This window comes from Thiobacillus thiophilus (assembly GCF_055378705.1).
Genome location: NZ_AP042404.1, coordinates 1,360,565 through 2,262,505 on the forward strand (window position 1 = coordinate 1,360,565; position 901,941 = coordinate 2,262,505).

A 901,941-nucleotide genomic window follows, 5' to 3' on the forward strand; every position below is an offset into this window, starting at 1 on the left:
CAGCGCGCGATCGAGCTGTGCCTGCTTGTCCTGTTCCACCTTAATGCGCTTTTGCTCGGCCCGACGCTCGGCCTCGGCCTGACGCTCGGCCTCGGATTGCGTACGCCTGATGACATTGCCCTGTTTACTCAACTCGGCGCCGCCGCTTTTCTGAAAGGTCATCGGCGGCGTATCGCTGTAATGCACGCGGCCGTTGCCGTCCACCCAGCGGTACATGGTCGCCTGCGCTGTGCCCGCGGCCAGCAGCAGAGCGACTGCCAGCGCGCTATACGCCATACCTCGCACGGTAGTCTGCCACGGCCTGCAATTCTTGTTGTCTGTCTGCATCGTGTTCCAGAAACTCCACCAGATTGTCCAGCGTGACCACAGCCACCACCGGAATGTCATATTGCTCGCGCACTTCCTGCACCGCCGACTTGTCGCCACCGCCGCGCTCCATACGGTCCAGCGCGATCACCACCCCGGCCGGTTCGGCGCCCGCGTAGCGGATCAGGTCCACCGACTCGCGCACCGAAGTCCCCGCCGAAATCACATCGTCGACAATCAGCACGCGGCCCTGCAGTTTCGCGCCGACCACCGTGCCGCCCTCGCCATGATCCTTGGCCTCCTTGCGGTTGTACGCAAACGGCACGTTCCTGCCCATGCCCGCCAGCGCGATCGCGATGCTCGCCGCCAGCGGAATGCCCTTGTAGGCCGGGCCGAACAGCACGTCGAACGCGATCCCTGAGTCGATAATGGCTTTCGCGTAAAATTCGCCCAGCCGACGCAGCTTGTCGCCGTCGTTGAACAGCCCCGCGTTGAAAAAATAGGGGCTCATGCGCCCCGCCTTGGTCTTGAACTCGCCAAAACACAACACATTCGAGGCAATGGCGAATTCTACAAACTCGACTTTGTAATCGGACATTTTCCTTAACTTCTTGAATCGATCTCGATGCGAATTATATCGGCCAACCTCAACGGCATCCGTTCCGCCGCCACCAAGGGCTTCTTCGACTGGCTGCCCACCCAGCATGCCGACGTCGTCTGCGTGCAGGAACTCAAGGCGCAGGCCGCCGACCTCAAGCCCGAATTCATCCAGTGCGACGGCCTCACCGGCACTTTTCACCACGCTGAGAAAAAAGGCTATAGCGGCGTCGGCGTCTACACACGCAAACAACCACAAAAAATCGTCGAAGGCCTCGGCATCCCGGAATTCGATGCCGAAGGCCGCTACATCGAGGCCGACTACGGCAAGCTGGCCGTCATCTCGCTCTACCAACCCTCCGGTTCCAGCAGCGAGGAACGCCAGCAGGCCAAGTACCGCTTCATGGATGTATTCTTCCCGCACCTCCAAGCGCTGATCAAATCCGGCCGCGAGATCGTCATCTGCGGCGACTGGAACATTGCGCACCAGGAAATCGACCTCAAGAACTGGAAATCCAACCAGAAGAACTCCGGCTTCCTGCCCGAAGAGCGCGCCTGGATGACCCGCCTGTTCGACGAACTCGGCTGGATCGATGTCTACCGCAGCCTCTATCCCGAGCACACCGGCGAGGCCTACACCTGGTGGAGCAACCGCGGCCAGGCGTATGCAAAGAATGTCGGCTGGCGCATCGACTACCAGATCGCCACCCCCGACATCGCCGCCAAGGCAACGTCCGCCAGCGTCTACAAGGACCAGCGCTTTTCCGACCACGCGCCGCTCATCGTCGATTACGATTACGCACCGTAACCCCGTCACAGAGGAAACAATCAATACAATCCAGGAGGGAGGAACGACATGGCAAAAAAGGAACTGCCCAGCATCGGCGGACAACCCTTCGAGGAACTCAAGCAGGTCAACGACCACGGCGCCGAGTACTGGAGTGCACGCGGCCTTCAGCCTCTGCTGGGTTACAGCCAGTGGCGGCGGTTTGAAGATGCCATCAAGCGCGCCCAAACCTCATGCGAACAGTCGGGCAACGACCCTGCCGACCATTTTGCCGGCGCCGGCAAAATGGTCGAGATCGGGTCGGGAAGCCAGCGAGCAGTAGAGGACTATCAACTGTCCCGCTTCGCCTGCTACCTCATCGCCCAGAACGGCGATCCGCGCAAACCTGAAATCGCCCAGGCCCAGAAATACTTTGCCATCCAGACCCGGCGCCAGGAATTATCCGAACAACTGGCCGCGGACGTCGAGCGACTGGAACTGCGCAAGCAGACCTCGGAAGAATTCAAGGCGCTCTCCGGCGCCGCCCAGCAGGCCGGCGTGCAAAGCCGCATGTTCGGCATTTTTCACGATGCCGGTTACAAAGGCCTCTACGGCGGTCTGGGCAACGAACAGATCAAGGCCAGGAAAGGCGTCCCAGCCAAAGAACAGCTGATGGACCGGATGAACGCCACCGAGCTTGCCGCCAACCAGTTCCGCATGACCCAGGCCCGCGACAAACTGGCACGTGAAGGCATCCGCGATCAACAGCAAGCCATCCGCGCCCACGAGCAAGTCGGCCAGGAAGTCCGCGCCGCCATCGAGCGCATCGGCGGCGAACGCCCCGAGAACATGCCCGCTGCCGAACCCATCAAGGACGTGGAAAAACGCATCAAGACCGCCACGCCCAAGCTGGAACTGGACGAGCGTGATGCGGGCGGTTTGCTGGGAAACAGCCCACCCGACAAGGGAACAAGTCAATAACCGCCATGCCGCTCTCCATCGATGTCGACCAGTTCCACGGCATCGAGATCGAGGAGTTCCCCGCCCAGATCGCCCAGGTCGCATTGTGGCTGGTCGACCACCAGATGAATCTCAGGGTAAGCGAGGAATTCGGCATGTATTTTGCCCGCATTCCGCTCAAGACCAGCCCGCACATCATCCACGGCAATGCGCTGACGCTCGACTGGAACAGCGTGCTGCCCGCGGAACGGGCGAGCCATGTCATGGGCAACCCGCCCTTCATTGGCCATCACTTGCAAAGTGAAGAACAAAAATCCTTACTTCGAAGCGAACTGCATGACGTTTCAGCCGCGGGGATGATGGATTTTGTAAGTGCCTGGTATGTAAAGGCTGCTCGCTACATCCGTAACACGAAGATCGAGGTTGCTTTCGTGGCCACAAACTCGATTACGCAGGGAGAGCAAGTCGGAATCTTGTGGTCTGCACTTCTCAAAGAGGGGATCCGCATCAACTTCGCGCACACAACATTCCGCTGGAGCAACGAGGCGCGTGGCAAGGCCGCTGTTTACTGCGTAATTATTGGTTTTGCCCAATTCGAACGCGATCAAAAAATCCTGTTCGAATATGACACACCGGATGCTGAACCGCATGCCCGCGTGGTCAGCCACATCAACCCCTATTTGATCGATGGACCAGACGTTCTGCTGGAAAACCGTAGCCAGCCTTTGGGGGATGTACCCACGATGATGTATGGAAGCAAGCCGACTGACGGCGGGAGCTTCCTCTTCTCAGAGCATGAGGCCAAGGAATTTCTAGTGCGCGAGCCCGCAGCACAGAAATTTATTCGTCCCTTCATCAGCGCACATGAATACCTTCATGGTGAAAAGCGGTTCGTGCTGTGGCTGGTCGACGCAAAGCCGGACGAAATCGCGAAATTGCCCACGATCAAACAGCGTATTGAAGCGGTTGTGGCCTTTCGGAAAGCTAGCAAGGCAAAGACGACACGGGATTATCCGTATCCAACACTGTTTCGTCAGGTAACCCAGCCACAGTCCAGCTACGTTCTTAATCCCGGGCCATACCTCCGAGAACCGCCGATATATTCCTTTCGGATTTTTTCCCAGCGACGTCATTGTTGGAAATAGTTGTTTTGCCTTGCCGGGAGCGACTCGGTTTCATTTCGGGGTCATCCAGTCATCCATGCACATGGCCTGGGTACGGTATACATGCGGGCGATTAGAGAGTCGTTATCGTTACTCAAAAGACATCGTCTACAACAACTTCCCCTGGCCCGACGCCCCGGCCGACAAAATCCGGCAGGCCATCGAAGCCGCCGCCCAGGCCGTGCTTGACGCCCGCGCACAATTCCCCGACGCCACGCTCGCCGACCTCTACGACCCGCTGACCATGCCACCCGCGCTGATGAAAGCGCACCACAAACTCGACGCGGTGGTGGACAAGGCCTATGGGGAAACCCGCTTCAAGTCCGACGCCGAGCGGGTGGCATTCCTGTTCGCGCGCTATCAGGCGTTGACCTCGCTGTTGCCGGTCGCCACTGTGAAGCGCAGCCGGAAGAAATCTGCCCTTACTTGAACTTGATCGGTTTGCTCACGCCCGACCGGGTCACGCTGTACATGACAGGTGGTTTGATTTGGGCGGCAAGTCTCTGGATTTTGTCGTAGAGACGGGTCACAAGATCGGCAGTTTCGGCCGCCGAGGCATTGCCGGCCGCAAGCACGAAAACGATGACGTTGTGCTCGCGAAAGGCTTCGAATTCGGTTGGGCGCCTGCGGATGTGCTTGTCGCGGGTCAGTACAATCCAGGCTTCCCGACCCGCAGCCGCCAGCCATTCCTCGTCGGGTGCATCGGGCGCAAACCGCTGGTGATGAGCTATATAATTTGCGCCGATCTTGTCCAGCGCCTCGCCCAGCAGACGGCTCCAGGCGCAGCGATCAACAAACAGGGGGATCGGCTCAGGCGGCGCGGCGCTGTTCGAAGCGGAGCGCTTCTTCGATTTCTTTTTCGTCAACGTTGTAGTCGAGCGCCATGTCTTCCAGCGAATCGCCAGCCTGGAAACGGTCGAAAATCACTTCGGTGGGTACGGCGAATTGAGTCAAAACGGGGCGCCCAAAAGATATGCGCGGATCGATGACCACGGATTTTGGCTGCTCCGCTGTGTGATCTGAAGTGCGGCTGTAAGGGAACAGCTTGATCGGGTTGCCCTGATTGTCGCGTTCAATGCGCGCGAGTGCGAGTTCGAATTCGCCGCGCAACGCCTCTTGTCCCTGACGTGACACGTTCAGCAGTTTGCTGGCCTGCTCGACAAAAAGATCGATGCCGTTGGTTTTGAACTGTCGATCGATCAGCGGCCTGTCCGCGCCCAACTGGCTACGCAAGTATTCGACACTGTCACGTACTTTGGGCAGGCTGACCCGATGCACACGCCGGATCGCAGCCAGAACATGCAATTCGCAAAGATTGGCAAACGAAAGTAATTTATTGCGCGTATCGGCCGCTCGAATGACTGCCTTGAAGCGCACGCTGCCATCATCCCGACGTGTCTGTCCAAAACTCCAGGCTTTCACTGTGGCGGGGGGCAAATTGAGGATGTACGCGGCTTCACTTGCCGGGTAGGCTGGCTTATCGAAAATGGTGGCCTTTTCTACGTGCTGAGTCATGGCGGCATCTTAGCCCAGGCGCAATGCTCAGTGGTAGCGCTTTTGCGCGACATGCCAGATTTGCAGGATTTCGACGGCTTCGCTGCCGACGCGGTAAGTCAGCAGGTAATTGCGGTGCAGCATCAGTTCGCGCGTGCCTTCGAGGTCGCCGCGCCGCCCGATGAAGGGATGCAGGGCCAAGTGCTCGGCGGTTTGCCTGAAGCCGGCCGCCAATGCGCGCGCCGCGTGCGGATTGTCCTCGATGAAGTCCAGAATCTGCCGCAGGTCGGCAAGCGCCGCGCGCGTCCATTCAAGCGTCATAGCGCCTGAAGAACTGCTCGACTTCGTCCACAGTGGCAAATTCGCCGCGGTCAGCGGCGGCAACGGCCTGTTTCAGCGCTACGACCTGCGGAACGCGCCAGTCGAGATAATCGGCCAGCGCATCGCTCGCCACACTGGCTTGGGGGCGGCCAACCAGTTGCGCGTAGCTTTCCAGCCGGGTTTTCAGTTCAGTGGGCAGGCGCACGTTGAACTGCGCGGTGTTCGCCGGGGACTTGGTTTCGGTGCTCATTGCGGGCTCCTTAAAATGGATACATCAATAGGCTAGCATGGCGCTATCATTGCGCCAAACCTGTCATCTGGCGGGAAATTCTGGCCTTTCGCACCCTTGGCTTGCGCTGCATCGCGGGCTAACATAACAACCGTTATAACCAACAAAAGTCTGCCATGCATGCCCTGAAACTCACCCAAATCGGCAATTCGGTCGGATTGATCCTGCCCAAGGAAGTGCTGGCGCGGTTGAAACTGGAAAAAGGCGACACGGTGTTTGTGACCGAAACGCCGGACGGCTTGGCGATACGCCCTTACGACCCCGCCTTCGAGGAACAGATGGACGCGGCACGTGCGATCATGAAAAAACGCCGTGCGGTGTTGCACGAGCTGGCAAAGTGAGCGGCTGGATCTGGCTCGACCGTGCGGTGCTGATCGCAGCGCACGACGAGCAATTGGCCGAACACGGTGGGGCAGCAGGATTTCGCTACGAAGGACTGTTCAATTCCGCGCTGGCGCGTCCGCTCAATTTGGCTGCTTACGAATCCCCCGATGCCTGCACACTCACTGCGTCGTATGCCGTTGCGGTGGCAAAGAACCACCCTTTTATCGACGGCAACAAGCGCACGGCTTTTGTTGCGATGGAATTGTTCCTACTGCTGAACGGCTACGATCTGAATGCTACCGACGCGGAATGCGTGCTCACCATGCTCGCTGTCGCCACCGGCGAATGGGATGAAACCACCCTTGCCAACTGGCTGCGCGATCACACTGCACCCCGCGCTTAACCGCCCACCCTTTCGCCTCACCATGCACACGTCCCACCCCTGGCTCAACGCCCTCAAGGTCTACGCCCACCCCCGCGTCGTCGGCATGCTGCTCCTCGGCTTTTCGGCCGGGCTGCCGCTGCTGCTGGTGCTGGGCACGCTGTCGTTCTGGCTGTCGGAGGCGGGCATTGCGCGGGCGACCATCGGGCATCTTTCCTGGGTGGGGCTGGCGTACGGCTTCAAGTTCCTGTGGTCGCCGCTGGTGGACCGGCTGCCGCTGCCCTTCCTGACGGCGCGACTGGGCAAGCGGCGGGCGTGGCTGCTGCTGTCGCAGGTCTGCATTGCCGCTGCGCTCTTGGGGATGGCGAACACCGACCCGGCGCAGAACCTGACGCACATGGTGTACCTGGCGCTGGCGGTGGCGTTCGCCTCGGCGACACAGGACATCGCGCTCGACGCCTACCGTATCGAGGCGGTTGAAATCGAGAAACAAGGGGCGATGGCGGCGACCTATCAGGCAGGCTATCGCATCGCGATGATTACCGCCGGCGCGGGCGCGCTGTGGATCGCGGCGGCCTTCGATCCGTCCGAGGCGACCTACGATTTCCGCCCCTGGCAGGTGGCGTACACGGTGATGGCGGCGCTGATGGCGGTCGGCATCCTCACCACGCTGACCATCCGCGAGCCGGAAAAGAAAATCTCCACCGTCACCACCGAGCGCGAAGCGCATACGCGGGAACGCTTCGCCGCCGCCGGATTGCACGGCTGGCTGCTGACCGCCACGGCGTGGGTCTACAGCGCGGTGCTGGCGCCCTTCATCGACTTCATCCAGCGCTACAAATGGCAGGCCGTGCTGATGCTGGCACTGATCGCCGTCTACCGCATCTCCGACGTGGTGATGGGAGTGATGAGCAACCCCTTCTACCAGGAAATGGGCTTCACCAAGGACGAGGTGGCGACCGTATCCAAGGTCTACGGCGTGGTCATGACCATTCTCGGCGCCGGTCTCGGTGGCCTGCTGGTGATGCGCATGGGCGTGATGCGCACGCTGTTCCTCGGCGCGGTGCTGTCGGCGGCGACCAACCTGCTGTTCGTGTGGCTGGCCGGGCGCGGCCACGACGTCGGTGCGCTGGTGTTCACGGTATCGGCGGACAATCTCTCTGCTGGCATCGCCTCAAGCGCCTTCGTCGCCTACCTGTCCAGCCTGGTGAACCAGGCCTATTCGGCCACGCAGTATGCGCTGTTCACCTCGGTGATGCTGCTCTTGCCCAAGTTCATCGCGGGCTTTTCCGGCGAATTCGTCGATGCCTTCGGCTGGGCGAGCTTCTTCACCGGGACTGCGCTGATCGGGGCGCCTGTTTTGCTGCTGGTCTGGCTGGTGGGGCGTCAACGACAACCGGGCTGATGTGCTAATCTTTTGCCATGCCAAATCTCGACGCCCTCACCCAACTGCCCCTGGCCGAACGTCTGGCCGCGATGGAGTCACTGTGGGATTCACTATGCCAGGACGATGCGGCCGAATTGAGCCCGCCCTGGCACGCTGCCGTGCTGGAAGAACGCCTGAGCGAACGGGAAGACGGCCAGCACCGTAACTGGCAATCCGCCAAAAACGCGCTGCGCAAGCTGACCGAGCGCTGAGTCCCGCCCATGCATGACGTGCGGATCGGCGTATCAGCCGAACGGGATCTGCTGGTCGGTTTCGACTTCTACGAGACCCAGGCCGCCGGACTCGGCCAGTATTTTCTCGACAGCCTATTCTCCGACATCGATGCGCTCGCGCTATACGCGAGCGTCCACCCCAAGCCCCTCGCGGGCCTGCATCGCAGCCTGTCCAAGCGTTTTCCTTTTGCGATTTATTACGATTTCGATGGCCACACCGCGATTGTTCTCGCCGTGCTCGACTGCCGTCGCAATCCCCGCTCGATACGCAGCACACTTGGCGCGCGTCGAGCCCGACCCAAACCATGATCGAATTTTCCCTCCTCACCGCCCTCCTCGCCGGCCTGCTCGGCGGGGTGCATTGCGTTGGCATGTGCGGCGGCATTGTCGCGGCGTTTTCCTTCCGCGCCGACGGCAGCTCGCCGCCGTTCCGCCTGCATCTGGCCTACAACCTGGGGCGGGTGTCGTCATATGCGATGTTCGGCGCGCTGGCCGGCGCGCTCGGCGCCTCGCTCAAACTGGCGGACTTCGCGCCGGTACAAATGCTGTTGTATGTGCTGGCGCAGGCCGTGATGATCCTGCTCGGCCTGTATCTGGCCGGGTTCAATCAGTGGGTGCTGGTTTTCGAGCGCGCCGGCGGCGCCGTGTGGCGGCGGGTGAAGCCGCTGTTCCAGAAGCTGCTGCCGGTGAGGTCGCTGCCGCAGGCCGTGCTGGCGGGGATGGCCTGGGGCTGGCTGCCGTGCGGACTGGTGTATTCGATCCTGGTGTCGGCGCTGGCGGCGGGCAGCCCTACCTCAGGCGCGGCGCTGATGCTGGCATTCGGCCTCGGCACCTTGCCGAACCTGCTGGGAATGGGCCTGTTCGCCCGGCAGATCCAGCCCTTCATGCAGCAGCTGTGGGTGCGCCGCGCGGCGGGGCTGACGGTGGCAGGCTTTGGCGTGTGGGGGCTGCTGACGCTGATTTATTCTGCGTTCTCGAAAACCTGATAGCGGGTTTTGCCGACGCGCAATTCATCCCAGCGCACAGGCCGGACGGCGTAGGCGCCGGTTGCCAATTCGGCACGGACACTCTCGGGGGTGCCTCCCCCGCTCACCATCAAGCGACCCGTTTGTTGCCACTGCTGACCACTTTGCGCATAAACAGCAGACCGGTAAGCATCCCCCTGCCACAACACCACGTCATCCTGACCATCATGATTGAGGTCGATCAGCAGCACCGTACAGCGCTGACGTGTTTGATGGCGCGCAAAACAGCTTTCCTTACGTTGCCAGGATTCCCATTTCCCCAGGTCCTGCCTGAGAAAATCCGTGAAGCCTGCGGGCAAAACTTTTTCGGCCGGGTAGACATCGACACGCTCGGCCAAGGCCGCAACCAGTTCATCCGGTTCATCGAACGCGTTGTCCCGGTAGCGATTGGCATTGTTGACCGCGTCCTCGGCCCGCAGCGCCAACTTGTCCGGCTTGCCATCCGGACCGCGCTGACGCCGTAGCTCGGCCAAAGCGTCGTAACCTGCACGTTCCTGCCGCGTCAGCGCCCGCACATCGAAATCGTCCGCCTGCACCTGCCCCGTATGCAAACGCACCATCTGGCTGGCAGTGGCCAGCCGGTTGGCGTCGAGCACAGGTGACAGCAGCAGGATGATGCCTGCGCTCATGATGAGTGAGGCCACGATATTGGCGGGGGCGATACCGGGCATCCAGCGTGATGGCGCCCCTGGCCGCAACGACAGCGTATAGCCGCCGCCATAAGCCAGCGCGACCACGACCGTCAACGCGCCCCAAATCCGATCCGGGGTAAGGCCATATTGCTGGATTCGCAACATCAGCGCCCACGCCGCCAGCCCGACGACCGCAAGCAACGCCGGCGCGGCAAACGGCAGCACGCGGCGGAGGATGGGGTGCAGCGGCGGCTCGCTTTGGCCATCCTGAAATGCCGAGTTGAAAAAGGTGATCCAGAACGCCGCAAACCAGAGCAGGAAAAATGCCGACAGGCCGCGCTCGAACAATTTGCCCACACCAGCGAAGCTGGTGAGCACGAATGCCACGCCTATCAGGCTGGCCAACGGCAGCAGCCACACGGTGAGCGTCAGCCAGTGGTTACGCAAGGTGACCGTGAACGCGGCACGGCGCAAACCGATGCGCAGGCCCAGTGCAATCGACAGGGTGGTGACGGGAATGGCGAACCAGGCTTTCTCTATCGTCTCTTTCGGCCACTCCACCCCGATCAGGTGAAACAGCTGCGCGCCCAGGCTCAACACCGCCCAGAACAGCCCGGTGAGCGCGCCTGCCTGAATGGTCACGACAGCATTGCGCCAGGCATGTTCAAACAGGCGTGGATAGTGCCAGCCGCCGAGCGTGGCATCTGGTGTCCCGCGTGCCCAGCCGGAGGTCAGCGGAACCAGCATGAAAACCAGCAAAGCCAGGCCGAGAAAAGCAGACGCCGGCGCCAACTGCAATCGTGTCGAATCCGGCAGAGGGAACGCCATCGCGCCCTGATACGCGCCCAGGCCAAAAACCAGCACGCCCACGCCCAGCAGCAGGCGGCGTAACGCGCGGCGATTCAAGGTATCGATCCCCCAGTACGCCACAAAAGGCAGCAGCAACGTACTCAACAATACGGCGTTGAACAGCCAGCCCCACTCCAGCGGCCACCATTTATCCTGGTGGCTTTTGTATAGCGCGTAGAGCACGCCTCCCTGCAAAAGGCCCAGCCAGGTGGGGAAACGGTGTACTGAGGATTCGGTCATGGTTTGGGACGTAAAAAAGCCCCGGAATCGGGGCGACGGGGAGGAATGGGTTACTTGTAGAACTTCTGGCTGAACTCCATCTCGCGCTTCGGCTCGCCTTCCGCTTCGATCGTGGCGGTGAATTTCAGGGTGTCGGGCGGGGTGACGCGGAATTCGCCCAGGTAATAAATCGCGCTGCCTTCCCTGACTTCGCGCAGAGTGATGTTGGCCAGCTGCTGGCTAGGGTTGGTGACGTAGACGGTGATCCTGGCCAGTACCGGCATCGGCACGCCGACCTGATTCTTCTTCAGTACCGATATCGTGACCAGTCCACGCGTCTTGCTGCGCTCGATCTTGTAGGCGCGTGCGACCTCGGGCAGCAGCTCGTCGGTGATCAGGGCATTGTAGTGAATTTCGAGCGGGCCGAATTTTTGCGAGATTTCGGCGTGGGCAACAGCCGTGACTGTGCATAGGAACAGGGTAGCAAGCAGGCGCTTCATGGTCTCTCTCCTTGTTGCGGACGATGTTGTTTTAATCCCGGATTGTTCATTAGCGCGAAATGCTTTGGATGGGTGCACTTCCGTGCACCTTCGAGCGCCAATCGGTGCACAGAGTGCACCCTACGCGCCATAAATCGTCTAATGAACAATCCAGGTTAATTGTAGGCGCTTATTGCAGCGTGGCGAGCCAGGCGCTCAGCGCGTCGAGCGCGCGACTGACCGCCAGATTGGCCGCCTGCGCGGCACCGGCCGCGTCATAGGTCGCCACCGGCACCCGCTGTTCGAACACATGGCGCCCCAGCAGGGTGCGCTGTTTCAGGTCGACCAGCTCGGCGCGCAGCACCAGACGCATCTGGCCCGGCGCGCTGGCAGCGTCGTGATAGAACTCGACCAGTTCGGTGTCCAGCAGCATGTCGCCGCGCACATAGCCGCCGGCGGCACTGACATTCCAGGCGCCTTGGCGGTCGAGCCGGGTGCGCATGAGGTCGGCGAAGCGCTTGCCGGGACGCTCGGTCCAGCGCGCGAACCGGTATTGGGAACGAGTGCCATCGCTGCGGCTGAAGACGATCTGCTCGCTGTCGTAAAAGCTGCCGGTGGTGGTATCGAGTACCAGCAAGGCCGGGGCGTCGGCGCGCAACGGGGCGGGATCGGTGGCGGGCACGGGGTCGTTCAGCACGTAATACACCACGGCGGGGATGTTGGTCTTTTCGCCAAAGTTGACGCAACCGGTCAGCATCAGGCTCAGCGCGGCAAGGAAAAGGGCGGGTTTCATGGCAGTTTTTCTCCGGGGCCGAGCTGCTGCTGGCCGGGACCGAACAGAATTTCGCGCGGGTTGGACAGGTGCTGCCCGGCAGTGGTGAGGGCGTCGGCGCTGGTGCGCACGTCGCGGCTGACGTTGGTCAGTTCCAGCGTGCTGGTTTCGGTGAGCTGCTGGATTTGCCCGGAAATCAGGCTGGCTTCGCGCTGCAGCTTTTCCATCGCGACGGTGGCCTCCTTCAGCGCGATGTCGGCGTTCTGGCCGATGCTGATGATGCTGCCTTCGGCACGGGTGGCAGCCTGGCTGATGCTGGCGCCGGCAAAGCGGAATTCATCGGAGGCATCGCGGATGCCCTGCACCACGGCGTCAAGGCTCTGCTTGTTGGCGGCCAGATGGCCGGACAACTCGTTGAGGTTGGCCAGCGTCTGGCTGATGGCGCGCTGGTTTTCGTCGGACAGCAAGGTGTTCATGCGTTCCAGCACCTGGGCACCGTTTTCCGCCATCCGGGACACCGCGGTGGCGACCTTGTCGATGTCGGAGCTGCCCTCGGCGATGACCGGGTAGCGTTCGCCCTGGGGCGCCGTGTCAAGCAAAGGTGCGTCGTTCGGGCCGTTGTTGATTTCAACCGATGCGATACCAGTCACCAGGTTGCGCTTGATGTAGGCCTCGGCGCCGACATGCACCGGCACACCCTCGTCGATGCGCGCATTGACGCTGACGGCTTCGTCTTTGCCCGTGGCAAAACGATAGCTATCGACCACGCCGACCTTGATCCCGCGCATCTTCACCGGGCTGCCGACCGCCAGCCCGTCGAGCGACTGCTGCTTGAAATAGAGCGTGTAGGTCTGGTAGGCGACGTGATCGGTCAGGCCCGATAGCCATACAATTGACAGGGTCATCAGCGCAGCCGCCGCCAGCACCAGGATGCCCACCAGGGTATAGCGACCTTCAGTTTCCATGCGTGGCTTCCTCTCCGGTTCGGGACACTGACACCCGTGCGGCGAAGTAATCGCGCAGCCACGGGTCGTCGATGGTTTTCAGTTCGGCCACCGTGCCGCTGCCCAGTACACGACCGTCCGACAGCACGATGACGCGATCGATAATCGAAAACAGTGTATCCAAGTCGTGGGTAACGAGGAATACGGTGAGGCCGAGGCTGTCGGCCAGCAGTCGGATCAGCGCATCGAAGGCGCGCGCCGAAGTCGGATCGAGGCCGGAGGTCGGCTCGTCCAGAAACAGCAGTTCGGGGTCGAGCGCCAGCGCGCGCGCCAGCGCCACCCGCTTGCGCATGCCGCCCGAGAGCTCGCTCGGGCGCTTTTTTGCGGCGTCCGGCGGCAGCCCGACCAGCGCGAGCTTCAGCCGCGCCAACTGGCGGCAGGTGGCGTGCGGCAGGTCGGTATGCTCGAACAGCGGGGTGGCGACGTTGTCCTCCACATTCATCGAGGAAAACAGCGCGCCGTCCTGGAACAGCACGCCAAAGCGCTGGCGTAGCCGGTTCATCTGCTCGGGCGTACAGTCCAGGACCGACTGTCCAAACAGCTCGATGCGGCCGCCCTGCGGCTTCAGCAGGCCGATGATTTCGCGCAGCAGCACCGACTTGCCGGAGCCGCTGCCGCCGATCAGCGCAATCACTTCGCCGCGCGCAACGGAAAGATTCAGATCGCGATGAATGCTGTGCCCGCCCAGCGTGGTGACGAGGCCGCGAACGTCGATGACGGTTTCTGTCATCAGATCCCAAACTTCACGAACATGACGGCAAAAATGGCGTTGAGGATGATGATGGCGACCAGGCTCTGCACCACGGTAGAGGTGGTATGGGCGCCGACGCTGCGCGCGTCGCGACTGACCGACAGCCCCATGCGGCAGGCGATGAGCGCGATGAACATGGCGAACACCGGCGCCTTGCCCAGCCCCACCAGCAGGGTTTTCAGATCGAGCACGTCAACCACCCGATCCATGAACATGGAATAGGAAATACCCAGCTGCTGCTGCGTCACCAGCATGCCACCGGCCATCCCGGCGATGTCGCCGATGAATACCAGCAGCGGCAGAGCCAGCAGCAGGGCAAGGATGCGCGGGATCACCAGCACCGCCAGCGGCGACAGGCCGAGCGTGGCGATGGCATCGATTTCCTCGGTCACCTTCATGGTACCGATCTGCGCGGTGATGGCGGCGCCGGTGCGCCCCGCCACCAGGACGGCGACGATGACCGGCGAAATCTCGCGCAGGATCGCCAGCAGCAAGCCGTCGACGACGAAGATGTTGGCGCCGTATTGCTGCGCCTGATCCCCCAGCAGGTAGGCGAACACCACGCCGAGCAGGAACAGCATGCCGATCACGATGGGGATCGCGCCGACGAACACCGTGCGTACCTGGGCACCGAATTCGCGCCAGCGCCAGCGCTCCGGACGCGGCAGCAGCGCCATCAATTCGATGGCCAGGCGACCGACGAAATCGAGCAGGCCGACCACGTGTCCCCCCATCACCAGGCTGCCGCGCCCGATGAGGGCGAGCATGCCTTCGCTGCGCGGCTCGGGGTGCGCAGTGGTGGCCGCGCTGTGCTGCGCCACCAGCTTGAACATCGCCAGATGCCGCGGCTGAAAGCCGCGCAGTTCGGGCATCGGATCGCTGGCCTGCGGGCGCGCGACGGCCAGCAGCAGCCACGCGCCGTTGGTATCAAGCCGGGTGACGCCGGCGCCGTCGAGGATGCGCACCGACTTGCCGGCCAGCTTCGGCAGCGCGGACGCGGCATCGGCCTGCCAGGCGCCGCTGGCGATCAGCACGCCCTGCGCTTCGTCGAAGTGCGCGCTTGCCGCCGTCATGCGAGATTGAGCGGATTGCCGGGGTCGACGCCCGGCATGAAGGGCAGGCCGCGCTCGCGGTGAGTGACCTGATAGACGCAGCCGACCCAGTTGCCGATCACCGCCTCGGCGGTATCGTGCCAGGTGTTGTCGAGCAACGGCAGCAGGAGGGGTTCGGGGAAGGCCAGCGTCTCGCCCGCCTGCGTGCGGCTGCCGAATTCGACCAGCAGCGCCTGCGCCTGGCGGTCGAAGTAGCGCGCAGGAAACGGCGGCAACGCGGGCAGCTTGCCGCCCGCGGCCAGCAGCAGGTCGCGCTTGTATTCCTTCAGCAGCGACACCGTGTCGTATTCGGGATGGCCCTGGAAAAACACGGTGCGCAGGCCGTCGTGGCTCACCGCCAGATGCACGCCGGCTGTTGCGCTTTCGACCAGCACCTTGAGCCCGGCCGCCTCGAACTGCGCGTGTGAGACGTCGTTCCAGCGCGAATGCGGCACGTCGAAGCGGGTGTTGACGTCGGCCACCAGCGGATGGCGGCCGTCGGTGACGCGGTGCTCGAACACGCCCCAGATCTTGCGGGGCTGCTTCACCCGCGTCTGGCCGTGGCGGAACTGCATCACCGCATGGGTGGCGAGACACGAGCACAGGGTTGAGGTGATATTGTCCCAGGCCCAGTCGATCACCCCGATCAGCGGCTGCCAGAACGGCTCGTCGGCGAGGCTGGGATGGCTGACGTTGGCGCCGGTGATGATGAGCGCATCCAGCCCCTTCTCGCGAATGGCGTCGAAGGGTTCGTAATACTGCGCGATGTGCGCCTGTGCCGCCGCGCCGCGTGGCAGCGTCGGCAGGGTGAAGGGGTGCATGTAGAACTGCGCGATCGGGTTGGATTCGCCGACCAGCCGGTAGAACTGCCGTTCGGTCGCCTCCAGCGCCGCATCCGGCATCATGTTCAGGAGGCCGACATGCAGTTCGCGGATTTCCTGGTTGGCCGCACGCTCGGTCGACAGCACCGTGATGCCGTCGCGGCGCAGGCGGTCGAAGGTGGGCAGGGCGTTATGTGCGACCAGCGGCATGATTACGCCTCACGCCTCACGCCTGACGCCTCACCTTTCCTGGCAATCGCGGTTTCCAGCAGCGCCAGAAAATCGCGCTCGTCGCGCACCTGCGCCACCTCCTGCGAAGTCACGGTGTAGCCGTGCGGGCCGGCGATCGCCTCGTAGCGCGGAATGCGCGAGTGGAACAGGCGCGGGAACACCCAGCGCGCGAAATCGTCCGGCTCGACCTGGGCGACGTATTCGATGCCCTTTTCCCGCAGGTAGACCGGCAACTGCTCGGCGAGAAAAGCCGGGCGGAAATAGAGCGGCTTGGGATCGGACTGCGCGCGGTGGATCAGCGTGTCCTCTTCCTCACGCGAGGTGGTCTGGATGTAAAGGATCAGCGTGTGTTCGGCCAGCAACTCGACCACGCCGGGCTCGTCCAGCTCGCACAGGCTGCCGCCGACGTCGTTGACGAAGTGCGGGTAGCCGTAGACTTCCTGCCCCTTGCGGATGAAGCCCGGGACATCGTGCATGGCGGCGATCTCGGCATCGCGATAGGCGGCCTGCCGGCGCGAGAACTCGTCCAGCGGCAGCCCGTCCCACTGTGGCCCGCCGAGCTTGCCGACGAAAGTGAGCACCGGCCCGAGGTCGTGGATCTTGATGTTGTTCTTGATGTCGATCCAGTCGCGCCGCAGCAGGTCGCGCAAAAACGGCATCTGCATCGCCTGGTGCTTGATGATGTCCAGGATCGGTTCGTCGAGGTAGCGCGTGCCGATGCGGTAGTCGCCGGAGAAGTGGAACCAGTCGTGGCCACGCAGCATGCGCGAGATGTGTGTCTTGCCGACGCCGGACATGCCGAGCAGGGTAATGCGCTTGGTCGGCCAGGCGCGAAAGGAATCGAGGGTGAAGTGCATGGAAGGCGTTTTCATGGAATCAGCGCGAAGCCTACCTAAAAGCCGTGCAATTAAAAAGGCCGGCGCATGCAGCCGGGTGGCGAGTTTGTTCCACGTGGCCGCGGGTCTACATTGAGTATGAGTGCTTTCCCGCTGCAATGGCGAAACCGGATGCGCAGCCATCGACGATGGGCGTGATCGACGTTCTGGTCTCGCGGCCCGGTGCACCCACCCGCGCGCGTCAGGCAGATTGCCGGAATGCCGGACGAAATCCGCCAGGCACAGCACAGTTGAAAGCATAGCCACGAAAGGAGATACGTCCATGGAATTGACGTCGAGTGCATTTTCCCCGCTGGGGGATATCCCGAGCCGCTACACCTGCGACGGCCAGGATCAGTCGCCACCCCTGGCGTGGTCGGGCGTGCCGGCCGGAACGAAAAGCCTGGCGCTGGTGGTGGACGACCCCGACGCCCCCGACCCGGCCGCGCCCAAAATGACCTGGGTGCACTGGGTGGTATACAACATCCTGCCCGCCACGACGGGATTCGAGGCCGGCGCACAGCTGCCGGCAGGCACGCGCCAGGGCCTCAACGACGGCAAGCGGGAAGGCTACGGCGGCCCCTGCCCGCCCATCGGCCGCCATCGCTACGTCCACAAGCTGTACGCGCTCGACACCGTCCTCCCGGCCCTGCACCCGGCGACCAAAACCAGCCTGGAACAGGCGATGCAGGGGCACATCCTGGATCGCTGCGAACTGGTTGGGTATTACCGGAAGAAACGCTAAGCCGTAGCGCGTTGCCCTCATAATATGGCCGCATAAGCTCACCCAACGCCGCCATGACTGCCCCCCGCCTGCCCATCCTGTCCCTGCTCGAAACCCGCGTCCTCGGCGTGCTGTGCGAGAAGCAGCACACCGTGCCCGACACCTATCCGCTGTCGCTCAATGCCCTGGTGGCCGGCTGCAACCAGAAGACCAGCCGCCATCCCGTCATCGAAGTCAGCGAGGCCGAGGTGCTGTCCGCCATCGACAGCCTCAAGGGCCCGGCCCTGATCGTCGAAACCAGCGGCGGCCGCGTCACCCGTTACGCCCACAACATGGAGCGGGGCCTGCGCCTGCCCTCGCAATCCATCGCCCTGCTCACCGCGCTCATGCTGCGCGGCCCGCAGACCGCGGGCGAGTTGCGTACCAACAGCGAGCGCCTGCACCGCTTCGCCGACATCTCGGCGGTGGAAGGCTTCCTGCAGGAACTGGCCGAACGCCCGGAAGGCACCATGACGGTCGAGCTGCCGCGCCAGCCCGGCGCGCGCGAAAACCGCTGGGCTCACCTGCTTTCCGGCGCCCCCGCCGTCGAGGAAACCCCGGCAGCGGCGTCCTCGACGCCCGCCACCGACGTCACCGTGGGCGAGATTGCCGCGCTCAAGGCCAACGTGGCGCGGCTGGAGGCAGAGGTCGACGCGCTTAAAGGCCTGGTGGGCAAACTGTGCGCAGAACTCGGCATTGCGGGCTGAGCAAGACCCGGCACCCAGCCCGTGCGACCGCTGCCGAATTGATAACGCATCGATCAGTACTGCACCACCGCCGGATCCAGGCTGCGCCACAGATACCAGGTAGCGACGGTGCGCCAGGGCGCGTGGCGTTCGCCGTGCTGGCGCAGGCTTTTGGGCGTGGGACGTTCGCCGCCCAGGTAATGCAGGGCGACGGCCTTTTGCAGGCCGATGTCGTCAACCGGCCAGACGTCGGGACGACGCAGGCTGAAGATGAGGAACATCTCGGCGGTCCAGCGGCCGATGCCGCGCACGTCGACGAGCTCGGCAATCACGGCCTCGTCTTCCATTTCTTTCCAGCGCGCCGGCTCGATACGGCCGTCGGTGAAATGCCCCGCGAGGTCGACCAGATATTCCGCCTTGCGGCGCGACAGGCCGCAAGCGGCCAGCGCGGCCAGCTCAAGCGTCGCGATGCGTTCGGGGCTGACGGTCTGCGCGTAGCCCGCGAAGCGCCCCCACACGCTGTCGGCGGCCTTGACCGAGATCTGCTGGCCGACGATGGCGCGCGCCAGGGTCTGGAACGGATCGCCGCGGTTGCCGAGCACGCAATCGGGATAGCGCGCGATGAGCGCTGCCATCACCGGATCGGCGGCGGCGAGTTCGGCGCAGGCGGTTTGCCAGTAGGCGGGTGGGAGAGGTTTCACTGAAAATCTTTTTATCCGCGAAGGACGTGAAGGGGCGCGAAGAAAAACAGGGGAATATGAGAAACACCAGGGAAGCGTTGATTATTCGATATGGCTGTCATTGCGGGCGCAGCGAAGCAATCCAGCGATTTGATTAAGCGGGCATTTCTGGATTGCCCTAAAGGACTCCAATCCACTATGGGCTGAAGCCCATGTGGAATCGTATGCCGCGTCGCTGCGCTCCTCGCAATGACAAATTAATCAGCGCTTCCCTGGGTTTTCCCTTCGTGTTTCTTCGCATCCTTCGCGGACAGGTTTTTCCCGAATCACAACAAAATAATATCGTACTGCTCCTGCGGATAGGTGGTCTCGACCTGCATCGACACCGGTTTGCCGATGAAATCGATGAGTTGGGCAAGACTGCCGGATTCTTCGTCGAGGAACAGGTCGATCACGCCCTGCGAAGCGACGATGCGGTATTCGCGCGCGTCGAACTGGCGCGCCTCGCGCAGGATCTCGCGCAGCACGTCGTAGCACACGGTCTGCGCGGTCCGGATTTCGCCGCGTCCGGCGCAGGTAGGGCAGGGTTCGCACAGGATGTGCGCCAGCGACTCACGGGTGCGCTTGCGCGTCATTTCCACCAGTCCCAGCGCGGAGAAGCCACTGACGGTGGTGCGGGTGGGGTCGCGCGCCAAAGTTTTTTTCAGCTCGGTGAGCACCGCTTCCTGGTGCCCGACGTTGTCCATGTCGATGAAGTCGATGATGACGATGCCGCCGAGGTTACGCAGGCGCAGCTGGCGCGCGATGGCTTGCGCGGCTTCGAGGTTGGTCTTGAAGATGGTGTCGTCGAAGTTACGCGCACCGACGAAGCCGCCGGTGTTGACGTCGACGGTGGTCAGCGCTTCGGTCTGGTCGATGATGAGGTAGCCGCCTGATTTGAGGTCGACGCGCCGCCCCAGCGCCTTGGCGATTTCGTCCTCGATGGCATGCAGGTCGAACAGCGGCCGGTCGGCGCCGTAATGCTGAAGCTTGTCGAGCACGGCAACCGTATAGTTCTGCGCGAATTCGGCCATGCGCTGATAGGTTTCGCGCGAGTCGATGAGGATGCGGCTGGTGTCGCGACTGACGAAATCGCGCAGCACACGTAGCGACAGGTCGAGATCCTGATACAGCAGGCACGGTGCCTCGCAGTTGCCGCGCGACTGGATGCTGCTCCACAGCCGCCGCAGGTAGTCGATGTCGGCCTGCATTTCGGCGTCTTCCGCGGTCTCGGCCATGGTGCGCACGATGAAGCCGCCGGTGGCGTCTTCCGGCATCAGCCGATGCAGTTTCTGGCGCAGCTGCTCGCGCTCTTCCTCGCCTTCGATCTTCTGCGAAATGCCGATGTGGCTTTCCTGCGGCAGATATACCAGATAGCGCCCGGCGAAGCTGATCTGGGTGGACAGCCGCGCACCCTTGGTGCCGAGCGGGTCCTTGATCACCTGCACCATCAGACTCTGGCTCTCATGCAGGATCTGCTCGATCGGGCGCTCGGGTTCGGCACCGTGACGCTCTTCCCAGATGTCGGCAACATGCAGGAAGGCTGCACGTTCCAGGCCGATGTCGATGAAGGCCGACTGCATGCCCGGCAGCACGCGCACCACACGCCCCATGTAGAGGTTGCTCACCAGCCCGCGGCACTGCGCGCGCTCGATGTGCAGTTCCTGCACCGAGCCCAGATGCAGCACGGCGACGCGGGTCTCCTGCGGGGTGACGTTGACGAGGATTTCTTCGCTCATGACGGAATGGCCCGCAATACTTCAGATAACAAGGCCGAAGGCTCTCAATAAAATGGCAGTGTCGTATAACGGCAAACCCATGACGCCGCTGTAGCTGCCGTCGACATGTTCGACAAATGCGCCGGCGCGCCCCTGGATGGCGTAGGCGCCGGCCTTGCCGAGATATTCGCCGGTTTCCAGGTAGCGCGCGATAGTCACGGCATCGAGCACGGCGAACCTGACCCGGCTGGATGACAGGCGCAGCTCCACCCGCTCGCCTTGCTGCACCGCCACAGCGGTGTGCACCTGATGCTCGCGGCCGGACAAACGCCTCAGCATGGACTCGGCCTCGGTGCGGATGGCCGGCTTGCCAAGAATGGCACCGTCCACTTCAACCACCGTATCCGCACCCAGCACCGGAAAGCCCAGCAGATGGCGCACATCCACCGCGTGCCAGCCGCAGGCGGCCTTTTCGATCGCCATGCGCTGCACGAATTCGGGCGCAGCCTCGCCGGCGTGCGGGATTTCGACAACGTCCATGCGGCCACGCACGGCGCGCAGCGGCAGCACGTCGAAGGCAACCCCGATCTGCTTCAGCAGGTCTCGCCGACGCGACGACTGCGAAGCCAGATAAATCCGTTTATCAACCAGCATGTTCTCGTTATCTCCCCTCAATCCCGATGGTAGGGATGCCCCCTGATAATGCATACGGCACGATATAACTGCTCGACCAGCAGCACCCGCGCCAGCGCATGCGGCAAGGTCAGTTTCGACAGCCCCAGCAATTTGCCGGCGCGCGCTTTCACGCTGTCGGCGAGGCCATCCGCCCCGCCAATCACGAACGCCGGCGAGACCCCCTCGGCCATCCAGGCCTGCAGCCAGGCGGCCAGTTCGCGCGTGGTCGCCTGCGCGCCACGCTCGTCGAGCACCACCGGCACACAACCCGCAGGCAGCGCCGCCAGGATGCGCTCGGCCTCCAGCTGCCGCGCCCGCGCGCCATCCTCGCCCGCCACCCGATGCCCCGGCTTGATTTCGGTCAGCATAAGCGGCAGATCGGGCGGCATGCGGCGAACATAGTCGTCGCAGCCCGCGTCGATCCAGCCGGGCATCTTGTGGCCGACTGCGATCAGGTGAAGTTTCACCAGCTGTTGCGAAGCGAAAAACTAGTGATCTGCTTGCACATGGCGGGCGCGTGCGGCTTCGGCCGCGCCCCACAGCTCTTCCAGATTGTAATGCGCGCGCGTGGCGGGCAGCATCACATGGACGATCACGTCGCCAAGGTCGAGCAGCACCCACTCGCCGGTGTCCTCGCCTTCCATGTTGCCGACGTATGCGTCGGCTTCCTTCATCTTGACGCGCACATTGTCGGCGAGTGCGCGGGTTTGACGATTGGACGCGCCACTGGCGATCACCATGCGCTCGAACAGCGCGGTGAGCTTGCCGGTGTCGAGCACGGTGATGTCCTGCGCCTTGACGTCTTCAAGGGCGGCGACGATCAGTTTGATTTTGTCTTCGATTTTCATGGGGATATGTAAAGTTGGTGTTCGTAAATATAGTCGAGCACGGCGTCGGGCAGCAGATAACGTGCGCTGCCGTGCCGTGCCAGGGTGTCACGGATGGCGGTTGCCGAAATATCCAGTGGCGTCGTCGTACGCAACAGCACCGAGCCAGCCGGGCCGGAGACCGGGCCGTCGATTGGCTGCCGTTGCGATACTTCGTTTTTCAAAATCTCCGGCATGGCGTCGGGCTGCAGCAGCCGCGCGCCGGGACGCGCAGCCACCGCAATATGCGCCAGCTCGAACAGCTGCCGCCATTCGTGCCAGCTGGGCAGGCCGAGAAATGCATCCGCCCCCAGCAGCAGCCACAGCGGCTGCTCAAAACCCAGTTCGGCGCGCAAGGCTGCCAGCGTGTCGACCGTGTAGCTCGGGCGTGGGCTTTCAACTTCGCGCGCGTCGAGCATAAAGCGCGGATTGCCGGCAATCGCGCGGCGCACCATCTCCAGCCGATGGCCGGCCGCGGTGCGCGGCGCGCCGCGGTGCGGCGGCAGCCCGGCGGGAATGAACAGCACCCGCTCCAGGCCAAGCCTTTCAGCCATTTCCTCGGCCAGCCGCAGATGGCCGAAATGGATGGGGTCGAAGGTGCCGCCCATCACACCGATGGCGGGATGGGGGTGAGGGGTGAGGGGGAAGGGGTGAGGGCTCATGCGCCCGCCCTCACCCCTATCGCCTCACGCCTCACTGTTCTCCTCATCCGCGCACGTGGCCATCCCCCAGCACCACCCATTTCTGGCTGGTCAGCCCTTCCAGGCCGACCGGGCCACGGGCGTGGATCTTGTCGGTGGAGATACCGATCTCGGCGCCAAGGCCGTATTCGAAGCCGTCGGCGAAGCGGGTCGATGCGTTGACTACCACGCTGGCCGAATCGACCTCGCGCAGGAAGCGGCGCGCGCGGCCATAGTCCTCGGTGACGATGGCGTCGGTGTGCTGCGAGCCGTGGGTGTTGATGTGGGTCATCGCGGCGTCGATGTCGTCGACCACCTTGACCGCGATGATGGGGCCGAGGTATTCCTCGGTCCAGTCGGCCGCGACCGCAGCTTTCAATTTGTCCGCTGCGATGCCGGCGCCCTGCAGGATTGCCAGCGCTTCCGGGCAGCCGCGCATTTCCACGCCCTTGCCGGCGAGCATGCGGCCGATTTCGGGCAGTGCCGCATTGGCAATGCCGCGGGCCACCAGCAGCGACTCGGTGGTATTGCAGGTGCCGTAGCGCTGGGTCTTCGCGTTCTCGACGATCTTCAGCGCCTTGGCGAGGTCGGCGCGGTCGTCGACGTAGACGTGGCAGTTGCCGTGCAGGTGCTTGATCACCGGCACCCGCGCCTCGCCGGTGATGCGCTCGATCAGTCCCTTGCCGCCGCGCGGCACGATGACGTCGACGTAATCCTTCATGGTGATGAGCTCGCCCACCGCGGCGCGGTCGGTGGTCTCGATCACCTGCACCACGGTCGCGGGCAGCCCGGCGACTTCCAGCCCTTCGCGCACGCAGGCGGCGATCGCCTGGTTGGAGTGCAGCGCCTCGGAGCCGCCGCGCAGGATCGCTGCGTTACCGGATTTCAGGCACAGGCCGGCGGCGTCCGCCGTCACGTTGGGACGCGCTTCATAAATGATGCCGATGACGCCGAGCGGCACCCGCATCTTGCCGACCTGGATGCCGGAGGGACGGTACTTGAGGCCGTCGATTTCGCCGACCGGATCGGGCAGCGCGGCGATCTGCTCCAGCCCTTCGGCCATGCCGGCGACCGCTTTGTCGTTGAGCTGCAGGCGGTCGAGCAACGCGGCGTCGAGCCCGCCGGCGCGCGCATGCTCCATGTCGCGCGCGTTGGCCTGCAGCAGCTTGGCGGCATCGCGCCGGATCGCCGCGGCCATCGCCAGCAGGGCGCGGTTCTTCTGGTTGGTGTCGGCGCGGGCAATCGCCCGCGAGGCTTCGCGCGCCTGCCGGCCGACCGTCTGCATGTAAGTTTTAATATCCATCATCTTTTTCCATTACCTGCCGGTTGCGCCAGATTCATACCAACACGCAACAGCGTGTCCCAGGGATCGCCCACCCGCTCCAGCCCCTTGGCCTGGCGGTCGATCAGCGCCAGGTCGGCCAGCGCGGTTTCGACCTGCGCCAGCCCCAGGCGCTTCACTGCGCGCTCGATCTGCGGCGCGCGCTGCTTGTCGCGCCCCCACAGCATCCGCATCAGGCCGGACAGGTTTTCACCCTGTGCCAGGGCCGATTTTAGCCTGAGCAGCAGGCCCACTGCCGACGTCACTTGCCACAGGATCGCCGGCACCGCCTCGCCTGCATCCCTGAGATCGGTCACGATCTGCGCAAAGCGCGCGCCGTCGCCCGCATACAGCGCATCCGCGAGGGCGTCGGCTTCCAGCCGGCTGACGTCGACCACCGCATGCTCGACGTCGGCCAGCGTCACCGCTCCCGGCGGCAGCAGCAACGCGAGCTTGTCGATTTCCTGCTGCGCCGCCAGCAGATTGCCCTCGACCTGGTCGGCCAGAAATTCCAGCGCGGCGCGATCGGCGCGCAGGCCTTGCCTGGCGAGACGGCGGTCGATCCAGGCGGGCAGCTGGGCGCGTTCGATCGGCCGCGCCTCGACCACCACGCCGGCAGACGCCAGCGTGGTGAACCAGCGGCTTTTCATGGCTTTCCAGTCCAGGCCCGGCAGGCTGATCAGGGTGAGCGTATCGGCCGGGAGCCTGGCGGCATAGGCCTCCAGCGCCTTGGCGCCATCGATGCCGGGCTTGCCGGAAGGGACGCGGATTTCGGTCAGGCGGCGCTCGGCAAACAGCGAAAGGTTGTCACCGCCGGCAAAAATTCTCTGCCAGTTGTAGCGTCCCTGCACGGTGTAGACATTGCGCTCGCTGTGCCCGGCCGCACGCGCCGCCGCGCGGATGGCGTCACACGCTTCCTGCGCCGCCAGCGGCTCGTCGCCCACCACCACGTAGAGCGCAGCGAGGCCGCGCGCAAGCTGGTCGGGCAGACGGTCGGCCGCAATGCTCAACTGGCGGGGCCAATGCTTTGCAGGCGGCGCACGATCCGCCGTGCAGCGCTGTCGTCCATGTCGCGATACAGCAGTTGCTCCTCGGCCCCCTTGGCCAGCACCTGCGCGTCATCGTAAGTGATGTCGCGGGTGAGCTCGATGGTCTCGTCCGCGGCCAGCGCGCGCCCGTCCTTGTCTTTAATGCTGTAGGTCAGCTGCAAGCCGAGCCGGTATTCGGTGACACGCCCGGCGCCGGACAGCGAGAGGATGATTTTGCTGCGCGTCTCCTGGCCGAGAACCAGCACGGCCTCGGCTTCGGCGGCACTCGCGGCCAGGCGGGTCTGTTTGCTCGCAGCCAGCGAACTACGGATGCGCTGTGCCACCGCGCCGCCGTGCGGCGCGTCGATATACAGGCTGGCAAATGGCACCTCAACCATGCGGCGCAGCTGGAAGCCGCATCCCGCTGCAAGCAGCGCCGGCATGGCGGCAAGGAAAAGTCGGCGGTTCATAGGACGATATTAACCAAACGCCCCGGCACCACCACCACTTTTTTTGGCGGTTTGCCTTCCAGGTATTTCTGCGCGACCTCGCTCGCCAGCGTCGCCGCCTCGACCGCCTCGCGCGTCGCCGTCGTCGCCACGCGGATCTGCCCGCGCAGCTTGCCGTTGACCTGCAGCATCAGCTCGATCTCGTCCTGTACCAGCGCGGCCTCGTCGACCGTCGGCCAGGTCATCGCGGCGTCCGGCTTCAACTCGGCGTACAGCGCCTCGCTGATGTGCGGCACGATGGGCGCCAGCATGGCAACCGCGGCTTCCAGCACTTCCTGCCGCACGCTACGGGTCGTGACATCGTCGCCCTCCAGTTTGGCCAGCGCGTTCATCAGCTCCATCACCGCAGCGATCGCGGTGTTGAACTGCTTACGGCGTTCGATATCGTCGCTGACCTTGTGGATGGTCTGGTGCAATTGGCGGCGCAGGGTTTTAGCTTCATCGCTTAAATTGCCCAAATCTCCACTCATATAGGCCGTAACGCTGCCACGCTCTTGCAGGTGGTCAAACGCGGCTTTCCATAAGCGTTTAAGGAAGCGGTGCGCGCCCTCGACGCCGGCGTCCGACCATTCCAGGCTCTGTTCCGGCGGTGCGGCGAACATGGTGAACAGGCGCGCGGTATCGGCGCCGTACAGATCGATCAGCGCCTGCGGGTCGACACCGTTGTTCTTCGACTTCGCCATTTTCTCGGTGCCGCCGACGCTGACCGGCTGGCCGTCGGCCTTCAGCACCGCGACGCCGTCGCGCGTCTCGACGTCGGCCGGATTGAACCAGGTCTTCTTGCCATCCGCCGTTTCGCGGTAATAGGTGTCGGCGATCACCATGCCCTGCGTCAGCAGGTTGACGAACGGCTCGTCGCTCGAAACCAGGCCCTCGTCGCGCATCAGCTTGTGGAAGAAGCGCGCGTACAGCAGATGCAAAATTGCGTGCTCGATGCCGCCGATGTACTGGTCGACCGGCAGCCATTTGTCGGCGCGCGCATCGAGCATGCCGCCGTCGAAATCGGGGCAGGCGTAGCGCGCGTAATACCACGACGACTCGACGAAAGTATCCATGGTGTCGGTCTCGCGCCGCGCCGCGCTGCCGCATTTCGGGCAGGTGCAGTTGACGAAGTCGGCGCGCTTGCTGAGCGGGTTGCCGGAACCGTCCGGCACTACGTCCTCCGGCAACACCACCGGCAACTGTTCGGCCGGCACCAGCACGTCGCCGCAGGCGGCGCAGTGAACAATGGGGATCGGACAGCCCCAGTAGCGCTGGCGCGAGATGCCCCAGTCGCGCAGGCGGAACTGGGTTTTCTTTTCACCCAGGTTCAGCGCGGCGAGGTCGACGGCGATGGCGTCGACCGCGGTCGTGTAATCAAGGCCGTCGTACTTGCCGGAATTGATAACGATACCGTGTCCATCATGCGGAGATTCATGTAGTAGCTGTGTGTGCAGCATACCTACCGCTTCTTCGGCATCCTTCGGAAGTTCTTTTACAAAAAGTTCTTTTTCAATGTATTTAATAAATGAATATGGAGCAATCTCTGTTGTATTCAGTTGAATACCGGCAGCTTCCAAGGCTGCCACTGCTCGTCTCCAGTCTTCTAGCAGCTGCTTGCTTGCCACAACCCTTTTGATTGGTAGCGTATTGATGACCGCCATATCCCAATCCCGGTAATCGTGCGCCGGCACCGCCATCACCGCGCCATCGCCGTAACTCATCAGCACGTAGTTGCCGACCCAAACCGGCACCTGCTCGCCGGTGAGCGGGTGGGTCACTTTGAGGCCGGTGTCCATGCCCTTCTTTTCCATCGTCGCCATGTCGGCCTCGGCGACGCTGCCCTGCTTGCATTCTGCGATGAAGGCAGCGAGCTCGGGGTTGTTTTGCGCCGCGCGGGTGGCGAGCGGGTGCTCGGCGGCGACCGCGCAGAAGGTCACGCCCATGATGGTGTCGGCACGGGTGGTGAACACCCACAGCTGTTCGTCCTTGCCGTCGAGCTGATACGGAAAGGCGAAGCGCACCCCCACGCTCTTGCCGATCCAGTTGGCCTGCATGGTCTTGACCCGCTCCGGCCAGCCCGGCAGATTGTCCAACCCGCTCAGCAGTTCGTCGGCGTACTGGGTGATGCGGAAGAAATACATCGGGATGTCGCGTTTTTCGACCAGCGCGCCAGAGCGCCAGCCGCGCCCGTCGATGACCTGCTCATTGGCGAGCACGGTCTGATCAACCGGATCCCAGTTCACGCTGGCCATCTTCTTGTAGATCACGCCCTTTTCGAACAGGCGGGTGAACAGCCATTGCTCCCAGCGGTAGTAGTCCGGCCTGCAGGTGGCGAGTTCGCGCGACCAGTCAATGGCAAAGCCCAGCGCCTTGAGCTGGGTGCGCATGTGGTCGATGTTGGCATAGGTCCAGGCGGCCGGCGGCACGTTGTTGGCGATCGCCGCGTTTTCTGCCGGCAGGCCGAAGGCGTCCCAGCCCATCGGCTGCATCACGTTGTAGCCGCGCATGGCGTGGTAGCGCGCCAGCACGTCGCCGATGGTGTAGTTGCGCACGTGGCCCATGTGCAGCCTGCCCGAGGGATAGGGGAACATCGACAGGCAGTAGTATTTGGGGCGATCGGAGTCGTCGCGGGCGCGGTAGGCCTGGCTGGCTGCCCAATGCGCCTGCGCGGCACGTTCGATTTCCGGGGGAAGGTATTTTTCTTGCATTGCAGCAACCGCATGGAATCAAGGCGGCGATTATACCTGTCCGCCCCGCCGCCCTGCCCGCGCACCGGCGCATGGTTCATTCGTCCTCTTCAGCCCGTGACCGGGATTTCCTATGCTCTGGAATACAGCCCCCCTGTCCGGCCGGTTTACAATTCACAAACACAGAGGAGATCCCATGAAAACGCTGCTTCCGCTTGCCCTGCTTGCCGCCTCCCTGCCTGCCATGGCCGCCCAGCCCGACGTGCTGCCGGTCAGGCAGATCGGCCTGGAACTGGCACGCGACATCGCCATGGCCGCGGTCGAGGCCTGCCGCCAGGACGGCTACAACGTTGCCGCCGTGGTGCTCGACCGCGCCGGCAACCTCCAGGTGGCGTTGCGCGACACCCTGGCGGCGCGCCACACCCTGGAAATCGCCGAGCGCAAGGCCGGCATGAGCATCATGTCCGGCAGCGGCTCCGGCGAATTCCGCGCCGCCCGCGGCGATATCCGCCCCGAGCTCAACCACATCGACGGCCTCATCGTCATGGACGGTGCGTTACCCATCCGCGCCGCCGGCAGCCTGATCGGCGCCATCGGGGTATCGGGTGCGCCCGGCGGCGAAAAAGATGCCGCCTGCGCCGCCGCCGCGCTGAAAAAAGTCGAGGAAAGGCTGGAGTTTTCCATGTAAGGCCGGCCAGTTGGGGCTTTCGCGCGCGGGTGACAAGCCCCGCCTCGCGCGGGTAAAATGCGGCGTTTTCGCCTAATTTTCACCCATTCTCCAGGGAGTCCCAACATGTCCAAGAAGCATCCCGTCATTGCGGTCACGGGTTCATCCGGCGCCGGCACCACTACCGTCAAGCGCGCGTTCGAGCACATCTTCTTCCGCGAACAGATCAACGCTGCCGTGATCGAGGGTGACAGCTTCCACAGCCTGTCGCGCATCGAATTCAAGGAAGCCGTGAAGAAGGCCGAAGACGAAGGCAACATGTCGTTCAGCCATTTCGGCCCGCAGTCCAACCGCTTCGACAAACTGGCCGAGCTGTTCGAGACCTATGGCAGAACCGGTGGCGGCAAGAAGCGCTACTACATCCACAGCGACGAAGAAGCCGCCGAGCACAACCAGCGCCTCAACACCAGCCTCAACCCCGGTGAATTTACCCCGTGGGAAGACGTGCCAGCCGGCTCCGACGTGCTGTTTTACGAAGGTCTGCACGGCCTGGTGAAAACCGACGACATCGACGTCTCGAAGCACGTCGACCTCGGCATCGGCGTGGTGCCCATCGTCAACCTCGAATGGATCCAGAAAATCCACCGTGACGGCGCCGAGCGCGGCTATTCGGCCGACGTCATCGTCGACACCATCCTGCGCCGCATGCCGGATTACGTGAACTACATCACCCCGCAGTTCTCACGCACCGACATCAACTTCCAGCGCGTGTCCACCGTCGACACCTCCAACCCCTTCATCTCGCGCGACATCCCCACGCCGGACGAAAGCTTCATCGTCATTCGCTTCCGCGAGCCCAAGGGTGTCGACTTCCCCTACCTGCTGAACATGATCCCGAACTCCTTCATGTCGCGCCGCAACACCATCGTGGTGCCGGGCGCCAAGATGGGCTTCGCCATGGAACTGATCCTGGCACCGATCATCCAGGACATGATTGCCGGCAAGAGCAAGTAAGAAGGTTGACTTGAATGAAAAACGGAGCCTGCGGGCTCCGTTTTTGTTTTGCGTATGCCCGGTCGATCCATACCACGCTGAATTTACAGACCGTCGCGCAGGCTCATGTGTCGTTGGAAAAGGCTGCCCCTTGCCTTGACGCCCCCCAAGCACTACGCTCAAACAGCATCCCGGAGGATCGAGGGTGTGCATTGGCATAGATCGTTGCCTGTTTCTGCAAACTGCTGACCATGACGCCATGAATACCCCTGAAAACCCCCTTACAAAAGAACAGATCACGCACTTCGCGCAGCGCATCGACGCGCGCAAAAGCCTTTTGCTGGATGAAATCCGACAGGTACTCGCGCGCTCCAGCAACGAGCACTATGCCGATCTCATCGGCGGAGCGGGCGATTCCGGCGATGCGGCGGCAGCCTCCTTGCTCCGTGACATCACCGAAGCCGAGATCATCCGCGACGTGGGAGAGGTACGTGACATCGCGCAAGCGGAGCAGCGCCTCGCGGCCGGACAGTACGGCCTGTGCACCGACTGCGGGGCTGCCATCCGGTACAAACGGCTGGATGCGTATCCGACCGCCAAACGCTGCTTTACCTGTCAGGTGCGCCGCGAAAAACTGCAGGCACCTTCACCCTACACGGGGCGATGACCATCGAGATGGGATATCTAATAAACGGAATAAATACGGCCAGACACGATATTGAAGTCAGTTAATCGTGGCTGACCGCGTTGACGCCACGAGGCGTCAACGCGATCAGCATGGCTTGCGCGCGACAACCGTGGCAAAGACTTTCCGGGTGTCGTTCGGCGCTGAAAACGCTTCCGGCGTGAAGCTCACGATCTCCCACTGCGTGAACATGGCACGCAGGCTGTCGTGATTGAAAAGGCAATGCCCTTCGGGGGCGAACATGTCCATGTACGTCGTGCCTTCAGTCAAAACGTTGATCACGGCGACGCCGCCAGGGCGAACCCGAGCTTGAAGCTGTGCCAGCTGCCGATTGGCCGTAGGACAGTCGAAAAACATGAGCAGTCCGATGCACACAACGGCATCGAAGTCTTCGGTGAGTACGTGCGACCGGAGGTCTGCTTGTTCAACCCGTAGTGACAGTCCGTCATGCTTTGCGACGGCGCGGAGGTGGCTGATCGCGGCACGGCTGGCATCAAGTGCAAGCACAGAGCAGCCTCGGCGAGCAGCCTCGACGGCGAGGTTACCCAGTCCGCACCCATAGTCCAGCACCCTTCCGCGCAAATGCGGCAAAGCGGCACTCTCAAACGGATTCAACCCATACTCCCCGGCAGCCACCTGCCGGCGAAACTGTTGGTCGAAGAACTGAATGCTCGCGTTTTCGTTCATGGTGGCGATTGTAGCGGCGGGCTCGAGCGCCTGCCGTTTTAGTTAAGAGGGATGATGGATTCAGATCGTGGCTTCGCACGATCCAAGCTTATTCGTTAGGCCTCATCGTGCTTGACCGCGGATTCTGGAAGGCCGAACACGCGATCGAAGGCCCATGTGAAAACAATGGCATAGACGAAGAAAAACACCAAGAGGCCAAGATTCGCCAGGAACGCACTGAGTGCTGAAGTATTCAACCAGAGCGCCATCACCGGAACAAGCATGACAACGAGGCCGCCCTCGAAACCGATGCCATGCGCCAAGCGCCTGGCGAACGAACGACCTCGCACGGACTGACGCGCCTCCCAACGCTCAAAAATTGTATTGAACACGTAGTTCCACCCGAGTGCAATGCTCGATAGAACAAAAGCGAGACCTATGGTTGATCCAGGCGGTTCGTCGAAAATGACACTCAAGACTGGGGCAACGAAGGCAATGGCAAAAACCTCATACAGGATTGCTTGCAGTACGCGTCGGGTATTGGGGCTCATGACGAAATCACGATGGTGGTGCTTGGTTTGATTGAGGCCTAACAATAGCTAACCGGCGCTGTAATAAATGGCCAGACACGACATTGAAGTCAATTAATCGTGTCTGCCCCTATTTGACTGTGTCTGACCCTATTTGACTCTTCAAGGACAAAATATCTATATGCGGCTATATATTGCAGGCAGAAGGCCGTTCTATAAGAAAGTGTATGGTTAGCATGTGCTTATGCATTTCTTACATTCCGGCTATCACACTGTTGATCGACAAAGACCGCCCGTTAAACCTAAGACCCATCTCCATGCCGTCTTTCGTTGCACCAATATGAAGATGCGGCTCAAGTGTATTTCCCGAATTGCCGATTTCAGCCAATGGTTGCCCCACGGTCACGACTTCCCCTGGCGCCACTTTAATGCTGCCTTGCTTTAAATGAGCCATTAAGATATCCGCTTCGGCACACTTCAGCACTATGTAATTACCCTCCGGATGCTCTGTATCGGGGTTTCCAGGAAGATTGTCTTGAAGGCTATCGCGAACCTTGAAAATATTTCCGTAGCATGGGCTATAGAGTTTCTCGCCAAAGATTTCGTAGGCGCTTAGCGCTTGTGGGGCTATTCCGTCTGCCCGATTGCCAAACGAGTTCAACTTAACGATGTCCAGAGCCAGCTTGCTGCCGCCCAGAACGTGGAAAGGGTTTGTGACTGCGCTAGCTCCGCCTTGAAGAACGTAATAGGTACCGGATCTGAGCGGGAAAGTTACGTCAAGCATTTCTCCAGATGGATAATGCGACGCGATAGCCAGGATATCCAGTACCGCAAACAGAAAAAAAACCACGATAGAGGGAACCGTGATTCTGCCATAGCGCGTTCCAGAATGAGAACCACCACGCTTCGTTAGGAGGCTTGAAAAAACAGCGACTACGACGAATAGTCCGAGAAATACATACCGCAAGTAATAACTCGTGAAGGCCCAAGGGTTCGTCATAAAAGCAAAGGCAATTATACTACCGCAAGCTAATGCCCACACTGCCCAATTCAGCCAGCTGCGATGTCGAAGACTGACCAGCCAGATAAGAGAGATACCCGAAAGAAGCAGCGGGTAGACTGCGAATGCTATGGGAAGGCTCTCACTCATGGTGCTGATTCAGAAGTGCATAACGTAGAAGTCAGGGGCGTGCCGGCATTATCGGCGCGTCCCGCTTGACTGATGGGATGGACTCCGCCGTCTTTTTGTTGCCATAGTTGGCATTGCTGGTCTTCATGGGGATGGGGATCAGATATCTTCAACGAAAGGGGGCAGGTTTCTTGCTTTTGGGGAGTCCATATATACTTTGTTAGAGCATTCATAAGTAAGTTTTACTTACCTGTTTCCCTAGTCATTACAATACATTCGGATCCGTAGTTTCCAGATTTGGCTTACGCCACCTGAATACAGCGACAAGCACTAGAACAAAGCCTGGAATTGAAAATGGGATTCCGATCATTAATATGAACAACATGGGAGGAAAGCCAACCACACCCGCCGCAAAAGAAACTATGGCTGAGTAATGAAAAATAATGTCTGTTATTGATCTGTCTTGAATCAGCCCCGTGTATACGATTGTTCGATTTAATAGATAAAGTGAGAATCCATAAGCAGCAGAGAGCAAACCGTATGCATATCCCCCCACTCCAAAACCCTCGGTTGCTGGCCCTTTAATCGTAGTAAGGGCAAGATATCCCATGAAGAAAATCGGCCATGCGATGAGAAAGTAGAATCTCGATGCAGTCCTGCGTTGAATTTCGTGCTTTGTATTTTGAGATTTAATATTCATTCGTCTTCTGCTGGCCCGTTTGTTGCGCTAACGCCCGCCATTACCGGTGACAAAACCGTAGCGAAGCGGAGGTTTTGGCATCCGGTGCATGGCATTGTTATAAGTTCTCCCGACTATCCAACCACTTTCTTGAGATCACGGTGAGTGTAGGCCAGAAAACTGTATTAATCAGATCATGAAGGCTTGCCGACCAGCGCATATAGCCGAGCGATCCCAAATCGTCGCGTAGATCTAAAACTTCCATTGCACCTGCCACAAGGAGCACTGGAAGCACAGCCAAGACATCGAACCGCCCGCGCCGCCACAGAACTACAGCCAGGAAGAAGACTAGCAAACCTATATGTATATGGATCGCATCCTTGGAAAGGCTCAGAACGTCAAGAATAATGAGCTTCAAATTCTGATATGCGGAAGTTTCCATGCTTTCCACCTACTTATAACGTTTGAGTTGTGTGGCGCGAACGAAGCGCGGCGTAGTGAGCGTCACACACAAACGAGTTGTTATATGCTTATCTGTCTTGATTGATTTCAAATCGATTATCACAGATTTGGCATTCGTAAGTATGGGTGTGTGGAGAAACAGTTCCATCTCTCCTGACATGGCTTCTCGATTTCATTTCTTCTCTTGGCACATTTCTTAAGTCAGCTTTGCACACAGGACAATATTGAATATCTGGTTGCATGCCTGGTACATTTGCCATAACTACTCCTACGATTAATTCAATTTACCAACGATCATCTTGTTGCATATTGAATCAAAGGAATCAAAGGAATCAAAGGGGCCAGGCTCTGAGGTTTCCCCACAATCGCACAGCCATAGCGCGATTGATTGCCCTCAGGACTTGAGTCGGCGGTCGAGCTCCGCCTGGGCAAAAAACGCGCTGGCCAGTTTGAGGATCTCGTTGGCGCGGCGCAACTCCTTGACCTCGCGCTCCAGCTCCTTGACGCGTTGCACCTCGGTCGTGGTCACGCCAGGACGCTGGCCGGTGTAGGTCTCATGCCGGCGCACCCAGGTGTGCAGGGTGGCTGCCGAGCAGCCGATCTTGACTGCGATCGATTCAATGGCAGCCCACTGCGATGGATGATCCTTGCGGCGTTCGGTGACCAGGCGCACGGCACGTTCGCGGACTTCGGGGGAATACTTTACGGGTTTCTTCATGGCTCCATCTTCTCAAGAGTTGGAGCCTCCACAAAATCCGGGGCGGTTCATGTGATGTCAAAGCCGCCACCGAACTCAACACCGAGTAATTCATGAGAGTTCTTCCATGTCTTCCCATCGTGGCTTGCCCAATACTTATAGAGATACAAATCCTTTGCAAGGATTGCTTGGGACTTGACCTGCTTCTCGGACGCGAATAGCGACCCGCTTGCTTTGAGTGTGACCGGAAATGCGAAGCCAGCGGGATAGAACACCACGTACTCTGTACTTTGTGGTGCAGGATCACCAACGCGAACAATTGACAGTTTTGAGATTGACTCGACGGGCGCAGGCCTCAGGGCAGCACAGCCCATGATGGTACTCAGCATCAGTGTGATTAAGAAAAAATGTTTCATATGTGTATACCTAACGCCAGAGCTCAGCCGCCGGCAGCCCGCGTAGCGGGATGACGGTCGGCTGCAGCGAAATGTTAGACATTGGCCGCGGACTCGCGCAAGGCTTCAATGTCACCGGACACAATTTGTTCCATGTGCTCCGTGACCTTCTCAATGGGCCAGTCCCACCACGCCATTTCATTGAGCCTTGCCACCGACTCGGGCGGGAAGCGCTGCTTGATGGGCTTGGCTGGGTTGCCGCCAACGATGGTATAAGGCGGAACATCGGACACGACGACAGAGCGCGAAGACACAATGGCCCCATTGCCAATTTTGACCCCAGGCATGATGAGCGCCTCGTAGCCGATCCAGACATCATTGCCGACGATGGTGTCACCCTTGAACGGCAGGTCGCCAGGTGCGGGCATGACCTTTTCCCAGCCGTTGCCGAAGATTTGGAACGGGTACGTGGATATGCCGGAAAGTTTGTGATTCGCGCCGTTCATGATGAATTTGGCGCCGCGGGCGATGGCGCAAAACTTGCCAATGACCAATTTGTCGCCGATGAACGGGAAGTGATAGAGGACGTTGCGCTCGAAGTTTTCCGAGTCCTCGGGATCGTCGTAGTATGTGTAGTCGCCAATGACGATATTAGGGTTCTGCACGGTGTTCTTGATGAAACACACCTGCGGAAATCCCTCCATTGGGTGTTTGGTTTCTGGGTTGGGACCGCGCAAATGTTCCTCCAATATCTAACGTCGCCATTGAGCCGCGCCGACAGGTGTCGGCTCAAATGGCTTGTTATGCCCCCTGTTGGCCATGCGCTATTTGCCAGCTACTGCCAGCAATGCTTTTGGATTGGTATGTGCAATTGTGAGCAGAGTACGAGCAGCACCGCTGGGCTGCTTGCGACCTTGTTCCCAGCCCTGAAGCGTGCGCACGGACACACCAAGCAGCTTGGCGAACTGCGATTGCGATAATCCCGTACGTTCGCGGGCTTCGGTCGCGGGTGACAGGACAACCTGAGTCTTTCCAGCTTTCATTTGCCGCACGGACTCAAGTAACTCGGCGGCAAGGTCGCGCTTGGCCTCATAGGCCCGAAGCCTTGCACCAGTAAGCGGTTTAGTTTTCGAGGACACGACGGATTTCCTTTAGTTTAGGACCGGTAATGTTGTCTGTCTTGGCCTTCGCATACATAAGTAAAAGTACGACTTCTTCCTCGACGGTACGCGTGAAGTAGATGACGCGAACACCCCCGGATTTACCAGTGCCAGCCCGCCGCCAGCGGACCTTTCGAATACCGCCGGAATGGGGCACCACGTCTCCGGCGCTGGGAAACTCGGCGATGTATACTGCGAACTCGCCTCGCTCTTCCTCGCTCCAGTAAAGCGGCCATTGCTTCTGGAACATGGAAGTTTCAACAACCGTGAACATTACACAACTATACGCCCCAGGCGTACAGTTGTCCAGTAGGTCGATTCATGGGGCATAACGTTAAGAAGTGGCTCCGCAAATCTGCACAGCGCTATAAGTGGAAACTCCGGGCATGATGCTGGGCTGGAAGATGCCTGGCGAGAAGGAGTTTTTGATGGTCAAGAAATCGGCGCGGCGCACCCGCCGCATCCACAATCCGGCGTTCAAGGCGCGCGTAGCGCTGGCAGCGCTGCGCGAAGACAAGACGATGGCCGAGCTGTGCCGCGAGTTCGAGTTGCACCCCAACCAGATTGCCGAATGGAAGAAGCAATTTCTTGAACGCGCCGCCGACGTCTTCGGCGCGGGCACGGAAGCCACCGAGCCGGTCGATCTGGTTCCGCTACACGCCAAGATCGGACAGCTGGCGCTGGAGAACGATTTTTTAGAACGCGCGCTCACCAAAGCGGGATTGCTGAACGCAAAGCCATGATCGACCGTGACCACACCCTCAGCGTCAGCCGCCAGGCTGCGTTGCTGGGCATCAGCCGGGGATCGGTGTACTACCTGCCCAGGCCCGTCTCCGAAGCCGACCTGGCGCTGATGCGCCGGATCGACGAACGGCATCTGGAACACCCCTTCATGGGCGCACGGATGCTGCGTCGTCAGTTGCGGCAGACAGGCGTGAAGGTCGGTCGCCGCCACGTTGGCAGGCTCATGAAGAAGATGGGCATCACTGCACTTGCGCCCCAGCCGGGCACCAGCCAGCGTGCGCCGGGGAACAAGATTTACCCGTATCTGCTGCGCAAGCTTGCCGTCGTCCGCTCCAATCAGGTGTGGGCGCTGGACACCACCTACATTCCGATGGCGCGCGGCTTCGTCTACCTCACCGCCGTGGTCGACGTGGCCAGCCGCCGGGTGTTGGCACACAAGGTGGCAATCACGCTGGAAGCGTGCCACGCACGGGAGGTGATCGATGCGGCCTTTGCCCGCTACGGCACGCCTGAAATCGTCAACACCGATCAGGGCAGTCAGCTCACCGCCGAGACGTTCACTGAGGCGGTGCTGGCTCAGGGTTGCAAGTTGTCGATGGATGGGCGCGGCGCGTGGCGGGACAACGTGTTCGTCGAGCGCGTATGGCGCAGCGTGAAGTACGAGCGGGTGTACCTGAAGGCCTACGACAGCGTCAGCGCCGCGCGTGCCGACATTGCCGATACATCGACTGCTACAACACGGGCAGGCCGCATTCGAGTCTGAGTGACGCCACGTCCGAACAAGCCTATATGGACTGGCTGCCGAAGCTGGCCGAGGCTGCGTAGAATGAAGTTTTCGGTGCGCCCCCGACGTCCCCCCAGTTTGAGTAGCACGTAGCTTTAGAGTCCAATCCCACTGACGAAGGAGATTGGACATGAAGAAGCGTTTCACGGAAGAGCGGATCATTGGATTCCTGCGGGAGGCGGAAGCGGGCCTGCCGATCAAGGAGCTGTGTCGCCGGCACGGTTTCTCTGAAGCCAGCTACTACCTCTGGCGCAGCAAGTTCGGCGGCATGAACGTGTCTGACGCCAAGCGCCTGAAGGAACTGGAGACCGAAAACACCCGCCTGAAGAAGCTGCTTGCCGAAGCGATGCTGGAGAACGAGGTCACGCGTGAGGCGCTCCGAAAAAAGTGGTGAAGGCACCGGCACGCCGCGAACTGGTGCGCCACCTGGCAGGCCACGGATTGAGCGAACGGCATGCCCTGCGCGTCGTCGGCATGAGTGCCAGTGCCTATCGCTACCAACCCGCGCCAGACCAAAACCAGGACCTGCGCGATCGAATCGTGGCACTGGCGCATCGGCATCGCCGCTATGGCGCTGGCATGATCTACCTGAAATTGCGCCAGGCCGGGATGCCGGTGAATCACAAGCGTGTCGAACGGCTCTATGCCGAAGCGGGCCTCCAGGTACGGCGTCGCCGGCGCAAAAAGGTGCCGGTGGCGGATCGACAGCCGTTGGGACGCCCCCTGTCCGCCAACCAGGTCTGGTCGATGGATTTCGTGTTCGATCGGACGGCCGAAGGACGCGTCATCAAGTGCCTGACGGTCGTGGACGACGCCACGCACGAAGCCGTGGCCGTCGTGCCCGAGCGTGCCATTGGTGGCCACGCGCTGACGCGCATTCTGGACCGGCTGGCCCTGGAGCGTGGATTGCCGCAGGCGATCCGCACCGACAACGGCAAGGAATTCTGTGGCCGAGTAATGCTGACGTGGGCGCAAGCGCGCAGTGTGAGGTTGTTTCTGATCGAGCCCGGCAAGCCAAACCAGAACGCTTACATCGAGTCGTTCAACGGTCGCCTGCGCGACGAATGCCTGAACGAGCACTGGTTCGTCAGCTTGGCCCACGCCCGTGCGGTGATCGAGGCATGGCGGCGCGAGTACAACGAGGAGAGGCCGAAGAAATCGCTGGGTGGCCTGACACCGTCGGCCTACGCCAAGAAACTGGCCGACAAATCGGCTACATTAACCCCCGGACTCTAAAGCCGAGTGCTACTGAAAACCGGGGGGACGTCGCCCCGCGTTGCCCGACATCCACGGAAACAACGACGCACCTTTAACCCGCCAGAGTTCCACTTATAAATCGGGGAATGTTGTTCAGACAAGCGGGGCCACTTCTTTAAGTTAAGGGGCTGTCGCGCTTTTGCGGCAGTCCCGCTTGAACGAGGGGTTGGGCGTCGCTAAAACACCAGTGCCACGGTTCGTATTGATAACCCCATGGATTGCCAGTTGGATAAGAGAGATCATAGCCGAATTCGGCGGCGTGTTCAGTGAGCCAAACATATGCAACGGATTGATCGAACTCGATTTCGAGAGCGCGGCTACCGGGAGTTGAGAGATCGACGGCTCGCCCAGTGTGGTGTTCGCTAAAGCCTGGTGGTGCGCAGACGGTGAGAATACTTTCAACCGCCACCCCAGTTTCAAGTTTTCGTCGAACTATCTCAGCTTGCCGATCAATGCTACGAAAGGCGGAGACGATGAATAGATTGATGCCGTCAACGAGCGCCGCAGCCTTGAGGAGCCGCCATGCTTTGGCGGCCGAAGGTGCAAGCAAATGATCTCGACCATCCGCTCCAACTTCAGCAACTTCAAGCGTCGTAGCTTCCTCGCATTCGCGTAAGCCACGGGCCGTTATCAATTCGCTAGAAATTCCAAGTGCGGAGAGATGCATGTTCATAAGGGTTTATACGCCCAACGTAAAGCTCAGCCGCGCCGTTTTGTGGCGTCGATTGGAGCGTCTTGTTGGGCGCTGATCCGGTAGCTATAACCGTGGCGCTCAAAGCCCAGCGACTCGTAAAATGAATGTGCGGTCTCACGCTTTAGATTGGAGGAAAGGGCTATCTTGTAACAGCCCTTTTCACTACACAACAGGAAAGCGTGTTTCATCATTAACTTACCCACACTCCGACCCTGCCACTCGGGATCAACTGCAACATCCTCGATCACTCCAGAGGGTGTACCCATATGCCCCAGATTGTCCATAATTAAAAGAGTGAATGTGCCGACGACCTGTCCTTCACAGAACGCGATGTAGATTGTGTAATTAGGGTAACGCGCGATGCGTTCAAAAAGCTGCTCAGCCTCTGATATGGGAAGCACATTTCCATTATCGAAATCAGGTTGTGCATACAGACGGAGCACTGCGGGGATATCCGCTTTAGACGCTTCACGGCAGGAAATAGATGTCATATGCTTTGTCATACTTACGCCCAACGTCTGAAATCAGCGGCGTGCGGCTTTTTGCGCGTCCGCTGGAGTGAGTTGTTAGGCAAAAATAAATCTGTTCCCTTTATTACCTGGACTGCTATTTCCCCAGCGAATCGCACTTGGCCGGCCGACCGATGTAGACGTCGGCCCATTCAATGTCGTCCCCGTACTTGTTCCGGAAGCCGTCCCGTGCGTCGTTCACATAGATGTACCCGGCACCGATGCCGGTGGGATTGTTTTCATACGAGGTATTAATAACGATTTTCTCCGGACAGTCGGTCCCCCCACTGGGTGCGCAGCTACGGTGGTAACTGCCGTCGCAGCAGCGGTAGAGGTCGCTCACGCCGTCGTAAGTCTTGGTCCAGGCATGGTAAAGATTGCTGGCGTAATTCGACTTGTCCGCCCCCGGCGCACGACTATCGCGGGAGTGGGGAACCGTGGTCGAATCGGCGACCTTGACCACCCACTGAAATTCTCCCGGTGCCGACGACGCTATGGATTCGCTGCTGTAGCAGCCTTCGTCCCAGAGCAGCTTCTCGTCCTTGCACTGCTTGCTGCGGTAGGGTTGTTCCAGGATATACAGAATATGACCGGTGTTCTTGCGGGCGGTACAGTTGCCATCCTGGTCACGGGCGGTGCATTTGGCCAAAGTGATGGTGCGGCCATCCTTGCAACTGTCGGTTTCGTCACCGAAATTCTCTGCGTGCTTATAAACGATGACGTCCCCACGTTTGGCGTTCTCCAGATGCTTCACCTGCCCCCAACAAATATTGTTGCCTTCGACGTCCGTCTGGGTGGCCTCGGTAAAGCTGTTGGATGCATCGGCAAATGCATCGGCGAAATCGGCCGCCAGGGGACGACCGCAACTATAATTGGCGGTCTCCTGGACCTTGGTGTAAAGCGGCTTGGCAATCCCCTGCAGCACGTAATAGCCGACGAACCCCGAGCAGTCAAGGAACAGGTTGTAGGATTCGACCGTGCCATCCGCAAAGGGGAAGGTCTCGATGCCGGGGACCAAGGAGAAGTTGTTATCCCGGTTGTGAGCGTAGCCGGTATTGTCAAGATGAGTGAGGATGTCGTCCACCCGGCTGTAGAGTTTTTGTCGGATGGTCGGATCGTCGCTGGGAGGTTCTGGTAACAGCGGGAAGTCGAGGACATCGGAGGCCGCGGCCTGATCGCATGTTCCTTGGTAAAAAGCCATCAGCTCACAGTTGTGGGTGAAAGTGGTCACGCCGTCGTCAAACTGGGCGACCTCCTGATACTGGCAGGTCTGACCGGCGTTAATGATAACTCCCCCTTGCTCAAGGCAGTAGACTCTGGCCTTCTCCTGTTCGCTCGGGTCGTCTCCCGCGCAGGCAACCAGCGTCGCCAGCGCCAGCACTGCCAGTAATCCCACTGCCTTGAGAACCATCGTCTTCATCTTATCCTCCTTCATTGCTTTATTGATAGGTCAGCCTAACGAGGCTGTATAAAAAGCCCCTAAAAATAATCATTCCCGCATCTTGCCCCAGCCTCCCGCCTGCATCAACATCGCTGCATTGATTTTGTGATGGCACAGACCGCATGGCGCGCTACAAGCATATCGACACCAGCCCCCGTTTCCTTGCCGTCGACCTGCAACGGCAACTGCTTCCCGGTACTTTCGAGCACGCGCTCAATCACCTCATCGACCACGAGCTGGACCTGTCCAGCTTCGATGCCCGCTTCAACAACGACGCGACCGGTGCGGCGGCTTATCCGCCTGCCATGCTGCTCAAGGTCGTGCTGTTTGCCTACAGCCAGGGCATTATTTCCAGTCGCAACATTGAAGCAGTCTGCCGTGACCACGTCACCTTCATCGCCCTGTCAGGCGACACCCAGCCCCACTTCACCACGATTGCCGGATTTGTCTCGAAGCTTGCCGACGACATCGCCCGCGTCTTCACCCAAATCCTCTACCTGTGCGACCGGCAGGGTTTGATCGGACGCGAGATGTTTGCCATCGACGGCGTCAAGCTGCCCAGCAACGCCAGCAAACAGAAGAGCGGCACCCGTGCCGACTTCGAGCACCAGGCCACCAAGCTCGAAGCCGCTGCCCGCGTCATGCTCGAACGGCATCGGGAAGAGGACAGCAAACCGGTCGAGGCCGACCTCAGACAGAAAGAAGTCCAGCGCATCAGCCGCCTGCAAACCGATGCCGCCCAACTGCGTCAATGGCTCACCGCTCATCCCGATGATCGCAAGGGCAGCAAAGGCACGATACGGAAGAGCAACCGCACCGACAACGAATCCGCCAAGATGGCGACCAGCAAAGGCGTCATCCAGGGTTATACGGGTGTGGCCGCCGTCGATGCCCGTCACCAGATCATCGTGGACGCGCAGGCCCACGGTACCGGCAGCGAACAGGAACTGCTGGTACCGGTGGTCAAAGCCATCCAGGTCGCATTGAATGATGCTCCACTCATCACCCCGGCCAGCCTCATCACAGCGGACGCGGGTTACCACTCAGAAGCCAACCTTAAGCAACTTACTGAACTGGAAGTGGACGCCTTGATTGCCGACAACGGTATGCGGCAACGCGATCCACGCTTCAAGGATCAGGACAAACACAAGCAGGCCCCCGATCCTCTGCACGACAAATCCGGCCAGAAGAAAGAGAAGAAGCCGACTGCTGTTTATCGCCCCGCAGACTTTCGCTATGACATGGACGCGCAGACCTGCGTTTGCCCTGCGGGCAAGACACTCTACGGCAACGGCAGCCATTGCATCATCAATGGTTTCGTTGCCGTCAAATTTCAGGGCGCGCAGCAGGACTGCGTACCGTGCGCACAACGGGATAAGTGTCTACGCACGCCGACCAGGACCAAGACCCGGCAAGTGAGTTTCTTTCAGGGCAAGGCTGACGGCACGGAGTCCTTCACCGACAAGATGAAAGTCCGTATCGATTGCCCGGAAGGACAGGCGCGATACGGACGACGCTTCGCCACGGTGGAACCGGTGTTCGGCAACTTGCGGCACAACAAACAGCTCAACCGCTTCACCTTGCGGGGGCAGAAGAAAGTGGATGCGCAGTGGAAGCTCTACTGCCTGGTGCACAACATCGAGAAGCTGGCGCATCACGGGTATGCGCAGTAGGGACGGGGCGGGCAGCCCGCACTACGTCAATCAGATGCTGCCATGACTGATCGGAACATCCCACCGAATCGGTTCGGTAAGTTGCAAATCATGAATTGAAAACGGCGTGGAAATTCCACGCCGTTTTTTACGTCGCCAATTTGGCTGAAAAGGGGTTTTTCTACAGCGTCAACGTAGAAGTAACCGGCCTGCGCGTCTTTTCGCGCAGGTCCGGTTGACTGCCGGGTTAGGCAGCGCTCACCAAATCAACATGCACCCATAGCTTTACATAAATCTTTAAGTGCTGCGGCTACTCCGCCCCCCGCACCTCCAATAATAGCGATTACGGCTGTTGGGGCTAACCCGGTTTCCGTTGCAATCGCTTCAACGCATGGCCCTTCGCAACCACTACCGATGCACGCGGCCACAGCGGCTCCAATCGCAGCACCTAACGCTGTTTGACAGCTAATACATTTTACGCTGTCGCAGCCAACCAAATCACCATGAGCTTTACCAACACTTGCTGCAACAAGGTGTGCCCGTATATTTGGCGAGATATCGAAAAAAACTTTGTTAAATATTTCTTGATTTGAAATTGCCAATCCATGTTGCGATAACACTTTTCCAGGATTTTTTAAAGCCTCTTTGGCGGCATGCTTATTAGCCAAAACGTTCTCAAAAATCGTAAGTATTTCACCTTGTTCGATCATGGCTATCCCCCTTTTGTGAAATTGAAGTGCGGTAGTCCTTGCCTTGCCTAACGAGGCTGTATAAAAAGCCCCTAAAAATAATCATTCCCGCATCTTGCCCCAGCCTCCCGCCTGCATCAACATCGCTGCATTGATTTTGTGATGGCACAGACCGCATGGCGCGCTACAAGCATATCGACACCAGCCCCCGTTTCCTTGCCGTCGACCTGCAACGGCAACTGCTTCCCGGTACTTTCGAGCACGCGCTCAATCACCTCATCGACCACGAGCTGGACCTGTCCAGCTTCGATGCCCGCTTCAACAACGACGCGACCGGTGCGGCGGCTTATCCGCCTGCCATGCTGCTCAAGGTCGTGCTGTTTGCCTACAGCCAGGGCATTATTTCCAGTCGCAACATTGAAGCAGTCTGCCGTGACCACGTCACCTTCATCGCCCTGTCAGGCGACACCCAGCCCCACTTCACCACGATTGCCGGATTTGTCTCGAAGCTTGCCGACGACATCGCCCGCGTCTTCACCCAAATCCTCTACCTGTGCGACCGGCAGGGTTTGATCGGACGCGAGATGTTTGCCATCGACGGCGTCAAGCTGCCCAGCAACGCCAGCAAACAGAAGAGCGGCACCCGTGCCGACTTCGAGCACCAGGCCACCAAGCTCGAAGCCGCTGCCCGCGTCATGCTCGAACGGCATCGGGAAGAGGACAGCAAACCGGTCGAGGCCGACCTCAGACAGAAAGAAGTCCAGCGCATCAGCCGCCTGCAAACCGATGCCGCCCAACTGCGTCAATGGCTCACCGCTCATCCCGATGATCGCAAGGGCAGCAAAGGCACGATACGGAAGAGCAACCGCACCGACAACGAATCCGCCAAGATGGCGACCAGCAAAGGCGTCATCCAGGGTTATACGGGTGTGGCCGCCGTCGATGCCCGTCACCAGATCATCGTGGACGCGCAGGCCCACGGTACCGGCAGCGAACAGGAACTGCTGGTACCGGTGGTCAAAGCCATCCAGGTCGCATTGAATGATGCTCCACTCATCACCCCGGCCAGCCTCATCACAGCGGACGCGGGTTACCACTCAGAAGCCAACCTTAAGCAACTTACTGAACTGGAAGTGGACGCCTTGATTGCCGACAACGGTATGCGGCAACGCGATCCACGCTTCAAGGATCAGGACAAACACAAGCAGGCCCCCGATCCTCTGCACGACAAATCCGGCCAGAAGAAAGAGAAGAAGCCGACTGCTGTTTATCGCCCCGCAGACTTTCGCTATGACATGGACGCGCAGACCTGCGTTTGCCCTGCGGGCAAGACACTCTACGGCAACGGCAGCCATTGCATCATCAATGGTTTCGTTGCCGTCAAATTTCAGGGCGCGCAGCAGGACTGCGTACCGTGCGCACAACGGGATAAGTGTCTACGCACGCCGACCAGGACCAAGACCCGGCAAGTGAGTTTCTTTCAGGGCAAGGCTGACGGCACGGAGTCCTTCACCGACAAGATGAAAGTCCGTATCGATTGCCCGGAAGGACAGGCGCGATACGGACGACGCTTCGCCACGGTGGAACCGGTGTTCGGCAACTTGCGGCACAACAAACAGCTCAACCGCTTCACCTTGCGGGGGCAGAAGAAAGTGGATGCGCAGTGGAAGCTCTACTGCCTGGTGCACAACATCGAGAAGCTGGCGCATCACGGGTATGCGCAGTAGGGACGGGGCGGGCAGCCCGCACTACGTCAATCAGATGCTGCCATGACTGATCGGAACATCCCACCGAATCGGTTCGGTAAGTTGCAAATCATGAATTGAAAACGGCGTGGAAATTCCACGCCGTTTTTTACGTCGCCAATTTGGCTGAAAAGGGGTTTTTCTACAGCGTCAACGTAAAAGTGAGGGGCTGCGCGCTTTTGCGCAGTCCCGCTCGAATGTAGGGTTGGGCGTCATTAACGCTTCCGCCGAATGACATAGGCGTTGTCTGCCAACGCAAAACCGACCTTGGGGTAATACGCCATCGCACCGGGCGCGGACATCAGGATAAGGGATACCTCTTCTCCAATAATGGACTGGGGGCGTCGAATTAGCTCCCGGCCGATGCCATGCTTCTGATAGGCGACGTCAACTGCAAGATCGGAGAGGTAACAGCAATAGCTGTAGTCCGTCAGCGCCCGACTTACGCCAATTAAGCGGGCTCCGTCCCATACTGAAATGACAACGTTTGCGTTCGCAAACATTTGCGCGATGCGCGGAATATCCTTCGTTGGTCTGCTAATGCCCGATGCCTCGAAGACACGAGCAATTTCGACAGGCTCAAGTGGCTGGTTCTCGCGGTACTCAATCATTCGACATTAATTCCATTATCTAACGCGTGTGACGTGCCGAGTATGACGCCCAACGCTAAGCTTACCGGCAGGTGCGTAGCGGCAGTGGAGCACCTGTCCGAGTAAAGCGCGATGTTGGGCGGCAAACGTCTACACAAGTATGGCGCCTTGCGCCAACCCAGGCCGGGCCAGTTGAAAGAGCTGACCCCACAAGATGCTTACTAAGATGCTCTTCTGTAGCGTGTGCCAAACACTATATCCCACAGTGGCGTTGTAACACCAAAGTTGGTATCGACGTGGTAATGATGGATGTGGTGATTGGCAGCCCAGTTTCGAGCAAAAACATTATGAAAAAGGTGGTGGTGGATGGTGAAATGCCACAACCCATAGATAACGTAGCTTAGAGTAATGGCCCCCGTCAGCAGAAAGGCATACTTCACAGGCATAAGCAATACAAGCACGCCTGTGAGTGCCAGCAGTATCAACGCCGGCAAGAAGAACGGTAATGAATCGTAACCCAACGGATTCTCGTGATGCGCGCGGTGACCCTGTGCCATGATCTGCGCTGATCCGTGAAACAGCCAGCGGTGAAATGAGTATTCAATAAAACTGAAGAGAAAAAGGCCAAGCAGGATAGTTAGAACAACTGCGATGGGACCAAGTTCATTACTCCGTAGGCCTGCAAAGATCAGCACAGCACCAAACGGGATATCGACAGCAAACTCAGCCCAGTAATTCAGCGGCGTCTTAGACAGCATCGATATAGCGTTCAGCAAAGTATCAAGCAGTAGCATGCTTTTTGACTGCATAGTCAAGCTTCCCAGTTGGTCGTATCTTCTCGTTTTCAAATCAAGTATCTGAAGATCAAAGGGGCCAGGCTCGATTTTATCTCCGGGCGCGATGGAGCATAAACCATCATAGCAAAATTAATTCGTGCCTGGCCCCTTTGATTTCCGCCCCAGTCTTCAAACTCAATCAGGTCGCCGGACTGAGGGGTTCGGAACCCAACATCGTAGATGTTTAGCCCTGGTGTGAATCGCTCGACCAGCTCAGGAATTGACGTGTCGGTGGTCTCGCTCAAGATCAGAAGCTGAATCCCGTGACGCTCCGCTACCGGGAAGCAACCCGACTGAAATCCCTGCGACGAAATGAACACGGCCTTGTTCGCGTTCGCGTCTCTCGCCTTAGTGACGAATGCGTCGATCTTCTCCACACTAATCTTCGATGAGTAGTCCTTGCACTCGATGACGGTCAGGTAGCTATGCAATCCGAACTTGAAGCGGATCGTTACGTCGAACTGGCGGCCGGCAATTTCGTCGTTCCACGTTACTACCGCACCCGTTGACTCAACGTGGTGCATTGCAGCGACGAGTCGTTCGAGTCGTTTTCCCGGTGGTGAAGTCATCTGGCGGATTGGGCTGTGAGGTCTAACGTGAAGTTGAAGGGCGCGCCGCTCTTGGCGCGTCCCACTCGTACGCCATGTTATGTTGCGTTGTAATGAAAAAGTAAATAGGGTCGGACACGATATTGAAGTCAATTAATCGTGTCGACCATATTTATACACTATTTATGCGCAGACACGCCTCTTACGAGGTGCACAAGAGCCAACCATCCCGCGTTTGAAACTATGCGTCAACAACTTGGTAGAATATCGGCGTGGGTTTACCATCAAAGAGAGGTTTTACTTGGTCGCCTGCTTCGTCATGGGCGGGGCTGCCATGCATTGCATGGAATGCGGCTTGATCTTTGAACTCAACTATAGCCGCATAATTCCCCCCATCTACAGGATTCAGAAGTCTTCTGCTTACAAAGCCAGTAAATTTGCTGAATGCGTTGCCTGAAGAGGCAAACCATTTTTTAAAATCGGCATCCCTGCCGTCCTTAATTGGTGGAAACGATATGATAACGATAAACATGGATCACCTTCTCCTTTGCGTTAAAAATAACCTCGTTCTGAGTTCAAAACCGTAGGTAAGAATTACTCTATTGACCTCCTTTCGGGCGTGCAATATACACCTTGAAATGTGTATATCTAATCTGATTGCGAGTGCATAACGCAAGCGCTACCTGTTTTAAAAAATCAAATGGGAGCAGACATGCTATTGAAGTCAATTAATCGTGTCTGACCCTATTTATTTAATCCAAAACGGCGTGGAAATTCCACGCCGTTTTTTACGTCGCCAATTTGGCTGAAAAGGGGTTTTTCTACAGCGTCAACGTGGAGCTAAGGGGCTGCGCGCTTTTGCGCAGTCCCGCTTGAGCGTAGGGTTAGAGCGCAAACTACACCTCGACCTTGAAGCCCAACTCAACATCGCAACCTGCTTGCCCACCGCGAATACCCCAATTTTCTTTCGCGATTTCTCGGAGAAGAATTTTCACATGATCTTTGGGGATGCCAAATGGCTCAAGGTTGTTCACTATTGCCTTGTACAAATTTCGCTTTGTCTCAAGTGATCGACCAGCAAACGCATCAATACTGATGTGTGTATAAAAATCCGGTTTCTCACGCGCAGGCGGGTACGCAAAGCGGTGAGGTTCATGCACGACGAGGCGAACATTTTTGTCACCGGGCACAATTTTGAATGCCTCACGCAAAGCAATGTGAACCGCTTCCATGAGAGCAACCTCTTGCTCCTGTGTGTATTGCCGCCGCACTTCGATTAAGACACTTGGCATTCCTACTCCTTTGATGGTTTGCGCTCTAACGAGGCTGTATAAAAAGCCCCTAAAAATAATCATTCCCGCATCTTGCCCCAGCCTCCCGCCTGCATCAACATCGCTGCATTGATTTTGTGATGGCACAGACCGCATGGCGCGCTACAAGCATATCGACACCAGCCCCCGTTTCCTTGCCGTCGACCTGCAACGGCAACTGCTTCCCGGTACTTTCGAGCACGCGCTCAATCACCTCATCGACCACGAGCTGGACCTGTCCAGCTTCGATGCCCGCTTCAACAACGACGCGACCGGTGCGGCGGCTTATCCGCCTGCCATGCTGCTCAAGGTCGTGCTGTTTGCCTACAGCCAGGGCATTATTTCCAGTCGCAACATTGAAGCAGTCTGCCGTGACCACGTCACCTTCATCGCCCTGTCAGGCGACACCCAGCCCCACTTCACCACGATTGCCGGATTTGTCTCGAAGCTTGCCGACGACATCGCCCGCGTCTTCACCCAAATCCTCTACCTGTGCGACCGGCAGGGTTTGATCGGACGCGAGATGTTTGCCATCGACGGCGTCAAGCTGCCCAGCAACGCCAGCAAACAGAAGAGCGGCACCCGTGCCGACTTCGAGCACCAGGCCACCAAGCTCGAAGCCGCTGCCCGCGTCATGCTCGAACGGCATCGGGAAGAGGACAGCAAACCGGTCGAGGCCGACCTCAGACAGAAAGAAGTCCAGCGCATCAGCCGCCTGCAAACCGATGCCGCCCAACTGCGTCAATGGCTCACCGCTCATCCCGATGATCGCAAGGGCAGCAAAGGCACGATACGGAAGAGCAACCGCACCGACAACGAATCCGCCAAGATGGCGACCAGCAAAGGCGTCATCCAGGGTTATACGGGTGTGGCCGCCGTCGATGCCCGTCACCAGATCATCGTGGACGCGCAGGCCCACGGTACCGGCAGCGAACAGGAACTGCTGGTACCGGTGGTCAAAGCCATCCAGGTCGCATTGAATGATGCTCCACTCATCACCCCGGCCAGCCTCATCACAGCGGACGCGGGTTACCACTCAGAAGCCAACCTTAAGCAACTTACTGAACTGGAAGTGGACGCCTTGATTGCCGACAACGGTATGCGGCAACGCGATCCACGCTTCAAGGATCAGGACAAACACAAGCAGGCCCCCGATCCTCTGCACGACAAATCCGGCCAGAAGAAAGAGAAGAAGCCGACTGCTGTTTATCGCCCCGCAGACTTTCGCTATGACATGGACGCGCAGACCTGCGTTTGCCCTGCGGGCAAGACACTCTACGGCAACGGCAGCCATTGCATCATCAATGGTTTCGTTGCCGTCAAATTTCAGGGCGCGCAGCAGGACTGCGTACCGTGCGCACAACGGGATAAGTGTCTACGCACGCCGACCAGGACCAAGACCCGGCAAGTGAGTTTCTTTCAGGGCAAGGCTGACGGCACGGAGTCCTTCACCGACAAGATGAAAGTCCGTATCGATTGCCCGGAAGGACAGGCGCGATACGGACGACGCTTCGCCACGGTGGAACCGGTGTTCGGCAACTTGCGGCACAACAAACAGCTCAACCGCTTCACCTTGCGGGGGCAGAAGAAAGTGGATGCGCAGTGGAAGCTCTACTGCCTGGTGCACAACATCGAGAAGCTGGCGCATCACGGGTATGCGCAGTAGGGACGGGGCGGGCAGCCCGCACTACGTCAATCAGATGCTGCCATGACTGATCGGAACATCCCACCGAATCGGTTCGGTAAGTTGCAAATCATGAATTGAAAACGGCGTGGAAATTCCACGCCGTTTTTTACGTCGCCAATTTGGCTGAAAAGGGGTTTTTCTACAGCGTCAACGTGGAATTGAGGGGCTGCGCGCTTTTGCGCAGTCCCACTCGAATGTTGGGTTGGGCCGCTGCTCACTCATAGTGCGTCCACATACGCAGGATGCGAACCGTTCTTTCTTTGGTAAAGACTTCGTACACGATGTGGTGCTGAATATTAATGCGGCGAGAGTATGCGCCGGCAAGATCACCGACCAACTTCTTGAAGGGTGGTGGATTCTGAAATGGGTCGATGGCAAGAACTGCGAGCAGTTCTTGCGCCTTTGGCTTAAGACCGCTTGCAGCAAGCTTCTTTGCATCTTTCATTGCTTGCTTGGTGTAAACAACTTCCCAACCTACCACTTAAATTCCTTCGAGCTTTTTGCGAGGGGCTCAGCCATCCCTGTCTTTATGGACTCACGCATGCCAGGCACGGCCAGAAGGTACAAGGTTTCTTGAATTGCGCTCCAATCTTCCACGGAGAGCAGCACGGCACTGCTGCGTTTTCCAGAAATGATGATTGGCTCATGAGACTCTACTGTTTGATCTATCAGCCGGTACAGATTTGCACGAGCTTCGCTGGCGGTAAGTGTGTTCATTTCGCGCTCCTTCAAAGAGGCTAAAAATGTACGGTATTGCGTACGTTCTGTCAAGTGACTATGCGAGCCAACAAGAGGCACAATGCCTGAATTCAGCCGATCTTGACTGCGATCGATTCAATGGCAGCCCACTGCGATGGATGATCCTTGCGGCATTCGGTGACCAGGCGCACGGCACGTTCGCGGACTTCAGGGGAATACTTTACGGGTTTCTTCATGGCTCCATCTTCTCAAGAGTTGGAGCCTCCACAAAATCCGGGGCGGTTCATTAACTGGCTTCAATATCGTGTCTGACCCTATTTATTCCGCCGGCCTTGCGCGGCTTTATGCGCAAGGTCCGGTGGAATGATGGGTTGGGCGGCCAGCAGCAATGTTTCCTCGACGTACTTGGCGCCTTTAGGAGAAAGCGTAACGCTGTCGACTTCCCTGTCCCATTCGACGAAACGATCACTGTGAAGTTTGGATAGCACCTTGGACTTGAAAACGCCAGGGTTGGAATATTCGATCCAAGCCACGAGATCTTCGGTTAGCACAGTGCCCTCTTGGGCAGAATACAGAAGTAGTAGGGCTTGGTCTTTCGCAATTAGGCCGTCTCTCAATACGCGTCGTTTTCCGGCCACTTCCCAAACATCCGGAAGCTGGCGAATGGCCAGCGCGTCCACGATGTCTTGTGCTTCTTCGAGCGAGAGATGGTGGTGAATTCGAATGAGTTCGCAAATGATCCAATCAGCGGTTCTACCAATCAATGCGGCGTCGATCGCATTTGGGTCAACGTCTCCGCCGATGTGACCAATACCTCGTGTGTTTCGCATTGTGTAGAGAAACACCAACGCGCGGGGTAGGACTACCTTCTCAGAATCGGTGATTGTCGTAGCAGTCGAACTGGAAACAATTCGCCGGCACTCGTCGGCAAAGTTAGCGATCTTCTTCCCGAAAGGTGTGTGTTGGCCGAAAGCGCGTTCTTGGAGCAAGCGTATCCCGGCCTCGCAGAGCTTCCCGGCGCTGAGGCCGGCTGCGTCATGTCTTGATTCGGAAAGATGAGTCTTCAGTTCCAAATAGGATGAGACTATATGCTTTCGGATTGCGGCGGGAATCCCGTTCAGTGCCTGGTTTAGCATTACCGTCAGGCGTTCGTATAGACGTATTGGTTATCAGAATTCTTGGCGCGCGATAGCTGACGATCCCGAACCATTCTGCCGAGTTTCCCTGATATTTCATTTGGCTTAATTCGACGAGCCAAATTGATTTCACAGTGTGCGCAAATATCCCCGATGGAGCGTGGTTGTTTGAAATAGCCTTCCTCGAAAATCTTTACCAACGTAGCGACTGCCCCGTTACCACTCGATGTTCTCTTCTTGGTGCTTGCCCCATCATCAGCTTTCGGGGACGGCTTGGTGCGCGCCTTGCGCTTCGACTTCATTGCCTTCGCTGGAGTATCAATTTCTTGCCGTGGTGCCGCCGCACCCTGAGCGAGACCAGCGCCGGCAAATATAAGCTCGACAAGACGGAGTTGAACTGCCTCGGACTTGAACTTGTTGATAATCTCGGCCAACTCGGTCAGATGCGTTTTTGTGGTTTCAAAGTCTTTGAACACTTCATGCTCCTTTGAGTAATTGATAGGACGCCCAACGTGTTAGCTCAGGGGCGCGGAGCCGGCTTGCCGGCGTAGCGTCCCTCTGGAGCGGCGGGTTAGCCAGCAAATTGGATAGATCTACGACCATTTAGCAAGCCCTCGTTGAATACGCGAACAGAATGCCTCAACCTTTTTTGAAGAAAGGTGTTCTGCCTTATAGAGCGACAACATCTCGAACCGGCATGCGGGCGCACAAGTGCCAAGGAGTGCCGTTTTCAACACCCGTTTCACAGGCTGCCACAACAGCAGGCGGTCTACCCACCACGGTGAGCCAAGCGACGTAATAGCAAGTGCTCGCCGCAAGTTGTGAAGCCTTGGCTTGATTGGGCCAAGATCGGTGGCGTGGTCGTAGGCAATGCCAGGAGCCCAGATACGGTCGAACCACCCCTTCAGGATGGCGGGAAAGCCAAACCACCAAGTAGGAAACACCAGAACGAGGGCTTCAGCCGAAAGCAGTCGCTCAATCTGTGATTGAGTGGCTGAGGAATCAAACGGAGGATCGTAATAGCTTTGGCGTTCGCTGACAGTAAGCGAAGGCGAGAATTCGGTATCGTAGAGATTTTCGACTTGTACTTCGTGTCCGGATTCGGTCAACGCTTGGATAGCGGATCGGGCCAAGGAATGGCACAGGCTGTCGGCAATTGGATGGGCGACTACGACAAGACACTTCATGTTGAAAATGGCCTACGTGATACGGTGCTCATGCTGGCTAACATAGAGCTAACCGGCGGCGCTTTAGCGCCGTCCAGCGACCGAAGGGAGCGAGGTTGAGCGCCGGGTTATGCCTTGGCGCTAGCAACGAAGTGTAAGACCCAACCCCTTTCGGGGATGGGAATGAAGCTAGCTGAAGAACAGCGTGAACAGAAGGACGGTGAGATGTACCAACTGCTTGTAGCTGATTTTCAGTTTGAGAGATAGCTCGATCATGGCAATTACCCATGTAGAGCGGTCTCACAGCGCTGCTCGACCGCACACGAAATGTGGCCGGGCTTTGGTAGTTACTGGCATTGCAAGTGTCGGTTTTTCGTGCGCCAACACGATTCCGATTTGCGCCATTGGCTACCTGACGGCGTGGTTGCCACCGCGCCGGGGACGACAAGGATCGAGTTTTGCTGTTGGCGCAGCAAGTTCGCTCGGCTTCCTTGGCTTCCCGAAATTGATTAGGCATAACGAGGCTGTATAAAAAGCCCCTAAAAATAATCATTCCCGCATCTTGCCCCAGCCTCCCGCCTGCATCAACATCGCTGCATTGATTTTGTGATGGCACAGACCGCATGGCGCGCTACAAGCATATCGACACCAGCCCCCGTTTCCTTGCCGTCGACCTGCAACGGCAACTGCTTCCCGGTACTTTCGAGCACGCGCTCAATCACCTCATCGACCACGAGCTGGACCTGTCCAGCTTCGATGCCCGCTTCAACAACGACGCGACCGGTGCGGCGGCTTATCCGCCTGCCATGCTGCTCAAGGTCGTGCTGTTTGCCTACAGCCAGGGCATTATTTCCAGTCGCAACATTGAAGCAGTCTGCCGTGACCACGTCACCTTCATCGCCCTGTCAGGCGACACCCAGCCCCACTTCACCACGATTGCCGGATTTGTCTCGAAGCTTGCCGACGACATCGCCCGCGTCTTCACCCAAATCCTCTACCTGTGCGACCGGCAGGGTTTGATCGGACGCGAGATGTTTGCCATCGACGGCGTCAAGCTGCCCAGCAACGCCAGCAAACAGAAGAGCGGCACCCGTGCCGACTTCGAGCACCAGGCCACCAAGCTCGAAGCCGCTGCCCGCGTCATGCTCGAACGGCATCGGGAAGAGGACAGCAAACCGGTCGAGGCCGACCTCAGACAGAAAGAAGTCCAGCGCATCAGCCGCCTGCAAACCGATGCCGCCCAACTGCGTCAATGGCTCACCGCTCATCCCGATGATCGCAAGGGCAGCAAAGGCACGATACGGAAGAGCAACCGCACCGACAACGAATCCGCCAAGATGGCGACCAGCAAAGGCGTCATCCAGGGTTATACGGGTGTGGCCGCCGTCGATGCCCGTCACCAGATCATCGTGGACGCGCAGGCCCACGGTACCGGCAGCGAACAGGAACTGCTGGTACCGGTGGTCAAAGCCATCCAGGTCGCATTGAATGATGCTCCACTCATCACCCCGGCCAGCCTCATCACAGCGGACGCGGGTTACCACTCAGAAGCCAACCTTAAGCAACTTACTGAACTGGAAGTGGACGCCTTGATTGCCGACAACGGTATGCGGCAACGCGATCCACGCTTCAAGGATCAGGACAAACACAAGCAGGCCCCCGATCCTCTGCACGACAAATCCGGCCAGAAGAAAGAGAAGAAGCCGACTGCTGTTTATCGCCCCGCAGACTTTCGCTATGACATGGACGCGCAGACCTGCGTTTGCCCTGCGGGCAAGACACTCTACGGCAACGGCAGCCATTGCATCATCAATGGTTTCGTTGCCGTCAAATTTCAGGGCGCGCAGCAGGACTGCGTACCGTGCGCACAACGGGATAAGTGTCTACGCACGCCGACCAGGACCAAGACCCGGCAAGTGAGTTTCTTTCAGGGCAAGGCTGACGGCACGGAGTCCTTCACCGACAAGATGAAAGTCCGTATCGATTGCCCGGAAGGACAGGCGCGATACGGACGACGCTTCGCCACGGTGGAACCGGTGTTCGGCAACTTGCGGCACAACAAACAGCTCAACCGCTTCACCTTGCGGGGGCAGAAGAAAGTGGATGCGCAGTGGAAGCTCTACTGCCTGGTGCACAACATCGAGAAGCTGGCGCATCACGGGTATGCGCAGTAGGGACGGGGCGGGCAGCCCGCACTACGTCAATCAGATGCTGCCATGACTGATCGGAACATCCCACCGAATCGGTTCGGTAAGTTGCAAATCATGAATTGAAAACGGCGTGGAAATTCCACGCCGTTTTTTACGTCGCCAATTTGGCTGAAAAGGGGTTTTTCTACAGCGTCAACGTAAAAGTGAGGGGCTGCGCGTTTTTGCGCAGTCCCTCTCGACTGACGGGTTATGCGGCATTTGGTGCACTATGCCCCATGCGAATTGCCATATCACGCTGTGACGACGAAAGCGCTGGCCAAATTGTGTGGACATGGCTGAGGCTCATGCTTCGTAGGTCGTTTTGATACTTGTTCCGTTTGAGATTGATCTTGAAGAAGGACGGGCTGTGGTCAATTTTGTTACTCCGAAGACGCCAGAGAACGACGAATGCGAACTTTGGAGAAAGATATTTGTTTTTTCTGTAATACAGGAGTGCGTTGGAAAGTATTTCATTTTTTTCCGCAATTGCGAGCTTTTCAAGTGCGCGCATACATGACTCCAGCCGCATTTGCTGCATGAGGCGTTCGAGTTTTTTCTTTGCGTCACTTTCGGAAAGTCGGCGACCACTTTCGAAAACGGAAAGTCCAAACTTCAAAATGCACTGTGAGCCAACCCAAAGAGTTTTATGGGTCAGGCTGTTTCGTATTTCAAAGTGATAACGAAGAGCTTCTTGCTCACAAAGTTGACATGTTTCAATCGGTTGCTCGTGATCTTCCGTTCGTTCGGTAAAAGACCATTCCTCAAAAGCCTCTGGCAACGTACTTCCAACTGACAGTGGAAGTATGTTGTCTCGGACGCGCTGAGGATAAGTGCTCATCATTTCTCCCTATGCCGCATAACGCTTGAATTAAGGGGAAGCCGCTTGCGGCTTTCCCGCTTGAATGAAATGTTCGGCAACGGAGGTGGCAATGGAACAGGAATTGCAGAAGATTGACGCCAAAAAGCGATATGCAGACGACATCGGCGAAGTGCGAGTGATGGGATTCGTTGAGAACTATGTTGTGTTCCGTCGCAAAGGCGCGTGTCCTTCGCTGGACACACTCAACGGATTCGCAAAGCGGTTCCGCGAGGTGCCGAACGTGGAGCTAAGGGGCTGCGCGCTTTTGCGCAGTCCCGCTTGAGCGAATTGTTAGGGCGAGGCTTTAGTGCAATATTCATTTGCAAGATATATTTCCGTATGTTCTTAAAGCTAGTTATCCCAGTCCTTGTATCTGAACATGCGATCATTTAGTAGATCGAAAAGAATTCTCAATCCTTTTTGAGCGAAGATCATTCCATTAGAAAACGCAGCCCCGCCCAGAATCACAATTGAGAATATAGGGATGCTTAGCCATAGGGGTAATGACTCAATTTCTTTGCCACCTAGGATGCTAAGGGCAACGTATCTAAGTGCTATTGCAATTAGCACCAGAATACTTCCGTGCACCAACCTTTCTGCCGCAAATAGCAACCTATCTGACAAATGTTTGTCTTTGATTTTGTCTGAGAACGAAAAACAAATTGCCGCAATGCCTAGAAAAATTGCAAATGCACCATTAAAAATATCATTCGATGGCTGTTTAAAACTTATATAGTTAAAAAAACCCCATATCATAACCACGTAAATAGTAATGTTCAGTACCAGATTGAATACTGGTTTATACAATGGCGGCGCGTCTGGCAGACTCATATCTTTATAGCCCTAACGTGCAATATACACCTTAGAAGGTGTATATATAGCTTCAAACAAGGTGTATAAAGCCGGCATGTGTTTCATGATCTGTTTGATTTGTATGACTTCCCGTTATCAATAGGGGGATATATGCCGCCAGCAGACACACCTTTCGTCCCTGCCCCCAAACTGCTCGACCAAGTGCGTGACCGGATTCGGGTCAAGCACTACAGCATCCGTACAGAAACGCAATATGTTCAATGGATTAGACGCTTTATTCTGTTCCACGGCAAGCGTCACCCGCGCGACCTCTCCGCGCCGGAAGTTGAAGCGTTTCTGACGCATCTGGCGGTGGAGGGCAATGTGGCGGCGGCGACGCAGAATCAGGCTTTGTCGGCGTTGCTTTTTCTGTACCGCGAGGTGCTGGGTATCGAGTTGCCCTGGCTGGACAAGGTGACACGCGCCAAGCGCCCGCGGCATTTGCCAGTGGTGTTGACGCGCGACGAGGTGCGGGCGGTGCTGGGCAAAATGGAGGGAGTGTACGGCCTGCTGGCGCGGCTGCTTTATGGAACGGGGATGCGGCTGATGGAGGTGATCCGGTTGCGGGTGAAGGATGTGGAATTCACGCGTGGCGAGATCGTGGTGCGCGATGGCAAGGGGGCTAAAGATCGGGTGACGATGCTGCCCGAATCGGTGAAGGCCGATTTGCTCGCGCATCTGGCATGGCGGCGCGAATTGTTCGAGCGGGATTTACAGGCAGGCAAGGCCTCGGTTTACCTGCCGGATGCACTGGCGCGCAAGTACCCGAATGCGCCGACGGAGTGGGGCTGGCAGTATGTATTTCCATCCGGCAGTTATTCGATCGACCCGCGCAGTGGCGAGGAGCGGCGGCATCATCTGGACGAAAAGCTGCTGCAACGGGCGATGAAGCGGGCGGTGCAGGCGGCGGGCCTGGTCAAGCCGGCAACGCCGCACACGCTACGACACTCGTTCGCCACGCATCTGCTGGAGCGCGGACAGGATATCCGAACGATCCAGGAGCTGCTGGGCCACAAGGATGTGGCGACGACGATGGTTTATACGCACGTCATGAACAAGGGTGGGCTTGGGGTGACAAGCCCGCTGGACTTATGACAGACGAGGATTACATGCGCGCTGCGCTCGAACTGGCCCAGCAGGGCTGGGACGCGGGCGAGGTGCCGGTGGGGGCGCTGGTGGTGTGCGGCGGGGAAATCGTCGGACAGGGATACAACCAGCCGATTTCCAGCCACGACCCGACGGCGCATGCCGAGGTGATGGCGCTGCGCGATGCGTCAGCGCGCCTGGGCAACTATCGGCTGGTGGGCTGCACCCTGTATGTGACGATGGAGCCGTGCGTGATGTGCGCGGGGGCGATTCTGCATGCGCGGGTGGCGCGGGTGGTGTACGGTGCGCGCGAATACAAGACGGGCGCGCACGGCAGCATCATCGATGTGTTTGCCGAGCCGCGCCTGAACTACCATTGTGAAATCGTCGGCGGGGTGCTGGCGGACGAATGCGCGGCGATGATCTCGGGCTTTTTCGAGGCGCGCCGGCAGCAGAAGAAGGAAGCGATGCCATGAGCGGCCTGATGATCGAGGTGGATATCCGCCTGCAGCAGTTATACCTGTGGGAGCCTTTTCCGGATGGCGACATGTTGATCCGCCAGTATCCGGTTTCCACCGCGGCCAACGGCGCGGGAGAGCAGACCGGCAGCTATTGCACGCCGCGCGGGCGACACCGTATTGCGGAGAAGATCGGTGCGGGCGCGCCGCTGTGTGCGGCATTCAAGTCGCGCGAATGGACCGGGGAAATCTGGACGCCGGAACTGGACGCCGAAAACCCGGGGCGCGACTGGATCCTGACCCGCATTCTGTGGCTGGAAGGGCTGGAGCCGGGCAAGAACCAGGGCGGCACGGTGGACACCCGCAACCGCTATATCTATATCCACGGCACCCACGAGGAACACAGGATCGGCACCCCGGCGTCGCACGGCTGCATCCGCATGAAGAATGCGGATGTGGCGGAACTGTTCGATCTGGTGAAAGTGGGAACCGAGGTCAGGATTTCGTAGCGATCAACCCGGGGTGATCCTCAGGGCGAGAGGCTTTGGGTAGGGTGCACTCCGTGCACCTTCGGGCGTCATTCGGTGTACAGAACGACTTCAACCGCCGCGCACCGATCCGCCCGCGAAAGATCAACCGACTTCACCGACCAGGGCGATTTTCATCCAGGATGCAAAAGCGTGTCGCCCGCACGTTCAAACCACCGAAAACCCCACCAGCGCAATCTCGTCGCCGTCCTTGACCGGCGCGGATTTTTCGGCGAACTGCTTGTTGACGGTGATGTTGAGCTTGGGGTTGCCGAGCAGCATTTTTTTCCACATATCGCCGCGCCTGGACAGCACGAACAGCAGGCGCTCGATGTCGGTCACGTCGGGCGGCAGGGCGATCTCGTCGGAGGCCATGCCGAGGGTTTCGACCAGGTCGCCGAAAAACAGGATTTTCACCATGGTGGGGCCTTTATAATGTCTGATTGATTGCCCCCGATTTTACCCCCGTATGTCTGCCCATCTGCTGGAAAGCCTCAACCCCGAACAGCGCGCTGCCGTGACCTTGCCGCACGAATCCGCGCTGATTCTGGCGGGCGCCGGTTCGGGCAAGACGCGGGTGCTGACCACCCGCATGGTGTGGCTGATCCAGACCGGCCAGGTGTCGCCGCTGGGGGTGCTGGCGGTGACCTTCACCAACAAGGCGGCGAAGGAAATGATGACGCGCGTTGCGGCAATGCTGCCGATCAACACGCGCGGCATGTGGGTCGGCACTTTTCATGGCCTCGCCAACCGCCTGCTGCGCACGCATTACCGCGAGGCGGGGCTGCCGCAGTCGTTCCAGATTCTCGATTCGCAGGACCAGCTGTCGGCGCTCAAGCGGCTGATGAAGGCGATGAACGTCGACACCGAGAAGTACGAGCCGAAGAAGGTGCAGCGCTTCATCAACGGCAACAAGGAGGCCGGGCTGCGCGCGCGCGACGTCGAGGCGTTCGACGAATATTCGATGCGCATGACCGAGCTGTACGAGGCCTATGACGCGCAATGCCAGCGCGAGGGGGTGGCCGATTTCCCCGAACTGCTGCTGCGCGCCTATGAACTCTTGTATCGCAACGAGCCGCTGCGGCAGCATTACCAGGACCGCTTCCGCCACATCCTGGTCGACGAGTTCCAGGATACCAACACGTTGCAGTATCGCTGGCTGAAGCTGTTTGCCGGCCCGCGCACGGCGCTGTTCGCGGTGGGCGACGACGACCAGTCGATCTACGCCTTTCGCGGCGCCAACACCGCCAACATGGCCGAGTTCGAGCGCGAGTTCGCGCACGGCAACGTGATCAAGCTGGAGCAGAACTACCGCAGCTACGGCAACATCCTCACCGCCGCCAACACGCTGATCTCGCAGAACGCGCACCGCCTCGGCAAGAACCTGTGGACGGCGGAGGGCGACGGCGAGCCGATCCGCGTGTTCCACGCCTATTCCGACCAGGAGGAGGCGAGCTTCGTGGTCGACGAGGTGCGCGCGCTCAACCGCGAGGGCATGAACCTGTCCGACATGGCGCTGTTGTACCGCTCCAACGCGCAGTCGCGGGTGCTGGAACACGCGCTGTTTTCGGCCAGCGTGCCGTATCGGGTGTATGGCGGGCTGCGCTTCTTCGAGCGCCAGGAGGTCAAGCACGCGCTGGCCTACCTGCGCCTGTTGACCAACCCGGAAGACGACGGCGCGTTTTTGCGGGTGGTGAATTTCCCCACGCGCGGTATCGGCGCGCGCACCCTGGAACAGCTGGCCGACGGCGCTGCGCGCGCGGGCGCGAGCCTGTGGCAGGCAGCCTGCACCGGCGGCGGCAAGGTGGCCGGCTTCGCCAAATTGATCGAGGACATCAAGCAGGTCACCGCCGACCTGCCGCTTGCCGAGGCGATCGACCATGTGATCGAGGCCAGCGGTCTGGCGGATTACTACCGCGCCGACAAGGAAGGCGCCGACCGGCTGGAGAACCTCAACGAACTGGTCAACGCAGCCACGCTGTTTGCCGGGGAAGCCGAGGCGGCAACCTATGACGCCGCCGACGCTTCAGCGCCTGGCGGAGCGGAATCCATCGGGACGCTCGACGCCTTTCTCGCCCACGCCGCGCTGGAAGCGGGCGAGCACCAGGCCGGCGCCGGCCACGACGCGCTGCAACTGATGACGGTGCATGCCGCCAAGGGGCTGGAGTTTCACGCGGTGTTCATCACCGGGCTGGAGGAAGGGCTGTTCCCGCACGAGCAGAGTGCATACGACTCCACACGTGCTTCAGCACGTAGTGGATCGGAGTCCTTTAGGGCGAACGAGGAAAGCGGCCTGGAAGAGGAGCGGCGGCTGATGTACGTGGCGATCACTCGCGCCCGCCGCCGCCTGTATCTGTCGCACGCGCAGTCGCGCATGCTGCACGGACAGATCCGCTACAGCCTGCCGTCGCGCTTTCTGGGCGAACTGCCGGAGCAGGTGCTGCTCAACCTCAACCGCCGCAACGAGCCGGCCTATCCGTCTGGCGGCTACAGCGCGCCGGCAGCGACTCCGCGTGCCCCGCGGACGGGCAACGATACCGGCTACAAGGTGGGGCAGAGCGTGGTCCATGCCAAGTTCGGCACCGGCATCATCATCGATTTCGAGGGGCGCGGCAGCGATGCGCGGGTGCAGGTGAAATTCCGCGAGGTCGGGAGCAAGTGGCTGGCGCTGGCTTACGCCAAGCTGGCGCCGGCCTGAATCCACTTTTTAGAGGGATACCACGTTACTGGGAGGTCGCGCGCTGTCCTCCGCCCACACCGCGAATATCGCCTGATACGAGGCGTACAGCGAGCCGAACAGCACCGGCATCGCCACCAGCAGGCCAAGCAGCATCGGCACCAGCGCGGCGAGGAACAGCAGCAGGCCGAGCGCGATGCCGTTCACCGTCATCGCCGCCCAGTTTTTGGCGACGGCCTTCAAGCTCACGCCCAGCGCGGTGGCCGGACGGGCGCCACCGAACAGGATCAGCGCGGGGGCAAACCAGGTGGCCATGATCAGCGGAGTAAACAACACCAGCCCGGTGAGTACTGCCGGTATGGCCTGGTTCAGAAGCGCCTGCATTTCGGCCGGATCTTTTTGCGACTGTGCCGCCGTGATGACGGCCTGCGGATCGAAACCCATGCCAAGCATGATCTTGCCGATCAGCAAGGTGCCGAGCAATTGCACCGCGCCCACCGCCATCAACGGGATCGCGGGGCCCTGCACGCCGGCCAGAAAATTCGGCAGTTCGAGTTCATTGCCGCCGTCGAGCGTACGATACGCCGCCAGGAAACCGGCCACCATCAGCGGCGAAGCCAGTTCCGACAACGCACCTCCCACCATGGGAATCAGGCCGAGCGCCATCACCACGCCGAACAGCATGGCGAAGGCGGCGGACAGCAGCAGGGGAGTCTTGCGATACAGGCGAAAGCCTGCGGCCACCCACTGGAAACCCTGGCTGGCCGCGACCTTGCGCGGGATGTCTTGATTGGATGCGGAAGTCATGCGGCAGATTTTACCCGACGCGCAAGCAAAGATTCAGAACTCCTTGATCACCCACATCGGCGGCCGCATGCCGGAATCGAGGCTGTCCTGACGCGCAAACTGGCCGTCACCGCGCTGATCGATCAGGTAATACGGCTTGCCGTACTTGGGGATGACTTTCAGCATGTAGAGCTTGCCGTTGGCGCGGTATTCGACGATGCGTCCCGCGCTGCTCGGCTTGATCGTCACCGGCGGGGCATCATCGGGGCCCGGTGCGCCATCGGGGACCGGCTGCAGGTCGGGCGGACGGTCGGACGGCGAGGCGGCAACGGCGAGGCCGCTCAGCAGCAGGGTCAACAGCAAAACATAGGTACGCATGACAGTCTCCAGGAAAAAACTAATGACATGTGGATCACAGGCATTCGGGCACGCTACAGATTGAACTGGATTTCGCGCTCGGCGGGCGACGGCATGAAGCCGCGTTTCTCATAATGGCCAAAGATGGCATCGACAACCTCTTCGGGTTTGTCGATGATACGCATGAGGTTGATGTCATCGGGCGAAATCATGCCGTCATCCACCATCCGGGTCTTCACCCAGTCGGCCAGTCCCGCCCAGTAGGCCGAGCCGACCAGGATGATGGGAATGGGCGCGATTTTGCCGGTCTGCACCAGGGTAAGCGCCTCGAACAGCTCGTCCAGCGTACCGAAGCCGCCGGGCATGACGACATAGGCGGCGGCGAACTTGACGAACATGACCTTGCGCGCAAAAAAGTGCCGGAAGGTCTGGCTGATGTCCTGATACGTATTGGCGCTCTGCTCGTGCGGCAGCTGGATGTTGAGGCCGACGCTGGGCGACTTGCCGAAATACGCGCCCTTGTTGGCGGCTTCCATGATGCCGGGGCCGCCGCCGGAAATGACCGAGAACCCCGCGTCGGACAGCTTGCGTGCGATTTCCTCGGTGAGCATGTAGTTCGCATGGTTGAGCGGCGTGCGTGCGCTGCCGAAGATCGAGACGGCCGGGCGAATCGACGCCAGCCGTTCGGTCGCCTCGACGAACTCTGCCATAATCCCCAGCATCCGCCACGACTCGCGCGCCGAATAGTTGATCTCGGCGGTGCGCTGCGGGTCGGCGGCGGCAGGCAATTTATCAAAGTGCATTTTCGAGCGCCTCGTGAACGAATCTAGTGTAAATCAAGCTGGAAAAATCCTGCTGCTGGTGGACGGTTCGTCCTACCTGTATCGCGCGTTTCATGCGCTGCCCGATTTTCGCAACCAGGCGGACGAACCGACCAATGCGATCAAGGGCGTGCTGTCCATGCTCCACAAACTGCGGCGCGACCATGCTGCCGATTATATCGCCTGTGTGTTCGACGCGAAGGGCAAGACCTTCCGCGACGACCTTTATCCCGGCTACAAGGCCCACCGTCCCGCGATGCCGGACGATCTGCGCCGCCAGATCGAACCGCTGCACGCGCTGATCCGTGCCGAGGGCTGGCCGCTCGTCATCATCGACGGGGTCGAGGCCGACGACGTCATCGGCACCCTGGTGCAGCATGCCGCGCAACGGGGGATCCACAGCATCGTCTCCACCGGCGACAAGGACATGGCGCAACTGGTCAACGACCGGGTGACGCTGGTCAACACCATGAGCGAGGAGACGCTCGACGCGGCCGGCGTGGCCGCCAAGTTCGGCGTGCCGCCGGAACGCATCGTCGATTACCTGACGCTGATCGGCGACACCGTCGACAACGTGCCCGGCGTCGCCAAGGTCGGCCCCAAGACCGCCGTCAAGTGGCTGACCGAATACGGCACCCTCGACGAGCTGCTGGCGCACGCCGACGAGATCAAGGGTGTGGTCGGCGACAACCTGCGCGCCGCCCGCGACTGGCTGCCGCAGGCGCGCGCGCTGCTTACCATCAAGATGGATGTGGCGCTGCCCTTCGATTTCGACGACCTGGTGCTGAAGCCGCGCGATATCGATGCGTTGCGGGCGTTTTTCGAGCGCTACGAGTTCCGCGCCTGGCTGCGCGAGCTCGATAGCGCCGGCGCCCCGGCAGCCCAAAAGGACGCCCCCCCATCCCGCGCCAGGATCGCGCAAGACGGAACGGAATCGGATGCGCCGGTCTTGCCGGAACAGGACGGCAGCGGCGACCATCGCGCCCACTACGAAACGATCCTCAGCGAGGCCGCGCTCGACGCCTGGATCGCCAGACTGGACGCGGCGCCGGCGTTCGCGCTCGACACCGAAACCACCGGCCTCAACCCGATGCAGGCCGAACTGGTCGGGATCTCGTTCGCCATCGCCCACGGCAAAGCGGCCTACCTGCCGCTGGCGCATCATTACACCGGCGCGCCGGCGCAGCTGGACCGCGCCGCTGCGCTGGCGAAATTAAAGCCACTGCTGGAAAATCCGGCACCCAGAATCGTCGGCCAGCACCTCAAATACGACCGCCACATCTTTGCCAACCACGGCATCGCGCTCGGTGGCGTGGTCGACGACACCCTGCTGCAGTCCTACGTACTCGAAGCCCATCTGTCGCACGAGCTCGGCAACCTGGCAACGCGCCACCTGGGGCTGGCGACGATCAGCTACGACGACGTCACTGGCAAGGGCGCGTCGCGCATCGGCTTCGAGCAGGTCGACATCGAGCGCGCCAGCGAATATGCGGCGGAAGACGCCGACGTCACGCTGCGCGTGCGCGATGCGCTGGCGCCGCAGCTCGCCGCCTCCGACAAGCTGAGCTTCGTTTATCGCAACATCGAACTGCCGGTGGCGGAGATCCTGTTCCGCATGGAGCGCGCCGGCGTGCTGCTCGATCGGAATTTGCTGGCGGTGCAAAGCGGCGAGCTCGGCAGGAAAATGCTGGAACTGGAACAGCGCGCCTATCAGGAGGCCGGGCAGCCGTTCAATCTCGGCTCGCCCAAGCAGATCGGCGACATCCTGTTCACGCAAAAAGGCCTGCCGGTGGTCAGAAAAACCCCCGGCGGCGCGCCGTCCACCGACGAGGAGACGCTGGCGCTGCTGGCACTCGATCACCCCATCGCACGGGCGATCCTCGACTACCGCGGGATGGCCAAGCTGAAATCGACCTACACCGACAAGCTGCCGCAGATGGTCCACCCGGTCACCGGGCGCCTGCACACCAGTTATTCGCAGGCGACTGCCGTCACCGGACGGCTGTCGAGCGCCGAACCCAACCTGCAGAACATTCCCGCTCGCACCGCCGAGGGCCGCCGCATCCGCGAGGCCTTCATCGCACCGCCGGGGCACATGCTGGTGTCGGCCGACTATTCGCAGATCGAGCTGCGCATCATGGCGCACCTGTCGGACGATCCCGGCCTTTTAAAGGCGTTTGCCGAGGACCGCGATATCCACACCGCCACCGCTGCCGAGGTGTTCGGCGTGCCGCTGGACGAGGTGAGCAGCGATCAGCGGCGCATGGCCAAGGTGATCAACTTCGGCCTGATTTACGGCATGTCGGCCTTCGGCCTGGCGGCGCAGCTCAACCTGGAGCGCGCCGCCGCGCAGGCCTACATCGACCGCTACTTCGCGCGCTACCCCGGGGTGGCCGACTACATGCAGCGTACGCGCGAGGCCGCCCGCAGCCAGGGCTACGTCGAGACCGTGTTCGGCCGCCGCCTGACCCTGCCCGAAATCAACGCCAAAAACGGCCAGCGCCGCCAGGGCGCCGAGCGCGCCGCCATCAACGCGCCGATGCAGGGCACCGCCGCCGACCTCATCAAGCTGGCGATGATCGCGGTGCAGGGCTGGCTCGATGGCGAAAAGCTGGCCAGCCGCCTGCTGCTGCAGGTGCATGACGAATTGATCCTCGAAGTGCCCGAGCACGAACTTGACCGCGTGCGTACCGAACTGCCTGGGCACATGTGCAATGTTGCCGCGCTCAAGGTGCCGTTGCGCGTTGGCGTGGGGGTAGGCAACAACTGGGAAACGGCGCACTGAGCTGGCGCCGAATTTACAGGCTGCCGATTGCCATTTTGCAACACGCAGCGCCCTACTTTTTCAGGCTGTTCCGGATTTCACGCAGCAGCACGATATCTTCCGGCGTGGCCGCGGGCGCTGTCGGCGGGGCTTCCTTTTTCAGCCGGTTGAGCTGCTTGACGATGATGAAGACGATGAACGCCAGAATGATGAAATTGATCAGGATGGTGATGAAATTGCCGTAGGCGAACACCGGCATGTTGGCTTCCCTCAAGCCATCCAGCGTCATCGCCGCGCCTTCCGGCACGGCCCCGAGAACGACGAACAGACTGGAAAAGTCGAAGCCACCGAATACCGCGCCGATAATCGGCATGATCAGGTCCTTGACGATGGAGTCGACAATCTTGCCGAAGGCCGCGCCGATGATGACTCCGACCGCCAGGTCCATGGCATTGCCCTTGACCGCGAACGCCTTGAATTCCGACACGATACTCATGCTTCCTCCCTTGATTTATCGATGGCAGTTCAATTTATAGAGGACAGCCACTCTGGCGCGGGCAGCAGTAATTTCGGCCGGCTTGGTGGGGGCCCTCGAGGAGGGTAAAATGCCATCCCTTATGCGCATCGGCAACCACCTCCTTAAGAACCGCCTGATCGTCGCCCCCATGGCCGGGGTGACCGACCGGCCTTTCCGCCAGCTTTGCAAGCGGCTGGGCGCGGGCATGGCGGTGTCCGAGATGGTGACGTCGAACTCGCTGCTGTACGGCTCGGCCAAAACGGCGCGGCGCGCCAACCACGAAGGCGAAGTCAACCCGATCAGCGTGCAGATCGCCGGCGCCGACCCGGCCATGATGGCCGAAGCCGCGCGCCACAACGTTGACCGCGGCGCGCAGATCATCGATATCAACATGGGCTGCCCGGCGAAGAAGGTGTGCAACGTAATGGCCGGCTCCGCGCTGCTGCAGGACGAGGCGCTGGTCGGGCGCATCCTCGACGCGGTGGTCACCGCGGTGCCCGAAGTGCCGGTGACGCTGAAGATCCGCACCGGATGGGACCGCGAGCACCGCAATGCGCTCAACATCCTGAAGATCGCCGAGAACGCCGGCGTGCAGGCGCTGGCGATGCACGGCCGCACCCGCGCCTGCGGCTACACCGGCGAGGCCGAATACGACACCATCCGCGCGGTCAAGGCGCAAGCCAGAATCCCCGTCATCGCCAACGGCGACATCACCACCCCGGAAAAAGCCCAGTACGTCCTTGAATACACCGGCGCCGACGCCGTGATGATCGGCCGCGCCGCACAGGGCCGCCCATGGATCTTCCGCGAGATCGCGCATTTCCTTGCCACCGGCGTTCACCTGCCGCAGCCCGAAGTGGCCGAAATCCACGCCATCCTGCTCGAACACATCCACGACCTATACTTGTTTTATGGCGACGTTACCGGCGTGCGCGTGGCACGCAAGCACGTCTCCTGGTACACCCGCGGACTGGTGGGCAGCAGCGCTTTCCGCCACGCCATGAACCGGCTTGACTCGGCGGTCGAGCAGCTTGCCGTCGTCAACGAATACTTTACCCAGGCGACGCGTGCCGACAGCCGCCTGTGCTACGCGATCGGCCACGACAACAATAACGCGCAAGACATGCTGCCGGCATCGCGGCTCGCAGCATAAAGGGGAGCTTCAAAATGATCGAAGAAAACGAGATTGCCGCCTGCATGCGGCGGTCGCTCAATCGCTATTTCAAGGATCTCGACGGCGAAACGCCGAGCGAGATCTACAGCATGGTGGTAAGCGCGATTGAAAAACCGCTGCTGGCCTACATCCTCGACCGCGCCGAAGGCAACCAGACCCGCGCGGCCGACATGCTCGGCATCAACCGCAACACCCTGCGCAAGAAAATGCGCGAACACGGCCTCTCCGACTGAAACCCATCATGACCCTCGCCCCCCCGAAAATACAGCGCGCCCTCCTCTCCGTGTCGGATAAAACCGGCCTTGTCGATTTCGCCCGCGCGCTCGCCGATGCCGGCGTCGAACTGCTGTCCACCGGCGGCACCGCCAAGGCCTTGCGCGACGCCAGCCTGCCGGTGATCGACGTCAGCGAGTACACCGGCTTTCCGGAAATGCTCGACGGCCGCGTCAAGACCCTGCATCCCAAGGTGCATGCCGGCATCCTGGCGCGGCGCGACCTGGCGGATCACGTCGCCACCATGGCTGCGCACGACATGGGCTACATCGACATGGTGTGCGTCAACCTGTATCCCTTCGTCGCCACGGTGTCGAAGCCGCACACGCTGGACGACGCCATCGAGAATATCGACATCGGCGGCCCGGCGATGGTGCGCTCGTCGGCCAAGAACTACCGCCATGTCGCCATCGTCACCGACCCCGCCGACTACCCTCTGCTTACGGCCGAGATGCAGGCCCATGGCGGCGCGCTGACCGACGCCACCCGCTTCAATCTGGCGAAGAAGGCCTTCACCCACACCGCGCAGTACGACGGCCACATCAGCAACTACCTCACCGCGCTGAACGAAGCCGGCGAGCGCGAAGCTTTCGGCGAGCAGCTGACGCTGCAGTTCTCCCGCGCGCAGACCTGCCGCTACGGCGAGAATCCGCACCAGGCCGGCGCCTTCTACGTCGAGGCCAATGCGCCTGCCGGCACCATTGCCACGGCGCGCCAGATCCAGGGCAAGGAACTCTCCTACAACAACATCGCCGACACCGACGCCGCGCTCGAATGCGTGAAACTGTTCGACGCCGCGCCCGCCTGCGTCATCGTCAAGCACGCCAACCCGTGCGGCGTCGCCTACGGCGCCAGCCTGCTGGACGCCTACAACCGCGCCTACCAGACCGATCCGGAATCGGCCTTTGGCGGCATCATTGCCTTCAACGGCCGGCTGGATGGCGCAACCGCCGCCGCCATCGTCGAGCGCCAGTTCGTCGAGGTCATCATCGCGCCCGAAGTGAGCCCCGAGGCCTCTGCCGCCGTCGCTGCGAAGAAGAACGTGCGCCTGCTCGAATGCGGAAAATGGAGTGGCGCAGCGGCCCAGCTCGACATGAAGCGCGTGGCCGGCGGCCTCTTGGTGCAGGACGCCGACGTGCTGCTGCACGGCGAGCTGAAGACCGTCACCGCCCGCGCACCGACACCGCAGGAAATGGACGACCTCCTGTTCGCCTGGCGTGTCGCCAAGTTCGTCAAGTCCAACGCCATCGTCTACGCGAAAGACCGCATGACCGTCGGCGTTGGCGCCGGACAAATGAGCCGTATCAACTCCGCGCGCATCGCCGCGATCAAGGCCGAGCACGCCGGCCTGCCGGTGCCCGGCTCGGTGATGGCGAGCGATGCCTTCTTCCCCTTCCGCGACGGCATCGACCAGGCCGCAGCCGCCGGCATCAAGGCGGTGATCCAGCCCGGCGGTTCGATGCGCGACGACGAAGTCATCGCCGCCGCCAACGAGCACGGGATCGCAATGGTGTTTACCGGCACGCGGCATTTCAGGCACTGACCAAAATGAGTGAAGGGTTAAGGGGGAAGGGAGAAGGGTCGGCCAGCACGTAGCTGGCCCTCCCTACCCTTCCCCCTTCTACCCTTCCCCCCCTTCCCCCTTCTGCCCTTCCCCCTTTACTCGCTTTATAAAACATGAAAATCCTCGTTATCGGCTCCGGCGGACGCGAACACGCTCTGGCGTGGAAGCTTGCGCAATCCCCCCGCGTCTCGCAGGTTTTTGTCGCGCCCGGCAACGGCGGTACGGCGACCGAGGACGGGCTCGTCAACGTGCCGTTGACGGAGATTGCCTCGCTGGTCGAATTCGTCCGCCGCGATCCGGACATTGCGCTCACCGTGGTCGGCCCCGAAGCGCCGCTGGCGGCCGGCGTGGTCGACGCCTTCCGCGCCGCCGGGCTGAAGATTTTCGGCCCGACCCAGGCCGCCGCCCAGCTCGAAAGCTCGAAGGATTTCGCCAAGCAGTTCATGGCGCGCCACGGCATTCCCACCGCGGCCTTCGGTACCTTCACCGATGCCGCTGCGGCGCACGCCTACATCGACGCTCACGGCGCGCCCATCGTGGTGAAAGCCGACGGGCTGGCCGCGGGCAAGGGCGTGGTCGTCGCGGCGAGCGCGGATGAGGCGCACGCCGCAGTCGACGCCATGCTCGCCGGCAACAGCATGGGCGACGCCGGCCACCGGGTGGTGATCGAGGAATGCCTCATCGGCGAGGAAGCCAGCTTCATCGTCATGGTCGACGGCGAGCACGTGCTGGCGCTGGCCTCCAGCCAGGACCACAAGCGCCTGGGCGACGGCGACCAGGGCCCCAACACCGGCGGCATGGGCGCCTATTCGCCAGCGCCGGTGGTCACCCCCGAACTGCACGCGCGCATCATGCGCGAGGTCATCCACCCCTGCGTCGAAGGCATGGCGGCCGACGGCATCCGCTATACCGGCTTTCTGTACGCCGGCATCATGGTCGGAGCGGACGGCGCGCCCAGGGTGCTCGAATTCAACTGCCGCATGGGCGACCCCGAAACCCAGCCGATCATGATGCGGCTGAAGTCCGACCTGGCGACCTTGCTGGAAGCCGCCGTCAACGGCAGGCTCGGCCAGGTCGAGGCCGAATGGGACCGCCGCACCGCGCTCGCGGTGGTGCTGGCTGCAGCCGGCTATCCCGACATGCCGCAAAAAGGTGTCGTCATCAGCGCGCTGCCGGCAGCGGCCGACGACCTGCATGTATTCCACGCCGGCACCGCCACGCAGGATGGCCAGACCGTGGTGAGCGGCGGCCGCGTGCTGGCGGTGACCGCACTCGGCGACAGCGTGCGCATGGCGCAAAAACGCGCCTACGAAGCGGTGGCGGCCATCCACTTCGACGGCATGCAATACCGTCGCGACATCGGCTGGCGCGCGCTGGATCGCAGCAAGAAGTGAGGCGTAAGAGGTGAAGGACGATGCGGCGGACCTACGGGCCTGGCTGCGGCGTGGCGGCATCATCGCCTACCCGACCGAATCCTGCTATGGTCTCGGCTGCGACCCGCGCAACCCGCGCGCATTGCAACGGCTCGTCCGGCTCAAGGGCCGCAGCGCCGCCAAGGGCATGCTGCTGATCGCCGACCGTTTCAAGCGACTGAAGCCTTTTGTTCGCCCTTTGCATGCGGCCGACCTGGCGCGGATGCAGGACAGCTGGCCCGGCCCCGTCACCTGGGTGGCGCCGGCCTCAAATACCTGCCCGCCGCTGCTCACCGGTGGGCGTCACACCATCGCGGTGCGTGTCACCGCCCATCCGGTTGCGGCGCAACTCTGCCGCAGCCTCGGCATGGCGCTGGTTTCCACCAGCGCCAACAAAAGCGGCAAAAAACCCGCCAAAACCGCAGCGGAATGCCGCAGAATATTCGGTGCGCGGGTGCGCGTGATCGCCGGCCGCATCGGCCGCCGCCGCCGCCCGTCCACCCTGATCGACCTTGCCACCGGAAACATCCTTCGCCCCTGATGCCTGCCAACACTTTCGATACCGCCATTGTCAGAACCTGGCTGCTCGACCTGCAGGTGCGCATCGTCGCCGCGCTGGAAACTGCCGACGGCCTGCCTTTCCGCACCGATGCCTGGGAGCGTCCCGAAGGTGGCGGCGGCCTTTCGCGCCTCATCGAAGAAGGCAATGTACTGGAGCGCGGCGGGGTAAATTTCTCGCACGTGCCGGGCAGCCGGCTGCCGCCGTCGGCCAGCGCGCACCGCCCCGAGCTCGCCGGCCGCCGCTGGGAGGCGATGGGGGTGTCGCTGGTGCTGCACCCGCGCAACCCCTACGCGCCAACGGTGCACATGAACATACGCTGCTTCGTCGCGATGAAGGATGGCGAGGCGCCGGTGTGGTGGTTCGGCGGCGGTATGGATCTCACGCCCTGCTACGGCTTCGAGGACGACGCGCGGCATTTCCACGCCGCCTGCAAAAACGCGCTCGATCCCTTCGGCGCCGGGCTGCATCCGCGCTTCAAGCGCGGCTGCGACAGCTACTTTTTCCTCAAGCACCGCAACGAGCCGCGCGGCATCGGCGGCGTGTTCTTCGACGACTTCGCCGAAGGCGGCTTCGATCACGCGTTTGCCGTGACCCGAAGCGTGGGCGATGCGTTCCTGGGCGCCTACCTGCCGATCCTGGCGCGCCGCAAGGACACGCCCTACGGCGAGCGCGAACGCGATTTCCAGGCCTACCGGCGCGGACGCTACGTCGAATTCAACCTGGTATTCGACCGCGGCACCCTGTTCGGCCTGCAGTCGGGCGGGCGCACCGAATCGATCCTGATGTCGCTGCCGCCGATCGTAAAATGGCGCTACGACTGGCACCCCGAACCCGGTACGCCGGAGGCGCGGCTATATAGCGACTTTCTTACCGCGCGCGAGTGGGTCTGAATCATGCGTAAAGTCCCACATCGCATCCTCATCGGCCTTGGCGTCCTGCTGCTGATCACCGGGCTGGTCGGGCTCATTACCTGGGAGCTGCTGTCGTCCGCACTGGAAGCGAAATATCTTGTTCAAACCGCGCAGAAAATGACCTGGCAAATCCGGCCGGGGCCATCCGACCGCATCCGCTACCCCGGTCAGGGGCCGTACGACGTGCGCCTCGGTTACAGCAAGCTGCCGGATTATCTGGCACGGCTTGACCAGGCCGGTTGGCAGATCGACCAGCAGGCCAGGGTCAGTGTCCGGATGGCGCGGGCTGCCGACCTAGGCCTGTTCCTGCCCTATCACGAAAAGGACCAGGCTGGCCTCAGCCTGGTCGACAGCGACGGCAAGCCGCTGTATCAGGCGAAATACCCGACGCGGAGTTATCGCCGCTTCGAGGACATTCCGGATGTTCTGGTGAACGCGCTGCTCTACATCGAGAACCGCGAGCTGCTGGCCGAGCAGTACCCCACCCGCAACCCGGCGGTGGAATGGGACCGCCTGGCGCAGGCCCTGCTCGAAAAGGGCATCAGCCTGGTCGACAGCAATCGCAACGTGCCGGGCGGCAGCACCCTGCCGACACAGATCGAAAAATACCGCCATTCCCCCGAAGGCATGACCGCCGGCATGGGCGAAAAGCTGCGGCAGATGGGTACGGCCAGCCTGCGCGCCTACCTGAATGGTCCCAATACCCTTGAAATGCGGCGCGAAACCGTGACCGCCTATATCAACACCGTACCGCTGGCGGCGGCGCCGCGCTATGGCGAAATCAACGGCATCGGCGACGGCCTGTGGGCGTGGTACGGCCTCGACTTCGCCGAGGTCAACCGCATCCTGGCAAAATCCCCGCGCGGCAAGGACGCTGCCTATGCCAGCATGCTGAAGCACGCGCTGTCGCTGATCGTCGCCCAGCGCCGCCCCTCGTACTACCTCGCCGCCAATCGCAAGGCACTGGATGCGCTAACCGACGACCACCTCGATCTGCTGGCCAACGCCGGCGTGATTCCGCGCGCGCTGGCCGATCAGGCCAAGCAGGTCGAGTTGCGCACGACCCGCCAGCGCGTCGACCCGCCGCCGCCGCATTTTGTCGAGCATAAAGCCGCCAATGCGCAGCGCATTCGCGTCGCCGCACTGCTGGGCGAACCGCGCCTGTATGACCTCGACCGTCTCGATCTACGGGTCGACACCACCATCGACCAGCCGGCGCAGAAAATCGTCAGCACCTATCTGCAAAGCCTGGCCAAACCCGAGGCTGCCGCCGCCTCGGGCCTGATCGGACGTCGTTTGCTGCAGCCCGGCAACCCGCTGGCCAGTGTGATCTACAGCTTCACCCTCTACGAAAAAACGCCGTCCGGTAATCTGCTGCGCATCCAGGCCGACAATCTCAACCAGCCGTTCGACATCAACAGCCAGGCACGCCTGGACCTCGGCTCCACCGCCAAGCTGCGAACCCTCGTCACCTATCTGGAAATCATCGCGCGGCTGCATGCCGAATACCGGCTGCTCGACGCCAAAGCGCTCGGGCAGAAGGCCCAGCCGCAGCGCGACGTGCTCGCGCAGTGGGTGGCCGTCACCCTGCTGAACCGGCCCGGCATCAAGCTGGGCGATCTGCTCGACGCTGCAATGAGCCGTCAGTATTCCGCCGCGCCGGAAACCTTCTTCACCGGCGGCGGCCTGCACAACTTCGTCAACTTCGACGTCAAGGACAACGGCCGCACGATGAACGTGTGGGAGGCCACCCGCAATTCGGTCAACCTGGTGTACATCCGCATCATGCGCGACATCGTCCGCCATTACGTCAGCAGCACCCCGGGGGCGGTGGCGCGCATCATGGACGACGCCGGCAATCCGCTGCGCGAGACCTACCTTGCCCGCTTCGTCGACCAGGAAGGCCGCGTCTTCACCCACCGCTTCTACCAGCGCCACAAGACCCTCAGCGCCGCGCAGATGGCCGACAATCTCTATAGCCGAATCGGCCTCAACCCGCGCCGCTTTGCCGCGGTGTTCCGCTATCTGGAGCCGCGGGCCGATTTCGATGCCTTTGCCGCCGCCCTGCATGAGCAGGTTCCCGCCAGCCGCGACCTCGGCAGAAAAACGCTCGAGTCGCTGTACCGGACCCATGCGCCGGACGCCTTCAGTCTGACCGACCGCGGCTACATCGCGCAGATCCATCCGCTCGAGTTGTGGGTGGTGAAAACCCTGCGCGGCGCACCGGAAACCGATCTCAAGACCCTCTACGAATCCGGCGTCGGGATGCGCCTTGAGGTCTACGAATGGCTGTTCAAGACCAGCCGCAAAAATGCGCAGGACATCCGCATCCAGTCGCTTCTGGAGGTTGAGGCCTTCGACCGCCTGCTGACCGACTGGAAGCGCCTCGGCTACCCGTTCGACACCGTCACGCCATCCTACGCCACCGCGATCGGCAGTTCCGGCGACCGTCCCGCGGCGCTGGCCGAACTGATGGGTATCCTGGTCAACGACGGCGTGCGCACGCCGATGGCGAGCCTCAGCGGCCTGCACTTCGCCGCCAACACCCCCTACGACACGCGGCTATCGCCCAAACCGCCCAAGGGCGAACGCCTGATGCCCGCCGTGGTCGCGCAGACGGTGCGCCGTGCGCTGGCCCAAGTGGTCGAATCCGGAACGGCCGTCCGGCTGGCCGGCGTACTCAAGGACCCGGCCGGCCAGCCGCTCACCCTTGGCGGCAAGACCGGCACCGGCGACCACCGCTTCGAACGCTACGGCAAGACCGGGCAACTGCTTGAATCGCGCGTGGTCAGCCGTACTGCCACTTTCGTGTTTTATCTGGGCGACCGCCACTTCGGCACGCTGACCGCACTGGTTCAGGGTGAGCAGGCCGGGCAGTTCGGCTTCACCAGTTCGCTCACCGCGCAAATCCTGAAAACCCTGTTGCCACAGCTGAAGCCGTATCTGAATCTGCAGCCGGCGGCGGCGCCCAGGGTTACTGATGTGGCGGCCGAGCCCCTGCCCGCCATTGTTGCGCCACCCAGGCCACCAGCGCCGGCAGCGGAAAAACCCGACGGCTCGACCAGCCAGGCCGACCCTCCGGTCAAGCAACCGGCACCGGCCCAGGGCGGCTTCCCCGAGGATCTTGAACCTAGCGTGGTGCTGCCGGTCCCACTTATGCCCGAACCGGTCCTGCCGACACCGTGACGCCCGGCAGGAGATTGCGTACAAATCGGATATGCTGAAGGACTGATCCCTTATCGCCGCGCCATGAATGACATCCACCCCTTGATCCGGCACACCCTCGCCGAGGCCGACAATGACAGCATCCCGGCGTTGCGGGTGCTATCGGAAATCACCACCAGCCTCTCCTCCGACGCCAATGTCGAGCAGTTGCTGGGGCGTTTCCTGTCGACCATGATCCGCCTGGCTGGCGCGCAGGCGGGTGCGGTGCGCGTCATCACCGACGACCGTACCCACCTGCGGCTGATCGGCTCGGTGGGGCTGCCGCCCGACCTGGTCGAGCACGAAAGCATCGTCAGCGTCGATTGCGGCGTGTGCGGCAAGGCCGCACGCGAGGTGACGGTAAGCAGCTGGAGCAACGTGGCCTACTGCAAGCGCCAGGCCAACGACGCCTATTTCAGCGACACCTGCAACACCGTGGTGGCGGTGCCGCTGATGCACAAGAACCAGGTCATGGGGGTCTACAACCTGTTCATGGGGGAAGGCAAGGCCGTTCCCGAGGATGTGCGCCTTTTGTTCCGCTCGATCAGCGAGCACCTCGGTATCGCGCTGGAAAATGCGCGGCTGACCCGCGAAAACATGCGCATCTCGCTGATGAACGAACGCCAGATGCTGGCCAACCAGATCCACGATTCGCTGGCGCAGACGCTGGCCTACGCCAAGATGCGGCTCACCGTTTTGAGTGACGCGATGCGCCACGAGGACTACCCCAAGGCCAACCGTTTCCTCGGCGACGTCGAGGAAGCCGTCGACCTCGCCTACGCCGATCTGCGCGACCTCATCACCCAGTACCGCGACCGCATCAACCCGCGCGGGCTGGTGCCGGCGATCCAGGAACTCGCCAAGAGCTTCCGCAAGAAGGCCAATGCCGACGTCGACTTCCTCAACCTGGTGCAGGAGGTGTCGCTCACCCCCGACGAGGAAATCCAGGTCTTTCACATCATCCAGGAATCGCTCTACAACATCGCCAAACACGCCCGCGCGCGCCACGTCGTCATCACCTTCGACCTCGAAAACGGCCGGTACATCGTCAACGTCGCCGACGACGGCGTCGGCGTGCAGAAAAAGAATGACGAATCGTCCACCATGGGCAAGAGCTTCGGCCTCACCATCATGCGCGAGCGCGCCGCCCGGCTGAACGGCAAGCTCAGCGTGGAGTCCCGTCCCGCCGGCGGCACCGTCATCCGCCTCGTCTTCCCCCAGCGCGCCGCATCCCACCCACACAGCGAGCACACCGCATGAGCCTCACTCGCATCATCCTCGTCGACGATCACACCCTGTTCCGCAAGGGGCTGGCCGAACTGCTCGAACAGAGCGGCAGCATCGAGGTCACCGCCTTCACCGGCCAGCCCGACAAAGTCGAGATGCTGCTACGGGCGCATCGCCCCGACGTCCTGATCCTCGACCTCAACATTCCCGGCACCGACGGCATCACCCTGATGCAGCAGCTGCGTACCGACGGTTTCGAGCTGCCGGTGCTGATCCTCACCCTCTCCGAAGCCGAGGACGACCTCGCCCGTGCCCTGCGCGCCGGCGCCAACGGCTATCTGTTGAAGAGCATGGAACCCGACGAAGTGGTCGACGCCATCCTGCGCGCCCAGCGCGGCGAAACCGTCGTCGCCCCCGCCATGACCGCCAAGCTCGTCAATCTGTACGACCAGAAGGGCCAGGACTCGACGTCCCTGCTCGACGCGCTGACCCCGCGCGAATGCGAAATCCTCTCCCATCTGTCGCGCGGCGAGAGCAACAAGGCAATTGCCCGCAACCTGGACATCAGCCACGACACCGTCAAACTGCACGTGCGCCATATTCTTGCCAAGCTGAATATGTCGTCGCGGGTGGAAGCGGCCGTCTTTGCGGTGGAACACCGGGTGGCGCCGGGCGGGCGGGGTGAGGGGCGCTAACGCGGGAAATCGCCGGATGCGGCCTGCTCAGAGCTGAACAAACAGCGTGTCGGCCGCGACAAAAGCGGTTTTCACCGCGCGCCGGGCCAGCAGTTCATCGCCTGCCCGCTGCGGACCATCCCCAAACGCCCACACATAGTCATCCAGCAACACCCAGCCCCCATCCTGTACAAACGGCAGCCATGTCTCGAGATCGCGCATGACGGCCTCGTATCTGTGATTGCCGTCGATATGCAACAGCGCAATGCTGCCCTGCACCGGCGTGCTGCCAAATTCATCCGAGCAAATCCAACCGTCGGACGCCGCCTGTCGATAGGCCGTTGCCGCGTCCTCGGAAGGCTGCCGCACGTAATTGACGTTGTCGAACATGGCGAGCGAGGCGGCAAACCCGAGAAAAACCTGCTGCCAGTCACGGCTCGCGACGGCAGCGTTGATCAGATGGGCCTGCTCGCCCTGATTCCGAATCGATGCAATTTCCCACGGATCCACGCAAATCACGCTACCGACATGATGAAAGTGGGCGAGCCATGTCAGCGCAAAAGCCGACTTCCCATACAGGGAACCGATCTCGACCACATCTCCGGGCCCGATTTGCCGCGCAATCTGGGTCAGGGCGAACAGCTTGGTGTTGTCGCTTTGGCCGGGGATCAGGTTGTAGGCACGGTGGAGTCCCGCGTAGGTGGCCAGGGGTAAGGCGGATGACGGCGCGAAGGGCAACAGGGGGCGTGACGCCAGGCTGGCTTCGGCCCATTGGTAGGACGTGCCGTAGGCCTGCCAGTCCATTTCATAGGGCGACTCGTTGCATACCCTGAAGCGGGCTGGAAAATCCGCCTTCTGGCATAGCGCATTGAGATGCCACCAGATCGCCGGATGCGGCGCAAACACCCGGTCGGCCTGATGTTGTTCAAGCAAGGCTGCAAGCGCAGAATCGAAATCCGGCGCGGTGACGTAAGGCAACACGGCAATCGTGTATTCCGAATACAAGCCGGGATCAACCGGCTCCGACGACGCGACGACCACGGAAAAACCCAACTGCCTGGCAGTATGGGCAAAGGCAACCGACTGCGGCATGTCGATCGGGAAGACCAGCACGGACGGCCGCGGGGTCAAGCCTCGCTCCCATCCGACGAACGCTCAAAATCCGCAAGCGATCGCTCGATAGTCTGCCGGTTCGGAATCGCGCCACGTTTAATGTCAAACCGATCGGGCCCGACATACCCGGTATTCCGCATGCCCAGTTTGGCCTTCAACTGATCGAAAACCGCTGCCGGCTGCCGGCAGAAATCCTCGTACTGCACCACGAGCTTTCTCGATTCATCCACACTTGCCATGCCTTGCGTGACGGCCCGGTTGATGTAATGCAACTGGCCGGCCGATTGGGCGACGGGGTCCAGGTTCTGCAACTGCGGGTACTCGGGAATCTTGAATGAATACCATGCATTTTCGCTACCGAGTTGCCGCTTGCGCGCCTCCAGAATGGAGGCCACGTTGGCCACCGGGTCGCGCTTGATCTGCACGAACAATGCTTGTTTGAATATCGCATCCAGAAACGGAATGTTGTAGTTGAGGATCATGCTCTTGAGCGCGAAGGGCTTGCCGAACACCTGAGTCAGGGCCGACAGCTCGGACACCAGTCTTGGCTGGTCGACGACTTCAAACAGCGTTTGATCCGGAAGCCAGTCGAGTTCCCGGAAAGGCAGAAATCGCCGCCAGAAATACCAGAACTCATTCGGGGCGAGCGCGCCCCGTGTCTTGCCATTTTCCGATTCGAACGCAACGGGACAGTTGAAATCGAGAATCTCGTTGCGGAAGTTGAACTGCGGATCCGTCAGCAGCAACTGGATCTGTGCGCCCATCGCGGGGGCGCCATAAAAGCGCGACAGCAGATTGGTCGGGTAGGCCACGACTCCGGTACTCGCCAGCCACTGCATGAACAGCGTGGTGCCGCTTCTGAGCGGACCCATCACGAACACGATGGGATAGTCGGGTCCGAGGTCTGACGCATTTGAAAGCAACGTGTCCTCGGCGCATTGCAGCGTGTCATTCAGCCGGCCCAACAGATCTTCCAGCTGGACGTTGCGTTTGAACACCTCAACACGTTGCGTTTCTTCCGGCTTAATGGGCATGAGTCGCCGTATCGCTGATCAAATCGAATGCGCCCAGATACGGCCTGATTTCAACAGGCCCGAGCGACATCAGTGCATCGATGATGGACAGGTTGGGCACGAACTTCGCGGTGCGTTGTGTGTAAGACAGGGGTTGCATGATAATAAAAGTCAGGTCGATGCCGGCACGGTGAAAGGCCTCGTATTCATAAAGCGTGCGCCCTCCCTGTGCGTTGATGTAAATATGTGCGCCTTCGCGTTTGCAGATATCGAGAACGCGTTCCTGACCTGTCAGCTGATCGTTGTGATAACCACGACTGGACATCACGAACTCGGTGCGGATGCCCATGAACGAGGCAAGGGTCTGCAATTGATGCGCGAGATACCCGGACAAATTATCGGTATCGTGACGGAGCAGCGTCTCGATGACAGGAAACACCTCGGGAAAGCAGGGGGCGTTTCGATAGGTCAGCTCGACCATCTTGACCAGTTTGTCGCGCCACGAAACCGAGGGCAGCAGCGAAATATCGCAGATGCGTCTGAACGGTGACGGCTGCTGCAATGGTGCGGTGATATAGGCAGGTTCGCCGTTGATCGGTATGCGGTTACGATTAATCCAGCCACCCTTGATGTAGTTCACATCGTCATAGATGACAAAGCGGTCGACGGCCTGGATCAGTTGCCAGTAGCCCATGTAGGGAAAGAAATAAGGCTGCATGATGGCCAGTTTTGCCATGGTCCGTCAGCCCGCGATCAACCCGATCACACTCTCGATCTGCTCATCGGTCAGCCCCGGGTAGATCGGCAGGCATATCACCTGTGACGCGGCTTCGCGAGCAACCGGCAGGTTGGCATGGGCCGCCGACGGCATGCCGCGATACATCGGAAAATCGCTGATCAGGGGATAAAAATAGCGCCTCGCATAAATGCCATGGTCGCTCAGTTCATGATAGAGCGCATCCCGGCTGAGCGGATAGTCGGGCCGCACCATGATCGGGAAGTAGGAATGGTTGACGACGTCCTCCCCCGCATCGCTCAGGCAACGAATGCCGGTTACCCCGGCCAGGCCCTTGCGGTAGCGTGCGTCGATTGTCTGGCGCTGCTGCAGTGCGGCATCGATTCCCTTCAACTGCAGCATGCCGAAGGCTGCATTGATTTCGCTCATCTTGCCATTGATGCCGGAAGCTACGACGGTAGTCTCATCCACGAACCCGAAGTTTTTCAGGTGGTCGATGTGTCGCTTGGTCTTGGCATCCTGGCAGACGATGGCGCCGCCTTCGAAGGTGTTGAACACCTTGGTTGCGTGAAAGCTCAGGATCGACAGGTCGCCATGATTCAACACGCTTTCGCCCTGACTTTGCACGCCAAACGCATGCGCTGCATCGTAGATCACGCGCAGGCCGTAGTTGTCTGCGATCTCCTGGATGCGCACCACGTCGCAGGGGCAGCCGTAGCAATGCACCGGCATGATGGCCGTTGTGTGCGGGGTAATGGCGGCTTCGATCTTGTCGGGGTCGAGGTTGAGCGTGACCGGATCGACATCGACAAACACGGGTCGAATGCCGTTCCACAACAGCGAGTGGGCGGTCGCCACAAATGAATAGGGCGTGGTGATGACTTCGCCTGTAATGCGCAATGACTGAAGGGCGGTGACCAGGGCCAGCGTGCCGTTGGTGAACAATGCGATGTGCTTCACCCCGAGGTAATCGCACAGGGCCTGCTCGAACTGCCTGTGAAACGGGCCATTATTGGTCAGCCACTTGCTGTCCCAAATTTGCTCCAGATACGGCATGAATTCGGCCAGTGGCGGCAATACCGGTTGCGTCACATACAGCGGTCGTTTTTTATCAGCGCCCATCATGGTTCTTCATCCGGTGACGCACACGCCAATTCGTTCATGGGTACGTCGAACGATTCGGCCGGCAGGGCTGCACACCAGCGGCGCCACATCGTCCGCAACGCATCATTCAATCCGGCGGCAATGCAGGCGGACTGGCGCAACGGCGACTGCAGCAGATGCGCGCGCAAGCCCGCGCGCAGTTCGGCAAGGGCAGCCAGATTGTCGGCCCAAAACAGGCCGCGCGTCACGAAACCTTCGGCCGTCTCGACCACAAAATCCTGCAGCCCGACCCGCGACAAAATCGCCGCGCCCACCCGCCCCGGCATGCTGTTTCCAGCCAGGGTCAGGGTCGGCACGCCCATCCACAGGGCGTGATGGGTCGTGGTGCCGCCATTGTAGGGAAAGCTGTCGAGGCAAAGGTCCACCTGCCGGTGCAGTTTCAGGTAGTGTTCCATGCCGCTGCGAGGATGAAAATCCAGGCGGTCGCGCGCAATGCCTTCTTCTGCAAACCATTCGATGAGCGTGTCATACTGACCCTCGCAGGGCATCGCGCCCAGCAGCATGCGCGAATCGGGCAGCGCACGCAGCAATTGCGACCACAGTTCGATGACGGTCCGCCGCAACTTGTTGGGCCGGTTGAAACTGCCAAACGTCACATGGCCGTTGCCCAGCGCCGGCAGGACGCTGACCGGCGGCGCAAATACGGACGGCAGAAACGGAGCATTGGCCGGCAGGCGCACGATTTTCTCGGTGAACTGATCGTCGAGCGTCCCCGGCGGCAACAGGAAGCGATCGGCCAGGTAGTAATCCATGGCCGTCAGGCCGGTGGTGCCTGGATAGCCGATCCAGCTGGCCTGAATGGGCGCGGGTTTGCGGGCAAAGACCAGCAGGCGATTTCCCGCCGTGTGGCCCGTGAGATCGATCAGGATGTCGATTCCGTCCGCCCGGATTGTGTCCGCCAGCGCATCATCCGACAGCCCGGCAACCGGGTTCCAATGCGCAAAGTGACCGCGCAACCGTTGCGTGACCGGGTCATTAATCAAATTATTGTAATACGCGTGCAGCGTCAGTTCCGGGTAGCCGGACAAATGAATCAGCACCGGCTCGATGAAAGGCGCCACGGCATGGTCGTAAAAATCCGTCGAGACAAAGCCGATCTGCAGGCGGCGGTCGGGATCACGCAAATGGACGTGCGCAGGCCACTGTGTTTTGAGGGCGGGCTCGAACTGCTCGCCAAAGCGGGCGTGTTCTGAAAATACCGATTGCGCATCCGCCGTGGCGCTGAGCGTCAGGTAATACAGCAGGTTGCTGTAAAGCGGTGCAAAGTCCGGTTTGATTTGCAGCGCCTGGCGAAAATGGGCTTCCGCCTCCTCCAGCCGGCCCACGCCGAGAAGGATCTGCCCCAGGTTGCTCAGGGTGCCGGCATGATCCGGCGTGTGCTGCAAGATCCGGCGGAAACAGGCCTCGGCCTGATCGAGCTGGCCCAGATCCTGAAGCGTCAGCCCCAGATGATTGTGTGTCTTCACGTCATCCGGGCTGATTGCCAGCGCCTGTCGAAAGCTGGCCTCAGCCTCCTCCAGACGCCCCAGACGGCGCAGAAAGCGGCCCAGATTGGCATGAATACGGGCCTCCTCCGGCGCGACCTGCAGCGCCTTGCGGAAGCTCGCTTCGGCTTCCTTCAGGCGCTCCAGATAACACAACAGGTTGCCGCGATTATCGTGTGCCCTCGCATCATCCGGGTTGATCAGCAGCGCCATCTGAAAATGCGCGTCCGCCTCGTTCAAGCGCCCCATTTCCTGCAGGGTCACGCCCAGGTTGTTATGGCTTTGGGCATCATCCGGATTGCGTTGCAGCGCCTGCCTGAAGCTGGCCTCGGCCTCGTCCAGACGGCCCTGTTTCTGCAGCATATTGCCCAGGTTGCCGTGCGCCTCGGCATAGCCCGGATCAATCTGCAGCGCACGCAGGTAACTGGTCTCTGCCTCGTCCAGACGCTCCAGCCCCTGCAGCGTAATGCCCAGATTGTTATGCGCCATGGCGTTATCCGGCTGCAGCTGCAGCGCCCGCCGGCAACTGGGCTCGGCTTCGTCCAGCCGGCCCTGTGCCTGCAGGGTGGCGCCCAGATTGCTGTGGGCCTCGGCCGAATCCGGCCTGAACTGCAGCGCGTGGCGAAGATTTTGTTCGGCCTCGTCCAGGCGACCCAGTTTATTCAGCGTCACGCCCAGGTTCAGGTACGCATCGGCATAGCCCGGATCGATCTGCAGCGCGCGCCGGTAACCGGCCTCGGCCTCGTCCAGTCGGCCCAGTTCCTGCAGGGTCACGCTCAGGTTGTAGTGTGATTCGACGTCAGTGGGCAACAACATAGCGGCTTTCCGCATCGGTTCCAGCGCGTCCAGCCCCCTGCCCAGTAGCTTGAGTGCGACGCCCAGAATCTTCCAGCTAAACCCATGCAAGGGATAGTGCACCGTCAGCCTCTGCGCAAGGGTTGCAACCTCCGCGTAGTGCCCTTCACCGAACAGCGCCACGATCACATCCATGTCTTGATGACTGGGGGTATTCCCATGCAGCGGACCCGCCAGTGAAGCAGGATCCGATTCCTCATCATCCCGCAGGGCCAAGCCCCCTTGCACTTCAACCGATGCGCTCCCATTCAGGCGCGCCGCCAATGCATCTACCTCTTCCCCCTGCAAACCCTGCTGGCGGGCAAGCACCAATACGGCACGCGCGTCCTCCTGCAGGCCCGCCTGAAACAAGGCGTCAATGTAATTCAGCCAGTATTGTCCGCATGTCGGATCGGCATCCAGCGCCGCCATAAAATACGGCAAACCTGCAGCGGGCTGCTGTGCTTGAATCGCGATCACTCCAAGATTGTGGTTTGCCTCAGGGTGGCCGGGCTGATTTTGCAGGATGGCCTGATAAAGCTCTCCAGCTTCCTGAAGCCGCCCCGACTGATGGTGCGCAATGGCCTGTTGCAACAGTTGATCTGTCGCTTGTGACACAGGTTGCAACTGGGTGACGTTGGATGTCATTTGGGTCGGCTCGGGAATTTGAATTTTGCACTTGTATTGTGCGGACTTACACTACGGACAAAACAAAGAGAAACCCTGTTTTTGTAGTGCTTTTCTTGTAGTCGAGGAATCCGGCCGCAGCCTGTCGGCGTACATCGGTGAAGTGGGAGACAAATTCGACCGTGGGTCGGCCCATTCGACGTTTGAGAAATAGGACTCTACTTGGCTGATCAGCCAAGTACCCAAGGCCCAGAAAATCCCGAACCCACCCTCAATGGGCTTCCCGCAACCAACCTGGGACAGCACAGGCGCTACTGCTGCCCGGCTTGAGTCTGGTTCGGCTTGCCCTTGCCAACGGACAGCTCGGCAAGTTCAGCTCCTTCGGTCTGTTTCAGGACCAGGCTGATCAGGGTCTGACCGACGTGCGGCTTGATTTTCCCTTCGACCGTAAAGATCTGAAGCGTACCCTCTTCGGTGATCAGGAACAGCGGCTTAACCTGGCCCCCATACTGAGCCTTCAATTCCTCAATACCGAATTCTTCGCTCAATCGTGTTTTCTTGACGACCGCCTCATCGGTAAACCACCGCGTCAGGGCTGCGTGGGTCATGTCCTTGCCGAACAAGAAGCGCCCTCTGAGATGACGGGAATGAGCCTCGATCTGTTCCTCGTCTTCGGGCATCAGCTGGTAGGCGTGCGCACGCCCGAACAAGGGCGAGAAATGCAGCGCCGCCAGCGAATTGACATCGTCGTTGCCGGTCATGGCCATGAGTTTCCCGATCCCGCTGATCTCGACACGGTCCAGCACGGTGTCGGAAAAAATACTGACATAAAAAGCGGGAATGCCTGCCATCCGTGCAGCAGACACATTGTGCTGGCTGTTGTCTACCAGCATGACCGAGTAGCCTTCATTCTGGAGCATTTTGGCCATCTCGCGCACCCAGAAGCGCCCGCCCAGAAACAGCACGCCTTGTGGCTCCGCTTTGGACAGTCCAAGCCGTCGCGCAACCAGCGGGGTAGTCAGGCCATACAGCGCCACGGTACAGATAATGACGAAAAAAGTCTGCGGGACCAGCACATCCGCACCCGGCAGTCCGACTTCCTCCATGCGTAGCGCGAACACCGATGCCACGGCAGCGGCGACGATGCCGCGCGGGGCCATCCAGGATAAAAACAGCTTCTCCCTGAAACTGAGCTTGCTTCCCAGCGTGGCGGCAAAGACGGCGGCAGGACGTGCGACGAACACCAGGATCAGTACGAATGCAAAACTGGCGATCCCGATCTGGTCGAGATCCGCCGGCTTGAGATGCGCAGCCAGCAGAATGAACACGGCCGCGATCAGCAGCACCCGCAGGTTTTCCTTGAACTCGACGATGTGATTGATCGGAACGGCTTTCTGGTTGGCCATGGCAAAACCCATGATCGTCACCGCAAGCAGGCCCGATTCGGACTGCAGCAGATTGGCGCCGGTAAAGACCGCGACGACGAACATGACGGCCACTGAATTTTGCAGAGCGTCTGGAATCAGGTCGCGCTTCAGGCACAGCCCCAGGATCAATGCGCCGAACAGGCCGGCAAGCGTCCCGAACCCGATGGTTTTCAGCACGCCGACAGTCATCACCATTTCATGTTCGGCGCCCGAGTAGACGGTGACCTGAAACACCAGTACCGCCAGCATGGCACCGATCGGATCAATGACGATCCCTTCCCATTTCAGGATGGCGCCGCTCTGGCCTGTGGGCCGGATGAATCGCAGCATCGGTCCGACGACCGTGGGACCGGTGACCACCAGCACCGCGCCCAGCAGGGTCGCCAGCGACCAGTCGAGTCCAAGGACCCAGTGTGCTGCAAGGGTGCCAGTGGCCCAGGTAATGCCTGCACCCAGGGTGACCAGCCACGCCGTCACGCTGCCAATGGCGCGAAATTCCTTCACCGACAGGCTGAGGCCGCCTTCGAACAGGATGACCGCGACCGCGAGCGAGACCACCGGATAAAGCAGCGATCCCAGCAACTCGCCGGGATTGACCCAGCCCAGCACCGGCCCGGCCACGATCCCGAATACCAGTAACAGCAGAATCGATGGAATGTGCAAGCGCCAGCCCAGCCACTGGGCGGCAATGCCAAGGATGACGACGGCGCTGAGGCTGACCAGGGCATGTTCAACCATGTCGTACGCTCAAGCCTTGCAAAATGGCATCCTGGCTGTCTGCGGCAGGCCGCAGGGATAGGGGGAATGAGCCCGATTGTATAACGGGTTCGGGCGCGTCAAGAAAGCCGCAGCCGGACCTTATACGTGGGTTGTCTGTTCCAGGATTCAGGACCAGACGCCTGGCCGCGTGGTAAAGCTGTCCAGCACACGCAGATAACTCGCGCGCGCGACAAGCGAAGGATCGGGCAGATTCTTCTGGCTCATGCAGCCCCTCAGCTGGGCAACCGAGACATATTCCCTTTCCTCCATCCAGTGCTGCATAGCGGCAAGGATTTCGGCCAGTTTGGCGGGGCCGTGCTGCAACAGGCAGGACGCCATATGCACGACGTCGGCGCCGGCCAGCAAAAGCTTCAATGCCTCGCGCTCGCTATGGATACCACCGGTGGCGGCGAGCGTTAGCCGGGTGCGGCCATGCAGGATGGCGATCCAGCGGATGCGCAGCAGCGCCTCGTCGGGCGATGAAAGATGCAGCTGATCGGTCATGCACAGCTCGTCGAGGTCGATATCCGGCTGGTAGAAGCGGTTGAACAGGGCGACGCCCTGTGCGCCGGCATGTTCGAGCTGCTGCACGAAATGCGGCAGCGAAGAAAAATAGGGCGACAGCTTCATCACGATGGGCAGGCTCACCGCGCGGCGCAATCCGATGAGCAGGCTGAGATAGCGCGCTTCCACCGTCGCACCGGTATGCCGGGTACTGGCGGCGACGTGGTAGACGTTGAGCTCCAGCGCATCGGCGCCGGCTTTCTCCAGTTCGCGGCCGAGCTCCACCCAGCCGGACGGGGACACGCCGTTGAGGCTCGCCACCACGGGAATTTCGAGACGGCGCTTCAGCTGTTGCAGGTGCGCCAGATAGCGTTCGAGCCCGCCCTGAAATTCACCATGACCGGGCAGAAAGCCATCCGCTTCGCTGTGCCCGAGACCGGCATGCAGCAGGAAGCGGTCCAGCATCGCGTCCTCCGTCCGCAATTCCTCCTCGAACAGCGAATACATCACCAGCGCGGCGGCGCCGGCGTCCTCCAGCCGCAGCGCAATGTCGACATCTTTCGACAGCGGCGAGGCGGAGGGCACCAGCGGATTCTTCAGTTTGAGGCCGAGATAGTCGGTGGAGAGGTCGATCATGTCAGTCTCCGGATTTGGGTTCGTCGGCAGGGCCCTGCACCCGCGAGGAGTACGCCGCCAGACTCTCGCCCTCCGGGCGGTGCGTGGTTGTTGCCGACTTGTCGGCTTTACAACCACGGCCTGCCCCTTGCGGGTGGTCTTGGCGCAGCGCCATCTCCTGGTAGTCCTTGAAGCGCCGTTCAGCCTCCTTCTGCGCTTCTTCCAGGAAATACTGCGCGGCTGCGGGATGGCTGCGCGCAAGCATGGCAAAGCGGGTTTCCGATTCCATGAAGGCCTTGATCGGCTGACTGGGTGCGGCGGAATCGAGCTTGAAGGGATTGCCGCCGGCTTCCGCCTGCCGCGGGTCGAAACGAAATAGCGGCCAGTGCCCGCTCTTCACCGCGAGTTGCTGCTGGCGCTGGTTGTAGAGCATATCGTAGCCGTGGGCGATACACGGGCTGTAGGCGACGATGAGCGCAGGACCGTCATAGGCCTCGGCCTCCTGGAACACGCGCAAGGTCTGGGTGTCCTTGGCGCCGTAAGCGACGGTGGCGACATAGACGTGGTTGTAGTTGCTCGCCAGCTTGGCGAGATCCTTTTTTGTCGTGGCCTTGCCGCCGGCGGAGAACTTGGCGACCGCGCCGAGCGGGGTGGCCTTGGAGGTCTGGCCGCCGGTGTTCGAGTACACCTCGGTGTCGAGCACCAGAATGTTGACGTCGTACGGCAGCGCCAGTACATGGTCAAGGCCGCCGAAACCGATGTCGTAGGCCCAGCCGTCGCCGCCGATGATCCATACCGAGCGGCGGATCAGCCACTCGGCGACGCTGGTAAGTTCCCCGGCGCGCGGATGGCTTGAGGTCGCCAGTTTTTCAAGCAGCAGGGCGACACGGCCGCGCTGCTCATAAAGCCCCGCCTCCTCGCGCTGGTCCGCTTTAACCAGCGCTTCGGCAAGGTCGCCGCCGATTTCGCCGGCCATCTCTTTCACCAGCTGCTGCGCGTAGCCCATCAATTGGTCGGCGGCAAGGCGCATACCGAGGCCGAATTCGGCATTGTCCTCGAACAGCGAATTGCTCCACGCCGGGCCGCGGCCGGCGCCGTTCACCGTGTAGGGCGTGGAGGGCAGGTTGCCGCCGTAGATCGACGAGCATCCGGTGGCGTTGGCAATCAGCATGCGGTCGCCGAAGAGTTGCGTAGCCAGCCGGATGTAGGGCGTCTCGCCGCAGCCGGCGCAAGCGCCGGAAAACTCGAACAGCGGATCGAGCAGCATGGCGCTGGGGATGGTGTTGTGTTTGATCGCGCTGCGGTCGAACTCGGGCAGGCGCAGGAAGAAGGCGAGGTTGTCGCGTTCCCGATCAACCAGCGGCGCGATCGGCGCCATGTTCACCGCGCGCCGGCTGACGTTCGACTTGTCGTGGATCGGGCAGGCTTCGACGCAGTCGCCGCAGCCGGTGCAGTCCTCCGGCGCTACCTGGTAGCTGATGTGGGTGCCGACAGGAAAGTCCTTGCTCTTCGCCGGAACGTGCTTGAAGGTCGGCGGAGCATCCTTCGCTGCCGCCGCATCGAAGACGCGCGCGCGGATCGCGGTATGTGGGCAGACGAACACGCACTTGCCGCACTGGGTGCACAGATCCGCATCCCACACCGGGATTTCCAGCGCGATGTTGCGCTTCTCGTATTGCGCGGTACCAAGCGGATAGGTACCGTCGGCGGGTATCAGGGACACCGGAAGGCGATCGCCATGACCCCGGTAAATCGGCAGGGTGAGGTCGCGCACGAAGTCGGGAATGCCCGCATCCGTCGCATCGTCCGGTGCCAGCCCGGACACGCTTCCGATGGCTTCCGCTGGCGGAATGGCGACCTGGTGCAGCTCCGCCAGCGTCATGTCGATCGCGCGGTAATTCAGTTCCACCAGGCGACGGCTCTTCTTGCCGTAGGTCTTGTCGACCGCGTGCTTGATCGCGGTAATTGCCTCGTCCTTCGGCAGGATGCCGGAGATGGCGAAGAAGCAGGTCTGCATGATGGTGTTGATGCGCCGTCCCATGCCGGCTTCCGCAGCGACGGCGTAGGCGTCGATCACCCACAGCCGCAGGCGCTTGTCGCGAATCTGTGCGCGCATCTTCTGCGGCAAGCTGTCCCAGACCCGATCCGGCGGCGCCGGGGTGTTGAGCAGGAAAACCCCTTCCGGCGCGGCGTGTTCCAGCAGGTCGTAGCGTTCGACGAACACCGGCTGGTGGCAGGCGACGAAGCCGGCCATGCCCGCCTCCACCAGGTAGGTGGAGCGGATCGTCGCCGGACCGAAGCGCAGATGCGACACCGTCACCGCGCCGGACTTCTTCGAGTCGTAGACGAAGAAGCCCTGCGCCTGCAGCGTGGTGGTCTCGCCGAGGATCTTGATCGAGTTTTTGTTGGCCGACACTGTGCCGTCGGCGCCGAGCCCCCAGAACACGGCGTGCTGAAGCTGCCGCGAGGCGTCGGTACGGAAGTCCGTATCCCATGCCAGCGACAGGTGGGTGAGGTCGTCGTGGATGCCGACGGTGAACTGACGTTTGGGCGCGGCCTGCGCCAGTTCGTCGAACACCGCCTTCACCATGCCGGGGGTGAACTCCTTGCTTGCCAGACCGTAGCGGCCGCCGATGACCCTGGGCATGGCGCGCGCGCCGTCCGCCGCCGCCTGCGCCAGCGCGGTCACCACGTCTTTGTAGAGCGGCTCGCCGTCGGCGCCCGGCTCCTTGCTGCGGTCGAGCACGGCGACGGACTTCACCGTGGCCGGCAGCGCATCGAGCAGCGCGCCCGGCGAAAACGGCCGGTACAGCCGCACCTTCAGTACCCCCACCTTGTCGCTGTGGGCGACGAGATGCTCGACGGTCTCGTGCACGGTTTCGGCGCCGGAGCCCATCAGCACGATCACCCGCACTGCATCCGCTGCGCCCACGTATTCGAACAGCTTGTAATGCCGCCCGGTGAACCCGCCGAAGCGGTCCATCGCGTCCTGCACGATCCGCGGAAATTCGTCGTAGAACGGATTGGCGCGCTCGCGCGACTGGAAGAACACATCCGGGTTCTGCGAGGTGCCGCGCAGCACCGGATGCTCGGGCGACAGTGCGCGTGCCCGGTGTGCGGCGATGAGTCCGGCGTCGAGCATGGCGCGCACGGTGTCTGTTTCCACCGCGACGATCTTCGCCACCTCGTGCGAAGTGCGAAAGCCGTCGAAGAAATGAATGACGGGAAGGCGCCCGGCCAGCGTTATCGCCTGCGCGATCAGGGCGAAATCCTGTGCTTCCTGCGGTGAATTGGCGGCGAGCATGGCGCAGCCGGTAGCCCTGGCCGCCATGACGTCGGAATGGTCGCCGAAGATCGACAGCGCATGGGTTGCCAGCGTGCGCGCTGCGACGTGCAGCACGAACGGCGTCAGCTCACCGGCGATCTTGTAGAGGTTGGGAATCATCAGGAGCAGGCCCTGGCTGGCGGTGAAGCTGGTCGCCAGCGCGCCGGCGGTGAGCGCGCCATGCAGTGCGCCAGCGGCGCCGCCTTCCGACTGCATCTCGATGATTTTCGGCACCGCGCCCCACAGGTTGGGACGGCCCTGGGTGGCCCACTCGTCGGCCCACTCACCCATGCTGGATGCCGGCGTGATGGGATAAATGGCGATCACCTCGTTGCCGAGGTAGGCGATGCGGGCAACGGCCTCGTTGGCGTCGATGGTGAGCGTGGTTCTTGACGCTTTATCCGAAGGTGTACCTCTTGGGACAGCGTCTTTGGAATCACGGCCAGGCCCTTGCGGGAGGAGCGTGGTGGTCATGGCAGGTGCTTGCGGGATAAATCCATCCTGCATTCTAGACCTACGCTGCGAATCGACCAGTCAAAGGCGGCGAATCGGCCCGGCGCGGGGATGCCAGGTCCTGGTCAACGCCGGCTATGCGACGCCGCCATCCCTTGGTCAGGGCAGGTGATCCGGCACTTCGAGCGGGGTGCGGTGCGTCTGCTCGCCGTGCAGTTCGGGCTGAAACCAGCCGAGCTTTTCACGCAGCTTGACGACGTTGCCGACGATGATGAGGGTAGGCGCCTTGAGTCCGGCCTCCACAGCCAGCGCGGGCAGCGTGTCGAGGTTGCCAATGATGACGCGCTGGGTCGGCAGCGTGCCGTGCTGCACAATGGCGGCCGGGGTATCGGGCGTCAGGCCGTGCTTGACCAGTTCTTCGCAAAGCAGCGGCAGGCCTTTCAGCCCCATGTAGATGACGATGGTCTGGTCTTTCCGCGCGATGCCTTCCCAGTTCATGTTGAAGGTATTTTCCTTCAGATGGCCGGTAACGAAGACGACCGACTGCGCATAGTCGCGGTGGGTGAGCGGAATCCCTGCGTAGGACGCCACGCCGGCGGCGGCGGTGATGCCGGGGACCACCTGGAAAGTCACGCCGTGCTCGGCCAGGGTTTCGATTTCTTCGCCACCGCGCCCGAAGATGAAGGGGTCGCCGCCCTTGAGGCGCAGTACGCGCTTGCCTTCCTGGGCCAGACGCACCAGCATGAGGTTGATCTCTTCCTGCGGCACCGCATGGTCGTCGCGTTCCTTGCCGACGTAGATGCGCTCGGCGTCGCGCCGGCACATATCGAGGATCGGCTGAGAAACGAGGCGGTCGTGTACGATGACGTCGGCCTGCTGCATCAGCCGCAGCGCGCGGAAGGTCAAGAGGTCCGGATTGCCCGGACCGGCGCCGACCAGATAGACCTCGCCGCGGCGGATCTCGTGCTCGCCGCCATCCTGGATCATGGCTTCAAGCTGTGACTCGGCCTCGGCGTCGCGCCCGGAAAATACCATTTCGGCGACCGGCGAGAGGAACACCTTTTCCCAGAAAGCGCGGCGTTGTTGCGGTTTGATCGCAGCGCGTACGCGATCCTTGTAGCGCGCAGCCAGCGCGGAGAGGCGGCCGTAGGCCGCAGGGACCATGGTTTCCAGCCGCGCGCGCAGCATGCGCGCCAGCACCGGCGATTCGCCGCCGCTGGAGACCGCCACCATGATCGGCGAACGGTCGATGATCGAGGGCAGGATGAAGCTGCACAACGCGGGCTTGTCCGCCACGTTGACCGGGATGTGCCGCGCGCGTGCAGCATCGGCGACTGCCCTGGCGAGTGACTCGTCTTTCTCGACCACGATCACCGCGTCCTTGTCATCGAGCAGGGCGGGCGTGAACGTATCCGCCACCCGGTTCAAATGCTCGGCATGCGGCAGGCGTGCGAAACTTTCATGCAAGCCGAGGGCGGCGACATCGACCCGTGCGCCTGCGCGCAACAGCAGTTCAGCCTTGCGCGCGGCGGTTTCGGAGCCGCCAACCACCAGACAGTGGCGGTCGCGCAGGTCGAGGAAAATCGGTAGATAGTTCATGGTTTACTCGTCGATGGACGCGGCTTCGTCGGCCGATTCGTCGGAATACGGCGGAATGAAGATGAAGCGCATGTCGCCCGGGGTCAGTTCGACGAAATCGAGCGTCACGCCCTGCAGGTACGGCGTGCTCGATGACGCGATCAGGATTTCGATGCCATTGACGACGAGATGTTCGTCCGCCTCGCGTTCGGTATCGAAGCCCATGCCAAAGTTCACACTGCCGTCGTCCTCCTGATAGGCTGCCACACGCAGGATCATTTCGAATACATCGGGATTGTTGTTGGCGGCGCGAATCTGCGCCGCGGCGGCGTCGGTGATCGTGATCATGAGTGTTTTCCTCGGTAGTTAAGCTGCTGTGCGCGCCTTGTGTGCACGCACCTGGTTCAAAAATGGCACAATCCAGCCCTGTTTCCCACTGCCGCGGCGATGCGAATAGCTGGCCAGCAGATTGTGCCGCTGGTAGCCATCATGTTGTCCGTCGATGCCATGACCGCGCTTTACCCGATATGCATAAATAGAGTCGGCAGACAGATTTTCCAGGCTGGAATAATGAAATTCGTGGGCGGGAATGAGGGCGGGCTCCTGCCAGCGATCATCGCCGGTTGGCTGCAGACTCGCGTATCCACGCCCGACCGGTCGCTCATGCATCACAGTATCGCCCGGCACCACACCGACCATTTCGCAGGTTCGTCCCTGCCAGCTGATGCGTCTCGACAGATACATCAAACCGCCGCATTCAGCATAGGTCGGCAGTCCCGCTTCGATGGCATCGCGAATTTTCGTGCGCAGCACAGTATTGGCCTCAAGCTCGGCCATGAATACTTCGGGAAAGCCGCCACCGATAATGAGCCCATCCACCTCAGGCAGAGAACGCGCATGTAGCGTATCCAGTTCGACCAACTCGACGTTGGACGCACGCAGACTGTCGAAATCCTCGCTGTAATAAAAACCGAATGCTGGATCGTGCGCGACTGCCAGCCGCACCCGCTCTCCCTGGATCGGCACCGTACGCCCGGCAGGCATTTCACGCTCGGGTGCCCGGTCGGCGATGGCCAGCAGGCGGTCCAGGTCGACCTGCGCCGCAATCCGTTCGCCCACATGCCGAATGCGCGTCACGGCAGTCTGCTGCTCGTTGGCGGGTACCAGCCCCAGATGGCGCTCTACAATCTGCATGCCGGTATCGTACTGGACTGCCCCGACTACCTCGACATCGGTGTAATGCTCGATCACCGCGCGCAGTTTCGATTCGTGACGGCTTCCACCGAGATTGTTGAGAATGACGCCGGCAATGCGTATAGCCGGATCAAACGCCTGGTAGCCAAGAATCAATGGCGCCACGCCGCGTGTCATGCCGCGCGCGTCGATTACGAGCAGCACCGGCGCTTCCAGATGTTTGGCGAGCGCCGCGTTGCTGTTGCTGCCGTCGAGGTCGAGGCCATCGTACAGTCCCTTGTTGCCCTCAATCAGGCTGATGCGTGCACTGGCCGCAGCACGTGCGAACTGCTGTTCGATTTCGTCCCGCTGCATCATGTGGAAATCGAGGTTGTAGCAGGGACGCTGCGCCGCCATGCCCAACCACAGCGGATCGATATAGTCCGGCCCTTTCTTGAACGGCTGGACCGCATGGCCGCGCGCATGCAGCGCGGCGCACAGACCAAGCGTAACGGTGGTCTTGCCGGACGATTTATGTGCGGCAGAAATGAAGACGCGGGGCATTTGAGCCCCGCGCTTCGAAGTGTCGTTCAAGATGGCTGGCTGGTTCATGACGGACAATTCCCTGCCAGCCTGTAGCCTGGCAGGTTCATACAAATCAATGTTCCAGTTTGGCGATTGCGGCGTCGTCCAGGTTGAGCGGCAGCAAACGCAGCACCTTGACTCCAAAAATGGTCGCCAGCAACGCGATCGCCACGCCGCCCAGGCCCAGGAAAAACTCGGCCATGGTCGGCGAATATTCGTTGATCACGCCGTCATAGAAGCTGCTCCTCACCGTCATCCCCGGGAACATGTCCAGTGGGTAAGCCTGGGCGCCGATGATGGTGACATACATCTGCGCAATGCCGCCCAGAATGACAAGCGCGCTGGCAATCATGATCCAGCTACGCTGCTTGCCCAGGCCGGTCAGAAGAATTACCAGCGGAATCACGCAACCGATCGCGATCTGCCCCACCCAGAACAGCGTGGTCAGGATGCCGCCATCGCGCAGGATGAATGCTTCCACCACCTGATCCTTGGCGAAATACAGATGGGTCAGGTGCTGGACGACGACGAAATACAACACCGCGGCGACGAACACCGCCAGCAGGGTTTTCAGACGCATCATGACGGCATCGCCAAGCGGCCGACCGGTCCAGGCGTAGGCGGCAACCAGCACCATCAGGTAAATCGCCAGGCCATAGGCAAACGACATGATGATGAACATGGGTGCCATCATGGCAGTGCCATACAGCTGGCGCGCGATGAGGAAACCGAACAGCGAACCGGTACCGGTCGTCAGGGTCAGACGCCAGATGAAGGCCGCTGTGCCCGCCGCCTTCGACCAGGTCTTGACGTTGCGGTCGAGCATGGTCCACAGATAGATACCCACCAGCACAAAGAAGCCGGTATAGAGGAACACGTTCCAGGTAAACATCGACTTGAAGTTGAAGTGCGTCATCGCCACGATCAAGCGGTCGGAACGCCCCAGGTCGAGCACCAGCACCAGCAGCCCGCCCAGTAGCAGCGCCAGTGCCAGGATCGCCGACAAGGGTGCCAATGGCTTGTACATCGGCTTATTGAATACCGATGCGATTGACGCGACGTTCAATGCGCCCGAAGCCGCCACGATCAGGAACACCGCGAATACGTGCGGCAGACCCCAGACGATCTGGTTATCCATGCCGGTCACGACGTGGCCGTAGTGGTGCATGTAGTTCCAGGCCAGCGCGCCGAAAAGCACGAACAGGCCAAGAAAACCGAACAGCATCCAGTATTTCAGACTGCTGCCTTCTACTTCGCGGAAAGTAATGCTTGCCATGTTGATTTAGATTCCGTGATAGCGAACGCTGAGGTCCAGGTTGAGGTCAGCACGCACCTCCTTGGTCGGCAGTTCGCGCAGACGCCTTGCAATCGCACTGTCTGGATCGTTCATGTCGCCGAAGAGGATGGCATCGTTAGTACATGCTTCGGCGCAGGCTGTCGTGCCATCGCCACGATCGAGCTTTTGTACGCAGAAGGTGCATGCCTCGACGCAACCCATGCCGCGCGGAACATCCGGTTTCTGGGTATCGTGCAGCGGCTCATGAACCAATGAACGTGCCTTGTAGGGACATGCCATCATGCAATAACGACAGCCGATGCAGGTATGACGATTGACCAGAACGATGCCGTCGGCACGTCGGAACGAGGCACCGGTCGGGCAGACATCGATGCAGGGGGCATCTCCGCAATGCTGGCATAGCATCGGCAGGTTGGTTTCCTTCTGCGTCAGCGGATCCTGCAATTCGAGCTTGCGAATCCACTGCGGCGCCTGCCTGGGATGCGCGCTTTCGGCGACCGGAGTCCAGCCGTTTTCGGTGCTGCACGCGGTCACGCAGTCATCGCAGCCCGTCGCGCACTTGGTCGCATCGATCAGCATGCCCCAACGGACCGCGCTGCTGGCTGGCTGATCTTCCGGCCGGCCATGCGCCACTTCGATCAACATCACCCCTGGAACCAGGGTCACGCCTGCCGCGACTGTCGCGGCACCGATGAAGCGGCGCCGTTCGGGAGAGCTCGGCATATTGTCAGGCATCGATTTCATATCGTTCATTGGGCAATCCCGGCCTTCTCTTCCACGCTGACCTTGCGGTTAGCCTGGGCTGCCCGCTTGTATGCGTAATGCGCCGTTTCGACATTCAGCGGATGCATCGTCACGGAGCCCTGCGGCTTGGTGGAATGACAGTCGAAGCAGTCTATTTTCACTGCCGCATAGCTGTGGCAACTCACGCAAAAGTCATCCTTTGAGGCCGCAACGCTGCCAGTCTTTTCGCTGGCATGGCAGTCGATGCATTCCTTGAGGCTGTATTTCTTGGTGCGAATACCTTCAAGCACGGTCTCGTCGCGCTGATGCAGCAATAGCTTCATATGATTTCGGCGCATGAAGTCGTTGGGCTCGACACACTGCTCGCCCTTGACGGCCTTTTCAATCACCGGCTTGGACGCACCGCTGGCCTTGGCCTGGTCGTCCGATCCAGCCCAGGCCAGGGCGGCGGTCGTCAATATGACCGCAGCCAAGGCTAGAAGACGTTTCATCTTGCCTGCCATGCTTAATCACTCATTACCCATGATGATGTAACCGGTCGGGCAGACCTCGGCGCAAATATGGCAGCCGATGCACTTGGTATAGTCGGTGTCGACGTACCGGCCAATGGTCGGATTGTCTTTCTTCTTCACCTTGAACACGGCGACCTGAGGGCAGTAGACCACGCAGTTGTCGCATTCGAAGCACTGACCACAGGACATGCAGCGCTTGGCTTCGGCGATGACGTCCTTTTCGGACAACGCACGCAGGCGCTCTTCGAAGTTACCCAACGCGCCTTCCTTGTCCAGCGTGATCACTTCACGGTGAAGACGCGGCACGTTGGGGAAATGGCCGAGGAACAGGGCTTCGTGCGGGATGATGTGACGCGCCGAACGGTCATCGAAGTTGTGCAGAATGTCCTTGCGCTCGGCCGTACCCCAAGCCTCCCCATGGATTTCGCAGTTGTATTCGTGACCTGCTTCAAGCCACTTGCGAATCTCGTCGAAGTGATGCACGTCCACTTTCGGACGTTTGTCGACTTCCTTGCCCTTGAGGAAGGCATCAATACCGTCAACGGCGATGGCTGCATGACCAATTGCAGTGGTCAGCAGGTGCGGGCGCAGCACGTCGCCGCCGACGAAGATGTGCTCCTTGCCGGGGAAGCGATAGTTCTTGTCGGCCTTCATCAGGCCGTTGTTGTTGTTGAATTGCTCAAGCCCGGTGAAGTCCACGCCCTGGCCAATCGCGGAGACGATCAGATCGGCAGGCAGGTCGCGTTCGGTGCCTTCTACAATCTTGGTTTCCTTGCCTTCCATCACAAAGTCAGCCACACGCAGCGCCGTTGCACGACCCTTATCGTCAACCACGACGGCAACCGGCGTCACACCGCCGATGATTTCAATGCCTTCTTGCTGGGCATGCTCGACTTCGTGCTTGTTGGCAGCCATTTTTTCGATGGTTGAGCGAGACACCAGCACTACTTCTGCGCCTTCACGCGCAGAGATGGAAGCTACGTCATGTGCCATGTGCCCAGCAATCACGGCTTCCGGACGATCATCCGCAGTGCCCGATTTGGTGATATTGCCCAGACGACGCGCAACGGTTGCAACGTCAATCGACGTATCGCCACCGCCAATAACCACCACGCGGTTACCCACGTGTTGCAAACGGCCTTCGTTGAACGCACGCAAAAACGCCATGGCGGTCACGCAGTTGGGGGCTTCGGCGCCGGGAACCGGCAGCGGACGGCCAGCTTGCGCACCCATCGCCATAAAAATCGCGTCGAAATCTTTTTCAATCTGTTCAAAAGTGATATCTGAACCAATACGGGTCTTGAGACGAGTTTCAACACCCAGATCAATGATGCGCTTGATTTCCGCATCCAGCATTTCACGCGGGGTACGGAAACCGGGAATGCCGTAGCGCATCATGCCGCCAAGCTCTTCATGCTCGTCGAAGATGGTCACGCCGTGCCCACGCAGGCGCAGTTGATAGGCCGCAGCCAGGCCGCCAGGGCCGGCGCCGATAATCGCCACTTTTTTGCCTGTTTCAGGGGCCGTGGACGTGTAGGCCATGTTGTTTTCAATACCCCAGTCGCCGATAAAGTGCTCGACTGCGTTGATGCCCACATGGTCTTCGACCATATTACGGTTACAACCGGATTCGCACGGTGCAGGGCAGACGCGGCCCATCACGGCGGGGAAGGGATTGGCTTCGGTCACGCGGCGGAAAGCATATTCCTGCCAGGTCACGCCTGCCGGCGGCTTCTCGATGCCGCGCGCGATGTTCAGGTAACCTCGAATATCTTCGCCGGCGGGACAAGCACCCTGACACGGCGGTGTGGAAAGCATGTATTCCGGACATTTATGCGTCCAGCCCGCCTGGAAAATGATGTCCTGGCCGGAACGAATGTCATCGGGATGCTCGCCATCCTTATAACGACGCCATTGTGTGCCTTCGGATTTTGCTTTGTTCGTCGTGATAGCCATGTTGATTCTCCTAACGCCTACGAAATGAATTGAGTTACTTAACCTTGTGCTCAGTCGAGCTTGATTGCCTTGCTGACCAGTTGATGCACTCCGCCCACCATGCTCATGTCGAAGCCATATTTGGGCAAAACCTTGGTGAACTGCGCCTTGCAGATGGCGCAGATCATCGCCATGAAATTAACCTGGTGCTCCTTGACCACATTATTCAGCGCGGTCACACGTGGCAGCGCCCCCTTGACCCGAACTTCCATCAGGTCGTCGGTCAGCAGGCCTCCGCCACCGCCACAGCAGAAGGTGGATTCGCCTATGGTGCCATCTGCCATATCGTGAAAATTGTTCACCACCGACTTGATCAGTTCGCGTGGAATAATGAACTGGCCACCGGGTTCCGTGCCCATGCGCGACGCCCGCGCCACGTTGCAGGAATCGTGATAAGTCACCACCAGGTCGTCGTTGAGAGATGGATCGACCTTGATCTTGCCCGACTTGATCAGGTCGTTGGTCAGTTCGCAAATATGCTGTGGTTGCGGATAAGCAGGATCGAGCTGTTTCTGCAGCTCGATCGAGAACGGGTCGTTGCCACCGTAACCAATTCCGGTCAGCGTGTTCCAGAAACTGTACGCCACCCGCCAGGCATGTCCACATTCACCGACCACAATACGCTTGGCACCGAGCCTGAGTGCTTCATCACGAATCCGCATGGCCACCTTGCGCATGATTTCGTAATTAGCGGTAAACAGTCCGAAATTCGCGGCCTCAGATGCGGCCGAAGACAGGGTCCAGCTGGTACCTGCAGCGTGAAGCACCTTGGCGTAACCAATCAACGATTCCACATGCGGTTCGGAGAAGAAGTCAGCTGATGGCGTGATCAGAAGCACTTCGGCACCTATCACATCAAGGGGCATTTTCACCGCCACGCCGGTATCGGCTTCGATATCTTCTTCCAGGCCCTCCAGGGTATCCTGCAAGGCGGGGCCGGGCAGACCGAGATTGTTCCCGATCTTCATTACCTTGGTAAGAATCTCGTTGGAGTACTTCTGCCCCATGCCGACGTGGTTGAGGATTTCTCGTCCTGCCATTGTGATTTCAGCAGTGTCGATACCATACGGACAGAACACCGAGCAGCGTCGGCATTCCGAGCACTGATAATAGTAGTTATACCAGTCGTCCAGCACTTCCTTGGTCAGATCCTTGGCACCGACCAGTTTAGGGAACAGCTTGCCCGTGGTGGTGAAATAGCGACGATAGACCTGACGAATCAGATCCTGGCGCGCCACCGGCATGTTCTTGGGGTCGGAGGTGCCCAGATAATAGTGGCACTTGTCGGTACAGGCGCCGCAATGCACGCAGATATCCAGGAAGACCTTCAGCGAGCGGTACTTGCCGAGCAGGTCACCCATTTTGTCGATGGCGCGCTCTTTCCAGTCTTCGCTCAATTCATGCGGGTACCCCAGGTAATCCTGAATGGGCTGTGCCGCAGGAAAGGTCCTGGAGTGCGCCATCACACCTTCCCGCAGCTTGGGGACTTCGATGTCGTCTCGTATTTCCGGAATGTCAAATTCAGCAACAGCCACTTGAGTGTCCTTTATCCGTACTTAATATTCGCTGCTTGATGTCGACGAATCAGTTGCGCTGATCGAGCCGGGCCGCCCACGCTGCCACGTGGCGATGTTCACGCGGGTTATCGATCTGGTTGCGTGTCGGGCTAAAGAACACACCCGGCGCATGAAGCAGTTTGCTGATCGGAAAGATCACCATCAAAGTAGCGACCAGAGCAAGATGCACCATCAGAATCGGATCCTGCGGAAGCGGTTGCACATCCAGATACATCAGACCCATGAAAAACACTTTCAGGGCAATGATGTCCGTATGCACAACAAAGGTCATCAACATGCCTGACACGCCAATCGCAATCAGCAACAGCAGCATCAGATGGTCAGACGGCGTCGAGATATAGCGCACACGGTCGACCACGAAGCGACGTACCAGCAGACCGGTGAGGCCAACCACCATCATGATGCTTGCATATTTACCAAAGGGTTGCACGATATCGACCCAGAACCAGACGGGCTGGGTGAAATAACGAAGATGACGCGCCAGCACCAGAAACAGTCCGAGGTGAAAGAGATAGCCAAATATCCATATCCATTTATTGGACTTAAAGAGGGATTCGAATACCACGACTTCTTTCGCCATCCGGTACACGACACCAGCTTGCTTGGTGGGTGCAGGGGTAGTGGGTATAAGCAGCGGTGCAGGCGTGCGGCTGTAATCATAAATTTTATAAATCAGCCCGACCACCAACAGCAAGGTGGCGACGTAAAACATCCCGGCGTAAATCATCGTCACAGTAGACAAACTCACTCTCCTATTGGACTCCGCCCCGCCATGCGCCTGAACGCATGGCTGAACCGCATTCCCTACCTACGTTTTGTTTACAAATCAAACGCAACACGGACCGTTCCACGTCCCATTTGATTTGTAAACACAACCCGGATCGGATCGCCCCAAGAATTTAATCTGGCGCAATCCGAGGTGTTTCGATATTTAGATACAGCCGGTCGGCTTGGGCAGGCCAGCAATCTTACAAGCCTGCTTGGCGGGACCGTAGGGGAACAACTCGTACAGGTACTTGTTGTTGCCTTTTTCAGGCCCGAGCTTCTTGCCGATGGCCTTGGTCAGCACGCGAACTGCGGGTGCGATCTGGTATTCGGCGTAGTACTCACGCAGGAAATTGACGACTTCCCAGTGGCTATCGGTCATTTCAACCTTTTCTTCGACCGCCATGTACTTGGCGATGTCCTCGTTCCACGTCGACAGGTCGACCAGATAGCCTTCTTCGTCAACTTCGACCTCTTTACCGGCGATTTCTACCATGGGCATAGCAATACTCCTTCTGTTAAAAGTTACAGCCAAGACTGACAGTTGCTGTGCTCTGCGACCAGATCCACAAAACCGCCGTAATCCACGACATTGACTCCGTCCAGCACGCGCGCGGCCATGCCGCGTGCCGCCAGATCAGGACCGAGTGCGTAAATCTTGATGCCAGCCGCAGCCGCCTGGATTTTCGTCGCTGCCGCATTACCGGTCGTCACCGCGTACACCGCGTCTTCGATCAGCAACACTGCAGAACCCTTTGTGGCCATGGCGAGGCAGCTTTCCAGCGAGCCTCTATCCGTAGCCGATTTATTCACAATATGCAGCATATCCGGTCCCCTTAGAAGCTGATTACGACGTCTTGCTCGGCCATGAGATTTGCCATCCCATCAACGGAAAGCACCGTCACATCCACAATCAGGTCTTCTTCAGTCAGACCGCGTGTATCCATCGATTTTTGGTCAACATACAATTTCTCGATGTCGTAACCATCCAATGCACGGTAAGTCTTGGAGAAGTCCTTGACTTCGATGCCTTTGGTATCGATACCCTTCATCAATTGGAAGACACCATCATCGGTAAAGACCATGCTCACATCCTGATCGAAAGCAGCCGTAATCAGCACCACTTCCAGACCTTCCAGCGCGTACACGGTGCCGTGCGGTGCCTTGCGGTTCAGGAACATGAATTTCTTGACGATGCCGGAGCCGTCTTCCATCTCATCCATATCGCTCATCTCGTTTCCTTAATCGCCGAACGTCACGAGACGGTCGTACTGAATACCCATCTCAACCAGCTGACCCAAGCCAGAGATACGGAAGTTTTCTCCGAGAACAGCGTCCGTAATGCCACGGCGCTGCGCAGCCGCCACGCAGACAACCAGGTCAACCCCATGATCTGCCGCCAGCTTCGACCAGCGGGTACTTACGTTACGATCATCCTGCGGCGGCGTTGCGAGCCGCGAAGCGTTATAAACGCCATCATGGTAGAAAAAAACACGTGGAACTTTGTAACCCTTTTCAATCGCCGCACGAGCGAACAGATAGGCAGAGTCACTCGCCTGGTGGCTGTAAGGCCCTTCGTTTACAAGAATGCCGAATTGCATGGCTAGCTCAAACTCCGAAAAATGCAGTCATTATTATCAGATCCCCACCGCAGGTCACCGCGGTGGAGCCAACAACTTCCTAGAACTGCTTAGAAGCGAATGTGCGTGGAAGCGTTGAGGTTGACACGACTGCCGCGCCAGTTATCAATGTGATACTTGGTAAAGGGCAGGCCGGTCTTCTCGAAGAATGCAGGCCAGCCGATGCGCTCGATCCACTCGTTCATACGCTCCCAAGGCTTACCGTCTTCCTTGTAGGTATACAGAATCTTCTTGAGCACCTCGGCCACTTCAGGAAAACGCGGCAGATTGTTCGGCAAGCCATTCGCAACCAGCTTGTGAAAGGTGGGCTTGGAACGGGCGTTCGAGTTTTTACCGCCCACCCAGATCGCGAACTTGGAATGTTCGGCATCGTTGATCTGCATCGGCGGGCAAGGCGGGAAACAGGCGCCGCAGCAAATGCACTTCTTCTCGTCCACTTCCAGCGAGGGCTTGCCGTTCACCAGCGCGGGGCGAATTGCAGCCACCGGGCAGCGCGCAACAACCGAAGGACGCTCACACACGTTGGCGACCAGATCATGGTTGATCTTCGGCGGCTTGGTGTGCTGCATGATAATGGCGATATCTGCCTGACCACCGCAGTTGATCTCACAGCAGGAGGTGGACAGCTTGACGCGGTTGGGCATCTCGCACTTGATGAACTCCTGATACAGCTCGTCCATGACTGCCTTGGCGGCGCCCGACGCATCGCTGCCCGGAATGTCGCAATGCAGAAAACCCTGGGTGTGCGCAATCATCGACACCGAGTTGGCCGTCCCGCCAATCGGGTAGCCCTTGTCGTTCAAGGCCTTGATCAATGGCTCGACCTTTGACGCGTCGGATACCATGTATTCGATATTGGAACGAATGGTAAAACGCACGAAGCCGTCGGCATACTTGTCGGCAATGTCAGCCAACTCGCGGACCGTATGGTGATCCATCTGGCGTGCCGTACCCGCCTTGACGGTCCAGATCTCTTCGCCGGATTCGGCGCGATGATAGAGAACACCCGGCTTCGGATGGCTGTGGAAAGCCCACTTGCCATAGTTTTTCACCATCACGGGGTGCATGTAGGGCATCGGATCCGGTGCGCCGGATTCGATAGGAGGACGCATTTCAGCCATGTTTTTTCTCCAACTGATTTAATGCATGGACCCGGCTTTCGCCAAGGCCCACGGTTAATTAAACTCAAGCAGCAGTCGATTGCTTGTACTCGTTCCACTTCTCGACTTGCTCGTCCCAGTCGTCGGAACGGAAGTAGGGGTTGGCACGCGGCTCGCTGATCATGTTGGGATCGACCGGCAAATCCATGCCCTCGAGGAAGTTGGCCAGGCCGATACGCTCGATCATTTCACCAGTACGCTCATGCTCGAGCGCATTTTCGGCGAAAAAGTCGATTGCGTTGCGCGCCAGTTCATTCAGCCTTTCAAAATCCTCGTCGGACTCGAGCTTCATGAACGGAACCACCACAGTACCCATCGTGGCGCCGATTTTCAGCACACTCTTGCCGCCAATCAGGATAGTGACACCTTTATCCAAACCAGTCCGCAGGCCGCCGGGAATAACGTTCAGGCAGTGCATGCAGCGGACGCAATTCTTGTTGTCGATGCACAGGGTGTTGCCATCGCCCAGGTCGGCAGCGGACACGTGCTCGCTGGCCTGGAACTTGTCACTCGGCACCAGGGTAATGGCCTTGGTCGGGCACTTGCTGATCACGTCGTTGACCAGGTCGTTCATGCCATGAGCCTTCATGTAATCCCGAACCTGCTCTTCATTGACGCGAATGTTGTCGCGCCAAGTGCCGATCGTCGCGAAGTCGGAACGCTGGATCGCGTTGACGCAGTCGTTCGGGCAGCCGGAAAACTTGAATTTGAACTTGTAGGGCAGAGCCGGGCGATGCATGTCGTCAATATTGTTATTGATGACGTAACGCAGCGCCTTGGCTTCGTCGAAGTTGGAGTGCTCACAACGGGCCGCCCCAACGCAGGACATCGAGGTACGCAGCGCCGGACCGGCACCGCCGAGGTCGAAGCCCATTTCGTTGAACGCATCGAACGCCCGCTGGACGTCCTCCGTCTTACAACCCTGGAGCATGAGATCGCCGGACTGGCCGTGGAACGCGAGCAGGCCAGAGCCGCCATTGTCAGACCAGGCGTCACAGATTTTGCGCAGCAGGTCGGACGTGTAATGCATGCCTGCAGGCGGCATGATACGCAGGGTATGAAATTCGGCCGCCTCGGGGAACAGCGGCTGATGGTTTTCGTCCTTCAACTCGGTGAAACGCGGGATGATGCCGCCGCCGTAACCGAACACGCCGACCGTACCACCCTTCCAGTAGCCTTTTCTATGCTGATAGGACGTCTCCAGCTGACCCACAAGGTCAGCCATCAGGTCGTTTTCCTTGCCCAGACGCTTCAGATTTTTTACGAAGCTGGGCCACGGGCCGCTTTCAAGCTGATCAAGCATGGGCGTATCAATCATTTGCTTTGCCATTATCTTCTTCTCCTAGAAAATTCGAAGTGCCCGCTCAGCAGACAGCTTAACGGTATGTCGGTAATCATATTGGCTGAATCGCCGCACCGCCATCATTCTCATGGGTAAATTGCCCACCCCATTGCGGTAGGTCGGCACCTACCCACATGGAGTACCCCACATGGGGTACGACGATCCCCCAGCACGAGTAGCTTCACTCAGACAAAGAAAATGAGACATTGCACGCCTACCACAGGAACGGATAAGAGTATTAAAATACTGTGGCAAACGCAAGTCCTTGCCCGAAACGGGGTTGAAGTACTAAATCTCGCCCTCATAAATACATATCCGTATCTGTTCCGTATCTGTGCCGCCAGGCAAAACAGGTCCACCGATGAAACTTAAGCACCGCGGATAAACCCCATGCCTGAAATCTCCCCCCTAGACAACCTGCGCTTGCCCTTCGGCGGCCAGGAGGTCGAGTTCCAGCACCTGACCCACGAGTCGGGCGGTGTGCCTTTCCTGCGTATCCGTATCCGCGAAAACAAGCGCTTCACCATTTTCGACGTCGACCCGGTCAGCGCGCAGAAATGGGTCGATGTCATGCAGGCCTGGGCCCGCGATCATGCGGGAGATGCGCCATGAACTGGGACTGGCCGGAAAAAAAGCCCGAGACGTACACGCCCCACATGATCGATCTGCAGTTCGATCTGGCGGGCACGATCATTCCGGTGGAGCATGCACAGTTGCTCTCGGACGGTCTGCAACGATTGCTGCCTTGGCTGGGCGAGGAAACGAGTGCCGGTATCCAGCATCTGAAAGGCGCGGAAACCAACAGCGGGGACGCCACGCTCTGTATCAACCGGCGTACCAAGCTGTTTATCCGCGTCCCCAAAGCGCGCGTGGACGACATGCAACGCCTGACCGGGCAGACCCTCGACCTGGCGGGCCACGTACTGCAGATTGGCCGTTTCAAGCCCCGCGAATTCAGTCCGTTTTCTCACATTTACTCGCACTTTGTTGACACGGGCAGCGCGAGTGAAGAACAATTCGTGCAGGACGTGATGCGTGAACTGGACGGTCATTTCCAGTTACGTTGCGGTTTCATCTGCGGCAAGGCACAAACCCTGCAAACCGCATCCGGCCCGTTGCATGGTTTCAGCCTGATGCTGCACGACGTGCCGCCTCACAAATCCTTGCAACTGCAGGACGAAGGGCTGGGCCGCAACCATTTGTTGGGCTGCGGAATATTCATCCCGCACAAATCCATTGCGGCGGTCGCGCCAACGACTCCTTAATTCAAGCGCCGGTTGTTTCGGCGATTCTTTAGTAACCAACCCGAAAGGAGAAAAAATGTCTTATGTTGTAAACGGCGAAGAGCTCGAAACCGGTGACGAGGACTTCCTGCTGGAAGCCAACTTCAGCGATGACGTTCCGCCGGTCATCGCCGCGGCTGAAAAAATCACTTTGACCGACGATCACTGGACGGTCATCAACTACCTCCGCGACAAGTACAAAGAAGACGGCCAAACACCAAACTTCCGCAACATGCTGGCGGAAATCGAAGACCTGCACCCGGGCACCGAGTGGAAGAAAAAGCTGTATGTGCTGTTCCCCAACATGCCTGCTCGCCAGGGTCCGCGCGTTGCAGGCCTGCCCAAGCCTTACGGCAAGGGCGGCTACTGATATATCCCGCCAGAAGCGACACGGAAACGGGTAGCGCGGACCGCGCTGCCCGTTTTTCCCCGGTCCCTTCACTGCACCAATCATGTTTTCCAATACCCTCGTTACCACCGAAGATCTGGCCGCGCATCTGAATGACCCGAACTGGGTCATTCTGGATTGCCGTTTTACCCTGACCGATCCCGATGCCGGCCGCCAGGCCTACGCGAAAGCCCATATCCCGGGTGCACGCTATGTTCATCTGGACGACGATCTCTCCGCCCCTGTCGGCGAAACTACGGGGCGGCATCCACTGCCTGATCCCCGTGTGCTGGCCGAAAAGCTCTGCATGTGGGGGGTCGGCGTCAACAAGCAGGTGGCGGTGTACGATGACAGTTATGGCTCGATGGCCGTGCGGCTGTGGTGGATGATGCGCTGGCTCGGTCACCCCGGGGTGGCGTTGCTGGACGGCGGCTATCCGAAGTGGGCGCGTGAAAAACGCCCGCTCAATGCCGAAGTGCCGACACCGCACAAGGCGGCTTGCGCCTGCCTGCCCGAAGCCACCCAGATCGTGGCGGCAGACGAAGTGTTGCGTGCATCGCAGAGCGGCGAGCAACTCATTATCGACGCGCGCCCGGATCGTCGCTTCTCCGGCGAATTCGAGCCGCTCGACCCGGTGGCCGGGCACGTGCCCGGCGCCATCAACTGGCCGTTTGACGAAAACCTCGACGTGGACGGCACCTATCTGCCGCCCGAGGCGTTGCGCGAGAATTATCAGGCGCTGCTGAAAGGCAAGCCGGCCTGGCAGGTCATCCACATGTGCGGCTCCGGCGTCACCGCCTGCCACAACATTCTGGCGATGGAAATCGCCGGCCTTCCCGGTTCACGGCTCTACCCCGGTTCATGGAGCGAATGGATCACCGATCCAGCGCGCCCCGTTGCCACCGGCGAATAAAGGAAAACGCTCATGGTCAAACCCGTCAAAGTACGCACCATCTGGTTCAAGAGGGACGGCGAACGCAGCGCCGGGGAAATCGCCAGCGCGGTTGCCTCGACCATCTGGCGCGTCGCCGACAAGGCCGTCGACAACCTCGGCCGCGAAAACTACGACATCATCACCCAGGCGCGCGGGTTCAAGCTGATCGCCGAATTTGTCGCCTTCCTGTCGCATTATTGCGACCGCATGGCCTATTCCTCGCAGACGCCCGAGCGCCGCGTCGAAGTGCTGCAGGCGATCGCCAACCGGCTGGGCGAGGTGATGGAGGAAAACATCATCGAGTCGGTCGGCCCCGATCCCGGCCGCAACTTCAAGGCCGAATTCATCGACTTTCTGAACCGCCGCTTTGCCGACTACGCCGAGTTCGAGTTCCCCGACGACGACAAGGCCAGCTTCCCCGCACTGCGCTTCCTCGGCCTGCAGATCCGCGAGGAGATGGGCGACGACGACAAGACCTGGATCATGGACCAGATCATGGACATCGAAATGCCCGAGATGATGGGCACGGTGAGAAAGAGCTTCAAGGGCCTGCTGTCCGACGCGCCGGTCAAGCGCGGTTTCGGCTCGCCCGACATGCTGCCCCCAGAGTAATTTCAAATGCCGTCGCCGTTCGATCTGGCCAACGAGAGCGGCTACCGCGCCTGGCGCGCTGAACGGCTTGCCGCCTACCCGCGCAGCGTCGACGAACTGGTCGTGCCGCTGGCCGATCCGCGCCATCTCACCCCGGACGAAATCGACGCCCTCGAAACCCGCTGCGCGCGCGCCAACATGGCGATCTACAGCGCGCCGCACCTGCCCGCCGCCGACAAGTCGCTGCCCGGGCAATTGGCGCAACAGCTCGGCCTGGTCCGCCTGGAAGGCAACTACCTCGCCGACGAGGACGGGCTGTCCAGCATCACCCCGGCGGACGACGAGGGCAGCGTGCGCGGCGAGTTCATCCCCTACACCCGCAAGCCGATCAACTGGCACACCGACGGCTACTACAATGCGCCCGACCGCCGCATCCTCGGCATGACCCTGCACTGCGCGCAGGACGCCGAAGAAGGCGGCGAGAACGCCCTGCTCGACCATGAAATCGCCTATATCCAGCTGCGCGACGCCAGCCCCGATTACGTCGCCGCGCTGATGCAGCCCGACGCGATGACCATCCCCGCGCGCATGGACGAGGACAACATTGCCCGGGCAGCGCAGCGCGGGCCGGTGTTCGCGATCGACCCCGAGCACGGCTTTCTTACCATGCGCTACACCGCGCGCACCCGCTCGATCGTGTGGAAGGCCGACGCCGTCACCCAAGCCGCGGTCAGAACCCTGGCCGGCATTCTCGCCGGCTCGGAATACATCCTCACCGCCCGCCTGCGCCCCGGCATGGGCCTCGTCTGCAACAATGTGCTGCACACCCGCAACGGATTTTCCGATTCCCCCCAACACCGCCGCCTGCTCTACCGCGGGCGCTATCACGACCGCCTGCGCTTTGATTTGAATCCACCCGCGCGCGCAGCTTGGACGGCGGGTAAAGTAAAATAGCAGTCTTCATTTTTCGGCCATCTGCCGTCATGCAGCTTCTCGCCCTCGGGGTCAATCATCACACCGCGCCGCTCGCCATCCGCGAGCAGGTGGCGTTCGGCCCCGACAAGCTGGTGCAGGCACTGCACGAACTGACGCAGAGCCGGCGCGCCTCGGAAGTCGCCATCCTGTCGACCTGTAACCGCACCGAACTGTACGTCAACACGCCCTCCCCCGACGACGTGGCGCAATGGCTGGCCGATTTCCATCACATCGAACGGCGTGAACTCGCGCCCTACCTGTATGCGTTGCCGCGCGAAAAGGCCGCGCAGCACGCCTTCCGCGTCGCCGCCGGACTCGACTCGATGGTGCTGGGGGAGACGCAAATCCTCGGCCAGATGAAGCAGGCGGCACAGGCCGCCGAGGAGGCCGGCACCCTCGGCCTCTTGCTGCACAAGCTGTTCCAGCGCACCTTCTCGGTCGCCAAGGAGGTGCGCAGCAGCACCGAAATCGGCGCAAACTCGGTATCGATGGCCGCGGCAGCGGTGCGCCTGGCCGAGCGCATCTTCCCCAGCATCAAGGATCAGGCCTGCCTGTTCATCGGCGCCGGTGAGATGATCGAGCTGTGCATCACCCACTTCGCCGCGCAGCACCCGCGCCGCATGACGGTGGCCAACCGCACCGCCGAACGCGCGCGCCCGCTGGCCGAGCGCTTCGGCGCCGGGGTGATCCCGCTGACCGCGCTGCCCGACGAGCTGCCGGCCTACGACATCATCGTCACCTCCACCGCGAGCCCGCTGCCCATCCTCGGCAAGGGCATGCTGGAGCGCGCGATCCGGCAGCGCCGTCACCGTCCGATTTTCATCGTCGACCTGGCGGTGCCGCGCGACGTCGAGGCCGAAGTCACCGACATGGACGACGTCTTCCTCTACAGCGTGGACGACCTGGGACAGGTGGTGCGCGAAGGCATGGACAACCGCGTGGCGCAGGTGGCGCAGGCCGAGGCGATCATCGAGACCAGCGTCGAAAGCTTCGTGCACTGGATGGAGGGCCGCGAGCTGGTGCCGGTGATCCGCAGCTTGCGCGACACCGCCGAGCGCCACCGCCGCCACGAAATCGAAAAGGCGGAAAAGGCGCTGGCGCGCGGCGACGACCCGCGCGCGGTGCTCGAATCCCTGAGCCACGCCCTCACCAACAAACTGCTGCACGCCCCGACCCACGCACTCAATCACGCCCACAGCGACGAGCGCGACCAGTGCGCCCGCTACATCTGCCAGCTCTACGGGCTGCATCACGAATGAAATCATCCCTGGCCGACAAGCTCGCTCGCGCCGACGAGCGGCTGGAGGAACTCGACGCCCTGCTGTCGCAGCCGGAAATCGCCGGCGACATGGACAGCTACCGCAGGCTCACCCGCGAACATGCCGACCTCACCCCGGTGGTGGCGCTGTATCGCCAGTACCGGCAGGCCGAGGCCGACCGGGAAGCCGCGGGCGAAATGCTGGCCGACCCGGAGCTGCGCGAGCTCGCCGAGGCCGAGATCGCCGCCACCGAAGCGAAAATCGCGCAACTGGAAACCGAACTGCAAACCGCGCTGCTGCCGACGGATCCCAACGACGAGCGCAACATCTTTATTGAAATCCGCGCCGGCACCGGCGGCGACGAATCCGCGCTGTTCGCCGGCAGCCTGTTGCGCATGTACACGCGCTATGCCGAGCGGCAGGGCTGGAAGGTCGAAGTGGTGTCGGAAACCCCCGGCGAGGTCGGCGGCTACAAGGAAGCCATCCTCCGCATCGTCGGCCACGGCGCGTATTCACGGCTGAAGTTCGAATCCGGCGGCCACCGCGTCCAGCGCGTACCGGAAACCGAATCGCAGGGCCGCATCCACACCTCGGCCTGCACGGTGGCGGTGATGCCGGAAGCCGACGAAGTCGGCGAAGTCGACATCAACCCGGCCGACCTGCGCATCGACACCTACCGTGCCTCCGGCGCGGGCGGCCAGCACATCAACAAGACCGATTCGGCGGTGCGCATCACCCACCTGCCGACCGGGCTGGTGGTGGAATGCCAGGACGACCGCTCGCAGCATCGCAACCGCGCGCAGGCCATGAGCGTGCTGGCGGCGCGCCTGAAGGACCGCGAAATCCAGGCGCAGCACGCCGCCGAGGCGAGCACCCGCAAGGGGCTGGTCGGCAGCGGCGACCGCTCCGACCGCATCCGCACCTACAACTTCCCGCAGGGACGCATCACCGACCACCGCATCAACCTCACGCTGTACAAGATCGACGCGGTGATGGACGGCGACCTCACCGAACTGCTGGATGCGTTGGCGGCCGAACATCAGGCAGAGCTGCTGGCGACGCTCTCAGGTGAGGGGTAAGGCGTGAGGCATGAGGCAGCGACGGTTGCCGGCCTGCTCGACGACGCCACTGCCCGCATCGCTTCCGCGCTCGGCCTTGCGCACCGCGACGCGCGGCTCGACGCCCGCGTGCTCGCCGCGCATGTTTTGGGGGTGGACACCGCCTGGCTGATTGCGCACGACACTGACCCGCTCGCGGACACGCACGCCGCAGCGTTTGAATCCCTGTTGACGCGCCGCCTGGAAGGCGTGCCCATCGCCTACCTTGTCGGCACGCGAGAGTTCTACGGCCGCCCGTTCCAGGTTTCGCCCGGCATCCTGATTCCGCGCCCCGATACCGAACTGCTGGTCGATCTGGCGCTGGCGCGCAAGCCGCCCGATCAGGCCATGGACGTGCTGGATCTGGGTACCGGCAGCGGCTGCATCGCCATCACCCTGGCGCTGGAACGCCCGCTCGCGCGCGTCACGGCGGTGGATCGCTCCGCCGCGGCACTGGTTATCGCCGAGCGCAATGCCGACATCCTCAACGCCCATGTCGAATTTTTGACCAGCGACTGGTTCGCCGCGCTCGCCGGACGGCGTTTCGACCTCATCGTCGGAAACCCGCCCTACATCGCCGCCGCCGATCCCCACCTGACGCGCGGCGACGTGCGTTTCGAGCCCTTGACCGCGCTGGCCGCCGGCCGGGACGGCCTCGCCGATCTGCGCCAGCTGACCGCCGCCGCGCGCAATCACCTCAGCCCCGGCGGCGTCCTGCTGCTGGAACACGGTTACGACCAGGCGGACGCCGTCCGGGCCCTGTTGCGCGAGAGCGGCATCCCCCGCCCCCAAAGCTGGCCCGACCTGGCGGGCATCCCGCGCGTCAGCGGCGGCGAACTGTCGGAATAATTTACACTCGTCGCGTGCGGGGAGCGGCCCGGAACCGCCGCAAGCATTGTGCAATGGTCATTCCAGGATGGTTGGATGTATATTGGTGTGATTCTTGCTGTCTGTCAATTCAATATTGTTGGATAGCATCCAAACGATTATCGAGGCCTGCCATGTCCGATCACACACCCGAAACGCAAGACACCCCGCACGAGGCATCGCAAGGCGATTCGGTCGACCAATCCCGTCGCCGGCTGACCGGCGCCGCGCTGGGAGTTTCAGCGGTTTTCACGCTGGCCAGCCGCCCGGTATGGGCCAGCCAGTGCACCATTTCCGGCATGGCATCCGGCAACCTGTCCAACCCCCAGGAGATATGCGGAGGGGGCACGCCGGGATACTGGAAAGCGGCCGTCCACCTGGATTCCTGGGGACCGACCGGCTTCACCCCCATCAGCAAACCCGGCAATCCAGCCGAAACATTCAATGAAGTCTTCAGCGTCACCCAGTACGTCAGGAACGATGGCCGCGCTTACACCTTGCTGGAAGTAATGCGGGAGTTGAATGGCAATGGCGACCCGATATCAACCAATCTGGGTTTCCATGCGGTTGCCGCATTGCTGAATGCAGCACATCCAGCGGTTAACTTCGGCTACACCTCGGGCGAGTTAATCGAACTTTTCCAAAGCAACTACCTGACCAACCCGGAAAAGTTGAAGAACTCGCTCGCCATGTTGAACGAGCGCGACTGCCCATTGAACTGATCAATGACGTGTACTTCCTCCAACCCGTCACGCCTGCTTAAAATCTGGGGAGACGAAGCGGTCGCCTACGATGCGGCATCGGGCGACACCCATTACCTGAAGCCGCTGACCCTGGCGCTGTATCAAACCTGCCGTGACCATCCCGGCTATAGCTCGGACGAGCTGGTAGCCGCCCTGGCAAGCCGCCTCGGGGTGGCGGACACGCCGCAACTCCATGAACTGATTGAAGACACGCTCGCCGGCCTGCGCAAAATCGGCCTGCTGGAATCCATATGAAACTGCTCCAACTGCCTCGCGTCGAGCTGCGACGGCAACTGGCTGACGCAGGGGTGTGGCTGCGCACCGGGCCGTTCTCGCTCAAGCTGCAGTCGCGCATTCCGTTCGTGGCCGATGGCCTGGCCGAGCTTTACGGCCAGTTCGAGGTGCGCAACGTGCGTGAAGCCTTCGCCGACTTCCACGTCTCGGTAAACCCGCCCGCCAGCCTGCGCCGCTGGCTGCGCCCCCAGGCCACGTTTTCGTTCGACGGCATGCACCCCTTCAAGCCATTGCCGCGCGACCAGGCATTTCCGATGCTGGAATGGGGACTCAACTGGTGCGTATCGACCCAGGCGCATCAATACCTGATCATCCATGCTGCCGTGGTGGAGAAGAACGGCCTGGCGGCGATCCTGCCCGCCCCGCCCGGCTCCGGCAAAAGCACGCTGGCGGCCGGGCTGGCGCTCTCGGGCTGGCGCCTGCTGTCGGACGAACTCACCCTGATCGACCGCAGGACCGGCCTGATTCAACCGCTGCCGCGGCCCGTCAGCCTGAAAAACCGGTCGATCGACGTCATTCGCCAGTTTGCTTCGGACGCCTACATCAACCGCCCCTCGCACGATACGGTCAAAGGCACGGTGGCGCACATGCGGCCGCCCCGCGACAGCGTGCTGCGCCAGCACGAAACGGCACGCCCCGGCTGGGTGATTTTCCCCAAATGGGAAGCCGGCGCGCCGGCCACCCTCACGCCGCGCTCACAGGCGCAGACCTTCATGTTCCTGGCGCAAAACGCATTCAACTACAGCCACCTGGGCGTTGACGGCTTCCGCGTCGGCACCGCGCTGATCGGCCAGACAGACTGTTACGATTTCCACTACAGCGCATTGGACGATGCCATCGCCGCATTCGATCGTCTGGCCGGGCGCCGCACGTCCTGAAACCATGAAACCCCTATCCCGCAACCTGCTTTCCCGCACCCTGCGCACGCCCGAGATTACCGCCCGCTTTTCCATGAGCGAATGGGACATGCTGGTACGGCAGGCTCGGGCGGCAGGACTGCTGGCGCGCCTGGCGCACCGCTTTCGCCGGCACGGGCTGGCGGCGGCAATCCCTGAGGCGGCGCGCTGGCATTTCGATGCCGCCGAAACGCTGGCCGACAAACAGCGCACGGCGGTGCGCTGGGAACTGCAACAGCTTCGCGCCGCGCTGGCCGATCTCGACAGCCCGCTGATCGTGCTCAAGGGCGCGGCCTACGTCGCCGGCAACCTGCCCGCCGCGGCGGGGCGGATGTTCAACGATATCGACATTCTGGTGCCGCGCGAGCGACTGCCGCAGGCCGAGTCCGCGCTGATGCTGGCAGGCTGGCACGCCGGCGGCCTGTCCGAATACGACAAGCGCTACTACCGCCGCTGGATGCACGAAATCCCCCCGCTGCAGCACGTCCAGCGCGCCACCGTGATCGACGTGCATCATGCGATCCTGCCCGACACCGCGCGCTACCATCCGGATCCCGCCAAACTGCGCAGCCGCGCCGTCGCGGTGGAAGGCCTGCCCGGCATCCATGTGCTGGCAGCGGAAGACCGCATCCTGCATTCCGCCACGCATTTGTTCCACGACGGCGAATTGCCGCACGGCCTGCGCGACCTGACCGACCTCGACCTGCTGCTGCGCGACGCCGCTGTGGGTCCCGATTTCTGGCCGCGCCTGACCGCGCGCGCCGGTGAACTGCAGCTGGGCCGCTCGCTGTTCTATGCCCTGCGTTATCTGCGCCATTTTCTCGACACGCCGATTCCCGCAGGCGCGACGGCCGCCCTCGATGCCGCGGCGCCCAATCACGCCACGCTCGCGCTGATGGACAGCATCTTCACCCGCGTGCTGGCCCCCGACCACGCAAGCTGCGCCGACGCCTTCACCCCGACTGCGCGCCTGGCCGCTTTCGTGCGCGCCCACTGGCTGCGCATGCCCGTGCATCTGCTGGTTCCGCATCTTTTTCACAAGGCCTTCGTCAGCCCCTATCAGCGCGCTCCAAAAGCGGCTTGACGCCGGCCGCAGCGTGCGTATAATTCCCGAGCATTCAAGTCAAGTATTATTCAGGAGCCCCGAGATGACCGCGCTAGACCGCATTCGTGACCAAGTCACCACCAACACCGTCGTGCTGTACATGAAGGGCACGCCCCAGTTCCCGCAGTGCGGCTTTTCGTCGCGCGCGGCACAAGTGCTGCAGGCCTGCGGCCTGAAGGATTTTCTGGCGGTCAATGTGCTGGCCGACCCGGAAATCTTCGAAAACCTGAAGTACTACGCCAACTGGCCGACCTTCCCCCAGCTCTACGTCAAGGGCGAGCTGGTCGGCGGCTGCGACATCATGATCGAGATGTACCAGAAGGGCGAAATCCAGAAACTGCTGGAAGAAGCGCAGGCCGCCTGACGCCGCGCCCGGAATGCAAAAAAGCCGACTGCGTGTCGGCTTTTTCGTTGCCCCGCCGTCAGCGTTCCCGAACAATCATCTGGCTGCATCCGCCTCGGACACGGCGTCCATTCCCAGTTCGTGAATCTTGCGCGTCAGGGTGTTGCGGCCCCAGCCGAGCAGGTGCGCAGCCTCGATGCGCCGCCCGCCGGTATGGCGCAGCGCCACCTCGATCAGCGTTTTTTCATAGGCCTGGGTGAGATCGTCGAGAATCGCCGCCTCGCCGCGCGCCAGCCGTGCGCTCGCCTCGGCCGCCAGGCTTTGCAGCCAGTCGCCCGCTTGCGGCACGACGTTGCCCTGCATCAGGTCGGCGGGCAGATCGCTTGTCTCGACCACCTGGCCGGGTGCCATCACGGTCAGATAATGGCAGACGTTTTCGAGCTGGCGCACGTTGCCCCTCCACGGCAGGTTGACCAGCGTCCTGAGCGCGGCCTCCGACACCCCCTTGGCCTCCATTCCCAGCTCGCGCGCGCTTTTTTGCATGAAATGCCGCACCAGCAGGGGGATGTCCTCGCGCCGCTCGCGTAGCGCCGGCAGCCGCAGGCGGATGACGTTGAGGCGGTGGAACAGGTCCTCGCGAAACAGCCCTTCGCGCACCCGCACCTCCAGGTCCTGGTGGGTGGCGGCGATCACCCGCACGTTGACCTTGATCGGCGTGTGCCCGCCGACGCGATAGAACTGGCCGTCCGACAACACCCGCAGCAAGCGGGTCTGCAGTTCGGCCGGCATGTCGCCGATCTCGTCGAGGAACAGGGTGCCGCCATCGGCCTGCTCGAAGCGGCCGCGCCGCTGCGCCGCCGCGCCGGTGAAGGCGCCGCGCTCGTGGCCGAACAGTTCGGACTCCAGCAAGTCGCGGGGAATGGCCGCGGTGTTCAACGCAATGAACGGACCGCCGGCGCGCGGACTGTGGCGGTGCAGGGCACGCGCGACCAGCTCCTTGCCGCTGCCCGATTCGCCGGTGATCAGCACGGTCGCGTGCGACTGGGCGAGGCGTCCGATGGCGCGGAACACTTCCTGCATCGCCGGCGCCTGGCCGAGCATTTCGGTCATCGGCGCCTCGCTCGGCGCCGGCGCGTCGCGGCTGGCATTTTCGGCCAGCGCGCGCCGCACCAGCTCCAGCGCCTGATCGACGTCGAACGGCTTCGGCAGATATTCGAACGCGCCGCCCTGAAACGCCGCCACCGCGCTGTCGAGGTCGGAATACGCGGTCATGATGATGACCGGCACCTTGGGCAGGCGCTCCTTCAGCGCCTGCAGCAATTCCAGCCCGGACACGCCCGGCATGCGGATGTCGGACAGCACCGCGGCGGGCGTGCTGCGTTCCAGTTCGCGCAGCGCGTCGCTGGCCGAACCGAAGGTCATGCACGGAATATCCTCGCGCAACAGGGCTTTTTCCAGCACCCAGCGGATGGAGCGGTCATCGTCGATGATCCAGACGCAGCTTGGTTTCGTCATGGCGTTGGGGTGGGAAGCGGAAGAAAAATCGAAAATACAGTATGGCCGGGGCGGCTTTCGCAGTCGATGGTGCCGTGGTTTTGCGCGATCAGCGTCTGCGCCACCGCAAGCCCGAGGCCGCTGCCGCCCTCGCGCCCGGATACCAGCGGATAAAAGATCTGCTCGCGGATTTCTTCGGGGATGCCGGGGCCATTGTCGATGATCTCGACCCGCAGGCCCAGCCGGTAGCGGCGGCTTTCCAGCGTGATCTGCCGCGCCACCCGTGTCCTGAAGACAATTTCGCCCTGGCCGTGCCCATGCCCGTTACCGTGCCCATGCCCGTTACCGTGCATTGCCTGCACCGCATTGCGCGCGATATTGAGCGTGGCCTGGATCAACTGCTCGGCGTCGGCGCGGATTTCCGGCAGGCTGACGTCGTAGTCGCGGCGCAGCGCCACGCTCGGTGTTTCGGCCAGGATCAGGCTGCGCACCCGCTCCAGAACTTCGTGGATATTGACCGCACCAAAACGGGGCATGCGGTGCGGCGTTAGCAGACGCTCCATCAGCGACTGCAGGCGGTCCGATTCCTTGATGATGACCTGGGTGTATTCGCGCAGGCTCTCGCGCGGCAGTTCGTACTCCAGCAATTGCGCCGCGCCGCGAATGCCGCCGAGCGGATTCTTGATTTCGTGCGCCAGGTTGCGCAGCAGGTCGCGGTTGGCCTCCTGCTGCAGGCGCGCCTGCTCCAGCCGGGCGATGCGCAGATGGGGATCGACCGCCCGCATCTCGATCAATACCGCATGCAGCGGCGTATCCAGCGGCGAAATGCTGCACCCCAGGCGAATCGGCGGATGGCCGCTCACCGCCACGTCGAGCTCGTATTCGACGACGGTTTCCTGCTCGCTGCGCGCGGTCCGGATTGCCGCGCGCAGCGCGGGACTGCGTTCAAACACATGATCGGCGGCGTCTCCGGCCAGCAGCGCGCCCGATACGCCGAGCAGCGTTTCGGCAGCCGGATTGACGTACAGGACGCGGTCGTCCGCATCCAGCACCAAGGCGCCGGTGGACAGGCAATCAAGTCCGGAAAATTCGCTTGGAGAAGGCGGCATCATGCTCATTCACTCACTGGAAGCACTGATTGTGCCAGAGCAAGTGGAGCCGGGCGTTTACTTCAGATTGGCCAGTTCGCGCTGGATCGAGGTGACGTTCTGCTCGTGCTGCTGCACGGTGGCGCGCAATTTCTTCACGCGATTGAGATACGTTGCGTCGGTCGCGCGCTCGCCGGGCTGCAACCGCTCGCCCAGCGCCAACTGGCGGCGCGCCTCGTCGGCATTGCGGCGCTCGCCGGCAAGTTCGTCCTGCAGCACCTGGCGGCGGATATCGTCGCGGCGTTTCTGCGTGCCGGCATCGATGCGCGGAAAATCCGCCGGGCTGGGATTGTAGGACGCCCCCCGGGGTGTTTTGTCACGGTTCGCGAGCGGCGCCGGTGCGCCCGGCAATTCGATGCGTTTGGCGCCCTTCCTGTAGACATCGGTAAACGTCACCTGGCCGTTTTCGTCGACGTACTTGTAGATTTCCGCCTGCACGGGCGCAGCCAGAATCAGACACAGCAGGAAGGAAAAGCGGGCGGTTGGCATGGGATCAAGTTTAACGTGCCCACTTGCTAACGGCCAAAAACCGGCAATCTTGACCGCCTGCCGGGCGCACCCACAAAAAGGGGCGGCCGAAGCCGCCCCGCCTGCTGCATGCGCCGCGATTACAGCGAGTAATACATCGCGAATTCGGCCGGATGCGTGGTCATGCGGAACTTGGTGACATCCTCCATCTTCAGTTCGATGTAGGCATCGATCATGTCGTTGGTGAACACGCCGCCGCGGGTCAGGAAGCCGCGATCCTTGTCGAGTTCGTCCAGCGCCATGTCCAGGCTGTGGCAGACCTTCGGGACCAGCGCCTCTTCTTCCGGCGGCAGGTCGTACAGGTTCTTGTCCGACGGGTCGCCGGGGTGAATCTTGTTCTGGATGCCGTCCAGGCCCGCCATCATCAGCGCGGCAAAGCACAGATAGGGATTGGCCATGGGATCGGGGAAGCGGGTTTCGATGCGGCGGGCCTTTTCGCTGGCTGCGATCGGAATGCGGATCGACGCCGAACGGTTGCGTGCCGAGTACGCCAGCATCACCGGGGCCTCGAAGCCGGGCACCAGGCGCTTGTACGAGTTGGTCGACGGGTTGGTGATCGCGTTCAGCGCCTTGGCGTGCTTGATGACGCCGCCGATGTAGTACAGGCACATCTCGGACAAACCGGCATAACCGTTGCCCGCGAACAGGTTCTTGCCGTCCTTCCACAAGGACATGTGCACGTGCATGCCGGAGCCGTTGTCGCCGACGATGGGCTTGGGCATGAAGGTCGCGGTCTTGCCGTAGGCGTGGGCGACGTTGTGCACGATGTATTTCAGGATCTGCGTCCAGTCGGCGCGCTTGGTCAGCGTGCTGAACTGGGTGCCGATCTCGCACTGGCCGGCGGTGGCGACTTCGTGGTGGAACACTTCCACCGGCACGCCGGCTTCTTCCAGCGCCAGCACCATGGCGGCGCGGATGTCCTGCAGGCTGTCGACCGGCGGCACCGGAAAGTAACCGCCCTTGACGCCGGGACGGTGGCCGATGTTGCCGGCCTCGAATTTTTCAGCCGACGACCAGGCCGCTTCCTCGGAATTGATTTTCACGCCGCAGCCCGACATGTCTTCGTGCCAGGTGATCGAATCGAAGATGAAGAATTCGGGTTCGGGGCCGAAGTAGGCGGTGTCGGCGATGCCGGTGGATTTCAAATACGCTTCGGCGCGGCGGGCCACCGAGCGCGGGTCGCGCTCGTAGCCCTTGCCGTCGGACGGCTCGATCACGTCGCAGGTCAGGATGATCGTGGGCTCGTCGAAGAAGGGGTCCATGTAGGCCGTATCGGGGTCGGCTTTCAGCAGCATGTCGGAAGCCTGGATGCCTTTCCAGCCGGCAATCGAGAAGCCGTCGAAGGGATGGCCATCCTCGAACCACTCCTCGGTCACCAGACGCGCGGGAATCGACACGTGCTGCTCCTTGCCGCGGGTGTCGGTAAAGCGCAGGTCAGCGAACTTCACTTCGTTGTCCTGAATCATCTTGATCACGTTTTGCACATCCATGCTGAATCTCCTCAAACTGAAGTAAATAACGGCACCACGATGGAGTGCCGCAATGATTTATTAAAACTTTTTGAAAACTTTTTGGTACTTAGCAGCAACCGTGCCATGTATGAAATCGAACTTGAGTCATTGTGCCACAAGGCCCTTGCCACGGGATAGCACGGCCCCGCTTTCGTCGACGCACCATTACCATGCATCAAGGACATTTGTTGCACCACCTTGGTGCAAATTGAGCCGGACAGTGAATTTCAAATTTCATATACTGGGATTAACCCAGATCGTTGGGGCGCGTAGGGTGCACTCCGTGCACTGTTTGACGTCCGAAGGTGCATGAGTGCACCCTGCGCAAAGCATCTCGCCCGAATGAGCAATCTGGCTGTAACAATAAAGGAGCCCAACATGGGACGCATCACCGAGCTGCTTGACACCGCCCACAGCCGCAGCCGGGCGCATTCCTGGTCTTTTGCGGGCGCCATGCTGCCGCACGAAGCGCACGAATTGAGGCAGCTCGCACCCGGGGCGCGCCTGATCGACGTGCGCTCGCGCGCGGAACTCGAACTGTGCGGCGTCATTCCCGGTGCACTGCATGTCGAATGGCAATCCTGGCCGGGCTGGGTGCTCAACCCCCACTTCATGGCACAGCTCACCCAGGCCACCGATCCGGAATCGCTGCTGATCTTCATCTGCCGCAACGGCGTGCGTTCGCATTCTGCGGCCGACGCCTGCACCGAGGCCGGTCGCGGCAATTGCTACAACGTGCTGGAAGGCTTCGAAGGCGACCTCAACAAGGCCACCGGCCACCGCAATGAGATCAACGGCTGGAAATACCGCGGCCTGCCCTGGACCCAAAGCTGAACGGAAAACCCGACGCAGCCGCTTAGCCGCTAAAATACGGCCGCCATGACCGACCGCTACGCCGTATTCGGGCACCCGATTGCCCACTCCAAATCCCCGCTGATCCACGCCGCCTTTGCCCGCCAGACCGGGCAGGACATGACGTACGAGGCGATCCTCGCGCCGACCGACGGCTTTGCCGACAGCGTGGCGCAGTTCATCGCGGCGGGCGGGCGCGGCGCCAACGTCACCGTGCCGTTCAAGGAGCAGGCGTTTGCGCTGGCGAACCGCCTCAGCCCGCGCGCCGAACACGCGGGGGCGGTGAACACGCTGGCGTTCGATGCCGGCGGCATTTTCGGCGACAACACCGACGGCGCCGGACTGGTGGCCGATCTCGTCCGCAACCTGCGCTGCCCGCTTGCCGGCAAACGCATCCTGCTGGTGGGGGCCGGCGGCGCGGCACGCGGGGTGATCGGGCCACTGCTCGACCAGCAACCCGCAGCGCTCGTCATCGCCAACCGTACCGTCAGCCGCGCCCAGGAACTCGCCGAACAGTTCGGCCACGGCATCCGCGCATGCGGCTTCGATGGCCTCGACACGCCCTTCGACCTCGTCATCAACGCCACCGCCGCCAGCCTGGCCGGCGAACTGCCGCCGCTGTCGCCGCGCCTGTTCACCGCCGACACCCTGGCCTACGACATGATGTACGGGCGCGACACCCCCTTCCTCGCCTTCGCGCGCGCGCACGGCGCGGCCACCGCCGACGGCCTCGGCATGCTGGTCGAACAGGCGGCCGAAGCGTTCTATCTGTGGCGCGGCGTGCGCCCCGACACCGCCCCCGTCATCGCGAGCCTGCGCGCAGCATGATGAAAAAAGTGTTTGGCTGGATCGGCAAGGGCGTCGCCCTGGCGATCGCGCTGGTGCTGCTGTATCAGCTTTGGATCTTCGCGCATGTGCTGTGGTGGATCGACCATAACCCCACCTCCACCGCCTTCATGGCGGCTGGCCTTGCGCGCCAGCAGGACAAGAACCCCGACGCCGAGCTGCGCCACAAGTGGGTGCCCTACGACCGTATTTCCATCCACCTCAAGCGCGCCATCGTCGCCGCCGAGGACGCGAAATTCCTCGAACACGAAGGCTTCGACGTCGAAGGCATCCAGGCCGCCGTCGAAAAGAACCTGAAGAAGGGAAAACTCGTTGCCGGCGGCTCCACCATCAGCCAGCAGCTCGCCAAGAACCTGTTCCTCTCCGGCGAGCGCAGCTTCATCCGCAAGGGCCAGGAAGCGGTCATCACCCTGATGATCGAAGCCACCTGGAGCAAGCGGCGCATCCTCGAGGTCTATCTCAACGTCATCGAGTGGGGCAACGGCATCTACGGCGCCGAAGCCGCCGCCCGCCGCTATTACAAAACCTCCGCCGCCAACCTCAACCGCGACCAGGCCGCCCGCATGGCCGCGATGGTGCCCAACCCGCGCCTGTACGAGCACAACCGCGGCTCGCGCACGTATCAGCGGCGTGTTGCGGTCATCAAGCGCTACATGGGTTACTCGCAGGTGCCGCGCTGAGCCGAGTTGTTTTAGGCTCCTCATTTACTGCCGCCCTGAATGAGTGAAGCGTGACGTGAAGAGTCGGCCTCTGTCACTAATCGGGGAGCCCGACCGTCTCTTGTTCGGCCAAGCGGCCGGTGGGTTCTGGGCCGACTTGGTCCGCAATCTTGGTCCGCAATGCTGTCTTGAGCAGGAACTGATCAGGGCTCACGCTGAACGGCAGCTTTCCATTACAGCGAACGCGTACTCTCGACCCTGAACAGTCGGCCAAACAGATGCGTGCGAAAGTCAGGAACGAAGCAAGAAGCAGAAATTCTGGACATAAGCCAAGGCATTTGCGTATTCTGGGGCTGCGAGAAGTGTCCGGACCGGTGGGTCCGTTGAATAACTATTAGAGCTTTCAGGCCGTATGCTCACACTTCCAATCATGACAAATACCGACTGGCTTACTCTTGCACTAGTTGTCATCACAGGGTTCTACGCTTGGGCGACACTCAAAATTCTTCGCGCAAACGAGGCCATGGTTTCAACGATGAGAGACCAACAGAACGCTGCGATGCGCCCCTACATTCTCGTTTCAACAAATCTGAGAATGGGAACACAGCTTCTCTACCTGTCGATCAAGAACGTAGGTAAAACTGCAGCTCTTAATCTAAAACTCTCTCTCGATAAGAGCTTCTATCAGCTCGGAGAAAAGCGTGAGGAACGCAATATTGCCAACAGCGCCGCGTTCTCGCGCACCATCGATAGCCTGCCACCAGACGGGCAACTTCTTTTTTTGTTGGGCAACGGCCCTACACTCTACAGCGGCTCGAATATTGAAGAACTCTCGCCGCTAGCAGCCTGTCGGACTTGAACCCCCAATTCGTCTTCCAATCCGCGATAATCCCGCTATCGAATCCGAGCCCCTCCATCGCATGAGCCGCTTCCGCCCGATCGACCGCAAGACTGCCTACCTGCTGCCGCCCTCGGTCGAAGACTGGCTTCCCCAAGACCACCTGGCGCGTTTCATCGTCGAAGCCATCGAACAACTCGACCTCACCGAACTGACCCGCGTCTATGCCGGGCGCGGCAGCGCCGCCTACCACCCTGAAGTCCTGCTCAGCCTGCTGGTTTACGGCTACGCCACCGCCACCTTCTCCAGCCGCCGCATCGAACGCGCCACCTACGATTCCGTCGCCTTCCGCTACCTCGCCGCAGGCAGCCACCCCGATCACGACACGCTCGCCAGCTTCCGCCGCCGCTTTCTTGAAGAACTCGCCGGCGTGTTCCTGCAAGTGCTCGAACTGGCGAGCGAGATGAAGCTCCTGAAGCTGGGGACAGTCAGCCTCGACGGCACCAAGGTTCACGCCAACGCCTCCCGCCACAGTGCGCTCTCGCACGGCCACATCGTCAAGCTCGAAACCCAACTCAAGGCCGAAGTACAAGACCTGCTGGCGACAGCCGAAGCCGCTGACCAGGCCGACATCCCGGATGGCGTGAATCTGCCCGCAGAAATCAAACGCCGTGAAGACCGGCTGGCCGTCATGGCCGCCGCCAAAGCCAAGATCGAAGCGCGTGCCCGAGCCCGCTTCGAAGCGGAACAAGCGGCTTATGAAACGAAGCTCGCCCAGCGAGCCGCACGCGCAGCGGAATCAGGCAAGAAGCCCAGCGGCAAGCCGCCCCAGCCGCCGACGCCGGAACCCCGTCCGGAAGACCAGATCAATCTCACCGACGAGGAATCCCGCATCATGAAGATTGCCGGCGGCGGCTTTGAGCAGTGCTACAACGCTCAGGCGGCGGTCGATGCGCCGACGATGCTGGTAGTGGCGGCATCACTCACGAATGCGGGCAACGACAAACAGCAGGTTCAGCCGATGCTGGACAAGCTCGGTGCGCTACCCGCCAGCCTGGGCACAGTCGATGCCCTGCTGGCTGACACGGGCTATTGCAGCGCGAACAACATCACCGCTTGCGAAGAAGCTGGAGTTGAACCTTACATTGCCGTCGCCCGCGAAGATCACCATCCCGGCTGGCGCGAGCGTTTCACCGAGCCGCCGCAGTTGGAAGCGGACGCCACGCCGATGCAAAAGATGGCGCATAAACTCAAGACCAAACTGGGGCGGATGCTGTATGCGCTGAGGAAGCAGAGCGTGGAACCGGTGTTTGGCATCATCAAATCGGTGATGGGGTTCAGGCAGTTCTTGCTGCGTGGTTTGGAGAAGGCGAAGGGCGAGTGGACGCTGGTATGTCTGGCGTGGAATTTGAAACGCATGGCCGTGTTGCGCCAGAAATCCGTCCCAAGCGCCTGAAAAGAGCAGAAACCCGTTCAAATTTGATACCGATGCGGCGATGAACGACTAAAAATGCCTAAATATTGTGCAAATACCGTCCCGGCGGGGAAATTGCTGCCGTGCGGGGCTCCAAGTCCGACAGGCTGCTAGTATTTCAAGTTACCGCGTCATACATGTCGGGATCAGAAACAATATCCGAAACCTCGACCGTCGATCTTCGGCCATACATCAACACAGATGTTCCGCATGACCCAATCGTCGAAGAACTTGGAAAACTGCGTGCAGAATTCGTGAAGCTATCCAAAGCACTAGAAGCAAAGCTCTAACATGGCGCTGAACCTCGCTTTCTTCGGTGGCTGGGCGCTGCGTGAAAAAACGCACAGCACCGGTCACCTCTACGTTATGCCGCTTGACCACCATTCCAGGAACAGCACCCTGAATGTCCGATAAAGAAGCCACCGCCCGCATCAAGATCAACAAGCTGCTCGAAGCGGCCGGCTGGCGGTTTTTCCAGGATGGCGATGCGCTCGCCAACATTCGCCTTGAACCCAGCGTCAAAATCAATTCCACCGACCTGGACGCGCTCGGCGCCAACTTCGAGAAAAGCACAAAAGGCTTCGTCGACTTCCTCTTGCTCGATGCCAAAGGCTTTCCGCTGCTTGTTCTCGAAGCCAAAGCCGAAGACAAAAATCCGCTCGTCGGCAAAGAGCAGGCGCGCAAATACGCCAAGTCCCAGAACTGCCGCTTCGTCATTCTTTCCAACGGCAACCTGCACTACTTCTGGGACCTCAATCGCGGCAGCCCCTACGTCATCACCTCGTTTCCGACGCCGGACTCGGTCACCGGCTACCAGAAGGTCACGCCCAATCCGCAGCGATTGATCGAAGAACTGGTCGGCGAGGACTACATCGTTCGCACCCAGCGCCCGAACTACGCATCCGAAGCCGCCTGGCAAAACGAAGCGGAGCGCCCAGGCTACATCCAGGCCAACAAGCTGCGCTTTCTCCGGCCGTATCAGCTCAAGGCCATCCACAGCCTTCAGGCCGCAGTCGGCGATGGCAAAGACCGCTTCCTATTCGAGATGGCCACCGGCACTGGCAAGACCCTGACCGCCGCCGCCGTCATCAAGCTGTTTCTCCGTTCTGGCAACGTGCGGCGCGTCCTGTTCCTTGTGGATCGTCTTGAGCTGGAGGATCAGGCCAAGAAGGCCTTCGCTGCAGTGCTCTCCGCCGATTTTCAGACGGTGATCTACAAGGAGAACCGGGACGACTGGCGACGCGCCGAGATTGTCGTCACCACCGTGCAATCCCTGCTCTTCAACAACAAGTACCAGAAGCTCTTCTCGCCGACCGACTTTGACCTCGTCATCTCCGACGAAGCGCACCGCTCGATCGGTGGCAACGCCCGTGCGGTGTTTGACTACTTCATTGGTTACAAGCTCGGCCTCACCGCCACGCCGCGCGACTACCTGCGCCGGTTCGACGGCGCAAACCCCGGCACCCGCGACCCGCGCGAGGCCGAGCGTCGCCTGTTACTCGACACCTACCGCACCTTCGGCTGCGAGAACAGCCAGCCAACCTTCCGCTACTCCTTGCTCGATGGCGTGAAGGAAGGCTTCCTGATCAACCCGACCGTGGTGGACGCCCGCACCGAGGTCACCACCACGCTGCTCTCCGAAGAGGGCTTCGTCGTCTCGTTCACCGATGACACCGGCGAGGACCAGCAGCAGGCCTTCAAGCAGCGCGAGTTCGAGAAACGTTTCTTCGCCGACACCACCAACCAGCTTCTCTGCAAGACGTTTCTGGAAAACGCCATGCGTGACCCGGTCAGCAGCGAAATCGGCAAGTCGATCATCTTTGCCGTCAGCCAGAACCACGCCGCCAAGCTGGCGCAAATCCTCAATCAGATGGCCGACCGCATGTTCCCCGGCAAGTACCAGTCCGACTTCGCGGTGCAGGTCACCTCCCAGATACCTGATGCCCAGCAGTTCACCATCAACTTCGCCAACAACAACCTGCTCGGCTCCGGCAACTTCATCCCCACCTACAAAACCAGCAAGGCGCGCATCTGCGTGACGGTTGGCATGATGACCACTGGCTACGACTGCACCGACATCCTCAACATCGGTCTCTTCCGCCCAATCTTCTCGCCCACCGACTTCATCCAGATCAAGGGTCGTGGCACCCGCAAGCACGACTTCCGCGAGGTGCTTTTCGACGACACCATCAAGGAAGGCGTGCAACAGCCCATCAAAACCGCCTTCAAGCTCTTCGACTTCTTCGCCAACTGCGAATACTTCGAGGAAGAGTTCAACTACGACGAAGTGCTGAAGCTGCCGCCGCCCAAGGGCAAGGGCAGCGACGACGGGGGCGGCCAAGGCCCCGTGGTCGTGGGCGGGATCTATGAGCACCTCGGCGCCGACATCCTGGCTTCAATGCGTGTCGAGCAGATCACGGCCGAAGGCATGAAGATCGACCGCATGTTCTTCGAGAAATTTGAAGACGTGATCCGCGCCAATGACACCGTCGCCTCCGCAGTCGAAGCGGGGCAGTGGGATCGCGTCATCGACTACGTCAACCGCGAGGTCTTCGACAAACCCGAGGAGTACTACACCCTCGACAAGCTGCGTAAAGCCGCCGCTGTGGACCGCCGCCTGACCCTGCGCGAAATCCTGGAAAAGGTCTTCGGCCTGATCCCACGCTTCAAATCCAAAGATGAGTTGCTGGAGGAAGAGTTCTCCAAGTTCGTCGCCGACCGCGTGCCCGCGCCGCCCTCGGCCATCCCGGCTATCAAGACCTACTTCAAGGCTTACGTCACCAGCAACCGGGTGCGCGACATCATCGAGAGCAAGCAGTTCACCGATCTGGCGACCAACCCGTACTTCACCACGCATGATTTCAGAGCCGTGCCTCAGCCCTACCGCACGCTCGTCCCTGAATACATCAAGGACTATGTCTCCTTGAATCAATTTGTCGCTTAGGAATAACCATGAGCAAAGTCAAGAAAAACACAATCGAAGTTCAGGGAGCTCCCGTCGCCATTATTTCTCAGAACCAGCAAGACAGCATCTGTCTGACCGACATCGCCAAATTCAAGAATCCCAATCATCCGGACGATGTGATCCGCAACTGGCTACGCAATCGCAATACCGTGGAGTTCCTCGGGATATGGGAGCGGCTCAACAACCCGAATTTTAATCCCGTCGAATTCGACGGGATTAGGATGCAGACGGGGCTGAACAGCTTCGTCCTCACACCCAAGCAGTGGATCGAAAAAACCGGAGCGATGGGCCTCACGTCGAGCGCTGGCCGCTACGGCGGCACCTACGCCCACAAGGACATTGCCTTCGAGTTCGCCTCCTGGGTCTCCGTTGAGTTCAAGCTCTACCTCATCAAGGAATTCCAGCGTCTCAAGGAAGACGAAAGCCGTCGCCTGTCGCTCGCATGGAACCTGAACCGCACCCTGTCCAAGCTCAATTACCGCATCCACACCGACGCCATTGCCGCGCACCTGATACCCGCCGCAGTCACGCCGGCGCAAGCCGCCATCACCTACGCCAGCGAAGCCGACCTGCTCAATGTCGCCCTATTTAGTCAGACCGCGAAACAATGGCGCGACGCCAACCCCAAGCTGGACGGCAACATGCGCGAATACGCCAGCGTCGAGCAACTGCTGGTACTGGCCAATATCGAAGGGATGAACGCCGAGTTCATCCACATGGGACTGACACAAGGGGATCGCCTCACACGCCTTAACGAAATCGCTATCCGCCAGATGCAGGTGCTCACCTCCGCATCGGCAATCAAGCAACTCAAGGGATAAGCCGTGCTCGACACCACCACCAAACGTCGCATCGACACCGCCCGCGACATCCTCGTCGGCAAAGTCCCCGATCCCAAGTCCCAGGTCGAGCAGATCACCATCGCGCTGATCTACAAATTCATGGACGACATGGACGCCGAAAGCGAGGAACTCGGCGGCAAGCGCAAGTTCTTCACCGGCGACTTCGCCCGCTACGGCTGGGCCAAGCTCATGGCGCCCTCGCTCGGCGGTCACGAGATGCTCGGCCTCTACGGAGAAGGCATTGCCAAGATGCCCGAAAACCCTGGCATCCCCGCGCTCTTTCGCGACATCTTCAAGAACGCCTACCTGCCTTACCGCGACCCCGAAACGCTCAAGGCCTTTCTCAAGATCATCGACGAGTTCAGCTACGACCACAGCGAGCGCCTCGGCGACGCCTTCGAGTATCTGCTCAGCGTTTTGGGCAGTCAGGGCGATGCCGGCCAGTTCCGCACCCCGCGCCACATCATCGACTTCATGGTCGAGGTTCTCGCCCCGCAGAAAAACGAGACCATTCTCGACCCCGCCTGCGGCACTGCCGGCTTTCTCATCTCCGCCTACAAGCACATCCTGCGCACCAATGCCGACGCCAAGGGCCACAGCACCCTCACCCCCGATGAAAAGGGCCGGCTCGCCAAGAACTTCAAGGGCTACGACATCTCGCCCGACATGGTGCGCCTCTCGCTGGTGAACCTCTACCTGCACGGCTTCACCGATCCGCACATTTTTGAGTACGACACCCTCACCTCCGATGAACGCTGGAACGAATTCGCCGACGTTATCCTCGCCAACCCGCCCTTCATGTCCCCGAAAGGCGGAATTAAGCCCCACAAGCGCTTCTCCATCCAGGCCAAGCGCAGCGAAGTCCTCTTCGTGGACTACATGGCCGAGCACCTCACGCCCACCGGCCGCGCCGCCATCATCGTCCCCGAGGGCATAATTTTCCAGAGCCAGACCGCCTACAAAGACCTGCGCAAGATGCTCATCGAAAACTCCCTCGTCGCCGTTGTCTCGCTCCCTGCAGGCTGTTTCAATCCCTATTCCGGGGTGAAGACCAGCATCCTCATCCTCGACAAATCTCTCGCCCGTCAGAGCGACACCATCGCCTTTTTCAAAGTGGAGAACGACGGCTTCGGCCTCGGCGCCCAGCGCCGCGCCATCGAGAAAAACGACCTCCCGCAAGTCCAGGCCGAACTCGCCGCCTACCTCCAAGCCCTGCGCTCCAAAGCTTCCACTGAGACCATCCTTTCCGTCACGTCCACCGCCCAGATCGTGTCGAAAGAAAAGATCGCCGCGAATGGCGACTACAATCTCAGCGGCGAGCGGTATCGGGAGGGGGCGGCTCGCGCTTCATTTTTCCCAAACGTCCCACTTGGCGAAGTGTGCGACCTCATCGGCGGTGCCACCCCGTCCAAACAAGACGAGTCCTATTGGACAAACGGCTCCGTGAAGTGGATTTCATCGAAGCACATTGACGAACGCGGTGTCATCACCGCTTACGAACTCATTTCCAAGAAGGCCGTTGAAGAAACCTCGACACGAGTTGCTCCGAGAGGATCGACCATCATCATCACTCGTGTCTCGGTCGGAAAGTTTGCGTTTGCGGACGATGACTACGCCATCAATCAAGACCTCACGGCACTTGTCTCGAAAGACAATGAGCACCTCGACCCAGAGTTCATCCGCGTCGCTGCACACCACATCGCTGATGTGGTTGAGCGCAATGCGGTGGGAATCGGTGTTCGTGGAGTGACGCGGAGTTTTCTCTCCGGACTCCAAATCCCCCTGCCGCCGCTGGACGTGCAGAAAGAGATCGTGGCGGAGATCGAGGGCTACCAGAAAGTCATCAACGGCGCCCGCGCCGTCCTCGACCACTACCGCCCCTACATCCCCATCCACCCTGACTGGCCGATGGTGGAGTTGCGCGAAATTATCGATGAGCTGGTGTCAGGTGTGAGCGTCAATTCCACCAACACGCCAACGAACAAAGGCGAGCTTGGCATCCTGAAAACGAGCTGCGTGACAACTGGCATCTTCCAACCCGAAGAGCACAAGACCGTCGTTCCTGACGAGCTGACGAGAGTGCGATGCCCGGTCAGGGAAAACACCATCATCATCAGCCGAATGAACACGGAGGCATTGGTTGGCGCGAACGCTTATGTCGACAAAGACTATCCGCACCTCTTCCTGCCTGACCGTCTTTGGCAAACCGTAATAACTCGCCCCGATGTTGAAGTGCGCTACATCCAAACCGTGCTTGCCTCCGATTCTTGCCGAAGCCGCATCAGCGCGATTTGTGGTGGAACCAGTGGCAGCATGAAGAACATTGCGAAGCCCCAGTTGCTTTCAATTACGGTCCCTCTCCCGCCCCTCGCCACACAGCGGGCGATCGTGGCGGAGATCGAAGCCGAGCAAGCGCTGGTGGCCGCCAACCGCGAGCTGATCACCCGCTTCGAGCAAAAGATCCAAGCCACCCTCGCCCGCATCTGGGGTGAAGCCGAGTCGGTTCCGGCGGAGGGTTGACATGAACGTTCTCAGTTTCGCCGAAGCCATTGAAGCGTCTTCCGGCTATTCCAAGCGACATCTCTTGCTCGGCAACGGGTTCAGCATTGCCTGTCGGCCAGACATCTTCCGGTACGACAAGCTTTTTGAGCAGGCGGACTTTTCCGCGCTGCCGGATTCCGCGAAATCAGCGTTTTCAGTTCTCCGCACCGCCGACTTCGAACGGGTTATCAAGGCGTTACGCGATTCGGCAACGATTGCGGGGTTATATGGCGCGACTAGCGCGCAGGTTGGAGCTATGCGCGCTGAAGCTAATGCGCTGAAGGAGTTGCTGGTTCAGACGATCGCCCAGAGTCATCCTGCGCTGCCGGGCGATATTACTGACGACGAGTACGCGGCCTGCCAGGCTTTCCTGGCGAACTTTGATACGACCTACACACTCAACTACGACTTGCTGCTTTACTGGACCCATATGCATCGGGAGAACCGCGCCGACGTTCAGTCCGATGATGGGTTTCGAACGTCGCAGGGCGATATCGAGTCTGGAGTTGAATCCGAATACGTTGTATGGGACTCTGGCCAGAGTCACGACCAGAACATGTGGTTTCTGCACGGCGCTCTCCATGTCTTTGATTCGGGAACAGAGGTACAGAAGTACACATGGAACCGAACCGGCATTCGTCTTATTGAGCAAATTCGTGAGGCACTGAGCAGGGACTTCTTTCCTTTGTTCGTGGCAGAAGGCTCAAGCGCGGAAAAACTCGAACGAATACGCCATAGCGATTACCTCGCCAAGGCGTATAGAAGTTTTCAGGAGATTCAGCACTGCCTTTTTGTCTATGGGCATTCGCTGGCTGCGAATGACGAACACTACCTGCGCCTAATCGAAAAGGGAAAGCTGAGTCATATTTTCGTCGGCCTATACGGCGATCCCGAGTCGGACGCGAATCGGCAGATCATCGCGCGAGCAATGGCAATGCCGCTGGCAGGTCGCCGGAGACGGGAACTACGTGTAGATTTCTATGACAGCGAGTCCGCTCATGTGTGGGGCAGGTAATGGAAGAAGCTGCCGAACTCGCCGACTACCTGCCGCTCTCCTTCAAGACCCCGAAGGAGCAGGAATACATCGAGTTCCTATGGGATGCTTTCGAGACGAACCACACGCACGGCAAATACCAGTTCGCCTTCCTCGCCTACCACATGCTCACGATGAGCTTCGTCTATTTCAACATCTGGCAGATCAAGCAGACGACGCCAAAGGATTTTGCGATGGGCTTGATTGGCTTCGGCAGGGACATCGAGAAGAGCCTGCTCGACGCGACTTCGCCCTTCGTGTTCAGCACTGTGAACGAGCGCAGCATCCTGCGTTTCCTCAAGCTCATCGCCTGCGACAACGGCAAGATCGGCACCTACGCCAAGCTGGTGGACGACCGAAACGAATCCGCCCACCCCAACGGCAACATCTTCTACAGCACAGAGGCTGCGCTCGACGTCAAGATCACCGAAATCCTGCGCGTAGTGGAGGAGATTCAGACCCACTCCAAGCCGGTCATCGAGCACTGCTACCGCGAGTTCCTGCTCCAGAACAACGACCCTGACGAGCGCGAGTATCCCGATGCCGCCGACCAAATCCGCGAAGTGCTGATCCACGGCAACTACCTCTCGCAGAGAGACATCGAGATTTGCCTGGGCTTCGATGTCGAGTCGCTTGCCGACCGTCCGGAAATCGACGCGATGCGGGAGCTGCATGCGGCCCTCGTTGAGAAGTACAAGAGTGAAGCTGCGAACAACGCGGCATAACCGGGGCGTTGTACGTTCGCATTTCAAACCAGCTAGTTGCCGCTTTGGGTCGGGAGTCCGCGTTCGCCGTATTGGAAAGCAGTCGTTCGGCGTGAATTCACGATCAGAGACTACTCAAGACCGCATAGCGGACAAAGTTGGCCCAGAACCCGCCGGCCGCATGGCCGAACATAAGACGCCCGCCGCAAACCCCCGAAGTCCATTGCGGGCCGATTTGGCTTTGCGACCCAAAGAAATCCCCATCAGGCTAAGCCAGCGATTGGTCGGCTTTGGCAGCATTTAGCCAAACCGGGACACGCCGGCAAACCCTGGCACGTTACAATCGCGGGGCTTTTAGCCATCCGCCCCCATGACCGACGCCCTCGAAAATCAATCGCAGGACAATCTTGAAACCAGCCTGGCGCAGGTGCAAACCCTGCTCGCCAAGATGCGGCTGGTGGAGGAGCTCGTCCACAAGCAGGGCGGGCCGCGGCAGGATCTGGTCGAGAACCTGGTGCACAAGCAGAACCTGGCGGAGTTGCAGCGCAAGCTGGAAGAGCTGCACCCGGCGGACGTGGCCTACATCCTGGAAGCGCTGCCGCTGGACGAGCGGCGGCTGGTGTGGGGGCAGGTCAAGGCCGAGCGCGACGGCGAGATTCTGCTGGAGGTGTCCGACTCGGTTCGCGAATCGCTGATCGGGATGATGGACAAGGCGGAGATGCTGGCCGCCGCCGAATCGCTGGACACCGACGAGATCGCCGACATCGCGGCCGACCTGCCGCACGACGTGATCCAGGAACTGCTCACCAGCCTCGACGCACAGAAACGTGCGCACCTGCAGTCGGCGCTGGCCTACCCCGAGGACACCGTCGGTGCGCTGATGGATTTCGAGATGGTGACGATCCGCGTCGATGTCACGCTGGAAGTCGCGCTGCGCTACCTGCGCCGGCTGGGCGAATTGCCCGACCAGCTGGACAAGCTGTTCGTGGTGGACCGCGAGGACGCGATCATCGGCGTGCTGCCGCTGAAGCGCCTGCTGACGACCGACCCCGAGGCCTCGGTGGCGGCGGTGATGGTCGAGGATTTCATCAAGTTCCACCCCGAGGACGAAGCGCAGGAAGCGGCGCAGGCGTTCGAGCGCTACGACCTGGTGATGGCGCCGGTGGTGGATGCGCAGGGGCGGCTGATCGGGCGGCTCACCGTCGACGCGGTGCTCGACTACATCCGCGAATCGGCCGACGCCGACATGCTGTCGATGGCCGGCCTGAAGGAGGAGGAAGACCTGTTCTCCACCGTATGGCGTTCGGCGAAGAACCGCTGGATGTGGTTGTCGATCAACCTCGCCACCGCCTTCATCGCCTCGCGCGTGATCGGCGCCTTCGAGGGCAGCATCGAAAAGCTCGCCGCGCTGGCCGCGCTGATGCCGATCATCGCCGGCATCGGCGGCAACACCGGCAACCAGACCATCGCGCTGATCGTGCGCGGCCTCGCGCTGGGCCAGATCACGCAGGCCAACGCGCGCCGCCTGGTGGTGAAGGAGCTCGGCGTCGCCCTCTTCAACGGCCTGCTGTGGGGCTCGGTGGTCGGCGTGTTCGCCTGGCTGCTGTACGACAACCTGGCGCTGGGCGGGGTGATGGCGCTGGCGATGCTGCTCAACCTGATCGTCGCGGCGCTGGCCGGCATTTTCATTCCGATGACGCTGGAACGGATGAAGCGCGACCCCGCCGTCGGCTCGTCGGTGCTGCTGACCTTCACCACCGACAGCATGGGCTTCTTCATCTTCCTCGGGCTCGCCACCGTGCTGCTGCTATGAAGAACGTAAACCATTCACCACAGAGGCACAGAGGCACAGAGGGAAAATCGACAAACCGGATTTGCTCCGACACGAAACCTGGATGGGGTTCTCTGTGCCTCTGTGCCTCTGTGGTTCAAGGGTTTTCTAAATGACGCCTCCCGACAGCCGTGCCCTGTATCTGCGCCTGCTCGGCTATGTGAAGCCGTACTGGCGCATGTTCGCGCTGTCCCTCGTCGCGCTGGTGCTCACCGCCGCCACCGAGCCGCTGCTGCCGGCGCTGTTCAAGCCGCTGCTGGACCAGGGCTTCGTCGCCAAGGACCAGGATTTCATCCGCTGGATCCCGATTCTGCTGCTGGGGCTGTTCCTGGTGCGCGGCGTCACCAGCTTCGTCAGCACCTACTGCATGGCGTGGGTGGGCAGCCGCCTGGTGATGGACCTGCGCGGCGCCATGTTCGACAAGCTGATGACGCTGCCGACGCGCTACTTCGACCAGAATCCGAGCGGCCAGCTGATTGCGCATCTGGCGTTCAACGTCACCCAGGTCACGCAGTCGGCCACCAGCTCGCTCACCACCCTGGTGCGCGACACCGTCACGATCCTGGGACTGCTCGGCTATCTGCTGTGGCTGAACTGGCAGCTGACCCTGATCGTGTTCGGCATGGTGCCGCTCACCCTGTGGATCGTGCGCATCGCCAGCACGCGCCTGCGCGGGCTGTCGCGCAAGGCGCAGCGCAACATCGGCGACCTCACCCAGGTGGTCGACGAGGCGGTCGGCGGGCATCGCGTGGTCAAGCTCTTCGGCGGCGAGGAATACGAGCAGACGCGCTTCCGCCATGCCGCCAATCTGGCACGGATGTTCGAAATGAAGCGCGTCGCCGCCAACGCGGTATACGAGCCCGTCATCCAGTTCATCGCCGCGGTGGCCCTGGCGATCATCGTCTATATCGCGGCCGGGCAGGCGACCAGCAACGCCATCACGGTGGGCGGCTTCGTCGCCTTCTTCATGGCCATGCTGCTGCTGTTCGCGCCGCTCAAAAGGCTCACCGCCGTCAACGACCAGCTGCAGCGCGGGCTGGCGGCGGCCGAAACCATTTTCACCATGCTCGACCAGGACGCCGAACGCGACAGCGGCACCCGCGCGCTCGACCGCGTCGAGGGCCGGCTTTCTTTCCGCGGCGTGTCGCTCACCTACCCGGGCAAGACCCTGCCGGCGCTTGAAAACATCACGCTCGACATCGCGCCCGGCGAGACGGTCGCGCTGGTCGGCGCCTCCGGCTCCGGCAAGACCACGCTGGCCAACCTGGTGCCGCGCTTCTACGACCCCGACGCCGGCGTGATCGAACTCGACGGCATCGACATCCGCGACATCCGCCTGCAGAACCTGCGCAGCCATATCGCGCTGGTGTCGCAGGACGTGGTGCTGTTCAACGACACGCTGGGCCACAACATCGCCTACGGCGCAAAGCGCGACGCCACCCCCGACGAGATCCGCGCCGCCTGCGTCGCCGCCCACGCCTGGGACTTCATCCAGGCCATGCCCGACGGCCTCGACACCCTGGTCGGCGAAAACGGCATGCGGCTCTCCGGCGGCCAGCGCCAGCGCATCGCCATCGCGCGCGCGATCCTGAAAAACGCGCCGCTGCTGATTCTCGACGAAGCCACCTCGGCGCTCGACAGCGAATCCGAACGCCACGTGCAGGCCGCGCTCGACACCCTGATCAGCAACCGCACCACCCTGGTCATCGCCCACCGGCTGTCGACCATCGAGCGCGCCAACCGCATCGTGGTGCTGGAAGGCGGGCGCATCGTCGAGATCGGCAGCCACGCCGACCTGATCGCCAGACAGGGCCGCTACGCGCAGCTGCACGCGCTGCAGTTTTCCGCATGAATGCGACAACGACAGGCTGGGTCAAGCCCTCCCGCTCGCTGGCCACCGCCGCCGGCCGCGCCATCGGCGACTACCGCATGATCCGCGACGGCGACCGCATCCTGCTGGGCTTGTCGGGCGGCAAGGATTCGCTCTCCTTGCTGCACACGCTGCACCACCTGCAGCAGAAGGCCCCGGTGAAGTTCGAGCTGCTGGCATGCACCGTCGACCCGCAGTCCGACCAGTACGACCCGTCTCCACTCACGCCCTACCTGGCCGAACTCGGCGTGCCCTACTTTCTCGAATCGCAGCCCATCCTGGAAGAGGCGCAGAAGACGCTGACCCGCGACTCCGATTCCTACTGCGCGTATTGCTCGCGCATGCGGCGCGGCATCCTCTACCGCGTCGCCCGCGAGCAGGGCTGCAACGTCGTCGCCATGGCCCACCATCTGGACGACCTCGCCGAGACGCTGATGATGTCGATGCTGTTCGGCGGCAAGTTGAGGACCATGTCGCCGCACTACCTCAACGACGCCGGCGACCTGCGCATCATCCGGCCGTTTGCCTACGCGCGCGAACGCCAGACCCGCGCGTTTGCGGCAGATTCCGGCCTGCCGGTGATCTTCGAGAACTGCCCGGCGTGTTTTGCCAAGCCGCAGCAGCGCTATGCCATGAAGCAGATGCTGGCCGAGCAGGAGAAGACCCACCCGCGCATTTTCAACAGTGTGCTGACCGCGATGAAGCCGTTGATGGGCGAGCCGCCCGACTGATTTTCCGGACGTGTCGTTCAGCGCCGCGGCTTACAGCGTTTACTTTGGCATATGGTGGCGTCGATGACGGGCATATCGAAGCCGGGAACGCTATTACCTTCGGGCGTCGTCCTTGCCGTGAACAGCGGGGCGACAACAGAGGACGACGAATCAAGCAGACGCGCCCAACCGTAGTCGGCATAACCGGCGCCGTCGGGAGTCGCAAAATTAAAGTTGAATTCGAGTTCGTCGCCCGAATGCAATGGCGATGCGCGTGCAGGCGCATCGGCTTGATGGGATATTTGATAAAGCGGAAAGGTGCCGATCGAGTACTGCCTGGCAACCCTGAAGACCTGCTTGCCCCGAGTCTCGATTTCAAGCCGGTCCGCGCCGCCCCGCAAGAGGCGGCAGCCGATCAGGACAAGCCCAGCCGTTGCCAGATCGTGGTGGACGGCCCGGCCTGGTTCATGGTGTAAAAGTGCAGCCCCGGCGCGCCGCCAGCAAGCAAGCGGTCGCACAGGTCGGTCACCACATCCAGCCCGAAGGCGCGAATCGACACCAGATCGTCGCCGTAGGTTTCCAGCTTTTTCCTCAGCCAGCGCGGAATTTCGGCGCCGCAGGCGTCGGAGAAGCGCGCCAGTTGCACGTAGTTGCCGATCGGCATGATGCCAGGAACGATGGGAATGCTGACGCCCAGCGCGCGCGCGTCTTCGACAAAGTTGAAATAGGCGTCGGCGTTGAAGAAATACTGCGTGATCGCTGCATTCGCACCGGCGTCGACCTTGCGCTTGAAGCTGGCCAGATCCTCCGTGTAGGAGCGCGCCTGCGGGTGAATTTCCGGATAGGCGGCGACCTCGATCTCGAACCAGTCGCCGGTTTCGTGGCGGATGAAGGCCACCAGTTCGTTGGCGTAGCTGAATGCGCCGGCATCCATGGTGCCCGAGGGCAGATCGCCACGCAGCGCGACCAGATGGCGGATGCCCTGGCTTTTGTATTCGTTGAGGATGTCGCGGATGTTCTCCTCGGTCGAGCCGATGCACGACAGGTGCGGCGCGGCCGCACTGCCGTCGGCCTGGATTTCGCGCACGGTTTCCAGGGTGCGGTCGCGGGTGGAACCGCCGGCGCCGAAGGTGACGGAGAAGAACTTGGGGTTGAGCTGCGCCAGCTGTTTTCTGGTTACGCGCAGTTTTTCGGCGCCCTCCGCCGTCTTGGGCGGGAAGAACTCGAAGCTGAATGTTCGTTCGGTCATGCTTCAGCCTTTTTGATTGGGGATGAGCGCGGACAGCGCCCAGGCGATAACACCGTAGAGGATTGCGCCAACCATCGCCGAAACAAAGCCCTCGACGTGGAATCCGGGCAGCAGCGCGCTGGCGAGCCAGAACAGCAGGCCGTTCAGCACCAGGTAGAAAATCCCCAGCGTCAGCACCGTGATCGGCAAGGTGAGGATCGCCAGCACCGGCCGCACCAGCGTATTGATGAAGCCCAGCACCAGCGCGGCGACCAGCGCCGTGCCGAAGCCCGACACCTGAATGGTGGGCAGCAGCCAGGTCACGGCCAGCAGGGCGACAGCATTCAAAATCCACAGCAGCAGCAAACGCATGAAGCTCTCCTTCTTCAGGTGAGGTCGATCAGTAGCGGTACATCTCGGCCTTGTAGGGGCCGGCCTTGGGCACGCCGATATAGGCGGCCTGCTGGTCGGTCAGCTCGGAAAGTTGCGCGTTAAGCTTCTTCAGCTGCAGGCGCGCGACTTTCTCGTCGAGATGCTTGGGCAGGATGTAGACGCCGACCGGATACTTGCCGGAATCGCGCTCCTGCCACAGCTCCATCTGGGCGATGGTCTGGTTGGCGAAGGAGGAGCTCATCACGTACGACGGGTGGCCGGTGGCGCAGCCGAGATTCACCAGGCGGCCCTTGGCCAAAAGAATAATCCGCTTGCCGTCCGGGAAAATGACGTGATCGACCTGCGGCTTGATCTCGTCCCACTCATAGCCCTCGATGCTGGCGATGTCGATCTCGTTGTCGAAGTGGCCGATGTTGCAGACGATGGCCTGGTCCTTCATTTTCGCCATGTGGTCGTGGGTGATGACGTGGAAGTTGCCGGTGGCGGTGACGAAGATGTCGGCCTTGTCGGCAGCGTATTCCATGGTCACCACGCGGTAGCCTTCCATCGCCGCCTGCAAGGCGCAGATCGGGTCGACCTCGGTCACCCACACCTGGGCCGACAGGGCACGCAGCGCCTGCGCGCTGCCCTTGCCGACGTCGCCATAGCCGGCGACCAGGGCGACCTTGCCGGCGATCATCACGTCGGTGGCGCGTTTGATGCCGTCGACCAGCGATTCGCGGCAGCCGTAGAGGTTGTCGAATTTCGACTTGGTCACCGAATCGTTGACGTTGATCGCCGGGAACTTGAGTTCGCCGCGGGCGTGCATCTGGTACAGGCGGTGCACGCCGGTGGTGGTTTCCTCGGTGACGCCTTTGACGGCGGCGAGGCGCACCGAATACCAGGTCGGATCGATTGCCAGCTTGGCCTTGATCGCGGCGTAGAGCACCTCTTCTTCCTCGCTGGTCGGTTTGGCGATCACCGAGATATCCTTCTCGGCACGCGCACCCAGATGCAGCAGCAACGTCGCGTCGCCGCCGTCGTCGAGAATCATGTTCGAATAGCCACCGTCGGTCCATTCGAAAATGCGGTGGGTATAGTCCCAGTAATCCGTGAGCGATTCGCCCTTGACCGCGAACACCGGCACGTCGTTGGCGGCAATCGCCGCGGCAGCGTGGTCCTGGGTCGAGAAGATGTTGCACGAGGCCCAGCGCACCACGGCGCCCAGCGCGGTCAGCGTCTCGATCAGCACGGCGGTCTGGATGGTCATGTGCAGTGAGCCGGTGATGCGTGCGCCTTTCAGCGGCTGCGCGGCGGCGAATTCCTCGCGGATGGCCATCAGACCCGGCATTTCGGTTTCGGCGATGCGGATTTCCTTGCGGCCCCAGTCGGCAAGCGACATGTCGGCGACCACAAAATCGGTGAATTGCTTGTCAGCCACAGCGTTCATGTAAAGCTCCATTGCATGTGGCCGGGAGGGCGGGGTTTAGCTAAACCCGGGCTGGCGACGCTGTCGCTCACCCAACGTCCCGAACCCGGCAGGGTTAAGAAAATAGGGGGAGCGCGGTTGTTGCCTTTCCGAGCCTGGGGACAGACGAATCTGCCTCGCAGCGCTCCTCGGAAGCGAGATTATAGCTTAGCCGGCTGGCCGTCGCCGCAGGAAACTGACCGCCAGCGTGACCACGGTGAGCGGCATCACATAGCTCAACATGACGCCGGAATATGCCGGCAGGCTGGCGTGCTGCTGTGCCGCGAGCACCAGATACAGGGTATAGGCGGCATAGTAGCCGAGGAAGACCGCGCCTTCCCAGCGCGCGATCTCGCGCCCGGTCAGCAGGATCGGCAGGCAGGCAAAGGCGACCGCCAGCATCACCCACAGGTCGAAATTGCGCGCCGCCTCGGGCACGGAAAGCCCGCCCGTCGACACCATTCCGGCCGCACCCAGCACCGCCAGCAGGTTGAAGATGTTGCTGCCGATCACATTGCCGACGGCGATGTCGCGCTGGCCGCGCAGGGCGGCGATGAGCGAGGTGGCGATCTCGGGCATCGAGGTACCCACTGCTACCACGGTGAGGCCGATGACGAGGTCGCTCACCCCGAAGTGCCTGGCAAACACCACCGCCGCGCCCACCAGCCAGTCGGCGCCGAGCACCAGAAGGCCCAAACCGCCGAGCACCAGTGCTGCCTGCACGCTCCAGTGGCGGTCCCAGGAACTGGCCGGGATTCCGCTGGCGAATTCATCCGCTGCGGCCTGCGAGGCGCGCCGCGACTGCACGACAAGATATACCGTGTAGACAATCACCAGCACGAACAACAGCGCCGCCTCGACGCGGCCGATGCTGCCATCGAGCGCCATGACCGCCACCAGCAGCGAGGCGCCGATCATGATCGGGATCTCCTGGCGGATGATCTGCTCGGCCACCAGGAGCGGCGCCACCAGCGCGGAAATCCCCAGGATCAGCAGGATATTGGCGATGTTGCTGCCGACCACGTTGCCGATCGCCAGATCGGACGAGCCGGACAGGGCGGCGCCGACCGACACCGCCATTTCCGGCGCGCTGGTGCCGAAGGCCACCACGGTGAGGCCGACCACCAGCGGCGAAATTCCCCACGACGCTGCCAGCCGCGAGGCCCCGCGCACCATGGCCTCGGCGCCGGCGATCAGCGCCAGCAGCCCGAGCCCGAACGTCAGCGCCTGCATCAGCATGGTGTTACAGCCCGGCGGCGGCTTTCAGTTCGGCCGCCTTGTCGGCGACTTCCCAGGTAAAGTCGGGCTCGTCGCGGCCGAAGTGGCCGTAGCTCGCGGTGCGGGTGTAGATCGGCCGCAGCAAATCGAGCATCTGGATGATGCCCTTGGGACGCAGATCGAAGTGGCGCTCGATCAACTCGACGATTTTGGCTTCCGGGATTTTGGCTGTGCCGAAGGTGTCGACCATCAGCGAAGTCGGCTTGGCCACGCCGATGGCGTAGCTGACCTGCACCAGGCACTTGTCCGCCAACCCCGCGGCAACGATGTTCTTCGCCACGTAGCGTCCGGCGTAGGACGCCGAACGGTCGACCTTGGACGGGTCCTTGCCGGAGAAGGCGCCGCCGCCGTGCGGGGCCGCACCGCCGTAGGTGTCGACGATGATCTTGCGGCCGGTCAGCCCGGCGTCGCCCATCGGCCCGCCCACCACAAAGCGTCCGGTGGGGTTGACCAGATAGCGCGTGTCGGCGGTGAGCATGCCTTTGGGTACCACCGGCTTGATGATTTCCTCGATCACCGCTTCGGTCAGCGCGGCGTGCGAAACCTCGGGATGATGCTGGGTCGACAGCACCACGGTATCGACCGAATGCGGCTTGCCATCGACATAGCGGATCGACACCTGCGACTTGGCATCCGGCCGCAGCCATGGCAAGCGGCCGTCCTTGCGCAGTTCGGACTGGCGCTCGGTCAGGCGGTGCGCGAGGTGGATCGGCATCGGCATCAGCACCGGCGTTTCGTTGCAGGCATAGCCGAACATCAGGCCCTGGTCGCCCGCACCCTGGTCGAGATAATCGTCGTGCGCGCGATCCACGCCCTGCGCGATGTCGGGTGACTGCTTGCCGACGGTGACCATTACCGCGCAGGTGTTGTAGTCGAAGCCGATCTCGGACGAGTCGTAGCCGATGCGCTTGATGGTCTGGCGCGCGATCTGGTTGTAGTCGATGACCGCCGAGGTGGTGATCTCGCCGGCAATGACGCACAGACCGGTGGTCAAGAGCGTCTCGCACGCCACGCGCGCATGTTTGTCCTGGGTTAGAATCGCATCGAGCACCGCATCCGACACTTGGTCCGCCATCTTGTCGGGGTGCCCTTCGGACACCGACTCAGACGTGAAAATGAAATCCTTTTGCATGACAGCTCCTGTTGTAGTCCCGGTTAGCGACTGCGCAACCGGCTCGGGGGACCAACAGAGCGGCGACGCTTTAGCTGTATTTGTATCCCGCCCGCAAGTTGTCAAGATTAACGCGGCGGCTCTGCTCCGGATGTTCCGTGAAGCATCCAGGCCGGCATTGTGCCGTGCCGCATCCCCGGCCGTCAATCCCGCGTGATGTTCCTCCTGAAGCTGCTGGCCCGTCTGCCGCTGCCCGTGCTGCATGGCCTCGGCGTCGGCTTGGGCTGGCTGATCTACTGGGCGCCCGGCCGCCATTCTGTACGCATGCGCGACAACCTGCTCGACAGCGGCCTGTGCACGCCCGGCTGCGATTGCCGGCGCTTGCTCCGCCGCGCCATCGGCGAGTCGGGCAAAGCCATCGTCGAACTGCTGGCGGTGTGGCTGCGCCCGTACGACAAGGCGCTGAAACTGGTCAAGGACACTCCCGGCTGGGAACACATCGAAGCCGCGCGTGCCGCCGGCAAAGGGGTCATCGTCATCGGGCCGCATATCGGCTGCTTCGAGATAATCAGCCAGTACTATGCCGCGCGGCACCCTTTCACCGCCATGTACAAGCCGTCGCGCAAGCCGGTGCTGGACGCGCTGATGCTGGCCGGGCGCCAGCGCGGGCAGGCGACGCTGGTGCCGGCCGACCTGTCGGGCGTGCGCGCCCTGCTGGCGGCATTGAAGCGCCACGAGGGCATCGGCATCCTGCCCGACCAGGTGGCGACCGGCGGCGATGGCGTATGGGCGCCCTTCTTCGGCCGTCCGGCCTACACGCCGACGCTGGTTGCCAGCCTGCAGCGCAAGACCGGCGCGGCGGCGTTTTTTGTCGCCGCCGAACGCCTGAGCTGGGGACGCGGCTATCGCCTGCATGTGACGCCGGTGGACCCTGCGCTGCCGGCGGACAAGACCGCCGCCGCCGTCCACATCAACCAGGTGGTTGAAGAGATGGTGCGACGCTTTCCTGCGCAATACATGTGGAGCTACAACCGCCACAAGCGCCCGGGCGGCATCGCGCTCCCGGCTGGCCAGGCCGAAGCATGAGCCCCGCCGTCCCCGGCGCTCTGCTGCGGCCGTCGCTGTGGCCCATCTGGCTCGGCATGGGGTTCCTGTGGCTGCTGCACTGGCTGCCGTTGCCGCTGCAGGCGGCCATCGGCAATGCTTTGGGCTGGTTGCTGGCTTTGCTGTTGAGAAAGCGGCGCCACATCGTCGCCACCAATCTGGCCCTGTGCTTTCCCGACGCCCCGAAAGCGCTGCGCCGCCGCTGGTTGCGGCAAACCTTCCAGGCATCGGTGCGCGCGGTGCTCGAACACGGGGTGCTGTGGTGGGGGTCGGAAGCGCGGCTGCGCCGTCTGATCCGCATCGACAACCCGGACGCCGCGCTGGGTGACGGTACACGGCCGGTGATCTGGCTGGCGCCCCATTTTGTCGGGCTCGACATGGGCGGCGTGCCGCTGGCCATGGGCCACAAAGCCGCCTCGATGTACGCGCCCGCCAGGAACCCGGTCGCCGACAGGTTCATGCTGCATGGACGCACCCGCTTTTTGGATACCGTCCTGATCTCGCGACACGAAGGGATCAAGGCGACGCTACAGGCGATCAAATCGGGGCGACCTTTTTACTACCTGCCGGATCAGGATCATGGCCGCCAGAATGCCATGTTCGTTCCATTTTTCGGCGTTTCTACCGCCACCGTTTCGGCGTTGCCGCGCCTGGCCAAACTCACCAACGCCCAGATCGTCCCGGTCGTCACGCGCCAGCTGCCGTGGGGGCGCGGTTACGCGGTGCGGTTCTACCCGCCCTGGGAAAACTATCCAAGCGGCGATCTGGAGGCCGACGTCGCGCGCATGAACGCCTTCATCGAGGACCGCATCCGCGAAATGCCGTCGCAGTACCTGTGGCTGCACCGCCGCTTCAAAACCCGCCCGGCAGGCGAGGCCAGTCTCTATGAATGACGCCCTGCCCTGTCTGCAGCGGTTGACCGCGAGCGACGTCGATGCCGTCAGCGCGCTGGTGCGCGTGGTGTGGCAAGCCACCTACCCGGCACTGATTTCCCAGTCGCAGATCGACGCCATGCTGGCTGACCGCTATGCGCCGCAGCGTATCCGCGAACAGCTGGACGACCCCCGCCAGGCATGGTGGGGGGCGAGGCGGGGCCACACGCTGGCCGGCTTTGCTCACGCCATGCTCGATGAATCCGGCTGCAAGCTCGACAAGCTTTATGTCCATCCGGACCAGCAGCGCCACGGCATCGGCGCCGCGCTGGAAAAAACGGTCGAGGACTGGGCGCGCCGGCAACGGGCCAGACGCGTGTGGCTGCAGGTCAACCGCGGCAATGCGCAGGCGATTGCCGCCTACCAGAAATACGGCTTCCGCATCGTCGAGTCGCGCGTGTTCGACATCGGCGGCGGCTTCGTGATGGACGACCATGTGATGGAGCACACGCTATGACGTTCGCAAACCCTGGGGACGACGCCTTGCGCGCCCTGCTGAAAAGCGTCAAGACCATCGCCGTGGTCGGCCTGTCGCCGCAGCCTGCGCGCCCGAGCTACCGCGTGGCGCAGGCGATGCGGTATTACGGCTACCGCATCGTTCCGGTGCGCCCGCTGGTGGACGCAGTGCTGGGCGAAAAGGCCTACGCAAGCCTCGCCGACATCCCGTTTGCGGTCGATCTGGTCAACGTGTTTCGCGCCGCCGAGCACCTGCCGGCTATCGTCGAACAAAGCCTGGCGCTACACTCCATGCAGCGGCCATTTCCAACGCTGCATCATTCGCCAGCGGGCATCTGGATCCAGGAAGGCATCGTCCACGAGGCCGCCGCGCAGCGCGCGCAGGCCGGCGGCATGACGGTGGTGATGGACCGCTGCATCTTGAAGGATTACGTCAGGTTGTTGACCGAATGAATACCCAACAGGGCACACGATTGCGCTTCACCAAAATGCACGGCCTCGGCAACGACTTCGTCGTATTCGACGGCATCGGCCAGAGCATCGCGCTCACGCCCGAGCAGTGCCGCCGCATTGCCGACCGCCACTTCGGCGTCGGCTGCGACCAGATCCTGCTGGTCGAAGCGCCCACCCGCGACGACGTCGACTTCCGCTACCGCATCTTCAATGCCGATGGCGGCGAGGTCGAGCAATGCGGCAACGGCGCACGCTGCTTCGTGCGCTTCGTGCACGACAAGGGCCTCACCGACAAGACCGCCATCCGCGTGGAAACCGCGTCCGGCGTGATCGAGCCGCGCCTGCTCGACAATGGCCAGGTAACGGTGGACATGGGCGCGCCGCGCTTTGCGCCCGCCGAGATCCCGTTCACGGTCGAAGCCGAGGCGCCGACTTATGCACTCAAGGTCGGCCAGCACGTGCTCGACATCGCGGTGCTGTCGATGGGCAACCCGCACGCGGTGCTGCGGGTGAACGACCTCGACAGCGCGCCGGTGGACATCCTCGGCGCCGCGATCGAATCGCATGCGCGCTTTCCGCAGCGGGTCAACGCCGGCTTCATGCAGGTGCTGACCCCGCACGACATCCGCCTGCGCGTGTACGAGCGCGGCGCCGGCGAGACGCTGGCCTGCGGCACCGGTGCCTGCGCGGCGGCGGTCGCGGGCATCCACCAGGGCTGGCTGCAAAGCCCGGTCAGCGTGCACACGCGCGGCGGCGATCTGGTCGTCGAGTGGGCGGGCAAGGGCCAGCCGGTCACCATGACCGGGCCGGCTGAAACGGTATTTGAAGGGGAGATCGAACTCTAATGAACATGCAACCCACCACCCTGGACGAACAGGCCATCGCCGAGTATCTGACCCGGCACCCGAATTTCTTCAACGATTTTCCCACCCTGCTGGCGGACCTGCACATCCCGCATCCGCACGGCACCCACGCGGTGTCGATGAGCGAGCGTCAGCTGATCGCGATGCGCGACAAGGTACAGATGCTGGAAAACAAATTGGCCGAGCTGATCCAGTTCGGCGAAGAAAACGACGGCATTTCGGAGAAGCTGCATGCGCTGACGCTGGCGCTGCTGGCCGCGCGTATGCCGCAAGACGTCGTCGCGGCATTGGCGCTGCATCTGCGCGAAGGCTTTGCGGTGCCGCACCATGCCCTGCGCGCATGGAATCTTGCGGCAGGCAGCATGCCCGGCCTGACCGACCCGGTAACGCCAGCCGTACGCGACAACGTGGCCGCGATGGCGCAGCCGGTGTGCGGTGCGCTGGCGGTGAACGACGCCGACGACTGGTTCGGCGAGGTGTCGCCGCACCTGCGCACCTTCGCCTGCATTCCGCTGCGACCCGCACCTGCTGCGGCGCCGGTCGGCCTGCTGGTGCTGGCCTCGGAAGAAGCCAAGCGTTTCTACGCCGGCATGGGCACGCTGTATCTGGAACGGCTGGGGCAGCTGGTCGGCGCCGCGCTGGTGCGAATGCAGGGTTGAACCTGAATGCCTCTTATAGTGAACGGTTTCTAGCTTGAACGCGACTGCACACTACCTGCAACACCTCGCCGCCGAGCGGCGACTGTCGCCGCATACGGTCGCGGCCTACCAGCGCGATCTGGCCAATCTCTCCGAATTGACCCCCGGCAGGCCGCTGGCCGAACTCACCGTCACCGACATCCGCGGCGCCATCGTCAAACTACGCGGCCAGGGCCTGGCGGCTACCAGCGTGGCGCGCCAGTTGTCGAGCTGGCGCGGGTTCTACACCTTTGCCTGCCGCCGCCTCGGCTACGCGAACAACCCCTGCAGCGGCCTGCGCCCGCCCAAGGCGGCCAAGACGCTGCCGGACATCCTCTCGCCCGACACCTGCGCCCAACTGCTCGGCGGCCGCGCCGATAACGACGACGCACTGGCCGCACGCGACCGTGCCATGTTCGAGCTGTTCTATTCGTCCGGGTTACGTCTGGCCGAACTGGTCGGGCTCGATCTCGACGACGTCAACCTGCAATCGGGCGAAGCGCAGGTCACCGGCAAGGGTCGCAAAACCCGCATCGTGCCGGTCGGACGGCAGGCGCTGGCCGCCCTTGCCGCCTGGCTGCAACAGCGGCAGCCGCTTATGTCCCGCAGGGACGGCATCCCTGGCCAGGCGCACGCGCATACCGCCGCACTGTTCGTCAGCCAGCGCGGCACACGCCTCACTCCGCGCAGCGTGCAACTGCGGCTCAACCGCTGGGCGCTGCAGGCGGGACTCGGCCAGCACGTTCACCCGCACATGCTGCGCCACGCGTTTGCCACCCACGTGCTGCAGTCGTCCGGCGACCTGCGCGCGGTGCAGGAAATGCTCGGCCACGCCAGCATCAGCACCACCCAGGTCTACACCCACCTCGACTGGCAACACCTGGCCAAGGTATACGACCAGGCACACCCGCGCGCGCGCAAGAAAGACTGACCGCGTGCTTCGGAAGCCGGGCAATCACTCGGCCTCTTCAGAAATGGCGCTTGCTGCCGTTAACTTCGCGCATGCGTATCTCCCCCTCTTCCTTGCATGCCCGTCCTGTACAAGGTCTGCGGCCGACCCGGTTCAGCACGCAAGACCGCGTCATGGGCACGCTCCTCTTCATCCTGGTTGCAGTGTTCGTCCTGGCGGGACAGCAGGCGCTGCAAATCGCCCGCCAGGACGCCGACGACGCATTGCACATGCAGGCCTCTGCACAGCTGGCGGCGCTGTCGCAGGCGGTAGCCGACCCGGCTATCGTGGGCGATTACATCGCCTTGCAAACCCTGCTGAAAACCCCGATCGCCCAAGGCAACCTGCGCTATGTGGAATATACCGCGCCCAATGGCCGCGTCCTGCGCGAGGAGGCGCCTGCGCGCCGTGCCGACCGCCCCGGCTGGTTTGCCGCGCTGGCCGGGCTGTCGATTCCGGTCATGCAGACACCCCTCGTCATCGGCGGCAGCGCCCACGGCAGCCTGGAAATCCAGCCGTCTGCCCGTAGCCATGAGGATTTTCTCTGGCATCTCGGCACCCGCCTGTTCGTGCTGCTCGCCACCGCTTTCGCCCTGCTCGGCTGGTTGACCCATGTGCTGCTGAAAATCAATCTTCAGGACCTGACCCGGCTGCGCGCCGCCGCGCAGCGGATCGAGGCCGGGGATTACAGCGCGCGCATCCCCCTGCGTGCCAGCAGCCCACCCGAGTTGCGGCAGACCACGCGCGCATTCAATCACATGAGCGCAGCCCTGGAGCGCTTGCTCACCGACCTCAATGAACAGCGAGAAGCGCTTGACAGCACGGCCAGCGTGGCCGAATCCGATCTCGCCGGCAACATCACCTCCGCCAACGAACTGTTTTGCAGCATCAGCGGTTACGCGCGCGAGGAACTCATCGGCCAGAATTTCCGCATCGTCAGTTCGGGCCAGCACGATGCTGCGTTTTTTAACGATCTGTGGGAAACCATCTCGGGCGGGCAAACCTGGCGCGGCGAAATCTGCAACCGTGCCAGGGATGGACGGCTTTTCTGGACGGCCAAGACCATCATCCCGATCAAGGATGACGACGGCCAGCTGCTGAAATACCTGTCGATCCACTTCGACATCACGCAGCGCAAGCTCAACGAGGCCGCGCTCAGCGAAGAAAAGGAACGCTGGCAAGTCACGCTACAGTCGATCAACGACGCCGTCATTGTCACCAATGCCCGCAATCAGGTGGACTATATCAACCCGGCCGCCGAAGTGCTGCTCGGCGTTGCGCTTGAGGATGCCGTGTCGAACCCGCTGAAGATCCTGATGCAACTCGATCAGTGGGGCGATGACGACGCTCCGGCCTGCTTCCTGTCGGCGACTCCGGCCCTGCACGGCCAGACCGGTTCCGCCCAGTTGCAGACCCGGTCCGGCCATCATCTGGCCGTCAGTTACAGCTGTGCGCCGCTGACCGGCCTCGGCGGCATCGGCGCCGTATATGTGCTGCGCGACGAGACCGAGAAAAAACAATTGCTCGACAACCTGCGTGAAATGGCCTTCCACGATACCCTGACCACGCTGCCGAATCGCCGTGCGGTGGAAGGTCGTCTGGCGCGCGCCATGCACACCGCGCGCGACCAGACGCAACAGCATGCGTTCTGCTACATCGACCTCGATCAGTTCAAGCTGGTGAACGATACCTGCGGGCATTCGGTGGGCGATACCCTGCTGATGGACATTGCGCTGACCATGAAAGCCGCCCTGCCCGATCACGCCTATCTGGGCCGTCTGGGCGGCGACGAATTCGGCCTCATCCTGTTCGACACCCAGCCTGCCGTGGCGATTCAGGTCTGCCGGCAACTGGTACAACGCATCCGCGACTTCCGTTTCGAGCACAAGGGACGGCGCTTCACCCTCGGCGCCTGTGCCGGGATCGCCCCCATCACGCAGGACGCGACTACCCCAGGCGGTATCCTGGTGCAGGCCGACATGGCGTGCTACCGCGCCAAGTCTGAGGGCAGCGGACGGGTCATGCTGTATGAAGCGGACGAGGTCGGCTTCCGCCGCCTGGAAGCAGAAATGGGCTGTGCGGCGGACTTCGTACAGGCACTGGAGGCCAATCAGTTCCTGCCCTACCGCCAGCGGATCCAGCCGACCTCAAGCAGCGGCCAGCCGCATTACGAAGTGCTGATCCGCTGGCAGCGCAACGGTGTGGTCGAGGGACCTGCCAAGCTGCTGCCCGCGCTTGAGCGCTACGGGCAGGCGCCCATCCTCGATCGCTGGGTGCTGGAAACTGTCATCGCCTACCTGGCGGCGCAACCCGACGACAACGCGGTCTACTTCATCAACCTGTCCGGCAAGACCGTCGCCGACGAGTCTTTCCTCGGCACCGTCTGCCATCTGCTCGACCACTATGGCGTGGCGGGAGAACGTCTGGGGTTCGAGGTCACGGAAACCGCCGCAGTGGTCAACCTGGAAGACGCTCAGCGCCTGATTCACGGCCTGCGTGAACGCGGCTGCCAATTCGCGCTCGACGATTTCGGGCGCGATGCCTCCTCGTTCTTCTATCTCAAGCACCTTCCCGCCGACTTCCTCAAAATCGACGGCGCCTTCGTGCGCGGCATGCTGGACGATCACCGCGACCAGGCCATCGTGCGCTCGATTGCGCAACTGGCGCGCGACTTCGGCATGAATTCGGTGGCCGAGCAGGTGGAGAACGCCAAGATGGCGGCCCTGCTGCGCGACATGGGGGTGGACTACCTGCAGGGCTATCACATCCATCGTCCGGAAGCGCTGCCCCGCTGGCAGCCGGTCACCGGCACACGGCCCACACATGCGCCTCATTTGATTTCGATCGATTGAGCCTTCAGGCAATCATGGTGCCGGAAATCCCTTCCTCCGGCACCGGGTAGCGCTTCTTCAGCGCTACCAGCGCCTCGATCAACAGGCGTGAAATCATCAGGTTACGTGCCAGCTTGCTGTTGGCGGGAATGACGTGCCAGGGCGCATGCGCCGTGCTGATGGCCGACATCGCCGCGTCGCAGGCCTCCATGTATCGTCCCACTGCGCACGCACGGCAAGATCGCCCGGGTGGAATTTCCATTGCTTTTCCGGGTTGTTGCGGCGCGCTTCCAGGCGTTTTTTCTGCTCGTCCCTGGAAATATGCAGATAGAACTTGAGAATGGTGGTGCCGGTTTCCGCCAGCATGCGTTCGAAATCGTTGATCTGGCGATAACGGCGCTTGCACTCGGCGGCGGCGATCCAGCCGGGCGCGCACATCGGATTTCGGCTTGCCGATGATGTCGGTGTCGTCGGCATCCCAGTCGGACAGCCTGAGCTGAGTGTCGGGCGGAATACGGGGGTCGGCAGACTTCATATCCTCTCCTGCGGGGGAATCAGGATCATCCAGTCGCCCAGCGCCGACTGGATCTCGCCCAACGTGAGATGGCGCATCAGCCCCCGGTTGCCCGGCGCCATCTGGTTCCAGGCGCAGGTCATGCCGCGAAGATCCGGCTGGGCGGCATCGCGCAGGCGGAATTCGGTGATGAAGTAGAGGAAGGTCGGATCGCCGTCGTCCAGCACCAAACCGGTCCGGACGTAAGGCCAGGATCGCGCCACCGCGATCGGGTTCACGCTGCGCGTCACCCGCCACACCTCGAAGCGCCCCGGCTGCAGCGCCTGCGGCCCGGGCCGCACCGTGTCCAGTTCCACCACACAGAACGGATCGTGTTCCTGCACGCTGTTGCGCGGCACCATGCGGCCGTATTGCAGGCGCACCGTGGCGGCGTCCGGCGGAATCGTCAGCGGCCGGTTCAACTGCACCGTCCAGCCCGATGAATAGGCGTAGTACGGCGAGGCCGGATCCGGCGAATCAAGCCCGGCACAGCCCCCAAGCAGAAATACCAGCCCAATTCCAATGCGCTTCATCCCGTCTCCTTGCAAGGTATCACTGCGGGCAATGCGACAATCGGCATATCCATTCATTGTGTAATCACCGACGTCATAGCGCAAGCCGGCAACCCGCGCCCAGACTGATGGGTTGCACCTTTGGCGTATGACGTTCAGACTGCGCCCCTCCGCACCGGCGTACCGGACGGTAAATTTGACTTCACTTCGACTCATGGAGCGACTCGATGCCCGCCTCATCCAAACCCCTCACCGAAGCCGATCTGCTGAAAATGCCGGCTGCCGCCTATATGAATGCAGCCCAGCTGGCGTTCTTTCGCAGCCGCCTCGAAGCCCTGCGCGACGAAATGCTCAGCAATGCCGCCAACACCGGCGCAACCCTCAAGGAAAACGAGAACTTTGCCGACCCCAACGACCGCGCCTCGATGGAAGAGGAGCACATGCTGGAGCAGCGCGTGCGCGACCGTGAGCGCAAGCAGCTGAAAAAAATCAATTCCGCCCTGAACCGCATCGACAGCGGCGAATATGGCTGGTGCGAGGAAACCGGCGATCCTATCGGCCTGCCGCGCCTGCTGGCACGTCCCACTGCCGAATACTCGATCGAGGCGCAGGAGCGCCACGAGATGATGGAAAAGCTGCGCGCCTGAATAGTGCGGAAGCGCCCAGGATGGATGCCCTGAAGGACGCCGACCCACTTCCCGTCACCCTGCTCACCGGCTTTCTGGGTAGCGGCAAGACCACGGTGCTGAACCACCTGGTGCGCACGCTGCCGCGCACCGCGATCCTGATGAACGAGTTCGGCGAAGTCGCGCTCGACCATCAGCTGCTGCAAAAAATGGAAGGCCCACTGGCGCTGCTCTCCGGCGGCTGCGTCTGCTGCACGATTTCGGGCAGCCTGTCGCCGACCCTGAAAAATCTGTGGATGGCGCGGCAGAAGGGCGACATCCCGCCATTCGAGCGCGTTGTCATCGAAACCACCGGCATCGCCGACCCGGCCCCGGTGCTCGACAACCTGCTGCACGACAACTGGGTGCGCGCGCGCTTCCGCCTCGACGGCGTAGTCACCACGGTCGACGCCCTGTTCGCCATGGGCCAACTGGACCGGCATTTCGAGGCGGTAAAGCAGGTCGCGGTGGCCGACCGGCTGCTGCTGACCAAGACCGATCTCGCATCCGCCGACAGCGTGGCCGCATTGCGCGAACGGCTGGCGACACTGAACCCGGCTGCCGATATCGTGACGGTGACGCACGGCGAGCTTGACTCTGCCGTGATCCGCAACCTCGGCCTGTGGAACGCCGAAACCCGTTCGCTCGAAGTGGCGCGCTGGCTGAAGCCGCAACGCTACCAGCCGGCCAGCGCGGGCAAGCTCGGCGGCAAGCCCCGTGCCGCATTGCACGATGCGCGCATCCAGGCCTTCTCGGTGGTCCTCGACGCCCCACTCGATCGCTACGGCCTGCAGTCGGCGCTTTCCATGCTCACTTCGTTCCGGGCCGAGAACCTGCTGCGTTTCAAGGCCATCGTCAACCTGCAGGGCGAAGAACAGCCCACGGTGCTGCACGGCGTGCAGCACGTGCTCTATCCGGAAGTGAAGCTCGACGCCTGGCCGGACGACGACCGCCGCAGCCGCTTCGTCTTCATCGTGCGCGACCTCGATCCGGAATTCGTCGCCAAACTGCTGGCCGATTTCTCCGGCGCGGCGCAAAACCCTGCCGCGACGCCGCCATGAATCTCGGACAAAAACTGCTTATCGGCGCGATCCGCGTGTACCAGCTGGTGCTCTCGCCCTGGCTCGGGCGGCAGTGCCGCTACCTGCCGACCTGCTCGGAATACGGCAAGGAAGCGATCGAAAAACACGGCGCACTCAAGGGCGGCTGGCTCGCCGTCAAGCGCATCGGCCGCTGCCGTCCCGGCTGCAGCCACGGCTACGACCCGGTGCCGCCGGTCGAGCCGCGTAAGTAAAATGTCGCCCATGTTGCCGCGTCGCCTGCTTCCCTGGCTGTTCGTACTGGTCCTGCTGTTCGGTCAGGCGGCGGCGTTCGCGCACGCGCTCAGCCATCTGGATGTGCACGACTCGGGGCTGCCCGACAAGGTCTGCGAAGTCTGCATCGCCCAGGCCAGCCTCGGCAGCGCCGCCCCGGCGACGGTGTTCAGCCTGCCCATCGAGCCTGCCCACCACATCGAGTTACCGGCCGGGATGCTGCCGCCCGCCGCCGTCTCGACCCACCACGCGCAAGCCCGCGCGCCGCCTGACGCCATCTGAAATCCGGACCTGAAGCCGGCTGCCGAGAGGCCTGCCGACCGCGTTCTCATTTTTGATGGAGTACCACCATGTTACGACCCGCCCTGCTGGCGGCCGCGGTGACGGCCGCCTTTCCGGTTCATGCCGACCCCCAACTCGACGCCCTGCGTGCTGAATTGCAGGAACTGAAAACCGCCTACGAGGCGCGCATCCAGGCGCTGGAAGCGCGGCTGCAAAAGACCGAAACCCAGACCGCCGAGGCCGCGATCAAGGCCGAACCTGCGCCCGTCCGTTCCAGATTCAACCCCGATGTCTCGTTCATCCTGCAAGGCAAGTACGCGCACCTGGAAGACCGTGCCGACCGCAGCATCACCGGCTTTTTACCCTCCGGCGCGGAGAGTCCGTCACGCGGGTTCTCGGTGGACGAAAGCGAACTGGTGCTGTCCGCCAGCATCGACCCCTGGTTCCGCGGCTACCTGAATGCCGTGTTGGCCGACGGAGAGGTCGGCGTCGAGGAAGCCTGGTTCCAGACCACGAGCCTGGGGCAGGGGCTGTCGGTCAAGGGCGGACGCTTCCGTTCCGGCATCGGCTACCAGAACGAACAGCACCCTCACGCCTGGGATTTCGCCACCAACAGCCTGGTTTACGAAGCCTTGTTCGGAGAAGGCTATGGGCAGGACGGCCTGCAAATGAAGTGGCTGGCGCCGACCGATACCTTCCTCGAATTCGGCGCGGAAGCCGGGCGCGGCGGCGCCTTCCCAAGCACCGAACGCGACAGCAATGGCTTCCCCAGCCTCGCGCTGTTCGGCCACGTCGGCGGCGACGTCGGCACGTCGAACAGCTGGCGCGCCGGATTGTCGTATCTGCACGCCAGGCCGCAGGAACGCGCCTTCGAAGGCCGCGACCTCGGCGACGGCGACGTGGACGGCGCTTTCTCAGGCAAGAGCCGCACCTGGCTCGCCGATTTCGTGTGGAAATGGGCACCGAACGGCAACACCACGCAGCAGAATTTCAAGTTCGCCGCCGAATATTTCCAGCGCCGCGAATCGGGCGAGTTGAACGGCGATATTTCCGGTCCCTATTCGGCCGACCAGTCGGGCGTCTACGCGCAAGGCGTCTATCAATTCATACCACACTGGCGCGTGGGCTACCGCTACGACCAGCTGTTCCGCGGCGACGTGATGTTCAATGGCGCAGATGCCGGGGCCACCCTGGCTTCGCTCGCCGATTACGACCCGCGCCGGCACAGCCTGATGCTCGACTACAGCCCGTCCGAATTCTCCCGCCTGCGCCTGCAATACTCGCGCGACGAAGCGCAGCAGGACATTGAGGAGAACCAGTTCTACGTGCAGTACATCTACAGCCTGGGCAGCCACGGCGCACACAAATTCTGAGGAGCGCAACATGAAAACATCTCTTTTCAAAGCCCCGTTCCTGCGTGGCCTGGTTGGCCTTCTGGGCGTTGCCGTCCTGGTGCCGGGCGCAGCGCACGCGGCACTGAAAGTCTTCGCCTGCGAACCCGAATGGGGGTCGCTGGCAAAGGAAATTGGCGGCGCGCAGGTCAGCGTCTATACCGCCACCACGGCCATGCAGGACCCGCACCACATCGAAGCGAGGCCCTCCCTCATCGCCCGTGCACGCAACGCCAACCTGCTGGTGTGCACCGGCGCCGAGCTGGAAATCGGCTGGCTGCCGGTCATCCTTGCCGAGTCGGGCAACGCGGCGATTCAAGCCGGCCAGCCGGGACAGTTCTTTGCTGCACAGTACGTGCCGCTGCTCGAAAAACCCGCCGTGCTCGATCGTTCGGCGGGCGACGTGCACGCCGACGGCAACCCGCACATCCAGACCGACCCGCGCAACATCGCGCGCGTCGGCGAGGCGCTCGCCCGCCGCATGGCCGAACTCGACCCTGCACAAGCGGCGACCTACCAGGCGCGCTGGAAGGATTTTTCGGCCCGCTGGCAGGCCGCCATCGCACGCTGGGAGCAGCAGGCCGCTCCGCTCCGGGGGGTGCCCGTCGTCGTGCAGCACAAGGGCTTCCCCTATCTGGAAAACTGGCTGGGGCTGAAGCAGGTGGCAGTGCTTGAACCCAAGCCCGGCGTCGAACCCTCGGTCGGCCATCTGGCACGGGTGGCCGCACAGCTGCAGGCCACGCCTGCCCGCGCCGTGCTGCGGGCGGCCTACCAGAGCCCGCGCCCGGCCGACTGGCTGTCGCAGCGCACCGGCATTCCGGCGCTGGCACTGCCCTACACCGTGGGCGGCAATGATCGGGCAAGCGACCTGTTCGGCCTGTTCGACGACACGATCGAGCAACTGCTGAAGGCAGCGCCATGAGCCTGACCGCGCTCGATCTGCTGCTGTGGCCGTTCATTGTCGGCCTGCTGGTGCTGGCGACCCACGTCCCGCTGGGGCGCCGGGTACTGGCACGCGGCATCATCTTCCTCGATCTGGCGGTGGCGCAGCTGGCCGTGCTCGGCGTGGTTGCGGCGCACGCGCTGGACCTCGCCGCCGACGGCTGGCCCACCCAGTTGGCAGCGGCCGCCGCCGCGCTGATCGGCGCGACGCTCCTGGCCGGATGCGAGCGGCGCTGGCCGCAGATCCAGGAAGCGCTGATCGGTTCCACCTTCGTTGTCGCCGCCAGCGCCGCGGTGCTGCTGCTGGCGGGCGACCCGCACGGCGGCGAGCACCTGGCCGAACTGCTCAGCGGGCAAATCCTGTGGGCGACGCCCGCGCAGGCGATCCGGATCGCCGCGCTGTACGGCGCCTTGCTGGCGTTCATGGCCTGGCGCGGCGAACGCCTTGGCGGGCTCGGCTTCTATCTTGCCTTCGCCCTGGCGATTACCGCGTCGGTGCAGCTGGTGGGGGTGTACCTGGTGTTCGCAAGCCTGATCCTGCCGGCGCTGGCGGTGCGCGGCCTGCCGTCGGGCAGCGGCCTGCGGGCCGGCTGGGCGATGGGCGCGCTGGCGTATGCGGCCGGACTGGCTGCGTCTGCCCGGCTCGACTGGCCGGCCGGACCCGCGATTGTCATTGCGCTCGCCGGGTTCGCCCTGCTCGCCGGCACGCTGCTGCGGCTTGCTGCAAGCAGGGGACAGCGCTAGTATCCATTACCGAACCTCTGACCAAAGCACGCATATTCCGTGGCCCTTCCGTTTTTCAGAAAAAGCAAAGACAAGACACCCGGCACCGCGCAAAAAATCGCGCCGGCGCCCCCTCACGCCATCGACACCCAGTCCACCGATAGCCTGTTCACCATGAACATGGGGGCCAGCGGCATCGTGGTGGAGGAGACCAGCGGCTCGCCGCAGTCCTTGGTGGACGAGGCCGCCATCCTCTATGCCAGTGGCCAGGCCGACACGGTCGAGCATTTATTGAAAGACATTCTGGCCAAGGGCGATCGCCGCGCCTGGCTCATGCTGTTCGATCTATACGGCATCCAGAACCGCGAAAAGGAATTCGAGCAACTGGCGCTGGATTACGCGATGCGCTTCGAGACTTCACCTCCCGTCTGGCAAAAAATAGGCGGCAACGGCGCGGCCAAACCCCAGCAAGCCCAAACGACCAGCCTGGAATTACCCGGCCTGCTCGATAAAAAAGCGACTGCCACCCTGCGCGAGGGCATCGCCGCCACCGCCAAGAATGCCGTGGTGCGAATCGACTTTTCGGGCATCGCGATGGTCGACGAATCAGGTGCAGACGAATGCACCCAAATCCTCGCCACCGCACGCAAAGCCAAGCGCAAGCTGCAGGTCAGCGGTGTCGACCGCCTGATTGCGCTGCTGCAGGACCTCAACCGTGCCACCCACAGCCGCGCGGTGCACTGGTTGCTGCTGCTGGAGCTTTACCAGACGCTCGGGCAGGAGGAAAACTTCGAAGACCTGGCGGTGGACTACGCCGTGCGCTTTGAAGTCTCGCCGCCGTCCTGGAGCGAGGTTCAAGCCGCCGAAGTGGTGCAGGCCGCACCTGCCGAGCCGCGCGACGATGCGCTGCGACTCTCCGGTGAAATCACGCCCGCCAACGACAACGCCCTGCAGCAGTTTGGCAGCTATGCCGCCACCCACAACGACGTGCTGGTCGACCTGACCCAGGTCACCCGCGTCGACTACGGCAGCGTCAGCCAGTTCATCAGCGTACTGATGCAGTGCCTGGGCAGCGGCAAGACCATCACCCTGCGCGGCCACAACGCGCTTATCCACGAACTTTTTCGCGTCATGGGCATCGATCAGCTGGCACAACTCGTCCCGCACCACCCGGACTGACACCGGGCTCCCCGATCGCGCAGGCGCCCCCCGATTTTGCGCAGGGCGCGACGGCGGGCAGGCAAGGCTGGGCAACCATCACCTTTACACCCTTCGCGGTCACTCCACTTTTTCAGGACAATCCCGCTCATGGAACAATATCGCGGTACCACCATTCTCTCCGTCCGCCGGGGCAATGAAGTCGCCCTCGGTGGCGACGGTCAGGTCACCCTCGGCAACATCGTCATCAAGGCCACCGCACGCAAGGTGCGCCGGCTCTATCAGGAAAAAGTCCTGGCCGGATTTGCCGGTGGCACCGCCGACGCCTTCACCCTGTTCGAGCGCTTCGAGGCCAAGCTCGACAAGCACTCCGGGCACCTGCTGAGGAGCGCAGTCGAACTCGCCAAGGACTGGCGCACCGACCGCATGCTGCGCCGCCTCGAAGCCATGCTGGTGGTGGCCGACCGCGAGTACTCGCTCATCATCACCGGCAACGGCGACGTGCTGGAACCCGAACTCGGCATCGCCGCCATCGGTTCCGGCGGCGCCTTTGCCCAGTCCGCAGCCCGCGCACTGCAGGAAAACACCGACCTGTCCCCGCTTGAAATCGTCAAAAAGAGCCTCACCATTGCGGGGGACATCTGCATTTATTCGAACCAGAATCATGTGATTGAAAGTCTGTGAGGGGTAAGGGGTAAAGCGTGAGGAAACCGCCCCCCTCCCCCTTCACCCCTAACGTCTCACCCCTCACCTCCTCCATGACTCCCAAAGAAATCGTCCACGAACTCGACAAACACATCGTCGGCCAGGCTGCCGCCAAGCACGCGGTCGCGGTCGCCCTGCGCAACCGCTGGCGGCGCCAGCAGGTCGATGAACCGCTGCGGCAGGAAATCACGCCGAAGAACATCCTGATGATCGGGCCGACCGGGGTCGGCAAGACCGAAATCGCGCGGCGACTGGCGCGGCTCGCCAACGCGCCCTTCATCAAGATCGAGGCGACCAAGTTCACCGAAGTCGGCTACGTCGGACGCGATGTCGACACCATCATCCGCGACCTGATGGAAACCGCGGTCAAGCAGATGCGCGAACAAGCCACGTCCAAGGTTCAGTTTCGCGCCGAAGAAGCCGCCGAAGATCGCATCCTCGACGCGCTGCTGCCGCCGCCGCGCAGCGTCGGCCTGGGCGAGTCAGAACCGCAGCGCGAGGAAGGCGCGGCGCGCCAGCGTTTCCGCAAGATGCTGCGCGAAGGGGAGCTCGACGACAAGGAAATCGAGATCGAGCTTGCGGCGGTCAGCCCCAGCATGGAAATCTTCACCCCGCCGGGAATGGAAGACCTGTCGCAGCAGCTGCAGGGCATGTTCCAGAACATCGGGCAAGGCCGCCGGCAGGCCCGCAAGCTGAAAGTGCGCGAGGCATTCAAACTGCTGACCGAGGAAGAGGCCGGACGGTTGATCAGCGACGAGGACACCAAGCAGCAGGCGCTCGAAGCGGTCGAGCAGAACGGGATTGTTTTCCTCGACGAGATCGACAAGGTCGCCACCCGCAGCGACGCACACGGCAGCGACGTCTCGCGCCAGGGCGTGCAGCGCGACCTGCTGCCGCTGATCGAGGGCACCACCGTCTCGACCAAGTACGGCATGGTGAAGACCGACCACATCCTGTTCATCGCCAGCGGCGCGTTCCATTTGTCGAAGCCGTCCGACCTCATCCCCGAACTGCAGGGCCGCCTGCCGATCCGCGTCGAACTGCAGGCACTGAACGTGGAAGACTTCGAACGCATCCTGACCGCCACCGACGCCTGCCTGACGCGCCAGTACGAAGCCCTGCTGGCGACCGAAGGGGTCACGCTCAAGTTTTCCGACGACGGCATCCGCCGCATCGCCGAGATTGCCTTCGAGGTGAACGAGCGCACCGAAAACATCGGCGCGCGCCGCCTGCATACCGTGATGGAAAAACTGCTGGAGGATATTTCCTTCGATGCCGGCAGCGTTACCGGCGACTACGTGATCGACGCCGACGTGGTCACCGCACGCCTGGCGGCGCTGGCCGCCAGCGAAGACCTGGCGCGCTACGTTCTCTAATTCCTCGTTCCCTGCCCCTAACCCCAGCAAATGAAATCCGAAGCCCTCTCGCCCATCGAAACCCGCGGCAAATTCCTCTCCACCATCCTGTTCGGCAGCCGCTGGCTGCAGGTGCCGCTTTATCTCGGCCTGATCGCCGCGCAAGTGGTCTACGTCATCCACTTCATGGTCGAACTCGAACACCTCGTCGCCGGCACCTTCAAGCTTGGAGAAGAGGCCATCATGCTTATCGTGCTGGGGTTGATCGACGTCGTGATGATCTCCAACCTGCTCATCATGGTGATCGTCGGCGGCTATGAAACCTTCGTTTCGCGCCTGCGGCTCGAAGGCCACCCCGACGAGCCCGAGTGGCTGTCGCACGTCAACGCCAACGTGCTGAAAGTCAAACTGGCCACCGCCATCATCGGCATCTCGTCCATCCACCTGCTGAAGACCTTCATCAACGCCCCCAACCTCACCGACAAGGTGCTGTTGTGGCAGACCGTCATCCACATGACCTTTGTCTTCTCGGCCATCTCGATCGCGTACATCGACAAGCTGATGCCGCATCCGGCGAAGCATTGAACGGCACCCGGCACGCCCCGCCGGCGCTCGACACAGATACGCCGGACGAGCCGGCCAGTTGCGCGAATGTTTCAAACGGCTTCTAAGGAAAACTACCTAGTGGGATAGAGAATCTACCCACTGGTGGAATGGTCTTGGTGCGCTTACTCTGCAAGTGCACGCTCGATAAGGAGTTCGACCATGTCCGACGATACGCTTTCCCCATCCCGCCGCGCCTTTCTACAGGCGTTACCGGCGATCACCGCCGGCGTGGCGCTACCCATGAACAGCGCCCGTGCCGCCGAAAGCAAACACCACTGGGCGATGCTGGTGGATGTGCGCAAGTGCATCGGCTGCCAGGCCTGCACCGTCAGTTGCATCATGGAAAACGCGGTACCCGAAAACAGTTTCCGCACCATCGTTTCCACCTACGTCGTGCAGCAGGAAACCGACGGCCAGACCACTGCGGGCACCTACATGCTGCCGCGCCTCTGCAACCATTGCGACAATCCGCCTTGCGTGCCGGTCTGCCCGGTGGGCGCCACCTTCAAGCGCGACGATGGCATCGTGGTGGTGGATGGCGACCGCTGCGTGGGCTGCGCCTACTGCGTCCAGGCCTGCCCGTACGACGCCCGTTTCATCAACCACGATACGAACAAAGCCGACAAGTGCACCTTCTGCGCGCACCGGGTCGACGCCGGCCTGCTGCCAGCCTGCGTCGAAACCTGCGTCGGCGGCGCACGCATCTTCGGCGACCTGAACGACCCTAAAGGCGAACTGCGGCGCAGGCTGGACGCCGCCAAAAGCGCGGATGCCATCAAGGTGCTCAAGCCCGAATCCGGCACCCGCCCCAACGTTTTTTACATCGGTCTCGATCCCCGTTTCCAGGGGCGCGTCGAGGGCCAGGCGGCCATGTGGCAGCCGAATGAGCACGGAGGTTGATCATGAGCCCATCCATTGTCGAAATTGTAAACGTGTCCCGCGAAGTCGCGTGGCTGCCCTGGGCCGTGCAATATTTTTTCCTGATCGGTCTGTCCGTGGGCAGCTTTCTGCTCACCCTGCCCTGGTTCGTGCTGCGCCGGCCCGCCTGGGAACGGGCCAGCCGCGTCGCCCTGCTGGGCGCGCTGACCTGTGGCCTCACCGCACCCGTGGCCCTGCTCGCCGACCTGCATCAACCCGGCCGCTTCCTCAACTTCTACCTGCATCCCAATCTCGACTCCTGGATGGCCTGGGGCGCCTTCTTCATCCCGCTCTATCTGGGGGGGCTGGTGCTCTACACCTGGCTGGTGCTGCGCCCGGACCTGAAGCGCCTGGCCGACGCCGGCGGACGCTGGGCGGGCGCCTACCGGGCGTTTGCCTACGGCGGCCACGACAGCCTGGGGGCGATCCGCATCGCCGCCGTGCTGGCCCTGGCCGGCGCCGCCCTGGTGGCGCTCTACACCGGCATGGAGGTGATGGTGGTCAGCGCCCGGCCCCTCTGGAACACGCCCTTGCTGCCGGTGCAGTTCTTCGTCACCGCGGTGGCCGGCGCCATCGGCTTGGTGCTGGTGCTGGACCGTTTCGTCGGCGACGGCCGCGCGGCGGTGGAGGCGCCGCTGCTGCGCCTGCTGGCAATGACCCAGCTGCTGGTGCTGGCGGTGGGCGCCGCCTGGCTGCTGCTCGGAATAAGCGGCCTGTCCCCGCAACACGCGGAAGCACTGGCGCAAGTAGCGCCCTCGGCCGCCTGGCAAATCACCGCGGTGTGGGCCGCCGGCAGCGCACTGGCCACGCTCTGGCTCGCCGTCCGGCATCCGGAATGGCGGCTGGCAGCGGGCCTGATCGCCCTGCACAGCGCCTGGATGATGCGCTGGACGGTATTCATCGGCGGCCAGGAAATTCCCAAAACCGGTGCCGGCTACTACGTGTACTCCCTGCCCCTGGGGCACGACGGGATGCTCGGCATCGTCGGTACCGCCGGCCTGTGGATCGCTGTCCTGATCCTGCTTATCTCAGTACTGCCCTGGGCCGGCCAGCGCCGCGCCCCAGCCTAAGGAGAATGTCATGACCATTAACACGCGTCGCAAGATTCTCGCCGCCGGTGGCTTGATCGCCTTCGGCGCCGGCTTCAGCGCCACCGCCAAGCGCATGTTCAGCCCGCTCTTCGACCGCGAACCGCCGAAGAACCAGTTCCACGGCGCCTCACTCGAACCCGAATTCAGCATCGACCCGAAAACCGGGGCGCTCAAGGTGAACCCGGCGCAGCAGGTGAGCTACACTGCTTGCCTTGGCTGCACCACCCTGTGCGGCGTGCGGGTGCGCATCGACCGCGCCGGCGGCAAGGTGCTGCGCGTTGCCGGCAACCCCTACAGCCCGCTCTCCACCGATCCGCACCTGCCGATGAAGGCGTCGATCCGCGACAGCTTCGTCGCCATCTCCGGCTTTCAGGACAAGGGCCTGGCGGGGCGCTCCACCGCCTGCGGCCGCGGCAACGCGGTGCTCGAGCAGATGGATTCGCCGTTCCGCGTATTGCGCCCGATGAAGCGGGTCGGTCCGCGCAATTCGGGGCAATGGGAACCGATTCCGTTCGAACAGTTGATCCGCGAACTGACCGAAGGCGGCGACCTGTTCGGAGAAGGCCCAGTCGAGGGCCTGAAGGCCCTGCGCGACCTGACCACCCCGATCGACCCGCAGCGCCCGGAATTTGGCCCGAAAGTGAACCAGGTGGCCCTCATCACCAGCGTCAACGACGGCCGCCTGGATTTCGGCAAGCGCTTCATGCAGCAGGCCTACGGCACGCTGAACTTCGTCGGCCACGGCTCCTACTGCGGCGGCGCCTACCGCTCCGGCTCCGGCGCCCTGTTCGGCGACATGAAAAAAATGCCCCACGGCAAGCCGGATTTCGCCAACACGGAATTCGCGCTTTTCATCGGCACCGCGCCCGCCAATGCGGGTAATCCGTTCAAACGCCAGGGCGCGCTACTGGCCAAGGCGCGCACCGAAGGCAAGCTGAACTACGTGGTGGTCGACCCGGTGCTCACCAACGCCAGCAACCTGGCTGTCGGCGAGCGCGGAAACTGGGTTCCGATCAAGCCCGGCACCGACGGCGCACTGGTGATGGGCATGATGCGCTGGCTGTTCGAGAACGGCGGCTACGACGCAAAATATCTCTCCCACCCCAACCTGGCAGTGGCGAAGGCGGCCGGCGAGCCGTCCTGGAGCAATGCCACCCATCTGGTCGTTGTCGAACCCGGCCATCCGCGTCAGGGCCGCTTCCTGCGCGGTTCCGACCTGGGGCTGACATTGCCCGAAGAGGAACGCTACAAGGAAAACGACCCCTTCGTGGTGCTCAACGCCGAGGACAAGACCGTATTTCACGACAAGGCCACCATGTCGGCGCAACTGTTCGTGGGCGGCGTGGTCGAGGCCGGCGGCCAGCCGCTTCAGGTCAAATCCTCGCTGCAACTGCTGCACGATCAGGCTTTCGCCCGTCCCCTGGACGAATACGCCGCCGCCTGCGGCATCCCGGCGCAGACCATCGCCGCCCTGGCCAAGGAGTTCTCCAGCCACGGCAAGCGCGCGGCGGCGGTCGCCCATGGCGGCATGATGGCCGGCAACGGCTTCTACAACGCCTACGGCGTGGTGACCCTGAACGCCCTCATCGGCAACCTGAACTGGAAAGGCGGGCTGATCATGAACGGCGGCGGCTTCAAGGATGCCGGCCCCGGCCCGCGCTACAACCTGGCAAGCTTCCCCGGCATGATCGAAAAACCCGCCGGCCTGCCGCTGGGGCGCAACGCGCCGTACGAGAAAACCGCCGAATTCGCCGCGAAAAAGGCGGCGGGCAAGGCCTATCCCGCCCAGGCGCCGTGGTTCCCGAACGCGCCCGGCCTGGCCACCGAATGGCTGACCGGGGCCGCCAACGGCTATCCCTACGGCCTCAAGGCGCTGTTCCTGTGGAGCGCCAACCCGGTCTACGGCATCCCCGGCGTGCGCGCGCAGGTGGAAAAGGATCTGATGGATCCGAAAAAGATCCCGCTGATCGTTGCCATCGACCCGCTCATCAACGAGAGCAGCGCCTTCGCCGACTACATCGTGCCCGACTCGCTGCTGTACGAGAGCTGGGGCTGGGCCTCGGCCTGGGGCGCGGTGCCGACCAAGGCCAGCACCGCGCGCTGGCCGGTGGTGGAGCCGAAGGCGGACAAACTGGCGGACGGCCAGGCGATCGGCATGGAAACCTTCTTCATCGCCCTGGCCCATGCCATGGCGCTGCCCGGCTTCGGCCCCGGCGCCCTCGCCGACATGGAAGGCAACACCTACCCGCTGGAGCGGCCGGAAGACTGGTATCTGCGGGGCGGCGCAAACATCGCCTGGCTCGGCAAGGAGCCGGTGGCGGACGCCAGCGACGAGGACATCCTGCTGTCCGGCGTCGAACGCCTACGGCCGCTGCTGGAACGCACCCTGAAGCCGGAGGAAGTACGCAAGGTGGCCTTCGTTCTCGCCCGCGGCGGGCGCTACCAGCCAGCCAGGGAAACCTACAGCGAAGACAACCCGGAATGGATGACCCATCGCTACGACAAGGGCCTGCAGATCTACAACGAAAACCTGGGCGCGGCGAAAAACAGCATCACCGGCAAACGCTTCACCGGTTGCGCCACCTGGACCGAACCGGTGTTCGCCGACGGCACGCCGATGCGCACGCTTTATCCTGAAAAGGAATGGCCGCTGCAGCTGGTCAGCTTCAAGTCGGCGCTGCAGAATTCCTACTCCATCGCCGCCTCGCGGCTGCGCGGCATCCACCCGGAAAACCCGGTGCTGATGCACCCGGCGGACGCGGCCCGCTTCGGGCTGAAAAGCGGCGACGCCGCCGTGATCGGCACCCCCGGCGGCAGCGTGCGCGGCCGCGTGATCGTGCATGCCGGGGTCATGCCCGGCGTGCTGGCGGTCGAACACGGCTTCGGCCACAAGGAACTGGGCGCCCGCGCGCACCGCATCGGCGACACGCGCCAGCCCAAGGTGCCGGCCATCGGCGCCGGGATCAACCTCAACGACCTAGGGCTGACGGACCCAACCCGCCAGGGCAAGTCGGTGTGGGTGGACGCAGTGTCGGGTACCTCGGTGCGCAACGGCCTGCCGGCCACGGTCGCGCGCGCCTAGGCAGTAAAGCCATGGCCATGACAATGCATGTGGACGTGGTGAGCATCGAGGCGTCGATCTTTTCCGGCCGGGTGGAGCATGTCGTCGCCCCGGCGGAAATGGGCGAGGTCGGCATTTACCCCGGGCATGCGCCCCTGCTCACCCGCCTCAAGCCCGGCGTCGTGCGGCTGAAGATTCCGCATCAGGCGCAGGAAAATATCGTTTACGTTTCCGGGGGCATGCTGGAAGTGCAGCCCGGCGGCGTGACCATTCTGGCCGACATCGCCATCCGGGAGAAGGATGTGGAAGAAGGGACGCTGGAGGATGAAAGGCGGAAGGCCGAGGAAACCATGAAAAACCGCGTCACCGCGGCAGAATATGCCAGGCTGGAGGTCGAGCTGACCAAGGCCCTGATGTCCTTGCACGGCATTCAGAAACTGCGCCACGGCAAGAAGGGGTTTTGAATCCAGGCGACCCGATTGGCGCACCTGATTGCGAGGCGCTACAGCAACAGTTCACCGGCCGATCCGATGACCTGTGGAATGCCGAAAAATATAAGGGCACTTCTATCAATTGTCATCGCGAGGAGCCTAGCGACGCGGCGATCCGGAAATGCCCACTTAATCAATGCGCTGGATTGCCGCGCTTCGCTCGCAATGACAAAACTGGCATTTATAGAAGTCCCCATAGGACATTTGACAAGGCGCGCGGGAATCGATGCGCTCGCGCAACCGGCAGGGGCACCGGGCGGATGATAGCGATGTTGCAAGCTGTTGCGGTCCAGACTTGACCTGACCGCATGGGTCGGATCTGCTTTGTTTAGCCGCCTTAAATCGACCCGAAACAGGCCTCCGCCCCCCCCAAACCAACAATCGCCCCTTATTGTCGCTGACTAAACAACCACCAGCTAAAGCTGGTGGGTTTGAGTGACGGACTGAAAGTCCGGATACGCGTCGCCTGAACGACGCGTCTTAACAACATTCGCGCACCTTGCTCCTCCCCCTTCAAGGGGGAGGCTGGGAGGGGGATGGGTTGCCAACGCAGCGAAGAATCCAACCCATCCCCACCCCAACCCTCCCCTTGAAGGGGAGGGCGTTACGCATGCCTCTCCTTGCGCCATAGCAAACAACTGAAACAATCTTCGCAGCTAAAGCTGACCGGCTAAAGCCGGTGGTTTAAACCTTGAAATGGACAATTAAGCAGCGCAGATTACCCGTTTGACATTTAACTCGTCGCGTTATATTTTGAATGCATGATCCAGTCGTTTAAAAGTGCCGACACGCAAGCCTTGTTCGCAGGCAGATCACCGCCACGCTTTGTGAACATCAGAATAGTAGCGGAACGGAAATTACAGATGCTGCATCGTGCCGTGGGTATTGAGGACTTGCGCATACCCCCGCAAAACAGACTGGAAAAACTGAAAGGCAACCGCAAGGGAACCTGGAGCATCCGCATCAACGACCAATGGCGCGTCTGTTTCCGTTTCGAAGACGGCCATGCCTTTGATGTCGAAATTGTCGATTACCACTGAATGGAGGCCACGATGACTGTCACCAATGGAATGCGTCCGATTCACCCGGGTGAAATCCTGCGCGAAGAATTCATCATCCCGCTGGGACTTTCCGCCAACGCCCTCGCCATCGCCTTGCGCGTACCCGCACCGCGTATCAACGACATCGCACGCGAACGCCGCGCAATCAGCGCCGACACTGCCCTGCGCCTGGCACGCTACTTTGGCACCAGCGCGGAGTTCTGGCTTGGCCTGCAATCGGATTACGACATGAAGATTGCCCTTGCCGAACATGGCTCGCGCATCAATCAGGACATAGTGCCCATGGAACAGGCAGCGTAGCGGAAAGGAAATGGGGTGATGCAAGACCGGGAGGTTTGTCTGAAATCGACCCATATGCGTCACTCAAGCCAAAATTCTGAACGGCTGAAAAGCGGCCTGAAGCGGTCATTTTGTAGTCAGCATCCCTCGCTTCACGCCCATACTGGGCCAGTCAAAATCGGAGCATAATCTGCCCATTGCCCGGTCTCCTTTTTCATAACGTAATATAGAGACCGGCCACTGAAAAGGCCGATAAAAATCATTGAGATAGATCGCCATGACAGCTGTCTCTATCGACGTCTCCCCCTATTTGAGTAGCACCTAGCTTTGGAGTCCAATCCCATACTAAGGAGATTGGACATGAAGAAGCGTTTTACCGAAGAGCAGATCATTGGTTTCCTGCGCGAAGCCGAGGCAGGTCTGCCGATAAAGGAGCTATGCCGCCGGCATGGTTTCTCCGAAGCCAGCTACTACCTCTGGCGCAGCAAGTTTGGTGGCATGAGCGTCTCGGATGCCAAGCGCCTGAAGGAGTTGGAGGTCGAGAATGCTCGCTTGAAGAAGCTACTGGCCGAGTCGGTTCTGGAGAACGAGATCACCCGCGAGGCCTTGAGAAAAAAGTGGTAAGCGCACCCTCACGCCGCGAGCTGGTGCGCCATATGACCACGCGCGGATTGAGCGAACGCCGAGCACTGATGGTCGTTGGCATGAGTGCGAGCACCTTGCGTTACCAAACGGTACCTGATCGCAACCAGGCCTTGCAGGGGCAGATCATCACCCTGGCTCAGCGGCATCGTCGATATGGCTCAGGCATGATTTACCTGAAGCTGCGTCAGGCGGGTCTGGCGGTCAATCACAAACGGGTGGAACGGCTGTATGCCGAAGCCCGATTGCAAGTGAAGCGGCGGCGCCGCAAGAAGGTACCGGTTACGGATCGTCAGCCCTTGGGGCGGCCGCAAGCCGCCAATCAGGTCTGGTCGATGGACTTCGTGTTCGATCGCACTGCCGAAGGGCGGGTGATCAAGAACCTGACCGTGGTGGACGATGCCACCCACGAGGCGGTGGCCATCGTGCCAGAGCGGGCGATTGGCGGACAGTCATTGACGCGGATCCTGGATGGGATTGCACACCATCGTAGATTGCCACAAGCAATCCGCACGGATAACAGCAAGGAGTTCTGCGGCCAGGCCATGCTGACCTGGGCACACGCGCGAGGCGTGAAGCTGTTCCTGATCGAACCGGGCAAGCCCAACCAGAATGCCTACATCGAATCGTTCAACGGGCGCTTTCGCGATGAATGCCTGAACGAGCACTGGTTCACCAGCCTGTCGCACGCCAAGGTTGTGATTGAGGCGTGGAGACGGGAATACAACGAGGAAAGACCGAAGAAGGCACTGGGCGGATTGACGCCGTCTGCCTATGCCAGACGATTGGCCGAGAAATCAGCTACATTAACCCCGGACTCTAAACCCGAGTGCTACTGAAAATGGGGAGACGTCGCTATATTAATAAATGTCCGGACCCATGGGGCTCTTGAATAACTGTTAGAACTCACGCGCATGGCCCTCAACATATCGTCCGTTTCAACAATCGATGAGTTGCTCTCGTCTCTTCGGCGCGTTGATATTTCAGTCCCGCCACGAACAGACGGGCGGACTACTCATCACACTGAAATATGGACAATATGTCGCTTGCTCTCGACTCTCGCCAATAAAAAGTATCTCTCTTTTCCGGCCTCGCTAAACCACGGTGACCGCCCGGACTTTCAAATTCATGCGGGAAGAACCCAGGTCGGGATAGAGGTTACGGAGGCGGTCACTGAACAGTACGCTGCTTACTCAGCTCTCGCCGAGCGCGAATTCTCAGACGTATTTCTGGAGCCGGCTCATTTTCGCTGGGGTGCGCCGCAACTCAATGTAGAAGAGATGCGCGGCCTCTTGCGTCAAAGCCAGCTAACCTCCGACGGTTGGGTAGGAGATGGCCCAGAACACGAATGGGCACTTTTCATCCAGAGCGTTGTGGATGCGAAGCTGATCAAGCTCGCCCACCCCGAGTTTCAGAAGTTTGATCAGAACTGGTTGTCCGTTTACGACAACTTGCCTTTGCCCAATGTTCATCTTGGGAAGGCAATCGCATACTTACGTCCACTCCTAGAAGATCGGTGGTTGCAAGTCCCAAGCTTCGATGTGCTCTTCGTCGAGCATGGGCCTGTCATCGCACGAATTACGGCGAATGATGTAACCCATCTTGAACTCAATGACCTATGGGAATGAGTTCTAACCTTCCGCTCCAGGGGACGCTCCGCAATCGGGCATTCGCCCTCTCGCTCCGCGCCCCTGAGCTAGCACGTTGAAGGTCTGCTAACAGCAGGCAACTGGACCTTCTCTGACATATACCCGACCGTCTCTTCTGGCCGATTCCAGCCCGAGAAAGCGCGGCCTGAGCTTGCACTATCTGCAGTTCAAGTCTGATCTTCTCCCTACAGGCCCCTTCAATCCAGATCGGCCGGGTCGGCCCGCAGCATCAGGCGCGCGAGTTCGGCGGCGGAGCCAGTGTGCGTCTTCTCCATCACATGCTGACGGTGCACATGGACTGTTTTTTCGCTGATATCCAGCTCACGCGCGATGAGCTTGTTGGGCAGGCCATGCGCCACCCGCCGCGCCACCTCCCGTTCCCGCGGCGACAACCGTTCCAGCAGCGCATGCGCCTGGTCGTGGCGCCGCTCCGCCGCCAGTTGCCGGGAACTGCGGCGCACCGCCTGGGTCACCGCATCCAGCAGCACCTGGTCCTTGAACGGCTTTTCCAGAAAATCGCAGGCCTCCTGCTTCATGGCCTGCACCGCCAGCGAAATATCCCCGTGGCCGGTGATGAAAATAATCGGTAGGGTGCAGCCCTGGGCGCGCAGCACCTGCTGCAATTCCAGCCCGCTCATGCCCGGCATGCGGATGTCCAGCACCAGGCAGCCGGGTTCGCCCGGCTGGTAGGCGGCCAGGAATGCTTCGGCGCTGGCATGGGCCTGGGTGCGCCAGCCGACCGAGTCGAGCAGGAACTCCAGGGAACGGCGCAGTGCCGCATCGTCGTCGACGATATGGATCAGGGCTTGGTCAAGGAACGAGGTCATCGGCGGGCAGGGTAAAAATAAACGTCATGCCGGGCGTGCCGGCGTTGGCCTCGGCCCACAGCCGTCCGCCGTGAGCCTCGATAATGGTTTTGCAGATCGACAGGCCAAGCCCCATGCCGTCGGGCTTGGTGGTGAAAAAAGGCTCGAACAGGCGCTGTGCCGACGCCGGCGACAAACCGGCGCCGCGGTCACGGACGGCAATCCGGTAGTGGTGTCCTGTCTGCTCCAGGGTGACCTCGATGACGCGCTCGTTAGGCGGCAGGTCCTGCATGGCGTCGGCGGCATTTTTCAGCAAATTGAGCAACACCTGTTGCATCTGCAGGACATCCGCCTCGACTGCCGCACCGACCGGCAGGCGGTCATCGATATCGACGCGCGGTGCGCCCGGCAACATCGCGCCGAAAAGCGCCGTCGCCTCTTGCACGACTTCGACCAGAGGACGTTTCTCCCATACTGCGGCCCGCTTGCTGGCAAATGCACGAATGCGGCGCACGATACCGCCGGCGCGCTCCGCCTGTGCGGCGATTTCCCGGCTCGCCTCAGCCAGGATCGCCGGCGTATAGCGACCGCTGTCGACACGCCGCACCAGGCTTTGCGCATAGTTGCCGATCGCGGCCAGCGGCTGGTTCAGTTCGTGGGCCAACGTCCCGGACAGCTCTCCCAGGACCGACAGGCGCGAGAGATGATCGAGCTGCTCCCGATGGGCGCGCATGCCCGCCTCCGCCGCGTCGCGCTGCGCCAGCGCCGCGCGCAGCGCCGCAGTGCGTGCGTGGACCTGCTGCTCGATACGAACGGTGTGCATCACCCAGCCGGCCAGGGCGGCGAAAAAAAACAGCAGGAATGGCCAGTAGCGGCGCGCCAGCACCTGCAGCGTGTTCTCGCGCAGGTAGCTATACGGGCCGATCTGCAAATCCCGGAACAGTTCGTGCACCGCCTGATAATCCGCCGGCACCGTCCAGGCGTATCCGGCGGGGGATGCCGGCATCGACAGCAGCGCCGTGGCCACGCCCTTGGCTAGGCGCAGATCGGTATGGCGCAGGGTGGCGATGGGCCAGTCCGGGTAAAGCTCGGACGACAGGCCGCAGGCAAAGCCCTCCACCCGGCGCGGCGACAGCACCTTGAAGTCGGCGAGCCGGATGCTTCCATCGCGCGCCAGTTCTTCCAGCAGGCAGGCACGCACGATCCCCGCATCGGCCTGGCCACGGGCCACGGCCGTGACTATGCGTGGCATGGGAAAGCCGAGGAAGTCGAGGCGCGCGAAATCCTCCGACTCGACGCCCTGGCGCCGGAACTCCCGCCATGCCACCTGGAAACCGCCGAACGCATCCTCACTGACAGCGGCCACCCGCTTGCCTCTGAGATCGGGAAGCGCATTCAAGTCGCGCCGGTCGGCGCGGGCGATCACCGCCGAGCCGATGGCCCGGAAGGGAGAAGGCACACCGGGCGAGTCCAGTGTGGCGATGCGGCTGACACCGAATTCCGCTTCCAGTGCCACATACTGACCGCTGTTGGTAATCACGAAATCCACCTCCTGCTGACGCACGGCCTCCCGCAGGCCGGCGATGTCGTAATAGGCCAGGGTAAAACGCCGCTCCGGCAAGGCCGCTTCGAGATGCGCCACCACCGGGGACCAGACGGACAAGGCGACTTCGGAACCGAGGAATGCGAGGACGCCGATCCGCACCGGCGGCCCGGCCTGCGAGTGGGCTGCGGGAAAGAGCGCCAACGTGGCCACCAGCGCGCCCAGAAACAGGGCTCGCCAATGGTGTCCGCGTACCGATGTAGCGCTCATGCCGCCCTTCCTTTTGATTCATGCCGCCACTGGCATAGCCGGGGCTGCGTATGTTTCGTGCGTATAGGGCGTGCCGGTGTGGCCATGACCAGGCGATGGGCTATAGGGCGGCTGCATCCTGGCTGGGCGCCACGCGGAAGAAAACAGCTATTTGTCTTCGCGCACCTCGTCCATGATGTCCACCATGTCTTTTTCCCAGCGCTCGAAAAGCGCTTTCAGTTCGGGGTCGGGGAAGAACTCCTGCAGTATTTGCGGATGGCTTGCCACCAGAATACTCTGATCGCCTTCCGCAAAGATCGTGATATTAAGCGGCAAAAACGGGATCAGATTCGGGTTTCTTGCCGTCGCCCGCCTGACCTCTTCGAGCTTGCCGAAATACACCACGCGATACATATCGCTCTGGAACTCGCGCCGCTGCAGGTTTTCGTTCACTTGCTGCAGGCGCGTGACCGTATAGCCGCGCGAGGAAATGGCGGATTGCAGCAGGGTCATCGCCTCCGGAAACATCCGGTTCGCGCGCGCCATCAGCAAGTCATCCGCGGCAGCGGGCATGCACAGCAGCAAAGTCAGCCAGACGGCGCCCATCCATTTCAACGGATGTTTCATAACGTTGCCTCCTCGATGATCGTGGTGTAGCTCTTGGTCATCTCATCGCACAGGCGATTAAGCTCGGAATTGTTGAACAGCCGGCTCAGCACATTGGGATTGACCGACATCACCTGCACCTTGCCGTTTGTTTCCAGGATGGTGATGCGGCAGGGCAGGAACATGCCGACGCGCGGATCGATGGCCAGCGCCTGGTTGAGCAGGCTGATGTTGCAAAAATAAACGATGACCTGTTTCGGGTTTTCATCCGTCGGGGCGGTCAGCCCATACTCCAGCGTCTGCACCCGGCCGTAGAAGAAATTGTTGTTGCTCACCGCCCGCTTGGCGTTTTCCACGGTGGTCTCCAGATCGTAGGGGGAATCTCTGACGATCACCGGGTTTTCCACCTTTAATATCCTTGCGCTTCCTGACAGTGGCTGCTTTTCGAATTCACGCACGTAACTGACAATGTCGTCGATGTCTTTTTCCTTCAGACCCTGCTTGAGGAAAGATACCATCGGCGTGCCTTCCCGCCCGTGCATCAAGGTCGCCTTGATCATGGCGTCGGGTGCGGCTGTGAGAAAACCCGGGTTGTGCAGTGCAGGCGCCATGATAGGCAGGTCGCGGGGCCGCGAATAGGTGACGCCGGTTCCCTTCCCTCCCTCGCCGTCCGCGCCATGGCAGGCCGCGCAGTATTGTGCGAACAGCTTCTTGCCGTGCACCGGGTCGCCCTTCACCTGTTGCCCGGAATAGGTGGCGGAAGCCCCCTTGTTCCAGCTGCGCACATGACGCACGATGGCCTTGATTTCGGATTCGTCCAGCTTTGAAAATGCCGGCATGACCCGGCCCGGCCGGCCATGGCGTATGGTCTTGCTCAAATAGTCGTCGCTGACGCCGGCCTGAAAGGAGTTCAAGGAAAGCGGTATGCCGATGCCGCCATCACCATTCTCGCCGTGACAGGCGGCGCAGTGGCGCCCGTATAGCTTCGCACCGTCCGACCCGGCCATGGCGGAAGACATGCCGAGGCCGGCAAGCAGGGTCGCTGCCAATACTAGTGACACTAGATGCGTGAGCATAATCACCCCCATTCATGAGAAGTTAAATCATATCAAAATCAATACATTAATATATTAATATATACTATGCAGTCCCTGGCCAGCATGCAAGGCCTGCCGGGAGCTTCCGCACGCGCCCGCTGCGGAAGACCGACAAACGACCATTCCCGATTATGCTCCATCCAATCGTTCCCCGTGGCGGGCAGCCCGCCGGAGTCAAACGCCCCTATCATGCACTAATACCGCCATCGACATTACTTATTGGCTGGCCACCGCCCACAGGCGGAAAATCAAAAAATTGAATGATGTTTACCTGGAGACCCACCATGGCCACCCGCGACACCCTCACCCCCAAAGAAGCCCAATGCAGCAGCGGCGCCGATTACGCCGCACTGGCGCTGGAAGCCCTGCAGGAACCCGCAGACGCCGCCTACGCCAAGGAGTTGATGGACCGCGTGGCGGACGACTGCCAGTTCACCAAGGACCTGGCGGCCTGTGCCATCGCCTACAAGGCGCTGGGCGAGCAGGTTCGCGCCGAGGAACTGCTGCAGACCGCGGAAGACTACTGCATGTCGGGCGAGGAGCAGGTCGTGCTGGCGGAAGCCAAATTCAAGGTGCTGGGCGACAAGGCGGCAGCGCTGGGTGCCTATGAAAAAGCGCTGAAGGAAACCAACAACCTCGACCCGCTGATCGACCTCGCGAAGGACGTGATGCGCGTGATCGCCGACAGCGCGTTCGCCAAAAAGGTGCTGGAAAAGGCCGAGGCGAAAATCGCGCGCGCGGTGGAATACAGCAAGCTGGCGGCCGCCTCGGCCGATCACCTGCTCGACAAGGATTACGCGGAAGCGATTTTCAACAAAGCGGCGGAAAAACTCTCCAGCGTGCCTGACCTGCTGGCGCTGGCGGGCGAGGTGGCCAAGACGCTGGGCGATCCGCAAAAGGCCAAGGCGCTGTATCAACGTGCGCTCGAAGGCGCGACCGACTTCGCCGCGGCAAAAACCTTGATCGAGTCCGCTAAACAGACGGGGGATGCCGCCTTCATGCAAACCGCGCTGAAAAAAGCGGGCGATCTGGCAACCGCCACCGGCGAATACATCGAACTGGCCGAGGGGCTGGCGGGGGTGGGCGACAAAGCGGGTGCCACGGCATTGCTGGACAAGGCCGAGGATGCGGTGGCCGGGCTGGACGAAATGCAGAAGCTGGTGGCCGCGGTGGAAGCGCACCTGGCCGACGATGCCGAGCGACTCGCCCGGGTGAAGGCCAAGCTGGAGAAGCGCCAGGCCAACCACGCCCGCTATATGGAATTCCAGCAACTGGAAAAGGATGCCGTCAGCGTCAAGCAATTTCTCGCACTGGCCGAACGCGTGCGGCTGGAACTGGAAGACCCGTTCTATTCCGCCAAGCTGATCGAAGCGGCCGAGACCCTGCTCGACGGTACCGGCTACCAGTTCTCGCGCTACAAACCGATCCTCCTCGCAGTGGACAAGAACCTGGACGACACCGAGTGGCTCTCCCGTCTGCTCGATCGCGCGGCGGAAAACGCCACCGACTTCATCGCCTTCAAGGACCTGGTCGTCACCGCTGCCCAGCTGAAGCACTCCGAGCTTGGCGTATCCAGGGCACGCGCCTACCTCGCCATGCGTGAAGCGGCGCTGGCGGCGGATGCCGACGCCACCGTGTACGACCTCGCCAAACTTGCGGAAGCGAGCTTTGCCGCGACCCGGGATGCGACCGAAGCCAGCCGTCTGCTGGAGGCCGCGCGCGCCAAAGCCAGCGATCACTTCGCATTGACCCACATCGGCCGCCTGTACGCCTCCATGGGCAACGGCGCCAAGGCCGATGAGTTTTATGCTGCGGCTGCGGCCGCCTGCCCCAGCGGCGACGCCTGCATCCAGTTCATCGATCGCCTGAAGGGCTTTGCCCTGCCTGCCGAGTCGCTGAAGAAGTGGTATGTCGAATGCGGCACGCATCTCAGCGAACCCGCCGACAAGCTGCGCTGGGCCGAAGGCATCGCCGATGCGCTCAATGACAAGGCCTGGGCAACCGAGGTGTATGGCCAGCTTGCCGGGCAGTTCAGCGGCGCCGATACGGCACGCTTCGAACTCAGCCGCCGCTCGCGCGCCGACCTCAATTACTTCGGCTCCACCCGGCGCCATTAATTGGCTATGCAGCGCCAAGCGCGCTGCAATATCCCTTAAAGCAGCCCGGTTGCCCGGGCTGTTTTTACTTGTAGACTGCAAGGAGTAGCTGTTTTCTGGAGCGCTCCATGGTCGACAATCTCTCCGCCCTCATCGACACGGTGCAGAAGAACTGCACCATCGCCGACGCCCGCCACGCGCGCGACATGACGATGTGTACCTTTCTGCTGGAAATGCGCGAGTACTACCGCTGGGAAATGGAAATTCCCTACGGCGCGCGCCTGCCCAAAGACGAACTCGGCGACTGGCTGAATGCACGCGAGAGCCTGTGGGATGCGGTGGAAGAAGAGAATTTCGCGCCCTTGCCCCTGAGCGAAACCGGCATCGACCCGTTCGAGGCCGACGACATCAACCGCACGCTGGTCCCGCTGGGGCTGGTCTACAGCAGCGGGCTGGGATATTTCCGCAAGCCGCATTTCGTGCTGGCCGAGCTCAAGCGCGCCGAGGTGCGCGAAGGCGTTCAGGTGCTGGTGGCTGGCTGCGAATATGCGCGCGACCTGATCGCCCCGCCGGCAGCGATGCGCGACGGTGCCATTTTCCTGCGCATGGACGCGGTACACCGCATGCTGTGGAACAAGTACGAGGAATGGCAGTGGAAGGAAAAAGACACCGCGCTGGGGCGCGCGTTTGCCCACTACGATTTCGAGCACAACGTCGAGCGTGGTCTCGACCGCATGGCCGAGGCCGAAAGCGAGGCAATGATCCTGCACGAGGTCGGCGAGGCGCGCGCCGAGTCCTTGCTGGGCGAGGCCTGGAACGCCATGCTCGGCCAGCTCACGTCCCGCCACGCCGAGCTGCTGGCACGCGCGGTGCGCGACCATCTGGCCGACTGTCTGATGACGCTGCCGACACTGCTCGAACGCGAAGCCATCGGCTCGCTGCATTTCTATCTGGCCAACCTGTCCGGCCTGCGCCGCGCGCTGTTCCCGGCGCTGCCGCAGGCCTATGAAGCCTGGCTCGGCAGCCGCGATACCGCCCGACTGGCCCGTCTGGTGAAAGCCGCCGAAGCGCACTGGCTGGAAGTCGCACAGCGGCTGACCACAACCTATCACCGCGATCCGCAGCAGGGGGATACGCAACTTAACCTGCTGGCCAGCGGCGACCTCGCAGGCCTCAAACTTTAGGCGAAAAAAGCGGGCATCAAGCCCGCTTTTCTCTGCTGCCAGCGGTGTCCGGCTTACGCCGTAACCGTCGCCTTCTGTTCCAGCTGCTCGGCAATGCTGTCTAGCAGCTGCTGTTCCTGATAGGGCTTGCCCAGGTACACGTTGACGCCGATTTCCATCGCGTGGTTACGATGCTTGTCCGCCGTGCGCGAGGTGATCATGATGATCGGCACCGACTTCAGGCGCTCGTCGTTACGCATCACGCGGGCCAGTTCGAAGCCATCCATGCGCGGCATTTCGACATCGAGCAGCACCACGTCGGGAAGCAGGCCGTGCATTCTTTCCAGCGCATCGACGCCGTCCTTCGCGCTGTCCACCCGGAAGCCCTCGCGCGTCAGCAGGCGCGTGGTGATCTTGCGCACCGTGAGCGAATCGTCGACCACCAGCACCAGCGGCTGTTGCAGGACGGCGCTGACTTCGACCGCCTCGGCGGGCGCCGCGCGCTCCACCGCGGTGCGCGGCAGACTGGCCCAGCGCAGCGCCAGCGGCACCGGGTTGAGGATCAGGATCACGCGCCCGTCACCGCGCACGGTGGCGCCTGCCACGCCTGTAATCCGCGCCACCTGCGGACCGATGTTCTTGACCACGATTTCGCGCGTGCCCTCGATCAGGTCGACCAGCACGGCCACCTGGTTGGCGCCGCTGGCGAGCAGCACCACCGGGTTGTAACGCTGCACTTCGTGCACCGCGTCGGTGTCGCCCAGCAGGTGCGGCAGGTAGGAGAAGGGGTAGCGCGCGCCGCGCCACACCACTTCGCCCACGGTCATCGCTTTTTCAAGTTCCTGCGGCTTGAGTTCCAGCACCTGCTGCACCAGCGGCGTCGGCAGGGCGTAATCGTGCCTGGCAGCCTGGATCATGACCGCCTGGGTCATCGCCAGGGTGAGCGGAAGATAGATGTTGAAGCAGGTACCGGCGCCCGCGGAAGAGGTAATGTCGATGCGGCCACCCAGGGCTGAAATTTCGCTCTTCACCACGTCCATGCCGACGCCTCGGCCGGCGACCTGGCTGACGGTCTCGGCGGTGGAGAAGCCGGCGGCAAAGATCATCTGCGCCAACAGGGATTCGGTCGGTTCGACGCCCGGCAGCAGCAGGCCGCTGGCTTCGGCCTTTTCGCGAATGCGCCCGTAATTGAGGCCGGCGCCGTCGTCCTTCACGGTCAGCACCATTTCGTTGCCGGACTGGTGCGCCGAGAGCACGATTTCACCGAATTCCGCCTTGCCTGCGGTGCGGCGGACGTCGACCGATTCGATGCCGTGCGCCAGCGCGTTACGCAGCAGGTGCTCGAGCGGCGCGGTGACCTTTTCCAGCACCGAGCGGTCGATTTCCAGCTCGCCGCCCTGAATGTCGAGCTGGGCGCGCTTGCCCACGTCGCGTGCGGTCTGGCGCACCGTGCGATAAAGCCGCTCGGCCACCGAATACAGCGGCACCATGCGCACCCGCAGCAGATCCTGCTGCAGCTCGCGGTTGAGACGCATCTGCTGGATCAGCGCGGCATCAGCCTCGCCCAGGCGCGCCAGCAGAATATGCTGCACGGTCGAAATATCGTTCACGCTTTCGGCCAGGAAACGGGTGACTTCCTGGAAGCGGGTGAAGCGGTCGAACTCCAGCGGATCGAACTCGTCGCCCCCCTCCTGGGCCTGGAAGGTCGCCTGCATTTGCGATTCGGCCTGGATCTCGACTTCGCGAATGTGGCCACGCAGACGTACCAGGGCTTCCGACAATTCGTTGACGTGACGCTTGAAGGCAAACACTTCACTTTCAATCCGCGAACGTGCAATCGCCACTTCGCCCGCCTGGTTGACCATGCGGTCGACCCAGTCGGCGCGCACCCGCAGGGTCAGGGCATTGCTGTCGCGCGTGGCCGGCTGCGCAAGCGCAAGCGGATCGGGCATCGGGACGGCCGCCGCAGGAGCAGCCCCGGCATCAACCAGCACCGGCTCGATCGGCGCTTGCAGTGGCGTGGCGGCCTCTTCGGCAAGCGGCGCAAGATCGCCCAGCTTCAAATGCTCCACCGCATCGGCCAGACGGTCGAGCTGCGCTTCCAGCGTGTCGAATACGTCGATGCTCGCACCCAGATGGCCCTCGATCACCGCGATCACGCGCGACTCCATCACGTGCGTCAATTCGCCCAGGCGCATCGCGCCAACCATGCGCGCGCTGCCTTTGATGGTGTGCAGATTGCGCTGCAGCACATCGCGTGCTGCAGCCTCGCCCGGTGCGGCGCGCCAGGCGCGCAGTTGCGCACTGGCCCCCGGCACCAGCACCTCTGCTTCCTCGAGGAAAATCGGCAGCAGCTGCCGATCGATTTCATCGGCCACTTCGCGTCGCTCGAATACCGGCGCTGCGACAGCGGGCTTGAAATCCGGCACCAGCGCGCTGACGTCCAGCGGGCCGGAGGGCGCGCTGGCGGGTGTTTCATCGACCGCAGCTTCGGTTGGCGTTTCGGCAGCTTGCGGGGCGATTTCATCAGCGGTTTCGGCGGCCGGCATGGCCTGCTCGTCTTCCAGTTCGCCCAGGGCCGCGATCAGGTCGTTCGCCGGCGCGGGCAGGTGCTCGCTTTCGATGGTCGCTATCATCTCGTGCAAGCGCGCGACCGTATCCTGAACCAGCGACAGATGCGCGGGCGGCAGCGGCACCTGCACGAAACGGTTCCAGTATTGTTCGAGCGCTTGCGACAGTTCGCTCAGCACGGCGATGCCTGCGGTGCCCGCGATACCGCCCAGAGTATGCACGGCACGGCGCGCATGCTCGCTGACTGTGCTGTTGGCAAGCTCGGCGTGACGTTCGGCTTCTTCCTGCAACACCGCCAGGCGCTGATGCGCTTCGGCCATGAAAATATCGTACAGGCCAGTGGAAAGGCTGATCGAGCCGATACAGACTTCGTCAGTTGCATCCGATTCCACACGGGCTGCGGTGCTCGGCAGATCGGCGTTCTCCAGGCCAGTCGATTCTGCGGATTCGACGGCGGCAGGCGCGGCTGCATATTCGATGAGGGCGCCCACATCCAGCGCGGCCGTTTCGGACGGCGGCACCGCCACTTCAGGCGGCGCATCGTCCGCCTGAGCCACTGCGGCCTCGGCTGCGGCCATCTCGACTGCGGCCTCATCCGCAAGCTCGTTTTGTTGTTGCACGATAACTGCATCGTCATGCCCGGCGGTCGGCTCGGCCTCGATAACCGGCAGCGGTAGCCACTCGGGTTCTGCCTCGGCTGTCAGCTCGGTTTGCGGCCCATCTGCTGCAATCGCTGCCCCGGTTTCCGGCTCAGCAGCTTCGGCTGCAACGTCAGTCTGCGCCGCCGTTTCGGGCCACCCCGCCTCGGTTGCGGCCGGAGCCGGCGCAAGGTGCTCGACCGCCGCAGCCACCGGTACCTGTGCTGCATCCAGCGGTTGTCCTTGTGCCACGCGGTCAACCGCGGCCAGCAAAGCGGACACCGGCAATGCCACGGGCCGATTGGCCTGCAGCGCACTTACCCAATCCTGGAACACACCGCGGGCGCGTCCGATCAGGCGCAGCAGCTCGCTGCTGGCAGGTTTTTTCTCGGCCAGCCAGCCGTTCATCAGCTGTTCGAGGCGCCACGCCGTTTCGCCCAGTTCGTTCAGGCCGACCATGCGACCGCTGCCCTTCAGCGTGTGAAAGCCGCGGCGGATGATCGTCTGCGAAGCCTGGTCGTCGGGGTTGCTCTGGCAGGCATCGCTGGACTCGCCCATCGCCGCCAGCACTTCGTTGGCTTCTTCCAGGAAAATTTCCAGCAGTTCCGGCTCGACTCCTTCGGGGATCGCAGCCACAAGGGCGCCTCCGGCAGAGAAGGGATCGCTGGCCGCTGCCGGCTCGGCAATCGCCGTTTCGGTTGCGGGCGCCGGTTGTGCCATTTCGACGACCGCACTGAATTCAGGCGCATCGACAACAGGCAGGACTACAGTCGGTTCGGCGACAGCAGGTGCGGACATTTCCCAGGCAAGCGGCTCGGCCCCTTCCGGCACCGGCCGGATTTCAGCCGCGACCCGTTCGGGTAAGGCCAGGCCGGTCAAGACGGCGATGTCGGCGTCGAGCGCCAGCGGCGCTTCGGCAGCGTCCCGGCTGGCATCGAGCGCGGCGCGGGTCTGCTGTTTCAGGGTGGCGTCGTCGATCAGTTCGGCGTCGCGACCGAGTTCGGTCAGGGCATCAAGGAATTTTTTTTTTGTGGCGGCGTCGGGTTGCTCGCGCCACTCAAGATAGTCTGCCTGCACCTCCGCCTTGCGGACCGGCAGACCTGCTTCAACCGTGTCGTCAAATGCGCCATCGTCCACGTTGTCGGCATCGATCACGCCGAACTCGATCAGGGCCGGGCGCAAAACGCTGGCGGCGTCGGCACGCCCGGCGCAGTAGGATTCGATAAATAGACCGAGGCTGGAGAAGGCGGTGGCCAGACGTTGCTGGGTGGCCTCGTCGGGATGGCCTTCGCTGGCAAACGATTGCGCCGTTGCCGTGGCGGCGGCAAACAGGCTGGCGGCATCGGGCAGTTCCAGCATGGTCAGCGCGCCCTGCGCCTGCTGCGCCAGACCGGGCAGATTGGCCAGCGCTTCACGCTCGTTGACATCGCGGAAGAAGGCATCCAGCGCTTCTTCCATCTGCCTCAGGTTCTGGCCGACTTCCTGCGCCATATGCACCAGCATGTCGCGTTCGGCTTCACGCTGGCTGGAGGTTTCCATGACATTGGCCGGCATCTCGCTGCCTTCGATCAGGGCACTCAGGCGTGCCCGCTGACCTTCGGCGCGGATTGCAAAATCGGCGTGCAGAACGTCTTCCTGGTCGACGCCGTTTTGCATGAACAGCAGCGTGGAAGCAACTTCCAGGTTCATCTGTTCGCGCGCTTCGCCTTCGCGCCCGACAGCGGCAATGGCTGCCGCCGCCAGCTCGTCCAGCAGGGGCATCAAACCGCTGCTTTCGAGCATCTTCGCCTGCGGCTGCATGCGTGCCAGATGGGTCTGAAACTGCTCCTGCTGCGCGTCATTGCCTTCCACATAGGCATGCCAACTATCGCGCGCGGCCTTCAGGCCGGTTTGCAGGGCGTCCAGAACCGGGCGCATGCGCGCCAGCGCTTCGGGGTCGAGCATGCCGCGGCCCGGCAGATAGCGGTCGAGGCCGAAGGTTTCGCGGACTTCCGCAGCGCGGCCTTCCAGGGCCTGGCTTTTTGCCACGAAGTAGAGCGCATCGCGCAGCAGGCGTTCTGCGACCTGCGGCGAGCCTTCCATCAGGCGGCGCATTTGCAGGTCGACGCGGGCAAGCAGCTGCTTGACGTGGAAATCGGCTTCGACGCCGCGAGCGATCAGGCTGTCGACAAAGCCGACGCAGGCCCACCAGAAGGTTTGCGAGGCTTGCGACGGCGCGATGCGCTCGATGGCGGCCAGCGCATCGCGCATGCGCTGCAGCCCCTGGTCCGCCTCGACATTGCGCAAAAAAGACAACAGGCCGCGCTGGAACGCGCCACGCAGGACTCTGACTTCGGCACTCAGCGCTTCCTGCGTCAGGCCGTCGTTGCCTTTCTTGCCATGCGTGCGGGTGCGCAGGTCGGGGAAAAACAGTTCACCTTCGAACACCCGCTCGGCGCCTTGCAGTTCGCGCAGGCGCTTGTACAGGGGGAACAGCGCCAGTTCACCGCTGCCGCGCCCGTCGGCCAGGTCCTTTACCCAGCGCTGCAGGCCTTCCATGGCATTGCGCACGGCGCGCAAGATTTCATCACTTGCCGTCAAACGGTTTTCATTGATGTCGTCGAGGCAGGACTCAAGCGCACCCGCCAGCGTGGCGGCGCCTTCCAGGCCGACCATGCGCAACGCGCCGGTCACCTGATGCGCATCGTCGCGTGCCAGGCGCAGGGCATTGGTGAGATCGACGTCGACACTGTAGGCCTGTATGCGGCCCAAGGCGGCCTGCAGGGCGGCATCGATGTCCCCGCGCACCCAGTTCAACGGGCCGGTGTCGTAATCGAGTAAGGCGCTCATCGTATGTTGTTCCCGAGGTTGATTGCAGTGGCCGCTCGCGGCTGCTTGCTTCGCGTTGCGGCCGGTCCGGTCAGGCGAGCTTGAAGCCCGCAACCGAATTCTTCAGGTCCTGCGCCAGCTGCTTCATGCCGCCGATCGATTCGGCCGTCTGCTGCGTGCCGCTGCTGGTCTGTGCCGAAATGGACTTGATGTCCTGCATGGTTTCGGCCACCTTGGCGGTCGATTCCGCCTGGCTCTGCGTGGCCGAAGAGATGTCGGCAATCAGCCCGGCCAGCGTTTTCGACACGGCGCCGATCTCGGCCAGCGTCTGGCCCGCCGCGTCGGACAGCTTGGCGCCCTCGACCACGCCCTGGGTCGAGATCTCCATCGCCGCCACGGTGTCGTGGGTGTCCGACTGAATGGTCTTCACGATCGCCGCGATCTGCTTGGTTGCATCGGCCGAACGCTCCGCCAGCCGCTGCACTTCTTCCGCCACCACCGAGAAGCCGCGTCCGGCTTCGCCCGCGGACGCCGCCTGAATCGCCGCGTTGAGCGCCAGCACGTTGGTCTGTTCGGTAATGTCGGAAATCAGCTCGACGATTTCGCCGATTTCCTGCGACGATTCGCCAAGGCGCTTGATTCGCTTCGACGTCTCCTGGATCTGCTCGCGCAGGCCGTTCATGCTGGCAATGGCGTTCGCCACCGCCTGCTGGCCTTTTTCGGCAGCCGCCAGGGACTGTTCGGCCACACGGGCGGACTCGGCGGCATTGCCCGACACCCGTTGCACCGACTGCGCCAGGCTCACCACCGCAGCGGAGGTTCCCTCGATTTCCTCGGTCTGGCGGCGCGAGGCCTGCTGCAGCGATTCGGAGACCTGGCCGGCCTGGCTCGCCGCCTGATCCATCTGCACCGTGGCGGTGTTGATCCCGCGCACCAGACTACGAAGTTCTTCCACCGTGTAGTTGATCGAGTCGGCCACGGCACCGGTGATGTCCTCGGTCACGCTGGCGTTGATCGTGAGGTTGCCTTCGGCCAGTTCGCCCAGTTCGTCCATCAGACGCAGAATCGCTTCCTGGTTGCGGCTGTTTTCCTCTTCGCTCTTGCGTGCACGGGATTTGGTTTCATTGATGTTCACCAAGCCCAGCATCACCAGCGAGCCGATTGCCAGCAGGCCGAACAGGGCGGCCAGCAAATAGCCGGCACCGCCGACGGCCTGGTAGTCCCGCGACAGCCGCTCGGTGTCCTGGAGCAGCGCGTCGCTGCCGGCGAACAGGTTGCTGGCAGCCATCTTGGCCTGCAGCAACGGCTGCGTGTTGGCAAGCACCGCGCCGACCGCCTCGACCATGTCGGCCATGTTGGTGCCCAGATCTTCCAGGGTCAGCATGCTCTCCTCGCTGCGACTGGTCACCCCTTCCATCAGCGCCTGCACGGTGTCGCGGAACGAGGTAGTGTCCTTTTCAAGCTGCAACACCACTTCCGGGTCGATCAGGTCGGACGACAGCAGCAGGTTGGCGTTCTTCGGCAAACGCTGGCTCAGCATGGCCAGGTGGTTGGCGCGCGAAACCTCGCGCACACTGCCGTTGGCGTCGACCAACTGGCTGGCAAGCTGTTCGGAAACCTCCTGCAGATCGATACTCAGGGCGTTAATGCGCTTGACGCTTTCGTTCAGCGCCATCAGGTTTTTCTGCTGCGACAGGATCTGTACGACCTGCGGGTTGAAGGTCTTCCACTGCGCACCGATTTTCTCCAGCGAGTCGCGCGCCGCGCCGCCGGTGGCAGGCACTTCGCTGTCGCCCTTGACCAGCCCGTTCAGCGTGTCTTCAAATGCGGCCTTGCCTTCGGCCAGCTTCTTGAAAGCCGAAGCATTTCCCAGAACGGACTGCTGGGCCGTCAGCGGCAGACGCTGCGACAACACCTTTAGTTCGCCCGCCCGATTTTCATAAGCGGCGCGGTTGCCGAGCTGGATCGATCCGTAGACCGTGAAGCCGGCCCCCAGCAGCAGCGAAACGACCAAGGCGCCGCCCGTATAGAGATACTGTTTCTCGACGGGCAAATGGCCAATCAGCGGAGACTTGCCGGGCTCCCTGTCGGCCAGCTTGCGCACCCCCTGCATGATCAGGGCGGTGTGCTCCCCCCCGCTCTTGCCGGTAACCTTTTCCGTCATGCGGCCAGCCAGCCCTTTGAGGCCGTTCATCGTTATCGCCATGTTCATTGCTCCAATCCCCCACTATCGGCGCCAGCGCGCCCCGTTTTGAATAACCAGTCAGTTGCCGAATTGCGCCTCAACCTTGAGAAAATCGGTATTGCCCAGCAATTGCCCGAAATCCATGTCGCACCAGTCGGCGCCCGCTTCGTCCGCGTACTGGCGCGCCACCCACGGATAGCGGGCCGTGCGGTCGCCGTGCAACTGGTAACGGTTGATGTTTTTCAGGCCCAGGGTACTGCGCACCAGCAGCGCCGCGTTCACGCCAAAATCGTGGTGCGGAATCAGCAGGCGGCAATCGGCATGATCGGGTGTCACGCCCTGCCCCATGAAGTCGGCAAAATCGCTCACCGCGAACAGGTTGCCACGTATGTTGGCAATACCGCGAAACCACCGGCAGCCGCCGGGCACCTTGACGATGGGCGGCACCGGGATGACTTCCTCGGTGTCGGAGAGGCTCACCAGCCAGTTCACGTCGCCCACCCGGAAGCCCAGGCGGGAGCCGGTGTTGTCGCGGCTGGCCGCGGCCTGCAATTTCTGCGAAAGCGTGGTCTGAAATTCGCGCAGGTTGAATTTCTTGGCCATGGCGGTCCGCTCAGTCCAGCGCCTTGATTTGCGACAGCAGGTCTTCCGGCTTCACCGGCTTCACCAGATAGGCCTTCGCGCCCTGGCGCATGCCCCACACCTTGTCGGTTTCCTGTCCCTTGGTGGTGCACATGATGACGGGGATGTGCTTGGTCGCCTCCTCCTTGCCGATCATGCGGGTCGCCTGATAGCCGTTCATGCCGGGCATCACGACGTCCATCACGATCAGATCGGGCAGCGTCTGTTTGGCCTGTGCGACGGCCTCTTCGCCGCTTTCGGCCATGCTGACCAGGTAGCCGTTCTTGACCAGCAACTCGGACAGGAAAAAACGTTCGGTGGGGGAATCGTCCACAACCAGAATTCGGCTGATCGCCATATTTATGCTCCTTGAAAAACAGTTAGGTTCTGGCGCACGTGTGCTCGCGCACCGCCGTCAGCAGCGTGTCCTTGGTGAAAGGCTTTGTCAGATACTGATCCGATCCCACCATGCGGCCACGTGCGCGATCGAACAGACCGTCCTTGGACGACAGCATGATGACCGGGGTGGCTCGATATTTGGCATTGCGCTTGATCAGCGAACAAGTCTGGTAACCGTCGAGTCGCGGCATCATGATGTCGACAAACACCACATCCGGATCGTGGTCGGTAATTTTGGACAGCGCATCGAAGCCATCCTGCGCCAGGATGACTTCACAGCCCGCCTGATTCAAAAATATTTCTGCGCTGCGGCGTATGGTGTTGCTGTCATCGATGACCATCACTTTGATGCCTTTCAATGCTTCGTTATCCACACGTTTTCTCCACCAGAACTCGGGCGCGCAGCACCTGCCGCACACCCTGTGTGCTTACCATTACGGCATCGGTTCCGGCTTCTTTAGCGACCTGCCGACGCCATCGCATGCGCGCTTTTCGATCCGAAAATGAGAAAGGGCGCTGCAACGCAGCGCCCCCTTCGTTTCCGCGCAAGCCGCGGCCTTACTGCCAGGAATCTCCGCTGGACGTCTTCTCGGCGCCGGCAACGGCACTCATGGTCTCGACGATGGTGTTCGGCAGGGACGAAATGCGCATGAACTGCCCCATCCCCACATCGGGGAAAGCCAGGGCAATGCGGAAACGGCCATGCGGAGAACCCACCACCTTGTCGACCACGTAAACCTCGTAAGGCAGCCCGGCGATGTTGTCCTGCATGTCGATTTTCTTGATCCATTCGCCATCGCTGTTGCCGCTGTCGTTCATCGCCACCCCGAACACGGCCAGCTTGCGGTCCGGCATCACGACTTCGTAGACCTTGGTCGTCTTGCTCACCCCTTTGGCCAGGTTCTCACGAACAGTCTTCACCGCCTCGGCAAAGCTGCCGTACTCGGCCAGTTTGTTCTTGTACGAATCGATGCGCTCCATGCCGACCATATAGCGGTAGTTGGTCAGATTGCCAGGCAGTTCGTCCCCGCCCTGTCCTTTGCCTGCGCCCAGCACGCCCTGCAAACGCGACTGCAGTGCCTTGACCGCCCCCTCCTTATTGTCAAAGACCTTGCGAAAATAGGCGCGGTACCAGTAATCCGGATTAGTGTAGGCGACGCTGCCGTCCGCTTTCACCCCTACCCGGATCGCCGCGCCCAGTACGGCGTGGCCGCCCACCGAACCCACTTCGCCGAGCATGGCATCGTCGGTGGCGATCACCACCCCATACCCCGCCAGGCTTTTGGGGAAATATTTGCCGACCACCTTGAAGCCGCCGCCCTTGAGCTTGGCCTCGACCGCCGCCGCGGCTGCCTGCACGCTGCCGCCCGCAACCGGGTCCCCTTGAATATAAGGGGAAACCGCCCATACGCTTGCCGAAAAAACAAGCAGAACCCACGCTGTCATCCACCGCAAAATCATCGTTGTCTCCTGATTGATATTTACCCCGGCTTTTATCTTGCCGCACCATTGACAGGGTCGATTCATGGCAGCGAGCCCTTACTGCATGGTAACGGGCCATTCAACCCGGATTGTTCATTAGGGCGAGATGCTTTGGGTAGGGTGCACTCCGTGCACCTTCGGGCATCAATCGGTGCACGGAGTGCACCCTACCCGCCATAAACCGTCTAATGAACAATCTGGGTTCAATATACCCTATGCACTATCGCCGGTTCCCGCACTTTCTTGAGCGGGTGGACACAAAAAGCCAAACGTCAAAACGCAACCCTCTCGAAATCGTCCTTGCGCGCCCCGCAATCCGGGCAGGTCCAGTTGATCGGCACGTCCTCCCAGCGGGTACCGGGCGCAATCCCATCTTCGGGTGCACCGGTTTCCTCGTGATAGATGTAGCCGCAGATCAGGCACATCCAGCTTTTGTATTCGGCGGGGTCAGACATGGGAGGTAAAGGAATCAGCTAAAATCAGCGCTTGATTCTAAAGCAGCGACGCTATGCCCCCTATTTTCGTCCCCAAAACCACGCCGCCGCTGGTGCTCAGCTTTGCCGCGTCCGACCCGACCGGCGGCGCGGGCATCCAGGCCGACCTGCTGACGCTGGCCAGCATGGGCTGCCATCCGCTGTCGGTCATCACCGCGATCACGGTGCAGGACACCGCCCGGGTCGACGAAGTGCTGGCCATCGATGCCGAATGGGTGATGGATCAGGCGCGCATGCTGCTCGAAGACGTGCCGGTGGCCGCGTTCAAGCTCGGCATGCTGGGCAGCCCCGAGTCGATGGCGGTCATCGCCGAAATCCTCGCCGACTATCCTGACATCCCGGTCATCCTCGACCCGGTGCTGGCGTCCGGACGCGGCGACGAACTCGCCACCGAGGACATGATCTCCGCCATGCGCGACCTGCTGATCCCGCAGACCAGCATTCTCACGCCCAACAGCCACGAGGCGCGCCGCCTGGCACTGTTCGAGTCGGACGAGGACGACATGGACCTCGCCGCCTGCGCCGCGCACCTGACCGATCTCGGCTGCGAATACGTGCTCATCACCGGCACCCACGAAGCCACGCCGCGCGTGCTGAACAGCCTCTACGACGCCAACGGCCACGTGCAGACCGATGCCTGGGACCGCCTGCCCGGCAGCTATCACGGTTCCGGCTGCACGCTCGCCTCGGCCATCGCGGCCGCGCTGGCGTATGGCCAGGACGTGCCGACCGCGGTGCGCGATGCCCAGCACTTCACCTATGAAACGCTGAAGGCCGCCTTCCGTCCCGGCATGGGGCAATACATCCCCGAGCGTTTCTTCTGGGCCCAGGATGGACAGACGGAAGGCAATGCCTGATTCGGCAAAATTCCCCGGCGGCGTGTACGCCATCACCCCCGAAACCGCGGACACCGGATATTTGCTGGCGCAGGTCGAAGCGGCGCTGGCGGGCGGGGTGGCCGCCGTGCAATACCGCGACAAATCGGGCGACGTGGCGCGCCGCCACGAACAGGCGAGCGAACTGGTCGCGCTGTGCCGCCAATTCGGCGCGCCGCTGATCGTCAACGACGACCTGCGGCTGGCCGATCTGTGCGACGCCGACGGCATCCACCTGGGGCGCGACGACGCCAGCCTGCGCGAGGCGCGCATCATCCTCGGCAAGAGCAAACTCATCGGTGCATCGTGCTACCAAAGCCTCGAACTGGCGTTGGCCGCGCAGGCCGCCGGCGCCGACTATGTCGCCTTCGGCAGCTTCTTTGCGTCGCCGACCAAGCCGGCCGCCGGGCGTGCCGGCCTCGACCTGCTGCGCGAGGCGGCGCCGCTGATCCACGTGCCGCTGGTCGCCATCGGCGGCATCACGCTCACCAATGCGCCCGCTTTGCTGGACGCCGGCGCCGACAGCCTCGCGGTGCTGTCGGCCCTGTTCGATACGCCCGACATCCGCGCAGCCGCGCGCGCCCTGAATCATTTATTTGAAACGGAATCCGAACAATGACCCGCAACGAACAGCTTTTCGAACAATCGCAACACGTCATCCCCGGCGGGGTGAATTCGCCGGTGCGCGCCTTCAAGAGCGTCGGCGGCACCCCGGTGTTCTTCAGCCGCGCCAAGGGGTCGCGCGTGTGGGACGCCGACGGGCGCGAGTACATCGACTACGTCGGCTCGTGGGGCCCGGCCATCCTCGGCCACGCCCACCCCGGCACGGTGAAGGCGGTTGCCGACGCCGCCGCCAACGGCCTGTCGTTCGGCGCGCCCAGCGAAGCCGAACTCACCATCGCCCGCCGCATCGTCGAACTCGTGCCGAGCATCGAGAAGGTGCGGCTGGTGTCGTCCGGCACCGAGGCGACGATGAGCGCAATCCGCCTGGCCAGAGGATTTACCGGTCGCAGCAAGTTCATCAAGTTCGAGGGCTGCTACCACGGCCACGCCGACTTCCTCCTGGTGAAGGCCGGCTCCGGCGCGCTCACCTTCGGCAACCCGACCTCGGCCGGGGTGCCGCCCGAAGTCGCGGCGCAGACGATCGTGCTCGACTATAACGACGTCGCCGGGCTGGAGCGCACCTTCGCCGAGATCGGCAACGAGATTGCCTGCATCATCGTCGAGCCCTTCGCCGGCAACATGAACCTGGTCAAGCCGACTGCAGAATTCATGGCTGCGATGCGCCGGCTGTGCGACGCGCACGGTGCGCTGCTGATCTTCGACGAGGTGATGACCGGCTTCCGCGTCGACCTCGGCTGCGCGCAGAAACTGCTCGGCATCAAGCCCGACCTCACCACGCTCGGCAAGGTCATCGGCGGCGGCATGCCGGTAGGCGCCTTCGGCGGCCGCGCCGACGTCATGGACATGCTGGCGCCGACCGGCCCGGTGTACCAGGCCGGCACGCTGTCGGGCAATCCGGTGGCGGTGGCCGCCGGGCTGGCCACGCTCGCCGCGATTTCCGAACCGGGCTTCCACGCGCGCCTCGCCGCCAGCACCGAGCGGCTGGTGAAGGGGCTGACCCTGGCCGCAGCGGACGCTGGCGTCACCTTCTGCGCCGACTCGGTCGGCGGCATGTTCGGCCTGTACTTCGCGGCCAGGCCGCCGGCGAGCTTTGCCGAAGTGATGCAGTGCGACAAGGAAGCCTTCAACCGCTTCTTCCATGCCATGCTGGATCGCGGTTTCTACCTCGCTCCGTCGGCGTTCGAGGCGGGCTTCGTCTCGGCCGCCCACAGCGACGCCGACATCGACGCCACCATCGCCGCGGCGCGTGATGTGTTTGGAAGGTTATAAACCATTAACCACAGAGGCACGGAGACACAGAGAACTGCATTTGTTTTTCTCCGTGCCTCTGTGCCTCTGTGGTGAGAAAACTGAATGACCGACGAACTTTCCCCCGAAGACGAGCTGCGCCTCAACGTCCTGTTCAACACCGAACTCAAGGCCGTCCGCATCGACGAATCGAACATGACGCTGTGGGCGCTGACCCCGCAGGGCGAGGCCAGCGTGCCGCTGAAACCCAACGAGCGCGCCGACCGCTACCTGAAGCGGGTGCGCGAGATGCTGTCCGGTCACGCGCTCGGTTCGCCCGGCGGCTACCCGGTACATCTGACGCGCTGGACCCGGCAGTCGCAGGCAGGGTTGTCGATCCAGCACCTGGCGCAGCTGCTGTTGATCGCCGAAGAAGAAGCGGTGGTGGCGGTGGTGCACTCGCCCGCGCTCACCGACGAACTGGCGCGCTACGCCTGGTGGTGCATGCCGACCCTCGAGAACGCGCGGCTGATGCTGATGCGCGATGCGGTCTGCCGGGGCAGCATGGGGCGCACGCTCGCCCAATTCCTGGTCGACCACCTGGCGTTCCTGCACGAGGACGACGTCGGCATTCTCGATACCGTCGCGGTGATGCTGGTTTCGGGTGTGCTCACCGATGCCGAGCGGCTGGCGATCTGGAAGCGCGGCAACAGCCGCAATTCGTATTACGTGGCCTTCCTCGAACTGCAGCCGGACCAGCTGCCCAATCCGCGTCCTGCGCGCACCGATCACGCCGGCGTGCCGCATCTCGCCGGCAACCCGTACGGCGCGCTGCTGGAAAAAGCGCTTTCGGCGCAGGGGCAGACCTTCCTCGCCACCGTCGCGCTGGTTCTCGATCGTCCGGAAATTCAGGAAGTGGTCAACCACACCCTGGATGCGCTGGCGCAGTGGTGCGCGCCCTTGCGCCAGGCCGACGAAGCCGTGCGCAATGCTGCGCGCGCGGCCCTGCTCGGCGCCGCGCCGCAATTTGAAATGGATTGTGCCGCGCTCGACGCACTGGCCGCGGCGGATGCCGACAGCGTGCGCCCGATCTTCCTCAAGACCACCGCGGTCGGCTCACTGATGCGGCGCAAGATCGAGCCCGTCGTCACGCCGCTGCTGGACGCGATTGAGGTATTGCGGCGCCAGCCCTGAAGGACTCCGATCCACTACGTGCCAAAGCACCTGTGGAATCGTATGCCGTAGGCCGGCCGGGATGCGTCAGCGTCCCAGCGCCGAATCGATGCTCGCCAGGAACTTGTCGGCCTTCTCGAAGCCGATCACCGTGAAATCCGACTGCGCGCCTGCGGCGTTCCAGAAAATCAGCCCGGGCGGGCCGAACAGGTTGAAGCGCTTCAGCAGCGCCTTGTCGGCGTCGCCGTTGGCGGTGACGTCGGCCTTCAGCAGCACCACGTCCGCCAGCCGCGCCTGCACCCGGGCATCGCTGAAGGTGAAGCTTTCCATTTCCTTGCACGACACGCACCAATCGGCATAGAAGTCGAGCATCACTGCGCGGCCGTCGGCCCTGGCCGCGGCCAGGCGCGCGTCGAGCTCGGCCACATCCTTGACCTTCTCGAACGCCAGTCCCTTCTGCTCGGCCGCCAGCGCTTCCCCGCCTGCGCCCCCCTTGAAGACGCTGCCCTTATACACTTCAAGCGGCTGCAAGAGGTTGCGGCTGCCCGCCAGCATGCCGAGCAGGATCGCCAGGCCGCCGATCAGCAGCACCACGCCCAGCCCCTTCCACAGACGCGACCAGCCGGTCGCATGGGCGGGCAGCGGGTCGAGCGCATGCAGGAAGACCGCGCATGCGATCAGCAGCAGCGCCCACAGCAGCATGCCGACCCAGCCCGGAACGACCGGCGAGATCAGATAGATGGCGATGGCCAGCATCATCACGCCGAAGAAGTACTTCACTGCATTCATCCAGCCGCCGGCGCGCGGCAGCAGGGCACCGGCGGACAGGCCGATCAGCAGCAGCGGCACGCCCATGCCCAGCGCCAGCACGAACAGCGCGACGCCGCCGAGCACGGTATTGCCGGTCTGCGCAATGAAGGCCAGCGCGGCGGCCAGCGGCGGCGCGACGCAGGGGCCGAGAATGACCGCCGACAGCGCGCCCATGGCGAAGACGCCGAAGAAATTGCCGCCCTTCATCTTGTTGGCGCGCTCGGAAAACTTGCTCTGCAGCGCGCTCGGCAATTGCAGTTCGTAAAAGCCGAACATGGACAGCGCCAGACCGACGAAAATCAGCGCACCGACGCCGAGCGCCCACGGGTTCTGCAGGGCGTTGGAAATCAGGGTACCGGACAGCGCCGCCGCCACGCCGGCCACCGCATAGGTGATCGCCATGCCCAGCACGTAGGCGAGCGACAGCAGGAATCCGCTGGTCTTGGTCACTTTGGTGTTCTGCCCGGCGATGATGCCTGACAGGATCGGAATCATCGGGAACACGCAGGGCGTTAACGCCAGCAGCAGGCCGAGACCGAAGAAGGTGGCGACCACCGGCCAGAAGCTGCCGCCCTTCAGCACGCGCTCGATGCGCGAAGTGTCCGATTCGCTGGCGGGCTCGGCCGGCGCCGCCTGGACGCCGGCAATGACGGCCGCGCCGGCCGGGCCCGCGGTCAGCGTGAAGTCGCGCGTGATCGGCGGGTAGCACACGCCGACCGCCTCGTTGCAGCCCTGCCAGGCGGCTTCCAGCACCAGTTGCTCGCCGGCGGCGAGCGCGCGCGACAGCGTCACGCCGGCGGCAAAATCCTGGTGGTAGACCTCGGTGCTGCCGAAGGTCGGGTCGTCCTTGACCTCGCCCGCCGGGGTGTCGACGCTCGCCACTTTCACGTCGGCGGGCGACTTGACGACATAGGCGAGCTTGTCGCGATACAGGTAGGTGTCGGGCGTCAGCGTGTAATCGAGCCTGGCCGCCTGCGCATCCGGCATCGCCGCGGCAACCAGGAAGGCCTCTTCCGGCGGCAGCAGTTTCGGCATGCCCGCATCGCCCAGCAGGCTGCGCAGGCCATCCAGCGCGGTACGGGATGCGGCGGGGGCGGCGGGCGCTGCCACGACGGCAGCCGCCGGCGCGGGCAGCTTGATCGTCATGCTCTCGGTTTGCGGGATGTAACACAGCCCGGCGTCGGCGCAGCCCTGCGAAACGGCTTTCAGGGTGACCGAATCGGTGCCCGGGACGCGCTGGATCGGCAGCGCGATGCGCACGTCCTTGACATAGGTTTCGACCTTGCCGAAGAACTCGTCGTCCTTCACCTTGCCGGCGGGCAGCTGCGGCGCACCCAGCGTGGCGCCGGCGGCTTCGAACTGGAACTTGTCGCGGTACATGTAATAGCCGTCGGCAATCTGCCAGCGCGCTTCCAGCGTGTTGGCGTCGAGCGCACGCGCCGAGAACTTGAACGCGACTTCCGGGTCAAGAAATTCTTCGGCGTGGGCCACTGGAAAAAACGCCAGCGCGCCCCAAAGTGCGGAAAGTGCGCCGAGCATACGAATCCACTTATTATTCTTGATCATGCTTTTCAGTCTCCGTGGCCAGCCAGCCGAGATAGGCAGGCAGTCCGTGCGTTATGGGTAGGGCAATCAGTTCAGGTACGTCGTAAGGATGCTGCGCGCGAACAATTTCTTCAACCAGCGTGTAGTTTTCCGCGGTGGTTTTGATCAGCAGCGGGATTTCGTCTGCCGCTTCCACTGCGCCCTGCCAACGGTAAATGGAGCGGCACGCCGCCAAAACGTTCACGCACGCTGCCGCGCGCCGTTCGATCAGCGCGTGCGCCAGTTTTTCGGCGCTCGCGACATCGGGTAAATTCGTCAAGATTAACAAAGGTTTCATCACATGCGCTCTGGTTGGATCGTGCTACTGCTGCTGTCGTTTCCGGTTCTGGAGGCCATCGGCATTTTCTGGGTGGCCAGCGCCATCGGCGGCTGGGTGCTGCTGTGGCTGTTGCTGGCCGCCATCGCCGGGATCATGCTGATTCGTGTCGAGGGCGTCGCCTGGGGCGCGCGCCTGCTGTTTTCGGTGCAGTCCGGCGCGAATCCGCTGGCCGCGATGTTTGCCAGCGGGCGTATTCTGCTCGCCGGCGGCCTGCTTGTCTTCCCCGGCTTCATCAGCGATGCGATCGCGCTGGGGCTGCTGCTGATTCCGGGCACCTTGGCCGGGCGCAAGCGAGACCCGCTGCGGCCGGCGAATGACGATGTCCCCTTCCCCGAACCCCCTCCCGCACGGGGCGAAACACCCGCCACGATCGATGGCGAGTTCAAGCGCGAGCCGGACGACCGGCTGGGTTAAAACAGCTTCATCTGCCCGCGCGCCTGTTTGATCTCGCGCAGCAAATCGTCCGAGGTCGGATAGCGGTATTTCAGCCGCAGTTCGCGCGTGGCGCGCGCGTTCGACAGCTGGCGCGACTCGCGCAGGAACGACAGCAGGGCAGCGGACAGCACCTTCTCCGCCTCGGCACGTTCGACCCGCGGCGGCCGCGGCAGGTCGAACGCGTCGGCGCAGCTGTCGAACCAGTCGCCCATTTTCATGGGATGCGCATCGACCGCATGGTAGATGCGTTGCGAGCGCCCGCGGAACAGCGCCGCCCACGCCAGCCGCGCCAGATCGTCGGCATGGATGTGGTTGGTGTAGCTGTCGTCCCGCGCAACCAGCGCCGGGGTGCCGCGCCGGATGCGTTCCAGCGGCAGGCGATCGGCGGCATAGATTCCCGGCGCGCGCAGGATCGTCACCTGCACCCGCTGCGTTTCGCCCCAGGCGCGCAGCCGGCGCTCGGCATCGACCCGCCGCACCGCGCGGTCGTTCACCGGCGCCACCGGGCGCGTTTCGGCGACCCAGTTGCCGCCGCAGTCGCCGTACACGCCGCTGGTGCTGATGTAGACCAGCGTGCCCGGAGGGCGGCGCCCCAGCGCGTGCAGCAGGTGCGCGGTGCGCGGATCGGTACTGCCGGCGTTGGGCGGCGGCGCAAAGTGGAACACGCCGTCGACGCGCGGCAGGCGCTTCAACGTGGCCGGCACGTCGAGGTCGCCGACAATCGGCGTCACGCCGAGGGCGCGCAGCTCGGCGGCGCGTTCGGGGCGGCGGATCATGCCGATGAATGCCGCCTGCCCGGCGTAGCGCCGCACCAGCCGCTCGGAGACATCGCCGAATCCCACGATCAATATTTTTTTCATGCCGCTGTAACCCTGTCCGCGCAAGGGTAAAAACCCGGCGCACTCAAGCGATAATTTAACAAGTCGTCACCGCATTTTAAGCGCACATCATGCCGCATCGCGTCACCATCCAGCCCAGCGGGCACCAGTTCAACGTCGAGGATGACGAAACCATTCTCGAGGCCGCGCTGCGCGAGGGCCACGCGCTACCCTACGGCTGCCGCAACGGGGCCTGCGGGGCCTGCAAGGGCCGCGTGCTGTCCGGCCAGGTCGATTACGGCGAGCATTCTCCCGCCGCGCTGAAGGACGAGGAAAAGGCGCAGGGACACGCATTGTTCTGCCGCGCCAAACCGCTGTCCGACCTCACCATCGAAGCCAGGGAAATCGGCGCCGCCAGGGACATCGTGGTGAAGACGCTGCCGTGCCGGGTGGAAAAACTGGAGAAGCGCGCCGACGACGTGATGCTGATGAAGATCAAGCTGCCGGCCAGCGAGCGGCTGCAGTTTCTTGCCGGCCAGTACATCGATTTCCAGCTGAAGGACGCCAAGGCGCGCAGCTTTTCGCTCGCTAATCCGCCGCACGACGATGCGCTGCTGGAACTTCACATCCGCCATGTGCCGGGGGGGCTGTTCACCGACCAGGTGTTTTCCACGTTGAAGGAACGCGACATCCTGCGCCTGAAAGGCCCGCTCGGCAGCTTCTTCATCCGCGACGATTCCGACAAGCCGATGATCTTCATCGCCGGAGGCACCGGCTTTGCGCCGATCAAGAGCATGCTGGAGCATGCCTTTGCCGAACATACCGGGCGTGAACTGGTGCTGTACTGGGGCGCGCGTTCGCTGAAGGACCTGTACATGGCCGAACTGCCGCAGCAGTGGATGGCCGAATATCCGAATTTCAGCTTCATCCCGGTGTTGTCCAACCCGCAACCGGGCGATGCGTGGCAGGGGCGCACCGGCTTCGTGCACCAGGCGGTACTGGCCGACTTTGCCGATTTGTCGGGCTACCAGGTGTACGCCTGCGGCGCACCCGTCATGGTCGACACTGCGCACGACAGCTTGGTGAAAACGCGCAATCTGCCCGAAGACGAGTTCTTTGCCGACCCCTTCGTCTACGCGGCGGACGCCGAGACCGAACCTGCCGTCTGACGGTGGGGCGCAGCTTCGGCGACCTTGCAAACCAGGCGAGCTTTACAGTTCGCCCTTGGCACCCGCCCGCATGATCTCGATCAGCGCATCACGCACGGCCTTGATGCGCGCAGTCAACTCTTTTTGCAGTTTCTTTTCCTGCGCCACCATACCGACGTCGATGTCCGTCATGATCAGCCAGCCCTGGCCATCGGCGCCTTCGATCAGCGCGATACGGCACGGCATGTAAACGGCAAAGTCCATACTCAAGTCGATCAGTTCCTTGGCGGTGACCGCATCGCAAAACTGGAAAATGGTGATGGTGCGCTGTGGCTGGCCCGTTACCGCTTCGACCTGTTGGGACAACGGCAGCTCCGCCACCAGCTTCAGGTTCAACGCATTGGCGCGCAAGCGCATCGACTCAGCCGCCTCCTCCAGGCTGACGCCGCGATCGATGACCATCTTGTAAACACTGGTCTGCGTCGTCTGCCTGGCTTTGGGTGCTGCGGCCCAACCGACGGGGGCGGACAGCAACAACAAACCCAGCACGATGCCCCATATGGCAAAGTAGTTAGTGCGCATGACAGCACCCCTCATGAGCATTGCAAAACCCTATTGAGCCGGCCTGTAGGCTCGGCAACCGCCCCTACACAAACGCGCCCGCCAGAAGCGGGGATATTCTCTAAAACCCTACTGTGCCCGACACAGCGACAGCGCCTTTTGATAATGCTTGCAGGCTTCGCCCGGCTGTCCGCTCTGGGTCTTCAGTTCGGCCATCCGGATATGGCCCTCGGCGCTGGGTGCGATGGCGAGGCTGGCTTCCAGATAGCTCTGCGCCTTGCCCCACAATTCCTGCACGCTGCACAGCTGCGCCAGCGTCAGCAGCAACTGGGCGTCGCGCGGATGAACGTGCAGCCATTTCTCGGCCTGTTCGATCTGCCGCGTCGAGTTGCTGCCACGCACTTCGCCATACAAGGCCGCCAGATCTTCGTGCCACTCGCGCTTAAGCGCGGCTTCCAGCACGTCGAGCGCGGTGTCGTGGCCGGCGCACTGGATGAAGGCGCGGGCGGCGGCACGCGCCACCCAGGGATCGACCTTGAAATCGGCCGGAATCGTCTTCCAGTACTCCAGCAGGCCGTGGCCGTCTTCAGCACGGCGCCTGATATTTTCAGCATAGGCCATGCGGCGCATCTGGGTAGCGACGCCGGGCTCCAGCGCGTTGCCGCGCATCAATGCGTCAAGCAGCTTGTCGACCTCGTCCCACTGTCCGGTCATCTGGCGCGCCTTGAGTTCGAGCCGCAACAGCGCGGTGTGCTGCGGCGCGATCTCCTTGGCCCGATTGATCGCCACCAGCGCAGCCGTCGCGTCCTTGGCGTCGAGACGCGCCTCGGCTTCGAACAGCTGTGCGGCAAGTTCGGCGCCATGCTCGGCAGCCTCCTGGAGATGGCGCTCGCGCTGCGGCACGGCACGTATTTCCTGCGCGGCGCGCGCCGCCAGCACGCGCGCCACCCCGACCCGAGTGTCGTCGCCCCGCCACTGCCCGAGCGATTGCTCGGCGTCCTGATAGCGGTATTCGGTATACGCCTTGAGGCCGCCGACAAAGCTTTCATCCCGCTTTCTGGCGGCACGGCGCGTGCGCTGTTCGCGCACGATGCCGGGCAGATTGAGGGTGAGCATGGCCAGGCGCAACAGCACGATCCCCCCCACCACCAGCCCGACCAGCATCAGCACGAAGCCGATGAAGGAAATCTCCACCCGCCACGGCGGATAGACCAGCACCACATAGCCGGGATCGTAGCGTCCGGCCATCGCCAGCGCGATGGCCAGCACCGCGACGATGATCAGCGAGATCAGCCAGCGCATCAGTGCTCTCCCTTGTATGCGTCGAGCGTGGCGAGGCTGGCGTCGATACCGGGCAGTTCCTGGGCGACCTGCAGACCGGACAGGCGCTTGATTTCCTTCAGCGCGGCGACGACACCGGCGTCGCGCGTGTTGTAGTAGCGGCTCAGCAATTCCGACACCGCGTGCAGATCGGTCTCGAACGCCGCCTGATCCTGCGACATCAGCGCCAGCCGTGCCGACAGCAGACGCAGGCGCAGATTCTCGCGCAGGAAGTAGGCCTGCTCGGGTGGCAGCAGCACCGCTTCGTTGCCATCGATACGACGGATCTGCGCCAGGTGCTTCAGCTCAGCCCACAGTTCCTGGCCGATATCGCCGGCCCGGCCACGGCTGCGCGGCACCGGCGCCGCCTCGGAAACCTGCGCGCTGGCCAGCGGCCAGCCGGCATGGCGTGCCACCAGCGCCTCGATGCGCGCGCTCACCCCCACTTTATCGAGCGAGGGCACTGCACGCAGATTGGCCAGGTCGGCCGCTATCGCGCGGCGCAGCGCAATGAACTGCGGCTTGTCGAGGCGCTGCAGACGGTTATCGGCACCTTCCAGCGCAATGATCGCGGCCTTGACGTTGCCTGCCAGCTGCAACTGCTGCGCAGCGGTGAGCAGCACCTGCTCGATTTCAGCCAGCGTCCACTGGTCACGCCCCTGCGACAAATCCTTGTAGAGCGCTTCGAGCGAAAGCTGCTGTTGCTGCGACGTCGCCATCTGGCTCTCGATGCGGGCGACCTTCTCGCTGAGCTGCCGCATCGCGTCGTCGGCATTGCGCGCCAGCAGGCGGGATTCGCTGACGTCCTTTCCGGTTTCGGCAAGCCGGCGTCCCAGCTCGGTCTTCAGGTCGCGGATGCGTTCGCTGCTGTCGAACCACGACCAGGCCGCGGCCGCCATCGCCAGCGTGGCGATCAACAGGGCGACCAGCGCCACCACCGAAACGTGGGCGCGCGCACCCGCCTGGGCAGGCGCGGCGGCAGGCGGCGATGCGGGTTGCGGGACGGAAGCTTCGGGGGTGTCATTCATGGGTGGTTCCTGAACCAGTTAACCAGGCCGTCTACCAGTCCGTCATCGCCGCCCGGCGTGGCGATGACCTGTGCAATGCCGAGGCGGCGGGCCGCTCCGGCAATTTTCTCATGCGGCGCGAAAAGTGGTGTACCTGCCAGCAGCGGCCTGCCCGCCTCGCCCAGCAACGCCGCCAGATTGTGCAGCGTTTCCGCGCTGGCGACGGTCACCGCGTCGATGCCGCCTGCCTGCCAGCGCGCCAGCAGCGGCGCGGCATCGGCCTGCGGCCGCAGGCGCCGGTAGCATTCCATGAAGCCCACCCGTGCGCCGCGCTGGCGCAGCGTCTCGGCCAGCAGCGCGCGGCCGCCGACGCCGCGCACGATCGTCACCTGCTTGCCCGCCACCTCCTGCAGTTGCGGCAGCGCCAGCAGCGCTTCGCTGTCCTGGCCGTCCGGCATGATGACGTCGCCGACACCCTGCGCCTGCAGCGCGCGCGCGGTACCGGGGCCGACGGCGAAAACCACGATAGCGTCAGGCAGCGCGCCGCCTGCGCGGATTGCCGCCATACCGAACTGCGCCGCATTGGGACTGATGAAAATCGCGATGTCGGCCTCGGCCAGCCGCGCCAGCGGCACGCTCAATTCGTCCTGCAGCACCGCTTCGACCGCAAGCGCGGGAAACGCGAACGGCGTGCCGCCCGCCGCGTGGATCGCCTGCGCCAGCGCCGCTGCCTGGTGGGTGGGCCGCGTCACCAGCACCGTGCGGCCGGCCAGCGGTCCGCTCATAACCTGGAAACCCTGGTTGGACGCGCCCGCAGGTGCGGCTGGGCAGGTGACTGCCGCGAAGCGAGAAGGCGGCAGGCCGGGGCCTGCAACGACGAGCGACAAAGGCAGGCGCCTGCCCAGGCGTACCTGCGGGTGCGTAGCGGTTTTACCAGGCAAGCGAACGGTGGCGAAGGCAGACAAGCCAGAATCAAGTGATATTCCTTAAGTCGATGAGCGGTCAACCAGGGTTTCCAGGTCAAGGCAGCGCGTCGAGAATGGCGCGCGCGCCCAGCGCCAGCAGCTTGTCGGCCAGCGCCTGGCCGACCGCCTCGGGATCGCCCGCGTCGCCTGTCGCAACGTCATGAATGAAGCCGCTGCCGTCCGGATTGGCCACGAAGCCGTTCAGCACCAGACGGCCGTCCTGCAGCACCGCATGCGCGCCCAGCGGCACCTGGCAGCTGCCGCCGAGCACCCGGCTGACCTGGCGTTCGGCGCGCACGCAGGCGGCGGTTTCGGGATGGTTGAGCGCGCCCAGCATGGTCGCCACCTCGGCATTGTCGCTGCGGATCTCGATGCCAAGCGCGCCCTGGCCGGCAGCGGGGATGCTGTCTTCCACGGAAAGCAGGCTCTTGATGCGGTCGCCGAGGCCAAGCCGCTTCAAGCCGGCGGCGGCGAGCAGGATCGCGTCGAACTGGCCCTCGTCGAGCTTTTTCAACCGGGTGCCGACGTTGCCGCGCAGCGGCTTCACCGTCAGGTGCGGGTAACGTGCGCGCAGCTGCGCTTCGCGGCGCAGGCTGGAAGTGCCGACCACGCCGCCGGGGGGCAGGTCGGACAGGCGCCCGTATTGGTTCGACACGAAGGCGTCGCGCGGGTCCTCGCGCTCGCCGATCACAGCCAGCGCGAACCCCGGCGGCAGCTCCATCGGCACATCCTTCATCGAATGCACCGCCAGATCGGCCTGGCCGGCTTCCAGTGCAAGCTCGAGTTCCTTTACGAACAGGCCCTTGCCGCCGATTTTCGACAGCGTGACGTCGAGAATCTGGTCGCCGCGCGTGGTCATGCCCAGTATGCTCACCGAGCAGCCGGGATGCAGCGCGGAGAGGCGGTCTCGGATATGCTCTGCCTGCCACATGGCAAGGGCACTTTCTCGGGAGGCGATGGTCAGGGTATGCATGGCGGTAGAAATGGACTGTTTGATTTGGCAAAAAATGACGCGACACTCACAACTATGACGCATCCGCACCCACCCGAAGAGACGCTATCGACAATGCGACTGATCGCAATATGGACCTTGATTTTAGCATGGGGTCTGGCGCTGTCCGGCGCTGCCGGCGCGGCAAGCGGCCTGATCCACGCGAAGAATTTCCAGGCCGATGCACACGCTGCCGCCAAGCGCCAGGTGCCCATCCTGGTAGTATTCACCAGCCCCGTCTGCTCGTATTGCGATCGCGCCAAACGCGAATACCTGGTGCCCATGCACAAGGATCCGGCCTATCGTAGCCGTGTCATCATCCGCGAAGTGACCATGGGTGCCACCACACCGCTGATCGGGTTCGACGGCGCGCCCACCACCGAAGGCGCGTTCGCCGCTGCGCACAAGGTATTCATGGTGCCCACCGTGATGGTGTTCGACACCCACGGCGTAGCAGCCAGCGAGGCTATCGTCGGCCTGCTGATTGCGGACTACTACTTCGGTTATCTGGAAGCCGCCATCGACGAAGGCATGCGCAAGGTGCGCGGCAACTAGAAACCACGCCCCAATCTGCCGCACACGAAATTGCACGGAGCGCTAGAATCCCTGCCATGCAGGGAGCGCCCACATGAAAACCCTTTTGGCCGACGACCACCCGCTGATGCGCGAGGGGGTGAGGCAGGTGCTTTCGCAACTGGAACCGCTGGTCGAGATCGTCGACGCCCACGATTACCCCAGCCTGTTTGCGCAGACCGTGCTGCATGCCGATCTCGATCTCGCGCTGGTCGACCTCAACATGCCGGGGTTCGTCGGCATGCAAGGGATTACGCAATACCGGCACCGCTTCCCCGATATCCCGCTGGTGGTTTTATCCGCCTCGGAGTCGCCACATGACATCCGCGGCGCGCTGGAAGCCGGTGCGCTCGGCTACATCCCCAAAGCCACCTCCACCGCAGCGATGCTGGCCGCCTTGCGGCAGGTGCTGGCGGGCAATCCCTTTATACCGGCCGGTCTGGGCGACAGCTACGTCGATCTGCACACGCTGGCCCCCGCCGGTTTCGTGGGGCTGCAGCACTGCGGGCTGACGGCGCGCCAGCTTGAAGTGGCGCGTCTGCTGGCGCAGGGCTGCGCCAACAAGGCCATCGCCGGCATGCTGGCGATGTCGGAAGGCACGGTAAAGGTCCACATCGCCGCCATTTTCCGTGCCTTCGGCGTCACCAACCGAACCGAGGCCGTGCTTGCCATCCAGCGACAGGCTCACGTCCCGTGAATTTCCTGCGGGCCCTGTCCAGGCGGCTGTCGCTTTCCAGCATCCGCAGCCGGATGCTGGTAATTGCGCTGCTGCCAGCCCTGCTGGCCGAGTTCGGAATGGCGGCCTATTTCACCAGCCAGACTCTCACCAACGCGGAAAACGCTTTGCACGCGCGCGCCGCCAATGCGGCCCGCCACCTGGCCGACGCCTTGCCATATGCGTTGATCAGCGGCGACTTGGCACGGGTGGATGCGCTGCTCAAAACCGAGGCCGCAAATAGCCAACTCGCCTTTGCCCGCGCGTCCGACGCACGCGGGCAGATGATCGCCGGCACCGGCGACGGCCTTCATGTAGCCTCCCCGCACGCTCATTACGCGCAACGCAGCGAGATTCGCCTGCCTGCCACCGATTTCAACGACGCCCCGCTCTATGCCGCCAGCGCCGCCCCGGTCGACAAGCTCCTGGGGTATGCGGAAGTCGGGGTATCGCTCGACCAGATCGGCGTCTTCAAGCGCGACACCCTGATCCACGCCGCGCTGCTGATGCTGGTAGCGCTGACGCTCACGGGCGCGCTGGCCTGGCGACTGTCCAACCGGCTGGCCGGACAGTTGCGGCATATCGGGCAGGTAGTGGGGCGGCTGGCGTGCCACGACCTCACGGTGCGTACGCAGTTGCCGCCGGCGGGTGAGGTTGGCACGCTGGCGGCCGGAGTGAACAACATGGCCGAGGCCCTGCAGACGCACCGCCGCGAACTGGAACAGCGCATCCGCGAGGCCACCGCCGATCTCGCCGCTAAAAAAGACATGGCCGAGCGCGCCCATCACGCGAAGACACGCTTCTTCGCCGCCGCCAGCCACGATCTGCGGCAGCCGCTGCATGCGCTGTCGCTGTTTGTCACCGCGCTGAAGACGCGCAACCACCAGACCGAAACGCTCACCCTGATCGAAAACATCGAAGCCTCCACCGCGGCGATGACCTTGCTGTTCAATGCACTGCTGGATATTTCACGGCTGGATGCAGGCGCCATCGAAGTCCATCCGGTGCATTTCCCGCTGCAGAAGATGCTGCGGGAACTTGAACAGCAGTTTGGCGCAGTGGCGGCAGAAAAACGTCTGCGGTTGCGCTTTCGTCCCTGCGACATTGCCTTGTACAGCGACCCGCTGCTGATCGAGCGCATCCTGGTCAACCTGATCGCCAACGCCATCCGCTACACCGACGACGGGGGCGTGCTGGTGGCCTGCCGCCGCCGCGGCCACATGGTGCGCCTCAGCGTGATCGACAGCGGACGCGGCATCCCGCCGGATCAGCAGGAAAGCGTGTTCCAGGAATTCGTGCAACTGCACAACCCGGCGCGCGACCGCAGCAAGGGACTGGGGCTCGGGCTCGCCATCGTCTCGCGTATCGGCCGACTGCTGGGGCACCGGATCGACTTGCGCTCGTGCCCGGACCATGGCTCGATGTTCAGCATCGATGTGCCGTGCGGCGACGTCCGGCTGATCCAGTCCCCCATTACCGCCGGCGCACCCGCACAAATCCCGACCGACGCCCTGGTGCTGCTGGTCGACGACGAAAGCACGATCCTGCGCGGCATGGCCGAACTGCTCGACAGCTGGAATATCGGCCTGGTCACCGCGCACAGCGCCGCCGAAGCCGAGCAATGGCTCGATGGCCTCGGCCGCGTACCCGATATCATCGTGTCGGACTACCGCCTGCCCGGCAACACCGACGGCATCGAAGTCATCGTCCGCCTGCGGCAGAAATACGGCCCCGGCATCCCTGCCATCGTGGTCACCGGCGACACCGCGCCCGACACCATCCTGCGCATCAGCCAGGCCGGCTTCCCGCTGCTGCACAAGCCGCTGCGCCCCGCCAAGCTGCGTGCCCTGCTCACCCACCTGATCCAGCAGGCGCGCGCGCCGGCCGTGGGATAATCCGCTTACTGCCACCACTCACCGATCACTCAAAATGCACCTCCACATCCTCGGCATCTGCGGCACCTTCATGGGCGGCCTCGCCGCCATTGCCCGCGCAGCCGGCCACACCGTCACCGGCTGCGACGCCAACGTCTACCCGCCGATGTCCGACCAGTTGCGCGCCCTCGGCATTGAGCTGATCGAAGGCTGGGATGCCGGCCAGATCGGTCTCGATCCCGACGTCTTCGTCGTCGGCAACGTCGTCACCCGCGGCAACCCGCTGATAGAAGCCATCCTCGACCGCGGCCTCGCCTACACCTCCGGTCCGCAGTGGCTCGCCGACAACGTGCTGCACGATAAATGGGTACTCGCCGTCGCCGGCACCCACGGCAAGACCACCACCTCCGCCATGCTCGCCTGGATCCTCGAAGACGCCGGGCTTTCCCCCGGTTTCCTCATCGGCGGCATCCCGCAGAATTTCGGTATTTCGGCGCGCCTCACCGACAGTCCCTTCTTCGTCATCGAGGCCGACGAGTACGACACCGCCTTCTTCGACAAGCGCTCCAAATTCGTTCACTACCGCCCGCGCACCGTCATCCTCAACAACCTCGAATACGACCACGCCGACATCTTCCCCGACCTCGCCGCCATCGAGACCCAGTTCCACCATCTGGTGCGTACCGTCCCCGGCAATGGCCTCGTCGTTGCCAACGGCACCGACGCCAACCTCGACCGCGTGTTCGAGCGCGGCCTGTGGACCCCGGTGGAGCGTTTCGGTAGCACGGGGGGCTGGAGCGCCGGCGAAGTCGATGCAAAGGGCCACATCGACGTCTTCTTCAACCGCACCCGGCAGGGCCGGCTGAAGTGGGACCTGATCGGCGAGCACAATCGCATGAACGCCCTGGCCGCGATAGCCGCCGCGCGCCACGCCGGCGTGCCTGCCGCCGCCGCGATCGATGCCTTGAGTCGTTTCGAGAACGTCAAGCGCCGCATGGAGATTCGCGGCGCCGTGCACGGCATCACCGTCTACGACGACTTCGCCCATCACCCCACCGCCATCACCACCACGCTGGAAGGCCTGCGTCGCAAAGTCGGTCGCGCGCGTATCCTGGCGGTGCTGGAACCCCGCTCCAACACCATGAAGCTCGGTGTCATGAACGCTGCGCTGCCCGACAGCCTTGCCGACGCCGATCTCGTCTACTGCTACGGCGCCAACCTCGGCTGGGACGCAGCCGAGGCTTTAGCGCCGCTGGGCGACAAGGCGCGCGTGTTCGACGACCTCGACAAATTGGTCAGCCAGCTGGCGGTGGATGCCCGAACGGGCGACCAGGTGCTGATAATGAGCAACGGGGGATTCGGCGGCATCCACGCCAGGCTGCTGGATGCGCTGCATGAGCATTGCCACGAAGATATTGTGTGACGCCGATTCATCGATAGCGGGTACGCGTAACAGGGCCTGTCATCGCGGGCACACAAAAATCGTGAGCACCGCAGACAATCCAGTCAGGCGGTGGCGCGAAGCACCCTTTACGTCATAGTCCATTGAGCACTTCAGAGAACATCGGCAAAGCCTTTTCTCGTTTTCTGGAACCAAAAAAAACCCAGCCAGGCGAAAACACTCGCCCCAACAAGGTAAGAAATCAATCCTTTCCAGTCAGGCAAACGACCCCAGATCAATACTTCGCGGGTTTGTTCGATAATGAATGTCAATGGGTTCAAATTCAGCCACGGCTGGAATGACTCGGGCAACGCGCTGACGGGGAAAAAAACCGGGGAAAGGAACAACAGCGCGGTGGTAAAAACACCGATGAGCTGCCCGATATCACGGACGAACACCCCCAGAGACGACAATATCCAGCCAAAGCCAAGGCTCATAAGCATGAGCGGCAGCAGAACCAATGGCGCGAAAATGGCGGTCCAGTGAACAAACCCGTTCAGCATGACAAATGCCACAAGCAGGACCAGCAAGCTGACCAGTGCATGAAACAAAGCTGCACCCAGGCTGACAACAACAAGAATTTCCAGCGGGAAAACCACCTTCTTCACGTAATTGACATTGCCCAGGATGATGCCAGGCGCACGATTGAGCACCTCGGCAAACAATGCGTGAACGGTCATCCCCGCAAACAATATCACCGCGAACTGGGTTTGGGATTCGCCACCGCCTGACCAGCGTGCCTTGAAGACAACGGAAAACACAAAGGAATACACCACCAGCATGAATAGTGGGTTCAGAAAAGACCACAACAGCCCCATGACCGAACCCTTGTAGCGCCCAACGACTTCTCGTCGGGTCATCTGGGCAATCAGTTCACGATTGCCCCAAAGGCTATTCAACATCGCGAGCAGGGATGAGGGTTGTACTGCGTGAGGATTCATTCAGAAATCTCGGTTTACTTCGGTAGATTGGCTATAGCGTACATGGAAGGCAGGTCGGGGAGGGTATCAACCAACTTCTGTCCAGACAATAGCGATACCCAAGTCAACCGACGTGCAAAGTGTATTGCTGCCAGCGCGTTATTCGGCGACACAAGGGGGTGGCCCATACACGAGAAAGAGGGGATGAAGAGGCTGAGACCCCCCTGATGGTTAAGTGGCGATCCGGGACGCGTAGATTGCCGCTTTACCCCCCGGAATCAAGCCGCGAATTTATTGACCAGCCTCCGCTTGTACTTGTGCCCAAGCAAAAGCAGCCGTAACACCGCGCGTAAATACCAGGGCACATCCGGGCATCTCACCAAACCCGGCGTCCAGCCGGAACCTGACAGGTAGCCTTGCAGCCTTATCCGGCCTTCTCTCGAAACGAAGGCCCGCAATACATCCCCGATTCCTATCGTCCGGCGCTTGTCCATGAAGCCACCGACACCAAAAACCTCGTTGTGGTTCAACTGAAAGAATGCCCCGGTCAGTAAAGGAGACGGGTGATAAATAATCCGATTCCAGATTTCCATGGCCATGGGCCGCAGTTCGGCGCTGGAATAAGCATGGGTACGCAGGAAGTCGGCCCAGTAAGGCACCGAGTCCAGAACCCCGGCCTGAAAATGCCGGACATATTCCGCGTGGACCCGATTTTCCTCATCATCGACGTGACGTATCACTTTCACGCCGTGAGCGGTCGATTCATACCCATCGACACTACCGTTGGACGAATTGCACAGCATCTCGATCGGGGCCACGTAGTCCAGAAGCGCGCCCAAGGCATCCGACTCGTTCAGATCCGGGCCGTAGGCATTTTTCCCGACATTTTCCGGCTGTGCATTCAGGAAACGGTTCAGCCCCAGATAATAACCAAGCACCTTCAGCTCAGGCAGGGCATAGGCCAGATTATCCTGGATCGTGCCACGCCAACCGATATCCACAATACCGATTCGCCCGCTTCCTTCATCGATGCCGGCAGAAGCAAGATAAGCCCGCAAGTCCTTCCGTTTCGCCGCGAGGTGGCGCTCGATACGAATTCGTACATCGGGGTCGTCGAAGAAAGCTTTGACTCTTGGATCTTGCCAGGGGTAGCGGATGGGGCCGACCATATCAAGGCCGTGCCGCTCGGCACTCGCCGCCAACTCGACCGGGTCCATCGCCAACGACTTGAACAAGGCCTGCAGGGACTGCACGCTGTACTGGTTCCATAGACGCATCAGCTCGGTCGTCGAGAACTCTCTCAAGGAGCCCGCGAAGGTCGCCAAGCGGCTCACCATCAGCAACTCCGCCCGAGGCGGCGTGAAACCGAGCACGTCCCCATCAGCCAGTCGGCGGTAGATTTCCAGGAAAAACTCGCCCTCGCGGGTAAGGAAGTAGAGCGCCTCGACCTTATCGGATACCGCACGCTCCATGGCCATGAGCACAAACCCGAGCAGCAACGGGGAGCATTGACGACCTAACTGATAGTAATCGTGCCGTTCAACATTGGCAGGAAGCGCCTGGCGAGACAGGGCTTCTACCGCATTTCTCAAAGTTTCCTGACGGTCGTGGAAATCGGCCTCCCGTGCCAAACGTCGGCGGTGTTCTCCATCGGGCTGAAAATGCATGGCGTTGATGCCGGACTCCTGCGCAACCTTGACATCCGACCACGGGTTATCGCCGATGTGCAAATACCCATCGGCGGAAACGCCAAAGTATTCCCTAAGGTGGCGATAGAGCCGCCCGGAACGCTTGTTGTATCCAACATCGCACGACACCATGCCATCGCTGACGATTTCATCGAGACCATGGTGGCTCAACAACTCCTTGATGGCGGTTGCGGGCAAGTAAAAATCGGACAGGAACAGCGTACGTTTGACGGACAGCTGGCGCAATGCTTCGCCAATGTTCGGGTCGACATAGGAAACCTGTTTTTCCTGGCCTATTTCTGCTCGATCCAGCTCGAACAAAAGATTCTCCAACAGGACCGGCACTTGCCCGCCAAACTCAAAACCAGCCAGATCAAGCCAGCGGCGATAGACACTCAGATGTCCATATTCGTCATCGAACCCCAGCGCCCGCTTCTCGTCGCCAATCTCCTTTTCCGCCTGCTGCCGCAGGTGAAGCAGTACCCATGGATCGCGGTACACTGGATCCAGCCGGTCGCCCCATTGCAACAACAGGTAACGACAGACGTGCAGTTTCACCCCGTCGGGGTGACATCGACGTCGCAGCAGCGTATCCCAGACATCGACTGTGAGCAGTTCATATTTTACCTGGCGTCCAGCTGCTTCATGGCAGGGAACAAGGGATCCCTCGGCACAATGCGGGGAAGAACAAGTCCCGGTCATAACAGAAGACGTCGAAGCCGTCTCAGGCCGTAATACAAAAACCGGATAATTCGGCGCGGAACCGGGGGCAGGAAAGAAAGGCGACCGTAATCCGGTAACGGCATTCTGGCCGCTGACCCGTCACTCGCCCATTGTTGCGAGTTCGCCTCGGCGACCAGGCAAGGCTGCCTGTACATCGGCCCAACTACACGTTTAGGGGGCTTGCCGCCTGCCAACAGCACCTCAACCCCGGAATAAAACTGCTCGAGACCATGCCCAATGGGCCGCGCCTGCATAAAACGGGTCCCCGCCTGCCCGCCCACCTCGGCGTCCTTCTGACTGGATAACCGTTCCATCAATCCCTTCGCCAGGGACTCAGGGGTCGGCTCGCACAGCAGAATGGCCTCTTCGGGAAAATCGTAGAGGGTGTTCTCGCGATAAACCTCCACCACCGGCAACCCTGCGGCCATCATCTCAAAAGGAATTCTGGATGGATTGGTGGCACTGATGCATAGCCCAACCGTGCATCGGTTATACAGCCGATTACACTCCTCCAAACTCAACAATCCGAGATTTTCGTGCGCAAACCAAACCCGGCCGGCAGACCGGGAACCATAGAGGTAGATCTTCACATCCGGCATGAAATGTTTCACGATGCCCAGAGCCTCGATGCCCAATTCCGGACAGCGTCTGAATTTTTCCGGTTGGTAGATGAAACAAATGGCCTTCTCACGCTGCACATCCGGCAATCGGCGATACAGCCCCAAGTCCGCGCAAAAATCAAAATAAGTAGATTCGACTTTGAATTCATTCCCAAGCATGGCCGTCATCCAGCGGCCAATGGTGATGGGATACAAGCCATAGCGATATGAGTTTTCCGCCATCAGATAAGCATCGCCCATCGGATTGAACTGGGCTTCGAAATCCTGCACGAAATAGCACCGGATGGTCTCGAACGGCAGATCACGCACAAAACGCGCCGAATACCAGATTGTGGCGAATACCATGTCAGCCGGTTTAACGCCCGACCAACCGAGGCGCACGTCCTCGAAATCGAAGCCGAACATCTGCCGAATCGTTTTCCTCAAGGACGATCCGGACATTGCGCCATTGTCCTCGACGTAGAGCATGCACCGATGGCCACGCTGCCGAAGATAGTCCGCATGCTGGAGTATGGTCCGGTGCCCACCCGACCCTTCGAGAAGGCTGGGAATCAGCCAGGCGATGGTTGTCATCAAGAATCCATCGCCTTACAGATTCTTTTGGATGATCGTTAGCCCGCACCCGTCCAGATAGGGGTAATCGCCTGGTGACCCACCCGCAACAAAGGAGTTCAGCATCAGGCTGGACACGCCCCTGACCGCGCACCACTCGCTGACCGCGCGGAATACTCCGCCCCGGCCGGTCGAATCAAAGGCCGCGGCGAAGCGACTGGTATCGTGCAGGACGATCAGGCCGCCCTGGGGCAACTGCCCGTACCAGAGGTCCAGTTCCTTGAGCGTGTGCTCGTACTGATGGCTGGAGTCGATGAACACCAGTTGGGGCGGTTGGTTGCCGAAATGGGCCAGCACCCTGCCGGGCCCCTTCGGGTCGGCGGAATCCGCCACATCGAGCCTGACGTAGTCATCGAGCCCCGCCTTCTTGACCCATTCTGCGGCGTAATTGGTCACGGAAGCGTCAATATCCACCGAATAGAGACCGCCCCTCTTGCCCATCTTGCGCATCAGGAAACCGAGCAGCAGGGTAGAGTAGCCGACATAATGGCCGCACTGCACGACCCGGCTGATCGCGCTGCCGGAGATCAGGCCAATCAGCAGGGACAAGGGCGGCACATTCGCCTCCCCCGTGCTTTTGAATTTTTTTTCCGTCTCATCGAACCAGGACTCCATGATCGCCCACTCAGCATCGTCCAGGAAGCTGTAGGGAATCGGGACATAATCGGTCGCGGGCGCACGATGCCACCAATAACGGTTATGCGTGTATTGCCTGAACTTCAGGGATCTAGGTGCCATGTTGTGTGTATTTTCCTTCACGATCGACTATCGTCACGGGAACGCCGGGAACCCGCCGCAGGACGGGGCATCAGTAAGCCGGACATTATCGTATAAGCCAGCTTCGCAATCCAATCCACCTGCGGCGAACGAACAGCGCCATTCGCACGAAACGATCGGCGTACAGACCGGCAAGCTCGCCCTCGCGGGTAACCAGCACCCGCTCCGATTCACCCAACCTGGCCTGCAGGTCGGCAATCCAGTCATCGCGATTTGCGATCTCTTGAGTCATGTGCGTCATGACACGCCAGCGTTCCTCGATCAGCTCGGCCTGACCGGCAATAACCTGGTCCCGGTTGGCAATCTCGCTGCCCATCCGTTGAATGATCTCGAAGCGTTCCTCGATCAGCCGGTCTTGCGCCATGCTGGTTTGCTCACGCTCGGCCAGTTGACGAACCGAGTGGAAAATCCCCTCCGGAGACGCCGACCTCTCGGCGATTTTCTGCATTAACCAGGTTCCGCCCTGCCCCGATGTCAGCGCCTCCATTCGGCTGTTCGGCACGCCGGCAAGTCTGTGGATGAGATAAAAAAGCAGCGGAAGCGGATGAAAACTCTCGTTCTTCAGCAATGCCAGGCAGATTTGGAATGCCGCGTTTTCGGCACCCGACCCGATCGACCGCGATGTCAGCGCCCTGGACTGCACATGGGAATTTTCATGGATGTGCCGCCAGGCATCGTCCTCGGACAGGGTGTTGGCCGCATGGACCCTATAACCTAACAAGCTTTCCCTGATCCAGATCGGCGAGGTACGTTCTTGCGCCCGCAACACCCAGTCCCAGTCATGGGTATAACGTAAGGGTGCGAATGCGCCCACCTCATTCGCCAGCGCCCTGGAAAGGAAGAAATTGGAGGTGGTGATGGCTGGATTACCGGCCAGAAACCACACCCCCGGCATGAGCAAATCACATGTTGCCTGCAAATCCCGATAAGCAAGCGCACGTGAGTGTACGTTGGCCGGCTCACCCGCTGGCCCGATGAAATCGATATCGGTGAAGGCAAATACCTCTTTCTCACCCGAGGCGCGTGCCTCCGCCAACATCCGATCAATCCTGTTAGCGGCGAAAACATCATCCGAATTAATAATGGCGATGAACACCCCTTGCGCCAGCCCCATAGCCTCGTTCAACGTGGCATGCGCACCCTGGTTGGCGTCATGCCGATAGCGGCGCAAACGCTCATCCTCGAACGACTGCAAAACATCCCACGTAGCGTCGGACGAGGCATCGTCGATGGCGATGAGTTCAAGATTGCCATACGTCTGCCCCAGCACGCTCTCCACTGCTGCCCGCACATAGGACGCGTGGTTGTAGGCGGGCATCAGCACGCTTACGAGAGGGGAGGTGTGGGTATTGGGCATGGGGACACGTATTTTACCGATTCTGGGATATCGAGCTAATCCCCAGGAAGCAGGGCATTAAACGGTTTGCTGCCGCAGTCCATTTGCGACACCAATGCTCTCGGTTAAATATCCTCCGCCGGATATCCAGCTTAGCCAAGATCGCTGCTGCCGGCTGTCGTCACCACGAAATGACTGCCATATCGATGGCTGCATATCTTTACCCATTAGCCCGCATCAGGTCATACTTGGCATAAAAGGGGGAATACTCACTACAATCCTGGCTTCCCGACGTGGCTGTTTTTTGGCTCCGTTCATCGTTTTTTATTGGTATTGGCCAGCGCCGTAGAAGCGGCCTGCCGAAGGGTAGGGGCTTCATCGGAGGGGGCAAGACATGACTTCAACAACCAACAGTGACATAGCCTATTTTTTACACTAATGAAAATTGAAAGCTTTCGTCGTCCTCCAGTCGCAACATCATGGCTGTCGCGCTTGCTGGCGGCAGGTTCTATTTGTGTCCTGTTCGGGGCTGGGGCTTGCTCATCATCCCCTGCCGCCTTGCCGGCAACATCCAGGATCCTGATCGAGTTCAAAAAACCAGTCGACGGCGCCGCGCCCGACCTGCTGTCGAGGCTGGAGAGGATATCCAATGCCTCAATCCACTATGTGGCATCTGTATCCCCGAAGCTCCACACTTATGTGCTTACCTGCCCAGTGGGCGCCCCGCCCTGCGATGCGGCGATACGCGCGCTGCGCAAGGATCCCGCTGTGCTGGATATTTCCCCTGATCGATTGCGCAAGCCGCTTCAAATGCAACCATGATGCTAAAACGCCTACTCCCCATCCTTGCCTTGTTCCTTGTGTCCGGCGTTCATGCGGACAGCAGCCCAGCTGAAGAAGGGCGCGTCATCGTGAAATACAGGCAGACGCCCGACGCACCCAGGCAGGCGCTGTCGCTCGACCGGACATCGAGCCTATCCGCACGCCTCGGCCTGGTCTTGCGTTCCGGACGGCACATCAACGCACTGGCCCACGTGATCCGTGCCGCCGGCGTTTCCTCCGAAGCACTGGCATCGCGTCTCAGCCAGGAAGCCGACGTGGAGTACGCAATTCCAGACCGCCTTCGCACTGCCCACTCGCTGCCCAATGATCCCCTGTTTTCGGGTCAATGGTATCTACAGGCCACTGAGGCGGCGTCAATCCACGCGACCGAGTCATGGGATCAGACCACCGGCTCGTCGAATATTGTGGTGGCGGTGGTCGACACAGGCGTGCGTTTCGATCATCCAGACCTGTACGCCAAGCTTTTGCCCGGGTATGACTTCATATCCGACGCGCCGAACGCAGGAGACGGCGATGGCCGCGACATGGATGCAAGCGATCCCGGAGACTTCATTTTGGCCTCGGATACCGAAGATCCAGACTTGCAGGCAGTGTGCGGCAGCGAACTCGTTCCTTATAACAGTAGCTGGCATGGCACCCGGGTTGCGGGCATTGTCGGCGCGGCAGGCAACAACTCAGTCGGCATCGCCGGGACGAGTTGGGGCGCAAAGATTCTGCCGGTGCGCGTGCTCGGGAAATGCGGCGGGTTCGACTCGGACATCATAGCAGGCATGCGCTGGGCAGCGGGGCTGTCGGTGCCTGGTGTCCCAAACAACCCCAATCCGGCCAGGATCATCAACCTTAGTTTGGGCGGTAGCGGCGGTTGCACCTTCGCCTATGCGGACGTCATCGCAGAACTGGCAGGTAAGGATACGCTCGTGGTGGCGGTGGCCGGCAACGAATCAGGGCCAGTGAGCGCCCCCGGAAACTGTGCCGGCATACTGACGGTCGCCGGTGTGCGCCATGTGGGCACCAAAGTCGGCTACAGCAGCTTCGGACCTGAGGTTTCAGTCAGCGCCCCGGCAGGCAACTGTGTTAATTCCTATGGCCCCTGCCTTTACAGCATCGATACTACAACCAACCTGGGCGCGACCAGCCCGGCAGCGAACGGCTACACCGATGCATACAATTACAACGCCGGGACCAGCTTTTCTGCGCCCCAGGCGGCTGGCGTGGCCGCGCTGATGCTCTCGGTGAACCCGGCGCTGACCCCGGCGGACGTCATCGCGCGCATCAAGCAGTCTGCCCGCGCCTTCCCAACCGATAACACCCTGTCAACCTGCCCGGACGTCACAGTACCGGGCGACACCGTAGACCAGTGCAACTGCACCACAACCACTTGCGGCGCGGGAATTCTGGATGCGGCGGCGGCAGTAGCTGCCGCCTTACCCGCGGCCCAACCAAGCGCCATGACGCTGCGCGATGCCATCTATCTTTATAACCAACCCCTTGATGGTAGCGGCGACAAAATTCTCGCAGGCGTAGATTGTGACGTGTTCCAACTGGTCCTTGATGTCACATCGGGCTACACCGACCTTGCCATGGGCCAGAGCAATACATTGACCAACGCCATCGGCACACAGACCGCCTACCCGGACACCATCCAGAACGCTGACGCCATGTTCGCCTACGCGCTGTACCAGGATCAACCGGTGAAGACCTTCGTGTTCAACGACAAGAATAATCCATCCTCATCGGCCCAGATCGGCAGCGCGACCATCTTCGGCTACTGCTACTCGACCAAGCCGACAGCCCACATCTATTTCCAGCAGAAGGACAGTTGCACCAACACGTATTCGGACAAGCATACGACATCCTGTACAGTCAATGACAACGGCAGCGGCGATGGAACAGGTAACACGGTCAGCCTGGCGCTCAGGGACGCCATCTATCTTTATGGCCAGCCACTTAACGGCAAAGGCGACAAAATCCTGGCGGGAGAGAATTGCGATGTCTTCCAGCTGATCCTGGATGTGAATTCGGGCTACACCGACCTGGCCATGTCCCAGTCATCGACCCTGGACAATGCAATCAGCACCCAGACGCCCTACCCGGACAGAATTTTCAGCACCGCCGACATGTTCTCCTATGCGTTGTATGAAAACCAGGCAGTGAAAACCTTTGTATTCAACGATAAAAATGCGCCCGATTCAAGCAGCCAAACCGGAACCGCCACCGTGTTTGGGTATTGCTACTCAACCAACCCGAATGCCCGTGCGTATATCCGGGAAAAGGACAAATGCACGGATAAATACTCAAACGGCCAGACCAGTGCCATTGAGGGGTGTCTTCAGTAAACCCTGCCTTATTGTCCTGGACGCGCCCAATGGTGCGTCAGCGGGGACGGGTGGCGTCGACGACATCCCCACACGCCGTCACTTTTCGGCGACGAGGCTGAGATTTTTACCCACGAACGAAGATGCGAGCACATCGATCGTTCTGCTCAGCGGAAAGACAAAGCGATCATAGGCTTTAAGCGCGCTGCGATTGATATCGCCGGAATCATTGCCTTGCCACTTGTAAACCAGGCTGGCGAGAAATCCCAGTGAATCGGCATAGCGCGAGTCGACGATCCGGAATCCGGCCTCCTTGACCTTGTCCGTCAGTTCGGCGCGACCATACCGCCGGCAATGGCCCACTTTTTTATCCATTGCGGAGTAGAGCAATTGAAAGGCCGGCACATAGATGAACAGCTTTCCGCCGGGTTTGAGTTTCGCATGCAGCGTGCGGAGAATCGCGCGATCGTCTTCGATGTGTTCGAGCACATTCACGGTATAGATCGCATCGGCCCAGCCATCCTCGACCTCCGAAATATCGGACACACAAGGGATTCCCTTTTCCAGCAACCGCTGACGCTGGCCGCTATCCGGCTCCACCCCCAAAATGTCCAGCCCGGCCGCGCGGAACGGCTGCGCGAAGGTGCCGATACCAGCGCCGAAGTCGACGACACGCGCCGCCCCGGCGATCTGTTTCTTGACCAGATACGCCAGATAAGCATTGTAATTTTCCGCCTCGGCCATGACTTCCAGGTTTTCAGTCCCTGAATACGAGAATTCGTCAGTCTTTTTCATGTTGAGCAAATACGTATTTTTTCGAAAGAGCGAAATTCACGAGCAGCCCGAAAATCGCCGCGATGAACAACGGCACGACCGGGATCGATCGCAACCAGGGCAACGCCGATACCAGCACCATGAACACCCCGAGGTTTACAAGAGCCCCGAGCGACTGCACAAGAAAATAGCGGAAACTCTCGCGATGCGGATTGTTCTTCGACTGAAAGGTCAGCGTCCGATTCAACCACCACGTCGTCATCACGGCAATCGGAAATGAAATCGCGCGCCCTTTTATTGCCCCGACAGCAGGCACGGTCGCAAAATAGGTCAGCAAGACCGCTTCGATCGCAAACCCCACACCACCCACGATTGAAAACCTGACGAAGCGGTGCTGCCGCAAACCGGCCGCCAGCTTCAGTCGGAGTGCTTTCAGCATGGCGTTAATATCGGCCCCCGACATTCGTCGCATATCGTGCGTCAGGTTTCCGCGAAGGAGAAGGCAATCCGACCTTCCAGAAAATCGCCAGAAAAATCAGGAAGAACAGCAAGGCCATGGCGACATTTCTCACAGGAGATGGCAACGAGTCATGCATCTCACCAACCTGTGGCGGCAAACTGACTGTCGTGCTGCCGGTTTGATCCGCAGACGTATCCAGCCAGCGATAAAATCCCGTTTCCTCAACAGCCACCGCTCCCATACCAGGGCCGGTCGCCAATACAACATCGACATCCTGCTTCAGCGTTTCCAGTTCAACGACCAACGGTCTGTAAGGCTGGATGGAGCGATATCCCGCACCCTCGCGGACCCATGCCATCGGCTCGACCTGGCCCTCGAAATTCAAGCCCATCCACTTTGGTGTCGCCGCATTGTGGACGCCGGTGACCCTCACCGGCTTGAGATCGAGCGGTGTCACCGTGACGATGCGTCGCTCGGTCGGCAGATGGTATGGGAAGGCCACCAAAGCCACGGCCAGCGCGGCAATCGTCAAGGAGGGGATGCGAAGCGCCCTGTCCGGCATCTCGCTCTGCTGCGCGGAACGACGGCGCAAGCCCGCCGAAGCTGAAGCCAGCGCCACCACGAGACCGATATAGGCGGCAAAACCGCACCAGTAAAAGTAGCGGTACTCCGCCGAGATGTTGAATACAAAATAAGTCAGCAGGTAGATGAGGCCGGAAGTCAGGATGGCGAGCGCGAAACGCCCTTCCTCGGATGCGACGGCACGCGTCCTGAAAAGCAGGACGATACCCAGGGCGGAGAGCGACGCATAAACCCAGGGCCGGCCAGCCTGATCGTTGAATTTGGAACGAATATAACGCTGGGCAAGTTCGGTTGAAGGACGCGGCGGATTGTCCGCCACTCCCCAATTCCAGCGATTCGGGGTGTTGTAAAGCATGGCGCGGGAATTCGGCTCGAACATGCTTCTTTTGAACGTCGCGGCAAGCACGCTGAAGTAGCCCACCGGATGGCTCAGCACTTCACGCAGCCAGGTCCGCGTCAGTTCTGGATTTCCCCACAACTTCTGCCAATTCAATTCATCGACGATGAAGCGGCAACGGCCTACCCATGCGGTATCCCATTGCACTGGGGAATAGCAGGCATTGACGATGTCACGTGACTGCTGTTCAGTCCATTTACCAGGGAACAGGTTACGACGCTCGTAATATGAAAGAGCAAGCAGATTGTAGACCTTGATACTCTCGCTAGGAGCGCCTTCGGTTACTTTGAGTACTGCATTTTGTGCCTTGTACAGCACCGGCATGGCCACGATCAGTACTACGCACAGCAAGAGGTTCCGACGCAAGCCGAGCCGCGCATTGGCATAAAGCAGCAGTGGCACCAAGCAAAAAATCGCATTCAGTCGGGTCAGAAAGGCAGCGACGATGAACAGGTTGGCCAGGATCCACATCGCAAGACGCATACGTGCCGAGATATTTTCCCGCCGTGAAATATAGGCCGCGCAGGCTGTCGCCATCAGCCACGCGACGAGCATGGCATCGACATGCACGTTTCCGAGGTAATTGAACAGCCCAGGAAACAAGGGAACCGCGGCGAGGAGGATGGACCAGGCGCCGATACGGTGCCGCATAGCCAACGCCAGGATAGCTGCCGCCATCCAGATCAGCACATTATTGAACACCATGAAGCCAGCCGGACCGGGTAGCAGCTTGTGCAGCATCGACCACAACAGAATCACTGTCGGCGAGTGCCAGTCGTCAATCTGGCCGGAAAACGTCTGCTTCAGTTGATGCAACGAGTCACCATTAAGGTAGCCCGGGTAGCTCGAATGCAGCACGAAGGCAAACCCGAACAGGGCAATCGCAACACTCGCAAAGCCCGAGAAAAATCTATAAGCACCCCGATTCACCTCGATTCTTCCTCACCGGACAAACAAGAGGGAGACCCGATCGCCAGATAGCGTAATTGCTTGGCCTCACGGCGGCCTATGGTGACCGTTTCGAGAATCACGCCCGTTACAAAACCGATCGCGCTGAGCATAACGAGGCCTGTACTGAGAATGGCCGTCGGGAAACGCGGCACCAGCCCGCTTTCCATGTAGGTTACGAACAACGGCAGGCTGAGCAACAGCGCGACCGCAGCGAGCAGACCGGACAAGGCGCCGTAAAACTGCAACGGCCGCTCGATGGCAAAGAGTTTGATGATGGTGGACAGAATGCGTATCCCATCGGAATAAGTACTGAGCTTGCTCGTCGAACCCTCCGGACGGGCGCCATAGGGCGTGGCCAACTCAGCATAGGGCATACGCAATTCCAGAGCGTGGATGGTCAGCTCGGTTTCGATCTCGAATCCCCGTGACATTGCCGGAAACGATTTGGCGAAGCGCCGCGAAAATACCCGGTAGCCGGAAAGCATGTCGGTGAAGCTGCCGCCGAAAATACGCGTCATCGCCCCGGTCAGCCAGCGGTTCCCGAACTGGTGGCCGCGACGGTAAGCCTCTTCGTGCTCATGCACGCGCGTGCCGACGACCATGTCGAGATTCTCCTCGACCAGCGTATCGACCAGGCTTCGGGCACTCTTCGCATGGTAAGTCGCGTCGCCATCGACCAGGACATAGATATCGGCATCGATATCCGCGAACATGCGCCGGACCACGTTGCCTTTGCCGGGACGGGACACATGACGAACGATGGCTCCGGCGGCAAGGGCATTGGCGCGCGTGGCATCGGTCGAGTTGTTGTCGAAGACATATATCCGTGCATCGGGTAACGCTTCCCGAAAACCGTGCACGACCTGGGCGACAGCGACTTCCTCGTTGTAACAGGGGATAAGCACCGCAATGCGCGCGCGATCGATATGTGGCATGGAAATTATTTTGGCTATGTCACCGTTGATTGTTGAAGCCATGTCTTGCCCCCCTCTGATGAAGCCCCTACCCTTCGGTGCGTCAATCGGTGCACAGAGCGCACCCTGCGGCACTGGCCAATACCAATAAACAACGATGAAAGAGCCTTTATTTTTTGTCGACCTACGCGAAGCACGGATAAACTTTTCCCATTTGCCTTCAGCGCTTGCGCAGCCGTGCGCCAAGCCGCAGGCCAACCAACACCAGGCGCTCGCGTTCATACAGCCAATGCCACACCCGCCGTGCTTCGTAGCGTAGCAAATTCCGCAGACCGGGGGCGAACCCGAATCCAGGCGCCTTCGCGGCCAAACGGAAAGGCATGCTCATGACCCAAAGCCGCCCGACGGGCAGGATCAAACCAATACGCGTTTCTCGCATCGTCATTTTCTCGTTTTCAGCCAATAGGTCCAGCGAAACAGTCACGCCGGCAGCCACGTGACGAAGATAGCAAACGCAGCAAATTTTCATATTTGGGGTTTGAGTTTTTTGTATGGACGATGAGGTCGGAATAGCTCCGAATAGTCGATCGAAGCAGCAGCGATGTCCTGGGTATGGTCATGGCCGCGCAGAACATTCAGCCCGCTCAACCAGAAAGTCAACGTCATACCCCAGCACAGCGCACAATTGACGCAAACGCCCCCCGATCTTGCCCGCTTGCATCATTTCAATCTCACGCTGGTCCAGAGCACCGATCCATTTTTCATCCGACCAACCTCCAAAAACCCGCTCAGCATACCCCTGCGCTACAGACGCATCCTCGGGCCGCTCAAACTCCGCACGGCGCTCGAATTCCGGATACCACATGTACGCACCCGCATTGCCATTCAGCGCATGCATGGGATTTTTCCAAAAGCGTAGCATCGCCGGATCCCAAGGCAGTCCGACATGTTCCATCAAACCGGCGAGAACACGTTCTGGATCTACCGCAAAGTCCTCATAACGGATGAGATAATGACCAGCCCGATGCACCTTGACCCATTCCAGGGCGCTCGCATAGCAGTGCACCCACTCAGCCGCCGATGTGCCTGGTGCCGCCGCCACGCGGCGGCGATTGCTGACGTGATAGGCAAAAGGGTTCCGCGAAATAATCACCACTACGGTCTTGGCCAGGGTTGAGGCCTCCCAGGACACATCCAGCCATTCAGGGAATTTGGAACTGTCCACTACCACGGGTCGACCTACAGCCCGGCGAAAAAGAGCGCGCGCGCGCCTCGGCCCTGCCAGCCGCATGCTCTCGATGAAATCAGGTGTCCAGACCTTGCATGGCTGCCTCCTGGCTGCGCACAGAGGACAGAATGGATTCTGCACGCCCAATTCGAATTGTGGGAAGCAGGCCGACAGTTCTCCTGCATTGGCAATCAGGCGATGCCCATTCAAGGCATTAGCCAGCAAAGTCGATCCCGAGTAGGGCGAGCCAATGATCAGCAAATCCAACAATCCGGTCATACCCAACCCCCATCCCGCAGGCAGGCAAGGGGCATGATCCAGAATTGCGCGGAAGGCTGCACGCGTCCGATGTGTGCTTTCTCCATCAGCGCCTTCTCTGGTTCGCCAGACAAACCAGGCGGAACAGCCAGGCCGGCAGCGTCGAGGAAAAGTGGACAAAAGCGGCATATTTCCAGGGCAGATGCCTGAGCTTGCGGTATAGCCTGCGGGGTCTCAGCCAGTCGAAATAGCCGACTGGCGTGGCAGCCATGTCCAGAGTGTGGTCATGGCCGAAGTCTTCGGTATGGACGAGGCGGCTGATTTCTGCAACCTCCTCGCGCGTCGGGTAAACCACGGCGCGCTCCAGCAAGGCGAGGACATAAGGTTTGATGTCGTCGAGGGTATAACCGGTCAGCCTCCAGGCGGCATGAAAGTGCGTCAAGTGGTCGAGCACGCCGGCCTGAAAACGCGCGATGAGGGAATTGCAGGCAATTTCGCCCTGGCGGTCCGATGCCGCGTCGTCTTTCAGCACGGGGACGACACGCCCGCCCGCATCGATATACCCCAGCGTGGTGCCTTCGCCGGAACGGGCGCCCTGTTCGAAAATTTCCTCGAAATCCATGGGCGCGTGTTCATAAGGATCACCGCGGCGCACATCCTGGATAAAGCCTTCGATACTGTTACCCATGCCGAAATCACCGTGCATGGCGGCGACGAAAGAGAAATACCAGCCATGCACATCGGGGTAATCCGGGCGGCTTCCAAAGCTGTCGCGCAGAAATTTCTGGATGGTGCCGTTCCAGCCGATATCCACCAGCGCGACACGCTCGCAGGCGAAAAAACCATGCTGTTCGAAGTAACGCCGCAGCCGGTCACGTGCGGCCTCGCCGATGGGACGGATACGCGACTGCACGCGTTCGTCGGCGAGGAAAGCGAGCAGACGGGTATCGCGCCAGTCATGCATGGGCTCGGTTAGATCGGTAAAACCGTGTTCGCACGCCAGCTCGGCAAAATCTTCCGCGGGCAGACCGAAGGTTTTCAGCACCGAGAACAGCCCTTGCTGCTTGGGGTTGTAGAACGCCACCACGGCTTGTTCCGGGCTGAGGCCTTCTGCCACCGAGGCCGTCGCGACGACACGACGCGAGGCGTAAACATAAACCGGCTCCGGCCAATTCTCGACGTCAGGCTGCAACACGCGCCAGCGCGCATACATCTTTTCAAACAGGTAGCCGTCGCGCGCGAGGAAAAACAGTTTGTCCGGCTTGACTGCCCCGATCTTTTCCACCAGGCCGAGCAAAAAGGCGCTGAAAGCGGGGCCCAGGACATGGGCACCGTAGTGATGGAAGAAGTCCTCACAGGCGCTCTGGCAGGCGGCGTCGTGTCGCATGCGGAAGTCGACAATCTCGAAGAATCGCCGGCCGCGCCAGACTCCGCCGAGCGCCGCCATCTCGGCAGACAGGGTTTGCCGACGGCGACGCAGGCGCTCCGCCCGTTCGTCGAGATAGATGCCGCGTATGCCGAGTTGCATGGGGGCGCGCATGTCGGGAACCAGGTTGTCGCCGACATGAACGACTTGAGCGGGCGTCAGCCCTTCCAGCGTTTGTCCTTCCAGCTCCAGCATCCTGGCATGCAAACGACCGGAATATTTGCCCAACCCAAACTCGGACGAGACATACAGGCGGTCCAGCAACCCGTCCAATCCGCAATCCGCCAGCAAGGCGGCAAGGTAGTCGTGGCTCAGATACATGTCGGAGACGGCAATCACACGCACACCGCGCGCCTGCAGCCATTCCAGCAAAGCCAGCGCACCCGGCTTGGCGGTGAGCGCCAGAGATTCCAGTTCGCGCTCGGTGCGATGGACAAAGCCGACCAGCGCAGGGTCGGGATGGCCGGCCAGGCGCGTAACCCAGCCTTCTACCAGCGGATCGAAATGGCATTCGTGATCCAGGCCATCGCTCAGGGCGGCGCGGCGCAATTCCCACTCAACGGCACGGCGCGCTTCGAACGCGGCATCCGGCGTAATGCCGCCGATTTTCTCCGCCAGCAGTGCGGCAACCCGGCGCTGGATATCGTCTGGCGGCTCGATGCAGCGGGCAAGCAGGGTGTCGAAGACATCGAAGGACACGCAACGAATAGCGCCCAGGCGGGTTTCCAGCCAAGCTTGCAAGGCCGCGAAATCCTTGACTCGCATCGGTTTTTTCATTTCGGCTGGCGCGTGCTCATTGCCAGCGCGCAAGCCAGCCACGCAACCAGCGTACCGGTGCGGTCAGCTTTCTACCCAGGCGATAACTCGTGCTGGCCTCCAGCAAGGCGTTCTCTTCCCGGCAAAGCGCCAGAGCCGCCTGATCCGCCGCAATGCGGGCATCGCGCTCCAATACCCAGCGGTCGCGATCCGCGATCCATTCCACCTGTCGGGCGATGAGCTGCTCACGCTCGGCAATCCAGCCATCGCGCTCCGCGATCCAGCGGTCGCGATCCGCGATCCATTCCACCTGCCTGGCGATGAGCGGAAACAGTTCTGCCTCCTTCGCCGCCAGCGCCTCATGCCGTAGCGTCGCCCAGATTTCGCCCTGGTATTGCTCGATGCGCGCCCACTGCGCGGTCAGATGTTCCAGTCGCATACGTTCCAGCGCATTCGCGCCCAGCAATTGCGGGACAAGGGCGCGCAACATGGCCGCACATTCCAGATTGGCGGCCAGCGGCCGTTCGCTGATGGTATTGCTTTCATGCAGACGGTAATGCAGAAGCGGCGCGTCGAGCCAGGCCAAACGCCTATCCTCGATCAGGCCGCGCAACAGCCATTCATAGTCGAGCACATAGCGGAGATCCCGGAAATCGCCCACCGCCTCCAGCCAGGAACGACGAAAGACGCAATTGGAAGTCGTCATGAAGAGATTGCCATGCAGCATGGTGGCATGCCAGTCGCCGGTCTCTGTCCAGACCCGCTTGAGATCGGAAAAAGCCCGAACCCACCAATGCTCGACCACCGGCTCGCCAGCGGCGTCGATCAGGACGATGTCGCTGCCCACCAGATCGGCACCCGTGTCGTGCAAGGTTTCCAGACAGGCTGCGATACGGGCAGGCGCGAAAACATCATCCGAATTGATGATCGCGACAAACTCCCCACGTGCCATACCAAGGGCTTCATTGAGCGTGGCATGCGCGCCCTGATTGGAATCATGCCGATAGAGGCGCAAACGCTCATCCTCGAACGACTGCAATACCTCCCACGTGCCATCTTGCGAAGCATCGTCAATAACGATCAGTTCCCACTCCGGATAAGTCTGGCTCAGCACGCTTTCAACCGCAGCCGCCACGTAACGCTCATGGTTGTAGGCGGGCATCAGCACGCTAACGAGGGACCGGGACATCATGCCGCTTCTGCCGCTCTGCCACGCCGCAGAGTGGTCTTAACGAGATACCGCACCAGCAGAATGTTGCCGCCCAACAAGAGCAGACATCCCGTCAGGATGGACAGCGCCAGCATTTTCACCGATATCCTCACCTCCCTATCGGTCAGGCTTTCCGCGCTGATTTGGGCGCCATTCAAGTACACATCGCCATTCAGGTAGATCCCGCCCTGGTTGTCGATCGCCATCAACTCGCGCATGTTGTCGTTCGACACCACCCTATAACCGCCATTGCCCAGCCGCATGGACAGCCACTGGCGCGGATCGGCGAAGCCGGGCGAGCGCAGGCCGCCGTACACCTCTCCGGAACGACCACTGTTAAGCAGTATTCCGCTACCCGGTCCCTCAGTGCGGTAATCCATAGCGCCGCCGGAAAACAACGGCCTGCGCATATCGAGCCCGATGTGAGCCTTCTCGAAATCCATCACGATGAAACGGCCGTAACTGGGCTGGATGCTGTTCTGTGCATATAAAATGGACTCGAACTGTCCGCGCCTGAACTGTGGCTCGCGGTCGAAATTCTCCGCAATGACGGAGATGGCCTGGCCGTTTGGATTGCCAAAACCCACGATCTGCACCCCATGCTTGGCCTTGTTCGGATACACCCCTGGTTTGCCGGCGTTGAGCACATCGACTTCCAGCCCAGTCAACTGTGCATCAAAATCCAGGCCGCAGCCGCGATCCAGGTTCTTGGGCAGATATTTTCCGATCAGATCGCCTTGGTCGCATGTCGATCGCGCGGAAAAGAACCCGCCCCAGACATTCGCACCGTCGACTGCAGCAACGCTGTCGCCCCAGACTGGGATACCGTTCGCCCCGGCGGTCGCATTGATCACCTCGCTGAGAAGGCTTTGATGATGATTATGCGACTCGTGATAGTTTTCCGGGGTCTGCTTGTCAATATCGAAACGTTGCGTCGGCTGGCCGTTCCACAAATACCAGCGATCCGAAGGCAGCAGCACGTCCGATAGGATCAGATTGCCCCGCAATGGCGTCTTCATATTCTGATATTGGTACGACAACCCGTCGCTGCGCGGCGACTTGCCACGAAAGACAGTCGTCTCCCCATTGGCCGTACGAACCTCGCGCCCCGCAAAGGGATCGGCCCCGTCCTTGCCCATAGACCAGGCACATGAAATCGAAAACGACATACCGACGGCGGCAAGGATTTTTCTCATATCGTTTTTCTCTAGGCTATATCACTGTTGGTTGTTGAAGTCATGCCTTGCCCCCTACCCTGCGGTATCCCGCAGGCGGCCCCGTGGGAGCGGCTTCAGCCGCGATGCGCCGCAAGGCACAGAGAGCAAATGCTCGCCAGGGTCTTGCCGCACCATCGTTGCGGGCTACCGCCCGCATCGCGGCTAAAGCCGCTCCCACGAAACTGACCAATGCCAACAAATAACGGTAAAAAAGCTTACAGGTTTCAAGTTTCAAGTTCGCTATGTCACTGTTGGTTGTTGAAGTCATGCCTTGCCCCCTCCGATGAAGCTCCAACCCTGCGGCATCTCGCAGGCGACCCCGTGGGAGCGGCTTTAGCCGCGATGCGCCGCCAGGCGCAAAGAGTAAATACTCGACCGGATCTTGCCGCACCACCTTTGCGGGCTACCGCCCGCATCGCGGCTAAAGCCGCTCCCACGAAACTGGCCAATGCCAACAAACAACGGTAAAAAAGCTTACAGGTTTCAAGTTTCAAGTTCGCTATGTCACTGTTGGCTGTTGATTTATGCCTTGCCCCTCCGATGAAGCTCCAACCCTGCGGCATCTCGCAGGCGGCCCCGTGGGAGCGGCTTCAGCCGCGATGCGCCGCAAGGCACAGAGAGCAAATGCTCGCCAGGATCTTGCCACACCACCTTTGCGGGCTACCGCCCGCATCGCGGCTAAAGCCGCTCCCACGAAACTGGCCAATGCCAACAAATAACGGTAAAAAAGCTTACAGGTTTCAAGTTGCAAGTTCGCTATGTCACTGTTGGTTGTTGAAGTCATGCCTTGCCCCCTCCGATGAAGCCCCTACCCTGCGGTATCCCGCAGGCGGCCCCGTGGGAGCGGCTTCAGCCGCGATGCGCCGCAAGGCACAGAGAGCAAATGCTCGCCAGGATCTTGCCGCACCACCTTTGCGGGCTACCGCCCGCATCGCGGCTAAAGCCGCTCCCACGAAACTGGCCAATGCCAACAAACAACGGTAAAAAAGCTTACAGGTTTCAAGTTGCAAGTTCGCTATGTCACTGTTGGCTGTTGATTTACGTCTTGCCCCCTCCGATGAAGCCCCTACCCTGCGGCATCTCGCAGGCGGCCCCGTGGGAGCGGCTTTAGCCGCGATGCGCCGCCAGGCGCAAAGAGTAAATACTCGACCGGATCTTGCCGCACCACCTTTGCGGGCTACCGCCCGCATCGCGGCTAAAGCCGCTCCCACGAAACTGGCCAATGCCAACAAATAACGGTAAAAAAGCTTACAGGTTTCAAGTTGCAAGTTCGCTATGTCACTGTTGGCTGTTGATTTATGCCTTGCCCCTCCGATGAAGCTCCAACCCTGCGGCATCTCGCAGGCGGCCCCGTGGGAGCGGCTTTAGCCGCGATGCGCCGCCAGGCGCAAAGAGTAAATACTCGACCGGATCTAGCCACACCACCTTTGCGGGCTACCGCCCGCATCGCGGCTAAAGCCGCTCCCACGGGGCTGGCCAACACCGACAAAAACGATGAAAGAGCCTTCTCTAAAGGGGGGGCGGTGGCGGCGCAGTGCTGGATGATACGGTATTCCAATTCGCAATAGAAACGGCAGCAACCAATAGATATCGATAGCGGTCGCTATCCACACCAACAATAACGGTGCGTATAACACACCCTGCGAATACAGCCGCTTCCAACGAGAAATGGAATAAGCGGCATGCCGGCGACACAAACGGGCGGCCGCCGGCAATGCCGAAATCAAGTAGCCGCGCTTTTGTCGTGGGAACGTCGATGGATATCCAGCCTGAACTCCAGGGGTTGCCCCACCTGCCAGTTCGGGCTGGCTTGGGAGAGGTTGGGATTGAAATAAGGATCACCGTGCGCAAAGATGCCCGGCCATTTGGAGACGAAACGAAGGCTGTCCTCAGGATGCGGGTCCTCGGCATAACGCCCGCGTGTATATGACTCGTGGTGCAGCAAGGCCGCGTGCGCGCAAAACAGGACGCGATAGCCCTTCTCGCCCACACGCAAACACAAATCGACATCGCCATAGCCCACGACGATGGTTTCGTCGAACCCCCCTATCGCCTCAAATACCGAGCGACGGATCAGCAGACACGCGCCCGTCACTGCCGACACCTCGTGGTTGGTGATGAGCGAGCCGATATAGCCCAAATCGAGCGGATCGTCACTGGTCAGCCGGAAGCGCCCGAGGTTTTCCGCCACGCCACAGCACGCGACGACCACGCCCGCATGCTGGATGGTCTTGCCGTCGGGGTAATACAGTTTGGCGCCGACGATGCCGACATCGGGTTTCTGGCCCAGCTCCAGCATGCGTTCCAGCCAACCCGGCGCGATGGCCTCGATATCGTTGTTGCAGAAAAGGTAGTGGGTATGGCTGCCATCCAGCTGCGCCACCGCCCAGTTGTTGAGCGCCGCGAAATTGAAGGGCCCGCTGTAGCGCAGCAATGTCACCCGCGAGCCGAGGCTATCGAAGTAGGCGCGCGAGGCCGGATCATCGGACTCATGGTCGATCAACACGATCTCATAGACGGCATCGCCGGCCGTGCGCTCGATGCTTTCGATGCAGGCCCGCACCAGGTCGCCATGGTTCTTCGTCGGGATGACGATGGCCACCTTCAAGCCCGGCGCCAGCGGATAGCGGACATCGAAATAGTTGAAGCTCGGCCCGTCATGCACCTCGCCGGCTTCGCCGCAGCGTTGCAGATGCCGCTGCAAGATCGCGCGCGAAGTCTGCATGACCTGCCCGATCATCCGGTGACCGGCCGAATTGCCGTGAATGCGCCAGCGATAGAGCATTTCCGGGATGTGCACGATTGTCTTCGCCTGCTCGCTGGCACGCAGGATCAGATCGTAGTCCTGGGAAATGCGCAGATTCTCGTCGAACCCCCCGATCTGTCTCAGCAAGCCGGGTTTGAAACCGACCAGGTGGACGATGTAGGGATGCGAACGCAGGTACTCGGGCGAAAAGGCGGGCCGGAAGATGAAATGCTGAACCGTCTCGCCATCCTCGCCGACCAGCACCTCGTCCGAATAGAGCATGTCCGGATCGTCCGTCAGCACGGTCTCGGCCACCCGGAACAACGCCTGCTCTTCCAGCATGTCGTCGTGGTTCAACAGCACGACGTAGTCACCCGTCGCCATGTTCAGCGCGCAATTCATGGCATGAGATAACCCGTAATTCGCCGTCCCGACTGACAACTTGACGCGCGCATCACAAACCTTGTATTCCTCCAGCACGGCGCGCACGTGAGGTGAATCGGAGCCATCATCGGCGATGCACAGTTCCCAGTGCGGATACCACTGACGCAGGATCGAGTTGATCATTTCCCTTAGCATGGGCTCCGGGGTGTTGTAGGTAGGCACCAGCACGGAAATCAAGGGTGGCGCGGACATCGCATCGATGCGCGCGCGGATCGCATCCTGCCTGTCTTGGGTAAAAGACTCGCGGTAACGTCGGAAGATCTCTTGACGCCAATCGGTCGGCACCGACACCTCCGCGTGGGTGTGCGAATCCGGTCTGGAAACGGTATCCGTGCCTGACCCCGGGGCGGAAACCGATTGTTGCACCAACTCCTGAACCAACGCCTGTTTTACCCCCCCAGCTCCCTCCTGCCGCCAAGCGCGATACACGCGCACCGCGACGGACGGCCAAGCGGCCGGCCGATACAGCAGGGGCATCAACAGCCTGACCCTGCGCAGCGTATTTCCCGTCCAGCGCACAGGCCCGGAAACCGTCCAACTCGTCGACGCATACATTGCCGCCAATTGGGCGACTTGCGCCGCGATGACATCGGACTTCACGCGCACCTCCTGCTCCAGCCGCCGGATCGTCTGCTCGCTTTCGAGCAGCGCCTCCTGCAAACCGGCGCTTCGGCGATTCAGTCCGTGCATGCGTTCCGCCTTCAAGTCCAGGCTCAGGCGCAGGCTGTTGATCTCCTTCCACTGGCGGGAAAGCGCCAAAGCTTGAGTCATTGCCAGTTCCGTCAACGAATCCTTCCGGATTTGCGGCCTCGCCTGCGAAAGGCCACCCGCGTTCGCTACACAGGGTAAAAGGAGGCGGTACTCGGCCACCATGTCCGCCGCCGTCCGCGCCGGCAATTTCCGCAAGTTGGCCCGGATGTGCCTTAGCCTGCCCCTGTCCGCATGGATTTCACGCAGGCAATCCAGCATGGCCTCTGCATTGGGCTCGAACAGGAAACCGGTTTCGCCGGGCGAGATACGCCTGGCGAATGCGCCCAGTCGTGTGGCCACAGGAGGAATGCCCAACTGGAAAAACTCGCTCAGGGTATAGCTGAATGTTTCCGGGACGATGCTTGGAAGCAGACCTACATCAGGCTGAATTGCAGCCAGGATGGCGGGGAGTTCCTCCATGGCATATTGGTCGACAACATGAACGCCCGGCATATCCCGGAAAATCTCGCCGTATTCCTTCGCACCAACCAAGTGGATCTCGGCGAATTCCAGCAGTCGCTGCAATCCCTCGGACACGAGCTGAACGCCCTTGTGGGTAGGCAGCACGCCCAACACCACCACCCGCAGCCGGCCCCCCGGTTCATCCGCTGCGTGGTCAATCGGCGTAAGAATACCAAGACCACCATGCGGAATGGTGACGAATGAAGCCGTTTGTAAGCGCGGAAAAACCTGGAGCAAATTCAGCCGTACGCTGTCGTCGGGCACAACCATGACGATGGTATTGCGTGCCGCCAGTTCCAGGAACCGTGCCCGCACGCGCAAACGTTCAGGGACGGAGAAGTTTTGGAACGGATGGAAATTTGGATTGTTTGTAGCGCATTCGCTCAGCCGTGCATCGTCGCAATATCGGCAAACATCGCCAAAATGGAGATTGATCGTCGGGCAGGCCGGGAAATAATCATGGTTGATGACCAGCGTGGGCAATCCTGTATCCAGCGCATCCAGCGCATGGCCTATCAAGGAGGAAACCAGCACCGCGCCGACGTCGAAGTCCCACACGATCTCTTCAATCACCCTTCGATATTCCAGGTGCGCCTCCGCCGTCACCTGGATCGGCACTGCGAAACGCCAGAAAGCCAACGGCGCCATGTCCTTGCCGCCCGCATGCAGCACCAGCCCCTCACCCCTTGCATGGCTGCTGGAATACGGTGCCAGTATCAGATTGGCACCGGCCTGGTCGGTCTGGCAGAAATCCTCAACCCAGCGAGCAATGCCGCCTCCAAGGTCATGCACCACATGTAGCCGCGTCGTATGGGTGGTGGCGCTGCCGGCGTCTTCTGGCGTCAGGCCGAGGCCCATGCGTTTCCTGGCCAGGGCGATATCGACTGTCCGCCGATACTTCGCCGGCGCATCCGCGGCGGCGAAGTGCCTGATCAGCGCATCGTAGTCCGGATGCAAACCGCGCAACACCTCGGCGGCACTCGCCATCAGGCACTCGCGTTCGGCCTGGAAACTGACGCCGCCGGCATGAAACACGAACGTGTCGGCGCATAGCACATTGCGCCAACCGGCCTTGGCCGCGCGCCGGCTGAAATCGTTCTCTTCGCCGTAACCGCGTTCGAAATGCCCGGCATCGAACAGCCCGACCTGGTTCAGGCAGGCCCGCCTGATATACACGCAAAAACCAATCGCGGTCGGAATCTCCACGTGCTCGCCCGAATTGACCCGCGCGAACAGCTGGTCCAGTTCGGCCAGACCGATCCCCGCCGGCATTGCGTTGTCCGCGCAAAAAAACGGATAGCTGCAAATCGTCGCGTTATTGGAAAACGGCGTCGCCGTGCCAATGTCCGCCTGGCTGTACGCACAGCGCCGCAGCCGGTCCAGCCAGTCATTGGCCACCTCGGTGTCGCTGTTCAGCAACACCACGTCGCGATCGGGGTGCAGGGACATGCCCCGGTTCACCGAGCCGACAAAGCCGAGATTCCGCGCATTGGTCAACACCGTCACGCCCGGCCGATTCCCCAGCGAGGCGCAGTACGATGCCAACTCGGGTTCCGGGCTGGCATCGTCGATCAACACCAGCTCGAAGGGGGTCGCGCACTGCGCCTTCAGGACCGATTCGATGCAACGTCGGGTTTCCTCGACTCCCCTGTATACGGGGACGATCACGTCCACCACCCGAGCCGGGTCCGGGAGGGCATGGTCATCGCGGCCGGACATAGTTCCTCCCCCGGCGGAAACGCATTCCCGGCACTTCGACCAGAACATAGGAAAGCGTTGAGACCACGAATATCAGTGGCGCACTGACCAGCAGCAAGGTCAGGAAACGCATGCTTTCTAGCGCCTGGAACCATTCCGTCGCGACAATCCAGTTGAGCACCGGAAAATGCCAGATGTAGTAGCTGTAGCTGACCAGGCCGGCATACACCATGAAACGGTTGGTGAACAGTCGATTGATCATGCGCCCGCCCCCCACGCCGGCGAGAATGATCGCGGCGACGCCCAATACCAGCGCCGGCGTCCACAGATAGAAAATTGGATTGTCCGCCCAGTATTCGTGGCGTTTTCCAGGCAACCAGTAGGTCGCGACGAGTACCAGGGCCAGGCCGGGCAGACCGAGCCGGCCCAGATTCTGACGCGGCAGCACCCAGCCAGGCAAGCGCAACCGGTTCACATACAGATACGCCGCCAGCATGCCCAGACCGAAGGCGTCCATGGAACCCGGCAACTGATAGGTGGCCACGACGCGCTGCGGAATCGAGGCATCGGGCATGCGGGTAACCACGCCATGCCGCCAGAGATACATGGCCGCCAGGCTGCCCACGAGCAACAGCCACCAACGTCCCGGCCGCAGCAACAACGCCAGCAGCGGCAGAACCAGGTAGAAAGAGAATTCAATCGGCAACGTCCACCAGACGCCATTGACGGGCACGGTACCGAGTGGTGGCGGGGTGAACAACATGAGTAAATGCCGGAACAGGCTGCCCCAATCATTGATTCCGGTCTGCCCGGGCACCCAGACGGCGATCAACAGCAGGATCGCCAGCTGCGCGTAGTACGCCGGGAATACCCGCATCACCCGGCGCAGAAAATAACGGTCAAGCGCGGGACGCTGACGCAGACCGGACTGCCACTCCGCGAACGGGATCGCCAGCAAGAACCCCGAGAGCACGAAAAAGATCGTCACCCCGGCAAAACCGATGCTGACCAATGGGGTGAAGTCCACGGGCACGCCAGCCAGTACCAGGGTGAAATCGGGGTGTCCAGACAGGCTCCAGACATGGTACAGAAACACCCACAATGCAGCCCATCCACGAATGCCGGTCAGCACATCCAGATGGCTTTTGTCCGGCTGGAATGGCTCGACGAACCTGAAATGAAGCCAGTGCGCGAGGGGTTTCATCCCAGATTGTCCATTAGGCACACGATGATGGTGCGACCGGGAGCGGGAAGGTTCGTAGGGTGCGCTGTGCGCACCATGGCGCATGGATCGGTGCGCACGGCGCACCCTACGAGCCACAAATCGGCTAATGGACAATCTGGGTTCATCGCACCCTCGCCCACCAGGGGCCCGACGCACGGCAATCAGATGGGCGCATCGGACAACCCTGCCAGTTCGAGCAAACGCGAGAGTGAGCCGGAAGCCTGTCGCAAGATCCCAACGTCGACGCCATAAGCCGCCAGATGCCGGAGGACGATTTCGAACTCCGAAGGCTGCCCGAGACGGAAACGCAAGTAAGCTGAATCGTGGATCAGGTCCATCGGAACGAGATAGGCGAACAGGTAGAACGCCAGGCGCGCCACCCGCTCCGGCTCGCCGCCCGCCTCCGCAATGAAGCGGTGCGCGCAGTCGCCCAGCACCTCGACCGGCTTTCCCATCAGCATCGCTTCCAGCCCGACGCTGGAATTGATGGTCAGAATCTTTTCACAGCGGCGGATGAATGCCACGCTGTCCGGTGAGTCATCCACTTGATACCAGTCCGGCCTGAGCGCGAACAGGCTGCCCGGATGGCCACGCACCAGCACACCGCCATCGGGGCGGCGCAAATGGGCGTAAGCCAGCAGGGACTGATTATCGAAGCCATGACCGAAGGCCAGCAAATTGGAATCGTCCTCAACCTGGAGCGCCACGCCAAGATCGAATCGCGCCGCTGGCGTCTCGCCGTTCCCGGCCTGATAAAACCCGGCCTGATAAAAAAAGCGGCGCAGCGCCTCGATGTCAAACCCGGCCCCGTGCCGAAAACCGCTTTCCAGATAACGCCGCTCGACCTCGGTATTGCCGTTTACGCCACTGAAATCGAGATAGGCTGTGGGCCGGTATTGCGGCCAGCGCAGGGGGCCCAACTCCAGATGCACCACCGGGATGCCTTTTTCCTCAGCCGCCGCGCTCAGCGATGGGCAGTTGCACCAGGTCAGGATGGCCTCGATCCCTTCTGCGGATGGCTGCGACAGGATTTCCGCGAAGGCGGCATCGAGGCAGGGCACACGCTCGCTCAACAGCCGTCTGAAAGCAGCGATGGGGTTTCCGCCGTTGTCCGCCAGCAATGCCTCAAAAACCGTCTCGGGCAAAAAACCGTAATCATGACCATCCATGATCTCGCGAGTCGGCGCCTGATAGTGGAGCCGCTGCGCGCTGCCCGGTTGCATTTCCCAGCGGTTTTGCGCCTGCCAGTATTCCGGGTCCCGGGAGTAGTCCTCGCTCGCGACGAACAGCATGCGTTCGCCGAACGACGACAGCAGACGGTAATACACCCACAGATAAGGCGCCCGGTAGCCGCGCAGCGGAAACGGCAGCAGGAATGCAGCGATCATTCCTCGGTGGCCCCCGGCTGGGAAATCCGGATCGGCGCATGCACCACCCCGACCTGATCGCGCGGTGACCAGAAGCGCAAATGGCTCACCGGGCGACGCTGATCCAGCTCTTCCCGATCCTCGCCGTTAAAACAGGCCAGACCGCAATGCACCAGATATTCCCCGGAGCTGAGGGGCAGCCGCACCCGGTATTCCACTTCATGCCTTCCGGGTTCCAGATTCAAAGACTGGTTGGCGTTGAGATTGTTATCGCCCCAGATATCGCCGCCCCGCACCCCGGAAATCGAGATGCCCAGGGCCACATTCGGGATGGTCTCCGCCGCCAGAAGACTGAACCGGAATACGACTTCCTCGTTCGGCTTGAGCAAGGGGTTTTTCTCCAGCGAGGCTCCGTCTCCCTTGTACAAGTCAATCCGTTCAATGATCGCACGGGCGCTGCCGAAACGTTTTTCTCCCAGCTCCCGATTCCATTCGCGTTCCTGGATCGCCTTGAGTTCGCTCACCGACATCCGGCGCGTATCGCGATCGGCGTCCGGAACCGGTTCCACCTGCTGGGTCTGCGCCTGGCTCATCATGCCCTTCTCGTAGGCCAGCACAGCGGCCAGCACATCGGGGGTGTCATGGATCACCCGGCCACCGTCCAGCACGATGCAGCGGTCGGCATATTCCAGAATGCTGCCAGTGGCATGCGTCACCATCAGGATGGTGACGCCCTTCTCCCGCAGTGCCTCCATGCGCTTGAAGCACTTATACTGAAAGCCGATGTCGCCCACCGAAAGCGCCTCGTCGACGATGAGGATGTCCGGATCGACGCAGGCCTGCACGGCAAATGCCAGGCGCACATACATGCCGCTGGAGTAGGTCTTGACCGGGCGGTCGATGAACGCGCCGATATCCGCAAAAGCCGCGATTTCATCGAAACGTCGTGCCACCTCTTCGTGAGGCAGGCCCAGGATCGAACCATTCATGAACACGTTTTCGCGGCCGGTGAATTCCGGGTTGAAACCCGCGCCCAGTTCCAGCAGCGCAGCGATGCGGCCGCGCGTTTCCACCGCCCCGGCGCTGGGGTTAAGCGTGCCGCTGATGATCTGCAGCAGCGTGGATTTGCCCGCACCGTTGCGGCCGATGATTCCGACCGTTTCCCCGCGCCGGATGTCGAAGCTCACTTCGTTCAGCGCCCGGAATTCCCGGTGATAGCGCCGGGGGGCCCGCCCAAACAGGCGATGCAGCCTGGGCATCACCATCTGCTTGAGGCGATCGCGCGGCGTGTCGTAAATGGGGAAGTATTTGGATACCCCCTTTATCCGGATTGCATACCCGGAAGCGCGCCCAGCCTCGATCTCGCCGCTTGGGGCATTCGTGTCCAGGGATGGATTCATTGCATCATGCATGGCCGGTCCGCACAGTAGCACGAACGCCCGACACGGTAGCGGGAAAATGCCGGTCGCGCAGGGCATTGAAGCGCTTCTCGTACGCTTCATACACCCCGTGTGAAATCGTCAGGGTCAGCACCATGAAAGCCAGCCACATCCCCAATGCCCCTAACCTGGAACCCTCACAGCAACCGAACAGATGAATCAATATCAGCATCACGGGGATGTTGACCAGATACACGGAATATGAAATCCGGGCCAAAAACCCGCTCGCCGTTGCCAGCCAGCCAGGCAAGCGGCGCTCGATTCCGATCAGCAGCAGACCCGCGCAACCGACGGGCACAAGGCTCAGATAAAGCGTCTTGGCGAAGAACGATTCGTTCAGCTCCGCATCCGTGGCCGAGACGTAATATATTACGCAGGCCACGAAAATCATCGTCATCCCGGTCGCCAGTCCGGGGTTTCTCAGCCAGCGGGGATGCCGGTCAACCATCCAGGCCAGCAGCACGCCGAACATCAGGGTATCGAAACGCAGAAAAACGACTTTCCTCAGCCCCGTGTCCCACATCTCGATCGAGTTCGCGACCAACAGGCGCGCCACCAGGGACACCACGATCACCGTCACGGCCACAACCAGGATCGAGCGGGCAGGCCGCAGACCCAGCACCCGGCCCAGCAGCAGAAACAGGAGCGGAAACAGCAGATAGAACACCTCTTCCAGCGCCAGGCTCCAGGCTTCGGAGAAGAAAAGCGGATGGGGACCGAACAGGTTCTGAATAAAAAACAGATATTTCCAGACCACTTTCAATTCAGCGGAATAAACCCCAAACAAGACCAGCAGCACATTGACCAGCAAAAACAGATAGTAATTGGGCAGCGTGCGGAACCAGCGACGGGCATAAAACCCGCTCAACCAGTGCGTACCGCCCCCCCTGGAAAGACGGATGAGGATGCCCCCGATCAGAAACCCACTCAATGCGAAGAACAGTTCCACCCCCATGAAACCGCCAAAACGCAGATATTCCGCCCACGGCATGGCCGCCCGCAGAAAAAAACGGCCATGGCTCAGCAGCACGAGCAGGATCGCCAGCGCCCGGCAAAGATCAAGCCAGTCGTTCCTGCGCGCGACCGTCATTTACGTCTCGGCACAATGGCGCCCTGCCTGCGGATCGATACGCACAGGAATGCGGTTTTCCCCATGGCCGTCATCACATCGAGACGAATTTCGACCTGCTCATCCAAATGAACAGGGCATGGATACCTTGGCAATAATGATCCATATCGTTAAACGCGATGTGATTGGCCGGAAAGGCTCAGTCTCGCATAGACGGGGCCGACACGCCACGCCACGCCGCCAGCGGATATTCGTCGTGGCGCGGCGCACAGCGACGTGGCGTACGACTCCACATGGGCTTCAGCCCATAGTGGATCGGTGTCCTTTAGGGCAATCCAGAAAGCCTGATTAATCGATACGCTGGATTGCCACGCTGCACTCGCAACGACAGAAAGTGTGAATGATTCCGTGCTTCGCGGGTAAACCCGCTCCCACAAATGCCAGTCCGCCTCGCAACGGCAGAAAGCGTGAATGATTCCGTGCTTCCCTACGGCGTTCTCAGCGCTTCCAGCGTCGCATCGTCAAGCACGATCGGCTTGTCGCCCTGGAAAGCCTTGCTCCATTCCACACGTTTTCCGCCCAGAAACTCATTGCGCAGTGCCGACACGATGGGTTCTTTTACTTCTTCGAAGGTTTGCTGCCTGGCTTCGCGCTTCTCCAGCAATTTAATGATGTGATAGCCAAATCTGGTGCGCACCAGGCCGCTCATCTCGCCCGGTTTCAAGGCATAGGCGGCGTCCTCGAATGGCGGCACCAGTTTGCCTTTTTCAGCCCATCCCGGCAATTCACCCTTGTTTCTGGAACTTCCAGGATCCTCGGAATGCGTCTTCGCCAACTCGCCGAAATCCGCTCCGTTTCGAAGCTCGGCCAACAGACTTTCTGCTTTGGCGCGTACCGCCTCATTGCTGGATTCCGGATCCTCGACATTGACCCGTAGCAAAATATGCGCGACGCGGATCGCTTCCGGGATGACATAAGACGCTTTGTTCACTTCGTAGCGCTCTTTGGCCAAGCCGTCCAGATCCGGAAGCGTCTGGGCCAGTTTTTTTGCCTCGGCATCGACGAAAGCGCGCACCACGACATTCCGGGTGGCTCTGGCGATGCCTGCTCGCACCTCGGGCAAATCGGCCGTGCCGGCGGCCAGAGCAGCTTTTTCCATCCGCCTGTCAATCAGCATATTGGAAATAAATCGGCTTAACTGCTCGCGGCTCATATTGGCACGTATATCCGGAGGCACACTCTTCAGTTCTTCACGGATTTCAGCAATGGGCGCTCCATCCAGGCCATCGGATATCTCGCCGGCATGCGAACCCGCAGCAAGGCTCAACAACGCCATGGCGCCCAGCATATTCCAGGGCTTTATCCAAACGGTTCGTGATTTCTTCATATCCTCTCCACACAACTTAAATAAAAAAATGTTTGCGTCCAGCGGGCTCGTCTGCAAAAGCCACGCTCCGTATTGTTTTGGCGCGGCGAAGCATTCGACTCCTTGTCCCTGGTTTGCCGCGCAATCCCGGGGGCCGCGTCGCACCTCGCGTTGACATCCGCTGCCGATGTTCCCTCGCGCACGGTAAAACCGACAACGGAAGCAAAAAAAAGTGCCCGGCAGAACCGGGCACTCAGGATCCCTATGAATTCGGATCAATAAAAGTCCGAGACACCTTCATTTACCAGATAGCGAAGGTTGGCATCCGTCCTGGTCGTGCTCATGAACAGATAATACCGTTTGTTGGCCACGATCGGACAATAACCAGGCCCGGTAACGACGTATGGCTGCATCGTATCGGTGCTCTTGCAGGCGCTTGAAGTTTCGGCATAGGTCGCCGTCGGGCTGTCGCTCAACCACACGCTCATCGAGCCGGAGTTGCCGCCATCCGCACTGGCCAAGGTGAAATACCTCAACGAAGTGCCGGCGGTCGATTTCGACATATAGCGCAGACCCAGAACCCTTCCAGCCCCGAAGGAGAATGTGGTTGTCGTGCTTGTGCCGGATACCGTGCCGGTAAACGAGCTGTTTACACCACAGCCGGTATTCCATGACGAGGTAATATAAAGGCCATTCAGGCAGCCCGGAACATAGCTCGACAGATAGGCCGCAGTCGGGCCGCTCTGATCCGCAATCAAGAGGTTGGTTGTGTTGGGCGGCACCCACAGGCCAGAACCCGGATCGGTGAGGGATACCGTCTGCAGAGCGAAGCTCGCCGTCACGGTACAGGCCGTCGTGATCGCGCCCGTCGTGTAAGTGCTGCCACTGAGCGAACCGCCGCAACCGCTTACCGTGGCAGCATAACCCGTCACGGGGGTCACGGTGAATGTGGTGGAGGTGTTGCCAACCACGTCCTTGCTCGCGGGGCTGATGCTCCCGTTGGCGCCGGCGCTGGCGCTGACCGTGTAGGCACGGGGCGCCGTGCAGCTCGCCGTCGTACCGCCGTTCGTTCCCGCGCAGGTCCAACTGTACGCCGCCGTCGCTGCCGACACGATCGACGCGCTGCCAGTGGTGCACAGATTGGCACTCGGCGCAGAGGTGGTCGTCGCCCCCGCCGCACCGCCGCACGTACCCGACACCGGCGCATTGGTAAAGCTCGCTGTCACGGTGCAGTCCGCCGTGACCGGGCCGGTGGTGAAGGTATTCCCGGATTGAGTTCCGCCGCATCCGCTCATGCTTGAGCTGTAACCCAAGGCCGGCGTTGCATACACAAGCGCAACGCCACCGCTGGCCACACCCTGAGTTTTGGGGTCGACGCTCCCGTTGGTGCCGGCGGTGGCCGTGACCGTAAAGCCACGTATCGCATAGCAGCTGGCTTCGGCGCCGCCGGTCAGGCTGAGGCAGGACCAGGTAAAGGACTGCGGCCCGGAGATGGGCAACGCCGCAGTACTGCCGGTGGCGCACTGCGCCGTACCCGTGGGCATGGCGGTGACGGCGGTGCCATCTGCGCCACCACACGCCCCCGGAGCTTTGGTATCGGGCGTCGCGGCAACCCCATTGGCCAAGGCAAGCACTACACTCGACGGCTTGACCACGACCTTGGCGCTGGTGCTGCCGGTAAAGACATCCGTACCAACAACCGGCACGCCCGCCACTGTAAACGCGAACTCCTGCGAAACATTTGCGTCGCCAAGTCCGACCGGGGTTGTATATTTGATTTCTTTATCGACAGATCCGTCCAGGTCAATGACCCCCGTGACGGAAATGGGAACGGCGCCCGTGACGGAAGTGTCTATCATCTTCCAGTCGATACTCTTAAGATCACCGCCAGTGCAGTTGGCAGCCAGTTGAAGCGTTTGGCCCTCGGTGATAATCGAGTAGGCCGGTGTGATCGTGCATGAGATGTCGACCGCCAGCGCGGGGCCACTCAGGAGGCCGATGGCGATCGCCACCCAGCGCTTGCTTTTGAACAGATTCATTTCGCTTCCTTTAAAGACTGGCATCTCAGTTGACCGGGGCACTATGGATTAACGCTGTCCGCATTTTAAACATGCAGGCCGTAGAGTGTGCGCATGGCATTAAGTTCAAATTGTATCGCGATTGGCTTACATATACGATCATAACCTGCTTGCTGCCTGCGGACCTTTCGACGAGTGTGTTGGGAATCGAACTCTTGACCCCGTGCAGGGTATAGCGGCAACCGCACGCGTAACTTGAGGTGTTTTTTGGCTATGTCACGGTTGGTTGTTGAAGTCATGTCTTGCCCCCTCTGATCTTGCGCCGTTGGTTGTTGAAGTCATGCTCCGATGAAGCCCCTACCCTGCGGCATCCCGCAGGCGGCCCCGTGGGAGCGGCTTTAGCCGCGATGCGTCGCAAGGTGCAAAATGACAAATTCTCGCCAGGGTCTTGCCGCGCCACCTTTGCGGGCTACCGCCCGCATCGCGGCTAAAGCCGCTCCCACAAAGCTGGCCAACACCAGCAAATAACGGTGAAAAAAGCTGCAAGCTGCAAGCTGCAAGTTTGCGATGTCACGGTTGGCTGTTGATTCATGTCTTGCCCCCTCCGATGAAGCCCCTACCCTGCGGCATCCCACAGGCGGCCCCGTGGGAGCGGCTTTAGCCGCGATGCGCCGCAAGGCGCAAAATGACAAATTCTCGCCAGGGTCTTGCCGCGCCACCTTTGCGGGCTACCGCCCGCATCGCGGCTAAAGCCGCTCCCACAAAACCGGCCAACACCAGCAAATAACGGTGAAAAAAGCTGCAAGCTGCAAGCTGCAAGTTTGCGATGTCACGGTTGGCTGTTGATTCATGTCTTGCCCCCTCCGATGAAGCCCCTACCCTGCGGCATCCCGCAGGCGGCCCCGTGGGAGCGGCTTTAGCCGCGATGCGTCGCAAGGTGCAAAATGACAAATTCTCGCCAGGGTCTTGCCGCGCCACCTTTGCGGGCTACCGCCCGCATCGCGGCTAAAGCCGCTCCCACAAAGCTGGCCAACACCAGCAAATAACGGTGAAAAAAGCTGCAAGCTGCAAGCTGCAAGTTTGCGATGTCACGGTTGGCTGTTGATTCATGTCTTGCCCCCTCCGATGAAGCCCCTACCCTGCGGCATCCCACAGGCGGCCCCGTGGGAGCGGCTTTAGCCGCGATGCGCCGCAAGGCGCAAAATGACAAATTCTCGCCAGGGTCTTGCCGCGCCACCTTTGCGGGCTACCGCCCGCATCGCGGCTAAAGCCGCTCCCACAAAACCGGCCAACACCAGCAAATAACGGTGAAAAAAGCTGCAAGCTGCAAGCTGCAAGTTTGCGATGTCACGGTTGGCTGTTGATTCATGTCTTGCCCCCTCCGATGAAGCCCCTACCCTGCGGCATCCCACAGGCGGCCCCGTGGGAGCGGCTTTAGCCGCGATGCGCCGCAAGGCGCAAAATGACAAATTCTCGCCAGGGTCTTGCCGCGCCACCTTTGCGGGCTACCGCCCGCATCGCGGCTAAAGCCGCTCCCACAAAACCGGCCAACACCAGCAAATAACGGTGAAAAAAGCTGCAAGCTGCAAGCTGCAAGTTTGCGATGTCACGGTTGGCTGTTGATTCATGTCTTGCCCCCTCCGATGAAGCCCCTACCCTGCGGCATCCCACAGGCGGCCCCGTGGGAGCGGCTTTAGCCGCGATGCGCCGCAAGGCGCAAAATGACAAATTCTCGCCAGGGTCTTGCCGCGCCACCTTTGCGGGCTACCGCCCGCATCGCGGCTAAAGCCGCTCCCACAAAACCGGCCAACACCAGCAAATAACGGTGAAAAAAGCTGCAAGCTGCAAGCTGCAAGTTTGCGATGTCACGGTTGGCTGTTGATTCATGTCTTGCCCCCTCCGATGAAGCTCCTACCCTGCGGCATCCCGCAGGCAGCCCCGTGGGAGCGGCTTCAGCCGCGATGCGCCGCCAGGCGCAAAAAGCAAATGCTCGCCAGGTTCTTGCCGCGCCACCTTTGCGGGCTACCGCCCGCATCGCGGCTGAAGCCGCTCCCACAAAACCGGCCAATATCAATAAGAACGATGACAGAGCCCCCAAAAAAAAGAGCCTGCTTGCGCAGGCTCTTTAAAACTACAGATGCTACCTACCAGCTCTACTTAACGCCGATAGCTATGCACGGTGCTGGAACCATAGTTCACAGTAGCGCCGCCTGCATCGCGAACGGTGGCAGCGAAACCGATCACAGGCAGGCCCCCGGCGGTCACTGCGTCCGCTTCACTAAACATCATCTCGGCCCAGCCAGCCGTGCCCACAGCGCTCGTGCTCACGCCCAAGCGGTTGGTGCCGAGGCCGAACACGCTGGAACCGTTGAAGTCGACCACGTTGGCCTCGTAGCACAGCTCGACATACTCAGCGGTCGGCGCCGGCGAGAAGTTGGTGTTGCCCAGGTTCTGGACCGTGCCTTCTTCGCGGTTATAGATGTTCAGGCCGATGTTGTCGCACGACATGCCGTTCTTGATCGTGGTATAGAACCACTCGGAGAAGCCGCCGCCAACGACAGGGGGTTGATCTTTGGCGGTGGGACCCGTGCCCGAAGTATACGAGTCGGTGTAGTGGTGCTTGGTCGGGAAGGTCATCACCCAGCTCGTGGATGCGCCGGTACCGGTTGCGTACTCGTTGATCACCGATTGCGCGCGCAGGATTTCCGACACGCCATTTACCGAGCCGGCATAGGCTGCAGAAACAGGCTGGCCATCTGTCAGAGCATTGATCGTCCCGACCGCATTACCGTTCGCGAGCGAAGGAGACTGACCGCCCGGCTCGGCGTTGATGGGGCCGAGGGTCTGGAAATCCTCGATCGCGGTCGGCTCGGCGTCGATTGCCGTGCCGTTGGCCACATTGATATAGGTGGTATGGCCCTTCAGGATGTTTTCAGGCGGCAGCATGTAGCCATTGAGCGTGGCAACACCGGCCGGCAGGAACATCTGGTCCACCAAAGCGCAATCGCGCGGCACGCCGCTCACGTGCTTGGCGTTGTACTCGAGGGTGTTGGTCGAGACAGCGGTGTCGCGGTCGCTAACGCCCATCTGGATGATTTCGAAATAGCCTTCCTGAACGCGGTCCATAGTCCCAACAGCGCCATCGGTCAGAGCGCCGGAGAACTCCGTATTCGTAAAGGCGATTTCCGTTGCGCCGGCATGGGTGGCGCTTGCGGGCAGCTGCGGCGAGGTACAGGTCTTGTCCCAGGTGCGGAGCAGCGCGCCGCCAGCAGTGGTGGAAGTCACCACCGCGCCCCAATGGTCGTACGGCGAAAGAACGACGTTGAAGTCACGCACTTCGCGGCTGTTCAGCGCTTCGCGGAAACGAACCTTGAAAGTCACCGTTTTGTCGGACGTGTTGGTCACGGTAAAGAGGGTGTCAAGACCGTTCTTGACCGTGTAGTAGGGGAACAGCAAAACCTGGCCAAGACCATCCTGGGAAACGTTCATGGCATGGGCCGGAGCCGTCATCGCCATCATGGCACCGCCGCTGACGACGGAAGCGACAGCCAGGGTTACGAGTTTTTTGCGGATATTCAAAGATTTCATCACTTATTACTCCTTGCAAGGAAAAAAAAAACAAACCAAAGTTAAGCCAAGCGCTTGGCCCCAGCTACAACATTGTAACCAACGTTACGGGCGCAAACCTTAACATGCCCACGCTGTTAGTTGAAGGTGTACCACCACTCCCGATTCTTGTAAATCCATTTCTCGGAGATGACCTTTTGCGTTTCTATCACCTCCCCACCCATACCGGGGAGACCGACTCGATAAGTCACTTCCACCGAAACAGTAGCAACGGTAGGGACATCATAGCTGATGTCAACAACGCGCGCGCCCTGCCAGTCAAGAACACGCCCGTACTTCCCCTTGTATTGTTGCAGATTTACAACAGCCCGGTATTCAGGTGTCGTGTGAACATAGGCTTTTTCTATATCCCCCTTGATCAGGGCATCCCATCGAGCCTCGGCGCGCGCTTTTAATACCGGGCGCTGGGACTCCCGCCATTTTTCGCTCTCTTCCGGCTCAAGGGTGGCGCAACCGGGTAAGGCAGACAGCATTGCGTACGCCAACCCAGCCACGACAAAAGATCTGCGGCTACTTACACTAAACACCTGGCTTCACCTCCATTTTTAAAAACAACCTCCTCCAAGCTCCAAGCCATCAACATGCCTTGCTCGGGGAAAACCGGGTTTATCCCGACCTTTTGTTTCCGGGCGAACAAGACATCAAGACGGCTGTTCACAGGCGCTGCGCGCTTGGCCAGAGCATTAACGTAGGTTCGCAACCGAACTTTAGCAGAATTACGTGCAAAGCAGCGCCCCGCTCAGAGCTGTGCATTGTATTGGCTGTAAAGACGCATGACCTTCGGCACATAAGCCTGCGTTTCACGATAGGGCGGAATTTTTCTGCCATGCCGGATCACGGCATTCTCACCGGCATTGTAGGCCGCCAGCGCAAGTTCGATGTTGTTGTCGAACATGTCCAGCAAGTCACGCAGGTAACGGGTGCCGCCGCGAATATTCTGTTGGGGGTCGAAGACGTCCTTGACCGCATAACGTTTGGCCGTTTCGGGCATGAGCTGCATCAGGCCCTGGGCGCCGGTTCGCGATACGGCCGCCGGGTTGTAGCCCGATTCAGCGGTAATGACGGCATGAACCAGGGCAGCATCGATGCCGGCCTCGCCCGCGGCTTGTTCGATGTGCGGGGCGAAGGCGGCGACGTTGCCCTTGACAGCCGGCGCGCGCGCGCGATTGTTTTTCCCGGCTTCCTCCAGCAGGCTGGATATGCGCCGGTAAAGGCCGCCTCCCGTGGCGCTGGTGTCCGGGGCGTTGGTGTAATGCGCGACGCCATCGGCACCCGCATAGGCATACACGTCGGCCTGCGCCGGGGCAGCCAGCGCAACCAGGATGATGAAGAAAATTCGCGGCACGGATTTACAAGGCATGGGGTGGACGGGTGCATTTTAACGCAGATCGCCTATTGGGATGCCCGTACTCGCCCAGCAGGCGGTTTGTTTTCGGGGCAAAGAGTTTGGCGGCGCCAGATTCGCGGCTGAAGCCGCTCCCACAGGGACGATGGCGATGTTTTTGTGGGAGCGGGTTTACCCGCGATTCTCGGCGGCCATTTCGCGGCTGAAGCCGCTCCCACAGGGGCGACGGCAATGTTTTGTGGGGGTGGGTTTACCCGCGATTGCAGCGGCCATTTCGCGGCTGAAGCCGCTCCCACAAGGGCGATGGCGATGTTTTTGTGGGAGCGGGTTTACCCGCGATTCTCGGCGGCCATTTCGCGGCTGAAGCCGCTCCCACAGGGACGACGGCGGTGTTTTGTGGGAGCGGGTTTACCCGCGATTGCAGCGGCCATTTCGCGGCTGAAGCCGCTCCCACAGGGGCGACGGCAATGTTTTGTGGGAGTGGGTTTACCCGCGATTGCAGCGGCCATTTCGCGGCTGAAGCCGCTCCCACAGGGGCGACGGCAATGTTTTGTGGGAGTGGGTTTACCCGCGATTGCAGCGGCCATTTCGCGGCTGAAGCCGCTCCCACAGGGACGACGGCGGTGTTTTGCGGGAGCGGGTTTACCCGCGATTCTCGGCGGCCATTTCGCGGCTGAAGCCGCTCCCACAGGGACGACGGCGGTGTTTTGTGGGAGCGGGTTTACCCGCGATTGCAGCGGCCATTTCGCGGCTGAAGCCGCTCCCACAAGGGCGATGGCGGTGTTTTTGTGGGAGCGGGTTTACCCGCGATTCCCGGCGGCCATTTCGCGGCTGAAGCCGCTCCCACAGGGGCGACGGCAATGTTTTGTGGGAGTGGGTTTACCCGCGATTGCAGCGGCCATTTCGCGGCTGAAGCCGCTCCCACAAGGGCGATGGCGATGTTTTTGTGGGAGCGGGTTTACCCGCGATTGCAGCGGCCATTTCGCGGCTGAAGCCGCTCCCACAGGGGCGACGGCAATGTTTTGTGGGAGTGGGTTTACCCGCGATTGCAGCGGCCATTTCGCGGCTGAAGCCGCTCCCACAAGGGCGACGGCGATGTTTTTGTGGGAGCGGGTTTACCCGCGATTGCAGCGGCCATTTCGCGGCTGAAGCCGCTCCCACAGGGACGACGGCGATGTTTTGTGGGAGCGGGTTTACCCGCGATTGCGGTAAACGCCGGCAACCCGCTCCTGTCAACGCCAGCATTTCTGTCATGATTATCGCCATGACGCTCCCTCCTCATAGCCGCAATCTGCGGATTGGCCGTGTCTCGGAAATCGGGCGGGGTTATCTTGTCACCACAATAACGCGAGACCGCTTGCCGCTGTTCGCCGATTTACATCTGGCCCGCTTGGCGATACGGGAATTGCGCGTTTGCGACGAAGCGGGGCTGTGCAGCACGCTCGCCTTTGTGCTGATGCCAGATCACCTGCATTGGCTGCTGCAGTTGACCGATGCCGCGCTCCCGGATCTGCTGCGGCGGTTCAAATCCCTGAGTGGCGGTGCCATCAACCGCAGTCGCGGCACCCCCGGCAGGGCGGTCTGGCAGGGCGGATTCCATGACCAGGGCATGCGCGACGAGGCTGATTTACAGCACATCGCTCGCTATATCGTTGCCAATCCCGTGCGTGCGGGGTTGGTTAACTCCGTTCGGCAATACTCCCATTGGGACGCGGTTTGGTTATGAAGGGATAAACCCGCCCCCTACAAAAAACTGTTACTCCCTGTGGTTTCAGCCGCGAAGTTGGCGCCGGGAATCGCGGGTAAACCCGCTCCCACAAAAACATCGCCGAGCGGGTTTACCCACGATTGCCCTCCACAAAAACACCACCGTCGTCCCCTGTGGGAGCGGGTTTACCCGCGATTGACCCCCACAAAAACACCGCCGTTGTCCTCTGTGGGAGCGGCTTCAGCTGCGAAGCCGACGCTGAGAATCGCGGGTAAACCCGCTCCCACAAAAACATTGCCATCGCTCTTGTAGGAGCGATTGAGGCGCATATCGCGGGGAAACCCGCTCCTACAAGGGGCGTCATCGCCGCGATTTTTACTCCTGCGGACTCTACTTTATTTGACGCTCTCGACAGCAGGTTTTGACGGCAGCTCTATCGGTTTGAGCATGAGCTCGAGGCCTTTGATGCGGCTGCGGTATTCCGCGGTGATGGCGGCTGCGTCTTGCGTGTCGGTGAGCACGCGCGGGGTGATGAGGATAATCAGTTCGGTGCGGTTGTCTTTCCAACTCTGGGTGCCGAACAGGCCGCCGATGACGGGGATCTTCGCGAGGAACGGCAAGCCTTCGTTGGCCCGGTTTTTTTCTTCCTTGATCAGGCCGGCGAGGATGACGGTTTCACCCGATTTGACGGTGACGGTACTTTCTGCGCTACGTTCCTGGATGGTTGGGGAGTCGATCCCGGAGGTGCTGGTGGTGGTGGCGTTGCTGACCTCCTGACTGATTTCCATGGTGATCTGTCCGCCCGCATTGACGCGCGGGGTCACCGAGAGCATGACGCCGGTATCAAGGTATTGCACGCTGCTGATGATGCCGGTGTCCGTGGTGGTGCTGGCGACAGACTGGGTCTGGCTGATGGTGGGCACGCTGTCGCCAACCTTGATTTTGGCGGTCTGGTTGTCTGCCACGGTGATATGCGGCGAGGAAATGACCTTGAGCTTGGAGTCGGTAGCAAGGGCATTGAGGACGGCACCGACATCGGCCGCCTTGTTCACCCAGGAATAGGAAAAACCGGGCACGAGTGGAGCGATCCCCCCCAGGCCGGTGTCGAGCTTGCCGCTGATGCGTGCACCATTGTTGAAATACCACTCCAGCCCGTATTGGAGTTCATCCACGAGGCTGATTTCGGCGATGGTGACCTCGACCAGAACCTGGCGCACCGCGACATCGAGCTTGCGGATGGCGGATTCGATGCTCTCGTAGTCGGCGGGGCTGGCCAGAATCAACAGGGCGTTGTTGTCCTTGTCGGCGATGACGCGCACATCCTGCGGCAAGCCCACACTGCCTTCAGACCCGGCCAGGCTTGTCGCTGATGCGGCCGGTTGGGCTTCCTTGCCGTTGGTCTGGGACGATTTTGCCGATTTGATCTCGGCAGGCACGGCGCCGGGCGCAAGTTCGGGGGAAGATGCTGCCTTGGCTTGCATACCCTTCCCGGAAAAAGCATCGTTGAGCAGGGTAGCCAGATTTTCGGCCTTGCCGTTCTGCACCGAATACACGTAAAGCCGCCGACCGCCTCCCCCCGAGACCGGGCGATCGAGGCGCTCGATCCAGGTGCGGGCCTGCTCCAGATATTTCGCCTGCGGGGTGACAACCAGCAGGGCGTTGAGCCGTTCGATGGGAACGACCCGGATGGCGCCGGCGAGCGGGCCGAGATTCTTGTCGCCAAACAGCTTTTCCAGTTCGTCGGTAACCGTTTTCACGTCCACGCTTTTCAGGGTGAACAGGCCGACCGACATGCCGGCAATCCAGTCCACGTCGAACATGTCGATGGTTTCGAGCATGTGCTTCAATTGCAGCTGGGTGCCGGACAGGGTGAGCAGGTTGCGCAGCGGATCGGTGCGCACGCTGGAAGGTTCGCCGGCGAGGGGCTCAAGGATTTTGGCCATGTCGGCCACACCGATGTGCTTGAGCGGGACAACCTGGATGCTGTAGCCGCCGGGCAGCGGCTTGCCGGCTTCGGCCAGTTGCGGCGTGGCATTGCCCTTGCCCGCAACAGCCGAGGGCACGATGCGGAATATGCCATCGCCCTCGCGGATCATCACCGCGCCGTTCATGCGCAGGACCTCCTCGAGCGTGTGCATGACCGCGCTTTTCGGGATGGGTTTGGCGGTGCGCAAGGTGATGGTTCCCCCTACGCGCGGATCGACGATGTAATTTTCCCTCAGAATGTCGCCAAGGATGGTGCGTACCACCTCGCGCAAATCGGCCCCTTCAAAATTCAGGGTCAGATTGCCGCCTGCGTCCGTGATCAAGGGCTGCGCTTCAGGTGGCTTGACCACCACGCCGCTGCCATAAAAAAGCTTGTAACGTTCTTCGACGTCGGCTTTCGCCTTGATATCGCCGACCGCATTGGCCTCGGACGATTTCATGGCGAGCTGGCTTGCCGTTTCGGGCTGCTCAACCTTGGGCGTAGCCGCGCACCCTGCGATGAGGGTGGCCAGCAGAACGGGGACGGCAACTCGATTCGCTCGGCCTGTCTTCGGGTTATTGGTTTTCATGCTTGACTATCCCAGGGTTGGTTACTGTAGCTGCGGCGTCCAGGACTTCGGTTTCACTCGACTGACTGCCTTTATCCCAAATTATCCATCAGGATTCGCAGGCGCGGCTTTAGCCGCGAATTTCAAACGAATCGCGGCTAAAGCCGCTCCTACGGTACGTTGTTTTGTGCAAATTCGGCTAATGAACAATCCGGATTTATCATTACTTGTAAAAATCTTTCAGCAGCGGATCGCGCTTGCGATCTTCCACCGTTTGCGGCGGAGGAATGATGGCTGCGGGTCGCTCGATCCGCCCGGCTGAAACACCCGTGTCTTGCGCAGTGCCTGCCGGCTGGGTTGAGCTCGCCGGGGCGGCCTGGAGTCTGGCGGGTTGCCCACCCTGAGGCGCGGCAACAGGTGCGGCGGCAGGTGCGGCAACAGGCTTGGCAACAGGCTTGGGACTCCGCTGAATCTTGAGCCGTATCTCTTCCCGGTCTTCGTATTGGGTGAAAACGATGCGATCGGCCTCGACCGTCTCAAGCTGGAGGCCATTGATGGTATATCCCTGAACGATCTGGCGTTCCTTGCCGCTGGCGATTTCCTTGACGACGGCAATCCTCATCTCGTCCATGATGATGGTTCCCAGCAATTGAAACTGACCCTTTTGCATGGCCGGGGGCGGCGGCGGCGGCGGCGGCGGCGCTGACGGCGCCGCACTGCGGCTGGGCACGAAAAGCGGCCGCTCCAGCGTCACGGCATAGGTTTTTTCCCGCGCCGGCAGGCGAAAATCCGGATAAGGCGCGACCTCGACCGGCGCGGACGGATGCACCACAGGCACGGACATGGGCGGGTGCAGGTTCTCGCCCCAGCCCAGCTCCCGGCCAATCGCCAGCGCCAGCAAGGCATTGACGAGCACCCAGGCCAGCAGCGCCAGACTCTTGATGTTGTTAAGGGCCATCATGGCTTCTTCAGCGCCGGTTTGGCGATCCGGGTGAAGGCGTACAGTTCGAACTGAACCAGGACGTCGGGCTCGACGCCCGGAACGGGCTTGAACACTCTCGCCACGCTTGAGCGGACGATCAGGTTGTCCACGTACAGATAAGGCAAAGCGGTTTCCAGCTCGTACAGGGCTTTCTGCAGTGCGGGCAATGGCCCGCGCAGCTGGAAATTGACTGCAACCTTGCGGCGCGGGCCGTCATCCTTGTGCGTGGTGATCTGGGTGCTCTCCACCTTGAGTTCATTGGCTTCGATGATGGCTTGCGCCATTTGCTGCACCTCGGCCGCGGCAAGGGCCGGAGAACTGGCCTTGAGGTAGTAGCGGTCGGCATTCCGTTTTGCGATGAGCGCAATGTTCGCCTCGACGTTTTTGCGCTGGCCGGCGATGCGCAGATAACGGCTGGTCCGATCCAGCCGATCTTCGATCGCCGTGTCGTAATGGAGATGGGCGCGCTGCCAGGGCACGTAGACCAGCACGGCAAGCAGGGCAAGCAGGGCAAGCAGCAGCACAATGGCAAGCACGCGGCTTTGCACGGGGGTGAGCGTCAGTTTCATGGCTTTGCGGGCGGCTTGCCGGCCTTGGCCGGTGGTTTGTTTTCATGCAACCCCCGCAGTGTAGCGAGGGCTCCGGCCGGATCGATGGCCTTGATCCCGACCGCGAGCTGGAAACGCTCCTCGCCAGCTTGCGCCTGGCCATCCTGGGCTCTGCCTAATTGCACCTTGACCAGCGGCGATTTGAAATTGGCATTTTCCAGCAAGGTCGACCGCTCGAACAGGCCAATCAGGCTGGCCGAGGAACCGGTATTGCCCTGCATGGAAACGTCCGCGCCGTGGATCTCCAGTTGCTGCAGCCAGGTGTTGTCGGGAAGGATGCGAGTCACCTCTTCAAGCAAGGCCACCTTGGCCGGCGTGGCCAGCTTGTGCTCGGTGGGGAAATTGTATTCGGCCAGCAGCCGCTCCTGTTCCTGTTTGAGCGCATCCACGGCATCGGCTTGTCGCTGGGCCTGGGCCAGAACCGGTTGCAGCGCGATCGCGACCTCGCGTTTTTTCCAGAGCGGAGCCGCAAGCAGCACGGCAAGCAGAACCAGCGTAACACCGGCCATGGCCCCGTAAAGCTTATACCTCGCGTAGCCCGGTTTGGGGCGCAGCCTTACCGGAAGCAGGTTCAGGCAGCTACCGGTACTTTCAAGTTCGTCGCTTACCACGACAGCCTGGGGCGTGACGCCCAAGGCTGTGAGCGTTGACAGGATTTCGTCGACGACAGCCCTGGGCGCAACGCCCAACAGGACATGCAGGCGATTGCCGCTGCGATCCTCGCGCAACAGCCGCTGGTCGTAATAAGCCTGATCGGCGGTATAGGGGGTCTGCCGCCCCAGTTCGAAGCCGAGTACCTGGGTCAGGTTTTCGGCAGCGGCGAGAGGCAGGGTGACTTGCTTGCGCAGCACCTGCGCTGCGGGCAGGCAGATACCGACCGAACGGACGCCGGCCTTGTTGCGCAGGGCATCGAAGGCGATCTTGTGCGCGGCCGCATCACCCGCGGCGAGGTTGACGCGCCCGATCTCGCTCCGCTTCTGCCCGGCCAGGCGCCAGAGGACGAGCGCGCCTTGTTCCATCCCGACCCACAGCATGCCGGGCGAGGGACGGTTTTGGGGGCGCAAAGCGGGTGGCACCAGGGCCGCCAGTTCACGGCCCCACCAGCGCAAAAAGCGCACCAGGACTGCACTGCGACTCTTTCGCTGCCTGCGTCGGGAGGATGTCATGCTCGCCATTGATCCAAGTCTGAGCGGATTAAAACCGCCCTTCCTGCCAGAGCAGGAAGATAAACGGTCGTTTTGGGTCTTGTGCCAACTTTGCTACCGCCTCCCGGACGAACTGCGTACCGTCCGATGCTTTCGCAATCGACCGAAGATTATACACTTGGCTTGCAGCACCGGTTTCGAATCCGGCGGCCCCCGGGAAAGGCAGTGGCATCTGCTCTGCGGCCAGCATTTCCTCGCGCTGGACGAGATAGGCATCCACGTCCGCTTCGGTCACGTTGGGCAGGGCCAGCAGAACCTGGCGCGGCGCCAGCGTACTGTTAATGCCGGACAATCTGGAAAACACGGTGAGCGCACCCTCCAGTTTTCGATACAGGCCGGGGGTGACGCCGATGACCCGCTGGAGTTCGTCGACGGTCTGAAATGGGGCGTTGGTTGGAATGTATGGCAATCCCATTGCCTCGTAACGATCCCGCTCCGCCCCCTGCAGACGCGTGAGGTCGTCCGGATCCCGCCAATCCAGAATGGCATCCAGAATCCGATTGGCCTGCTCTTCATCCTGGCCCGCTGACAGCAGCAGTCCTTTGAGCAAGGCGTCGCTGGCGACATTGAGGTCGATTTTGGCGGATTCGTCGCGCATGACGAGACGAATCTCGGCAGCATCCAGGCTGAATACGTGCGTCCTGCTGTCGGCCTTCCATCTCTCCGCATCGGTCGCCGGCCTGGTCAGTTCGTAGAGCCCGCGATGGACGCCGGCATCGGCCAGGGCGCGCGCCTTGGCGAGGGAAACCAGATTGCCGGCGACCAGGGCGGTGCTGCGCGCGCCATAGACGAAGCTGCCCGCAATGACGGCCAGCAGGGCGACGACCCAGAGCACGAGGATCAGCGCGATGCCGCGCTCGAACCGGTTTGGGCGGACCGAGCGGGAGGATGCGTTGCGCATGCTCATTCCGTCCTGGCCCGAGGTGCGGCGACGATATCAGGCCAGGTTTCGCCGTTTTCCATGGTCAGTTGCAGGCGGATCAGCTCGGGGGGCGTTTTTTGATCCAGCCATTGATCGTGCCAGGCGGGGTCTTCCATTTCCGACTGGGCTCCGAAGTAGGCCAATGCCATCTCCTTGACGGCTTTTATCAGTACCTTGGGTTCGGCTTGTTCAATGGGCTCGAAACCCGGCGCGTCTGGGTCGGGCAATTGCCAGCGCATCACCAGGTCGCGCCCGGTCGCGCCGTCGGCCAGGTCGAGGGCGATGAGGTGGTTGCCGGATACGCCGTCGTGCATCGCCACTGTTCCGACGAAGCGCAGGGATTCGGCTTCGCCGGCGAAGGCAAGCTGCTCTTCTTCGCCCACCCGCCAGCGCAAGGGGTAGGTTTGCTCGATGGCGCGCCGGATGAAATCGACGACGACCGCCTGCCGCGAGGAGGTCACCATGCGCTGTTCGCCCGCCTCCCAGCTCCGGGTTCCCAGATTCAGGCCCGCGAACAGCAAGACCAGAATGAAACCGACCAGGGTCATGCCAATGAGCAATTCGAGAAGGGTAAAGCCTTGTGCCCGACGTATCGGGTTCATGGCCGGGGCGCTGCGCGCAGGGTGACAAACCGGAGGATGCGCGGGGTCGTAGCGGTGTGGTCCCAGTTTACGGCGACTTCCACCTGGTACAGGTCGACCGGTGCGCCCGCGTCCTCCAGGGGCTGGGCGCTCGCGTCGTAACGCTGCACCGAGGTGCGCCACGTATAGCCAGGTTCCGCCCCGCCCGTGCTCTCGCCCTCGGCCAGGGGCGATTCGACGCCGACGGCCGCCAGTTGCGATTCGGCGATGGCCACGGCCCGGCTGTAGTGCTCCGCCGTGCCGATATTGCCGAGTCCTCCGGAGAAGATGCGCATGAGCACGCCCAGCGCCAGGGCGAGGACGATGAAGGCGACCAGCACCTCCAGCAGGGAAAAGCCCCGGCAGGAACGCTTCACGGCGTATCCAGGATCTCGACCTGGCCGGTGAGCCAGTCGACATCGACGAGGAATTTGCGTTCGCCCATGGTCAGGCTCACCCGGCCTCCGGTCGAACTGCCATCGGGATAGAAACGGATGGCGGCGGTGCTGGCGTCGGTAACCTCGCCCTGGGCGGTGTAGACCCCGATTTCCGCCTGTTGCGGCAGCTTGCGGGACTTGCCGTCTCCGCTCACCAGGAAACTGCGCGCCTCGACATCCAGGGTCAGGGTCGCCTCGCCCCGGCTGACGATCGCCTGGGAACGCGCTTTGCGCAGGCCGGCGGCCACCTGACGGGCGCCCGCCTTGAGTTCGGCTGTCGAACCGCCGACGGCGAACATCGGCGGAATCAGGGCGTAGGTCATTGCCAGCAGCGCCAGCACGACCAGCAGTTCCAGCAGGGTGAAGCCGGCTTGACGGGCTGTCACCAACTCACGACGTCCCGATCCTCGCCCTCGCCGCCCTCGCGCCCGTCGGCGCCGAGGGTGGAAAGATCGAAGGCGCCGTGCTGACCCGGGGATGCATAGTGATAGTCAGTGCCCCAGGGGTCCTTGGGAACGGTCTTTTTCTTCAGGTAAGGACCGTTCCAGTTGGTCGCCCCCCCCGGCGCCTCGACCAGGGCCTGCAGGCCCTCCTGGGTGTTGGGATGGCGCCCGACCTCAAGCTTGTACATGTCGAGCGCCGCCCCGAATTCCTCGATCTGGAGCTGGGCCGTGTCGGTCTTGGCGCTGGAGACGTATTTCATCACGCGCGGCCCCGCCAGCGCCGCGAGCATGCCGAGGATAACCAGAACCACCAGCAGTTCGAGCAGGGTGAAGCCACGCTGCGCCTTCGCTAATTTTGATTTGAACAACATATATATCACTCCTGTTTGCAAAAACTCATCTTCATGTGGGGCTGAAGCCCGACCCGAACGTTCGGCCTCTCAAGAAACACCATGCAACCATCGATTTCGTAGGGTGCGCCGTGCGCACCGATTTATGCCCCGCAGGGACGGTATCCCTTTGGGTACGTTCATGGTGCGCACGGCGCACCCTACAGGGTTTCTTGGGCGCGACAACCTGTCCACCGGTCATACCGCCAGTTCGTTGACACTCAGGATGGCTACCAGAATGGACATGATGATGGCGCCGATGAGCAGCCCCAGACCCAGGATCAACGCGGGTTCGAGCAGGCCGAGGGTGCGTTTGACCGCGGTCTTCACTTCCCGGTCGAAAACGTCGGCGACCTGGATGAGCATTTCGGACAGCTGCCCGGTTTCCTCGCCAACCATGACCATGTGCACGCCCAGTTTTGGAAAAACCCCGGCTTCCATGAGCGGCGCGCCAAGACCCTTGCCTTCGCGCAGCTTGGTCGCCACTTCGTCGATACGCTCGGCCATGACGCTGTTGCTCAGGGTTTCCCTGACGATGGACAAGGCAGACAATAAAGACACGCCATTGTCGAGCAAGGTTCCCAGGGTACGGGAGAAACGGGCCATCTCCACCTTGGCCACCAGATCGCCGATCAGCGGCAGGGCGAGAAAGCGCTCGTCCCAGCGGTAGCGGCTGTCGGGGTCGGCCATCTGGCGTTTGAACAGGGCATACAAGGCCACGCTGCCGCCAATCAGCGCCCACCACCAGGCCTGGAAGAACTCGCCTGCGCCGACGACGATCTGGGTAGGCACTGGCAAGGCCTTGCCGGATTCCTCGAACATCTGGGTGAACTGCGGCACGACGAAAATCAGCAGCACGACGACCGAAACCACCGCCACCATGACCAGGATGGCCGGGTAGATCAGCGCGGATTTGACGGTTTCCCTGAGATCCTTGGCGCGCTCCATGAATTCGGTCAAACGGAGCATGACGACTTCCAGTGCGCCGCCCGCCTCGCCCGCGCGGATCATGTTGAGATAAAAGCGGGAGAAGACGCCCTGCTGGGCTTCCAGCGCGGCATACAGGGATGAGCCGCCGCGCACGTCCTGACGAACCTCGCCGAGGATTTCGGCGACATCGTCGTTGGCCGAAAGATTGACCACGATTTCCAGGGCACGGTCGAGCGGCAGGCCGGCACGCAGCAGCGTGGATATCTCGCGCGTCATCATGGCGATTTCGTCCTGGCTCACCCGCGCGCGTCCGAATCCGCTCAGCCAGCCCCCACCGCCGCCCACCGTCGCCTCTTCAATCTGGATCGGCATGAAGCCCTGAGCCTGAAGGTGCTCGGCCACCGAATCCGGCGCGCGCGCCTCCATTTCACCTTCGAGGATGCTCCCCTGCGCGTCTGCCGCCTTGTACTGAAACAGTGGCATTCTCAGTCTTCCCGCGTCACGCGCAGCACTTCGTCGAGGGTGATGATCCCGGCAATGACTTTGCGCAGGCCATCCTCATACAGGGTCTGCATGCCCTCATCGATGGCCTGCCGGCGGATCTCCCCGGATACGGCGTGACGCATGATCAGACTGCGAATCGCGTCGGTCATCGGCAGCATTTCCATGATGCCCAGTCGACCGGTGTAGCCGGTGCCGCCACAGGCTTCGCAGCCTACGGGCCGGTATAAAACGATAGGCGAATCGCCAGCGAACCGTTTGAGGTCGAACTCCTCCACGACTTCGGGCAGGGGTTCATACGGTTCGCGGCAGGCCTTGCAAAGCGAACGCACCAGGCGCTGGGCCAGGATGCCGTTCACGGTGGACGTTAGCAGGTAGTCCTCTACCCCCATGTCGAGCAGGCGGTTGACCGTGCTGGATGCATCGTTGGTGTGAAGCGTGGAGATCACCATGTGTCCGGTGAGCGCCGACTGCACCGCGATCTGGGCCGTCTCCAGGTCGCGGATCTCGCCGATCATGATGACGTCGGGGTCCTGGCGCACGATGGAGCGCAGTGCGTTGGCAAAGGTCAGGCCGATCTGCGGCTTGACCTGAATCTGGTTGATGCCATCCATCTGGTATTCCACCGGGTCTTCCACGGTGAGTATCTTGACGTCCGGCTTGTTCAGCAGCTGAAGGGCGGTATAGAGCGTGGTGGTCTTGCCGCTGCCGGTGGGGCCGGTGACCAGCACAATGCCGTGCGGCTGGGTGAGCGCATCGAGAAACAGCTTGAGCGTCGCCGGATCGAAACCCAGGGTATCGAAATTGAGCGGCACGCCGCCCTTGTCCAGCACCCGCATGACCACGCTTTCGCCGTGCATGGTCGGCACGGTGGATACGCGCAGGTCGATTTCCTTGTTCTTTGCTCTCAGTTTGATGCGGCCGTCCTGAGGCAGGCGGCGCTCGGCGATGTCCAGATTGGCCATGATCTTGATGCGCGAGATCACCGCCGCAGACAGTCGGCGCGGCGGCGATTCCACCTCCTGCATCACGCCATCCACCCGGAAGCGCACGATCAGACGGCTCTCGAACGGCTCGACATGGATGTCCGAGGCGCGTGCTTCGAGGGCGCGTTCCATGATCAGGCTGACCACGCGGATAACCGGCGCTTCGCTGGCCAGGTCTTTCAGGTGCTGAACGTCGCTGCTCTCTTCCAGTTCGACCGGCCCTTCGGCTTCGCCGACGATCTGTCCGATGCTGCTACGGCCCGTGACATAGAGCCGTTCAAAGGCAGCGTCGATCTCACCGGGCAAGCCGAGCAGAACGGTGATCTCCCGCCCGGTTACCAGACGGAAAGCATGGATAACATAGTGATCGAGCGGGTCGGCCATCACCAGCACCAGGCGATCGGCATCCTCGTGCACGGGCAGGGCATGGGCTTCCTGGAGGAACCGGGTCGATACCCGCTCCTCGAAGACCGGCAGGGCGGGGTAGTCCTCGGCCGTGGCCAGGGGAATGCCAAGCTGCTCCGACAGCGCCTGGTACAAAACCTTCTCGGCGACCCAGCCCTGCCTGGCCAGAATTGCGCCAAGCCGCTCCGAGCCGCCCGCATCTTTCTGCAGCTTGAGCGCGGCCAGCAGGTTTGTCCGCTCCAGCGCCCCCCGCCCGACCAGGATTTCTCCGATGAGTTTTTTTGACAAAACAGGTCGTCTCAACAACTAAAGGACATTATTGTATTTCATCAGCCCAAAAATACGGCGGGCACCGAGCGCGGAGTCTTTGACCGCTTGCCCCTTATGCCCCGGAATCCACGCCGGAATGACCGCCGCGGTTGCGCCGCCTGTACGCAGCGCATCGCGGCTGAAGCCGCTCCCACGGCGGCGCCTGCGGGGGCTACAGAATACCCATGCAGGCGCGGCTTTCAGAAAGTGTTCCGGACTTGAACCATCGAAGCGATTATTGTTTCCTTTGCAGATCATCGAAAGAGGCTTGAACCCAGATTGTCCATTAGGCACACGATGACGGTGCGACCGGGGGCGAGGTGATTCGTAGGGTGCGCCGTGCGCACCATGGTGGTGCGCACGGCGCACCCTACGCGCCACAAAGCGGCTAATGAACAATCTGGGTTGAAATCACGCGAAAAGCGGGTCGGCTTTTGTCATTCTGTTCGATCCGGATAGCAAGCCCGCTCCGAATGGAATCGATCGCAACAGCCAAATTTCTGGAATCCCCCCCTCCCCCGGTAAAATTCCGGGATGATTGTCTATTTCCACGGCTTCAATTCCTCCCCCGCGTCCGGCAAGGCCCGCCAGCTCGGCGAGCATATGGCCCGCATCGGCCGGCTGGCGGACTACTATTGTCCGGCGCTGCCCAACAGCCCGCGTGAGGCCGTCGCACTCGTTGAGGCCGAACTGGAACGACGACGCCCCGAATCGGTCACCTTGGTCGGCAGTTCGCTGGGCGGCTTCTACGCCACCTGTCTGGCGGAAAAGCACGGCTGGAAGGCGGTGCTGGTGAACCCGGCGGTGCATGCCCATAAGCTGCTGCGCGCCGCGCTCGGCCCGCAGGCCAACTGGCACACCGGCGAGTCGTGGGTGCTCACCGAGGCGCATCTGAACGAACTCGCGGCGCTGGATGTCGAAGCCATCACCCGCCCCGAACGCTATCTGCTGCTGGTGCAGACCGGCGACGAGGTGCTCGATTACCGCGATGCGGTGGCCTACTACGCGGGGGCCACGCAGATCATCGAAGACGGCGGCGACCACGGCTTTGCCGGGTTCGAGCGCCACTACCAAACCATTCTGGATTTCTGATGCACCTTATTTTTGAAGAAGACGGCCATTTCAAGGCCGGTTCCATCCTGTCCGAAACCGATGCCACGGCGCAGGTGGAAACCGCCTCGGGCAAGCGCAGCAAGATCAAGGCGGCCAATATCCTGCTGCGTTTCGCCGCGCCGGCGCCGACCGATGCGATGACCGAAGCGGAAACGCTGGCGGCGGAGCTCGATGCCGACTTTCTGTGGGAGGCGGCAGGCGCCGACGAGTTCGGCTTTGCAGAACTGGCGCAGGAATACTACGGCCACGCGCCGACGCCGCCGGAATCGGTGGCGCTGCTCTTGAAGCTGCATGGCTCGCCGATTTATTTTCACAAAAGGGGTAAGGGTCGCTACCGTCCGGCGCCGGCCGAAACGCTGGCAGCCGCGAAGGCCGGGCTGGAGAAAAAACGGCTGGCGGCGGAACGGCAGGCGCATCTGGCGGCGGAGCTGGCGGCCTTTCGGCTGCCCGGGGAATACACCTCGCTGATCCCGCGCATCCTCATCGCGCCGGACAAGAACACGCTCGAATACAAGGCGCTGGAAGACGCGGCGGCGGCCACCGGGCTGTCGCCATTGCGGCTGATCGAACGCTGCGGCGCGATTCCGTCGACGTTCGACTTCCACCTGGCGAGCTTCCTGCTGGAATACTTTCCGCGCGGCACCGGCTTTGCCGACGTCACCGAGCCCACCGACCCGCCCGAACTGCCGCAAAGCGCGGTGCGCGCGTTCTCGATGGACGACGAGGCGACCACCGAGATCGACGATGCGCTGTCGGTCGAGTGGCGCGACGACGGCAGCGTGCGCGTCGGCATCCACATCGCCGCGCCCGCGCTCGGCATCGCGCCGGGCTCGGAACTCGACAAGGTGGCGCGTGAGCGGCTGTCGACCGTGTATTACCCCGGCAACAAGATCACCATGTTGCCGGAGGCGCTGATCCACCACTACACGCTGGGCGAAACCCACGACTGCCCGGCGCTGTCGCTGTACGTCGACGTGGCACCCGACCTGCGCGTGCTCGGCACCGAGTCCCGGCTCGAAATGGTGCACATCGCCGACAACCTGCGCCACGAGACGCTGGAGGTGCTGTTCAACGACGAGACCCTGCGCAACCCGGCGGTGCCCGATTACCCATACCGCCGCGAACTCGAATGGCTCAGGGACTTCGCCGCCACCCTGGAAACCGGGCGCGGCAAGGCCGATACGGTCGACCGCGTCGACTACAACTTCAAGGTCGACGGCGAGCGCATCCGCATCGTGCCGCGCAAGCGCGGCAGCCCGATCGACAAGGTGGTGTCCGAGCTGATGATCTTCGCCAACGCACATTGGGGCGGCTGGCTGGCGGAGAAGCGCGTGCCCGGTATTTATCGCGCGCAGTCCAACGGCAAGACGCGCATGACCACCGCGCCCGACCCGCATGTCGGTCTCGGCGTCAATCAATATGCATGGTCGACTTCGCCCTTGCGGCGCTACGTCGACCTGGTCAACCAGCGCCAGCTGATTTCATTGGTGCGGGGCAGCGACCCGGTGTACCCGCCGCGCAGCGAGCAGCTGTTTTCGGTGGTGCGCGAATTCGAGCTGGCGTACGACGCCTACAACGAGTTCCAGCGGCGGCTGGAGCGCTACTGGATGCTGCGCTGGATGCTGCAGGAAGACATCCATGAGCTCACCGCCAATGTCATCCGCGAAGACCTGGTACGCTTCGACAGCCTGCCGCTGGTGACGCGCGCGCCGTCGGTATTGGGTATCGCGCCGGGCGCCAAGGTGCGGCTTGCGATTTCCAGCATCGACCTGCTCGACATCGGCTTTCACGCCGAGCTCATGGAAACGCTGACGCCGCCTGACAGCAGCGCCGCCCTTCCGTAAAATCAGGCCTGCCCCAACTCCCGGTTCCCATGGTGTCTGCCCAGCCTCTTCCTCTCGCCGAGCCGTCCAGGCAAGGCACGCGCATGGCGCTGGCCCTGCTGGCGTCGGCCGCGGTGCACGGCATGATACTGTCGACCCAGTTCGTGCAGGTCAACCCGCGCCTGTTCGAGGACCCCAACCTGCCGATGGAAGTGGTGCTGGTCAATGCCAAAACCGCGGAGGCGCCGCTCAATCCAGACGCACTGGCGCAGGTGAGTCTGGCCGGCGGCGGCAATACCGATGAAGACCGGCGACTGAAGAGCCCGCTGCCCGCCAGCAGCGAAACCCGGAGCGGCAGCGAGGAGGCCGCCCTAGAGGCACGCGTGGCCGAACTGGAACAGCAGGCCAAAATCCTGTTGACCCAGTTGCAGCCCGACGGCCAGCTGCAGGAACGCCCACAGGCCGCGCCGCCCGCGCCGCCCGCGCCGGTCCAGCCCGCCATCGACGCCAGCCAGCTCAACCTGCAGGCGCGCGAAATGGCGCAGCTTCAGGCGCGCATCTCGCAGCAGTGGGACGCATACCAGAAGCGCCCCAAGCGCGCATTTGTCGGGGCCAACGTCAAGGAATACGCGTTTGCGCGCTACGTCGAGGACTGGATCACCAAGGTCGAACGCGTCGGCAACGTCAACTACCCCGAAGCCGCGCGCCGCCAGAGCCTTTACGGCAGCCTCAGGCTGACCGTGTCGATACACGCCGATGGCCGCATCGAAAAAGTCGATATCGATCGCTCGTCCGGCTCCAAGATCCTCGACACCGCAGCGATCCGCATCGTCGAACTCGCCGCGCCCTACGCGCGCTTCCCCGACGACGTACGGGAAAAAGCCGATATCCTGTCGATCACCCGCACCTGGACCTTCACCCGCTCGGATCAGCTCGTCGGCACTGACTGAAATTCGTCACTTCAGACAAGCGAAATCCAGGGCCGGAGAGACCACCCGCTGCACGCTCTCAAATAAAATGCATTACATAATCAATCAATTGGTGTTACTCTATAGGTTCCAGGCACGATTATTGCTCAATTTCAGGCTGTAATCGGCGTTACCGCTTCCCGGTCATCCGGCCAAACCTAGAAAAACCCTGGAATTCAGGAGCAGACATGAACGCTTTCATCCGATATGCCGCCATTCTTGGGCTAACCCTGCTTTCCGCCCAGGCGCAGGCGATCGAGTTTTCCTTCGTTTCAGGTGCAGTTGTGCCGGATGCGTATGGTAACGTTTACACCACAACCGTTGATGGCCTGACGCTTACGGCAAGTGCCTGGTCGAGCACAGGTAAGCGCGGTGCATTCGAGACGGCCGAACTGGAAATCGATTCGGGTTCCGGCCTGGGTGTATGCAACCGCGATGAAAAGATCAATTGTGCGGATAAAAAAAATAGCCAGGCGCTCGACAACAAGGGCGCCAACGACCTGATCCTGTTCGACTTTTCCAGCGCGGTCAGTCTGCAGTCGCTGACCACGTACCAGGCCGGCAAAGACTCCGACCTCAGCTTGTGGGCGGGCACCGGAACTTTCAGTCCGGACGGCATGACGTCCAGCGCATTCGGTACAGCCGTCCAGACGGGCGATCTGAGCACCTTCACCGGATCCTACGACTGGCTCGCAGTCGCTGCCCGTATCGGAGATAAAGACGACTTTGTCAAACTGCAGTCCCTGACGGTGACACCCGTGACACAAGCCGTGACACAAGCGGTGCCGGATGCCGCTACCTGGATGACAATGCTGGCCGGATTGGGACTGGTCGGCTTCGCGGTGAACCGGCGTTCTCGAACCTGAGCTGCCGGCCGTAGCCGCCATTGACCCGCCCCTGTGGCGGGTTTTTTTATTTCACCATGACTCCAGCCCGGTACTGCGCTGGACTACGCCAAGGCTTGATACAGCAGGTTTATCAATGACTTAGGCGAGTTCATCATATGCCGGTGCTTTCCGAAACTTGACCTGACTTTCCCTCTACTGGCCCCTAGAAGGCTCCTGGGAACCGGGTCTTTCCAAGGAGTCATCATGGCAAAAATCAAACTCACCAAGTCCGCTGTCGATGCGGCACACCCCCAGGCGCAGGCCGTCGAACTCCGGGATACGTTGGTTCCCGGCTTCTTGTGCAAGATTACCCCGTCGGGCCGCAAGGTGTTCATGCTCCAGTACCGGACGAACGCTGGCGAGCGCCGCAAGCCCGCCTTGGGTCAGTACGGGGAACTGACCGTCGAACAGGCCCGTTCGCTCGCGCAAGAATGGCTGGCCCAGGTACGCCGGGGTGGTGATCCCGGCGCAGCCAAGACGGAAGCACGCAAAGCGCCCACCGTCGAAGAGTTGTGCAAGAAGTTCATGGAGGACCACTCCAAGAAGCGCAACAAGCCCAGCACCCGAGTCGGCTATCAAGGTGTCATCGACCGCTGCATCATCCCGTTGTTGGGCCGCAAGAAGGTCCACGACGTGAAGCGGCCTGACATTGCCGGACTGATGGAAAAGCTTTCCTACAAGCAGACCGAGGCGAACAAGGCGTTCAGCATCCTGCGCAAGATGTTCAATTTGGCTGAGGTGTGGGGCTATCGGCCTGACGGCACCAATCCCTGCCGCCATGTCCCAATGTTCCCTGCCGGCAAGTCCACCCACCTTATCAGCGACGAGGACATGGGAAAACTTTTCCGGCAGCTCGACAAGATCGAGGCCGAGGGGCTGGAGAACTACGTCATCCCGTTGGCGATCCGCCTGCAATTCGAGTTTGCCGGCCGCCGTGGCGAAATCGTCTCGCTCGAATGGGAATGGATCGATCTGGAAAACCGCCGCGTCGTCTGGCCTGACAGCAAGACCGGCGGTATGTCCAAGCCCATCAGCGAGGAAGCCTACCGGCTGCTTTCGACGGCGCCGAGGCAGGAAGGCAATCCTTACGTCCTGCCGTCGCCGCGCCATCCAGGGCAACACCTGACCACGGGCGAGTATTACGGCGGCTGGAGCCGTGCGCTCAAAGCGGCGGGGGCAACGCATGTGGGGACGCACGGCATCCGCCACCGCTCGGCGACCGACATTGCCAATTCGGGTATCCCGGTCAAGGTCGGCATGGCCCTGACGGCGCACAAGACCGTGGTGATGTTCATGCGCTACGTCCACACCGAGGACAAGCCCGTGCGGGAAGCCGCCGAACTGGTGGCGAATCGACGCAAGTCGGTCGTCAGCATGCATCAAGAACCGAAAGAGGTGACCGCATGATCAGAGGCCAGCAATCCACCTTGCCGCCCCAATTGTCGTATCACCGCTACGACAATTGGCTCAGTGGCCATCACCGCCTGCGTATCGTACTAAGCACTGGAAAAGTGTGCCCGTTTCGGGTATAGTTTGAAGGTCAAGATGACGCGCATCCTCAAACGAAAGGATTTTGCGCGGTGGCAGGCGGGCGAAAAGCTGTCCGATGCCGCCTTGTGCAAAGCGGTTCAGGAGATGGAAAGCGGTCTGATTGACGCGGACTTGGGCGGCTTCCTTTACAAGAAACGGGTTGCCCGCCCTGGTGGTGGCAAGAGTGGCGGCTACCGCACGTTATTGTCGGCCCGGATCGGCAGCCGCTATGTGTTCCTGCATGGGTTCCCCAAGAGCGACAAGGCGAACATTACGCAGGACGAGAAGAAGGCACTGCAATTCGCCGGCAAGGTGTTCCTGGAACTGTCCGCCGAAGCATTGTCGAAGGCGTTGCAGTCAGGCGTGTTATTGGAGGTGCATTGTGAGCAAGATCATTGAATCCCTGCGTGGCGATCTGGCCGCGCTCCACGAAGCGGGAGCGATCGGCAAGGTAACGATGCGCGAGTTCGACGCAATCTGCCCGCCGCCGGTGCGGGAGTTCAGTGCTTTCGATATCAAGCGGCTGCGTGAAGCCTTGAAGTTTAGCCAGCCGGTGTTCGCTCTTCATCTACACACGTCGGCCTCGACCGTGCGCAAGTGGGAACAAGGCGAAACCCATCCCACGGGGCCAGCGCTCAAACTGCTCAACGTCATCGCCGACAAGGGCCTGCAGGCCATCATCTGATGCCTGACGAGGGAGACAGGCATTGGCGACGCGAATTACCCCTTTCAACTCACAGCATCTTGAAGCCGCCTGCCGCGTGCTCGCCGATACCGAACGCGGTCTGAGCGGTACACAGATCGAGCGGCTGCTGCAGGAAATCGAGGTTGCCGACACGTCGCCCGGCATGACAAAGTGGAAGCGGTTGTTCAATGCGCTGGCCGGTGCGCAGAACCACCACCAGATCGGCAACCATCTCATCATGTTCATCAACCGCGCGATGAACCCGGTGAACTACGCCCGCGATCCCGCGACGTTCGCTTGGCGGCGCGACGAACTCAATGTCGTCCTTGCCTTCTCCGGTTTCTACGTGCGCGATGACGGCAAGGTTGCTCACGCCGATAAGGCCACGACGCTTGATGCCGCCCGCGCCCGCGCGGGACGACTCAAGGCCGCACTGGAAAGCCGCGTCGTCCATGCGGAAGTGCTGAACTACTGCCGCGCCGAGTTGCTGGAGGAAAACTACTTCCATGCCGTGTTCGAGGCAACGAAAGGTGTTGCGGAGCGGATTCGCCTGCTGTCGGGCCTGAACGGCGACGGCGCGGACTTGGTGAACAAGGCATTCGCAGGCCAGCAACCCGTTCTCGCCTTGGGACCGCTCACCACCGAGTCCGAAAAGAGCGAGCAGAAAGGCTTTGCCAACCTGCTGATCGGCTTATTTGGCGCCGTGCGCAATCCGCTGGCCCATGCGCCCAAGACGAATTGGCCCATGTCCGAACAGGACGCACTGGACATCCTGACGCTGGTATCGCTGATTCACCGCAAGCTGGATGGCACCACGAAATTAGCGGCCGTATCGCCGTAAGTGAGAGACAGGAATGGACGAGGCGATCGTTGTCTTCTCTCGAAAAGGGATTTTCCAGACCACGATTGCCGCGCGCGACGTTCGCAGCCGGGAACATGCGCGCAAGCTGTGGCCCTTGGTGTCTCCAGGCGCAGAGCGCCAGATGGTGACATGGGTCAGCCCCTCCTTTGAAAGCGGGAAGCTGCGTCGGCGATCCCATTTCCGCGTACTTCCTGCCCAGCACACCTTTAACCCCAAAGCGCACTTCGACGATGAAGAAGCCAGCCGATGGCGCGCCGTGCAGGAAAGTCCTGAACACCGGCGGGCGAAAGAACTTGTCGCGGCCGAACTCTCACGACGTTTGAATGCCGGGCTTGCGATGCCGTGGGCGTTCAAGGATATGGATGCGTCGGACTATCCGCTGGAAGGCAACTTGTTGCTCGGCGCCGACCAGGTGGCAACCGAGCATCCCCTGGAGACGCCATTCGGCAGCAAATTCCGGCTCGACGTTGCCGTGCTCGGCCCCCCGGTCCAGGCTGAACCGATGGTGCTGGGCGGCGTTGAAATCGAACTCGGCCACGCCTTCGACGGGCGCAAGGCTCTTATCGGGAAGTCGCTCGGATTCCCGCTCATCTCCATCGACATCACCGAGATGACGCTGGACGAACTCACGCCCGAGTGGGCACGGCAGGTATTGACTGCGACCACGCGGAGCCACGAGCAAGGACGCCGGCAGACCTACATCTATCTCCACGACCTGCTGTACCCCCTCTACGCGCAATTGCCGGCGTTTCTGGACGACGAGCAGCGCCATCAGTTCCTTGTGTTTGCCGACGATGAGACCCTGAACAAGTTGGTGCGCTGGATGAACCTGCTCGCCGAAAAGCTGGAGTACCCGAAGGGTACGGTCGCCGTTGCCTTGGTCAATGGCAAGAACGAACAGTCGCGCAAGATGCTGGAACGCGCGGGACAAGTCGTTGGCCCCGACTGGAGCGAGTTCAACGGCCAGCGATGCCTACGACTGACCCTGCCGCGTCCCAAAGGCCCGGCGGATCTCCAGGCCCATCGCTTCCACATGACGATGGCGCGCATCCTGCTGTCGCACACTGATTCGCTCGTTGGCTACAAGTATTGCAACGGCGTAGACAACCACCACCCTGAAGAAGACGTGTGGGTTGCGCATCGCTGGATCGCCGACTTGAAAACCCATACCCAGCATCGCGTCTTGCCGAAGCGGCTGGCTGAACCGATCAACAGATTGATCGCGGTGGTTTCGGACCTGCATCGCAATCACGCGGCTGCCAGCCAAGAGGCGTGACCATCCCCCGTCGGAAGTCAGCCGATAGGCAAGCATTCCTGCGGAGTTACGCGCCTATTTGCAAAGAGCATTGAATCTCAGTCCGTAGTCGGTTTTGAGGCTCTTTTCCGCGGGGCCGAAGAAGGCAAAGACGGCAAGCACTCAAACAAGCGTTCTGCATAGACGAACCCCATCCGTCTGACCGCGCCCTGATCGAAATACAGCAGCCAAGCGGCAAGTAATGCCAGCGAAATGAGCAGTGTCAAGCCTGCGGCAAGCCCCGGATCGGCAAGGTGCTCTAGGTTAAAATGAGGAGGTACTACCTGCAGAATCTTTGCAATCAGCAATCCGTAGACGATGCCCAGGAGGCACGACACGATGCCGGCAGGCTTCATTGCCAGCATATTGCGGTGAAATCCGTAGGCGATGTTCTCTTTCAGCAAGAGCTGCTTGTTGGAACGCGTGAGTTCGCGAAGCCGCTTTGTGGCGCCAACGTAGATGTCGTCTGCCTTGTCAGGGCTTGCTGATTCTTCTTCTGCCGTTGGCATGGCGATGCCCAGCTTGGCCGTGATCGCCGTGTGGTAGCGCTGCTTGCTGACACCATCGAGAAACTTGTCGCGATGGCGTAACGCGATGGTTGTCGGCATACCGCCCCACCTTGCAACCAGGATCTCTTCAAGCTTCTTCCCGCGCCCGCGAGCTACGCTCGCAAGCGCATAAATGGCACCGCAGCCACCAAGCAAGCCGATCACGCCTGTAAGTACCGGGTGCTTTGCGCCGTAGACGCACAACAAAGGAACGAGCAGCGGTAACGCTACAAGAAGTCCTGGGATTACGCGCGCCTTGCGCTCATAGGGGTCTTTGACCAGTTCAAAAATAGTTGTCATGGGCGTTCAGCTTTGGGCCGACAAGGCATCAATATAGGGTTGAATTTCATCGCGGTTCTTTAAAGTGATCTGCTGCGCGAGAGGGTCGGGTGCTTCCTTGGTATGCAAGCCCAAACGCCTCAGCGTGTAATACAAAAACGCTTGGCGGCATGGAAGTTTGACCTGTCCGTCTTCCATTCCATAGTCCAACTCCAGGACTCGTTTCTTGGCAGCGGGCAAATCGGGGTGCGGTGCAAGCACCAGCGTCAAGAGAGTTTGCCAGTGCGAATCTTGGCTGGCGTCCACTTGGCTCGCTTCGAAGCCGTCGATGCGCAGGATTCGGGCGAGGACGAAATCACTGAAGCGCTGGCGTTTGTGGCAAAACGCGCGCATGTGCCAGCGAAAACCGTCATTACCAAGGGCGTGGGGAGACAGCAGACGAACCGATTCGTCCATGGACGTCATGGACTGGTAGCTCACCCAAATGGCTTCCTGCTGCCGAATTGCCCGGACCACTGCTTCGACGGTCTGTTCATTGATCGTGCGCCAGGGGGACGGCGCCCAATCTGCCTCAAGTGCTGAGCCGATAAAGCTGGCCGCAGGCTCGATGACTCCCATCTTGGTGGCCAGCAGCTCCGCTAGATAGTGTTGCGCCGAACTTCGTTGGTAAAGCGGGTGAAAACTCGGCGCTGCCGTGTAGGTCTTGGAACTGCGGTCGTAAGTTAGGTTGCTCGGCGCCAACTCCGTGTACTTGGCAATGTCCAGTGACGCCTGGGGAACCGATATGCCGAAGTGCTCAGTGAGATCCATTCGATTAATGTGCCGTTCCCAGCGCAAACGGAAATCGATGAATTGAAGTCTGCTTTCCAACCCCCAACTTAGCCCTTTGGGCTCAGCAGGATTGGCGGCAGTGACAGAGGGCTCTTGCATCAGTTGCGCCTAAAAAGTAGACGGATATAAAAAATAGTCGTACATTAACTATACGCGATCATCCTTCGGTCGTCTACCCGGAGCCCCAATGCCCACAACCATCACGTTTTTTCCCGTCGACAACGGGGACATGACCCTCATCAAGTTCGGCGACCTCGACGCAACCACCCTGCTGATCGACGTAAACATCAGGCAAGACGCCGACGACCCTGACGGTGAGGCGCGCGATGTCGCCAAGGATCTGCGCGACCGACTGAAGAAAGATGAGAACGGCAGGCCGTATGTCGATGCGTTCCTGCTGAGCCACCCGGACCAGGACCATTGCCGAGGCCTGACGCGGCACTTCCACCTGGGGCCGCTGGACAAGTATCCGGATGACAAGAAGGACGACAAGGACAAGAAGATCGTGATCCGCGAGATATGGTCGTCTCCGATCGTGTTTCGACGCGCCAGCAAGACGCACACCTTGAGTGACGACGCCAAGGCATTCAACACGGAGGCGCGTCGGCGCGTACAGCTGAACCGCGACAAGAATTTCGTCGTCGGGAACGGCGACCGCATTCAGATCATGGGCGAGGACATCGACGGAAAAACCGATGATCTCACCTCGATTGTGCGGAAGGTGGACACGCGCTTCTCGACGATCAATGGCAAGAGTTCCGCATTCTTCTCCGCGATTCTTCTGGCACCCTTGGACGCCCAGGACGACGAAGAAGAGGAAGAGTGCCTGGTCAAGAACCAGTCCAGCGTGATCTTGAACTTCACATTGGCCGCTGATGCTCAGACGCCGGATGGCGCAAAATTCCTTACTGGTGGCGATGCCGAAGTATTTATCTGGAACCGCCAGTGGCAGCGCCACAAGGCCGAAGCCGATGTGCTTGAGTACGACATCATGCAGGCGCCACATCACTGTTCCTGGCATTCGCTGTCCTATGACAGTTGGTCGGACTACCGCGAAAAGGCCAAACTTGATGCCGACGCTCGCAAGGCGCTTTCGCAGACCCGCAACGGTGCCGTCATCGTCGCCAGTTGCAAGCCGATCGCAGACGACGACAGCGATCCGCCCTGCATCCGCGCAAAGCGTGAATACGTAGCAATCGTGGACGAAGTAAAAGGCGACTTTTACTGCACGGGCGAATATCCGAGCGAAAAATCCGTGGAGCCCCTCGTTTTCACCGTCACCGCTCAGGGTGTGCAGCCTCCCTCGAAGAAGGAAGCCGGATCGAAGGCCGCCGCCGTGATCACCTCCGCGCGCGCGCCCATGCCACACGGGGCATCATGACGGGCACCATCGCGGACGCACTGCATCAACTTCAGCGGCACAGGGGCCTTGTCCGCGTTGGCGAGCCAAGGAAAAGTGGTGAATCGACGCAGATTGAAGTCGATGTTGCTGTTGAATTGCCGAGCAGGTCTCGGCGCAATGGCGTATCCGGGACCGGAGTGCGCTCGGTCGAGACATGCGTTCTGGTATTCGGCAGTGACTGGCCCATGTCTGCACCCAAGCCTTTCTTGCGTGCGGACTTCCCACTCAACTTGCCGCACATCAATCCTCATCGCGAAGGCGAGTTGGTCTCGCCTTGTCTGTTCGAGGGATCGTTGGACGAGCTGCTGCATCGGTTTGGTCTGGACGCCATCGTCGATCAGTTGATCGTTTGGTTGCACAAGGCCGCAGCCGGGACGTTGCTGGACCTTGAACAGGGGTGGGAGCCGACTCGTCGAGACAGTTGTCCTTCGACCCTTGTATTCAGTGCCGAGAATGTCGCGGCCGCCGCTCCCGCTGACGGCACGATTTTGGTGGTTCCCGCAGGCTACGTGACGATTGATGGCGGGCTATACGCCATCGTCAATGCCGAACTGACTGCTCAAGTCGATCCTGTGTTCTATCAGGAGGTTCACAACGACAAGTTGGGTAAATGGGGAAATGGCCATACCGCAGCCTTCATTGCGCGGGCTCCAATAACCGACGGCAACCCGCATGTGGTCGGCCACTATCAACCCGAGACGGTTGTCGATCTCGCGACGTTGCTTGATCGAGCAGCGGAACTCGGCGTCGATCGTGACGCTTTGGCTCAAGGCTTGGACGGCTACTATGGACGTTCGATTCTGGATATGCAGCAAGACTCGCGTGGCTGGACGCATGGCTTGTATGCGATTGTGATTCTGACTGTTCAAAGGCCAGCGTCGCTTGTGGGCTCACCGGGGAGAAGTATCGAGGTATTGCCCTACGTGGTGCGCTATGAACTCAACGCTCAATCGCTCCTGGAGCGAAACGCCACGGTTCACCCGGCTTTTCACGCACATGCGTTGTCTCCCGAACTGCTGGCAAGAACGTCCGGCATTCCATCTGCGGCCACATCGCAGCCGCTGGTCTTGCTCGGCTGCGGAAGCGTGGGGTCGAAAATCGCGATGCAACTGGGGCGAGCGGGTTTCGGCTCAATGACCTTCGTCGATAACGAGTCCATGTCGCCTCACAACGCGGCCCGGCATGCACTCATTGAGCGGGCATCGGTGCTGGTCCCACCTCGGAAGTCGGCGCTGATGAAGACGGCCTTTGAGTCGCTGTCGCATCTTCAATCGCAAGCGTTCGACACCGACGCAGTGACTCTCTTGGTCGATGCTGCGCAGTTTGCTGCAACCGTTCCGCAGGATGCGGCCCTCATCGTGGATGCGACAGCCTCACTTCAGGTGTTGGCCGCAGAAACGCAATCAACGGCGCTGAACCAATCCCCTGCGCGGTTGGCACGGATCGTCATGTATGGCCAGGGGCGCTGTGTCGCGGTTTTGCTTGAAGGGCCTGGTCGCGCCGGTCGGGTTGACGATCTTACGGCATTCTTGTTCGAGTGCTGTCGGTTTGTGCCGGAACTGCGGGCGTCGATTGCTGGCGATACGTCTGAGCCGACGCGTATTTTTGTGGGCGACAACTGCCGTTCACTGACGATGCCAATGTCCGATGCCGTTGTTTCGCGTTCTGCTTCATTAGCTGGCCTGCAACTGGAACGCTGGCTCGTTGGCGGACTCCCGAAGGAGGCGACGCTTTGCGCCGGGGTCTCGGATACCGAAGGCCTCGGCATGGCATGGACCAGCACCAGCCTCGGCCCGACCACTGTGCTCAACGTAGCAGACGATGGTGGCTGGAACATTCGGATTCTGCACCCTGTCGTGCAAGCGATCCATGCTGATGCGCTGCGCTGGGGCGCTCTGGAAACAGGTGGAGCCTTGGTCGGTCGTATCTCGTTTGAGAATCGAACCATCACCATTGCTGGCCTCGTGGATGCGCCGCCTGACAGCATTCGGGAGGCCGCCCGCTTCGTCCTTGGGACGAATGGGCTTGTTCAAAATTTGCGCACAGCGAATGGAACCTCTTTGGGGTATCTGGCCTTCATCGGCACTTGGCATAGCCACCCGAAAGGCGGCGCACATTCGGGCATAGACCGAAATACGTTGCGCGGCATCGCCGAGGATGCTGGCGGCCTTCCCGCCGTGTCGTTGGTATGGACTCCGACAGGACTCAGGTGTGCGGTGGATCGCTGGTAAAGGCAAAGCCGCCGGCACTTTCTTGGCATAAAACGAAAGGGATGTATGGCTGACTACTTCGAGATCGATTTTCTTGGCGTCGAAACAGCGAAAAGCGGGGATGCAATCACGCTACGCTATTCGGTGAATGGCACAGAGGGCGTGCACGTCGTTGACGGTGGGTATCTGGATACGGGAGATCAGCTCGTCGAGCACCTGAAGACGTACTATGGAACAACAGTCATCGACCATGTGATCCTCACACACCCCGATCGCGATCACGCCAATGGGCTGCGAAAAGTCCTGGAGCAATGCACAGTCAAAAATCTCTGGATCAACAGGCCGTGGATCTATGCAGATCAGTTGATTGATCGATTCGAGACCTATGAATCAGTTGAAGCACTGAGACGGAAATTGCGCTCCATCTACGATGCCACGGCAATTCTTGAGGATCTTGCGGTTGAGAAGGGAATTCCAATCCATGCCCCTCTTCAGGGGCAGAACATCGGTCCCTTCATGGTGATGGCACCCACACTAGATCGCTACTTCGACCTGATCGTGGACTCCGCGAAGACACCGGAAGCTGTTGAAGAAAGTGCTTTGGATAGCGCGCTGAGCAGCATATTCCGGGTGGTGAAGGCCGCGACCGCCTACATCAAGTCCCTGTGGGGCGAGGAATATTTTCCGCCGGAGCCTACCAGCCGTGAAAATGAAATGAGTGTGGTCCAGTCGGCTGTTCTGAACGGTCATCGTGTCATGCTTACTGGCGATGCCGGGCGTGAAGCGCTGCAAGAGGTTATTGACTACGCGCCTTTTGCCGGACTCGCGTTGCCAGGCATTCGGTATTTCCAGGTGCCTCATCATGGCGGGCGACACAATGTCTCGACTGAAATTCTGGATCAACTGGTTGGTCCACGATTGGACAGCATGCCGGACAAGCATACCTGGAATGCCATTTGCAGTTCTGCCAAAGCCGATGAGGATCACCCGCGGAAGTCCGTAATTCGCGCTGTATTGCACCGGGGTGGGCACTGGGCGGCAACCGAAAGCAAGAATCTCCGCATTGGGGCGGGCATTACCCGCGATGGCTGGGTATCAATTCCTCAAGCAGAGTACCCCGAAGAGCAAGAGAGTTGAGCGGGCAGTTTGAGCGTGACGTGCTGTTCATTGGCTTTCTGCCGCCTACGTTATGAGCGTCCCGGCGTTCCGCCGTCGGACTCGCGGGCTGCGCCCCGCGCCTCATGCCGAGTCGCGGCCACCCGGCTTTGATTCCTGACGCCTCCGGCCTTGCGGGCCTGCGCTTGCCTAACTACCAGGTACTTGCAACCTATGCATGCGATGTCGCTCTCTGAGTTTCCAATTTCTGTGCTTGAACTCCACACATGGCCGTGGTGGCGAAGATTTTGGAATCGACCGCCGGCGCTTGTACGGAAGCGGTGTGAAGCTTGGCGTGAGCTATTGGGGCTCAAGGAGTCGGCAGGAAAAAATGTGCTCCTCAACACCGCAAAATCGAAGATTTTTGATGACTCACGCCGTCGATGGGACATCCTGGACAATCTTAATCGCAGCAACTTTACTTTGCGGAGCCGATTTTCGGGCTTAGCCTCGGGCGCTAAGGAGGCTTTCCAAAGTCCTCATGGATCGCTAGTGCAAGTGACGATGGTGCCTCACTTTGAATGCGACGCAAGCGATATAGAGGGCATCTCCGCAAGCAAGTCGGCAGATATGCCACACGAAAGTGTGGATGTCTTTGGTGCCTACTATATTGATGAGCAGAATCGATATGCCAGAAAAGGAAAGCCCCCGCTCGGACTGGATGATGCGAGCTTAAAAGAGCTTTGTTCTCATGGCGAAATTCGGCTACTGCACGGACGTGGCTCCGACACGTTTAGCGTGCGAGCTTGGGATGGCCGTTTGTTCCTTGACAACAGTGGCGGATCTCACCATCTTGCGGGCGCCGTGCATGTCGCTAAGCGCATTGGCGCGCGCATTCACCTCGCCTCGAAACTCTATCTCTACCAGCTCAACCATTTGACTGTGCAATGGCTGCTCGATGGATTTCATCTGGTATTGCTCCCCAAGGATTTGGCCGGACAGATGCTATGGACTGTGAAGAGCTTGGTAGGTTCTGGTTCGAACATGGAGTTCCCGCCTGTACTGGCCGAAGGCACGCTTTTGGCATTCCCCCGGGGTTCGCAAATCGCCGAGTCCGTGATGGCAGAACTATTGAGTCAGGGGCACCACGATTTGGGCAATGATTTGAGGGAAGCGCTGACTGCGCAACAGCGGTTCTTGACTGAATCGACGGCTCTATGGACAAAGCAATTTTCATCTCCAACCTGCTGACGATGCTCTAAATGCGTGTGGTCACGTCGTTACCTATAGATCGCGAGTTGAAGCTCCACATTTCATAGGAACTTAGCGACAAAAGAGCGTCCCGGCGTTCCGCCGTCGGGCTCGCGGGCTACGCCCCATGCCTCGTACCGAGTCATGGCCATCCGGCTTTGATCCCTGACGCCTCCGGCCCTGTGGGCCTGCGCGCTGCGCTTGCCCATCCGTCGTCTCTGCGGGCGGGGTGTGGGCGGTCTTGCTGTTCCCTTCACCGTATCACGGCGTTCTCGCCGTCAAGGGCTGCGCGCGCCTTGCGCGCTTGCGTCCTGGCGGCCGTCGCTGACCCCTGACCGCTTGCGCTGCGCCGTGCTGAGGCCGGTTCCGGGCAATTCCGCCCGAGCAACCGGAGCATGATCATGTCGCAACTTTCTCTGTCTCTCGATTCCTCGCTGCTGGTGCGTGACGACCAGGGGCGCTATCTGCCGGCGACTGCCGACCAAATTCTGGAAGCTGCGCGGTACGTTATCGACCAGAAAACTCCGCGCGGGACGCTGTTCACTTCGCCGGCGCTGGTCAAGGACTACCTGCGCACCAAGCTGGCCAACTTCGAGCATGAGGTTTTCGCTACGCTGTTCCTCGACAGCCAGAACCGTCTGATCGAATACGTGGAGATGTTTCGCGGCACCATCGACCAGGCATCGGTGTATCCGCGCGAAGTCGTGAAAACGGCACTGCAACACAACGCAGCGGCCGTGATCTTTTCGCACAATCATCCGAGCGGCAATTCCGAGCCGAGCCAGGCGGACAAGCTGCTGACCCAACGCCTCAAGGAAGCCCTGGCGCTGGTGGACGTGCGCACGCTGGATCACATCGTCGTCGGCGGCGAGGCCACTACGTCATTCGCTGAGCGTGGCCTGATCTGACACAGGGGGGCTGCGGCCCCTTTTTTGCTGCGCCCGGTGGCGCAGCTACGGCCCTCGCGGGCCTGCGCTTGCTGAAGACAGGTGTGCGTAGGTGGTGGTGTGAGGCGGTCTTGCTGTTCCCTTCACCGTATCACGGCGTTCTCGCCGTCAAGGGCTGCGCGTGCAAGCACGCTTGCGGCCTCCCGGCCGTCCTTGACCCCTGACCGCTTGCGCTGCGCCGTGCTGGTGACGGTTCCGGGCAATTCCGCCTGTGTAACCGGAGATCGTCATGAACGATAAATCACATGTTTCCCTCGAACAGCACGTTTGCCTGGTCTGCGGCAAAGCGTTCGATACCGGCACCATCCTGCTCGACAAGCGCCTGCGTGCAAGCATGGAGCACCATACGAAGACGGGCTGGGGCCTATGCCCCGAGCACCAGAAGCTGGCCGACGATGGTTTCGTCGCGCTAGTCGAATGCGACCCGCAGCGCAGCGGCTCGCCGGGTGGCCGCCTGAAGCCCGAGCAGGCTTATCGCACGGGCCGGCTGGCGCACCTGAAGCATCATGTGTTCGCCAAGGTGTTCAACGTGCCGATCGAGGCCAACCAGCCTTGCGTCTTCGTTAAGCCGGGCGTCATAGAGCAGCTTGAAGCGATGGTGTCGCCGGCGACGAGCTGATCGCGCTAACAACCCGGCGCGTCGTCCTTTCGGGCGACGCGCCATTCTTTTTGCTGCGCCCGATGCCGATGCCTTCGCGCCCGCGGCGCTTCGCTTGCCTCCAGGGGAAAGCCCTGCGGGCTATCCCCGCCGCGCGATGCTTGGCGCCCCTGGAAGACCGCCGAACCGGCTGCGCCGGATCGGCCAGAAGCCAATCGCAGTCCCAGCAGCAGAAGCAATTTCTCGATGCCTTGTGCATGAGGGCTGTCCTGGGCGTGATGTTCATCGAGCATCGAAGTCAGGGCGTCCCCGGCCAAGAAGACATGGCCGGTCGCGCTGTCGTGCGCGTTGCGCATCGAGCCGCCTGCGGCGTCTCGCCCCTGACGGGCTTCCATCGTTCCCTCGCTCCGCTCGGCTGACGCCTCCGGCCCGGCTTCTAGATCCGGGCCTGCGCGCTTCGCTTGCCGTGCGGTTCGGCACATAGGGATGGCCGTTGCCATGTCCAGCCGTCTTCCCTGACCTCATCACCTTGTCTGCGACTGTAGCCCGCGCCCGTGTGCCGTCAAGGCACGCAGGGCCGTGTCCTCGGCTGCGCCTGCGGGCCGCACCAACCCTGCGCTTGCCTCCTTGACGGCACCCGTTCGCGCGCTCCTGACCGTCGCGGGCGATGAACTCAGGAAAGACGGTGGCAACAGGGCTAACCGGGTTCCTCGTGCCGACCGCACCGAACAGCTGAAAGGCTGGGCTCCGAATCTAGGAATCCGGTGTGCGGTGTGAACAGCAAACCTCTTTTTGTCAGGAGAAAGACCATGCAACTCGCATCCCGTTTCGCTTCCCGTTCCCCGGCACTGCGCAGCGAATACCCGCTGACCGATGACCAGATTCACCGTGTCGCGCCGTCCATCTTCGCGGACGCCCCGCATGAGAGCCGTTCGCAGCGGTACGCCTACATCCCCACCGCCGCCGTGCTGACCGAGCTTCGGAAAGAAGGCTTCCAGCCCTTCATGGTGACGCAGACCCGCGTGCGCGATGAAGGCAAGCGCGAGCACACGAAACACATGATTCGCCTGCGCCACGCCAGCCAGATCAACGGCGCGGAGGCTAACGAAATCGTGCTGCTGAACTCGCATGACGGCACCAGCAGCTATCAGATGCTGGCCGGCATGTTCCGGTTCGTGTGCAGCAATGGTCTTGTCTGCGGCGACACCGTGGCGGACGTGCGCGTGCCCCACAAAGGCGACGTAGCCGGCTCCGTCATCGAAGGCGCTTTCGAGGTGTTGAGCGGCTTCGAGCGGGTGAAGGAATCCCGCGATGCCATGCGCGCGATCACGCTGGACGAAGGCGAGGCCGAAGTGTTCGCCCGTTCCGCGCTGGCCCTCAAGTACGACCCCACCGACAACAAGCCAGCGCCCATCACCGAATCGCAAATCCTGATGCCGCGCCGGTTCGACGACCGCCGCCCGGACTTGTGGAGCGTGTTCAACCGCACCCAAGAAAACCTGACCAAAGGCGGATTGCATGGCCGCAGCGCCAACGGGCGCCGCCAGCAGACCCGCCCGGTGCAAGGCATTGATTCCGATGTGCGCCTCAATCGCGCCCTCTGGATGCTGGCCGATGGCCTGCGCCAGTTGAAAGCCTGAACCCTTCCGATCTTTTACCCGCCGGAGGGGCGGTTCCCCTCCATTCCCTTGTTTCACTTGATTGGAGATACACCATGAACGCCGTTACCACTACCGAAGCCCGCGCCATCCAAGCCCCCGCGCTGGAAGCTGCCGACCCGACCAAGAACCTGATTCTGGTTCCGCTGTCGCGGCTGGTGTTGCGCCCCACGGGCCGCAACGTGCGCAAGACCCCGCGCATGTCCATCCCCGAACTCGCCGCATCCATCCAGCGTGTCGGCCTGCTGCAAAACCTGATCGTGATTGCATCCGCCGATGGCGAGCATTACGAAGTCGTCGCCGGTGGCCGTCGCCTCGCCGCGTTGAAGCTGCTGGCGAAAAAGCACCGCATCAGCAAGGAATGGGAGGTTCCTTGCCTGCTGGTAGCCGATGGCACCGCCCGCACGGCCAGCCTCACCGAGAACGTACAGCGCGAAGCCATGCACCCCGCCGACCAGTTCGAGGCATTCGCCGCGCTGGTGGCCGAAGGCCGGCCCATCGAGGACATTGCGGCGGATTTCAGCGTCACGCCGCTGGTGGTGCAACGCCGCTTGAAGCTGGCGAACGTGTCGCCGCGCCTGATGGCCGACTATCGCGCCGATGCCGTCACGCTCGATCAGTTGATGGCGCTTGCCATCACCGATGACCACGCCGCACAGGAAGCCGCGTTCTACGATGCCCCGCAGTGGCAGCGGCATCCGTCCCACTTGCGCGAACGCCTGACCGAGCGCGAAATCGACGCCTACCGGCATCCGCTGGTGCGGTTCGTAGGGCTGGACACCTACGAAGCCGCAGGCGGTGGCATCCGCCGCGACCTGTTTGCGGAAGGCGATGCGGGCGTGTATCTGACCGATGCCGCGCTGCTGGAACGACTGGCGCAAACCCGGCTGGCAGGCATTGCCGCCAATGTTCGCGCCGAAGGTTGGGCGTGGGTGGATGCCACGCCGGGCGCGACCCATGCCGACCTGCACACCTTCCAACGCGCCCCGAGGGAGCGCCGCGAACCGAACAAGCGCGAAGCCGCACGCATCGAGAAGCTGCAAGCCCGGATGCACGAACTGGCCGAAGCCGTGGATGCCGCATTGGACGCCGACGACGAGGAAAAGGCCGATGCCTTGCAGGAGGAAGGCGAAGCCGTGGGCGAGCAGTTGCAAGCGCTAGAAGATGGCTTGCAAGACTACGGCGCGAACGTGAAGGCCGCAGCCGGAGCCATCGTCACCATCGACCGCAACGGCGAGGCCGTCATTCATCGCGGCCTGATGCGCGAAGCCGAAGCCAAGGCGCTGCGCACACTGGAAAGGATTCGGCAGGGTTTCGGCGGCGAAGGCGAAGCCGCGAACGACGAGGAAGGCGAGGACGGAGACGACGACAGGCAGCCCAAGGCCGCCGCCATGTCCGACCGGCTGGCGCAGAAGTTGAGCGCCCACCGCACCGCCGCGCTGCAAATCGAAGTCGCCCGGCATCCGCAAGCCGCGCTGGCCGCCGTGGTGCATGGCATGGTGCAGACCGTTTTGCAGGGCAGCCACTACGGCCACGACTTGCCGCTGGGCGTAAGCCTCAAAGTGCAAGACCGGCTGGAAGGCATGGCCCCGGACTTGCCCGAATCGCCCGCCGCCGTGGCGCTGCGCGAACTGCAACAGGTGGCGGGCGAAGCCTTGCCGGAGGACAGCGCCGAACTGTTCGCCGTGCTGCTGGCGAAGCCGCAAGATGAACTGGTGCGGCTGCTGGCCGTGTGCGTGGCTTCCACGGTGGACGTGGTGACACCCCGCGCCACGCCGCACCAGCGCGGCGCAGAACTGGCGCAGGCCGTGGGCCTCGACATGGCCGCATGGTGGAAGCCGACCGCAGAAGGCTACTTCAAGCATGTTTCCAAGGCCGTGATTCTGGATGCCGTGGCCGTGTTTGCACCGGATTCTGTAACCCGGCTGGCGAAGTTGAAGAAGGCCGACATTGCCAGCGAGGCCGAGCGGCTGGCCGATGGCACGGGCTGGATGCCCGCCATCTTCAAGGCCGCAGGCCCGCAGGATGCCGTGCAGGAAGAAGGCCCGGAGCAAAACGCCCCGGAGGATGCCGAGGCAATGGCGGATGAACCCGCCGAAGCACTGGCCGCTTGACCCGCACGGAAGGCAAGCGCCCCGGCCTCGACCGGGGCGCTTCGCTGCAAGGAGAAACCCCAATGACCCGCACCACGACCAGCCGCCCACGCATGGCGGCGACCTATGCCCCCGGTACGGTACGCGCCCGCCGCTGGCACGGCGAAGGCGACGTGCGCGGCTACCGTCCGCCTCGCGGCTGGACAGCCCGAGCCGACCTGACCGACTTTCACCCCATCACGGGCCGCGCCTTGCCGCGTGCCGTGTGGTGGATTATCGAAACCAAGGACTAACCCATCATTCACGCCAGCCCCAGTCCGTTCCGCCCTGGGGCTGGTGGTCAAAAATCCGGGCGCGGCGGTGGCCGCGCCCGGTTTCAAGGCCCAAAACCAAAACGCCCCTTCGCCGCCTTCGGGCGGGCGGCGAAGGGGCCGCGCACAAGCGGCCTTGTGCGCGAGAAACCACGAAGCCCACAAGTGCGGCGGCGCACCCCGCCGCCGGTGTTTGGACTGCGCCCCGCCGCAATGGGCGGGGCTTGTGGGGCTACGCCCCGGCTTGCTGCGGCAGGTTGTGCGAAAGCGTGCCGTCCTCGACGCTGGCGGTTCGTTGCCTGTATGTCACGAAGGACGGTTCACCGACACACCGCCCGGCCTCGCCCGATGGAGCCTCCACGCCACGCCTCAAGCATGTGCCGCGAGCTGCGGCAGGGGCGCTCCGGCCTTGTCGTCGGGGCATTGACCTGGCCCGCGTCAGGGCGCAAGCCGGTGAAGCCGTCACGCGGGGATGCCGAGTCGGCCATGTCTCCATTCGGGAGCGGTCGGCCTGTACGTCCTTGTCTTGTTGTGAATCCTGGCGGTGGCGCGGCTGCGCCTTGGGCTTCATGGCCGCAACCTTCCAGCAAAAATAATTTCCCCTGCGCTGCGCGCATTCCTCGCGGGACAAATTATTTTTGCTTCCAGGTTCTCCACTTCGTTCCGACCGCAAGCGGTGCGGCCAGCCCATCCCCGCCGGACGGATCACAACAAGGACGCACTGGCGCGACCTTGTTCAACCCGAAAGGAGAAATCATCATGGCAAACATCGGCACCTTCACCGCAGAGAAAGACGGCTTCACCGGCACGCTCCGCACCCTGACGCTCAACGTCAAAGTCAAGCTGGTTCCCAACGACAAGGGCGACAACGAGAACGCCCCCGACTACCGCCTGCAAGCGGCAAGTCATGACATCGGCGCGGCGTGGAAGAAGACCAGCGAGGCCGGACGGCCCTATGTGTCCGTGACCCTGGACGATCCTTCGTTCCCAGCCACCGTTTATGCCCGCCTGATCGAAGGCGAGAACGGCACGCACGACCTGATCTGGTCGCGCAACAAGCCCAAGGCGGCCTGACGGCCGCCCACAGCGCCCCGCCCATTGCGGCGGGGCACTGTGCTGCTCATCGCATCACCGCACGCATAGGGTTTCGGCAGTCGCTCCGCGCTGGGTACGTCCACCAGGGCCGGTATCGCATGGGTGCTGACTGGAGGGTTCGCAACCCTTGGCAGCCGCAGGCACAAGATGGCGTGTCGGCGCTGGAAGCGCCGCCGGGCTTTCGGGCTGCGCCCCGTGCCGGCTACGCCGTCACGGCCAATCGGCTTCAATCCCTCACGCCTTCGCGCCTGCGGCGCTGCGCGCTTCGCTTGCGGAGATCCGGCACTACGCGCCGACGCGCTACGGCGTATCCGACTCCTTCAGCACGGCCTCAAGCTCCTGGCGCACGCGCGCCAGCAGCTCGTCGGCCTGGTGCGCGCTGTCGCCGACGTAGGCCAGCGTCAGCAGCGTGAGCGGATGCACGTCCATGACCTCGCACAGCTCGGCCAGCTTGTGGATGGTCGGGCTTTTCAGGTCGCGTTCCAGCGAACTCATGTAGGTGCGGCTGGACACGTCAGAGAACGCTTCCTGGCTCAAGCCACGCGCTTTCCTGACCGTCCGTATCGCCGCTGCCAATGAGTTCTTCGCTGCCACCTATGGTTTCCCCCCAAAAACCAAGATGACAGCCCATTGCGCTCTATAGGGCTACAATCTATAGTGTTCATTTTGTGCTACTGCTTTCCTCTTTCGTGCCTTTACGGAAATCCGTATCTGCGGATTTCTTCAAACCCAGGGAACCGCATCCGTGTCTTTCCTGACTTCCGGCAATGCGCTTTCGTGCCTCTACGCTTCTATGGATTCGTGCGCAAGCACAGAGGCGCTTCGGCGGTTCCGTGCATTCGTGGAAGGCACGCGGCCGTGATCCCGCTTGCGACCGAGGAAGAACGGACGCGGCTGCTGGCCCACGGCCAAGCCCGCGCCGCCGGGCAGGATATCGACCCGTTGCCGGCCGTGCGGCTGTTCACCCCGGACGCGCATGCAACATGGCTGCTGGCCTCGCTCGATCCTGCCGATGGCGATACGGCCTACGGCCTGATCGACTTGGGGATCGGAATGCCCGCTCTGGGCACGGTGAGGCTGTCCGATCTCGCGTCCATCGTCGGCCCGCGTCAGCGGCCGGTGATGCGCGATCGCTACTTTCAGCCGACGCGGAGGCTGTCGGAGTATGTCCGGCTGGCGCAGGAAGACGGTTCGATCCCGGACTGATACCGGCCAGCGCAGCAGGGCCAAACGGGACGCATTGTGACTATTTCAGTCTTGTTCAAGACCGGACAAGTCTGAATCCGCACGCTTGCGCCGAAGCGGTGCGATCCAGATGCAAACAGTCATGATGCCGGGCGCTGGATGCGGCACGTTGCTCAATGCTGCGCACCATTTTTACGGCGGCGCAGCCGTCGCATTCAGACGATTTCAGCAATGCTCCGGAGCGAATCTGTCTTGACACCAGCAGTTACAGCTTACCTTGATTCGATGACGACTTGATGGCGTTTCGATAGCTCCCGCACGGCGGAATCCGTAGCGACGTTCCTGCTGATCGACAGGAGGTTGCGTTATGGCTGATCTGAACGCCGAGCATTGGTATCCAACCGCCGCGTATCTCTACACGCTGCACCTCGACGGCCCCGCGCTGGCCTGGGAATACCTGCGTAGAAACCCCGATTACCGGCTCGACTGGTTGCGCCGTCGCCGCCGACCGGATACGGCGCATCGATGGGGCTTGCGCCTGCTGGAAGACCCGGCCCTGGATGCGCGCGATGCGCATCCAGCCTGGTTCCCCGATCACGATGGCGTGATCCAGCTCTATCCAGACGACGACCCGCCGCCGGATGCCGACGCCTTCGAGTTCTGGCGCGTGCCTGGCCGCAAGCAACTGATCCACGACGGCAAGCGCCTGGTGCTGGTGTCGCACTGGCCGGGTTGCTGCGTGCGGCTGGCACTCGCGCCCGGCCTGGAAGACGGCATGGCCTACCTCTACGCCACCCGCGCCTGCGCCACGCCCTGCACGCGCTATCGCACGCTCGCGGCCGAACTGGATGCGCTGTCCGCCGCGACCGTGGCCACGCCTGCGGCGGCGGCTCGATCCCGGCCCACGCCCGCCGCGGTGCTGGAACTGCACACCTTGCAGGCGCTCGACGCGACCCTCTCGGGCGCGTCCTTGCGCGAGGTGGCCGAAGGGCTGTTCGGCGCGGATGCCGTCGCAGCCGACTGGCACAAAGACAGCGCCTTGCGTGCTCGCGTGCGGCGGCTGGTGCGCCGTGGCGATGCGCTGATGCGCGGCGGCTACCGCCGCCTGGCACAGCTTCCGCCACCGTTGCACTAGGGGGGACGTTTCGCGTCCCTTGAAGAACGTCCCTTAGCAAGAAGCCTTGCTTTCTTGAAAGTGCCTCTATCCGGCCGCGTGGTGTGGCCGGGCTTGATGGAGGTACACCCCATGCGACCCGCTCCCTTGCGGCCTGCCGCCGCTGCTGTCGCTGCGCCCGCGCAGCCCCAACGCTACCTGACCAACGACGAAGCCGCCGAATACCTGCGGCTGTCGCCGCGCACGCTGGAGAAACAGCGCGTGATCGGCGGAGGGCCGAAGTTCCGCAAGTTCGGCCGCCGCGTCATGTACGCGGTAAGCGACCTCGATGCCTGGGCCGACCAGCGCAGCTACGAGGCGACTTCCGACCCGGAATATGCCCAACGCCACGCGGGTGACTACCGTGATGGCCGCTGAACGCCGGTGCGTGGGTGGCCTTTGCCATGTCCAGCCCGCCAGGGCAAGCCTTGCAGCAGCGCGAACAGCTCGACCTGTTCCGGGCGCTGCCGGGCGACATGGCACCACGCGACAGCCAGGACTTGATGGCCTTTCCGTTCTTCTCGCTGGCGAAGTCGCGGCGCACCGCGCCGATCGACTTTCGCGCAGGCGGCATCACCATCCGCGTGGAGGGCACGCAGGAGCACGGCATCGCAACGATATGGGATGCCGACGTGCTGATATGGGCCGCTTCGCAGATCGCGGAGGCGCGCGACGCGGGCATCCGCCCGTCGCGCTGGATACGCGCCACGCCCTACGAAATCCTGCGCTTCATCGGGCGCGGCACATCGCTCAACGACTACCAGCGCCTGAAAGCCGCGCTGGATCGCTTGCAATCGACCACGGTGGCCACGTCCATCCGCGAAACCACGGGAAGGCGCTTGCATCGCTTCTCGTGGATCAACGAGTGGAAGGAACTGGCCGACGCCAGCGGCGTGCCGCTGGGCATCGAGCTGATCTTGCCCGATTGGTTCTATGCGGGCGTGCTCGATGCCGCCTTGGTGCTGACCATCGACCCGGCCTATTTCCGCTTGAAGGGCGGCATCGAACGCTGGCTGTATCGCCTGGTGCGCAAGCACGGCGGACGGCAGGAACACGGCTGGCAATTCGATTTCCGGCACCTCTACCGCAAATCGGGCAGCGCGGCGCGCTTCTCCGATTTTGCCTACGACTTGCGCGCCCTGGTGGCGCGGCAGTCGCTGCCCGGCTACGTCCTGGACATCGAGCGGATGCCGGACGATGGAACGGAACTGCTGACCTTCCGGCCAGTGCTGCATACGGCACGGGGATAACTCGGGGAAAACTTGTGGACGGCCTCGTGCTATCAGGAGTACCGGGTATCGTGCTATCAGGAGTACGCCTATCGTGCTATCAGGAGTACGAAAACGCCGTAAAGCCAATAACGGCGCGGGTTTGCGCCCCCTCTAACTTACCTAACAAGAAATACATAACTTTTAGTAGAAGCGCGCCGTTTCGGTGGAAAACCACCCAGCGGCACGGCCAGGCCGGCTTTCCGGCAGGGAGGGCCGCGCCATGATCGTCGCGCTTCTCAATCAGAAAGGCGGCGTAGGCAAGACCACGCTCGCCACGCACATCGCCGGCGAGCTGGCGATGCGCGGCCAGCACGTCGTGCTGCTGGATGCCGACCCGCAGGGTTCCTCACTGGACTGGACGCAGCGCAGAAGCCAGCAAGGCTTGCCACGGCTGTTCAGCGCCGTGGGCCTCGCACGCGAAACGCTGCACCAAGAGGCACCAGAACTCGCCAGGCGAGCAGATCACGTCGTCATCGACGGCCCGCCGCGCATCGCCGCCTTGGCGCGCTCCGCGCTGCTGGCGGCCGAGCGCGTGCTGATCCCGGTGCAGCCGAGTCCCTACGACCTGTGGGCCAGCGCCGAGATGGTGGCGCTGATCCGCGAGGCGCAGGTGTTCCGGCCTGCGCTGCGCGCGGCCTTCATCATCAATCGGCGTGTCAGTACCACCGTGATCGGGCGCGAAGCGCGCCAGGCGCTTGCCGACCAGCCGCTTCCTGCGCTGCGCGCGGAAGTGCATCAGCGCGTCGTGTTCGCCGACAGCGTGGCCGCTGGTCGGCTTGCACGCGAGACGGCGCCGGACAGCGCGGCCGCGCGTGAAATCACCGCGCTGGTCGATGAACTGCTGCGGTGGCCGTCATGACAGCGAAGCCGCCACCACGCGCCAAGCGTGTCGGCATCGGCGCGCGTCCGCCCGCGAATCCACACGCCGAGGCGTGGATTCGCCAAGGTGATGCCGATGCGCTGGGCAAGGGCGACCTCTACACGGCTCGCCTCACTCTCGACATCACGCCCGCCATGCGGGCGCGCATCAAGGTGTCGGCCTTCACGCAAGGCGTGACCGTGGCCGACCTGCTGCGCGGCCTGCTGGAGCGCGAGTTTCCAGAGAGCCGCAGGGAGAGCACCCCATGAACATATCCGCTTCGCCGGCCGCTGGCGCGGCCACGGCTGCGCTCACAGCACCTACCGGCCAGCCAGCCAGCGCGCCGCTGACGCGCGTGGCGCTGGCCTACATCGACCAGCATTTCGACCTCTATCTGCGCTTCGGTGAGCCTGCGCGCATCGTCCGGCTCGACCGCTGGCGGCGCAGCGCCGTGTTCCTGCCGAACGCGGTTCTGTGCCGTGTCCGTTGGCAAGCCAACGACTACGGCACGATCCGCTGGCAGCTCATGGTGATGCAGGCTTGCACGCCGCTGGACGCGGCGCAGCGCATCCCCGGCGTGCGGCCGGGCGCGCGCCTGCTGCTGCACGCCGAAGGCGAGAACCAGGTGCGCGCCGTGCTGGAACGCATCGACGCCATCGAGGCGCTGGGCATCGCGCCCGTCGCCGTCTCGCCCGCGTACTGGCGCACGCTCGCCAACCGGCTCGCCGCGCGCCTGCCGCTGCCCGAATACACCGCCGAGCGGCACGCCGCCTGGCTGACCGGGAGGGCACAGCCATGACCACCGTTTCTACTGTCGCCGCCGCGCCGCGTCCTCGCTCGCCCCGCGCACGTTTGCGCGCTCGCCTCGTACTGGCGAGCCTGTCCGCCTGCAGCCTCGCTGCGCTGGCCTGGGCGTCCTTCGTGCAGCCGCTGCCGCGCCTGATCTACAACCCGTCAGATAGCGTGGCGGTTGGCTGGTATCGCGTCGATCCGTTCGACCCACGCGCCGCCTCGCTGCCACGTCCGCCGTCCGTAGACAGCATCGTGCTGGTGCCGCTGCCCGCCAGGGCCGCCGCGCTGGCTGCGCAGCGCGGCTACCTGCCGACGCGCGTTCAGCTGCTCAAACGTGTGGGCGCGGTCGCGCCGCAACACGTTTGCATCGTCGCCGGTCAGGTACGCATCGACGGCGTGCCGGTGGCCGCCGCGTTGCCTGCCGACCGGCTGGGCCGGCCGCTGCCGTCCTTGCAGCTTTGCCGACGCCTCGACCCGGGCGAGCTGCTCCTGTTGAGCGTGACGAATCCGGCATCGTTCGACAGCCGGTATTTCGGGCCGGTCAGCGCATCCGCCGTGATCGGCGTCGCGCATCCGGTCTGGCTGGAGGCTCGCCCATGATGGCCGCCGACTCGCTGTACGTTGCCGTGCATCTTGTCGTGCCATCGGGCATGCCGATCCAGTGGCTTTCCGCGTGTCGTCGCGCGTGCAGTGCGAGCGCATCCGCGCTGCACTTCGCGCTGCCTTCCCATGTGCAGGCGTCTTGCCTCGAACGCGCCCGGCCTGCGGCCGTGTCCGCGTTCGCCGGTGCGCTGGCTGCTTACGCAGCAGCGCCGCCGGGCCGCCGCTGCCCGGAGCGCCAGCGAGGGGCAAAGGCGGAAGGCAAGACAAAAGGACGCGGCACAGGGCCGCGTCGAAAGCCAGTCTGCACGTGGGGGTGGCGCGGCACACAGCGGCTTCGCCGCCGTGCCGCTTGTGGCGCGAAGTCCGCGCCAAGACAGGGCGGCCCGCGTGCTTCGCACGCCGTGGCACGCCATAGCTTTCCTTGGAGACTGCCATGAGCGACCGCCGCGACGACGATTTCCGCGTGCGCCCCAGTGCCCCGAAGAACCGGGGCCAGGGCTTCGTTTCCAAGGTGCTCAAGCAGGCGGGCAAGGCCAGCGGCGGCAAGTCCTCTATGCGCAATTCCGCAGCCGGTGGCAGCGGCGCACGCGCCGGCCAGCGCCCCGGTTCGCGCTTGGGGCGCGGCCATACGGCGGCGCGCTTCGCGGGCGCGAAGCTCACGCCCTTGTCGCGGCGTGTAACCATCAAGACGCTGCTGGTCAATCAGCGCAATGCCAGCCCGCAATCGCTCGCCAAGCACCTGCGCTACATCGAGCGCGATGGCGCGGGCCGCGATGGCGAGCCGGGCCGAGCCTACGGGCCGCAAACCGACGAAGCCGACCTCGACGCCTTCAAGGAGCGGGCCGCCGACGACCGGCACCATTTCCGCTTCATCGTTTCCCCGGAGGACGGCGCCGAGCTGGACGACCTGCGCACCTACACCCGGCACCTGATGAATCGCATGGAAGCCGACCTGGGCACGCGGCTGGATTGGGCGGCGGTAGATCACTGGAACACCGACAACCCGCACACTCACCTGATCGTGCGCGGGCGTGACGACACTGGCAAAGACCTCATCATCTCGGGCGACTACATCGCGCAAGGCTTTCGCCATCGCGCCGCCGAACTGGCGACCGAATGGCTGGGGCCGCGCACCGAACTGGAGATCCAGCAGACCTTGCAGCGCGAGGTGGAGCAGGAGCGGTGGACGAGCCTGGATCGCACCCTGCAACGCGAGGTCGGCGAGGACGGCCGAGTGCAGATCGAACGCTTCAACGAACCGCGGCTGCAACGCCAGCGCCTGCTGCTAATCGGCCGCCTGCAACGCTTGCAGCGCCTGGGCCTGGCCGACGAAATACAGCCCGGCACCTGGGCCGTCTATGCCGACGCGGAAGAGACCCTGCGCGCCCTGGGCGAGCGTGGCGACATCATCCGCACCATGCAGCGGGCCATGCGCGGCGAGCCGCGCGAGCTGGCGGTGTTCGAGCCTGGGGACGATGGCCGAACCATTCTCGGCCGGGTGGCCGCGAAGGGGCTGGCCGACGAGCTGCGCGACCGGGGCTATCTGGTCATCGACGGCGTGGACGGCAAGGCCCACTACGTCGCGCTCAACGCCCGCGACGAGTTGGCGAACTACCCGGCCGGCGCCGTGGTGGAGGTGAAGGGATCTGCCGACGTGCGGGCAGCCGACCGCAACATCGCCGCGCTGGCGAGCGGTGGCCTGTACCGCACCGACCATCACCTTGCCGTGGCGCGGGGTCAGGCTGTGCCCGGCCGCGATCCGCAGGAAGTCGTCGCGGCCCACGTCCGCCGACTGGAAGCCCTGCGCCGGGCCGGCATCGTGGAGCGCGTGGCCGAAGGGCTATGGAAGGTGCCGGGCGACCTGCCCGAGCAGGGCCGCCGCTACGACGCGCAGCGCCTGGGCGGCGTGGCCGTGGAACTGAAATCGCACCTGCCCATCGAGCGGCAGGCCCGCGTGATCGGGGCTACTTGGCTCGACCAGCAGTTGATTGGCGGCTCGGGCCTGGGCGACCTGGGCTTTGGCGGCGAGGCCAAGCAGGCCATGCAGCAGCGCGCCGACTTCCTGACCGAACAAGGGCTGGCCGAGCGGCGCGGGCAGCGCGTGATCCTCGCCCGGAACCTGCTGGGCACGTTGCGCAATCGGGAACTGGCGCAGGCCGCCAAGGACATTGCCGCCGAATCCGGCTTGGAGCACCGTCCGGTGGCCGACGGCCAGCGCGTGGCCGGTATCTACCGGCGCAGCATCATGCTCGCCAGCGGGCGCTACGCGATGCTCGATGACGGCATGGGGTTCAGCTTGGTGCCGTGGAAGCCAGTGATCGAACAGCGGCTGGGCCAGCAGCTCGCGGCCACAGTGCGCGGTGGCGGGGTGTCTTGGGAGATTGGGCGCGCACGCGGGCCTGCTATCAGTTGAGGCGGTAAACAAAACGCAGCTAGCAACACGATACGGAGGGCTTGCACACCTTCCGATCAAGAAAACATCGAGCGAGCACGGAGGTCATCCGCTCGTTCCGCACTTGACCAAATTATTCGATAAAATATAGTTCGATCGTACGAACTCTATTAGAATCTGACATAACCAAGACCTTCGAGACACTCATGAATCGCTTGACTACCTATGCGCTCGACCTCCATAGACCCGTGCCGTCGGTCCGGGAGACTGGCACTTTGAGCACGGGCAGGAGCGTGCAGGCGTGCACGGTGGCCGTGCTGTCCATGTGTGTACTTCTGCTCGCTGCCTGCACTGATGGCTCAATCTCGTCTAGATCCGTGGCCACGCCGGTGGCTGCAGAAGTCGCTGTGGTACGGCAGGCACGATTACCTGTTACCAACGATGTGACTGGCAGCGTCGTCTCTGACGGACGCATCGACGTAGCTTCGCGCGTGACCGGATTCATTCGCCAGCTCGATGTTCGCGAGGGCCAGGCGGTCAGGCGCGGCGACCTGCTGTTGCGCATCGACGCCTCTGACATCGACGCGGCTATCGCGCAGGCACGCGCCGGCGTGCAGGCCGCCCAGGAGGCTTGGCGGGATGCGCAGTACGACGTGAACCAGAATGCGCAACTGGTGCCGGCTGGCGCGATCTCGGCCGACGCGCTGCGCAAGTCCAGGGTGCGGGAGGAAACCACCCGCGCGACGCTGGAGCAAGCGCAATCGGCGCTGGCGGCGGCACAAGCGCAGCGCAACTACGTGGCCATCACCAGTCCGGTGGATGGCGTGGTCGTCTCGGTGGCCCGGCGCAGCGGTGAGATGGCCACTCCCGGCGCGCCGCTGATGACGGTGGAGTCGCGTGAGGTCTTGCTGTTCAAGGCGTTCGTACCTGAGCGCAGCCTGGCGGCAATCAAGTCCGGTGACTTGATTCCCGTGCGCATCGACGCGCTGGGCGATGAGCGCTTCAAGGGACGGGTCCGGGGCGTGGTGCCATCGGGCGATGGCGTGACCCGCCGCTACGAGGTGGACATCGTGCTGCCGCGGGACGCGCGCCTGCTGCCGGGAATGTTCGGCCGTCTCGAAATCCTGCTGGACGAGAAGCGGGCCGTCACGGTGCCGCGTACGGCCCTCGTGCGGCGCGGCGGTTTGGACGGCGTGTTCGTGCTGCAGGAAGGTGTGGCGCGTTTTCGCTGGCTGCGCACAGGCCAGCGCCTGGGCGATGTGGTGGAGGTGACCGCGGGCCTGTCGGACGGAGAAACCATCCTCGCCAGCGTCGCCGACACCGTCCATGACGGCATGCCGATCCAGGCCGTCGGGGGCGCGCGATGACGTCGCGGCGCCTGAACTTCGCGGGTTTTCTCGCGAAGCACTTCATCACCTCCAAGCTCACGCTGGTCTTCATCATCGCCGTGGCGTTGATGGGTGTCGTGGCGGTGCTGCAGACCCCGCGCGAGGAGAACCCGCAGATCATCGTGCCCACCGCCGCCGTTATGGTCGGCTTGCCGGGCGCCTCTGCCAGTGAGGTCGAATCGCTGGTGGTCACGCCCCTCGAAGGCATCCTGAGCGAACTGCCCGGCGTCGATCACATCGAGAGCACTTCCCGCAACTCACAGGGAATCGTTCAGGTGCAATTCAAGGTCGGCGAATCCAAGGAGCAGTCACTGGTCAAGCTCTATGACCGCGTGATGGCCAGCCGCGCCTGGCTGCCTGCCGATGCCACGACGCCATTGGTGCAAAGCGTCGACGCGGACGACGTGCCGATCGTCACCTTCACGCTGGCTTCGTCGAAATACGATGACTACGCGCTCAACCGCATGGCCGAACGCATGGCCGAGCGCCTGCGCAGTACCGAGAACGTCTCGGTGGTGTCGCTGCGCGGCGGGCAGCACCGCGAAATCACCATCGAACTGGACCCCGATCGCCTACAGGCTTACGGCGTGACCCTGGGCCAAGCCCGAGCGGCCTTCCCAATCAGCAACCTGACGTTGCCACTGCCGCCCACCGTACGTGACGGCCAGGTACAAGCCATCAAGCTGGATGCGGCCTACACCTCGGCCGAGGATGTGCGTAACCAGCTCATCGCCGTGCGCGACAAGCGGCCGGTTTACGTGCGCGACGTGGCCACCGTTACCGACGGCCCGCCGTCGGAGCCAACCACGGCCAGCCGCCTCTCCTTCGGTCTCGGTGATCCACGCTTTGGCACGGCCGATGCCACAGACCTGCCCGCCGTCACCATCGCCGTGGCCAAAAAGAAGGGCACCAATGCCGTGGTGGTCGCCAATGCAGTGATCGACCGCATGCAGCGCATGCAGGCCACCTTCGTGCCCCAGGACATCCAGGTCGTGGTGACGCGCAACGACGGCCAGAAGGCCGACGACGCGGTCAACCTGCTGCTGGAACACCTGACGATCGCCCTGGTCACCGTGGGCCTGGTGCTGATCCTCTTCCTGGGCTGGCGCGAGGCGTTGATCGTGATGATCACGGTGCCGTTGATCATGGGTATCACGCTGACGGCCAACCTGCTGGGCGGCGTCACTATCAACCGCGTCACGCTTTTCGCCCTGATCCTGGCGCTAGGACTGCTGGTGGATGCCGCCATCGTGGTCATCGAGAACATCCACCGCCACTACGCCAGCCGCAAACCGAAGGCAGACAAGGAAGCGGAAACCGTGCTGGCGACCAACGAGATCGGCAACGCCACCAACCTGGCCACCTTCGCGGTGATGCTGGTTTTCATTACCTTGCTGCTGGCCTTGACCGGCATGCCGCGCCAGTATTTTTTCCCGGTGGCGGTCACCGTGCCAGTTGCCATGGCCGCCTCCATCGTGGTGGCCTACATCGTCGTACCGTGGGCATCCAATCGCTGGCTTCATCGCCACGACATCCGGCAGGAAGAATCAGCGCACGGGCAACAGTCCCATGGCCATGATACACCGGGGCGGATCGAGCGCCTCTACCTGCGCCTGTTCAGCCCCTTACAGCAATACAGAAACGTGCGCATCGGCTTCGGTCTGGCGGTGCTGTTGCTGATGACGGTCTCGCTGATGCAAGGCGCCTGGCAGTTCGTCCGTCCGGCGGGCGTGGGCGGGGCTGTGTCCGCGTTGGGCGTGCCGATCGGCTTTCTGCCCAAGGATGACCAGAACACTTTCAACGTGGTGGTTTCGATGCCGGAAACCACGCCGGTGGAAGACACCGATCGCTTGGTGCGCCAGGTCGCCACGGTGCTGGCACAGGAGCCGCACGTGCTCAACTACCAGACTTGGGTCGGCCAGGCTGGTGTAGCCGACTTCAACGGTCTGTTCAAGGGCACCTCCGCGCGTGCTGGCAACCACGTCGCGGAAATCCGCGTCAACCTCATCGACAAGCGTCACCGCAAGGAAAGCTCCATCGACATCGTGCGCAAACTGCGTCCCCAGGTGGAGGCCATTCGCATAGCCTGGCCCGGTGCCGAGGTGGCGCTGGTGGAGCAGCCGCCGGGTCCGCCGCTGCGCTCGACCGTTTTGGCGGAAATCTACGGCCCCGACGCCGAGGGTCTGCGCGCGCTGTCGGCCCAGGTACGCGGGGCCTTCGCACAAACCTACGACACCGTCGACATCACCGACACCGAACCAGAAGATGTGCGGGAGCACCGCATCGTGCCGGACAAGGACAAGGCCGCGCTCTCCGGCGTCTCGACTGCGCAGATTGCCGAGGCGCTGGCGCTGGTCTACGGCGGCACCACCCTCGGCCGCGCCCACCTGCCGGACGAGAAACTGCCGGTGCCAGTCAGGGCCTTCGTGCCGCGCCGCTTTGAGGTCGATCCCGGCCGGCTCGACCGGGTATTCGTGGACAACGCAGCCGGCCAGCCCGTGCCGCTGGTGGAGTTGGTCAAAGTGGTTCCCGCATCGGTCGATCGTCCCATCCTGCACCGCGACAACGAGAAGGTCTCCTTCGTCGGTGCGGAACTGTCGGACTCGGTGCCGCTGTACGCCGTGCTCGACCTGCAGCGGCGCCTGCATGGCATCACCGCGCCGGACGGACGTCCGCTGCGCACCGGCAACCTGCGCTTCAAGGAGGACGTGCCCGACACCATCGACGGCTATCAGTTGCTGTGGGGCGGCGAGATGCGCATGACGCTGGACGTGTACCGGGATCTCTCCCTCTCCCTCAGCGGCGCCCTGCTCATCATCTATTTCGCGCTGGTCGCCTACTACCGCTCGTTCATCGTTCCGCTGGTGGCCATGTCGGCCGTGCCGCTCGGCATCATCGGCATCTTTCCGGGGCACTGGCTGGTCGGCATGGATTTCTCCGCGACATCCATGGTCGGCATCATCGCGCTGGCGGGGGTGGTGATCCGCAACTCGCTGCTGATCATCGACTTCATTCAGGACAACATCCGCCACGGCATGCCGCTGAGGGAGGCCGTGCGCCAGGCCGGCGCGGTGCGTCTGCGGCCCATCCTGCTGACGATGCTGGCGATCATCTTCGGCTCGGCCGTCATGGTGACCGACCCGGTCTTCGGGGGCCTGGCCGTCTCGCTGATCTTCGGCACGCTGGTCTCGACTGCGCTGACCGTGTTCGTCGTACCGCTGCTCTACGAGCTGCATGCGAAGCGCCATGCAACCCCGGCGGCCACAGGAGCAGACCATGCATGAGAATGACAGCGGTACATCGTCCCCTCGCCGTCGCCAGGCCCGCGCAGGCCATGAGACCGGCCCATCGGCCCGCCATCGGCTCGTCGGCACGCTGGCGGTGGCGGTGGCGGTGCTGGCGATGCTGAGCGGTTGTGCCTCGCTGGCACCCGCGCTCGATCCCATCGCGCTCCCCGTCGCATCGAACTGGCGGACGCAGCCCGACACGCCGGGCGTTGCGGCCGCGGCTGACCTGGCGTGGCGCGAGTACTTCACCGACCCGGCCTTGCAGGCGCTGATCGAGATCGCGCTGGAAAACAACCGCGATCTGCGCGTGGCGGTGCTGCGCACCGAGGAGGCGCGCGCCGCCTTCCGCATCCAGCGTGCGCAGCAGGCGCCAATAGTCGGCGTGGGGGCGCAGCAAATCCGCACCGGCCTGCCCGATGGGCTACAGCCGCTGGCGGGCCGCTCGGTCCTGGAGGTCAACGTAGCCTCCGTGGGCATCAGCAGTTGGGAGTTGGACCTGTGGGGCCGCGTACGCAGCATGAAGACCGCCGCATTAGAGCAATGGCTGGCCACCGAGCAGGGCCACCGTGCCGTGGAATTGGCACTGGTCGCCCAGGTCGCCGATGCCTACCTGGGCCTGCGCGAACTCGACGAGCGCATTTCGCTGGCAAGGCGCACGGTGGAAAACCAGCAAGCGCTGGAGCAAATCTTCCAGAAACGCTTGGAGCTGGGCCACGGCTCGCGGCTTGAGCTGACCCAGGTGCGCACCCTGCTGAGCCAGGGCAAAGCCCTGCAGGTGCAACTGGAGCTTGCGCGCGAACAGCAACGCAATGCCCTGGCGCTACTGCTCGGCAGCGACCCCCAATTGCCGCCGCCATCGGCCCCGATGGATGAAGCCTTGGTCATGCCCGAACTGAGGCCCGGGCTGCCATCGGACCTGCTGGTCAACCGCCCGGACATCCTGGCCGCCGAGCATGCGCTGCGGGCGCGCCAGGCCAACATCGGTGCGGCGCGCGCCGCGTTCTTCCCGCGCATCGCACTGACCGGCGGTGCCGGCTCGGTCAGTACCAGCCTGAGCGACCTGTTTTCGTCGGGCACCCGGGCATGGTTGTTCCAGCCGACGATCGAATTACCGATCTTCGATGCTGGCATGCGACAGGCCAATCTCGACGCTAGCGTCGTGCGGCGTGACATCGCCATTGCCGAATACGAACGCGCGATCCAGGCAGCGTTTCGCGACGTCTCCGACGCCCTGGCCGCAAGGCAGAAGCTCACCGAGCAGCTCGTCGTGGCGCGCCAGGCCCACGCCGAGCAGAGCGAGCGTTTGAAACTGGCGCGGATGCTGTTCGATGCCGGCTCGGCGGCGCACCTGGAGGTACTGGACGCCGAGCGCGACCTGCTTGCCGTCGAGCAGCAACTGGTGCAGGTACGCAGGGCGGCATTGTCAAGCCAAATCGGGCTGTACGCGGCGCTGGGCGGTGGCATCAACCAGCCCCCGAAAAGATGAGGAAACGCAATGTTCTGGCAGGCACTGACCGCGATGCGTGATCTACGGCGTTTGCACGAAATCGCCTCGATCCTGATCCGCTACGGGTTTGGCGACATGGTGCGCCGGATGGGGCTGTCCAACGCCCTGGAGCGGGCGGGGACGGCACTGCACTGGAACGAAGCGGCAGACTTCGCCCACATGACGCCCCCCGAGCGCGTGCGGCGGGCGCTGGAGGAAATGGGGCCGACTTTCGTCAAGCTCGGCCAGGTGCTCGCTACCCGAGTCGATCTACTCGAACCCGAGTGGACCGCCGAATTCGGGAAGTTGCAGGACAGCGCGCCGCCCGCTCCCTGGGCAGCCGTACATCAGCAGCTCAGCGAAGACCTCGGCGCGCCACCCGAGGAAATCTTCGCGGCCTTCGATCCCGAGCCTCTGGCGGCCGCTTCCATTGCGCAGGTGCATCGGGCGCGTCTCGAAGATGGCGGCGAAGTCGTGGTCAAGGTGCGCAGGCCCGGCATTCGGCCCATTCTGGAAGCCGATCTGCGCTGGCTTGCGCGCCTGGCCGAACTCGCCGAGACGGAGAGCGCGGAATGGCGCGTCCTGCATCCGCGCGAGATGGTGCGCCAGTTCGCCCAGTCGCTGCGCAATGAACTCGATTTCGCCGGTGAATGCCGCAATGCCGAACGCATCGCCGAGAACTTCACCGGCTATACCGATCAGGATTCTCCTCCTGCCGTCCCGGGCGAGGAGAAGCCGGACGCGGATGGCGCACCTCCCATCATCGTCATTCCCCGCGTGTATTGGCAGTGGACCGGCGAGCGGGTCTGCGTACAGGAATTCATTGGCGGTATTTCCGGGCGCAGGCTTCAGGCCGTGGACCAGGCTGGCCTGGACCGCAAGGTGCTCGCACGGCGTGGCGCCAATGCGGTACTGAAGATGATCGTCGAGGACGGGGTGTTTCATGCTGATCCCCATCCGGGCAATGTGTTCTATTTGCCGGACAACCGTATCGCCTTCATCGACTTCGGCATGGTCGGCAGGCTGGCGGAGGAACGCCGCGACCAGTTGATCCGCCTGCTGCTGGGGCTGGTGAGGAACGACGCCCGCGGCGTTGTCAACGTCATGCTCGACTGGACGAGCGACGACGTGGCAAATGAACAGGAGCTGTTGCTGGAAGTCCAGTCTTTCATCGATCGCTACCACGGCGTGCCGCTGAAGCAACTGCGGTTGAGCGCAATGTTGTCCGACCTCGTGGCGATCCCGCGCCAGCATCACCTCGTCCTGCCCAACGATCTGTCCTTGCTGATAAAAGCCTTCGTCACACTGGAAGGCTTGGGCCGCGAACTCGATCCCGGCTTCGACATGGCCAACCAGGCACTGCCGCTGCTGGAGCGTGCCATGCACGCGCGCTACTCCCCGGCAGCGCTGCTCAGACGGGGGCGGCGGGCGGCCGGTGACATCTTCTCGTTGCTGGCAGGCTTGCCCCAGGACATCTCCCGGCTGCTGCGAGCCGCCCGCCGCGGCCGTCTGGAGGTACACATCGACGTCACCCATCTGAGACGGGTCGGCGATCAACTCGACAATGCCGCCAACCGCCTGGTGATCGGGATCGTCGTCGCCGCGCTCATCGTCGGCTCGTCCATCGTCATGACCGTGCCGGGAGGACCGACGCTTCTGGGGTTGCCGGTCTTCGGTCTTGTCGGATTCCTGGGCGCGGTGGCCGGCAGCCTATGGCTTCTGCTTTCCATTCTGCGCAGCGGGAGAGGACGATGAGCAGCATCGGGAAGGTCGTCATCTTCTATTCCTCCATCGGATACGGACACATCAGTGCCGCGCAATCCATTCAGGACGAGATACGGCGGCGATCTCCGGCGACCCGGGTGCTGCTGCAGGACATCCGCACGTTCATGCATCCGGTGTGGCGACGGGTTGACGAGCGCCTGTACTGGTTCGTAGCCAACAATCTGCCGGCGTGCTTCGAGAGTCTGTTCCGTGCGATGCAGGCGCGCGGCAGTCGTGTGGCCTCGCTGTCGATGCTGCCCAATGACTATCCGGAAGAGAGCGTATCGGCCTACTTGACCGCGCAGCGGCCTGATGCCGTTCTCGCCACCCACTACGGGGCAGCCCAGGTGCTGGGAACATTGCGGGAAAAAGGACTGCTGTCCGACACGAGAATCGGCTGGCTGCATACGGACTTCTTCGAGGGTTATTTCCCACGCATCTCCAAGCGGATCGACCGTACCTTTCTTGCCCACCCGGAACTGGAAACGCGCTGGCTGGCCGCAGGCGTTCCGGCCGACAAAGTCGTTACCAGCGGCATGCCGGTGCGGATTCCCGCGGCATCCGCCGACGCCCGCCGTGCCACGCTCCAGGGCCTTGGGCTGTCGGTGGACGTGCCGACCCTGCTGCTGACCGGCGGCAAGGAAGGGGCGGGCGACTATCTGGGGGTCGTCGAAAGCATCGTTCGCCGCTGCCCGGGCCGCCTGCAGATCATCGCGGTGTGCGGCACGAATACGCGGCAATACGAGGCGCTTGCCGATCTGCGCGAAAGGCTGCCGGACACGGTGACGTTGAAGCCGCTGGGGCTGCTGCCGCGCAGCGAGATGGCGTCGTGCATGGCAGCCACCGACATCCTGGTCACCAAGGCCGGCGGGATGACGCCCGCAGAGGCTTTTGCCCTCGGGGTGCCGACCGTGCTGCTCGACGTGATCAGCGGCCATGAACGCGAAAACGCCGCGCTGTTCCAGCGCCAGGGCCTGGCCCGGTTCGCGGCCAGCGCCGACGATGCGGGCAGATCCGTGATGGAACTGCTGGGCGACCCCGCCGAGCGCGAGGCCATGCTGCGAGCCCAGCAGGAGTTCCGGCAGGGCATCGACATCGCAAGCATCGTGCGGTTTGCGCTGGACGATGGCTTCAGGCCAGGCCGCCCGCTGCCCGGCTATGGCGTCGAGAACGGCGCGCCCGTCCAGGGCATCGATCAGGCGCTGGCGCAACTGGATTCCGAAGCACCGGCAGAGGTCGAGCTGCTGTTGTCCTACGCCACGTCCAAAACGCCGCAACGGGTCGTTCTCGAAAACCCGTTCGGGCATCTTGCCGTCCGCATCGGCGATACCGTCTACAGCGCGAACTACATCGCGGACCCGTCCGTCGACCCGAACTTCCTGCAGCATGTGAGCCTGGCGGACTACCTGTACGGCATCCATCGTCCGTCCCGTTCGCAAGTTCACACCAACACCTACGGCATGGCCTATGGCCGTGAGACGCTCGGGCTGCGGGTCCAAGGCATTCCCGCCGAGCGCCGTGCGGCGATGGTGGTCGAGGCCCACCGCATCGAAAACGGATTCCGGGACGCAAGCCTGCGCTGGAGCAGGAGCGATCTCAATTGCGCCGACGTGGTTGCGCGAATTCTCGCCGCCGGTGGCTACGACGACCGCTCCCTGTACGACCGGGCAGGCCTGCCGAGCATGCCGCTGGATTTGTTCGAGCGGATGCGGGCGCACTTCGAGGCCGATACTTCCTTGCGGGAAGAACTGGTGGCCTACCGATTGCTGCCAGGAACGCAGGCAAGCTACCGCTTCTCCCGTTTTCCGCTGTCGGTCGGGCAGCCATTGCGCTCGATGGCGCGCGTCCTGAGCGATGCACCGCGGGATGCGCTTGAGCAGGCAGCGACCCGGCAGGTCACCGGTTACTTCGGCGACCGGCGGCTCTACGTGGAGAACCTGCGGGCATGCTGGCCAGCTTCGGAATCTGCGCACTCCTCCTTGACCAGCCGTCCTCATTTGGCGCTGGCGCAGGCCATCCGCGCCGATTTGCGGCGTCTGCTCGCGGTATACGTGAAACTGCCGCTCAAGCGGATCGAACGCCTGGGCAGCTTCCCCGCCGCACAGGAGTTCCACCGTCTCGCCGACCGCGGGCTCCAGCTCGCCCGACTCGCCACCGAGCACGTCGAAGATGACTTGCATCCCCGCACCGATCGCCTGCGCGCGCTGTTCACCCGGCTCGTGGAGGACTACGGGCGGATTAACCCGCAGCGTTTGGAGTCGCGCCACGTGCGGTCATACCTTGCGCGGCTTCGGGCGTTCGAGTCGACGCTGGGACGTGAACTCGTACCTACCGGTACTGCGTGGGCGCTCCTGCCCGCCTGGTGGCACAGGATAGCGGCGCTCGCTCGCACCAGTGCGCGGTCGCACCCTCGCAGCGGGGGGACGAGTGGGTTCAGCGGCATGCGGGTTGATCCGGGCGAAGTCGAGCTTAACGGCGATGCGAAAGAGCACGGTGCGCATCCTCTCGAAGCTGATCCGGCCGCGCGTTTGACGCTTGGTGACCTGGAAGAGCCCACCATGACCGTTGCCACTGACCATGAGGCACCCGATTTTTCGCAGTTCCATTACCATTGAAAAGATCGTTCGTATGAACTATGTCTTTATCGGAACAGTCGGAGGATGTATGCCAAATCATGCCGAAACAACCAGCGGCCACGAGGCGCGCAGTGCCAAGACCCGATCGCAGTTGATCGAAGCAACGATTGACGTTGTCGCTGCCGTTGGCTACGAGGGGGCAACCACACGCGCCTTGGCCCAGGCGGCCAAAACCACGCTGTCGGCCATTCCCTACCATTTCGGCAGCAAGAAGGAACTCTATCTGGCCGCAGCGGAGATGATCGCCGAATATGCGGCCAATCGCTTCGCGGAAGCCGCAGCCTTGCTCGACGATACGCCGGACATCGAGCTTTCCGTTCGCTTCGAACGCGCACTGATCCAAGTGCTCCACACCATGCTGGACGAGGCCGAGCCGCATGCCTGGACGGCATTCGTGGCCCGCTGCGCTTACGACAACGACGACGCCTTCGCCCTGATTCATGAACGCGCGATCGCTCCGCTGCAGAAGCGTCTAGTACATGCCGCCAGCCAGTTTAGCGGCCGATCTTCCGATGACGAGGCGCTGCGGATGCGCGTTATCGCAATTCTGACGGCAATTTTCAGTTTCAGGTTTCTGCGCGGCGTGATGCTCCGTGGCATGGACTGGAAAAGCATTCGGAACGAAGCCACCAAGCAAATCACGGACATGGTCCACGATCTCTGCCGAAGCGGCTTTCTTACTGTTTGGTCGGCTGATGACGGCGCGGACCAAAAAACAGGCCCCTCCCTTTTTGATTCCATCAATCGCTCTCAACTGAAAGGAAATACATCATGACTCTCCAATCCTACGCCTTTCCTGAGATTGTCGAGCAACTCCCTGAAGCTGGATTGCCGATCCCGGGCGTCAAGATTTTCATCTCGCACGCAGGCACGCACGAGGTGTGGTTCCTCAAGTCAGAAATCGATCTGGACTACCCGCCGCATGCCCATGCGGCGCAATGGGCCGTCGTCCTGGAAGGTCGAATTCACATCAAGATGGATGGTTCAAGTCGTACTTACGAGAAAGGGGACCAATACTACCTCCCGCCTGGAGTCGAGCATTCGGTCCGGATCGAAGCCGGCTACGCCGAGGTCATGTTCCTGGATGACCCAGACTTCCTTGGATTGCAGCAAAAGTTGAAACCTGCTGACTGTTCGTCCTGCTGATGACGGCGCGGACAAGAAAACAGGCCCCTCCCTTTTTGATTCCATCAATCGCTCTCAACTGAAAGGAAATACATCATGACTCTCCAATCCTACGCACACCAAACCATCGCATGGGTGAAACAACGCCTCGATGAGGCCGATGCCATTCTTTCCGAGGTCGAAAAATCGGCCGCCGATATCAAGGAGGATGCCCGCAAGCAAGCCGACGCAGCCCGCGCACGCCTCGCGGCATCCCGCGCGAAGCTGCAGCAGTACTACGATGATCTGCGCGCCCAAGCGGACACCGCGAAGCAGGAAGCGGGCGAAATTCAGGACAAGCTCGAAGCCGAATGGATCGAGGTCGAGTCCGCCCTTCAGCAGTTTGTCGCCACGACCGGCGATCAGGTGAAAACCACGCGCAGCATCGTCGTCGTCCGTGCGCACGCACAGCGGGAAGCGTGGCAAAACTCCCTGAAGGAGTTGCGTGACCAGGCGGCCGATGCCGTCGAGAAAGCCCGCGGCGAACTCGATGCCGCGTTCGATCACCTTTCCACTGAGGCCGAGAAATTTCAGGCACGTATCGGTGAGGTCAAGGACGCCGGCGATGAATCCTGGCGTGCCGTCAAGCAGGGGTTCACCAATGCCAAGGCAGCTCACGACGTCACGGTCCAGAAGATCAAGGATGCCTTTTCCAAGGTTCTTTGAACCTAGGCGCCACGTTGCTTTTACTTTGGCTTATCAGGAGAAATCACCATGAAACTTCGCTTTTCCACAATCGCCTTGGCGCTGCTTGCTCAGACAGCGTTGCTGTCAGCTCCTCCCGCCTTGGCACAGAATGCAGAAGCACAGGCCGATTCAGCCGCCGCACAGAAGGAGCCCTCAAGGGTTCACCAAGCACTGGCGTGGTCGCAGGATCGGCTGGCCCAGCTTGATGCCAACATTACTGCCCTGGAAAAAGACGCCAGCAGGCTCCGGGGCGAGGCGCGCACCAAGGCCGATGCGGCGTTGGCGGACCTGCGCAAGCAGCGGGATACCTATCGCCACCGGGCTCAAGATGCCGCAGCCAACGCAAAGAACTGGAGCGATGCCCAGATCGCCGAAGCACGTCAGGCACTTGACAACGATTGGGCCACCTTCCAGGCCACCCGAGACAAATATCTTGAGGAAAGCAAGGCCAGCATCGCTACGCAGCGTGCCGTACTGGAGGCGGAACTGAATGCGCAGCAGAAAGCGCTTGCTGGATTGCGTGCCGACGCGGCCAAGCTCGCGGCGGATCAGCGCGCAGCCATTGAAGGGCGTATTGCTGCACTGAATGCAGATGTGGAGGAGACCAAGGCCCGGGTCTCGAAAGCCTCGTCCGAGGTATGGGAGACCACGAAAAAGAGCTATGGGGAAGCCCAGCGGCTTTTCTCCGAAACCTATGCGTCTATCCGCCAGTCCATCGACGAGGCCAAAAAGTAATTTCCCTAATGCCGGAGACGCAGGCATGTCCTGCGCATTCTCGTCTCTGGCGCATGTGCAGATGCATGGGAAGGTGACAGCCGGAAAATTCTATTGAAGGGGAAAGGCGATGAATCTGACAAGTGAAATCAAAGCCCTTGGCGTAGAGATCGCCGAGCAAGCTCGCCAACGGACGAAGCCGCAAGATGAAGCCCCGCCCCCCACCGAAGAAGTGAGCTGCGTCAGCGAAGCACGTTCTCAATTACACGATGCCGACGCTTTCTTGAAAGCTGTAAACGAAACCCTTGACGAGTTTGCGGACGATCTGAATAGGCACCCGCGCTTGACGGCGCTGGCCGCGCTTGGCATCGGCCTGGCTGCGGGCGTCGTCATCGGTTACCAGGCTCGATAACCGATTTGTGCTTTCCTTGAAAGGTCTCCTATGTCGACTCTCAACTCTGCAAAACTCTACGGCCGCATAGCATTGCTGCGCCGCCAAGTCCTGCTTCGACAGCTCATTCGGCGCAGTATCACCGCCGCACTGGCTATCGCGGCGTTCATCGCCACCTCCGGGCTGGCGACTTATGCGCTGTTCCTGGCCATCAAAGCTCCTCTCGGTGATCTCGGGGCAACACTGGCAATCGCTACCCTTTACTTGGTGGCGGCGCTCATTTTGCTGGGTTACACCTTGCATGAGCCACATTCCCCTGAACTGGAGGCACTTGCCGAAATGGAGGCCGCCGCGCTTGAAACAGTCACGGCCGATACGCAAGGCATCGTGCAACTGGCCACCGCAGCCGGCCACCGCATCGAGAATCTTGGCAGCAGCTTGACTCTTGGCGTTGGCATGCTGGGCGCGCTTCGCAAGCTCCTGGCTTCTCGAAAGCCTTAAAGAACGGGGCGCAACCGACCGGCTGTGCCGGTGAGTACTCACAAGAAGAACGCACCGCGAGACGTAGATCTGTGCCAACGCGGAACTCAGTTATCACGGCAAGGATTTGCCAGCCACCCAGTGAGGAAGGGGACACATGGAACTTCGTCACTTGCGCTGCTTTCTGGCCGTGGCCGAAGAACTCCACTTCGCCCGTGCGGCCGAGCGGCTGCACATCGAGCAGTCGCCGCTATCGCGCACCATCAAGGAACTGGAAGAAGACCTGGGCGAGCAGTTGTTCGTCCGTACTAGCCGCAGCACACGTCTGACGCGGGCCGGCAGACTGTTTCTGGAGCACGTGCCGCGTGTGTTCTCCGCCTTGCAGCAGGCCCGCGACAGCGTGAAGGCGGCAGCCAGTGGCTTCCACGGCCAATTGCGCATTGCGCTGTCCGATGGCATCACGCCCTCACGCTTGCCGACCTTGCTGGCGATGTGTCGGCAGGAGGAACCCGAGGTTGAGATTCGATTGTTCCAAGTGCCGCTGTCACAGCAGATCAAGGGGTTGCAAGACGATCTGTATGACGTGGGCTTTGCACAGTCCGATGAAGTGGGCGATGGCATCGCGGCTGACGCAGTGTGGAGCGACCCGCTGATGGTGGCGGTGCCGGCGCGGCACCATCTACTGAAGCACAAGCGAATTCCACTGGATGAAGTGCTGCACTTTCCTCTCGTGCTATGCGACCCGCAGGCGTGCGAGGGCCTCGCGCGACAAGTCGAGCGTGTTCTGCGCCGCTCTGACCGGGAACCGCTGATCGTCGAGCGCGTCGCCTCGTTCGAGCTGATGATGGTGGTGGTTTCAGCCGGCTTCGCCTTGGGACTGGCAGGCGGCCCGCACATCGCGGCAAGCCGGGAGCCCGGCGTAGTAGCTCGACCCTTGGCGGGACGTTCGCCCATGCTGCTGACCTACCTGCTGCGGCGCGAAGGCGAGATTTCGGAAGTGCTGTCCCGATTCATCGAGCGGGTGCAAGCCATCGATTTGTCCGAAGGCATGAGGTCCGCTCTACCACCTGAACCTGATCTCCAGGAGGAAACCGACCTATGAAGAAATCCATCCTGTTCCTGCTGGTCGTGCTGCTAACCGCTTGTGGCCCGTCTGAGGCCCCCAAGCAGGCCAACGTGCCGACCGTGGATGAGTTGGCCGCCGATCCGTCGCGGCTGAAGGAGTTGCGCCAGCAATGCAAGACCGACCGCGTAATGCTTGGCGACGTGTTGTGCAATCGCGTTGCCGAGGCCACGCGCAAGCGGTTCTACGGCGACGGAAAGACGCCCTACACACCATCGGAAACGCCACCGAAGTTCTGATCGTCAGTTCTCTGCAATAAATCCTGCCCTTCTTTGCAAACACGCCGCAGCGCGCTCGCGCCTGCGGCGTTTTTATTGGTTTCTTCGCAGCCTGAAACCTTGTTTTTTTCATCATCTTGCTTCCGATAACGGTCTTTGACCGGCACTGACTCGGCACTGATCCTCGCGCTATGCGGCACGTCCTTGTGCCGCTTTCTGACGAGGAATCAGCGCAGGGGAAATCGGAGGCCAGTGAATGCAAGCTCAGGGCGTGCTGTTCGGGCAGATCGCCGCCGTCTTCGGCATCGTGATCGCCGGTGTGTGGAGTGCAACGCAATGGACAGCCGCCGCCCTGGGCTATCAACTACGCCTTGGCTCGCCGTGGTTCGACTTCTTTGGAACGCCGGTCTATCACCCCTGGCGGCTGTTCGAGTGGTGGTTCTTCTTCGATGCCTACGCGCCGCACGTCTTCGACATAGGTGGCGCGATTGCAGGCGGCAGCGGCCTGGTAGCCGTGGTGGTCGCCATCGCCATGTCGGTGTGGCGCTCGCGGCAGTCGCGCCTGGTCACTACCTACGGTTCGGCACGCTGGGCCGATGCGGATGACGTTCGCAAAGCCGGGCTGACTCAGCCGGCCGGCGTTTTCCTCGGCCTGCATCGCGGGCAGTACCTCCGGCACGAAGGCCCGGAACACGTCCTGACCTTCGCGCCCACTCGCAGCGGCAAGGGCGTGGGACTGGTGGTGCCCACTTTGTTGAGCTGGCCCGCGTCCGTCGTAGTCCACGACATCAAAGGCGAGAACTGGACGCTCACCGCCGGCTGGCGTTCGCGGTTTAGTCATTGCCTGCTGTTCAACCCGACCGATGCGAAGTCGGCGGCCTACAACCCGTTGCTGGAAGTGCGGCGCGGCGCGCATGAAGTGCGCGACGTGCAGAACGTGGCCGATATTCTGGTCGATCCCGACGGCGCGCTCGAACGCCGCAACCATTGGGAAAAGACTTCGCACGCGCTGCTGGTCGGCGCGATCCTGCATGTGCTCTACGCAGGCGAAGACAAGACGCTGCGCGGCGTCGCCAACTTCCTCAGTGACCCGGCTTGCCCGTTCGAGCTGACGTTGCACCGGATGATGACGACGAAGCACTTGGGCGATACACCGCACCAGGTTGTCGCGTCCGCTGCGCGCGAAGTGCTCAACAAGTCGGACAACGAGCGGTCGGGCGTCCTTTCCACCGCCATGTCGTTCCTCGGCCTGTACCGCGACCCTACGGTGGCCGAAGTCACGTCGCGCTGCGACTGGCGCATCGCCGACCTGATTTCCACCGAGCACCCGGTATCGCTTTATCTGGTGGTGCCGCCGTCCGACATCAGTCGCACCAAGCCGCTGATCCGGCTCATCCTGAACCAGATCGGCAGGCGCTTGACGGAATCGCTCGACGGCAGCGACGGCATCCAGCGCCGCCACAAGCTGCTGCTGATGCTCGATGAATTTCCAGCGCTGGGCCGGCTCGACTTCTTCGAGTCCGCGCTGGCCTTCATGGCTGGCTACGGCATCCGTAGCTTCCTCATCGCTCAGTCGCTCAACCAGATCGACAAAGCCTACGGCCAGAACCATTCGATTCTGGATAACTGCCACGTCCGCGTGACGTTCGCCACGAACGACGAACGCACGGCGAAAAGGATTTCCGAAACACTCGGCACCGCCACCGAACTGCGCGCGCAGCGCAACTATGCGGGCCACCGGCTCGCGCCGTGGCTCGGGCATCTGATGGTGTCGCGGCAGGAAACCGCGCGCCCGCTGCTGACGCCCGGCGAAGTGATGCAGCTTCCGCCGGATGAGTCCGTGGTGATGGTGTCCAGCGTCGCGCCGATCAAGGCGAAGAAGCTGCGCTACTACACCGACGCCAATTTCAAGCGCCGTGTGCTGCCGCCGCCCGCGCTGGCGACCGGGCAGTACGCCGACGTGCCGCCATCGCGGCCCGACGACTGGAGCGGGCTGGCGATCCCGGCCGTACCCGCCGCGCCGGCCACAGCATCCGCCGACGACCTGGGCGGCACCGATGACGGCGGCCCGCGCCGCCAGCCGGAGCTATCCGAAGTTACCGAATACAGCCCCGAACCGCTGTCCGCAGGCAATGACCTGGGGCTGCTCGATGACGACGACGACCTGCCGCTACCGCTTCCCGGCCAGCTCGACCCGGCCATGCAGCGCACGGCCCGGCTGGCTTCCCTCGACCCCAACGACGGAATCGACCTATGAGCCAATACCGCCTCAATCTGTTCATCCAGCACGAGCACGCCAAGCGGCTGGAAGAACTGGCCGCCAAGAAAGGCGTGTCCAAGTCGTCCATCGTCGCGGCGGCGCTGGCGTCCTGGCTGTCGCCGGACGCGGGCGACCAGCGCGAGGCGGCCATCGCCAAGCGGCTGGATCGCCTGTCGCGGCAGGCCGATCGACTGGAGCGCGACCAGAACATCCAGATCGAAACGCTGGCGCTGTTCGTGCGCTACTTCCTGACGGTCAGCACGCCGGTGCCCGAAGCGCATCAGGACGCGGCCCGCGCGCAGGGCAAGGCCCGTTTCGAGCAGTTCGTTGAACAGTTGGGCCGCCACCTGCTGCGCGGGCGCAGCCTGGTGCGCGATGTGGTGGAGGAACTGCACCCCGACCCAATGCGGATGGATGACGCGGCGGCGCAGGCCGAAGCCCATGAACGTGCTGCGGAGCGTGCCTCATGAGCGCCGTCCCGCAGATCCCGCCCGAACCCCGTTCATCGGCCGCGACCTCGCTGGATCGCCGCATCCAGATGCTGCGCACGGCAATGGGGCCGCTGATCGCCGCCGCGCTGGAAGACCCGGACGTGGTGGAAATCATGCTCAACCCCGACCGCACCCTATGGGTGGATCGGTTGTCGTCTGGCCGCACGCCGCTGGGCGTCGAACTGCCCGAAGCCGATGGCGAACGCATCATTCGCCTGGTGGCCGCGCACGTCGGCGCGGAAGTGCATCGCGGCCAACCGCTCTTGACCGCCGAGTTACCCGAAACCGGCGAGCGGTTCGAGGGCATCTTGCCGCCGGCCGCGCCTGGCCCGGCCTTCGCGCTGCGCAAGCGGGCCGTGAGCATCATCGGCTTGGATCGCTACGTCAGCGACGGCATCCTGACCGCAAGCCAAGCGGACTTCCTGCGCCGCGCCGTGCGCGAGCGCCAGAATATCTTGATCGCCGGAGCCACGAGCAGCGGCAAGACCACGCTGGCGAATGCGCTGCTGGCCGAGATCGCCGCCACGGGCGACCGCGTGCTGGTGCTCGAAGACACCATCGAGCTGCAATGCGCGGCCCGCGACCATGTACCGCTGCGCACCCGCGCCGGCGTCGTGTCGATGACCGAGCTGGTGCGCGCCACGATGCGCTTGCGCCCCGACCGCGTGATCGTCGGCGAAGTACGCGGCGGCGAAGCCCTCGACCTCATCAAAGTGTGGGGAACGGGACACCCCGGCGGCATCGCCACCATCCACGCTGGTTCCGCGCTGGGCGCATTGCTGCGCCTCGAACAGTTGATTCTCGAAGTCGCGGTGAACCCGCCGCGTGCGCTGATCGCCGAGGCGGTCAACGTCGTCATCCACATCGCCGGACGTGGCCGCAAGCGCCGCGTCGGAAGCATTGCCCGCGTCGTCGGCTTCGACGGCATGGGCTATCGCCTGGCGGACGCGCTGGAAACGCCGTTTCCCGAGTTGCCGCCGCTTTCTTCTCCGTCCCCTGACCAACCTGGAGAACTGCCATGACGCAGATGCACGCTCACGCTTTCCGCTTTTCCGTAAATCCGCTTCCCCGCCTGTCCAGCCTTGCGCGGCTGCGCAGCCTAGCCCACCCGGCGGGGCAAGGTCTGCTGCTGGCCGCGCTGCTGCTGTTGCTGGCTGGCACGGCACAGGCCGCCGGTTCCTCGATGCCCTGGGAAGGGCCGCTGCAATCCATTCTGGAGTCGATTCAGGGGCCGGTGGCGCGCATCGTCGCGGTCATCATCATCATCGCCACGGGCCTCGCGCTCGCCTTCGGCGATACGTCGGGCGGCTTCCGCAAGCTGATCCAGATTGTGTTCGGCCTGTCCATCGCCTTCGCTGCGTCCTCGTTCTTCTTGAGCTTCTTCAGCTTCTCCGGCGGGGCTGTCGTATGAGTACGGCCAACGATCTTCCGGGCTTCGAGGTGCCGCTGCATCGCTCGCTGACCGAACCGATCCTCATGGGCGGTGCGCCGCGAACGGTCGCCATTGCGAACGGCACGCTGGCCGCCGCCGTCGGACTGGGCCTGCAACTCTGGATTCCTGGCGTGGTGCTCTGGATCGTCGGCCATTCGCTGGCGGTGTGGGGCGCGCGCGTCGATCCGCAGTTCATGGTCGTGTTTGCCCGGCACATCAAGCACAAGCCGCTGCTGGACGTGTAGGGGGATGCCGCCATGCTGAACCTTGCCGAATACCGCCAGCGGCCCGCGCTGCTGGCCGACTGGCTTCCCTGGGCCGGGCTGATCGCGCCGGGCGTCATCTTGAACAAGGATGGCGCTTTCCAGCGCACGGCGCGCTTTCGCGGACCGGACTTGGACAGCGCCACGCAAGGCGAACTGATCGCCACCTCGGCCCGGCTCAACAACGCGCTTCGCAGGCTGGGTTCGGGCTGGGCACTGTTCATCGAGGCCGAGCGCCGTCCCGCCGCCGACTATCCGCGTTCCGACTTCCCCGAACCACTGTCGTGGCTGGTGGAGGAAGAACGCCGTGCCGCGTTCGAGGAATCGGGCCATCACTTCGAGAGCGGCTATCACCTGACGCTGGCCTACCTGCCGCCGGAGGAATCCCGCGCCCGCGCCGCCAAGCTACTTTACGAGAACACGCCCAGCGACGGCGTGGACTGGCGCGGCCGGCTCGATGCCTTCGTGGCGGAAACGGATCGGGTCTTTGACCTGCTCGATGGTGTGATGCCGGAAATCGCCTGGCTCGATGACGCTGAAACGCTGACCTACCTGCACGCCACGGTGTCCACGCGGCGCTACCGCGTGAGCGTGCCGGAAGTGCCGTTCCATATCGACGCGCTGCTGGCCGATTCCGCTCTGGTCGGCGGCCTCGCGCCGACGCTGGGCGACCAGCACCTGCGGGTGGTGTCGGTACGGGGCTTTCCGACTTCCACCTGGCCGGGCCTGCTGGACGACCTCAACCGCCTGGGCTTTGGCTACCGCTGGAGTACGCGCTTTGTCTGCATGGACAAAGCCGAGGCGGAAAAGGAGTTGGGCCGCCTGCGCCGCCAGTGGTTCGCCAAGCGCAAGAACGTGGTGGCGCTGCTGCGCGAAACCATCTTCCAGCAGGAAAGCCCGCTGGTCGATACCGACGCCAGCAACAAAGCGGCCGATGCCGATGCCGCCTTGCAGGAGCTGGGCAGCGATCAAGTCGCCTTCGGCTACCTCACCGCCACGGTGACGGTGCTCGACGCCGACCCGGCCGCTGCCGATGAAAAGCTGCGCATGGTGGAGCGCGTCATCCAGGGCCGGGGCTTCGTCACCATCCCCGAAACCTTGAACGCGGTCGATGCCTGGCTGTCGTCCATTCCCGGCAATGCCTATGCGAATGTGCGCCAGCCCATCGTCTCGACGCTGAACCTGGCGCACATGATGCCGCTGTCGGCGGTATGGGCCGGGCCGGAGAAGAACGACCACCTGGGCGGCCCGCCGCTGATCGTCACCCGCACCGATGGCGCGACGCCGTTCCGGCTGGTGACGCACATCGGCGACGTGGGCCACACGCTGGTCGCTGGCCCGACCGGCATGGGCAAGTCGGTACTGCTCGCCATTTTGGCGATGCAGTTCCGCCGCTACTTCGGCTCGCGCATCTTCGCATTCGACATGGGGCGCTCGATGCGAGCCACCATTCTCGGCTTGGGCGGCGAGCACTACGATCTCGGAGCCGATGGCGGCATTGCCTTCCAGCCGCTCGCCCGCATCGACGGCGAGGGCTACCGCACCTGGGCGGCCGAATGGGTGGAAGGCCGTCTTCTGCATGAAGGCGTCACCGTCGGCCCGGACGAGAAGGCGGCGATCTGGTCGGCGCTGGGGAGCCTGGCCGGTGCGCCGGTGGAGCAACGCACGCTGACCGGGTTTTCCGTGCTGCTGCAATCCAACGCGCTGCGGCAGGCTCTGTCGCCGTATGTACTGGGTGGCGCGCACGGCAAGCTGCTGGACGCCGACCGCGACCGGCTGGGCATGGCCGCCGTGCAGGGCTTCGAGATGGAAGAACTGATGCACAGCCCCGCCGCCGTGCAAGCGGTGCTGCGCTACCTGTTCGCCCGCTTCGATGAGCGCTTCGACGGTGCGCCCACGCTGCTGATCCTCGATGAAGCCTGGTTGTTCCTCGATGAGCCGTCTTTCGCGGCGCGCATCCGGCAATGGCTCAAGACGCTGCGCAAGAAAAACGTGTCGGTGATCTTCGCCACGCAATCGCTGGCCGACATCAAGGACTCGACCATCGCGCCCGCGATCATCGAAAGCTGCGCCAGTCGGATTTTTCTCCCTAACCCTCAGGCGACAGAGCCTCAGATTCGCACGATCTACGAGGGCTTCGGCCTCAACAGTCGGCAAATCGAGATCGTCGCTACCGCGCAGCCCAAGCGCGATTACTACTACCAATCGCGCCTGGGCAATCGCCTGTTCGACCTCGACCTGGGGCCGGCCGCGCTCGCTTTTGCGGGCGCATCTACACCACAAGACCAACGCGACATCGACCGCGTGCTGACGCAGGCCGGCGCTCCCGGCTTCGCCGGCGCGTGGCTGCGCCATCGCGGCCTCGATTGGGCCGCCGACCTGCTGCCGTCCTCACCGGCGGCGGCTTCTTTCCTCAACTCCCCACCACTGGAGGTTTCACCATGAATACCAAGCACCGTTTGCTGTCTGCCTCGCTCGCCACCGTGCTGTCGGTGTCGCTGTTGGCCTCACAGCCTGCATCCGCACTGACGGTGTTCGACCCGTCCAACTTCGTGCAGAACACGCTGACCGCCGTGCGCACACTGGAGCAGATCAACAACCAGATTAATCAGCTCCAGAACGAAGCGCAGATGTTGATGAACCAAGCGCGCAACTTAGCGAATCTCGACTTCAACATCGTCAATCGCCTGCGCTCGACACTGGCGACTACCGAGCGCCTGATCACCGAGGCACGCGGCCTGGCCTACGACGTGCAGAGCATGGATGCCACCTTCGCCCGGCTGTACCCGGAGCAGTACGCAGCGACGGTGAGCGGCGACCAGATGCTACGCGACGCGCAAGAGCGTTGGAAGAACACCTTGAACGGCCTGCACACCGCGATGCGGATGCAGGCGCAGGTGTCGCAGAACCTGGCCCAAGACGAAAGCGCACTGGCCGACCTCGTGAGCCAGAGCCAGTCGGCCACCGGCGCGCTGCAAGCCATGCAGGCGACGAACCAGCTTCTCGCCTTGCAGGCCAAGCAGTCCATCCAGGCCCAGCAGCTCCAGATCACGCAAGACCGGGCGGCCTCGCTGGAACTGGCGCGGCAGGCGGCGGCCACCGAGCGCGCCCGCGAAGTGCGGCGGCGCTTCCTCGGCACCGGCACGCCGTACACGCCGCAGTCCGTCAACTTCTACAACAACTGACAGGAGGCGGCCATGCGATGCGTTCACGTCCTGCCGGTTTCGTTGCTGGCCGTGCTGCTGACCGCGTGCGGCCAGCAACCGGCCGAACACCTGGCCGCGACCTTGGCCGCCGATGCCGTGCGGCTCAAGGCGCTACGCGCGCAATGCGCGGCCGACCGGCAGGCCGTGGGCGAAGACGCTTGCCGCGCCGCCGCCGACGCCTTCCGGCGGCGCTTCTTCGCCGGCCACACCGGGCCGGACGAATACGGCTCGCTGGCCGACCTGCCACCGATCCCGGCGAGCTTCGACACGCCCACCGATGACGCTGGTGATGCGCCGCTCGCCGCTACGGAGGACACGCCATGAATGACGTGACCATCATCGACAAGTTCCTCGATACATTCTCGCGCTACATCGACTCCGGTTTCGGACTGCTGCAAGGCGAGGTGGCGTTCCTGACGGCCACGCTCATCGTCATCGACATGACCATCGCGGGACTGTACTGGGCCATGAGCCATGCGACTGGCCAAGGCGAGGACGTGATCGCCAAACTGGTTCGCAAGGTGCTCTACGTCGGCGCCTTCGCCTACATCATCGGCAACTTCAACTGGCTGGCAAGCATCGTGTTCCGCTCGTTCGCCGGTTTGGGCATCACTGCCACCGGCTCGGCCATCACGATGGAGAACTTTCTTCAGCCGGGGCGACTGGCAAAGACCGGCATCGACGCGGGTGCGCCGATCTTGGAACAGATCGGCGACATGGCGGGCTTCCCCGAGGTGTTCGTGAACATCGACCCCATCGTGGTGATGTTCCTCGCCTGGCTGGTGGTGATCCTGTGCTTCTTCGTGCTCGCGGTACAGCTTTTCATCACGCTGATCGAGTTCAAGCTGACGACGCTGGCCGGCTTCGTCCTGATCCCGTTTGCGCTTTGGAACAAGACGAGCTTCCTGGCGGAAAAGGTACTCGGCAACGTGGTGTCGTCAGGCATCAAGGTCTTGGTGCTGGCCGTCATCGTCGGCATCGGATCGGGCCTGTTCACGGAGTTCCAGGTTCACCCCGACGAGCCATCCATCGACCACGCGCTGGTCGTGATGCTGGCCTCGCTCGCCTTGCTGGCGCTCGGCATCTTCGGCCCCGGCATCGCCACGGGCCTCGTGTCCGGTGCGCCGCAACTCGGCGCGGGCGCGATGGCCGGCGCGGCGGTTGGTGCTGTCGGCACGGGTGTTGCCATCGGCGCCGCCGCTACTGGCGTGGGCGGCGCGGTCATGGCTGGAGCGCGCATGGCCCCGGCCGCCGCCAAGCTGGCCGGCGCGGGTGCGCGTGCCGCGACCTCGGCGGCTGGTAGCGCCCGCTCGGCGTTCCAGGCCGGTTCCGCCGCTGCTGGCGGCGGGGCCAGGGGTGCAGCGGCTGGCCTAGGCAATGTCGCCAAGACGGGCGCACAGGCGGCGGGCCGCCGCGCCGCGTCTGGCGCTTCCGCTGCCGGGCAGAAGGTGGCCGATTCATTCCGCGCCGGCTGGAACGGCACAGGCGCTGGCGCTGCTGGCGCAGGCCAGGCCGCCGCTGGCGAAGCAGCAGACGGTGCTGCCGGCTCGCCCAAGCAGGAACAACCCGCCTGGGCCAAGCGGATGCACCGCCGCCAGCAAATCACCCATGCCGCGACCACCGCCGCCCACACGCTTCGCGGGGGCGACGGCGGCGGCTCCGGGCAAGGCCCGAGCCTGCGCGATTCCGATACCTGACCTTCAAGGAGAAACCCATGCGATTCAAGCGACCGCAGGTGCGCTATGCCGACACGCCGCAGCCTGCCACCCCATACCAATCCGCCGCCCAAGTTTGGGACGACCGTATCGGCTCGGCCCGCGTACAGGCGAAGAACTGGCGTCTCATGGCGTTCGGTTGTCTAGTGCTGGCACTGCTGATGGCCGGTGGCCTGGTGTGGCGCTCGGCGCAGTCCATCGTCACGCCCTATGTCATCGAGGTGGATGAAGCCGGCCAGGTGCGCGCCGTAGGCGAAGCCGCCACGCCGTACCGGCCAGGCGATGCGCAGATCGCACACCACTTGGCGCGCTTTGTGACGATGGTTCGCTCGCTGTCCGTCGATCCCATCGTCGTGCGGCAGAACTGGCTCGACGCCTACGACTACACGACCGACAAAGGCGCGGCCGCGCTCAACGATTACGCCCGCACCAATGACCCGTTCGCGCGCATCGGCAAGGAGTCGGTGACGGTGCAGATCACCAGTGTCGTCCGCGCAAGCGACACGTCATTCAACGTGCGCTGGACGGAACGCCGCTATGTCAACGGCGCGGCCGCCGGGCTGGAGCGGTGGACGGCCGTGGTGTCCATCGTCCTGCAAACCCCGCGCACCGAAGAACGCCTGCGCCGCAATCCCTTGGGCATCTACGTCAATGGCCTGGCGTGGAGCCGCGAACTGGATTCTTCCGAAGGAGCCAAGCCATGAACCTGCCTTTCCGCTTTTACGCTTTGCCGTCGATCCTGCTTGCCCTTGCGGGCTGCGCCTCGCAGGGCAAGCCGCCTCCGGTCATTTCGCTCGATGGGCCGGTGCAGGCGCAACCGCTGCCCGAGCCGCCCAAGCCGGTCGAAGTCGTGGCCGTCCCCGAGCCGCTGGCGCTGCCCGCGCAGTTGAAGCCGCTGCCGGAGGTCGATATGGCCCCGGCTGCGCCGGAGCCAGCCGACGAGAAGGTGCGCGTTTCGCGCGCCAACGCCGAGGCGCGCATCGCGCCGACCCGCGAGGGCTACGTCAATGCGATTCAGGTGTGGCCCTTCACGGACGGCGCGCTCTATCAGGTCTATGCCGCGCCGGGGCGCGTGACCGTGGTTTCCTTGCAGCCCGGCGAGGAACTGATGACGGTCGCCGCTGGCGATACCGTGCGCTGGATCGTGGGCGATACGTCCAGCGGCAGCGGCGAAGCGCTGCGCGTCAATGTGCTGGTCAAGCCCATCCGCTCGGGCCTGAAAACCAATCTGGTCATCACCACCAGCCGACGCACCTACCTGCTGGAACTGACCTCGACGGAAAAGGCGTGGATGGCCTCGGTGTCCTGGGACTATCCGAAAGACCGGATGCTGGCCTTGCAGCGCCAGTCGCAGGCGGCCAGCGCCGCCGCGCCGGTCGATACTGGCTTGTCGCTGGAGAAGATCCGTTTCCGCTACGCGGTCAGCGGTAGCAATCCGCCGTGGAAGCCGCTGCGCGCCTTCGACGACGGCGAGAAGGTCTATATCCAGTTCCCGCCCGGCATCGCGCAAGGCGAATTGCCGCCCTTATTCGTCATTGGTGCGCAGGGCGACGGGCAACTGGTGAACTACCGCTTCCGCTCGCCGTACTACATCGTGGATCGGCTGTTCGGCGCGGCTGAACTGCGCCTGGGCGGCGATGGCGGCGACGTGGTACGCATCGAGCGCACCGATGGCGTGGCGCGGAGGAACTGACCATGAGCCAGGACGACACTCCCGACCTCGCCACGCCGCAGGCGGCGGACAAGATCGCGCCCGAGGCGGTGGCGCTGCGCGCGCAGCCGCGCCCGGTCACGCGCCTGAACCGGCGCACCCTGGCCATCCTTGCCGGCGGCCTCGCGGTCGCCGTGCTCGGCGCGCTGATGTGGTCGCTGCAACCGCAGAGGCGCGGAGCCAGCGAGCAGGCCGAGCTTTACAACGTCGATCGCGTCTCGAAGTCGGAAGGGCTGGATGCGCTGCCGGCGGATTACTCGAAGCTGCCGCCCGCCGTTCCCGAATTGGGGCCGCCGCTGCCGGGCGATCTCGGCCCGGCCATCGTGAAGTCGCAGCAGCCGGTGACGGCCGCCTATGCGGCCCCCGGCCACGATCCGAACGACGCGCTGCGCAAGGAAGCCGAAGCGGCCGCGGCTTCGTCCGTGTTCTTCCGTTCGGGTGCGCAGGCGGCTGCGCCGGTCGCGCAGTCGCAGGTCGCCGCCGCGCCGGGCTTCGCCGCCAATGCGGCCTTCGACCCGATGGCCGCAGGGCCGGCTTCGACGGCGGCCCTGCCTGCCGACCCGACCGCCGTGCAGAACCGGCAAGACCAGAAAGAGGCTTTTCTGAAAGGTGGTTCTACGGAAACCCGCAATTCCGGCAACCTGACCCTGCCGGCTTCGCCGTACCAGGTCATGGCCGGAACGGTGATCGCAGGTGCCTTGGTAACCGGCATCAAGTCGGACTTGCCGGGCGACGTGATCGCCACGGTGACGGAGCCGGTCTATGACACGGCGACCGGGCGCTTCCTGCTGATCCCGCAGGGTTCGCGCATTTTGGGCCGCTACAACAGCCAGGTCAGCTACGGGCAGAGCCGGGTGCAGGTGGTGTGGAACCGGATCATCCTGCCGGACACGTCATCGCTCACGCTCGACAACCTGGCCGGCACCGACCCGGCCGGCTATGCCGGCCTGGAAGACGATGTGGATTGGCATTGGGATCGCATCTTTGCCGGCGCGGCGCTGACCACGCTGCTAGGCATCGGCGCCGAGCTGGCCGCGCCGGAGAACCGGCAGGACGGCGATCGCATCATCATCGCCGGGCGCGACAGCGCGCAGGACAGCATCAATCAGGTCGGCCAGGAGATGACCCGGCGCAACCTCAACATCCAGCCGACCTTGACCAGCCGGCCCGGCTTGCCGGTGCGGATCATCGTGGCGCGCGATCTGGTGTTGCGTGCCTATCAGCCGCTCTTTTTCAACAAGGGAACTTCACGATGAGCACGACCAGGAAATTGCGGCTTGGCCCTCTGCCTCGCCATGAAGTCATGAAGCTGACCTTCTCCTGCCCGGCCAGCCTGAAAGCCGACCTCGATGCCTACGCCGCGCTGCACGCGCAGGCGTATGGCGAAGCGGTTGATGCGGCCACGCTGATCCCGCACATGCTCGAAGCCTTTATGGCGGGGGATCGAGGATTCAGGAAGGGAAGTGTGGGCAAGGCCGCAGCCCCTAAGCCTGGTTGACGATGCAGACGCATCCGCCATACGCGCACGATGAAAGCGCAGCCCGAGGGCTGCGCTTTCGCTTTGAGAGGTGGTTTGTGACACGCTAGGGCTATGATGACGATGCGACCTTGCCCGCTGTGCCGCCCCTGGGTTTGCCGCCGCGAAGCGCCTATCCGGCACCTAGCTCGAAAAGAGACAAGCGTACGCGATGGCCGAAATCTGGCCTAACCTGTTGCCCCATAAGACCTTTCGCGCCGATGCATCCCTGCGCCAAAGACTTGACAGCGGACATTTTTTATGCCCCGTGAAGTCTATCCCCCACCGGCTGGAAAGATTTGATGTCTTAGTCTGGCGATAGAATATTCGACTATTCTAATATTTTATTTTTCCCGTTCCGGGGGATTGTCATGCATATCGGCACCACGCCTTACCCAGTTCATCATTGAAGAACAGCGTCACACCGCCGGCGCCACCGGCGATTTCCAATGTCGTCAACAAAGGCGCGCTGCTGGGTGTAATGGGCTCGCTGGATTCCGAGAACGTTCAGGGCGAAACGCAGAAGAAGCTCGACGTCATCACCAACGACATCATGATCCGCTCCAACGAATGGGCGGACCACCTGGCCGGCATGGCGTCCGAGGAAATGGATGAGGCGTATTCGATCCCCGGCCAGTATCCGCTCGGCAAATACCTGCTGGTGTTCGATCCGCTCGACGGCTCGTCCAACGTCGATGTCGATATTTCGGTCGGCACCATTTTCTCGATCCTGAAGGCCCCGGTTGCCGGTCGCGCTGCCAAAACCGGGGATTTCCTGCAGCCCGGCACCAAACAGGTGTGTGCCGGCTATGCGATCTACGGTTCCTCGACCATGCTGGTGCCGACCTTCGGCCATGGCACCAACGGCTTCACGCTCGACCGCGATGTCGGTGAATTCGTGCTGACCCACCCCAACATGCGTATCCCCACCGAAACCCGCGAGTTTGCGATCAACGCCTCCAACATGCGTTTCTGGGAAAAGCCGGTGCAGCGCTACGTCGACGAGTGTCTGGCCGGCAAGACCGGTCCGCGCGGCAAAGATTTCAACGTGCGCCGGGTCGCCTCGATGGTCGCCGAAGTGCATCGCATCCTCACCCGCGGCGGCATTTTCATGTATCCCAAGGACACCAAGGATCCCGCCAAGGCCGGCAAACTGCGCCTGCCGTATGAGGCCAACCCGATGGCCTTCATCGTCGAGCAGGCTGGCGGTACCGCCACCACCGGGCGCGAGCGCATCCTCGATCTGGCCCCCAAAGGCCTGCACCAGCGCGTGCCGGTGATTCTCGGCTCCAGGACCGAAGTGGACACCGTGCCGGCTACCACCACGAAAAGGCCGCGTAAGCAGTCGTTTCAAGCGGACAGCGAAAAAGCCGGGCAATTGCCCGGCCTTTATTTATCTGGGTGGCCGTATCGTTGTACCGTCAGGCTAACGCAAGAACAACACCGTCACCGACAGGCCGATGGCCACAAGCGACAGCACGACGGCCACCCCGCACCATACGGCGGTCTGCCTGAAGCGCAATTCAGCGACTGCCGCGCCCTGCTCGAGCGCGGTCACCGTTTTCTGCAACTGCTCGGCCAGTTCCTTGACGTGCCGCGCATTCTGCGAGGCCGCCGACTGCAGCTCGGTGATCTGCTGCTGCAGGACGCTGTTCTGGGCTGCGGCCGCCTCGTCGCTTTTGCGCGTGGTAAAAACCGGCAGCGCCGATGAAACGATCGGACTGATGAAAGGTAGGATCGCCTTTACCGCGGGAATCAACCATGCCGCCATGAAACCTCCTTGTCTGGATGCGGCGTGGAACCGCAAACGCTACTTTAACGCAGGCTGCGACGCCTGCCGTGAACGTTTAACCCGGATTGTTCATTAGGGCGCGTAGGGTGCACTCTGTGCACCGGTTGACACCCGAAGGTGCACGGCGTGCACCCTACCCAAAGCATCTCGCCCTAATGAACAATCCGGGTTTACGTGCGTGATAGAGCGCAGCGTGGTCGAAGTCGCGCAGATCGCGGCGAAACCAGACCAGGGCGCGGGTGTATTCAGGCATCGTGGGTTCTGGTCGCTATAGTGTTAGGGACAGGGCGCAAAAAGGAATGCTTGCTTGAATTGAGCAGATTACAATGGGAGGACAATCATGGATACCGTCAATCTCACCCACAATTTTCTGATCGCCATGCCGGGCATGGTCGATCCCAATTTCAATGGCACGCTGACCTATATCTGCGACCACAGCGAGCAGGGTGCGCTGGGGGTGGTGGTCAACCGGCCGATCGATCTGGACTTGTCGACGCTGTTCGAGCAGATCGGCCTGTCCCTGCCCGAACGCCTGCACCGGAACGTCGTTTATTTTGGCGGCCCGGTGCAAACCGAACGCGGTTTTGTGCTGCACACGCCGCCGCAGACCTTCAGCTCCACCCTTACCGTCAACGACGTGATCAGCCTCACCACCTCGAAGGATGTGCTCGAAGCCGTGAGCCAGGATGCGGGGCCGCAAAAGTTCATGGTGTCGCTGGGCTACGCGGGTTGGGGCGCCGGCCAGCTGGAAGAGGAAATCAAACAGAACGCCTGGCTGTCGGTGGCCGCCGACCCGCTGGTGATTTTCGACCTGGTGCCCGAAGAACGTCTGCCTGCCGCGATGAAGCGCCTCGGCATCGACTTTGCCAGCCTGTCCGAAGAAGCCGGGCACGCTTGAACCTGAACCATTCAGACACCCACGGCACGGTGCTGGCCTTCGACCTCGGCCTCAAACGCACCGGCGTCGCTTCGGGCGATCTGTCGATCGGCGTGGCGCACCCGCTCAGCGTCATCCAGGCCGAGTCCACCGATGCGCGGCTCGCCGCCATCGCCGGGCTGATCGCCGAATGGCAGCCGGTGCTGCTGGTGCTGGGCCTGCCCACCCACGCCGACGGCGGCGAGCACGAAATGACGCGGGTGGCCAGAAATTTCGCGCGCAAACTGGAATCGCGTTTCAATCTGCCGGTGTTTCTGGTGGACGAGCGCCACACCAGCACGGCGGCCGAATCCGAATTGCATGAACGCGGCATCCACGGCAAGAAGAACAAGGCGCTACTGGATGCCGTCGCCGCCCAACTGATACTGCAAGGATTTTTTGATGCACGCCTCATTGCCTGACGTCGACCCCCTGATTGCGCGACTGGCCGACGCCATCGCGCCCACCCTCACGCCGGATACCGTCATCGTCGGCATCCACACCGGCGGGGTTTGGGTGGCCGAGCGGCTGCACGCGCTGCTCGGCTGCAAGCTGCCGCTCGGCACGCTCGACATCTCGTTCTACCGCGACGATTTTTCGCGTATCGGCCTGCACCCGCAGGTGAAGCCGTCCAACCTGCCGTTCGACCTCGAAGGTCGCGACATCCTGCTGGTCGACGACGTGCTGCACAGCGGGCGCACGGTGCGCGCGGCGATGAACGAGCTGTTCGATTACGGCCGTCCGGCCTCGATCCGGCTGGCGGTGCTGGTCGACCGCGGCGGCCGCGAGCTGCCGATCCGGCCCGACTTTGCCGGCCTCACGCTCTCCGTTTCCGACCACCAGAACATCAATCTTTCGCGGCTGGACGACGGCCACCTGACCCTTTCTCTAGCGTGATCCTAAAAACCGCAGTTGACCGCTTATAACCTCAAGGAGTCCCACATGGATATTGGCTTTTCTGCCTTCGATCATGTTCACCTTTCGGCTGGGTCCGCTACGCACCCGCTGGCACGCCTGGTCGTGCGCCTGCCTTTGTCGCTCGTCGTTGCAGGCCCCGGCCTGCCGCCTCCTCGCTTCGCGGCAGCCACCCGCCCAGACGCACCATCGGGCGCGTCCAACTGCGGTTTCTAGGATGAACCTGCAACTCACCGAAGATGGCAGGCTGCGCCACCTGCTCACCCTCGACGGCTTGCCGCGCGCGATCCTGACGCAGATCCTCGACACCGCAGAATCCTTCATGGACGTCGGCGAGCGTGAGGTGAAAAAGGTCCCGCTGCTGCGCGGCAAGTCGATCTTCAACCTGTTTTTCGAGCCGTCGACGCGCACCCGCACCACCTTCGAGATCGCCGCCAAGCGGCTGTCCGCCGACGTCGTCAACCTCAATATCGCCACCTCCAGCCAGACCAAGGGCGAGGCGATCCTCGACACCGTCGACAACCTCGCCGCGATGCACGCCGACATGTTCATCGTGCGCCACGGACAGTCGGGAGCGGCGCACTTCATCGCACACCACGTGGCGCCCCACATCTCGGTGGTCAACGCCGGCGACGGCCGCCACGCGCATCCGACGCAGGGCCTGCTCGACATGTTCACCATCCGCCGCTTCAAGGGCGAGTTCCACAATCTCACCGTGGCCATCGTCGGCGACGTGCTGCATTCGCGGGTGGCACGCTCGCAGATCCACGCGCTGACCACGCTCGGGGTGCCGGAGGTGCGCGTGATCGGACCGAAAACGCTGCTCCCCAGCGGGGTCGAAAAGATGGGCGTCAGGGTGTTCCACGACATGGAAGCCGGGCTTGCCGGCTGCGACGTGGTCATCATGCTGCGCCTGCAAAGCGAGCGCATGAAGGGCGCGCGGCTACCGTCCTCGCAGGAATACTTCAAGTTCTTCGGCCTGACGCCGGAAAAGCTCGCGCTCGCCAAACCGGATGCCATTGTCATGCACCCTGGCCCGATGAACCGCGGCGTGGAAATCGCCTCCGAAGTGGCTGACGGCCCACAGTCGGTGATCCTGCCGCAGGTGACCTACGGCATTGCGGTGCGGATGGCGGTGATGGCGATGCTGGCGGGAACGACAACATGAAAATTTCACCACCGAGACGCAGAGACACGGAGAACTCCGATAAAACAATGAACCACCGTGGACAAAACCGGAACCTTTGCCGTTTTTCTCTGTGTCCCAAGGGATACCGCCCCTGCGCGGCATATCTCAGTGTCTCTGTGGTTCATCCAGGGTTCGTTTCATGAAAATCCATATCAAAAACGGCCGCGTGATCGACCCGATGAACGCGCGCGACGAAGTCGCCGACGTGTTCGTGGCGGCGGGCAAGATCGTCGGCAACGGCCACGTGCCCGCCGATTTCCACGCCAACCGCACCCTCGATGCAACCGGCCTCGTCGTCTGTCCCGGCCTGGTCGACCTGTCGGTGCGGCTGCGCGAACCCGGCTTCGAGTACCGCGCCACGCTGGAGTCCGAAATGCTCGCCGCCGCAGCCGGTGGCATCACCTCTCTGGCCTGCCCGCCCGATACCGACCCGCCGCTGGACGAGCCGGGTCTGGTCGAAATGCTGAAATTTCGTGCCAAAAACCTGCCCGGCCCGCGCGTCTATCCGATCGGTGCGATGACGCAGAAGCTCGAAGGCAAAATGCTGACCGAAATGGCCGAACTGACCGAGGCGGGCTGCCGCGCCTTCACCCAGGCCGATGCCCAGCCGACCAGCAGCCTGGTGTTGCTGCGTGCGATGGAATACGCCTCCACCTTCGGCTTCAGCCTGTGGCTGCGGCCGCAGGATGCATCGCTGGCGCACGGCGGCATCGCGCACGACGGCGCCGTCGCCTCGCGCCTCGGCCTGCCCGGCATTCCGGCGCTGGCCGAGACGGTGGCGCTGGCAACCATCCTGCAGCTGGCGCGCGAGACCGGCGCCCGCGTGCATGTGGCGCGCCTGTCGACCTACGAGGGCATTGCGATGGTGCGCACCGCCAAGGCGCAGGGGCTGGCGATCACCTGCGATGTCGCCGCTACCCACGTTCACCTGTCGGAAAACGACCTCATCAGCTTCGACTCGCACCTCCATCTGGTGCCGCCGCTGAGGAGCCTGCGCGACCGCGATGCCATTCGCGAGGCGCTGCGTGACGGTTCCATCGACGCGCTGTGCTCCGACCACACCCCGGTCGACGATGACGTGAAACAAGTTCCGTTCGGCGAATCGGCGCCCGGCGCCTCCGGGGTCGAACTGCTGCTGCCGCTGACCCTGAAATGGGCGCGCGAGATGGGCGTGCCGCTGCTGCGGGCGATCGACCTGATTTCGTGGAAGCCGGCGCAGATCCTGGGCGTGCCGGGCGGCAACCTGTCGGTCGGCAGCTGCGCCGATATATGCATTTTTGACGAAAATGCCGAATGGGTCGTCACCCCCAAAACGCTGGCCAGCCAGGGCAACAACACGCCCTTCCGCAACCTGCCGATGCAGGGCCGGGTGTGCTACACGCTGATCGACGGCCACATCGACTTCGAAGCCCCGCATTGAGCCCCGCATTGCCATCCATGGCGGGCAAGCTGCCAGCCATGCGTTATCTGCCCGTTCCAATGCTGCCGATCAGCCTGGGCGCCGGCGTGCTGGCGGTCGCCGGCTTCGCCCCCTTCAATTTCTGGCCCTTGCCGGTGTTGAGCCTGGCGGCGCTGTTCGCGCTGCTGGCGCGCACCGCCTCGATACGCACCGGCTTTATCGTCGGCCTGACCTGGGGACTCGGCTTCTTTATTACCGGGGTGAGCTGGGTGTTTGTCAGCCTGTCGGTGTATGGCGGCATGGCGGCGTGGCAGGCAGCGCTTGCAACCTTCCTGTTCTGCGCCGTGCTGGCGCTGTTTCCGGCCGCGGCTGGTGCGCTGCAGGCGCGCTGGCCAGCCTCGCCTGCATTGCGTCTACTGCTGTTGATGCCGCTTGCGTGGGGGGTGACGGAGTGGGTGCGCGGCTGGCTTTTCACCGGCTTCCCGTGGCTGGTGGCGGGCTATTCGCAGGTACCTGCGAGTCCGCTGGCCGGTTATGCGCCGCTGGTCGGCGTGTATGGCGTGTCGTTCCTGCTGGCGCAGATCGCAGCCCTGCTGGCATGGAGCGTGACGACGCGCGGCCGGCTGGCACAGCGCGCCTGGGCCGTGGTGGCGATCGTGGCGCTGGGGGTCGGCGGCCAGGCCCTGCGCGGCGTCGCCTGGACGACGCCGGACGGCGCGCCGACAACGGTCGCGCTGCTGCAGGGCAACATCCCGCAGGACCTGAAATGGCAGCTGGAAAAGGCCCAGGCCACGCTGGAAAGCTATGCACGCATGGCCACGGCCTCGCCCGCGCAACTGATCGTGCTGCCGGAAACCGCGCTGCCGCTGTTCGAAGCCGATCTCCCCGATTCCTATCGCGCCGGCCTGGCGTCGCTCGGCCGGAAAAACGGCGGCGATGTGCTGACCGGGGTGCCGACCGGGTCGCTCGCAGGCGCCTACTACAACAGCGTCATCAGCCTCGGGGCTGCGCCCAGCCAGCGTTACCACAAGGTGCATTTGGTGCCGTTCGGCGAATACATTCCGCTAAGGGCGGTGTGGGGCTGGGTGATCGAAGTATTGCACATCCCGCTGACGGATTTTGCGCGCGGCGCCGTCGACCAGCGTCCGCTCGCCATCGGCGGCCAGCGGGTGGCGGCCAATGTCTGTTACGAGGATGCCTTCGGCGAGGAAATCATCCGCCAGCTGCCCGCGGCGAGCGTGCTGGTGAACGTCAGCAATCTGGCGTGGTTCGGCGATTCGTTCGCGCCCTGGCAGCACGCGCAGATGTCGCAGATGCGCGCACTGGAAACCGGGCGCATGATGCTGCGCGCCACCAATACCGGCATCACCGCAATCATCGATGCGCGAGGCCATGTGCTGGCCAGCCTGCCGCCCTTCACCGCAGGTAGCCTGTCCGGAACAATCCAGGGCTATGCCGGCAGCACGCCCTATGTGCGCTGGGGCAATGCGCCGGTGCTGGCGCTGTGGGGGGTGCTCGGGGCCGGCCTGCTGGTGGCTGCGCTCAGGCGACGGCCCTGACCCGTGTGGCGTTGCGGCCGCCGCGCTTGGCTTCCAGCAAGGCAGCATCGGCGCGCGCCAGCGCCTCGTTTTCGCCCTTGTCGTCGCGGCTGTATTCGGACAGCCCGCCGCTCCACGACAGCTTCTGCGTCACCCCGGGAATCAGCTCCACGCTTTCCGGCATTTTGGCGCGCAGGCGCTCGGCGAGTTCTTGCGCCCGTTCCAGCGGGGTAAAGGGGAACAGCACGCAAAATTCGTCGCCGCCCAGGCGGGCGATGAAGTCGCTGTTGCGCAGGCAGGCCTTCAGCGCCTCGCCGAACTTGATGATGAGCTGATCGCCGGCTTCGTGGCCGAAGGTGTCGTTGACCTGCTTGAAATTGTCGATGTCGAGAATCAGCAAACTATGCGACCAGCCGTCTTTCAGACTGGCGAACAGCTCCTTTTGCTTTTCATCGAAACTGCGGCGGTTGTTGACCTGCGACAAATGATCCATCCGCGCCTGCGAGGTGGCCTCCTTCTGCCGCCCCAGCATCACCTTACCGAGTTTCAGCATGGTTTCAAGCGGCGGCTTGAACTCCGCCAGGCTGACCGGATACTCGGCGCGCAGTCGCTGCTGGCGCAGGTCGTTGGTGAGTTTCACCAGCATGCGCAGGCTGTCGGTCACCCGGTTGCGCACCGACAGCATGATCCCCATCACCAGAATCGCGATCGCCAGACTCGCCACCAGCCAGCCCATCGCATAGGGCGCGATGTTCTCGATCGCGGGCTTGTCGTGACGCCACACCGCTATCGTCCACGGCGTGCCCGCCAGCGCAATCAGGGTGGGATGGACATTGCGCTTGATGGCCTGGTTGCCGCGCCGCATCAACACGCTGACCGCGCTATCGCCCTGGCTTTGCTGGAGCTCGGCGTAGGCGGCGGCATCCGGCAGCGGCAGTGTGTCGAACAGCGCCTGCAGCTGCGGCACGCTCTGCTCGACAATGACAAATCCCAGCCGCTTGCCTTCGGCATTCACCACCGGATACGACAGCGACAAGCTGAAGGTGGCGGCCGCGCCTGCGCCTTTCTGACCGGACCCGGCAATCAAGCGCCGCGTTTCGCCCGGCAGAAAGCCGGGCAGCAGCTGGTTCTGCCCATCGGTGACGAACAGCACGGTCGCGTCCTGGTTCAAGGCATGTAGATTGGCAGCCTGCGCCTGGCACACCTCCGGCGCGGCGCTGGCGAAACATGCCAGTGTCTGCGGGTGGGCGGCAATCTGCGCCGCGCTGCGCTGCATGGCCTCGGCCAGAAATTCGATCTGGGTGGCCATCACCGGCTTGTCGAGATCTTCCGCCACAGGCTGCACCTGCGGCCGCGACAGGTAAAACACGGACGTGACGAGCCCCGCCAGCACCACCAGGGCTGTGGCCAGGATCAGACCAAACCGCACAATCGATGTATGGGGCATGACGTATACGCCAGAAAGCCTCTTGTATTTATTGTCTCCGCAATGGCCGGCTCCCGATTCCCGCCCGAAAAGCCCGCCGCATAACGCTGTACTCAGCAAATTCCATGCCCCAATGTGACCGCACCCGGCAGGCGGTGCCTGTCGGGTGCGTTGCTCATCCCTGGATAAGCGAAGCTGTCATTACTGGCGGCCGGTGCTGCCGAAGCCTCCCTCGCCGCGCCGGCTTGCTTCAAAATCATCCACCACATTGAATTCGGCCTGCACCACCGGCACGACGACGAGCTGCGCCAGACGCTCCATCGGCGCGAGCTCGAATGTCTGCTGGCCGCGGTTCCAGGCGGAAACCATGAGCTGGCCCTGGTAATCCGAATCGATCAGCCCGACCAGATTGCCCAGCACGATGCCGTGCTTGTGGCCAAGACCGGAGCGCGGCAGGATCAGCGCCGCGTAGCCGGGGTCGGCCAGGTGGATGGCCAGCCCGGTCGGAATCAGCCGGGTTTCGCCCGGCACCAGCGTGATGGGCGCGTCAATACAGGCGCGCAGATCGAGTCCGGCGGCGCCCGGCGTGGCGTAATGCGGCAGCTGATCGCGCAGACGGGCGTCGAGAATCTTTACATCCATCTTCATTTTCGTCGGGATCTCGTCAATTCAGCAAATTTACAAGGTGGCTTATCAGATGGCGTGCCTGGACCAGCTTGTCGGCGCGTGGCAGCCGGTGCTCTCCCCGGTCGTCGAACAGCACCAGCTCGGCCGTATCCTGGCCGAGGGTGTCCTGCGCCAGATTGCCGACCAGCAGCGGTAGTTTCTTTTTCCGACGCTTGGCCTCGGCATGCTCGGCGAGTTGCCCGGTTTCCGCGGCGAAGCCCACGCAAAACGGCGCATCGGGCAAGGCCGCGACCTCGGCCAGGATGTCGGGGGTGGCGACAAGTTGCAGCGTAAGCCCCGCAGCGCTTTTTTTGAGCTTCTGCGCCGCTGCGGCATCCACCCGGTAATCGGCCACCGCCGCCACCGCGATGAACACGTCGGCGGGCAACGCCGCCAGCACCGCGCGGCGCATGTCGGCCGCGCTTTGAACGTCGATGCGGGTCACGCCCGCAGGGGATGCGAGACAGGTCGGCCCCGACACCAGGCACACCGTGGCGCCCGCCTCGGTCGCCGCCTGCGCCACCGCATAGCCCATCTTGCCGGAGCTCAGGTTGGTCAGCCCGCGCACCGGGTCGATCGGCTCGTAGGTGGGCCCGGCGGTGATCACGACCCGCTTGCCCGCCAGCGGACCGGCGTCCAAGAGGGCGGGCAGGGCCGCCAGCAGGTCGGCCGGTTCCAGCATCCGCCCGAGGCCGGTTTCGCCGCACGCCTGTTCGCCTGTGGCGGGCCCCAGCAGGCTCACGCCGTCGGCACGCAGTTGTTCGAGATTGCGCCGGGTCGGCGCGGCCGCCCACATTTCACGGTTCATCGCCGGCGCGACGGCGAGTGGGCAGGCGCGCGCGAGGCACAGGGCCGACAGCAGGTCGTCGGCCCGTCCGTGCGTGAGCCTGGCCAGAAAATCTGCCGAAGCTGGCGCCACCAGCAGCAGGTCGGCACCGCGCGAAAGATGGATATGTTCCATGCCGTCGCCGCTGGCGGCCTCCCACAAGGAGGTCGGCACCGGTTTGCCGGACAGGGCCTGAAAGGTCAGCGGGGTGACGAACTGCTGCGCCGCAGCGGTCATCACCACCCGCACGTCGGCGCCGGCCCTGATCAACAGGCGACACAGTTCCGCCGCCTTGTAGGCGGCGATCCCGCCGGTCACCCCCAGTATGATTTTTTTGTTTGCAAGCGACACGGCTTCGATTCCCTGCGCACTTTCCATGCTTTCCATGAATAATGGCCGCATTCTACAGGGAGACAGGCATGGCGATCCGCGACTGGCCGGAAGACGCGCGTCCGCGCGAGAAGCTGCTGAAGCAGGGGGCAGCCGTGCTGAACGACGCCGAACTGGTCGCCGTCTTCCTGCGCACCGGCATGGTCGGCAAAAGTGCGGTGGACCTGGGGCGCGAACTGATCGAGCGCTTTGGCGGCCTGGGTGGCCTGTGCCGTGCCGACAAAAAATCGGCCTGCGCGGCGCCCGGCGTCGGCGAGGCCAAATTCGCGCTGTTGCAGGCGGTGATGGAAATGGCCCGGCGCACCCTGGCCGAGGACATGCAGGCGGGCGACGCGCTGACTTCCCCCACCGCCGTGCGCGACTACCTGCGGCTGATTCTGCGCGGCAAGGAATACGAAGTGTTCTGCTGCGTGTTCCTCGACGCGCAGAACCGGGTGATCGCGGTGGAAGAACTGTTCCGCGGCACGCTGACGCAAACCAGCGTCTACCCGCGCGAGATCATCAAGCGCGCGCTGGCGCACAATGCGGCCGCGCTGATCCTGGCGCACAACCATCCGAGCGGCGTGGCCGAGCCCAGCCAGGCCGACCGCACCCTCACCCGCCGTTTGGCGGATGCGCTGGCGCTGGTGGACGTGCGCGTGCTCGACCATTTCATCGTCGCAGGCGCGTCCTCACTGTCGTTCATGGAGTCCGGCCAACTCTGAATTGCCGCCGAACTTGCCTCACGTTTGCAAGCTGTGATATAAATCGCGGTTCTCGGGTTGGGCCCCATTGTTAACCCGGCAAGATAACCCGCATTGTTAACCCTCAATTTTGGAGCAGCGTCATGGCTCGCGTATGTGTCGTTACGGGCAAGAAGCCCATGGTCGGAAACAGCGTTTCCCACGCCAACAATAGAACCAAGCGTCGTTTTCTGCCCAACCTGCAATATCGCCGGTTCTGGGTCGAGAGCGAGAACCGCTGGATCCGTCTGCGTTTGTCCACGGCCGCCCTGCGCACCATCGACAAGAACGGCATCGACGCCATTCTGGTTGACCTGCGCGCCCGTGGCGTAGCCGTTTAAGGAGAACCCTCAATGGCCAAGGGCGGACGCGAAAAAATCAAGCTGGAGTCCACTGCGGGCACCGGCCACTTCTACACCACCACCAAGAACAAAAAGACCATGCCCGAGAAAATGGAGATCAGCAAGTTCGATCCCAAGGCTCGCAAGCATGTGATGTACAAGGAAACCAAGCTGAAATAAGCTGGATTTCCCAATAAAAAACCCGCCGAATCGGCGGGTTTTTTATTGGGCGCAAGCCGCGTCAAACCGTCATGCGTATCTGCGCAGGCGTACCGAAAATTCCTGCAGCGACTGGATGCCGCTGCCCTCGGCGCGGCGGCACCAGGCCTGCAACTGCTCCAGCAACTGCTCGCGGCTGGCGGTGGAGCGGCTCCAGATGGCGGCCAGTTCCTGGCGCATCCGGTAAACGGTTTGCAGGCGCTCGCTCTTGCCCAGCAGGGTGTCGAGTTCGATCTTGTCGGCGGCGGCAAGCTGGGTGGGCTCCTTGTGCAGCCAGCGGCGGAAGCGGTCGAAGGTCCAGCTCTGCGACAGATTCGCACCCGCCTTCAGCCTGGCGATCTCGGCCATGCTGTCCACGCGCACGCTTTTCACGAAGCGCGCCATCACATCGTAGCGATGGGTGATGACGGCCTGCAGCGTGTCGAAGTCGCACAGCGGCTTGGCGGGCTGCCATTTCACCGTCGGCGCCAGCTTGCGCACGGTGGCCAGACCGACATAGGACATCAGCTTGATGTAGAGCCAGCCGATGTCGAACTCGTACCACTTGTTCGACAGTCGCGCCGAGGTGCCGTACGCATGGTGGTTGTTGTGCAGTTCTTCGCCGCCGATCAGGATGCCCCACGGCAGGATGTTGGTGCTGGCATCCTCGCTGGCGAAGTTGCGGTAGCCCCAGTAATGGCCGATGCCGTTGATGACGCCGGCGGCGGTAACCGGAATCCAGGCCATTTGCACCGCCCAGATAGTCAGGCCGATGGGGCCGAACAGGGCGAGGTTGATTGCCATCATGAGCCAGACACCTGCAGCCGAGTGGCGGCTGTAGACGTTGTGCTCGATCCAGTCGTCGGGCGTGCCGTGGCCGTATTTTTCCAGCGTCGCGACCACCTTGGCCTCGGCGCGATACAACTCGGAGCCCTCCCAGAAAACTTTTTTGATGCCGCGCGTCTGCGGGCTATGCGGGTCTTCGGATGTTTCGCATTTGGCGTGGTGCTTGCGGTGGATGGCAACCCACTCCTTGGTGACCATGCCAGAGGTGAGCCATAGCCAGAAACGGAAGAAGTGGCTGACGACGGGGTGCAGGTCGACGGCGCGATGCGCCTGCGAACGGTGCAGGAAGATGGTGACGGCGGCGATGGTGATGTGGGTCAGGCCGAGGGCCACCAGCGCATATCCCCACCAGGGAAGATCGATCAAGCCGGGTTGCATCATTCAGGTTCCATCATTATTAAGGGCGAACGCGTTCCCCAATGTACAAACAAAGCCTTTAAAAACCAAGGATTGTTTGCACGTGGGTGGGCGTTGGTGCGCACGATGCGCAGTTCCCTGAAATCGCTCCAACCGGTCCAGGTGATGTCGGCGAGCAAACCTCAGCGCGAGTCGAGCTTGTGGAACAGCGAAAGCGAAGTCGAATCCGGCAGGGTAACCGGGCCGTTGAGCGTGGCAGCCGTGCTGAGGCCGACATCGCCGGCCAGCGCCGTAGGGTGCACTCCGTGCGCCCTACGGCGCTGGCCAATATCAATAAATAACGATGAAAGAGCCTTGAATTATGAACGCGCGAAATCCGCATACATCGCCTCAACCGCCGCGCGGTAGCGGTCGGACACCTGCCGGCGTTTGACCTTGAGCGTGGGCGTCAGCAGACCGTCGTCCACCGTCCACGGCTTGAGTTCGGGATGCAGGCGGCGGATCTGGGCATAGCCCGGAAAGTGCTTGAGATGATCGGCCACGCGCCGGGTCAGCGCCTTCACCACCCTGGGGTCGCGCAATGCCGCGGAATGCCCGTGGTCGACATCGAGGCTGGCGGCAAAGGCCGGCCAGTGTTCCTTGTTCAACACGGTCAGCGCGGCCAGGTAGGGCCTGCCTTCGCCGACGACCATCACCTGCTCGAACAGGGGGTCGAGCAGGATGGCGGATTCCATGTCGGTGGGCGACACTTTCTCGCCGTTGTTCAGCACGATGATGTCCTTGATGCGGCCGACGATCGCGTAATGGCCGCTGGTATCCCGGTGTGCCTTGTCGCCGCTGTGCAGCCAGCCCTCGGCATCGATCATGGCACGGGTGGCCGCCTCGTCTTTCCAGTAGCCGCGCATTACGCAGCGGCTGCGCGTAAGCAGTTCGTCGTGGTCGCCGATCTTCACCTCGACGCCGGGCAGCGGCAGGCCGATGCCGGCGGGCACGTTGGAATCCAGGCGATTGACGCAGACCACCGGGCCGGTTTCGGTGAGGCCGTAGCCCTGATAGATCGGCACACCGAGGCCGATGAAAACGCGTGCGATCTCGGGCGACAGCGCGGCGCCACCGGAAATCGCCAGCTTTAGCCGGCCGCCCAGCTTTTCCGTGACCTTGCCCGCCACCAGCGTGTCGAGCAGCGGCCACAGCAGCAGTTCGGGGTGCCAGGTTGCCCGCCCCTGGCTACGCTCGAAGCGCCGCCAACCGACCTGCACCGCCAGCTTGAACAGCCGTTGGGCTAGCGGGCCCTTCTTCGCCAGGCCGTCGAGGATTCGCCCGTACGTCCGCTCGTAGATGCGCGGCACCGAGATCAGCACGGTGGGGCGAATGGTCTGCAGATCCTGCGCCAACTGGGCGATGGCTCGCGCATAGGCGACCTCGGCGCCGAGCAGCATCGGCAGGTAATCGCCGGCGGTGCGCTCCAGCGTGTGCGACAACGGCAAAAAGGACAGGAACACTGCATGCGGCCCGAAGTCTGCACATTGCGAGGCGTAGAACGCGTTCCACAGCAGGTTCTCGTGGGTCAGCATCACGCCCTTGGGCCGCCCGGTGGTACCCGAGGTATAGACGATGCTGGCCAGCAGGTCGGCCGAGAGGTGGCGCTCCGGGACCGGCGTGCCGGCGGCAGCCGCCAGCCAGTCGGATGCCACCACGAAACGCGGGCTCCAGTCCGCCAGTCCGTTTTCCGGCGCGACCAGGCTGACGATGCGCTGCAGGCTGTGGGCCGAGCCGGCGATTTCGGCCAGATTCCTATGCTGAAACCTGCCTTCGACCAGCAGCAGTCTGGCGTCAGCGTGATCGAGGATATAGGCCGCGCTGTCCGGGCGGTCGTCGAGATACAGCGGAACCGTGACCAGCCCCAGCGCCAGCGCGGCCTGGTCGAAAATCACCCACTCGACGCAGTTCTTCAGCATCACCGCCACGCGGTCGCCGGGAGCCAGGTCTTCCTTCGCCAGCGCAGCCTGCCAGCGCGCCACCTCGGCCGCCACCTCGGCCCAGGTGAAACCCACCCAGGCGTCACGCGCCGCGTCGAACTGGCGGTAGGCAACCCGGTCCGGCGTCGCGGCGACGCGCGCGCGGAACAGACCGCACAAGGTGCCCAGGGCATCTGGATCAAGAGGTGCAGCCATCATGTCAGACCATCGTTCCTGCCGGGAAAACACCGCATTGAAAACACCCCCTCTATTGAATCGGCGCCAGCGCCAGCTTGACCAGGACGGCGGCGAAAAAGCCATCGGTGCCGTGCACGGCGGGTGACAGCCTGAGCATGGCGCCGGTATCGAGGTCGATCTTGTTCTGCGCCAGTAGTTCGTTGACCGGCAGCAGGGTGAAGCCGCCTTCGGCCAGCAGCGCCTCGACGATTGCTTCGTTTTCCTCCGGCAGCAGGCTGCAGGTGGCATACACCAGCCGGCCGCCGGGCTTCAGCAGTTTCGCGGCGGCGCGCAGGATCGATGCCTGTTTCTGCGCCAGCGCCGCCACGCTCTCCGGCGACTGGCGGAACTTCAGGTCGGGGTTGCGGCGTAAGGTGCCCAGCCCGGAACACGGCGCATCGACCAGCACGCGGTCGAGCTTGCCCGCCAGCCGCTTCACCCGGGTGTCGTTTTCGGAAGCGATCGGCTGCGGCATCACGTTGGACAGACCCGAGCGCGCCAGCCGCGGCTTCAGCTTGGCGAGCCTTTTTTCCGCGACATCGAATGCGTACAGGCGCCCGCTCGACGCCATCATCGCGCCGATGGCGAGCGTCTTGCCGCCGGCGCCGGCGCAAAAGTCGCACACCATTTCGCCGCGGCGCGCGCCCAGCAGCAGCGCCAGCAGCTGGCTGCCGTCGTCCTGTACTTCCAGGCTGCCATCGAGAAACAGCGGATGGCGGTTGATCGCCGGATGCTCCTTGAAGCGGATACCCCACGGCGAATACGGCGTCGGCTCGACCGCCAGCCCTTCCTCGCGCAACCGCGCCAGCACGGTGTCGCGGTCCGCCTTGTACGCGTTCACCCGCACGTCCATCGGCGCGGGCAGCTGCAGGGCGCGACCGAGCACGAGGATGTCGGCGTCGCTCATCACTGGCTGCAGTTTTTCGATCACCCATTCAGGCAGCTCGGCCGCCACGGCAAGCGGCAGGTCGTCCGTCCTGGCGTCGCGGATGTGCTGCACCAGTTCGGGCTTGGCGAATTGCTCCAGCGTTGCGCCGCTCATGCCGCGCGCCTTGATCAGCCAGGCGACGATCAGGGTGCGCGGATTGGCCGCCGGCACCACCACCGACAGATAGCGATAGCGGCGCAGCACGCCGAACACGGCCTCGGCCACGAACGCACGCTCGCGCGGGCCGAGCTTTTTATGGTCGCGGAAAAACGCCGACAGCTCGGAGTCGGCCGGACGCTTGAAGTCCAGCACCCGGTCGAGCGCCTGGGTGGCAAGTTGCAATAGGGGCGGGGTCAGTTCCATCGACGGGGGGCCGGCAGGTTGGCAGGCGGCAGGGATCGTTCTACCGGAAAGGTCATTCGTCTTCGCCGAGCTCGGGATCCCAGCCTTTTTCACGCGCACGCGCCACAGCCATCTTGTAGAGGACTTCATGGCGCTCGCGCAGTTCAATCGGAAGGCGGCTCGGCAGGTTGCCGTATTTGTCCCACTCGGCTTCGATCTTATCGGTCAGCACCTGCATTTGCCCCAGTTGCCAGCCGGCGCAGTCCTCGGTTTCGGGAATGAAGCCAAACAGCCAGCCGTCGAGGACGACGCGCGCCAGCATGGTGACACCGTGCTTGTCGTGATAAAACCCGGCATAGGTCATTGGCTTGTTCATGGCTGCGAGTCTCGGTCGTGCGGGGTTTCGTCGTAGGGAAAGCGTATGTGGCCATAGCGGATCACCAGCACCGCGACGGCCAGCAACAGCACCGAAGCGGTAATGCCCAGCATGCGCCAGTCGTCGAGGCTTTTCATGTCAAGCACCAGATAGCGGGCCAAAGCCACAATCGCGATGTAGATGGGGAAACGCACCGGCAACTGTCCGGAGCGGAAGTACACCCCCACCATGGCTAGGATTTCAAGGTAGAGGAACAGCAGCAACAGGTCGGCCAGCGTCACCGTCCCGGCATCGACCATGGTCTTCACTTCGAACGCGCCAGCCACCAAGGTGGCCAGCGTGATAATAACGAGGCCGACGGCCTCGAATACGCCTAGCACATTGAGTGCCAGACGCGAGAGTTTGCGGTCTTTGGCGGGGTTCATGGCAGCGTCGAGCGAATGAGGCGCAAGGATACCATCAAGCGCCGATGACGAGCGGGCGAATCAGGCTCAGCGACAGCCCGCTTCTCGAATCAGCTGCCGCGCACCATTGCCATGATCCGGGCGGCGTCGAGGGTGCTCGCCTGCTGCTGGATCTGCGGCAGGTATTGCGTCTGCATCTGCCTGGCCGGGCCGAGCAGACTCTGGAACGTGTCTTTAAGCATCGCCGTATTCATCACGCGGCCGCCGGCGTAATAGCGCTTGGCAAGCTGCCCCAGCGCGTAGGTGGTGGCGAAGGAGAAGGCCATGCCGGTAGCCGCGCCACCGATAGTGCCGAAGGTCTTGCCTGCGGCCTTGCCGAGCAGCCCACCCAGCAGTTTGCGACCGAACTGTTCGAGGTATTGCGAGGTGAGGCCGACCCCGGCGGCGGCAATGAATTCCTTGATGTGGCCCTGGTCGAGTTCAACGCCGTGGGCACGGCCGATGCCATAGACCATCTTGATCTGCAGCGGAATGATGGCCATGGATGCCCACGACTGCGGCAGCAGTTCCAGCGCGCCATTCATCAGGGCGTAGTTGAGGATGGACTTGTCCAGTTCCGCCTCGGACACGTTCGGCTGTGCCGCCACCACCGCACCCGCAAGGGGCACGCCGGATTCGTAAGGCGGCATAGCCGCCAACGACTCCGCTGGGCCGGGCGCGGCAACGGCGGCGGGCGCGGCGGCCTCGCTGAGATCGACGATGGCGTCGGCCTCGCGCTCGAAGGTGGCGGCCTGTCCCGCATCCAGCTTCAGCAGGACCTTCAGCTCATCCAGAAAGTGCTGCTCGGCCTTGCTCTGGCGGCCGTCCGCGTCGCACACGCAGACCGCCATTTCATACGCCAGCTGGCGCTCGCCGGGGTCTTGCAACGCGGCGGTGGCGGTCCCCAGACTGATGCGCTTGAGCAGTACGTCCTGATAAAGACGCACGAGATCGGGCGCACCCGCTTCGCCACCCAGGGACTCGGCGATGCGACGGATTTCCTCGCGCTCACGGTCATGCTTGGCGCCGTCGGCGAAGGCGGCGTAGAGGGCAATGGCAAGGATGGATTTCTGCTGTTCGGGGTTCATTGCGGGTTCTCCCATTTAATCTGGAATTCGATCTCTTCCGACTCGCCTTCGCGTTCGTGCTCGATATTGCAGACCGCCCGCACAGGGACTGAGATCCTTTCGCCCGCGATCTGGATTTCAAAGCGTTCGCCCTGTTCGAGCGCATCGGCCAGGCGCCGCAACTTCGCTATGAACTCCGGCAGGGGATAGCTTTTCTCCACGTCGCATTCAGGTTTTCTGTTCATGTTTGCTGTCCTTCCCTTCGGTTAACTAGAGGCGGCGGCGGTGTCGGTCATCGCAGGAATTATTTTTCGTTTGTGGCGGGCTGTTGCGACAGCAGCGTCTTCAGTTCGCGGATATCTTCACGCATGGCCCGCACTTCGGCATGCAGATCGTCTTCGATGTGCTCGCGGGCCTGTTCGACCGCCGCAACCGTCTCCTGCTGCTCCTTCTCGCTGAAGGTCTGCATGGCGTTGACGATGATGGCGATGAACAGGTTGAGCATGGTGAAGGTCGCCACCAGGATGAAGGGCACGAAGAAGGCCCAGGCATAGGGGAAGTTTTCCATCACCGGACGGGCGATGCCCATCGACCAGCTTTCCAGGGTCATGATCTGAAACAGGGTATAGAACGAGCGGCCGAGGTGGCCGAACCATTCCGGGTAGTCGGCGGCAAACAGATTGGTGGCGATCACCGCGAACACGTAATAGACAACCAGCAACATCAGACCGATGGACAACAGCCCCGGCACCGCGCCCAGCAATGCGCCCACCACCCGCCGCATCGACGGCACCATGGTCAGCAGCCGTAGCACGCGCAATACCCGCAGCGCCCGTAGTACGGCAAGCTGACCGGTGGCGGGGAACAGTGCGATCGCGACGACGACGAAATCGAACACGCTCCAGGGATCACGCCAGAAAGCCCGCCGATGGACGTACAGTCGCAGCGCGATCTCCACCACGAACACCGCCAGGATCGCCCGATCCACGGCGAGGATCAGCCCGCCCGCCACCGTCATCGCGACGGGCCAGGTCTCCAGGCCGAGCAGCACCGCGTTGATCAGGATCAGGGCGATGATGACGCCCTGCACGTGGCGGTGCTCGATGCAGCCGCGCAGGCGTTCACGCACGTTCGAATGGGCGGGGTGCATGGCAGGCTCCATCATGGCCTGGGGGCTGGCTTGAGCAGGATCGGCGAGAGAAGGGGCAACGCGACAGAATAGGCGATGTCGATCATGGCGATACTCAGTATTCAGTTCTTGACGATGGGGTTGCCCTCACCGATCCAGCGCGTGATGCCATGACGCACGTTATAGACCTGCGTATAGCCCATCGCCATCAGTTCGCGCGCCAGGGCGTCGGTGCGGTTGCCGGTGCGGCAGATCAGAATGACCGGATCGTTTTTGCCCACCTCGGCCGTAAAGCGCGGCAGAAATTCCGGATTGGCCCGCCCACTCGCATCAACGTAGGTCAGGGTGCGGCTGCCTGCCACCACCTGGGTCTGGCGCCATTCTTCCGGCCGGCGAATGTCATACAAAGGCACACCTTGCGCCAGCAGGGCTTTCAGACCGGCGTTATCGACGTTGGTGTAAGGCGGCTCGGCGCATCCGCCGAGCGTGAATGCCAGCAGCAAAGTTCCAAACAGACGCGGCAACATCAGCGTGCCCCCTTGCGCGTGGCGATCAGGCTGGCGACCACGCTCGCTCCGATCAAGACGACGACGATGGCCAGCGAAGCCCCCACCGGCACGTGATGCCACGGCGTGATGAGCATCTTGGTGCCGATGAAGGTGAGCACCATGGCGAGGCCATATTTCAGCAGATGAAAGCGATCCGCCACGTCGGCCAGCAGGAAGTACAGCGCGCGCAGGCCCATGATGGCGAAAATGTTTGAGGTGAACACGATGAAGGGATCGGTGGTGATGGCGAAGATGGCCGGGATCGAATCCACCGCGAACACCAGATCGGTCACTTCGATCAGGATCAGCACCAGGAACAGCGGTGTGACATAGCGCACGCCATCCTTCATCACGCTGAACTTCTCGCCGTGATCGCCGTCGCTGACGCGCAGATGTTTACGCGCAAGCTTGAGCACCGGATTCTGTTCCAGATCAGGCGTCTTTTCCGCCAACACCAGCATGCGTATGCCGGTGACGACCAGGAAGGCGCCGAACGGATAGAGCACCCAGGAATACTCGCGCACCACCCAGGCGCCAGCCAGAATCATGATGGCGCGCAGGACGATGGCGCCCAGCACACCGTAGATCAGAATCCGGCGCTGGAATTCAGGGGCAACGCGGAAGGCGGTGAAAATCAGCAGGAAAACGAACACGTTGTCCACCGACAGCGACTTCTCGATCAGATAGCCGGTGAAGAATTCCAGCGCCTTGCGGTCGGCGGTCTCCGCGCCCACCGTACCGTTCAGATGCCACCACAGACCAGCGTTGAACACGAGCGCCAGGCTGAACCAGGCCAGCGACCAGAGCGCGGCTTCCCTGACGCCGACCTTGTGCACCTTGCGGCCCCCCAGGACAAACAGGTCAAGCGCCAGCATGACCAGCACGAAGGCGATAAAGGCGGCCCACATCCAGGGTTCGCCGATGGAAATCGTATTACTCATGCTCCGACCCAATTCGGTTGTCATTCATTGTGGGGGTCTCAATGCAGGCACTGACGATGTCCCGGGCTGTTGCGCGATCATCAAGAACTGCGTTCACGCGGCACGGTCCGGGCACAGCCCTGCGCAGCGAATCCCTGGCGGCGTGATTGAGCACCGCAGCGTATTCAATCGTGATCTGGTCGCTCGTTGTCTGAAGCTTTAGAGGCTGTGTTCAAGCTTTCCACAGGCAAGGAAAGCGGGCAGATCAGGCACCGCCCGCTACCCAGGCGCTTGCGCGGTGGTGCCGCAAGCACGCACTCACCTGCCAGCGGCGCGCATTCACTGCCGCGCGCGCAGCGCCGCGATGCGCTCTTCCAGCGGCGGGTGCGTCATGAACAAACGCTTCAGGCCATGAGCACCGCCGCCGGCGATGCCGAACGCCGCCATCTTGTCGGGCAACGGCTGCGGATGCAGGCTGCCCAGGCGCTCCAGCGCGGCGATCATGTTAGGGCCGCCGGCCAGGCTGGCGCCGCCACGGTCGGCGCGGAATTCGCGCTGGCGCGAGAACCACATGACGATGATCGACGCCAGGATGCCCAGCACCAGCTGGGCAACGATGGTGGTCACCCAGAACGCCGGGCCGTGGCCGCGTTCGTTCTTGAATACGACGCGGTCGACGGTGTGGCCGATGACGCGCGACAGGAAGATCACAAAGGTGTTCACCACGCCCTGGATCAGGGTCAGCGTGACCATGTCGCCGTTGGCGATATGGGCAATTTCGTGCCCCAGCACCGCCTCGGCCTCGTTGCGCTTCATCTGCTGCAACAGGCCGGAGGACACGGCGACCAGCGACTTGTTGCGCGTCATGCCGGTGGCGAAGGCATTGACGTCGGGCGCGTCGTAAATGCCGACTTCCGGCATCCCGATGCCCGCGTCTGCTGCGTATTTGCGGACGGTGTCGACCAGCCAGAATTCGCTGGAGTTCGATGGCGTCTCGATCACCCGCACGCCCATCGATTTTTTCGCCATCCACTTCGAGATGGCGAGCGAAATGAACGAGCCGCCAAAGCCCATCACTGCGGCCATGACCAGCAGCGAAGTCAGGTTCAGCCCGGTCTCGGTGAGGTAGGGCTCGACGCCCAGAATACGCATGGCGAGCGAGAGCACCAGCAAAATGGCCACGTTGGTGGCGAGGAACAAGACAATCCGTTTCATGGTTTCTCCTTCAAAGCGCGGGGCGTGTGCGGGCCTGCGGCCCTTTCACGGATAGACAAAGGATACAGACCGCCCAGCCACAATAAAATTCGATTTTAATACTGCTATTGTTCGGTTTTATCGAACCGATTCGCATCATGCTCAATTACAAGCACCTGTACTACTTCCGCACCGTCGCCAAGGCCGGCGCCATCAACAAGGCGGCGGAGAAGTTGCATCTGACGCCGCAGACGCTGTCCGGGCAGATCAGCATACTGGAAGACCGTCTGGGGGTCGCGCTGTTCCGCCGCAGCGGACGCCGGCTGGAACTGACCGATGCCGGGCATACCGCGCTGACCTACGCCGACGAGATTTTTGCCGTCGGCGCCGAACTCGAGGAGGCCTTGCTGAACCGGCCAGGCGCGCGCGTGCATCCGTTTCGCGTCGGCATCGCCGACGTCGTGCCGAAGGCGATCGCCTATCAGCTGCTGGCGCCCGCGCTCACGCTGGCCGAGCCAGTCAAACTGATCTGCCGGGAACACCGGCTGGAGCAGCTGGTCGCCGATCTCGCCATCCACCGGCTCGACATGGTGCTGGCCGACCGCCCGCTGCCGTCCAATATGGACATCAAGGGCTACAGCCACCCGCTGGGCGAATGCGGGATTACCTTTTTGGCCGCGCATGCAATCGCGGAAACGCTGAGCCCGGACTTTCCGGCCAATCTGCATGAGACGCCCCTGCTGATCCCGGGCGAGGACAGTGCGCTGCGCATACCCCTGTTGCGCTGGCTCGAACGCCGCGGCATCCAGCCCACCATCGTCGGCGAATTCGACGACAGTGCGCTGATGAGCGCTTTTGGCCAGGCGGGCGCGGGGGTGTTCCCGGTGCCGCTGACCACAGCGCAGGAGGTGATGCGGCAATACGGGGTGGTCGAGCTGGGACAGACCCTGGAAATTCGCGAACGCTTTTTCGCCATTTCAGTAGAGCGGCGCTTGAGCCACCCGGCGGTGCTGGCGGTGAGCGAGGCGGCGCGGCGCCGGTTTCATCCGCAGGATACGGACTGATTCCTTATGGATTCAGGGTCCCGTCCAGCCAGCGTACCGTCTCGTCCGGGCGCATGATGAGGAACTGCGACGCGCAGCGGCGGCGCAGCTTGAGCACCGCGCGATCCTTGCTGACCAGGCCCTGCGCGCGGACGGCGGCGGCCAGTTCGATGAATTTCTGGTCGTCGGGGTCGCTGCAGCGTGGCATACGATTCGACACGGATTTGAGCCCATAGTGGATCGGAGCCCCCTTGTGCGGCAGGCCGGCGCATCCTTCAACCGTCCGGGCCATTTCCGAGAGGGCACGATAGCGCGCGAAGAGCACCGCCTGCCGCGCCGCGTCCAGACCAAATTCCGCATACGCCAGCACGCGCTGCAACTCGTCCAGCGTGGCGGCCGACGCCACGCAGCGAACTCGCCCGGCTTCCAGTGCGAGCCGCAGGGGGCGCGCAATCGCATCGTCGAAATGCAGCAGATCGAGCACTACGTTGGTGTCGATCACCAATAAGGGCCTATTCAATACCGGCGTGCTCGGCGATGAACTCGCGCACCCAGGGCTCCGACCTGGCGCTGGAAAATCGCCCGACGATCTCGCCCTTGACGAACAGCAGCACGGTGGGAAAGCCGCGCAAGGCGTAACGCCCGGCAAGCTTCATGTTGGCGCCTTCGTCGACCTCGACCTTGGCCATGTGGAGCTTGCCGGCATGATGATTGATCACGCGCTCCAGCACCGGCGTCAGCGCCCGGCAGGGCGGACACCAATCGGCCCAGAAATCGACCAGGATGGGCAGTGCGTGCGAGGCCTCGATCACATCGCGGTCGAAATGTTCCAGGTGGGTATCGAAAATCAGGTCCGGGGCGGGGTTGGCATGTGGCGGGGTCATGGCGTGAAATCAAGTCAGGAAGCGTCAGGCACGGAGTCAATACACGCCTATTTTGCCTCAAGGGCCGGCCTTTTACGCCTGCGCCGACCACGCCAACCCAAACATCCGCGCAAAAAACATCTTCGCCAAGCAGGCGAAGGGCTGCTATTTTTACGCCATGGAAGAACGTTTCTATCGCGAACGGGAAATCGCCCGGCAGCCGGCCTTTCTTCCGGCCGCCACCTACAACCTTGCCCACACCCTGCTGGCGCGTGCCGGTACCTACCTGTTCGTGCCGATCCGCAGCCTGCAGTACATGGCGGTACTGGATGTCGAAGAAATCATTTTCATCGACAGCCAGAACAAGGCCTGGGTCGAGCTGGCCTGGCAGTGCTTCCGCCCGCAGGCACGCAGCGCGCTCAACGAACGCGTGCCGTTCGAAGTGGTGCATTACGCGCCGCAAGCCGAGCAAACCATGAAGCGGCTGCCGCATGAATTCCTTCAGGCCCTGCAAATGCTCGCCGGGCGCGACCTGCCACAGCAGGATGCGCGCGTACTGCCGCTGGTGCGCCGTCCGCGCGCGGAATGAGCGGGGGGAGAATCGGCTCCTGGTTCGTGTCGGCTGAACGACGAAAAGTGGCTGGCGGCGCCAAACCGCCCCCCGTTGTCGCCACCGATTGCAGTAGGCCGACACGCTGTCCGTAGTCGGCGTGGGAATATAATGCCGGGCTACTCACGGGAGCGTCATGTTGCGCTGCTGGCATGAAACGAGCGCGTCCACTGAAATATGACCCAGGAATATCCCGCATGAAATTTGTTTCACCCCGTTTCACCCCCCTGCCTTTTCTACCTTACATCTTGCTGTTTTTAGCCATCGCCACCCTGACGCGTCTGGCCCTGACGCTGCACACCGGCCTCGACATGACCCCGCTTGCACTCTGGCCCGGCCTGTTCCTGCGCGGTATCGGATTCGACTTCGCGGTGCTGGCCTGGCTGCTCGCCCCCATGCTGCTGTGGGCCGCGCTGTGGCCGGCGCGCTGGCGCAATACGCGCTGGCGGGGCGGGCTGCGGCTGACGATCTTCTTCCTGATGGCGGCGATCCTGCTGTTCGGTGCGCTGGCGGAGTGGGTTTTCTGGGAGGAATTCGCCACCCGCTTCAACTTCATCGCCGTCGATTATCTGGTCTACACGCATGAAGTGATCGGCAACATCGTCGAGTCGTATCCGGTGGCGCCCCTGCTCGCCGGCGTGGCGGCGCTGGCGGCCCTGCCGGCCTGGCTGTTCCGCGCGCGCATCCGCGCCGCGGGCGTTCCCGCGACGCGGGCAGGCTGGCGCGTAGCGTACGCTGCGCTGGCGTTCGCCCTGCCCTGGGGCGCCATGCATCTGGCCGATGTCGACCAGATGCAGTTTTCCGGCAACGCCTACGCCAACGAGCTGGCCGGCAACGGCCTGATGACCTTCTTCGCCGCCTTCCGGCGCAACGAACTGGATTACGCACGCTTCTACGCGACGTTGCCTGCGGCGCAGGCGGATCGCATCCTCGTCGAACTTGGCGTCGAGCGGCAGCCGCTTACCCGGTCGCTGCACGCCAAGGCGGACAAAAGCGAGGCCTTCGATCCGCAGCGCGTGCCATTCAAGCGCCCGCCACGCAACATCGTGCTGATTACGGTGGAAAGCCTGTCCGCCAAGTTTCTCGGCAGCTTTGGCAATCCGGCCGGCCTGACGCCGCAGCTGGATGCGCTGGCGCGGGACGGCCTGCTATTCACCCGTCTGTATGCCACCGGCACGCGCACGGTGCGCGGGCTGGAAGCCCTGTCACTCGGCACGCCGCCGATCCCCGGCCAGGCGATCGTGCGCCGGCCCGGCAACGAGCATCTGGCAACGGTCGGCGAGATTTTGCGCCGTCAGGGCTACGAGACGCTGTTCCTGTATGGCGGCTACGGCTATTTCGACAACATGAACGGCTATTTCGCCGGCAACGACTATCGCGTCGTCGACCGCACCGATTTCCCGAAGGCCTCCGTCGGCTTCGCGAACGTCTGGGGCGTAGCCGATGAATTCCTTTTCGACAACAGCCTGGTGCAGCTCGACCGCGCCCATGCCGCCGGCAAACCCTTCCTGGCGCAGATCATGACCACCTCCAACCACCGGCCCTTTACCTACCCGGATGGCCGCATCGACATCCCCTCGCCGGGCAAACGCGAGGGCGCGGTGAAATACACCGATTACGCGATCGGCCACTTCATCGACCAGGCGCGCAGCAAGCCCTGGTTCAACGAAACCCTGTTCGTCATCGTCGCCGACCATTGCGCCTCCGCCGCCGGCAGGACCAAGCTGCCGGTGGAGGGCTATCACATCCCGATGATTTTCTACGCGCCGGCATTGCTAAAGTCCGGACGCGACGACCGCCTGGCCAGCCAGATCGACATTCCGCCGACTCTGCTGGATGCGATGGGCCTGCCCGGCGACGACCATTTCTTCGGCCAGTCGCTGTTCGAACAACGCGAGGAAAACCGCCGCGCCTTCATCAGCAACTACCAGGAACTGGGTTACCTGAAGGCGGGCACGCTGGTCGTGCTCGGCCCCAAGCAGCGGGTCGACACCTTCAGCATCGACGCCAACGGCGACGCCAGCCCGGCTGCGCCGGATCCGCGCCTGCGCGACGAGGCCGTGGCCTACTACCAGACCACATTCAAGGCGTTCAAAGAAGGCGCGCTGAAAATGGGGACGATGGACAAGGCACGATAAACCCTTGCCATCCTCGCCCAGCCATCCGCAAATGGCATCAGCGCGGCGGCAAACATCTGCATAAAGGCGTCGAGTAACCGCGCAGGGATGCGGAAGGATGGCACCCTGCCAGAATGTTGCACGATCGCCTGCGGCGTTGAATGTATAATATTTTTTAATGCCACCATAAAAAACATCGAGACAGATTATGATTCGCCGCAACCCCAACGGAGACACTCCCCAGGTGCACGAGACCGCTTTCGTCGATCCCACCGCCATCCTTTGCGGCAAGATCATTGTCGAAGCCAATGTGTTCATCGGGCCGTATGCCGTGATCCGTGCCGACGAGGTCAACAGCGACGGCGACATGGAGCCCATCGTCATCGGCGCCGATTCCAACATCCAGGATGGGGTGGTGATTCACTGCAAGGCTGGCGGCGGCGTCACCATCGGGCGCGGCAGCTCGATCGCGCATCGCTCCATCGTGCATGGCCCGTGCACGGTGGGCGACGGCGTATTCGTCGGTTTCAACTCGGTGCTGTTCAACTGCTCGGTCGGCGACGGCTCGGTGGTACGCCACAACTCGGTGGTCGAAGGCTGCGACGTGCCCCCGGGTTTCTACATCCCCTCTACCGCCAACATCCGGTCCAACCAGGACCTGGAGACCATCGAGCGCGTGACGCCCGACGTCAGCAGCTTCTCGGAAAGCGTGGCGCAGGCCAACCACGAGCTGGTGAAGGGTTACAAGCGGATACGCAACGAGTTTTGACGGGCTGAAATCAACCCGGACGGACACTCAGGAGAAACTGACTTTGACCGTCGTTCCCTGTTGCTCGCTGCTTTCCAGCCGCACCTGCCAGCCGTAGCGGTCGCAGATACGCTTGACCAGGGAGAGGCCAATGCCGGCACCTTCGCTCGCCATGTCGCGGAAGTGGCGAATGAAGACCTGGTCGATGGCGTAGCCAGGGATGCCTTTACCTGTATCGCTCACGGTCAGGGAGTGGGCGTCCTGCAGCACCACCACGGTACCGGCCGCCGTGTAGGAAAAGGCGTTGCGGACCAGGTTGCTGACCAGGATTTCCACCACCCCGGCATCGGCCGACAGGACCAGTTCCGGATTGGTATGCACTTCCACCTCGACCGGCTTGCCGGCAAGAATGTGGCGCTGCTTTTCCACCACTTCCCGCACCACGTTGGCCAGCACGCAACCGCCCCCCGCAGCCAGCTTGTGTTCCTCGCGCGCCATCAACAATAGCGCGGTGCCCAGTTCAGCCATGTCGCGGGCGGCGCGTTCGATGCGGCCAATCCGGGCTTTCTGCTTGTCGCTGAGGCTGTCATCGTCGAGCAGCACCTCGGTTGAGCTCAGGATCACCGCCAGGGCGGTACGCAGTTCGTGGCTGATGTCGGCACTGAAGGCCCGTTCCCGCTCGATGAAGGCGCGCATGCGAATCAGGTGGCGGTCGAACACCCGCGCCAGTTCGCCCACTTCGCCGACGGGAAAATGGTCGGCCAACGGCTGTTCCCAGTCGTCCGGGCTGCGGTGACGCACCTGGGCCGCCAATTCCGCAACCGGCGCGACCACGGTACGCGACATCCAGACGCCACCGAGGGCGGACAGGAGCGTCATGGCGACGGCCATCAGCCCCAGCATCCAGGCGAAGCGGTGTTCGCGGCGGATCTGCAACGAGGTGTCGTAGAGCAGGTAATAGCGCGTGTCGCCACGCTCAAGGATGGCAACCCGGTAACTCAGCGTCCCCAGGCGGATGTCATGGCGGCCGAACGGCAATGTTGTCAGGTAGTCGGGCACCTCCCCGGTGCCATCGGCATCGCGTATGTAGCCCTGGACGATGACGGTGGAAGGCGGCAGCGATGCCGGATTGCGTTCGCGGCGGGCAATGTAATCGTCCAGTTCCGCCGACAGGCTTTCGTCGATCAGGCGCTGGCCGAGGTCGTGCGCGCCCTGGTACAGCACCACGGCCATGATCAGGCTGACGAGGGCGCCGAAGCCGGCGAAGAACAGGGCGACACGCCCGCGCAAATCACGCGGCAGGCGCATCGGGGGCTTTCAGTTGATAGCCGATACCGCGCAGGGTATGCAGCAAGGGCGGCAGGCCGGGCGGGTCGATGGCCGACCGCAGGGTATGCATGTGTACGCGCAGGGAATCGCTGTCCGGCGGCGAATCTCCCCACACCGCCTGTTCGATATCGCGCCGCAACACCACGCCGGGCGCACGTTTCATCAGCAATTCCAGAATCTTCAGCGGCAGGGCCGGCAGGATCAGGGGTTGACCGGCACGTTGCACGGCAAACGTGTCGAGGTCGAATACCAGATCGGCTACCTTGAGCCGACGCTGGGCTTCGCCGGTACGCGCGCGCCGCGTCAGGGCGCGCAGACGCAAGTCGAGTTCGCGTAATTCGAACGGCTTGACCAGGTAATCGTCCGCCCCTTCGCCGAAACCGGCGACCTTGTCGTCCAGCGTGGCGCGCGCGGTCAACATCAATACCGGCACGGCGGAATGCGCGTCCTGGCGCAGGCGCCGGCACAGGGTCAGGCCGTCGATGCCGGGCAGCATCAGGTCCAGTACGATCACGTCGTGCGGCTGGGTGACGGCCAGATGCAGGCCGGTGACGCCGTCCATGGCCGTGTCCACCAGATAGCCACGGGTTTCCAGATAGTCGGCAATGTTCGCCGCAAGATCCTGACTATCTTCGATGACGAGTACGGAAATGGCTTCGGGGTCGTGCATGAATGGGCGGCATGGTGGCGAGAGCGATCAGGTATCTTTTACTGCAAGCGCGGCATTGCGTCCAGCCGCGCCAATCCATGCCGCGCCGCGGGAAATCCGTCAGGCGTGTCGAGGCACCGGATGATGCAAGGCCTCGGCCAGACGCCTGAGCAAGCTGCGGCGGCTCACTGTCAGGACATCCGCGCCTTCCAGAATCCCGTGGGGCAGTTGGCCCGCGCAGGCGACGACGAGATCGGGTTCCCAGGTGCGAATGACGTCGGCCAGCAAAGCTTTCGCATCCCCCCACACCACTTTGGCTTCTGCCCAGCCCAGATTGTTGCGCGCCAGTTGCAATTCCAGCTTTTTCTTTACGTCCGGCGCGCGTCGTGAGGCCGCTTCTCCCGGCAACGCGGGAGCCGGACCGTCGGGCTCAAAGCCGCTGCGAGTGTCAAGCACGCGCAACACCAGCATTTGCGTGCGCGGGCCTAGAGCAAGCTCGGCGGCACGGTGCAGCAGAATGTCACTTTGGCCGCCAGCGGGGAGGGGCACCAGAATACGGCGATAGGTTTTCATGACAGGGCTCCTTTAGTCAGCGCATGTTGATGCAGCGTGTGTTGATACGTGTTTTCCGCCTGGCGGCTGACTGTTTGGCAGGGACGGAACAGGTGATGCGGACAGCTCGCGCAAACGGTTTTATCGAGCAGCGGGAAAATCGCTTCCGCCGGCCGGGATTTGGCCGGGTAGAGATTTTCTTCGCCGATGTCCTGCATGAAGCCGCCCTTGCGCAGGGTCTCGGCCACGCTTTCCTTCATCCGGTAAAAGCTCAGGCTACCACCCTCGCGGGCATAGCGCCGGGCGGTTTCGGCAAGAAACTCGGCACCGGCCAGGTCGACGAAATTGATGCCGCTGGCCATCACCACCAGGTGCTTTTGTTGCGGCGCCGCTTCCTGCAATTCCTGCAATCGCTGTTGCAGATGGGCGACGGCTCCGAAGAAAATGGAGCCGCTCAGCCGCACCATCTTGATCTGCGGGCATTCCGGCTGGCCATCGACGTAGTTGTAGTGAAAGCTTTCAGGGTCGCGGTCCGGCACCACAACCTCCAGGGTGGGGCGTGAGGTGCGGTATAGATACAGCGCCAGCGACAGGGCAATGCCGAAGAAGATGCCTTTTTCAAGGTCGATCAGCGTCCCGATCAGGGTGACCCACAACACCACGGTCTCCTGCTTGCTGATGCGAGGCAGCAGGCGGATGTGGTGGCGGTCGATCAGGCCCCAGGCCACCAGAAACAGGATGCCGGCCATGGCGGCGTTCGGCAGATAAGCCGCCAGCGGGGCCACCAGAAGCAGGATCCCCACCAGAAACAGCGAGGCATACACCGCCGCCAGCGGCGTCCTTGCGCCGGCGGCATAGTTGACCCCGCTGCGGTTGAACGAACCGGAGGCGGCATAACCGGAGAAGAAACTGCCGACGATATTGGAAAGCCCCTGGCCGATGAATTCCTGGTTGCCGTCGATGTTCTGGCCGGAACGAATGGCGATGGCGCGGGAAATCGACACCGCCTCGGTCAACGCCAGCATGGTGATGATCAGCGCCGGAAACATCATCTGCGACAGGCCGTGGAATGAAAAGTCCGGCAAGGACAGCGGCGGCAGGCCGGAAGGCAGCGCACCGACCGTGTGGACCTGGGTTGTGTCCACGCCGTAATAGGCATTGATGACTGCCGCGAACAGGCTGCCCGCCACCATCGCGGCAATCATGTAAGGCAGTTTGGGTGCGTAGCGTTTGGTCAGAATGCCGACCGCCAGCGTGGTCAGGCTCACCGCCAGTACGTAAGGGTTGATGCTGTCAAGCTGCAGCGCGAGCAGTTCCAGCGTCTTGAAGAAAGGCGTGCCGCGCGGGATGTCCACGCCGAAGAAGTTCTTGATCTGGCTACCGGCGATAAGCAGCGCCGCACCCGCGGTGAACCCGATCACCACGGTGTGCGAGATGAAGTTCACCAGCACGCCCATGCGCGCCAAACCCAGAACCAACTGGAACAAGCCGGTCAGGAAGGTCAGCGTCAGTACCAGGCCGATGAATTCCGGCGAACCCGGCGGGGCGTAAGGGCTCACCGAGGCGAATACGGCGATCGAAATGGCGGTGGTGGGGCCGGACACGAGGTGCCAGCTCGATCCGAACAGGGCGGCGATGATGGCCGGCGTCATCGCTGCATACAGGCCATATTCCGGCGGCAGGCCGGCGATGGTGGCAAAGGCCACTGCCTGCGGCAGCACGATCAGCGACCCCGTCAGCCCGGCCATGGCATCGTCGCGCGTGCTGGCACGCGTCACCCGGCTGCGCCAGCGCAGGAAGGGAAACAGCCTGAACCAATCGAAGGAAAAACGTGAGGCGCCCGTGCGGGCGTGTGCGACATCCATGGCAAAACTCCAACCTGAAGCAATGGTTGCAGTCTGACGAAGTACGCGTTAACAGCCGGTTAAGTGCAGGTCAAGGGAAGGTTATCTACATGCCGCAAGAGGACCGCGTGCGCACAGCAGGCAGGCCTTTCAGGATAAAACGCGTTTTTACGCGTACCTGATTGTCCGCCCGCATACCAAGTGCGTTTTTCAAATGTTGAGCGAAGAGTATTGCTGCAAGTCGCCCGTCGAAATACTGGCTGCTGGCACAAGTTGGTAGTGCTTTTCTTCAACCACTTTAATTTCACTGTCTTGCACGGTAAGTTCAAACATGGCGATACGTCCTTCGCTCATGAACTGCGCCGATACTGCACGGCAGATCAAATTTGGAAACTTCTCCGCGCAACACTGAATATCTTGCTGCGTTTGAACTACACCATGCTTGTCGTTGCCACCCTTAGCTTGGACTGGAACGACGAATTGCCGACCATGCCTGTCGATACCGACGTAGATTTCGTCGATTTCGATTTGCCCGACATTCTTCACTGTTGTTCGCAAGTGATTCTGCAGGGAAAAGGTGGTGATTCCCAAGAACACATCGACCAATCGGTTGTAACGTACTTTCGCCAACAAAGCCTGTTCGTCATTTAGAGCGTAGGCCGCAATAATTTCTGGCGTTGCGTCGGGAACCTTGATCGTGAGTAGTTCTTCGCGAGGAACAATGCGATTCAACCGAACTTGCTTGAATCGATAGCGGGCACGACCGGCACCTTCGATAATCCATTCAAGTCCATCGGCGGCAGTTTTACGAATGCCCGCCGGTAACTCGTTGCGATAACGGAACGAGTAAAACACGTCGCTGAGATTCTTCGGCAAGGTGATCTCAAGCTCCTTCGCAATAGCGGCGAGCTCGTCGCGAGCAAACTCGAATTCGGTCATACCCTTGGCATGATGGTTAGCAAACACACGGGCAATAATGGTTTGATAACGATTGGGCTGCCGTTCGATTTTTTTGTCAGGCATAAGCCTCTTTCCAAAGATCTTGTTGGTTCGGGTTTTTCTTGCGGCTGCGCTGCGCAATGGTGTCACGCGGCACATGAAAGTGTCGGGCGGCGCTGCCCATATCGAAGGTTAACAAATCGGGATCGCCAAGTTGTAGCGCCGCTTTCGGCTTCAGTGGCTTAGCTCCCATCGCCTTGACGATTTCGCTTGCGATAAAGCGTGCCAATAACGGCGGAACACTGTTGCCGATCTGGCGGAAGCCATGCCATTTGGTTGCATGGAATCGGAACCAATCGGGATATGAATGTAGACGGGCGGCTTCTCGCACGGTGACGACGCGCGGAAGAAATGGGTGAATCGGGCGCGGCGAAGTAAATGCGCCGCGTGCGCTGTCCGTGCCGGCACGCAAGGTATTGCAAAGTCCGTTCGGTGGGAGTTTGCGGAAACGACTGACGGGCTCGGTTTTGCCGTGTTCGGTCGCCAGGAAGCGTGTCCGAGAAAGTTCCGTGTGCTCGGTTCGAAGGCTCGAAGTGAGCATATGCAGATCGAATTTTCGACTGTAAGCGAAGTTTGTGGGATCCGGTTCGAGTCCTCTCAATCGCCGGGCGTAAACCGCTTCGGTCGCCCAGTCGACGCGAACCGCATCGGCTACATTCAATTCATCGAAACGATCTGCATCCGGCAAGTCTCCGATGGCTTCCCAAACGGTTGTTCGATGTACAAGCGAATTGGGATAATTCGGGAGAGCCAAACCGCGCCGTGCGCCAACAACGAAAAGGCGACGGCGGTCTTGAGGAACACCGAAATCTGCAGCATTAAGCACACGATATGGCGACACCACATCGTAGCCTGCATCGTTCAATGCAGAGATCAACTCCTCCAAGAGTTCGGCGTGCTTACCGAGGGTTAACCCTTTTACGTTTTCGAACACGAAATATTTTGGCTGCAATTCGGCCACTATGCGGACATAGTGAAAAACGAGCTGGTTTCGTGGATCGTCGAAGGCACGCTTGCCGATAAGCGAGAACCCCTGGCAGGGTGCGCCCCCAAACACTACATCGATTTCGGCATTACCTAAATTGGCTCTGAAGCGAATGTCGTCACCGGTAATGTCGATCACGCTTGCACAGATCGTTTTCGAATACGGGAAATTGTATTCGTGGACAGCGCAGTGAATTGGGTCGATTTCTACGGCAGCGGCAATATCGAACCCGGCCTGCTCGAAACCCAACGACAATCCGCCGGCTCCGGCGAAAAGGTCGATACCGATAGGGCGTCGTTTATTCGTGCTCGATGAAGTCATATAGTCTATTTGCCAATCTCTCGGTGTTCTTTAATTCGCATTGCCAGACGGTAAGAACCTTCCAGCCGTTGGCTTCCAACAGGGCAATATTCTCTCGATCTCTAGCTTGATTTTTTTCGACCTTTGCTCGCCAGAAATCCACCCTTGTTTTCGGGAGAGCGGCATATCGGCAGCTTTCATGCCCATGCCAGAAACACCCGTTTACGAAAATAATCTTGCGTCGCCCGGAAAACACTAAATCGGGCCTGCCGGGCAATCGCTTATCGTGCAGTCGATACCGATAGTCCATGCCGAAAACCAGACGGCGCACAGCCATTTCCGTGGTTGTGTTTTTCGACTTCACGCGGCTCATAAGCCAGCCGCGACGCTCGGGACTCAATCTATCCATATTTTACCTTGCCGACAACTTCCTCGATCTACTGGCACCCAACGAGTATGGACCACGTTTACGACTTCCCGAGGGACTGTCGACAACCCTACCCCTTCTCCACCTCGTACCGCTTCAGCTTGCGCCATAGCGACACCCGGTCGATGCCAAGCATCTGCGCGGCGAGGGTCTGGTTGCCGCCGGCTTCCTGCAGTACCCAGGCGATGTAGTCCTGTTCCTGCTGCTCCAGGGTAGGGATGCGTCCGGCTTTTTTGCGGAAGGTACGGATGGCGAGCTCGCGCAGGTCGTCGGGCAGTTGCGCGGGATCGATGCTGTGGCCGCTGGCGATCGCGACGCCGCGCTCGATGATGTTTTCGAGCTCGCGCACGTTGCCGGGGAAATCGTAGGCGCGCAGCAGGTCGAGGGTGTCCGGGGCGATCTCGCTGACATCCTTGCCCATCAGTGCGGCATGCTTCGCCAGGAAATGGTGGGCGAGCAGGGGTACGTCTTCCTTGCGCACGCTCAAGGCAGGAATGTGCAGGTTGACGACGTTGAGGCGGAAGTAGAGGTCCTGGCGGAAGCCGCCATGCTTCACCGTATCCTGCACGTCGCGGTTGGTGGCGGCGATGAAGCGCGCGTCGATTTTGACTGACGCAGTGGCGCCCAGCGGCAGGACTTCCTTTTCCTGGATCACGCGCAGCAGCTTGACCTGCATGGTGGGCGACATTTCGGTGATCTCGTCCAAAAACAGGGTGCCGCCGCTGGCCGCTTCGAGCAGGCCTTTCTTGTCGGCGTGGGCGCCGGTGAACGCGCCCTTGATGTGGCCGAACAGTTCGTTGGCCAGCAAATCCTCGTTGAAGGCACCGCAGTTCACCGCCACGAAGGGGCCGGATTCGCGCCAGCTTTGGTGGTGCAGGTAGCGGGCGAAAAGCTCCTTGCCGGTACCGGATTCGCCGGTGATGAGGATGTTGCAATCGGTCGGCGCGACCTGCCGCGCCATGTCGAGGAGGTGCTGCATGTGCCGGTCCCGGGTGAGGATGCTCACCTTGCCCTGATCGCTTTCCGCCTGCTTTTTGAGATTGCGGCTTTCGCGCCTGTAGCGGATTTTTTCCAGTGCAGCGACCACCATCTGGCGCACCTCATCCGGGTGATAAGGCTTGGCAAGGTAGTGGAAAGCGCCCTGCTTCATCGCCGCGACGGCAGACGCCAGCGTGGCATGGCCGGTGACCAGGATGACCTCGGTATCGGGATGGTTTTCGCGGCAGCGCCTGAGGATCTGCAGGCCGTCCACCTTGTCCATGCGCAGCTCGGAGAGCGCCACGTCGAAAGGCTGTTTCTCCAGCAGGGCAAGCGCATTGCCGCCACTCTGGGTGGCGGTGACCGCGTAGCCCGCTTTTTTCATCAGCTGTTCGAGGTTTTTCAGGGCGACCTTTTCGTCGTCCACGATCAGAAGCCTGCCGCCCGTCATGCGCCCTCCGGTCATTCGTGCAGAAGACTGCAGAATGCCTGCAATTGTTGCAATTTGCAATTTACGCCAACCAATTGCAACACACGGGAAGAGAATGCCACTTAACCTAGATTTAACAATCCTCCGATATCCGCCCGGGACGGGCGCTCCCGGGGCAAACGGCCAAACAATTGCATTGTGCAACAGTCAGGAAACACTGCGCGGTGCTTGCTTTTCCATATTTCCCTGATTGTTCATACGTTTGGGCTGAAATACATCTACTGGCACGCTTGCTGCGTAAAGGAAGCGTTCAACAAGAACCCGCGCCCTGGAATGACCCACCCCGGCAAACAACGAACCGTACTGCTCGCCGTCCGCGAAGGGCATGTGGATCCGCGCCTGCTGACCTCGGCGCTGTCGCTTTGCCGCCGTCTCGAGGCCGACCTGGAGATCCAGGTCATCGCCGCCGGCGAAACGCCACCGGCCGAGATGGCCGACTTTCTCGATTCGCTGCGCGAGGCGGGCCTGCATTTCAGCCTGGACGTAAAACCCAGCCTGCGCCGGCGCGACCTGGTCGACTACGCCAACGCCCACGAGCACATCGCGGCGGTGGTGATCGACTCGCGCGAAGGCTGGGAAGCGCTGGCCCAGGACCGCAGCAGCGACCCGTGGAAGCATCTCGCCTGCCCGCTGGTGACCGCGGCGTCGCACGACAAGAAACCCACCTGATCCGACCGTAACCACCGACCAAAAAACATACAACCATGCCCGCCTTCCTGATCAAATTTCTGCCCTTCCTGCGCTGGTTCCCCATGAAGGGCGACGCGCTGAAAGCCGACTTCATGGCGGGCCTGACCGTGGCTCTGGTGCTGATTCCGCAGTCGATGGCCTACGCGCAGCTGGCCGGGCTGCCGGCGTATTACGGGCTGTATGCGGCTTTCCTGCCGGTGGCGGTGGCGTCCTTGTGGGGCAGCTCGAGTCAGCTCGGCACCGGACCGGTGGCGGTGGTCTCGCTGCTGACCGCATCGTCGCTGGCGGTGCTGGCGGCGCCGGGCTCCGACCAGTTCATCGCGCTGGCCATCATGCTGGCGCTGCTGGTGGGCATCATCCAGCTGCTGCTCGGCGTGTTCAAGCTGGGCGTGATCGTCAACTTCCTGTCGCATCCGGTCATCGTCGGCTTCACCAATGCAGCGGCCATCATCATTGCGCTGTCACAGGTGTCCAAGCTGTTCGGCGTGCCAATGGGCCGCAGCGAGCACTTCATCAACGACGTCGTCGGTGTGCTCCAACTGATCGGCGACACCCATCTGCCGACGCTGGCGATGGGCGCGCTGGCCATCGCCATCATGTGGAGCATCAAGAAATATGCGCCCAAACTGCCTGGGGTGCTGATTGCCGTGGTGGTGACGACGCTGCTGTCATGGTCGCTCGGATTCGAGCGCAACGCACCCGGCGCGCCTGCACAAATCGCCGATCCTGCATTGCTGGCAGTGGTGCAGCAAAGCATGGGGGCCGCCCAGCGGGTGGACGCGCTGAACAGACAGATCGCCGACAAATCGGCCGCGCTGAAAACAGCCGAAAAAACCGCGGGCGAATACAACATCGGCACCGTGCAAACGGAGGCTGAGCTGGCGCTGTTGCGGATCGACCTGCGCGATGCGGAAGCCGCATTCGCCAAGGAAAAGGCGGCACTGCGGCACCTGCAGGTGGTGCGCAGCACGGACGCGAGTGGCGCGACGCTGGCGATTTACCGGGCGGACGAGGCGCCGCCGGGCGTGACGCTGGATGAAACGTCCTACCGCCTGCGCAAGCTCAGCGCCAATGGCTTTCAGCTGGTGGGTGGCGGCGAGGTGGTGGGCGCCATTCCCGAGGGCCTGCCCAGCGTCAAGATGCCCAGCTTCAGTCTCGATGCGCTGGGTTCGCTGCTGTCGGCCGCGCTGGTGATTTCGCTGGTGGGTTTCATGGAGGCGATCTCGATCGCCAAAGCAGTTGCGGCCAGAACCCGGCAGCGTATCGATCCCAACCAGGAGCTGGTCGGCCAGGGCCTGGCCAATATAGTGGGCAGCTTTACCCAGGCCTTCCCGGTCTCGGGCTCGTTCTCACGCACGGCCGTCAACATGAATGCGGGTGCCAGAACCGGTATGAGTTCGGTGATCACCGCGCTGATCGTACTGGTCGCACTGCTGTTCCTCACCCCGCTGCTGTACCACCTGCCGCAGGCGGTACTGGCCGCCATCATCATCATGGCGGTGGTTGGCCTGGTGAACTTCAAGGCGGTGAAGCACGCCTGGCAGGCCAGCCGCCATGACGGCATCGCCGCCGGCGTCACCTTCATCGCCACGCTGGCCTTCGCCCCGCATCTGGACAAGGGCATCATGGTGGGCGCGGGCCTGGCGCTGGGCCTCTACCTGTATCGCACCATGTCGCCGCGCGTCGCCATTCTCGGCCGCTACAAGGACGGCACGCTGCGCGACCTCAGGGTGAATCCGGATCTGCCCACCAGCAAGCACGTGGTGGCGATCCGCTTCGACGGCTCGCTGTACTTCGCCAACGTCTCCTATTTCGAGGACGCGGTGCTGGAGGCCGCATCCAAAAACCCCGAGGCCAAATACATCCTGGTGGTGGGCGACGCCATCAACCAGCTGGATGCGTCCGGCGAAGAGGTCGTCCATCACCTGGTCGAGCGCCTGAAGAGTGCAGGGATCACCCTGGTGTTCAGCGGCCTGAAAAAGCAGGTACTGGATGTAATGCGTGCCACCGGACTGTTCGACGCGATCGGCCAGGACAAGATTTTTGCCACGGTCGACCAGGCGATTGCCGCGATTTACGAGCAGCTGGGTGAAAATGCGGCGGACGATCTTTTCTGTGCGGTGCCACCGGGACGGTAGGTTCTCTTGAACATGACAAACGGGCTTTTTTCCTACTTCGCCGATCCGGTCCAGTGGGCCTGGGCAGGGGTGATGTTCTGGCTGGTGCTGGGATTCGCGTCCCTGCTGCTGCAGCGCTCGCCGCACCTGCTGAGCCGGCTGGTGTTTCCGCTGGGCGCGCTGGGCGCGCTCTTCATCGCCGGTGTGGGCGTCGCCGGCCTGCTGCTACCGGCCTCCGCCGTGGTGCTGCCCATCGGCCTGCCCGACCTGCCTTTCCATCTGCGGCTGGATGCCCTGTCCGCCTTCTTCATGGTGCTGCTGGGCGGCGCCGCGTTCGGCATCACCGTGTATGCGTCCGGCTATTTCAAGAGCATGGCCGCCGGCCCGCTGGCGCTGCTGGCCTTGTGGTACCACCTGTTCCTCGGCGGCATGGTCACTGTGTTGCTGGCCGACGACGCCTACGCCTTCATGGTGGCGTGGGAAGTGATGGCGCTGTCGTCCTACTTTCTCGTCACCACCGACCACAAGGTTCCTGAAATCCGCCGCGCCGGCTTTCTCTATCTGCTGATTGCGCACGTCGGCGCGATCTCGCTGCTGCTCACCTTCGGCGTGCTGCAGGGTGGCCACGGCGACTACACCTTCGACACCATGCGACTGGCCGAGATGACGCCGTTCTGGGCCTCGGTCGCCTACCTGCTGGCGCTGTTCGGTTTCGGCGCCAAGGCGGGTATGGTGCCCCTGCACGTGTGGCTGCCTGAAGCCCACCCGGCCGCGCCCTCGCCGGTTTCCGCGCTGATGTCGGGGGTGATGCTGAAGACCGCCATCTATGGCCTGCTACGGGTGACCTTCGACCTGCTCAATATCCAGATCGGCTGGTGGGGCACACTGGCGCTGGCGCTCGGTTTGATTACTGCGCTGTACGGTGTGATCTTTGCCGCCGTGCAGTCGGACATGAAGCGCCTGCTGGCCTGGTCGTCGATCGAAAATATCGGTATCCTGCTCGCCGCCTTTGGCCTGACGCTGATCTTCTACACCGACGGAAAGGGCGCACTGGCTGCGCTGACACTTACCGCGCTGCTCTACCATGCGCTCAACCACGCTTTCTTCAAGGGCCTGCTGTTCGTTGGCACCGGTTCGGTTCTGCATGCCACCGGTGTACGCCACATGGGTCACCTGGGCGGGCTGATGCGCTTCATGCCGTGGACCGCCTGGCTGACCCTGATCGGCGCGCTGGCGATCGCCGGCCTGCCGCCCTTGAATGGTTTCGTCTCGGAATGGCTGCTGCTGCAGGCCTTCCTGCAGACGCCCGGCCTGACCCAGCCCTACCTCAACATGGTGATCCCGGTGGCCGCCGCCACCGTGGCACTGGCCGCGGCGCTGGCCGCCTATGTGATGGTGAAGTTCTTCGGCGTGGTCTTTCTTGGCCAGCCACGCGACCCGGTGCTGCATGAGGCGCACGAGGCCAGCTGGCCGGAGCGTCTGGGGATGCTATGGCTGGCAGCGGGCTGCGTGCTGCTGGGCCTGTTTCCCACCCAGGTCATCGGCTGGCTGGCACCGGTGGTGTCCCTGCTGACCGACCAGTCGCTGGTGAACGACGGCAACTGGCTGATGCTGGCACCCATCTCGGCGGAGCGCGCCAGCTACGCGCCGCTGATCTTCTTCGCCGTAGTGGCGACGGTGCTGCTGCTCACCTTCATCTGGGTACGCCGCGTCTATCACGGCCGGGTGCGCCGCAGCGATCCGTGGGATTGCGGCTATCCGGAACAGGACGCACGCATGCAGGACAGCGCCGAAGGCTTCGGCCAGCCGATCCGGCAGATTTTCGAAGTCTTCATGCGGGTGGAGCGGGAAACCCCCGATCCCTTCTCGCGTACCCCGCACTACCATGGCGCGTCGCTGGACAAGGCCTGGTTCATTTTCTACGCACCCATCGCGCGCGTGACGAACTGGCTGTCCGAGCAGGCCGGGCGGCTGCAGCACGGCCGTATCCAGTGGTACCTGATCTACAGCTTCGCCACCCTGATCTTCCTTCTGGTCTTTACAACACGATGAGCACCGGCATCCTTCTGCAACTCGCCCAGACCCTGCTGGCGATCCTGCTGGCACCCCTGCTGATGGGCTGGGTCAACCAGTGCCGCGCCTGGCTGCAGGGCCGCAGCGCGCCCCCCATCACCCAGCCCTACCGCACGCTGAAGAAGCTGTTCCACAAGGATGCGGTGATCGCGCACAACGCCTCGCCGCTGTTCCGCTTCGCGCCCTACATGATCTTTGCCTGCATGGCGCTGGCCGCGGGCATCGTGCCGACCGTCGTCAACGACCTGCCGTTCTCGCCCGCCGCCGATGTCATCGCGCTGGTCGGCATCTTCGCCCTGGCGCGGGTGTTCCTGGCGCTGGCGGCGATGGACATCGGCACCTCGTTCGGTACCCTCGGCGCGCGCCGCGAGATGCTGGTGTCCTTCCTCGCCGAACCGGCGCTGCTGATGGTGTTTTTCACCGCCAGTCTGATCTCGCAGTCCACCAGGTTGCCGGTGATCGTCGACACCCTGGCACATCAGGAGTTCGTCATCTACCCCAGCCTGGCGTTTGCGGCGGTGGCGTTCTGGATGATCTCGGTGGCCGAGAATGCGCGCATCCCGATAGACAATCCGAGTACCCACCTCGAGCTGACCATGATCCACGAGGCCATGATCCTGGAGTACTCGGCCCGCCACCTGGCGCTGATCGAGTGGTCGGTGGCGCTCAAGCTGTTCACCTATTCCGCACTCGGCATCGCACTGTTCCTGCCGTGGGGCATTGCGGCGCAGGGGGATATGGCGGCACTGCCGCTGGCACTGCTGATCATGATCGCGAAATTTCTGCTCGGTGGCGCCCTGCTGGCCTTCATCGAAACGATTTCGGCCAAGGTGCGCCTGTTCCGCGCACCCGAGTTTCTCGGTACCGCGTTTTTGCTGGCGGTGCTGGGCATGCTGCTTCATTTCCTGCTGGAGGTTTGACGTGATCGCAAGATGTAGGGTGCGCCATGCGCACCATGTGAACGGTGCGCATGGCGCACCCTACGGGAAATCATCATGAGCCTGACCTATCACCTGCAGATCGTCAACCTGCTGGCCGCCCTGCTGCTGCTGATTTCCTTCGCCATGCTGTCGCAGCGCCGCATCGCCGGGCTGATCACGCTGTTTGCCTGGCAGGGCGCGGCGCTGGCGGCATCCACCGCGCTGGTGGCCTGGTCCACCGGCCAGCATCACCTGTATTACTCGGCAGCGCTCACCCTGGTACTCAAGGTGATTGCCATGCCCTGGTACTTCTTCCGCATCGTCAAGAAGCTCGACGTCAGCCGCGACGTGGAACCGATGATCAACATCCCGACCACCATGCTGATCGGCATCGTGCTGGTGATTTTCGCCTTCAACCTGACGCAGCCCATTTCGGAGATGTCGGGCACTGTGATGCGGTCGACCCTGGGCATCGCCCTGGCCACCGTGCTGCTCGCCTTTTTGATGATGATCACGCGCAGCAAGGCGATACCCCAGGTGATCGGCTTTCTGGCGATGGAGAACGGCCTGTTCTTCGCCGCCACCAGCGCCACCTACGGCATGCCGCTGGTGGTTGAGCTGGGCGTAGCGCTGGATGTGATGGTGGGCGTGTTCGTGCTCTCCATCTTCTTCTTCCAGATTCGCGAGACCTTCGATTCGCTGGATCTGAAGCACATGGAAAAACTGAAAGAACGCTGAGATGGAAATTTATTGGCTACTCGGCATTCCGCTGACCGGCGGCATCTTCCTGGCACTGTGGGGCTGCCGGAAACATTCGCCGGAGATCAACACGCTGTTCAGCTTGCTGACGCTGCTGGCGGCCGCGCTGCTGACGCACCGCATCATCGAAAACGGTCCGATGACCGTCGGCGGCGGCTGGTTCTTCATCGACTCGTTCAACGTTTTCCTGGTCGCGCTGACCGCTTTCGTCGCCTTCACCACCGCCCTGTTCTCGCGTCCCTACATGCGCATCGAGCAGGAACATGGCAAGCTCAATGACAAGCGCCTGCGCCTGTATCACAGCAGCTACCAGATCTTCATCTTCGCCATGCTGCTGGCCTTGACCACCAACAACATGGGCATCCTGTGGGTGGCGATGGAAGCAGCCACGCTCGCCACCGTGCTGCTGGTTTCGCTGTACCGCACTCCGGCCTCGCTGGAAGCGGCGTGGAAATATTTCATCCTGTGCGGGGTCGGCATCGCACTGGCGCTGTTCGGCACCATCCTGCTCTACTTTGCGGCTGAGAAGGTGCTGGGCTCGGGCGGCACCGCGCTCTTGTGGACCCACCTGAACGGTGTCAAGACCGAGCTGGAGCCGACGGTGCTGTCGCTGGCCTTCGTCTTCCTGCTGGTCGGCTACGGCACCAAGGTGGGCCTGGCGCCGCTGCACAGCTGGCTGCCGGACGCCCACGCCGAAGGCCCGACGCCGGTGTCCGCCGTGCTCTCCGGCCTCCTGCTCAACGTCGCACTGTATGCGGTGATGCGCTCCAAGGTGCTGGTCGACGGCGCGCTCGGCAACGAGATGGCGGGCAACCTGATGATGGGCTTCGGCCTGCTGTCGGTGGTGGTCGCCGCCTTCCTGATCAAGCGCCAGACCGACGTCAAGCGCATGTTCGCCTATTCCTCGATCGAGCACATGGGCCTCATCACCTTCGCCTTCGGCATGGGCGGCGCGGTGGCGAACTTCGCCGCGCTCCTGCACATGACCATGCACTCGCTCACCAAGTCCGCCATCTTCTTCGCCGTCGGCCACGCCACGCAAAAAGCCGGCTCGCAGCTGATGGCCGACATCCGCGGCCTGATCAAGACCAATCCCACCATCGGCTGGGGGCTGATGCTGGGCACCGTCGCCATTCTTGGGGTGCCGCCGTTCGGCGTGTTCGCCAGCGAATTCCTCATCATCACCACCGCCATGCACGATCATCCCTGGGCTACGCCCTTCCTGTTGCTGGCGCTGGGCGTCGCCTTCGCTTCCATCTTCGGCAAGGTGCAACCGATGGTGTTCGGCGAGACCGAATCGGCGAAGCTACCCTACCAGCCCGCGCTGACGCCGGTGTTCCTGCATCTGGGCCTGGTGCTGATGCTGGGTCTGTTCATTCCGCCCTATCTCGCTGCCTGGTACCGGCAGGCGGCGCAGTTACTGGGTGGGTAATCGGGTAGGGTGCGCCATGCGCACCATTGAACGTAAATTGGTGCGCATGGCGCACCCTACGGAAGGCTGAAATGAAAATCGGCGAACACGACTGGCATCTCGACCCCCTCGGCAAGCACATCTGGCGCGGCCGCATGGAAGCCGGGCAACTGCTCGCGCTGGCACGTGTGGTCAAGGAAGAAGGCGGACAGCTCATTGCCCTGTGGGGCTCGGACAATCGCCACCTGGACCGCGGCTTCGCCATCCACGCCGCCCTGCTCACCAGCGCCGGGCTGGCCTGGGTGACCTGCGCCCTGCCGGATGAAGCGCCGGCCTACCCCGACCTCGCCCACATCTTCCCGCAGGCCGACCGCATGCAGCGCGCGACCTTCGACCTGCTCGGCATCGTGGCCACCGACGCAGTGGACGACCGCAAATGGCTGCGCCACGGCGCCTGGCCGGCGGATGTCTTTCCGCTGCGCAAGGACTTCGATGCGCGCCTGCCCGCCACCCACGACACCGACGCCTACCCCTTCATCCGCGTCGAAGGCGACGGCGTGCACGAGATCGCGGTCGGCCCGATCCACGCCGGCACCATCGAGCCAGGGCATTTCCGTTTTTCCGTCATCGGCGAACGCGTTCTGAGGCTGGAGCAGCGCCAGGGCTACACCCACAAGGGCACGGAAAAACGCTTCGAGGGGATGGACCTCGACACCGGCGCCAAACTCGCCGGGCGCGTCTCCGGCGACACCCACATCGCCTACGCCTGGGCCTACTGCATGGCGGTGGAAACCGCCACCGATAGCCAGGTACCCGACCGTGCCGTGTGGCTGCGCGCGTTGTTCCTGGAAATCGAGCGCATCGCCAACCACCTGGGCGACCTCGGCTACCTCGGCAACGACGTCGCGCTGAGCTTTGGGTTCATGCAGTTCTGGCGACTGAAGGAAGACTGGCTGCGGCTGACCGCAAAACTGTTCGACCACCGCTACCTGTTCGACTGCATCGTGCCGGGCGGCGTGGCAGTAGACATCGACGACAGTGGCCGCGTAGAGCTCACAGCCGAGGCCGACCGCATCGAGGCGGAAGTGCATTCGCTCAAGGCCATCTACGACGACCACGCCACCCTGCAGGACCGCTTCACCAACACCGGCGTCTGCAAGCCCGATCTCGCGGCGAGGCTCGGCCTCACCGGCCTGGCGGGCCGCGCCAGCGCGCAGGCCTGGGATGCCCGCGCCCAGTTTCCGCAGGCGCCCTACGACCAGCTCGACGTCAACATGGCTACGCAGCGCAGCGGCGACGTGCTGGCGCGCGCCGAGGTGCGCTTCAGCGAAATCCACGAATCGCTGCGCCTGATCCGCGACCTTCTCACTGGTCTGCCAGCGGGGAACATTCACGCCCCGCTCAAGCCGGTTCGAGACGTGTGCGAAGGCCTTGGCTGGGTGGAAAGCTGGCGCGGCGAAGTGCTGGTGGCGGTGCGCATCGGGACGGATGGCAAGCTCGACCGGGTGCATCCGCATGATCCGTCGTGGCAAAACTGGCCGTTGGTGGAAGTGGGAATACTCGGCAACATCGTTCCCGACTTCCCGCTCATCAATAAATCGTTCAACCTTTCCTACAGCGGACCGGATTTATGAGCCCGACCTGTAGGGTGCGCTCCGCGCACCATTTTTTGATTGTCGCGTGCGCATGGCGCACCCTACGAGACTTGTGAGAACCGCAACATGGCCACACACCTCATCCTGCAGAAGATCTTCAAGACTGGCTTCGTCTCCGAACCGGCGCCGCAGGCCGACCTCGCGCTGCGCACCCGCGAACAGGTGCTGCACGCTGAAATCCTCAAGATATTCGGCCAGTCGGTAGCAATCCGCCATGTCGACGCCGGCTCCTGCAACGGCTGCGAAATGGAAATCCACGCCCTCAACGGGCCGCATTACAACATCGAGGGCAGGGGCGTGAGGTTCGTGGCCAGCCCCCGCCATGCCGACCTGCTGCTGGTCACCGGCCCGGTCTCGCGCAATATGGAGGTGGCCCTGAAACGCGCCTACGACGCCACCCCGGAACCCAAGTGGGTGGTCGCCATGGGCGACTGCGGCTGCACCGGCGGAATGTTCGGCGAGAACTACGCCACGCGCGGAAAGGTCTCCAACGTCATTCCGATCGACGTCGAAGTGCCGGGCTGTCCGCCCACGCCGCTTGCCCTGCTGCAGGGCATCCTCGCCGCAGTCAGCAAGGGCCGCACGACAGCGTAAGCTGGGGCAAATCCTGCCAGGCCGGGCTATTCCTATTCCTTGGTCTTGGGTTTCCTGCCGGGACTGGCAGGCGGGATATAGCCCGACACCCGGTACAGCATGCCTTCGATCTTCTTGCCCTTGACGAATCGCGTCGAGTGGCACGCAATGATGTCCCCCCGTTTCGACAATTCGGACAGATAAAGACGCGCATCTTCCAGCGGGATGCATGTCGCTGCGGCGATCTCGGAATCGAGTTGCTCACCTCGCGTTTTCAGGTAGGTGTGGATTTTGTCCATAGGTGAGACTCCTTGGTTTGCTGGATGGGCAGGGCCTTGGCCGAGGCGGCTTTGGCCCAACGCAATTCGGCTCCTTCGCGCAAGCTGGCCACGATGGCTGGAAAGTCGAGCGGGAACTGATCGGCGAGCAGCGCCGCCTGCGCCTCCAGCTGTTGCCAGTCGATGGCACAGCCGGCTTCGTCAAAAGCGAAAGCAATATGATTGTCGCCGCCGGGAACAGTTCCCAGCTGCACCTGCCCGTCGAAGGCTTGGTTCAGAAAGGTCAGGTGCCTGGACCAGTACTTCCTGGGGCCGGCGAAATTGGCGACGAGCAGGCCGCCCGGGCGCAGCCGGCGTCGCGCCATCCGGTAGAAACCGCGACTGAGAAACGCCGGGGCGATGCCGTTGCAATCGAAGCCGTCCAGCAGCAGGACATCGGCGTCGCCTTCGGCCGCAGGCAGGTAATCGGCGGCGTCGGCCTGGACGATCGCCAGACGCGGGTCGTCGGGAATGTCGAACTCGCCGCGCAGCGTGATGACATCGGGATCCACCTCGACCACGGTCAGGCGCGCGCGCGGCAGATGGCGGTGACAGAACTTGGCCAGCGAACCGCCGCCCAGCCCGACCATCAGCACATGCCCCGGATCGGGCACGAACAGCAGGAAGGCCATCATCTTGCGGGTGTAGGCGAAATCGAGGGCGTAGGGTTCGTCGATGCGCATCGAGCTCTGGATGAAATCCAGGCCGAAAAGCAGTTGCCGCGTCTCGCCGTCGTCGATGATAAAAGGCCGGCTGTAACGGCCGGCCTGGATTTGTTCGTAAAGCCGCGCCGGGTCGCTGTGTACCGGTTCGAGCACGCGCACGGTGACGGCTGCACCCGCCACCCGGCCCGGCAGTTCCAGCAGCGGAGTGCTCGGGGACATGGCTTTATCGTTCATCGGCCTCTCTCGGGTGCGCCAGGGCGGTCAGCGGAGCTTGTGCGCGGGAGCCCATCGGGTTGGGGGGGGGGGGCCGGAGGCTGCAGGCGCATTCCGGCGACGCACGGAACGGTGCTTGATCCATTTAACGACCGCCATGCTACATGGCAATGAGATGGTAATCAAGTTATCATCGCATACACATCATGCGCACATCCAGGAGAGTCATGGAAAACCGTACCGCCAGAATGACGTTTCTGATCGATCCGAGAAAGAAGCAGCTCTTCGAGGAAATCTGCGCCCAGCAGGATCTCACCTCGTCGCAAGTGGTGCGCAAGCTGATTCAGCAATACATCAACGAGAACGCGGGATCGCGCGAGCTGCCCGAATGGATGACGGCGCCTGCCGCCAAGGCCGGAGACAAGCCGCAATGAAAGCCGCATCGCCAGGCAGCCCCCGCCGATGAGCCCCGACAGCCAGACCCTGCGTTTCATCCGGCATCGCATCCCGGCATTCGAGTGCGAACCCGGCTGCCATGACTGCTGCGGGCCGGTGACCGCGTCGGGCGAAGAGATGGCGAGGCTCCCGCGCAAGAGCGACGCCGAGCATGCGGCGGCGCTCGACGAATTAAGCTGCCCGCACCTGGGCAAAACAGGCTGCCAGGTCTATGCGGAACGTCCGCTGATTTGCCGCCTCTTCGGCACCACGCCGCGGCTCGCCTGCCCGCAGGGCAAACGCCCGGCATCCATGATCGCGCCGCACATCGAGCAGCAGATCTACCGCTATTTCGAGGTGACCCGTCATGTGCTGCTCTGATGAAGAATCCCGAAAGGCACGCGCGTGAGCAAGCAGCCGTTCTTCCACTGGGAGGGCGAGACGCTGGTGCTCAATGTTCTCGGCAAGCCCAGCGCAAAAGTGGATGCCATCGGCAAACCCAAGGGCCACCAGCTCAAGATCGGCGTCACCGCCGCCCCGGTCGCAGGCCGGGCCACCGATCACATGGTGCGTTTTCTGGCGGGTGCGTTCGGCGTGGCGACGGCCGACATCGAGGTTGTTTTCGGCCGCATGAATGTGAACAAGCAGCTGCGCATCAAGTCTCCCAAAAAGCTGCCCGCGGTCTTTGGGCAGCAGGAGATGTTCTGACCGTTGTCGGAGCATCCGCAGGGGGTAGGCCGTGCTTGATCGCTAACGCGTCAGACCCGCATAGAGAAGCGGGAGCTTTTCCGGCAGCCGCTCGACGTGATCGACCACCATGTAGTTCTTCTGCCCGAAGATGCGCGAGACGTAGTTGTCGGCGCGCGGGTCGAGACTCATGCAGTAGGTGGTGACGCCTTCGCGGGCGACTTCCTCGACCGCCTTCTTGGTGTCGTAGCGCAGGTACTGCGGGTCGCGCACGTCGATGTCGGCCGGCTCGCCGTCGGTGATCACGATCAGCAGCTTCTTCGCCGAGCGCTGCAGCTTCAGATAGTGACCGGCGTGACGGATCGCCGCGCCCATGCGGGTCGAGAGCTGGCCGGTCATGCCGGCGAGCTTGGCCTTGGGCACTTCGTCCCAGTGCTGGTCGAAGTCCTTGAAGCGGGTGTACTCGACATCGTGGCGGCCGTCGGAGCAGAAGCCGTGGATGGCGAACGGATCGCCCACCTTGCTGATCGCGTCGGCCAGGAGCACGCAGGCCTGGCGCGTCAGGTCGAGCACGCTGTATTCCTGATCCTGCACCGCCTCATTGGTCGATTCGGACAGGTCGAGCAGCACCAGAATCGAGAAATCGCGCGTCTTGCGCACGCTGCGCATCATGATGCGCGGATCGGGCTGGTTGCCCATGCGGATGTCGATAAAGCTCTCGATCGCCGCGTTGATGTCGATCTCGTCGCCGTCCTCCAGCTTGCGCATGCGCTGCACGCCTTGCGGCTGCATCGCGTCGAGCAGGAATTTCATGCGATGGATTTCGCGCTTGTACCTGGCGGTGATGTCGTCGATGACCTGCAGGTCGCCGAACTTGGGGCGCTTTTCCTGCACTGTCGCCCACGCCGGACGTTCCAGCTGGATCTGGTAATCCCACTCGGAATAATAAAAAGGCTCGGACCGCGGCTCCTTGCCCTCCATCTCGTTCCAGCTCTTGCCCATATCCTCATAGGGAAAGAGCTCGGTGGAGAGCACCCAGATTTCCTCGGCATCGTCGCCTGCACCCTCGACCTCGACCTCGTTGATCATTTCCATCAGGCTGACCTGTTTGCGAACCTGATTGATGGTATCGAAGCCGGCATTGGCAGCCTTGTCGAAATCGAATTCCTCGAATTCCCAGAAATAGCGGTTGTCATCCCGGTAAGGCGCGGTGAGGAGATCGGTACGCGGGTTGAACGGAATCTTTTTCTGCTGAAGGCTGTGCGCGAGTTGCACACCGACTTCCCATGAAGTCTGGTTGTCATCGAGCTTGTCCTGCGCAGTGGCGAACAATGCACGGCCCTCGGCAATCCACGGATCGCTGTCCCGATAAGCATCGTCCAGCAGCGCACGCGCCAAACGATCGAGGTAATCGCCTGCTGTCCTGTCCATCGCGGGCGTGATGGTGTGCAGCTTGCACCAGAGTTGTTTCAGACCCGGAAAGCGGCGGATCGCCAGGGTTTCCACCCGTGCATCCTCAATCACGGAGATCACCGCCATCTGCATCGGGTTGAGCGCCTCGGCAGAAATCGGCTGGCGAGTTTCGACCATATGCGCGGCGCAGTGCGCCGCGGTGGCACGATAGAGCTCGATGCCGGGGACCGGCTCCTGCCCCTCGACGCTGAAGTCGTCGAAGGCATCCGGCAGATGCAGCAGGTAATCTTCAATGTAAGGCCGATAGCCTTGGCGCGCCTCGAAGTCGCCCGAGGTCGGGCGCATGAAAAAGTCGCGCGCCCACAGCGCGCGCAGATACATGTTGATGCGGCGCTGCACATCGATCAGCAGCGTGCCCTTGCGCTCTTTTTGCAGCATCGCCATCGATTCTTTCGATTCGAGGCTGAAGTAATTAATCTGCTCTTCGTAGTTGGTGCGGTGCGCGTGTGCGCCCCACAGCGCCCAGCGCCGCAGGCCGCCCAGGGTCAGGTTCTGGAACAGCACTTCGAGCTTGTCGAGCATCGGTCGCACGCCGCGCGGCGCCTGCGCAATCAAGGTGTTGATGAACTGCAGGTACTTGAGGAAAAGCTCGGGATCGCCCAGCCGGTTGGCCGCGGTCGGCGCCGTGGCGAGCAGCAGTTCGATCACCGCACCCGAGGTTTTCGAGGCCAGCATCAGCGCTGCGGTGGCGAGATCGGCCACCACGTCTTCGCCTACTTCCTTGGCCACCTGCGGCGCCTGTTCGATCCATGTCTCGACCAGCGAGTCGCCGCGACCGAGTCCGCGGATGGCCGACACGCCCTTCAGGTAATTGTCCAGGCCGCGCGGCGAAAAAACCTTGGTTGCATCATGCCAGGCGGCATTGAGCGCTTCACGGGTGTGCGGCGACAGGTCTTCCAGCAGTTCATTGTAGTCAGCGAGATTGATCGACATGTAACGTCCTTTCGCGAAGCACCGTGCTTAGAACTCGTTGTGCAGCTTCTTGTATCCCTGCACCAATGAGATATTGGTCTGGGCCACATCCTCGGAGAAGCTGGAAAAATCCGGGGTAACCTGCTCAATCGCACTCAAATCCGTATCGGAATGAATCGTCGTGGTCGATGGAATATGGAACTTGGGCGGAACCTGACAACCCTCTACCACGGAGTTGTGCCGGATCACCGAGTCATCCCCCACCGAGCAGTTGTAAAGGACCGAGTTGAAGCCGACGAACACCCTGTTTCCCACTTCGCATGGGCCATGAATAATGGACCGGTGCGCAATGGATGTGTATTCGCCAATCACAACCTTGCCGCCCGATTTGGAGTGGATCACCACGCCATCCTGGATGTTGGAGTTGGCGCCAATAATAATTGGCTCAAGGCTTCCATCCGGCTTGGTTTCATCGGCCCGGATCACGACATAGGGACCTATGAACACATTGGCGCCAATGATGACCTTGCCACAGATAATGGCCGTAAAGTCCACATACGAAGATTCGTCAATTACGGGCAGATCGCCATTCGGGTTCTTGCGGATCATGTTGTAACTGCCGATGCTCAGAAGAACGTGGACACAGCTGCGTCCAGCGCGTCGCGCATATCAGGATCGTCGGTAATCGGACGCACCAGTGCAACGCGGCAGGCGGCCAGCGGGGCGACGCCCTTGGCGATCAGGCTGCCTGCGTAGATCAGCATGCGGGTCGACAGGCCTTCGTCGAGGCCGTGGCCTTTAAGGTTGCGCGAGCGTTCGGCGATCGATACCAGCTTATCGGCAATATCCGCCGCGACGCCGGATTCGTGCATCACGATTTCGGTTTCGATCTTGTGCTCGGGGTAGGTGAAATCGAGGCCGCCGAAACGTTGCTTGGTCGACTGTTTCAGATCCTTCATCAGCGACTGGTAGCCGGGATTGTAGGAAATCACAATCTGGAAATCGGGGTGGGCATGGACCAGCTCGCCTTTCTTTTCCAGCGGCAATACGCGGCGGTTATCGGTCAGCGGATGGATCACCACGGTGGTGTCCTGGCGCGCTTCCACCACTTCGTCCAGATAGACAATGGCGCCGTGACGGGCACCGATGGCCAGCGGGCCATCCTGCCATTCGGTGCCCGACGCCGACAGCAGGAAACGCCCGACCAGGTCGGACGCCGTCATGTCCTCGTTGCACGCCACCGTGATCAAGGGCTTGCCCAGCTTGTGCGCCATGTACTCGACAAAACGCGTCTTGCCGCAGCCGGTCGGCCCCTTCAGCATCATCGGCATGCGCACGGAGTAAGCTGCTTCGTACAGCTCGACTTCGTCAGCAACGGGACGATAGTAGGGTTCTTTGGTGATGCGGTATTGATCGACGATATTGCTCATTTCAATTCCTTTTTTTATTCGTCCTTCGCGGACAAACAAACCAAAAGCCCCCGCACCTTGCGGGTGACGGGGGCTGTTACGGTCTCCCGTCGCGACTTAAACAGTCTTGCCGCGGAAAATCACCATGGCCGCGCCCTGCGACTGGTTGAAGTTGTTATACCCCACCAGACGAACGTGATTATCGGGGTTGGCCTTGCGGCAGGCGTCAGCTTCGGCCAGCACCACATCCACATCGGTTTCGCCGAACATCGGCAGCTTCCACATGTACCAGTACGAATCCATCAGGTACTCGGGTTCGGTGTGCTCGATGGCCGGGTTCCAGCCCTTCTTCACCAGATACTCGACCTGCATCCGGATGTTGTCCTTGTCCATGGCCGGCAGGTAGGAGAAGGTCTCGAATTTGCGGCTGGCAGGATCGCTCACGCGGCTTTTGTAATCCATTACTTCAGACATTTTGGTTCCTTTCAAATTAGGTGAGGCGTTAGGCGTTAGGCGAGAGGCGGGGGGGGACGATACGCCTCACTCCTCACCCCTCACGCCTTACCGTCTTACTTGTGAGCAACGTCCAGCTTGTCGACGGTGTCGAATTCGAACTTGATTTCCTTCCACGTTTCCATGGCGATCTTCAGTTCGGGGCTGTGCGAAGCGGCAGCGGTGAGGATCTCCTTGCCTTCCTTCTCGAGCTCACGACCCTGGTTGCGTGCTTCCACGCAGGCTTCCAGCGCGACGCGGTTGGCGGCGGCGCCAGCGGCGTTGCCCCAGGGGTGGCCGAGCGTGCCGCCACCGAACTGCAGCACCGAGTCGTCACCGAAAATGTTCACCAGTGCAGGCATGTGCCACACGTGGATGCCGCCGGAGGCTACCGGGATCACGCCGGGCATGGAACCCCAGTCCTGGTCGAAAAACAGACCGCGCGAACGGTCTTCCGGGATGAAACTGTCACGCATGGTGTCGATCCAGCCCAGGGTCGCGTCGCGGTCGCCTTCCAGCTTGCCGACGACGGTGCCGGAGTGCAGGTGATCACCACCCGACAGGCGCAGCACCTTGGTCAGCACGCGGAAGTGGATACCGTGGTGCGGGTTGCGATCGAGCACGGCGTGCATGGCGCGGTGGATGTGTAGCAGCATGCCGTTGTCGCGACACCAGTTGGCCAGGCCCGTGTTGGCCGTCAAACCGCCGGTGAGGTAGTCGTGCATGATGATCGGTGCGCCGATTTCCTTGGCGAACTCGGCCCGCTTGTACATCTCTTCCGGGGTCGGTGCGGTCACGTTCAAGTAGTGGCCCTTGCGCTCGCCGGTTTCGCGCTGCGCCTTCATGGTCGCTTCGTGAACGAAGGAGAAGCGGTCGCGCCAACGCATGAAGGGCTGGCTGTTGACGTTCTCGTCGTCCTTGGTGAAGTCGAGACCGCCACGCAGGCATTCGTACACGGCGCGGCCGTAGTTCTTGGCCGACAGACCCAATTTAGGCTTAATCGTGCAGCCCAGCATCGGACGACCGTACTTGTTCATACGGTCGCGTTCGACCTGGATACCGGCAGGCGGGCCGCCGCAGGTTTTGACGTAGGCGATCGGGAAGCGGATGTCTTCCAGACGCAGGGCGCGCAGGGCCTTGAAGCCGAACACGTTGCCGACCAGCGAGGTCAGCACGTTCACGACCGAACCTTCTTCGAACAGGTCGATCGGGTAGGCCACGAACGCATAGAAGCATGTGTCGTCGCCAGGCACGTCTTCGATGCGGTAGGCGCGGCCCTTGTAGTAGTCGAGGTCGGTCAAGAGGTCGGTCCACACCGTGGTCCAGGTGCCGGTCGACGACTCGGCGGCCACCGCAGCGGCGACTTCCTCGCGATCCACGCCCGGCTGCGGGGTAATCTTGAAGCAGGCCAGCAGGTCGGTGTCCAGCGGGGTGTATTCCGGGGTCCAGTACGTCTGCCGGTATTCCTTCACACCGGCGTTATAAGTTTTAACAGCCATGATTTCCTCCTACAGAAAGGGGTAGTTTTCCGTGCAACGCCCCAACGGCCTGACACGATGGGATGTATCTTGCAGGAGTCGAATCATCAATAACAGTCGATATTTTCTATTTCCAAGATAGACTTTTGTCTATGTATATTTAACCGAAGGATGCCCGCATGCGCCACCACACCACCTTCCGCCAGCTGGAAATCTTCGAAGCCATCGCCCGGCTCGGCAGCTTCACCCGCGCCTCCGAAGAGCTGTTTCTCTCCCAGCCCACCGTCTCCATGCAGATGAAAAAACTGGCCGACATGATCGGCGTGCCGCTGATCGAGCAGGCCGGCAAGAAAATCCGCCTCACCGCCGACGGCCAGGAACTGGCGAGGGCCACCCGCGAAATCTTCGGCATCCTCGACCGCTACACCATGTCGGTGGGCGAGCGGCGCGGGCTCAAGCAGGGGAGGCTCAGCCTGATGGCGATCACCACCGCCTCCTATTTCGCGCCGCGCCTCCTGGGTGAATTCGTCAAGTTGTATCCCGGCATCGACGTGTCCTTGCGCGTCACCAACAAGGAACAGGTGCTCGCCAGCATCGCCGACAATCTGGACGACCTCTACTTCCTCGGCCAGCCGCCGGAAGACATCGACGTCGTCGCCACCCCCATCATGGACAACCCCATCGTCGTGCTCGCCGCGCCGGATCACCCGCTGGCAGGCAAGAAAAAAATCACCCTGGAACGCCTGGCAAGAGAGCCCTGGCTGATGCGCGAAAAAGGCTCCGGCACCCGCAACGCCATCGAGCGGCGCTTCGCCGAGCGCGCCATCACCCTCCGCCCGCGCCTGGAACTGGGCAGCAACGAAGCCATCAAGCAGGCTATCCTCGCCGGCCTCGGTATCTCCGCCCTCTCCCGCCACGTCCTGTCCCTCAACCAGCCCGGCCAGTTCGCCGTGCTCGACGTCGTGGGCTTCCCCATCCTGCGCCACTGGTACGCCGTCTATCCGGCGGGACGGCAATTGTCGGTGGTGGCGCGGGCGTTTCTGGATTATCTGCTGGGGCGGGAGGAGGTCGCGCCGGCAAAGGCGGGTAAGAAAAAATAGCGAATTGGAGCGAAGAAAGCACCTAATCGCTTCAAAAAATGGGAGACGGACAAGGCTGGGCGGTACAGCCGAATGCGTCAGACTCAATTTGCCGCCCTTTGTTGCTGTACAAGCGTGAAGCGGAAACTACTATTACCTTGGGCGGATGGCCGTGAGAGATTACCCACGCCCAAGGTCAGTCGGGCCTTGCTCGGCGCCAATTCAAACCTCTGGAGAGACAACTGTGAAATTCACCCCCAAAATCGCGGCCCTGGGCCTGGCCCTGGCCTTTGCCATTCCCGCCTCGTTTGTGGCGCACGCGGAGGAATTCGCGCCCTATGGAACCGCCAAGGTCGACATGCACGAGATGCCGGTCACGAACGTGGTATTCGACGTGAATTACGAAGACCCGCAGAAGTTGAACATTCTTTACAACTTCGTCCGGAACACGCAAAAAATCACCAAGGGCAAGGTGGTGGTGGTGACGCACGGCCCCGAGCTGCGTGCCTTCGCCAAGGAGAATTATTCGAAATACCAGGGCGCCATCGACAAGATGGCCGAACTGGCAAAGGACGGCGTCGAGTTCAAGATGTGCAACAACGCGATGAAGGCTGCCGGGTTCAGCGCCGAGGACATGCACGGGTTCATCACGGTCGTGCCGGCAGGCTTCCCCGAACTCGCCTACTGGCAGGGCAAGGGCTACGAGTACATCAATCCCATTCCGCTGTCGGTTAAGGACGTCCGTTACCTCGATCAGCCGCAACTGAAGAAGTGACCCTGCGGCAGACGGACGGGAATGAAGACTCGTCGGGGCCGTCAGCATGACCGGCTGCTCCGGCCACCACCTCCGTGGTCGGGCGCCAAATCCCATCCTGCCGCACACATGCGCGCCGTGCCGTCATCATGAACACCAGGTAGTCCCGCATCCCGATCTCGCGTTCCTGAATAAGTGATGAGTGGTGAGTGAATAAATGGGGGCAGACTGAACTGACCCCTTTAGCCATACTCGGTAGTCTGATTAATTCGTTTCATCCAAAGGCAATTCAAGGTTGGAATTCTTCTTCGGATAAGCTCGATTTAAAAACCGTAGGAAATCATCCCAGTTTGTGTGGGCACGCATAGCGCCAATTACTGCGTACAGATGCTGGGCGAGAGCAGGATGACCAACGTCCTCTGTCAATAGCTGGTGGTGTTTACCTCTGCGGTTTCCTCTGTCGTCTTTCGGGTTCCGCTTTTCAAGTTCATCAAGAATGCCTGGTGCAAGTCGTTCATACACAATGTTGTTGGTGTATTTCCCAACCACGCCAGGTCGTTTCACTTGAAGAGGGTTCATCGGCCAACCCTTGAGCCTGAACATTTCTTTGTAGAAATCATCTGGAAAGCGTTTTGCCCATGCAGCAAGCTCTTTCTTCAAATATTGGTCAAGTATCGCTTGCAGCGCATGTCGATCTCGAACCTCTTGATAGCCGGTCGCTTCATCTACCAGCGCCGTAACACCAACGTGAGCAAGCCCGCGAATTAATACTCGGGCTCTAGTCGCGACGTGCTTCTGCATCGCAGTCAAAACACCCGCTTCGTCCGCGTCCAAAAATACGCCACATACGTTTGGAAGCAAGTCAGCAGGATAGCCAAATGCTCGTGCACCCTTCAGGGGCTTAAATTCGACCTGGCTTGACGTAACTTCCAACTCTTTAGATATAAATAATTTTAGGTTCTTTGCAGTCAGAAATGCACGCAACAAATAATTGCATGCATTGCTTGCATCTATTGGGGCAAAAAAACTAAAAATGGGGTCGGGCCGTCTGACCCTATTTACTTCTTGCTGTTTGGAAACTCACGACCCCGCGTTGCCACGACGCCGTTTCCTCATGCTACCGGGGCGTACGGACAACTCCCCGGACGGGACTTCAACCCGCTAGATTTACTGCTGTTACTGCTGTTACTGCGAGCGATCAGCCCCGCGCGCGACAGCAGCCAGCCGGGCCCGGATGGCGTCGAGCACCTCGATGTTTCGGATATAAAAATCGTGAAGCTCACGCGTGGCGCATTGAGCGTCCACTTGGCGCAATCTGGCTTGAGCACGGCAGGCGCGCTGGCGAACATGGCCGAATAAAAACGGATACCCGCGGCGAGGTCATCAACCGCAAAATTTACTTGTAGGGAGTTCATCGGTTTCCTCAGGCCGCAAGCAAAGATACGCGCGCATCGAGTCGCTTCGGAACGTGAAGCGTCGGCGGACAGGAAGAATGCGCCACGGGGATATCGGAATGCGCCTGGGGCACCCCAAGGTCGTGAAGCAGGCGCATGACATGCCGGCGCACCTGAGCAGTCAGATCGGCTGGGGACTCAGCCTCGAGATCCCAGTCGATCCTCCCGCCGCAGTGATATGCGACGCGCGGGCCCGGATCGCCCGGCGTATGAATCACCACGACCAGGTCTGCCGGCATACCATTGAATGCTGCGGTCAAATCCGCGCCGCAGGGGGCAGCAACTCTGATTTCCAGGCAACCATTTGCCAGGCGGTTCGTCCAGTGCGCCGCCCGGTGCGCGGCCAGGCCGTCACCGCCGGCCGCAAACAACACCTGCAATTTCAAACACCGAGCGCCCCGCTTGCTCGTTGCCTGCGAGCCTATGTTCTGCATCGTCCTGTCCTCGTACCTGTCTTGATGCCGGCACCCTAACAAGCTGCAGTGACACGTATGTGACAAGGTTGGCACGCCTCGTCTTTGAAAAAACTCGCGCCGATGCGACTGAAATATTCCTGCAATGCTTCTGCAAAATTTCTGCAATGTCCGGCTCGTAGTATCGCGCTTGTTCAGCCAATCCCGGTTCGATCAACAACCTGTTCAAGGAGCCTTTATGTCTGTTTCCAAGCGTGTTTATTTCAAACTGGCGGGCGTGGCCGCTGCCCTGGCGATTGGCACGACCGCCTCGCTTTCGGCGCTGGCCGTCGACATCACGGGCGCGGGCGCGACCTTCCCCTACGCCGTCTACACCAAGTGGGCCGATGCCTACCAGACTGCGACCGGCAACAAGGTCAACTACCAAGGCATCGGCTCGTCGGGCGGCGTCAAGCAGATCCGCGCGAAAACCGTCGATTTCGGCGGCTCCGACGCGCCGGTGAAGGAAGCCATCCTCGACGAGGCGGGCCTGGTCCAGGTGCCGACCGTGATGGGCGGCGTCACCATCGTCACGAATATCCCGGGTATCGAATCCGGCCAGCTGAAACTGGACGGCGCGACCGCCGCCGATATCTTTCGCGGCGCGATCACCAAGTGGAACGACCCGGCCATCGCCAGGCTGAACCCCGGCGTTGCACTGCCGGACCTGACCATCACCGTGTCGCACCGTTCGGACGGCTCGGGGACCACCTACGCATTCACCCACTACCTGGCCAAGCAGTCGCTGGCCTTCCAGCGTGATGTCGGCGCGGGCAACACGGTGAACTGGCCAGCCAACGCGGTGGGTGGCAAGGGCAACCCGGGGGTTGCTGCCAACGTGCAGAAGATCAGGGGCACGATCGGCTATGTGGATATCGCCGATGCGATGAAGAACGACATGAATTTCGTGGCGCTGAAAAACAAGGCCGGCAACTACATCGTGCCGAGCCAGGCTTCGGTCGCCGATGCGGCAGCCGGTGCCGACTTCAAAGTCAAGGGCTTGGCGCCGGACCTGCTGGACCAGACGCACAAGAACGCCTGGCCGATCACCAGCGCCACCTACATGCTGGCGTATGAAAAAGGCACGGATGCCGCCAAGCAGAAAGGCGTCGTGGACTTCTTCAGCTGGTCCCTGAACAACGGCCAGAAAATGGCCGCCGACCTCGGCTTCGTGGCGCTGCCGGCCAATGTGGTGAAGATGGTCGAAGCGGAAATGAAGAAAATCAAGTGACGCCGGCGGCCTGGCCGCCAGACGTTCGCAGGGCAAAGACGAATGCCCCCGGCTCACCGCCGGGGGCATTTTCAATTCTGGCGCTGCCTGTCAGCCCAGCGGGGAAGGCGGCTGCCAGATGCCGTCCCACGCGGACTGTGCGGAGAGGCGCAGGCGCTCCTGGAGGGACGGCTTGCGCTGGAAACGGACGTGCAGGACGCGGCTCCGCTGGCAAGCACTGCAAATGATTTCGTCGCTGGTGGCGAGTTCATCCACCAGTCCCAATTCCTGCGCCTTGCTGCCGAGCCAGGCTTCGCCGGTGGCGACCTTTTCCATGTCGAGCTGCGCGCGGCAGCCTTGCACGAACGCGCGAAACTGCGCGTGGATGTCCTCCAGCTCCTCGCGCAGCTTGGTGCGGCCGGCTTCGGTGTTTTCGCCGAACAGGGTCACGGTGCGCTTGAATCTGCCGGCGGTGAATTGTTCCCAGTCGATGTTTCTGGCCTGCAGCCAGCGGTGAAAGTTGGGGATCTGGGCGACCACACCGATGGAGCCGATGAGCGCGAAAGGCGAGGCGACGATCCTGTCGGCGGCGACGGCCATAAGATAGCCGCCGCTGGCGGCCACCGTGTCCACCATCACGGTCAACGGCAGCTGCGCGTCGCGCAGCCGGAGCAGCTGGGCGGCGCCGAGCCCGTAGCGGTTGACCAGGCCGCCGCCGCTTTCGAGCCGCAGCAACACGGCGTCGCCCGCTCTGGCCACTTGCAGGATGGCGCTGATTTCCTCGCGCAGCGCCGTCAACGCCGAGGCGCGAAGATCGCCCTTGAAGTCCAGCAGGTAGATGCAGGGTTCGGCTTCCGCCCTTTTCTGCTGCGCCTTGCGGTCGAGCTTGCGCTGCTTTTGCAGGATTCTGTGGGCTTTCCTGGGAAGCCGCACGGCCTGGATCCTGTCGGCAGCCGCTTCGAGCTGACGGTTGACCTCGCTCACCTGGATCTGGCCGGCAGCCTTCTCCTTGCGGCGCGACAGGGCGACAAGGCCGGCGGCCAGAAGGAAGACGGCCAGCACGAGGGTGGCGATTTCGGCCAGAAACAGGGCGTATTGCGAGACCAGGCCGTTCATCGCGGACGGCCGGGCGCGCGGTTGGACGCCTGTGGCTCCCGGTTCGACAGACCGGGGGCGCCTGCCTCGCTGCAAAGTCTCTGTTTCAGCCAGCCGGCACGATTGGATGTGAGGGAATCCACGCCGAGCTGCAGATACCGTTTCGCCACGGTCACGTCGTCCACCGTCCATAGGTGGACCTCCTTTTGCGCCGTCCGCAGCGCCTGCATGAACGCTTGATCGACGGCCGGATGCGCGCGGCAGCCGACGCCGTCGGCGCCGGTTTTGTCGAGCGTTTGCAGAATTTCCTTTGCGGACGGTCGCACGTCGGCTTCCGGGCCGGCCTTGAAATCCGTCAGCCAGAGCGCCTTGAGCTGGGGCAGCAGCCGCTTCGCTTCGCCGATGACCCTGGCATCGAAGGACATGACGATGGCCTGCCCGGACTGCAACCCGGCCCCGGCAAGCGTCTCTTTCAGAGTGGGCAGGATCTGCGGGCCGCTTTTGATCTCGATGAACACGCGCTTCCCTTCAGGCACGGTGGCGAGAACCTCGCCAAGGGTGGGGATCCGGGCGCCGCGCCATTGTTCGCCTTTCCAGGAACCGACATCAAGCCGGCGAAGCTCGGCAAGCGTCGCTTCGGCCACCTTCCCGGCCCGACCTGCCGTCCGCCTGGTGTCGGTGTCGTGGATGCAGACGATTTTCCCGTCCCGCGTCAGATGGAAATCCCCCTCGATGCCGTCGGCGCCCTGCTGCCAGGCCAGCTTGAATGCGGCGAGGGTGTTCTCCGGCGCATCGTCGGCGGCGCCACGATGGGCGATCACGGCAGGCATGGCGCGCGTTGGGTTGGCGGCGCCCGTGCCGGGAATATGCCCGGAACGAATGTCAGTAGCGGTGTGGTGACTCATGCGACGCGCACCCCCTTTTATTTCCAGCGATGTAATGTCCAGCGTCATGGGCGCCGGCAAGCGCAGCTTTTTGGCGACCCGTTGACTTCAATGTCAGGCGGCATTGTCAGTTCAGTATGGTCGAATTTGGAACGTTTGCCGCACCCCGCCTGGATTACGGCTACGGTCGATACCGCCCGGAAACGTGGCCAGAGCGGGCTGGAGCGAATCAAGTTAAGCGGCGTGCCCGTCCAGGCACTATGATGAACGTTCCAGCCATTGTTTTGTGGAGGGGTCGTGAAACATTCTTTTTGCAGCAGGCACGCGCACCTGCACCGCTTCGGCGACTGAACCATGGCAGACTCCAGCGAAGCCGATCTGGCGCAAGCCACGGCTGCCGTGGCCGCCCTCCTCGAAGGCATGCGGCTTTCCGCCCACCTCTATGCCGTCGAGCCCAGGGAGGGGCAGTGGGCAGTGATCGTGGAATGCGCCACCGGGTCGGGCTGGCAGCGCGTGGAGCTGCGGGCAGGCCCTGAACTGCTGGCCGCGATCGGCGGCGACGCGGCGGCCCGGGCGACTCTGCTCGCCCAATGGCGGGCGCATCTGGACGACTGCAGGTACGACTAACGCACGCCGGTGCGGTTTGCCCGGGCCGCCGCGTTGCCACCTGCGTAGCCCGACACCACCCGGGTGACGCCCGTGACGTGCTCGAACACGCCCCCCCCCCAGAAGCATCCGCCGGAGACTGGGCTAGCCCAGGATCGGCATCGCCAGGCTGTTGGCCATGCGCTCGGCCGGCGCGGGCCAACGGGTGGTCACCACCTTGGAGCGGGTATAGAAAGACACCCCCTCCATGCCGTGCATGTGCAGGTCGCCGAAGAGCGAGGCCTTCCAGCCGCCGAACGAGAAGAAGGCCATCGGCACGGGGATCGGCACGTTGATTCCCACCATGCCCACCTCGATCTCGTGCTGGAAGCGGCGGGCCCAATGGCCGGAGCGGGTGAAGATGGCGGTGCCGTTGCCGTACGGGTTCGCGTTGACGAGGGACACGGCGTCCTCATAGCTGGCCACCCGCAGCACGATCAGCACCGGCCCGAAGATCTCCTCGCGGTAGATGTCCATCGCGGGCGTTACCCGATCGAACAGCGTGGGACCGACGAAGAAACCGTTCTCCAGCCCTGGCACTGTGAGGCCGCGCCCATCGAGAAGCAGTGCCGCGCCCTGGGCCACGCCGCTGTCGATCAGGCCATGGATGCGGTCGCGGTGCGCCACCGAGATCACCGGCCCCATCTCGACGCCGGCGTGGTCGCCCCGCCCCACCACGAGCTTCGCGGCCTTCTCCCCGAGCAGCGGCAACAGGGCATCGGCCGCCTCCCCCACCGCCACCACGGTGGAGATGGCCATGCAGCGCTCGCCCGCCGAACCGTAGGCCGCGCCGATCAGGGCATCGGCGGCGAACCCCATGTCGGCGTCCGGCATCACCACGGCGTGGTTCTTCGCCCCGCCGAGGGCCTGCACGCGCTTGCCGTGGCGGGCGCCGGTCTCGTAGATGTGCCGGGCCACCGGGGTCGAGCCGACGAAGGAAATGGCGCCCACATCGGGGTGGCCGAGCAGGGCATCCACCGCTTCCCGGTCGCCGGGCACCACGTTGAACACGCCGTCTGGCAGGCCGGCCTGCTTGAACAGTTCGGCCATCAGCAGGCTGCAGGAAGGCACTTTTTCGGAGGGCTTGAGGACGAAGGTGTTGCCGCAGGCGATGGCCACCGGGAACATCCACAGCGGCACCATGACCGGGAAGTTGAACGGCGTGATGCCGGCGCACACACCCACCGGCTGCAGGATCGAATGGCAGTCGACGCCGCGGCCCACGTCCTCCGCCTGCTCGCCCTTCAGCAGATGCGGCACGCCGCTGGCGAACTCGATCACCTCGATGCCGCGCTGCACCGAACCGGCGGCGTCGGCGAGGGTCTTGCCGTGCTCCTCGCAGGCAAGCTGTGCCAGCTCGTCGCGATGCTGCTCCATCAGTTCGCGGAAGCGGGTGAGGATGCGGGCGCGGCGCAGTGGCGTGGTTTCGCGCCAGGCCGGGAAGGCCGCCTTGGCCGCCGCCACCGCCGCATCGACATCGGCCCGGGCGGCCAGCGGGACCTGGTGGACCACCTCGCCCGTGGCCGGGTTGAAGACGTCGCCGGTACGGCCGTTTTGGGCCTGCACGCGTTGGCCATTGATCCACAGGCGCAACAAGTCGACTGACATTTAGCGTTCCCTTTCCATGTCTTGCCTGAAACAGGCCGGCAACGGATCACACGCCGCGCAGTGCGGCCTTGAACACTTTGCGTCGCCGGTGCAGCGTGGGTTCCGTATAGCCGTTGGGCTTGCGCCGACCATGAAAGATCAGGTCCTGCGCAGCCTGGAACGCCAAGCCGATGTAGTGGGGGGCCATGTTGATGTAATCGGGCTCGCCGGCATTCTGCTGATCCACCAGCTTCGCCATGCGCTTGAGCGATTCCATGACCTGGTTCTCGCTGACCACGCCGTGATACAGCCAGTTGGCGACATGCTGGCTGGAGATGCGCAGCGTGGCGCGGTCTTCCATCAGGCCGACGTTGTGAATGTCCGGCACCTTGGAGGCGCCCATGCCCTGGTCGACCCAGCGCACGACGTAGCCGAGCAGGCCCTGCAGGTTGTTGTCCAGCTCCATCTGGATGTCCTCCGGCATCCAGGCGGGCGCCGCCACGACGGGGATGGCCAGCAGGTCGTCGAGGCGGGCGGGCGCACGCTGCTTCAAGGCCTGCTGCCGGGCGAAGACGTCGACCCTGTGGTAATGAATGGCGTGCAGGGTGGCCGCGGTCGGCGACGGCACCCAGGCGCAGTTGGCGCCCGCTTCGGGATGGGCCTGCTTGCCGGCCATCATCTCGGCCATCCGGTCCGGCATGGTCCACATGCCTTTGCCGATTTGCGCACGGCCCGAGAGCCCGCAGGCCAGGCCGATGTCGACGTTCCAGTCCTCGTAGGCCTTGAGCCAGCGGGATGCCTTCATCTCGTTCTTGCGCAGCATGGGCCCGGCTTCCATGGAGGTGTGGATTTCATCGCCGGTGCGGTCGAGAAAGCCGGTGTTGATGAAGATCAAGCGTTCGCGCGCCGCGCGGATGCACTCCTTGAGATTGAGGGTGGTGCGGCGCTCTTCATCCATGATGCCGATCTTCAGGGTGTTTCGCGGCAGCTTGAGCACGGCCTCGATGCGGGCAAACAGGCCGGCCGTGAAGGCCACCTCATCCGGCCCATGCTGCTTCGGCTTGACGATGTAGAGGCTGCCGCTGCGGCTGTTGCGCAGGGGGCTGTTGCCGTTCAGATCGTGCACGGCACAGTAGCTGGTGATGAAGCCGTCGAGCAAGCCCTCGAAGATTTCGCTGCGGTTTTGATCCAGCACCGCATCGGTTGTCATCAGGTGGCCGACGTTGCGCACCAGCATCAGGCTGCGGCCGGGAATCTCGAAAGGCTGGCCATCGGGCCCCAGGTAACGCCGTTCCGGATTCAGGCTGCGGCTGACGGTCTTGCCGTTCTTGGTGAAACTGCTGGCGAGCTCACCCTTCATCAGGCCCAGCCAGTTGCGATAGACGGCGACCTTGTCTTCGGCGTCCACCGCCGCCACCGAGTCCTCGCAATCCATGATGGTGGTGATGGCCGCCTCCAGGTAGATATCGCGGATGCCGGTCGGATGGAGTTCGTGGATGGGGTGGTCGGTGCTGAAGTGAATCTCGATGTGCAGGCCGTTGTTCGCCAGGAGCAGCGAACGTATCCTGCCGTCCTCATCCTGATGGCCCTTGAACTGCGCGGGATCGCGCAAGCCCGTGCGTGCCCCGCTGGACAGGGTGACCGCGAGCTGCCCCGCCTTGATCGAATAGGCGATGGCATCGATGTAGCTGCCGTCGCACAGGGGCGCGGCGGCGTCGAGAAAAGCCTTGGCGTAGGCGATGACCCTGGCGCCGCGCACCGGGTTGAAGGCCCCTTTTCGCCCGGCACCGTCGCTTTCGGGGATCACGTCGGTGCCGTAGAGCGCGTCGAACAGGCTGCCCCAGCGCGCATTGGCCGCGTTCAGCGCATAGCGCGCGTTGCTGACCGGGACCACCAGCTGCGGTCCGGCGATGCGGGCGATCTCGTCGTCGACCTGTTCGGTATCGATGGCGAAGTCGGGACCTTCCGCCTGCAGGTAGCCGATGTCGTACAGGTAGCGCTTGTAGGCCGCGGCATCATGGGGCTGCCCCTTGCGCTCGAGGTGCCAGGCGTCGATTTTGGCCTGGAGTTCGTCACGGCGCGCCAGCAGGGCGCGGTTCTTCGGGCCGAGTTCGCGGACGATCGCCGCAAAACCGGCCCACGCTTCGTCATGCGCGATGCCGGTGCCGGGGGCGACTGCATCCCTCACCAGTTCATACAGGGGCCGGGCAATGTGCAGGCCGGCAATCGGTACATATTCATTCATGTCAGGCACCTTCGATAGTGTGTGACCGTCATCCCACGCCGTTGCGGAACCGTCGTGACCCAGCAAGGGCCGGCGCGCCGTGATGCCCAAACCGTCCCGGGCGACACGTCCAGCCGCATGCACGCCGCGCCCGGCAAAAAACGCTCCTGGCGATCAGCCCGGGACGGCGTCGAGCAATTCGATCCAGTGCCGCACGGGGCGGTCGGCGCCGGCTTCCAGGTGCAGCTGGCAGCCGATATTGGCGGTGGCAATGAGTTCCGGATCCCCCTCGATGAGGGCGGCCAGCTTGTTCTCGCGCAGGCGCTCGGCCAGCTGCGGCTGCAGGATGGAATACGTCCCGGCCGAACCGCAGCACAGGTGGCCGTCGCGCACCGGCGTGAGTTCATAGCCGGCGCGCTTCAGGATGGGTTCCACCACGCCCCCCAGGCGCTGGGCATGCTGCAGGGTGCAGGGGGTCTGGAAGGCGATGCGCCGGCCCTGGCCGGGGTTTCCCAGCGGCGCGAGGTCGGTGGCTGCGAGAATCTCCGACAGATCGCGTGCGAGTGCGGAAACCCGCGCCGCCTTGTCGGCGTAGACCGGGTCGTGGCGCAGCAATGCGCCGTAGTCCTTCACTTGCGCGCCGCAGCCGCTGGCAGTGATCACGATGGCTTCGGCGCCCGACTCGATGTGCGGCCACCAGGCGTCGATGTTGCGGCGCATGGCGCCCAGCGCCGCAGCTTCGGCGGCGAGATGCTGGGACAGCGCGCCGCAGCAGCCGGCGCCCCTGGCGCGGATCAGGTCGATGCCCAGACGGGCGAGCACGCGTGCGGCAGCGGCGTTGGTCAGCGGGGTCGCTGCCGACTGGGCGCATCCTTCCAGCACCAGCATCTGCCGCGTGCCGCAGGGCTGTGGCCAGGCACCCGCGGGGCGCCTGGGTGGCACTTTGCGCCGCAGCGGCGCCGGCAGGACCGGGGCTAACAGGCGCGCGACCTTCAGTAGCGCGCCAAAGCGCCGCGGGTAGGGCACCACGGCCCGGAGCAGCCGGCGCAGGATGCGCTGTTGCAGTGGGCGGCCGACCTGCTCCTCGATCACCGCACGACCCAGGTCCGCCAAACGGCCGTACTGTACGCCGGACGGACAGGTGGTCTCGCAGGAACGGCAGGTCAGGCAGCGGTCCAGATGCAGCTGGGTGATCAGGCTGGGGGCCTGGCCCTCGAACACCTGCTTGAGCAGATAGATGCGCCCGCGCGGGCCGTCCAGCTCATCGCCCAGCAGCTGGTAGGTGGGACAGGTGGCCGTGCAGAAACCGCAGTGCACACAGGTGCGCAGGATGGCCGCGGCCTCCTGGCCTTCGGCCGTGCCGGCAAATTCCGGAGCGAGATGGGTTTCCATGGCTACAGATCCGCGTAGAGGCGACCGGGGTTGAACAGCCCCTGCGGGTCGAAGGCCTTTTTCAAACGTCGATGCAGGGCCAGCACGGGCACCGGCAAGGGGTGGAACACCTCGCCTTCCCGGTCCCCCCAGCGGAACAGGCTGGCGTGCCCTCCGGCGCGGGCGGCGGCCGTCCGTATCGCGGTGGCCTGGACGTCGCTTCGCAGCCAGCGCTGGGCGCCGCCCCAGTCGATGAAGGTCTTGCCGAGCAGCGCCAGCGCGGGTGCCGCCGGCGGCAGGGACAGCCGCCACAGGGGCGCATCACCGGCGAAGAAGGCATGGCCCTGCTCCCTGACCTTGTCTCGCCAGAACGCCTCGGCATTCGCCAGCGGCTCGCCGCCCAGCTGCGCGCGCGCCTGAGCCACTGCGCTGGCCGCACCGGACAGGCGCAGATACAGACGCACCCCGTCGTGGCAGGCCGCGGTCAGGGGCAGCGGCCTGCGTGCAAGGTCGGTGAGGAGGGCGAGCACATCGGCGGCATCGCGCTCCTGAACCAGGGTTTCTTCCCGTGCGGGGCACGGCATGACCTTGAGGCTGACCTCAAGGATGACACCGAGGGTGCCGAAGGCGCCGGTCATGAGCCGGGAAAGGTCATACCCCGCGACATTCTTCATCACCTCGCCGCCGAAGCGGAGCGCCTCGGCCCGGCCGTTGATCAGCCGCACCCCCAGCACGTGGTCCCGCACCGATCCCGCAAAGGGCCGGCGCGGGCCCGAAAGGCCTGCGGCAACCGTGCCGCCGAGGGTGGCACCGCGACCGAAATACGGCGGCTCGAAAGGCAGCATCTGGCCCTGGGCCGCCAGCACGGCCTCTACCTCCGCCAGGGGGGTGCCGGCACGGGCGGTCAGCACGAGCTCCCGCGGCTCGTAGCTGACCACGCCGCAGTGCCCTGAAACCGGCAAGGCCTCGCCCTGGGGCGTGCGGCCGAGAAAGATCTTGCTGCCGCCGCCCCGGATGTTGAGGTGGACACCGGCAGCGGCGGCCTCGGCCACGCGCTCCTGCAGGTCCTGGGTCAGATCGGCATTCATGAATTCGTGTTCGGCGGTGAATGGGGGTGCGGCAGGGCGCGGTACTCGGAACAGTGCCGGGGCGCGGGCACCCCCTTCCCCGGATTGAGCAGCTCATCCGGATCGAAGGCCTGCTTTACGGCGCGGAACTGGGCCAGCTCCTCGGGCGTGAACTGCACGCACATCTGCGTGATCTTCTCGATGCCGACACCGTGTTCGCCGGTAATGGTGCCGCCTACCTCGACGCACAGTTCAAGGATGCGGCCGCCGAGTGCCTCGGTGCGCTCGAGCTCACCCGGATTGTTGGCGTCGTAGAGGATGAGCGGGTGCATGTTGCCGTCCCCGGCGTGGAAGACGTTGGCCACCCGCAGGCCGTATTCTTTCGACAGCTCGGCGATGCGGTGCAGCACCAGCGGCAGATGGCGACGCGGGATGGTGCCGTCCATGCAGTAGTAGTCGGGAGAGAGGCGCCCCACGGCAGGGAAGGCGGCCTTGCGGCCCTTCCAGAACAGCGCGCGCTCGGCCTCGTCGCGTGCCGTGCGCACCTCGGTGGCCCCGCTCGTCTCGAGCACCTTGCGAATCAGCGCGATGTGCTCGGAGACTTCCTGGTTGGTGCCGTCCACTTCGGCGAGCAGGATGGCCGCCGCATCGGTGGGATAGCCGGCATGCACGAAGTCCTCCGCCGCCTTGATTGCGAGGTTGTCCATCATCTCCAGGCCGGCCGGGATGATGCCGGCGGCGATGATCTCGCCCACGGCGGTGCCGGCCTTCTCGACATCGTCGAATGCCGCCAGGATGACCTGGGCGCGTTCCGGGCTCGGCAGCAGCCGGGCGGTGATCTCGACCACCACCCCGAGCATGCCCTCGGACCCGATAGCGAGCGCCATCAGGTCGTAACCCGGCGCATCCAGGGCCGCGCTGCCCAACTCCAGCAATTCGCCGTCCTGGGTCAGCATCTTGACGGCGCAGACGTTGTGCACCGTGAGGCCGTATTTCAGGCAGTGCACGCCGCCCGAGTTCTCCGCCACATTGCCACCCAGGGTGCAGGCGATCTGGGAGGACGGGTCGGGGGCGTAGTAGAGACCGTAGGGCGCTGCCGCCTCGGACAGCGCCAGATTGCGGACGCCCGGCTCGACGCGGGCGGTGCGGTTTTGGGGGTCGATCTGCAGGATGCGGTTCAGGCGCGCGAGCCCCAGCAAGACCCCTTCGGCATGCGGCAGGGCTCCGCCGGACAGCCCGGTTCCCGCGCCGCGCGCCACTACGGGAACGTGCTGCGCATGGCACAGGCAAAGCACCGCCTGTACCTCCTGCACGGTATGCGGCAGCACCACCACCATGGGTAGCATGCGGTAGGCCGACAGCCCGTCGCACTCGTAGGGGTGGCGTTCTTCCTCCTGCTCCAGCACCGCATCCGGCGGCAGGATGGTGCGCAGCGCCGCCGCCAGGATTTCCCTGCCCGCGCCCGACGAATCGGCCGGGCGTGCCGGCTCGTGTAATGACGTCATGTTCGTTCCGGGATCATTCTCGGGTTCAACGGCCGTACATCAAATCCGGCAGGTAGGTTATCAGGCTGGGGAAGATGACGCAGAGCGCCAGGCCCAACGTCTGCAGCACCAGAAACACCAGCGCGGACCGGAATATGGTGGCCATGCTGATCTCCGGCGGGCACACCCCCCGGATGTAGAACAGGGCGTAGCCGAAGGGCGGACTCAGGAAGGACATCTGCATGTTGACGAGATAGAGCACGCCGAACCAGATCGCCACGGCATCCGGCGACGGCCCGGGCAGCCCGAACACGCCGTCGAAGGTCATCGACCGAATGATGGGAACGAAGATGGGCACCGCCAGCAACAGGATGCCGACCCAGTCCAGGAACATGCCCAGGACCACCAGCAGCGCCATCATGAGGACGAGGACGCCATAAGGGGACAGGCCGGTCCCCAGGATCGTCTCGGTGATGAACTGCTGCCCGCCTTGCAGGATGTAAAAGCCCACGAAGATGGAGGCCCCGAAGATGATCCAGAGCACCATGGCCGTCGACCGGGCCGTGGTCACCGAGGCATCCTTGAGGGTCTTGAAGGTGAAGCGCCGGTGCATGAGGGCCACGGCGATGGCGCCGAAGGAGCCGATGCCGGCGGCCTCCACCGGGGTGGCGATGCCGATGAAGAGCATGCCCAGCACGATCACGACCAGGAGGATGGGCATGATCAGGCCCTTGAGCAGCTTGAGCTTCTCGACCAGACCGATGCGTTCCTCCAGCGGCAGGGCCGGCCCGAGTTCAGGCTTCAGGTAGGTGCGCAGGAAGACGTAGCCGAGGTACATGCCGGAGAGCATCAGGCCCGGCACCACGGATCCCAGATACAGCTCCCCCACCGACTGCTGGGCCACGACCGCGTAGAGGATGGCCAGAATGGAGGGCGGGATCAGGACGCCCAGGGTACCGCCGGCCATGATCGAGCCGATGGCGAGCTGCGGGTCGTAGTTGCGTTTGAGCATGGCCGGCAGAGCGATGATGCCCATAGTCACCACGGCGGCGCCCACCACGCCCACCATGGCGGCGAGCAGGGTCGAGGCGAGGATGGTGGACGCGGCGAGCCCTCCCCGCAAGCCACCCATCCATTTGTAGACCACATCGAACATCTCTTCGATGATGCCGGCACGCTCCAGCATGGTGGCCATGAAGATGAATAGCGGGATGGCGGCCAGGTCGGAGTTGGTCATCATCGGGAAAATGCGGCTGGGAACGATGTTCAGCATCGCCTGGTCGCCGACCAGATACACGAATATCACCCCCAGCCCGCCGATGACGAAGGCCAGTGGCAGTCCGGCCATCAGGCACACGAACAGCGAGCCGAACATCAGCCAGGTCAGGGAGGCGATATCCATACCGGACAACACGCCCGCCGTGCGAAACAGGAAGTACTCGTCGCCGTAGGGATCGTAGAACGCGATGTTGATCATCTCCACCAGCACCGCGAAAGCGATGCCGACGGTGGCCGCGATCATCAACCAGGTCCAGAACTTGTTCATCCAGGGCCGGGGCCTGGCAACAGTGAAGGCACTCATCTCAGGCGTCCTCACCCATGCGACGGAACAGCATGATGTCCTTGATCAGCTTCGAAATCCCCGCCAGGATCAGCAGGACCGAACCGAGGACCATCACGCCCTTGACCGGCCAGTGCTGGATGCCCCAGGTTTCCATGGTGACCTCCTGAATCTGGTAGGAGTCTTCGAGGAACTGCCAGCCCGTTCCGAGCAGGGTCAGCGCGAAGATGAAGAAAAATACCGACGTGAAGATGTCCATGCCGACGCGGCCCCGCTCCGGCAATTTGACGTACAAGACGTCCACCCGCACGTGGGAGCCATGCAACAGGGCGTAGCCGCCGGCCACCAGGTACTGCATGCCGAACAGCAGATAGGACCCTTCGTGCACCCAGATGGTGGGCAGGTCGAAGATCTGCCGCGAGACCACTTCGTAGGTATAGAAACAGACCGGGATAATCGTCCACAGGGCCACGAACACCCCGGTCTTGTTGCTGATCCAGTCGAGCGCGTGGGTCAACGCATTGCCCGGGGCATGCATCGCCGGGTCCTCCTGGGCGAGTAAATCAAGCGCCAGTTCCTCGTCCGGAACCGGGCCCTGATCGGGTTTTTTTTCAGCGCGCCAAACCAGGAACATGATGATCGGCGGCACCGCCAGAATCAATCCCCAATACAGCCAGTGCGGCATGACAAAGCCGACAGTGATGCCATCCATATTCTTCTCCGTATCTGCGCGGCGGCCAGAGAAGGAAGCCCTTCTCCCCTGGCCGCGCAGTGACAAACCGTCCTACAGCTTCATGCCCTTGAGATCGCTATTCGACACATAGCCCATGATGTCATTCTTCATGTAATCGAGATGCAGTTTGAATACGCGCGCGGCATCGGCGTCCTTCCGTGCCCATTCGAACCAGACCGGGATGGCGGCCCTGCGGAATCGGGCGACGTCGGCTTCGCTCAGGCGGGTGACCGTGGTGCCCGCCTTGAGGAACTTGTCCATGGCCACGAGGTTGGCCTTCTGGATGGTGACGTAGTGGTGCAGTGAATACGTCGCGACCTGCTCCTCGACAAAACGCTGCATCTTCTTGGACAGCCGCTTCCAGGCCCCCATATTCACCGTCAGGTCCATCAAGTCCACAGGCTGATAGACCGACATCAGTCCGGGCGGGCCCATCAGGATGTACTTGGTCACCTGCTGGAAGCCGAGGTCGTAGTTCACCGCCGGGCCCACGTAGTCGGCGGCATCGATGGTGCCCTTCTCCAGCGCGGGGAAGATGTCGGAGCCTGGCAGGGCGATGGGGCTGACGCCGAATTGCTGGAACACCTCGGCCACCATGCCGCCGGGCAGGCGAATCTTCATGCCCTTGAGGTCGTCCAGGGAATTCACCGGCTTCTTGGAGTGGATGATGTTGGCGTCGTGCTGAATGGGACCGACGTAGAACAGGTTGTGCTTGGCGTAGATCTGGCGCGTCATTTCCAGCATGCCGAGACCGTAGAACAAGGTATCCCACTGCGCGGGCTGATCCGGTCCCATCGGGTAGGAGGAGAGGAACACGGAGGCGGGGATCTTGCCTGGCCAGTACAGGGTGAAAGGGTTCATCCCCTGCAGCACGCCGCTTTTCACCGCGTCGAACAGGGAGTTGTTGTCGGCCGCCACGGCCTTGGCGGAGAACGGCAAAATGGTCAGTTCGCCACCGGATTTCTCACGGATGCTCTTGGCCCACGTCTCGAACAGGCCATATCCGGTGGTACCCGCATCCCACACCGACTGGACCTTCCAGGTCTGGCCTGCGGCAGCGTTGGCATTGCTGATGAAGGGCGCACTCACGACAGCGGCGGCACCCGCTACAACCGTTGCCTTCAGGAACTGGCGACGTGCCGGAACGGCTTCGGTAACGCCCGCCGTCTGGTCTGACTTATCTTTCGTTTCCATGATGTATCTCCTCTGTCAATGCGTTGAAGTACCACTCCTCGAACGCCGCCCGATCGCATGCCTTGGGCAGCATTCCTGGCGACACCCGCTTATGAGTGAGGCATGGTTTTCACAATGCCTTACCCTCCCCACTCAGCCGCCGATAGACCGTTGCCAGCCCCTGCTCGTCGCCAACGTTGCCGGGGAATATGACGACCGGCATATCGGGATAACGGGGATGATCAAGCGGACATCGAACAACCGAACAGCCCGGAAGGATCTGCCCCAGCACGCGCGAGGTGCGCAAGGCCAATCCTGAACTCAGTACATCGTTGGACGTGATCCCACCCTTGCTGATCAGAAAACCCAGCGTGGTCGGCAGCTGCTTCACCACCTCCATGAGGAAGGCCGACACCTGCTCGCCGAACGCCAGCCGGGCGGCCTGGCTCGAGAAGGTGCGCTCCTGTCGGCTGGTGTAGATCACCGGGGTGTTGCCGGCGGCATGGATGCCCGCCACCTTGGCGAGGATCTCCAGGCGCAGCGCTTCACGGTGCGAGATGACGCGATCGACATCGATCTCCACGGACACGGCGCCTGGCTCCAGCAGCAACTGCTCGAGTTGTTCGGTCGTCTTCTTCACGTGAGAGCCCACAATCACGGCGCCGGGATGACCATCACGAACGTAGCGATGCATCGCCCCGGCCGCCACCGGCTGCGGCGGCAACTGGGCCAGGGCCGTGAGCAGGCTGGCGCCGCTGCGGAACAGGAAACGTTTGCCCTGTCCTGCCGCCTGCTTCAGCTGGGCGGCGAAGTGGTCGAGGTCGGCCTGGGTTTCGGCGTCCACCACACAGCACCGATTGCCGGTCAGCGCCATAAGCCGCGGCAGCGCGTTGCCGCGCACGTCGTCAAGCAGGAAACGCTCGACCCGGTTCGCCGGAATACGGCCCCCGGTCTTTTCCTCGACGTAATCCGGCAGGTAGCTTTGCGTGTAGCCGAACACCGAGTCGCGGGCGAACTCGGTCTCGGCGACTGGCGTGGGCACGCCGTTGACCATCAGGTAATGCACGCTGTCGCGGGTGATGCGGCCGCCCTCGAAGAAAGCCGGCACCAGGAAATGTGCGTCGAACGGCCCGAGCGTCTCGGCCATGACGTCGGTCTCCACCGGGTAATGGCCGCGCAGGGTGGAGTCGGAGCGGCTGACGAAGAGGGTGTGGAAGTGCTGCCCCTGGGCGGCCAGATCATCGAGCACCCGGTGCAGCGCCTGGCAGACCTCCCGGGTGACCGCCGCCGCGCGCATCGCATCCATGCCCCGGGTATTGGTGAGCACGAAAAAGATGGGCGACGGGTCCAGCAGCGCCTGCCTCAGGGCGGTCTCATCCCAGCGGGTCAGCAGCAGGCAGGAATGCACCGTCTGCGAACCGGTGGGGTCGTCATCGAGGACGATGATTCGGGTATCGCTCATTTATCCAGGCCCATGCACAAGCAGCAAGACCCATCCCATTCCATTCGCAGCGGCAGCTGTCATCGGACACATGCTCACCCCGCCAACGCCTTCACCCGTGTTTCCATCGCTCCGGAGGTCAGGCCGTTGAAGTCCATGATCTCGGCGGGGCTGGCGGTGGTCTCGCCGCGCTTCCAGGCGAAGGTGTCGCGCTTCGCCGCCCGGCTGCGGAGCAGGACCGGCTCCAGGCTGGCAGACGGCCCGCCGCTCACGGCCATGAGCACGTCGCCGTCGAACAGCGCATTAAAGGGGTCGTCTGCCATGAACGCGTTGTCCGGTTCGGACACGGTATCCCAGGCCACATCGGTAGGCCGGTAGAGCCTGCGCGGGTTGACCACAGCGACGATGCGCACTCTATAGCCGGCCGCCTCCAACGCGCCCTTGGCCTCGAACACCGGCAGCAGAACCATGTCTCCGGTCACGGCGAAGACCACTGTGCCCTTGCTGCCGGATGCGCTTTCGTAGAGTGTCGCCGCGCCCTTTTCCATTGCGTCACGGGCCTCGGACATGTTCATGTACACGGGCAGAGGCGATTTGGACGCGATGATGACCATGCCCTTGTTAAAGCTGGTTGTCGCGAACTCGTAGGCTGCCTGGATCACGTTGGCGTCGCAGGGGAACAGCGTGTAGACGTTGCCGTTGCGCATCTGGGCGGCAAAATAGTTCTCGATCTCCGGCCGCTGGTGGGTCCAGCCGTTACGGCCCTGTTCCAGGGCGCCGGCGGTGAACATGGTGACGATGGACGGCGTCTTGCGGCGCAGCTCGGCCATCGCCTGGGTGACCGTCTGCACGATCGGCCAGCCGTTGATGGCGAAGGACTCGTAGGAGAGCCACACCGCGCGCGAACCAAACAGGGCGAGGGCTGCCGCGAGGCCGGCGCAGGCGTCCTCGTTCAAGGGCTCGTAGACCTGGCCTGTCGGCTCCTGGTTATAGAGCGGGTCCACCGTGGGGTGGCGGATCTTGAGGGCATCGTTGATGTTCTTCATGGCCGACGCCTCGTTGCCGTCGGCGTTGGTCACCACGAAGCGCTTGTCCTGCTTGCCCACCCAGGCAACCAGCGCACCCATGGCGGTCGAGGGCACGGCCTTCTCGCCCTTGGCGAATTCCTGCACCGGGAAGGCGCCCAGAGGAGCGATGGCCAGGACGTGCTCGGTGACCGCCGTTTTCACGGCGGGGCCGCCGCCGGCACGCACGAAGTTCTCGCGCACGATCGCCCATGCATCGGCGTTGAGCGCCCGGCGCTGAAGACCCTCGATCATGTGCTGCTTGTCGAGGGTGTCGGCCGGATACAGGTTGTGCGACTTGGCGCCGACCGTATGCACACCAGCGCCCTTCATCTGCTTGATGATGAAGACGGTCAGCTTGCCGCCGAGCGCGGACCTGGCGGCGTGGTCCATCCGTTCGAGCACCGCTCCGGTAAAGGCCATGCGCTTTTCGTGAGAAAAATAGGTACTGTCGGCATAGGCGGATTCCTGCTTGCTGTCGTCAAAATCCTTGGCGTCCACCAGCACCACCTCCTCGAAGCCGTGGCCCCGCCAGTAGGCGATCATTTCCGCGTTGCTCAGACGCGAGACCATGGAGTGGTGCTCCTGACTGTAGCCGTTCCAGATCAGCGTCGGCAGGAAATTGGTCACCTTCGGGAAGGCGATGTGGAAGTGCATCATGGAATTGAGCACATAGGGCTCGCCCATGCCGCCGTCGCCGATGGTCACCGGGAACAGCGTGCCCGGATGCAGCAAGGCGCCGGCCATGGCGAAGTGCTGGCCCTGGCCCAGGGGGCCGGCCGGCGAGAGCAGACCCGGGATGGCGCCGGAGAGGTGGCCGAGCAGGCCGTGCTTCTCGCGGAAGCGGGCCATCATGTCGTTGACGGTGCGGATGCCCATCTCCTCCAGCGACGTGTCCAGGAACATCGCGCTATAGAAGCCGGGGGCGTGGTGGCCCACCTCGGTGACGATGTTGGTATGGCCCAGCATGACCAGGGACGCGTAGACCTCGGCGCTGGAGGCGAAGCCGCCGGGATGGCCCGACCCCTTGTAGCCGCACACCTGCAGGGTGACGTAGCGCAGGGCGTCCGCCATCAGGAGGGTCTGGAACACGGCAGCGGGATCGGCGGCATCGGCGATGGCCTTCTGGCCCTCGCCGATGACCGCACGGGCGGCATGCCGATCGAAATCGACCCAAGGCTCGCCGAAATACGAAATGCCTTCGCAATAGGCGGGAATGGCCTGTGTGGACATGTCACTGCTCCTTGAAATAATTCGATTGCACCAACCTTATTTCAAGGACTACCATTTCACAATACACAATCGTTTTCACAATGCGAAATCATGGCTCAAACCAAGCGTAGTGGCATCCAGGTTATCGACCGTCTCGCCGTGCTGCTGGAAATCCTTGTACGCAACGGCGGCACGGCCAGTCTGAAAGCGCTTTCGGCCGAGAGCGGGCTGCATCCGTCGACCGCCTTCCGCATCCTCTCGTCGGCCGCCGACAACGGCCTGGTCGGCCACATCGACGGTGGCCAGTACAGTCTGGGCGAAAAGCTGATGCAGTGGGGCTGTGCCCTGCAGGGCGGCACCAACATGCCCGAGATTGCACGGCCGGTGATGGAATGGCTGCGTAACAAGGTCGAGGAGACCGTCAACCTGACCCTGCGCGAAGGCGACGAGGTGGTCTACATCGAGCGCGTCACCCCGCGCCGCATGATGCGGGTGGAGCAGGTGATCGGCAGCCACGCGCCGCTGCACGTCACCGCCGTGGGCAAGCTGATGCTGGGCGCGGGCGGGCGCCAGATGGCAATGGACTATGCCGCGCGCACCGGTCTGCCCGCCTACACCAAGCACACCATCACCACCCCGGGCAAGCTCTGGACAACGGTCTCCCGCTACCACAAGCTGGGTTACGCGCTGGACAACGAGGAGGCCGAAATCGGCGTCGGCTGCATCGGCGCCCTCATCTGCAACAGCGCCGGTGCCATCGTCGCCGGCCTGTCGATCTCGGCGCCCATCGATCGCCGGCGCGAGGAGGAATGGATTCCCCTGATCCAGGAGTCCGCGCGCCGCATCACCCAGCGGATGGCCGAAGCCGGCCTCGGCAAACCCACAGCGTGAATCGCCTGCCGCCCGTCTCGCTGGCCTGGCTGACCTGGGGCCTGCTGGCCAGCCTCTACTTCGTCGGCTTCTTTCAGCGCGTCGCGCCGGCGGTGATGGTCGGCGAACTGATGCGCGACTTCGGCATCGCCGCCGCAACGCTCGGCAATCTCTCCGCCATCTACTTCTACACGTACGCCGCCATGCAGATTCCCAGCGGCCTGCTCGCCGACGCCGTCGGGCCGCGCCGGGTGGCGACGGCAGCGGCGATCGCCGCCGCCGCCGGCACCGTGCTGTTCGCGCTGGCCGACAGCCTGTGGCTGGCCTATCTCGGCCGCGGCCTCATCGGCGCCTCGGTTGCCGTCGCCTTCGTGGCCTGCATGAAGCTGGCCGGCCACTGGTTTCCAGCCAACCGCTTCGCCACCGTGACCGGCGTTTCCCTGCTGATCGGCAACCTCGGCGGCATGCTGGCCGGCGTGCCGCTGGCCGAAGCGGTGGCTGGCGTCGGCTGGCGCCCTGCCATGTTCGCCAGCGCAGGCGTCACCCTGCTGCTCGCGGTCGTGGTCTGGCTCGGGGTGCGCGACGATCCCCGAGAGCGCGGCTACGCCAGCCATGCCCATCCGGAAGCGCTCGGCAACGGCACCATGGCGGCGGTACGCAGCCTGAAGCTGGTGATCGGCGAGCGCGACACGTGGCCGCTGTTCTTCGCCGGCGGCCTGCTCGCCGGACCGGTGCTCGCCTTCGCCGGCCTCTGGGGAGTGCCGTACCTGGTCCAGGTCCACGGCATGGAACGCAGCCATGCCGCCAGCTTCACCACCACCATGCTGCTCGGCTTCGCCATCGGCGGCCCCCTGCTCGGGTCGCTGTCCGACCGCATCGGGCGGCGCAAGCTGCCCTACCTCGGCGCGACACTGGCGAGCGCCCTCGGCTGGGCGGTTTTTCTGTTCGTCGCCGACCTGCCGGCGACGGCGCTCTATGTCCTGTTCGCCGTCATCGGCTTTGCGGCCGGCGGCCTCATCATCGGCTTCGCCTTTGCGCGCGAGGTCAACCATCCGGGCGCCGCGGGCACCGTCGGCGGCGTGGTCAACATGGCCGTGCTGGGCTTCGCCGCCCTCCAGCAGAGCGCCCTCGGCTGGATCCTCGACCGCAACTGGCACGGCGCCGCCATCGAAGGGATGCGCCTTTACGACGCCGCCGCCTACTACGCCGCCTTTCTCTGGCTTGCGATCAGCGCAGCGGGCGCCGTCGCGAGCGTGGCACTCACCCGCGAAACCCACTGCCGGTTGCGCTTCGACGCCTAGCAGCCGGACGCATCCCCCAGTAGCAGCAGGCCGAACACGCCGCCGGAGGCGCCGATGAAGGCAGACAGCTCGCGCGTGCGCCGCGCCAGGTTCTCGGCCTTGCCATGCTACAGGGGGTCGTCCTGGAACAGTTCGGGATAGTGTTTGACGAGCATGCCGGCGCAGGAGCCGGACGGCACCACTACGTGCTCGGAATCAGCCAGCGTATCGATCAGCGGCTGGGCCAGTTCACATGCGGAACAGGTCGACAAGACAACTGACAAAAAGCGCGACGCACATGACCTATAGAAGTCGATGCAGCCATCGTAGTGGAAGACACGGCGACCGCAAACCAACGACCGGGGCGGACAGGCGGCACGAACCGTCCATGTTCGGGCCACGGGTCAGCCGTGAGGGGGATAGCGCCGCTCTTTGGTTCAGCATTGCCCACCGACGCTCCCCGAATGCCGTGAAGCGTGCTTTGGTGCAAGTGCCGTAATATTCAGGCCGTTGTCTTTGTTTTTTTTCTCCGCTACGCCACCCATGCAAACCGTAAACGATGGATCCGTCTTTGCCGGCTTCCGGCAGGTGCTCCGCAAGAGCGCGCTGATCTTCGCCCTCATCATCATGGTCCTGATTTCCATGATCCTCTACCAGTACCAGCGCTCGGAAGAAGCCGTTCGCTCGGTGGCGCACACGCAACAGGTCATTGCGTACATCGACACGCTGCGCACCTACTTGCTCAACCTGGACACCGCGGTCCGCCAATACGCCGAGTCGCACGATCCCGCCGATCTCGACCCCGTGCTGATATGCCGCCCGTCGCAGTGTCCCACTGCCGAGCGGCTGATCGCCTTGACCGGCGCCGACGGTGCCCAGGCTGCCCGCCTGGCGCCCCTGCCGGCGCTGCAATCGGCGCTGGAGGCCGGATTTGGCGCGCTCCAGCAGCGCGCGGAGGCAGGCGCCGATGTCGCGCCGCCGGAACGGGAGCTTGCGGGCTTCGACAAATCCGCCATCGATGAGATCCACCGCATTCTGATCGAGGCCGGGCGGGAGGAGCTGCGCCAGCTGGAAACGCGCGAAACGACACGAATCCGCGACCAGAACCTGTCGTCGGCGCTGCTGGGGATGGCCGGGCTGTGGACGGGATTGGCCTTGCTCGGGCTGTATCGGGAAACCGGCCGCCTGATCAAAGCAGGCATCGATGCCGAACAGACGATCCGCCAACTCAGTCTTCGCGACCCGCTGACGGGGCTGGCCAATCGGCGGTTCCTGAACGAAAACGAAAGGCATTTGATCGCCGGCGCGAAGCGCTCGGGGAAGCAGATGGCCGTCCTGGCCATCGATCTGGACGACTTCAAGGCAGTCAACGACCTTTATGGGCATGCCGCCGGCGACACGGTTCTGGTGACGGCGGCGGAACGCATGAAGCAGTTGCTCCGCGAGTCGGATGTGATCGCCCGTTTGGGCGGCGACGAGTTCGTCATCGTGCTGGGGCAGGTCGACGATGCGGAGGCCGCGCGCGAGGTCGCCGGCCTCGTGGTGGAACGCCTGAGCCAGCCCGTCCCGCTTGCCGGAGGCGAAATCGCACACATCGGGGCGTCGGTGGGGGTCGCAATGTGCTGCGCCGACGGCGAAACGCTGGGCGAGCTGCTGAAGAAGGCAGACGCGGCGCTTTACGCGGCCAAGCGCGACGGCAAGCGCACCTACCGTGAGGCCGGCGCTCCGGGCGTGTAAGGCCGCGTGCGATGGGACGCCGGGACCACTATCACGTCTATGTGATCGAGCTGTCGAAAGACGTCCTGTACGAAGGCCGCTTCAGAAAATCCAACCCCGGCTACGTCGCAGGCAAGCCGTGCGTGTACGTCGGCATGACGGGACTGGATCCCGACGTGCGCTTCGACAAGCACAAGGCGGGGATCCAGTCCAACCGCTTCGTCAAGCAATTCGGCCTGCGCCTGCTGCCCGATCTGTACGAACTTTATAACCCGCTGCCCTATGACGCCGCACGCAGCCTGGAAGTGGAACTGGCAATCGATTTCCGGGAAGCAGGGTACGGCGTCTGGCAGGCCTGAGCGGAATAACGCTACCCGCTTTGGCTGGGTATTTCTTCACGGCGTTTTGATCGGCTCGACACCTTCGCCCAAAATTTCCAGGTAGGGTGCACTCCGTGCGCCTTCAGACATCGATCGATGCACGGAATGCAGCCCTGCACATTACAACTCGCCCAATGACTATCTGGGGATTAAGTTCCTTCAGCGCGCCCGCGCCTTGGCGAGCCTGGCCTTCAGCTCCGGCATGATGGCGGCGGCGGCCTTCTCGCCCTCCATGATGGCCAGGTGACGGCCCTCGAAACCGGTGCTGCTCACCGCTGCCGTCTTCGGCCGGATCACGACGTCCGCATCTTCCAGTTCGTGGAGGCTGATGGTGTGGCCCATGATGGCGAAAGTTTGCAGCAGCACGTCCAGGGTGCCGGCGAGCTTGTCCCGGCGGGTCACGCTGGAGATGTCTACGGCGATGACGAAGTCCGCCCCCATGGCACGCGCCGACTGGGCCGGTACCGGCGAGGTGAGGCCGCCGTCCACGTAGTCGCGGCCGCCGATCTCGACGGGCTGGAACATCCCCGGCACGGCGCTGGAGGCGCGCACCGCCATGCCGGTGTCGCCCCGACGAAACAGAACCAGATCGCCGCTTTGCAGGTCGGTGGCGACCACGCCGAGGGGTTTGGGCAACATCTGGATGGTGAGGTTTTTCACGTTCCGGTTGATGAAATCCTGCAGGGCCTCGCCTTTCAGCACGCCCCGGTTGGGCAGGGTCCAGTCCACAACCATGCCTTCTTCCATTTGCAGGGCCACTTTCTGCAGTTCGAAGCCACTCATGCCCGAGGCATAGAGCGCCCCCACCACCGAGCCCGCGCTGGTACCCACCACGATGTCCGGCACGATACCCTGGGCCTCCAGCGCCTTGATCACGCCAATGTGGGCGAAACCCCGCGCCGCGCCGCCGCCCAGCGCCAATGCGATTCTGAGCGGCGGCTTGGGCGCCACGACCGGGGGCGGGACAGGCGGCGCCGGGGGCGGGGTCGCACAGGCGGAAAGCAGGGCGGCGATCAGGAGCAGGGTCAGGCGGCGCATGAAAAAACCAATTTTTATTGAACACCGGATTATGGGCGGGAGATCGAAACGATAGTTCACTCCGCCTTGCCGAAAGCAAAAAATCGACAATACGCGCCAACCGCTATATTGAAAAGTAAGGCTCCTTCACCGTTATTTGTTGATGTTGGCCAGCCCCGTGGGAGCGGCTTTAGCCGCGATGCGGGCGGTAGCCCGCAAAGGTGGCGCGGCAAGACCCTGGCGAGTATTTACTCTTTGCGCCTGGCGGCGCATCGCGGCTAAAGCCGCTCCCACGGGGTCGCCTGCGAGATGCCGCAGGGTAGGGGCTTCATCGGAGGGGGCAAGACGTAAATCAACAGCCAACAGTGACATAGCAAACTTGCAGCTTGAAACCTGTAAGCTTTTTTACCGTTATTTGTTGGCATTGGCCAGTTTCGTGGGAGCGGTTTTAGCCGCGATGCGGGCGGTAGCCCGCAAAGGTGGCGCGGCAAGACCCTGGCGAGCATTTGCTCTCTGTGCCTTGCGGCGCATCGCGGCTAAAGCCGCTCCCACGGGGTCGCCTGCGAGATGCCGCAGGGTAGGGGCTTCATCGGAGGGGGCAAGACGTAAATCAACAGCCAACAGTGACATAGCAAACTTGCAACTTGAAACCTGTAAGCTTTTTTACCGTTATTTGTTGGCATTGGCCAGTTTCGTGGGAGCGGTTTTAGCCGCGATGCGGGCGGTAGCCCGCAAAGGTGGCGCGACAAGACCCTGGCGAGTATTTACTCTTTGCGCCTGGCGGCGCATCGCGGCTAAAGCCGCTCCCACGGGGCCGTCTGCGAGATGCCGCAGGGTTGGAGCTTCATCGGAGGGGGCAAGGCGTAAATCAACAGCCAACAGTGCATAGCAAACTTGCAACTTGCAACTTTTTCACCGTTATTTGCTGGTGTTGGCCAGCTCCGTGGGAGCGGCTTTAGCCGCGATGCGGGCGGTAGCCCGCAAACTGGAGCGGCCATCCTTCAGCAAATCCGCGGCAACGGGTCGTCTTCCAGTTCGTCAAGCACGCGACGGCCGCCGAGGCCGGTTTCCAGGATCACCCGCCCGCCTCCCGCCTCGATGCGGCCGATGATACTGGCGTCGCGGCCTTCCGGCAGGGCACGCCAGCGGGCGAGCACGTCGTTGGCTGCGAAGGGGTCGGCGACGGCGACGACCCGGCCTTCGCACGCCAGGAAATACGGGTCGTAACCCAGCATTTCGCACACCGACACGACTTCCGGACGCAGCGGCACCGCGTTCTGCTCCAGCGCCACGCTGTGGCCGCTGGCGCGTGCGATTTCGTGGGCGACGGTGGCGAGCCCGCCGCGCGTCGGGTCGCGCATGAACTTGAGACCGGGAAAGTCGCGGATGGCGCGCGTCAGCGGCAGCACCGAGGCCGAATCGGAACGCAGCTCGCCGGACAGGCCGAACTGCTCGCGCGCCAGCATCACCGCAATGCCATGATCGCCCACCGGGCCGGACACCAGCACCACATCGCCCGACACGATGGACTTGATCGCAAGCGGCGCCATCGCACGTTTGACGCCGATGCCGGCGACCGACAGATACAAGCCGCCGCCTTCGCCGCGGCGCACCACCTTGGTGTCGCCGGCCACCACCGCCACGCCGCTCTCCCGCGCCGCTGCGGCAAAGCTGGCGATGAGCCGATCCAGCACCTCGACTTCCAGCCCTTCCTCGATCAGCGCCGACAGGGTGAGGTAGCGCGGGTCAGCACCGGCCACCGCGAGGTCGTTGATCACGCCGTGCACCGCCAGCGAGCCGAGGTTGCCGCCGGGGAATTCCAGCGGCTGCACGGTGAAGCCGTCGGTCGTCACCATGAGCGCGCCGTCAAGCGGCGGCAGCATCACCGCGTCGGCGTCGGTATCGAGCAGCGGGTTGCCGAGATGGCGGGCAAAGATGTCCGTAATGAGTTCGCGCATAAGGCGGCCGCCGTTGCCGTGCGCGAGGAGGATGCGGGTGTCGTCCATGGGTTTTTCAGGCGTGAAGGAATTCGATGATCTGACCAAAGCTTAACCCGGCGTCGTTGACTGGAACACGTCGCGGCAAATTGACATTGAAACCCGAGGCGTAAAGGCGGTCGATGGTGGCTTCGGCGAGGACGCGGTTCTGGAACACGCCGCCGCTGAGGCCGACCGACTGGATGCCGGTTTGCGCGCGCAATTGTTTGGCCTGTTCGACCAGTGCCTGCGCCAGGCTGAGATGGAAGCTGGCTGCGCGCTCAGCAACCGGCACGGCGTTGTCGCCGAGCATGGGCAGCAGCGGCGCCCAGTCGGTGCGCCAAAACCCGCTGTCGTCGCGTTGCAGCGGCAGTTCGATGACCTGACCTGAAGCGCTGGAAGCTTCGGCCTCCAGGCGCATTGGGCCTTCGCCTTCGAAGCTGGCGTGGGTGCACGCGCCGCACAGAGCGGCGGCCGCATCGAACAGGCGGCCGACCGCCGAGCTCGTGGGGCTGTTGAGCCCCTGCGACCACGCCTGATGCAGCGGCTCGGGGGCGAAGGGGGCGAACTGTCCCGTCTCCCACAGGAGCGCCGCGGCAGCGCGCCACGGCGCGCGCCCGGCCTTGTCGCCACCGGGCAGGCGGAAGGGCCGGAACGCCGCAGCGCGCTGCCAGCAGCCGGGGGCGCCAGTGAAGGCTTCGCCGCCCCACAGCGCTCCATCCGCACCGAGGCCGACGCCATCCCAAGTGAACACGATCCATTCGTCCACATCCGGAAACTCCCAGGCCAGTGCCGAGGCGTGAGCGTGGTGGTGCCAGATTTCCGCCAATGGCAAGCCACTGTCGCGGGCAAAGCGGCGGTTGCCGTAGCCGGGATGGCGGTCGACGATCAAGCGCGTGGCCTGCACCTGAAAGAGGCGCTGCAGGTCGGCCGCCACCCGCGCCAGCGTGTCGAGGCTGCGCGCCGTGTCGAGTTCGCCGATATGCGGCGAGACAACGGCGCGCGTCCCCCAGGCGAGACAAACGGTGTTCTTCATGTGGCTGCCCAGCGCCAGCACGGGCTCCGCTAGCGACGCGGGCAGTTCGAACTCCAGCGGCGCGCTGCCGCGCCCGAGGCGCAGCGGGCGGGCGTGGCCTGCGATGATGCGATACACCGGATCGTCGGCCGGGCGCACGATGGGACGGTCGTGGTGCAGGAAGGCGTCGGCGATGTGGGCGAGGCGGGTTTGTGCTTCGACGTTGTCGGTCAGCACCGGCTCACCGGAGAGGTTGCCCGAAGTGGCCACCAGCGGCCCGCCGAAATCGTTCAGCAGCAGGTCGTGCAGCGGCGAGTAGGGCAGCAGGCAGCCGACTTCCGCGAGGCCGGGGGCGATATGCCCGGACAGCCTGGAATCGGCGCGCTTCGGCAGCAGCACGATGGGGCGTTCGGGGGATGCGAGGAAGCTGTCCAGCTCGGGCGTCGTGTGCACCGCGCGGCGCAGTGCCGCGAGGTCGCGGAACATCACGGCCAGCGGCTTGGCCGGCCTTGGCTTCCTTGCGCGCAGCGCGGCGACGGCCTCGTCGCGGGCAGCATCGCACAGCAGATGGTAGCCGCCGACACCCTTCACCGCGACGATTTTTCCGCTGCGCAAGGCGGCGACGGCGGTGGCCAGCGCCGCCTCGTCGCCGTCCTGAGTGAATTCGCCCGAGACAAATTGCAGGTGCGGCCCGCACACCGGGCAGGCGATCGGCTCGGCGTGGAAGCGGCGGTCGAGCGGGTTCTCGTATTCGCACCGGCAGTCCGGGCACAACGCGAAGTCGCGCATGGCGGTATTGGGGCGGTCATAGGGCAGGGCGGTGATCAGGGTGTAGCGCGGCCCGCACTGGGTGCAGTTGATGAAGGGGTAGCGGTGGCGGCGGTTGGCCGGGTCGTGCAGTTCGGCCAGGCAGTCGGTACAGACGAAGCCGTCGGATGGTAAATGAATGGACCATGCATCGGCCATTTTTGACGATGCATCATTCGAGCAGGCGACGCTAGTTGACGCGCTGTCGAGGATGGAAAAACCCGCTGCATGTTCGGTCGCGCAGGTCGTGACGGCGAGCGGTCCGGGCGCCGACAGCGGCGGTGCCTCGGCGAGCAGCGCGTCGCCGAAGCGCTGGAGTTGCGCGGGTCGGCCTTCGGCATGGATTTCCACCGCGCCGTCGACGTTACGCACCCAGCCGGTGATCTGATGCCGATGCGCGAGGCGGTAGACGAAGGGCCGGAAGCCCACGCCCTGCACCCGGCCGCCGATGGTAATGAATTGAGCGACGTGCTCAGGCATCGACGGCTACGCGCACGCCGCCCGCCCACCAGATGCGGCAGGCGCCTTCGTCCGACACCATGCAGGGGCCGACCGGGTTGCGCGGAGTGCAGGCGCGGCCGTAGATGCGGCACTGGTTGGGGTAGATCTTGCCCAGCACGACCTGTGCGCAATCGCAGCCGGGCGGCATCTCGCCGGCGCGGCGGCGGTCGGGATCGCTGTGGTCGGGGAACAGCAGGCGCGCGTCGTGTTGCGCGAAAGCGGGTTTGAGCGCGTAGCCCGAGTTCGGGATGACGCCGATGCCGCGCCAGTTGGCGTCGACGATGTCGAGCGTGTCGGCAAGCAGGCGGCGCGCGGTGGGATTGCCGCCCGGATGCGCGACTTCGCGGTAGCAGTTGTCGAGGAAGCGCTCGCCGCTTTTCAGCTGGCGCAGCACCGAATAGAACGAGGCCAGCAGCGACTCCGGCGCGAAGCCGGCGACCGCGGCAGGAATGTCGTGGCGCTCGACCACGAAGGTCCATTCCTCCGGCCCCATCACGGTGGAGACGTGGCCGGGCGCGACCAGCGCATCAAAGCCTGGGCTACCGGAATCGAGCAGCATCGCCACCGCCGGCCAGGTCAGGCGGCCGGACAGCAGGATGCTGAGATTGTCGGGCAGGCCCTCCGCCAATATCGCCGCCGTCGGCGCGGTAGTGGTCTCGAAGCCGGCGGCGAAGAACACCACGGGACGATCGGGATTGTCCAGCGCGATCCTGCGCGCATCGAGCGGACTGGCGATCGGCCGCACGTCGGCGCCGGCGGCCTGCGCCTCGGCCAGGGTGCGTATCTCGCCTTTTTTCACGTTGACCGGTACCCGCAGCATGTCGCCGTAGGCGACCAGGATGACCTTGTCCTGCAGCGCGAGCTGCATCGCCTGGTAGACGTCTTCCTCCGGACACACGCACACCGGGCAGCCGGGACCGGGAACCAACTCGACCCAGCCCGGCAGCGCGCCGCGCAGGCCGGCATGGGTGATCGAGCGTTCGTGGCCGCCGCACACGTTCATGATCTTGACCGTGCGGTCGAAGTCGAGGGCATGGATTTTTTCCAGCCAGGCGCGGGCGTCGTTCATCGCGCGGTGGCGCCGTGGAGTTTCTGGCCGTCGCCCTGGATCGCCGGGCGGCGCGACTGGCCGATGGCGACCCGCGCGCGCTGGGCGGCAAGCTGTTCGCGCAGCCAGGCGTACCAGGCCTCCATGTCCAGTTCCTTGCGCGCAGACAGCCGCATCACCGGCGCCGGATTGGCGAGATTGCGCAAGTGCGCTTCGGCCTTGTCCGGATCGAAGTCGTCGAGCACGGCCAAAAGGTCGGTCTTGGTCAAGAGCATGGCGTCGGCGGCGCGGAACATCACCGGATATTTCGCCGGTTTGTCGTCGCCCTCGGTGACCGAGAGCAGGGTGACGTTGAGGTGCTGGCCGAGGTCGAAGCTGGCCGGACACACCAGGTTGCCGACGTTCTCGATGAACAGCAGATCGACGCCGTCGAGCGTCATGTGGTGCAGCGCGTCGTGCACCAGGTGGGCGTCGAGGTGGCAGGCGGTGCCGGTGACGATCTGGTGCGCCTGCACCCCCTTGGCACGGATGCGCTCGGCGTCGTTCTCGGTTTCGAGGTCGCCCTCGATCACGGCGCAGGTGAATTCGTTTTTCAGCGCGACGAGCGTGGCTTCGAGCAGCGCGGTCTTGCCGGAACCCGGGGAGGACATCAGGTTGATCGCGAGGATGCCACGGCGATCGAAGTGCTCGCGGTTGTGCGCGGCCTGATCGTCGTTCTTTTGCAGCAGGCCCTTCAGCACGGAAACAGCAGTCGCGCCTTTGGCGACGGGCTTGTACGCAAGGTTCCGGTTGCCGGGAGTGAGGTTGCAGCCGCAGGTGTCACACATTTTGTGAGTGAGGGGTAAGGGGTGAAGGGTGAGGGGTATCCGTTACCAACTCGACGCTTTCGAGCAGGAGTTCGTCGCCGGAGAGGATCCGGGTGTGCCAGTCGCCGCAGGCGCCGCAGAGCAGGCGGTTCATCGCGGCTTCGGTTTCGGCGCCGCAGGTCTGGCAGCGTACCCGGATCGGCGCGTGGACGAATTCGAGAGCGGCGCGTTCCATGCGGCTGCCGGCGGCCGCCAGTGGGAAGGCGCTCGCCAGCAGTTCAGGCACCACGCCGGCGAGCGGGCCGATACGTACGCGGATGGATGTGGCACGCCATGCATCGGATGACGATGCATCATTATCGTGGTGCGCCTGATGCCGGTCGATCACGGCATCCACCTGTTCGACCAGCGCCTGGGCGACCGACAGTTCATGCACCGCCTTCCTCCAGGATCCGGTCGAGCAGCTCCCAGGTGGTGCGGGCGTCGATCTCGGCGATTGTCTGGATGGCGTAGCCGACGTGCACCATGACGAAGTCGCCGACCGCGGGGGGTTCGTCCTGCATCATGAACAGACTGACGTCGCGCCACACACCCTTGGCCTGACAGCGGGCGGTAAAGCCTTCGATCGATTCGATCTGCATGGGAATGGCAAGGCACATGAGCGGCAATCGGAACCTACACTTGAACCAGTATATGTGATTTGCCGCCACCGCGTCCGCGCCGGGAATGTTACAAAATAACAATGAATAAGGCTATGTCACTGTTGGTTGTTGAAGTCATGTCTTGCCCCCCTCCGATGAAGCCCCTACCCTTCGGCAGGCGCCGGCCAATACCAATAAACCCGGATTGTTCATTAGGGCGAAATGCCTTGGGAGCGGGTTTACCCGCGATTCTCAGCGTCGGCTTCACGGCTGAAGCCGCTCCCACAGGGACGATGGCGATGTTTTTGTGGGAGTGGGTTTACCCGCGATTGCAGCGGCCATTTCGCGGCTGAAGCCGCTCCCACAGGGACGATTGCGATGTTTTTGTGGGAGCGGGTTTACCCGCGATTGCGGCGGCCATTTCGCGGCTGAAGCCGCTCCCAGCGCTGGCCAATACCAATAAATAACGATAAAAGAGCCATGAGTAATCATGGTGCTTGAGCGACTTTCCCGGTTGTTATGCGACTACCGTGCTGCTAGATTGAAATCATGAAAACGCTCGTGCTCGGCATCGGCAACACCCTGCTCACCGACGAGGGCGTGGGTGTTCATGTGCTGCAGGCACTGGCACCCGAGCTGGCGAATTGGCCCGACGTAACCCTGCTCGATGGCGGCACCCTGTCGTTCACCCTGGCGGGGCCGATCGAGGACGCCGATGCGCTGATCGTCGTCGATGCCGCCAACATCAAGTCGAAACCGGGCGAGTGGGCGCTGCTGAAAGGGGAGGCGATGGACGCATTTCTGATGGGCAATCGCAAGTCCACGGTGCACGAAGTGGGGCTGACCGACCTGCGCGCCATCGCCATGCTGGCCGGGCACTGGCCGGAAAAACGGGCGATGCTGGCGATCCGGCCCGATGTCGTCGACTGGGGCGAATTCCCCACCCCGGCGGTTGCCGCGGCCATCCCCCCCGCCTGCGCGGCGATCGTCGAACAAATCCGGGAATGGCAGCATGACGCTTGACGCCATCCCCATCCACGTCGTCCCGCGCCATGCCGGTTCGCCGCCGCCGGGCGAACCCGGCCTCTCCGGCAATGCGCCGCCGCTGCTGCGCGAACTGGCCGAGCAGGTGCGCCGCCTGCTGGAATCCGGCGAGCCTTCCGCCATCGACCTTTCCGCCTTGCCGCTGACGCCCGCCGATCTCGACTGGCTGCGCGAAAAGCTCGGCGGCGGCGAGATTGCCGTCACCCTGCAGGCCGGTGGCGAATCCACGCTGGACGAGACCGCCTGCGCCGGCGTCTGGTGGGTGACGCATCGCAACGAACAGGGCGCGGTGACCGCGCAGCTCATCGAGGTGGCGTTCGTGCCCGAACTGGTGAAGGCGCATCCGCAGGATGTGGCGATCGGACGGGAACAGCTTGAATTACTGATTTCCGACCTCTAAGGTGAATTGAGCGCCTCGTTCATTCAGGGCGGCGATGTTCCAGGGCCGGGGGTTTTACGTCAGGAGGCACGCATCATGCAGGGTCCGTTGATCGAGTCGCTCGCGCGGCAGGGCGTCAGCCGCCGCACCTTCCTCAAGTACTGCGCGACGCTGGCCTCGATGATGGCCTTGCCGCCCGCGGCCGGGCTTGCCATGGCGGAGGCGATGGCCGCGGCGCGGCGGCCGTCGGTGATCTGGCTGCCGTTCCAGGAATGCACCGGCTGCACCGAATCGATCACGCGATCGCACTCGCCCACGCTTGAGGGCATGATCTTCGACATGATCTCGCTCGACTACCAGATGACGCTGATGGCGGCGGCGGGCTTCCAGGCCGAGGAAGCCCTGCACAACGCGATGAAGGACAATGCGGGCAAGTATCTGCTGATCGTCGATGGCTCGATTCCGCTGGGACAGGGCGGTATCTATTCCTGCCACGCCGGCCTCTCCAGTCTGGACATGCTGAAAGAGGCCGCCCAGGGCGCGGCCGCCATCGTCGCCGTAGGCACCTGCGCCGCCTACGGCGGCATCCCGAAAGCCAACCCGAACCCGACTGGCGCGGTCTCGGTGTCCGACATCGTCAAGGACAAGCCCATTGTCAACATTCCGGGCTGCCCACCCATCCCGGCGGTGATGACCGGTGTGCTGGCACATTACCTCACCTTCGGCAGCCTGCCGGAACTCGACGACAAGGGGAGGCCCCGCGCCTTCTACGGCGAAACCATCCACGACCGTTGCTACCGCCGCCCGTTCTACGACCAGGGCAAGTTCGCCAAGACTTTCGACGACGAGGGCGCACGCCGCGGCTGGTGCCTGTTCGAACTGGGCTGCAAGGGGCCGGTCACCCACAACGCCTGCGCCACCACAAAATGGAACGGCGGCACCTCCTGGCCGGTGGAATCCGGCCACGGCTGCCTCGGCTGCTCAGAACCCGATTTCTGGGATGCCGGCGGTTTCTATAAGGCGCTGTCGATGCCGGCCGACCCGCTCAAATTCGCTGCCGCAGCCTCAGTGGCAGGTGCGGCTACGGGTGGGGCGATCAGCTTGGCCAACCGGGCCAAGAAGGGCGCCGCCAGGTCGGCACACGAAACGATCACGCTGGCCGACCTGGAGAAATGACAATGAATGAACTGCAATTTCTGACCTGGGTGCGTGGTCCCGGACTGGATATCGCCATTGGCATTTTTCTGCTGGGAGTGATCTGGCGCCTGTTCGAGATCTATACGCTGGGTCGCAGGAAGGATCTCGCCGCACCGCGCCGCGCCGCCGGCGCCTCCGGCCTGCACACCGTGTTCCGCCGCTCGCTGCCGCCGCCGGGCATGATGAAGCGTTCGCCGGTAAGCTACATCGGCGGCTATATCTTCCACATCGGGCTGGCGGTCATCGTGTTCCTCGGCGCACCGCACATCATGCTGATCGCCAATCTCACCGGCCTGTCGTGGCCCGGGCTGCCTGCGCAGATCATCGGCCTGGTAACGGTAGTGACGATGGCGGCGATGCTGGCGATGCTGGTCGACCGCATCAACAAGCCGGCCAAACGCTTTCTTTCCACCTTCGAGGACTGGTTCACCTGGGCGGTAACCTTTCTGCCCGTGCTGACCGGCTGGCTGACGGTGCAGCATCTGCTGCTGCCCTACACCACGATGCTGACGCTGCACATCCTGTCGGCGGAAATCCTGCTCATCGTGCTGCCCTTCACCAGGCTGTTCCACACTTTCACCCTGTTCGGCTCGCGCTGGTACAACGGCAGTGCGAACGCGCGCAAGGGGGTGCCGGTATGAGAATCCATCTGACATCCACTCTTTTAGAACAGGTAGGGTGCGCCATGCGCACCGGGGTGCGCATGGCGCACCCTACGCCGACTCGTGAAAAGGCGGAGGCAATATGAGCGCCTCGCTGGAAAAAGTCGCCCAAACCCTCAAGGAAGTCATCGACGCGCCCATCGCCAGCTATTTCGAAAGCTGCGTGCACTGCGGCCTGTGCGCCGAGGCCTGCCTGTTCTACACGGAAACCGGCGATCCCAGATACACGCCGATCCACAAGGTGGAGCCGCTGCGCCGCGTCTACGAGCAGGAATTCACCCTGCTCGGGCGGCTGAAGAAGCTGGTCGGCCTGTCCAAACCGATCACCGACGACGAACTCGACCAGTGGCAGGAACTGGTCTACGACAGCTGCACCCTGTGCGGGCGCTGCTCGCTGGTCTGCCCGGTGGGCAACGACATCGTCTACATGATCCGCCAGCTGCGCGAGGGGATGGCGGTGTCCGGCCACGTTCCCGACGGCATCCGCAGCGCCACCAAGCGCACCATCGAGATCGGCGGGCCGATGGGGCTGAAGTGGCCGGCCGTTGCCAATGTGCTGAGGAAGGCCGGGGAAGCGACGGGGGTGACGATCCCGGTCGACCAGAAAGGCGCCGACTACCTGGTGCTGCTGTCGTCGATGGAGATCGTCAACTACCCGGAGTACATCGAGGCGCTGGCCAAAATCTTCCACAAAGCGGGCATCAGCTTCACGCTCGCCTCCGACGCCTTCGAGGCGACCAACGCCGGCATCCAGATCGGCAGCTCGGACCTGGCGAAAGTGATCGTCTCGCGCATCGTCGATGCCGCCGAGCGGCTGAAGGTGAAGTACGTGCTGTCGCCCGAATGCGGCCACGCCTACATGGCGATCCGCTGGGAAGGGCCCAACCTGATCGGCCGTCCCTTCGGCTTCGAAGTGGTGCACGTGCTGGAACTGCTCGACGACCTGCGCCAGAAGGGCGTGCTGAAAATGAAGGACAAGCTCAAGGATCCGCTCATCCTGCACGACCCCTGCCAGATCGTGCGCCGCGGCGGCGTGCTGCAGGCGCCCGAAGCGCTGATCCGCCAGGTGGCGGAGAACTACATCCCGATCGCCGACCAGCAGAAATGGAACTGGTGCTGCGGCGGCGGCGGCGGCGCGTCGGCGATCCATACCGAAGAAGCCGAAGCGCTGCGCACCAGGGTCTTCCAGATCAAGAAACGACAGATCGAGGAGGCGGGGGTCGGTACCATGGTGACGTTCTGCGCCAACTGCCGCATCGTGATGGAGGAAGGTCTCGATCATTACGAGATGAACACCAAGCTGCTCGGCCTGACCGAACTGCTGGCGGAACACCTGGAGGATTGAGTAGATGAGCACCGCACAACGCATTGTCGTCGACCCCATCACCCGCATCGAGGGGCACCTGCGCATCGAGGCCGAAACCGACGCCGACGGCAGAATCACCAAGGCCTATTCCGCCGGCACCATGGTGCGCGGCATCGAGATCATCCTGCGCGGGCGCGACCCGCGCGACGCCTGGGCCTTCGCCCAGCGCATCTGCGGCGTCTGCACCCTGGTGCACGGCATCGCCTCGGTGCGTGCGGTGGAGGACGCGCTGCACCGCGCCATTCCCGGCTACAGCATTCCACCCAACGCCGAACTGATCCGCAACCTGATGATCGCGGCGCAGCATGTGCACGACCACGTGATGCATTTCTATCATCTGCATGCGCTCGACTGGGTCGACGTGGTGTCGGCGCTGAAGGCCGATCCCAAGGCCACCTCGGCGCTGGCGCAGAGCCTGTCCGGCTACCCCAGGTCGTCGCCCGGCTATTTCGCCGACGTGCAGAAGAAAGTGAAGACCTTCGTCGAGCAGGGCCAGCTCGGCATTTTCGCCAACGCCTACTGGGGCCATCCCGCCTACAAGCTGCCGCCGGAAGCCAACCTGATGGCGCTGGCACATTACCTCGACGCCCTCGCCTGGCAGCGTGACGTAGTCAAGCTGCACGCCATCTTCGGCGGCAAGAACCCGCACCCCAACCTGGTGGTGGGCGGCGTGCCATCGGCCATATCGGTGCAGACCGGCGCCGGCCGTGGCAAGGGGCCGCACTATCGCGGCGGCCAGAACGCCACCGCACTCAACATGGTGGGGCTGCAGACGGTGCAGGATGTCATCCGGCAAATGCGCGAGTTCGTCGATCAGGTCTATCTGCCGGATACCCTGGCGATTGCCGGTTTTTACAAGGACTGGGCGGGACGCGGCGAAGGGCTGGGCAACTTCCTGTCGTTCGGCGACCTGCCCTCGAAAGGCTTCTGGGACACCGGCTCCTACCTCATCCCGCGCGGCGTCATCCTCAACCGCGATTTGACCAAAATTCACCCCATCGATCTCGATGCCGACAACGAAATCCAGGAATACGTCAGCCACGCCTGGTACAGCTACAGCCAGGGCGACGAAGGCGGCCTGCACCCGTTCAGGGGCGAGACCGAACTCAACTACACCGGGCCGAAACCGCCCTACCGGCATCTGGACGTGGATAAAAAATATTCCTGGATAAAGTCGCCGCGCTGGCAGGGCCGCCCGATGGAAGTCGGCCCGCTCGCCCGCGTGCTGATGCTGTATGCCGGCGGCAATGCCCAGGCCAGGGAGCTGGTGGACGCCACGCTGAAGACGCTCGGCCTGCCGGTCGCCGCGCTGTTCTCCACCCTCGGCCGCACCGCCGCGCGCACGCTGGAATCGAAGATCGTCGCCGACGCCATGCAGGGCTGGTTCGACCAGCTGATGGCCAACATCAAGGCCGGCGACGTGCGCACCTTCAACGACTTCTACTGGGATCCGTCCACCTGGCCCAGGCACATGCAGGGCGTCGGCCTGACGGAGGCGCCGCGCGGAGGCCTGTCCCACTGGATCGTCATCGACGACGGCAGGATCAGCAACTACCAGGCGGTGGTGCCCAGCACCTGGAACGCCGGCCCGCGCGACACGCTGGGCCAGCCGGGCGCCTACGAGGCGGCGCTGCAGGACAACCACGTCATGCACGACCCGAAGCAGCCGATCGAGATCCTGCGCACCATCCACTCCTTCGATCCGTGCATCGCCTGCGCGGTGCACGTCACCGACCCGGAGGGCGAAGAACTGGTGCAGGTGAAAATCAAGTAGGCTGAAACATCGACGATTTGTGACGCGGCGATTTGTGGTGCGTAGGGTGCACTCCGTGCACCTTCAGACGTTCCGGTGCACGGAGTGCACCCTACCGGGCATCTCGCGCCTTGATAATTGCCTGAATTTATTTTGCATAGCGGAGAACACACCATGAAACCGACAAACCCTTCACGCACACTTGCCCTGGCCGCCCTCTGCCTGTTCGCCGGCACGGCATCCGCACACACGGGCGCCCACACGCCAACCGGTTTCGCCGGCGGCCTGGCGCATCCCCTGCTGGGGCTGGATCACCTGCTCGCCATGATCGCGGTCGGCCTGTGGGCCGCGCAGCAGGGCGGGCGGGCGCTGTGGGCGGTGCCCGCGGCCTTTGTCGCGGCGATGGGGCTGGGCGGCATGCTGGCCTGGTCGGGCGGGGTGCTGCCGCATGTCGAAACCGCCCTCGCGCTGTCGGTGCTGGCGCTGGGCCTCTTGATCGCCACGCAGCGCCGCTGGGCGGTGACGGCCGGCATGACCATCGCTGCGGCGTTCGCGCTCGTCCACGGCTACGCCCACGGACTGGAAATGCCGCTGGCCGCGTCGCCTGCGCGCTATGCCATGGGTTTCATGCTGGCCACGGTTTGCCTGCATGGCGTGGGAATCGCCGGCCGCCTGATCGGCCGCCGCGCGATGCAGGCGGCGGGAGCCGGCATCGCCGTCGGCGGCCTGGCGCTGATCCTGGGCGTGTGATCCGGCGCGGCGCGGCAGGTTTCACTGAACCAATCCGCCGCTCAGACCAGCACGTGGCGCGTCTCCGCAAAATAGCGGTAAATCCGCTGCTCGATGCGCGGGTCGATCGTGATCCCGGGGTGTTTGCCATTCGGGCAGGCAAGCCGTGGCGCCGTTCCGAACAGGCGGCAAATCAGCAGGCGCTCCGCGTAGGTCCGGTAACCTTGCTCACCCAGGTGCGGGCAACTTAGTTCGTCGAGCGCCGCCGCATGTCCGCGTCGCTTTTGACGGGGAGCCTCGCCATCTCCTCGCCCGATGCGGTCACCGGCCCACAGCAATCGTGACATCCGGGTTCGCAGTCGAACGCCGGAATGCGTCGCCGTAAAAAACGGATTTTACGGCTGTTGGGCGTCATGGGTTTGCCGGCGCGGTTCCGCTGAACTTCATTGTTGAGCGCCTTGCAAAATTTACTGCGGCGTTTTGCCGGGCCCGGCGGCAGGCCCGCTCAGCCATTCGGGTAGATCGCGCGATCCTGTGTATTCGACGATATATTGGTGAATCAGCCTGCGGATCACCTGTGACAAGGTGAGGTCCTGCTCGGCGCAAGTTTCCTCGAATAGCTGTTTTTTTTTCGGGTCGATCAAAAGTGTGATTCTGGCGGTGCGGTTTTCCATAAGAGGCCTTAACGGTGTAGCCATGTGCGCAAGATGTTAATTAGATTAACATCAAAATAACATGTAACATAAAGGCTTATTTAAAGCTGCGGCGCAGCGTCGGCTCAGGCCAGCTGGTATCCTCTCGCCAACTTCGCCGACCCGCAGGGATGCGTGCTTTCGCCGATTCCGGCTATCCTCCCAATCAGGACGCGGGGAAAAACGGGGACGCTTGCCGATCGGCGCACGATTTTCCATCGTGAACGGGTTGCGGAGGGAACCGGCCACGAAGGCCGCGCCACTACCAAGAACAAGGAGTTCCAGACGTGCAGAAAGCAGACGCGCAAAAAATACTGAAATTTCTGAAAGAACAGGGCGAACATCTCGACACCGAGATCGCCGCAGCGATACAAATTTCGCTGGCAGACGTGCGTTTATATCTGGCGGAACTGTCGAAGAGTGGGGACATCATCATGTGCCACTCGACGCGGTACCTCAACGGCAAGAAAAGTGAAGGGATGCTATGCCGGGTGGCGGGATTTACGCCGACGGTCGGCCCCGGCAGGAAAGCCAAGGGCTAGCCGATTCGACACACCGCCGCTCATTTCGGCGGCCAGCGCCGTAGGAGCGGGTTTACCCGCGATCCGGGAGACCATCGGGGCTAAAGCCCCTCCTACAGGTGACGGTGGCGGGAGGAGACCATCGGGGCTAAAGCCCCTCCTACAGGTGACGGTGGCGGGAGTTTGTGGGAGCGGGTTTACCCGCGATCCGGAAGACCATCGGGGCTAAAGCCCCTCCTGCAGGTGACGGTGGCGGGAGGAGACCATCGGGGCTAAAGCCCCTCCTACAGGTGACGGTGGCGGGAGTTTGTGGGAGCGGGTTTACCCGCGATCCGGGAGACCATCGGGGCTAAAGCCCCTCCTACAGGTGACGGTGGCGGGAGTTTGTGGGAGCGGGTTTACCCGCGATCCGGAAGACCATCGGGGCTAAAACCCCTCCTACAGGTGACGGTGGCGGGAGTTTGTGGGAGCGGGTTTACCCGCGATCCGGAAGACCATCGGGGCTAAAGCCCCTCCTACAGGTGACGGTGGCGGGAGTTTGTGGGAGCGGGTTTACCCGCGATCCGGGAGACCATCGGGGCTAAAGCCCCTCCTACAGGTGACGGTGGCGGGAGTTTGTGGGAGCGGGTTTACCCGCGATCCGGAAGACCATCGGGGCTAAAGCCCCTCCTACAGGTGACGGTGGCGGGAGTTTGTGGGAGCGGGTTTACCCGCGATCCGGGAGACCATCGGGGCTAAAGCCCCTCCTACAGGTGACGGTGGCGGGAATTTGTGGGAGCGGGTTTACCCGCGATCCGGAAGACCATCGGGGCTAAAGCCCCTCCTACAGGCACAGGCACAGGTACAGGTACAGGTACAGGTACAGGTACAGGTACAGGTACAGGCAAAAACGGTAGCCTGACCTTTACGTGCTTGTATCCTTGCCCGACTCATCCCGCGACTCGGACAGGGCGATGCGCTGGTTGAGGCGGCGCACGTCGCGCTTGAGCTGGGTGAGCGCGATGTCGGTGAACAGCGCGCGCAGGATCAGCACGACGATAGCGACCAGGAACAGCAGTGCCGGCGAGTAGGCAATACCCACTGCCTGGCTCAGGAAGTCGATCAGGCCGGGCCATATGCCGAAAACCAGCGAGGCAACGGCGACGACGGTCCAGAACAGCCCTTGCCGCAAATGAATGTGGTCGCGCCGAATCAGTGTGAGAATGCTCAGCGCGAGGCCGATGCCAAGCACGGTAACAAGCAGGTGATATTCCTTCATCCTTGAAACCGCAGTTGAACCGCAGCGGCACAGAGAGCACAGAGGAAAAACAACACCCTGCATGTGTCAGTGCGCCCACCCGATGGGTGAAGGCTGGTTGATCGACAACCCATTGATTTCCTGCCGTTCTCCGTGTCTCTGTGGCTCTGTGATGAGGTTTTTAGGTTCATGTTTTGCGGGGTTTCGTATTCCAGCGTGCCAGGCACAACAGGGTGGTTTCCGCCATGTAGCGGGCAACGCTCCACCAGGAGTAGAAAATCCTCGATGCGCCAAATTGGCGCGGATTCATCGCCACCGGCACTTCCTTCACATGCAGGCCGGCGCGATGCAACAGCAGCAACACGCCGATGTCCTGGTAATCGAGCAACGTCGCTTCCTCTCGCGCTAGAAGATAACAGGCTTTGGCGTTGTAGAAGCGAAAACCGGAAGTCAGATCTTCAAAAGCAAATCCGGTCAAAAAGCGAAAGTAACGCCAGGCCTGACGCCGCATGAAACTGCCGCGTGCCGGACAGGCGCCGATGACCACATCGGCACCCGCTTCGGCGGCTTGCAGCAGGCGGGCAAGCTCGGCGGGCTCGTGCTGGCCATCCGCGTCCATCGTCACCACGCCCGAATAGCCCTCGCGCATGGCATGGCGGATACCGGTCTGCATGGCGCCCCAGGCGCCCTGCCGCAATGGCGCTTGCAGCACGATGGCGCCCGCCGCGGCCGCCAGGCGGGCTGTCTCATCGTTACTGCCGTCGTCGACCACCAGGACGTCGATGTCGCCGAACGCGAACACGCGATGGACCACGTCGGCGATGCTGGCGGCCTCGTTGAGCGCGGGAATGACGACCAGCAGCCGGTCGCGCCGTATCGTTTCGGCCGCCGGGCGGTCCTGTTCCGGATCGATCCGGACGTACAGCCGGCGCAGCCTGCGCGCGGACGCCGCGATGTCGAATTCAGCGAGAAAACGCTGCCGGCCGCTTGCGCCAAGGCGGGCGCACAGGTCGGCATCCTGCCGCAAACTGTCGAGCGCCGCGGCAAGCGCGGAAGCATCGTCGGGCGGCACCAGGACAGCGTTGTCGTTTTCCCGCGCCACCCAGGTCACCCCGCTACCGGCCAGACGGCTGGCAGCAATGGGCTTGCCATAGCGCATGGCTTCCATGAGGACGATGCCGAACGCCTCGGTGCGCTCGCGCGAGGGCAGGCAGAACACATCGCAGGAAGCCAGCAGGCGCTGGCAGGCCGCATCGTCGGCCTGGCCGAGCAGGCGGATGTGCGCAGGCCGGCCGAGCCCGTCCAGCAGACGCTCCAGGCGCGGTCGTTCCTCGCCCTCGCCGACGATGGCCAGTTCGATCCCCGGCACATCCGCCGCCGCCCGGATCAGGGTGTCGAAGCCCTTGTAGTAGGTGAGCCGGCCGATCGCCAGCACACGCATGCCATCCCCCCGCCAGATCCCACCGGTTTCCTCCACCCGCACTTCGGGCAGGCGGTCCGGATCGACACCGAGGGGGAGCACCTGGATTTTTTGACGCCACGGCTGCAGCGGCCGGCTGGCTTCCAGATAAGGCGCGGAGGTGACGACGATGGCCTCGGCGCGTTCCAGCATGGCGCGCTCGAATATTTGGTAAAACGGGTAAACCAGCCGCATCGACCAGGGAAACCGGCCGGTCTCGACATCGGCGTGCCAGTGCACGACCCACGGCAGGCGCCGCGCCGAGGGGAGCACCAACGCGGCGAACGCACTGGGATTCGGCAGGTGCAGGTGCAGCACCTCGGGCTCGTGGCGGCGAATCGCGCGCCACAGCCAGAGCGGAAAGGCCGGGCTGATCGGTGCGAACAACAGACTGAACCAGACCGGGCAGCGCATCAGCCAGGGCGGATCGTGCCGAGTCCCAGCCTGGGCATCCGCATGGCACAGCACCGCCGGCGCGTTGCCGGCCGACTGTTGCGCGTGCACCAGATCGCCCAGATAGCGTTCCATTCCACCGGGGACGGGCGGGAAGAACTTGCCGATGTGAAGAATGCGCATGTCTGTTCCGCTTCGCAACACTAGGGCATGGCCTTGATGCGGTTGCGCCATTCCAGCAACATGGGATTGTCCGGCGTCAGGCGGATGGCGTTCTCGATATCGGCCAGCGCCTCCGTCTTGTTGTTCAAGCCATGATTGGCAAGGGCGCGGCCATAGTAGGCCGGTCCGTCCGGCGATTCCTCGATCAGCTGGCTGAAGATGGTGCGTGCGCGCGCGTAATCGCGCTGGATCACCAAGGCCATGCCGAGATCGACGCGCGCCTTCGGGTGCCGCGGATCCAGTTTCAGCGCCGCTTCCAGGTCGGTCACCGCATCGTCCACCCGCCCCATTTCCAGCGCCACACGTCCCTTCAGCGCAAGCACCTCCTCGCGCCGGGGCACGACCGGGGTTTCCTGCAGCGCAAGTTCGAATTCGCGGTACGCCTCCGCCCGGCGCCCGAGCACATGCAGCGCGATACCACGCTGATACCTGAGTCCGGGAAAGTCGTACCCCAGTTGCTGCGCTTTTTCATACGCTTCCAGAGCTTCGGCATAGCGGTCGGCGCTCAGCAACAGCGAGCCCATGTTGAACATGCCCATCCCCTTGTCGCCCAGCGTGGAGGACATCCGGAAATCCTCGAACGCTTCTTTTATGCGCCTTTGGTCGAGGTAGCTATCGCCCCGGTTGAGGTAGGGAAACCAGCGCCCGACCGCCTGCCGGTCGTCCGGGAGCTTGGCGATCGCATCGCTCCAGACACGCTCCGGACTGGACAGCGAGTGCACCCGGTCCAGCGCCTGAAAAACGAACAATGCGGCCAGCACCAGGCCAATCGGCAACAGCAAGCGGCCGGACAAGCCATGAAACAGAAAAAACACCAGTCCGGGAACGCCAATGGCCCATAGATAGCCACGGTACAAAACGAATGGATCCTGCACCCATACCGTCGCGAATTCGGTCACGAACAGCAGGGCCGGCAGCAGCAGCGAAATCCCCAGCAAGGCGCGCCAGTCGCGATAGCGGACAATCAGGTAAAACCCGCCCACCAGCACGGCCAGGTAGCCGACCGCCCCGAGAACCTGCGGAAACCCCGTCAGTCTGATCGGGAAAGGCGGGCGCATGTCGATGGACATCCATCCCGTATACGGCACCAGCCAGTGCAGGCCGTATTTGAAGAACAACCAGGTCTGGTTGAGGATGCTGAGCAGAAAGGCGTTCTGCTCGACGTCCGGCCCCAGCGCCGCCAGCTGTGTCAGGTAGATCTTCGAAAACGGGTCGAACGGCTTGCCGATGATCTCGCCGTATCGCAGCGCCAGCACGGCGGCGGCAACGCCCACCAGCACGGCCCCGGCGCCGCCGATCAGCGCCAGCTTCTTCAGCGACGGGCGTGCCACTAAAATGTACACAGGAAGCGCCGCAAGCGGCGCCATGATGGCGTGCTCCTTGGACATCACCGCGAGGACGTAACAGGCCAACGCCGCCACGAACGACACCTTGCTCCCGCGTTGCACGCCGCGCGCGAACTGCCACAGCCCCAGCACGACGAACAGGGTCGCCATCAGAATGGAGCGCTGGATCAGGTAGGCCACCGCATACACCGCGACCGGATTCAGCGCAAAGAAACCGACCGCCAGACCGAGCGCGGGAGACTGGTGGTATGCCACGCCCGACGGCTCGTCATCCGGTGGCGCGATGGACTTGAGGATTTCCCGGTAAAACGCCCACAGCGCCAGCACCACGCCGAGGTGGATCAGCAGGTTGAATGACCGCTGGATGGCCCAGCCATCGCCAAAAACAGTCTGAACCCAGACAAAACTGCCATAGGACAGCGCGCGCGGCTGCCCCTGCAACAGCGAACCGTACACCCCGAAAATCCGCCCATCGGTGAGCGCGCCGTCATCGAAAATCAGGGGATTGCTTAGACCTGGCAGATAGATTGCCGAGAGCGCAACCAGGACCACTGCCAGCCAGGCAAATTGGGCCGTTTTTTCATTAATCTTCATGTCTATCCCAGCGCTCGAAGAACGTACAAAGTGCGCGCCGATCCTCCATCATTTTGGCCATGTCACTGTTGGCTGTTGATTTATGTCTTGCCCCCCTTTGATGAAGCCCCTACCCTGCGGCATCCCGCAGACGGCCCCATGGGAGCGGCTTTAGCCGCGGTGCGCCGCAAGGCGCAAAATACTCGCCAAGGCCTCGCCGTGCCACCTTTGCGGGCTTACTGCCCGCATCGCGGGTAAACCCGCTCCCACAAACCTTCCGCCACCGTCACCTGTAGGAGGGGCTTTAGCCCCGATGGTCCCCTAAATCGCGGGTAAACCCGCTCCCACAAAACTCCCGCCACAGGGCTGGCCAATATCAAAACAACGGTGAAAGAGCCCAGGTCCGCGATTTTTACACAGACCGGCCCGAGTTCGATATTTTTGCCTGATTTTCCAGACCTTCCACCATGGATTTCGGCGGCTTCAGCCGCCCTGCCGGCGGTTCTGTTGCAGATAACCGGCGATTGACCTGAACCATACTGAATAGGGCTGCGCCAGCCACCACTTCAGCGGCACGCTCCCGTAATATTTGCGGACGACCCCCATGGCCTCGCGGTAATGCCGATGGCGCTGGGTTCGGGTCTTGGTGTCAACGTGCTCACGATTCACCGCAACGAAGTCATCGACAAAATGCAGCGGGCCCAGCGACTTGAACAGATGCCACCACAAGTCGTAGTCCATCGCCATGTGCAGCGTCTCGTCCAAACCGCCCACCGCCTCCCAGGCGGAACGCCGGATCAGGGTCGCGGGCTGCGAAATGATGCAGCGAAAGGCCAGGCGGTCCTCATCGAACGGCTCTACCCAGACCGGTTTACGTTTTCCGGATTTCTCAATCACATCCCAGCAGCGGCCGTAAACGGCGGGCGCTTCCGGATGTTTCTCCAGTTCGGAGACGAGTTTTGCCAGACCGCTGGGCAAAAACCAGTCGTCGCTATTCAGCCAGCACACATAGGGTGCCCGGCCCTGCGCAATGCCTTCGTTGATTGCGGCGGCCTGGCCGGCATCGGCATGGCTGCGCCACCCCGCAAGCCGATGCGCCCACTTATGGATGACGTCAAGCGAGTTGTCCGACGATCCGCCGTCCAGCACAAACACCTCGAGCGGAATGTCCTGCTGAAAGATCGAAGCCAGCGCATTGTCCAGGAAGCGTCCCTGGTTGAACGAAGGAACGGCTATCGTCACCAACGGCTCTGTCATGCCTTGTTCAGTTCTCGTTAGCAGATGAAGAAAGGGCTTAGCCCGGATAAGGCGCAATCGCGGGTAAACCCGCTCCCACAAACCTCCCGTAATTGTGGGTGCCCCCCCCACAAACCTCCCGCCGCCACCACTTGTAGGAGGGGCTTTAGCCCCGATGGCACATCCCCAATCGCGGGTAAACCCGCTCCCACACCCCCCCCGCCACCGTCACCTGCAGGAGGGGCTTTAGCTCCGATGGCCCACCCAAAATCGCAGGCAAACCCGCTATAGCCGTTAAGAAAACGCCGAACAATTCAATATGGCCGTCATTGCGAGCGCAGCGAAGCAATCCAGCGTATTGATCAACCAGGCATTTCTGGATTGCCGCGTCGCTGCGCTCCTCGCAATGACAAATTAATCAGCGGCTCCTTAGGGCAGACCTTACTCATGATAATCCATGGTCTTGTAACCGTGCTTCTTCACCAGTTCGTCGCGCTCGGCGGCTTTCAAATCCTCGCGCACCATTTCGGCCACCAGTTCGTCGAAGCTGATCTTCGGCGTCCAGCCAAGCTTGTTCTTGGCTTTGCCGGGGTCGCCGAGCAGGGTTTCGACTTCGGTGGGGCGGAAGTAGCGGGGATCGACGGCAACGATGGGTGATGGGTTTTTCGCGGGCAAGCCCGCTCCTGCAAGGTAGCCCTTTTCTTCTACGCCCTGGCCTTCCCAGCGGATGTTCATGCCGAGCTCTTTTGCGGCGGCGTTGACGAAGTCTCTGACCGAGTACTGCACGCCGGTGGCGATGACGAAGTCTTCGGCCTGGTCCTGCTGCAGCATGAGCCACTGCATTTCGATGTAATCCCTGGCGTGGCCCCAGTCGCGCTTGGCGTCCATGTTGCCGAGGAAGAGGCAATCCTGCAGGCCGAGCTTGATGCGGGCGAGCGCACGGGTGATCTTGCGGGTGACGAAGGTTTCGCCGCGTACGGGGGATTCGTGGTTGAACAAGATGCCGTTGCAGGCATACATGCCGTAAGCTTCGCGGTAGTTGACGGTGATCCAGTAGGCGTAGAGCTTGGCAACGGCGTAGGGACTACGTGGGTAGAAGGGGGTGGTTTCCTTCTGCGGGGTTTCCTGGACGAGGCCAAAGAGTTCGCTGGTGCTGGCTTGGTAGAAACGGGTTTTCTTTTCGAGGCCGAGGATGCGGATGGCTTCGAGGATGCGCAGGGCGCCGAGGGCGTCGGAGTTGGCGGTGTATTCGGGTTCTTCGAAGCTGACGGCGACGTGGGACTGTGCGGCGAGGTTGTAGATTTCGTCGGGCTGCACCTGCTGGATGATGCGGATCAGGCTGGACGAGTCGGTGAGGTCGCCGTGGTGCAGGATGAACTTGCGGCCGGTCTCGTGCGGGTCCTGATACAGGTGGTCGATGCGGTCGGTGTTGAAGAGGGACGTGCGGCGCTTGATGCCGTGGACTTCATAGCCTTTTTCCAGCAGAAACTCGGCAAGATAGGCGCCGTCCTGGCCGGTAACGCCGGTGATTAAAGCAATTTTTTTCATAGTAATAAATTTTCAAAAAGTTAAACCATGTCACAGTTGGTTGTTGAAGTCATGTCTTGCCGCCTCTGATGAAGCCCCTACATTTCGGTATCCCGCAGGCGGCGCTTGTGGTGCGGCTTCAGCCGCGAAGCCCGCGCCGCCAATCGCGGGTAAACCCGCTCCTGCAAAACTCCCGTCGCCGTCACCTGTAGGAGGGGCTTTAGCCCCGATAGCCCACCCCCAATCGCGGGTAAACCCGCTCCTACAAAACTCCCGTCGCCGTCACTTGTGGGAGGGGCTTTAGCCCCGATAGCCCCCCAATCGCGGGTAAACCCGCTCCTACAAAAAAACCACTGCCGGCCCTTGCGGCGTATTGCGGCTGAAGCCTCTCCTGCGCTGTCCACTGCCAATAACAACAACAAAAGGCCCAAAAATTATCATTCAAGCCATGAAGTATCGGTCGTCATGGGCGTCAATCGGTGCACAGAGTGCACCCTACAGCGACTGCGCCTGGATAAGATTTCTGGCCGCCATACACATATTCTCAATGGTCGTCTCAATTTTCACCTGAGCCCGCCAACCCAGTAAATCGTTTGCCCTGGATGGATCCGAAGCGCCGAAGTGAATATCCGTTGGCCGGAAAAAGTTTGGATTGACGACAAGATGATCCTTGTAATTCAAACCAAAGAACCTGAACGCATGCTCGATAAAAAATTCGAGGCTGACCGTCCTGCCGGTGGCAATGACAAAATCCTGCGGCCGATCCAATTGCAGCATTTTCCACATCGCTTCAACATATTCCGGCGCCCACCCCCAGTCCCGCTGAATGTTGATATTCCCCATTTCCAGCTTGCCTTTGTCGCCAGAAGCGATCCTTGCCGCAGTCCTGACGATTTTCTGGGTCACAAAGCGTTCTGGGCGTAACGGCGACTCGTGGTTGAACAATATTCCGGTACAGGCATAAAGGCTGTATGCCTCGCGATAGTTGGCCACAAGGTTATGCGCCGTGGCCTTGGCCACTGCGTAAGGGCTGCGTGGCCTGAATGGGGTTTCCTCGTTTGCCGGAGCCGTGCCGGTATCGCCGAAGCACTCGCTCGACCCGGCGCTATAAAAGCGTATCGGCTTTCCGTAAAAGCGGATTGCCTCCAGCATATTCAGTGTCCCGATCGCGATGCTTTCCATCGTCTCCACGGGCTGCTCGAACGAAAGCCCGACGGAACTCTGCCCGGCAAGATTGTAAACCTCGTCCGGCTGGTATTTGTCCAACGTCTGGATCACGCTGCGAAAGTCAGTGATCGCCATCGACGTCGTGGTGACCCTGTCCCGTATGTCCAGCCTCTTCAGGTTGGAAAAAGTCGAGGTCATGGCATCCCTCGATGCGCCAATGACTTCATATCCCTTGTCCAGCAAAAGCCTGGAAAGGTATGCACCGTCCTGCCCGCCCACCCCGCAAATCAATGCCTTCATTTATCACTCGCCCCTTTGGTGATATTCATGGTCGTTTCGTTCGGGCAACGCGCTTGCCCCAGCCCGGATCTCTTCGGTGATGCTACAGCCACCTCGTACAGTTTCAACAGCTGATTCGCGCTGTCCTCCCAGCTGAATCGTGCCGCCTGCTTTATTGCCGCATCTCGCAATCGGTCACGCTCCAACCTGTTCCCAGCCAGCCGCAACATCGCTTGCGCCCACCCCTCGGTATCCTCGGGGGCAATGAGTATAGCCGCATCCCCTGCCACCTCCGGAATCGAAGTGGCGTTCGAAGCCAGCGTCGCAGCGCCAAACTGCATGCCCTCCAGAACAGGCAACCCAAACCCTTCGAACAACGAGGGGTACAGGTTTGCGCAACAATTCCGGTAAAGCCAGATCAACTCATCATCCGATACGTAACCGATCATCATGACGTGGGCCTCAACGCCTAACTCAACCAAGTGCTTCTTAAAGTCCTCCATCAGCCAGCCTTTGCCACCGGCCAACACCAGCGGCATCGGCGCGCCCCCCTGAGCCAGATAGCGGGCATACGCCTCAACCAGACGGCGCTGGTTCTTCCTCGGCTCGATGGTGCCCACGTTCAACCAATAGCGCCCGACGGGTACGTCATCGAGCGCCTTGGGCCGCTTACCCACAGCAGACGAATCCGCAAACCGCGAACACGGATAGATCACCCGAATGCGATCCGCCGGGAAGTGCGGGAACATATTCAGGTAATGCACCCGCGAAGCCTCCGAAATCGCCACCACCCAGTCCGCTGCAATCGCCGAGCGAAAAACGCCATCGAAGCAGCCCACCCGGTTGGCCTCGGTTGTCCAGGCCGGTTCAACCGCGAAGCTCATATCGTAGAAGGTGTAAATGAGGCGGCTCGACGCCAGTTGAGTCGGGCACCAGAAATTGTTGGCATGCACGATATCCGGCCGATTCAGCACGGACTCAACGGCGGGGCCGTTCCAGAACACACGCGCCGTTTCCCGCGAGAGATGCCTCGGTCCGTAATGCACGTGCCCGCCCGCATAGGGATTCAGAAAAGGCATCAGCGCATCGAAATAGAAGTCGCCAAAGCTGGGATAAAGCGAATAGCGGTGTTCCGGCGCAAGTTCAAGCATTGCCTTGATCAACGCGTGCGCGAAATAGCCGCATCCCGCCTTGCCGGAGCCGGTCTGGGAAATATCAAAGCCGATGTGCATGGTTCACTTTTTCCTTCGGTCTGGCTCGGCTCCGCTGCCGGGGAAGCGCTGATTCATTCGACATGGATGTCATACCGATGATGCGCAATCGATCCTCATGGCAAGCTTCGCCAGCGCCTTGGCCGCGTGCCGCTTAATTGTAATGGCTCTTTCTTCGTTATTTATTGGTAGTGGCCAGCGCCGTAGAGTGCATTCCGTGCACCGATTGACGCCTGGAGGTGCACGGAGTGCACCCTACCAAAGCATCTCGCGCTAGGGCATGGATCGGTGCGCATGGCGTGGGCCATCCAGCATATTCGAACAAGCCAGCTCTTAGCGAAGCACCCTGCGCAACGCACGAAGTTTTTGCCATACAAGAACCTTGGGCAAGTTCATCGCCATGGCTTGCATGCACCGCTCAAGCCAACCATGACGGTTTTGCAGACGTTGAAGCGCTTTGTCGAGATCTTGGCGTATGGCCAGGCCATATGCTGTTTCAGCCTTCGCCACGGCCGATCGCAGTAATGCCAACGATGGATTCATCATTGCAAGGTCAATGATGTCACGGTTGAAAACGCCATCGTCGCCCCAGCGATCCGAATTCGCCAGCAGCTTACTCGTAGCCATGTCCAGCGGCGCTAGCGTCGCAATACTACATACTTCATCACTGGCTCCTGGGGCCGCGAGTTCAATGCGCCCTTCAAGAACGATTTCAAATTTGATTGGCTGATCGGCCACCAGCAGCATCGTCCGGATACCGTACTGATCAGCCCGCACCTCGCGGGTTTGCGTCAATGGTTCAGCGCCCTCGCGGACGATAGCGGCGATTCCACTTACGCCAGTGAGCAACTGACGAAGGTTGCGGTAACTGGCAACCTCCGAGACCAAAAAGTCGACGTCAACCGACTCACGGTATTCGCCATATCGAAGCGCAATGACGGTGCCCCCACCAAACAGGCAGTTATTCTCCCTCAATAGGGGGCCATTGAGGACGCTCAGGATATGAGCAATCCGCTGGTGGTGCGGTCGTTCAAACAACTCCACTACGCTCACCAAGTCCAATACGCAGTGCATCGACCAGCTGTCGCTCACGAGGCTCCAGGGCCTGCACGTCCACATGACGCCAGTTGCGCTCGTATATGCTCAGCGCTTCCACTGGCGTCAATTCATCGGTGCCATGCACTTGCCAGGCAAGCTGCTTGAGTTGAGGGTAGTCAGCCAGACGAATACGCGCGGGGATCCAGCCCTTGCGGTCCTCATTGGATGCATCGGCAGCCACGCCAGTCGGTTTGATGATGCCGAAGTCCATGCCTTGGGCCTCCATTGCGTTGAGGTACGCCCCCATGGTGACCGAAGGTTCACCCTTCTCTATCCGGTGCAAAGTCACGCGCGACATGCCTGCAGCCTCTGCCGCCGTGGTAGCGCTGATGCGCAGCGCCTTGCGATGCGCACGAATCTGCTTGCCCAGTGCGATGAGTTTCTCGGCGGCCGGACTTGCGATAATAGGTGTGCGTGCTGGCATAGTGTTTCCCATTCTATTCAAAACAGCTTAAATGTCAATAATGAGATACACAATGCCGCCGCTGTGCAGCTGCAGCTGTACCCGGCTGTATTGACACCCTTGAGCGCGTGGCTGGATCAGTGCACCCCAGCCGATTTAAAGCCCCGTAGGGTGCGCCATGCGCACCATGGAACGTGCATCGGTGCGCATGGCGCACCCTACGCCAAGCCACAGGTGGCGGCGGGGGTTGTGGGAGCGGCTTTAGCCGCGAAAGGCTGCGCGCGATCGGGGCTGAAGCCCCTCCTACAGGGGGCGGCGGCGGGGTGTAGAAGCTGGTTCAGTGCGCATCAGCCGATTCCCTTAGGGTGCGCCATGCGCACCATGAATGCCACGGCTGGCGGCGGGGGGTGTGGGAGCGGCTTTAGCCGCGAAAGGCTGCGCGCCATCGGGGCTGAAGCCCCTCCTACAGGGGGCGGCGGCGGGGTGTAGAAGCATGGATCCGTGCGCATCAGCCGATTCCCGTAGGGTGCGCCATGCGCACCATGAAACATGCATCGGTGCGCATGGCGCACCCTACCGAACACCTCGCGTGCCCAACACCCTATTGAGGACGATGCGTTGGTCGTGCTTGTGCTTGCCGTCGACAAACGTGAAGATATGGCCGCTTACCGGTCACTAATTAATGCGCTCTTCATGTTGTCATCCGTCGTTTTGGAGAAGCCAGCGTCAGTCCGCCAACGCGGCCTGCCTGATGGCTTCGGTAGCCCACTGGTTCAGGCTCTGGCCGTGCGCGGCGGCGGCGATGGCGGCAGCCTCGTGGGTAGCAGGATCAACCCGCAGGGAAAATTTACCCGAAAAGTGCTTGCGTGGTTCGATGCCGCGACGCTCGCAGGCTTCCAGGAACACGCGCAGGGAAATTTCGCCTTCATGCTTCAGCCCTTCCACGTCGGCAGCATAGAAGTCGGCACCGCCATTGAGTCCCACGAACTCACCCCTGAACATTTGAAGGTCAGGATCAAAGGCGATGACCGCCTGATAACCGTTAATCGTCATGGTATTCATGGTTTCACTCCGTTCTCTTCCAGCCATTTGCGGATTGCTGCGACCGCGCCCTTGTCCGTATCCGGCGAAGGGTGAGGGCGATGAAACACCCGCACCAAGCCGAACAAAAAGACCTCAACGCGTGAGCCTTCGCGTTCCTCAAGCTCTGCACCAAGCTCCCGGAATAACGCCTCGATGTCGGCCCAACGGACATTTGCCGAGACAGGCCGGGCGAAGATCAATCCCAGTGTGCGCTGGTGCTTGCGTTTCATGGGCGCATGATACCATTAAATGGTATCACAATATAGGGGGAGGAGTTCTCACGCCGGCCCTTGATACTTCATCCCGGATTGTCCATTAGCCGATTTGTGGCCCCGTAGGGTGCGCCGTGCGCACCGATCCATGCGCCTCCCCGACGGAATCGTAGGGTGCGCCATGCGCACCAACAATAACGGTGCGTATAACGCACCCTACGAAATACAGCGCGTCCAGCCCGCGCCGCTGACCAGCCTCCCCGACGAAATCGTAGGGTGCGCCGTGCGCACCAACAATAACGGTGCGTATAACGCACCCTACGAAATACAGTGCACCCAGAGCCCCGCGCCGTGACCAGCCTTCCCGACGGAATCGTAGGGTGCGCCATGCGCACCAGCAATAACGGTGCGTATAACGCACCCTACGAAATACTTCGCTTCTAACGAGCACGCTTCATGTCGCCATCCGCCGTTTTGGAGAAGCCAGCGCCTCTTCGTAAAGTTGCAGCAAAGCTTCCGCGCTACGCTTCCAGTCAAACCGCCCGGCCTGCTTCAGCGCAGCGGCACTTAATTGATCCCTTTCCAACCTGTTCCCAGCCAGCCGCAACATCGCTTGCGCCCACCCCTCGGTATCCTCGGGGGCGATGAGTATAGCCGCATCCCCTGCCACCTCCGGAATCGAAGTAGTGTTCGAAGCCAGCGTCGCAGCGCCGAACTGCATGCCCTCCAGAACAGGCAACCCGAAACCTTCGAACAACGAGGGGTACAGGTTTGCGTAACAATTCCGGTAAAGCCAGATCAACTCATCATCCGATACGTAACCGATCATCATGACGTGAGCCTCAACGCCCAACTCAACCAAGTGCTTCTGAAAATCCTCCATCAGCCAGCCCTTGCCACCAGCCAACACCAGCGGCATCGGCGCGCCCCCCAGCGCCAGGTAGCTGGCATACGCCTCAACCAGACGGCGCTGGTTCTTTCTCGGCTCGATGGTGCCCACGTTCAACCAATAGCTCCCGGCGGGTACGTCATCAAGCGCCTTGGGCCGCTTGCCCACAGCTGACGAATCCGCAAACCGCGAACACGGATAGATCACCCGAATGCGATCCTCCGGGAAGTGGGGAAACACGCTCAGATATTGCGTTCGCGAAGCCTCCGAAATGGCCACCACCCAATCCGCCGCCATCACCGAACGGAATACGCCATCGAAACAGCTCACCCGATTGGTCTCGGTCGTCCAGGCGGGTTCAACCGCAAAGCTCATATCGTAGAAGGTGTAAATCAGGCGGCTCGACGCCAGTTGAGTCGGGCACCAGAAGTTGTTGGCATGGATGATTTCCGGCTTGCCCAGCGAGGCTTCCGCACCGGCCCCCGTCCAAAACACACGCGCCGTTTCCCGCGTAAGATGCCGCGGCCCGTAATGAACCTCACGGCCCGAATAGGGATTCAGAATCGGCATCATCGAATCGAAATAGAAATCACCAAAGCTGGGGAAAAGCGAATATCGATGCTCTGGCGCAAGTTCGATCATCGCCTTGATCAACGCGTGCGCGAAATAGCCGCAGCCCGCCTTGCTGCTACCCGTCTGGGAAATATCAAAGCCGATGTGCATGGTTCACTTTTCCTTCGCCCTGGCTCGATGCCGTTGCCAGTGGCAACCTGACCTCATGGCATGAGAGTCTATCTCCCAAGAAACGCCATGCAACCCATCGTTTTCGTAGGGTGCGCCATGCGCATCATCATCGCATGGGGCTACAGCCCTGTTGGTTGCTGACTTCATACCTTGCCCCTGATGAAGCCCCACCCCTCGGCATCCCGCAGGGACATTGCCTGCCGTGCCTTTGTCGGGCGCCCCGATGAAGCCCCCATCCCCCGGCATCCCGCAGACGGCACGTAGGAGCAGCTTAAGCCGCGATGCGGGCGCCAGCCCGCAAAGGTGGCACGGCAGACCTTGGCGAGCATTTGCCTTTGCGCCTTGCGGCTAACGCCGCTCCTAAGGCAGACGGCGGTTTGGGCACAACCAGGGAAATTCACCCGCCTACATTAGGGTTATCGCCATCAGATGCAGCGCAAGCCGCCGCGGATCGTCATTGATACCCAGATCTACCGGACGCGCGGCGTCGGGGAACGCGAACTGGAGTCGCAATAGGCCATCTGCGGTGATTCGCCCTCTCGCTTCTTCAGGAACTAAGACCTCGATATGATTATCTGAAATGGAGGTGATACTGACTGCCGTTGCCCGAACATCATTGACGAAGATCTCAACTCTTTGTTGTGGATGGGACGAAGAAACCAGTGAATTTCCCTCAATCACAAGTCGCGTTGGCAGGCTGCCCACGAAAGGCAAAACAATCACAGACACATTACCATCGCTCCAAGTCCCTTGGGGCTCGTGCCCGGACCAGCCCGAAACAAGATATTGCGTACCGTTGCTTGACTGTGCAAACTCGATCCGCTCCCCCACCTTAACCGGGGTAAATAGGTCGCCAAACTTGACTTCTTTCGCAAGGCGACTGCATTCGCCGCAGCCGATCCAGCGAGGCGCGATCACATAATATCCATCGACTTTCGCGATTAGATCAATATTGCGGTTGAGCGTCAGGAAAGCAGATCTGGCGGAGGCTGAATCCAAGACATAAAGCGAATCACTCTCATAGCGGCCCTCCCTAATTGCTGCTGCGGCTTTCTCATGCGCCGCAATCAGGTTCTTCGAATCAACGCGAGCTAGATAAACAGCATCAGTAGTAAGCCCGAAACGCGCGGCGTAATAACTCAACGATTGCCAATGGGGAGTTTGGTTGCCCGGGTATATCCAACGAACTTTTCCGTACTTTCTAGCAGCTTGAGACCAGAACGCGTCCTTCAGAGGCGACTCCCATACCGTAGAGGGATTCGACATGAGTTTATTGCGGAGACTCAGCCAATTAGCACTCGTGTCTGCAATCTGCACTGCAAACGCTAGACCCAACAACAAAGCGGCTACGCGAGAGGAATTTCCACGAACCACAACAAGGATCAATGCAAGGATCAGAACATAGTAGAGCGGCCATGCCATTCTTCCGGACGCACGGAACACGTTTGCCACTTTAATGAGTAAGTCTCCAAGTCCTACGATATTAAACTCATGCAAGCCGACACCGACTTTGTGCGACACCGCGAACAAGAACAGCCCACCGAGTGCCAGCAGTAAAGGCCCGCGGGTGCGAACAGCCGACCATAAGCCAGAACGCCCCGCGATGAGCGATGGAAAGCCGGCAATCGCCAGCATCAGGACACCAAGCCCGAGAAAATTGAAGCCCTCGTATTCACCTATAGCCTCTGGAATATCCCTTAGCACATAAGACCATCCGCTTGGATCAACGAAGGAAAATAGATTCATCCGATACTCACCGTAACCACCAACGGAAATACTTGTCCCTATGACGAAATAGCCAACCTGCCAGCAGACCACACTAACGACAAAGGCAATCCCAACAAACTCGATCGCTACTCGCGGCCGAGTCAACTGACGGCGAATCAAGACTTGAATCAAATCCGTCAGCCACAATATGGAAACCATGGCCAGTAAATAAGCATGAACCATTGCGGCCGTGCCTAGGAGCAGCGCCCATAGCGGCGCGCGCCGTTCCACCGTTGGACGGAGAAGCAGGTAGAGCCCGGCAAGAACAAAGAAATGGCCCGCTAGACTGAGGTGACCATGCATGCGCCAAATCATCGGCGGCGCAAATACGAAGAGACCTGCACCTAAGAAACGAATAACGGCACTCTTCGAAATTAACCCAACAAGCTTCCAGGCAAACAATGCTTGTAATACAAAACAGGCCAACAACCAGATGCCAAAATACTGAAAGGTAACCGGTAGCACAGAAGAAAAAGGCTTAAACAGAAAAGCGAGCAAAGGATTCGAGTCAGAAAACAGGATCGCATTACCCAGCTCAAGGCCGTAGCCGGGGTTAAGGCCAACAGGAAAAGACCATTCTGAGTTCCTAAAAAAGTGCCAACCGAGGTAGTGAGTCGCCGGGTCCCCGGCACCTAGCCAAGCAATGTTGCTTGGGTAAAGCACATTTGGTCCAACGACAACAAAAAATGCAACAATGCCAAGCAGGATCGGACCAATAGTCGCCAAACGATATTTCAACATATAGCTGGTGCTCATGTATTGATAGTCAGCAGTTAAGGCGGGGCTTTAACCATCCTAGATCGTAGAGCGGAAGCCCCATAGCCGGCTAGCCAGGAAGGTAATAAGAGGGATAACTGCAGCAGCCGCGACTGCCGCGGCAACCGGAGATAACCAGCCACTTTTCAGTAAACCTACTAGAAGTAAAGTATTTGCAACAAAGGCGGAGCCGGAAATAAAGAAATATCGGCGCATTGCATGTAGTGGATTTCCAGGCACCCGAAAAGTCCAGAAATAGTGCCCGATAAACGCTGCAAAAAATGCAGTTAAAAAGGCTATGAAGTTTGCGAGAACCGGGGTAATGCTTTTCGATTCGATCAGCGTCCAAACTACCGCCATGTGGATCAATGCTGCGACCACCCCAATAATCACGAACCGGCTTGCAAGAAAGAGTTCTTGCCAGAGACTCGCCTTCGGAATTCCACCCCTGAATCTAGCCAAAACTGGCTTCATGGTCGTTCAGCTAAGCAGAACGCTGTCAGCCCGACAATTCGGTTGACCGCCAGTAGCGGGAGTTCTGCCTCGCAAACTTTTGCTAAAGCTTCGTTAACAACTGTGCTGTGCGTCGTCAGTTGTGATCTTTTACCTCCTCTTGTGCTTACGCCGAGCCAACGATTGGCGAGACGCGTTGCTACCGCAAGAGGAAACACCAATCCGAAAAAGTAACTACTATGCCGAAGCTGCAGCCCGGCTTGACTAACCACCTCTTCGAGTTGCTTAAGAGTGTACCGCCTTTTGTGTTCAAGAAACACGTCATGGTCACTCCAAAGGAACTGGAACGCAGGGACGGAAATTAAAAATCGAGCGCCTTTGGGGGCTTTACTAACGAGGCTGTATAAAAAGCCCCTAAAAATAATCATTCCCGCATCTTGCCCCAGCCTCCCGCCTGCATCAACATCGCTGCATTGATTTTGTGATGGCACAGACCGCATGGCGCGCTACAAGCATATCGACACCAGCCCCCGTTTCCTTGCCGTCGACCTGCAACGGCAACTGCTTCCCGGTACTTTCGAGCACGCGCTCAATCACCTCATCGACCACGAGCTGGACCTGTCCAGCTTCGATGCCCGCTTCAACAACGACGCGACCGGTGCGGCGGCTTATCCGCCTGCCATGCTGCTCAAGGTCGTGCTGTTTGCCTACAGCCAGGGCATTATTTCCAGTCGCAACATTGAAGCAGTCTGCCGTGACCACGTCACCTTCATCGCCCTGTCAGGCGACACCCAGCCCCACTTCACCACGATTGCCGGATTTGTCTCGAAGCTTGCCGACGACATCGCCCGCGTCTTCACCCAAATCCTCTACCTGTGCGACCGGCAGGGTTTGATCGGACGCGAGATGTTTGCCATCGACGGCGTCAAGCTGCCCAGCAACGCCAGCAAACAGAAGAGCGGCACCCGTGCCGACTTCGAGCACCAGGCCACCAAGCTCGAAGCCGCTGCCCGCGTCATGCTCGAACGGCATCGGGAAGAGGACAGCAAACCGGTCGAGGCCGACCTCAGACAGAAAGAAGTCCAGCGCATCAGCCGCCTGCAAACCGATGCCGCCCAACTGCGTCAATGGCTCACCGCTCATCCCGATGATCGCAAGGGCAGCAAAGGCACGATACGGAAGAGCAACCGCACCGACAACGAATCCGCCAAGATGGCGACCAGCAAAGGCGTCATCCAGGGTTATACGGGTGTGGCCGCCGTCGATGCCCGTCACCAGATCATCGTGGACGCGCAGGCCCACGGTACCGGCAGCGAACAGGAACTGCTGGTACCGGTGGTCAAAGCCATCCAGGTCGCATTGAATGATGCTCCACTCATCACCCCGGCCAGCCTCATCACAGCGGACGCGGGTTACCACTCAGAAGCCAACCTTAAGCAACTTACTGAACTGGAAGTGGACGCCTTGATTGCCGACAACGGTATGCGGCAACGCGATCCACGCTTCAAGGATCAGGACAAACACAAGCAGGCCCCCGATCCTCTGCACGACAAATCCGGCCAGAAGAAAGAGAAGAAGCCGACTGCTGTTTATCGCCCCGCAGACTTTCGCTATGACATGGACGCGCAGACCTGCGTTTGCCCTGCGGGCAAGACACTCTACGGCAACGGCAGCCATTGCATCATCAATGGTTTCGTTGCCGTCAAATTTCAGGGCGCGCAGCAGGACTGCGTACCGTGCGCACAACGGGATAAGTGTCTACGCACGCCGACCAGGACCAAGACCCGGCAAGTGAGTTTCTTTCAGGGCAAGGCTGACGGCACGGAGTCCTTCACCGACAAGATGAAAGTCCGTATCGATTGCCCGGAAGGACAGGCGCGATACGGACGACGCTTCGCCACGGTGGAACCGGTGTTCGGCAACTTGCGGCACAACAAACAGCTCAACCGCTTCACCTTGCGGGGGCAGAAGAAAGTGGATGCGCAGTGGAAGCTCTACTGCCTGGTGCACAACATCGAGAAGCTGGCGCATCACGGGTATGCGCAGTAGGGACGGGGCGGGCAGCCCGCACTACGTCAATCAGATGCTGCCATGACTGATCGGAACATCCCACCGAATCGGTTCGGTAAGTTGCAAATCATGAATTGAAAACGGCGTGGAAATTCCACGCCGTTTTTTACGTCGCCAATTTGGCTGAAAAGGGGTTTTTCTACAGCGTCAACGTAGTACTTAAGAAGTCCAACATCGTCATCGACATGCTCTAGCACATCCATTAATAAGATTACATCTGATTCTATATGATCAATAGATCGCCTGAAATGAATAGGCTTTTCATTTTGAAGAGCGTCTGAGTCACAATCGTAACTTATGTCTACGCACCAAGCGACTTGAGCCGCAGTACTATCCAGCAGATAGCGCGAGAAAAAACCAGAGCCCGCACCCACGTCCAAGATGGATGAAGGACGAGTTTTAACCAGCAACTTGGCCATCGCTCTCGCTTTTGACCGGTAGTACCAGTGTTGCGATACGTCTTCGCCAAGAATATCAGTTTCTTTAAGATCCACTGTTTAATCCTTAATAGTATTGTAGATTTGCCTTATAAGATATACAGGACGCCTTTTTGATTCAATATAGGTTCGGCCCAGATATTCGCCTATCATTCCAATCCCCACCAATTGAAGTCCACCGAGAAACGTAACTGCTACGATGACCGAAGAATAGCCAGGTACATCTACCCCACTCACTATTACCTTCAGAATGATAAAAGAAGCATATAGGAATGAGATCAAGGCTATCACGCTCCCAAGGTATGTCCAGATACGAAGGGGAGAAGTACTAAAGCTAGTTAAACCTTCCAGGGCGAAATTCCAAAGTCGCCATCCATTGAATTTTGTCTTTCCTGCAACCCGCTCTTCTCTTACATATTCAACAGTAGCAGTACGGAATCCAACCCAAGCGAATAGCCCTTTCATAAAGCGCCTGGATTCAGGCAATTCATTCAGTGCTTCAACAACCGCGCGATCCATCAAGCGAAAATCCCCAACATTTTCGGGAATTTTTGGATCAGAAATCCTGTTATGAATTCGATAAAACCATATAGCCGACTGTCGCTTGGCCCACGAGTCCGAGTCACGGTTAATACGTTTGCCCAACACAACATCGTAACCTTCACGCCATTTTTCAAGCATTTGAAGAATCACTTCGGGCGGATCCTGAAGGTCAACATCAATCGGCACAACAACTTGACCTAATGCGACTTTCAGCCCCGCTGTAAGAGCCGCTTCCTTCCCAAAATTGCGGCTCAAATCGACAATACGTATCGATGAATAAAGTGCCTGCAGCCTTAGGAGGCATTCAAGAGTGCTGTCAGTACTGCCATCATTGACAAAAACAACATCCAGCTCAACAGATGTAATACCGGAAAATAATTCACATACTTCATCTAAAAACAAGCTAACTGTTTCTGACTCATTATATACAGGCACTACTAGCGACAACATAATGTTAGCTTCTTTACGCATCTCGACCGCTGTCCCTTCGTAATTTTTATCTATGTTTAATATCATAGCCCCGCCCAAAATGTATCGCGATTTTGAAATTATATTCCTGAAACAACTAGACAAACCACGTTTATATTCTATTTTTTAACAGTTTCAAAACAATTTAATATCGAAGTGTGCCCACTTAGATGAAGCGTTTTGACCAATGGCAGTTATAACAATTTCCTTCATCTTTTGCTGTTCGAATTTTAATAGTTGACGACCAGGAGTGGTACTGCTCAGTGTAACATTGCCTGTCGATTCAATGCCGGTTATTAGAAATGACTTAGGGAATTCGTCCTGTATGCCCCACAACAGCGCATCCCGGTATTTCCCTATTTTTATGCCGCGAACGTATTGTTCATCATTAAATTTAAAACGCATGAAAGTTTGACCTTGTCCATCCACACCAATTTCGGATGTATATTGATGCGCTTCGTACTGGATCAGTAGGCACGAATTAAGCAGATAAATAAATAAGGAAGTTAAGGCAATTCCGAATAAATTTGAGTAGCGCTTGTAAATACCAAGGAAAGCCGCCAAAAGTATAAATATCAACAAGACCGATAAAGCGAGCAAATTCGAGTGATCTTTGTCAATTCCTGCCACGGCAAAATCAAAGGGATCCGTCAAAGCAATGAGGCCTAGATGTAATTTACTCCCAAATATATAGTAGAGCTCATCATAGCTTACACTTCCAAATCTGTTTTCTAAAAATAAATAGTGTTTGGCTACAAATAAAGCAGAGTTAACGATGTTTATAAATATCAACGGTAAGGCAATAATCCACCGCCAAATGTTACCAACAGAACGCCACCAGAAAACTGAACCAATAATCAATGTAGGTAATATAGCAACCCAAAATCTAGCAGTATATGATTCACTAGCAGCGCCCCAAACAAATGTAACCAAATAAAGAAAAAGAATGAGCCCACACAAGGTAACATAAAAATTCTTCTTTACGGCGCCAATAATTAATCCACTAACCCCAACAATCACGACTGGACTATATAGAATGACACCATGCCTAAAACTAAGCAATTGCACAGCCAAACGCTCGAAAAAAACATCGATAGCTGGGGAAAACGGGGCAGAAGCTGAGAAACCACTTCCAGCTAAAAATTTATTATACAATATGAAAAGAATAAATGAAGTCAAACATATGATAGTCAGCAATATTAGCTCTGCACGCGAAAAAAAAGATTCTTTAAATACACGATATAACAGCACAGCTCCTAAAGCTAAAGCAACTAGCGACATCCGCACATGAAAAAAAGGCATGCTTATAATTAGCGCAAATAAAATCCATGCGCCGCGTTTTGTAAGCTTAGTCCCCGATAAACCGATCAGCACCAGTGATAACAAGCAGAATAGCCATATTTCCGGGTACAGCAGCCGCAGGTATGGGAAGAACGGCAATGATATTGCATAAATAGACACCCATAGTAGCGCATCAATTTTTAGAAGATTCGGGTATTTGGCCAGTACAACTAGTAAAGGAAAAACGCCAACGGCAAATTGCCCCCATCTTCCCGCCGCCAATCCACCCAATCCAACCAAGGGCGAGATCAATGCAGAGTGGATAACCGAATGAATGCCCCTATCAGCCGGTATATTTCCAGGCAAACTGTGCGTTAGTTGCCACTGCACCCAATCGCTTAAAGGTAAGATTAGGTTGTTTGCTTCCCAAATTGAAACAGACACGTACAAATATCGTGGCTCATCACCCGTAAGAATTAATTCCCCCGTGTAAACGTGTAACAGCATTAAACATAAGATTAATAAAAACGAAAAAACATTTAATGCAAATGAGCGCGTGTCAAATTTCATCAATTCTCTTATTTTTCATCTATTGATTGCTCTTGCGGGACGGCATCAGCAAATTCCTCCCTCGGGGTAGCTTCGGTACAACCAGTTCGGTCTCTTTTGGTTTTGCTCTCCCGTCTTAGCAACTGCCTTGACGAATATGTACTGGCCAAGATCGTTTTCACGGAATCTTAACAAATCGGCTACTTTATCCACCGGACAGAATGCCTGAGCATTATTGGCATGGACATCGGCGGTAAAACATTCAACAGGCTCGTAGCCTTCAAAGCGCAATAACTGATCCAGTTCATGCCGATTATATTCGCGGTTGTGTCTCCCGTATGGGCCGTAACCACTGTAGGGGTCATAGATGTTGGCACCGCTGATCAGCCGGGTGACATTTTCCAACCGGGCCACATTTGGCGTAGTAAGAATCAATGTGCCGTTTGGTTTGAGCACCCGCTTTATTTCGCGCAACACCTTGCAGGGATCACTAAGCAAGTGCTCGATGATTTCGGCGAATATTACGAGATCAAACTCGCCATCGGCGTAGGGAAAGCTGTCGTTCTCAATATTGAAATGCTGGTAGGTGAAGCGCTCCGACTTCTTCTCGCCACTATTCAATTCAAGATAATCTACGGCCTGCACATGCTCACCGTTATTCTCATGGCCGAAATAATTGGCCAGGCTGATGTCCAGATCGGTGAAATTCTTTAGCAGCATGGTCGTGAAATACGGGTTGCCGCCCAGCTCAAGGCATTTTCCTTTGATGTCGCGCGCCAGGCCCCAGGTATGAACGAATCGGCGGAAATCTTGCGTCCCGTAGGCACGCATTTCCGATTCGGGTGCATCCTGGACCCGCACCGAAGTTACGAAATCGAATAGTTGTTGCTCCGACACCCCGGCCGGCAAAGGAAGGGGGGGTGACAGTGGGAATAACGCATCCGGCTCCGGTTCCTTCCGCAATTGCCGACGCACTGCGCGAATGACTCTTTTCAACAAGCTGATACTCCTTTTGCTACGTAGTCGATGACTGCTGGTGGCAGGGATTGGATAGGGCCATATTTCTGAGCTGACGAGCACTTTCTTGCCACGTCAACCAAGGCATCTTGGTTGACGTGGGGTGCAGTTGCGCGTCATACAGCGTGAGCCACGTTTTGATTGCATGTGCCAGGGCATCTGATGACTTGGCTTCAACGTAATAGGCAAACTCCCCCGCCACCTCGCGAAACACCGGAATATCCCGCGCGATGATCGGCAGCTTGTGCTGGGCGGCCTCGATGAGGGGCAGGCCGAAGCCTTCGCCGTAGGAGGCTGCGATCAGACAGGTGCTGGCGGCGTAGACTTTTCCCAGGTACTCGTCGCTGATGCCTTCGAGCCAAAACAGGCGTTGGTTCAATTCCGGGTGGGAGCGCAGGCGGGAAACGAGATCATCGACCATCCAGCCCTCCTTGCCGACGATGGCCAGGTTGGCATCAATACCTGAGCGCCAGAGCAATTCGAAGGCATCCAGCACCTGGCCATGACCTTTGCGCGGTTCGAGGGTGCCGACCATGAGGAAACTGGGGCGGGCGCGAAGTTGATCGAGGATGGCTTCCGCATTCGGCGGAAAGCCCATGGTGGGGTGTGAGTTATCGACATCGGCACCCAAATGGAACCAATCGATGGCTAACGACCTTTTGCGGTCAGGCCCATTCTGGCCGACCCATGCAGAGAATTCACTAGCCACAGATTCGGAAATGCACACTGCGCCATCGCATTCAGCCACCACGCCAAGCCAGTGGGCGAAAGCTGCGTCAGCCCCACCGATAAAATACTGCGGCATCGATACGCACAGCAGGTCATAGACCATAAACCTGACTTGCACCCCCTGCCTGCGCATGGTTTGATAAAACGCCCGCTGCACCACCTGGACCTGCGGTTGCAAGTCCAGACCAAAGAAGACATCCCCAGGCGCATAGTCGATCGGCTCTTCAGTCAGCGCCCCTTCATTCGTGTTGAGGAAGCGTTGCGTGAATTGCCGTGCGTAGCGGTAGCCTTGTTCAACCGTGGCATACACCGGTTCGATCCGATAGCCTTCCGGCGGATTGAGCAGCCATTCCTTAAGGATGCTGCGCACCACGCGCTGAATGCCGCTCTTGGCGTCGTGTTGCACCAGTTCGGAAACATCCACCAGCAATTGCCGGCAGGGGTAATTTTCCTGAACGAGGGCAATCTTGAGTTTTTCGGCACTTTCTTGCCAAGTTGACCAGCGCAGTTCGCTCGACTTGGGGTGGCGCCCCTCTTGATGCAGGCCGATCCAGGCCTTAAGCGCGTTGGCCAGATCGCGCGGCGTATCGCCGGAGAAATAGAAGGCGCAATCGCCGGCCACCTCACGAAACACGGGAATATCGCGCGCCACAATGGGGACTGTATGGCGTGCCGCCTCGATGAGCGAGAGGCCGAAGCCTTCGTTGATGCTGGCGGCAATCAGACAAGCGCTGGCGCTGTATACCTGCTCCAGATATTCATCGCTGATGCCTTGCAGCCAAAACAGGCGTTGGTCTTTTTCGGGGTGCTTATGAAGGTTTTCCGCCAAGGCTTCGATCTTCCAGCCCTGCTGCCCAACGAGGACAAGGTTGACATCCAGCCCTTCCTCCCACAACACATCAAAGGCGTCGACGATCTGCTGTTGCCTTTTTCTCGGCTCCAAGGTGGAAACACACAGAAAGCTTGGGCGGCTGCGTAAGGCGTCCAACACTTTAGGTGCTTCAGGCGGCAAGCCTTGCGAAGGCTGGGAACCTTCGATATCGCCGCCGATGTGCACCCAGGCAGTTTGAAAATTTGGCGTCCGGTAGATGGCGTTCTTGTCAATCCAGTTGTTGAACGCATTGGCAGTCGATTTCGATATGCAAATCGCGCCATCTGTCGCGGCGATCATCGTTAGCCATTGTTCGTGGAGGTCCTTGGCGTTCGAGTCCTTGAACAGATCGGCCAGCTGAATCGGCAGCAGGTCATACACAAGGAACTTAACCGACACCCCCTCGCGCTGGAGTTGGCGGTAGAACGCGGCGTGCGCCAATTGCACATGATGCTGCATGTCGAGGCCGAAGAAGATATCGCCGCGTTGCCATTGCACCAGGTCGTCGGTCAGTCGCTGTGCATCCTGGCCTAGAAAATGTTGGGTGAAGCGTCGCGCATAGCGGTAGCCCTCAACCTGCGTCGCATAGACCGGCTCAACGCGGAAGCCGGCGGGGGGCGATTGCAGCAGGGCTTTCAGGTAGCTGCGGACGACCCGTTGCACACCCGTGGCGGAATCGTGCTGGCACAGTTCGGAGACATCCAGCAGCAGCTGGCGCTCGATACCTGCGCTCTGGTTTTGCGCGAGGCAGGCGGCAAGCGTGCTTAATGTCGGTGATTCAGGTGCGGGAATATGTTGGGCCAAAGCCTGGATGAGTCTGCTGTTGGAGAGCGAGTGGTCGAGGTAGCTGTTCGATCTCTCATGGTCACCATGCAGCGACTCCCAGGCCACAATCGCCCGTTTGGCCGATTTGTCCCAGGAGAATTTTTTCACCCGCTGCAAGCCGTGCTCGCGCAGCATGGCACGGAATGCGTCGTCTTCCAGTACCTGGGCCATTCTGGTAGCAATTGCGGCCACGTCGAGCGGATCAAACAGAGCGGCGTCCAAACCGATCACCTCCGGCAGACTGGAAGTGTTGGCGCCTATAACCGGGGCGCCGCAGGCCATGGCCTCCAGCGCCGGCAGGCCGAACCCTTCGTGCCAAGAGGGGAAGACAAACAGTTTGCAGAGGTTGTAAAGCTGGACGAGTTGGTCATCCGACACATAACCGGTGAAGCACAACTCATCCGACTTGATACCGGCAGCTTTTGCCAGTCGTTTAAATTCCGCAACATTCCCATCCGTCATCTTGCCGGCCAGCAACAACTGATGGCTCGCGCGCAGCGGGGCAGGCAAGGTGGCGAACGCCTTAATGAGACGCGGCAAGTTCTTACGCTCGTCGGCACCGCCAGTGTAGAGAATGAAAGGTCGGCAGATGCCGAATTTCTGCCTCAGCCGGCTGGCGGTGGCTTCGTCGATGGTTTGCGGTTGGAAGTGGGCATCGATGGCGGTGGAGATGCTGACGACTCTGTTCTCCTCCACGCCAAGCGCCTTGATGCCTTCCTCCCGGCTGAAGTCCGATATGGCGAGATAAAGTGACGCCCGCCGGACATGCTCCACCTTGCGCAGGTAGTACCGTTCGTAGTTCGGGTTGGGCTTGAGGTAATGGTCGGGGTTCAGCAGCGGAATGAGGTCGTAAAGGATGACGCTGGTCGGCGTGTCGGTATCGAAGCGCCCAATGCTGGTGACAGCATCGTCCACATAGCCCTCGAACAGGCTGCTGATGTGGATGACGTCTGGCTTCAGGCTGGCGAGAAAGGCTTCGCGAAGGAGTTCGGCGGTTTCGCGGCGGCTTTCGTTGCCGGGCCGCTCTTCCTGTACCGGGCCTGACGCGTGCCAGACGCGGATGTTCTCCTGCGGCAGCAGGTCGTCGAACGCGGCGCGAATGGATTCGATGGTGTCGGGGAACAGGCCGCTTAGCGCGAGGATAACTTCATGCTCGCCACAGTTGCGTACGATTGCCTGGGCGAACGACATGGTGTAACGGCCAATACCGCGGAAGCGGCTTTCGGTTTGCGCACCTTGCATGTCGATGACGATGCGCATTAGCTGTTTTCCTTCTGGCGGCTTTCGATAGCGGCTTTGAGATCGTGGTGAATTTGACGTGCGTGCGGTGTGAGGTGACCGGGAGCTACAGTTTCCGCCATCGTCGATGGTGGGTAAGGCGGGACATACGTTGACGCGCCCGGCATGCCCCCTTGACTGCGCGCCACCCCCAGCAGTTGTTGGTGGAGCGAGGGATACCGCAGCAGATGCTGATTCAGACGGTAGCTCAGGCTGGGGTGTCGCAAGACCGCACGCATTATCACGGCAAGAGGGCGCTGCAGGGCGTTGATGCTGAGGTGCGCGGCATGGTTGGTAGCGTTTCGGAGGCGTGAGGTGGCGTGGATCGCCATCCCGCCCACGCATCGCACTGGGGCAGTAATGCGCCATGACCAGCTTTGCCGCAGCGCATTTCTCTCCGCTTCGAGCGCGCAAACCTGCTGCCACCAGTGGTGTGAATTGCCACCTAGTTCGTCAATACGCTGGGCTTGTGCTATGTGCTGGGTCTCGACGACAAGGGTGCGTTGCCCATGCTCTTGCACGCGGGACTCGGCTTCGGTGGCGCGGGACTCGGCTTCGGTGGCGCGGGACTCGGCTTCGGTGGCGCGGGACTCGGCTTCGGTGGCGCGGGACTCGGCTTCGGTGGCGCGGGACTCGGCTTCGGTGGCGCGGGACTCGGCTTCGGTGGCGCGGGACTCGGCTTCGGTGGCGCGGGACTCGGCGGCATCGGCTTTGCCTTCTGCCGCCTGGGCTCGCGCCGCGTTTCGCTCAGCTTGCAAAACAGCATCGATCAGCCGGTCTTGCAAGACGGTTATACGCGCCAGCGCATCGCTCATGCCACCAGCCTGGTTTTCAGCGTTGACCATGCGCTGACCAAGTGTGCTGATACTACGTTCAAGCGTTCCGTCATAACGGTTGGCGAGTTCATTCAGTTCAACACCATGATGTTTGGCGAACGCAACGTCAAAAGCGCACAACACCTCTGGCGAGGCATTTTTTTGAGCGACGATGGCGTAATCCGGGCTGACCCCGGCGAAGACCTCGTACAGACCAATATTTTCCTTGGCCGCAAGCTCAGGGGATTCTTGCAGGCGCAGAATCTTGACCCGCTCGTAGCCATAGTGTTCGGGCAGAAACGACAGCAACAAGGGCGGTATGGGGCGCAGGTGGGTAGGGTCAAGGTAGAAATTGGTGGTGCCGACCACAATGTTTTCCGGGTTGGGCGTCTCGAGGATGAGCAATCCTCCCGGCTTCAGCACACGTAGCGCCTCGATCACGAAAGTTTGGAGATCGTCGAAAGCAATATGCTCGACGATGTGAAAACCTGAAACGATGCACTGTGTCGCATCGGCAAGGGACTTCAAATACGCAATGGCATCCCCCTGCGTTGCAGGCAGGCCGCGCTCCCTGCATGACTCAAGCATGCCTTCATCCAGATCCACACCCAGGGGCAGAAATCCTTTTTCTTGCAGCAGTTCAAGCCACTCGCCCCGGCCGCAGCCCAGGTCCAGGGTGGCGGCGGGTCCGTACAACTGCAGCAGCGGAGCAATGAAAGGCAAGTAGGCTTCGAGCCGCTGCTTGATCAGGTCGCGCGGACCGCGATAGCGCTCTTCGAACGCACGGTAAAAACCAGTTGAACTCATCTTTGGTACTCGACTTGCGGCGGGATCCAGCTCACGCCGACAAATTGATCGCGGTTGAGATTGACCACGTTGAACATCAGCGCGAGATCGCGCCACTCGTAATTGGCCGCGAGATGCGTGTCCGCGATATGCAGCGCAGTGGAAACGGAATACGAGCCCAACCCGATATTGGCCGGAAAGGAGAAGAGCAGCGTGAGCCGGTCGCCCTTGGCAAGGTGTCTCATGTCGACACCGAGATGATGCGTGTTGGTGCCGAAAACGGGTTGGCCGAGGCGGTCCTTGATCATGTAGCCGAAGACCAGTTCGGGCAGATCGGCATGAATGCGGATCTCGACTTTCAACCGCACGGATTGGCCAACGTTGATGAATTCGACCGCTTCGTCGTCCTCGTTGAGCAGGGTGATCGATTCGACCCGCGCTTCGCCGGTGCCCGAACTCGTTTGCGCCCTGCCATCCTCAAGACGCTTCACCTCGACGGTGGCGTTTTCCCTTTCGGCGATGATGGCGTTGTAGAAGTCCATCACCTCCTCTGGATTGCCGTCCTTGATGACGAAACCGTGCTCCAGCAGGATGGCGCGGTCACACAGGGACTGGATGGAGGATCTGTCATGCGAGACGATCAGCAAGGTCGTACCTTGTTCGCGAAATTTCCGGATGCGGCTGAAGCTCTTGTGCTGGAAATACGCATCGCCCACCGACAGCGCCTCATCGACGATGAGGATGTCCGGGCGCACCGCGGTGGCGACGCTGAAGGCGAGCCGCATCTGCATGCCGCTGGAGTACATGCGTACCGGCTGATCGATGTAGTCGCCGATTTCGGCGAAGGCTTCGATGGCGGGCATGCAGGCGGCGATTTCATCGGCACGCAGGCCGAGCAACTGCCCGGCCATGAAGGCATTTTGCCGGCCGGTAAAGTCGGGGTGGAAGCCCATGCCAAGTTCGAGCAGCGCGGCAACGCGGCCCTGGGTGCTGACGCTGCCGGTGGTGGCCTGGGTGGTGCCGGTGATGATCTTCAGCAGCGTGCTCTTGCCCGCGCCATTGACGCCGATGATGCCGACCGCTTCGCCGGGGCTGACGCTGAAGCTGATGTCGCGCAATACCCAGGTCTTGTCGTGGCGCGGCTTGCCGGTAATCCATTCGAGCGCACGCGACCATTTGCCGGGGTAGCGTTTGTAGGCTTTGCCTACGTTGGCGACGACGAGCGTACCCATCAGAGCTCATCCACCAGTTCGCCGACGCGGGCGAGAAAGAAGTGGGCGCCAAGCAGCAGGAAAAGCACGGTGAGCACGGCGAGCGGTGCGAGCGAGGTGAAATCGGGCATTTCGCGGACCAGGAATATGGTCTGGTAGGCGGCCATCAGCGGCTGCATGGGGTTGTACTGCATGGCGCTGCGCACGCCTTCCGGCAGCGCCGGCAAGGTGTAGACAATCGGGGTGAGCCAGAACCAAAACTGCAGCACCACGCCGGTGAGCTGCCCGACGTCGCGGAAGAAGACGTTGAGCGTGCCGAGGAAGACGCCCAGCCCAATCGTGAACAGCAGCTGCAGCGCAAGCAACGGGATGAGCGCGAGCACCATCCAGCCGGGCCAGTGGCCGATGATGGCAAGAAAAGCGAGATAGAGGCCGAACACGATGCCGAAGTTGATCAGCGCCGATAGCGTCACGATGGCCGGAAGGCAGATGCGGGGGAAATTAGACTTCTTGATGAGGTTGCCGTGCTCGAGAAAAACGTTGTTGAGCCGAGCGAGCATTTCGGCAAACAGCCCCCAGGTGATGATGCCGGCGCACAGGTAGATGCTGAAGGCGAAGGGGACTTGTTCCTGGCCGGGCAGCGTGGCGCGCATGAGCTGGCTGAAGATGACCGTGTAGACGATGATCATGGTCAGGGGGCTGGCCACCGACCAGAACGCGCCGAACAGCGATTCGCGGTACTTGCCGTTGAATTCGCGCAGCACGCTGCTCCAGACGAAGCCGCGATAGGCCCATAGCGAACGGAACATGACGGGATGGATCAAAGCCTTTTGTCTCCGGACAGAGCGAAATTGAACAAATCCAGGTATTCCCCGGCCATCCGCTTCGTATCGGCGAATTCCGCGGCACGCTTGAGCCCGGCTTTGATCAGTTCGGCACGGGTTGCGTCGTCTTGAACCAGGGCACGAATGGCTTCGGCAATCTGCGTCGGAACCCGAGGGTCGAACATTATAGCGGCACCGGCCGCCACTTCGGGCAGCGACGTTGTGTTGCTGCATGCCACCGGCACGCCGGCAGCCATGGCCTCGATGACCGGCAGACCGAAACCTTCGTACAGCGAGGGGAACACGACACCACGGCATTGGGCCATCAAGGCTGCCAATTCGGTCTCGGGAAGGTAGCCCGGAAATAGCACCCGCTCGCACAGATTCATGGCGCGTGCGGCGCGCATCAGCCATGCCTGTCTCGCCCCCGGCGCTCCCGTGCATACCAGCTTGATATCCGCCGCCAATCCGTCGTGACAAGCCATGCCGAAGGCGGTTAGAAGCATTTCGTGGTTCTTGTGCCTCCAGAAGTTGGCGGGGTAGATCAGGTATCGCTGCGGTGCGAGTCCAAGGCGGCCCAATATGGCCTTGTCGTGCTCGGTTTCAGTGATGATTCGTTGGGCCATGCGCAGGTGGATGGTGCGTATGCGCGCCGGATCGAGGCGGCCATGGGCAATGGCGGCGTCCCGCGAGTAGTCGGATATTGCGGTGAGTGCCGTTGCCCGGCGACAGGCCTCGATGAAGGTGCGCTCGCGGTGGGCGACATTCTCTGCCGCAAAGAACTCGGGATAGGTTTTGAATTGCAGGTCGTACATCGTGCAGACCGTTGGGATCCCCGGTTCGAAATAGGTGGGGGCGGTGAAGGGGCAGAAGAGCAGATCGACGCCCATGTCGCGCAACAGCGAACCGGATCCGCCCCGTTTCAGCAGGGTGTTCAATTTGTAGCCCAGGCGGCTAACGACGCTGCGCAGCCGGATGGGCAAGTGCGGCAGGGTGCGGGAGGCAAGGCCCATCAAATGTGGGCGAATTCCGTTCGCCACCACCGGGCCGACGACCATCAGGCGCCGCATGTTGGGCCGATCCAATGTTGCCAGTTCTGCGTGCGATGCAGCTTGCGTGAGCAGTACAAATTGGATCTGAGGCGCCATTTCCGCCAGGCGGTTCAGCAATTCCAGCACGAAAATCTTCGCGCCGCCGTTTTCCCCGCCAGGGAGGACGGGGGTTACATCCACGGCGATGGTGCTGAGTGATTTATTCACTTGGGGTCTCGAATCCGTTTAGCCAATCTCATTACTTCTGGCCAACTTGAGAAGCCAGGGATGCGCCACACACCCACATTATTATTGATTTAGACTCTTTTATCGTTATTTATTGGTGTTGGCCAGTGTCGTTGTATGCACTCTGTGCACCGATTGACGCGCTTTGCACCTTGCGGCGCATCGCGGCTAAAGCCGCTCCCACAGGGCCGCCTGTCGCAGGGTAGGGGCTTCATCGGAGGGGGCAAGACATGACTTCAACAGCCAACTGTGGAAGGACCTTGATTTAGTCTCCTTTATCGTTATTTGTTGGTGTTGGCCAGTGCCGTAGGGTGCACTCTGTGCACCGATTGACGCGCTTTGCACCTTGCAGCGCATCGCGGCTAAAGCCGCTCCCACAGGGCCGCCTGTCGCAGGGTAGGGGCTTCATCGGAGGGGGCAAGACATGACTTCAACAGCCAACTGTGGAAGGACCTTGATTTAGTCTCCTTTATCGTTATTTTTTGGTGTTGGCCAGTGCCGTAGGGTGCACTCTGTGCACCGATTGACGCGCTTTGCACCTTGCGGCGCATCGCGGCTAAAGCCGCTCCCACGGGGCTGGCCAATGCCAACAAACAACGATGATTTAATCGTGCCGTGTCGTGTCCAACCCCATTTTGGTGGATGCCGGTCATAGGGATGGCCGACGGCATTTGCCATTTTGGGCGTCCATGAAGTCCCCACCCTCCAGCGTCCCGCAGACAACACCCGTGGGAGCGGCTTTAGCCGCGATGCGGGCGCCAGCCCGCAAAGGTGGCGCGGCGTGGCCCTGGAAAACATTTGCTCTTTGCGCCTTGCGGCGCGTCGCGGCTAAAGCCGCTCCCACAGGGCCGGTCAATATTTCGCCGCTTCTATCCATTCAACGCTTTCCGCTCCCTGCTTGGCATTGCTGACGATGTCACGGCGCCGACGTATGCCGAACTTTATGCAAAAAAGTCACGGCCCACTACAGGTAGTAGGCTTGGGCACTAACCGGATAAGCACGAGTCATTCTATTGACCAAAAAAGCGGCGAAACATGGACCGGCCAAGCGGATTTGCGGCCGATTTCCTTTAAGTCCGACAGGCTGCTAGACGGGCTACGATTGGATAACGGGCGGCCACTGTCTACGTGCGTGCACCACGGCTGATACGTCGATAATCTGCGGCGACTTCTCGCTCAACAGGCGGTAGAACACCAAGTAATTGCTGCGCACAGTCAATTGCCGATAGCCGGCGGCACGTCTGCTTTGAGCATGCCTTTTCGGATGAGAGGGCAAGGCGTTGACCTCGGCCTCGATCTCGTCTTTCAGATCTTGCGCCGCCCGCGGGTTGTCATTCGAGATGTAATCGACGATAGCCAACAGGTCGGCGCGGGCCTCCTCACTCCACTCAATCCGGGGTGTTTTCTGCATGGGCTTGACGCTTTCGATCAATAATGGCTTGCGCCTCGCTCATGACTTGCTCGTGTGACACCCGCGGGCGGGTGTCAGCGGCAGACCTGGCTAACTTCTCACGCAGCCAGTCCGTATGCGAAAGCGCCGCATGCGCGGCTTTCATCTGCTCGCTCCTGTCCGGCCTGGACACCTTTTCCAACTCAAGCTGCTCGGGTCGCCAGTTACGAGCGTCGATCCTGGCTTCCCGTATGCCGAGATCACGCAACAAGGACAAAGCCCTCCTGGGGTCAGAGAAACGCCGCGGGTTCTTGCCACGCATAGGCACCAGAACCGCATCCCCACGCCGGGTCTCGGCCTCAATGTAGAACGAACCTCCGTTACCGCGTAACGTCACCCCAATCACCCCGCCCGACTCGGAAAGCGCCCTGAACTGGTCTAGCGTGTAATGTTGCATGTTGAACTCCGCTTAAATGTTAAACAACGGATATAGTACGCCGTTTTCATGTTCGATCAACAGTTAAACGAGGTGTTCAATTTAACCTGTATCCCGTTGCATGAAGTGCTTGCATCGTTTGTCGGGCAGCTCCCATGCGCGCCAGTGACTGCGGGGAGGGATGTGGGAGGCCAGGCTCATCAAATATGGACGAATTCCGTTCGCCACCACCGGGCCGACGACCATCAGGCGCCGCATGCTGGGCCGATCCAGTGTTGCCAGTTCTGCGTGCGATGCAGCTTGCGTGAGCAATACAAATTGGATCTGAGGCGCCATTTCCGCCAGGCGGTTCAGCAATTCCAGCACGAAAATCTTCGCGCCCCCGTTTTCCCCGCCGGGGAGGACGGGGGTTACATCCACGGCGATGGTGCTGAGCGATCTATTCACTTGGGGCCTCGAATCCGTTTAGCCAATCTCATTACTTCTGGCCAACTTGAGAAGCCAAGGATGCGCCACACACCCACATTGTTATTGATTTAGACTCTTTTATCGTTATTTATTGGTGTTGGCCAGTGTCGTTGTATGCACTCTGTGCACCGATTGACGCGCTTTGCACCTTGCGGCGCATCGCGGCTAAAGCCGCTCCCACGGGGCCGGCCAATGCCAACAAACAACGATGATTTAATCGTGCTGTGTCGTGTCCAACCCCATTTTGGTGGATGCCGGTCATGGATGATGACCGGCGGCATTTGCCATTTTGTGCGGCAATGAAGTCCACCCCTCGACATCCCGCAGACGGCACCCGTGGGAGCGGCTTTAGCCGCGATGCGGGCGCCAGCCCGTAAAGGTGGCGCGGCAAGGCTTTGGCGAGTATTTGCTCTTTGCACCTTGCGGCGCATCGCGGCTAAAGCCGCTCCCACGGGGCCGCCTGTCGCAGGGTAGGGGCTTCATCGGAGGGGGCAAGACATGACTTCAACAGCCAACTGTGGAAGGGCCTTGATTTAGTCTCCTTTATCGTTATTTTTTGGTGTTGGCCAGTGCCGTAGGGTGCACTCTGTGCACCGATTGACGCCTGAAGGTACACGGAGTGCACCCTACTCCGGACATCTCGCGCCCTAAGGAACCGCTGATTAATTCATTGCGAGGCGCGCAGCGACGCGGCAATCCAGAAATGCCCGCTTGATCGATACGCTGGATTGCTTCCCGCCGCGCTTCGCTCGCGGTCGCAATGACGGCCATATCGAATTAATCAGTGCTTCCCTAATGGACAATCTGGGACAAACATCGACACGCCAGGCCAATCAACCTCCTGGCTACTTCGTCAGCGCCATGAACAGTTGCGGCAGCCGCTCGGGCAGCCGCTCGATGCGGTCGATGACGGTGTACTGGTGGCCGAAGATGTCGCCGACGTATTCGTCGGCCTTGGGGTCGAGGTTGATGCAGTAGGGGAAGATGCCCTGCTGGTCGAGCTCCTTGACGGCCTGGCGGGCGTCTTCGATGAGCAGGCGCTCGTCGTGAACGTCGACGTCGGACGGCATGCCGTCGGTGAGGATGAGCATGAGCTTCTTGTCGGCCGGACGCGCGCCGAGGTAATGCGCGGCATGGCGCATCGCCGCGCCCATGCGGGTGGAATAGCCGGCCTTCATCGCGGCCAGGCGCGCCTTGACGTCGTCGTTGAAGTGTTCGCCGTAGCCCTTGATGTGCAGGTAGCGCACGTCGTGGCGGGTGTTGGAATGGAAGCCGGCGATGGCGAACGAATCGCCCAGCTTCTCGATCGCCCAGGCCAGCAGCGACACCGCCTCCTGGGAGAGTTCGAGAATGGTCTGGTCGGAGCCGACCGCTTTTTCGTTGAGTGACTCGGACAGGTCCAGCAGCAGCAGCACGGCGATGTCGCGGCCGCTGGTGCGGTGGCTCATGTTGATACGCGGGTCGGGGGTGGCGCCACACTTGAAGTCGATCAGCGAGCGGATCGCGACGTCGAGATCGAGCTCGCTGCCCTCCTCCTGGTAGCGGATGCGCACCTTGTCCTGCGGCTTCAGGAGGTCGAGCATCTTCTTCAGCTGCTTGGCGAGCGCGCCGTGCTTGGCGAGCAGGCGGTCGATGTCGGCCGGGTTGCCGCTGGGATGCAGCGCGGCGTACACGCTGGCCCAGTCCGGCCGGTAGGTCTGGCTGGCGTAGTCCCATTCGGGGTAATGGCGCGGCGGCAGGCCGTGGATTTCCTTGTCCGGCTCGATCTTGCGCTTCTCGTCGAAGGCTTCTTCCTCGTCGCCCGACTCGATGAATTTCCACAGCTGGCGGTTGTCGTCACGGTAGTCGACGACCGTGTCGGCAAAGTGGATTTTGGCGAGCTGGTCGCTCTGGCGGCGCGTTTTGGCAACGTAGGAGAGGGCCAGCGCGGCGATTTCGCCGGTCGAGGACTCGCCCTGGTCCATGATGGCGTGGAAACGTTCCACAAACTCCCGCAAATCGGGGTCAGCGTAGCCGTGCCGGCTATGGTCCGGTGGGGCGGTGCGCATGGCGCACCCTACATTGGACTCACCGTAGGGTGCGCCATGCGCACCAGCCGTTTCCAGCAGGGCGCGCGACAGCATCGCCATGCGGTGGCGCAGGCAGGAGGTGGTCTCAGGATCGCAGGCGCCTTCCAGCGGCTTTGGATGCAGCGCGAGGAAAAGCCGGCGCAGGCCGGGGTATTCGCGGATCAAGAGCGTCTCGATGCGGCAGTCCTCGAAGAACTCCACCGCCATGCGCTGGAACGGGCTCCAGTTGTCGGCGATCTGCGCCTCGGACCAGCGGCGGTGGCCGACGATGTGGGCGAGCACGGCGCGGTAGCGGTCGATGCCGGGTATGCGCATGGTTTCGCCAACCGCTGTCGTGGGAGCGGGTTTACCCGCGATTGCAACGTCTGTGATCGCGGGTAAACCCGCTCCTACGGGGGGGTGCGTGGGAAGGATGGGGGCGATGCCGGGGATGGGCTGCGATTCGCCTTCGTAGGGTGCGCTTTGCGCACCGTTTTTGGTGCATGGAATGCACCCTACAGGGGAAATGAAGTCGTCGTATACATCCGGCAGGCGGATGCCGAGCTTGTCGTAATACGGAATCGGCTTGCGGATTTCGTCGAACGCGGTGGAGTACGGCACCAGGTGGTCGCCGTCCTGCCACAGGCCGCGCAGGTACAGGTCGAGCTTGTGCTCGACGTCCGCCAGCAGGGTGCCGTGGCGCTCGCGCTGCAGCACCGCGCGGCTGTCGGCCGACTGCAGGCTGAAGAAATCCTTCTGCCGCTCGGGGTGAGTGCCGTAGTTGCGGATGCCGTATTCCACCCAGTTCTTCAGGCCGGCCAGCGAGAGCTGGCTGAGCAGGTTCGGCGCCTGGGCAAGGAAATCCGGCAGACCCGGGCTGGGAAAGGTGGTGTGGTGGCCGTGGATGGAGCCGGTGGTGCGCTCCATGAAATCCAGGGTCACGTCGAGGTAGCGCTGCAACTGCGCCTGCGATTGCAGGCGCCGCGCCACCGGCGCAAGCGTCTGCAGAAAAGGCGCGATGGCGCGGCCGTTGGGCGACTTCTGCATGCGCTGGATCAGCGCCATCACCGCCGGCAAAGCGGATTCGCCCACCGCCTTCGCGGCGGACGGCCATTTTTCCAGGAATGCCAGTATCGGCTCCTCGCCACGCCCCAGCTTGCCGATGACCCGGCCGGCCTCGAGGTAGGCATCGAGCCCTTCGCGCGTGAGTAGCGACAGCGCCTCGGCCATGACATCCTCGAACACCTCCTCCACCTTCGGAAAACGGGTGTCGAGCTGCCTCCAGTAGGCCGCCATCAGGGGATGCTGGTATTCGGTTTCGGTCATGGTCTGCTCATTCGTATGTCGGTGCGCATGGCGCACCCTACGGGGTTCAATACGTATTGTGTGCAGGGTGCGCCATGCGCACCAAATCTACTCACCAAACGCCCCTTCAATCTCTGAACCTGTTGCCCAGTCCTGAGGATATATCCCTCTCTCAACACAGCGCTGAAAACTGGAATGCTTCCAATCCACTGGGCAATCAACATGGCCATGCTTCACCGGGTTGTAGTGGATGTAATCCATGTGCCGCGCATAATCTTCATCATCGCGAATCAGGTGTTCCCAAAACCGGCGCTGCCATATGCCGCATTCCCGGCGCGCCTTCATCGAATCGGTCACAGGTGCCAAATCCGTGTTTACTACCCCCTTCGTAACATAGCGCTTGATCAAGCTCCAGCGCGCACCAAAGTCTGCATCCCCGGGTGGCAAGGTCCAGATAGCGTGCAGATGATCGGGCAAAATCACGATAGCATCGACCCTGAACGGCTTGGTCTGCTGCACTTTCCGGAAAGCATCGCGCAATGTATCCATCACGTCCGGACGCGTGAGTATCGGTTGCCGGCGATAAGCCACCACAGTGAAGAAGTAAGTGGTCCCGCCTTCATGTGCCCGCCGATAGTTGGACATTCAGGATGATCCTTCCATGGTGCGCACGGCGCACCCTACACATGTCCCTTGCCGTAGGGTGCGCCGTGCGCACCATTACAAATCACGCAAATGTGGCGTCGATGGCGTGATCCAGCGTGTCGCGGATGTCGGCGTCGTCGGTGATCGGGCGCACCAGCGCCATGCGGCAGGCGTCACCCGGCGCCACGCCGTCCTTGATCAGCGTTGCCGCGTACACCAGCAGACGGGTGGAGATGCCTTCGTCCAGCCCGTGCCCTTTCAGGTTGCGGGCGACGCTGGCAATCTTCACCAGCCTGGCGGCCACCGCTTCGTCCATGCCGGTCTCTTCCGCCACGATCCGCGTTTCCAGCGCGGCCTCGGGGTAGTCGAAATCGAACGCGGTGAAGCGCTGCTTGGTCGATTGCTTCAAGTCCTTCATCAGCGTCTGGTAGCCCGGATTGTAGGAAATCACCAGCTGGAAATCGGGGTGCGCGTGGAGCAGCTCGCCCTTCTTGTCGAGCGGCAGCACGCGACGATGGTCGGTCAGCGGGTGGATGACCACGGTGGTGTCCTGGCGCGCCTCGACGATTTCATCGAGATAGCAGATGGCGCCGATGCGCGCGGCGGTGGTGAGGGGGCCGTCGAGCCAGCGGGTGCCGTTGGCTTCCAGCAGGTAGCGCCCCACCAGGTCGGACGCGGTCATGTCCTCGTTGCAGGCCACGGTGATGAGCGGCTTGTTAAGCTTCCACGCCATGTATTCGATGAAGCGCGACTTGCCGCAGCCGGTGGGGCCTTTCACCATCACCGGCAGGCGGTTGCGGTAGGCGGCCTCGTACAGCGCGACTTCGTTCTTCTGCTGCTGATAGAACGGTTCCTGCTGAATCTTGTACTGGTCTTTGTCGATCATGTTCGACTCCCGTAGGGTGCGCTATGCGCACCAATTTGACACGGTGCGCATAGCGCACCCTACGAAAAACAACGCCCCAGCAGGGCGGGGGCGTCGTTCGCGTTTACTGCGGGGGGTGCTTACTTATGCACGCCCAGCTTTTCGCGCCAGCCGGGGAAGATCTTGTCGGCGTCGCCGGGGAAGGATTCGAATGCGCGGGCGAATTCCTTGTGCTCCTTGGCAAACTCGATCGGGTCGGCTCCGGACTTCCAGCACTCGTAGGACTGACGCAGCGAGACCGCGCCGTCCGCCGGGCTGTCGATGTGGCCGTAGGCGCCGCCGCCAGCGGTGTTGATGACGTTGCCGTGGCCGAGGTTCTCGAAGAAGCCGGGCAGACGCAGTGCGTTCATGCCGCCGGAGATGATCGGGGTGGTGGGCTTCATACCGTACCACTTCTGGAAGTAGACCGGACCCTGGCACTCGTCGCGCTCGATCATGTAGGCGATGATCTTGTCGTCGCCTTCGCCTTCCATCTTGCCATAGCCCATGGTGCCGACGTGGATGCCGGAGGCGCCTTGCAGGCGGCTCATCTTGGCCAGCACAAAGGCAGTGTAGCCACGCTTGGCGGAAGGCGAGGTGACCATGCCGTGGCCGGCGCGATGATAGTGCAGGTACTGGCTAGGGTACTGACGACGTGCGGTGGTGACCATGCCGGGGCCGCCGACGAAACCATCGACCAGGAAGGCCAGCTTGTCGGCATCGGGGCCGAACACTTCCAGACCGAAGTCGGCGCGGGCGAGCATTTCGTAGTGGTCATCGGCGGTGATGTTCATGGAGAACAGCTTGGCCTGGCCGGTTTCGTCCTGGGCGCGCTTCATGGAGTCATACACCAGGGGCAGCACTTTCTTCAGCGGGCAGAACACCTGGTTGCCTTGGGGTTCGTCGTTCTTGATGAAATCGCCACCCAGCCAGAACTGGTAGGCCGCCTTGGCGAACGGCTCGGGGCGCAGACCCAGCTTGGGCTTGATGATGGTGCCGGCGATGTAGCCGCCGTTCTCGACCGGGCGGCCGAGAATGCGCCACAGGTCGGAGATGTCCCTGGCGGGGCCGTCGAACATCTGGATCGCGCGCTCGGGAACGTAGAAATCAATCATCTTGGCGTGTTCGATGTCGCCCATGCCCTGGTTGTTGCCGATCACCAGGGTCAGGAAAGACACCAGCATGAAACGGCCGTCGGTGACGTTGCGGTCGAACAGCTCCAGCGGGTAAGCAATCCGCATATCCTCGGTGGCTTCGTCGATGAGATAGACCAGCGCGTCGACGCCCTTGGTGAAGTCGTCGGTGGTGGAAACCTCGACGTTGGTGCCGGTGGAGGACTCGGCGGCGAAGTGCGCGGCGGCTTCCAGGTAGCCGGTGCCGGTCTTGGGCGCCATCTTGTAGGCGACGAGGATGTGCTTGCCACCCTTGATCAGGTCTTCCTCTTTCAGGCTGAGGTCGGCGTAACGTGCGGATTGATCCATTGCATGACTCCTTGATAAATAACGTAGGGTGCGCTATGCGCACCGTCCGTTGGTCTGGTGCGCATAGCGCACCCTACGAAAAACCATTCACTCCAGGCGTCTTACCCCTGAAATCGATAGGGTGAACTATACGCACGGCCTCGTATAATTAAAATTAAATTGTTATGATTAAAACCATATCATTTTTCTTATACATCAATGCGCCGACTGACACTGCGCCAATTCAGGGTTTTTGGTGCGGTGGCCCGCCATCTTTCGTTTTCCCGCGCGGCCGAGGAACTGCACCTCTCGCAGCCTGCCGTCTCGATGCAGGTGCGGGGAATCGAGACCATCCTGGGAATACGGCTCACCGAACAGCTGGGGAAAAAAATCTTTCTCACCGAGGCCGGGCGCGAGGTGCTGCATGCCAGCCAGGCCATCACCGCGCGGCTGGACGACCTGCAGGCCAATCTGGCGCAGCTGCAGAGCATCGACAGCGGCCAGCTCAAGCTGGCCGCGACTTCGACCGTGAATGTCGTCGCCACCGATATCCTGGCCCGGTTTCGCGGCAGGTATCCCGAGGTATCGGTCCACCTGGATGTTTCCAACCGCGCTGCCGTGCTGGACCAGCTTGTCGGCAACCGCATCGACCTCGCCATCATGGGCCAGGTGCCGGACGGGCTGGGCCTGGAAGCCACCCGCTTCATGGACAACCCGCTGGTGGTGATCGCCCCGCCCGGCCATCCGCTGGCTGGGCAAAAGCACATCTCTGTCGAAAGCCTCGCTGCCGAATCCTTCCTGGTGCGCGAAGCCGGCTCCGGCACCCGCGGCGCGATGGAACGCTTCTTCGCCGCCCGCGGACTGGAAATCCGCAGCAGCATGGAAATGAGCAGCAACGAGGCGATCAAGCAGGCGGTGCAGGCCGGACTGGGTCTCGGCATCCTCTCGCTGCAGACGCTGGAGATGGAACTGGCGCTCAAGCGGCTGGCCGTGCTCGAAGTCGAGGGCTTTCCCATCATGCGCCACTGGTACATCGTCCACCGCGCCGATAAACGCCTCTCACCGGTGGCTCAGGCGTTCAAGGAGTTCGTGCTGGCGCCGGCGCTGGCCGAAGGGGCTGCAACGGGGAAGCCTTTCGGCTGACTGCGCGAAACTGCCTTAAAATCGCGCCAGTCGGGGCGACCCGCCCCCGGCGTCAGGATTCTCATCCGCAGGACGGTGTCCCGTCCAAGCCTGGCTTCATCCATTCAACCTGGGGCCATTCGCATGGACACCGACCCCACCGCCGCACCCGCGCCTGTCACCCTGGGTGAATCCTCCAAATACTGGCTCAAGCTCGGCTTCATCAGCTTCGGCGGCCCTGCCGATGAAGCCCCTATCCTGCGGCATCCCGCAGACGGCCCCGTGGGAGCGGTTTCAGCCGCGATGCGCCGCCAGGCGCAAAGAGCAAATGCTCGCCAGGGTCTTGCCGCGCCACCTTTGCGGGCTACCGCCCGCATCGCGGCTGAAGCCGCTCCCACGGGACTGGCCAATGCCAACAAATAACGGTGAAAAAGTTGCAAGTTCGCTATGTCACTGTTAGCTGTTGATTTATGCCTTGCCCCTCCGATGAAGCTCCAATCCTGCGGCATCCCGCAGACGGCCTCGTGGGAGCGGTTTCAGCCGCGATGCGCCGCCAGGCGCAAAGAGCAAATGCTCGCCAGGGTCTTGCCGCGCCACCTTTGCGGGCTACCGCCCGCATCGCGGCTGAAGCCGCTCCCACGGGACTGGCCAATGCCAACAAATAACGGTGAAAAAGTTGCAAGTTCGCTATGTCACTGTTAGCTGTTGATTTATGCCTTGCCCCTCCGATGAAGCTCCAACCCTGCGGCATCCCGCAGACGGCCTCGTGGGAGCGGTTTCAGCCGCGATGCGCCGCCAGGCGCAAAGAGCAAATGCTCGCCAGGGTCTTGCCGCGCCACCTTTGCGGGCTACCGCCCGCATCGCGGCTGAAGCCGCTCCCACGGGACTGGCCAATGCCAACAAATAACGGTGAAAAAGTTGCAAGTTCGCTATGTCACTGTTAGCTGTTGATTTATGCCTTGCCCCTCCGATGAAGCTCCAACCCTGCGGCATCCCGCAGACGGCCCCGTGGGAGCGGTTTCAGCCGCGATGCGCCGCCAGGCGCAAAGAGCAAATGCTCGCCAGGGTCTTGCCGCGCCACCTTTGCGGGCTACCGCCCGCATCGCGGCTAAAGCCGCTCCCACGAGGCTGGCCAACGCCAACAAATAACGGTAAAAAACCTATCTTTATATCGATATCATTACCCCTCAGGACATCGATCCGCGCTATCTTCAGGTTTAGGACGTGTATCGCACACTTACAGAAAGGAAACATGGAACCCAAAGCCCAACCCCTGAAGCGCTGCGGCTGCAACAATCCAACCGAGAAATGCGCGGATTTGGCGCGCACCGTCAAACCCGCCAAGGTCGATCCCGACGCCACGCTGGTATTCGACGTGCGCAGCGAAGCCGACTACACGGCGTCCGACGAAACCATCCCCGGCGCGCTGTGGAAAAACCCCGAGAAAATCGACGCCTGGATCGGTGCCATCCCGCGAACGCTCGACGTGGTGATCTACTGCGTGCGCGGCGGCGCGATTTCGAACAGTGTGGTCGATCGCCTGCAGGCCGCAGGCGTGAAAGCGCGCTATATCGAAGGTGGTCTCGAAGCCTACAAGGCCGCAGGTGGCAAAATTTCCCGTAAATGATTCTCAATAACCACCTTGCCGCAATGGTTGACTAATTTACTTGGTTATTCTATGTTTCGTCCATCGTAATTTTTATTACACACAAGGACGACAATCATGGAACGTGAAATCAACGGCAAAATAGTCGAAACCGACCCCGAAGGCTATCTGGTCAACCTGGAAGACTGGTCCGAGGAACTGGCCATCGAACTGGCCAAGGAGGACAAGCTGGAACTGGGCGAAGGCCACTGGAAGATCATCCATTACATGCGCGACTACTTCTCCCAGAACGGCACCGCGCCCAACCTGCGCTTCCTGCAAAAAGGCCTGAAGGAAGAATTCGGCCCGGAATGGAGCGACAAGAAATTCCTGTTCAGCCTGTACCCGTTCGGACCCGCCAAACAGGCAGGCCGCTACGCCGGCACCCCGAAACCGACCGGCTGCGTATAAATCAAGCCGCTTCGTCAAAGCCCCAGCCCCGCGACGCGGGGCTGGGGCTTTTTCATGGCGGCTCAGGGCTGGCTGCGGAACATGAAATACACCGCCCCGACCAGGCACAGCGCCGCCCACAGGAAATCCCACTTCAGTTCGACCTTCATGTACAGCACCGCGAACGGCATAAACACCGATAACGCAATCACCTCCTGCATGATCTTCAACTGCGGCAGACTCATCGCGGTGTAGCCGATACGGTTGGCCGGCACCTGCAGCAGGTACTCGAACAGGGCGATACCCCAACTGGCGAGCGCGGCGACCATCCAGGGCTTGTTGCTCATGTCTTTCAGATGCGCATACCAGGCGAAGGTCATGAAGACATTGGAAAACGTGAGCAGGATCAGGGTTTGCAGTGGGGCGGACATGGGCATCTCCGGGATACGCGGCGTCATTGTAGGGAATCCATGCGCCCGCAGCGCTGTTAAAATTCCGCCTTTCGCATTGCAAGGACCGGCATGATGAATGCGCCTCAGGTGGGGGTGGTGATGGGATCTTCCAGCGACTGGGAGGTGATGAAGCATGCGGCGATGCTGCTAAAGCAATTGGGCATCCGCTTCGAAGCCAAGGTGGTGTCCGCGCACCGCACGCCGGATCTGCTGTTCGACTACGCCTCGACTGCGGAGGCGCGCGGCCTCAAGGCGATCATCGCCGGCGCCGGCGGCGCCGCCCACCTGCCCGGGATGATCGCCGCCAAGACCATCGTGCCGGTGCTCGGTGTGCCGGTGCCGTCGAAATACCTCAAGGGCATGGATTCGCTGCTCTCCATCGTGCAGATGCCGAAGGGCATTCCGGTCGCCACCTTTGCCATCGGTGAGGCCGGCGCGGCCAACGCGGCGCTGTTTGCCGCGGCGCTGATCGCCCGTTACGACAACGGCCTGGCGGCGCAGCTCAACGACTTCCGCCGCGGCCAGTCGGACTCGGCGATGGCGATGGACCTGCCCGATGTCGAGTAAGCCGCTGCCCATCCTGCCCGGCGCGACCCTCGGCATTCTCGGCGGCGGCCAGCTCGGCCGCATGTTCACCATCGCTGCGCGCACCATGGGCTACAAGGTCATGGTGCTCGACCCCGATTTCGCCAGCCCCGCGGGGAAGATGGCCGACGTCCACCTGCAGGCCGACTACACCGACCACGGCGCCCTGCGACAGCTCGGCGCCGCCTGCGCCGCCGTCACCACCGAATTCGAGAACGTTCCTGCCGCCAGCCTGATCGAGCTGGCGAACCATTGCCGGGTGTCCCCCGGGGCAGAATCGGTTGCCATCGCGCAGGACCGCAGCCACGAGAAATCCTGGCTGCGCGAGCACGGCTTCGCCACCGCGCCATTCGCGCTGGTCGACAGCGAGGCCGGCCTCGACGCCGCGCTGGCGGCGACCGGCGCCCCGGCACTGTTGAAGGTCTCGCGCTTCGGCTACGACGGCAAGGGCCAGGCCCGGGTCGGCACGCTTGAAGAGGCGCGTGCCGCGTACCGCGAATTCGGCGGCCAGCCCTGCGTGCTGGAAGGCTTCGTCAAGCTGGAATGCGAAATGTCGGTAGTGCTGGCGCGCAGCGACACCGACGAATGCGCGCTGTTCCCGGTCGCCGAAAACCGCCACGACAACGGCATTCTCGACGTTTCCATCGTCCCCGCCCGTGTGTCCGACGCGCTGGTCCGGCAGGCGCGCGAGATGGCGCGCGCGGTGGCCGACAAGCTCGGCTACGTCGGCGTGATGGCAGTCGAGTTTTTCGTCGCCGGCGGCCGGTTGATGATCAACGAAATCGCCCCGCGCCCGCACAACTCCGGCCACTACACGCTGGACGCCTGCGTCACCGACCAGTTCGAGCAGCAGGTGCGCGCGCTATGCGGCCTGCCGCTCGGCGATACCCGCCTGCTGTCGCCGGTAACGATGGTCAACATCCTCGGCGACCGCTGGCACGACGGCGGGCCGCACTGGGACGCGCTGCTCGCGCATGACAACATCAAGCTGCACCTGTACGGCAAGGAAGCCGCGCGGCCGGGGCGCAAGATGGGCCACTTCAACGTGCTCGACGCCGATCCGGCAGCGGCGCTGAAGCTGGCCGAACAGATGCGCGATGCACTGTAGTGCATCAATTCGGGGTTGGCGCTGTGGCGCATCGATCGGTGCCGGCCGCCTTGGCGCGCTTGCGCTGGTCGCCTTGTGCGGCGCAGCCGGCGCCGCACAAGGCGACGCGCGGCTGCCGCTGCGCATCGGCCCGCATGCCTTCGTGGTCGAGGTTGCCGCCACGCCGGCTGCACGCGGGCGCGGCCTGATGGGCCGCACGCATCTTGCCGCCGACGGCGGCATGCTGTTCGTGTTCGAGCAGCCGGGCCGGCATTGCTTCTGGATGCGCGACACGCCGCTGCCGCTGTCGATTGCGTTCATCGATTCGACCGGCCGCATTACCAGCCTCGCCGACATGCAACCGCGCAGCGAATCGCAGCACTGTCCGGCCACAGACGTACGCTACGCGCTGGAGGTGCGGCAGGGCGAATTCCAGCGCCGCGGCATCATGGCGCACGCGCAGGTGGACGGCCTGCCCCGTTAGGGCGAAATCGACAGCAGCACCAGTTCAACTTCGTTGTTTCGATCATCGCTGTGCAGCACGCGCACCGGCAGGTAGTGCCGGTCGATGGCCAGCCAGACCTCGAAACGGCCGTCGCCATCGGCCATCCGCGCGAGATGCAGTGTGCGCAATGAGCCCAGTGCGGTTTCCAGGCTCGCCTCATCCCGCACCTCATAGGTGTAATCGCGCAGCTTCTTACCGTTGAAAACGGTATAGGTGAGTTGCCCGTCCGGCGGTGCGGTCAGTGCCAGCTGGAAAAACAGGCTGAGGGCGTCCTGGACCGCGCCCGGATAGGCGAAGTGGCGCGGCGCGCCCTTTGCCGGGTTCAGCGTAAGCGTCCCCTTGGCCGCGTCGAAGCGCGCGCTGCTGCGCTTGTCGCCGCGCTGATCCCAGAATTCTTCCGGCACCAGGCCGCTCGGCGCAATGCGGCCGCGGCTGGTCTGCACGAAGCGGCCACGATAAAACACGCCTGCAAGGCCGGTGGCGCCGGCCACGCTGGTGATCGTGTAGCGATCGCCTTCGTTGATCCACACCAATGTCTGCTCGCCCCTGGCCAGCCCGTAGCGCACCTGGAAATGCAGGTCGAGGCGCGGCGGCAGCGGGTTTAGTGGGGGCGCTGCCGGCTCGACCCCTGCTGCGGGCAGGCTCTCAGGCTCCGGCTCAAGCCCCGGCATTTCAACCGGTAGTTCAACCGGTAGTTCATCGGGCGGCGCAGCCATGGCGACGTCAGCGGCGACTTCCGGTATGGCCGCTTCTGCGACATTTTCGACCGGTTCAGGCAATGGGACAGGCTTGGGGCGCGATGGCGGAACAGGAGGTTTCACCGAAGGGCGCGGCGCCGCTACAAGCGGCGCCGGCATCAGCCGCGCCTCGATGGGAAGCGATTCGGGTTGGGCCTGCCACTGCGGCAGGGGCCAGGACAGCCCCTCAAGCAGCACACTATGCAGCAGTAGCGATCCCGCCAGAGCCAGCCACCATGGGCGGGCGCTGCGCCCCGTCATTTCTAGTCCTTGACGCTGGCATGCACCAGGCGCTGCTCAAGGGTGACGCCGTCTTCGCTCACCCGGATTTGCACCGGCAGGTTATTGCGCGCGGGGGCGATCCAAACAGTAACGGCTTTTTCATCGGGTTTTTGCGTGATGCGCCGGTATTGGCGGGTGGCCAATACACCCAAGGGGGTCTGCAGATTGCCGCCCTCGCTTTTCGCATAACGATAGTCGTTGAGATCGCGTCCACTCACCACCTGCAGGCTGTAGTCGGCGGGCAGGCTGGGCGCGAACATGAACTGGTACACCTGCGACAGCTGATCCTGCGCGCCATCGAGCAAGCCATCGACCGTCCACGATTTTCCTTTGTACTGCCAGGCGATGCTGCGCTGCTTCCAGTCGAGGCGCGCGGTCGCCAGCTTGTGCGGCGCGTCGCTGCGGGCGTGCCGGAATTGCGTGGGGCGCAGGCCCTGGCGGGTGACCAGGCCGGTGCTTTCGAGGCGGATGACACCCGGCCACAGCATTTTCAGCGGGCCATTCGCACGCGTTTCGCTGGTGAGGGTGTAGCGGTTGCCGCTGCGAATGAAGGTGTCGGTCACCTGGCCAAGTTTATGGCCGTTGCGGTAGAGGTCGTACACCAGGTTCATTTGCTGCGGGGCCGCCTGGGCTGCGGCGGCGAACAGGCCGGCCGCAAGAAGCAGGATCTTGAGCATGGTCACGCTCCGGTGGGAAACACAGACTGTGACGCCGGATCGTCCTTCAAGTTTACCCGGCCGTGGTTTATTTCCAGCTTGCCTTCGGCAAACCAGCGAACGGCCTGGGGATAGATGCGGTGTTCCTGCTGCAACACCCGCGCCGCCAACGTGTCGGGGGTGTCGTCCGCACGCAGCGGCACCGCGGCCTGGATGACGATGGGGCCATGATCGAGATCGGCGGTGACGAAATGTACCGTGCAGCCGTGGATCTTGATCCCCTCCGCAAGTGCGCGCTCATGGGTTTTCAGTCCCGGGAACATCGGCAGCAGCGAGGGATGGATGTTCAGCAGGCGGCCCTCGAAGCGCGCGATGAAGGTCGGGCTGAGGATGCGCATGTAGCCCGCCAGCACCACCAGATCGGGCCGGTGACGCTCGATTTCCTCGGCCAGCAGGGCGTCGAAGGCTGCGCGGTCGGGGTACGCGGTGTGGTCGAGCGCAATGGCGGTGAGGCCGCGCGCGCGCGCATAGTCCAGCCCCGCAGCATTGGGCCGGTTACTGATGACGGCGGCAATTTCAATCGGCAGTCGTGCCTCGGCAATCGCCTGAAAGTTGCTGCCGCGCCCGGACAGCAGCACGACGACGCGGATAGGGCGTATTAACACCAATTTCGCACCTGCGACGGAACCGATTCGGGATGCAGCCCGCGAAGTGAGACACGCCGCAGTGCCCGCACTGCAAGTGGTTCGCGACAAAGGGATGCGCCCGAAGCGGCTCCGTCCCTCCGGGTTGCTGCGGGAAAGCGCGTCTGCTGCGTTGCGACGCTTGGCAAGGGAATAGCCCTTGCCTGCGCGCCGCGCCTTGCATCCATCGCTTTCTCGCGGCAACGCAGATGTGAAATTGGTATTAACACGCCCTGATCACGAATAAATCACCTGCTCCGCGCCATCCGGGCGCGCGACGATTTCGCCGATGCGCCACACGGTTTCGCCGCTTGCCGTGAGGTGCGCCATTGCCGCTGCGGCGTCGCTTGCGGCCACCACGACGCACAGTCCGATACCGCAGTTGAAGGTGCGCAGCATTTCGGCCGGCTCGACGTTGCCGGCCGCCTGCAGCCAGTCGAACAGCGGTGGGCGCGCCCAGCTGGCCTGATCGACGCTGGCGGCGACGCCTTGCGGCAGGCAACGCGGCAGGTTGCCGGTGATGCCGCCGCCGGTGATGTGCGCCATGCCCTTGACGTTGAGCTTTTCCAGCAGCGAAAGCACGGGTTTGATGTAAATCCGCGTCGGCGCCATCACGGCGTCGGCAAGCGGGCGGCCGTGGAAGTCCGATCCGAGGTCGATGCCTGACACATCGATCAGCTTGCGGATCAGCGAATAGCCGTTGGAATGCGCGCCGGAAGACGCCAGCCCCAGCACCACGTCGCCCGCGACGATGTCCTGGCCGCCGATGACTTTCGATTTTTCCACCACACCGACGGCAAAGCCGGCCAGGTCGTACTCGCCTTCCGGGTACATGCCGGGCATCTCGGCGGTTTCGCCGCCGATCAGCGCGCAGCCGGCCTGCTCGCAGCCGGTGGCGATACCGGAGATCACCGCTTCGGCGGTGTCGAGGGTGAGCTTGCCGCAGGCGAAGTAGTCGAGGAAAAACAGCGGTTCGGCACCCTGCACCAGGATGTCGTTGACGCTCATTGCCACCAGGTCGATGCCGACGGTGTCGTGGCGGTTCAGCTCGAACGCCAGCTTAAGCTTGGTGCCGACGCCGTCGGTGCCGGAAACCAGCACCGGCTCCCTGAATTTCTTCGAAATCTCGACCAGCGCACCGAAGCCGCCGATGCCCGTCAGCACTTCGGGGCGCATGGTGCGCCTGGCCAGCGGCTTGATCCGTTCGACCAGCGCATCGCCGGCGTCGATATCGACCCCGGCATCTTTATAGGAAATGGATGACACGCCCGGCTCCAGAAAGCAAAAAATGGGGTATTTTACCGCCTATGTCGACTCCCCGTCCGTTCAGCCTCCCCCGGCTCGTGTTCGCCGTGCCACTCGTCGCAGGCGGACTGATCTACCTGCTCGGCCCCATCCTCACGCCCTTCCTGGCCGGCGCGCTGCTGGCCTACATGTTCGACCCGCTGGTCGACCGGCTGGAAGCGCACGGCTGGTCGCGTATGTCTGGAACCGTTGCGGTGATCGTGCTGGCGGGACTCACCGCATTAAGCCTGATTCTGATTGCCTTGCCCCTGTTTCAAGGCCAGTTCACCGAGCTGAGTCAGCGGCTCCCGGCCGCCCTCGACCTGCTGCAAACCCGCTTCCTGCCCTGGCTGCAGCAGACCTTCGGCATCGCCCCCAGCCTGGACACTCTCAAAACCTGGCTGACAAAACATGCCTCCGAAAGCGGCGCCAACTGGCTACCCACCCTGCAAACCGGTGCGCTTGCGATTGTAGGCGTGGTGGTCAACCTGCTGCTGATTCCGGTCGTGATGTTTTATTTGCTGAAGGACTGGGACGTCATGGTAGCGCGCGTCGCCGCGCTGGTGCCGCGCGACTGGACGGGAGCGGTCACCCGCGTCGCACGCGCGATGGACGCGGTGGTCGGCGAATTCATGCGCGGGCAGCTGGCGGTCATGACCATCCTCGCGCTGTATCACGGCATTGCACTATGGGCGCTGGGGCTCGACTATGCACTGCCGATCGGCATTCTCACGGGGCTGCTGTCCTTCGTCCCCTTTCTCGGAATCGGCCTGGGCCTGACGCTGGCCTTGCTGGTGGCGCTGTTGCAGTTTGCCGACTGGAGCGGGGTAGCCTGGGTGGTGGGGATTTTCGTGGTCGGCCAGCTCTTCGAAGGCTACGTGATCACCCCGCGCATCGTCGGTGAACGGGTCGGCCTGCATCCGGTTGCGGTGATCTTTGCGCTGGCGGCATTCGGCCAGTTGTTCGGCTTTGTCGGCGTGCTGCTGGCGGTGCCGCTGGCGGCGGTGCTGCTGGTGGCACTGCGCGAACTGTGCGGCGTGTACGAGGCCAGTGCCTTCTACCGCGGCGGCTATAATGCCGGCTCTCCCGATTTCGCCTCAACTGCCATGTCCGCACCCCTCCCCGGCCAGCCCCTATACGAATCGCGCATCGTCTCCCTGCCGCGGGTCCATAAGGGCAAGGTGCGCGACATCTACGCCGTCGGCGACGACAAACTGCTGATCGTCACCACCGACCGCCTGTCGGCCTTCGACGTGGTGATGCCGACGCCGATTCCCGGCAAGGGCTGCGTGCTGACCAGGGTGTCGGCGTTCTGGTTCGACAAGCTCAAAGCCATCGTGCCGAGCCAGGCACTCGATATCGCACCGGAATCGGTGGTTGCCGAAAACGAACGCGACCAGGTGGCCGGCCGCGCCATCGTGGTGAGAAAACTCAAGGCGCTGCCGGTGGAAGCCATCGTGCGCGGCTACCTGGTCGGTTCGGGCTGGAAGGAATACCAGGCCAGCCAGTCGGTATGCGGAATTACGCTGCCGGCCGGGCTGAAACAGGCCGACCGCCTGCCGCAGCCGATTTTCACCCCGTCGACCAAGGCAGCGGTCGGCGCCCACGACGAGAACATCGCGTTTGAACAAATGGCCGGGCTGATCGGCGCCGACCTGGCAAGGCAAGTGCGTGACGTCAGCCTCGCGCTGTACAAGGCTGCGGCGGAATACGCGCTGACGCGCGGCATCATCATCGCCGACACCAAGTTCGAATTCGGGCTGGATGAAAAAGGGCAGCTGGTGTGGATCGACGAGGCGCTGACCCCGGATTCGTCGCGCTTCTGGCCGGCCGACCAGTACCAGCCCGGCAGCAACCCGCCCAGCTTCGACAAGCAGTTCGTACGCGACTGGCTGGAAGCGAGCGACTGGAACAAGCAGGCGCCGGGACCGGAACTGCCCCCCGAAATCGTGACAAAGACCAGCGAAAAATACCGCGAGGCGATGACGCGATTGCTGGGATAAGTGATTGGGCCCTGGCTTATTTCAACGTCGCATTCAGAAAGTCCGCCACCGTCTCAACCATCTCACCCTCATGCCCGGTGAAGAAATGGTCGGCGCGGGCAATCATCACCTGCCTTGAGCCCTTGGCTGCCAGACTCTGCTTGCGCTTGCCGGCGTTCGCCAGCACCTGCGGCAGGTCGTTGTCGCCATACAGATCGAGAATCGGCAGTTTCACGGCCTTGTAGTCATCGACCGAAATACCCAGGCTCGCCCACGACTTCACCGCGGGGTCGGGCTTGCCGGCCATATACGCACGGCTCATGCGCGAGCCCATGCTGTGGGAGACGATGGCAATCTGCTTGTAGCCCTTGGCCTTGAGAAACGCGACCGCCTCGGCAATGCGCTCGGCGGCCTCGGGGAAGGTCGGCGGGTAGGCTTCGCCCCCGGCGTCGGCGGCGAGGATCGGCATCTGGATCGACAGGGTGGCAAAGCCGCGGTCGGCCAGTTCGGTGCGCAGGGTGCCGACCATGCCCCAGTCGGGGTGGATACCCATGCCATGAACGACGATCGCGGCCTTGCCGGTGTCAGCCACCGGGGTAAACAAGGTCAGGAATTTATGATGCCCGCGCGGCGTCTGCAGGTAGACCGGATCGCCCACCACCAGTCCGGGTACGATTTCATCCGCCCATTTCTTCTCGCGCGCATAATCCGCCACCGGCTCGGCAAACGCCGTCAGCGAAAACAGTGCAAGCAATCCAGCCGCCAGACCCAACACCATGTTTCTCTTCATTTCATCGCTCCTGCGCGTTAAAGTTCACGATCCAGCCGCCCGATAATCCAGAATCCAGCTAAACCGCTCGATTATCAATCATTCCAGGTAGAAAGTTAGTGCCCGCCACGCAACTGCGCATCGTGCCCACCACCTTGCCAACCGCGCGGCGGCGCGCGGGTGGTGATCGTCGACGACCGCAGCACTGCGCGCCGCCTGATCGCCGAGGAACTCAGTCTCACCGCGACGGAATGCGACGAGATCGAAACCGCAGCGCCGATGCACGACATCGGCAAGATCGGCATTCCCGACCTGATTCTTCTGAAGCCCGGGCGCCACACCCCGGAAGAGCGGGCCATCATGCGTCGTCACCCGCTGATCGGCCACGGAATCCTGGCCGAAAGCCCCTCGCGTTATCTGCAGATGGGCGCAATAATCGCGCTCGGTCGTCTCGAAAGATTCGACGGCAGCGGTTATCCGCAGGGTCTGGCCGGCGCAGACATCCCGCTGGCCGCGCGCATTGTGGCGATGGCCGACATATTCGACACCCTATGATGCAAACCCTGGCCCAGGGCAAGGGCATGGTGCTGACGGCGCACGTTGCGCCGCAGACGCCGTTTCACCTGCATGGCGATGCGCGCCACCTGCGCCAGGTCCTCATCAACCTGGTCGGCAATGCCATCAAGTTCACCGAACGGGGTCGGGTAGACGTGTACGTCCGCCCGACCGGGCAAAGCCATCCGCAACGGCTGCGCTTCGAGATCGTCGACACCGGCATCGGCATTCCGGAAGCCGCGCAGGCACGCATCTTCGACAGCTTCACCCAGGCCGATCCGTCCGTCACCCGCCGCTTTGGCGGCAGCGGGCTGGGCACCACCATCGCCAAGCAACTGGTGGAGACGCTGGGTGGGCAAATCGGACTGCACAGCCGCGAGGGTGAGAGCACGACCTTCCGGTTCGAGCTGCCGTGCCCTGCAGGCTGCCCCGACCCCTGCATCCGACGAACACTTCGACGCACCGATGCGGATCGCCATCCTGGCGGAGAACGAACTTGCGTCCCGCCTCCAGACGGTCATTCACGGCTGGGGGGCCGAAACCGTGACGGTGGACAACACCAGCCGGCTTGCCGCCGAACTGTCCGCCAATGCGTCGGACGGAACGCTTGTGGGCGCGGTGGTGGTGGAACGCAGCGCGCTACCGGATGACCCGGTAGCCTTTCTGCATCGGCTGCGCGAGGGCACCAGGCTGGCCGCGCCACCGGTCATCCTGGTCAAAACACCCGCCTGCGCATCCTGGTGGCGGAAGACAACGCGGTCAACCAGCGGGTGATCCGCGGCCTGCTGGAACACGCCGGCCACGAGGTTCACCTGACGCACGACGGCGAGGAAGCACTGGCGATGCTCGAATCCATCGGGCAACCCTATCATCTGGCCATTATCGACATGCACATGCCGCAGCTGTCCGGGCCCGAGGTGGTGCAACGCTGGTGGTTCATGGAAAACGGCCACCTGCCCATCATCATGCTCACCTCCGACGCGCGCGCCGGGGCGCAGGCCGCCTGCGAGGAAGCGGGGGCCGACAGTTTCCTCACCAAGCCGGTCAACAGCCGCGATCTCATTGATGCCATCGCCAGGCTGGTCGCCCGGCAGGCCCCCACCCCTGCGGACAAGGCAACGTCACCGGAACAATGGGACGGGGAGCTTGATGAGCGCGTACTGAACGAGCTGACGCAACTGGGCGGCACGGCCTTCGTGGAAGGCCTGATCGCCAGCTTTGAAGAAGAGAGCGGGCGCACGCTGCGCGACATCGAACATACGCTGGCTGCCCAGGATTACGGACAATGGCACCATCATCTGCACAAGCTGAAAGGCGGCGCTCGCGATCTCGGTGCCAACCCGCTGGCGCAACGATGCGTCGAAGCCGAGCACATCAAGGCGTTCGGACTCGCAACCCGGCTGGCGCATGACAGGCAGGACTCCGCGACGCGACGCCTAAAACGTCCAGACCATGCGCAGCGCCAACACCCCCAGCAGCAGTGCAAAAACCCGCTTCAGTGGGCGCACCGGCAGACGGTGCGCGGTGCGCGCACCGAGCGGCGCGGTCAATACGCTGCCCAGCACGATGCCGGCAAGCGCCGGCAGATAAATGTAGCCGAGGCTGCCGGCGGGCAGGCCGCTCGCATTCCAGCCGCCCAGCAGATAGCCGACTGCGCCGGCGACGGCAATCGGGAAGCCGATCGCGGCCGAGGTGGCGATCGCCCGGTGCAGCGGCACGTTGTGCCACAGCATGAACGGCACCGACAGGGTGCCACCGCCGATACCGACCCAGCTCGACACCGCACCGATCACGCCGCCCGCCAGTGTCGTCCCGGCGCGCCCCGGCAATTCGCGATGCGGCGCCGGCTTGAAGTCCAGCCACATCTGGATGGCGGCGTAAAACAGGAAGGCGACAAAAAACAGCTTCAGCACCAGAGCCGACATCTGCGCCGCCAGCATGGCGCCAATCAGCGTGCCGAGCAGGATGCCGGGTGTAATGCGCCGTAGCAGCGACCACTCGACCGCGCCGTGGCGATGGTGCGCGCGCACGCTGGAGAGCGAGGTGAACAGGATCGAGGCCAGCGAGGTGCCGAGCGCCAATTGCGGTTCCACGCCGGCGGCAAGGCCCTGCGCGTGCAGCAGCATGATCAGAACCGGCACGATGATGAGCCCGCCGCCGACGCCGAGCAGGCCGGCGACGAAGCCGACCGCCAGGCCGAGACCGACATAGGCCGCGAGCAAGGTCGGATCGAAAATCAAACCGAAACCCTTTTGAACCGCAGAGACACGGAGACACGGAGGAAACAGGGGTTTGTCTGCGAGTCGCGTCCGGCGGGTTCAATGCCGGCACAACGCGCGTATTTCGCTGTGCCTCTGTGTCTCTGTGGGGGAAAGCCCGGCATTAAAGATGCTTGACGATGAAAGCGTATTCGGCCGGATCGACCGGCGTGATCGACAGCCGGTTGCCCTTTTGCAGGATGCGCATGTGGGCGAGCTGCGGATAGCCGCGGATTTCGGACAGCGGCATCAGTCGCGTCTTCTTCACCAGCTTCACGTCCACATTGAACCAGCGCGGCGTTTCCGGCGTGGCCTTGGGGTCGAAGTACTTGTTCGCGGGATCGAACTGGGTAGCGTCGGGATAGGCCGCCATGCCGACCTCGGCCAGCCCGACGATGCCCGGCTCGGCGCACGACGAATGGTAGAACAGCACCTTGTCGCCGGGCCGCATCTGGTCGCGCATGAAATTGCGCGCCTGATAGTTGCGCACGCCGTACCAGGCGACGCTTTGGTTCGGCATGGCGGCGAGGTCATCGATGCTGACGTCGCTGGGCTCGGATTTCATTAGCCAGTAGCGCATTTTTTATAGCGGAGAGCGGAGAGGGTCAGGCGCGATTGATCAGGGTGCCGACGCCTTCGGGGGTCAGGATTTCCAGCAGCAGGGCGTGCTCGACCCGGCCGTCGATGATGTGCGCGGTCTTGACGCCGCTGTTCACCGCGTCGACCGCGTAGCCGACCTTGGGAATCATGCCGCCGGAGATGGTGCCGTCGGCGATCCGCTCGTTCACCTGCCGCGGTGTCAGGCCGGTGAGAAGCGTGCCCTCCTTGTCCAGCACCCCCGGGGTGTTGGTGAGAAAAATGACCTTCTCCGCCTTCAGCACGCCCGCCAGCTTGCCGGCCGCGACATCGGCGTTGATGTTGTAGGCATTGCCTTCCGCGTCGGTGCCGAGCGGCGCGACCACCGGAATGAAATCGCCCGAGTCGAGCAGCTGGATGAGCTTCGGATCGATGCTGGTGATCTCGCCCACCTGGCCGATATCGAGAAACTTGCCAAGCTCTTCCTGGCTCGCCATCAGCATTTTCTTGGCGTAGATGAAATTGCCGTCCTTGCCGGTCAGCCCCACCGCCTTGCCGCCGTGCTTGTTGATGAGGGTGACGATGTCCTGGTTGACCAGGCCGCCGAGCACCATTTCCACCACGTCGAGCGTTTCCTCGTCGGTCACCCGCATGCCCTGGATGAAGTCGGACTGCTTGCCGATTTTCTTCAGCAGATTGGCGATCTGCGGACCGCCGCCGTGCACCACCACCGGGTTCATCCCCACCAGCTTCAACAGCACCACGTCCTTGGCGAAGGCTTCCATCAGATGCCGCTCGGTCATGGCGTTGCCGCCGTACTTGATGACGATGGTCTTGTCGTAGAAACGCTGAATGTAGGGCAGCGCCTCGGACAGGATGCCGACCTTCTCGGCAGCGGTGTGGAGGGGAATCATGGCGGCTCCGGTTTGAGTTTGCGCGGATTTTACGCCAATAAAAAAGAAGGCGGCACGAAGTCGCCTCTTAACCGCGAAGGCCTGGCCGCCACTAAAGGGCCCTCATCGCTCGCGCAATGCGCGACAAGGATCGTCGACGGATACGCTCGACACCCACGCCTGGCTGGCCGACCATGGCGATTATCTGTTACCGAAAAAATCTGTAAGGAACTGGACATCTCGCCGACGAATTGCTGGGTACTGCTGCATCGGGCACGGGTGTTCACGACGTCGTGCCGACGCTACTGGAACGCGGCTTCAACATTCCACCGCTGGCTGACCTCGCGCGCGAAACCGAGCGCATCGCACACCCAGGCGCAGCACCAACGACATGAACACGCCCGCCACGCTTCCTGAATTCCAGCGCTACCAGTTCACCTTCACTGCGCACATCCGCGATCCCGCTGCGAATTCGCAGCCGGCCGGCGTCGAAGCGCGGCGCCATACCGGAGAGCGGTCAGGACGCGTTGTGGGAGGCCCGCCCTTGGGCCGAAAACTGCGCCGGTTATTTAGTGCTGGTTATGCTGCATGGGCATGCCGCCGCCCATGGGTGCGCGGGCTTCTGCCTTCACTTCGACGATCTGCTGCTTGCCGCCCGATTCCACCACCAGCGTTAGCGGGATCACATCACCAGCGGCGATCGGCTTTTTCAAATTCATTAGCATGATGTGAAAACCGCCGGGTTCGAGCGAAACGGTCTTGCCTTTCGGCAGGTCGATCGCTTTTACTTCGCGCATCCGCATCACGTCGCCGTCCATCTTCATTTCATGCATTTCCACCCGCGGCACCGCCGGGCTGGACGCACTCAACAAACGCGCATCGGCATCGGACTGAATCTGCATATAGGCACCGCTGACCGATTGTCCCGGCATGGTGGCGCGGGCCCAGGCATCGGTCACGCTGATGTTGGCGGCCCAGGCGGGCAGGCTGACGGCGCTGGCCAGAAGTGCGGCGGCAAACGTGGTTTTCATCTGTTTCTCCTTGAATAAAAATCAGAACTTGAACGTCAGTGCAGTATAGATTGATCGTCCCATGCCGGGAACGGCGTAACCATATGGCCAACCAGCTCCTGCCGACATTGTCCTCCCCTGACCCACATACGCTCCACCCAAAGGAAGGTCATAGAGCCTATCGAAGACATTCTCTATGCCCACATCCAACCGTGCCTGTTTCCACGCATAGCTGCTGCGCAGATTCAGCAAGCCATAACCCGCGGTTTCAAGTTCCTTGCGAATTTGCGACACATCATCCTTGGCATCCACCAATTCGACTTCCGCAGTATTGGTCCAGCGGCCCTGGCGTTGCACGACGGCCAGTTTCGCGTTTAGCGGCATGATATTGTAGAGATTATCTTCCGTGCCAGACGTGGTTTCTCCCTTAACGTAGTTCAGTATGCCGGTCGCTGTGAAACTGCCGTAACTGGTGTTTTTGGCCAGCGGGAAGTAACCGGATACATCCAGGCCGTAGAGCTGGGCGTCCTGGTTGACATACTTGAGATACACGTATCCATTTGACGTGGTTGAAAAGAGCTCTGCGTTGATGTAATCCTGTACGTAAGTGTAGTAAGGCGTGACTTTCAGCCCCCAGTTCTCCTGTGCGGCATCATGCCAGCCGGCCGTGGCGCTGAGTGTGTGCGCTACCTCCGGCTCCAGATCGAGATTGCCGACGTAGCCATTGCCATCGCCAACCATATTGATCATGCTCATGGCCATGCCGCCGGTTGACCAGGAATAGCGCTCATAGAGGTTGGGCGAGCGGGTTTTCCGGGCATAGCCGAATTCGATGGTCTGTGTTTTGGTTGGCGTAAAGCGGGCCAGCGCGGTCAGGTCGATGTTGTGGTCGGTTTTCTGGCGGTCGGCATTATTGAAGGCGGTCGCGTCGGCCGTGTAATTGGCGTTGTATCCCTGCACCTCGCCGGTATCCATGTCGACCTTTTCGTAACGCAAGCCGAACTGCGTCAACCACTGCGGATTCCATTGCGCTTCCCACTCGCCGAAAGCCGCCAGGCGGTCGCGTTCGCCGTCATTGATGCTCAGGAAGGTATCTGGCCACATGCCGCCACCGGACGGATCCCACCAGTCGCTGAAACGATAACGCTGATATTCGCCGCCCACCCTGAGGGTGTCGCGAGCTGAAAGCTGGATGTCACCCTTGACCACGGCGCCGCTGTTTCTTCCTTCCGTATCCATCGGCATACCGGCAGCGGGTACGGGCGTGCCCGGCGGCAATGTTTTAGTTGTGTAGTACCAGAATTCCTTGTCCTCCATGAAGTTCATCTTGTGCCGCGTATCTTCGTTATAGGCCCGTGCTTCCAGCGTGCCCCAGTCGTACTGGCCCTTGTAGCGCAGATTGACCTGCTCGCTCTCGTTACTGGTCATGTCCATGCGTTGGTTAGGAAAGCCCTGGTAGGGAATATCCTGCACGCCCAGCTTGAGTTCAACCAGATGATTTTCATGACGCATCGCGAATCCAAGCGACTGGTTGCGTGATTTATAGGCGGAAGAACCTACCTCATCTCCGTCCAGCCAAGTTGACCCGTTGATAGTATTTGGCACCAGGCCGGCCGGCTTGAAATCCCCACCCGCCTTGTAATTGTCGGATTCCGCAGTTGATCCGCTATAGGTCACACTCACCGTGTCGCTTGCGATGGTTGCCGAAAGATTGCCGCCAAAGGCATTGCCGTTGCTGCGGTAGAACGCGCCGGCCTCACCCTTCTTCAATACGCCTTCGCCCGCCTTCGCGAACTCCGGTGCGGCCGAATCTACCAGAATGGTGCCGCCGATGCTGTCGCCGCCCGAACTCACTGGCGCGAGGCCGGAAAACACCTGGATGCTCTCCACGTTGCTTGGGTCGATGTAGGAAAGCGCGGGGTTCATATGGTTGCCGCACGCCGAAATCAGGTCCATGCCATCGACCTTGATGCGCAGACGGTCGTCCGCCAGGCCGTGGATCGACGGTAGACTGGACACGCCGCCGGCGCCGTACAGGCTCACCCCCGGCACATCGCGAAGCAGGCTGGCCGTGTCGCTGGTCGTGGCCCGCAGCGAGGGCAGGTCTTCAACCACAACGCCGGCCGGTGCCACGACTTCCGGCGTGCCGGTCACCACAATTGTCATCAGGGGGGAGGCGTCTTCCGCGCTGGCCGTGACGGGCAACAGGCTGGCGGCAATCAGCAAAGGCAGCAGGCGGGGAACGAAAGCAGGCGTTTTCATGGCGCATGACGGAGAGAAAAAGGGATTTAATTGTCTCTTATTGGCCGCTTCAGCGGAATGTGACATATCGTCGCAGGGCAGGCCGGGAGCGTTTGGCAGCGTGGCTTTCAGGCCGGGGGCCGGCAGAAAAACGCACCGGCGGACAACAACCAGCGACTTGCCCGCTTGCGGGCCTGGCCGAATGATTGGCCACTCCCTCAGGCAGGGCCGATTCGCGGTCATGTACCGTTGGCGCCTCAAACGCGGCGCGTCTCATCCACGGCCGGACAAATTGCCGCAGCCCGCAACGCATCGCGACGCGCGCCTTACAATGCCATCATGCCGCCTTTGACCGATTCCACGCTGCGCTCCACCCTGCCCGCGCGGGCACTGCTGGGGCGCCTGCTCGCCGTGCGGATGTCGCTGATCGCCGGCTGGGCAGCGGGCATCGTCTGGCTGCACTGGGGCCTCGGCATCCGCATGCCGCTGCTGCCGATGGCCGCGGTGCTGGCACTGATGGGGCTGTTCTCGCTTTCCACCGCGTGGCGGCTGCGGCTGGACGTTCCCGCGACGCAGATGGAATTTCTGGTGCACCTGCTGGCCGACCTCACCGCGTTTGCGGTGCTGGCGTTCTTCAGCGGCGGCGCAACCAACCCCTTTGTGTCGCTGATGCTGGTGCCTGTCGTCATCGCCGCGATCAGCCTGCGTCCGCGCTGGGTGTGGCTGCTGGCGGCAGTGGCGGGCGGCTATTACGCGCTGCTGCTGTTTGTCTACCAGCCGCTGGCGGTGGCCGATCCGACCGCGGCCTACGGCATGCACCTGGGCGGCATGTGGTTCAACTTCCTTATCAGCGCGGGACTGATTGCGTTTTTCGTCACCCGCATGCACGCCGCGCTGCGCCTGCGCGATCAGGAGTTGTCCACCCTGCGTGAAAAGCAGCTGCGCGACGAGCGCATCGTCGCGCTCGGCACGCAGGCGGCGCTGGCGGCGCACGAACTCGCCACGCCGCTCGCCACTATCCAGACCACCGCGCACGAACTCGCCGCCGAATTCGTCAACGACCCCGACATCGGCGCCGATTGCCGCCTGCTCGAAAAGCAGGCACAAGCATGCAAGCGTATCCTCACCCAGCTCGCCGCGCGCGCGCAGGACACCCCGCCCGCCGCGCAGCCGCTCGACACCTGGCTGGCCGCACTGGCCGAGCGCTGGCAGATGCTGCGCCCCGACGCGCAGATCGCGACCGAACTGCCGCCCGATCAGCGCCACTTCACCCCGCCCGACGGGCTGGAGCAGGCGATCCTGAATGTGCTGAACAACGCCGCCGATGCCTCGCCCGATGTCGTCGAATTGAGCGCCGCAACCGAAGGCGACGTCCTCTTCATCGACGTCGCCGATCGCGGCCCCGGCTTCACCCCCGAGCAGAAGGCGCAGGCCGGGCGCGTACTGTTCAGCGGCAAGCCTGGGCGCGGCTGGGGCATGGGCCTGGCGCTCACCCACGCCACGCTGGAACGGCTCGGCGGCAGCCTCACCCTCGTCGAACGCGACGGCGGCGGTACCCGCGTGCGCATCACCCTGCCATGGAAGCAAGCAACATGAACCGTAAACTTTTGATCGTCGAGGACGACGTCGATTTCGCCCATGCCTTGTCGCGCGCCATGAAAAAGCGCGGCTTCGAGGTGGCGCTGGCGCACGACGCCGCCGCAGCCCAGACCGCAGCGGAAGCGTTTGCCCCCAGCCACGCGGTCGTCGACCTGAAGCTACCAGGCGAATCGGGGCTGAGAGTCGTCGCCCTATTGGCCGCGCGCGTGCCCGCCCCCGCCATCGTCGTGCTCACCGGCTATGCCAGCATCGCCACCGCGGTCGAAGCGGTGCGGCTGGGCGCCCGGCATTACCTGGCGAAGCCGGCCGACGCCGACGAAGTCCTCGCCGCACTGCTGCGCGACGAGCCGGACGCTGCGCTGGAAGTCAGCCCGGAACCCCTGACGGTCGCGCGAATGGAATGGGAGCACATCCAGAAAGTGCTGAACGAGCACGACGGCAACATCTCGGCCACCGCGCGCGCGCTGAAAATGCACCGCCGCACCCTGCAGCGCAAGCTCGACAAACGCCCGCCGCGGGAAGATTAGCGGCTCAGTGCACCACGCCCCAGTCGACCAGACCGCTGTAGGCGGTCGCCAGCACCACGCCGCCGAACACGATACGGTACCAGGCGAACACCGTGTAGTCGTGGCGGCTGACGAACTTGATCAATGTGCGCACCGCAATCAGGGCGCTGACAAACGCTGCCACCCCGCCCACCACAAACAGCGGCACATCGTTTACGTCGAACAGCTGCCAGTTCTTGTAGAGGTCGTACGCCGTGGCGGCAAACATGGTGGGGATGGCGAGGAGGAAGGAGAATTCCGCTGCGGCTTTTCTGGATAGTCCGAGGAACAGCCCGCCGATGATGGTCGCGCCCGAGCGCGAGGTGCCCGGAATCATCGCCAGCGCCTGGGCAAAGCCCACCACCAGCGCGCGGCGCCAGTTGAGATCGTCCACCGTTTCGATGCTGACGACGTGGCGCCGCCGCTCCGCCAGCAGGATCAGCACGCCGCCGATCATCAGTGCGGAGGCCACCACGATAGGGTTGAACAGATAGTGTTTGATTTCCTTGTAGAACAGGAGGCCCAGCACCGCTGCCGGCAGGAAGCCCGCCATCAGGTTGATCGCCAGCCGCTGCGACGCCGGCTCGCTGCGCAACGTGGCTGCCACATGCGAAAGCCGCACCCGATATTCCCACACCACCGCAAAGATCGCCGCCAGCTGGATGGCGATCATGAACACCTTGGCCTTTTCGCCGTTGAAGCCCAGCAACTGCCCCGCCAGAATCAGGTGGCCGGTGCTGGAGATCGGCAGGAATTCAGTGATGCCTTCGACCAGGCCGAGGATGAGGGCATACAGCAGCAGGGTGGGATCGATCATGGCGAAGTTTCGGACATAAAAAAAGGCGCGCCAACCGGGCGCGCCTGCGGATTATACGACGGGCGGATTACAGCTTCTTGTACACCTCGGCACCCTGCTTCACGAATTCCACCGCTTTCACTTCCATGCCCCTGGCCAGCGCGGCGGCTTCGGTGAGGCCTTCCTTCGCCGCGTATTCGCGCACGTCCTGGGTGATCTTCATCGAGCAGAAATGCGGGCCGCACATCGAGCAGAAGTGGGCGACCTTGGCCGATTCCTTGGGCAGGGTCTCGTCGTGGAAGGACTTCGCCTTGTCGGGGTCGAGGCCGAGGTTGAACTGGTCGTCCCAGCGGAATTCGAAGCGCGCCTTGCTCAAGGCGTTGTCGCGGATCTGCGCGCCGGGATGGCCCTTGGCCAGATCCGCCGCGTGCGCCGCGAGCTTGTAGGTGATGATGCCTTCCTTGACGTCGTCCTTGTTCGGCAGGCCGAGGTGCTCCTTCGGCGTCACGTAGCACAGCATGGCGGTGCCATACCAGCCGATCATGGCGGCGCCGATGCCGCTGGTGATGTGGTCGTAGCCGGGGGCGATGTCGGTGGTCAGCGGGCCGAGCGTGTAGAACGGCGCTTCCTTGCAGTGTTCAAGCTGCAGGTCCATGTTCTCCTTGATCATGTGCATCGGCACATGGCCGGGGCCTTCGATGATGGTCTGCACGTCGTGCTTCCATGCGATGTCGGTGAGTTCGCCGAGCGTCTCCAGTTCGCCCAGCTGTGCCTCGTCGTTGGCATCGTAGATCGAGCCGGGACGCAGGCCGTCACCCAGCGAGAAGGCCACGTCGTAGGCCTTCATGATCTCGCAGATGTCCTCGAAGTGGGTGTAGAGGAAGCTTTCCTTGTGATGCGCGAGGCACCACTTGGCCATGATCGAACCGCCGCGCGAGACGATGCCGGTCATGCGGTTGGCGGTCATCGGTACATAACGCAGCAAGACGCCGGCGTGGATGGTGAAGTAGTCGACGCCCTGCTCGGCCTGCTCGATGAGCGTGTCGCGGAACATTTCCCAGGTCAGCTCTTCGGCCTTGCCGTCGACCTTTTCCAGCGCCTGGTAGATCGGCACTGTTCCAATGGGTACCGGCGAATTGCGGATGATCCACTCGCGCGTCTCGTGGATGTTCTTGCCGGTGGACAGATCCATCACGGTGTCGCCGCCCCAGCGGATCGCCCAGGTCATCTTCTCGACCTCTTCCTGGATGCTGGAACCCAACGCCGAGTTGCCGATGTTGGCGTTGATCTTCACCAGGAAATTGCGGCCGATGATCATCGGTTCGGATTCCGGGTGGTTGATGTTGTTGGGGATGATGGCACGGCCGCGCGCGACTTCGGCACGCACGAACTCAGGGGTGATTTCGTTCTGCAGATTCGCGCCGAAGTTCTGCCCCGGATGCTGGCGGTTCATCATGACGGCGAGCTTCTCGCCCAGCGGGCCGGATGCTTTCAGCGATTCCAGATAGGCGGTGCGGTTGCCGTTCTCGCGGATGGCGATGAACTCCATTTCCGGCGTGACGATGCCCTGGCGCGCATAGTGCATCTGCGTGACATTCGCACCGGCCCTGGCGCGACGCGGGGTGCGGGCAAGGCCGGGGAAGCGCATCGCGGTGAGTGCAGGGTTCGCAGCCTGCCGGCGGCCGTATTCCGAACTCAGGTCGGACAGGATTTCGGTGTCGCCGCGCGCCTCGATCCAGCGGTTGCGCAACGCGGGCAGGCCCTGGCGGATGTCGATTTTCGCCGCCGGGTCGGAGTAGGGACCCGAACAGTCGTAAACGAAAATCGGCGGGTTGGGTTCCGAGCTGGCAGGGGTACCGTCCGGCCCGGGCTCGCCGCCAAACATCAAGGGCGTGTCGGCCTGGCTGATCTCGCGCATCGGCACGCGGATGTCGGGCTGGCTACCCTCGACATAAATCTTGCGTGAATTGGGCAGCGGCTGCACCGCGGCCTCGTCGACATGGGCAGTGGCGGCGGTAAATTGGGCGGCTTGGTTGGGTATGGCGGCGTTCATGGTGGCGCTCCGGAAATCAGGAGGCGTCGGATACGCCCCGCTGGTATAAAGTCTGGAGGCTGCCGAACAGCCTCGCTGGAATAACGGAGGCCGGGAACGGCCTCCCTACGGCGGTCTTAACCGCATCAGGTTCAAAGGGTATGTCTCACTCCGGCCCGTCAGACAACAGGCCGGAGACCCCTGGCAAGCGGCCAAAGTTAGCCGAAATGTGAAATAATTGCAAGACAAGACCCCATCTAACTTATTGATATTCAAGGGTACCGCATGGACATCGAGCAGACGCGCTACAACATGGTCGAACAGCAAATCCGCACCTGGGAAGTCTTGGATCAGGACGTGCTGGATCTGCTGTTCAAGGTGCGGCGCGAAGACTTCGTGCCGCCAGCGCATCAGGCGCTGGCCTTCGTCGACATGGAAATCCCGCTCGGCCACGGCCAGGCGATGTGGACGCCCAAACTGGAAGCGCGGGTGCTGCAGGATCTCGACATTCGCCCCACCGACCGGGTGCTGGAAATCGGTACCGGCAGCGGCTACCTCACCGCCTTGCTGGCCTCCCTGGCTGCCGGCGTAATGTCGGTGGACATCTTCCCCGAGTTCACTGCCGACGCGACGCGCAAGCTGCGCGCACACGGCTTCGACAACGTGACGCTGCACACCGCCGACGCCGCCCGCGACTGGCCCGACATGACCGGCTTCGATGCGATCGTGCTGACCGGCTCGACCCCGCTGCTGTCGGAGGCGTTTCTTCGGCGCCTCAACGTCGGCGGCCGGCTGTTCGCCATCACGGGCGAAGCGCCGGTGATGCATGCGCAACTGATCACCCGCACCGCACCCGGCGCCACCCGCAGCGTGACCTTGTTTGAAACCTGCGTGGCGCCGCTGGTGAATGCACCGCAACCCGCCGCGTTCGTGTTCTGAAGCTGCCGCCATGCGTCAGTTCCGTCCGGCCGAACTCGCCGCCCATATCGAAACCGGGCACACCCCGGTACTGCTCGACGTGCGCGAACCGTGGGAATGGGCGCTGTGTCGCCTGCCCGGTGCGGTCCTGATTCCGATGCGCGAGCTACCCGCGCGCCTGGCTGAATTGAACAAACAAGCGGAAATAGTGGTCATCTGCCATCATGGTGTCCGCAGTTATCATGCGGCCCGTTATCTTGAAACAGTGGGCTTCAGCGACATCATCAACCTGTCGGGCGGCGTAGCCGCCTGGGCTGACGAGGTCGATCCGGCCATGTCGCGCTACTGATCCGAACTTCAACGACTGGGTTCACCATGCGACTCAAGTCCATTTTTATCGCACTGGCGCTGGCGCCCGCCGCCCATGCCACCAATCTATTCGATGTTTTCCGCGACGCGCAGGCCTACGATGCGCAGTACGCCGCCGCCCGCGCCGCCCGCGAGGCCGGCCAGGAAAAGGCGGTACAGGGCCGTGCCGGCCTGCTGCCCAACGTCAATCTGGGCGGCAACGTACGCTACAACAGCATCGAATCCAGCCTGCCCGGCGGCGACGCCGATTACGATTCCAACGGCCTGTCGCTGACCGCCGCGCAGCCCGTCTACCGCAAGCAGAATCAGGTCCTGTACGCGCAGGCCAGGGAACAGGTGAAAATCGCCGACATGCAGTTCAGAGTCGCCGAGCAGGACCTGATTCTGCGGGTCGCGCAGGCCTATTTCGACGTGCTGCAGTCGCAGGACAACATCGCCTTCATCGATGCGCTGAAGGCCGCCATCGCCGAACAGCTGGCCGCCGCCAAGCGCAACTTCGAGGTCGGCACCGCCACCATCACCGACACCCACGAAGCGCAGGCACGCTACGACCTCGCCATCGCGCAGGAAATCGCCGAGCAGAACAGCCTCAACATCCGCCTGCGTGCGCTGGAAAAACTCATCGGCAAGCCGGCCGGCATGCTCGACAGCCTGGTCGACAACAAACTGCTGAAGCTCGAGCCCGGCACCCTCGACGAGTGGGCCGCGCGTGCCGCCGAAGGCAATCTGCAGGCCGACATCCAGCGCATCGCCAAGACCATCGCCGATCAGGAAGTCGAGCGTCACCGCGCCGGCCACCATCCCACGCTGGATGCCGTCGCCGACTATACGATCAACAACGGTCAGGACTTTGGCTACCCCCAGGTGGACACCCGGGTGGCCAGCATCGGCGTGGAACTCAATCTGCCGATCTACCAGGGCGGATTGACCAGTTCGCGCGTGCGCGAAGCCGTCGCCAACCGGGAAAAGGCGCGCCAGGATGTCGAGGTCGCCACCCGCGAAGCCGGCCTGCAGGCCCGCCAGGCCTGGCTCAACGTCAACAGCGGTGTCGCCCGCGTGCGGGCGCTGGAGCAGGCGCTGGTTTCGACCCAAGCGCAGCTCGATTCCACCAAGCTCGGTCTGGAGGTCGGCGTGCGCACCAGCCTCGACGTGCTCGACGCCGATCAGCAGGTGCTGTCCGCCCGCCGCGATCTGGCCGGCGCGCGCTACGCCTACCTGCTGTCCGGACTGTCGCTCAAGGCCGCCGTCGGCAGCCTCAGTCCGGCCGACCTGGCCGAGATCGACCGGCACCTGAAGCCAGTAGCGGCGAAATAAACGCCGCCACCCGCACCGCCGCGCCGCGATGGCGCGCGGCAAATGCCAGCCCGGCCTCGCCCATGCGGGCGCGCGTCGGCGCGTCGTTCAGCAGCTTCAGCGCGTTTTTTAACAGCCCGTCCGCGTCATCCACCCGCAGCGCAGCGTCGGCCTCGATCGCCAGCCGCGTCGCTTCCTCGAAATTGAAGGTGTGCGGCCCCACCAGCACCGGTCGCCCCACGCTCGCCGCCTCGATCAGGTTCTGCCCGCCCAGCGGCGCAAGGCTGCCACCGACAAAGGCGACGTCGCACGCGGCGTAATACGCGAACAGTTCGCCCAGGCTGTCGCCCAGCAGCACCCGCGTCTGGGGGTCGAGTTCGCCATCCAGCAGGCTGCGGCGCCGATACGCCAATCCTGCTGCCTCGATCAGCCCCGCCACTTCATCGAAACGCTGCGGATGACGCGGCACCAGCACCAGCAGCACATCGGCCGGCACGGTCTCGGCAAATGCGCGCAGCAATAGCACCTCCTCGCCTTCGCGCGTGCTCGCCGCCAGCAGCACCGGGCGCCGTCCCCATTTCGCTTTCCAGGCTGCGCCCAGTTCAAGCTGTGCGGCCGGCGGCGCGATGTCGAACTTGAGATTGCCGGTGACGTGGACTGACGCGGCGCCCAGTTTTTCCAGCCGCGCGGCATCGGCCCCGGTCTGCGCGGCGACCACCGCAACCCGCGCAAGACACGCCCGCGTCAGTGCCGGCAGCCGCGCATAGCCGCGCGCCGAGCGTTCCGACAGCCGTGCATTCGCCAGCACTAGAGGCGCGCCCGCCCGCACCGCGGCATGAATCAGATTGGGCCACAGCTCGGTTTCCATCAGGATACCGACGCGCGGCCGCACACGGCGCATCAAGCGGCGCATCGAGCCGGCGTAATCGTAGGGTAGATAGACGATGTGAGCGAAGTCGCCATACAGCGCTTCGGCAGTGGCACGCCCGGTCGGCGTCATGCAGGTGAGCAGCACAGGGGCATCCGGATGCGCGGCGCGCAGGGCATTGATCAGCGGCTGCGCAGCACGCATCTCGCCCACCGACACCGCATGAATCCACAGCGCGCCCGTCACCGGCGCGGGGCCGAGCGCCAGTCGCTCGCCCCAGTGCCGCCAATAGCCGCGCTCGCGCCGGCCGCGCCACAAAAGGCGCAGCGGAATCAGCGGCGCGGCAAGCAGCAGGGCGAGCCGGTACAGGGTCCAGTCGAGCAACAGGCGCAGGGTGGGCATCGGCAGATTGTAAAGGGCGCGGTGCTAGAATCGACGCCACCTTGGAGGCCAAACAATGAAAATCCTGCTCACCGGCGGCGCCGGTTTTAGTTCCGGCCATTCGCTTCGCTCACTTAACTTGCGCATGGCGCAAGTTAGCCTTCTCTGAAACCGGCGAAGACATTTATGAAAGTTCTTCTTACAGGTTCCGCCGGTTTTATCGGCATGCACGTCGCGCAAATCCTGCTGAAGCGCGGCGACGAAGTCGTCGGCATCGACAACCTCAACGACTACTACGACCCGGCATTGAAGCTGGCGCGACTGGAGCAGCTGAAGCCCTACCCCAACTTCCGCTTCCTCAAGGACGACATTTCCGACCGCATGGTGATGGAGGACCTGTTCGAGAAAGGTCACTTCGACGCCGTCATCAACCTCGCCGCGCAGGCCGGCGTGCGCTACTCGCTGAAGAATCCGCACGCCTACGTGCAATCCAACATCGTCGGCTTCGCCAACCTGCTCGAAGGCTGCCGCCACCACGGCGTCAAGCACTTCGTCTACGCCAGTTCGTCCAGCGTCTACGGCGCCAACACCAAGGTTCCGTTTTCCACCCACGACCCGGTCAACCACCCGGTCAGCCTCTACGCCGCCAGCAAAAAAGCCAACGAGCTGATGGCGCACACCTACTCGCACCTCTACGGCCTGCCCACCACCGGCCTGCGCTACTTCACCGTCTACGGCCCGTGGGGCCGCCCCGACATGTCGCCGTGGCTGTTCACCAGCGCCATCCTCGAAAACCGCACCATCGACGTGTTCAATCATGGCGACATGTCGCGCGACTTCACCTACATCGACGACATTGCCGACGGCACCGTAAAAGTGCTCGACCGCATCCCGCAGGGCAACCCGAACTTCGACCACAAAAACCCCGACCCGGCATCGAGCCACGCGCCCTACCGCGTCTACAACATCGGCAACCACACCCCGGTGCAGCTGATGGACTTCATCGGTACGATAGAAAAAGCCCTGGGTCAGGAAGCGAAAAAGAACTTCCTGCCGATGCAGGACGGCGACGTGCAGGCGACCTACGCGGATATCGACGAGCTGGTTCGCGACACCGGCTTCAAGCCGGCGACGACGCTGGAATACGGGATCGGGAAATGGGTGGAGTGGTATCGGGGATACAAGCAGCTGGGCTAAGCCGGGGACGGCTCTGCGCAATATGGAACTTTATACCCCAGTGTGCACAATACACACATGAACAGCGTCGAGCTTATCAAGCGGGCTTGAAGCTTGGTTAGAAAAACTGGAATACCCATGAGATACCCCATCGCAATTGAACCCGGAGACGCCAAACACGCTTACGGCGTGATCGTTCCCGATCTCCCCGGCTGCTTTTCCGCTGGCGACACCCTGGACGAAGCCATCGACAACGCCAGAGAAGCGATTGAGCTGTGGCTGGAAACCGTCATCGACGATGGCGGTGCCGTCCCCACGCCCGGCCAGATTGACCAACACCAGGCCAATCCGGGATTCAAAGCTTATATCTGGGCAATGGTCACGGTCGACTTGGCGTCGCTTTCCGACAAAGCGGAACGCGTCAACATCACCCTGCCCGCCAGAGTATTACGGCGCATAGACGCTGCGGCCAAATCGGCGGGTGAGTCTCGTTCCGGGTATATCGCACGCCGAGCGCTGTCGGCTTGAATAAATAGGACGTCAATATCGTGTCTGACCCTATTTATCCACATGCGTCGTGACAGAGAGTGTGTGATCTGTTTTATGAACCGGTGACATATGCTCCCCGGACTTGGCGGGCGTGATCGCCGGCCTGTAATGTTGGATGTCAGCGAGCCAGGGAGGCCTGGACCGATACGGAACGCGTTGCGTGGAAGACCGACACCCAGCTGCAGTTCGCCGCCCGGTACTACGGATGGCGCCCTATGCCACTAAACGGACAGCCGCTTCATTGCCCCAGCGCACACAGATTTTTCCCCAGTTCCAGTTCTTGCGCTTTGCGCTCGTCCGGACTGGCAAGCCCGGCGTTGGCCCGTTTGATTTCGATATAGGCCTCGGGAAAATCAGGCAGGCTCGCTAGCACATAGTCGGTGAAGGCCTTCTCGCCCTCGGCCAACTTCAGCAATCCGGGATTGTGCCGCTTGAGGTTTCCCAGCGTGGCCTGGTAGACGCCGTGTTCATCACCCGCCGTGATGTCGCTGAAATGCGCCGGCAGCACCACGATTTCGTCCGGCAGCGTCGTCATCCGTTGCAGCGAGGTGTAGAGCAGCGGCGCCCAGTTCTCGGCCTTGCCACCCAGATCCGGGCGGGCGATGGACTCAAGGAACACGCTGTCGCCGTCAAGCAGATAGCGCCCGTCGATAAGAAAAGCCACCATTCCCAGGGTATGGCCGGGGAAATGCAATACCTGAATCTCGGCACGGCCAATGTGAAGCACCTGCCCCTCTTCCAGATAACGATACGGGATGCGTGCCGGCACCATATCCATCGGGTGGATGGCATCGTAGGGATGCAGGTAATAGGGAATGTGGTCGTGCTCGCCGAGCGCCGGTCCGCCGCTGAGGTGATCGGCATGGAGGTGGGTGTCCAGCACCAGATCGATCCGGGCGCCGGCGGCGGTAGCCAGTTCGTGATACGTCTCGAGGTGCCGGGCGGGATCGAACACTGCGGCGTGCCGGTCGCTGATCAACATGTGACTGACGCAGCCGCGGGCCGGGCGCACCACCTGAAAGAGCGAGTAACGCGCGTTCTCCTCCACCGCACGCCAGTAATAAAAATTGCCCCAGGCCTCCATGCCGCCTTCCATGTTCACCGCATCGAAACCCAGGCGGCGTAGCCCCTCGGCAACATACGTGGATGTCTTCCCTTCAGCGCAGACAGCGAGGATGGGGCGATCCTTGGGTAGCTGGCCCTTGAGCTGCGTCTGTACCCCCCGCATCACGGCGTCGATGACATCCTCTTCCTCGTTCTCCAGATCGAGGAGTTCGAAATAGGGGATATTGATCGTGGGTACGGCGGCATGGGGGCCTTCCACTCGCCAGCTTTCGAATTCGTCGTGATCGCGCACATCGAGAATAAACATAGGCTCGTTGCGCAGCAGCTGCTCCCACACCTTTGCCGGACTCGTACTGGCGGAAACCTTGTCTAACATGGGACACCTCCTGAGAAACCGGCGCTGAGACATCGCGCGGTAAAACTCACGCTATGCCGTGTCGACCGCGCGGCTCTGCACGCTTTTAAATATAGGCGATGCCTGCCCGGACGCAATGCAGCCCAATCACGCCGCTTGCCGCATCGAAACCGATCTGATCTGAACCTTGTAAGCGTGCGTAGAGCTGCTAGCTTGAAAACTGGCAAAACGGGGCCGATCCCGATCCCGGCCCGGACGCCGGAGATCCCTTATACAAGACAAGGAGAACGCACCATGGCGGCATCCAGTACCGGTCTACACGAGGCGGCCGACGCCTTGAGTCCCGAGGTGATCGACCGCCATCGCGCAATCGTCACGATCGTGGAAGAGCTGGAAGCGGTTGACTGGTACGACCAGCGTGTGGCGGCAAGTGACGACGAGGAATTGGCGGCAATCCTTGCGCACAACCGCGACGAAGAAAAGGAACACGCTGCCATGGTGCTGGAGTGGCTGCGCCGCCGGGACCCGAAGCTCGATGAGCATCTGCGCAATTATTTGTTCATTGACAAATCACCGCTGGAACGGGAACACGAACTGAAAGCAGGGGGCGGACGTGGCGGACAGCATCCGGCCACCGACGGCTCCCTCGGCATCGGCAGTCTGTGCGGGGAGGTAACACCATGAATGACCTGCTGCAGGACCTGGCACCCATTTCCACCGAGGCCTGGGCTGCCATCGAGGACGAGGCGCGGCGCACGCTCAAGACCATGCTCGCTGCCCGCAAATTGGTTGATTTCGTGGGTCCTCTGGGGTGGGAGGCGTCTGCCATCAGCCTCGGTCGCAGCGAACGGCTGAAGACCGATCCTCACAAGGGCGTGGAGGCGCGTTTGCGCCGGGCGCAGCCGCTCGTGGAACTGCGCATTCCCTTCGAGCTATCGCGCGACGAACTTGAAGCTGTCGGCCGCGGCGCCGACGATCCGGATCTCGACCCGCTGCGGGAAGCCGCGCGCGCTATTGCGCTGGCTGAAGACAAAGCGATTTTTCACGGGTTCAACGATGCCGGCATCGGTGGGATTGTCGCGGCGGCCAGTGCAGCCAAATGTGCGTTGAGCGAAGACTATACCGAGTATCTCGGCGTGGTTGCCGAGGCCTTGTACAAACTACGCAGTGCTGGCGTTGACGGGCCTTACGCCATTGCTCTTGGACCGCGCTGTTATACCGGGCTGAGCAAGACACTGGAAGGCGGCTTCCCCGTAATCGAACACGTGCGGCAGCTGCTGGACGGTCCAATTATTTCCGCCCCAGGGGTGGACGGTGCGATGGTGATGAGTCTGCGGGGCGGTGACTTTGAACTGACCGTCGGCCAGGATTTCTCGATAGGCTATCTCGAGCATACGGCGACAACGGTGCGCCTGTATCTGCAGGAAAGCTTCACGTTCCGGGTGCTGGCGCCCGAGGCGGCGGTGCCGCTGGTCTACGGCAAAGGTAAAGGTAAAAAATGAAGGGTAAAGCCCTTTTACTATCAATCGACGTGGGATTTGAACACAGTCAACGTTGATGCCATCGTCCTGACGCGAGGCCTTGCTTTTTGCCACTGCAGAATTGCGTTGCCGCCTGCAAGCTTACGCCGCCTTCAAATCAAGCAAGGCTTCCGGATGTGCAATCGCTACACGCAGTAGTGTTTGCGCCGCGCCGGTGGGTTTGCGGCGGCCTTGCTCCCAGTCTTGCAGGGTACGGGTAGAAACGCCCATCAGATCTGCCAGCTCGGATTGAGACATTCCCAGCCGGCTGCGTGCCTCGGCAATGGGCGACAGAGCGGCCCGGGTTTTCCGGGCGGTCTTCCCCGCCTTCATCTGGCGGACGGCGATCAGCAAATCTTTCTGGAACCGTTCCATTTCCTTATCCTTGTTCAATGACCTCTCGCGGTTGTTTCAAAAAGACACGGGCGGTTGTCGAACTTTGCTTTCCCATACACCATCAACAGCGCACCTCGTTGTGCGCCAGCGGGTTGAAATAAACCACCCACGCACCGCCCGTGTTTGCCCATACCGTGGCATGTCCACCAGACCTTGCGACAACCACCGGCACCCGGTATGACATCGCCTGCGTCCAGATTGGCCGCCATCAGACGAGAAGCGATCTGCCCGGCATCCGTCCAGACCTGAACTGATGCACGCATAAAAATGTCTTTTTCGATGACTGCGTACATTGAATAATAGTACGGCACTGCCGTATGATGGGCAATATTGAAAAATCATCGTCCCGGGCCGCAGCGTCCGCGCTACCCGCCGCCATCACGACTCCCGCACAGATGAATCCTTCCCCTGTCAAAACCTACCTGCCCTGGGTCGTGGCCGTGGCGCTGTTCATGGAGCAGCTGGACACCACCATCGTCAACACGGCGGTGCCGGCGATAGCGGAGAGCCTGCAGGTGACGCCACTGAGCCTGAAGGCGGTGGTGATGAGTTACATCCTGAGCCTGGCGGTGTGCATTCCTGTGAGCGGCTGGATGGCCGATCGCTACGGCACGCGCCGCGTGTTCAGCATCGCGATTGCCATCTTTACGTTTTCCTCGGTTCTGTGCGGCCTGGCACTGAATGTGCCCATGCTGATTGGGGGGCGGATTCTGCAGGGCGTGGGGGCGGCGATGATGATGCCGGTGGGCCGGCTGGCGATCATCCGCACCTTTCCCAAATCGGAACTGCTGCGAGCGATGAATTTCGTCATCATCCCGGCGCTGATCGGTCCGCTGCTCGGGCCCACGGTCGGCGGCCTGATCGTGCACTGGCTCTCGTGGCGTTACATCTTTTTCGTCAACGTGCCGGCGGGGCTGCTGGCGCTGTGGCTGGCGCATCGGCACATGCCGGATTACCGCGGCGATACGCGACGGCCGCTGGACATCGTCGGCCTGGTGCTGTTCGGCAGCGGCGCAGCGCTGCTGTCCTGGCTGCTGGAAATTTTTGGTGAGCATGAACTCGACGCGGCTCCGGCGGCGGGTTTGCTGCTGCTCAGCTTCGGCCTGCTGGCCGGGTATATCCTGCACGCCCGCAAGGCACCCCATCCGCTGCTGCGCCTGGCGCTGTTTCGGGTGCGCACGTTTCGCGTCGCGGTGGTGGGCGGCTTCATCACGCGCCTGGGGATGGGCGGCATGCCCTTTCTGTTGCCGCTGCTCTACCAGCTCGGCCTGGGCATGCCGGCGTGGCAGTCGGGCCTGCTGATGATGCCTGCCGCGGTGGCGGCGATGGGCATGAAATTCATTTCCTCGCAGGTGCTGGCGCGCTATGGCTACCGACGCATCCTGATCGTGAATACGGTAATGATCGGGGTTCTCGTCAGCCTGTTCTCGCTGGTGAATCCGGCGACGTCGATTCTGCTGATCGTGCTGCTGGGCCTGACCATGGGTTTCTTCAATTCGCTGCAATACACCAGCATGAATTCGATGGCCTTTGCCGACGTCGAATCATCCGATTCGAGCATGGCCAGCACGATTTCCAGTTCGCTGCAGCAAATGTCGATGAGCTTTGGCCTGGCCTGCGGGACGCTCATCGCCGGCTGGTATCTGGGCGGCCTGCCGCAAACCGACCACACGGCAGTGACGACCGCGCTGCATTACGCCTTTTTGACGCTGGGCGGCATGACAATACTGTCGTCGCTGTCGTTCTGGTCGCTGCGCCCCGGGGATGGCGAGAGTGTCAGCCGCGGAAGCTTGCGTGCAGCGGCATAAGCGGATACAAAAAGAAACAGGTCGCGATTTCCTGCACGGAACGGGATGCACCACGGCTGCTGAAGCCACCTGCCAGGCTTGATTGGGAGATCGTTGAAAATGGACGCGGGACAAGCGGCTTGATGCGCTCGTGCATGAACGTGGGCTGGCGCATGTGCAGCCCGCACATTGAGCAGACAAGCAAGGAAGTTGCGCCAATCGGCTGGATGTGGCCAGGATTGCGTTAGCCTGCAAAATCGTTGCGATTAACCGGCAATGTTGCCGCTGAGTTGTTGTGAGGCCACCGATGAAAGTGAAGAAAATCCTCAGCCTTGAATGGGATGCAATCGCCGGCATCGTGGCGGCAGTCGCGGCAATCGTGCTTCACCTGCTGCATGTGGTGGACGAAACGGTCATCCTGCCCATCGTGCTTGCCTTGATGGCTCTGCTGTTCATCAATTTCATGCGGCACACGCGAAGCAACGAGCTGACCGCCGAGCAGGTCGATCACACCGCACACGCGGTCAGCCGTATCCAGAATCACCTCAAGCCGCCTGAGGTGATTCTGGTTGGCCCCCGTCACTTGCGCTCATCCAACGAGCATTTCATTCGGCATATGAACGGCGACACGATCTGGTTCAACGTGTGCCTGTCGATGTATAAGCCGCAGCCGCTGTTCGACGTGCTGCTACGCCCAGCGGTGGACAATCCGTTGGTCACCTCGATCCAGTTCATTCTCGATGAAAGCCAAAAAGAATTATGGCAGCAGGTCATCCAGCCCAAGCTCGCCGCCTGCGGTGACAGCACGAAAGTCAGGGAACCGCGCTGGTGCAATCTAAGCAAGACGGTTTCCTTTATCCTGGCCGACAACCAGTTGAGCGGGGGGTCCGAGGCGCTGCTCAGCTTCTGGGGCGAGCCCTTCATGGCGCAGACGACCGGGCGAGACGTGCCGCGTTTCATTTTCCACGTGCAAAGACACTCCGAACTGCTACCGCATCTGATGGAACTGGCGCATGGCTGCAAACGTGTCCATCAAGCGCAAGGGTGAATCGGGCAAGGTTAAAAATCTGCTTGTCACTCACTTGCAGAAAAACCCTGAACGCCAGAAATACCCTGCATGCGAGTATCCGCTCCGTGATTACGCAACAACGCACCAACCGAGCCTGACGTGACCCGGATATCGTCCTACTGTCCACTGTGCATTTCCCGCTGTGGCTGCATCTATACGGTGGAGGGCGGCGAGTTGACGGCGGTTGCGCCCAACCCTGCCCATCCCACGGGCAAGCACCTGTGCAGCAAGGCCTATGCAGCGGTTGATCTGCTGAAGCACCCGGACCGGATTCTCACCCCGCTCAAGCGCAACAATCCCAAAGGCAGCGCCGATCCCGGCTGGCAGCGCATCGGCTGGGACGAGGCGCTGCATGCCACGGCCACGGCGATGCGCCAGATCGCCGGGCAGGATGGCCCCGAGGCCATGGCATTCTGCGTCACCACGCCGAGCGGGACGGCAGTGGCGGATGGCATGCAGTGGATTTTCCGCCTGGCCAATGCGTACGGCAGCCCGAACACCGTATGGACCACGCATGTCTGCAACTGGCATCGCGATTTCGCGCCGCAGCTGACTTTCGGTTCGGATATCGGCATGCCCGAGCTTGCCGCGACGGGGTGCCTGATGCTGTGGGGAATCAACCCCCCGGCCACCTGGCTGGCCATGGCTGAGCAGATCGAACAGGCGCGCCAGCGCGGCATGCGGCTGATTGTGGTGGACCCGCGCAGCGCCGGTTTTGCCCGGCGTGCCGATGTCTGGCTGCGCATCCGGCCGGGCACCGATGGCGTGCTGGCGCTGGCGCTGGCGCACCAGTTGATCAGCAGCGGCCATTACGACCGCGAGTTCATCCTGCATTACAGCACCGGGGCCTTTCTGCTGCGGGAAGACACCGACCAGTTTCTGCTTCTGCCCGATGGCAGCAACGCCATGTGGGACGAGGCGCGCGCATGCGTCATTGCGGCACCGTCGCCGGGGACGCCAGGCCGCTTCGCCTTGTCTGGCCGGTTTGAGGTGGATACACCCGGCGGCCCAGTTGCCTGCCGCCCGGCTTTCGAACTGTTTGCCCGGCGCTGTGCCGACTATCCCCTGACACGGGCGGCGCAGGTGACCGGCATTCCTGCCGCGCAGATTGCCGAGGCCGCTGAACTGCTCGGCAGCCAGGGGCCCGTATCGTTCTACGGCTGGGCCGGGCTGAACCAGCACGACCAGGCCACCCAGACCAGCCGCGCCCTGCATTTGCTCTACGCCCTGACCGGCTGCCTGGATGCACCGGGCGGCAATGTGTTTTTCAGCAAACCGCCGGTACGCAATGTGATGGGCCGGGATCTGTTGCCACCGGGCCAGGCAGCCAAGGCGCTGGGCGTGACGGCGCGACCGCTTGGCCCCGCCCGCCATGGCTGGATTTCCGAAGCCGACCTGTATCGGGCGATCCTGCTGCAGCAACCCTATGCCGTGCGTGGCCTGCTGTCCTTTGGCGCCAATCTGCTGGCCACGCGCGCCAACCCGCAACAGGGACGGGAGGCGTTGCAGTCACTTGAGTTTTTCGCGCATGCCGATTTTTTTCACTCGGCCATGAGCCGCGACGCCGACATCCTGTTTCCCATTGCCATGCCGTGGGAGCGTGAGGGATTGCAGGCCGGGTTTTTCATCGATCAGGCGGCCGAGGCGCGGGTGCAGTTGCGCACGGCGGTGGTGCCGCCGCGCGGCGAGGCGCGCTCGGATGCCGAACTGGTATTTGAACTGGCAACCCGGCTGGGCTTGCAGGCGGAATTTTTCGATGGGGACGCCCAGGCAGGGCTACGGCATGTGCTTGAGCCCAGCGGGCTGACGCCGGAAGCGCTGCACGCTGCGCCAGAAGGCGTGGTCCTGCCGCTGCACACCCGCTACCGCAAGTATCGGGACACGGGCTTTGCCACACCGAGCGGGCGGCTGGAAATCTATGCCGAAGCGCTGCGGGCGATCGGCCAGCCGCCGTTACCGGAATTTCGCGACGTGCCGCCCCCAGCGGAATTTCCCCTGCTGCTGACCTGCGCCAAACTGCCCGATCGCTGCCATAGCCAGCACCAGCAAGCGCAGCGAGCGGGGCGCGGCGAGCGGCTGCCGCTGATCATGCTGCACCCAGACGCCGCGGCAGAACGCGGTATCGCGGAAGGCGAAACCGTCAACGTCCAGTCACCTTACGGGACCATGCGCGCCCGGGCGAAGCTCGATGCCAGTCTGGATACGGGCACAGTCTGGGCGCACTACGGCTGGTGGCAGGCGGTGCCCGGCGAAGCCGGGGAAATGGCGGCCAATTATGCCGGCCTGATGGGACCGGCAAGCGACCCGGTGAGCGGTTCGGCCTTGCTGCGCGGGCAGTATTGCCAGGTTGTGAAAGCCTCTCCGAACTCGTGTGAGTAGATTAAAGGCGTCGGTGGGAAAGCCCCTTTTTTCGTTTCATTGACCCTGGCTCAAGCCTGCCACCCCTGCCAGCACAACGCCTTCATGCGCGCACAGTAACCGACAAGATTGCCGAGCGACTTGCCATGCGCCTGGAGCGGATTGCCGTGGGGCTGATCCAGGATGTTGGCGAGAAAGGCATACAGGCTCATATCCAGGCTGCGTGGCGCGGCACCAAGAAAATAGGGTTTGTCGCCCAGCAGGCCTGCCAGGGCATCCAGAATCGCCTTGCCCCTGGCGTAGGCGCCCTGCGGATCTGCGCGGGTAAGCCCTCTCTGGCCCATCTGTCGCAGCAACATCCGGCGCAGCAGGAACAGCACCGGGCCACGCATGCCCAAGGGCAGGTATTTCACCAGATCCGGCCTGAATACCGCCCAGCCGGCAGGATCGCCCCAGCGCATGTAGGTAACCTGCCAATAGAGTTGTTCCTCTACCAGTTCGCGCACGAAAAAAGCTGTCGCCCGCTCGGCCTCGCTCAAGCCGGCGTCCAGGTGTACCGGTTCCCGCTTCTCGAAATGATCGATGATGGCCTCGGAATCGGTAATGCTATGGCCATCCTCCACGATGAAGGGGATCTTGCCGGTTGGCGACTTGCGTGGCCCGCTGGGCACCACCTTGTAGGGAATGCTGCGAAACCGCAAATAGGTTTCCACCTTCATGCAGAATGGACTGGCATTGGGCAAGCCCCAGAAAGGGCGGAACTGGTGTAGTTCAATCATCGGCATGGCTCTTTGGACAGGGTGAGCGATTAAGGTTTCATGGCATTATCGAGAAAAACAACGACGTCGCCGATCTGGCGCTCCAGATCTTCGTAATGGTCATGGCTCCCCTTCACCAGAAGCAATTTGTCCTTCCGCTTGCATCGGGCGAGCAATGCGTGTGCTTCCGCTACGGGAACCATCGCATCCCCGGTGCCGTGAACCAGCAGAACCGGGCAGCGTATGCGCCCAATGGTGTTGAGTGGCGCAATATCGTCGAAACGATAACCGATCACGTGCTGGACGTAGCGCAGGATATACCAGCCGAAAGGAAAATAAGGCATGCGCCGGGTGGCCAGCAGGCGGCGCATGATCGTCTCGGGATGCGCAAAGGCGGCGATGCTGACCACGGCCGCCAGATCGCTCCGGCGCGAGGCGGCAAGCATGGCGGCGGCCGCTCCCACGGAATGGCCGACCACCCCTACTCGTCCGGGATCCACGCCCGGCTGGCATTTGAGCCAGTCCACCGCATGCTCGATATCCTCGGCGAAACGGGGCATGGAAGAGAAGGTGTCCAGGTCGCTTCGCCCATGGCTGCGCGCATCGAAAAGCAGCAGCGCGTAACCGGCACGATGCAGTGGCCCGGCAAGGGAAAGCATCGTCCCTGCATTGCCGCCCCATCCGTGTATTACTACCAGCGCGGGTGACGCTCCCGGCGCTGGCGCCGGAATAAGCCAGGCGGAAATCCGTTTTCCGTTGGCGGTTGGGATTCGCGTTTCCGAATAGGTCAGCCCCAGCGTACCCGGCGTGGACCGCCCCACCACTTTCGGCGCACGCAGGCTCCAGCGAATCAGTGCGTTGAGCGCCGCGACAGCCACCCCGAAGCCGGCCACCAGCAGCAAAAAAGTCACGGTGCCGGGCATTTCATTGAAAATGGCCATGATCAGCATTCGCAAATATAGCCTATAGCCGGGTGCCGGTCACGGTTTCCCGCAGGGCGGAATTCCGAGACACAGGGTCTGCCTTTTGCCACCCTCAATTACACTGCCGCCGCCAGCGGCTGGATCGCAGCCAGATTCGCGGCCAGCGCTTCGTGCGCGATCGCCAGATCGTAGTGCGCCTGCAGGTTCAGCCAGAACTCGGCTTCCATGCCGAAGAAAACACCCAGGCGGGCGGCGGTATCGGCGGTGATGCTGCGCTTGTCGGCGACGATTTCCCCGATTCGAGCATGGCCAGCACGATTTCCAGTTCGCTGCAGCAGATATCGATGAGCTTCGAGCTGGCCTGCGGCTTGCTGATCGCGGGCGGGTATCTGGGCGACCTGCCGCAGACCGGCCGCGTGGCGGTGACGAGCACGCTGCACTACGCCTTTCTGACGCTGGGTGGGCTGACGATGCTGTCGTCGCTGTCGTTCTGGTCGCTACGCCCCGGGGACGGGGAAAGCGCCAGCCCCAAGACAAAACGATCAAAAACGCATTTGTGGTAATCGGCCGGATTTTGCAAACCCAATTGCGTATGTCGCATTTCAAGGACACACACAACTCGTCCTAACTTTCTGTTTTATTGGGTCATTTCTCAAAGCTGTCGGATTGGGTGTCGCCGTTAAGTGACATTTGGTGCGGCTCGCTGCTCCGAACCGCACCGGATAAATTGGTTATCTGCCTGTTTACTAAAGGGCTTTTTCTGTTGGTCCGGGTATTGCTGAGTGGGGCGTGTTGCGGTCATTTATGGCCGCAACCGCGCTATGGCGTTTCTGCAACCCTGCTCACCGAGAGAGTCCCATTCCCATGCTCAAGAACTTTATGCACCCCGGCAACGTAAAAACCGATTCGAACAGGACCAGCCCTACGGCGGGTCATTCGACGCACGAACCCGCCAAGCGGGCCGAGCCCGTCAAGCCGGTCGAGTCCCCCAGGGCAGAAGCCTATCCGGGGCGCACAAATAACGCGCCGAGCGAAGACGGCAACAAGCTCATCGTCGGACCGAACATCAAGTTGAAGGGCTCTGAAATCACCGATTGCGAAATTCTGGTGGTAGAAGGCCGCGTGGAAGCATCGATGAACAGCCGCGACATTCGTATTGCCGAAGGCGGCGTGTTTTCGGGCAAGGCCGAAATCGATGTAGCGGAAGTGCACGGAACCTTCGAGGGCGACCTGACCGCGCGCAAGCGTCTGGTGATCTATGCCACCGGCAGGGTTTCCGGCGTGATCCGCTACGGGGCGCTGATGGTCGAGGAAGGCGGCAGCATCAGCGGTGAAGTGGCGACGCTTTCAGCCGGCGCACGCCTGACCAAGGTTCCGGAAACGCCTGCGCAGACGGCTGAACCGGTTCAAGAAAAGACAACCGAACGGGAACAGATCCAGTTCGGCTCCACCCTGGCCCGAAACCAGGCAGGAAAACGTCAGGGCTGATCGCGGCCTGAAGGGGGACTGTCTGCGATAAACGACTGCTTCCGCCGACGCGGCCATGCCGGATCGGGAGCGTTCAGGATCAGGCGTTAAATCGCGCCAGCTTTTGCGTCTGGTCAACGCGTTCCCAGCTGAAGTCCGGCTCGGTCCGCCCAAAATGCCCGTATGCGGCAGTCTGCCGATAGATGGGGCGACGCAGGTCGAGGCTGTCGATGATGCCGCGCGGGGTCAGCTCGAAGGTGCCGCGCACCATCGCTTCCAGCTTTTCATCCGGCACGGTTCCGGTGCCGTAGGTTTCGATCAGCAGGGAAACCGGCTCGGCCACACCGATGGCATACGCCAGCTGAACCAGGCAGCGCCTGGCATAGCCCGCGGCGACGAGATTCTTGGCGATGTAACGGGCCATATACGCCGCCGAACGGTCGACCTTGGTCGGGTCTTTGCCCGAAAACGCGCCGCCGCCGTGCGGGCATGACCCGCCATAGGTGTCGACGATGATCTTGCGGCCGGTGAGGCCGGTGTCGCCGTTGGGGCCGCCGATTTCGAAGGGGCCGGCGGGGTTGACCCACAGCTTGAAGGTCGGAGTGCGCAGCGCCATCGGCACCAGCGGGTCGACGATTTCGCGTGTGATTTCCTGCGTGACCCAGGCGGGGTCGAGGTCGCGCTCGATCTGGGTGGAGATAATGACGTTTTCGATACCGGCGACCTGGTGGCCTTCGTAGGCGACGGTGACCTGGCTTTTTGCGTCGGGGCGCAGCCAGGGCAGGGCGCCGGATTTGCGCAGCTCGGCCTGTTTTTGCACCAGGCGATGCGCCAGCCAGACCGGGTAGGGCATTAAATCCGGGGTCTCGTCGCAGGCGTAGCCGAACATCAGCCCCTGGTCGCCGGCGCCGATGTCGCCGCCGGCCAGGGTGATCCCTTTGTGAATCTGGAAGGACTGGTGATTGAAGCGCACCTGCACTTCGCAGGTGTTGGGGTCGATTCCGGTTTCGGCATCGCGATAGCCGATGTCGCGCAGCACTTGGCGGGCAATCGCTTCGGCGCGGTCCTGAACCTCGCTGAAGAGTTCCTTGCGGACGGTTTTGAACTCGCCGGCAATCACCACCAGGTTGTCGGCCACAAAGGTTTCGCAGGCCACTTTGGCCTCGGGTTCTTCAGCCAGAAAGGCATCCAGAATGGCGTCCGAAATCTGGTCGGCAATCTTGTCCGGATGGCCTTCGGACACGGATTCGGAGGTAAACAAATGGCGGCGGAGGTTCATGGTGCGTTTCCTGTGTGACGGGGTGTGTTGATGGGTTAAAGGTTTCGTGCAGCGAGCCGCCAGAGCGACGTCACCTCGGCCGCGCGCGCGGCGTGAAGTGGATCGGCGGCATCGGCGGCGCGGGGATGCGTGGGTTTGGCGTCCATTCGCCCCACTATATTCAAACCCGCAGCGTCGAGCGCAGCCAGCAAGGCCTCGCGCGAGCGCAACCCCAGATGCTCGGCCAGGTCGGACAAAATCAGCCAGCCTTCGCCGCCCGGCTCCAGGTGCGCCGCCAGCCCGTTCAAGAAGCCCAGCAGCATGCGGCTCTCCGGATCGTAGACCGCACGTTCGATCGGCGAGTTGGCGCGCGCGGGCAGCCACGGCGGATTGCAGACGATGAGCGGCGCGCGGCCTTCGGGGAACAGATCGGCCTCGACACCCTCCACCCGCCCCGCAAGGCCGAGCCGGGCGATGTTCTGGCGTGCGCACGCCAGGGCGCGCGGGTCCCGCTCAGTCGCGATGACGTGCTTGACCCCTCTCTTGGCAAGCACGGCAGCGAGCACGCCGGTTCCCGTGCCGATGTCGAAAGCCAGCTTCGATGACGGCAGCGGCGCCTCGGCCACCAGCCCCACGTACTCGCCGCGCACCGGCGAAAACACGCCGTAGTGCGGGTGGATACGGTCGCCGAGCGCCGGGACTTCGACGCCGTTTTTGCGCCACTCGTGGGCGCCGATCACGCCGAGCAATTCGCGCAGCGAGACCACCGAGGGCGCCTCGCCCGCACCATAGGCTTCGGTGCAGGCCTCTTTCACATTCGGCGCGCGGCGCAAGGGAATGCTGTAGTCCGCCTCCAGCGGCACCAGCAGCATGCCCAGGGTGCGGGCGCGCTGCGACTGGACCTGGCGATAAAAATTGAAGGCTTCGATCGGCGACGCCGCGGCTTTGCGCGGCTTGCGGTCGATACGACGCGCGATGGCCTGCAGCAATTGGCGCGCATTCTGAAAGTCGCCGCGCCACAGCAACGCGGTGCCCTCGCTCGCCAGACGATAGGCCGCATCGGCCGTGATGCGGTCGTCCGCGACCATCGCGCGCTTGGGCGCTGGCGCGCCGCTCTCGGCGCGCCAGCGGGCAGACCGGGGCTCGTCTGCCTCAGTCCAGCTCATGTCGGAAACCATCATGTCAGGCACGGCGGGGATACCACGAATAGGGATGGGCGGCGCCTGGCGTCTGGTTCAAACAGACTCCAGGCAACGATAAGTATTTACTGCTTTTTGTCGGGCTGGCGCATCGTCAGAGCTTCGCGCTGCGCCCGCCGTCCACCGCCAGGATCTGCCCCGTCACAAAGTACGTGTCCATCGCGAAGAAGCGCACCGCCAGTGCGATGTCGTGGGGATCGCCGGCGCGTTTCAGCATGGTGTGCGAGACGATGCGCTGGCGCGAGACCTCGTCGAAATTCACATCGCCCTCGGGCCACATGATCGGCCCGGGGGCGATGCCATTGACGCGCACTTCGGGCGCCAGTTCGCGCGCCAGCGACTTGGTGAGCCCGACCAGGCCGGCCTTGGCGACGGAATAGACGACGTAGCTTTTCATCGGCCGCTCGGCGTGGATGTCGGTGATGTTGATGATGCAGCCGCGGCGTTTCTTGAGTTCGGGGGCGGCGGCCTGCGCCAGGAACATGGGCGCCTTGAGGTTGCTGCCCATCAAGTCGGCCCAGTCCTTTTCGGTAATGTCGCCGACCGGGGTGGGATAGAAGCTCGACGCATTGTTGAGCAGGACGTCGAGGCCGCCGAACGTGGCGACGGTCTGGTGAACCAGGCTGGGCAGCCCGCCGGTGTCGTGCAGATCGGCCTGGATCAGCGCCACCGAATCGGGGCGGATGGCATTCAGTTCATCCTGCAGCGCGCGTGCCTCGGCCACCGAGCTGCGGTAATGAATCGTCAGGTTGGCGCCTGCCGCATGCAGCAGACGCGCCGATGCCGCGCCCACCCGCTTGGCCCCGCCGGTAATCAATACGACTTTGCCTCGCATCGGGATTCGCCTTTATAGTCACTCGATTCTGGATTATCCAGCCATTCCGCATTATCCCTGAACTGTCCGACCCATGCTTCCCGCCCCCACCCCCGATGCCCTTGCCCACAGCCAGCGCGTCGCCGCGCATCTACGCACGCTGATCGACGCGGCGGGCGGCTGGCTTCCATTCTCGCGCTACATGGAAGCGGCGCTCTACGCCCCCGGCCTCGGCTACTATGCTGCCGGGGCGATGAAGTTCGGCGCGGCCGGCGACTTTGTCACCGCGCCGGAACTGACGCCGCTGTTCGGCCGCACTCTGGCGCACGCGCTGGCGCCGGTGCTGGCGGAGACCGGCGGCGAGGTGCTGGAACTCGGCGCCGGCAGCGGGCGGCTGGCGGCGGACCTGCTGGGTGAACTGGAACGGCTCGATGCGCTGCCCGCATGCTATTCGATTCTGGAAGTGAGCGCCGACCTGCGTCAACGCCAGCAGGAAAACATTGCGCGCAAACTGCCGCAGCTTGTCGACCGGGTGCTGTGGCTGGATGCACTGCCCGCGCATTTCAGCGGCGTCATCCTCGGCAACGAAGTGCTCGATGCGCTGCCGGCGGAGCTCGTGCACTGGACGGATAACGGCCCGCTTTCACGCGGCGTGATCGTGGAAGGCGAGGCCTTCGCCTGGCAGGACCGCCCCATCGCCGACCCCGTGCTGCGCGCCCGCGCCGATGCGCTGGATCTCGCGCCCGGCTATGTCTCCGAAATCAACCTGGCCGCCGACGCGCTGATCGGCTCGCTCGCTCAGGTACTCGACCGCGGGCTGATCCTGCTGATCGACTATGGCTTTGTCGCCGCCGAGTACTACCACCCGCAGCGCCACATGGGCACGCTGCGCGCGCATTACCGCCACCACGCGCTGGACGAACCGTTCTATCTGCCGGGCTTGTGCGACCTCACCGCGCATGTCGACTTCAGCGCGGTGGCGCGGGCGGCAACGGCGGCCGGACTGGAGCTTGCAGGCTACGCCAGTCAGGCGGGTTTTCTGTTGAATAGCGGGCTGACCGAACTGCTGATGCAGACGCCGCCCAGCGACGCGGCGGCGTATCTGCCGCAGGCCAATGCGGTGCAGCGGCTGGTCTCGCCCGCCGAGATGGGCGAGCTGTTCAAGGTGATCGGGTTCGGCAAGGGCGGCATCGCGCCGCTGGCGGAGTTTGCGCGCGGCGACCGTAGGCATTCGCTTTAACCCAGCATCAATCGGTGCACGGAGTGCACCCTACCGCGATGCCCAGCCACGCCAATAAAAGGTCTGTCATTGCGGGCTTCGAGACGCAGTCCGGTCCTGTCCCGGATCCCGCGGCCCGTGGGGCCTCGGCTATGACAAGACCTACATCAGCGGCAGTTGCGTGGTTTCTTCCGGCGGCAGACGGGTGACGCGCACGGCGTGCAGACGGCGGCTGTCGGCGCGCAATATGCTGAACAGGAAGCCGTCGAACTGGACCGACTCGCCGCGCTTGGGCAGGTGGCCGAAGCGCGAGACGACGAGACCGCCGACGGTGTCGAACTCCTCGTCGGAGAAATACGCGCCGAGGGTCTGGTTGAAGTCCTCGATTTCGGTGCCGGCCTTGACGCGGAACACGCCTTCGTTCTCGCGGATGATGTTGTCCTCGGTTTCGTCGAAGTCGTATTCGTCCTCGATGTCGCCGACGATCTGCTCCAGCACGTCCTCGATGGTCACCAGGCCTGCAACGCCGCCGTATTCGTCGACGACGATGGCGATGTGGTTGCGGTTGGAACGGAACTCCTTCAACAGCACGTTGAGCCGCTTCGATTCGGGGATGAACACGGCGGGACGCAACATGCCACGAATGTCGCTGTCGGATTCGGCATAGTGCCGCAGCAGGTCCTTTGCCAGCAGGATGCCGATGACGTCGTCGCGATCCTTGTCGATGACCGGGAAGCGCGAGTGCGCGGTTTCGATGACATGGGGAATGAACACTTCGGGCGCATCGTTGATGTCGATGACGTCCATCTGCGCGCGCGGGATCATGATCTCGCCAACCCGCATTTCGGATACCTGCAGCACACCCTCGATCATCGCCAAGGCGTCGGCATCCATCAGGTTGTTTTCGTAGGCGCCGTGCAGCAGTTCGATCAGCTGTTCACGGTCTTCGGGTTCGCGCATCAGCCAGTGGGAGATGCGCTCGAGCAAGCTCGGTTTAGGACTACTGTCGGACTCCATAAGGGGGGTAACGGTCAGGAAAAATAAGGATTGGGGATGTGAAACCGTTTCAGTATAGCGATTTCGCGCGATTCCATGATTTCGGCCTCTGCCGGGTCGATATGGTCGTAGCCCTGCAGGTGCAGCACGCCGTGGATGGTCATGTGGGCATAATGGTCCTTCAGCGGCTTGCCCTGTTCCAGCGCCTCGCGCTCGACCACCGGCGCGCAGATCACGACATCGCCGCCGAGCACGCCGCGCCCTGCTTCATCGTGGCCGATTTCGCCATATTCGAAGGTCAGCACATTGGGCACGTAGGCCTTGTCGCGGTAGTCCCGGTTGAGCGCCTGCGCTTCCTCGGCGTCGACGATGCGCACGCTGATCTCGGCAGGATGCTCCAGCGCGGCGGCGACCCAGCGTCGGACCTGCGCGCGGCTCGGAAGATCGTCCGCGTCGCTCGCGAACTGCACCGACAGGCTGAATTCAGGCGCCACGCTTTTCGTTTTCCGCGCGGCGCGCGGCATAGGCGTCGACGATGCGGCCGACCAGCGGATGACGCACCACGTCTTCGGACAGGAAGTGGGTGAAGGCGATCCCGCGCACGTCGCCCAGCACCTCGACGGCGTCCATCAGGCCGGATTTGACGTGCTTGGGCAGGTCGATCTGCGTCGGGTCGCCGGTGACCACCGCGCGCGCGCCAAAACCAATTCGCGTAAGGAACATCTGCATCTGCTCGGCCGTGGTGTTCTGCGCCTCGTCGAGGATGATGAAGGCGTGGTTGAGCGTGCGCCCGCGCATGAAGGCAAGCGGCGCCACCTCGATGGCGTGGCGTTCGATCAGCCTTGTGACCTTGTCGAAGCCCATCAAGTCGTACAGCGCGTCGTACAGCGGGCGCAGGTAGGGATCGACCTTTTGCGTGAGGTCGCCCGGCAGAAAGCCGAGCCGCTCGCCGGCCTCCACCGCCGGGCGCGTCAGCACCAGGCGCTTGACCTGCTCGCGCTCCAGCGCATCGACCGCGCAGGCGACGGCCAGATAGGTCTTGCCGGTGCCGGCTGGACCGACGCCGAAGGTGATGTCGTGGCTGCGGATCTGCTCGATGTAATCGCCCTGGCGCGGGGTGCGCGCGCGCAGGTCGGCGCGGCGGGTGCGCAGCGCGGGACCTTCCTCGTCGGCGCGGCCGCGGGTGATTTCGACCAGGCCGAGCTGGATGTCGTCGAGGGAGAGCGTATCGTGCGCGCGGTTGTAGAAGTGCTCGATCGCGGTTGCGCCTTTTTCCGCCTGCGCAGCGTCGCCGCTGACACGGAAACTGGCACCGCGGCGGCCGATGGTGACGTCGAACGCCGCCTCGATCTGCCGCAGGTTCTCGTCCATCGGGCCGCACAGATTGGCCAGGCGCCGGTTGTCTTCCGGGGCCAGGCGCAGTTCAACGATATCGGTTTTCAAGCGGTTTCGCTTTCGGTGATGGCGACTTCGCCGCGCAAGCTGTGCGGCAGCGCCTGGGTGATGGTGACGTCGACAAACTGGCCGATCAGGCGCGGCTGCCCGGCGAAGTTGACGATGCGGTTGTTATCGGTGCGGCCGGCAAGCTCTTCCGCGTTTTTGCGGGCGTGGCCTTCGACCAGCACGCGCTGCACGGTGCCGACCATGGCCTGGTTCACCGCCTGCGCCTGCGCCTCGATCTGCGCCTGCAGTCGCATCAGCCGCTGCGTTTTCAGCGCGGCCGCCACGTCGTCCGGGTAGTCCGACGCCGGGGTGCCGGGGCGCTTGCTGTAGATGAAGGAGAAACTGGCGTCGAAATCGAGTTCCTGGATCAGCGTCATCGTCGCCTCGAAATCGGCTTCGGTCTCGCCCGGAAAACCAACGATGAAGTCGGACGACAGGCACAGGCCGGGGCGCTGCTCGCGCAACTTTCTGACGATGGATTTGAATTCGAGCACGCTGTGGCCGCGCTTCATCGCCGCCAGGATGCGGTCGGAGCCGCACTGCACCGGCAGATGCAGATGCGACACCAGCTTCGGCAGCTTGCCGTAGGCCTCGATCAGCCGCTGCGTCATTTCGCGCGGGTGGCTGGTGGTGTACCTGATTCGTTCAACGCCGGGAATCTCATGCACCATTTCCAGCAGGAACGCGAGGTCGGCGGTGCCGCCCTCTTCCAGCGCGCCCTGGTAGGCGTTGACGTTCTGCCCTAGCAGGGTGACTTCCTTCACCCCGCGCCCGGCAAGGTTGGCCACTTCGGCGATGACGTCGTCGAACGGGCGCGAGACTTCCTCGCCGCGCGTGTAGGGCACGACGCAAAAGGTGCAATATTTGGAGCAGCCTTCCATGATCGACACGAAGGCCGAGGCGCCTTCGACGCGCGCGGGCGGCAGATGGTCGAACTTCTCGATTTCGGGAAAGCTGATGTCGACCTGCGAGCGGCCGGTCGCGCGGCGTTGGGCGATCAACTCGGGCAGGCGATGCAGCGTCTGCGGGCCGAACACCACGTCGACGAAGGGCGCGCGCGCCACGATCGCCGCGCCTTCCTGGCTCGCCACGCAGCCGCCGACGCCGATGATGAGCTTGGGGTTGGCCTGCTTGAGATGGCGCACCCGGCCGAGTTCGTGGAACACCTTTTCCTGCGCCTTCTCGCGCACCGAGCAGGTATTGAACAGGATGACGTCGGCGTCGTCCGGCGTGTCGGTCGGGGTCAGGCCTTCGGCCAGATTGAGCACATCGGCCATCTTGTCCGAGTCGTACTCGTTCATCTGACAGCCGAAAGTTTTGATGTAGATTTTTTTCATGATCCTAGCAACCGTAGTCGGACACACTCGATGGTGCGTTTGGGCGGGTGTCTGCCACGAAGCGACGAGAGCGGGGCTGTTGCCGCGTTAGCGGCTTTACGACTCCGGCCTACTCCTTGCGGGTACAAAGGCAGGCGCACGACCGGACGTGCCAGCGGGTGTGTAGCGTTGCCTACCTCCGGCGGAGCGTCCGGGCGACGGTAAGCTCCGCATTCGTGCGGGCTTGATCGGAGTAGAAAGCGGTCGACTGCGGTTGCTGGGATCATATGCCGGAACAGTGAATAGACTGGGGGCAGGGCTTACGCCGCGCGGCTTTAATTCAAGCGGCGACGAAAAGGAATCTGGTGGTGATGAGTGGACTTGAACCACCGACCCCCGGATTATGAATCCGATGCTCTAACCGACTGAGCTACATCACCTTGGGGACAGCTTTCCCGGCAGAGGACGGCCGAAAAGGGGCGCATTTTAGCTGGGCAGGCGACTCTTTGTCAAAAAGCCCTTATGCCCAATTGTCGAATTTCAGTCCCTCGACTCGTTCAAACTCACGCACATTGTTCGTAACCAGCGTATACCCCAAACTCAGCGCATGCGCTGCAATCTGCATATCCAGCGCGCCGATTGTTTTGCCCTGGCTTTCCAGCGCAGTGCGCACACGAGCGTAATGCCACAAGACGGCTTCATCCAGGGGCAACACTTCAAGCGGCACCAGAAACTTTTCCAGCGCCACCCTGTTGCGCGCGGAGCCACTCTGTTCCACTCCGTAAGCCAATTCAAGCGCAGTGACGATGGAAACGCCTATATCCCCCGCACTGCAATCGTAAAACCGTGCCAGCACTGAAGGCGGGCGGCGATTAATGAGGTAAATGCAGATATTGGTATCCAGCAGATACCTCACGGCTTGATCGCTTCCCGTGCCGCCTGATCCTGCGCCCCGCGCGCCATCTCAAAACCCGGCTCGAACTCGTTCAGCGCCTCCTCAAGAATTCCCCAAGGGTTGTCCTTGGGGAGTAACAGTACGCCGCCTCCGAAATGTTTAACCACCACTTCGGTACCTTCGAAGCGGTAGGCGCGAGGCAAACGCACCGCTTGGCTGCGGCCTGTTACAAATAATTTTGCAGTTTCCATCGTGTCCTCCTCTGGTGATACGTATCATCAGTATCTACCATACTTTACACAAAGGCTATCCCTCATCCGCCAAACAGGATTACTGCGGCCGCAGCTTCGCCAGTTCGTCGAGCAGGCTGATCAGCAGTTCGCGCCCCAGCGGCCCCATGCCGGCGACCAGCTGGTCGGCGTCGCGCTCGCCGTTGACCAGCCGGCGCATGCGCCCGCCTAGGAGGGCCATGTCGCCGCCCGCCTTCATCATCTGCTCGGCCATGTTGGCGAGCACTGACATCGCCTGCGCGTCGCCCCGTGCCGAGGCATCGATCAGCGCGGCCAGGCCGGGAGCGGCACCGCTGCCGTCCGGCTGGGCGTTCAGCGGCGGCAGGGTGGCGGGGTTGTCGAAGCCGCGCAGGATGGCGTCGAGCAGGATGCTGTCTTCCTCGTCCAGCCCCAGTTTGATCGAGGGATCGCGGCGGCCATTGACGACGTGGCGCAGCGCACCCACCAGCCGCGGCCAGCCGGCCTGCTCGGCGGCATCGAGCTGTTTCATCAGGTCGGGCAGCTGGCTGCGGTCGCGCAGCGCGTTGACGACGGCATGGATGAAGGCTGCGTGGACGTGCAGGACCTGGTCGACGGCGGAAGGGAGTTGGGCCATTTTTGTGTGAAGGGTGAAGGGTGAAGGGTGATTGTCCGGTCAGGGCAGCGGCGTGGCAAATGCTGACCGCGCAGGCACGTTTTCGATTTTCCAGTGCGCGGCAGTCCATGCCAGTAGTTCGGCCGGTTCGGCGCCCGTCAGCTCGGCGGGCGGCGGGTGGCCGAGCGCGGCGAGGGCCTGCGCCAGTATGGCGCTCCGCCCGGTTTCGGGCAGGGCGGGGGCCAGGGTCTGCTTGGACAGCTTTTGCCCGGCGGCGTTGATGACGAGCGGTACATGAGCGTAGCTCGGGGTCGGCAGGCCGAGCAGGCTTTGCAGATAAATCTGCCGCGGAGTGTTCCACAGCAGGTCGGCGCCGCGCACGACGTGGCTGATGCGCTGGAAGGCGTCGTCGACCACCACCGCCAGCTGGTAGGCGAACAGGCCGTCGGCGCGCCTGACGATGAAGTCGCCAACCTCATACGCCAGGTTCTGCTGCAGCTCGCCGTGGATGCGGTCGTGGAAGCGGGCATTCACATCCGGCACCCGCACGCGCCAGGCACGCGCGGTTGCACCGGCCGACAAGCCGTTGCGGCAGGTGCCGGGGTAGATGATCTCGCCCTCGTGGTTGCGCGGCGCCAGCGCGAGCTGGCTGCGGGTGCAGGCACACGGATAGAGCGCACCGATTGCCTGCAGCGTGGCGAGCGCCTCGGCATAGGCGTCGTCGCGCTGCGATTGCACCAGCACCGCGCCGTCCCAGGCGAGGCCATAGGCTTCCAGCTGGCGCAGGATGGTGTCGGCCGCGCCGGGCTCGCAACGCGGCCGGTCGAGGTCTTCCATGCGCAGCAGCCAGCGACCACCGGCGGCGCGGGCATCGAGCCAGCTCGCCACCGCGGCAACGAGCGAGCCGTAGTGCAGAGGGCCGGAGGGGGACGGCGCAAAGCGCCCAACATAATAGGGTACGGAGTTCACCCGGCAATTATGCCGCGCGGGGCTTTATCCTGATGCGGCGCTGGTGCAGGTTTCGATAGCGCGCGGGAAGCTACAGGGCGGGCACTATCAGGCGCCAAAGGCAAAGTCCGCGTTGAACGGCATGCGGGCTACAGGATAATGGCCGCGAAAAAAACCCCTGCCAGCAGCAAGGCCGCGGATTCGCACCACTCGATGCCCGCACCCAGGATGTCGCCGCTTTGTCCGCCAAGCTTGAGCCGCATCCAGACGCCCCAGAGGAGGGCCGGGACCACCGCGGCGAAAGCAAACGGCGACGCTGCGCTGATTGCCGCCAGGGCCAGGCCGCCCGCGATCCAGCCCGTACGGTTGCCGGACCGGGAAAGCCGTTCCCCCAGGCCCGGTTTCAGCGGCGGCAGCAAGAGCGCCCAGCCGGCCGCCGACCAGCGCGCCCAGGCCGGGATCAGCACCAGCGCCAGCCACGGCAGCTCGAGCGTGAGCAGCCAGTGCAGCAGCACCAGCTTGGCTGTCAGCTGCAGCACCAGCGCGATGACGCCGAAGCTGCCGACATGCGGGTCGGCCAGCACCGCCAGAAAGCGCGCGGGGTCGCGGTGCGCCGCGCCCAGCGCATCCGCCGTGTCGGCCAAGCCGTCGAGATGCAGGCCGCTGGTGATCCAGGCCCACGTCGTCACCCCGGCCAGCGCGCCCAGCCACGGATCGAGCGCCGCCCCCAGGGCGGCGGCCAGCGCCACCGCCGCCCCCACCACCAGCCCGGCCGCCGGGAACCACACCAGCGCGCGCGCGAATTCGGCAGGCTGATAATCGCGCACCGCGGGCAGCGGCAGCCGCGTCAGGAAACCGAGGGCGAGGATCAGTCCGCGCATCGCAAGGCCATCAAGAGCGGCGGCGCCCCGGCCAGCCACGACAGCACGAAGCTGGAGCCGGGGGTCAGCGCCACCCGGGCGCGGTAGCCGTCGGTCAGCCCCAGTACGCGCGCCAGCACCGCGCGCATCGCGCCGGCGTGGGCGACGACGAGCGTGGGCGCGCGGGCGGTCTCGCCCAGCTGGCTCAGCGCCGCGCTCACCCGCGCATCCAGCGCGTCCAGCGTTTCGCCGCCGGGCGGAGCGTGGCGGCGCGGATCGCGTATAAAAGCCGCATGCGCATCGGCATCGCGCGCGGCGGCCTGGTCCGGGCGCAGGTCTTCCCAAACGCCGAAATCGAGTTCGCGCCAGTCGGGATCGGCGCTGCAAGCGATCCCCCGCTCGGCGGCGGCTTCGCGCGCGAAATCGAGGCAGCGCCGCACCGGGCTGCTCACGATCGCGCCCCAGGCCGGCATCGCCGCAAGCGCTGCGCGCATCTGCGCCCGGCCGCGCGAGGTGAGCGGCGCATCGCTGCGCCCACGGTACACGTGCGCCGCGCCCGTCACCTCGCCGTGGCGCAGAAAACCGAGCAGCACCGGCTCTGCGGCGGGTTTAACCATTACTGGCCACCCCGGCTTCGGCAAAGGTCGCCATGCCCGCATGCAGCGCGCACGCCAGCCGCAACAGCGGGATGGCCGCCGCCGCCCCGCTGGCCTCGCCCAGTCGCATGTCGAGCACAAGCAGCGGCTGCGCATCGAGTGCGTGCAAAATAGCGGCGTGGCCGGACTCGGCGGAGGCGTGGGCAAACAGCATCCAGTCGCGCGCGCCGGGGTTCAGGCGCACCGCCAGCAGCGCCGCCGCACTGCAGATAAAGCCGTCCACCAGCACCGGCAGGCCCGCTTGCGCCGCCGCCAGATAGGCGCCTGCCAGCGCGCCGATCTCGAACCCGCCGACCGCGCACAGTGCCTGCAGCGGATCGGACGGCGCCGCCGCCAGGCCGTGCAGCGCCAGCGCGCGGTCGATGATCGCCGCCTTGCGCGCCACGCCGGCGCGGTCGACGCCGGTGCCCGCGCCGGCCAGCGCCGCGCCCGGCAGCCCCAGCAGCGCGCACGCCAGCGCCGCCGCCGTGGTGGTGTTGGCAATGCCCATTTCGCCGCCGATGAAGAGGTCCGCGCCGGCGGCCTGGGCGCGCGCGCAGGCCGCCGCCCCGGCATCGAGCGCAGCGTGCGCCTGCGCCGCGCGCATCGCGGGCTGCTGGCAAAAATTGGCGGTGCAGCACCCCACCTGCGCCTGGATCACGCCCGCCACCGGCAACCGGGCGAGTGTGCCGACATCGACCACTTCAAGCGTCGCCCCGGCTTCGCGCGCAAGCACGCTGATGGCCGCGCCGCCGCCGACGAAGTTGGCGAGCATTTGCTGGGTGACGGCCTGCGGGAACGCCGATACGCCCTCTGCGGCAACGCCGTGGTCGGCCGCGAAAATGCTGATCCACGGCTGCTGGATGCGCGGCAGCGTCCTGCCCTGCATCGCGGCGAGGGTGACAGCCAGCGTTTCCAGCCGCCCCAGGCTGCCGGGCGGCTTGGTGAGCTGGGCCTGGCGCGCCAGCGCGGCAGCGCGCACAGCCTCGTCCAGCGGTTTGGCGGCGGCATGGGGGTTCATTGTGGGTTTCCTTTCAGGATGAGCGGCAGGCCGGCGGCCACGAACACCACTTCGTCGGCAAGCTGGGCGAAGTCCTGGTTCAGCCAGCCGGCCTCGTCGACGAAACGGCGCGTAAGCTCGCCCAGCGGGACGATGCCGAGCCCGGTTTCGTTGCCGACCAGGATCAGGTCGTCGTCGCGGCGCGCGGCCAAGGCGGCGAGCAGCGCGGTGCGCGCGCCGTCGAACGCAGCGGGGTCCGGCTGGCACAGGCAGTTGGTCAGCCACAGGGTGAGGCAATCGACGACGATGCAGCCCGCCCCCGCCGCGCGGATCGCGCCGGCGAGGTCCAATGGCGCCTCGATGGTGGTCCAGTGCGGCGGGCGCTCGGCCTGGTGGCGCGCGATGCGGGTCGCCATTTCGGCGTCCTGCGCCTGGGCGGTGGCGATGAAGAAAACGGGTTTGCCTGTCGCCTGCGCGCGCTGCAGAGCGAGGCGGCTTTTGCCGCTGCGCGCGCCGCCGAGAATCAGCGTCAGCATGGCAGCTCCAGCAATCGACGCAGCGCGCGGGTATCGAGATGGGCCTCCACCGCGTCGGCCAGGCGGTCGATGGCGGCGTCGCGCAGTGCGGCGATGTCGGGGCTGGCGCCGCCGCGCAGGCCCGCCCACGCCAGCAACGCATCGGCCGCGGCGGGGGTGTCGAACAGCCGGTGCAGGTAGGTACCGCGCACCTGGCCGTCGTCCGATATTGCGCCGTCGGGCCGGCCATCGAGCCAGCACAGGGGTTGAGCGAGCGCCGCGCCGCTGCTCACCCCAGCATGTATTTCGTAGCCCGCCACCGGCGTCGTGCCGTCGGCCAGCGTGCCCGCGACGTTGCGCAGCTGCTTGCCGCCGGCGAGCGTGGTTTCGAAGTCGAGCCAGCCGAAGCCGGGGCTGCTGCCCGCTTCGCCTTCGATGCCCGCCGGATCGTGCAGGGCGCGCCCCAGCATCTGAAAGCCGCCGCAGATGCCGAGCAGCTTGCCGCCGTAGCGCAGATGGCGATCCAGGGCGGCGTCCCAGCCGTAAGCCGCCAGCGCGGCGCGGTCGGCGCGCACCGTTTTCGAGCCCGGCAGGATGACCAGGTCGGCGGGCGGCAGCGGCTGGCCCAGCGCGACAAACTGCAGATCCACCTGCGGATGGGTGCGCAGCGGATCGAAGTCGGTGTGATTGGAAATGTGCGGCAGCACCGGCACCACCACGCGCAGCGCAGCGGCCGGGGCCGGCGCAGTCGCGGCAGGCAGCGCGTCCTCGGCTTCGAGGTGCAGGCCGTGCAGATAGGGCAGCACACCGAGCACCGGCTTGCCGGTTTTTGCTTTGAGCCAGTCGAGCCCGGATTGCAGCAGCGCCAGCTCGCCGCGGAAGCGGTTGATGACGAAGCCCTTGACGCGCGCCTGCTCGGTTTCGGACAGCAGGGCCAGGGTGCCGACCAGATGCGCGAACACGCCGCCGCGGTCGATGTCGGCGACCAGGATCACCGGGCAGTCGGCGGCCTCGGCAAATCCCATGTTGGCGATGTCGTTGGCGCGCAGATTGATTTCCGCCGGGCTGCCCGCGCCTTCGACGATGACGGCGTCATACCGCGCTGCCAGCCGGTGGTAGGAATCGAACACAGCCGCGCGCGCCGTCGCCTTGTAGGCGTGGTAATCCAGCGCGTGCATGTTGCCGATGGCGTGGCCCTGGACGATGACCTGCGCGCCGGTGTCGGAATTGGGCTTCAACAACACCGGGTTCATGTCGGTGTGCGGCGGCAATCCGCTTGCTTGGGCCTGCACCGCCTGCGCCCGCCCGATCTCGCCGCCATTGGCGGTCACCGCGCTGTTCAGCGCCATGTTCTGCGGTTTGAACGGCACCACTCTCACCCCCTGCCGCGTCAGCCAGCGGCACAGCGCCGTCACCAGCGCGCTTTTGCCGGCGTCGGACGTGCAGCCCTGCACCATCAGGGTAGTCATGACGCCAATGCCGCGGCGAGCCGCGCCCAGTCGGATTCGTGGTGCGGCAGCCCAAAGCGCAAGCCGGACGGATCGGCGAACAGGCGGGTCAGAATGCCCTGCCGCGCCAGGCGTTCGTGCCGCTCGGCGGCATCGGGGATGCGCACCCACTGGAACAGCGCGGTACCGCCCGCCGGTGCCAGCCCGTGGCTGCGCAGCAGATCGGTCAGACGCGCGCCCGCCGCCAACAGGACCGGACGCGCGGACTGCTGCCAGGCGGTGTCGGCCAGCGCTGCGCGCGCCACCCAGCGCGACGGCGCGCTCATGGCCCACGGCCCCAGCCGGTCGCCGAGGGCGTCGAGCACGGCCGGTTCGGCCAGCACGAAGCCGACCCGCGCGCCGGCCAGGCCGAAAAACTTGCCGAGGCTGCGCAAGACGATGAGGCCGGGACGCGGACACCGCCCGGCCAGGCTGGCTTCGGGAGTGGCGTCGATGAAAGCCTCGTCCACCACCAGCCAGCCGCCGCGCACAACCAGGCGGGCATGCCAGTCGAGCAGTTCGGCCGGGGCATAGGTTTGCCCGCCGGGGTTGTTGGGATGCACCAGCACCAGCACGTCGAGCGCCTCCACCCCCATGGCGGCGTCCCACGCAAGGACCGCATGGCCGGCGGCGCGCCAGGCGTGGGCGTGCTCGGCATAGGCCGGATACGGCACGCCCACCCGACTGGCGGCGCGCAGCCGCGGCAGCGCCTGGATCGCGGCCTGCGACCCCGCCACCGGCAAGATCTCGCTGCAGCCGTAATACGCGGCAGCGGCTTGCACCAGGCCGTCTTCGGCTTCGGGCAGGCGCTGCCAGACGGCGGCCGGAACGGGCGGCGCCGGCCAGCCCGCCGGGTTGATGCCGGTGGAAAGATCCAGCCAGCCGGCCGGCTCGATGCCGTAGCGCGCGGCCGCGGCGAGCAAGGCGCCGCCGTGCTCAAGCATGGCCGACGCCCCATGCGAGCAACGCGGCCATGGCGAGGACCGCCAGCCACAGCAGCACGCCGTGGCGCACCAGCGTGAGGGCGCGCGCGATGTCGCCGCCCTGCGGCGCGGCGCCCTGCCCCAGCGCGGGGCGGGCTTCCGTCCGCCCGCGATACGCCGCCGCGCCGCCCAGGCGTATACCCAATGCGCCCGCGCCGGCAGCCATCACCGGTCCGGCGTTGGGGCTGTCCCATGCCGGGGCCTGGGTGCGCCAGCACACCAGCGCCAGACGGGTGCGGCCCAGCAGGGCGTAGCTCAATGCGGTCAGGCGTGCCGGGAAAAAATTGAGGACGTCGTCGAGCCTGGCCGCCGCCCAGCCGAACTGCCGGTAGCGCGGCGTTTTGTACCCCCACATGGCATCCAGTGTGTTGATCAGGCGGTAGCCCAGCGCGCCCGCCGCACCGGCGACGAGGAACCAGAACAGGGCGCCGAACACGGCGTCGTTGCCGTTTTCCAGCACCGACTCGACGGCTGCGCGCGACACCCCTTCGGCATCGAGTGCGGCGGTGTCGCGGCTCACCATCATCGAGACACCCGCGCGCGCGGCGCCCAGGTCATCACGCGCCAGCGCGGCCGCCACCGGTTCGGCATGCCGGTGCAGGCTTTTAAGGCCAATCGCGGCATACAGCACGAGCGCGCCGAACAGGGCGCCCGCGACCGGCTGCTGCTGCAGCCACCAGGCGAGCGCGACGCCCGGCGCCACCAGCAGCGTTAGCGCCGCCGCGCCGTGCAGCCGATGCCCGCGCCCGTCGAGGTTCATCCGCGCCTCCAGCCATGCCGCCAGCCGCCCGAATCCCGCCAGCGGGTGAAGCCGGCGCGGCTCGCCGAGGAGGGCGTCGAGAAGCAGCGCCAAGCCGGCGAGAAGCGCGCTCAGGACTGCCCCCGGCGGTTCTCGAACAGACGGTCGACGACGGCGCGGCGGCTCACAGGTCGATGCCGCGCTGCGCCTTGACGCCGGCGCGGAATGCGTGTTTTTCGTCGGCGACGACCGACACCGTGTCGGCCAGCTCGATCAGGGTATGCGGTGCGGCGCGCCCGGTGACGATGACGTGCTGCATAGCCGGCCGGTGGGCCAGCGCGTCGAACACGTCGTCGGCATCGAGATAGCCGTAGCTCAAGAGATACGTCAGCTCGTCCAGCACCACCAATTGATATGAAGGATCGGCAAGCATGCGCGCGGCCACCGCCCAGCCGCGCTCGGCGGTGGCGATATCCCGTTCGCGGTTCTGCGTGTCCCAGGTAAAGCCGTCGCCGGTGACGTGCCACTCGACGCCGGGCTGGCGGCCGAAAAAGGCTTCCTCGCCGGTGTCGGTGCGGCTTTTGATGAACTGCACCACGCCGATCTTCATGCCGTAGCCGAGCGCGCGCGCCACCGTGCCGAAAGCCGACGTGCTCTTGCCCTTGCCGTTGCCGGTGATGACGATGAGCAGCCCGCGCTCGTCGGTGGCGGCGGCAACCGCGGCGTCGATCAGCGCTTTCTTGCGCGCCATGCGCGCGGCATGGCGCGCGCTGCGCCCGGGCGGCACGGATTCAGCGCTCACAATGGGCGCCCATCAGGGTGCGCGGGCCATCGTCGCGCCGGAAGGCCGCCGCCGCCAACGCAACATGCACGGCCGCCGCCGCGCCCAGATACAACATGAACGTACCCAGCATGTGCGGGAAATATTGTTCGAGACGCGGGACGAAGCCGGCCAGCGTCGGCTCGGCAAAGCGCCCGGAGAAGAAGTAGAAGCCGCCGCTGGTGAGCAGCTCGGCCACCGCCACGACCGCCAGCGCGACGCCAATAAGCCTGGCCAGGCCGAGCAGGGATAGCCTGTGGCCACGGGCGTAGAAGCGCCCGCCGGCGAACAGCGCAAGATAGGCCGGGATCAGCAGCCAGTAGGCCGGCGACACGCAGAAATCCGACACCCCACCCCAGGTGATGGCGGCGTAGTCGATCGCCACGCTGGCGGCGATCAGCGCGGGGACCACCCACAACGCCCGCACATACACGCCCAGCAGGAAAAAGATCGCCCACGAGGCATCGGGCAGGGAATGGATGCCGGCCCAGTGATGGCTGCGGGTAAGCAGCATCAGCAGGGTCAGCGCGAGGCCGATCGCGATTTGTTGTCGGCGGGCGAGGTTCAGCATGGCGGCTCCTTTGTCGGGGTTGAGGTCATTGTATAAGGCGGAATCACCGCCCACTGCTTATCTGCCTGGCTGGTAGCGCAGGCTCACGAACAGGCTGCGTCCCGGCGTTTCGTAGAAGCGCGTGCTGGTTCGCGCCAGCGCATAGTCCTTGTCGAACAGGTTGTCGATGCGGGCCCCGAGCCGGGTGTCCTGGTTCAGCGTGTATTCGTAGACGGCGTTGACCAGGCCGTAGCCGGCCAGTGGTTTCGTTCCATTCACGTCCAGGCGCTGCGAATAGGCGCTGCCTTCGATGCGCAGGCCATGGCTACCGAAGGTGCGCGCGGCGCTGAGCGTGAGGCTGTTTTCAGGGCGCCGGTCCAGCTGCAAACCCGTGGCGAGATTGACGGCCAGCACGCGGGCCAGGCCTGCGCGCCAGTCCCAATCCAGCCAGCGCGCATGCCCGCTGAGTTCCAGGCCGCGCATCCGCGCCGAGCTGATATTTTCCGGCTGCCAGTCGTAGGTCGTCAGGATTTCCCCGTCCGCCCCAATGCCACCGGAAATGACGGTCGGCGTCCACTCGATCAGGTCATCGACCTGCGTTTCATACAGGTTCACCGCCGCACCCCAGCCCGCCTGCCGGTAATTCAGGCCCAGCTCGCTGGTTCGCGAGGTCTCCGGTTTCAGATCCGGATTGCCGCCCGTCGTGTAGGTGTCGCTATAGGTGTCGGCACCGATGGTGTAGCTGTAGGGGCCGTCCACACTGAGGGGCCAGTACAGGTCGTTGACGGTGGGGGCCTTGAAGGCGGTACCGTGTCCGGCCGTGAATCGCAGGCCCGGCGCCAGTTCGCGCCCCCAGCGCAGGTTCCAGGTGTCCTGGCTGCCGAAGGCGTCGTGCCTGTCGCGGCGCGCGCCAATCTGCGCCTCTCCGCCCAGGGCCGCAAAGCGGTACTGCGCGAACAGGCCGGTGTTTTCAAGGCGCTCGTCGAGCAGACCGCTGTTGTCCTTGCTGGCATGATCCTTCCAGTAGTCGAGGCCCAGGCTGAGCTGCCCCGGCTCGAACGAGAGGTCGTGTTGCCAGGACAGGCTGTTGCGGCGGGTCTCGATGCGGGCAGGAACGAAGGGGCTGTAGGACGTGTAGCTGTCGAGGCTGTTGCCCAGGGTCAGGCTATGCCGCCATTGCGTGCCGGCCTGGTGGTCGAGCTTGAGGCTGGCGGTACGGTTCCTGTAATCGTTGTCGCCCGTGTTGGCATCCAGTTCGTTGCGTCCCCAGGACTGGGCAAGCCTGGCGGCCAGCCCCAGGTCGGATGTCAGGCGGCCATCGACGCCAAGCGCCAGATGATTGCGGTCGAAGCCGAATGCGGTGCTGTCGGTGGAAAAAGTGGGCAGCCCGTCCGTGCTTTCGCGCCCGGCTTCCACGCTGTAGCGCCAGGCATCGCCGCCGCCGAGGCTGAAATCGAGGGCGCGGGTGCCGCGGCTGCCCGCAGTCAGCTTGACACTGGGGCCGGCGGAACGACGGGTGAAAATCTGGATCACCCCGCCGATGGCATCGGAACCGTACAGGCTGGAGAAGGGGCCGCGCACGATCTCGATGCGCTCGATCTGTTCCGGCGAGAGTGCATTCCAGTCGTACTCGCCCGTGGTCGCGGAAGCGGCGCGCACACCGTCGACCAGCACGAGGACATGCCTGGCGGCGGCACCGCGCACAAAGACGGCGGCGCTCTTGCCTTCGCCCCCGGTGCGGGAAACATTGATGCCCATCTGCTGTTCGAGCAGCGCCATCAGGTCGTTGGCCTGGCTGCGCTCGATGTCCCGGCGGGTGATGACGGTGACCGAAGCCAGGCTCTCATCTGCGGTTTGTGCCGTGCGCGTAGGCGTGACGACAATAGTTTCGCCGACAAATTCCGGCAGGGTTTCCGCATGGGCGGATGCAATGAATGCGGCGCCCAGGGCAAGCGCGAGAGGGGTTTGACCCATGATGAATGTCCGGTTTGGGCGCCCGCTTCCCCGCAGGCGCGTTGCACGATCCGCTGCCGCAATAACGACAGAGCTCAGGCCGGTATCCGGGCTCGCGCTTGAAGTGCATCGCCTTCCCGGGCGAACCCAGTGGCAGTGTGATGAACCGTTTAGCGCTTACCGTTGCGGGGGCAGCACAGGCATGGCAGCGAATCGCCGCGCACCTGTTTCCCGTTTATCCTCGGCGGCGGAAAGCCGCGTCGGCACCTGAAGCCGCGCATTATAGCCATCTAATCGCCCGATTGACCGCCCGCGCATCGCCCCCTGCGGAAGGGTCGCTGCGCAGCAGCGGGGCACCCGCCGGCGTACCCCTTGCGGGTGCTATAGTCCCGCCATGCATGCTGAACTCGATACCCTCGAAGCCAAGATCCGCCAGGTGGCCGAGCTGTGCCATACGCTGCGGCAGGACAACATCGCCCTGCGCCAGCAGGTGCTGGCCGCGCAGCAGGACAACAAGCAGCTGACGACCCGGCTGGAGGCCGCCAAGACGCGACTGCAGTCGTTACTCAACACCCTGCCGGAGGACACCTGATGGCCGCCCCGCGCTCGATCGAAATCCATATTCTGGGCCGCGCCTACAAGGTGGCGTGCCCGCGGGAGGAAGAATCGGCGCTGATTGCGGCGGCCGACTATCTGGACGAGAAAACGCACGAGATCCGCGAAAACAGCAAGGTGATCGGCGCCGAGCGCATCGCCATCATGGCGGGACTCAACCTGGCGCACGAATTACTGACCCATGGCGGCGGCAGCCAGATCGAGGCAGCACGTGCCCGGCTGACGCATTGCAACGCGCTGCTCGATTCAGTGCTGGAAGATCAGGACAAACTCTTCTAGAATTGTTTTCGTTCCCTGCGGTGTTCGAGACTGGCTGCAATTTCTCTGAACCAATGCATACGTGCAAGGCTGCGATCTATTCCGATGCGGGTGTGCGCGTGACACGTTTCATGTGCCCAAAGCGTCTTTGAGCGCGGCCGTCTTGGACCCAGGTTCAAGAGTCTGCGGCCAGTACGGCACAGGCGGGGAACACTTCTTTTCATGAACAAATACACCCTCAGACGTCAGCTCAAGGCTGCGCGCAATGCGTTCACGCCAGCCGAGCGCCGCAAGGCCGCGCGCGCCTCCCTGCGGCTGGCGCTGCGTCACGGGCTGTTGCTGCGTTCGCAGCGGATCGGCTTTTATTTGCCGCAAGGCGGCGAATTCGACGTTCACCCCCTGCTCAACCAGGCCTTGTGGATGCACCGCGAGTGCTATCTGCCGGTGCTACCACGACGCGGGCGGGTGATGCAGTTCGGGCGGGTGGGACGCAACACGCGGATGGCGCCTAACCGCTTTGGCATCCCCGAACCCATCGATGCAAAACCGCTGCGCGCACGCCAACTCGACCTGCTGCTGATGCCGCTGGTGGGGTTCGATACCGAAGGCAACCGGCTCGGGATGGGCGGCGGTTTTTACGACGCGACGCTGGCATTCATGCGGCATCGGCGCGTGTGGCGCAAGCCGCGCCTGGTGGGCGTTGCCTACGAATGCCAGCGGGTGGACGCGCTGCCGCACGAGCCCTGGGACATACCTCTCGACGCGGTGCTGACCGAGCGCCAGCTGTACCGCTTCAATTCGAGTTCTAAATAAGCTGAAAAACGGCTGCACCACAGAGACACGGAGAAACCCGTTAAACTCATGGGTGGTGTTGGGTTAAGGTTTCACCCGACAAGTGGCCGAAATATCCTGTTTTTTCTCTGTGTCTCTGTGCCTCTGTGGTGCAGCCTTTAACTCAGCCCGGCTGCTTCTCGCGATCGAGCTCACCGCTCTTCAGCCGCATCTGATAATCCGTCAGCATCGCCCGAACCTTGCCGCTCAAGAGATAGAGCCCGAGCAGGTTGGGGAAGGCCATCGCCAGCACCAGCAAATCGGTAAAGTCGAGCATATTGGCCGCGCTCGCCACCGAGGCGACAATGATGAAGAGCAGGAACAGCACGCGGTACACCATCGACACGCGTTCGCCGAACAGATAGGTCCAGCAACGCTCGCCATAGTAGGACCACGAGATCATGGTGCTGTAGGCGAACAGCACCACCGACACGGTGAGGATGATGGGGAACCAGTCCGACACGGTGGCAAACGCCACCGAGGTCAGCGCCGCGCCTTTGCTGGCTTCGCGCAGCGCCAGAGTGGCGGGATCGTTGTAGACGCCGGTGATGACGATGACCAGCGCGGTCATGGTGCAGATGACGATGGTGTCGATGAAGGGCTCGTAGAGCGCGACCATGCCCTGACGGATCGGATACTTGACCGAGGCGGTGGAGTGCACGATGGCCGCCGACCCCAGGCCAGCCTCGCTGGAAAACGCCGCGCGCTTGAAGCCCTGCACCAGCGCGCCCACCATGCCGCCCGCCACCGCGATCGGCGCGAAGGCTTCGGTGAATATTTTGACCAGCGCCTGCGGCACCTGATCAATATTGCCAAGAACGATCCACAGGCAGGCCGCCAGATAGACCAGGATCATGGTCGGCACCACCGCCTCGGCGGTGTGAGCGATGCGGCGCAGGCCGCCGATGATGACCACGCCGACCGCCAGCCCCATGATGACGCCATAGGCGATCGGCACCTCGCGGAAGAAGGGCAGCACTTCCTGCACCGCGCCGAGCGACTGGCTGACCTGGAACGCGCTGCCGATGCCGAACGAGCCCAGCACGGCGAACACGGCGAACATCCCGGCCAGGGTCTTGCCGGTGCGCGGCAAGTTGAATTCGGCGAAGCCGCGCGACAAGTATTCCATCGGGCCGCCCATGATGCGTCCGTCCGAACGGATCTCGCGGTAGCGCTGCGCCAGCGTGGCCTCGGTGAACTTGGTGGTCATGCCGAGAAAGCCCGCCACGATCATCCACAACGTGGCGCCCGGCCCGCCGATGGAAATTGCGATCGCCACCCCGGCGATGTTGCCCAGTCCCACCGTGGCTGACAATGCAGTAGTGAGCGCCTGGAACGAGCTAACTTCGCCCTTGTCGTCGGCAGTGCGGTACTTGCCGCGCAGCACGGAAAACGCGTGGCCCATCATGCGCAGGTTGACGAAACTGAAGCGGAAGGTGAGATAGACCGCGCCGACGATCAGCCAGGCGACGATAAAGGGCATCACCGGCTCGCCGGGAAAGACGTCGTAGAAAATGACGCTGGCGAGATAGGCGTTGAGGGTGCCGAAGAAGGCGTCGATCCTGCCGGGCTCGGCTGCCTGCGCAATCTGCGGAAACAGCCCGGCGGCCGCGATGAAAAAATAAGGATGAATCGCCACCTGTGCTCCCCTGAATTGTTATTGCCCGCAACCATAACAAATTTGTGGCGGAAACACGCCTGCGACAACGACAAAGGCCGACACGAGGTCGGCCTTTGTCGTTGTCGCTCTTCAGTCAGATCATTTCAGGCTCAGCACCCAGGCAACAATCTTCTGCACATCTTCGGTCTTGACCTGGGGGTTCGGCGGCATGGGGATCTCACCCCATACGCCCTTGCCACCGGCTTTCACTTTCGCAACCAGTCTGGCTTGCGCGGTCTTGTCGTCGGCATATTTCTTGGCCACTTCCTTGTAAGCCGGGCCAACGATCTTTTTGTCCACACCATGGCAGGACATGCAGGCGTTCTTCTGCGCCAAAGCTTTAGCCTCATCCTTATCATCATCCGCCGAGGCCACGCCGGACAACAGCAACGCAGCAGACGCTGCAATCATCATCAGTTTCATCATCATTACATTTTCTCCGTGGAGGTCGGGGTGTGCGGACGCACATCATCTCGTGCGCAATTCTAAGGCAATTCATCCGCCATACAATACTGGTGGGGGCATGGTTATTTGCTACCAAGCACCATAAAACATTTTATTCGCGCTCGATCAACCCGCTATAAGCACGCCAACTATCGTGCTCCAGCCAGGGGAAGACACCGCCAAGGCAACGAAGTTGGTCGCCACCCCGACCGCAACCAAGCCGGCAATCGGCACGCCCCACAGCAGCATCACCGAAAAATCAAGACGCGTTGCCATGAAGCGGGTGACCGGCGCCGTGGCGAAATCGACACGGGCAGGCTACCTATTTGACAGCAAGCGCCGTCGCGGGTTCCAAATAGCAAATGGAAGCAGAAAACCATTTACCCCTGCAATTCCCCCAGCGTGGCGCATGATGGTCAGTGCGCGGCGACCAATAGTTGATTAAATCAGTCAACAATTGTACGCTTGCCGCACTCTCATACAACTTCAGGAGCGCACCATGTCCCAGGAATTATTCGCTGCCGCCCAGTCGGGCGATGCCGCTCAACTCAAAAGCCTGCTTGAGGCCGGTGCGGCCCACGGAGCCACCGACGAAGCCGGCGAAACCGCACTGATGCACGCCGCCCGCGGCGGCCACGTTGCGGCGGTGCAGGTGCTGATCGCGGCCGGCGCCGACGTCAACGTCCAATCGCCGCAGGGCTGGACCGCACTCGCCAAGGCCGCCTACAACGGCGACACCGAGCGCGGCTACGTCGAGGTGATCGAAGTGCTGGCCGATGCCGGCGGCTCGCTCGACGCACGCATCTTCTTCGGCATCACCCCGCTGATGCTGGCGGCCGGCGGCGGCGACGCCCCGGTGGTGGAATGGCTGATCAACGCCGGCGCCGACGTGCTCGCCGTCAACGAGGGCGGCCGCACCGCGCGCATGATGGCGAACGACAAGTTCTACGTCGATGTGATCAACCTGCTGAACGACGCCGAGCGCCAGTTGGGCGTGCAGGAAGACGGCTCACACTCGTCGGTCAAAAGCGTGGTCAAGCCGCACGTGACCAATTTGATGAAGCCGACCACGCATTAGGCAAACGCCGCACTCGCCACGATTTACGCACGCCACGGCATCGCGGCGTGGACGCAGTTTCTTACAGGGCGTGGTCAGCGTGTCAGCCAGTCAATCAATTCCTGCCACTGTTCGATATCGCGCCCGACGACATGCGGCGGCAGATCGAACAGGCTCTTGCCCTCGAATGCGGCGTTGACGTAGTGCTGGGTGTTGCGCAGGGATGCCAGCACCGGCAGATCCTGCTGTTGCATGAACTGCTCCAGCGTCACCCCGGCGCGGGTGCGTGGATCGACGCGCATGCCGACCACTCCGACGAATGCATGCGCCTTGCGTACCGCCTTTTCGGCATGCAGCGCGGCCAGAAAATCCTGGCTGGCGCGGATGTCGAACAGTGAGGGCGCGATCGGCACCACCACCTTATGCGCAAGTTTCAGCGCGCGTTCGAGGTTCTTGCCATGCAGCCCGGCAGGGGAATCGATCACCAGCCAGTCACTGTCCTGCTTCTGCCCCTCGCGCAGTAATTCGATGGCCGGCAGCGCCATGTCGCGCATCGCCAGCCAGTGGGTAGTGGATTTTTGCCGGTCGAGGTCCAGTATCGCCACGCGCTCGCCCGTTGAGGCCAGATAGCCGGCGAGATTGGTCGCCAGCGTCGTCTTGCCGCTGCCGCCCTTGGGGTTGGCCACCAGAATTACGCGCATGCTTGCTCCTTGTTGAAAAACGGTTATCCGCGAAGGACGCGAAGAGACGCGAAGTTAAACCCCAAAGATCAAACCAGAAAAGCACTGAACAATTCCGTCATCGCGAGGAGCGAAGCGACGTGGCGATCCAGAAGCCTTTGATTTCGCTTACCTTCTGGATTGCTTCCCGCCGCGGCTTACGACCTCGCGGTTAAAGGCAAAAGCGCTCGCAATGATAAGGAAAGAATTATCAAGCGTTCCCATAACCGCCCTTTGGGTTTTCCTTCGCGTCTTTTCGCGTCCTTCACGGATTAAAAAATTTAAAGCGCTTCCACGCTATACGTCACCGCCAGCGTATGCGTCTCGCCCGGCGCCACGATGACGATGTTGTCCATCGCATTGGCGGATTCGACGCAGACCATTTCGCGCCAGCCGGCGCCGGATTTGCCGCGGCCCAGGTCGCCCATTTTCTCGGCCTTTCCCGTCCACGGCGTCCACACGATGGTGGACAGCGAGCCGGTCTTGGCGATGCGGATGCGGCGCCCGAAGCCGGCGTCCTCGATCACGCAGTCGGCGGGGGTGTTGACGTAGACGCGGTCGACTTCACCGCTGAAGGTAATGTCGCCACGCTGTTGCTTGCACGCGAAGTTGTCGACCTTGTCGTGGTAGTCGCTGCCTTCGAGGCCGCTGACCTTCACCGCACCGATGTCGCTGATGTGCAGATAGGTATGCAGCGCCTCACCGATCTGCACCGGCACATCCCCCAGATTGGTGGTGACCAGCCGCATCTCCAGCTTGTCCCCCACCACTACGGTGAGCATCAGCCACGTGGGGTGCGGCCACTGCGCGCGGGTCTGTGGGGTGTCGACCAGCTGCAGCGTGATCTCGGTCTTGGCGTCGTTGCGGCGGCGCGTGCCGACGACTTCCCAGGCCACGGTGCGGGCGAAGCCGTGCGCGGGGTAGCCCGCCTCGATGGCGTGCGTGCCGAACCATGGCCAGCACACCGGTGCGCCGCCGCGGATGGACTTGCCCGGCGCGAAGGCGGCGGCGTCGGACAGCCACACCACCGGTTCCTGCTGCGACCTGGGGCGGAAGCTCACGACGTGCGCGCCCTGCAGACAGATCGTCGCGCGGCCGCCATGGTTGTCGATGTCGGCATAGGTGAGGCCGCCGGCGCCGGTGCGGAAAACCAGCTGGCCGGGGATGACGAAACGCGCCAGCGGGTCGGCATGCGCCTGCGCTTCGGTCGGATGCTCGACCTGCGACACATCGCGCACCGCGCCAAACGCAGCCGACGTCGTCATCGCCGCGTAGGCGCGCAGCGCGGCCGATACCTCGCGCACGCGGTTGACCGGCTTCCACGCCTGCGCGCCTTTGGCGTCCATCGCGACGCGGCGGCGCGCGAGTTCGGCGTCGCTCACCGCGACCTTGATGCTGCGATTTGGAATGTCGATCTCGATCGTGTCGCCTTCCTCGACCAGGCCGATGGTGCCGCCTTCGGCCGCTTCCGGCGAGGCGTGGCCGATGGAAAGACCCGAGGTGCCGCCGGAGAAGCGGCCGTCGGTCACCAGCGCGCAGGCCTTGCCCAAACCTTTGGACTTGATGTAGCTGGTCGGGTACAGCATTTCCTGCATGCCGGGGCCGCCGCGCGGGCCTTCGTAGCGGATCACCACGACGTCGCCGGCGACGATCCGGTCGCCGAGGATGGCTTCGACCGCGGCGTCCTGCGATTCGAACACGCGCGCCGGGCCGGAGAATTTGAGGATATGCTCGTCGACGCCGGCGGTCTTGACGATGCAGCCGTCCTCGGCGAGGTTGCCGACCAGCACCGCCAGCCCGCCGTCTTTCGAGTAGGCGTGTTCGAGATCGTGGATGCAGCCGTTGACGCGGTCGTCGTCCAGCTTGGCGAAGCGGCGGTCCTGCGAGAACGCAGTCTGCGTCGGCACGCCGCCGGGCGCGGCGCGGAAGTAGTCCTTCACGTCCTTGTTCGTGGTGCGGCGGATGTCGTAGAGGTCGATCTGCTCGCCAAGCGTTTCGCACAGCACGGTCGGCAGGTCGCGGTGGATCAGGCCGCCGCGTTCAAGCTCGCCCAGGATCGCCATCACGCCGCCGGCGCGGTGCACGTCTTCCATGTGGTAGGTCTGGATCGACGGCGCCACCTTCGACAGGTGCGGCACGCGGCGGCTCATGCGGTCGATGTCCGTCATCGTGAAATCGACCCCGGCCTCGTGCGCGGCGGCAAGCAGATGCAGCACGGTATTGGTCGAGCCGCCCATGGCAATGTCGAGCGCGATGGCGTTCTCGAACGCGTCGAAGCTGACGATCGCGCGCGGCAGCACGCGGGTGTCGCCGTCGTCGTAGTAGCGCCGTGCGTTCCGCACGATCAGGCGGCCGGCGGCGAGGAACAGGTTCCTGCGGTCGACGTGGGTGGCGAGCAGCGAGCCGTTGCCGGGCAGCGAGAGCCCCAGTGCCTCGGTCAGGCAGTTCATCGAGTTGGCGGTGAACATGCCGGAACACGAACCGCAGGTCGGACAGGCCGAGCGTTCCAGCTCATCGACCTTTTCGTCGCTGAAGCTCGCATCCGCCGCCGACACCATGGCGTCGACCAGATCGAGCTTGATGACCTTGGATTCCCACACCACCTTGCCCGCTTCCATCGGCCCGCCGGAGACGAACACCGTCGGGATGTTCAGCCGCAGCGCGGCCATCAGCATTCCCGGCGTAATCTTGTCGCAGTTGGAGATGCACACCAGCGCATCGGCGCAGTGCGCGTTGACCATGTACTCGACCGAGTCGGCGATGAGGTCGCGCGAAGGCAGCGAATACAGCATGCCGCCGTGCCCCATGGCGATGCCGTCGTCGACCGCGATGGTGTTGAATTCCTTCGCCACGCCGCCCGCCGCCTCGATCTCGCGCGCCACCAGCTGGCCCATGTCCTTCAGGTGGACGTGGCCCGGCACGAACTGGGTGAACGAGTTGGCGATCGCAATGATCGGCTTGTTGAAGTCGCCGTCCTTCATGCCGGTGGCGCGCCACAGCGCACGGGCACCGGCCATATTGCGGCCGCGGGTGGTGGTCCAGGAACGGTAGTCAGGCATGATGGTCACTCAGGCAATCTATAATCAGACAGCCATTTTACCCGCGCGCTTTGCCAAATCCCTAGCCCCTAACGCCTAACTCCTGGCCCCCAATAACATGCTCGTTCATCCGCAATTCGACCCCGTCGCCCTGCAACTCGGCCCCGTCGCCATTCACTGGTATGGCTTGATGTATCTCGTCGCCTTCGTGCAGGTCATCCTGCTTGGGCGGTGGTGCATCGCGCATCGGCCGTGGTCCGGCTGGACCGTGAACATGCTCGACGACGTGCTGTTCTACGGCGTGCTCGGCGTCATCCTCGGCGGGCGGCTGGGCTACGTGCTGTTCTACAAGCCGATGGAATATCTCGCCCAGCCGCTCGACATCCTCAAGCTGTGGGAAGGCGGCATGAGTTTTCACGGCGGCTTTCTCGGCGTCATCATCGCGATGGCGCTGTTCGCGCGCCGCCACAAGCTGCGCTGGCTTGCCGTCACCGACTTCATCGCCCCGCTGGTGCCGCTGGGCCTGGCCGCCGGACGGCTCGGCAACTTCATCAACGGCGAATTGTGGGGCCGCGCTACCGACCTGCCGTGGGGCATGGTGTTCCCGCAGGCGGGCGACGGCATCGCGCGCCACCCCTCGCAGCTCTACCAGTTCGCCGGCGAAGGCCTGCTGCTGTTCGCCGTCCTGTGGCTATACTCCCGCAAGCCGCGCCCGGTCGGCGCCGTCTCCGGCGTCTTCCTCATCGGCTACGGCGCTTTCCGCTTCCTCGCCGAATTCGCCCGCGAACCCGACAGCTTCCTCGGCCTGCTGGGGCTGGGCTTGTCCATGGGGCAATGGTTGTCGCTGCCGATGGTCGTCGCCGGCATCCTCATGCTGCGCTGGGCGCAGCGCCGGGCATGATCGAGCGGCTGTGGAAGCTGGGCGGCTGGCTCGGGATCGCCGCCACCCTGGTGCTCTCGCTGACGCCACCGATGCTGGGTGAGGCCGGGCACACCGACAAAATCGTCCACCTGACCGGCTATGCCGTGCTGATGTTCTGGTGGGCGCAGCTGGTTGTGGAACGGCGCTGGCGGCTCGCGCTTGTCGTGGTGCTGTTCGGCATCACCATCGAACTGCTGCAAGGCCTCACCCCCAACCGCCAGCCCGACGTCCTCGACGCGCTGGCCAACACCAGCGGCGTCCTCATCGGCTGGCTCGCCGCACGTCTCCTGCCCAATCTTCCCGGGCGCCTCGCCGCACTTCCCGCATGGCATCGCTGAGGCTATAATTTGCTGCATCGGGGGGGTAGCTCAGCTGGGAGAGCGCCGCGTTCGCAATGCGGAGGTCGGGAGTTCGATCCTCCTCCTCTCCACCATACTATTTTCATACGTTCTTATTCACTACACAGTAGATACGGTCTACGCTAGATGCTGTCTGCAGCAATCTTGTAAGAGTGATAGCCATTAAGTAAACAAGATCCAAGAAATTGGCGCCTTTCTCTTACAGTCAGTTCATGCTGAACCTTGCTTCAATCGAATCGCGCAAAGGTATGCTTAATGTCTAAACTCAGAGTCCCATCCAAGCGCCGTGAAGGCTTACAGTGCATCGCGGGACTAACCGATAACGCGGTAAAGGAATTATTTGCCGCAATGGCAACCTACCCGGTTCGGCTTTACCCAACAGACTCAAATGTTTTTCAGCACATAAGCGGACAAATCAAGAACATTCCGGAAGCCGACGTTAGGCTCATTCTGGATACCCTTATATCGATGTACCCAGTAATGGTTTCGTCAAATAGGCCATTAAACACATTTGTGGCTGACGTTGTTACTTCAATGCGTGACCATGCTCCAGATGAGCCGGCGATCGACGATTCGCAGTTAACGCGTCTTCAGGATTCTCTCGAAAAACTGCTTAAAGTGCCGTCCATTTCATTGGCTGCAAAAGCAACAAACATTTTGTTTCAAAATGAGCGTAGCCTAATGTCCTCGCGCATCTTGACAGATGTAAGGCCAGTATTTGACATTGACACAAACGACATTGGCGGTGGCCTTGTAATCCACACATTAAAACTCGAGTATTTTGCTGACAATGATGATGCTTTCAAGCAATTTTTTGTTAGCTTGGATTCTGACGATATCGATGAACTTATTCGGAATCTCGAGCGCGCAAAACAAAAATCCGAAAAGCTAAAAAACTTACTCACAACTGCTTCAGTAATTAGCATTGATACGGATGAATCATGAGCATTCTTGCCCAAAAAGCGTATGAGAAGTATTTTGGTGGGATCCCCTGTCCATCCCCCCGCGAATGGTTTGAATGCCCTGAAGAATCTGGGAAGCAAGCCAAAAATGAACACGTCTATGGCAGAAAGCTTAAAAGCATCCAAGCAGCATGGCTTTCAGTAAAAGAGTTAAAGATCGAGTCCGCCGCCCAAGGCAAAGGCTACTCTGTATGGCAGCAAAAGCTATTGGAAGCCAGAAAGAATGTCATAGTGAAAGAGCCGCATTCCCTTGCGGCTCAGTTTCGTGAATTGGCAACAAAATGGAAAGAGGATATCAAGCTCACTTCGTCGTTAACTGAAATTGTCCTGAACACCTCATATCAGCGCATTATTGGTTTAGGGCCTGCTGTAATTCCGCTTGTGTTACAGGACTTACAAGACAATGGCGGCCATTGGTTTTGGGCGCTTGAGGCCTTGAGCGGTGAAAATCCCGTAAACGACGAGAACGCCGGCAGAGTAAAAAAAATGACTCAAGCATGGCTAGAGTGGGGCAAGGAAAACGGCTTCATTTGAAGCAGGTTTAACCGCTCAGCCTTTAGCCTCTAGACGATGTATTCGCCCGAAATTGCCAGAGACCTCCCCCAACTAAAATCCAATAACCATTCCATCACTAGCCCGCAAACCCACGATTACAACTGTATCGCTTGGGCAGCTGGAGAGGATGACAGATGGTGGTGGCCTGTTCAGCATCCGCATGCTTACTGGCCCCCTGGGATTCCACGCGTTGAGACAGTGGACGCTTTCATCCAAGCGTTCGTAACAAAAGGTTATAGCCCTTGTGATGACGGCACACTCCAACCTGCAACAGAAAAGGTAGTGCTATATGTTGATAAATTCGGCAAGCCAACCCATATGGCGCGGCAATTACGTTCCGGACAGTGGACCAGTAAATGCGGCCCTTGGTGCGATATATCCCACCACAACCCCGATGTAGTTGCTGGAGGTGTTTATGGAACAGTCTTTATTTTCCTTGCCCGATCAATACCTAATCCCTTTAATCCAAGCCAATAACACTTGTATCTCTGCGTCGCGTTTACCTCGTTTCAGAGATGCCCCGCTCCTTTCGCCAAGAGCTACCTGAATCACCCTTAAACCATTGGGGGGCGCTTTTTCTTTTCGGTTCTACCACGAGCAGTTGTTGGCTAGGCGCAAGCCCCGATCAAGCAAACTCGACCCACACCGGCTGATGATCCGACGCCTCGGTCGCGGCGTCAATGCCGTGCGCCCTGAGGCGCCCCGCCAGCCCCTCGGTGACGAAGACGAAGTCGAAGCATTCCGGCTGGCTGACGAAGTCGACCGGATGGATGCCGACGGTGGGCGCATGGGGCTCGCCGGGGTGCAGCACGGGCCAGGCATCGCGAAATCCCAGTTCACCACAGGCAAACGGGGCGACGATTTGCGCGCGCTCGGGCGCCGAGGCGGGAAAGTTCATGTCGCCGCACAACAGCGCCTGCGCAGGTCGGGGAAACACCTCGAAGGCGCCACCCTCTTCTTCAGTCAGCGGCGAACGCGCCGACATGCCACAGGCTTCGGCATGCAGGCGGCGGATGGCGTCGATCTGGGCCTGGCGCTGGCGTTGTGAGTAGTGCTCGAGGTGGGTGGTCAGCACGCGCAGCGGGCCGACGTCAGCGGTGATGACGGCTTCAACCAGCACGCGCTGCATGCTGGGCACGTCCGGTTCGGTCGGCCAGGGCAGGAGATGCCGCCAGACCTGGCCGACGGGCAGGCGGGAAAAGATGGCGTTACCGAACTGGCTGCGACCGCCGCGTCCGTCGGGCACGTCGGTTGCCGCGCCGTAGATGGCGGTGTAGCCGGGCAAGCCAGCAGACAGTTCAGCGACCTGGTCCTCGCCGCGGCTGCCGGGCAGGCCGGGGAAGTTGACCGCGACTTCCTGCAGGCAGATGACGTCGAAATCGCCCAGCTGGCGGATGGTTGGGAGGATGCGCGCGAGCTCGACCCGGCCGTCCATGCCGCGCCCCCATTGGATGTTCCAGCTCAGCAGCTTCATGGCATGCCCCGTTCGGTTCGGCCCCTTTTAACAGGATAGGCAAACCCGGTCAGTATTCGACCGGCGGGCCTTGCCACGAGCCCGGCCGCGGCTGCGCCCGGGCAATGGCCTGCGCGGCGGTGCGCCAGCCTTCGCACGCGTTGCGCCCCGGGTGGCCCCGCACGACATTCAGCACGCCCTTGTACCTGGCATAGAAACGGAAAAATCGCAGCACGAACGCTTTCTCCGCGAGGGTCAGCGGGTGGGCGCTGCACACCAGCTTGTCGTCTGCCATGCCGCGGTCGATCAGCGTCACTGCGCCCCACGCCCTGACCCGTATCCGGGCGCCGAGGGGCAGGCGCGGCCCGAGCACCAGCGCATCCAGCAGATCGCCTTCGAATCCCAGATAATTCGGGACCGAGCCGTAGTTGAACGGGCACGGAAATGGCGAGACAAAATCGATGTGGCCGGTGGACCCGCGCTTCAGAAAGCTGCCGCGCGGCACTTCGATGACCACCTCGATTTCTGGCGGCTCGGGGGCGTTATCGTGGGCGCGCGATGGCGGCGTGTTTGCGTCGGTCATGCTGCAAGCCTACCTCAGCCCGCACGCGCCACGAGCCCGGATGCCAGGGATTTGTGCACATTTTTCCGTCCACTGGAATTTTCGGCGGGGATTCCACTCCCATCCATAGTCCCAGCCCACGGGAAACCCTTGCCGCGACACGGCCTTGGCGGAGGCGCGCATTGCCCCACACGCCGGACAGGATTAAAATGCCGCACTTTTCGCTTAAATTTCGCGGCTTGCCCGGTGGGCAGGCCGCTGTTGCCTGAGCATACGGAACCATGGAACGACAACGCTGGCTGGACGGGACGCTGTATTCGCCCGATTTCGAACAGGATAGCTGCGGCTTCGGCCTGATTGCGCAGATCGACAATCAGCCCAGCCATACGCTGGTGCAGAACGCGATCGGCTCGCTGGCCTGCATGACGCACCGCGGCGCGATCGCTGCCGATGGCTTGTCGGGCGACGGCTGTGGCCTGTTGTTCAAGAAGCCGGATGCCTTCCTGCGCGCGGTGGCGAGCGAGGCCGGCTTCACGCTCGGCGCGCTGTACGCCGCCGGCCTGCTGTTCCTGTCACGCGACGCGACGCCACAGGCGCATGCGCGTTCCACCCTGAAATCGTCGCTGGAGGCACAAGGCCTCACGGTCGCCGGCTTCCGCCTGGTGCCGACCGATTCGTCCGTGTGCGGCGAATCCGCGCTGGCCTCGCTGCCGCATATCGAGCAGGTGTTCGTCAACGCGGCCGTTGGTCTTTCTGAAGACGACTTCGAGCGCAAGCTCTACATCGCGCGCCGCCTGGCCGAAAAGGCGCTGGAAGCGGCCGACCCGGTGTTCTACCTGCCGACGCTGTCGTGCCGCGTGATCAGCTACAAGGGCCTGGTGATGCCGGACAACCTGCCGGTGTTCTACCCCGACCTCAACGATGCGCGCTTCGCCACCAGCCTGGCGGTGTTCCACCAGCGGTTCTCGACCAACACCTGGCCGCAGTGGCGCCTGGCGCAGCCGTTCCGCTATCTGGCGCACAACGGCGAAATCAACACGGTGCAGGGCAACCGCAACTGGAGCCGCGCCCGCGAGCAGAAGTTCGTGACGCCGCTGATCCCGAACATGGACGACGTCCGTCCCATCGTCGGCACCAAGGGCTCGGACTCGATGAGCCTCGACAACATGGTCGAGGGCCTGGTGATGGGCGGCGCGGGCCTCTTCCGTGCTTTGCGCCTGGTGATCCCGCCGGCATGGCAGAACGTCGAATCGATGGACGCCGACATCCGTGCGTTCTACGAATACAACTCGATGCACATGGAGCCGTGGGACGGTCCCGCCGGCGTGGTGCTGACCGACGGCCGCTACGCCGTCTGCACGCTCGACCGCAACGGCCTGCGCCCCGCGCGCTGGGTGCTGACCAAGGACCGCATCCTCACCATCGCCTCCGAAGTGGGCGTGTGGCCGATCGACCCCGCCAACGTCGAGAAGAAGGGCCGCGTCAGGCCCGGCCAGATGGTCGCCGCCGACCTCGAGACCGGCCGCCTGCTGATGCCGGAAGACATCGACAACGAACTCAAGGGCCGCCAGCCCTACCGCGAATGGCTGAAGGCCAACGCGGTCAAGCTGGAGCTCTCCATCAACCAGGACGCCGACCTGCCGGTGATGGACGCGGCGAGCCTGCTGACCCACCAGAAGCTCCACAACGTCAGCTTCGAGGAGCGCGACCAGATCATCCGCGTGCTGGCCGAAGACGGCGCCGAAGCGATCGGCTCGATGGGCGACGACACGCCGATGGCGGTGTTGTCTCAAAAAGTGCGTTCGCCGTTCGACTACCTGCGCCAGCAGTTCGCCCAGGTCACCAACCCGCCGATCGACCCGATCCGCGAGGCGATCGTGATGTCGCTCAACACCAGCTTCGGCCCCGAGCGCAACCTGTTCGACGAAACGCCGGCGCACGCGCACCGGGTGGAGGTACGCACGCCGCTGCTGTCGAAGGAAGCCTTCGACAAATTGCTGAACCTGGACGACCCGGCGTTTGCCGCGATCACGCTCGATCTGCATTACGACCCGGCGGCAACCACGCTGGAAGCCGCGATCCAGGCACTGACCGCGCGCGCGGTCGATGCGGTGCGCACGGGCAAAGTGATCCTCGTCCTGTCCGACCGCAACATCGCCCGCGATCGCCTGCCGATCCACGCGCTGTTCGCCGTAGGCGCCGTGCACCACGCACTGATCGCCGCCGGCCTGCGCTGCAACGCCAACATCGTGGTGGAAACCGGCAGCGTGCGCGACCCGCACCACTACGCCTGCCTGATCGGCTACGGCGCCACCGCGGTGTATCCATATCTGGCCTATCAGGTGATCGGCGAATTCGTCAAAACCGGCGAGATCAAGCCCGGCCTCGAAAAAGCCCTTTCCAACTTCCGCAAGGGCATGGACAAGGGCCTGTACAAGATCCTCTCGAAGATGGGCATTTCGCTGGTGGCAAGCTACCGCGGCGCCCAGCTGTTCGAGGGCGTGGGCCTGCACGAAAGCGTGGTCGGGCTGTGCCTGAAGGGCACGGTGTCGCGCATTTCCGGCGCCAACTTCGACGACTTTGAGTCCGACCAGAAACTGCTGCACAAGACCGCGTTCAACCCGCTGCGCCCGCTGTCGGCCGGCGGCCTCTTGAAGTTCATGTTCGGCGAGGAATTCCACGCCTACAACCCGGACGTGGTGCAGCAGCTGCAGAAGGCGGTGAAGGCGGGCGACTACGCCGAATTCAAGAAGTATTCCGAAATCGTCGACCGCCGCCCGGTGGCGATGCTGCGCGACCTGATGACGCTGAAGACCGGCGCCGCGCCGATCCCGCTGGAAGAAGTCGAGCCACTGGAAGCCATCCTCAAGCGCTTCGATTCCGCCGGCATGTCGCTCGGCGCACTGTCGCCGGAAGCGCACGAGGCGCTGGCCGAAGCGATGAACCGCATCGGCGGCCGCTCCAACTCAGGCGAAGGCGGCGAGGATCCGAAGCGCTACGGCACCGCCAAGACCTCGAAGATCAAGCAGATTGCCTCCGGCCGCTTCGGCGTCACCGCGACCTATCTGGTCAACGCCGAAGTGCTGCAGATCAAGATCGCGCAGGGCGCCAAGCCCGGCGAGGGCGGCCAGCTGCCGGGCGACAAGGTTTCGGTGATGATCGCGTCCTTGCGCCACTGCAAGCCCGGCACCCCGCTGATCTCGCCGCCGCCACACCACGACATCTACTCGATCGAGGATCTGGCGCAGCTGATTTTCGATCTGAAGCAGGTCAATCCCGACGCGCTGGTGTCGGTGAAGCTGGTGGCCGAGCCCGGCGTCGGCACGATCGCGGCGGGCGTGGCCAAGGCCTATGCCGACCTCATCACCATTTCCGGCTACGACGGCGGCACCGGCGCCAGCCCGCTCGCCAGCGTGAAATACGCCGGGTCGCCGTGGGAGCTGGGCCTGTCCGAAGCGCAACAGGTGCTGCGCGCCAACGGCCTGCGCGGGCGCGTGCGCGTGCAGACCGACGGCGGCCTGAAGACCGGCCTCGACGTCATTAAGGCGGCCATCCTCGGCGCGGAATCCTTCGGCTTCGGCACCGGCCCGATGGTCGCGCTGGGCTGCAAATACCTGCGCATCTGCCACCTCAATAACTGCGCCACCGGCATCGCGACGCAGAATGAAACGCTGCGCCGCGACCACTTCATCGGCCTGCCCGAGATGGTGGTGAACTACTTCAAGTTCGTCGCCGAGGAAACGCGCGAGCTGATGGCCAGCCTCGGCATCCGCCAGCTGACCGACCTGATCGGCCGCACCGACCTGTTCGATCTCTCGGCCGGCGACACGCCGCGCCAGGGCCGCCTCAAGCTCGACGTGCTGCTCTCGCAGGGAGACATCCCCGCCGACGCCCCGCGCTTTGCGCAGCAGGAACGCAACCCCTCGTTCGACAAGGGCGAACTGGCCGAGCAGATGGTGGCCGACGCGCTCGCCGCGATCAAGGCCGGCACCCCGGTCGAGCTCGCCTATCCCGTGCGCAACGTCAACCGCTCGATCGGCGCGCGGCTGTCGGGCGAGATCGCCAAGGCGCACGGCGCCAAGGGGCTTCCGGACGACACCCTGCGTATCAACCTGAGCGGCTCGGCCGGCCAGAGCCTCGGCGTGTGGAACCACAAGGGACTTACCTTGACCCTCGAAGGCGACGCCAACGACTACGTCGGCAAGGGCATGGGCGGCGGCCGTCTGGTGATTTATCCGCCGCGCATCGCCAGCTTCGAGGCATACCGCAATACGCTGATCGGCAACACCTGCCTGTATGGCGCCACTGGCGGCGAACTCTACGCGGCCGGCATCGGCGGCGAACGCTTCGGTGTGCGCAACTCCGGCGCGCTCGCGGTGGTGGAAGGCATCGGCGACCATGGCTGCGAATACATGACCGGCGGCGTGGTGATCGTGCTGGGCGAAACCGGGCTCAATTTCGGCGCCGGCATGAGCGGCGGCATGGCCTTCGTGGTCGACGACGCGGGCGATTTCATGTCGAAGACCAACAAGGAAATGGTCGAGCTGACCCGCATCGTCAGCGATCAAACCGAAGCGTTCCGGGTGTTCTTCCGGGCGCAGGTCGAACGCCACCTGGCGCTCGCCGGCAGCGCCCGCGCCAAGACCTTGCTGGCCGACTTCGACGCGACCCTGGCTCGCGTCTGGCTGGTCAAGCCGAAGCGGATTTCGATCGAAGACCTGGTCGAGGATCTCCCCGGCCACACACGTGAAGCGGTGGAAGCATAAGAATGGGTGACGTATTCTGGTTTTTGAAGCAGGCGCGGCGTGACGGTGAGAAGACCGAGGCGAAGGTGCGCAAGCACGACTTCCGCGAAATCTACGCGCTGATGGATGCCGCGCACGCGCAGGAACAGGCCGATCGCTGCCTCGGCTGTGGCAACCCGTACTGCGAGTGGAAGTGCCCGGTGCACAACTACATCCCCAACTGGTTGAAACTGGTGTCCGAAGGCCGCTTGTTCGAGGCCGCCGAGCTCTCCCACCAGACCAACTCGCTGCCCGAGGTGTGCGGCCGCGTCTGTCCACAGGACCGCCTGTGCGAGGGCGCCTGCACCCTCAATACCGACGGCTTCGGCGAGGCCGTCGGTGGCGGCCCGAACACGGGCGGCTTCGGCGCGGTGACCATCGGCCAGATCGAACGCTACATTTCCGAAGAGGCGTTCAAGGCCGGCTGGCGTCCCGACATGACGAACGTGGTGCCGACCGGCAAGAAGGTCGCCATCATCGGCGCCGGTCCGGCCGGATTGGGCTGCGCCGACGTGCTGGCGCGCAACGGGGTGAAGCCGGTGGTGTTCGACCGCTACGACGAGATCGGCGGTCTGCTCACCTTCGGCATCCCCGAATTCAAGATGGAAAAGATGGTGATGATGCGCCGTCGCGAAGTGTTCGAAGGGATGGGCGTCGAATTCCGTCTCGACACCGAGATCGGAAAGGACGTGTCGATGCAGTCCCTGCTCGACGAATACGACGCCGTGTTCATGGGCATGGGCACCTACACCTACATGAAGGGCGGCTTCCCCGGCGAAGACCTGCCCGGCGTGCTGGAAGCGCTGCCCTTCCTGATTTCCAATGTCAGGAAGTGCCTCAACCTGGCCAAGCCGGACGAGGTCGCTGATTCCAACGAAAAATATCGGGACACGAAAGACCTGCGCGTGGTAGTGCTGGGCGGCGGCGACACTGCGATGGACTGCAACCGCACCAGCATCCGCCAGGGCGCGGCCTCGGTCACCTGCGCCTATCGCCGCGACGAGCAGAACATGCCCGGCTCCAAGCGCGAAGTCGCCAATGCCAAAGAAGAAGGCGTGCAGTTTATGTGGAACCGCCAACCGGTGGAGATCGTCGGTGACGGCAAAGTGGAGGGCGTCAAACTCGTCACCACCGAGCTCGGCCCGCCCGACGCGCGCGGCCGCCGCACCCCGGTGGTGATCCCCGGCTCGGAGGAAATCATTCCCGCCGACCGCGTGATCGTCGCCTTCGGCTTCCGCCCCAATCCGCAGCCGTGGTTTGCCGACCACAGCATCGCCGTCGACCCGGGCGGCCGCGTGATCGCCAAGGGCCAGCAGCACGCGTTCCAGACCGCCAACCCGAAGGTCTTCGCCGGCGGCGACATGGTGCGCGGCGCCGACCTGGTGGTAACTGCGGTATGGGAAGGCCGCGAGGCCGCCAAGGGTATCCTTGGCTACCTCGACCTGCTCTGACCACGGCGGGGGCGAGGCGGCTTAGCCATCGCGCCCTCCCACTCGGGGTACGCTAAAATATTGCCACCCACCCCATGCTTTCCGGACTTTATTACCCCCGTTCCTTCACCATTCTCGTCATCGTCGCGATGGGCGTGCTGATCGTGCCGCTGGCGAGCGGCCTGATCAACACGGTGCACGTGCTGCAGGGCGTCGCCGACACCCAGCGCCAGTTCACCCGCAATAGCCTCGCCATCACGCGCGATGTGCGGCAGATCGCCGAATCGGTGAGCCAGTTGCAGCGCACTGCCGGGCAGTACCATTTGCTGCAGGACGCCGAATTCGCGCCCGCCCTGCGGACCCGTTACGACGAACTGCAAACCCTGCTGGCGCAACTCGACGGCGAACTCGTCGACACGCCGGCACGCGCCACGCTGGCCGCGCTCGGGACACGCAGCCGCGTATTGTACCGCCAGCTGCAACCCGGCGCATTTCTCGACAGCGCGCGCTTCAACGCGCTCGAGCCTGCGTTCGATGCGCTGCATGTCGATACGCGCACCTTGCTCGCCGAGGCCGACGCCGCGGTGCAAAGCGAATTGCAGGCGCTGGAAGCGACCGTGCAAGCCACCCGCCAGCGGCTGATCGTGCTGGCGCTGGCGCTGATTCCGCTGACGCTGCTTTTGGCTGCGGTGTTTTCCTGGATGATCAACCGCCCGATCAAGCAGCTCAAGGCCTCGATCCAGCAGCTCGGTCAGGCCGACCTGCGGCCGCTGCGGGCGATCAGCGGGCCGCAGGACATCGTCGAGCTGGGGCGTGAAATCGACTGGCTGCGCCAGCGTCTGCAGGCGCTGGAGGACCAGAAGCTGCGCTTTTTGCGCCACGTGTCGCACGAACTGAAAACGCCGCTGGCGTCTCTGCGCGAAGGCGTCGCGTTGTTGGACGACGAACTGGTGGGTAGCCTCAATGCGCGTCAGCGCAGCATCGTCACCATCATGGACAGCGCCAGCCGCGACCTGCAAAAACGCATCGAAGACCTGATCCGCTACAGCGGTATGATGCGCGACGCCACCCTGCGGCCCACCGGCGAGCACGCGCTGGCAGACGTGCTCGCCGGCGCGCTTGCGCGACAACGGCTGGCACTCGACGCGCGCGGCTTTCAGGTCGAAACGCAGCTGAATGCCCCCACCGTGCACTGCGATCGCAGCCAGCTGGAAACGGTGCTGGACAACCTGCTGTCCAATGCGATCAAATTCAGTCCCGAGGGGGGGCGTATCCTGGTGAAGAGCGAGCCGCTCGACGACGCAATCGCGCTGTGGGTGTGCGACCAGGGCGAAGGCATACCCGAAGCCGAGCGCGGCCGTGTCTTCGAGCCGTTTTTCCAGGGTGCGCTCCAGCCCGCCAGCACGGTCAAGGGCAGCGGACTGGGCTTGTCGATCGTGCGCGAATCGATGCTGGCTGCGAGCGGCGGTGTCGAGGTGGTCGATTGCCCGCCGTGGTCGACCTGTTTTCGTTTAACCTGGCCCGTTTAAGCTGTCCGATGCCACAATGACGTTCAAACCCACCTTCCTTGTCGGGCTGTTGCTGGTGCTGGGCGCCTGTACCCCCGTGCCCGAGCGCCCGACAGTGACAGCGGCGACCCCTGCGCCAACCGCCGCCCAGCCAACCAGACTGAACGCGACAGCGCTGCTGAGCGAGCTGGCGCAGGTGGCAGCGCTGTCGCCCGAACAGCGACGCCATGAACTGGCTGGACTGGAGGGCGAGCGCCATCTCGACGACGCCCGGCGTTTTCAGTTGGCCGCCCTGCTGGAGCGCGAGGACAGCGTGGAGGCGCTCGAACGCAGCCTGAAAACACTGGGGGCGATCACCGACCTGAATCCGCGCGCACAAGCGTTGACCGAACTGATGAAAAGGTCACTCAAGGCGCGTATCGAGCTCAAGCAGCAGACCGCGCGCACGCAGGAATTGCAGGACAAGCTCGACCAGATCAAGGCGTTGGAAAAATCGCTGCAACAGCGCAACATCCCCGACAAGGCACCATGAAAAAGCCCTGCATTCTGGTGGTCGACGACGACGCGTCGCTGCGCGAGTTGATCACGCTGCGACTGGAGGCCAATGGCTTCAGGGTCGAAGCGGTCGACAGCGGCGAAGCCGCGCTGACACAGTTGGCGCTGGCGCGCCCCGAAGCCGTGCTGACCGACATGCAGATGGATGGCATGGACGGCATGGCGCTGTTTCGCGCCATCCATGCGCGCGACCCGGCGTTGCCGGTGATCGTGCTGACTGCGCATGGCACCATTCCGGACGCGGTGGCCGCCACCCAGCAGGGACTGTTCGGCTACCTGACCAAGCCCTATGACGCCGCCACCCTGATCAGTCTGCTGAAACGCGCCACCCGCCTTGCGGGTAACAGCAGCGACGCCGACAGCGACAGTTGGCGCAGCGAGATCGTCACCGCCAGCCCGACCATGGACGTGCTGCTGGCCGAAGCCCGGCTGGCCGCGCAAAGCGATGCGTCGGTCTTGATCCAGGGGGAGTCGGGCACCGGCAAGGAACTGCTGGCACGCGCCATTCATCGCGCCAGCCCGCGTCACGGCAGGCCCTTCGTCGCGATCAACTGTGGCGCGATTCCGGCCGAACTGCTCGAATCGGAACTGTTCGGCCATGTAAAGGGCGCCTTCACCGGCGCGGCACGCGACCACCTCGGCCTGTTCCTGAGCGCCGAGGGCGGCACCATGCTGCTTGACGAGATCGGCGACATGCCCGCGCAGCTGCAGGTCAAGCTGCTGCGCGTACTGCAGGAAGGCGAGGTTCGGCCGGTCGGCGCGACCGCAACACGGCCTGTCGACGTACGCATTTTGTCGGCTACCCACCGCAATCTGGAGGAGGCGATCGCCAGCGGAGAATTCCGCGAAGACCTGTATTACCGCCTCAACGTCGTCACCCTGACGCTGCCGCCATTGCGCGAGCGGCGCGAGGACATCCCGCTGCTGGCACGGCATTTCCTTACGGTGCTGACGGAAAAATACCGCCGCCGCATCCATGGCTTTGCGCCAGACGCGCTCGACATGCTGACGGCAGCCGACTGGCCGGGCAACATCCGCCAGTTGCACAACGTGCTGGAGCAATGCGTCGCACTGTGCACCACCTCAACCATCCCGGCCAGCCAGGTGGCGCGCGCCCTGCGCGACAAACCGGCCGAGATCCAGCCACTGGCCGAAGCACGCTCGACGTTCGAGCGCGATTACCTGATTTCGCTGCTGAAGCTCACCCGCGGCCAGGTTAGCGAGGTGGCGCGACTGGCCGGACGCAACCGCACCGAGGTATACCGGCTGCTGCAACGCCATGGCCTCACCCCCGCGCTGTTCAAGGACCGCGACGACGCCTGAGCGTCAGGCATCGGCGACGCCTTCCCTGCCGTGCAGGCGGTCGATTCCCGTACCGGCGCGCCATCAATTTGATTCAAAACACATTTCTCGATTGGCACGGCCTCTGCTTTAGGAGAGATACCGCCTTTTGGCGCGTTTATCAACCCAAAGAGGAGAACACCATGTTTGTATGGGCCGTTACGTTTCTGATTATTGCAATCATCGCCGGAATTTTCGGTTTTGTCGGACTGGCGGGCACCGCTGCCTGGATCGCCAAAGTGCTGTTCGTCGTCGGTCTGGTGGTGTTTCTGGTGCTGCTGGTCTCGGGCCGCCGCCCGCCCGCCCTTTAAAACTAAAACGCTCGTTGCACAGGAAAGGGGGAGCTTGTCTCCCCTTTTTGATTGTCTGTTTTCCAGGTTTGTTTTTCGTGGCTGTCGCCGATGTCAGACAAAATAATCCAATAAGAACAACTGCCTAACAAACCACATCCGGGTCCGTCGCCGACAGGCGACATATCGACCGCCCATGCGGACGCAACGCAGCGAGCCGCCCCGTAAAAAACATTTATCAATTTGATTCTATTAGTGAAAATAGAGTTGGCACGGTCGTCGCTTTAGTACTCCTCGAGTGCATCTGCATTCGTAATGACTCAACCATTAAGGAGCTAAACATGAAATCCATTCACCCCAACTTTCTAAGCTTCACGCTTGCCGGCCTACTGGGCGCCGCCTCGGCCTCTGTCTTAGCCCAATCCATGCCCGGAACCACCTTTTCCCCCGCCACGGATGCGCCCAGCTTCCAAAGCGCCGACAGCAATAACGACGGCAAAATCAGCCTGGAGGAATTCAAGGCTCAGGGCGGAGATGATTATGGCTTCACCAAGCTCGACACCGACCAGGACAAGAGCCTGAGCCAGGATGAATTCGCCAAGCTGGGCAAGCCGAGCGCCTAACGCTCCTGCCCCTCGGCGTCGGGAGTCGGGAGCGTGACGGTGGTCCGCAACGACGGCTGATCAAACGCTAACCCCCGACTCCCAGCCAGCCGGCGATGAATCCTTCACAACCGGCAACATGAACCAGGAGAACCGATATGAGCAAAACCATGCCCCACCTCAATGACGAGCACATGCAGCTGTATGAATGGAGCGGGACCGGAATCGGGGGGATATCAATTCCGGCCAAGTCGAAACGCACCCATCCCTGGCGAGCCTCCTACGCCGTGCTGGGCGTACTGACCAGCCTGCTGGTCCTGAACGGCTGCGACAACCAGGACTCGGCAGAGCAGGCGAGTGAACTGGTCGAGCAGCGAACGAAGGATCGGCCGCTATATGACGATGCCGCCGGCCAGCCCATGCCTGAGGCGGAGGCGGGCGCACCGGCTGCAGACGAAACGCTCATGCCGCCGGGCGAAACGATCGGGTCACCCGGAGAAGACCAACAAACACAGTGATCGGCCGTGTCAATAAAAATAGGCCAGGCGCATCGTGCGCCCGGCCTTTCACGTCATGCCATCAGCCGGTCAGAACGTATGGCTGTACATCAGCTGCCAGTTGACCTGGCTGTGGTCGATGGTCATGCCGCTATCCGCCGTCACCGCCACCTCCGGCGCATAGCTTAGGCTGAAGTTAAGCGCGGATTGCTTATCGAAGGTATAGCCGAATCCCGCCGTGTAGTGGTCTTCCACGGTCGCCGGCCACAGATAATTGACGTACGCGTCCGGGATCGGATTCTTACCATAGTTGTAGCCGACGCGCCCGGTGAAAGCGCCGCTGAACCGGTAGGCGAGGCCCAGCGACAGCACGAGCTGGTCGTCCCAGTCCTGCTGGAACGGCGCAACGACCATGTCATTCTGGTAAATGGTCACCGTATTCATGCTGTCGCCCCACATTACGTCCTTGATGTCGGCCGCAATCATCAGCCGCTCGTTCGCCTGCCAGGCAAGACCGAGGCCGAGCGTGGCCGGCATGTCGAAACCGGTCACCCTATAGTCGTCGCCCTTGAAATCGGGCAGGTTGGCGGCGGTCTGGTAGACGCCGCCGACGGTCAGGACATCGTTGAGCCTGTAGGTGAAGCCGAGCTTGGCCGCCACGCTGTAGCCCTTGGTTGCGCCGGTGAAGTCGCTGTCGTCCTTGAAATCGATCTCCTTACCCGGATTGAGGGGATCGAGATCGGCGACCAGGTCCATCCCCCCCCACACCAGGTCGACGCTGCCACCGATGTTGAAACGCTGGTTGACGCTGTAGGCGAGCGGGAAGATCACCCGACCCACGCCCACCTGCGCCATGTCGCCATTGGCGTATTCGGTGCCCATTCCGCCCTGGCCGTAAATCCCCGCGCCATAGACCAGATTGCCCTGCTTCTTCACGTAGCCGATGGCGGGCATGTAGAAGGCGTCGGCCTCGGACTTGCCCATTCCCATGGATGTTTCCAGATCCGGGCCGACGAAACCCAGCATCACGTCGAGCCGACTGCCCTCCGCCATCAGGCCGAGCGTGGCCGGATTGTTCGCCAGCGCGGCGGTGCCGTTGTCGTAGGCCATAGCGGCCCCGCCCATGCCTGCGGCGATCGGGCCGTAGCCCTCCATGATCATGCCGTTGGTGGCCAGGGCCAGGCTGGGCGCAGCCAGTCCCATCACGGCAAGCGTGGCCGCGAGTTTGTTCAGTTGCATCGGGGTCTCCTGAGATGCGGGTTAATGATTAGAAAAGCCGAAAATTCTAACCTGCTAACGTACAGCACTTCCCGAACTTGAGCTACGGCTTTTTCATTGCAACGCCCGTGGCGTAAGCATGGCCACGATTCCCGCCCGCCGCCAGCGGTTACAAAGCGATACAGCCTGTTACTCGCCCCACACCTGCCGCTTGCACCGCGCCCCTACTCTGCAGGTGTCCGCTGGCGTAACGACCCGGCGACACCCCACCACTCAACAGAAGCGACACCATGAAAAGCAATCCGATGAAAAAACTTTCGGTATTTTGGCGCCAGTGTTGCGAACTGGAAATAGCAGCCTGTCGTGCAGCGGCCGGCCGAAATGGCGCTGCCGATCACCGCACCGATCTCGTCACGATTGCCGTAGTCGCGAACACAGGCCACGCGGCCGGGAACGCCAAGCCTGCTAAAATGCCGGCTTTGCATCCCGGCCATCTTTTGTGGCACAGCCATGTCCGTCCTCAAGAACGATACCTTCCTGCGCGCACTGCTGCGCCAACCCACTGAATACACCCCCCTCTGGCTGATGCGCCAGGCCGGCCGCTACCTGCCGGAATACAACGCCACCCGTGCCCGCGCCGGCGACTTTCTGACCCTGTGCAAGACGCCCGACCTGGCGACCGAGGTGACGCTGCAGCCGCTGGCGCGCTATCCGCTCGACGCCGCCATCCTGTTTTCCGACATTCTCACCGTGCCCGACGCGATGGGCCTGGGCCTGTACTTCTCGCAGGGCGAAGGCCCGCGCTTCGAGCGCCCGTTGCGCGACGAATGGGAAATCCGCGACCTCTCCGCGCCCGACCCCACCGACAAGCTGGGCTACGTGATGGACGCGGTGCGCTCGATCCGCCGCGCGCTCGATGGCTCGGTACCGTTGATCGGCTTTTCCGGCAGCCCCTACACGCTGGCCTGCTACATGGTCGAAGGCGGCGGCTCGGACGACTACCGCCACATCAAGGCCATGCTGTACAGCCGCCCCGACCTCTTGCACCGCATCCTCGAAGTGAACACCCGTGCGGTGATCGACTACCTCAACGCGCAGATCGAGGCCGGCGCGCAGGCGGTGATGATTTTCGATTCCTGGGGCGGCAGCCTCACCCCGTACGCGTACAAGGAATTCTCGCTCGACTATATGCAGCGCATCGTTGCCGCCCTGACCAAGGAGCGTGAAGGCCGCCCCGTACCCAGCATCATCTTCACCAAGGGCGGCGGCAACTGGCTGGAATCCATGGCCGGCATCGGCGCCGATGCAGTGGGGCTGGACTGGACCCTCGACATTGGCGAAGCGCGCCGCCGTGTCGGCGACCAGGTTGCGCTGCAGGGCAACCTCGACCCCGGCGCCCTGCACGGCTCGCCCGACAACATCCGCGCCGAAGCGCACCGCATCGTCGACAGCTACGGCAACCATCCCGGCCATGTATTCAACCTCGGCCACGGCATTTCGCAGTTCACCGACCCGGACAAGGTCAGCGTGCTGGTCGAGGCGGTGCACAGCCGCAGCCGCGCCGTGCGTGCGGCATGATTTCTGGTCCTGAACGGCCACGCTTTGCTTTTTAATCATCAGAAAACACCATGAAACGTATTTTGATCAGCCTGTTTGCCGTCTTCATCGGCTTCTCCTTCATGATGCCGGACGCCGAAGCCCGCCGCATGGGCGGCAGCAAATCCTTCGGCATGCAGCGCGCCGCGCCGGCCAGACAGAATGTCGCGCCGACGCCGCCGCGCCAGCAGACCGGCACCGTGCCGCAGAAACGCTCGTGGATGGGCCCGATCGCCGGCCTCGCCGCGGGTTTGGGGCTGGCAGCGCTGTTTTCCCATCTCGGCCTGGGTGAGGAAATGGCCAATTTCATGATGCTGGCACTGCTGGCGATGGCCGCCTTCATGCTGTTCCGCTTGTTCATGCGCCGCAATGCGCCGGCCGCACCCGCATGGAGTACGCCGGCGGGTGCCCCGCTGCTACGCAGCGACTCTTCCGCAGCACCCGCGATGCGGGTCGCCGGCATGCCCGCACCGGCCGCATTTGAGCAAAGCCACGCCGCATCGGGCGGCAGCCTCACGGCCAGTCCTTTTCCACCCGGCTTCGATGCCGACGCCTTCGCGCGTGAGGCCAAGCTCAACTTCATCCGCCTGCAAGCGGCGTTCGACGCCGCCAATCTCGACGACCTGCGCGCCTTCACCTCGCCCGAAGTATTTGCCGAAATCAGCATGCAGCTGGCCGAACGCGGCGACGCCACCCAGACCACCGACGTCATGACGCTCGATGCCGAGGTGCGGGAAGCGGTCGACGAGGGCAACCGCCATGTCGTCAGCGTGCGCTTCACCGGCCTGGTGCGCGAGGCCGCCGGCCAGGACGCCGTACCGCTCGACGAAGTCTGGCATCTCACCAAACCGGCCAGCGGCCAGGGCGGCTGGGTCATCGCCGGCATTCAGCAACAAAGCTAGCAAGAACAAGGCCTTCCGCGCCCACAAGGCACGCGGAAGGCCGCATTTGCGCCAATAGAAGCATTGACTTATACACATTTATCGCGCAACTGAAGCTTTTTTCTCCCAATCTCTTGACAGCCAAGCAATGTTTATAAGTCATTGAAAAATATCAATTTGCCGGCCTGCCTGCTTTTTGGCCTGTGATGGCGGCCCGCCTGAATACGGGCGTTTGAGGGCAGTCGACACAAATCGCCCACACAATTGTCCACAGCTTGCTGTGGGCAAGGCGGAATAAGGATTGCCAAACAGATACTTAGTGAATTTTCCCCGCTCCCCTATCAAGATTCACCCCTAACATGCCGTCCATCCTTCAGGTCGCACTCGATACGCCGCTGCATCGGCTGTTCGACTATCGCCTGCCGGATGACCTCGGGGCCGTGCCGCCGGGCACCCTGCTCGAGGTTCCGTTCGGCCGCACCCGTCAGGTTGGCGTCGTGCTCGGGCCGCAGGCCGACAGCACCGTCCAGGCCGACAAGCTACGCGATGTGATCCGCGTGCTGGCCGACCGCCCCGCACTGTCACCCGAAATCCTCCGCCTGGCGCAGTTCTGCGCCGACTATTACCACTATCCGCTGGGCGCGATCCTGCTCGCCACGCTGCCGCCGCGCCTGAAAAACACCACGCCGTTTGTCGCCGAGACCCCCTGGCTGGTGGTGACCGCAGCCGGACAAGCCGCCGAACCCGTCGCCCGCGCCCGCGCGCAGCGCGCCCTACTTGACGCGCTGCGAACGGCGCCACAGTCGCGCAGCGTGCTGCGCGCGCAGAAACAAGGCCGCCACGCCACCGCACTGGTGGCGGCCGGCTGGGCCGCCTGGTCGCGCGTTCCCCCGCCGGCAGCCGCCGCACCGCAGACGGCCGAATCGCCCCCCGCCACCGCCGAGCAGCAGGCCGCACTCGAGACGCTGCTGCCCGCACTCGGCCAGTTTGGCGTGCACCTGATCCACGGCGTCACCGGCAGCGGCAAGACCGAGCTGTACCTGCGCCTGATCGACGCGGTGCTGACCAAGGAAAAACAGGCGCTGGTGCTGATTCCCGAAATCGCGCTGACCCCGCAACTGGAACAACATTTCCGCCGCCGCTTCCCCGGACGCCGCTTCGCCACCCTGCATAGCGGCCTCGCCGAGAAAGATCGCGCCGAAAACTGGCTCGCCGCCCCCGACTGCGACGTGCTGCTCGGCACCCGGCTGTCGGTGTTCGCGCCGCTGCCGCGGCTGGGGCTGATCGTGGTCGACGAGGAGCACGACGCCTCTTTCAAGCAGCAGGACAGCCTGCGCTACTCGGCGCGCGACGTCGCCATCGCGCGCGGCAAACAGCGCGGCGTGCCGGTGCTGCTCGGCTCCGCCACGCCCTCGCTGGAAAGCTATGCACAGGCCACGACCGGGCGCTACCGGCTGATCGAGCTGAAGCAGCGCGCCATCAGCCAGGCGCGGCTGCCGGCGATCGAACTGGTCGACCTCAAGCACATTCCGCTCGACAACGGTCTCACCCGTCCCGTCCTGCTGGCGCTGAGCGAAACCCTGGCGCGCGGCGAGCAGAGCCTGGTGTTTTTGAACCGCCGCGGCTACGCCCCGGCACTGTACTGCCCGAGCTGCGCCTGGGTGTCGCCCTGCCCGCGCTGCTCGGCACGGCTGGTGCTGCACCGCACCTCGCATCGATTGAAATGCCACCACTGCGGATTCGAGACGCGCATCCCGCCCGCATGCCCGAGCTGCGGCAACCCCGATTTGAAAGCCCTCGGCCAGGGCACCCAGCGGCTGGAGGAAACGCTCGCCACGCTGCTGCCCGCCGCGCGCATCCGCCGCATCGACCGCGACACCATGCGTCCGCGCGCCTGGGCCGAACTGGGCGCGGCGGTGCACGGCGGCGCAATCGACATCCTGGTCGGCACCCAGATGCTGGCCAAGGGCCACGACTTCCCCAACATGACGCTGGCGCTCATCCTCGACACCGACGGCGCGCTCTACAGCCCGGACTTTCGCGCCACCGAACGGCTGTTCGCGCAACTGATGCAGGTGGCCGGACGCGCCGGGCGTGCCGACAAGCCCGGCCGCGTGCTGATCCAGACCGCCTTCCCCGATCATCCCTTGTTCCGCTACCTGCAGCGCCACGATTTCGCCGGCTATGCGCGCGCACTGCTGGCCGAACGCCGCCAGCTCGACCTGCCGCCGTTCACCCGCCAGGTCCTGCTGCGCGCCGAAGCGCCCACGATGGCAGCGGCGCTGGCTTTTTTGCAGCGCGCCGCAGCGCTCGCGCCGGATACGGCCGACGTCAGCGTGTTCAGCGCCACGCCGGCGCCGATGGCACGCGTCGCCAATCTGGAGCGCGCGCAACTGCTGGTCCAGTCGCCCCAGCGCCAGACCCTGCAGGCCTTCGTGCGCGACTGGCGACCGCTGTTGGACACCATCAAGCCACGCGTGACGCACTGGTCGCTCGACGTCGACCCGCTGGTGTTTTGATGCCTTGCTCCCGGCGCTTATAATCGCCGGCTACCCATTCGAACACCAAGGGTGCGATTTACCCCATCCTCTCTGTAACCATGTCCAGCACCCATCCGCTCAAAGACCAGATCGCCCTGCTGATCGGTATTGCCCTCGAAACGGTGGCGCCCGACGCCCCGGTCAGCCTCGAAATCGAACGCCCAAAGAATTCCGCTCACGGCGACTTTTCCAGCAATGCCGCACTGCAGCTGGCGCGGCCGCTGAAGAGAAATCCGCGCGAACTGGCGCAGCTGATCCTCACCGAGTTGCCGAAATCCCCGCTGATTGCCAGGGCGGAAATCGCCGGCGCCGGCTTCATCAATTTCCACCTCACTCCCGCCGCCTGGCACGGTCTGGTGCCGCAGATCCGTTCGGCCGGCGCGACTTTCGGCCACAGCGATGCGGGCAAGGGCCACAAGGTGCTGGTCGAGTTCGTCTCCGCCAATCCGACCGGCCCGTTGCACGTCGGTCACGGCCGCCAGGCGGCGCTGGGCGACGCCATCTGTAACCTCTACGCGGCGCAGGGCTGGGACGTCTATCGCGAGTTCTACTATAACGACGCCGGGGTACAGATCGCCACGCTGGCCAACAGCGTGCAGGCGCGCGCAAAAGGGCTGAAACCGGGCGACGCCGGATGGCCGGAAGCCGCCTACAACGGCGACTACATCGCCGACATCGCGGCGGATTTTCTGGCCAGGAAAACGATGAAGTCGGACGACCGCGAATTCACCGCATCGGGCAATGCCGACGATCTCGACTCGATTCGCCAGTTCGCCGTCGCTTACCTGCGCCATGAGCAGGACCTCGACCTCAAGGCCTTCGCGGTGCGCTTCGACCATTACTATCTGGAGTCGAGCCTGTATACCAGCGGGCGCGTGGAGGCGACGGTCAAGCGGCTGATCGAGGCCGGCAAGACCTACGAGCAGGACGGCGCGCTATGGCTCCGAACCACCGACTACGGCGACGACAAGGACCGCGTGATGAAAAAATCCGACGGCACCTACACCTATTTCGTGCCCGACATCGCCTATCACATCGCCAAGCGGGAGCGCGGCTACGAGCGCGCAATCAACATCCAGGGCACCGACCACCACGGCACCATCGCCCGCGTGCGCGCCGGCCTGCAGGCTGCGGGAGGGTCGCTGCGCAGCAGCGGGGCACCCACCGGCGTACCCCTTGCGGGTGCCGCCAACGTCGGCATCCCCGAGGGCTATCCCGACTACCTGCTGCACACTATGGTGCGCGTAATGCGCGGCGGCGAGGAGGTCAAAATCTCCAAGCGCGCCGGCAGCTACGTCACCCTGCGCGACCTCATCGAATGGGCCAGCAAGGACGCGGTGCGCTTCTTCCTGCTCTCGCGCAAGGCCGACACCGAATACATCTTCGATGTCGATCTGGCGATCGCCAAAAACACCGACAATCCGGTGTACTACGTGCAGTACGCCCATGCGCGGATTTGCCGGGTATTCGAGGAATGGGGCGGACAGCCCGCCGCACTCGACGGCGTCGACCTCGCGCCGCTGACCGCGCCGCACGAACTCGCGCTGATGCAGCGTCTGGCCGAATACCCGGAAACCGTCGCTGCTGCCGCCAAGGAGCTGGCTCCGCACCTGCTGGTGCACTACCTGGGGGTGCTGGCAGGCGATTTTCACGCCTGGTACAACGCGGAGAAATTCCTGGTCGACGATGCGGCGACGAAACTGGCCCGGCTGGCGCTGGCCGACGCCACCCGCATCGCAATCGTCAATGGGCTGGCCTTGCTCGGCGTGTCGGCCCCGGAGAAAATGTAGCCATGGTCAAGCCTTCACCCCGCAAAAAAGACCGCTCGGGCGGCAACTCCATCTTCACCGGCGTGCTGATCGGGCTCATCGTCGGCGCGATTCTCGCCGTCGGCGTAGCGCTGTGGATCACCGGCAACAACCTGTTCAAGCCCACGGCACCGACGCCCCGCCCGGCTGCGCCCGCTGCCGGCGTCCCTGAGCCCGCACCCAGCTTCGATTTCTACAAGGTCCTGCCGGGCGACGCCCAAGGCGAACTGCCGCCGTCCACCGCGCCCGCTGCGCCCGCCACGCGCTATTTCCTGCAGGCAGGCGCGTTCCAGAATGCGGACGATGCCGACAACCTGAAAGCGCAACTCGCCATGCTGGGCGTCGAAGCCGTCATCCAGACCGGCGAGGTGGCCGGCAAGGGGGTGTTCCATCGCGTGCGCGTCGGCCCGTTCAGCACCATGGATGAAGTCGATCGCACCCGCAGCCTGCTGACGCAGAACGATATCCCTGCCACACTGGTCAAAGAAATTCTCACCCCACAGGAGTCGCCTTGATGTTTACCCGCATTTTGTCTTTCTTCGCCGCCGCCGTTTTTTCCCTGTCTGCCCTGGCCGCCGGGCCGGAAGCCTTCGAAGGGCACGATTACACCCGGCTGAAGCGAACACAGCCGGTCACTACCGGCAAAAATGTCGAGGTGCTGGAATTCTTCTGGTACCGCTGCCCGCACTGCTTTCAGCTCGAACCCGGCCTCGATGCCTGGCTGAAAACCCTGCCCAGCGACGCCCAGGTTCGCCGCGTGCCGGCGGTGTTCCGCAACGACTGGATGCCCGACGCCAAGCTGTATTACACGCTGGAACAGATGAAACTCCTCGACAGCCTGCACCACAAGATTTTCGACGCCTACCACGTGCAAAACATCAACCTCAACGATCCGGCCGTGCTGGGTGGCTGGATCGCCAAACAGGGCGTCGACCGCAAGAAATTCGAAGATGTCTACAATTCGTTCTCGACGCAGGCCAAGGCCACCCAGGGCGCGCGACTGGCCACCGCTTACGCCATCAGCGGCGTGCCTGCCTTCATCATCGACGGCAAATACGCCACCACGGTGTCGATGACCGGCAGCGAGGCGCGCCTGTTCGAGGTGCTCGATCAGCTGATCGTCAAGGCACGCGCAGAACGCAGCGATAAAAAAGCCCCCAGGTAAACGCCTTGCGGAACAACCGCGGCCCCCCTTTTTACGGGCCGCGCGTAGTGGTTGACGAGCGCCTGACGCCACGACGTGCGTCAGCGCACAGTGGATAGAGCCCGCCCGGCATATGATCTTTCACGGCGCACTGCGTTGCGCGCCGTATTCAATACGGCCCACCATGAATTTTTTAAGGAGTAACCCGATGCAAATACTGTGCAATACAGATGAGAGCGTAGAAGGCCGCGATGCCCTCGGTCGCCATGCTGAAGACGTCGTCAGACGGGTACTGGACCGCTTCAGTGATGATGTCACCCGGGTGGAAATCCATCTCAGCGACGTCAACGGTCAAAAGGCCGGCGAAAATGACAAGCGCTGCCTGATGGAGGCCCGCGTGGCCGGCCGCCAGCCGATCGCGGTCACCGAACTAGCCAATTCACTGCACCAGGCAATCGACGGTGCCGCCCAAAAACTGAAGCGTTCGCTCGACAGCATGCTCGGCAAGCTGGGTGACCACAAGCGCGGTTCATCGATCCCGGACAGCCCGGACGAACCAAGCTGACGGATCGGGCGATCAGCGCCACCCCGGCTCCTGATCGTCACCAACCGACCTTACTGTTAAAGGAGAATGCCATGAGCACGAAAGAAGACTTCGTCCGCAAAATGCACGCCAAACTCGACCAATGGAATGCCGAGATCGACACACTGACGGCAAAGGCCGATGCCGCTGAAGCCGGGGCACGCGCCGAATATCACAAGCAGGTCGAGGGCCTGCGCAACAAACGCGATCACGCCCGCAGCAAGCTGGGCGAGCTCGAATCCGCCGGCGAAGGCGCCTGGCAGGACTTGAAGGCCGGCGTCGAGCTGGCATGGGAATCGGTCAGCGAGGCCGTGCATTCCGCCACCGCCCGATTCAAATAAGCCGCCCGTTGCAGGCGCCGAATAAAGTCTTATCCCCAACCTGAACAGGAAAAAAACATGGCAAACGAGGGTTATCACGAGCCGGTCGAAGCACTCAGTGCCGAGACCCGCGACATGCACCGGGCGATCATTTCGCTGATGGAAGAACTCGAAGCGGTGGACTGGTACAACCAGCGCATGGATGCCTGCAAGGATCCGGAGCTGCGCGCCATTCTCAAGCACAATCGCGACGAGGAGAAAGAGCATGCCGCCATGGTGATGGAGTGGATTCGTCGGCGCGACCCGAAGTTCGACGAGGAACTGCGGGATTACCTGTTCACCGACAAGCAAATTGCTCACGACTGATTCGGGGCCGCACGCAACGGCACGCCCCCTTGTCGACACCGGGAGCCTTAATCCGTCTGCAGATCCTGCGGCTGGTTGAAATTGGCAAAGCAGGCCGCATCGAACCGTACGGCCGTTGAGGGCAGGCCCGCCTGCCAGTGGTGCACCGCACGTTCGCCATGCGCCAGAAATGCGGCGAGGCTGCCGCGCTGATCGGCGCGCACGAGGAAGCAGCCGTAGTGCACGCGTTCCCCGTCCGCCGCTACGGCCAGCGGCACGCCTTCCCGCAGTGCCGCGTCGAGCAAGCGCACAGCCAGGTCGGCCGGCAGATGCGGCGTGTCGCAGGGCGCGACCAGCAACCAGTCCGCCGTCACGGCGTCCAGCGCCGCCAGCACACCCGCCAGCGGACCAGGGAAATCGGGCATCGTGTCGGGCAGCACACGGTGGCCATAGGCCGCGTAGATATCGAGATTGCGGTTGGCGCTGATGAGAATTTCGCCGACTTGCGGCGCCAGCGCGGCAAGCGCCCATTCGACCAGCGGGCGCCCCTGATAATCGATCAGGCCTTTGTCGGCGCCGCCCATGCGGCGGCCCTGGCCGCCCGCCAGGATGACGGCGGCGACGCGCGCCGACTTTAATTTACTGCCCGCGTCGGGCATACAGGTGGAAGTGGTCGAAGCGGTCGCCGGGGCGCGCGCCTTCCCACTGCTTGATCCAGTCATCCGGAACGCGCGGTTCTGGCTCGTTGCGCCGCGTCTCCCGCAGCAGCCAGTCGCAGCCGGCGTCGCCAGGGACGAGCCAGCGGTCGCTGTGATAGGCCAACAGCAGGCGCTGCGTGCTGCGCACCTGATGGGTCTGGATGCACGCCGCTGGCGGCACCCGCGCCGCCAGCGCCTCGCCGACGCTGACATAACTCAGGCGACGGTCGAGCGGCGCCTGAAACAGTACCATCAGCAAAACCCAGATGAACGTCAGACTCGCCGTCCACACCAGGATGGGGCGCAGCGGCGAGCGGTCGACACGGGCGAGGAACCCGACCCAGATCAGGGTAACGACAAGACCCAGTGCCAGCGCCCACGGACGCAATTCGCCGACACCGGTCATGCCCAACTTGGCCAGCCGCGCCGCCAGCCGCACCGGATGGCCCAGGTCGTGTGCGCTCCAGTAGGCCCACAGCAGCAGCCCCATAAAGCCGAACAGCATGAGCGCAAACCACAGCAGGGCGCTGGCCGCGCCACGCCGCAGGCTGAACAGCCCGGCGCTGCCTAAGAGGGCCAGCGGCAGCAACAGGATGAGGCCCTGCTCCTCGCCGGGATGCGCCGCCAGGGCGTACAGGCCGAGCAGGCCCGCCAGCGCGCCGAGCGGCAGCACCACCCCCGGCGTACGCCACTGGCGCCGACCGCGATACAGCGCCCAGGCCGCCAGCGGCCACGCCGGCCAGGCGTACCAGGCCAGAATGCCGGGGAAGTAGCCTGGACGAAGACCCTCGCCGCCCAGCCAGCGCTCAAGATTGAGCACGCGCACAAACGGGATCGCCTGGGTGGCGAGATAAGCCAGCCATGCCGCGCTGGCGGCAAGCGCGAGGCCCGCCCCCCACAGCAGCGCGCGCCGCGCCGCCGGCGAACGATAATCCTCAAGCAACAGCGACAACGCGCCCGCCAACGCCAGGATCAGCGCCGCTTCCGCCGCGCCGCCGGCCAGCAGCATGAGCGTAGCCCCGATGCCCAGCGCCCAGCCGCTGCGAGGGTTCTGCGGCAGGCCGGCCACGCCATACAGCATGATCGCGGCGGCGGCGAACTGGGCGGTATAGGCATTGAGTTCGTGACCGCGCACCAGCAAGCCCACGCAGCCCAGCAGCGTCAGCGCCGCAGCCCAGCCGGCTTCTGCGCCATACAGCGTACGCGCGGTGCGCGCGACAAAAAACAGCGCCAGCGCGATGAACACCCCCGAGGCCAGCCGCGCGCCATCGGGCAGGGCCAGGATGGGCGAAGTCAGCCAGGCGGTGACGGCCGCCACCCAGTAGTACAGAGGCGGCGTGGCCACAGCAGCCTGCGGCGCAACGTCGCTTTGCAGCAGCAGCCACAGCTGTACGAAGTGATCGCCATCGCCGCCCTTCCATGGCGCATGCCCCACCAGACCCGGCAGCAGCCAGGCGGCACAGAGCAGCAGCAGCCCGAGCTGCGAAAGGGTCGCTGCGCAGCAGCGGGGTACCCATCGGCGTACTCCTTGCGGGTGCTGCGAAAGGTTGGGCTGGCGCTTACTGGACAATTTTGAGTCGCTGGCCCGGGCTGGGCTCGCCGCTTGGGTAAAGGGCGTTCATCAGGCGCAGCTGGCTTTCGGCGCCGGCGCCCAGCGGCGACTGCCGCGCCAGGTTTGCCATCGTCATGCCGGGCTGCGCCGTGACCAGTTTCAGCACGTAAGGCCGGGTTGCCATTTTCTCGGCCGCGGTGATCGCGCGAAAGCTGTTGATCGCCGCGCGCAGGGTGCTGCGTTCGCGATCGTAGGTCGGCTTGTCCCTGGCCATGCCGGCGATCAGGTACTGCGTGCCGTTGAACACCACGGCCGCCACCACCACCGGTTTGCCCTGCTGCGCGCCGGCGGCGAATGCCGCCGGATAGCCGCTAAGCTTGCCGCTGTCGTAGCGCGCGCCGGCATCCAGCTTGAGGCCTTTTTGCAGGGTATCCAGCGGCTTGTCGTTCTTCGGTCCCTGTTGCAGTTCGACCAGCGCATCGCCCTGGGGGCTCGTCGCCACGACCCGGTCGGGACGGTTCTGCACTCGCCAGCCTGGCGGGAACTGGAGCACAAGGCCAAGTTTTTCATGCAGCAGCATGTTGTTGCGGATCAGGCCCTGCTCGGGGCTGTCGCCAAAATAAACGCCGACCATTTTTTGCAGATAGTCGCTGCGGCCGTCACGCGGGTTGGCAACGGTGTACTGGTTCGCCGCGCCCACCACCTGCCTGAGACGCGCGTCGTTGCCGGGATGGGTGTCGAAGGTGCCGTGATAGGTGCGTAGCGGGCGGCCGTCGCGCCGGGCCTGTTCGGCGGCGAACAGCTCCTGGTTTTTCAGCACGCCGATGACGTCGATCATCGCCTGCGGGTTGTAGCCAGTCTTCGCCAGATATTCGGCGCCGAGGCGGTCGGATTCCAGTTCATGCTCGCGGCCGTAGCCCGCGGTCCAAGCCTGCGCCAGCGTTTGCAGCAGGGTGGCGCCCGCCTGATTGTCCAACTCCGGTACCAGGATCGATCCCAGCACTGCGCCCAGTCCGGCCGCAGTGGACGCGCTTTGCTGGCGCACCCCGTGGCGCGCGGTGACATGGCCGATTTCGTGGCCGACGACGCCGGCCAGTTCGGCCTCGGAATTCAGATACGCCATGATGCCGCGGGTGATGTAGACATAGCCGCCGGGCAGCGCAAAGGCGTTGACATCGGGGCTATCGACCACGGTGAAATGCCATTGCAGGTGCGGCCGGTGGCTTTGCTGCGCCAGGCGCTGACCGACCTCGTTCACGTAGGCCTGCAGCACCGGATTATCCAGCGTCGCGTATTCCTTCAGCACATCCTGATGTGCCTGCGCACCCAGCTGGATTTCCTGCTGCTCCGACATCAACACGAAGTCCTTGTCGCCGCTGACTGGATTTTGCGCGCAGTGGGAGAGCGCCAGCGAACCGAAGGCAATGACGGCAATACGACGAAAGGCGCGGGGGGTCACGTCAGTCTCTTTCTCGGGAGGCAGCGCTCAAAATGATACCGTTGCCGCGCCGCGAAAATGCAAAAAGCGGCTAAAGCCGCTTTTTGCATAATCGTGCAGACCGGCTTATTTCATGCCGCGGTTGACTTGATACCGTAGCGCTGACGGAACTTCTCGACGCGTCCGGCAGTGTCCACGATCTTCTGCTTGCCAGTATAGAACGGATGGCAGGCCGCGCAGACTTCCACCTTCAGGGCGTCTTTGCCCAGCGTGGAGCGGGTTTTGAAGGTGTTGCTGCAGGAGCAGGTCACGGTCACTTCTTGATAATCGGGGTGAATGCCGGCTTTCATGGCAATTCCTTAAAATGGGTTGAATTCGGAGAACGCGGGAGTATAGCGGAGATGCAGGCTCCGATCAACCCCGCCGCATCGAATCGAAGAACTCGCTGTTGTTTTTTGTCGCACGGATCTTGTCCAGCAGAAACTCCATCGCCTCCATGTCGTCCATCGGGTACAGCAGCTTCCTCAACACCCACACCTTCTGCAGGATGTCGGGCGGCAGCAGGAGTTCTTCGCGGCGGGTGCCTGAACGGTTGACGTTGATCGCGGGGTACTGGCGCTTCTCGGCCATCTTGCGGTCGAGGTGGATTTCGAGGTTGCCGGTGCCCTTGAATTCCTCGTAGATCACGTCGTCCATACGGCTGCCGGTGTCGACCAGCGCGGTGGCGATGATGGTGAGGCTGCCGCCTTCCTCGATGTTGCGCGCGGCGCCGAAGAAGCGCTTCGGCTTTTGCAGCGCGTTAGCGTCGACGCCGCCGGTAAGCACCTTGCCGGAGGCGGGCTGCACGGCATTGTAGGCACGTGCCAGACGGGTGATGGAATCGAGCAGGATCACCACGTCCTTCTTGTGCTCGACCAGGCGCTTGGCCCGTTCGATCACCATTTCCGCCACCTGCACGTGACGGCTGGCGGGTTCGTCGAAGGTGGAGGCGATGACTTCGCCGCGCACGGTGCGGCTCATTTCGGTCACTTCTTCCGGGCGCTCATCGATCAGCAGCACAAACAGCACGACGTCGGGGTGGTTGGAGGTGATGGCGTGGGCAATGTGCTGCAGCATCACCGTCTTGCCGGTTTTCGGCGGCGCCACCAGGAGACCGCGCTGGCCCTTGCCGATCGGGGCGACGATGTCGATCACGCGGCTGGTAATGTTCTCCTCGGCCTTGATCTCGCGTTCCAGCTTGAGCGGCTGGTCGGGGTGCAGCGGCGTGAGGTTTTCGAACAGGATCTTGTTCTTGCTGGCCTCGGGCGGCTCGTCGTTGATCTTGTCGAGCTTGGTCATCGCCGAATAGCGCTCGCCGTCCTTGGGGGTGCGGATCTCGCCTTCGACCTTGTCGCCGGTGTGCAGGTTGAAGCGGCGGATCTGGGACGGCGACACGTAGATGTCGTCGGTGTTGGCCAGATACGAGGCTTCCGGCGAACGCAAGAAACCGAAGCCGTCCGGCAGCACTTCCAGCACGCCGTCTCCGAAGATGCTCTCGCCGCGCTTGGCCCCCGCTTTCAGGATGGCGAAGATCAGTTCCTGCTTGCGGAAGCGGTTGGCGTTGTCGATACCGTCGGTGGCGGCGATTTCAAGAAGCTCGGTGATCGGCTTCTGCTTGAGTTCGGAAAGATACATGGAAGAGGCCTGAGTAGGCTCGCTTGAAAGAGCCGGAAGATGGGGAGGGGTGAAGCCGGATGACGCTGCGCCAAGACCGCCTGCTGGGCGAGTGTCTGGTGGCGTACTTCCTGCGGGTGCTGCGCGCAGGCGGCGCAGAGATGCGCCATCCGGTAAGACTTTAACTTAAATGTTGCTGTCGACGAACGCGGTGAGTTGCGATTTCGACAGGGCGCCGACCTTGGTGGCCTCGACGTTGCCGTTCTTGAAAATCATCAGGGTGGGGATGCCGCGGATGCCGAATTTCGGCGGGGTGGCCTGGTTTTCATCGATATTGAGCTTGCACACTTTGAGCTTGCCGGCGTATTCCTTGGCGACTTCATCGAGGATCGGCGAGATCATCTTGCAAGGGCCACACCAGTCCGCCCAGTAATCCACCAGCACCGGCACACCGGCCTGCAGGACTTCCTGTTCAAACGAATCGTCGGATATGTAATGAACATGTTCGCTCATTGGTGAGGCTCCTAGTTGAATTATACGGGTGGCCGGATACGGCCTGGATAGTTTGGGAAGGCGGTAATACTGGAAAATTTGGTTTTGTGCCGATATGCTACATCAAAATTGCCGCCTGCAAGCATCCGGGCGTTTCTCAAATTCTCTGGAGAACTACGAATGACCTATGTTGTAGCCGACGCCTGCATAAAGTGCAAATATACCGATTGTGTCGATGTCTGCCCAGTGGACTGCTTTCACGAGGGCCCCAACTTCCTCGTCATCGACCCGGAGGAGTGCATCGACTGCACGCTGTGCGTGGCCGAATGCCCGGTCGAAGCCATTTTCGCCGAAGACGACGTACCGGATGACCAGCGCGCCTACATCGCACTCAACGCCGAACTCGCCAAGCAGTGGAAGGTCATCATCGAGAGCAAAGACCCGTTGCCCGACGCCGACGAGTGGGCCCAGGTCAAGGACAAGCTGAAGCACCTGGCGCGCTGAGCCGCTTGAAAATCTCCGGCGATGGCGCACTGCCGCATGTCGTCGCCCGCCACCTGCTCGATCAATACGCCGACCGCCTTCCCGACCTGTCCGGGTTGACGGTGCTCGTCCCCAACCATCGCGCCGGGCAGGATTTTGCCCGCGCACTGGCGCCGGCTGCCGGCCGCCGGGCACTGATTCCGCCACGCATCATCCCACTGAAGGCCTGGGCCGACAGCGTGGCCGACGGCCACACCGAACCGCAGGCGCGGCGGCTGGCGCGCCTGCATGGCGTGCTGCGGCGCGTCGACTGGCTGGGCGCGGTCGACAAATGGGCGCTTGCCGGCGAACTGCTGGCACTGGCTGACGAACTGTCGGCCGCGCGGCTGGGCGGCGAGATCGGCTCACGGATTCGCGCGCTGCACGCCGGCGCGCTCGACCGCGCCGTACTTGATCGTGAGACGGCGCTGATCGAGGCGGTGTGGCTGGCGCTCAACAACGACGGCCACGACCCGCAGGCGCGCTATGCCCGTGCGCTCGACGCCCTGCTTGAACAGATCGGGGCAGCACCGCAGCCCATTTACGGCTATGCGCTGGGCGCCCTTTCCGCCGTCGAGCAGCAATTTCTCGAGCGCTGCGCCAAACTCGCCCCGCTCACGCTGTTCGAACCGGACGCCGAAGCGGCCATCGCCTTCACCCTGCACCAGGCCTGGCAGCTGACCGATCCGCCGCTGCGCGACCGCGCCGCCGCGCTCGCCCGGCGCGTTCCCGCCTCGCCGCTACTGGATCGCATCACGCTGGCCCCGGCGCCGCACCTGGAAGCCGAAGCGCGCGCCGTCGCCACCTGGGTGGCCGCCCAGCTGCGCGCCGGCCGGCGCGAACTCGCGCTGATCGCACTCGACCGCGAAACCGCGCGGCGGGTGCGCGCGCTACTCGAACGCATGGACGTGCTGGCGGCCGACGAAACCGGCTGGACGCTGTCGACCGCCGCCGCCGCCGCGGTGATCGACCGCTGGCTCGAATGCGTGGCGAGCGACTTCCCGCACGTCGAATTGCTCGATCTCCTGAAATCGCCCTTCGTGCTGGGTGAACCCGCCGCGCGCCAGGACCAGGTGCTCGCGTTCGAACTGGCGCTGCGCCGGCAAGGCGTGTCGCAAGGGATGGCGGAGATGCAGCGGCTGGCGCACCGCGAATTCGCCGTACTGCCTGTCTGGCTCGCCGCGCTGTTCGACGCCCGCCAGGGGTTCGAGCAGCGCCGCGCGCCGCTCGCAGTGTGGCTCGCGCGATTGACCGACAGCCTTATCCGGCTCGACGCCGTCGCCCCGCTGCACGCCGACGCCGCCGGCGCCAAGGTGCTCGAAACGCTCGACGCCCTGCGCCGCGACCTGGCCGACGACGGTGAAAAATACGGCTTCGGCGAATGGCGGCGCTGGCTCAACCTGGCGCTGGAGTCGGCAAGCTTCATCGACGCCAGCGTCGCCAGCCCCATCGTGCTGACCTCGCTACCCGCCGCCCGCGGGCGCCTGTTCGACGCCGTGGCGCTGATCGGCGCCGACGCCCGCCACCTGCCCGCGCGCGCCGCGCCCGGCCTGTTTTCCCAGGCCACCCGCGCCCAGCTGGGCCTGTCGACCGCAAGCGACGAAGCCGCGGCCGTCACCGCCGACCTGATGCAGCTGCTGGTTCAGGGGCCTGCGCTCATCAGCTGGCAGGCGTGGCACAACGACGAGCCCAACCCCGTCTCGCCACTGGTGCTGCGGCTGCAGGCGCTGCACCGGGCCGCGTGGGACAGCGCCCTGCCCGAGCAGGCCGTCGGCATTCCGCCCACCCAGCCCGGCCCGCTGCCCGCCGCCTGCGTGCAGCCTGCGCCGACGGTCACCGCCGCGCAGCTGCCGCGCCATTATTCGCCCACCGCCTACCAGACCCTGCTCGACTGCCCCTACCGGTTTTTCGCGCGCAGCGTGCTCGGCATCCGCGAACTCGACGAGGCCGACGACGCGCTCGACAAGAGCGACTACGGCAACGCCTTGCACCGCATCCTCAAGGCCTTTCACGACAGCGCGCCGCCGCTTGAGCGCGACGCCGCGCTGGCGCAGCTGAACGCCCTCTCCGCCGCCGAATTCGCCGCGCTGCCCGCATACACCGCCGCCGCCTGGGCGAGCCAGTGGGACAGCATCCAGCCCGCCTACATCGACGCCTGGCTGGCGCACGCGGCCGCCGGCTGGCGCTACGAATCCGGCGAAACCGATTTCTCGGTGCCGCACACCGTTGAAGGCCTCGGAGAAATCACCCTGCACGGCCGCGTCGACCGTGTCGACGTAAAAGGCGACGCCCGCTACGTGATCGACTACAAGACCAGCGCCGCGCAAGGCCTGAAAAAAAAGCTCAAGGCGCCCGACGAAGCCGTGCAGCTGCCCTTCTACGCCTGGCTGTGCGAGGCTGCCGCCGTCTACCTGCCGATCAACGAAGCCCCCGTCGCCGCACTCGAACTCGACGGCGAAACCGACGTCGCCGCCATCAGCCTGCGCCTGCCACAGTTGCTTGAAGCGATCGCACAGCACGCCGCGCTGCCCGCCCATGGCATCGACAGTGTCTGCAAGTACTGCGAAGCGCGCGGGATGTGCCGAAAAGGAATGTGGGATGCAGCATAAAAGTTTGCCCGACGCTCCGTAGTGTAATAACATTGTGACAACACTTACGGGTAGCTCGGGGAGTAGATATGCGCATCAACCTTGTTAAAGTCGGCAACTCAAAGGGCGTCATCATCCCTGCCGCCATCCTCGCCTCGTGCGGCCTGAAAGATGCCGTCGATCTGCAGATCAAAGGCAAGAAGCTCGTCATCGAGGCGCTCAAGCAGCCCCGTGCGGGCTGGTTTGACGGCTATCAGGCCGAAAACGATGAAGCCGTACTCGACACCATCCCCGTCGACGAGGGTGACGAAGAATGGGTGTGGTAAAACGCGGCGAGGTTTACCGGGTCAACCTCGACCCCACTGTCGGCAGTGAACTCCAGAAAACCCGCCCCTGCCTGATCGTGTCGCCAGACGACATGAACGCCGCCCTGCCACGCGTCATCATCGCCCCGCTCACCAGCGGTGGCCAACCGCTTGGCTGCCGTCCCGAAGTTGAATTCAAGGGCAAGTCTGCCCGTATCCTGCTGGATCAACTGCGTTCCGTGGACAAGCAACGCTTGGGCGGCAAGATGGGCAAAATCGAACTCGCGCTTTGGCATCCAGTGTTGCTGGAAATGCTGGCCTTTTGACCCGGCCATTACCCCTTGAAGATATTCTGACGGTGATAATCCAGAAATTGGCGATGAGGCCTCAATTCAACTCGCTCAGGCAGCAATAATTTCATATTCACGTTAAAGAGGCGCACTGCCGTATCGGGAAGTCGATCTTTCGCGAGTAGTAAACTGAAATCATCATCAATCGAAATCAAGCCACGATCAAACATCCAATGAACAGTACCGGATAGTGCGATTCCATTCCTGACGCTGTCCGGTCCTCGATGTTCGACAGGGCGGATATGTGCGGCTTGTACCTCCGATCGCCCACCTCCATTGATGATCTTAAGTCCGGTAAAGGCGCAGGTATCGTGGTAAGCGCTCTTCACGGCAGCAGAGAAGGCCTTATCACGAAATGGACGCGAAACAAGTTGCTCAACGATCCGTCGACCCTGCTCCATTGTTACATGGTCATGTGATTCGTATGGCTCCTCCGCTAACCATACGGTAGCTGGCATCGGCTCTTCCGGAATATCGGGCGCAAGGCGAGCCCGTTCTTCAAGCCCAATCACATGACCAAATCCGGCCTGCCAAATAAGATCGTATTCATCATCGGACAGCATGCGAACAGCTCTGCCGAACGCGCCTTTATTGGTTGAGCCATCCGCTTTTTCGAGACCCGTTTCGTAGTAATGAACTCCCTCTTTAAAAGGGACGGGGCGGACGAAAGGGAGGTAATTTGAGATTTCTGCGTAGAAGTGATCCGCAAGAACCGGGTCAGGGTAAATCGACTCAACACGCGCCGTTGCAAAATAAACTTGCCGCCCCCCGCTGCTTGAAAGCTCACCCGTAGAACGGCGCGGCTCATAATAGACAATCCAATCACCAGCCGCTTTGCCAACCTGATTGAGATACGCTTTGGGGAAGTGATATCTATTTTCCGGCAGGTCATCGTAGACCGGCGAAACCTTGGTTGTCAGCACTGCTTTCGTCATGGCGTCGTGGCTTGGTCGAAATGTTTTTAGATGAGGCGTACTGGTCCGCGTTGTTTAAGTTGAGTACGCCTTCTCCTCGAAAACTGCAGTTAGACGATATTTAGGATAATGCTTCTGGATCGCTCATGACTATACCCCTCGACACCGCCACCGCCCTGTCCCCCGCCCGCTCGGTGGTGGTGGAAGCCTGCGCCGGCAGCGGCAAGACCTGGCTGCTGGTGTCGCGCATGCTGCGCCTGCTGCTTGCGGGTGCCGAACCCTCGGAACTGCTGGCGATCACGTTCACGCGCAAGGCGGCGCAGGAGATGACCGACCGCCTGCACGAGTGGTTGCGCGTGCTGACGCTGGAAGATGACGCGACAGTGCGCGCATTCCTGCGCGAACGGGCGGTGGCGGAGGACGAGATCGACGCGCTGCTGCCGCGCGCGCGCGCGCTGCTGGAGACGGTACTGACCGCACAGCCGGGGCCGACGGTGACGACCTTCCACGGCTGGTTTCTCGATCTGCTGAAACGCGCGCCACTAGAAGCCGGGGTGCCGTGGGGCGCGCCGCTGCTTGAGCGCACCCGCCTGCTGCAGGACGAGGTTCGCAACCGCCTGCTGGCGCAATGGGCTGCGGAAGGGTCGCCGCGCAGCGGCGGGACACCCACCGGCGTACTCCTTGCGGGTGCTGCGGAAGGGTCGCCGCGCAGCGGCGGGGCACCCGCCGGCGTACCCCTTGCGGGTGCTGCGGAAGGGTCACCCGAAGGCACTGCATTGCTGGCCTTGCTGGCCGACGTCGGCGAGCATAATCTGCGCGCGCTGCTGGCGCATTTTGTGCAGGCGCGCGCGGAGTGGTGGGCCTACACCGATGGCCAGCTTGATCCGGTGGCGTTTGCCTTGGCGCAACTGCGGCCCGGCCTGGTCGAAGACCTCGACACTGATCCGGTGGCGGCATTCTGGGCCGACGAAGCGATGGCGGCGCGGGTGAAGCGGGTGGGCTTTGCGCTGGAAAAGGGCGGCAAAAGCGAGCGGGTGCGCGCGCCCGAAATTCAGCGCAGCCTGGGCCTGCCGCCCGATGAGGCGCATGTCTCACTCATGAGACACCTGATGACGGCGGGCAAGCGGCGCAAGAAGCAGACGACCAAGGAACTGGAAAAAGCGCTCGGCGCTGAACTCGACACCTACCTGCGCGACCTCGACACGCTGGAAACCGCGCTCGAAACCGTCGCCGCGATCCAGGCCGACCAGCGCATCTGGGCGCTCAATCGCCACGGTCTGCTGCTCGGCCACGCGCTGCTGGCGGCCTATCAGGACGCCAAGCTGCAGCAGGGGGTGATCGACTTCGCCGATGCCGAATGGCTGGCGTGCCGTTTGCTCGCCAGCGAGGAACATGCACCGGCGCTGGCGCTGAAGCTGGACGCGCGCTACCGGCATCTGCTGCTCGACGAATTCCAGGACACCAATCCGCTGCAATGGCAGGCGCTTTCGAGCTGGCTGCTGGAAGCGCGCGGCGCCGACAGCGCGATGACGGTATTCATGGTGGGCGACCCCAAGCAGGCGATCTACCGCTTCCGCCGCGGCGAGGCACGGGTGTTCGATGCCGCGGCGGATTTTCTGCACACGCATTTCGACGCCGCGCGCTTCAGCACCGATATGACGCGGCGACTGGCGCCGGCGGTGGTGGCGGCGATCAACCCGGTGTTTGCCGGTGTGGCGGGCTTTGCCGAGCACACGCACGCGCCGGCAAACGCCCTGCGCCCGGGCGCGCTGCGCAGCCTGCCGGTACAGGTGGAAAAAACAGAAACCGCGACGGCCAATGGTCTGCCCCACACGGGGACTCCGATCCACTACGCGGCCTCCGGCCACGTGTGGAGTCGTATGCGCAATCCGCTCACCACGCCGCAGCCGGAAGCCGACGACCGCGCCGTGCATGAGGAAGCGCGGCAGTTTGCACGGGTGTTGCGCGACGAGGTGCTGGGGCGCTGGGGCGTGACAGATAAAGCCGGCGCCGTGCGCGCGGCGCGGCCCGGCGACGTCATGGCGCTGGTGCGAAAGCGCACCCACCTGCACCTGTACGAGCGCGAACTGAAAGCCGCGGGCATTCCCTTCATCACCTCGCGCCGTGGCGGCCTGCTGCACGCGCTGGAAGCGCAGGACGTGATCGCGCTGATCGAAACCCTGCTGCTGCCGCACGCCGACCTGAAGCTGGCGCACGTGCTGAAGTCCCCGGTCTTCGGCTGCAGCGACGACGACCTGCTGCGGGTGTTCGTGCCCGGCACCGCGCCGCGCGGCTGGGAAGGGCTGATTGCACTGAACGCCGAGCCCGATTGTCCCGCCACGCTCGCGCGCGCGGCGCAGCGATTGACCCGCTGGCGCGCCCACTGCGGCACCCTGCCGGTGCACGACCTGCTCGACCGCATCTACTTTGAAGGAGATGTCGAGGCGCGCTACACCGCCGCCGTGCCGGAGGCGATGCGACCCCAGGTGGCTGCCAACCTGCGCGCCTTCATGCAGCTGGCGCTGACGCAGGATGCGGGGCGCTACCCCACGCTGGCCGGCTTCGTGCGCGAGCTGGCCAGTCTGATCGACGATGCCGATGCCGCGCCCGGCGAGGGGCTGGCGGCCGACGGCGAGAATGCGGTGCGCCTGTTGACCATCCACGGCGCCAAGGGGCTGGAAGCGCCGATCGTCTGGCTCCTGGGCGGCAGCGACCACGCGCGCGGCGACAGCTACGCCGTGCTGGCGCCGTGGCCGCCCGAGGCCGCGCGGCCGGTACATTTTTCGCTGTTCGGCAAACTGGACGACCGGGGCGCGGCACGGCAAGACTGGTTCCAGGACGAGGCGGATCTGGCGCAGCGCGAATCCGACAATCTGCTGTACGTGGCGCTGACCCGCGCCGCGCAGGGGCTGATCGTCAGCGGCGACGCCGACAAGAACGCCTGGCTGGCACGCGTCGACGCCGCCTGGCAAAACCTGGGCCTGCCGGCCGATCTGCCATCCGCCGCCGCCGAGACAACCAGTCCCTCCGCTGTGCCGGTTCGCATCGACGCCCCGGCGGTGGGGCAGCGTATCGCCCCGCCGGCCGTAAGTCCGGCGGCGGCGGGCGGCGAATTGTTCCACGCATGCCTGGAGGCCCATGCGCCGCCCGGCACACCGCGCGACCTGCCCGCGCTGGCGACGCGCCTGGGGCTTGAAGCCGAACTGGATGCCACCGAGGCCGCGGCCCGCACCCTGCTGGCACAGCCGCGGCTGGCGCACCTGTTCGACCCGGCGCGGTATCGACGCGCCCACAACGAGTGGGCGCTGCTGGATGCCGACGGCCGCCTGCAGCGGCTCGACCGCGTGGTGGAGTTCGACGACGCAGTGTGGCTGATCGACTACAAGACCGGCGACGACAGCCGTGCGCTGTCCGATGCGCAACTGGTCGAGCGCCATCGCGCCCAGCTCACCGGCTACCGGATCCTGCTCGCCGAACTCTATGCCGGCAAGCCGGTGCACGCCGCGCTGCTGCTGGCCGATGGCCGCCTGGTCGACATGATGTCCGGCTGAAAACCATGGGTCCGCATTTTTTCTCTTGCCGCCGGCAAGCGGCATTCTCTGACACTGGAGCAACAAACTTGATTGACAAGCCCTTTTCCGAATCCTGCGTGCAGAACCGTGAGCCGATCCTGGCGGTGCTGCGCGAAGTATTTGCCGACTGCCGCCAGCTGCTGGAAATCGGCAGCGGCACCGGCCAGCATGCCGTGTATTTCGGCGCCGAACTGCCGCACCTCGTCTGGCAGAGCGCCGACGTGCCGCCGCATCACCCGGGCATCCGGGCCTGGCTCGACGAAGCCGCGCTGCCCAATGTGCGGCCGCCGATCGCACTCGACGTCAGCCAGCCCGGCTGGCGCAGCGGACGCTACGATGCGGTGTTCTCGGCCAACACCCTGCACATCATGGGCTGGCCCGAGGTGGAACAGTTTTTCGAAGGGGTGGGCGAAGTGCTGGAGGCCGGCGGCGTGCTGGCGGTGTACGGCCCGTTCAATACCGACGGTGCGTTCACCTCGGAGAGCAATGCGCGCTTCGACGCCTGGCTGAAGGCGCGCGACCCCGCCTCCGGGGTGCGCGACTTCGAGGCGGTGGATGCGCTGGCGCGCGCGCAGGGGCTGGTCCTGCAGCAGGACATCGCCATGCCGGCGAACAACCGCACGCTGGTGTGGCGCCGCACAAGCTGAATCCGGCTTTCCCTTACGAAGGGCTTTGCTATAAACAAAGCATTGTGAGGCCGGGGAAAGCCCATGCGTATCGCCGAACTGATCCAGCGCTGGAGCAAGGAAGGACAAGCACGTACCGACGTACATGCCTACACGGTTCATTTGCCACTGCGAGACGCCGCGCGGATCGAAGCCCTGCACATGATGTATCCCGGCTGCAGCGCTTCCCAACTGATGGCCGACCTGATCCGTGCCGCGCTGGACGAACTTGAGGTGGCCATGCCCTACATCCCCGGCAACCGCGTCATTGCCGAAGACGACTACGGCGATCCGATCTACGAAGATCTCGGCCCCACGCCGCAGTTCTATTCGCTGTCGCATGAGATCCTGCGCAAGCTCGCCGCCGAACCGGAAGGCAAGTAGCTATCGAATTAATTTACATTTTTTGCGGGCACGATCCGCCAGGCAAATGTAATCCCTTGTATTGACTGCGGTTTTCGAATCTGGAACGAGACTTGCCGGGTATTTGGCACAACAACTTCTAATGAGGGGAGCGCCATGTACCTCGGCCCGGCTTTTTTTGCGGCCTTTGCCAGCCGGTTTTATATTCCCGGCTTTCTGGTCATGCCCCTCGGCATGCTCATCCCGCACCAACTCGTTTCGCAACTGCTGTTTTCAGTTTTCGCACTGATTTCACTTGTCTCGTTGGCGCGCTCCATCGAACTCGATCCGGTGTGGCCGTGGCGGCCCGAATTCCGCCGCGCGATGAACGGGTTGCTGGGGTGCACGCTGTAAGCCCACGCCATCCATTTGCCGACCGGCCGGCATAAAATGACGGTTTTCCGTTTTGTGAAACCGCCATGCCCGTCAAGCTCGCCGCCCCCGATCCCGCTTCCCTGCTACCCATTGGTGGCGTGCGCCTTGGCATTGCCTCGGCCGGCATCAAGAAACCCGGACGGCGCGACATCACCCTGATCGAGCTTGCGCCGGGCACCCAAGTGGCCGGGGTGTTCACGCAAAACCGCTTCTGCGCTGCGCCGGTCGTGCTGTGCAAGCAGCATCTGACGCATGGCAACATCCGCGCGCTGGTGATCAACACCGGCAACGCCAACGCCGGCACCGGTGAAGAGGGCCTGCGGCGCGCGCGCCAGACCTGCGAGGCGGTGGCCCAACTGATGGGCTGCGCGGCAGAAGCCGTGCTGCCGTTTTCCACCGGGGTGATCCTGGAGCCGCTGCCCATCGACAAGATCCTGCCTGCGCTGCCGGCAGCGCAGGCAGATCTCGCGCCCGACCACTGGTCGGAAGCCGCACACGCGATCATGACTACCGACATCGTCGCCAAGGGCGCGTCGCGCCGGGCGCAAATCGGCGGCAAGACGGTAACGGTGACCGGCATCGCCAAGGGCTCCGGCATGATCCATCCCGACATGGCGACCATGCTGGGCTACGTGGCGACCGACGCGGCCGTCGCCCCCGGCCTGATGCCACAGCTGGTGAAGGCGGTGGCCGATGTGTCGTTCAACTGCGTCACCGTCGACGGCGACACCTCGACCAACGACAGCTTCATCCTGATCGCCACCGGGCAGGCGGGCAACGCAGAAATTTCCGACGCGGCCAGCGCCGACTATGCCGCGCTGAAAGCTGCCTTGAGTGAGGTCGCCATCGAACTGGCGCAAGCAATGGCGCGCGACGGCGAAGGCGCGACCAAGTTCATCACCGTGGCGGTCGAAGGCGGGCGCGACCGCGCCGAATGCAAGCAGATCGCCTACGCCATTGCGCGTTCGCCGCTGGTCAAGACCGCGTTCTTCGCCAGCGACCCCAACCTCGGCCGCATCCTCGCCGCCATCGGCTATGCGGGGGTGACGGACCTCGACGTCAACACGTTGCAGGTGTATCTGGGTGATGTGCTGGTGGCCGAGAAGGGCGGACGGGCCGCCAGCTACACCGAGTCGCAGGGCGCGGCGGTAATGCAGGAAGCCGACATAACCGTGCGCGTGGCGCTCAATCGCGGCAGCGTGGATGCCACCGTGTGGACCTGCGACTTTTCCTACGACTACGTGAAGATCAATGCCGAATACCGTACTTGAGCGAATACCTGAACGGCTGCCGGCCAGACCCGGCGCACGCCAATGAGCCACGGTTCCATCGTCGAAGTTTCCGCTGCGGTGCTGACCCAGGCCGACGGCCGGGTGCTGCTGGCGCAGCGTCCGCAGGGCAAGGTCTACGCGGGTTACTGGGAATTCCCCGGCGGCAAGGTGGAGCCAGGCGAATCGCTGGAAGCCGCGCTGGTGCGCGAACTGCACGAGGAGCTCGGCATCGTCGTCGCCCGCGCCTGCCGCTGGATCACCCGTGTATTCGAATACCCGCATGCCATCGTACGTCTCAATTTTTTCCGCGTGTTCGACTGGCAGGGCGAACCGCACCCGCACGAGGGACAAGTGTTTTCCTGGCAGCAGCCCGATGCGGTCGAGGTGACGCCGCTCCTGCCGGCCAATTTCCCGATTTTGAAGGCCTTGTCGCTACCGCCGCTGCTGGGGATTACGCATGCCGAGTCGCTTGGCGTCGACACCTTCCTCGCGCGCCTCGACATCGCGCTGCACAACGGCCTGCGACTGATCCAGCTGCGCGACAAGACGCTGCCTGAAGACGCCCGGCTGGCACTGACGCGCGAGACGGTGCGCCGCGCCCATCGGTACAGCGCCCGCGTACTGGTCAACGGCACGCTGGAACTGGCGCGCGCAACAGGCGCGGACGGCGTGCACCTCGATTCGACCGCCGCCGCCAAACTGACGGCGCGTCCCGATTGCGGCTGGGTGGGCGTGTCATGCCACGATGCCGCCGAGCTGGCGCACGCCGCCGCGATCGAGGCCGATTTCGCACTGCTGTCGCCGGTGCTGCCCACGCTCACCCATCCGGGCGCCGCCACGCTTGGCTGGGACACCTTTTCCGCACTCGCCGCCGCCAGCCCGATCCCGGTCTACGGCCTCGGTGGGCTGGGGCGGGACGATGCGGCGCTGGCGCAGTCGCACGGCGCGCACGGCGTGGCGCTGCTGCGCGGGGCGTGGACGTGAAACGGGTGCGGCACCGGGATCGCCCGCAAGCCGGGCACCCTGAAGGACATAAAAATCTGGCGGCGGCGTACCCCATGCGGGTGCTGGCGCCACTGCTGCTGCTGGTCGCGCTGGTGGCGATCGCGGCTGCCGGTTACTGGCTGAAGCGTCCGCCCGAGGCAGTGGCGGTGCCCTGCGTCGATCTCTTGGCCGGCTGCGCCTTCAACCACCACGGTGCACCGGCAAGCGTGCACTTTTCGGTGCGGCCGGCGCCACTGGAGGCGTTCGAACTGAACGTCCGTGCAGTGAACGCCGCCCGCATCAGCGCAGAATTCCAGATGGTTGGCATGAACATGGGCTTCAACCGCTACGACCTGCGGCCGGCCGCGAACGGCGTCTGGACCTCGACGGTAACCCTGCCGGCTTGCGTCAGCGGACAGGGCCGCTGGATGTTGTACCTGGACCTGGACGGCTCACGTTACGTGCTGCCCTTCAGCACACAATGAAATTCGCCGCATTGCCCGTCATGTAATCTTCACAATACGCAGCCTATAATCAAAGGCGAATTTTGGGGATACCGACACGATGCCAACAGAACACACCTACAAGCAGTTTGATGCCGAGCTGGAAGCCGTGCGCGCCAGCGTGCTGAAAATGGGCGGCATAGTCGAAGAACAAATCGTCAACGCCGTTGAAGCACTCATTTCGGGCGACATGGATCTGGCCGGGCGGGTTGATGCAAACGACCATAACGTCAATGGACTGGAAGTCGCCATCGACGAGGATTGCACCCGCATCATCGCGTGCCGCCAGCCAACCGCATCCGATCTGCGCATGGTGATGATGGTGGTCAAGACCATCACCGACCTCGAACGCATCGGCGACGAGGCGACCAAGATCGCCCGTATGGCCAAGCTGATCCACCAGTCCGGGCGCATCAGCATGCCGCGCTTCTCCGAAGTCAAATATATGGCGGACATGGTGCTCGACATGCTGCGCAAGGCGCTTGACGCCTTTGCCCGCCTGGACGCCACCAAGGCGGTGGAAATCGCCCGCCAGGACCGGGCGGTGGACGAGGAATTCCGCCTCAACCTGCGCCATCTCATCACCTACATGATGGAAGACCCACGCACCATATCGGTTTTTATCGACATCCTGTTCGTCACCAAGGCGATCGAGCGCATGGGCGACCACGCCAAGAACATGTCGGAATACGTGGTCTACATGGTCAAGGGCAAGGACGTCCGCCACACATCTCTGGAAGAAATTGAAAAAGAAGTGATGTGATTTTTGCAGCGCTCATGCAAACGGGCTCCCGCGCGGGAGCCCGTTTGCATGAGCGCTGCCGGCTTTACCCGCAAGGGGGAGGCCGCGGTTGTATAGCCGATGAATCGGCAACAACCACGCACTAAAGCCGCTGAAGCGTCAACAACCACGCACTATCTTGCAGGCGGCACGTAACCCGCGGCAGCATCGACGTTGCCGCCGCCGAAAAAGTAGCGCTCCATCTGTTCCATCAGGTAGCTGCGTGCCTGCGCGTCGGCCAGGTTGAGGCGATTTTCATTGATCAGCATGGTCTGGTGGCGCTGCCAGCCGGCCCAGGCTTCTTTCGACACGTTCTCGAAAATCTTCTTGCCCATCTCGCCCGGCACCGGCTGGAAGGCCAGGCCCTCGGCCTCGCGCCCGAGCTTCACACAATTCACCATCCGCGTCATTTTCTACTCCTGAAAAAATCAATCGTCCGATTTTAACCCAAGCGGCTTATGGATCAGCGCGGTCTCGATTCGCCGTGCAAACACGCCCATTTCCTTGGCTGCCTGTTTGTCGCCACACGCCTCGGCTACCGCGATGCCCTGCCGGTAGGCCGCCAACGCTTCGCTCCAGGCCTCGCTGTCGACAAGCGCGCGGCCCAATAGCTTCCAGGCAGCGGAATATTTCGGGTCGTGCCCGACCGCTTGGCGCAGGTGTTCGGCCGCTTTAATTGCATCACCCTGCTTGAGATATTCGTTACCAAGCGAGAAGCGCAGCAATGCGTTGTCACGGCCGGCGGCCAGCATGGCTTCGAAATCGGCGATCGATGGCATAAGCTTTTTCTTACTTTCTCCAGAATGCCGGGGTCAGCACCACCAGCAGGGTGAAAAACTCCAGTCGCCCGAGCAGCATAGCAAAGCTGCACACCCAGGCCTGAAAATTCGTCAAAACGGCATAGGTGCTGGTGGGGCCGACCTGTCCCAAACCGGGTCCGGTATTGTTGACCATCGCCACCACCGCGGTGAACGCGGTAAAAACATCCAGCCCGGATGCGGAGAGGATGAGCGACAGGGTAACGATCGAGGCGACATAGATGAACAGAAAAGCCAGCACCGCGTAGATGATCTTGTTGGGCACCGACTGCCGGCCAATCTTGGTGTGGATTTCCGCGTTGGGGTGCACCAGCTTGATCAGTTCGCGATACACCTGCTTATACAGCAGCACCGCCCGCAGCATCTTGATGCCGCCGCCGGTGGAGCCGGAACTGGCGATAAAACTCGACAGAAACAGCATGAACAACGGGGCGAAATAGGGCCACACATTGAAATCGGTGGTGGAAAACCCGAGCGTGGTGGCAATGGAAATGGTGTTGAACGCCGCATAGCGCAGCGCCTCGGGGAAATCGGGGTAAATCCCCTTGTACCGCAGGTAGAACGCCAGCCCGAGAATACTGGCGCCGAGCACGCCGAAGTACCAGCGGATTTCGGTGTCGAAGCGATAAGCCAGCAGATTGCGCATGCGGAACGCCATGAAATGGGTGGAAAAGCTGATCCCGGCGATCAGCGCGAACACCATGACGATGATTTCCAGGGTGAGGGAATCGAAATAGCCCAAGCTGGCGTCGTGCGAGGACATGCCTCCCAGGCTCATCACGCTGAAGGCGTGAATGAGGGCATCCACCCAGCTCATGCCGCCGGCCCACAGCGCCAGGATGCAGAACACCGTGACGATGACGTACACCAGCCACAGTCCCTTGGCGGTTTCCGCCATGCGCGGGGTGAGCTTGCTGTCCTTCATCGGCGTCGGCGTTTCGGCCTTGAACAGTTGCCGGCCGCCAACCCCCAGCATCGGCAGTACCGCCACCACCAGCACGATCACGCCCATGCCGCCGATCCAGTGCATCTGGGTGCGCCAGACATTGATCGAGGGCGGCAGGGCGTCGAGCCCGGACAGCACAGTGGCGCCGGTGGCAGTCAGGCCCGAGACGGCTTCGAAATAGGCGTCGGTGAAGCTGAGGTCGGGCAGGTACGACAGCAGCGGGATGGCGGAAAACAGCGGCAGGATCGCCCAGATCGTCACCACCAGGAGGAAGCCATCGCGGGTATGTAGTTCACGCTTGCCCCTGCGGGAGAAAAGCCACAGCACCACCCCGGACAGAAGGGTGACGACGATCGCCTCGTCGTAGGCCCGGTGCGCACCATCTTCCAGCCCCAGCGAGATCGCCAGCGGCAGCAAAAATGCGGCCGAATAAAGGATCAGCACTTTCGACAGGATGTGGACGACAGGCAATATTTGCGACATGAGTCGATTGGTGCGTGGCGTTTACCCCTTCCGCTTGCGGGGGGGTGGGCTGGATAAAAAAGCGCAGTCTCGTTGCGGCAGACCGGTTTCGGTTAGCGCGATGTTACCAGCGCCCGCCCTCAGCCACGCCAGAAGGCGCGGGTGAACAACACAAATACGGTGATCAGCTCGAGCCGCCCAAGCAGCATGGTGAATGAAAGGGCCCAGGTCTGGAAGTCGTTGAGGCCGGCGTAATTCGTTCCCGGACCGACCTCGTTGAGTCCGGGGCCGGCGTTGTTGATGCAGGCAATGACGGCAGAAAACGCGCTGATGAAATCGAGCCCGCTGGCCAGCAGCAGCAGCGTCATCGTTACGATGGTGGCGATGTACATCATGACGAAGGCCTGGATCGCGAACACGATCTGGTTGGGCACGGCCTGGCCGCCGATCTTGACCGGCAGAAGGGCGGCGGGATGTAGTTGGTGTTCCAGTTCGCGCACGTCCTGACGGAGCATCAGTACCGTGCGGATCATTTTCAGACCGCCGCCGGTGGAACCGGAACTCGCGGTGACACAGCTCAACAACAGCATCCACATCGGCGCAAAGATCGGCCAGCTGTTGAAGTCGGTGCTGGCAAAGCCGCAATCGGTGGCGAGCGAGACCAGGTTGAAGCTGACATGGCGCAGGGCCGTCAGAAACTCCGGATACACGCCGGCCTGCCACACATACAGGCTGATGCCGAGACAGCTCGCGATCACCAGTCCGAGCGTACCGGCCACCTCGGGATCATGCCGGTAGGCCGAAAGGCTGCGCTGGCGGAAGGCCAGAAAATGGGTGACGAAATTGAGCGCCGCCGCCAGCATGAAGAAAATCAGCACTGCCTCGATCAGCGGCGAATCGAAATAGCCGACGCTGGCGTCGTGGGTGGAAAAGCCGCCCAGACTCAACGTGGCGAAGGCGTGGCAGACTGCGTCGAACCAGTTCATGCCGGCAAATTTGAGCGCCAGCACGCAGAGCGCTGTGAGCGCGGCGTACATCGCCCACAGCAGCTTGGCGGTGTCGGCGATGCGCGGGGTGAGCTTGCTGTCCTTGATCGGCCCCGGCAATTCAGCCTTCAGCAGCTGTCGGCCGCCGATTCCCAGCAGCGGCAGGATCGCTACTGCCAGCACGATGATACCCATGCCGCCCAGCCACTGCAGCAGGTGCCGCCACAGGTTGAGCGAAGGCGGCAGGGTGTCGAGCCCGCTCATCACGGTGGCGCCGGTGGTGGTGAGCGCCGAAATGGTCTCGAAATAGGCGTCGGTGAAGCCCATTTCCGGCGCATAGATCATGAAGGGCAAGGTGGCGAAGGCGGGCAGGCCGGTCCACACCAGCAGCACCAGCAGAAAGCCGTCGCGCACCTTGAGCTCGCGCTGCCAGCGCCGCCCGACCAGCCATAAGACAAAACCGGCGGCCAGCGTCACGACAAAGGATTCGTCGAACGCATGCTGCGCCGCATCGTGTGCAAAAAACGCCGTCGCCAGCGGCGCCAGCATGGCGAAGGAAAAAATCAGGATCACCGGACCGAGCACATGCAGCAGAGGCGCGAGACGGTGCATGGAAACTCAGAAGAATCCGAAACCGACCTGGAACAGCTTTTCGACCTTGGGAATGATGCGTTTGTTGAGCGCGAAGACGATGAGATGATCCTCCGCCTCGATCAGGGTATCGTGGTGCGCGATGATGACTTTTTCGCCGCGGATGATGGCGGCGATTGACGAGCCCTCCGGCAACGCCACGTCGCCGATGCGACGTCCCACCACCTTGGAGGTCTTCAAATCGCCATGAACAACGATTTCAAGCGCCTCGGCCGCGCCGCGCCGCAGCGAATGCACCGTCACCATGTCGCCACGGCGGATCTTCGACAGCAGCGGGCCGACCGTCGCCTGCGCCGGCGAAATGGCAATGTCGATCTCGCCGCCCTGCACCAGATTGACGTAGGCCGAACGGTTGATCAGGGCAATCACCCGCTTCGCGCCCATGCGCTTGGCCAGCAGCGCCGACATGATGTTGTCCTCATCGTCGTTGGTGAGCGCGCAGAACACGTCCATCGACTCGATGTTTTCCTGCTCCAGCAGGTCCTCGTCGGTAGCGTCGCCGCACAGCACCAGCGTCCGGTGCAGCTTTTCGGCCAACAGTGTGCAGGTGACCTTGTTGTGGTCGACCAGCTTGACCTCGTAATCGAGCTCCAGGCTCGCCGCCAGGCGCCGCCCGATATTGCCGCCGCCGGCAATCATGACCCGCTTGACCGGGCGCTCCATGCGCCGCAGCTCGCGCATGACGGCAGAAATATCCTGCTTGCGAGCGAGAAAAAAAACCTCGTCTTCCGGCTCGACGACGGTGATGCCCTGCGGCACGATGCCATGATTGCGTCGGTAGATCGCCGCCACCCGGACGTCGATATCCGGCATGTGGCGACGCAGGTCCTGCAATTCGTGGCCGATCAGTGGCCCGCCGTGATAGGCGCGCACCGCCACCAACCGCACCTTGCCGCCGGCGAAATCCAGCACCTGCAGCGCTTCTGGGTGCTCGATCAGGCGGCGCAGGGTTTCGGTGACCTCCTGCTCGGGGCTGATGACATGATCGACGCCGAAATGTTCGGCAAGAAAGCCGACCTCTGTTTCCAGGAAATCGGCCGAACGGAGCCGCACGATGCGCGTTGGCACATTGAACAGAGTCGACGCGATACGGCACGCCACCAGGTTGGTCTCGTCGCTCTGGGTGACCGCCACCAGCATGTCGGCATCGTCCGCGCCGGCCATTTTCAGGATCGAGGGATGGGCGGCATGGCCGCGCACAGTGCGCAGATCGAAGCGATCCTGCAGCAGCGCCAGCCGCTCGACATCCAGGTCGACCACGGTGATGTCGTTGCTTTCGATAACCAGGCTTGCGGCCAGGTTGGCGCCGACCTGGCCGGCGCCGAGAATGATGATTTTCATGATGGGGGGGGCAAGGGATGAGGAATGAGACTGGAACCCGAGGCCTTGCTTCTTGCCGGGAGCCGCTCGCCTCTCACGCCTGACGCCTCGCTCATGTCACAGGTCTTCGTCGAGGCGTCGTCCATGCCGGATGTTCAGCTGTTTGAGCTTGCGGTAGAGGTGGGTGCGTTCCAGCCCCGACTTGTCGGCGACCCGGGTCATGCTGCCGCCTTCCTGCTGGATCAGGTGCTCGAAATAGATGCGCTCGAAAGCGTCGCGCGCCTCGCGCAGCGGAATGTCAAGCGGGATGCCGTGGGCCACCGCGGGGGTCGACTGCTTCATCGGAGCCAGCACGCGATTGACGTCGGCAGCGTCGATTTCGCTCGCCAGCGCGGTGACTGCCAGCGTGCGCACCACGTTGTGGAGCTGCGGCAGGTTGCCCGGCCAGTCGAAGTTGCGCAGCTGATTCAGGGCCGGCGTGGTCAGGCGCCGCACCGGGCAAACGCCTTCCTCCACCAGCTGCGCCAGCATGAAGTTGGCAATTTCGGGCACGTCCTCGCGATGCTCGCGCAACGGCGGCACCTGAATGGCCAGGCTGGACAGGCGGTAATACAGGCGATTGTCGAATTCGCCCGCCACCACCATGGCGTCGAGGCTGCGCCTGGCCGCGCACACCAGGCGCGCGCCGCTGCCCTCGATACGGTCGAGCAGCAGCCCCAGGCCTTTCTGCTCCAGACGCGCCAGCTCGCACACTTCGGGTAGATAGAACGTGCCGTTGCCGAGTGCCTCGACAAAACCAAGCGGATCGGACACCAACCGCGCGCGATCCTTGACCTCGACCCACGGACTGGCGGGCTGGTGCAGGAAACGGGCACAGATTTCAAAGCCGCTACCGGTCTCGCCCTGCAGCAGGACGGGCGCGGTATTGCTGGCAATCTGGGTGAGGCGTTTTTTCAGTTCGAGGATCAGCGGGCTGCGGCCGAGCGCCGACAGATCCATGCCAGGCATGCGGCGGGGCAGGGCGACGCCGCGCTTGATCGCCTTGCTGACGGTATCGATCAGCTTGGCCAGCGAAACCGGCTTTTCCAAAAAATCGGTGGCGCCAAGCCGGGTGGCTTCGACCGCGGTATCGATGGTGCCGTGGCCGGACATCATCACCACCGGCATAGTGAGCTGGCCGCCGGCCGCCCATTCCTTCAGCAGCGTCACGCCATCGGTATCGGGCATCCAGATGTCGAGCAGGACCAGATCGGGACGCCGCAGGGCGCGGAAGGCGCGCGCTGCTTCCGCGTTTTCCGCCAGGTGCACGTCGTAGCCCTCGTCGGTGAGAATTTCCGACAACAACTCACGAATGCCCACTTCGTCATCGACAACGAGAATATGCCCGCTCACGCTTGCTCCCCGGCTGCATTGAAAACAGGCAGTGCGATGCGGATGGCGGCACCGCCCGATTTGAGGTTTTCAATCTGGATTTTGCCATGATGTTCTTCGACGATCTTTTTGACGATGGCCAGGCCCAGACCCGTTCCCTTGGCCTTGGTGGTTGCATAGGGCTCGAACAGCCGCGTCATCAGGTGCTCCGGAAGCCCGGCTCCATTGTCCGTTACGGTCAAATAAACAGCATCGTTATCAAGGTGCGTGCCGACCTCGACCCTCGGCGCGGAATGGCCGGTCAGCGCATCCTGCGCATTTTGCAACAGATTATGAATCACTTGACGCAATAATGTGGAGTCGCCCGCGATGCGCGGCAGGCCAGCATCGAGATTCAGCCGCAGCCCGAGCGCCCTGGCGTCGTACAGCGCCAGCACTTCGCGCACCAGCGCATTCAGATCGGTTGCCTCGAGCCGGGCGCGCGGCATCCGCGCATAGTTGGCGAAAGCATCGACCATGCTTTTCATTGCAGCGACCTGGTTGACGATGGTTTGCGTGGCGCGTGCCAGGAATTCAGCGTCCGCCGCTTCCAGTCGGCCATTCAGCTTGCGCGCGATGCGCTCAGCCGACAACTGGATCGGGGTGAGCGGATTCTTGATCTCGTGCGCCAGCCGGCGCGCCACCTCGCTCCAGGCGGCATTGCGCTCGGCGTCGATCAGCTTGGTGACGTCATCGAACACCAGCACGTAGCCGCGCTCGACTCCGGGCGGCAGGCGGGTGCCGCGCAGCAGCAGCGACTGGTTGCCGCCGTAACCCGCATAGTCGATCTGTTCCTGCCATTCGCCTTCGTGTTCGGCAAAACGCGCCGCAACCGTGGCCCCGAACGCATGCAACGCCTCGTCCGGCTGCCCCAGTTCGGCAAGCGGGTGGGCGTCGAGCGCAGCACCCGCCACCCCGAGAATCTGCGCGGCTGCGCCGTTCACGGTGCGCACCCGCAGCGCGTCGTCGAGCACCACCACGCCAGACGACAGGCTGGCCAGCACGCGCTCCAGAAAGGCCTTGGCCTGCTCGGTCTGCTGATGGTTCCGCGCGACCTGTTCGCGCGCCTCGGACAGCTGGCGCGTCATGCGGTTGAACGACTGGATCAGTACGCCCAGCTCGTCGCGGCTCTTCACCGACGGCATCTGCGAGAAATCGCCCTTGGCCACGGCGCGGGTGCCGCGCGCCAGCGAGCGCAGCGGTGCGCCAAGGCGCTCCGACAGCAAATAGGCGATGACAAGGGTCATCAGCAGCGCCAGCATCAGGGTCAGCGTCAACGCCACACCGTAGATGCGCTTCAGCCCCAGCCGCGACACAGCGATCTGCTGGTATTCCTGGTACGCCAGCTGAACCGCCTGCGCGTCGCGCGCCAGACCGGCGGGCACCGGCTGCACCAGCTGCAGCACGCGCGTTTCGCCGGCCAGCGCGCTGGTATACACCGGCACGATGACGCGCATGATGAGCCCGCGCTCGGCCATTTCCTCGATCCGGCTGTAGGGCTGCTGCTGGCGCACCTGCCACAATACGCTGCGCTCGGGCAGCACCGGTAACAGGGTGCCGCGCTCACCGCTGAGGTGGGCAATGACGCCGCCGCGTTCGTCGAACAGGGTCAGCTCCTGCACCGCGCTCTGCTCGCGCAGAATCGACAGGCTGGTAATGGTCGAGCCGATACCCTCGTCCGACAGGGTCAGCGCCATGCGCTGGGCTTTTTTGCCCAGCTCGCGCAGCAGGTCGTCGAGCGCGGCGTGACCGAGATTGACGCCGGAGGTCAGTGCGTTGTCGACCCGCACGTCGAACCAGGTCTCGATCGAACGGTTGAGAAAGAACACCGAGGCACCATACACCACCAGGCCGGGCAGCATGGCGACGACGCTGAACATCAGCAGCAATTTCAAGGTGAGCTTGGCGCCGAACACCCCGCGGCGGATACGTTTTTGCAGCCACCACAAGCGCCAGCCTAGCAGCGCCAGCAGCGCCACGCCAAGCACGCCGCCACCGATGAACAGGGTGGGCAGGGTGTCGGAGAGGAGGCTGCTGCCGCTGCTGGCATCGAATAGCAGGAACAGCAACACAATGCCCATGATCAGGGCGGCGACAATCAGACTTCGCATCAGGGCAAAGGGGGTGGGGCAGGCAAAGCGGGCGCCTCAAACGACCAGTCGTACCACGGGGTGGAGAATTCCCATTTGTCGCTGGTGACCGCGCCGATAGACAGCGGCTTGGGCAATTGTGCGGTGTCGAGACGCAGGCGCAGGCGGGCGTCGTAATGCTGCCCGGTTTTAAGCGCGCCGCGCTCCAGCACCTGCCAGCTTTCCACCCGCCCCAGCAAGGCCAGCGCTTCGTCCAGCGTGGCGGTAGTCTGCGTGGTGTAGCCGGTTTCAACGACATAGCGGCGCAGCAGCAGGTGGTAATAAATCCGCATCTTGCGAACCGGCTCGGCAATGCTTTCGTCAAACCACCAGTTACGCGGCCGGGTCAGTTCCAGGTTCAGCTGGAAATATAGATTGATGCCGCGGGTCAGCGCGTCTTCCAGAGTCGGGTTGAGTACGACATCGATGTCCGCATCCAGCACATAACCTTGTGGCGAGGCCTGGATAACCGCCTGCCTGACCGCGCCCTTGTCGCTGGCCAACGCGCTGCCCACGCCCAGCCAGCAGCCCAGCCACAGCGCCGCCAGCCAGCGCAAAGCCGGTTCAGGTCTTGCGCAGCAGGGCGTAAAAAAAGCCATCATGCTCGGCAGCGGGCAGCAACGACCCGTCGGACAAAGGTTCAGGAAGCGGACAGCGTTCGGCGTCTCCCACGTGGCGCGCCAGAAACGCACGCACCTGCCCGTCATTTTCTTCATTGAAGACCGAACAGGTTGCGTAGAGCAATGTACCACCCGGGGCCAGCAGCCGCCAGAGCGCCTCCAGCATCACGACCTGCTGCGCGGCAAATTGCGCGATGTCGTCGGGACGGCGCAACCACTTGATGTCGGGGTTGCGGCGCACCACACCGGAGGCGCTGCACGGCACGTCGGCCAGGATGCGATCGAACGGCCGGCCATCCCACCAGGCCTCGGGTTGCGCAGCATCGCCCTGAATGAGCGTGGCGGCGAGTTGCAGCCGCTTGAGGTTTTCCTCCACCCGCGCCAGCCGCGTGACGTCAAGGTCGAGCGCGGTCAGGCTCACATCGGCGCGTTCCAGGATGTGGCCGGTCTTGCCGCCGGGCGCAGCGCAGGCATCGAGCACCCGCAGGGGGTGCGCCGCCAGATGCTCGCTCGGCGGGCGGTCTTGGTGCAGCTCCTGCTCGCCCGGCAGGGGAAAGAGCAGGCGCGCCGCCCACTGCGCGCCGGCGTCCTGCACCGACACGTCGCCCTGATCGAAGCCGGGCAGCGTGTGTACCGGCATCGCCTTGTCGAGGGTGACCGCATCCGGGCCGGTTTGCCGCGCCGGCAGGCCGGCCTCCGCCAGACGCTGCAGGTAGCTCGCCACGTCGCCGTGGCGGCAATTGACGCGCAGGGTGAACGGCGGATGCTGCTGGCTGGCTTCGAGAATGCTCTGCCAGTGCGCCGGATGTGCGGCCTGCAGTTTGGCGATCCACCAGTCGGGGTGCGACCAGCGCGCGCGCGGCTGCTCGTCCGCACGCTTTTCCAGCTCGGCGCGACGGCGCTGAAAATTGCGCAGCACCGCGTTGGCCAGCCCGCGCCGCCAGCCCTCGCCCGCCGCAGTAACCGCGTTGTGCACCACGGCATGCGCCGGCGCCCGGGTGTAGGCCAGCTGGTACAGCGCCACGCGCAGCAGCCAGCCCAGCTCAGGATCGGTCAACGGGCGCTCCAGCAGCGCTTCCAGCCAGGCATCGAGGCGCCCCAGATGGCGCAGGCTGCCATACACGATGTCCTGCAGGGCGCCGCGCTCGCCCGGCGTTTCCAGTTGTTGCAGGCGCCGCGGCAACACCTGGTGCAGTGCCGCGCCGGCAAGCACTTCTTCGAGCGCGCCGGCGGCCAGTTTTTGCAGATCACGCATGGAGGGGCATGCCCCGGTTAGTCGGTTGATTCATGGGATTCCAGCCGCAGCGATAAGCGGCGGATGATAGCAGGCCGGGTGCCAACAGCGGCAGCCCGAAGTTCGGTCTCAGGCGCCGAAACGGGCGCCGGCCGGCAGCGACCGGCCGGCAAGAAACGCCGCAGCCGTCATCCGTTTGCCGCCCGCCGGCTGGATCTCCTGCAAGGCCAGCGCGCCGCTGCCGCAGGCGACCAGCAGCCGGTCTGCCTCCGCCAGCAGCACGGTGCCGGCTTCATCCGATTTTTCATGGGCGGAAGCGCGTAGAAAGTCGGTGTCCTTTGAAGCGCCCGAGCCAGCGACACCGTGCGCCGACCAGATCTTCAGCGGCGCGCCGTCCAGCAGCGTCCATGCGCCGGGCGCCGGATTGTAGGCGCGTACCGCGCGCGCCAGCGCATCGGCGGGCTGGCGCCAGTCGAGCCGGGCTTCTTCCTTGCTCAGTTTGGCGGCATAGGTGGCCTGGGCGTCGTCCTGCGCCTGCGGCACCAGCGCAGGGTAATTCGCCAGCGCCGCGACGATCGCGGCGGCGCCGGCAGCGGCCAGGGTGTCGTGCAGGCTGGCAGCGGTATCGGTTTCAAGGATCGGCACCACCGTTTTGGAGAGCATCGCCCCGGTGTCGAGCCCGGCGTCCATCTGCATGATGGTGATGCCGGTCTCCGGGTCGCCCACCAGGATCGCGCGCTGGATCGGCGCCGCGCCGCGCCAGCGCGGCAGCAGCGACGCGTGGATGTTGAGGCAGCCCAGGCGGGGCAGGTCCAGCACCGCTTGCGGCAGAATCAAGCCGTAGGCGGCAACCACCATGACATCGGCATCCGCCGCGCGCAGTACGGCCTCGGCCTCGGCAGATCTCAGGCTAGCGGGCTGATACAGCGACAGGCCACGCGCCAGCGCCGCCTGCTTGACCGCGCTGGGCGCGAGCTTCATGCCGCGCCCGGCCGGGCGGTCGGGCTGGGTCAGCACCAGGACGATATCGTGCCCGGCGTCCGCCAGGGCGTTGAGGGCGGCCGCCGCAAACGGCGGCGTGCCGGCAAAGACGATGCGCACGGGCCGGCTCAGAGCGACGCGCGCACCGGCGCGGCGTCGGGCCGGTGTTCGCGTGCCTGCTTGGCCAGTTTGGCCCTGATGCGGTTGCGTTTGAGGTTGGACAGATAATCGACGAATATCTTGCCCATCAGGTGATCCATTTCATGCTGGATGCATACCGCCAGCAGGCCGTCGGCGTCCAGCTCGAAAGACTTGCCAACATGATCGAGTGCGCGCACGGTGACGCGCTCGGCGCGCTGGACCCGGTCGAAAACGCCCGGCACCGACAGGCAGCCTTCCTCGCTTTCTTCACGGCCCGCCTGGGCGACGATTTCAGGATTGATGAAGACGCGCAGCGCATCATGGGTTTCGGAAATATCGATGATAATGATGCGCTCGTGGACGTTGACCTGGGTCGCCGCCAAGCCGATTCCGGGGGCCGCGTACATGGTCTCGGCCATGTCGTCGACCAGTTTGCGGATGCGCGCGTCGACTGTGGCCACCGGCTTGGCAACGGTGTGCAGGCGAGCGTCGGGATAATGCAGGATATCGAGTCTGGCCATAAATAAGGTTTACGAATGAAGGGGCTGGGTGCACACTTTGATGCGAAATCCGCATCCAAATTCGCAACGCCCTAAATATAAGGTGGTGGATAGCCGTAAGCTAAGCGCACAGTATATTTTCAACGCAAAATTAGACAAGATTAAAGTGGAGGGTTCCCCCGTGCGTCAATTCGTTATTACTCTTGCCCTGTTGCTGGCGATGCCTGCGTTGGCGGACACCCTGAAACTGCAGGACAACGCACCCGACACCTATGTCGTGGTCAAGGGCGACACCTTGTGGGACATCTCCGGGCGTTTTCTCAAGGATCCGTGGCGCTGGCCGCAAATCTGGAACCTGAATCGCGAAGCGATCAAGAATCCGCACTGGATCTATCCCGGTGACCTCGTTGTGCTCGACCGCAGCGGCAAGGAACCGCGGCTGTCGCTGGTCAAGGGCGGCAACGGCCTGCCGACGGTCAAGCTGTCGCCCGGCGTCCGCGCAACCAACATCGGAGATGACGCCATTCCCGCCATTCCGATCAATGCCATCCACGCCTTTTTGAACCAGCCGCTGCTGGTCAGCCATGACATGCTTGAAAAAGCACCGCAAATCATCGGCACCAACGAGGAGCGTGTCATCATGACCCCCGGCGATACCGTTTACGCGACCAGCGATGAATCGGGCACCACGCGGTGGCAGGTTTATCGCAAAGGCCAGGCCCTGACGAATCCGGACGATGGCGAACTTCTCGGCCATGAAGCGGAATATCTGGGCGATGCGGAAACCGTGGCGCCTGGCAATCCGCAAAAATTGCGGATCACCCGGGTTAGCCAGGAAATCCTCCCCCAGGACAAGCTGATCCCGGCCCGGGAAGATACGCAGTTCGAGTTTGTGCCGCATGCGCCGGAAAAGCCGATTTCCGGCAAGGTAATTTCTGCCTACGGTGTGACGGGACTCGCAAATTCGGGACGTTACCAGACCGTCGTCATCAATCGCGGCACTCAAGACGGCCTCGAACCGGGCCATGTGCTGGCCGTTTACCGCGCTGGTAAAGTGGTAAAAATCGACAAGGCCGGGCACCAGCGCTGGGTTTATCTGGATTCCGGCTGTATCAAGCCCGGAGAAGAAGTCAGCTTCGACCAGTTTTACCAGCCCGGCAAGGTCATGGAAGACTGTAATCCAAGTGCAGAAGTGCAAGCAGGCCCATGGGCCTACCTGGACGTGGGCTGCCTGAAACCGGGCAAGAAGGTCAGTTTCGACCAGTTCTTCGAACCCAGGGAAACCTACGATCAGGGGTGCACGAACAAAAAACAGGCCGAATCGGTGCAGCTTCCGGATGCGCGGACAGGCCTGGTCATGGTGTACCGTGTGTTCGACCGCGTGTCTTACGCGCTCATCATGCAGTCCGAGCGGCCGGTCTACCTGCTCGACACGGTGAAAAACCCCTGAGCATGCGCGCGCCCGAAAGACGTCTCGAGCGTGCCTGACGCCTGGCTGCGCCTCGCCCTCGCTCCGGGCGTCGGCAACACCAGCCTGATCCGCCTGCTGACGGCCTTCGGTTCCCCGGAGGCCGTTTTGGCGTCCGGGCGCGGTGCGCTGGCGGCGCATCTTTCCCGCGCACAATGCGATGCACTGCTGGGCGAACCCGACACCGCGCTGCTTGACGCCGCTCACGCCTGGCTCGCCCGGCCCGGCAACAGCCTGATGACGCTGGCGGACGAGGATTATCCGAAAAGCCTGTTCGAGATTGCCGATCCCCCCGCCCTGCTGTATTGCAAGGGGCGGCGCAGCCTGTTGAATCAGCCCTGCCTCGGCATCGTCGGCAGCCGCAACGCCACGCCGCAGGGCGTACGCGACGCCGAGGCCTTCGCCCACGCGCTGTCCGACGCCGGCCTCACCGTCGTCAGCGGGCTGGCACTCGGCATCGACGCCGCCGCGCACCGCGGCGGGCTGGCCGGCGCCGGCTCGAGCATTGCCATCATCGGCACCGGTCTCGACCGCATTTATCCCGCGCGTAACAAGGCACTGGCGCACCGGCTGGCCGAAAACGGGCTGATCGTGTCTGAGTTCGCGCTCGGAACGGCTCCTCTGCCCGGCCACTTTCCGCGCCGCAACCGGCTGATCAGCGGCTTGAGCCGCGGCGTGCTGGTGGTGGAAGCCGCGCCCAACAGCGGTTCGCTGATCACCGCCCGAGTGGCGACCGAACAGGGGCGCGAGGTGTTCGCCATTCCCGGTTCGATCCATTCGCCGCTGGCGCGCGGCTGTCATGCCTTGATCAAACAGGGCGCCAAACTGGTCGAATCCGCCGCCGACATTCTCGACGAACTGGCGTGGCAGCAGCGGCTGGCACCGCCGGTGCTGCGCCAAGACCGCCCGCAGGACGAGCGTCAGACGGCGCACCCCTTGCGGGTGCCGGCCGAAACCCTGTCAGACCCGATACTGGATGCACTGGACGGCGCGCCGACCACCCTCGACGCGCTGACACAAAGAACCGGGTTGACGCTGGAAGCGCTTTCAGCGAAGCTGTTGGCGCTTGAACTGGACGGGCGGATTGCACCCTTGCCCGGTGGGCGTTACCAAAAAATTCACTGACACTATGCTCGACATCCTGGTTTACCTCTACGAAAGCTTCCGCATGGCGGAACTGGCGCCCGACCGCGACGCGCTGGAAAAGCGCCTGTTTGCCGCCGGTTTCGAAGAAGCCGACATCAACGCCGCGCTCGACTGGTACGCCAACCTCTCCGGCAGCGCCACCCACGAACGGCTGGCACTGGCCTTCGACCGTCATTACGCGCCCGAGGAGCTGGAGCGCCTGAACGACGCCTGCCGCAACGAACTGACCTACCTGGTCTGCGCGCAGGTACTCGACCCCGAATCGCGCGAATGGGTGATTTCCGGCCTGATGGCGCTGGGCGGCGAAGACATCGAACCCGACCACGTGCGCTGGATGACCCTGATCGTGCTGTGGAGCCGCGGACTGATCGAACATTTCACCCACCTGGAAGACATGCTGCTGAACCACGAGCCAGGACGTCTACATTAATAAAGTAAAACCATGTCCAAACTCGTCATCGTCGAATCGCCGTCCAAATCCAAAACGCTGAAAAAATACCTCGGCGCCGACTACGACATCCTCGCCAGCTACGGTCACGTACGCGACCTGGAGCCGAAAACCGGCGCGATCGATACCGAAAATTTCACCATGAAATACCAGGTCATCGAGCGCAACGCCAAACACGTCGAGGCCATCGTCAAGGCCGCCAAAAAGGCCGACGAAGTGCTGCTGGCAACCGACCCGGACCGCGAAGGCGAGGCGATTTCCTGGCATATCAGCGAAATCCTCAAGGAGCGCAAGGTCAAGACGCCGATGAAGCGGGTGGCGTTTTACGAGATCACCGAATCCGCCGTCCAGGACGCGGTGCGCAATCCGCGCGAGATCGCGACCGACCTGGTCAACGCACAGCAGGCACGCCGTGCGCTGGACTATCTGGTGGGCTTCAACCTGTCGCCACTGCTGTGGCGCAAGATCAGCCCCGGTTTGAGCGCCGGCCGCGTGCAGTCGCCCGCCCTGCGCATGATCGTCGAGCGCGAGCTGGAGATCGAGGCTTTCGTGCCGCGCGAATACTGGACGCTGCATCTCGATACCCACAAGGGCGCGCAGGCCTTCATGGCCAAGCTCACTCACTTCAAGGGCGAAAAGATCGAGCAGTTCACGGTCGAGCACGAAGCGCGCAGCACGGAATGGCTGGCGATGCTGGAGGGCCGCGATGCCACGGTGATGCGCATCGAAAAGAAGCGCCGCGCGCGCCATCCCGGCGCCCCGTTCACCACCTCGACGCTGCAGCAGGCCGGGGTGCGCCAGCTTGGCATGACCACCGACCGCGTGATGCGCACCGCGCAGCAGTTGTATGAAGGCATCGACCTCGGCGAAGGCCCGGTCGGCCTTATCACCTACATGCGGACCGACTCGGTCAATCTGGCGCAGGAAGCAATCACCGACATCCGCAAGTATGTGGGCGCCAACTTCGAAAAAGATTACCTGCCGCCAGCCGCCATTGCCTACAGGGCCAAAACCAAGAACGCGCAGGAAGCCCACGAAGCCGTGCGTCCGACCGCGGTGGTCCGCACGCCGGAAGCGGTCAAGCCATTTCTTTCACCCGACCAGGCACGGCTCTACGAACTGATCTGGAAGCGCACCGTCGCCTGCCAGATGACACCGGCGCAGTTCGACACCGTTGCCGCCGACATCACGGTGGGCGAAGGCACCTTCCGCGCAACCGGGCAGACGCTGGCGTTCGCCGGTTTTCTTGCCGTCTACCAGGACGATGAGGAAGAGGCGGAGTCCAAGCTGCCCGCGCTGATCGAGGACGAAACCCTGCCGGTCGACAGGCTCTACGGCGAACAGCACTTCACCCAGCCGCCGCCGCGCTACACCGAAGCCAGCCTGGTGAAGGTACTGGAGGAATACGGCATCGGCCGCCCGTCCACCTATGCCAGCATCATTTCCACCCTGCAGGACCGCGAATATGTAGTGCTGGAAAAGAAGCGCTTCCAGCCGACCGATGTCGGCCGGCTGGTCAACTGCTTCCTTACCCGTCATTTCGGCCACTACGTCGACTACGACTTCACCGCCAGACTGGAAGACAAGCTTGACGATGTGTCGAATGGCAAGCGCGAGTGGACGGGCCTGTTGGGCGAGTTCTGGGGCGCATTCGACGGCGACCTCAAAGCCAAGCAGAGCGTCGAGCGCGGCTGCCCGATTTCGGAGGCCTGCCCCAAGTGCGGCAAACCGCTGTTCATGCAGGCAAGCAAGCGCGGCCTCTTTATTGGCTGTTCCGGCTACCCGGAATGCGATTACACACGGCCGCTGCATGCGGCCACCGCGGAGGGCGACAACATCCTGGGCCAGGACCCGGCCAGCGGGCTCGATGTCAAGCTGCTTTCCGGCCGCTTCGGTCCCTATGTGCAGATCGGCGAGATGCCGGAGGACAAGAAGGCGCCGAAGCCTCGCCGCGCGTCGTGGCCGAAGGAAATCCCGCTGGAAAACGCGACACTTGAACTGGCGCTGAAATTCCTCTCGCTGCCGCGCGAGGTCGGCCATCACCCGGTTACCGGCCTGCCGATCGTCGCCAACAACGGTCGTTTCGGCCCCTATCTGCTGCACGACGACAAGTTCAAGTCGATTCCCAAGACCGACAGCGTGTATGAAATCGACCTGCCGCGTGCACTCGAAGTGCTGGTGATGGAGCGCGCGCCGCGCGGTGCCGATTCAGCCGCCTCGCTGCTGAAAAACCTTGGCCCGCACCCGGAGGATGGCAAGGACATCACCGTGCGCAGCGGCCGCTATGGCCCCTACGTGAAGCACGGCAGCACCAACGCCACCCTGCCCAAGGACATTACGCCGGAAGAGATCACCCTGGACGAGGCGCTCGAGCTGATCGCCGCGCGCGTCGCCAAAGGGCCGGTCAAGAAACCAGTAAAAAAGGCCGCCACCAAACCCGCGGCGGCGAAGAAACCAAAAGCCGCCGATGCGGCCGCAGCGAAAAAACCCGCCGTTAAAAAGGCGGCCACCAAAAAAACCATCGTCAAAAAGCCCGCCAGCAAAAAAACCTCCGTATGAGTTCGCCCCCCATCCTGCTCATGGTTAATGCCTTCATCGGCACGGCCAGCTACAAAAAACTGTATCAGGAACTGGGGTACGCAGTCGTTACCGAATGGTCGGAGCGCCGTGCCATCAGTCTGGTGCGCAAAACGCCGCCCGCCGTGATCGTGGCTGATTTTTACCACCAGGCCGATTTCCGCGACCGCCTCTCCAACCTCGAATCCCTGCTGGCCACGGCGCAAAGCATACCGAATACCCGTATCCTGGTTTTTTATGAAACGGCTCACCAGGCTGTGCTGGACAAAGTCAGCGCCCGTCTCCGCATCGACGCCGCCTTCTCCCTGCCGGTTCAGGAAGAACAACTGCGCACCACCCTGCGGGCCTGGCTTGGCAACACCGCGCCACCTTGAACCGGAATTAAACTTTTATTGGGGTTGCCCATTAAACCTCCGCCTTCTGTGGAGACGATCGATCATGCTGCGTTTAGTCATCCTGCCCCTGCTTCTGGCGTCTTCATTTGTGACCCGTCCTGAACTGAGTTGACACCTTTTCATGAAGAAAAGGGGACGTCAGATGGACACAGGGGTTAAACGGACACAGCGAAACTACAGGATCATACGTCCAGGTTGCGCACGCCAAGGGCGTTTGTCTCGATGAAAGCGCGGCGCGGCTCGACTTCGTCTCCCATCAGTGTGGTAAAAATCTGGTCGGCTGAAATCACATCCTCGATCTGCACTTTCATCAACCGGCGCACCTTGGGGTCCATGGTGGTTTCCCATAACTGTGCAGGGTTCATTTCCCCCAGACCCTTGTAGCGCTGGATGCTCATTCCGCGTTTGACCTCGGCCAGGAAAAAGTCCATGGCCTCGCGGAAACTTTGCACCGGCATTTCCTTCTCGCCCCGCTTGGCACGAGCACCCTGGCCTATCAGATCGCGCAACAGATCGCCAACCTTGACAAGCTGGTTGTAATCGCCAGATTCGAGCAGATCCGCCTCAAGGAAATTGACATAGGTATTGCCATGCGAATGACGGGTGATACGCAGACGATGACTGTCAGTTTCACTGATGAATTCGGCAGCTATTTCATATTTCTGCGCATCCAGCGCAGCGCCCAGGCTCGCCTCGCTCTGCATGGCGGCGCCACTGTCTTCCAGACTCAAACGCGAAATTCGCATTAAGGCCTGCAGCACGTCGTTGGGTAGCAGGCGTGCCAGGCGTTCGCATACAGCCTCGGCAAGGAAGTATTCGCGCGCCAGCGCTTCCAGTGCTTCCCCCACAATCGGCATGGCGCCATCCATCGGGGTCAGTTCGGCGTCTTTCATCGCCTCGGCCATCAGGTGTTCCTTGAACGCGTGTTCATCCTTGATGTAGCGTTCGGACCGCCCGTGCTTGACTTTGTACAGCGGTGGCTGGGCGATATATATGTGGCCGCGCTCGACCAGCTCCGGCATCTGGCGATAGAAAAAAGTCAGCAGCAGGGTACGGATATGCGCGCCATCGACGTCGGCGTCAGTCATGATGATGATGCGGTGGTAGCGCAGCTTGTCGGGGTTGTAATCGTCCTTGCCGATGCTGGTGCCGAGCGCAGTGATCAGGGTGGCGATCTCCTGGCTGCCGATGACCTTGTCGAAGCGTGCGCGCTCGACGTTGAGGATCTTACCCTTGAGCGGCAGAATAGCCTGAAACTTGCGATCGCGTCCCTGCTTGGCCGAGCCGCCGGCCGAATCGCCTTCAACCAGGTAAATTTCGCACAGCGAGGGGTCTTTTTCCTGGCAGTCGGCCAGCTTTCCGGGCAGGCCCAACCCGTCCATGACGCCTTTGCGGCGCGTAATTTCTCGCGCCTTACGCGCGGCGTCGCGCGCACGGGCGGCATCGATAATCTTGCCACACACAATTTTGGCGTCACTGGGGTTTTCCTGCAGAAATTCTGCAAGCTTCTGTCCGACGATTTCCTGCACTACCGGCTGCACTTCGCTGGACACCAGCTTGTCCTTGGTCTGCGACGAGAATTTTGGATCGGGAACCTTGACCGACAGCACGCAAGATAAGCCTTCGCGCATATCGTCACCGGTAGTTTCGACCTTGGCTTTTTTTGCCAGCTCGTTTTCTTCGATGTATTTATTCAATACCCGCGTCATCGCCATGCGCAGGCCAGTCAGATGGCTGCCGCCATCGCGTTGCGGGATATTGTTGGTGAAGCACTGCACCGTTTCGGAATAGCTGTCGTTCCACTGCATGGCGACTTCAACGGTCATGCCGTCCTTTTCGCCAATTGCGCTGAATATCTTGGGATGCAACACCGTTTTAACCCGGTTGATATATTCGACGAAGCCCTTGACGCCGCCAGAATGTGCGAAGTTCTCACTCTTTCCGTCGCGATGATCGATCAACTCGATCTTCACGCCATTGTTAAGAAACGACAACTCACGAATGCGCTTGGCAAGAATATCGTAGTGAAATTCCACGTTGCCGAAAATTTCATCGTCGGCTAAAAAGTGCACTTCTGTACCGCTATTTTCCGTGTCGCCGACGATTTTCATCGGAGAAACCTCGACTCCTTTCTGGGTTTCGATTTCTCGATTTACGATCTTGCCGCGATTGAATTCCATCAGGTGTTTCTTGCCATCGCGGCGAACGATCAGCTTCAGCCATTTCGACAGGCCGTTGACACACGACACGCCAACGCCATGCAGCCCTCCCGACACTTTGTAACTGTTCTGGTTGAACTTGCCGCCGGCGTGCAACACCGTCATGACAATTTCTGCCGCGCTGCGCCTGGGCTCATGCTTGTCGTCGAACTTGATGCCGACCGGTATGCCGCGCCCATTGTCGGTAACCGAGATGGAGTTGTCTGGGTGGATAATGACCTTGATATCGTCGCAATAGCCGGCCAGCGCCTCATCAATGGCGTTGTCCATCACTTCGAACACCATGTGATGCAAGCCGGTGCCGTCGGAGGTATCGCCTATGTACATGCCGGGCCGCTTACGCACCGCTTCCAGACCTTCCAGCTGCTGAATGCTGTCTTCGTCGTAACCGCCATTCGAGTTATCGGGCTTCGCGTTTTCGGGCTTGTCGCTCATGGTGTTCCTGTCGGCTGTTGCATAAAGTTTGAAGAGAAATCTTCCGGCTCGGATACGCGATTAAATTCTCATCGGCATCACGACGTACTTGAAACCTGCTTCATCTTCACTGGTCAGCAGCATGCTGCTGTTGGCGTCGCCCAGCGATAGGGTGATTTCTTCGCTATTGAGCGCGCCCAGGCCATCAAGCAGATAAGTTACGTTGAAGCCGACATCCAGCGGATCGCCATCGTAACTAACTTCGATTTCGTCGGCCGCTTCTTCCTGTTCGTTGTTGTTGCAGACGATGCCCAATGTATTCTCACTCATCACCAGGCGCACGCCGCGGAATTTCTCATTGGAGAGAATCGCCGCCCGTTGCAGGGCCTGAATCACGCTCAGTCGATTGGCCTTGAGGTGGCGCGGCTGGCTGGCCGGGATGACACGATGGTAGTCGGGAAATTTGCCGTCAACCACCTTGGTCACCAACTCGGTAGCCGGCAAGGTGATGGTGACCTGGTTGGCGCCGATACGCAGTTCGACCGGATCCTCCACATCGCCCAAAAGTTTGGAAAGTTCGATCACGGTCTTGCGCGGGATGATGACTTCGCGCCCCTCGGCTTCGGTTTCCAGTGCGGTTTCCGCATAGCTCAGACGATGACCATCGGTGGCGACCACGCGCAATTGCTTGCCGTCCAGTACCAACAACATGCCGTTGAGGTAATACCGGATGTCCTGGCTTGCCATGGCGAACTGCACCAGTTGCAACAAGTGTTTCAAGGTTTTTTGCGGCAGCCGGATGGCTTCGCCCAACGCCGCTCCTGTTTCTACCCGAGGAAAATCCGCGGCTGGAAGCGTTTGCAGGGTAAAACGCGACTTGCCCGCACTTACCACAACCTGGCTATCCTTGGTGTCGAGCTTGAGCTTGGCGGCGTCTGGAAGCGCTCGTACGATGTCAAACAGCTTGCGCGCAGCAATGGTGATTGCAAAGTCTTCGCCTGCATCCGTGGTTTCCAGCTGGGTGCTCACCTGTAGTTCCAGATCGGTGGCCAGCACGGTCAACTTGCCGCCTTTTTTCTCGAGCAGAAAATTGGACAGGATCGGCAAGGTATGACGTCGCTCGACGACGCCAACCACAGCGGTGAGAGCAGCCAAAAGAGCGTTGCGTTCGCTTTGTATTAATAGCATTTATATATTCCTGAGAATCATAATAAAGGCGGTCTAAAACTGGGGATAAGCTTTTTTACCTAATAAAAACAACCGCTTGTTATTGGTTTTTGGGTGTGGACAACGCCTTGGCAGAGTGGGACAGGTGGGGATGATTTTTTCTATGCCCCCCGCTTCACATGCTTTATCCACATTTCATCCTCAGCCAGTCAGGCTTTGTAGTAACACCAGATAATCGCGTCCGATGTCGGCTTGTGTCTCGCGCAGCTCGGCTACTTTGCGGCAGGCGTGGATGACCGTGGTGTGGTCGCGGCCGCCGAACGACTCGCCGATTTCCGGCAGGCTCTGGTTAGTGAGTTCTTTTGCCAGTGCCATCGCGATCTGGCGGGGCCGTGCCAGGTTGCGTGTGCGTTTTTTGCAAAACATGTCGGCGACCTTGATCTTGTAAAAATCGGCAACCGTTTTCTGGATGTTTTCAATCGAGACCATGCGCGAGGTCGAGGCGATGAGGTCGCGTAACGCCTCTTTTACCAGTTCCAGCGTAATGGGTTTTTCATGAAAGCGCGAAAAAGCGATCACCCGTTTCAGGGCGCCTTCCAGTTCACGCACATTGGAACGCACCTGCTTGGCGATGAAGAAAGCGACATTTTCGTCAAGTTTGATATTTTCCGCCTGCGCCTTGGCAAGCAGAATGGCCACCCGCATTTCCAGTTCCGGCGGCTCGACGGCAACCGTTAGGCCCCAGGCGAAGCGTGATTTGAGCCGGTCGTCCAGGCCACTGATTTCCTTTGGGAAGGTGTCGCAAGTAATGACGATTTGTTTTTTGTTTTCAATCAGCGAGTTGAAAACGTAGAAAAACTCTTCCTGGGTACGATCTTTTTTGGCGAGGAACTGGATATCGTCGATCAGCAACAAGTCCAGCGACATGTAGCGCCGTTTCAGGTTGTCGAATTGTTTGTTAAGGTAGGCTTTGACCACATCGTCCACATAATCATTGGCATGGATATAACTGATGCGAGCGTTGGGGTTGGCTTGGCGCACGGTGTTGCCGATGGCTTGCAACAGGTGGGTTTTGCCCAGACCCACCCCACCATAAACAAATAGCGGATTATAGGCAATACCGGGATTATTGGATATTTGCAGCGCGGCGGCACGCGCCAATTGGTTGGCGCGCCCAGAGACGAAGTTGTCGAAATTGAACCCGGGGTTGATGCGTAGGCCTATCTGGTCTGGCACAACGGCGCTGGTCGGCGCAACGGTGGCGGGTGCCGTAGCGATCGAAGCAGGGGACGACGGACGGGGGGCGCTTGGTTTTTTTCTCAACGCATAGGTGATGGCGACCGGGTGTGTGTAAAACTCAATCGCCCAGCTATCGATGTGTTCGGCAAATTTCTCGCGCACCCAGTCCATCACGAAATGATTGGGCGCTAGAATGCGCACGTTGCCGTCCGCATCTTCAAATACCAGCGGCTTGATCCACGTACTGAATTGCTGCTGGGTCAGATTGGCGCGGAAACGTTCTTGGCAAAGGTCCCAGAAAGAATCCATAGTCGAGTGTCGGGAAGCGGAAAGCCGCAAGGGATTCAAACACGAAGCTTACTCTCCTTCGACGAGGTTATCCACAGGCACGATGAACTGGATATTATCAGGAGCACCAGTCGAACTTGACATCCCCCCCGCGGAGCGGGTTTAATAAGCGGTTTTTCAACAGATTTTTTGTGTCTGGTCGTCCTGCGCGGGTAGGTTCGGGCGGGCACCTGCCAGAAAGGTATAGTCATGAAACGTACTTATCAGCCTTCCACCGTTCGTCGCAAGCGCACGCACGGTTTTCGCGCACGCATGAAAACCAAGTCGGGTCGGGCCGTGATCAATGCACGTCGCGCCAAGGGCCGCACCCGTCTGGCTGTCTAATCGACACGCTGCCCAACAAGGCGCGTCGCGTGCGCATCATGGATGCGCGCCTGGTAAAAAAAACCGATTTTGACCGGGTGTTTGCCAACAATCAGCGCGCCCGTACAGATTATGTGGTGGTGATGGCACGCCCTAATCAGGTAGGTTACCCGCGTTTGGGAATGGTGATTGCCAAACGCCTGCTTGCGCGTGCGGTGGACCGCAACCGCGTCAAGCGCTGCGTGCGCGAAAGCTTCAGGCAGGCTTTTCCGGAACTTCCCGCGTGCGATTTTGTAGTTCGCCTGATCGCCAAGCCGGTTCCGGGTGAAGAAGCGCGCGATTTGTCACGCACCTTCAAGCGTGCCGGTCTCCGGGCCATGGCAAAATGGCCAACCGCTCCGGCAGGAGAAGCAGCGCCGGAATTCTCCTCCAACTAAACGCGTCCCGTCTCATGGATAACCAGCGGCTGATTCTTTTTATCGTTTTTTCTTTTTCTCTGCTTCTGCTGTGGGAAGCGTGGCAGGATAAAAGTGCGCCACAGCCAACCGTGCCGTCCGCGACAAGCGTACCGGCCACAGGCGTTCCTGCGCCCAGCGAGGCCTTGAAAGCGACTGTGCCACCCGCAACGCCATCAACCGGTTTCGGCAAGGGCGCGCGTGTCGTGGTGGAAACCGATGTCTTGCGCGCGACCATTGATGCCAACGGCGGCGATCTGCGTCAACTGGACTTGTTGAAGTATCACGAAACAGAAGACAAAAATAAGGTCCTCACCCTGTTCGAGGACAATCAGACGCAGCCTTATCTGGCCCAAAGCGGCCTGGTAGGCAAAGATCTGCCGACGCACCGCAGTGTGTATCAGCTCAATTCCGGCACCTATCGCTTGACCGGTGGTGTTGCGCAACTGGAAGTTCCGCTGGTGTGGAACGACCCCGCCAGCGGAATTCGCGTTGAAAAAGATTATATTTTCAAGCGCGGCAGTTATGCGGTTGAAGTCAGAACCCGTGTCACCAACGGCGGCACCAAACCCATCGATTTGACGCCCTACTATCAGTTCACCCGCCACGGCGAAGCACCGCGCGGGGAATCCTTTTTCATCCACTCGTATACCGGCCCGGCTTTCTATACCGATGCCGAGAAATTCAAGAAAGTCACCTTCAAGGACATTCAGTCCGGCAAGGCAGACTTCGAGAAAACCGCTGATAACGGCTGGGTCGGCATGGTGCAGCACCACTTTGTCGCGGCCTGGTTGCCCGAGAACGGGGTCAAGCGGGAGTATTACACCCGCGCCTTGGGCGATGGGCTGTATTCAGCCGGCGTGATTGTGGCCGAAGGCACACTTGAACCCGGCCAGCAGAAGACCTTTACCGTGCCGTTGTATGCTGGACCGCAAACCCAGACAGCGCTGGAAAAAACTGCACCGGGACTCGATCTTACGCGTGACTACGGCTGGCTTACGCCATTGGCATACCCGATTTTCTGGTCGCTGGAAAAAATCGAGCGACTGGTCGGCAACTGGGGCTGGGCCATCATCATCTTGACTTTCCTCCTCAAGCTGGCGCTGTATCCGCTGTCGGCGGCGGGCTACAAGTCGATGGCCAAGATGAAGAAGCTGACGCCGCGCCTGCAGAAACTGAAGGAAACCTATGGCGACGACCGCGCCAAACTGCATCAGTCGATGGCGGAGATGTACAAAACCGAGAAGATCAATCCGCTTGGCGGCTGCCTGCCCATTGTGATTCAGATTCCGGTATTCATTGCGCTTTACTGGGTGCTGCTCGCGGCAGTCGAAATGCGCGGCGCACCCTGGCTGGGCTGGATCACCGACCTGACCGCGCCCGATCCGTGGTACATCCTGCCCGTCATCATGGGCATCACCTCGATCTTGCAAGTCAAGCTGAATCCACAGCCGATGGATCCGATGCAGGCCAAAATCATGATGATCATGCCGGTGGCGTTTACCGTGATGTTTGTCTTTTTCCCGGCGGGTCTGGTGCTCTATTGGGTCGTCAATAACATCCTGTCGATCGCGCAGCAGTGGGCGATCAACCGGCAGGTCGTGGGCGGTGACAAACCCGCCGCAGGCAAGGCCTGACCTGATCGCCGCCATTGCCACCGCCCCAGGACGCGGTGGGGTGGGGGTGGTACGGGTGTCGGGTGCGGCGATAGCGCCGCTTGCCACGGCGATACTGGGGCGCCTGCCCGAGCCGCGTCGTGCCACATTTACCCGCTTTCTCGATCGCGATGGCGAGGTGCTTGACGAGGGTATCGCACTTTATTTTGCTGCGCCGCACTCCTTTACCGGCGAGCATGTTCTGGAGTTGCAGGGGCATGGCGGGCCGGTGGTGCTGAATCTGGTTCTGCAGCGTTGCGTCGAGCTCGGCGCGCGCTTGGCAGCACCGGGTGAGTTCACCCGCCGCGCCTATCTCAATGGCAAGCTCGATCTGGCGCAAGCCGAGGCGGTGGCTGATCTGATCGATGCGGCATCCGGAGAGGCGGCGCGCTCGGCCGTGCGTTCGCTCGCCGGCGCCTTCTCGGCGCGGATTGCCGAATTGCTCGAGGCGCTGACCCGTTTGCGCGTGCTGGTCGAGGCCACGCTGGATTTTCCCGAAGAAGAAATCGATTTTCTGCGCGACGCCGATGCCTTTGGCCGGCTCGATGCCATCGATGCCAGCCTGCGGGCGGTGCGTTTGCAGGCCCGGCAGGGCGCGTTGCTGCGTGAAGGCCTGACCGTGGTGCTGATCGGCCAGCCGAATGTCGGCAAGTCGAGCCTGATGAACCAGCTGGCCGGGTTCGAGGCGGCGATCGTCACCGAGATCGCCGGCACCACTCGTGACACCGTGCGCGAGGCGATTCAGATTCAAGGGGTGCCGCTCCATATCATCGATACCGCAGGTTTGCGCGACACAGACGATGCAGTGGAGAAAATTGGCATCGCCCGCACCTGGGACGCGGTGGGCAAGGCCGATGTGGCCCTGCTCCTGGTGGACGCGGCGTACGGTGTAGGTGACCGCGAGGAGGCGATCCTGCAATGCCTGCCCGGTGTGGCACGGCTGACCCTCCACAACAAGATCGACGTCACCTTTGATGCACCGCGCGCGGTGGGTGACGAAATCTGGTTGTCTGCGAAAACCGGCGCCGGGGTCGAGCTGCTACGCGAAAAGCTGCTTGAAGCGGTCGGCTGGCAGGCGGTGGGCGAGGGTGCATTCATGGCGCGCGCGCGCCACCTCGACGCGCTCGGCCGTGCTGCGGGCCATTTAGTCGCTGCGCGCGCGGGGGCCGTGCAGCTCGAGCTGTTTGCCGAGGAACTGCGGCTGGCGCAGGCCGCTTTGTCGGAAATTACCGGCGAATTCACCGCGGACGATCTGCTGGGCGAAATTTTTAGCAAGTTCTGTATTGGCAAGTAAACCGGCCGCGCAGGACTTTTTCCCGAGTGTGGTAGCTGTGATGTTTCAAATGTATTCAACCCTTCAGGATTGCCAGTCATGCTGACCTGGCGCGGCATCGCCGACGAACTCAAGACCCATCGCGTGCGCCTGCTGCAGGGCAACTTCATTGCGCTGTTGGCGGTCGCCGCGGCAGTGCCGGTACCGCTTTTGCTGCCGCTGATGGTCGATGAGGTGCTGCTGCAGCATCCGGGGAAGATGGTTGCCACCATCGGCGCATGGTCTCCGGCGGCGTGGCACGGGCCGGTGCTGTTCATCGGTGCGGCGCTGCTGCTGACGCTGGTTTTGCGGCTGACGGCAATCCTGCTCAACGTGTGGCAGGGGCGGACGTTTTCCCTGCTGGCCAAGGAAGTGGTGTATCGGATCCGTGTACGCATGTTGAACCGACTGTCGCGCATTGCACTGTCGCAGTTCGAGACGGTGGGAGCAGGGCGGGTGACATCGCATTTTGTGACGGATCTGAACGCCATCGACAGCTTCCTCGGCGCTTCGGTTTCAGGGCTGGTGGTGTCGGTGCTGACACTGGTCGGCGTCGCCGCAGTGTTGTTCTGGATGCATTGGCAATTGGCATTGTTCATTCTGTTACTGAATCCCGTCGTGATCCTGTTTTCGACCCGACTCGGCAAGCGGGTGAAGGATCTGAAAAAGTTCGAGAACCGCGCCTTCGAGGTGTTTCAGGATGCGCTCGCCGAAACGCTGGATGCCTTGACCCAGATCCGCGCGATGAACCGAGAGAAGCATTATCTGGAGCGGGTGAGCGAGAAGGCGGCCGACATCCGACAGCACGCTGCGGCATTCGCCTGGAAATCCGACGCGATGGGCCGGTTTTCCTTCTTCATCTTCCTTGCCGGGTTCGACGCCTTCCGCGCCGGAGCGATGCTGATGGTGGTATTTTCCGACCTCTCCATCGGTGAGATGTTGGCGGTGTTCAGCTACCTGTGGTTCATGATGACACCGGTGCAGGAACTGGTAAACATGCAGTACGCTTGGTACGCTGCCAATGCCGCGCTGGGGCGGATCAATGCGCTGCTCGGTCTCGCCAGCGAACCGCAGCATCCGGCGCTGCGCGACCCCTTCGCCGGCCAGCCCACCGTTGGTATTACGCTCGACCAGGTCAGTTTTGCCTATGACGAGGGCGAGACGGTGCTCGATGACGTCAGCCTTGTGGTGGCGGCAGGCGAGAAAGTGGCGCTGGTGGGCGCTTCCGGCGGCGGCAAGTCGACCCTGGTACAGGCGCTGCTGGGCCTGTACCCGGTGAAGTCGGGGAAGATTTTATATGGCGATGCGCCGGTGACCGAGATCGGCTGGGAAACGGTGCGTGAGCACGTTGGCGTGGTGCTGCAGCACCCGGTGCTGTTCAACGATAGTGTGCGCGCCAATCTGACGCTGGGGCGCGAGGCCGATGACGCCAGGCTGTGGCAGGCGCTGGAAATTGCCCAGCTGAAGGACGTCATCGCCGAGCTGCCGCATGCGCTGGATACGGCGGTGGGACGGCAGGGTGTGCGGCTGTCCGGCGGGCAGCGGCAACGTCTGGCGATCGCGCGCATGATCGTTGCCGACCCAAAAATAGTCATTCTCGACGAAGCCACCTCGGCGCTCGATACCGACACCGAACAGCGCCTGCATCAGGCGCTGAGTGGGTTTCTGGCTGGACGCACCACGCTCATCATTGCCCATCGCCTGTCGGCGGTGAAACAGGCCGACCGCATTCTGGTGTTCGAGAATGGCCGCGTGGTGGAAGCGGGCGCTCACGATGAACTGATCGACCGCGGCGGCCTGTATCACAAGCTGTATCACCCCGCCTAAGGCCATTTGGATTCGAAACCGGATCTGGCTATTACAGAGTTTTCTGATATACTTCGCCGAGTTGTGCATTCAGCAGTGGGCAGGCCAAGTTTATTTGCCGCCGTGCCTCGGGACTGTTCTCACAGCCCCATCGTCTTCGACCTCTCTATTGTGCTCCGGTAGTTTCTGACAGCCGGCAGTGACAAGTCTTGTGGTTGGCGCCGATGTGATCGACGCGACCCGTTGGGCGGTCAGGAATTAATATATTCCAAACGCCGCTTATTTTCCGGTTCGTATTTTATGGCCTGTTCGGTATTGAACCGGGCGCAGGTCTGTTTTGCGCGTTTGAGCGCATTAAAAAGGTATTGTCATGAGCTTTTCCGAACTTGGGTTAGATCCCCTCCTTCTTAAATCCGTGCTGGCTTCGGGCTACGAAAATGCCACGCCGGTGCAGCAGTTGGCGATTCCCGCCGCGCTGACCGGCCGCGACCTGCTGGTGTCGTCGCACACCGGCAGCGGCAAGACTGCGGCGTTCATGCTGCCGTCGATCCAGCGCATGCTGGCCGAGCCGACGATCAAAGGCATGGGCCCGCGCGTGCTGGTGCTGACGCCCACGCGCGAACTCGCGCAGCAGGTCGAAAAAGCGGCCATCACTTATGGCAACGAGATGCGCCGTTTCCGCACCGCCTGCCTGGTCGGCGGCTCGCCGTATGGGCTACAGCTGAAGCGCCTGTCGCAGCCCGTGGACGTGGTGGTGGCAACCCCGGGTCGCCTGATCGACCATCTGGAGCGTGGAAAGATCGACTTTTCGCGCCTGGAGGTGCTGGTTCTCGATGAGGCCGATCGCATGCTCGACATGGGCTTTGTCGATGACATCAAGGCCATCGCCGCACGCTGCCCGAAGGAGCGCCAGACGCTGCTGTTCTCGGCCACGCTCGATGGCGTGGTGGGCAATCTGGCGCGCGAGCTGACCCGCGACGCACAGCGCATCGAGATCGAAGCAGTGCCTCACCTGGAATCCAAGATCGAGCAGCGGCTGCTGTTTGCCGACAACATGGACCACAAGAACCGTTTGCTCGATGCGCTGCTGCGCGGCGTGGAGATGACCCAGGCCATCGTGTTCGCCTCGACCAAACGCAGCACCGAGGAAATTTCCGACCTGCTGTCCGAAAGCGGCTTTGCGTCCGACGCGCTGCATGGCGACATGCAGCAGGGCCAGCGCAACCGCGCGCTGCAGCGCCTGCGCGAAGGCCGTACCCGCGTGCTGGTGGCCACGGACGTCGCCGCGCGCGGCCTCGACGTGGCGGGCATCAGCCATGTCATCAACTTCGACCTGCCGCGGCAGGCCGAAGATTATGTCCACCGCATCGGCCGTACCGGCCGCGCCGGTCGCACCGGCATCGCGGTGAGCTTCGCCGGTATGCGCGAAGTCGGCCTGGTGAAGAACATCGAGCGCTACACCGGCAACCGTATCGAGGTCCATACCCTGCCCGGGCTGGAACCCACCCAGAAGCCGACTTCCGGCCGTCCTGCAGCAGCGGGGCGCCCACGCAGCAACGCCGGCCCGCGCGGCGGGTTTGGCGACAAGCGCAGCGAACCGCGCAGCTATGGCGACCGCCCGCCGAGAGGCGACAGCCGCGATAATCGTGACCGCGGTTACCGTGCCGACGCGCGTCCGGGCGGCGACCGTCCTGCCCATAGCGACGCGCGCGGCAACCGCGTTGACAGCGCTCCGCGTGGCCCGTTTGGCAGTGCCCCGCGTGCTGCTTATGGCGACCGTCCGCCGCGCAACGAGGCTTATCGGGGTGCCGATGTCCACGGAGCACCCAAGGCCGAAGTCAACGGTAACAGCGTCGAGTACTGGGAAAAGCGCGAACGCGAGGCCAAAGCCAAAGCCGCCTCCTCCCGCAGCTACGGTGACCGCGGCAACAGCGCGCGTCCCGGCCAGCCGCGCAGCGCCGGCAATGAAAACCGCGGCGGCGGCAATCGCGTCGGCGTGCGGGGTCGTTTCAAGGACTAATCGCCCGAACGGTCACCGGCGATAGAGATAGAAAGGGCTCTCACGAGCCCTTTTTTATGTGTTCGAATCGCGGCCGCCGCGAACCTGCATCCACAAGGGCATGCTGTTTTTGCGACAATGCACGCTCCGGGCGCTCGCGGCATCTGCAAAGGGCGGGAAGGCGGGTTAATTCTTATGGAAAATGACATCAGGGCACCATCGCAAAACCATTCCACTTGGCGCTGGATAAGCGACCGCGGGCTGCGGGTGGAAACCGGTGATACCACGCTGACCCGTTATGTCGCGTTGGCCTCACTGAGGTTGTCGGAAATAGAAGACATAATACCGGCAGATGGCTGCCTGTTTCTGATTTTTCGGCGCGGCGCAGGCTTGTCGGAAAATTTACGGTCGGCGTTGAACGCGCCCGCGGCCGGCGTGCCGACCATGGGCGGAACGCTGCATGAAATTGTCGTCGAGTACGGTGGCGCCGCCGGGCCGGATTTGCCGGCATTGGCAGAGCGGGCAGGCCTGGACGCCGCGGCCTATATAAACTGCCATGCGGCGGTGGAATATTCGGTTGCTTTCCTGGGCTTCCAGCCGGGCTTCCCGTACCTGCATGGCCTGCCTTGCGCCCTGCATGCGCCCCGCCGGGCGTCACCGCGAGTGCGTGTGGTGACGGGCAGCGTGGCGATCGGCGGGGGGTACACCGGGATTTACACTGCCAGCGGCCCCGGCGGCTGGCACATCATTGGCCATACAACGGCTGTCATATTCGACCCGCAGCGCGTTGCACCCGCCCTGCTGATGCCCGGCGACCGCGTTCGCTTTGTGCCGCGATGATCGAGGTGCTGAGCGCAGGCCTTTGCGATCTTGTGATGGATCAGGGACGCTCCGGCCGGGGCGCGCTTGGCGTGCCCGTTGGCGGCGCGGCGGATTCTTCGGCACTGGGGGCTGCCAATCGCCTGGTGGGGAATGACGCGGCGGTGGCGGGACTGGAAATCACTCTTAAGGGGCCCAGCCTGCGGTTCCCGCGTGGGGGCGTCGTGGCGCTCGCCGGCGCGCGCTTTGCCGCGACACGTAGCAGCGGCACGGCGGTCGGGTGGGGCGAAACACTGGTTCTGGCGGCGGGAGAAACCCTGAATCTGGAGCAGGTGGAAACGGGTTGCCGCTGCTGGCTGGCGCTGCGTGGCGGACTGGCGGTGCCGCCGGTGATGGGCAGTCGCAGCACGTTTTTACCGGCTGGATTCGGCGGCTATCGGGGTCGTGCACTGCGGGCAGGAGATGTGCTGGCAAGTGGTGCGCAGGTGGGGGCAGTGCGTTTGCTGCGCGCGCGCGTACCCTTCATCGAGCGGGATGAGCCGCTGCGCGTGGTGGCCGGACCGCAAGTGGGTCTGTTTGAGGATGCGGGGCTGCTGGCCTTCTTTACTGGAAACTATCGGGTGGCGGCGGCGTCAGACCGCCGCGGTCTGCGGCTGGATGGGCCGGCGGTGTCGTATGCGCGGGCCGAAGTGCCATCGCAGGGTGTGCTGCCGGGTGCGGTGCAGGTGCCGCCGGATGGCCGGCCGATCGTTTTGGGCTGGGACGGGCCGGTGACCGGCGGCTACCCGGTGATTGCCGGGGTGATCGCCGCCGACATGGCGAAACTTGCACAACTTCGGCCGGGCGATGCGGTGCGGTTTGCCACCATCGAGCTTGAGCGGGCCCGGGCGCTGGCCACCGAGCAATGGGAAATCGAGGCGCTGACATGATCGAACTCAATGCGGATATCGGTGAAGGCTGCGATGACGCTAGCCTGATGCCCTATCTGGGGCGAGTGTCTGTTGCTTGCGGCGGCCATGTTGGCGATGCTGCGAGTATGGCCGCCGCACTGCAGCTGGCGGCCGCTCATGGGGTGGCGGTGGGTGCCCATCCGGGCTACCCCGATCGCGTTCACTTCGGCCGCCGACCGCTGGCCGCGACCGAGGATGAAATTGCAGCATGGGTTACGCAGCAGACCGAGGCGCTGGCCGAGCACGCGGGGCGACTGGGGCTTCGGTTGGCGCACGTCAAGCCACATGGCGCACTGTATAATATGGCGGCGCGTGACGTGGGCGTGGCTCGGGCGATCGCCCGGGCGGTCGCGGCACTCGATCCGACGCTGGCGCTGGTGGGCCTGTCCGGATCGCAATTGATTGCGGCCGGTGCCAGAGCCGGCCTGGCTGTACTTGACGAAGCCTTTGCCGACCGTCGCTATCAGGCCGACGGCCTGCTGGTTTCACGTGAAACCAGCGAAGCGCTGGTGACCGATCCTGAAGAGGCGGCCCAGCAGGCGCTTGCCCTGGCGCGGGGTTTGCCCATCGCCACCTTGAATGGCATGCCTCGCAGGATCGCGGCTGTCACGATCTGCCTGCACAGCGATACCCCCAATGCATTAAATATCGGCCGGGCGGTCCACGCCGCCCTCAACCGTGGATAATGCCGCCCCTTGACCCTTGACCCGCTATGCCGCTTCTTACCTTTGATCGACTCGAACTCGCCTATGGCCACTGGCCCCTCCTTGACGGCGCCTCGCTGGTGGTCGAGGCGGGCGAGCGCATCGGCCTGATCGGCCGCAACGGCACCGGCAAGTCGAGCCTGCTGAAAATCATCGCGGGCATCAACCCGCCGGATGCCGGGGACGTATGGCGCCAGCCTGCCCTGAAGCTTGCCTATGTGCCGCAGGAGCCGCAGTTTCAGCCCGGACATACGGTGTTCGAGGCGGTGGCCGAAGGCGTTGGTGCCGCGCAGACGCTGCTGGCCCAGTACCATGCCGTGGCGCATGCGATGGCGGACGGCGACGAGACGGTGTACGCCGACTTCGAGCGGTTGTCGCACGAGCTGGAGTTGGCCGACGGGTGGCGGCTCAATAGCCGGGTGGAGGAAACGCTACAGCGCCTGAGCCTGGATGCCGACCGCGCGGTCGACACCCTGTCCGGCGGGCTCAAGAAGCGCGTCGCGCTGGCGCGCGCCTTGGTCACCGACCCCGAATTACTGCTACTGGACGAACCCACCAACCACCTTGATTTTTCTGCCATCGAGTGGCTGGAGGGCTTGCTCAAGGACTTCAAGGGTGCGCTGCAGTTCATCACCCACGACCGGCGCTTTCTGGACAACGTCGCCAACCGCATCGTCGAACTGGATCGTGGCCAGTTACGCGAATATCAAGGTAATTTCACCGCATATCAGGCAAAAAAAGCCGAACAGCTCGAAATTGAGGCGGTGCATAACCGCAAATTCGACAAGTTCTGGAAGCAGGAAGAGGTCTGGATTCGCAAGGGCGTACAGGCTCGGCGCTGTCGTGACGAAGGCCGGGTGCGGCGGCTTGAGGCCCTGCGCCTTACCCGTGAGGCGCGCATGGGCCGTGCCGGCCAGGTCGGCTTCCAGATCGATGCGGGCGACCGTTCCGGCAAGGTGGTGGCCGAGCTTGAGCACGTGACTTATGGTTACGATGACAGAATATTGATCAACGATTTTTCCGGCGTCTTGCTGCGCGGCGACAAGCTGGGCCTGCTCGGCCCGAACGGGGCCGGCAAGACTACGCTGATCCGCCTGATTCTGGGCGAACTGCAACCGCAATCCGGCAAGATCCGGCAGGGCACCAAGCTCGAGGTGGCGTATTTCGACCAATTCCGCAACCAGCTGAACGATGACGCGACGCTGATCGACACGATTTCTCCCGGCTCCGATTTTGTCGAAATCGGCGGGCAGAAAAAGCACGTCATCAGCTACCTGGAAGACTTCTTGTTTCCTGCCGAGCGGGCGCGCGCTAAAGTGTCGGCACTCTCGGGCGGCGAGCGCAACCGGCTGCTGCTGGCGCGGCTGTTCGCACGTCCGGCCAACCTGCTGGTGCTGGACGAGCCGACCAACGACCTTGACATCGATACCCTGGAACTGCTGGAGCAATTGCTGCAGGAGTACAGCGGCACTGTCCTCATCGTCTCGCATGACCGCACCTTCCTCGACAACGTCGTCACCCAGTCCATCGTGTTCGAGGGCGACGGCAAGTTGACCGAGATCGTTGGCGGCTATGCCGACTGGCAGGCGTGGAAAGCACAACAGGCCACGTCCGCCCAGCAATCGGCCGGCGCCAAGCCCCCAGCGACGACTACATCGCCCAAGCCCGCCGGCAAGTCCAGCCTCAGTTACAAGGAAGCGCGCGAACTTGAGGCCCTGCCGGTCCAGATTCAGACGCTGGAAGTCGAGCAGGAGGCGCTTGCAGGTCGATTGGCCGACCCCGCACTGTATCAGGACCCGCCGCAGGCGGCGGCGCTGCAAGCGCGCACGGAGGTCATCGAGGCCGAATTACTCGACGCGTTGGCGCGCTGGGAAGCGCTGGAAGCGAAGCAGGCCGGTTAGCGCGAATGTTTCACGTGAAACGAAAGCGGGCAGCGAGTAAACTGCGTCCATGAATTTCCCCGAATCCTTCGATGTCATCGTCATCGGCGGCGGTCACGCCGGCACCGAAGCCGCGCTGGCCGCCGCGCGCATCGGCGTGAAAACGCTGCTGCTGACGCACAATATCGAAACCCTCGGCGCCATGTCGTGCAATCCGTCGATCGGTGGCATCGGCAAAGGGCATTTGGTGAAGGAGGTCGACGCGTTGGGCGGCGCGATGGCGCTGGCGACCGACGAGGCGGGAATCCATTTTCGCACGCTCAATTCGTCCAAGGGGCCGGCGGTACGCGCCACTCGGGCGCAGGCCGATCGCGTGCTGTACAAGGCGGCGATCCGGCGGCGGCTGGAAAACGCGCCCAATCTCACGCTGTTTCAGCAGGCGGTGGACGACCTGTTGCTCGACGGCGACCGCGTCGTCGGCGTAAAAACCCAACTCGGAATCGTGTTCGGTGGCCGCACGGTGGTGCTGACGGCCGGCACTTTCCTTGCCGGTCTAGTGCACGTGGGGCTGGAAAACTTCCAGGCGGGACGCATGGGCGATCCGCCATCGGTGTCGCTGGCCGCGCGCCTGCGCGAACTGAAGCTGCCGGTCGGCCGTCTGAAGACCGGCACCCCGCCGCGCATCGACGGCCGCAGCATCGATTTCAGCCAGACCCAGGCCCAGCCGGGCGACGATCCGGCGCCGGTGTTTTCCTTCATGGGCGATGCACGTATGCATCCCGCGCAACGCCCGTGCTGGATCACCCACACCACAGAAAAAACACACGAGATCATCCGCGGCGGGCTCGATCGGTCGCCGATGTACACCGGCGTGATCGAAGGGGTGGGTCCGCGCTACTGCCCGTCAATCGAGGACAAGATCACCCGTTTCGCCGACAAGGCGAGCCACCAGATTTTCCTCGAACCCGAGGGGCTGACCACTCACGAGATCTATCCCAACGGCATTTCGACCTCGCTGCCGTTCGACGTGCAGCTCAATATCGTGCGCTCGATCCCCGGGTTGGAAAACGCCCACATCCTGCGCCCCGGCTATGCCATCGAATACGATTACTACGATCCACGCAACCTCACAGCCTCGCTCGAAACCAAATCGATCGCCGGTCTGTTTTTCGCTGGCCAGATCAACGGCACGACGGGGTATGAAGAAGCCGCGGCGCAGGGCTTGCTGGCGGGCATCAATGCCGGCTTGCAGGCGCAGGGGCGCGATGCCTGGAGCCTGGGCCGCCACCAGGCCTACCTTGGCGTGCTAGTCGACGATCTCATCACGCGCGGCGTCTCCGAGCCCTACCGCATGTTCACCAGCCGCGCCGAATACCGCCTGCAGCTGCGCGAGGACAATGCCGACATGCGGCTGACCGAAGCCGGGCGCGCGCTCGGCGTCGTCGGCGATGCGCGCTGGGATGCATTCAGCCGCAAGCGCGATGCGGTCGCGCGCGAGACCGAGCGGCTGAAGGCGACCTGGGTCAATCCGGCGATACTGCCGGCGGCGGACGCCACCCGCCTCATCGGCCAGCCGATCGATCACGAATACAATCTGTTTGAGCTGTTACGCCGTCCGAACCTGGATTATGCGCAGGTGCTTGCCTTGCCGGGTGGCGGGGCGGGCGAGGCTGATTCGCGCGTGGCCGAGCAGGTCGAGATAGCCGCCAAATACCAAGGCTACATTGACCGGCAGAATGAGGAAATCGGCAGGCAGCACGAACAGGAAACCCTGCGACTTCCCCCTGACCTCGACTACAGCCGCTTCACCGGCCTGTCGATGGAAGTGCGCCAGCGCCTGCAAACGGCAAGGCCCGGGACCCTGGGCCAGGCGGCGCGACTGCAGGGTGTCACCCCGGCAGCGATTTCAGTGTTGCTGGTGTACGCCAAGCGCGGCTTCAAGCCTGACGAACAAAAGAAAAGCGCATGACGGTCGAGCCGCAATTAATGGCGGGAATCGCCGCCCTGGATCTGGCCTTGCCCACAGGGGCCGAGGCGACGCTGCTGGCCTACCTGGCGCTGCTGGATAAATGGAACCGTGTGTACAACCTGACCGCGGTGCGTGAGGTCGAGAGCATGGTCAGCCACCACCTGCTGGATTCGCTGGTGGCGGTTCCATTCTTTCAGAGCGGCGGTTCGGATTTGATTCGCGTGCTCGACGTCGGTAGCGGCGGCGGGCTGCCGGGCATCCCGCTGGCGATTGCACGGCCGCAATTGCAGTTGACGCTGATCGACAGTATTGCCAAGAAAACCGCCTTCCTGCTGCAGGCCAAGGCCGAGCTGGGGCTGGCCAATTTGAATGTGGTGACGGGTCGGGTAGAGGATTACCGGCCCGAGACGGGCTTCGATGTCATCACCTCGCGTGCATTTTCCGATCTCAAGGAATTCGTCACCCTGACTCGCCATCTTCTCGAACCGGCCGGCCGCTGGCTGGCGATGAAGGGGTTGATGCCGCACGAAGAGATCGCCTCCTTGCCGGATTGGGTGAAGGTAAGCGTTACCCACAGGTTGGTCGTTCCGGGGCTGGATGCGAGCCGTCATTTGATTATTCTGGAGCCTGTTTAATGAGCCGAATCCTGGCAATCGCCAATCAAAAGGGCGGTGTCGGCAAGACGACGACGGCAGTGAATCTTGCCGCGAGCCTGGCCGAACTCGGCCAGCGGGTGTTGCTGGCCGACCTCGATCCGCAGGGCAATGCAACCATGGGTGCTGGCATCGAAAAGCGCACCGCGTTGCCGACGGTGTACCAGATCCTGCTCAACCAGGTGAGTGTGCGCCAGGCGCGGATGCGCTCCGAGGCCGGCCATTTCGATGTCATCCCGGCCAACCGCGAACTCGCGGGCGCGGAAATCGATCTGGTGAACCTGGAGCAACGCGACCTGCGACTGAAGGCCGCGCTGGCGCAGGTGGCCGACGACTACGACTTCATCCTGATGGACTGCCCGCCGACGCTGAATCTGCTGACCGTCAATGCCTTTGCCTCGGCGGAAGCGGTGCTGATCCCGATGCAGTGTGAGTATTACGCGCTGGAGGGCCTCACCGATCTGGTTGCCACCATCAAGAAGGTCAAGCAGCGGCTCAATCCCGGCATCCGCATCGAGGGCCTGCTACGGGTGATGTTCGATCCGCGCAGCACGCTGGCGCAGCAGGTATCGGACCAGATCAAGCAGCATTTCGGCGACAAAGTGTACGACACCGTCATTCCACGCAATGTGCGACTGGCCGAGGCACCCAGCCACGGGCTGCCGGTGCTTGCCTATGACCGTCACTGTAGGGGCGCGAAAGCGTATATGGAACTGGCCGAGGAAACGCTCAGGCGTGCCGGCATCACAACAGGGGAGACCGCATAATGGCCAAACTCAAGGGACTCGGGCGCGGCCTCGACGCGCTGCTGGGTGGAGAAGACAATGCAGCGCCGCCGCAGGGCGACTTGCGCATGATGAATGTGGCGCAATTGGCGCCTGGTAAATATCAACCGCGCACCCAGATGGACAGCGAATCGCTGCAGGAGTTGGCCGACTCGATTCGTGCACAGGGGCTGATGCAGCCGATTCTGGTGCGTGAAATCGCGGGCGGCCATGAAATTATCGCCGGTGAACGCCGCTGGCGCGCCGCGCAGATGGCGGGGCTCGACGAGGTGCCGGTGCTGGTGCGCGAAGTGGCCGACGACGCGGTGGCGGCGATGACGCTGATCGAAAACATCCAGCGCGAAGACCTCAACGCCATTGATGAGGCGCACGGCATGCAGCGCCTGATTCATGAATTCGGCATGACGCACGACGCGGTGGCACAGGCGCTCGGCAAGTCGCGCGTGGCAGTATCCAATCTGCTGCGTCTGCTCAATCTGTCGCACCCGGTGCAGGACATGCTCACCGCAGGCCTCATCGAAATGGGCCACGCGCGTGCGCTGCTGTCCCTGCACGCGGACGCGCAGCGTGAGCTGGCGCACGAAATCGAAACGCGCGGCCTGTCGGTGCGCGAAGTCGAGCGCCGCGTGGCGCGACTGAAGGATGCCGTTGCTGCGCCGGCCAAGCAGGCCGTTTCGCGTGATGTGATCCGCCTGGAGGAGGCGCTGTCGGATGCGCTGGGGATGACGGCCCGGGTGCAGGTCAGCAGCAAGGGTGGTGGCAGGCTGACGCTGCATTTCGCCAGCGCGGATGAGCTGCAGGGCCTGCTGCAACGGCTCGACATCCGACTGTAATGCGCTGTACCGGCATCGCCAGCGATGGCGGGCTATGGAACATCACTACTATAGAGAGGGTTATCATCAAGCTGTTTGATGGTTGCATAGACCTCGCTGATTCAGTATCATGCGTGGCTGATGTTCAGCGGCTTTCATACCGGCACCCGGCGAGTGGCCTTGGCGCAAGCAGTGTTCGCGCCGAGCGCTGCCTTGGTTGGCGGCATGTTTGCCGGGGTTGAGGCTGGACTTTCCTTGTTGTATGGCGCCCTGGTGGCGTTGGCGGTCAGCGCAGTGCTGGTCTGGCACGAGCGGCAGTCGATGCGGCACCCGGAGTGGGATCAGCACCGCTTGTTCAAGTTGTTCATCCGCGCCGGCGTTGAGCGGCTGCTGTTGCTGACGGGGTTGCTGATTGTTGGCCTCGGGGTCTTGAATCTGGCGCCCTTGCCATTGTTGCTGGGGCTGCTGCTGGCCCAGTTTGGCTGGCTGGCCGCAGCAACAGGCCGCCTAAATAAATAAAACAACTGCTCGTTTAACGGGTTTTTCCAAGGGGGGTTTTGAATGGGCACGCATTGCGCGCGCCCATTCAAAACCTACTTATTGAATTTGACCACTATGGCTTCGGAATACCATTCCTCTGGCGAGTACATCAAGCACCATTTACAAAACCTGACCTATGGCGAGCATGTCGACGGCACTTGGGGCTTTGCCCACGGCGCCGAAGAGGCCAAAGCCATGGGCTTCTGGGCGATCAACGTCGACAGCATGCTGTTCTCGATTGCCCTCGGCGTCTTATTCCTGTTTTTCTTCCGCATGGCGGCCAAAAGGGCGACTGTCGGGGTCCCTGCCGGCCTGCAGAACTTTGTCGAGTGGGTCATCGAATTCATCGACAGTACCGTGCGGGGCTCCTTCTCGCATCGGAATGCGCTGGTTGCGCCGCTGGCGCTGACCGTGTTCATGTGGGTGTTCCTGATGAACATGATGGACCTCATCCCGGTTGACTGGCTGCCCTATGCCGCGTCGATCGCGGGGGTGCCGTACCTGAAAGCGGTGCCGTCGACCGACCCCAACGTGACCTTCGGCATGTCACTGTCGATCTTCGTCCTGGTGCTGTACTACAGCGTCAAGATGAAGGGCGCAGGCGGCTTCTTCTCCGAACTGGCATTCCAGCCGTTCCCCAAATTCCTGTTCCCGGTCAATCTGCTGCTTGAAGGCGTGGGTCTGATCGCCAAGCCGATCTCGCTCTCCCTGCGTCTGTTCGGCAACATGTACGCCGGCGAGATGATCTTCATCCTGATCGCGCTGATGTTCGGCGGCAGCTGGATTCTGGCGCTGTTCGGCGGTGTGCTGCAGTGGGCCTGGGCGGTGTTCCACATCCTCATTATCACCCTGCAGGCCTTCATTTTCATGACCCTGACCATCGTTTATCTGGACATGGCGCATGCCGAGCATCACTGATTTCAGCTGTATTGATTAATTGGTTTCTTGTTTTCAACTTTAATTTTTACCTTTAGGAGCAACAAATGGAAATGACTCAAGCCGTGCTGTATATCGCGGGTGCCCTGATGATGGGCCTGGGGGCACTGGGTGCCGCCGTTGGCATCGGCATCCTCGGCGGCCGCTTCCTCGAAGGCGCTGCCCGTCAGCCCGAATTGATCCCGATGCTGCGTACCCAGTTCTTCATCGTCATGGGTCTGGTTGACGCCGTGCCGATGATCGCCGTCGGCCTGGCCATGTACGTTCTATTTGCCGTTGCCGGTTAATTCGCGGGTTGATACGGAACTTGTCTAACCCCTGTCATGAATAAGGTGCGGATATGAATTTCAACGCAACTTTGATCGGCCAGTCCGTCACATTTATCTTCTTCGTGTGGTTCTGCATGAAGTTCGTGTGGCCGCCGATCATGAATGCACTCGAAACGCGCAAGAAGCAGATCGCCGACGGCCTTGCCGCGGGCGACCGCGGCAAGCACGAGCTGGAACTGGCCGCCAAAATGGCCACGGATAAACTGCGTGAAGCCAAGGCGCAGGCGGGCGAAGTGATTGCCCAGGCCGACAAGCGTGCGGCGCAGATCATCGAGGAAGCGAAAATGGCCGCCAAGGAAGAGGGCGAGCGACAGATTGTCGCCGCCCAGGCCAATATCGCACAGGAAACCAACCGTGCACGCGAAAGCCTGCGTGATCAGGTGGCAGCGCTGGCCGTGGCCGGTGCGGAAAAAATCCTGCGTCACGAAGTCAATGCGCAAACCCATGCTGAGCTGCTGGGCCAGCTGAAAGCCGAGCTGTAAATCATGAGCGAGCTGTCTACCCTGGCACGCCCCTACGCCGAAGCGGTATTTCGCCTGGCGCAGGATGAAAAGGACCTGACGGGCTGGTCGTTACGCCTGAAATCGCTTGCGCTGATCGTAGCGGACACTCAGATGGCGCGCCTGATCGCCGATCCTGTGGTGGCGGCCGATCGGGTGGCCGGCCTGATTATCGAGGTGGCTGGCAGCGATCTTGGCGACCGTGGCAGCAACTTTGTCACGGTGCTGGCCGAAAACGACCGCCTGTCACTGCTGCCGGAAATAGGTGTGCAGTTCGAAACACTGAAGGCCGATGCCGAAGGCACGCTCGAGGCCACCATCACCAGCGCACAGGAACTGTCGCAAGCCCAGCTCGACGAGCTGGTGGCGGGACTCAAGGCCAGGTTCAACCGCGCGGTGAACGTGCAGGTGGCGGTCGATCCCGAACTGATCGGTGGCGCAGTCATTGCCATCGGCGATCAGGTGATCGACGGCTCGATCAAAGGACGACTGCAGCGCATGTCCTTCGCCCTGCAGGCCTGAGGCGCGGCCAGGCTCATCCAACTCATCTTTATCGAAACCTCGCGGTTCGGAGAATATAAATGCAATTGAATCCAAGCGAAATCAGCGAACTGATTAAAGCCAAGATCGAAAACTTCGGTGTTTCAAGCGAACTGCGCACCCAGGGCACGATCGTCTCGGTCACCGACGGTATCGTCCGCATTCATGGTTTGTCCGACGTGATGTCGGGCGAGATGATCGAAATGCCGGGTAACACCTTCGGCGTGGCGCTCAACCTTGAACGCGACTCGGTCGGCGCGGTGATCCTGGGTGACTACGAACACATCACCGAAGGCGATGTCGCCAAGTGCACCGGGCGTATTCTCGAAGTGCCGGTGGGCCGTGGCCTGCTGGGCCGCGTGGTGAACTCGCTGGGCCAGCCGATTGACGGCAAGGGCCCCATCGCCGCCGATAAAACCATGCCGATCGAGCGCATCGCCCCCGGCGTGATCGAGCGCAAATCGGTCGACCAGCCGGTGCAGACCGGTCTGAAGTCGATCGACGCCATGGTGCCGGTCGGCCGTGGCCAGCGCGAACTCATCATCGGCGACCGCCAGACCGGCAAGACCGCCGTCGCGATCGATGCCATCATCAACCAGAAGGGCACCGGCGTGACGTGCATCTACGTCGCCATCGGCCAGAAGGCCTCTTCGGTTGCCAACGTCGTACGCAAGCTGGAAGAGCACGGCGCGATGGATCACACCATCGTCGTCGCCGCGACCGCGGCTGACGCCGCCGCGATGCAGTACATCGCACCGTACTCCGGCTGCACCATGGGCGAATACTTCCGTGACATCGGCGAAGATGCCTTGATCGTGTACGACGATCTGACCAAGCAGGCCTGGGCCTACCGTCAGGTGTCGCTGCTGCTGCGTCGTCCGCCGGGCCGCGAAGCCTACCCCGGCGACGTCTTCTACCTGCACTCGCGCCTGCTCGAACGCGCCGCGCGCGTCAACGCCGACTACGTCGAAAAGATCACCAACGGCGCCGTCAAGGGCAAGACCGGGTCGCTGACCGCGCTGCCGATCATCGAAACCCAGGCCGGCGACGTCTCCGCCTTCGTGCCGACCAACGTGATCTCGATTACCGACGGCCAGATCTTCCTTGAAACCGACCTCTTCAACGCCGGCATCCGCCCCGCGATCAACGCCGGTCTGTCGGTGTCGCGCGTCGGGGGTGCTGCGCAGACCAAGGTGATCAAGAAGCTCGGCGGCGGCATTCGTCTGGCGCTGGCGCAGTATCGCGAACTCGCGGCCTTCGCCCAGTTCGCTTCCGACCTTGACGAAGCCACCCGCAAGCAGTTGGAGCGCGGCCGTCGCGTCACCGAACTGATGAAGCAGGCGCAGTACTCGCCGATGTCGGTTTCACAGATGGCGTTGACCCTGTTCGCGGTCAACAAGGGCTACATGGACGATGTCGAGGTTGGCAAGATCCTGCCCTTCGAATCCGCACTGATGGCCTTCATGAAGGCCAAATACGCCGGCATCATGGACAGCATCGAAACCAGCGGCGATCTGGATGACGCAACCGAGAAGGCGCTTACCGCCGCGGTCGACGAATTCAAGAAAACCGGCGTCTATTGATCGGCCGCGCGGGTTTGCAGCCGCTGGTTTAAGGAGCAAGTATGGCAGCCGGAAAAGAGATACGGACCAAGATCAAGAGCGTGGAAAACACGTGCAAGATCACCAAGGCCATGGAAATGGTGGCGGCGTCGAAGATGCGCAAGGCGCAAGAACGGATGAAGGCCGCGCGCCCGTACGCCGAGAAAATTGCCCGCGTGGCAACCCACCTGGCCTACGCCCACACGGAATACAAGCATCCATTCGTGATCGCGCGTGACACCGTCAAGCGCGTCGGCCTCATCGTCATTACCTCCGACAAGGGCCTGTGCGGCGGCCTCAACACCAATGCCCTGCGTGTTGTAGTGAGCCAGATGAAGCAGTGGGAAGCCGCCGGCGTCGGCATCGACGTCACGGCGCTTGGCAACAAGGGGCTGGGCTTCATGCAGCGGCTCGGCGCCAATGTGGCGTCGCAGCTCACCGGCCTGGGTGATGCCCCAGGCATGGACAAGCTGATCGGCCCGGTCAAGGTCATGCTGGACGCCTACCTCGAAGGCAGGATCGACGCGCTCTACATCGTCTACAACCGCTTTGTCAACACGATGAAACAGGAGCCGACGCTGACCCAGCTGCTGCCGCTGGTGAAAAAGGAAGACGCCGAGGACGCCACGCTGAAAACGTACTGGGACTACATCTACGAGCCCGATGCCAAACCGGTGGTCGACGAGATGCTGAAGCGCTACATCGAGTCGCTGGTGTATCAGGGCGTGGCCGAGAACATCGCGTGCGAGCAGTCGGCGCGGATGGTGGCGATGAAGTCCGCTTCCGACAACGCCAAGGACGTCATCGGCGAGCTGAAGCTGATCTACAACAAGACCCGCCAGGCTGCGATCACCAAGGAGCTGTCGGAGATCGTCGCCGGTGCGGCCGCGGTTTGAACGTGCCCAATACATTGAATTACGCGAGCACAGAATTTAATTCTTTTAGGAAACAAGCATGAGCAACGGAAAAATTGTTCAGATCATCGGTGCCGTGGTGGACGTGGAGTTTTCGCGTGATGCCTTGCCCAGGGTCTTTGAAGCGCTGAAAATGGAGTCCCCCGAGCTCACCCTCGAAGTCCAGCAGCAGCTGGGCGACGGCGTGGTGCGCACCATTGCGATGGGCTCGACCGACGGCCTGCGCCGCGGTATGGACGTACTCGCAACCGGCAATCCGATCATGGTTCCGGTCGGCCAGGCGACGCTCGGCCGCATCATGAACGTGCTCGGCACCCCCATCGACGAAATGGGTCCGGTTGCGGCCGAGACACACATGCCGATTCACCGCAAAGCCCCGGCCTATGCCGACCAGGCGGCCTCGGTGGAAATTCTCGAAACCGGGATCAAGGTGATCGACCTGATCATGCCGATCGCCAAGGGCGGCAAGGTCGGCCTGTTCGGCGGCGCCGGCGTGGGCAAGACCGTCACCCTGATGGAGCTGATCCGCAACATCGCCGTCGCCCACTCGGGCTTCTCGGTGTTCGCCGGCGTCGGCGAGCGCACCCGCGAGGGCAACGACTTCTATCACGAGATGAAAGAAGGCGGCGTGCTGGACAAGGTTGCGCTGGTCTACGGCCAGATGAACGAGCCGCCGGGTAACCGCCTGCGCGTCGCGCTGACCGGTCTCACCATGGCCGAATACTTCCGTGACGAAGGCCGCGACGTGCTGCTGTTCGTCGACAACATCTACCGCTACACCCTGGCCGGCACCGAAGTGTCCGCGCTGCTGGGCCGGATGCCGTCCGCGGTGGGCTACCAGCCGACGCTGGCCGACGAAATGGGCCGCCTGCAGGAGCGCATCACCTCCACCCGCACCGGCTCGATCACCTCGTTCCAGGCCGTATACGTACCGGCGGACGACTTGACCGACCCCTCGCCCGCCACCACCTTCGCCCACCTCGATGCGACCCTGGTGTTGTCGCGCCAGATCGCCGAGCTGGGCATCTACCCCGCGGTGGATCCGCTCGACTCGACCTCGCGCATTCTCGATCCGCAGGTCGTCGGCGACGAGCACTACAACGTCGCCCGTGCGGTGCAGGGCACGCTGCAGCGCTACAAGGAGCTGCGCGACATCATCGCGATTCTGGGAATGGACGAACTGTCGCCGGAAGACAAATTGTCGGTGGCGCGTGCGCGCAAGATCCAGCGCTTCCTGTCGCAGCCCTTCTTCGTCGCCGAAGTGTTCACCGGCGCGCCGGGTAAATATTGCACGCTGAAAGAGACCGTTGCCGGCTTCAAGGCGATTGTCGAAGGCGAATACGACCATCTGCCCGAGCAGGCCTTTTACATGGTCGGCCCGATCGAAGAAGCGGTCGAAAAGGCGAATACGATCCAGTAAAAGCGGTGAAGGGTAAAGGGTGAAGGGTAAAGGGTGGAAGGGCACAGGGTGAAAACCTGCAGGCCTTCCCCCACCCTTCCCCCTTCCCCCTTCCCTTCACACAGAAGGAACAAGTTATGGCAATGACCATCCATGTCGATATCGTCAGTGCAGAGAAATCGCTCTACTCCGGCAGCGCCGAAATGGTGATCGCGCCCGGCGAGCGCGGTGAACTCGGCATCTACCCGCGTCACACACCGCTGTTGACCACGCTCAAGCCCGGTTCGGTGCGGATCAAGGTGCCCGACCAGGCCGAGGAAGAACTGATCTACGTTTCCGGCGGCATTCTCGAGGTGCAGCCGAACTTCGTTACCATCCTGTCCGACTCCGCGGTTCGCGGCGTCGACCTCGACGAGGCCAAGGCGCTCGAAGCCAAACGCGCCGCCGAAGAAGCGATGAAGGACAAGGTCGCCGCCATCGACTACGCGCAAGCGCAGGCCGAACTGGCTCAGGCCGTTGCTCAACTGGCGACGATTCAGAAGCTGCGCAAGCTGATTTGATTCACCCAGGCTAGAACACAGCCAGGCAACCTTTGGGTTGCTTTTTTAATGGGCCACCGGGAATGCGTATTTCGCAGGCAATGGCTTGACTAAACCATCTCATGGACTAGTTATTAAAAAGAGCGTGTTTAATAACATCATGTATGGTGCTGCGTAACCCATTTTTCCTGAATCTTTAATTGGAGCTTGATCATGCATAAAACCCCCTTTCTTTTCGGCCTTGTCGGTGCGACCTTGATTTCTACCGGAGTTGTAACCGCGCATGCGGCAGAAGCTCCTTTTTACAATCCGACCAATGCCGCCAGCCCGACGGGGTATACGACCGGCTACGAGCTTTTCCGGACAATCGGCTGTCCTGGACGGGAGCTTCTTGGCGTCCCCTGCCCGGTGCCTGCCCCCGCGCCGCTTGCTGCAGAACCTGAACCAGAACCGCTTGCGGCCGCGCCCGAACCTGTCGTTGCACCTGCGGCACCGCTTGCGGTAGTGCCTGCCCCTGTGCCGGTTGCGGCTGTTGCGGAACCCGTACCCGTCGCGACGCTCGTGCTGGAAGGTGTGAATTTTGATTTCGACAAGGCGGTCATCCGGCCGCAGGACTACGCCAGACTCGACCAGGACGTCGATGCCTTGAAAGCATGGGGCGATGTGGATGTGGAGGTTGCGGGCCACACGTGCAGCATCGGCACCGAAGAATACAATATGGGTCTGTCACAGCGCCGCGCCGAGGCCGTGCGTAACTACCTGGTCAGCAAGGGCGTCTCGGCAGATCGTCTGACCGTCCGGGGCTACGGGGAGTCCCGACCGGTTGCCAGCAACGCCACGCTTGAGGGTCGCGTCCAGAACCGCCGTGTCGAACTGGTTCGCTACAAATAGAAGTTCCTATTTGAGCCGATTACGGGGACTACGGTCCCCGTTTTTTGGTAGTGGCGTAGAGTTGTTCTGGCGCCGTGTTTACGACACGGAAAAAGCACCCCAGCATGCGTTTTGCGTATCTTGCGCGATCAAGTTCGAAAAATGCTGCATTATGTTCGGTAGCGCACAGAATCGGCGTGCGCCTTTGGGTATTCTCAACTGACTGTTTATTACCCAACATCCTGCTAAGCACCATCGGTGTTCAGGATAGCCTTCGAATTTTGCTTGAGTTTTTTATAGGAGCTTTACTATGCGTACAACCCCTTTCCTTTTTAGTATCCTTGGCGCGACCCTGATTTCTGCCGGGACGATCAGCGCGCACGCAGCTGAAGGCGTTTATTACGACCCGTCCAATGCCGCCAGCGCGAGCGGGAAAACAGTCGGTTACGAGCTTTTCAGGACGATCGGCTGTCCGGGCAAACAGCTTCTTGACGCACCGTGCAAGGTGCCGGCGCCCGTGCCCGAGCCCGAGAAGTTTGCTGCTGCTGAGCCCGCGGCCGCACCTGCGCCCGCACCTGCTTATGTCGCGCCCGCGCCTGCGCCGGTTGTTTATGTCGCGCCCGAACCCGCGGCGCCGCAAAAACTGGTGCTCGTAGGGGTGAACTTTGATTTCGACAAAGCCAGCCTGCGTCAGGAAGACGCCTCCGACCTCGACAAGAACGTCGAGGCTTTGAAGGCATGGGGCGATGTGAACATCGAAGTTGCCGGCCACACGGACAGCATGGGCAGCGATGCATACAACATGAAGTTGTCGCGCCAACGCGCGGAAGCGGTCCGTAACTTCCTGATCAGCCGCGGTGTCGCTGCAGACCGCCTGACCGCCAAGGGCTATGGCGAAGCGCAGCCGGTTGCGGATAACGCGACGGAAGAAGGTCGCTTCAAGAATCGTCGTGTCGAACTGGTCCCGCTGAAGTAATCGCGTTTCCATTCAAGCCAATTACGGGGACTTCGGTCCCCGTAATTGTTTGTGAGTGCCGAAGCGTGCGCGCATGACGGGCAAACTGCGACGCACAAGCTTTATACTTGGCGCGCATTTTGCTCATTTATTTTGCCGATGTGGCTCATCATCCAGACACACGAATGGAATCCAAGCTTGAAATCCTGATACTCGCGGCGGGCAAAGGCACCCGCATGCGCTCCGACCTGCCCAAGGTTCTGCATAAGCTGGCGGGCAAGCCCCTGCTCGGGCACGTGGTGGATACGGCCCATGAACTCGGCGCCGCGCAGGTCTGCGTGGTGTACGGTTTTGGCGGTGAGGCCGTGCCGCAGTCGATGGCTGACGACAAGCTGACGTTTGTGCTTCAGGCCGAACAGCACGGCACCGGCCATGCAGTCAAACAGGCGCTGCCCCTGTTGGCCAACGACAGCGTCACGCTGGTGCTGTATGGCGATGTGCCGCTGACGCACAGCGCGACCCTGCAGCCGTTGGTGACCGCGGCGCAGGCCGGCAAGCTGGGGCTGCTGACGGTGACGCTGGCGCACCCGGATGGCTATGGCCGCATCGTGCGCGAAAACGGCAAGGTCGCGCGCATCGTCGAGCACAAGGACGCGACGCCTGCCGAGCGCGCAATTCATGAAGTCAACACCGGCATCCTCGCCGTGGCGACACGCCAGTTGAAGCGGTGGATCGCCGAACTGAAGAACGACAATACGCAGGGCGAGTACTACCTCACCGACATCATCGCGCTGGCGGTGCGCGACGGGTTAGATGTGGAAACCTATCAACCGGGGTACGAGTGGGAAGTGCTGGGGGTCAACAGCAAGGTGCAGCTTGCCACGCTCGAGCGCATCCACCAGAACGAGATCGCGCAGGCGCTGCTCGACGCCGGCGTGACCCTGATGGATCCGGCGCGGCTCGACGTACGCGGCATCCTGACGTGCGGGCGCGACGTACTGATCGACGTCAACTGCGTGTTCGAAGGCCACGTAAAACTGGGCGACGGCGTGCAAGTGGGCGCTAACTGCGTGCTGCGCAGCGTGACCGTGGCGGCGGGCACGCGCATCGACGCCTTCACCCTGATCGACGATGCCGAAATCGGCGAAGCCAACCGGCTGGGGCCGTTCTCGCGCATCCGCCCCGGGACCACGCTGGCGCGCGACGTGCACATCGGTAACTTCGTCGAGATCAAGAACAGCCAGATCGACGACGGCGCCAAGATCAACCATCTTTCCTACGTCGGTGACACCACCATGGGCAAGCGGGTCAACATCGGCGCCGGCACCGTCACCTGCAATTACGACGGCGCCAACAAGCATCGCACGGTGATCGAGGACGACGTCTTTGTCGGCTCGGATACCCAACTGGTGGCGCCGGTCACGGTCGGCCGCGGCGCGACTCTTGGCGCCGGCACCACGCTGACGAAAGACGCGCCCGCCGGCGAACTCACCCTGGCCCGGGCGAAACAGCTTACCCTCAGCGGCTGGACACGCCCGGTCAAAAAGGTGAGGGGTGAGGGGTGAGGCGTAATTTTAATTTAACGGGAGGTTTGGAAATCATGGCAAGACTACACGAGCAAGAAAGCGGTGGTTCGGCGCTCAAGGCCTCACCCCTCACTCCTCACGCCTTACCCGGCGCGGAGCGCCGCTGATATGTGCGGTATTGTCGGTGCGGTTGCGCAACGTAACGTCGTTCCCATTCTGCTCGAAGGCCTGCGGCGGCTGGAATATCGCGGCTACGACTCGGCCGGGCTGGTTATCGTCAATGGCGGGTTGAAGCGGGTTCGCAGCATCGGCCGCGTCGCCGCGCTGGCCGCGGAATGCGCGGCGCAGAAGGTGCACGGCCACCTCGGCATCGCGCACACACGCTGGGCCACCCACGGCGCGCCGTCGGAGGCCAATGCGCACCCGCATGTCAGCGGCCGCCTGGCGGTGGTGCACAACGGCATTATCGAAAACCACGAAGTGCTGCGCACCCGGCTGAAAGAACTGGGGTTTGTCTTCACCTCGGAAACCGACACCGAGGTCATCGCGCATCTGGTCGAACTGTATTACCGTCAGTCGAAAGACCTGCTTGCTGCCACCCGTGCGGCGGTGGCCGAACTCGAAGGCGCCTATGCCATCGGCGTAGTAAGTGAGGACTCACCTAACCGGCTGGTCTGCGCCCGCAAGGGGAGCCCGCTTCTGATCGGCCTGGGCATCGAGGAAAACTTCATTGCGTCGGACGTCTCGGCCCTGCTGCCGGTGACCCAGCGCGTGATGTACCTGGAAGAGGGCGATGCCGCCGACGTCGGCCTGCTGTCGGTGACGGTGGTTGACGCCGCAGGCAAGCCGGTCGACCGCAGCGTGCATATTTCCGAGCTGTCGGCCGACATGGCCGAACTCGGCAATTATCGCCACTTCATGCAAAAGGAAATTCATGAGCAGCCGCGCGCGCTGACCGACACGCTGCTGATCGCGGTGGCGCAGGATCATGTCCTGCCAGAATGGTTCGGCTTCGACGCCGCCGAGGTGCTGGGCAAGGTGAACGCAGTGACTTTCCTTGCCTGCGGCACCAGTTATCATGCAGCGAAAGTGGCCACGTACTGGCTGGAAGCGATCGCCGGCATCCCGGCACGTGCCGAAATCGCCAGCGAATACCGCTACCGCACTTCGGTGCCCAACCCCGATGCGCTCATCGTCACCATTTCGCAGTCGGGTGAAACCGCCGACACGCTGGCGGCGCTCAACCATGCCAAGACCCTGGGCCAGGACAAGACACTGACCATCTGCAACGTGCCTGAGTCAGCGCTCACCCGCGCCTCGCGCCTCAAATTCCTCACCCGCGCCGGGCCGGAAATCGGCGTTGCCTCGACCAAGGCCTTCACCACCCAGCTGGCTAGCCTGTTTCTGCTCACACTGGTGCTGGCCAAACTGCGCGGCCGGCTCAGCGCGGAACAGGAAGCTGCGTATGTGGCCGAACTGCGCAGCTTGCCGAATAAAGTGCAGCAGGTGCTGGCGCTGGAGCCGCTGGTCGAAGCCTGGTCGCAGTATTTTGCCAACAAGCATCACGCCCTGTTCCTCGGACGCGGCGTGCACTATCCGATTGCGCTCGAAGGCGCGCTGAAGCTGAAGGAGATTTCCTACATCCACGCCGAGGCCTATCCGGCCGGGGAGCTCAAGCACGGCCCGCTGGCGCTGGTGGACGAAGACATGCCGGTGATCACCATCGCCCCCAACGACCAGCTGATCGAAAAGCTGAAATCGAACATGCAGGAAGTGCGCGCGCGTGGCGGCGAGCTGTATGTGTTTGCCGACGGCGATGTGCACATCGAGGAATCTGATTTTGTACACGTCATCAGGCTGCCCGGCGGCGGCAACGGCGCCCTGTCACCGATCCTGCATACCGTGACGCTGCAGATGCTGTCGTATCACGCCGCCCTGCAAAAAGGCACCGACGTCGACAAGCCACGCAACCTGGCGAAGTCGGTCACGGTGGAATAAGCAATAGGGAAATTCAGGCTTGGTCTGACAGGTCGCGGGCGTTCAGGTCATGATGGTCTGGCAGAAATCGGCCAGAGCCGCCGTTGGCACGCTGAACAAATCACGTCTGCTATGCGCGGCACACCCGTCGTTGAATAGAAACTCAAGCTGAACGGCCGCTTCCAAAACGGCGAATTCACTCTCCCTTAAGAGGCCATCCGGCTTCCGATTTGTAACCGTCCACTTCTAAATGTGGTGCAAGCATTGTGGAAATTTTCTTAGGTGGTCAGGCCTCGGACGAATCGGCTATAGGGCCTTCACTACTCTGTGAGTAGTCGGCAGATCAGGAGTATGAGCATCATTCCTCCAAAGCAGGCAAGGTGAGCTGGAACCGTGTCATTTGGTCAGCGGACATCACTGTGATTGAGCCGCCATGGGCGTCAACGATGGATTTGACGATGGAAAGCCCCAGCCCAGCCCCATCTCCCTTGCGCTGACGCGATGGATCGACACGGTAGAACCGATCGAACAGTCTGGGGAGGTGCTCAGCCGGGATATTCGTGCCCGGGTTCTCGATGGAAACGGTGGTCTGACCCCCGTGCCTGGCCATGGATATCTGTACCGTTTTACCTGGTAAAGTGTGCTGGATGGCGTTCGATATAAGGTTACTGAGCGCGCGCCGCAACATCATCCGGTCGCCACGAACGGTGGCCGATCCCGTCTGGATCAGCGAAACGCCACGCTCTTCCGCCCAGGCTTCAAAGTAATCGAATAAATCCTGGGTTTCATTGGCCAGATTGACTTCTTCCAGACTCGGTTTGAGCAGGCCGTTGTCGGCCTGTGCGAGGTAGAGCATGTCGCCAACCATCTGCGCCATGCGTTCATACTCCTCCAGGTTGGAGTACAAAATTTCCTTGTATTCATCATTGCCGCGTGCGCTGGAAAGTGCCACCTGGGTTTGGGTCATGAGATTTGAAATAGGGGTGCGCAGCTCGTGCGCAATGTCGGAAGAGAACGCGGAAAGCCGTCGAAAAGAATCGTCCAGACGAGCCAACATGGCGTTAAAAGCGGTGGCGAGAGGCTTGAGTTCCGCGGGTAGTCCGGTAGTCGGCAGGCGTTCCGCCAGATGTTCGGCGGATATGCCCCCCACCATGTTGGTGACTTGACGCAAGGGGGAAAGCCCCCATCGGGTGACTGCCCAGCCCAGACTGGCTGTGGCCAAGGCGGCCAAAGCGATGGCGATGGCAAGCACTGACCGGAACTTGTTCATGAAAAGATCATGATGCTCGATGTTCAGTGCCACCGCTACGGTGTAAGACCTGCCATTACCCGCGGCCACCAACACGGCCATGCCCCGGTAGCTCACACCAGCCAGCTTCCACTGCCGCAAGGTGCCGGATGTACAGACTGTCGGCTGGATGTGGCAATCTTGCAGCAACGTTCGCGGGAAATCTGCGCCTGATGTGGCAAACCAGATATTGCCCGTTGCATCCGTCACAGCCACTGCGAGACCATGGTGGCCGACCAGGGCGTCATCCAGTCGTTGGGGTAGAGAGTTCAATTCCGCTTGGGTATACGTGTGCTTGAATAAATTCTGGATGAGTTCCAGCTTGCCATTGAGTTCGTGCAGATCTCCCTCTTTGAAATGGGTCTCCACCCCTTGCGTCAGGAAATAGCCCGTCGCCAGTAAAACCAGAGAAGCCGACACGGCGAAAAGAAGACTGATCCGGGCAGTCAGCGACAAGGTTTTCATGGTTCTGCATTTTCCGAGAAGGTTTCCAGCACGTAACCCATTCCCCGCACGGTGTGGATGAGCTTGGACTCAAAGCCTTCGTCGATCTTGACCCGCAAGCGTCGCACCGCCACATCGATGACATTGGTATCGGAATCGAAATTCATGTCCCAGACCTGTGAGGCGATCAGACTACGGGGCAGCACTTCTCCCTTTCGGCGCAGAAACAGTTCGAGCAGGGCGAATTCCTTGGCTGTCAGTTCGATCTTGCGTCCCGCCCGCATGGCCCGCCGCCGCAACAAATCCAGTTCCAGATCGGCCACCTTGAGGACAGCGGATTCCAGGGTGGCATGCCCGCGGCGAACCAGGGAGCGCACCCGAGCCAGCAGTTCGGCGAAAGCGAAGGGTTTTACCAGGTAATCGTCGGCGCCCAATTCCAGCCCCTTGACCCGGTCCTCGACCTGGCCACGTGCAGTCAAAAACAGCACCGGCATGTCGATGCCTGCCCGGCGCACGCCTTCGAGCACCTGCCAGCCATTGATGCCGGGCAGCATCACATCCAGGATCATCATGTCGTAGTGCCCCGCTTTGGCGAGTTCCAGTCCATCCCATCCCTCGCGCGCCAGATCCGTGACGAAACCGGCCTCGGTGAGACCTTGCTTCAGGTAATCGCCCGTCTTGGGCTCGTCTTCGACGATCAGGATTTTCATGGTTGAAATATCAGGACGGATGCAAGCATCCTGCCACAGCTCGCACCCGATGGATGGGTGCATTACAGATTTGTAATCCGCTTGTCAGGTTGGTGTTGGGCATGCGCCCGCAGGATGCGGTCAAACGAACACCGCCTTGGCGCGGTAAACAAGGATAACCCTGACGATATCGATGGGCTGCATTTGCCAGAGTTCCGGGTTTTCTTGAGACTTAACCTGAACATTCGAGACCATCATGCGTCACTTCCTGTTGATTTTTGTTGGCTTGCTGCTCACGCAACCCGTTTGCGCTGTCAGCCTGCGCGCAGCACTGGATCAAGCCTGGGGCACCAGCCCCCAAGCGCAAACCCTGGAGGCAAAGCGCGCGGAAAGCGATGCCCAGACCGTCGCCGCGAACAGCCTGCTGCCCGGCGCGCCCGCCGTCATTTTGAGTCATCGTGGTAACCAGTTGACCAACAATACGGGCTTGAACGAGTGGGAAGCCGGTATCGCTTTGCCCATCTGGCTACCCGGTCAGCGCGATGCGCGGCAACGCCAGGCGCACGCCGGCAAGGATGGCCTGGAAGCCAGTATGCGTGCGCTACGCCTGAAACTGGCGGGAGAGCTGCGCGAAGCGATCTGGCAAGTGCGCCAGACTCAGGCTCAAATCCAACTCGACGAAGCGCGCGCACAAACTGCGAAAAAACTGGCGGAAGATGTCGCCAGGCGGGTTCGGGCAGGGGAGTTGGCCAAGACCGATTTGAATCTGGCGCAGAATGAATGGCGCACCGCCCAGGCAGCGATTTTGCTAAGCCGTACCCAGCTGTTCCAGGCACAGCAAGCCTATTCCACCCTCACTGGTATGACAGCCTTGCCTGACGACATTTCGGAAAGCGCGCTGCCGAAGCCCTTGCCTGACGACCATCCGTTACTGGAAGAGGCGCGCAAAGCGATCGAAACGGCGCAGGCGCAAGTGCGCCTGGCAGGCGAATCGCGCCGCGACAATCCAGAACTTGAACTCGGTATGCGCCGGGAGCGTAGTAGCCTGAACGATCCTTACGCCGACTCCGTAATAATCGCCCTGCGCCTGCCCTTATCCACGGATGCGCGCAACCGGCCGCTCATCAGCGCCGCCCAAACCGCCCTTGCCAACGCGCAAAGTGAATACAACCGCACCCGGCTCACGCTCGAATTCCAGATACGGCAGACGGAGCAAAGCTTGCAAGCGACCGATCAACTGCTGGAGCTGGCGCAGCAGCAGCGAGCCGCAGCGCAGGAAAACCTAGGACTGATCCAGACATCCTTCGATCTCGGCGAAACCGATCTGTTCACCCTGCTGCGTGCACGAGCGGCCGCATTTGAAGCCGGACAGGCTTACAACCAACAAGAAACCACGCAGGCGCTGTCGCGCGCCCGCCTCAATCAAGCTCAGGGAGTCTTGCCGTGACGACAATCATAAAAATGGCCATTCATTTGTCATGGATACTGGTTTTGCTGATGCCGCGCTTCGTCTTTGCCCACGCCGGCGAAGACCATGGCGACGAGGCACGTGCGCCAGTCAGCCTGTCAGCGTCTGGCTCGCCTCTGGAATTGAAGTCCCCCGATGTGGAACTGCTGGGTGTGCTTCAGGATGGCAAGCTCGCGGTCTTTGCCGACCGCTACGCCACCAACGAGCCTATCCTCAACGCGAAAATCGAGCTCGAAAGTGACGGTCGCAAGCTTCAGCTACTGGTCACGAAAGATGGCAGTTACACGGCCGCTGCGGACTGGCTGAAGCAGCCCGGCACCCATGAGGTTGTGGTGAGCGTGGAAGCAAGCGGCCTGGAAGATTTGCTTATCGGCACCTTGGAAATACCTGGTTTGAAGTCTGACGAAGCCCACGGGCGCGCCTGGGTTGACTACGGGAAATGGGCGGCAGGTGGCATAACAGGGGCCATTGCGTTGCTTGCGCTGTTCAAGCTCATCCGCCGCCGCAAGGGTGCGGTAATAACCCTGGTGTTGCCAGTGTTTGCTGCTTTCCTGCTCGGCGGGCACAGCAATCAAGGCTTCGCCCACGGCGACGAAGATCATGGCGACAAACCCAAAGACGCACCCATTGTCACCTCGGTGAACACCGTAGCGGTCGCCACGCAGACTCCCCCCGTACGTTTGCCAGACGGCAGCGTTTTGGTGCCCAAGCCCGTGCAGCGGCTGCTCGGTATCCGCACCCTGCTGGGCGAGACACGTGACGTCGCCAAAACAGTGGCGCTCAACGGCCAGATTAGTGCCGACCCGAATTTCAGCGGGCGCGTGCAGTCCAGCCAACCCGGGCGGATTGCCGCGCCCGGCGGTGGCTTTCCCGCCATTGGCATGAAAGTGAAGAAGGGACAAATCCTGGCTTACATCGAACCTGCCGCCAGCAGTATCGAGAAGGGTAATCAGCAGGCGCAACTGGCCGAACTGGCGAGCAATCTGGGTCTTGCCGAACGGCGCGCAAAGCGCTTGGAGCAACTGGTTGGCAGCCTGCCGCAAAAGGAAATTGACGCGGCGCGCGCCGAAGCGGTAAGCCTCAGGGCGCGCAAGGCGGCGGTGGCGGGCAGTCTGTTCCAGCGCGAAGCCCTGCGTGCGCCGGTTTCTGGCGTGATCAGCCAGGCTGATGCGGTCGCTGGCCAAGTGGTGGAAGCGCGCGAAATATTGTTCGGAATTGTCGACCCGGCCAAGCTTTGGGTGGAAGCCGTCGCCTACGATACCGCGCTGTCCGGTCAAGTGGCGGGCGCTTCCGCCATGACCGCTGACAATCAGCCGTTGACGCTGGCGTTCATCGGCCAAAGTCATCAACTGCGCGAACAGGCGCTACCCATGCAGTTCGCTGTCAAACCGCCCTTGCCCATATTAAGCGTGGGTCAGCCGGTGAAGGTGTTTGTGCAAACCAAGCAAGCCATCCGCGGCATCCCCGTGCCGCAAGGAAGCGTAATGAAGAACAGCAGCGGGGAAACGATCGTGTGGGTGCACGTCTCAGCCGAACGCTTCATGCCGAAAAAGGTGAACGTACAAGCGGTGGACGCCAATACGGTTGCGGTGCTGGAGGGGCTGCAGGATGGCGACCGGGTGGTGACGCAGGGCGCGGCATTGCTTGCACAAATACGCTAAGAGATAGACATGTTTAAAGCAATCATTCAATCCAGCCTGAGTCAGCGCTTGTTCGTAATCGCGGCGACGCTCCTGCTGCTGGTGTATGGCATGCTCACCCTGAAACAGCTGCCGGTGGACGTCTTTCCCGATCTCAACAAGCCCACCGTGACGCTGATGACCGAGGCCGAAGGCATGGCACCGGAGGAAGTGGAGCAGCTCATCAGTTTCCCCGTCGAGACGGCGATGAACGGCATACCGGGAGTGACGCGGGTACGCTCGGTTTCTGGCATCGGTCTTTCCATCGTGTACGTGGAGTTCGACTGGGGCACCGACATTTACCGCAACCGCCAGCAGATCGCGGAGCGGCTAAGCCTGGTACGGGAACAGATTCCCGCCGGCATCACTCCGCAGATGGGGCCGATCAGTTCCATCATGGGCGAGATCATGTTGATCGCGATGACTGCCGACTCCGCCAAGGCGAGCCCGATGCAGGTGCGCGAACTGGCGGACTGGGTGGTGCGTCCGCGGCTGCTCACGATCGCTGGTGTGTCGCAAGTGATCCCTATCGGTGGCGAGGTGAAGCAATACCGGGTGGCACCCGATCCAGTCAATCTCGATCGCCTGGGCGTCACGCTGGAACAGATGGAAAAGACGCTGGTAGATTTCGCGACCAACACCAGCGGCGGGTTTCTGGAGTCGCACGCGCAGGAATACCTGATCCGCAATATCGGGCGCACCACCAAGCTGGAAAATTTACAGGATCTGGTGGTCGGCTACCGTGAAGGAATACCGATTTTGCTCAGGCAAGTCGCCAAGGTGGAATTCGCTGCGCGCCTGAAGCGTGGCGACGCGAGCTTCATGGGCAAGCCTGCGGTGATCCTGTCGGTGCAGAAGCAGCCCGGTGCGGACACGATCAAGCTCACGCGCGAAATCGAAGCGGCGCTCGCGGAGCTGAACAAAAACATGCCCGCCGGCGTCGCAACGAAAGACATCCTGTTCAAACAGGCCAATTTCATCGAAAGCTCGGTGAGCAACGTGGAAGAGGCCTTGCGTGACGGCGCCATCATGGTGGCGGTGGTGCTGTTCCTGTTCCTGCTCAATTTCCGCACCACCTTCATCTCGCTCACCGCGATTCCTGTCTCCATCCTGATCACGGTGCTGGTGTTCAAATACTTTGGACTGTCCATCAACACCATGACGCTGGGAGGACTGGCGATTGCCATCGGCGAGCTGGTCGACGATGCAGTGGTGGGAGTGGAAAACGTGTTCCGGAGGCTCAAGCAGAATCGGGTGGCAGTCGAAAAGGCCTCCGTGCTGGAAGTCATCGCCGCGGCTACACTGGAAGTTCGCTCCGCCATCGTGTACGCCACGCTCATCATCGTGCTGGTGTTCGTGCCGCTGTTCGTCCTTTCCGGTATCGAGGGCAAGCTGTTCGCGCCGCTGGGCGTTGCCTACATCGTGTCCATTCTTGCCAGCATGCTGGTGTCGGTCACGCTGACGCCGGTACTGTGCTATTACCTGCTGCCGAAAATGAAGCGGCTGGAGCACGACGACAGCCCAGTCGTCAAAAAGCTCAAGCAATGGGATACGGGCCTGCTGCAGTGGTCGTTCGAGCACAGCAAGCTGGTTCTCGGCGCGGGGCTGCTCGCGGTGGCGCTCGCGGTGGCCGCCGTACCGTTCTTCGCCCGTTCCTTCCTGCCCGCGTTTAACGAAGGCACACTCACCCTCACGGCCGTGATGAATCCGGGCACCTCCTTGTCGGAATCCAACCGCATCGGCACCCTGGCGGAGCAATTGATTCTGCAAGTGCCGGAAGTGACCCAGGTGGGGCGGCGCACCGGCCGCGCCGAGCTAGACGAACATGCGGAAGGCGTGCATTACAGCGAGATCGACGCGGACCTGAAAAAATCCGCCCGTTCCCGCGAGGCCGTATTACAGGACATCCGCAACCGCCTCGTGCCGCTGCCTGCCTCGGTCAGCATCGGCCAACCCATCTCACACCGGCTCGACCACATGCTGTCCGGGGTGCGCGCGCAGATCGTGCTGAAAATCTTTGGCGATGACGTGGACACGCTACGCGGACTGGCGGCGGGGTTGCAAGCCCGGCTTGCCAACATCACGGGACTGGTGGATTTGCAACTGGAAAAGCAGGTACGCATTCCGCAACTGCAAATCCGCGTCGATTACGCCAAGGCCAGGCAGTATGGCGTCACCCCGGCAGCCATCAACACCGCCCTGGAAACGCTGTCCAACGGCGCCACTGTGGCGCAGGTGATCGAAGGCAACCGCCGCTTCGACGTGGTGATCCGCCTTGCAGATACAGACCGCAGCGCACAGGGCTTGAGCAACCTCTTGGTGGAAACACCGGGCGGACGCATCCCATTGCGCCTCATCGCAGAAATCCAGGACAGCGACGGTCCCAACCAGATCCTGCGCGAAAACAGCCGCCGCCGCATGGTGTTGATGGGCAATAGTGACGGTACCGACATGGCGCAGATCATCCGCGACATCCGAGCAGAGCTCGCCAGACACCCACTGCCGGAAGGCTATTTCACTCAGCTGGAAGGCCAGTTCCAGGCACAGGAAGAAGCCAGCCGACTTATTACGGGACTGTCATTGGTGTCATTGGCCATGATCTTTCTCGTCTTGTATAGCCGCTACCAATCCACCGTGCTGTCGTTGATGATCATGGGCAATATTCCGCTGGCGCTGGTGGGCAGTGTCATCGCGCTGTGGATCTCAGGCGGTGCGCTGTCGGTGGCAAGCCTGATCGGCTTTATTACCCTGGCCGGCATCAGCACGCGCAACGGCATCCTGAAAATCAGCCACTACATCAATTTGGTGGCGCACGAGGGTGAAGCATTCGGCAAGCAAATGATCCTTCGCGGCAGCCTGGAACGCCTGACGCCAGTGCTGATGACCGCGCTGGTGGCGGCCTTCGCCCTGATTCCGCTGGTGCTATCCGGAGGCGATCCGGGCAAGGAAATCCTGCATCCGGTAGCGGTGGTGATTTTTGGCGGCCTGGTGAGTTCCACGCTGCTGGACACCCTGCTTACGCCGGTGATGTTTTACCTGTGGGGCGAAAAACCGATGATGAAACTGCTGGCACAAGGCAGTAAGGAAAATTTCTGATCCAGCAAAAAGATAAGCGGAATGTGAAGAACCAAAAACAGCAGTTCTTTTTTTAACTTTATCCAAGGAGCCACCAAATGAAATACCTGAAACCATCCATCCTCGCCCTGGCCTTGCTCTTCACGCAAGGCGCGTTCGCCCATAGCGACGAATATCTCGACACCCAAACTGCGCCTCACGGCGGCCAAGTGCGCATGGTGCAGCAGTACCACTATGAACTGGTGGTAAAAGCCAACGAAGTGAGCGTTTATATCACTGACCACGCTGGCAAAGAAATTGGCGCCCAGGGCGCAACAGGGACCGCAACCATACTTTCCAGCAAGAGCAAGGCCAGTGTGAAGCTCGTGCCCGCTGGTGACAATCAAATGAAAGGCTCGGGTAAATTCGAGCTCGCGCCAGATATGAAGGTGGTGGTTTCCATCGCGTTACCTGGTCAGACGGCGTTACAGGGCCGTTTCACGCCTATGCAGCAGGCGTCATCAACTTCTACATCCGCTATGCCCGGTCAGATGTAGTGGTCTGAACATCGAGCCAATCCGAAGATGACGCAAATGTAATCCCTGCGTCAGGTCGATGTGGCAAACCCCATTCCATACTGGCCCCTACTCCTGAACAAAGGTCTTGTATGAAAAATGCTGTTGCCAGCTTTCTTCTCATCGGCGGTCTTGCCCAAGCGCCTTGGGCTGCCCCGGCAACCCCGGTGATTGATGTCTACAAGAGTCCGACTCGCGGGTGCTGCAATAAGTGGTTAGATCACCCTAAGGCGAATTGATTCAAGGTATGTCCAGCGGTAACGACATGATGGTCAAACGCATGGAGATGATGCAGAGCAATATGGACATGCCTCAAGGCGTCCCCGAGAAACCGGCCAAGTAATGGCCGTCACGGCGGAAGTTCCCACCGTATTCACTTAACCGAAAGTAAGGAGCAAATCATGAAATCCGCAATTGCATTCACTACCCTGGCTCTGCTGGTCGCACCGGCTTGGGCAGACGATCAGAGTGGCAACCCCGACCTGAAGCAGGGTATTACCAACGTGCATGACATACATTTTCCTCACGTTGCCGGTGACAGTCATGAGCCGGAAAGAGGGGGCGGCGATAGCTACGGATCGGTTCTGCTTGATGATCAGCCAAGCGGGCATGTGCCCCACAAGCAGGGGGATGGTAGCCACAGGACCGATGAGGTGTGGCCGAGCTACTAACACAGAGTTGTATGGCCCGGCGAGATAACCCATCGGATCGCAGGTACTTAAAGTACCGGATTAAAGGGGCGGGATATGGTTGGTTTTGAACCTTTTGGCATGGGATTGGGAATGGTCCTGGTCTGGCTCATCCCTATCCTGCTGATCGCCCTTGGTCATCCACAATGTCATCAGCATCAGTAACCGGGATGGAAAACCCGAGCCTACGTCTCTGGCTATCCTGGAAGAAGGTTACCCTGGAGTTCGACGACAAGGGTGTGGTCATCGACGTGCTTTACAACGAGAACGGGCGACACGACGGTCTCACAGCCATGCAGGTGTAGAGCAGGATCGCGGCGAAGGCCACAGCGTGAAATGACAGAGGCCATGCACAGAGGCAACCGGCGTGCGGGGGAAACAGGTTAGGACTGCTATGCGTCCCATCGAGTCTCTGGATAGCGATAGATTCCGTTGTTGATGGAGACGGGCGGGTCGAATTTTACACAAGGCAAGGTGGTTCTCATGAACGTCAAGATTATTGCGACAAAGAGTTGCAGTCACAGTTTGAGCTTGCAACAAGAACTCAGGAATATGGGTATCCCATTCGAGGTGTTGTTCGTCGAGGATGAGCCGGGGGTAGTCATGGCACACGACATCCGGCATTCCCCGAATCTCCTCGTGAACGATGAAGTCGTTTTCCGGGGACAGCCGACGCCGCATGAGCTACGGGAGTTTTTCGGCAAGTTAAGTCATTAACCGTTCTTCCATGGACAGCCTGAAGGCACAACACTACGGCTGGCGTATGCCATTGATGGCTTCAGGAATCATGCGTTGCCATAAGTTGCCATAAGGAGTGCAAGCTATGAGTGCCCATTCGTCTCACCTGCACGAGGAAAGCGACACTGGACACGCAGGCCATCTCCACGACGGCGGCGACTCAGAACACGGCACTCATGGCCATCACGCCCACATGGCCGCCGATTTCCGGAAACGCTTCTGGATCGCGCTGGCGCTGACCCTGCCCATACTGGGGCTTTCTCCCATGCTCCAAAAGCTGGTGGGCTTGCGTGAGGCCATCCGGTTTTCCGGCGACCTGTATGTACTTTTCGGCTTGTCTTCTGCCGTTTTCTGGTACGGCGGCTGGCCGTTTCTGAAAGGGCTGTACGAGGAGCTCAAATCCCGGCAGCCCGGAATGATGACGCTGGTCGCGGTCGCCATCACCACCGCGTATGCCTACAGCAGCGCCGTGGTGTTTGGCCTGACCGGCAAGGTGTTCTTCTGGGAACTCGCCACCCTGGTCGACGTGATGCTGCTGGGGCACTGGATCGAGATGAAATCGGTGATGGGCGCCTCCAAAGCCCTGGAGGCATTGGCGAAACTCATGCCCTCCGACGCCCACAAGCTCATGCCCGACGGCAGTGTGAAGGACGTGCCGCTGAGCGATTTGGCGGTGGACGACAAAGTGCTGATCAAACCGGGGGAGAAAATCCCTGCGGACGGCGTCATCGTCGAGGGCGAGAGCGCGGTCAACGAAGCCATGCTCACCGGAGAATCGACACCGGTCAACAAGAAGACGGACGACAAGGTCATCGGCGGCGCCATCAACGGCGAAGGCTCGCTGACCATCGCGGTCAAAGGCACCGGCAAGGATTCTTTTTTGTCGCAGGTCATCGATCTGGTCAAGCAGGCTCAGGAAAGCAAATCGAAGACTCAGGACCTGGCCAACACCGCGGCGAAGTGGCTCACCATCATTGCGCTCGGCGGCGGCGCGATCACCTTCTTTATCTGGCTGAGCGTCATGGGCCGGGAGCTTTCCTTTGCCATCGAGCGCGCCGTGACCGTCATGGTCATCGCCTGTCCGCATGCCCTCGGACTGGCCGTGCCGCTGGTGGTGGCGGTCTCCACGGCGCTGGCTGCGAGCAATGGGCTGCTGATTCGCAATCGCCCCGCGTTCGAGAGCGCCCGAAAAGTCCAGGCGATCATTTTCGACAAGACCGGCACCCTCACCGAAGGCCGTTTTGGCGTGACCGAGACCCTGCTGTTCTCGCAGGACATCGACGAAGACACGCTGCATCGCTATGCGGCCTCGGTCGAAGCCCATTCCGAGCATCCGATCGCCCGCGCCATTGCCGACACCGCCGAAAATAAATTGCCCATTGAAAATTTCAGGGGCATTGCCGGCAAAGGCGCCGAGGCACGGGTCGAGGGCAAGGACGTCAAGGTGGTGAGTCCGGGTTACCTGCGCGAGCAAAACATCGACATGACCGACGCGCGCGTGGAGGAACTCAAGGCGCAAGGCAAAACCGTCGTATTCGTGCTGGTCGACGGGCAACTGCAAGGCGCGATTGCCCTGGCCGATATCATCCGCCCCGAGTCGAAGCAGGCGATTGCCGCGCTCAAGACAATGGGCATCCAGTGCATGATGCTCACCGGCGACAACAGGCAGGTCGCCGAATGGGTTTCGAACCAGATCGGACTGGACGAATTCTTCGCCGAAGTCCTGCCGCAGGACAAGGCCGCCAAGGTCAAGGAAGTCCAGTCCCGCGGCATGGTGGCGGCCATGACCGGCGATGGCGTGAACGACGCGCCCGCGCTGGCGCAGGCGGATCTGGGCATCGCCATCGGGGCGGGTTCGGATGTGGCGGTCGAAACCGCAGACATCATCCTGGTGCGCAGCAACCCGCTGGATGTCGTGGCGCTCCTCAAACTGTCGAAGGCCACCTATGGCAAGATGATCCAGAACCTGGTCTGGGCGACCGGCTATAACGCGTTCGCCATCCCGCTGGCAGGCGGCGCTATGTACGCCTGGGGCGTGCTGCTTTCCCCCGCACTGGGCGCGGCGCTGATGGCCGCGAGCACCGTGATTGTCGCGATCAATGCGCGCCTGCTCCGCCTATCACGGGGTTCCGATACCCCTACCGCGCTGCCGCAAGACAAGCAAGGCGGCGATCCACAACAACAAATTTCCAAGCGCGCCCATGAATTGTATGAGCAACATGGACGCCAGGATGGCCATCCGAAACAGGACTGGCTGCAGGCCGAACGTGAGATCAAAAAAGACGGGCCTCTAATCTGACTGTGTCACTAAATTCTGAAACTTGCCTATATTTCAGAACATCTTCCTTACTGAGGGCGATGTCATGGAAGTCGAAGACGAACTGGAACGGTATCTTGATCGCCTGGCGGGTGTGCTTGGCCATGCGGATCGAAGGACGGGGTTGATGGACTACTGTCGGGGATTGATGTTGCCGATCAAACGCAAGAGCGTGGAGCCGCTGGCAGCGCATGTCGATCCGCTGCACGTTCAGGCCAAGCACCAGTCGCTGCACCACTTTGTGGCCAAGTCGGCGTGGTCGGACGAAGCGGTGTTGAGGGAAGTGCGAGCCGTTGTGGAACCGGCGCTGAATTTCGATCGCGGTTGCTACTGGATCATTGACGACACAGGCATCCCGAAGCAGGGCACTCACTCGGTCGGCGTCACCCGGCAATACTGTGGTCAACTGGGCAAGACCGAGAACTGCCAGGTTGCTGTCAGTTTGTCGCTGGCCAGCGACACGGGCAGTTTGCCCATCCAGTGGCGCCTGTATCTGCCCAAGGAATGGACGGGTGACCTGCCGCGCTGCCATGCAGCGGGTGTTCCGGAGGACATCAAGTTCTCGACCAAGATTGACATTGCCTTGGCCCAAGTGAAGCAAGCTCAAGACGATGGAGTGCCTGCCGGAATTGTTCTGGCTGACCCGGCGTATGGCGATAGCGCCTCGTTTCGCGACAAACTGGCCGCGATGGGTTTGCGCTACGCGGTCGGCATCAGATCGGCCACCAGTGTGTGGGCGCCAGGCGTGGCGCCCTTGCCGCCCGAGCCCACGGCAGGCCGGGGACGCCCCAGCAAGAACCTGCGCCGTGCGCCCGGCCACACGCCGGTGTCGGTCAAGGCGCTGGCGCTGGCCTTGCCGGGCGAAGCCTACCAAACTGTGGCCTGGCGCGAAGGCACGAACGAAACACTAAGCTCGCGTTTTGCCGCAGTGCGCATCCGTACCGCCTACCGCGACTATTGGCAAAGCACCCAGCGTCCCGAGGAGTGGTTGCCGATCGAGTGGCCGGAAGGCGATGCGGAACCGCTGAAGTACTTCCTCTCGACCTTGTCTGCGGATACGCAGATTGAGCAACTGGTGTTCGTTACCAAGATGCGCTGGCGCATCGAGCGTGACTATCGGGAATTGAAGCAGGAGTTTGGCCTGGGCCAGTATGAAGGGCGAAATTGGCGAGGGCTGCATCATCACGCCACCCTGTGCATTGCTGCTTACGCCTTCTTGCTGCATCAGCGCCTCGCGCTGGGCAGTAAAAAAAACGCTGCTCGACCAAAAGCGCCTACCCTACCCAAAAATTACCAGCCTCGCGGCAGCGGGGCGAGCACAACGACACGTACCCGATTCGATCGCCACGCTTCGCTTTCTCATCGCCGCTCGTATCGTACTTTGCCTGCAGCGATGTCCGTGTTGCGGATCGGTTAAACGCAATTTGTGACACAGTAAAACTAAGGAAGCACTGATTAATTCGATATGGCCGTCATTGCGACCGCGAGCGAAGCGCGGCGGGAAGCAATCCAGCATATCGATCAAGCGGGCATTTCTGGATTGCCGCGTCGCTGCGCGCCTCGCAACGACAAATTAATCAGCGGTTCCCTAACATGACCGGCCCCTATGCGCCGGGGGCAGATCCGCCGAACTATTTTCTGCTTCGTGTGCGTCAGCGCACAGCACATTTTGCAGAGAAGTGGCTCCGCAAAACGGTACAGCGTTATAAGTGGAAACTCCGGGCATGATGCTGGGCTGGAAGATGCCTGGCGAGAAGGAGTTTTTGATGGTCAAGAAATCGGCACGGCGCCACCTACAATCCGGCATTCAAGGCGCGCGTAGCGCTGGCAGCCCTTCGCGAAGACAAGACGATGGCTGAGCTGTGCAAGGAGTTCGAGTTGCACCCGAACCAAATCGCCGAATGGAAGAAGAAATTGCTTGAACGCGCCACCGACGTCTTCGGCGCGGGCACGGAAGCCACCGAGCCGGTCGATCTGGTTCCGCTGCACGCTAAGATCGGCCAGCTGGCGCTGGAGAGCGATTTTTTAGAACGCGCGCTCACCAAAGCGGGATTGCTGAGCGCAAAGCCATGATCGACCGTGACCACATCCTCACCGTCACTCGTCAGGCCGAGTTGCTGGGCATCGGCCGGGGATCGGTGTACTACCTGCCCAAGCTCGTCTCCGAAGCCGACCTGGCGCTGATGGTTTTTGAAATGTTGGGTGTGGGTCCAAAGCGCACAAGTAGTTCAATGAATCGCGCTCGATCAATATTGCGGCCGGGCCAAACCTCTGCGGCAAGTGTGCTCAACGCAGCACAAACAAGGATGGTAGCCTCGTTATAGCTGCCCCCCAACGTCTGAGTTCAGGGACTCTGCGCGGCTTTAGCGCGCAGCGCTATTTAGTGATGCCCTGAGTGCGGCGTAACTTCCAAATTGCCTACCTCAACTTCTTCCAGGTAATGGACAAAACCGCGCTGCAACCGTGCCGGCCACTCTGCTCCAAGACGTAAGCCAACCTGACCCATGCGTGCTTCAATCTGTTCTGCGGTCGCCTGCAACAGGTCATAGGTGATGGATACGATGTCTCCAGCAATCTCTATATGCTGGATGCCCATCATGGTGCTCAACGCTTCAACAAGAATGGACGCGTCCGTATCGGACATAGGCTGTTCAAGGCGGAAACGCCGTTGCTTCAAAATTTCCACTCCCTTATGCTTGGGCGCCATCTGACCCGGCACGCCAACATAAAGATGCGGGCTCGCCTTGAAACGATCCTGGCATTGCTGGGAACAGAAGGCGTAATGCATTCCCAGATACTCCATGGCATAAGAATCCGGACTGACTTGCATCCCGCATACTGGATCTTTTGTGCTGTCATTCATCACTGTCTCCGAAATCCTGAGTGATTTTGGCTGTCGGGCATGCCGACCCAATAATTTGTATTTGTAGATAACGCCATCGAATGATGGCACCGCAACCGGCCGGGTACATTAGCCGCGCTGCAGGCCATGCATACCTTGGCATCGGTCGCGTTGGCCTTGGCTACAGGCATGGCTCAATCCTTCCGGTCCACGTTACGGTCGCCGCTCCATGGCGTAGGCGCCCGGTTGCAGCATGCGCCTCCACTGGCGTGGGCGTTGGTTCGGGCATTGTCATCAAGAAAGCGGTACCACGCCGACTTGAATTGCCACCACGCATTGGATGGGCGCCGAACCCCCGATTCGTCGAGAAGCCGTTCAATGTCGCGAATCCCGACACTGGAGGCGACATACCGAATGCGGAGCTGGCCGTGCCGGTCGATATGGGCATCGACGACTGGCTCGAGAGCGCATATTTTCCGTACGGCTTCCTCGAACTTGTCCGCAGCAACAGGTCGCAACGGGATGGTTCGGTCGACATCGAACGGTCCCTTGCTCATCTTTGCCTGTGCTTCACTCATGCCGCTTTCCGCCTCACGCCATGATGCGGAAATTCCGCATCATCCCCATGTCTTCGTGTTCCAGGTTATGGCAGTGGTACAGGTACAAGCCGGGGAAACTCTCAAAGCGCATCAATACCCGGACCCGTTCGCCCGGCATGACCAATACGCTGTCCTTCCATCCTTCATCCACATAGCCTTCGCTCACGCTGCGCCATGCAGACGTCGCATCAGGGTGAATGCGCCGATCGATGACACGGAACTGGACACCATGCACATGTAGTGGGTGCGGCATGCTGCCCATCATGCCCATGCCGGCCTCATTGACGAATTCCCACACTTCCGTCGTCCCGAGGCGTACCACTTCATCATTCGCCACGCCTTCCATCTCGAACAGGCGCCCATTCAAGCTCCAGCGCATGCCACTTGCGGTGACACGAATGACTCGGGGGTTGTTCAGGTTGTGGGCCTGTTCTGGATGCAAGGCAGGAATGCTGGTGAGCCGCTCAGGCAACTTTTCTGAAACCGCTGCACCCTGGCCCAACCGTACCTTGAGTACATGGAACGCAGTTCCTTGAGCGGGAGCGCTACCGCCTCCCATCATGCCTCCACCCATCATTCCACCGCCGCCGCTCGATGCGGCAAAAGGCAGGCTGACCAGGTTCAATTCCTCGCCAGCGGCTCGGCTCGAGAAATCGGCCCACAGCTCGACCCGCTCCGAAGGCGCGAGGGTGACATACGGCCGGCTGACCGGTGCTGTCAGTAATCCGCCATCGGTGCCGATTACGGTCAGCGGTGAGCCATCGCCCCAGGCCAGTTTGTAGATGCGGGAATTCGACCCATTCAACACACGCAGGCGATAGGGTTTGCGCTCGGCTGCGAGGGTGAAATCCGGACGCCCGTTGACGTGGATCCGGTCGCCCAGGAAACCCATCATGCCAAACATCATGCCCATCATGCCGCCGCCTTGTCCCGTGTACTGCAACTGGTTGCCTCGGGTAAAGCTGCGATCCTGAATCACCAGACCTACATCACGATCGCCGTCTGGAAGCTTGAGCGCGCGTTCCTCGTCATCGGTCACGACAAACAGGCCCGCGAGGCCCGCATAGACCTGTGGGCCTGTCATGCCGTGGGGATGTGGGTGGAACCAATAGGTACCGGCGCGATTGATCACTTCGAACTCGTAGACATAGCGCCCGCCCGGGCCGACGGCATAACGCGGATGCCCGTCCGCCGCTTCCGGCACCAGCAGTCCATGCCAGTGGACGACGCTGGGCTGAGGCAGCTCGTTGACGAAATGAATGCGCACACGTGTGCCGCGGTGAGCCCGAATCACCGGGCCAAGCGGGCTATCGGGGTGATGGGTGACGGCCCGTGCGTCGCCTTTCAAAACCTTGCCTCGGTAGCGCCATACATGGGTCGGCGCGCCGGCGAAGAGCGGAACCTGATCCTGCACAGCACGCAACTCCAGTTCCAGATCCGGGGTGAATGAGCCTGATGCCGTTGCGGCGGGTTGCGCGGATTGCGTCTTGCCCGAGACGACACCCATCAAAGCCGTTCCCCCCAGCACACTGAGAAAACGTCTGCGGCTTATTTGTTTCAAAGAAGTCATTTATTCCGACCCTGTCCATCCGTAACCTCGCCAGGCGCGCGCCATATCCTTCCGTTGGCTATCGGTTAACAAGCCATCTGTTTTTTGCTGCAAATCGAGATTTGAGTCGAGTTGCTGACGCTGAATATCAAACAGGTGTTGCGAGGCGGCGCGAATCGCGTTCCAGTCGCGCTTCTCGTTCATGAGTAAAAGGTTGAGCTTGTCCTGAGTAGCCCCAAACTGCTGTGCCAGGCTGCTGTTTCCCTCCATCGACTCTTGCTGCAGTCGGCTTAGCTTCTGTTCCTGTTCAGGCGTGAGACCTGGGATCTGACCTGGCACCGTGGGATAGCTGCCCCCTATCATGCCGGTGCCCATACCCGCACCCATGCCATACATGCCCGCACCGTACTGGCCCATCATCCAAAAAGGCATGCCCATGCCCCGTCCAGTTCCAAACCCCCCCATCATTCCCGGCCCCATTCCGTATCCACCATAGGGTCCTTGCACCCGGGAATCATTGCTCCAGCCCCCCATTCGACCCCGGTCATGCCACGGTCCAAAGCTCATCGACCCGAGCCCGGTACCAAAGGCCAGAATGCCTGTGACAACCACGAGGACAAGCCATAAGGCAACCCAAAAAACGCTTTTCCGATTCATGGCCAACCCTTTCTTTCAGTCACAAGATTCTTACGCCGGTAACCGCCAGGCTACTGCGTCAAATCGTTTTTCCGCTTCTGATACTCCTGTTCGTCGATCTCGCCGCGCGCATAGCGTTCCTTGAGGATGTCCAGCGCTTTGCTGCCATCGTCTCTGCGTCCGCCTGCACTGCTCGACGTGACCAACCATTTCACCAGGAAGACAATGCCAACGATGATCAGCACCCACCACAGGATCATGAGAATTCCGCCAAATCCTCCACCAAAGCCCCCCGTCATTCCATAACCACCCATCATCTTTACTCTCCTGAGGAAACAACTATTTGTTGGACACTCTTCCCACTTGAAAGGAAGGCGGCGCATTACTTTTTCGAATGCGAATAGCAATTGGGGCCGGGCGGAGGATGTAACATCGATCAGCCGTGATGCAGGGATAAGGGCCAGACATCACACAAAATATTTATCCGAACCTGCTTAGACCCGGCAGACATCCGACGTCGCCGGGTCTACCCCCATCACTTCATCATGGGCGATCCACCACCGTGCATCATCCCGTCCATTTGCGTACGCATCTGATTCATGCGGTTCTGGGTATTGGCATCCATCATCATGCCCTGGCCCATCATGCCGGACATGTCACCCATCATGGTTCCCATCGTGCGTATGCGTTCGCTCATCATCTTCTGCTGTGCGGCACTCATGTTTCCCTTGGCCATCTCTTCAGCCATCCCCATCATCTGAGTAGCCATATCGTGCTGCAAACCGGACATTTGCTGCGCGCCCGGACCAGGCATGCTATTGCCCATCTTGTTACCGGCCATTCCCGGACCCATTTGTTGGGCGTTGACCGGAAGCGCCAAAGCAAAAATGCCGGCGGCAAACAGGGATGACAACAACGCGGATGTAGTGAAATTCTGTTTCATGTTTTTTCCTTCCAGTTAAAAAAGAACGACCTACGCTCCCGAGGGAGCCACTCTTTAGCGGATTTCGAAAAGACCCATCATCAAATCTTTCTAGGGACCACCAACCACTTCGCCAGTGCCACGCCGATACGCTCATCACACTGCAATTTCAATTAATAATTGAGTCAAATACTTTCGTTTCCATTTACATGAATCCTGTTGGCATTCACCATGGTGCTGTCTATGCCATCGAATGAATGTTTTATGGAACCACTGCCGTCTGATGACCTTCCCCTGCCGGGAGTTGAATCGTGCCGGTCACCGTAAATGTCTTTTGATCGATGACCCAGATGATTGGGGCCTTGCTGCTGGAGACATACACTTTCCCGGTGCCGGGAATCCTGTCGAGGTGATAGGGCTCGGGGGATAGCGTTAACGTACGTTGCGTCCCGGTTGTGGTATCAAGTGCCACCAGCCTGTCGTCCGAACGGCTGCTGATAAAGAGGGTTTTTCCGTCGTCTCCGATATCCAGCCCATGCAGACGCTTGCCAATTTTGTAAGTCGTCTCGACTTTGCCTTCCTTTACTGGCACGACGGAAACCGTGCCGGCTCGATCATTCGCAACATAGATGGTTTTTTCGTCGGGAGAAAAAACCAGATGCTCGGGCGACGGCCCAGCCTCAAGTGAACGGGTCACTTCCCACCTGGTGAGGTCGATCTCGCTGATGGTTCCGTTGCCGCTATTGCTCACGTAAGCACGCTTCCCGTCTTTCGTCACCAGCGTGTAATTCGGTGCGGGTCCGGTTTTGATGGTTTTGTAGACCTTGTTGTCGATCATATCGACAACGCTGATTCCACCGCGAGTCGGATGCGTGGAAATCACATATTTGCCGTCGGGGGTAATCGCCAGATGGTGGGTCCATCCGGAGACTGGGATTTCCGCCATTACATGGCCGTGTTCAGGATGGATTACATACAGTTTGCTGTTCGGTGTATCTGCCGGCGCACCTGCAGGGACGGGGGTTTCCTTAATGCTTCCTGCAATCAGATACTCGCCGTCTGGCGCGGCAACCAGGCCATGCGGATTTTCCACCCCAGGGTAGCGTTTAATGATTTTCCCGCTTGCGGCATCGACAGCGATGACCTCATTGCCGGAACCCAGGGGAATGTAGGCGGTTGGCGCAGCAAAGGCAAAATGTCCGCTACCTAGCCAGACAATTCCCAATACAAACATATTGATGTGGCGCATTTTGGTTCTCTCCTTGAGAAATCGGCTTACTTAATGCCGACCTTGCGCTGTTCAGACCGGACATAGGTCGTCATATGCGCGACATCATCCGGGTTCAGACCAGGGACAGGTTTCATGTCCCCGAATTGCCAATGGTGTGCACGCGACCCATTTTTCACCGCCAACTGGAAAGCCAGATCCGCATGATGAGAGGGTTCATATACCCGATGCAGAAATGGCGGGCCTTTGTCGCTACCTTTCAGGTCGGCACCATGACACGATGCGCAGTTCTGGTTATAAAGGACCTTGCCTTTTGCCGGGTTTGGCATCAAACCAGGACTCGGCTGGGGAAAGCCTGCCGCGTGAACCGTCATGTTGGCCGCTATGAGCAACGAAAACAGAAGCCAATACCGGCGTGAATAATTGCGCTGAACAAACACCCTGGCGCGATGCATTCGGTTTCTCTCCTTATTTGAGTTCATGGCTTTAGGGTGCAATCTTGAATTCCTTGCGCATGTACTCCAAAACGGCTTTCAAATCTGCGTCACTCAATCCGGGGTCGCCGCCCCGAGAAGGCATTGCCAGTGGAGAGCCGGGCGACTGAAATCCTTCTGTCATCCGCTTGAGCAAGACTGTGTCGTCCTGTGACAGTAATCCCGCTCGTCCAGTGAGATCCGGGACGCCGGGGAGACTGCCAGAACCATCGCTACCATGGCAGGCAATGCACGTCCCATTGAAAACTGCCGCACCCCGATCGGGATTGCCCGCCGCGTAAGCATGACTACTGACAGAGGCCATGCTCAATACGGCTGTAGCAAGATACCGAGCCCTACTCGACCTGTATCGCATTGCAACATCTCGTTTCCAGATGGCCGTCAGGCCTGGCTGAAAAACTGCCGCAGCTCATGCGGACTGGGCTGCCCCCGAAAAACGACTTCATCGTTCACCAGGATGTTCGGAGAGTGCCGAATGCCATGTGTCGCAACCAGGTCCGGATGCTCTTCAACAAGCAATACTTCGAACGAAATACCCATGTCTCTGAGCTCATGCTGCAATCCCAGGCTATGACTGCACTCCTTGGTCGCAATGATTTTGACGTTCATAAAACCTCCTCGTTTTTCTGTGCAATTGAATTCACACCTGCACGGGTTACTTCATTGTTTCGAGCTGGGTCACCGTCAAAGCGCCATTCACCTGTTCGGCCAGAAAGCGGATGTTGTCGCCAGGCTTTACCCGATCAAGCATGCCGGCATCCTGAACACGAAACACCTTATTTCAGGCTGGATTCAGTTTGACCCATACCACCCCACAGCAAGCTGACGAGAAGATTACAATTTCGTCATCTACGTGGTTTGATGGCATCCCGCTTCACAACGGCCGCGGCTGGTACCGTCAGATCTCGTGTGCTGTGGTCAATGACGTTTTCGCGTGCTGCCTGGATCGTGCGATAGGCAGGCTGACTGTGCGGGGTATCAGCCGAAACATTGAACAGGCCAAAATAGACGGCTACTGCGTCAACCGCTCGCCAATGACCAATTCGGCCAGAACCTCCATCAAAAAACGTTTCATCCGTTCGCTCCTCGGTGACACAAAAGACTGCCGAAAAATCGATTCATCGGCAGGGGCACCGAACTGGCAAAATGTCGAAAAAAGGGGATGGCAACTTGTGCTCATCCCTCTTCATGTTTCGCTTGCTTGGCAGTCGATCAGAACCAGAAACGTACGCCGGCGACCCAACGTGTCTCGCCGGTTTTCTCACCATCAGCCCGAGCCAGATCGGCCGTCTGGCCAAGCTTGCTGGCCCGCTCAATGCCGATATACGGTGCGAATCGACGCGTGAACTCATAGCGCAGACGCAACCCCGCCTGCGTTTCAGACAACCCAGAGCCAATGCCCCGCACCTCATCGCTTTTGCCGTACACATTCAACTCAATGCGCGGCTGCAAAATAAGCTTTTGCGTCAGCAACAATTCATATTCCGCACCCAGACGCAGTGCAGTTCTTCCCTCATCGCCCACATAGGCAGCCGCATCGACCTCGAACCAATACGGTGCGAGGCCTTGAACACCCAATGCTAACCAGCCACGATCAGGGCCCGCGCCGCTGTCGTAGCGCACGCCAAGCTGTGTGTCCCAGAAAGTGGCAATGGCATGTCCCCAGAGTAATTCGGTCCGCGCCTCCTCCAATTTTCCCTTGGCAACATCGCCCTCGGCCTTGACGACCAGACGGTCATAATCGCGGCCAAACCAGCCCTGAATGTCATATGCCGTGGCGTTGCCACCACCGGTGGCGTGGACCCACTCGAATCGGTCGACAAGTAGAGCGCCAAAGTTGTGTTCATCCGCCATACGCAGTTCTCGAGGCCCGGGACGCGAATAGGGACCAGACTCGAGCGTATATCCTCCCGAATAGGCATGAGGGTCACGCGCATCCGCCGGGGCCGAACCACCTTGCATATTAATTTCGCCATGATCCATGTTCTGCATTTCTTCCTTGGATCCTGACATGTCGTGGTTCATATTCGGTTGTGCGGCGGAGGTGTCAGGCATGGCACCATGGTTCATTTTGCTGTGGTCCATTGTCGGCATTGCACCCTGATCCAGGGTACTGTGGCCCATCTCCGGCATCGCATCGGCTGCAGCATCGGTTTGCGCCCATACCGGGTACGCGCTCAAGGCGGCGATCAATACGGCCAGCAACTTCATGTGCTTATTCATCGTCTTTTTCCTCACTATCATCTGCATCGCTTACGCCACCACCACTTCACGGAACATGCCCGTGTCCATGTGATAGAGCAGATGGCAATGCCAGGCCCAACGGCCCAGTGCGTCGGCGTTGACAAGGAAACTGATCCGTTGTGCAGGCTGTACGGGTATGGTGTGACGACGGACCTGAAAACTTCCATCAGGGCTTTCCAGTTCGCTCCACATACCATGCAGATGCATGGGGTGGGTCATCATGGTGTCGTTATGAAGGATGACCCGTAGCCGCTCACCATGACGGAAATGCACGGGCGTGGATTTGCCGAACTCAAGACCGTCGAGCGACCAGGTATAGCGCTCCATGTTGCCGGTCAGATGCAGCTCAATCTCGCGCCCGGGGCCACGTGGATCAAGCGGGCCGCCGATGGTATGAAGATCGGCCAGGGTCAGGACATGACGGCCGTTGTTGCGCAGGCCGATGCCGGGATCGTCCAGGTTCATGCGAGGGGTATCCACCCGCATGTCGGTACTGGGACCATATTCGGTTTTTGCGTGACGCACCTGGCTACTCGGTGTGGCCATCCCGCCAGCCATCCCGCCGCCCATTGCCATGCCCGGCATGGCGCGTTGGCTGTGGTCCATGGCCATGCCGTTCATGCTCATGCCATTCATTCCACCTTGATTCATCCCGCCCATCCCGCCGTTCATCGCGCCCATCATGTCGGTCATGGTCAGCCATTCGGCTTTATCGAGGGCCGGCACGGACGCGGAGAGGCCTTCGCGGACGGCGAGCGTACCGCGAGCGAAGCCGGTGCGATCCATGGACTGGGCAAACAGCGTGTAGGCATCGTCCCTGGGGGTGACGATCACATCGTAAGTTTCGGCTACGCCAATGCGAAGCTCGTCCACCGTCACCGGCTCGACGTCCTGACCGTCAGACTGCACCACAGTCATCTTCAGCCCTGGAATACGCACATCGAAGAACGTCATGGCGCTGCCATTGACCAAGCGGAGGCGTACCCTCTCGCCCGGACGGAACAGCCCGGTCCAGTTCCTGGCCGGGGTGGTGCCATTCATCAGATAGGTGTAGGTATAAGCCGAGATGTCGGCCAGATCGGTCGGGCTCATACGCATCTCGTTCCACATCCTGCGGTTGTCGAGCGCGGCTTTGAAGCCGTTGCGCGAGACTTCGCGGAAGAAATCCGCAGCGGTGGGCTGGTTGAAGTTGTAGTAGTCGCTCTGCATCTTGAGCTTGGACAGAACCTGCATCGGGTCTTCGTCTGTCCAGTCGGACAACTGCACCACATAATCACGGTCGGCGCGGATCTTCTCGCCGCCCGCTGGTTTGATGACGATGGTGCCGTACATGCCGGTCTGCTCTTGAAATCCGGAATGCGAGTGGTACCAATAGGTGCCGGCCTGCCCCACCTTGAACCGATAGGTGAAGGTTTCCCCCGGGGCGATGCCCTTGTAGTTGATCCCCGGCACACCGTCCATTTGAAATGGCAGAAGGATGCCGTGCCAGTGAATGGAGCTATCAACCGGGAGCCGGTTGGTAACCCGAATGGTCACGCTATCGCCCTCCCGCCAGCGCAGCGTGGGTGCGGGAAGAGAACCATTGATGGTAGTGGCCATGCGCGGTGTGCCGGTGAAATTGACCGGCGTTTCCGCAATCGTGAGATCAAATTCCGTACCACTGAGCACCGGAGCGTCACCTGTCCTGGTATCGACCGTACCTGCCCGAGCCGGCTTGATGATCGCCGGCAGGCCAAGCAGGATGCCACCCGCAGCAAGTCCCTGAACGAATCGACGGCGCGGCAAATCCGGAACCGATAAGTAATGTGAGGCAAAAGGTTTCATGTGAGACTGCTCTCCTAACTCAAATGATGCTTGGCTCCAGTCTGAGGATAGATTGAGCCTATCCTGCCCGATGCAGGAGCCGGTTTATATTGGGTGACTTAGTGCCTTGTCAGTTGTTGCCGGGCCACCGTAGCGGTGACGGTATCTTGCAAGCACACGCCCAACATGAAGATGGCAAGTGGATTACAAATCTGTAATGCGCGCCGCCATAAGTGCGAGCTGTGGCAGGATGATTCCATTCACCCTGATGCTCCCATCATGAAAATCATGATCGTCGAAGACGAGCCCAAGACGGGTGATTACTGACCCTAAGGCATAAAACCGCCAAGAAATAACCATAAACCTGCCAATCGGGCATGCCCGAGCGCTCTTAGGTGGTCATGCGGCCTGCAGACCCATGAATAGTCTTTCCAATGTGGGAAAGCTTGGTCAGGTGGCCGTGTCGAGCAGTCTCTTGCGGCGCTTTTCTGGCACAGCCTTTTTGGTGGACTTGCTGTCTTCGTCATCCGACTCGTCGTTGGCATCTTTGTCGTCCCACTTCAACCACGCTTCGATCTCGGGCCTCAGTTGGCCGAACTTCGTGTACAGCGTGTCGCCGTGCTTGGCGTAAATTTCGCTGCACAGTGCTTCATCACCCGTGGCAAAACGCAGTGTTTCAATGGCGCTGCGCTTGAGTTGGCTCTCGACGCGCAACGGACGTTCAACCGTGATTTTCCAGTAACTGAAATCGGCGTTGTCGAGCCACTTGCTTCCGAAGTCGCCTTGGTGGTATCGGCATTAGCGGGTAGCTGGTCGAGGTAGTGCTTCAGGATGCGTGCACGTCTGCATCGGCCAGCTCGCAGTTTTTCTTACTCAGATTGCGGCGCATCGGATGAAACCACTGGGTGGCCGACGTCCCCCCAGTTTGAGTAGCACGTAGCTTTAGAGTCCAATCCCACTGACGAAGGAGATTGGACATGAAGAAGCGTTTCACGGAAGAGCGGATCATTGGATTCCTGCGGGAGGCGGAAGCGGGCCTGCCGATCAAGGAGCTGTGTCGCCGGCACGGTTTCTCTGAAGCCAGCTACTACCTCTGGCGCAGCAAGTTCGGCGGCATGAACGTGTCTGACGCCAAGCGCCTGAAGGAACTGGAGACCGAAAACACCCGCCTGAAGAAGCTGCTTGCCGAAGCGATGCTGGAGAACGAGGTCACGCGTGAGGCGCTCCGAAAAAAGTGGTGAAGGCACCGGCACGCCGCGAACTGGTGCGCCACCTGGCAGGCCACGGATTGAGCGAACGGCATGCCCTGCGCGTCGTCGGCATGAGTGCCAGTGCCTATCGCTACCAACCCGCGCCAGACCAAAACCAGGACCTGCGCGATCGAATCGTGGCACTGGCGCATCGGCATCGCCGCTATGGCGCTGGCATGATCTACCTGAAATTGCGCCAGGCCGGGATGCCGGTGAATCACAAGCGTGTCGAACGGCTCTATGCCGAAGCGGGCCTCCAGGTACGGCGTCGCCGGCGCAAAAAGGTGCCGGTGGCGGATCGACAGCCGTTGGGACGCCCCCTGTCCGCCAACCAGGTCTGGTCGATGGATTTCGTGTTCGATCGGACGGCCGAAGGACGCGTCATCAAGTGCCTGACGGTCGTGGACGACGCCACGCACGAAGCCGTGGCCGTCGTGCCCGAGCGTGCCATTGGTGGCCACGCGCTGACGCGCATTCTGGACCGGCTGGCCCTGGAGCGTGGATTGCCGCAGGCGATCCGCACCGACAACGGCAAGGAATTCTGTGGCCGAGTAATGCTGACGTGGGCGCAAGCGCGCAGTGTGAGGTTGTTTCTGATCGAGCCCGGCAAGCCAAACCAGAACGCTTACATCGAGTCGTTCAACGGTCGCCTGCGCGACGAATGCCTGAACGAGCACTGGTTCGTCAGCTTGGCCCACGCCCGTGCGGTGATCGAGGCATGGCGGCGCGAGTACAACGAGGAGAGGCCGAAGAAATCGCTGGGTGGCCTGACACCGTCGGCCTACGCCAAGAAACTGGCCGACAAATCGGCTACATTAACCCCCGGACTCTAAAGCCGAGTGCTACTGAAAACCGGGGGGACGTCGGCCGATGAGCCGAGGTCCACGACCAACTGGCGAACGGCGGCTTCACCTCAGATAGCTGACCTTCATGGTGCAGATGGCCGAACGGCCCTTCGGGGTCGAAAGCTCCCATTCAATATCTTTAAAAATGGTCATTGCCGAGCGACCGTTAGCCGCAGGCGTCGATTGGCACACAAGCCGAGGAACGGAAGTTTCGAAATTCTATTTTGGAGTCCGCACCGGGCGGATTCGAGCCCGTCCAGCACTGTGCTGACCCGGACTGCCGGGCCTGGCAGAAACTTGATTAAAACAGGACAGAAACCCCTACGGCCGGCCAGCCAGCCCGGGAAATAGGTGGCGGCTCAGTGCCGCTTATGGTCTTCCTTCAGCGCCAGGGTGGCGACCTGGACGCGGTTGCGCAGGTTGAGCTTTTCCATGATGTTGCGCAGGTGATTGCGCACAGTGTTTTCCGACAGGGTCATCTTGTAGGCGATGGCCTTGTTGGAGTGGCCTTCTTTCACGTGGTTGACGATTTCCATTTCGCGCGCGGTCAGTGCCGATAGCGCGCTGTTGTTGAGTTCGCCGCGCGCCATCTTCTGCATGATGTTGAGCGGGAAGCTGCTCTGGCCGTCGCATACGCTGCGGATGGCGGCGAGTACCTGGTCGGGCTCGCTGGACTTGACGACATAGCCGTCGACACCGGACGAGATCGCTTCGGAGATCTCCTCGTCGGAGTCGGCAATGGTGAGCATGATGACCTTGATGCCGAGGTCGCGCAGGTCGGAGACGAGGTCGAGGCCGTCGGTGTCGGGCAGCGAACGGTCGAGCAGCGCGGCATCGGCGCGGTTGCCCGCCGCCAGCCAGGCGCGCAGCTCGGCGGCGTTGGCCAGCTGCGCGGTGAGCGTCAGATCCGGCTCCTGCTGGATGTAGCCCGCCACGCCCATGCGCAGCAGGGGATGATCGTCGATGAGAATGATGTTCAAGGGGGTTGGCATTGGGTCTCCGTTGAAGGTGAAGCGACACGCTATTATGCGGGCAGCCCGCGCGGCGGGCGCGGTGCTTTTTCGAATGCCATATGATAAGCCGGAATGGGCAGCCGCTTCAGCAATCGGTTGGCAGGGCACCGATCAGCGCGTTTGTGCTGCGTTGAGGATCGCCGCCACGTCGGGGTGGCGCGACTCGAACGGCCGGGTGTCCCCGGGCGCGGTCGGCAGGCTGCCGGCGGGCAGCAGCGTCCGCAGGGATTTCCGGAAAGCAGTACCAAGTCGGGACGCCATACCGGAATATCGTATCGTCCCCCTTGCTCCGCGCCCGCTTTGTTGGCATCGTGGCGGCCATGACCATCGCCACGCTCGTCCCCGCCACCCGTTATCAGATTGCTGCCTGGCTGATGACGGCCAGTGGCTTGCTGCTTGTCCTTTACCTGCGGCTGTTGCCGGCCCTGCTTGCCGGCCTGCTGGTGGTGCAGCTTGTCCACCTGTTGGCGCCGCGGTTCGTCATCGGCAAGCTCGACCATACCTGGTCCAAGGTGCTGGTGGTGTCCTTGATCACCCTCATCGTGCTGGGTGCGTTGGGCGGCGTTACCGCGGGCGCCATCCTCTATCTGCGCACCGAGGGCGGCCTTGCCGGCCTGCTCACCAAGATGGCCGAGGTTATCGAAAATTCGCGCGAATTGCTGCCGCCGTGGGCCCGAGAATGGCTGCCGCAGGGCGACGAATCGGTGATTCGCGCCGGCCTGGTCGAATGGCTGCGCATCCATGCGCAGGACCTGCGCAAACTGGGTGGTGACGCCGGCCGCGTGCTGTTGCTGATCCTGGTCGGCTTCATCATCGGCAGCTTTGTCGCGCTGCGCGAAGCCTCGCCGTACCAAATGATGGCGCCGCTGGCGCAAGCCCTGTGCGAACGCGTCCACCGTCTGGCCGAAGCGTTCCGCCGCGTGGTATTCGCGCAGATGTGGATCTCCGCGCTCAATGCCCTGCTGACCTGGACCTATCTTGTCCTGATCCTGCCAGCGTTCGGCGTCGAGCTGCCTTTCGTCAAGACCATGGTGCTGGTCACATTTGTCGTCGGTCTGCTGCCGGTGCTGGGTAATCTCATTTCCAACACCATCGTCGTCATCATTTCGCTGTCGCATTCGCTCTACGTTGCCGCCGGCTCGCTTGCCTTCCTGGTCATCATCCACAAGCTCGAATATTTCGTGAATGCCCGTATCATTGGCGGTCAGATCAAGGCGCGCGCGTGGGAGTTGCTCATCGCCATGCTGGTAATGGAGGCGGCTTTCGGCGTGCCGGGCGTGATCGCCGCACCCGTGTTCTACGCGTATATCAAAAAAGAACTGTCCGATAGGGAATTAATTTAATGGCAAGCGACACCGAATCCCTCGTCATCACCGCCAGCGGTGAAGACAAAATTGGCCTGGTGGAAGGCTTTACCCGTCGCATCAGCGAATCCGCCTGCAACATCGAGGAATCGCGTATGGCCGCGCTTGGCGGGCGCTTTGCCCTGCTGATGCGCGTGTCCGGCAGCTGGGACGCACTGGCCAAGCTGGAAGCCCGCCTGCCGGCAGTGGGCGAGGAACTCGGCCTGGCACTCACCCAGCAGCGCACCCGCCCCACTCGCCCGGAAAAGCCATTGATCCCGTATACCGTCGAAGTCGCCGCGCTCGACCAGCCCGGCATCGTCAACAGCCTTGCCAATTTCTTTGCGCGCCTGCACATCAACATCGAGGCGCTCGACACCGAGACCTATCCTGCGCCGCACACCGGCGCGCCGATGTTTGCCGTGCACATGACGCTCGGCATTCCCGCCGATGCCCACATCGCCACCCTGCGCGGCGATTTTCTCGATTATTGCGACGACCAGAATCTCGATGCGACCTTCGAGCCGGTGCGGATGTGATCCGGCGGAACTTTGGCCGGCCGATCACTCATCCGCGCTCACGCTGAGCTCGATGTAGCACATCGGCATCACCTCGTCCTGTTTGTCCATGCGCGGCTGGCTGCGCAGCAGCGCTGCCTCCACCCGTGCCGCCTGCAGTGCCGGGCGATCGATGATGGCGGGATACAGCCGGCAGTGCTTTTCGACCAGCTCGGCCTGCTGGCAGGCGCAGGCCTCGAGCGCGCTGCGGGTGGCGGGGTCGAGCTGCGGCAACAGCAGCAGCCATGGCGCCTGCCAGGTGTGATAGTCGCGCACCAGCCGGGCGTGCGCCGCATCCATACCGGCGGTGGCGATGAACAGCGGCGGGAAGGCTTCGGCGTCGAGCACGCGCCCGCGTAATTCGTCGCCCCCCTTGAGCGTGTGCAGCCCCAGCCCGTCGCCGTCGTCGGAACGGCGAAACCATTGTGCCACGCCGCTGGCGAGGCTGTTTACATAACGCGTCAGAGTCACTCCGGCGGGCTCGGCCGGATCGGCGGCCGCGCTACGGAATTGTTCCTGCGCGGCCATGCCGGCGCGCCAGTCGAGCGGCGGCCGGGTGTCGGTTTCGCTGTCGGCGCGTACGCTGTGCAGCAGCGCCAGCGGCTGGTCGTTGCGGTCGAGCAGCCAGAGCTCGAATGGGTCGCGGAACCTGAATGGCACGTCGCGATGCACACGAAGCAAGTGCTCGTACACCACTGCGCCCATCTCCTCCAGTCGCCGGAAATCGTCGGACGGATACAGCGGCCCGCGCTTGAGTCCCTTTTCCGCCGACCAGTGGCCGTAGCGGATGTCGGAGATCTGTGCGCGTTTGCCGGCGCGTCCGAGGCCGTCGAGCAGCGCGTCGTTGGCCACATAGATATCCCATTCGATGCCGTCGGTCGTCACCGCTTCGGCCGATGCGAAACGAATCGTATGCACCACCCCGCGAAACGGGTTGAGCAGGCGCTGAGCGAAGCATTCGATCTGCATGGGAACTGAACGCTACTTCCGCGGTTGGCGCGACCGGATCATGGCTGCCGGCGATCGGGCGCAGCGGCCGGGGCAGCCGAGCTCATCCAGGCGAACAGCGCCGAGCGCATCGCTTCTTCCACCGACATGTCGATCGGCTGCACCCAATCGCGCGGCACGAAAACCGTGTAGCCGCCGATCATGTAACCCATCGGCAGATAAACCGCCACGCGGTCGCCCTGCAGAAAGCCGGCGGGCAGGTCGCCGACGTTTTGACGCGTGACCAGTCCCACCAGTTCGAGCGGCTGCCCCGGCAGCCTGAGCGCCACCACCGTCTGCTGCGTGGTCCGGTTGCGTTGGGGTGAAAAATAGTCGGCAAAGCTCTTGAACGAAGAATAAATGCTTTTCACCACCGGCAGATTGGTGAAGGGCAGTTCCACCAGCGACAGCAGCTTGCCCATGCCGCGCTGCGACATCAGCATACCGAGCAGGATGATGCCGGCAATACCCAGCAGCAGGCCCATACCCGGCACGTAAAGCCTGCCGATGAATGGCCGGATTAGTTGCATCGCCACTGATTCGCTCCAGCTCAGGAAGACATAGAGCAGGTAGACCGTCAGCCCGAGCGGCAGGGCGGTGATCAGGCCGCGAAAAAAATACTGGGAAAGGTTCTTGGTCAATTTTGGACCCCGCGACTGTGTTTGGAAATGTTTCATGCTGTATCGTTAGCATAACAGCGACGCGTTGCTAGAATTATCGTTCCTTATCCCTATCCGGAGAACTCCCATGAAAGCGCCTGCTTTGATTGCCCTTGCCCTGCCCGTCATGCTTGCCGCGTGCGCCAGTGGCCCCAGTGCCGAAGAACAGGCCGCCATGGCGGCCGATGCGCGCAAGGCCAGCGGTGCGCTGATCCAGAAACTCGGCGGTGAGCTGAAAACCGCGATCAAGGAACAAGGCCCGGCGGGTGCGATCAACGTATGCAAGGAACGCGCACCGCAGATTGCCGCCGACATGTCGAAGCAGTTCAACTTTGATGTCAAGCGCGTCAGCCCGAAAAACCGCAATCCCGCCGGCATACCCGACGCATGGGAAGCCGAAGCCCAGGCCGGGCTGGAAAAGCGCCTGGCCGCCGGCGAAAAGCCGGAAACGCTCGACACCTGGCAGATCGTGTCCACGTCGGGCGGCAAACAGTTCCGTTACGCCAAGGCGCTGCCGGTGCAGCCCATGTGCCTGACCTGTCACGGCGGCCCGGCTGATATCCCCGAAGGCGTGAAGGAACGGCTCGCTGCCGAATATCCGCTGGACAAGGCCACCGGCTATGCGCCCGGCATGGTGCGCGGCATCGTCTCGATCAAGCGTTCACTGTAAGTCATGTAAAACATTCTGCAGGAAGGCTTCAGTCTCGCGCAGCGCTGCCGATTACGCTACAGATACGCCCGGGTTTGTCGTGGAGGAATGAAGCGTGCTGAATCGTCTTGTCGGAATGTTGTCGGGTAATAACAAGGAGGCCGCCGCGCCGCCTCGCACGGCTGCGGCTGCGGCAGAACCGGTAGCCAAACCGCCCGCCAAACCGGTCGCCAAGCCGGTCGCCAAGCCGGCCTCGGTGATGCGTCGCGAGGCCATGCTGGGCCGCGACCAGAAAGTGGCCGCCTATACTTTTATGCTGCGCCGCGCGCTGGACGACCAGAGCGATTCGAACCTGCCCGATGTGCAGCGTCTCTACGACGAGGCCCTGCTCGGCAACCTTGAGCGTATGGATATCGCACGCCTGCTGGGCCAGCGGCTGGCATTCGTGCCGATTGCGCCGGCCAGCCTGGATCTTCCGCTAATCGATAGCTGGCCCGCTACCGGTACGGTGCTGCTCCTGAATGTCGTCGCCCAGCCCCCGGCCGACCAACCTATGCTGGCCCGCCTGGGTGAGCTGAAGTCGCGTGGTTTCAGCTTTGCCGTCCATGCCGACGAGGTGGCGCGGCCCGAATGGCATGCGCTGCTGCAGCATGCGGATTATGTGCTGGTGGACGTCAACAGCGAGGACATTCCCGCCATTACCGCGCAAATCTCAGCCGTGTCCAAGGTGGCCACAGGCAAGCGCTTTGTCGCGACCGGCGTGCAAACGCTGGAAGCGTTCCACATGTGTCATAAGCTGCAGTTTGCGCTGTTCATGGGACCCTTCATCACCCGCCGCGAAACCCTCGACAATCCCACCATGGGGCCGTCGCGCGCCAAGGTGCTGGACCTGATGAACCGGGTGCGCAGCGGGGCCGAGCAGCCGGAGCTGGCGGCGCAGTTCCGCCACGACCCGACACTGTCGGTGCGTCTGCTGCGTTATGTCAATTCCCCCGGCATGGGCCTGACGAACAAGATCGGCGGTATCGAGCAGGCCCTGATGGTGATGGGACAGGACAAGCTGTATCGCTGGCTGACGCTGATCCTGTTTACCGGCGGCAAGGCCCAGGAACTCGACCAGGCTGTGCTGGAAAATGCCCTGGTGCGCGGCCGCGTGGCCGAGCAACTGGCCGGGCGTGCGCTGTTCGCCAAGGCGCGCGACGAAATTTTCGTCGCCGGGCTGTTTTCGCTGCTCGATGTTGTGATGGGGATGCCGATGGAACAGGTGCTGAAGCAGATCAGCCTGCCCGCCGAAATCACCGAGGCCATTACCGCGCAGCGCGGACCCTACGCGCCCTACCTGGCGCTGGCGATTGCCTGCGAGCAGGACGACCAGAGCAGCATCGAGGCTCTGGCCAAACAGATCGGGCGCGAGGTGGACGACATCAACGCCGTGCACATGGATGCGCTGCTGTGGGCGCAACAATTGTCTGTCGACGTCTGATCTGATGGCGACCGACGGCGCCAGCGCCGCAGCATGGTGTGTCTACATGCTGCGCTGCGCCGACGGCTCGCTTTACACCGGTATCACCACCGATATCGTTCGCCGTATCGCGCAACACAACGGCGACGGCTCGCTGGGCGCCCGCTACACCCGAACCCGCCGTCCAGTGCAACTAATCCATGCCGAAGCCGCAGTCAGCCGCGCGGAAGCCACGCGGCGCGAGGCGGCGATCAAGCGGCTGGATCGCGCGCGCAAGCTGGCACTTTGCGGCTGCGCGTCATGATTTTTCTTTCCGTTTCAGTCTGAATCATCCAGATGCGCCTGTAGCTGCGGCATGACGGCCTCGGCGGCATGTCGGCCAGCATCGATGGCGACGCCGGCGCGGTGAAACTCCATCAATCCCAGATCCGCGAGTCGCGGCGCCATCGTTACGTCGGGCGGATCGCCTGCGAGCCGGCTACGCGTGATCAGCACCTGCATGATGTTGATGCTGCTCGCCACCACATCGAGCATGGCGGGAATTTTGGGTCCCGCCTCGTAGTTGATGCCGAGTTGCGACATGCCTGTCTCGATGCGCATCCTCACCGCGTCGGCCAGGGTTTCGGGCTCGGCGGCGGCACGCTTGCGCGGCATTTTGGCAGGTTTGGGCTTGAGGTTACGGCTCAGCCGGTCGGTGTTCAGGTCGACCGCGATGACAAGGTCCGCCCCCATCGCGCGGCACAGCGACACCGGCACCGGATTGACCAGGCCGCCGTCGACCAGCCAGCTGCCACCGAGCTGTACCGGGGTGAACAGCCCGGGCAGCGCGATCGAGGCCCGCACCGCGTCGGTCACCGGGCCCTCGCGCAGCCATACTTCGCGGCCGCGCTGCAGATCGGTGGCGACGGCGCCGAATGGACGCGCCAGTTCGCGGATGTCGCGATCGACAAAATGGCTGCGGAAAAACCCGATCAGCTTCTCGCCCTTGATCAGCCCGCCGCTGAGCGAAAAATCGAGGAAGCTCACCACGGTCTGCAGGTGCAGGCTGCGCACCCAGGCTTCCAGTGGGTCGAGTTCGCCCCCCACATAGGCGGCGCCCACCAGGGCGCCGATCGAGGTGCCGCAGACGATGTCCGGCTCGATGCCGGCGTCCTGCAGGGCGCGGATCACGCCGATGTGCGCCCAGCCGCGTGCCGAGCCGCCGCCGAGGGCGAGGCCGATGCGGGTTTTACTGAGATGGGCGGGGGGTGGTTTCATTTAGCGGCCTAATCGGCCTCGCGTTCCAGACCGCAGCAGTGTACCTGTTCGCCTTCCGGCGACTGGCTGAGAATGGCGCCGGTGACCGGATTGGGACGGAAAACGGTGCAGCCCTTGAGGCCGAGCGCATGCGCCTGCCGGTAAAGCGCCTCGAAGCGTTCGAACGGATAGTCGGCGGCGACATTGATGGTCTTGGAAATGGCGTTGTCGACGAACGGCTGCAGCGCGGCCTGCATCTGCAGGTGGGCCAGCGGATCGATCTGCCGTGCCTCGGCCAGGGTCGGCGGCGTGCCGTTTCCACCCTGTTGCCGCCACAGGTGGCAGGCGTGGTCGACCACGCGATGGGTGCGGTAGCTGCCGTCCGTTCCCAGCACGCGGCGTTCGGCCTCGGCGGCGAAGACCGGCTCGATGCCGCTGGAAAGATTGTTCGCCAGCAGGCTGATGGTGCCGGCCGGAGCGATGGCCAGAAGATGGCTGTTGCGGATGCCATGCGCGGCGATGGCGTCGCGAATGTCTTCCGGCAGCCGGGAGGCGAAGCCGCTTGCCAGGAAGGCTTCACGCGCGAACCCGGGAAATGGGCCTTTCTCGCGGGCGAGCTCGACGGACGCGCGATAGGCCGCGTCGCGCAGGGTCTGCATCGTGCGTGTGGCCAGCGCGCGCGCGGCCTCGCTGTCGTAGTCGAGGCCGAGCAGCACCAGCGCGTCGGCCAGTCCGGTGATGCCGAGCCCGAGGCGCCGCGTGCGGTGCGCCTGTTTGGCCTGCGCCGGCAGCGGATAGCGCGAGATGTCGACGACGTTGTCGAGAAAGCGCACCGCGAGTCGCGCCGCGTCGGCCAGCGCATCCAGATCGAGGCGGGCGTCGGCAGCGAAAGGCGCGGCCACGAAGGCAACCAGGTTGAGCGAGCCGAGGTCGCAGGCGCCGTAGGGCGGCAGGGGAATTTCGCCGCAGGGGTTGGTGGCGCTGATCATTTCGCGGTCGTGCAGGTTGTTCTCGCGATTGATCCGGTCGACGAACAGCACCCCCGGTTCGGCGGTGTCGTAGGCCGCGCGCAGGATGCGCTGCCACAGCTCGCGTGCCTTCACCGTGCGCAGCACGCGGCAGGGCGCCGGCGCGGCGCTGCCGGTCCAGCGGCGCTGCAGCAAGGGGCCGTCGGCCGGCTCGCCTTCGTGCACGGGGAAAATCAGCGGCCAGTCGCGGTTGCCCGCCACCGCCGCCATGAAATCGTCGCTGACCAGCACCGACAGGTTGAAATGCCGCAGCGCCGCGGCATCGCGCTTGGCGTCGACGAAGATTTCGATATCGGGGTGGTCGCAGCGCAGCGTCGCCATCATCGCGCCGCGCCGCGCGCCGGTTGACAGCATGGTGGCGCACATGGCATCCCAGATGCGCATGAAGGACACCGGGCCGGAGGCGATGCTGCCGGTCGTCTGCGCCGTCATGCCGGCCGGGCGCAGGGTGGAAAAGTCGTAACCCACGCCGCCGCCCTGCTGCATGGTGAGCGCGCCTTCCTTCAGCGCCTCGAAAATGCTGACCAGGTCGTCGCCGATCTCGCCCATGACGAAGCAGTTGAACAGCGTCACCCGGTGCCCGGTGCCGGCACCGGCGAGAATGCGCCCGCCGGGTAGAAAGCGGAACCCGTCGAGCAGGCGGTAAAAGCGTCCGGCCCACTGCTCGCGTTCCCGGTTTTCTGCCGCCGCAATCGCCTGCGCCACCCGCTGCCAGCTGGCGCCGATGTCGGCCTCGCCCGGCGCGCGGTAGCGGGTCTCCCAGATATGACGGGAGATTTCCATCCCGAAGGGGTCGGCTGACGTCATGGCGCGGCGATAGGGCCAGGGAGATGAGGCATTATTCGTTTATAGCCTTTTACGGTCACCCTGTTTTTATGATGAACCCGTCCCACCCCTATTCCGCGCTGACGCCCGACTGCGCGCTCGATGCGCTCGACGCGACAGGCCTCAAGGCCGACGGCCGCCTGCTGGCGCTGAACAGTTACGAAAACCGTGTCTACCAGATGGGGGTGGAGGATGCGGCAGCGCAGGTGGTGGTCAAGTTCTACCGCCCCGAACGCTGGCGCGACGCCGCCATCCTCGAAGAACACGCGTTCACCGCCGAGCTGGCCGCGCGCGAGATCCCGGTCGTCGCCCCGCTGGAGCTCAATGGCGCCACCCTCCACACCCACGCCGGTTTCCGCTTCGCCGTCTACCCCAAGCAGGGCGGGCGCATGCCCGAGTTCGAGCGCGCCGACACCCTGCGCCGGATGGGGCGCTTTCTCGGCCGCATCCATGCGGTGGGCGCACAGGCGAATTTTGCGCATCGCCCGACGCTTGATATCGAGACCTTCGGCACCGCCTCGCGCGACTTCCTGCGCGACGGCAATTGGCTGCCGCCCGATCTGGTCGCCGCGTGGGACAGCGTGGTCGAGTATGCGCTCGCCGGCGTCGCGCATTGCTACGAACGCGCCGGCACGGTGCGCGCCATCCGCCTGCACGGCGACTGCCACGCCGGTAACGTGCTGTGGACCGACGCCGGCCCGCATTTCGTCGACTTCGACGACAGCCGCATGGGGCCCGCGGTGCAGGACTTGTGGATGCTGCTGTCGGGCGAGCGCGACGAGCAGCAGGCACAGATGAACGAGATCCTGACCGGCTACGAGGACTTCGCCGAATTCGACCCGCGCGAACTGCATCTGGTCGAGGCGCTCAGAACCCTGAGGCTGATCCACTACGCCGCCTGGCTCGCCCGCCGCTGGGACGACCCGGCTTTCCCCGCTGCGTTTCCGTGGTTCAATACGCAGCAGTACTGGCAGGCGCGTATTCTCGAACTGCGCGAGCAGATCGCGTTGATGGACGAGCCGCCGCTGGCGGCTTGAAACAAAATATTTATCTGCGAAGAACGCGAAGGAACGCGAAGAAAATTCTGCAGATTCCCTTCGCGTTCCTTCGCGTTCTTCGCAGATAACAGGGGTAAATATGTGCGGCATAGCAGGTGAATTCCGATTCGACAATAAGGCGCCCGATGCGGTGGTGATGGTGCGGATGCTGGCGAAGCTGGCGCGGCGCGGGCCCGATGCCGAGGGCCAGCATGCCGACGGGCCGGTGCGGCTGGGCCACCGGCGGCTGGCGATCATCGATCTGTCGGAGCACTCGAAGCAGCCGATGCTCGACGCCGCCAGCGGCACTGCGCTGGTGTTCAACGGCACCATTTACAACTACCCGGAACTGCGCGCCGAGCTGATCGGGCGCGGCCATGTTTTCCATTCCGACGGCGACACCGAAGTCATCCTGCGCGCGTATCTGCAGTGGGGCGAGGCCTGCGTCGAGCGTCTGCACGGCATGTTCGCGTTCGCAATCTGGAACCGCGAAACGCTGTTTCTGGCGCGCGATCGCCTCGGCATCAAGCCTTTGTATTACAGCGAAAACCTCGGCTGTTTCCGCTTCGCCTCGACGCCGCAGGCGCTGCAGGCGGCGGGCGGGGTCGACACCAGTATTGACGCAGTGGCGCTGCATCACCTGTTCACCCTGCATGCGGTGGTACCGGCGCCGCGCACGATTTTCAACGGCGTGCGCAAGCTCGCGCCCGGTACCACCGTGACCGTGAATGCGCGCGGCGAGTTGAGCCACAAAAAATACTGGTCACTCAAGGCGCAGCGCCCGGCGGTGGCGAAGACCGATGCCGAGTGGACCGAGGCGATTCACGAAAGCCTCAGGCAGGCGGTGAAGAAACGTATCGAGATTGCCGACGTCAAGGTCGGCGTGCTGCTCTCCGGCGGGCTCGATTCGAGCCTTCTGGTGGCGCTGCTGGCCGAGCAGGGCGCGCCCGACCTGATGACGTTTTCGGTCGGTTTCGAGGACCAGCCGGAAGAGCGCGGCAACGAGTTCGAGTACTCCGATCCGGTGGCGGCGATGTATGGCACGCGCCACCACAAGTACCTGATCCCCAATGCCGAGGTGCTGCGCCGCCTGCCCGAGGCGGTGGATCAAATGTCCGAGCCGATGTTCGCGCAGGACGCGGTGGCGTTCTACCTGCTGGCCGAACAGGTCGGCAAGACCGTCAAGGTGGTGCAGAGCGGGCAGGGTGCCGACGAGGTATTCGGCGGTTATTTCTGGTATCCGCAGATGGCGGCGGATACCTCGGGCAGCCCGCTGGCGCGCTTTCGCCGCCACTATTTCGACCGCGACCATGACGAGTTTCTCGAGATGGCCATGCCGGCATATCACGGCTCCGACTACACGGCGGAAATGATTGCGGGTCATCTGGCGGAACCTTTTGCCGACGAATTCATCGATCAGGTGTTGCGCATGGACACGACCATGCTGATTACCGACGATCCGGTGAAGCGGGTCGACAACATGACGATGGCGTGGGGGCTGGAAGCGCGCGTGCCTTTCCTCGACCACCAGCTGGTCGAACTGGCGGCGTCGATGCCGCCCGAACTGAAGCTGGCATCCGGCGGCAAGCATGTGCTGAAATGCATCGCGCGCGGGCGGGTGCCGGACGCTGTGATCGACCGCAAGAAAGGTTATTTCCCGGTGCCCGCACTCAAATTCGTACGCGGAGAATTTTTGAACTTCATGCAGGACATTTTGAATTCACAGGCCTGCCGCGAGCGCGGCCTGTATCACCGTGCCTACGTCAATAAACTGCTGGATGCCCCGGAGCAGCACCACACCCGCATCCAGGGCAGCAAGCTGTGGCATCTGGCGCTACTGGAATACTGGCTGCAAAAACATGCTTAAAGTTTTCTTCCTGCTGGCGCTGCTGGCGACGTTTCCCGCTCACGCCCAGACCGGCTTCGACGACTGGCTCGCCGCCTTCCGCCGGGAGGCGGCGGCGCAGGGCATTTCCGCCGCTACCCTCGACGCCGCGCTGACCGGCATCAAGCCGGTCGAACGCGTGGTCGAGCTCGACCGCCGCCAGCCCGAATTCCTGCAGACGTTTTCCGATTACCTGAGGGCGCGCGTCACCGCGAGCCGGGTCGCGCGCGGCCAGGAATTGATGGCCGAACACGCCGCGCTGCTCGATGCGGCGGAACGGCAGCACGGGGTTCCGAAAGCCGTGCTGGTATCGTTCTGGGGACTGGAAACCAATTACGGCGCCACTCTCGGCAGCCACAACATCCCGGCCAGCCTTGCCACGCTCGCCTATGACGGTCGCCGCAGCGCGTTCTTCCGCAGCCAGCTGCTCGACGCGTTGCGCATCATCGACGCCGGGCACGTCAGCGCGGCCGGCATGAATGGCTCGTGGGCCGGCGCGATGGGGCACATGCAGTTCATGCCGTCGACCTTTCGCGCCTATGCAGTCGACGGCGACGGCGATGGCCGCATCGACCTGTGGCAATCGCTGCCCGACGCCCTCTACTCGGGCGCGAACTATCTCAAGCGCGCCGGCTGGCGCACAGGCGAGCCGGTGGCCATCGAGGTGCGGCCGCCACCAGGCTTCGACTGGCGGCGCGCGAGCATCGCCAACCGTCTGCCGGTGGCGCAATGGACGGCGCTCGGCGTCAAGGCGGTGGGCGGCGGCCCGTTGCCGGGCGTGGCCGGGCGTGCGGCCATCGTGGTGCCGCAGGGCTGGCAGGGTCCGGTCTTCATGGTGTTCGACAATTTCGACGTGGTGATGCGCTGGAACCGCTCGGTCAATTATGCGCTGGCGGTGGCGCAGCTGGCGCAACAGGTGGCGGGCGGCGACGGTCTGACCGTGCAGACGGGCGAAGCGGGTGCGCTGAGCACGGCGCAACTGCAAGCGCTGCAGCAGGCATTGAACGACTTGGGATTCGATGCCGGCGAGGCGGACGGCCTGCTCGGTCCGCGCACGCAAACTGCCATCCGGCAATATCAGTTCATGCACCGTCTGCCGGTCGACGGCTACCCCGCGCCGAGCCTGCTGGCGCACGTCGAGCAAACCCATGCCGCCGCAGCGGCAGCGGGCAGACTGGCGCCGGCCCCCACCTTTGCCGATCCGGCCACGGATGCAGGAGAATGACGTGAGCGGCGCGCGTAACGGATTGCGCCGGCAACATGATGTCCGGTGGACATCATGAGCCTGCAATGCTGGAAATGCGGCGCCAGCCTGGCTGGCATGCTGCTGCCGCTGTCGCGCCGCGAGACCTGTCCCAGTTGTCGAGCCGACCTGCACGTGTGCAAGCTGTGCCGCCACTATGACGCGCACCGCGCCGGCCAGTGCCGCGAAATGGCGGCCGAACGCGTCGCCGACAAGACGCGCGTCAACGATTGCGGCTGGTTCGTGCCGCGTCCGGAAGCCTATAAGGGCGGCGGCGCGGCGATGGCGCAGACCAGCCGCGGCGCGCTCGATGCGCTGTTTGGCGGGACGCCGGCCAGGGTCGACGCGCCGCAGACGCCGGACGACCTGTTCAAGAAGCCCTGATTCAGGGTTGCAGCGCGGCCAGGTAGGCTGCCAGGTTGCGGATGTCTGCATCCTTGAGGTTGCGGGTATACGCGGCCATCCGCGGATCGATGCGCTCGCCGTTGCCGCTGCGGTAACGTTTTAGCGAGCCCTCCAGATAGGCCTCCTGCTGTCCGGCCAGCCGCGGAATCATGTGGTTGCCGTAGCCGCTGGCGCCGTGGCAGCTGACGCACAGCTTGTCGTACAGACGCTTGCCCGCGGCGCTGTGCGCGGCGGCAGGCTTGTGGGCAAGCGGCTGCTGCGACAGGAACAGCGCGATCGCGATCCGCTCGTCGGGGGTCAGGGCCTTGATCATCCCCTCCATGAAGGCCGACGACTTGCGTTGTCCCTGCACGAACTTGTTCATCTGTTCCAGCAGATAAGCCGCATTCTGGCTCGCCAGATTGGGCACCTCGGGCAGCACACTGTTGCCGCCGGCGCCATGGCAATGCCGACAGACCGACGCGTCCCTCTGCCCGCGCTGGATCGCGGCGGACAATCTGGCCGGATCCTGGCTGATCTGGGTCAGCTTCTCGTGCAGCGCCTCGGGGGTGGGTGGAGCAGGCTTGTCCGTGTTGCGGTTCGGAGTCGCGGCAGCGAATGCGGTCACGAACAGCAGGCTGGTCATGCAGGAAAACTTGATCAAGGACATGGAGCACCTTTCAATGTTATTTTCGGATAATGATATCAACAAATAATACGTTGGTGTGCACCGGCCAGTCCCAGGCATGCCGGCAATCACGTGTCCGGGCTCGTCCGCGGTCCGTTCAACTGCCGCAGCGCCGGCCATTCGTACAGCAGCAGCCCCGCGCCGATCAGCGCGATGCCGGCCCAGCCGCTGGCCGGGATGAATTCGGCGTTCAGCGTCTGGCCCAGCAGCAGCGCGGAAACGGGCGTGACCAGCATGATCAGCGCGACGCGCCCGGCATCCAGATGTTTGATCACGTAGTAATACAGCGTGAAGCCCACCACCGACCCCAGCACCCCCAGGTAGACGATGGCGGTGCCGGCGCGCAGCGTGGTGTCGGGCGGCAACTGCGCGGAGTCGGCGATCAGCCAGGCCAGCACGAACAGCGGCGTCGCCACGCCGAGCGAGCCGGCGGTGATGGCGAGCGCCGAGGCGCGCACATTCAGGCGCTTGATCCACACCAGCCCCAGCGCCTGCATGGCCATCCCGATCACCACGGCCGCAGTGCCGAGTGTGGCCTGGCTGTCGCCCGGCCACGGCTGGCCGAAGATAATCCACAGGCCGCTCAGCGCCAGCCCGAGACCCGCCAGGCGAAGCGGCGTAAGCGTGCGCTCACTCAGCCACAGCGCGGCGAACACGCCGGTGACCAGCGGCGACAGCCCGAAGATCACCGAAATCAGCCCCGACGGAATATGCAGCGCCCCCCAGTAAGTGAGCAGCATGGAGACGAAAATCGACAGGCCGTTGATGGCGTAAAGGCGTTTTGCGGCCGGGGTAAACGGAAGCATCGTGCGGGTGGCGAAGAGCAGCAGCATGCAGATCGCCAGCCCGATAAGCATCCGCGCCATCACCGCGAAGCTGAAACTCGCCCCCTGCGCGCTCCATTGAATGGCGAGCGGCGTGGTCGACCAGATGAGGATGACGCCGAGATAAGCGGCCGGGACGGACATGGCGTGGGCGTTTGCTAATACGTTTTGAAGTCGGGCGTGATGGTTATTGCGCCGGATGGGACGTGCGGTGCTTCGCTTATGGCATCTGCTTATATCATCACGCTCATGAATAAGATGCAGCTTGGGCTGTAAAGCCCGACCTTGCGGATCCCCGCACAATGTACTGGAGTTCGATGTTGGGCTTCATTTCATTCAGCTTAACCTGCGCGCTAACCTGAAATGGCTTGCAGGCTCTCCGCTGCGATTTCGCGCACGTCGGCATCCTCGTCGTTGATGCGCGCCTCCAGCCACGGCCGCGCCGCGGCGTCCGCGGTCAGCCCCAGATAATGGCAGGCATCCGCCCGCACCCGCGCGTCGGCGTGCTGCGACAGTTCGCCCAGGCGCGGCAGCAGCGCGCGCAGGGTATCGCTGCCGGCGAAATTTTCCAGCAGCACGCCGGCGCCCAGCCGCACGTTGAGGCTCGCCTCGACATTGCCGACGATGGGCAGAACCGCTGCCAGCAGGGTGGGGTCGGCTTCGACCAGCGCCTGCGCGCGGGGCAGCTGGCCTTCCTTCAGCAGCGCATGAAACCAGTCGGCCAGGCCCGCCTCGCTGTCGGCCTTGGCTGCCCACTCGGCGAGTTCGGCCTTGCCGTGCACCCCGGTGAGTTCGATGCGGCCGATGCGCAGCCACGGCACCGAGCGCACCCCGAGCGCCTGACCGACTTCGGGGCGCTGCTCCAGGTTGACCGCCTCCAGGCGGCCGATCATGCCCTGTTTCACCAGATCGGCGAGTGCCGCCAGCATCGCCGGGCAGTGCGGGCAGTGGGTGGAAATCAGCAGCAGGGCGTCGGGGGCGGGCATGGGCGTTGTTCGAATGCGATTGGTTGAATGGTGGCGAGGCGGGATAATGGCTGCATGGAATTTACCATTCTTCCCGTCACCCCGTATCAACAGAACTGCTCGCTGGTGTGGGATACCGCGGGCCGCGCGGCGCTGATCGATCCCGGCGGCGAGGCCGAACGCCTCCTGGCGGAGGTCGCTGCGCGCGGCCTCACGCTGGAAAAAATCCTGCTCACCCACGGCCACCTCGATCATGTCGGCGCTGCGGTGGAATTGCGCGAGGCGCTCGGCATTTCCATCATCGGCCCGCAGCGTGAGGAGCAGTTCTGGCTCGACCTCCTGCCGCAGCAGGCCGAGTTGTTCGGCTTTCCGCCGATGCTGGCGTTCACGCCCGACCGGTGGCTGGAAGACGGCGACCGGGTCGAGGTGGGGTCGATCCGTTTCGACGTGCTGCACTGCCCCGGCCACACCCCCGGCCATGTGGTGTTTTTTCAGCCGGAGACGCGGCTCGCCTTTGTCGGGGACGTGCTGTTCAAGGGTTCGGTCGGCCGCACCGATTTTCCGCGCGGCGACCACGCCGCCTTGCTGGCCGCCATCCGCAACAAGCTGTTCCCGCTCGGCGATGACGTGCGCTTCGTGCCGGGACACGGCGCGATGTCCACGTTCGGGCACGAACGCCGCGAGAACCCTTTCGTCGGCCTCGTTGCTGACCGAGGTTGATTACCCGTCACGCAGCTGCCGCGTGACGGCATCGAGTAGCGCCTGCTGCCGGAATAACAAGGGATCGAAGGGCTTCATTTTAAAGCGTCGCTTTGCTGGTTGCTGTTACCCGGAGCATAGGACAATTGTTCGTCAGATCTGCGGATTCGCACATGCGACGACAGGTGGCCGCATCCGAACCGGCGCACGAAGATGTCCGGTGCCGGCGATCCCCGTCACCGGCACCCTGGATGGCACAAACCGGCCTCAATGGCTGGTGCCGGCGGAGCGGGTGGTTTTGTTATAGACGTTGTACTTGCCCGAAGGCTTGCTCATGGGAATGCGCGTCACCTCCTTGAACGTCGCCGCGTCGTAGACGACCAGAGCGCCATCCATCTCCCAGATGCTGACCAAAGCGTACTTGCCGTCGCGGGTGAATTCGACATGGGCGGCGGTCTTGCCGGGTACGGGCGTGAGCTTGCGCACGATTTCCAGCGTGCGCTTGTCGATGATGATGAGTGTGTCCTTGGCGGGACTCATGAAGTTGTCGGTCCAGGCATAGGGGGTGTTCTCATGGCTGCGCATGAAAAACCCCGGGCCCAGTGTGGCGATGCGCTTGATCACCTGCCAGGTTTTCATGTCGATGATGCTGATCACGCCGGTTTTGAGGTTCGGCGTGGCCATCACCGGCCGGCCCTGATACTCCCAGGTGATCCCGGAGCCGAGGTGGGGCATGCCGGGCAGATCCAGGTCGGCGACCTTGCGGCGCGCGTCGAGATTGATCACCTGGCCCTTGCCGCCGTCGCGCGAGGCGCCCATCAGGTGGGTGTAGGACTGGTCGAAGTAGAAGTCGTCGAGGTAGTCCTCGAGCGGGATGCGGCGGATCGGGAACGGTCCCGTGTCGGCGAGCGACTCCGCCATGCGGTAGTCGTGCACCAGACCGGGATAGATTGGCTCGTGGTGTTCGCCGTAGGGGATTTCCCACACTTCCTTGACGTCCTTCAGTGCGGCGATGAAGCTCTTGCGCGGCGCCGCATCATAGACGGCGGATATGCGCGAATGCTTGCCGTTTTCGTCCTGTGCCTCGATCAGCTTGAGCGGCTTCAGGTCAAGTGCGTCGAGAATGACCAGGGTCTGCGGCAGGTAGTTGCCGACGATCACGTAGCGCCCGTCACCCGACACGGCCAGGTTGCGGGTATTGATCCCCGCACGGATTTCATGGGTAGTCTTGAGGTTCCAGATGTCGAACCGGGCGATCCAGCCGTCGCGCGAGGCGAAATAGACGTAGCGTCCGTCGGGCGTGAACTTGGGGCCGCCGTGCAGCGCGAAGTGGGTCTGGAAGCGGTGGATTGGCTTGAAGGTGTCGCCGTCGAGAATGGTGGCGTGGTGATCGCCGGTTTCCACGACCACGAACAGGTTGAGCATGTCGGCCTTGAATGCGGGCGTGTCGGGCAGGCTGCCGGCCTTGAAATGCTCGATGCGCGAGACATTGATTTCCTTCAGTCCCCAGGCCGGCACGCGCGCCGGCTGAGTGTAGATGAAATCGGTGACGGCCTGGATGTCGGCGGCAGAAAGCTTGTCGCCGAAGCCCGGCATCTGCGAGGCGGCGCGGCCGCTGGCGATGACGTTCAGCGCGTCCGGCTTGCGCAGCCGTTCCAGGTTTTCGGGCAGCAGCGCGGGACCCTCTCCGCCCAGGCGGTCGGCGCCGTGGCAGCTGGCGCAGTGCTGGGCGTAGGCCGCGGCAGTGGGTTCGGCGACCGGTTCGGCGGCGAAAACGGGTGCCGCCAGCAGCAGGATGGCCGGGAAAAGGCAGCCGGTGATCAATCGTTTTTTCATGCGCGCATCGCCCGTTTGAGTGGCACATAAGGCGTCAGCGTCAGCCGCTCGTGCGGCGTGGTGACGCCAATTTCGTCGTCGTCGAGGTAGCAGGCCGGGTCTTCCTGCCACGGATCGCCGCTAAGCTGGTAGGCGCGTACCCGGGTGTTGCCGCCGCAGATGTCGAAATAGGCGCATTCGCCGCAGCGGCCCTTGACCGTGCGCGGGCTTGCCTTGAGGCCGGCCATCAGCGGGTCGCGGGTGTCGGGCCAGATTTCCGAGAAGGGCCGCTCCTTTACGTTGCCCAGGGTGTAGTTCCACCAGAAGGTGTCCGGATGCACATTGCCCAGGTTGTCGATGTTGGCGATGTTGACGCCGCTGGAATTGCCGCCCCACTGGGCGAGCCTGGCGCGCATGTGCGCTTCCATTTCGGGGAAGTGCTTGCGCACCCAGAACAGCAGATACACGCCGTCGGCGTCGTTGTTGCCGGTGACGAACTCGTTCTGACGGCCTTCCTGCTGGTAGCGCCAGCAGGTATCGAACAACAGGTCCATGGCCTGGCGGGTGGTCTGGTGCACCACGTCGTGCTTGCGGTTGGTGTTGCCGCGGCCGGCGTAGTTGAGGTGGGAAAGATAGAACTTGTCGAGCCGCTCGTCTTCCATCAGCTGCAGCAGCCCCGGCAGATCCTGCGCGTTGTCCTGGGTCAGGGTGAAGCGGATGCCGACCTTGATGCCGTGGTCGCGACACAGGCGGATGCCGTGCAGCGAGCTCGCGTAGGCGCCCTCCATGCGGCGGAAGCGGTCGTGGGTTTCCGCAATGCCGTCGAGCGAGACGCCGACGTAGTCGAAGCCGATGTCGGCGATGCGGCCGATGTTGTCTTCATCGATGAGGGTGCCGTTGGAGGACAGACCGACGTAGAAGCCCATGTCCTTGGCGCGTTTGGCGATGTCGTAGATGTCCGGCCGCAGCAGCGGCTCGCCACCGGAGAGGATGAGCACGGGCACGTGGAAGCGCTTGAGGTCGTCCATGACGGTGAACACCTCATCGGTGCCGAGTTCGCCGGGGAAATCCTTGTCGGCGGAAATCGAATAGCAGTGCTTGCAGGTGAGGTTGCAGCGGCGCACCAGATTCCAGATCACCACTGGGCCGGGCGGGCTGCGCCGGGGGCCGAGGGCGGTCGGGTGGGCGAGCGCCTGCATGTATTGGGAGATGCGGAACATGTGTTCTCCTATGAGCCGATGCGCAGCCCGGTTTTCTTGAGAATTCGCGTGCTGTACAGGATGTCGTTGCCGCGGCTGGATGGCCCCAGCACGGCAGCGATCAGCGCGGTCTTGGCTTCCACTTCTTCATGCGTTTTTCCGTGCACCATGGCGAACAGGTTGTACGGCCAGTCGGGCAGGTGGCGCGGGCGCTGGTAGCAATGGGTGACGAATTCCAGCTGCCCGACCCGTTCGCCCAGTTCGTCGATGCGATCGTCGGCGACGTCCCACACTGTCATGCCGTTGGCGCGATAGCCCAGGGCATAGTGGTTTGGTACGGCGCCGATGCGGCGGATGATGCCCAGATCGAGCATGCGCCGCATGCGCTGCATGACTTCTGCCGCGTCCACACCAAGCTGCTCGGCAATGGCATGGTAGGGGCGGGCGCTCAGCGGCAGCCCCGCCTGGGTTGCCTGAATGATGCGGCGGTCGATGTCGTCGAGCAGCCTGAAATCCTGGGGCGCGTTCATACGTGCAGTTTCAGCTCCACGAAATACTCACGAATCTTGGGCATGTTGAATACCGCATAGCCGGTTTCACGCTCGATGCGTGCAATCGTTTCCTGCTGCGCATCGGGCGTTTCGGTGGCCAGCACGAACCACATGTTGAGGCGGTGGTTGCGTTCGTAGTTGTGCGCCACCGCGGGCTGATTGTTGACGATGCCGGTCACGCGGTCATAGTCTTGCGGCGGGATTTCCATTGCTGCCAGACTCAGCGCGCCGCCCATCTGCGCCGCATGGTACATGGGGCCGAAGCGCGACAGCAGGCCGCGTTGCAACAGGCTCTCGATGCGGGCAATGACGCTCGCCTCGTCGCTGCCGACGCGGGCCGCCACCTCGGCGTAGGGACGCTCGCAAACCGGAAACCCACCCTGCAGGGTGTTGATCAGGGCACGGTCCAGCTCGTCCATCAGGCCGCCTCTTTCCTGGGGGGGGGTTCGACGTAGCGGGCACCGGTCTGCTTGAAGCGCTGCTTGCTGAACAGGACTTCGCACGAGAAGTCGGTCAGTCCGCATTGATCGCGCACATGCCGGTGGTGTTCCAGCACGGCGTCCCGGTCTTTGCCGTGGATCATGCAGAACAGGTTGTAGGGCCAGTCGGGCAGGCGGCGCGGGCGCTGGTAGCACAGGTTCACCAGACCGGATGCGCCGATGCAGCGCCCGACTTCATCGGCCTGTTCGTCCGGAATGTCCCACACCACCATGGCGTTGGCGCGGAACCCCAGTTCGTGGTGGCGCACGATGATTCCCAGGCGCTTGATGATGTCGTGCTCGAGCAGTTTTTCCAGGCGGCTCAGCACGTCGGCCTCCGAGGTGCCGATGGCGGCGGCAACCTGCGCGTAGGGGCGCGCCACCAGCGGCAGGCCGTCCTGTATCGTCGCGACCAGGGCATAGTCGAGACCGTCGAGTTCGAGCGCACTTTGCGGGACCGCCTTCTGCCGGGGTTGATGCGCCAGGGCGACGCTGCGGCGCAGGTCGAAGCCGAGGTCGATGTGGTAGTCCTGCACCATTGGCAGGCGCATCATCGGCAGCCCGGCCTGCTGCTCGATGTCGTGCAGCACCCGTCCCAGGTGCGCCGCATTCGCGGCAGTGGCGACGAACCAGAGGTTGAAGCGGTGTTCGCGTTCGTAGTTGTGGTTGACTTCCGGATGGGCGCTGACCTGTTGCGCCACGCCGGCGAGCCTTGCTTGTGGGACGGCCATGGCGGCTAGCGTGCTGACGCCGATGCGGTTGGGGCGGAACACCGCGCCGACCCGGCTGATGACGCCTTCCCGCGTAAGGCGGCGCAAGCTGTCGAGCACGTCCTCCACCTCCAGGCCGAGACGGCGCGAAATGGCGTCGAAGGGCGTCGAGGTGAGCGGAAAGTCGCGCTGGAAATCATTGAGCAGGCTGAGTTGAAGGTCGCTCATAATCCGGTCCTGTGGGCACGCACGGTGAAAAAAATGCCGCTTGGGCTCTGTGCGGGCAGGGTGCCGATGCGGGTGAATGAATCCGGGTCGTAGATGTCGATGCGGTTCTCGTCGCGCAGCGAGAGCCAGACCTGCTCGCCACGCGGGGAAAACTCCAGATGCAGTACCCCCTTTCCTGGCTTCAGGGTTTGCACGATGCGCTGCGAGGGCAGATCGAGGACCTGCACTGTATCGTTGTCGGGGAAGGCGAAGTTGATCCACACCTGGCGCCCGTCGGGGCGCGCCACGGCGAACACCGCCTGGCCGGCGACAGGAATGCGCGCGACTTCCTTCCAGCTGTTCTGGTCGGCGATGATGACCTCGTGCTTGCCGACCGCGGGCAGCACGATCTGGTTGCCGGTCGCGGCCCAGCCTTCCAGGTGCGGCATCTTGTAAACCGGCAGTTTCTCGCCGTGGCGCCCGAACTCCACCAGCATGCGTTTGACGCCGGCGTCGAGGTTCCACAGGTCCAGCACGGCCACCCCGTCCTCGCCGAAGAGGCCGGCGGCATAATGGCGGCCGTCGGCGGTGATCATGCCGTCGTAAGGCTCCTTGCCAATGCCGGCGAACTTGCGCAGCAGCGGCTGTTTCGGGTCGTGCATGTCGGCGACCCAGATCTCGCCGGCGTCATACAGGCTGAATACGAACCGCTGCCCGGGCGCATCGACCAGGCCGACGACCTTGGAGCGTTTTCCATCGGCGCCGACGGCGGGAATGTCGGCGACGAGCACCAGGGTGTTTGCGTCGAACACCTTCACGCCGCCGGGTTCATAGTTGGCCACGGCGACCAATGTGCCATCGGTCGAGATGGCGCCGCCGATGCTGTTGCCGCCCTGGATGATGCGGCGGTCGATGCGCTGGGCCAGCAGATCGATTTTGGTCAGCCCGCCGTCGCGACCGAACACGTAGGCGTAACGTTCGTCGCGGGAGTAGCTGACGGACGCGTGGGAGAGGTCGCCCAGGCCTTCCACTTTCGCCAGACTGGTGCGATGGGAGGTGTCGATAATCTGCACGCTGCCGGTGGCGCGTTCGATGACGACGCCGAGGTCGCCGGTGCCGCGCAGGTTGGTGCCGGCGCAGCCCGTCAGTATGCCGAGAGCAAGCAGAAGAAGAGCAGGAATGTTAGCGCGCATCGGGAAATCCCTTTTGCAGACTTTCCGCGATCCATGACGCGTCGGATTCGGAGAGGAAGTTTTTCCACGGTGGCATGGGTGTGCCGGGCCGCCCATGAAGAATAGTACTGATCAGCGAATCAGCAGGTTTGTCTTTCAGTGTTTCGGGCGTGAGTGCCGGGCCGAGACCGCCACGAAGCTGCATGCCGTGGCAGGAGCCGCAGTCCTGGCGCACCAGGTGAACGAGCTCGTTCTGCCGTGCCGAGTTGAGAGGAGGCGAATCGGCGAAAGCGCTGCCGAAAGCCATGGCAATCATCATTCCTGCTGTCGTCAAAGTTCGCATGTGCGCTTGTTGCCCGCCGTAAGGGAGTGACGGGGCAGGGAATCCTGCTCCGCCCCATCTGCTTAGTAGACGTCGTGCTGCGTGTTATAGACGTTGAATTTGCCCGTCGGCGTGATCAGACGCTTGTCCTTGATCACGGCCTTGAGCTTGCGCGTCTTGTCATCGATGACCACGATGGCTGATTCCTGGTTCTGGCCATTCCAGACCGAGAACCAGACTTCGTCCCCCGCCTTGTTGTACTCGGGCTGCACGACGCGCTTCGGTCCTTCACCCAGGCCGGCCATCTCGGCGATGTTCAGCACCTGCGGTTCCTTGTCGAGATGATCGATGTCGTAGACTGCGACCGACTGGCTGATGGCGGCATCCGGGTTGAGCGCCGTATCCACCCACAGGTTCCTTGACTTCGGATGGGTTTTGAGGAACAGCGAACCGCCACCCTGGCCCTTGAGGGTGCGCACCACTTTCCAGGCATTGCTCTTGTGTTTTTTGGGGTCGGTACCGATCAGTGCGATGCTGTCATCGCCGAGATGCCCCGTGGCCCATACCGGGCCAAATTTCGGATCGACGAAATTGGCACCACGGCCCGGGTGCGGGGTTTTGCCTACCTCAACCAGCGCGGTCAGTTTCTGGTCCTTGGAGTCGACTACGGCAATCTTGTTGGAGGCGTTGGCTGCCGACATGAAGTAGCGGTGCGTGGAGTCCCAGCCGCCGTCGTGGAGGAAGCGCGCGGCGCCGACCTCGGTGATCTTCATGTTGTCGATGTCCTCGTAGTTGGCCATCAGGACCTTGCCGGTCTCCTTGACGTTGATGATGAACTCCGGGTGTTCATGCGAGGCGATGATGGCGGCGACGCGCGGTTCCGGGTGATATTCCTGGGTGTCCACGGTCATGCCGCGGGTGCCGACAATCTTTTTCGGCTCCAGGGTATCGCCATCCATGATGACGAATTGTGGCGGCCAGTAGGTGCCGGCGATCGCATATTTGTCCTCGTAGCCCTTGTACTTGGAGGTTTCGACGGAACGCGCTTCCATGCCCACCTTGATCTCGGCCACCACCGCCGGTTTTTCCATCCACAGATCGATCAGGTCGATCCTGGCGTCGCGGCCGATGACGAAGAGATAACGCCCCGAAGCCGACATGCGCGAGATGTGCACGGCATAGCCGGTCTCGATGGTCGAGATGATCTTCTTGGTGTTGCCGTCGATCAGCGCGATCTTGCCGTCGTCGCGCAGGGTCACGGAGAAGATGTTCTCCAGATCCAGCTTGTTCATCTTTTTCTTGGGACGCTTTTCGGGGGGCACCAGAACCTTCCAGGTGGCCTTCATTTCGGCCAGGCCGAATTCGGGTGGGACCGGCGGCTCGTGCTGCAGGTAGCGCGCCATGAGGTCGACTTCGGCCTCGCTCAGGAGGCCGGAGGAGCCCCAGTTCGGCATGCCGGCGGGCGTACCGAAATTGATGAAGACCTTCAGGTATTCGGTGCCGCGCGCCAGGGTGATGTCCGGGGTGAGCGGCTTGCCGGTTGCGCCCTTGCGCAGCACGCCGTGGCAGCCGGCACAGCGCTCGAAATAGATTTGCTTGGCGCGGGTGAATTCGCTGGTGGTGATGGCCGGTGCCTTGGGCGTACGGACGTCCTCGGCCTTTTCCCCCGTGATCGATGTGGGCGCGCCTTTGTATCGCAATTCGGGATCGGTGGTGCCGGGGTGGCCGGAAGCAGGCGCATCCGCTGCAAAAGTGAGTTGTGTCGCGCCCATGATGAAAATGCTGGCAGCCAGAATGGTTAGCCTGGTGTTCATTTGAATCCTCCTCTGGTTAAGTGAAAAATCCTGATTACTGAGCAGTAAGTTAAACCGTCTTCCACATGTATGCCTTGATTTAGGTCAACGATTAGCCCGGCAACTCAAACACGGGCTTTCTGCATCCTCGTCATCCTCGGCGAGGATACTCATGACCGTGATGGGAATGCCATTCAAGTGTGAGGTGGCGTCACCGGCGCCCTCCATGTCCTGGGCAAGTTCGCGCGTCAGACTGCCGCGTTCACGGCGTCTGCGCTTCACGACCAATGGCGGGCACTTGTGTTCATCATAGTAGGTAACCTGGCAGTCGAGGCAGTGATGGCACTCGTTGAGCACGATTTCTCCGGTAGGGCGGATGGCCTGGACTTCGCATGCCATGGCGCAGGCCTGGCAGGGTTTGCCGCATTCCTTGCGGCGGCGCAGCCATTCGAAGGAGCGGAAGCGGCCGGGAATGATGAGCGAGGCGCCCAGAGGGCAGATGTATTTACAGTAAAACTTGCGGTTGAAGGCGGCGAGCAGGAGCACCCCCAGGGCAAAGGCCATGTAGCCCCACTCGCGCTGAAAGCGCAGGGTGAAAACCGTCTTGAAGGGCTCGATCTCGGCCGCGCGTATCGCCAGTTCCATCGACTGCAGGGACAGCCCGAACAGCACCAGCAGAATCACGAATTTGAGCGCCAGCATGCGCTCGTGCACGACATAGGGGATTTCGAAAAACGGCAGTCTGAGCTTGCGCGCAAGCTGGAAGGTGAACTCCTGCAAGGCACCAAACGGGCACAGCCAGCCGCAGTAGACGCCGCGGCCCCACAGCAGCAGGGTGATCGCCACGAAAGACCACAGGATGAACAGCATGGGATCGATGAGAAAGGTATCCCAGCTGAATTGATGGGTAATTGCCTGGACGAAGGTGAGGACGTTGACGATGGAAAGCTGGCCCATCGCATACCAGCCGATGAAGAACAGGGTGTAGGCCAGGAAGCCGGTGCGTACCCGGCGCAGCAAGGTGGGGCGGCGTGCCAGGTAATCCTGGAACAGCAGGATGCAGGTGAGCAGGACCAGCCCCAGCAGCAGCAGCACGATCTCCACCTTGTGCAGGTGCCAGAGGGTGGGCCATATGGGGCTTTCGTCCATGGCAATGGTTGCGGTCAAGGCAGGGACGGTGGCGGGTTCGGCAGATGCCGCCGCGGCAGCGGGCTGCGGCAATGTCGCCTCGACGGGGCGGACAGCCTGCGCCGGCGAGGTGGACGCCGGTCGGCCGGGCGTCTCGGCCGCCTTGTCATGGGGCGGAGGGGATGGCGCCGTCTCCGGCGTCGCCGAGGACGGTGTTGCGGCCTCCACCAAGGGGATTCCCCGTGATTCGGCCACCATTCTGGCTGCGCGGGTGACGGAGGCGTTGATGACCATGGTGGAGATCGTGGCTCCGGAAATGGCATCGACGGTGGCGTAGCCGTCACGCGCCGCGCCGACGACGATGCGCCCGCTTGCCGGCTTGTTCCGGTACTGATCGACAAATTTCGTCAATTCCGCTTCGCTGATGCCCGCAGCAAGAATCGGCTCTGCATGGTGGACAATGCGCGCGCCCGTGATACGTCCACGGGTGTCGATCCCGACCAGGATGTTGATCGGGCTCCCTGAATAGGCGGGAATGCGCACCATATCCATGGTCAGAAAGGCGAAGCCAATCAATTCATTGCTGGCATAGACGGCGCTGGCGGGGGGGCTGCCTTCGGATTCGCCAAAGTGGTCGGCACCCGGAAACAGGGCGCGCACCTGCGGATAGTCGGTGGCGATATTCGCGCGGACTGTCGAAGTCGCGCCAGCGATCAGCATCAAGAAGAGAAGCATCGCCCACACGGGGTGCGGGTAACGCCGCCTGATCTGTGTACCCCAACGGCTTGCCGGGCTTGTGAAATGGGGACGCCGTATTTTGATTGCGTGAGCACGCCGGTGGGGTAGAGCGGGGCAGAAGCTAGAGAGCATGATCATGAAATTCAATGTTATGCGCTGTACGCAGACATTATCGCAGCCCGATCGAAGTATGGCCCATATTCCGGCCGGGCCGGTCGGCGCGCCGTGACTTAAGTCAAATGAATCTTGGCCTTATACTACGCTCATGCATCTGGACTCTGTGGATATTCAACGTCTAAAAGGCGGCTACCTGCTGGCTGCGTTGTCGCCAGCGGAGTTTGACGAGGTGCTGGAACACGTTAAGGTTCGCAAGTTAATGCCGGGCGAATGTCTGTTCGATCAGGGCGATCCGTGCACGCATTTTTTCTTTGTCCTGTCGGGAATCGTCAAGTTGTGCCGCGTGGCGCAGAGCGGTGAAGAAAAGGTGATGGACCTGGTTCGGCCCGGACTTTTCTTTGCTGAAGCGGCGATGTTCATGGGAGGGCGTTACCCGGTCCACGCCTGCGCGCTTGAGGCAACCCGGCTGGTGGTTCTGGATAACAAGCATTTTCTTGGGCTGGTGCGGAGCAATGGGGATCTGTGCATGCGGCTTTTGTCGACCATGAGCCAGCGCATGCACTGCCTGATCAACGAGATAAAAAACCTGACCCTGCACAGCGGCGCGCAGCGAGTGATTGGATACCTGCTGGAGCAGTTGCCGGAGGGAGCCGTTGCATCCAACGTGCGGCTAACGGCGCCTAAACACGTCATTGCGTCGCGTTTGGGGATTCAGCCGGAAACCTTGTCCCGAGTTTTGGCCAAGCTGCGCAGCGGGCATCTGATCGACGTGCATGGCGACCAGATCGTCCTCAATGATGTGGAGGCTTTGCGGCGCTTGAGCTAAGCGGTGGGACGACCGATCCATGCCGGCGCCTGGCGAACCCCTCCTGCCTGGTGGTTATGGCTTGGTAGTAGTGGACCGGAACAGGGGCGGCACGGTCGAGAAAACGATGCGTTCCTCGAAGCTCATTGCGTGCCGCCGGTCAGCCGCTCGAGCGCGCGCATGATCGCCGACGAGTCGAGTTCGCTGTCGCCGGCACCCATCAGCGCATTCATCTGCTGTGCGACCAGCGCAGCGCCGGGCAGGGGGGTGGCGGTTTCCTGCGCGTTGTCCATGACGATGGCCATATCCTTGTGGTGCAATTTCACCTTGAAGCCGGGCTTGTAATTGGCGTCCAGCATACGCTGGCCGTGGACGTCGAGGATGCGGCTGCCGGCGAAGCCACCCAGCAGCGCTTCGCGCATCTTGACCGGGTCGACACCGTTGCGGCGCGCCAGCAGGATGGCTTCGGCGACACCCTCGAAGGTGAGGCCGACGACGATCTGGTTGCAGCATTTGACCACCTGGCCGGCGCCGTGGCCGCCGACGTGGACGATGTTCTTGCCGAGAATTTCGAACAGCGGACGGATCTTTTCAAAGATCGGCGCTTCGCCGCCGACCATGATTGACAGCGTGCCCTCGCGCGCGGCGACTTCGCCGCCCGACACCGGGGCGTCGAGCATGTGGACGCCGCGTTCGGCGAGCGCCGCGGCGATGCGGCGGGTGGCGGCGGGCGAGACGGTGCTCATGTCGACGATGGTGTGGCCGGGGCGGGCGCCGTGCACCAGCCCGCGGTCGCCGAGGATGATCTGTTCGACGTCGGTGGTGTCGGAGACGACGGTGAAGGTGATGTCCGATTCGGCGGCGACTTCGGACGGCGTGCCCTTGCCGAGCGCGCCGGCGACCAGTATCGGTTCGAGGCGGTCGAAGCGGCGGCCGTAGACGAACAGCTGGTGCCCGGCGCGCAGCAGGTTTTCCGCCATGGGGCGACCCATGATGCCGCTGCCGATGAATCCGATTTTCATGATGCAATGCCTTTCACGACAACAAGCCAGAATGGCAGCGTAACCAATCCCACCAGCGTTGACCAGCCCATGATGAGGCCGGCCAGGCGGGTGTCGAGACCGAAGCGGTCGGTCAGCGCGATGACCATCACCATGGTTGGCATGGCGGCCTCCAGAATTGCCGCTTCACCCGGTTCGCTGAGTTTGCCGGGCCACGCCAGCGCAATCCCCAGCGCCAAGAGTGGCATCAGCGCCAGCTTGATGGCCATGGCGACAAAAACGGCCTTGTGCGGCCGCAGATCGTGCCAGGGAATGGTCAGGCCCAGCACGAACAGCATTAGCGGAATGGTCGGGCTGCCGGCCCAGCGCGCGGCTTCCACCAGCGGGTCGAGCGCGGCGCCTGAGAGGTTGACCGCGATACCCGCCGCGAAGCCCCACACCGGCGGTAGCCGCAGCCACATCGACAGGAACGAGGCATGCTCGGTGTGCTTGCCGCAGTGAAACGCGATCCACACGCCGAGCGACCACACCAGCGGGGTGGTCGCGAGCATGTCGGCGAAGAAGGGGTAGCGCGCGCCCGATTCGCCGTACACCGTGGTGAGGAATGGATAGCCGAAGAACAGTACGTTGCCGAAGCCGGACGCCAGCATGATGGCGCCGCGTTGCGGCCGCGTGAGGCCGTGCCCGAGCGGCGTGGCGAACAGCGCCAGCGCGGCCAGCGCAAGGCCGAACAGGGTGGCGGCGCCGAGAATCAGCGGCACCTGCAGGATGGCGAGATCAACCGTGGCGGATGCGCCGGCCGCAAAGAACAGCATCGGCGCGAAGAAATTCAGCACCAGCCGGTTGATTTCGCCACGCAGACCGACGATGGAAATGCCGCTTTGCCAGCGCGGCCAGATGGCGCCGGCGGCGATCAGCAGGGACAGGGGCAGCAGCGTTTTAAGCAGCAGTTGCTGGGCGAGTTCGGCAGACATGAGACGGGATGCGGACGGACGGGGCGTTCATCATAACGCCGCCGCTAGCAGCCTGTCGGACTTGAAGAATCGAAGCGAAAATTCGACTGGGCGAGGGCAGTCCCAAGGGATACCGTCCCGACGGGACATGATTTTGACGGTTTTGCCGGGCAATAGTCGTTTTATTGCCCAAGAAAGTGGCGAAATATAAACCGGCCAGGCGGATTTGCAGCCGATTTCCTTCAAGTCCGGCAGGCTGCGAGGCCGCTGGTGCGGGAAGCGCGCCAGCGCAGGAGGAGGTCAGGTGCGCGAGGCGGGGGTGTGGCGGTTATCGGTGCGAAGCGGCGGGCTGGATTCCAGCCAGGTCTTGATGCGGGTGGCATCGCCGGCGCGGCGGCTGGTGCCCTGTGCATCGAGCAGCACGATGATGACATCGCGGTCGGCGATCTGCGCCTGCATGATGAGGCAATGACCGGCCTCGTTGATGAAGCCGGTCTTGGACAGGCCGATATGCCAGTCTTCCGCGCGGGTGAAGCGATTGGTGTTGTTGAATGCCACGGTGCGGTAGTGCACCTGGGGCTTTTGCCGTTTTTTCCGGGTCACCACGCGCTGGGTGCCCAGGGTGTAATTACCGGTGGTGCTGATGTCGCGGATTTCGGGGTAGTTCTGATAGGCGTGATCGACGAGTTTGGCGAGATCGAGCGCGGTCGAACGGTTGTCGCTCGACAGCCCGGTCGGCTCGACGTACACCGTGTCGTGCATGTCCAGTGCGCGCGCCATGCGGTTCATGGTGGCGATGAAGCGCTGCAGCCCGCCCGGGTAGCTGCGCCCGAGCGCATGCGCCGCGCGGTTGTCGGATGCAATCAGCGCCAGATGCAGCAACTGGCCGCGCGTGTAATGGCTGCCGATGGCCAGGCGCGAGCCGGTGCCCTTGAGGGTGTCGCGGTCTTCGTCGGTGATGGCGATGCGCTCATCCAGCGGCTGTGCGGCGTCGATCACCAGCATTGCCGTCATCAGCTTGGTGATCGAGGCGATCGGCGTCTGCAGGCCGGCATTCTTCGACAGCAGCGTTTGCCCGCTCGCCTGGTCGAGCACCAGCACCGAATGCGCGCTCAATTCCGGTATCGACGCAAAGTCGGGCGCCGGCTGCGGGGCGGACAGCGTCGTGTCGAACGGGTCGCTCCATTGCAGGGAGGTGCGGCCATCGAGCGCGGCGGCGCTGGTGTGAACGCACAATAAAATCAATCCGGTCAGTACAGCTTTCATATGCGTTTGCTTCAATGAAGGGCGGCAGGATTACAACACCATAGGCAATATACGGACATGCTGACCAAAACTTGAAAACAACAGTTCATGGCAATGGCCGGAATTTTTTAATTCCTGAATGACGGTGTAGCAAATTTAGTTATAAATAGCAATGAGATGTGAGAGATTTCGAATAATTTACTAAAGAAGTCGGCGCTAACGACCTGCCTGTGTGCCTGTGTGTGGTGGCTGAGTCGCTCGAACTTCTGATGCAAGGCGCTGCCGCGCAGGGGCGCAATCGACGCTGCACGGTCATTTCCGCCAGGCTCGCGGGGCCGATCGGGTGTTTGTGCTGCTGCAGGACGCGATGCGTGCGCTGCTCGGCATCGAACCGCCTGCCTGTTCGCTCCGGCCGGCGACAGTACTATCGATACGGCGATCCCCGCGCTGCGGTCGTCGGCGCGGCGCGCGCAACATCGAAATCCGCCTCAAGTGCAACCCGTGGATGCGGTATCCGCGACTGATGACGGGCCGCTGCGAGTCGGTCGAACTGACCGCCACCGGCACGTACGACGAGGAAATCAGCCCCTTCGAGCAGCGCTTCATCGGCAGCTACGGTGTCGCCAAGGGCGTCACCGAGCGCAAGCCGGCCGAGGAAACCGTGTACGACCAGGCCTACCACGACCTGCTCATCGGGCTGCCCAACCGCGCGCTGTTTCGCGACCATCTCGGCCTCATGCTGGCGCAGGCCAAGCGTCGCCAGAAACTGCGGGCGCGTCTGGGCGGTGACGAATTTGTAGACAGCGTCATGCGCGCGGTGCAGGGCTATTACTACAGTCCTCCGCTTTCCTGCCATGAAGCCACCGCCCTGCTGGGCCGGCATACGCGCGGCTTCGAGCAGAGTGATCGGTGGGTGGCAGGTTAGGCGCCTGTCGGACTAAAAGGAATCGCCAGCGCTTTACCCCGGCCTGTCTGTCCCATGCAATTTCCTCCTCGGTCAGTAATTTAGGCCCGGCGAACGTGTTCCGAACCCTGGCAACGGGTATCTGCCATGCTCACCGCAGCACCAGCCGCTCCACCACATAAATCAGCGCCACGACCAGGCCGACGACCAGCGCGAAGCGCAGCACGCGGCCGAGGGCGCGCAGGTATTTGCGGTTGCCGCTGAACAGCCACGCCAGCCCCAGCGCCACCACGGCGATGAGCAGGGCGACGATCAGCAGGCGAACGGCGATCATGCGGTGAGGGGGTGCAGATGCAGGAAGGCGAGGGGAACGTCCTCGTTGTGCTCGAAGCTGACGAATTCCCAGGATTCCCGGTGTTGCAGCAGTTCACGCAGCAGCGCGTTGTTCAGCGCGTGGCCCGACTTGTAGGCCTCGAAGGCGCCGATGATGGGGTGGCCCAGCAGATACAGGTCGCCGATGGCGTCGAGCACCTTGTGTTTGACGAACTCGTCGTCGTAGCGAAGGCCATCCTGGTTCAGTACGCGGAATTCGTCCATGACGATGGCGTTGCCGAGCGAGCCGCCCAGCGCAAGGCCCTGGTTGCGCAGGGCTTCGACCTCGTGCATGAAGCCGAAGGTGCGCGCGCGCGCGACTTCCTTGGTATAGGCCGTGTCGGCGAAGTCGATGCTGACGGTCTTGCCGCTCTTGTCGAACACGGGATGCTTGAAATCGATGGTGAACTCGACTTTGAAGCCGTTGTGCGGGACGAAGCGCGCCCACTTGTCGCCGTCGCGCACTTCGATCGGCTGCTTGATGCGCACGTAGCGCTTCGCCGCACCCTGCTCGACGATGCCGGCTGACTGCAGCAGGAACACGAATGGCGCCGAGGAGCCGTCCATGATGGGAATTTCCGGACCGGTGAGGTCGACCAGCAGGTTGTCGATGCCCAGCCCGGCAAGTGCGGACATCAGGTGTTCAACGGTGGACACCTTGGCGGCACCCGATTCGAGCATCGAGCACAGCCGGGTGTCGGTCACCAGATAGGGATCGGCCTTGAGTTCGGCGGGCGGGTCGAGGTCCATCCGCCGGAACACGATGCCGGTATCGGGGCCGGCCGGGCGCAGGGTCATTTCGACCTTGACGCCGGAATGCAGGCCGACGCCGGTCGTCTTGACCGGCATTTTCAGGGTGCGTTGCTTGATCATCCGCGCATTTTACCGGTCACGGGGACAGGTCGCCATTCACACGGGGACCGAAATTGACCGGTTCCCGGACGAACGCTTCATCCAGCCTCAATCCGCCTGGCGGCGCAGGAAGGCCGGGATGTCCAGGGTATCGATACCGGAATCGGTCATCGCCTGGATGGTCCGCGAGCGGCGGCTGGTCATCACGTTGGGCACTTCCTCGCTGCCGCCCGTCATCATCGGTGCATCGTCGGTGCCGGTGCGGATGATCTGCGTCAGCTTGGGCTGCTGGCGGGCAACCGGGCTGCCCAGGCCGGTGGCAACCATGGTGACGCGCAGGGCTTCTTCCATGCTGTCGTCGAGTACCTGACCGACGATAACGGTGGCTTCCTCGGCGGTGAAGGCCTTGATGGTATTCATCACCTCGTGGATTTCACGCATCTTGACGGTGCTTGATGCGGTGATGTTGACCAGCACACCGCGCGCGCCGGCCAGATTGACGTCTTCCAGCAGCGGGCTGGCGACGGCCTGCTCGGCGGCGATGCGCGCGCGGTTTTCACCGCTGGCCTGCGCCGAGCCCATCATCGCCATACCCATCTCGGACATTACGGTGCGCACGTCGGCAAAGTCGACGTTGACCAGCCCCGGGCTGTTGATGACTTCGGCAATGCCGCCGACCGCGCCGTGCAGCACCTCGTTGGCGGCCTTGAAGGCGTCGAGCATCGAGACGTCTTCGCCGAGCACCTGCATCAGCTTTTCGTTGGGGATGATGATGAGCGAATCGACGTGACGTGCCAGCGCTTCGATGCCGGTATTGGCCGCGCGCACGCGCTTGCCTTCGAACATGAAGGGCTTGGTGACCACCGCAACCGTCAGGATGCCGAGTTCCTTGGCGACTTCGGCCACCACCGGCGCGGCGCCGGTACCGGTACCGCCGCCCATGCCGGCGGTGATGAACAGCATGTCGGCGCCGTCGATCAGTTCGGCGATGCGCTCGCGGTCTTCCAGCGCGGCTTCGCGGCCGATGTCGGGGTTGGCGCCGGCGCCGAGTCCCTTGGTCACGCCATTGCCAAGCTGCAGCTGCAGCTTGGCCTGGTTGCGCTTGAGCGCCTGCGCATCGGTGTTGATGGCGATGAATTCCACGCCGGTCAAGCCCGAGGAAATCATGTGGTCGATGGCGTTGCCGCCGCAGCCGCCTACGCCAATCACCTTGATTATTGCATCCTGGGTGTCTACATCCATCAGTTCAAACATGTTGCTCTCCTCTTTCTGCCCAAACAAAACCCACATTCACAAATCCTTTGGCGTGTTTACCGCGATGTTCATGTATCCGGTACAGCCGCCAAATCCCGTTTCGACGTCGCGCGCTCAAATCAGCGGGGCGGCGTCAGAAATTTCCCTTGAACCAGCTTTTCATGCGTTCCAGCACCTCCTTGAAGCTGCTGCCGGACAGCTTCGGCGCATCGCGTCCGCGTGCTTCCAGCCCGGCCATCAGCAAGCCCATGCAGGTGGCGTAGCGCGGGTTGCGCATCACGTCCGCCAGTCCGCCCTCGTAGCGCGGCCAGCCCATGCGCACCGGCATGTGGAAGATCTCTTCGCCGAGTTCGACCATGCCCTGCATGCCCGCCGAGCCGCCGGTGATGACGATGCCCGACGACAGTAGTTCCTCGAAGCCGCTGCGGCGCAATTCGGCCTGCACCAGCGAATACAGTTCTTCCATGCGCGGCTCGATGAATTCGGCCAGCGTCTGCCTCGACAGCGTGCGCGACGGGCGGTCGCCGATGCCGGGCACTTCGATCATGTCGCGCGCGTCGGCCAGCTGGCGCAACGCGCAGCCGAAACGGATCTTGATGTCTTCGGCTTCCTTCGGCGGGGTGCGTAGCGCCACTGCGATATCGTTGTTGACCTGGTCGCCCGCCACCGGAATTACCGCGGTATGGCGGATGGCGCCATTGGTGAACACGGCGATGTCGGTGGTGCCGCCGCCGATGTCGACCAGGCAGACGCCGAGCTCCTGCTCGTCCTCGGTCAGCACCGCCATCGCCGAGGCGAGCGGCTGCAGCACCAGATCGGACACTTCCAGCCCGCAGCGGCGCACGCACTTGATGATGTTCTGTGCCGCCGACACTGCGCCGGTGACAATGTGCACCTTTACTTCGAGGCGCATTGCGCTCATGCCGAGCGGATCGCGCACGTCTTCCTGGCCGTCGACGATGAATTCCTGCGGAATGGTGTGGAGGATCTGCTGGTCGGTCGGGATGTTGACCGCGCGCGCGGTTTCCACCACGTGGTCGACGTCCATCTGGCTGATTTCCTTGTCCTTGATGGCGAACATGCCGTGCGAGTTGAAGCTCTTGATGTGGCTGCCGGCGATACCGGTATAGACCTCGCGGATCTTGCAGTCGGCCATCAGTTCGGCCTCTTCCAGCGCGCGCTGGATGGCATTGACGGTGGCCTCGATGTTGACCACCACGCCGCGCCGCAGGCCGCGTGACGGGCTCGTTCCCATACCGATGATCTCAAGCTCGCCCTCGTCGTTGATTTCCGCAACGATGCAGACGATCTTGGAGGTGCCGATGTCGAGGCCGACAACCAGGTTTTTGGAGTCTCTTGGCTTACTCATGTTTCACTCGGTTTGAAAGGGGATGCGCCGTCCGGCATCCGCACGGCGAAGCCGTCCGGGTAGCGCAGATCGACCGTGGTGGGTGTAATCGGGGCGCTTGGTGCGGCCCCAGACGCCGCCGCAGCCAGGCCTTGCGTTGCCGGCTGCGCGCCGAGCAGGCGTGGATACACAGCGATGAAACGCGCCAGCCGCGCGTCGTCCTGCTCGCGGCCAAGTACCAACTGCATGCCGTTGGCGAGCCGCAGCCGCCAGGCCCGGCGCGGCGACAGGCGCAATTCGTCGATTGTCATGCCGAGCGGGGCGAGCGCGGCCTGATGGCGGCGATAGGCCGCCACCACCTCGGCGCTGCTGTCCTCGGGGCCTGACAGTCGCGGCAGCTGGATCGATACTGCGGCGACAAACACCTCGCCCGCCTGGTTGATGAGCGCATTGTCGTTCCAGCGCGCCAGCGGAACATGCTCGGTCAGCGACACCACCAGGGTATCGGGCCAGCGGCGCTCCACCCGTGCTTCGCGCACCCAGGGCAGTTTTTCCAGGCTGTTGCGCACGCCTTCCAGGTCGACGGTGAAGAAGGTGCCGCGCGCCTGGCGCTCGGCCACCAGCCGGATCTGCGCTTCGGTGACATGCGCCACCGGGGTTTTCACCTCGATGCTGCGCAATGCAAACCACGGCTGCGCCACCACCCAGCTGACGGCGCCATAGCCCAGCAGGCCGAGCGCGCCCCAGGTCAGCACGCGGGCGACCTGGGTCAGCGGATGGGCAGCGAGTTCATTGGTCATTTTGAAGACCTCTCACCACAGAGACACAGAGAACAACAAGAAGCCCCCCCGGGTTTCTCTGTGCCGCTGTGGTTAATGGTTTACGTTTCATACCAGCGTCTGCTCCAGAATCTTCAGGCACAGCGCGTCGAAATCCATCCCGGCCACCCGTGCGGCCATCGGCACCAGGCTGTGGTCGGTCATGCCGGGCGAGGTGTTCACCTCCAGCAGGTAGGGATTGCCGAGGCTGTCGAGCATCAGGTCGACGCGGCCCCAGCCGCGTCCGTCCACCAGGCGGAAGGCATCCAGCGCCAGTTGCCGCAGCGTCATTTCCTGCGTCTCGGGCAGGTCCGCCGGGCAGTGATACTGGGTGTCGTTGCGGATATATTTGGCGTCGAAGTCGTAGAAGGCCTTGTCCCTGGCCGGTTCCAGCCGAATCAGCGGCAGCGCGCTGTCGCCGAGGATGCCGACGGTGAATTCGGCGCCGTCGACGAACTTTTCCGCCAGCACCAGCGCATCGTGTTCGGCGGCGGTTTCATACGCGGTCACGAGTGTGCCGGCCTCGGTCACCTTGCTCATGCCGATGCTGGAGCCTTCGCGCGCGGGCTTGACGAAAATCGGCAGGCCGAGCTTCTTTTCCACCGCGGCGAAATCGCTGGCGGCGTCGAGGATCGCCCAGTCGGCGGTGGGCAGGCCGGCGGCGCGCCACAGCAGCTTGGTACGCCATTTGTCCATGCCGATGGCCGACGCCATCACGCCGCTGCCGGTGTAGGGGAGATCGAGCAGTTCGAGCGCGCCCTGCATGCAGCCGTCTTCGCCGAAGCGCCCGTGCAGTGCGATGAATACGCGGTCGAATTCCCCGCCGATCAAATCGCCGAGATTGCGGTTGGCCGGATCGAAGGCGTGCGCATCGACGCCCTGCCGGGTCAGCGCCGCCAGCACCGCCGCGCCGCTATTGAGCGACACCGGCCGCTCGGCCGAGGTGCCGCCCAGCATCACCGCAACTTTTCCGAACCGTTTCGCGGAACCCAATTCACTCACTGCCGCTCTCCAATAATTCGCACTTCGCGGATCAGCTGCACGTTGGTGCGTGCTTCCACGGTGTCTTCAATGTGTTCGATCAGGCGCTCGATGTCGGTCGCCGTGGCGTTTCCCAGGTTGACGATGAAGTTGGCATGCTTCTCCGACACCTGCGCGTCGCCGATGCGATAGCCCTTGAGCCCGCAGGATTCGATCAGCCGTGCGGCAAAATTGCCGGGTGGATTGCGGAAAACCGATCCGGCGTTGGGCAGGTTCAGGGGCTGTGAAGCAATACGTTTTTTCAGCAATTCCCGGATCGTCGCGCACGCGGCCGCACCATCGCCGCGGGCCAGACGGAACCAGCCGCCGATGAACCATTCCTGCTGCGGGTGCTTCAGCGCCACATGCCGGTAGCCCGTCACGTATTCGCCCGGCCGCCGCTCGTTCAACCGCCCCTGGCGGTCGAGCGTGTGTACCTGCACCAGCTTGTCCCAGGTTTCGCTGCCGTCGCAGCCGGCGTTCATCGCGATCGCGCCGCCGACGGTGCCGGGAATGCCGGCCCAGAACTCGCCGCCGACCAGATCGTGATTGGCGGCAAAGCGCGCCAGCCTGGGCGCGGCGACTCCTGCCTGGGCATACACCAGGGCGGTTTCGATATCCTCCGGAGCGGGCGGCAGTCCGTGCGTGCGGCTTTCGATCGCCAGCTTTTTAAACACGCCATGCAGCAGAATCACCACCCCCTTCACGCCGCCGTCGCGCACCAGCAGATTGCTGCCCAGCCCCATCATGTGGATGTCTTCGTGCGCGGGCACCGAACGCACCAGCCAGCCCAGGTCTTCCAGATCGGCCGGGATGTAGACGCGCTGCGCCGCGCCGCCGGCGCGCCACGACACATATCTTTTCATCGGCTCGTTGTAGAGGAAGCGCCCGCGCAGCACCGGGGCGGTGCCATCCGCCACGTCCATCTCGCTCATGCGGCCGTCATGCTGCATGGGGCGCTCCCAGGTCCGGTGCCACTTGACCGATGCTGCCGGCGCCCATCACCAGCACGACGTCGCCCGCCTGGGCCAGATCGTGCACCGTGGCGGGTACCTCGGCGACGTTTTCCACGAACACCGGCTCGACCTTGCCCGCCACCCGCACCGCACGGGCGAGCGCGCGGCCATCCGCCGCCACGATGGGTGCTTCGCCGGCGGGATAGACCTCGGTCAGCACCAGCATGTCGGTTTCCGACAGCACCTTCACGAAGTCCTCGAAGCAGTCGCGGGTGCGGGTGTAGCGGTGCGGCTGGAACACCAGCACCAGCCGGCGCCCGGGGAAGGCGCCGCGCACGGCGGCCAGGGTGGCCGCCATTTCCGCCGGGTGGTGACCGTAGTCGTCGACCAAGGTGTAATGCCCGCCATCCTTCGCCGCGATCTCCCCATAGCGCTGGAAACGGCGGCCGACGCCATGAAATTCGGCCAGCGCCTTGACGATGGCGGCGTCGCTGGCGTCAACCTCGGTCGCCACCGCGATGGCGGCAAGCGCGTTCAGCACGTTGTGCATGCCGGGGTGGTTCAGCACCACGTCGAGGTCGGGCATGCCTTCGCGCCTGACGCCGAAATGCATCCGTCCGTACTCGAAGCGCGCATCGACGGCGCGTACCTGGGCCGCTTCGTCGAAGCCGTAGGTGGTGATCGGCTTGGTGATGTGCGGCAGGATTTCGCGCACGTTCGGGTCGTCGAGGCACAACACCGCCATCCCGTAAAAAGGCAGTCGCTGGCAGAAATCGACGAAGGCCAATTTCAGTCGCTCGAAATCGTGGCCGTAGGTTTCCATGTGATCGGCGTCGATGTTGGTGACGATCGCGATCACCGGCGTCAGATAGAGGAACGAGGCGTCGGATTCGTCGGCCTCGGCCACCAGGAAATCGCCCTGCCCCAGCCGTGCGTTGGTGCCGGCGGCGGTCAGCCGGCCGCCAATCACATAGGTCGGGTCCATCCCCGCCTCGCCGAGAATACTGGCGACCAGACTGGTGGTGGTGGTCTTGCCGTGGGTGCCGGCAACCGCGATGCCCTGCTTGAGCCGCATCAACTCGGCGAGCATCAGCGCACGCGGCACGATGGGAATCTTGTTTTCGCGCGCGCAGACGACTTCCGGGTTGTCGTCGGCCACGGCGGTCGAAACGACAACGACGTCGGCACCGGCGATATGGTCGGCGGCGTGGCCACGATGAATACGCGCGCCGAGCGCGGCCAGCCGCTGCGTCACTGCGCTGTCGGCCAGGTCCGACCCCGACACCGCGTAGCCCAGGTTCAGCAGCACCTCGGCGATACCGCTCATGCCGACGCCGCCGACGCCCACGAAGTGGATGTGTTTGACGGCGTGCTTCATGGTGCCCTCCGGGCAAGCAGTGAGGGGTAAGAGGCAAGGGCTGAGGGGCGCAAGAGGCTCATGATTTCTTCCCTGATCCCTGATTGGCCAGGGCCTCGCAAATATCGGCTACCTGCCGGGTCGCATCGGGTTTCGCCAGTGCGCGTGCCTTGTCCGACATGGCGGCGAGCGTGGCACGGTCGAGCCCGCCGATCAGCGCCGCCAGCTTTTCCGCGCTCAGGTCTTTCTGCTGAACCAGCCAGGCCGCGCCGGCCGTGCTGAGAAATTCGGCATTGCCGGTCTGGTGATCGTCGACCGCGTGAGGAAAGGGCACCAGCAGCGCCGGCACGCCGGCGCAGGCCAGCTCGGCCACCGTCATCGCGCCGGCACGGCAGATGGCGAAGTCGCAGTCGCGCCAGGCGGCGGCCATGTCCTCGATGTAGTCACGTACCTCGGCCGCCACCCCGGCGGCGGCATAATTTGCACGCAGGGTGTCGAGGTGCTGGCGGCCGGACTGATGCACCACCTGCGGGCGCTGTCCGACCGGCAGCAACGCCAGTGCTTGCGGCACCCGTTCGTTCAACGCCTGCGCGCCGAGGCTGCCGCCGACCACCAGCAGCCGCAGCGGGCCGCTGCGGCCGGCGCGATGCGCCAGCGGCGTCGCTGCAATGTCTGCGCGTACCGGATTGCCCACCCATTCGGTCGCCACGCGGCGGCACGGTATGGGCTTGTCCCTGACGCCGCTGAACGCCTGCGGGAATGCGACCAGCACGCGGTCGGCCAGGCACGCCAGCACGCGGTTGGTGAGGCCGCCGACCGAATTCTGTTCGTGAATGACCAGCGGCCGGTTGAGCAGACTCGCCATCATGCCGCCGGGGAAGGCGGTATAGCCGCCCATGCCCAGCACCACGTCGGGCCTGCGCTGCAGGAAGGCGCGCAGACTTTGCCAGAAGGCGATCAGCAGCGTCAGCGGCAGCAGCAGTTTCTTCAGTAGCCCCTTGCCGCGCACGCCGCCCATCGACACCCGCACCATGTCGATTCCGGCTGCCGGCACCACGCGCGCTTCGAGACCGCTTCGCGTGCCGAGCCAGAATACGTCCCAGCCGCGCGCGCGCATCTCGTCCGCTACTGCCAGCGCCGGGTAGACGTGGCCGCCGGTGCCGCCGGCCATGACCATGAGGGTGCGATTGGCAGTGCTCATCAAAACGTCTTCCCCCGCATCATCTGCCGGTGTTCCCAGTCGATGCGCAGCAGCACGGCAATCGCCAGGCAGTTGGCGACGATGCCGCTGCCGCCAAACGACAGGAAGGGCAGGGTCAGGCCCTTGGTCGGCAGCAGGCCGACGTTCACCCCCATATTGATGAGCGCCTGCACGCCGAGCCAGATGCCGATGCCCTGCGCCACCAGTGCGCAGAAGTTGCGCTCGAGCTGGGCGGCGCGATGGCCGATCAGAAAGGCCTTGACGATGAGCCAGGCGAACAGCCCGATCACCACTGCCACGCCGATGAAGCCGAATTCCTCGGCGATGACGGCGAGCAGGAAGTCGGTGTGCGCCTCGGGCAGGTAGAACAGCTTTTCGACGCTGCCGCCCAGCCCCAGCCCCAGCCATTCGCCGCGCCCGAAGGCGATCAGCGCGTGCGACAGCTGATAGCCCTTGCCGTAGGGGTCGGCGAACGGATCCAGGAAGCCGAGGATGCGCTGCATCCGGTATTCCGAGGTGAAGATGAGTAGCGCAAACCCGATCATCAGCACCACCACCAGGCCGGCAAACACCTTCCAGTTGAGTCCGCCCAGAAACAGGATGCCCATGGCGATCGCAACGATTACCACGAAGGCGCCGAAGTCCGGCTCGCTCAGCAACAGGGTGCCCGCCAGCATCATCACCGCGGCCATCGGCAAAAAGCTCTTCTTGAAGTCGTGCATGAAGGCGGCCTTGCGCGTGGTGTAGTCGGCGGCGTAGAGGACGGCGAGAAACTTCATCAGTTCGGACGGCTGCAGGTTGGCGAAGCCGAGCGGAATCCAGCGGCGGCTGCCGTTGACCTCGCGTCCGATGCCGGGGATCAGCACCACCACCAGCAGCAGCAGGCCGGTGAGAAACAGATAGGGCGCGGCCTGCTGCCACGCCCGCATCGGTACCCGGAAGGCGGCAATGCCGGCGCCGACGCCAAGGGCGATGAACAGGCCCTGCCGCAGCAGATAGAATTCGCCGTTATGGCCGGTGTAGCGGGACGCTTCGGCAATCGCGAGCGAGGCGGAATAGACCATTACCAGGCCGAGCGCCAGCAGGCCGAGTGCCAGCCACAGCAGGCTGAAATCGAACTCGGCACGGGGTTGCGGGGTGCGCGCGGCGTAAAGCATCGTCAATCTGCCTTTTCCGCTGCCAGTTTGTTCACTGCGTCGACAAATACTTCGGCGCGGTGGGTGTAGTTGCGGAACATGTCGAAGCTGGCGCATGCGGGCGATAGCATCACCGCATCGCCGGGTTGCGCCAGGCGATGCGCCTGCTCGACGGCGTCCTGCAGACTGGCTGCACGATGGCTGTCCACCCCGCTTCCCGCAATGGCGACAGCGATCAAGGGCGCATCGCGCCCGATCAGCACCACCGCGCGGGCGTTGGCTTCGACCGCGGCCTTGAGCGGACTGAAGTCCTGCCCCTTGCCGTCGCCGCCCAGAATCACCACCGCCTTTCGGTTGCCCATGCCGTAGAGGGCGGCCTCGGTGGCGCCGACGTTGGTGCCCTTGGAATCGTCGTACCAGGTCACGCCCTCGATCTCGGCGACCTTCTCCACCCGGTGCGGCAGGCCCTTGAAATGCAGCAGCCCGCGCAACAGCGCTTCCATCGGCAAATCCAGCGCACGGGTCAGCGCCAGCGCCGCCAGGGCGTTGGCGGCGTTATGCAGCCCGGCCACCGGCAGGGCGGACAGCGGCATCAGCATGTCGCCGCCGAGGCAGAGCTCATCCTCGCACAGGCCGAAGTTCTCATCTTTCGGATCGCGGTCGAGGCCGAAGCTCACCCCCGGCCGGCCCGGCAGCGCCATCGCCAGGGTGCGCACATCGTCGCGGTTCAGCACCTGCACGCCGTCACCGCTGAAAATTCGCGCCTTGGCCGCAGCGTAGGCATCCATGTCGGGATAGCGATCCATGTGGTCTTCCGACAGGTTGAGCACGGTGGCGGCATCGGCGTTGAGGCTGGAGGTCGTTTCGAGCTGGAACGATGACAGTTCCAGCGCCCATACCCGCGGCGCCGGCGCGATGCCCTGCTCGATCTCGGCCAGCGCATCCAGCACCGGCAGGCCGATATTGCCTGCCACGCAGGTGACGAGCCCCGCCATCCGGCACATGTCGCCGCACATCGCGGTGACGGTGCTCTTGCCGTTGCTGCCGGTGATGGCGATCACCCGCATCGGGTGCGCCCGCTGTGCGTTGAGTGCCTGGATGGCGCGGGCGAACAGCTCGATGTCGCCCACCGCCTCGATGCCTGCCGTAATCGCGCGGGCCACCGCAGGGTTGGCCCGCGGCACGCCGGGGCTGATCACCAGCATTTCGGTCGATTGCAGCAGCGCATCGTCGAAGGGCCCGGTGTGAAGCGGCACCTGCGGCAGCAGCTCGGCCAGGCGCCCGGCATGCGGCGGTGCTGTGCGGCTGTCGGCCACGCTCACCTGCGCGCCGCGCGTCGCCAGCCAGCGCGCGCACGACAAGCCGGTGTCGCCCAGACCGAGCACCAGGACCTTTTTGCCGGAGAGTTGCAGGCTGTCGTAGTTCATCTCAGTTTCAAGCTCGACAGGCCAATCAGCACCAGCATCATGGAAATAATCCAGAATCGCACCACGACCTGGTTCTCCTTCCAGCCCTTGAGTTCGTAATGGTGATGGATCGGCGCCATGCGGAACATGCGCTTGCCGGTGAGCTTGAACGAGGCGACCTGCACGATTACCGACAGGGTTTCCACCACGAACACGCCGCACATGATGAAGAGGATGATTTCCTGGCGCACGATGACGGCGACTACGCCCAGCGCCGCGCCCAGCGCCAGCGCGCCGACGTCGCCCATGAAGACTTCCGCCGGATAGGCGTTGAACCACAGGAAGGCGAGCCCGGCGCCCGCCATCGCGGCACAGAAGATCGCCAGTTCGCCGGCGCCCGGGACGAACGGCACGCCAAGGTATTTGGAGAACACCGCGTTGCCGGCGACGTAGGCGAAGATCGCCAGGGCGCCGGCCACCATCACGGTCGGCATGATCGCCAGGCCGTCGAGGCCGTCGGTGAGATTGACCGCGTTGCTGGAACCGACGATGACGAAGTAGGCGAGCGCGATGAAAGCTGCCGCCGGCAGACTCAGCGTGGCGTACTTGAGGAAGGGAATGATGAGCTCGGTGTGCGCCGGCAAGGTGGCGGTGTTCCACAGATAGGCCGCGACCGCAAGACCGATCGCCGACTGCCAGAAATACTTCCAGCGCGAGGGCAGGCCGCGCGAGTTTTTTTCCACCACCTTGCGCCAGTCGTCGACCCAGCCGATGACACCGAAGCCGACCAGGGTCAGCAGCGCGACCCAGACATAGTCGTTGGACAGGTCCGCCCACAGCAGCGTGGTGATCGCGACCGACATCAGGATCAGCGCGCCGCCCATGGTCGGCGTGCCGGCCTTGACCAGGTGGGTCTGCGGGCCGTCGCTGCGTACCGACTGGCCAATTTTCAGCGCGGTGAGCTTGCGGATGACGGCGGGGCCGACGACGAAGGAAATCGTCAGCGCAGTAAGTGTCGCCATCACCGTGCGCAGCGTCAGGTAGTTGAAGACATTGAATGCGCGGATGTCCTGACCCATATATTGAAACAGCCACAGGAGCATGTCAGTGTCCTTCTTGCCCGGGTGCCGAGGCCACCGGGTCTTCCATGAAGCTCTGCACCACGCGCTCCATCTGCATGAAGCGCGAACCTTTCACCAGCACGGTGGTGCCGGGCGCGAGTTCGTTTTCGAGTTCGGCGAGAAGTTCCTGGATGCGCTCGAAGTACATCGCGCCGGCGCCGAACGCGGCAACGGTCTCCTTCGACAAATCGCCCAGCGCAAGCAGGCGGTCGACGCCCGCCGCGCGCGCGGCCTGTCCGATCTGGGCGTGCATGGTGACCGCATCCGCGCCCAGTTCGCCCATGTCGCCCAGCACCAGCACCTTCCTGCCGGGTTGCTGCGCCAGCACCGCCAGCGCCGCTTTCGCCGAATCGGGATTGGCGTTGTAGGTGTCGTCGATGAAGGTGCTGCCGTGCAGCGCGGGCTTCCTTTGCAGGCGCCCCTTGACGCCGGTGAAGCCGGACAGCCCGGCGTCGATGCTGCGGAGGCTGACGTCGAGCGCGAAGGCGGCGGCGGCGGCGGCGAGCGCGTTCATCGCGTTGTGCTCGCCCGGCACCTGCAGGGCGATCTCGAGGCAGGCGTGGGGCAGGGTGACGGCAAGCGCCGAACCGAAATCGCGGGGCTGGTATTGCCCGCGCACCGAGGCCGGCTGCCTGATGCCGAAATCGACGATGCAGCGCCGCGCGTTGGATTCGCGCCACAACCCGGCATGCGGGTCGTCGGCGTTGAACACCGCAATGCCGGCATCCGTCAGGCCGTTGAAGATTTCGCCCTTGGCGCGGGCGATATTTTCGATCGAGCCGAGAAAGCCGACGTGCGCGGTCATTGCGTTGTTGACCAGCGCCACGTCCGGCCGCGCCAGCCGCGTCAGGTAGTCGATTTCGCCCGCGTGGTTCATGCCCATTTCCAGCACCGCAAACTGATGCGTCCCGCGCAGGCGCAGCAGCATAAGCGGCAGCCCGATGTCGTTGTTGAGGTTGCCTTCGGTCTTCAGCACGGCCGCGTCGGAGCCGGTTTCCACCTGCAGGATGGCCGCCAGCATTTCCTTCACCGTGGTCTTGCCGTTGCTGCCGGTGATGGCGATGACCGGAATCGCAAAGCGCCGGCGCCAGGCGGCGGCCAGCCTGCCGAGTGCGAGGCGGGTGTCGTCGACGCGGATGGCGGCAAGTTCGGGTGCCTGCACGGCGTCCAGCACCACGCCGGCCGCGCCCTGCTGCAAGGCCTGGGCGGCGAAAGTGCCGCCGTTAAACTTTTCGCCGCGCAGCGCGAAGAAGAGATCGCCCGGCTGGATGCGGCGGCTGTCGGTGCAAACGCGCAGCACCTCGGCGTCCGCACCGTCAAACGGCACGCCGAGCATGGCGGCGGCTTCGGAGAGTTGCATCATGACCATCTTAAGTCCACGCCTCCAGGGCTTTTCTGGCAACCGCCACGTCGGAGAACGGCAATCGCGCGCCGGCGACTTCCTGGTAATCCTCATGGCCCTTGCCGGCGATCACCACCACGTCGCCGTGATGCGCGCCGCCGATGGCCTCGAAAATTGCGCGCGCGCGATCCGGTTCGACGTGCGGCTTGCTGCCGGCTCCCGCCAGGATGTCGTCGATGATGTGGCGCGGGTCTTCGTTGCGCGGGTTGTCGCTGGTGATCCAGACTTCGTCGGCGCCCGCGGCGGCGGCCTGCCCCATCAGCGGGCGTTTGCCCTTGTCGCGGTTGCCGCCGCAGCCGAAGACGCAGATCAGCCGCCCGCCGCTGACGATTTCACGCAGGGTGGCAAGTGCTTTCTCCAGCGCGTCGGGAGTGTGGGCGTAGTCCACCACCACCAGCGGATGTGCATTGCCGCCAAGGGTTTGCATCCGCCCCGGCGGCGGCGTGATGTGCGCCAGCGCCTGGCAGGCATCGTCCAGCTTCACGTCGGAGACCAGCAGGGTAGTGAGCACGGCGAGCAGGTTGGTGGCGTTGAAACGGCCCAACAGTGGCGCGTCGATCTCGGCATTGCCCCAGTCGGTGCGCACCGCGAGGTGCAGGCCCGCCTGCGACAAGCGCAGCTTTTCGCCCACCACGGCGCCGCGCTGGAAGCCATAGCCGGCGACGCGCGCCGGCCGTGTCTCCGCCTCCAGCCGCTGGCCGAAGGCATCGTCGACGTTGACCACCACCCACTCCAGCCCCGGCCAGCTGAACAGCCGCGCCTTGGCATCGGCATAGTTGTCCATGTCGCCGTGGTAGTCGAGATGGTCGCGCGACAGGTTGGTCAGTACCGCAACGTTGAAAGACATGCCGTTGAGCCGTCCCTGTACCAGGCCGTGCGATGACACCTCCATCGCGCACGCTGCCGCGCCCTGCTGCCGATAGTGTGCGAGGCGCTGCTGCAGGTCGATGGCGTCGGGCGTGGTGTTGAGCGCGGGGGTGAGCGCGGCGGGGAAGCCGTTGCCGACGGTGCCGATGACGGCGGTTTTGCGCCCCAGCTGCGTGAACGCCTGCGCCACCCAGTGCGCCACCGAGGTTTTGCCGTTGGTGCCGGTAACGCCGACCATGTGCAGCGCGCGCGAAGGCTCGCCGTAGACGTGGGCGGCGATTTCGCCGATGCGGGTTTTCAGGTCGAGTACGCCGGCGTTGGGCACATCAAGGGCGGGATCCCACTGGTAGTGGTCGGCTTCCCACAACACGCCGTCGATGCGCTGCGCCACCGCCGGCGCGATGAAGTCGCGGCCGTCACGCGTCTCCCCGGGATAGGCGGCGAACACCGTGCCCGGCATGGCCTTGCGGCTGTTGTTGACGAGTTCGGTAACGTCGATGCCGAGCCGTTCCAGAATGTGCGGCACGGATTCCCGGATCGCCTGCGATGCGGCCAGGCCGGAGCTTGTGCTCTTTTGGGTGCTCGCCATCACGCGCCCCCTCCCGCGCGCGCCACCACGGCTGGCGTGTTCTGCGTCATCCGCGTCGCGGTTTCCGGCGCATCCGGCGGCACCGCGAGCTGGCGCAGGCTGGCGGCCATCACCTGCGCAAACACCGGGCCGGCCGTGCTGCCGCCGTAATACACCCCGCCGGACGGCTCGTCGATCACCACGCCGATGATGAGGCGCGGGTTGGATGCCGGCGCCATGCCAACGAAGGAAGACAGAAAGATATCGGGTGCGTAGCGGCCGTCGACCACCTTGTGCGCGGTGCCGGTCTTGCCGGCTACGCGATAGCCCGGCACCTGGGTGAGCATGCCGGTGCCGCCTTCCTGCGTCACCGTTTCCAGCATGGCGCGCACTTTGCGCGCCACCCCTGGAGAGAACACCCGCTCACCGGCAATTTCCTGCGGTTCGCGCTTGAGGAACGACAGCGGCATCACTTCGCCGTCGTTGGCAAAGGCCATATAGGCGCGGGTCAGCTGCAACAGGCTGACCGACAGGCCGTAGCCATACGCCATGGTGGCGTGCTCGATCGGCTTCCAGGTGGCGGCATCGCGCAAGCGCCCGGCGGTCTCGCCGGGGAAGCCCGAGCCCGGCAGCTGGCCAAAGCCGGAACGGTGCAGCACCTCCCAGTATTGCTGCGGAGTCAGCGACATGGCCAGCTTCACCGCGCCGACATTGCTCGATTTCTGGATGATTTCGCTCACCGTCAACTGGGGATGCGGGTGGCTGTCGCGTACCAGCTTGGCGCCGACGCGCCAGGTTTCCGGCGTGTCGATGACGCTGTCTGGGCGATACAGGCCGCGCTCCAGCACCGCCGCCGCGACGAAGGGCTTGATGGTGGAGCCCGGCTCGAAGGTGTCGATCACCGCGCGGTTGCGCATCGGCCCCGGCTTGTAGTTGCGACGGTTGTTGGGATTGAAGATCGGCTGGTTGGCCAGCGCGAGAATCTCGCCGGTTTTGGCGTCGAGCACCACCACGCTGCCGCCTTTGGCCTTGAGCGCAACGATCGCCGCCGCCAGTTCCCGGTGCGCCAGATACTGGATGTTCAGATCGAGCGACAGCGCCAGGTTGCCGCCCATCTGCGCAGTCTGGATCGGCGCCAGGTCACGGATGGTGTTGCCGCGGCGATCGCGCTGAATGTGGCGCTGGCCCTCGCGGCCGGCCAGCCAGTCCTGATAGGCGCGCTCGACACCCTCCTGGCCGAGATCGTCCACGTTGGTGAAGCCGACCACGTGCGCCGCCACTTCGCCTGCCGGGTAATAGCGGCGGAATTCGCGCCGCAGATACAGGCCCGGCACCCCCATTGTGGCGATTTTAACCGCCTGCTCCGGCGTCACCGGGCGTCGTACGCTGAATTCGCCGTGTGTCTTGCGCGCCAGCGTTTTTGTGAGTTCCTGGGTCGACATGCCGAGCACCCTGGCCAGCTGCGCGCGCTCGCCGTCGGACAGCTTGAGTTCGTCCGGGCGCGCCCACAGGGATTCGACCGGCGTGCTGATCGCCAGCAACTGGCCGTTGCGGTCCGACACCTGACCGCGATGTGCGGGCAGCGTGAGGTTGCGGTTGGCCACCGCATCGCCTTTGCCCTGCAGATAGTCGGTATTGATGCCCTGCAGATAAAACGCCCGCCCCGCCACCACCGCCAGCCCGGCAAGCAGCAGGCTGCCCACTGTCGCCATGCGCCAGGGCGCAAGATTGAGCTTGAGCAATTTCTTTGAGTGGTAATTCATGGAGCACTCACCAGCGTTTCGACGCGCACACGATCATGCGGTGGCGCAATCAGGCCGAGCCGGGTACGTGCGAGCGTATCGACCCGCGCCGGGTTGGCCCAGGTGCCCTGCTCCAGCTGCAGTTTTCCCCATTGCTCGTCCAGCCCGTGCGCCTGCTTCTTCAGGCGTTCCAGTTCCACAAAATACGTGCGCGAGCGGTGCTGCGACTGGATCACCGCCAGCGCGCAGGCCACCAGCGCCAGCACCAGAATGGCATTGAGCCGGCTCATGCCTCAGCCACCCGTTCCGCCACCCGCAATACGGCACTGCGCGCACGCGGGTTGGCCGCCACTTCGGCGCCTGTCGCACGCTGGGCGCGGCCCGCCAGCCTCAAGCGTCCCGGTTTCAGCATGGCGGCCTGAATCGGCAGGCGGCGCGGCGCCTGCTCGCCCATCGCCTCGTCGCGCATGAAGCGTTTGACAATGCGGTCTTCCAGCGAATGAAAGCTGATGACCGCGAGCCGGCCGCCGGGCTTCAGTTTGTCCACACATTGCGGTAGTACGGCACTCAGTTCTTCCAGTTCGCGGTTGATGTAAATCCGTATAGCCTGGAAGCTGCGGGTCGCCGGGTGTTGCCCCGGCTCGCGCTTTTTGATCGTCGCGGCGATGAGGTTCGCCAGCTGCCCGGTGCTGCGGATGGCTGCTTCCTGGCGTGCCGCAACAATCGCGCGCGCAATCGATTTAGCAAACCGCTCTTCCCCATAGGTGCGGATGACTTCACTGATTTCCCCCTCTTCCGCCGTCGCCAGCCAGTCCGCCGCCGACAGTCCGCTTCCTGGATCCATGCGCATGTCGAGCGGCGCATCGAAGCGGAAGCTGAATCCGCGCGTCGCATCATCGAGCTGCGGCGACGACACCCCGATGTCCAGCAAAATTCCGTCCACCTGCGTCAAACCCATTTCATCGAGCACCGCGCCCAGCCGCGAAAACGCGCTTCGCACCAGCGTCAGCCGCGCATCCTGCAGCGCCGCACCCGCGCGGATGGCGTCCGGATCGCGATCCAGGGCGATCAGGCGTCCGTCCGGCCCCAGTTGCGCCAGGATCAACCGGCTATGGCCGCCGCGTCCGAAGGTGGCGTCGACATAAATGCCATCAGGCCTGATCGTCAGCGCTGCCACCGCCTCCTGTGCCAGCACCGGCACATGGGCGGTCTCCATCACAACGTAAAGCCTTCCAGTTCGGGCGGCAGGGCGTCGTCGCTGAAGGTCAGCGCCTGCGCCACCTGCGCCTCCCAGCGCGCCTCGTTCCACAACTCCACCTTGCTGCCCTGGCCCACCATCACCACGCTTTTATCCAGATCGGCGAACTTGCGCAGCATCGGCGGCAGCAGCACGCGACCGGCGCTGTCCATGTCCATGTCGTGCGCATAGCCGACGAGCAATTGTTTGAGACTGCGGGTGCGGGGATTGAAGTCGGACAGGCCGTTGAGCTTTTTCTCGATCGGCTCCCACTCGGGCAGGGGGTAGAGCAGCAGGCACTGGCTGGGGTCGGCGGTGATCACCACGCGCCCGCCGCCATTCACCAGGAGGGCGTCACGGTAGCGCGCCGGCACCACGAGCCGGTTCTTGCTGTCCAGACTGACCGTTGCGACCCCCCGAAACATGCGCTCCCCCATTATTGAAATTAGATTTGGCCGTGTTTGGCTGGGCGCATTCTCCCACAGCCTCCCACTAATCACCACTTACACCCACTATAGGGGATAGTTTTGTGAGGGTCAAGCCGACAGACACAAAAAAACCCCTATGCCTCAAGGACTTAGGGGTGGTTTTTGGTTGTGGATAAGTTTCTGGAAAAACCGTGACTTAGCGATGAACCCTATCTATTTTTTTAGATAAAAACGCTAAGTATTTGAATTGCATGAAAAGTGGGAAAGTCAATCGATAAGCCGGGTTCTGTCGTGGACAACCATTCCTCTAGGCCGGTCATTGCTGACCGGCTCCAGCCACCTACCCGCAGACTCGGCGAGCCGCGTCATCGTCTGCCTATTTGGTGTTGCTCCGGATGGAGGTTACCGCGTTTCACCGTAACTTAATACGCTCGTCTCTGTGGCCCTATTCCTCGCCTCGCGGCGTCCGGCCGTTAGCCGGCATCCTGCTCTGTGGAGCCCGGACTTTCCTCTCCCACTTGCGTGGCAGCGATTGTCTGATCGGCTTCCCCACCGGGATTATAAGGCCTTTACCCGGTCAGCGCGGGAACCGCCCCTGGCGCACATCCTGGCGATCCCGGACCGGCACCTGATTTTGTACAACCCAAACCGGCCTGCCTTGGCTGTCGCAATGGCTCTCCGACCCGAAACCGTCAGTCGATGAACTCGTCACTCACCTGCTCATCGGCCAAAGGCGATGAAGGGTTCTGGTCAACTTGGTCCGCTATGCACCGCACACCGGCCATTGGCTAGAAATGCCCCGGCGTGAATAAAGCCAGATTGCCCGAATAAGCTGTCGTCAGCGTACGGGTTCTGCCACGAAAATCTCGACGCGGCGGTTCTTCGCACGGCCTTCCACCGTGTTATTGTCAGCGATCGGTTCGCGCGAACCGCGACCATCGATTGCGATACGGTTTGTCGCCACCCCGCGAGCAACGAGGTAATCGCGCGTCGAGGCGGCGCGATTGACCGCAAGCGGATTATTGATCGCATCCGTGCCAGTGCTGTCCGTGTGGCCGATGATGGTCACCATTGTTACCGGGTTTTGATTCAGGGTGGTGGCGAAGCGATCAAGGATCGGACGCAGGTTCGATTTGATCTCATAGCGGTTCGTGTCAAACGAAACATCGCTCGGGATGTCCAGCTTGAGCTGGTTGTCGGCGGTCTGGCTCACGCTTATGCCGGTTCCCTGGGTCGCCTGCTCCATCTCGACCTTTTGTTTTTCCATGTGCTTCGACCACAGATAACCGCCACCCGCACCCACTGCCGCGCCGATAGCCGCGCCGGTCGCGGCGCTTTTGCCCGTGTGTCCGCCGGCTGTCGCGGCGCCAATTACCGCTCCGGCAACTGCGCCAATCCCCGCACCTGTGCCGGAGGTTTTTTGAGTTTCGGTCATATTGGCACAGCCTGAAAGACCGCTGAGGCCAAATACAAGGGCGCTAAAAGAAGCAATGATTTTTTTCATGAGATGCGCCCAATTCCTTTAAAAACAACTTCATTGTAGGCAAGTGTGCAAGGCTTGTGTGCCAGCCTGGCCGATCAACAGAAGTACGCGTCAATTTCACGACCGACCACTGATGGATCCACACCGGCCACCTAAGTATCGCATTTTACTGCTCCGCCAGTAACGGCTATTGGCCGATTGTGTGAATTCGACGTGATGCCCGTAAGCCGGCGGTAGCAAATTTTGCTGGATGCTCAACAGCCGCTTTCAGGCGCCTACTCCCAAAGGCAACCGCCGGCCACAAGCGGGTCCAAGGGATGGCTAACTCAGATATCTGGTCTTGGCCAACTGCGGGCATTGCCCCTACGATGACCAACGCCTACTCGCTGAGCAACGGGCGGCCTTCAAAAATTAGCCCATCGAATACCAATTTATGCGACGACGCGCCAGTAGATGGCTTCGCCCGCGCGCAGCGGCACCAGGCTTTCCTCGCCCATTTTGAGGCGGGCCGGCGCGTCCCAGCTTTCGCGTTTGAGGGTGATGGTATCGGTGTTGCGCGGCAGGCCGTAGAAGTCGGCGCCGTGGAAGCTGGCGAAGGCTTCGAGTTTGTCGAGCGCGCCGGCGTCCTCGAACGCTTCGGCATAGAGTTCGATCGCGGCATGCGCGGTATAGATGCCGGCGCAGCCGCAGGCGGTTTCCTTGGCGCTCACGGCATGCGGGGCGGAATCGGTGCCGAGAAAGAACTTGGGATTGCCGGAGATGGCTGCGGCGACCAGCGCCTGGCGATGCTGTTCGCGTTTCAGCACCGGCAGGCAATACATGTGCGGACGGATGCCGCCCTTGAACATGGCGTTGCGGTTGTACAGCAGGTGATGCACGGTGACGGTGGCGGCGACGTTGGCCGGCGCGCTAGCAACGAACTCGGCGGCCTGGCGCGTGGTGATGTGTTCGAGCACGATTTTGAGCTGGGGAAAATCGCGCAGCAGCGGGATCAGGTGGCGCTCGATGAATACCGCTTCGCGGTCGAATACGTCGACCTCGGGATCGACCACTTCGCCGTGCAGCAAGAGCGGCATGCCGGTTTCTTCCATCGCCGCGATGGCCTGGTACGCCTTGGCGAGTTCGGTGACGCCGGAATCCGAATTGGTGGTCGCCCCGGCCGGGTAATACTTCACCGCATGGACGAAGCCGCTTGCCCGCGCGCGGCGGATTTCCGCAGGCGTCGTGTTGTCGGTGAGGTAGAGCGTCATCAGCGGCTCGAACGCGGTGCCGCGCGCGGCTGCCAGCAAGCGCTCGCGGTACGCCGCCGCATCGGCCACGTTGACCAGCGGCGGCCGCAGGTTGGGCATGGCGATGGCGCGGCCGAACACGCGCGCAGTGTCGGGCAGCACGCTCCGCATCGCGGCGCCGTCGCGGAAATGAATGTGCCAGTCGTCGGGGCGGATGAGAGTGAGGGTGTCGGTCATGCGTCGTCTTGAGCCTGCGGCTTGAGTGCCAAAGTCATTTTATAGAGTTCGGCCTTGCTGCGGCCGGTGATTTTTGCCGCCAGCCTGGCCGCCAGCGTCGGCGGTAGCTCGCCCAGCAGCACGTCGAGCACGCGCATCGCTTCGGTATCGACCATCGCGGCGGCGGCGGCCGGCGGATGCACGACGACGACGAATTCGCCGCGTACGTGGTTGGGGTCGGCGGCGAGCCAGGCGGGCGCCTCGGCGAGCGGCAGGGTAACGATGCTCTCGAAGCGCTTGGTGAGCTCGCGTGCCAGTGTCACCGGTCGGGCGCCGTCCAGCACCGTCGCCATGTCGGCCAGCGTCTCCTCGATGCGGTGCGGCGCCTCGTAAAAAACCAGTGCCGCCGGCAGCGCCGCCAGGGTTTGCAGTTGCGCACGGCGCGCGCCGGATTTGGGCGGCAGGAAACCGTGGAACAGCCACTGCCCGGATTCGATGCCGGCAACCGACAGCGCCGTGGTCACCGCCGCGGCGCCGGGGATCGGCACTACCGTCAGCCCCGCCGCACGCACCGCCGCCACCAGCCGCGCGCCGGGGTCGGACACCGCGGGTGTGCCGGCGTCCGACACGTAGGCTACTGCCTCGCCGGCGGCGATCCACGCGATCACCTTGTCGGCGGCGGCGCGCTCGTTGTGCTCGCGGATCGACACCAGCGGTTTTCTGATGTCGAAATGCGCCAGCAGCTGCCCCGACACGCGGGTGTCTTCCGCCGCCACGCGGTCGACGCATTTCAGCGTGTCGAGCGCACGCAGCGTGATGTCGCCGAGGTTGCCGATCGGCGTGGCGACGACATAGAGCGCGGGCGGCAGGCGGGTATGATGGGTCGCTTCGTTCATGGGCCGTCATTGTCGCAGATGTTCAACCTTGGCTCCCCAGTTCAGGTGTGTAGCGGTCCCACCCGAATGTTGCGCGTACCAAAGTCGATAAAGCTGAAATTTATAAGGTGATCCAAAGGATGATGAGCGATCAACTGGGGCGCCAAGCTTGAGATCCCTGCTCGGGCAATCCGCCGAATCGCGCGCCGAGGCCTTCCTGCAAACGCACGGCCTGAAGCTCGTCACGCGCAACTGGCGCTGCCGCTTCGGCGAGATCGACCTCATCATGCAGGACGGCCCCACCCGTGTGTTCGTCGAGGTGCGGCTGCGCAGCCGCAGCGATTTCGGCGGTGCCGCCGCCAGCGTGACGCCGGCCAAGCAGAGAAAGCTGCTGGCCGCCGCGCGCCAGTACCTGACCACGCTGAAAACGCTGCCGCCGTGCCGCTTCGACGTGGTGGCGTTGTCCGGCGATAGCGTCTCGGACTGGATCAAAAACGCTTTCGACGATGTGGGATAATCCGGGCTCGAATGTTTCATAATCGTGCGCCCTCATGCCTCTACACGACAGAATTTTCGGTCATTTCCAGGCCTCGGCACAGATCAAGCTGGATGCTGCCGGGGCGCTTGTTCCGGCGATTGAGCAGGCCGTGCGTCACATGGTGCATTGCCTCGCGCAGGGCGGAAAAATCCTGGCCTGCGGCAACGGCGGTTCGGCAGCGGATGCGCAGCATTTCGCCGCCCACATGATCAACCGCTTCGAGCAGGAGCGCCCCGGCCTGGCGGCGATTGCCCTGACCGCCGACACAGCCACCCTGACCTCGATCGCCAACGACTTCGCCTACGATCAGGTATTTGCGCGCCAGGTGAAGGCGCTGGGGCAGCCGGGCGACCTGCTGTTGGCGATTTCCAGCAGCGGCAACTCGCCCAGCGTGCTGCAGGCGGTGGCCGCCGCCCACGCGCGCAGCATGCCGGTGATCGCCCTGACCGGGAATGGCGGCGGCGTGCTGGGGGAACAAATGCAGGAAGACGACGTCTTCCTCAGCGTGCCCGCCGAATCCGCGGCGCGCATTCATGAAGTCCATATGCTGGCCATCCATTGCTTGTGCGATGCGGTGGACAGCGTTTTACTGGGAGTTGAGGAATGAACAAACTGATTTATATCGCGCTGGCGGGTGTGGCGCTGTCGCAGTTGCATGGATGTGCCGCGGTCGCCGTAGGCGGCGCCGCCACGGGTACGGCGGCGGTGCTCGACCGCCGCACCACCGGCGTGTTCGTCGGCGACCAGGAAATCGAATTGCGTGCAATGAGCCGCCTGGGTGAAGCCATCCCGGAAAAAACCGGCAACATCTCCGTGACCAGCTACAACCGCCAGGTGCTGTTGACCGGCCAGGTGCCGGACGAAACCACCCGCTCGCGCGCCAGCGAGGTCGTCAAGGGTGTTCCCGAGGTGCGCACGGTGTTCAACGAACTCGGCATTTCGGGCGTCACCTCGTTCACCGCACGGGCCAACGACAGCGCCATCACCGGCAACGTCAAGACGCGCCTGCTGGGCGAAAAACGTGTGCCCGGTACCAAGGTCAAGGTGGTGACCGAGTCCGGCGTGGTCTACCTGATGGGGCTGCTGACGCCGACCGAAGCCAGGGTCGCCACCGACATTGCACGCACCACGTCGGGCGTGACCAAGGTCGTTACCCTGTTCGAAACCGTCGACTGACGCCGCAACCCGCCTGCCCCCCCTCCCATGATCTACCGCGACCTGCGCGATTTCATCGCGCAACTTGAAAAAATGGGCGAGCTCAAACGCATCGCCGTCGAAGTCGATCCCAAACTGGAAATGACCGAAATCGCCGACCGCGTGCTGCGCGTCGGCGGCCCGGCGCTGCTGTTCGAGAACCCGAAGGGCAGCACCATTCCGGTGCTGGCCAACCTGTTCGGCACGGTCAAGCGGGTGGCGCTGGGCATGGGCGAGGACGACCCGAGCCGGCTGCGCGAAGTCGGCAAGCTGCTGGCCTACCTGAAGGAGCCCGAGCCGCCGAAGGGCCTGCGCGACGCCTGGGACAAGTGGCCGGTTCTGAAGCAGGTTTTGAACATGGCGCCGAAGGAAGTACGGAGCGCGCCGTGCCAGGAGATTGTGTGGGAAGGCGCCGATGTGGACTTGAGCCGCCTGCCGATCCAGCACTGCTGGCCGGGCGACGTGGCGCCGCTGATCACCTGGGGGCTGACCGTTACGAAAGGTCCGCACAAGAAACGGCAGAACCTCGGCATCTATCGCCAGCAGGTGCTCGCACCGAACAAGCTCATCATGCGCTGGCTGGCGCACCGCGGCGGCGCGCTGGATTTTCGCGAGCACACGCTGGCGCATCCGGGCGAGCCGTTTCCCCTTGCGGTGGCGCTCGGCGCCGACCCGGCGACCATCCTCGGCGCGGTCACCCCGGTGCCGGATTCGCTTTCCGAATACCAGTTCGCCGGCTTGCTGCGCGGCGCCAAGACCGAAGTGGTGAAATGCCTCGGTAGCGAGCTGCAGGTGCCGGCCTCCGCCGAGATCGTGCTCGAAGGCGTGATCCTGCCTTGCGATCCCGCGCTGGAAGGCCGCCACGCTTATGAGATGGCCCTTGAAGGGCCATTTGGCGACCACACCGGCTACTACAACGAGCAGGAAACTTTTCCGGTGTTCACCGTCGAGCGCATCACGATGCGGCGCGACCCGATTTACCACAGCACCTACACCGGCAAGCCGCCGGACGAGCCGGCGATTCTTGGCGTGGCGCTGAACGAAGTGTTCGTGCCGCTCTTGCAGAAGCAGTTCCCCGAAATTTCCGACTTCTACCTGCCGCCCGAGGGCTGCTCCTACCGCATGGCGGTGGTCAGCATGAAGAAGGCCTACCCCGGTCACGCCAAGCGGGTGATGTTCGGCGCGTGGAGCTTCCTGCGCCAGTTCATGTACACCAAGTTCATCATCGTCACCGACGACGACGTGAACGTGCGCGACTGGAAGGAAGTCATGTGGGCGCTCACCACCCGCGTCGATCCGTCGCGCGACACGCTGCTGGTGGAGAACACGCCGATCGACTACCTCGACTTTGCCAGTCCGGTTTCCGGACTGGGCAGCAAGATGGGCATCGATGCCACCAACAAATGGCCGGGCGAAACCAGCCGCGAGTGGGGCACGCCGATCGTGATGGATGCAGCGGTGAAGGCGCGCGTCGACGCGCTGTGGAAAGACCTGGGTCTGTAAGCATGGCGGTCAACGATATTTTTCTGGGCCGCCAGCCTATTCTCGACCGCGACCAGCGCATCGTCGCGTATGAGCTGCTGTTTCGTACCGCCAACACATCCAGCGTGACCGTCAGCGACGACATGCAGGCAACCGCCAGCGTCATCCATCACGCGTTCAGCGAGATGGGCGTGCAGACCGTGCTCGGCACACAACTGGGATTCATCAACGTCAGCGCCGACATGCTGCTGTCGGACCTGGTGGAACTGCTGCCCAGGGAACAGGTGGTGCTGGAGCTGCTCGAAACCATCATCGTCACCGAGGCCGTGATCGAACGCTGCCGCACGCTCAAGCTGCTGGGCTTCGCGCTGGCGCTGGACGATTTTGTGTACGACGACAGTTACCTTCCGCTGCTGGCGCTGGTCGACATCGTCAAGGTGGATTTGTTGCTGCATACCCAGGATGAACTGCGGGCGGCGGTCAGCCAGCTGAAGCAATGGCCGGTGAAGCTGCTGGCCGAAAAGGTCGACAGCGCCGAGCAGGCCGCCTATTGCCAGACGCTCGGCTTCGACCTGTTCCAGGGTTATTACTTCGCGCGGCCCTCGGTGCTTTCCGCCAGGCGCGCCGACCCCGCCCAGGTGGCGCTCACCCAATTGCTGGGGCTGGTGCTGCGCGATGCCGACACGCAGCAGATCGAACAGATATTCAAACAGCACCCCAGCCTGACCTACAACCTGATGCGGCTGGTGAACTCGGTGGCCAGCGGCGTCCGGTACAGCATCGCCTCGGTCTCGCAGGCGATCATGGTGCTCGGCCGCAAACAGCTGCAACGCTGGCTGCAGTTGCTTTTGTTCACCCTGCAGGCCGGCGCGCCGTATCCCAGCCCGCTGCTGTTGCTGGCCGCCACGCGCGGCAGGATGATGGAACTGCTGGCCGGCAAACAGCGGTCCGGTGTCGAATGCCGTGACGCTGATTACTGTGGCGCCTATTACTGCGACGAGGCGTTCATGGCCGGGATTCTGTCGCTGATCGACGTCCTGATCGACAGGCCGCTGGCCGACATCGTCGGCGAGTTGGGCCTGGGCGAGCGCCTGGCCGCCGCCCTGCTGCGGCGCGAAGGCGAAATGGGCGCCTTGCTGCAACTGGTCGAAAGCGTCGAGCATCACGACCTCAGCCGCACGCTTTCGCTGCTGGCGCAATGCGGCGGCCTGTCGCTGCCGGATCTGACCATGGCAGAAATCGAGGCCATGTCCTGGGCCAACCAGGTCGCCGAGGCGACTGCATGATCACCCCCGAATCCGGCAGGCGGGCGCGGCCATGACAAACAAGCCCCAGGGCCGACGCACCTGTCTCTACACCCCCTCACAGCTCGACGCCATCGTCACCGACATGGCGCGCCAGGCGGCCGGCCTGCTGACCGGGCGCACGCAGGTTGCGATTGTCGGCATCCTGCGGCGCGGCGCGCCCCTGGCCGACCGGCTGCAGGCATGCCTGGCCGAGACCTATGGTCTCGTGGACTGCGTGCGGCTGGACCTGCAGATCAAGCGCTATGCCGACGACCTCACACTGCTCTATCCCGAAACCCGGCTGACCGAAAACCCCGTCCACGCCACGCTCGATCTCGCGGATCACACCGTGCTGGCGGTCGACGACGTGATGTATCGCGGGCATTCCATGCTGCGCGCGGTGGAATATCTGGCGTGCCGACAGCCGGCCGAGATCCGCACGGTGGTGCTGGTGGACCGCGGCGCGGCGAAACTGCCGGTGCGCACCGACATCGTCGGCGTCCGTCTCGATGTCGCCCCCACGGACGTCATCGAATGCAATGTTCCGCCCTACGAAGATAGCTTCAGGATCGATCTGTTGCAGCCCGAATAGCGCTGCCTATGTTTTATCGTCGTTCTCGCACCGGCGGCAGCCGAGGATGCTGAAGTAGCGCAGGTACAGCCACAGCGCGCCCGGCAGCAGCGCCAGCCGCAGCCATTCCGATAGCGTGCCCGGCCATTGCTGGGCCTGCCAGGCCTCCACCGCCACCGGCAGCGCCTGGAACAGCGCCAGCAGCACCAGAAACAGGCCCATCACGCGGCAGCCGGGGTTCATCGCGCACCCTCTTCCTCTTCGGCTATCCGGTTCTTGCCTCCCTGCGGGGTGCTCCGATCCACTACGGGCTGAAGCCCGTGTGGCATCGTATGCACCCACTCCAGCAGGGCGCGCTGCGCCGCCTCGCTGCGGCGCGCGTTGGCGTGGTTGACCAGCATGACGAAGCTGACGCGCTGGCCGTTCAAGGTGTACACATAGCCGGCCAGCGCGCTGACGCCGCGCAGGGAGCCGGTTTTGAGGTGCGCGCTGCCGCTGAATGCACTGCCGTTGAAGCGCCGCTTCAGGGTGCCGTCGCTGGCGGCAATCGGCAGTGCCGACTGGAATTCGGCGTGCAGTGGGCTGTTGTAGGCGGCCCGCAGCAATTGGTTCAGCGCATCCGCGCTGATGCGCTCGATGCGCGACAGCCCGGAGCCGTTTTCCAGCACCAGCTTGCGGGTCGGCACGCCACGCTGCGCCAGTATCTCGCGCACCGCCTGTGCGCCTTTTTCCAGCGTCGCCGGTGCGCCGTATCTTTCCGCGCCGAGCGTCAGGAACAGGTTGCGCGTCATCAGATTGTTGGAATGTTTGTTGAGGCGGATAAGCGCATCGGTCAGCGGCTTCGAGGCAAATTTCAGCAACGGCTCGGTGCCGGGCGCCATCCCCGGCAGCGTCGCGCCGGTCAGCGTGCCGCCCGACTCCGCCCACAGCCCGCGAAAAATGAAATCGAAGGTTGCGGCTGGCTCGAACAGGTTCAGCGCCCAGGCCTGCTCGCCGCAGCCGCGCGGATAGGGCCCACTCACCACCAGTTCAAGGCGTTCGGGGTCGGGGATGGCAGGGGTGAGCGCATCCTTCCAGCCGTTGCATTCCACGCCATCGGTCAGTACCAGGCGCGAGGTCAGCGTCACCCCCGGCAACGCGATGTCCGGCACGATCAGCACCTGTTCTCCGTCCGGCTTCAGGCGCAGCGTCGTCGCGTTGAAGTTGGCCACCAGCGGCCCCGGCGCGGCGTTGTACAGGGCCAGCGGCTCATCGTCGAAGGCGCCGGGGTCGATTGCCGGCAGCTCGAAATGGCTGAGATCGAGCACCAGATTGCCGTGGATGTGGCGCACCCCGCGGGCGCGCAGTTCGCGCTGCAACAGCCATATCCGTTCCAGTGTCAGGGTGGGATCGCCATGGCCCTTGATGACGAGGTCGCCGCTCAGTACGCCGTTCGCGATGACGCCGTCCGCCCAGACATCGGTCGACCACGCGTAGCCGGGGCCGAGCTGGTTCAGCGCCGCAAAGCTGGTCGCCAGCTTCATCACCGAGGCCGGATTCAGCGCCGCTTCGGCATTGTGGCTGAGCACGGGCGCCGCTGCGTCCAGTGGCTGCACCACCACCGCCACATGATCGAGCGGAATGCCGGCCTGTTTCAGTGCATCGATGAAGGCGGCGGGAAGCCCGTCGGCATGGACGGACGCGACAAGGCATGCAAGCAGCAGGCCGGTGAGAAGATGGCGGACGATTCGGAAAGGCATCATCGCGTCATTATGCCGAATTCCGCTGTGCGGGTTTCGCGCAGCGGCGCCCGATGATCCTAGAAATCGGAGTTGGACGCGCCCGAGGGTGCGTCTGATCGGGTGTCTGCCGCGAAGCAACGACGCCGCGGGCCGAGGCCCGCAAGGAGGCGCGAGAGCGGAGTCGTTGCCGCTTTAGCGGCTTTACGAATCCGGCCTACTCCTTGCGGGTACAAAGGCAGGCGCACAAGCAGGCGTGCCATCGGGCGTGTAGCGGACTCACCCACCGGGTGAACGGCATTGAAGGCACTCAATCTTGTATTCATGCGGCGTTTGCAAGGGTGATGAGCGGTCAACTGCGGTTTTTAGGATGATCACAAAGACTGCCTGATCGCCAGCACGGCCTGGTTGCGCAGCGACTTGAGCAGGGAAAGCTCTTTCTCGGGAATTGCGATGTCGCCGGGCTGCGGGCGGTCGGCGTAGATCAGGCCGATCGGCTTGCCTTTGACGATGATCGGGAACAGCACGAAGGTGCGCGCCGGAATATGCTGCCGGTACCACGCCGGAATCCGCGTCGCGATTTTCGGATCGTCGATGTCGGTGATGAGGATATCGGCGTTGTTCTGCAGTGCAACCAGGAACACATCCGGCTGCGCCGCCAGCGAGAAATCAAAGGCCCTGATCAGGCCCTGCACGCCATCGCCGAAACCGAATTTGCCGCACATCGTGTTGTGGCGGCCATCCTTGATGCATAGCACCACGTGCGCGAAACCCATGCCGCTGTACATAGCTTCGAGGATCATGCGCAAGATGTCGTTGACGGACATGCTGTCGTCGATCAGCGAGTTGCTGACGTCCTGCAGTCCGGCAGTGAGGACGGACTGGACCGCCGCGGTCGTGCGTTGCGAGGGGCCGCCGGGTTCCGCGTCGAAGATGGCCGCGTGCTCATGCAGCGCGGCCGCTTCCAGTATGGCCGGGGCATCGGAATCCGTTTCCGCCCATGCGTCCGCCGCAGGCGCCGTGCCCATGCCCGCCCATTTCGACGCCAGTTGCGCAAAGGTGCTTTGCTTCAGGTTCACATTCACCGCCATGGCGAACGGTGTGATATCCCGCATCGACCTTTCCAGCAGGCCGGCGATCTGCTCCACCGTCACCGGCACGCTGTCGCTGTAACGTACCGTGAGCGCGGTCAGTGCCTTGTCACGATCCGCATCCGGCGTGCCGAGAACGATGTCGCATAACTCGTTGGAAAACCCCGCCAGCGCATGCAGTCGTTCAGGATTGCTCGCACATTTTCTGATTTTCCCGGCCGGCAGTTGCTTCATGCTCAGCACCAGCTGGTCCGGGAATCCCCAGCTCCGGGCGATACCCATCCCCAGGTTCTCGTACGACAGCCCCAGTATCCGGGTCGACGCCCTGGCATCGCTCAGCCCTTCGGTCTCGATGAGATGCCCGATCGCTTCGGTTTCGGCGGGGAAATAAAACATGGTCAGCATGCGCCCCAGGTTGTGCAGCATGGCACTGATGAACGCCTCCTCCACATCCCTCAGCTGCGCCTTGCCCGCCATCCCGCGCGCCAGCATCCCGGCGTACAGCACCTTGACGAATTCTTCCTTCAAGTGCCGCGCGTGCACCTTGTTTTCCAGGTTTTCGAACAGGATCAGGCTCAGCGCGATCGACCGCACCGCATCGAAACCGAGAATCACCACCGCGCGCGAAATGGTGCTGATCGAGCCACCGCCGACCTGATTGTAGAACGCGACGTTGGCCAGCTTCAGCAGCTTGTTGGTCAGCGCGAAGTCCTTGAGGATGTTGTTGGAGAGCTCGTTGATCCCCTCGCGGTCGGAGGAGGCGATACGGTTGATGTCGCCGATGGCCTCGGACAGGGCGGGGAAATCGCTCTCGGTCCGCATGCGCCGCAGCAGGATTTTCAGCGCGCCCTGATTGGTCTCGGGCGTCAGATCGAGCGGGGTATGTTCGTTCAAAATCTGCCCTCGTCCAGCCGGTAATCGCTTCGATTCTTCAAGTCAGGCGGGCCGCTCGCCCAGATCCTGCACGTACCAGTCCATCGCTTCGGCCAGAGCTTCGCCGATGCGATGGGTGGGTTCGTATCCCAGCCGCGTGCGGGCCCTGGCAATGTCGGCCAGCGAATGGCGCACGTCGCCGGCGCGGAAGTCGCGGTAGACCGGCTTGACGCCGGCCAGATGGGGATACTTCGGCGCCAGCAGGGAACGGATGGCTTCGAACAGCTGGTTGAGCGTGGTGCGCTCGCCGACGGCAACGTTGTAGACCTGGTTGGCGGCGTCCGTGTGCGGGCTGGTGGCGGCGAGCAGGTTGGCCTGGATGACGTTGTCGATGTAGCAGAAGTCGCGGCTGGTTTCGCCGTCGCCGTTGATGTACACCGGCTCGTTGTGGATCATGCTGGCGACCCACTTCGGCACGACGGCGGCGTAGGCGCCGTTGGGATCCTGGCGGCGGCCGAAGATGTTGAAGTACCTGAGGCCGATGCTTTCCATGCCGTAGCAGCGGCCGAACACGTCGGCATATAGCTCATTTACCAGTTTGGTCACCGCATACGGCGACAGCGGCTTGCCGATGACGTTTTCGACCTTGGGCAGGCCGGGGTGGTCGCCGTAGGTGGAAGAGGATGCCGCGTAGACGAAGCGCTTGACCCTGGCGTCGCGCGCCGCCACCAGCATGTTGAGGAAGCCGGTGTTATTGGCGGCGTGGGTCGCCAGCGGGTCTTCCAGCGAGCGCGGCACCGAGCCGAGCGCGGCCTGGTGCAGCACGTAGTCGACGCCCTTGCAGGCGGCTTGGCAGTCGGCAAGCTCGCGGATGTCGCCGCGCTGGAAGCTGAAGTGTTTCCAGCGCGCGGGGCCGACGCTGGCCTGCACCTGCGCCAGGTTTTTTTCAAAGCCGGTGGCGAAGTTGTCGAGGCCGACGACGCGCTGGTCGAGCAGCAGCAGGGCTTCGACCAGGTTGCAGCCGATGAAGCCGGCGGCACCGGTGACGAGCCAGGTCTGGGGCGCGGCCTGAAGCTCTTTTTTCAGCGCGTCGAACGCGGCCATCACAGTCTCCAGAGCGTAAAGCCCGCCGCATTTACCACGGCCGGGTCATAGGCCGACTTGACGTCGGTGAAGGCGCCGCCTTGTTTCAGTTTGGCAGTGAGTTCACCGAAGGGCTTTTCCAGATACTCCGCGTGTGAAACAGCCGCCACGATGGCGTCGCACTCGGGCAGGTCGCCCCACGCGGTAAGGCTGATGCCGTATTCGTGCTCGGCTTCCTTCGATTCGCCCAACGGGTCGTTCACATGCACCTCGCAGCCGAAGGATTGCAGTTCGCGGATGACGTCGACCACCTTGGAGTTGCGTAGATCCGGGCAGTTTTCCTTGAAGGTGAGGCCGAGCACGTTGACCTTGGCGCCCTTCACCTGCACGCCGTTGGCGATCATATTCTTCACCGTCTCCTGCGCCACGAAGGCACCCATGCCGTCGTTGATGCGGCGGCCGGCGAGGATGACCTGTGGGTGGTAGCCCAGCATGTCGGCCTTGTGGGTGAGGTAGTAGGGATCGACGCCGATGCAGTGGCCACCGACCAGGCCCGGGCGGAAGGGCAGGAAGTTCCACTTGGTGCCGGCGGCCTTCAGCACTTCGAGCGTGTCGATGCCGAGACGGTGGAAGATCAGCGAGAGTTCGTTCATCAGCGCGATGTTGAGGTCACGCTGGGTGTTCTCGATCACCTTGGCGGCTTCGGCGACTTTAATTGAACTGGCGCGGTGCACGCCGGCGGTGATTACGCTGCCATACAGATCGGCCACCTTGTCCAGCGTGGTCGCATCGTCGCCCGACACCACCTTCACGATTTTCGTGATGGTGCGCTCCTTGTCGCCGGGGTTGACGCGCTCGGGCGAATAGCCGACGTGGAAGTCCTGCTTCCATTTCATGCCGGACTGTTTTTCCAGGATCGGGATGCATACCTCCTCGGTGGCACCGGGGTAGACTGTGGATTCGTAAATGACGGTTGCCCCCTTTTTCATGTGTCGGCCTACAGTGGTGGATGAACCCACCAGCGGCGAGAAATCGGGAATGTGCGCCGCGTCGACCGGGGTGGGCACGGCGACAATGATGAAGTCGGCTTTCGCCAGGTCGGCGGGGTCGGTAGTCACCGTCAACTGCGTTGCCGCCCTGAGGGCGTCCGCTGAAACCTCGCCGGTCGGGTCGCAAAATCGGCGGTATGTCTCGATTTTTTCAAGCGAAAGGTCATATCCGATGGTGGTCATTTTCTTGCCGAATTCCACTGCCAACGGCAGGCCCACGTAGCCCAGTCCGACAACCGCAACAACGCTCATACCTGGATTCCCTATGAATAGAAAGTCTTTGCTCAGGCCCGGATTGTATCGAATTTGCGTGACGCTTCCCGATCGTGCCCGCCGGCTGACCGGCCAACTGGCCAGCAAGCTGTGTACCCACTGGGCGCTGATCCTGCTCGTAGCGGCGCTGCCCGCCCACGCCGACGTCGCCGACACGCTGCAATCCGTGAAACCGGGCGTGGTCGGCGTCGGCGTCTTCAACCCCAGCGGCAGCCCGCACGCCAAACTGCTGGACAGTGAAAAAAAGAAATCCATGCCGTCTTCGTCGGGCGCGACCGCCGGATGACCGTGCGACGCGCCAAGCTGGTCGCCACCGATAAAGCACGCGACCTGGCGCTGCTGAAAATCGAGGGCGACCCGCTTCCCGCGCTGACGCTGGGCGACTCGAGCCGCGCGCGCGAAGGCTGGCAGCTGTATTTCACCGGCTATTCCATCGGCTCGGTGCTCGGGCTCAACCCGTCCACCCAGCGCGGCGGACTCGCCGCCATCATTCCCAGTTCACCCCGCTCCCCAGCGTCGTGCAGCTGACCGTGCGCACCCAGGCGAAAGATGCGTATGAGGGGTTCGAACTCGACGCCATCGCCTGCCCCGGCAACAGCGGCAGCCCGGCCGGCATGGTATCCCGACACCGGCGAAGTGCTGGGCGTGCTCAACTCGGTGTCTGTGAAAGGCGCCAAGGAAGCGGCGCTCTCCGCACCGAGCGGGATCAGCTACGCCATCCCGGTGAAGTACGTGCACCGGCTGCTGGAGCAGGCGCTGCCGGAGACAAAATAAACGTGGCCTACATGCCCTCGGTCAGGCTGACGCCGAGGCCGAACGACTGCTGGCTGTGGTTGTAGTCGATCAACGATTCGCCGTAGCCGTTGAAATACTGCACATAGCCCTTCAGCCGCCCGTACAAGGGGAAACTCCAGTTGAGCTTCACTGCGCCGCGGTTGTCCTCGGACTTGAAGTTGTTGCGCAGCAGCAGCGAGTAGGCGTTGCGGCCTTTGCGATACACCACCTGCAGGTCGCCATGGCCCAGGTAATCCTCGATGTCGGGGTTGTCGTCGTCATCGGCGTCCTCGGAGATGCGGTGCCAGGGCCGGATCAGCAGCGCCAGATTGTCGCGCTCGAACCCGAATTGCGCATAAACCCGGTTCCAGCTGCGCGACAGCCCTTCGCTGCGGCCATTCGACTGGTGCACCATTCCCAGATTGATGAAGCGGCCGCGAAAACCGGCAATTTCGTAATCCGTGCGGTACGTCAGAATCATTTCCGGCTCGTAGTTGGTCTCGCGAAACGCCGAGGAAGTGCTGTCGTTGTAGGCCTGCCAGAACGAGGTGATGGTGTAGCCGAACCACAGGTCGGCGTTGTCGTGACCGAACACGCCTTCCATGCCCTTGATCTTGAAGCTCAGCTGCAGCTCGGTCTCGAGTTTATCGAGCCCCTGGTCGGGCTGGATAAACGTGCCCTGGAAGGGGGTGTTGTTGGGCGAACTGCTGTATTTGATCGGCAGGAAAAAATTCGAGCGATGCGGCCTGAACAGGAAGGCGCCCTGCTTGGCTTCGTCGTCGAGCTCCCAGTGGCGCGACAGGGCCGACAGCAGCCCGGCGTCCGGCGGCTCGGCGTCCGCTACGGCAGGTGGCGGGGCCGGCGGTGAAGCGCTTTGAGAATCGGCCGGTGGGACCGGCGCGGCCTCGGGCTGCGCACGTCCGGACACGCTGTCGTAGCACGCGAGGCGATCGATATCCGCCGTAATTGAACTGCAGCCTTCCCATTCGGCGATCGAGGCGGCCTGCGCATGCCCCAGCAGGCCGACGCCCAACAGGGCCAGCAGAATGCGTCCGGGTGAGTCGTATTTGTTAGCCATTATTGTCTTCTAGTCCAGGGTGACGTTGTGACCGGGCGCCGGGGCCATCGCGTCCCAGCCAAACTGTTTGTGCAGGTCGGCGGCGAACCCGGTCGCCACCGTTTCCTCGCCGTGTACCACGAAAACCTGGCGCGGCTTGCTGCGAAAGTGGCCCAGCCAGGCGAGCAGCGCTGAGCGGTCGGCGTGCGCCGAGAGCCCGCCCAGGGTATAGAGGTCGGCGCGTACCGGAATGTCCTCGCCCAGCAGGCGTACCCGTTTGGCGCCATCGACCAGACGACGGCCGAAGGTGCCTGCGGCCTGGAAGCCGGTGATGAGGATGGTCGAATCGCGGCGTGCCAGGTTGGCGCGCAGGTGAAACCTGATGCGCCCGGCCTCGCACATGCCGCTGGCCGAAATGATCACGGCGCCGCCGGTGATGCGGTCGAGCGACTTCGACTCTTCGACGTCCTCGACGAAATCGAGCTTGCGGAAATGTGCCGCGCCGCCGTGGCGGCCCATCAACGCGTGGGTTTCCGCATCGAGCAGCGCCATGTGCCGGTAGGTAATTTCGGTGGCGGCGGTGGCCATCGGCGAATCGACGAACACCGTCAGTTTGGGAATGCGCCCTTGCCGGGTGAGGTCGGCCAGCAGATAGAGCATGTCCTGGGTGCGGCCCACCGCGAAGGCGGGAATGATGACGTTGCCGCCTTTCCGCTCGATGGTGTCGTTGATCGCTTCCACCAGCTCATCCTGCGTCGCTTCCATGCTCTTGTGGTCGCGGTTGCCGTAGGTCGATTCGACCACCAGATAGTCGGCCTCAAAGATGGGCGTGGGATCCTGCAGCAGCGGTCGCGCGGGCTGGCCGAGGTCGCCGGAAAAAACGATCTTGCGGCGACGCTCGCCTTCGCCCACCCACACCTCGACGATCGCCGAGCCGAGGATGTGGCCGGCGTCGCGGAAGGTGCAGCGTATCTGCGGGTGCGGTGCGATTTCCAGGTCGTAGCCGACCGGATTCAGTTGTTTCAGCGAGGCCAGCGCCTGCGCCACGGTATAGAGCGGCGCGATGTCGCGCGGCGGTAAGCCCGTTTTTTTATCGCGCCGGGCCATGTCCTTGTGGAAGCGGTCGAGGTTGGCGTATTCGGCCTCCTTTTCCTGGATGTGCGCCGAGTCCGGCAGCATCACCGCGAGCAGGTCACAGGTGGCACGGGTCGTGTGGATCCTGCCCCTGAAACCGAGCGCGACCAGACGCGGCAGCAGGCCGGAATGGTCGATGTGAGCGTGGGTGAGGATGACGAAATCGATCGTGCGCGGATCGAAGGCAAAGGCACGCTGGTTCTTGGCACGCGTCTCGCGGCCGCCCTGGAACATGCCGCAATCGACCAGGAAGCGTACGCCGTCGGCTTCCACCAGATAGCTGGAGCCGGTCACTTCGCGCGCCGCGCCGAGAAAAGTCAGTTTCATGATGTCACACCGGGTTTCGCAACGGTCTGCGGAAGACAAGTCCTGCGATCGCCACCCATACCAGCGTGCGCAGGCCCATGGCGATCACCGTGCGCTGCTCGCAGGCGCCAGCGGCAAGCACGAATGGCACGCAATTCCCGGCCGCGGCGCGCGCTGCCGCGTCGCCGAATAGAATCGTGCCGCCTTCCTTGATGGTCGGCAGACCGAATCCGACTGCGACCGGGGAAATCGCCCAGGTCGAGAGGCCGCCTTTTGTGTGCGAGGGCATGTTTATTGAATCCCGGTAAGCCTTCTCGCCGGTATCTTGTGAAAGCGGGCGAGAGGTCAGATAACGCTTTAATATGATTGCAATTATTCGGGAGCAAGTTTGAAAAACCCTGTCGGAACTCACCTTGCCGTTGATTTTACACTGGCGCAACTTCAGCCCGCCCACTGCGGGCTTCACGGTTCGCGCCGATTTCACCGACTGGAAATCCCAGACGTTTAATCCCGCTTCGTACCACCCACACGCGTGCTGCCGATACCGTGAAGAAAAATGGGGAAAGCCAGTTTTCCCTCGGCAACCAGTGATTTCCGTGCTTCTATAATGGAAACGCGTATCACCAGACCTTGAATGATGCCGGTGAACATGATGGCGGCGCCGTGCTCGTCCAGATCCGGGCGAACAAGATTCTGTGCCTTGGCCTGGGTAATGAGAGCGGTCACCTTGGTCTCGTAATCCGCCAGAATACTGTGAATCAGCTCCTTGATCTTGGGATTTTTCTTCAGCAGTTGATCGGCAAATATCAGCTTGGGGATCGCCGGCACCTTGTCGACGAAGCTCAGGTGGGCAAAAAACATTTTTTCCAGGGAATCGAGCGGATCGCTGCCCTGATCGGCCGCCATGTCCACCACGCTCGTCAGCCGCCCCCGCACCCAGTGGACGACCGCCAGCCAGATCATGTCCTTGGTGGGGAAATGACGGAAAATTGCACCCTGGGTGATGCCCACGGCGTTTGCCATGTCCTGCGTCGTCACGTCATCCACACCCTGCTCGCCGGCAAGTTCCACGGCAGCTTTGATGATTTCTTCCTGGCGCGCTTTTGCCGATAGTCGTTGTCTGGGTTCGCTCATCGCTGTTTTCCTTGTCTGTGTTTCACCTGATTTCAAAATTTCCCGGCGCGGGTGCCATGACGGCACTGGCGAGTTGTCAGTTACGCTGCAGATCAAGCAGCAGTCTTTGATAATCGTTCGATTCCTATCAATCTAGGCCCCAGCGCGCGTAATCGATCCACGGTGTCCGCGGGCAATGTGTACGAAGTCGGGATTCCACGAAATGAATAGTGCTCGGCAGGATCCTTGATCGCGTCGAATGTCACTTCGACCAGATAGAAATCAAATTCTGCCTCCGCCCCATCGGTCTGTTCCTCCCCGGATTGTTGGCGGCGCATCTGCCTGGCCCAGCCCTCGAAGTTTGCCTTCAGGCGTTCGATGGTTTCAAACGAATAGCGGTTGATGGGAATGTCCTTGATGGCCCTGAATACCTGGGTGACCGTCGGCACCGCCTCCCTGCGGCCGAGAGACAGATCCGGGGCCGTCTCGGCATTGACGATGATCAGCACCGCCTTGTGAAACCGTTCGAGTCGCATGACGCGAGCGAAATTCAGGGGATTGTCGTGAGCGGCCACCCGGTCCAGCATTCCGCGCAGGCCGATATTATCGGTGATGCCGCCATCCAGCAGGTGAATGTACGGCCTGGCTTCGGAATCGAGATAGGAGCGCACCTCGGCAGCCTTGTATACCCGCCGGGATGACGCGCCGCGGTTTTCTTCGCTAACTTGCTCTGCAGCGGGCTTCTGGTCGCTGCATTTGCCGCTGTGGTTTCTGACGGTAAGCGGGCTGAACACGATGGGTACGGCGCTGGAAGCCGCCACGCCGCGCGCCGGCGAAAACGACGAAAAATCGGAGCAGAGCAGATCGAACTGATCCCGGGTGAATTCGAATCGCGTGCCCAGCGATATATCGCTGGCATTGATCGTCACGAAGGGGCGCCGCCCCCGCGTGACCAGATCGCCATAGGTGCCATGATGGAAAACCTCGCCATCGAGGTATTCGGCCATCAGATCTATCCTGCCGAATTTCGGCGATGCGGCGCGTAGCAGGTTGGCCGGGGCGAGCATCTTGCGGGTGCGTTCTCCCTGAATATCCCGTTTCAGAAAGCCGCTCTCGAAATCGCTGAAAATTCGCTCGCCGTAGAGGGTGTAGTAAGCGGCGGTGAAACTGCCGCCGGACATGGAGGAAATGATGTCGACTTCGTCGAGCAGGCGACTGGGCTTTCCATCCCGGGCGATTTCAGCGTTGGCGAGGTGCTCAAGAACGCCATAGGCCAGGGCGGCGGCGCGGGTGCCGCCGCCCGAGAAGGTCACGACGACCGGCATATCGTCGGCCTCGCCCGGGCTGGCGGGATTCGTGAAACGATAGCCATAGGCCGGGTCATGCCGATCCAGCGGCATGTTCGGCGGGTAATGCGTGCAGCCTGCGAGCAGCAGGACGACTGCCAGAACCAGCAACTGGGCGAGGCGTCCTGTCAGTTCGGATTTTGATGGCTGGTTGGTCATTATTTTCTGGTTCACCCATGCAATCGGTGTACTGATCGTCTTCCTCCGGGACGGGTGCGAGCCTCTACGCGCAACGGCCACCAATTCCTCGCCTTCACCTGCCAGCAGCGTCACTTTGTAAAGTTTCATTGGGAAGCGATGGCGAGTCTAGCGCTACATCATGCGACATATCACGCGTGATGTGGCACTGGGCCAAGCCTTCAGTGCAGAGAAAGTCCGAATCTCCACTTCTCCCTTTTTCCGCATGCCGTAACAAATTGTCACAGAACCGTTTCGTACGGGAAATTTTCTGGCAGCCGCCATACCGTATCTTCGTGGCAAGCTCAAAAACAAGTTCAAACAAGAGCCTGGAGATCGCCGGGGTTGCTTAATAAGGCCCCAGCTTTACTTACCCAACAATAAGGAGGATGGAGCAATGAAGAACAATAAGTTAGTCGTAATCTTCGCCGGCATGCTGGTTTCGGGAGCCGTTTTTGCAAACAACGCAGATCAGGTGGTGGGGTTAAGCGCCTTGACCAATGCCATGGGTGGCGCGGTTGTTGCCACGCCGCAGGACGTAACCACCGCGCTCACCAATCCGGCTGGGCTGTCCTCCCTCAGCATGGGTGAACAGAAGTCCCGTTTCGATATGAACCTGTCGGTTCTTAACCCGATGCGAAGCATGAATGGGGTGGATAGCGACAGCGAGGCCTATGTCATGGCAACCGGTGGATTCGCCTTTCAAAGTGAACTGCTTGGCCCGGATTTCACCATCGGCATCGGCGCTTATCCGATATCCGGTGGTGGGGTGGACTTCCCGGCTGATGCATTCAAATTAGGCAATACCAATGCTGCAATCGTGTCCAGCCGGATGTCTCTGCGCATCGGCCCCAGTATTGCCTATAAAGCCAGCGACAACTTGTCGCTTGGCGCCGGCGTGAGCCTGGTGGTGAATCAAATGTCAGCCAAGGGCTTTGATCGAACCGTTATACCACCCAAGTCCCTGAACTACCCGACCGATGTCGCTTATGGTGCGTCATTCGTACTGGGAACAACCTACAAGATCAATGACCGCACGAACTTCGGCGCCGCGTACACCAGTCGGTCCTACACAGAGGATCTGCAGTGGAACATGGATGATGGCAAATGGGGGCTTTCGTTTGAAGATCCCCAGACCGTCGCGATCGGTATTTCTTACCGGCCAAGCGAAAAATTGCAACTGGAAGCCGACCTGAAGTGGGTCGATTATAGCGGGGTACGGACTTCCTCCGTGCTGTACGGTCCGACGGCAGCGAAGGACATATATATTGCCTACGGCTGGGACGATCAATACGTGCTGGGTCTGGGGGCCAAATACCGCCTGTCCGACAGGTACACCCTGCTGGCTGGTTACAACTTTGGCAACTCGCCGCTTGACGAAGCAGACATCAACAACAATGCCGGCGTCACCGCCATCATTGAACATCACCTGTCGGCGGGTGTAATGGCCAAGATAACCAAGTATACGTCACTAAGCTTTTCTGTCATTCACGGCTTCGAGAGCGAAATGACCGCCAGCGTAGGGCCGCCGACCGAGGTGAGCTTCGAGACCAATCTGGCGACACTGCAGTTTACCTACCAGCACTAAGCCTGACCCCATCGTACTTATCGTCAGAGGATGAAGATCAAAATGGAACATTGCAAACTCTTACGCAAGACCCTTTTAACCGTGGCGCTGAGCAGTGCGATTGCTCTCTCCGCAACAGGTTGCATGGGCCCGGCCATGGGCCCGGCCGTACCCGATACAGGCTGGGAAACCGAATATTACGACGCCTTGAGTCCCCATACACAACTGGCGCTGGGTGTAATGAAGGTGCTCAAGGAGACGCCTGACTTGGTGCCTCTCGGGAAGCGCGCCGAGATAGCACGCCGCTGGCAGAAGCTTGCCGACCTGATCGGGGCCAAGGCGCCGCCCGAAGAAATCAATAGCGCCCGACGCGAGGTGGAGAACGCACTTGGCCATGAATTGGTCGCCAGGATCAAGCCCGAGAAACCAACCACTGGCGACCTGATGGGATTCATGATGTCGAGCGGCACACGGGTTCCCAAAGGTGGCATGAAGAATCTCAATCCGGACCATATTGCCGCAGTCAAGGCAGTGGAGGCACTGAATAAAGGAGGTGCTGAATAAAACAGTCATTACGTAATTAATGAAACGCTCGCCGTCGGTCTGTATGGCGCGCAAGGCTGCTTACCCGAACTGACCAAGCCAGACCAATCAAATTGAATAGTTATTGAATCAAGGAGACCGAAATGAAAAAAGTATTTGTTCTTACCACCCTCGCCGCCGCAATCCTGTTGCAAGCGCCGGCTTGGGCAGCGGACGCACAGCAACCGGCAGCAATAATATTGGCAAGCGCCGCGAAGGCATCATCCGACGCTGAAGCGTTATCCCCGGTGGAAAACCTGGCCCTGGGTGCGGCGATGTTGCTCGCCAACGAACGCGACCAGTTCGAAATGCAGCAGGTGTTCCGTCTGGCACTCTATTTCCGTCCGCTGCGCCGCGTATATGATCCCAGTGTGAACATTGTAAGGGTCGGTGAGGACCCGAACATCGAGAAGATCTACATGGACCGGATCAAGACGACGCTCGGGCCGGATCTTCTCAAGCGCATCGATAAAATGAACCTTACACGCAAGGATATGGACAGCTATCTGAAAAAGCATGGCGGGCTGTATAAAGTAGACTGGAAAAAGACCCCCACTTTTGCCATGCTTGAGTTCACCGTGAACGATTTCCATGAGCAAATCGCCCCGCCGAACACGATCCCGGCAAAGGATAAGCCGGATTATTTCATCGCGAGCAGCATAAAAAGCATCAGCGGCAAGAATCCTGGTGACGGCAAGAAATTGTTCGAGGGCGTTTGTGCCGCATGCCATGGCATGGATGGTCAGGGACGCTTTCCGCCGGTCGTGATGAAATCCTACCTGTCGCTGCATAGCGATCACGAGCACTTCGAGATCGTCAAGGGCGGGCCGCCACAAAAGCCCGGTTCTCCCATCGTAATGCCGACCTTCGAAGACAAGCTCAGCAAAGACCAGATTTGGTCGATCGTGCAATATCTGCGCACTTGGGAAAAAACATGGACCGATCCGAAGAATGTGCGGCGAGGCGAGGCCGAGGCCCGAGCTGCCAACGTGAAGTTCTACAGTACGCCCGATGTTAAAGCGATATGGGAAGCCAAGAAATCTGATGTTGTCCTGCTGGATCTGCAGAGCGATATCGCCTACCGCATCATGGGCCACATTCCAGGCACCACGCATTTCCGTCCGGAGGAATTCGATGCAAAGATGAAACAACTGCCGAAAGACAAGGAAATCATCGTCATCGACATGTTCGGCTCGCAAGGGCTGGTACCGGCGAAAGCACTGGCCGATGCCGGTTACAAAACCAGCTACATGGCCAATGGCATGATGGACTGGCATATCGCGCGCGACTACCCGACCCAGTATTAAGGTCTTGTTAAGGGCCGTCCCGGCCGGGACGGCCTGCAACCATTAAATCAAGGAGAAGCATGATGAAACCCTTTGCATTGACAGCGATTGTGGCAGTCTTACTTCATGCCCCTGCCTGGAGTGCTGAAGCCCCATCCGTGGACAGTATCAAGGCCGTGGCTGGAGGCTATGCCGGGCAGTTGAAAAACGGCTTGTTGGAACAGATGAGCAAGAACGGCCCCGAAGGCGGCATCACTGCCTGTTCAGCCACGGCAGCTCAGCTGGGTGCCGAAACTTCGGCCAAAACAGGTTGGTCAATCAAGCGGGTGTCCTCCAAGGCCAGAAATCCCCTGGCCATGCCGGATGCTTATGAGCAGGAAGTGCTCAATGGGTTCGAGAAAGAAATCGCTAGTGGCAAAGAAGGCGCCAGCCGCTACGAAGTCGTGCGCGAGGGAGGGGTGCGATATGCGCGGTTCATGAAAGCAATTCGAATCGAGCCGATGTGCCTAACCTGCCACGGCGAAGAAGTGCCACCGAATGTTGAGCGGAAACTGTCCGAGAAATATCCGCACGACCCCGCTCTCGGCTACAAGGTGGGCGACTTGCGTGGTGCACTGTCTGTCAAGGTCAAGCTGGATTAATCAAGCTAGAAAGGTAATAAATGAAAGTCAAGAACAGTAAGCGCATGGCTGTATATGCTGCAGCCATGACCATCATGGCGGGTATCGCATTTGAGGCGGTGGCCGCGGAAGGTCCCCAGCCAATCGGACCGAAGCTGACACCCCGCCTGAAACAGATGCTTTCCGATGAAATGTTGTCGGTAAAGCAGGCCGTCAAGCAGATCCTCGATGGCCTGATCGTCGGTGATCACGCTCTGGTGGCCACCCAGTCACAACAGATTCACGACAGCTTCATCATGGAACGTGGCTTGACCGAGCAGGACAAGAAAGACCTGATGAAGGCAGCACCGCCGGAGTTCCTCGTGCTGGATGGTGCATTCCACTTGACTGCGCAAAAACTGGCCAACGCAGCATTGCAGAAAGATTATGAACTGCAACGCTTCTACTATTCGCGTCTGGTGGATAGCTGCCAGACCTGCCACAGCCAGTATGCCACGGATATGTTCCCGGCCTTTTCCGGCGCCCAGCCGGAAGGCCATGCACATTGAGCCAAAAAGGATATTGAACATGACCGTTGACAAAATCGTACGCGTTGTCGTGGGACTCGTAGTAACAATCAGCGTGCTACTGATGCATTATTCAAACCCCGCCTGGGGATGGGTAGCCGGAATTGCAGGGCTGAGCCTGGCCCAAAGCGGCTTTACCAACACCTGTCCCTTGAGCTTCACACTACGCAAGCTGGGCTTCAAGGAGGGCGGCTGCAACCAATAACGAACTCTCCTGTCACTACGGTCCATGGTCTTCTCAACTACGCTAGCCAAGTGGAGCGCTCCACTTGGCGGCCATGGTGAACCTGTCCTCAATCATGAAACGGCGATTCGCCACGGCCGCTTGAGTAAAGATCACTTTACGGTGGTCGGTGGGCGTCGAACATTACGCACCACTGGGCCGTGATCGATGACCTCCAGCCTTGGTGCAAATCCGAGCATATCTATTTTCTAGCAGCCTGTCGGACTTGAACCCCCAATTCGTCTTCCAATCCGCGATAATCCCGCTATCGAATCCGAGCCCCTCCATCGCATGAGCCGCTTCCGCCCGATCGACCGCAAGACTGCCTACCTGCTGCCGCCCTCGGTCGAAGACTGGCTTCCCCAAGACCACCTGGCGCGTTTCATCGTCGAAGCCATCGAACAACTCGACCTCACCGAACTGACCCGCGTCTATGCCGGGCGCGGCAGCGCCGCCTACCACCCTGAAGTCCTGCTCAGCCTGCTGGTTTACGGCTACGCCACCGCCACCTTCTCCAGCCGCCGCATCGAACGCGCCACCTACGATTCCGTCGCCTTCCGCTACCTCGCCGCAGGCAGCCACCCCGATCACGACACGCTCGCCAGCTTCCGCCGCCGCTTTCTTGAAGAACTCGCCGGCGTGTTCCTGCAAGTGCTCGAACTGGCGAGCGAGATGAAGCTCCTGAAGCTGGGGACAGTCAGCCTCGACGGCACCAAGGTTCACGCCAACGCCTCCCGCCACAGTGCGCTCTCGCACGGCCACATCGTCAAGCTCGAAACCCAACTCAAGGCCGAAGTACAAGACCTGCTGGCGACAGCCGAAGCCGCTGACCAGGCCGACATCCCGGATGGCGTGAATCTGCCCGCAGAAATCAAACGCCGTGAAGACCGGCTGGCCGTCATGGCCGCCGCCAAAGCCAAGATCGAAGCGCGTGCCCGAGCCCGCTTCGAAGCGGAACAAGCGGCTTATGAAACGAAGCTCGCCCAGCGAGCCGCACGCGCAGCGGAATCAGGCAAGAAGCCCAGCGGCAAGCCGCCCCAGCCGCCGACGCCGGAACCCCGTCCGGAAGACCAGATCAATCTCACCGACGAGGAATCCCGCATCATGAAGATTGCCGGCGGCGGCTTTGAGCAGTGCTACAACGCTCAGGCGGCGGTCGATGCGCCGACGATGCTGGTAGTGGCGGCATCACTCACGAATGCGGGCAACGACAAACAGCAGGTTCAGCCGATGCTGGACAAGCTCGGTGCGCTACCCGCCAGCCTGGGCACAGTCGATGCCCTGCTGGCTGACACGGGCTATTGCAGCGCGAACAACATCACCGCTTGCGAAGAAGCTGGAGTTGAACCTTACATTGCCGTCGCCCGCGAAGATCACCATCCCGGCTGGCGCGAGCGTTTCACCGAGCCGCCGCAGTTGGAAGCGGACGCCACGCCGATGCAAAAGATGGCGCATAAACTCAAGACCAAACTGGGGCGGATGCTGTATGCGCTGAGGAAGCAGAGCGTGGAACCGGTGTTTGGCATCATCAAATCGGTGATGGGGTTCAGGCAGTTCTTGCTGCGTGGTTTGGAGAAGGCGAAGGGCGAGTGGACGCTGGTATGTCTGGCGTGGAATTTGAAACGCATGGCCGTGTTGCGCCAGAAATCCGTCCCAAGCGCCTGAAAAGAGCAGAAACCCGTTCAAATTTGATACCGATGCGGCGATGAACGACTAAAAATGCCTAAATATTGTGCAAATACCGTCCCGGCGGGGAAATTGCTGCCGTGCGGGGCTCCAAGTCCGACAGGCTGCTAGTGTTGTGAACCGGAAATAGCGGAACAAATTAAAACAGATGGATTTTTTCGCCAGGCCAGGCGCAGCCCCTTGCCGTATGGGGTATATGGCAAGGGCTGCAACGACGCATGGCGGAAAAAGATGCTGTTTCATGTCTCGTTATTTCCGGTTCGTGACACTGGTGGGAATCAAGAAGGCCAAGGCCGGGAACTGCATATGGAAACAGACCACAATTGGCCCCGCCAATTTGGGGATAACGCCGCTGTCAAAACGTTAGTCGATAGCCTTAAAAGGATCGCTGCTCCTCTTATCGGCACGCTACTTCTGGCTCCCGCCGGCGCGATAGGTGCCGAGAAGCCCGCAGAAGAACAGCAAACACTTCCCGATGAGCGAGGCTTCGCTTTAGGCCTGGTTTACCGTGCGGATGTTCTTTCCAATGTCTCTGGCGGTTTGAAGCAGGGAACGACCGCGTTGGGAAACCTTGACGTCAAGCTCGATTTCGACCTCGACAAACTGATTGGCTGGGATGGGGTTTCGGTGGGTTTGCACGGCATCGCGAGCCATGGCGGAAAACCCAACGCCAATCTTGTCGGGAGCAGCCAGGGCGTCGACAATATCGAGGTCGATACCAATGCCGCGAAGCTTTTCCAGGCATGGATCCAGAAGCAGTTCCTAAATGAGAAGCTGTCTGCGCTGTTCGGCCTGTACGACCTCAATTCCGAGTTTTACGTCAGCCACAGTGCGGGGATTTTTCTCCACCCGTCTCCCGGCATCGGCTCCGAATTTGCTCAAACCGGGCTGAACGGACCTTCGGTCTTTCCCACCAGCTCCGTGGGTTTGCGCGTGGGCTATCTCCCCACTCCCGAAACCTATGTGCAGGCGGTCGTTCTGGATGGCGTTCCGGGCGACCCCGACAACCCGCGTGGCACCCACATTCAGTTTAACGATGGCGATGGCGCATTGCGTGTCGTCGAGGTGGGCTATAGCCCGGGAAAAGCCCAAGGAGGGGAATCGGCCAGTCCCGGCCAGGTTGACAAATATGCCGTGGGTGCCTGGTCCTATACCAGCCGGTTTGCAGATTTGGTGGACGTCGACGAAGTGGGCGACCCGCTGATGCGAAAGGGCAATAAGGGTTTTTATGTGCTGGCCGAGCGGACGCTTTATCGCGGAACGCGCAATCCCGACAGCCATACCGATGGCTTCATCCGCTATGGCCGGGCCAATGCCGATTTCAACCAGTTTTCCAGCTACTTTCAGACTGGGCTGGTCTTCAGCGGAATGGTTGCCGGCCGCAGCGAAGACCAGTTTGCCGTGTCCTACGGTACTGCCCGCACCGGAGACAAGCACCGCCGGGCCGCGTCCATTGCCGGCGCGGAGGCGACGTCTCATGAGTCGGTTTGGGAAGCGACCTACCGTGCGCACGTGGCGCCATGGCTGAGCGTGCAGCCGAACATCCAGTATGTGATCAATCCGGGGGCCGACGCACAGATCAAGAATTCGACAGTGCTGGGTGTTCGTTTTGAAATGTCCGGGGAAAAATAACACATGTTTCAATGACCGGCGCGCTATTCAATATTCAGGCGAGATTAGAAACACGGTACAACCACCAGGTCTCCTCACTGGCGGCGGCGCTCTTCCGGCCGCCGCATTTTTTTATGCTTGCCAGATCGTCAAACTCGCCACCACCCCGCCGCCCGCGCGCGGCCTGATGGATAGCAACCATTCATTGCTGTCCGCCAACTGTTTGGCGATTGCCAAGCCCAGCCCGCTCCCGCCGGTCACGCCGCTACGCGACTTGTCCACCAGGTAAAAAGGTTCAAATACCGCTTCCAGTTCATCAACCGGAATACCGGGGCCACGGTCAGCGACACTCACGGTCGTGCGCCTGCCCTCGCATGTGCAGGCAATCTCAATTGTCCTGCCTTCTCCGTAGCGCACGGCATTATCAAGCAGGTTGGTCAAAATGCGACGCAGCGCCAGCGGCGGCAGCAGGTGCACGCGTGTTCGGCACGGTTGCCATTGAATATCTGCACCATTGCGTCGCGCATCCCCGACCAATTCCCCGATGAGTTCATCCACATCCACTTCCTGACTTGGGCTATGCCCGACGCCGCGGCAAAATTCCAGCGACTGGTTCACCAGATGAGTCATATTGTCCACGGCGCGCAGCATGCGTTCGACCAATTCCGGGTCGGTTGACGGTGGCAGCATTTCCAGGGCCAGCCGCATGCGCGCGATAGGCGAGCGCAAATCATGTGCAATACCGGCTAGCAGGATGGTGCGGTTGGTAAGCAGCGCCTTAACCTGGTGCGTTACCTGATTAAAAGTCCGCACCAAGGTAACGAGTTCACTGGGCCCGTCTTCCGGTAAAGGTTCCGGGCTCCCGCCCTGGCCGATGCGCTCCGCCGCGGCCGCCAGTTGCGAAAGGGGTTGGGTCAGGCGCCTTACTATGACAAGTGTGGTGGCCAGGGTAAGCGCGGTGCCCAGCACAAGGATCAGAACAATAGCCAGCGGTGCGCGGATATTGATGCGCTGCCCGGAAAAACCGATACGCAGGCGGTTGCCATCGGACACAAAATCAAACCAGTACCAATCCACTCCATCTCTCTGTTCCGTGCCAACCTGCACCGGCTGTTTGGTCTGCCTGGCAAGTGCCTTCTCCAGAAATAGTACGTATGGCAGATACACCGTGGAATCAGGCAAACTGTCATGTGCCGGTACCAGTATCAGGCCCGTTTTCTGCCGCAATTCCTCTTGGTATTCCGTTCGCCCTTCAGCCGGCAAGGCAACCCAGACATGTGAGGAAAGCAGCATGAAATCCACCAGATCGTTCGCCGAGCGAACGACGACGGGGATCAGCAGGTAATAGGCAATCACCAGAGTGGTGAGTACCTGAAACACCACCAGCACCACAGCAATGGTGAGCGCTGTCTTGCCGAACAGGGTGGTGGGTAAGCGAGGGAGCTTCACTTGAGTTTGTGGTTTGGCGTAAACAGATAACCTTCGCCTCTCACGGTGCGGATGAATTGTGGCGCGCCGGGGTTGTCCTCGATCTTGCGCCGCAGCCGTGTAACAGCGACATCGATGCTGCGGTCGAACGGGGCACACTCGTAGCCCTTGAGCATGTTCATCAGCGTGTCACGGCTCAACAACTGGTTGGGGAACCCAACAAACAGTCTCAGCAACTTGAACTCCGCAGTGGTCAGCGGAACCTCCTGGTCATCCCGTGCCAACTGGTGCGCCTTCATATCGAGACGGAAAGGTCCGAACCAATGCACCTGCTGCCCCGCGGCTGGGGGCGCATCTCCTGCCGTCTCCGCCATCCTGCGGCGCAACACGGCGCGGATGCGTGCCAGCAGTTCGCGCGGGTTGAATGGTTTGGACAAATAATCGTCGGCGCCCACTTCCAGTCCGATGATGCGGTCGATATCGTCGGCGCGTGCCGATAGTATGATCACCGGCATGTTGCCGCCGCCGCGCAGTTCCCGTGCGATGGTCAAGCCATCCTTGCCGGGTAGCATCAGGTCGAGCACAACCAGATCTGCCGGTCGGCTGCGCAGGTGTTTTTCCATTGCCGCACCATCGCCGACTGCAAACGCCTCGAATCCGTTGCCCTGCAGATAGCGCACCAGCAGATCGCACAATTCCGTATCGTCATCCACGATCAGCACGCTACATTGCCGCTCCATGCTGCAAACCGGTTGGTCCGTCTGCATATCGGGCACATCGGTTTCTGCATTCATACTTTCCTCTCCCAGGAAGCTCGGATTTACGCACTTACCTCACGCAAAATCGGAGAAACGCCCATGCCTTCCGCAAACAAGGATTTCTTCCTGCCACCAGCAACGCGCACGATCTCCCCTTTCCGCGTTTCGGCGCGCAGCCTGCGTCCGGGCTCCGCCATTGCCTTATTCTCCGTGAGTCATCGGCTGCCAATTCGGGTGGGCAAAGTAAGCACCGTAATTTTCCAGCCCCTTGTAAATCTTAACTGCGCCATCATGGCGTCCGACTTGCTTGTTCTCGCCCGCCAGCGCGTCGACACCCTCGATGATGTCGGCCAGCACCAGATGCAGCATGGCATCGGCGTCCTTGTCCAATTTACAACTCTTCACGATGGTAGACAATTCGGCGTTGATCTCCCTGGCCAGGGTCTGGTACTGCTCGGGCTTCAGTTTGTTGTTGTGGATCGCTGGCAGTTGCGGTTCGAGCACGTTCCGGATGTTTTTCATGCCCTGGCGCAAAGGTGCATCAGTCTTCCATTTGGCGCCATTGTTGAGCGACAGTCCGGCTGAGGTACCGCCGTCGTGATGGTGATGCGCATCATCCTTGGCTATGGCCTGTGCCGTGGCCAGCGACAGAAAGCCGGCGAACAAAAGGGTAATCAGGGTTTGCTTGCGGTGTTGCATGGTGCGCTCCTTCTCAGTGGTTGAAATAATCTTGAAATGGCTTGCGAAACTCGCTGTGGCAGGCCAGACAGCTCATTTGCAGCCGCTGGAAAGCAGCAATGGTCGCCTCGCCATTCTGGGTTCTGGCGGTTTCGGCCAGGGCCGCCGCCCGTTCCTTGGTATTTCCATCCAGTTTCTTGAAGCGGCCGATGTCGGTGCCAAGAAAACCCATTAACTTGAGCTTTTCGCCCAGTGTCGATGATGGATGGGGAGGGTCGATCACGGCTAGAGATGCCTTCACCACTTGCTCGTAGTCTTCGCGCGCGATACCGCCGGCGATAAGCTGCATATTTTTCGCTTGCTCCTTCATCACCTTCTCGAGCACCATTTCCTCAGCGGCAAAAACCGATGGTTGATTAACGATGGATATCACCGTGAAGGCCATGAGCCGATATCCTGCGTAGCGCATATCACGCCATCTTTTTTGAAAATAAAATAAACGGTTTGTTAACACCGGCAAGGGGTCGTCGCGGCAGGCGTATGCCCACCGCATCGAACCCAGTCTTCGATGCTTCCCAAGGCCTTCAAACAGTACGGGCTGCAAATAGTCCATGTTCACCATGTCCCCTGTTCTCGCAACAAAGTCATGCCGGATCGGCCGCTCAGCGGTTTCCGGTATCCGTCCCGGGCTTAAGGCGGTCGTATACAAGATAAAACGTGGCCTCTTGCAGATTCGGAAGCTCGACTGCCGATGAAATCATGAGCCGTCCTGTTTCGGCGTCGATCCGGTATTGCTGAACCAGCCTTGAGCCATGGTTCATTCTTGATTCGACCACCAGCACGTCACCTTCCCAGCCCGCAACGGCCGCCTGCGGCTGGGCACCGCCGCTGGCGGAAACGCTGATGCCGCGGAAATCGGTGAAAAGACGCTGATGCCGGTCGTTCTCGTCGACGATAAGCAGCATCGGGTCCCCGTGGGTGATGTCGAGTGTTTTCGCCGGGGCGACCAGTGCGGCCCGGTCATCGAATGGCATCTCGCTGCGCCCACCCATTCCCTCTTGCGATCCGCGCCCCTGGCGTTTGCCGCCCATGCCACCGCCGCCGCCGCCACCGCCCCGCATCCCCTGTCCGCCGCTTCTGGCCTGCTTCATCGCTTGCTTGATCCTTTCCTGCGGATCATCGCTGGCCTTGGCATCAAGGGTCCAATGGCCGGAAAAGTCCGGTCTGGATTGCGGTTTCACAACAGGCGTCGGCGGGGAGGCGGATGCGTCGGTGGTCGAACCCGTCGCACTGCCGCCGGCATGAGCTTGCGCCGGGTCGGCACCGGGCGACGCCAGCGACGGGTTGGCGCTGGCGGCCAATGCCAGACACGTCCAGAGGGCGGTGGTGAAGCGTGTATGCATATTGATGGCTCGATTCCTTATCGTCTGGCCTGCACGTGCAACAACCCACGCCAGGCAATGGCCGCGATCGTCACCCACACCAGCGTCCGCAGCGTCATGGCGATCATCGTGCGCGGTTCGAAGGCGCCGCCAAAATAAACATACACGCCGAAAGCCGCAAAGGTGAACGCCGTTGCCGCGGCGATGGCAACGGCCAGCCATACCGCCCAGCGTTGCATCAGCCACAGCCCGGCGCCGGCAATAACATAGGCAAAGCCCGCCAGAAAATTGAACCACAGCACGAATGGCACGTAGTTTCCAGCCGCAGCGCGCGCCGCGTCACCGCCGAACAGGATGGCGCCGCCTTCCTTGACGGTCAACAGGCCGAACCCGATTGCAACCAGGGAAATCGCCCAGATACTGAACCCGCGTCGGTGTTTGGATATGGAAATGGTGAACCTCCTCTTCACTGGTTTTGATAAAAAATCCTCTTCGCCTGATGTCATTTCGACGCCTAGGCCATGCCTGCCCGATACGGGGAAAAATTCTCGAATACTTCACGCAGCAGCAGTTCTCTCTGACGCAGATTGACATTCATTCTGAGGGTCAGACCCTGGATCATGCCGATGGAAATGCCCGCCGCGGCATGCGGGTCGATATCGATCCTGACGTCCCCCTGGCGCCTGGCTCGATCGATCGTTCGGTAAATACGTGATTCGTAGTGGCCGATGGTCTTCTGGATACGCCGGCGAATACGGGTATCGCCGGCTTGCGACAACCATTCCAGAAGACGCCCCGGAACATCAGGGTGCCGCGCGATGAACGAAGCCTGAGAGTAGAAGGCGCACTCCAGTTCCTGCAGCGGGCTTCGAGCATGCTGTGCAGTGCGTTTTACAAGGCGCAGCAAGCTCCCGCGCGCACGGGAAATGTAGCGGTCCTGGGTGCCGTGGCTGTCCAGCCTCGGCTCAGGCAGTGCTTTCCCCACCGCATCGGCGAGGCTTTCCCAGTCGGTAAACAAATAACGACATGTGGTTTCCAGCCATTTTTTCAGATGCTCGCTCTTGAAACTGCTCGTATTGCCGGTCGTCATGATGTGCCTCCTGTACAGCCAGAAACTGGGTAACATTGTGGTGTGGCTGGGATTGAACCGCGCGGCGATGGCTCACTGAACGGCTTCTTCATTGTCAAAAATTGAAGACGGTATTGCACGGGCTGTTCATCTCAGACCATCCGTTTCTGGAAGCGAAGCGAACTCACCAGCAGCAGCACCGTGCCGAGCACTGCCAGGGCGGCGAACTGGGGCCACAGGATTTCCAGGCCGCTGCCCTTGAGGAAGATGTCCCGGATGATGATCAGGAAATAACGCAGCGGGTTGAGATAGGTGAGCCACTGTGCCGGCTCGGGCATGTTCGAGATCGGAAACATGAAGCCGGACAGCAGCACCGCGGGCAGGTAGAAAAAGAACGACGACATCAGCGCCTGCTGCTGGGTCTGCGAAATGGTGGAAATGAACAGGCCGATACCGATGGTCGACATCAGGTACAGTCCGGCGCCGAACAGCAGCAGCCCCAGGCTGCCATGAATCGGCACATTGAACCAGTTGACCCCGATTGCGGTAACCACCAGCACGTCGATGAAGCTGATCAGCACGAACGGCAGGGTCTTGCCGAGGATCAGTTCGAATGAGCGAATCGGCGTCACCATCAGTTGCTCCATGGTGCCGATCTCACGCTCGCGCACGATCGCCATCGCGGTGAGCAGCAGGGAAATCAGCAGCACCACCACGGCGATCACGCCAGGGACGTTGTAATAGCGGCTCTTCAGGTCGGGGTTGAACCAGGCGCGCGAACGCAGTTCGATGGGACTGGCTTGCTCCTGCGCCAGCTGGGTCAGTTCGATCGGCGCGGCGCGTTCTTTGGAAAACTCCTGGGTGATGCGCTGGGCATAATCCATCGCCACCGTGCCGGTGTTCGAATCGGTGCCGTCGATGATGGTCTGGATCACCGCCTGACGTCCGGATATCAGGTCGTCGGCAAAGCCGCGGTTGATCTGGATGCCGATGATCGCCTTGCTGCGGTCGAGTAGCTCGCCCAGCCGTTCGGGCCGGTCGGTGTTGTCCACCACGGTGAAATAACCGGAAGCCGTGAAGCGCTCGATCAGCGCGCGGCTCTGCGGGCTCTTGTCGAGGTCGCACACCGCGGTCTTGATGTGGTCGACGTCGGTGGTCACGGCATAACCGAACATGATCAGCTGGATCACCGGCATGACGAAGATCAGCGCCTTCATGCGCGGGTCGCGCAGCACCTGAATGAACTCTTTCACCAGCATGCGATAGATTCGTTCCCACATAACGCCTCCGTCAGGCCAGCTTTTTACGGAACTTGCCCAAAGCAACGGAGAACACCACCGCTGCGAACAGTCCGAGGAAAATCAGGTCACCCGCCACGAAGGAAGGCGGGCTGGCCTTGAGAAAAATGTTCTTCAGCACTTCGACGAAATAGCGTGCCTGCACCACGTGGGTGACCACCTGCAGGAAGCGCGGCATGTTGTCGATGGAGTAGAGGAATCCGGAAAGCAGGAAGGCCGGCAGAAAGGTGACCACCATTGCCACCTGGCTCGCCACCAGTTGCGACTTGGCGATGGTGGAAACCATGATGCCGAGGCTCAGGCCGCCCACCAGGAACATCGCGGTGACGCCGAGCAGGAACAGAAAGCTGCCTCTAAGCGGCACGTCGAATACCCATACCCCCATCGCCACCGAGAACAGCACGTCCAGTACGCCGATCACGAAATACGGCGCCATCTTGCCGAGGAACAGTTCGATCGGCTGCACCGGCGTGGCGATCAGCTGTTCCATGGTGCCGCTTTCCCACTCGCGTGAAACGGTGAGCGCGGTGAGCAGGGCGGTGATCACCGTCATGATCACCGCGATCAGGCCGGGGATGATGAACCAGCGGCTTTTCAGCTCGGCGTTGTACCAGACCCGCAGGCGGTTATCCACGGCGAGCTCGATCTTGCCGCCCAACTGCGCCGCACTGAAGCGGTCGGTGATGGCCTCGACGTAGCCCATGGCAATGGTCGCGGTGTTGGCGTCCGAGCCGTCGGCAAGCAATTGTACTTGTGTGGTCCGCTCCTGCTCCAGGTCGCGCGCAAAGTGCTGCGGGATCACCAGCGCCAGGTGAGCGCGGCCCTGGTCGATCAGCGCGCGCGCATCGGTGTAATTTTCCACGTCCGCGACCACGTCGAAATAGCTGGAAGCCGGAAACCCTTCCACGTAATGGCGGCTGGCAGCACTCTTGTCCTGATCGTAGACGACAAGGTTGAGTGTCTTGATGTCCATGGTGATGGCGTAGCCGAACAGGATCAGCAGGATCAGCGGCATCAGGAAGGCCATCGCCAGCGAACGCGGGTCGCGGATGATGTGGATGAATTCCTTTTTCACCAGCGCCCACAACCGGATCCAGGAGAAAACGGGCTTTTTCATGATTTCTCCTCTTCTTCTCCGCGCTGGCGGTCCTCGAGTTCGATCAGGGAGACGAACACGTCTTCCATCGAAGGAACAACCGGGGTGATTTCTTCCACGGCAAGGCCTTGTTCCGCAAGAAAATCGCGAATCGCTGCGCTTGCCTTGGCAGCATCGTCGACCACGGCGTGCAGAGCGCCGCCGAACAGCGCGACCCCCTGCACCAGGCCGGAGCCTTCCAGCTGTTCCAGCGCCTCGAACGGACGTTCGACGCGAATTTCAAGAATGTCCTCGGGGATCAGGGTCTTGAGCTCGGCAGGTTTACCCTTGGCGATCATCTTGCCGTGGTATATCAGCGCCAGTTCGTCGCAGTATTCGGCCTCCTCCATGTAGTGGGTGGTAACGAACACGGTGGTGCCACGGTGCGACATCTGCGCGATCAGGTCCCAGAACCGGCGCCGCGAGAGCGGATCCACGCCCGAGGTCGGCTCGTCGAGAAACAGGATCTGCGGTTCGTGCAGTACCGCGCAGCCCAGGGCCAGACGCTGTTTCCAGCCGCCGGCCAGCGAACCGGTCAGGTTGCTTTGCTTGCCGGTCAGCCCCGCCATCTCCAGCACCCAGTCCTTGCGCGCCTTGCGTTTGTCCCTGGGCACGTTGTAGATGCCGGTGTAGAAGTCGATGTTCTCCTCCACGCTGAGGTCGTCGTAGAGAGAAAACTTCTGCGACATGTAGCCGATGTGGCGCTTGATGGTTTCGGACTCGGTCATGACATCGAAGCCTGCCACCCGACCCTCGCCTGAACTGGGCAACAGCAGGCCGCACAGCATGCGGATGGTGGTGGATTTGCCGGCGCCGTTGGGGCCGAGAAAGCCGAACACCTGACCCTTTTCCACGGTGAGCGAGATGCGGTCGACGGCGACGAAATCACCGAACAACCGGGTCAGGTCGCGTACTTCCACGGCCGGGTCTGTGCTCATGCCGTCGTCTCCTCGTCGTTTCGCGTCAGCTGGTAGATGAACACGTCCTCCAGCGACGGGATGATGGTGTTTTCAGCCAGGATCGGGATGTCGGCCTCGCGCAAGACGGTGCGGGCCTGCTCCGCCTCCGCCTCGTCTGCGGCGTAGAGATGCAGCTTGCCGCCGAACAGGCTCACGCGATTGGCGCCCAGCTGGGCGGTGAGCGCCTCCCGCGCGACGCGGGGTTGTGCGGTTTCCAGTTCCAGCAGCAGGCCGGGGATAGCCTGCTTGAGTTTCTGCGGCGTGTCGCACTGGATCAGGCGTCCCTGGTGCATCAGGCCGACACGGGTACAGCGCTCCGCTTCGTCGAGGTAGGCGGTGGAGATGAAGATCGTCACCCCCTCCTTGAGCATGGCGTAGAGAATCCGCCAGAAATCGCGCCGCGATACCGGATCGACGCCGTTGGTGGGCTCGTCGAGAAACAGGATTTCGGGCTTGTGGATGAGGGCGCAGGCCAGCCCCAGCTTCTGTTTCATGCCGCCGGAAAGGTTGCGCGCCAGGCGCTTTCTGAACGGGGTCAGGTTGGAGAAGCCGAGCAGGCGCTCTTCCAGCGGCTCACGCTCGCGCCGCGGCACTTGGTACAGGTCGGCATAAAAGCGCAGGTTCTCTTCCACCGAGAGATCGCCGTACAGGCCGAAGCGCTGCGACATGTAGCTGATGCGGGACTTGATCGCCTCTTCGTCGCCCTGGATGGAAAATTCCGCTACGGACGCACTGCCTTCGCTTGCGGCGAGAATACCGGTCAGCATGCGCATGGTGGTGGTCTTGCCGGCGCCGTCCGGGCCGACCAGGCCGAAGATTTCGCCGCGCCTCACTTCAAGATCGAGCTCGCGCACCGCCCACATGTCACCGAAGGCGCGTCCGAGGCCGCTGGCCTGAATGGCAATATCGTTCATGGCATTTCTCCGTGCGCGGCGATCAGGGCTTCGTGGAGAGGCTTGCCGGCAGCCGCGGCGACGATTTCGGGGTCGAAATGGCTGCCACCGGCCTGGGCGATGATATCCAATGCCTGCTCCGCGCTGACGCCGCGGCGATAGCTGCGGTTGCTGCCGAGGGCGTCGAAAGCATCGGCCACCGCGATAATGCGCGCCGCGACGGGGATGTCCGTACCGCGCAGCCCGTCGGGGTAGCCGCTGCCGTCGAAGCGTTCATGGTGATGGCGCACCGCCTTGGCGTGGTGGCGTAGCGGTGCGATAGTGCGGAGAATGTCTGCACCGGCGGCGGGATGTTTCTGCACCACGGCGAATTCTTCACGGGTGAGACGCTCCGGTTTGATCAGGATGCGGTCGGGGATCCCGATCTTGCCCAGGTCGTGCAGCAGCGCTGCCTGGCCGATCGAATCCACCTCGGCTTCCGGCAAGCCCATGGCCCCGGCAATCAAGCGGGTGTAATGCGCCACCCTGCGTCCGTGACCGCCTGTATAGGTGTCCTTGAGCGAGAGCGCGCTATCGTAGGCGAGCAGAATCGATTCATAGCCCTGCCGCTTTTCGTTCATCAGCCCGGTTACCAGGCGCCGGTTGACGCGCAGCAAGGCTGCCCACAACGCCATGGTCAGCAGCAGGTAAATAATGCCGCGCAGCAACAGGGGGATGAATCCATAGCGATCGGCGATGCCCAGATAAAAGGCCGCTGCCTCGCCCGCCACCATAATCGTTGCGCCCGAAATCAAGTAGAACAGCAACGCGTAGCGGTCACGCCGTTGCAGACGCTGCAGCATCTGCCTGTCATGATCGAAGCCGACTGAAGGGATCACTGTACAACCCCGCCCTCATTCGCGATGTAGACATCGGCCGGCATGCCGGGCTTGAGCGTGCCGTCGCGGTTGTCCAGCGTCACGTTCACCGCGAAGACCAGCTTTACCCGTTCTTCCTGGGTCTGCACGTTCTTGGGGGTGAACTCCGCCTGGGACGAGACGTAGCTCACGCGGCCATCGAATTCCCGGTCGGGGAAGGTGTCGACCTTGATCTTGGCGGCGGCGCCAAGACGTACCTTGCCGATCTGGTTTTCCGGGACGTAGACCCGTGCCCAGGGCCTGGAAATGTCGGTGACCGTCGCCACCGGACGCCCCGCTCCGAGGGTCTCGCCCACTTCCGCATGGGTGCGGGTGATCACGCCCTCCACCGGACTTTTGACCAGCAAATCCTCCCACGCGACACGGGCGGCCTCGACAGCGGCCAGCGCTTCGTCGCGTTGCGCCCGCGCGACGTTGATGGTCTCGGGGCGATAGCCGCTTTGCAGCAGTTTCAATCGTTCCTGCGCCGCACTTAGCTGCTGGGCCGATACGGCGGCGGCGGTGCGGTCCTTGTCGCGCCGCTGCTGGCTGACGGCGCCGCCAAGGAAGAGCGCTTCGGAACGTCTGGCTTCTTCTTCCAGATTGGCCCGGTCGGCGCGGGCCTGCTCGACCTGGGCGCGGGCTTCGGCGATTTCCTGCGGGCGATAGCCCTGTTCCAGATCCTTGAGGTGCGCCTCGGCGGCCTGCTGCGCAGCTTCCGCCTGCTGCAGCCGGGCGATGGACTCGCGCTCGTCGAGCGCGGCCAGCAGATCGCCCGCCTTGACGCGGCTGCCTTCCTCGACCGGCCGGCTGTGAAGGATGCCGGGGATGCGGAAGGAGACCGCGATTTCGGTGGCATCCATCGTGCCCGAAGCGAATACCGTGTTGTCATCCGGTGTTACCCAGGGCGCAAGCTTCCACAGCACGGCGGCACCGATGCCTGCGGCGAGAATACCGACGATTACGATCTTTTTATTCATAGTTTTGCTCCTTGCTGAATAGCGTGCCCTGAAAGACCCGTTGCAGTGAGTCTTTGATGGGATGAAATACTGGTATTCGCTTTTTGTACGATCGGCTCGCCGCCGCAAGTCATGCCGCAGTGGTGCCATGCGAGGTATTGCGCGAGCGTGCGCGGATCGATCCCGGACGAGGAATGCTCCGCGCCCGATTTTTTGTCCACGGCCGAGGGCCTGAAGCTGTCAGGCGCGAGCTTGCCGGTGACGCGTAGCAACTGCGCCTGGCTCACGGTGATGTCGTATCCCGCCTGGAGGCGGCTCGCGGTGGCGTCCCAGAGGGCGGATTCGGCGGCGAGCAGGTCGGTGATGGTGTTCTCTCCGCTGTGGTAGCGCAGGGTTTCGATGCGCAGCGCTTCGCTGGCTTCGGTTTCGCCCTGGGTGGCCGCTTCCAGCCGGGCGCGGGATTCGGACAGGGCGCCGAACGCCTGTTCGATCTCGCTGGCGATGCGGTTGCGGGTGTCCTCCTGCTGCAAGGCATTTTGCCGCTGTTCGAGACCCGCCTGTTCCACCCGGCGCTTGCGGATGCCGCCGTCGAACACGGGCAGGGAAAGCTGCACGCCCATCTGCCAGTCGTCGTAGCCTTCCCAGTCGCCGCCGGTGCTTTCCTGCGCCTTGGCGACCAGATCGATTTGCGGCAGCCGCTCGCCGCGGGCGATGGCGGTTTTTTCCTGTGCCGCCTTGCCGGTGGCGACCAGCCCGAGCATGTCCGGACGACGCAGCAAAGCCTGGTTCTTCGCCTCTTCGATCGAAACCGGCAAGGAAGGGGAGGTCTTGTTCAGATCGGCCAGGATCGGGGCCGGGCCGCCCTCGATCAGTCTCGCATCTTTAGGCAGTCCACTGTCCAACTCCACCAGGGTCGGGACCGGACCGCTCTCGCCCAGCATGGCAGCCAGCAGCGACAGTGCATCCTTCTCGCCCTGCACGACGGACACCCTGTCGTAGCGTGCCTGCGACAGCTGGGTCTGAAGCCGGATCAGTTCGAGCCGGGCGGCGCGGCCCTCCTGGATACGCAAGCCGATGTCGTTCTCTTCCTGCTGCAGCGCCTTGATGCGTGTATCAAGCACTTTTACCAGTTGGCGGAAATGCAGTGCCTTGGTGTAGGTGGCGGCGACATTGAACAGCAGGTCCTGCCCGCCGGCACGCAGCGCCTGGACGGAAGCCTCCCGGTTGTGCGCGGCCAGCGCCTCGCCGGCCACCAACTTGCCGCCGTGGTAAAGCGGCAGATTCAGTGCCAGGCCGATGTTGGCGATATCCCGGTCCATCGGCGGGAAAACGTTCGTATCGCGGATTGGCGTAACGAAGGTGGGGTAGGCATAGCGGGTGTAATCCGCGTTCAGGTCGACCTTGGGCAGATGCTGGCTGCGGGCGATGTCCTGCTCCAGGGTTTGCCTCTCGACCTCGACCCGCTGGCTTTTGATTACCGGATTGGATTGCGCGGCCCGTTCCATCGCCTCCCACAGGGACAGTGAATCCGCGGCAAGAGTCGCCTTCCCGCTGAAAAGAAGGAAGGTGAACAGCAGCAACTGTGACAAGGGTTTCATAATCATATCCATCCTGAGTTTTGCTTTCCGCCGAACTAAGTAAGTGATCAATTACTAGTTTATATGCCAACAGATTGTATTTGTCAACAAGCCGAATCAGGCGATCTGTCTGTTTATTCCTTTGTTATTTCAATGGCTGATTTTAAAATTGTAGTGCCAAGTAAACAAGCATTTGATTACTCACTAATTCGAGTCGATCTTGCTGGTCTTGTCCGGTGGGCGCGTATGCGTATGCATCGTCGGTGCGACGGATGGCAATGGAAGCCCGGTGCGGTCAACCCTGTGTCCGTGACGTCGGCGCATAAACTACTGTAGGAGGTCTTGGGCTGGGCGCCGCATCGGCGCGCGTCCTGCGAGCAGGCTTACGGCAGCGAAGGTCGGTTTCATTGTTTGCGGTCTTTTGAAATCAAGTGTGGTGTTCACGCGATCTCCCGCCCCTCGCCGGCTTCTTCGTAGGTCTTGCCGTCGCGGATAGGGTAGATGCGCTTGAAGGTGGGGATGATCTTTTCGTCGCAGGTGACGACGATGCTCGCGGTGCGGAATTTCTGCGTCAGGCGGCCACGGTGAGCGCGCGTTCGCTGTCGAGCGGCGCGGTCGGCTCGTCGGCGATGTGTGCCTGCGCGCGGTGTTGCACGTCGAGTGCGGTGAGCATTTCCAGCGCGATGGCGCGCCTCGGTGTTGGATACGCCGGCCAGCATCGGTACCAGCGCGACGTTGTCGGTGGCGTCGAGAAACAGGATCAGGTAGGGCGCCTGGAACACGAAACCGATGCGTTCACGGCGCAGCGCGCGCAGGTCGCCGGTTTTCCAGCCGTTGTCGAAAATCACCTTGCCGCCAGGGTGAACTTCCCGGTAGTCGGCTCGATCACCGCGCCCAGGCATTTCAGCAGCGTGGGCTTGCCGGAGCCGGAGGGACCGATCAGCCCGATCGCCTCGCCGGGATAGACCGTCATGTCGACCCCCTCCAGCGCATCGACTGCGGTGCTGCCGCTGCCGTAGCGCTTGGCGATGCCTTCGATGAGGGTTGCCGGAGATTCAGCCACCGATTGCCTCCGCCGGGTCGATTTTCAGTGCGGTGCGGATCGCCGGCAGCGAGGCCAGCACGCACACCACCAGGCCGGCACGAAGGCGCACGTGGCGTCGCCGATTTCGAGCAGACGTATTTGGGGAAGGCTGGCACCCACAGGGTGGCGGCGATCGGACGACACCATGCGCCGGGTGAGGCCCGCCACGGTGTAGTCATTGCGGCGGATGCGCACCATGTTGCCGATCGCAAACCCGGTCTTGGCGTCGTCGACCATGCCGCGGTACACGCCAGCCATGGTCAGTGTCACCCGATCGGCAGGCCCAGCCCCAGTTCGGTCGGTAGATAGCTTTTCAGATGGAGGGCGATGTCGCGCGTGCGAGGTTGATCGTGTCGGGGCAATCCTTATCGCGGCGTCAGCTGCTTTTCGCGCACCCATAGGCGGGCCGGCTCGACCAGCCGCAATACGGCCTGGCCGACGAGCGCGGTGACGTCCGGCTCGGCTTCGCGCGTCGTCACCACGCCGTCGATCGGGCTCATCAATTTGAGGCTTTGGCGCAGCTGGTCGATGCCCCGCAGTTCGGCCCCGGCGCGGCCAATTTCGCGCAGCGCGCCAGTGCCACTGGGGTGTTGGCGCGCGCAGCAGCCAGGGCTGCCGTTGCGGCGGACGCTTCGTGGCGGTGGCGGTCAGCCATTTCTTTGGCGACGAAATTCTGCCGGTACAGCGCCTGGTAATGCTCGCTGTTGGTCTGCGCCAGCCGCGCGCGGCTCTCGGCCTCGGTCACCTGCTCCTGCGTGTCGAAGCGGCGAGCAGCCAGACAAAGGCGGCGATGAGGGCCATCGCACCGGCGATCAGAAGCAGGGTGCGTTTGGTGGGTTTCAAGGCGCTGAGCTTTATGACGGGGTAGTGTTTGACGTGGCGCGAAGGCGCTCCGCCCGCTCGTCCGCGGCGGCGAATGGAACGCGGCGTGTCTTTATGGCGGGGTTCCTTGTGTCGGGGGTGGGCGGATAGCTTGCATGAAAACCGGGAAGGTGCGCGCAGCTTCCGCCGTCAGGGTGCGCGCCGTGAGGGTGCGCTGGCCGCGCAGGATCGAGGTTTGCATCACCAGCCCCTGGATCATGCCGACATACAGCGTGGCGGCGGCGTGGATGTCGAGGTCGGCGCGCGCCAGCCCTTGCGCCTGGGCGTCGGCCAGCAGTCCGGTGATTTTCGCCTCGTAGCCCAGCATGATTTCCGTCGCCAGCCGCCGTAGTGCGGCGCTGCGGCCGTGCAGATGCTCGGATATCAGCACGCGTGGAATCGCGGGATGGCTGGCAATGAAGTTGATTTGCGCGAAAAACATGCGCTGCAGCGCGTCCAGCGGACCGTGCCCCTGTTCGGCGGCACGGCCCAGCACGCTCATCAGGCGGTCGCGCACCCACTGCATGACTGCCAGCCAGATCGCGTCCTTGCTGAGAAAGTGGCGGAACACCGCGCCCTGCGTCACCCCCATCGCCTGCGCCATGTCCTGCGTGGTGACATCGTCGACGCCCTGTTTGGCGGCGAGTTCCAGCGTCACGCGAATGATTTCCTCGCGCCGCTCGTCAGCGCCCAGCCGTTTGCGCTGGGGGGGGGTGGAGTCGGCTTTGCCGGCCATGGTTTGGCTCCGGTTTATTAGATGGTGATTAATTACTATCCTAGTGAGGCCGGAATTGGCTGTCAAGCCGGCTGGTCCCAATTCAGATTGCCGGGTTATCGAGGCAACGCAGCATCGCGCCCGCCAGGCCGCGCATGTCGTCGGCGCTCGTCACATAGGGCGGCATGACATAGACCGTGTTGCCGACCGGGCGCATGAATACCCCTAGTGCCAGTACCGCCCGATGGAAGCGGGTTGAAAATCCGGGCGTGGCATCCGCCACGTCGAACGCCCAGATCATCCCGAGATGGCGGAAATGGCGCACCCGTGAGTGAGCGGCAACTTCCGCCAGTATCCCCGTAAACTCGATGGACCTGGCCTGGTTGGTGGCGATCACCTGGTCGTGCTCGAAGATGTCCAGCACCGCCAGCGCGGCGCGGCAGGCGAGCGGGTTGCCGGTGTAGGAATGCGAATGCAGGAAGCCGCGCGCGGTGGCGTCGCCGTAGAACGCGGCATAGACATCGTCGGTCGTCAGCACCGCGGACAAGGGCAGGTAGCCGCCGGTGATGCCCTTGGACAGGCAGATGAAGTCGGGGCGAACTGTTTTAATGCCCGATCCCGCAAGCGGGAGCGGGGGCGCCTGCTCAAACGCGAACATCGTGCCGGTTCGGCCGAAGCCCACGGCGATCTCGTCGGCGATCAGGTGCACGTTATATTGGTCGCACAGTGCGCGCGCGCGGGTGAGATACGCCGGGTGATACATCGCCATGCCGGCCGCGCCCTGCACCAGCGGCTCGACGATGAAGGCGGCGGTGGTGGCGGCGTGCCCGGCAAGATGCGCCTCCAGCGCGTCGGCGCAGCGCAGCGCGTAGGCTTCCGCCGACTCACCCGGCCCGGCCCGGCGTGAATCGGGCGTGGGCACCTGCACCGAATGCCGCAGCAGGGGCGCGTAGGTGTCCTTGAACAGCGGAATATCGGTCACCGACAGCGCGCCGACGGTTTCGCCGTGGTAGCCGTTTTGCAGGCTGATGAAGCCGTTTTTCTCCGGCTGGCCTGAGTTGCGCCAATAGTGAGCGCTCATTTTCAGGGCAATTTCGGTGGCCGAGGCGCCGTCGGAGGCGTAAAACGCATGGCCGAGCCCGGTAAGCGCAGCCAGCCGCTCCGACAGCTCCACCACCGGGGCATGGGTGGCACCGGCCAGCATCACGTGCTCGATTTTGCCGAGCTGGTCGGTGATGGCCGCGTTGATGCGCGGGTTGCAGTGGCCGAACAGATTGACCCACCAGCTGGAAATCGCGTCCAGATAATGGCGGCCGTCCGGATCGATCAGCCAGGCCCCCTCGCCGCGCGCAATCGCCAGCGGCGGCGCGGCTTCCAGCTGTTTCATCTGGGTGCAGGGGTGCCACACGGCGGCCCGGGTACGATTTAAAAGATCATTCATGGCTTGAAATTGTCACAGTGCGCCCCTACTATTAGCACTCTATGGCGGCGAGTGCTAACCACATCTTCGCCGCTTCCTTATTTTCAGGCAGCCCTGGGCTGCCTTTATCAACGCTGACGCAATGGAGACTTTGCAATGAAAATCCGTCCTCTGCACGACCGAGTGATTGTCAAACGCATGGAAGAAGAGCGCAAGACCGCTTCCGGCATCGTGATCCCCGACACCGCCACCGAAAAGCCCGATCAGGGCGAAATCGTCGCCGTCGGCGCAGGCAAGAAAGACGACCAGGGCAAGCTGATTCCGCTCGACGTGAAAGTCGGCGACCGCGTGCTGTTCGGCAAGTACGCCGGCCAGACCGTCAAGGTCGAGGGCGACGAACTGCTGGTGATGCGCGAAGAAGACATCATGGGCGTGGTCGAGGCTTAAACCCCACCCCCAAACCTTTAACCACAGAGACGCAGAGGCACGGAGAAAACACAAGCGAGATCCGAATACGGGTTTTTCTGTGCCTCCGTGCCTCTGTGGTGAATGCATTTTTTAGGAGTTAAAACATGGCTGCAAAAGACGTACGTTTTGGCGATTCCGCCCGTCACCGCATGGTGGCTGGCGTCAACATCCTGGCTGACGCCGTTAAAGTGACCCTGGGCCCGAAAGGCCGCAATGTGGTGCTCGACCGTTCCTACGGCGCCCCCACCGTGACCAAGGACGGCGTGTCGGTCGCCAAGGAAATCGAGCTGAAGGACAAGCTGGAGAACATGGGCGCGCAGATGGTCAAGGAAGTCGCTTCCAAGACCTCCGACGTCGCCGGTGACGGCACCACCACGGCCACCGTGCTGGCGCAATCCATTGTCAACGAAGGCATGAAGTACGTTGCTGCCGGGATGAACCCGATGGACCTCAAACGCGGCATCGACAAGGCCGTGATCGCCATCACCGCCGAACTGAAGAAGATCTCCGTGCCCTGCACCAGCAGCAAGGAAATCGCCCAGGTCGGCTCGATTTCTGCCAACTCCGATTCCTCGATCGGCGACATCATCGCCTCCGCCATGGACAAGGTCGGCAAGGAAGGCGTCATCACGGTTGAAGACAGCTCGGGTCTGGACAACGAGCTCGACGTCGTCGAAGGCATGCAGTTCGACCGCGGCTACCTCTCGCCCTACTTCATCAACAACCCCGACAAGCAGATGGCGATCCTGGAAGATCCCTTCATCCTGCTGTTCGACAAGAAGATCTCCAACATCCGCGACCTGCTGCCCGTACTGGAACAGGTGGCCAAGGCCGGCAAGCCGCTGATGATCGTCGCTGAAGACGTCGACGGCGAAGCGCTCGCCACCCTGGTGGTGAACAACATCCGCGGCATCCTCAAGACCTGTGCCGTCAAGGCACCGGGCTTCGGCGACCGTCGCAAGGCGATGCTGGAAGACATGGCCATCCTCACCGGCGGCACCGTGATCGCCGAAGAAGTCGGCCTGAGCCTGGAAAAAGCCCAGCTGACCGATCTGGGCCGTGCCAAGCGCATCGAGATCGGCAAGGAAAATACCACCATCATCGACGGCGCCGGTGATGCCAACGGGATCAAGGGCCGCATCGCCCAGATCAACAAGCAGATCGAGGAAGTCACCTCCGACTACGACAAAGAGAAGCTGCAGGAGCGCAAGGCCAAGCTGGCCGGTGGCGTTGCCATCATCAAAGTGGGTGCGGCGACCGAAGTCGAGATGAAAGAGAAGAAGGCCCGCGTCGAAGACGCGCTGCACGCCACCCGTGCCGCCGTTGAAGAAGGCGTCGTCCCCGGCGGCGGCGTCGCGCTGCTGCGCGCCAAGGCTGCTGCGGCCAAGGTGAAGGGCGACAACCACGACCAGGACGCCGGCGTGAAGATCGTTCTGCGCGCCATCGAGGAGCCGCTGCGCCAGATCGTCAAGAACTGCGGCGAAGAGCCCTCGGTCGTCGTCAACAAGGTGCTGGAAGGCAAGGGCAACTTTGGCTACAACGCCGGCACCGGCGAATACGGCGACATGATGGCGATGGGCGTGCTCGACCCGACCAAGGTCACCCGCATCGCCCTGCAGAACGCAGCGTCGATCGCAGGCCTGATGCTGACCACCGACTGCATGATCACCGACCTGCCGGAAGACAAGCAGTCTGCCCCGATGGGCGGCGGCATGGGCGACATGGGCGGGATGGGCGGCATGGGCGGCATGATGTAAAAACCCAGACCCGGCTGTTCACCGCCAACTAAAAGCCCCGCCTCGCGCGGGGCTTTTTTATTGGGGCTGGAATCCAGCGTGGAAACTGCCTCTTGTAGCCTGCCGGGGCGGCATACGCGTCTGCTCTATGTGGTTTGTGAGAGCAGGTCGTTGACCATGCGACGGAACATTTTCACCACTTCATCGCGGTCAATGTCCGGGTTGCGGATGGCACGAATGCGCAGGCCCTCGAACATGGCCGCGATGGCCTCGGCCATGCCCGCGAGCGTTGCCTTGCTGTCACGGTGGCCGGCGGCCTGACGCAGGGTCCGGATCGTTTCGATCAGGCTGCCGATGCACTGCCGGTCAGCCGCCTGAACGATGCCGGCAATATGCGGGTTGCGCGCCGCCTCGGCGACGATTTCAAGTTGCAGTCCGGCCGTGTCGGGATCAAGGTTGGCTTGCACGCCCTCGACCGCGCGCTCGATCATGGCTGCCTTGACGTCGCTCGCCGCGCGCAGTTCGGCGGTCAGCGTCAGCAGGCGCTCCAGATCCTGGGCGACGATGTCGGCAATGATCGCTTCCTTGTTCTCGAAGTAATGGTAGATGTGCCCGGTGCTCATGCCGGCCACTTTCGATATTTGCGCGATGCTGGTGCCGTGGAAACCGTGCAGGCGGAAGCATTCCTCGGCGGCGGCGCGAATTTGCGTGCGGCGTGCTTCGGCACGCGGCGCCTCCGTGTTTTGGTTGATGGCGGCTGACATGTGTACCTCCGGTCTGGGTGCCCAGGCGAATGTAAAATATTGCAGTGGGCCAATCTTGTAATTGAGTAAATTATAATGTAGATTGAACGTTCATTCTAGTTTGGGTGTTCGATTCCGTTTATCGAACGGTTCCATATATTCATGTTCATGGCATTAGCCGCTCGCCCGCCCACGTCGGGTTGCTGGTCGTGCCACTTCAAAAGGTCAACCATGCAGACTCCTCGCAAGCTGCCTTTCATCCCGCTGGGCCTTGCGCTGGCGGGTGCCTTCCTGCTTGTCGCCTGCGGGGGCAAGGAAACACCGCCCGTACCGGGCGCACCGGCCGTCACGGTGGTGACGGTGCAGACCGAATCCGTTCCGGTGGCATCCGAACTGCCTGGGCGCACTTCACCTTATCAGATTGCCGAACTGCGTCCGCAGGTGACCGGCATCGTCAAGGAGCGCCTGTTCAAGGAAGGCAGCGAGGTCAAAGCGGGGCAGGTGCTGTACCAGATCGACCCCGCCACGTATCAGGCGGCCTTCGACAGTGCGCAGGCCAATCTGGCGCGCGCCGAAGCGAATCTGTACGCGGCGCGGCTAAAGGCGGGGCGCTACGCCGAGCTGGTGAAAATCGAGGCGGTGAGCAAGCAGGCCAATGACGAAGCGGATGCTGCGCTGAAGCAGGCGCAGGCCGATGTCGGCGCAGCCAGGGCCGCGCTCGACAGGACGCGGATCGACCTTGGCTTCACCCGCGTCACCTCGCCGATCGCGGGCCGTATCAGCCGCTCGGCGGTAACGCCGGGGGCGCTGGTCACCGCCAACCAGGCCGACGCACTTGCCACCGTGCAGAAGCTCGACCCGATCTATGTCGACCTGACCCAGTCCAGCGCCGACATGCTGCGCATGCGGCGCGATCTTGAATCCGGCAGGCTGCAACGCGCCGCCGGCAGTGCCGTGCCGGTCCAGTTGGTGCTGGAAGACGGCAGCGTCTACGGTGCCGAGGGCAAGCTGGCTTTTTCCGAAGTGACGGTCGACGAAGGCACCGGCAGCGTCACGCTGCGCGCGGTGTTTCCCAACCCCAAGGGCGAACTGCTGCCCGGCATGTACGTGCGGGCGCGCCTGGCCCAAGGCACGCAGGACAATGTCATCCTGCTGCCGCACGCGGCGGTGAGCCGCGATCCGCGCGGCAATGCGACGGTAATGCTGGTGAATGCCGAAAACACGGTCGAGCCGCGCGTCGTCAAGACCGGGCAATCGATCGGCGACAAGTGGGTGGTGAGCGAAGGGCTCGCCCCGGGCGACCGTGTCATCATCGAAGGCCTGCAGAAGGCGCGCCCGGGCAGCCCGGTACAGGCGCAGGAGATGGGGGCTGCGGCAGCCGCTCCTGCGGCACCCGCCGCCGCGGCGAAGTGAGGTAGCGCACCATGGCCCATTTTTTCATCGACCGACCCATCTTCGCGTGGGTCATCGCCATCGTCATCATGCTCGCCGGCGTGCTGTCCATCCTGGCGCTGCCGGTATCGCAATACCCGGCCATCGCGCCGCCCACCGTCGCCATCAACGCCAGCTATCCCGGCGCCTCGGCGAAGACGGTAGAGGATTCGGTCACCCAGGTCATCGAGCAGAAGCTGACCGGCCTCGACGGCCTGCTCTACATGAGCTCGCAGTCTGATTCCTACGGCCGCGCCACGGTCACGCTCACCTTCGACGCCGGCACCGATCCCGACATCGCGCAGGTGCAGACACAGAACAAGCTGCAGCTCGCGCTGCCGCTGCTGCCGCTGGCGGTGCAGCAGCAGGGCGTGCAGGTGGTGAAATCGACGCGCAACTTCCTCATGATCATCGGCTTCGTCTCCAAGGACGGTTCCATGAGCCGGACCGACCTCGCCGACTTCCTCAACTCGACCGTGCAGGAGCCCTTGTCGCGCGTCACCGGCGTCGGCGAGGTGCAGGTGTTCGGCTCCCAGTACGCCATGCGCATCTGGCTCGATCCGGCCAAGCTGAACAACTTCAGGCTCACGCCTGAAGACGTGCAGGACGCGATTCGTGCGCAGAACAACCAGATCTCGGCCGGCCAGCTGGGCGGCACGCCGGCGGTGGCGGGGCAGGGCTTCAGCGCGACGATCACCGCGCAGAGCCGGCTTCAGACCGTCGAGGAGTTCGAGCGGATCCTGCTACGGAGCTCGGCGCAGGGCGGCGAAGTGCGCCTGAAGGACGTCGCCCGCGTCGAGATTGGCGCCGAGAACTACGGCATCGTCGGCCGCTTCAACGGCCAGCCCGCCTCGGGCATGGGCATCAAGCTCGCCGCAGGCGCCAATGCGCTCGACACCGCGAAAGCCGTGGAGGCCAGGATCGAGCAGATGAAGGGCTTCTTCCCGCCCGGAGTCGAGACCGTCGTGCCGTACGACACCACGCCCTTTGTCAGGATCTCGATCATGAACGTGGTGCAGACCCTGGTCGAGGCAATCATCCTGGTGTTCCTGGTGATGTACCTCTTCCTGCAGAATTTCCGTGCGACGCTGATCCCGACCATCGCCGTGCCGGTCGTTCTGCTCGGCACCTTCGGCATGATGGCCGCCTTTGGCTTCTCGATCAACACGCTCACCATGTTCGGCCTGGTGCTCGCGATCGGTCTGCTGGTCGACGACGCCATCGTCGTGGTGGAGAACGTCGAGCGCATCATGACCGAGGAGGGTCTCTCGCCCAAGGAGGCGACCCGGAAGTCGATGAGCCAGATCACCGGGGCGCTGATCGGTATCGGCCTGGTGCTGTCCGCCGTGTTCGTGCCGATGGCTTTCTTCGGTGGCTCGACCGGGGTGATCTACCGCCAGTTCTCGATCACCATCGTCTCGGCAATGGTGCTGTCGGTGCTGGTGGCGATCATCTTCACCCCGGCGCTGTGCGCGACGATGCTAAAGCCCGTCTCCAAGGGGCACAGCCACAGCGAGGGCGGCTGGTTCAGCGGGTTCTTCGGCTGGTTCAACCGCATGTTCGCCCGCAACAGCCAGCGCTACGAGTCGGCGGTAAGCAAGATCCTCGCGCGCAGCCTGCGCTTCCTGGTGATCTACCTCGTCATCATCGGCGTTTTGGTGCTGCTGTTCCTGCGCATGCCGACGTCCTTCCTGCCGGAGGAAGACCAGGGCGTGATGTTCACTCAGGTCATCCTGCCGGCCGGCGCGACCCAGGAACGCACCATCGAGGTGCTGAAGAAGGTCGAGCACCAGTATCTTGAGAACGAGAAGGGTAACGTGCGCTCGATCTTCGCCGCCGCCGGCTTCAGCTTCGCCGGCCAGGGCCAGAACATGGGTATCGGATTCGTCAATCTCGAGCCCTGGGACCAGCGCCAGGCGCCAGGGCAGGACGTGAAGTCGATCGCCGGACGGGCCATGGGCGCGTTCTCGCAGATCAAGGAGGCGATGGTGTTCGCCTTCGTGCCGCCGGCCGTGCTCGAACTCGGCACCTCCAGCGGCTTCAACGTGCAGTTGCAGGACCGCGCAGGCCTCGGCCACGACGCCCTGATTGCCGCGCGCAACCAGTTCCTCGGCATGGCCGCGCAGGACAAGCGTCTGGTCGGTGTGCGACCCAACGGGCAGGAGGACATCCCCGAATACCAGCTCGACATCGACCACGCTAAGGCCGGTGCGCTCGGTGTTTCGGTGGAGGACATCAACGAGACGCTGGCCACCGCCTGGGGCGGCACCTATGTCAATGACTTCATCGACCGCGGGCGCATCAAGAAGGTGTATCTGCAGGCCGACGCCGACGCACGCATGAAGCCGGACGATCTGGCCAAGTGGTACGTGCGCAACAAACAGGGCGAGATGGTGCCGCTGTCGGCGTTCACCACCGCGCACTGGGTGTACGGCTCGCCGCGCCTGGAACGCCACAACGGCCAGCCTTCGGTCGAACTGCTCGGTCAGGCGGCGCCGGGCCTGTCGTCGGGCGACGCCATGGCCGCGGTTGAGGAAATCATCGCCAAGCTGCCGACCGGAATCAGCTATGAATGGACCGGATCTTCCTTCGAGGAGCGTCGCTCCGGGGCTCAGGCACCGGCGCTCTATGCGCTGTCGCTGCTGGTGGTGTTCCTGTGCCTCGCCGCACTGTACGAGAGCTGGTCGGTGCCGTTCGCGGTGATGCTGGTGGTGCCGCTTGGCGTGTTCGGTGCGGTGCTTGCCGCCAGCGGGCGGGGGCTGTCGAACGACGTTTATTTCCAGGTCGTCTTGCTCGCCACCATCGGCCTGTCGTCGAAGAACGCGATCCTCATCGTCGAATTCGCCAAGGCGCAGATGGAGCAGGAGGGCAAGGAGCTGATCGCCGCCACGCTGACCGCGGTTCGCATGCGTTTGCGCCCCATCCTGATGACCTCGCTGGCCTTCGGCTTCGGCGTGCTGCCGCTGGCCATCGCCACCGGCGCCGGTTCCGGCGCCCAGAACGCCGTAGGCATCGGCGTACTCGGCGGCACCATCGCCGGCACCGTGATCGGCATCTTTTTCATTCCGCTGTTCTACGTGATGGTCAAGCGCATTTTCAAGGACAAACAGCAGGCGGAACCCGCAGCGCCTGTGGTCCCGCAGGAGCTCAAGTAATGACCCCGTTACGCACCCTGACCCTTGCACTGGCCGCCACACTGGCGAGCGGTTGCACGATGATCCCGCAGTATCAGCGTCCGGCGGCGCCGGTAGCAGCCAGTTTCCCGAATGCGGCCCCGGTTGCTGCGGCGCCAGCGGCCGATGCCATCGCCTGGCGCGACTACTTCGCCGACAATCGACTGCGCGAGGTGATCGCGCTGGCGCTCGCCAACAACCGCGACCTGCACGTCGCCGCGCTCAACATCGAGAAAGCGCGGGCGCAGTACCGCATCCAGCGTGCCGACCTGTTTCCTGCGGTTGGCGCGACCAGCAGCCAGAACGCGGCGCGCCTGCCGGGGGATCTGACCAGCAGCGGCGAGGCCGAGGTCAACCGCAGCTATAGCGCCACCATCGGCTTCTCCACCTATGAGCTGGATTTCTTCGGCCGCATCCGCAGCCTCAACGCCCAGGCGCTGGAAACCTATCTCGGTACCGAGGAGGCACGGCGCAGCGCGCAGATCAGCCTGGTAGCCGAAGTCGCCAACACCTGGCTGATACTCGCCGCCGATCGCGAGCGCCTGGCGCTGGCACGCAGCACTTACGAAACGCGGCAGAAGTCCCACGACCTGACCCGCCGCAGCTTCGAAGCCGGTGCGGTCTCGGCACTCGACCTGCACCAGGCGGAAACTCTGCTGCACAGTGCGCGCGCCGATGCCGCCCGCTATCGCAGCTTCGTTGCGCAGGACGAGAACGCGCTCGCACTCATCGCCGGCGCTCCGGTGCCCGCAGAACTGCTGCCGGCCACGCTCACCGACAGCATCAGTACGCTGGCCGAATTGCCGGCCGGCATGCCGTCCGAGGTGCTCGTTCGCCGCCCCGACATCCTGCAGGCCGAACGCACCCTGCGTGGCGCCAACGCCAGCATCGGTGCCGCACGCGCAGCCTTCTTCCCCAGTATCAGCCTGACAGCCGCCGCCGGCAGCGCGAGCAGCACGCTGGGCAGCTTGTTCGACGGCGGCTCCGGGACCTGGAGCTTCATTCCGCAGATCCGCATCCCGATCTTCGAGGCGGGTCGCCTGCAGGCGAGTCTTGAGGTGGCCGAGGTGCAGCGCGACATCCACATCGCGCAATACGAGAAGGCGATCCAGAGTGCGTTCCGCGAAGTGGCCGATGCGCTCGCCGAACGCGCCACGCTCGCCGAACAACTCGATGCGCGCCGGCGGCTGGTCGAGGCCACCGCAGCGGGATTCCGCCTGTCGGAAGCCCGCTACAAGGGCGGGGTGGACAGCTACCTGGGCCTGCTCGACGCCCAGCGCACGCTGTATGCCGCCGAGCTTGACCTGATCGCCGTGCGCCTGGCCGATACCGCCAATCGGGTGACGCTGTACAAGGTGCTGGGCGGCGGCTGGCAGTGAGGGGTGTGGATTTTTCGGACGCGAACCCGAGCACCGGCTTGCGGCACGCGTAAGCGCGATCAAAAACATGGCGGCACTGCCCGAAATTAATTATTGCGGGTGGGTGTCGCCACCATTCAACGCTTCCGTCAGCGTGAGCCCGGCCAGTTCGCGCGTCGCCCGCGCAAGGTAGTAGAGCGCGCCCAGCATCATCAGCATCGAAGGCAGGGCGATCATCGGATAGCTCAACAGGGTCAGGCGCCCGAGCTCGGTATTGAATGCCTCGCTGCCGGCCGGACTGGTGACGATCCAGGTGGCCAGAAAAAAATTCATCGCCGCGGAGAAGAAGAAGGTGCTACCGAGCATGTAGGTGGCGTTCTGCAGCCGTGCCTCGAAATCCCGCGCCGTGCCGCGTGCGTCAAGATGCTGCTGCACCCGCGCCACATCGATCAGCGTCGGATTGTAGAGCAGGGTTTTTACCAGCGGGTAGCGAGTGCGGGTGGAAACCAGCACGGCCACACCGATCAGCGCGGGAATCGCGGCTTCCTTCACCGCCAGCCACTGGGTGTCGAGCTGCAGCAGGCCGATGCCGCCGGTGAGCAGGATGCTGACCAGGCCCAGCACGGACAGGAAGCTGACTTTGCTGCGCCCGAGCAGCTCGAACGTGCCCCATCCGAGTGGAAACGCCAGCGCCACCAACAGCCCGCCGACGGCGCCGAAGTCCTGCTCGCCGCTGAACTTCATCAGGATGACCGAAGGAATAACGATATTGATCAGGAGTTCGAGCAGCGGGTTGGATTTCTTGGTCTGGGTCATGAGCGGATGTGCGGTCGGGTTTCAATGCTCATTGACCCGGCAATGAGGCTTTGGTTTCGGGGGTGCAGGCTGAAGCGTTCGAGTTCGGCAATTTTTGCATACGATGGCGGATGCGCTGTAAATTGCAGAAAAAACCGCTACGCCAGCTGCCCATGACCCATATTATTCCGCTCGCCAACAGTCTGCACCGCGCAACCATAGACGCATTGCGGCGGCAGGCGCCGTTTTCGGCAATGGCGGAAGACGCGCTGTTATGGCTGGTGCAGCGCCTGTCGGTGGCCTATTTCGCGCGCGACGCGGTGCTGCTGCCGCCCGCCGACACGCCACCCGATGCGCTGTTCATCGTCAAGCTGGGCACCGTGGCAGGCGCCACCGCCGAGGGGCATACGGTGCTGCAGCTGGCGACGGGCGAGATGTTTCCGCTGGGCGCGCTGCTCGCCGGGCGCGGCGCCGCCAACCGTTATAGCGCGGCAACCGATACCTTTTGCTACCTGCTGCCGGCTGCCGATTTTCATGCGCTGCTGGCGAAAAGCCCTGAATTTCATGATTTCTGTACGCGCCGCATCGCCAGTCTGCTGGAGGAGTCGCAGCGCGCGGTGCAGTCGGAATACGCGCTGGCGCTCGACGACGAAAGCCGCTTTTCGCGTGCGCTCGAAAGTCTCGTCCGGCGCACGCCGCTATCGGCCCTGCCCGCGACGCCGCTGGCCGACGCGCTGGCGGCGATGGAGGCCGCGCGAGTGGGCTCGGTGGTGGTGGCCGACGCAGCCGGGCAGCCGCTCGGCATTCTCACACTGAAGGATGTGCTGGCGCGCGTGACCCTGGCCGGGGTGCCGCTGGCCACCCCGATTTCGGCCGTGATGACGCCGGATCCGGCGACCCTCTCGGTCGATGCGCCGGTGGCGGATGCGCTGGTGCTGATGGCGCGCCAGGGCATCCACCACATCCCGCTGGTCAGGGAGGGGAAGCTGGTCGGCGTGGTGTCGGAAAAGGATATATTCGCTCTGCGCCGCCTGTCGGTGGAAGGCATCACCTCGGCCATCGCGCGCAGCGAAGACGCGGCCCGCCTGCCCGCGCTGGCACGCGACATCGGCGACCTGGCGCACAGCCTGCTGGCGCAGGGAATGGATGCGGAAAACCTCACCGCGATCATTTCCAGCCTCAACGACCGCCTCACCGAGCGCCTCATCGCGCTGGAAAGCGAGGCCGATGCCGCGCTCGCCGGGCTGCGCTGGTGCTGGCTGGCCCTGGGGTCGGAAGGGCGCATGGAACAGACGCTCGCCACCGACCAGGACAACGCGCTGATCTTCGCCGAGGCGGACGAGGCCCAGCGCGATGCGCTGCTGGCGTTTGCGCTACGGGTGAACCACCGGCTCGACGCCTGCGGGTTTCCGCTGTGTCGCGGCGGCATCATGGCGAGCAACCCGAAGTGGTGCCTGTCGGCAAGCGGCTGGCAGCAGCAGTTCACGCAATGGATCGATCACGGCAGCCCCGATGCGCTGCTCAACGCCAGCATCTTTTTCGATTTTCGTCCGCTGGCCGGCGATGCTTCGCTGGCGCTCGACCTGCGCGCCTGGCTCAACCGCGCCGCACAAAAAAACCCGCGCTTCCTGCACCAGATGGCGGGCAACGCCCTGCGCAACCGCCCGCCGCTGGGACTGGTGCGCGACTTCGTGCTGTCGGACGACAACGCCCACCCGCACACCATCGACCTCAAGCTCAACGGGGCGACGCCGTTTGTCGACGCCGCGCGCATTTTTGCGCTGGCGTCCGGCAGCCCGCAGACCAACACCGCCAAGCGCCTGCGCGCTGCCGCGCCCGCGCTGCGCATTCCCGATGTCGAGCTGGCCGACTGGAACCGCGCGTTCCACTTCCTGCAGCTGCTGCGGCTGCGCCACCAGCATGAGCAGCAGCGCACGGGGATTGCCCCCGACAACCATCTCGACCCCGATACGCTGAATCCGCTCGACCGCCGCATCCTGAAGGAAGCCCTGCGCCAGGCGCGCAAGGTGCAGGCGCGCCTGGCGCTGGATTACCAGCTGTGATCTGGCCGTTTGCCCGACCGGCGCTGCCGCCGCTGGATGCCGCCGGCAGCGCGCGGCGCGCGGCGCTGGCCCGCCAGGAGGTCGATCTCAAACGGCCGCTCGCCGACATGCGCTGGTGCGTGGTCGACGTGGAAACCGGCGGGCTGGATGCGGCGCGCGATCCGCTGCTGGCGATCGGTGCAGTGGCGATCGAACACGGCCGCATTGCGCTCGATGCCAGCCTGGAAGTCGGGCTGACGCAGGCGCAGTCGACCGCTGCCGCCAACATCCTGATCCATGGCATCGGCGGCAGCGAACAGCGCGCCGGCCAGGCGCCGCACGAGGCCCTGCTCGACTGGCTGGAATTTTCCCGCGGGGCGCCCCGGGTCGCCTTTCACGCGGCATTCGACCAGGCGGTGCTGCAGCGCGCCGTGCGCGCGCAACTGGGCCTGGCGATCGACGCCCCGTGGTTCGATGCGGCGGTGGTGGCACCGCTGCTGTTTCCCGACGCGGCGCCGCACTGCCGCCACCTCGACGACTGGCTGGCGCACTTCGGCATTGCCGTGTACGCGCGTCATGGCGCGCTGGCCGATGCCTACGCCACCGCCGAGTTGTGGCTGATCCTGCTGCAGGCGGCGCAGCGCGACAACATCGCCACCGCGCATCAACTGCGCGGCCTGTTGCACGCCCGGCGCTGGCTAGCAGTAAATTAGCCCCTACTAATCCGTTTGTCGGCGGAATAACAAGTCCTTACACTTCGCGCACGCGCAATATCAATAAAGCGCGTCCCCCACTCATGTTCACGGAGGAACTGCCATGGAATTGTCGGAAAGACATCAGGAGTACTGGCGCAAGAATCTGCGGCTCACCGCGGTCCTGCTTGCGATATGGTTCGTGGCGACTTTTGTCGTCATTTTTTTCGCCCCCCAGCTCAATGACATCGTCATCATGGGTTTTCCCTTCGCCTTCTACATGGGCGCCCAGGGTTCGCTGATCATCTACGTCCTGATCATTTGGTTCTACGCTCGCCGCATGAACCAGCTGGACAATGAATACGGCGTACAAGAGGGAGAAGAATAATGAGCACAACGACCCAGAGCCAGTTCTTCCAGCAGCTCAAGAAGTACTACACCTTCTACACCGGTGGCTTCATCGCCTTCGTCATCGTGCTTGCGATCCTGGAGCAGATGGGCCTTCCTCCCCGATGGATCGGCTATATCTTCCTTGCCGCCACCATCTCGCTGTATGCCGGCATCGGCATCATGTCGAGAACCGCCGACGTGTCGGAGTACTACGTCGCCGGCCGACGCGTGCCCGCCCTGTTCAACGGCATGGCGACCGGCGCCGACTGGATGTCGGCCGCGTCCTTCATCGGCATGGCAGGCACCCTCTATCTGGCCGGCTTTGACGGCCTCGCCTTCGTGATGGGCTGGACCGGCGGCTACGTGCTGGTGGCGCTGTTTCTCGCGCCCTACCTGCGCAAGTTCGGCCAGTTCACCATCCCCGACTTTCTCGGCACCCGCTACGGCGGCAACCTGCCGCGCACCATCGGCGTGATCGCCGCCATCATCTGCTCCTTCACTTACGTGGTGGCACAGATCTACGGTGTGGGCATCATCACCGCGCGCCTCACCGGCCTGGAATTCCATATCGGCGTGTTCGTCGGTCTCGCCGGCATTCTGGTGTGCTCCTTCCTCGGCGGCATGCGCGCGGTGACCTGGACCCAGGTGGCGCAGTACATTATCCTGATCATCGCCTACATGATCCCGGTGGTCTGGCTGTCGGTGGCCCACACCGGCAACCCGGTTCCGCAGGTCGCCTACGGCCAGGTGCTGCAGCAGGTGACGCAGCTGGAAAACGAATTCAACAATGCCGACACCGCCAAGGGCGCAGCCGAAGCTTCCGCGCGTGCGGCATTCAAGGCACAGCAGAATTCGTTCGAAGCCAGGATCGCGGCGCTGGACGAAGCCGTGGCCGCGGGCAATGGCGACGCCTTCGTCGAAGCCCAGCGTGTCGAAACCGACAGCCCTGCCGACTTTCCGGCTACGCCCGACGCGCTCAAGGCGCAGTGGAAGAAGTCGGCCGACGGCGCCAAGGCCAAGACCGGTCCGGTCTCGGCGCACGCCCAGGCTTTTTCCGGCAAGGGCGCGGAGAAGAAGCTGCTGAACGACAATCCCGACGCGACCGCAGCGGAAATCGCCGCCGCGCAAGCCGAAGACCAGGAGGCTTCCAACATCAAGCGCCGCAACTTCATCGCGCTGGTGCTGTGCCTGATGGTCGGCACCGCCTCGCTGCCGCACATCCTGATGCGCTACTACACCACGCCGTCGGTGCGTGAAGCGCGCAAGTCGGTGTTCTGGTCGCTGCTGTTCATCTTTCTGCTGTACTTCACCGCGCCTGCGCTGGCGGTGCTGGTCAAGTTCACGGTCTACAACGACGTGGTCGGCTCGTCGTTCGCGTCGCTGCCCGCCTGGGTGGCGAACTGGCAGGCGGTGGATGCGACTCTGATGAAGATTGTCGATATCAACCTGGACGGCATCGTGCAACTCGCCGAGATCACCATCGGCGGTGACCTCATCGTGCTGGCCACGCCGGAGATCGCAGGCCTGCCCTACGTGATCTCAGGAATGGTGGCGGCGGGTGGCCTGGCTGCCGCGCTGTCGACTGCCGATGGCCTGCTGCTGACCATCGCCAACGCGCTGTCGCACGACGTCTACTACAAGATGATCGACCCGAAGGCCTCGACCATCCGTCGCCTGACCATCTCCAGGAGTCTGCTGCTGGTGGTCGCCATCTTCGCTGCATACACCGCCTCGCTGAAACCGGGGGACATCCTGTTCCTGGTCGGCGCCGCGTTCTCGCTGGCGGCCTCGGCATTTTTCCCGGCGCTGGTGCTCGGCGTGTTCTGGAAGCGCGCCAACTACCTCGGTGCGGTCGTCGGCATGCTGGCGGGCCTGGGCGTGTGCATGTACTACATGGTCATCACCTACCCGTTCTTCGGCGGCGTTTCCGCCAACGAATGGTTCGCCATCAAGCCCATCGCCGCCGGTGTGTTCGGCATGCCGATCGGCTTTATCGGCGTCATCATCGGCTCGTTGCTCTCGCGTGCGCCCAGCCTGGAAATCCAGCAAATGGTCGACCACGTGCGCTATCCGAGTCTGGTGAACGATATCAAGACGCAGGCGGCCTGATCGCGGCTTCACCGCGCGCCCCGTGCGCGCAATAAAAAAGCCAGCCACAGAGGCTGGCTTTTTTACGTCCGAGTTCTTCAACCCGGATCATTCACCCGGGCATGATCGGTCAAGGTCGCTTCCTGTAGGGTGCGCTTTGCGCACCGTTTGTCGGAATGCCGCGTGCGCGAAGCGCACCCTACAACTGCATTGAGCCCAGCCGATGCATAAAGTCGCTGCGGCCGGTGTCGCGGATCAGCCGCTGCGCCGTCTGCGGATCGTGCGACAGCGTGTGCTCGATCACCGCCGCCACCCGTTCCGGCTCGTTGCAATGCTGCCAGGCCATCCCCAGCGCATACCAGGCCAGCCCGTTCATCGGCTGCAGCCGGCCCGCCTCGGTCAGCGCTGCGGCCGCGTCAGCGTGCCGGCCGTGTCGCGCATACAGCATCCCCAACCCGTACCAGGCACGGTCGTTGTTCGGATTCAATTCGGTCGCCCGCCGCATCGCCGCTATCGCCGCCTCGTCCATGCCGCCGCGGTCGCGCACGTAGCCGAGGTTGAACCAGGTGGGGGCGTCGTCCGGCTCGATTCCGATCGCGCATTCAAACCAGGCTTCCGCCGCGGCCCAGCGTTCCTGTCGCGCTTCCAGCCAGGCCATCGTGCGCAGTGTGCCGACATGGGCGGGGTCGGCGCGATGGCTGTCGCGATACGCGGCCAGTGCGCGCTCCGACTGCCCCAGCATGTTGAAAAACATGCCCCGCAGGCCATGCCGCACACGGTCATAATTCATCGTGAGATCCAAGCAGAGAGGTATCAGCGCCCATTGTCACGGGCAAGCGGCGGCCTGACAAGCTGCGTTAAAATCATCGATTCGTTTCAGGAATATTCGCCATGTCCCTCGACATCCTGCTGGTTTTAATTCTGCGCACCCTGGTCGAGGTTGCCGGCTTCGCCCTGTTCGGGCAGGGGGTGCTGGCGCTGCTGGCCGGCAAATACCGCGAAGACAATATTTTCTACCGCACGCTGCGCATCGTCGCCAGCCCCGCAGTGCGCGCCGTGCGTTTCATCGCCCCGCGTTTCATTCTCGACGCCCATGTGCCGTTTCTCACCTTCTTCCTGCTGTTCTGGCTGTGGGTCGCACTGGCGCTCGTCAAACGCCACCTGTGCGGCCTGAATGGGTTGGCATGCTGAGCCGAGGGCATCACGGCTTTTCCTTGACGGAATGGGGGCAAACCGGTTAAATTGCCGCCTCTTTGTGGCCAGTTAGCTCAGTTGGTAGAGCAGCGGATTGAAAATCCGCGTGTCCTTGGTTCGATTCCGAGACTGGCCACCAGCATTCTAGACGGCTCACAGCGATGTGGGCCGTTTTTATTTGGTGGCACCGTGACAGAAACGTGACAACGCCATACGTTTTCCTTCGGTACAGACTCAATCCTGATGCAGCCTCTGCCAGGTGTTCCGTAGCAAACTTCGCATAACGATCCACCATGCAGTGGGTCTTCCAGCCGGGCGGCACTTTCGTGCACGGGTCGAACGCGGCATTCCTTGCTGATTGTAGGGGCTACGCATCCCGGCGATGGGCGAGAAGCCAAGCCGGGATGGCGTTTTGGCGGGTGGGTATGTCGTTCCCGGCCGGTGTCGGGTATGTTCGTGAAATATCCCCAATGCGGAATCCGTCATGTCGATTGCCCTGCCTGTTGAACTCCAGACCCTGTTAGATAACGGGCTTGCCGTCATCCGGAATCCCGGGGTCTGGTGGGAGGTCGGGGTGCTGGTGCTGGCGGCGGCGGGTGCGCTGCTGGTGCATCGCACGTTGAGCCAAAGCCTGGCGGCGCGCACGCAGGACGGCGCGGAATACACGGTCCGCCATCTGGCGCTGAAGACCTTGCAGCGCATCCTGTTCCCCATCAGCATGCTGCTGGGGGTACTGGCGGGACGGGCGCTGCTGCAGCATCAGGGGAATCCGGTGAATCTGCTCAATCTGGCGGTGCCTCTGCTGACTTCGCTGGCCACGATCCGTATCTTCATCTATTTCCTGCGCAAGGCTTTCCGCCCGGGGCCGCTGGTCAAGGCCTGGGAAAACCTGATCGCCACCTCGGTCTGGATCGTCGTTGCGTTGCATCTGCTGGGCTGGCTGCCGGCCGTGCTGGAAGGCCTGGACGGCATGGCTATGCAGGTGGGCGGCAGCCGGATTTCCGTATTGGCGACCCTCAAGCTGCTGCTGGCCGTGGCCCTGTTGTGGCTGCTGGCGCAATGGCTGGGCCGCGTCATCGAGAACCGCATCAACCGCACCGAGTTTGCCAACGTCGGCATGCGGGTGGCGCTGGTCAAGCTCAGCAAGTTCATCCTGTTGGTGCTGGTTTTTCTGCTGGCGCTGGATGCGGTGGGGATCGACCTCACCGCGCTGGCGGTGTTCGGCGGCGCGCTGGGCGTGGGCCTGGGCTTCGGCCTGCAGCGCATCGCCAGCAATTTCATCAGCGGTTTCATCGTGCTGTTCGACCGCTCGATCCGCCCCGGCGACGTCATCACCATCGGCGACAAACTCGGCTGGGTGCAGGAGCTGCACGCCCGCTATGTGGTGGTGAAGGACCGCGACGGGGTGGAGCGGCTGATTCCCAACGAGATGTTGATCACCAACGAGGTGATCAACTGGAGCTACAGCGACCGCAACGTGCGCCTGAAGATTCCGGTTTCCATCAGCTACGACAACGACCCGGAACAGGCGCTGGCCCTGCTGGCGGCGGCGGCGAGGGCCAACCCCAGGGTGCTCGCCGACCCGGCGCCCACCACCCGCCTGATGGCCTTCGGCGACAACGGCATCGAACTGGAACTGCGGGTGTGGCTTCAGGACCCCGAGGCCGGCCTGGGAAGCGTGCGCTCGGATATCAACCTGGCGATCTGGCGCGCCTTCAAGGCCGCCGGCATCGTCATCCCCTATCCCCAGCGCGATCTGCATATCCGCAGCGGGCTGGAGGCGCTGAAGCCGTAATGGCCCGCGGGCGCCCGGCCAAGGCGCACGCGGGCGAATAAACCTGATCCTCCGGTTGCAGGAGTGGCTATACATAGAGGCAAGTACGGGCCGGGACACCCGTCGCAAACTGTGTAGGCTTTTTGGCCGGGTATGGGGAGGCCCATGAACGATCTGCAACGCATCTGGCCCTTCCTCCGTTCCTGCTGACCCTGCGGGCGCTGTGCCGGCCGCGGATGGCGACGAGGCCTGGGCGCCCACCCCGCTGCGGCTAAGCTTCATCGACGGCGAGGTGTCGTACTGGCGGCCGGGCGCGGACGAGTGGGTGCGCGCCCGGCCCAATATGGCGCTGGCGGAGGACGACGCGCTCTATACCGACAAGAATTCCAATTTTGAAGTGCAGTTCGACAGCCGCAGCTTCGCGCGCGCCGACGAACATACCCAGCTGTCGCTGCTGCGGTGGGAAGAACACCTTATCCAGTTCAAGGTCGCCAGCGGCCGGGTGTCGTTCGACATGCGCAGCCTGGCGGAGGGCGGCGCAGTGGAGGTGAGCACGCCGAACGCGGTGTTCGTCATCGAGCCCCTCGGCTATTACCGGGTGGAGGTGAACAGCCGCGACATCCATTTCGTCACCCGCCGCAGCGGCGAGGCCACGGTGATTACCGCCGCCGGCCGCTCGCTGGGAATTTACCCCTCCGAGGACGCCGTGGTGACGGCGGGCGATCCGGTGAAAGTGGCCACGTACGCTGCGCCGGCGCCCGATGCCTGGGATCGCTGGAACGCTGCACGCAGCGACCGCAGCGGCGAATCGATCAGCGCGCGCTACCTGCCGCCCGGCGTCTACGGCGCGGAGGAACTCGACCACTACGGCCGCTGGCGGGTGGTGCCGACCTACGGCGCGGTGTGGATTCCCGATGGCATGAGCGCGACCTGGGCGCCCTACAGCACCGGCTACTGGGTGTGGGACCCCTATTACGCATGGACCTGGATCGACGATGCGCCGTGGGGCTGGGCGCCCTTTCACTACGGGCGCTGGGTCCACATCGACGGCTACTGGGCATGGGCGCCGGGGCCGGTGGTGCGGCGGCCGGTGTATTCGCCGGCGCTGGTGGCGTTCATGGTACCCGACCGCGACGTGACGCTGCGTCTTAACGCCGGCCTGCCCGGTGTGTGGTGGGTGGGACTCTCCTGGGGCGAGCCGGTGCTGCCGTGGTGGGGCCCGTCCCGCTATCGCGGACGCCCCTGGTGGGGTGGCTGGGACGGACCGCGCATCATCAACAATGTGATGGTCATGCAAACCACGGTCATCAAGGTGGGCGATATCCGCTATCACAATGCCCGCCTGCCGCGCGCCATCCTTACGGCGCCGGCCGCCAGGTTCGGACGCGAACGGGTGTGGACGACGGTGGGAACCCATCCGCCACACCGACTTCGTGCCGGTGCGCGGCGAATTGCCAGTCAAGCCTTCGCGCGCCAGCCTGGTCGGCGGCGCGCCGAAAGGGGTGCAGCCGCCGCGGGAAATTGTTTCGCGCCTGGTGGTGTCGACGCGCCCGCCGCGCGAGCGGACCCAGCCCTGGCCGGACGCGACGCCCCGCGCCCGCCCCCCGGCCGTTCCCGCGCCCCGCTATAAGGTCCCCTCCGTGCGCCGCGCCGAGGATGCCCACATCCGGCTGCGGCCGCCCTTCGGGGCCGAGACGGGGCCGGAACGGGCGCCGCCGCCGCGGCCGCCGCGCTATGAGGAGATAAGGAAATCGGTGATCCCGCGTGAGCAGGCCACGGTGGGCACTCGACCCCCGACCCGCGAGCGGCCTGTCGTGCGCCGGGAGGCAACACCCGCGCCGCGTCCGGCGCCGCCGGCCAGCGTGCAGGCCCCGCGGACACGCAGCCTGGATGAGAAGGCGCGCGGCGAGGCCGGGCGGGATGAAAAAGGGCGCTCATTGCCGGGGCAACCCGCCAGCCAGACCTACCGGGGACGCGACCGTGAAAACCGCGACGCGCGTTGAATGATTGCGTGCCCGGGGCGCCTCGGTGCGTAATCGTGCTTGTTAGTGCGAGACCGCCGGGGAATAAGCTTCCACTTGTTCGGTTGCCGGTTTGGCAGCAGCTTTGCCCGCGGCCTCGGCCTTCCGCTCGATGGACGCCGCCAACGCCTCGGGGGTGCGCCCATACAGGCAGTTTTCGTCGTGATGCTTGTCACGCGTCTGCGCGACACTGCCTTTAAAGCGCGGATCCTGCGGGCGCTCATGACTGTTCATGAACAAGGCCACATCCCAGGCTTCCTGATCGCTCAGGGTGCCACCGAGCCCATAGGGCATGTTGGCCTGGATAAAGCCCGCCGCCGTGTTAACGCGATGCATGCCGGCGCCCCAGTTGAACGAATCCTTGCCCCATAGAGGCGGAAACGCATACTCGCCGCGCGCTTTGATGCCTTCACCGTTGGCGCCGTGGCATATCGCGCAATTGTTCTCGTATACGCCGCGTCCGCGCGCCATGTCGGGTGTCAGTGCGGGCTTCGCCACTTTGACATAGCCCTGGCCGGGCAATTTGACGCCGGTCGGTGCGCCCTTGGCGAGCCAGTAATGGTAAGTCACCAAAGCGGTCATTTCCTTGCTGTCCAGAGCGGGCGCCTTGCCGTTCATGCTGTAGAGGAAGCACCCCTGGATACGGCTCTGGATGGTATCGACCTGCCGGGTTTTCTGGCGGTATGCGGGGTAGAGGACATACGCGGCCCATAACGAGGCTGTATAAAAAGCCCCTAAAAATAATCATTCCCGCATCTTGCCCCAGCCTCCCGCCTGCATCAACATCGCTGCATTGATTTTGTGATGGCACAGACCGCATGGCGCGCTACAAGCATATCGACACCAGCCCCCGTTTCCTTGCCGTCGACCTGCAACGGCAACTGCTTCCCGGTACTTTCGAGCACGCGCTCAATCACCTCATCGACCACGAGCTGGACCTGTCCAGCTTCGATGCCCGCTTCAACAACGACGCGACCGGTGCGGCGGCTTATCCGCCTGCCATGCTGCTCAAGGTCGTGCTGTTTGCCTACAGCCAGGGCATTATTTCCAGTCGCAACATTGAAGCAGTCTGCCGTGACCACGTCACCTTCATCGCCCTGTCAGGCGACACCCAGCCCCACTTCACCACGATTGCCGGATTTGTCTCGAAGCTTGCCGACGACATCGCCCGCGTCTTCACCCAAATCCTCTACCTGTGCGACCGGCAGGGTTTGATCGGACGCGAGATGTTTGCCATCGACGGCGTCAAGCTGCCCAGCAACGCCAGCAAACAGAAGAGCGGCACCCGTGCCGACTTCGAGCACCAGGCCACCAAGCTCGAAGCCGCTGCCCGCGTCATGCTCGAACGGCATCGGGAAGAGGACAGCAAACCGGTCGAGGCCGACCTCAGACAGAAAGAAGTCCAGCGCATCAGCCGCCTGCAAACCGATGCCGCCCAACTGCGTCAATGGCTCACCGCTCATCCCGATGATCGCAAGGGCAGCAAAGGCACGATACGGAAGAGCAACCGCACCGACAACGAATCCGCCAAGATGGCGACCAGCAAAGGCGTCATCCAGGGTTATACGGGTGTGGCCGCCGTCGATGCCCGTCACCAGATCATCGTGGACGCGCAGGCCCACGGTACCGGCAGCGAACAGGAACTGCTGGTACCGGTGGTCAAAGCCATCCAGGTCGCATTGAATGATGCTCCACTCATCACCCCGGCCAGCCTCATCACAGCGGACGCGGGTTACCACTCAGAAGCCAACCTTAAGCAACTTACTGAACTGGAAGTGGACGCCTTGATTGCCGACAACGGTATGCGGCAACGCGATCCACGCTTCAAGGATCAGGACAAACACAAGCAGGCCCCCGATCCTCTGCACGACAAATCCGGCCAGAAGAAAGAGAAGAAGCCGACTGCTGTTTATCGCCCCGCAGACTTTCGCTATGACATGGACGCGCAGACCTGCGTTTGCCCTGCGGGCAAGACACTCTACGGCAACGGCAGCCATTGCATCATCAATGGTTTCGTTGCCGTCAAATTTCAGGGCGCGCAGCAGGACTGCGTACCGTGCGCACAACGGGATAAGTGTCTACGCACGCCGACCAGGACCAAGACCCGGCAAGTGAGTTTCTTTCAGGGCAAGGCTGACGGCACGGAGTCCTTCACCGACAAGATGAAAGTCCGTATCGATTGCCCGGAAGGACAGGCGCGATACGGACGACGCTTCGCCACGGTGGAACCGGTGTTCGGCAACTTGCGGCACAACAAACAGCTCAACCGCTTCACCTTGCGGGGGCAGAAGAAAGTGGATGCGCAGTGGAAGCTCTACTGCCTGGTGCACAACATCGAGAAGCTGGCGCATCACGGGTATGCGCAGTAGGGACGGGGCGGGCAGCCCGCACTACGTCAATCAGATGCTGCCATGACTGATCGGAACATCCCACCGAATCGGTTCGGTAAGTTGCAAATCATGAATTGAAAACGGCGTGGAAATTCCACGCCGTTTTTTACGTCGCCAATTTGGCTGAAAAGGGGTTTTTCTACAGCGTCAACGGTGCCGAATCGGCTTTGCGGCCATTGTCCAGGTGACAGTTGGCGCAGTTCATGCCGTTGCCGACGTAAGCCTTGGCGTGTTGCTGGGTGTTCGTAAAAATATTCTTGCCCAGCAATACCATTTCGCCGTACTCGTTCTGTGGAATTTTGCTTTCGGCCGGGGGCGTGAAAGCGGCGGGCCGTTTGGCCGAATCCACCGCGGCACCGTCGGGTGGTGCGTCCGCGAAGCCGGTTTGCTCGCCGCCGGCCGGCTTCGCCGCCGCCGCTTCGGTGGCCTTCGGTTCGGGCTGCTGCTTGTCGCACCCGCCGAGCATGCCGCCCAAGGCGAGCACACAGAACGCATACCCTACAGATCTATTCATTTTCCTTCCCGCCGGGTTCCGAGCGTTGCCAGATATTCGGCGACTGAACGTATATCGTCATCGGTGAGATTCTCCGCAACCGCCTTCATCAGCTTTTGCGGATCATTGGTTCGGGCGCCGGTTTTCCAGGCCTGCAATTGACTCACCGTGTAGGCGGCATGTTGTCCCGCGATCGCTGGGAATGCCGGCGCTACGCCAAGGCCGTCCACGGCATGGCATTTGAAACACGGCGGCACCTGTCGGTCCCAGGCGCCGTTGATCGCCAGATTCTTGCCGCGCGCAATGACAGCGGGGTCCACCGTGCTTGCGCCGGCTTTCGGGCGCGGCTGACTCGCATAATGACGTGCAGTGGATTCGGCGTCTTCGACGCTCATCGCCTGCGCGATGGGTGTCATGACCGGATGGGTGCGGGTGCCGGCCTTGAAGTCGGCGATCTGTTTGGCGAAGTATGCCGGCGGCAGTTGTGCCAGCACCGGAAACCCGGCTTGGGGATTGCCTGCTCCGTCCACCCCGTGACAGCTTGCACAGGCGACTGCCGCCCCGTTGCCCTGGGTGACGATGGAAGGGGGCACCGCCGCAGCGCTTGACGCTGCCATGACCACGACCGCTGTGAATGTGTGGCTGATGAATGATCGCATCATGCGCTCCAGGAAACTTGAGGAGAAAGGATCCGGCAAGCCCGGATTCTGGCATGCATGACCACCAGTATAGAAAGGTGACGCCGAAGGGGCCCTAGCCCTTGCGGTGATGGCGCAGCAGGCGGTCGATCGCGTCCTTCAGCGGCCCTTCTTCAATTTCCGTGGTGAGGTGCGCCAGTTCGTTCAGTGCGGCAGGCGGCAGGCCGGTTTTTTCGACCGGGTGGACGTAGCGCGCGAGAAGTTCAGGATTGACGCTGATCCGCACTGTCGTTACCACGATTTCGCGCTTGCCGAGGCTGGCCATCAGCGCGTCGGTCTGCTGGCGCAGGCGGCTGGCGACGGCGCCGCTGTCGCAGGCGAGGCTCAGCACGGCGTTTTCCAGTTGCATGACACGGACGTGCCCTGCCAGCGCGGCGGGCAGGGCACGGTCGAGCGCGGCCTGGGTGTCGAGCAGGGCGCGGGCGCGCACGACAAGGCCGTGCGGCAGCTGGCTGGCGAGCAGGTCGGCGAGGCTGGCGGCGCTCATGGGCGTGGCGACCAGGCATCGCGGCAACCCCGTTCCGCTGTCTTGACAGCGTCACAGGAAGCCTGCATCCCTATGTTAAAATTCAACGATTTACCGCGTCTTGCGGGCATTTCGGATTCCCCATGCTGCAATCCCTGTTCAAAAAAGTCTTCGGCAGCCGCAACGAGCGGCTGGTCAAACAATACCTGCAAAAGGTGAAAGCGATCAATGCGCTGGAGCCGGCGATGGAGAAACTGTCCGACGCCGAGCTGGCCGGCAAGACCGCCGAGTTCAAGTCGCGGCTGGAAAAAGGCGAGACGCTCGACAAGCTGCTGCCGGAAGCCTTCGCCGTGGTGCGCGAGGCGTCGAAGCGGGTGCTCGGCATGCGCCATTTCGACGTCCAGATGGTCGGTGGCATGGTGCTGCACGACGGCAAGATCGCCGAGATGCGCACCGGCGAGGGCAAGACGCTGATGGCGACGCTGGCCGCGTACCTGAATGCGCTGACCGGCAAGGGCGTGCACGTGGTGACGGTGAACGATTACCTGGCCAGCCGCGATGCCGAATGGATGGGCCGTCTGTATGGCTTTCTCGGCCTCACCACCGGGATCAACCTGTCGCAGATGCCGCATGCCGAAAAGCAGGCCGCGTATGCCGCAGATATCACCTACGGTACCAACAACGAATACGGCTTCGACTATCTGCGCGATAACATGGTTTATCAGTTGGGCGAGAAAGTGCAGCGCCCGCTGGCCTACGGCATCATCGACGAAGTCGACTCGATCCTGATCGACGAGGCGCGCACGCCGCTGATCATTTCCGGGCAGTCGGAAGAAAACGTCGCGCTGTACCAGCAGATCAACGAGGTGCCGCCGCAGCTGATCCGGCAGCCGGACGAGGAATCCGAGGGCGATTACTCGGTCGACGAGAAAACGCGCCAGGTGCTGTTGTCCGAAGCCGGGCACGAAAAAGTCGAGGCCGTCCTCACCGAAATGGGCCTCTTGCCGCCCGGTGGCAGCCTCTATGACGCCACCAACATCATGCTGATGCACCATGTGTACGCCGCGTTGCGCGCGCATGCGCTGTTCTTCCTCGACCAGCACTACGTGGTGCAGAACGATGAGGTCATCATCGTCGACGAATTCACCGGCCGCCTGATGAGCGGGCGCCGCTGGTCGGAAGGCCTGCACCAGGCCGTCGAGGCGAAGGAGGGCGTGGCGATCCAGAAGGAAAACCAGACGCTGGCGTCGATCACCTTCCAGAACTATTTCCGTATGTACGAGAAGCTGTCGGGCATGACCGGCACTGCGGACACCGAAGCCTTCGAGTTCCAGAGCATTTACGGGCTGGAAACCGTGGTCGTGCCGACCCACCGCCCGATGATCCGCAAGGACGAACACGACCAGGTCTTCCGCACCGCGGCCGAACGCGACCAGGCGGTGATCAACGAGATCCGCGCCTGCCATGAGCGCGGTCAGCCGGTGCTGGTGGGCACCACCTCGATCGAGGCCAACGAGAAACTCTCCGCCGAGCTGAAAAAAGCCGGGCTGCCGCACAACGTGCTGAACGCCAAGCAGCACGAGCGCGAAGCCGAAGTGATTGCGCAGGCCGGGATGACCGGTGGGATCACCATCGCCACCAACATGGCGGGCCGCGGCACCGACATCGTGCTGGGCGGCAGCATTCAGAGGGAGCTGGATGCCAACAACCGGGACGAGGCGCTCTCCGACAGCGAAAAAACCAGCTGCATCGCCGCGCTCAAGGCCGACTGGCAGGTGCGCCACGACGCCGTGCTGGCGGCCGGCGGCCTGCACATCATCGGTACCGAACGCCACGAGTCGCGCCGCGTCGACAACCAGCTGCGCGGCCGTTCAGGACGCCAGGGCGACCCCGGCTCCAGCCGCTTCTTCCTGTCGCTGGAAGACCCGCTCTTGCGCATCTTCGCTTCCGACCGCGTCGCCACGATCATGAATCGCCTGAAGATGCCCGAGGGCGAGGCGATCGAGCATCCATGGGTGACACGCGCGATCGAGAACGCGCAGCGCAAGGTCGAACAGCGCAACTTCGACATCCGCAAGCAGTTGCTGGAATACGACGACGTGTCGAACGACCAGCGCAAGGTGATCTACGAACAGCGCAACGAAATCCTGGCGAGCACCGACATCGGCGACACCATCCGCGCCATGCGCAACGACGTGCTGAACGACGCCATCGACCAGCACATTGCGCCGGGCAGCATGGACGAACAGTGGGACGTGGCCGGCCTGGAAAGGACCCTGGCCGCGCAGTACTCGCTCGACCTGCCGCTGCAGCAATGGTTGGATGAAGAAAAGACCCTGAACGAAGAGGGGCTGCGCAAGAAGGTCATGGATGTCGCCGACACGCTGTACAAGGAGAAGGAAGCGCAGGTCGGCGTCGATGGCCTGCGCCAGTTCGAGCGTGCGGTGATGCTGCAAAGCATCGACAGCCACTGGCGCGAACACCTGTCGGCACTGGATCATCTGCGCCAGGGCATCCACCTGCGCGGCTACGCACAGAAGCAGCCCAAGCAGGAATACAAGCGCGAGGCATTCGAGCTGTTCTCCGGCATGCTGGCTGCGATCAAGGCCGAGGTCACCCAGATCGCCACCACGGTTCAGGTGCGTGCGCCCGAGGATGTGCGGGTAGAATTGTCCGAAGAGCCATCCAACGTGCAATACCAGCATGAAGGATATGACGAGGCGCAGGACTTTGCCGAGACCGCTGTCGCCAATGCCATACCGGCTGACGCCTACCCCAAGGTTGGCCGCAACGACCCCTGCCCGTGCGGCTCGGGCAAGAAGTACAAGCACTGCCACGGCAAACTGAGCTGAGGAGGGACCATGCCTTACTACGTGTTTCGTCAGGGAATGTTCAAGGTGCTGGAAAAGCAGGGCGAGTGGGCGGGCTTCAAGGAAGCCAGGGCCCATGCCAACGAATTGCGCAAGACACTCGACCCCAAAACCGGCGACAAGTACAAGATGATCTTCGCCGACAACGAAATCGCCGCGCAGGAGACGCTCATGGCCGAGCGCGAACTGGATGCGAGTTTGTCCGGTGACGACTGGTAAAAACGTTTTTTCCGCGAAGTGCGCGAAGAAACGCGAAGAAAAAGCCCGTAATTCCAGGCGGTTAAAACCCGCGCCTTGTGGATGCACGTGCTCCTGCAACGGCGATTTGGCTTAAATTGATAACCTGGGTTTAACCCGCGTTTCCGACCCTATGGCCGAGTACAACGAAGGCGCTTACAAACTGGCCCGCCAGACCTGTATCGAGTACAGCTGCCCGTTCGAGCGGGCCTTGCTGTCGTGCTGCGTGCGCTGCGACCGTTCGCGCAAGATCAACCTGGCCGAACGCGAAGTGATTGCCTGCGGCGATCCAGTAGTGCGTGAGCACTGTCTGGCGTTCCATCGGGCGCTGCACGAAAACGCGCAATTCGCACTGAAAATCAGTCCCGATGCACCGTGGCCGTTCGGCAAGGAAATCCGCGCCCAGTGCGGCGGCGTGCGCGGGCTGGCGGCGGCAATGACGAGCGCGGCGGATGAAACCACCGATATCGCCGCCACCGTACTGCAGGGCCACGAGCGCTTTGGCGGCCATGCCGAATTTCCCTATTCCGAGATCATGCGCGCCGTGGTGCATTATGAGCCGCGCAAGCGCCGCCCGTGAGCGGCGCGGTGGATCGGGAACCGGGCGGCCCTGCCATGGGCTTTTGGACGGACTTTATTTTTTGATTACATTGCCCGCGTGCGCGCTCATTCCCACCGATTCCTGCTGATATGGCTGATGCTGGCCCTGCCGCTGCAGGCCTTTGCGTCTGCCGCCATACTGGGCTGCGTGTTGTCGGATCGGGCGACGGCGGAATCGATGGCGATGGCTGGCGGGATGATGGCGGGATGCCATGAGCCGGACCAGCCGGATACGCCTTCCACACAAGTCGATTGCGAACACTGCGCCGCGTGCGCACTGGCGTCGGTTCTGCCGATTCCGGCCAGCGACAGCACGGCCACCGCGCCGGCCTCGATCCGTTTTGTTTCCCCAGCTGCCGCCTCCTTCAGCGGCTTCGTCCCCGGCAGTCTCGAGCGACCGCCCCGGCGCTTCCTCGCCTGAATCCCGCGCCGGCTGACGGCGCGTCATGCTGATTCATTCCGATTCGGCCGATTCGAATCGCGGTGGTACCGCCGCGTGGTTTGCGAGATTCATCATGTTGAATGTTTTTTTCCGTCATGCGGCGCTGGCATGCGCATGGCTGCTGGGGACGCCCGCAGCGCAGGCAGTCGAGGCCGAGCCGTGAATGTGGCAGCGGTCGCTCCTCTCAAACAGTATCAAGGTTGGCGCGACGCTCCGCTCCATTACGAGGCCGTCATGCGCGGCACGATCACCGTCACCTCCGAACAAGGCGCTGCAAAATGAAAAAATGGATTTCCCTGCTGGGCACACTGGCGATTGTTACCCCGCTTCACGCCCAGCCCGTAACGCCGCCCGCCGCCCAGGCCAGTGCGATGAGCGAGGGCGTGGTGCGCAAGATCGACGCCGCGAACGCCGGGATCACTCTCTGGCACGGCTCCCTCGTCAACCTCGACATGCCTCCCATGACCATGGTGTTCCGGGTACAACCGCCAGAGTTGCTGAACGGCGTCAAGGTGGGCGACACGGTGAAATTCCGTGCCGAGACCATCAAGGGCGCCATCATCGTGACGGCGATTCAGGTTGCGCCATAGCGGCTCCTGGAATAAGCGAAATTTCTAGCTAGATTGAATTCTGTCGCAGGCCAATGGCGTGCGATTTTCCAATCCTTTGCAAAGGAAATCATGATGAAAAATGTTTCCGTATTGATGCTGACACTTGTCATCTCGGCAGCGGCCTCCGTGCAGGCCCAGAACCGGATGGGTGACCCAATGCAGCCCCGCGACCAGGTCCAGACCCAGGATCGCGAGAAAATTTATGGGTATGAACTGATGACCCCGCAGGAGCGCAATGAATACCATGCCCGCATGCGCGCGTTGAATACCGAACAGGAGCGTGACGCCTTCCGCCTGGATCATCACGAAAAAATGCAGGAGCGCGCCAAAGCCCAGGGCAAGACCCTGCCCGACGCGCCGCCCGCAGGCCGCGGACCTGGAATGGGTTCCGGCATGGGCACGGGCGGCGGCATGGGGCCGGGCTACCGTCGCTGATGCGTGTGCTTTCTCCTGCGTAGGGCGATCCGACAGGCGATGCGGCCTCGACTGCGGGCGTCTGCGCCTGCGTTCTGCTTACAGCTTGCCGCCGGATTCGCTGAACATGTAGCCGACCGCGTTGGCTATATCGGCCTCGGACAGGCTGGGGTTGCCACCCTTGGGCGGCATGCCGCGAATACCGGTGATCGCGTGGCTGTATAGCGTCGCGTAGCCCTGTGCCACACGCGGCCCCCAGGCTGCCATGTCGCCCGGCTTGGGCGCACCGGCGAGGCCGGCGGCGTGGCAAAGCGCGCACGTAGTCTGATAGATCTTCTTGCCCTTGATCGGGTCCGACGTGGGCGCGGCCGCCACGGCGGTTGGCGCCGCTTCCGCTTCCGGCGTTGCCGCCACCGCTTCAGCCGGGGCTGCCGCTTCCGGCGCCTTGAAACTGGCGCCGGCTGCGTTGGCCATGTAGACGACTGCACGCGCGACTTCGACGTCGGTCAGGTCGGCGCTGCCGCCGCGTGGCGGCATCTGGCGTATGCCCTCGATCGCGTTCTTGAGCAGGATGTCGTAGCCCTGGCCGATGCGCGCGCTCCAGTCGCCCTTGTTCTCGAAGCGGGGTGCGCCGAGTACGCCGCTGCCGTGGCATGCCACGCAAGTCGCTGCATAGACTTCCTGACCGGATTTTTCGACCACGGGCACACTGGCGTCGAGTGCCGCCAGCTCCGCAAACGGCTTGATGCGTTCGAGAGTCGCTTTTTGGGCGGCTTCGCTGGACGTGTCGGGTTTTTGGTCTGCCTGGATGCCGAGGACCAGTTGAACAATCAGAAATATCGCCAGCAGGGGGGCCAACAGTCCAGCGACAACGGAAACGATGACGTCCTTGGGCTTGGTTGGGGTCATCTTTACGTTCGAATCGGCCATGAAATTATCCTTTGGGGAGGTGGCAGCAAAAGCGTGGATTATAGGGAAAGCCACCCCGTCAGGAAAGGGCTGTGTGCCCGGTGGATAGACGGCGCATGGCAAACCGGCTATGCTTCATCGTCCTTGCGCCCGTAGCTCAGCTGGATAGAGTACTGCCCTCCGAAGGCAGGGGTCGCGCGTTCGAATCGCGCCGGACGCACCAGTTTTCAGGCCACAGTTGGCCGCATCCCCTTGTCGTGCAAGGGTTTAATCTCCGCGCTGCGGGTTTAAACTTTGGGTTGGAATTATTACGAGCGTTTCAATCATGGCCACTCCCACCCCTACCGACATCAAGCTGCATCAAGTTTCGCGCAAGCTGGAAATCGCATTTTCCGACGGCGCGCATTTCGAACTGCCGTTTGAATTCCTGCGCGTCTTTTCCCCGTCCGCCGAAGTGCGCGGCCACGGCCCCGGCCAGGAAGTGCTGCAAGTCGGCAAGAACGACGTGCTGATCAATGCCGCCGAACCAGTCGGCCTGTACGGCATCAACTTTTTCTTCTCCGACGGCCACAATACCGGCATCTATTCCTGGGAATACCTGCACGAGCTCGGCGACAAACAGACCGCGCTATGGGACGAATACCTCAAGCGCATGGAAGCCGCAGGCGCCTCGCGCGATCCCGGCATTGCCAAGATGTTCGAGCATCGTCCCAAGGCAAAATAAAGCGGGCAGGCTGCCAGGAATGGATGCACATTTTGGCCGGTTTTCAGCTTGACGCGCCCTGCGAGGCGCGTTTTGCTTGTGTGGCGCCCCCCGTTCCACGCGCATGACGCTCGCCGCCGCCCTGGCCGAAGCGATCGGCGTCGCCACGGGCACACCTTGCCCCCCCCTTACGCTGCGCCCAATTGGCGGCGGCGATATCAATCGGGCCTTCCGTGCCAGCGGGGGGGCGCACGCCTGGTTCGTCAAGACGAATCGTGCCGAGCGGCTGCCAATGTTCGAGGCCGAGGCGGCCGCGCTACATGCGCTGGCCGCCACGGACAGTGTGCGCGTGCCGCGGCCGCTATGTTCGGGCGTCGCAGCGGGGCCGGCGTTTCTGGTGCTGGAGTATCTGGATCTGCGCGGCCATGGCGATGCGGCGCGGCTGGGCGAGCAGCTGGCGCGGTTGCACCGTGCGGCGCAGGCCCGGCCGGAGGGAGCGCAATTCGGCTGGGCGCACGACAACTGGATCGGCAGCACGCCGCAGCCCAACGGATGGCGGCATGACTGGATTGCCTTCTGGCGCGAGCAGCGGCTCGGGCATCAGCTGAAACTGGCCGCGCAAAACGGTTATGGCGGGGCGCTGCAACGGGACGGCGAAGCGCTGATGGTGCGGCTGGATGGCTTCTTCGTCGGTTACCGGCCCACCCCTTCGCTGCTGCATGGCGATTTGTGGGGCGGTAACCACGGCTATCTCGCCGACGGCACCTGCGAGCCTGCATGTCCCTCAGGGCATGGCAAGCCGGAGTCCCCTTGTGGGACGCCGGTGATTTTCGATTCGGCGATCTATGTCGGCGATCGCGAATGCGATCTGGCCATGAGCGAACTGTTCGGCGGTTTTGCCCCGGCGTTCTATGCGGCCTATCGCGAGGCCTGGCCGCTCGATCCTGGCTATGCGGTGCGTAAAACGCTTTACAACCTCTACCACATCCTCAACCACGCCAACCTGTTCGGTGGCGGCTACGCGGCGCAGGCGCAACGCATGCTGTCACAACTGCTGGCGCAGCTTCGTTGATTCGAGATTTGTTCATTCGGGTGCGAGATGCTTGGAGCAGGGTGCACTTGGTGCACTTTCGGGCGTCAATCGGTGCACAGAGTGCACCCTACGCGTTACAAATCGCTTATCGTTTTGGCTCTGGTGTGGGTTCCGCGCACTCGGCACGAAGGCGCAGAAGACATTTGTGGAAGCCTTGAAAATCCCGCGATTTTTTCGCGCATCTTCGCGTCCTTCGCGGATAAATAACTTATTCCAGACCCTTCGTGTGCAGATACTCGTCGTAAGTGCCCATATAGAACTCGACCTCCTGCGGGGTGATTTCGAGAATGCGGGTGGCGAGGCTGGAGACGAACTGGCGGTCGTGCGAGACGAAGATCAGCGTGCCCTTGAACAGGTCGAGCGCGAGGTTGAGCGACTCGATCGACTCCATGTCCATGTGGTTGGTCGGCTCGTCCATCACCAGCACGTTGTGGCGACCGAGCATCAGCTTGCCGTAGAGCATGCGGCCCTTTTCGCCGCCGGACAGCACGCGCACCGATTTCTTGACGTCGTCGCCGGAGAACAAGAGGCGCCCGAGGATGCCGCGCAGCACCTGCTCGTCGTCGCCCGGCTGGGTCCATTGGTGCATCCAGTCGGTGAGGTTGAGGTCGCTGTCGAAGTCGCTGACGTGGTCCTGCGAGAAGTAGCCGACGCTGGCATTCTCGCTCCAGCGCACTTCGCCGAATTGCGGCGTCAGCTCGCCCATCAAGAGCTTCATCAGCGTGGATTTGCCGACGCCGTTGCCGCCGATGACGGCCATTTTCTCGCCGGCTTCCAATGAAAAGCCGAGGTTGGTGAACAGCGGCGTTCCGTCATAGCCGAACTTGAGATTCTCCACTTCGAGCGCGCGGCGGTGCAGCAGCTTTTCCGGCTCGAAGCGGATGTAGGGGTTCTGCCGCGAGCTGGGCTTGAAGTCCTCGATCTTGATCTTGTCGATCATCTTCATGCGGCTGGTGGCCTGGCGCGCCTTCGACTTGTTGGCCGAGAAGCGGCGCACGAATTCCTGCAGTTCGGCCACCTTGTCCTTGGCCTTGGCGTTGGCCGAGGCCTGGCGTTCCTTGACCTGCGTCGAGGCCAGCATGTAGTCGTCGTAGTTGCCCGGGTAGACCTTGATAGTGCCGAAATCGAGATCGGCCATGTGGGTACAGACCTGGTTCAGGAAGTGGCGATCGTGTGAGATGACGATGATGGTGGCGTTGCTCTCGTTCAGCACGTTTTCCAGCCAGCGGATGGTGTTGATGTCGAGGTTGTTGGTCGGTTCGTCGAGCAGCAGGATGTCGGGATTGGAGAACAGGGCCTGTGTCAGCAGCACGCGCAGCTTGAAGCCTGGTGCGATCTGGCTCATGGGGCCGTTGTGCTGCTCGATCGGGATGCCGACGCCGAGCAGCAACTGGCCCGCGCGCGCCTCGGCGTCGTAGCCGCCCATTTCGCCGAATTTGGCTTCCAGTTCGGCGGCGTGCAGGTAGTCTTCCTCGGTCGCCTCCGGATTCATGTAGATGGCGTCCTTTTCCTGCATCACGCGCCACATCTCGGCGTGGCCCTGCAGCACTACGTCGAGCACGCGCTGGTCTTCGTAGCCGAACTGGTCCTGGCGCAGCCAGGCCATGCGCTCGCCGGGGTCGAGCGAGACGTTGCCGGCACTCGGCTCCAGTTCGCCGGCGAGGATCTTCATGAAGGTGGACTTGCCGCAGCCGTTGGCGCCGATCAGGCCATAGCGGTTGCCGTCGCCGAACTTGACGTTGACGTTCTCGAACAGGGGTTTGGCGGCAAATTGCAGGGTGATGCTGGAAGCGGTAAGCACGGGACGTCCTGAATACTGTAAAAACTCAATATTCTAACATTGCAGCCTGGTCAGTCTTGAGCCGCCTCCGCCTGGCGGCTTGAGCCTTGAAACGTGCTAGCCCTTGCCGCGCAGTGCCGGATGGTCGGCGATCGGCCGGTCGAGATGGTAGCCCTGCACCAGGTCGACCCCGAACCGGCGCAGCAGGGCGAGGGTCGAGCCGTCCTCAACGTATTCCGCCACCACGGACTTGCCAAGGCCGAGCGCGACGCTGACCATGGCCTGCACGAAAACCTGGTTGTCGGGGTCGTTGGCCAGGTCGCGGATGAACATGCCGTCGATCTTGATGGTGTCGACCTGCAGATGCTTGAGGTAGGCGAAGGAGGAGAAGCCGACACCGAAATCGTCGAGATAGACGCCGCAGCCGAGCTGGCGCAGCGCCTCGATCATGCGCTGGGCGTCGTGCAGGTCGGATACCGCGGCCGTTTCGGTGATTTCGACAATCAGCCGGTGCGGGTCGACGCCGGCCTGCCGCAGCTCGTCGCTGATGTATTGCGGCAGGCTGGGCTCGGACAGCGAACGCCCCGACAGGTTGACTGCGATCGACGGGATGGCCGCATTTCCGGCCAGCCGCTGCAGCACTTCCCGGATCACCCAGCGGTCGATATCGAGAATGCGACCGCTTTTTTCGGCCAGTTGGATGAAGTGCGCCGGCATGATGAGCCGATCGGGATTGCACTCGTCGGTCATGCGGATAAGCGCTTCCAGATGCGACAGGGCGCCGTCTTTCGCCCGGTAAATCCCCTGGAAGTGCAGCTGGAACAATTTTTTGTCGAGCGCGTTGCTGATGCGCTCGCCCCACGAGAGGCGGCTGCGCATCTCGCTGTCGGCCTCGCTGTCCGCCCGATAGACGCGCCAGGTGTTCTTGCCGGCCCCCTTGGCCTGGTACATGGCGATATCGGCACGCGCCACCAGATCGTCGGCGTCCGCGGCATGTTCCGGATAGTAGGCGATGCCAAGGCTGGTGGTGAGCCGCAGGTTTTGCCCCTCGAAGCGGAAGGGGATCTGCGCGATCGTGCGTACGATACGCTCGGCCAGCGCCTCGGCCTCTTTGCCCTGCACGCCCGGCAGCAGGATGGCGAATTCGTCGCCGCCCAGTCGCGCCAGCACTTCGTTACGCCGCACCAGTGCACCGATTTCGCCGGCCACCCGGATCAGCAGCGCATCGCCGGTGCGGTGACCGTAGCTGTCGTTGATGGTCTTGAACTCGTCGAGGTCGAAAAACATCACGGCGCACTGCAAATGGTGGCGGTCGGTATCCAGCATGGTGCGCGCCAGTTCCTGCTGGAAGCGGTGGCGGTTGTACAGCCCGGTGAGTGGGTCGCGTTCGGCCAGGTGCACCAGCTGTTCGGCGGTCTGGCGTTCGCGGGTCATGTCTTCGTAGACCCACAAGTGGCCGATGAAGTGGTCCTCGCGGTCACGCACCGGATAATCGAGTTCGGTGATGACGCGGCCGTCGGTCATCTGGATTTCGTAGCTGTCGGACAATTCGTGTGTTTCCAGCACCGACAGCAAATGCCTGGAAAAATGATCGGGGCGCGCCAGCGTCGAGGCGGATTTAGCCAGCACCTCGTTGACCGGCAGGCCGATCAGTCCCATTTCTTCGTCGATCATCCACATGCGGCTGAAGGCGGGGTTGTGGTAGATCACGCGGCCGTCGGCGGCGACGAAAAGGATGCCCCGATTCATCGCAGACAGCAGCGAAACCAGGCGAGCTCGCTCCTGCTCGGTTTCTTTCAGGTACTTCCCCTGCAGGCTTTCCGCCGTGCGCAGCTCGCTGATGGCCTGGCGCAGGTTGGCCTCGGTCGCCTTGAGATCGTCGATGCTGTGGATGCTGGCGCGGATGCCCTGATAGACCCCGCTGTAATCGTGAATCGGTTGCCAGTTCGTCAGCGCCCAGAAATGGCCGCCGTCCTTGCGGCAGATGCGGAAGGAGTAGCCCTGTCCAGAGGTGCCGCGCAGGGCCTGACGCAGCTGAAAATCGCCTGCCACACGGTCGTCCGGGTGGATGATGTCGGCCGGGAAATTCATCGGCCCCATGCATTCGCTGACGGTATAGCCCAGCATGCGCTCGACCGAGGGGTTGATCCACAACAGTTCGCCTTCGGGCGACAGCCAGAATTCGAGATCGTGGGTGTAATCGGCAATGGCATGAAAGCGCGCCTCGTTTTCGCGTGCCCGCTCGACGTTGAAGCGGACGGCTTCGGCCATGCGGTTGAAGGTGTCGATCAACTGCCCGATCTCGTCTTCCCCTGCGCCCGCCAGCTTGACGTCCAGGTCGCCCTGCGCCATGCGCTTGCTGGCGCGGGTGAGCGCTTCGAAGCGGCGAGTCACCGCGCCGGCCGACACAGCCAGCAGAAGGCCGGTCAGCAGCAGGGCGGCAGCGGCAATGAACAGGCTTTGCTGGATGTAGTGGCTGCGCGCTTCCTGAATGAAGGCACCTGAAAGCGCCAGGGCAACCTCGCCATAGCGCTGGCCGGCCAGTTCAATCGGCTGCACCCGGCGAAAATCGGTTGTGGCGCTGCTGTTGCCGGCTTGGTGAACGACACGGTTGCTGGTGTCGCGTACCTCGATCATTTTCAGTCCGTCGTCGCGCCGCAGGGACTCGATGATGTCGCGTACGCCGGCGTCATCCTGTTGCGCCAGAGGCGTCAGCAGAGCCGTTTCCAGGATTTTCGCGGTTTCCGCCACGCGATACTCGGCCTGTTTTTGCAGGACCTGGGTGGTGAGCTGCACCCCGTTGCCGATCAGAAAAACCAGCATCGCGGCTTCTACCGACAACGCAGCGAGGGTGAGCCTGTAGCGCAGCGAGAGTCGCGCCAGCCAGGCCGTCATCGGGCCGCCCGCAACATGTCTTGCGCCTGCAATGCGTAGGGGCGGAAGGCATGCAACTCGCGGCTCCATCGGGTAAGTGGATGCAACGTCTTTATCCCTTGTTCACAGCGATTTTTGCAGAACCTTGGATTTCCGCTTGTAGTTGTAGAGCGCCTGTTTGCTCTTTGGTAGATGGTCGGGGCTGCTGTCGACGAAGCCGCGTTCCTCGAACCAGTGTTCGGAGCGGGTGGTCAGCACGAACAATTGTTTGAAGCCTGTCTTTTTGCCTTGTTTCTCGGCTTCCGCCAGCAGCAGGTTACCAAAACCGCGCCCGCGGAAATCTTGCGCCACCGCCAGGCAGGCGAGTTCGGCCGCGTGTTCTTCGGGGAAGGGGTAGAGCGCGACACAACCGGCGACGACGCCGTCGGATTCAAGCACCAAAAAGCGGTCGATTTCCATTTCCAGCAACTCGCGCGAGCGCCACACCAGGATGCCGTCGCGCTCCAGCGGCTCGATCAGGCCGAGGATGCCGCCGACGTCGTCGATGGTGGCGGGACGCAGGGTTTCCAGCGGCGCCGGGGTGACGAGGGTGCCGATGCCTTCGCGGGTGAACAGCTCGGACAGCAGCGCGCCGTCCCGGTGGCGACTGATGAGATGGGCGCGCTTGACCCCGCCGGTGCAGGCGGTGATCGCGCACGGCAGGTAGTAGGTCACGTCCTCGGGCAGCTTCTTCGCTTTGCCCTGTCCCGTTTTTTCGAGCACCTGCCGCGCCTCGTTGACGGTGAGGGCGTTGTGGATGGTGCGCCCCTTGTCCGGAACGCCCTCGGTGTCCATCAGGAAGATCAGCTTGTCGGCCGCGAGTTCGATCGCAGCCTGGGTCGCCACGTCCTCCAGGCTGAGGTTGAAGATTTCGCCGGTCGGCGAATAGCCGATGGGGGAGAGCAGCACGATGTCGTGCTGGTCCAGCCGCCGGCGGATCGCGGCGGCGTCGATTTTGCGCACTTCGCCGGTGTGCAGCAGGTCGACGCCGTCGCGCACTCCAAGCGGCTGCGCGGTGACGAAATTGCCTGAGGCGACCCGGATGCCCGCTCCGGCCATCGGCGTGTTGGCCAGCCCCAGCGACAGCAGCGCCTCGATTTCCACCCGCACCGTGCCGGCGGCTTCCTTGACGCACGCGAGCGCCCGGTCGTCGGTGACGCGCAGGCCGTTGACATAGTGGATCGCGGTGCCGTTTTCGGTCAGCCTCGCCTCCACCTGTGGCCGCACGCCATGGATCAGCACCAGCCGCACGCCCAGGCTGTTCAGCAGATTGACGTCGTGCGCCAGCTGCACGAAGCCGCCATCCGCCACCAGCTCGCCACCAAAGGCGACGACGAAGGTCTTGCCGCGAAAGCCATGAATGTACGGCGCGACAGAGCGGAACCAGTGGACGAAATCGGTAGTGTCTTTCAACGGATTTGCCTGAACGGAATTGGGTTAGCGAAGGATACAGAAAAATTCCCGACGCCATGCGGGGGCAACGGCCAACAGAATAAACGGAACAAAGTGGCCGGGCTTGATCCGGCTCAAAAATCGCCCCATAGCGTCTGCATCGCCGCCAGCGCCGCCAGCGCGGCAGTCTCGGTGCGCAGCACGCGCGGTCCCAGCCGCACCGGGGTGGCCCCTGCCGCGTGCAGCGCGGCGATCTCGTCGGCATCGAACCCGCCTTCGGGGCCGGCGACCAGGCAATCCATCGCGCCCGGCTGCGGCAGGTCGGCCAGCCGCGCCTCCGCCAGCGGCGACAGGAAAAGCAGCCGCCCGTCTTGTCTTTGTCCGAGCCAGTGGGCCAGCGTCAGCGGCGGCGCCACCGCGGGAATCTGGTTGCGCCCGCACTGCTCGCAGGCGCTCGCCACCACGCCCTGCCAGTGCGCGATGCGTTTGTCGGCGCGCTCGCCCGTCAGCTTGACCACGCTGCGCCTGGCGGCGATCGGCTGGATCGCCACCACCCCGAGTTCGACCGCCTTTTGCAGCGTGTAATCCATGCGCTCGCCGCTGGAAATCCCCTGCGCCAGCATCACGCGCAGCCGCGATTCGCGCTCGATGGCGGCAAAGCCGGTGATGCTGACGGTCACTTCGTCCTTGTTGATGCGCTCGATGCGCGCGCTGTATTCGCCGCCCAGCCCGTTGAACAGGATGACGGCATCGTCCGCCGCCAGCCGCAGCGCGCGCGCGGCATGGCGCGCCGGTCCGGGTGGCAGGCTGAAGCGGGCGCCCGGGGCGAGCGGCTGATCGAGATAAAAACGCGGCGCGGACATGATCCTAGAAACGGTAGTTGGGCGCGCTCGATGGTGCGTCCGGACGTGTGGCTGCCGCGAAGCGAGAAGGCGGCAGGCTGTTGCCTGCAACGACGAGCGAGAGCGGAGTCGTTGCCGCTTTAGCGGCTTTACGAATCCGGCCTACCCCTTGCGGGTACAAAGGCAGGCGCGCGTCCAGGCGTGCCAGCGGGTGCGTAGCGGCCTCAGCCTGGCGGCGAACCAGGATGAAGGCAGAGAAACCGGTATTCATGCAGGATTCCATAGGGTTGTGAGCGGTCAACTGCGGTTTTTAGGATCTTGCTATTATGCCGGGATTGAAAAGAAATTCTGCGGAGCGCGCCATGGTTTCCCTCACCACCCCCGTATGTGATTTTGGCTGGAAAGCCCCCGATTTCAGCCTGCCCGGCGTCGACGGAAAAATGTGGACGCCGTCCGACGCGATGGGGCCGAACGGCCTGCTGGTGATGTTCATCTGCAACCATTGCCCGTATGTGAAGGCGATCCGTCCGCGGCTGGTGCGCGACCTGGCCGAACTCAGGCAGCATGGCATCCACGCCATCGCCATCATGTCGAACGACCCGACCGACTACGAGGAGGACTCGTTCGACAACATGAAAAAGGCGGCGGCGGAGTTCAGCTTCCCCTTTCCCTACGTGATCGACGCAACGCAGGAGGTGGCGCAGGCCTACGGCGCGGTGTGCACGCCGGACTTTTTCGGCTTCAACCGGAATTTCGAACTGCAGTACCGCGGCCGCTTCGACGCGTCGCGCAAGGACACCGCGCCCGAGGGCGTGCGCCGCGACCTGTTCGAGGCGATGAAGGAAATCGCTGCCAGCCAGCGCGGGCCGGCCGAACAGATTCCCAGCATGGGCTGCTCGATCAAATGGAAAGAAGCGTGACATGGTCGACCGCCGGCAGCATTGGGAAACGGTATACGGCAACAAGGCGGTCGATGAGGTCAGCTGGTTCCAGCCGCATGCCGCGTCGTCGCTGCGCCTGATCGAGGGCTGCGCGGACAAAAATGCGCACATCATCGACGTCGGCGGCGGCGCTTCTGTGCTGGTGGATGGTCTGCTCGACGCCGGCTATCGCAATCTGACCGTGCTCGACCTCGCTGAGTCGGCGCTGGCGGCCAGCCGCGCGCGGCTCGGCGCACGCGCACAGTCGGTGCAGTGGATCGCCGCCGACATCACCCGCGCCGAGTTGCCGGCCGCGCGCTACGACGTCTGGCACGACCGCGCGGTGTTTCATTTCCTGACCGATCCGGCCGACCGCACGCGCTATGTCGAGCAGGTGCTGAAAAGCGTGAAGCCCGACGGGCATGTCATTGTCGCCGCCTTCGGCCCCGGCGGGCCGCTGCAATGTTCGGGGCTGGACGTGGCGTGCTACGCTCCCGAGGCGTTGCACGCCGAGTTCGGCGCCCCCTTCCGCCTGCTGGGCCACCAAACCGAAATCCACCGCACGCCTACGGGCCAGGAGCAGGAATTTGTCTATTGTTATTGCCGGCGCATCTAATCATGCTTGAACGGGTCAAGACGGTGGTGCGCGAGATCGCGCAGCGCGAAGTGACACCTCGTTTCCTCAAGGTGGCACATAGCCACAAGGTGGACGGCAGCCTGTTCACCGAGGCGGATGCCGAAACGCAGGCCGCGCTGGAAGTGGCGCTGCCGCAAATCAAGGATATGCCGGTGCTGGGCGAGGAAATGACCGAGCAGCAGCAGCACGACGCTTGGGACGCCGGACGCGACGGGCTGTGGTGCGTCGATCCGATCGACGGCACCTCCAACTTTGTCGCCGGCGTGCCCTATTTCGCCGTGTCGGTGGCCTATCTCTACAAGGGCGAGCGCCAGCTTGGCGTGGTGTACGATCCCATCGCCGATGAAATGTTCAGCGCCGAGCGCGGGTGCGGCGCGCATCTCAACGGCACGCCGCTGCCGCTGCGTGCTCCCGCCACCGAACTGCGCCGGGCGCTGGCCGGGGTCGAGATGAAGCGCATCGATCGCGAACTTGCCGGCAGGCTGGCAGCGTGGCCGCCGTACGCCTCGCAGCGCAATTTCGGTGCCTCCACGCTGGACTGGTGCTACACCGCCGCCGGCCGCTTCGACATCTATGTCCACGGCGGCCAGAAGCTGTGGGACTACGCCGCCGGCGCGCTGATCCTGGAAGAGGCGGGCGGGCGGCTGGCCAGCCTGTCGGGCAGCTTCGACATCGCCAATATATGGGAGCGATCGGTGGTGGCCTCGGCCAGCCCCGAGCTGTTCGAACTCTGGCGCAGCTGGCTGAAAGCGGCCGGCGCATAAGCCACGCCATCGGGTAAATAAAAAGATTTTTAGAAGGCAAGCCTCGGGCGGCGCCTGAGTTGTGCGCCTTAAGCTATTGTTGTGGCAACTTTTTCCCTGGTGTTTGCCACGGCTTGCGGAAGCCTGCCCTGCGGCGGATAATCAAGGTTTTTGCATATTCTGCCCAAGCTGCCGCTGTGCGGCTTTTCGGGGCGGGAATGCGGTGCTTTTTTACTTAGCTGAAGGGAACGTAATGCCAACCCGTACCGACCTGTCCAATGCCATCCGTGCGCTTGCGATGGATGCAGTCGAAAAAGCCAAATCCGGCCACCCCGGCGCCCCCATGGGCATGGCAGAAATCGCCGAAACGCTGTGGAATCACCATATGCGCCACAACCCGACCAACCCCAAGTGGGCGGATCGCGACCGTTTCGTGCTGTCGAACGGCCACGGCTCGATGCTGATCTACGCGCTGCTGCACCTGACCGGCTACGACCTGTCGATGGACGATTTGAAGCAGTTCCGCCAGTTGCACTCCAGGACCCCGGGCCACCCCGAGTACGGCTACGCGCCCGGCGTCGAGACCACCACCGGCCCGCTCGGCCAGGGCATCAGCAACGCCGTCGGCATGGCGATGACGGAAAAGATCCTTGCCGCCGAATTCAACAAGCCCGACCACACCATCGTCGACCACCACACCTACGCGTTCATGGGCGACGGCTGCATGATGGAAGGCATTTCGCACGAAGCCTGCGCGCTGGCCGGTACCTGGAAGCTGGGCAAGCTGATCGCCTTCTGGGACGACAACGGCATCTCGATCGACGGCCACGTCGAAAACTGGTTTACCGACGACACCCCGAAGCGTTTTGAGGCTTATGGCTGGCACGTCATCGCTAATGTCGACGGTCATGACGTCGTCGCGCTCGAAGCGGCGATCCAGAAGGCCAAGGCCAGCACCGACAAGCCCACCCTGATCTGCTGCAAGACCATCATCGGCAAGGGCTCGCCCAACAAGGCCGGCACCCACGACGTGCATGGCGCCGCCCTCGGGCACGAGGAACTGGAGGCTGCCCGCAAGCACATGGGCTGGAACCACCCCCCGTTCGAAATCCCTGCCGACATCTACGCCGGCTGGGACGCCAAGACCAAGGGCCAGGGGCTGGAAACACTGTGGAACAACAAGTTCGCCGAATACAAGAAGGCCTACCCGGCCGAAGCCGCCGAGTTCGAGCGCCGCATGAAGAGCGAATTGCCCGCCAACTGGAAGGCGCACGTCGCCGAGCAGCTGGCCGCAATCAACGCCAAGGCCGAGACCGTCGCCACCCGCAAGGCCAGCCAGATCGCGATCAACGCGCTGGCCCCCGCGCTGCCCGAGTTCCTCGGCGGCTCGGCCGATCTCACCGGCTCCAACCTCACCAACTGGACGGGCTGCCATCCGGTACGCGACGGCAACCCCGGCAACTACATCAGCTACGGCGTGCGCGAATTCGGCATGGCCGCGATCATGAACGGCATGGCGCTGCACGGCGGTCTGCTGCCGTTCGGCGGCACCTTCCTGATGTTCTCCGAGTACTCGCGTAACGCCATCCGCATGGCTGCACTGATGAAGCAGCGCGTGATCCACGTGTTCACGCACGACTCCATCGGTCTCGGCGAAGACGGCCCGACCCACCAGCCGGTCGAGCAGACCGCCACCCTGCGCATGATCCCCAACATCGACGTCTGGCGTCCGTGCGACACCGTGGAAACGCTGGTCGGCTGGGTGGCCTCGGTCGAGCGCGCCACCGGCCCCACCTGCCACATTCTTTCCCGCCAGAACCTGCCGTTCATGGCGCGCGACGCCGCGACCCTGGCCAACATCGCCAAGGGCGGCTACGTGCTGAAGGACGCCGCCGCTATCAAGGCGGTCATTATCGCCACCGGCTCCGAAGTCGAACTGGCCGTGAAGGCGCAGGAAGCCCTGGCCGCCGAAGGCATCGCCGTGCGCGTGGTGTCGATGCCGTCGACCAACACCTTCGACCGCCAGGACGCCGCCTACAAAGCGAGCGTGCTGCCGAAAGGCCTGCCGCGCGTCGCGGTGGAGGCCGGCGTCACCGACTTCTGGCGCAAGTACGTGGGTCTGGAAGGCGCCGTGATCGGCATCGACAGCTTCGGCGAATCCGCCCCGGCGCCGGCGCTGTTCAAGCACTTCGGCATCACCACCGAGGCCGTCGTGGCCGCGGTCAAGGGCGTTCTGTAAGTAAAGTAAAAACCTTTTCCGCGAAGGACGCGAAGATCCGCCAAGGAACAACTTTGCGCTTCTTCGCGTCCTTCGCGGATAAAAATTTCTTAACTCAGGAGAATGACAAATGGCAATCAAAGTTGGTATTAACGGTTTTGGCCGCATCGGCCGCATGGTGTTCCGCGCTGTGGCGAAGGACTTTCCCGGCATCGAGATCGTGGCGATTAACGACCTGCTTGACCCCGACTATCTGGCTTACATGCTGAAATACGACTCCGTGCATGGCCGTTTCAACGGCGACATCGCCGTGGACGGTGGCAATATGGTTGTGAACGGCAAGAAGATCCGCCTGACGGCCGAGCGCGACCCCTCCAACCTGAAGTGGAGCGAAGTGGGCGCCGACATCGTCATCGACTGCACCGGTTTCTTCCTGACCACCGAATCCTGCGAAGCACACATCAAGGCCGGCGCGAAGAAAGTGGTTCAATCGGCTCCCGCCAAAGATTCCACCCCGATGTTCGTCTATGGTGTGAACCACACTAAATACGCCGGTGAGGCCATCGTGTCCGCCGCGTCCTGCACCACCAACTGCCTGGCGCCTGTGGCCAAGGTGTTGAACGACAACTGGGGCATCAAGCGCGGTCTGATGACCACCGTGCATGCCGCCACTGCAACCCAGAAGACCGTTGACGGCCCGTCCTCCAAAGACTGGCGCGGCGGTCGCGGCATCCTGGAAAACATCATTCCGTCCTCCACCGGCGCCGCCAAGGCCGTCGGCGTGGTGCTGCCGGAACTGAAAGGCAAGCTGACCGGCATGGCTTTCCGCGTCCCCACCTCCGACGTGTCGGTCGTCGACCTGACCGTCGAGCTGAACAAGCCGGCCACCTACGCCGACATCTGCGCCGCCATGAAGGCCGCCTCCGCCGGTGCCATGAAGGGCGTGCTGGGCTACACCGAAGAAAAAGTGGTCTCCACCGACTTCATCGGCAACAGCGTCCCCTCCACCTTTGACGTCGATGCCGGCATCGCCCTGGACGACACCTTCGTCAAGGTCGTGTCCTGGTACGACAACGAGTATGGCTACACCTGCAACATGCTGCGCCTGGTCGAGCACGTGGCGAAGTAAGGGATCAGGATTCAGGGTAGGTGCGGGCGAAGCCCGCGCATTGAATCGGGGACGCGGCCTTGGCCGCTCATCCACGGGCCCCTGAATCTCGACCCCTGGCCCCTAAAGTGAGCCTTAAGGCCTGGCGCGGCCAACCCCGCGCCAACCCTTAAACCTTACCCTCAGGAGAAGCAACCATGGCATTCATTCGCGTTACCGATCTCGATCTGGCTGGCAAGCGGGTGTTCATCCGCGCCGACATGAACGTGCCGGTCAAGGACGGCAAGGTCACCTCGGATGCCCGTATCACCGCGTCGATGCGCACCATCGAGCACTGCCTCAAGGCGGGTGCCAGGGTGATGGTCACTTCCCACCTCGGCCGTCCTACCGAAGGCGAGTTCAAGGAAGCGGATTCGTTGAAGCCGGTGGTCGACGTCATCGCGCAGAAGCTCGGCAAGAACATCCGCCTGATCCGCGAATGGACCGAGGGCGGCTTCGACGTCGCCGAAGGTGAACTGGTGGTGCTGGAAAACTGCCGCGTCAACAAGGGCGAAAAGAAGAACATTGACGAGACCGCCAAAAAATATGCCGCGCTGTGCGACGTCTTCGTGATGGACGCCTTCGGCACCGCGCACCGCGCCGAAGCCTCGACCCACGGCATCGCCAAGTTCGCGCCGGTGGCGGCGGCCGGCATTCTGCTGACCGAAGAGCTTGAGGCGCTGGAGAAAGCGCTGGCCAACCCGGCGCGGCCGATGGTCGCCATCGTTGGCGGCTCCAAGGTTTCCACCAAGCTGACCGTGCTGGAAGCGCTGGCCGAGAAATGCGAGCAACTGGTGGTCGGCGGCGGCATCGCCAACACTTTCCTTGCTGCCGTGGGCAAGAACGTTGGCAAATCGCTGTGCGAACATGATCTCATCCCCACCGCGCAGTCACTGATCGAGAAAATGACCGCGCGTGGCGCAACCATTCCAATTGCCGTCGACGTGGTGGTCAGCAATGAGTCGCCGTTTGGCGCGGATGGCAATCCCAATGCCCCCGCTGTGCTGAAAGATGCCGATGACGTCGCCGACGACGACATGATCTACGACATTGGCCCGAAGAGCGCGCAGGAACTCGCCGACATCATCATGAAGGCCGGTACCGTGGTGTGGAACGGCCCGGTCGGCGTGTTCGAGTTCGACCAGTTTGGCGAGGGCACCAAGACCATCGCGATGGCGATCGCCAACACCAACGCCTTCACCCTGGCCGGTGGCGGCGACACCATCGCCGCGATCCAGAAATACGACATTTACGACAAGGTGAGCTACATCTCCACCGCCGGCGGCGCCTTTCTCGAATACCTGGAAGGCAAGGTCCTGCCCGCCGTGGCGATTCTGGAAGAGCGCGCGAACGGCTGACGCCGTTCGGTGAGGCGTGAGGGGTTAGGCGTCAGGCGTAACCCCCCGGCCTCTCCCTCACTCCTCACTCCTAACGCCTCACCCACACAATGATTCGCAGAACCAAAATCGTCGCCACCCTCGGGCCCGCCTGCTCCGATGCCAAAATCCTGGACCGGATGATGGAAGCCGGGCTGGATGTGGTGCGCCTGAACTTTTCCCACGGCGCGGCGCAGGACCATATCGATCGCGCCGAGCTGGTGCGTTCGCTGGCACGCGCACGCGGCCGCGCGGTCGGCGTGCTGGTCGATCTGCAGGGTCCGAAAATCCGCATCGGCAAGTTCAAGGACGGCAAGATCACGCTGGCCAAGGGCGACAGCTTCATTCTCGACGCCGCCTGCCCCCTGGGCGACCAGACCCGCGTCGGCCTCGATTACAAGGAATTGCCGAATGATGTGAGACGCGGCGTAACCCTGTTGCTGGACGATGGCCGCATCGAATTCTGGGTCGAGGAGGTTCGCGGCACGGAAATCATCTGCAAGGTGGTGCAGGGCGGGGTGCTGTCCAACAACAAGGGCATCAACCGCAAGGGTGGCGGGCTGTCGGCAGCCGCCCTGACCGAAAAGGACATCGAGGACATCAAGACCGCGGTGGCGCTGAACGCGGATTACCTGGCGGTATCGTTTCCGCGTTGCGGCGCCGACATGCGCCAGGCGCGCGAACTGCTGCGCGCGGCCGGCGGCAAGAGCCAGCTGGTGGCCAAGATCGAGCGCACCGAAGCGATCGAAAACCTGGAAGAGATCCTCGATGCCTCCGACGCCATCATGGTAGCGCGCGGCGATCTCGGGGTGGAAGTCGGCGACGCCGCGGTGCCCGCGCTGCAGAAACGCATGATCCGCATGGCGATCGAGCGCAACAAGGTCGTCATCACCGCCACCCAGATGATGGAGTCGATGATTTCCAGCCCGATTCCCACCCGCGCCGAAGTCTCCGACGTCGCCAACGCGGTGCTCGACGGCACCGACGCGGTGATGCTGTCGGCCGAAACGGCGGCGGGCCTGTTCCCGGTCGAGGCGGTGCAGGCGATGCACCGCGTCTGTCTGGAAGTGGAGAAGGAAGCTGAATCCGTTTTTTCCGGCGCGCGGCTCGACCACAGCTTTTTGCGCCCGGATGAAGCGATTGCGATGTCGGCGGTGTTTACCTCGGTGCACCTCAACATCAAGGCGATTGCCGCCCTGACCGAATCCGGCAACACTTGCCTGTGGATGAGCCGTCTGTCCACCCGTGTGCCGGTTTACGCCTTGACGCCCGCGGTGCAAACCCGCCGAAAGGTCACGCTTTTCCGCGGTGTTTACCCGATCAACCTGAAAACGGCCACCAAGGACCGCGACACGCTGCTGGCGGAAGCCGAAGAAGAGCTGCGGCGGCGCGGCGCGGTGCGCGATGGCGATCTGATCCTGCTGACTATCGGTGAGCCGATCGGCCAGTCGGGCGGCACCAATACCATGAAGATCGTCCGCGTGGGCGATTCGAAAAAACCTGATTTTGCATAAAGAGCGTGCTGTAAATTCTTAACCTAGGAGACTATGAAATGGCCCTGATTTCCCTTCGTCAATTGCTCGACCATGCCGCCGAAAATGGCTATGGCCTGCCCGCGTTCAACGTCAACAACATGGAGCAGGTGCAGGCCATCATGCAGGCCGCCGACGCCGTGAATTCGCCGGTGATCCTGCAGGGTTCCGCGGGTGCGCGTTCCTATGCCGGCGAGCCCTTCCTGCGCCATCTGATTCTGGCTGCGATCGAGCAATATCCGCACATTCCGGTCTGCATGCACCAGGACCACGGCGCCTCGCCCAGCATCTGTTTTCGCTCCATCCAGTCCGGGTTTTCGTCGGTGATGATGGACGGCTCCCTGGGCACCGACGGCAAGACCCCGTCCACCTACGAATACAACGTCGAAACCACCCGCAAGGTTTCCGAGCTGGCCCACGCTTGCGGCGTCTCCGTCGAAGGCGAACTGGGCTGCCTGGGCTCGCTGGAGTCCGGCATGGCCGGCGAAGAAGACGGCCACGGTGCCGAAGGCAAGCTGTCCCACGACCAGCTGCTGACCGACCCCGACGAAGCCGCTGATTTCGTTGCCAAGACACACGTGGACGCGCTGGCTATCGCCATCGGCACCTCGCACGGCGCCTACAAGTTCACCCAGAAGCCCACCGGCAAAGTGCTGCGTATCGACCGTGTCAAGGAAATCCACGAGCGCATCCCCAACGTGCACCTGGTCATGCACGGCTCGTCTTCCGTACCGGAAGACTGGCTTGCCATCATCAACAGCTTCGGCGGCGACATGGGTCAGACCTACGGCGTGCCCGTCAGCGAGATCGTCGAAGGCATCAAGAACGGCGTGCGCAAGGTCAACATCGACACCGACCTGCGCATGGCCTCCACCGGCGCGGTCCGCAAGCATCTGGCCGAAAACAAGGCCAACTTCGACCCGCGCAAATTCCTCAAGGAAGCCACCAAGGGCATGAGCGATATTTGCAAAAACCGCTACGAGGCCTTCGGCGCTGCCGGCATGGCGAGCAAGATCACCAAGGTCTACAGCCTGGAAGAGATGCAGAAGCGCTACGACAAGGGCGAGCTGGATCCCAAGATCAACTGATCGTCGGCTTGCCGAAATCAAACGCTGAAATTAAATGGGACGCTGCGGCGCCCCATTTTTTTATGGTCATCCGACAGCCTGCGGGATCCGTCGGGCACAGGCGGACTTCGTGATGTGTCAATGCCCGGATCACCGCCCCCTCCATCCACTTGTTGTAAGAAATGTTTACTACGCTCTAAGAGCGCGTAGCGATATTGGTCGTAGAAGAAATCGTTCTCTACTGAAGATATAAAGCGGCCGCCCGAATAGCCCGCAGGTACGCAGGTAAATGCAAAGCTTGTTTCAAAGCAGTTGCTGTGCAACTGAACGACAAGCGAGGCAATTTTCGAAGCACACAATCAGGGGTTACTATCATCATGGCAAAAGACGCTCCCAAACCCACGACAACCGATGCAGGGATTCCCGTATCCAGCGATGAATACTCGCTCACCGTCGGGCCGGACGGTCCTGTCTTGTTGCAGGATCACTACCTTATCGAGCAGATGGCGAATTTCAACCGGGAGCGGATACCCGAGCGCCAGCCGCATGCCAAAGGCGGGGGCGCCTTTGGACACTTCCAGGTGACCCAGGATGTCAGCCAGTACACCAAGGCGGCGTTGTTCCAGCCGGGTACCAAGACCGACATGCTGGTGCGTTTTTCGACCGTTGCGGGTGAACGCGGAAGCCCCGACACCTGGCGAGATCCGCGCGGCTTCGCGCTGAAGTTTTATACCAGCGAAGGCAACTATGACCTGGTCGGGAACAACACGCCGGTATTCTTCATTCGTGACCCGATGAAATTCCAGCACTTCATCCGCTCCCAGAAGCGCCGCGCAGACACCAACCTGCGTGACCATGACATGCAGTGGGACTTCTGGACCTTGTCCCCGGAGTCGGCCCACCAGGTCGCCTGGCTGATGGGCGACCGCGGCATTCCCAAGACCTGGCGGCACATGAACGGTTACTCAAGCCACGCCTACATGTGGGTCAACGCCAAGGGCCAACGATTTTGGGTGAAATACCACTTCAAGACCGACCAGGGGATCGATTTCCTCACTCAGGCGGAGGCCGATCGGCTCGCCGGCGAGGATGGCGACTATCATACCCGCGACCTTTACGACGCGATCAAGCGCGGCGACCACCCAAGTTGGACGCTTCATATGCAGGTCATGCCTTTCGAAAATGCCAAGACCTACCGATTCAATCCGTTCGACTTGACCAAGGTTTGGCCGCACGGTGACTACCCGCTGATCGAGGTTGGCAAAATGACGCTCGATCGCAATCCTGCCGATTACCACACCGAGATCGAGCAGGCCGCCTTCGAGCCCAACAATCTGGTGCCGGGAGTCGGTGTGAGCCCGGACAAGATGCTGCTGGGACGCCTTTTCTCATATTCCGACGCTCACCGGCATCGGCTCGGCGTTAACTATAAGCAGATCCCGGTCAATCAGCCCAAGGTGCCGGTACACAGCTATAGCAAGGACGGTGCGATGCGGATGCAGAACGTTTCTGACCCCGTATACGCGCCGAACTCGAAGGGCGGGCCGAAGGCCGACCCCGAGCGCTACCCCTACATGGAAAAGTGGGAAGCCAGCGGCGAATTCATGCACGCCGCCTACACGCCGCACAAGGAGGACAATGACTTCGTCCAGCCCGGAACCCTGGTGCGCGAGGTCATGGACGCCGCCGCACGTGACCGGCTGGTGTCAAACGTCGTCGGACACTTGAAGGCGGGCGTGACTCAGCCCGTGCTGGAGCGCGCATTTGAGTATTGGCGCAACATTGACCAGGAGATCGGCGATCGCATCGCCAAGGGGGCCAAGGGCACCTGAGCCTCACGGGGCTCCGGATGCGGTAGCTATTGAGGAGAGGGCACCAATGCCGGTGCCCATGTTCACTTGATAGTTCCATATTCAGCCCCCCAATGTGCATCTGGTCATGCACGGCTCGTCTTCCGTGCCGGAAGACTGGTTTGCCATCACCAACAGATTCGGCGGCGACATGGGTCAGACCTACGGCGTGCCCGTCAGCGAAATCATCAAGAACGGCGTGCGCAAGGTCAACATCGACACCGACCTGCGCATGGCCTCCACCGGTGCCATCCGCAAGCACCTGGCGGAAAACAAATTCAATTTCAACCCGCGCAAATTCCTCAAGGAAGCCACCAAGGGCATGAGCGACATTTGCCGGAACCGCTACAAAGCCTTCGGCGCCGTCTGCCAGGCGAGCAGGATCGGCAAGGTCTACAGCCTGGAAGACATGCAGAAATGCTACGACAAGGGAGTCCAGTTTTTTTTGACATGATCCCCATGCCCCTGGGGTGCTGGACGCCGACTTCTCCCATCGGGTAGACCACAAAAACTCCGCACGACTACGGATCCGCCAAATGTTCCTTTTGTGTGTCACTGACCCGAAAACAGGAAAACAGGGGTCAGGTCGTGGCCCAGGCCACCGACGCGCTCATGACCATCGCTTGGTCGGACGTCGTCAGCCTGGTGCTGTTCAAGCTGATCGACATGGCCATCGGCCTGCGCGTCAGCGAAGAACAGGAACGCGAAGGTCTCGATACCGCCAGCCATGGCGAGCGGGCCTACAACCGCTACATTCTATTTCTCAGAAGGAAGCCGGGGCGCTCTGCATGGGCGCCCCTTTTTATTGGGCGCTTTGCGGCGGCATCTGGCCGGAGTCTGTTTCCTGTTCCCCCAATTCGGCAAGCTCGGTGGCGTTGAAAACGCGCGAGCGGGTGTGGAAGGCAAGGCCTTCCGGCCCTTCGAGCGAGAACGTGCCGCCGCGGCCTTCGATCACGTCGATGATGAGTTGCGTGTGTTTCCAGTACGCGTATTGCGACCTTCCGATATAGAACGGGCAGCCGCCGATTTCGCCGAGCAGCACGTCGCCGGCGCCGGTGGTGATCTCGCCCGGCAGGAAACAATTGGCCGCGCTGTTGTCGCAGCACCCGCCGGATTGATGAAACATCAGCGGGCCGTGTTGTTTCTTCAGCCGTTCGATTAACGCCAGGGCCGCATCCGTGGCAACGACTTTTTCAACCATGGTTTTCTCCCATAAAAAGAGGCGGTTGCCCGCCTCTGAAATGCTTACAGTAAGCGCGCGAGGCGATTCTGCTCAGAAGAAGCCCAGCTTCTTAGGGCTGTAGCTGACCAGCAGGTTCTTGGTCTGCTGATAGTGGTCGAGCATTATCTTGTGCGTTTCGCGGCCGATCCCGGATTCTTTGTAGCCGCCGAAGGTGGCGTGTGCGGGATAGGCGTGGTAACAGTTGGTCCACACGCGGCCCGCCTTGATGGCGCGGCCCATGCGGTAGGCGGTATTGCCATCGCGCGTCCAGACGCCGGCACCCAGGCCATAGAGCGAGTCGTTGGCGATTTCGAGGGCTTCCGCTTCGGTCTTGAAGGTGGTCACGGCGAGCACCGGCCCGAAGATTTCTTCCTGGAAAATGCGCATCTTGTTGTGGCCCTTGAACAGGGTCGGCTGGATGTAATAGCCGTCGGCCAGATCGCCTTCCAGCACTGCGCGCGCACCGCCGATCAGCAACTCGGCGCCTTCCTGCCGGCCGAGATCGAGATAGGACATGATCTTGGTCATCTGTTCCTGGGAGGCCTGGGCGCCGACCATGGTGTCGGTATCGAGCGGGTTGCTCTGCTTGATGGCCTTGACGCGCTCGAGGACGCGCGCCATGAACTTGTTGTAAATGGATTCGTGGATCAGCGCACGCGACGGGCAGGTGCACACTTCGCCCTGGTTGAAGGCGAACAGCACCAGGCCTTCGATGGCCTTGTCGAAAAAGTCGTCGTCGGCATCGGCGATATCGGCGAAGAAGATGTTGGGCGATTTGCCGCCCAGTTCCAGCGTCGCCGGAATCAGGTTGTTGGCAGCGGCCTGGGCGATCACCCGGCCGGTGGAGGTGGAGCCGGTGAAGGCGATCTTGGCGATGCGCTTGCTGGTAGCGAGCGGCATACCGGCTTCGCGGCCAAAGCCGTTGACGATATTGAGAACGCCGGGGGGGAGCAGATCGGCGATCAGTTCGGCCATGACCATGATGCTGACCGGGGTCGACTCGGCAGGCTTTAGGACCACGCAGTTGCCGGCGACGATTGCCGGCGCCAGTTTCCAGGCCGCCATCAGGATCGGGAAATTCCACGGAATGATCTGGCCGACCACGCCCAGCGGTTCATGGAAGTGATAGGCGACGGTGTTTTCGTCGAGATCGCTGAGCGCGCCTTCCTGGGCGCGCATACAGCCGGCGAAGTAGCGGAAATGGTCTATGGTCAGCGGAATGTCGGCGTTCAGCGTTTCGCGGATCGGCTTGCCATTGTCGACGGTTTCGGCATAAGCCAGCAGTTCCAGGTTCTGTTCCAGACGATCGGCGATTCTGAGGAGGACGTTTGCGCGGTCGGCGGGGGCGGTGCGTCCCCATTGGTCGGCGGCAGCGTGGGCGGCGTCCAGCGCCAGCTCGATGTCTTCGGCACCCGAGCGGGCGGCCTTGGTGAAGACCTTGCCGGAGATCGGTGTGACGACGTCGAAGTACTCGCCCTTGACCGGCGGCACCCACTTGCCGCCGATGAAGTTGTCGTATTGGGCCTTGAACTGAACTTTGGCGCCGGCGGCGCCGGGTACGGCATAAATCATGAATATCTCCTCGATATTGTGAATGGTTGTCAAAAGCCCAGCGGGCCAAGCCAACCTATCACTCAGCAGAATACGTGCCCACGCTGACGGCGACGCCAAGTTCATGAAATATAGAGTATTTGTGTTGCCGACGCGATGCCGGGTGTCACGCCATACCCTGCGCCAACGCGTGGCACTGTCACGAAATGACACAGTCTTTCCATTTATCCCGACTTTGTCTTGCGCCGCGCAGGCGAATCCCTATAGTGTCCGAATACAGGACGCCGCCCGATGGCGCCGAATACCCAAGGAAAACCCATGGCATCTGGAGGAACCGGAAGCGCGGCCCTGCATCACGCCCGCCGCATGCTGCTCGAGCGCGGCGAACTGCCGGGCGGCCTGGTTGGCGATCTGGTGGCGCGCTCGTGGCGTCGCAGCTTCGATACTGGACTGGCACCGATCGGACGGCTCGGCGAAACGCCGCATCTTTCCGCTATCGAGCTTGAGCGCACCGTCGAACGCCAGCAAGAGCTCATCGCCCACGCCCGGCCGGTGATGGAATACCTGCACGGGCAGATACGCGGTTCGGGCTGCATGGGGATCCTGGCGGACGAACGCGGCGTGCTGCTGCAGGCGCTTGGCGACATCGACTTCCTGAAGCGCGCCGAACGCGTGGCGCTGATGCCGGGCGCCTCCTGGCTCGAACGTTATCGCGGCACCAATGCCATCGGCACGGCGCTGGCCGAGGGCGCGCCGGTCGTCATCCATGGCGCCGAGCACTATCTCGAACGCAATGCCTTCCTCACCTGCGCGGCCGCGCCGGTGGTCGCGCCGGATGGACGGCTGCTCGGCGTGCTCGACATATCGGGCGAGCAGCGCAGCTGCCATCCCCATACCTTCGGCCTGGTGCGCGCAGCGGCGCAAATGGTCGAGAACCGGCTATTCGACGCCCGTCACGGCGACAGCGTCCGCCTTCGCTTCCACCCGCTCGCCGAGGGCATCGGCACCGTGGCGGAAGGCGTTGTGGCGCTGTCGGAAGACGGCTGGATCGTCGGCGCCAACCAGGCGGGGCTGGCGCTGCTGGGCTTGGCCACCGCCGATCTCGGCGCAACCCCGCTCGAACGGGTGCTCGACATGCGCCTGACCGACCTGGTCGACTGGGGCCGTCAGCATTCCAGCCAGCCGCGACTGGTCAATCGCCAGCGGAGCGGGCGGCTGTTCGTGCGCGTCGAACCGGCGCGGCATCTGCGGGCCGTTGCGCCGGCGCCAAAGCGCCCCAGCCCGATTCCGGACAAGCTCGCCATCCTCAATACCGGCGATGCGCGCATGAGGGTCGCCATCGAGCGGGCAAGCAAAGTGCTGGGCAAACCGATCCCGCTGCTGCTGCTCGGCGAATCGGGCGTCGGCAAGGGATTGTTCGTCCGCGCCCTGCACGAATCGGGGCCGCACCACGGCAAGCCATTCGTCGCGGTGAATTGCGCCGCCCTGCCGGAAACCCTGATCGAGGCCGAACTCTTCGGCTATGCCCCCGGTGCATTTACCGGCGCCCGCCGCGAAGGATCGCCCGGCCGCATTCGCGAGGCCCACGGCGGCACCTTGTTCCTCGATGAAATCGGCGACATGCCGCTGGCGATGCAGGCACGCCTGCTGTGCGTATTGCATGAGCGCAAGGTCACGCCGCTTGGCGGCGGCCGGCCGATAGCGGTGGACTTCGCGCTGATCTGCGCGACGCACAGAAACCTGAAGACCGAAATGGACGCCGGCCGATTCCGCTCCGACCTCTACTACCGGATCAATGGCCTGACGCTGGCGCTGCCCGCCCTGCGCGAGCGCAGCGATTTTTCCGTCCTCGTTGCCCGGCTGATCGAGGAAGAGGGGCCGGGGAGGGGACTCGCGCTGGACGCCGTGCTGGCGCCTCACTTCGCCGACCACCCCTGGCCCGGCAATCTGCGTCAACTGTGCAACGCCATCCGCACGGCTTGCGCGCTGCTCGACGAAGGCGAAACGATCATCACCTGGCGCCATCTGCCCGACGACCTGCTCGGGGAGCTGCGGAGTCAATCGCCTCGCCCATGCCCGCCGGAAACGCCGGCCACGGAGAACCTGCGGGTTTTGTCCGACGCGATGATCGTCCAGGCGGTCGGATCGTCGGGAGGCAACATATCGGAAGCCGCTCGGCGCCTCGGAATCAGCCGCAACACCCTATATCGGCGACTCAAGCGCGGTAAATCGCAGCAGCCTGTCAGTTCGCGCACCGATTGACGCTAATCCGGCTACAGGGCTTATTTCACGCAACACGGCCTTGCGTAGCGTCCGCTGGGCCGCAGGATTTGGCGTCATAGCGACGGCCCTGCTTCACGGCTAGTGCCAGAACGCGACAACCTCCAGAAATTCTCCGCGGACGCGGTAGTAAATGAAGTGGCGAATTCGGGTGATACAACCTGCGAACCATATCGAAGCGCGCGATATTAATTTTGGTGCCAATACCAGGTTCTTCAACGAGTAAGGCCAAGGCGGCCTCGACATCCTTGCGAACAGTTCGTCGGCAGAAATGCCTTCCTCGCGGTCAGCCTCGTCCAGAGCATCGAGAAGTTCGGCTTCCTGTTGTGGCGGGCGTCGCACGGCGATCTCGTCACCCCGAGCGAGGACGGTCACGACCGTGCCCTCTGGCAGAGAGAGGCCCTCTACGACAACCTTGCCGCCAACTATGGTTCCCGGTGCAATTTGCATGTCGAAATGAAGAATCAAAGGTGAATCAAAGGGGCCGCTCACATTGTTTTACGATAAATGATAATCAAGCCGCCAGTTCGCCGCTCAGCCCCGGGTGGCGCTTGATCAGCCACATCAGGCATGGCACTCCCCCTGGAGGCGCGAAACGCCCCTGCTCCCAGTCGCGTAGCGTTGCCACCGGCGTTTGATGCGCTCGGCGAATGCGGCCTGAGACAGCCCCGTTCTGGCGTGGTCACATGGCCGATGCCGGCTGCACGCAGCCGGCATCGGTCTCGATGGCTTTTGCGATTTTCTCGATGTCCATGTCACGGCACCTTTTCGATTTCGGCGGTCGTCACGTTGCCGCGTTCTGATTTGGCATACAGCATTACCAGCAGCACGACTTCCCGCCCGTTAAGATTGAAATGGCTCTTTCACCGTTATTTGTTGGTGTTGGCCAGCCCCGAAATGGCTTTAGCCGCGATGCGGGCGGTAGCCCGCAAAGGTGGCGCGGCAAGACCTTGGCGAGCATTTGCTCTTTGCGCCTTGCGGCGCATCGCGGCTAAAGCCGCTCCCACGGGGTCGCCTGCGAGATGCCGCAAAATAAGAACTTCATCGGAGGGGGCAAGACATAAATCAACAGCCAACAGTGACATAGCCATTGAAATAGATCACGCGTACGTCGCCGCTTTTGCCTGCGGCCGCGCCGTCGGCCGGGGCGGGAAATATGGGGGACGGGCAATCCGCTCGGCTTGGCAGGGGGATTCAGCGCCGATCACTGCATCATCGTTTCAACACATGATGCCTGTAACCACTTGCAGCCAGCGAGCCCTAATTTTACCCGCCTGTGCAATTTTCAACAGCGATTTCCCAGCACCGTTAATAGATGGAACGCCAGGTTTTACCCCAGCATCGCCTTCAGCGCGGCCAGCCGGTCACTGCCGTTGGCTTTGGCGGCCGCGTCGGAGGGTTTCTCGGGCTGGCGTACGTCGTCGCCGAGTTCGTCGATAAAGCGCGAGGGGTCGCAGGCGACCGATTCGCACGCGCGTTTGCGCCGTGCGCAATACGACAGCGTGAGCGATTTTTTCGCGCGGGTGACGCCGACGTACATCAGGCGACGTTCCTCTTCCAGGCGACCTTCATCGACCGCGTCGCGGTGCGGCAGGATGTTCTCTTCCACGCCGACCAGAAACACATGGCCGAATTCCAGTCCCTTGGCGGCATGCAGGGTGGACAGCCGCACCGCGTCGGGCTCGGTCTCCTCGCGGCCTTCGAGCAGGGTGATCAGCGCGATGGTCTGGGTGAGTTGCAGCAGATTCTTGTCGTCTTCCTCGCCTTTCTTGGCGATCCAGGCGGCAAATTCGAGCACGTTGTTCCATTTGTTCTGGGCCGCACGCGCGTCGTCCTGGTCGAATACATAAATCTCGTAGTCGATCGATTTCAGCAGGTCGTTCAGCACCTCGCCCGCCGGCTCGCGGGTGATCCGCTCCTCGAAGCGGTTGATGAAGTTGCAGAATTCGAGCAGCGGCGCCAGCTGGCGCTCGCCGATTTGCGACACGGCGGCAGCCGAAAAGACGGCTTCAAACAGACTCACATGCAGGGTGGCGGCGACCTGGCCAAGCTTTTCCAGGGTGGCGGCGCCGATGCCGCGCTTGGGCGTGGTGACGGCACGGATGAAGGCCGGGTCGTCGTCGCTGTTGGCGATCAGGCGCAGGTAGGCGATCACGTCCTTGATTTCGGCGCGGTCGAAGAACGACTGCCCGCCGGACAGCTGATAGGGCACTTTTTCGTTGCGCAGCGCCTTCTCGAACACGCGCGCCTGGTAGTTGCCGCGATACAGGATGGCGTAGTCGCGCCACTCGGTGCGGTGCTGGAATTTGTGCGACAACAGGCGCATCACCACCGATTCGGCCTCGTGTTCGTCGTCGCGCGTGGGCATCACCTGAATGGCATCGCCGAGACCGAGATCGCTCCACAGGCGTTTCTCGAACAGTTTGGGGTTGTTGGCGATCAGGCTGTTGGCGGCTTTCAGGATGCGCACGCTTGAACGGTAATTCTGTTCCAGCTTGACCAGGTGCAGATGCGGATAGTCTTCGCGCAGCTGCTTCAGGTTATCAGCCGACGCACCGCGCCAGCCGTAGATCGCCTGGTCGTCGTCGCCGACCGCGGTGAACGCCGCGCGCACGCCGGTGAGCTTTTGCAGCAGCCGGTATTGCGCGATGTTGGTGTCCTGATATTCGTCGACCAGAATGTGGCGCAAGCGGTTTTGCCACTTCTCGCGCAGCTCGGCGTGGGTATCCAGCAGCTCGGCAGGCAGGCGGATCAGATCGTCGAAATCGACCGCCTGATACGCGCGCAGCGTCGCATCATAGCGGTCGTAGATCTTGGCGTAGACGCGTGCGTTGTCGTCCTCGGCGGTTTGCAACGCAGCAGCGGGCGACTTCAGCTCATTTTTCCATAGCGAGATACGCGACACCGCGCGGCGGATTTCCTGCTTGTCGGTGGTCTTGATGATTTCCGAAACGATCCCCGCTGCGTCGGCCGAATCGAGAATCGAAAAAGCCGGTTTCAGCTCGGCAAACTTCGCGTCCTCGCGCAGCATCCGCAGGCCCATCGAATGGAAGGTGGTGACAATCAGCCCCTTGGTGTTCACCCCCTGCGTCAGCTTGGCGGCACGATCCTGCATCTCGCGCGCCGCCTTGTTGGTGAAGGTGATGGCGGCGATCGAGCTGGGCTTGTAGCCGCATTCGCCGATCAGGTAGGCGATCTTGTGGGTGATCACGCGGGTCTTGCCGGAGCCGGCGCCGGCCAGCACCAGCAGCGGGCCGTCGAGGTACTTCGCCGCTTCGCGCTGCGGCGGGTTCAATGCGGCAACCAGGCTCATGCGGCAGGTGAGTCGCCGAATTCGCGGTTGAGATATGCATTGATGGCATCCGATTCGTAGAGCCAGGTTTGCCGGCCGTTGTCGTCGGTGATCTGCAGGCAGGGCACCTGCGGCTTGCCACCGCCGGCGATCAGGGCATCGCGATGGGCGGCGTTGTGCTTGGCGTCGCGTAGCTCGATCTTGAGCGACAGCCGCCGAATCGTGCGCCGGGTTTTCAGGCAGAACGGGCAGGTGGGGAAATGATACAGCGCGAGATTTCGCGTGCGCGCGTCGATGGCCTGCTGCCCGGCTTCCGGGCGCACGATGCCTTTGGGTTGCGTAAGCCAGTTTCCCAGCAGCAGGAACGGGCCAAGAATGACGCGCAGGGTTTTGAAAAACAGGCGGATAACAGGTTTCATAGAAAGGATTTCATGCAGGGGGTGTCACGTGGGGTTCGGGCGGGAGCGCTATGATGCAGGGCAACATAGCAAACAGACGAAACCGTATTTTATATGCCCACCTATGCCATTGGCGATCTTCAGGGGTGCCAAACCTCCTTGCTGCATTTGCTGGATGAACTGAAATTCGACCCGGTGGCCGACCGGCTATGGTTTGTCGGCGATCTGGTCAACCGTGGGCCGGAGTCGCTGGCGGTGCTGCGGTTTGTCAAAAGCCTGGGGAATGCCGCCATCAGCGTGCTCGGCAATCACGATTTGCACCTGCTGATGCTGGCCGAGGGGTTTGGCCGCGCGCACAAGGGCGACACGCTGGATGACATCCTGACCGCCCCCGACCGCGACGAGCTGCTGGCCTGGCTGCGTCGGCAGAAGCTGGCCTGGCGCGAGGGCGATTGGCTGATGGTGCATGCGGGGGTGCTGCCGGGCTGGACGCTGGACGATACGATGCAGCGGGCGGCGGAAGCCGAGGCGATGTTGCAGGGCGCGCATTACCGCGATTTTTTTGCGCAGATGTACGGCAACACGCCGATCGCGTGGGACGACGATCTGCAGGGCATCGAGCGCCTGCGCGTGATTGTCAACGCCTTCACCCGACTGCGCTACTGTTCGGCGGAAGGCGAGATGGAATTCCACCACAAGGGCGCGCCCGGCACGCAGCCGGCCGGCTGGCTGCCCTGGTTCGCGGTGCCGGGGCGCAAGAGTGCCGCGGCGACGATCGTCATCGGCCACTGGTCGACGCTCGGGCTGATCAACCGTAGTGACTTGATCGCGCTGGATACCGGCTGCCTGTGGGGCGGCCACCTCACCGCAATCAGGCTGGAGGACCGGCAGGTATTTGCGGTGCCGTGTCCGCAGGTTCGGACGCCGAAGGCCTGAGTCCCAGCAGAACGCTTACCGCCCGTTCGGCTTGCGCGGCGAGATCGCGCCGGTGGCCGTTCGGCAGGATAGGCTCACCGAACTGCAGTTTGGCGATGAGGCCGGGTTCGCCGACGATCCGCATGAGGCTCTGCCACAGGCTCATTTCGTCGATGTAGGCGGGGGCGGCGCTGTAGGCGTTGTCCAGCGAGCGGTAGTGCAGGGCGGCCGGCACGATCGGGCAGTTCAGTTCGACCGCGGGCTGCAGCAGCGACGGCAGAAAGCGCCGCAACCCGCGTCCGTCGCTGGTGGTGCCTTCGGGGAACACCGCTACCCAGGCGCCGGACTGCATCAGTGCGCGCATTTCGGTGTTGACGCGCGCGGTATCGGCGCGACGGCCGCGTTCGAGAAACAAGGTGCCGGTCTTGTGCGCCAGCCAGCCCGCCACCGGCCACGCGCGCACCTCGGATTTCGAAACGAAATGCACGCGCCGGGCGGCGTAGATCAGATAAATATCCAGCCACGACACGTGGTTGCACACCAGCAGTGCGCCTCCCGGCAGGCTGGGCGCAGGTGTCGTCCGTACCCGCACCCCGAGCACCCTGAGCAGGCGCCGCGACCAGGCCATGATGAAGCGGTCGCGTTGTGCGGAGTTGAACAGGGGAAACGCCAGTCCGGCCATCGCCACCCCCCACGCGAGGTGCGGCGCCAGCAGACCGATGCGGAGGGCGCGGCGAAGAAAAACGGGCAGACGGGAAAAATTCACCCCCGCATTGTAAAGCGCTACCCGCAAGAGGCAGGCCGTGGTTGCCCTCGTGGGGAGGAGGCCATGTCTGTAAAGCTGCTATAGCAGCAACAGCCATGCACTAAAGCCGATAAATCGGCAACAACCACGCTCATCCGATGAGGCGGCGGGTATCGCTGCGGTTGAGTTGCGCCATCGGCAGCAGCATCGGCAGGTCGGCGGTGTTGAAATCGGAATCCCATACCGGTTCGCCGCACACCATCGCGCCCAGCCGGGTGTTAACCCGGTGTGAGGTTCAGGTTACGCAGCAATGACGGGAAACTTTTCGTGTCGGCCGTCATTTCAATGCGAGACGCGCGTCACACCGCCGCCCGACAGCACGCGCACGCGGTCGCCTACGCGGAACTGCTCGTCGGCGGCCTGGGTGATGGCGAGCAGCCGCCCCGAATCGAGTTTGACGGTGATCTCCACGCCTTTCTGGCGGGTCACGGCCTCTTCCGTTGCCGCGCCGCCGAGCCCGCCCAGCACCGCGCCTACCGCCGTACCGACCACGCTGCCGCGGCCACTGCCGACCGTGCTGCCGGCCACGCCGCCGACCACCGCGCCCGCGCCCGCGCCGATCGGTGTCTTGGTGCCTTCAATGTTCACTTCGCGCACCGACTCCACGATGCCCATCTGCACTTCCTGCGCGGTGCGCGCCTGGCTGCGGCTGTAATCCTTGCCGCCCAGGCCTGCCGGGCAGCCTGCCAGCAGCAGGCTGCCGGCGGCAATGAGTGCGACTGCAAAGGGTTTGTTCATGACGGGCTCCTCTATCTCTATTCGTAATAATAGCCAAACTGGGCATGGAATTCACTGGCGATCGCGTCACGACCGGGGCGGTGGTTCTGTCCGCCGCGCTGGGCGATCTTGATCGCTCCCATGAGACTGCCCAGACGCCCCGAGGTTTCCCAATCGAGGCCGTGGGTGATGCCGTACAGGATGCCGCTGCGATAGGCGTCGCCGCAGCCGGTGGGGTCGAGGATCGCGGCGGGGCGCGTGGCCGGGATGTCGATCGGTTTGCCTGTTGTGTGGATCACCGAACCTTCGGCGCCGCGCGTCACGATCAGTGCCTCGACATGACGCGCCAGCGTGGCCAGGTTTTCTCCGGTGCGTGCCTGCAGCAGCTCGGCTTCGTAGTCGTTGAGGATGACGTAGCTGGACTTGTGGACGCACTCCAGCAGTTCCTCGCCGGAAAACAGCGGCATGCCCTGGCCGGGGTCGAATACGCATGGCACCCCGGCTTCGTGAAAGCCGCGCACGTGGCGCAGCATGCCGTCGCGGCCGTCCGGCGAGACGATGCCGAGCTTGACGTCCGGTACCTGGCGCACGTCGTTCTCGTGCGCGTAATTCATCGCGCCGGGGTGGAAGGCGGTGATCTGGTTATCGGCGAGGTCGGTGGTGATGAAGGCCTGCGCGGTGTAGGTGCCGGCAACATGACGGATGTAGTCGCGCGAAATCGCATAATCGTCGAGGCGTTCGGCGTAGGCGCTGAAGTCATCGCCTACGGTCGCCATGATCAGCGGCTCGCCGCCCAGCAGCTTGAGGTTGTATGCGATGTTACCGGCGCAGCCGCCGAACTCGCGCCGCATCTCCGGCACCAGGAAGGACACGTTCAGCATGTGGACCTTGTCCGGCAGGATATGGTGCTCGAAGTGGTCCTGGAACACCATGATGGAGTCGAAGGCGAGGGAACCGCAGATGAGGGTGCGCATGATGGGGATGGGTTGAAAGCGACAGCGGGGATTATACGCAGGCCGTTCAGGCGGCGAGTGGCAGGGTGTCCTGCGCGATTTCCCGCAACAGCAGTATGTCGCGGTAGGCGCCCGGTTCGAAGCCCGCCCGCGAGCCCCCGCGATCGTCGTAGATCAGGTCATGGAAGAATGCGGTGATCTCCGGCGTGTTCCACACGTCCACCAGTGCCTCCAGCAGATGCGGGTAGGCTTCCAGCCCCTGGCCGGTTTCGCTGTCCTGGGAAATTGGGTGTCCCGTGAGGTTGATGTTGAAATAACTGCGGCACTCTGCGCTGGCGGCGGCATACCCATTCAGATCCCCGTCACGGTGCAGCAGATCGAGTAGCAGCAGCCAGGGCACGGGAGATTCGGTCGGCGCTTCGCGCAGGTGTTCCTGCAGCAGGTGAATCGCAAGATCGCCATGGCCGTGGGCCATGAACACTTCGGCCTGATCGAGGATGTCTTCCTTGACTTCGGTGCCTTCGCTGTGTGGAGGCGGGGCGATTTCGGGCATTCGTTGGGGCATGGACAGCGGTTCAGCCTGGAGCCCGGAGGTGATGTCGGAGAGTGTCATCGGCATCGCATCGGGCTGCGTCCGGGACGCGTCATCCAAAAAAATGGAATGTTGGGGGCGATTGCGGCGCAGCAGCCAGGCGACCAGTGCAATCCCTGCAGCGAGCAAGCCGGCGATCAGGAGATACAGGGGCCATTGCGCGGGCTGTTCGGGCGGCGGCGTGATCATCGCGGGCGCGGCGGCCTGCCGGGTTTCGAGTTCCGCATAGCGCTGCTGCAACGCGGCCAGCTGCGCCTCCAGATGCGCAAGCTTGCGGGAAAGCGCGGTGTTTTCGTCTGACAGTTCAGTGGCGGTCAGGCTTGCGGGGTGCGGGGGCGCCAGGCCCGGCAGGTTGGCATCGAGCTGCGGGGCAAGTGGCGCATCGGCCATGCGGGGGATGTTGCGTTTCCCGGACAGCACCAGATGCGGTGCGGTGCCGGCCTGGGCGAGCGGTGCCGCAGCAGGTTGGGGCGCGCGAACGGCTGACGGGCGTGAGGCGGCAGGCGCGCGCCGGGTCTTGCGCTGGGGCCGGCTGGTGCGTGGTGCAGGCATCGCTGCGACGGGAGCGGCAGCCGTCGGCGTGACGGCAGCAGGCGCGTCCTGGCTGATGGCGGGCGTGACCGGCGCGGGCGGATCGAGCAACACCACGTAGTCGCGTCGCAAACGTACTTCGCAGTCGGAAACCAGCGCAAACTGCGCAATTGGATCATTGACCGGCTGCAGGGTGCGGATATGCAGCAGGGCCTGGGTGCCGGACTGCTGGATGTCCAGCTGCGCGCGCGGGGGCGGTGCGATGCCATCCTCGCTTGCCTCAAGACTGAAGCAGGCCGCCGTTGTTTCTGCCGGGGCGCCCAGGAGGGCGACGGTGGCGTGCAGCGGCTGGCCCAGATGCGAGCGCACGCCGATCTCGCCCAGCCCGAGCGCTGCGGCGGAAGCGGTATGGCACAGGGCGAGCAGAAGGAAGACGGGTTTGAGGTTCACGGGGCTGCTTAAAAATGGATACCCCATGTATTCCGGCTAAGCGCGCTGCAACTTTAGGGTGCGGCGCATAATTGGCACGATTTTTGTTAGGGTCGGCCCGATTCAGCCCAGCAGAACCAGCGTCCATACCGCCGCGACGTTGACAAGTGCGATCATCACTGCGGCGCTGCCCATGTCCTTGGCGCGCTTGATGAGCAGGTGGCGCTCCAGCGAGATGCGGTCGACTGCGGCCTCGACCGCCGAATTCAGCAATTCGACGATCAGCACGCCCAGCACGGCACCGATCATCAGCGCGCGTTCGATTCCGGTTTCTCCCAGGTAGAGCGCCAGCGGAACCAGCAGCAGCGCCAGAAATACTTCCTGGCGAAACGCGTCCTCGTGCCGGAAAGCCGCCGTGAGCCCGGCCCACGAATAGCCCACCGCGTTGAGCACGCGCTGCAGGCCGATCTTGCCCTTGAACGGGCTGGCGGGATCGCTCATGCTACGGGCTTGTAGGCGAGATCGAGTTCGCGCGCCGCCCGGACGTCGTCCAACCGCCGCACCGGCAGGTTGTAGGGCGCCCCCTTCACCAGCTCGGGGTGGGTTTCGGCTTCGTGCTTGATCGTGATCATCGCCTCGACAAAGCCATCGATCGTCTCGCGGCTCTCGGTCTCGGTCGGCTCGATCAGCAGGCACTCGGGCACCAGCATCGGGAAGTAGGTGGTCGGCGCGTGGTAGCCATAGTCGAGCAGGCGCTTGGCGAAGTCCATTGCGGAAACTCCGGTGGCATCCTTCAGCTTTTTCAGCGTGACGATGAATTCGTGGCTGGCGCGGCGCTCGGGGAAGGCGAGATCGAAACCGGCTTCGCGCAGTTTAGCCATCAGATAATTGGCGTTGAGGGTGGCGTATTCGGCGACGCGCTGCATGCCTTCGCCGCCCAGCAGGCGCGCGTAGACATAGGCGCGCATCAGTACGCCGGCATTGCCCATGTTGGCCGACATGCGGCCGATCGACTGCGGCAGGTCGGCCTCGGTCGCCAGCCGGTAAAAACCGTTCTCGTTCAGTACCAGCGGAATCGGCATGAAGGGCAGCAGGCGCTCGGCCACGCCCACCGGCCCCGCGCCCGGCCCACCGCCGCCGTGCGGGGTGGAAAAGGTCTTGTGCAAATTCACGTGGATGACATCGAAGCCCATGTCGCCGGGGCGCACCTTGCCGAGGATGGCGTTGAGGTTGGCACCGTCGTAATAGAGCAGGCCGCCGGCGTCGTGGACGATTTTCTGGATGTCGGCGATGGTCTTTTCGAACACGCCCAGCGTCGACGGGTTGGTCAGCATCAGGCCGGCGGTGTGCGGGCCGACCGCGGCGCGCAAGGTGGCAAGGTCGACGCTGCCGGTCGCGTCGGTGGGGATTTCTTTCACCGTGTAGCCGCACATGGTCGCGGTCGCCGGGTTGGTGCCGTGGGCCGCGTCCGGCACGATGATTTCGCGCCGCGCGGTGTCGCCGCGCGCATCGTGGTAGGCGCGGATCATCGCCACCCCGGCGAACTCGCCGTGGGCGCCGGCCATCGGCGCCATCGACACGCCGGCCATGCCGGTCACGTCCTTCAGTATTTCCTGCAGTTCGAACATGCTGGCGAGGAAACCCTGGCCGGTCTCGTCCGGGCTCGCCGGGTGACGTGTGAGGAATTGCGGCAGCATCGCCAGCGAGTTGCACGCGCGCGGGTTGTACTTCATGGTGCACGAGCCGAGCGGGTAGAACTGCGTGTCGATCGAGAAGTTCTTTTGCGATAGGCGCGTGTAATGACGCACTACGTCGAGCTCGGAGACTTCCGGTAGCGCCGGCGCGTTCGTGCGGCACAGCGCTGCGGGCAGGTCGTCGAGACTGCCGCCGGCGACAGGCAATTGGGCGGCGGCGGTGCGGCCGGGACGGGAATGGTCGAATATCAGCATGGTGGATAGACGTAAGGCGTGAAGGGTGAGGGGTAAGGAGTGGGGCAGGGCAGGCGCGATGTGGTCTCGCAACCGTTCCTTACCCCTTTCCCCTCACGCCTCACAAATTTATTTCAATGCGGCCAATGCGGCCTCGTAATTCGGTTCCTGCTTGATGTCGGGAACGAGCTCGGTGTAGAGCACCTTGTTGTTCTCGTCCAGCACGATCACGGCGCGTGCGGTGATGCCGGCGAGCGGGCCGCTGGTGATGGCGACACCGTAGTTCTTCATGAATTCGGCACCGCGCATGGTCGACAGCGTGGTGACGTTGTTGGTGCTCTCGGCGCCGCAGAAACGGCTCATCGCGAACGGCAGGTCGGCCGAGACGATCAGCACAGCGGTGTTGCCGACCGCGGCGTCGTTGAATTTCCTGGTCGAGATCGCGCATACCGGGGTGTCGAGGCTGGGCACGATGTTGAGAATCTTTTTCTTGCCGGCGAAATCGGCCAGCGAGACGTCGGCCAGATCCTTGTTGACCAGCTTGAAATCGGGCGCGGCGTCACCCACCTTGGGGAAGCTGCCGGACACGTCGATGGGGGTACCGCCTAAAGTCACTGCCATGTTTGCTCTCCTTGAAAAATCAGTCAGATATCAGGCGCATCGGTAATTGTGCCCGATCCGTTCAGGTCTCACTCATTACCGGGCTGGTCGTGGCGAGCCAGGTGCTCATCCAGATTCTCGCGCAGCATTTTTTCGTACTGGCTCAGAAAATAGGCGATCGCAGCTTCCTTCTCGGCCATCATCTGTTCCTTGCTCCCCGCCGCCGCCGTGATGACGAAGGCATTGAATCTCGACGCGGCAAACAGCGCGCATGCGCTGACCCGGCTGGGCTTCACTTCGTTCAAATGGGTATTGGCCAATTGAATGAATGAGTCGGTTATATCCCAGAACTGCTTGTCTCTCATCTCACTCATGCGTCGCCCCCGTTAGCTTTTGTAGGCACACGGCGGCGCTTCGCGCCGCTTCGACAGGATACGTTCCATTTGCTGTACGTAGTGGTCGAGATCCGCTGCGGTCTTGGTTTCGGTGACGCACACCAGGATTGCCTGGCCGAGTTCGGGATACCAGCCTGAAATATCGAGGCCGCCGAGGATGCCCTGCGCGCGCAGGGCGCGCAACACGTCCTTGGCACTGTCGTTGAGCTTCAGCACCACTTCGTGGAAGAAGGGGCTGGCAAATGCGCGCGCCACGTTGGGAATCGCCGCCAGCCTGTCGGCCAACGCTATCGTGCCGGCATGGCTGACAGACGCCACTTTCGCCAGACCCTGTGGCCCCAGCAGGGCCATGTACTGCGTCGCCGCGGTGACCACCAGTCCCTGGTTGGTGCAGATGTTCGAGGTGGCCTTGGAGCGGCGGATATGCTGCTCGCGCGCCTGCAGCGTCAGCGTGAAACCCGGCTTGCCGTCGAGGTCGACGGTGCGGCCGACGATGCGACCGGGCATCTGCCGCACGAATTCCTGGCGGCAGCACATGAAGCCGAAATAGGGGCCACCCGAAGCCATCGGTGCGCCCAATGGCTGGCCTTCGCCGACTGCGATATCGGCACCTTTCGTGCCCCATTGACCCGGCGCTTCCAGTACCGCCAGTGTGGTCGGGTTAACCAGCGCGATGGCCAGGGCGTTATTCGCATGTGCCCAGTCGGTCATCGCGTGTACGTCTTCCAGTACGCCGAAGAAATTGGGCTGCGGGATGGCCAGGCCGGCGAAGCTACCGGGATCGGCCGGCAGCACGGTCTTGCCGGTTGTAGAATCGAATTCAAGCTCGACCAGTTCGATGCCCTGATTCTTCACCGTAGTGTGGGCTACGCGACGGTAGATCGGGTGCACCGTTTTCGGCACCAGTACGCGGCGCGAAGTCTTGTGCGAGCGGACCGCCATCAGCGCCGCCTCAGCCAAGGCGGATGCGCCGTCGTAGAGCGATGCATTCGATACGTCGAGCCCGGTCAGCCGGGTCATCATGGTCTGATATTCGTAGATCAGTTGCAGCGTGCCTTGCGAGGCTTCGGCCTGATACGGCGTGTAGGCGGAATAGAACTCACCGCGGGTGACGATCTGCCAGATCGCCGCGGGGATGTGGTGCTCGTAGACGCCGGCGCCGATGAAGTTTGACCAGAAGCCGTCCTGCGATGCGCGTTCCTGCATCAGCCGCGCCACCGCCATTTCGGGCAGGCCGTCCGGTACGTCACGCAGCTTGCCGGTTTTCAGCGCAGGTGGGATTTCGTCGAACAGCGCCTCGATGCTGGCGGCACCGATGGCGCCGAGCATGGTGGAGACGTCTTCAGGGGTGTGGGGAATGAAGGGCATTTTATTCGGGTGAGGTGACAGGGGTTAGGGGTGAGGAATGCGCGCTGGCGCAAGAGGGGTTCCTGACGCCTTACCCCTCACGCCTCACCGTCATCAATGGGCTTCCGATTCGACCAGCTTCCGGTACGCAGCGGCATCCAGCAATCCGGCGACGTCGGCCGGATTGGCGGGCTTCATCTTGAACATCCACGCGGCGTAGGCGTCCTGGTTCACCGACTCGGGGCTGGCTTCGGCTTCGGCGTTGGCGGCGATGACTTCGCCGGCGACCGGAGCGTAGATGTCGGATGCGGCCTTCACCGACTCGACCACCGCGCATTCCTCGCCCTTGACCAGCGTGCGGCCGGTGGCGGGGGTTTCGATGAACACCATGTCGCCGAGCAGGTCCTGCGCGTGGTGGGTGATGCCCACAGTCAGCGTGCCGTCGGCTTCGACGCGCACCCATTCGTGGCTGGGGGTGTATTTGAGGTCAGCGGGGATATTCATTTTGTGTGTTCCTGGTCGCGTTGTATTCCAGGGATCAGGGCTCAGGATTCAGGATTCAGGGAAGGCGCGGTTGCACCGCGCTTTTCCCTGATCCCTGGCCCCTGAATCCTGACCCCTCCTAGATCAATACCTTGCCGTTGCGCACGAACGGATACTTAACCACCCTCGCGCGCAGTTTCTTGTCGCGGATCTCGACCTCGACTTCCGCGCCCGGAGCGATGCCGAGCGGGATGCGGGCGAGCGCGATGGATTGCTGCAGTGTAGGCGAGAAGGTGCCGGAGGTGATTTCACCTTCACCATTTTTCGTGCTGACCTTCTGGTGACTGCGCAGCACGCCCTTGTCGAGCAGCAGGAGGCCGACAAGCTGCTGCGTGACTTCGCTCGATTCCAGCGCCTTGCGGCCGACGAAATCGCGTTCGGTCTTCAGGTCCACCGTCCATGCCAGGCCCGATTCCAGTGGCGAGGTGGTTTCGTTCATGTCCTGACCGTACAGGTTCATCCCGGCTTCGAGCCGCAGGGTGTCGCGCGCGCCGAGACCAATCGGCTTGCCGCCCGCTTCCATCAGCGCCTTCCAGAAAAAAGGTGCGGATTTCGCCAGCACCATCGCCTCGAAACCGTTCTCGCCGGTGTAACCGGTGCGGGCGATGAGCATTTCGCCCATGGCGGCGGCGCTGAAGGGTTTGAGGCTGGCGGTGAGGCTGTCGACACCGGGCAGTGCTTCATTCAGCACCCGGGTTGCATCCGGCCCCTGGATCGCGATCGTCGCCAGATCGCGGCGCGGGATGAGCGTGAGCCCCATGTCCCAATCGGTGTTGCACTGCTCGATCCACGCGAGATCCTTCTCCGCGGTGCCGGCGTTGACTACCAGACGGAACCAGGATTCATCCATGAAATAGATGATGAGGTCGTCGATTACGCCGCCGGCTTCGTTCAGCATGCAGGAATACAGCGCCTTGCCGGATACCTGCTGCTTGTCGACATTGTTCGCCACCAGTCGGCGCAGGAAGGGGCGCACGTTGGCGCCGCGGATATCGAGCGGCAGCATGTGGGAGACGTCGAACAGGCCGCAGTCGCGGCGAACGACGTGGTGTTCCTCGATCTGCGAGCCGTAGTTCACCGGCATGTCCCAGCCGCCGAAGTCGACCATTTTGGCGCCGAGTTCGCGGTGCAGGGCATTGAGCGGAGTTTGTTTGAGCATATAGAGCCTGTTTCAATAGAAATCACGTCCCGCGCCGCTTGCTTGCGGGATGCAGGGCAAGGCGCGGGGAGCGAAGTTCGGTTGTTCCAAATGAGCGAGCCGCGACACGGCCATGCGCCCGCAGGCAAGCGGCCCTCCGGGTTGAGACCGGAATCGGCGTCTGCGGTGTTGCAGCGCTTGGCAAGGGGATGGCCCTTGCCGGCGCGCTGCGCCTTGCATCCATCCGATTCTGGTCTCAACGCGGGACATGATTTCTATTGAAACAGGCTCTTGCCACCAAAAATAAAAAAGGGTGAAGCGCGGATTCGCTTCACCCCTCTGTCCTTGGTACCTGAGAGATTACGGCGCACTGGGCGATGCGCCGCTGCCCCTTCGGTGGCGGTTTTGAAAACCGCGCTCTCCAGAGTGTTCTTGGGGTGCGTCGACTAAGATGCGCCCCGGCGTTGCGGTCCTTTTTGCCTGAGCGATTCCGGGTGGGTTACGCCTTCGGCGGCATGCGGTGCATGCGCTCTCCCGCAACGGGAACGCGGACTATACCGAAGAAGCCCCGGGGCGACCAGCCCCCTTCAAGATCAATAGTGCGGCCTGATCTTGAAGCCGGCGGCCGCGAGGTTGCGCGTGGCGAGTTCGAATTTCAGCGTCTGTTCGCTTTGGGCTGGAATGCCGGCCTCGATGCGACGCGCGTCGTCAAGATACTCGCTGGGGGCGAAGCTGCGTCGCGCGATGGGACGATCCCGCAGGTCGGTGAGCGTGAGCTCGAATACCGGCCAGGCCTGGGCATGGCCGGCGCGATTGCCGAGGGTGAGGGTAAGACTCAGGCGGCCGCCGGCTTCGGTTTTCAGGTCGGAGCCGACGATCTGCAGCAGCGCCAGGTTTTTCGGCAGGGAAAGGGTGCAGCCGAGCACGGCGCAGGCCTGCTCGAATGCGGAGCGGGTCTGCGGCAGCCGGCTGATCAGGGTGTCGCGCAGGAAGTAGGTGGACTGCGCCAGCAGCAGCACCAGCAGCAGCGCGCTGGCTACGCCCCACGCCCAGGGCTTGATGCGGCGCGGCGCTGCCGGGAGGTGTGCCGTACCGGGCCGCGGGCTTGCGTATTCGACGCGTGCCGCAGGCGGGCGGGCCGCCTCGGGGGCGACCGGGATGAAGGGGTACGCGGGTGCCGCCGATGCGGAGGGGTAGGCGGGCACCGGGTGGAATTGCGGCAACGGTCCGGGATCGTCCGACATCTGAACATCGGGATCGATGAGGATGATCGACGGCAGGTCGAGCGACACTTCGCGCTGGGCGATCCCGCGCGGGATGTCGGTGATCGCGACGTCTTCCGTGCCAGGAACGGCCTCTGGCGTCTCCGCAGCCATGGCGGGCGTGGCCCCGGCTGCCTCAAGCCCGGCGGACGGCGCGGCTTCCGGCGACGCGGGCACTTTTACGGGTTCGGGCTCGGCCATCGGGGGCAGCGGCGAGCCGTTCTCCAGCAGCAGGCTCGGGCGTGCATCGAAGGCGGCGCCGCACACGCCGCACTGCACCCAGCCCTGCGCAGCATCGAGCTTGTCCGCCCCGAGGCGGAACACGCTGACGCATTGCGGGCAGGTGGTGCGGTAAGTCACTTTTTGGTGCCGGCCAGGCGTACCCAGCCGTCGTCGATTGCGGGCGGATCGAAAACAAACCACTCGCGGTAGACCGCCATCACCTCGTCGGCCTGCTCGGCCAGAATGCCGGACAGCACCAACCGCCCGCCCGGGCGGACCCGGCCCGCGAGCAGCGGCGCCATGCCCTTGAGCGGGTTGGTGAGGATGTTGGCGACGACGACATCGTACTGCCCCGGCGCGAGTTCGCCGGGCAGGTAGACGTGTGCGGCGACGCCGTTCAGCGTCGCGTTGTCGCGCGAGGCGGTGACTGCCTGCGCGTCGATGTCGACGCCGTCGACCCGCGTCGCGCCGAGCCTGGCGGCGGCAATGGCGAGGATGCCGGAGCCGCAGCCGTAGTCCAGCAGCGTTTCGCCACCGGCGAGATGTTGGTCGAGCCAGCGCAGGCACAGCCGCGTGGTGGGGTGGCTGCCGGTGCCGAAAGCGAGGCCGGGATCGAGCTTGAGATTGATCGCACTGCTGTCGGGTGCCTCGTGCCAGGTCGGCACGATCCACAGCCGCGGCGAGATCGGAATGGGGTCGAATTGCGACTGGGTGAGGCGCACCCAATCCTGTTCGGCCACGGTTTCGATGGTGTATTCGCCGGGGACGGGGATTCCGGCCTGGTTTGCCGCGGCTGCCAGAATCTTCGCGACATCGGCGTGTTCCTCCAGCAACACCAGCGCAATGCTGTGCGGCCACAGTTCGGCAGTCGGGTAATCCGGTTCGCCGAACAGCGGCGTTTCATCCGCGGTGCCGGCGTCGGCGTCTTCCAGCGACACCGACAGCGCGCCGGCTTCCATCAGCGCATCGGACAGCAGTTCGGCCTGTTTGGAATCGACGAGGAGGCGGACGGATTGCCAGGGCATATTTGAAGTGAGGTGTTAGGGGTTAGGCGTGAGAGGCGGGGTTGGCGGTAAAGCGTCGGCATGGCAACACCTCACCTCTTACTCCTCACGCCTCACCCAATTTTTTCCCCCGCCAGCTTGTGTTCCAGATAATGAATACTGGTGCCGCCGGCGATGAAGGCAGCGTCGTTCAGCAGGTCCTGGTGCAGCGGGATGTTGCTCTGGATGCCTTCGATCACCATTTCCACCAGCGCGCCGCGCATACGGGCGATGGCCTGGTCGCGGGTGTCGCCGTAGGCGATCACCTTGCCGATCATCGAGTCGTAGTGTGGCGGTACGTAATAGCCGTGGTAGACGTGCGAGTCGACGCGGATGCCGGGGCCGCCGGGCGCATGGTAGTTGGTCAGCTTGCCGGGGCTGGGGACGAAGGTGGAGGGGTGCTCGGCATTGATGCGACACTCGATGGCGTGGCCGCGAAACTCGATGTCCTTCTGCTTCCACGGCAGTTTTTCGCCGGCGGCGACACGGATTTGCGTCTGTACGATGTCGATGCCGGTGATGAATTCGGTGACCGGGTGTTCGACCTGCACCCGCGTGTTCATTTCGATGAAGTAGAACTCGCCGTTTTCGAAGAGGAACTCGAAGGTGCCGGCGCCGCGATAGCCGATTTTGCGGCAGGCCTCGGCGCAGCGCTCGCCGATCTTGTCGCGGAGCCGGGGGTCGAGTCCGGGCGCGGGCGCTTCTTCCAGCACTTTCTGGTGGCGGCGCTGCATCGAGCAGTCGCGTTCGCCCAGGTGCACCGCGTTGCCGTGTTCGTCGGCGAGGATCTGAATCTCGATATGGCGCGGCGTCTGCAGGAATTTTTCCAGGTACACCATGGGGTTGCCGAAAGCGGTGCCGGCTTCGGTTTTGGTCATGGACACCGCATTCAGCAGCGCGGCTTCGGTATGCACCACGCGCATGCCGCGCCCGCCGCCGCCGCCTGCCGCCTTGATGATGACCGGGTAGCCGACGCGCGCGGCGGTCTTGACGATCTCATCGGGGTCGTCCGTCAGGGCGCCCTCGGAGCCGGGTACGCATGGCACCTTGGCGTCCAGCATCGCCTGCTTGGCCGCCACCTTGTCGCCCATCAGGCGGATGTTGTCGGGGCGCGGGCCGATGAAGGCGAAACCGGACGACTCGACGCGCTCGGCAAAGTTGGCGTTTTCGGACAGGAAGCCATAGCCGGGATGAATCGCCTCGGCGTCGGTGACTTCGGCCGCGGCGATGATCGACGGCACATGCAGATAGCTCTGCGCCGACGGCGCAGGGCCGATGCACACCGATTCATCGGCCAGCTTCACATACTTGGCGTCGCGGTCGGCCTCGGAATACACGGCGACCGTTTTGATGCCCATTTCACGGCAGGCACGCTGGATGCGCAGGGCGATTTCGCCGCGGTTGGCGATGAGGATTTTTTCAAACATGTTGGTGTGAGGCTCGGTGAGGGGTGAGGGGAGAGGTGTGAGCGCGGTCGCGCCTGACGCCTTACGCCTGACTCCTTACGCAATAACAAACAGCGGCTCGCCGTATTCCACCGGCTGGCCATTTTCGACCAGGATGGCCTTGATGACGCCGCTCTGGTCCGATTCGATTTCGTTCAGGAGCTTCATCGCTTCGATGATGCACAGCGTATCGCCGGCATTCACGCTCTGGCCGACTTCGGAAAAGTTCTTGGAGCCGGGGGACGGCGCCCGGTAGAAGGTGCCGACCATGGGCGAACGCACGATGTGGCCTTCGGGCACGGCGTCTTCCGCCGGGGCGGCCGTCTCTGGCGGGGCGGGCAGCGCCGCCGGGGCGGCTGCATGCATCATGTGGGAGGCGTGCGCCATCATCATCGGCGCGCCCGCAATGTTTTTGGCAATGCGGACTTTTTCCTCGCCCTCGGTGATTTCCAGCTCGGTGATGCCGGAGGCTTCGACCAGGTCGATGAGCTTTTTCAGTTTTCTAAGATCCATGAGGCGTCCTGTTTTGGAGGTGGTGCAGTGCGTATTCCAGCGCCAGCTCGTAACCGTATGCGCCCAGGCCGGACACCACGCCGACGGCGAGGTCGGAAAAATACGAATGATGGCGGAAGGTTTCGCGCGCGTAAATGTTGGAAAGATGAATTTCGACGAACGGGATGGCGGTGGCCGCCAGCGCATCGCGCAGCGCGACGCTGGTGTGGGTGTAGCCTGCCGGATTGATGACGATGAAGTCGACGTGGTCGTGCGCGGCCTGGTGGATGCGGTCGATCAGGCCGCCTTCGTGGTTGTTCTGGAAGGTTTCGACCTGTGCCCCGGCGGTCTTGCCGCGGCTGACCAGCGTGCGGTTGATGTCGTCGAGCGTAGCGAGGCCGTAGTGCCTGGGCTCGCGGCTGCCCAGCAGATTGAGATTGGGGCCGTGCAAAACCAGCACGTGCGGCTGCGGACTGGGGACCGATTTGGCCGCTGCGCGGCTGGTTCGTTGAGTCGTCATGGCGGCGAGTTTGCCGTAAAAGAAGGTAAATTGTCCAGATATTGACGCTAAATCACAACTATGCGCCTATTTTGCGAGGCACAGTTTCAAGCGTTGCGCGCGCCAGCCGCCAGATGTCAGGACGCCGGGGAATGAACTGCCTGCAAATGCATCGCCCCGCAAACGGAGCGATGGTCGACGATTCGTTTACAGCGTGCCGTAGGAATGCAGTCCCGACAGGAACATGTTCACGCCGATGAAGGCAAAGACGGTGACGAACAGGCCGACCACCGCCCACCACGCCAGCATCGGGCCACGCAGGCCCTTGACCAGGCGGATGTGTAGCCAGGCGGCGTAGTTCAGCCACACGATCAGCGCCCAGGTTTCCTTCGGATCCCACGACCAGTAGCCGCCCCAGGCTTCGGCGGCCCACATCGCACCGAGGATGGTTGCGATGGTGAAGAAGGCGAAGCCGATCGCGATCGCCTTGTACATCATGTCGTCGATGACTTCCAGCCTGGGCAGGCGGCTGGCGAGGATGCCGCGCCCGGCAAGCAGATAGGCCACGCCGAGCATGGCGGCAATGGAAAACCCGCCGTAGCCGATGAAGTTGGCTGGTACGTGCAGTTTCATCCACCACGATTTGAGCGCGGGCACCAGCGGCTGGATTTCATGCGCGCTGCGGTCGAAGGTGTACCAGAGGATGAAGCCGACGCCTGCCGAAATCACCAGCAGTACGAAGGCGCCCATCTGCCGCGTCCGGTAACGCGCTTCGTAATACAGGTACATCGTCGCGGTGATGAGGCAGAACAGCACGAACACTTCGTACAGGTTGGATACCGGGATATGGCCGATGTCGGCGCCGATGAGGTAGGACTCGTACCAGCGCACCGTCAGGCCGATGAAGCCCATGGCAATCGCCGACCAGGTCAGCGTGCTGCCGGTTTTCAGCATGAATTCCGAGCGCGTCAGCAGGCCCGCCCAGTAGGTCAGCGTGGCGAGCCCGAACAAGGCGCACATCCACATGATGGCGGCCTGGCTGGAGATCAGGTACTTGAGGAAGAAGGCTTCTTCCATGCGCGCGAGATTGCCCTGGTACAGGCTGACGGCGAACAGGCTGACGGTGCCGACCACGATGAACAGCGGCCGAAACGGCTTCCAGAGCCATCCGGACACCACCAGCGACGGAATCGCCGCCAGCAGGATGGCCTTCTCATAAGTATCCATGTAGTCGCCGAAGCACGACAGGGCGAACAGCCCGCCCGCCGCGACGATGGCGGCGAACAGCCAGTCGAGCCACGACAGGCGCTTCAGCAGCGGGGTGGGTTGGTTGAGGGCGAGCTCCATGGCGGGGTCTCCGGGTTATTGCGTATCAAAACATTTTTTATCCGCGTCCTTCGCGGATGCATTTTTATTTTGCCAGCGTGTCCAGCGCCTGCGCGTGCCGGGTGAATTCCTTCTCGAAATCGATGGTGTGCTTGGCCGACGCCATGGCCAGCAGCGCGTGGCCCGGTTTGATGCGCAGCCATATGCGACGTTCGCGCACATAGAGCATGAAGAATACGCCGAGTGTCAGCAAGAGCGAACCGAAGTAGACCACGTTCTTGCCGGGTGAACGGGTGAGTTGCAGGCCAGTGGCCTTGACTTCGTCGTACTGTATCAGTTGCAGATAGATCGGCGCGCCATAGACGGACAGGTCGCTCATGCTGTTGAGGGTGTCGCGCACCAGCCAGCCGGTCGCTTCGTCGGTCTGGGGGGCGGGCAGTCCGGCCTGCCGGTTGGCAAGTTGTAGCGCCTCGAACGCGGCGAGTTCGAGGATGCGCAGATAGGTGCCCATTACCTTTTCACGTTCGGCCTCGGAGATTTTTTCCTCGATGAAGCGGCCCAGTGACCGGAAACCGCCTTCCGCAAACAATCCCAGCATCTGGCTGGCGCTGGATTTCAACTTGTCTTCGATCTCCGTGCCCCAGGCCTCTTGCGACAACGCCTGGCGGGCGAAGCGGGCGGCGATTTCAGGACGCAGTTCCGCATTCAGCAGCGCGCCGCGCAGCCGCATGAAGCTGTCGATCTCGCCCGCAGCGTCGAGCGGCATGCGCAGGTAGCGGAAGGCCTCGTTGGGCGATTCGCGCACCCCCGACATCAGGTGCCAGCGGCCGTCGAGTTGCAGCGGCAGCATGTAGTTGGAAAACTCGCGCGCCTGGCCGCGCGCATCGCGCAGTTTGTACTGGAAGCTTGGGCCGACATTGCGCAAATGCCGGTTGTTGCTGACCGGGCTGCCGCCGAGCACGCTCATGGTGTCGCGGGGCGTTTCGATGTCGCCGCCCATGTCCCCGATATTGAACGGGCGGAAATCGATGAATTCGAGCGTGTAGTCCCCCGCTGCGCTGGTCAGTGCGGTACTCCCGTGCACCGCGCCTTCGACGGCAAAGAACGCTGCCGCAGGGGCAAACAGATTCCAGCCGCGCAGGGTCAGACGAGTGCCGCCGTCGGCAAAGCTCGCCTGATAGATGGCGACGCCGTCGTGGATCAGCGGGTGGTTGACGGCAATCGTCGCTGCGCGGATTTTCTTGCCGGCGTGGTCGAACAGCTCGATGTCGCTCTCGAAGCTCTTCGGCTGGCCCGTCGTGTAGTGTTCGATGCGGAACTGCTTCAGCGCCACGGTGAAGGGCAGCTCCTGCACCAGATAGCCGTCGGCCACGTTGAGGAAAGCCACGCTTGCGCTGGAGCCCTCGGGTATCTGCACGCTGCCGCGAAACGACGGGTTGGACGGCGACAGGCGCGAAATCGCCGGCACCTGGCTTTGCGGGATGTCGCGCGTCTCGATCTTCTTGACGCCCAGCACTTGCTGCGCCTTGAATATCAGGTTGCCGTCCAGCAGGCCGCCGATGCAGATCATCACGATGGCCGAGTGCGCAAGAAAATAGCCGAGCCGGTTCCAGCTGCCGGCCTTGGCGGCGAGCAGCACCCCCTCCTCGCGCGGCAGGTTCCTGACTTTATAGCCTTGGCCTTCGAGATAACGCTGCGCGCTGGCGGCCAGCGCCTCGGGCTGCTGCGTGGTCGCCGCTTCGTGCTTGTGCTTGAATGCGTTCAGCGACTGTTCGCTGACGTGCTCGCGAAAACTTCTCATTTCGCGCACGAAATTCGGTGCATTGCGGGTGATGCAGACGCTGGTGGAGGCGACGAGGAAGGTCAGGATGAGCAGAAACCAGGCGGCATGATAGACGTCGTACAGGTCCAGTTTCTCAAACACCTGGAACCAGAACGGGCCGAGCTGGATGAGGTAGCTGCTGTACGGCTCGGACTGCTTCAGCACCGTGCCGATCACCGACGCGACCGCGAGGATGGACAGCAGGCTGATGGCAAATCGCATCGAGCTCAGCAGATCGAACAGGGACTTGCCGAAAGACTGGGAGCTGGAGTTCATGGCGGCCGTAGTATCCCGAGGGGGCAAGTAAATAAAAAAAGGGTGACGTGTGTCACCCTCTGATTGGCTCAAGCGTGGCCAAAACATTTAGCCGGATTGGCCATCGGTTTTTTGTCGTTGCGCGCGCAGCGAGGCAATCCAGCGTGCCCGCGAAATCAAATAATGCCGCCCGCCGGGAATCGTATGCCGTGGGCCTGCAAGCCCCGCGACGGCGGAATGAACAGACGTGAAACGGTGCGTATCGCGCACCGTGCGACCCACGATCGACGTCTGGACGATCGTGGGTAATTCAACGCAAGCCCTGGATATAAGCAGACACGGCTTTCATGTCGGCATCCGTCATCTTGGCGGCGATGCTGCGCATCATCTTGGCGGCGTCGTTGGCGCGCGCCTCGACGCGGAAAGCATTCAGCTGCGTGTAGATGTACTCATCATGCTGGCCGGCCAGGCGCGGGAACTGGACGGGGATCCCCTTGCCCTGCGGGCCGTGGCAGGAGGCGCACGCTGGAACGCTGGCACCCTGAACCCCGCCGCGGTAGATCTTCTCGCCGCGCAACGCCAGTTCCCGGTCCTTGGCGGTGTCCGGCTTGGGCTGCTGGGCGCTGTAATACGCAGCCAGATTCAGCATATCCTGCGCCGAGAGGCTGGCGACCATGCCCGACATGATGGCATTGGCGCGCGTCCCCGATTTAAACTCGGTGAGCTGTTTGTTGAGATATTCCGCATTGAGGCCGGCCAGCTTGGGGTTGGCAGGAATGGTGCTGTTGCCGTCCGCCGCGTGGCAGGCGACACAAATCTGGTTGGCGATGCTTTCCGCCGCCTTGGGATCGCCTTTGCTGGCCGGGCCAGCGGCAGGGGTAACGGCAAAAGCAGATGTGGCGGCCAGGGCGGCTGCCAGAGAGACGATGCGTTTCATCAAAAGCTCCTGAAGCTTGCAAAACTTGGGAAAACGGGTAGTTTAGCGGTAACCAATATGACTGCCAAGCCCGTGCTCAATCGCGCCCAATTCCATACCTCGGTCGCTCAGCTGCGCGATTTGCCCTATAGCCGTGCCGAAGTTGCGTTTGCCGGGCGTTCCAACGCCGGAAAATCGAGCGCCCTCAACCTGCTGACACGAAAAAACCGGCTGGCGTATACCTCTAAAACGCCCGGACGCACCCAACTCATCAATTTTTTCGAAGTGGATGCCGACACCTATCTGGTCGACCTGCCGGGCTACGGCTATGCAAAAGTGCCGCCTGCGGTGAAGGCGAAATGGGAGGGCCTGCTGTCGCGCTATCTGCAGGAGCGCGAGGCGCTGGTCGGGATGGTGCTGATCATGGATGCGCGCCATCCGCTCACCCCGCTGGATTGGCAAATGCTCAACTGGTTCTCCCCCACTGGCAAACGGATGCACATTCTGCTGTCGAAGGCCGATAAATTGTCCAACAGCGAAAAAACACTTACCCTGCGCCGCGTCGAACAGGAACTTGCCGCGCTGGACGCGGTTACCGTGCAGCTGTTTTCCAGCCTGTCGCGCCTGGGCGTCGAGGAAGCGGCGGCTGTTGTCGAAAGCTGGCTCGTCCAGGTCCCACAGCAGGAAGCCGGGCAGGTACAGGCTGCCGAGTAATTGGGGGCTGCACAATAAAAAAGCCCCGACCAAGGGAGGGGCCGGGGCTGAAAATGCCTTAAGGGGATTAAGGCATCCCGCTCAGGGAGGAGAAGCGGGAGACGATGCAAGACCGTCTGTTACTACAGAGTAGTCCCGTTTGAAGAAAGTTCCAGAACGCCGTACATATTCTTCTTTGGAGATGTTTGTGAACCTGCTATTCGGCCAATTTCCCGCACGGCGCATGCGCCGCATGCGCCGTGACGACTTTTCCCGCCGCCTGATGCGTGAGCACACACTTACGCCAAGTGACCTGATTTATCCGGTGTTTGTTCTGGATGGCCAAAACAGGCGCGAGCCGGTGGCGTCGATGCCCGGGGTCGAGCGGGTGTCGATCGATCTGCTGCTGCCGGTGGCCGAGGAATGCATGCAGCTGGGCATACCCGCACTGGCGCTGTTCCCGGTGATCGATGCGGGCCTGAAGACACTGGGTGCGGAAGAGGCGCTCAACCCCGATGGCCTGGTGCCACGCACCGTGGCCGCGCTGAAAAACCGCTTCCCCGACCTGGGCATCATCACCGATATTGCGCTCGACCCCTACACCAGCCATGGCCAGGATGGGCTGATCGACGACAGCGGCTACGTGCTGAACGACGAGACCGTCGCCGTGCTGGCACGGCAGGCGGTGGTTCACGCCCAGGCCGGCGCCGATGTGGTCGCCCCGTCCGACATGATGGACGGTCGCGTTGCCGCCCTGCGCGCCGCGCTCGAAGGCGCCGGCCACATCCACACCCGGATTCTGGCCTATGCCGCCAAATACGCTTCCAGCTTTTACGGCCCCTTCCGCGACGCCGTCGGCTCCGCCGCCAATCTGGGAAAGGGCAACAAGTTTACGTACCAGATGGACCCGGCCAACAGCGATGAAGCCCTGTGGGAAGTCGGCATGGACCTGCAGGAAGGCGCCGACATGGTCATGATTAAGCCGGGCATGCCGTATCTCGATGTGATCCGCCGCATCAAGGATGCGTACGGCGTGCCGACCTATGCCTACCAGGTCAGCGGCGAGTACGCCATGCTGAAGGCGGCGGCGCAGAACGGCTGGCTGGACGAGCGAGCGTGCGTGCTGGAAGCGCTGCTGGGGTTCAAGCGGGCGGGTGCGGATGGCGTGTTGACATATTTCGCGCGCGATGCGGCACGCTGGGTCAAGGCCGGCATGCCTTGATTTTTTGCGCATGGTGTCGATAAAACAACTTCAGAAAATATGCCTTTAAGCTAAACAACAGCTGAGCTGACACCTCGTTATGACGAAAAATCGCTTCCCGTGAGCGAGTGCGGCCGCTTTGCACGCCTCGGCGAGGAGTTTTGCAAGAGGCTCTAATGACAGTCATATCTCCTGATAGAGCGTTGCGGCGGCGTGGCAACTGGCGCAGAAATTCGCCTGCAGCGTCGTGCTGAAAGGCGCTCCCAGCCTGTGCGCCACGCGCGACGGTAAGCTGTTCGTCAATCAAACCGGCCACCCCGGCATGAGCGCGGCGGGCAAGGGCGACGCGCTGACCGGCATAATCGCTGCCTTCATCGCGCAGGGAATGAGTGTCGACGACGCGCTGCTGCTGGCGGTGTATCTGCACGGCGCGGCGGGCAACGAATTGGCGCAGCAGCGCGCCCGCATCGGCATGACCGCGACGGAAGTCACCGAATGGGCGCGCCGGCTGTTGAATCAATGGGTGGGGGAGCAGTGACCCCACCCGGAATCGTTGTTATTTCCCTTCTATCTTCCTGATCGCTGCTTCGATTTCTGCCTTGCGGCCGGTATCCGCATCTTCGCGGCCGGGGCGCGCAGGGGCGTTCTGTGCCTTCTTGAAGTATTCGAGCGCCTTGACGCGGTCGCCGCGCTCGACCATGAGCTCGCCCATGAAGAAGTTCGGGTCGATGCCATGCGGATTTACCTCGAGCGCGCGCTCGAGATATTCGCGCGCCTTGTCATAGTCGCCGAAAGAGCCGAAGCGCGGCACCTTGTAATACAGGCTGCCAAGCGATGTCAGTGCGGAACCGTTCAGCGCATTGGCGTCTATTTTTTCTGCAGCCAGCAGCAGGTTGCGCGCAGCCTTTGCGGTGCCGCCGGCCGAGAAGATGCTCTGATACTTGGCCAGGGTGCTGGTAATGATTCCTTCCCAGATCATCGGCTCGGCGCGCCCCGGGTTGGCGGTGGTCACTTCGTGCGCTTCCTTGACAAGTTTCTCAAATGCCGCCTTTTTTTCTTTTTCGGGCGTCTGGTAGAAAGCCGTCGCCCAATCGTGCTGCAATTTCACGATGGATGCGTCGAGCTGGGTGGGTTCGGCGAATGCGCTGCTGGCAGCGAACAATAGTGCGATTAACCAGGCGTACTTCTTCATGGGTGAACCTCCTCCTTGAGTGAACAGTTACTTGTTAACAGACTGGGCGTATTTGCGTGCGATGCGGGTGTTCTTCAGCAGGCCGCCGTCGACCAGGCGCGGGAACATGCCGTTCAGCCGCGCGAAGAAAGACTCCGGCTGGCCGATGAAATGTTCCTTGCAGTCGCGCTCGATTGCCTGCACGATCTGTGCGGCGACATATTCCGGCGCGTCCATGCTGGTTTTGGTTTCTTCCAGCATCCGGGTAGTGACATCATCATTCAGCGGCGTTTTGGTGGCGCGCGGCGAGACGTAGGTGACGCCGACCTGCGTGTCGACCAGTTCGCGGCGCAGCGCCTCGGAAAACCCGCGCATGGCAAATTTGCTGGCGCAGTAAGTAGCGAAATGCGGGAAGCCGATCGAGCCGAACGCCGAGCCGATGTTGACGATACGCCCGCCGTCCTGTTTTAGCAGATGCGGCAGCACGGCGCGCACCAGCAGCATCGGCGCGATGACATTGACGCCGATCATCTGCCCGATGCGTTTCGGATCCTGGCGTTCGAACAGCGTGAAATCCATGATGCCGGCATTGTTGACGAGCACATCGATGCCGCCGAGGGATTGCAGCGCGGCAGCCATTGCTTGCTCGGCAGCGCCTTCGCCGGAAAGGTCGAGTATGACGGGCACGGCAAGGCCACCGCGCTGGTTGATTTCGGCGCAAATTTCTTCCACGCGCGACGCGTTGCGTCCGACCAACGCCAGCCGCGCGCCTTTTTCGGCGAGCAGCAATGCCACGCGGTAGCCGATGCCGCCGGCTGCGCCGGTCAGGATGATGCGTTTACCCGACAAATTCATGCAGAACCTCCCGTTGTTGTAATGTCGACCAAATCGTTGCCTGGCTTTCCCTCATACAGTTGCTCGATGGATGTCTGGTAAAGCTGCCAGATCGCCTCGCGCTTCAAGCGGCCGTTCGCGGTCAGTTGTCCGTTCTGCAGCAGGAACGGCGCCTGCGCGGGCAACCAGTATTTTACCTGCGCATAATCCGGCAGCACACCGTTCGCCTCTTCGATCGCCTGATTTACCGCGCCGAGCGCTTCGGGCGTGGTACCGCGTGGCACGACTACCGCCACATTCCACGGGCGCGCTTCGCCGAACACCGCCGCCTGCACAATGGCCGGGTGCAGGGTCAACTCGCGCTCCACCCATTCCGGCGACACATTGCGCCCGAACGAGGTGATGAAAATGTTTTTCTTGCGCCCGGTGAGGTGCAGGAAACCCTGCTCGTCGAGATGCCCGATATCGCCAGTCGGCCAGAATGCGCCCGGCTGCACCGGTATATCGCCGGTATAACCGAGCAGCGTCGCGCCCCTCACCAGAATCTCGCCGTCTTCGGCGAATTTCACCTGAGCGTGCGTCAGCGGTTTGCCGACGCTGCCGGTGCAGCGTTCTACTTCGGTGTTGAGCGCGACCACCGAGGCGCATTCGGATAAGCCGTAGCCCTCGAATACCGGGAGGCCGAGTGCTTGTGCGCGTTGCAGCAGACGCGTGGCGACGGGTGCACCGCCCACGGCGACGAAGCGTAACTGCTGCGGCGCGGGATGCCCCGCTTCGATGGCGGCCACCATTGCATGCAACAGTTGCGGCGTCAGGATGGTAGTCGTGGCGCGGCATCCGATCAGCGCGCCCAGCATTTTTTTGATGTCCAGCCCGGTCGCGCCGCTCAAGCCCACATCGGCGAGCGACAGCAGATGGCAGCTTGCACCGGCCAGCAGCGGCACATACACGCCGGCGATATTTTCCAGCAGTGTGGACAGCGGCAGCACGCTGATATGCCGGTCGTCCGCCTTGCCGCATGTGGCGGACAGCAGGGAGGACGCAACCTGTTGCAGCGCGTCCGCGCCCAGGCACACACCTTTCGGCTGCCCGGTAGTGCCGGAGGTATAGGTCACCTTGACGGTTCCCGCAGGCAAGGGCTTCGCGGCGATGTTGCGCAGGCGGAGTTCACTGTAGGCCTGGCCATTCAAGTTGTGGCTGAACTGCTCCCCCATTTCGATGCCGGCGGCTTCCAGCAGCTTGCGGTATCGCTCCGACTGGTCGGTGAAGATACAATCGATCCCCGCATCGTGGATGCTGTGCGCAATTTGCTCTGCCGAAAAGAAAAACGGCAACGGAATGACCGGCTTGCCGACGTTCAGTCCGGCCAGGTCCAGGGCTGCCCAGAGCGGCGAGTTATCCAGTGCCAGTGCAATTGCTCTAGCGGGACGGGCGCGCAGTTGCGCGCCGAGTTGTTCGATTGCAGCGGCGAGTTCCCGATAGGTGAGTGCATACCGATTGCCGACCAGGGCTGGCAAGTCGGGTTGTTCGTTGCCCAGCCGGGTGATGGCATCGATGACGGATGGGCTCATTGTTGCTTCAATATCATTCCGCAGGCTTGGCAGCGCACAGCGGTTGCGGGTTCGGGCGTCCCGGTTTCTGACATCCGCGGATTGTTGTGCCGCTCGATGCGCCTTATCGCCATGACTTGTGGCTTCTGTGCATAGTAGCTGCCCCAATCCGCCTGATCTTCCGGGGGGAGCCGACTCTTGTCCGCGTCGCCAAGCAAGACCGGATTCAGGCCCATCTTGATAAACGCATTACGCAACACCGGAACGGCGGTAAACGCGGCCCATTGATTGTGCGTGTCATGGAGATGGTCGTTGATGGCGGTAATCAGGTAACGCGCCATCCCCGGCCCCACAACCGAGAAATTGCCCACCTCGACAATGTCGTCGCGCCTGACCGGAAAGCCAACGTGTTCCGAGAGTATCGCCTCGATGGGTCGATCCAGATAAGTTTCCAGAAAAAGCGGTTCAAGCGCGGCACTGCGAAATCCGCAAGCCGCAACCAGTTTGTTATCCCGGTCGCGCAGGCTCATCAGGCAGGGTTTGAATCGTTTGATTTTTGCGCCATATATCTGGTAAAAAACATCGCCGATGAAGTGTTCAACCTCGGCGCGATCATCCGCGCCGGGCTGGGAAAAGCGCGCATCGAAAGGGCGTTCAGCCAAGCCGGCGGCCGGGTTGGAAATTATGGTATTCAATTAAGGAACCCCTGATTAAGAACTTGTCCGTAAATAATATTTGCATCCGGCTTTATCTTTCTGAACGCCATGATTGCTGCGGCCAAGTGGCTTAGTGTGAGAAGGCTACGGTCAAGTTTCTCATACCGCACCAGCAGTTTGCGAAAGCGGTTAAACCATCTGTGCGCCACTTCACCGACCCAACGTCTGGCTTTTTTCCTGGGTCCGTTGGGTTGGGGCCTACGCTTGCCTGCGCCAAGGGTGCTTTCATCATCGCCCCGTTAATGCCCTGCCACCGCCAGGCAATGCCTTCAGGTCATCGTAATCGGCAAGCCCCGCTTTCCACTGGCAGCCCGTTCTCAGCACGTAGATGACGCTTTCAAACACCAGCCGAGGGTCTTTGGGCTTGCGCCCACCGCCCGCACGGCGTCTGTAGGTCTGGTCTGTCAAACGTTGGCGTACGGGTATCAGCGGCTCCACACGCGCCCAGAAATAATCCATAACTTCCCATGCCTTCGCATCATTTCTCCATGCTCGACCATCGTGCATGGAAAAATATCATCACTTATTTACGGATAAGTTCGGCGCGCTCAAAACCCAAGTCCAACATTTTTTACAAGCAGTTAAGTCTTGAAGAGCGGACGATGATCCAGACACAGTTATCGATGGGATTTAAGTCCGGACGGATTACGCAGGAGCTTGGGCGTTCAGCTTCGACGCTCAGTCTTGGCAACGCGGCATCAATGAGAACACCAACGGCTTGTTGCGCCAGTACCTGCCCAGGGGTAGTGACTTGAGCGGCTTCGCTCAGGACGAACTGGACGAAATCACCTGGAAACCGAGCACCCGGCCGCGCAAGTCGTTAGGCTTCAAGTGCCCCGCAGAGTTGTTCACGCCCGACGCGTTCGATTTCAAGCAGCATCATGCTGCACTTTTTGCACTTGGGGATTGAAACCGCCGTTTGGCGCGCAGGTATGAGAGGCCAGCTTTGACCAGCTCCTTCGCGTCGTAGCGGTTGAGCATGTTGCAGCCGTTGCACAACTCCGGAATCAATGCCATGCCTTCGCGCCTAACCAGCACTTCGCGAATGCTCATATCAGCCACATGGCCAATGGGGTATTTATGGCCGACATCGTTGTAGCAATATAGATAGTCGCCGCTCGCCGCAATGAAAATATCGATGTTGCGCGGAATGCATTTGAAACTGTTGCTGCGCCACTGCTGAAAAACATCCCGGACACTGGGAACAAAATCCAGTTCCTGCGAGTGCAGGCGGTGCTGCCGGATCATTTGGCGTAATTTCCCGGTAGCCAGTTCGTGCTCCTTCAGCGTGCCGCCGCGGTTGTACAGGGTGGGCGACATGGTGAGGACTTCCACGCCCTGTGCACGCAGCCAGGCGATGGTGTCCGGCAGCGAAGGCAGGCATTCCGGCATGGGCGTGAGGCTGATGGCCAGCTTGGTATGTTTGAACAGCCGTTGCGCCAGCTTGATGTTTTCCATGACGCGCGCCTGGTCGAGATTGGCGTGCACGCGCCGGTATACCCCGGGGTCAATGCTGGAAAAAGAAACGATCAGCACGTCGATCGCACCGTCCAGATGGCGGATGCGCTCGGCATCGAGCTGGTGGCCGTTGCTCACCATGTCGAAGCGGATCGGGTGGCCGCGCATGTCGTTCACGAACTCGAAGAATTTAGTGTGTGTGGTGGGTTCGCCGTAGCCCGCGATGACGGTACGGAACACATCCTGCGGTGCCAGGCGTTCCAGCACCTTGCGCCAAGTCTGCTCCTTCATGAGCATGGGGTTTTCGATCAGGCCTCTCGGACACATCGAGCACAGCGCATTGCATTTGCTGGTCCACTCGACGTTCGCGGCGATTTGATAGGAACTCATTCTGCGGCACTGGGAAGCGGTTCTGCCGGAACCATTGGGGGGATGTAAGCCGGGCAGCTCGGCGCTACCAGCTCGATGTCCACGACCACGACGCATTCCGCCTGCGGAAACGGCTCCATCATCGCCGCGTTTCCATGGATGGACGCCTTTCCGTTCACGCGCAGGCGGGCGCCGTCGGAGAAATCGACGAACAGCATGCTGACATAGGGGTTGAGCAGAATGTTGCCGAGACTCGCATAGACGCCGTTGCCTTTCACGCGCGCTTCAAAATGCGGGAACGCCAGGCGATCCGGCGCCAGCACCTTGACCAGGCCGGGGCCGCCGCCCTTGAACGAGCAGTCGCAGCGCCCATCTGGAGAACTGGTGGCAAGAAAGAAGAACGGCGCCGCCTCGATCCGGGCGTTAACCTGCTCCGGGATGCGATCCCAGAGAAGCTGGTTTATGCGCGCCTCGGTCCACAGCTCCGGGTTGCCCCAGCGTTGTTGCGCGTCAAGCTCGCCGCTATGAAAAGGCGATGAAGTCATGGTGAAAATCCCTGAAAAATTTTTCTGCGAATGCTGTCCCGGCAAAGACCGTCAGCTTAGTCGTAAAGTTCGGGTCTGCAGCGAGGATGTATGCCGGATTTTGTAATCGGAGCCTCTTGCAAGCCCCCTCCTGCTGGCTTGATTTTTCGCGGCGTGAGGCGAAATTGGAAGGTGCAGGTGGCCATTTCTGGGATGATGCAGCTACCACGCAAACATCATAGCGTCCGCCCAATGGATGCTACTCGACGCGAAATAATCATGCAACGCTGGAATGTGATTCGGCACGATTTGATTTCAATACGCAACGCTAGAGCGGTGATTCATATCCTGGAGCGAGTGCGCATCGAGGAGTTCACGCAAGTGTCGTGGTGTGGAGTTGGGCGCCCTCCACACGAGCGTGCGTGGCCTGCCAATGCTTTTGTCGCCAAGGCTGTATTGGGGCTGACCACAACGGCCGCCTCATTGAACGCTTGACGATAGACCGAGCCCTGCGGCGCATCTACGGCTTTGCGCTATGCAATAAGTTGCCTTCTGAATTCACCTTCTCACGCGCCTTCGACGAGTTCGCCGAGCTTGACCTGGCCGAGCGCGTATATGAAGCGCTCATCAAAGGAACACCTTGGCGATGAACTGATCGGGCATATCAGTCGCGATGGCGCCGCCATTAAAGTAAAGCTCGGGAGCGCCCTGCGAAAAAAGCAGTAGAGACAAAGGCCGACTCAGTTGCGGCGGGAGCGGGAGCGAAGAAGGGCAAGAAAGCCGGCGCAGGCAAAAAGTACGGCAGACCTGGTCGCGGCAAGACTCGCGCCCCGGTCAAGGAATCCCCGACCCAGCGTCAGCGCACGCAAACCCTGGCGCAGATACTCGAAGAAATTCCGACGGCCTGTGAGCGCGGCACCAACCGCTACGACGTGATGGACGCCGCCTATTGCAGCCAGGATTTGCATGAGCACTGTCGCAGCTTGGGCCACGTCCCCTTGATTGAGCACAATCCGCTACAACGAGCGCACCAATGCACGGCTCAGGGCTCAAGGATGAGTTAGGCGGAAATCACCTGAGGGTTCAGGGCGCCGCCAAAGTGAAGAGTCACTTGATGCTGGGGCTTTTGGCGCTATCGGCCGATCAGCTGATGCGATTACGACCATGAAACGGCCAACTCAAAAAAATAGGCTATGTCACTGTTGGCTGTTGACGCTATGTCTTGCTCCCTCCGATGCGATGAAGCCCTACCCTGCGGCATCTCGCAGGCGGCCCCGTGGGAGCGGCTTTAGCCGCGATGCGCCGCCAGGCGCAAAGAGCAAATGCTCGCCAGGGTCTTGCCGCGCCACCTTTGCGGGCTACCGCCCGTATCGCGGCTAAAGCCGCTCCCACGAGGCTGGCCAACACAACAAATAACGGTGAAAGGGTCAAAAAATATCTCCGAATTCCTGTGCATCTGACGATGCTGGCACTTCCTCGCCATGGACTACAGAAAATATGCCTTTAAGCTAAACAACAGTTGAGCTGACACCTTGTCATGACGAAAAATCGCTTCCCGTGAGTGGTGCGGTCGCTTTGCACGTCTCGGCGAGGGGGTTTGCAAGAGGCTCAAGGGTAAAGGTCAGGGCCTTGGGCAGCAGGGGCTGGAGACCGGCCGGAACCATATTGTCGTCGAGGAAGCGCGCACTGCCCCCCGCATAGATGGCGCCGCCGGGTATGAGCGCTTCGATCAGCACCAGCAGCAGCAAATTCAGGGGCACGTAGTGTCGAAAAAATAGGATTACGACCGTTTACCCGTTAATAATATTTTCAAGGCCAATCGGCATTTTCCATGCCGGAACGGGTTGCAAATAAAGGGGTCAAGTCAGGGCCCGCGCCTGCGGCAGGCGTACGCGCCGCGGACTGCCGTCGGCCTGCAGGCGTTTCATGCCACGCAGTTCGGTGGCCGGATAGACGACGATCTCGACCGTTGCACGCGGATCGTCGATGACGAAGCGGGGATAGATCCGCCCCGTGGCGTCCGCTGCGCGATGTTCGGCGGCCTGGTAGGGCGTGGGCAGACGCATCAACAGGAATTCGACCTCCTTTTGCTGGTCGGTGAACAGTTGCAGGGTGATGCCGGTGTGGCGGCCTGCCGTGCCGTTGAGCACCGAGCCGGTCAGGTGGGGGTCGAAATCGGCCAGCTGTTCCATGTACTCAACGGCAACCTGCCGCAACAGCGCCAGTTGCGCGCGCGTCTCGTCCGCCTGGTAGAGCGCCTGGTAGCTGCGCAGGGCTTCTTCGATCTGCTGGTTGTCGGGCAGGCTGCCGCTGTCGGGCGCTCCCAGCTGACGTGCGGCCTTGCGTTTGGCGCTACCGTAATCGAGGCTGCCGTCTTCGGCCAGTATGCGCGCCGCGGCATGCGCAATGCGGCGGCGCATGTCCCGATTCTTCATGGCAAGGTTTCGGGGAGGTGTATGGCGGGTTCGCCGGGTATGCCCGAGCCATCGCCCCAGTTGGTTTCAGGCGCTTCGGGCGGGGGAAATTCCTGATAGAAATGCTCTACCAGGCTGGGTGTCTCAACCCCCAGGGTATTCCCCAGCAAGGTGTCCCACACCGTTTCGGACAGGCGGGCGCCGGTAGCCGGGTCGATTTTTACGCTGATAATGCCGCCGGGCATCGCCCAGCCTTTTTGCGGCGCGCCTTTGAGCGCTGAGCCCATGAAGTTCATCCAGATGGGCAGTGCGGATTGCGAACCCGTCTCGCGCCGCCCGAGCGAGCGCGGCTGGTCGTAGCCCATCCAGGTGATCGTCACCAGGTCGGGGTTGTAGCCGGCGAACCAGGTGTCGAGCGCGTCGTTGGTGGTGCCGGTCTTGCCGGCAAGGTCGCTGCGTCCCAGCTGGCCGGCGCGTGCGGCGGTGCCGTAGCGCACCACGTCCTGCATCATGCTGGTCATCAGCCAGGCATTGCGCGGGTCGATTACGCGCGGCGCGCTGCCGCCGACCTGCTGCGGGCTGGCCTGCATCAGCAGGCGCCCGTCCTTGTCGAATACCTTGTCGATCAGATAGGGATTGATACTGAAGCCGCCATTGGCAAACACGCTGTAGGCCGCCGCCATCTGCAGCGGGGTGACGCTGCCCGCGCCCAGCGCCATGGTGAGATAAGGCGGGTGGCGTGCCGGATCGAAGCCGAAGCGGCGGATGTAGTCGCGGGCGTAATGCGGGCCGATAGCCTGCAAAATGCGTATCGAGACCAGGTTGAGCGACCTGGTCAGCGCCGTGCGCATTCGCACCGGGCCACTGGTGCTGCCGTCATAGTTTTTGGGCTCCCATGCGGCGCTGCCGGTTTCTTCGGCACTCAGCGACAGCGGCGCATTCTCGATAAGGGTGGCCGGCGTGTAGCCCTTTTCCAGCGCGGCGGAATAGATGAACGGCTTGAAGCTCGACCCCGGTTGGCGCCAGGCTTGCGTCACGCGGTTGAACTTGTTGCGGTGGAAGTCAAATCCGCCGACCAGCGCGGTAATGGCGCCGTCCTTGGGGTCCAGGGCGACCAGCGCGGCCTCCACCTCGGGCAGCTGCGCCAGTCGCCATTGCGGCTTGCTACCGACCGCCTGTACCCGCACCACCGCGCCGGGGGCGAGTTGCCGGCCCTTTTTGCCGGCGGCCCAGTTCGCCACCCACTTGAGCGAACTGCCCGAAATGTCGATGACCGTGCCGCCGTGCAACTGCGCGCGGATCAGTTTGGGGGAGGCGCTCAACACCACCGCGGGTTGCATGTCGCTCACCGGGGCGAGGTCTTCCAGTGCACCGGCGATCGCCGCCTCGCGTTGCACCTTGTCGGCGGGCAGGCCGATCTGGTTTTCGGGTCCCCGGTAGCCATGGCGTTGGTCATAATCGGCGATGCCCTCCCACACCGCACGGTTGGCGGCGGTCTGCTGGGTGCGTAGCAGCGTGGTGACGACCTTGTAGCCCGAGCTGTAGATGGATTCGCCGTATTTCTCGAACAGGGCCTGGCGCACCATTTCGGCGGCATAGTCGGCACTGACGTCGGCCTGCCGGCGCGTCTGGCGGATCACCAGTTTCTTTTTGACCGCGGCCTGCCAGGTTGGCGAGTCGATGAACTTGAGCGTGCGCATCCGCCCCAGCACGTATTCCTGGCGTGCCTTGGCGCGCGGGAAATTGACCACCGGGTTGTAGCGCGACGGCGCTTTCGGCAGCCCCGCCAGCATGGCGAACTCGGCCAGCGACAGCTCGCGCATCGACTTGCCGAAATAGGTGCGTGCCGCAGCCTCGAAGCCGTAGGCGCGCTGGCCGAGATAGATCTGGTTGATGTACAGCTCGAGGATCTTGTCCTTCGACAGGTTGTGTTCGATCTTCATTGCCAGCATGGCTTCGGACAATTTGCGGGTGAATGTCTTTTCATTCGACAAGAAGAAATTGCGTGCCACCTGCATGGTGATGGTCGATGCGCCTTCCTTGGCGCCGCCGGACAGCAGATTCGAGCCCGCCGCGCGCAGCACGCCGAGGGTGTCGACGCCGCCGTGGGTATAGAAACGTTCGTCCTCGGCGGCAACGATCGCCTGCTTCATGTAGGCCGGCACCTTGTCGATGGCGATAAAGGCGCGGCGCTCCTCGCCGAATTCGCCGATCAGCGCGCCGTCGGCTGTGTAGATGCGGAGCGGCAGCTTGGGCTGGTAGTCGGTCAGCGCTTCAAGCGGCGGCAGGTTGGGGTAAATCAGTGCGGCCGCCAACCCGGCCAGCGCCGTTCCGACGACGCCAAGGCTGACGATCAGGGCCAGTGTGTAATGCCACCATTTTGAAAACATCCGGTTCCTTGCTATGCGATGTCTAAAGTTTCCGCCGATTATAGGCGTTAGTGGTGTTGGAAATTGGACACAGGTGTTCAACTCTTGGTATGCGGCAAGAAAAAAACTGTTAAAAACCGTGTGTTGTTGCTAGCATCTAAAAAAAATAATAAGTAAAAACGCCAACCTACAGAAGCGTAAAGGAAAACTCTTGCACCTTAATATTAATCTGGACTGGCTGTCCGCCAAGGGTCTGCCCATCATCGGACTCGACATCAGCACGACCGCGGTCAAGCTGGTGGAGCTGTCCGATGTCGGCAAGGGCATGCTGCGAGTGGAACGCTATGTTGTCGAGCCTTTGCCCAAGGATGCAGTGACGGACGGTAATATCGCCAACCTCGACCAGGTGGCCGACACCCTGCGCACCGCCTGGAAAAATATGGGCACGCGGGTCAAGAACGTTGCGATCGCCCTGCCGTCATCGTCCGTCATTACCAAAAAGATCCTGGCGCCGGCCAGCCTGAGCGGCCTCGATCTGGAAAACCAGGTGGAAGCCGAGGCCAATCAGGTCATTCCTTTCTCGCTCGACGAGGTGAATCTCGACTTTCAGGTGCTCGGTGTGTCGCCCGGCAGTCCGGACGACGTGCAGGTTCTGCTCGCCGCCGCGCGCAAGGAAAAAGTCGAAGACCGCGTGGCCGTGGTCGAGGCGGCCGGCCTCAAGGCGCTGATCATGGATGTCGAGTCCTTCGCCACGCAAACCGCGTACGAACAGATTGCCCATCTGCTGCCCGAAAACGGCGCCGGGCAGACAGTCGCGATTATCGATGTGGGGGCGCAGAACATGCACATCAATATCCTCCACGACAATGAATCGGTCTACCTGCGCGAGCACGGCTTCGGTGGCAACCAGCTCAACAATGAGATTTCGCGCCGCTACGGCATGACCGGCGAAGAGGCCGAAAATGCCAAGCGCAAAGGCACCCTGCCCGAAAGCTACGACATGGAAGTGTTACAGCCCTACAGCGAAACCCTGGCGATGGAAATCGGCCGCGCCCTGCAGTTGTTTACCACGTCAACCCAGTATCGCAAGGTCGATCAGATCCTGCTGGCCGGTGGCGGCGCCATGATCCCCGGCATCGATGAGGTGGTCGGGCAGCGCACCGGCACCTCGACCATGGTCGCTAACCCGTTTGCCAACATGGCAGTCGGCTCCAAAATCCGGCCGCAGGCGCTGACCGCCGACGCGCCTTCCCTCTTTGTCGCTTGCGGCCTCGCCATGCGGAGGTTTGACCCCCAATGATCCGCATTAACCTGCTCCCCCATCGCGAACTGGCACGTGCCGCGCGGCGCCGCCAGATCAATCTCCTGCTCGGTATTGCCGTGGCGGCGGGTGTGATCGCCGTCGTCCTCGGACACAGCGTGATCGCCGCGCGCCAGTCGGCGCAGGATGCGCGCAATGCCTTCATCGAACAGGAAATCGCCAAGCTTGACAGCCAGATCGGCGAAATCAAGAAAATCCGCGAACAGACGCAGGCGCTGCTGGAGCGCAAGCAGGTCGTCGAGACCCTTCAATCCAACCGTACCGAAGTCGTTCACCTGTTCGACCAGATGATCCGTTTGCTGCCCGATGGCCTTTATCTCAAGTCCTTCAAGCAGGCGGGCGATGTCGTGACCATCAGCGGCTATACCCAGTCGAGCGCGCGCGTTTCCACCCTGATGCGCAATCTGAATGATTCGCCCTGGTTCGAGTCGGCCAACCTGGTCGAAATCAAGTCGGCCACCGTGAACAATCTGCGTGCCAACGAATTTGTGCTGTCGGTCAAGCAGACCCGCCAGCAGGCGGACGACTCAAAAGACAATGGGGGCAAAGCATGACCCTGGACGACTTCAACAAACTCGATCTGAAAACGCTGGCCGACTGGCCGCTGCCGACCAAGCTGGTGGCGCTTGCGTTGCTCAGCGTGGCCTTGGTGGTGGCTGGCTGGTGGTTCGACTGGCGTGGCGGGATGGAAACGCTGGATGCGGCCAGGCAGAAGGAAACCGAACTGCGCAGCGTGTTCACCACCAAGAAAAACCAGGCCATCAATCTGGAGGCTTACACCAAGCAGCTGGCCGACATCGAGCAGGCCTTCGGCGCGCTGCTGAAGCAATTGCCCAACAAGCAGGAAATGGATGCGCTGATCACCGACGTCAACCAGGCGGGTCTGGGGCGTGGGCTGCAGTTCGACCTGTTCAAGCCCGATGCCGAAACCGTTTCCGAGTTCTATGCCGAAACGCCGATCCGGGTGAAGGTTACCGGCGGTTACCACGACGTAGCGGCCTTCGTCAGCGACGTTTCCAAGCTGTCACGCATCGTCACCTTGCAGAACATCGCCATGGAACCCGCCAAGGACGGTGTGCTGAACATGGATGCCATCGTCAAGACTTACCGTTATCTGGACGACGAAGAAGTGATCGCCCGCAAACAGCAAGCCAAGGAGCAAAAGAAATGAAGCGCCTGGCCATTCTTTTTCTTACGTTGGGCCTGACCGCTTGCGGCGGCGACAGCATGGACGATCTGCAAACCTTTGTCGCCGAGACCGGCAAGGATATGCAGGGAAAAATCGAGCCGCTGCCGCAGGTCAAAGTGTATGAGTCGTTCACCTACAACGCCTTCGACCTGCCCGACCCCTTCAAGCCAAGAAAACTCTCGACCGGCGGCGGAGGCGGCATGCAGCCCGATCTCAACCGCCCGAAGGAGCCGCTTGAGGCCTACTCGCTGGAAACCCTGAAAATGGTGGGCATGCTGTCCAGACAAGGGGTGGTCCACGCGGTGATCAAAACGCCGGACAACGCAATCTACCACGTCAAAAAGGGCAATTATGCCGGGCAGAACTTCGGCCGCATCACACAGATCGGCGATGGTGAAGTGAGCTTGCGTGAAATTGTCCAGGATAGCGCCGGAGATTGGTCCGAGCGCACCAGCACCCTGCTTTTGCAAGAATGACCTTTAGCACTGAATCCCAAAGAGGCTGACATGAACGCATTGCCCAAAACCATTGTTCGTAGCATTGCCCGGAAAATGCCCCACAAGGGGACTCCGATTTTCTACGAGTTGAAGCTCGTGAAAGATCGTATGATCCGTCATCTGTTCGGGATTGCCCTGCTCGCCGGTTTGGCGTTGCCGCTCGCGGTGCGCGCTGCCGATGCGCCGCCCACCGGCAACGCGGTGGAAAGCGTCGAGACCACGACCCTGCCTGGCGGCAAGGTCGTGGTGCGCGTCAACCTGAAGAATGCGCTGACCGCCACCCCGGCCGGCTTCACCGTAGGCAACCCGCCACGCATCGCGCTCGACTTGCCCGACACCGGCAACGCCATGGGGCGCAATACCGTGGAGGCCAATCTCGGTCCGCTGTCGAGCGTGAACGTGGTGCAGGCCGGCACGCGCACGCGTCTGGTGCTGAACCTCAACAAGTCGGTTGAATACGAAGCCCGGATCGATGGCAAGTCGCTGCTCGTCGCGCTGGGCGATGTCGGCGTCGGCGTCGGGGCCGCGCCGGTGAATGTCAGCCCGCGTTTTGCCGAAGCCGCGCCCGGTTCGGCGCGCCACAGCATTCGCGATGTCGATTTCCGGCGCGGCGCCGCGGGCGAGGCACGCATCGTGACCACCCTGTCCGACGCGCAGGCGGGCATCAACATCCGCCAGCAGGCCGGCGGCGTGGTGGTCGACTTCATCGGCACCGAATTGCCCAGAGCCCTGCAGCGCCGTCTGGACGTGGCCGATTTCGGCACCCCGGTGCAGATCGTCGAAACCTATACCCTGGGCGACAACACCCGTATGGTGATCCAGCCCAAAGGCGGCTGGGAGTATTCCGCCTACCAGACCGACAACAGCTTCATCGTCGAAGTCAAGCAGAGCGACGATGCGCAGAAGAAAACCGCTGACGGCAAGACGAAATACACCGGCGAGAAACTTTCGCTCAATTTCCAGAACGTCGAAGTGCGCTCGGTGCTGCAGGTCATCGCAGACTTTACCGGCCTCAACATCATCGCCAGCGACTCCGTGACCGGCAATCTCACCCTGCGCTTGAAAGACGTGCCGTGGGATCAGGCGCTCGACCTCATCATGCAAACCAAGGGCCTGGACAAGCGCCAGAACGGCAACGTCATCTGGGTCGCGCCCAAGGATGAACTGATGGCCAAGGAGAAGCTCGAGTATGAAGCTCGCTCCGCGGTGGCCGATCTGGAGCCCCTGACCACCGAATACATCCAGATGAACTACATGCGGGCGGATGAAGCGCAAACCATGCTGTATGGCTTCGCAGCCGGCGCCTTCCTCGCTTCCGCCGGCAACAACGCGGTGAACTGTTCGGCGCAGGCGCAGGGGCTGAGCGGCGCAGCGGCGGCCCAGGCTTCGCAGCAGGGCAAAGGCGAGAACGATCAGAAAGTCCTGACCAAGCGAGGCCGTGCGACCTATGAGCTGAAAACCAATACGCTGATCATCACCGACACGGCACGCAAGATTCAGGAAGTGCGCGAACTGCTGGCACGGCTGGACGTGCCGGCGCGCCAGGTCATGATCGAGGCGCGGGTGGTGGTGGCGACCGATGGCTGGAGCCGCGATCTGGGTGCGCGCCTGAGTTTTACTGCAGCCAAGAGTGGAAACGCTGGTGGCGACCCTGTTCTGTTCGATAGTACGGGAGAGGGGCAGGCGTTGCCGACCACTGACGGTGCAGGGAACGTGGCTTTGTCCCTGCTGAATCTCGCCAATGGCAATCTTCTGAGCCTGGAGTTGCGCGCATTGGAAGCAGATAACAAGGGCAAGGTGATTTCCAATCCGCGCGTGATGACAAGTAACCAGAAGCCGGCGGTAATTCTCAACGGTATGCAGATTCCGTACGTCACACCCGCGACGGCCAACGAGCCCGCAACGGTGACGTTCAAGGACGCCTTTCTGTGCCTGCTGGTCGATCCGCAGATCCTCAACAACGATTCCGTCATCCTGACGGTCGAGGTGCAGAAAGACGCGGTGCGCTTCATCTCTGGCATTTCCGATCCCGCAATCGATACCAAGCGGATCAAGACCCAGGTGCGCGTCAACAACGGTGAAACGCTGGTGCTGGGCGGCATCTTTGACGGCGACGAAAACTCGACCGTGAACAAGGTGCCGCTGCTGGGCGATGTGCCGCTGTTCGGCAATCTGTTCAAAACCACCACCAAGGAGAACAGCAAGACCGAGCTGATCATCTTCCTCACGCCGCGCATCATCGACGAGCGCCTGTCACTCCGTTGATCGCGGAAAATACAAAAGCGCGGGCGTGTCCCGCGCTTTTTTCGCTCGGATTTTCTTCCCGCACCCTTCCCATGCCCCACTTTCCAACAGGTCACTCTCAATTAGAATGGCGCCATGAGCAAGCAAGACAACCTTTTCCTCGTTGGGCTGATGGGTGCCGGCAAGACCACGGTGGGGCGGCTGCTGGCGAGGCATTACGGCTGCACCTTCTACGACTCCGACCACGAGATCGAGGCGCGCACCGGGGTCAAGATTCCGGTGGTTTTCGAAATCGAGGGCGAGGCGGGGTTTCGCAAGCGCGAGGAGGCGGTGATCGCCGAGCTGACGACCCGGTCCGGAATCGTGCTGGCCACCGGCGGCGGCGCGGTACTGTCGGCGGCCAACCGCGAAAACCTGAAGAAAAATGGCGTGGTGATTTATTTGCGCGGCACACCCGAGCATTTGTATGAACGCACGCGGCACGACCGCAACCGCCCGCTGCTGCAAACCGACAATCCGCTGACCAAACTGCGCGAGCTATACCAGCAGCGCGACCCGCTGTATCGTGAAGTGGCCGACATCGTGGTGGATACCGGGCGCCAGGGCGTGGGGGGGATGACCCGTATCCTCTGCGGCAAGCTGGACTTGCTGAAGAGCGGGTTGCCGCTGTCCGACGCTGCGGATTAGGGCGTGGATGCGCAAAATTACCGTGATTATTTGCGCCACCTGCAGCCGGGCGACCGCGTGCTGCTGGCGCCGGGGGATTATCGCCGGGGCTTACCGCTCCACAATCTGCCCGGACATGTCGGCCAACCGATCGTCATCGAAGCCGCCGACCCGGCTGCGTCGCTGCGCTTCATCGCGCGGCCGGGTGCCAATACGGTCAGCCTGGTCAACGTGCGTCACCTGGTGTTGCGCCATCTGCGGCTCGATGGCGGCAAGCTGCCGGTGGATGCGGTCAAGGCCGATGGCCACAAGCCGCCATGCCGATTTCATCACGCTGGAACATCTCTACATCCACGACCACGCCGCGTCGAAGCAGAATGTGGGCATCTCCACCAAGTGTCCGGCATTCGGCTGGGTGGCCAGAAACAACCGCATCGAACGGGTGGGGACCGGCATGTATTTCGGCGATTCGGATGGCAGCGACCCTTTTGTCGGCGGCATCGTCGAGGGCAACCGGGTCAGCCAGACCCTGGGCCACAGCCTGCAGATCAAGCACCAGAAAACGCGCCCGCTCGAACACGCGGGCCGTCACGACACGGTTATCCGCTACAACGTGTTTTCCAGGCAGAGCGCGTTGCCCGGTCCGCAGGCCCTCCCAAATCCTAGCAGCCTGTCGGACTTGAACCCCCAATTCGTCTTCCAATCCGCGATAATCCCGCTATCGAATCCGAGCCCCTCCATCGCATGAGCCGCTTCCGCCCGATCGACCGCAAGACTGCCTACCTGCTGCCGCCCTCGGTCGAAGACTGGCTTCCCCAAGACCACCTGGCGCGTTTCATCGTCGAAGCCATCGAACAACTCGACCTCACCGAACTGACCCGCGTCTATGCCGGGCGCGGCAGCGCCGCCTACCACCCTGAAGTCCTGCTCAGCCTGCTGGTTTACGGCTACGCCACCGCCACCTTCTCCAGCCGCCGCATCGAACGCGCCACCTACGATTCCGTCGCCTTCCGCTACCTCGCCGCAGGCAGCCACCCCGATCACGACACGCTCGCCAGCTTCCGCCGCCGCTTTCTTGAAGAACTCGCCGGCGTGTTCCTGCAAGTGCTCGAACTGGCGAGCGAGATGAAGCTCCTGAAGCTGGGGACAGTCAGCCTCGACGGCACCAAGGTTCACGCCAACGCCTCCCGCCACAGTGCGCTCTCGCACGGCCACATCGTCAAGCTCGAAACCCAACTCAAGGCCGAAGTACAAGACCTGCTGGCGACAGCCGAAGCCGCTGACCAGGCCGACATCCCGGATGGCGTGAATCTGCCCGCAGAAATCAAACGCCGTGAAGACCGGCTGGCCGTCATGGCCGCCGCCAAAGCCAAGATCGAAGCGCGTGCCCGAGCCCGCTTCGAAGCGGAACAAGCGGCTTATGAAACGAAGCTCGCCCAGCGAGCCGCACGCGCAGCGGAATCAGGCAAGAAGCCCAGCGGCAAGCCGCCCCAGCCGCCGACGCCGGAACCCCGTCCGGAAGACCAGATCAATCTCACCGACGAGGAATCCCGCATCATGAAGATTGCCGGCGGCGGCTTTGAGCAGTGCTACAACGCTCAGGCGGCGGTCGATGCGCCGACGATGCTGGTAGTGGCGGCATCACTCACGAATGCGGGCAACGACAAACAGCAGGTTCAGCCGATGCTGGACAAGCTCGGTGCGCTACCCGCCAGCCTGGGCACAGTCGATGCCCTGCTGGCTGACACGGGCTATTGCAGCGCGAACAACATCACCGCTTGCGAAGAAGCTGGAGTTGAACCTTACATTGCCGTCGCCCGCGAAGATCACCATCCCGGCTGGCGCGAGCGTTTCACCGAGCCGCCGCAGTTGGAAGCGGACGCCACGCCGATGCAAAAGATGGCGCATAAACTCAAGACCAAACTGGGGCGGATGCTGTATGCGCTGAGGAAGCAGAGCGTGGAACCGGTGTTTGGCATCATCAAATCGGTGATGGGGTTCAGGCAGTTCTTGCTGCGTGGTTTGGAGAAGGCGAAGGGCGAGTGGACGCTGGTATGTCTGGCGTGGAATTTGAAACGCATGGCCGTGTTGCGCCAGAAATCCGTCCCAAGCGCCTGAAAAGAGCAGAAACCCGTTCAAATTTGATACCGATGCGGCGATGAACGACTAAAAATGCCTAAATATTGTGCAAATACCGTCCCGGCGGGGAAATTGCTGCCGTGCGGGGCTCCAAGTCCGACAGGCTGCTAGATCATATCGAGGCGACAACTATTCTGACGTTTCTGCGTCGCGGAGGGGGGCGGGTCGCTGTATTTCGAGCAAGTGTTACCCGTCGAGCCGGGGCGTACCTATCGTATCCGGCTGGACGTGCGGACATTGGCGGAATCGGCTGCATTGACGTTGCCCGTGTGCGAAAAAGCGATGCTGTATTCCTTCACCTGTACGTGGAACACTCTTAAATTCCCATCGGACGATGGCCAATGGCAGCGTCACGAAATCCGTATCCAGACACACCGTTTCGGTCCGCCAGGCAGCCCGCTCCAACGCCTGGTCAAGCTCTCGATGTTCATCAGAACAAGACCACCCTGATCGATGTGGACAATGTCGCCCTGCTTGACGACAGCGGGCGCAATCTTGTCCGCAATGGTGATTTTTCAAAAGGCATGCAGCGATGGTTCTTCTCTACCGACAGCCATCTCGCCTGGCACACCAAAAACCTCTTTGTTCATGTCCTGTTTGAACAGGGCTGGTTCGGTTTGGGCGCATTTGTCGTGCTGCTGGCGGCTACCGACTTGACGCTGCTGAGGCGGGCCGGCCATGACGCCATGTCGCTTACCCTCTTTAATTTCGCTGACATCATTCCTTATCGTGGGGCTGGTGGATTCGCTCATAGACGAGCCGCGGCTAGATTTTTTGTTCTTCTGGCTACCGGCAATCGCTTCGCGCAGGGCATCTGGTGTCTGCGGCCCCGCGTAACTCACAGGGCCTTATCTGATTTCTCTCATGTCACGAACACAAAAAAGCCCCTCGCGAGGAGGGGCTTATGAGCGTTAAACGTGTGCAACGAAGCTGCCCACGTTATGCTTGCTTAAGGAGTAACGGTGACGTTAATCGTCTTCGCTGCACCTTTCGAGTCGGTCACTGTTACTGTTGTCGAGCCAGCGGCAACCCCGGTAATGGTTAAAGTGGCCCCGGCAACGGATGCCGTCGCTATTGAGAGGTCATTGCTCGATACGTAGTAAGGCGTAGCGCTTCCGCCAATGGTGACGGTTCTGGTAGACCCAGCTGCAACCGTTACCGCTGTTGAGGTAACGAACAAATCCACGGTAACCGGTTCCGGTACAGTTTCTCCCCCTGCCTTGTTTTCCAGCGTTGCCTCAATCACCCTGCCGGTAGCGTCCCTGATGGCGATGATCGCGGTGCCGGGGCAGAAAGCGTTTTGCGTGGTGGCGGTGAAGCCGCCGCCATTGGTCAGCACTGTGCTGGGGGAAACGGTTGCGACCCCGGTCGAGGTCGATTGCACCGTATAGGGCGGGGTGCCGCCGTAGATGAGATAGTCCACTCTGGCCCCGAAGCTGCAAGTGTTCTCGTAGTAAGCGGTAATGGTGTGGGTCTCGGGCACGACTGACAGAATGCCGACGCCATCGGTGTACTGTGCGATAGTGAAGGTGGTTTGCAGGACGGAGCCGCCAATCTCGTCGGTGACTTTCAGGATGGCATATTGGGTTGGCGCGTTGACATTGGCCTTGAGGCGAACATGCGCGTAGCCGTTTTGATCCGTGGTGGCGGTGATGGTGTCGGCGAAAGTGGTGGCGCTGCTGTTGGTAATGAACTGGTAATCACCCTGCACTACGTCAAACCGGACATTCCGGTTGACCAAGGGGGTGGCCATGTTTTTAAGTTGTACCGTCACCAATGCCGTCAGTCCGCTGCATACTGCGGGGTCGCAACCGACCCCCGGCGCTGCCGGGTCGGGTGTGACGGTGAGGGTATTGCTGATGACCGAGGGTTTCACCGTGATCGTGGACGTGGCCATCTCGCCCTTTGAATCGCGCACATCCAGGTTGACCAAGGTGTCTTCTGCAACGTTGCTGGCGTCGAATACCATGGTTGTGCCGCCAACGCTATTGGGTACGTTGATCACGGCTGAGTTGCTGCTGGTCGCCGTGTAGGGAATGGTGCCGCCGCTAATGTACAGGGTGACGGGGCTGCCGTTGTAGGCCACTGCGTCGGCGGGCGACACGGCCAAGGGGGCAGGTTCGAGAGAAGTGGTATTTTCTCCACAGCCGGAAAGTGCAGCGGCCAGGACCAATGGGAAAATTGATAACCGGGACATCAATAAGCGGCAATTCATTTGTTTAAATCCTTTTAAAAACTTTAAGAAGATGCGGTAGGGCTTTGATACCAATGCAATTTGGTGAGGCTACAATAGTTCCTGAAAATTCACAATAATTTTCAATCATTGCTGGCCCTGTCGTCGGCGACACTTGTGACCAGCCATCATTCTTCTTTATCGTCCGGAAAGGTCAGATTCTTTAACTGGCGGTCGTGGTGAATTGCGCGGTGGCTGTTGAACTGGTTTCTCGTCCCGCCCCCCGATCTGAACAGCCACGTCCGCCGCTACCTGCGCACCTGGCTGCGCCGCGCCCGGCTTTATACTTGTTCGGGCTGGCGAAATCGACAACTATGACCAGCAGTTCCCGACCCATCTGTTCTTGCGGAGCGCTGACCGATTACGCTGCGCGTGCTTGTCATTGTGGCGCTCGCTTTCCTACAATGGCCGCACTTCCGACCGCTTAACGAATTTATGCCCCTCATTGATGTTTTCAACGGCGATGCTGACGGTATTTGCGCGCTGCACCAGTTGCGCCTGGATGCTCCTGCGGATTCCAGGCTGGTCACCGGCCCCAAGCGCGACATCAGCCTGCTGAAACGGGTCGAAGCCCAATCGGGAGACCGCGTTACCGTGCTTGACATCGCACTGTCGAAAAATCGTGACGCGCTGGACAGGCTGCTCGAAGCGGGCGCGCAGGTGCGTTACTTCGATCACCATCAGCCGGGCGACATTCCGGTTCATCCGAATTTCGAACCGCACATCGATACCGATGCCAACGTCTGCACCAGCCTGCTGGTGAACCGGCATTTGCAGGGCAGGCATCTGGCGTGGGCGGTCGTCGCCGCGTTCGGCGACAACCTCGCCGATGCCGCCCGGCAGGCCGCCGTGCCACTGAGCCTGTCGGCCGACCAACTGGCGCAATTACAGTTGCTGGGCGAATGCCTCAATTACAACGGCTACGGCGAAACGCTCGACGACCTGTTTTTCGACCCGGCAGATTTATATCGCCAGCTGCGCCCGTTTGCCGACCCCTTCGCCTTCATCGCCGAGTCGCCGGCCTATCCAACGCTGAAAACAGGCTATCGGGAGGACATGGCGCGTGCCGTTGCCGTGGAACCCATGGAAGCGCGTGCCAGCGGCCGCATCTTCATGCTGCCCGCAGAAAAATGGGCGCGACGGATTTCCGGCGTGTTCGGCAACCGGTTGGCAGTCGAGTCGCCCGCGCAGGCGCATGCCGTGCTCACCGCCAAGCCGGAGGGCGGCTACCTCGTCAGCGTGCGCGCACCGCTGGTTGCCCGGTCGGGCGCGGACGAGCTGTGCAGCCAGTTCGACGGCGGCGGTCGCCGTGGCGCCGCCGGCATCAATCACCTGCCGGAATCCGAGCTTGGCCGGTTTATTGCCTTGTTTTTTAAAACTTTTGAGTGACGCGATTTTGCCCCGATCTGACATGAATCAACTGATCGCACCCTATGGCGGCACCCTCGTCAATCTGATCGACCCTGCCGGGAGCGATGCGCTCAAACGGGAAGCATTGGGCCTGCCTTCGCTCGATCTCGACTGGCGGCAGCAGTGCGAGCTTGAAATGCTGATGAGCGGCGCCTACTCGCCGCTTGCCGGCTTCATGACGCGTACGCAATGCGTGCAGGTCGCAACTGAAATGAAGCTTGATGACGGCACTTTCTGGCCGCTGCCGGTCACGCTCGGCAGCCGTCAAAAGATCGCAGCCGAACTGAAGCCGGGCGACCGGGTGGCGCTGCGCGACGGCGAAGGATTCATGCTCGCGGTACTGACCGTCAGCGACGCGTGGCAGGACGGCGACAGCTGGCATCTGGGCGGCCGTGTCGAGGGCACATCCCTGCCGCCGCATGCGGATTTTGCCAGCCTGCGTGCCACCCCGGCCGAATTGCGCACACTGCTCGTTCGCCGCGGCTGGCGACGCGTCATTGCCTGGCAGGCACATCATCCGATGCACCGTGCGCAGTTCGAGTTCTGCCTGAAAAGTGCGATCGAGAACGAGGCCAACCTGCTGCTGCATCCGCAGGTGGGCGGAGACATCACCGACGCGCCCGGTTATTTTGGCCTGGTGCGCAGCTTCCTCGCCATCCGCGAGCGTTTTCCGGCGGCCACCACCCAGTTGTCGCTGCTGCCGGCGCCGCCGCGCGAAGCCAGCGCCCGCGCACTGCTGCTGCGCGCCATCGTCGCGCGCAATTACGGTTGCGGCCTGCTGATTGCCGGCGGCGAACATCAGGCCGGGGGCAGCTGCCGCCGCGGCGAAGACCTTACCCCACCCCACGCCGACCTGCCCATCGCCGAGTTGGTCGGCAAAATCGGCGTGCAGCTCATTGCCTACCCGCGCATGGTGTATGTGGAGGATCGCGCCGAACATCTGCCGGAATCCGCAGCGCCCACAAACGCACGCCTGCTTACCCTGAGCGGCGAAGAATTCCGGCGCCGCATGCGGGCCGGGCTGAAAATTCCCGACTGGTACAGCTTCCCCGAAGTGCTGAGTGAACTGCACCGGCAGAGTCCGCCGCGCGAACGCCAGGGCTTCACCGTATTTTTTACCGGCCTGTCAGGTTCGGGCAAGTCCACCCTGGCGCGCGCGCTGACCGCACGGCTGATGGAAATGGGCGGACGCTGCGTGAGCTTGCTCGATGGCGACATCGTGCGGCGCCACCTGTCATCCGAACTCGGGTTTTCCAAGGCGCACCGCGACATCAACGTGCGGCGCATCGGTTTTGTCGCCGCTGAAATCACGAAAAACCGTGGCATAGCCATCTGCGCGCCGATTGCGCCGTACCGCCTGACCCGTCGTGACGTGCGCGCCATGATCGAAGCAGTGGGTGGGTTTATAGAAATCCACGTCGCCACCCCCATCGAAACCTGCGAGTCGCGCGACCGCAAAGGCCTCTACGCCAAGGCACGCGCTGGGTTGATTCCCGAATTCACCGGTGTTTCGGATCCTTACGAAGTGCCGGAAAATCCGGAGCTGGCGATCGACACCACCCATCTTGGCATCGACGAAGCGGTGCAGCAGATTCTGCTGAAGCTGGAGCACGAGGGTTATCTGCGCTGATCCGGCAGCAGGCGCACAAAGAAAAACAGCGGCTGCGAGCCGCCGTTTTCGCACAGGAGGCCGCGGCGATCAGGCGCGATGCAGGGGGCTTGCCAGCGACCCCGCGATCATGCCGAGCGTACTGGCGATGAGGCCGGTGAACTGCGGCGGCAACGCGGCATCCGGGGCGATAAATTCCATCGCGATCCAGCAGCCGAACCCCAGCACGATGGAAAGCCCCGCCCCCAGGTTGGTGGCACGCTTCCAGTACAGCCCCGCCACCAGCGGGACGAAGGCGCAGGCCAGCGTGACCTTGTAGGCATTGGCGACCATCTGGTGGATGCTGGTTTCGGTTTGCAGCGACCACAGCGAATAGAACACCACCATCACGGCGAAGGCGACGACGACGCTGCGGGTGACCCACAGCAGCCTTTTCTGGCTCATGCGGTGATGCGGCATGAATTCCTTGATGATGTTTTCCGAGATGGTGACCGACGGCGCCAGCAGGGTGCCGGAGGCGGTCGACATGATGACCGACAGCAGCGCACCGTAAAAAACGATCTGCGCGTAGAGCGGCAGATGGGTCTTGACGAAAGTGGGTAGCACCAGCTGGGCGTCGTCGGCCAGCACGGCTGCGGTCATGGCGGGGTCGACCAGGGTGGCGGAATAGGTGAGGTAGATCGGTACCGCGGCGAAAACGAAGTACAGCGCGCCGCCGATAACGGTGCCCCATACCGCGATGCGTTCGGACCTGCCGGCATTGGCGCGCTGGAACACGTCCTGCTGCGGGATCGAGCCCAGTCCCATGGTCAACAGGCCGGCGATGAAGGTGACCACTGCCGCCCATTCCAGCGGCGGCCAGAATTCGAACTTGCCGATCGCGGCAGCGTGCTCGACCACCGGCATGATGCCGTTGACCTCGGGCATGTCGCTCACCAGCTTTGAAATCCACAACAGGCCGGTGACGATGACGGTCATCTGCACCAGGGTGGTCAGCGCCACCGACCACATGCCGCCGAACAGGGTGTAGAGCATCACCACCGCCGCGCCGATGAGGATGCCCTGCGGCTGGGTGATGAGGCCGTCCGAGAGCACGTTGAACACCAGTCCCAGCGCCACCACCTGCGCCGACACCCAGCCCAGGTAGGACAGCGCGATCGCAACCGAGATCACCACCTCGACCGCACGGTTGTAGCGCTGGCGGAAGAAGTCGCCCAGGGTGATGAGCTTCATCCGGTACAGCGGGCGGGCGAAAAACAGGCCGAACAGGATCAGCGCGAGCGAGGCGCCGAAGGGATCGGAAATCGTGCCGCCGAGGTTCTCGTCGAGGAAGGTGGCGGGGATGCCGAGCGCGGTTTCGGCGCCGAACCAGGTAGCAAACACCATGGCGATGACGACGACCATTGGCAGCGAGCGGCCGGCGGTGATGTAGTCGGCTGCGCTATGGACTTTGGTGGCGGCATACAGGCCGATGCCGATGGATAGCACCAGATACAGCACGACGAAGCCGATCAGCATGGCGAGTCCTTATCGCAGGTTGAAATAGAGGGTGGCGGCCGCCAGTATGGCGAGCAGGCCGGCGATGACGCCGAGCCAGCGGTTGCGGGTGTGCTGCTGATGCAGCATGAGGGTGAGGCCGGCTTCCACCTGGGCCAGCCGGTTTTCGTTCAAGGCCTGATGTGCCAGGCGCGGCAGTTGCGGCAGCAGGGCGGCCCATTTTGGCGCTTCGGTCTGCAGGTTCTTCACCAGCGCGCGCCAGCCGAGCTGTTCGTTCATCCAGCGTTCCAGAAACGGCTTGGCGGTTTTCCACAGGTCGAGTTCGGGGTCGAGCTGGCGGCCGAGGCCTTCGATGTTGAGCAGGGTTTTCTGCAGCAGCACCAGCTGCGGCTGGATTTCGACGTTGAAGCGGCGCGACGTCTGGAACAGCTGCAGCAGCACGCGACCGAAGGAAATGTCCTTTAGCGGGCGGTCGAACACCGGTTCGCACACCGCACGCACCGCGGCTTCGAGCTCGTCGATGCGGGTGTCGGCCGGTACCCAGCCGGATTCCAGATGCGCCAGCGCCACCCCCTTGTAGTCGCGGCGGAAGAAGGCGAGGAAGTTGCGCGCGAGATATTGCTTGTCGACCTCGGTGAGCGTGCCCATGATGCCGAAGTCGAGCGCGATGTATTGGTCGTTAAGCGGTTTGGGCTCAGCGTCCGCCTCCCCGTGGAGCGGGCGGCTTCCCGGACGCACCAGGATGTTGCCGGGGTGCATGTCGGCGTGGAAAAAACCGTCGCGGAACACCTGGGTGAAGAAGATTTCCACTCCGGTGGCGGCGAGCTTCGGGATGTCGACGCCGGCTTCGCGCAGGCGCTCGATCTGGCTCACCGGGATACCTTGCATGCGGTCCATCACCATCACGTCGTGACCGCAATAATCCCAGTACACCCCGGGCACCAGGAGCAGCGGTGAATCCTTGAAGTTGCGCCGCAGCTGCGAGCAGTTGGCGGCTTCGCGCATCAGGTCGAGCTCGTCCCCCAGATGTTTTTCGAATTCCGCCACCACCTCGCGCGGGCGCAGCCGCCTGCCGTCGGCAAACAGTTTTTCGACCAGGCCTGCTGCGGCATAGAGCAGCGACACGTCGTGCGCGATCACCGGCGCGATGCCGGGGCGCAGCACCTTCACCGCGACGGCGGTGCCGTCGTGCAGCCGGGCGAAATGCACCTGTGCCACCGAGGCTGAAGCGACCGGGGTGGGATCGAATTCGGCGAACACTTCGGCCAGCGGTTTCCTGTACAGCTTCTCCAGTGTGGCGACGGCCTCGACGGACGGGAAGGGCGGCACCCGGTCCTGCAGCAGAGCGAGTTCGTCGGCGATGTCGAGCGGCACCAGGTCGCGCCGGGTCGACAGCATCTGCCCGAATTTGACGAAAATCGGACCCAGCGCCTCCAGTGCGCGACGCAGACGCATTCCGCGCGGTTCGGCAAGGGGGCGCCAGAACAGCGTGGCGCGCACCAGCCAGCGTAGCGGCCGCACCCGTTCGTGGCCGAGAAAGAACTCTTCCAGACCGAAGCGAAAACCGACGGTGAGGATGCGGGCAAGGCGCAGCAGTTTCATGCGTGGCCGGCTTCCAGCAAGCGCAGGCGGGCTTGCAGCCGCGCCACATCATCGGTCAGCACGTCGATGGCGCGGTTAAAGCGCGTGACGTCGATTGCGCGCGCCATCAGCTCGGCTTCCTCGACCACGTATTCGCCGGCGTTGTGGCCCAGCGCGGAGAACGCATGGGCGAGACCGGCCAGAGCATCGCGCCCGAACACGTGCAGGCGATGCGCGGCGATATCGCCGACGAGCGGCGCGAGGTCGGCTTCGACGTCCCAGTCCAGCTGCCTGAACACGCGGTCGAGCGTGGCGAGCAGTGCCGGGTCGCCGCTGTAGTCGGCGTCGCGCAGCGCGTCGCGGCCGAAGAACGGCAGGCGGGTGACGAGCGCAGGAGTGGGGCGGATGACGGCGTCGGGGGCGTCGACCCCCACTTCGGAAAAGTAGCCGTCGTCGGCGATGCGGAAGTCGTATTGCGCGAGCGCCAGGTCAAAGCGCACGCTGCGCCCGGCATGGCGCAGCAACGCCTCGGCCGCGCCGGGCGACTGCTGCAGCAGGTGATTCAGGCTGCGCTCGATCAGGGTTTCAACGATCAAACCTTGAAGCCCTTGTGCAGGGCCACCACGCCGGCCGTCAGGTTGTGGTAGCTGACCCTGGCGAAGCCTGCCGTTTCCATCATGGCTTTCAGCTCCTCCTGGCCGGGATGCATACGGATCGACTCGGCCAGATACTGGTAGCTGTCGGCGTCGTTGGCGACCAGTTTGCCCATCAGCGGCAGCAGCTTGAAGGAATACAGATCGTAGGCCGGTTCCAGCGGCTTCCACACACGGGAGAACTCCAGCACCAGCAACCGCCCGCCGGGTTTGAGCACGCGGTTCATCTCGGCCAGCGCCTGGTCTTTGTGCGTCATGTTCCGCAGACCGAAGGCCACCGACACGCAATCGAAATAATTGTCGGGAAACGGCAGCCGCTCGCCGTCGCACTGCACAGTGGGCGGGGTCCTGCCCTCATTCAGCATGCGATCGCGGCCTTCGCGCAGCATGGAGAAATTGATGTCGGTGAGCAGCACGGTGCCGGTTTCGCCGACTTCCTTCAGGAACAGCCGGGTGAGGTCGGCGGTGCCGCCGGCGACGTCGAGGACCTTCATGCCTGGCCGCAGACCCGCCTGCGCCACCGTAAAACGCTTCCACAACCGGTGCAGGCCGGCCGACATGAGGTCGTTCATGATGTCGTACTGTGCGGCGACGGAATGGAAGACCTCGGCCACCTTGGCGGCTTTTTCGGACTCGGCGACCTGCTTGTAGCCGAAATGGGTGGTTTTATCCATGGCAGTCTGGGTAAACGAATAAGCCGGGAATTCTACCAGCGCACGGCTGGCGCGGGTTTGGCATGGGCATGCCGGTGTCATAAATCAGTCATACTGCTGCCATAGTATGGTCACCATCAAAACAGAGCTGGAGTCACCCATGGCTGCCAATATTTTGCTGGTCGAAGACGAACCCGGGATTCAGGAGCTGCTCAGGTTCAACCTGACGCAGGCCGGCCATCAGGTCACTGCCACCGGTGACGCCGAGCATGCGCTGAGCTTCCTCAAGAGCACGTTGCCCGACGTCATCCTGCTCGACTGGATGCTGCCCGGCATGTCGGGCGTCGACCTGTGCCGCCGCCTGCGCAGCGACGAACGCTACCAGCCGATCCCCATCATCATGCTGACCGCGCGCGGCGAAGAGCGCGACAAGGTGCTGGGGCTGGACAGCGGCGCCGACGATTACATCACCAAGCCATTTTCCCCGCGCGAGCTGGTGTCGCGCATCAAGGCCGTGTTGCGCCGCCGTGCGCCGCAGATGACCGACGAACTGGTGGAAATCAACGGCTTGCGGCTCGACCCCGCCAGCCATCGCGTGCAGGGCCGCGGCCAGGCACTGGAACTGGGGCCGACCGAATTTCGCCTGCTGCATTTCTTCATGACGCACCCCGAGCGTGTCTACTCACGCACCCAGCTGCTCGATCAGGTCTGGGGCGACGATGTGTTCGTGGAGGAGCGCACGGTCGACGTCCATATCCGCCGCCTGCGCATGGCGCTGGAGCCGTCCGGTCACGCCGAACTGATCCAGACTGTGCGCGGATCGGGCTACCGATTTTCGGCCGAAGTGAGATAATCTGTCTACGTTGCTTTCATCGGACTGTTAAATATGGGCTTCTGGTGGCGTCCGCTCGGCGTGCTGGCCAGCGTATTGCTGGTTGCCCTGTTTTTATGGGCTGGCTGGGGCTGGGTGGCTGCACTGGGTTTTTTGGCAGGCATCCAGGCCTTCGAGATGCTGCGCCGGCTGTGGCAGGAATTTCGCCTGTCGCGCTGGCTGGAAAGTCCCGATGAAGTGGATCCGCCCGACGCCACCGGCACCTGGGGCGACATTTTCTACCGCCTGCAAAAACTCCAGCGCCGCCAGCGCGTCAGCCGCAGTGAGCTCTCCAACGCGCTCGAACAGTTCGAGCATGCCACGATGGCGGTGCCTGACGGCATGGTCATTCTCAACGGCAATGAGCAGATTGACTGGTGCAATCCCGCTTCGCGCAAGTACATGGGACTGGACTGCGAGCGCGACCGCGGCCAGTTCGTGCGTTACCTGCTGCGGCAGGCGCATTTTCTGGATTTCCTCGACGCCGCCGATTATTCGCGTCGCCTGGTGTGCAAGTCGCCGGTCAACCGCGAGCTGACCCTGTCGCTGCAACTGGTGCCGTTCGGCGAAGGCAAGAAACTGCTGGTCGCGCGCGACATCACCGATCTCGAACGCGTCGACACCATGCGGCGCGATTTCATCGCAAACGTCTCGCATGAATTACGCACCCCGCTGACCGTGGTCGGCGGCTTCGTTGAAACCCTCGCCGATACGCCCGACCTGGCGGCAAGCGAATCGCGTCGCTATTTCGACCTGATGCTCGACCACACCCGGCGCATGCAGCGCCTGCTGGATGATTTACTGACCCTGTCGCGCCTGGAAAGCACCGATCACACGCTAAAAGACGAACTCGTTAATATCGCCGAACTGGCCCATGCACTGAAATCCGAGGCCGAGTCGCTGAGTCACGGGCGGCACCGGGTCAGCCTGCAGCTCGACAGCAGCGCCTGGCTGAAAGGCAATTTGCAGGAGATTCGCAGCGCGCTCGGCAACCTGGTATCGAATGCCGTGCGTTACACCCCCGACGGTGGCGAAATCAACCTGAACTGGCGCGAGCGTGATGGGGAGGGCGTTTTTTCCGTCACCGATACCGGCGAAGGCATCGCCGCCGAACATCTTCCGCGCATGACCGAGCGTTTTTACCGCGTCGACCGCAGCCGCTCGCGCGATACCGGCGGCACCGGGCTCGGGCTCGCCATCGTCAAGCACGTCCTCACCCGCCATAGCGCACGCCTGGACATCCAGTCCATCCCCGGCAAGGGCAGCACCTTTTCTGCCGTCTTCCCCGCGCAGCGCCTGCTGAATGCCCCTCCTTCCGCTACCGTCATTCCTTTCCCCGCGCAGGAGAAAGCCGCCGGGTGAGCGTGGTTCTTGACGCTTCAGCGTCTTTAGTGCGTGGTTGTTGCCGATTCATCGGCTTTACAACCACGGCCTCCCCCTTGCGGGGAGAACCACGGCTTACCCCTTGCGGGTGAGCGAGGCGACGAGCCGCGCACTCAGATCCGGTGGCGCGGCATGCGGCGTGTCGCGTTGTTTTGCGCCCCACACCGGATTGGGGAAATGCGGGTCATCCGCAAAGCGCGGGATCACGTGCCAGTGCAGGTGCGGCACCACGTTGCCGAGCGAGGCGAGGTTGACCTTGTCGGGCGCCATCACCTCGCGTAACGCGGCTTCGGCGGCGAACACCACGCGCATCAAGGCTTGCCGATCGGCGGCCGGCAGGCCGGTCATTTCCTTGACGTGGGCGTTGAGAATGACGCGCAGGAAGCCGGGGTAATCCGGTTCGTCGGCCAGCACCACGCGGCAGAAATCGTCCTGCCATAGCACCGTTCCGCCGGGCGTGTCGCAAAGCGGACAGTTCAAAGCAGTACCCGCTCGATGCCGCCGTTGCCGACCCGCGCGAGATAGCTCGCCATCCAGTTCTCGCCCAGAAGACGCTTCGCCAGCTCGATCACGATGTAATCGGGTTCGGTGCCTGCATCGTCGCTGTAGCGCGCCAGCCCCTGCAGGCACGAGGGGCAACTGGTGAGGAGCTTGACCGGCTGCTTGCCGGGGTTGAGCGCGGCGACGCTGGCGCGGATTTCCTCTTCCTTGCGGAAGCGGATCTGGGTGGAAATGTCCGGCCGGCTGACGGCGAGCGTGCCGGATTCGCCGCAGCAGCGGTCTGACAAAACGACGCCGCCGCCCAGCAGTGCGTTGGCGACTTTCATCGGCGCGTGGGTCTTCATCGGCGTGTGGCAGGGGTCGTGGTAGAGATATTTCTCACCGCTGATGTTTTCCAGTTTCACACCTTTTTCCATCAGGTATTCGTGAATATCGAGCAGCCGGCAGCCGGGGAAGATCTTCTCGAATTCGTATTTCAGAAGCTGGTCCATGCAGGTGCCGCATGACACGATCACGGTCTTGATGTCGAGGTAGTTGAGCGTATTGGCCACGCGATGGAACAGCACGCGGTTGGCGGCGGTGATCGCTTCGCCCTTGTCGGCCTGGCCACCGGCGATCTGCGGATAGCCGCAGCACAGGTAGCCGGGCGGCAGCACGGTCTGCACGCCGAGCTCGAACAGCATCGCCTGGGTGGCGAGCCCCACCTGGGAAAACAGCCGTTCCGAGCCGCAACCGGGAAAATAGAACACCGCGTCGGCATCGTCGGACAGCTTGGCCGGGTTGCGCAGGATCGGCACGATCGACGGATCTTCCAGCCCCAGCAGCGCGCGCGAGGTTTTCTTCGGCAGCCCGCCCGGCATCGGCTTGTTGACCAGATGGATCACCTGCGCAACGAGTTTGGGCCTGCCCAGGGACGCGGGTGGATTCTTCGTCTGCGCCTGGATCAGCCCCATGCGCTTGAACAGGGTGTGACCCATGCGCTGCGCGGCATAGCCCCACTCGATCAGCGGCTTCCGCAGTGCCTTGATGGTGGCGGGGTCGGTGGCGTTGAGGAAGGCCATCGAGGCCCAGGTGCCGGGATTGAATTTCTTCTTGCCCTGCTTGCGCAGCAGGTTGCGCATGGCAATCGAGACGTCGCCGAAGTCGATGTCGACCGGGCAGGGATTCTTGCACTTGTGGCAGATGGTGCAGTGGTCGGCGACGTCGCTGAATTCGTCGAAATGCTTGAGCGAGACGCCGCGCCGGGTCTGCTCCTCGTACAGGAAGGCCTCGATCAGCAGCGAGGTGGCGAGGATCTTGTTGCGCGGTGAGTACAGCAGGTTGGCGCGCGGAATGTGGGTATTGCATACCGGTTTGCACTTGCCGCAGCGCAGGCAGTCCTTGATCGAATCGGCGATGGCGCCGGTCTCGGAGGCTTCGAGGATGATCGATTCGGCTCCCAGCAGACCGAACGACGGCGTGTAGGCGTTGCGCAGGTCCGCGCCGGGCTGAAGTTTGCCCTTGTTGAAATGGTGCGCGGGGTCGACCTTCTTCATGTAGTCGGTGAAGGTCGCGATCGTCGCGGCGTCGAGAAACTCCAGCTTGGTCAGGCCGATGCCGTGCTCGCCTGAAATGACCCCGCCGAGATCGGTGGCGAGTTTCATGATGCGTGCAACTGCGGCGTTGGCAGCCTGCAGCATGGCGTAGTCGTCGGAGTTGACCGGGATGTTGGTGTGCACGTTGCCGTCGCCGGCGTGCATGTGCAGCGCCACGAAGACGCGGCTTCTCAACACCTCTTTATGGATGCGGTCGCAGGCCTCGAGCACCGGGATGTATTCCCGGCCGATGAACAGCTGGTGCAGCTCGCGGCGGACTTCGCGCTTCCACGACACGCGAATGTGCTTGTCGCGCAGGGCGGTGAAGCGGGTGAGCGGAGCGTCGGGAATGGAGGGCGGAGGGCACGCGTCGGCGGGCGGAGTGAAGGGCGCATCGAGGTTGGCCAGGTAATCGGCCCAGCGGGTGCGCACCGTTTCGATCAGCGCCCGTGCGCGCTGGCGCTTGTCCTCCACCTGTGCCGGGTCGGCGACGGTGTCGTCGTCTTCCTGCAGCGGCAACTGCGGCGAGTCGAAGAATTCCGCCAGTGCGTCGAGCAGTTCGAGCTTGTTGGCGATCGACAGTTCGATGTTGATGCGATCGATGCCGTCGGTGTAATCGCCCAGCCGTGGCAGCGGAATCACCACGTCCTCGTTGATCTTGAACGCGTTGGTGTGCGCCGCGATCGCCGCAGTGCGGGCGCGGTCGAGCCAGAAGATCTTGCGGGTTTCGGGCGAAACCGCGATGAAGCCTTCGCCGCCGCGCGCATTGGCGATGCGCACGATACGCGAAGCGGCTTCGCCGACCGCGATCTCGTTGTCCGATACCACGTCGATCAACAGCACCATGTTGGGGCGCGTGGTACGCGGCGCCTTGGTCGCATAGCCGACCGCCTTGACGTAGCGCGCGTCGAGATGCTCCAGCCCGGCGAGCAGGACGTCGGCGTGAGCGTCGCAATAATCCTTGATTTCGACGATTGCCGGGGTGGCCTCGGAGGCGTGGCCGAAGAATTCCAGGCACACGGTGCGGGTGTGCGCCGGCAGCCGGTGCAGGATGAAGCGTGCCGAGGTGATGAGGCCGTCGCAGCCTTCCTTCTGGATGCCGGGCAGGCCGGCGAGGAATTTGTCGGTGACGTCCTTGCCCAGCCCGGTCTTGCGGAAGCGGCTGCCGGGGATGAGGAGAATTTCCGGCGAGCCTTTCGGTGTCTTGCCGTCGGCGGCAAAGCGGCGGACCTCGAAAGTGGCCGAGACTACGTCGTGAATCTTGCCGCGGTTGTGGTTGAGCCGGGTGACTTCGATCCAGTCGGCATCCGGCGTGACCATGCGCCACGACACCAGGTTGTCCAGCGCGGTGCCCCACAGCACGGCCTTTTTGCCGCCCGCGTTCATCGACACGTTGCCGCCGATGGTGGAAGCATCCGCCGAGGTCGGGTCGACCGCGAACACCAGCCCGGCCGCGTCGGCTGCTTCCATTACCCGCTTGGTGACAACGCCGGCGCCGCAGTGGATCGTCGGCACTTCGAATTCGACGCCGGGCAGGTGGGTCATTTCCACCGCGCTCATCGTCTCGAGCTTTTCGGTGTTGATCACCGCGGCCCGGTCGGTGAGCGGTATCGCGCCGCCGGTGTAGCCGGTGCCGCCGCCGCGCGGAATGACGGTCAACCCCAGTTCGATCAGCCCGGCCACCAGCCCGGCCATCTCGGCCTCGCTGTCCGGAGTCAGCACCACGAACGGGTATTCCACCCGCCAGTCGGTGGCGTCGGTGACATGCGAGACGCGCGCCAGGCCGTCGAATGAAATGTTGTCGCGCCGGGTCACCCCGGCCAGTCGGCGCAGGATGCGCGTGCGCAGGCTGGCGGTGTCGGCGAACCAGGTCTCGAATTCATACACCGTGCGCGTGGCCGCTCCCAGCAGCTGGCCGACCAGTTCGTTGCCCTGCCGCCGCACCTCGATCTCGTGCAGACGATGCCGCAGCGCCTCGATCAGCATCTGCCGCCGCTTGGGATTGTCGAGCAGGTCGTCTTCCAGATAGGGGTTGCGCCGCACCACCCAGATATCGCCCAGCACCTCGAACAGCATGCGTGCGGAGCGCCCCGTCTTGCGCTCGCCGCGCAGGGTATTGAGCACGTCCCAGGCGTCTGCGCCGAGCAGGCGAATGACGATTTCGCGGTCGGAAAACGAGGTGTAGTTGTAGGGGATTTCGCGCAAGCGTGCGGTCATGCCGGGTCGTGTCCGGGCGTCGCCGGGGCGACGCCGAATTCATCTGCTTCAAAGCCGGTATTTTACGGGATATGGGCGCAAGCCGTGAGCCGTCACACGGCAAGCCGCAATCAGCCGGAGCGGATTATCCGAACAGGCGCCGGGTTGCCGTTACAACGCCCACAATCAGCCCGCCTGCGACAACACCCGTCAGCACATCGATGAGCAGCGGAGTGAGCGCGGCCAGCATGTCGCCGATGGCCGGCAGGGTTGCCGCGACATGGGTGGCGGCGCCGACAAGCTCGTGTGAACCCGGTATGCCGTGGATCAGGATGCTGCCGCCGACCAGGAACATCGCCGCGGTGCCGACCACCGTGAGGGTTTTCATCAGGAATGGCGCGGCGCGCAGAATGCCGCGTCCGAGGCTGCGCTGCAGGCGGGCAAAGCCGTCACCCGGCCGCTGGCTGAGATGGAGTCCGGCATCGTCGAGCTTGACGATGCCGGCGACCAGGCCATACACCCCGATGGTCATCAGGATGGCGATGATGGCCAGCACTGCGACCTGCATGCCGAATGACACGGCCGCGACCGAGCCCAGGGTGATGACGATGATTTCGGCGGACAGGATGAAGTCGGTGCGCACCGCGCCCCTGACCTTGTCGCGTTCCTGCGCCACCAGATCGACCACCGGGTCGGCCAGCGCCTGGGTGAGTTCGGCGTGGTGCGCCGCGGCTTCCTCACGATGCAGGAATTTGTGCGCCAGTTTTTCGAAGCCCTCGAAGCATAGGAATGCGCCGCCCAGCATGAGAAACGGCGTGATCGCCCAGGGCGCCAGCGCGCTGATGGCGAGCGCGGCGGGAACCAGAATGAGCTTGTTCCTGAATGAGCCCTTGGCCACGGCCCAAACCACCGGCAGTTCGCGCTCGGCTTTCACCCCGGTGACCTGCTGCGCGTTGAGCGCCAGATCGTCGCCGAGCACGCCGGTGGTTTTCTTGGCGGCGACCTTGGTCATCACCGACACATCGTCGAGGATGGTGGCGATATCGTCGAGCAGGGCGAGCAGGCTGGCTCCGGCCATGGTTACGCTCGGTTCAGTCGCCGAGCTGGATCTGCCCGGTTTTTTCGGCCGCTGCAAAATCCAGCATGCGCTGGATCGATACGGCGGCTTTAACGCGGATGGATTCCTCGATATGGATTTCGTTGTCGCCGTTTTCCAGCACGGCGGCGAGTTTTCTCAGGCCGTTCATCGCCATCCACGGGCAGTGTGCGCAGGAAACACAGGTGGCGCCCTCGCCCGCGGTCGGCGCTTCCAGCAGGAGCTTGCCGGGTGCGGCGGCGTGCATCTTGTGGAAAATGCCGTTGTCGGTAGCGACGATGAATTCCGGATTGGGCAGGGTACGAACCGCCTCGATCAATTGCGTGGTCGAACCGACCACGTCGGCCAGCGCGATCACCGATTGCGGCGATTCGGGGTGAACCAGCACCGCTGCATGGGGGTGCTCGGCGCGCAGCTTCTTCAGCGCCTCGGCCTTGAACGCCTCGTGCACCACGCACGAGCCCTGCCACAGCAGCATGTCGGCACCGCTGATGCGCTGTACGTACTCACCCAGATGGCGGTCTGGCGCCCACAGCAGTTTGTGGCCTTGCCGGTGCAGGTATTTGACGATCCTGGCGGCGATGCCGGAGGTGACGACCCAGTCGGCACGCGCCTTGACCGCCGCGCTGGTATTGGCGTAGACGACCGAGATCCGGTCCGGGTGGGCGTCGCAAAAGGCGGCGAATTCGTCCGTCGGGCAGGCCAGGTCGAGCGAGCACTCGGCGCCAAGGTCAGGCATGAGGACGCGCTTTTCCGGGTTGAGGATCTTGGCGGTTTCGCCCATAAACTTGACGCCGGCGACGATCAGCGTCTTCGCCGGATGGGCGTGGCCGAAGCGCGCCATCTCCAGCGAATCCGACACGCAGCCACCGGTTTCCTCGGCCAGATCCTGCAGGTCGGCCGAGGTGTAGTAATGCGCAACCAGCACCGCATCCTGCTGTTTCATCAGTGTCTTGATGCGCGCTTTCAGCGTCGCGCGCTCGGCGTCGTCGAGCACTTCCTCCACCATCGGCGGCGGCTGGATCACGGGTTTGACCGGAACGGGAAAGGCAAGGCTCATGGGGACGACTTGGGATCGATAGATGAAAGGTTTTCAAGTATAGCGCTGCGCGGCAGGCGTTTTCACCTGGCGGCGCCAGGGTTTTTCTGGAGTGGGCCGGGGCTTTTGCCTTATCCTAGCGCCCCATGCAGCAGCTCCTTCTCGATATCCGTCCCCCCGCCCAGCCTGAACTTACCCGCTTTGTGGCGGGGCGCAATATCGAGTTGATGGCGCAGCTTGCAGCCATGCTCGACGGCAGCGCGGTCGAGCGCATGGTCTATCTGTGGGGCGCGCCGGGCAGCGGCAAGAGTTATCTGCTGGCCGCCTGGGCGCATGCCTGCCGGACGAACGGGATGACGGTCGATTTCAGCGGACAGCAGGCCGCGCAGGCGGTGATCGCGGATCAGGTGGAGTCATGGAGTGCGGTACAGCAACACGCCGGTTTTGCCGCGTTCAACCGGGTGCGCGAAGCAGGTGGGTTGTGGCTGGCCGCGGGCAGCGTGGCGCCGGCCGAACTGCCGCTAATGCCGGAATTGCAGACCCGCCTGGGCTGGGGACTGGTGTTCCAGATGCAGGCCCTGGACGACGCCGAAAAGCGTGCCGCACTGGCGCAGCACGCCGAAACCCTGGGGTTTCGATTGGAGCCCCAGGTGGTGGACTATCTGCTGAATCACACCGCGCGCGACATGCAGAGCCTGTTGCGGGTGCTGGAGGCGCTGGACCGTTTTAGTCTCGAAACGCGGCGCCCGATCACGCTGCCGCTGCTGCGGCAGCTATTGAGAGCCTGACAAGGCCAATCAAGCCTGGTCCTGTGGGCCCTGTGCCTGCTGCTCGGCGATGTCCTTGTGGACCTGCGCCATGTCCAGCCCCATTATTTGATCGATCAGCGAATCGAGTGCGTTGGCGGGCAGCGAGCCGGCTTCGGAGAAAAGAATGACCTGTTCGCGGAACACCATCAGCGTGGGAATGGAGCGGATCTGGAAATAGCCGGCCAGATCCTGTTCGGCTTCGGTGTTGACCTTGGCGAAGACGATGTCGGCATGCTTCTCGGATGCCGCTTCGAAAATCGGCGCAAAGCCACGGCAGGGGCCGCACCACGGCGCCCAGAAGTCGACGACGACGATGTCGTTGCCCTTGATGGTGGATTCGAAGTTGTCCTGGGTGAGTTCGATGACGGCCATGCGGGTTCCTGCGAAATAGTGGAAATAAAAAGGCGCGAGGACGAATCCATCGCGCCTAGTGCCACCGTATCACGGATGGCGGGCCCCCGACAATCCGGGGCTTCTTATGGGTAGTCCAGCCAGGCTGCCCGCTACCCAGGGCCAGTCGGCTTCGACTGGCCTAAAACTTATTTGGCGAAAGCCTGACTGAAAAGGCCGCGCCTTTGCTCGATCGGCTGGGCGCCGCGCGTCACATTCTGGTTGTGCTTGAGGTTGACGCGCACTTCGGCGCGGTTGACCGCCATGATGAGCTCGGTCGCCAGCACCCGTGCCTGATGCGGGGTGAGGTTGAGCGAATACCCGTGTGCCTGGAGCGTAAGCTCCACGCGGCCGCGACCCTGAGCATCTTCTTTCAAACTGATTTCCAGGGTGTTACCGGGCTCAAGTTCGATCATGTAGGTCTTTCCTTGCGTTGTCTCTGCAAGGTGTTCAGCAGGGTTCATGCCAGCCTCACGGCTCGTCCGATGGCGTGGAAAACCGCATTAAATCAGGCGGGTTTGACGGCTTGATGACGCGGCGCCGACACGGCTTTGATGAAGCCTCGTCAAAACCGTGGGTGAATTCGTCATTCCTGGGGGAGGGACGCGAGCGGCTGGGTCGTGCCGAAGGTGGCACTGCGGCCGCGTGTCAGCAGGGTGCCGAGCAGCAGGCCGCCGACGATAACCCAGCCAATGGGCGAGCGCGAGCGGCACCGCGCCCAGAATCATCGCGGCGGTGGTAATCCGGCTGTTCGAGATTGGCGGCATAGGCCTTGTCTCACGGCCGCAGCAATAAAAAACGGGGGCCAGGCCCCCGTTTCAGATTGGGCAGTGCCCGACCTGTTAGAGCCCGAAAGGCTTGATGACCGAAACTGCCGGAGCGGGAGAAGGCGCGGCTGCGGGTGCAGCCGGCTTGGCCGGGGCGGGTTTGGGGGCAGCCTTTTTGGCGGCCGGCTTGGCCGGAGCGGCTTTCTTGGCCGCCGGTTTTTTGGCGGCGACTGCCTTTTTGGCCGGAGCGGCTTTCTTGGCTACCGGTTTTTTGGCGGCGACTGCCTTTTTGGCCGGAGCGGCCTTCTTGGCTACCGGTTTTTTGGCGGCGACTGCCTTTTTGGCCGGAGCGGCCTTCTTGGCTACCGGTTTTTTGGCGGCGACTGCCTTTTTAGCCGGAGCGGCCTTCTTGGCTACCGGTTTTTTGGCGGCGACTGCCTTTTTAGCCGGAGCGGCTTTCTTGGCTACCGGTTTTTTGGCGGCGACTGCCTTTTTAGCCGGAGCGGCCTTCTTGGCTGCCGGTTTTTTGGCGGCGACTGCCTTTTTAGCCGGAGCGGCCTTCTTGGCTACCGGTTTTTTGGCGGCGACTGCCTTTTTAGCCGGAGCGGCCTTCTTGGCTACCGGTTTTTTGGCGGCGACTGCCTTTTTAGCCGGAGCGGCCTTCTTGGCTACGGGCTTGGCGACTGCCTTTTTGATGGTGGGTTTGGCAGCGGATTTGACTGCGGCCTTCTTGGCCACCGGTTTGGCGGCGGGTTTTTTTGCTATTGCCATTTGACACTCCTTAGAAGTTGAACACATTCACTAGTCACTACAGCTTGAAGCCACGTGCAGTCAGAATTTGCACTTCCAAAGCGTGGTACCGACAGGCGACCGGCTTGCCCGAAACCCGCTAAGCACGGGTGATACCGAGGCTCCGCTTGGTGAGCCTCATTCTAGTTACTTTTTCGGGAGGTACAACGAATAGTCAAGTCTCCACGAAAACAATTCGATTGAAACTGTCGCAGCCAAGCAAAATGTATCGGTTCGATACTAAAAAGACGGAATATTGGCGCCTGGGCTTTGCCAATGAAAGTCAATCAACAAGCCGTTCTCCAGTCATCAGGCCGGACTGGGTTTCACGTTCGCGGATGAGATGAATTTCATTTCTGTCGATCATGGTTTCGGCCGCTCGTGGACGCGAATTGTAGTTCGACGCCATGCTCATGCCGTAGGCGCCCGCCGAAAGCAGCGCCAGCAGGTCGCCTTCCTCGATCGCGAGATCGCGCGCAAAGCCAAGAAAATCACCGGTTTCGCAGATCGGGCCGACGATGTCGTAACATTTTTTCGTCGTTTGCCGTTGGTTGACGGCGACGATGTCGTGATACGCCTCGTACAGGGCGGGGCGCATCAGGTCATTCATCGCCGCGTCGACGATGGCGAAATTCTTGTCTTCGCCCGGCTTCAGATACTCGACCCGGGTGAGCAGCAGGCCTGCGTTGCCGACCAGCGAGCGGCCCGGTTCCAGCAGCAGCTTCTCGCGGCGCCCGGCAAAGCGGGCCGCCAGCGTGCGGCCGTAGGCGGCGAGGTCGGGCGGTGTTTCGTCGTGGTAGCGGATGCCGATGCCGCCGCCGAGGTCGATGTGCTGCAGCGCGATACCCTCGGCCGCCAGCGTGTCGACCAGCGCGAGCACGCGGTCGGCGGCATCAACCAGCGGCGACAGGTCGGTGAGCTGTGAGCCGATGTGACAGTCGATGCCGGTGGTCTTCAGGTTCGGCAGGCTGGCGGCCAGACGATAGAGCGCAGGGGCGTCGGCAATCGGCACGCCGAACTTGTTTTCCTTGAGCCCGGTAGAGATATACGGATGCGTCTTCGGGTCGACGTCGGGGTTGACGCGAAACGAAATCGGGGCGACCTTGCCCAGTTCGCCCGCGATGCGGTTCAAGCGATGCAGCTCGCTGACCGACTCGACGTTGAAGCAGAGGATGCCGGCGTCGAGCGCGGCGCGCATCTCGTCCGCGGTCTTGCCGACGCCGGAGAACACTGTTTTATTGGCGTCGCCGCCGGCGGCCAGCACGCGGGCCAATTCGCCGCCCGATACGATGTCGAAGCCGGCGCCGAGGCGGGCGAACAGGTTGAGAATCGCCAGGCTTGAATTGGCCTTGACTGCGTAGCAGATGAGATGAGGCGTGGCGGCAAACGCCTCGGCGTAGGCCTGGTAGGCGGATTCGAGCGCCTGCCGGGAATAGACATACAGTGGCGTGCCGTAGCGTTCGGCAAGCGCGTCCAGCGCCACGCCTTCCAGATAAAGGCGGCCGTCGATGCGATGCAAAGTGTTCAATTGGAAGTCCGTTGCGGTGCGGGGGAATTTTCGGGAAGATACAGGTCACCCTTGGAGCCGCAGGCAGTCAGGCCCAGCCCGCACAGCAACAAGGACACTATATATAGGGTGCGCAGTTTCATGCGCGAAATGTTAGCACGGGACACCATGATGCAAATCGAATCAGGCGAGGCCGAATTCAATCAGGCCGCCGCAGCAACGCTGACCCACATCGAACAGGCGCTGGAAGACGCCGAGCTGGATTTCGAGACGCCTGCGGATGGCATCATCGAGGTCGAGTTCGACGACGGCAGCAAGATCATCATCAATCGTCACGGCGTCGCGCGCGAAATCTGGGTCGCCGCACGCTCGGGCGGCTTCCATTTCAAGCCGCAGAACGCCGGCTGGGTCGACACCCGGAGTGGCGAGCCGCTGTATGACAAGCTCGCTGCCCTGATCGCCGCACAGGGCGGCGTCATGGTTCGCTTCTGACACGCACTTGAAAAGCCAGGCGCTCACCCTGTTTGACCTGGTCGAGCGGCTATCGCTGCTGACCCGGGCCGACCTGCGGCAGGCGGGCGCGGCGCAAGGGTTGCAGCCGGTGCACCTGCAGGTATTGTTCTATCTGAATCAGGCCAACCGCTTCAGCAACACACCGCAGGCCCTGACCGAATACCTCGGGCTGACCAAGGGCACGGTATCGCAGACGGTACTGGTGCTGGCGCGGCGGCGGCTGTTGTCGCGTTATGCCGATCCCCGCGATGGCCGGGTGGTGCGGCTGATCCTGACCGAGGGGGGTACCACGCTGTTGAAGACGCTGAGCGCCGGCAGCGCCTGGCGCGACATCGTGCAAACCGCCAGCTCCGCGCGGGTGACGTCGGCAATGGTGGTGTTGCGACAGGTGCTGGCGCAGGTGCAGGCGCAAAGTGGGAAACGCAGTTTTGGCGTCTGTGCGACTTGTCGCCACAATCAGCGGCTGGGGCCGCGCAGCTATTTTTGCGGACTCATGCAGGAAAAACTCGGCAGCCCCGAGGTGCGACGGATCTGCCGCGAGCATGCGCCGCCGCTGGCGCGAACCGAGCCTGCGGCTTAAATACGCTGGCGCGCGCGCGCGATGGCCGCGCGAACCTGCACCGGTGCGGTGCCGCCGAAGTGGTCGCGGGCGGCGAGCGAGCCTTCCAGCGTCAGCACGGCGTAGACATCCTCCGCAATCATCGGGCTGAAGGCCTGTAATTCATCGAGCGACAGTTCGGCCAGGTCGCGCCCGCTGCTGTCGGCCGCACGCACGGCGCGCGCCACCACTTCATGCGCATCACGGAAAGGCGCGCCCTTCTTCACCAGATAATCGGCCAGATCGGTAGCGGTGGCGAAGCCCTGCATCACCGCGGCGCGCATCGCGTCGGGTTTGACGGTGACGCCGGTGAGCATGTCGGCGTAGATTGCCAGGGTGTCGGTCAGCGTGTCGACGGTGTCGAACAGCGGCTCCTTGTCTTCCTGGTTGTCCTTGTTGTAGGCCAGCGGCTGGCCCTTCATCAGCGTGAGCAGAGCGACCAGGTGGCCGTTGACCCGGCCGGTCTTGCCGCGCACCAGTTCGGGTACGTCGGGGTTTTTCTTCTGCGGCATGATGGAAGAGCCGGTGCAGAAGCGGTCGGCGAGGTCGATGAAGCCGAAGCGCGGACTCATCCACAGGATCAGCTCTTCCGACAGGCGCGACAGGTGCGTCATTACCAGCGCAGCGGCAGCGGTGAATTCAATGGCGAAGTCGCGGTCGGAGACGGCGTCGAGCGAGTTTTCGCACACGGCGTCGAAGCCGAGCTGGTCGGCGACGAACTGGCGGTCGATCGGATAGCTGGTGCCGGCCAGCGCGGCGGCGCCCAGCGGCAGGCGATTGACGCGGCGGCGGCAGTCGGTCATGCGTTCGGCATCGCGCGCCAGCATCTCGAAATAGGCCAGCAGGTGATGACCGAAGGTCACCGGCTGCGCCACCTGCAGGTGGGTGAAGCCGGGCATCACGGTGTCGGCGTGCGCCTCGGCAAGGTCGACCAGCGAAGTCTGGCAGGCGCGGAGCCCGGCCAGAATACGGTCGATCGCGTCGCGCAGGAACAGGCGGATATCGGTCGCCACCTGGTCGTTGCGGCTGCGCCCGGTGTGCAGCCGCTTGCCGGCGTCGCCGATTTTCGCCGTCAGCGCGGCTTCGATGTTGAGATGGACGTCTTCCCTGTCCAGCGACCAGACGAATCCGCCGGCGCGAATCTCGGCCAGCAGCTCGGCCATGCCGCGCCGGATCGAGTCCAGATCTTCCTTGGTGAGGACGCCGACGTGGTGCAACATGGCCGCGTGCGCCAGCGAACCCTGAATATCGAACTCGGCCAGCCGATAATCGAAGGGAATCGATGCGGTGTAGCGTTTGACGATTTCTGAAACCGGCTCGGAAAAGCGGCCGGACCACGCTGCAGGCGGCGTCGATGACGTGCTCATGGGATAAAAGCAGGGAATGAAAAGAAAGAATCATAACAACCGGCAGGTCGAATTGCCGAACTTCTGTCACCTCGGGGTGAACCTGCGCATCGCGCTGACGGTGGAAGCGGCGCTGCTGGCCGGGGGGGTGGCGCGGGCAGCGGATGCGCAGGCGTTCTGGGCGGAGTTCATTGCCTTGTCGGCACTGGCGCAGCCGGCGCTGCTGCTGACCCTGCTGGCCCTGTGCGCGGCAGGGCGCTGGCTGCGCGGTCGGCCTTATCCCGTTGGCGTGGGATTCACGCTGGCGCTGGGCATGGCGGTTCCGCTGCTGGCGTCGCTGTGGCTCAACCCGCTTATGGCAGGCATGCCGCCGGTTTCGCCGGCAGGCGTGGCGATGTTCGCGCTGCTGCTCGGCGCGGGCCTGCTCGGCTACTTCAACCTGCGCGCCCGCGCCCTGTCGCCCGCCATTACCGAGGCGCGCCTGCAGGCCTTGCAGGCGCGCATCCGCCCGCATTTCCTGTTCAACAGCCTCAACGCCGTGCTGTCGCTGGTGCGCAGCGATCCGCGCCGTGCCGAGCGCGCGCTGGAAAACATGGCCGACCTGTTCCGCGCGCTGATGGGCGATGCCCGCCAGTTGGCGTCGCTGGAAGACGAGGTCGCGCTCACCCGCGCCTATCTGGAGCTGGAGCAGCTGCGCCTGGGCGACCGGCTGCAGGTGGCCTGGCACATCAACAAGATGCCGGGCGATGCGCTGATTCCGCCGCTGGTGATCCAGCCGCTGGTGGAAAACGCGGTGTATCACGGCATCGAACCGCTGACGGACGGCGGCGAAATCAGCCTCAATATCTATCGCAGTGCCGACAAGGTGCACATCGTGGTGCGCAATCCGCTCGCCACAGAAGCCGGCCACCATAAGGGCAACCGCATCGCGCTGGCGAATATCCGCGAGCGGCTGCTGCTGCATTTCGACCTCGACGCCCAGCTCAAGTTGGAACCGCTGGGCGCCGTTTATCAGGTGCACATCGTCATTCCCTACACCCATGAACGCACCCAACCTGCCCCTGCGCGTCCTCATCGTCGATGACGAGGCGCCGGCACGTCACCGCCTGCGCGACGTGCTGGCGGACTGCGTCGGCCAGCTGCAGGTCGACATTGTCGGCGAAGCCGACAACGGGCTGGATGCGCTGAGCCAGGCACAGCAGCAGCCGGTCGATGCGGTGTTGCTCGACATCCGTATGCCCGGCATGGACGGTCTCGAATGTGCCGCCCATCTCAACCGGCTGCCGGCTCCGCCCGCCATCGTCTTCAGCACCGCCTACGATGCCTATGCCTGTCAGGCGTTCGATCTGAATGCCGTCGACTACCTGCTGAAGCCGGTGCGTGCAGACCGCCTGGTGCGCGCCCTGTCGCGGGCGCACCGGCTGAATGCGACGACGCTCGAGCATCTGCGCGAAGTGCATCCGAAGGCGCGCACCCACCTGTCGGTCAACGAGAAAGGCCGCATCGTGCTGATCCCGGTGGCGGATATTCTTTATCTCAAGGCGGAACTCAAATACGTCACCGTGCGCACCGCCGCCCGCGAATTTCTGATTGAAGAATCGCTCACCCGGCTGGAAAACGAATTCGGCGACGCCTTCCTGCGCATTCATCGCAACTGCCTGGTCGCCAGGGTACGCATCCGCGAAATCGGCAAATTGCCCGGCGACGACGACGGCCATTTTTTGAAGTTGGATGGTCAGGATGAGCGCCTGATGGTGAGCCGGCGCCAGTACACCGCTTTGCGCGAAAAAATCAGGGCTTTTTAAGGCACTGCAGCCCGCATGGATGGGTTCAAACGGACCTGAAATCCAGGAGAAAAACAGCGATATCGGCAATCGCCCCCGGCTTTTGACCGGATTGGTGAAAACAATTGCTTTATTTATCAGTGCGTTAATTCGCGCCTACAACTAAAGTTGTATATCCAGCATTGGATTTCCTTTGTACGATTCGGTGGCTTGCTGTTTGTTGCTCAGCAGGCAGGAAGTTCTCCGCAACGGGGGTTATACCCCCCATGTTCTGCCGGGTTCGCAAGAGCCCGGCATTTTTTTTGTGCGCTCGGTATCATGTCGATTATGAAAAACGAGACCCCCAACCAGCACCCGCAAGGGGTGGGCCGTGGTTGTCCCCGCAAGGGGGAGGCCGTGAATGTAAAGCTGCTAAAGCAGCAACATTCACGCACTAAGGACGCTGAAGCGTCAACAACCACGCTCACAGAAACCGAACTGGCCAGCGAAACCGTCTTCAAGGGCCGGCTGCTGCACGTCAAGTGCGACCGCGTTCGCCTGCCCAATGGAAAAGAATCGACGCGCGAATACATCGTCCATCCGGGGGCCGTCGTCATCATCCCGGTGTTCGACAACGGCGACCTGCTGCTGGAACGCCAGCACCGTTATCCGCTGCACCGCGATTTCATCGAACTGCCGGCGGGCAAGATCGACCCCGGCGAGGACGACCTCAGCTGCGCCAGGCGCGAACTGGAAGAGGAAACCGGCTATACCGCCAGCGAGTGGCGCGAGGTCACCACCATTTATCCCTGCATCGGCTATTCCGACGAGCGGCTGGCGTTCTATCTGGCGCGCGGGCTCACGGCAGGCAACCATGGCCGCGACCCCGACGAATTCCTGGAAATCCTGCGGCTGCCGTTCGCCGAGGCGATGGGCTGGCTGCGCAGCGGCAAGATCTGCGAGACCAAGACCGTGATCGGGCTGTTCTGGCTGGAGAAGATGCTAATCGAAGGCTGGTAGGCCGATGAAACGTACGGTTATACGGCATCAAGCTTTTGGCGAATGTCAGGTGCTGGATAAAAGATTTTTTTGCGCCCCCCATGGGCGGATTCGTTTAACAAGCCTGAGGCTGCGAGACTCAATAGGTCGGCGCGCGCCGTTGCATAAGCAACCTGATGGGAACGCTGATGGCTCTCTATGGTGAAATATTCATCAGGGCGCTTGAGGGCATGGGCGAGCAATGCGGTCTGACGATGATTCAATTGCTTTTCGTACGTTTGAAGTGTTCTGAGTTTTGAATGTAATTGAGCTTGCTCTTGTTGCTTTTGCTGTAAATATTGGTGCAACGCGGACAATCCGCTGAGGATGACTTCCGTCTGATGCAGGAGGAAATAAGTTGTGTCACCAGAGTCGGTTTCAGTTAACAAATAAGCGCGTGCATACTGCGCGGGAGCTTTTCGCAGTATGCGAGAGATGGACAGATACTCAATCAACCAGTATCCCTGCTTGGCCATATACCAATAAAACAGTGCGCGACCTGTCCGACCGTTTCCGTCTGCGAATGGGTGGTCGTACCCCACCATGAAATGAAGCAGGATCGCGCGCACGATCGGATGTACGAACGTGTCATCGGCGACGGATTCATTGGCAAAATCGCATAGGATTTTGAGCCGCTTTGGCAACTCGCTGTGAGGGGGGGGGCGATGCAGGACCAGTCTGTCGTTGTTTGGTGCCACGATTTCAATATCGTCGCTTGTCCGTAGTCGCCCGCAGTCCTCGGGACGTTCCATCGTGCCCTCGGTCAACACCCGCTGCAACTCGATCACATGCTCCGGTTCGAGGGTGTCTCCACAGATCTCGCGGATGCGCTGCATGGCCTCGAAATTGTTGAAAATCATCCGCTCGCTCAGCGTGCTGGGTTTGCGCCCTTCACGCAGCATCGCTTCGGCAACGCGGCGGGTCGTGGATGCGCCCTCCAGTTGGCTGGAAGTGATTGCTTCCTCAATTAGGCTGCTGAACAGGTAGCGCCCTTGGTCGGAGTGCAGGGTGGCATTGCCCTCTCCGCCTGGAACCAGCCCCGCGCCGCGATCAATTTCGTGCAGGTTTTTCAACAAGGGCTCGGGTAGCGAGTAGGTGAAGGCTTTCCCTTGTTTGTCATGAAATGGCAGGGTATGCGCACTGACGCTGCGGGCTAGGCTGAGTGCTAGCCACCATATCTTGTGGCTCAGCCCGTTAGGTGGGGTGCGGTGGCGCAAATCATCCCAGTGTAGATACCGCCCATTTGCCAAGGGCCCCAGCCTAAGTTGGGCGAGCTGTGGCAGAGTTTCAGCATTTGTTTCCTGAATCAACTCCTTCAGCGGTGGGGGCGAGAGTGGAATTTTCATTTTTCACTATCAAATTGATATTGATTGATAGTGAAATGATAGAGCATTAACTATCAATTTGATATTTATTGATAGTTTATTGATAGCCGTGACTGGCCGATCCAGGGTGGCTTATGGCTGGTAAGCCAGGTTCGGCGCCAGCCAGCGCTCCGCCTCCGCCAGCGTCCAGCCCTTGCGCTGGGCGTAGTCTTCGACCTGGTCGCGCTCGATCTTGGCCACGGCGAAGTACTGGCTGTCGGGGTGCGACAGGTGGAAGCCCGACACCGCGGCGCCCGGCCACATGGCGAAGTTTTCGGTCAGCACCACACCGATCTGGTTCGTCGCGTCGAGCACCTCGAACAGCGCGGCTTTTTCGCTGTGCTCGGGGCAGGCGGGGTAGCCGGGCGCGGGGCGGATGCCCTGGTATTTTTCCGCAACCAACTCGTCATTGCTGAGCGCCTCCTCGCTGGCATAGCCCCAGAATTCGCGGCGTACCCGCAGGTGCAGGTGCTCGGCGAAGGCTTCGGCCAACCGGTCACATAGCGACTTGAACAGGATCGCGGAGTAGTCGTCGTGCGCGGCCTTGAAGGCGAGGGCGCGCTCGTCCTCGCCGATGCCGGCGGTGACGACGAAGGCACCCAGATAGTCTTTCAGCCCGCTCGCCTTGGGCGCGACGAAGTCGGCGAGGCACAGGTTGGCGCGGCCCTCCGGCTTTTTCATCTGCTGGCGCAGGTTGTGCCAGGTTATCAACACGCTGGAACGCGATTCGTCGGTATAGACCTCGATGTCGTCGTCGTTGACCGTGTTGGCGGGAAACAGGCCGAACACCGCGCGCGCTTCAACCCAGTTTTCCGCGATCATCTGCTGCAGCATTGTCCGGGCGTCGTTATAGAGCTGGGTCGCCTCGACGCCGACCACCTCGTCGTCGAGGATTTTCGGGAACTTGCCGTGCAGTTCCCACGATGAGAAAAACGGCGTCCAGTCGATTATTTCGACCAGTTTCGCCAGGTCGTAGGCTTTCAGTACGTGGACGCCGGGCTGTATCGGTGCCGGCGGCGTGTAGCGGGCCCAGTCGATCTTGAACTTGTTGGCGCGCGCCTCGGCAAGGGACAGGCGAACGGTGTCCGATTTGTGCTTGAGGCGGCGTTCGCGCGTAACGGCATAGTCCGCGCGGATCTCGGCGGCGAAGGCGTCGCGCAGGTCGTTCGACAGCAACTGGGTGCAGACGCCGACCGCACGCGAGGCGTCCTTCACGTGCACCACCGGGTGTTCGTAGTTCGGTTCGATCTTCACCGCGGTGTGTGCCATCGAGGTGGTGGCGCCGCCGATCAGCAGCGGAATGGTAAAGCCCTGGCGCTGCATTTCGCGGGCGACATGCCCCATTTCCTCAAGCGAAGGCGTGATGAGGCCGGACAGGCCGATGATGTCGGCCTTGTGCTCGCGCGCGGCGTCGAGAATCTTCTGCGCCGGCACCATCACCCCCAGGTCGACGATGTCATAGCCGTTGCAGCCCAGCACCACGCCGACGATGTTCTTGCCGATGTCGTGGACGTCGCCCTTCACCGTGGCCATCACGATCTTGCCCGCGCTCTGTGCGTCGCCGGCCTGCTTGTCGGCCTCGATGAAGGGCAGCAGGTGCGCCACCGCCTGCTTCATCACGCGGGCGGATTTCACCACCTGCGGCAGGAACATCTTGCCGGCGCCGAAGAGGTCGCCGACCACGTTCATGCCGGCCATCAGCGGCCCTTCGATCACGTGCAGCGGGCGCACGGATTCGATGCGCGCAGCCTCGGTGTCCTCGACGATGTACTGGGTGATGCCGCGCACCAGCGCATGACTCAGCCGCTCGTTCACCGGCAGGCTGCGCCAGGCCAGGTCCTCGACTTTTTCCTTTGCCCCGCCCTTGACGTTCTCGGCAAAGCTCACCAGCCGCTCGGTCGAATCGGCCCGGCGGTTTAGCAGCACGTCCTCGACGCGCTCCTTCAACTCGGGATCGAGCGCCTCGTAAACGCCTAGCTGGCCGGCGTTGACGATGCCCATATCCATTCCGGCCCGGACCACGTGGTAGAGGAAGGCGGTGTGGATCGCCTCGCGCACCGCGTCGTTGCCGCGGAACGAGAAGCTGACGTTCGACACCCCGCCCGAAATGTGCGCGTGCGGCAGGTTCTGGCGGATCCAGCGGGTGGCTTCAATAAAATCAACGGCGTAGTTGGCGTGCTCCTCGATGCCGGTGGCGACCGCGAAGATGTTGGGGTCGAAAATGATGTCCTCGGCGGGGAAGCCGACCGTTTCGGTCAAGAGCTTGTAGGCGCGGGCGCAGATTTCGGTCTTGCGCGCATAGGTGTCGGCCTGGCCGGTTTCGTCGAAGGCCATCACGATTACCGCCGCGCCGTAGCGCAGGCACAGTTTCGCGCGCTCGATGAACTCGGCCTCGCCTTCCTTCATCGAGATGGAATTGACGACGCCCTTGCCCTGGATGCACTTCAGACCGGCCTCGATCACGTTCCACTTCGACGAGTCGAGCATGATCGGCACCCGTGAAATATCGGGTTCCGAGGCGATCAGAAGCAGAAAGCGCACCATCGCCGCCTCGGCGTCGAGCATGCCCTCGTCCATGTTGATGTCGATGATCTGCGCGCCATTTTCAACCTGCTGGCGCGCCACCGACAGGGCGTCGTCGTAGCGGCCTTCAAGGATCATCCGGGCAAAGGCCTTGGAGCCGGTGACGTTGGTGCGCTCACCGACGTTGACGAAGAGCGAGTCCTTGCCGACGTTGAACGGCTCCAGCCCGGACAGGCGCATCGCCGGTTCCAGCACCGGCGGCACGCGCGGCGTGACGCCTTCGACCGCCTTGGCGATGGCAGCGATGTGCGCCGGCGAAGTGCCGCAACAACCGCCGACGATGTTCAAGAGCCCCGAGCGCGCCCATTCGCCGATGTGGGTCGCCATCTCGTCGCCGCCCATGTCGTATTCGCCGAAGGCATTCGGCAGGCCGGCGTTGGGGTGGGCCGAGACGAACACATCGGCCTTGTTGGAGAGTTCCTCGACGTACTGACGCAGCAGATCCGGGCCGAGCGCGCAGTTGAGGCCGATGGACAGCGGCCGGGCGTGGCGCACCGAATTCCAGAACGCCTCGCCTGTCTGGCCGGAGAGCGTGCGGCCGGAGGCGTCGGTGATGGTGCCGGAAATCATCACCGGCAGTCGTAGGTTGTTGGCCTCGAAGTATTCCTCGATGGCGAACAGCGCCGCCTTGGCGTTGAGCGTATCGAAAATCGTCTCGACCATCAGGATGTCGGCTCCGCCCTTCACCAGGCCGTCGATCGCTTCCAGATAGGCCACGCGCAGCTGGTCGAAGGTGACGTTGCGGAACCCGGGGTCGTTGACCTTGGGCGAAAGGGTGGCGGTGCGCGAGGTCGGTCCGAGCACGCCGGCGACGAAGCGCGGCTTGGCCGGGTTCGCTGCGGTCGCTTCATCCGCCGCCTCGCGCGCCAGCCGCGCGGCGGCGAAGTTCAGCTCCGGCACCAGGTGCTCCATGTGGTAGTCCGCCATGGAAATCGACGTCGCGTTGAAGCTGTTGGTCTCCAGGATGTCGGCGCCCGCGGCCAGGTACTCGGCGTGGATTTTCTTGATGACGTGCGGCTGCGTCAGGCACAACAGGTCGTTGTTGCCCTTCACATCGTACGCAAAGTCAGCAAAACGTTCGCCGCGGTAATCGACCTCGCCGAGCGTGCAGGACTGGATCATCGTCCCCATCGCACCGTCGAGAACCAGAATGCGCTGGGCGAGCAGGGAATTCAGCAGAGCGGCGCGGGACATGGTAATGATTCGGCTGGGCAATAGCGCATTATATTCGAATGGCGTAAGGCTCGCCGGCGGTGCTATGGTGCAGATATCGAGTCCAGCCGGTGATTGCCATGAAACATCTCGAACCCGCCGAAGCCCATGCCTTCCTGCAGTCGCACCCCGAAGCGGTTTTCATCGACTGCCGCTCGGAAATCGAATACCTGTTCGTCGGCCATCCCACCGGGGCGATCCATGTCGCCTGGCAGGACGGCCCCGACTGGGACGTCAACCCCGATTTTCTAGGCCATTCGCGCAAGGCAGCTTCGGTCAACCGACCGGTGGTGCTGATCTGCCGCTCGGGGCGGCGCTCGGTCGAGGCCGGGCGTTACCTCGAAAAATACGGATTCCCCGAGGTCTACAACGTGCTGCATGGATTCGAGGGCGACATGGACGAAGCGCGTCACCGCTGCACGAAGAACGGCTGGCGGTTTGACGGCTTGCCGTGGGAGCAGACTTGAGGGGCGCGCGCGGAAAAGAGAATCTTTAAGTTCAGGGCACTCCTTATTTCCTTTGGCTCTTTCACCGTTATTTGTTGGTGTTGGCCGGCGCCGTAGGGTGCACTCTGTGCACCGATTGACTATGGCGTCGGCATGGATGGCCTCTGGGACCGCTTGATTCTGATCTACTTCGTAGTATGCGGTGTGAGCCGCCTTGCCCGCTACAACATCACCGCCGAAACTCTGGCGCAAGGCAGCGACAAGGTGAAGTATTTCGAGGGTACGCCTATCCCCAGCCCACTCATTCTCGTCATCGTTATTGCCATCGCCGCCGGCTACGGTGCCATCGGTGATCAGCTTTGGTTTGGGATGATCCACATCGGTCCATGGCAACTCCCCCCGCTCGTGTTGATGTTCGCGGTTTCCGGCTCGTTGATGATCAGCCGGCCCCTGCATATTCCGAAACGCTGAGGTTTTTGCTGTCCCGATTCAAGTCGCCTGGCAGGCTGCCATGAGAACGCCTCGCGATGAACGATAATCTGGAATGGCTACCGTCACCCCAACCCAATCAGCAAGCCCGCGATCTCTTTCGGTATTAACCGATCTGTGGCCGTTTCTGCGGCCCTACCGGGCACGAGTCGCAGTGGCCTTTATCCTGTTGAGCCTGGGTTCCGCTACCATCCTGCTGGTGCCGCTGGCGTTTCGCGACCTCATCGATTTCGGCTTCGGCGACCGGGAACAGGCCGGTGCTGGCCTGCTTGGTGCGTTGAGTCTGAACGGACATTTCATCGTCCTGTTCGGCATGGCGAGCTTCTGGGCGCTTGCCGTATCGACACGCTATTACACCGTGTCGTGGGTGGGCGAACGGGTAACGGCAGATCTGCGCAGCGCCGTCTATGCGCGCGTATTGGCGCAGTCGCCACAATTTTTCGAAACCTTGCAGACGGGCGAAGTGCTGTCCCGGCTGACCGGCGACACCACCCTGATCCAGACCGTGGTCGGCAGTTCCATTTCGATGGGCTTGCGCAGCCTGTTCCAGTTCGTCGGCGGCATGATCATGCTGGCGGTAACCAGTCTCCATCTGTTCTCCCTGAACCTGGGCCTGATGGCCTTGCTGACCCTGCCCATCCTCGCCATCGGTCGCAAGGTCAGAAAGCTGTCGCGCGAATCCCAGGACAAGATCGCCGACGCCTCGGCATTGGCGGGTGAAATCCTCAACGCGATGCCCACCGTACAGGCCTATACGCAGGAACAGCAGGAATCCCGGCGATTTACCGAACGCACCGAAACGAGTTTCGTCACCGCAATCCGGCGCACGCGTGTGCGCGCCGCGCTGACTGCACTGATCATCACCGCCGTGATGGGAACGATCATCTTCGTTCTGTGGATCGGCGCACGTCAAGTGCACGAAGGCACCCTGACCGGAGGCCAGCTGGCCTCCTTCGTTCTTTATGCAGCGCTGGTGGCCGGCGCGGTCGGAACCATGGCGGAAGTGTGGGGCGACGTGATGCGCGCTGCCGGTGCCACCGAACGCCTGCTCGATTTGCTGCACGCCGAATCGACCATCCTTGAGACACCCCGCCCGCAGCCGCCGGCGCATCCGGCGCAGGCCGCGATCAGCTTCGAACACGTCAGCTTCAGCTATCCCGCCCGGCCGCAAACGCGCGCGCTGGACGACATCAGCCTGGAAATTGCAGCGGGCGAGAGCATCGCGCTGGTCGGGCCGTCCGGTGCCGGCAAGACCACCCTGTTCCAGCTCCTGCTGCGCTATTACGACGTATCGGATGGCAGCATCCGGCTCAACGGACAGGACATCCGTCAATTAAGCCTGCACGATCTTCGCAAAGGCATCGCCATCGTGCCGCAGGATCCGGTGATCTTTTCGGCCAGCGCCCTCGATAACATCCGGTACGGTCGTCCCGCGGCGAGCGATGAAGAAGTCGTGCAGGCGTCGCGGGCCGCGCAGGCCGACGAGTTTATCGAGCGTCTGCCCGAGGCGTATCGGACCTTTCTCGGCGAACGCGGCACCCGCCTGTCCGGAGGACAGCGCCAGCGAATTGCAATTGCGCGCGCCATCCTGAAAGGCTCGCCCCTGCTGCTGCTCGACGAAGCCACCAGTGCCCTTGACGCGGAATCTGAAATCCTCGTGCAGCAAGGGCTCAACGCCGCCATGCAGGGACGTACCACGCTGATCATCGCCCACCGTCTGGCGACGGTGCAACAAGTCGACCGTATCGTTGTACTGGAAGAAGGACGGATCGTGGAAACCGGCACCCCGGAGAATCTGCGCAATCAGGGCGGTCTCTACGCGCGGCTTGCAGCGCTGCAATTACAGTATTGACTGGTAGGGGGTGTGTTGCCGCGGATACGCGACAGGAAGAAGTTGGTGACAACCGGACGTTGGTAATGGTCGCTAATGTGGTCCGGTGTTCGGCCGAAGCAGTCACTGGAGATATGAGCCGACAATTTCCGCTATGGATTCAGGTGCAGACCTTTGACTAATGATGCTGACCGTTAGTTTTGTGTCCAAAGGCGTCATACAACCGCTTAAAAGCAAGCATTCAGACTTCCCCCGTCCAGGCTCAAATTCGCTTCAAAAAGCTCCTCGAACTTATGCAGCGGCAGCGGGCGTCCAAACAGATATCCTTGATAGGCGTTGCAGCCCAGGCGGGCAAGAAAGTCTCTCTGCGCGTCGATTTCCACTCCCTCAGCGATGACCGCCAGCCATAGGCTATCGGCCAGGGCAATGACCAACCGGGCAATGGCCGCATCGTTGGAGTCGATCAGGATGTTCCTGACAAAACTGCGATCGATTTTCAGTAGATCCAGGGGCAGCCGTTTCAGGTAGGAAAGCGACGAATAGCCGGCGCCAAAGCCATCCAGTGCGAAACCTACACCGCGCGCCTTCAGCGCATTCATTTTTGCGATGCTGGTTTCCACATTGGACACCAGCAGGCTCTCGGTCAGTTCCAGCTTGAGTCGGCGCGGATTCACGCCGGTACTGTCAATCACCCTCAGCACCTGGTCCACAAAGTTGGTCTGGTGGAACTGGTTGGCACTGACATTCACCGACAGCGTGAGATGGGCCGTGTCTAGTTGGTTGGCCCATTGCGCCAACTGGGCACAGGCCATTTCCAGTACCCAGTGGCCCAGTGGCAGGATCAATCCGGTTTCCTCGGCCAAGGGGATGAATTCGTCTGGCAACATCAGGCCGCGCTGCGGGTGCTGCCAGCGCACCAGTACCTCAGCGCCGGTCAGACGGCCCTCGCCGACCACCTGGGCTTGGTAGTAAAGGGCGAACTGCTGTTGCCTCAGCGCCTCGCGAAGATCGGCCTCCAGCGCCGCACGGTCGGTCACCCGGGCATGTGTCTTGGGATCAAAGAAATGCATTGCGTCCCCGCCCTTTGATTTGTACATGGCGAGGTCTGCCTGTTTAAACAGTTCATCAATACGGCCAGCCGCGTCCGGCCAAAACCACGCACGCGAAAGCCTACGCGGACCGAATCTGAAAAACGGCCCCCGTCTAATGCGCTTTGCATGACCCGGTGCACGCTGCCGGCCATTGCCCAGGCAATCAGAATAAAGGAACGAGCTTGTAGCCTTGTGTCTGCCATCCAATCAGCGAAATGAAACCATCGCCTACCAGCGTGAGGCCAGGCAGGACGGTGTCATTGGGCACCTTGTATACCCGGGTGGCAATGGTGCAGACTTCCTGCCGGACACCAAGTTGATGCAGCGCCTTTACCTGCGAGGCAATCGCCGTGAGGGCATCGCCATGTTCCAGTTCCAGGTCATCATCCGGCTTGCTGCTGAGAAATCGCACGGTCGGCCCGATGTAGACGATCACGAAATCCGGTTTGACGCCCTGCCGGGTCAGCCCGGTATGGGTGCCCCTGATGATCTCCAGGTAGAAAGCAGTTTTCTTCGGGTCGCTGAAGTCGATCAGAAAAACACCCTTGCCTTCCTTCACGCCCTGCAATGCGGCGGCGTCGTTGATCGGGGTAGTGGCCGCCTGCGCAGAGAGCAGCGGGGCGAACACCAGCATGCAAAGAATCAATAGGCGTTGGAAGGTCATGTTCAGTCTCCGGAAGGAATGCAGGTTCATGGCTTGGAATGAGTGATAGAAGCGTTCAAGGCGCCCAGATCGACCAGGCTGCAACTGGTCTTGCGTGTTGCCTGACAGCCCGCGTCGCCGGGAGTGTGCTCGAACGAACATGCGCGCTGCTGAAGCATGGCCCAATCTTCAGCGGCATAACTCTGCACGGGAAGATTGGGCGGGTAATACACGCAGCCGAAGCACAGTTCGTGCGGTTCAGCGGTCTTTTCGTACACGGTAGTGCAGCACTCCGCTTTCTTCAGTCATCGACAGCAGGGTCTGGCCGGTGCGTTCGCACCAGGACGGAATATCCTTCTGGGTTCCGGTGTCGGTGGCGATGATTTCCAGGATGTCGCCCAGGCCCAGTGCCTTCATGGCCTTGTTGGTTTCCACAATGGGCATCGGGCAACATTTGCCGGACGTATCGAGGGTCGAGGTTGCGGTAATGTCACTCATGACAGTTCTCCTTAAAAGTATTGGCAGTGATCAGCCTTGGCGGCTTTATCGTTGAGAAACCAGGACGCGCCGACGATGCCTTCCGCTTCCGGAATCAAATTGCCTTCGTTCACGCCGAAGATGGCACCGGCCAGGCTGCAGGCATAAAAATTCACGCATCCTGATGCTTTCAGGGCCTTGAGAATTTCGTAGATGTCATTTGGCAAGCCCGCCTTGGCCACGTTTTCACGCACCATTGCTTCGTCTGCGGCATGCCGCCCGTCCATGCACAAGCTTGCGGCGCCTTCGACGGTAAGCGCCTTGACTGCCCAGTTCACAAACAGAATGTCGACCTGGGTTTGCTCCGCAGACGCCAGGTAGGCAAAAACGAGTGGCGTGAGTATCTTGTCGTACGAATCGTCACGTATCATGATAGCTAGGGATTTCATGTTAACTCTCCTTGAATGAACGTTCATTCGAAATGAACGCAAAAAAACGACCCGGAATCAGGCCGCAACGCCTCGCCACGCACATTCCCATACAGCATCCAGCCTGTCGGGGAGCGGCTCGGCAAGTACACCATCAAGACGCGCAGTAATCAGCCGGATCGCGCCCCCGAAGAGGCACGATGTGGCAACCATCACATCCATGCGACGAATTTCTCCGTTATCCATGCCTTCCTGGGCAAACGCCCGCATGGTTTCAAACGGCTTGGACGAGCACACCGGGCGCTCGTCTGGCAGGAACTCGCGATGCTTAGCGTACAGCATGAAATCCATGGCCTCGCGATTCGACTCGGTCAATTCAAACAGCATCGCCATGACGGCCCGGCAGCGGTCATGTGCCGTTGCGTGCGTTTGGGCAATGTCGGCCAGCGTCTGCTGCAAACGTTCCACCAGGCCCAGATAAAGCGCACGGGCCACGTCTTCCTTGTCCTTGAAATGGTGATAGATCGAGCCCACGCTGACCTGCGCAGCGCGCGCCATATCAGGAACGGAAGTGCTGAAGTAACCGCGCTGCGTGAAAAGCTGCAGCGCAGCGGCAATGATCCGCTCATTGATTTGCCCGGGTTGTACGTTGGCGGGGGGACGAGCCATTGCGCGATCCAATATCGAATGAATGTTCATTCAATATAGCAGCATACTTAGTTCATCCGCAACCCACCAAAGAAAACACATGTGATTCACATTGCAGTGATCCAGCTTGGATGTCCACATTACTGCGCGCCAAACCAACAAATCGAATGCAATCATCATTGACCCTACAGGCCAACGGCCAAACCCTCATAAATCATGGTCCAGAATCGGCACGGGAAAGCTTGGCAAAATACTCGAATTGGAAGCCTGCTTTCGCTGCATTGGTGCTAGCCGAGCAGCAGTCGATGAATGACAGCAACAGATCGATAGGGTGAGTAGCGTTTATTGGTAAGCAGCCGTTGCGAATTATCGATGCTGAATTTTCGTTGCCAAAGGTCGAACGGCAGCTATGCGAATTCGAGCAGTCACCCAAGTAGCAATCCCCCAATGACTGTTCAGGCCGACAAGCCGACCCTTGGTGTAGTCAGCCTGAATAACTGCAACGCGTTGAGAACAGTCGGCCGCAATTGCCGAAAACCAACATTGATCAGAATTTCTGCTTAAATCTCAGCCCAGCGAAACCCCCAGCCAGGCGCCGATGAAATAAGTCGCCAATCCGGCGGCGCCTCCGATCGCCAGCATCCGCAGCCCGCTCAGGAGAGCATGGCGGCCGGTGAACAGGCTCATGCTGGCGCCGACGGCAAATAGGCCTGCGGCAGTAAGCGCGATGGATGCAGTCAGGGCGTGGTCGTGGCTCAGAAGGAAGGGCAGCAGTGGCAACGCCGCGCCCACAGTAAACGCCGTAAACGACGAGGTGGCCGCCACCCACGGCGAGCCGAGTTCGTCCGGGTTAAGGCCGAGTTCCTCGCGCGCCAGGGTGTCGAGTGCGCGCTCGGGATCCTGCATCAGGGTGGTAGCCACCCGCCGCGCCTCGTCCATTGGCATGCCCTTGGCAGCGTAAATCAGCGCCAGTTCGGCCGCTTCTTCCTCCGGGTACTCCTCCAGTTCGTCGCGTTCCAGGCCAATCTGGTACTCGAACATTTCGCGCTGTGAGCGTACCGAGACATATTCGCCCGCTGCCATCGAGAACGCCCCCGCCAGCAATCCGGCCACGCCGGTCAGCACGATAATGCCCGGCTCCGGCGCGGCGCCGGCCACGCCATAAATCAGCGCGGCATTCGACACCAGGCCGTCGTTGACGCCGAACACGGCGGCGCGCAGGGCATTGCCGGCACTGCCGCTCTGGTGGCGTTTGCCGAAGTCGTCGAGACGGGTCGGCATGGCATGGGGCGGATTTTTGGTGTAGATCGCCATGCCGCGCACTTTCATCGCCGCCAGGATGCCGCGCATGGCGCGTGGCTTGAAAATGCGGGTGAGGGTGGCCACCACGCGGGTTCGCAGTTCGGGGTGGAACGCGGTCGGCGCCTGCCCCCCTTTCTTCACGATGATGGCCAGCCAGAGCTCGGCCTGTTCGTCGGCAGCCTGCGCCAGTTCCTTGAACAATGCTGCGCGCGGGGTGCCGCGTTCGCATTCGGCCACCACGCGATAGAGCCAGGCGGAACGTTTCTCTTCCCGCCAGGATTCGTAGGGGTCGCTCATGTCGCCTGCCTCCGGTATTGAATCGCCTCGGCCAGGTGGGTCGTGCTGATGGTGTCGCAGCCCGCCAGGTCAGCCACGCTGCGTGCCAGTTTGAGCACGCGGTGGTAGGCGCGCGCAGACAGGTTCAGCCGGACAATCGCCTGTTTCAGCAGGGCTTCGCTGGCTGCGTCCAGGGTGCAGTGGTGGTCGATTTCCTGGGTGCCGAGCGCGGCGTTGGGTTTGCCCTGGCGCGCCATCTGGCGCTCGCGCGCGGCTTGCACGCGTGTGCGGATGGCGGCGCTGGCCTCGCCCGCGCCGGCTTGCATCAGCTCGTCCTGCGTCAATGCGGGCACGCTGATCTGGATGTCGATGCGGTCGAGCAGCGGCCCGGAAATACGTCCGCGATAACGGCTGATCTGGTCCGGCGTGTCGCGGCACGCCTGGGTGGGGTGGCCGAGGTAGCCGCAGGGGCAGGGATTCATCGCCGCCACCAGCTGGAAGCGCGCCGGAAAATCGGCCTGCCGCGCCGCGCGCGAAATCGTGATGCGGCCGGTCTCCAGCGGTTCGCGCAGCACTTCCAGCACCTGTCGCGAGAACTCGGGCAACTCGTCGAGAAACAGCACGCCGTGGTGCGCCAGCGAAATCTCGCCTGGACGCGGATTGCCGCCGCCGCCGACCAGCGCCACCGCGGAAGCGGTGTGGTGCGGCGCACGAAACGGGCGCCGCTTCCAGTGTTCGAAGCGAAAGCCGCCGTTGAGCGATTGCACCGCGGCGGCTTCCAGCGCTTCGTCCTCGCTCATCGCCGGCAGGATGCCGGGAAAGCGCGCGGCCAGCATCGACTTGCCGGTGCCGGGCGGGCCTGCCATCAACACGGAATGATTGCCGGCGGCGGCGACTTCGAGCGCGCGCTTGGTGGCGGCCTGGCCCTTGACGTCGGCGAAATCGGGGTAAGCCGGCGCGGCGGGTGTGGGGTCGGATTCGGGTTCGAGCAGGGAACCCTGGCCGGCCAGCCATGCGCACACTTCCAGCAGGCTGGTCGCGCCGCGCGTCTCGACCCCGCTGGCGAGTGCCGCTTCGCCGGCCGATGCAGCGGGCAGTACCAGCAGCCTGTCCGCCTTGCGGGTGGCCAGCGCCATCGCCAGCGCGCCGCGCACCGGGCGCAGCTCGCCGGTCAGCGCCAGTTCGCCGGCGAATTCGGCGTGCTTGAACTTGTCGGCGGGAATCTGTCCGGAGGCGGCGAGGATCGCCAGCGCGATCGGCAGGTCGAAACGCCCGGATTCCTTGGGCAGGTCGGCCGGCGCGAGGTTGACCGTGATGCGCCGCGCCGGGAATTCATAGCGCGCATTCTGGATCGCCGCGCGCACGCGGTCGCGCGCTTCCTTCACCTCGGTTTCGGGCAGCCCCACCAGGGTGAACGCCGGCAGGCCGTTGGCCAGATGCGCCTCGACCACCACCTCGGGCGCGTCCATGCCGTTCAACGCCCGGCTTTTGACGACGGCGACGGCCACCGGATCAGTCTTCGAGCTGCTGCTTTTCCAGCTCGGACAGGCGCGCTTCCAGCTGCATGAGTTTTTCGCGGGTGCGCGCCAGCACTTCGGTCTGCACGTCGAATTCCTCCCGGCTCACCATATCCAGCTTGCCAAGCATCGAGGTCACCCCGGCCTTGAGATTCTTTTCGATGTCCTTCGCGGGCGACTGCTTCAACGCCTCGCCCAGTTTGTTGACCAGATCGTTGATGAAAGCGGGATTGGGGAATTTCGGATTCGGGTTCATGGAGGCCTCCTGTTAATGGGCGGAGTGTAGCAAGCACCGGGTGTATGGCGTACTGGCACTCGTTTGCAGCGCACGGCACAAAGAGGGTGCATGACGATTTCATGACGCACCACGAAAGTGCAGTCTATGCCCGTGTGAGCAGATTGGTAATTACAACATATTGTTTTTTAATGAGAAATTATCTGGCACGGCTTGTGCTGAACGAAAAGTGCAAATTTGCGCGACTTCATCCACGGAGAAACTCATGAAAAAACTTGTACACGCTTTGGTTCTGACCGGTCTGGTCGGCGTGCCCACTTTTGCAATGGCAGCTGAAGAATCGCCGCACAGTCTCAGCGGCAATCTGGGCTTTTTTTCTGACTATGCTTTCCGTGGCGTTTCCCAGACCGATGAGGACCCCGCCATCCAGGGGGGCTTCGATTATGCCCACGCCAGCGGGTTCTACCTGGGGACCTGGGGTTCCAATGTCGATTTTGGCGACGCCAACATGGAATGGGACGTTTATGGCGGCTACCGCGGCAAGATCACCGGTGACCTCGGTTTCGACGTCGGCCTGCTCCAGTATTTCTACCCCGACCTGTCCGATGCAGACACGCTCGAGGCCTATGCCGGCCTGACCTACAAGTGGTTCGGGCTGAAGGCCTCCTACAGCGCCACGGATTACTTCGGCGCTGCCGATTCCGATGGCACGGTCTACTGGGATGCCAGCTTCAATTATGAGTTGCCCGCTGCCGTCATGCTCGGTCTTCACTATGGCTACACCACCGGCGAAGGGGCCCAGGATGGCTATGCGGATTACAAGCTCAGCCTGGCCAAGGAATTCGGCGGCTTCAACGTCGGCTTGGCCTATGTGGCCACTGACGATGACGGTGAGGACCTCTATGGCAAATTTGCCGACGACCGTTTCATTGTTTCCGTCGGCAAGTCTTTCTGAGTCCGTTTAACCGGGGCGGCCAGGCCGCCTCCCTTTCCAATCTTGGGAGATAGGCATGAAATTCGTAACGGCAATCATCAAGCCATTCAAGCTGGACGAAGTGCGCGAGGCGTTGTCCGCCATCGGTATCACCGGCTTGACGGTCACGGAAGTGAAGGGGTTTGGGCGGCAGAAGGGCCACACCGAGCTGTATCGCGGCGCGGAGTACGTGGTCGATTTCCTGCCCAAGGTGAAGATCGAAGTGGCCATCAAGGCCGAGCTGCTGGAGCGCGTGATCGAGGCGATCGAGAAAGCGGCCAACACCGGCAAGATCGGCGACGGCAAGATTTTTGTCATCAGCCTGGAACAGGTCATGCGCATCCGCACCGGCGAAACCGGCCCCGACGCCCTTTGAGGAGCATGAACATGAAAACCTTATTTGCTTCGCTGGGCCTGTTGTTTGCCTTGTTGTCTCCCGGCCTGGCGCTGGCGCAGGACGTGGTCGAGCCCGTGGTGGAAGCGGTGTCCGAAATGGCTGCCGCCGCCGCCGCCGCCGCGCCGGTGCCGGACAAGGGCGACACCGCCTGGATGATGCTCTCCACCCTGCTGGTGATCCTGATGATCATCCCCGGCGTGGCGCTGTTCTACGGTGGTCTGGTGCGCGCCAAGAACATGCTGTCGGTGCTGACCCAGGTGATGGCCATCTTCTGCCTGATCTCGCTCCTGTGGGCGGTGTACGGCTACTCGCTGGCGTTCGGCGACGGCGGCGGCCTCAACTGGGCGATCGGCGATCTGTCGAAGCTGTTCCTCGCCGGCATCACCGTGGACAGCACGGCGGCGACCTTCACCGACGGTGTGGTGATTCCGGAACTGGTGTTCGTCGCGTTCCAGCTGACCTTTGCCGCCATCACCGTTGCGCTGATCGTCGGCGGCTTGGCCGAACGGGTGAAGTTCTCCGCGCTGATGGTGTTCGGCGCGCTGTGGTTCACTTTCTCCTATCTGCCGATCACGCACATGGTGTGGGCAAGCGGCGGTTATCTGTTTGAACACGGCGCGCTGGACTTCGCGGGCGGCACCGTGGTGCACATCAACGCCGGCATCGCCGCGCTGGTGGGCGCCATCGTGCTGGGCAAGCGCATCGGCTACGGCCGCGACGCGATGCCGCCGCACAGCCTGCCGCTGACCATGATCGGCGCCTCGCTGCTGTGGGTGGGCTGGTTCGGCTTCAATGCCGGCTCCAACCTCGAAGCCACCGGCGGCGCGGCGCTCGCCTTCCTCAATACCATCCTTGCCACCGCGGCGGCGGGCATGGCCTGGATGCTGGCCGAGTGGATGCTGCGCGGCAAGCCTTCCATGCTGGGCCTCGCGTCCGGCGTGGTTGCTGGGCTGGTAGCGGTGACCCCGGCAGCCGGCCTGGTCGGCCCGATGGGCGCGATCGTCCTTGGCGCGATTGCCGGCGTGGTCTGCCTGTGGGGTGTGACCGGCCTGAAAAAGATGCTCGGCTACGACGACTCGCTCGACGTCTTCGGTATCCACGGTATCGGCGGCATCATCGGCGCCATCGGCACCGGCATCTTCGTCGCGCCGGCTCTGGGTGGCGTCGGGGTCGACGACTACACAATGGGCGGGCAGGTGTTGACGCAGGCCACCGGCGTACTCATCACCATCGCCTGGTCGGGCGTGGTCAGCCTGGTGCTGTTCAAGCTGATCGACATGACCATGGGCCTGCGCGTCAGTGAAGAACAGGAACGTGAAGGTCTGGATACCGCCAGCCACGGCGAGCGGGCCTACAACCTCTGATCCATCCTTTCTCCGAAGGAAGCTGGGGCGCTCTATGGGCGCCCCTTTTTTAATCCGTGGCCAAATCTAATTCCGCCAGCACCGGCGCGTGATCCGACGGCCGCTCCAGTTTGCGCATGTCGCGGTCGATGCTGGCGGCGGTGCAGACGGCGGCGAGCGGTTCGGAAAGCAGGATGTGGTCGATACGCATGCCGTGGTTGCGGCGGAAGCCCATCATCCGGTAGTCCCACCAGCTGTAGCTTTTTTCCGGCTGCTCGAATAGCCGGAAGCT

The 901,941-nt window shown here is 62.4% G+C and carries 866 protein-coding genes, 4 tRNA genes, 2 other RNA genes, 15 pseudogenes and 5 riboswitches (2 of these 892 only partly in view); of the genes and pseudogenes, 410 read left to right on the plus strand and 477 right to left on the minus strand.

What is annotated here, in order from left to right; genetic code table 11:
- Window positions 1-276: the 5' end (the start) of a DUF4124 domain-containing protein gene (locus tag ACZ41T_RS06665; protein WP_464923690.1), read on the minus strand. The gene continues 318 nt to the left of window position 1, outside the view; only the first 276 of its 594 coding nucleotides appear in the window; its start codon is at window positions 274-276; its stop codon lies off the left edge, out of view.
- Window positions 266-904 (minus strand): orotate phosphoribosyltransferase, encoded by a 639-nt coding sequence (pyrE, locus tag ACZ41T_RS06670; RefSeq protein WP_464923691.1) that lies wholly within the window; start codon window positions 902-904, stop codon window positions 266-268. The genes ACZ41T_RS06665 and pyrE overlap by 11 nt, the downstream gene beginning before the upstream one ends.
- Before the next feature lie 27 nt (window positions 905-931).
- Here pyrE and ACZ41T_RS06675 point away from each other — a divergent pair, with 27 nt between their 5' ends.
- Genes ACZ41T_RS06675 through ACZ41T_RS06690 form a run of 4 tightly spaced genes read left to right on the plus strand, consistent with a single transcriptional unit; the run spans window position 932 to window position 4,222 of the window.
- The gene (locus ACZ41T_RS06675; protein WP_464923692.1) at window positions 932-1,711 is read left to right on the plus strand and encodes an exodeoxyribonuclease III; all 780 of its coding nucleotides are present in this window, start codon (window positions 932-934) and stop codon (window positions 1,709-1,711) included.
- A gap of 48 nt (window positions 1,712-1,759) precedes the next feature.
- On the plus strand, window positions 1,760-2,650 hold the full coding sequence (gene dinD / locus ACZ41T_RS06680; RefSeq protein WP_464923693.1) for a DNA damage-inducible protein D: 891 nt from the start codon (window positions 1,760-1,762) through the stop codon (window positions 2,648-2,650).
- Window positions 2,651-2,655: 5 nt separating this feature from the next.
- A complete protein-coding gene (locus ACZ41T_RS06685; protein WP_464923694.1) occupies window positions 2,656-3,774 on the plus strand; it encodes a DNA methyltransferase in 1,119 nt (372 codons plus the stop codon).
- Window positions 3,731-4,222, plus strand: a complete 492-nt coding sequence (locus tag ACZ41T_RS06690) for a type IIL restriction-modification enzyme MmeI (RefSeq protein WP_464923935.1) — start codon at window positions 3,731-3,733, stop codon at window positions 4,220-4,222. The genes ACZ41T_RS06685 and ACZ41T_RS06690 overlap by 44 nt, the downstream gene beginning before the upstream one ends.
- On the opposite strand, the gene ACZ41T_RS06695 is transcribed toward ACZ41T_RS06690, so the two are convergent.
- The 4 genes from ACZ41T_RS06695 to ACZ41T_RS06710 are packed head-to-tail and all read right to left on the minus strand — an operon-like array spanning window position 4,215 to window position 5,857.
- Window positions 4,215-4,658 carry a DUF5615 family PIN-like protein gene (locus tag ACZ41T_RS06695; RefSeq protein WP_464923695.1) on the minus strand — a complete coding sequence of 148 codons (444 nt, stop codon included), beginning with the start codon at window positions 4,656-4,658 and terminating at the stop codon, window positions 4,215-4,217. The genes ACZ41T_RS06690 and ACZ41T_RS06695 overlap by 8 nt on opposite strands.
- The gene (locus tag ACZ41T_RS06700) at window positions 4,603-5,307 is read right to left on the minus strand and encodes a DUF433 domain-containing protein (protein WP_464923696.1); all 705 of its coding nucleotides are present in this window, start codon (window positions 5,305-5,307) and stop codon (window positions 4,603-4,605) included. The genes ACZ41T_RS06695 and ACZ41T_RS06700 overlap by 56 nt, the downstream gene beginning before the upstream one ends.
- A gap of 27 nt (window positions 5,308-5,334) precedes the next feature.
- Window positions 5,335-5,607 carry a type II toxin-antitoxin system RelE/ParE family toxin gene (locus ACZ41T_RS06705; protein ID WP_464923697.1) on the minus strand — a complete coding sequence of 91 codons (273 nt, stop codon included), beginning with the start codon at window positions 5,605-5,607 and terminating at the stop codon, window positions 5,335-5,337.
- A complete protein-coding gene (locus ACZ41T_RS06710) occupies window positions 5,597-5,857 on the minus strand; it encodes a CopG family ribbon-helix-helix protein (RefSeq protein ID WP_464923698.1) in 261 nt (86 codons plus the stop codon). The genes ACZ41T_RS06705 and ACZ41T_RS06710 overlap by 11 nt, the downstream gene beginning before the upstream one ends.
- Before the next feature lie 155 nt (window positions 5,858-6,012).
- On the opposite strand from ACZ41T_RS06710, the gene ACZ41T_RS06715 reads away from it, so the two are divergent.
- The 6 genes from ACZ41T_RS06715 to ACZ41T_RS06740 are packed head-to-tail and all read left to right on the plus strand — an operon-like array spanning window position 6,013 to window position 9,247.
- Entirely contained in the window at window positions 6,013-6,237 is a 225-nt protein-coding gene (locus tag ACZ41T_RS06715; RefSeq protein ID WP_464923699.1) for an AbrB/MazE/SpoVT family DNA-binding domain-containing protein, read from the plus strand.
- A complete protein-coding gene (locus ACZ41T_RS06720; RefSeq protein ID WP_464923700.1) occupies window positions 6,234-6,623 on the plus strand; it encodes a type II toxin-antitoxin system death-on-curing family toxin in 390 nt (129 codons plus the stop codon). Before ACZ41T_RS06715 ends, ACZ41T_RS06720 begins: the two co-directional genes overlap by 4 nt.
- A 22-nt stretch (window positions 6,624-6,645) precedes the next feature.
- Complete coding sequence (locus ACZ41T_RS06725; RefSeq protein ID WP_464923701.1) at window positions 6,646-8,007, plus strand: AmpG family muropeptide MFS transporter; 1,362 nt, start codon at window positions 6,646-6,648, stop codon at window positions 8,005-8,007.
- A 17-nt stretch (window positions 8,008-8,024) separates the two neighbouring features.
- Window positions 8,025-8,240, plus strand: a complete 216-nt coding sequence (locus ACZ41T_RS06730; RefSeq protein ID WP_464923702.1) for an addiction module protein — start codon at window positions 8,025-8,027, stop codon at window positions 8,238-8,240.
- Window positions 8,241-8,249: 9 nt separating this feature from the next.
- Window positions 8,250-8,570 (plus strand): type II toxin-antitoxin system RelE/ParE family toxin, encoded by a 321-nt coding sequence (locus ACZ41T_RS06735; protein ID WP_464923703.1) that lies wholly within the window; start codon window positions 8,250-8,252, stop codon window positions 8,568-8,570.
- Entirely contained in the window at window positions 8,567-9,247 is a 681-nt protein-coding gene (locus tag ACZ41T_RS06740; RefSeq protein WP_464923704.1) for a sulfite exporter TauE/SafE family protein, read from the plus strand. The genes ACZ41T_RS06735 and ACZ41T_RS06740 overlap by 4 nt, the downstream gene beginning before the upstream one ends.
- Here the strand turns inward: ACZ41T_RS06740 and ACZ41T_RS06745 are convergent.
- The 8 genes from ACZ41T_RS06745 to ACZ41T_RS06780 all read right to left on the minus strand — a co-directional run bounded on the left by ACZ41T_RS06745 (window position 9,223) and on the right by ACZ41T_RS06780 (window position 17,007).
- Entirely contained in the window at window positions 9,223-11,007 is a 1,785-nt protein-coding gene (locus ACZ41T_RS06745; protein ID WP_464923705.1) for a hypothetical protein, read from the minus strand. The two genes, ACZ41T_RS06740 and ACZ41T_RS06745, sit on opposite strands and share 25 nt — an antisense overlap.
- Before the next feature lie 50 nt (window positions 11,008-11,057).
- Complete coding sequence (locus ACZ41T_RS06750) at window positions 11,058-11,486, minus strand: DUF4426 domain-containing protein (RefSeq protein WP_464923706.1); 429 nt, start codon at window positions 11,484-11,486, stop codon at window positions 11,058-11,060.
- 169 nt (window positions 11,487-11,655) lie between these two features.
- Window positions 11,656-12,258 (minus strand): ABC-type transport auxiliary lipoprotein family protein, encoded by a 603-nt coding sequence (locus tag ACZ41T_RS06755; RefSeq protein WP_464923707.1) that lies wholly within the window; start codon window positions 12,256-12,258, stop codon window positions 11,656-11,658.
- Window positions 12,255-13,202 (minus strand): MlaD family protein, encoded by a 948-nt coding sequence (locus tag ACZ41T_RS06760; RefSeq protein ID WP_464923708.1) that lies wholly within the window; start codon window positions 13,200-13,202, stop codon window positions 12,255-12,257. Before ACZ41T_RS06760 ends, ACZ41T_RS06755 begins: the two co-directional genes overlap by 4 nt.
- On the minus strand, window positions 13,192-13,971 hold the full coding sequence (locus tag ACZ41T_RS06765) for an ABC transporter ATP-binding protein (RefSeq protein ID WP_464923709.1): 780 nt from the start codon (window positions 13,969-13,971) through the stop codon (window positions 13,192-13,194). The genes ACZ41T_RS06760 and ACZ41T_RS06765 overlap by 11 nt, the downstream gene beginning before the upstream one ends.
- A complete protein-coding gene (locus ACZ41T_RS06770; RefSeq protein ID WP_464923710.1) occupies window positions 13,971-15,065 on the minus strand; it encodes an MlaE family ABC transporter permease in 1,095 nt (364 codons plus the stop codon). The genes ACZ41T_RS06765 and ACZ41T_RS06770 overlap by 1 nt, the downstream gene beginning before the upstream one ends.
- Window positions 15,062-16,114, minus strand: coding sequence for a homoserine O-succinyltransferase MetA (metA, locus tag ACZ41T_RS06775; RefSeq protein ID WP_464923711.1), 1,053 nt, complete (start codon window positions 16,112-16,114; stop codon window positions 15,062-15,064). Before metA ends, ACZ41T_RS06770 begins: the two co-directional genes overlap by 4 nt.
- Window positions 16,115-16,116: 2 nt before the next feature.
- On the minus strand, window positions 16,117-17,007 hold the full coding sequence (locus ACZ41T_RS06780; RefSeq protein ID WP_464923712.1) for an ATPase: 891 nt from the start codon (window positions 17,005-17,007) through the stop codon (window positions 16,117-16,119).
- 286 nt (window positions 17,008-17,293) lie between these two features.
- Between ACZ41T_RS06780 and ACZ41T_RS06785 the strand changes: the two genes are divergently transcribed.
- Both ACZ41T_RS06785 and ACZ41T_RS06790 read left to right on the plus strand, forming a co-directional pair.
- Window positions 17,294-17,755: a YbhB/YbcL family Raf kinase inhibitor-like protein gene (locus tag ACZ41T_RS06785; RefSeq protein WP_464923713.1), complete on the plus strand. Its 462-nt coding sequence runs from the start codon at window positions 17,294-17,296 to the stop codon at window positions 17,753-17,755.
- A 53-nt stretch (window positions 17,756-17,808) separates the two neighbouring features.
- Window positions 17,809-18,480 carry a YceH family protein gene (locus ACZ41T_RS06790; protein WP_464923714.1) on the plus strand — a complete coding sequence of 224 codons (672 nt, stop codon included), beginning with the start codon at window positions 17,809-17,811 and terminating at the stop codon, window positions 18,478-18,480.
- Between the two features lie 53 nt (window positions 18,481-18,533).
- On the opposite strand, the gene ACZ41T_RS06795 is transcribed toward ACZ41T_RS06790, so the two are convergent.
- The 10 genes from ACZ41T_RS06795 to leuS all read right to left on the minus strand — a co-directional run bounded on the left by ACZ41T_RS06795 (window position 18,534) and on the right by leuS (window position 28,665).
- Entirely contained in the window at window positions 18,534-19,160 is a 627-nt protein-coding gene (locus ACZ41T_RS06795; protein ID WP_464923715.1) for a DNA-3-methyladenine glycosylase family protein, read from the minus strand.
- 305 nt (window positions 19,161-19,465) lie between these two features.
- A complete protein-coding gene (rng, locus tag ACZ41T_RS06800) occupies window positions 19,466-20,917 on the minus strand; it encodes a ribonuclease G (RefSeq protein ID WP_464923716.1) in 1,452 nt (483 codons plus the stop codon).
- Window positions 20,918-20,938: 21 nt separating this feature from the next.
- Window positions 20,939-21,550 carry a Maf family protein gene (locus tag ACZ41T_RS06805; protein WP_464923717.1) on the minus strand — a complete coding sequence of 204 codons (612 nt, stop codon included), beginning with the start codon at window positions 21,548-21,550 and terminating at the stop codon, window positions 20,939-20,941.
- Window positions 21,551-21,567: 17 nt separating this feature from the next.
- Window positions 21,568-22,038: a 23S rRNA (pseudouridine(1915)-N(3))-methyltransferase RlmH gene (rlmH, locus tag ACZ41T_RS06810; protein ID WP_464923718.1), complete on the minus strand. Its 471-nt coding sequence runs from the start codon at window positions 22,036-22,038 to the stop codon at window positions 21,568-21,570.
- Window positions 22,039-22,059: 21 nt separating this feature from the next.
- Window positions 22,060-22,419, minus strand: a complete 360-nt coding sequence (rsfS, locus tag ACZ41T_RS06815; RefSeq protein WP_464923719.1) for a ribosome silencing factor — start codon at window positions 22,417-22,419, stop codon at window positions 22,060-22,062.
- Window positions 22,416-23,099: a nicotinate-nucleotide adenylyltransferase gene (nadD, locus tag ACZ41T_RS06820; RefSeq protein ID WP_464923720.1), complete on the minus strand. Its 684-nt coding sequence runs from the start codon at window positions 23,097-23,099 to the stop codon at window positions 22,416-22,418. Before nadD ends, rsfS begins: the two co-directional genes overlap by 4 nt.
- 43 nt (window positions 23,100-23,142) lie before the next feature.
- Window positions 23,143-24,420, minus strand: a complete 1,278-nt coding sequence (locus ACZ41T_RS06825) for a glutamate-5-semialdehyde dehydrogenase (RefSeq protein ID WP_464923721.1) — start codon at window positions 24,418-24,420, stop codon at window positions 23,143-23,145.
- The gene (gene holA, locus ACZ41T_RS06830; RefSeq protein ID WP_464923722.1) at window positions 24,420-25,448 is read right to left on the minus strand and encodes a DNA polymerase III subunit delta; all 1,029 of its coding nucleotides are present in this window, start codon (window positions 25,446-25,448) and stop codon (window positions 24,420-24,422) included. Before holA ends, ACZ41T_RS06825 begins: the two co-directional genes overlap by 1 nt.
- A complete protein-coding gene (locus tag ACZ41T_RS06835; RefSeq protein ID WP_464923723.1) occupies window positions 25,445-25,936 on the minus strand; it encodes an LPS-assembly lipoprotein LptE in 492 nt (163 codons plus the stop codon). Before ACZ41T_RS06835 ends, holA begins: the two co-directional genes overlap by 4 nt.
- Window positions 25,933-28,665 (minus strand): leucine--tRNA ligase, encoded by a 2,733-nt coding sequence (gene leuS, locus ACZ41T_RS06840; RefSeq protein WP_464923724.1) that lies wholly within the window; start codon window positions 28,663-28,665, stop codon window positions 25,933-25,935. Before leuS ends, ACZ41T_RS06835 begins: the two co-directional genes overlap by 4 nt.
- A 175-nt stretch (window positions 28,666-28,840) precedes the next feature.
- Here leuS and ACZ41T_RS06845 point away from each other — a divergent pair, with 175 nt between their 5' ends.
- The 3 genes from ACZ41T_RS06845 to ACZ41T_RS06855 all read left to right on the plus strand — a co-directional run bounded on the left by ACZ41T_RS06845 (window position 28,841) and on the right by ACZ41T_RS06855 (window position 30,971).
- Window positions 28,841-29,332 (plus strand): GlcG/HbpS family heme-binding protein, encoded by a 492-nt coding sequence (locus tag ACZ41T_RS06845; RefSeq protein ID WP_464923725.1) that lies wholly within the window; start codon window positions 28,841-28,843, stop codon window positions 29,330-29,332.
- Between the two features lie 105 nt (window positions 29,333-29,437).
- Window positions 29,438-30,325 (plus strand): phosphoribulokinase, encoded by an 888-nt coding sequence (locus ACZ41T_RS06850; RefSeq protein WP_464923726.1) that lies wholly within the window; start codon window positions 29,438-29,440, stop codon window positions 30,323-30,325.
- 238 nt (window positions 30,326-30,563) lie between these two features.
- Window positions 30,564-30,971 (plus strand): TraR/DksA family transcriptional regulator, encoded by a 408-nt coding sequence (locus ACZ41T_RS06855; RefSeq protein ID WP_464923727.1) that lies wholly within the window; start codon window positions 30,564-30,566, stop codon window positions 30,969-30,971.
- Window positions 30,972-31,076: 105 nt separating this feature from the next.
- Here ACZ41T_RS06855 and ACZ41T_RS06860 read toward each other — a convergent pair whose 3' ends face one another.
- The 10 genes and pseudogenes from ACZ41T_RS06860 to ACZ41T_RS06905 form a co-directional block, all read right to left on the minus strand.
- Window positions 31,077-31,676 carry an SAM-dependent methyltransferase gene (locus ACZ41T_RS06860; protein WP_464923728.1) on the minus strand — a complete coding sequence of 200 codons (600 nt, stop codon included), beginning with the start codon at window positions 31,674-31,676 and terminating at the stop codon, window positions 31,077-31,079.
- Window positions 31,677-31,771: 95 nt separating this feature from the next.
- Window positions 31,772-32,206: a PACE efflux transporter gene (locus ACZ41T_RS06865; RefSeq protein WP_464923729.1), complete on the minus strand. Its 435-nt coding sequence runs from the start codon at window positions 32,204-32,206 to the stop codon at window positions 31,772-31,774.
- Between the two features lie 232 nt (window positions 32,207-32,438).
- Window positions 32,439-33,335 carry a M23 family metallopeptidase gene (locus ACZ41T_RS06870; RefSeq protein ID WP_464923730.1) on the minus strand — a complete coding sequence of 299 codons (897 nt, stop codon included), beginning with the start codon at window positions 33,333-33,335 and terminating at the stop codon, window positions 32,439-32,441.
- A 244-nt stretch (window positions 33,336-33,579) separates the two neighbouring features.
- Window positions 33,580-34,014 carry a hypothetical protein gene (locus tag ACZ41T_RS06875; RefSeq protein ID WP_464923731.1) on the minus strand — a complete coding sequence of 145 codons (435 nt, stop codon included), beginning with the start codon at window positions 34,012-34,014 and terminating at the stop codon, window positions 33,580-33,582.
- Between the two features lie 97 nt (window positions 34,015-34,111).
- The gene (locus tag ACZ41T_RS06880) at window positions 34,112-34,435 is read right to left on the minus strand and encodes a hypothetical protein (RefSeq protein ID WP_464923732.1); all 324 of its coding nucleotides are present in this window, start codon (window positions 34,433-34,435) and stop codon (window positions 34,112-34,114) included.
- A 412-nt stretch (window positions 34,436-34,847) separates the two neighbouring features.
- Window positions 34,848-35,173: pseudogene (locus tag ACZ41T_RS06885) on the minus strand (transposase); the annotation flags it as partial.
- A gap of 47 nt (window positions 35,174-35,220) precedes the next feature.
- A complete protein-coding gene (locus ACZ41T_RS06890) occupies window positions 35,221-35,568 on the minus strand; it encodes a hypothetical protein (RefSeq protein WP_464923733.1) in 348 nt (115 codons plus the stop codon).
- A gap of 74 nt (window positions 35,569-35,642) precedes the next feature.
- Window positions 35,643-36,251 carry a Vat family streptogramin A O-acetyltransferase gene (locus ACZ41T_RS06895; protein ID WP_464923936.1) on the minus strand — a complete coding sequence of 203 codons (609 nt, stop codon included), beginning with the start codon at window positions 36,249-36,251 and terminating at the stop codon, window positions 35,643-35,645.
- Between the two features lie 120 nt (window positions 36,252-36,371).
- The gene (locus tag ACZ41T_RS06900; protein ID WP_464923734.1) at window positions 36,372-36,686 is read right to left on the minus strand and encodes a helix-turn-helix domain-containing protein; all 315 of its coding nucleotides are present in this window, start codon (window positions 36,684-36,686) and stop codon (window positions 36,372-36,374) included.
- Window positions 36,670-36,957, minus strand: a complete 288-nt coding sequence (locus ACZ41T_RS06905; RefSeq protein ID WP_464923735.1) for a type II toxin-antitoxin system RelE/ParE family toxin — start codon at window positions 36,955-36,957, stop codon at window positions 36,670-36,672. The genes ACZ41T_RS06900 and ACZ41T_RS06905 overlap by 17 nt, the downstream gene beginning before the upstream one ends.
- Before the next feature lie 154 nt (window positions 36,958-37,111).
- Here ACZ41T_RS06905 and ACZ41T_RS06910 point away from each other — a divergent pair.
- Both ACZ41T_RS06910 and ACZ41T_RS06915 read left to right on the plus strand, forming a co-directional pair.
- A pseudogene (locus tag ACZ41T_RS06910) lies at window positions 37,112-38,276 on the plus strand (IS3 family transposase).
- An 89-nt stretch (window positions 38,277-38,365) separates the two neighbouring features.
- Window positions 38,366-39,471, plus strand: a protein-coding gene (locus ACZ41T_RS06915; protein ID WP_464921223.1) for an IS3 family transposase whose coding sequence is annotated in 2 segments (ribosomal slippage) — window positions 38,366-38,624 and window positions 38,624-39,471 — 1,107 coding nt in all. Because the reading frame shifts where the segments join, the coding sequence is not laid out codon by codon here.
- A gap of 136 nt (window positions 39,472-39,607) precedes the next feature.
- Here the strand turns inward: ACZ41T_RS06915 and ACZ41T_RS06920 are convergent.
- The 3 genes from ACZ41T_RS06920 to ACZ41T_RS06930 all read right to left on the minus strand — a co-directional run bounded on the left by ACZ41T_RS06920 (window position 39,608) and on the right by ACZ41T_RS06930 (window position 42,115).
- Window positions 39,608-40,165: a M15 family metallopeptidase gene (locus ACZ41T_RS06920; RefSeq protein ID WP_464923736.1), complete on the minus strand. Its 558-nt coding sequence runs from the start codon at window positions 40,163-40,165 to the stop codon at window positions 39,608-39,610.
- A gap of 26 nt (window positions 40,166-40,191) precedes the next feature.
- Window positions 40,192-40,689, minus strand: coding sequence for a GNAT family N-acetyltransferase (locus tag ACZ41T_RS06925; RefSeq protein WP_464923737.1), 498 nt, complete (start codon window positions 40,687-40,689; stop codon window positions 40,192-40,194).
- Window positions 40,690-40,792: 103 nt separating this feature from the next.
- Window positions 40,793-42,115, minus strand: a complete 1,323-nt coding sequence (locus ACZ41T_RS06930; RefSeq protein WP_464923738.1) for a hypothetical protein — start codon at window positions 42,113-42,115, stop codon at window positions 40,793-40,795.
- A 143-nt stretch (window positions 42,116-42,258) separates the two neighbouring features.
- Between ACZ41T_RS06930 and ACZ41T_RS06935 the strand changes: the two genes are divergently transcribed.
- Window positions 42,259-43,809 (plus strand): transposase, encoded by a 1,551-nt coding sequence (locus ACZ41T_RS06935; protein ID WP_464921023.1) that lies wholly within the window; start codon window positions 42,259-42,261, stop codon window positions 43,807-43,809.
- Between the two features lie 245 nt (window positions 43,810-44,054).
- Here the strand turns inward: ACZ41T_RS06935 and ACZ41T_RS06940 are convergent, their stop codons facing one another.
- The gene (locus ACZ41T_RS06940; RefSeq protein WP_464923739.1) at window positions 44,055-44,498 is read right to left on the minus strand and encodes a hypothetical protein; all 444 of its coding nucleotides are present in this window, start codon (window positions 44,496-44,498) and stop codon (window positions 44,055-44,057) included.
- Between the two features lie 155 nt (window positions 44,499-44,653).
- Between ACZ41T_RS06940 and ACZ41T_RS06945 the strand changes: the two genes are divergently transcribed.
- Entirely contained in the window at window positions 44,654-46,204 is a 1,551-nt protein-coding gene (locus ACZ41T_RS06945; RefSeq protein ID WP_464921023.1) for a transposase, read from the plus strand.
- A gap of 233 nt (window positions 46,205-46,437) precedes the next feature.
- Here the strand turns inward: ACZ41T_RS06945 and ACZ41T_RS06950 are convergent, their stop codons facing one another.
- The 5 genes from ACZ41T_RS06950 to ACZ41T_RS06970 all read right to left on the minus strand — a co-directional run bounded on the left by ACZ41T_RS06950 (window position 46,438) and on the right by ACZ41T_RS06970 (window position 49,488).
- Complete coding sequence (locus tag ACZ41T_RS06950; RefSeq protein ID WP_464923740.1) at window positions 46,438-46,833, minus strand: GNAT family N-acetyltransferase; 396 nt, start codon at window positions 46,831-46,833, stop codon at window positions 46,438-46,440.
- 200 nt (window positions 46,834-47,033) lie between these two features.
- Window positions 47,034-47,621 carry a sterol desaturase family protein gene (locus ACZ41T_RS06955; protein ID WP_464923741.1) on the minus strand — a complete coding sequence of 196 codons (588 nt, stop codon included), beginning with the start codon at window positions 47,619-47,621 and terminating at the stop codon, window positions 47,034-47,036.
- A gap of 35 nt (window positions 47,622-47,656) precedes the next feature.
- Complete coding sequence (locus ACZ41T_RS06960; RefSeq protein ID WP_464923742.1) at window positions 47,657-48,217, minus strand: restriction endonuclease; 561 nt, start codon at window positions 48,215-48,217, stop codon at window positions 47,657-47,659.
- A gap of 220 nt (window positions 48,218-48,437) precedes the next feature.
- Window positions 48,438-48,728: an antibiotic biosynthesis monooxygenase family protein gene (locus ACZ41T_RS06965; protein WP_464923743.1), complete on the minus strand. Its 291-nt coding sequence runs from the start codon at window positions 48,726-48,728 to the stop codon at window positions 48,438-48,440.
- Between the two features lie 364 nt (window positions 48,729-49,092).
- A complete protein-coding gene (locus ACZ41T_RS06970; RefSeq protein ID WP_464923744.1) occupies window positions 49,093-49,488 on the minus strand; it encodes a tautomerase family protein in 396 nt (131 codons plus the stop codon).
- Between the two features lie 133 nt (window positions 49,489-49,621).
- On the opposite strand from ACZ41T_RS06970, the gene ACZ41T_RS06975 reads away from it, so the two are divergent.
- Window positions 49,622-51,172 carry a transposase gene (locus ACZ41T_RS06975; RefSeq protein ID WP_464921023.1) on the plus strand — a complete coding sequence of 517 codons (1,551 nt, stop codon included), beginning with the start codon at window positions 49,622-49,624 and terminating at the stop codon, window positions 51,170-51,172.
- Window positions 51,173-51,407: 235 nt separating this feature from the next.
- Here the strand turns inward: ACZ41T_RS06975 and ACZ41T_RS06980 are convergent, their stop codons facing one another.
- From ACZ41T_RS06980 to ACZ41T_RS07005, 6 genes and pseudogenes are all read right to left on the minus strand, one after another.
- Complete coding sequence (locus ACZ41T_RS06980; protein WP_464923745.1) at window positions 51,408-51,674, minus strand: Txe/YoeB family addiction module toxin; 267 nt, start codon at window positions 51,672-51,674, stop codon at window positions 51,408-51,410.
- The gene (locus ACZ41T_RS06985) at window positions 51,668-51,910 is read right to left on the minus strand and encodes a type II toxin-antitoxin system Phd/YefM family antitoxin (RefSeq protein ID WP_464923746.1); all 243 of its coding nucleotides are present in this window, start codon (window positions 51,908-51,910) and stop codon (window positions 51,668-51,670) included. The genes ACZ41T_RS06980 and ACZ41T_RS06985 overlap by 7 nt, the downstream gene beginning before the upstream one ends.
- A gap of 95 nt (window positions 51,911-52,005) precedes the next feature.
- A pseudogene (locus tag ACZ41T_RS06990) lies at window positions 52,006-52,128 on the minus strand (IS3 family transposase); the annotation flags it as partial.
- A gap of 78 nt (window positions 52,129-52,206) precedes the next feature.
- Window positions 52,207-52,965 (minus strand): hypothetical protein, encoded by a 759-nt coding sequence (locus ACZ41T_RS06995; protein ID WP_464923747.1) that lies wholly within the window; start codon window positions 52,963-52,965, stop codon window positions 52,207-52,209.
- A gap of 68 nt (window positions 52,966-53,033) precedes the next feature.
- Window positions 53,034-53,504 (minus strand): hypothetical protein, encoded by a 471-nt coding sequence (locus tag ACZ41T_RS07000; protein ID WP_464923748.1) that lies wholly within the window; start codon window positions 53,502-53,504, stop codon window positions 53,034-53,036.
- 117 nt (window positions 53,505-53,621) lie between these two features.
- The gene (locus tag ACZ41T_RS07005) at window positions 53,622-54,215 is read right to left on the minus strand and encodes an NAD(P)H-dependent oxidoreductase (protein ID WP_464923749.1); all 594 of its coding nucleotides are present in this window, start codon (window positions 54,213-54,215) and stop codon (window positions 53,622-53,624) included.
- Between the two features lie 602 nt (window positions 54,216-54,817).
- Between ACZ41T_RS07005 and ACZ41T_RS07010 the strand changes: the two genes are divergently transcribed.
- Window positions 54,818-56,368, plus strand: coding sequence for a transposase (locus ACZ41T_RS07010; protein ID WP_464921023.1), 1,551 nt, complete (start codon window positions 54,818-54,820; stop codon window positions 56,366-56,368).
- 223 nt (window positions 56,369-56,591) lie between these two features.
- Here ACZ41T_RS07010 and ACZ41T_RS07015 read toward each other — a convergent pair whose 3' ends face one another.
- Window positions 56,592-57,224 carry a hypothetical protein gene (locus ACZ41T_RS07015; RefSeq protein ID WP_464923750.1) on the minus strand — a complete coding sequence of 211 codons (633 nt, stop codon included), beginning with the start codon at window positions 57,222-57,224 and terminating at the stop codon, window positions 56,592-56,594.
- An 88-nt stretch (window positions 57,225-57,312) separates the two neighbouring features.
- Between ACZ41T_RS07015 and ACZ41T_RS07020 the strand changes: the two genes are divergently transcribed.
- On the plus strand, window positions 57,313-57,525 hold the full coding sequence (locus tag ACZ41T_RS07020) for a hypothetical protein (protein WP_464923751.1): 213 nt from the start codon (window positions 57,313-57,315) through the stop codon (window positions 57,523-57,525).
- A gap of 68 nt (window positions 57,526-57,593) precedes the next feature.
- Here the strand turns inward: ACZ41T_RS07020 and ACZ41T_RS07025 are convergent, their stop codons facing one another.
- Window positions 57,594-58,073: a hypothetical protein gene (locus tag ACZ41T_RS07025; protein WP_464923752.1), complete on the minus strand. Its 480-nt coding sequence runs from the start codon at window positions 58,071-58,073 to the stop codon at window positions 57,594-57,596.
- A 132-nt stretch (window positions 58,074-58,205) separates the two neighbouring features.
- Between ACZ41T_RS07025 and ACZ41T_RS07030 the strand changes: the two genes are divergently transcribed.
- The 3 genes from ACZ41T_RS07030 to ACZ41T_RS07040 are packed head-to-tail and all read left to right on the plus strand — an operon-like array spanning window position 58,206 to window position 60,147.
- Window positions 58,206-59,189 carry an integron integrase gene (locus ACZ41T_RS07030; RefSeq protein ID WP_464923937.1) on the plus strand — a complete coding sequence of 328 codons (984 nt, stop codon included), beginning with the start codon at window positions 58,206-58,208 and terminating at the stop codon, window positions 59,187-59,189.
- On the plus strand, window positions 59,186-59,656 hold the full coding sequence (tadA, locus tag ACZ41T_RS07035) for a tRNA adenosine(34) deaminase TadA (RefSeq protein ID WP_464923753.1): 471 nt from the start codon (window positions 59,186-59,188) through the stop codon (window positions 59,654-59,656). Before ACZ41T_RS07030 ends, tadA begins: the two co-directional genes overlap by 4 nt.
- Window positions 59,653-60,147, plus strand: a complete 495-nt coding sequence (locus ACZ41T_RS07040; RefSeq protein ID WP_464923754.1) for a L,D-transpeptidase family protein — start codon at window positions 59,653-59,655, stop codon at window positions 60,145-60,147. The genes tadA and ACZ41T_RS07040 overlap by 4 nt, the downstream gene beginning before the upstream one ends.
- A 186-nt stretch (window positions 60,148-60,333) precedes the next feature.
- Here ACZ41T_RS07040 and ACZ41T_RS07045 read toward each other — a convergent pair whose 3' ends face one another.
- Entirely contained in the window at window positions 60,334-60,585 is a 252-nt protein-coding gene (locus ACZ41T_RS07045; RefSeq protein WP_464923755.1) for a MoaD/ThiS family protein, read from the minus strand.
- 49 nt (window positions 60,586-60,634) lie between these two features.
- On the opposite strand from ACZ41T_RS07045, the gene ACZ41T_RS07050 reads away from it, so the two are divergent.
- A complete protein-coding gene (locus ACZ41T_RS07050) occupies window positions 60,635-62,863 on the plus strand; it encodes a UvrD-helicase domain-containing protein (protein WP_464923756.1) in 2,229 nt (742 codons plus the stop codon).
- 9 nt (window positions 62,864-62,872) lie between these two features.
- Here the strand turns inward: ACZ41T_RS07050 and ACZ41T_RS07055 are convergent, their stop codons facing one another.
- From ACZ41T_RS07055 to ACZ41T_RS07065, 3 genes are read right to left on the minus strand one after another with little or no spacing between them, the layout of a single operon-like run.
- Complete coding sequence (locus ACZ41T_RS07055; RefSeq protein ID WP_464923757.1) at window positions 62,873-63,649, minus strand: BPSS1780 family membrane protein; 777 nt, start codon at window positions 63,647-63,649, stop codon at window positions 62,873-62,875.
- Between the two features lie 33 nt (window positions 63,650-63,682).
- Complete coding sequence (locus ACZ41T_RS07060) at window positions 63,683-64,006, minus strand: DUF2782 domain-containing protein (protein ID WP_464923758.1); 324 nt, start codon at window positions 64,004-64,006, stop codon at window positions 63,683-63,685.
- Window positions 64,007-64,059: 53 nt separating this feature from the next.
- Window positions 64,060-64,788 carry an LOG family protein gene (locus ACZ41T_RS07065; protein ID WP_464923759.1) on the minus strand — a complete coding sequence of 243 codons (729 nt, stop codon included), beginning with the start codon at window positions 64,786-64,788 and terminating at the stop codon, window positions 64,060-64,062.
- Window positions 64,789-64,801: 13 nt separating this feature from the next.
- Here ACZ41T_RS07065 and polA point away from each other — a divergent pair, with 13 nt between their 5' ends.
- Window positions 64,802-67,591 (plus strand): DNA polymerase I, encoded by a 2,790-nt coding sequence (gene polA / locus ACZ41T_RS07070; RefSeq protein WP_464923760.1) that lies wholly within the window; start codon window positions 64,802-64,804, stop codon window positions 67,589-67,591.
- 52 nt (window positions 67,592-67,643) lie between these two features.
- Here the strand turns inward: polA and mscL are convergent, their stop codons facing one another.
- Complete coding sequence (gene mscL / locus ACZ41T_RS07075; protein WP_464923761.1) at window positions 67,644-68,066, minus strand: large conductance mechanosensitive channel protein MscL; 423 nt, start codon at window positions 68,064-68,066, stop codon at window positions 67,644-67,646.
- 121 nt (window positions 68,067-68,187) lie between these two features.
- Between mscL and dusB the strand changes: the two genes are divergently transcribed.
- From dusB to ACZ41T_RS07120, 9 genes are all read left to right on the plus strand, one after another.
- Window positions 68,188-69,240, plus strand: a complete 1,053-nt coding sequence (gene dusB, locus ACZ41T_RS07080; protein WP_464923938.1) for a tRNA dihydrouridine synthase DusB — start codon at window positions 68,188-68,190, stop codon at window positions 69,238-69,240.
- A gap of 14 nt (window positions 69,241-69,254) precedes the next feature.
- Window positions 69,255-69,494, plus strand: a complete 240-nt coding sequence (locus ACZ41T_RS07085) for a helix-turn-helix domain-containing protein (protein ID WP_464923762.1) — start codon at window positions 69,255-69,257, stop codon at window positions 69,492-69,494.
- An 8-nt stretch (window positions 69,495-69,502) separates the two neighbouring features.
- Entirely contained in the window at window positions 69,503-71,077 is a 1,575-nt protein-coding gene (gene purH / locus ACZ41T_RS07090) for a bifunctional phosphoribosylaminoimidazolecarboxamide formyltransferase/IMP cyclohydrolase (protein ID WP_464923763.1), read from the plus strand.
- A 134-nt stretch (window positions 71,078-71,211) separates the two neighbouring features.
- Window positions 71,212-72,492 (plus strand): phosphoribosylamine--glycine ligase, encoded by a 1,281-nt coding sequence (gene purD, locus ACZ41T_RS07095; protein ID WP_464923764.1) that lies wholly within the window; start codon window positions 71,212-71,214, stop codon window positions 72,490-72,492.
- A gap of 10 nt (window positions 72,493-72,502) precedes the next feature.
- The gene (gene tsaC, locus ACZ41T_RS07100; protein ID WP_464923765.1) at window positions 72,503-73,051 is read left to right on the plus strand and encodes an L-threonylcarbamoyladenylate synthase type 1 TsaC; all 549 of its coding nucleotides are present in this window, start codon (window positions 72,503-72,505) and stop codon (window positions 73,049-73,051) included.
- Window positions 73,051-73,962 (plus strand): oxygen-dependent coproporphyrinogen oxidase, encoded by a 912-nt coding sequence (gene hemF / locus ACZ41T_RS07105; RefSeq protein WP_464923766.1) that lies wholly within the window; start codon window positions 73,051-73,053, stop codon window positions 73,960-73,962. The genes tsaC and hemF overlap by 1 nt, the downstream gene beginning before the upstream one ends.
- A 3-nt stretch (window positions 73,963-73,965) precedes the next feature.
- Entirely contained in the window at window positions 73,966-77,169 is a 3,204-nt protein-coding gene (locus ACZ41T_RS07110) for a transglycosylase domain-containing protein (RefSeq protein WP_464923767.1), read from the plus strand.
- 63 nt (window positions 77,170-77,232) lie between these two features.
- A complete protein-coding gene (locus ACZ41T_RS07115; RefSeq protein WP_464923768.1) occupies window positions 77,233-78,447 on the plus strand; it encodes a GAF domain-containing sensor histidine kinase in 1,215 nt (404 codons plus the stop codon).
- Window positions 78,444-79,109 (plus strand): response regulator, encoded by a 666-nt coding sequence (locus tag ACZ41T_RS07120; RefSeq protein ID WP_464923769.1) that lies wholly within the window; start codon window positions 78,444-78,446, stop codon window positions 79,107-79,109. Before ACZ41T_RS07115 ends, ACZ41T_RS07120 begins: the two co-directional genes overlap by 4 nt.
- 27 nt (window positions 79,110-79,136) lie before the next feature.
- Here the strand turns inward: ACZ41T_RS07120 and ACZ41T_RS07125 are convergent, their stop codons facing one another.
- The 24 genes and pseudogenes from ACZ41T_RS07125 to dsrA all read right to left on the minus strand — a co-directional run bounded on the left by ACZ41T_RS07125 (window position 79,137) and on the right by dsrA (window position 107,498).
- Window positions 79,137-80,219: a class I SAM-dependent methyltransferase gene (locus tag ACZ41T_RS07125; RefSeq protein ID WP_464923770.1), complete on the minus strand. Its 1,083-nt coding sequence runs from the start codon at window positions 80,217-80,219 to the stop codon at window positions 79,137-79,139.
- Window positions 80,216-81,235, minus strand: coding sequence for a sulfotransferase (locus ACZ41T_RS07130; protein ID WP_464923771.1), 1,020 nt, complete (start codon window positions 81,233-81,235; stop codon window positions 80,216-80,218). Before ACZ41T_RS07130 ends, ACZ41T_RS07125 begins: the two co-directional genes overlap by 4 nt.
- Window positions 81,225-81,950, minus strand: a complete 726-nt coding sequence (locus ACZ41T_RS07135; protein ID WP_464923772.1) for a WbqC family protein — start codon at window positions 81,948-81,950, stop codon at window positions 81,225-81,227. Before ACZ41T_RS07135 ends, ACZ41T_RS07130 begins: the two co-directional genes overlap by 11 nt.
- A 6-nt stretch (window positions 81,951-81,956) precedes the next feature.
- Window positions 81,957-83,075, minus strand: coding sequence for a DegT/DnrJ/EryC1/StrS family aminotransferase (locus ACZ41T_RS07140; protein ID WP_464923773.1), 1,119 nt, complete (start codon window positions 83,073-83,075; stop codon window positions 81,957-81,959).
- A complete protein-coding gene (locus ACZ41T_RS07145) occupies window positions 83,072-85,588 on the minus strand; it encodes a tetratricopeptide repeat protein (protein WP_464923939.1) in 2,517 nt (838 codons plus the stop codon). The genes ACZ41T_RS07140 and ACZ41T_RS07145 overlap by 4 nt, the downstream gene beginning before the upstream one ends.
- Before the next feature lie 234 nt (window positions 85,589-85,822).
- Window positions 85,823-86,080, minus strand: a pseudogene (locus ACZ41T_RS07150) (tetratricopeptide repeat protein); the annotation flags it as partial.
- A 290-nt stretch (window positions 86,081-86,370) separates the two neighbouring features.
- Complete coding sequence (locus ACZ41T_RS07155) at window positions 86,371-88,224, minus strand: cation:proton antiporter (protein WP_464923774.1); 1,854 nt, start codon at window positions 88,222-88,224, stop codon at window positions 86,371-86,373.
- Between the two features lie 147 nt (window positions 88,225-88,371).
- Window positions 88,372-89,385, minus strand: a complete 1,014-nt coding sequence (locus tag ACZ41T_RS07160) for a dihydroorotate dehydrogenase-like protein (RefSeq protein ID WP_464923775.1) — start codon at window positions 89,383-89,385, stop codon at window positions 88,372-88,374.
- 1 nt (window position 89,386) lies between these two features.
- On the minus strand, window positions 89,387-93,163 hold the full coding sequence (gene nifJ / locus ACZ41T_RS07165; protein WP_464923776.1) for a pyruvate:ferredoxin (flavodoxin) oxidoreductase: 3,777 nt from the start codon (window positions 93,161-93,163) through the stop codon (window positions 89,387-89,389).
- 138 nt (window positions 93,164-93,301) lie between these two features.
- A complete protein-coding gene (gene cysG / locus ACZ41T_RS07170) occupies window positions 93,302-94,741 on the minus strand; it encodes a siroheme synthase CysG (RefSeq protein ID WP_464923777.1) in 1,440 nt (479 codons plus the stop codon).
- 3 nt (window positions 94,742-94,744) lie between these two features.
- Window positions 94,745-95,068, minus strand: a complete 324-nt coding sequence (locus ACZ41T_RS07175; protein ID WP_464923778.1) for an iron-sulfur cluster biosynthesis family protein — start codon at window positions 95,066-95,068, stop codon at window positions 94,745-94,747.
- Between the two features lie 18 nt (window positions 95,069-95,086).
- Window positions 95,087-96,457 (minus strand): cobyrinate a,c-diamide synthase, encoded by a 1,371-nt coding sequence (locus ACZ41T_RS07180; RefSeq protein ID WP_464923779.1) that lies wholly within the window; start codon window positions 96,455-96,457, stop codon window positions 95,087-95,089.
- A 94-nt stretch (window positions 96,458-96,551) separates the two neighbouring features.
- On the minus strand, window positions 96,552-97,754 hold the full coding sequence (gene nrfD / locus ACZ41T_RS07185) for an NrfD/PsrC family molybdoenzyme membrane anchor subunit (protein WP_464923780.1): 1,203 nt from the start codon (window positions 97,752-97,754) through the stop codon (window positions 96,552-96,554).
- A 6-nt stretch (window positions 97,755-97,760) separates the two neighbouring features.
- Window positions 97,761-98,528: a sulfate reduction electron transfer complex DsrMKJOP subunit DsrO gene (gene dsrO, locus ACZ41T_RS07190; protein ID WP_464923781.1), complete on the minus strand. Its 768-nt coding sequence runs from the start codon at window positions 98,526-98,528 to the stop codon at window positions 97,761-97,763.
- Entirely contained in the window at window positions 98,525-99,022 is a 498-nt protein-coding gene (locus ACZ41T_RS07195) for a hypothetical protein (protein ID WP_464923782.1), read from the minus strand. Before ACZ41T_RS07195 ends, dsrO (ACZ41T_RS07190) begins: the two co-directional genes overlap by 4 nt.
- Window positions 99,023-99,028: 6 nt before the next feature.
- Window positions 99,029-100,987 (minus strand): NAD(P)-binding protein, encoded by a 1,959-nt coding sequence (locus ACZ41T_RS07200; RefSeq protein ID WP_464923783.1) that lies wholly within the window; start codon window positions 100,985-100,987, stop codon window positions 99,029-99,031.
- A gap of 50 nt (window positions 100,988-101,037) precedes the next feature.
- Window positions 101,038-102,561 carry a sulfate reduction electron transfer complex DsrMKJOP subunit DsrK gene (dsrK, locus tag ACZ41T_RS07205; RefSeq protein WP_464923784.1) on the minus strand — a complete coding sequence of 508 codons (1,524 nt, stop codon included), beginning with the start codon at window positions 102,559-102,561 and terminating at the stop codon, window positions 101,038-101,040.
- Between the two features lie 49 nt (window positions 102,562-102,610).
- Window positions 102,611-103,336 carry a respiratory nitrate reductase subunit gamma gene (locus tag ACZ41T_RS07210; protein WP_464923940.1) on the minus strand — a complete coding sequence of 242 codons (726 nt, stop codon included), beginning with the start codon at window positions 103,334-103,336 and terminating at the stop codon, window positions 102,611-102,613.
- 198 nt (window positions 103,337-103,534) lie between these two features.
- Window positions 103,535-103,870: a TusE/DsrC/DsvC family sulfur relay protein gene (locus ACZ41T_RS07215; RefSeq protein WP_464923785.1), complete on the minus strand. Its 336-nt coding sequence runs from the start codon at window positions 103,868-103,870 to the stop codon at window positions 103,535-103,537.
- 23 nt (window positions 103,871-103,893) lie between these two features.
- Entirely contained in the window at window positions 103,894-104,193 is a 300-nt protein-coding gene (tusB, locus tag ACZ41T_RS07220; protein WP_464923786.1) for a sulfurtransferase complex subunit TusB, read from the minus strand.
- Window positions 104,194-104,204: 11 nt separating this feature from the next.
- Window positions 104,205-104,600 carry a sulfurtransferase complex subunit TusC gene (tusC, locus tag ACZ41T_RS07225; RefSeq protein ID WP_464923787.1) on the minus strand — a complete coding sequence of 132 codons (396 nt, stop codon included), beginning with the start codon at window positions 104,598-104,600 and terminating at the stop codon, window positions 104,205-104,207.
- 9 nt (window positions 104,601-104,609) lie between these two features.
- A complete protein-coding gene (tusD, locus tag ACZ41T_RS07230) occupies window positions 104,610-104,969 on the minus strand; it encodes a sulfurtransferase complex subunit TusD (RefSeq protein ID WP_464923788.1) in 360 nt (119 codons plus the stop codon).
- Between the two features lie 89 nt (window positions 104,970-105,058).
- Window positions 105,059-106,129: a dissimilatory-type sulfite reductase subunit beta gene (dsrB, locus tag ACZ41T_RS07235; RefSeq protein ID WP_464923789.1), complete on the minus strand. Its 1,071-nt coding sequence runs from the start codon at window positions 106,127-106,129 to the stop codon at window positions 105,059-105,061.
- 64 nt (window positions 106,130-106,193) lie between these two features.
- Window positions 106,194-107,498 (minus strand): dissimilatory-type sulfite reductase subunit alpha, encoded by a 1,305-nt coding sequence (gene dsrA, locus ACZ41T_RS07240; protein ID WP_464923790.1) that lies wholly within the window; start codon window positions 107,496-107,498, stop codon window positions 106,194-106,196.
- 402 nt (window positions 107,499-107,900) lie between these two features.
- Between dsrA and ACZ41T_RS07245 the strand changes: the two genes are divergently transcribed.
- From ACZ41T_RS07245 to grxD, 14 genes are all read left to right on the plus strand, one after another.
- Window positions 107,901-108,122 carry a DUF6967 family protein gene (locus tag ACZ41T_RS07245; protein ID WP_464923791.1) on the plus strand — a complete coding sequence of 74 codons (222 nt, stop codon included), beginning with the start codon at window positions 107,901-107,903 and terminating at the stop codon, window positions 108,120-108,122.
- Window positions 108,119-108,775: a type I-MYXAN CRISPR-associated protein Cas6/Cmx6 gene (cas6, locus tag ACZ41T_RS07250; protein WP_464923792.1), complete on the plus strand. Its 657-nt coding sequence runs from the start codon at window positions 108,119-108,121 to the stop codon at window positions 108,773-108,775. The genes ACZ41T_RS07245 and cas6 overlap by 4 nt, the downstream gene beginning before the upstream one ends.
- 55 nt (window positions 108,776-108,830) lie before the next feature.
- Window positions 108,831-109,163, plus strand: a complete 333-nt coding sequence (locus ACZ41T_RS07255) for a TusE/DsrC/DsvC family sulfur relay protein (protein ID WP_464923793.1) — start codon at window positions 108,831-108,833, stop codon at window positions 109,161-109,163.
- Window positions 109,164-109,245: 82 nt separating this feature from the next.
- Entirely contained in the window at window positions 109,246-110,094 is an 849-nt protein-coding gene (locus ACZ41T_RS07260; RefSeq protein WP_464923794.1) for a sulfurtransferase, read from the plus strand.
- Window positions 110,095-110,106: 12 nt separating this feature from the next.
- A complete protein-coding gene (locus ACZ41T_RS07265) occupies window positions 110,107-110,727 on the plus strand; it encodes a hypothetical protein (RefSeq protein WP_464923795.1) in 621 nt (206 codons plus the stop codon).
- A 6-nt stretch (window positions 110,728-110,733) separates the two neighbouring features.
- Window positions 110,734-111,660, plus strand: a complete 927-nt coding sequence (locus ACZ41T_RS07270) for a TauD/TfdA family dioxygenase (RefSeq protein ID WP_464923796.1) — start codon at window positions 110,734-110,736, stop codon at window positions 111,658-111,660.
- 29 nt (window positions 111,661-111,689) lie between these two features.
- Window positions 111,690-112,940 (plus strand): glutamyl-tRNA reductase, encoded by a 1,251-nt coding sequence (gene hemA, locus ACZ41T_RS07275; protein WP_464923797.1) that lies wholly within the window; start codon window positions 111,690-111,692, stop codon window positions 112,938-112,940.
- Window positions 112,937-114,019: a peptide chain release factor 1 gene (gene prfA, locus ACZ41T_RS07280; RefSeq protein WP_464923798.1), complete on the plus strand. Its 1,083-nt coding sequence runs from the start codon at window positions 112,937-112,939 to the stop codon at window positions 114,017-114,019. The genes hemA and prfA overlap by 4 nt, the downstream gene beginning before the upstream one ends.
- 3 nt (window positions 114,020-114,022) lie before the next feature.
- Window positions 114,023-114,886, plus strand: a complete 864-nt coding sequence (gene prmC, locus ACZ41T_RS07285; RefSeq protein ID WP_464923799.1) for a peptide chain release factor N(5)-glutamine methyltransferase — start codon at window positions 114,023-114,025, stop codon at window positions 114,884-114,886.
- Window positions 114,887-115,038: 152 nt separating this feature from the next.
- Window positions 115,039-115,626: a hypothetical protein gene (locus ACZ41T_RS07290; protein ID WP_464923800.1), complete on the plus strand. Its 588-nt coding sequence runs from the start codon at window positions 115,039-115,041 to the stop codon at window positions 115,624-115,626.
- Window positions 115,627-115,629: 3 nt separating this feature from the next.
- Complete coding sequence (locus ACZ41T_RS07295) at window positions 115,630-115,902, plus strand: HPr-rel-A system PqqD family peptide chaperone (RefSeq protein ID WP_464923801.1); 273 nt, start codon at window positions 115,630-115,632, stop codon at window positions 115,900-115,902.
- Window positions 115,899-116,819 (plus strand): HprK-related kinase A, encoded by a 921-nt coding sequence (locus tag ACZ41T_RS07300; RefSeq protein ID WP_464923802.1) that lies wholly within the window; start codon window positions 115,899-115,901, stop codon window positions 116,817-116,819. The genes ACZ41T_RS07295 and ACZ41T_RS07300 overlap by 4 nt, the downstream gene beginning before the upstream one ends.
- Window positions 116,820-116,823: 4 nt before the next feature.
- Window positions 116,824-117,921, plus strand: coding sequence for a nucleotidyltransferase domain-containing protein (locus ACZ41T_RS07305; RefSeq protein WP_464923803.1), 1,098 nt, complete (start codon window positions 116,824-116,826; stop codon window positions 117,919-117,921).
- 64 nt (window positions 117,922-117,985) lie between these two features.
- Window positions 117,986-118,306: a Grx4 family monothiol glutaredoxin gene (grxD, locus tag ACZ41T_RS07310; RefSeq protein ID WP_464923804.1), complete on the plus strand. Its 321-nt coding sequence runs from the start codon at window positions 117,986-117,988 to the stop codon at window positions 118,304-118,306.
- Between the two features lie 75 nt (window positions 118,307-118,381).
- Here the strand turns inward: grxD and ntrC are convergent, their stop codons facing one another.
- The 4 genes from ntrC to glnA form a co-directional block, all read right to left on the minus strand.
- The gene (ntrC, locus tag ACZ41T_RS07315; RefSeq protein ID WP_464923805.1) at window positions 118,382-119,800 is read right to left on the minus strand and encodes a nitrogen regulation protein NR(I); all 1,419 of its coding nucleotides are present in this window, start codon (window positions 119,798-119,800) and stop codon (window positions 118,382-118,384) included.
- The gene (gene glnL, locus ACZ41T_RS07320; RefSeq protein WP_464923806.1) at window positions 119,797-120,897 is read right to left on the minus strand and encodes a nitrogen regulation protein NR(II); all 1,101 of its coding nucleotides are present in this window, start codon (window positions 120,895-120,897) and stop codon (window positions 119,797-119,799) included. The genes ntrC and glnL overlap by 4 nt, the downstream gene beginning before the upstream one ends.
- 48 nt (window positions 120,898-120,945) lie before the next feature.
- Window positions 120,946-121,416, minus strand: coding sequence for a DUF4124 domain-containing protein (locus tag ACZ41T_RS07325; protein WP_464923807.1), 471 nt, complete (start codon window positions 121,414-121,416; stop codon window positions 120,946-120,948).
- 119 nt (window positions 121,417-121,535) lie between these two features.
- Window positions 121,536-122,945, minus strand: a complete 1,410-nt coding sequence (gene glnA, locus ACZ41T_RS07330; RefSeq protein WP_464923808.1) for a type I glutamate--ammonia ligase — start codon at window positions 122,943-122,945, stop codon at window positions 121,536-121,538.
- Window positions 122,946-123,344: 399 nt separating this feature from the next.
- Here glnA and ACZ41T_RS07335 point away from each other — a divergent pair, with 399 nt between their 5' ends.
- The 13 genes from ACZ41T_RS07335 to ACZ41T_RS07395 all read left to right on the plus strand — a co-directional run bounded on the left by ACZ41T_RS07335 (window position 123,345) and on the right by ACZ41T_RS07395 (window position 140,152).
- A complete protein-coding gene (locus ACZ41T_RS07335; protein ID WP_464923809.1) occupies window positions 123,345-123,800 on the plus strand; it encodes a rhodanese-like domain-containing protein in 456 nt (151 codons plus the stop codon).
- Between the two features lie 45 nt (window positions 123,801-123,845).
- On the plus strand, window positions 123,846-124,646 hold the full coding sequence (gene aroE, locus ACZ41T_RS07340; protein ID WP_464923810.1) for a shikimate dehydrogenase: 801 nt from the start codon (window positions 123,846-123,848) through the stop codon (window positions 124,644-124,646).
- Window positions 124,643-125,344 carry a monofunctional biosynthetic peptidoglycan transglycosylase gene (gene mtgA / locus ACZ41T_RS07345; RefSeq protein ID WP_464923811.1) on the plus strand — a complete coding sequence of 234 codons (702 nt, stop codon included), beginning with the start codon at window positions 124,643-124,645 and terminating at the stop codon, window positions 125,342-125,344. Before aroE ends, mtgA begins: the two co-directional genes overlap by 4 nt.
- Before the next feature lie 409 nt (window positions 125,345-125,753).
- Entirely contained in the window at window positions 125,754-126,182 is a 429-nt protein-coding gene (locus ACZ41T_RS07350) for a hypothetical protein (protein WP_464923812.1), read from the plus strand.
- Between the two features lie 61 nt (window positions 126,183-126,243).
- Window positions 126,244-127,617, plus strand: coding sequence for an IS1182 family transposase (locus ACZ41T_RS07355; RefSeq protein WP_464921300.1), 1,374 nt, complete (start codon window positions 126,244-126,246; stop codon window positions 127,615-127,617).
- 421 nt (window positions 127,618-128,038) lie between these two features.
- Entirely contained in the window at window positions 128,039-130,579 is a 2,541-nt protein-coding gene (locus tag ACZ41T_RS07360) for a DEAD/DEAH box helicase family protein (protein WP_464923813.1), read from the plus strand.
- 8 nt (window positions 130,580-130,587) lie between these two features.
- Entirely contained in the window at window positions 130,588-131,421 is an 834-nt protein-coding gene (locus ACZ41T_RS07365) for a KilA-N domain-containing protein (protein WP_464923814.1), read from the plus strand.
- A 3-nt stretch (window positions 131,422-131,424) separates the two neighbouring features.
- Window positions 131,425-133,962: an N-6 DNA methylase gene (locus ACZ41T_RS07370; RefSeq protein ID WP_464923815.1), complete on the plus strand. Its 2,538-nt coding sequence runs from the start codon at window positions 131,425-131,427 to the stop codon at window positions 133,960-133,962.
- A gap of 1 nt (window position 133,963) precedes the next feature.
- Complete coding sequence (locus ACZ41T_RS07375) at window positions 133,964-134,998, plus strand: DUF4917 family protein (RefSeq protein WP_464923816.1); 1,035 nt, start codon at window positions 133,964-133,966, stop codon at window positions 134,996-134,998.
- Window positions 134,998-135,741, plus strand: a complete 744-nt coding sequence (locus tag ACZ41T_RS07380; protein WP_464923817.1) for a hypothetical protein — start codon at window positions 134,998-135,000, stop codon at window positions 135,739-135,741. The genes ACZ41T_RS07375 and ACZ41T_RS07380 overlap by 1 nt, the downstream gene beginning before the upstream one ends.
- Window positions 135,742-136,090: 349 nt before the next feature.
- Window positions 136,091-137,533: a magnesium transporter gene (gene mgtE, locus ACZ41T_RS07385; RefSeq protein ID WP_464923818.1), complete on the plus strand. Its 1,443-nt coding sequence runs from the start codon at window positions 136,091-136,093 to the stop codon at window positions 137,531-137,533.
- Window positions 137,534-137,663: 130 nt separating this feature from the next.
- Window positions 137,664-139,403, plus strand: a complete 1,740-nt coding sequence (gene msbA / locus ACZ41T_RS07390) for a lipid A export permease/ATP-binding protein MsbA (RefSeq protein ID WP_464923819.1) — start codon at window positions 137,664-137,666, stop codon at window positions 139,401-139,403.
- Window positions 139,400-140,152 (plus strand): PP-loop family protein, encoded by a 753-nt coding sequence (locus ACZ41T_RS07395; protein ID WP_464923820.1) that lies wholly within the window; start codon window positions 139,400-139,402, stop codon window positions 140,150-140,152. The genes msbA and ACZ41T_RS07395 overlap by 4 nt, the downstream gene beginning before the upstream one ends.
- A 17-nt stretch (window positions 140,153-140,169) precedes the next feature.
- Here the strand turns inward: ACZ41T_RS07395 and ACZ41T_RS07400 are convergent, their stop codons facing one another.
- The 6 genes from ACZ41T_RS07400 to metK (ACZ41T_RS07425) form a co-directional block, all read right to left on the minus strand.
- Entirely contained in the window at window positions 140,170-140,532 is a 363-nt protein-coding gene (locus ACZ41T_RS07400; RefSeq protein WP_464923821.1) for a hypothetical protein, read from the minus strand.
- Window positions 140,533-140,546: 14 nt separating this feature from the next.
- Window positions 140,547-141,380, minus strand: a complete 834-nt coding sequence (gene metF / locus ACZ41T_RS07405) for a methylenetetrahydrofolate reductase [NAD(P)H] (RefSeq protein ID WP_464923822.1) — start codon at window positions 141,378-141,380, stop codon at window positions 140,547-140,549.
- A gap of 3 nt (window positions 141,381-141,383) precedes the next feature.
- Window positions 141,384-141,731: a phage holin family protein gene (locus ACZ41T_RS07410; RefSeq protein ID WP_464923823.1), complete on the minus strand. Its 348-nt coding sequence runs from the start codon at window positions 141,729-141,731 to the stop codon at window positions 141,384-141,386.
- A 28-nt stretch (window positions 141,732-141,759) separates the two neighbouring features.
- Window positions 141,760-143,181: an adenosylhomocysteinase gene (ahcY, locus tag ACZ41T_RS07415; RefSeq protein WP_464923824.1), complete on the minus strand. Its 1,422-nt coding sequence runs from the start codon at window positions 143,179-143,181 to the stop codon at window positions 141,760-141,762.
- Between the two features lie 102 nt (window positions 143,182-143,283).
- Window positions 143,284-143,356, minus strand: a riboswitch (S-adenosyl-L-homocysteine riboswitch).
- A gap of 11 nt (window positions 143,357-143,367) precedes the next feature.
- Window positions 143,368-144,438, minus strand: coding sequence for a calcium/sodium antiporter (locus ACZ41T_RS07420; RefSeq protein WP_464923825.1), 1,071 nt, complete (start codon window positions 144,436-144,438; stop codon window positions 143,368-143,370).
- Window positions 144,439-144,442: 4 nt separating this feature from the next.
- Complete coding sequence (metK, locus tag ACZ41T_RS07425; RefSeq protein WP_464923826.1) at window positions 144,443-145,609, minus strand: methionine adenosyltransferase; 1,167 nt, start codon at window positions 145,607-145,609, stop codon at window positions 144,443-144,445.
- 195 nt (window positions 145,610-145,804) lie between these two features.
- Here metK (ACZ41T_RS07425) and ACZ41T_RS07430 point away from each other — a divergent pair, with 195 nt between their 5' ends.
- From ACZ41T_RS07430 to ACZ41T_RS07465, 8 genes are all read left to right on the plus strand, one after another.
- Window positions 145,805-146,674 carry a lysophospholipid acyltransferase family protein gene (locus ACZ41T_RS07430; protein WP_464923941.1) on the plus strand — a complete coding sequence of 290 codons (870 nt, stop codon included), beginning with the start codon at window positions 145,805-145,807 and terminating at the stop codon, window positions 146,672-146,674.
- Window positions 146,671-147,585 carry a lysophospholipid acyltransferase family protein gene (locus ACZ41T_RS07435; RefSeq protein ID WP_464923827.1) on the plus strand — a complete coding sequence of 305 codons (915 nt, stop codon included), beginning with the start codon at window positions 146,671-146,673 and terminating at the stop codon, window positions 147,583-147,585. The genes ACZ41T_RS07430 and ACZ41T_RS07435 overlap by 4 nt, the downstream gene beginning before the upstream one ends.
- Complete coding sequence (locus tag ACZ41T_RS07440) at window positions 147,578-148,081, plus strand: GNAT family N-acetyltransferase (RefSeq protein WP_464923828.1); 504 nt, start codon at window positions 147,578-147,580, stop codon at window positions 148,079-148,081. The genes ACZ41T_RS07435 and ACZ41T_RS07440 overlap by 8 nt, the downstream gene beginning before the upstream one ends.
- Window positions 148,078-148,533 carry a CoA-binding protein gene (locus ACZ41T_RS07445; protein WP_464923829.1) on the plus strand — a complete coding sequence of 152 codons (456 nt, stop codon included), beginning with the start codon at window positions 148,078-148,080 and terminating at the stop codon, window positions 148,531-148,533. Before ACZ41T_RS07440 ends, ACZ41T_RS07445 begins: the two co-directional genes overlap by 4 nt.
- Window positions 148,530-149,378 carry a diaminopimelate epimerase gene (gene dapF / locus ACZ41T_RS07450; RefSeq protein ID WP_464923830.1) on the plus strand — a complete coding sequence of 283 codons (849 nt, stop codon included), beginning with the start codon at window positions 148,530-148,532 and terminating at the stop codon, window positions 149,376-149,378. Before ACZ41T_RS07445 ends, dapF begins: the two co-directional genes overlap by 4 nt.
- A complete protein-coding gene (locus ACZ41T_RS07455) occupies window positions 149,378-150,055 on the plus strand; it encodes a DUF484 family protein (protein ID WP_464923831.1) in 678 nt (225 codons plus the stop codon). The genes dapF and ACZ41T_RS07455 overlap by 1 nt, the downstream gene beginning before the upstream one ends.
- Before the next feature lie 34 nt (window positions 150,056-150,089).
- Window positions 150,090-151,004 carry a tyrosine recombinase XerC gene (gene xerC / locus ACZ41T_RS07460; protein WP_464923832.1) on the plus strand — a complete coding sequence of 305 codons (915 nt, stop codon included), beginning with the start codon at window positions 150,090-150,092 and terminating at the stop codon, window positions 151,002-151,004.
- A gap of 71 nt (window positions 151,005-151,075) precedes the next feature.
- Window positions 151,076-153,874, plus strand: a complete 2,799-nt coding sequence (locus tag ACZ41T_RS07465; protein ID WP_464923833.1) for an EAL domain-containing protein — start codon at window positions 151,076-151,078, stop codon at window positions 153,872-153,874.
- Between the two features lie 4 nt (window positions 153,875-153,878).
- On the opposite strand, the pseudogene ACZ41T_RS07470 reads toward ACZ41T_RS07465, so the two are convergent.
- Together ACZ41T_RS07470 and ACZ41T_RS07475 are read right to left on the minus strand one after the other, a co-directional pair.
- Window positions 153,879-154,330 (minus strand): annotated as a pseudogene (locus tag ACZ41T_RS07470) (polyphosphate kinase 2 family protein).
- Window positions 154,331-154,384: 54 nt separating this feature from the next.
- Window positions 154,385-154,939, minus strand: coding sequence for a hypothetical protein (locus ACZ41T_RS07475; RefSeq protein WP_464923834.1), 555 nt, complete (start codon window positions 154,937-154,939; stop codon window positions 154,385-154,387).
- Window positions 154,940-155,145: 206 nt separating this feature from the next.
- Between ACZ41T_RS07475 and dksA the strand changes: the two genes are divergently transcribed.
- The 19 genes and pseudogenes from dksA to ACZ41T_RS07570 all read left to right on the plus strand — a co-directional run bounded on the left by dksA (window position 155,146) and on the right by ACZ41T_RS07570 (window position 173,229).
- On the plus strand, window positions 155,146-155,565 hold the full coding sequence (gene dksA, locus ACZ41T_RS07480) for an RNA polymerase-binding protein DksA (RefSeq protein WP_464923835.1): 420 nt from the start codon (window positions 155,146-155,148) through the stop codon (window positions 155,563-155,565).
- Between the two features lie 20 nt (window positions 155,566-155,585).
- The gene (locus ACZ41T_RS07485; protein WP_464923836.1) at window positions 155,586-156,644 is read left to right on the plus strand and encodes a CobW family GTP-binding protein; all 1,059 of its coding nucleotides are present in this window, start codon (window positions 155,586-155,588) and stop codon (window positions 156,642-156,644) included.
- Window positions 156,641-156,877 carry a membrane protein insertion efficiency factor YidD gene (yidD, locus tag ACZ41T_RS07490; RefSeq protein WP_464923837.1) on the plus strand — a complete coding sequence of 79 codons (237 nt, stop codon included), beginning with the start codon at window positions 156,641-156,643 and terminating at the stop codon, window positions 156,875-156,877. The genes ACZ41T_RS07485 and yidD overlap by 4 nt, the downstream gene beginning before the upstream one ends.
- A gap of 10 nt (window positions 156,878-156,887) precedes the next feature.
- On the plus strand, window positions 156,888-157,178 hold the full coding sequence (locus ACZ41T_RS07495) for a hypothetical protein (protein ID WP_464923838.1): 291 nt from the start codon (window positions 156,888-156,890) through the stop codon (window positions 157,176-157,178).
- A gap of 68 nt (window positions 157,179-157,246) precedes the next feature.
- The gene (locus tag ACZ41T_RS07500) at window positions 157,247-158,551 is read left to right on the plus strand and encodes a coiled-coil domain-containing protein (RefSeq protein ID WP_464923839.1); all 1,305 of its coding nucleotides are present in this window, start codon (window positions 157,247-157,249) and stop codon (window positions 158,549-158,551) included.
- A gap of 10 nt (window positions 158,552-158,561) precedes the next feature.
- Window positions 158,562-159,491 (plus strand): metal ABC transporter substrate-binding protein, encoded by a 930-nt coding sequence (locus ACZ41T_RS07505; RefSeq protein WP_464923840.1) that lies wholly within the window; start codon window positions 158,562-158,564, stop codon window positions 159,489-159,491.
- Window positions 159,488-160,255 carry a metal ABC transporter permease gene (locus ACZ41T_RS07510; protein WP_464923841.1) on the plus strand — a complete coding sequence of 256 codons (768 nt, stop codon included), beginning with the start codon at window positions 159,488-159,490 and terminating at the stop codon, window positions 160,253-160,255. Before ACZ41T_RS07505 ends, ACZ41T_RS07510 begins: the two co-directional genes overlap by 4 nt.
- Before the next feature lie 39 nt (window positions 160,256-160,294).
- The gene (locus tag ACZ41T_RS07515; protein WP_464923842.1) at window positions 160,295-161,413 is read left to right on the plus strand and encodes an STAS domain-containing protein; all 1,119 of its coding nucleotides are present in this window, start codon (window positions 160,295-160,297) and stop codon (window positions 161,411-161,413) included.
- A 129-nt stretch (window positions 161,414-161,542) separates the two neighbouring features.
- Window positions 161,543-162,076: an ATP-dependent protease subunit HslV gene (gene hslV, locus ACZ41T_RS07520; protein WP_464923843.1), complete on the plus strand. Its 534-nt coding sequence runs from the start codon at window positions 161,543-161,545 to the stop codon at window positions 162,074-162,076.
- 74 nt (window positions 162,077-162,150) lie between these two features.
- Entirely contained in the window at window positions 162,151-163,473 is a 1,323-nt protein-coding gene (hslU, locus tag ACZ41T_RS07525) for an ATP-dependent protease ATPase subunit HslU (protein ID WP_464923844.1), read from the plus strand.
- Between the two features lie 30 nt (window positions 163,474-163,503).
- On the plus strand, window positions 163,504-164,037 hold the full coding sequence (locus ACZ41T_RS07530) for a TIGR00645 family protein (protein ID WP_464923845.1): 534 nt from the start codon (window positions 163,504-163,506) through the stop codon (window positions 164,035-164,037).
- Between the two features lie 180 nt (window positions 164,038-164,217).
- The gene (gene dsrO, locus ACZ41T_RS07535; protein ID WP_464923846.1) at window positions 164,218-164,958 is read left to right on the plus strand and encodes a sulfate reduction electron transfer complex DsrMKJOP subunit DsrO; all 741 of its coding nucleotides are present in this window, start codon (window positions 164,218-164,220) and stop codon (window positions 164,956-164,958) included.
- A 2-nt stretch (window positions 164,959-164,960) separates the two neighbouring features.
- Entirely contained in the window at window positions 164,961-166,046 is a 1,086-nt protein-coding gene (nrfD, locus tag ACZ41T_RS07540; protein WP_464923847.1) for an NrfD/PsrC family molybdoenzyme membrane anchor subunit, read from the plus strand.
- Between the two features lie 10 nt (window positions 166,047-166,056).
- Complete coding sequence (locus ACZ41T_RS07545) at window positions 166,057-169,149, plus strand: molybdopterin dinucleotide binding domain-containing protein (protein WP_464923848.1); 3,093 nt, start codon at window positions 166,057-166,059, stop codon at window positions 169,147-169,149.
- 11 nt (window positions 169,150-169,160) lie between these two features.
- The gene (locus ACZ41T_RS07550; protein ID WP_464923849.1) at window positions 169,161-169,592 is read left to right on the plus strand and encodes a F0F1 ATP synthase subunit epsilon; all 432 of its coding nucleotides are present in this window, start codon (window positions 169,161-169,163) and stop codon (window positions 169,590-169,592) included.
- 788 nt (window positions 169,593-170,380) lie between these two features.
- Window positions 170,381-170,659, plus strand: a complete 279-nt coding sequence (locus tag ACZ41T_RS07555) for a type II toxin-antitoxin system RelE/ParE family toxin (RefSeq protein ID WP_464923850.1) — start codon at window positions 170,381-170,383, stop codon at window positions 170,657-170,659.
- 12 nt (window positions 170,660-170,671) lie between these two features.
- On the plus strand, window positions 170,672-170,980 hold the full coding sequence (locus tag ACZ41T_RS07560; protein ID WP_464923851.1) for a HigA family addiction module antitoxin: 309 nt from the start codon (window positions 170,672-170,674) through the stop codon (window positions 170,978-170,980).
- Window positions 170,981-171,319: 339 nt separating this feature from the next.
- Window positions 171,320-172,421: pseudogene (locus tag ACZ41T_RS07565) on the plus strand (IS3 family transposase); the annotation flags it as partial.
- Window positions 172,422-172,647: 226 nt separating this feature from the next.
- Window positions 172,648-173,229: a hypothetical protein gene (locus ACZ41T_RS07570; RefSeq protein ID WP_464923852.1), complete on the plus strand. Its 582-nt coding sequence runs from the start codon at window positions 172,648-172,650 to the stop codon at window positions 173,227-173,229.
- A gap of 218 nt (window positions 173,230-173,447) precedes the next feature.
- Here the strand turns inward: ACZ41T_RS07570 and ACZ41T_RS07575 are convergent, their stop codons facing one another.
- The 4 genes from ACZ41T_RS07575 to ACZ41T_RS07590 all read right to left on the minus strand — a co-directional run bounded on the left by ACZ41T_RS07575 (window position 173,448) and on the right by ACZ41T_RS07590 (window position 177,503).
- Window positions 173,448-174,077: a response regulator transcription factor gene (locus ACZ41T_RS07575; protein ID WP_464923853.1), complete on the minus strand. Its 630-nt coding sequence runs from the start codon at window positions 174,075-174,077 to the stop codon at window positions 173,448-173,450.
- Window positions 174,061-175,869, minus strand: a complete 1,809-nt coding sequence (locus ACZ41T_RS07580; RefSeq protein ID WP_464923854.1) for a sensor histidine kinase — start codon at window positions 175,867-175,869, stop codon at window positions 174,061-174,063. Before ACZ41T_RS07580 ends, ACZ41T_RS07575 begins: the two co-directional genes overlap by 17 nt.
- Before the next feature lie 147 nt (window positions 175,870-176,016).
- Complete coding sequence (locus ACZ41T_RS07585; RefSeq protein WP_464923855.1) at window positions 176,017-176,475, minus strand: DUF302 domain-containing protein; 459 nt, start codon at window positions 176,473-176,475, stop codon at window positions 176,017-176,019.
- A complete protein-coding gene (locus ACZ41T_RS07590) occupies window positions 176,472-177,503 on the minus strand; it encodes a c-type cytochrome (protein WP_464923856.1) in 1,032 nt (343 codons plus the stop codon). The genes ACZ41T_RS07585 and ACZ41T_RS07590 overlap by 4 nt, the downstream gene beginning before the upstream one ends.
- Before the next feature lie 332 nt (window positions 177,504-177,835).
- On the opposite strand from ACZ41T_RS07590, the gene ACZ41T_RS07595 reads away from it, so the two are divergent.
- Both ACZ41T_RS07595 and ACZ41T_RS07600 read left to right on the plus strand, forming a co-directional pair.
- Entirely contained in the window at window positions 177,836-179,668 is a 1,833-nt protein-coding gene (locus tag ACZ41T_RS07595) for a hypothetical protein (RefSeq protein WP_464923857.1), read from the plus strand.
- A gap of 107 nt (window positions 179,669-179,775) precedes the next feature.
- Complete coding sequence (locus tag ACZ41T_RS07600; protein WP_464923858.1) at window positions 179,776-180,831, plus strand: Sfum_1244 family protein; 1,056 nt, start codon at window positions 179,776-179,778, stop codon at window positions 180,829-180,831.
- 53 nt (window positions 180,832-180,884) lie between these two features.
- Here ACZ41T_RS07600 and ACZ41T_RS07605 read toward each other — a convergent pair whose 3' ends face one another.
- From ACZ41T_RS07605 to ACZ41T_RS07635, 7 genes are all read right to left on the minus strand, one after another.
- Window positions 180,885-186,848, minus strand: a complete 5,964-nt coding sequence (locus tag ACZ41T_RS07605) for a hybrid sensor histidine kinase/response regulator (RefSeq protein WP_464923859.1) — start codon at window positions 186,846-186,848, stop codon at window positions 180,885-180,887.
- A 70-nt stretch (window positions 186,849-186,918) separates the two neighbouring features.
- The gene (locus tag ACZ41T_RS07610; RefSeq protein WP_464923860.1) at window positions 186,919-189,039 is read right to left on the minus strand and encodes a methyl-accepting chemotaxis protein; all 2,121 of its coding nucleotides are present in this window, start codon (window positions 189,037-189,039) and stop codon (window positions 186,919-186,921) included.
- Between the two features lie 51 nt (window positions 189,040-189,090).
- Window positions 189,091-189,615 (minus strand): chemotaxis protein CheW, encoded by a 525-nt coding sequence (locus ACZ41T_RS07615; RefSeq protein ID WP_464923861.1) that lies wholly within the window; start codon window positions 189,613-189,615, stop codon window positions 189,091-189,093.
- Between the two features lie 10 nt (window positions 189,616-189,625).
- Entirely contained in the window at window positions 189,626-189,991 is a 366-nt protein-coding gene (locus tag ACZ41T_RS07620; protein ID WP_464923862.1) for a response regulator transcription factor, read from the minus strand.
- 22 nt (window positions 189,992-190,013) lie between these two features.
- Window positions 190,014-190,373, minus strand: a complete 360-nt coding sequence (gene pilG / locus ACZ41T_RS07625; RefSeq protein WP_464923942.1) for a twitching motility response regulator PilG — start codon at window positions 190,371-190,373, stop codon at window positions 190,014-190,016.
- A 217-nt stretch (window positions 190,374-190,590) separates the two neighbouring features.
- Complete coding sequence (locus ACZ41T_RS07630) at window positions 190,591-191,478, minus strand: hypothetical protein (RefSeq protein WP_464923863.1); 888 nt, start codon at window positions 191,476-191,478, stop codon at window positions 190,591-190,593.
- Window positions 191,479-191,786: 308 nt separating this feature from the next.
- A complete protein-coding gene (locus tag ACZ41T_RS07635) occupies window positions 191,787-191,969 on the minus strand; it encodes a rubredoxin (RefSeq protein ID WP_464923864.1) in 183 nt (60 codons plus the stop codon).
- Between the two features lie 53 nt (window positions 191,970-192,022).
- Here ACZ41T_RS07635 and thiD point away from each other — a divergent pair, with 53 nt between their 5' ends.
- The 4 genes from thiD to ACZ41T_RS07655 all read left to right on the plus strand — a co-directional run bounded on the left by thiD (window position 192,023) and on the right by ACZ41T_RS07655 (window position 195,928).
- Window positions 192,023-192,865 carry a bifunctional hydroxymethylpyrimidine kinase/phosphomethylpyrimidine kinase gene (gene thiD / locus ACZ41T_RS07640; RefSeq protein ID WP_464923865.1) on the plus strand — a complete coding sequence of 281 codons (843 nt, stop codon included), beginning with the start codon at window positions 192,023-192,025 and terminating at the stop codon, window positions 192,863-192,865.
- Window positions 192,858-193,502 carry a thiamine phosphate synthase gene (thiE, locus tag ACZ41T_RS07645; protein WP_464923866.1) on the plus strand — a complete coding sequence of 215 codons (645 nt, stop codon included), beginning with the start codon at window positions 192,858-192,860 and terminating at the stop codon, window positions 193,500-193,502. The genes thiD and thiE overlap by 8 nt, the downstream gene beginning before the upstream one ends.
- Complete coding sequence (gene hemL / locus ACZ41T_RS07650) at window positions 193,499-194,776, plus strand: glutamate-1-semialdehyde 2,1-aminomutase (protein WP_464923867.1); 1,278 nt, start codon at window positions 193,499-193,501, stop codon at window positions 194,774-194,776. Before thiE ends, hemL begins: the two co-directional genes overlap by 4 nt.
- Window positions 194,777-194,860: 84 nt before the next feature.
- A complete protein-coding gene (locus ACZ41T_RS07655; protein ID WP_464923868.1) occupies window positions 194,861-195,928 on the plus strand; it encodes a hypothetical protein in 1,068 nt (355 codons plus the stop codon).
- Window positions 195,929-195,994: 66 nt separating this feature from the next.
- Here the strand turns inward: ACZ41T_RS07655 and dsbD are convergent, their stop codons facing one another.
- Entirely contained in the window at window positions 195,995-198,283 is a 2,289-nt protein-coding gene (gene dsbD, locus ACZ41T_RS07660; RefSeq protein WP_464923869.1) for a protein-disulfide reductase DsbD, read from the minus strand.
- Window positions 198,270-198,599, minus strand: a complete 330-nt coding sequence (gene cutA, locus ACZ41T_RS07665; RefSeq protein WP_464923943.1) for a divalent-cation tolerance protein CutA — start codon at window positions 198,597-198,599, stop codon at window positions 198,270-198,272. Before cutA ends, dsbD begins: the two co-directional genes overlap by 14 nt.
- A 3-nt stretch (window positions 198,600-198,602) precedes the next feature.
- Between cutA and ACZ41T_RS07670 the strand changes: the two genes are divergently transcribed.
- Window positions 198,603-199,055 (plus strand): FxsA family protein, encoded by a 453-nt coding sequence (locus ACZ41T_RS07670; protein WP_464923870.1) that lies wholly within the window; start codon window positions 198,603-198,605, stop codon window positions 199,053-199,055.
- On the opposite strand, the gene ACZ41T_RS07675 is transcribed toward ACZ41T_RS07670, so the two are convergent.
- Window positions 199,052-199,936, minus strand: a complete 885-nt coding sequence (locus ACZ41T_RS07675; RefSeq protein WP_464923871.1) for an SDR family oxidoreductase — start codon at window positions 199,934-199,936, stop codon at window positions 199,052-199,054. The two genes, ACZ41T_RS07670 and ACZ41T_RS07675, sit on opposite strands and share 4 nt — an antisense overlap.
- 89 nt (window positions 199,937-200,025) lie before the next feature.
- On the opposite strand from ACZ41T_RS07675, the gene ACZ41T_RS07680 reads away from it, so the two are divergent.
- Window positions 200,026-201,063 carry a CDP-6-deoxy-delta-3,4-glucoseen reductase gene (locus ACZ41T_RS07680; RefSeq protein WP_464923872.1) on the plus strand — a complete coding sequence of 346 codons (1,038 nt, stop codon included), beginning with the start codon at window positions 200,026-200,028 and terminating at the stop codon, window positions 201,061-201,063.
- Window positions 201,064-201,105: 42 nt separating this feature from the next.
- Here ACZ41T_RS07680 and ACZ41T_RS07685 read toward each other — a convergent pair whose 3' ends face one another.
- The 5 genes from ACZ41T_RS07685 to hemC all read right to left on the minus strand — a co-directional run bounded on the left by ACZ41T_RS07685 (window position 201,106) and on the right by hemC (window position 205,868).
- Window positions 201,106-201,624 (minus strand): DUF302 domain-containing protein, encoded by a 519-nt coding sequence (locus ACZ41T_RS07685; RefSeq protein ID WP_464923873.1) that lies wholly within the window; start codon window positions 201,622-201,624, stop codon window positions 201,106-201,108.
- 108 nt (window positions 201,625-201,732) lie between these two features.
- Window positions 201,733-202,905: a heme biosynthesis HemY N-terminal domain-containing protein gene (locus tag ACZ41T_RS07690; protein WP_464923874.1), complete on the minus strand. Its 1,173-nt coding sequence runs from the start codon at window positions 202,903-202,905 to the stop codon at window positions 201,733-201,735.
- Window positions 202,905-203,951, minus strand: a complete 1,047-nt coding sequence (locus ACZ41T_RS07695; RefSeq protein ID WP_464923875.1) for a uroporphyrinogen-III C-methyltransferase — start codon at window positions 203,949-203,951, stop codon at window positions 202,905-202,907. Before ACZ41T_RS07695 ends, ACZ41T_RS07690 begins: the two co-directional genes overlap by 1 nt.
- Entirely contained in the window at window positions 203,948-204,895 is a 948-nt protein-coding gene (locus tag ACZ41T_RS07700) for a uroporphyrinogen-III synthase (protein WP_464923876.1), read from the minus strand. Before ACZ41T_RS07700 ends, ACZ41T_RS07695 begins: the two co-directional genes overlap by 4 nt.
- A gap of 55 nt (window positions 204,896-204,950) precedes the next feature.
- Window positions 204,951-205,868, minus strand: coding sequence for a hydroxymethylbilane synthase (gene hemC / locus ACZ41T_RS07705; RefSeq protein WP_464923877.1), 918 nt, complete (start codon window positions 205,866-205,868; stop codon window positions 204,951-204,953).
- A 117-nt stretch (window positions 205,869-205,985) separates the two neighbouring features.
- Between hemC and ACZ41T_RS07710 the strand changes: the two genes are divergently transcribed.
- The 4 genes from ACZ41T_RS07710 to mpl all read left to right on the plus strand — a co-directional run bounded on the left by ACZ41T_RS07710 (window position 205,986) and on the right by mpl (window position 210,471).
- Window positions 205,986-206,441 carry a thioredoxin fold domain-containing protein gene (locus ACZ41T_RS07710; protein ID WP_464923878.1) on the plus strand — a complete coding sequence of 152 codons (456 nt, stop codon included), beginning with the start codon at window positions 205,986-205,988 and terminating at the stop codon, window positions 206,439-206,441.
- 73 nt (window positions 206,442-206,514) lie between these two features.
- Entirely contained in the window at window positions 206,515-207,156 is a 642-nt protein-coding gene (locus ACZ41T_RS07715; protein ID WP_464923879.1) for a response regulator, read from the plus strand.
- Window positions 207,153-209,069: a hybrid sensor histidine kinase/response regulator gene (locus ACZ41T_RS07720; protein WP_464923880.1), complete on the plus strand. Its 1,917-nt coding sequence runs from the start codon at window positions 207,153-207,155 to the stop codon at window positions 209,067-209,069. The genes ACZ41T_RS07715 and ACZ41T_RS07720 overlap by 4 nt, the downstream gene beginning before the upstream one ends.
- A gap of 34 nt (window positions 209,070-209,103) precedes the next feature.
- A complete protein-coding gene (mpl, locus tag ACZ41T_RS07725; protein ID WP_464923881.1) occupies window positions 209,104-210,471 on the plus strand; it encodes a UDP-N-acetylmuramate:L-alanyl-gamma-D-glutamyl-meso-diaminopimelate ligase in 1,368 nt (455 codons plus the stop codon).
- A 131-nt stretch (window positions 210,472-210,602) separates the two neighbouring features.
- Here mpl and ACZ41T_RS07730 read toward each other — a convergent pair whose 3' ends face one another.
- The 5 genes from ACZ41T_RS07730 to ACZ41T_RS07750 form a co-directional block, all read right to left on the minus strand.
- A complete protein-coding gene (locus tag ACZ41T_RS07730; protein ID WP_464923882.1) occupies window positions 210,603-211,430 on the minus strand; it encodes an ABC transporter permease in 828 nt (275 codons plus the stop codon).
- Between the two features lie 257 nt (window positions 211,431-211,687).
- Window positions 211,688-213,655, minus strand: coding sequence for a hypothetical protein (locus tag ACZ41T_RS07735; RefSeq protein WP_464923883.1), 1,968 nt, complete (start codon window positions 213,653-213,655; stop codon window positions 211,688-211,690).
- Between the two features lie 140 nt (window positions 213,656-213,795).
- The gene (locus tag ACZ41T_RS07740) at window positions 213,796-215,013 is read right to left on the minus strand and encodes a rhamnosyltransferase WsaF family glycosyltransferase (RefSeq protein ID WP_464923884.1); all 1,218 of its coding nucleotides are present in this window, start codon (window positions 215,011-215,013) and stop codon (window positions 213,796-213,798) included.
- A gap of 15 nt (window positions 215,014-215,028) precedes the next feature.
- Window positions 215,029-215,790 (minus strand): class I SAM-dependent methyltransferase, encoded by a 762-nt coding sequence (locus ACZ41T_RS07745; protein WP_464923885.1) that lies wholly within the window; start codon window positions 215,788-215,790, stop codon window positions 215,029-215,031.
- Between the two features lie 85 nt (window positions 215,791-215,875).
- Window positions 215,876-217,147 carry a glycosyltransferase family 2 protein gene (locus ACZ41T_RS07750; protein WP_464923886.1) on the minus strand — a complete coding sequence of 424 codons (1,272 nt, stop codon included), beginning with the start codon at window positions 217,145-217,147 and terminating at the stop codon, window positions 215,876-215,878.
- Window positions 217,148-217,603: 456 nt separating this feature from the next.
- On the opposite strand from ACZ41T_RS07750, the gene ACZ41T_RS07755 reads away from it, so the two are divergent.
- A complete protein-coding gene (locus ACZ41T_RS07755; RefSeq protein ID WP_464923887.1) occupies window positions 217,604-217,987 on the plus strand; it encodes a hypothetical protein in 384 nt (127 codons plus the stop codon).
- Window positions 217,984-220,344, plus strand: a complete 2,361-nt coding sequence (locus ACZ41T_RS07760) for a S8 family peptidase (RefSeq protein ID WP_464923888.1) — start codon at window positions 217,984-217,986, stop codon at window positions 220,342-220,344. The genes ACZ41T_RS07755 and ACZ41T_RS07760 overlap by 4 nt, the downstream gene beginning before the upstream one ends.
- A 78-nt stretch (window positions 220,345-220,422) precedes the next feature.
- Here ACZ41T_RS07760 and ACZ41T_RS07765 read toward each other — a convergent pair whose 3' ends face one another.
- From ACZ41T_RS07765 to ACZ41T_RS07855, 19 genes are all read right to left on the minus strand, one after another.
- A complete protein-coding gene (locus tag ACZ41T_RS07765) occupies window positions 220,423-221,118 on the minus strand; it encodes a class I SAM-dependent methyltransferase (protein ID WP_464923889.1) in 696 nt (231 codons plus the stop codon).
- Entirely contained in the window at window positions 221,105-221,536 is a 432-nt protein-coding gene (locus ACZ41T_RS07770; protein WP_464923890.1) for a GtrA family protein, read from the minus strand. The genes ACZ41T_RS07765 and ACZ41T_RS07770 overlap by 14 nt, the downstream gene beginning before the upstream one ends.
- A gap of 4 nt (window positions 221,537-221,540) precedes the next feature.
- Complete coding sequence (locus ACZ41T_RS07775; protein WP_464923891.1) at window positions 221,541-223,466, minus strand: hypothetical protein; 1,926 nt, start codon at window positions 223,464-223,466, stop codon at window positions 221,541-221,543.
- The gene (locus ACZ41T_RS07780) at window positions 223,463-224,464 is read right to left on the minus strand and encodes a glycosyltransferase family 2 protein (protein WP_464923892.1); all 1,002 of its coding nucleotides are present in this window, start codon (window positions 224,462-224,464) and stop codon (window positions 223,463-223,465) included. Before ACZ41T_RS07780 ends, ACZ41T_RS07775 begins: the two co-directional genes overlap by 4 nt.
- A 157-nt stretch (window positions 224,465-224,621) precedes the next feature.
- Window positions 224,622-224,885, minus strand: coding sequence for a hypothetical protein (locus ACZ41T_RS07785; RefSeq protein WP_464923893.1), 264 nt, complete (start codon window positions 224,883-224,885; stop codon window positions 224,622-224,624).
- A gap of 132 nt (window positions 224,886-225,017) precedes the next feature.
- Complete coding sequence (locus ACZ41T_RS07790; protein WP_464923894.1) at window positions 225,018-225,908, minus strand: sulfotransferase; 891 nt, start codon at window positions 225,906-225,908, stop codon at window positions 225,018-225,020.
- A gap of 85 nt (window positions 225,909-225,993) precedes the next feature.
- Entirely contained in the window at window positions 225,994-228,012 is a 2,019-nt protein-coding gene (locus ACZ41T_RS07795; RefSeq protein WP_464923895.1) for an HAD family hydrolase, read from the minus strand.
- A 94-nt stretch (window positions 228,013-228,106) separates the two neighbouring features.
- On the minus strand, window positions 228,107-229,261 hold the full coding sequence (locus ACZ41T_RS07800) for a glycosyltransferase family 2 protein (protein ID WP_464923896.1): 1,155 nt from the start codon (window positions 229,259-229,261) through the stop codon (window positions 228,107-228,109).
- Entirely contained in the window at window positions 229,258-230,475 is a 1,218-nt protein-coding gene (locus ACZ41T_RS07805) for a hypothetical protein (protein WP_464923897.1), read from the minus strand. Before ACZ41T_RS07805 ends, ACZ41T_RS07800 begins: the two co-directional genes overlap by 4 nt.
- 1,744 nt (window positions 230,476-232,219) lie before the next feature.
- Window positions 232,220-236,617: a glycosyltransferase gene (locus tag ACZ41T_RS07810; protein WP_464923898.1), complete on the minus strand. Its 4,398-nt coding sequence runs from the start codon at window positions 236,615-236,617 to the stop codon at window positions 232,220-232,222.
- Complete coding sequence (locus tag ACZ41T_RS07815; protein ID WP_464923899.1) at window positions 236,601-237,728, minus strand: acyltransferase family protein; 1,128 nt, start codon at window positions 237,726-237,728, stop codon at window positions 236,601-236,603. The genes ACZ41T_RS07810 and ACZ41T_RS07815 overlap by 17 nt, the downstream gene beginning before the upstream one ends.
- A 254-nt stretch (window positions 237,729-237,982) precedes the next feature.
- Window positions 237,983-239,209 carry a GT99 family glycosyltransferase N-terminal domain-containing protein gene (locus ACZ41T_RS07820; protein WP_464923900.1) on the minus strand — a complete coding sequence of 409 codons (1,227 nt, stop codon included), beginning with the start codon at window positions 239,207-239,209 and terminating at the stop codon, window positions 237,983-237,985.
- Window positions 239,206-240,588 carry an ABC transporter ATP-binding protein gene (locus ACZ41T_RS07825; protein ID WP_464923901.1) on the minus strand — a complete coding sequence of 461 codons (1,383 nt, stop codon included), beginning with the start codon at window positions 240,586-240,588 and terminating at the stop codon, window positions 239,206-239,208. The genes ACZ41T_RS07820 and ACZ41T_RS07825 overlap by 4 nt, the downstream gene beginning before the upstream one ends.
- Window positions 240,589-240,592: 4 nt before the next feature.
- Entirely contained in the window at window positions 240,593-241,717 is a 1,125-nt protein-coding gene (locus ACZ41T_RS07830) for an acyltransferase family protein (RefSeq protein WP_464923902.1), read from the minus strand.
- 466 nt (window positions 241,718-242,183) lie between these two features.
- Window positions 242,184-243,083: a peptidylprolyl isomerase gene (locus ACZ41T_RS07835; RefSeq protein ID WP_464923903.1), complete on the minus strand. Its 900-nt coding sequence runs from the start codon at window positions 243,081-243,083 to the stop codon at window positions 242,184-242,186.
- Between the two features lie 254 nt (window positions 243,084-243,337).
- Window positions 243,338-245,101: a hypothetical protein gene (locus ACZ41T_RS07840; RefSeq protein ID WP_464923904.1), complete on the minus strand. Its 1,764-nt coding sequence runs from the start codon at window positions 245,099-245,101 to the stop codon at window positions 243,338-243,340.
- Between the two features lie 2,136 nt (window positions 245,102-247,237).
- A complete protein-coding gene (locus ACZ41T_RS07845) occupies window positions 247,238-248,671 on the minus strand; it encodes a hypothetical protein (protein WP_464923905.1) in 1,434 nt (477 codons plus the stop codon).
- Window positions 248,672-248,784: 113 nt separating this feature from the next.
- A complete protein-coding gene (locus ACZ41T_RS07850) occupies window positions 248,785-249,180 on the minus strand; it encodes a hypothetical protein (RefSeq protein ID WP_464923906.1) in 396 nt (131 codons plus the stop codon).
- 266 nt (window positions 249,181-249,446) lie between these two features.
- Window positions 249,447-250,052 carry a lytic transglycosylase domain-containing protein gene (locus ACZ41T_RS07855; protein ID WP_464923907.1) on the minus strand — a complete coding sequence of 202 codons (606 nt, stop codon included), beginning with the start codon at window positions 250,050-250,052 and terminating at the stop codon, window positions 249,447-249,449.
- Window positions 250,053-251,304: 1,252 nt separating this feature from the next.
- Here ACZ41T_RS07855 and ACZ41T_RS07860 point away from each other — a divergent pair.
- A complete protein-coding gene (locus ACZ41T_RS07860) occupies window positions 251,305-251,778 on the plus strand; it encodes an REP-associated tyrosine transposase (protein WP_464923908.1) in 474 nt (157 codons plus the stop codon).
- A 377-nt stretch (window positions 251,779-252,155) separates the two neighbouring features.
- On the opposite strand, the gene gspD is transcribed toward ACZ41T_RS07860, so the two are convergent.
- The 11 genes from gspD to gspE form a co-directional block, all read right to left on the minus strand.
- Window positions 252,156-254,315 carry a type II secretion system secretin GspD gene (gspD, locus tag ACZ41T_RS07865; RefSeq protein WP_464923909.1) on the minus strand — a complete coding sequence of 720 codons (2,160 nt, stop codon included), beginning with the start codon at window positions 254,313-254,315 and terminating at the stop codon, window positions 252,156-252,158.
- Window positions 254,316-254,517: 202 nt separating this feature from the next.
- Window positions 254,518-255,255 (minus strand): hypothetical protein, encoded by a 738-nt coding sequence (locus ACZ41T_RS07870; protein ID WP_464923910.1) that lies wholly within the window; start codon window positions 255,253-255,255, stop codon window positions 254,518-254,520.
- A complete protein-coding gene (gspM, locus tag ACZ41T_RS07875; protein ID WP_464923911.1) occupies window positions 255,252-255,845 on the minus strand; it encodes a type II secretion system protein GspM in 594 nt (197 codons plus the stop codon). Before gspM ends, ACZ41T_RS07870 begins: the two co-directional genes overlap by 4 nt.
- Window positions 255,842-257,059 carry a PilN domain-containing protein gene (locus tag ACZ41T_RS07880; protein WP_464923912.1) on the minus strand — a complete coding sequence of 406 codons (1,218 nt, stop codon included), beginning with the start codon at window positions 257,057-257,059 and terminating at the stop codon, window positions 255,842-255,844. Before ACZ41T_RS07880 ends, gspM begins: the two co-directional genes overlap by 4 nt.
- Window positions 257,060-257,078: 19 nt before the next feature.
- Window positions 257,079-257,990, minus strand: coding sequence for a type II secretion system minor pseudopilin (locus tag ACZ41T_RS07885; RefSeq protein WP_464923913.1), 912 nt, complete (start codon window positions 257,988-257,990; stop codon window positions 257,079-257,081).
- Between the two features lie 2 nt (window positions 257,991-257,992).
- Window positions 257,993-258,613, minus strand: a complete 621-nt coding sequence (locus ACZ41T_RS07890; protein WP_464923914.1) for a prepilin-type N-terminal cleavage/methylation domain-containing protein — start codon at window positions 258,611-258,613, stop codon at window positions 257,993-257,995.
- The gene (locus ACZ41T_RS07895) at window positions 258,610-259,008 is read right to left on the minus strand and encodes a type IV pilus modification PilV family protein (protein WP_464923915.1); all 399 of its coding nucleotides are present in this window, start codon (window positions 259,006-259,008) and stop codon (window positions 258,610-258,612) included. Before ACZ41T_RS07895 ends, ACZ41T_RS07890 begins: the two co-directional genes overlap by 4 nt.
- Complete coding sequence (locus tag ACZ41T_RS07900) at window positions 259,005-259,454, minus strand: GspH/FimT family protein (RefSeq protein WP_464923916.1); 450 nt, start codon at window positions 259,452-259,454, stop codon at window positions 259,005-259,007. The genes ACZ41T_RS07895 and ACZ41T_RS07900 overlap by 4 nt, the downstream gene beginning before the upstream one ends.
- Complete coding sequence (gene gspG, locus ACZ41T_RS07905) at window positions 259,451-259,882, minus strand: type II secretion system major pseudopilin GspG (protein WP_464923917.1); 432 nt, start codon at window positions 259,880-259,882, stop codon at window positions 259,451-259,453. Before gspG ends, ACZ41T_RS07900 begins: the two co-directional genes overlap by 4 nt.
- A gap of 216 nt (window positions 259,883-260,098) precedes the next feature.
- Window positions 260,099-261,313: a type II secretion system F family protein gene (locus ACZ41T_RS07910; RefSeq protein WP_464923918.1), complete on the minus strand. Its 1,215-nt coding sequence runs from the start codon at window positions 261,311-261,313 to the stop codon at window positions 260,099-260,101.
- A gap of 2 nt (window positions 261,314-261,315) precedes the next feature.
- The gene (gspE, locus tag ACZ41T_RS07915) at window positions 261,316-263,010 is read right to left on the minus strand and encodes a type II secretion system ATPase GspE (protein WP_464923919.1); all 1,695 of its coding nucleotides are present in this window, start codon (window positions 263,008-263,010) and stop codon (window positions 261,316-261,318) included.
- A 555-nt stretch (window positions 263,011-263,565) separates the two neighbouring features.
- Here gspE and ACZ41T_RS07920 point away from each other — a divergent pair.
- The 9 genes from ACZ41T_RS07920 (at window position 263,566) to ACZ41T_RS07960 (ending at window position 272,175) form a co-directional block, all read left to right on the plus strand.
- On the plus strand, window positions 263,566-264,123 hold the full coding sequence (locus tag ACZ41T_RS07920; protein WP_464923920.1) for a YqiA/YcfP family alpha/beta fold hydrolase: 558 nt from the start codon (window positions 263,566-263,568) through the stop codon (window positions 264,121-264,123).
- Window positions 264,123-265,988 (plus strand): ribonuclease catalytic domain-containing protein, encoded by a 1,866-nt coding sequence (locus ACZ41T_RS07925; protein ID WP_464923921.1) that lies wholly within the window; start codon window positions 264,123-264,125, stop codon window positions 265,986-265,988. Before ACZ41T_RS07920 ends, ACZ41T_RS07925 begins: the two co-directional genes overlap by 1 nt.
- Window positions 265,989-266,017: 29 nt before the next feature.
- Window positions 266,018-266,917 carry an energy transducer TonB gene (locus tag ACZ41T_RS07930; RefSeq protein ID WP_464923922.1) on the plus strand — a complete coding sequence of 300 codons (900 nt, stop codon included), beginning with the start codon at window positions 266,018-266,020 and terminating at the stop codon, window positions 266,915-266,917.
- Window positions 266,918-267,123: 206 nt separating this feature from the next.
- Window positions 267,124-267,801, plus strand: coding sequence for a hypothetical protein (locus ACZ41T_RS07935; RefSeq protein ID WP_464923923.1), 678 nt, complete (start codon window positions 267,124-267,126; stop codon window positions 267,799-267,801).
- Between the two features lie 225 nt (window positions 267,802-268,026).
- Window positions 268,027-269,229 carry a tyrosine-type recombinase/integrase gene (locus tag ACZ41T_RS07940; protein WP_023110663.1) on the plus strand — a complete coding sequence of 401 codons (1,203 nt, stop codon included), beginning with the start codon at window positions 268,027-268,029 and terminating at the stop codon, window positions 269,227-269,229.
- 138 nt (window positions 269,230-269,367) lie between these two features.
- Window positions 269,368-269,751 carry a type II toxin-antitoxin system RelE/ParE family toxin gene (locus tag ACZ41T_RS07945; protein ID WP_014703508.1) on the plus strand — a complete coding sequence of 128 codons (384 nt, stop codon included), beginning with the start codon at window positions 269,368-269,370 and terminating at the stop codon, window positions 269,749-269,751.
- Complete coding sequence (locus ACZ41T_RS07950; protein ID WP_014703509.1) at window positions 269,735-270,037, plus strand: helix-turn-helix domain-containing protein; 303 nt, start codon at window positions 269,735-269,737, stop codon at window positions 270,035-270,037. Before ACZ41T_RS07945 ends, ACZ41T_RS07950 begins: the two co-directional genes overlap by 17 nt.
- A gap of 22 nt (window positions 270,038-270,059) precedes the next feature.
- The gene (locus tag ACZ41T_RS07955; protein WP_014703510.1) at window positions 270,060-270,878 is read left to right on the plus strand and encodes a TIGR02391 family protein; all 819 of its coding nucleotides are present in this window, start codon (window positions 270,060-270,062) and stop codon (window positions 270,876-270,878) included.
- A 13-nt stretch (window positions 270,879-270,891) separates the two neighbouring features.
- Window positions 270,892-272,175 carry a hypothetical protein gene (locus ACZ41T_RS07960; RefSeq protein ID WP_014703511.1) on the plus strand — a complete coding sequence of 428 codons (1,284 nt, stop codon included), beginning with the start codon at window positions 270,892-270,894 and terminating at the stop codon, window positions 272,173-272,175.
- Between the two features lie 77 nt (window positions 272,176-272,252).
- On the opposite strand, the gene ACZ41T_RS07965 is transcribed toward ACZ41T_RS07960, so the two are convergent.
- Both ACZ41T_RS07965 and ACZ41T_RS07970 read right to left on the minus strand, forming a co-directional pair.
- Entirely contained in the window at window positions 272,253-273,041 is a 789-nt protein-coding gene (locus tag ACZ41T_RS07965) for a hypothetical protein (RefSeq protein ID WP_014703512.1), read from the minus strand.
- Window positions 273,042-273,047: 6 nt separating this feature from the next.
- Window positions 273,048-273,950, minus strand: a complete 903-nt coding sequence (locus ACZ41T_RS07970; RefSeq protein WP_014703513.1) for a WYL domain-containing transcriptional regulator — start codon at window positions 273,948-273,950, stop codon at window positions 273,048-273,050.
- Between the two features lie 88 nt (window positions 273,951-274,038).
- On the opposite strand from ACZ41T_RS07970, the gene ACZ41T_RS07975 reads away from it, so the two are divergent.
- The 6 genes from ACZ41T_RS07975 to ACZ41T_RS08000 all read left to right on the plus strand — a co-directional run bounded on the left by ACZ41T_RS07975 (window position 274,039) and on the right by ACZ41T_RS08000 (window position 281,375).
- A complete protein-coding gene (locus ACZ41T_RS07975) occupies window positions 274,039-275,232 on the plus strand; it encodes a ComEC/Rec2 family competence protein (protein ID WP_023110661.1) in 1,194 nt (397 codons plus the stop codon).
- Window positions 275,229-277,484, plus strand: a complete 2,256-nt coding sequence (locus ACZ41T_RS07980; RefSeq protein WP_014703516.1) for a ThiF family adenylyltransferase — start codon at window positions 275,229-275,231, stop codon at window positions 277,482-277,484. The genes ACZ41T_RS07975 and ACZ41T_RS07980 overlap by 4 nt, the downstream gene beginning before the upstream one ends.
- 45 nt (window positions 277,485-277,529) lie before the next feature.
- Window positions 277,530-278,600 (plus strand): ComEC/Rec2 family competence protein, encoded by a 1,071-nt coding sequence (locus ACZ41T_RS07985; protein ID WP_014703517.1) that lies wholly within the window; start codon window positions 277,530-277,532, stop codon window positions 278,598-278,600.
- Window positions 278,601-278,951: 351 nt separating this feature from the next.
- Window positions 278,952-279,809, plus strand: coding sequence for a DUF6685 family protein (locus ACZ41T_RS07990; RefSeq protein ID WP_045285107.1), 858 nt, complete (start codon window positions 278,952-278,954; stop codon window positions 279,807-279,809).
- A 401-nt stretch (window positions 279,810-280,210) separates the two neighbouring features.
- Window positions 280,211-280,717 (plus strand): JAB domain-containing protein, encoded by a 507-nt coding sequence (locus tag ACZ41T_RS07995; protein WP_014703519.1) that lies wholly within the window; start codon window positions 280,211-280,213, stop codon window positions 280,715-280,717.
- A 268-nt stretch (window positions 280,718-280,985) separates the two neighbouring features.
- Entirely contained in the window at window positions 280,986-281,375 is a 390-nt protein-coding gene (locus ACZ41T_RS08000) for a hypothetical protein (protein WP_014703520.1), read from the plus strand.
- 5 nt (window positions 281,376-281,380) lie between these two features.
- On the opposite strand, the gene ACZ41T_RS08005 is transcribed toward ACZ41T_RS08000, so the two are convergent.
- The gene (locus tag ACZ41T_RS08005; RefSeq protein ID WP_014703521.1) at window positions 281,381-281,749 is read right to left on the minus strand and encodes a hypothetical protein; all 369 of its coding nucleotides are present in this window, start codon (window positions 281,747-281,749) and stop codon (window positions 281,381-281,383) included.
- Window positions 281,750-282,163: 414 nt separating this feature from the next.
- Between ACZ41T_RS08005 and ACZ41T_RS08010 the strand changes: the two genes are divergently transcribed.
- The 4 genes from ACZ41T_RS08010 to ACZ41T_RS08025 all read left to right on the plus strand — a co-directional run bounded on the left by ACZ41T_RS08010 (window position 282,164) and on the right by ACZ41T_RS08025 (window position 286,490).
- Window positions 282,164-282,994 carry a DUF932 domain-containing protein gene (locus ACZ41T_RS08010; protein ID WP_023110659.1) on the plus strand — a complete coding sequence of 277 codons (831 nt, stop codon included), beginning with the start codon at window positions 282,164-282,166 and terminating at the stop codon, window positions 282,992-282,994.
- Window positions 282,995-283,068: 74 nt separating this feature from the next.
- A complete protein-coding gene (locus ACZ41T_RS08015; protein WP_014703524.1) occupies window positions 283,069-285,126 on the plus strand; it encodes a ParB/RepB/Spo0J family partition protein in 2,058 nt (685 codons plus the stop codon).
- A gap of 62 nt (window positions 285,127-285,188) precedes the next feature.
- Window positions 285,189-285,398, plus strand: a complete 210-nt coding sequence (locus ACZ41T_RS08020; RefSeq protein ID WP_023110658.1) for a hypothetical protein — start codon at window positions 285,189-285,191, stop codon at window positions 285,396-285,398.
- Between the two features lie 777 nt (window positions 285,399-286,175).
- A complete protein-coding gene (locus ACZ41T_RS08025; protein ID WP_014703526.1) occupies window positions 286,176-286,490 on the plus strand; it encodes a DUF736 domain-containing protein in 315 nt (104 codons plus the stop codon).
- A 321-nt stretch (window positions 286,491-286,811) separates the two neighbouring features.
- Here ACZ41T_RS08025 and ACZ41T_RS08030 read toward each other — a convergent pair whose 3' ends face one another.
- Window positions 286,812-287,048 carry a helix-turn-helix domain-containing protein gene (locus ACZ41T_RS08030; protein WP_041366527.1) on the minus strand — a complete coding sequence of 79 codons (237 nt, stop codon included), beginning with the start codon at window positions 287,046-287,048 and terminating at the stop codon, window positions 286,812-286,814.
- Window positions 287,049-287,369: 321 nt separating this feature from the next.
- Between ACZ41T_RS08030 and ACZ41T_RS08035 the strand changes: the two genes are divergently transcribed.
- The 22 genes from ACZ41T_RS08035 to ACZ41T_RS08140 all read left to right on the plus strand — a co-directional run bounded on the left by ACZ41T_RS08035 (window position 287,370) and on the right by ACZ41T_RS08140 (window position 310,125).
- The gene (locus ACZ41T_RS08035; protein WP_014703529.1) at window positions 287,370-287,717 is read left to right on the plus strand and encodes a DUF2958 domain-containing protein; all 348 of its coding nucleotides are present in this window, start codon (window positions 287,370-287,372) and stop codon (window positions 287,715-287,717) included.
- A 346-nt stretch (window positions 287,718-288,063) separates the two neighbouring features.
- Complete coding sequence (locus ACZ41T_RS08040) at window positions 288,064-288,831, plus strand: DUF2285 domain-containing protein (RefSeq protein WP_014703532.1); 768 nt, start codon at window positions 288,064-288,066, stop codon at window positions 288,829-288,831.
- A gap of 111 nt (window positions 288,832-288,942) precedes the next feature.
- Window positions 288,943-289,227, plus strand: coding sequence for a helix-turn-helix transcriptional regulator (locus ACZ41T_RS08045; RefSeq protein WP_014703533.1), 285 nt, complete (start codon window positions 288,943-288,945; stop codon window positions 289,225-289,227).
- Window positions 289,228-289,253: 26 nt separating this feature from the next.
- Window positions 289,254-290,099, plus strand: a complete 846-nt coding sequence (locus ACZ41T_RS08050; protein WP_014703534.1) for a replication initiator protein A — start codon at window positions 289,254-289,256, stop codon at window positions 290,097-290,099.
- 241 nt (window positions 290,100-290,340) lie between these two features.
- Window positions 290,341-290,979, plus strand: coding sequence for a ParA family partition ATPase (parA, locus tag ACZ41T_RS08055; protein WP_014703536.1), 639 nt, complete (start codon window positions 290,341-290,343; stop codon window positions 290,977-290,979).
- Window positions 290,976-291,248 carry a hypothetical protein gene (locus ACZ41T_RS08060; protein WP_014703537.1) on the plus strand — a complete coding sequence of 91 codons (273 nt, stop codon included), beginning with the start codon at window positions 290,976-290,978 and terminating at the stop codon, window positions 291,246-291,248. Before parA ends, ACZ41T_RS08060 begins: the two co-directional genes overlap by 4 nt.
- Entirely contained in the window at window positions 291,245-291,778 is a 534-nt protein-coding gene (locus ACZ41T_RS08065) for a DUF2840 domain-containing protein (RefSeq protein WP_014703538.1), read from the plus strand. Before ACZ41T_RS08060 ends, ACZ41T_RS08065 begins: the two co-directional genes overlap by 4 nt.
- Entirely contained in the window at window positions 291,775-292,371 is a 597-nt protein-coding gene (locus tag ACZ41T_RS08070) for a S26 family signal peptidase (protein WP_014703539.1), read from the plus strand. Before ACZ41T_RS08065 ends, ACZ41T_RS08070 begins: the two co-directional genes overlap by 4 nt.
- Before the next feature lie 436 nt (window positions 292,372-292,807).
- Window positions 292,808-294,787, plus strand: coding sequence for a relaxase/mobilization nuclease and DUF3363 domain-containing protein (locus ACZ41T_RS08075; RefSeq protein ID WP_023110655.1), 1,980 nt, complete (start codon window positions 292,808-292,810; stop codon window positions 294,785-294,787).
- A 185-nt stretch (window positions 294,788-294,972) separates the two neighbouring features.
- Entirely contained in the window at window positions 294,973-296,133 is a 1,161-nt protein-coding gene (locus ACZ41T_RS08080) for an efflux RND transporter periplasmic adaptor subunit (RefSeq protein ID WP_012584373.1), read from the plus strand.
- Complete coding sequence (locus tag ACZ41T_RS08085) at window positions 296,130-299,438, plus strand: efflux RND transporter permease subunit (protein WP_464923924.1); 3,309 nt, start codon at window positions 296,130-296,132, stop codon at window positions 299,436-299,438. Before ACZ41T_RS08080 ends, ACZ41T_RS08085 begins: the two co-directional genes overlap by 4 nt.
- Window positions 299,431-300,927: an efflux transporter outer membrane subunit gene (locus ACZ41T_RS08090; RefSeq protein WP_464923925.1), complete on the plus strand. Its 1,497-nt coding sequence runs from the start codon at window positions 299,431-299,433 to the stop codon at window positions 300,925-300,927. Before ACZ41T_RS08085 ends, ACZ41T_RS08090 begins: the two co-directional genes overlap by 8 nt.
- A gap of 9 nt (window positions 300,928-300,936) precedes the next feature.
- Window positions 300,937-302,682 carry an ABC1 kinase family protein gene (locus ACZ41T_RS08095; protein ID WP_023110652.1) on the plus strand — a complete coding sequence of 582 codons (1,746 nt, stop codon included), beginning with the start codon at window positions 300,937-300,939 and terminating at the stop codon, window positions 302,680-302,682.
- Window positions 302,679-305,306, plus strand: coding sequence for an MGDG synthase family glycosyltransferase (locus ACZ41T_RS08100; RefSeq protein WP_464923926.1), 2,628 nt, complete (start codon window positions 302,679-302,681; stop codon window positions 305,304-305,306). The genes ACZ41T_RS08095 and ACZ41T_RS08100 overlap by 4 nt, the downstream gene beginning before the upstream one ends.
- A 49-nt stretch (window positions 305,307-305,355) precedes the next feature.
- On the plus strand, window positions 305,356-306,102 hold the full coding sequence (locus ACZ41T_RS08105) for a CerR family C-terminal domain-containing protein (protein WP_060092226.1): 747 nt from the start codon (window positions 305,356-305,358) through the stop codon (window positions 306,100-306,102).
- Window positions 306,099-306,473, plus strand: coding sequence for a cupin domain-containing protein (locus ACZ41T_RS08110; protein WP_063942008.1), 375 nt, complete (start codon window positions 306,099-306,101; stop codon window positions 306,471-306,473). The genes ACZ41T_RS08105 and ACZ41T_RS08110 overlap by 4 nt, the downstream gene beginning before the upstream one ends.
- A gap of 75 nt (window positions 306,474-306,548) precedes the next feature.
- Window positions 306,549-307,157 (plus strand): sll1863 family stress response protein, encoded by a 609-nt coding sequence (locus ACZ41T_RS08115; protein ID WP_063942009.1) that lies wholly within the window; start codon window positions 306,549-306,551, stop codon window positions 307,155-307,157.
- Between the two features lie 48 nt (window positions 307,158-307,205).
- A complete protein-coding gene (locus ACZ41T_RS08120; RefSeq protein WP_060092220.1) occupies window positions 307,206-307,913 on the plus strand; it encodes a hypothetical protein in 708 nt (235 codons plus the stop codon).
- A 109-nt stretch (window positions 307,914-308,022) separates the two neighbouring features.
- A complete protein-coding gene (locus ACZ41T_RS08125) occupies window positions 308,023-308,304 on the plus strand; it encodes a hypothetical protein (RefSeq protein WP_023110648.1) in 282 nt (93 codons plus the stop codon).
- A gap of 30 nt (window positions 308,305-308,334) precedes the next feature.
- Entirely contained in the window at window positions 308,335-308,784 is a 450-nt protein-coding gene (locus ACZ41T_RS08130; protein WP_023110647.1) for a hypothetical protein, read from the plus strand.
- Window positions 308,785-308,920: 136 nt separating this feature from the next.
- Complete coding sequence (locus ACZ41T_RS08135; RefSeq protein ID WP_023110646.1) at window positions 308,921-309,865, plus strand: LysR family transcriptional regulator; 945 nt, start codon at window positions 308,921-308,923, stop codon at window positions 309,863-309,865.
- The gene (locus ACZ41T_RS08140) at window positions 309,862-310,125 is read left to right on the plus strand and encodes an EexN family lipoprotein (RefSeq protein ID WP_023110645.1); all 264 of its coding nucleotides are present in this window, start codon (window positions 309,862-309,864) and stop codon (window positions 310,123-310,125) included. The genes ACZ41T_RS08135 and ACZ41T_RS08140 overlap by 4 nt, the downstream gene beginning before the upstream one ends.
- Here the strand turns inward: ACZ41T_RS08140 and ACZ41T_RS08145 are convergent.
- A complete protein-coding gene (locus ACZ41T_RS08145) occupies window positions 310,092-310,271 on the minus strand; it encodes a hypothetical protein (RefSeq protein ID WP_063942011.1) in 180 nt (59 codons plus the stop codon). The two genes, ACZ41T_RS08140 and ACZ41T_RS08145, sit on opposite strands and share 34 nt — an antisense overlap.
- An 89-nt stretch (window positions 310,272-310,360) precedes the next feature.
- Between ACZ41T_RS08145 and ACZ41T_RS08150 the strand changes: the two genes are divergently transcribed.
- The 14 genes and pseudogenes from ACZ41T_RS08150 (at window position 310,361) to ACZ41T_RS08215 (ending at window position 324,039) form a co-directional block, all read left to right on the plus strand.
- Window positions 310,361-312,361, plus strand: a complete 2,001-nt coding sequence (locus tag ACZ41T_RS08150) for a conjugal transfer protein TraG (RefSeq protein ID WP_023110644.1) — start codon at window positions 310,361-310,363, stop codon at window positions 312,359-312,361.
- Window positions 312,358-312,834 carry a hypothetical protein gene (locus ACZ41T_RS08155; RefSeq protein WP_023110643.1) on the plus strand — a complete coding sequence of 159 codons (477 nt, stop codon included), beginning with the start codon at window positions 312,358-312,360 and terminating at the stop codon, window positions 312,832-312,834. The genes ACZ41T_RS08150 and ACZ41T_RS08155 overlap by 4 nt, the downstream gene beginning before the upstream one ends.
- Entirely contained in the window at window positions 312,831-313,877 is a 1,047-nt protein-coding gene (trbB, locus tag ACZ41T_RS08160; RefSeq protein ID WP_023110642.1) for a P-type conjugative transfer ATPase TrbB, read from the plus strand. Before ACZ41T_RS08155 ends, trbB begins: the two co-directional genes overlap by 4 nt.
- Window positions 313,874-314,266: a TrbC/VirB2 family type IV secretion system protein gene (locus ACZ41T_RS08165; protein WP_023110641.1), complete on the plus strand. Its 393-nt coding sequence runs from the start codon at window positions 313,874-313,876 to the stop codon at window positions 314,264-314,266. The genes trbB and ACZ41T_RS08165 overlap by 4 nt, the downstream gene beginning before the upstream one ends.
- Window positions 314,263-314,532, plus strand: a complete 270-nt coding sequence (locus tag ACZ41T_RS08170; RefSeq protein ID WP_023110640.1) for a VirB3 family type IV secretion system protein — start codon at window positions 314,263-314,265, stop codon at window positions 314,530-314,532. The genes ACZ41T_RS08165 and ACZ41T_RS08170 overlap by 4 nt, the downstream gene beginning before the upstream one ends.
- Before the next feature lie 12 nt (window positions 314,533-314,544).
- A complete protein-coding gene (gene trbE, locus ACZ41T_RS08175) occupies window positions 314,545-316,995 on the plus strand; it encodes a conjugal transfer protein TrbE (protein WP_023110639.1) in 2,451 nt (816 codons plus the stop codon).
- Window positions 316,992-317,735, plus strand: a complete 744-nt coding sequence (gene trbJ, locus ACZ41T_RS08180) for a P-type conjugative transfer protein TrbJ (protein WP_023110638.1) — start codon at window positions 316,992-316,994, stop codon at window positions 317,733-317,735. The genes trbE and trbJ overlap by 4 nt, the downstream gene beginning before the upstream one ends.
- Before the next feature lie 12 nt (window positions 317,736-317,747).
- Complete coding sequence (locus tag ACZ41T_RS08185) at window positions 317,748-318,080, plus strand: hypothetical protein (protein WP_023110637.1); 333 nt, start codon at window positions 317,748-317,750, stop codon at window positions 318,078-318,080.
- Window positions 318,077-319,453: a P-type conjugative transfer protein TrbL gene (gene trbL, locus ACZ41T_RS08190; protein ID WP_023110636.1), complete on the plus strand. Its 1,377-nt coding sequence runs from the start codon at window positions 318,077-318,079 to the stop codon at window positions 319,451-319,453. Before ACZ41T_RS08185 ends, trbL begins: the two co-directional genes overlap by 4 nt.
- A gap of 17 nt (window positions 319,454-319,470) precedes the next feature.
- On the plus strand, window positions 319,471-320,175 hold the full coding sequence (gene trbF, locus ACZ41T_RS08195) for a conjugal transfer protein TrbF (RefSeq protein WP_023110635.1): 705 nt from the start codon (window positions 319,471-319,473) through the stop codon (window positions 320,173-320,175).
- The gene (trbG, locus tag ACZ41T_RS08200; protein WP_023110634.1) at window positions 320,172-321,164 is read left to right on the plus strand and encodes a P-type conjugative transfer protein TrbG; all 993 of its coding nucleotides are present in this window, start codon (window positions 320,172-320,174) and stop codon (window positions 321,162-321,164) included. The genes trbF and trbG overlap by 4 nt, the downstream gene beginning before the upstream one ends.
- A 2-nt stretch (window positions 321,165-321,166) precedes the next feature.
- Complete coding sequence (locus ACZ41T_RS08205; protein WP_023110633.1) at window positions 321,167-322,438, plus strand: TraB/TrbI/VirB10 family type IV secretion system protein; 1,272 nt, start codon at window positions 321,167-321,169, stop codon at window positions 322,436-322,438.
- A gap of 47 nt (window positions 322,439-322,485) precedes the next feature.
- On the plus strand, window positions 322,486-322,680 hold the full coding sequence (locus ACZ41T_RS08210; RefSeq protein WP_464920918.1) for a DUF2274 domain-containing protein: 195 nt from the start codon (window positions 322,486-322,488) through the stop codon (window positions 322,678-322,680).
- Between the two features lie 389 nt (window positions 322,681-323,069).
- Window positions 323,070-324,039, plus strand: a pseudogene (locus tag ACZ41T_RS08215) (class 1 fructose-bisphosphatase).
- Between the two features lie 85 nt (window positions 324,040-324,124).
- Here ACZ41T_RS08215 and ACZ41T_RS08220 read toward each other — a convergent pair.
- Window positions 324,125-324,469, minus strand: coding sequence for a hypothetical protein (locus ACZ41T_RS08220; RefSeq protein ID WP_464920919.1), 345 nt, complete (start codon window positions 324,467-324,469; stop codon window positions 324,125-324,127).
- 361 nt (window positions 324,470-324,830) lie between these two features.
- On the opposite strand from ACZ41T_RS08220, the gene ACZ41T_RS08225 reads away from it, so the two are divergent.
- The 6 genes from ACZ41T_RS08225 (at window position 324,831) to lnt (ending at window position 330,468) form a co-directional block, all read left to right on the plus strand.
- A complete protein-coding gene (locus ACZ41T_RS08225; RefSeq protein WP_464920920.1) occupies window positions 324,831-325,388 on the plus strand; it encodes a YqgE/AlgH family protein in 558 nt (185 codons plus the stop codon).
- 2 nt (window positions 325,389-325,390) lie between these two features.
- Window positions 325,391-325,828 (plus strand): Holliday junction resolvase RuvX, encoded by a 438-nt coding sequence (gene ruvX / locus ACZ41T_RS08230; protein ID WP_464923944.1) that lies wholly within the window; start codon window positions 325,391-325,393, stop codon window positions 325,826-325,828.
- Window positions 325,809-326,303 carry a bifunctional pyr operon transcriptional regulator/uracil phosphoribosyltransferase PyrR gene (pyrR, locus tag ACZ41T_RS08235; protein WP_464920921.1) on the plus strand — a complete coding sequence of 165 codons (495 nt, stop codon included), beginning with the start codon at window positions 325,809-325,811 and terminating at the stop codon, window positions 326,301-326,303. The genes ruvX and pyrR overlap by 20 nt, the downstream gene beginning before the upstream one ends.
- Window positions 326,304-326,538: 235 nt before the next feature.
- Window positions 326,539-327,489: an aspartate carbamoyltransferase catalytic subunit gene (locus ACZ41T_RS08240; protein ID WP_464920922.1), complete on the plus strand. Its 951-nt coding sequence runs from the start codon at window positions 326,539-326,541 to the stop codon at window positions 327,487-327,489.
- Window positions 327,490-327,649: 160 nt separating this feature from the next.
- Entirely contained in the window at window positions 327,650-328,930 is a 1,281-nt protein-coding gene (locus tag ACZ41T_RS08245; RefSeq protein WP_464920923.1) for a dihydroorotase, read from the plus strand.
- A gap of 59 nt (window positions 328,931-328,989) precedes the next feature.
- Complete coding sequence (gene lnt, locus ACZ41T_RS08250; RefSeq protein ID WP_464923945.1) at window positions 328,990-330,468, plus strand: apolipoprotein N-acyltransferase; 1,479 nt, start codon at window positions 328,990-328,992, stop codon at window positions 330,466-330,468.
- Here the strand turns inward: lnt and ACZ41T_RS08255 are convergent.
- From ACZ41T_RS08255 to coaBC, 3 genes are all read right to left on the minus strand, one after another.
- Window positions 330,452-331,894, minus strand: a complete 1,443-nt coding sequence (locus tag ACZ41T_RS08255; RefSeq protein ID WP_464920924.1) for a GGDEF domain-containing protein — start codon at window positions 331,892-331,894, stop codon at window positions 330,452-330,454. The two genes, lnt and ACZ41T_RS08255, sit on opposite strands and share 17 nt — an antisense overlap.
- A gap of 180 nt (window positions 331,895-332,074) precedes the next feature.
- A complete protein-coding gene (gene dut / locus ACZ41T_RS08260) occupies window positions 332,075-332,515 on the minus strand; it encodes a dUTP diphosphatase (RefSeq protein ID WP_464923946.1) in 441 nt (146 codons plus the stop codon).
- Between the two features lie 22 nt (window positions 332,516-332,537).
- Window positions 332,538-333,743 (minus strand): bifunctional phosphopantothenoylcysteine decarboxylase/phosphopantothenate--cysteine ligase CoaBC, encoded by a 1,206-nt coding sequence (gene coaBC, locus ACZ41T_RS08265; RefSeq protein ID WP_464923947.1) that lies wholly within the window; start codon window positions 333,741-333,743, stop codon window positions 332,538-332,540.
- A gap of 41 nt (window positions 333,744-333,784) precedes the next feature.
- Here coaBC and radC point away from each other — a divergent pair, with 41 nt between their 5' ends.
- From radC to rpmG, 3 genes are all read left to right on the plus strand, one after another.
- The gene (radC, locus tag ACZ41T_RS08270) at window positions 333,785-334,459 is read left to right on the plus strand and encodes a RadC family protein (protein WP_464920925.1); all 675 of its coding nucleotides are present in this window, start codon (window positions 333,785-333,787) and stop codon (window positions 334,457-334,459) included.
- A 122-nt stretch (window positions 334,460-334,581) separates the two neighbouring features.
- Window positions 334,582-334,818 carry a 50S ribosomal protein L28 gene (gene rpmB, locus ACZ41T_RS08275; RefSeq protein WP_464920926.1) on the plus strand — a complete coding sequence of 79 codons (237 nt, stop codon included), beginning with the start codon at window positions 334,582-334,584 and terminating at the stop codon, window positions 334,816-334,818.
- Between the two features lie 12 nt (window positions 334,819-334,830).
- Window positions 334,831-334,998 carry a 50S ribosomal protein L33 gene (gene rpmG, locus ACZ41T_RS08280; RefSeq protein ID WP_011313102.1) on the plus strand — a complete coding sequence of 56 codons (168 nt, stop codon included), beginning with the start codon at window positions 334,831-334,833 and terminating at the stop codon, window positions 334,996-334,998.
- A gap of 69 nt (window positions 334,999-335,067) precedes the next feature.
- Here the strand turns inward: rpmG and ACZ41T_RS08285 are convergent, their stop codons facing one another.
- The 11 genes from ACZ41T_RS08285 to htpX form a co-directional block, all read right to left on the minus strand.
- Window positions 335,068-336,240, minus strand: a complete 1,173-nt coding sequence (locus ACZ41T_RS08285) for a DesA family fatty acid desaturase (protein ID WP_464923948.1) — start codon at window positions 336,238-336,240, stop codon at window positions 335,068-335,070.
- Window positions 336,241-336,578: 338 nt separating this feature from the next.
- A complete protein-coding gene (locus ACZ41T_RS08290; RefSeq protein ID WP_464920927.1) occupies window positions 336,579-338,396 on the minus strand; it encodes an AMP-dependent synthetase/ligase in 1,818 nt (605 codons plus the stop codon).
- Between the two features lie 49 nt (window positions 338,397-338,445).
- Complete coding sequence (locus ACZ41T_RS08295; RefSeq protein WP_464920928.1) at window positions 338,446-339,705, minus strand: RsmB/NOP family class I SAM-dependent RNA methyltransferase; 1,260 nt, start codon at window positions 339,703-339,705, stop codon at window positions 338,446-338,448.
- 52 nt (window positions 339,706-339,757) lie between these two features.
- Window positions 339,758-340,060 carry a hypothetical protein gene (locus tag ACZ41T_RS08300; protein ID WP_464920929.1) on the minus strand — a complete coding sequence of 101 codons (303 nt, stop codon included), beginning with the start codon at window positions 340,058-340,060 and terminating at the stop codon, window positions 339,758-339,760.
- Window positions 340,057-340,485 carry a phosphate-starvation-inducible protein PsiE gene (locus tag ACZ41T_RS08305; RefSeq protein WP_464920930.1) on the minus strand — a complete coding sequence of 143 codons (429 nt, stop codon included), beginning with the start codon at window positions 340,483-340,485 and terminating at the stop codon, window positions 340,057-340,059. Before ACZ41T_RS08305 ends, ACZ41T_RS08300 begins: the two co-directional genes overlap by 4 nt.
- Window positions 340,486-340,574: 89 nt before the next feature.
- Window positions 340,575-341,591, minus strand: a complete 1,017-nt coding sequence (locus ACZ41T_RS08310) for a YcjF family protein (protein ID WP_464920931.1) — start codon at window positions 341,589-341,591, stop codon at window positions 340,575-340,577.
- Window positions 341,588-341,815, minus strand: coding sequence for an amphi-Trp domain-containing protein (locus ACZ41T_RS08315; RefSeq protein WP_464920932.1), 228 nt, complete (start codon window positions 341,813-341,815; stop codon window positions 341,588-341,590). The genes ACZ41T_RS08310 and ACZ41T_RS08315 overlap by 4 nt, the downstream gene beginning before the upstream one ends.
- A gap of 59 nt (window positions 341,816-341,874) precedes the next feature.
- A complete protein-coding gene (locus ACZ41T_RS08320; protein WP_464920933.1) occupies window positions 341,875-342,720 on the minus strand; it encodes an ion transporter in 846 nt (281 codons plus the stop codon).
- Between the two features lie 101 nt (window positions 342,721-342,821).
- Window positions 342,822-343,226 carry a rhodanese-like domain-containing protein gene (locus tag ACZ41T_RS08325; RefSeq protein WP_464920934.1) on the minus strand — a complete coding sequence of 135 codons (405 nt, stop codon included), beginning with the start codon at window positions 343,224-343,226 and terminating at the stop codon, window positions 342,822-342,824.
- Complete coding sequence (locus ACZ41T_RS08330; protein WP_464920935.1) at window positions 343,226-344,188, minus strand: TerC family protein; 963 nt, start codon at window positions 344,186-344,188, stop codon at window positions 343,226-343,228. Before ACZ41T_RS08330 ends, ACZ41T_RS08325 begins: the two co-directional genes overlap by 1 nt.
- Before the next feature lie 318 nt (window positions 344,189-344,506).
- Entirely contained in the window at window positions 344,507-345,382 is an 876-nt protein-coding gene (gene htpX / locus ACZ41T_RS08335) for a protease HtpX (RefSeq protein WP_464920936.1), read from the minus strand.
- A gap of 137 nt (window positions 345,383-345,519) precedes the next feature.
- On the opposite strand from htpX, the gene nhaR reads away from it, so the two are divergent.
- Window positions 345,520-346,425 carry a transcriptional activator NhaR gene (nhaR, locus tag ACZ41T_RS08340; protein WP_464923949.1) on the plus strand — a complete coding sequence of 302 codons (906 nt, stop codon included), beginning with the start codon at window positions 345,520-345,522 and terminating at the stop codon, window positions 346,423-346,425.
- Window positions 346,426-346,429: 4 nt separating this feature from the next.
- Here the strand turns inward: nhaR and ACZ41T_RS08345 are convergent, their stop codons facing one another.
- Window positions 346,430-346,906, minus strand: a complete 477-nt coding sequence (locus tag ACZ41T_RS08345) for a PIN domain-containing protein (protein WP_464920937.1) — start codon at window positions 346,904-346,906, stop codon at window positions 346,430-346,432.
- A 10-nt stretch (window positions 346,907-346,916) separates the two neighbouring features.
- Entirely contained in the window at window positions 346,917-347,288 is a 372-nt protein-coding gene (locus ACZ41T_RS08350; protein WP_464920938.1) for a thioredoxin family protein, read from the minus strand.
- 157 nt (window positions 347,289-347,445) lie between these two features.
- On the opposite strand from ACZ41T_RS08350, the gene ACZ41T_RS08355 reads away from it, so the two are divergent.
- From ACZ41T_RS08355 to ACZ41T_RS08365, 3 genes are all read left to right on the plus strand, one after another.
- Window positions 347,446-347,856 carry a hypothetical protein gene (locus ACZ41T_RS08355; protein WP_464920939.1) on the plus strand — a complete coding sequence of 137 codons (411 nt, stop codon included), beginning with the start codon at window positions 347,446-347,448 and terminating at the stop codon, window positions 347,854-347,856.
- 863 nt (window positions 347,857-348,719) lie between these two features.
- On the plus strand, window positions 348,720-350,015 hold the full coding sequence (locus ACZ41T_RS08360) for an LTA synthase family protein (protein WP_464923950.1): 1,296 nt from the start codon (window positions 348,720-348,722) through the stop codon (window positions 350,013-350,015).
- A 187-nt stretch (window positions 350,016-350,202) separates the two neighbouring features.
- Complete coding sequence (locus ACZ41T_RS08365; RefSeq protein WP_464920940.1) at window positions 350,203-350,763, plus strand: gamma carbonic anhydrase family protein; 561 nt, start codon at window positions 350,203-350,205, stop codon at window positions 350,761-350,763.
- Between the two features lie 27 nt (window positions 350,764-350,790).
- On the opposite strand, the gene ACZ41T_RS08370 is transcribed toward ACZ41T_RS08365, so the two are convergent.
- The 8 genes from ACZ41T_RS08370 to ACZ41T_RS08405 form a co-directional block, all read right to left on the minus strand.
- Window positions 350,791-352,050 (minus strand): sensor histidine kinase, encoded by a 1,260-nt coding sequence (locus ACZ41T_RS08370; RefSeq protein ID WP_464920941.1) that lies wholly within the window; start codon window positions 352,048-352,050, stop codon window positions 350,791-350,793.
- Complete coding sequence (locus ACZ41T_RS08375; RefSeq protein WP_464920942.1) at window positions 352,034-352,741, minus strand: response regulator transcription factor; 708 nt, start codon at window positions 352,739-352,741, stop codon at window positions 352,034-352,036. The genes ACZ41T_RS08370 and ACZ41T_RS08375 overlap by 17 nt, the downstream gene beginning before the upstream one ends.
- 99 nt (window positions 352,742-352,840) lie before the next feature.
- Window positions 352,841-353,293: a universal stress protein gene (locus ACZ41T_RS08380; RefSeq protein WP_464920943.1), complete on the minus strand. Its 453-nt coding sequence runs from the start codon at window positions 353,291-353,293 to the stop codon at window positions 352,841-352,843.
- Window positions 353,290-355,137 carry a SulP family inorganic anion transporter gene (locus tag ACZ41T_RS08385; protein WP_464920944.1) on the minus strand — a complete coding sequence of 616 codons (1,848 nt, stop codon included), beginning with the start codon at window positions 355,135-355,137 and terminating at the stop codon, window positions 353,290-353,292. The genes ACZ41T_RS08380 and ACZ41T_RS08385 overlap by 4 nt, the downstream gene beginning before the upstream one ends.
- A gap of 189 nt (window positions 355,138-355,326) precedes the next feature.
- The gene (locus ACZ41T_RS08390) at window positions 355,327-356,139 is read right to left on the minus strand and encodes a hypothetical protein (protein ID WP_464920945.1); all 813 of its coding nucleotides are present in this window, start codon (window positions 356,137-356,139) and stop codon (window positions 355,327-355,329) included.
- The gene (locus ACZ41T_RS08395) at window positions 356,132-357,421 is read right to left on the minus strand and encodes a DNA cytosine methyltransferase (protein ID WP_464920946.1); all 1,290 of its coding nucleotides are present in this window, start codon (window positions 357,419-357,421) and stop codon (window positions 356,132-356,134) included. Before ACZ41T_RS08395 ends, ACZ41T_RS08390 begins: the two co-directional genes overlap by 8 nt.
- A complete protein-coding gene (locus ACZ41T_RS08400; protein WP_464920947.1) occupies window positions 357,399-357,773 on the minus strand; it encodes a very short patch repair endonuclease in 375 nt (124 codons plus the stop codon). Before ACZ41T_RS08400 ends, ACZ41T_RS08395 begins: the two co-directional genes overlap by 23 nt.
- Window positions 357,774-357,897: 124 nt before the next feature.
- A complete protein-coding gene (locus ACZ41T_RS08405) occupies window positions 357,898-359,271 on the minus strand; it encodes a sigma-54-dependent transcriptional regulator (RefSeq protein WP_464920948.1) in 1,374 nt (457 codons plus the stop codon).
- A 297-nt stretch (window positions 359,272-359,568) separates the two neighbouring features.
- Here ACZ41T_RS08405 and ACZ41T_RS08410 point away from each other — a divergent pair, with 297 nt between their 5' ends.
- The 8 genes from ACZ41T_RS08410 to ACZ41T_RS08445 all read left to right on the plus strand — a co-directional run bounded on the left by ACZ41T_RS08410 (window position 359,569) and on the right by ACZ41T_RS08445 (window position 369,514).
- On the plus strand, window positions 359,569-359,964 hold the full coding sequence (locus ACZ41T_RS08410) for a hypothetical protein (RefSeq protein ID WP_464920949.1): 396 nt from the start codon (window positions 359,569-359,571) through the stop codon (window positions 359,962-359,964).
- A gap of 35 nt (window positions 359,965-359,999) precedes the next feature.
- Window positions 360,000-362,123 carry a SulP family inorganic anion transporter gene (locus tag ACZ41T_RS08415; protein WP_464920950.1) on the plus strand — a complete coding sequence of 708 codons (2,124 nt, stop codon included), beginning with the start codon at window positions 360,000-360,002 and terminating at the stop codon, window positions 362,121-362,123.
- Between the two features lie 12 nt (window positions 362,124-362,135).
- Complete coding sequence (gene hyfB / locus ACZ41T_RS08420; protein WP_464920951.1) at window positions 362,136-364,154, plus strand: hydrogenase 4 subunit B; 2,019 nt, start codon at window positions 362,136-362,138, stop codon at window positions 364,152-364,154.
- A complete protein-coding gene (locus tag ACZ41T_RS08425; RefSeq protein WP_464920952.1) occupies window positions 364,151-365,095 on the plus strand; it encodes a respiratory chain complex I subunit 1 family protein in 945 nt (314 codons plus the stop codon). Before hyfB ends, ACZ41T_RS08425 begins: the two co-directional genes overlap by 4 nt.
- Window positions 365,096-365,170: 75 nt before the next feature.
- Window positions 365,171-365,833 carry a formate hydrogenlyase gene (locus ACZ41T_RS08430; protein ID WP_464920953.1) on the plus strand — a complete coding sequence of 221 codons (663 nt, stop codon included), beginning with the start codon at window positions 365,171-365,173 and terminating at the stop codon, window positions 365,831-365,833.
- Window position 365,834: 1 nt separating this feature from the next.
- Window positions 365,835-367,286, plus strand: a complete 1,452-nt coding sequence (locus ACZ41T_RS08435; protein WP_464920954.1) for a hydrogenase 4 subunit F — start codon at window positions 365,835-365,837, stop codon at window positions 367,284-367,286.
- A gap of 71 nt (window positions 367,287-367,357) precedes the next feature.
- Window positions 367,358-368,899 carry a hydrogenase large subunit gene (locus ACZ41T_RS08440; RefSeq protein ID WP_464920955.1) on the plus strand — a complete coding sequence of 514 codons (1,542 nt, stop codon included), beginning with the start codon at window positions 367,358-367,360 and terminating at the stop codon, window positions 368,897-368,899.
- 87 nt (window positions 368,900-368,986) lie between these two features.
- The gene (locus ACZ41T_RS08445) at window positions 368,987-369,514 is read left to right on the plus strand and encodes an NADH-quinone oxidoreductase subunit B family protein (protein ID WP_464920956.1); all 528 of its coding nucleotides are present in this window, start codon (window positions 368,987-368,989) and stop codon (window positions 369,512-369,514) included.
- Between the two features lie 32 nt (window positions 369,515-369,546).
- Here the strand turns inward: ACZ41T_RS08445 and ACZ41T_RS08450 are convergent, their stop codons facing one another.
- Both ACZ41T_RS08450 and ACZ41T_RS08455 read right to left on the minus strand, forming a co-directional pair.
- Complete coding sequence (locus tag ACZ41T_RS08450) at window positions 369,547-369,792, minus strand: ArsR family transcriptional regulator (protein WP_464920957.1); 246 nt, start codon at window positions 369,790-369,792, stop codon at window positions 369,547-369,549.
- Window positions 369,768-370,694 carry a spermine/spermidine synthase domain-containing protein gene (locus tag ACZ41T_RS08455; RefSeq protein ID WP_464920958.1) on the minus strand — a complete coding sequence of 309 codons (927 nt, stop codon included), beginning with the start codon at window positions 370,692-370,694 and terminating at the stop codon, window positions 369,768-369,770. Before ACZ41T_RS08455 ends, ACZ41T_RS08450 begins: the two co-directional genes overlap by 25 nt.
- A 221-nt stretch (window positions 370,695-370,915) precedes the next feature.
- Between ACZ41T_RS08455 and ACZ41T_RS08460 the strand changes: the two genes are divergently transcribed.
- From ACZ41T_RS08460 to ACZ41T_RS08470, 3 genes are read left to right on the plus strand one after another with little or no spacing between them, the layout of a single operon-like run.
- On the plus strand, window positions 370,916-371,122 hold the full coding sequence (locus ACZ41T_RS08460) for a CopG family transcriptional regulator (RefSeq protein ID WP_464920959.1): 207 nt from the start codon (window positions 370,916-370,918) through the stop codon (window positions 371,120-371,122).
- Window positions 371,123-371,150: 28 nt separating this feature from the next.
- Window positions 371,151-371,504, plus strand: a complete 354-nt coding sequence (locus ACZ41T_RS08465; RefSeq protein ID WP_464920960.1) for a YkgJ family cysteine cluster protein — start codon at window positions 371,151-371,153, stop codon at window positions 371,502-371,504.
- 24 nt (window positions 371,505-371,528) lie between these two features.
- Window positions 371,529-371,831 carry a DUF167 domain-containing protein gene (locus tag ACZ41T_RS08470; protein ID WP_464920961.1) on the plus strand — a complete coding sequence of 101 codons (303 nt, stop codon included), beginning with the start codon at window positions 371,529-371,531 and terminating at the stop codon, window positions 371,829-371,831.
- 42 nt (window positions 371,832-371,873) lie between these two features.
- Here ACZ41T_RS08470 and ACZ41T_RS08475 read toward each other — a convergent pair whose 3' ends face one another.
- The 5 genes from ACZ41T_RS08475 to ACZ41T_RS08495 all read right to left on the minus strand — a co-directional run bounded on the left by ACZ41T_RS08475 (window position 371,874) and on the right by ACZ41T_RS08495 (window position 377,595).
- Complete coding sequence (locus tag ACZ41T_RS08475; RefSeq protein ID WP_464920962.1) at window positions 371,874-374,216, minus strand: nitric oxide reductase activation protein NorD; 2,343 nt, start codon at window positions 374,214-374,216, stop codon at window positions 371,874-371,876.
- Between the two features lie 27 nt (window positions 374,217-374,243).
- Window positions 374,244-374,804, minus strand: coding sequence for an LbetaH domain-containing protein (locus ACZ41T_RS08480; RefSeq protein WP_464920963.1), 561 nt, complete (start codon window positions 374,802-374,804; stop codon window positions 374,244-374,246).
- A gap of 17 nt (window positions 374,805-374,821) precedes the next feature.
- Window positions 374,822-375,625: a CbbQ/NirQ/NorQ domain-containing protein gene (locus tag ACZ41T_RS08485; RefSeq protein WP_464920964.1), complete on the minus strand. Its 804-nt coding sequence runs from the start codon at window positions 375,623-375,625 to the stop codon at window positions 374,822-374,824.
- Between the two features lie 96 nt (window positions 375,626-375,721).
- Window positions 375,722-376,078, minus strand: coding sequence for a ribulose bisphosphate carboxylase small subunit (locus ACZ41T_RS08490; protein WP_464920965.1), 357 nt, complete (start codon window positions 376,076-376,078; stop codon window positions 375,722-375,724).
- A gap of 95 nt (window positions 376,079-376,173) precedes the next feature.
- Window positions 376,174-377,595, minus strand: coding sequence for a form I ribulose bisphosphate carboxylase large subunit (locus ACZ41T_RS08495; RefSeq protein WP_464920966.1), 1,422 nt, complete (start codon window positions 377,593-377,595; stop codon window positions 376,174-376,176).
- A 158-nt stretch (window positions 377,596-377,753) separates the two neighbouring features.
- Between ACZ41T_RS08495 and ACZ41T_RS08500 the strand changes: the two genes are divergently transcribed.
- Together ACZ41T_RS08500 and ACZ41T_RS08505 are read left to right on the plus strand one after the other, a co-directional pair.
- Window positions 377,754-378,674: a LysR family transcriptional regulator gene (locus tag ACZ41T_RS08500; protein WP_464920967.1), complete on the plus strand. Its 921-nt coding sequence runs from the start codon at window positions 377,754-377,756 to the stop codon at window positions 378,672-378,674.
- A 223-nt stretch (window positions 378,675-378,897) separates the two neighbouring features.
- Window positions 378,898-379,428: a DsrE family protein gene (locus ACZ41T_RS08505; protein ID WP_464920968.1), complete on the plus strand. Its 531-nt coding sequence runs from the start codon at window positions 378,898-378,900 to the stop codon at window positions 379,426-379,428.
- Between the two features lie 243 nt (window positions 379,429-379,671).
- On the opposite strand, the gene ACZ41T_RS08510 is transcribed toward ACZ41T_RS08505, so the two are convergent.
- The 3 genes from ACZ41T_RS08510 to ACZ41T_RS08520 form a co-directional block, all read right to left on the minus strand.
- Entirely contained in the window at window positions 379,672-380,391 is a 720-nt protein-coding gene (locus ACZ41T_RS08510) for a P63C domain-containing protein (RefSeq protein ID WP_464920969.1), read from the minus strand.
- Window positions 380,392-380,519: 128 nt separating this feature from the next.
- The gene (locus ACZ41T_RS08515) at window positions 380,520-380,822 is read right to left on the minus strand and encodes a VOC family protein (protein ID WP_464920970.1); all 303 of its coding nucleotides are present in this window, start codon (window positions 380,820-380,822) and stop codon (window positions 380,520-380,522) included.
- 8 nt (window positions 380,823-380,830) lie between these two features.
- Window positions 380,831-381,247, minus strand: a complete 417-nt coding sequence (locus ACZ41T_RS08520; protein WP_464920971.1) for a hypothetical protein — start codon at window positions 381,245-381,247, stop codon at window positions 380,831-380,833.
- Window positions 381,248-381,512: 265 nt separating this feature from the next.
- Here ACZ41T_RS08520 and pstS point away from each other — a divergent pair, with 265 nt between their 5' ends.
- Window positions 381,513-382,544, plus strand: a complete 1,032-nt coding sequence (pstS, locus tag ACZ41T_RS08525) for a phosphate ABC transporter substrate-binding protein PstS (protein WP_464920972.1) — start codon at window positions 381,513-381,515, stop codon at window positions 382,542-382,544.
- A 90-nt stretch (window positions 382,545-382,634) separates the two neighbouring features.
- On the opposite strand, the gene sohB is transcribed toward pstS, so the two are convergent.
- Window positions 382,635-383,639: a protease SohB gene (gene sohB / locus ACZ41T_RS08530; RefSeq protein ID WP_464920973.1), complete on the minus strand. Its 1,005-nt coding sequence runs from the start codon at window positions 383,637-383,639 to the stop codon at window positions 382,635-382,637.
- Complete coding sequence (locus ACZ41T_RS08535) at window positions 383,636-384,571, minus strand: glycerophosphodiester phosphodiesterase (protein WP_464920974.1); 936 nt, start codon at window positions 384,569-384,571, stop codon at window positions 383,636-383,638. The genes sohB and ACZ41T_RS08535 overlap by 4 nt, the downstream gene beginning before the upstream one ends.
- Window positions 384,572-384,856: 285 nt before the next feature.
- Here ACZ41T_RS08535 and ACZ41T_RS08540 point away from each other — a divergent pair, with 285 nt between their 5' ends.
- The gene (locus ACZ41T_RS08540; protein ID WP_464920975.1) at window positions 384,857-385,129 is read left to right on the plus strand and encodes a hypothetical protein; all 273 of its coding nucleotides are present in this window, start codon (window positions 384,857-384,859) and stop codon (window positions 385,127-385,129) included.
- Here the strand turns inward: ACZ41T_RS08540 and ACZ41T_RS08545 are convergent.
- The 11 genes from ACZ41T_RS08545 to ACZ41T_RS08595 all read right to left on the minus strand — a co-directional run bounded on the left by ACZ41T_RS08545 (window position 385,126) and on the right by ACZ41T_RS08595 (window position 400,085).
- Complete coding sequence (locus ACZ41T_RS08545) at window positions 385,126-385,218, minus strand: hypothetical protein (protein WP_464920976.1); 93 nt, start codon at window positions 385,216-385,218, stop codon at window positions 385,126-385,128. The genes ACZ41T_RS08540 and ACZ41T_RS08545 overlap by 4 nt on opposite strands.
- Window positions 385,219-385,252: 34 nt before the next feature.
- Window positions 385,253-386,755, minus strand: coding sequence for a CoA-acylating methylmalonate-semialdehyde dehydrogenase (locus ACZ41T_RS08550; RefSeq protein ID WP_464920977.1), 1,503 nt, complete (start codon window positions 386,753-386,755; stop codon window positions 385,253-385,255).
- Between the two features lie 46 nt (window positions 386,756-386,801).
- A complete protein-coding gene (locus tag ACZ41T_RS08555) occupies window positions 386,802-388,979 on the minus strand; it encodes a malate synthase G (RefSeq protein WP_464920978.1) in 2,178 nt (725 codons plus the stop codon).
- A gap of 153 nt (window positions 388,980-389,132) precedes the next feature.
- Window positions 389,133-390,350, minus strand: a complete 1,218-nt coding sequence (gene glcF, locus ACZ41T_RS08560) for a glycolate oxidase subunit GlcF (protein WP_464920979.1) — start codon at window positions 390,348-390,350, stop codon at window positions 389,133-389,135.
- A gap of 2 nt (window positions 390,351-390,352) precedes the next feature.
- Window positions 390,353-391,417 (minus strand): glycolate oxidase subunit GlcE, encoded by a 1,065-nt coding sequence (gene glcE, locus ACZ41T_RS08565; protein ID WP_464920980.1) that lies wholly within the window; start codon window positions 391,415-391,417, stop codon window positions 390,353-390,355.
- On the minus strand, window positions 391,414-392,901 hold the full coding sequence (locus ACZ41T_RS08570; protein WP_464920981.1) for an FAD-linked oxidase C-terminal domain-containing protein: 1,488 nt from the start codon (window positions 392,899-392,901) through the stop codon (window positions 391,414-391,416). Before ACZ41T_RS08570 ends, glcE begins: the two co-directional genes overlap by 4 nt.
- A gap of 25 nt (window positions 392,902-392,926) precedes the next feature.
- Window positions 392,927-394,462, minus strand: coding sequence for a TRAP transporter large permease (locus ACZ41T_RS08575; RefSeq protein ID WP_464920982.1), 1,536 nt, complete (start codon window positions 394,460-394,462; stop codon window positions 392,927-392,929).
- A gap of 1 nt (window position 394,463) precedes the next feature.
- Window positions 394,464-395,153, minus strand: coding sequence for a TRAP transporter small permease subunit (locus tag ACZ41T_RS08580; protein ID WP_464920983.1), 690 nt, complete (start codon window positions 395,151-395,153; stop codon window positions 394,464-394,466).
- Window positions 395,154-395,225: 72 nt separating this feature from the next.
- Window positions 395,226-396,368 (minus strand): TRAP transporter substrate-binding protein DctP, encoded by a 1,143-nt coding sequence (gene dctP / locus ACZ41T_RS08585; RefSeq protein WP_464920984.1) that lies wholly within the window; start codon window positions 396,366-396,368, stop codon window positions 395,226-395,228.
- Window positions 396,369-396,477: 109 nt separating this feature from the next.
- On the minus strand, window positions 396,478-397,809 hold the full coding sequence (locus tag ACZ41T_RS08590; RefSeq protein ID WP_464920985.1) for a four-carbon acid sugar kinase family protein: 1,332 nt from the start codon (window positions 397,807-397,809) through the stop codon (window positions 396,478-396,480).
- A 74-nt stretch (window positions 397,810-397,883) separates the two neighbouring features.
- Window positions 397,884-400,085, minus strand: a complete 2,202-nt coding sequence (locus ACZ41T_RS08595) for a phosphoketolase family protein (protein ID WP_464920986.1) — start codon at window positions 400,083-400,085, stop codon at window positions 397,884-397,886.
- Window positions 400,086-400,175: 90 nt separating this feature from the next.
- Between ACZ41T_RS08595 and ACZ41T_RS08600 the strand changes: the two genes are divergently transcribed.
- A complete protein-coding gene (locus ACZ41T_RS08600; RefSeq protein ID WP_464920987.1) occupies window positions 400,176-400,955 on the plus strand; it encodes an IclR family transcriptional regulator in 780 nt (259 codons plus the stop codon).
- Between the two features lie 95 nt (window positions 400,956-401,050).
- A complete protein-coding gene (locus tag ACZ41T_RS08605; RefSeq protein ID WP_464923951.1) occupies window positions 401,051-402,235 on the plus strand; it encodes an MFS transporter in 1,185 nt (394 codons plus the stop codon).
- Between the two features lie 107 nt (window positions 402,236-402,342).
- Here ACZ41T_RS08605 and ACZ41T_RS08610 read toward each other — a convergent pair whose 3' ends face one another.
- Window positions 402,343-402,486: a hypothetical protein gene (locus ACZ41T_RS08610; protein ID WP_464920988.1), complete on the minus strand. Its 144-nt coding sequence runs from the start codon at window positions 402,484-402,486 to the stop codon at window positions 402,343-402,345.
- 271 nt (window positions 402,487-402,757) lie between these two features.
- On the opposite strand from ACZ41T_RS08610, the gene ACZ41T_RS08615 reads away from it, so the two are divergent.
- Together ACZ41T_RS08615 and ACZ41T_RS08620 are read left to right on the plus strand one after the other, a co-directional pair.
- A complete protein-coding gene (locus ACZ41T_RS08615) occupies window positions 402,758-403,951 on the plus strand; it encodes a diguanylate cyclase (RefSeq protein WP_464920989.1) in 1,194 nt (397 codons plus the stop codon).
- An 11-nt stretch (window positions 403,952-403,962) separates the two neighbouring features.
- On the plus strand, window positions 403,963-404,289 hold the full coding sequence (locus ACZ41T_RS08620; RefSeq protein ID WP_464920990.1) for a hypothetical protein: 327 nt from the start codon (window positions 403,963-403,965) through the stop codon (window positions 404,287-404,289).
- Between the two features lie 180 nt (window positions 404,290-404,469).
- Here the strand turns inward: ACZ41T_RS08620 and ACZ41T_RS08625 are convergent, their stop codons facing one another.
- The 7 genes from ACZ41T_RS08625 to ACZ41T_RS08655 form a co-directional block, all read right to left on the minus strand.
- Window positions 404,470-405,348: a patatin-like phospholipase family protein gene (locus ACZ41T_RS08625; RefSeq protein ID WP_464920991.1), complete on the minus strand. Its 879-nt coding sequence runs from the start codon at window positions 405,346-405,348 to the stop codon at window positions 404,470-404,472.
- 980 nt (window positions 405,349-406,328) lie between these two features.
- Complete coding sequence (hypE, locus tag ACZ41T_RS08630; RefSeq protein ID WP_464920992.1) at window positions 406,329-407,333, minus strand: hydrogenase expression/formation protein HypE; 1,005 nt, start codon at window positions 407,331-407,333, stop codon at window positions 406,329-406,331.
- Between the two features lie 7 nt (window positions 407,334-407,340).
- The gene (gene hypF / locus ACZ41T_RS08635; protein WP_464920993.1) at window positions 407,341-409,605 is read right to left on the minus strand and encodes a carbamoyltransferase HypF; all 2,265 of its coding nucleotides are present in this window, start codon (window positions 409,603-409,605) and stop codon (window positions 407,341-407,343) included.
- A complete protein-coding gene (hypD, locus tag ACZ41T_RS08640; protein ID WP_464920994.1) occupies window positions 409,598-410,695 on the minus strand; it encodes a hydrogenase formation protein HypD in 1,098 nt (365 codons plus the stop codon). The genes hypF and hypD overlap by 8 nt, the downstream gene beginning before the upstream one ends.
- On the minus strand, window positions 410,692-411,501 hold the full coding sequence (hypB, locus tag ACZ41T_RS08645) for a hydrogenase nickel incorporation protein HypB (protein WP_464920995.1): 810 nt from the start codon (window positions 411,499-411,501) through the stop codon (window positions 410,692-410,694). Before hypB ends, hypD begins: the two co-directional genes overlap by 4 nt.
- Window positions 411,494-411,916, minus strand: coding sequence for a hydrogenase maturation nickel metallochaperone HypA/HybF (locus ACZ41T_RS08650; RefSeq protein ID WP_464920996.1), 423 nt, complete (start codon window positions 411,914-411,916; stop codon window positions 411,494-411,496). Before ACZ41T_RS08650 ends, hypB begins: the two co-directional genes overlap by 8 nt.
- On the minus strand, window positions 411,909-412,139 hold the full coding sequence (locus ACZ41T_RS08655) for a HypC/HybG/HupF family hydrogenase formation chaperone (RefSeq protein ID WP_464920997.1): 231 nt from the start codon (window positions 412,137-412,139) through the stop codon (window positions 411,909-411,911). The genes ACZ41T_RS08650 and ACZ41T_RS08655 overlap by 8 nt, the downstream gene beginning before the upstream one ends.
- A 531-nt stretch (window positions 412,140-412,670) precedes the next feature.
- On the opposite strand from ACZ41T_RS08655, the gene ACZ41T_RS08660 reads away from it, so the two are divergent.
- The 7 genes from ACZ41T_RS08660 to ACZ41T_RS08690 all read left to right on the plus strand — a co-directional run bounded on the left by ACZ41T_RS08660 (window position 412,671) and on the right by ACZ41T_RS08690 (window position 419,272).
- A complete protein-coding gene (locus ACZ41T_RS08660; RefSeq protein ID WP_464920998.1) occupies window positions 412,671-413,144 on the plus strand; it encodes a hydrogenase maturation protease in 474 nt (157 codons plus the stop codon).
- A complete protein-coding gene (locus tag ACZ41T_RS08665) occupies window positions 413,134-413,565 on the plus strand; it encodes a hydrogenase expression/formation protein (protein ID WP_464920999.1) in 432 nt (143 codons plus the stop codon). Before ACZ41T_RS08660 ends, ACZ41T_RS08665 begins: the two co-directional genes overlap by 11 nt.
- Window positions 413,566-413,640: 75 nt before the next feature.
- Entirely contained in the window at window positions 413,641-414,720 is a 1,080-nt protein-coding gene (locus tag ACZ41T_RS08670) for a hydrogenase small subunit (RefSeq protein ID WP_464921000.1), read from the plus strand.
- Between the two features lie 2 nt (window positions 414,721-414,722).
- Window positions 414,723-415,382, plus strand: coding sequence for a hypothetical protein (locus ACZ41T_RS08675; RefSeq protein WP_464921001.1), 660 nt, complete (start codon window positions 414,723-414,725; stop codon window positions 415,380-415,382).
- Between the two features lie 103 nt (window positions 415,383-415,485).
- Entirely contained in the window at window positions 415,486-416,748 is a 1,263-nt protein-coding gene (locus ACZ41T_RS08680; protein WP_464921002.1) for a (Fe-S)-binding protein, read from the plus strand.
- Window positions 416,749-416,752: 4 nt separating this feature from the next.
- Complete coding sequence (locus ACZ41T_RS08685) at window positions 416,753-418,543, plus strand: nickel-dependent hydrogenase large subunit (protein ID WP_464921003.1); 1,791 nt, start codon at window positions 416,753-416,755, stop codon at window positions 418,541-418,543.
- Window positions 418,544-418,696: 153 nt separating this feature from the next.
- Entirely contained in the window at window positions 418,697-419,272 is a 576-nt protein-coding gene (locus tag ACZ41T_RS08690; RefSeq protein ID WP_464921004.1) for a HupE/UreJ family protein, read from the plus strand.
- Window positions 419,273-419,313: 41 nt separating this feature from the next.
- Here the strand turns inward: ACZ41T_RS08690 and ACZ41T_RS08695 are convergent, their stop codons facing one another.
- Together ACZ41T_RS08695 and ACZ41T_RS08700 are read right to left on the minus strand one after the other, a co-directional pair.
- A complete protein-coding gene (locus tag ACZ41T_RS08695; protein WP_464921005.1) occupies window positions 419,314-419,598 on the minus strand; it encodes a hypothetical protein in 285 nt (94 codons plus the stop codon).
- Between the two features lie 120 nt (window positions 419,599-419,718).
- Window positions 419,719-419,925 (minus strand): CopG family transcriptional regulator, encoded by a 207-nt coding sequence (locus ACZ41T_RS08700; protein ID WP_464921006.1) that lies wholly within the window; start codon window positions 419,923-419,925, stop codon window positions 419,719-419,721.
- Window positions 419,926-420,230: 305 nt separating this feature from the next.
- On the opposite strand from ACZ41T_RS08700, the gene ACZ41T_RS08705 reads away from it, so the two are divergent.
- Window positions 420,231-420,485, plus strand: a complete 255-nt coding sequence (locus tag ACZ41T_RS08705; protein ID WP_464921007.1) for a FaeA/PapI family transcriptional regulator — start codon at window positions 420,231-420,233, stop codon at window positions 420,483-420,485.
- An 883-nt stretch (window positions 420,486-421,368) separates the two neighbouring features.
- Here ACZ41T_RS08705 and ACZ41T_RS08710 read toward each other — a convergent pair.
- The 11 genes from ACZ41T_RS08710 to ACZ41T_RS08760 form a co-directional block, all read right to left on the minus strand.
- Window positions 421,369-421,722, minus strand: a complete 354-nt coding sequence (locus ACZ41T_RS08710) for a DUF2304 domain-containing protein (protein WP_464921008.1) — start codon at window positions 421,720-421,722, stop codon at window positions 421,369-421,371.
- Between the two features lie 166 nt (window positions 421,723-421,888).
- Window positions 421,889-423,736, minus strand: a complete 1,848-nt coding sequence (locus ACZ41T_RS08715; RefSeq protein ID WP_464921009.1) for a glycosyltransferase — start codon at window positions 423,734-423,736, stop codon at window positions 421,889-421,891.
- A 20-nt stretch (window positions 423,737-423,756) separates the two neighbouring features.
- On the minus strand, window positions 423,757-425,715 hold the full coding sequence (locus ACZ41T_RS08720) for a tetratricopeptide repeat protein (RefSeq protein ID WP_464921010.1): 1,959 nt from the start codon (window positions 425,713-425,715) through the stop codon (window positions 423,757-423,759).
- A 462-nt stretch (window positions 425,716-426,177) separates the two neighbouring features.
- A complete protein-coding gene (locus ACZ41T_RS08725; RefSeq protein ID WP_464921011.1) occupies window positions 426,178-426,951 on the minus strand; it encodes a glycosyltransferase family 2 protein in 774 nt (257 codons plus the stop codon).
- Window positions 426,952-427,371: 420 nt separating this feature from the next.
- Complete coding sequence (gene gmd / locus ACZ41T_RS08730) at window positions 427,372-428,478, minus strand: GDP-mannose 4,6-dehydratase (protein WP_464921012.1); 1,107 nt, start codon at window positions 428,476-428,478, stop codon at window positions 427,372-427,374.
- Window positions 428,479-428,952: 474 nt separating this feature from the next.
- The gene (locus tag ACZ41T_RS08735) at window positions 428,953-429,924 is read right to left on the minus strand and encodes a GDP-mannose 4,6-dehydratase (RefSeq protein WP_464921013.1); all 972 of its coding nucleotides are present in this window, start codon (window positions 429,922-429,924) and stop codon (window positions 428,953-428,955) included.
- Window positions 429,921-431,135 carry a glycosyltransferase family 4 protein gene (locus ACZ41T_RS08740; protein ID WP_464921014.1) on the minus strand — a complete coding sequence of 405 codons (1,215 nt, stop codon included), beginning with the start codon at window positions 431,133-431,135 and terminating at the stop codon, window positions 429,921-429,923. Before ACZ41T_RS08740 ends, ACZ41T_RS08735 begins: the two co-directional genes overlap by 4 nt.
- 312 nt (window positions 431,136-431,447) lie before the next feature.
- Window positions 431,448-432,206, minus strand: a complete 759-nt coding sequence (locus tag ACZ41T_RS08745) for a nucleotidyl transferase AbiEii/AbiGii toxin family protein (RefSeq protein WP_464921015.1) — start codon at window positions 432,204-432,206, stop codon at window positions 431,448-431,450.
- Complete coding sequence (locus ACZ41T_RS08750) at window positions 432,145-432,636, minus strand: helix-turn-helix domain-containing protein (protein WP_464921016.1); 492 nt, start codon at window positions 432,634-432,636, stop codon at window positions 432,145-432,147. The genes ACZ41T_RS08745 and ACZ41T_RS08750 overlap by 62 nt, the downstream gene beginning before the upstream one ends.
- 705 nt (window positions 432,637-433,341) lie before the next feature.
- Window positions 433,342-433,677, minus strand: coding sequence for a type II toxin-antitoxin system HicB family antitoxin (locus ACZ41T_RS08755; RefSeq protein WP_464921017.1), 336 nt, complete (start codon window positions 433,675-433,677; stop codon window positions 433,342-433,344).
- Window positions 433,674-433,928: a type II toxin-antitoxin system HicA family toxin gene (locus tag ACZ41T_RS08760; RefSeq protein ID WP_464921018.1), complete on the minus strand. Its 255-nt coding sequence runs from the start codon at window positions 433,926-433,928 to the stop codon at window positions 433,674-433,676. The genes ACZ41T_RS08755 and ACZ41T_RS08760 overlap by 4 nt, the downstream gene beginning before the upstream one ends.
- Window positions 433,929-434,091: 163 nt before the next feature.
- On the opposite strand from ACZ41T_RS08760, the gene ACZ41T_RS08765 reads away from it, so the two are divergent.
- Entirely contained in the window at window positions 434,092-434,265 is a 174-nt protein-coding gene (locus ACZ41T_RS08765) for a hypothetical protein (RefSeq protein ID WP_464921019.1), read from the plus strand.
- Between the two features lie 99 nt (window positions 434,266-434,364).
- On the opposite strand, the gene ACZ41T_RS08770 is transcribed toward ACZ41T_RS08765, so the two are convergent.
- The 3 genes from ACZ41T_RS08770 to ACZ41T_RS08780 form a co-directional block, all read right to left on the minus strand.
- Complete coding sequence (locus ACZ41T_RS08770; protein ID WP_464921020.1) at window positions 434,365-435,522, minus strand: glycosyltransferase family 4 protein; 1,158 nt, start codon at window positions 435,520-435,522, stop codon at window positions 434,365-434,367.
- Window positions 435,523-435,948: 426 nt separating this feature from the next.
- Complete coding sequence (locus ACZ41T_RS08775; RefSeq protein ID WP_464921021.1) at window positions 435,949-438,066, minus strand: DUF6311 domain-containing protein; 2,118 nt, start codon at window positions 438,064-438,066, stop codon at window positions 435,949-435,951.
- A gap of 39 nt (window positions 438,067-438,105) precedes the next feature.
- Complete coding sequence (locus ACZ41T_RS08780; protein ID WP_464921022.1) at window positions 438,106-438,540, minus strand: GtrA family protein; 435 nt, start codon at window positions 438,538-438,540, stop codon at window positions 438,106-438,108.
- A gap of 477 nt (window positions 438,541-439,017) precedes the next feature.
- Between ACZ41T_RS08780 and ACZ41T_RS08785 the strand changes: the two genes are divergently transcribed.
- On the plus strand, window positions 439,018-440,568 hold the full coding sequence (locus ACZ41T_RS08785; protein ID WP_464921023.1) for a transposase: 1,551 nt from the start codon (window positions 439,018-439,020) through the stop codon (window positions 440,566-440,568).
- A 26-nt stretch (window positions 440,569-440,594) separates the two neighbouring features.
- Here ACZ41T_RS08785 and ACZ41T_RS08790 read toward each other — a convergent pair whose 3' ends face one another.
- From ACZ41T_RS08790 to ACZ41T_RS08830, 9 genes are all read right to left on the minus strand, one after another.
- Complete coding sequence (locus ACZ41T_RS08790; protein WP_464921024.1) at window positions 440,595-441,083, minus strand: class I SAM-dependent methyltransferase; 489 nt, start codon at window positions 441,081-441,083, stop codon at window positions 440,595-440,597.
- A 3-nt stretch (window positions 441,084-441,086) separates the two neighbouring features.
- Window positions 441,087-442,085, minus strand: coding sequence for a glycosyltransferase family 2 protein (locus ACZ41T_RS08795; protein ID WP_464921025.1), 999 nt, complete (start codon window positions 442,083-442,085; stop codon window positions 441,087-441,089).
- An 87-nt stretch (window positions 442,086-442,172) separates the two neighbouring features.
- A complete protein-coding gene (locus ACZ41T_RS08800; RefSeq protein WP_464921026.1) occupies window positions 442,173-443,888 on the minus strand; it encodes a hypothetical protein in 1,716 nt (571 codons plus the stop codon).
- Window positions 443,889-443,933: 45 nt separating this feature from the next.
- The gene (locus ACZ41T_RS08805; RefSeq protein ID WP_464921027.1) at window positions 443,934-444,863 is read right to left on the minus strand and encodes a class I SAM-dependent methyltransferase; all 930 of its coding nucleotides are present in this window, start codon (window positions 444,861-444,863) and stop codon (window positions 443,934-443,936) included.
- A 19-nt stretch (window positions 444,864-444,882) separates the two neighbouring features.
- A complete protein-coding gene (locus tag ACZ41T_RS08810; RefSeq protein ID WP_464921028.1) occupies window positions 444,883-448,569 on the minus strand; it encodes a glycosyltransferase family 4 protein in 3,687 nt (1,228 codons plus the stop codon).
- Window positions 448,569-450,209 carry a class I SAM-dependent methyltransferase gene (locus tag ACZ41T_RS08815; RefSeq protein ID WP_464921029.1) on the minus strand — a complete coding sequence of 547 codons (1,641 nt, stop codon included), beginning with the start codon at window positions 450,207-450,209 and terminating at the stop codon, window positions 448,569-448,571. The genes ACZ41T_RS08810 and ACZ41T_RS08815 overlap by 1 nt, the downstream gene beginning before the upstream one ends.
- Entirely contained in the window at window positions 450,206-451,420 is a 1,215-nt protein-coding gene (locus ACZ41T_RS08820) for an ABC transporter ATP-binding protein (RefSeq protein ID WP_464921030.1), read from the minus strand. Before ACZ41T_RS08820 ends, ACZ41T_RS08815 begins: the two co-directional genes overlap by 4 nt.
- Window positions 451,420-452,208, minus strand: coding sequence for an ABC transporter permease (locus tag ACZ41T_RS08825; RefSeq protein ID WP_464921031.1), 789 nt, complete (start codon window positions 452,206-452,208; stop codon window positions 451,420-451,422). Before ACZ41T_RS08825 ends, ACZ41T_RS08820 begins: the two co-directional genes overlap by 1 nt.
- 11 nt (window positions 452,209-452,219) lie before the next feature.
- Window positions 452,220-453,482 carry a glycosyltransferase gene (locus ACZ41T_RS08830; RefSeq protein ID WP_464921032.1) on the minus strand — a complete coding sequence of 421 codons (1,263 nt, stop codon included), beginning with the start codon at window positions 453,480-453,482 and terminating at the stop codon, window positions 452,220-452,222.
- 879 nt (window positions 453,483-454,361) lie between these two features.
- On the opposite strand from ACZ41T_RS08830, the pseudogene ACZ41T_RS08835 reads away from it, so the two are divergent.
- Window positions 454,362-454,490, plus strand: a pseudogene (locus ACZ41T_RS08835) (IS1595 family transposase); the annotation flags it as partial.
- A 106-nt stretch (window positions 454,491-454,596) separates the two neighbouring features.
- On the opposite strand, the gene ACZ41T_RS08840 reads toward ACZ41T_RS08835, so the two are convergent.
- From ACZ41T_RS08840 to ACZ41T_RS08870, 7 genes are all read right to left on the minus strand, one after another.
- A complete protein-coding gene (locus ACZ41T_RS08840; RefSeq protein ID WP_464921033.1) occupies window positions 454,597-454,911 on the minus strand; it encodes a type II toxin-antitoxin system RelE/ParE family toxin in 315 nt (104 codons plus the stop codon).
- Window positions 454,889-455,347 carry a hypothetical protein gene (locus tag ACZ41T_RS08845; protein WP_464921034.1) on the minus strand — a complete coding sequence of 153 codons (459 nt, stop codon included), beginning with the start codon at window positions 455,345-455,347 and terminating at the stop codon, window positions 454,889-454,891. Before ACZ41T_RS08845 ends, ACZ41T_RS08840 begins: the two co-directional genes overlap by 23 nt.
- A gap of 81 nt (window positions 455,348-455,428) precedes the next feature.
- Complete coding sequence (locus ACZ41T_RS08850) at window positions 455,429-455,773, minus strand: hypothetical protein (protein ID WP_464921035.1); 345 nt, start codon at window positions 455,771-455,773, stop codon at window positions 455,429-455,431.
- An 866-nt stretch (window positions 455,774-456,639) separates the two neighbouring features.
- On the minus strand, window positions 456,640-459,168 hold the full coding sequence (locus tag ACZ41T_RS08855; RefSeq protein ID WP_464921036.1) for a nitric oxide reductase activation protein NorD: 2,529 nt from the start codon (window positions 459,166-459,168) through the stop codon (window positions 456,640-456,642).
- Between the two features lie 87 nt (window positions 459,169-459,255).
- Entirely contained in the window at window positions 459,256-459,792 is a 537-nt protein-coding gene (locus ACZ41T_RS08860; protein ID WP_464921037.1) for an REP-associated tyrosine transposase, read from the minus strand.
- Between the two features lie 82 nt (window positions 459,793-459,874).
- Window positions 459,875-460,678 carry an AAA family ATPase gene (locus ACZ41T_RS08865; protein WP_464921038.1) on the minus strand — a complete coding sequence of 268 codons (804 nt, stop codon included), beginning with the start codon at window positions 460,676-460,678 and terminating at the stop codon, window positions 459,875-459,877.
- Between the two features lie 119 nt (window positions 460,679-460,797).
- On the minus strand, window positions 460,798-462,177 hold the full coding sequence (locus ACZ41T_RS08870; protein WP_464921039.1) for a ribulose-bisphosphate carboxylase: 1,380 nt from the start codon (window positions 462,175-462,177) through the stop codon (window positions 460,798-460,800).
- Between the two features lie 198 nt (window positions 462,178-462,375).
- Between ACZ41T_RS08870 and ACZ41T_RS08875 the strand changes: the two genes are divergently transcribed.
- The 4 genes from ACZ41T_RS08875 to ACZ41T_RS08890 all read left to right on the plus strand — a co-directional run bounded on the left by ACZ41T_RS08875 (window position 462,376) and on the right by ACZ41T_RS08890 (window position 465,334).
- Entirely contained in the window at window positions 462,376-463,299 is a 924-nt protein-coding gene (locus ACZ41T_RS08875; protein WP_464921040.1) for a LysR family transcriptional regulator, read from the plus strand.
- Window positions 463,300-463,422: 123 nt separating this feature from the next.
- Window positions 463,423-463,701, plus strand: coding sequence for a hypothetical protein (locus ACZ41T_RS08880; protein WP_464921041.1), 279 nt, complete (start codon window positions 463,423-463,425; stop codon window positions 463,699-463,701).
- Window positions 463,702-464,530: 829 nt separating this feature from the next.
- Window positions 464,531-464,905, plus strand: coding sequence for a rhodanese-like domain-containing protein (locus ACZ41T_RS08885; RefSeq protein ID WP_464921042.1), 375 nt, complete (start codon window positions 464,531-464,533; stop codon window positions 464,903-464,905).
- A 96-nt stretch (window positions 464,906-465,001) separates the two neighbouring features.
- Complete coding sequence (locus ACZ41T_RS08890; RefSeq protein ID WP_464921043.1) at window positions 465,002-465,334, plus strand: TusE/DsrC/DsvC family sulfur relay protein; 333 nt, start codon at window positions 465,002-465,004, stop codon at window positions 465,332-465,334.
- A gap of 62 nt (window positions 465,335-465,396) precedes the next feature.
- Here ACZ41T_RS08890 and ACZ41T_RS08895 read toward each other — a convergent pair whose 3' ends face one another.
- Complete coding sequence (locus tag ACZ41T_RS08895) at window positions 465,397-465,744, minus strand: DMT family protein (protein ID WP_464921044.1); 348 nt, start codon at window positions 465,742-465,744, stop codon at window positions 465,397-465,399.
- A 90-nt stretch (window positions 465,745-465,834) separates the two neighbouring features.
- Here ACZ41T_RS08895 and purE point away from each other — a divergent pair, with 90 nt between their 5' ends.
- From purE to ACZ41T_RS08910, 3 genes are read left to right on the plus strand one after another with little or no spacing between them, the layout of a single operon-like run.
- Window positions 465,835-466,332: a 5-(carboxyamino)imidazole ribonucleotide mutase gene (gene purE, locus ACZ41T_RS08900; RefSeq protein WP_464921045.1), complete on the plus strand. Its 498-nt coding sequence runs from the start codon at window positions 465,835-465,837 to the stop codon at window positions 466,330-466,332.
- Entirely contained in the window at window positions 466,322-467,458 is a 1,137-nt protein-coding gene (locus tag ACZ41T_RS08905; RefSeq protein WP_464921046.1) for a 5-(carboxyamino)imidazole ribonucleotide synthase, read from the plus strand. Before purE ends, ACZ41T_RS08905 begins: the two co-directional genes overlap by 11 nt.
- The gene (locus tag ACZ41T_RS08910; RefSeq protein ID WP_464921047.1) at window positions 467,448-467,921 is read left to right on the plus strand and encodes a DUF192 domain-containing protein; all 474 of its coding nucleotides are present in this window, start codon (window positions 467,448-467,450) and stop codon (window positions 467,919-467,921) included. The genes ACZ41T_RS08905 and ACZ41T_RS08910 overlap by 11 nt, the downstream gene beginning before the upstream one ends.
- On the opposite strand, the gene ACZ41T_RS08915 is transcribed toward ACZ41T_RS08910, so the two are convergent.
- From ACZ41T_RS08915 to purM, 4 genes are all read right to left on the minus strand, one after another.
- Window positions 467,918-468,940 (minus strand): DUF3108 domain-containing protein, encoded by a 1,023-nt coding sequence (locus ACZ41T_RS08915; protein ID WP_464921048.1) that lies wholly within the window; start codon window positions 468,938-468,940, stop codon window positions 467,918-467,920. The genes ACZ41T_RS08910 and ACZ41T_RS08915 overlap by 4 nt on opposite strands.
- A gap of 2 nt (window positions 468,941-468,942) precedes the next feature.
- Window positions 468,943-469,638: a DUF3108 domain-containing protein gene (locus ACZ41T_RS08920; RefSeq protein WP_464921049.1), complete on the minus strand. Its 696-nt coding sequence runs from the start codon at window positions 469,636-469,638 to the stop codon at window positions 468,943-468,945.
- A 2-nt stretch (window positions 469,639-469,640) separates the two neighbouring features.
- Complete coding sequence (gene purN / locus ACZ41T_RS08925) at window positions 469,641-470,276, minus strand: phosphoribosylglycinamide formyltransferase (protein ID WP_464923952.1); 636 nt, start codon at window positions 470,274-470,276, stop codon at window positions 469,641-469,643.
- A 261-nt stretch (window positions 470,277-470,537) separates the two neighbouring features.
- The gene (purM, locus tag ACZ41T_RS08930) at window positions 470,538-471,566 is read right to left on the minus strand and encodes a phosphoribosylformylglycinamidine cyclo-ligase (RefSeq protein WP_464921050.1); all 1,029 of its coding nucleotides are present in this window, start codon (window positions 471,564-471,566) and stop codon (window positions 470,538-470,540) included.
- Window positions 471,567-471,607: 41 nt separating this feature from the next.
- On the opposite strand from purM, the pseudogene ACZ41T_RS08935 reads away from it, so the two are divergent.
- Window positions 471,608-472,552: pseudogene (locus tag ACZ41T_RS08935) on the plus strand (AI-2E family transporter); the annotation flags it as partial.
- 138 nt (window positions 472,553-472,690) lie between these two features.
- The gene (locus ACZ41T_RS08940) at window positions 472,691-473,587 is read left to right on the plus strand and encodes a phosphoribosylaminoimidazolesuccinocarboxamide synthase (protein ID WP_464923953.1); all 897 of its coding nucleotides are present in this window, start codon (window positions 472,691-472,693) and stop codon (window positions 473,585-473,587) included.
- A 16-nt stretch (window positions 473,588-473,603) separates the two neighbouring features.
- Here ACZ41T_RS08940 and ACZ41T_RS08945 read toward each other — a convergent pair whose 3' ends face one another.
- Complete coding sequence (locus tag ACZ41T_RS08945) at window positions 473,604-474,356, minus strand: alpha/beta hydrolase (RefSeq protein WP_464921051.1); 753 nt, start codon at window positions 474,354-474,356, stop codon at window positions 473,604-473,606.
- Window positions 474,357-474,518: 162 nt separating this feature from the next.
- Between ACZ41T_RS08945 and ACZ41T_RS08950 the strand changes: the two genes are divergently transcribed.
- From ACZ41T_RS08950 to ACZ41T_RS08960, 3 genes and pseudogenes are all read left to right on the plus strand, one after another.
- Window positions 474,519-474,890, plus strand: a complete 372-nt coding sequence (locus tag ACZ41T_RS08950) for an HD-GYP domain-containing protein (protein WP_464921052.1) — start codon at window positions 474,519-474,521, stop codon at window positions 474,888-474,890.
- A complete protein-coding gene (locus ACZ41T_RS08955) occupies window positions 474,887-475,540 on the plus strand; it encodes an ATP-binding protein (protein WP_464921053.1) in 654 nt (217 codons plus the stop codon). The genes ACZ41T_RS08950 and ACZ41T_RS08955 overlap by 4 nt, the downstream gene beginning before the upstream one ends.
- Window positions 475,541-475,660: 120 nt before the next feature.
- Window positions 475,661-476,221 (plus strand): annotated as a pseudogene (locus tag ACZ41T_RS08960) (response regulator); the annotation flags it as partial.
- A 105-nt stretch (window positions 476,222-476,326) separates the two neighbouring features.
- Here the strand turns inward: ACZ41T_RS08960 and ACZ41T_RS08965 are convergent.
- The 3 genes from ACZ41T_RS08965 to argB all read right to left on the minus strand — a co-directional run bounded on the left by ACZ41T_RS08965 (window position 476,327) and on the right by argB (window position 478,638).
- Complete coding sequence (locus tag ACZ41T_RS08965; protein WP_464921054.1) at window positions 476,327-477,130, minus strand: sulfite exporter TauE/SafE family protein; 804 nt, start codon at window positions 477,128-477,130, stop codon at window positions 476,327-476,329.
- Window positions 477,131-477,272: 142 nt separating this feature from the next.
- The gene (locus ACZ41T_RS08970) at window positions 477,273-477,728 is read right to left on the minus strand and encodes an EVE domain-containing protein (protein WP_464921055.1); all 456 of its coding nucleotides are present in this window, start codon (window positions 477,726-477,728) and stop codon (window positions 477,273-477,275) included.
- 25 nt (window positions 477,729-477,753) lie between these two features.
- Complete coding sequence (gene argB, locus ACZ41T_RS08975; protein ID WP_464921056.1) at window positions 477,754-478,638, minus strand: acetylglutamate kinase; 885 nt, start codon at window positions 478,636-478,638, stop codon at window positions 477,754-477,756.
- 230 nt (window positions 478,639-478,868) lie between these two features.
- Here argB and ACZ41T_RS08980 point away from each other — a divergent pair, with 230 nt between their 5' ends.
- Window positions 478,869-479,012, plus strand: coding sequence for a hypothetical protein (locus ACZ41T_RS08980; RefSeq protein WP_464921057.1), 144 nt, complete (start codon window positions 478,869-478,871; stop codon window positions 479,010-479,012).
- A 174-nt stretch (window positions 479,013-479,186) separates the two neighbouring features.
- Here ACZ41T_RS08980 and ACZ41T_RS08985 read toward each other — a convergent pair whose 3' ends face one another.
- Window positions 479,187-479,648 (minus strand): copper chaperone PCu(A)C, encoded by a 462-nt coding sequence (locus ACZ41T_RS08985; protein ID WP_464921058.1) that lies wholly within the window; start codon window positions 479,646-479,648, stop codon window positions 479,187-479,189.
- Between the two features lie 21 nt (window positions 479,649-479,669).
- Window positions 479,670-481,889 (minus strand): TonB-dependent receptor, encoded by a 2,220-nt coding sequence (locus ACZ41T_RS08990; RefSeq protein WP_464921059.1) that lies wholly within the window; start codon window positions 481,887-481,889, stop codon window positions 479,670-479,672.
- A gap of 318 nt (window positions 481,890-482,207) precedes the next feature.
- On the opposite strand from ACZ41T_RS08990, the gene ACZ41T_RS08995 reads away from it, so the two are divergent.
- Both ACZ41T_RS08995 and ACZ41T_RS09000 read left to right on the plus strand, forming a co-directional pair.
- Complete coding sequence (locus ACZ41T_RS08995) at window positions 482,208-483,464, plus strand: ATP-binding protein (RefSeq protein WP_464921060.1); 1,257 nt, start codon at window positions 482,208-482,210, stop codon at window positions 483,462-483,464.
- Complete coding sequence (locus ACZ41T_RS09000) at window positions 483,461-483,994, plus strand: response regulator transcription factor (RefSeq protein ID WP_464921061.1); 534 nt, start codon at window positions 483,461-483,463, stop codon at window positions 483,992-483,994. Before ACZ41T_RS08995 ends, ACZ41T_RS09000 begins: the two co-directional genes overlap by 4 nt.
- A 4-nt stretch (window positions 483,995-483,998) precedes the next feature.
- On the opposite strand, the gene ACZ41T_RS09005 is transcribed toward ACZ41T_RS09000, so the two are convergent.
- Both ACZ41T_RS09005 and thiC read right to left on the minus strand, forming a co-directional pair.
- The gene (locus ACZ41T_RS09005) at window positions 483,999-484,829 is read right to left on the minus strand and encodes an undecaprenyl-diphosphate phosphatase (RefSeq protein ID WP_464921062.1); all 831 of its coding nucleotides are present in this window, start codon (window positions 484,827-484,829) and stop codon (window positions 483,999-484,001) included.
- Window positions 484,830-484,896: 67 nt separating this feature from the next.
- On the minus strand, window positions 484,897-486,861 hold the full coding sequence (gene thiC, locus ACZ41T_RS09010; protein WP_464921063.1) for a phosphomethylpyrimidine synthase ThiC: 1,965 nt from the start codon (window positions 486,859-486,861) through the stop codon (window positions 484,897-484,899).
- Between the two features lie 85 nt (window positions 486,862-486,946).
- A riboswitch (TPP riboswitch) is annotated at window positions 486,947-487,053 on the minus strand.
- A gap of 72 nt (window positions 487,054-487,125) precedes the next feature.
- Here thiC and ACZ41T_RS09015 point away from each other — a divergent pair.
- The 3 genes from ACZ41T_RS09015 to ACZ41T_RS09025 are packed head-to-tail and all read left to right on the plus strand — an operon-like array spanning window position 487,126 to window position 489,441.
- Window positions 487,126-487,779: a protein-L-isoaspartate O-methyltransferase family protein gene (locus ACZ41T_RS09015; RefSeq protein WP_464921064.1), complete on the plus strand. Its 654-nt coding sequence runs from the start codon at window positions 487,126-487,128 to the stop codon at window positions 487,777-487,779.
- A gap of 10 nt (window positions 487,780-487,789) precedes the next feature.
- Window positions 487,790-488,107 carry a rhodanese-like domain-containing protein gene (locus ACZ41T_RS09020; RefSeq protein WP_464921065.1) on the plus strand — a complete coding sequence of 106 codons (318 nt, stop codon included), beginning with the start codon at window positions 487,790-487,792 and terminating at the stop codon, window positions 488,105-488,107.
- A 26-nt stretch (window positions 488,108-488,133) separates the two neighbouring features.
- A complete protein-coding gene (locus ACZ41T_RS09025; protein WP_464921066.1) occupies window positions 488,134-489,441 on the plus strand; it encodes a TolC family outer membrane protein in 1,308 nt (435 codons plus the stop codon).
- Here the strand turns inward: ACZ41T_RS09025 and waaA are convergent.
- Window positions 489,383-490,690 (minus strand): lipid IV(A) 3-deoxy-D-manno-octulosonic acid transferase, encoded by a 1,308-nt coding sequence (waaA, locus tag ACZ41T_RS09030; RefSeq protein WP_464921067.1) that lies wholly within the window; start codon window positions 490,688-490,690, stop codon window positions 489,383-489,385. The genes ACZ41T_RS09025 and waaA overlap by 59 nt on opposite strands.
- 165 nt (window positions 490,691-490,855) lie before the next feature.
- On the opposite strand from waaA, the gene ACZ41T_RS09035 reads away from it, so the two are divergent.
- Window positions 490,856-491,866 carry an NAD-dependent epimerase gene (locus ACZ41T_RS09035; RefSeq protein WP_464921068.1) on the plus strand — a complete coding sequence of 337 codons (1,011 nt, stop codon included), beginning with the start codon at window positions 490,856-490,858 and terminating at the stop codon, window positions 491,864-491,866.
- A gap of 117 nt (window positions 491,867-491,983) precedes the next feature.
- Window positions 491,984-492,373, plus strand: coding sequence for a type II toxin-antitoxin system HicB family antitoxin (locus ACZ41T_RS09040; RefSeq protein ID WP_464921069.1), 390 nt, complete (start codon window positions 491,984-491,986; stop codon window positions 492,371-492,373).
- Window positions 492,374-492,632: 259 nt separating this feature from the next.
- On the opposite strand, the gene ACZ41T_RS09045 is transcribed toward ACZ41T_RS09040, so the two are convergent.
- Window positions 492,633-493,835, minus strand: coding sequence for an MBL fold metallo-hydrolase (locus tag ACZ41T_RS09045; RefSeq protein WP_464921070.1), 1,203 nt, complete (start codon window positions 493,833-493,835; stop codon window positions 492,633-492,635).
- A gap of 273 nt (window positions 493,836-494,108) precedes the next feature.
- Here ACZ41T_RS09045 and ACZ41T_RS09050 point away from each other — a divergent pair, with 273 nt between their 5' ends.
- Together ACZ41T_RS09050 and ACZ41T_RS09055 are read left to right on the plus strand one after the other, a co-directional pair.
- Entirely contained in the window at window positions 494,109-494,498 is a 390-nt protein-coding gene (locus ACZ41T_RS09050) for an encapsulin-associated ferritin-like protein (protein ID WP_464921071.1), read from the plus strand.
- A complete protein-coding gene (locus ACZ41T_RS09055) occupies window positions 494,495-495,316 on the plus strand; it encodes a family 1 encapsulin nanocompartment shell protein (RefSeq protein WP_464921072.1) in 822 nt (273 codons plus the stop codon). The genes ACZ41T_RS09050 and ACZ41T_RS09055 overlap by 4 nt, the downstream gene beginning before the upstream one ends.
- Before the next feature lie 120 nt (window positions 495,317-495,436).
- On the opposite strand, the gene ACZ41T_RS09060 is transcribed toward ACZ41T_RS09055, so the two are convergent.
- Window positions 495,437-495,727 (minus strand): helix-turn-helix domain-containing protein, encoded by a 291-nt coding sequence (locus tag ACZ41T_RS09060; protein ID WP_464921073.1) that lies wholly within the window; start codon window positions 495,725-495,727, stop codon window positions 495,437-495,439.
- Window positions 495,724-496,023 (minus strand): hypothetical protein, encoded by a 300-nt coding sequence (locus ACZ41T_RS09065; RefSeq protein WP_464921074.1) that lies wholly within the window; start codon window positions 496,021-496,023, stop codon window positions 495,724-495,726. The genes ACZ41T_RS09060 and ACZ41T_RS09065 overlap by 4 nt, the downstream gene beginning before the upstream one ends.
- Before the next feature lie 102 nt (window positions 496,024-496,125).
- On the opposite strand from ACZ41T_RS09065, the gene ACZ41T_RS09070 reads away from it, so the two are divergent.
- From ACZ41T_RS09070 to ACZ41T_RS09080, 3 genes are all read left to right on the plus strand, one after another.
- Window positions 496,126-497,538 (plus strand): DHA2 family efflux MFS transporter permease subunit, encoded by a 1,413-nt coding sequence (locus ACZ41T_RS09070; RefSeq protein WP_464921075.1) that lies wholly within the window; start codon window positions 496,126-496,128, stop codon window positions 497,536-497,538.
- Between the two features lie 286 nt (window positions 497,539-497,824).
- On the plus strand, window positions 497,825-498,565 hold the full coding sequence (locus ACZ41T_RS09075) for a hypothetical protein (protein ID WP_464921076.1): 741 nt from the start codon (window positions 497,825-497,827) through the stop codon (window positions 498,563-498,565).
- Between the two features lie 120 nt (window positions 498,566-498,685).
- A complete protein-coding gene (locus tag ACZ41T_RS09080; RefSeq protein ID WP_464921077.1) occupies window positions 498,686-500,965 on the plus strand; it encodes a molybdopterin-containing oxidoreductase family protein in 2,280 nt (759 codons plus the stop codon).
- A 50-nt stretch (window positions 500,966-501,015) separates the two neighbouring features.
- Here ACZ41T_RS09080 and ACZ41T_RS09085 read toward each other — a convergent pair whose 3' ends face one another.
- From ACZ41T_RS09085 to ACZ41T_RS09095, 3 genes are all read right to left on the minus strand, one after another.
- Window positions 501,016-501,723, minus strand: coding sequence for a glutathione S-transferase family protein (locus tag ACZ41T_RS09085; RefSeq protein ID WP_464921078.1), 708 nt, complete (start codon window positions 501,721-501,723; stop codon window positions 501,016-501,018).
- 29 nt (window positions 501,724-501,752) lie between these two features.
- A complete protein-coding gene (locus ACZ41T_RS09090; protein ID WP_464921079.1) occupies window positions 501,753-502,652 on the minus strand; it encodes an alpha/beta hydrolase in 900 nt (299 codons plus the stop codon).
- 89 nt (window positions 502,653-502,741) lie between these two features.
- A complete protein-coding gene (locus ACZ41T_RS09095; protein WP_464921080.1) occupies window positions 502,742-503,065 on the minus strand; it encodes a HigA family addiction module antitoxin in 324 nt (107 codons plus the stop codon).
- A 364-nt stretch (window positions 503,066-503,429) separates the two neighbouring features.
- Between ACZ41T_RS09095 and ACZ41T_RS09100 the strand changes: the two genes are divergently transcribed.
- Entirely contained in the window at window positions 503,430-504,113 is a 684-nt protein-coding gene (locus ACZ41T_RS09100) for a bactofilin family protein (protein WP_464921081.1), read from the plus strand.
- Window positions 504,114-504,192: 79 nt separating this feature from the next.
- Here the strand turns inward: ACZ41T_RS09100 and metK (ACZ41T_RS09105) are convergent, their stop codons facing one another.
- From metK (ACZ41T_RS09105) to ACZ41T_RS09115, 3 genes are all read right to left on the minus strand, one after another.
- Complete coding sequence (metK, locus tag ACZ41T_RS09105; protein ID WP_464921082.1) at window positions 504,193-505,371, minus strand: methionine adenosyltransferase; 1,179 nt, start codon at window positions 505,369-505,371, stop codon at window positions 504,193-504,195.
- 35 nt (window positions 505,372-505,406) lie between these two features.
- Window positions 505,407-506,516: a methyltransferase gene (locus ACZ41T_RS09110; protein ID WP_464921083.1), complete on the minus strand. Its 1,110-nt coding sequence runs from the start codon at window positions 506,514-506,516 to the stop codon at window positions 505,407-505,409.
- Between the two features lie 127 nt (window positions 506,517-506,643).
- A complete protein-coding gene (locus ACZ41T_RS09115; RefSeq protein WP_464921084.1) occupies window positions 506,644-507,384 on the minus strand; it encodes a pteridine reductase in 741 nt (246 codons plus the stop codon).
- Window positions 507,385-507,457: 73 nt separating this feature from the next.
- On the opposite strand from ACZ41T_RS09115, the gene ACZ41T_RS09120 reads away from it, so the two are divergent.
- Window positions 507,458-508,603: a class I SAM-dependent methyltransferase gene (locus tag ACZ41T_RS09120; RefSeq protein ID WP_464921085.1), complete on the plus strand. Its 1,146-nt coding sequence runs from the start codon at window positions 507,458-507,460 to the stop codon at window positions 508,601-508,603.
- 141 nt (window positions 508,604-508,744) lie between these two features.
- Here ACZ41T_RS09120 and ACZ41T_RS09125 read toward each other — a convergent pair whose 3' ends face one another.
- The 19 genes from ACZ41T_RS09125 to ACZ41T_RS09215 all read right to left on the minus strand — a co-directional run bounded on the left by ACZ41T_RS09125 (window position 508,745) and on the right by ACZ41T_RS09215 (window position 524,607).
- On the minus strand, window positions 508,745-509,599 hold the full coding sequence (locus ACZ41T_RS09125) for an HlyC/CorC family transporter (protein ID WP_464921086.1): 855 nt from the start codon (window positions 509,597-509,599) through the stop codon (window positions 508,745-508,747).
- A gap of 14 nt (window positions 509,600-509,613) precedes the next feature.
- Window positions 509,614-510,072, minus strand: a complete 459-nt coding sequence (gene ybeY, locus ACZ41T_RS09130; RefSeq protein WP_464921087.1) for an rRNA maturation RNase YbeY — start codon at window positions 510,070-510,072, stop codon at window positions 509,614-509,616.
- On the minus strand, window positions 510,062-511,021 hold the full coding sequence (locus ACZ41T_RS09135) for a PhoH family protein (protein ID WP_464921088.1): 960 nt from the start codon (window positions 511,019-511,021) through the stop codon (window positions 510,062-510,064). The genes ybeY and ACZ41T_RS09135 overlap by 11 nt, the downstream gene beginning before the upstream one ends.
- A complete protein-coding gene (gene miaB, locus ACZ41T_RS09140; RefSeq protein ID WP_464923954.1) occupies window positions 511,018-512,361 on the minus strand; it encodes a tRNA (N6-isopentenyl adenosine(37)-C2)-methylthiotransferase MiaB in 1,344 nt (447 codons plus the stop codon). Before miaB ends, ACZ41T_RS09135 begins: the two co-directional genes overlap by 4 nt.
- A gap of 339 nt (window positions 512,362-512,700) precedes the next feature.
- Window positions 512,701-512,777 (minus strand) — tRNA-Met (locus ACZ41T_RS09145).
- An 80-nt stretch (window positions 512,778-512,857) separates the two neighbouring features.
- Window positions 512,858-513,253: a type II toxin-antitoxin system tRNA(fMet)-specific endonuclease VapC gene (gene vapC / locus ACZ41T_RS09150; RefSeq protein ID WP_464921089.1), complete on the minus strand. Its 396-nt coding sequence runs from the start codon at window positions 513,251-513,253 to the stop codon at window positions 512,858-512,860.
- Window positions 513,250-513,483: an antitoxin gene (locus tag ACZ41T_RS09155; RefSeq protein ID WP_464921090.1), complete on the minus strand. Its 234-nt coding sequence runs from the start codon at window positions 513,481-513,483 to the stop codon at window positions 513,250-513,252. Before ACZ41T_RS09155 ends, vapC begins: the two co-directional genes overlap by 4 nt.
- A 79-nt stretch (window positions 513,484-513,562) precedes the next feature.
- Entirely contained in the window at window positions 513,563-514,117 is a 555-nt protein-coding gene (locus tag ACZ41T_RS09160; protein ID WP_464921091.1) for a hypothetical protein, read from the minus strand.
- A 39-nt stretch (window positions 514,118-514,156) separates the two neighbouring features.
- Complete coding sequence (gluQRS, locus tag ACZ41T_RS09165; RefSeq protein WP_464921092.1) at window positions 514,157-515,065, minus strand: tRNA glutamyl-Q(34) synthetase GluQRS; 909 nt, start codon at window positions 515,063-515,065, stop codon at window positions 514,157-514,159.
- A gap of 128 nt (window positions 515,066-515,193) precedes the next feature.
- Window positions 515,194-515,925 (minus strand): adenosylcobinamide-GDP ribazoletransferase, encoded by a 732-nt coding sequence (gene cobS / locus ACZ41T_RS09170; protein ID WP_464921093.1) that lies wholly within the window; start codon window positions 515,923-515,925, stop codon window positions 515,194-515,196.
- Window positions 515,913-516,521 carry a histidine phosphatase family protein gene (locus tag ACZ41T_RS09175; RefSeq protein ID WP_464921094.1) on the minus strand — a complete coding sequence of 203 codons (609 nt, stop codon included), beginning with the start codon at window positions 516,519-516,521 and terminating at the stop codon, window positions 515,913-515,915. The genes cobS and ACZ41T_RS09175 overlap by 13 nt, the downstream gene beginning before the upstream one ends.
- Window positions 516,514-517,560 carry a nicotinate-nucleotide--dimethylbenzimidazole phosphoribosyltransferase gene (gene cobT / locus ACZ41T_RS09180; protein ID WP_464921095.1) on the minus strand — a complete coding sequence of 349 codons (1,047 nt, stop codon included), beginning with the start codon at window positions 517,558-517,560 and terminating at the stop codon, window positions 516,514-516,516. Before cobT ends, ACZ41T_RS09175 begins: the two co-directional genes overlap by 8 nt.
- Window positions 517,557-518,075: a bifunctional adenosylcobinamide kinase/adenosylcobinamide-phosphate guanylyltransferase gene (cobU, locus tag ACZ41T_RS09185; RefSeq protein ID WP_464921096.1), complete on the minus strand. Its 519-nt coding sequence runs from the start codon at window positions 518,073-518,075 to the stop codon at window positions 517,557-517,559. The genes cobT and cobU overlap by 4 nt, the downstream gene beginning before the upstream one ends.
- A complete protein-coding gene (locus ACZ41T_RS09190; protein WP_464921097.1) occupies window positions 518,069-519,523 on the minus strand; it encodes a cobyric acid synthase in 1,455 nt (484 codons plus the stop codon). Before ACZ41T_RS09190 ends, cobU begins: the two co-directional genes overlap by 7 nt.
- Window positions 519,520-520,485 carry a threonine-phosphate decarboxylase CobD gene (gene cobD, locus ACZ41T_RS09195; RefSeq protein WP_464921098.1) on the minus strand — a complete coding sequence of 322 codons (966 nt, stop codon included), beginning with the start codon at window positions 520,483-520,485 and terminating at the stop codon, window positions 519,520-519,522. The genes ACZ41T_RS09190 and cobD overlap by 4 nt, the downstream gene beginning before the upstream one ends.
- Complete coding sequence (gene cbiB, locus ACZ41T_RS09200) at window positions 520,478-521,398, minus strand: adenosylcobinamide-phosphate synthase CbiB (RefSeq protein WP_464923955.1); 921 nt, start codon at window positions 521,396-521,398, stop codon at window positions 520,478-520,480. Before cbiB ends, cobD begins: the two co-directional genes overlap by 8 nt.
- A gap of 49 nt (window positions 521,399-521,447) precedes the next feature.
- Window positions 521,448-522,014: a cob(I)yrinic acid a,c-diamide adenosyltransferase gene (cobO, locus tag ACZ41T_RS09205; RefSeq protein WP_464923956.1), complete on the minus strand. Its 567-nt coding sequence runs from the start codon at window positions 522,012-522,014 to the stop codon at window positions 521,448-521,450.
- A 40-nt stretch (window positions 522,015-522,054) separates the two neighbouring features.
- On the minus strand, window positions 522,055-522,654 hold the full coding sequence (locus tag ACZ41T_RS09210) for a hypothetical protein (RefSeq protein WP_464921099.1): 600 nt from the start codon (window positions 522,652-522,654) through the stop codon (window positions 522,055-522,057).
- Between the two features lie 57 nt (window positions 522,655-522,711).
- Entirely contained in the window at window positions 522,712-524,607 is a 1,896-nt protein-coding gene (locus ACZ41T_RS09215) for a TonB-dependent receptor domain-containing protein (RefSeq protein WP_464921100.1), read from the minus strand.
- Window positions 524,608-524,667: 60 nt separating this feature from the next.
- A riboswitch (cobalamin riboswitch) is annotated at window positions 524,668-524,872 on the minus strand.
- Between the two features lie 108 nt (window positions 524,873-524,980).
- On the opposite strand from ACZ41T_RS09215, the gene ACZ41T_RS09220 reads away from it, so the two are divergent.
- From ACZ41T_RS09220 to ACZ41T_RS09235, 4 genes are all read left to right on the plus strand, one after another.
- Window positions 524,981-525,178, plus strand: coding sequence for a hypothetical protein (locus tag ACZ41T_RS09220; protein WP_464921101.1), 198 nt, complete (start codon window positions 524,981-524,983; stop codon window positions 525,176-525,178).
- Entirely contained in the window at window positions 525,178-525,480 is a 303-nt protein-coding gene (locus ACZ41T_RS09225; RefSeq protein WP_464921102.1) for a cell division protein ZapA, read from the plus strand. The genes ACZ41T_RS09220 and ACZ41T_RS09225 overlap by 1 nt, the downstream gene beginning before the upstream one ends.
- 9 nt (window positions 525,481-525,489) lie before the next feature.
- Window positions 525,490-525,673: non-coding RNA, 6S RNA (gene ssrS, locus ACZ41T_RS09230), on the plus strand.
- Window positions 525,674-525,681: 8 nt separating this feature from the next.
- Entirely contained in the window at window positions 525,682-526,272 is a 591-nt protein-coding gene (locus ACZ41T_RS09235; protein WP_464921103.1) for a 5-formyltetrahydrofolate cyclo-ligase, read from the plus strand.
- Window positions 526,273-526,414: 142 nt separating this feature from the next.
- On the opposite strand, the gene ACZ41T_RS09240 is transcribed toward ACZ41T_RS09235, so the two are convergent.
- The 3 genes from ACZ41T_RS09240 to ACZ41T_RS09250 all read right to left on the minus strand — a co-directional run bounded on the left by ACZ41T_RS09240 (window position 526,415) and on the right by ACZ41T_RS09250 (window position 528,670).
- Window positions 526,415-527,929, minus strand: a complete 1,515-nt coding sequence (locus ACZ41T_RS09240; RefSeq protein ID WP_464921104.1) for an alanine/glycine:cation symporter family protein — start codon at window positions 527,927-527,929, stop codon at window positions 526,415-526,417.
- A 120-nt stretch (window positions 527,930-528,049) separates the two neighbouring features.
- Window positions 528,050-528,379: a c-type cytochrome gene (locus ACZ41T_RS09245; protein WP_464921105.1), complete on the minus strand. Its 330-nt coding sequence runs from the start codon at window positions 528,377-528,379 to the stop codon at window positions 528,050-528,052.
- Window positions 528,380-528,520: 141 nt separating this feature from the next.
- On the minus strand, window positions 528,521-528,670 hold the full coding sequence (locus tag ACZ41T_RS09250; protein WP_464921106.1) for a hypothetical protein: 150 nt from the start codon (window positions 528,668-528,670) through the stop codon (window positions 528,521-528,523).
- A gap of 223 nt (window positions 528,671-528,893) precedes the next feature.
- On the opposite strand from ACZ41T_RS09250, the gene ACZ41T_RS09255 reads away from it, so the two are divergent.
- Window positions 528,894-529,472, plus strand: a complete 579-nt coding sequence (locus ACZ41T_RS09255) for an ankyrin repeat domain-containing protein (protein ID WP_464921107.1) — start codon at window positions 528,894-528,896, stop codon at window positions 529,470-529,472.
- Window positions 529,473-529,546: 74 nt separating this feature from the next.
- Here the strand turns inward: ACZ41T_RS09255 and ACZ41T_RS09260 are convergent, their stop codons facing one another.
- Both ACZ41T_RS09260 and ilvD read right to left on the minus strand, forming a co-directional pair.
- Window positions 529,547-530,152, minus strand: a complete 606-nt coding sequence (locus ACZ41T_RS09260; RefSeq protein WP_464921108.1) for a nucleotide-binding protein — start codon at window positions 530,150-530,152, stop codon at window positions 529,547-529,549.
- A 299-nt stretch (window positions 530,153-530,451) separates the two neighbouring features.
- A complete protein-coding gene (gene ilvD / locus ACZ41T_RS09265) occupies window positions 530,452-533,229 on the minus strand; it encodes a dihydroxy-acid dehydratase (RefSeq protein WP_464921109.1) in 2,778 nt (925 codons plus the stop codon).
- A 97-nt stretch (window positions 533,230-533,326) separates the two neighbouring features.
- Here ilvD and lgt point away from each other — a divergent pair, with 97 nt between their 5' ends.
- The 6 genes from lgt (at window position 533,327) to ACZ41T_RS09295 (ending at window position 536,483) form a co-directional block, all read left to right on the plus strand.
- Window positions 533,327-534,109 (plus strand): prolipoprotein diacylglyceryl transferase, encoded by a 783-nt coding sequence (gene lgt / locus ACZ41T_RS09270; RefSeq protein ID WP_464921110.1) that lies wholly within the window; start codon window positions 533,327-533,329, stop codon window positions 534,107-534,109.
- Window positions 534,106-534,468: a VanZ family protein gene (locus tag ACZ41T_RS09275; protein ID WP_464921111.1), complete on the plus strand. Its 363-nt coding sequence runs from the start codon at window positions 534,106-534,108 to the stop codon at window positions 534,466-534,468. The genes lgt and ACZ41T_RS09275 overlap by 4 nt, the downstream gene beginning before the upstream one ends.
- 19 nt (window positions 534,469-534,487) lie before the next feature.
- A tRNA-Ala gene (locus ACZ41T_RS09280) sits at window positions 534,488-534,563 on the plus strand.
- A 181-nt stretch (window positions 534,564-534,744) separates the two neighbouring features.
- Window positions 534,745-535,434: a hypothetical protein gene (locus ACZ41T_RS09285; RefSeq protein WP_464921112.1), complete on the plus strand. Its 690-nt coding sequence runs from the start codon at window positions 534,745-534,747 to the stop codon at window positions 535,432-535,434.
- Window positions 535,431-535,985: a hypothetical protein gene (locus tag ACZ41T_RS09290; protein WP_464921113.1), complete on the plus strand. Its 555-nt coding sequence runs from the start codon at window positions 535,431-535,433 to the stop codon at window positions 535,983-535,985. Before ACZ41T_RS09285 ends, ACZ41T_RS09290 begins: the two co-directional genes overlap by 4 nt.
- 36 nt (window positions 535,986-536,021) lie before the next feature.
- Window positions 536,022-536,483: a DUF7689 domain-containing protein gene (locus ACZ41T_RS09295; RefSeq protein ID WP_464921114.1), complete on the plus strand. Its 462-nt coding sequence runs from the start codon at window positions 536,022-536,024 to the stop codon at window positions 536,481-536,483.
- Window positions 536,484-536,631: 148 nt separating this feature from the next.
- Here ACZ41T_RS09295 and ACZ41T_RS09300 read toward each other — a convergent pair whose 3' ends face one another.
- Window positions 536,632-537,480, minus strand: coding sequence for an endonuclease/exonuclease/phosphatase family protein (locus ACZ41T_RS09300; protein WP_464921115.1), 849 nt, complete (start codon window positions 537,478-537,480; stop codon window positions 536,632-536,634).
- Between the two features lie 49 nt (window positions 537,481-537,529).
- Window positions 537,530-538,042: an inorganic diphosphatase gene (locus ACZ41T_RS09305; protein ID WP_464921116.1), complete on the minus strand. Its 513-nt coding sequence runs from the start codon at window positions 538,040-538,042 to the stop codon at window positions 537,530-537,532.
- Between the two features lie 260 nt (window positions 538,043-538,302).
- On the opposite strand from ACZ41T_RS09305, the gene gltB reads away from it, so the two are divergent.
- The 8 genes from gltB to ACZ41T_RS09345 all read left to right on the plus strand — a co-directional run bounded on the left by gltB (window position 538,303) and on the right by ACZ41T_RS09345 (window position 549,049).
- Window positions 538,303-542,787 (plus strand): glutamate synthase large subunit, encoded by a 4,485-nt coding sequence (gltB, locus tag ACZ41T_RS09310; RefSeq protein WP_464921117.1) that lies wholly within the window; start codon window positions 538,303-538,305, stop codon window positions 542,785-542,787.
- A 2-nt stretch (window positions 542,788-542,789) separates the two neighbouring features.
- Complete coding sequence (locus tag ACZ41T_RS09315) at window positions 542,790-544,256, plus strand: FAD-dependent oxidoreductase (RefSeq protein WP_464921118.1); 1,467 nt, start codon at window positions 542,790-542,792, stop codon at window positions 544,254-544,256.
- Window positions 544,257-544,330: 74 nt separating this feature from the next.
- A complete protein-coding gene (locus tag ACZ41T_RS09320) occupies window positions 544,331-545,764 on the plus strand; it encodes a HAMP domain-containing sensor histidine kinase (RefSeq protein ID WP_464921119.1) in 1,434 nt (477 codons plus the stop codon).
- A 16-nt stretch (window positions 545,765-545,780) separates the two neighbouring features.
- Complete coding sequence (locus ACZ41T_RS09325) at window positions 545,781-546,275, plus strand: hypothetical protein (RefSeq protein WP_464921120.1); 495 nt, start codon at window positions 545,781-545,783, stop codon at window positions 546,273-546,275.
- Window positions 546,272-547,621, plus strand: a complete 1,350-nt coding sequence (locus tag ACZ41T_RS09330) for a sigma 54-interacting transcriptional regulator (RefSeq protein ID WP_464921121.1) — start codon at window positions 546,272-546,274, stop codon at window positions 547,619-547,621. Before ACZ41T_RS09325 ends, ACZ41T_RS09330 begins: the two co-directional genes overlap by 4 nt.
- Window positions 547,622-547,782: 161 nt before the next feature.
- On the plus strand, window positions 547,783-547,950 hold the full coding sequence (locus ACZ41T_RS09335; protein ID WP_464921122.1) for a DUF1328 family protein: 168 nt from the start codon (window positions 547,783-547,785) through the stop codon (window positions 547,948-547,950).
- Between the two features lie 320 nt (window positions 547,951-548,270).
- Complete coding sequence (locus ACZ41T_RS09340; protein ID WP_464921123.1) at window positions 548,271-548,552, plus strand: hypothetical protein; 282 nt, start codon at window positions 548,271-548,273, stop codon at window positions 548,550-548,552.
- Between the two features lie 137 nt (window positions 548,553-548,689).
- Complete coding sequence (locus tag ACZ41T_RS09345) at window positions 548,690-549,049, plus strand: hypothetical protein (RefSeq protein WP_464921124.1); 360 nt, start codon at window positions 548,690-548,692, stop codon at window positions 549,047-549,049.
- A gap of 69 nt (window positions 549,050-549,118) precedes the next feature.
- Here the strand turns inward: ACZ41T_RS09345 and ACZ41T_RS09350 are convergent, their stop codons facing one another.
- Together ACZ41T_RS09350 and ACZ41T_RS09355 are read right to left on the minus strand one after the other, a co-directional pair.
- The gene (locus tag ACZ41T_RS09350; RefSeq protein ID WP_464921125.1) at window positions 549,119-550,267 is read right to left on the minus strand and encodes an OmpP1/FadL family transporter; all 1,149 of its coding nucleotides are present in this window, start codon (window positions 550,265-550,267) and stop codon (window positions 549,119-549,121) included.
- 203 nt (window positions 550,268-550,470) lie between these two features.
- Window positions 550,471-550,758: a hypothetical protein gene (locus ACZ41T_RS09355; RefSeq protein WP_464921126.1), complete on the minus strand. Its 288-nt coding sequence runs from the start codon at window positions 550,756-550,758 to the stop codon at window positions 550,471-550,473.
- Between ACZ41T_RS09355 and hemE the strand changes: the two genes are divergently transcribed.
- From hemE to ACZ41T_RS09400, 9 genes are all read left to right on the plus strand, one after another.
- Complete coding sequence (gene hemE, locus ACZ41T_RS09360) at window positions 550,757-551,824, plus strand: uroporphyrinogen decarboxylase (RefSeq protein WP_464921127.1); 1,068 nt, start codon at window positions 550,757-550,759, stop codon at window positions 551,822-551,824. The genes ACZ41T_RS09355 and hemE overlap by 2 nt on opposite strands.
- Before the next feature lie 50 nt (window positions 551,825-551,874).
- Window positions 551,875-552,744, plus strand: a complete 870-nt coding sequence (locus tag ACZ41T_RS09365; RefSeq protein WP_464921128.1) for a Tim44 domain-containing protein — start codon at window positions 551,875-551,877, stop codon at window positions 552,742-552,744.
- Window positions 552,745-553,082: 338 nt separating this feature from the next.
- Complete coding sequence (locus ACZ41T_RS09370) at window positions 553,083-555,242, plus strand: primosomal protein N' (RefSeq protein ID WP_464921129.1); 2,160 nt, start codon at window positions 553,083-553,085, stop codon at window positions 555,240-555,242.
- A gap of 80 nt (window positions 555,243-555,322) precedes the next feature.
- Window positions 555,323-557,053, plus strand: a complete 1,731-nt coding sequence (gene argS, locus ACZ41T_RS09375) for an arginine--tRNA ligase (RefSeq protein WP_464921130.1) — start codon at window positions 555,323-555,325, stop codon at window positions 557,051-557,053.
- A gap of 2 nt (window positions 557,054-557,055) precedes the next feature.
- Entirely contained in the window at window positions 557,056-557,586 is a 531-nt protein-coding gene (locus ACZ41T_RS09380) for an SPOR domain-containing protein (RefSeq protein WP_464921131.1), read from the plus strand.
- Window positions 557,586-558,236, plus strand: a complete 651-nt coding sequence (locus tag ACZ41T_RS09385; protein ID WP_464921132.1) for a thiol:disulfide interchange protein DsbA/DsbL — start codon at window positions 557,586-557,588, stop codon at window positions 558,234-558,236. Before ACZ41T_RS09380 ends, ACZ41T_RS09385 begins: the two co-directional genes overlap by 1 nt.
- Before the next feature lie 187 nt (window positions 558,237-558,423).
- Window positions 558,424-558,780 (plus strand): HPF/RaiA family ribosome-associated protein, encoded by a 357-nt coding sequence (locus tag ACZ41T_RS09390; protein ID WP_464921133.1) that lies wholly within the window; start codon window positions 558,424-558,426, stop codon window positions 558,778-558,780.
- A gap of 71 nt (window positions 558,781-558,851) precedes the next feature.
- Window positions 558,852-559,139 (plus strand): sll1863 family stress response protein, encoded by a 288-nt coding sequence (locus ACZ41T_RS09395; RefSeq protein WP_464921134.1) that lies wholly within the window; start codon window positions 558,852-558,854, stop codon window positions 559,137-559,139.
- Window positions 559,140-559,196: 57 nt separating this feature from the next.
- Window positions 559,197-559,484 carry an encapsulin-associated ferritin-like protein gene (locus ACZ41T_RS09400; RefSeq protein WP_464921135.1) on the plus strand — a complete coding sequence of 96 codons (288 nt, stop codon included), beginning with the start codon at window positions 559,197-559,199 and terminating at the stop codon, window positions 559,482-559,484.
- A 47-nt stretch (window positions 559,485-559,531) separates the two neighbouring features.
- Here the strand turns inward: ACZ41T_RS09400 and mobA are convergent, their stop codons facing one another.
- From mobA to trxA (ACZ41T_RS09430), 6 genes are all read right to left on the minus strand, one after another.
- Window positions 559,532-560,122, minus strand: a complete 591-nt coding sequence (gene mobA / locus ACZ41T_RS09405) for a molybdenum cofactor guanylyltransferase MobA (protein ID WP_464921136.1) — start codon at window positions 560,120-560,122, stop codon at window positions 559,532-559,534.
- Window positions 560,103-561,731 (minus strand): ArnT family glycosyltransferase, encoded by a 1,629-nt coding sequence (locus ACZ41T_RS09410; RefSeq protein WP_464921137.1) that lies wholly within the window; start codon window positions 561,729-561,731, stop codon window positions 560,103-560,105. Before ACZ41T_RS09410 ends, mobA begins: the two co-directional genes overlap by 20 nt.
- A complete protein-coding gene (locus ACZ41T_RS09415) occupies window positions 561,721-563,172 on the minus strand; it encodes a M48 family metalloprotease (protein ID WP_464921138.1) in 1,452 nt (483 codons plus the stop codon). The genes ACZ41T_RS09410 and ACZ41T_RS09415 overlap by 11 nt, the downstream gene beginning before the upstream one ends.
- 110 nt (window positions 563,173-563,282) lie before the next feature.
- Window positions 563,283-563,501: a 50S ribosomal protein L31 gene (rpmE, locus tag ACZ41T_RS09420; RefSeq protein WP_464921139.1), complete on the minus strand. Its 219-nt coding sequence runs from the start codon at window positions 563,499-563,501 to the stop codon at window positions 563,283-563,285.
- Window positions 563,502-563,565: 64 nt separating this feature from the next.
- Window positions 563,566-564,825 (minus strand): transcription termination factor Rho, encoded by a 1,260-nt coding sequence (gene rho, locus ACZ41T_RS09425; RefSeq protein ID WP_464921140.1) that lies wholly within the window; start codon window positions 564,823-564,825, stop codon window positions 563,566-563,568.
- A 165-nt stretch (window positions 564,826-564,990) separates the two neighbouring features.
- A complete protein-coding gene (gene trxA, locus ACZ41T_RS09430) occupies window positions 564,991-565,317 on the minus strand; it encodes a thioredoxin TrxA (protein ID WP_011310549.1) in 327 nt (108 codons plus the stop codon).
- Window positions 565,318-565,476: 159 nt separating this feature from the next.
- Between trxA (ACZ41T_RS09430) and fdxA the strand changes: the two genes are divergently transcribed.
- The 4 genes from fdxA (at window position 565,477) to ACZ41T_RS09450 (ending at window position 569,037) form a co-directional block, all read left to right on the plus strand.
- The gene (gene fdxA / locus ACZ41T_RS09435; RefSeq protein WP_464921141.1) at window positions 565,477-565,800 is read left to right on the plus strand and encodes a ferredoxin FdxA; all 324 of its coding nucleotides are present in this window, start codon (window positions 565,477-565,479) and stop codon (window positions 565,798-565,800) included.
- A 5-nt stretch (window positions 565,801-565,805) separates the two neighbouring features.
- Window positions 565,806-568,427, plus strand: a complete 2,622-nt coding sequence (locus tag ACZ41T_RS09440) for a PD-(D/E)XK nuclease family protein (RefSeq protein ID WP_464921142.1) — start codon at window positions 565,806-565,808, stop codon at window positions 568,425-568,427.
- Window positions 568,428-568,495: 68 nt separating this feature from the next.
- Complete coding sequence (locus ACZ41T_RS09445; protein WP_464921143.1) at window positions 568,496-568,732, plus strand: AbrB/MazE/SpoVT family DNA-binding domain-containing protein; 237 nt, start codon at window positions 568,496-568,498, stop codon at window positions 568,730-568,732.
- On the plus strand, window positions 568,720-569,037 hold the full coding sequence (locus ACZ41T_RS09450; protein WP_464921144.1) for a type II toxin-antitoxin system PemK/MazF family toxin: 318 nt from the start codon (window positions 568,720-568,722) through the stop codon (window positions 569,035-569,037). Before ACZ41T_RS09445 ends, ACZ41T_RS09450 begins: the two co-directional genes overlap by 13 nt.
- Window positions 569,038-569,045: 8 nt before the next feature.
- Here the strand turns inward: ACZ41T_RS09450 and ACZ41T_RS09455 are convergent, their stop codons facing one another.
- Entirely contained in the window at window positions 569,046-569,996 is a 951-nt protein-coding gene (locus tag ACZ41T_RS09455) for an HNH endonuclease (RefSeq protein WP_464921145.1), read from the minus strand.
- A 125-nt stretch (window positions 569,997-570,121) separates the two neighbouring features.
- Between ACZ41T_RS09455 and ACZ41T_RS09460 the strand changes: the two genes are divergently transcribed.
- The 8 genes from ACZ41T_RS09460 to phoU all read left to right on the plus strand — a co-directional run bounded on the left by ACZ41T_RS09460 (window position 570,122) and on the right by phoU (window position 578,510).
- The gene (locus ACZ41T_RS09460) at window positions 570,122-573,526 is read left to right on the plus strand and encodes a UvrD-helicase domain-containing protein (protein WP_464921146.1); all 3,405 of its coding nucleotides are present in this window, start codon (window positions 570,122-570,124) and stop codon (window positions 573,524-573,526) included.
- A 68-nt stretch (window positions 573,527-573,594) separates the two neighbouring features.
- Entirely contained in the window at window positions 573,595-574,194 is a 600-nt protein-coding gene (locus ACZ41T_RS09465; RefSeq protein WP_464921147.1) for a DUF938 domain-containing protein, read from the plus strand.
- 63 nt (window positions 574,195-574,257) lie between these two features.
- Window positions 574,258-574,596, plus strand: a complete 339-nt coding sequence (locus ACZ41T_RS09470) for a type 1 pili tip component (protein WP_464921148.1) — start codon at window positions 574,258-574,260, stop codon at window positions 574,594-574,596.
- A gap of 135 nt (window positions 574,597-574,731) precedes the next feature.
- The gene (locus ACZ41T_RS09475) at window positions 574,732-574,968 is read left to right on the plus strand and encodes a hypothetical protein (protein ID WP_464921149.1); all 237 of its coding nucleotides are present in this window, start codon (window positions 574,732-574,734) and stop codon (window positions 574,966-574,968) included.
- A 65-nt stretch (window positions 574,969-575,033) separates the two neighbouring features.
- The gene (gene argJ / locus ACZ41T_RS09480; protein WP_464921150.1) at window positions 575,034-576,260 is read left to right on the plus strand and encodes a bifunctional glutamate N-acetyltransferase/amino-acid acetyltransferase ArgJ; all 1,227 of its coding nucleotides are present in this window, start codon (window positions 575,034-575,036) and stop codon (window positions 576,258-576,260) included.
- A 42-nt stretch (window positions 576,261-576,302) separates the two neighbouring features.
- Complete coding sequence (locus ACZ41T_RS09485; protein WP_464921151.1) at window positions 576,303-577,244, plus strand: Nudix family hydrolase; 942 nt, start codon at window positions 576,303-576,305, stop codon at window positions 577,242-577,244.
- On the plus strand, window positions 577,241-577,729 hold the full coding sequence (locus ACZ41T_RS09490) for a hypothetical protein (protein ID WP_464921152.1): 489 nt from the start codon (window positions 577,241-577,243) through the stop codon (window positions 577,727-577,729). The genes ACZ41T_RS09485 and ACZ41T_RS09490 overlap by 4 nt, the downstream gene beginning before the upstream one ends.
- 79 nt (window positions 577,730-577,808) lie before the next feature.
- Window positions 577,809-578,510, plus strand: a complete 702-nt coding sequence (gene phoU, locus ACZ41T_RS09495; RefSeq protein WP_464921153.1) for a phosphate signaling complex protein PhoU — start codon at window positions 577,809-577,811, stop codon at window positions 578,508-578,510.
- 152 nt (window positions 578,511-578,662) lie between these two features.
- Here the strand turns inward: phoU and ACZ41T_RS09500 are convergent, their stop codons facing one another.
- The 11 genes from ACZ41T_RS09500 to def all read right to left on the minus strand — a co-directional run bounded on the left by ACZ41T_RS09500 (window position 578,663) and on the right by def (window position 590,747).
- A complete protein-coding gene (locus ACZ41T_RS09500; protein WP_464921154.1) occupies window positions 578,663-578,938 on the minus strand; it encodes an oxidative damage protection protein in 276 nt (91 codons plus the stop codon).
- 18 nt (window positions 578,939-578,956) lie between these two features.
- Complete coding sequence (locus ACZ41T_RS09505) at window positions 578,957-579,280, minus strand: tetratricopeptide repeat protein (protein WP_464921155.1); 324 nt, start codon at window positions 579,278-579,280, stop codon at window positions 578,957-578,959.
- Between the two features lie 37 nt (window positions 579,281-579,317).
- On the minus strand, window positions 579,318-580,775 hold the full coding sequence (locus ACZ41T_RS09510) for a TrkH family potassium uptake protein (RefSeq protein WP_464921156.1): 1,458 nt from the start codon (window positions 580,773-580,775) through the stop codon (window positions 579,318-579,320).
- Window positions 580,776-580,894: 119 nt separating this feature from the next.
- The gene (locus tag ACZ41T_RS09515; protein WP_464921157.1) at window positions 580,895-582,352 is read right to left on the minus strand and encodes a TrkH family potassium uptake protein; all 1,458 of its coding nucleotides are present in this window, start codon (window positions 582,350-582,352) and stop codon (window positions 580,895-580,897) included.
- 6 nt (window positions 582,353-582,358) lie between these two features.
- Window positions 582,359-583,732, minus strand: a complete 1,374-nt coding sequence (gene trkA, locus ACZ41T_RS09520; protein WP_464921158.1) for a Trk system potassium transporter TrkA — start codon at window positions 583,730-583,732, stop codon at window positions 582,359-582,361.
- Window positions 583,733-583,828: 96 nt separating this feature from the next.
- Window positions 583,829-585,103 (minus strand): sigma-54-dependent transcriptional regulator, encoded by a 1,275-nt coding sequence (locus ACZ41T_RS09525; protein ID WP_464921159.1) that lies wholly within the window; start codon window positions 585,101-585,103, stop codon window positions 583,829-583,831.
- Window positions 585,100-587,232: a sensor histidine kinase gene (locus ACZ41T_RS09530; RefSeq protein WP_464921160.1), complete on the minus strand. Its 2,133-nt coding sequence runs from the start codon at window positions 587,230-587,232 to the stop codon at window positions 585,100-585,102. Before ACZ41T_RS09530 ends, ACZ41T_RS09525 begins: the two co-directional genes overlap by 4 nt.
- Entirely contained in the window at window positions 587,232-587,807 is a 576-nt protein-coding gene (locus tag ACZ41T_RS09535) for a DUF4390 domain-containing protein (protein WP_464921161.1), read from the minus strand. Before ACZ41T_RS09535 ends, ACZ41T_RS09530 begins: the two co-directional genes overlap by 1 nt.
- A gap of 7 nt (window positions 587,808-587,814) precedes the next feature.
- Window positions 587,815-589,125, minus strand: a complete 1,311-nt coding sequence (gene rsmB, locus ACZ41T_RS09540; protein ID WP_464921162.1) for a 16S rRNA (cytosine(967)-C(5))-methyltransferase RsmB — start codon at window positions 589,123-589,125, stop codon at window positions 587,815-587,817.
- Between the two features lie 108 nt (window positions 589,126-589,233).
- Window positions 589,234-590,205 (minus strand): methionyl-tRNA formyltransferase, encoded by a 972-nt coding sequence (gene fmt, locus ACZ41T_RS09545; RefSeq protein WP_464921163.1) that lies wholly within the window; start codon window positions 590,203-590,205, stop codon window positions 589,234-589,236.
- Between the two features lie 8 nt (window positions 590,206-590,213).
- A complete protein-coding gene (gene def / locus ACZ41T_RS09550) occupies window positions 590,214-590,747 on the minus strand; it encodes a peptide deformylase (RefSeq protein ID WP_464921164.1) in 534 nt (177 codons plus the stop codon).
- Between the two features lie 160 nt (window positions 590,748-590,907).
- On the opposite strand from def, the gene ACZ41T_RS09555 reads away from it, so the two are divergent.
- The 5 genes from ACZ41T_RS09555 to ACZ41T_RS09575 are packed head-to-tail and all read left to right on the plus strand — an operon-like array spanning window position 590,908 to window position 596,739.
- A complete protein-coding gene (locus ACZ41T_RS09555) occupies window positions 590,908-592,176 on the plus strand; it encodes a LysM peptidoglycan-binding domain-containing protein (RefSeq protein ID WP_464921165.1) in 1,269 nt (422 codons plus the stop codon).
- A 30-nt stretch (window positions 592,177-592,206) separates the two neighbouring features.
- Window positions 592,207-593,319, plus strand: a complete 1,113-nt coding sequence (gene dprA, locus ACZ41T_RS09560; RefSeq protein ID WP_464921166.1) for a DNA-processing protein DprA — start codon at window positions 592,207-592,209, stop codon at window positions 593,317-593,319.
- Window positions 593,320-593,323: 4 nt separating this feature from the next.
- Window positions 593,324-593,770 (plus strand): Smg family protein, encoded by a 447-nt coding sequence (locus ACZ41T_RS09565; protein WP_464921167.1) that lies wholly within the window; start codon window positions 593,324-593,326, stop codon window positions 593,768-593,770.
- A gap of 12 nt (window positions 593,771-593,782) precedes the next feature.
- On the plus strand, window positions 593,783-596,347 hold the full coding sequence (gene topA, locus ACZ41T_RS09570) for a type I DNA topoisomerase (protein WP_464921168.1): 2,565 nt from the start codon (window positions 593,783-593,785) through the stop codon (window positions 596,345-596,347).
- A complete protein-coding gene (locus ACZ41T_RS09575; RefSeq protein WP_464921169.1) occupies window positions 596,344-596,739 on the plus strand; it encodes a hypothetical protein in 396 nt (131 codons plus the stop codon). Before topA ends, ACZ41T_RS09575 begins: the two co-directional genes overlap by 4 nt.
- A gap of 203 nt (window positions 596,740-596,942) precedes the next feature.
- Here the strand turns inward: ACZ41T_RS09575 and gyrB are convergent, their stop codons facing one another.
- The 3 genes from gyrB to dnaA all read right to left on the minus strand — a co-directional run bounded on the left by gyrB (window position 596,943) and on the right by dnaA (window position 602,108).
- Window positions 596,943-599,414 carry a DNA topoisomerase (ATP-hydrolyzing) subunit B gene (gyrB, locus tag ACZ41T_RS09580; protein WP_464921170.1) on the minus strand — a complete coding sequence of 824 codons (2,472 nt, stop codon included), beginning with the start codon at window positions 599,412-599,414 and terminating at the stop codon, window positions 596,943-596,945.
- A gap of 60 nt (window positions 599,415-599,474) precedes the next feature.
- On the minus strand, window positions 599,475-600,581 hold the full coding sequence (dnaN, locus tag ACZ41T_RS09585; protein ID WP_464921171.1) for a DNA polymerase III subunit beta: 1,107 nt from the start codon (window positions 600,579-600,581) through the stop codon (window positions 599,475-599,477).
- Between the two features lie 180 nt (window positions 600,582-600,761).
- Window positions 600,762-602,108, minus strand: a complete 1,347-nt coding sequence (gene dnaA, locus ACZ41T_RS09590; RefSeq protein ID WP_464921172.1) for a chromosomal replication initiator protein DnaA — start codon at window positions 602,106-602,108, stop codon at window positions 600,762-600,764.
- 228 nt (window positions 602,109-602,336) lie between these two features.
- Here dnaA and rpmH point away from each other — a divergent pair, with 228 nt between their 5' ends.
- From rpmH to glmS, 27 genes are all read left to right on the plus strand, one after another.
- Window positions 602,337-602,471: a 50S ribosomal protein L34 gene (gene rpmH, locus ACZ41T_RS09595; protein ID WP_464921173.1), complete on the plus strand. Its 135-nt coding sequence runs from the start codon at window positions 602,337-602,339 to the stop codon at window positions 602,469-602,471.
- Between the two features lie 38 nt (window positions 602,472-602,509).
- A complete protein-coding gene (gene rnpA / locus ACZ41T_RS09600) occupies window positions 602,510-602,887 on the plus strand; it encodes a ribonuclease P protein component (RefSeq protein WP_464921174.1) in 378 nt (125 codons plus the stop codon).
- A 14-nt stretch (window positions 602,888-602,901) separates the two neighbouring features.
- Complete coding sequence (gene yidC / locus ACZ41T_RS09605) at window positions 602,902-604,542, plus strand: membrane protein insertase YidC (RefSeq protein WP_464921175.1); 1,641 nt, start codon at window positions 602,902-602,904, stop codon at window positions 604,540-604,542.
- Window positions 604,514-605,854 carry a tRNA uridine-5-carboxymethylaminomethyl(34) synthesis GTPase MnmE gene (gene mnmE / locus ACZ41T_RS09610; RefSeq protein ID WP_464921176.1) on the plus strand — a complete coding sequence of 447 codons (1,341 nt, stop codon included), beginning with the start codon at window positions 604,514-604,516 and terminating at the stop codon, window positions 605,852-605,854. Before yidC ends, mnmE begins: the two co-directional genes overlap by 29 nt.
- Before the next feature lie 78 nt (window positions 605,855-605,932).
- Window positions 605,933-607,699 carry an ABC transporter ATP-binding protein gene (locus tag ACZ41T_RS09615; protein WP_464921177.1) on the plus strand — a complete coding sequence of 589 codons (1,767 nt, stop codon included), beginning with the start codon at window positions 605,933-605,935 and terminating at the stop codon, window positions 607,697-607,699.
- 349 nt (window positions 607,700-608,048) lie between these two features.
- The gene (locus ACZ41T_RS09620; RefSeq protein ID WP_464921178.1) at window positions 608,049-609,698 is read left to right on the plus strand and encodes a DEAD/DEAH box helicase; all 1,650 of its coding nucleotides are present in this window, start codon (window positions 608,049-608,051) and stop codon (window positions 609,696-609,698) included.
- A 117-nt stretch (window positions 609,699-609,815) separates the two neighbouring features.
- Window positions 609,816-610,517 carry a 5-oxoprolinase subunit PxpB gene (gene pxpB / locus ACZ41T_RS09625; RefSeq protein WP_464921179.1) on the plus strand — a complete coding sequence of 234 codons (702 nt, stop codon included), beginning with the start codon at window positions 609,816-609,818 and terminating at the stop codon, window positions 610,515-610,517.
- Between the two features lie 35 nt (window positions 610,518-610,552).
- Window positions 610,553-611,425: a 5-oxoprolinase subunit C family protein gene (locus ACZ41T_RS09630; RefSeq protein WP_464921180.1), complete on the plus strand. Its 873-nt coding sequence runs from the start codon at window positions 610,553-610,555 to the stop codon at window positions 611,423-611,425.
- Window positions 611,422-612,132 carry a 5-oxoprolinase subunit PxpA gene (gene pxpA / locus ACZ41T_RS09635; protein WP_464921181.1) on the plus strand — a complete coding sequence of 237 codons (711 nt, stop codon included), beginning with the start codon at window positions 611,422-611,424 and terminating at the stop codon, window positions 612,130-612,132. Before ACZ41T_RS09630 ends, pxpA begins: the two co-directional genes overlap by 4 nt.
- 26 nt (window positions 612,133-612,158) lie before the next feature.
- On the plus strand, window positions 612,159-614,051 hold the full coding sequence (locus tag ACZ41T_RS09640; protein WP_464921182.1) for an ATP-binding cassette domain-containing protein: 1,893 nt from the start codon (window positions 612,159-612,161) through the stop codon (window positions 614,049-614,051).
- Between the two features lie 49 nt (window positions 614,052-614,100).
- Window positions 614,101-615,999 carry a tRNA uridine-5-carboxymethylaminomethyl(34) synthesis enzyme MnmG gene (gene mnmG, locus ACZ41T_RS09645; protein ID WP_464921183.1) on the plus strand — a complete coding sequence of 633 codons (1,899 nt, stop codon included), beginning with the start codon at window positions 614,101-614,103 and terminating at the stop codon, window positions 615,997-615,999.
- The gene (gene rsmG, locus ACZ41T_RS09650; RefSeq protein ID WP_464921184.1) at window positions 615,996-616,634 is read left to right on the plus strand and encodes a 16S rRNA (guanine(527)-N(7))-methyltransferase RsmG; all 639 of its coding nucleotides are present in this window, start codon (window positions 615,996-615,998) and stop codon (window positions 616,632-616,634) included. The genes mnmG and rsmG overlap by 4 nt, the downstream gene beginning before the upstream one ends.
- Entirely contained in the window at window positions 616,634-617,419 is a 786-nt protein-coding gene (locus tag ACZ41T_RS09655) for a ParA family protein (protein WP_464921185.1), read from the plus strand. Before rsmG ends, ACZ41T_RS09655 begins: the two co-directional genes overlap by 1 nt.
- Window positions 617,419-618,270 carry a ParB/RepB/Spo0J family partition protein gene (locus ACZ41T_RS09660; protein WP_464921186.1) on the plus strand — a complete coding sequence of 284 codons (852 nt, stop codon included), beginning with the start codon at window positions 617,419-617,421 and terminating at the stop codon, window positions 618,268-618,270. The genes ACZ41T_RS09655 and ACZ41T_RS09660 overlap by 1 nt, the downstream gene beginning before the upstream one ends.
- A 153-nt stretch (window positions 618,271-618,423) precedes the next feature.
- Window positions 618,424-618,768: an ATP synthase subunit I gene (locus ACZ41T_RS09665; protein WP_464921187.1), complete on the plus strand. Its 345-nt coding sequence runs from the start codon at window positions 618,424-618,426 to the stop codon at window positions 618,766-618,768.
- A 96-nt stretch (window positions 618,769-618,864) separates the two neighbouring features.
- Window positions 618,865-619,707, plus strand: a complete 843-nt coding sequence (gene atpB, locus ACZ41T_RS09670) for a F0F1 ATP synthase subunit A (RefSeq protein ID WP_464921188.1) — start codon at window positions 618,865-618,867, stop codon at window positions 619,705-619,707.
- Window positions 619,708-619,772: 65 nt separating this feature from the next.
- A complete protein-coding gene (atpE, locus tag ACZ41T_RS09675; RefSeq protein WP_018509318.1) occupies window positions 619,773-620,012 on the plus strand; it encodes a F0F1 ATP synthase subunit C in 240 nt (79 codons plus the stop codon).
- A gap of 53 nt (window positions 620,013-620,065) precedes the next feature.
- Window positions 620,066-620,536 (plus strand): F0F1 ATP synthase subunit B, encoded by a 471-nt coding sequence (locus ACZ41T_RS09680; RefSeq protein WP_464921189.1) that lies wholly within the window; start codon window positions 620,066-620,068, stop codon window positions 620,534-620,536.
- A gap of 3 nt (window positions 620,537-620,539) precedes the next feature.
- Window positions 620,540-621,076 (plus strand): F0F1 ATP synthase subunit delta, encoded by a 537-nt coding sequence (locus ACZ41T_RS09685; protein ID WP_464921190.1) that lies wholly within the window; start codon window positions 620,540-620,542, stop codon window positions 621,074-621,076.
- Window positions 621,077-621,135: 59 nt separating this feature from the next.
- Window positions 621,136-622,677 (plus strand): F0F1 ATP synthase subunit alpha, encoded by a 1,542-nt coding sequence (gene atpA, locus ACZ41T_RS09690; protein ID WP_464921191.1) that lies wholly within the window; start codon window positions 621,136-621,138, stop codon window positions 622,675-622,677.
- 41 nt (window positions 622,678-622,718) lie between these two features.
- Window positions 622,719-623,591: a F0F1 ATP synthase subunit gamma gene (gene atpG, locus ACZ41T_RS09695; protein ID WP_464921192.1), complete on the plus strand. Its 873-nt coding sequence runs from the start codon at window positions 622,719-622,721 to the stop codon at window positions 623,589-623,591.
- A 58-nt stretch (window positions 623,592-623,649) separates the two neighbouring features.
- A complete protein-coding gene (gene atpD / locus ACZ41T_RS09700) occupies window positions 623,650-625,029 on the plus strand; it encodes a F0F1 ATP synthase subunit beta (protein ID WP_464921193.1) in 1,380 nt (459 codons plus the stop codon).
- 116 nt (window positions 625,030-625,145) lie between these two features.
- Window positions 625,146-625,568 carry a F0F1 ATP synthase subunit epsilon gene (locus tag ACZ41T_RS09705; RefSeq protein ID WP_464921194.1) on the plus strand — a complete coding sequence of 141 codons (423 nt, stop codon included), beginning with the start codon at window positions 625,146-625,148 and terminating at the stop codon, window positions 625,566-625,568.
- Between the two features lie 192 nt (window positions 625,569-625,760).
- On the plus strand, window positions 625,761-626,438 hold the full coding sequence (locus ACZ41T_RS09710; protein WP_464921195.1) for an OmpA family protein: 678 nt from the start codon (window positions 625,761-625,763) through the stop codon (window positions 626,436-626,438).
- 289 nt (window positions 626,439-626,727) lie between these two features.
- On the plus strand, window positions 626,728-627,393 hold the full coding sequence (locus ACZ41T_RS09715; RefSeq protein ID WP_464921196.1) for an OmpA family protein: 666 nt from the start codon (window positions 626,728-626,730) through the stop codon (window positions 627,391-627,393).
- Window positions 627,394-627,557: 164 nt separating this feature from the next.
- Window positions 627,558-628,937, plus strand: a complete 1,380-nt coding sequence (gene glmU, locus ACZ41T_RS09720; RefSeq protein WP_464921197.1) for a bifunctional UDP-N-acetylglucosamine diphosphorylase/glucosamine-1-phosphate N-acetyltransferase GlmU — start codon at window positions 627,558-627,560, stop codon at window positions 628,935-628,937.
- A gap of 129 nt (window positions 628,938-629,066) precedes the next feature.
- Window positions 629,067-630,896 (plus strand): glutamine--fructose-6-phosphate transaminase (isomerizing), encoded by a 1,830-nt coding sequence (glmS, locus tag ACZ41T_RS09725; RefSeq protein WP_464921198.1) that lies wholly within the window; start codon window positions 629,067-629,069, stop codon window positions 630,894-630,896.
- Window positions 630,897-631,233: 337 nt separating this feature from the next.
- On the opposite strand, the gene ACZ41T_RS09730 is transcribed toward glmS, so the two are convergent.
- Window positions 631,234-632,628, minus strand: coding sequence for a heavy metal sensor histidine kinase (locus ACZ41T_RS09730; protein ID WP_464921199.1), 1,395 nt, complete (start codon window positions 632,626-632,628; stop codon window positions 631,234-631,236).
- Window positions 632,625-633,317, minus strand: coding sequence for a heavy metal response regulator transcription factor (locus ACZ41T_RS09735; protein WP_464921200.1), 693 nt, complete (start codon window positions 633,315-633,317; stop codon window positions 632,625-632,627). Before ACZ41T_RS09735 ends, ACZ41T_RS09730 begins: the two co-directional genes overlap by 4 nt.
- 235 nt (window positions 633,318-633,552) lie before the next feature.
- On the opposite strand from ACZ41T_RS09735, the gene ACZ41T_RS09740 reads away from it, so the two are divergent.
- From ACZ41T_RS09740 to ACZ41T_RS09780, 9 genes and pseudogenes are all read left to right on the plus strand, one after another.
- The gene (locus tag ACZ41T_RS09740) at window positions 633,553-634,743 is read left to right on the plus strand and encodes a TolC family protein (protein WP_464921201.1); all 1,191 of its coding nucleotides are present in this window, start codon (window positions 633,553-633,555) and stop codon (window positions 634,741-634,743) included.
- Window positions 634,740-636,425 carry an efflux RND transporter periplasmic adaptor subunit gene (locus ACZ41T_RS09745; RefSeq protein WP_464921202.1) on the plus strand — a complete coding sequence of 562 codons (1,686 nt, stop codon included), beginning with the start codon at window positions 634,740-634,742 and terminating at the stop codon, window positions 636,423-636,425. The genes ACZ41T_RS09740 and ACZ41T_RS09745 overlap by 4 nt, the downstream gene beginning before the upstream one ends.
- Before the next feature lie 9 nt (window positions 636,426-636,434).
- On the plus strand, window positions 636,435-639,539 hold the full coding sequence (locus ACZ41T_RS09750; protein WP_464921203.1) for an efflux RND transporter permease subunit: 3,105 nt from the start codon (window positions 636,435-636,437) through the stop codon (window positions 639,537-639,539).
- Window positions 639,540-639,616: 77 nt separating this feature from the next.
- Window positions 639,617-640,054: a hypothetical protein gene (locus tag ACZ41T_RS09755; RefSeq protein WP_464921204.1), complete on the plus strand. Its 438-nt coding sequence runs from the start codon at window positions 639,617-639,619 to the stop codon at window positions 640,052-640,054.
- Window positions 640,055-640,473: 419 nt separating this feature from the next.
- Window positions 640,474-640,743, plus strand: a complete 270-nt coding sequence (locus ACZ41T_RS09760) for a hypothetical protein (RefSeq protein WP_464921205.1) — start codon at window positions 640,474-640,476, stop codon at window positions 640,741-640,743.
- Window positions 640,744-641,244: 501 nt separating this feature from the next.
- Window positions 641,245-641,478 (plus strand): thioredoxin family protein, encoded by a 234-nt coding sequence (locus ACZ41T_RS09765; protein WP_464921206.1) that lies wholly within the window; start codon window positions 641,245-641,247, stop codon window positions 641,476-641,478.
- Between the two features lie 106 nt (window positions 641,479-641,584).
- Entirely contained in the window at window positions 641,585-643,798 is a 2,214-nt protein-coding gene (locus ACZ41T_RS09770) for a copper-translocating P-type ATPase (protein ID WP_464921207.1), read from the plus strand.
- Between the two features lie 64 nt (window positions 643,799-643,862).
- Window positions 643,863-645,233 carry an IS701 family transposase gene (locus ACZ41T_RS09775; RefSeq protein WP_464921208.1) on the plus strand — a complete coding sequence of 457 codons (1,371 nt, stop codon included), beginning with the start codon at window positions 643,863-643,865 and terminating at the stop codon, window positions 645,231-645,233.
- A 407-nt stretch (window positions 645,234-645,640) separates the two neighbouring features.
- Window positions 645,641-646,002 (plus strand): annotated as a pseudogene (locus tag ACZ41T_RS09780) (transposase); the annotation flags it as partial.
- A gap of 194 nt (window positions 646,003-646,196) precedes the next feature.
- Here the strand turns inward: ACZ41T_RS09780 and ACZ41T_RS09785 are convergent.
- From ACZ41T_RS09785 to ACZ41T_RS09850, 14 genes are all read right to left on the minus strand, one after another.
- A complete protein-coding gene (locus ACZ41T_RS09785) occupies window positions 646,197-646,679 on the minus strand; it encodes a YHS domain-containing protein (protein ID WP_464921209.1) in 483 nt (160 codons plus the stop codon).
- A gap of 173 nt (window positions 646,680-646,852) precedes the next feature.
- The gene (locus tag ACZ41T_RS09790; RefSeq protein WP_464921210.1) at window positions 646,853-647,236 is read right to left on the minus strand and encodes a hypothetical protein; all 384 of its coding nucleotides are present in this window, start codon (window positions 647,234-647,236) and stop codon (window positions 646,853-646,855) included.
- Window positions 647,237-647,249: 13 nt separating this feature from the next.
- A complete protein-coding gene (locus ACZ41T_RS09795; protein WP_464921211.1) occupies window positions 647,250-648,827 on the minus strand; it encodes a multicopper oxidase family protein in 1,578 nt (525 codons plus the stop codon).
- Entirely contained in the window at window positions 648,828-649,463 is a 636-nt protein-coding gene (locus tag ACZ41T_RS09800; RefSeq protein ID WP_464921212.1) for a Spy/CpxP family protein refolding chaperone, read from the minus strand.
- Between the two features lie 50 nt (window positions 649,464-649,513).
- Complete coding sequence (locus tag ACZ41T_RS09805) at window positions 649,514-649,759, minus strand: SHOCT domain-containing protein (RefSeq protein ID WP_464921213.1); 246 nt, start codon at window positions 649,757-649,759, stop codon at window positions 649,514-649,516.
- 218 nt (window positions 649,760-649,977) lie between these two features.
- On the minus strand, window positions 649,978-650,385 hold the full coding sequence (locus ACZ41T_RS09810) for a hypothetical protein (RefSeq protein ID WP_464921214.1): 408 nt from the start codon (window positions 650,383-650,385) through the stop codon (window positions 649,978-649,980).
- Window positions 650,386-650,626: 241 nt separating this feature from the next.
- Window positions 650,627-651,613 carry a YncE family protein gene (locus ACZ41T_RS09815; protein ID WP_464921215.1) on the minus strand — a complete coding sequence of 329 codons (987 nt, stop codon included), beginning with the start codon at window positions 651,611-651,613 and terminating at the stop codon, window positions 650,627-650,629.
- A gap of 26 nt (window positions 651,614-651,639) precedes the next feature.
- Window positions 651,640-652,074 (minus strand): c-type cytochrome, encoded by a 435-nt coding sequence (locus ACZ41T_RS09820; RefSeq protein WP_464921216.1) that lies wholly within the window; start codon window positions 652,072-652,074, stop codon window positions 651,640-651,642.
- A gap of 4 nt (window positions 652,075-652,078) precedes the next feature.
- Window positions 652,079-652,441, minus strand: a complete 363-nt coding sequence (locus ACZ41T_RS09825; protein ID WP_464921217.1) for a c-type cytochrome — start codon at window positions 652,439-652,441, stop codon at window positions 652,079-652,081.
- 26 nt (window positions 652,442-652,467) lie between these two features.
- The gene (locus ACZ41T_RS09830; protein WP_464921218.1) at window positions 652,468-652,695 is read right to left on the minus strand and encodes a thioredoxin family protein; all 228 of its coding nucleotides are present in this window, start codon (window positions 652,693-652,695) and stop codon (window positions 652,468-652,470) included.
- A 46-nt stretch (window positions 652,696-652,741) separates the two neighbouring features.
- Window positions 652,742-652,837: a hypothetical protein gene (locus ACZ41T_RS09835; RefSeq protein ID WP_464921219.1), complete on the minus strand. Its 96-nt coding sequence runs from the start codon at window positions 652,835-652,837 to the stop codon at window positions 652,742-652,744.
- Between the two features lie 461 nt (window positions 652,838-653,298).
- On the minus strand, window positions 653,299-654,309 hold the full coding sequence (locus ACZ41T_RS09840; RefSeq protein ID WP_464921220.1) for a copper resistance protein B: 1,011 nt from the start codon (window positions 654,307-654,309) through the stop codon (window positions 653,299-653,301).
- A gap of 30 nt (window positions 654,310-654,339) precedes the next feature.
- Window positions 654,340-656,154, minus strand: coding sequence for a copper resistance system multicopper oxidase (locus tag ACZ41T_RS09845; RefSeq protein WP_464921221.1), 1,815 nt, complete (start codon window positions 656,152-656,154; stop codon window positions 654,340-654,342).
- A 429-nt stretch (window positions 656,155-656,583) separates the two neighbouring features.
- Window positions 656,584-656,847 (minus strand): hypothetical protein, encoded by a 264-nt coding sequence (locus tag ACZ41T_RS09850; protein ID WP_464921222.1) that lies wholly within the window; start codon window positions 656,845-656,847, stop codon window positions 656,584-656,586.
- Window positions 656,848-657,110: 263 nt separating this feature from the next.
- On the opposite strand from ACZ41T_RS09850, the gene ACZ41T_RS09855 reads away from it, so the two are divergent.
- Window positions 657,111-658,216, plus strand: a protein-coding gene (locus ACZ41T_RS09855) for an IS3 family transposase (protein ID WP_464921223.1) whose coding sequence is annotated in 2 segments (ribosomal slippage) — window positions 657,111-657,369 and window positions 657,369-658,216 — 1,107 coding nt in all. Because the reading frame shifts where the segments join, the coding sequence is not laid out codon by codon here.
- Between the two features lie 371 nt (window positions 658,217-658,587).
- Here the strand turns inward: ACZ41T_RS09855 and ACZ41T_RS09860 are convergent.
- Together ACZ41T_RS09860 and ACZ41T_RS09865 are read right to left on the minus strand one after the other, a co-directional pair.
- On the minus strand, window positions 658,588-659,220 hold the full coding sequence (locus ACZ41T_RS09860) for a response regulator (protein ID WP_464921224.1): 633 nt from the start codon (window positions 659,218-659,220) through the stop codon (window positions 658,588-658,590).
- Window positions 659,221-659,352: 132 nt separating this feature from the next.
- Complete coding sequence (locus tag ACZ41T_RS09865; RefSeq protein WP_464921225.1) at window positions 659,353-659,502, minus strand: hypothetical protein; 150 nt, start codon at window positions 659,500-659,502, stop codon at window positions 659,353-659,355.
- Between the two features lie 23 nt (window positions 659,503-659,525).
- On the opposite strand from ACZ41T_RS09865, the gene ACZ41T_RS09870 reads away from it, so the two are divergent.
- Entirely contained in the window at window positions 659,526-660,584 is a 1,059-nt protein-coding gene (locus ACZ41T_RS09870; protein WP_464921226.1) for an AI-2E family transporter, read from the plus strand.
- Window positions 660,584-661,123 (plus strand): glycine cleavage system transcriptional repressor, encoded by a 540-nt coding sequence (locus ACZ41T_RS09875; RefSeq protein WP_464921227.1) that lies wholly within the window; start codon window positions 660,584-660,586, stop codon window positions 661,121-661,123. Before ACZ41T_RS09870 ends, ACZ41T_RS09875 begins: the two co-directional genes overlap by 1 nt.
- Window positions 661,124-661,147: 24 nt before the next feature.
- On the opposite strand, the gene ACZ41T_RS09880 is transcribed toward ACZ41T_RS09875, so the two are convergent.
- Both ACZ41T_RS09880 and ACZ41T_RS09885 read right to left on the minus strand, forming a co-directional pair.
- Entirely contained in the window at window positions 661,148-662,110 is a 963-nt protein-coding gene (locus ACZ41T_RS09880) for a hypothetical protein (protein ID WP_464921228.1), read from the minus strand.
- A gap of 38 nt (window positions 662,111-662,148) precedes the next feature.
- Window positions 662,149-662,769 carry a DUF502 domain-containing protein gene (locus ACZ41T_RS09885; protein WP_464921229.1) on the minus strand — a complete coding sequence of 207 codons (621 nt, stop codon included), beginning with the start codon at window positions 662,767-662,769 and terminating at the stop codon, window positions 662,149-662,151.
- 106 nt (window positions 662,770-662,875) lie between these two features.
- Between ACZ41T_RS09885 and ACZ41T_RS09890 the strand changes: the two genes are divergently transcribed.
- The 3 genes from ACZ41T_RS09890 (at window position 662,876) to ACZ41T_RS09900 (ending at window position 665,202) form a co-directional block, all read left to right on the plus strand.
- The gene (locus ACZ41T_RS09890) at window positions 662,876-663,457 is read left to right on the plus strand and encodes a Tll0287-like domain-containing protein (protein ID WP_464921230.1); all 582 of its coding nucleotides are present in this window, start codon (window positions 662,876-662,878) and stop codon (window positions 663,455-663,457) included.
- 94 nt (window positions 663,458-663,551) lie between these two features.
- The gene (locus ACZ41T_RS09895) at window positions 663,552-664,919 is read left to right on the plus strand and encodes an EAL and HDOD domain-containing protein (protein WP_464921231.1); all 1,368 of its coding nucleotides are present in this window, start codon (window positions 663,552-663,554) and stop codon (window positions 664,917-664,919) included.
- A gap of 4 nt (window positions 664,920-664,923) precedes the next feature.
- Complete coding sequence (locus tag ACZ41T_RS09900) at window positions 664,924-665,202, plus strand: GIY-YIG nuclease family protein (protein WP_464921232.1); 279 nt, start codon at window positions 664,924-664,926, stop codon at window positions 665,200-665,202.
- 14 nt (window positions 665,203-665,216) lie between these two features.
- Here the strand turns inward: ACZ41T_RS09900 and rssA are convergent, their stop codons facing one another.
- On the minus strand, window positions 665,217-666,155 hold the full coding sequence (gene rssA, locus ACZ41T_RS09905) for a patatin-like phospholipase RssA (RefSeq protein WP_464921233.1): 939 nt from the start codon (window positions 666,153-666,155) through the stop codon (window positions 665,217-665,219).
- 8 nt (window positions 666,156-666,163) lie between these two features.
- On the minus strand, window positions 666,164-667,969 hold the full coding sequence (locus ACZ41T_RS09910; RefSeq protein WP_464921234.1) for an adenosylcobalamin-dependent ribonucleoside-diphosphate reductase: 1,806 nt from the start codon (window positions 667,967-667,969) through the stop codon (window positions 666,164-666,166).
- A 68-nt stretch (window positions 667,970-668,037) separates the two neighbouring features.
- On the opposite strand from ACZ41T_RS09910, the gene ACZ41T_RS09915 reads away from it, so the two are divergent.
- The 4 genes from ACZ41T_RS09915 to ACZ41T_RS09930 all read left to right on the plus strand — a co-directional run bounded on the left by ACZ41T_RS09915 (window position 668,038) and on the right by ACZ41T_RS09930 (window position 672,536).
- On the plus strand, window positions 668,038-669,024 hold the full coding sequence (locus ACZ41T_RS09915; RefSeq protein WP_464921235.1) for a serine/threonine protein kinase: 987 nt from the start codon (window positions 668,038-668,040) through the stop codon (window positions 669,022-669,024).
- A gap of 100 nt (window positions 669,025-669,124) precedes the next feature.
- Entirely contained in the window at window positions 669,125-670,891 is a 1,767-nt protein-coding gene (locus ACZ41T_RS09920; RefSeq protein ID WP_464921236.1) for an N-acetylglutaminylglutamine amidotransferase, read from the plus strand.
- Entirely contained in the window at window positions 670,884-672,134 is a 1,251-nt protein-coding gene (locus tag ACZ41T_RS09925) for a lytic murein transglycosylase (RefSeq protein ID WP_464921237.1), read from the plus strand. Before ACZ41T_RS09920 ends, ACZ41T_RS09925 begins: the two co-directional genes overlap by 8 nt.
- A 54-nt stretch (window positions 672,135-672,188) precedes the next feature.
- On the plus strand, window positions 672,189-672,536 hold the full coding sequence (locus ACZ41T_RS09930; RefSeq protein WP_464921238.1) for a hypothetical protein: 348 nt from the start codon (window positions 672,189-672,191) through the stop codon (window positions 672,534-672,536).
- Between the two features lies 1 nt (window position 672,537).
- Here the strand turns inward: ACZ41T_RS09930 and ACZ41T_RS09935 are convergent, their stop codons facing one another.
- The 3 genes from ACZ41T_RS09935 to ACZ41T_RS09945 all read right to left on the minus strand — a co-directional run bounded on the left by ACZ41T_RS09935 (window position 672,538) and on the right by ACZ41T_RS09945 (window position 675,034).
- On the minus strand, window positions 672,538-673,206 hold the full coding sequence (locus tag ACZ41T_RS09935) for a c-type cytochrome (RefSeq protein WP_464921239.1): 669 nt from the start codon (window positions 673,204-673,206) through the stop codon (window positions 672,538-672,540).
- An 86-nt stretch (window positions 673,207-673,292) separates the two neighbouring features.
- Window positions 673,293-674,192: a DMT family transporter gene (locus ACZ41T_RS09940; protein WP_464921240.1), complete on the minus strand. Its 900-nt coding sequence runs from the start codon at window positions 674,190-674,192 to the stop codon at window positions 673,293-673,295.
- 209 nt (window positions 674,193-674,401) lie between these two features.
- Window positions 674,402-675,034, minus strand: a complete 633-nt coding sequence (locus tag ACZ41T_RS09945; RefSeq protein WP_464921241.1) for a HEAT repeat domain-containing protein — start codon at window positions 675,032-675,034, stop codon at window positions 674,402-674,404.
- 54 nt (window positions 675,035-675,088) lie between these two features.
- On the opposite strand from ACZ41T_RS09945, the gene ACZ41T_RS09950 reads away from it, so the two are divergent.
- Window positions 675,089-675,733 carry an MBL fold metallo-hydrolase gene (locus tag ACZ41T_RS09950; protein WP_464921242.1) on the plus strand — a complete coding sequence of 215 codons (645 nt, stop codon included), beginning with the start codon at window positions 675,089-675,091 and terminating at the stop codon, window positions 675,731-675,733.
- A 246-nt stretch (window positions 675,734-675,979) separates the two neighbouring features.
- On the opposite strand, the gene ACZ41T_RS09955 is transcribed toward ACZ41T_RS09950, so the two are convergent.
- From ACZ41T_RS09955 to ACZ41T_RS09995, 9 genes are all read right to left on the minus strand, one after another.
- Entirely contained in the window at window positions 675,980-677,548 is a 1,569-nt protein-coding gene (locus tag ACZ41T_RS09955; RefSeq protein ID WP_464921243.1) for a cytochrome D1 domain-containing protein, read from the minus strand.
- Complete coding sequence (gene nirJ / locus ACZ41T_RS09960; RefSeq protein WP_464921244.1) at window positions 677,545-678,747, minus strand: heme d1 biosynthesis radical SAM protein NirJ; 1,203 nt, start codon at window positions 678,745-678,747, stop codon at window positions 677,545-677,547. The genes ACZ41T_RS09955 and nirJ overlap by 4 nt, the downstream gene beginning before the upstream one ends.
- Before the next feature lie 8 nt (window positions 678,748-678,755).
- Window positions 678,756-679,256, minus strand: coding sequence for a siroheme decarboxylase subunit beta (gene ahbB / locus ACZ41T_RS09965; protein ID WP_464921245.1), 501 nt, complete (start codon window positions 679,254-679,256; stop codon window positions 678,756-678,758).
- Complete coding sequence (locus ACZ41T_RS09970; RefSeq protein WP_464921246.1) at window positions 679,253-679,696, minus strand: Lrp/AsnC family transcriptional regulator; 444 nt, start codon at window positions 679,694-679,696, stop codon at window positions 679,253-679,255. Before ACZ41T_RS09970 ends, ahbB (ACZ41T_RS09965) begins: the two co-directional genes overlap by 4 nt.
- Window positions 679,696-680,694, minus strand: coding sequence for a siroheme decarboxylase subunit beta (ahbB, locus tag ACZ41T_RS09975; RefSeq protein ID WP_464921247.1), 999 nt, complete (start codon window positions 680,692-680,694; stop codon window positions 679,696-679,698). The genes ACZ41T_RS09970 and ahbB (ACZ41T_RS09975) overlap by 1 nt, the downstream gene beginning before the upstream one ends.
- On the minus strand, window positions 680,691-681,866 hold the full coding sequence (locus tag ACZ41T_RS09980; protein WP_464921248.1) for a cytochrome D1 domain-containing protein: 1,176 nt from the start codon (window positions 681,864-681,866) through the stop codon (window positions 680,691-680,693). Before ACZ41T_RS09980 ends, ahbB (ACZ41T_RS09975) begins: the two co-directional genes overlap by 4 nt.
- Window positions 681,856-682,164 carry a c-type cytochrome gene (locus ACZ41T_RS09985; RefSeq protein WP_464921249.1) on the minus strand — a complete coding sequence of 103 codons (309 nt, stop codon included), beginning with the start codon at window positions 682,162-682,164 and terminating at the stop codon, window positions 681,856-681,858. Before ACZ41T_RS09985 ends, ACZ41T_RS09980 begins: the two co-directional genes overlap by 11 nt.
- An 86-nt stretch (window positions 682,165-682,250) precedes the next feature.
- Entirely contained in the window at window positions 682,251-683,981 is a 1,731-nt protein-coding gene (locus tag ACZ41T_RS09990; RefSeq protein WP_464921250.1) for a cytochrome D1 domain-containing protein, read from the minus strand.
- 84 nt (window positions 683,982-684,065) lie between these two features.
- Window positions 684,066-685,823: a 4Fe-4S binding protein gene (locus ACZ41T_RS09995; protein ID WP_464921251.1), complete on the minus strand. Its 1,758-nt coding sequence runs from the start codon at window positions 685,821-685,823 to the stop codon at window positions 684,066-684,068.
- Between the two features lie 268 nt (window positions 685,824-686,091).
- Between ACZ41T_RS09995 and ACZ41T_RS10000 the strand changes: the two genes are divergently transcribed.
- The gene (locus ACZ41T_RS10000; protein ID WP_464921252.1) at window positions 686,092-686,769 is read left to right on the plus strand and encodes a Crp/Fnr family transcriptional regulator; all 678 of its coding nucleotides are present in this window, start codon (window positions 686,092-686,094) and stop codon (window positions 686,767-686,769) included.
- Between the two features lie 122 nt (window positions 686,770-686,891).
- Here the strand turns inward: ACZ41T_RS10000 and ACZ41T_RS10005 are convergent, their stop codons facing one another.
- From ACZ41T_RS10005 to ACZ41T_RS10015, 3 genes are all read right to left on the minus strand, one after another.
- Complete coding sequence (locus tag ACZ41T_RS10005; protein WP_464921253.1) at window positions 686,892-687,770, minus strand: 2-hydroxy-3-oxopropionate reductase; 879 nt, start codon at window positions 687,768-687,770, stop codon at window positions 686,892-686,894.
- Complete coding sequence (locus ACZ41T_RS10010) at window positions 687,767-688,723, minus strand: AEC family transporter (RefSeq protein WP_464921254.1); 957 nt, start codon at window positions 688,721-688,723, stop codon at window positions 687,767-687,769. The genes ACZ41T_RS10005 and ACZ41T_RS10010 overlap by 4 nt, the downstream gene beginning before the upstream one ends.
- A gap of 279 nt (window positions 688,724-689,002) precedes the next feature.
- A complete protein-coding gene (locus ACZ41T_RS10015; RefSeq protein WP_464921255.1) occupies window positions 689,003-689,968 on the minus strand; it encodes a serine hydrolase in 966 nt (321 codons plus the stop codon).
- A gap of 322 nt (window positions 689,969-690,290) precedes the next feature.
- Here ACZ41T_RS10015 and ACZ41T_RS10020 point away from each other — a divergent pair, with 322 nt between their 5' ends.
- Window positions 690,291-690,872 (plus strand): hypothetical protein, encoded by a 582-nt coding sequence (locus tag ACZ41T_RS10020; RefSeq protein ID WP_464921256.1) that lies wholly within the window; start codon window positions 690,291-690,293, stop codon window positions 690,870-690,872.
- Between the two features lie 130 nt (window positions 690,873-691,002).
- Here ACZ41T_RS10020 and ACZ41T_RS10025 read toward each other — a convergent pair whose 3' ends face one another.
- From ACZ41T_RS10025 to rsmI, 22 genes are all read right to left on the minus strand, one after another.
- Window positions 691,003-691,185, minus strand: coding sequence for a hypothetical protein (locus tag ACZ41T_RS10025; protein WP_464921257.1), 183 nt, complete (start codon window positions 691,183-691,185; stop codon window positions 691,003-691,005).
- Window positions 691,182-692,096 carry a UDP-3-O-acyl-N-acetylglucosamine deacetylase gene (lpxC, locus tag ACZ41T_RS10030; protein ID WP_464921258.1) on the minus strand — a complete coding sequence of 305 codons (915 nt, stop codon included), beginning with the start codon at window positions 692,094-692,096 and terminating at the stop codon, window positions 691,182-691,184. Before lpxC ends, ACZ41T_RS10025 begins: the two co-directional genes overlap by 4 nt.
- A gap of 87 nt (window positions 692,097-692,183) precedes the next feature.
- Window positions 692,184-693,329, minus strand: coding sequence for a cell division protein FtsZ (ftsZ, locus tag ACZ41T_RS10035; RefSeq protein ID WP_464921259.1), 1,146 nt, complete (start codon window positions 693,327-693,329; stop codon window positions 692,184-692,186).
- A gap of 133 nt (window positions 693,330-693,462) precedes the next feature.
- Window positions 693,463-694,698 (minus strand): cell division protein FtsA, encoded by a 1,236-nt coding sequence (gene ftsA / locus ACZ41T_RS10040; RefSeq protein ID WP_464921260.1) that lies wholly within the window; start codon window positions 694,696-694,698, stop codon window positions 693,463-693,465.
- On the minus strand, window positions 694,695-695,477 hold the full coding sequence (locus ACZ41T_RS10045) for a cell division protein FtsQ/DivIB (RefSeq protein WP_464921261.1): 783 nt from the start codon (window positions 695,475-695,477) through the stop codon (window positions 694,695-694,697). The genes ftsA and ACZ41T_RS10045 overlap by 4 nt, the downstream gene beginning before the upstream one ends.
- A gap of 87 nt (window positions 695,478-695,564) precedes the next feature.
- On the minus strand, window positions 695,565-696,497 hold the full coding sequence (locus ACZ41T_RS10050; RefSeq protein ID WP_464921262.1) for a D-alanine--D-alanine ligase: 933 nt from the start codon (window positions 696,495-696,497) through the stop codon (window positions 695,565-695,567).
- Window positions 696,494-697,468, minus strand: coding sequence for a UDP-N-acetylmuramate dehydrogenase (gene murB / locus ACZ41T_RS10055; RefSeq protein ID WP_464921263.1), 975 nt, complete (start codon window positions 697,466-697,468; stop codon window positions 696,494-696,496). The genes ACZ41T_RS10050 and murB overlap by 4 nt, the downstream gene beginning before the upstream one ends.
- Window positions 697,458-698,849: a UDP-N-acetylmuramate--L-alanine ligase gene (gene murC, locus ACZ41T_RS10060; protein ID WP_464921264.1), complete on the minus strand. Its 1,392-nt coding sequence runs from the start codon at window positions 698,847-698,849 to the stop codon at window positions 697,458-697,460. Before murC ends, murB begins: the two co-directional genes overlap by 11 nt.
- A gap of 58 nt (window positions 698,850-698,907) precedes the next feature.
- On the minus strand, window positions 698,908-700,029 hold the full coding sequence (gene murG / locus ACZ41T_RS10065; RefSeq protein ID WP_464921265.1) for an undecaprenyldiphospho-muramoylpentapeptide beta-N-acetylglucosaminyltransferase: 1,122 nt from the start codon (window positions 700,027-700,029) through the stop codon (window positions 698,908-698,910).
- Window positions 700,029-701,186 carry a putative lipid II flippase FtsW gene (ftsW, locus tag ACZ41T_RS10070; protein WP_464923957.1) on the minus strand — a complete coding sequence of 386 codons (1,158 nt, stop codon included), beginning with the start codon at window positions 701,184-701,186 and terminating at the stop codon, window positions 700,029-700,031. The genes murG and ftsW overlap by 1 nt, the downstream gene beginning before the upstream one ends.
- Before the next feature lie 2 nt (window positions 701,187-701,188).
- Window positions 701,189-702,592, minus strand: a complete 1,404-nt coding sequence (murD, locus tag ACZ41T_RS10075; protein WP_464921266.1) for a UDP-N-acetylmuramoyl-L-alanine--D-glutamate ligase — start codon at window positions 702,590-702,592, stop codon at window positions 701,189-701,191.
- A complete protein-coding gene (gene mraY, locus ACZ41T_RS10080) occupies window positions 702,589-703,674 on the minus strand; it encodes a phospho-N-acetylmuramoyl-pentapeptide-transferase (protein ID WP_464921267.1) in 1,086 nt (361 codons plus the stop codon). The genes murD and mraY overlap by 4 nt, the downstream gene beginning before the upstream one ends.
- Before the next feature lies 1 nt (window position 703,675).
- Window positions 703,676-705,055 carry a UDP-N-acetylmuramoyl-tripeptide--D-alanyl-D-alanine ligase gene (locus ACZ41T_RS10085; RefSeq protein ID WP_464921268.1) on the minus strand — a complete coding sequence of 460 codons (1,380 nt, stop codon included), beginning with the start codon at window positions 705,053-705,055 and terminating at the stop codon, window positions 703,676-703,678.
- A 7-nt stretch (window positions 705,056-705,062) separates the two neighbouring features.
- Window positions 705,063-706,550: a UDP-N-acetylmuramoyl-L-alanyl-D-glutamate--2,6-diaminopimelate ligase gene (locus ACZ41T_RS10090; RefSeq protein ID WP_464921269.1), complete on the minus strand. Its 1,488-nt coding sequence runs from the start codon at window positions 706,548-706,550 to the stop codon at window positions 705,063-705,065.
- Window positions 706,550-708,292, minus strand: a complete 1,743-nt coding sequence (locus tag ACZ41T_RS10095; protein ID WP_464921270.1) for a peptidoglycan D,D-transpeptidase FtsI family protein — start codon at window positions 708,290-708,292, stop codon at window positions 706,550-706,552. Before ACZ41T_RS10095 ends, ACZ41T_RS10090 begins: the two co-directional genes overlap by 1 nt.
- Entirely contained in the window at window positions 708,289-708,561 is a 273-nt protein-coding gene (ftsL, locus tag ACZ41T_RS10100) for a cell division protein FtsL (RefSeq protein WP_464921271.1), read from the minus strand. Before ftsL ends, ACZ41T_RS10095 begins: the two co-directional genes overlap by 4 nt.
- Complete coding sequence (rsmH, locus tag ACZ41T_RS10105) at window positions 708,558-709,487, minus strand: 16S rRNA (cytosine(1402)-N(4))-methyltransferase RsmH (RefSeq protein ID WP_464923958.1); 930 nt, start codon at window positions 709,485-709,487, stop codon at window positions 708,558-708,560. The genes ftsL and rsmH overlap by 4 nt, the downstream gene beginning before the upstream one ends.
- Window positions 709,487-709,933, minus strand: coding sequence for a division/cell wall cluster transcriptional repressor MraZ (mraZ, locus tag ACZ41T_RS10110; protein ID WP_464921272.1), 447 nt, complete (start codon window positions 709,931-709,933; stop codon window positions 709,487-709,489). Before mraZ ends, rsmH begins: the two co-directional genes overlap by 1 nt.
- 262 nt (window positions 709,934-710,195) lie before the next feature.
- Window positions 710,196-710,484: RNase P RNA component class A (gene rnpB / locus ACZ41T_RS10115), an RNA gene on the minus strand.
- A 290-nt stretch (window positions 710,485-710,774) separates the two neighbouring features.
- On the minus strand, window positions 710,775-711,440 hold the full coding sequence (locus tag ACZ41T_RS10120; protein ID WP_464921273.1) for a YiaD family glycine zipper/OmpA-like lipoprotein: 666 nt from the start codon (window positions 711,438-711,440) through the stop codon (window positions 710,775-710,777).
- Between the two features lie 410 nt (window positions 711,441-711,850).
- Window positions 711,851-712,885: a dihydroorotase gene (gene pyrC / locus ACZ41T_RS10125; RefSeq protein ID WP_464921274.1), complete on the minus strand. Its 1,035-nt coding sequence runs from the start codon at window positions 712,883-712,885 to the stop codon at window positions 711,851-711,853.
- Window positions 712,882-713,760 (minus strand): 16S rRNA (cytidine(1402)-2'-O)-methyltransferase, encoded by an 879-nt coding sequence (gene rsmI, locus ACZ41T_RS10130; RefSeq protein WP_464921275.1) that lies wholly within the window; start codon window positions 713,758-713,760, stop codon window positions 712,882-712,884. Before rsmI ends, pyrC begins: the two co-directional genes overlap by 4 nt.
- A 157-nt stretch (window positions 713,761-713,917) precedes the next feature.
- Between rsmI and ACZ41T_RS10135 the strand changes: the two genes are divergently transcribed.
- Genes ACZ41T_RS10135 through ACZ41T_RS10160 form a run of 6 tightly spaced genes read left to right on the plus strand, consistent with a single transcriptional unit; the run spans window position 713,918 to window position 718,831 of the window.
- Window positions 713,918-714,256 carry a YraN family protein gene (locus ACZ41T_RS10135; protein ID WP_464923959.1) on the plus strand — a complete coding sequence of 113 codons (339 nt, stop codon included), beginning with the start codon at window positions 713,918-713,920 and terminating at the stop codon, window positions 714,254-714,256.
- A 34-nt stretch (window positions 714,257-714,290) separates the two neighbouring features.
- Window positions 714,291-714,884, plus strand: coding sequence for a phosphoheptose isomerase (locus tag ACZ41T_RS10140; protein WP_464921276.1), 594 nt, complete (start codon window positions 714,291-714,293; stop codon window positions 714,882-714,884).
- Window positions 714,881-715,453 (plus strand): BON domain-containing protein, encoded by a 573-nt coding sequence (locus tag ACZ41T_RS10145; RefSeq protein WP_464921277.1) that lies wholly within the window; start codon window positions 714,881-714,883, stop codon window positions 715,451-715,453. The genes ACZ41T_RS10140 and ACZ41T_RS10145 overlap by 4 nt, the downstream gene beginning before the upstream one ends.
- A 27-nt stretch (window positions 715,454-715,480) precedes the next feature.
- Window positions 715,481-716,974, plus strand: a complete 1,494-nt coding sequence (ubiD, locus tag ACZ41T_RS10150; RefSeq protein WP_464921278.1) for a 4-hydroxy-3-polyprenylbenzoate decarboxylase — start codon at window positions 715,481-715,483, stop codon at window positions 716,972-716,974.
- 2 nt (window positions 716,975-716,976) lie between these two features.
- Window positions 716,977-718,239 (plus strand): EAL and HDOD domain-containing protein, encoded by a 1,263-nt coding sequence (locus ACZ41T_RS10155; protein ID WP_464921279.1) that lies wholly within the window; start codon window positions 716,977-716,979, stop codon window positions 718,237-718,239.
- 31 nt (window positions 718,240-718,270) lie between these two features.
- The gene (locus ACZ41T_RS10160) at window positions 718,271-718,831 is read left to right on the plus strand and encodes a bifunctional pyr operon transcriptional regulator/uracil phosphoribosyltransferase PyrR (RefSeq protein ID WP_464921280.1); all 561 of its coding nucleotides are present in this window, start codon (window positions 718,271-718,273) and stop codon (window positions 718,829-718,831) included.
- Between the two features lie 6 nt (window positions 718,832-718,837).
- On the opposite strand, the gene ACZ41T_RS10165 is transcribed toward ACZ41T_RS10160, so the two are convergent.
- The 5 genes from ACZ41T_RS10165 to ACZ41T_RS10185 all read right to left on the minus strand — a co-directional run bounded on the left by ACZ41T_RS10165 (window position 718,838) and on the right by ACZ41T_RS10185 (window position 724,876).
- Window positions 718,838-719,053, minus strand: a complete 216-nt coding sequence (locus ACZ41T_RS10165) for a hypothetical protein (RefSeq protein WP_464921281.1) — start codon at window positions 719,051-719,053, stop codon at window positions 718,838-718,840.
- On the minus strand, window positions 719,050-720,552 hold the full coding sequence (gene dacB / locus ACZ41T_RS10170) for a D-alanyl-D-alanine carboxypeptidase/D-alanyl-D-alanine endopeptidase (RefSeq protein ID WP_464921282.1): 1,503 nt from the start codon (window positions 720,550-720,552) through the stop codon (window positions 719,050-719,052). The genes ACZ41T_RS10165 and dacB overlap by 4 nt, the downstream gene beginning before the upstream one ends.
- A 350-nt stretch (window positions 720,553-720,902) precedes the next feature.
- Window positions 720,903-722,513, minus strand: coding sequence for an HDOD domain-containing protein (locus tag ACZ41T_RS10175; RefSeq protein WP_464921283.1), 1,611 nt, complete (start codon window positions 722,511-722,513; stop codon window positions 720,903-720,905).
- Window positions 722,514-722,555: 42 nt separating this feature from the next.
- A complete protein-coding gene (locus ACZ41T_RS10180; protein WP_464921284.1) occupies window positions 722,556-723,596 on the minus strand; it encodes an NAD-dependent epimerase/dehydratase family protein in 1,041 nt (346 codons plus the stop codon).
- Entirely contained in the window at window positions 723,596-724,876 is a 1,281-nt protein-coding gene (locus ACZ41T_RS10185; protein ID WP_464921285.1) for a nucleotide sugar dehydrogenase, read from the minus strand. The genes ACZ41T_RS10180 and ACZ41T_RS10185 overlap by 1 nt, the downstream gene beginning before the upstream one ends.
- 58 nt (window positions 724,877-724,934) lie before the next feature.
- On the opposite strand from ACZ41T_RS10185, the gene ACZ41T_RS10190 reads away from it, so the two are divergent.
- From ACZ41T_RS10190 to ACZ41T_RS10200, 3 genes are read left to right on the plus strand one after another with little or no spacing between them, the layout of a single operon-like run.
- Complete coding sequence (locus ACZ41T_RS10190) at window positions 724,935-725,183, plus strand: hypothetical protein (RefSeq protein WP_464921286.1); 249 nt, start codon at window positions 724,935-724,937, stop codon at window positions 725,181-725,183.
- Complete coding sequence (locus tag ACZ41T_RS10195; protein WP_464921287.1) at window positions 725,180-725,425, plus strand: trypsin-like peptidase domain-containing protein; 246 nt, start codon at window positions 725,180-725,182, stop codon at window positions 725,423-725,425. The genes ACZ41T_RS10190 and ACZ41T_RS10195 overlap by 4 nt, the downstream gene beginning before the upstream one ends.
- A gap of 27 nt (window positions 725,426-725,452) precedes the next feature.
- A complete protein-coding gene (locus ACZ41T_RS10200; protein WP_464921288.1) occupies window positions 725,453-725,671 on the plus strand; it encodes a hypothetical protein in 219 nt (72 codons plus the stop codon).
- A 7-nt stretch (window positions 725,672-725,678) separates the two neighbouring features.
- Here ACZ41T_RS10200 and ACZ41T_RS10205 read toward each other — a convergent pair whose 3' ends face one another.
- From ACZ41T_RS10205 to ACZ41T_RS10225, 5 genes are all read right to left on the minus strand, one after another.
- Window positions 725,679-726,749 (minus strand): phospholipase A, encoded by a 1,071-nt coding sequence (locus ACZ41T_RS10205; RefSeq protein WP_464921289.1) that lies wholly within the window; start codon window positions 726,747-726,749, stop codon window positions 725,679-725,681.
- Between the two features lie 9 nt (window positions 726,750-726,758).
- Window positions 726,759-728,189, minus strand: a complete 1,431-nt coding sequence (locus ACZ41T_RS10210) for an MBL fold metallo-hydrolase RNA specificity domain-containing protein (RefSeq protein WP_464921290.1) — start codon at window positions 728,187-728,189, stop codon at window positions 726,759-726,761.
- A gap of 4 nt (window positions 728,190-728,193) precedes the next feature.
- Window positions 728,194-728,457, minus strand: coding sequence for a hypothetical protein (locus tag ACZ41T_RS10215; RefSeq protein WP_464921291.1), 264 nt, complete (start codon window positions 728,455-728,457; stop codon window positions 728,194-728,196).
- Window positions 728,458-728,672: 215 nt separating this feature from the next.
- Window positions 728,673-729,368 carry a TetR/AcrR family transcriptional regulator gene (locus ACZ41T_RS10220; protein WP_464921292.1) on the minus strand — a complete coding sequence of 232 codons (696 nt, stop codon included), beginning with the start codon at window positions 729,366-729,368 and terminating at the stop codon, window positions 728,673-728,675.
- 26 nt (window positions 729,369-729,394) lie between these two features.
- On the minus strand, window positions 729,395-730,915 hold the full coding sequence (locus tag ACZ41T_RS10225; protein WP_464921293.1) for a patatin-like phospholipase family protein: 1,521 nt from the start codon (window positions 730,913-730,915) through the stop codon (window positions 729,395-729,397).
- A gap of 286 nt (window positions 730,916-731,201) precedes the next feature.
- Here ACZ41T_RS10225 and ACZ41T_RS10230 point away from each other — a divergent pair, with 286 nt between their 5' ends.
- The 8 genes from ACZ41T_RS10230 (at window position 731,202) to ACZ41T_RS10265 (ending at window position 738,966) form a co-directional block, all read left to right on the plus strand.
- Window positions 731,202-732,392, plus strand: a complete 1,191-nt coding sequence (locus tag ACZ41T_RS10230; RefSeq protein WP_464921294.1) for an OmpP1/FadL family transporter — start codon at window positions 731,202-731,204, stop codon at window positions 732,390-732,392.
- A gap of 30 nt (window positions 732,393-732,422) precedes the next feature.
- A complete protein-coding gene (locus tag ACZ41T_RS10235) occupies window positions 732,423-732,935 on the plus strand; it encodes a hypothetical protein (RefSeq protein ID WP_464921295.1) in 513 nt (170 codons plus the stop codon).
- A 122-nt stretch (window positions 732,936-733,057) separates the two neighbouring features.
- A complete protein-coding gene (locus ACZ41T_RS10240; protein ID WP_464921296.1) occupies window positions 733,058-734,260 on the plus strand; it encodes a c-type cytochrome in 1,203 nt (400 codons plus the stop codon).
- A 59-nt stretch (window positions 734,261-734,319) separates the two neighbouring features.
- Window positions 734,320-734,880 (plus strand): Tll0287-like domain-containing protein, encoded by a 561-nt coding sequence (locus ACZ41T_RS10245; protein ID WP_464921297.1) that lies wholly within the window; start codon window positions 734,320-734,322, stop codon window positions 734,878-734,880.
- A gap of 20 nt (window positions 734,881-734,900) precedes the next feature.
- A complete protein-coding gene (locus tag ACZ41T_RS10250; protein WP_464921298.1) occupies window positions 734,901-735,407 on the plus strand; it encodes a hypothetical protein in 507 nt (168 codons plus the stop codon).
- Between the two features lie 19 nt (window positions 735,408-735,426).
- Window positions 735,427-735,630: a YgaP family membrane protein gene (locus ACZ41T_RS10255; RefSeq protein WP_464921299.1), complete on the plus strand. Its 204-nt coding sequence runs from the start codon at window positions 735,427-735,429 to the stop codon at window positions 735,628-735,630.
- Window positions 735,631-735,939: 309 nt separating this feature from the next.
- A complete protein-coding gene (locus tag ACZ41T_RS10260) occupies window positions 735,940-737,313 on the plus strand; it encodes an IS1182 family transposase (protein ID WP_464921300.1) in 1,374 nt (457 codons plus the stop codon).
- 327 nt (window positions 737,314-737,640) lie between these two features.
- On the plus strand, window positions 737,641-738,966 hold the full coding sequence (locus tag ACZ41T_RS10265) for a carbohydrate porin (protein WP_464921301.1): 1,326 nt from the start codon (window positions 737,641-737,643) through the stop codon (window positions 738,964-738,966).
- 111 nt (window positions 738,967-739,077) lie between these two features.
- On the opposite strand, the gene ACZ41T_RS10270 is transcribed toward ACZ41T_RS10265, so the two are convergent.
- The 21 genes from ACZ41T_RS10270 to bioA form a co-directional block, all read right to left on the minus strand.
- Window positions 739,078-740,394 carry an ATP-binding protein gene (locus tag ACZ41T_RS10270; RefSeq protein ID WP_464921302.1) on the minus strand — a complete coding sequence of 439 codons (1,317 nt, stop codon included), beginning with the start codon at window positions 740,392-740,394 and terminating at the stop codon, window positions 739,078-739,080.
- On the minus strand, window positions 740,391-741,167 hold the full coding sequence (locus ACZ41T_RS10275; RefSeq protein WP_464921303.1) for a response regulator: 777 nt from the start codon (window positions 741,165-741,167) through the stop codon (window positions 740,391-740,393). Before ACZ41T_RS10275 ends, ACZ41T_RS10270 begins: the two co-directional genes overlap by 4 nt.
- A 165-nt stretch (window positions 741,168-741,332) precedes the next feature.
- Window positions 741,333-741,830 (minus strand): hypothetical protein, encoded by a 498-nt coding sequence (locus tag ACZ41T_RS10280; RefSeq protein ID WP_464921304.1) that lies wholly within the window; start codon window positions 741,828-741,830, stop codon window positions 741,333-741,335.
- 13 nt (window positions 741,831-741,843) lie between these two features.
- Window positions 741,844-742,422, minus strand: coding sequence for a cytochrome c (locus tag ACZ41T_RS10285; protein ID WP_464921305.1), 579 nt, complete (start codon window positions 742,420-742,422; stop codon window positions 741,844-741,846).
- A 49-nt stretch (window positions 742,423-742,471) separates the two neighbouring features.
- Window positions 742,472-743,290 carry a hypothetical protein gene (locus ACZ41T_RS10290; RefSeq protein WP_464921306.1) on the minus strand — a complete coding sequence of 273 codons (819 nt, stop codon included), beginning with the start codon at window positions 743,288-743,290 and terminating at the stop codon, window positions 742,472-742,474.
- Window positions 743,230-743,661: a hypothetical protein gene (locus ACZ41T_RS10295; RefSeq protein WP_464921307.1), complete on the minus strand. Its 432-nt coding sequence runs from the start codon at window positions 743,659-743,661 to the stop codon at window positions 743,230-743,232. The genes ACZ41T_RS10290 and ACZ41T_RS10295 overlap by 61 nt, the downstream gene beginning before the upstream one ends.
- A gap of 44 nt (window positions 743,662-743,705) precedes the next feature.
- Window positions 743,706-744,281 carry a hypothetical protein gene (locus tag ACZ41T_RS10300; RefSeq protein ID WP_464921308.1) on the minus strand — a complete coding sequence of 192 codons (576 nt, stop codon included), beginning with the start codon at window positions 744,279-744,281 and terminating at the stop codon, window positions 743,706-743,708.
- Window positions 744,282-744,412: 131 nt separating this feature from the next.
- Window positions 744,413-745,540: an ABC transporter permease gene (locus tag ACZ41T_RS10305; RefSeq protein ID WP_464921309.1), complete on the minus strand. Its 1,128-nt coding sequence runs from the start codon at window positions 745,538-745,540 to the stop codon at window positions 744,413-744,415.
- A 10-nt stretch (window positions 745,541-745,550) separates the two neighbouring features.
- Window positions 745,551-746,675, minus strand: a complete 1,125-nt coding sequence (locus tag ACZ41T_RS10310; RefSeq protein WP_464921310.1) for an ABC transporter permease — start codon at window positions 746,673-746,675, stop codon at window positions 745,551-745,553.
- A complete protein-coding gene (locus ACZ41T_RS10315) occupies window positions 746,672-747,631 on the minus strand; it encodes an ABC transporter ATP-binding protein (protein WP_464921311.1) in 960 nt (319 codons plus the stop codon). The genes ACZ41T_RS10310 and ACZ41T_RS10315 overlap by 4 nt, the downstream gene beginning before the upstream one ends.
- Window positions 747,628-748,566: an ABC transporter ATP-binding protein gene (locus tag ACZ41T_RS10320; protein ID WP_464921312.1), complete on the minus strand. Its 939-nt coding sequence runs from the start codon at window positions 748,564-748,566 to the stop codon at window positions 747,628-747,630. Before ACZ41T_RS10320 ends, ACZ41T_RS10315 begins: the two co-directional genes overlap by 4 nt.
- Window positions 748,563-749,423, minus strand: coding sequence for an HD-GYP domain-containing protein (locus ACZ41T_RS10325; protein WP_464921313.1), 861 nt, complete (start codon window positions 749,421-749,423; stop codon window positions 748,563-748,565). Before ACZ41T_RS10325 ends, ACZ41T_RS10320 begins: the two co-directional genes overlap by 4 nt.
- Window positions 749,420-750,421, minus strand: coding sequence for an HlyD family secretion protein (locus ACZ41T_RS10330; protein ID WP_464921314.1), 1,002 nt, complete (start codon window positions 750,419-750,421; stop codon window positions 749,420-749,422). Before ACZ41T_RS10330 ends, ACZ41T_RS10325 begins: the two co-directional genes overlap by 4 nt.
- A complete protein-coding gene (locus tag ACZ41T_RS10335) occupies window positions 750,418-751,998 on the minus strand; it encodes a TolC family protein (RefSeq protein WP_464921315.1) in 1,581 nt (526 codons plus the stop codon). Before ACZ41T_RS10335 ends, ACZ41T_RS10330 begins: the two co-directional genes overlap by 4 nt.
- 419 nt (window positions 751,999-752,417) lie before the next feature.
- Window positions 752,418-752,825: a hypothetical protein gene (locus ACZ41T_RS10340; protein WP_464921316.1), complete on the minus strand. Its 408-nt coding sequence runs from the start codon at window positions 752,823-752,825 to the stop codon at window positions 752,418-752,420.
- Complete coding sequence (locus ACZ41T_RS10345) at window positions 752,822-753,040, minus strand: ATP-binding cassette domain-containing protein (RefSeq protein ID WP_464921317.1); 219 nt, start codon at window positions 753,038-753,040, stop codon at window positions 752,822-752,824. The genes ACZ41T_RS10340 and ACZ41T_RS10345 overlap by 4 nt, the downstream gene beginning before the upstream one ends.
- A 24-nt stretch (window positions 753,041-753,064) precedes the next feature.
- Window positions 753,065-753,319 (minus strand): hypothetical protein, encoded by a 255-nt coding sequence (locus ACZ41T_RS10350; RefSeq protein ID WP_464921318.1) that lies wholly within the window; start codon window positions 753,317-753,319, stop codon window positions 753,065-753,067.
- A 107-nt stretch (window positions 753,320-753,426) separates the two neighbouring features.
- On the minus strand, window positions 753,427-753,561 hold the full coding sequence (locus ACZ41T_RS10355) for a hypothetical protein (RefSeq protein ID WP_464921319.1): 135 nt from the start codon (window positions 753,559-753,561) through the stop codon (window positions 753,427-753,429).
- The gene (locus ACZ41T_RS10360) at window positions 753,561-753,806 is read right to left on the minus strand and encodes a hypothetical protein (RefSeq protein WP_464921320.1); all 246 of its coding nucleotides are present in this window, start codon (window positions 753,804-753,806) and stop codon (window positions 753,561-753,563) included. Before ACZ41T_RS10360 ends, ACZ41T_RS10355 begins: the two co-directional genes overlap by 1 nt.
- 189 nt (window positions 753,807-753,995) lie before the next feature.
- Window positions 753,996-754,658 (minus strand): TetR/AcrR family transcriptional regulator, encoded by a 663-nt coding sequence (locus ACZ41T_RS10365; protein WP_464921321.1) that lies wholly within the window; start codon window positions 754,656-754,658, stop codon window positions 753,996-753,998.
- 82 nt (window positions 754,659-754,740) lie between these two features.
- Complete coding sequence (gene bioA, locus ACZ41T_RS10370) at window positions 754,741-756,078, minus strand: adenosylmethionine--8-amino-7-oxononanoate transaminase (RefSeq protein WP_464921322.1); 1,338 nt, start codon at window positions 756,076-756,078, stop codon at window positions 754,741-754,743.
- A 135-nt stretch (window positions 756,079-756,213) separates the two neighbouring features.
- On the opposite strand from bioA, the gene groES reads away from it, so the two are divergent.
- On the plus strand, window positions 756,214-756,504 hold the full coding sequence (gene groES / locus ACZ41T_RS10375; protein ID WP_464921323.1) for a co-chaperone GroES: 291 nt from the start codon (window positions 756,214-756,216) through the stop codon (window positions 756,502-756,504).
- 125 nt (window positions 756,505-756,629) lie between these two features.
- A complete protein-coding gene (gene groL, locus ACZ41T_RS10380; RefSeq protein WP_464921324.1) occupies window positions 756,630-758,282 on the plus strand; it encodes a chaperonin GroEL in 1,653 nt (550 codons plus the stop codon).
- Between the two features lie 125 nt (window positions 758,283-758,407).
- Here the strand turns inward: groL and ACZ41T_RS10385 are convergent, their stop codons facing one another.
- Complete coding sequence (locus ACZ41T_RS10385) at window positions 758,408-759,025, minus strand: TetR/AcrR family transcriptional regulator (RefSeq protein WP_464921325.1); 618 nt, start codon at window positions 759,023-759,025, stop codon at window positions 758,408-758,410.
- 210 nt (window positions 759,026-759,235) lie between these two features.
- Here ACZ41T_RS10385 and ACZ41T_RS10390 point away from each other — a divergent pair, with 210 nt between their 5' ends.
- From ACZ41T_RS10390 to adeC, 3 genes are read left to right on the plus strand one after another with little or no spacing between them, the layout of a single operon-like run.
- Window positions 759,236-760,417, plus strand: a complete 1,182-nt coding sequence (locus ACZ41T_RS10390) for an efflux RND transporter periplasmic adaptor subunit (RefSeq protein WP_464921326.1) — start codon at window positions 759,236-759,238, stop codon at window positions 760,415-760,417.
- 11 nt (window positions 760,418-760,428) lie between these two features.
- Complete coding sequence (locus tag ACZ41T_RS10395; RefSeq protein ID WP_464921327.1) at window positions 760,429-763,590, plus strand: efflux RND transporter permease subunit; 3,162 nt, start codon at window positions 760,429-760,431, stop codon at window positions 763,588-763,590.
- Window positions 763,590-764,987, plus strand: coding sequence for an AdeC/AdeK/OprM family multidrug efflux complex outer membrane factor (gene adeC, locus ACZ41T_RS10400; RefSeq protein WP_464921328.1), 1,398 nt, complete (start codon window positions 763,590-763,592; stop codon window positions 764,985-764,987). Before ACZ41T_RS10395 ends, adeC begins: the two co-directional genes overlap by 1 nt.
- A gap of 90 nt (window positions 764,988-765,077) precedes the next feature.
- Here adeC and ACZ41T_RS10405 read toward each other — a convergent pair whose 3' ends face one another.
- Window positions 765,078-765,782 (minus strand): VC0807 family protein, encoded by a 705-nt coding sequence (locus tag ACZ41T_RS10405; protein WP_464921329.1) that lies wholly within the window; start codon window positions 765,780-765,782, stop codon window positions 765,078-765,080.
- A gap of 152 nt (window positions 765,783-765,934) precedes the next feature.
- Between ACZ41T_RS10405 and ACZ41T_RS10410 the strand changes: the two genes are divergently transcribed.
- The 4 genes from ACZ41T_RS10410 to ACZ41T_RS10425 all read left to right on the plus strand — a co-directional run bounded on the left by ACZ41T_RS10410 (window position 765,935) and on the right by ACZ41T_RS10425 (window position 770,994).
- A complete protein-coding gene (locus ACZ41T_RS10410) occupies window positions 765,935-767,824 on the plus strand; it encodes a DUF294 nucleotidyltransferase-like domain-containing protein (RefSeq protein WP_464921330.1) in 1,890 nt (629 codons plus the stop codon).
- Window positions 767,821-768,516: a 3'-5' exonuclease gene (locus ACZ41T_RS10415; RefSeq protein ID WP_464921331.1), complete on the plus strand. Its 696-nt coding sequence runs from the start codon at window positions 767,821-767,823 to the stop codon at window positions 768,514-768,516. Before ACZ41T_RS10410 ends, ACZ41T_RS10415 begins: the two co-directional genes overlap by 4 nt.
- A gap of 103 nt (window positions 768,517-768,619) precedes the next feature.
- Window positions 768,620-768,883 (plus strand): DUF4212 domain-containing protein, encoded by a 264-nt coding sequence (locus ACZ41T_RS10420; RefSeq protein WP_464921332.1) that lies wholly within the window; start codon window positions 768,620-768,622, stop codon window positions 768,881-768,883.
- Entirely contained in the window at window positions 768,883-770,994 is a 2,112-nt protein-coding gene (locus tag ACZ41T_RS10425) for a sodium:solute symporter family protein (protein WP_464921333.1), read from the plus strand. The genes ACZ41T_RS10420 and ACZ41T_RS10425 overlap by 1 nt, the downstream gene beginning before the upstream one ends.
- Window positions 770,995-771,172: 178 nt before the next feature.
- On the opposite strand, the gene ACZ41T_RS10430 is transcribed toward ACZ41T_RS10425, so the two are convergent.
- Entirely contained in the window at window positions 771,173-771,763 is a 591-nt protein-coding gene (locus ACZ41T_RS10430; protein ID WP_464921334.1) for a tetratricopeptide repeat protein, read from the minus strand.
- Window positions 771,764-771,864: 101 nt separating this feature from the next.
- On the opposite strand from ACZ41T_RS10430, the gene ACZ41T_RS10435 reads away from it, so the two are divergent.
- From ACZ41T_RS10435 to ACZ41T_RS10455, 5 genes are all read left to right on the plus strand, one after another.
- Complete coding sequence (locus ACZ41T_RS10435) at window positions 771,865-772,164, plus strand: hypothetical protein (protein WP_464921335.1); 300 nt, start codon at window positions 771,865-771,867, stop codon at window positions 772,162-772,164.
- 66 nt (window positions 772,165-772,230) lie between these two features.
- Window positions 772,231-772,306 (plus strand) — tRNA-Phe (locus tag ACZ41T_RS10440).
- Window positions 772,307-772,651: 345 nt separating this feature from the next.
- Window positions 772,652-773,962: a mechanosensitive ion channel family protein gene (locus tag ACZ41T_RS10445; RefSeq protein ID WP_464921336.1), complete on the plus strand. Its 1,311-nt coding sequence runs from the start codon at window positions 772,652-772,654 to the stop codon at window positions 773,960-773,962.
- Window positions 773,963-774,164: 202 nt separating this feature from the next.
- On the plus strand, window positions 774,165-775,571 hold the full coding sequence (locus ACZ41T_RS10450; RefSeq protein WP_464921337.1) for a DUF6600 domain-containing protein: 1,407 nt from the start codon (window positions 774,165-774,167) through the stop codon (window positions 775,569-775,571).
- 148 nt (window positions 775,572-775,719) lie between these two features.
- Window positions 775,720-775,944 (plus strand): hypothetical protein, encoded by a 225-nt coding sequence (locus tag ACZ41T_RS10455; protein ID WP_464921338.1) that lies wholly within the window; start codon window positions 775,720-775,722, stop codon window positions 775,942-775,944.
- Between the two features lie 42 nt (window positions 775,945-775,986).
- Here the strand turns inward: ACZ41T_RS10455 and ACZ41T_RS10460 are convergent, their stop codons facing one another.
- The gene (locus tag ACZ41T_RS10460) at window positions 775,987-776,616 is read right to left on the minus strand and encodes a c-type cytochrome (RefSeq protein ID WP_464923960.1); all 630 of its coding nucleotides are present in this window, start codon (window positions 776,614-776,616) and stop codon (window positions 775,987-775,989) included.
- 164 nt (window positions 776,617-776,780) lie between these two features.
- Between ACZ41T_RS10460 and ACZ41T_RS10465 the strand changes: the two genes are divergently transcribed.
- Entirely contained in the window at window positions 776,781-778,331 is a 1,551-nt protein-coding gene (locus ACZ41T_RS10465) for a transposase (RefSeq protein ID WP_464921023.1), read from the plus strand.
- 160 nt (window positions 778,332-778,491) lie between these two features.
- On the opposite strand, the gene ACZ41T_RS10470 is transcribed toward ACZ41T_RS10465, so the two are convergent.
- The 3 genes from ACZ41T_RS10470 to ACZ41T_RS10480 all read right to left on the minus strand — a co-directional run bounded on the left by ACZ41T_RS10470 (window position 778,492) and on the right by ACZ41T_RS10480 (window position 780,030).
- Window positions 778,492-778,866 carry a hypothetical protein gene (locus tag ACZ41T_RS10470; protein WP_464921339.1) on the minus strand — a complete coding sequence of 125 codons (375 nt, stop codon included), beginning with the start codon at window positions 778,864-778,866 and terminating at the stop codon, window positions 778,492-778,494.
- On the minus strand, window positions 778,863-779,462 hold the full coding sequence (locus ACZ41T_RS10475; RefSeq protein ID WP_464921340.1) for a c-type cytochrome: 600 nt from the start codon (window positions 779,460-779,462) through the stop codon (window positions 778,863-778,865). The genes ACZ41T_RS10470 and ACZ41T_RS10475 overlap by 4 nt, the downstream gene beginning before the upstream one ends.
- 136 nt (window positions 779,463-779,598) lie before the next feature.
- Complete coding sequence (locus ACZ41T_RS10480; protein ID WP_464921341.1) at window positions 779,599-780,030, minus strand: DciA family protein; 432 nt, start codon at window positions 780,028-780,030, stop codon at window positions 779,599-779,601.
- A 122-nt stretch (window positions 780,031-780,152) separates the two neighbouring features.
- Between ACZ41T_RS10480 and secA the strand changes: the two genes are divergently transcribed.
- From secA to ACZ41T_RS10515, 7 genes are all read left to right on the plus strand, one after another.
- The gene (gene secA, locus ACZ41T_RS10485; RefSeq protein WP_464921342.1) at window positions 780,153-782,861 is read left to right on the plus strand and encodes a preprotein translocase subunit SecA; all 2,709 of its coding nucleotides are present in this window, start codon (window positions 780,153-780,155) and stop codon (window positions 782,859-782,861) included.
- A 9-nt stretch (window positions 782,862-782,870) separates the two neighbouring features.
- Window positions 782,871-783,098 (plus strand): hypothetical protein, encoded by a 228-nt coding sequence (locus ACZ41T_RS10490; RefSeq protein ID WP_464921343.1) that lies wholly within the window; start codon window positions 782,871-782,873, stop codon window positions 783,096-783,098.
- Between the two features lie 151 nt (window positions 783,099-783,249).
- Window positions 783,250-783,696 (plus strand): hypothetical protein, encoded by a 447-nt coding sequence (locus ACZ41T_RS10495; protein ID WP_464921344.1) that lies wholly within the window; start codon window positions 783,250-783,252, stop codon window positions 783,694-783,696.
- A gap of 78 nt (window positions 783,697-783,774) precedes the next feature.
- The gene (locus ACZ41T_RS10500; protein WP_464921345.1) at window positions 783,775-784,137 is read left to right on the plus strand and encodes a hypothetical protein; all 363 of its coding nucleotides are present in this window, start codon (window positions 783,775-783,777) and stop codon (window positions 784,135-784,137) included.
- 25 nt (window positions 784,138-784,162) lie between these two features.
- Window positions 784,163-784,321: a hypothetical protein gene (locus ACZ41T_RS10505; RefSeq protein ID WP_464921346.1), complete on the plus strand. Its 159-nt coding sequence runs from the start codon at window positions 784,163-784,165 to the stop codon at window positions 784,319-784,321.
- Window positions 784,322-784,436: 115 nt separating this feature from the next.
- Window positions 784,437-784,748, plus strand: a complete 312-nt coding sequence (locus ACZ41T_RS10510; RefSeq protein ID WP_464921347.1) for a copper-binding protein — start codon at window positions 784,437-784,439, stop codon at window positions 784,746-784,748.
- Window positions 784,749-784,841: 93 nt separating this feature from the next.
- A complete protein-coding gene (locus ACZ41T_RS10515; RefSeq protein ID WP_464921348.1) occupies window positions 784,842-785,204 on the plus strand; it encodes a hypothetical protein in 363 nt (120 codons plus the stop codon).
- Window positions 785,205-785,282: 78 nt separating this feature from the next.
- Here the strand turns inward: ACZ41T_RS10515 and ACZ41T_RS10520 are convergent, their stop codons facing one another.
- A complete protein-coding gene (locus ACZ41T_RS10520; RefSeq protein ID WP_464921349.1) occupies window positions 785,283-786,113 on the minus strand; it encodes a c-type cytochrome in 831 nt (276 codons plus the stop codon).
- A 125-nt stretch (window positions 786,114-786,238) separates the two neighbouring features.
- Between ACZ41T_RS10520 and ACZ41T_RS10525 the strand changes: the two genes are divergently transcribed.
- The 3 genes from ACZ41T_RS10525 to ACZ41T_RS10535 all read left to right on the plus strand — a co-directional run bounded on the left by ACZ41T_RS10525 (window position 786,239) and on the right by ACZ41T_RS10535 (window position 787,867).
- Window positions 786,239-786,315: transfer RNA gene (locus ACZ41T_RS10525), tRNA-Arg, on the plus strand.
- Between the two features lie 102 nt (window positions 786,316-786,417).
- Window positions 786,418-786,816: a gamma-butyrobetaine hydroxylase family protein gene (locus ACZ41T_RS10530; protein ID WP_464921350.1), complete on the plus strand. Its 399-nt coding sequence runs from the start codon at window positions 786,418-786,420 to the stop codon at window positions 786,814-786,816.
- 103 nt (window positions 786,817-786,919) lie between these two features.
- Window positions 786,920-787,867: a fructosamine kinase family protein gene (locus tag ACZ41T_RS10535; protein ID WP_464921351.1), complete on the plus strand. Its 948-nt coding sequence runs from the start codon at window positions 786,920-786,922 to the stop codon at window positions 787,865-787,867.
- Between the two features lie 229 nt (window positions 787,868-788,096).
- Here ACZ41T_RS10535 and ACZ41T_RS10540 read toward each other — a convergent pair whose 3' ends face one another.
- The 5 genes from ACZ41T_RS10540 to ACZ41T_RS10560 all read right to left on the minus strand — a co-directional run bounded on the left by ACZ41T_RS10540 (window position 788,097) and on the right by ACZ41T_RS10560 (window position 795,086).
- Window positions 788,097-789,689 carry an ABC-F family ATPase gene (locus ACZ41T_RS10540; protein ID WP_464921352.1) on the minus strand — a complete coding sequence of 531 codons (1,593 nt, stop codon included), beginning with the start codon at window positions 789,687-789,689 and terminating at the stop codon, window positions 788,097-788,099.
- 96 nt (window positions 789,690-789,785) lie between these two features.
- Window positions 789,786-792,563, minus strand: coding sequence for an EAL domain-containing protein (locus ACZ41T_RS10545; RefSeq protein ID WP_464921353.1), 2,778 nt, complete (start codon window positions 792,561-792,563; stop codon window positions 789,786-789,788).
- Window positions 792,564-792,665: 102 nt separating this feature from the next.
- Window positions 792,666-793,994: an amino-acid N-acetyltransferase gene (gene argA, locus ACZ41T_RS10550; protein ID WP_464921354.1), complete on the minus strand. Its 1,329-nt coding sequence runs from the start codon at window positions 793,992-793,994 to the stop codon at window positions 792,666-792,668.
- Between the two features lie 113 nt (window positions 793,995-794,107).
- A complete protein-coding gene (locus ACZ41T_RS10555) occupies window positions 794,108-794,836 on the minus strand; it encodes a 16S rRNA (uracil(1498)-N(3))-methyltransferase (RefSeq protein WP_464921355.1) in 729 nt (242 codons plus the stop codon).
- Window positions 794,837-794,840: 4 nt separating this feature from the next.
- Window positions 794,841-795,086 carry a hypothetical protein gene (locus ACZ41T_RS10560; protein ID WP_464921356.1) on the minus strand — a complete coding sequence of 82 codons (246 nt, stop codon included), beginning with the start codon at window positions 795,084-795,086 and terminating at the stop codon, window positions 794,841-794,843.
- Window positions 795,087-795,177: 91 nt separating this feature from the next.
- Here ACZ41T_RS10560 and ACZ41T_RS10565 point away from each other — a divergent pair, with 91 nt between their 5' ends.
- The 11 genes and pseudogenes from ACZ41T_RS10565 (at window position 795,178) to ACZ41T_RS10615 (ending at window position 807,184) form a co-directional block, all read left to right on the plus strand.
- A complete protein-coding gene (locus ACZ41T_RS10565; RefSeq protein WP_464921357.1) occupies window positions 795,178-795,735 on the plus strand; it encodes a thioredoxin family protein in 558 nt (185 codons plus the stop codon).
- Window position 795,736: 1 nt separating this feature from the next.
- Complete coding sequence (locus tag ACZ41T_RS10570; RefSeq protein WP_464921358.1) at window positions 795,737-796,351, plus strand: class I SAM-dependent methyltransferase; 615 nt, start codon at window positions 795,737-795,739, stop codon at window positions 796,349-796,351.
- 2 nt (window positions 796,352-796,353) lie between these two features.
- A complete protein-coding gene (locus ACZ41T_RS10575; protein ID WP_464921359.1) occupies window positions 796,354-797,136 on the plus strand; it encodes an inositol monophosphatase family protein in 783 nt (260 codons plus the stop codon).
- Between the two features lie 232 nt (window positions 797,137-797,368).
- Window positions 797,369-799,354 (plus strand): transketolase, encoded by a 1,986-nt coding sequence (gene tkt, locus ACZ41T_RS10580; RefSeq protein WP_464921360.1) that lies wholly within the window; start codon window positions 797,369-797,371, stop codon window positions 799,352-799,354.
- A gap of 109 nt (window positions 799,355-799,463) precedes the next feature.
- Window positions 799,464-800,462, plus strand: coding sequence for a type I glyceraldehyde-3-phosphate dehydrogenase (gene gap, locus ACZ41T_RS10585; RefSeq protein WP_464921361.1), 999 nt, complete (start codon window positions 799,464-799,466; stop codon window positions 800,460-800,462).
- 176 nt (window positions 800,463-800,638) lie between these two features.
- A complete protein-coding gene (locus ACZ41T_RS10590; RefSeq protein WP_464921362.1) occupies window positions 800,639-801,838 on the plus strand; it encodes a phosphoglycerate kinase in 1,200 nt (399 codons plus the stop codon).
- An 89-nt stretch (window positions 801,839-801,927) separates the two neighbouring features.
- A complete protein-coding gene (gene pyk / locus ACZ41T_RS10595; RefSeq protein WP_464921363.1) occupies window positions 801,928-803,370 on the plus strand; it encodes a pyruvate kinase in 1,443 nt (480 codons plus the stop codon).
- 38 nt (window positions 803,371-803,408) lie between these two features.
- A complete protein-coding gene (gene fba / locus ACZ41T_RS10600) occupies window positions 803,409-804,476 on the plus strand; it encodes a class II fructose-bisphosphate aldolase (RefSeq protein WP_464921364.1) in 1,068 nt (355 codons plus the stop codon).
- Window positions 804,477-804,832: 356 nt separating this feature from the next.
- The gene (locus ACZ41T_RS10605) at window positions 804,833-806,287 is read left to right on the plus strand and encodes a catalase (RefSeq protein WP_464921365.1); all 1,455 of its coding nucleotides are present in this window, start codon (window positions 804,833-804,835) and stop codon (window positions 806,285-806,287) included.
- Window positions 806,288-806,363: 76 nt separating this feature from the next.
- Window positions 806,364-806,759, plus strand: a pseudogene (locus tag ACZ41T_RS10610) (class II fructose-bisphosphate aldolase); the annotation flags it as partial.
- A 158-nt stretch (window positions 806,760-806,917) separates the two neighbouring features.
- Entirely contained in the window at window positions 806,918-807,184 is a 267-nt protein-coding gene (locus tag ACZ41T_RS10615; protein ID WP_464923961.1) for a hypothetical protein, read from the plus strand.
- Here ACZ41T_RS10615 and ACZ41T_RS10620 read toward each other — a convergent pair.
- Window positions 807,108-807,506 (minus strand): DUF779 domain-containing protein, encoded by a 399-nt coding sequence (locus ACZ41T_RS10620; RefSeq protein ID WP_464921366.1) that lies wholly within the window; start codon window positions 807,504-807,506, stop codon window positions 807,108-807,110. The genes ACZ41T_RS10615 and ACZ41T_RS10620 overlap by 77 nt on opposite strands.
- 72 nt (window positions 807,507-807,578) lie before the next feature.
- Entirely contained in the window at window positions 807,579-809,099 is a 1,521-nt protein-coding gene (gene adh / locus ACZ41T_RS10625; protein ID WP_464921367.1) for an aldehyde dehydrogenase, read from the minus strand.
- Window positions 809,100-809,396: 297 nt separating this feature from the next.
- Between adh and ACZ41T_RS10630 the strand changes: the two genes are divergently transcribed.
- Window positions 809,397-811,340, plus strand: a complete 1,944-nt coding sequence (locus ACZ41T_RS10630) for a sigma-54-dependent Fis family transcriptional regulator (protein WP_464921368.1) — start codon at window positions 809,397-809,399, stop codon at window positions 811,338-811,340.
- Window positions 811,341-811,439: 99 nt separating this feature from the next.
- On the opposite strand, the gene ACZ41T_RS10635 is transcribed toward ACZ41T_RS10630, so the two are convergent.
- From ACZ41T_RS10635 to ACZ41T_RS10650, 4 genes are all read right to left on the minus strand, one after another.
- Window positions 811,440-811,808, minus strand: coding sequence for a hypothetical protein (locus ACZ41T_RS10635; protein ID WP_464921369.1), 369 nt, complete (start codon window positions 811,806-811,808; stop codon window positions 811,440-811,442).
- A 419-nt stretch (window positions 811,809-812,227) separates the two neighbouring features.
- On the minus strand, window positions 812,228-812,449 hold the full coding sequence (locus ACZ41T_RS10640; protein ID WP_464921370.1) for a hypothetical protein: 222 nt from the start codon (window positions 812,447-812,449) through the stop codon (window positions 812,228-812,230).
- Between the two features lie 239 nt (window positions 812,450-812,688).
- On the minus strand, window positions 812,689-814,671 hold the full coding sequence (locus tag ACZ41T_RS10645) for a UvrD-helicase domain-containing protein (RefSeq protein WP_464921371.1): 1,983 nt from the start codon (window positions 814,669-814,671) through the stop codon (window positions 812,689-812,691).
- The gene (locus tag ACZ41T_RS10650; protein WP_464921372.1) at window positions 814,668-815,069 is read right to left on the minus strand and encodes a glutaredoxin family protein; all 402 of its coding nucleotides are present in this window, start codon (window positions 815,067-815,069) and stop codon (window positions 814,668-814,670) included. The genes ACZ41T_RS10645 and ACZ41T_RS10650 overlap by 4 nt, the downstream gene beginning before the upstream one ends.
- A gap of 93 nt (window positions 815,070-815,162) precedes the next feature.
- Here ACZ41T_RS10650 and ACZ41T_RS10655 point away from each other — a divergent pair, with 93 nt between their 5' ends.
- On the plus strand, window positions 815,163-815,984 hold the full coding sequence (locus ACZ41T_RS10655; protein ID WP_464921373.1) for a symmetrical bis(5'-nucleosyl)-tetraphosphatase: 822 nt from the start codon (window positions 815,163-815,165) through the stop codon (window positions 815,982-815,984).
- Here the strand turns inward: ACZ41T_RS10655 and ACZ41T_RS10660 are convergent.
- The 19 genes from ACZ41T_RS10660 to ACZ41T_RS10750 form a co-directional block, all read right to left on the minus strand.
- Window positions 815,920-816,729, minus strand: a complete 810-nt coding sequence (locus ACZ41T_RS10660) for a lysophospholipid acyltransferase family protein (RefSeq protein WP_464921374.1) — start codon at window positions 816,727-816,729, stop codon at window positions 815,920-815,922. The genes ACZ41T_RS10655 and ACZ41T_RS10660 overlap by 65 nt on opposite strands.
- Window positions 816,730-817,050: 321 nt before the next feature.
- Window positions 817,051-817,506 carry an outer membrane lipoprotein gene (locus ACZ41T_RS10665; protein ID WP_464921375.1) on the minus strand — a complete coding sequence of 152 codons (456 nt, stop codon included), beginning with the start codon at window positions 817,504-817,506 and terminating at the stop codon, window positions 817,051-817,053.
- A gap of 17 nt (window positions 817,507-817,523) precedes the next feature.
- Entirely contained in the window at window positions 817,524-818,459 is a 936-nt protein-coding gene (locus ACZ41T_RS10670) for a carbohydrate kinase family protein (RefSeq protein WP_464921376.1), read from the minus strand.
- A gap of 46 nt (window positions 818,460-818,505) precedes the next feature.
- Complete coding sequence (locus tag ACZ41T_RS10675) at window positions 818,506-820,011, minus strand: type IV pilus assembly protein FimV (RefSeq protein WP_464921377.1); 1,506 nt, start codon at window positions 820,009-820,011, stop codon at window positions 818,506-818,508.
- Between the two features lie 102 nt (window positions 820,012-820,113).
- On the minus strand, window positions 820,114-820,491 hold the full coding sequence (locus tag ACZ41T_RS10680) for a diacylglycerol kinase (RefSeq protein ID WP_464921378.1): 378 nt from the start codon (window positions 820,489-820,491) through the stop codon (window positions 820,114-820,116).
- The gene (gcvPB, locus tag ACZ41T_RS10685; protein WP_464921379.1) at window positions 820,488-821,939 is read right to left on the minus strand and encodes an aminomethyl-transferring glycine dehydrogenase subunit GcvPB; all 1,452 of its coding nucleotides are present in this window, start codon (window positions 821,937-821,939) and stop codon (window positions 820,488-820,490) included. Before gcvPB ends, ACZ41T_RS10680 begins: the two co-directional genes overlap by 4 nt.
- Before the next feature lie 108 nt (window positions 821,940-822,047).
- Window positions 822,048-822,539 carry a thiol peroxidase gene (gene tpx / locus ACZ41T_RS10690; RefSeq protein WP_464921380.1) on the minus strand — a complete coding sequence of 164 codons (492 nt, stop codon included), beginning with the start codon at window positions 822,537-822,539 and terminating at the stop codon, window positions 822,048-822,050.
- 68 nt (window positions 822,540-822,607) lie between these two features.
- Complete coding sequence (locus ACZ41T_RS10695; RefSeq protein ID WP_464921381.1) at window positions 822,608-822,892, minus strand: DUF3144 domain-containing protein; 285 nt, start codon at window positions 822,890-822,892, stop codon at window positions 822,608-822,610.
- A 12-nt stretch (window positions 822,893-822,904) separates the two neighbouring features.
- Window positions 822,905-824,281 carry an aminomethyl-transferring glycine dehydrogenase subunit GcvPA gene (gene gcvPA / locus ACZ41T_RS10700; protein ID WP_464921382.1) on the minus strand — a complete coding sequence of 459 codons (1,377 nt, stop codon included), beginning with the start codon at window positions 824,279-824,281 and terminating at the stop codon, window positions 822,905-822,907.
- Window positions 824,282-824,374: 93 nt separating this feature from the next.
- Window positions 824,375-824,764 carry a glycine cleavage system protein GcvH gene (gcvH, locus tag ACZ41T_RS10705; protein ID WP_464921383.1) on the minus strand — a complete coding sequence of 130 codons (390 nt, stop codon included), beginning with the start codon at window positions 824,762-824,764 and terminating at the stop codon, window positions 824,375-824,377.
- A 118-nt stretch (window positions 824,765-824,882) separates the two neighbouring features.
- Window positions 824,883-825,962, minus strand: a complete 1,080-nt coding sequence (gene gcvT, locus ACZ41T_RS10710) for a glycine cleavage system aminomethyltransferase GcvT (RefSeq protein WP_464921384.1) — start codon at window positions 825,960-825,962, stop codon at window positions 824,883-824,885.
- 308 nt (window positions 825,963-826,270) lie between these two features.
- A riboswitch (glycine riboswitch) is annotated at window positions 826,271-826,376 on the minus strand.
- Window positions 826,377-826,398: 22 nt separating this feature from the next.
- Window positions 826,399-826,488, minus strand: a riboswitch (glycine riboswitch).
- Between the two features lie 46 nt (window positions 826,489-826,534).
- Window positions 826,535-827,563 (minus strand): zinc-ribbon and DUF3426 domain-containing protein, encoded by a 1,029-nt coding sequence (locus ACZ41T_RS10715; protein ID WP_464921385.1) that lies wholly within the window; start codon window positions 827,561-827,563, stop codon window positions 826,535-826,537.
- On the minus strand, window positions 827,560-828,450 hold the full coding sequence (prmA, locus tag ACZ41T_RS10720) for a 50S ribosomal protein L11 methyltransferase (protein WP_464921386.1): 891 nt from the start codon (window positions 828,448-828,450) through the stop codon (window positions 827,560-827,562). Before prmA ends, ACZ41T_RS10715 begins: the two co-directional genes overlap by 4 nt.
- A 92-nt stretch (window positions 828,451-828,542) precedes the next feature.
- Window positions 828,543-829,895, minus strand: coding sequence for an acetyl-CoA carboxylase biotin carboxylase subunit (accC, locus tag ACZ41T_RS10725; protein WP_464921387.1), 1,353 nt, complete (start codon window positions 829,893-829,895; stop codon window positions 828,543-828,545).
- Window positions 829,896-829,970: 75 nt separating this feature from the next.
- Window positions 829,971-830,426 carry an acetyl-CoA carboxylase biotin carboxyl carrier protein gene (gene accB / locus ACZ41T_RS10730; protein WP_464921388.1) on the minus strand — a complete coding sequence of 152 codons (456 nt, stop codon included), beginning with the start codon at window positions 830,424-830,426 and terminating at the stop codon, window positions 829,971-829,973.
- Window positions 830,416-830,925: a type II 3-dehydroquinate dehydratase gene (gene aroQ / locus ACZ41T_RS10735; protein ID WP_464921389.1), complete on the minus strand. Its 510-nt coding sequence runs from the start codon at window positions 830,923-830,925 to the stop codon at window positions 830,416-830,418. The genes accB and aroQ overlap by 11 nt, the downstream gene beginning before the upstream one ends.
- A gap of 186 nt (window positions 830,926-831,111) precedes the next feature.
- A complete protein-coding gene (ccsB, locus tag ACZ41T_RS10740) occupies window positions 831,112-832,251 on the minus strand; it encodes a c-type cytochrome biogenesis protein CcsB (RefSeq protein ID WP_464921390.1) in 1,140 nt (379 codons plus the stop codon).
- Between the two features lie 64 nt (window positions 832,252-832,315).
- Window positions 832,316-834,328, minus strand: a complete 2,013-nt coding sequence (locus tag ACZ41T_RS10745; protein ID WP_464921391.1) for a cytochrome c biogenesis protein ResB — start codon at window positions 834,326-834,328, stop codon at window positions 832,316-832,318.
- A 289-nt stretch (window positions 834,329-834,617) separates the two neighbouring features.
- Window positions 834,618-835,244, minus strand: coding sequence for a c-type cytochrome (locus tag ACZ41T_RS10750; RefSeq protein WP_464921392.1), 627 nt, complete (start codon window positions 835,242-835,244; stop codon window positions 834,618-834,620).
- A gap of 57 nt (window positions 835,245-835,301) precedes the next feature.
- Between ACZ41T_RS10750 and yihA the strand changes: the two genes are divergently transcribed.
- The 3 genes from yihA to ACZ41T_RS10765 all read left to right on the plus strand — a co-directional run bounded on the left by yihA (window position 835,302) and on the right by ACZ41T_RS10765 (window position 837,655).
- Window positions 835,302-835,937: a ribosome biogenesis GTP-binding protein YihA/YsxC gene (gene yihA / locus ACZ41T_RS10755; protein WP_464921393.1), complete on the plus strand. Its 636-nt coding sequence runs from the start codon at window positions 835,302-835,304 to the stop codon at window positions 835,935-835,937.
- Between the two features lie 181 nt (window positions 835,938-836,118).
- Complete coding sequence (gene hemB, locus ACZ41T_RS10760; protein WP_464921394.1) at window positions 836,119-837,138, plus strand: porphobilinogen synthase; 1,020 nt, start codon at window positions 836,119-836,121, stop codon at window positions 837,136-837,138.
- Window positions 837,139-837,364: 226 nt separating this feature from the next.
- Complete coding sequence (locus tag ACZ41T_RS10765) at window positions 837,365-837,655, plus strand: ADP-dependent NAD(P)H-hydrate dehydratase (RefSeq protein WP_464921395.1); 291 nt, start codon at window positions 837,365-837,367, stop codon at window positions 837,653-837,655.
- An 18-nt stretch (window positions 837,656-837,673) separates the two neighbouring features.
- Here the strand turns inward: ACZ41T_RS10765 and ACZ41T_RS10770 are convergent, their stop codons facing one another.
- From ACZ41T_RS10770 to ACZ41T_RS10790, 5 genes and pseudogenes are all read right to left on the minus strand, one after another.
- Window positions 837,674-838,309 (minus strand): tetratricopeptide repeat protein, encoded by a 636-nt coding sequence (locus ACZ41T_RS10770; protein ID WP_464921396.1) that lies wholly within the window; start codon window positions 838,307-838,309, stop codon window positions 837,674-837,676.
- A 27-nt stretch (window positions 838,310-838,336) separates the two neighbouring features.
- Window positions 838,337-839,143: an SDR family oxidoreductase gene (locus ACZ41T_RS10775; protein WP_464921397.1), complete on the minus strand. Its 807-nt coding sequence runs from the start codon at window positions 839,141-839,143 to the stop codon at window positions 838,337-838,339.
- On the minus strand, window positions 839,140-840,693 hold the full coding sequence (locus ACZ41T_RS10780) for an AMP-binding protein (protein WP_464921398.1): 1,554 nt from the start codon (window positions 840,691-840,693) through the stop codon (window positions 839,140-839,142). Before ACZ41T_RS10780 ends, ACZ41T_RS10775 begins: the two co-directional genes overlap by 4 nt.
- Complete coding sequence (locus ACZ41T_RS10785; protein WP_464921399.1) at window positions 840,690-841,367, minus strand: thermostable hemolysin; 678 nt, start codon at window positions 841,365-841,367, stop codon at window positions 840,690-840,692. Before ACZ41T_RS10785 ends, ACZ41T_RS10780 begins: the two co-directional genes overlap by 4 nt.
- Window positions 841,364-841,895, minus strand: a pseudogene (locus tag ACZ41T_RS10790) (transposase). Before ACZ41T_RS10790 ends, ACZ41T_RS10785 begins: the two are co-directional and overlap by 4 nt.
- Here ACZ41T_RS10790 and ACZ41T_RS10795 point away from each other — a divergent pair.
- Together ACZ41T_RS10795 and ACZ41T_RS10800 are read left to right on the plus strand one after the other, a co-directional pair.
- Window positions 841,877-842,143 (plus strand): hypothetical protein, encoded by a 267-nt coding sequence (locus tag ACZ41T_RS10795; RefSeq protein WP_464924026.1) that lies wholly within the window; start codon window positions 841,877-841,879, stop codon window positions 842,141-842,143. The pseudogene ACZ41T_RS10790 and the gene ACZ41T_RS10795 sit on opposite strands and share 19 nt — an antisense overlap.
- Window positions 842,068-842,298, plus strand: a pseudogene (locus ACZ41T_RS10800) (transposase); the annotation flags it as partial. The gene ACZ41T_RS10795 and the pseudogene ACZ41T_RS10800, both read left to right, overlap by 76 nt.
- Here the strand turns inward: ACZ41T_RS10800 and ACZ41T_RS10805 are convergent.
- Complete coding sequence (locus tag ACZ41T_RS10805; protein ID WP_464921400.1) at window positions 842,268-843,236, minus strand: radical SAM protein; 969 nt, start codon at window positions 843,234-843,236, stop codon at window positions 842,268-842,270. The pseudogene ACZ41T_RS10800 and the gene ACZ41T_RS10805 sit on opposite strands and share 31 nt — an antisense overlap.
- Window positions 843,233-843,760, minus strand: coding sequence for a pyridoxamine 5'-phosphate oxidase family protein (locus tag ACZ41T_RS10810; protein WP_464921401.1), 528 nt, complete (start codon window positions 843,758-843,760; stop codon window positions 843,233-843,235). The genes ACZ41T_RS10805 and ACZ41T_RS10810 overlap by 4 nt, the downstream gene beginning before the upstream one ends.
- Before the next feature lie 231 nt (window positions 843,761-843,991).
- Between ACZ41T_RS10810 and ACZ41T_RS10815 the strand changes: the two are divergent.
- A pseudogene (locus ACZ41T_RS10815) lies at window positions 843,992-844,907 on the plus strand (transposase).
- Window positions 844,908-845,274: 367 nt separating this feature from the next.
- Here the strand turns inward: ACZ41T_RS10815 and ACZ41T_RS10820 are convergent.
- The 3 genes from ACZ41T_RS10820 to ACZ41T_RS10830 all read right to left on the minus strand — a co-directional run bounded on the left by ACZ41T_RS10820 (window position 845,275) and on the right by ACZ41T_RS10830 (window position 848,543).
- The gene (locus ACZ41T_RS10820; RefSeq protein WP_464921402.1) at window positions 845,275-845,487 is read right to left on the minus strand and encodes a hypothetical protein; all 213 of its coding nucleotides are present in this window, start codon (window positions 845,485-845,487) and stop codon (window positions 845,275-845,277) included.
- Window positions 845,488-845,598: 111 nt separating this feature from the next.
- Window positions 845,599-846,174 (minus strand): hypothetical protein, encoded by a 576-nt coding sequence (locus ACZ41T_RS10825; RefSeq protein WP_464921403.1) that lies wholly within the window; start codon window positions 846,172-846,174, stop codon window positions 845,599-845,601.
- Window positions 846,171-848,543, minus strand: coding sequence for a penicillin-binding protein 1A (locus ACZ41T_RS10830; RefSeq protein ID WP_464921404.1), 2,373 nt, complete (start codon window positions 848,541-848,543; stop codon window positions 846,171-846,173). The genes ACZ41T_RS10825 and ACZ41T_RS10830 overlap by 4 nt, the downstream gene beginning before the upstream one ends.
- 190 nt (window positions 848,544-848,733) lie before the next feature.
- On the opposite strand from ACZ41T_RS10830, the gene ACZ41T_RS10835 reads away from it, so the two are divergent.
- From ACZ41T_RS10835 to ACZ41T_RS10860, 6 genes are all read left to right on the plus strand, one after another.
- Complete coding sequence (locus tag ACZ41T_RS10835) at window positions 848,734-849,822, plus strand: pilus assembly protein PilM (protein ID WP_464921405.1); 1,089 nt, start codon at window positions 848,734-848,736, stop codon at window positions 849,820-849,822.
- On the plus strand, window positions 849,819-850,397 hold the full coding sequence (locus tag ACZ41T_RS10840) for a PilN domain-containing protein (RefSeq protein WP_464921406.1): 579 nt from the start codon (window positions 849,819-849,821) through the stop codon (window positions 850,395-850,397). Before ACZ41T_RS10835 ends, ACZ41T_RS10840 begins: the two co-directional genes overlap by 4 nt.
- On the plus strand, window positions 850,394-851,014 hold the full coding sequence (locus tag ACZ41T_RS10845) for a type IV pilus inner membrane component PilO (protein ID WP_464921407.1): 621 nt from the start codon (window positions 850,394-850,396) through the stop codon (window positions 851,012-851,014). The genes ACZ41T_RS10840 and ACZ41T_RS10845 overlap by 4 nt, the downstream gene beginning before the upstream one ends.
- Window positions 851,011-851,508 (plus strand): pilus assembly protein PilP, encoded by a 498-nt coding sequence (locus ACZ41T_RS10850; RefSeq protein ID WP_464921408.1) that lies wholly within the window; start codon window positions 851,011-851,013, stop codon window positions 851,506-851,508. Before ACZ41T_RS10845 ends, ACZ41T_RS10850 begins: the two co-directional genes overlap by 4 nt.
- Window positions 851,509-851,625: 117 nt before the next feature.
- Complete coding sequence (gene pilQ / locus ACZ41T_RS10855) at window positions 851,626-853,794, plus strand: type IV pilus secretin PilQ (protein ID WP_464921409.1); 2,169 nt, start codon at window positions 851,626-851,628, stop codon at window positions 853,792-853,794.
- Window positions 853,795-853,908: 114 nt separating this feature from the next.
- Window positions 853,909-854,460 carry a shikimate kinase gene (locus ACZ41T_RS10860; RefSeq protein WP_464921410.1) on the plus strand — a complete coding sequence of 184 codons (552 nt, stop codon included), beginning with the start codon at window positions 853,909-853,911 and terminating at the stop codon, window positions 854,458-854,460.
- A 90-nt stretch (window positions 854,461-854,550) separates the two neighbouring features.
- Here the strand turns inward: ACZ41T_RS10860 and ACZ41T_RS10865 are convergent, their stop codons facing one another.
- Window positions 854,551-854,748, minus strand: coding sequence for a hypothetical protein (locus ACZ41T_RS10865; RefSeq protein WP_464921411.1), 198 nt, complete (start codon window positions 854,746-854,748; stop codon window positions 854,551-854,553).
- Between ACZ41T_RS10865 and ACZ41T_RS10870 the strand changes: the two genes are divergently transcribed.
- From ACZ41T_RS10870 to ACZ41T_RS10880, 3 genes are all read left to right on the plus strand, one after another.
- Window positions 854,741-855,187, plus strand: a complete 447-nt coding sequence (locus ACZ41T_RS10870; protein WP_464921412.1) for a hypothetical protein — start codon at window positions 854,741-854,743, stop codon at window positions 855,185-855,187. The genes ACZ41T_RS10865 and ACZ41T_RS10870 overlap by 8 nt on opposite strands.
- The gene (locus tag ACZ41T_RS10875; protein WP_464921300.1) at window positions 855,184-856,557 is read left to right on the plus strand and encodes an IS1182 family transposase; all 1,374 of its coding nucleotides are present in this window, start codon (window positions 855,184-855,186) and stop codon (window positions 856,555-856,557) included. The genes ACZ41T_RS10870 and ACZ41T_RS10875 overlap by 4 nt, the downstream gene beginning before the upstream one ends.
- Window positions 856,558-856,919: 362 nt before the next feature.
- A complete protein-coding gene (locus ACZ41T_RS10880) occupies window positions 856,920-857,486 on the plus strand; it encodes a hypothetical protein (RefSeq protein ID WP_464921413.1) in 567 nt (188 codons plus the stop codon).
- 41 nt (window positions 857,487-857,527) lie between these two features.
- Here ACZ41T_RS10880 and ACZ41T_RS10885 read toward each other — a convergent pair whose 3' ends face one another.
- Complete coding sequence (locus ACZ41T_RS10885) at window positions 857,528-858,682, minus strand: hypothetical protein (RefSeq protein ID WP_464921414.1); 1,155 nt, start codon at window positions 858,680-858,682, stop codon at window positions 857,528-857,530.
- A 564-nt stretch (window positions 858,683-859,246) separates the two neighbouring features.
- On the opposite strand from ACZ41T_RS10885, the gene ACZ41T_RS10890 reads away from it, so the two are divergent.
- Together ACZ41T_RS10890 and cysC are read left to right on the plus strand one after the other, a co-directional pair.
- Window positions 859,247-860,200 carry an acetyltransferase gene (locus tag ACZ41T_RS10890; RefSeq protein WP_464921415.1) on the plus strand — a complete coding sequence of 318 codons (954 nt, stop codon included), beginning with the start codon at window positions 859,247-859,249 and terminating at the stop codon, window positions 860,198-860,200.
- A gap of 22 nt (window positions 860,201-860,222) precedes the next feature.
- The gene (cysC, locus tag ACZ41T_RS10895) at window positions 860,223-861,851 is read left to right on the plus strand and encodes an adenylyl-sulfate kinase (protein ID WP_464921416.1); all 1,629 of its coding nucleotides are present in this window, start codon (window positions 860,223-860,225) and stop codon (window positions 861,849-861,851) included.
- 69 nt (window positions 861,852-861,920) lie between these two features.
- Here cysC and ACZ41T_RS10900 read toward each other — a convergent pair whose 3' ends face one another.
- From ACZ41T_RS10900 to ubiE, 4 genes are read right to left on the minus strand one after another with little or no spacing between them, the layout of a single operon-like run.
- Complete coding sequence (locus tag ACZ41T_RS10900; protein ID WP_464921417.1) at window positions 861,921-863,348, minus strand: high affinity choline transporter 1; 1,428 nt, start codon at window positions 863,346-863,348, stop codon at window positions 861,921-861,923.
- 9 nt (window positions 863,349-863,357) lie between these two features.
- Window positions 863,358-864,929: a ubiquinone biosynthesis regulatory protein kinase UbiB gene (ubiB, locus tag ACZ41T_RS10905; RefSeq protein ID WP_464921418.1), complete on the minus strand. Its 1,572-nt coding sequence runs from the start codon at window positions 864,927-864,929 to the stop codon at window positions 863,358-863,360.
- A complete protein-coding gene (locus ACZ41T_RS10910) occupies window positions 864,926-865,504 on the minus strand; it encodes a ubiquinone biosynthesis accessory factor UbiJ (RefSeq protein WP_464921419.1) in 579 nt (192 codons plus the stop codon). The genes ubiB and ACZ41T_RS10910 overlap by 4 nt, the downstream gene beginning before the upstream one ends.
- A complete protein-coding gene (ubiE, locus tag ACZ41T_RS10915; RefSeq protein WP_464921420.1) occupies window positions 865,501-866,235 on the minus strand; it encodes a bifunctional demethylmenaquinone methyltransferase/2-methoxy-6-polyprenyl-1,4-benzoquinol methylase UbiE in 735 nt (244 codons plus the stop codon). Before ubiE ends, ACZ41T_RS10910 begins: the two co-directional genes overlap by 4 nt.
- Before the next feature lie 139 nt (window positions 866,236-866,374).
- Here ubiE and phoB point away from each other — a divergent pair, with 139 nt between their 5' ends.
- Together phoB and phoR are read left to right on the plus strand one after the other, a co-directional pair.
- Window positions 866,375-867,067, plus strand: a complete 693-nt coding sequence (gene phoB, locus ACZ41T_RS10920; protein ID WP_464921421.1) for a phosphate regulon transcriptional regulator PhoB — start codon at window positions 866,375-866,377, stop codon at window positions 867,065-867,067.
- Between the two features lie 33 nt (window positions 867,068-867,100).
- Complete coding sequence (gene phoR / locus ACZ41T_RS10925) at window positions 867,101-868,447, plus strand: phosphate regulon sensor histidine kinase PhoR (RefSeq protein WP_464921422.1); 1,347 nt, start codon at window positions 867,101-867,103, stop codon at window positions 868,445-868,447.
- 96 nt (window positions 868,448-868,543) lie between these two features.
- Here phoR and ACZ41T_RS10930 read toward each other — a convergent pair whose 3' ends face one another.
- The 4 genes from ACZ41T_RS10930 to nadA form a co-directional block, all read right to left on the minus strand.
- Complete coding sequence (locus ACZ41T_RS10930) at window positions 868,544-868,948, minus strand: HIT family protein (RefSeq protein WP_464921423.1); 405 nt, start codon at window positions 868,946-868,948, stop codon at window positions 868,544-868,546.
- On the minus strand, window positions 868,945-872,760 hold the full coding sequence (locus tag ACZ41T_RS10935) for a DUF3683 domain-containing protein (protein WP_464921424.1): 3,816 nt from the start codon (window positions 872,758-872,760) through the stop codon (window positions 868,945-868,947). Before ACZ41T_RS10935 ends, ACZ41T_RS10930 begins: the two co-directional genes overlap by 4 nt.
- Before the next feature lie 124 nt (window positions 872,761-872,884).
- A complete protein-coding gene (locus ACZ41T_RS10940; RefSeq protein ID WP_464921425.1) occupies window positions 872,885-873,817 on the minus strand; it encodes a DUF808 domain-containing protein in 933 nt (310 codons plus the stop codon).
- Window positions 873,818-873,830: 13 nt separating this feature from the next.
- The gene (gene nadA / locus ACZ41T_RS10945) at window positions 873,831-874,895 is read right to left on the minus strand and encodes a quinolinate synthase NadA (RefSeq protein WP_464921426.1); all 1,065 of its coding nucleotides are present in this window, start codon (window positions 874,893-874,895) and stop codon (window positions 873,831-873,833) included.
- A gap of 125 nt (window positions 874,896-875,020) precedes the next feature.
- On the opposite strand from nadA, the gene hda reads away from it, so the two are divergent.
- Complete coding sequence (gene hda / locus ACZ41T_RS10950) at window positions 875,021-875,662, plus strand: DnaA regulatory inactivator Hda (RefSeq protein ID WP_464921427.1); 642 nt, start codon at window positions 875,021-875,023, stop codon at window positions 875,660-875,662.
- Window positions 875,663-875,671: 9 nt separating this feature from the next.
- On the opposite strand, the gene trxA (ACZ41T_RS10955) is transcribed toward hda, so the two are convergent.
- The 5 genes from trxA (ACZ41T_RS10955) to lptM all read right to left on the minus strand — a co-directional run bounded on the left by trxA (ACZ41T_RS10955) (window position 875,672) and on the right by lptM (window position 879,306).
- Complete coding sequence (gene trxA / locus ACZ41T_RS10955) at window positions 875,672-876,055, minus strand: thioredoxin (protein ID WP_464921428.1); 384 nt, start codon at window positions 876,053-876,055, stop codon at window positions 875,672-875,674.
- 167 nt (window positions 876,056-876,222) lie between these two features.
- Window positions 876,223-876,489, minus strand: coding sequence for a hypothetical protein (locus ACZ41T_RS10960; protein ID WP_464921429.1), 267 nt, complete (start codon window positions 876,487-876,489; stop codon window positions 876,223-876,225).
- Between the two features lie 426 nt (window positions 876,490-876,915).
- Window positions 876,916-877,611, minus strand: a complete 696-nt coding sequence (locus ACZ41T_RS10965; RefSeq protein ID WP_464921430.1) for a hypothetical protein — start codon at window positions 877,609-877,611, stop codon at window positions 876,916-876,918.
- Window positions 877,612-877,912: 301 nt separating this feature from the next.
- A complete protein-coding gene (lysA, locus tag ACZ41T_RS10970) occupies window positions 877,913-879,157 on the minus strand; it encodes a diaminopimelate decarboxylase (protein ID WP_464921431.1) in 1,245 nt (414 codons plus the stop codon).
- A complete protein-coding gene (gene lptM, locus ACZ41T_RS10975; RefSeq protein WP_464921432.1) occupies window positions 879,154-879,306 on the minus strand; it encodes an LPS translocon maturation chaperone LptM in 153 nt (50 codons plus the stop codon). Before lptM ends, lysA begins: the two co-directional genes overlap by 4 nt.
- 1 nt (window position 879,307) lies before the next feature.
- Between lptM and cyaY the strand changes: the two genes are divergently transcribed.
- Both cyaY and ACZ41T_RS10985 read left to right on the plus strand, forming a co-directional pair.
- A complete protein-coding gene (gene cyaY / locus ACZ41T_RS10980) occupies window positions 879,308-879,628 on the plus strand; it encodes an iron donor protein CyaY (protein ID WP_464921433.1) in 321 nt (106 codons plus the stop codon).
- Window positions 879,629-879,635: 7 nt separating this feature from the next.
- Window positions 879,636-880,229: a MarR family winged helix-turn-helix transcriptional regulator gene (locus tag ACZ41T_RS10985; RefSeq protein WP_464921434.1), complete on the plus strand. Its 594-nt coding sequence runs from the start codon at window positions 879,636-879,638 to the stop codon at window positions 880,227-880,229.
- Here ACZ41T_RS10985 and argH read toward each other — a convergent pair.
- Window positions 880,226-881,614 carry an argininosuccinate lyase gene (argH, locus tag ACZ41T_RS10990; RefSeq protein ID WP_464921435.1) on the minus strand — a complete coding sequence of 463 codons (1,389 nt, stop codon included), beginning with the start codon at window positions 881,612-881,614 and terminating at the stop codon, window positions 880,226-880,228. The two genes, ACZ41T_RS10985 and argH, sit on opposite strands and share 4 nt — an antisense overlap.
- A gap of 16 nt (window positions 881,615-881,630) precedes the next feature.
- Here argH and ACZ41T_RS10995 point away from each other — a divergent pair, with 16 nt between their 5' ends.
- The 3 genes from ACZ41T_RS10995 to ACZ41T_RS11005 all read left to right on the plus strand — a co-directional run bounded on the left by ACZ41T_RS10995 (window position 881,631) and on the right by ACZ41T_RS11005 (window position 884,376).
- Window positions 881,631-882,677 (plus strand): sensor histidine kinase, encoded by a 1,047-nt coding sequence (locus ACZ41T_RS10995; RefSeq protein WP_464921436.1) that lies wholly within the window; start codon window positions 881,631-881,633, stop codon window positions 882,675-882,677.
- Window positions 882,634-883,398 (plus strand): LytR/AlgR family response regulator transcription factor, encoded by a 765-nt coding sequence (locus ACZ41T_RS11000; RefSeq protein ID WP_464921437.1) that lies wholly within the window; start codon window positions 882,634-882,636, stop codon window positions 883,396-883,398. The genes ACZ41T_RS10995 and ACZ41T_RS11000 overlap by 44 nt, the downstream gene beginning before the upstream one ends.
- Window positions 883,399-883,785: 387 nt before the next feature.
- The gene (locus ACZ41T_RS11005) at window positions 883,786-884,376 is read left to right on the plus strand and encodes an NUDIX domain-containing protein (protein WP_464923962.1); all 591 of its coding nucleotides are present in this window, start codon (window positions 883,786-883,788) and stop codon (window positions 884,374-884,376) included.
- 17 nt (window positions 884,377-884,393) lie between these two features.
- Here ACZ41T_RS11005 and ACZ41T_RS11010 read toward each other — a convergent pair whose 3' ends face one another.
- Entirely contained in the window at window positions 884,394-885,740 is a 1,347-nt protein-coding gene (locus ACZ41T_RS11010; protein WP_464921438.1) for a Fic family protein, read from the minus strand.
- Between the two features lie 111 nt (window positions 885,741-885,851).
- Complete coding sequence (gene metH / locus ACZ41T_RS11015; protein ID WP_464921439.1) at window positions 885,852-889,535, minus strand: methionine synthase; 3,684 nt, start codon at window positions 889,533-889,535, stop codon at window positions 885,852-885,854.
- Window positions 889,536-889,633: 98 nt separating this feature from the next.
- Here metH and ACZ41T_RS11020 point away from each other — a divergent pair, with 98 nt between their 5' ends.
- The 3 genes from ACZ41T_RS11020 to ACZ41T_RS11030 all read left to right on the plus strand — a co-directional run bounded on the left by ACZ41T_RS11020 (window position 889,634) and on the right by ACZ41T_RS11030 (window position 892,340).
- Window positions 889,634-890,020 (plus strand): rhodanese-like domain-containing protein, encoded by a 387-nt coding sequence (locus ACZ41T_RS11020; protein WP_464921440.1) that lies wholly within the window; start codon window positions 889,634-889,636, stop codon window positions 890,018-890,020.
- A 132-nt stretch (window positions 890,021-890,152) separates the two neighbouring features.
- Window positions 890,153-890,470, plus strand: a complete 318-nt coding sequence (locus ACZ41T_RS11025) for a hypothetical protein (RefSeq protein ID WP_464921441.1) — start codon at window positions 890,153-890,155, stop codon at window positions 890,468-890,470.
- A 73-nt stretch (window positions 890,471-890,543) separates the two neighbouring features.
- Entirely contained in the window at window positions 890,544-892,340 is a 1,797-nt protein-coding gene (locus ACZ41T_RS11030) for an ABC transporter transmembrane domain-containing protein (RefSeq protein ID WP_464921442.1), read from the plus strand.
- A gap of 206 nt (window positions 892,341-892,546) precedes the next feature.
- On the opposite strand, the gene ACZ41T_RS11035 is transcribed toward ACZ41T_RS11030, so the two are convergent.
- The 9 genes from ACZ41T_RS11035 to ACZ41T_RS11075 form a co-directional block, all read right to left on the minus strand.
- Entirely contained in the window at window positions 892,547-893,416 is an 870-nt protein-coding gene (locus tag ACZ41T_RS11035) for a putative bifunctional diguanylate cyclase/phosphodiesterase (RefSeq protein WP_464921443.1), read from the minus strand.
- Window positions 893,417-893,573: 157 nt separating this feature from the next.
- Complete coding sequence (locus ACZ41T_RS11040) at window positions 893,574-894,074, minus strand: DsrE family protein (protein WP_464921444.1); 501 nt, start codon at window positions 894,072-894,074, stop codon at window positions 893,574-893,576.
- Between the two features lie 26 nt (window positions 894,075-894,100).
- On the minus strand, window positions 894,101-894,331 hold the full coding sequence (locus tag ACZ41T_RS11045; protein WP_464921445.1) for a hypothetical protein: 231 nt from the start codon (window positions 894,329-894,331) through the stop codon (window positions 894,101-894,103).
- On the minus strand, window positions 894,312-894,551 hold the full coding sequence (locus tag ACZ41T_RS11050; protein WP_464921446.1) for a sulfurtransferase TusA family protein: 240 nt from the start codon (window positions 894,549-894,551) through the stop codon (window positions 894,312-894,314). Before ACZ41T_RS11050 ends, ACZ41T_RS11045 begins: the two co-directional genes overlap by 20 nt.
- 11 nt (window positions 894,552-894,562) lie before the next feature.
- A complete protein-coding gene (locus ACZ41T_RS11055) occupies window positions 894,563-895,006 on the minus strand; it encodes a DsrE family protein (RefSeq protein ID WP_464921447.1) in 444 nt (147 codons plus the stop codon).
- A gap of 30 nt (window positions 895,007-895,036) precedes the next feature.
- Window positions 895,037-895,657, minus strand: a complete 621-nt coding sequence (locus ACZ41T_RS11060; RefSeq protein WP_464921448.1) for a TetR/AcrR family transcriptional regulator — start codon at window positions 895,655-895,657, stop codon at window positions 895,037-895,039.
- A gap of 516 nt (window positions 895,658-896,173) precedes the next feature.
- Window positions 896,174-897,205, minus strand: coding sequence for a VIT1/CCC1 transporter family protein (locus ACZ41T_RS11065; protein ID WP_464921449.1), 1,032 nt, complete (start codon window positions 897,203-897,205; stop codon window positions 896,174-896,176).
- Window positions 897,202-898,692 (minus strand): YifB family Mg chelatase-like AAA ATPase, encoded by a 1,491-nt coding sequence (locus ACZ41T_RS11070; protein ID WP_464921450.1) that lies wholly within the window; start codon window positions 898,690-898,692, stop codon window positions 897,202-897,204. Before ACZ41T_RS11070 ends, ACZ41T_RS11065 begins: the two co-directional genes overlap by 4 nt.
- Before the next feature lie 4 nt (window positions 898,693-898,696).
- Complete coding sequence (locus ACZ41T_RS11075) at window positions 898,697-898,957, minus strand: accessory factor UbiK family protein (protein ID WP_464921451.1); 261 nt, start codon at window positions 898,955-898,957, stop codon at window positions 898,697-898,699.
- Between the two features lie 244 nt (window positions 898,958-899,201).
- Here ACZ41T_RS11075 and ACZ41T_RS11080 point away from each other — a divergent pair, with 244 nt between their 5' ends.
- From ACZ41T_RS11080 to ACZ41T_RS11090, 3 genes are read left to right on the plus strand one after another with little or no spacing between them, the layout of a single operon-like run.
- A complete protein-coding gene (locus ACZ41T_RS11080) occupies window positions 899,202-899,891 on the plus strand; it encodes a TorF family putative porin (protein WP_464921452.1) in 690 nt (229 codons plus the stop codon).
- 55 nt (window positions 899,892-899,946) lie between these two features.
- Window positions 899,947-900,285 (plus strand): P-II family nitrogen regulator, encoded by a 339-nt coding sequence (gene glnK, locus ACZ41T_RS11085; protein WP_464921453.1) that lies wholly within the window; start codon window positions 899,947-899,949, stop codon window positions 900,283-900,285.
- A gap of 11 nt (window positions 900,286-900,296) precedes the next feature.
- Window positions 900,297-901,670 (plus strand): ammonium transporter, encoded by a 1,374-nt coding sequence (locus ACZ41T_RS11090; protein WP_464921454.1) that lies wholly within the window; start codon window positions 900,297-900,299, stop codon window positions 901,668-901,670.
- A gap of 49 nt (window positions 901,671-901,719) precedes the next feature.
- On the opposite strand, the gene xth is transcribed toward ACZ41T_RS11090, so the two are convergent.
- On the minus strand, window positions 901,720-901,941 hold the end of the coding sequence (gene xth / locus ACZ41T_RS11095) for an exodeoxyribonuclease III (RefSeq protein ID WP_464921455.1). It continues 555 nt past the right edge of the window; only the last 222 of its 777 coding nucleotides appear in the window; its start codon lies beyond the right edge, outside the window; it ends in the stop codon at window positions 901,720-901,722.

Bases quoted from the DNA above. Each gene is read 5' to 3' on its own strand.
- ACZ41T_RS09155 (WP_464921090.1), bottom strand. From the start codon at position 513,483: ATGGAAACTGCAAAATTATTTGTAACAGGCCGCAGCCAAGCGGTGCGT.
- ACZ41T_RS10830 (WP_464921404.1), bottom strand. From the start codon at position 848,543: ATGTTTTCAAAATGGTGGCATTACACACTGGCCCTGATCGTCAGCCTT.
- ACZ41T_RS09315 (WP_464921118.1), top strand. From the start codon at position 542,790: ATGGGTGACGTATTCTGGTTTTTGAAGCAGGCGCGGCGTGACGGTGAG.
- ACZ41T_RS07605 (WP_464923859.1), bottom strand. From the start codon at position 186,848: ATGAGCGCCTTACTCGATTACGACACCGGCCCGTTGAACTGGGTGCGC.
- nadA (WP_464921426.1), bottom strand. From the start codon at position 874,895: ATGAGCCTTGCCTTTCCCGTTCCGGTCAAACCCGTGATCCAGCCGCCG.
- cobT (WP_464921095.1), bottom strand. From the start codon at position 517,560: ATGAACCCCCATGCCGCCGCCAAACCGCTGGACGAGGCTGTGCGCGCT.
- ACZ41T_RS07155 (WP_464923774.1), bottom strand. From the start codon at position 88,224: ATGGTTGAACATGCCCTGGTCAGCCTCAGCGCCGTCGTCATCCTTGGC.
- ACZ41T_RS06745 (WP_464923705.1), bottom strand. From the start codon at position 11,007: ATGACCGAATCCTCAGTACACCGTTTCCCCACCTGGCTGGGCCTTTTG.
- ACZ41T_RS09810 (WP_464921214.1), bottom strand. From the start codon at position 650,385: ATGAAACAGAATTTCACTACATCCGCGTTGTTGTCATCCCTGTTTGCC.
- phoU (WP_464921153.1), top strand. From the start codon at position 577,809: ATGCCAACAGAACACACCTACAAGCAGTTTGATGCCGAGCTGGAAGCC.
- ACZ41T_RS10570 (WP_464921358.1), top strand. From the start codon at position 795,737: ATGGTCGACCGCCGGCAGCATTGGGAAACGGTATACGGCAACAAGGCG.
- ACZ41T_RS07750 (WP_464923886.1), bottom strand. From the start codon at position 217,147: ATGCCCGCCTACAACCACGCGTCCTATGTGCGGGCAGCAGTGGAGAGC.
- thiE (WP_464923866.1), top strand. From the start codon at position 192,858: ATGCCTGATTCGGCAAAATTCCCCGGCGGCGTGTACGCCATCACCCCC.
- ACZ41T_RS09450 (WP_464921144.1), top strand. From the start codon at position 568,720: ATGGGTGTGGTAAAACGCGGCGAGGTTTACCGGGTCAACCTCGACCCC.
- ACZ41T_RS11000 (WP_464921437.1), top strand. From the start codon at position 882,634: ATGAACGCACCCAACCTGCCCCTGCGCGTCCTCATCGTCGATGACGAG.
- ACZ41T_RS08740 (WP_464921014.1), bottom strand. From the start codon at position 431,135: ATGCACATCGGCTTTGATATTTCCCAGACCGGCTCCGGCAAGGCGGGA.
- groES (WP_464921323.1), top strand. From the start codon at position 756,214: ATGAAAATCCGTCCTCTGCACGACCGAGTGATTGTCAAACGCATGGAA.
- ACZ41T_RS08700 (WP_464921006.1), bottom strand. From the start codon at position 419,925: ATGGAAAACCGCACCGCCAGAATCACACTTTTGATCGACCCGAAAAAA.
- ubiD (WP_464921278.1), top strand. From the start codon at position 715,481: ATGATCTACCGCGACCTGCGCGATTTCATCGCGCAACTTGAAAAAATG.
- ACZ41T_RS06675 (WP_464923692.1), top strand. From the start codon at position 932: ATGCGAATTATATCGGCCAACCTCAACGGCATCCGTTCCGCCGCCACC.
- ACZ41T_RS07065 (WP_464923759.1), bottom strand. From the start codon at position 64,788: ATGCACTTTGATAAATTGCCTGCCGCCGCCGACCCGCAGCGCACCGCC.
- ACZ41T_RS08780 (WP_464921022.1), bottom strand. From the start codon at position 438,540: ATGAAGCCAGTTTTGGCTAGATTCAGGGGTGGAATTCCGAAGGCGAGT.
- ACZ41T_RS08690 (WP_464921004.1), top strand. From the start codon at position 418,697: ATGAAACCGACAAACCCTTCACGCACACTTGCCCTGGCCGCCCTCTGC.
- ACZ41T_RS11035 (WP_464921443.1), bottom strand. From the start codon at position 893,416: ATGTACAAATCAAAGGGCGGGGACGCAATGCATTTCTTTGATCCCAAG.
- ACZ41T_RS06705 (WP_464923697.1), bottom strand. From the start codon at position 5,607: ATGACGCTTGAATGGACGCGCGCGGCGCTTGCCGACCTGCGGCAGATT.
- ACZ41T_RS10160 (WP_464921280.1), top strand. From the start codon at position 718,271: ATGACAAACAAGCCCCAGGGCCGACGCACCTGTCTCTACACCCCCTCA.
- ACZ41T_RS09020 (WP_464921065.1), top strand. From the start codon at position 487,790: ATGCGTCAGTTCCGTCCGGCCGAACTCGCCGCCCATATCGAAACCGGG.
- ACZ41T_RS08140 (WP_023110645.1), top strand. From the start codon at position 309,862: ATGAAGAAATCCATCCTGTTCCTGCTGGTCGTGCTGCTAACCGCTTGT.
- lnt (WP_464923945.1), top strand. From the start codon at position 328,990: ATGCTGCCGATCAGCCTGGGCGCCGGCGTGCTGGCGGTCGCCGGCTTC.
- ACZ41T_RS10095 (WP_464921270.1), bottom strand. From the start codon at position 708,292: ATGAATTACCACTCAAAGAAATTGCTCAAGCTCAATCTTGCGCCCTGG.
- ACZ41T_RS08020 (WP_023110658.1), top strand. From the start codon at position 285,189: ATGACCCGCACCACGACCAGCCGCCCACGCATGGCGGCGACCTATGCC.
- bioA (WP_464921322.1), bottom strand. From the start codon at position 756,078: ATGAATGATCTTTTAAATCGTACCCGGGCCGCCGTGTGGCACCCCTGC.
- ACZ41T_RS09455 (WP_464921145.1), bottom strand. From the start codon at position 569,996: ATGACGAAAGCAGTGCTGACAACCAAGGTTTCGCCGGTCTACGATGAC.
- ACZ41T_RS09330 (WP_464921121.1), top strand. From the start codon at position 546,272: ATGAAAAAGCCCTGCATTCTGGTGGTCGACGACGACGCGTCGCTGCGC.
- ACZ41T_RS08600 (WP_464920987.1), top strand. From the start codon at position 400,176: ATGGCTCAAACCAAGCGTAGTGGCATCCAGGTTATCGACCGTCTCGCC.
- ACZ41T_RS07290 (WP_464923800.1), top strand. From the start codon at position 115,039: ATGTCCGATCACACACCCGAAACGCAAGACACCCCGCACGAGGCATCG.
- rpmE (WP_464921139.1), bottom strand. From the start codon at position 563,501: ATGAAAGCCGGCATTCACCCCGATTATCAAGAAGTGACCGTGACCTGC.
- ACZ41T_RS07820 (WP_464923900.1), bottom strand. From the start codon at position 239,209: ATGATCGCTGCATTCCTGCTGCCGTTTCCGCTGCGCGGCTACCGGGCG.
- ACZ41T_RS10480 (WP_464921341.1), bottom strand. From the start codon at position 780,030: ATGAGCGCCGCCAGCCTCGCCGACCTGCTCGCCAGCCAGCTGCCGCAC.
- ACZ41T_RS10770 (WP_464921396.1), bottom strand. From the start codon at position 838,309: ATGAAGAAGTACGCCTGGTTAATCGCACTATTGTTCGCTGCCAGCAGC.
- ACZ41T_RS07920 (WP_464923920.1), top strand. From the start codon at position 263,566: ATGATTGTCTATTTCCACGGCTTCAATTCCTCCCCCGCGTCCGGCAAG.
- dnaA (WP_464921172.1), bottom strand. From the start codon at position 602,108: ATGGATTCTTTCTGGGACCTTTGCCAAGAACGTTTCCGCGCCAATCTG.
- ACZ41T_RS09935 (WP_464921239.1), bottom strand. From the start codon at position 673,206: ATGTCCTTGATCAAGTTTTCCTGCATGACCAGCCTGCTGTTCGTGACC.
- tkt (WP_464921360.1), top strand. From the start codon at position 797,369: ATGCCAACCCGTACCGACCTGTCCAATGCCATCCGTGCGCTTGCGATG.
- ACZ41T_RS08575 (WP_464920982.1), bottom strand. From the start codon at position 394,462: ATGAGTGCCTTCACTGTTGCCAGGCCCCGGCCCTGGATGAACAAGTTC.
- ACZ41T_RS08460 (WP_464920959.1), top strand. From the start codon at position 370,916: ATGGAAAACCGTACCGCCAGAATGACGTTTCTGATCGATCCGAGAAAG.
- ACZ41T_RS09040 (WP_464921069.1), top strand. From the start codon at position 491,984: ATGAGATACCCCATCGCAATTGAACCCGGAGACGCCAAACACGCTTAC.
- ACZ41T_RS06735 (WP_464923703.1), top strand. From the start codon at position 8,250: ATGCATGACGTGCGGATCGGCGTATCAGCCGAACGGGATCTGCTGGTC.
- ACZ41T_RS10810 (WP_464921401.1), bottom strand. From the start codon at position 843,760: ATGACTTCATCGCCTTTTCATAGCGGCGAGCTTGACGCGCAACAACGC.
- ACZ41T_RS06890 (WP_464923733.1), bottom strand. From the start codon at position 35,568: ATGAAACATTTTTTCTTAATCACACTGATGCTGAGTACCATCATGGGC.
- pxpB (WP_464921179.1), top strand. From the start codon at position 609,816: ATGCACGCTCCGGGCGCTCGCGGCATCTGCAAAGGGCGGGAAGGCGGG.
- ACZ41T_RS08775 (WP_464921021.1), bottom strand. From the start codon at position 438,066: ATGAGCACCAGCTATATGTTGAAATATCGTTTGGCGACTATTGGTCCG.
- ACZ41T_RS09995 (WP_464921251.1), bottom strand. From the start codon at position 685,823: ATGCTTCTCTTCTTGATGCTGATCGCTGGCGCGACTTCGACAGTCCGC.
- trxA (WP_011310549.1), bottom strand. From the start codon at position 565,317: ATGAGCGAACATGTTCATTACATATCCGACGATTCGTTTGAACAGGAA.
- ACZ41T_RS07495 (WP_464923838.1), top strand. From the start codon at position 156,888: ATGTTGCCGCGTCGCCTGCTTCCCTGGCTGTTCGTACTGGTCCTGCTG.
- ACZ41T_RS10240 (WP_464921296.1), top strand. From the start codon at position 733,058: ATGAAAAAAGTATTTGTTCTTACCACCCTCGCCGCCGCAATCCTGTTG.
- ACZ41T_RS10025 (WP_464921257.1), bottom strand. From the start codon at position 691,185: ATGATCGCCGTTCGCCTGCTGATCGTCGCCCTGCTCATCGCCGTGGTG.
- ACZ41T_RS07630 (WP_464923863.1), bottom strand. From the start codon at position 191,478: ATGACAGCGTGGGTTCTGCTTGTTTTTTCGGCAAGCGTATGGGCGGTT.
- ACZ41T_RS08350 (WP_464920938.1), bottom strand. From the start codon at position 347,288: ATGACCCCGCCACATGCCAACCCCGCCCCGGACCTGATTTTCGATACC.
- ACZ41T_RS08725 (WP_464921011.1), bottom strand. From the start codon at position 426,951: ATGACAGAGCCGTTGGTGACGATAGCCGTTCCTTCGTTCAACCAGGGA.
- ACZ41T_RS08490 (WP_464920965.1), bottom strand. From the start codon at position 376,078: ATGTCTGAAGTAATGGATTACAAAAGCCGCGTGAGCGATCCTGCCAGC.
- trbF (WP_023110635.1), top strand. From the start codon at position 319,471: ATGCGATTCAAGCGACCGCAGGTGCGCTATGCCGACACGCCGCAGCCT.
- ACZ41T_RS07005 (WP_464923749.1), bottom strand. From the start codon at position 54,215: ATGAAGTGTCTTGTCGTAGTCGCCCATCCAATTGCCGACAGCCTGTGC.
- ACZ41T_RS07030 (WP_464923937.1), top strand. From the start codon at position 58,206: ATGCCGCCAGCAGACACACCTTTCGTCCCTGCCCCCAAACTGCTCGAC.
- ACZ41T_RS07620 (WP_464923862.1), bottom strand. From the start codon at position 189,991: ATGGCGATCAGCCGAATTCTGGTTGTGGACGATTCCCCCACCGAACGT.
- ACZ41T_RS10575 (WP_464921359.1), top strand. From the start codon at position 796,354: ATGCTTGAACGGGTCAAGACGGTGGTGCGCGAGATCGCGCAGCGCGAA.
- ubiE (WP_464921420.1), bottom strand. From the start codon at position 866,235: ATGGATAAAACCACCCATTTCGGCTACAAGCAGGTCGCCGAGTCCGAA.
- ACZ41T_RS08995 (WP_464921060.1), top strand. From the start codon at position 482,208: ATGCCGCCTTTGACCGATTCCACGCTGCGCTCCACCCTGCCCGCGCGG.
- ACZ41T_RS10900 (WP_464921417.1), bottom strand. From the start codon at position 863,348: ATGCTGATCGGCTTCGTCGTGCTGTATCTGGTGCTATCCATCGGCATC.
- pilG (WP_464923942.1), bottom strand. From the start codon at position 190,373: ATGGTCATCGATGACAGCAACACCATACGCCGCAGCGCAGAAATATTT.
- ACZ41T_RS09835 (WP_464921219.1), bottom strand. From the start codon at position 652,837: ATGCTTGATCGGGTAAAGCCTGGCGACAACATCCGCTTTCTGGCCGAA.
- ACZ41T_RS07765 (WP_464923889.1), bottom strand. From the start codon at position 221,118: ATGAAAAAGACTGACGAATTCTCGTATTCAGGGACTGAAAACCTGGAA.
- ACZ41T_RS08405 (WP_464920948.1), bottom strand. From the start codon at position 359,271: ATGACCGGAGGGCGCATGACGGGCGGCAGGCTTCTGATCGTGGACGAC.
- ACZ41T_RS08905 (WP_464921046.1), top strand. From the start codon at position 466,322: ATGTCGAGTAAGCCGCTGCCCATCCTGCCCGGCGCGACCCTCGGCATT.
- ACZ41T_RS10850 (WP_464921408.1), top strand. From the start codon at position 851,011: ATGAAGCGCCTGGCCATTCTTTTTCTTACGTTGGGCCTGACCGCTTGC.
- ACZ41T_RS06950 (WP_464923740.1), bottom strand. From the start codon at position 46,833: ATGATTGAGTACCGCGAGAACCAGCCACTTGAGCCTGTCGAAATTGCT.
- ACZ41T_RS07145 (WP_464923939.1), bottom strand. From the start codon at position 85,588: ATGGATGTGATCGTGGCGCTGTTCGGTGAAGGGCACTACGCGGAGGTT.
- ACZ41T_RS10305 (WP_464921309.1), bottom strand. From the start codon at position 745,540: ATGTGGGAACGAATCTATCGCATGCTGGTGAAAGAGTTCATTCAGGTG.
- dusB (WP_464923938.1), top strand. From the start codon at position 68,188: ATGCGCATCGGCAACCACCTCCTTAAGAACCGCCTGATCGTCGCCCCC.
- lgt (WP_464921110.1), top strand. From the start codon at position 533,327: ATGCTCGTTCATCCGCAATTCGACCCCGTCGCCCTGCAACTCGGCCCC.
- ACZ41T_RS08840 (WP_464921033.1), bottom strand. From the start codon at position 454,911: ATGCAGAAAACACCCCGGATTGAGTGGAGTGAGGAGGCCCGCGCCGAC.
- thiC (WP_464921063.1), bottom strand. From the start codon at position 486,861: ATGAACGCCGCCATACCCAACCAAGCCGCCCAATTTACCGCCGCCACT.
- ACZ41T_RS07325 (WP_464923807.1), bottom strand. From the start codon at position 121,416: ATGCCAACCGCCCGCTTTTCCTTCCTGCTGTGTCTGATTCTGGCTGCG.
- ACZ41T_RS06895 (WP_464923936.1), bottom strand. From the start codon at position 36,251: ATGGAGGGATTTCCGCAGGTGTGTTTCATCAAGAACACCGTGCAGAAC.
- ACZ41T_RS09765 (WP_464921206.1), top strand. From the start codon at position 641,245: ATGAACGTCAAGATTATTGCGACAAAGAGTTGCAGTCACAGTTTGAGC.
- accB (WP_464921388.1), bottom strand. From the start codon at position 830,426: ATGGATCTTAGAAAACTGAAAAAGCTCATCGACCTGGTCGAAGCCTCC.
- ACZ41T_RS08445 (WP_464920956.1), top strand. From the start codon at position 368,987: ATGGCCACACACCTCATCCTGCAGAAGATCTTCAAGACTGGCTTCGTC.
- ACZ41T_RS10335 (WP_464921315.1), bottom strand. From the start codon at position 751,998: ATGAAACCCTTGTCACAGTTGCTGCTGTTCACCTTCCTTCTTTTCAGC.
- ACZ41T_RS10425 (WP_464921333.1), top strand. From the start codon at position 768,883: ATGAGCACAACGACCCAGAGCCAGTTCTTCCAGCAGCTCAAGAAGTAC.
- ACZ41T_RS08115 (WP_063942009.1), top strand. From the start codon at position 306,549: ATGACTCTCCAATCCTACGCACACCAAACCATCGCATGGGTGAAACAA.
- ACZ41T_RS08750 (WP_464921016.1), bottom strand. From the start codon at position 432,636: ATGCCAGCACGCACACCTATTATCGCAAGTCCGGCCGCCGAGAAACTC.
- ACZ41T_RS11025 (WP_464921441.1), top strand. From the start codon at position 890,153: ATGGATGGCCTCTGGGACCGCTTGATTCTGATCTACTTCGTAGTATGC.
- ACZ41T_RS07980 (WP_014703516.1), top strand. From the start codon at position 275,229: ATGACGGGCACCATCGCGGACGCACTGCATCAACTTCAGCGGCACAGG.
- gcvPA (WP_464921382.1), bottom strand. From the start codon at position 824,281: ATGCCCTTCATTCCCCACACCCCTGAAGACGTCTCCACCATGCTCGGC.
- ACZ41T_RS10465 (WP_464921023.1), top strand. From the start codon at position 776,781: ATGGCGCGCTACAAGCATATCGACACCAGCCCCCGTTTCCTTGCCGTC.
- ACZ41T_RS07870 (WP_464923910.1), bottom strand. From the start codon at position 255,255: ATGATGGCCCTTAACAACATCAAGAGTCTGGCGCTGCTGGCCTGGGTG.
- ACZ41T_RS10005 (WP_464921253.1), bottom strand. From the start codon at position 687,770: ATGAAAATCGGATTCATCGGCAGCGGCATCATGGGTCGCCCCATGGCG.
- radC (WP_464920925.1), top strand. From the start codon at position 333,785: ATGGCGATCCGCGACTGGCCGGAAGACGCGCGTCCGCGCGAGAAGCTG.
- ACZ41T_RS11040 (WP_464921444.1), bottom strand. From the start codon at position 894,074: ATGACCTTCCAACGCCTATTGATTCTTTGCATGCTGGTGTTCGCCCCG.
- trbG (WP_023110634.1), top strand. From the start codon at position 320,172: ATGAACCTGCCTTTCCGCTTTTACGCTTTGCCGTCGATCCTGCTTGCC.
- ACZ41T_RS09475 (WP_464921149.1), top strand. From the start codon at position 574,732: ATGTACCTCGGCCCGGCTTTTTTTGCGGCCTTTGCCAGCCGGTTTTAT.
- ACZ41T_RS08550 (WP_464920977.1), bottom strand. From the start codon at position 386,755: ATGTCAGTCGACTTGTTGCGCCTGTGGATCAATGGCCAACGCGTGCAG.
- ACZ41T_RS07255 (WP_464923793.1), top strand. From the start codon at position 108,831: ATGTCTTATGTTGTAAACGGCGAAGAGCTCGAAACCGGTGACGAGGAC.
- ACZ41T_RS06835 (WP_464923723.1), bottom strand. From the start codon at position 25,936: ATGAACCGCCGACTTTTCCTTGCCGCCATGCCGGCGCTGCTTGCAGCG.
- ACZ41T_RS07940 (WP_023110663.1), top strand. From the start codon at position 268,027: ATGGCAAAAATCAAACTCACCAAGTCCGCTGTCGATGCGGCACACCCC.
- hypE (WP_464920992.1), bottom strand. From the start codon at position 407,333: ATGGACGACACCCGCATCCTCCTCGCGCACGGCAACGGCGGCCGCCTT.
- ACZ41T_RS08875 (WP_464921040.1), top strand. From the start codon at position 462,376: ATGCGCCGACTGACACTGCGCCAATTCAGGGTTTTTGGTGCGGTGGCC.
- ACZ41T_RS07615 (WP_464923861.1), bottom strand. From the start codon at position 189,615: ATGGCCAAGAAATTCAACCTGCGCGAATTTCAGACCACGCTTTCGCAG.
- ACZ41T_RS07695 (WP_464923875.1), bottom strand. From the start codon at position 203,951: ATGAATGACACCCCCGAAGCTTCCGTCCCGCAACCCGCATCGCCGCCT.
- ACZ41T_RS07110 (WP_464923767.1), top strand. From the start codon at position 73,966: ATGCGTAAAGTCCCACATCGCATCCTCATCGGCCTTGGCGTCCTGCTG.
- ACZ41T_RS07530 (WP_464923845.1), top strand. From the start codon at position 163,504: ATGAAATCCGAAGCCCTCTCGCCCATCGAAACCCGCGGCAAATTCCTC.
- cobD (WP_464921098.1), bottom strand. From the start codon at position 520,485: ATGCTTGAGCACGGCGGCGCCTTGCTCGCCGCGGCCGCGCGCTACGGC.
- ACZ41T_RS07215 (WP_464923785.1), bottom strand. From the start codon at position 103,870: ATGCCCATGGTAGAAATCGCCGGTAAAGAGGTCGAAGTTGACGAAGAA.
- ACZ41T_RS09715 (WP_464921196.1), top strand. From the start codon at position 626,728: ATGCGTACAACCCCTTTCCTTTTTAGTATCCTTGGCGCGACCCTGATT.
- ACZ41T_RS10210 (WP_464921290.1), bottom strand. From the start codon at position 728,189: ATGAAACTGACTTTTCTCGGCGCGGCGCGCGAAGTGACCGGCTCCAGC.
- ACZ41T_RS10470 (WP_464921339.1), bottom strand. From the start codon at position 778,866: ATGAATAGATCTGTAGGGTATGCGTTCTGTGTGCTCGCCTTGGGCGGC.
- ACZ41T_RS07120 (WP_464923769.1), top strand. From the start codon at position 78,444: ATGAGCCTCACTCGCATCATCCTCGTCGACGATCACACCCTGTTCCGC.
- ACZ41T_RS07885 (WP_464923913.1), bottom strand. From the start codon at position 257,990: ATGCGCAACGCATCCTCCCGCTCGGTCCGCCCAAACCGGTTCGAGCGC.
- ACZ41T_RS09390 (WP_464921133.1), top strand. From the start codon at position 558,424: ATGCAAATACTGTGCAATACAGATGAGAGCGTAGAAGGCCGCGATGCC.
- ACZ41T_RS07925 (WP_464923921.1), top strand. From the start codon at position 264,123: ATGCACCTTATTTTTGAAGAAGACGGCCATTTCAAGGCCGGTTCCATC.
- ACZ41T_RS08845 (WP_464921034.1), bottom strand. From the start codon at position 455,347: ATGCAACATTACACGCTAGACCAGTTCAGGGCGCTTTCCGAGTCGGGC.
- ACZ41T_RS08415 (WP_464920950.1), top strand. From the start codon at position 360,000: ATGCCCGCCTTCCTGATCAAATTTCTGCCCTTCCTGCGCTGGTTCCCC.
- ACZ41T_RS09070 (WP_464921075.1), top strand. From the start codon at position 496,126: ATGAATCCTTCCCCTGTCAAAACCTACCTGCCCTGGGTCGTGGCCGTG.
- ACZ41T_RS08955 (WP_464921053.1), top strand. From the start codon at position 474,887: ATGATGCAAACCCTGGCCCAGGGCAAGGGCATGGTGCTGACGGCGCAC.
- hemB (WP_464921394.1), top strand. From the start codon at position 836,119: ATGTTTGTGAACCTGCTATTCGGCCAATTTCCCGCACGGCGCATGCGC.
- ACZ41T_RS08225 (WP_464920920.1), top strand. From the start codon at position 324,831: ATGGATACCGTCAATCTCACCCACAATTTTCTGATCGCCATGCCGGGC.
- ACZ41T_RS10355 (WP_464921319.1), bottom strand. From the start codon at position 753,561: ATGAGCCCGATCGACGGCGTGGTGACGACGCGCGAAGCCGAGCCGGAC.
- ACZ41T_RS09985 (WP_464921249.1), bottom strand. From the start codon at position 682,164: ATGATGATTGCCATGGCTTTCGGCAGCGCTTTCGCCGATTCGCCTCCT.
- parA (WP_014703536.1), top strand. From the start codon at position 290,341: ATGATCGTCGCGCTTCTCAATCAGAAAGGCGGCGTAGGCAAGACCACG.
- rsfS (WP_464923719.1), bottom strand. From the start codon at position 22,419: ATGAAAATCGAAGACAAAATCAAACTGATCGTCGCCGCCCTTGAAGAC.
- ACZ41T_RS08300 (WP_464920929.1), bottom strand. From the start codon at position 340,060: ATGAACAAGCCAATGACCTATGCCGGGTTTTATCACGACAAGCACGGT.
- ACZ41T_RS09925 (WP_464921237.1), top strand. From the start codon at position 670,884: ATGCTTAAAGTTTTCTTCCTGCTGGCGCTGCTGGCGACGTTTCCCGCT.
- ACZ41T_RS07670 (WP_464923870.1), top strand. From the start codon at position 198,603: ATGCGCTCTGGTTGGATCGTGCTACTGCTGCTGTCGTTTCCGGTTCTG.
- ACZ41T_RS07860 (WP_464923908.1), top strand. From the start codon at position 251,305: ATGATTATCGCCATGACGCTCCCTCCTCATAGCCGCAATCTGCGGATT.
- ACZ41T_RS07835 (WP_464923903.1), bottom strand. From the start codon at position 243,083: ATGAAGAAATCACGAACCGTTTGGATAAAGCCCTGGAATATGCTGGGC.
- ACZ41T_RS07560 (WP_464923851.1), top strand. From the start codon at position 170,672: ATGACTGTCACCAATGGAATGCGTCCGATTCACCCGGGTGAAATCCTG.
- ACZ41T_RS07810 (WP_464923898.1), bottom strand. From the start codon at position 236,617: ATGTCCGGCCGCGATGACCATGCCCTCCCGGACCCGGCTCGGGTGGTG.
- ACZ41T_RS09515 (WP_464921157.1), bottom strand. From the start codon at position 582,352: ATGCACCGTCTCGCGCCTCTGCTGCATGTGCTCGGTCCGGTGATCCTG.
- ACZ41T_RS07685 (WP_464923873.1), bottom strand. From the start codon at position 201,624: ATGCGCACTAACTACTTTGCCATATGGGGCATCGTGCTGGGTTTGTTG.
- glnL (WP_464923806.1), bottom strand. From the start codon at position 120,897: ATGAGCATGATGCCGCCTTCTCCAAGCGAATTTTCCGGACTTGATTGC.
- ACZ41T_RS10015 (WP_464921255.1), bottom strand. From the start codon at position 689,968: ATGAAAGCTGTACTGACCGGATTGATTTTATTGTGCGTTCACACCAGC.
- ACZ41T_RS10935 (WP_464921424.1), bottom strand. From the start codon at position 872,760: ATGACCGCACGCTTGCGCGAAATCCCCTACAACTACACCTCGTTTTCC.
- ftsW (WP_464923957.1), bottom strand. From the start codon at position 701,186: ATGCTTTACGCCGCGCGCACCCCGCAACCCCGTGCCGAGTTCGATTTC.
- ACZ41T_RS09970 (WP_464921246.1), bottom strand. From the start codon at position 679,696: ATGGACGAGCTGGACCGTGCCCTGATCAACACCCTGCAGGGTGGGTTT.
- ACZ41T_RS08890 (WP_464921043.1), top strand. From the start codon at position 465,002: ATGGAACGTGAAATCAACGGCAAAATAGTCGAAACCGACCCCGAAGGC.
- ACZ41T_RS07740 (WP_464923884.1), bottom strand. From the start codon at position 215,013: ATGACAACCATCGCCTGGCTGATTCCCAGCCTTCTCGAAGGGTCGGGT.
- ACZ41T_RS07365 (WP_464923814.1), top strand. From the start codon at position 130,588: ATGAGCAAAGTCAAGAAAAACACAATCGAAGTTCAGGGAGCTCCCGTC.
- ACZ41T_RS09750 (WP_464921203.1), top strand. From the start codon at position 636,435: ATGTTTAAAGCAATCATTCAATCCAGCCTGAGTCAGCGCTTGTTCGTA.
- ACZ41T_RS11055 (WP_464921447.1), bottom strand. From the start codon at position 895,006: ATGAACGTTCATTCAAGGAGAGTTAACATGAAATCCCTAGCTATCATG.
- ACZ41T_RS08450 (WP_464920957.1), bottom strand. From the start codon at position 369,792: ATGGACAAAATCCACACCTACCTGAAAACGCGAGGTGAGCAACTCGAT.
- glmS (WP_464921198.1), top strand. From the start codon at position 629,067: ATGTGCGGTATTGTCGGTGCGGTTGCGCAACGTAACGTCGTTCCCATT.
- ACZ41T_RS09350 (WP_464921125.1), bottom strand. From the start codon at position 550,267: ATGCAACTGAACAAACTCGCGGCCACGCTTGCCGTGATGGGACTGGCT.
- ACZ41T_RS06865 (WP_464923729.1), bottom strand. From the start codon at position 32,206: ATGAGCCCCAATACCCGACGCGTACTGCAAGCAATCCTGTATGAGGTT.
- ACZ41T_RS08425 (WP_464920952.1), top strand. From the start codon at position 364,151: ATGAGCACCGGCATCCTTCTGCAACTCGCCCAGACCCTGCTGGCGATC.
- ACZ41T_RS09470 (WP_464921148.1), top strand. From the start codon at position 574,258: ATGCGTATCGCCGAACTGATCCAGCGCTGGAGCAAGGAAGGACAAGCA.
- ACZ41T_RS07585 (WP_464923855.1), bottom strand. From the start codon at position 176,475: ATGAAACATCCGTTGAAATGGATGGGCGCCGTCTGGCTGACTTTGCTG.
- prmA (WP_464921386.1), bottom strand. From the start codon at position 828,450: ATGCCCTGGCAATCCGTCCGCCTCCTCGTCGATTCCAAACAGGCCGAA.
- ACZ41T_RS08500 (WP_464920967.1), top strand. From the start codon at position 377,754: ATGCGCCACCACACCACCTTCCGCCAGCTGGAAATCTTCGAAGCCATC.
- ACZ41T_RS09245 (WP_464921105.1), bottom strand. From the start codon at position 528,379: ATGATGATGAAACTGATGATGATTGCAGCGTCTGCTGCGTTGCTGTTG.
- ACZ41T_RS09795 (WP_464921211.1), bottom strand. From the start codon at position 648,827: ATGACTTCTTTGAAACAAATAAGCCGCAGACGTTTTCTCAGTGTGCTG.
- ACZ41T_RS06760 (WP_464923708.1), bottom strand. From the start codon at position 13,202: ATGGAAACTGAAGGTCGCTATACCCTGGTGGGCATCCTGGTGCTGGCG.
- argS (WP_464921130.1), top strand. From the start codon at position 555,323: ATGTCCAGCACCCATCCGCTCAAAGACCAGATCGCCCTGCTGATCGGT.
- purD (WP_464923764.1), top strand. From the start codon at position 71,212: ATGAAAATCCTCGTTATCGGCTCCGGCGGACGCGAACACGCTCTGGCG.
- nadD (WP_464923720.1), bottom strand. From the start codon at position 23,099: ATGAGCCCTCACCCCTTCCCCCTCACCCCTCACCCCCATCCCGCCATC.
- ACZ41T_RS09565 (WP_464921167.1), top strand. From the start codon at position 593,324: ATGCTCGACATCCTGGTTTACCTCTACGAAAGCTTCCGCATGGCGGAA.
- ACZ41T_RS09045 (WP_464921070.1), bottom strand. From the start codon at position 493,835: ATGTTAGACAAGGTTTCCGCCAGTACGAGTCCGGCAAAGGTGTGGGAG.
- ACZ41T_RS08090 (WP_464923925.1), top strand. From the start codon at position 299,431: ATGCATGAGAATGACAGCGGTACATCGTCCCCTCGCCGTCGCCAGGCC.
- ACZ41T_RS08655 (WP_464920997.1), bottom strand. From the start codon at position 412,139: ATGTGCCTTGCCATTCCCATGCAGATCGAATCGATCGAAGGCTTTACC.
- dsrO (WP_464923781.1), bottom strand. From the start codon at position 98,528: ATGAACGATATGAAATCGATGCCTGACAATATGCCGAGCTCTCCCGAA.
- ACZ41T_RS08765 (WP_464921019.1), top strand. From the start codon at position 434,092: ATGCGCACCAACAATAACGGTGCGTATAACGCACCCTACGAAATACAG.
- ACZ41T_RS07880 (WP_464923912.1), bottom strand. From the start codon at position 257,059: ATGGCGAGCATGACATCCTCCCGACGCAGGCAGCGAAAGAGTCGCAGT.
- ACZ41T_RS07060 (WP_464923758.1), bottom strand. From the start codon at position 64,006: ATGCGTACCTATGTTTTGCTGTTGACCCTGCTGCTGAGCGGCCTCGCC.
- ACZ41T_RS07420 (WP_464923825.1), bottom strand. From the start codon at position 144,438: ATGCTGATGCAGGCGCTGACGTTCGGGCTCGGGCTGCTGGCGCTGATC.
- ACZ41T_RS10825 (WP_464921403.1), bottom strand. From the start codon at position 846,174: ATGAAGAATCGGGACATGCGCCGCCGCATTGCGCATGCCGCGGCGCGC.
- ACZ41T_RS06850 (WP_464923726.1), top strand. From the start codon at position 29,438: ATGTCCAAGAAGCATCCCGTCATTGCGGTCACGGGTTCATCCGGCGCC.
- ACZ41T_RS09400 (WP_464921135.1), top strand. From the start codon at position 559,197: ATGGCAAACGAGGGTTATCACGAGCCGGTCGAAGCACTCAGTGCCGAG.
- ACZ41T_RS08100 (WP_464923926.1), top strand. From the start codon at position 302,679: ATGAGCAGCATCGGGAAGGTCGTCATCTTCTATTCCTCCATCGGATAC.
- ACZ41T_RS10410 (WP_464921330.1), top strand. From the start codon at position 765,935: ATGACCCATATTATTCCGCTCGCCAACAGTCTGCACCGCGCAACCATA.
- ACZ41T_RS09505 (WP_464921155.1), bottom strand. From the start codon at position 579,280: ATGCTGGCCGCCGGCCGTGACAACGCATTGCTGCGCTTCTCGCTTGGT.
- ACZ41T_RS10475 (WP_464921340.1), bottom strand. From the start codon at position 779,462: ATGGCAGCGTCAAGCGCTGCGGCGGTGCCCCCTTCCATCGTCACCCAG.
- ACZ41T_RS09820 (WP_464921216.1), bottom strand. From the start codon at position 652,074: ATGAACTCAAATAAGGAGAGAAACCGAATGCATCGCGCCAGGGTGTTT.
- ACZ41T_RS09295 (WP_464921114.1), top strand. From the start codon at position 536,022: ATGTATTCGCCCGAAATTGCCAGAGACCTCCCCCAACTAAAATCCAAT.
- fba (WP_464921364.1), top strand. From the start codon at position 803,409: ATGGCCCTGATTTCCCTTCGTCAATTGCTCGACCATGCCGCCGAAAAT.
- ACZ41T_RS08455 (WP_464920958.1), bottom strand. From the start codon at position 370,694: ATGTCCCCGAGCACTCCGCTGCTGGAACTGCCGGGCCGGGTGGCGGGT.
- ACZ41T_RS10120 (WP_464921273.1), bottom strand. From the start codon at position 711,440: ATGAAAAAAATCATTGCTTCTTTTAGCGCCCTTGTATTTGGCCTCAGC.
- ACZ41T_RS10560 (WP_464921356.1), bottom strand. From the start codon at position 795,086: ATGAATACCGGTTTCTCTGCCTTCATCCTGGTTCGCCGCCAGGCTGAG.
- ACZ41T_RS06860 (WP_464923728.1), bottom strand. From the start codon at position 31,676: ATGAACGAAAACGCGAGCATTCAGTTCTTCGACCAACAGTTTCGCCGG.
- ACZ41T_RS09290 (WP_464921113.1), top strand. From the start codon at position 535,431: ATGAGCATTCTTGCCCAAAAAGCGTATGAGAAGTATTTTGGTGGGATC.
- ACZ41T_RS09890 (WP_464921230.1), top strand. From the start codon at position 662,876: ATGAAAGCGCCTGCTTTGATTGCCCTTGCCCTGCCCGTCATGCTTGCC.
- ACZ41T_RS09090 (WP_464921079.1), bottom strand. From the start codon at position 502,652: ATGCTGATCATGGCCATTTTCAATGAAATGCCCGGCACCGTGACTTTT.
- argH (WP_464921435.1), bottom strand. From the start codon at position 881,614: ATGAGCACGTCATCGACGCCGCCTGCAGCGTGGTCCGGCCGCTTTTCC.
- rsmB (WP_464921162.1), bottom strand. From the start codon at position 589,125: ATGCGTGATCTGCAAAAACTGGCCGCCGGCGCGCTCGAAGAAGTGCTT.
- ACZ41T_RS08495 (WP_464920966.1), bottom strand. From the start codon at position 377,595: ATGGCTGTTAAAACTTATAACGCCGGTGTGAAGGAATACCGGCAGACG.
- ACZ41T_RS07770 (WP_464923890.1), bottom strand. From the start codon at position 221,536: ATGCTGAAAGCACTCCGACTGAAGCTGGCGGCCGGTTTGCGGCAGCAC.
- ACZ41T_RS07465 (WP_464923833.1), top strand. From the start codon at position 151,076: ATGCGTATCTCCCCCTCTTCCTTGCATGCCCGTCCTGTACAAGGTCTG.
- mgtE (WP_464923818.1), top strand. From the start codon at position 136,091: ATGACCGACGCCCTCGAAAATCAATCGCAGGACAATCTTGAAACCAGC.
- ACZ41T_RS08770 (WP_464921020.1), bottom strand. From the start codon at position 435,522: ATGCACATCGGCTTTGATATTTCCCAGACGGGTAGCAGCAAGGCGGGC.
- ACZ41T_RS06960 (WP_464923742.1), bottom strand. From the start codon at position 48,217: ATGACTTCACCACCGGGAAAACGACTCGAACGACTCGTCGCTGCAATG.
- ACZ41T_RS07115 (WP_464923768.1), top strand. From the start codon at position 77,233: ATGAATGACATCCACCCCTTGATCCGGCACACCCTCGCCGAGGCCGAC.
- ACZ41T_RS08620 (WP_464920990.1), top strand. From the start codon at position 403,963: ATGGGACGCCGGGACCACTATCACGTCTATGTGATCGAGCTGTCGAAA.
- ACZ41T_RS10225 (WP_464921293.1), bottom strand. From the start codon at position 730,915: ATGAAACTTTACAAAGTGACGCTGCTGGCAGGTGAAGGCGAGGAATTG.
- ACZ41T_RS10300 (WP_464921308.1), bottom strand. From the start codon at position 744,281: ATGACGACCGGCAATACGAGCAGTTTCAAGAGCGAGCATCTGAAAAAA.
- ACZ41T_RS08475 (WP_464920962.1), bottom strand. From the start codon at position 374,216: ATGTCGATCAATCTCGCTGACTACAATGAACTGCTGGAAGACCTGTCG.
- dapF (WP_464923830.1), top strand. From the start codon at position 148,530: ATGAATACCCAACAGGGCACACGATTGCGCTTCACCAAAATGCACGGC.
- ACZ41T_RS09380 (WP_464921131.1), top strand. From the start codon at position 557,056: ATGGTCAAGCCTTCACCCCGCAAAAAAGACCGCTCGGGCGGCAACTCC.
- ACZ41T_RS06925 (WP_464923737.1), bottom strand. From the start codon at position 40,689: ATGACAAAGCATATGACATCTATTTCCTGCCGTGAAGCGTCTAAAGCG.
- ACZ41T_RS10875 (WP_464921300.1), top strand. From the start codon at position 855,184: ATGAGCCGCTTCCGCCCGATCGACCGCAAGACTGCCTACCTGCTGCCG.
- ACZ41T_RS09215 (WP_464921100.1), bottom strand. From the start codon at position 524,607: ATGGGTCAAACCCCTCTCGCGCTTGCCCTGGGCGCCGCATTCATTGCA.
- ACZ41T_RS09385 (WP_464921132.1), top strand. From the start codon at position 557,586: ATGTTTACCCGCATTTTGTCTTTCTTCGCCGCCGCCGTTTTTTCCCTG.
- ACZ41T_RS08540 (WP_464920975.1), top strand. From the start codon at position 384,857: ATGGCAGACTCCAGCGAAGCCGATCTGGCGCAAGCCACGGCTGCCGTG.
- nrfD (WP_464923780.1), bottom strand. From the start codon at position 97,754: ATGGCAAGCATTACTTTCCGCGAAGTAGAAGGCAGCAGTCTGAAATAC.
- ACZ41T_RS07010 (WP_464921023.1), top strand. From the start codon at position 54,818: ATGGCGCGCTACAAGCATATCGACACCAGCCCCCGTTTCCTTGCCGTC.
- cyaY (WP_464921433.1), top strand. From the start codon at position 879,308: ATGCAAATCGAATCAGGCGAGGCCGAATTCAATCAGGCCGCCGCAGCA.
- ACZ41T_RS07840 (WP_464923904.1), bottom strand. From the start codon at position 245,101: ATGAATCTGTTCAAAAGCAAGCGCTGGGTGGCGATCGCCATCGGCCTC.
- nrfD (WP_464923847.1), top strand. From the start codon at position 164,961: ATGAGCCCATCCATTGTCGAAATTGTAAACGTGTCCCGCGAAGTCGCG.
- ACZ41T_RS07945 (WP_014703508.1), top strand. From the start codon at position 269,368: ATGACGCGCATCCTCAAACGAAAGGATTTTGCGCGGTGGCAGGCGGGC.
- ACZ41T_RS08005 (WP_014703521.1), bottom strand. From the start codon at position 281,749: ATGGAAGCCCGTCAGGGGCGAGACGCCGCAGGCGGCTCGATGCGCAAC.
- ahbB (WP_464921245.1), bottom strand. From the start codon at position 679,256: ATGAACGCGCCCCAGGATTTCAGGCTGCTCGACGACATCGACCGCCGC.
- ACZ41T_RS10750 (WP_464921392.1), bottom strand. From the start codon at position 835,244: ATGAAACGCATCGTCTCTCTGGCAGCCGCCCTGGCCGCCACATCTGCT.
- dsrA (WP_464923790.1), bottom strand. From the start codon at position 107,498: ATGGCAAAGCAAATGATTGATACGCCCATGCTTGATCAGCTTGAAAGC.
- ACZ41T_RS07435 (WP_464923827.1), top strand. From the start codon at position 146,671: ATGAGCCCCGCCGTCCCCGGCGCTCTGCTGCGGCCGTCGCTGTGGCCC.
- dsrO (WP_464923846.1), top strand. From the start codon at position 164,218: ATGTCCGACGATACGCTTTCCCCATCCCGCCGCGCCTTTCTACAGGCG.
- argJ (WP_464921150.1), top strand. From the start codon at position 575,034: ATGCCCGTCAAGCTCGCCGCCCCCGATCCCGCTTCCCTGCTACCCATT.
- ACZ41T_RS08595 (WP_464920986.1), bottom strand. From the start codon at position 400,085: ATGTCCACACAGGCCATTCCCGCCTATTGCGAAGGCATTTCGTATTTC.
- ACZ41T_RS08285 (WP_464923948.1), bottom strand. From the start codon at position 336,240: ATGCAACCCGGCTTGATCGATCTTCCCTGGTGGGGATATGCGCTGGTG.
- ACZ41T_RS07780 (WP_464923892.1), bottom strand. From the start codon at position 224,464: ATGGCTTCAACAATCAACGGTGACATAGCCAAAATAATTTCCATGCCA.
- tusB (WP_464923786.1), bottom strand. From the start codon at position 104,193: ATGCTGCATATTGTGAATAAATCGGCTACGGATAGAGGCTCGCTGGAA.
- ACZ41T_RS08815 (WP_464921029.1), bottom strand. From the start codon at position 450,209: ATGAGTTCAACTGGTTTTTACCGTGCGTTCGAAGAGCGCTATCGCGGT.
- ACZ41T_RS10275 (WP_464921303.1), bottom strand. From the start codon at position 741,167: ATGAATGCAGAAACCGATGTGCCCGATATGCAGACGGACCAACCGGTT.
- ACZ41T_RS07055 (WP_464923757.1), bottom strand. From the start codon at position 63,649: ATGACTTCCGCATCCAATCAAGACATCCCGCGCAAGGTCGCGGCCAGC.
- trbL (WP_023110636.1), top strand. From the start codon at position 318,077: ATGAATGACGTGACCATCATCGACAAGTTCCTCGATACATTCTCGCGC.
- metH (WP_464921439.1), bottom strand. From the start codon at position 889,535: ATGTCCCGCGCCGCTCTGCTGAATTCCCTGCTCGCCCAGCGCATTCTG.
- ACZ41T_RS11060 (WP_464921448.1), bottom strand. From the start codon at position 895,657: ATGAACATTCATTCGATATTGGATCGCGCAATGGCTCGTCCCCCCGCC.
- ACZ41T_RS10435 (WP_464921335.1), top strand. From the start codon at position 771,865: ATGTCCCTCGACATCCTGCTGGTTTTAATTCTGCGCACCCTGGTCGAG.
- ACZ41T_RS10840 (WP_464921406.1), top strand. From the start codon at position 849,819: ATGATCCGCATTAACCTGCTCCCCCATCGCGAACTGGCACGTGCCGCG.
- ACZ41T_RS08410 (WP_464920949.1), top strand. From the start codon at position 359,569: ATGACCCACCCCGGCAAACAACGAACCGTACTGCTCGCCGTCCGCGAA.
- ACZ41T_RS07305 (WP_464923803.1), top strand. From the start codon at position 116,824: ATGAAACCCCTATCCCGCAACCTGCTTTCCCGCACCCTGCGCACGCCC.
- mraZ (WP_464921272.1), bottom strand. From the start codon at position 709,933: ATGTTTCGGGGGGTCGCAACGGTCAGTCTGGACAGCAAGAACCGGCTC.
- ACZ41T_RS09860 (WP_464921224.1), bottom strand. From the start codon at position 659,220: ATGCCAACCCCCTTGAACATCATTCTCATCGACGATCATCCCCTGCTG.
- ACZ41T_RS10635 (WP_464921369.1), bottom strand. From the start codon at position 811,808: ATGCAAATTGCACCGGGAACCATAGTTGGCGGCAAGGTTGTCGTAGAG.
- tusD (WP_464923788.1), bottom strand. From the start codon at position 104,969: ATGCAATTCGGCATTCTTGTAAACGAAGGGCCTTACAGCCACCAGGCG.
- ACZ41T_RS06825 (WP_464923721.1), bottom strand. From the start codon at position 24,420: ATGGATATTAAAACTTACATGCAGACGGTCGGCCGGCAGGCGCGCGAA.
- ACZ41T_RS08070 (WP_014703539.1), top strand. From the start codon at position 291,775: ATGACCACCGTTTCTACTGTCGCCGCCGCGCCGCGTCCTCGCTCGCCC.
- mpl (WP_464923881.1), top strand. From the start codon at position 209,104: ATGCACCTCCACATCCTCGGCATCTGCGGCACCTTCATGGGCGGCCTC.
- ACZ41T_RS10880 (WP_464921413.1), top strand. From the start codon at position 856,920: ATGGCAGCGTCACGAAATCCGTATCCAGACACACCGTTTCGGTCCGCC.
- ACZ41T_RS09100 (WP_464921081.1), top strand. From the start codon at position 503,430: ATGGCCGCAACCGCGCTATGGCGTTTCTGCAACCCTGCTCACCGAGAG.
- gmd (WP_464921012.1), bottom strand. From the start codon at position 428,478: ATGAAAAAAATTGCTTTAATCACCGGCGTTACCGGCCAGGACGGCGCC.
- ACZ41T_RS08365 (WP_464920940.1), top strand. From the start codon at position 350,203: ATGATTCGCCGCAACCCCAACGGAGACACTCCCCAGGTGCACGAGACC.
- ACZ41T_RS08465 (WP_464920960.1), top strand. From the start codon at position 371,151: ATGAGCCCCGACAGCCAGACCCTGCGTTTCATCCGGCATCGCATCCCG.
- ACZ41T_RS06805 (WP_464923717.1), bottom strand. From the start codon at position 21,550: ATGCTGGTTGATAAACGGATTTATCTGGCTTCGCAGTCGTCGCGTCGG.
- ACZ41T_RS08125 (WP_023110648.1), top strand. From the start codon at position 308,023: ATGAATCTGACAAGTGAAATCAAAGCCCTTGGCGTAGAGATCGCCGAG.
- ftsA (WP_464921260.1), bottom strand. From the start codon at position 694,698: ATGAGTAAGCCAAGAGACTCCAAAAACCTGGTTGTCGGCCTCGACATC.
- ACZ41T_RS10000 (WP_464921252.1), top strand. From the start codon at position 686,092: ATGCATCTGGACTCTGTGGATATTCAACGTCTAAAAGGCGGCTACCTG.
- ACZ41T_RS11080 (WP_464921452.1), top strand. From the start codon at position 899,202: ATGAAAAAACTTGTACACGCTTTGGTTCTGACCGGTCTGGTCGGCGTG.
- ACZ41T_RS09125 (WP_464921086.1), bottom strand. From the start codon at position 509,599: ATGGAGTCCGACAGTAGTCCTAAACCGAGCTTGCTCGAGCGCATCTCC.
- ACZ41T_RS08400 (WP_464920947.1), bottom strand. From the start codon at position 357,773: ATGAGCCGCGTGAAGTCGAAAAACACAACCACGGAAATGGCTGTGCGC.
- msbA (WP_464923819.1), top strand. From the start codon at position 137,664: ATGACGCCTCCCGACAGCCGTGCCCTGTATCTGCGCCTGCTCGGCTAT.
- ACZ41T_RS10365 (WP_464921321.1), bottom strand. From the start codon at position 754,658: ATGGCCGGCAAAGCCGACTCCACCCCCCCCCAGCGCAAACGGCTGGGC.
- ACZ41T_RS08970 (WP_464921055.1), bottom strand. From the start codon at position 477,728: ATGCGCTACTGGCTAATGAAATCCGAGCCCAGCGACGTCAGCATCGAT.
- ACZ41T_RS06940 (WP_464923739.1), bottom strand. From the start codon at position 44,498: ATGATCGAACAAGGTGAAATACTTACGATTTTTGAGAACGTTTTGGCT.
- ftsL (WP_464921271.1), bottom strand. From the start codon at position 708,561: ATGAGCCGGCTCAATGCCATTCTGGTGCTGGCGCTGGTGGCCTGCGCG.
- ACZ41T_RS06685 (WP_464923694.1), top strand. From the start codon at position 2,656: ATGCCGCTCTCCATCGATGTCGACCAGTTCCACGGCATCGAGATCGAG.
- ACZ41T_RS07575 (WP_464923853.1), bottom strand. From the start codon at position 174,077: ATGACCTCGTTCCTTGACCAAGCCCTGATCCATATCGTCGACGACGAT.
- ACZ41T_RS07355 (WP_464921300.1), top strand. From the start codon at position 126,244: ATGAGCCGCTTCCGCCCGATCGACCGCAAGACTGCCTACCTGCTGCCG.
- ACZ41T_RS10310 (WP_464921310.1), bottom strand. From the start codon at position 746,675: ATGAAAAAGCCCGTTTTCTCCTGGATCCGGTTGTGGGCGCTGGTGAAA.
- ACZ41T_RS07675 (WP_464923871.1), bottom strand. From the start codon at position 199,936: ATGAAAAAAATATTGATCGTGGGATTCGGCGATGTCTCCGAGCGGCTG.
- ACZ41T_RS09865 (WP_464921225.1), bottom strand. From the start codon at position 659,502: ATGGCGTCCCGACTTGGTACTGCTTTCCGGAAATCCCTGCGGACGCTG.
- ACZ41T_RS08360 (WP_464923950.1), top strand. From the start codon at position 348,720: ATGACCTTCTTCGCCGCCTTCCGGCGCAACGAACTGGATTACGCACGC.
- ACZ41T_RS08625 (WP_464920991.1), bottom strand. From the start codon at position 405,348: ATGCGCCGCCTGACCCTGCTCCTGATCGCCGCCCTGCTTTCCGCCTGT.
- sohB (WP_464920973.1), bottom strand. From the start codon at position 383,639: ATGAACGGCCTGGTCTCGCAATACGCCCTGTTTCTGGCCGAAATCGCC.
- ACZ41T_RS09340 (WP_464921123.1), top strand. From the start codon at position 548,271: ATGAAATCCATTCACCCCAACTTTCTAAGCTTCACGCTTGCCGGCCTA.
- ACZ41T_RS07680 (WP_464923872.1), top strand. From the start codon at position 200,026: ATGCCGCATCGCGTCACCATCCAGCCCAGCGGGCACCAGTTCAACGTC.
- ACZ41T_RS06955 (WP_464923741.1), bottom strand. From the start codon at position 47,621: ATGCAGTCAAAAAGCATGCTACTGCTTGATACTTTGCTGAACGCTATA.
- ACZ41T_RS10960 (WP_464921429.1), bottom strand. From the start codon at position 876,489: ATGATCGAACTTGAGCCCGGTAACACCCTGGAAATCAGTTTGAAAGAA.
- ACZ41T_RS07910 (WP_464923918.1), bottom strand. From the start codon at position 261,313: ATGCCACTGTTTCAGTACAAGGCGGCAGACGCGCAGGGGAGCATCCTC.
- ACZ41T_RS07485 (WP_464923836.1), top strand. From the start codon at position 155,586: ATGGATGCCCTGAAGGACGCCGACCCACTTCCCGTCACCCTGCTCACC.
- ACZ41T_RS09065 (WP_464921074.1), bottom strand. From the start codon at position 496,023: ATGTACGCAGTCATCGAAAAAGACATTTTTATGCGTGCATCAGTTCAG.
- groL (WP_464921324.1), top strand. From the start codon at position 756,630: ATGGCTGCAAAAGACGTACGTTTTGGCGATTCCGCCCGTCACCGCATG.
- ACZ41T_RS08605 (WP_464923951.1), top strand. From the start codon at position 401,051: ATGGTCGGCGAACTGATGCGCGACTTCGGCATCGCCGCCGCAACGCTC.
- ACZ41T_RS09160 (WP_464921091.1), bottom strand. From the start codon at position 514,117: ATGGCCCAACTCCCTTCCGCCGTCGACCAGGTCCTGCACGTCCACGCA.
- ACZ41T_RS07760 (WP_464923888.1), top strand. From the start codon at position 217,984: ATGATGCTAAAACGCCTACTCCCCATCCTTGCCTTGTTCCTTGTGTCC.
- ACZ41T_RS10795 (WP_464924026.1), top strand. From the start codon at position 841,877: ATGCTCGACCATCGTGCATGGAAAAATATCATCACTTATTTACGGATA.
- ACZ41T_RS07715 (WP_464923879.1), top strand. From the start codon at position 206,515: ATGAAAACCCTTTTGGCCGACGACCACCCGCTGATGCGCGAGGGGGTG.
- ACZ41T_RS07500 (WP_464923839.1), top strand. From the start codon at position 157,247: ATGTTACGACCCGCCCTGCTGGCGGCCGCGGTGACGGCCGCCTTTCCG.
- ACZ41T_RS08555 (WP_464920978.1), bottom strand. From the start codon at position 388,979: ATGAATGAATATGTACCGATTGCCGGCCTGCACATTGCCCGGCCCCTG.
- hyfB (WP_464920951.1), top strand. From the start codon at position 362,136: ATGACAAACGGGCTTTTTTCCTACTTCGCCGATCCGGTCCAGTGGGCC.
- ACZ41T_RS07140 (WP_464923773.1), bottom strand. From the start codon at position 83,075: ATGATGGGCGCTGATAAAAAACGACCGCTGTATGTGACGCAACCGGTA.
- ACZ41T_RS08590 (WP_464920985.1), bottom strand. From the start codon at position 397,809: ATGAGCGATACCCGAATCATCGTCCTCGATGACGACCCCACCGGTTCG.
- ACZ41T_RS10780 (WP_464921398.1), bottom strand. From the start codon at position 840,693: ATGAGCCCATCCGTCATCGATGCCATCACCCGGCTGGGCAACGAACAA.
- ACZ41T_RS08800 (WP_464921026.1), bottom strand. From the start codon at position 443,888: ATGAAATTTGACACGCGCTCATTTGCATTAAATGTTTTTTCGTTTTTA.
- ACZ41T_RS07755 (WP_464923887.1), top strand. From the start codon at position 217,604: ATGAAAATTGAAAGCTTTCGTCGTCCTCCAGTCGCAACATCATGGCTG.
- ACZ41T_RS06770 (WP_464923710.1), bottom strand. From the start codon at position 15,065: ATGACGGCGGCAAGCGCGCACTTCGACGAAGCGCAGGGCGTGCTGATC.
- ACZ41T_RS08480 (WP_464920963.1), bottom strand. From the start codon at position 374,804: ATGATCCGCAAGAACCCGAATGGCGATCTGCCCGTAATTGACGAATCT.
- ACZ41T_RS08485 (WP_464920964.1), bottom strand. From the start codon at position 375,625: ATGAGCAATATCGTCGATCAATACCGCATCACCAAAGAACCCTACTAT.
- ACZ41T_RS08315 (WP_464920932.1), bottom strand. From the start codon at position 341,815: ATGAACAGAAAACCTGAATGCGACGTGGAGAAAAGCTATCCCCTGCCG.
- ACZ41T_RS10085 (WP_464921268.1), bottom strand. From the start codon at position 705,055: ATGATGCAACTCTCCGAAGCCGCCGCCATGCTCGGCGTGCCGTTTGAC.
- ACZ41T_RS06755 (WP_464923707.1), bottom strand. From the start codon at position 12,258: ATGAAACCCGCCCTTTTCCTTGCCGCGCTGAGCCTGATGCTGACCGGT.
- ACZ41T_RS10205 (WP_464921289.1), bottom strand. From the start codon at position 726,749: ATGGCTAACAAATACGACTCACCCGGACGCATTCTGCTGGCCCTGTTG.
- ACZ41T_RS08615 (WP_464920989.1), top strand. From the start codon at position 402,758: ATGCAAACCGTAAACGATGGATCCGTCTTTGCCGGCTTCCGGCAGGTG.
- ACZ41T_RS09485 (WP_464921151.1), top strand. From the start codon at position 576,303: ATGAGCCACGGTTCCATCGTCGAAGTTTCCGCTGCGGTGCTGACCCAG.
- ACZ41T_RS07510 (WP_464923841.1), top strand. From the start codon at position 159,488: ATGAGCCTGACCGCGCTCGATCTGCTGCTGTGGCCGTTCATTGTCGGC.
- ACZ41T_RS09815 (WP_464921215.1), bottom strand. From the start codon at position 651,613: ATGCGCCACATCAATATGTTTGTATTGGGAATTGTCTGGCTAGGTAGC.
- atpG (WP_464921192.1), top strand. From the start codon at position 622,719: ATGGCAGCCGGAAAAGAGATACGGACCAAGATCAAGAGCGTGGAAAAC.
- ftsZ (WP_464921259.1), bottom strand. From the start codon at position 693,329: ATGTTTGAACTGATGGATGTAGACACCCAGGATGCAATAATCAAGGTG.
- ACZ41T_RS08515 (WP_464920970.1), bottom strand. From the start codon at position 380,822: ATGAACTCCCTACAAGTAAATTTTGCGGTTGATGACCTCGCCGCGGGT.
- ACZ41T_RS08735 (WP_464921013.1), bottom strand. From the start codon at position 429,924: ATGAAGGCATTGATTTGCGGGGTGGGCGGGCAGGACGGTGCATACCTT.
- ACZ41T_RS09325 (WP_464921120.1), top strand. From the start codon at position 545,781: ATGACGTTCAAACCCACCTTCCTTGTCGGGCTGTTGCTGGTGCTGGGC.
- ACZ41T_RS10590 (WP_464921362.1), top strand. From the start codon at position 800,639: ATGGCATTCATTCGCGTTACCGATCTCGATCTGGCTGGCAAGCGGGTG.
- htpX (WP_464920936.1), bottom strand. From the start codon at position 345,382: ATGAAACGGATTGTCTTGTTCCTCGCCACCAACGTGGCCATTTTGCTG.
- ACZ41T_RS08535 (WP_464920974.1), bottom strand. From the start codon at position 384,571: ATGACGCTGGACATTACATCGCTGGAAATAAAAGGGGGTGCGCGTCGC.
- ACZ41T_RS08660 (WP_464920998.1), top strand. From the start codon at position 412,671: ATGAAAACGCTCGTGCTCGGCATCGGCAACACCCTGCTCACCGACGAG.
- ACZ41T_RS08045 (WP_014703533.1), top strand. From the start codon at position 288,943: ATGCGACCCGCTCCCTTGCGGCCTGCCGCCGCTGCTGTCGCTGCGCCC.
- ACZ41T_RS08755 (WP_464921017.1), bottom strand. From the start codon at position 433,677: ATGAATACCATGACGATTAACGGTTATCAGGCGGTCATCGCCTTTGAT.
- rsmI (WP_464921275.1), bottom strand. From the start codon at position 713,760: ATGAACGAAGCGACCCATCATACCCGCCTGCCGCCCGCGCTCTATGTC.
- ACZ41T_RS08220 (WP_464920919.1), bottom strand. From the start codon at position 324,469: ATGGCGGCATGGTTGATTCCCGCGGTAAAGGCGATCCTACCTTTCATC.
- ACZ41T_RS10860 (WP_464921410.1), top strand. From the start codon at position 853,909: ATGAGCAAGCAAGACAACCTTTTCCTCGTTGGGCTGATGGGTGCCGGC.
- trbE (WP_023110639.1), top strand. From the start codon at position 314,545: ATGCTGAACCTTGCCGAATACCGCCAGCGGCCCGCGCTGCTGGCCGAC.
- ACZ41T_RS10890 (WP_464921415.1), top strand. From the start codon at position 859,247: ATGCCCCTCATTGATGTTTTCAACGGCGATGCTGACGGTATTTGCGCG.
- ACZ41T_RS10185 (WP_464921285.1), bottom strand. From the start codon at position 724,876: ATGAGCGTTGTTGCGGTTGTCGGACTGGGCTACGTGGGCCTGCCGTTG.
- ACZ41T_RS07050 (WP_464923756.1), top strand. From the start codon at position 60,635: ATGTCTGCCCATCTGCTGGAAAGCCTCAACCCCGAACAGCGCGCTGCC.
- ACZ41T_RS10680 (WP_464921378.1), bottom strand. From the start codon at position 820,491: ATGAGCGATCCCGCCAGCCCGTTCAAGGGCAAGATCGGCCTGCAGCGC.
- ACZ41T_RS07475 (WP_464923834.1), bottom strand. From the start codon at position 154,939: ATGAAGCGCATTGGAATTGGGCTGGTATTTCTGCTTGGGGGCTGTGCC.
- ACZ41T_RS07555 (WP_464923850.1), top strand. From the start codon at position 170,381: ATGATCCAGTCGTTTAAAAGTGCCGACACGCAAGCCTTGTTCGCAGGC.
- gltB (WP_464921117.1), top strand. From the start codon at position 538,303: ATGGAACGACAACGCTGGCTGGACGGGACGCTGTATTCGCCCGATTTC.
- ACZ41T_RS07805 (WP_464923897.1), bottom strand. From the start codon at position 230,475: ATGAGAAAAATCCTTGCCGCCGTCGGTATGTCGTTTTCGATTTCATGT.
- ACZ41T_RS07975 (WP_023110661.1), top strand. From the start codon at position 274,039: ATGCCCACAACCATCACGTTTTTTCCCGTCGACAACGGGGACATGACC.
- ACZ41T_RS08570 (WP_464920981.1), bottom strand. From the start codon at position 392,901: ATGACGTCATTACACGAGCCGGCACGCCCGGCCGATTCGTCGGGCGCG.
- ACZ41T_RS09210 (WP_464921099.1), bottom strand. From the start codon at position 522,654: ATGCTGAACCTCGCCCGCCGACAACAAATCGCGATCGGCCTCGCGCTG.
- ACZ41T_RS07995 (WP_014703519.1), top strand. From the start codon at position 280,211: ATGTCGCAACTTTCTCTGTCTCTCGATTCCTCGCTGCTGGTGCGTGAC.
- accC (WP_464921387.1), bottom strand. From the start codon at position 829,895: ATGTTTGAAAAAATCCTCATCGCCAACCGCGGCGAAATCGCCCTGCGC.
- ACZ41T_RS08050 (WP_014703534.1), top strand. From the start codon at position 289,254: ATGTCCAGCCCGCCAGGGCAAGCCTTGCAGCAGCGCGAACAGCTCGAC.
- ACZ41T_RS09915 (WP_464921235.1), top strand. From the start codon at position 668,038: ATGATGAACCCGTCCCACCCCTATTCCGCGCTGACGCCCGACTGCGCG.
- ACZ41T_RS07930 (WP_464923922.1), top strand. From the start codon at position 266,018: ATGGTGTCTGCCCAGCCTCTTCCTCTCGCCGAGCCGTCCAGGCAAGGC.
- ACZ41T_RS10965 (WP_464921430.1), bottom strand. From the start codon at position 877,611: ATGGCAATAGCAAAAAAACCCGCCGCCAAACCGGTGGCCAAGAAGGCC.
- ACZ41T_RS09875 (WP_464921227.1), top strand. From the start codon at position 660,584: ATGGCAAGCGACACCGAATCCCTCGTCATCACCGCCAGCGGTGAAGAC.
- ACZ41T_RS09035 (WP_464921068.1), top strand. From the start codon at position 490,856: ATGAAAGTTCTTCTTACAGGTTCCGCCGGTTTTATCGGCATGCACGTC.
- ACZ41T_RS08370 (WP_464920941.1), bottom strand. From the start codon at position 352,050: ATGCGCCTGCCGCGTGATTTGCGCGGGCGTGTCGCCCTGTTCTTCGCC.
- ACZ41T_RS09900 (WP_464921232.1), top strand. From the start codon at position 664,924: ATGGCGACCGACGGCGCCAGCGCCGCAGCATGGTGTGTCTACATGCTG.
- ACZ41T_RS06935 (WP_464921023.1), top strand. From the start codon at position 42,259: ATGGCGCGCTACAAGCATATCGACACCAGCCCCCGTTTCCTTGCCGTC.
- ACZ41T_RS11075 (WP_464921451.1), bottom strand. From the start codon at position 898,957: ATGAACCCGAATCCGAAATTCCCCAATCCCGCTTTCATCAACGATCTG.
- ACZ41T_RS08310 (WP_464920931.1), bottom strand. From the start codon at position 341,591: ATGAACCCCGAACAGCAGAAATCCATCCTTGCCATTGCCCTCTACGCC.
- ACZ41T_RS10640 (WP_464921370.1), bottom strand. From the start codon at position 812,449: ATGGCTATGTCACTGTTGGCTGTTGATTTATGTCTTGCCCCCTCCGAT.
- ACZ41T_RS09365 (WP_464921128.1), top strand. From the start codon at position 551,875: ATGAAACGTATTTTGATCAGCCTGTTTGCCGTCTTCATCGGCTTCTCC.
- hypB (WP_464920995.1), bottom strand. From the start codon at position 411,501: ATGTGTGACACCTGCGGCTGCAACCTCACTCCCGGCAACCGGAACCTT.
- cysG (WP_464923777.1), bottom strand. From the start codon at position 94,741: ATGAACTATCTACCGATTTTCCTCGACCTGCGCGACCGCCACTGTCTG.
- ahcY (WP_464923824.1), bottom strand. From the start codon at position 143,181: ATGAACGCTGTGGCTGACAAGCAATTCACCGATTTTGTGGTCGCCGAC.
- ACZ41T_RS10545 (WP_464921353.1), bottom strand. From the start codon at position 792,563: ATGACGGCCTGGCTGGCGCGACTCTCGCTGCGCTACAGGCTCACCCTC.
- ACZ41T_RS06715 (WP_464923699.1), top strand. From the start codon at position 6,013: ATGCATGCCCTGAAACTCACCCAAATCGGCAATTCGGTCGGATTGATC.
- ACZ41T_RS07850 (WP_464923906.1), bottom strand. From the start codon at position 249,180: ATGCTGTCTGCCTTACCCGGTTGCGCCACCCTTGAGCCGGAAGAGAGC.
- ACZ41T_RS08710 (WP_464921008.1), bottom strand. From the start codon at position 421,722: ATGAAGGAATATCACCTGCTTGTTACCGTGCTTGGCATCGGCCTCGCG.
- ACZ41T_RS10285 (WP_464921305.1), bottom strand. From the start codon at position 742,422: ATGGACTATTTGCAGCCCGTACTGTTTGAAGGCCTTGGGAAGCATCGA.
- dctP (WP_464920984.1), bottom strand. From the start codon at position 396,368: ATGGAAACGAAAGATAAGTCAGACCAGACGGCGGGCGTTACCGAAGCC.
- ACZ41T_RS08130 (WP_023110647.1), top strand. From the start codon at position 308,335: ATGTCGACTCTCAACTCTGCAAAACTCTACGGCCGCATAGCATTGCTG.
- pyk (WP_464921363.1), top strand. From the start codon at position 801,928: ATGATTCGCAGAACCAAAATCGTCGCCACCCTCGGGCCCGCCTGCTCC.
- ACZ41T_RS10995 (WP_464921436.1), top strand. From the start codon at position 881,631: ATGAAAAGAAAGAATCATAACAACCGGCAGGTCGAATTGCCGAACTTC.
- ACZ41T_RS09660 (WP_464921186.1), top strand. From the start codon at position 617,419: ATGGCCAAACTCAAGGGACTCGGGCGCGGCCTCGACGCGCTGCTGGGT.
- ACZ41T_RS07800 (WP_464923896.1), bottom strand. From the start codon at position 229,261: ATGATGTCCCGGTCCCTCGTTAGCGTGCTGATGCCCGCCTACAACCAT.
- ACZ41T_RS07360 (WP_464923813.1), top strand. From the start codon at position 128,039: ATGTCCGATAAAGAAGCCACCGCCCGCATCAAGATCAACAAGCTGCTC.
- mtgA (WP_464923811.1), top strand. From the start codon at position 124,643: ATGATGAAAAAAGTGTTTGGCTGGATCGGCAAGGGCGTCGCCCTGGCG.
- ACZ41T_RS07985 (WP_014703517.1), top strand. From the start codon at position 277,530: ATGGCTGACTACTTCGAGATCGATTTTCTTGGCGTCGAAACAGCGAAA.
- ACZ41T_RS08695 (WP_464921005.1), bottom strand. From the start codon at position 419,598: ATGTCACGATTGCTGTGGGCCGGTGACCGCATCGGGCGAGGAGATGGC.
- ACZ41T_RS10235 (WP_464921295.1), top strand. From the start codon at position 732,423: ATGAAGATCAAAATGGAACATTGCAAACTCTTACGCAAGACCCTTTTA.
- glnK (WP_464921453.1), top strand. From the start codon at position 899,947: ATGAAATTCGTAACGGCAATCATCAAGCCATTCAAGCTGGACGAAGTG.
- ACZ41T_RS09845 (WP_464921221.1), bottom strand. From the start codon at position 656,154: ATGAAACCTTTTGCCTCACATTACTTATCGGTTCCGGATTTGCCGCGC.
- ACZ41T_RS08990 (WP_464921059.1), bottom strand. From the start codon at position 481,889: ATGAAAACGCCTGCTTTCGTTCCCCGCCTGCTGCCTTTGCTGATTGCC.
- ACZ41T_RS07335 (WP_464923809.1), top strand. From the start codon at position 123,345: ATGGGACGCATCACCGAGCTGCTTGACACCGCCCACAGCCGCAGCCGG.
- ACZ41T_RS09990 (WP_464921250.1), bottom strand. From the start codon at position 683,981: ATGAACACCAGGCTAACCATTCTGGCTGCCAGCATTTTCATCATGGGC.
- rng (WP_464923716.1), bottom strand. From the start codon at position 20,917: ATGAGCGAAGAAATCCTCGTCAACGTCACCCCGCAGGAGACCCGCGTC.
- glnA (WP_464923808.1), bottom strand. From the start codon at position 122,945: ATGGATGTGCAAAACGTGATCAAGATGATTCAGGACAACGAAGTGAAG.
- ACZ41T_RS09730 (WP_464921199.1), bottom strand. From the start codon at position 632,628: ATGAAAACCTTGTCGCTGACTGCCCGGATCAGTCTTCTTTTCGCCGTG.
- ACZ41T_RS08670 (WP_464921000.1), top strand. From the start codon at position 413,641: ATGCAGGGTCCGTTGATCGAGTCGCTCGCGCGGCAGGGCGTCAGCCGC.
- ACZ41T_RS09175 (WP_464921094.1), bottom strand. From the start codon at position 516,521: ATGGTTAAACCCGCCGCAGAGCCGGTGCTGCTCGGTTTTCTGCGCCAC.
- lpxC (WP_464921258.1), bottom strand. From the start codon at position 692,096: ATGATCAAGCAACGCACCCTGAAAATGCCGGTCAAGACGACCGGCGTC.
- ACZ41T_RS07270 (WP_464923796.1), top strand. From the start codon at position 110,734: ATGCCGTCGCCGTTCGATCTGGCCAACGAGAGCGGCTACCGCGCCTGG.
- ACZ41T_RS07295 (WP_464923801.1), top strand. From the start codon at position 115,630: ATGACGTGTACTTCCTCCAACCCGTCACGCCTGCTTAAAATCTGGGGA.
- ACZ41T_RS08000 (WP_014703520.1), top strand. From the start codon at position 280,986: ATGAACGATAAATCACATGTTTCCCTCGAACAGCACGTTTGCCTGGTC.
- ACZ41T_RS07160 (WP_464923775.1), bottom strand. From the start codon at position 89,385: ATGATCGACCTCTCCACCGACTATCTCGGCCTCAAACTGAAGAATCCG.
- ACZ41T_RS10445 (WP_464921336.1), top strand. From the start codon at position 772,652: ATGTCGATTGCCCTGCCTGTTGAACTCCAGACCCTGTTAGATAACGGG.
- ACZ41T_RS06945 (WP_464921023.1), top strand. From the start codon at position 44,654: ATGGCGCGCTACAAGCATATCGACACCAGCCCCCGTTTCCTTGCCGTC.
- ACZ41T_RS10250 (WP_464921298.1), top strand. From the start codon at position 734,901: ATGAAAGTCAAGAACAGTAAGCGCATGGCTGTATATGCTGCAGCCATG.
- ACZ41T_RS08255 (WP_464920924.1), bottom strand. From the start codon at position 331,894: ATGCCCCATACATCGATTGTGCGGTTTGGTCTGATCCTGGCCACAGCC.
- ACZ41T_RS07690 (WP_464923874.1), bottom strand. From the start codon at position 202,905: ATGCGCTGGCTGATCTCGCTGATCATCGTCGCGGTGCTGGCCATCGCG.
- ACZ41T_RS09930 (WP_464921238.1), top strand. From the start codon at position 672,189: ATGAGCCTGCAATGCTGGAAATGCGGCGCCAGCCTGGCTGGCATGCTG.
- ACZ41T_RS09275 (WP_464921111.1), top strand. From the start codon at position 534,106: ATGATCGAGCGGCTGTGGAAGCTGGGCGGCTGGCTCGGGATCGCCGCC.
- ACZ41T_RS09395 (WP_464921134.1), top strand. From the start codon at position 558,852: ATGAGCACGAAAGAAGACTTCGTCCGCAAAATGCACGCCAAACTCGAC.
- ACZ41T_RS10495 (WP_464921344.1), top strand. From the start codon at position 783,250: ATGGCCGAGTACAACGAAGGCGCTTACAAACTGGCCCGCCAGACCTGT.
- ACZ41T_RS09705 (WP_464921194.1), top strand. From the start codon at position 625,146: ATGGCAATGACCATCCATGTCGATATCGTCAGTGCAGAGAAATCGCTC.
- ACZ41T_RS09790 (WP_464921210.1), bottom strand. From the start codon at position 647,236: ATGAGTGAAGCACAGGCAAAGATGAGCAAGGGACCGTTCGATGTCGAC.
- ACZ41T_RS06740 (WP_464923704.1), top strand. From the start codon at position 8,567: ATGATCGAATTTTCCCTCCTCACCGCCCTCCTCGCCGGCCTGCTCGGC.
- ACZ41T_RS08150 (WP_023110644.1), top strand. From the start codon at position 310,361: ATGCAAGCTCAGGGCGTGCTGTTCGGGCAGATCGCCGCCGTCTTCGGC.
- ACZ41T_RS08295 (WP_464920928.1), bottom strand. From the start codon at position 339,705: ATGGAACTGACCCCGCCCCTATTGCAACTTGCCACCCAGGCGCTCGAC.
- ACZ41T_RS09785 (WP_464921209.1), bottom strand. From the start codon at position 646,679: ATGAATGACAGCACAAAAGATCCAGTATGCGGGATGCAAGTCAGTCCG.
- ACZ41T_RS09805 (WP_464921213.1), bottom strand. From the start codon at position 649,759: ATGATGGGTGGTTATGGAATGACGGGGGGCTTTGGTGGAGGATTTGGC.
- ACZ41T_RS10535 (WP_464921351.1), top strand. From the start codon at position 786,920: ATGACGCTCGCCGCCGCCCTGGCCGAAGCGATCGGCGTCGCCACGGGC.
- hslV (WP_464923843.1), top strand. From the start codon at position 161,543: ATGGAACAATATCGCGGTACCACCATTCTCTCCGTCCGCCGGGGCAAT.
- gspM (WP_464923911.1), bottom strand. From the start codon at position 255,845: ATGAAACTGACGCTCACCCCCGTGCAAAGCCGCGTGCTTGCCATTGTG.
- ACZ41T_RS10045 (WP_464921261.1), bottom strand. From the start codon at position 695,477: ATGACCAATGAACTCGCTGCCCATCCGCTGACCCAGGTCGCCCGCGTG.
- ACZ41T_RS07395 (WP_464923820.1), top strand. From the start codon at position 139,400: ATGAATGCGACAACGACAGGCTGGGTCAAGCCCTCCCGCTCGCTGGCC.
- ACZ41T_RS09050 (WP_464921071.1), top strand. From the start codon at position 494,109: ATGGCGGCATCCAGTACCGGTCTACACGAGGCGGCCGACGCCTTGAGT.
- ACZ41T_RS10650 (WP_464921372.1), bottom strand. From the start codon at position 815,069: ATGAAACCTGTTATCCGCCTGTTTTTCAAAACCCTGCGCGTCATTCTT.
- ACZ41T_RS06870 (WP_464923730.1), bottom strand. From the start codon at position 33,335: ATGAGTGAGAGCCTTCCCATAGCATTCGCAGTCTACCCGCTGCTTCTT.
- ACZ41T_RS10870 (WP_464921412.1), top strand. From the start codon at position 854,741: ATGGCCACAAGCCGCCATGCCGATTTCATCACGCTGGAACATCTCTAC.
- ACZ41T_RS09615 (WP_464921177.1), top strand. From the start codon at position 605,933: ATGCTGACCTGGCGCGGCATCGCCGACGAACTCAAGACCCATCGCGTG.
- ACZ41T_RS11050 (WP_464921446.1), bottom strand. From the start codon at position 894,551: ATGAGTGACATTACCGCAACCTCGACCCTCGATACGTCCGGCAAATGT.
- ACZ41T_RS09075 (WP_464921076.1), top strand. From the start codon at position 497,825: ATGAAAGTGAAGAAAATCCTCAGCCTTGAATGGGATGCAATCGCCGGC.
- ahbB (WP_464921247.1), bottom strand. From the start codon at position 680,694: ATGAGCGACCTTCAACTCAGCCTGCTCAATGATTTCCAGCGCGACTTT.
- trxA (WP_464921428.1), bottom strand. From the start codon at position 876,055: ATGGCCGTCATCGAACTCACCCAGGACAACTTCGAATCCACCATCAAG.
- ACZ41T_RS08320 (WP_464920933.1), bottom strand. From the start codon at position 342,720: ATGCACCCCGCCCATTCGAACGTGCGTGAACGCCTGCGCGGCTGCATC.
- ACZ41T_RS10140 (WP_464921276.1), top strand. From the start codon at position 714,291: ATGCCTCTACACGACAGAATTTTCGGTCATTTCCAGGCCTCGGCACAG.
- ACZ41T_RS07130 (WP_464923771.1), bottom strand. From the start codon at position 81,235: ATGCCCATTAAGCCGGAAGAAACGCAACGTGTTGAGGTGTTCAAACGC.
- ACZ41T_RS09910 (WP_464921234.1), bottom strand. From the start codon at position 667,969: ATGACGTCAGCCGACCCCTTCGGGATGGAAATCTCCCGTCATATCTGG.
- ACZ41T_RS08580 (WP_464920983.1), bottom strand. From the start codon at position 395,153: ATGGATGGCATCACTGTCGGCTTTGTCATGCCGCACTGGCTGTATTGG.
- ACZ41T_RS09355 (WP_464921126.1), bottom strand. From the start codon at position 550,758: ATGGCTGTGCCACAAAAGATGGCCGGGATGCAAAGCCGGCATTTTAGC.
- ACZ41T_RS09255 (WP_464921107.1), top strand. From the start codon at position 528,894: ATGTCCCAGGAATTATTCGCTGCCGCCCAGTCGGGCGATGCCGCTCAA.
- ACZ41T_RS10940 (WP_464921425.1), bottom strand. From the start codon at position 873,817: ATGGCCGGAGCCAGCCTGCTCGCCCTGCTCGACGATATCGCCACCATC.
- ACZ41T_RS08085 (WP_464923924.1), top strand. From the start codon at position 296,130: ATGACGTCGCGGCGCCTGAACTTCGCGGGTTTTCTCGCGAAGCACTTC.
- ACZ41T_RS09760 (WP_464921205.1), top strand. From the start codon at position 640,474: ATGAAATCCGCAATTGCATTCACTACCCTGGCTCTGCTGGTCGCACCG.
- ACZ41T_RS06965 (WP_464923743.1), bottom strand. From the start codon at position 48,728: ATGTTTATCGTTATCATATCGTTTCCACCAATTAAGGACGGCAGGGAT.
- ACZ41T_RS06750 (WP_464923706.1), bottom strand. From the start codon at position 11,486: ATGAAGCGCCTGCTTGCTACCCTGTTCCTATGCACAGTCACGGCTGTT.
- ACZ41T_RS09620 (WP_464921178.1), top strand. From the start codon at position 608,049: ATGAGCTTTTCCGAACTTGGGTTAGATCCCCTCCTTCTTAAATCCGTG.
- ACZ41T_RS08185 (WP_023110637.1), top strand. From the start codon at position 317,748: ATGCGATGCGTTCACGTCCTGCCGGTTTCGTTGCTGGCCGTGCTGCTG.
- ACZ41T_RS09085 (WP_464921078.1), bottom strand. From the start codon at position 501,723: ATGATTGAACTACACCAGTTCCGCCCTTTCTGGGGCTTGCCCAATGCC.
- cobO (WP_464923956.1), bottom strand. From the start codon at position 522,014: ATGGCGCGCAAGAAAGCGCTGATCGACGCCGCGGTTGCCGCCGCCACC.
- ACZ41T_RS09830 (WP_464921218.1), bottom strand. From the start codon at position 652,695: ATGAACGTCAAAATCATTGCGACCAAGGAGTGCAGTCATAGCCTGGGA.
- metK (WP_464923826.1), bottom strand. From the start codon at position 145,609: ATGCAAAAGGATTTCATTTTCACGTCTGAGTCGGTGTCCGAAGGGCAC.
- ACZ41T_RS07965 (WP_014703512.1), bottom strand. From the start codon at position 273,041: ATGACAACTATTTTTGAACTGGTCAAAGACCCCTATGAGCGCAAGGCG.
- ACZ41T_RS08430 (WP_464920953.1), top strand. From the start codon at position 365,171: ATGAGCCTGACCTATCACCTGCAGATCGTCAACCTGCTGGCCGCCCTG.
- ACZ41T_RS09305 (WP_464921116.1), bottom strand. From the start codon at position 538,042: ATGACCGACGCAAACACGCCGCCATCGCGCGCCCACGATAACGCCCCC.
- ACZ41T_RS08110 (WP_063942008.1), top strand. From the start codon at position 306,099: ATGACTCTCCAATCCTACGCCTTTCCTGAGATTGTCGAGCAACTCCCT.
- ACZ41T_RS08095 (WP_023110652.1), top strand. From the start codon at position 300,937: ATGTTCTGGCAGGCACTGACCGCGATGCGTGATCTACGGCGTTTGCAC.
- hslU (WP_464923844.1), top strand. From the start codon at position 162,151: ATGACTCCCAAAGAAATCGTCCACGAACTCGACAAACACATCGTCGGC.
- cobU (WP_464921096.1), bottom strand. From the start codon at position 518,075: ATGCTGACGCTGATTCTCGGCGGCGCGCGCAGCGGCAAAAGCCGCCTC.
- ACZ41T_RS09710 (WP_464921195.1), top strand. From the start codon at position 625,761: ATGCATAAAACCCCCTTTCTTTTCGGCCTTGTCGGTGCGACCTTGATT.
- rpmH (WP_464921173.1), top strand. From the start codon at position 602,337: ATGAAACGTACTTATCAGCCTTCCACCGTTCGTCGCAAGCGCACGCAC.
- rpmB (WP_464920926.1), top strand. From the start codon at position 334,582: ATGGCTCGCGTATGTGTCGTTACGGGCAAGAAGCCCATGGTCGGAAAC.
- ACZ41T_RS09510 (WP_464921156.1), bottom strand. From the start codon at position 580,775: ATGTCGCAAATATTGCCTGTCGTCCACATCCTGTCGAAAGTGCTGATC.
- ACZ41T_RS09220 (WP_464921101.1), top strand. From the start codon at position 524,981: ATGCATGCTGAACTCGATACCCTCGAAGCCAAGATCCGCCAGGTGGCC.
- ACZ41T_RS06700 (WP_464923696.1), bottom strand. From the start codon at position 5,307: ATGACTCAGCACGTAGAAAAGGCCACCATTTTCGATAAGCCAGCCTAC.
- trbJ (WP_023110638.1), top strand. From the start codon at position 316,992: ATGAATACCAAGCACCGTTTGCTGTCTGCCTCGCTCGCCACCGTGCTG.
- murD (WP_464921266.1), bottom strand. From the start codon at position 702,592: ATGAACTACGACAGCCTGCAACTCTCCGGCAAAAAGGTCCTGGTGCTC.
- ACZ41T_RS06710 (WP_464923698.1), bottom strand. From the start codon at position 5,857: ATGAGCACCGAAACCAAGTCCCCGGCGAACACCGCGCAGTTCAACGTG.
- ACZ41T_RS07960 (WP_014703511.1), top strand. From the start codon at position 270,892: ATGGACGAGGCGATCGTTGTCTTCTCTCGAAAAGGGATTTTCCAGACC.
- ACZ41T_RS10145 (WP_464921277.1), top strand. From the start codon at position 714,881: ATGAACAAACTGATTTATATCGCGCTGGCGGGTGTGGCGCTGTCGCAG.
- ACZ41T_RS10655 (WP_464921373.1), top strand. From the start codon at position 815,163: ATGCCCACCTATGCCATTGGCGATCTTCAGGGGTGCCAAACCTCCTTG.
- ACZ41T_RS08865 (WP_464921038.1), bottom strand. From the start codon at position 460,678: ATGATCGACAAAGACCAGTACAAGATTCAGCAGGAACCGTTCTATCAG.
- gyrB (WP_464921170.1), bottom strand. From the start codon at position 599,414: ATGAGCGACAAGCCCGAAAACGCGAAGCCCGATAACTCGAATGGCGGT.
- ACZ41T_RS07580 (WP_464923854.1), bottom strand. From the start codon at position 175,869: ATGAGCGCTACATCGGTACGCGGACACCATTGGCGAGCCCTGTTTCTG.
- coaBC (WP_464923947.1), bottom strand. From the start codon at position 333,743: ATGGAAAGTGCGCAGGGAATCGAAGCCGTGTCGCTTGCAAACAAAAAA.
- trkA (WP_464921158.1), bottom strand. From the start codon at position 583,732: ATGAAAATCATCATTCTCGGCGCCGGCCAGGTCGGCGCCAACCTGGCC.
- ACZ41T_RS07040 (WP_464923754.1), top strand. From the start codon at position 59,653: ATGAGCGGCCTGATGATCGAGGTGGATATCCGCCTGCAGCAGTTATAC.
- purH (WP_464923763.1), top strand. From the start codon at position 69,503: ATGACCCTCGCCCCCCCGAAAATACAGCGCGCCCTCCTCTCCGTGTCG.
- ACZ41T_RS08435 (WP_464920954.1), top strand. From the start codon at position 365,835: ATGGAAATTTATTGGCTACTCGGCATTCCGCTGACCGGCGGCATCTTC.
- gspG (WP_464923917.1), bottom strand. From the start codon at position 259,882: ATGTTGTTCAAATCAAAATTAGCGAAGGCGCAGCGTGGCTTCACCCTG.
- ACZ41T_RS08210 (WP_464920918.1), top strand. From the start codon at position 322,486: ATGAAGCTGACCTTCTCCTGCCCGGCCAGCCTGAAAGCCGACCTCGAT.
- ACZ41T_RS09950 (WP_464921242.1), top strand. From the start codon at position 675,089: ATGGAATTTACCATTCTTCCCGTCACCCCGTATCAACAGAACTGCTCG.
- murB (WP_464921263.1), bottom strand. From the start codon at position 697,468: ATGCAGCATGACGGCCGCATGAGCGAGATGGACGTGGCGGATGGCACC.
- ACZ41T_RS08040 (WP_014703532.1), top strand. From the start codon at position 288,064: ATGGCTGATCTGAACGCCGAGCATTGGTATCCAACCGCCGCGTATCTC.
- gspD (WP_464923909.1), bottom strand. From the start codon at position 254,315: ATGAAAACCAATAACCCGAAGACAGGCCGAGCGAATCGAGTTGCCGTC.
- ACZ41T_RS08910 (WP_464921047.1), top strand. From the start codon at position 467,448: ATGCACTGTAGTGCATCAATTCGGGGTTGGCGCTGTGGCGCATCGATC.
- ACZ41T_RS09955 (WP_464921243.1), bottom strand. From the start codon at position 677,548: ATGAAAAAACGATTGATCACCGGCTGCCTTTTCCCGGCCATCCTGCTG.
- ACZ41T_RS09825 (WP_464921217.1), bottom strand. From the start codon at position 652,441: ATGCGATACAGGTCGAGTAGGGCTCGGTATCTTGCTACAGCCGTATTG.
- ACZ41T_RS10555 (WP_464921355.1), bottom strand. From the start codon at position 794,836: ATGTCCGCGCCGCGTTTTTATCTCGATCAGCCGCTCGCCCCGGGCGCC.
- ACZ41T_RS08685 (WP_464921003.1), top strand. From the start codon at position 416,753: ATGAGCACCGCACAACGCATTGTCGTCGACCCCATCACCCGCATCGAG.
- ACZ41T_RS10420 (WP_464921332.1), top strand. From the start codon at position 768,620: ATGGAATTGTCGGAAAGACATCAGGAGTACTGGCGCAAGAATCTGCGG.
- ACZ41T_RS06790 (WP_464923714.1), top strand. From the start codon at position 17,809: ATGACTGCCCCCCGCCTGCCCATCCTGTCCCTGCTCGAAACCCGCGTC.
- ACZ41T_RS07550 (WP_464923849.1), top strand. From the start codon at position 169,161: ATGGCCATGACAATGCATGTGGACGTGGTGAGCATCGAGGCGTCGATC.
- ACZ41T_RS09500 (WP_464921154.1), bottom strand. From the start codon at position 578,938: ATGACGCGGATGGTGAATTGTGTGAAGCTCGGGCGCGAGGCCGAGGGC.
- ACZ41T_RS06780 (WP_464923712.1), bottom strand. From the start codon at position 17,007: ATGAAAACGCCTTCCATGCACTTCACCCTCGATTCCTTTCGCGCCTGG.
- cobS (WP_464921093.1), bottom strand. From the start codon at position 515,925: ATGCGCGGACTGATCCTCGCCCTCGGTTTCCTGACGCGGCTGCCGCTG.
- ACZ41T_RS07200 (WP_464923783.1), bottom strand. From the start codon at position 100,987: ATGGCTATCACGACGAACAAAGCAAAATCCGAAGGCACACAATGGCGT.
- mobA (WP_464921136.1), bottom strand. From the start codon at position 560,122: ATGCCCGACGCGGGCAGTAAATTAAAGTCGGCGCGCGTCGCCGCCGTC.
- ACZ41T_RS07890 (WP_464923914.1), bottom strand. From the start codon at position 258,613: ATGAACCCGATACGTCGGGCACAAGGCTTTACCCTTCTCGAATTGCTC.
- ACZ41T_RS09755 (WP_464921204.1), top strand. From the start codon at position 639,617: ATGAAATACCTGAAACCATCCATCCTCGCCCTGGCCTTGCTCTTCACG.
- ACZ41T_RS09250 (WP_464921106.1), bottom strand. From the start codon at position 528,670: ATGGCAACGCGTCTTGATTTTTCGGTGATGCTGCTGTGGGGCGTGCCG.
- ACZ41T_RS08715 (WP_464921009.1), bottom strand. From the start codon at position 423,736: ATGCGCATTCTTCACATCGGCAAGTTCTTCCCGCCCGTCCCCGGTGGA.
- argB (WP_464921056.1), bottom strand. From the start codon at position 478,638: ATGATTCCCCTCCACACCGCTGCCGAGAAGGTCGGCATCCTGTCCGAG.
- ACZ41T_RS07790 (WP_464923894.1), bottom strand. From the start codon at position 225,908: ATGACCGGATTGTTGGATTTGCTGATCATTGGCTCGCCCTACTCGGGA.
- rssA (WP_464921233.1), bottom strand. From the start codon at position 666,155: ATGAAACCACCCCCCGCCCATCTCAGTAAAACCCGCATCGGCCTCGCC.
- ACZ41T_RS08330 (WP_464920935.1), bottom strand. From the start codon at position 344,188: ATGAGTAATACGATTTCCATCGGCGAACCCTGGATGTGGGCCGCCTTT.
- ACZ41T_RS09190 (WP_464921097.1), bottom strand. From the start codon at position 519,523: ATGACTACCCTGATGGTGCAGGGCTGCACGTCCGACGCCGGCAAAAGC.
- ACZ41T_RS10520 (WP_464921349.1), bottom strand. From the start codon at position 786,113: ATGGCCGATTCGAACGTAAAGATGACCCCAACCAAGCCCAAGGACGTC.
- ACZ41T_RS10430 (WP_464921334.1), bottom strand. From the start codon at position 771,763: ATGAATTATGACCGTGTGCGGCATGGCCTGCGGGGCATGTTTTTCAAC.
- ACZ41T_RS07445 (WP_464923829.1), top strand. From the start codon at position 148,078: ATGACGTTCGCAAACCCTGGGGACGACGCCTTGCGCGCCCTGCTGAAA.
- leuS (WP_464923724.1), bottom strand. From the start codon at position 28,665: ATGCAAGAAAAATACCTTCCCCCGGAAATCGAACGTGCCGCGCAGGCG.
- ACZ41T_RS09740 (WP_464921201.1), top strand. From the start codon at position 633,553: ATGCGTCACTTCCTGTTGATTTTTGTTGGCTTGCTGCTCACGCAACCC.
- ACZ41T_RS07300 (WP_464923802.1), top strand. From the start codon at position 115,899: ATGAAACTGCTCCAACTGCCTCGCGTCGAGCTGCGACGGCAACTGGCT.
- mscL (WP_464923761.1), bottom strand. From the start codon at position 68,066: ATGAGTATCGTGTCGGAATTCAAGGCGTTCGCGGTCAAGGGCAATGCC.
- hemC (WP_464923877.1), bottom strand. From the start codon at position 205,868: ATGCATACCCTGACCATCGCCTCCCGAGAAAGTGCCCTTGCCATGTGG.
- ACZ41T_RS10165 (WP_464921281.1), bottom strand. From the start codon at position 719,053: ATGAACCCCGGCTGCCGCGTGATGGGCCTGTTTCTGGTGCTGCTGGCG.
- ACZ41T_RS09370 (WP_464921129.1), top strand. From the start codon at position 553,083: ATGCCGTCCATCCTTCAGGTCGCACTCGATACGCCGCTGCATCGGCTG.
- ACZ41T_RS07970 (WP_014703513.1), bottom strand. From the start codon at position 273,950: ATGCAAGAGCCCTCTGTCACTGCCGCCAATCCTGCTGAGCCCAAAGGG.
- ACZ41T_RS09770 (WP_464921207.1), top strand. From the start codon at position 641,585: ATGAGTGCCCATTCGTCTCACCTGCACGAGGAAAGCGACACTGGACAC.
- ACZ41T_RS10505 (WP_464921346.1), top strand. From the start codon at position 784,163: ATGCTGATTCATTCCGATTCGGCCGATTCGAATCGCGGTGGTACCGCC.
- ACZ41T_RS10530 (WP_464921350.1), top strand. From the start codon at position 786,418: ATGGCCACTCCCACCCCTACCGACATCAAGCTGCATCAAGTTTCGCGC.
- ACZ41T_RS06880 (WP_464923732.1), bottom strand. From the start codon at position 34,435: ATGGAAACTTCCGCATATCAGAATTTGAAGCTCATTATTCTTGACGTT.
- ACZ41T_RS07085 (WP_464923762.1), top strand. From the start codon at position 69,255: ATGATCGAAGAAAACGAGATTGCCGCCTGCATGCGGCGGTCGCTCAAT.
- gap (WP_464921361.1), top strand. From the start codon at position 799,464: ATGGCAATCAAAGTTGGTATTAACGGTTTTGGCCGCATCGGCCGCATG.
- ACZ41T_RS06845 (WP_464923725.1), top strand. From the start codon at position 28,841: ATGAAAACGCTGCTTCCGCTTGCCCTGCTTGCCGCCTCCCTGCCTGCC.
- ACZ41T_RS11030 (WP_464921442.1), top strand. From the start codon at position 890,544: ATGGCTACCGTCACCCCAACCCAATCAGCAAGCCCGCGATCTCTTTCG.
- ACZ41T_RS09225 (WP_464921102.1), top strand. From the start codon at position 525,178: ATGGCCGCCCCGCGCTCGATCGAAATCCATATTCTGGGCCGCGCCTAC.
- pyrE (WP_464923691.1), bottom strand. From the start codon at position 904: ATGTCCGATTACAAAGTCGAGTTTGTAGAATTCGCCATTGCCTCGAAT.
- ACZ41T_RS08170 (WP_023110640.1), top strand. From the start codon at position 314,263: ATGAGTACGGCCAACGATCTTCCGGGCTTCGAGGTGCCGCTGCATCGC.
- ACZ41T_RS08870 (WP_464921039.1), bottom strand. From the start codon at position 462,177: ATGGATCAATCCGCACGTTACGCCGACCTCAGCCTGAAAGAGGAAGAC.
- ntrC (WP_464923805.1), bottom strand. From the start codon at position 119,800: ATGACGAAACCAAGCTGCGTCTGGATCATCGACGATGACCGCTCCATC.
- ACZ41T_RS07135 (WP_464923772.1), bottom strand. From the start codon at position 81,950: ATGGCAAAACTGGCCATCATGCAGCCTTATTTCTTTCCCTACATGGGC.
- ACZ41T_RS08245 (WP_464920923.1), top strand. From the start codon at position 327,650: ATGAAAATCCATATCAAAAACGGCCGCGTGATCGACCCGATGAACGCG.
- trbB (WP_023110642.1), top strand. From the start codon at position 312,831: ATGAGCGCCGTCCCGCAGATCCCGCCCGAACCCCGTTCATCGGCCGCG.
- ACZ41T_RS09685 (WP_464921190.1), top strand. From the start codon at position 620,540: ATGAGCGAGCTGTCTACCCTGGCACGCCCCTACGCCGAAGCGGTATTT.
- glmU (WP_464921197.1), top strand. From the start codon at position 627,558: ATGGAATCCAAGCTTGAAATCCTGATACTCGCGGCGGGCAAAGGCACC.
- ccsB (WP_464921390.1), bottom strand. From the start codon at position 832,251: ATGGAGCTCGCCCTCAACCAACCCACCCCGCTGCTGAAGCGCCTGTCG.
- ACZ41T_RS07265 (WP_464923795.1), top strand. From the start codon at position 110,107: ATGGTCAAACCCGTCAAAGTACGCACCATCTGGTTCAAGAGGGACGGC.
- ACZ41T_RS08785 (WP_464921023.1), top strand. From the start codon at position 439,018: ATGGCGCGCTACAAGCATATCGACACCAGCCCCCGTTTCCTTGCCGTC.
- lptM (WP_464921432.1), bottom strand. From the start codon at position 879,306: ATGGTGTCCCGTGCTAACATTTCGCGCATGAAACTGCGCACCCTATAT.
- murC (WP_464921264.1), bottom strand. From the start codon at position 698,849: ATGAAGCACGCCGTCAAACACATCCACTTCGTGGGCGTCGGCGGCGTC.
- ACZ41T_RS07410 (WP_464923823.1), bottom strand. From the start codon at position 141,731: ATGCGTTTGCTGCTGCTGTGGATTTTGAATGCTGTCGCCCTGCTGGCC.
- grxD (WP_464923804.1), top strand. From the start codon at position 117,986: ATGACCGCGCTAGACCGCATTCGTGACCAAGTCACCACCAACACCGTC.
- adh (WP_464921367.1), bottom strand. From the start codon at position 809,099: ATGATTTATGCCGTACCCGGCGCCGCCGGCGCCAAAGTTCAGTTCAAG.
- tpx (WP_464921380.1), bottom strand. From the start codon at position 822,539: ATGGCAGTGACTTTAGGCGGTACCCCCATCGACGTGTCCGGCAGCTTC.
- ACZ41T_RS08355 (WP_464920939.1), top strand. From the start codon at position 347,446: ATGGAAGAACGTTTCTATCGCGAACGGGAAATCGCCCGGCAGCCGGCC.
- ACZ41T_RS07455 (WP_464923831.1), top strand. From the start codon at position 149,378: ATGAACATGCAACCCACCACCCTGGACGAACAGGCCATCGCCGAGTAT.
- ACZ41T_RS08795 (WP_464921025.1), bottom strand. From the start codon at position 442,085: ATGATATTAAACATAGATAAAAATTACGAAGGGACAGCGGTCGAGATG.
- ACZ41T_RS10605 (WP_464921365.1), top strand. From the start codon at position 804,833: ATGGCAAAAGACGCTCCCAAACCCACGACAACCGATGCAGGGATTCCC.
- waaA (WP_464921067.1), bottom strand. From the start codon at position 490,690: ATGCCCACCCTGCGCCTGTTGCTCGACTGGACCCTGTACCGGCTCGCC.
- ACZ41T_RS10630 (WP_464921368.1), top strand. From the start codon at position 809,397: ATGGCATCTGGAGGAACCGGAAGCGCGGCCCTGCATCACGCCCGCCGC.
- ACZ41T_RS07505 (WP_464923840.1), top strand. From the start codon at position 158,562: ATGAAAACATCTCTTTTCAAAGCCCCGTTCCTGCGTGGCCTGGTTGGC.
- ACZ41T_RS09110 (WP_464921083.1), bottom strand. From the start codon at position 506,516: ATGAGCTGGACTGAGGCAGACGAGCCCCGGTCTGCCCGCTGGCGCGCC.
- ACZ41T_RS07015 (WP_464923750.1), bottom strand. From the start codon at position 57,224: ATGATGAGCACTTATCCTCAGCGCGTCCGAGACAACATACTTCCACTG.
- ACZ41T_RS06975 (WP_464921023.1), top strand. From the start codon at position 49,622: ATGGCGCGCTACAAGCATATCGACACCAGCCCCCGTTTCCTTGCCGTC.
- ACZ41T_RS08060 (WP_014703537.1), top strand. From the start codon at position 290,976: ATGACAGCGAAGCCGCCACCACGCGCCAAGCGTGTCGGCATCGGCGCG.
- ACZ41T_RS09530 (WP_464921160.1), bottom strand. From the start codon at position 587,232: ATGCGAAGTCTGATTGTCGCCGCCCTGATCATGGGCATTGTGTTGCTG.
- ACZ41T_RS08120 (WP_060092220.1), top strand. From the start codon at position 307,206: ATGAAACTTCGCTTTTCCACAATCGCCTTGGCGCTGCTTGCTCAGACA.
- ACZ41T_RS07655 (WP_464923868.1), top strand. From the start codon at position 194,861: ATGACCGACGAACTTTCCCCCGAAGACGAGCTGCGCCTCAACGTCCTG.
- dsbD (WP_464923869.1), bottom strand. From the start codon at position 198,283: ATGATCAAGAATAATAAGTGGATTCGTATGCTCGGCGCACTTTCCGCA.
- dksA (WP_464923835.1), top strand. From the start codon at position 155,146: ATGCCCGCCTCATCCAAACCCCTCACCGAAGCCGATCTGCTGAAAATG.
- ACZ41T_RS09260 (WP_464921108.1), bottom strand. From the start codon at position 530,152: ATGCGCGTAATTCTGGTGGCCAACCCCAAGGGCGGCAGCGGCAAGACG.
- ACZ41T_RS08915 (WP_464921048.1), bottom strand. From the start codon at position 468,940: ATGACGGGGCGCAGCGCCCGCCCATGGTGGCTGGCTCTGGCGGGATCG.
- ACZ41T_RS10010 (WP_464921254.1), bottom strand. From the start codon at position 688,723: ATGTCTGCCGAACTCGCCCAGCAACTGCTGCTTAAAACGCTGCTGCCC.
- ACZ41T_RS09300 (WP_464921115.1), bottom strand. From the start codon at position 537,480: ATGAAGCTGCTGAGCTGGAACATCCAATGGGGGCGCGGCATGGACGGC.
- ACZ41T_RS07175 (WP_464923778.1), bottom strand. From the start codon at position 95,068: ATGATCACGATCACCGACGCCGCCGCGGCGCAGATTCGCGCCGCCAAC.
- ACZ41T_RS09460 (WP_464921146.1), top strand. From the start codon at position 570,122: ATGACTATACCCCTCGACACCGCCACCGCCCTGTCCCCCGCCCGCTCG.
- ACZ41T_RS09655 (WP_464921185.1), top strand. From the start codon at position 616,634: ATGAGCCGAATCCTGGCAATCGCCAATCAAAAGGGCGGTGTCGGCAAG.
- ACZ41T_RS10255 (WP_464921299.1), top strand. From the start codon at position 735,427: ATGACCGTTGACAAAATCGTACGCGTTGTCGTGGGACTCGTAGTAACA.
- ACZ41T_RS07380 (WP_464923817.1), top strand. From the start codon at position 134,998: ATGGAAGAAGCTGCCGAACTCGCCGACTACCTGCCGCTCTCCTTCAAG.
- ACZ41T_RS06905 (WP_464923735.1), bottom strand. From the start codon at position 36,957: ATGTTCCAGAAGCAATGGCCGCTTTACTGGAGCGAGGAAGAGCGAGGC.
- ACZ41T_RS07935 (WP_464923923.1), top strand. From the start codon at position 267,124: ATGAACGCTTTCATCCGATATGCCGCCATTCTTGGGCTAACCCTGCTT.
- adeC (WP_464921328.1), top strand. From the start codon at position 763,590: ATGACCCCGTTACGCACCCTGACCCTTGCACTGGCCGCCACACTGGCG.
- ACZ41T_RS08240 (WP_464920922.1), top strand. From the start codon at position 326,539: ATGAACCTGCAACTCACCGAAGATGGCAGGCTGCGCCACCTGCTCACC.
- ACZ41T_RS09800 (WP_464921212.1), bottom strand. From the start codon at position 649,463: ATGAATCGGAAAAGCGTTTTTTGGGTTGCCTTATGGCTTGTCCTCGTG.
- ACZ41T_RS06930 (WP_464923738.1), bottom strand. From the start codon at position 42,115: ATGAAGACGATGGTTCTCAAGGCAGTGGGATTACTGGCAGTGCTGGCG.
- ACZ41T_RS08395 (WP_464920946.1), bottom strand. From the start codon at position 357,421: ATGACTTCATCGAGCACGAATAAACGACGCCCTATCGGTATCGACCTT.
- ACZ41T_RS10195 (WP_464921287.1), top strand. From the start codon at position 725,180: ATGACCGTGCGACGCGCCAAGCTGGTCGCCACCGATAAAGCACGCGAC.
- ACZ41T_RS09005 (WP_464921062.1), bottom strand. From the start codon at position 484,829: ATGATCGATCCCACCCTGCTGCTGTATGCCCTCATCCTCGGCCTGGTC.
- ACZ41T_RS08820 (WP_464921030.1), bottom strand. From the start codon at position 451,420: ATGGGTACGCTCGTCGTCGCCAACGTAGGCAAAGCCTACAAACGCTAC.
- mraY (WP_464921267.1), bottom strand. From the start codon at position 703,674: ATGCTCCTGTGGCTGTTTCAATATATGGGTCAGGACATCCGCGCATTC.
- atpA (WP_464921191.1), top strand. From the start codon at position 621,136: ATGCAATTGAATCCAAGCGAAATCAGCGAACTGATTAAAGCCAAGATC.
- ACZ41T_RS08080 (WP_012584373.1), top strand. From the start codon at position 294,973: ATGAATCGCTTGACTACCTATGCGCTCGACCTCCATAGACCCGTGCCG.
- ACZ41T_RS10315 (WP_464921311.1), bottom strand. From the start codon at position 747,631: ATGAGCACAGACCCGGCCGTGGAAGTACGCGACCTGACCCGGTTGTTC.
- ACZ41T_RS10665 (WP_464921375.1), bottom strand. From the start codon at position 817,506: ATGAACAAACCCTTTGCAGTCGCACTCATTGCCGCCGGCAGCCTGCTG.
- ACZ41T_RS10845 (WP_464921407.1), top strand. From the start codon at position 850,394: ATGACCCTGGACGACTTCAACAAACTCGATCTGAAAACGCTGGCCGAC.
- rnpA (WP_464921174.1), top strand. From the start codon at position 602,510: ATGGATGCGCGCCTGGTAAAAAAAACCGATTTTGACCGGGTGTTTGCC.
- ACZ41T_RS10330 (WP_464921314.1), bottom strand. From the start codon at position 750,421: ATGAATAAAAAGATCGTAATCGTCGGTATTCTCGCCGCAGGCATCGGT.
- ACZ41T_RS07180 (WP_464923779.1), bottom strand. From the start codon at position 96,457: ATGCCCCGCGTCTTCATTTCTGCCGCACATAAATCGTCCGGCAAGACC.
- ACZ41T_RS10215 (WP_464921291.1), bottom strand. From the start codon at position 728,457: ATGCCCTCGCACACAAAAGGCGGCCTCTCGACCTGGGCGATTTCCCCG.
- ACZ41T_RS09880 (WP_464921228.1), bottom strand. From the start codon at position 662,110: ATGCAGATCGAATGCTTCGCTCAGCGCCTGCTCAACCCGTTTCGCGGG.
- ACZ41T_RS08885 (WP_464921042.1), top strand. From the start codon at position 464,531: ATGGAACCCAAAGCCCAACCCCTGAAGCGCTGCGGCTGCAACAATCCA.
- ACZ41T_RS08010 (WP_023110659.1), top strand. From the start codon at position 282,164: ATGCAACTCGCATCCCGTTTCGCTTCCCGTTCCCCGGCACTGCGCAGC.
- ACZ41T_RS06920 (WP_464923736.1), bottom strand. From the start codon at position 40,165: ATGAACATGCATCTCTCCGCACTTGGAATTTCTAGCGAATTGATAACG.
- hemL (WP_464923867.1), top strand. From the start codon at position 193,499: ATGACCCGCAACGAACAGCTTTTCGAACAATCGCAACACGTCATCCCC.
- ACZ41T_RS07440 (WP_464923828.1), top strand. From the start codon at position 147,578: ATGAATGACGCCCTGCCCTGTCTGCAGCGGTTGACCGCGAGCGACGTC.
- ACZ41T_RS10745 (WP_464921391.1), bottom strand. From the start codon at position 834,328: ATGAACTCCAGCTCCCAGTCTTTCGGCAAGTCCCTGTTCGATCTGCTG.
- ACZ41T_RS10385 (WP_464921325.1), bottom strand. From the start codon at position 759,025: ATGTCAGCCGCCATCAACCAAAACACGGAGGCGCCGCGTGCCGAAGCA.
- ACZ41T_RS07195 (WP_464923782.1), bottom strand. From the start codon at position 99,022: ATGGCAGGCAAGATGAAACGTCTTCTAGCCTTGGCTGCGGTCATATTG.
- ACZ41T_RS10245 (WP_464921297.1), top strand. From the start codon at position 734,320: ATGATGAAACCCTTTGCATTGACAGCGATTGTGGCAGTCTTACTTCAT.
- tadA (WP_464923753.1), top strand. From the start codon at position 59,186: ATGACAGACGAGGATTACATGCGCGCTGCGCTCGAACTGGCCCAGCAG.
- ACZ41T_RS06970 (WP_464923744.1), bottom strand. From the start codon at position 49,488: ATGCCAAGTGTCTTAATCGAAGTGCGGCGGCAATACACACAGGAGCAA.
- mnmG (WP_464921183.1), top strand. From the start codon at position 614,101: ATGAATTTCCCCGAATCCTTCGATGTCATCGTCATCGGCGGCGGTCAC.
- ACZ41T_RS06785 (WP_464923713.1), top strand. From the start codon at position 17,294: ATGGAATTGACGTCGAGTGCATTTTCCCCGCTGGGGGATATCCCGAGC.
- cas6 (WP_464923792.1), top strand. From the start codon at position 108,119: ATGAACTGGGACTGGCCGGAAAAAAAGCCCGAGACGTACACGCCCCAC.
- ACZ41T_RS09120 (WP_464921085.1), top strand. From the start codon at position 507,458: ATGCTTCCCGCCCCCACCCCCGATGCCCTTGCCCACAGCCAGCGCGTC.
- ACZ41T_RS08810 (WP_464921028.1), bottom strand. From the start codon at position 448,569: ATGCGCATCGTCATCGACATGCAAGGTGCGCAAACCGAAAGCCGCTTC.
- ACZ41T_RS07430 (WP_464923941.1), top strand. From the start codon at position 145,805: ATGTTCCTCCTGAAGCTGCTGGCCCGTCTGCCGCTGCCCGTGCTGCAT.
- ACZ41T_RS09055 (WP_464921072.1), top strand. From the start codon at position 494,495: ATGAATGACCTGCTGCAGGACCTGGCACCCATTTCCACCGAGGCCTGG.
- metF (WP_464923822.1), bottom strand. From the start codon at position 141,380: ATGACCGAACGAACATTCAGCTTCGAGTTCTTCCCGCCCAAGACGGCG.
- ACZ41T_RS08025 (WP_014703526.1), top strand. From the start codon at position 286,176: ATGGCAAACATCGGCACCTTCACCGCAGAGAAAGACGGCTTCACCGGC.
- ACZ41T_RS09945 (WP_464921241.1), bottom strand. From the start codon at position 675,034: ATGCCCGCCCCCGACGCCCTGCTGCTGATTTCCACCCACTGCCCGCAC.
- ACZ41T_RS11010 (WP_464921438.1), bottom strand. From the start codon at position 885,740: ATGAAAATTCCACTCTCGCCCCCACCGCTGAAGGAGTTGATTCAGGAA.
- ACZ41T_RS09980 (WP_464921248.1), bottom strand. From the start codon at position 681,866: ATGCGCGCTAACATTCCTGCTCTTCTTCTGCTTGCTCTCGGCATACTG.
- ACZ41T_RS08880 (WP_464921041.1), top strand. From the start codon at position 463,423: ATGGACACCGACCCCACCGCCGCACCCGCGCCTGTCACCCTGGGTGAA.
- ACZ41T_RS10670 (WP_464921376.1), bottom strand. From the start codon at position 818,459: ATGCGCACCCTCATCTGCGGTTCCCTCGCCTTCGACTCCATCATGGTG.
- ACZ41T_RS06875 (WP_464923731.1), bottom strand. From the start codon at position 34,014: ATGAATATTAAATCTCAAAATACAAAGCACGAAATTCAACGCAGGACT.
- ACZ41T_RS07610 (WP_464923860.1), bottom strand. From the start codon at position 189,039: ATGAACATGGCGATAACGATGAACGGCCTCAAAGGGCTGGCTGGCCGC.
- ACZ41T_RS10265 (WP_464921301.1), top strand. From the start codon at position 737,641: ATGGAAACAGACCACAATTGGCCCCGCCAATTTGGGGATAACGCCGCT.
- atpD (WP_464921193.1), top strand. From the start codon at position 623,650: ATGAGCAACGGAAAAATTGTTCAGATCATCGGTGCCGTGGTGGACGTG.
- ACZ41T_RS09025 (WP_464921066.1), top strand. From the start codon at position 488,134: ATGCGACTCAAGTCCATTTTTATCGCACTGGCGCTGGCGCCCGCCGCC.
- ACZ41T_RS09940 (WP_464921240.1), bottom strand. From the start codon at position 674,192: ATGTCCGTCCCGGCCGCTTATCTCGGCGTCATCCTCATCTGGTCGACC.
- ACZ41T_RS07545 (WP_464923848.1), top strand. From the start codon at position 166,057: ATGACCATTAACACGCGTCGCAAGATTCTCGCCGCCGGTGGCTTGATC.
- ACZ41T_RS10620 (WP_464921366.1), bottom strand. From the start codon at position 807,506: ATGGTTGAAAAAGTCGTTGCCACGGATGCGGCCCTGGCGTTAATCGAA.
- ACZ41T_RS08390 (WP_464920945.1), bottom strand. From the start codon at position 356,139: ATGCCTGACAAAAAAATCGAACGGCAGCCCAATCGTTATCAAACCATT.
- ACZ41T_RS10390 (WP_464921326.1), top strand. From the start codon at position 759,236: ATGCAGACTCCTCGCAAGCTGCCTTTCATCCCGCTGGGCCTTGCGCTG.
- ACZ41T_RS10395 (WP_464921327.1), top strand. From the start codon at position 760,429: ATGGCCCATTTTTTCATCGACCGACCCATCTTCGCGTGGGTCATCGCC.
- ACZ41T_RS10155 (WP_464921279.1), top strand. From the start codon at position 716,977: ATGGCGGTCAACGATATTTTTCTGGGCCGCCAGCCTATTCTCGACCGC.
- pstS (WP_464920972.1), top strand. From the start codon at position 381,513: ATGTCTGTTTCCAAGCGTGTTTATTTCAAACTGGCGGGCGTGGCCGCT.
- rsmG (WP_464921184.1), top strand. From the start codon at position 615,996: ATGACGGTCGAGCCGCAATTAATGGCGGGAATCGCCGCCCTGGATCTG.
- ACZ41T_RS09285 (WP_464921112.1), top strand. From the start codon at position 534,745: ATGTCTAAACTCAGAGTCCCATCCAAGCGCCGTGAAGGCTTACAGTGC.
- ACZ41T_RS11065 (WP_464921449.1), bottom strand. From the start codon at position 897,205: ATGAGCGACCCCTACGAATCCTGGCGGGAAGAGAAACGTTCCGCCTGG.
- hypF (WP_464920993.1), bottom strand. From the start codon at position 409,605: ATGCCTGAGCACGTCGCTCAATTCATTACCATCGGCGGCCGGGTGCAG.
- dnaN (WP_464921171.1), bottom strand. From the start codon at position 600,581: ATGCTATTAATACAAAGCGAACGCAACGCTCTTTTGGCTGCTCTCACC.
- ACZ41T_RS09920 (WP_464921236.1), top strand. From the start codon at position 669,125: ATGTGCGGCATAGCAGGTGAATTCCGATTCGACAATAAGGCGCCCGAT.
- metA (WP_464923711.1), bottom strand. From the start codon at position 16,114: ATGCCGCTGGTCGCACATAACGCCCTGCCCACCTTCGACCGCCTGCGC.
- ACZ41T_RS10405 (WP_464921329.1), bottom strand. From the start codon at position 765,782: ATGACCCAGACCAAGAAATCCAACCCGCTGCTCGAACTCCTGATCAAT.
- ACZ41T_RS09000 (WP_464921061.1), top strand. From the start codon at position 483,461: ATGAACCGTAAACTTTTGATCGTCGAGGACGACGTCGATTTCGCCCAT.
- ACZ41T_RS08290 (WP_464920927.1), bottom strand. From the start codon at position 338,396: ATGATGGCTGCACCTCTTGATCCAGATGCCCTGGGCACCTTGTGCGGT.
- rsmH (WP_464923958.1), bottom strand. From the start codon at position 709,487: ATGGAGACCGCCCATGTGCCGGTGCTGGCACAGGAGGCGGTGGCAGCG.
- ACZ41T_RS09640 (WP_464921182.1), top strand. From the start codon at position 612,159: ATGCCGCTTCTTACCTTTGATCGACTCGAACTCGCCTATGGCCACTGG.
- ubiB (WP_464921418.1), bottom strand. From the start codon at position 864,929: ATGAAACTGCTGCGCCTTGCCCGCATCCTCACCGTCGGTTTTCGCTTC.
- metK (WP_464921082.1), bottom strand. From the start codon at position 505,371: ATGAACCTCCGCCGCCATTTGTTTACCTCCGAATCCGTGTCCGAAGGC.
- ACZ41T_RS10645 (WP_464921371.1), bottom strand. From the start codon at position 814,671: ATGAGCCTGGTTGCCGCATTGAACCCGCCGCAGCGCGAAGCGGCGAAG.
- ACZ41T_RS08760 (WP_464921018.1), bottom strand. From the start codon at position 433,928: ATGAAACGCAAGCACCAGCGCACACTGGGATTGATCTTCGCCCGGCCT.
- ACZ41T_RS07245 (WP_464923791.1), top strand. From the start codon at position 107,901: ATGCCTGAAATCTCCCCCCTAGACAACCTGCGCTTGCCCTTCGGCGGC.
- ACZ41T_RS10695 (WP_464921381.1), bottom strand. From the start codon at position 822,892: ATGAGTGAGATGAGAGACAAGCAGTTCTGGGATATAACCGACTCATTC.
- atpE (WP_018509318.1), top strand. From the start codon at position 619,773: ATGGAAATGACTCAAGCCGTGCTGTATATCGCGGGTGCCCTGATGATG.
- ACZ41T_RS09840 (WP_464921220.1), bottom strand. From the start codon at position 654,309: ATGAATAAGCACATGAAGTTGCTGGCCGTATTGATCGCCGCCTTGAGC.
- ACZ41T_RS08065 (WP_014703538.1), top strand. From the start codon at position 291,245: ATGAACATATCCGCTTCGCCGGCCGCTGGCGCGGCCACGGCTGCGCTC.
- ACZ41T_RS07600 (WP_464923858.1), top strand. From the start codon at position 179,776: ATGGTCGACAATCTCTCCGCCCTCATCGACACGGTGCAGAAGAACTGC.
- hemF (WP_464923766.1), top strand. From the start codon at position 73,051: ATGCCTGCCAACACTTTCGATACCGCCATTGTCAGAACCTGGCTGCTC.
- atpB (WP_464921188.1), top strand. From the start codon at position 618,865: ATGGCTTCGGAATACCATTCCTCTGGCGAGTACATCAAGCACCATTTA.
- ACZ41T_RS06730 (WP_464923702.1), top strand. From the start codon at position 8,025: ATGCCAAATCTCGACGCCCTCACCCAACTGCCCCTGGCCGAACGTCTG.
- yihA (WP_464921393.1), top strand. From the start codon at position 835,302: ATGACTGCCAAGCCCGTGCTCAATCGCGCCCAATTCCATACCTCGGTC.
- ACZ41T_RS08015 (WP_014703524.1), top strand. From the start codon at position 283,069: ATGAACGCCGTTACCACTACCGAAGCCCGCGCCATCCAAGCCCCCGCG.
- ACZ41T_RS07635 (WP_464923864.1), bottom strand. From the start codon at position 191,969: ATGTCTGACCCCGCCGAATACAAAAGCTGGATGTGCCTGATCTGCGGC.
- ACZ41T_RS11020 (WP_464921440.1), top strand. From the start codon at position 889,634: ATGAAACATCTCGAACCCGCCGAAGCCCATGCCTTCCTGCAGTCGCAC.
- ACZ41T_RS08385 (WP_464920944.1), bottom strand. From the start codon at position 355,137: ATGGATGTCGCACACGCCCGCACGGGCGCCTCACGTTTTTCCTTCGAT.
- tusC (WP_464923787.1), bottom strand. From the start codon at position 104,600: ATGAGCGATATGGATGAGATGGAAGACGGCTCCGGCATCGTCAAGAAA.
- ACZ41T_RS10805 (WP_464921400.1), bottom strand. From the start codon at position 843,236: ATGAGTTCCTATCAAATCGCCGCGAACGTCGAGTGGACCAGCAAATGC.
- ACZ41T_RS07045 (WP_464923755.1), bottom strand. From the start codon at position 60,585: ATGGTGAAAATCCTGTTTTTCGGCGACCTGGTCGAAACCCTCGGCATG.
- ACZ41T_RS10280 (WP_464921304.1), bottom strand. From the start codon at position 741,830: ATGCAACACCGCAAGCAAACCCTGATTACCCTTTTGTTCGCCGGCTTT.
- gcvT (WP_464921384.1), bottom strand. From the start codon at position 825,962: ATGCTCAAACAAACTCCGCTCAATGCCCTGCACCGCGAACTCGGCGCC.
- ACZ41T_RS08375 (WP_464920942.1), bottom strand. From the start codon at position 352,741: ATGCACGACCCCGAAGCCATTTCCGTACTCGTCATCGAAGATAGTCAG.
- ACZ41T_RS10180 (WP_464921284.1), bottom strand. From the start codon at position 723,596: ATGGCCGCGTTCGACGCGCTGAAAAAAGAGCTTCAGGCCGCGCCCCAG.
- ACZ41T_RS08940 (WP_464923953.1), top strand. From the start codon at position 472,691: ATGTCCGCACCCCTCCCCGGCCAGCCCCTATACGAATCGCGCATCGTC.
- gcvPB (WP_464921379.1), bottom strand. From the start codon at position 821,939: ATGCTGATATTCGACCATTCCCGTCCCGGCCGCACCGCCGCCGCCCAA.
- aroE (WP_464923810.1), top strand. From the start codon at position 123,846: ATGACCGACCGCTACGCCGTATTCGGGCACCCGATTGCCCACTCCAAA.
- ACZ41T_RS09775 (WP_464921208.1), top strand. From the start codon at position 643,863: ATGGAAGTCGAAGACGAACTGGAACGGTATCTTGATCGCCTGGCGGGT.
- ACZ41T_RS09680 (WP_464921189.1), top strand. From the start codon at position 620,066: ATGAATTTCAACGCAACTTTGATCGGCCAGTCCGTCACATTTATCTTC.
- ACZ41T_RS06725 (WP_464923701.1), top strand. From the start codon at position 6,646: ATGCACACGTCCCACCCCTGGCTCAACGCCCTCAAGGTCTACGCCCAC.
- yidC (WP_464921175.1), top strand. From the start codon at position 602,902: ATGGATAACCAGCGGCTGATTCTTTTTATCGTTTTTTCTTTTTCTCTG.
- ACZ41T_RS08720 (WP_464921010.1), bottom strand. From the start codon at position 425,715: ATGAAGATTAATGAAAAAACGGCCCAATTTGCCTGGCTGGCAGTGGTC.
- pyrR (WP_464920921.1), top strand. From the start codon at position 325,809: ATGCACGCCTCATTGCCTGACGTCGACCCCCTGATTGCGCGACTGGCC.
- ACZ41T_RS07025 (WP_464923752.1), bottom strand. From the start codon at position 58,073: ATGAGTCTGCCAGACGCGCCGCCATTGTATAAACCAGTATTCAATCTG.
- ACZ41T_RS10515 (WP_464921348.1), top strand. From the start codon at position 784,842: ATGAAAAATGTTTCCGTATTGATGCTGACACTTGTCATCTCGGCAGCG.
- dinD (WP_464923693.1), top strand. From the start codon at position 1,760: ATGGCAAAAAAGGAACTGCCCAGCATCGGCGGACAACCCTTCGAGGAA.
- thiD (WP_464923865.1), top strand. From the start codon at position 192,023: ATGCCCCCTATTTTCGTCCCCAAAACCACGCCGCCGCTGGTGCTCAGC.
- dut (WP_464923946.1), bottom strand. From the start codon at position 332,515: ATGGATGTAAAGATTCTCGACGCCCGTCTGCGCGATCAGCTGCCGCAT.
- ACZ41T_RS07020 (WP_464923751.1), top strand. From the start codon at position 57,313: ATGGAACAGGAATTGCAGAAGATTGACGCCAAAAAGCGATATGCAGAC.
- prfA (WP_464923798.1), top strand. From the start codon at position 112,937: ATGAAATCATCCCTGGCCGACAAGCTCGCTCGCGCCGACGAGCGGCTG.
- ACZ41T_RS10490 (WP_464921343.1), top strand. From the start codon at position 782,871: ATGCCTTACTACGTGTTTCGTCAGGGAATGTTCAAGGTGCTGGAAAAG.
- ACZ41T_RS08920 (WP_464921049.1), bottom strand. From the start codon at position 469,638: ATGCTCAAGATCCTGCTTCTTGCGGCCGGCCTGTTCGCCGCCGCAGCC.
- hemA (WP_464923797.1), top strand. From the start codon at position 111,690: ATGCAGCTTCTCGCCCTCGGGGTCAATCATCACACCGCGCCGCTCGCC.
- ACZ41T_RS10230 (WP_464921294.1), top strand. From the start codon at position 731,202: ATGAAGAACAATAAGTTAGTCGTAATCTTCGCCGGCATGCTGGTTTCG.
- cysC (WP_464921416.1), top strand. From the start codon at position 860,223: ATGAATCAACTGATCGCACCCTATGGCGGCACCCTCGTCAATCTGATC.
- pyrC (WP_464921274.1), bottom strand. From the start codon at position 712,885: ATGACCGACACCCTCACTCTCATCCGCCCCGACGACTGGCACATTCAT.
- ACZ41T_RS09235 (WP_464921103.1), top strand. From the start codon at position 525,682: ATGAACAAATACACCCTCAGACGTCAGCTCAAGGCTGCGCGCAATGCG.
- ACZ41T_RS08380 (WP_464920943.1), bottom strand. From the start codon at position 353,293: ATGAAAACCTATCGCCGTATTCTGGTGCCCCTCCCCGCTGGCGGCCAA.
- ACZ41T_RS06765 (WP_464923709.1), bottom strand. From the start codon at position 13,971: ATGACAGAAACCGTCATCGACGTTCGCGGCCTCGTCACCACGCTGGGC.
- ACZ41T_RS08680 (WP_464921002.1), top strand. From the start codon at position 415,486: ATGAGCGCCTCGCTGGAAAAAGTCGCCCAAACCCTCAAGGAAGTCATC.
- nifJ (WP_464923776.1), bottom strand. From the start codon at position 93,163: ATGACCACCACGCTCCTCCCGCAAGGGCCTGGCCGTGATTCCAAAGAC.
- ACZ41T_RS09115 (WP_464921084.1), bottom strand. From the start codon at position 507,384: ATGCGAGGCAAAGTCGTATTGATTACCGGCGGGGCCAAGCGGGTGGGC.
- ACZ41T_RS08895 (WP_464921044.1), bottom strand. From the start codon at position 465,744: ATGTCCGCCCCACTGCAAACCCTGATCCTGCTCACGTTTTCCAATGTC.
- ACZ41T_RS06985 (WP_464923746.1), bottom strand. From the start codon at position 51,910: ATGAACACACTTACCGCCAGCGAAGCTCGTGCAAATCTGTACCGGCTG.
- phoR (WP_464921422.1), top strand. From the start codon at position 867,101: ATGGGCTTCTGGTGGCGTCCGCTCGGCGTGCTGGCCAGCGTATTGCTG.
- fdxA (WP_464921141.1), top strand. From the start codon at position 565,477: ATGACCTATGTTGTAGCCGACGCCTGCATAAAGTGCAAATATACCGAT.
- ACZ41T_RS10775 (WP_464921397.1), bottom strand. From the start codon at position 839,143: ATGAATTTGTCGGGTAAACGCATCATCCTGACCGGCGCAGCCGGCGGC.
- dacB (WP_464921282.1), bottom strand. From the start codon at position 720,552: ATGATGCCTTTCCGAATCGTCCGCCATCTTCTCACCGGCCTGCTGCTT.
- gcvH (WP_464921383.1), bottom strand. From the start codon at position 824,764: ATGAATATCCCCGCTGACCTCAAATACACCCCCAGCCACGAATGGGTG.
- pxpA (WP_464921181.1), top strand. From the start codon at position 611,422: ATGATCGAACTCAATGCGGATATCGGTGAAGGCTGCGATGACGCTAGC.
- nirJ (WP_464921244.1), bottom strand. From the start codon at position 678,747: ATGTTCCGCATCTCCCAATACATGCAGGCGCTCGCCCACCCGACCGCC.
- def (WP_464921164.1), bottom strand. From the start codon at position 590,747: ATGGCCAGACTCGATATCCTGCATTATCCCGACGCTCGCCTGCACACC.
- rho (WP_464921140.1), bottom strand. From the start codon at position 564,825: ATGTATCTTTCCGAACTCAAGCAGAAGCCGATCACCGAGCTTCTTGAA.
- ACZ41T_RS08675 (WP_464921001.1), top strand. From the start codon at position 414,723: ATGAATGAACTGCAATTTCTGACCTGGGTGCGTGGTCCCGGACTGGAT.
- glcF (WP_464920979.1), bottom strand. From the start codon at position 390,350: ATGGAAACCCATCTCGCTCCGGAATTTGCCGGCACGGCCGAAGGCCAG.
- dsrB (WP_464923789.1), bottom strand. From the start codon at position 106,129: ATGGCTGAAATGCGTCCTCCTATCGAATCCGGCGCACCGGATCCGATG.
- ACZ41T_RS09445 (WP_464921143.1), top strand. From the start codon at position 568,496: ATGCGCATCAACCTTGTTAAAGTCGGCAACTCAAAGGGCGTCATCATC.
- ACZ41T_RS09630 (WP_464921180.1), top strand. From the start codon at position 610,553: ATGGATCAGGGACGCTCCGGCCGGGGCGCGCTTGGCGTGCCCGTTGGC.
- murG (WP_464921265.1), bottom strand. From the start codon at position 700,029: ATGAGCACTGCCAATCGCACCCTCATGGTCATGGCCGGCGGCACCGGC.
- ACZ41T_RS10200 (WP_464921288.1), top strand. From the start codon at position 725,453: ATGAGGGGTTCGAACTCGACGCCATCGCCTGCCCCGGCAACAGCGGCA.
- ACZ41T_RS07375 (WP_464923816.1), top strand. From the start codon at position 133,964: ATGAACGTTCTCAGTTTCGCCGAAGCCATTGAAGCGTCTTCCGGCTAT.
- ACZ41T_RS07730 (WP_464923882.1), bottom strand. From the start codon at position 211,430: ATGAATCCTCACGCAGTACAACCCTCATCCCTGCTCGCGATGTTGAAT.
- cutA (WP_464923943.1), bottom strand. From the start codon at position 198,599: ATGAAACCTTTGTTAATCTTGACGAATTTACCCGATGTCGCGAGCGCC.
- ACZ41T_RS10320 (WP_464921312.1), bottom strand. From the start codon at position 748,566: ATGAACGATATTGCCATTCAGGCCAGCGGCCTCGGACGCGCCTTCGGT.
- ACZ41T_RS08945 (WP_464921051.1), bottom strand. From the start codon at position 474,356: ATGAAGAGAAACATGGTGTTGGGTCTGGCGGCTGGATTGCTTGCACTG.
- ACZ41T_RS10260 (WP_464921300.1), top strand. From the start codon at position 735,940: ATGAGCCGCTTCCGCCCGATCGACCGCAAGACTGCCTACCTGCTGCCG.
- hda (WP_464921427.1), top strand. From the start codon at position 875,021: ATGCAGCAGCTCCTTCTCGATATCCGTCCCCCCGCCCAGCCTGAACTT.
- hemE (WP_464921127.1), top strand. From the start codon at position 550,757: ATGTCCGTCCTCAAGAACGATACCTTCCTGCGCGCACTGCTGCGCCAA.
- ACZ41T_RS09735 (WP_464921200.1), bottom strand. From the start codon at position 633,317: ATGAAAATCCTGATCGTCGAAGACGAGCCCAAGACGGGCGATTACCTG.
- phoB (WP_464921421.1), top strand. From the start codon at position 866,375: ATGGCTGCCAATATTTTGCTGGTCGAAGACGAACCCGGGATTCAGGAG.
- ACZ41T_RS07595 (WP_464923857.1), top strand. From the start codon at position 177,836: ATGGCCACCCGCGACACCCTCACCCCCAAAGAAGCCCAATGCAGCAGC.
- glcE (WP_464920980.1), bottom strand. From the start codon at position 391,417: ATGAATGCCGATCTGACCCAGGACCTGCAGGAGCGCGTGGCCGAGGCC.
- ACZ41T_RS08105 (WP_060092226.1), top strand. From the start codon at position 305,356: ATGCCAAATCATGCCGAAACAACCAGCGGCCACGAGGCGCGCAGTGCC.
- ACZ41T_RS07745 (WP_464923885.1), bottom strand. From the start codon at position 215,790: ATGGCACCTAGATCCCTGAAGTTCAGGCAATACACGCATAACCGTTAT.
- ACZ41T_RS08985 (WP_464921058.1), bottom strand. From the start codon at position 479,648: ATGAAAACCACGTTTGCCGCCGCACTTCTGGCCAGCGCCGTCAGCCTG.
- ACZ41T_RS10090 (WP_464921269.1), bottom strand. From the start codon at position 706,550: ATGGCGAGCACCCAAAAGAGCACAAGCTCCGGCCTGGCCGCATCGCAG.
- ACZ41T_RS08860 (WP_464921037.1), bottom strand. From the start codon at position 459,792: ATGTCCAACTATCGGCGGGCACATGAAGGCGGGACCACTTACTTCTTC.
- ACZ41T_RS10350 (WP_464921318.1), bottom strand. From the start codon at position 753,319: ATGGCTGGCGTGTACCGCGGCATGGTCGACGACGCCAAGACCGGGTTT.
- rpmG (WP_011313102.1), top strand. From the start codon at position 334,831: ATGGCCAAGGGCGGACGCGAAAAAATCAAGCTGGAGTCCACTGCGGGC.
- ACZ41T_RS08440 (WP_464920955.1), top strand. From the start codon at position 367,358: ATGAAAATCGGCGAACACGACTGGCATCTCGACCCCCTCGGCAAGCAC.
- ACZ41T_RS09320 (WP_464921119.1), top strand. From the start codon at position 544,331: ATGCTTTCCGGACTTTATTACCCCCGTTCCTTCACCATTCTCGTCATC.
- ACZ41T_RS08325 (WP_464920934.1), bottom strand. From the start codon at position 343,226: ATGTTGCCGCGTCTGTTTGGAACTTTGCTGCTGGCATTCACGCTCGGC.
- topA (WP_464921168.1), top strand. From the start codon at position 593,783: ATGTCCAAACTCGTCATCGTCGAATCGCCGTCCAAATCCAAAACGCTG.
- secA (WP_464921342.1), top strand. From the start codon at position 780,153: ATGCTGCAATCCCTGTTCAAAAAAGTCTTCGGCAGCCGCAACGAGCGG.
- ACZ41T_RS08855 (WP_464921036.1), bottom strand. From the start codon at position 459,168: ATGACCGAAACCGAATACCAGCATCCCCTGATGGCGGCCTACTGGAGG.
- ACZ41T_RS08135 (WP_023110646.1), top strand. From the start codon at position 308,921: ATGGAACTTCGTCACTTGCGCTGCTTTCTGGCCGTGGCCGAAGAACTC.
- aroQ (WP_464921389.1), bottom strand. From the start codon at position 830,925: ATGACGACTCAACGAACCAGCCGCGCAGCGGCCAAATCGGTCCCCAGT.
- ACZ41T_RS10565 (WP_464921357.1), top strand. From the start codon at position 795,178: ATGGTTTCCCTCACCACCCCCGTATGTGATTTTGGCTGGAAAGCCCCC.
- ACZ41T_RS11090 (WP_464921454.1), top strand. From the start codon at position 900,297: ATGAAAACCTTATTTGCTTCGCTGGGCCTGTTGTTTGCCTTGTTGTCT.
- ACZ41T_RS07260 (WP_464923794.1), top strand. From the start codon at position 109,246: ATGTTTTCCAATACCCTCGTTACCACCGAAGATCTGGCCGCGCATCTG.
- ACZ41T_RS08825 (WP_464921031.1), bottom strand. From the start codon at position 452,208: ATGTTCCGTTCGCTATGGGCCTATCGCGGCTTCGTCTGGAGCAGCGTG.
- ACZ41T_RS08305 (WP_464920930.1), bottom strand. From the start codon at position 340,485: ATGAACCCCGCCAAAGACCGCAAACTCTCGCGTCTGGCACTCAATGTG.
- ACZ41T_RS09335 (WP_464921122.1), top strand. From the start codon at position 547,783: ATGTTTGTATGGGCCGTTACGTTTCTGATTATTGCAATCATCGCCGGA.
- ACZ41T_RS09345 (WP_464921124.1), top strand. From the start codon at position 548,690: ATGAGCAAAACCATGCCCCACCTCAATGACGAGCACATGCAGCTGTAT.
- ACZ41T_RS10615 (WP_464923961.1), top strand. From the start codon at position 806,918: ATGACCATCGCTTGGTCGGACGTCGTCAGCCTGGTGCTGTTCAAGCTG.
- ACZ41T_RS08155 (WP_023110643.1), top strand. From the start codon at position 312,358: ATGAGCCAATACCGCCTCAATCTGTTCATCCAGCACGAGCACGCCAAG.
- ACZ41T_RS09015 (WP_464921064.1), top strand. From the start codon at position 487,126: ATGGACATCGAGCAGACGCGCTACAACATGGTCGAACAGCAAATCCGC.
- hypD (WP_464920994.1), bottom strand. From the start codon at position 410,695: ATGAACGACGCCCGCGCCTGGCTGGAAAAAATCCATGCCCTCGACTTC.
- ACZ41T_RS10510 (WP_464921347.1), top strand. From the start codon at position 784,437: ATGAAAAAATGGATTTCCCTGCTGGGCACACTGGCGATTGTTACCCCG.
- ACZ41T_RS07825 (WP_464923901.1), bottom strand. From the start codon at position 240,588: ATGAATCCATCCCTGGACACGAATGCCCCAAGCGGCGAGATCGAGGCT.
- ACZ41T_RS08075 (WP_023110655.1), top strand. From the start codon at position 292,808: ATGAGCGACCGCCGCGACGACGATTTCCGCGTGCGCCCCAGTGCCCCG.
- yidD (WP_464923837.1), top strand. From the start codon at position 156,641: ATGAATCTCGGACAAAAACTGCTTATCGGCGCGATCCGCGTGTACCAG.
- ACZ41T_RS07350 (WP_464923812.1), top strand. From the start codon at position 125,754: ATGACAAATACCGACTGGCTTACTCTTGCACTAGTTGTCATCACAGGG.
- ACZ41T_RS08205 (WP_023110633.1), top strand. From the start codon at position 321,167: ATGAGCCAGGACGACACTCCCGACCTCGCCACGCCGCAGGCGGCGGAC.
- ACZ41T_RS08165 (WP_023110641.1), top strand. From the start codon at position 313,874: ATGACGCAGATGCACGCTCACGCTTTCCGCTTTTCCGTAAATCCGCTT.
- purE (WP_464921045.1), top strand. From the start codon at position 465,835: ATGATGAATGCGCCTCAGGTGGGGGTGGTGATGGGATCTTCCAGCGAC.
- ACZ41T_RS08665 (WP_464920999.1), top strand. From the start codon at position 413,134: ATGACGCTTGACGCCATCCCCATCCACGTCGTCCCGCGCCATGCCGGT.
- ACZ41T_RS06855 (WP_464923727.1), top strand. From the start codon at position 30,564: ATGAATACCCCTGAAAACCCCCTTACAAAAGAACAGATCACGCACTTC.
- ACZ41T_RS09575 (WP_464921169.1), top strand. From the start codon at position 596,344: ATGAGTTCGCCCCCCATCCTGCTCATGGTTAATGCCTTCATCGGCACG.
- ACZ41T_RS07830 (WP_464923902.1), bottom strand. From the start codon at position 241,717: ATGACGGTCGCGCGCAGGAACGACTGGCTTGATCTTTGCCGGGCGCTG.
- nhaR (WP_464923949.1), top strand. From the start codon at position 345,520: ATGCTCAATTACAAGCACCTGTACTACTTCCGCACCGTCGCCAAGGCC.
- ilvD (WP_464921109.1), bottom strand. From the start codon at position 533,229: ATGCCTGACTACCGTTCCTGGACCACCACCCGCGGCCGCAATATGGCC.